Origin of the sequence: Pseudomonas corrugata (assembly GCF_050920615.1) — a bacterium.
GTDB classification, from domain to species: domain Bacteria; phylum Pseudomonadota; class Gammaproteobacteria; order Pseudomonadales; family Pseudomonadaceae; genus Aquipseudomonas; species Aquipseudomonas corrugata.
Genome location: NZ_CP130434.1, coordinates 4,356,852 through 5,272,005 on the forward strand (window position 1 = coordinate 4,356,852; position 915,154 = coordinate 5,272,005).

At 59.8% G+C, this 915,154-nt stretch carries 865 protein-coding genes, 25 tRNA genes, 3 rRNA genes, 25 pseudogenes and 2 riboswitches (2 of these 920 only partly in view); of the genes and pseudogenes, 393 read left to right on the top strand and 525 right to left on the bottom strand.

What is annotated here, in order from left to right:
• Positions 1–1,101, top strand: partial view of an SAM-dependent methyltransferase gene (locus tag QZH45_RS18975; RefSeq protein WP_024778595.1) — the 3' portion only. It extends 162 nt beyond the left edge of the window; 1,101 of the gene's 1,263 nt are visible here — the last part of the coding sequence; its start codon lies off the left edge, out of view; its stop codon occupies positions 1,099–1,101.
• On the top strand, positions 1,101–1,589 hold the full coding sequence (locus QZH45_RS18980; RefSeq protein ID WP_053190962.1) for a DUF2878 domain-containing protein: 489 nt from the start codon (positions 1,101–1,103) through the stop codon (positions 1,587–1,589). Before QZH45_RS18975 ends, QZH45_RS18980 begins: the two co-directional genes overlap by 1 nt.
• A 12-nt stretch (positions 1,590–1,601) precedes the next feature.
• Here the strand turns inward: QZH45_RS18980 and QZH45_RS18985 are convergent, their stop codons facing one another.
• From QZH45_RS18985 to QZH45_RS18995, 3 genes are read right to left on the bottom strand one after another with little or no spacing between them, the layout of a single operon-like run.
• Positions 1,602–1,907, bottom strand: coding sequence for a DUF6482 family protein (locus QZH45_RS18985; protein ID WP_024778597.1), 306 nt, complete (start codon positions 1,905–1,907; stop codon positions 1,602–1,604).
• Positions 1,904–2,440: a DUF3833 domain-containing protein gene (locus tag QZH45_RS18990; protein ID WP_053190959.1), complete on the bottom strand. Its 537-nt coding sequence runs from the start codon at positions 2,438–2,440 to the stop codon at positions 1,904–1,906. The genes QZH45_RS18985 and QZH45_RS18990 overlap by 4 nt, the downstream gene beginning before the upstream one ends.
• A gap of 2 nt (positions 2,441–2,442) precedes the next feature.
• A complete protein-coding gene (locus QZH45_RS18995; RefSeq protein ID WP_053190957.1) occupies positions 2,443–2,982 on the bottom strand; it encodes a chalcone isomerase family protein in 540 nt (179 codons plus the stop codon).
• A gap of 109 nt (positions 2,983–3,091) precedes the next feature.
• On the opposite strand from QZH45_RS18995, the gene QZH45_RS19000 reads away from it, so the two are divergent.
• Positions 3,092–3,583 (top strand): DUF1543 domain-containing protein, encoded by a 492-nt coding sequence (locus QZH45_RS19000; RefSeq protein WP_024778600.1) that lies wholly within the window; start codon positions 3,092–3,094, stop codon positions 3,581–3,583.
• Positions 3,584–3,957: 374 nt separating this feature from the next.
• Here QZH45_RS19000 and QZH45_RS19005 read toward each other — a convergent pair whose 3' ends face one another.
• Positions 3,958–5,169 (bottom strand): MFS transporter, encoded by a 1,212-nt coding sequence (locus QZH45_RS19005; RefSeq protein WP_053190955.1) that lies wholly within the window; start codon positions 5,167–5,169, stop codon positions 3,958–3,960.
• A gap of 92 nt (positions 5,170–5,261) precedes the next feature.
• On the opposite strand from QZH45_RS19005, the gene QZH45_RS19010 reads away from it, so the two are divergent.
• On the top strand, positions 5,262–6,083 hold the full coding sequence (locus QZH45_RS19010; protein ID WP_024778602.1) for an AraC family transcriptional regulator: 822 nt from the start codon (positions 5,262–5,264) through the stop codon (positions 6,081–6,083).
• Positions 6,084–6,234: 151 nt separating this feature from the next.
• Here QZH45_RS19010 and QZH45_RS19015 read toward each other — a convergent pair whose 3' ends face one another.
• Positions 6,235–6,396, bottom strand: coding sequence for a DUF2986 domain-containing protein (locus QZH45_RS19015; RefSeq protein ID WP_069018280.1), 162 nt, complete (start codon positions 6,394–6,396; stop codon positions 6,235–6,237).
• 82 nt (positions 6,397–6,478) lie between these two features.
• Between QZH45_RS19015 and QZH45_RS19020 the strand changes: the two genes are divergently transcribed.
• Positions 6,479–7,273, top strand: a complete 795-nt coding sequence (locus tag QZH45_RS19020; protein ID WP_053190952.1) for a hypothetical protein — start codon at positions 6,479–6,481, stop codon at positions 7,271–7,273.
• 16 nt (positions 7,274–7,289) lie between these two features.
• Positions 7,290–7,523: a hypothetical protein gene (locus QZH45_RS19025; RefSeq protein ID WP_053190949.1), complete on the top strand. Its 234-nt coding sequence runs from the start codon at positions 7,290–7,292 to the stop codon at positions 7,521–7,523.
• A 4-nt stretch (positions 7,524–7,527) separates the two neighbouring features.
• On the opposite strand, the gene QZH45_RS19030 is transcribed toward QZH45_RS19025, so the two are convergent.
• The gene (locus QZH45_RS19030; protein WP_024778605.1) at positions 7,528–8,274 is read right to left on the bottom strand and encodes a substrate-binding periplasmic protein; all 747 of its coding nucleotides are present in this window, start codon (positions 8,272–8,274) and stop codon (positions 7,528–7,530) included.
• A gap of 281 nt (positions 8,275–8,555) precedes the next feature.
• Here QZH45_RS19030 and QZH45_RS19035 point away from each other — a divergent pair, with 281 nt between their 5' ends.
• Positions 8,556–9,506 (top strand): alpha/beta fold hydrolase, encoded by a 951-nt coding sequence (locus tag QZH45_RS19035; protein ID WP_024778606.1) that lies wholly within the window; start codon positions 8,556–8,558, stop codon positions 9,504–9,506.
• Positions 9,507–9,630: 124 nt separating this feature from the next.
• Here QZH45_RS19035 and QZH45_RS19040 read toward each other — a convergent pair whose 3' ends face one another.
• The 3 genes from QZH45_RS19040 to gabT all read right to left on the bottom strand — a co-directional run bounded on the left by QZH45_RS19040 (position 9,631) and on the right by gabT (position 12,208).
• Complete coding sequence (locus QZH45_RS19040) at positions 9,631–10,119, bottom strand: Lrp/AsnC family transcriptional regulator (protein ID WP_003203167.1); 489 nt, start codon at positions 10,117–10,119, stop codon at positions 9,631–9,633.
• Between the two features lie 44 nt (positions 10,120–10,163).
• Positions 10,164–10,820, bottom strand: coding sequence for a 2-haloalkanoic acid dehalogenase (locus tag QZH45_RS19045; protein ID WP_055136213.1), 657 nt, complete (start codon positions 10,818–10,820; stop codon positions 10,164–10,166).
• 95 nt (positions 10,821–10,915) lie between these two features.
• Entirely contained in the window at positions 10,916–12,208 is a 1,293-nt protein-coding gene (gene gabT, locus QZH45_RS19050; RefSeq protein WP_024778608.1) for a 4-aminobutyrate--2-oxoglutarate transaminase, read from the bottom strand.
• 194 nt (positions 12,209–12,402) lie between these two features.
• On the opposite strand from gabT, the gene QZH45_RS19055 reads away from it, so the two are divergent.
• The 3 genes from QZH45_RS19055 (at position 12,403) to QZH45_RS19065 (ending at position 15,321) form a co-directional block, all read left to right on the top strand.
• Complete coding sequence (locus QZH45_RS19055) at positions 12,403–13,329, top strand: 2-hydroxyacid dehydrogenase (protein WP_053190943.1); 927 nt, start codon at positions 12,403–12,405, stop codon at positions 13,327–13,329.
• Positions 13,330–13,723: 394 nt separating this feature from the next.
• On the top strand, positions 13,724–14,581 hold the full coding sequence (locus QZH45_RS19060) for a GNAT family N-acetyltransferase (protein ID WP_053190942.1): 858 nt from the start codon (positions 13,724–13,726) through the stop codon (positions 14,579–14,581).
• A 32-nt stretch (positions 14,582–14,613) separates the two neighbouring features.
• Positions 14,614–15,321, top strand: a complete 708-nt coding sequence (locus QZH45_RS19065) for a cupin domain-containing protein (RefSeq protein WP_055135766.1) — start codon at positions 14,614–14,616, stop codon at positions 15,319–15,321.
• A gap of 260 nt (positions 15,322–15,581) precedes the next feature.
• Here QZH45_RS19065 and QZH45_RS19070 read toward each other — a convergent pair whose 3' ends face one another.
• From QZH45_RS19070 to QZH45_RS19130, 13 genes are all read right to left on the bottom strand, one after another.
• A complete protein-coding gene (locus QZH45_RS19070; RefSeq protein WP_055135767.1) occupies positions 15,582–16,661 on the bottom strand; it encodes a tartrate dehydrogenase in 1,080 nt (359 codons plus the stop codon).
• Positions 16,662–16,701: 40 nt separating this feature from the next.
• Positions 16,702–18,159 (bottom strand): NAD-dependent succinate-semialdehyde dehydrogenase, encoded by a 1,458-nt coding sequence (locus tag QZH45_RS19075; RefSeq protein WP_053190940.1) that lies wholly within the window; start codon positions 18,157–18,159, stop codon positions 16,702–16,704.
• Positions 18,160–18,360: 201 nt separating this feature from the next.
• A complete protein-coding gene (gene argE, locus QZH45_RS19080; protein ID WP_024779235.1) occupies positions 18,361–19,518 on the bottom strand; it encodes an acetylornithine deacetylase in 1,158 nt (385 codons plus the stop codon).
• Entirely contained in the window at positions 19,515–20,672 is a 1,158-nt protein-coding gene (locus QZH45_RS19085) for an NAD(P)/FAD-dependent oxidoreductase (protein ID WP_055135768.1), read from the bottom strand. The genes argE and QZH45_RS19085 overlap by 4 nt, the downstream gene beginning before the upstream one ends.
• Positions 20,669–22,045: an NAD(P)/FAD-dependent oxidoreductase gene (locus QZH45_RS19090; protein WP_055135769.1), complete on the bottom strand. Its 1,377-nt coding sequence runs from the start codon at positions 22,043–22,045 to the stop codon at positions 20,669–20,671. The genes QZH45_RS19085 and QZH45_RS19090 overlap by 4 nt, the downstream gene beginning before the upstream one ends.
• Entirely contained in the window at positions 22,027–22,335 is a 309-nt protein-coding gene (locus QZH45_RS19095) for a (2Fe-2S)-binding protein (RefSeq protein ID WP_053190932.1), read from the bottom strand. The genes QZH45_RS19090 and QZH45_RS19095 overlap by 19 nt, the downstream gene beginning before the upstream one ends.
• A complete protein-coding gene (locus QZH45_RS19100) occupies positions 22,332–24,176 on the bottom strand; it encodes an ABC transporter ATP-binding protein (RefSeq protein ID WP_055135770.1) in 1,845 nt (614 codons plus the stop codon). Before QZH45_RS19100 ends, QZH45_RS19095 begins: the two co-directional genes overlap by 4 nt.
• Before the next feature lies 1 nt (position 24,177).
• The gene (locus QZH45_RS19105) at positions 24,178–25,053 is read right to left on the bottom strand and encodes an ABC transporter permease (protein WP_024779240.1); all 876 of its coding nucleotides are present in this window, start codon (positions 25,051–25,053) and stop codon (positions 24,178–24,180) included.
• Positions 25,050–26,006: an ABC transporter permease gene (locus tag QZH45_RS19110; RefSeq protein WP_024779241.1), complete on the bottom strand. Its 957-nt coding sequence runs from the start codon at positions 26,004–26,006 to the stop codon at positions 25,050–25,052. Before QZH45_RS19110 ends, QZH45_RS19105 begins: the two co-directional genes overlap by 4 nt.
• Positions 26,007–26,051: 45 nt before the next feature.
• Positions 26,052–27,695, bottom strand: coding sequence for an ABC transporter substrate-binding protein (locus QZH45_RS19115; protein WP_024779242.1), 1,644 nt, complete (start codon positions 27,693–27,695; stop codon positions 26,052–26,054).
• 87 nt (positions 27,696–27,782) lie between these two features.
• Positions 27,783–29,057, bottom strand: coding sequence for an NAD(P)/FAD-dependent oxidoreductase (locus QZH45_RS19120; protein WP_053190922.1), 1,275 nt, complete (start codon positions 29,055–29,057; stop codon positions 27,783–27,785).
• Positions 29,058–29,094: 37 nt separating this feature from the next.
• Positions 29,095–29,763 carry a haloacid dehalogenase type II gene (locus QZH45_RS19125; RefSeq protein ID WP_024779244.1) on the bottom strand — a complete coding sequence of 223 codons (669 nt, stop codon included), beginning with the start codon at positions 29,761–29,763 and terminating at the stop codon, positions 29,095–29,097.
• A gap of 472 nt (positions 29,764–30,235) precedes the next feature.
• A complete protein-coding gene (locus QZH45_RS19130) occupies positions 30,236–31,120 on the bottom strand; it encodes a LysR family transcriptional regulator (protein WP_024779245.1) in 885 nt (294 codons plus the stop codon).
• A gap of 94 nt (positions 31,121–31,214) precedes the next feature.
• On the opposite strand from QZH45_RS19130, the gene QZH45_RS19135 reads away from it, so the two are divergent.
• The 3 genes from QZH45_RS19135 (at position 31,215) to QZH45_RS19145 (ending at position 34,375) form a co-directional block, all read left to right on the top strand.
• Positions 31,215–32,351 (top strand): DSD1 family PLP-dependent enzyme, encoded by a 1,137-nt coding sequence (locus QZH45_RS19135; RefSeq protein ID WP_055135771.1) that lies wholly within the window; start codon positions 31,215–31,217, stop codon positions 32,349–32,351.
• The gene (locus QZH45_RS19140; RefSeq protein WP_024779247.1) at positions 32,341–32,727 is read left to right on the top strand and encodes a RidA family protein; all 387 of its coding nucleotides are present in this window, start codon (positions 32,341–32,343) and stop codon (positions 32,725–32,727) included. The genes QZH45_RS19135 and QZH45_RS19140 overlap by 11 nt, the downstream gene beginning before the upstream one ends.
• A gap of 190 nt (positions 32,728–32,917) precedes the next feature.
• The gene (locus QZH45_RS19145) at positions 32,918–34,375 is read left to right on the top strand and encodes an aldehyde dehydrogenase family protein (RefSeq protein WP_055135772.1); all 1,458 of its coding nucleotides are present in this window, start codon (positions 32,918–32,920) and stop codon (positions 34,373–34,375) included.
• A 5-nt stretch (positions 34,376–34,380) separates the two neighbouring features.
• Here QZH45_RS19145 and QZH45_RS19150 read toward each other — a convergent pair whose 3' ends face one another.
• From QZH45_RS19150 to QZH45_RS19160, 3 genes are all read right to left on the bottom strand, one after another.
• Complete coding sequence (locus tag QZH45_RS19150) at positions 34,381–34,770, bottom strand: GFA family protein (RefSeq protein ID WP_055135773.1); 390 nt, start codon at positions 34,768–34,770, stop codon at positions 34,381–34,383.
• Positions 34,771–34,838: 68 nt separating this feature from the next.
• Positions 34,839–35,579, bottom strand: a complete 741-nt coding sequence (locus tag QZH45_RS19155) for a CPBP family intramembrane glutamic endopeptidase (RefSeq protein ID WP_055135774.1) — start codon at positions 35,577–35,579, stop codon at positions 34,839–34,841.
• Between the two features lie 57 nt (positions 35,580–35,636).
• A complete protein-coding gene (locus QZH45_RS19160) occupies positions 35,637–36,563 on the bottom strand; it encodes a LysR family transcriptional regulator (protein ID WP_055135775.1) in 927 nt (308 codons plus the stop codon).
• A gap of 134 nt (positions 36,564–36,697) precedes the next feature.
• Here QZH45_RS19160 and QZH45_RS19165 point away from each other — a divergent pair, with 134 nt between their 5' ends.
• Positions 36,698–37,096 carry a RidA family protein gene (locus tag QZH45_RS19165; protein ID WP_024779257.1) on the top strand — a complete coding sequence of 133 codons (399 nt, stop codon included), beginning with the start codon at positions 36,698–36,700 and terminating at the stop codon, positions 37,094–37,096.
• A 132-nt stretch (positions 37,097–37,228) separates the two neighbouring features.
• Here QZH45_RS19165 and QZH45_RS19170 read toward each other — a convergent pair whose 3' ends face one another.
• A complete protein-coding gene (locus tag QZH45_RS19170) occupies positions 37,229–37,708 on the bottom strand; it encodes a VOC family protein (protein ID WP_024779258.1) in 480 nt (159 codons plus the stop codon).
• A 334-nt stretch (positions 37,709–38,042) separates the two neighbouring features.
• Between QZH45_RS19170 and kefF the strand changes: the two genes are divergently transcribed.
• Together kefF and kefC are read left to right on the top strand one after the other, a co-directional pair.
• Complete coding sequence (kefF, locus tag QZH45_RS19175; RefSeq protein ID WP_024779259.1) at positions 38,043–38,564, top strand: glutathione-regulated potassium-efflux system oxidoreductase KefF; 522 nt, start codon at positions 38,043–38,045, stop codon at positions 38,562–38,564.
• A 1-nt stretch (position 38,565) separates the two neighbouring features.
• Positions 38,566–40,392 (top strand): glutathione-regulated potassium-efflux system protein KefC, encoded by a 1,827-nt coding sequence (kefC, locus tag QZH45_RS19180; RefSeq protein WP_053190889.1) that lies wholly within the window; start codon positions 38,566–38,568, stop codon positions 40,390–40,392.
• A 33-nt stretch (positions 40,393–40,425) separates the two neighbouring features.
• Here the strand turns inward: kefC and QZH45_RS19185 are convergent, their stop codons facing one another.
• Entirely contained in the window at positions 40,426–41,289 is an 864-nt protein-coding gene (locus QZH45_RS19185; protein ID WP_055135776.1) for an aldo/keto reductase family oxidoreductase, read from the bottom strand.
• Between the two features lie 100 nt (positions 41,290–41,389).
• On the opposite strand from QZH45_RS19185, the gene QZH45_RS19190 reads away from it, so the two are divergent.
• The 6 genes from QZH45_RS19190 (at position 41,390) to QZH45_RS19215 (ending at position 47,286) form a co-directional block, all read left to right on the top strand.
• Positions 41,390–42,292: a LysR family transcriptional regulator gene (locus tag QZH45_RS19190; protein WP_055135777.1), complete on the top strand. Its 903-nt coding sequence runs from the start codon at positions 41,390–41,392 to the stop codon at positions 42,290–42,292.
• Positions 42,293–42,497: 205 nt separating this feature from the next.
• Positions 42,498–43,175 (top strand): SOS response-associated peptidase family protein, encoded by a 678-nt coding sequence (locus QZH45_RS19195; protein WP_053190880.1) that lies wholly within the window; start codon positions 42,498–42,500, stop codon positions 43,173–43,175.
• Between the two features lie 25 nt (positions 43,176–43,200).
• On the top strand, positions 43,201–44,067 hold the full coding sequence (locus tag QZH45_RS19200; protein ID WP_055135778.1) for an NmrA family NAD(P)-binding protein: 867 nt from the start codon (positions 43,201–43,203) through the stop codon (positions 44,065–44,067).
• Positions 44,068–44,140: 73 nt separating this feature from the next.
• A complete protein-coding gene (locus tag QZH45_RS19205; protein WP_024779265.1) occupies positions 44,141–44,521 on the top strand; it encodes a RidA family protein in 381 nt (126 codons plus the stop codon).
• 276 nt (positions 44,522–44,797) lie between these two features.
• Entirely contained in the window at positions 44,798–45,355 is a 558-nt protein-coding gene (locus QZH45_RS19210) for a thioesterase family protein (protein ID WP_024779266.1), read from the top strand.
• Positions 45,356–45,522: 167 nt separating this feature from the next.
• Positions 45,523–47,286 (top strand): L-lactate permease, encoded by a 1,764-nt coding sequence (locus QZH45_RS19215; protein ID WP_069018282.1) that lies wholly within the window; start codon positions 45,523–45,525, stop codon positions 47,284–47,286.
• Positions 47,287–47,423: 137 nt separating this feature from the next.
• On the opposite strand, the gene QZH45_RS19220 is transcribed toward QZH45_RS19215, so the two are convergent.
• On the bottom strand, positions 47,424–47,759 hold the full coding sequence (locus QZH45_RS19220) for a hypothetical protein (RefSeq protein ID WP_024779268.1): 336 nt from the start codon (positions 47,757–47,759) through the stop codon (positions 47,424–47,426).
• Positions 47,760–48,021: 262 nt separating this feature from the next.
• Between QZH45_RS19220 and QZH45_RS19225 the strand changes: the two genes are divergently transcribed.
• On the top strand, positions 48,022–48,678 hold the full coding sequence (locus QZH45_RS19225; protein ID WP_024779269.1) for a polysaccharide lyase family 7 protein: 657 nt from the start codon (positions 48,022–48,024) through the stop codon (positions 48,676–48,678).
• A 25-nt stretch (positions 48,679–48,703) separates the two neighbouring features.
• On the opposite strand, the gene QZH45_RS19230 is transcribed toward QZH45_RS19225, so the two are convergent.
• The 3 genes from QZH45_RS19230 to QZH45_RS19240 all read right to left on the bottom strand — a co-directional run bounded on the left by QZH45_RS19230 (position 48,704) and on the right by QZH45_RS19240 (position 52,380).
• Positions 48,704–49,933 (bottom strand): nucleoside permease, encoded by a 1,230-nt coding sequence (locus QZH45_RS19230; protein WP_024779270.1) that lies wholly within the window; start codon positions 49,931–49,933, stop codon positions 48,704–48,706.
• 195 nt (positions 49,934–50,128) lie between these two features.
• Complete coding sequence (locus QZH45_RS19235) at positions 50,129–51,208, bottom strand: sugar phosphate isomerase/epimerase family protein (protein ID WP_069018283.1); 1,080 nt, start codon at positions 51,206–51,208, stop codon at positions 50,129–50,131.
• Entirely contained in the window at positions 51,205–52,380 is a 1,176-nt protein-coding gene (locus tag QZH45_RS19240) for a Gfo/Idh/MocA family protein (RefSeq protein ID WP_024779272.1), read from the bottom strand. Before QZH45_RS19240 ends, QZH45_RS19235 begins: the two co-directional genes overlap by 4 nt.
• Positions 52,381–52,559: 179 nt before the next feature.
• Here QZH45_RS19240 and QZH45_RS19245 point away from each other — a divergent pair, with 179 nt between their 5' ends.
• From QZH45_RS19245 to QZH45_RS19260, 4 genes are all read left to right on the top strand, one after another.
• Positions 52,560–53,585, top strand: a complete 1,026-nt coding sequence (locus QZH45_RS19245; protein WP_024779273.1) for a LacI family DNA-binding transcriptional regulator — start codon at positions 52,560–52,562, stop codon at positions 53,583–53,585.
• Between the two features lie 103 nt (positions 53,586–53,688).
• Positions 53,689–54,639 carry a TAXI family TRAP transporter solute-binding subunit gene (locus QZH45_RS19250; protein ID WP_024779274.1) on the top strand — a complete coding sequence of 317 codons (951 nt, stop codon included), beginning with the start codon at positions 53,689–53,691 and terminating at the stop codon, positions 54,637–54,639.
• An 80-nt stretch (positions 54,640–54,719) separates the two neighbouring features.
• Positions 54,720–56,747 carry a TRAP transporter permease gene (locus QZH45_RS19255; protein WP_024779275.1) on the top strand — a complete coding sequence of 676 codons (2,028 nt, stop codon included), beginning with the start codon at positions 54,720–54,722 and terminating at the stop codon, positions 56,745–56,747.
• Positions 56,744–57,130 carry a DUF1850 domain-containing protein gene (locus QZH45_RS19260; RefSeq protein WP_024779276.1) on the top strand — a complete coding sequence of 129 codons (387 nt, stop codon included), beginning with the start codon at positions 56,744–56,746 and terminating at the stop codon, positions 57,128–57,130. The genes QZH45_RS19255 and QZH45_RS19260 overlap by 4 nt, the downstream gene beginning before the upstream one ends.
• A 74-nt stretch (positions 57,131–57,204) precedes the next feature.
• Here QZH45_RS19260 and QZH45_RS19265 read toward each other — a convergent pair whose 3' ends face one another.
• On the bottom strand, positions 57,205–58,296 hold the full coding sequence (locus tag QZH45_RS19265) for an SMP-30/gluconolactonase/LRE family protein (RefSeq protein WP_024779277.1): 1,092 nt from the start codon (positions 58,294–58,296) through the stop codon (positions 57,205–57,207).
• A gap of 278 nt (positions 58,297–58,574) precedes the next feature.
• On the opposite strand from QZH45_RS19265, the gene QZH45_RS19270 reads away from it, so the two are divergent.
• Together QZH45_RS19270 and QZH45_RS19275 are read left to right on the top strand one after the other, a co-directional pair.
• Complete coding sequence (locus tag QZH45_RS19270) at positions 58,575–59,546, top strand: EamA family transporter (protein WP_053190871.1); 972 nt, start codon at positions 58,575–58,577, stop codon at positions 59,544–59,546.
• 157 nt (positions 59,547–59,703) lie between these two features.
• Positions 59,704–60,564: a CAP domain-containing protein gene (locus QZH45_RS19275; protein WP_024779279.1), complete on the top strand. Its 861-nt coding sequence runs from the start codon at positions 59,704–59,706 to the stop codon at positions 60,562–60,564.
• A gap of 101 nt (positions 60,565–60,665) precedes the next feature.
• Here the strand turns inward: QZH45_RS19275 and QZH45_RS19280 are convergent, their stop codons facing one another.
• From QZH45_RS19280 to ggt, 3 genes are all read right to left on the bottom strand, one after another.
• Positions 60,666–61,001 carry a DUF6124 family protein gene (locus QZH45_RS19280; protein ID WP_024779280.1) on the bottom strand — a complete coding sequence of 112 codons (336 nt, stop codon included), beginning with the start codon at positions 60,999–61,001 and terminating at the stop codon, positions 60,666–60,668.
• Positions 61,002–61,445: 444 nt separating this feature from the next.
• Positions 61,446–61,979, bottom strand: coding sequence for a cysteine hydrolase family protein (locus tag QZH45_RS19285; protein WP_024779281.1), 534 nt, complete (start codon positions 61,977–61,979; stop codon positions 61,446–61,448).
• Between the two features lie 62 nt (positions 61,980–62,041).
• On the bottom strand, positions 62,042–63,769 hold the full coding sequence (gene ggt, locus QZH45_RS19290; RefSeq protein ID WP_055135781.1) for a gamma-glutamyltransferase: 1,728 nt from the start codon (positions 63,767–63,769) through the stop codon (positions 62,042–62,044).
• Between the two features lie 130 nt (positions 63,770–63,899).
• On the opposite strand from ggt, the gene QZH45_RS19295 reads away from it, so the two are divergent.
• Positions 63,900–64,325 (top strand): GNAT family N-acetyltransferase, encoded by a 426-nt coding sequence (locus QZH45_RS19295; protein ID WP_024779283.1) that lies wholly within the window; start codon positions 63,900–63,902, stop codon positions 64,323–64,325.
• 180 nt (positions 64,326–64,505) lie between these two features.
• Here the strand turns inward: QZH45_RS19295 and QZH45_RS19300 are convergent, their stop codons facing one another.
• Positions 64,506–64,856 carry a hypothetical protein gene (locus QZH45_RS19300; protein ID WP_024779284.1) on the bottom strand — a complete coding sequence of 117 codons (351 nt, stop codon included), beginning with the start codon at positions 64,854–64,856 and terminating at the stop codon, positions 64,506–64,508.
• A gap of 139 nt (positions 64,857–64,995) precedes the next feature.
• Between QZH45_RS19300 and QZH45_RS19305 the strand changes: the two genes are divergently transcribed.
• From QZH45_RS19305 to QZH45_RS19335, 7 genes are all read left to right on the top strand, one after another.
• The gene (locus tag QZH45_RS19305; RefSeq protein WP_055135824.1) at positions 64,996–65,331 is read left to right on the top strand and encodes a DUF6388 family protein; all 336 of its coding nucleotides are present in this window, start codon (positions 64,996–64,998) and stop codon (positions 65,329–65,331) included.
• 100 nt (positions 65,332–65,431) lie between these two features.
• A complete protein-coding gene (tusD, locus tag QZH45_RS19310) occupies positions 65,432–65,824 on the top strand; it encodes a sulfurtransferase complex subunit TusD (RefSeq protein ID WP_024779286.1) in 393 nt (130 codons plus the stop codon).
• Entirely contained in the window at positions 65,824–66,186 is a 363-nt protein-coding gene (gene tusC, locus QZH45_RS19315) for a sulfurtransferase complex subunit TusC (protein WP_024779287.1), read from the top strand. The genes tusD and tusC overlap by 1 nt, the downstream gene beginning before the upstream one ends.
• On the top strand, positions 66,186–66,479 hold the full coding sequence (gene tusB, locus QZH45_RS19320; protein ID WP_024779288.1) for a sulfurtransferase complex subunit TusB: 294 nt from the start codon (positions 66,186–66,188) through the stop codon (positions 66,477–66,479). Before tusC ends, tusB begins: the two co-directional genes overlap by 1 nt.
• A complete protein-coding gene (locus tag QZH45_RS19325) occupies positions 66,476–66,811 on the top strand; it encodes a TusE/DsrC/DsvC family sulfur relay protein (RefSeq protein WP_024779289.1) in 336 nt (111 codons plus the stop codon). Before tusB ends, QZH45_RS19325 begins: the two co-directional genes overlap by 4 nt.
• On the top strand, positions 66,808–67,809 hold the full coding sequence (locus QZH45_RS19330) for a glycosyl transferase family protein (protein WP_055135823.1): 1,002 nt from the start codon (positions 66,808–66,810) through the stop codon (positions 67,807–67,809). Before QZH45_RS19325 ends, QZH45_RS19330 begins: the two co-directional genes overlap by 4 nt.
• An 88-nt stretch (positions 67,810–67,897) precedes the next feature.
• A complete protein-coding gene (locus QZH45_RS19335; RefSeq protein ID WP_053190858.1) occupies positions 67,898–68,896 on the top strand; it encodes a glutathione S-transferase family protein in 999 nt (332 codons plus the stop codon).
• A 254-nt stretch (positions 68,897–69,150) separates the two neighbouring features.
• On the opposite strand, the gene cysG is transcribed toward QZH45_RS19335, so the two are convergent.
• The 6 genes from cysG to ftsK all read right to left on the bottom strand — a co-directional run bounded on the left by cysG (position 69,151) and on the right by ftsK (position 76,750).
• On the bottom strand, positions 69,151–70,545 hold the full coding sequence (gene cysG / locus QZH45_RS19340; protein ID WP_024779292.1) for a siroheme synthase CysG: 1,395 nt from the start codon (positions 70,543–70,545) through the stop codon (positions 69,151–69,153).
• Entirely contained in the window at positions 70,546–71,826 is a 1,281-nt protein-coding gene (serS, locus tag QZH45_RS19345) for a serine--tRNA ligase (protein ID WP_024779293.1), read from the bottom strand.
• A gap of 13 nt (positions 71,827–71,839) precedes the next feature.
• Positions 71,840–72,217 carry a fluoride efflux transporter CrcB gene (crcB, locus tag QZH45_RS19350; RefSeq protein ID WP_024779294.1) on the bottom strand — a complete coding sequence of 126 codons (378 nt, stop codon included), beginning with the start codon at positions 72,215–72,217 and terminating at the stop codon, positions 71,840–71,842.
• Positions 72,214–73,539: a replication-associated recombination protein A gene (locus QZH45_RS19355; RefSeq protein WP_024779295.1), complete on the bottom strand. Its 1,326-nt coding sequence runs from the start codon at positions 73,537–73,539 to the stop codon at positions 72,214–72,216. The genes crcB and QZH45_RS19355 overlap by 4 nt, the downstream gene beginning before the upstream one ends.
• Before the next feature lie 125 nt (positions 73,540–73,664).
• Positions 73,665–74,288 (bottom strand): outer membrane lipoprotein chaperone LolA, encoded by a 624-nt coding sequence (gene lolA, locus QZH45_RS19360; RefSeq protein WP_024779296.1) that lies wholly within the window; start codon positions 74,286–74,288, stop codon positions 73,665–73,667.
• A gap of 56 nt (positions 74,289–74,344) precedes the next feature.
• Positions 74,345–76,750: a DNA translocase FtsK gene (gene ftsK, locus QZH45_RS19365; protein WP_080996551.1), complete on the bottom strand. Its 2,406-nt coding sequence runs from the start codon at positions 76,748–76,750 to the stop codon at positions 74,345–74,347.
• 318 nt (positions 76,751–77,068) lie between these two features.
• On the opposite strand from ftsK, the gene trxB reads away from it, so the two are divergent.
• The 4 genes from trxB (at position 77,069) to infA (ending at position 80,003) form a co-directional block, all read left to right on the top strand.
• Positions 77,069–78,028, top strand: a complete 960-nt coding sequence (gene trxB / locus QZH45_RS19370) for a thioredoxin-disulfide reductase (RefSeq protein WP_053190854.1) — start codon at positions 77,069–77,071, stop codon at positions 78,026–78,028.
• Between the two features lie 83 nt (positions 78,029–78,111).
• Positions 78,112–78,792 (top strand): leucyl/phenylalanyl-tRNA--protein transferase, encoded by a 681-nt coding sequence (aat, locus tag QZH45_RS19375; protein ID WP_053190853.1) that lies wholly within the window; start codon positions 78,112–78,114, stop codon positions 78,790–78,792.
• A gap of 56 nt (positions 78,793–78,848) precedes the next feature.
• Positions 78,849–79,556: an arginyltransferase gene (locus QZH45_RS19380; RefSeq protein ID WP_024779300.1), complete on the top strand. Its 708-nt coding sequence runs from the start codon at positions 78,849–78,851 to the stop codon at positions 79,554–79,556.
• A gap of 228 nt (positions 79,557–79,784) precedes the next feature.
• Entirely contained in the window at positions 79,785–80,003 is a 219-nt protein-coding gene (infA, locus tag QZH45_RS19385; RefSeq protein ID WP_002553999.1) for a translation initiation factor IF-1, read from the top strand.
• A 241-nt stretch (positions 80,004–80,244) separates the two neighbouring features.
• Here infA and clpA read toward each other — a convergent pair whose 3' ends face one another.
• Complete coding sequence (gene clpA / locus QZH45_RS19390) at positions 80,245–82,515, bottom strand: ATP-dependent Clp protease ATP-binding subunit ClpA (protein ID WP_024779301.1); 2,271 nt, start codon at positions 82,513–82,515, stop codon at positions 80,245–80,247.
• Between the two features lie 29 nt (positions 82,516–82,544).
• Positions 82,545–82,907, bottom strand: a complete 363-nt coding sequence (clpS, locus tag QZH45_RS19395) for an ATP-dependent Clp protease adapter ClpS (RefSeq protein WP_015094394.1) — start codon at positions 82,905–82,907, stop codon at positions 82,545–82,547.
• 241 nt (positions 82,908–83,148) lie between these two features.
• On the opposite strand from clpS, the gene cspD reads away from it, so the two are divergent.
• Positions 83,149–83,412, top strand: coding sequence for a cold shock domain-containing protein CspD (gene cspD, locus QZH45_RS19400; RefSeq protein WP_024779302.1), 264 nt, complete (start codon positions 83,149–83,151; stop codon positions 83,410–83,412).
• A 77-nt stretch (positions 83,413–83,489) separates the two neighbouring features.
• Here the strand turns inward: cspD and icd are convergent, their stop codons facing one another.
• Positions 83,490–84,746, bottom strand: coding sequence for an NADP-dependent isocitrate dehydrogenase (gene icd / locus QZH45_RS19405; RefSeq protein WP_024779303.1), 1,257 nt, complete (start codon positions 84,744–84,746; stop codon positions 83,490–83,492).
• Positions 84,747–85,228: 482 nt separating this feature from the next.
• Between icd and QZH45_RS19410 the strand changes: the two genes are divergently transcribed.
• From QZH45_RS19410 to QZH45_RS19525, 24 genes and pseudogenes are all read left to right on the top strand, one after another.
• The gene (locus tag QZH45_RS19410) at positions 85,229–87,454 is read left to right on the top strand and encodes an NADP-dependent isocitrate dehydrogenase (protein ID WP_055135445.1); all 2,226 of its coding nucleotides are present in this window, start codon (positions 85,229–85,231) and stop codon (positions 87,452–87,454) included.
• 233 nt (positions 87,455–87,687) lie between these two features.
• A complete protein-coding gene (locus tag QZH45_RS19415) occupies positions 87,688–88,134 on the top strand; it encodes an NUDIX hydrolase (RefSeq protein ID WP_024779305.1) in 447 nt (148 codons plus the stop codon).
• A gap of 59 nt (positions 88,135–88,193) precedes the next feature.
• Positions 88,194–89,318 (top strand): tRNA 2-thiouridine(34) synthase MnmA, encoded by a 1,125-nt coding sequence (mnmA, locus tag QZH45_RS19420; RefSeq protein WP_055135446.1) that lies wholly within the window; start codon positions 88,194–88,196, stop codon positions 89,316–89,318.
• On the top strand, positions 89,315–89,938 hold the full coding sequence (gene hflD / locus QZH45_RS19425; protein WP_024779307.1) for a high frequency lysogenization protein HflD: 624 nt from the start codon (positions 89,315–89,317) through the stop codon (positions 89,936–89,938). Before mnmA ends, hflD begins: the two co-directional genes overlap by 4 nt.
• A gap of 124 nt (positions 89,939–90,062) precedes the next feature.
• Positions 90,063–91,433 (top strand): adenylosuccinate lyase, encoded by a 1,371-nt coding sequence (gene purB / locus QZH45_RS19430; protein WP_024779308.1) that lies wholly within the window; start codon positions 90,063–90,065, stop codon positions 91,431–91,433.
• A gap of 84 nt (positions 91,434–91,517) precedes the next feature.
• Positions 91,518–92,684: a cupin domain-containing protein gene (locus QZH45_RS19435; protein WP_024779309.1), complete on the top strand. Its 1,167-nt coding sequence runs from the start codon at positions 91,518–91,520 to the stop codon at positions 92,682–92,684.
• Positions 92,677–93,102, top strand: coding sequence for a GNAT family N-acetyltransferase (locus tag QZH45_RS19440; RefSeq protein ID WP_024779310.1), 426 nt, complete (start codon positions 92,677–92,679; stop codon positions 93,100–93,102). Before QZH45_RS19435 ends, QZH45_RS19440 begins: the two co-directional genes overlap by 8 nt.
• Before the next feature lie 289 nt (positions 93,103–93,391).
• Positions 93,392–94,153, top strand: a complete 762-nt coding sequence (locus tag QZH45_RS19445) for a secretin N-terminal domain-containing protein (RefSeq protein ID WP_024779311.1) — start codon at positions 93,392–93,394, stop codon at positions 94,151–94,153.
• Between the two features lie 492 nt (positions 94,154–94,645).
• Positions 94,646–95,971, top strand: a complete 1,326-nt coding sequence (gene aceA / locus QZH45_RS19450) for an isocitrate lyase (RefSeq protein ID WP_024779312.1) — start codon at positions 94,646–94,648, stop codon at positions 95,969–95,971.
• Positions 95,972–96,634: 663 nt separating this feature from the next.
• Positions 96,635–97,048 carry an NADH-quinone oxidoreductase subunit A gene (locus QZH45_RS19455; protein ID WP_024779313.1) on the top strand — a complete coding sequence of 138 codons (414 nt, stop codon included), beginning with the start codon at positions 96,635–96,637 and terminating at the stop codon, positions 97,046–97,048.
• Between the two features lie 10 nt (positions 97,049–97,058).
• Positions 97,059–97,733 (top strand): NuoB/complex I 20 kDa subunit family protein, encoded by a 675-nt coding sequence (locus QZH45_RS19460; RefSeq protein ID WP_024779314.1) that lies wholly within the window; start codon positions 97,059–97,061, stop codon positions 97,731–97,733.
• Between the two features lie 73 nt (positions 97,734–97,806).
• On the top strand, positions 97,807–99,591 hold the full coding sequence (nuoC, locus tag QZH45_RS19465; protein ID WP_024779315.1) for an NADH-quinone oxidoreductase subunit C/D: 1,785 nt from the start codon (positions 97,807–97,809) through the stop codon (positions 99,589–99,591).
• A 2-nt stretch (positions 99,592–99,593) separates the two neighbouring features.
• Entirely contained in the window at positions 99,594–100,091 is a 498-nt protein-coding gene (gene nuoE, locus QZH45_RS19470; RefSeq protein ID WP_024779316.1) for an NADH-quinone oxidoreductase subunit NuoE, read from the top strand.
• Complete coding sequence (gene nuoF / locus QZH45_RS19475; RefSeq protein ID WP_024779317.1) at positions 100,088–101,446, top strand: NADH-quinone oxidoreductase subunit NuoF; 1,359 nt, start codon at positions 100,088–100,090, stop codon at positions 101,444–101,446. The genes nuoE and nuoF overlap by 4 nt, the downstream gene beginning before the upstream one ends.
• A gap of 137 nt (positions 101,447–101,583) precedes the next feature.
• A complete protein-coding gene (gene nuoG, locus QZH45_RS19480) occupies positions 101,584–104,298 on the top strand; it encodes an NADH-quinone oxidoreductase subunit NuoG (protein WP_024779318.1) in 2,715 nt (904 codons plus the stop codon).
• Positions 104,295–105,302, top strand: coding sequence for an NADH-quinone oxidoreductase subunit NuoH (nuoH, locus tag QZH45_RS19485; protein ID WP_024779319.1), 1,008 nt, complete (start codon positions 104,295–104,297; stop codon positions 105,300–105,302). The genes nuoG and nuoH overlap by 4 nt, the downstream gene beginning before the upstream one ends.
• Before the next feature lie 11 nt (positions 105,303–105,313).
• The gene (gene nuoI, locus QZH45_RS19490) at positions 105,314–105,862 is read left to right on the top strand and encodes an NADH-quinone oxidoreductase subunit NuoI (protein WP_024779320.1); all 549 of its coding nucleotides are present in this window, start codon (positions 105,314–105,316) and stop codon (positions 105,860–105,862) included.
• A gap of 9 nt (positions 105,863–105,871) precedes the next feature.
• A complete protein-coding gene (nuoJ, locus tag QZH45_RS19495; protein ID WP_024779321.1) occupies positions 105,872–106,372 on the top strand; it encodes an NADH-quinone oxidoreductase subunit J in 501 nt (166 codons plus the stop codon).
• Positions 106,373–106,376: 4 nt separating this feature from the next.
• Positions 106,377–106,685: an NADH-quinone oxidoreductase subunit NuoK gene (gene nuoK / locus QZH45_RS19500; protein WP_024779322.1), complete on the top strand. Its 309-nt coding sequence runs from the start codon at positions 106,377–106,379 to the stop codon at positions 106,683–106,685.
• Positions 106,682–108,535, top strand: a complete 1,854-nt coding sequence (gene nuoL / locus QZH45_RS19505; protein WP_055135447.1) for an NADH-quinone oxidoreductase subunit L — start codon at positions 106,682–106,684, stop codon at positions 108,533–108,535. Before nuoK ends, nuoL begins: the two co-directional genes overlap by 4 nt.
• Before the next feature lie 39 nt (positions 108,536–108,574).
• Positions 108,575–110,107, top strand: a complete 1,533-nt coding sequence (nuoM, locus tag QZH45_RS19510; protein ID WP_024779324.1) for an NADH-quinone oxidoreductase subunit M — start codon at positions 108,575–108,577, stop codon at positions 110,105–110,107.
• A gap of 7 nt (positions 110,108–110,114) precedes the next feature.
• A complete protein-coding gene (nuoN, locus tag QZH45_RS19515; RefSeq protein ID WP_024779325.1) occupies positions 110,115–111,578 on the top strand; it encodes an NADH-quinone oxidoreductase subunit NuoN in 1,464 nt (487 codons plus the stop codon).
• Between the two features lie 585 nt (positions 111,579–112,163).
• Positions 112,164–112,496 (top strand): annotated as a pseudogene (locus QZH45_RS19520) (DUF6124 family protein); the annotation flags it as partial.
• Position 112,497: 1 nt separating this feature from the next.
• Positions 112,498–112,890 (top strand): annotated as a pseudogene (locus QZH45_RS19525) (DeoR/GlpR family DNA-binding transcription regulator); the annotation flags it as partial.
• Positions 112,891–113,142: 252 nt separating this feature from the next.
• Here QZH45_RS19525 and otnI read toward each other — a convergent pair.
• A complete protein-coding gene (otnI, locus tag QZH45_RS19530; protein WP_055135448.1) occupies positions 113,143–113,925 on the bottom strand; it encodes a 2-oxo-tetronate isomerase in 783 nt (260 codons plus the stop codon).
• A 240-nt stretch (positions 113,926–114,165) separates the two neighbouring features.
• Here otnI and QZH45_RS19535 point away from each other — a divergent pair, with 240 nt between their 5' ends.
• Both QZH45_RS19535 and QZH45_RS19540 read left to right on the top strand, forming a co-directional pair.
• Positions 114,166–115,272, top strand: a complete 1,107-nt coding sequence (locus QZH45_RS19535) for an NAD(P)/FAD-dependent oxidoreductase (protein ID WP_055135451.1) — start codon at positions 114,166–114,168, stop codon at positions 115,270–115,272.
• A 314-nt stretch (positions 115,273–115,586) separates the two neighbouring features.
• On the top strand, positions 115,587–116,063 hold the full coding sequence (locus tag QZH45_RS19540; protein WP_024779328.1) for a hemerythrin domain-containing protein: 477 nt from the start codon (positions 115,587–115,589) through the stop codon (positions 116,061–116,063).
• Positions 116,064–116,113: 50 nt separating this feature from the next.
• On the opposite strand, the gene QZH45_RS19545 is transcribed toward QZH45_RS19540, so the two are convergent.
• From QZH45_RS19545 to QZH45_RS19575, 7 genes are all read right to left on the bottom strand, one after another.
• Complete coding sequence (locus QZH45_RS19545) at positions 116,114–116,992, bottom strand: LysR family transcriptional regulator (protein WP_055135449.1); 879 nt, start codon at positions 116,990–116,992, stop codon at positions 116,114–116,116.
• A 171-nt stretch (positions 116,993–117,163) separates the two neighbouring features.
• Positions 117,164–117,793: an isochorismate family cysteine hydrolase YcaC gene (ycaC, locus tag QZH45_RS19550; RefSeq protein ID WP_024779330.1), complete on the bottom strand. Its 630-nt coding sequence runs from the start codon at positions 117,791–117,793 to the stop codon at positions 117,164–117,166.
• A 142-nt stretch (positions 117,794–117,935) separates the two neighbouring features.
• Entirely contained in the window at positions 117,936–119,774 is a 1,839-nt protein-coding gene (locus QZH45_RS19555) for an amidohydrolase (RefSeq protein WP_024779331.1), read from the bottom strand.
• A gap of 187 nt (positions 119,775–119,961) precedes the next feature.
• Complete coding sequence (locus tag QZH45_RS19560; RefSeq protein WP_024779332.1) at positions 119,962–120,588, bottom strand: antibiotic biosynthesis monooxygenase; 627 nt, start codon at positions 120,586–120,588, stop codon at positions 119,962–119,964.
• Positions 120,581–120,994: a DoxX family protein gene (locus tag QZH45_RS19565; RefSeq protein ID WP_024779333.1), complete on the bottom strand. Its 414-nt coding sequence runs from the start codon at positions 120,992–120,994 to the stop codon at positions 120,581–120,583. Before QZH45_RS19565 ends, QZH45_RS19560 begins: the two co-directional genes overlap by 8 nt.
• Positions 120,991–121,938, bottom strand: coding sequence for a LysR substrate-binding domain-containing protein (locus tag QZH45_RS19570; RefSeq protein WP_024779334.1), 948 nt, complete (start codon positions 121,936–121,938; stop codon positions 120,991–120,993). Before QZH45_RS19570 ends, QZH45_RS19565 begins: the two co-directional genes overlap by 4 nt.
• A 130-nt stretch (positions 121,939–122,068) precedes the next feature.
• On the bottom strand, positions 122,069–122,890 hold the full coding sequence (locus tag QZH45_RS19575) for an alpha/beta fold hydrolase (protein WP_024779335.1): 822 nt from the start codon (positions 122,888–122,890) through the stop codon (positions 122,069–122,071).
• Positions 122,891–123,148: 258 nt separating this feature from the next.
• Here QZH45_RS19575 and QZH45_RS19580 point away from each other — a divergent pair, with 258 nt between their 5' ends.
• Positions 123,149–125,953: an ATP-binding protein gene (locus tag QZH45_RS19580; protein WP_024779336.1), complete on the top strand. Its 2,805-nt coding sequence runs from the start codon at positions 123,149–123,151 to the stop codon at positions 125,951–125,953.
• Here the strand turns inward: QZH45_RS19580 and QZH45_RS19585 are convergent.
• Together QZH45_RS19585 and QZH45_RS19590 are read right to left on the bottom strand one after the other, a co-directional pair.
• Positions 125,900–127,363, bottom strand: coding sequence for an ATP-binding protein (locus tag QZH45_RS19585; protein WP_024779337.1), 1,464 nt, complete (start codon positions 127,361–127,363; stop codon positions 125,900–125,902). The genes QZH45_RS19580 and QZH45_RS19585 overlap by 54 nt on opposite strands.
• A gap of 180 nt (positions 127,364–127,543) precedes the next feature.
• A complete protein-coding gene (locus QZH45_RS19590; RefSeq protein ID WP_024779338.1) occupies positions 127,544–128,494 on the bottom strand; it encodes a GlxA family transcriptional regulator in 951 nt (316 codons plus the stop codon).
• A 351-nt stretch (positions 128,495–128,845) separates the two neighbouring features.
• Between QZH45_RS19590 and QZH45_RS19595 the strand changes: the two genes are divergently transcribed.
• The 3 genes from QZH45_RS19595 (at position 128,846) to QZH45_RS19605 (ending at position 130,717) form a co-directional block, all read left to right on the top strand.
• Positions 128,846–129,568: a pirin family protein gene (locus QZH45_RS19595; protein ID WP_024779339.1), complete on the top strand. Its 723-nt coding sequence runs from the start codon at positions 128,846–128,848 to the stop codon at positions 129,566–129,568.
• Positions 129,569–129,904: 336 nt separating this feature from the next.
• Positions 129,905–130,306 carry a hypothetical protein gene (locus tag QZH45_RS19600; protein ID WP_024779340.1) on the top strand — a complete coding sequence of 134 codons (402 nt, stop codon included), beginning with the start codon at positions 129,905–129,907 and terminating at the stop codon, positions 130,304–130,306.
• Between the two features lie 204 nt (positions 130,307–130,510).
• On the top strand, positions 130,511–130,717 hold the full coding sequence (locus tag QZH45_RS19605; protein ID WP_024779341.1) for a hypothetical protein: 207 nt from the start codon (positions 130,511–130,513) through the stop codon (positions 130,715–130,717).
• A gap of 47 nt (positions 130,718–130,764) precedes the next feature.
• On the opposite strand, the gene QZH45_RS19610 is transcribed toward QZH45_RS19605, so the two are convergent.
• Positions 130,765–131,802 (bottom strand): GlxA family transcriptional regulator, encoded by a 1,038-nt coding sequence (locus QZH45_RS19610; RefSeq protein ID WP_055135649.1) that lies wholly within the window; start codon positions 131,800–131,802, stop codon positions 130,765–130,767.
• 260 nt (positions 131,803–132,062) lie between these two features.
• Here QZH45_RS19610 and QZH45_RS19615 point away from each other — a divergent pair.
• The 3 genes and pseudogenes from QZH45_RS19615 to QZH45_RS19625 all read left to right on the top strand — a co-directional run.
• A pseudogene (locus QZH45_RS19615) lies at positions 132,063–133,145 on the top strand (cache domain-containing protein); the annotation flags it as partial.
• A gap of 93 nt (positions 133,146–133,238) precedes the next feature.
• Positions 133,239–134,006, top strand: a complete 768-nt coding sequence (locus QZH45_RS19620) for a methyl-accepting chemotaxis protein (protein WP_370444541.1) — start codon at positions 133,239–133,241, stop codon at positions 134,004–134,006.
• 120 nt (positions 134,007–134,126) lie between these two features.
• Positions 134,127–134,789 (top strand): class I SAM-dependent methyltransferase, encoded by a 663-nt coding sequence (locus tag QZH45_RS19625; RefSeq protein WP_033034624.1) that lies wholly within the window; start codon positions 134,127–134,129, stop codon positions 134,787–134,789.
• 18 nt (positions 134,790–134,807) lie between these two features.
• On the opposite strand, the gene QZH45_RS19630 is transcribed toward QZH45_RS19625, so the two are convergent.
• On the bottom strand, positions 134,808–135,146 hold the full coding sequence (locus QZH45_RS19630) for a hypothetical protein (protein ID WP_055135650.1): 339 nt from the start codon (positions 135,144–135,146) through the stop codon (positions 134,808–134,810).
• A 241-nt stretch (positions 135,147–135,387) separates the two neighbouring features.
• Between QZH45_RS19630 and QZH45_RS19635 the strand changes: the two genes are divergently transcribed.
• Positions 135,388–135,546: a hypothetical protein gene (locus QZH45_RS19635; RefSeq protein WP_167355717.1), complete on the top strand. Its 159-nt coding sequence runs from the start codon at positions 135,388–135,390 to the stop codon at positions 135,544–135,546.
• Between the two features lie 62 nt (positions 135,547–135,608).
• On the opposite strand, the gene QZH45_RS19640 is transcribed toward QZH45_RS19635, so the two are convergent.
• Entirely contained in the window at positions 135,609–136,958 is a 1,350-nt protein-coding gene (locus tag QZH45_RS19640) for a sensor histidine kinase (RefSeq protein WP_024779345.1), read from the bottom strand.
• Positions 136,955–137,614, bottom strand: a complete 660-nt coding sequence (locus tag QZH45_RS19645; RefSeq protein ID WP_024779346.1) for a response regulator transcription factor — start codon at positions 137,612–137,614, stop codon at positions 136,955–136,957. The genes QZH45_RS19640 and QZH45_RS19645 overlap by 4 nt, the downstream gene beginning before the upstream one ends.
• 132 nt (positions 137,615–137,746) lie before the next feature.
• Between QZH45_RS19645 and QZH45_RS19650 the strand changes: the two genes are divergently transcribed.
• The 7 genes from QZH45_RS19650 to QZH45_RS19680 all read left to right on the top strand — a co-directional run bounded on the left by QZH45_RS19650 (position 137,747) and on the right by QZH45_RS19680 (position 144,610).
• The gene (locus tag QZH45_RS19650; protein ID WP_024779347.1) at positions 137,747–138,070 is read left to right on the top strand and encodes a PepSY domain-containing protein; all 324 of its coding nucleotides are present in this window, start codon (positions 137,747–137,749) and stop codon (positions 138,068–138,070) included.
• Between the two features lie 92 nt (positions 138,071–138,162).
• Positions 138,163–138,633 carry a DUF2271 domain-containing protein gene (locus QZH45_RS19655; RefSeq protein WP_024779348.1) on the top strand — a complete coding sequence of 157 codons (471 nt, stop codon included), beginning with the start codon at positions 138,163–138,165 and terminating at the stop codon, positions 138,631–138,633.
• A gap of 25 nt (positions 138,634–138,658) precedes the next feature.
• Entirely contained in the window at positions 138,659–140,839 is a 2,181-nt protein-coding gene (locus tag QZH45_RS19660) for a PepSY domain-containing protein (RefSeq protein ID WP_055135651.1), read from the top strand.
• Entirely contained in the window at positions 140,823–141,800 is a 978-nt protein-coding gene (locus QZH45_RS19665; protein WP_231995022.1) for an FAD:protein FMN transferase, read from the top strand. The genes QZH45_RS19660 and QZH45_RS19665 overlap by 17 nt, the downstream gene beginning before the upstream one ends.
• A gap of 31 nt (positions 141,801–141,831) precedes the next feature.
• A complete protein-coding gene (locus QZH45_RS19670; RefSeq protein WP_053190835.1) occupies positions 141,832–142,533 on the top strand; it encodes a VIT1/CCC1 transporter family protein in 702 nt (233 codons plus the stop codon).
• A 513-nt stretch (positions 142,534–143,046) separates the two neighbouring features.
• Positions 143,047–143,682: a c-type cytochrome gene (locus QZH45_RS19675; protein ID WP_081036545.1), complete on the top strand. Its 636-nt coding sequence runs from the start codon at positions 143,047–143,049 to the stop codon at positions 143,680–143,682.
• Positions 143,683–143,692: 10 nt separating this feature from the next.
• Positions 143,693–144,610, top strand: a complete 918-nt coding sequence (locus QZH45_RS19680) for a c-type cytochrome (RefSeq protein WP_053190832.1) — start codon at positions 143,693–143,695, stop codon at positions 144,608–144,610.
• Between the two features lie 91 nt (positions 144,611–144,701).
• On the opposite strand, the gene QZH45_RS19685 is transcribed toward QZH45_RS19680, so the two are convergent.
• From QZH45_RS19685 to QZH45_RS19710, 6 genes are all read right to left on the bottom strand, one after another.
• Positions 144,702–144,989 carry a cyd operon YbgE family protein gene (locus QZH45_RS19685; protein ID WP_080996548.1) on the bottom strand — a complete coding sequence of 96 codons (288 nt, stop codon included), beginning with the start codon at positions 144,987–144,989 and terminating at the stop codon, positions 144,702–144,704.
• The gene (gene cydX, locus QZH45_RS19690) at positions 144,986–145,108 is read right to left on the bottom strand and encodes a cytochrome bd-I oxidase subunit CydX (protein ID WP_024779353.1); all 123 of its coding nucleotides are present in this window, start codon (positions 145,106–145,108) and stop codon (positions 144,986–144,988) included. The genes QZH45_RS19685 and cydX overlap by 4 nt, the downstream gene beginning before the upstream one ends.
• Positions 145,109–145,130: 22 nt before the next feature.
• Positions 145,131–146,267: a cytochrome d ubiquinol oxidase subunit II gene (cydB, locus tag QZH45_RS19695; protein ID WP_024779354.1), complete on the bottom strand. Its 1,137-nt coding sequence runs from the start codon at positions 146,265–146,267 to the stop codon at positions 145,131–145,133.
• Entirely contained in the window at positions 146,260–147,831 is a 1,572-nt protein-coding gene (locus QZH45_RS19700; RefSeq protein ID WP_024779355.1) for a cytochrome ubiquinol oxidase subunit I, read from the bottom strand. Before QZH45_RS19700 ends, cydB begins: the two co-directional genes overlap by 8 nt.
• A complete protein-coding gene (gene cydP, locus QZH45_RS19705) occupies positions 147,828–148,028 on the bottom strand; it encodes a cytochrome oxidase putative small subunit CydP (protein WP_053190830.1) in 201 nt (66 codons plus the stop codon). The genes QZH45_RS19700 and cydP overlap by 4 nt, the downstream gene beginning before the upstream one ends.
• Before the next feature lie 148 nt (positions 148,029–148,176).
• Positions 148,177–149,502, bottom strand: coding sequence for a sigma-54 interaction domain-containing protein (locus tag QZH45_RS19710; RefSeq protein WP_055135652.1), 1,326 nt, complete (start codon positions 149,500–149,502; stop codon positions 148,177–148,179).
• 228 nt (positions 149,503–149,730) lie between these two features.
• On the opposite strand from QZH45_RS19710, the gene QZH45_RS19715 reads away from it, so the two are divergent.
• From QZH45_RS19715 to QZH45_RS19760, 10 genes are all read left to right on the top strand, one after another.
• Positions 149,731–150,609, top strand: a complete 879-nt coding sequence (locus QZH45_RS19715) for an MBL fold metallo-hydrolase (RefSeq protein WP_053190827.1) — start codon at positions 149,731–149,733, stop codon at positions 150,607–150,609.
• A 54-nt stretch (positions 150,610–150,663) separates the two neighbouring features.
• Positions 150,664–152,334 carry a bifunctional protein tyrosine phosphatase family protein/NAD(P)/FAD-dependent oxidoreductase gene (locus QZH45_RS19720; protein ID WP_055135653.1) on the top strand — a complete coding sequence of 557 codons (1,671 nt, stop codon included), beginning with the start codon at positions 150,664–150,666 and terminating at the stop codon, positions 152,332–152,334.
• Positions 152,335–152,362: 28 nt separating this feature from the next.
• Positions 152,363–153,163 (top strand): sulfite exporter TauE/SafE family protein, encoded by an 801-nt coding sequence (locus QZH45_RS19725; protein WP_055135654.1) that lies wholly within the window; start codon positions 152,363–152,365, stop codon positions 153,161–153,163.
• A 112-nt stretch (positions 153,164–153,275) separates the two neighbouring features.
• The gene (locus tag QZH45_RS19730; protein WP_024779361.1) at positions 153,276–153,716 is read left to right on the top strand and encodes a YeeE/YedE family protein; all 441 of its coding nucleotides are present in this window, start codon (positions 153,276–153,278) and stop codon (positions 153,714–153,716) included.
• On the top strand, positions 153,713–154,132 hold the full coding sequence (locus QZH45_RS19735) for a DUF6691 family protein (protein WP_024779362.1): 420 nt from the start codon (positions 153,713–153,715) through the stop codon (positions 154,130–154,132). Before QZH45_RS19730 ends, QZH45_RS19735 begins: the two co-directional genes overlap by 4 nt.
• A 13-nt stretch (positions 154,133–154,145) precedes the next feature.
• The gene (locus QZH45_RS19740) at positions 154,146–154,334 is read left to right on the top strand and encodes a YgaP family membrane protein (RefSeq protein WP_024779363.1); all 189 of its coding nucleotides are present in this window, start codon (positions 154,146–154,148) and stop codon (positions 154,332–154,334) included.
• A gap of 102 nt (positions 154,335–154,436) precedes the next feature.
• Complete coding sequence (locus tag QZH45_RS19745) at positions 154,437–155,300, top strand: MBL fold metallo-hydrolase (RefSeq protein ID WP_055135655.1); 864 nt, start codon at positions 154,437–154,439, stop codon at positions 155,298–155,300.
• A 219-nt stretch (positions 155,301–155,519) separates the two neighbouring features.
• Positions 155,520–155,885: a YidH family protein gene (locus tag QZH45_RS19750; protein ID WP_024779365.1), complete on the top strand. Its 366-nt coding sequence runs from the start codon at positions 155,520–155,522 to the stop codon at positions 155,883–155,885.
• A gap of 400 nt (positions 155,886–156,285) precedes the next feature.
• Complete coding sequence (locus QZH45_RS19755) at positions 156,286–159,021, top strand: cation-transporting P-type ATPase (protein ID WP_055135656.1); 2,736 nt, start codon at positions 156,286–156,288, stop codon at positions 159,019–159,021.
• 161 nt (positions 159,022–159,182) lie between these two features.
• Positions 159,183–160,265, top strand: a complete 1,083-nt coding sequence (locus QZH45_RS19760; RefSeq protein ID WP_055135657.1) for an ArsO family NAD(P)H-dependent flavin-containing monooxygenase — start codon at positions 159,183–159,185, stop codon at positions 160,263–160,265.
• Positions 160,266–160,336: 71 nt separating this feature from the next.
• Here the strand turns inward: QZH45_RS19760 and QZH45_RS19765 are convergent.
• The 3 genes and pseudogenes from QZH45_RS19765 to QZH45_RS19775 all read right to left on the bottom strand — a co-directional run.
• Positions 160,337–160,543, bottom strand: a pseudogene (locus QZH45_RS19765) (phage holin, lambda family); the annotation flags it as partial.
• A 245-nt stretch (positions 160,544–160,788) separates the two neighbouring features.
• Complete coding sequence (locus QZH45_RS19770; protein ID WP_055135658.1) at positions 160,789–161,382, bottom strand: OB-fold protein; 594 nt, start codon at positions 161,380–161,382, stop codon at positions 160,789–160,791.
• Between the two features lie 77 nt (positions 161,383–161,459).
• The gene (locus QZH45_RS19775) at positions 161,460–161,813 is read right to left on the bottom strand and encodes an antiterminator Q family protein (RefSeq protein ID WP_055135659.1); all 354 of its coding nucleotides are present in this window, start codon (positions 161,811–161,813) and stop codon (positions 161,460–161,462) included.
• A gap of 204 nt (positions 161,814–162,017) precedes the next feature.
• On the opposite strand from QZH45_RS19775, the pseudogene QZH45_RS19780 reads away from it, so the two are divergent.
• A pseudogene (locus tag QZH45_RS19780) lies at positions 162,018–162,119 on the top strand (integrase); the annotation flags it as partial.
• Positions 162,120–162,198: 79 nt separating this feature from the next.
• Here the strand turns inward: QZH45_RS19780 and QZH45_RS19785 are convergent.
• From QZH45_RS19785 to thrS, 9 genes are all read right to left on the bottom strand, one after another.
• Positions 162,199–162,275: transfer RNA gene (locus QZH45_RS19785), tRNA-Pro, on the bottom strand.
• Between the two features lie 89 nt (positions 162,276–162,364).
• Complete coding sequence (locus QZH45_RS19790; RefSeq protein WP_003179985.1) at positions 162,365–162,721, bottom strand: MerR family transcriptional regulator; 357 nt, start codon at positions 162,719–162,721, stop codon at positions 162,365–162,367.
• Positions 162,702–163,004: an integration host factor subunit alpha gene (ihfA, locus tag QZH45_RS19795; RefSeq protein WP_002553164.1), complete on the bottom strand. Its 303-nt coding sequence runs from the start codon at positions 163,002–163,004 to the stop codon at positions 162,702–162,704. Before ihfA ends, QZH45_RS19790 begins: the two co-directional genes overlap by 20 nt.
• A 3-nt stretch (positions 163,005–163,007) precedes the next feature.
• Positions 163,008–165,386 (bottom strand): phenylalanine--tRNA ligase subunit beta, encoded by a 2,379-nt coding sequence (pheT, locus tag QZH45_RS19800; RefSeq protein ID WP_069018286.1) that lies wholly within the window; start codon positions 165,384–165,386, stop codon positions 163,008–163,010.
• A gap of 36 nt (positions 165,387–165,422) precedes the next feature.
• Positions 165,423–166,439 carry a phenylalanine--tRNA ligase subunit alpha gene (gene pheS, locus QZH45_RS19805; protein ID WP_024779371.1) on the bottom strand — a complete coding sequence of 339 codons (1,017 nt, stop codon included), beginning with the start codon at positions 166,437–166,439 and terminating at the stop codon, positions 165,423–165,425.
• Between the two features lie 109 nt (positions 166,440–166,548).
• The gene (gene rplT, locus QZH45_RS19810; protein ID WP_024779372.1) at positions 166,549–166,905 is read right to left on the bottom strand and encodes a 50S ribosomal protein L20; all 357 of its coding nucleotides are present in this window, start codon (positions 166,903–166,905) and stop codon (positions 166,549–166,551) included.
• 30 nt (positions 166,906–166,935) lie between these two features.
• On the bottom strand, positions 166,936–167,130 hold the full coding sequence (gene rpmI / locus QZH45_RS19815) for a 50S ribosomal protein L35 (protein WP_002553160.1): 195 nt from the start codon (positions 167,128–167,130) through the stop codon (positions 166,936–166,938).
• A gap of 60 nt (positions 167,131–167,190) precedes the next feature.
• Positions 167,191–167,742 (bottom strand): translation initiation factor IF-3, encoded by a 552-nt coding sequence (gene infC / locus QZH45_RS19820; protein WP_169432615.1) that lies wholly within the window; start codon positions 167,740–167,742, stop codon positions 167,191–167,193.
• Entirely contained in the window at positions 167,742–169,664 is a 1,923-nt protein-coding gene (gene thrS / locus QZH45_RS19825; protein WP_024779373.1) for a threonine--tRNA ligase, read from the bottom strand. The genes infC and thrS overlap by 1 nt, the downstream gene beginning before the upstream one ends.
• 492 nt (positions 169,665–170,156) lie before the next feature.
• Between thrS and QZH45_RS19830 the strand changes: the two genes are divergently transcribed.
• Positions 170,157–170,459: a hypothetical protein gene (locus QZH45_RS19830; protein ID WP_024779374.1), complete on the top strand. Its 303-nt coding sequence runs from the start codon at positions 170,157–170,159 to the stop codon at positions 170,457–170,459.
• 290 nt (positions 170,460–170,749) lie between these two features.
• Complete coding sequence (locus tag QZH45_RS19835; RefSeq protein WP_003179963.1) at positions 170,750–170,962, top strand: cold-shock protein; 213 nt, start codon at positions 170,750–170,752, stop codon at positions 170,960–170,962.
• Between the two features lie 67 nt (positions 170,963–171,029).
• On the opposite strand, the gene QZH45_RS19840 is transcribed toward QZH45_RS19835, so the two are convergent.
• Both QZH45_RS19840 and QZH45_RS19845 read right to left on the bottom strand, forming a co-directional pair.
• Positions 171,030–171,344: an I78 family peptidase inhibitor gene (locus QZH45_RS19840; RefSeq protein ID WP_024779375.1), complete on the bottom strand. Its 315-nt coding sequence runs from the start codon at positions 171,342–171,344 to the stop codon at positions 171,030–171,032.
• Between the two features lie 166 nt (positions 171,345–171,510).
• Positions 171,511–171,816: a hypothetical protein gene (locus tag QZH45_RS19845; RefSeq protein WP_024779376.1), complete on the bottom strand. Its 306-nt coding sequence runs from the start codon at positions 171,814–171,816 to the stop codon at positions 171,511–171,513.
• Between the two features lie 130 nt (positions 171,817–171,946).
• Here QZH45_RS19845 and QZH45_RS19850 point away from each other — a divergent pair, with 130 nt between their 5' ends.
• Complete coding sequence (locus tag QZH45_RS19850) at positions 171,947–172,198, top strand: hypothetical protein (protein WP_024779377.1); 252 nt, start codon at positions 171,947–171,949, stop codon at positions 172,196–172,198.
• A gap of 51 nt (positions 172,199–172,249) precedes the next feature.
• On the opposite strand, the gene QZH45_RS19855 is transcribed toward QZH45_RS19850, so the two are convergent.
• Genes QZH45_RS19855 through QZH45_RS19885 form a run of 7 tightly spaced genes read right to left on the bottom strand, consistent with a single transcriptional unit; the run spans position 172,250 to position 179,203 of the window.
• Positions 172,250–173,278, bottom strand: a complete 1,029-nt coding sequence (locus tag QZH45_RS19855) for a nucleoside hydrolase (RefSeq protein WP_055136055.1) — start codon at positions 173,276–173,278, stop codon at positions 172,250–172,252.
• A 22-nt stretch (positions 173,279–173,300) separates the two neighbouring features.
• Positions 173,301–173,705 (bottom strand): D-ribose pyranase, encoded by a 405-nt coding sequence (gene rbsD / locus QZH45_RS19860; protein ID WP_024779379.1) that lies wholly within the window; start codon positions 173,703–173,705, stop codon positions 173,301–173,303.
• Positions 173,702–174,616 (bottom strand): ribokinase, encoded by a 915-nt coding sequence (gene rbsK, locus QZH45_RS19865; protein ID WP_055136054.1) that lies wholly within the window; start codon positions 174,614–174,616, stop codon positions 173,702–173,704. The genes rbsD and rbsK overlap by 4 nt, the downstream gene beginning before the upstream one ends.
• 23 nt (positions 174,617–174,639) lie before the next feature.
• Positions 174,640–175,659, bottom strand: a complete 1,020-nt coding sequence (locus QZH45_RS19870; protein WP_055136053.1) for a LacI family DNA-binding transcriptional regulator — start codon at positions 175,657–175,659, stop codon at positions 174,640–174,642.
• 3 nt (positions 175,660–175,662) lie between these two features.
• Complete coding sequence (locus QZH45_RS19875) at positions 175,663–176,640, bottom strand: ABC transporter permease (RefSeq protein ID WP_024779382.1); 978 nt, start codon at positions 176,638–176,640, stop codon at positions 175,663–175,665.
• A complete protein-coding gene (locus QZH45_RS19880) occupies positions 176,637–178,190 on the bottom strand; it encodes a sugar ABC transporter ATP-binding protein (RefSeq protein ID WP_024779383.1) in 1,554 nt (517 codons plus the stop codon). The genes QZH45_RS19875 and QZH45_RS19880 overlap by 4 nt, the downstream gene beginning before the upstream one ends.
• Positions 178,191–178,246: 56 nt before the next feature.
• A complete protein-coding gene (locus QZH45_RS19885; RefSeq protein WP_024779384.1) occupies positions 178,247–179,203 on the bottom strand; it encodes a sugar ABC transporter substrate-binding protein in 957 nt (318 codons plus the stop codon).
• A 287-nt stretch (positions 179,204–179,490) separates the two neighbouring features.
• Here QZH45_RS19885 and QZH45_RS19890 point away from each other — a divergent pair, with 287 nt between their 5' ends.
• The gene (locus QZH45_RS19890; protein WP_050593870.1) at positions 179,491–179,790 is read left to right on the top strand and encodes a DUF1654 domain-containing protein; all 300 of its coding nucleotides are present in this window, start codon (positions 179,491–179,493) and stop codon (positions 179,788–179,790) included.
• A gap of 5 nt (positions 179,791–179,795) precedes the next feature.
• On the top strand, positions 179,796–180,485 hold the full coding sequence (locus QZH45_RS19895; RefSeq protein ID WP_053194298.1) for an endonuclease: 690 nt from the start codon (positions 179,796–179,798) through the stop codon (positions 180,483–180,485).
• Positions 180,486–180,619: 134 nt separating this feature from the next.
• Here QZH45_RS19895 and QZH45_RS19900 read toward each other — a convergent pair whose 3' ends face one another.
• On the bottom strand, positions 180,620–180,985 hold the full coding sequence (locus tag QZH45_RS19900) for a hypothetical protein (protein WP_024781013.1): 366 nt from the start codon (positions 180,983–180,985) through the stop codon (positions 180,620–180,622).
• A gap of 248 nt (positions 180,986–181,233) precedes the next feature.
• On the opposite strand from QZH45_RS19900, the gene csrA (QZH45_RS19905) reads away from it, so the two are divergent.
• Entirely contained in the window at positions 181,234–181,428 is a 195-nt protein-coding gene (gene csrA, locus QZH45_RS19905; protein ID WP_003179932.1) for a carbon storage regulator CsrA, read from the top strand.
• A 197-nt stretch (positions 181,429–181,625) separates the two neighbouring features.
• Here csrA (QZH45_RS19905) and QZH45_RS19910 read toward each other — a convergent pair whose 3' ends face one another.
• From QZH45_RS19910 to QZH45_RS19920, 3 genes are all read right to left on the bottom strand, one after another.
• Entirely contained in the window at positions 181,626–182,081 is a 456-nt protein-coding gene (locus QZH45_RS19910; RefSeq protein WP_055136052.1) for a DUF2214 family protein, read from the bottom strand.
• A 243-nt stretch (positions 182,082–182,324) separates the two neighbouring features.
• Positions 182,325–183,707: a cysteine--tRNA ligase gene (gene cysS / locus QZH45_RS19915; RefSeq protein ID WP_053194300.1), complete on the bottom strand. Its 1,383-nt coding sequence runs from the start codon at positions 183,705–183,707 to the stop codon at positions 182,325–182,327.
• A 21-nt stretch (positions 183,708–183,728) separates the two neighbouring features.
• Positions 183,729–185,426 (bottom strand): glutamine--tRNA ligase/YqeY domain fusion protein, encoded by a 1,698-nt coding sequence (locus QZH45_RS19920; RefSeq protein WP_024781010.1) that lies wholly within the window; start codon positions 185,424–185,426, stop codon positions 183,729–183,731.
• A 249-nt stretch (positions 185,427–185,675) separates the two neighbouring features.
• Here QZH45_RS19920 and QZH45_RS19925 point away from each other — a divergent pair, with 249 nt between their 5' ends.
• Together QZH45_RS19925 and QZH45_RS19930 are read left to right on the top strand one after the other, a co-directional pair.
• Positions 185,676–186,179, top strand: coding sequence for a peptidylprolyl isomerase (locus tag QZH45_RS19925; RefSeq protein ID WP_024781009.1), 504 nt, complete (start codon positions 185,676–185,678; stop codon positions 186,177–186,179).
• On the top strand, positions 186,176–186,928 hold the full coding sequence (locus tag QZH45_RS19930) for a UDP-2,3-diacylglucosamine diphosphatase (RefSeq protein ID WP_024781008.1): 753 nt from the start codon (positions 186,176–186,178) through the stop codon (positions 186,926–186,928). Before QZH45_RS19925 ends, QZH45_RS19930 begins: the two co-directional genes overlap by 4 nt.
• A 142-nt stretch (positions 186,929–187,070) precedes the next feature.
• On the opposite strand, the gene QZH45_RS19935 is transcribed toward QZH45_RS19930, so the two are convergent.
• The 7 genes from QZH45_RS19935 to QZH45_RS19965 all read right to left on the bottom strand — a co-directional run bounded on the left by QZH45_RS19935 (position 187,071) and on the right by QZH45_RS19965 (position 198,283).
• Positions 187,071–188,600, bottom strand: coding sequence for a DHA2 family efflux MFS transporter permease subunit (locus tag QZH45_RS19935; RefSeq protein ID WP_024781007.1), 1,530 nt, complete (start codon positions 188,598–188,600; stop codon positions 187,071–187,073).
• 180 nt (positions 188,601–188,780) lie between these two features.
• On the bottom strand, positions 188,781–189,980 hold the full coding sequence (locus QZH45_RS19940; protein ID WP_024781006.1) for an efflux RND transporter periplasmic adaptor subunit: 1,200 nt from the start codon (positions 189,978–189,980) through the stop codon (positions 188,781–188,783).
• Between the two features lie 15 nt (positions 189,981–189,995).
• Entirely contained in the window at positions 189,996–191,465 is a 1,470-nt protein-coding gene (locus tag QZH45_RS19945; RefSeq protein ID WP_055136242.1) for an efflux transporter outer membrane subunit, read from the bottom strand.
• On the bottom strand, positions 191,462–191,935 hold the full coding sequence (locus QZH45_RS19950) for a MarR family winged helix-turn-helix transcriptional regulator (protein WP_024781004.1): 474 nt from the start codon (positions 191,933–191,935) through the stop codon (positions 191,462–191,464). Before QZH45_RS19950 ends, QZH45_RS19945 begins: the two co-directional genes overlap by 4 nt.
• A 222-nt stretch (positions 191,936–192,157) precedes the next feature.
• Positions 192,158–195,832 carry a translocation/assembly module TamB domain-containing protein gene (locus QZH45_RS19955; protein ID WP_055136241.1) on the bottom strand — a complete coding sequence of 1,225 codons (3,675 nt, stop codon included), beginning with the start codon at positions 195,830–195,832 and terminating at the stop codon, positions 192,158–192,160.
• A complete protein-coding gene (locus QZH45_RS19960) occupies positions 195,829–197,556 on the bottom strand; it encodes an autotransporter assembly complex protein TamA (RefSeq protein WP_024781002.1) in 1,728 nt (575 codons plus the stop codon). The genes QZH45_RS19955 and QZH45_RS19960 overlap by 4 nt, the downstream gene beginning before the upstream one ends.
• Before the next feature lie 76 nt (positions 197,557–197,632).
• Entirely contained in the window at positions 197,633–198,283 is a 651-nt protein-coding gene (locus QZH45_RS19965; RefSeq protein ID WP_024781001.1) for a GNAT family N-acetyltransferase, read from the bottom strand.
• Between the two features lie 249 nt (positions 198,284–198,532).
• Between QZH45_RS19965 and xthA the strand changes: the two genes are divergently transcribed.
• From xthA to QZH45_RS19980, 3 genes are all read left to right on the top strand, one after another.
• Positions 198,533–199,345, top strand: a complete 813-nt coding sequence (gene xthA / locus QZH45_RS19970) for an exodeoxyribonuclease III (protein WP_024781000.1) — start codon at positions 198,533–198,535, stop codon at positions 199,343–199,345.
• A 185-nt stretch (positions 199,346–199,530) separates the two neighbouring features.
• A complete protein-coding gene (locus QZH45_RS19975; RefSeq protein WP_053194303.1) occupies positions 199,531–200,862 on the top strand; it encodes a substrate-binding domain-containing protein in 1,332 nt (443 codons plus the stop codon).
• 491 nt (positions 200,863–201,353) lie between these two features.
• The gene (locus tag QZH45_RS19980) at positions 201,354–201,686 is read left to right on the top strand and encodes a DUF6124 family protein (RefSeq protein WP_024780998.1); all 333 of its coding nucleotides are present in this window, start codon (positions 201,354–201,356) and stop codon (positions 201,684–201,686) included.
• Positions 201,687–201,886: 200 nt separating this feature from the next.
• Here QZH45_RS19980 and QZH45_RS19985 read toward each other — a convergent pair whose 3' ends face one another.
• Entirely contained in the window at positions 201,887–203,125 is a 1,239-nt protein-coding gene (locus QZH45_RS19985) for a M20/M25/M40 family metallo-hydrolase (protein WP_055135503.1), read from the bottom strand.
• A gap of 209 nt (positions 203,126–203,334) precedes the next feature.
• On the opposite strand from QZH45_RS19985, the gene QZH45_RS19990 reads away from it, so the two are divergent.
• The 3 genes from QZH45_RS19990 to QZH45_RS20000 all read left to right on the top strand — a co-directional run bounded on the left by QZH45_RS19990 (position 203,335) and on the right by QZH45_RS20000 (position 206,749).
• Positions 203,335–204,264: an alpha/beta fold hydrolase gene (locus QZH45_RS19990; RefSeq protein WP_024780996.1), complete on the top strand. Its 930-nt coding sequence runs from the start codon at positions 203,335–203,337 to the stop codon at positions 204,262–204,264.
• 131 nt (positions 204,265–204,395) lie between these two features.
• On the top strand, positions 204,396–205,772 hold the full coding sequence (gene hglS / locus QZH45_RS19995) for a 2-oxoadipate dioxygenase/decarboxylase HglS (protein WP_024780995.1): 1,377 nt from the start codon (positions 204,396–204,398) through the stop codon (positions 205,770–205,772).
• Between the two features lie 458 nt (positions 205,773–206,230).
• Positions 206,231–206,749 (top strand): Hcp family type VI secretion system effector, encoded by a 519-nt coding sequence (locus QZH45_RS20000; RefSeq protein ID WP_055135502.1) that lies wholly within the window; start codon positions 206,231–206,233, stop codon positions 206,747–206,749.
• A 370-nt stretch (positions 206,750–207,119) separates the two neighbouring features.
• On the opposite strand, the gene QZH45_RS20005 is transcribed toward QZH45_RS20000, so the two are convergent.
• The 5 genes from QZH45_RS20005 to QZH45_RS20025 form a co-directional block, all read right to left on the bottom strand.
• Positions 207,120–207,332: a hypothetical protein gene (locus QZH45_RS20005; RefSeq protein WP_024780993.1), complete on the bottom strand. Its 213-nt coding sequence runs from the start codon at positions 207,330–207,332 to the stop codon at positions 207,120–207,122.
• Between the two features lie 30 nt (positions 207,333–207,362).
• On the bottom strand, positions 207,363–207,605 hold the full coding sequence (locus QZH45_RS20010) for a hypothetical protein (RefSeq protein ID WP_055135501.1): 243 nt from the start codon (positions 207,603–207,605) through the stop codon (positions 207,363–207,365).
• A 75-nt stretch (positions 207,606–207,680) separates the two neighbouring features.
• A complete protein-coding gene (locus QZH45_RS20015; RefSeq protein WP_055135500.1) occupies positions 207,681–208,751 on the bottom strand; it encodes a lipocalin-like domain-containing protein in 1,071 nt (356 codons plus the stop codon).
• On the bottom strand, positions 208,748–211,222 hold the full coding sequence (locus tag QZH45_RS20020) for an ABC transporter permease (protein WP_055135499.1): 2,475 nt from the start codon (positions 211,220–211,222) through the stop codon (positions 208,748–208,750). Before QZH45_RS20020 ends, QZH45_RS20015 begins: the two co-directional genes overlap by 4 nt.
• The gene (locus QZH45_RS20025; protein WP_053194307.1) at positions 211,219–211,887 is read right to left on the bottom strand and encodes an ABC transporter ATP-binding protein; all 669 of its coding nucleotides are present in this window, start codon (positions 211,885–211,887) and stop codon (positions 211,219–211,221) included. Before QZH45_RS20025 ends, QZH45_RS20020 begins: the two co-directional genes overlap by 4 nt.
• A 47-nt stretch (positions 211,888–211,934) precedes the next feature.
• Between QZH45_RS20025 and QZH45_RS20030 the strand changes: the two genes are divergently transcribed.
• Positions 211,935–212,255 carry a hypothetical protein gene (locus QZH45_RS20030; RefSeq protein WP_053194308.1) on the top strand — a complete coding sequence of 107 codons (321 nt, stop codon included), beginning with the start codon at positions 211,935–211,937 and terminating at the stop codon, positions 212,253–212,255.
• A gap of 142 nt (positions 212,256–212,397) precedes the next feature.
• Here QZH45_RS20030 and QZH45_RS20035 read toward each other — a convergent pair whose 3' ends face one another.
• Positions 212,398–214,095, bottom strand: coding sequence for a sulfatase-like hydrolase/transferase (locus QZH45_RS20035; RefSeq protein WP_024780987.1), 1,698 nt, complete (start codon positions 214,093–214,095; stop codon positions 212,398–212,400).
• A gap of 379 nt (positions 214,096–214,474) precedes the next feature.
• Here QZH45_RS20035 and QZH45_RS20040 point away from each other — a divergent pair, with 379 nt between their 5' ends.
• The 17 genes from QZH45_RS20040 to QZH45_RS20120 are packed head-to-tail and all read left to right on the top strand — an operon-like array spanning position 214,475 to position 233,657.
• Complete coding sequence (locus QZH45_RS20040) at positions 214,475–215,839, top strand: UDP-glucose dehydrogenase family protein (RefSeq protein WP_024780986.1); 1,365 nt, start codon at positions 214,475–214,477, stop codon at positions 215,837–215,839.
• Positions 215,836–216,906, top strand: a complete 1,071-nt coding sequence (locus QZH45_RS20045; protein ID WP_024780985.1) for an NAD-dependent epimerase — start codon at positions 215,836–215,838, stop codon at positions 216,904–216,906. Before QZH45_RS20040 ends, QZH45_RS20045 begins: the two co-directional genes overlap by 4 nt.
• Positions 216,903–217,646 carry a sugar transferase gene (locus tag QZH45_RS20050; RefSeq protein WP_024780984.1) on the top strand — a complete coding sequence of 248 codons (744 nt, stop codon included), beginning with the start codon at positions 216,903–216,905 and terminating at the stop codon, positions 217,644–217,646. The genes QZH45_RS20045 and QZH45_RS20050 overlap by 4 nt, the downstream gene beginning before the upstream one ends.
• Positions 217,647–218,291: a CpsD/CapB family tyrosine-protein kinase gene (locus QZH45_RS20055; protein WP_024780983.1), complete on the top strand. Its 645-nt coding sequence runs from the start codon at positions 217,647–217,649 to the stop codon at positions 218,289–218,291.
• Between the two features lie 20 nt (positions 218,292–218,311).
• The gene (locus tag QZH45_RS20060; RefSeq protein WP_024780982.1) at positions 218,312–219,337 is read left to right on the top strand and encodes a polysaccharide biosynthesis/export family protein; all 1,026 of its coding nucleotides are present in this window, start codon (positions 218,312–218,314) and stop codon (positions 219,335–219,337) included.
• 15 nt (positions 219,338–219,352) lie between these two features.
• The gene (locus tag QZH45_RS20065) at positions 219,353–220,945 is read left to right on the top strand and encodes a GumC family protein (RefSeq protein ID WP_024780981.1); all 1,593 of its coding nucleotides are present in this window, start codon (positions 219,353–219,355) and stop codon (positions 220,943–220,945) included.
• A complete protein-coding gene (locus tag QZH45_RS20070) occupies positions 220,942–222,045 on the top strand; it encodes a glycosyltransferase family 4 protein (protein ID WP_024780980.1) in 1,104 nt (367 codons plus the stop codon). Before QZH45_RS20065 ends, QZH45_RS20070 begins: the two co-directional genes overlap by 4 nt.
• Positions 222,042–223,412: an O-antigen ligase family protein gene (locus QZH45_RS20075; RefSeq protein WP_055136108.1), complete on the top strand. Its 1,371-nt coding sequence runs from the start codon at positions 222,042–222,044 to the stop codon at positions 223,410–223,412. Before QZH45_RS20070 ends, QZH45_RS20075 begins: the two co-directional genes overlap by 4 nt.
• Positions 223,409–224,368 (top strand): glycosyltransferase, encoded by a 960-nt coding sequence (locus QZH45_RS20080; protein ID WP_069018288.1) that lies wholly within the window; start codon positions 223,409–223,411, stop codon positions 224,366–224,368. Before QZH45_RS20075 ends, QZH45_RS20080 begins: the two co-directional genes overlap by 4 nt.
• The gene (locus tag QZH45_RS20085; protein ID WP_053194310.1) at positions 224,361–225,497 is read left to right on the top strand and encodes a glycosyltransferase family 2 protein; all 1,137 of its coding nucleotides are present in this window, start codon (positions 224,361–224,363) and stop codon (positions 225,495–225,497) included. The genes QZH45_RS20080 and QZH45_RS20085 overlap by 8 nt, the downstream gene beginning before the upstream one ends.
• Positions 225,498–225,509: 12 nt before the next feature.
• Positions 225,510–226,514: a polysaccharide deacetylase family protein gene (locus QZH45_RS20090; protein ID WP_055136106.1), complete on the top strand. Its 1,005-nt coding sequence runs from the start codon at positions 225,510–225,512 to the stop codon at positions 226,512–226,514.
• On the top strand, positions 226,511–227,815 hold the full coding sequence (locus QZH45_RS20095) for a lipopolysaccharide biosynthesis protein (protein WP_024780975.1): 1,305 nt from the start codon (positions 226,511–226,513) through the stop codon (positions 227,813–227,815). The genes QZH45_RS20090 and QZH45_RS20095 overlap by 4 nt, the downstream gene beginning before the upstream one ends.
• A complete protein-coding gene (locus tag QZH45_RS20100; RefSeq protein WP_418323279.1) occupies positions 227,812–230,004 on the top strand; it encodes a hypothetical protein in 2,193 nt (730 codons plus the stop codon). The genes QZH45_RS20095 and QZH45_RS20100 overlap by 4 nt, the downstream gene beginning before the upstream one ends.
• A complete protein-coding gene (locus QZH45_RS20105) occupies positions 230,001–230,690 on the top strand; it encodes a GNAT family N-acetyltransferase (RefSeq protein WP_024780973.1) in 690 nt (229 codons plus the stop codon). The genes QZH45_RS20100 and QZH45_RS20105 overlap by 4 nt, the downstream gene beginning before the upstream one ends.
• Before the next feature lie 5 nt (positions 230,691–230,695).
• Complete coding sequence (locus QZH45_RS20110) at positions 230,696–231,859, top strand: GNAT family N-acetyltransferase (protein WP_155766208.1); 1,164 nt, start codon at positions 230,696–230,698, stop codon at positions 231,857–231,859.
• Positions 231,844–232,680 carry a ChbG/HpnK family deacetylase gene (locus QZH45_RS20115; RefSeq protein WP_024780971.1) on the top strand — a complete coding sequence of 279 codons (837 nt, stop codon included), beginning with the start codon at positions 231,844–231,846 and terminating at the stop codon, positions 232,678–232,680. The genes QZH45_RS20110 and QZH45_RS20115 overlap by 16 nt, the downstream gene beginning before the upstream one ends.
• A gap of 35 nt (positions 232,681–232,715) precedes the next feature.
• On the top strand, positions 232,716–233,657 hold the full coding sequence (locus tag QZH45_RS20120) for an alpha/beta hydrolase (protein WP_055136255.1): 942 nt from the start codon (positions 232,716–232,718) through the stop codon (positions 233,655–233,657).
• Between the two features lie 590 nt (positions 233,658–234,247).
• Here the strand turns inward: QZH45_RS20120 and QZH45_RS20125 are convergent.
• From QZH45_RS20125 to QZH45_RS20150, 6 genes are all read right to left on the bottom strand, one after another.
• On the bottom strand, positions 234,248–235,990 hold the full coding sequence (locus tag QZH45_RS20125; RefSeq protein ID WP_024776456.1) for an ABC transporter substrate-binding protein: 1,743 nt from the start codon (positions 235,988–235,990) through the stop codon (positions 234,248–234,250).
• 121 nt (positions 235,991–236,111) lie between these two features.
• Positions 236,112–236,384 carry a DUF2160 domain-containing protein gene (locus QZH45_RS20130; protein WP_024776455.1) on the bottom strand — a complete coding sequence of 91 codons (273 nt, stop codon included), beginning with the start codon at positions 236,382–236,384 and terminating at the stop codon, positions 236,112–236,114.
• 10 nt (positions 236,385–236,394) lie between these two features.
• A complete protein-coding gene (locus tag QZH45_RS20135) occupies positions 236,395–237,195 on the bottom strand; it encodes a carbohydrate ABC transporter permease (RefSeq protein WP_024776454.1) in 801 nt (266 codons plus the stop codon).
• A 10-nt stretch (positions 237,196–237,205) separates the two neighbouring features.
• Positions 237,206–238,072, bottom strand: a complete 867-nt coding sequence (locus QZH45_RS20140; protein WP_024776453.1) for a carbohydrate ABC transporter permease — start codon at positions 238,070–238,072, stop codon at positions 237,206–237,208.
• Positions 238,069–239,178 (bottom strand): ABC transporter ATP-binding protein, encoded by a 1,110-nt coding sequence (locus tag QZH45_RS20145; RefSeq protein ID WP_055135386.1) that lies wholly within the window; start codon positions 239,176–239,178, stop codon positions 238,069–238,071. Before QZH45_RS20145 ends, QZH45_RS20140 begins: the two co-directional genes overlap by 4 nt.
• Positions 239,178–240,272, bottom strand: coding sequence for an ABC transporter ATP-binding protein (locus tag QZH45_RS20150; RefSeq protein ID WP_024776451.1), 1,095 nt, complete (start codon positions 240,270–240,272; stop codon positions 239,178–239,180). Before QZH45_RS20150 ends, QZH45_RS20145 begins: the two co-directional genes overlap by 1 nt.
• 422 nt (positions 240,273–240,694) lie before the next feature.
• Between QZH45_RS20150 and QZH45_RS20155 the strand changes: the two genes are divergently transcribed.
• On the top strand, positions 240,695–242,545 hold the full coding sequence (locus QZH45_RS20155) for a sigma-54-dependent Fis family transcriptional regulator (RefSeq protein WP_024776450.1): 1,851 nt from the start codon (positions 240,695–240,697) through the stop codon (positions 242,543–242,545).
• Positions 242,546–242,593: 48 nt separating this feature from the next.
• Here the strand turns inward: QZH45_RS20155 and QZH45_RS20160 are convergent, their stop codons facing one another.
• Complete coding sequence (locus QZH45_RS20160; RefSeq protein WP_069018290.1) at positions 242,594–243,100, bottom strand: anti-virulence regulator CigR family protein; 507 nt, start codon at positions 243,098–243,100, stop codon at positions 242,594–242,596.
• Between the two features lie 111 nt (positions 243,101–243,211).
• Here QZH45_RS20160 and QZH45_RS20165 point away from each other — a divergent pair, with 111 nt between their 5' ends.
• Positions 243,212–244,423, top strand: a complete 1,212-nt coding sequence (locus QZH45_RS20165; protein ID WP_055135383.1) for an MFS transporter — start codon at positions 243,212–243,214, stop codon at positions 244,421–244,423.
• A gap of 274 nt (positions 244,424–244,697) precedes the next feature.
• Entirely contained in the window at positions 244,698–244,904 is a 207-nt protein-coding gene (locus QZH45_RS20170; protein WP_024776448.1) for a hypothetical protein, read from the top strand.
• Between the two features lie 48 nt (positions 244,905–244,952).
• On the opposite strand, the gene QZH45_RS20175 is transcribed toward QZH45_RS20170, so the two are convergent.
• Positions 244,953–245,261, bottom strand: coding sequence for an AzlD family protein (locus QZH45_RS20175; protein ID WP_024776447.1), 309 nt, complete (start codon positions 245,259–245,261; stop codon positions 244,953–244,955).
• Complete coding sequence (locus tag QZH45_RS20180) at positions 245,258–245,968, bottom strand: AzlC family ABC transporter permease (RefSeq protein WP_024776446.1); 711 nt, start codon at positions 245,966–245,968, stop codon at positions 245,258–245,260. The genes QZH45_RS20175 and QZH45_RS20180 overlap by 4 nt, the downstream gene beginning before the upstream one ends.
• Positions 245,969–246,176: 208 nt before the next feature.
• Here QZH45_RS20180 and QZH45_RS20185 point away from each other — a divergent pair, with 208 nt between their 5' ends.
• On the top strand, positions 246,177–246,617 hold the full coding sequence (locus tag QZH45_RS20185) for an HD domain-containing protein (protein ID WP_024776445.1): 441 nt from the start codon (positions 246,177–246,179) through the stop codon (positions 246,615–246,617).
• 60 nt (positions 246,618–246,677) lie between these two features.
• On the opposite strand, the gene QZH45_RS20190 is transcribed toward QZH45_RS20185, so the two are convergent.
• From QZH45_RS20190 to QZH45_RS20210, 5 genes are all read right to left on the bottom strand, one after another.
• Positions 246,678–247,205: a hypothetical protein gene (locus tag QZH45_RS20190; protein WP_055135382.1), complete on the bottom strand. Its 528-nt coding sequence runs from the start codon at positions 247,203–247,205 to the stop codon at positions 246,678–246,680.
• Between the two features lie 152 nt (positions 247,206–247,357).
• Positions 247,358–247,651, bottom strand: a complete 294-nt coding sequence (locus QZH45_RS20195) for a hypothetical protein (protein WP_231995021.1) — start codon at positions 247,649–247,651, stop codon at positions 247,358–247,360.
• A gap of 73 nt (positions 247,652–247,724) precedes the next feature.
• Entirely contained in the window at positions 247,725–247,976 is a 252-nt protein-coding gene (locus QZH45_RS20200; RefSeq protein WP_053194318.1) for a YceK/YidQ family lipoprotein, read from the bottom strand.
• 119 nt (positions 247,977–248,095) lie between these two features.
• Entirely contained in the window at positions 248,096–248,617 is a 522-nt protein-coding gene (locus QZH45_RS20205; protein WP_055135381.1) for a cysteine hydrolase family protein, read from the bottom strand.
• Between the two features lie 220 nt (positions 248,618–248,837).
• A complete protein-coding gene (locus tag QZH45_RS20210) occupies positions 248,838–249,293 on the bottom strand; it encodes a PACE efflux transporter (RefSeq protein ID WP_055135380.1) in 456 nt (151 codons plus the stop codon).
• Positions 249,294–249,398: 105 nt separating this feature from the next.
• Between QZH45_RS20210 and QZH45_RS20215 the strand changes: the two genes are divergently transcribed.
• Entirely contained in the window at positions 249,399–250,283 is an 885-nt protein-coding gene (locus QZH45_RS20215; RefSeq protein WP_055135379.1) for a LysR substrate-binding domain-containing protein, read from the top strand.
• Between the two features lie 137 nt (positions 250,284–250,420).
• Positions 250,421–250,627, top strand: coding sequence for a DUF6434 domain-containing protein (locus QZH45_RS20220; RefSeq protein ID WP_055135388.1), 207 nt, complete (start codon positions 250,421–250,423; stop codon positions 250,625–250,627).
• Between the two features lie 40 nt (positions 250,628–250,667).
• Here the strand turns inward: QZH45_RS20220 and QZH45_RS20225 are convergent, their stop codons facing one another.
• Both QZH45_RS20225 and QZH45_RS20230 read right to left on the bottom strand, forming a co-directional pair.
• Complete coding sequence (locus QZH45_RS20225) at positions 250,668–251,156, bottom strand: GNAT family N-acetyltransferase (protein WP_055135378.1); 489 nt, start codon at positions 251,154–251,156, stop codon at positions 250,668–250,670.
• A complete protein-coding gene (locus tag QZH45_RS20230; protein ID WP_055135377.1) occupies positions 251,146–251,643 on the bottom strand; it encodes a hypothetical protein in 498 nt (165 codons plus the stop codon). The genes QZH45_RS20225 and QZH45_RS20230 overlap by 11 nt, the downstream gene beginning before the upstream one ends.
• A 554-nt stretch (positions 251,644–252,197) precedes the next feature.
• Between QZH45_RS20230 and QZH45_RS20235 the strand changes: the two genes are divergently transcribed.
• Positions 252,198–253,103 (top strand): hypothetical protein, encoded by a 906-nt coding sequence (locus tag QZH45_RS20235; protein ID WP_055135376.1) that lies wholly within the window; start codon positions 252,198–252,200, stop codon positions 253,101–253,103.
• 182 nt (positions 253,104–253,285) lie between these two features.
• Here QZH45_RS20235 and QZH45_RS20240 read toward each other — a convergent pair whose 3' ends face one another.
• From QZH45_RS20240 to QZH45_RS20250, 3 genes are all read right to left on the bottom strand, one after another.
• Positions 253,286–253,486, bottom strand: coding sequence for a hypothetical protein (locus QZH45_RS20240; RefSeq protein ID WP_024776436.1), 201 nt, complete (start codon positions 253,484–253,486; stop codon positions 253,286–253,288).
• 110 nt (positions 253,487–253,596) lie between these two features.
• On the bottom strand, positions 253,597–254,142 hold the full coding sequence (locus QZH45_RS20245) for a DUF4410 domain-containing protein (protein WP_053194322.1): 546 nt from the start codon (positions 254,140–254,142) through the stop codon (positions 253,597–253,599).
• A gap of 160 nt (positions 254,143–254,302) precedes the next feature.
• Entirely contained in the window at positions 254,303–254,593 is a 291-nt protein-coding gene (locus QZH45_RS20250) for a hypothetical protein (protein ID WP_053194323.1), read from the bottom strand.
• 288 nt (positions 254,594–254,881) lie between these two features.
• Between QZH45_RS20250 and QZH45_RS20255 the strand changes: the two are divergent.
• Positions 254,882–256,315: pseudogene (locus QZH45_RS20255) on the top strand (IS3 family transposase).
• A 19-nt stretch (positions 256,316–256,334) separates the two neighbouring features.
• On the opposite strand, the gene tnpB reads toward QZH45_RS20255, so the two are convergent.
• Entirely contained in the window at positions 256,335–256,646 is a 312-nt protein-coding gene (gene tnpB / locus QZH45_RS20260) for an IS66 family insertion sequence element accessory protein TnpB (protein ID WP_053194366.1), read from the bottom strand.
• Positions 256,643–256,966 (bottom strand): IS66-like element accessory protein TnpA, encoded by a 324-nt coding sequence (gene tnpA / locus QZH45_RS20265; RefSeq protein WP_011600737.1) that lies wholly within the window; start codon positions 256,964–256,966, stop codon positions 256,643–256,645. Before tnpA (QZH45_RS20265) ends, tnpB begins: the two co-directional genes overlap by 4 nt.
• Positions 256,967–257,048: 82 nt before the next feature.
• Here tnpA (QZH45_RS20265) and QZH45_RS20270 point away from each other — a divergent pair, with 82 nt between their 5' ends.
• Positions 257,049–257,375 (top strand): hypothetical protein, encoded by a 327-nt coding sequence (locus tag QZH45_RS20270; protein WP_231995020.1) that lies wholly within the window; start codon positions 257,049–257,051, stop codon positions 257,373–257,375.
• 59 nt (positions 257,376–257,434) lie between these two features.
• Here QZH45_RS20270 and QZH45_RS20275 read toward each other — a convergent pair whose 3' ends face one another.
• Together QZH45_RS20275 and QZH45_RS20280 are read right to left on the bottom strand one after the other, a co-directional pair.
• Positions 257,435–257,629: a hypothetical protein gene (locus QZH45_RS20275; protein ID WP_024776658.1), complete on the bottom strand. Its 195-nt coding sequence runs from the start codon at positions 257,627–257,629 to the stop codon at positions 257,435–257,437.
• Positions 257,626–258,357, bottom strand: a pseudogene (locus QZH45_RS20280) (zeta toxin family protein). Before QZH45_RS20280 ends, QZH45_RS20275 begins: the two are co-directional and overlap by 4 nt.
• A gap of 453 nt (positions 258,358–258,810) precedes the next feature.
• Here QZH45_RS20280 and QZH45_RS20285 point away from each other — a divergent pair.
• The 6 genes from QZH45_RS20285 to QZH45_RS20310 all read left to right on the top strand — a co-directional run bounded on the left by QZH45_RS20285 (position 258,811) and on the right by QZH45_RS20310 (position 263,511).
• Positions 258,811–259,767 carry a tyrosine-type recombinase/integrase gene (locus QZH45_RS20285; protein WP_039012669.1) on the top strand — a complete coding sequence of 319 codons (957 nt, stop codon included), beginning with the start codon at positions 258,811–258,813 and terminating at the stop codon, positions 259,765–259,767.
• A gap of 309 nt (positions 259,768–260,076) precedes the next feature.
• The gene (locus QZH45_RS20290; RefSeq protein ID WP_079302031.1) at positions 260,077–260,346 is read left to right on the top strand and encodes a hypothetical protein; all 270 of its coding nucleotides are present in this window, start codon (positions 260,077–260,079) and stop codon (positions 260,344–260,346) included.
• A 9-nt stretch (positions 260,347–260,355) separates the two neighbouring features.
• Complete coding sequence (locus QZH45_RS20295; protein WP_039012671.1) at positions 260,356–260,766, top strand: hypothetical protein; 411 nt, start codon at positions 260,356–260,358, stop codon at positions 260,764–260,766.
• Positions 260,766–261,053, top strand: a complete 288-nt coding sequence (locus QZH45_RS20300) for a hypothetical protein (protein ID WP_039012673.1) — start codon at positions 260,766–260,768, stop codon at positions 261,051–261,053. The genes QZH45_RS20295 and QZH45_RS20300 overlap by 1 nt, the downstream gene beginning before the upstream one ends.
• Complete coding sequence (locus QZH45_RS20305) at positions 261,040–262,503, top strand: DEAD/DEAH box helicase family protein (protein WP_432783485.1); 1,464 nt, start codon at positions 261,040–261,042, stop codon at positions 262,501–262,503. The genes QZH45_RS20300 and QZH45_RS20305 overlap by 14 nt, the downstream gene beginning before the upstream one ends.
• 657 nt (positions 262,504–263,160) lie before the next feature.
• The gene (locus QZH45_RS20310; protein WP_432783486.1) at positions 263,161–263,511 is read left to right on the top strand and encodes a hypothetical protein; all 351 of its coding nucleotides are present in this window, start codon (positions 263,161–263,163) and stop codon (positions 263,509–263,511) included.
• Between the two features lie 1,673 nt (positions 263,512–265,184).
• Here QZH45_RS20310 and QZH45_RS20315 read toward each other — a convergent pair.
• Positions 265,185–265,261 (bottom strand) — tRNA-Val (locus QZH45_RS20315).
• A gap of 184 nt (positions 265,262–265,445) precedes the next feature.
• Between QZH45_RS20315 and QZH45_RS20320 the strand changes: the two genes are divergently transcribed.
• Positions 265,446–266,729 (top strand): NAD(P)/FAD-dependent oxidoreductase, encoded by a 1,284-nt coding sequence (locus QZH45_RS20320; protein ID WP_053194367.1) that lies wholly within the window; start codon positions 265,446–265,448, stop codon positions 266,727–266,729.
• A gap of 40 nt (positions 266,730–266,769) precedes the next feature.
• Here the strand turns inward: QZH45_RS20320 and QZH45_RS20325 are convergent, their stop codons facing one another.
• Together QZH45_RS20325 and QZH45_RS20330 are read right to left on the bottom strand one after the other, a co-directional pair.
• A complete protein-coding gene (locus tag QZH45_RS20325; RefSeq protein WP_053194368.1) occupies positions 266,770–267,633 on the bottom strand; it encodes a PhzF family phenazine biosynthesis protein in 864 nt (287 codons plus the stop codon).
• Between the two features lie 45 nt (positions 267,634–267,678).
• The gene (locus tag QZH45_RS20330) at positions 267,679–268,308 is read right to left on the bottom strand and encodes a LysE family translocator (RefSeq protein ID WP_053194369.1); all 630 of its coding nucleotides are present in this window, start codon (positions 268,306–268,308) and stop codon (positions 267,679–267,681) included.
• A 149-nt stretch (positions 268,309–268,457) separates the two neighbouring features.
• On the opposite strand from QZH45_RS20330, the gene QZH45_RS20335 reads away from it, so the two are divergent.
• Complete coding sequence (locus tag QZH45_RS20335; RefSeq protein WP_053194370.1) at positions 268,458–269,816, top strand: PLP-dependent aminotransferase family protein; 1,359 nt, start codon at positions 268,458–268,460, stop codon at positions 269,814–269,816.
• A 24-nt stretch (positions 269,817–269,840) separates the two neighbouring features.
• Here QZH45_RS20335 and QZH45_RS20340 read toward each other — a convergent pair whose 3' ends face one another.
• The 20 genes from QZH45_RS20340 to leuC all read right to left on the bottom strand — a co-directional run bounded on the left by QZH45_RS20340 (position 269,841) and on the right by leuC (position 291,228).
• Positions 269,841–271,892 (bottom strand): pyridoxamine 5'-phosphate oxidase family protein, encoded by a 2,052-nt coding sequence (locus QZH45_RS20340; protein ID WP_055135600.1) that lies wholly within the window; start codon positions 271,890–271,892, stop codon positions 269,841–269,843.
• Positions 271,893–272,183: 291 nt separating this feature from the next.
• Positions 272,184–272,260 (bottom strand) — tRNA-Asp (locus QZH45_RS20345).
• Positions 272,261–272,347: 87 nt separating this feature from the next.
• Positions 272,348–272,424 (bottom strand) — tRNA-Asp (locus QZH45_RS20350).
• A 58-nt stretch (positions 272,425–272,482) separates the two neighbouring features.
• Positions 272,483–272,558: transfer RNA gene (locus tag QZH45_RS20355), tRNA-Val, on the bottom strand.
• A 104-nt stretch (positions 272,559–272,662) separates the two neighbouring features.
• Positions 272,663–273,436 carry an SDR family oxidoreductase gene (locus QZH45_RS20360; RefSeq protein WP_024779150.1) on the bottom strand — a complete coding sequence of 258 codons (774 nt, stop codon included), beginning with the start codon at positions 273,434–273,436 and terminating at the stop codon, positions 272,663–272,665.
• Positions 273,433–274,644: an O-succinylhomoserine sulfhydrylase gene (locus QZH45_RS20365; RefSeq protein WP_055136163.1), complete on the bottom strand. Its 1,212-nt coding sequence runs from the start codon at positions 274,642–274,644 to the stop codon at positions 273,433–273,435. The genes QZH45_RS20360 and QZH45_RS20365 overlap by 4 nt, the downstream gene beginning before the upstream one ends.
• Positions 274,645–274,702: 58 nt before the next feature.
• Entirely contained in the window at positions 274,703–276,208 is a 1,506-nt protein-coding gene (purF, locus tag QZH45_RS20370) for an amidophosphoribosyltransferase (RefSeq protein WP_024779152.1), read from the bottom strand.
• 41 nt (positions 276,209–276,249) lie between these two features.
• Complete coding sequence (locus QZH45_RS20375; RefSeq protein ID WP_024779153.1) at positions 276,250–276,810, bottom strand: CvpA family protein; 561 nt, start codon at positions 276,808–276,810, stop codon at positions 276,250–276,252.
• A gap of 92 nt (positions 276,811–276,902) precedes the next feature.
• Entirely contained in the window at positions 276,903–277,565 is a 663-nt protein-coding gene (locus QZH45_RS20380; RefSeq protein WP_024779154.1) for an SPOR domain-containing protein, read from the bottom strand.
• Positions 277,549–278,856 carry a bifunctional tetrahydrofolate synthase/dihydrofolate synthase gene (folC, locus tag QZH45_RS20385; protein WP_053194374.1) on the bottom strand — a complete coding sequence of 436 codons (1,308 nt, stop codon included), beginning with the start codon at positions 278,854–278,856 and terminating at the stop codon, positions 277,549–277,551. The genes QZH45_RS20380 and folC overlap by 17 nt, the downstream gene beginning before the upstream one ends.
• The gene (gene accD / locus QZH45_RS20390) at positions 278,853–279,773 is read right to left on the bottom strand and encodes an acetyl-CoA carboxylase, carboxyltransferase subunit beta (protein WP_024779156.1); all 921 of its coding nucleotides are present in this window, start codon (positions 279,771–279,773) and stop codon (positions 278,853–278,855) included. The genes folC and accD overlap by 4 nt, the downstream gene beginning before the upstream one ends.
• A gap of 258 nt (positions 279,774–280,031) precedes the next feature.
• On the bottom strand, positions 280,032–280,664 hold the full coding sequence (locus QZH45_RS20395) for a phosphoribosylanthranilate isomerase (RefSeq protein ID WP_024779157.1): 633 nt from the start codon (positions 280,662–280,664) through the stop codon (positions 280,032–280,034).
• A 62-nt stretch (positions 280,665–280,726) separates the two neighbouring features.
• Complete coding sequence (gene truA, locus QZH45_RS20400; RefSeq protein WP_024779158.1) at positions 280,727–281,551, bottom strand: tRNA pseudouridine(38-40) synthase TruA; 825 nt, start codon at positions 281,549–281,551, stop codon at positions 280,727–280,729.
• A gap of 292 nt (positions 281,552–281,843) precedes the next feature.
• Entirely contained in the window at positions 281,844–284,447 is a 2,604-nt protein-coding gene (locus QZH45_RS20405) for a FimV/HubP family polar landmark protein (protein WP_024779159.1), read from the bottom strand.
• Positions 284,448–284,658: 211 nt separating this feature from the next.
• Positions 284,659–285,669: an aspartate-semialdehyde dehydrogenase gene (locus tag QZH45_RS20410; RefSeq protein ID WP_024779160.1), complete on the bottom strand. Its 1,011-nt coding sequence runs from the start codon at positions 285,667–285,669 to the stop codon at positions 284,659–284,661.
• 267 nt (positions 285,670–285,936) lie between these two features.
• Positions 285,937–287,049 carry an aspartate-semialdehyde dehydrogenase gene (gene asd / locus QZH45_RS20415; RefSeq protein ID WP_024779161.1) on the bottom strand — a complete coding sequence of 371 codons (1,113 nt, stop codon included), beginning with the start codon at positions 287,047–287,049 and terminating at the stop codon, positions 285,937–285,939.
• A 54-nt stretch (positions 287,050–287,103) separates the two neighbouring features.
• Positions 287,104–288,186 (bottom strand): 3-isopropylmalate dehydrogenase, encoded by a 1,083-nt coding sequence (gene leuB, locus QZH45_RS20420; RefSeq protein ID WP_024779162.1) that lies wholly within the window; start codon positions 288,184–288,186, stop codon positions 287,104–287,106.
• Between the two features lie 63 nt (positions 288,187–288,249).
• Positions 288,250–289,014 (bottom strand): class I SAM-dependent methyltransferase, encoded by a 765-nt coding sequence (locus tag QZH45_RS20425; protein ID WP_024779163.1) that lies wholly within the window; start codon positions 289,012–289,014, stop codon positions 288,250–288,252.
• A 137-nt stretch (positions 289,015–289,151) separates the two neighbouring features.
• Positions 289,152–289,796, bottom strand: a complete 645-nt coding sequence (gene leuD, locus QZH45_RS20430) for a 3-isopropylmalate dehydratase small subunit (protein WP_053194376.1) — start codon at positions 289,794–289,796, stop codon at positions 289,152–289,154.
• Positions 289,797–289,809: 13 nt separating this feature from the next.
• Positions 289,810–291,228 carry a 3-isopropylmalate dehydratase large subunit gene (gene leuC / locus QZH45_RS20435; protein WP_024779165.1) on the bottom strand — a complete coding sequence of 473 codons (1,419 nt, stop codon included), beginning with the start codon at positions 291,226–291,228 and terminating at the stop codon, positions 289,810–289,812.
• 156 nt (positions 291,229–291,384) lie between these two features.
• On the opposite strand from leuC, the gene QZH45_RS20440 reads away from it, so the two are divergent.
• Positions 291,385–292,275 carry a LysR family transcriptional regulator gene (locus QZH45_RS20440; protein WP_055135640.1) on the top strand — a complete coding sequence of 297 codons (891 nt, stop codon included), beginning with the start codon at positions 291,385–291,387 and terminating at the stop codon, positions 292,273–292,275.
• A gap of 67 nt (positions 292,276–292,342) precedes the next feature.
• Entirely contained in the window at positions 292,343–295,621 is a 3,279-nt protein-coding gene (locus QZH45_RS20445; RefSeq protein WP_055135639.1) for an EAL domain-containing protein, read from the top strand.
• 218 nt (positions 295,622–295,839) lie between these two features.
• Here the strand turns inward: QZH45_RS20445 and QZH45_RS20450 are convergent, their stop codons facing one another.
• The 11 genes from QZH45_RS20450 to uvrB form a co-directional block, all read right to left on the bottom strand.
• Positions 295,840–296,292, bottom strand: coding sequence for an Hsp20 family protein (locus QZH45_RS20450; RefSeq protein ID WP_024779168.1), 453 nt, complete (start codon positions 296,290–296,292; stop codon positions 295,840–295,842).
• A gap of 119 nt (positions 296,293–296,411) precedes the next feature.
• Positions 296,412–297,371, bottom strand: a complete 960-nt coding sequence (locus QZH45_RS20455; protein ID WP_024779169.1) for a tRNA dihydrouridine synthase — start codon at positions 297,369–297,371, stop codon at positions 296,412–296,414.
• 79 nt (positions 297,372–297,450) lie between these two features.
• Entirely contained in the window at positions 297,451–297,909 is a 459-nt protein-coding gene (locus QZH45_RS20460) for an acyl-CoA thioesterase (RefSeq protein ID WP_024779170.1), read from the bottom strand.
• Positions 297,910–298,049: 140 nt separating this feature from the next.
• On the bottom strand, positions 298,050–298,883 hold the full coding sequence (locus tag QZH45_RS20465) for an alpha/beta fold hydrolase (RefSeq protein ID WP_055135638.1): 834 nt from the start codon (positions 298,881–298,883) through the stop codon (positions 298,050–298,052).
• 29 nt (positions 298,884–298,912) lie between these two features.
• Positions 298,913–299,452 carry a TetR/AcrR family transcriptional regulator gene (locus QZH45_RS20470; protein WP_024779172.1) on the bottom strand — a complete coding sequence of 180 codons (540 nt, stop codon included), beginning with the start codon at positions 299,450–299,452 and terminating at the stop codon, positions 298,913–298,915.
• 182 nt (positions 299,453–299,634) lie between these two features.
• Positions 299,635–299,710, bottom strand: a tRNA-Glu gene (locus QZH45_RS20475).
• A 76-nt stretch (positions 299,711–299,786) separates the two neighbouring features.
• Positions 299,787–299,862: transfer RNA gene (locus QZH45_RS20480), tRNA-Ala, on the bottom strand.
• Positions 299,863–299,914: 52 nt separating this feature from the next.
• A tRNA-Glu gene (locus tag QZH45_RS20485) sits at positions 299,915–299,990 on the bottom strand.
• Between the two features lie 77 nt (positions 299,991–300,067).
• A tRNA-Ala gene (locus tag QZH45_RS20490) sits at positions 300,068–300,143 on the bottom strand.
• Positions 300,144–300,289: 146 nt separating this feature from the next.
• Positions 300,290–301,771 (bottom strand): glutamate--tRNA ligase, encoded by a 1,482-nt coding sequence (gltX, locus tag QZH45_RS20495; RefSeq protein ID WP_041023763.1) that lies wholly within the window; start codon positions 301,769–301,771, stop codon positions 300,290–300,292.
• 209 nt (positions 301,772–301,980) lie between these two features.
• Positions 301,981–303,996, bottom strand: coding sequence for an excinuclease ABC subunit UvrB (uvrB, locus tag QZH45_RS20500; RefSeq protein ID WP_024776485.1), 2,016 nt, complete (start codon positions 303,994–303,996; stop codon positions 301,981–301,983).
• Between the two features lie 333 nt (positions 303,997–304,329).
• Between uvrB and QZH45_RS20505 the strand changes: the two genes are divergently transcribed.
• The 4 genes from QZH45_RS20505 to QZH45_RS20520 all read left to right on the top strand — a co-directional run bounded on the left by QZH45_RS20505 (position 304,330) and on the right by QZH45_RS20520 (position 306,554).
• Positions 304,330–305,526: an amino acid aminotransferase gene (locus tag QZH45_RS20505; protein ID WP_024776484.1), complete on the top strand. Its 1,197-nt coding sequence runs from the start codon at positions 304,330–304,332 to the stop codon at positions 305,524–305,526.
• A 240-nt stretch (positions 305,527–305,766) separates the two neighbouring features.
• Positions 305,767–305,842: transfer RNA gene (locus QZH45_RS20510), tRNA-Asn, on the top strand.
• Positions 305,843–306,088: 246 nt separating this feature from the next.
• On the top strand, positions 306,089–306,283 hold the full coding sequence (locus QZH45_RS20515; RefSeq protein ID WP_024776483.1) for a hypothetical protein: 195 nt from the start codon (positions 306,089–306,091) through the stop codon (positions 306,281–306,283).
• Positions 306,284–306,371: 88 nt separating this feature from the next.
• Positions 306,372–306,554 (top strand): hypothetical protein, encoded by a 183-nt coding sequence (locus QZH45_RS20520; RefSeq protein ID WP_024776482.1) that lies wholly within the window; start codon positions 306,372–306,374, stop codon positions 306,552–306,554.
• 5 nt (positions 306,555–306,559) lie between these two features.
• On the opposite strand, the gene QZH45_RS20525 is transcribed toward QZH45_RS20520, so the two are convergent.
• Positions 306,560–307,621: an AI-2E family transporter gene (locus QZH45_RS20525; RefSeq protein WP_024776481.1), complete on the bottom strand. Its 1,062-nt coding sequence runs from the start codon at positions 307,619–307,621 to the stop codon at positions 306,560–306,562.
• Between the two features lie 145 nt (positions 307,622–307,766).
• Here QZH45_RS20525 and yegQ point away from each other — a divergent pair, with 145 nt between their 5' ends.
• Entirely contained in the window at positions 307,767–309,092 is a 1,326-nt protein-coding gene (gene yegQ / locus QZH45_RS20530; RefSeq protein ID WP_024776480.1) for a tRNA 5-hydroxyuridine modification protein YegQ, read from the top strand.
• Between the two features lie 322 nt (positions 309,093–309,414).
• Here the strand turns inward: yegQ and QZH45_RS20535 are convergent, their stop codons facing one another.
• The 7 genes and pseudogenes from QZH45_RS20535 to QZH45_RS20565 form a co-directional block, all read right to left on the bottom strand.
• Positions 309,415–310,236 carry a methyl-accepting chemotaxis protein gene (locus tag QZH45_RS20535; RefSeq protein ID WP_406822828.1) on the bottom strand — a complete coding sequence of 274 codons (822 nt, stop codon included), beginning with the start codon at positions 310,234–310,236 and terminating at the stop codon, positions 309,415–309,417.
• 84 nt (positions 310,237–310,320) lie between these two features.
• Positions 310,321–311,214, bottom strand: a pseudogene (locus QZH45_RS20540) (cache domain-containing protein); the annotation flags it as partial.
• A 49-nt stretch (positions 311,215–311,263) separates the two neighbouring features.
• Positions 311,264–312,580 carry a Na+/H+ antiporter family protein gene (locus QZH45_RS20545; protein ID WP_162164419.1) on the bottom strand — a complete coding sequence of 439 codons (1,317 nt, stop codon included), beginning with the start codon at positions 312,578–312,580 and terminating at the stop codon, positions 311,264–311,266.
• A gap of 140 nt (positions 312,581–312,720) precedes the next feature.
• Entirely contained in the window at positions 312,721–314,034 is a 1,314-nt protein-coding gene (locus QZH45_RS20550; protein ID WP_024781143.1) for a sensor histidine kinase, read from the bottom strand.
• Entirely contained in the window at positions 314,031–314,699 is a 669-nt protein-coding gene (locus QZH45_RS20555) for a response regulator transcription factor (protein ID WP_024781142.1), read from the bottom strand. Before QZH45_RS20555 ends, QZH45_RS20550 begins: the two co-directional genes overlap by 4 nt.
• A complete protein-coding gene (locus tag QZH45_RS20560) occupies positions 314,699–315,010 on the bottom strand; it encodes a PepSY domain-containing protein (RefSeq protein WP_024781141.1) in 312 nt (103 codons plus the stop codon). Before QZH45_RS20560 ends, QZH45_RS20555 begins: the two co-directional genes overlap by 1 nt.
• The gene (locus tag QZH45_RS20565; RefSeq protein ID WP_081036581.1) at positions 315,010–315,318 is read right to left on the bottom strand and encodes a PepSY domain-containing protein; all 309 of its coding nucleotides are present in this window, start codon (positions 315,316–315,318) and stop codon (positions 315,010–315,012) included. The genes QZH45_RS20560 and QZH45_RS20565 overlap by 1 nt, the downstream gene beginning before the upstream one ends.
• 237 nt (positions 315,319–315,555) lie before the next feature.
• On the opposite strand from QZH45_RS20565, the gene QZH45_RS20570 reads away from it, so the two are divergent.
• The 5 genes from QZH45_RS20570 to codA all read left to right on the top strand — a co-directional run bounded on the left by QZH45_RS20570 (position 315,556) and on the right by codA (position 320,903).
• A complete protein-coding gene (locus QZH45_RS20570) occupies positions 315,556–316,635 on the top strand; it encodes a hypothetical protein (protein WP_024781139.1) in 1,080 nt (359 codons plus the stop codon).
• Between the two features lie 82 nt (positions 316,636–316,717).
• Positions 316,718–317,074 carry a 6-carboxytetrahydropterin synthase QueD gene (gene queD, locus QZH45_RS20575; protein ID WP_024781138.1) on the top strand — a complete coding sequence of 119 codons (357 nt, stop codon included), beginning with the start codon at positions 316,718–316,720 and terminating at the stop codon, positions 317,072–317,074.
• Between the two features lie 251 nt (positions 317,075–317,325).
• Positions 317,326–318,156 (top strand): alpha/beta fold hydrolase, encoded by an 831-nt coding sequence (locus QZH45_RS20580; RefSeq protein WP_069018293.1) that lies wholly within the window; start codon positions 317,326–317,328, stop codon positions 318,154–318,156.
• Positions 318,157–318,369: 213 nt separating this feature from the next.
• Entirely contained in the window at positions 318,370–319,641 is a 1,272-nt protein-coding gene (codB, locus tag QZH45_RS20585; RefSeq protein WP_024781136.1) for a cytosine permease, read from the top strand.
• Between the two features lie 14 nt (positions 319,642–319,655).
• On the top strand, positions 319,656–320,903 hold the full coding sequence (codA, locus tag QZH45_RS20590) for a cytosine deaminase (RefSeq protein ID WP_024781135.1): 1,248 nt from the start codon (positions 319,656–319,658) through the stop codon (positions 320,901–320,903).
• A 172-nt stretch (positions 320,904–321,075) separates the two neighbouring features.
• Here the strand turns inward: codA and QZH45_RS20595 are convergent, their stop codons facing one another.
• Positions 321,076–322,065 carry a DeoR family transcriptional regulator gene (locus tag QZH45_RS20595; protein ID WP_024776592.1) on the bottom strand — a complete coding sequence of 330 codons (990 nt, stop codon included), beginning with the start codon at positions 322,063–322,065 and terminating at the stop codon, positions 321,076–321,078.
• Between the two features lie 180 nt (positions 322,066–322,245).
• Between QZH45_RS20595 and QZH45_RS20600 the strand changes: the two genes are divergently transcribed.
• Positions 322,246–323,397, top strand: a complete 1,152-nt coding sequence (locus tag QZH45_RS20600; RefSeq protein ID WP_024776593.1) for an MFS transporter — start codon at positions 322,246–322,248, stop codon at positions 323,395–323,397.
• Between the two features lie 10 nt (positions 323,398–323,407).
• Here QZH45_RS20600 and QZH45_RS20605 read toward each other — a convergent pair.
• The 4 genes and pseudogenes from QZH45_RS20605 to QZH45_RS20620 form a co-directional block, all read right to left on the bottom strand.
• Positions 323,408–323,494, bottom strand: a pseudogene (locus tag QZH45_RS20605) (RNA polymerase subunit sigma-24); the annotation flags it as partial.
• Between the two features lie 240 nt (positions 323,495–323,734).
• Positions 323,735–324,175 carry a carboxymuconolactone decarboxylase family protein gene (locus tag QZH45_RS20610; protein WP_024776594.1) on the bottom strand — a complete coding sequence of 147 codons (441 nt, stop codon included), beginning with the start codon at positions 324,173–324,175 and terminating at the stop codon, positions 323,735–323,737.
• A 103-nt stretch (positions 324,176–324,278) separates the two neighbouring features.
• Complete coding sequence (locus tag QZH45_RS20615; protein WP_024776595.1) at positions 324,279–325,721, bottom strand: mechanosensitive ion channel family protein; 1,443 nt, start codon at positions 325,719–325,721, stop codon at positions 324,279–324,281.
• Between the two features lie 183 nt (positions 325,722–325,904).
• Positions 325,905–326,771 (bottom strand): pirin family protein, encoded by an 867-nt coding sequence (locus tag QZH45_RS20620; protein WP_024776596.1) that lies wholly within the window; start codon positions 326,769–326,771, stop codon positions 325,905–325,907.
• 107 nt (positions 326,772–326,878) lie between these two features.
• Between QZH45_RS20620 and QZH45_RS20625 the strand changes: the two genes are divergently transcribed.
• A complete protein-coding gene (locus QZH45_RS20625) occupies positions 326,879–327,787 on the top strand; it encodes a LysR family transcriptional regulator (RefSeq protein WP_024776597.1) in 909 nt (302 codons plus the stop codon).
• Positions 327,788–327,893: 106 nt separating this feature from the next.
• Here QZH45_RS20625 and QZH45_RS20630 read toward each other — a convergent pair whose 3' ends face one another.
• From QZH45_RS20630 to QZH45_RS20645, 4 genes are all read right to left on the bottom strand, one after another.
• Positions 327,894–328,508: a response regulator transcription factor gene (locus QZH45_RS20630; RefSeq protein WP_024776598.1), complete on the bottom strand. Its 615-nt coding sequence runs from the start codon at positions 328,506–328,508 to the stop codon at positions 327,894–327,896.
• 113 nt (positions 328,509–328,621) lie between these two features.
• Positions 328,622–329,056: a response regulator gene (locus tag QZH45_RS20635; protein WP_024776599.1), complete on the bottom strand. Its 435-nt coding sequence runs from the start codon at positions 329,054–329,056 to the stop codon at positions 328,622–328,624.
• Positions 329,057–329,204: 148 nt separating this feature from the next.
• A complete protein-coding gene (locus QZH45_RS20640) occupies positions 329,205–332,456 on the bottom strand; it encodes a transporter substrate-binding domain-containing protein (protein ID WP_024776600.1) in 3,252 nt (1,083 codons plus the stop codon).
• An 80-nt stretch (positions 332,457–332,536) separates the two neighbouring features.
• Positions 332,537–332,839 carry a hypothetical protein gene (locus QZH45_RS20645; protein ID WP_024776601.1) on the bottom strand — a complete coding sequence of 101 codons (303 nt, stop codon included), beginning with the start codon at positions 332,837–332,839 and terminating at the stop codon, positions 332,537–332,539.
• 167 nt (positions 332,840–333,006) lie between these two features.
• Here QZH45_RS20645 and tam point away from each other — a divergent pair, with 167 nt between their 5' ends.
• The 3 genes from tam (at position 333,007) to QZH45_RS20660 (ending at position 336,508) form a co-directional block, all read left to right on the top strand.
• On the top strand, positions 333,007–333,798 hold the full coding sequence (gene tam, locus QZH45_RS20650; protein WP_024776602.1) for a trans-aconitate 2-methyltransferase: 792 nt from the start codon (positions 333,007–333,009) through the stop codon (positions 333,796–333,798).
• Positions 333,799–333,891: 93 nt separating this feature from the next.
• Positions 333,892–334,692 carry an SDR family oxidoreductase gene (locus QZH45_RS20655; RefSeq protein ID WP_024776603.1) on the top strand — a complete coding sequence of 267 codons (801 nt, stop codon included), beginning with the start codon at positions 333,892–333,894 and terminating at the stop codon, positions 334,690–334,692.
• Positions 334,685–336,508 carry a glycoside hydrolase family 15 protein gene (locus QZH45_RS20660; RefSeq protein ID WP_024776604.1) on the top strand — a complete coding sequence of 608 codons (1,824 nt, stop codon included), beginning with the start codon at positions 334,685–334,687 and terminating at the stop codon, positions 336,506–336,508. The genes QZH45_RS20655 and QZH45_RS20660 overlap by 8 nt, the downstream gene beginning before the upstream one ends.
• A 55-nt stretch (positions 336,509–336,563) precedes the next feature.
• Here QZH45_RS20660 and QZH45_RS20665 read toward each other — a convergent pair whose 3' ends face one another.
• A complete protein-coding gene (locus QZH45_RS20665; protein ID WP_024776605.1) occupies positions 336,564–336,923 on the bottom strand; it encodes a DUF6124 family protein in 360 nt (119 codons plus the stop codon).
• A 434-nt stretch (positions 336,924–337,357) separates the two neighbouring features.
• Between QZH45_RS20665 and QZH45_RS20670 the strand changes: the two genes are divergently transcribed.
• Both QZH45_RS20670 and QZH45_RS20675 read left to right on the top strand, forming a co-directional pair.
• Positions 337,358–337,735, top strand: coding sequence for a hypothetical protein (locus QZH45_RS20670; protein ID WP_024776606.1), 378 nt, complete (start codon positions 337,358–337,360; stop codon positions 337,733–337,735).
• A 28-nt stretch (positions 337,736–337,763) separates the two neighbouring features.
• Entirely contained in the window at positions 337,764–338,666 is a 903-nt protein-coding gene (locus QZH45_RS20675; protein WP_024776607.1) for an alpha/beta fold hydrolase, read from the top strand.
• On the opposite strand, the gene QZH45_RS20680 is transcribed toward QZH45_RS20675, so the two are convergent.
• Entirely contained in the window at positions 338,635–339,627 is a 993-nt protein-coding gene (locus QZH45_RS20680) for a GlxA family transcriptional regulator (RefSeq protein WP_024776608.1), read from the bottom strand. The genes QZH45_RS20675 and QZH45_RS20680 overlap by 32 nt on opposite strands.
• A gap of 99 nt (positions 339,628–339,726) precedes the next feature.
• Here QZH45_RS20680 and inhA point away from each other — a divergent pair, with 99 nt between their 5' ends.
• On the top strand, positions 339,727–340,413 hold the full coding sequence (gene inhA, locus QZH45_RS20685) for an isonitrile hydratase (RefSeq protein ID WP_024776609.1): 687 nt from the start codon (positions 339,727–339,729) through the stop codon (positions 340,411–340,413).
• 61 nt (positions 340,414–340,474) lie between these two features.
• Here inhA and QZH45_RS20690 read toward each other — a convergent pair whose 3' ends face one another.
• Both QZH45_RS20690 and QZH45_RS20695 read right to left on the bottom strand, forming a co-directional pair.
• Positions 340,475–340,732: an Atu4866 domain-containing protein gene (locus tag QZH45_RS20690; protein WP_024776610.1), complete on the bottom strand. Its 258-nt coding sequence runs from the start codon at positions 340,730–340,732 to the stop codon at positions 340,475–340,477.
• Positions 340,733–340,760: 28 nt separating this feature from the next.
• The gene (locus QZH45_RS20695; RefSeq protein ID WP_024776611.1) at positions 340,761–341,498 is read right to left on the bottom strand and encodes an SDR family oxidoreductase; all 738 of its coding nucleotides are present in this window, start codon (positions 341,496–341,498) and stop codon (positions 340,761–340,763) included.
• 202 nt (positions 341,499–341,700) lie between these two features.
• On the opposite strand from QZH45_RS20695, the gene QZH45_RS20700 reads away from it, so the two are divergent.
• Together QZH45_RS20700 and QZH45_RS20705 are read left to right on the top strand one after the other, a co-directional pair.
• Complete coding sequence (locus QZH45_RS20700; protein ID WP_024776612.1) at positions 341,701–342,648, top strand: AraC family transcriptional regulator; 948 nt, start codon at positions 341,701–341,703, stop codon at positions 342,646–342,648.
• A gap of 99 nt (positions 342,649–342,747) precedes the next feature.
• Entirely contained in the window at positions 342,748–342,957 is a 210-nt protein-coding gene (locus QZH45_RS20705) for a hypothetical protein (RefSeq protein ID WP_050593775.1), read from the top strand.
• Positions 342,958–343,445: 488 nt separating this feature from the next.
• Here the strand turns inward: QZH45_RS20705 and QZH45_RS20710 are convergent, their stop codons facing one another.
• Positions 343,446–343,904 (bottom strand): SRPBCC family protein, encoded by a 459-nt coding sequence (locus QZH45_RS20710; protein ID WP_024776613.1) that lies wholly within the window; start codon positions 343,902–343,904, stop codon positions 343,446–343,448.
• A gap of 155 nt (positions 343,905–344,059) precedes the next feature.
• On the opposite strand from QZH45_RS20710, the gene QZH45_RS20715 reads away from it, so the two are divergent.
• Positions 344,060–344,461, top strand: coding sequence for a lysozyme inhibitor LprI family protein (locus QZH45_RS20715; RefSeq protein WP_024776614.1), 402 nt, complete (start codon positions 344,060–344,062; stop codon positions 344,459–344,461).
• A gap of 140 nt (positions 344,462–344,601) precedes the next feature.
• Here the strand turns inward: QZH45_RS20715 and rrf are convergent.
• The 5 genes from rrf to QZH45_RS20740 form a co-directional block, all read right to left on the bottom strand.
• Positions 344,602–344,717: ribosomal RNA gene (rrf, locus tag QZH45_RS20720) — 5S ribosomal RNA — on the bottom strand.
• Between the two features lie 170 nt (positions 344,718–344,887).
• Positions 344,888–347,779: ribosomal RNA gene (locus QZH45_RS20725) — 23S ribosomal RNA — on the bottom strand.
• A 252-nt stretch (positions 347,780–348,031) separates the two neighbouring features.
• A tRNA-Ala gene (locus tag QZH45_RS20730) sits at positions 348,032–348,107 on the bottom strand.
• 26 nt (positions 348,108–348,133) lie between these two features.
• Positions 348,134–348,210, bottom strand: a tRNA-Ile gene (locus QZH45_RS20735).
• Between the two features lie 65 nt (positions 348,211–348,275).
• Positions 348,276–349,812: ribosomal RNA gene (locus QZH45_RS20740) — 16S ribosomal RNA — on the bottom strand.
• Together the 16S, 23S and 5S rRNA genes with 2 tRNA genes alongside form the textbook arrangement of a ribosomal RNA operon.
• A 686-nt stretch (positions 349,813–350,498) precedes the next feature.
• Here QZH45_RS20740 and rhtA point away from each other — a divergent pair.
• Both rhtA and QZH45_RS20750 read left to right on the top strand, forming a co-directional pair.
• Complete coding sequence (gene rhtA, locus QZH45_RS20745; protein ID WP_024776815.1) at positions 350,499–351,386, top strand: threonine/homoserine exporter RhtA; 888 nt, start codon at positions 350,499–350,501, stop codon at positions 351,384–351,386.
• A gap of 167 nt (positions 351,387–351,553) precedes the next feature.
• On the top strand, positions 351,554–351,835 hold the full coding sequence (locus QZH45_RS20750; protein WP_024776816.1) for a hypothetical protein: 282 nt from the start codon (positions 351,554–351,556) through the stop codon (positions 351,833–351,835).
• Between the two features lie 10 nt (positions 351,836–351,845).
• Here the strand turns inward: QZH45_RS20750 and QZH45_RS20755 are convergent, their stop codons facing one another.
• Positions 351,846–352,415: a TetR/AcrR family transcriptional regulator gene (locus QZH45_RS20755; RefSeq protein WP_024776817.1), complete on the bottom strand. Its 570-nt coding sequence runs from the start codon at positions 352,413–352,415 to the stop codon at positions 351,846–351,848.
• 90 nt (positions 352,416–352,505) lie between these two features.
• Here QZH45_RS20755 and QZH45_RS20760 point away from each other — a divergent pair, with 90 nt between their 5' ends.
• Together QZH45_RS20760 and QZH45_RS20765 are read left to right on the top strand one after the other, a co-directional pair.
• Positions 352,506–353,234, top strand: coding sequence for an SDR family oxidoreductase (locus QZH45_RS20760; RefSeq protein ID WP_024776818.1), 729 nt, complete (start codon positions 352,506–352,508; stop codon positions 353,232–353,234).
• Between the two features lie 31 nt (positions 353,235–353,265).
• Positions 353,266–353,856 carry a 2-hydroxychromene-2-carboxylate isomerase gene (locus tag QZH45_RS20765; protein ID WP_024776819.1) on the top strand — a complete coding sequence of 197 codons (591 nt, stop codon included), beginning with the start codon at positions 353,266–353,268 and terminating at the stop codon, positions 353,854–353,856.
• 8 nt (positions 353,857–353,864) lie between these two features.
• Here the strand turns inward: QZH45_RS20765 and QZH45_RS20770 are convergent, their stop codons facing one another.
• The 5 genes and pseudogenes from QZH45_RS20770 to QZH45_RS20790 form a co-directional block, all read right to left on the bottom strand.
• Positions 353,865–355,673, bottom strand: coding sequence for an aminopeptidase P family protein (locus QZH45_RS20770; protein ID WP_024776820.1), 1,809 nt, complete (start codon positions 355,671–355,673; stop codon positions 353,865–353,867).
• A gap of 34 nt (positions 355,674–355,707) precedes the next feature.
• A pseudogene (locus tag QZH45_RS20775) lies at positions 355,708–356,009 on the bottom strand (IscS subfamily cysteine desulfurase); the annotation flags it as partial.
• 100 nt (positions 356,010–356,109) lie between these two features.
• Positions 356,110–356,724 (bottom strand): LysE family translocator, encoded by a 615-nt coding sequence (locus QZH45_RS20780; protein ID WP_024776821.1) that lies wholly within the window; start codon positions 356,722–356,724, stop codon positions 356,110–356,112.
• A 96-nt stretch (positions 356,725–356,820) separates the two neighbouring features.
• Complete coding sequence (locus QZH45_RS20785; protein ID WP_024776822.1) at positions 356,821–357,087, bottom strand: hypothetical protein; 267 nt, start codon at positions 357,085–357,087, stop codon at positions 356,821–356,823.
• A 109-nt stretch (positions 357,088–357,196) separates the two neighbouring features.
• The gene (locus tag QZH45_RS20790; protein WP_024776823.1) at positions 357,197–357,562 is read right to left on the bottom strand and encodes an antibiotic biosynthesis monooxygenase; all 366 of its coding nucleotides are present in this window, start codon (positions 357,560–357,562) and stop codon (positions 357,197–357,199) included.
• A gap of 94 nt (positions 357,563–357,656) precedes the next feature.
• Here QZH45_RS20790 and soxR point away from each other — a divergent pair, with 94 nt between their 5' ends.
• Positions 357,657–358,109, top strand: coding sequence for a redox-sensitive transcriptional activator SoxR (gene soxR, locus QZH45_RS20795; protein ID WP_024776824.1), 453 nt, complete (start codon positions 357,657–357,659; stop codon positions 358,107–358,109).
• 101 nt (positions 358,110–358,210) lie between these two features.
• Positions 358,211–358,669: a VOC family protein gene (locus tag QZH45_RS20800; protein WP_024776825.1), complete on the top strand. Its 459-nt coding sequence runs from the start codon at positions 358,211–358,213 to the stop codon at positions 358,667–358,669.
• Between the two features lie 145 nt (positions 358,670–358,814).
• Here the strand turns inward: QZH45_RS20800 and prpF are convergent, their stop codons facing one another.
• The 5 genes from prpF to QZH45_RS20825 form a co-directional block, all read right to left on the bottom strand.
• Entirely contained in the window at positions 358,815–360,017 is a 1,203-nt protein-coding gene (gene prpF, locus QZH45_RS20805; RefSeq protein WP_055135734.1) for a 2-methylaconitate cis-trans isomerase PrpF, read from the bottom strand.
• Between the two features lie 26 nt (positions 360,018–360,043).
• Complete coding sequence (acnD, locus tag QZH45_RS20810; RefSeq protein WP_024776827.1) at positions 360,044–362,635, bottom strand: Fe/S-dependent 2-methylisocitrate dehydratase AcnD; 2,592 nt, start codon at positions 362,633–362,635, stop codon at positions 360,044–360,046.
• Between the two features lie 198 nt (positions 362,636–362,833).
• Complete coding sequence (gene prpC, locus QZH45_RS20815) at positions 362,834–363,961, bottom strand: bifunctional 2-methylcitrate synthase/citrate synthase (RefSeq protein ID WP_024776828.1); 1,128 nt, start codon at positions 363,959–363,961, stop codon at positions 362,834–362,836.
• A 40-nt stretch (positions 363,962–364,001) separates the two neighbouring features.
• On the bottom strand, positions 364,002–364,892 hold the full coding sequence (gene prpB, locus QZH45_RS20820) for a methylisocitrate lyase (RefSeq protein ID WP_024776829.1): 891 nt from the start codon (positions 364,890–364,892) through the stop codon (positions 364,002–364,004).
• Positions 364,889–365,602 (bottom strand): GntR family transcriptional regulator, encoded by a 714-nt coding sequence (locus QZH45_RS20825; protein ID WP_024776830.1) that lies wholly within the window; start codon positions 365,600–365,602, stop codon positions 364,889–364,891. The genes prpB and QZH45_RS20825 overlap by 4 nt, the downstream gene beginning before the upstream one ends.
• A gap of 291 nt (positions 365,603–365,893) precedes the next feature.
• On the opposite strand from QZH45_RS20825, the gene QZH45_RS20830 reads away from it, so the two are divergent.
• The 4 genes from QZH45_RS20830 to pabB all read left to right on the top strand — a co-directional run bounded on the left by QZH45_RS20830 (position 365,894) and on the right by pabB (position 370,583).
• Entirely contained in the window at positions 365,894–366,430 is a 537-nt protein-coding gene (locus QZH45_RS20830) for an ATP-dependent zinc protease family protein (RefSeq protein WP_024776831.1), read from the top strand.
• Between the two features lie 5 nt (positions 366,431–366,435).
• Positions 366,436–367,968: an inactive transglutaminase family protein gene (locus tag QZH45_RS20835; protein WP_024776832.1), complete on the top strand. Its 1,533-nt coding sequence runs from the start codon at positions 366,436–366,438 to the stop codon at positions 367,966–367,968.
• Positions 367,968–368,954 (top strand): alpha-L-glutamate ligase-like protein, encoded by a 987-nt coding sequence (locus tag QZH45_RS20840; RefSeq protein ID WP_024776833.1) that lies wholly within the window; start codon positions 367,968–367,970, stop codon positions 368,952–368,954. The genes QZH45_RS20835 and QZH45_RS20840 overlap by 1 nt, the downstream gene beginning before the upstream one ends.
• Positions 368,955–369,239: 285 nt before the next feature.
• Entirely contained in the window at positions 369,240–370,583 is a 1,344-nt protein-coding gene (gene pabB, locus QZH45_RS20845) for an aminodeoxychorismate synthase component I (protein WP_053194281.1), read from the top strand.
• Between the two features lie 144 nt (positions 370,584–370,727).
• On the opposite strand, the gene thrH is transcribed toward pabB, so the two are convergent.
• Positions 370,728–371,345, bottom strand: a complete 618-nt coding sequence (gene thrH / locus QZH45_RS20850) for a bifunctional phosphoserine phosphatase/homoserine phosphotransferase ThrH (RefSeq protein ID WP_024776835.1) — start codon at positions 371,343–371,345, stop codon at positions 370,728–370,730.
• A gap of 154 nt (positions 371,346–371,499) precedes the next feature.
• Between thrH and QZH45_RS20855 the strand changes: the two genes are divergently transcribed.
• The 3 genes from QZH45_RS20855 (at position 371,500) to QZH45_RS20865 (ending at position 375,090) form a co-directional block, all read left to right on the top strand.
• On the top strand, positions 371,500–372,240 hold the full coding sequence (locus tag QZH45_RS20855) for a phosphoadenylyl-sulfate reductase (RefSeq protein ID WP_024776836.1): 741 nt from the start codon (positions 371,500–371,502) through the stop codon (positions 372,238–372,240).
• A gap of 531 nt (positions 372,241–372,771) precedes the next feature.
• Positions 372,772–374,301: an NCS1 family nucleobase:cation symporter-1 gene (locus tag QZH45_RS20860; RefSeq protein ID WP_069018295.1), complete on the top strand. Its 1,530-nt coding sequence runs from the start codon at positions 372,772–372,774 to the stop codon at positions 374,299–374,301.
• A 60-nt stretch (positions 374,302–374,361) separates the two neighbouring features.
• On the top strand, positions 374,362–375,090 hold the full coding sequence (locus QZH45_RS20865; RefSeq protein ID WP_069018296.1) for an aspartate/glutamate racemase family protein: 729 nt from the start codon (positions 374,362–374,364) through the stop codon (positions 375,088–375,090).
• A gap of 144 nt (positions 375,091–375,234) precedes the next feature.
• Here the strand turns inward: QZH45_RS20865 and QZH45_RS20870 are convergent, their stop codons facing one another.
• Together QZH45_RS20870 and qhpR are read right to left on the bottom strand one after the other, a co-directional pair.
• Positions 375,235–376,158: a LysR family transcriptional regulator gene (locus tag QZH45_RS20870; RefSeq protein ID WP_024776839.1), complete on the bottom strand. Its 924-nt coding sequence runs from the start codon at positions 376,156–376,158 to the stop codon at positions 375,235–375,237.
• Between the two features lie 988 nt (positions 376,159–377,146).
• Positions 377,147–378,208, bottom strand: a complete 1,062-nt coding sequence (qhpR, locus tag QZH45_RS20875; protein WP_432783489.1) for an AraC-like transcriptional regulator QhpR — start codon at positions 378,206–378,208, stop codon at positions 377,147–377,149.
• A gap of 288 nt (positions 378,209–378,496) precedes the next feature.
• On the opposite strand from qhpR, the gene QZH45_RS20880 reads away from it, so the two are divergent.
• From QZH45_RS20880 to urtE, 10 genes and pseudogenes are all read left to right on the top strand, one after another.
• Positions 378,497–379,924 (top strand): APC family permease, encoded by a 1,428-nt coding sequence (locus QZH45_RS20880; RefSeq protein WP_432783490.1) that lies wholly within the window; start codon positions 378,497–378,499, stop codon positions 379,922–379,924.
• Between the two features lie 40 nt (positions 379,925–379,964).
• Complete coding sequence (locus QZH45_RS20885; RefSeq protein ID WP_432783491.1) at positions 379,965–380,846, top strand: phytanoyl-CoA dioxygenase family protein; 882 nt, start codon at positions 379,965–379,967, stop codon at positions 380,844–380,846.
• A gap of 25 nt (positions 380,847–380,871) precedes the next feature.
• Entirely contained in the window at positions 380,872–381,288 is a 417-nt protein-coding gene (locus QZH45_RS20890) for an ester cyclase (protein ID WP_432783493.1), read from the top strand.
• A 105-nt stretch (positions 381,289–381,393) separates the two neighbouring features.
• Positions 381,394–381,888: pseudogene (locus QZH45_RS20895) on the top strand (flavin reductase family protein); the annotation flags it as partial.
• 682 nt (positions 381,889–382,570) lie between these two features.
• Positions 382,571–384,085, top strand: coding sequence for an amidase (locus tag QZH45_RS20900; RefSeq protein WP_432783495.1), 1,515 nt, complete (start codon positions 382,571–382,573; stop codon positions 384,083–384,085).
• Positions 384,086–384,454: 369 nt separating this feature from the next.
• Positions 384,455–385,633 (top strand): urea ABC transporter substrate-binding protein, encoded by a 1,179-nt coding sequence (urtA, locus tag QZH45_RS20905; protein ID WP_432783496.1) that lies wholly within the window; start codon positions 384,455–384,457, stop codon positions 385,631–385,633.
• Between the two features lie 66 nt (positions 385,634–385,699).
• Positions 385,700–386,602, top strand: a complete 903-nt coding sequence (gene urtB / locus QZH45_RS20910) for an urea ABC transporter permease subunit UrtB (protein ID WP_432783497.1) — start codon at positions 385,700–385,702, stop codon at positions 386,600–386,602.
• 1 nt (position 386,603) lies between these two features.
• A complete protein-coding gene (gene urtC / locus QZH45_RS20915) occupies positions 386,604–387,743 on the top strand; it encodes an urea ABC transporter permease subunit UrtC (RefSeq protein ID WP_432783498.1) in 1,140 nt (379 codons plus the stop codon).
• Positions 387,743–388,480: an urea ABC transporter ATP-binding protein UrtD gene (gene urtD / locus QZH45_RS20920; protein WP_432783499.1), complete on the top strand. Its 738-nt coding sequence runs from the start codon at positions 387,743–387,745 to the stop codon at positions 388,478–388,480. The genes urtC and urtD overlap by 1 nt, the downstream gene beginning before the upstream one ends.
• A gap of 2 nt (positions 388,481–388,482) precedes the next feature.
• Complete coding sequence (gene urtE / locus QZH45_RS20925; RefSeq protein ID WP_432783500.1) at positions 388,483–389,172, top strand: urea ABC transporter ATP-binding subunit UrtE; 690 nt, start codon at positions 388,483–388,485, stop codon at positions 389,170–389,172.
• Here the strand turns inward: urtE and QZH45_RS20930 are convergent.
• A complete protein-coding gene (locus tag QZH45_RS20930) occupies positions 389,157–389,441 on the bottom strand; it encodes a hypothetical protein (protein WP_432783501.1) in 285 nt (94 codons plus the stop codon). The two genes, urtE and QZH45_RS20930, sit on opposite strands and share 16 nt — an antisense overlap.
• Positions 389,442–389,451: 10 nt before the next feature.
• Positions 389,452–390,402, bottom strand: a complete 951-nt coding sequence (locus QZH45_RS20935) for a LysR family transcriptional regulator (protein ID WP_432783802.1) — start codon at positions 390,400–390,402, stop codon at positions 389,452–389,454.
• 419 nt (positions 390,403–390,821) lie between these two features.
• On the opposite strand from QZH45_RS20935, the gene QZH45_RS20940 reads away from it, so the two are divergent.
• From QZH45_RS20940 to QZH45_RS20995, 12 genes and pseudogenes are all read left to right on the top strand, one after another.
• A complete protein-coding gene (locus QZH45_RS20940; protein WP_432783502.1) occupies positions 390,822–391,151 on the top strand; it encodes a DUF485 domain-containing protein in 330 nt (109 codons plus the stop codon).
• Positions 391,148–392,797, top strand: coding sequence for a cation acetate symporter (locus tag QZH45_RS20945; protein WP_432783503.1), 1,650 nt, complete (start codon positions 391,148–391,150; stop codon positions 392,795–392,797). The genes QZH45_RS20940 and QZH45_RS20945 overlap by 4 nt, the downstream gene beginning before the upstream one ends.
• A 175-nt stretch (positions 392,798–392,972) precedes the next feature.
• Entirely contained in the window at positions 392,973–394,223 is a 1,251-nt protein-coding gene (locus tag QZH45_RS20950; protein WP_432783504.1) for an OprD family porin, read from the top strand.
• 350 nt (positions 394,224–394,573) lie between these two features.
• Positions 394,574–396,277: an AMP-binding protein gene (locus tag QZH45_RS20955; RefSeq protein ID WP_432783505.1), complete on the top strand. Its 1,704-nt coding sequence runs from the start codon at positions 394,574–394,576 to the stop codon at positions 396,275–396,277.
• Positions 396,278–396,379: 102 nt separating this feature from the next.
• Entirely contained in the window at positions 396,380–397,888 is a 1,509-nt protein-coding gene (locus QZH45_RS20960; protein WP_432783506.1) for a CoA-acylating methylmalonate-semialdehyde dehydrogenase, read from the top strand.
• 45 nt (positions 397,889–397,933) lie between these two features.
• Positions 397,934–398,707 carry an enoyl-CoA hydratase gene (locus tag QZH45_RS20965; RefSeq protein WP_432783507.1) on the top strand — a complete coding sequence of 258 codons (774 nt, stop codon included), beginning with the start codon at positions 397,934–397,936 and terminating at the stop codon, positions 398,705–398,707.
• A gap of 25 nt (positions 398,708–398,732) precedes the next feature.
• Positions 398,733–399,623 carry a 3-hydroxyisobutyrate dehydrogenase gene (gene mmsB / locus QZH45_RS20970; protein ID WP_432783508.1) on the top strand — a complete coding sequence of 297 codons (891 nt, stop codon included), beginning with the start codon at positions 398,733–398,735 and terminating at the stop codon, positions 399,621–399,623.
• A 2-nt stretch (positions 399,624–399,625) separates the two neighbouring features.
• Positions 399,626–400,714 (top strand): enoyl-CoA hydratase/isomerase family protein, encoded by a 1,089-nt coding sequence (locus tag QZH45_RS20975; RefSeq protein ID WP_432783509.1) that lies wholly within the window; start codon positions 399,626–399,628, stop codon positions 400,712–400,714.
• An 18-nt stretch (positions 400,715–400,732) separates the two neighbouring features.
• Complete coding sequence (locus QZH45_RS20980) at positions 400,733–401,884, top strand: acyl-CoA dehydrogenase family protein (protein WP_432783510.1); 1,152 nt, start codon at positions 400,733–400,735, stop codon at positions 401,882–401,884.
• Positions 401,885–402,039: 155 nt separating this feature from the next.
• Positions 402,040–402,720, top strand: a pseudogene (locus QZH45_RS20985) (cache domain-containing protein); the annotation flags it as partial.
• 123 nt (positions 402,721–402,843) lie between these two features.
• Entirely contained in the window at positions 402,844–403,578 is a 735-nt protein-coding gene (locus QZH45_RS20990) for a methyl-accepting chemotaxis protein (RefSeq protein ID WP_432783804.1), read from the top strand.
• On the top strand, positions 403,575–404,255 hold the full coding sequence (locus QZH45_RS20995; protein ID WP_432783511.1) for a TetR/AcrR family transcriptional regulator: 681 nt from the start codon (positions 403,575–403,577) through the stop codon (positions 404,253–404,255). The genes QZH45_RS20990 and QZH45_RS20995 overlap by 4 nt, the downstream gene beginning before the upstream one ends.
• A gap of 384 nt (positions 404,256–404,639) precedes the next feature.
• Here the strand turns inward: QZH45_RS20995 and QZH45_RS21000 are convergent.
• The 7 genes and pseudogenes from QZH45_RS21000 to QZH45_RS21030 form a co-directional block, all read right to left on the bottom strand.
• Positions 404,640–404,912: pseudogene (locus tag QZH45_RS21000) on the bottom strand (methyl-accepting chemotaxis protein); the annotation flags it as partial.
• Between the two features lie 12 nt (positions 404,913–404,924).
• Positions 404,925–405,920 (bottom strand): annotated as a pseudogene (locus QZH45_RS21005) (PAS domain-containing protein); the annotation flags it as partial.
• A 155-nt stretch (positions 405,921–406,075) separates the two neighbouring features.
• On the bottom strand, positions 406,076–407,323 hold the full coding sequence (locus QZH45_RS21010; protein ID WP_432783513.1) for a GTP-binding protein: 1,248 nt from the start codon (positions 407,321–407,323) through the stop codon (positions 406,076–406,078).
• On the bottom strand, positions 407,320–407,967 hold the full coding sequence (gene nthB / locus QZH45_RS21015; RefSeq protein ID WP_432783514.1) for a nitrile hydratase subunit beta: 648 nt from the start codon (positions 407,965–407,967) through the stop codon (positions 407,320–407,322). Before nthB ends, QZH45_RS21010 begins: the two co-directional genes overlap by 4 nt.
• Before the next feature lie 41 nt (positions 407,968–408,008).
• The gene (nthA, locus tag QZH45_RS21020; RefSeq protein ID WP_432783515.1) at positions 408,009–408,608 is read right to left on the bottom strand and encodes a nitrile hydratase subunit alpha; all 600 of its coding nucleotides are present in this window, start codon (positions 408,606–408,608) and stop codon (positions 408,009–408,011) included.
• A gap of 295 nt (positions 408,609–408,903) precedes the next feature.
• On the bottom strand, positions 408,904–409,773 hold the full coding sequence (locus QZH45_RS21025; protein ID WP_432783516.1) for a transporter: 870 nt from the start codon (positions 409,771–409,773) through the stop codon (positions 408,904–408,906).
• 125 nt (positions 409,774–409,898) lie between these two features.
• Positions 409,899–410,102, bottom strand: a pseudogene (locus tag QZH45_RS21030) (phenylacetaldoxime dehydratase family protein); the annotation flags it as partial.
• 487 nt (positions 410,103–410,589) lie between these two features.
• Between QZH45_RS21030 and QZH45_RS21035 the strand changes: the two are divergent.
• Positions 410,590–411,525 (top strand): helix-turn-helix domain-containing protein, encoded by a 936-nt coding sequence (locus QZH45_RS21035; RefSeq protein WP_432783517.1) that lies wholly within the window; start codon positions 410,590–410,592, stop codon positions 411,523–411,525.
• A gap of 601 nt (positions 411,526–412,126) precedes the next feature.
• Here QZH45_RS21035 and QZH45_RS21040 read toward each other — a convergent pair.
• Together QZH45_RS21040 and QZH45_RS21045 are read right to left on the bottom strand one after the other, a co-directional pair.
• Positions 412,127–412,375, bottom strand: coding sequence for a reverse transcriptase domain-containing protein (locus tag QZH45_RS21040; RefSeq protein ID WP_432783518.1), 249 nt, complete (start codon positions 412,373–412,375; stop codon positions 412,127–412,129).
• A gap of 15 nt (positions 412,376–412,390) precedes the next feature.
• Positions 412,391–412,558, bottom strand: a complete 168-nt coding sequence (locus QZH45_RS21045) for a hypothetical protein (protein ID WP_432783519.1) — start codon at positions 412,556–412,558, stop codon at positions 412,391–412,393.
• 436 nt (positions 412,559–412,994) lie between these two features.
• On the opposite strand from QZH45_RS21045, the gene QZH45_RS21050 reads away from it, so the two are divergent.
• The 5 genes and pseudogenes from QZH45_RS21050 to QZH45_RS21070 all read left to right on the top strand — a co-directional run bounded on the left by QZH45_RS21050 (position 412,995) and on the right by QZH45_RS21070 (position 419,007).
• Complete coding sequence (locus QZH45_RS21050; RefSeq protein ID WP_432783520.1) at positions 412,995–413,747, top strand: gamma-glutamyl-gamma-aminobutyrate hydrolase family protein; 753 nt, start codon at positions 412,995–412,997, stop codon at positions 413,745–413,747.
• A 97-nt stretch (positions 413,748–413,844) separates the two neighbouring features.
• On the top strand, positions 413,845–414,885 hold the full coding sequence (locus tag QZH45_RS21055) for a zinc-dependent alcohol dehydrogenase family protein (protein WP_432783521.1): 1,041 nt from the start codon (positions 413,845–413,847) through the stop codon (positions 414,883–414,885).
• 1,085 nt (positions 414,886–415,970) lie between these two features.
• Positions 415,971–416,723, top strand: a complete 753-nt coding sequence (locus QZH45_RS21060; RefSeq protein ID WP_126588154.1) for an SDR family NAD(P)-dependent oxidoreductase — start codon at positions 415,971–415,973, stop codon at positions 416,721–416,723.
• A 198-nt stretch (positions 416,724–416,921) separates the two neighbouring features.
• A pseudogene (locus QZH45_RS21065) lies at positions 416,922–418,241 on the top strand (aspartate aminotransferase family protein).
• A 220-nt stretch (positions 418,242–418,461) separates the two neighbouring features.
• Positions 418,462–419,007: a helix-turn-helix domain-containing protein gene (locus QZH45_RS21070; RefSeq protein ID WP_261755510.1), complete on the top strand. Its 546-nt coding sequence runs from the start codon at positions 418,462–418,464 to the stop codon at positions 419,005–419,007.
• Between the two features lie 663 nt (positions 419,008–419,670).
• Here QZH45_RS21070 and QZH45_RS21075 read toward each other — a convergent pair.
• The 13 genes and pseudogenes from QZH45_RS21075 to hemE form a co-directional block, all read right to left on the bottom strand.
• Entirely contained in the window at positions 419,671–421,104 is a 1,434-nt protein-coding gene (locus tag QZH45_RS21075) for an NAD(P)(+) transhydrogenase (Re/Si-specific) subunit beta (RefSeq protein ID WP_090320549.1), read from the bottom strand.
• Positions 421,101–421,457 (bottom strand): NAD(P) transhydrogenase subunit alpha, encoded by a 357-nt coding sequence (locus QZH45_RS21080; protein ID WP_007992881.1) that lies wholly within the window; start codon positions 421,455–421,457, stop codon positions 421,101–421,103. Before QZH45_RS21080 ends, QZH45_RS21075 begins: the two co-directional genes overlap by 4 nt.
• 11 nt (positions 421,458–421,468) lie before the next feature.
• Positions 421,469–422,590: a Re/Si-specific NAD(P)(+) transhydrogenase subunit alpha gene (locus QZH45_RS21085; RefSeq protein ID WP_432783523.1), complete on the bottom strand. Its 1,122-nt coding sequence runs from the start codon at positions 422,588–422,590 to the stop codon at positions 421,469–421,471.
• A gap of 612 nt (positions 422,591–423,202) precedes the next feature.
• Positions 423,203–424,274: pseudogene (locus QZH45_RS21090) on the bottom strand (enoyl-CoA hydratase/isomerase family protein).
• 572 nt (positions 424,275–424,846) lie between these two features.
• Positions 424,847–426,340, bottom strand: a complete 1,494-nt coding sequence (locus tag QZH45_RS21095) for an aldehyde dehydrogenase (RefSeq protein ID WP_432783805.1) — start codon at positions 426,338–426,340, stop codon at positions 424,847–424,849.
• A gap of 120 nt (positions 426,341–426,460) precedes the next feature.
• A complete protein-coding gene (locus QZH45_RS21100) occupies positions 426,461–427,897 on the bottom strand; it encodes an APC family permease (protein ID WP_432783524.1) in 1,437 nt (478 codons plus the stop codon).
• Between the two features lie 72 nt (positions 427,898–427,969).
• Positions 427,970–428,845, bottom strand: coding sequence for a type 1 glutamine amidotransferase (locus QZH45_RS21105; protein WP_432783525.1), 876 nt, complete (start codon positions 428,843–428,845; stop codon positions 427,970–427,972).
• Between the two features lie 22 nt (positions 428,846–428,867).
• Complete coding sequence (locus QZH45_RS21110) at positions 428,868–429,062, bottom strand: ferredoxin (protein ID WP_126588138.1); 195 nt, start codon at positions 429,060–429,062, stop codon at positions 428,868–428,870.
• Between the two features lie 16 nt (positions 429,063–429,078).
• Positions 429,079–430,239, bottom strand: coding sequence for a cytochrome P450 (locus QZH45_RS21115; RefSeq protein ID WP_432783807.1), 1,161 nt, complete (start codon positions 430,237–430,239; stop codon positions 429,079–429,081).
• A 72-nt stretch (positions 430,240–430,311) separates the two neighbouring features.
• Positions 430,312–431,691 carry a glutamine synthetase family protein gene (locus QZH45_RS21120; protein ID WP_432783526.1) on the bottom strand — a complete coding sequence of 460 codons (1,380 nt, stop codon included), beginning with the start codon at positions 431,689–431,691 and terminating at the stop codon, positions 430,312–430,314.
• A gap of 58 nt (positions 431,692–431,749) precedes the next feature.
• Positions 431,750–432,094: a 4Fe-4S dicluster domain-containing protein gene (locus QZH45_RS21125; RefSeq protein ID WP_432783528.1), complete on the bottom strand. Its 345-nt coding sequence runs from the start codon at positions 432,092–432,094 to the stop codon at positions 431,750–431,752.
• Complete coding sequence (locus QZH45_RS21130; protein WP_432783530.1) at positions 432,094–433,074, bottom strand: NAD(P)/FAD-dependent oxidoreductase; 981 nt, start codon at positions 433,072–433,074, stop codon at positions 432,094–432,096. Before QZH45_RS21130 ends, QZH45_RS21125 begins: the two co-directional genes overlap by 1 nt.
• A gap of 1,123 nt (positions 433,075–434,197) precedes the next feature.
• Complete coding sequence (gene hemE, locus QZH45_RS21135) at positions 434,198–435,262, bottom strand: uroporphyrinogen decarboxylase (RefSeq protein WP_432783531.1); 1,065 nt, start codon at positions 435,260–435,262, stop codon at positions 434,198–434,200.
• A gap of 1,109 nt (positions 435,263–436,371) precedes the next feature.
• On the opposite strand from hemE, the pseudogene QZH45_RS21140 reads away from it, so the two are divergent.
• From QZH45_RS21140 to QZH45_RS21170, 7 genes and pseudogenes are all read left to right on the top strand, one after another.
• A pseudogene (locus QZH45_RS21140) lies at positions 436,372–436,917 on the top strand (PAS domain-containing protein); the annotation flags it as partial.
• 27 nt (positions 436,918–436,944) lie between these two features.
• Positions 436,945–437,157: pseudogene (locus QZH45_RS21145) on the top strand (methyl-accepting chemotaxis protein); the annotation flags it as partial.
• Between the two features lie 728 nt (positions 437,158–437,885).
• A pseudogene (locus QZH45_RS21150) lies at positions 437,886–438,026 on the top strand (zinc-ribbon domain-containing protein); the annotation flags it as partial.
• Between the two features lie 3 nt (positions 438,027–438,029).
• On the top strand, positions 438,030–441,338 hold the full coding sequence (locus QZH45_RS21155; RefSeq protein WP_432783808.1) for an adenylate/guanylate cyclase domain-containing protein: 3,309 nt from the start codon (positions 438,030–438,032) through the stop codon (positions 441,336–441,338).
• Between the two features lie 113 nt (positions 441,339–441,451).
• The gene (locus tag QZH45_RS21160; RefSeq protein WP_432783533.1) at positions 441,452–442,501 is read left to right on the top strand and encodes a patatin-like phospholipase family protein; all 1,050 of its coding nucleotides are present in this window, start codon (positions 441,452–441,454) and stop codon (positions 442,499–442,501) included.
• Between the two features lie 224 nt (positions 442,502–442,725).
• Complete coding sequence (locus tag QZH45_RS21165; protein WP_432783534.1) at positions 442,726–442,950, top strand: hypothetical protein; 225 nt, start codon at positions 442,726–442,728, stop codon at positions 442,948–442,950.
• A gap of 73 nt (positions 442,951–443,023) precedes the next feature.
• Entirely contained in the window at positions 443,024–443,347 is a 324-nt protein-coding gene (locus QZH45_RS21170; protein WP_432783535.1) for a hypothetical protein, read from the top strand.
• Positions 443,348–443,387: 40 nt separating this feature from the next.
• On the opposite strand, the gene QZH45_RS21175 is transcribed toward QZH45_RS21170, so the two are convergent.
• The 5 genes from QZH45_RS21175 to QZH45_RS21195 form a co-directional block, all read right to left on the bottom strand.
• Positions 443,388–444,164 carry an N-formylglutamate amidohydrolase gene (locus QZH45_RS21175; RefSeq protein ID WP_432783536.1) on the bottom strand — a complete coding sequence of 259 codons (777 nt, stop codon included), beginning with the start codon at positions 444,162–444,164 and terminating at the stop codon, positions 443,388–443,390.
• Entirely contained in the window at positions 444,164–445,543 is a 1,380-nt protein-coding gene (locus QZH45_RS21180; protein WP_432783538.1) for an aldehyde dehydrogenase family protein, read from the bottom strand. The genes QZH45_RS21175 and QZH45_RS21180 overlap by 1 nt, the downstream gene beginning before the upstream one ends.
• A gap of 475 nt (positions 445,544–446,018) precedes the next feature.
• Entirely contained in the window at positions 446,019–446,174 is a 156-nt protein-coding gene (locus QZH45_RS21185; RefSeq protein WP_432783540.1) for a hypothetical protein, read from the bottom strand.
• Positions 446,171–446,503: an IS66-like element accessory protein TnpA gene (gene tnpA / locus QZH45_RS21190; protein WP_432783541.1), complete on the bottom strand. Its 333-nt coding sequence runs from the start codon at positions 446,501–446,503 to the stop codon at positions 446,171–446,173. Before tnpA (QZH45_RS21190) ends, QZH45_RS21185 begins: the two co-directional genes overlap by 4 nt.
• 650 nt (positions 446,504–447,153) lie before the next feature.
• Positions 447,154–448,704, bottom strand: coding sequence for an IclR family transcriptional regulator domain-containing protein (locus tag QZH45_RS21195; RefSeq protein WP_432783542.1), 1,551 nt, complete (start codon positions 448,702–448,704; stop codon positions 447,154–447,156).
• 169 nt (positions 448,705–448,873) lie between these two features.
• Between QZH45_RS21195 and QZH45_RS21200 the strand changes: the two genes are divergently transcribed.
• From QZH45_RS21200 to ydiJ, 4 genes are all read left to right on the top strand, one after another.
• On the top strand, positions 448,874–450,214 hold the full coding sequence (locus QZH45_RS21200; RefSeq protein WP_432783543.1) for an MFS transporter: 1,341 nt from the start codon (positions 448,874–448,876) through the stop codon (positions 450,212–450,214).
• A gap of 9 nt (positions 450,215–450,223) precedes the next feature.
• Complete coding sequence (locus QZH45_RS21205; RefSeq protein WP_432783545.1) at positions 450,224–451,198, top strand: hydroxyacid dehydrogenase; 975 nt, start codon at positions 450,224–450,226, stop codon at positions 451,196–451,198.
• Between the two features lie 32 nt (positions 451,199–451,230).
• Entirely contained in the window at positions 451,231–451,869 is a 639-nt protein-coding gene (locus QZH45_RS21210) for an RraA family protein (RefSeq protein ID WP_432783546.1), read from the top strand.
• Positions 451,870–452,014: 145 nt separating this feature from the next.
• Positions 452,015–455,068 (top strand): D-2-hydroxyglutarate dehydrogenase YdiJ, encoded by a 3,054-nt coding sequence (ydiJ, locus tag QZH45_RS21215; protein ID WP_432783548.1) that lies wholly within the window; start codon positions 452,015–452,017, stop codon positions 455,066–455,068.
• Between the two features lie 112 nt (positions 455,069–455,180).
• On the opposite strand, the pseudogene QZH45_RS21220 reads toward ydiJ, so the two are convergent.
• A pseudogene (locus QZH45_RS21220) lies at positions 455,181–455,351 on the bottom strand (group II intron reverse transcriptase/maturase); the annotation flags it as partial.
• Positions 455,352–456,080: 729 nt separating this feature from the next.
• Here QZH45_RS21220 and QZH45_RS21225 point away from each other — a divergent pair.
• The 7 genes from QZH45_RS21225 to QZH45_RS21255 all read left to right on the top strand — a co-directional run bounded on the left by QZH45_RS21225 (position 456,081) and on the right by QZH45_RS21255 (position 466,244).
• Positions 456,081–456,821, top strand: a complete 741-nt coding sequence (locus tag QZH45_RS21225) for a DNA-binding protein (protein ID WP_432783549.1) — start codon at positions 456,081–456,083, stop codon at positions 456,819–456,821.
• A gap of 815 nt (positions 456,822–457,636) precedes the next feature.
• A complete protein-coding gene (locus tag QZH45_RS21230; RefSeq protein WP_432783550.1) occupies positions 457,637–458,149 on the top strand; it encodes a hypothetical protein in 513 nt (170 codons plus the stop codon).
• 1,259 nt (positions 458,150–459,408) lie between these two features.
• Positions 459,409–460,071 carry a TnsA endonuclease N-terminal domain-containing protein gene (locus tag QZH45_RS21235; RefSeq protein WP_432783551.1) on the top strand — a complete coding sequence of 221 codons (663 nt, stop codon included), beginning with the start codon at positions 459,409–459,411 and terminating at the stop codon, positions 460,069–460,071.
• On the top strand, positions 460,064–461,956 hold the full coding sequence (locus QZH45_RS21240; protein ID WP_432783552.1) for a hypothetical protein: 1,893 nt from the start codon (positions 460,064–460,066) through the stop codon (positions 461,954–461,956). Before QZH45_RS21235 ends, QZH45_RS21240 begins: the two co-directional genes overlap by 8 nt.
• Positions 461,953–462,924 carry a TniB family NTP-binding protein gene (locus QZH45_RS21245; RefSeq protein WP_432783553.1) on the top strand — a complete coding sequence of 324 codons (972 nt, stop codon included), beginning with the start codon at positions 461,953–461,955 and terminating at the stop codon, positions 462,922–462,924. Before QZH45_RS21240 ends, QZH45_RS21245 begins: the two co-directional genes overlap by 4 nt.
• Before the next feature lie 182 nt (positions 462,925–463,106).
• The gene (locus QZH45_RS21250; protein ID WP_432783555.1) at positions 463,107–464,843 is read left to right on the top strand and encodes a hypothetical protein; all 1,737 of its coding nucleotides are present in this window, start codon (positions 463,107–463,109) and stop codon (positions 464,841–464,843) included.
• A gap of 654 nt (positions 464,844–465,497) precedes the next feature.
• Positions 465,498–466,244 (top strand): 3-oxoacyl-ACP reductase family protein, encoded by a 747-nt coding sequence (locus tag QZH45_RS21255; RefSeq protein ID WP_024776840.1) that lies wholly within the window; start codon positions 465,498–465,500, stop codon positions 466,242–466,244.
• Positions 466,245–466,312: 68 nt separating this feature from the next.
• On the opposite strand, the gene QZH45_RS21260 is transcribed toward QZH45_RS21255, so the two are convergent.
• From QZH45_RS21260 to QZH45_RS21285, 6 genes are all read right to left on the bottom strand, one after another.
• Complete coding sequence (locus QZH45_RS21260; protein WP_055136247.1) at positions 466,313–467,008, bottom strand: HAD-IA family hydrolase; 696 nt, start codon at positions 467,006–467,008, stop codon at positions 466,313–466,315.
• 262 nt (positions 467,009–467,270) lie between these two features.
• The gene (locus tag QZH45_RS21265) at positions 467,271–467,627 is read right to left on the bottom strand and encodes a hypothetical protein (protein ID WP_055136246.1); all 357 of its coding nucleotides are present in this window, start codon (positions 467,625–467,627) and stop codon (positions 467,271–467,273) included.
• Between the two features lie 86 nt (positions 467,628–467,713).
• Positions 467,714–467,923, bottom strand: a complete 210-nt coding sequence (locus QZH45_RS21270; protein ID WP_050593779.1) for a hypothetical protein — start codon at positions 467,921–467,923, stop codon at positions 467,714–467,716.
• A 358-nt stretch (positions 467,924–468,281) separates the two neighbouring features.
• Positions 468,282–468,689, bottom strand: coding sequence for a glycine zipper domain-containing protein (locus QZH45_RS21275; protein WP_024776844.1), 408 nt, complete (start codon positions 468,687–468,689; stop codon positions 468,282–468,284).
• A 410-nt stretch (positions 468,690–469,099) separates the two neighbouring features.
• Positions 469,100–469,321 carry a hypothetical protein gene (locus tag QZH45_RS21280; RefSeq protein ID WP_231995017.1) on the bottom strand — a complete coding sequence of 74 codons (222 nt, stop codon included), beginning with the start codon at positions 469,319–469,321 and terminating at the stop codon, positions 469,100–469,102.
• Between the two features lie 121 nt (positions 469,322–469,442).
• Positions 469,443–471,632, bottom strand: coding sequence for a GAF domain-containing hybrid sensor histidine kinase/response regulator (locus tag QZH45_RS21285; RefSeq protein ID WP_024776846.1), 2,190 nt, complete (start codon positions 471,630–471,632; stop codon positions 469,443–469,445).
• A 535-nt stretch (positions 471,633–472,167) separates the two neighbouring features.
• On the opposite strand from QZH45_RS21285, the gene QZH45_RS21290 reads away from it, so the two are divergent.
• Entirely contained in the window at positions 472,168–472,446 is a 279-nt protein-coding gene (locus QZH45_RS21290) for a hypothetical protein (protein ID WP_024776847.1), read from the top strand.
• 390 nt (positions 472,447–472,836) lie between these two features.
• Here QZH45_RS21290 and QZH45_RS21295 read toward each other — a convergent pair whose 3' ends face one another.
• Positions 472,837–473,865 carry a sterol desaturase family protein gene (locus QZH45_RS21295; protein ID WP_069018297.1) on the bottom strand — a complete coding sequence of 343 codons (1,029 nt, stop codon included), beginning with the start codon at positions 473,863–473,865 and terminating at the stop codon, positions 472,837–472,839.
• A 144-nt stretch (positions 473,866–474,009) separates the two neighbouring features.
• Between QZH45_RS21295 and QZH45_RS21300 the strand changes: the two genes are divergently transcribed.
• Together QZH45_RS21300 and QZH45_RS21305 are read left to right on the top strand one after the other, a co-directional pair.
• On the top strand, positions 474,010–474,921 hold the full coding sequence (locus QZH45_RS21300; protein WP_055135106.1) for a DMT family transporter: 912 nt from the start codon (positions 474,010–474,012) through the stop codon (positions 474,919–474,921).
• A 157-nt stretch (positions 474,922–475,078) separates the two neighbouring features.
• Positions 475,079–475,897 carry a DUF1206 domain-containing protein gene (locus tag QZH45_RS21305; RefSeq protein ID WP_024776849.1) on the top strand — a complete coding sequence of 273 codons (819 nt, stop codon included), beginning with the start codon at positions 475,079–475,081 and terminating at the stop codon, positions 475,895–475,897.
• Between the two features lie 10 nt (positions 475,898–475,907).
• Here the strand turns inward: QZH45_RS21305 and QZH45_RS21310 are convergent, their stop codons facing one another.
• Positions 475,908–476,234 (bottom strand): AzlD domain-containing protein, encoded by a 327-nt coding sequence (locus QZH45_RS21310; RefSeq protein ID WP_024776850.1) that lies wholly within the window; start codon positions 476,232–476,234, stop codon positions 475,908–475,910.
• Positions 476,231–476,959, bottom strand: a complete 729-nt coding sequence (locus tag QZH45_RS21315; protein ID WP_024776851.1) for an AzlC family ABC transporter permease — start codon at positions 476,957–476,959, stop codon at positions 476,231–476,233. Before QZH45_RS21315 ends, QZH45_RS21310 begins: the two co-directional genes overlap by 4 nt.
• A 122-nt stretch (positions 476,960–477,081) precedes the next feature.
• Between QZH45_RS21315 and QZH45_RS21320 the strand changes: the two genes are divergently transcribed.
• A complete protein-coding gene (locus QZH45_RS21320; protein WP_024776852.1) occupies positions 477,082–478,038 on the top strand; it encodes a LysR family transcriptional regulator in 957 nt (318 codons plus the stop codon).
• A gap of 213 nt (positions 478,039–478,251) precedes the next feature.
• Here QZH45_RS21320 and QZH45_RS21325 read toward each other — a convergent pair whose 3' ends face one another.
• The 4 genes from QZH45_RS21325 to QZH45_RS21340 all read right to left on the bottom strand — a co-directional run bounded on the left by QZH45_RS21325 (position 478,252) and on the right by QZH45_RS21340 (position 482,229).
• Positions 478,252–479,208 carry a 2-hydroxyacid dehydrogenase gene (locus QZH45_RS21325; protein ID WP_024776853.1) on the bottom strand — a complete coding sequence of 319 codons (957 nt, stop codon included), beginning with the start codon at positions 479,206–479,208 and terminating at the stop codon, positions 478,252–478,254.
• 81 nt (positions 479,209–479,289) lie between these two features.
• Entirely contained in the window at positions 479,290–480,048 is a 759-nt protein-coding gene (locus QZH45_RS21330) for an SDR family oxidoreductase (RefSeq protein WP_055135105.1), read from the bottom strand.
• 43 nt (positions 480,049–480,091) lie between these two features.
• Positions 480,092–480,784 (bottom strand): fumarylacetoacetate hydrolase family protein, encoded by a 693-nt coding sequence (locus QZH45_RS21335; protein WP_053194291.1) that lies wholly within the window; start codon positions 480,782–480,784, stop codon positions 480,092–480,094.
• 92 nt (positions 480,785–480,876) lie between these two features.
• Positions 480,877–482,229 carry an MFS transporter gene (locus QZH45_RS21340; protein ID WP_024776856.1) on the bottom strand — a complete coding sequence of 451 codons (1,353 nt, stop codon included), beginning with the start codon at positions 482,227–482,229 and terminating at the stop codon, positions 480,877–480,879.
• A gap of 403 nt (positions 482,230–482,632) precedes the next feature.
• On the opposite strand from QZH45_RS21340, the gene QZH45_RS21345 reads away from it, so the two are divergent.
• Complete coding sequence (locus QZH45_RS21345; protein ID WP_055135104.1) at positions 482,633–483,565, top strand: helix-turn-helix transcriptional regulator; 933 nt, start codon at positions 482,633–482,635, stop codon at positions 483,563–483,565.
• Between the two features lie 220 nt (positions 483,566–483,785).
• Here QZH45_RS21345 and QZH45_RS21350 read toward each other — a convergent pair whose 3' ends face one another.
• Together QZH45_RS21350 and QZH45_RS21355 are read right to left on the bottom strand one after the other, a co-directional pair.
• The gene (locus tag QZH45_RS21350) at positions 483,786–484,013 is read right to left on the bottom strand and encodes a hypothetical protein (RefSeq protein ID WP_024776858.1); all 228 of its coding nucleotides are present in this window, start codon (positions 484,011–484,013) and stop codon (positions 483,786–483,788) included.
• Positions 484,014–484,257: 244 nt separating this feature from the next.
• Entirely contained in the window at positions 484,258–484,746 is a 489-nt protein-coding gene (locus QZH45_RS21355; RefSeq protein WP_231995016.1) for a hypothetical protein, read from the bottom strand.
• A 736-nt stretch (positions 484,747–485,482) separates the two neighbouring features.
• Between QZH45_RS21355 and QZH45_RS21360 the strand changes: the two genes are divergently transcribed.
• Entirely contained in the window at positions 485,483–485,716 is a 234-nt protein-coding gene (locus tag QZH45_RS21360; RefSeq protein ID WP_432779720.1) for a hypothetical protein, read from the top strand.
• Between the two features lie 855 nt (positions 485,717–486,571).
• Positions 486,572–487,522, top strand: a complete 951-nt coding sequence (locus QZH45_RS21365) for a DUF4238 domain-containing protein (protein WP_432779721.1) — start codon at positions 486,572–486,574, stop codon at positions 487,520–487,522.
• 19 nt (positions 487,523–487,541) lie between these two features.
• Here the strand turns inward: QZH45_RS21365 and QZH45_RS21370 are convergent, their stop codons facing one another.
• From QZH45_RS21370 to QZH45_RS21485, 24 genes are all read right to left on the bottom strand, one after another.
• Complete coding sequence (locus QZH45_RS21370) at positions 487,542–488,513, bottom strand: hypothetical protein (protein WP_432779723.1); 972 nt, start codon at positions 488,511–488,513, stop codon at positions 487,542–487,544.
• Positions 488,486–489,190 (bottom strand): hypothetical protein, encoded by a 705-nt coding sequence (locus QZH45_RS21375; protein ID WP_432779724.1) that lies wholly within the window; start codon positions 489,188–489,190, stop codon positions 488,486–488,488. Before QZH45_RS21375 ends, QZH45_RS21370 begins: the two co-directional genes overlap by 28 nt.
• Complete coding sequence (locus tag QZH45_RS21380; RefSeq protein ID WP_432779726.1) at positions 489,187–489,729, bottom strand: DNA-binding protein; 543 nt, start codon at positions 489,727–489,729, stop codon at positions 489,187–489,189. Before QZH45_RS21380 ends, QZH45_RS21375 begins: the two co-directional genes overlap by 4 nt.
• Positions 489,726–490,649, bottom strand: coding sequence for a hypothetical protein (locus tag QZH45_RS21385; RefSeq protein ID WP_432779727.1), 924 nt, complete (start codon positions 490,647–490,649; stop codon positions 489,726–489,728). The genes QZH45_RS21380 and QZH45_RS21385 overlap by 4 nt, the downstream gene beginning before the upstream one ends.
• Positions 490,646–491,353: a hypothetical protein gene (locus tag QZH45_RS21390; protein ID WP_432779728.1), complete on the bottom strand. Its 708-nt coding sequence runs from the start codon at positions 491,351–491,353 to the stop codon at positions 490,646–490,648. Before QZH45_RS21390 ends, QZH45_RS21385 begins: the two co-directional genes overlap by 4 nt.
• 8 nt (positions 491,354–491,361) lie before the next feature.
• Complete coding sequence (locus tag QZH45_RS21395) at positions 491,362–493,026, bottom strand: phage tail-collar fiber domain-containing protein (RefSeq protein ID WP_432779730.1); 1,665 nt, start codon at positions 493,024–493,026, stop codon at positions 491,362–491,364.
• 9 nt (positions 493,027–493,035) lie between these two features.
• Complete coding sequence (locus QZH45_RS21400) at positions 493,036–493,560, bottom strand: phage tail protein (protein ID WP_039013060.1); 525 nt, start codon at positions 493,558–493,560, stop codon at positions 493,036–493,038.
• Positions 493,557–494,729, bottom strand: a complete 1,173-nt coding sequence (locus tag QZH45_RS21405; RefSeq protein WP_432779732.1) for a baseplate J/gp47 family protein — start codon at positions 494,727–494,729, stop codon at positions 493,557–493,559. Before QZH45_RS21405 ends, QZH45_RS21400 begins: the two co-directional genes overlap by 4 nt.
• Positions 494,726–495,043, bottom strand: a complete 318-nt coding sequence (locus QZH45_RS21410) for a DUF2590 family protein (protein ID WP_045154849.1) — start codon at positions 495,041–495,043, stop codon at positions 494,726–494,728. The genes QZH45_RS21405 and QZH45_RS21410 overlap by 4 nt, the downstream gene beginning before the upstream one ends.
• Positions 495,040–497,025 carry a phage tail tape measure protein gene (locus QZH45_RS21415; protein ID WP_432779734.1) on the bottom strand — a complete coding sequence of 662 codons (1,986 nt, stop codon included), beginning with the start codon at positions 497,023–497,025 and terminating at the stop codon, positions 495,040–495,042. Before QZH45_RS21415 ends, QZH45_RS21410 begins: the two co-directional genes overlap by 4 nt.
• A 5-nt stretch (positions 497,026–497,030) precedes the next feature.
• A complete protein-coding gene (locus tag QZH45_RS21420) occupies positions 497,031–497,171 on the bottom strand; it encodes a DUF6890 family protein (RefSeq protein WP_039013052.1) in 141 nt (46 codons plus the stop codon).
• Between the two features lie 23 nt (positions 497,172–497,194).
• Positions 497,195–497,485 carry a putative phage tail assembly chaperone gene (locus QZH45_RS21425; protein WP_123596360.1) on the bottom strand — a complete coding sequence of 97 codons (291 nt, stop codon included), beginning with the start codon at positions 497,483–497,485 and terminating at the stop codon, positions 497,195–497,197.
• The gene (locus QZH45_RS21430; RefSeq protein ID WP_432779736.1) at positions 497,482–498,009 is read right to left on the bottom strand and encodes a lysis system i-spanin subunit Rz; all 528 of its coding nucleotides are present in this window, start codon (positions 498,007–498,009) and stop codon (positions 497,482–497,484) included. The genes QZH45_RS21425 and QZH45_RS21430 overlap by 4 nt, the downstream gene beginning before the upstream one ends.
• Positions 498,006–498,533 (bottom strand): lysozyme, encoded by a 528-nt coding sequence (locus QZH45_RS21435; RefSeq protein ID WP_432779738.1) that lies wholly within the window; start codon positions 498,531–498,533, stop codon positions 498,006–498,008. Before QZH45_RS21435 ends, QZH45_RS21430 begins: the two co-directional genes overlap by 4 nt.
• A complete protein-coding gene (locus tag QZH45_RS21440) occupies positions 498,530–498,826 on the bottom strand; it encodes a hypothetical protein (protein ID WP_432779739.1) in 297 nt (98 codons plus the stop codon). Before QZH45_RS21440 ends, QZH45_RS21435 begins: the two co-directional genes overlap by 4 nt.
• Positions 498,823–499,035 (bottom strand): TraR/DksA family transcriptional regulator, encoded by a 213-nt coding sequence (locus QZH45_RS21445; RefSeq protein WP_432779740.1) that lies wholly within the window; start codon positions 499,033–499,035, stop codon positions 498,823–498,825. Before QZH45_RS21445 ends, QZH45_RS21440 begins: the two co-directional genes overlap by 4 nt.
• Positions 499,035–499,487 (bottom strand): phage protein, encoded by a 453-nt coding sequence (locus QZH45_RS21450; RefSeq protein WP_313934329.1) that lies wholly within the window; start codon positions 499,485–499,487, stop codon positions 499,035–499,037. The genes QZH45_RS21445 and QZH45_RS21450 overlap by 1 nt, the downstream gene beginning before the upstream one ends.
• A 6-nt stretch (positions 499,488–499,493) precedes the next feature.
• The gene (locus QZH45_RS21455) at positions 499,494–500,609 is read right to left on the bottom strand and encodes a DUF2586 domain-containing protein (protein ID WP_432779741.1); all 1,116 of its coding nucleotides are present in this window, start codon (positions 500,607–500,609) and stop codon (positions 499,494–499,496) included.
• Between the two features lie 11 nt (positions 500,610–500,620).
• On the bottom strand, positions 500,621–501,304 hold the full coding sequence (locus tag QZH45_RS21460) for a phage virion morphogenesis protein (protein WP_432779742.1): 684 nt from the start codon (positions 501,302–501,304) through the stop codon (positions 500,621–500,623).
• Entirely contained in the window at positions 501,291–501,743 is a 453-nt protein-coding gene (locus QZH45_RS21465; RefSeq protein ID WP_204126901.1) for a phage tail protein, read from the bottom strand. Before QZH45_RS21465 ends, QZH45_RS21460 begins: the two co-directional genes overlap by 14 nt.
• Positions 501,740–502,201 carry a head completion/stabilization protein gene (locus QZH45_RS21470; protein ID WP_432779743.1) on the bottom strand — a complete coding sequence of 154 codons (462 nt, stop codon included), beginning with the start codon at positions 502,199–502,201 and terminating at the stop codon, positions 501,740–501,742. The genes QZH45_RS21465 and QZH45_RS21470 overlap by 4 nt, the downstream gene beginning before the upstream one ends.
• Positions 502,202–502,299: 98 nt before the next feature.
• The gene (gene gpM, locus QZH45_RS21475; protein ID WP_432779745.1) at positions 502,300–503,025 is read right to left on the bottom strand and encodes a phage terminase small subunit; all 726 of its coding nucleotides are present in this window, start codon (positions 503,023–503,025) and stop codon (positions 502,300–502,302) included.
• Positions 503,022–504,041: a phage major capsid protein, P2 family gene (locus QZH45_RS21480; protein ID WP_432779746.1), complete on the bottom strand. Its 1,020-nt coding sequence runs from the start codon at positions 504,039–504,041 to the stop codon at positions 503,022–503,024. Before QZH45_RS21480 ends, gpM begins: the two co-directional genes overlap by 4 nt.
• Position 504,042: 1 nt before the next feature.
• The gene (locus QZH45_RS21485) at positions 504,043–504,969 is read right to left on the bottom strand and encodes a GPO family capsid scaffolding protein (RefSeq protein WP_432779748.1); all 927 of its coding nucleotides are present in this window, start codon (positions 504,967–504,969) and stop codon (positions 504,043–504,045) included.
• A gap of 162 nt (positions 504,970–505,131) precedes the next feature.
• Between QZH45_RS21485 and QZH45_RS21490 the strand changes: the two genes are divergently transcribed.
• The 3 genes from QZH45_RS21490 to QZH45_RS21500 all read left to right on the top strand — a co-directional run bounded on the left by QZH45_RS21490 (position 505,132) and on the right by QZH45_RS21500 (position 508,287).
• On the top strand, positions 505,132–507,183 hold the full coding sequence (locus QZH45_RS21490; protein ID WP_432779749.1) for a terminase large subunit domain-containing protein: 2,052 nt from the start codon (positions 505,132–505,134) through the stop codon (positions 507,181–507,183).
• Entirely contained in the window at positions 507,095–507,973 is an 879-nt protein-coding gene (locus tag QZH45_RS21495) for a phage portal protein (protein WP_432780560.1), read from the top strand. Before QZH45_RS21490 ends, QZH45_RS21495 begins: the two co-directional genes overlap by 89 nt.
• A 65-nt stretch (positions 507,974–508,038) precedes the next feature.
• A complete protein-coding gene (locus QZH45_RS21500; RefSeq protein ID WP_084571020.1) occupies positions 508,039–508,287 on the top strand; it encodes an ogr/Delta-like zinc finger family protein in 249 nt (82 codons plus the stop codon).
• Positions 508,288–508,351: 64 nt separating this feature from the next.
• On the opposite strand, the gene QZH45_RS21505 is transcribed toward QZH45_RS21500, so the two are convergent.
• Positions 508,352–508,528 (bottom strand): hypothetical protein, encoded by a 177-nt coding sequence (locus QZH45_RS21505; RefSeq protein ID WP_354339655.1) that lies wholly within the window; start codon positions 508,526–508,528, stop codon positions 508,352–508,354.
• 102 nt (positions 508,529–508,630) lie between these two features.
• Positions 508,631–508,978 carry a helix-turn-helix domain-containing protein gene (locus tag QZH45_RS21510; protein ID WP_354339676.1) on the bottom strand — a complete coding sequence of 116 codons (348 nt, stop codon included), beginning with the start codon at positions 508,976–508,978 and terminating at the stop codon, positions 508,631–508,633.
• A gap of 92 nt (positions 508,979–509,070) precedes the next feature.
• On the opposite strand from QZH45_RS21510, the gene QZH45_RS21515 reads away from it, so the two are divergent.
• The 9 genes from QZH45_RS21515 (at position 509,071) to QZH45_RS21555 (ending at position 515,331) form a co-directional block, all read left to right on the top strand.
• The gene (locus QZH45_RS21515; protein ID WP_432780561.1) at positions 509,071–509,271 is read left to right on the top strand and encodes a DNA-binding protein; all 201 of its coding nucleotides are present in this window, start codon (positions 509,071–509,073) and stop codon (positions 509,269–509,271) included.
• A gap of 29 nt (positions 509,272–509,300) precedes the next feature.
• A complete protein-coding gene (locus QZH45_RS21520; RefSeq protein ID WP_432779750.1) occupies positions 509,301–509,780 on the top strand; it encodes a YmfL family putative regulatory protein in 480 nt (159 codons plus the stop codon).
• On the top strand, positions 509,777–510,142 hold the full coding sequence (locus QZH45_RS21525) for a hypothetical protein (protein WP_288912153.1): 366 nt from the start codon (positions 509,777–509,779) through the stop codon (positions 510,140–510,142). The genes QZH45_RS21520 and QZH45_RS21525 overlap by 4 nt, the downstream gene beginning before the upstream one ends.
• 74 nt (positions 510,143–510,216) lie before the next feature.
• Positions 510,217–510,450 carry a hypothetical protein gene (locus QZH45_RS21530; protein WP_288912154.1) on the top strand — a complete coding sequence of 78 codons (234 nt, stop codon included), beginning with the start codon at positions 510,217–510,219 and terminating at the stop codon, positions 510,448–510,450.
• 4 nt (positions 510,451–510,454) lie between these two features.
• Positions 510,455–513,253 carry a toprim domain-containing protein gene (locus QZH45_RS21535; RefSeq protein WP_432779751.1) on the top strand — a complete coding sequence of 933 codons (2,799 nt, stop codon included), beginning with the start codon at positions 510,455–510,457 and terminating at the stop codon, positions 513,251–513,253.
• Positions 513,254–513,268: 15 nt separating this feature from the next.
• Complete coding sequence (locus tag QZH45_RS21540) at positions 513,269–513,562, top strand: hypothetical protein (protein ID WP_432779753.1); 294 nt, start codon at positions 513,269–513,271, stop codon at positions 513,560–513,562.
• A 66-nt stretch (positions 513,563–513,628) separates the two neighbouring features.
• The gene (locus tag QZH45_RS21545; RefSeq protein WP_432779755.1) at positions 513,629–513,877 is read left to right on the top strand and encodes a hypothetical protein; all 249 of its coding nucleotides are present in this window, start codon (positions 513,629–513,631) and stop codon (positions 513,875–513,877) included.
• Complete coding sequence (locus tag QZH45_RS21550; RefSeq protein WP_432779756.1) at positions 513,870–514,040, top strand: hypothetical protein; 171 nt, start codon at positions 513,870–513,872, stop codon at positions 514,038–514,040. Before QZH45_RS21545 ends, QZH45_RS21550 begins: the two co-directional genes overlap by 8 nt.
• 106 nt (positions 514,041–514,146) lie before the next feature.
• Complete coding sequence (locus QZH45_RS21555) at positions 514,147–515,331, top strand: Arm DNA-binding domain-containing protein (RefSeq protein ID WP_432779757.1); 1,185 nt, start codon at positions 514,147–514,149, stop codon at positions 515,329–515,331.
• Here QZH45_RS21555 and QZH45_RS21560 read toward each other — a convergent pair.
• From QZH45_RS21560 to QZH45_RS21585, 6 genes are all read right to left on the bottom strand, one after another.
• Positions 515,315–515,566, bottom strand: a complete 252-nt coding sequence (locus tag QZH45_RS21560; protein WP_432779758.1) for a hypothetical protein — start codon at positions 515,564–515,566, stop codon at positions 515,315–515,317. The two genes, QZH45_RS21555 and QZH45_RS21560, sit on opposite strands and share 17 nt — an antisense overlap.
• Complete coding sequence (locus QZH45_RS21565; RefSeq protein ID WP_432779759.1) at positions 515,563–515,811, bottom strand: hypothetical protein; 249 nt, start codon at positions 515,809–515,811, stop codon at positions 515,563–515,565. Before QZH45_RS21565 ends, QZH45_RS21560 begins: the two co-directional genes overlap by 4 nt.
• Entirely contained in the window at positions 515,808–516,065 is a 258-nt protein-coding gene (locus QZH45_RS21570; RefSeq protein ID WP_432779761.1) for a hypothetical protein, read from the bottom strand. Before QZH45_RS21570 ends, QZH45_RS21565 begins: the two co-directional genes overlap by 4 nt.
• The gene (locus QZH45_RS21575) at positions 516,050–516,367 is read right to left on the bottom strand and encodes a hypothetical protein (protein ID WP_432779762.1); all 318 of its coding nucleotides are present in this window, start codon (positions 516,365–516,367) and stop codon (positions 516,050–516,052) included. The genes QZH45_RS21570 and QZH45_RS21575 overlap by 16 nt, the downstream gene beginning before the upstream one ends.
• Before the next feature lie 283 nt (positions 516,368–516,650).
• On the bottom strand, positions 516,651–517,127 hold the full coding sequence (locus QZH45_RS21580; RefSeq protein ID WP_432779763.1) for a hypothetical protein: 477 nt from the start codon (positions 517,125–517,127) through the stop codon (positions 516,651–516,653).
• A gap of 313 nt (positions 517,128–517,440) precedes the next feature.
• Positions 517,441–517,530 (bottom strand) — tRNA-Ser (locus QZH45_RS21585).
• Between the two features lie 306 nt (positions 517,531–517,836).
• Here QZH45_RS21585 and QZH45_RS21590 point away from each other — a divergent pair.
• The 3 genes from QZH45_RS21590 (at position 517,837) to QZH45_RS21600 (ending at position 520,605) form a co-directional block, all read left to right on the top strand.
• Positions 517,837–518,526 carry a crotonase/enoyl-CoA hydratase family protein gene (locus QZH45_RS21590; protein ID WP_024776860.1) on the top strand — a complete coding sequence of 230 codons (690 nt, stop codon included), beginning with the start codon at positions 517,837–517,839 and terminating at the stop codon, positions 518,524–518,526.
• Between the two features lie 252 nt (positions 518,527–518,778).
• Positions 518,779–519,501 carry a 1-acylglycerol-3-phosphate O-acyltransferase gene (locus QZH45_RS21595; RefSeq protein ID WP_024776861.1) on the top strand — a complete coding sequence of 241 codons (723 nt, stop codon included), beginning with the start codon at positions 518,779–518,781 and terminating at the stop codon, positions 519,499–519,501.
• 132 nt (positions 519,502–519,633) lie between these two features.
• Positions 519,634–520,605, top strand: a complete 972-nt coding sequence (locus QZH45_RS21600; RefSeq protein WP_024776862.1) for a magnesium and cobalt transport protein CorA — start codon at positions 519,634–519,636, stop codon at positions 520,603–520,605.
• Positions 520,606–520,740: 135 nt separating this feature from the next.
• On the opposite strand, the gene QZH45_RS21605 is transcribed toward QZH45_RS21600, so the two are convergent.
• From QZH45_RS21605 to QZH45_RS21615, 3 genes are all read right to left on the bottom strand, one after another.
• Positions 520,741–521,475, bottom strand: a complete 735-nt coding sequence (locus tag QZH45_RS21605; protein ID WP_024776863.1) for an amidotransferase — start codon at positions 521,473–521,475, stop codon at positions 520,741–520,743.
• Positions 521,476–521,557: 82 nt separating this feature from the next.
• Positions 521,558–523,702, bottom strand: a complete 2,145-nt coding sequence (locus QZH45_RS21610) for a 3-hydroxyacyl-CoA dehydrogenase NAD-binding domain-containing protein (protein WP_024776864.1) — start codon at positions 523,700–523,702, stop codon at positions 521,558–521,560.
• Positions 523,703–523,726: 24 nt separating this feature from the next.
• Positions 523,727–524,932, bottom strand: coding sequence for an acetyl-CoA C-acetyltransferase (locus tag QZH45_RS21615; protein WP_053191294.1), 1,206 nt, complete (start codon positions 524,930–524,932; stop codon positions 523,727–523,729).
• Between the two features lie 609 nt (positions 524,933–525,541).
• On the opposite strand from QZH45_RS21615, the gene QZH45_RS21620 reads away from it, so the two are divergent.
• Positions 525,542–526,369, top strand: coding sequence for a c-type cytochrome (locus tag QZH45_RS21620; RefSeq protein WP_033034133.1), 828 nt, complete (start codon positions 525,542–525,544; stop codon positions 526,367–526,369).
• Positions 526,370–526,416: 47 nt separating this feature from the next.
• Here the strand turns inward: QZH45_RS21620 and QZH45_RS21625 are convergent, their stop codons facing one another.
• From QZH45_RS21625 to QZH45_RS21685, 13 genes and pseudogenes are all read right to left on the bottom strand, one after another.
• Positions 526,417–527,217 (bottom strand): transglutaminase family protein, encoded by an 801-nt coding sequence (locus QZH45_RS21625; RefSeq protein WP_053190783.1) that lies wholly within the window; start codon positions 527,215–527,217, stop codon positions 526,417–526,419.
• A pseudogene (locus QZH45_RS21630) lies at positions 527,214–527,381 on the bottom strand (alpha-E domain-containing protein); the annotation flags it as partial. The pseudogene QZH45_RS21630 and the gene QZH45_RS21625, both read right to left, overlap by 4 nt.
• 89 nt (positions 527,382–527,470) lie before the next feature.
• Positions 527,471–527,812 carry a ribonuclease E inhibitor RraB gene (locus QZH45_RS21635; RefSeq protein WP_047699165.1) on the bottom strand — a complete coding sequence of 114 codons (342 nt, stop codon included), beginning with the start codon at positions 527,810–527,812 and terminating at the stop codon, positions 527,471–527,473.
• A 203-nt stretch (positions 527,813–528,015) separates the two neighbouring features.
• On the bottom strand, positions 528,016–528,252 hold the full coding sequence (locus tag QZH45_RS21640) for a hypothetical protein (RefSeq protein ID WP_024776870.1): 237 nt from the start codon (positions 528,250–528,252) through the stop codon (positions 528,016–528,018).
• Between the two features lie 147 nt (positions 528,253–528,399).
• A complete protein-coding gene (locus tag QZH45_RS21645; protein ID WP_053190780.1) occupies positions 528,400–529,008 on the bottom strand; it encodes an START domain-containing protein in 609 nt (202 codons plus the stop codon).
• A 55-nt stretch (positions 529,009–529,063) separates the two neighbouring features.
• Positions 529,064–529,342 (bottom strand): YkgJ family cysteine cluster protein, encoded by a 279-nt coding sequence (locus QZH45_RS21650; RefSeq protein WP_055135102.1) that lies wholly within the window; start codon positions 529,340–529,342, stop codon positions 529,064–529,066.
• A 142-nt stretch (positions 529,343–529,484) separates the two neighbouring features.
• Positions 529,485–529,970: a hypothetical protein gene (locus tag QZH45_RS21655; protein WP_055135101.1), complete on the bottom strand. Its 486-nt coding sequence runs from the start codon at positions 529,968–529,970 to the stop codon at positions 529,485–529,487.
• Between the two features lie 72 nt (positions 529,971–530,042).
• Positions 530,043–531,485 carry a PLP-dependent aminotransferase family protein gene (locus tag QZH45_RS21660; RefSeq protein ID WP_024776873.1) on the bottom strand — a complete coding sequence of 481 codons (1,443 nt, stop codon included), beginning with the start codon at positions 531,483–531,485 and terminating at the stop codon, positions 530,043–530,045.
• A gap of 197 nt (positions 531,486–531,682) precedes the next feature.
• The gene (locus tag QZH45_RS21665; protein ID WP_055135100.1) at positions 531,683–532,492 is read right to left on the bottom strand and encodes an OmpA family protein; all 810 of its coding nucleotides are present in this window, start codon (positions 532,490–532,492) and stop codon (positions 531,683–531,685) included.
• Positions 532,489–532,848 carry a DUF4398 domain-containing protein gene (locus QZH45_RS21670; protein WP_003204190.1) on the bottom strand — a complete coding sequence of 120 codons (360 nt, stop codon included), beginning with the start codon at positions 532,846–532,848 and terminating at the stop codon, positions 532,489–532,491. The genes QZH45_RS21665 and QZH45_RS21670 overlap by 4 nt, the downstream gene beginning before the upstream one ends.
• Positions 532,849–532,857: 9 nt before the next feature.
• Complete coding sequence (locus QZH45_RS21675) at positions 532,858–533,682, bottom strand: substrate-binding periplasmic protein (protein WP_053190776.1); 825 nt, start codon at positions 533,680–533,682, stop codon at positions 532,858–532,860.
• 138 nt (positions 533,683–533,820) lie between these two features.
• Positions 533,821–534,750: an electron transfer flavoprotein subunit alpha/FixB family protein gene (locus QZH45_RS21680; protein WP_024776876.1), complete on the bottom strand. Its 930-nt coding sequence runs from the start codon at positions 534,748–534,750 to the stop codon at positions 533,821–533,823.
• Positions 534,751–534,752: 2 nt separating this feature from the next.
• Positions 534,753–535,502 (bottom strand): electron transfer flavoprotein subunit beta/FixA family protein, encoded by a 750-nt coding sequence (locus QZH45_RS21685; protein WP_024776877.1) that lies wholly within the window; start codon positions 535,500–535,502, stop codon positions 534,753–534,755.
• A gap of 543 nt (positions 535,503–536,045) precedes the next feature.
• On the opposite strand from QZH45_RS21685, the gene QZH45_RS21690 reads away from it, so the two are divergent.
• On the top strand, positions 536,046–537,710 hold the full coding sequence (locus QZH45_RS21690; RefSeq protein WP_053190773.1) for an electron transfer flavoprotein-ubiquinone oxidoreductase: 1,665 nt from the start codon (positions 536,046–536,048) through the stop codon (positions 537,708–537,710).
• Between the two features lie 182 nt (positions 537,711–537,892).
• On the opposite strand, the gene QZH45_RS21695 is transcribed toward QZH45_RS21690, so the two are convergent.
• Positions 537,893–538,783 (bottom strand): AraC family transcriptional regulator, encoded by an 891-nt coding sequence (locus QZH45_RS21695; RefSeq protein ID WP_024776879.1) that lies wholly within the window; start codon positions 538,781–538,783, stop codon positions 537,893–537,895.
• Positions 538,784–538,962: 179 nt separating this feature from the next.
• Between QZH45_RS21695 and QZH45_RS21700 the strand changes: the two genes are divergently transcribed.
• Entirely contained in the window at positions 538,963–540,015 is a 1,053-nt protein-coding gene (locus tag QZH45_RS21700) for an NAD(P)-dependent alcohol dehydrogenase (protein ID WP_024776880.1), read from the top strand.
• A 55-nt stretch (positions 540,016–540,070) separates the two neighbouring features.
• On the opposite strand, the gene QZH45_RS21705 is transcribed toward QZH45_RS21700, so the two are convergent.
• The 5 genes from QZH45_RS21705 to QZH45_RS21725 all read right to left on the bottom strand — a co-directional run bounded on the left by QZH45_RS21705 (position 540,071) and on the right by QZH45_RS21725 (position 545,254).
• A complete protein-coding gene (locus tag QZH45_RS21705; protein ID WP_024776881.1) occupies positions 540,071–540,874 on the bottom strand; it encodes an IclR family transcriptional regulator in 804 nt (267 codons plus the stop codon).
• A 59-nt stretch (positions 540,875–540,933) separates the two neighbouring features.
• The gene (locus QZH45_RS21710) at positions 540,934–542,244 is read right to left on the bottom strand and encodes an MFS transporter (RefSeq protein WP_024776882.1); all 1,311 of its coding nucleotides are present in this window, start codon (positions 542,242–542,244) and stop codon (positions 540,934–540,936) included.
• Positions 542,245–542,432: 188 nt separating this feature from the next.
• The gene (dgoD, locus tag QZH45_RS21715) at positions 542,433–543,581 is read right to left on the bottom strand and encodes a galactonate dehydratase (protein ID WP_024776883.1); all 1,149 of its coding nucleotides are present in this window, start codon (positions 543,579–543,581) and stop codon (positions 542,433–542,435) included.
• A gap of 49 nt (positions 543,582–543,630) precedes the next feature.
• Positions 543,631–544,251 (bottom strand): 2-dehydro-3-deoxy-6-phosphogalactonate aldolase, encoded by a 621-nt coding sequence (locus QZH45_RS21720; protein WP_024776884.1) that lies wholly within the window; start codon positions 544,249–544,251, stop codon positions 543,631–543,633.
• Positions 544,252–544,270: 19 nt separating this feature from the next.
• Positions 544,271–545,254 carry a 2-dehydro-3-deoxygalactonokinase gene (locus QZH45_RS21725; protein WP_024776885.1) on the bottom strand — a complete coding sequence of 328 codons (984 nt, stop codon included), beginning with the start codon at positions 545,252–545,254 and terminating at the stop codon, positions 544,271–544,273.
• Positions 545,255–545,442: 188 nt separating this feature from the next.
• On the opposite strand from QZH45_RS21725, the gene QZH45_RS21730 reads away from it, so the two are divergent.
• Positions 545,443–546,075 (top strand): glutathione S-transferase family protein, encoded by a 633-nt coding sequence (locus QZH45_RS21730; RefSeq protein ID WP_024776886.1) that lies wholly within the window; start codon positions 545,443–545,445, stop codon positions 546,073–546,075.
• A gap of 5 nt (positions 546,076–546,080) precedes the next feature.
• On the opposite strand, the gene QZH45_RS21735 is transcribed toward QZH45_RS21730, so the two are convergent.
• The gene (locus tag QZH45_RS21735) at positions 546,081–546,563 is read right to left on the bottom strand and encodes a GNAT family N-acetyltransferase (protein WP_003179435.1); all 483 of its coding nucleotides are present in this window, start codon (positions 546,561–546,563) and stop codon (positions 546,081–546,083) included.
• A 175-nt stretch (positions 546,564–546,738) separates the two neighbouring features.
• On the opposite strand from QZH45_RS21735, the gene QZH45_RS21740 reads away from it, so the two are divergent.
• Together QZH45_RS21740 and QZH45_RS21745 are read left to right on the top strand one after the other, a co-directional pair.
• Positions 546,739–547,083 (top strand): hypothetical protein, encoded by a 345-nt coding sequence (locus tag QZH45_RS21740; protein WP_024776887.1) that lies wholly within the window; start codon positions 546,739–546,741, stop codon positions 547,081–547,083.
• Positions 547,084–547,115: 32 nt separating this feature from the next.
• Positions 547,116–547,496: a Rho termination factor N-terminal domain-containing protein gene (locus QZH45_RS21745; protein WP_024776888.1), complete on the top strand. Its 381-nt coding sequence runs from the start codon at positions 547,116–547,118 to the stop codon at positions 547,494–547,496.
• 140 nt (positions 547,497–547,636) lie between these two features.
• Here the strand turns inward: QZH45_RS21745 and araH are convergent, their stop codons facing one another.
• The 23 genes from araH to QZH45_RS21860 all read right to left on the bottom strand — a co-directional run bounded on the left by araH (position 547,637) and on the right by QZH45_RS21860 (position 567,982).
• A complete protein-coding gene (araH, locus tag QZH45_RS21750; protein ID WP_024776889.1) occupies positions 547,637–548,605 on the bottom strand; it encodes an L-arabinose ABC transporter permease AraH in 969 nt (322 codons plus the stop codon).
• A gap of 10 nt (positions 548,606–548,615) precedes the next feature.
• Complete coding sequence (gene araG / locus QZH45_RS21755; RefSeq protein ID WP_055135251.1) at positions 548,616–550,160, bottom strand: L-arabinose ABC transporter ATP-binding protein AraG; 1,545 nt, start codon at positions 550,158–550,160, stop codon at positions 548,616–548,618.
• 68 nt (positions 550,161–550,228) lie between these two features.
• Complete coding sequence (locus QZH45_RS21760; protein ID WP_024776891.1) at positions 550,229–551,233, bottom strand: substrate-binding domain-containing protein; 1,005 nt, start codon at positions 551,231–551,233, stop codon at positions 550,229–550,231.
• A gap of 171 nt (positions 551,234–551,404) precedes the next feature.
• A complete protein-coding gene (locus QZH45_RS21765) occupies positions 551,405–552,223 on the bottom strand; it encodes an SDR family oxidoreductase (RefSeq protein WP_053190763.1) in 819 nt (272 codons plus the stop codon).
• A 235-nt stretch (positions 552,224–552,458) separates the two neighbouring features.
• Positions 552,459–553,334 carry an SMP-30/gluconolactonase/LRE family protein gene (locus QZH45_RS21770; protein ID WP_055135252.1) on the bottom strand — a complete coding sequence of 292 codons (876 nt, stop codon included), beginning with the start codon at positions 553,332–553,334 and terminating at the stop codon, positions 552,459–552,461.
• Complete coding sequence (locus QZH45_RS21775; RefSeq protein ID WP_024776894.1) at positions 553,331–554,077, bottom strand: FadR/GntR family transcriptional regulator; 747 nt, start codon at positions 554,075–554,077, stop codon at positions 553,331–553,333. Before QZH45_RS21775 ends, QZH45_RS21770 begins: the two co-directional genes overlap by 4 nt.
• Positions 554,078–554,195: 118 nt before the next feature.
• Complete coding sequence (locus QZH45_RS21780) at positions 554,196–554,756, bottom strand: DUF1285 domain-containing protein (RefSeq protein ID WP_024776895.1); 561 nt, start codon at positions 554,754–554,756, stop codon at positions 554,196–554,198.
• Positions 554,757–554,771: 15 nt separating this feature from the next.
• Entirely contained in the window at positions 554,772–555,377 is a 606-nt protein-coding gene (locus QZH45_RS21785; protein WP_024776896.1) for a DUF4823 domain-containing protein, read from the bottom strand.
• Between the two features lie 172 nt (positions 555,378–555,549).
• On the bottom strand, positions 555,550–556,518 hold the full coding sequence (locus QZH45_RS21790) for a GTP 3',8-cyclase MoaA (protein WP_024776897.1): 969 nt from the start codon (positions 556,516–556,518) through the stop codon (positions 555,550–555,552).
• Between the two features lie 138 nt (positions 556,519–556,656).
• Entirely contained in the window at positions 556,657–557,295 is a 639-nt protein-coding gene (locus QZH45_RS21795) for a TetR/AcrR family transcriptional regulator (RefSeq protein ID WP_003204240.1), read from the bottom strand.
• Between the two features lie 383 nt (positions 557,296–557,678).
• Complete coding sequence (locus tag QZH45_RS21800; RefSeq protein ID WP_055135253.1) at positions 557,679–558,473, bottom strand: TatD family hydrolase; 795 nt, start codon at positions 558,471–558,473, stop codon at positions 557,679–557,681.
• Between the two features lie 11 nt (positions 558,474–558,484).
• Positions 558,485–558,841 (bottom strand): PilZ domain-containing protein, encoded by a 357-nt coding sequence (locus QZH45_RS21805; protein WP_024776899.1) that lies wholly within the window; start codon positions 558,839–558,841, stop codon positions 558,485–558,487.
• 192 nt (positions 558,842–559,033) lie between these two features.
• Entirely contained in the window at positions 559,034–560,020 is a 987-nt protein-coding gene (locus QZH45_RS21810; protein WP_024776900.1) for a DNA polymerase III subunit delta', read from the bottom strand.
• Positions 560,013–560,645, bottom strand: coding sequence for a dTMP kinase (tmk, locus tag QZH45_RS21815; protein ID WP_024776901.1), 633 nt, complete (start codon positions 560,643–560,645; stop codon positions 560,013–560,015). Before tmk ends, QZH45_RS21810 begins: the two co-directional genes overlap by 8 nt.
• A 19-nt stretch (positions 560,646–560,664) precedes the next feature.
• Positions 560,665–561,825, bottom strand: a complete 1,161-nt coding sequence (gene mltG, locus QZH45_RS21820; RefSeq protein WP_024776902.1) for an endolytic transglycosylase MltG — start codon at positions 561,823–561,825, stop codon at positions 560,665–560,667.
• A 3-nt stretch (positions 561,826–561,828) separates the two neighbouring features.
• Entirely contained in the window at positions 561,829–562,644 is an 816-nt protein-coding gene (gene pabC, locus QZH45_RS21825; RefSeq protein ID WP_024776903.1) for an aminodeoxychorismate lyase, read from the bottom strand.
• Entirely contained in the window at positions 562,644–563,888 is a 1,245-nt protein-coding gene (fabF, locus tag QZH45_RS21830; protein WP_024776904.1) for a beta-ketoacyl-ACP synthase II, read from the bottom strand. The genes pabC and fabF overlap by 1 nt, the downstream gene beginning before the upstream one ends.
• 108 nt (positions 563,889–563,996) lie before the next feature.
• Positions 563,997–564,233: an acyl carrier protein gene (acpP, locus tag QZH45_RS21835; RefSeq protein ID WP_024776905.1), complete on the bottom strand. Its 237-nt coding sequence runs from the start codon at positions 564,231–564,233 to the stop codon at positions 563,997–563,999.
• Between the two features lie 190 nt (positions 564,234–564,423).
• Positions 564,424–565,167: a 3-oxoacyl-ACP reductase FabG gene (fabG, locus tag QZH45_RS21840; protein ID WP_024776906.1), complete on the bottom strand. Its 744-nt coding sequence runs from the start codon at positions 565,165–565,167 to the stop codon at positions 564,424–564,426.
• 15 nt (positions 565,168–565,182) lie between these two features.
• Positions 565,183–566,121, bottom strand: coding sequence for an ACP S-malonyltransferase (fabD, locus tag QZH45_RS21845; protein WP_024776907.1), 939 nt, complete (start codon positions 566,119–566,121; stop codon positions 565,183–565,185).
• 123 nt (positions 566,122–566,244) lie between these two features.
• Complete coding sequence (gene plsX, locus QZH45_RS21850; protein ID WP_080686185.1) at positions 566,245–567,255, bottom strand: phosphate acyltransferase PlsX; 1,011 nt, start codon at positions 567,253–567,255, stop codon at positions 566,245–566,247.
• Between the two features lie 3 nt (positions 567,256–567,258).
• Complete coding sequence (gene rpmF, locus QZH45_RS21855) at positions 567,259–567,441, bottom strand: 50S ribosomal protein L32 (RefSeq protein ID WP_003179396.1); 183 nt, start codon at positions 567,439–567,441, stop codon at positions 567,259–567,261.
• 13 nt (positions 567,442–567,454) lie between these two features.
• A complete protein-coding gene (locus QZH45_RS21860; RefSeq protein ID WP_003204262.1) occupies positions 567,455–567,982 on the bottom strand; it encodes a YceD family protein in 528 nt (175 codons plus the stop codon).
• Positions 567,983–568,087: 105 nt separating this feature from the next.
• Between QZH45_RS21860 and QZH45_RS21865 the strand changes: the two genes are divergently transcribed.
• Positions 568,088–568,666, top strand: coding sequence for a Maf family protein (locus QZH45_RS21865; protein WP_024776909.1), 579 nt, complete (start codon positions 568,088–568,090; stop codon positions 568,664–568,666).
• 116 nt (positions 568,667–568,782) lie between these two features.
• Here the strand turns inward: QZH45_RS21865 and QZH45_RS21870 are convergent, their stop codons facing one another.
• Genes QZH45_RS21870 through rluC form a run of 3 tightly spaced genes read right to left on the bottom strand, consistent with a single transcriptional unit; the run spans position 568,783 to position 571,401 of the window.
• Complete coding sequence (locus tag QZH45_RS21870; protein WP_053190756.1) at positions 568,783–569,772, bottom strand: S49 family peptidase; 990 nt, start codon at positions 569,770–569,772, stop codon at positions 568,783–568,785.
• Between the two features lie 20 nt (positions 569,773–569,792).
• The gene (locus QZH45_RS21875; protein WP_024776911.1) at positions 569,793–570,455 is read right to left on the bottom strand and encodes an HAD-IA family hydrolase; all 663 of its coding nucleotides are present in this window, start codon (positions 570,453–570,455) and stop codon (positions 569,793–569,795) included.
• A complete protein-coding gene (rluC, locus tag QZH45_RS21880; RefSeq protein ID WP_024776912.1) occupies positions 570,445–571,401 on the bottom strand; it encodes a 23S rRNA pseudouridine(955/2504/2580) synthase RluC in 957 nt (318 codons plus the stop codon). The genes QZH45_RS21875 and rluC overlap by 11 nt, the downstream gene beginning before the upstream one ends.
• Before the next feature lie 696 nt (positions 571,402–572,097).
• On the opposite strand from rluC, the gene rne reads away from it, so the two are divergent.
• On the top strand, positions 572,098–575,289 hold the full coding sequence (rne, locus tag QZH45_RS21885; RefSeq protein ID WP_055135368.1) for a ribonuclease E: 3,192 nt from the start codon (positions 572,098–572,100) through the stop codon (positions 575,287–575,289).
• A gap of 60 nt (positions 575,290–575,349) precedes the next feature.
• Here the strand turns inward: rne and QZH45_RS21890 are convergent, their stop codons facing one another.
• The gene (locus QZH45_RS21890) at positions 575,350–575,592 is read right to left on the bottom strand and encodes a hypothetical protein (protein WP_055137386.1); all 243 of its coding nucleotides are present in this window, start codon (positions 575,590–575,592) and stop codon (positions 575,350–575,352) included.
• Between QZH45_RS21890 and QZH45_RS21895 the strand changes: the two are divergent.
• Positions 575,494–576,641: pseudogene (locus tag QZH45_RS21895) on the top strand (ISL3 family transposase). The gene QZH45_RS21890 and the pseudogene QZH45_RS21895 overlap by 99 nt on opposite strands.
• A 153-nt stretch (positions 576,642–576,794) precedes the next feature.
• Here the strand turns inward: QZH45_RS21895 and QZH45_RS21900 are convergent.
• The 12 genes from QZH45_RS21900 to QZH45_RS21955 form a co-directional block, all read right to left on the bottom strand.
• On the bottom strand, positions 576,795–577,388 hold the full coding sequence (locus tag QZH45_RS21900) for a nucleotidyltransferase family protein (protein WP_055136175.1): 594 nt from the start codon (positions 577,386–577,388) through the stop codon (positions 576,795–576,797).
• A 26-nt stretch (positions 577,389–577,414) separates the two neighbouring features.
• Positions 577,415–578,386 carry an XdhC family protein gene (locus tag QZH45_RS21905; protein WP_024776915.1) on the bottom strand — a complete coding sequence of 324 codons (972 nt, stop codon included), beginning with the start codon at positions 578,384–578,386 and terminating at the stop codon, positions 577,415–577,417.
• The gene (locus QZH45_RS21910) at positions 578,386–580,701 is read right to left on the bottom strand and encodes a xanthine dehydrogenase family protein molybdopterin-binding subunit (RefSeq protein ID WP_053190748.1); all 2,316 of its coding nucleotides are present in this window, start codon (positions 580,699–580,701) and stop codon (positions 578,386–578,388) included. Before QZH45_RS21910 ends, QZH45_RS21905 begins: the two co-directional genes overlap by 1 nt.
• Entirely contained in the window at positions 580,698–581,168 is a 471-nt protein-coding gene (locus tag QZH45_RS21915) for a (2Fe-2S)-binding protein (RefSeq protein ID WP_024776917.1), read from the bottom strand. Before QZH45_RS21915 ends, QZH45_RS21910 begins: the two co-directional genes overlap by 4 nt.
• Before the next feature lie 265 nt (positions 581,169–581,433).
• Entirely contained in the window at positions 581,434–582,453 is a 1,020-nt protein-coding gene (gene murB, locus QZH45_RS21920; RefSeq protein WP_024776918.1) for a UDP-N-acetylmuramate dehydrogenase, read from the bottom strand.
• Complete coding sequence (locus QZH45_RS21925; RefSeq protein WP_024776919.1) at positions 582,450–582,914, bottom strand: low molecular weight protein-tyrosine-phosphatase; 465 nt, start codon at positions 582,912–582,914, stop codon at positions 582,450–582,452. Before QZH45_RS21925 ends, murB begins: the two co-directional genes overlap by 4 nt.
• Positions 582,914–583,678, bottom strand: a complete 765-nt coding sequence (kdsB, locus tag QZH45_RS21930) for a 3-deoxy-manno-octulosonate cytidylyltransferase (RefSeq protein WP_024776920.1) — start codon at positions 583,676–583,678, stop codon at positions 582,914–582,916. The genes QZH45_RS21925 and kdsB overlap by 1 nt, the downstream gene beginning before the upstream one ends.
• On the bottom strand, positions 583,675–583,860 hold the full coding sequence (locus QZH45_RS21935; protein WP_003179363.1) for a Trm112 family protein: 186 nt from the start codon (positions 583,858–583,860) through the stop codon (positions 583,675–583,677). Before QZH45_RS21935 ends, kdsB begins: the two co-directional genes overlap by 4 nt.
• A 23-nt stretch (positions 583,861–583,883) precedes the next feature.
• Positions 583,884–584,894, bottom strand: a complete 1,011-nt coding sequence (gene lpxK, locus QZH45_RS21940; protein ID WP_024776921.1) for a tetraacyldisaccharide 4'-kinase — start codon at positions 584,892–584,894, stop codon at positions 583,884–583,886.
• Positions 584,894–585,322 (bottom strand): ExbD/TolR family protein, encoded by a 429-nt coding sequence (locus QZH45_RS21945; RefSeq protein ID WP_024776922.1) that lies wholly within the window; start codon positions 585,320–585,322, stop codon positions 584,894–584,896. The genes lpxK and QZH45_RS21945 overlap by 1 nt, the downstream gene beginning before the upstream one ends.
• Positions 585,319–585,954 (bottom strand): MotA/TolQ/ExbB proton channel family protein, encoded by a 636-nt coding sequence (locus QZH45_RS21950; protein ID WP_162164403.1) that lies wholly within the window; start codon positions 585,952–585,954, stop codon positions 585,319–585,321. The genes QZH45_RS21945 and QZH45_RS21950 overlap by 4 nt, the downstream gene beginning before the upstream one ends.
• A 194-nt stretch (positions 585,955–586,148) precedes the next feature.
• Positions 586,149–588,383 carry a DNA internalization-related competence protein ComEC/Rec2 gene (locus QZH45_RS21955; protein WP_053190742.1) on the bottom strand — a complete coding sequence of 745 codons (2,235 nt, stop codon included), beginning with the start codon at positions 588,381–588,383 and terminating at the stop codon, positions 586,149–586,151.
• A gap of 145 nt (positions 588,384–588,528) precedes the next feature.
• Between QZH45_RS21955 and QZH45_RS21960 the strand changes: the two genes are divergently transcribed.
• Complete coding sequence (locus QZH45_RS21960) at positions 588,529–589,044, top strand: DUF2062 domain-containing protein (RefSeq protein WP_024776925.1); 516 nt, start codon at positions 588,529–588,531, stop codon at positions 589,042–589,044.
• A gap of 140 nt (positions 589,045–589,184) precedes the next feature.
• Here the strand turns inward: QZH45_RS21960 and QZH45_RS21965 are convergent, their stop codons facing one another.
• The 3 genes from QZH45_RS21965 to QZH45_RS21975 form a co-directional block, all read right to left on the bottom strand.
• Entirely contained in the window at positions 589,185–589,964 is a 780-nt protein-coding gene (locus QZH45_RS21965) for an ABC transporter permease (protein WP_024776926.1), read from the bottom strand.
• Positions 589,961–590,893 (bottom strand): ABC transporter ATP-binding protein, encoded by a 933-nt coding sequence (locus tag QZH45_RS21970; RefSeq protein ID WP_024776927.1) that lies wholly within the window; start codon positions 590,891–590,893, stop codon positions 589,961–589,963. The genes QZH45_RS21965 and QZH45_RS21970 overlap by 4 nt, the downstream gene beginning before the upstream one ends.
• 133 nt (positions 590,894–591,026) lie before the next feature.
• Entirely contained in the window at positions 591,027–591,650 is a 624-nt protein-coding gene (locus QZH45_RS21975; RefSeq protein ID WP_055136176.1) for a glutathione S-transferase, read from the bottom strand.
• Positions 591,651–591,992: 342 nt separating this feature from the next.
• Between QZH45_RS21975 and QZH45_RS21980 the strand changes: the two genes are divergently transcribed.
• The 5 genes from QZH45_RS21980 (at position 591,993) to QZH45_RS22000 (ending at position 597,609) form a co-directional block, all read left to right on the top strand.
• Positions 591,993–594,440, top strand: a complete 2,448-nt coding sequence (locus QZH45_RS21980; protein ID WP_069018300.1) for an acyl-CoA dehydrogenase — start codon at positions 591,993–591,995, stop codon at positions 594,438–594,440.
• 94 nt (positions 594,441–594,534) lie between these two features.
• Positions 594,535–594,942, top strand: a complete 408-nt coding sequence (locus QZH45_RS21985) for a PA2817 family protein (RefSeq protein ID WP_024776930.1) — start codon at positions 594,535–594,537, stop codon at positions 594,940–594,942.
• A 381-nt stretch (positions 594,943–595,323) separates the two neighbouring features.
• Positions 595,324–596,547 (top strand): type II and III secretion system protein family protein, encoded by a 1,224-nt coding sequence (locus tag QZH45_RS21990; protein ID WP_024776931.1) that lies wholly within the window; start codon positions 595,324–595,326, stop codon positions 596,545–596,547.
• Positions 596,548–596,603: 56 nt separating this feature from the next.
• The gene (locus QZH45_RS21995) at positions 596,604–597,317 is read left to right on the top strand and encodes a tetratricopeptide repeat protein (protein WP_053190728.1); all 714 of its coding nucleotides are present in this window, start codon (positions 596,604–596,606) and stop codon (positions 597,315–597,317) included.
• A gap of 22 nt (positions 597,318–597,339) precedes the next feature.
• Positions 597,340–597,609: a DUF3613 domain-containing protein gene (locus QZH45_RS22000; protein WP_024776933.1), complete on the top strand. Its 270-nt coding sequence runs from the start codon at positions 597,340–597,342 to the stop codon at positions 597,607–597,609.
• Positions 597,610–598,236: 627 nt separating this feature from the next.
• Here the strand turns inward: QZH45_RS22000 and QZH45_RS22005 are convergent.
• The 12 genes from QZH45_RS22005 to QZH45_RS22060 all read right to left on the bottom strand — a co-directional run bounded on the left by QZH45_RS22005 (position 598,237) and on the right by QZH45_RS22060 (position 608,509).
• On the bottom strand, positions 598,237–599,202 hold the full coding sequence (locus tag QZH45_RS22005) for a type II secretion system F family protein (protein WP_053190724.1): 966 nt from the start codon (positions 599,200–599,202) through the stop codon (positions 598,237–598,239).
• A gap of 27 nt (positions 599,203–599,229) precedes the next feature.
• Entirely contained in the window at positions 599,230–600,216 is a 987-nt protein-coding gene (locus tag QZH45_RS22010; RefSeq protein WP_053190722.1) for a type II secretion system F family protein, read from the bottom strand.
• Positions 600,213–601,655: a CpaF family protein gene (locus QZH45_RS22015; protein ID WP_053190720.1), complete on the bottom strand. Its 1,443-nt coding sequence runs from the start codon at positions 601,653–601,655 to the stop codon at positions 600,213–600,215. Before QZH45_RS22015 ends, QZH45_RS22010 begins: the two co-directional genes overlap by 4 nt.
• Positions 601,656–601,658: 3 nt before the next feature.
• Positions 601,659–602,879: an AAA family ATPase gene (locus tag QZH45_RS22020; protein ID WP_055135197.1), complete on the bottom strand. Its 1,221-nt coding sequence runs from the start codon at positions 602,877–602,879 to the stop codon at positions 601,659–601,661.
• Positions 602,873–603,367 (bottom strand): TadE family protein, encoded by a 495-nt coding sequence (locus tag QZH45_RS22025; RefSeq protein ID WP_024776938.1) that lies wholly within the window; start codon positions 603,365–603,367, stop codon positions 602,873–602,875. The genes QZH45_RS22020 and QZH45_RS22025 overlap by 7 nt, the downstream gene beginning before the upstream one ends.
• A gap of 8 nt (positions 603,368–603,375) precedes the next feature.
• The gene (locus QZH45_RS22030) at positions 603,376–603,855 is read right to left on the bottom strand and encodes a TadE/TadG family type IV pilus assembly protein (protein WP_055135196.1); all 480 of its coding nucleotides are present in this window, start codon (positions 603,853–603,855) and stop codon (positions 603,376–603,378) included.
• Positions 603,856–603,863: 8 nt separating this feature from the next.
• Positions 603,864–605,183 (bottom strand): TadE/TadG family type IV pilus assembly protein, encoded by a 1,320-nt coding sequence (locus QZH45_RS22035; protein WP_053191290.1) that lies wholly within the window; start codon positions 605,181–605,183, stop codon positions 603,864–603,866.
• 63 nt (positions 605,184–605,246) lie between these two features.
• Positions 605,247–606,062, bottom strand: coding sequence for a Flp pilus assembly protein CpaB (gene cpaB / locus QZH45_RS22040; RefSeq protein ID WP_024776941.1), 816 nt, complete (start codon positions 606,060–606,062; stop codon positions 605,247–605,249).
• A gap of 15 nt (positions 606,063–606,077) precedes the next feature.
• On the bottom strand, positions 606,078–607,406 hold the full coding sequence (locus QZH45_RS22045; protein WP_055135195.1) for a hypothetical protein: 1,329 nt from the start codon (positions 607,404–607,406) through the stop codon (positions 606,078–606,080).
• Between the two features lie 2 nt (positions 607,407–607,408).
• Entirely contained in the window at positions 607,409–607,939 is a 531-nt protein-coding gene (locus tag QZH45_RS22050) for an A24 family peptidase (protein ID WP_055137561.1), read from the bottom strand.
• 25 nt (positions 607,940–607,964) lie between these two features.
• Positions 607,965–608,159 carry a Flp family type IVb pilin gene (locus QZH45_RS22055; RefSeq protein ID WP_024776944.1) on the bottom strand — a complete coding sequence of 65 codons (195 nt, stop codon included), beginning with the start codon at positions 608,157–608,159 and terminating at the stop codon, positions 607,965–607,967.
• A gap of 155 nt (positions 608,160–608,314) precedes the next feature.
• Positions 608,315–608,509 (bottom strand): Flp family type IVb pilin, encoded by a 195-nt coding sequence (locus QZH45_RS22060; protein WP_024776945.1) that lies wholly within the window; start codon positions 608,507–608,509, stop codon positions 608,315–608,317.
• A 266-nt stretch (positions 608,510–608,775) separates the two neighbouring features.
• Between QZH45_RS22060 and QZH45_RS22065 the strand changes: the two genes are divergently transcribed.
• Positions 608,776–609,648 (top strand): response regulator transcription factor, encoded by an 873-nt coding sequence (locus QZH45_RS22065; protein WP_055136217.1) that lies wholly within the window; start codon positions 608,776–608,778, stop codon positions 609,646–609,648.
• A 36-nt stretch (positions 609,649–609,684) separates the two neighbouring features.
• On the opposite strand, the gene QZH45_RS22070 is transcribed toward QZH45_RS22065, so the two are convergent.
• The 6 genes from QZH45_RS22070 to QZH45_RS22095 form a co-directional block, all read right to left on the bottom strand.
• On the bottom strand, positions 609,685–610,116 hold the full coding sequence (locus QZH45_RS22070) for an Lrp/AsnC family transcriptional regulator (protein WP_024776947.1): 432 nt from the start codon (positions 610,114–610,116) through the stop codon (positions 609,685–609,687).
• 876 nt (positions 610,117–610,992) lie between these two features.
• Positions 610,993–611,625 (bottom strand): LysE family translocator, encoded by a 633-nt coding sequence (locus QZH45_RS22075; RefSeq protein ID WP_024776948.1) that lies wholly within the window; start codon positions 611,623–611,625, stop codon positions 610,993–610,995.
• 262 nt (positions 611,626–611,887) lie between these two features.
• A tRNA-Gly gene (locus tag QZH45_RS22080) sits at positions 611,888–611,963 on the bottom strand.
• A 3-nt stretch (positions 611,964–611,966) separates the two neighbouring features.
• A tRNA-Glu gene (locus tag QZH45_RS22085) sits at positions 611,967–612,042 on the bottom strand.
• A gap of 105 nt (positions 612,043–612,147) precedes the next feature.
• Positions 612,148–612,223 (bottom strand) — tRNA-Gly (locus QZH45_RS22090).
• 2 nt (positions 612,224–612,225) lie between these two features.
• Positions 612,226–612,301 (bottom strand) — tRNA-Glu (locus tag QZH45_RS22095).
• Between the two features lie 358 nt (positions 612,302–612,659).
• On the opposite strand from QZH45_RS22095, the gene QZH45_RS22100 reads away from it, so the two are divergent.
• On the top strand, positions 612,660–613,418 hold the full coding sequence (locus QZH45_RS22100; RefSeq protein ID WP_033034137.1) for a hypothetical protein: 759 nt from the start codon (positions 612,660–612,662) through the stop codon (positions 613,416–613,418).
• Positions 613,419–613,579: 161 nt separating this feature from the next.
• On the opposite strand, the gene QZH45_RS22105 is transcribed toward QZH45_RS22100, so the two are convergent.
• The 4 genes and pseudogenes from QZH45_RS22105 to QZH45_RS22120 all read right to left on the bottom strand — a co-directional run bounded on the left by QZH45_RS22105 (position 613,580) and on the right by QZH45_RS22120 (position 618,028).
• Positions 613,580–614,461 carry a methyl-accepting chemotaxis protein gene (locus QZH45_RS22105; RefSeq protein ID WP_392396974.1) on the bottom strand — a complete coding sequence of 294 codons (882 nt, stop codon included), beginning with the start codon at positions 614,459–614,461 and terminating at the stop codon, positions 613,580–613,582.
• A 27-nt stretch (positions 614,462–614,488) separates the two neighbouring features.
• A pseudogene (locus tag QZH45_RS22110) lies at positions 614,489–615,730 on the bottom strand (methyl-accepting chemotaxis protein); the annotation flags it as partial.
• A complete protein-coding gene (locus tag QZH45_RS22115; protein WP_053190704.1) occupies positions 615,654–617,051 on the bottom strand; it encodes a PLP-dependent aminotransferase family protein in 1,398 nt (465 codons plus the stop codon). The gene QZH45_RS22115 and the pseudogene QZH45_RS22110, both read right to left, overlap by 77 nt.
• A 215-nt stretch (positions 617,052–617,266) precedes the next feature.
• Positions 617,267–618,028 carry an SDR family oxidoreductase gene (locus QZH45_RS22120; RefSeq protein WP_024776952.1) on the bottom strand — a complete coding sequence of 254 codons (762 nt, stop codon included), beginning with the start codon at positions 618,026–618,028 and terminating at the stop codon, positions 617,267–617,269.
• A gap of 225 nt (positions 618,029–618,253) precedes the next feature.
• On the opposite strand from QZH45_RS22120, the gene QZH45_RS22125 reads away from it, so the two are divergent.
• On the top strand, positions 618,254–619,258 hold the full coding sequence (locus tag QZH45_RS22125; protein WP_024776953.1) for an NADP-dependent oxidoreductase: 1,005 nt from the start codon (positions 618,254–618,256) through the stop codon (positions 619,256–619,258).
• 128 nt (positions 619,259–619,386) lie between these two features.
• On the opposite strand, the gene pyrF is transcribed toward QZH45_RS22125, so the two are convergent.
• Complete coding sequence (gene pyrF, locus QZH45_RS22130) at positions 619,387–620,085, bottom strand: orotidine-5'-phosphate decarboxylase (protein WP_047699017.1); 699 nt, start codon at positions 620,083–620,085, stop codon at positions 619,387–619,389.
• Between the two features lie 291 nt (positions 620,086–620,376).
• On the opposite strand from pyrF, the gene QZH45_RS22135 reads away from it, so the two are divergent.
• The 3 genes from QZH45_RS22135 to QZH45_RS22145 all read left to right on the top strand — a co-directional run bounded on the left by QZH45_RS22135 (position 620,377) and on the right by QZH45_RS22145 (position 622,648).
• The gene (locus QZH45_RS22135) at positions 620,377–621,135 is read left to right on the top strand and encodes a response regulator (protein ID WP_024776955.1); all 759 of its coding nucleotides are present in this window, start codon (positions 620,377–620,379) and stop codon (positions 621,133–621,135) included.
• Positions 621,135–622,181: a sensor histidine kinase gene (locus tag QZH45_RS22140; RefSeq protein ID WP_024776956.1), complete on the top strand. Its 1,047-nt coding sequence runs from the start codon at positions 621,135–621,137 to the stop codon at positions 622,179–622,181. The genes QZH45_RS22135 and QZH45_RS22140 overlap by 1 nt, the downstream gene beginning before the upstream one ends.
• Before the next feature lie 173 nt (positions 622,182–622,354).
• Positions 622,355–622,648, top strand: a complete 294-nt coding sequence (locus QZH45_RS22145; RefSeq protein ID WP_024776957.1) for a hypothetical protein — start codon at positions 622,355–622,357, stop codon at positions 622,646–622,648.
• Positions 622,649–622,888: 240 nt separating this feature from the next.
• On the opposite strand, the gene QZH45_RS22150 is transcribed toward QZH45_RS22145, so the two are convergent.
• The 8 genes from QZH45_RS22150 to QZH45_RS22185 all read right to left on the bottom strand — a co-directional run bounded on the left by QZH45_RS22150 (position 622,889) and on the right by QZH45_RS22185 (position 630,012).
• Positions 622,889–623,926: an AI-2E family transporter gene (locus QZH45_RS22150; RefSeq protein WP_024776958.1), complete on the bottom strand. Its 1,038-nt coding sequence runs from the start codon at positions 623,924–623,926 to the stop codon at positions 622,889–622,891.
• A gap of 62 nt (positions 623,927–623,988) precedes the next feature.
• Complete coding sequence (locus QZH45_RS22155) at positions 623,989–624,810, bottom strand: DUF4892 domain-containing protein (protein WP_024776959.1); 822 nt, start codon at positions 624,808–624,810, stop codon at positions 623,989–623,991.
• A gap of 129 nt (positions 624,811–624,939) precedes the next feature.
• Positions 624,940–625,791 (bottom strand): alpha/beta fold hydrolase, encoded by an 852-nt coding sequence (locus QZH45_RS22160; protein WP_024776960.1) that lies wholly within the window; start codon positions 625,789–625,791, stop codon positions 624,940–624,942.
• Positions 625,788–626,582, bottom strand: a complete 795-nt coding sequence (locus QZH45_RS22165) for an alpha/beta fold hydrolase (RefSeq protein ID WP_024776961.1) — start codon at positions 626,580–626,582, stop codon at positions 625,788–625,790. Before QZH45_RS22165 ends, QZH45_RS22160 begins: the two co-directional genes overlap by 4 nt.
• 930 nt (positions 626,583–627,512) lie before the next feature.
• Complete coding sequence (locus QZH45_RS22170; protein ID WP_024780596.1) at positions 627,513–627,956, bottom strand: hotdog fold thioesterase; 444 nt, start codon at positions 627,954–627,956, stop codon at positions 627,513–627,515.
• A gap of 203 nt (positions 627,957–628,159) precedes the next feature.
• A complete protein-coding gene (gene sixA, locus QZH45_RS22175; protein WP_024780597.1) occupies positions 628,160–628,612 on the bottom strand; it encodes a phosphohistidine phosphatase SixA in 453 nt (150 codons plus the stop codon).
• Positions 628,609–628,956, bottom strand: a complete 348-nt coding sequence (locus QZH45_RS22180) for a DUF4389 domain-containing protein (RefSeq protein WP_024780598.1) — start codon at positions 628,954–628,956, stop codon at positions 628,609–628,611. The genes sixA and QZH45_RS22180 overlap by 4 nt, the downstream gene beginning before the upstream one ends.
• A gap of 30 nt (positions 628,957–628,986) precedes the next feature.
• Positions 628,987–630,012 carry an NAD(P)H-dependent glycerol-3-phosphate dehydrogenase gene (locus QZH45_RS22185; RefSeq protein WP_055135387.1) on the bottom strand — a complete coding sequence of 342 codons (1,026 nt, stop codon included), beginning with the start codon at positions 630,010–630,012 and terminating at the stop codon, positions 628,987–628,989.
• Between the two features lie 243 nt (positions 630,013–630,255).
• On the opposite strand from QZH45_RS22185, the gene QZH45_RS22190 reads away from it, so the two are divergent.
• From QZH45_RS22190 to fabB, 5 genes are all read left to right on the top strand, one after another.
• Positions 630,256–632,379, top strand: a complete 2,124-nt coding sequence (locus tag QZH45_RS22190; RefSeq protein WP_024780600.1) for a TonB-dependent receptor plug domain-containing protein — start codon at positions 630,256–630,258, stop codon at positions 632,377–632,379.
• Complete coding sequence (locus tag QZH45_RS22195) at positions 632,380–633,312, top strand: ABC transporter substrate-binding protein (protein WP_024780601.1); 933 nt, start codon at positions 632,380–632,382, stop codon at positions 633,310–633,312.
• Positions 633,309–635,210, top strand: coding sequence for an ATP-binding protein (locus QZH45_RS22200; protein ID WP_024780602.1), 1,902 nt, complete (start codon positions 633,309–633,311; stop codon positions 635,208–635,210). Before QZH45_RS22195 ends, QZH45_RS22200 begins: the two co-directional genes overlap by 4 nt.
• A gap of 237 nt (positions 635,211–635,447) precedes the next feature.
• Entirely contained in the window at positions 635,448–635,963 is a 516-nt protein-coding gene (fabA, locus tag QZH45_RS22205; protein ID WP_024780603.1) for a 3-hydroxyacyl-[acyl-carrier-protein] dehydratase FabA, read from the top strand.
• An 11-nt stretch (positions 635,964–635,974) separates the two neighbouring features.
• Positions 635,975–637,195, top strand: coding sequence for a beta-ketoacyl-ACP synthase I (gene fabB / locus QZH45_RS22210; RefSeq protein WP_024780604.1), 1,221 nt, complete (start codon positions 635,975–635,977; stop codon positions 637,193–637,195).
• A 310-nt stretch (positions 637,196–637,505) separates the two neighbouring features.
• Here fabB and QZH45_RS22215 read toward each other — a convergent pair whose 3' ends face one another.
• Entirely contained in the window at positions 637,506–638,537 is a 1,032-nt protein-coding gene (locus QZH45_RS22215) for an amidohydrolase family protein (RefSeq protein WP_024780605.1), read from the bottom strand.
• Between the two features lie 106 nt (positions 638,538–638,643).
• Between QZH45_RS22215 and QZH45_RS22220 the strand changes: the two genes are divergently transcribed.
• Positions 638,644–639,504, top strand: a complete 861-nt coding sequence (locus QZH45_RS22220; RefSeq protein ID WP_024780606.1) for a pirin family protein — start codon at positions 638,644–638,646, stop codon at positions 639,502–639,504.
• Positions 639,505–639,649: 145 nt separating this feature from the next.
• Here QZH45_RS22220 and QZH45_RS22225 read toward each other — a convergent pair whose 3' ends face one another.
• The 4 genes from QZH45_RS22225 to QZH45_RS22240 form a co-directional block, all read right to left on the bottom strand.
• The gene (locus QZH45_RS22225; RefSeq protein ID WP_024780607.1) at positions 639,650–640,378 is read right to left on the bottom strand and encodes a dienelactone hydrolase family protein; all 729 of its coding nucleotides are present in this window, start codon (positions 640,376–640,378) and stop codon (positions 639,650–639,652) included.
• 65 nt (positions 640,379–640,443) lie between these two features.
• A complete protein-coding gene (gene htpG, locus QZH45_RS22230; protein ID WP_024780608.1) occupies positions 640,444–642,348 on the bottom strand; it encodes a molecular chaperone HtpG in 1,905 nt (634 codons plus the stop codon).
• A gap of 86 nt (positions 642,349–642,434) precedes the next feature.
• Positions 642,435–642,896 (bottom strand): PaaI family thioesterase, encoded by a 462-nt coding sequence (locus QZH45_RS22235; protein ID WP_024780609.1) that lies wholly within the window; start codon positions 642,894–642,896, stop codon positions 642,435–642,437.
• Positions 642,893–643,369, bottom strand: coding sequence for a PaaI family thioesterase (locus QZH45_RS22240; RefSeq protein ID WP_055135690.1), 477 nt, complete (start codon positions 643,367–643,369; stop codon positions 642,893–642,895). The genes QZH45_RS22235 and QZH45_RS22240 overlap by 4 nt, the downstream gene beginning before the upstream one ends.
• A gap of 158 nt (positions 643,370–643,527) precedes the next feature.
• Here QZH45_RS22240 and QZH45_RS22245 point away from each other — a divergent pair, with 158 nt between their 5' ends.
• Positions 643,528–643,779: a hypothetical protein gene (locus QZH45_RS22245; protein ID WP_024780611.1), complete on the top strand. Its 252-nt coding sequence runs from the start codon at positions 643,528–643,530 to the stop codon at positions 643,777–643,779.
• A 73-nt stretch (positions 643,780–643,852) separates the two neighbouring features.
• On the opposite strand, the gene QZH45_RS22250 is transcribed toward QZH45_RS22245, so the two are convergent.
• The 11 genes from QZH45_RS22250 to sdhC all read right to left on the bottom strand — a co-directional run bounded on the left by QZH45_RS22250 (position 643,853) and on the right by sdhC (position 658,005).
• Entirely contained in the window at positions 643,853–644,590 is a 738-nt protein-coding gene (locus QZH45_RS22250; RefSeq protein WP_024780612.1) for a DUF599 domain-containing protein, read from the bottom strand.
• A gap of 260 nt (positions 644,591–644,850) precedes the next feature.
• Positions 644,851–646,164, bottom strand: a complete 1,314-nt coding sequence (gene brnQ / locus QZH45_RS22255; RefSeq protein WP_055135691.1) for a branched-chain amino acid transport system II carrier protein — start codon at positions 646,162–646,164, stop codon at positions 644,851–644,853.
• A 447-nt stretch (positions 646,165–646,611) separates the two neighbouring features.
• Entirely contained in the window at positions 646,612–647,496 is an 885-nt protein-coding gene (sucD, locus tag QZH45_RS22260; RefSeq protein WP_003179236.1) for a succinate--CoA ligase subunit alpha, read from the bottom strand.
• On the bottom strand, positions 647,496–648,662 hold the full coding sequence (sucC, locus tag QZH45_RS22265; RefSeq protein WP_003179235.1) for an ADP-forming succinate--CoA ligase subunit beta: 1,167 nt from the start codon (positions 648,660–648,662) through the stop codon (positions 647,496–647,498). Before sucC ends, sucD begins: the two co-directional genes overlap by 1 nt.
• A 196-nt stretch (positions 648,663–648,858) precedes the next feature.
• The gene (gene lpdA / locus QZH45_RS22270; protein WP_024780614.1) at positions 648,859–650,295 is read right to left on the bottom strand and encodes a dihydrolipoyl dehydrogenase; all 1,437 of its coding nucleotides are present in this window, start codon (positions 650,293–650,295) and stop codon (positions 648,859–648,861) included.
• A 110-nt stretch (positions 650,296–650,405) separates the two neighbouring features.
• Positions 650,406–651,629 carry a 2-oxoglutarate dehydrogenase complex dihydrolipoyllysine-residue succinyltransferase gene (odhB, locus tag QZH45_RS22275; RefSeq protein ID WP_024780615.1) on the bottom strand — a complete coding sequence of 408 codons (1,224 nt, stop codon included), beginning with the start codon at positions 651,627–651,629 and terminating at the stop codon, positions 650,406–650,408.
• A gap of 42 nt (positions 651,630–651,671) precedes the next feature.
• Positions 651,672–654,503, bottom strand: coding sequence for a 2-oxoglutarate dehydrogenase E1 component (locus tag QZH45_RS22280; RefSeq protein WP_024780616.1), 2,832 nt, complete (start codon positions 654,501–654,503; stop codon positions 651,672–651,674).
• Positions 654,504–654,764: 261 nt separating this feature from the next.
• Positions 654,765–655,469, bottom strand: coding sequence for a succinate dehydrogenase iron-sulfur subunit (locus tag QZH45_RS22285; protein WP_024780617.1), 705 nt, complete (start codon positions 655,467–655,469; stop codon positions 654,765–654,767).
• Between the two features lie 11 nt (positions 655,470–655,480).
• Positions 655,481–657,253 carry a succinate dehydrogenase flavoprotein subunit gene (gene sdhA, locus QZH45_RS22290; RefSeq protein WP_024780618.1) on the bottom strand — a complete coding sequence of 591 codons (1,773 nt, stop codon included), beginning with the start codon at positions 657,251–657,253 and terminating at the stop codon, positions 655,481–655,483.
• Between the two features lie 3 nt (positions 657,254–657,256).
• Positions 657,257–657,625, bottom strand: a complete 369-nt coding sequence (sdhD, locus tag QZH45_RS22295; protein ID WP_024780619.1) for a succinate dehydrogenase, hydrophobic membrane anchor protein — start codon at positions 657,623–657,625, stop codon at positions 657,257–657,259.
• The gene (sdhC, locus tag QZH45_RS22300; RefSeq protein ID WP_172679607.1) at positions 657,619–658,005 is read right to left on the bottom strand and encodes a succinate dehydrogenase, cytochrome b556 subunit; all 387 of its coding nucleotides are present in this window, start codon (positions 658,003–658,005) and stop codon (positions 657,619–657,621) included. Before sdhC ends, sdhD begins: the two co-directional genes overlap by 7 nt.
• Positions 658,006–658,356: 351 nt before the next feature.
• On the opposite strand from sdhC, the gene gltA reads away from it, so the two are divergent.
• Positions 658,357–659,646, top strand: a complete 1,290-nt coding sequence (gltA, locus tag QZH45_RS22305) for a citrate synthase (protein WP_024780621.1) — start codon at positions 658,357–658,359, stop codon at positions 659,644–659,646.
• A gap of 401 nt (positions 659,647–660,047) precedes the next feature.
• On the opposite strand, the gene QZH45_RS22310 is transcribed toward gltA, so the two are convergent.
• From QZH45_RS22310 to QZH45_RS22320, 3 genes are all read right to left on the bottom strand, one after another.
• Positions 660,048–661,706 carry a cation acetate symporter gene (locus tag QZH45_RS22310; protein ID WP_024780622.1) on the bottom strand — a complete coding sequence of 553 codons (1,659 nt, stop codon included), beginning with the start codon at positions 661,704–661,706 and terminating at the stop codon, positions 660,048–660,050.
• On the bottom strand, positions 661,703–662,014 hold the full coding sequence (locus tag QZH45_RS22315) for a DUF485 domain-containing protein (RefSeq protein WP_024780623.1): 312 nt from the start codon (positions 662,012–662,014) through the stop codon (positions 661,703–661,705). Before QZH45_RS22315 ends, QZH45_RS22310 begins: the two co-directional genes overlap by 4 nt.
• Before the next feature lie 337 nt (positions 662,015–662,351).
• The gene (locus tag QZH45_RS22320; RefSeq protein WP_024780624.1) at positions 662,352–663,206 is read right to left on the bottom strand and encodes a glycine betaine ABC transporter substrate-binding protein; all 855 of its coding nucleotides are present in this window, start codon (positions 663,204–663,206) and stop codon (positions 662,352–662,354) included.
• Positions 663,207–663,579: 373 nt separating this feature from the next.
• Between QZH45_RS22320 and QZH45_RS22325 the strand changes: the two genes are divergently transcribed.
• Complete coding sequence (locus QZH45_RS22325) at positions 663,580–664,878, top strand: serine/threonine protein kinase (protein ID WP_024780625.1); 1,299 nt, start codon at positions 663,580–663,582, stop codon at positions 664,876–664,878.
• Positions 664,879–664,903: 25 nt separating this feature from the next.
• On the top strand, positions 664,904–665,644 hold the full coding sequence (locus tag QZH45_RS22330) for an MlaA family lipoprotein (protein WP_231995053.1): 741 nt from the start codon (positions 664,904–664,906) through the stop codon (positions 665,642–665,644).
• A gap of 132 nt (positions 665,645–665,776) precedes the next feature.
• Here QZH45_RS22330 and QZH45_RS22335 read toward each other — a convergent pair whose 3' ends face one another.
• Entirely contained in the window at positions 665,777–666,691 is a 915-nt protein-coding gene (locus QZH45_RS22335) for a DUF808 domain-containing protein (protein ID WP_053190675.1), read from the bottom strand.
• Between the two features lie 131 nt (positions 666,692–666,822).
• On the opposite strand from QZH45_RS22335, the gene QZH45_RS22340 reads away from it, so the two are divergent.
• On the top strand, positions 666,823–667,437 hold the full coding sequence (locus QZH45_RS22340) for a TetR/AcrR family transcriptional regulator (protein ID WP_024780628.1): 615 nt from the start codon (positions 666,823–666,825) through the stop codon (positions 667,435–667,437).
• Between the two features lie 109 nt (positions 667,438–667,546).
• On the opposite strand, the gene QZH45_RS22345 is transcribed toward QZH45_RS22340, so the two are convergent.
• Positions 667,547–668,005 carry an REP-associated tyrosine transposase gene (locus QZH45_RS22345; protein ID WP_024780629.1) on the bottom strand — a complete coding sequence of 153 codons (459 nt, stop codon included), beginning with the start codon at positions 668,003–668,005 and terminating at the stop codon, positions 667,547–667,549.
• Between the two features lie 213 nt (positions 668,006–668,218).
• Positions 668,219–668,659 (bottom strand): GlcG/HbpS family heme-binding protein, encoded by a 441-nt coding sequence (locus QZH45_RS22350; protein WP_053190672.1) that lies wholly within the window; start codon positions 668,657–668,659, stop codon positions 668,219–668,221.
• 267 nt (positions 668,660–668,926) lie between these two features.
• Here QZH45_RS22350 and gcl point away from each other — a divergent pair, with 267 nt between their 5' ends.
• The 9 genes from gcl to QZH45_RS22395 all read left to right on the top strand — a co-directional run bounded on the left by gcl (position 668,927) and on the right by QZH45_RS22395 (position 679,894).
• Positions 668,927–670,702 carry a glyoxylate carboligase gene (gcl, locus tag QZH45_RS22355; RefSeq protein WP_053190669.1) on the top strand — a complete coding sequence of 592 codons (1,776 nt, stop codon included), beginning with the start codon at positions 668,927–668,929 and terminating at the stop codon, positions 670,700–670,702.
• Positions 670,703–670,839: 137 nt separating this feature from the next.
• Positions 670,840–671,622, top strand: coding sequence for a hydroxypyruvate isomerase (gene hyi, locus QZH45_RS22360; protein WP_024780632.1), 783 nt, complete (start codon positions 670,840–670,842; stop codon positions 671,620–671,622).
• 182 nt (positions 671,623–671,804) lie between these two features.
• Positions 671,805–672,695: a 2-hydroxy-3-oxopropionate reductase gene (locus QZH45_RS22365; RefSeq protein ID WP_024780633.1), complete on the top strand. Its 891-nt coding sequence runs from the start codon at positions 671,805–671,807 to the stop codon at positions 672,693–672,695.
• Positions 672,696–672,839: 144 nt separating this feature from the next.
• A complete protein-coding gene (locus QZH45_RS22370) occupies positions 672,840–674,120 on the top strand; it encodes a glycerate kinase type-2 family protein (RefSeq protein ID WP_024780634.1) in 1,281 nt (426 codons plus the stop codon).
• On the top strand, positions 674,110–675,525 hold the full coding sequence (gene pyk / locus QZH45_RS22375; protein WP_024780635.1) for a pyruvate kinase: 1,416 nt from the start codon (positions 674,110–674,112) through the stop codon (positions 675,523–675,525). The genes QZH45_RS22370 and pyk overlap by 11 nt, the downstream gene beginning before the upstream one ends.
• 126 nt (positions 675,526–675,651) lie before the next feature.
• Positions 675,652–676,554 (top strand): urea transporter, encoded by a 903-nt coding sequence (locus tag QZH45_RS22380; protein ID WP_024780636.1) that lies wholly within the window; start codon positions 675,652–675,654, stop codon positions 676,552–676,554.
• Between the two features lie 20 nt (positions 676,555–676,574).
• Positions 676,575–677,399 (top strand): ion transporter, encoded by an 825-nt coding sequence (locus tag QZH45_RS22385; protein WP_024780637.1) that lies wholly within the window; start codon positions 676,575–676,577, stop codon positions 677,397–677,399.
• 85 nt (positions 677,400–677,484) lie between these two features.
• Positions 677,485–678,483, top strand: a complete 999-nt coding sequence (locus tag QZH45_RS22390; protein ID WP_024780638.1) for a sulfate ABC transporter substrate-binding protein — start codon at positions 677,485–677,487, stop codon at positions 678,481–678,483.
• A gap of 223 nt (positions 678,484–678,706) precedes the next feature.
• A complete protein-coding gene (locus QZH45_RS22395) occupies positions 678,707–679,894 on the top strand; it encodes an MFS transporter (RefSeq protein WP_024780639.1) in 1,188 nt (395 codons plus the stop codon).
• Positions 679,895–679,943: 49 nt separating this feature from the next.
• On the opposite strand, the gene QZH45_RS22400 is transcribed toward QZH45_RS22395, so the two are convergent.
• The 4 genes from QZH45_RS22400 to QZH45_RS22415 form a co-directional block, all read right to left on the bottom strand.
• Entirely contained in the window at positions 679,944–680,135 is a 192-nt protein-coding gene (locus QZH45_RS22400) for a PLDc N-terminal domain-containing protein (RefSeq protein WP_041021537.1), read from the bottom strand.
• Positions 680,136–680,206: 71 nt separating this feature from the next.
• Entirely contained in the window at positions 680,207–680,737 is a 531-nt protein-coding gene (locus QZH45_RS22405) for a hypothetical protein (RefSeq protein WP_024780641.1), read from the bottom strand.
• Positions 680,738–680,948: 211 nt separating this feature from the next.
• Positions 680,949–681,467, bottom strand: coding sequence for an ankyrin repeat domain-containing protein (locus QZH45_RS22410; protein WP_024780642.1), 519 nt, complete (start codon positions 681,465–681,467; stop codon positions 680,949–680,951).
• Positions 681,468–681,562: 95 nt separating this feature from the next.
• Positions 681,563–683,389 carry a long-chain-acyl-CoA synthetase gene (locus tag QZH45_RS22415; protein WP_024780643.1) on the bottom strand — a complete coding sequence of 609 codons (1,827 nt, stop codon included), beginning with the start codon at positions 683,387–683,389 and terminating at the stop codon, positions 681,563–681,565.
• Positions 683,390–683,737: 348 nt separating this feature from the next.
• Between QZH45_RS22415 and QZH45_RS22420 the strand changes: the two genes are divergently transcribed.
• Positions 683,738–684,016 (top strand): DUF3509 domain-containing protein, encoded by a 279-nt coding sequence (locus QZH45_RS22420; protein WP_024780644.1) that lies wholly within the window; start codon positions 683,738–683,740, stop codon positions 684,014–684,016.
• A 60-nt stretch (positions 684,017–684,076) separates the two neighbouring features.
• Here QZH45_RS22420 and mtnC read toward each other — a convergent pair whose 3' ends face one another.
• From mtnC to aroC, 5 genes are read right to left on the bottom strand one after another with little or no spacing between them, the layout of a single operon-like run.
• Positions 684,077–684,760, bottom strand: coding sequence for an acireductone synthase (mtnC, locus tag QZH45_RS22425; RefSeq protein ID WP_024780645.1), 684 nt, complete (start codon positions 684,758–684,760; stop codon positions 684,077–684,079).
• A gap of 4 nt (positions 684,761–684,764) precedes the next feature.
• Positions 684,765–685,310, bottom strand: coding sequence for a 1,2-dihydroxy-3-keto-5-methylthiopentene dioxygenase (locus QZH45_RS22430; RefSeq protein ID WP_024780646.1), 546 nt, complete (start codon positions 685,308–685,310; stop codon positions 684,765–684,767).
• Positions 685,311–685,328: 18 nt separating this feature from the next.
• A complete protein-coding gene (locus QZH45_RS22435; protein WP_024780647.1) occupies positions 685,329–685,949 on the bottom strand; it encodes a methylthioribulose 1-phosphate dehydratase in 621 nt (206 codons plus the stop codon).
• Positions 685,946–687,091: an MFS transporter gene (locus tag QZH45_RS22440; RefSeq protein WP_024780648.1), complete on the bottom strand. Its 1,146-nt coding sequence runs from the start codon at positions 687,089–687,091 to the stop codon at positions 685,946–685,948. Before QZH45_RS22440 ends, QZH45_RS22435 begins: the two co-directional genes overlap by 4 nt.
• A 34-nt stretch (positions 687,092–687,125) precedes the next feature.
• Entirely contained in the window at positions 687,126–688,217 is a 1,092-nt protein-coding gene (gene aroC, locus QZH45_RS22445) for a chorismate synthase (RefSeq protein ID WP_024780649.1), read from the bottom strand.
• Between the two features lie 142 nt (positions 688,218–688,359).
• On the opposite strand from aroC, the gene QZH45_RS22450 reads away from it, so the two are divergent.
• Both QZH45_RS22450 and QZH45_RS22455 read left to right on the top strand, forming a co-directional pair.
• Positions 688,360–689,325, top strand: a complete 966-nt coding sequence (locus QZH45_RS22450) for an alpha/beta hydrolase (RefSeq protein WP_024780650.1) — start codon at positions 688,360–688,362, stop codon at positions 689,323–689,325.
• Between the two features lie 99 nt (positions 689,326–689,424).
• Positions 689,425–690,213, top strand: coding sequence for an N-acetyltransferase (locus QZH45_RS22455; protein ID WP_024780651.1), 789 nt, complete (start codon positions 689,425–689,427; stop codon positions 690,211–690,213).
• Between the two features lie 147 nt (positions 690,214–690,360).
• On the opposite strand, the gene prmB is transcribed toward QZH45_RS22455, so the two are convergent.
• Positions 690,361–691,269: a 50S ribosomal protein L3 N(5)-glutamine methyltransferase gene (gene prmB / locus QZH45_RS22460; protein WP_024780652.1), complete on the bottom strand. Its 909-nt coding sequence runs from the start codon at positions 691,267–691,269 to the stop codon at positions 690,361–690,363.
• A gap of 254 nt (positions 691,270–691,523) precedes the next feature.
• Between prmB and QZH45_RS22465 the strand changes: the two genes are divergently transcribed.
• From QZH45_RS22465 to QZH45_RS22485, 5 genes are all read left to right on the top strand, one after another.
• On the top strand, positions 691,524–692,114 hold the full coding sequence (locus QZH45_RS22465; RefSeq protein ID WP_024780653.1) for a cysteine hydrolase family protein: 591 nt from the start codon (positions 691,524–691,526) through the stop codon (positions 692,112–692,114).
• 121 nt (positions 692,115–692,235) lie between these two features.
• A complete protein-coding gene (locus QZH45_RS22470) occupies positions 692,236–692,556 on the top strand; it encodes a hypothetical protein (RefSeq protein WP_024780654.1) in 321 nt (106 codons plus the stop codon).
• A gap of 74 nt (positions 692,557–692,630) precedes the next feature.
• Complete coding sequence (locus QZH45_RS22475; RefSeq protein ID WP_024780655.1) at positions 692,631–693,188, top strand: Smr/MutS family protein; 558 nt, start codon at positions 692,631–692,633, stop codon at positions 693,186–693,188.
• A gap of 77 nt (positions 693,189–693,265) precedes the next feature.
• Positions 693,266–693,811 (top strand): GTP cyclohydrolase I FolE, encoded by a 546-nt coding sequence (folE, locus tag QZH45_RS22480; protein WP_003204506.1) that lies wholly within the window; start codon positions 693,266–693,268, stop codon positions 693,809–693,811.
• A 103-nt stretch (positions 693,812–693,914) separates the two neighbouring features.
• Entirely contained in the window at positions 693,915–694,286 is a 372-nt protein-coding gene (locus tag QZH45_RS22485) for a glutathione S-transferase N-terminal domain-containing protein (RefSeq protein WP_024780656.1), read from the top strand.
• Between the two features lie 135 nt (positions 694,287–694,421).
• On the opposite strand, the gene QZH45_RS22490 is transcribed toward QZH45_RS22485, so the two are convergent.
• Complete coding sequence (locus QZH45_RS22490) at positions 694,422–695,588, bottom strand: PLP-dependent aminotransferase family protein (protein WP_024779648.1); 1,167 nt, start codon at positions 695,586–695,588, stop codon at positions 694,422–694,424.
• A gap of 82 nt (positions 695,589–695,670) precedes the next feature.
• Between QZH45_RS22490 and QZH45_RS22495 the strand changes: the two genes are divergently transcribed.
• The 5 genes from QZH45_RS22495 to QZH45_RS22515 all read left to right on the top strand — a co-directional run bounded on the left by QZH45_RS22495 (position 695,671) and on the right by QZH45_RS22515 (position 704,050).
• Complete coding sequence (locus QZH45_RS22495; protein ID WP_024779647.1) at positions 695,671–696,117, top strand: MarR family winged helix-turn-helix transcriptional regulator; 447 nt, start codon at positions 695,671–695,673, stop codon at positions 696,115–696,117.
• A gap of 320 nt (positions 696,118–696,437) precedes the next feature.
• Complete coding sequence (locus QZH45_RS22500; RefSeq protein WP_024779646.1) at positions 696,438–697,787, top strand: NCS2 family permease; 1,350 nt, start codon at positions 696,438–696,440, stop codon at positions 697,785–697,787.
• Between the two features lie 63 nt (positions 697,788–697,850).
• Positions 697,851–698,480, top strand: coding sequence for a LysE family translocator (locus QZH45_RS22505; RefSeq protein ID WP_024779645.1), 630 nt, complete (start codon positions 697,851–697,853; stop codon positions 698,478–698,480).
• Between the two features lie 96 nt (positions 698,481–698,576).
• Entirely contained in the window at positions 698,577–702,302 is a 3,726-nt protein-coding gene (locus QZH45_RS22510) for a calcium-binding protein (RefSeq protein ID WP_024779644.1), read from the top strand.
• 254 nt (positions 702,303–702,556) lie between these two features.
• The gene (locus QZH45_RS22515) at positions 702,557–704,050 is read left to right on the top strand and encodes a hypothetical protein (RefSeq protein WP_050593878.1); all 1,494 of its coding nucleotides are present in this window, start codon (positions 702,557–702,559) and stop codon (positions 704,048–704,050) included.
• A gap of 93 nt (positions 704,051–704,143) precedes the next feature.
• On the opposite strand, the gene uraH is transcribed toward QZH45_RS22515, so the two are convergent.
• Positions 704,144–704,497, bottom strand: coding sequence for a hydroxyisourate hydrolase (uraH, locus tag QZH45_RS22520; protein ID WP_024779641.1), 354 nt, complete (start codon positions 704,495–704,497; stop codon positions 704,144–704,146).
• Between the two features lie 410 nt (positions 704,498–704,907).
• On the opposite strand from uraH, the gene puuE reads away from it, so the two are divergent.
• The 6 genes from puuE to QZH45_RS22550 all read left to right on the top strand — a co-directional run bounded on the left by puuE (position 704,908) and on the right by QZH45_RS22550 (position 710,446).
• Positions 704,908–705,834: an allantoinase PuuE gene (gene puuE / locus QZH45_RS22525; RefSeq protein WP_024779640.1), complete on the top strand. Its 927-nt coding sequence runs from the start codon at positions 704,908–704,910 to the stop codon at positions 705,832–705,834.
• Entirely contained in the window at positions 705,831–706,346 is a 516-nt protein-coding gene (uraD, locus tag QZH45_RS22530; protein ID WP_024779639.1) for a 2-oxo-4-hydroxy-4-carboxy-5-ureidoimidazoline decarboxylase, read from the top strand. Before puuE ends, uraD begins: the two co-directional genes overlap by 4 nt.
• Positions 706,347–706,409: 63 nt before the next feature.
• Positions 706,410–707,405: an allantoicase gene (alc, locus tag QZH45_RS22535; protein WP_024779638.1), complete on the top strand. Its 996-nt coding sequence runs from the start codon at positions 706,410–706,412 to the stop codon at positions 707,403–707,405.
• 137 nt (positions 707,406–707,542) lie between these two features.
• Positions 707,543–708,046 (top strand): ureidoglycolate lyase, encoded by a 504-nt coding sequence (locus tag QZH45_RS22540; protein WP_024779637.1) that lies wholly within the window; start codon positions 707,543–707,545, stop codon positions 708,044–708,046.
• A gap of 52 nt (positions 708,047–708,098) precedes the next feature.
• On the top strand, positions 708,099–709,400 hold the full coding sequence (locus tag QZH45_RS22545) for a urate hydroxylase PuuD (protein WP_024779636.1): 1,302 nt from the start codon (positions 708,099–708,101) through the stop codon (positions 709,398–709,400).
• Positions 709,401–709,660: 260 nt separating this feature from the next.
• Positions 709,661–710,446, top strand: coding sequence for an outer membrane protein OmpK (locus QZH45_RS22550; RefSeq protein ID WP_024779635.1), 786 nt, complete (start codon positions 709,661–709,663; stop codon positions 710,444–710,446).
• Positions 710,447–710,927: 481 nt separating this feature from the next.
• Here QZH45_RS22550 and QZH45_RS22555 read toward each other — a convergent pair whose 3' ends face one another.
• Positions 710,928–712,088 carry a patatin-like phospholipase family protein gene (locus QZH45_RS22555; RefSeq protein WP_053190641.1) on the bottom strand — a complete coding sequence of 387 codons (1,161 nt, stop codon included), beginning with the start codon at positions 712,086–712,088 and terminating at the stop codon, positions 710,928–710,930.
• A 36-nt stretch (positions 712,089–712,124) separates the two neighbouring features.
• Positions 712,125–713,057, bottom strand: a complete 933-nt coding sequence (locus tag QZH45_RS22560) for a lipid A biosynthesis lauroyl acyltransferase (protein ID WP_053190639.1) — start codon at positions 713,055–713,057, stop codon at positions 712,125–712,127.
• 118 nt (positions 713,058–713,175) lie between these two features.
• Between QZH45_RS22560 and minC the strand changes: the two genes are divergently transcribed.
• The 6 genes from minC (at position 713,176) to QZH45_RS22590 (ending at position 717,813) form a co-directional block, all read left to right on the top strand.
• Positions 713,176–713,913 (top strand): septum site-determining protein MinC, encoded by a 738-nt coding sequence (gene minC / locus QZH45_RS22565; protein ID WP_024779632.1) that lies wholly within the window; start codon positions 713,176–713,178, stop codon positions 713,911–713,913.
• Between the two features lie 201 nt (positions 713,914–714,114).
• A complete protein-coding gene (minD, locus tag QZH45_RS22570) occupies positions 714,115–714,927 on the top strand; it encodes a septum site-determining protein MinD (RefSeq protein WP_024779631.1) in 813 nt (270 codons plus the stop codon).
• Complete coding sequence (minE, locus tag QZH45_RS22575) at positions 714,927–715,181, top strand: cell division topological specificity factor MinE (RefSeq protein WP_007960071.1); 255 nt, start codon at positions 714,927–714,929, stop codon at positions 715,179–715,181. The genes minD and minE overlap by 1 nt, the downstream gene beginning before the upstream one ends.
• A gap of 178 nt (positions 715,182–715,359) precedes the next feature.
• The gene (locus tag QZH45_RS22580; RefSeq protein ID WP_003204542.1) at positions 715,360–715,995 is read left to right on the top strand and encodes an RluA family pseudouridine synthase; all 636 of its coding nucleotides are present in this window, start codon (positions 715,360–715,362) and stop codon (positions 715,993–715,995) included.
• 197 nt (positions 715,996–716,192) lie between these two features.
• Positions 716,193–717,482, top strand: coding sequence for a M18 family aminopeptidase (locus QZH45_RS22585; protein WP_024779630.1), 1,290 nt, complete (start codon positions 716,193–716,195; stop codon positions 717,480–717,482).
• Between the two features lie 148 nt (positions 717,483–717,630).
• The gene (locus QZH45_RS22590; RefSeq protein WP_024779629.1) at positions 717,631–717,813 is read left to right on the top strand and encodes a hypothetical protein; all 183 of its coding nucleotides are present in this window, start codon (positions 717,631–717,633) and stop codon (positions 717,811–717,813) included.
• Here QZH45_RS22590 and QZH45_RS22595 read toward each other — a convergent pair.
• On the bottom strand, positions 717,805–718,533 hold the full coding sequence (locus QZH45_RS22595; protein WP_053190637.1) for a UTRA domain-containing protein: 729 nt from the start codon (positions 718,531–718,533) through the stop codon (positions 717,805–717,807). The two genes, QZH45_RS22590 and QZH45_RS22595, sit on opposite strands and share 9 nt — an antisense overlap.
• A 361-nt stretch (positions 718,534–718,894) precedes the next feature.
• Here QZH45_RS22595 and QZH45_RS22600 point away from each other — a divergent pair, with 361 nt between their 5' ends.
• The 6 genes from QZH45_RS22600 to QZH45_RS22625 all read left to right on the top strand — a co-directional run bounded on the left by QZH45_RS22600 (position 718,895) and on the right by QZH45_RS22625 (position 724,290).
• Positions 718,895–719,962 carry an ABC transporter substrate-binding protein gene (locus QZH45_RS22600; RefSeq protein ID WP_053190635.1) on the top strand — a complete coding sequence of 356 codons (1,068 nt, stop codon included), beginning with the start codon at positions 718,895–718,897 and terminating at the stop codon, positions 719,960–719,962.
• A gap of 206 nt (positions 719,963–720,168) precedes the next feature.
• Positions 720,169–720,975 (top strand): alkaline phosphatase family protein, encoded by an 807-nt coding sequence (locus QZH45_RS22605; protein ID WP_024779626.1) that lies wholly within the window; start codon positions 720,169–720,171, stop codon positions 720,973–720,975.
• 5 nt (positions 720,976–720,980) lie between these two features.
• Positions 720,981–721,817: an ABC transporter permease gene (locus tag QZH45_RS22610; RefSeq protein WP_162164414.1), complete on the top strand. Its 837-nt coding sequence runs from the start codon at positions 720,981–720,983 to the stop codon at positions 721,815–721,817.
• Positions 721,804–722,604 (top strand): ABC transporter permease, encoded by an 801-nt coding sequence (locus tag QZH45_RS22615; RefSeq protein WP_024779624.1) that lies wholly within the window; start codon positions 721,804–721,806, stop codon positions 722,602–722,604. The genes QZH45_RS22610 and QZH45_RS22615 overlap by 14 nt, the downstream gene beginning before the upstream one ends.
• Positions 722,601–723,590, top strand: a complete 990-nt coding sequence (locus QZH45_RS22620; protein ID WP_024779623.1) for an ABC transporter ATP-binding protein — start codon at positions 722,601–722,603, stop codon at positions 723,588–723,590. The genes QZH45_RS22615 and QZH45_RS22620 overlap by 4 nt, the downstream gene beginning before the upstream one ends.
• Before the next feature lie 46 nt (positions 723,591–723,636).
• Entirely contained in the window at positions 723,637–724,290 is a 654-nt protein-coding gene (locus tag QZH45_RS22625; protein ID WP_053190632.1) for an HAD family hydrolase, read from the top strand.
• Positions 724,291–724,545: 255 nt separating this feature from the next.
• Here the strand turns inward: QZH45_RS22625 and QZH45_RS22630 are convergent, their stop codons facing one another.
• Positions 724,546–724,788 (bottom strand): hypothetical protein, encoded by a 243-nt coding sequence (locus QZH45_RS22630; protein ID WP_053190629.1) that lies wholly within the window; start codon positions 724,786–724,788, stop codon positions 724,546–724,548.
• A gap of 521 nt (positions 724,789–725,309) precedes the next feature.
• Here QZH45_RS22630 and QZH45_RS22635 point away from each other — a divergent pair.
• On the top strand, positions 725,310–726,266 hold the full coding sequence (locus QZH45_RS22635) for an IS110 family transposase (RefSeq protein WP_053190627.1): 957 nt from the start codon (positions 725,310–725,312) through the stop codon (positions 726,264–726,266).
• A 368-nt stretch (positions 726,267–726,634) separates the two neighbouring features.
• Here QZH45_RS22635 and QZH45_RS22640 read toward each other — a convergent pair whose 3' ends face one another.
• A complete protein-coding gene (locus tag QZH45_RS22640; RefSeq protein WP_024779619.1) occupies positions 726,635–727,597 on the bottom strand; it encodes a zinc-binding dehydrogenase in 963 nt (320 codons plus the stop codon).
• Between the two features lie 139 nt (positions 727,598–727,736).
• Here QZH45_RS22640 and QZH45_RS22645 point away from each other — a divergent pair, with 139 nt between their 5' ends.
• The 3 genes and pseudogenes from QZH45_RS22645 (at position 727,737) to QZH45_RS22655 (ending at position 732,432) form a co-directional block, all read left to right on the top strand.
• Positions 727,737–729,818, top strand: a complete 2,082-nt coding sequence (locus tag QZH45_RS22645) for a carboxy terminal-processing peptidase (protein WP_167355738.1) — start codon at positions 727,737–727,739, stop codon at positions 729,816–729,818.
• Positions 729,819–729,937: 119 nt separating this feature from the next.
• A complete protein-coding gene (locus QZH45_RS22650; RefSeq protein WP_024779617.1) occupies positions 729,938–731,713 on the top strand; it encodes a bifunctional diguanylate cyclase/phosphodiesterase in 1,776 nt (591 codons plus the stop codon).
• Between the two features lie 364 nt (positions 731,714–732,077).
• A pseudogene (locus QZH45_RS22655) lies at positions 732,078–732,432 on the top strand (DUF6124 family protein).
• A gap of 63 nt (positions 732,433–732,495) precedes the next feature.
• Here the strand turns inward: QZH45_RS22655 and QZH45_RS22660 are convergent.
• The 7 genes from QZH45_RS22660 to QZH45_RS22690 all read right to left on the bottom strand — a co-directional run bounded on the left by QZH45_RS22660 (position 732,496) and on the right by QZH45_RS22690 (position 740,821).
• On the bottom strand, positions 732,496–732,804 hold the full coding sequence (locus tag QZH45_RS22660; protein ID WP_080996588.1) for a contact-dependent growth inhibition system immunity protein: 309 nt from the start codon (positions 732,802–732,804) through the stop codon (positions 732,496–732,498).
• A 196-nt stretch (positions 732,805–733,000) separates the two neighbouring features.
• Positions 733,001–733,351, bottom strand: coding sequence for a hypothetical protein (locus QZH45_RS22665; protein ID WP_053192479.1), 351 nt, complete (start codon positions 733,349–733,351; stop codon positions 733,001–733,003).
• Entirely contained in the window at positions 733,351–738,129 is a 4,779-nt protein-coding gene (locus tag QZH45_RS22670) for an RHS repeat-associated core domain-containing protein (RefSeq protein WP_053192477.1), read from the bottom strand. Before QZH45_RS22670 ends, QZH45_RS22665 begins: the two co-directional genes overlap by 1 nt.
• Before the next feature lie 406 nt (positions 738,130–738,535).
• Positions 738,536–738,907, bottom strand: a complete 372-nt coding sequence (locus tag QZH45_RS22675) for a hypothetical protein (RefSeq protein ID WP_003179080.1) — start codon at positions 738,905–738,907, stop codon at positions 738,536–738,538.
• Positions 738,904–739,245, bottom strand: coding sequence for a helix-turn-helix domain-containing protein (locus QZH45_RS22680; RefSeq protein WP_053192475.1), 342 nt, complete (start codon positions 739,243–739,245; stop codon positions 738,904–738,906). Before QZH45_RS22680 ends, QZH45_RS22675 begins: the two co-directional genes overlap by 4 nt.
• A gap of 113 nt (positions 739,246–739,358) precedes the next feature.
• Positions 739,359–739,814, bottom strand: a complete 456-nt coding sequence (locus QZH45_RS22685; protein ID WP_024776616.1) for a YkvA family protein — start codon at positions 739,812–739,814, stop codon at positions 739,359–739,361.
• A gap of 293 nt (positions 739,815–740,107) precedes the next feature.
• Complete coding sequence (locus QZH45_RS22690; protein WP_024776617.1) at positions 740,108–740,821, bottom strand: FKBP-type peptidyl-prolyl cis-trans isomerase; 714 nt, start codon at positions 740,819–740,821, stop codon at positions 740,108–740,110.
• A gap of 377 nt (positions 740,822–741,198) precedes the next feature.
• On the opposite strand from QZH45_RS22690, the gene QZH45_RS22695 reads away from it, so the two are divergent.
• Both QZH45_RS22695 and QZH45_RS22700 read left to right on the top strand, forming a co-directional pair.
• Positions 741,199–743,007, top strand: coding sequence for a di-heme-cytochrome C peroxidase (locus QZH45_RS22695; protein WP_055135783.1), 1,809 nt, complete (start codon positions 741,199–741,201; stop codon positions 743,005–743,007).
• 31 nt (positions 743,008–743,038) lie between these two features.
• Positions 743,039–744,175 (top strand): catalase family protein, encoded by a 1,137-nt coding sequence (locus QZH45_RS22700; protein ID WP_053192471.1) that lies wholly within the window; start codon positions 743,039–743,041, stop codon positions 744,173–744,175.
• A gap of 157 nt (positions 744,176–744,332) precedes the next feature.
• On the opposite strand, the gene QZH45_RS22705 is transcribed toward QZH45_RS22700, so the two are convergent.
• The 4 genes from QZH45_RS22705 to QZH45_RS22720 form a co-directional block, all read right to left on the bottom strand.
• Positions 744,333–744,409 (bottom strand) — tRNA-Asp (locus QZH45_RS22705).
• A 17-nt stretch (positions 744,410–744,426) separates the two neighbouring features.
• Positions 744,427–744,502 (bottom strand) — tRNA-Val (locus QZH45_RS22710).
• A 174-nt stretch (positions 744,503–744,676) separates the two neighbouring features.
• A tRNA-Asp gene (locus QZH45_RS22715) sits at positions 744,677–744,753 on the bottom strand.
• A 19-nt stretch (positions 744,754–744,772) separates the two neighbouring features.
• Positions 744,773–744,848, bottom strand: a tRNA-Val gene (locus tag QZH45_RS22720).
• 160 nt (positions 744,849–745,008) lie between these two features.
• Here QZH45_RS22720 and rdgC point away from each other — a divergent pair.
• From rdgC to sugE, 3 genes are all read left to right on the top strand, one after another.
• Positions 745,009–745,929, top strand: coding sequence for a recombination-associated protein RdgC (gene rdgC, locus QZH45_RS22725; RefSeq protein WP_024779702.1), 921 nt, complete (start codon positions 745,009–745,011; stop codon positions 745,927–745,929).
• Positions 745,930–746,078: 149 nt separating this feature from the next.
• The gene (locus tag QZH45_RS22730; RefSeq protein ID WP_053192469.1) at positions 746,079–747,047 is read left to right on the top strand and encodes a bile acid:sodium symporter family protein; all 969 of its coding nucleotides are present in this window, start codon (positions 746,079–746,081) and stop codon (positions 747,045–747,047) included.
• A gap of 131 nt (positions 747,048–747,178) precedes the next feature.
• Entirely contained in the window at positions 747,179–747,493 is a 315-nt protein-coding gene (gene sugE / locus QZH45_RS22735; protein ID WP_024779704.1) for a quaternary ammonium compound efflux SMR transporter SugE, read from the top strand.
• Positions 747,494–747,622: 129 nt separating this feature from the next.
• On the opposite strand, the gene QZH45_RS22740 is transcribed toward sugE, so the two are convergent.
• The 4 genes from QZH45_RS22740 to QZH45_RS22755 all read right to left on the bottom strand — a co-directional run bounded on the left by QZH45_RS22740 (position 747,623) and on the right by QZH45_RS22755 (position 752,424).
• Complete coding sequence (locus QZH45_RS22740) at positions 747,623–749,497, bottom strand: MFS transporter (RefSeq protein ID WP_432783565.1); 1,875 nt, start codon at positions 749,495–749,497, stop codon at positions 747,623–747,625.
• Positions 749,498–749,597: 100 nt separating this feature from the next.
• Positions 749,598–750,746 (bottom strand): TDT family transporter, encoded by a 1,149-nt coding sequence (locus QZH45_RS22745; protein ID WP_024779706.1) that lies wholly within the window; start codon positions 750,744–750,746, stop codon positions 749,598–749,600.
• Positions 750,747–750,850: 104 nt separating this feature from the next.
• Positions 750,851–751,162, bottom strand: coding sequence for a cupin (locus tag QZH45_RS22750; protein WP_024779707.1), 312 nt, complete (start codon positions 751,160–751,162; stop codon positions 750,851–750,853).
• Positions 751,163–751,230: 68 nt separating this feature from the next.
• Positions 751,231–752,424 carry an MFS transporter gene (locus QZH45_RS22755; RefSeq protein WP_053192464.1) on the bottom strand — a complete coding sequence of 398 codons (1,194 nt, stop codon included), beginning with the start codon at positions 752,422–752,424 and terminating at the stop codon, positions 751,231–751,233.
• 115 nt (positions 752,425–752,539) lie between these two features.
• Between QZH45_RS22755 and QZH45_RS22760 the strand changes: the two genes are divergently transcribed.
• Together QZH45_RS22760 and QZH45_RS22765 are read left to right on the top strand one after the other, a co-directional pair.
• A complete protein-coding gene (locus QZH45_RS22760; protein WP_024779709.1) occupies positions 752,540–753,079 on the top strand; it encodes a TetR/AcrR family transcriptional regulator in 540 nt (179 codons plus the stop codon).
• A gap of 234 nt (positions 753,080–753,313) precedes the next feature.
• Positions 753,314–756,784 (top strand): hybrid sensor histidine kinase/response regulator, encoded by a 3,471-nt coding sequence (locus QZH45_RS22765; protein ID WP_024779710.1) that lies wholly within the window; start codon positions 753,314–753,316, stop codon positions 756,782–756,784.
• A 195-nt stretch (positions 756,785–756,979) separates the two neighbouring features.
• On the opposite strand, the gene rmuC is transcribed toward QZH45_RS22765, so the two are convergent.
• Both rmuC and QZH45_RS22775 read right to left on the bottom strand, forming a co-directional pair.
• Entirely contained in the window at positions 756,980–758,368 is a 1,389-nt protein-coding gene (gene rmuC, locus QZH45_RS22770; RefSeq protein ID WP_167355739.1) for a DNA recombination protein RmuC, read from the bottom strand.
• A gap of 201 nt (positions 758,369–758,569) precedes the next feature.
• Entirely contained in the window at positions 758,570–758,893 is a 324-nt protein-coding gene (locus QZH45_RS22775; protein WP_081036506.1) for a hypothetical protein, read from the bottom strand.
• A gap of 908 nt (positions 758,894–759,801) precedes the next feature.
• On the opposite strand from QZH45_RS22775, the gene QZH45_RS22780 reads away from it, so the two are divergent.
• The 3 genes from QZH45_RS22780 (at position 759,802) to QZH45_RS22790 (ending at position 762,407) form a co-directional block, all read left to right on the top strand.
• Entirely contained in the window at positions 759,802–760,026 is a 225-nt protein-coding gene (locus QZH45_RS22780) for a hypothetical protein (protein WP_007898912.1), read from the top strand.
• 478 nt (positions 760,027–760,504) lie between these two features.
• Complete coding sequence (locus tag QZH45_RS22785) at positions 760,505–760,987, top strand: hypothetical protein (protein WP_024779713.1); 483 nt, start codon at positions 760,505–760,507, stop codon at positions 760,985–760,987.
• 145 nt (positions 760,988–761,132) lie between these two features.
• On the top strand, positions 761,133–762,407 hold the full coding sequence (locus QZH45_RS22790; protein WP_024779714.1) for an OmpP1/FadL family transporter: 1,275 nt from the start codon (positions 761,133–761,135) through the stop codon (positions 762,405–762,407).
• A gap of 91 nt (positions 762,408–762,498) precedes the next feature.
• Here the strand turns inward: QZH45_RS22790 and QZH45_RS22795 are convergent, their stop codons facing one another.
• From QZH45_RS22795 to cobO, 13 genes are all read right to left on the bottom strand, one after another.
• Entirely contained in the window at positions 762,499–763,050 is a 552-nt protein-coding gene (locus QZH45_RS22795; protein ID WP_053192459.1) for a glutathione peroxidase, read from the bottom strand.
• 182 nt (positions 763,051–763,232) lie between these two features.
• On the bottom strand, positions 763,233–764,432 hold the full coding sequence (locus tag QZH45_RS22800; protein ID WP_392396964.1) for an MFS transporter: 1,200 nt from the start codon (positions 764,430–764,432) through the stop codon (positions 763,233–763,235).
• A 61-nt stretch (positions 764,433–764,493) separates the two neighbouring features.
• A complete protein-coding gene (locus tag QZH45_RS22805; protein ID WP_024779717.1) occupies positions 764,494–764,898 on the bottom strand; it encodes a MarR family winged helix-turn-helix transcriptional regulator in 405 nt (134 codons plus the stop codon).
• 181 nt (positions 764,899–765,079) lie between these two features.
• Positions 765,080–765,811 carry an adenosylcobinamide-GDP ribazoletransferase gene (locus QZH45_RS22810; protein WP_055135202.1) on the bottom strand — a complete coding sequence of 244 codons (732 nt, stop codon included), beginning with the start codon at positions 765,809–765,811 and terminating at the stop codon, positions 765,080–765,082.
• 2 nt (positions 765,812–765,813) lie between these two features.
• Positions 765,814–766,389, bottom strand: a complete 576-nt coding sequence (gene cobC, locus QZH45_RS22815; protein WP_055135201.1) for an alpha-ribazole phosphatase family protein — start codon at positions 766,387–766,389, stop codon at positions 765,814–765,816.
• Positions 766,386–767,441 (bottom strand): nicotinate-nucleotide--dimethylbenzimidazole phosphoribosyltransferase, encoded by a 1,056-nt coding sequence (gene cobT, locus QZH45_RS22820; RefSeq protein ID WP_055135200.1) that lies wholly within the window; start codon positions 767,439–767,441, stop codon positions 766,386–766,388. Before cobT ends, cobC begins: the two co-directional genes overlap by 4 nt.
• The gene (cobU, locus tag QZH45_RS22825) at positions 767,438–767,959 is read right to left on the bottom strand and encodes a bifunctional adenosylcobinamide kinase/adenosylcobinamide-phosphate guanylyltransferase (protein ID WP_024779721.1); all 522 of its coding nucleotides are present in this window, start codon (positions 767,957–767,959) and stop codon (positions 767,438–767,440) included. The genes cobT and cobU overlap by 4 nt, the downstream gene beginning before the upstream one ends.
• A 124-nt stretch (positions 767,960–768,083) precedes the next feature.
• Complete coding sequence (locus tag QZH45_RS22830) at positions 768,084–769,535, bottom strand: cobyric acid synthase (protein WP_053192449.1); 1,452 nt, start codon at positions 769,533–769,535, stop codon at positions 768,084–768,086.
• Positions 769,532–770,524, bottom strand: a complete 993-nt coding sequence (gene cobD, locus QZH45_RS22835) for a threonine-phosphate decarboxylase CobD (protein WP_053192447.1) — start codon at positions 770,522–770,524, stop codon at positions 769,532–769,534. The genes QZH45_RS22830 and cobD overlap by 4 nt, the downstream gene beginning before the upstream one ends.
• Complete coding sequence (gene cbiB, locus QZH45_RS22840; RefSeq protein WP_024779724.1) at positions 770,517–771,425, bottom strand: adenosylcobinamide-phosphate synthase CbiB; 909 nt, start codon at positions 771,423–771,425, stop codon at positions 770,517–770,519. The genes cobD and cbiB overlap by 8 nt, the downstream gene beginning before the upstream one ends.
• Entirely contained in the window at positions 771,422–772,072 is a 651-nt protein-coding gene (bluB, locus tag QZH45_RS22845; protein WP_024779725.1) for a 5,6-dimethylbenzimidazole synthase, read from the bottom strand. The genes cbiB and bluB overlap by 4 nt, the downstream gene beginning before the upstream one ends.
• Positions 772,069–773,469, bottom strand: coding sequence for a cobyrinate a,c-diamide synthase (locus QZH45_RS22850; protein WP_024779726.1), 1,401 nt, complete (start codon positions 773,467–773,469; stop codon positions 772,069–772,071). Before QZH45_RS22850 ends, bluB begins: the two co-directional genes overlap by 4 nt.
• A complete protein-coding gene (gene cobO / locus QZH45_RS22855; protein WP_024779727.1) occupies positions 773,466–774,092 on the bottom strand; it encodes a cob(I)yrinic acid a,c-diamide adenosyltransferase in 627 nt (208 codons plus the stop codon). Before cobO ends, QZH45_RS22850 begins: the two co-directional genes overlap by 4 nt.
• Before the next feature lie 81 nt (positions 774,093–774,173).
• Positions 774,174–774,373: riboswitch (cobalamin riboswitch) on the bottom strand.
• A gap of 159 nt (positions 774,374–774,532) precedes the next feature.
• Here cobO and QZH45_RS22860 point away from each other — a divergent pair.
• Both QZH45_RS22860 and QZH45_RS22865 read left to right on the top strand, forming a co-directional pair.
• Positions 774,533–775,117 carry a hypothetical protein gene (locus tag QZH45_RS22860; RefSeq protein WP_024779728.1) on the top strand — a complete coding sequence of 195 codons (585 nt, stop codon included), beginning with the start codon at positions 774,533–774,535 and terminating at the stop codon, positions 775,115–775,117.
• A gap of 66 nt (positions 775,118–775,183) precedes the next feature.
• Entirely contained in the window at positions 775,184–776,494 is a 1,311-nt protein-coding gene (locus QZH45_RS22865; protein WP_024779729.1) for a PQQ-dependent sugar dehydrogenase, read from the top strand.
• A gap of 181 nt (positions 776,495–776,675) precedes the next feature.
• Here the strand turns inward: QZH45_RS22865 and QZH45_RS22870 are convergent, their stop codons facing one another.
• From QZH45_RS22870 to QZH45_RS22895, 6 genes are all read right to left on the bottom strand, one after another.
• A complete protein-coding gene (locus QZH45_RS22870; RefSeq protein WP_053192443.1) occupies positions 776,676–777,338 on the bottom strand; it encodes a class I SAM-dependent methyltransferase in 663 nt (220 codons plus the stop codon).
• Between the two features lie 15 nt (positions 777,339–777,353).
• The gene (locus QZH45_RS22875; RefSeq protein ID WP_024779731.1) at positions 777,354–777,887 is read right to left on the bottom strand and encodes a C40 family peptidase; all 534 of its coding nucleotides are present in this window, start codon (positions 777,885–777,887) and stop codon (positions 777,354–777,356) included.
• Between the two features lie 165 nt (positions 777,888–778,052).
• Complete coding sequence (locus QZH45_RS22880) at positions 778,053–778,679, bottom strand: C40 family peptidase (protein ID WP_024779732.1); 627 nt, start codon at positions 778,677–778,679, stop codon at positions 778,053–778,055.
• A 288-nt stretch (positions 778,680–778,967) separates the two neighbouring features.
• Complete coding sequence (gene hda / locus QZH45_RS22885) at positions 778,968–779,672, bottom strand: DnaA regulatory inactivator Hda (RefSeq protein WP_003178999.1); 705 nt, start codon at positions 779,670–779,672, stop codon at positions 778,968–778,970.
• Between the two features lie 178 nt (positions 779,673–779,850).
• Positions 779,851–780,924 carry an AI-2E family transporter gene (locus QZH45_RS22890; protein ID WP_024779733.1) on the bottom strand — a complete coding sequence of 358 codons (1,074 nt, stop codon included), beginning with the start codon at positions 780,922–780,924 and terminating at the stop codon, positions 779,851–779,853.
• Between the two features lie 32 nt (positions 780,925–780,956).
• Entirely contained in the window at positions 780,957–782,012 is a 1,056-nt protein-coding gene (locus tag QZH45_RS22895; RefSeq protein WP_053192441.1) for a DUF2066 domain-containing protein, read from the bottom strand.
• 365 nt (positions 782,013–782,377) lie between these two features.
• On the opposite strand from QZH45_RS22895, the gene purM reads away from it, so the two are divergent.
• The 4 genes from purM (at position 782,378) to QZH45_RS22915 (ending at position 785,324) form a co-directional block, all read left to right on the top strand.
• The gene (gene purM, locus QZH45_RS22900) at positions 782,378–783,436 is read left to right on the top strand and encodes a phosphoribosylformylglycinamidine cyclo-ligase (protein ID WP_053192439.1); all 1,059 of its coding nucleotides are present in this window, start codon (positions 782,378–782,380) and stop codon (positions 783,434–783,436) included.
• Positions 783,437–783,447: 11 nt separating this feature from the next.
• On the top strand, positions 783,448–784,098 hold the full coding sequence (gene purN / locus QZH45_RS22905; RefSeq protein WP_053192501.1) for a phosphoribosylglycinamide formyltransferase: 651 nt from the start codon (positions 783,448–783,450) through the stop codon (positions 784,096–784,098).
• A gap of 8 nt (positions 784,099–784,106) precedes the next feature.
• Positions 784,107–784,820: a DUF3108 domain-containing protein gene (locus QZH45_RS22910; protein WP_024779737.1), complete on the top strand. Its 714-nt coding sequence runs from the start codon at positions 784,107–784,109 to the stop codon at positions 784,818–784,820.
• Positions 784,821–785,117: 297 nt separating this feature from the next.
• The gene (locus QZH45_RS22915; protein ID WP_024779738.1) at positions 785,118–785,324 is read left to right on the top strand and encodes a hypothetical protein; all 207 of its coding nucleotides are present in this window, start codon (positions 785,118–785,120) and stop codon (positions 785,322–785,324) included.
• Between the two features lie 143 nt (positions 785,325–785,467).
• Here the strand turns inward: QZH45_RS22915 and QZH45_RS22920 are convergent, their stop codons facing one another.
• From QZH45_RS22920 to cysM, 5 genes are all read right to left on the bottom strand, one after another.
• Positions 785,468–786,007 carry a DUF2058 domain-containing protein gene (locus QZH45_RS22920; protein ID WP_024779739.1) on the bottom strand — a complete coding sequence of 180 codons (540 nt, stop codon included), beginning with the start codon at positions 786,005–786,007 and terminating at the stop codon, positions 785,468–785,470.
• 26 nt (positions 786,008–786,033) lie between these two features.
• Positions 786,034–786,867: a nucleoside triphosphate pyrophosphohydrolase gene (mazG, locus tag QZH45_RS22925; protein ID WP_024779740.1), complete on the bottom strand. Its 834-nt coding sequence runs from the start codon at positions 786,865–786,867 to the stop codon at positions 786,034–786,036.
• A 159-nt stretch (positions 786,868–787,026) separates the two neighbouring features.
• Positions 787,027–789,273: a GTP diphosphokinase gene (relA, locus tag QZH45_RS22930; protein ID WP_024779741.1), complete on the bottom strand. Its 2,247-nt coding sequence runs from the start codon at positions 789,271–789,273 to the stop codon at positions 787,027–787,029.
• 101 nt (positions 789,274–789,374) lie between these two features.
• Positions 789,375–790,745 carry a 23S rRNA (uracil(1939)-C(5))-methyltransferase RlmD gene (gene rlmD / locus QZH45_RS22935; protein WP_055135193.1) on the bottom strand — a complete coding sequence of 457 codons (1,371 nt, stop codon included), beginning with the start codon at positions 790,743–790,745 and terminating at the stop codon, positions 789,375–789,377.
• Positions 790,745–791,647, bottom strand: a complete 903-nt coding sequence (cysM, locus tag QZH45_RS22940) for a cysteine synthase CysM (protein WP_055135194.1) — start codon at positions 791,645–791,647, stop codon at positions 790,745–790,747. The genes rlmD and cysM overlap by 1 nt, the downstream gene beginning before the upstream one ends.
• 226 nt (positions 791,648–791,873) lie before the next feature.
• On the opposite strand from cysM, the gene QZH45_RS22945 reads away from it, so the two are divergent.
• The 4 genes from QZH45_RS22945 to QZH45_RS22960 all read left to right on the top strand — a co-directional run bounded on the left by QZH45_RS22945 (position 791,874) and on the right by QZH45_RS22960 (position 796,710).
• Positions 791,874–794,624, top strand: a complete 2,751-nt coding sequence (locus tag QZH45_RS22945) for a response regulator (RefSeq protein WP_024779744.1) — start codon at positions 791,874–791,876, stop codon at positions 794,622–794,624.
• 67 nt (positions 794,625–794,691) lie between these two features.
• Entirely contained in the window at positions 794,692–795,681 is a 990-nt protein-coding gene (locus QZH45_RS22950; protein ID WP_055135214.1) for a 2-hydroxyacid dehydrogenase, read from the top strand.
• A 190-nt stretch (positions 795,682–795,871) separates the two neighbouring features.
• Positions 795,872–796,306 carry a hypothetical protein gene (locus QZH45_RS22955; RefSeq protein ID WP_024779746.1) on the top strand — a complete coding sequence of 145 codons (435 nt, stop codon included), beginning with the start codon at positions 795,872–795,874 and terminating at the stop codon, positions 796,304–796,306.
• Positions 796,306–796,710: an META domain-containing protein gene (locus tag QZH45_RS22960; RefSeq protein ID WP_024779747.1), complete on the top strand. Its 405-nt coding sequence runs from the start codon at positions 796,306–796,308 to the stop codon at positions 796,708–796,710. Before QZH45_RS22955 ends, QZH45_RS22960 begins: the two co-directional genes overlap by 1 nt.
• A 96-nt stretch (positions 796,711–796,806) precedes the next feature.
• Here the strand turns inward: QZH45_RS22960 and QZH45_RS22965 are convergent, their stop codons facing one another.
• Positions 796,807–797,274: a TlpA disulfide reductase family protein gene (locus QZH45_RS22965; RefSeq protein ID WP_024779748.1), complete on the bottom strand. Its 468-nt coding sequence runs from the start codon at positions 797,272–797,274 to the stop codon at positions 796,807–796,809.
• Between the two features lie 90 nt (positions 797,275–797,364).
• Between QZH45_RS22965 and arsC the strand changes: the two genes are divergently transcribed.
• Genes arsC through QZH45_RS22980 form a run of 3 tightly spaced genes read left to right on the top strand, consistent with a single transcriptional unit; the run spans position 797,365 to position 798,738 of the window.
• Positions 797,365–797,718 (top strand): arsenate reductase (glutaredoxin), encoded by a 354-nt coding sequence (arsC, locus tag QZH45_RS22970; protein WP_024779749.1) that lies wholly within the window; start codon positions 797,365–797,367, stop codon positions 797,716–797,718.
• Positions 797,715–798,320, top strand: a complete 606-nt coding sequence (wrbA, locus tag QZH45_RS22975; protein WP_024779750.1) for an NAD(P)H:quinone oxidoreductase — start codon at positions 797,715–797,717, stop codon at positions 798,318–798,320. Before arsC ends, wrbA begins: the two co-directional genes overlap by 4 nt.
• The gene (locus QZH45_RS22980) at positions 798,313–798,738 is read left to right on the top strand and encodes a DUF2069 domain-containing protein (RefSeq protein WP_024779751.1); all 426 of its coding nucleotides are present in this window, start codon (positions 798,313–798,315) and stop codon (positions 798,736–798,738) included. The genes wrbA and QZH45_RS22980 overlap by 8 nt, the downstream gene beginning before the upstream one ends.
• An 89-nt stretch (positions 798,739–798,827) precedes the next feature.
• On the opposite strand, the gene QZH45_RS22985 is transcribed toward QZH45_RS22980, so the two are convergent.
• The gene (locus tag QZH45_RS22985; protein ID WP_024779752.1) at positions 798,828–799,502 is read right to left on the bottom strand and encodes a DNA-3-methyladenine glycosylase I; all 675 of its coding nucleotides are present in this window, start codon (positions 799,500–799,502) and stop codon (positions 798,828–798,830) included.
• Between the two features lie 28 nt (positions 799,503–799,530).
• Positions 799,531–800,355: a tRNA 2-thiocytidine(32) synthetase TtcA gene (ttcA, locus tag QZH45_RS22990; protein ID WP_024779753.1), complete on the bottom strand. Its 825-nt coding sequence runs from the start codon at positions 800,353–800,355 to the stop codon at positions 799,531–799,533.
• A gap of 428 nt (positions 800,356–800,783) precedes the next feature.
• On the opposite strand from ttcA, the gene QZH45_RS22995 reads away from it, so the two are divergent.
• Positions 800,784–801,386: a Yip1 family protein gene (locus tag QZH45_RS22995; protein ID WP_024779754.1), complete on the top strand. Its 603-nt coding sequence runs from the start codon at positions 800,784–800,786 to the stop codon at positions 801,384–801,386.
• A gap of 155 nt (positions 801,387–801,541) precedes the next feature.
• Positions 801,542–802,036: a SprT family zinc-dependent metalloprotease gene (locus QZH45_RS23000; protein ID WP_024779755.1), complete on the top strand. Its 495-nt coding sequence runs from the start codon at positions 801,542–801,544 to the stop codon at positions 802,034–802,036.
• A gap of 119 nt (positions 802,037–802,155) precedes the next feature.
• On the opposite strand, the gene QZH45_RS23005 is transcribed toward QZH45_RS23000, so the two are convergent.
• Both QZH45_RS23005 and QZH45_RS23010 read right to left on the bottom strand, forming a co-directional pair.
• Positions 802,156–803,337, bottom strand: coding sequence for a CaiB/BaiF CoA transferase family protein (locus QZH45_RS23005; RefSeq protein WP_024779756.1), 1,182 nt, complete (start codon positions 803,335–803,337; stop codon positions 802,156–802,158).
• 218 nt (positions 803,338–803,555) lie between these two features.
• Complete coding sequence (locus tag QZH45_RS23010) at positions 803,556–804,908, bottom strand: dicarboxylate/amino acid:cation symporter (protein WP_024779757.1); 1,353 nt, start codon at positions 804,906–804,908, stop codon at positions 803,556–803,558.
• Positions 804,909–805,243: 335 nt separating this feature from the next.
• On the opposite strand from QZH45_RS23010, the gene QZH45_RS23015 reads away from it, so the two are divergent.
• Positions 805,244–806,242 carry an AraC family transcriptional regulator gene (locus QZH45_RS23015; protein ID WP_055135213.1) on the top strand — a complete coding sequence of 333 codons (999 nt, stop codon included), beginning with the start codon at positions 805,244–805,246 and terminating at the stop codon, positions 806,240–806,242.
• A 135-nt stretch (positions 806,243–806,377) separates the two neighbouring features.
• On the opposite strand, the gene QZH45_RS23020 is transcribed toward QZH45_RS23015, so the two are convergent.
• The 3 genes from QZH45_RS23020 to QZH45_RS23030 form a co-directional block, all read right to left on the bottom strand.
• On the bottom strand, positions 806,378–807,724 hold the full coding sequence (locus QZH45_RS23020; protein ID WP_024779759.1) for an ATP-binding protein: 1,347 nt from the start codon (positions 807,722–807,724) through the stop codon (positions 806,378–806,380).
• Complete coding sequence (locus QZH45_RS23025) at positions 807,721–808,398, bottom strand: response regulator (protein ID WP_055135212.1); 678 nt, start codon at positions 808,396–808,398, stop codon at positions 807,721–807,723. The genes QZH45_RS23020 and QZH45_RS23025 overlap by 4 nt, the downstream gene beginning before the upstream one ends.
• Positions 808,399–808,503: 105 nt before the next feature.
• Positions 808,504–809,103, bottom strand: a complete 600-nt coding sequence (locus QZH45_RS23030) for an outer membrane beta-barrel protein (RefSeq protein ID WP_024779761.1) — start codon at positions 809,101–809,103, stop codon at positions 808,504–808,506.
• 155 nt (positions 809,104–809,258) lie between these two features.
• Here QZH45_RS23030 and QZH45_RS23035 point away from each other — a divergent pair, with 155 nt between their 5' ends.
• Both QZH45_RS23035 and QZH45_RS23040 read left to right on the top strand, forming a co-directional pair.
• A complete protein-coding gene (locus tag QZH45_RS23035; protein WP_024779762.1) occupies positions 809,259–810,050 on the top strand; it encodes a dienelactone hydrolase family protein in 792 nt (263 codons plus the stop codon).
• Between the two features lie 124 nt (positions 810,051–810,174).
• Positions 810,175–810,900 (top strand): 4'-phosphopantetheinyl transferase family protein, encoded by a 726-nt coding sequence (locus QZH45_RS23040; RefSeq protein ID WP_055135211.1) that lies wholly within the window; start codon positions 810,175–810,177, stop codon positions 810,898–810,900.
• A gap of 117 nt (positions 810,901–811,017) precedes the next feature.
• On the opposite strand, the gene QZH45_RS23045 is transcribed toward QZH45_RS23040, so the two are convergent.
• Positions 811,018–812,628 (bottom strand): ATP-binding protein, encoded by a 1,611-nt coding sequence (locus QZH45_RS23045; protein WP_024779764.1) that lies wholly within the window; start codon positions 812,626–812,628, stop codon positions 811,018–811,020.
• A complete protein-coding gene (locus QZH45_RS23050; RefSeq protein ID WP_053192415.1) occupies positions 812,625–813,347 on the bottom strand; it encodes a response regulator transcription factor in 723 nt (240 codons plus the stop codon). Before QZH45_RS23050 ends, QZH45_RS23045 begins: the two co-directional genes overlap by 4 nt.
• Positions 813,348–814,219: 872 nt before the next feature.
• Between QZH45_RS23050 and QZH45_RS23055 the strand changes: the two genes are divergently transcribed.
• Positions 814,220–817,111, top strand: a complete 2,892-nt coding sequence (locus QZH45_RS23055) for a ribonucleoside-diphosphate reductase subunit alpha (RefSeq protein WP_024779766.1) — start codon at positions 814,220–814,222, stop codon at positions 817,109–817,111.
• 269 nt (positions 817,112–817,380) lie between these two features.
• Here QZH45_RS23055 and flgE read toward each other — a convergent pair whose 3' ends face one another.
• The 6 genes from flgE to QZH45_RS23085 form a co-directional block, all read right to left on the bottom strand.
• A complete protein-coding gene (gene flgE, locus QZH45_RS23060; protein ID WP_024779767.1) occupies positions 817,381–818,685 on the bottom strand; it encodes a flagellar hook protein FlgE in 1,305 nt (434 codons plus the stop codon).
• Positions 818,686–818,714: 29 nt separating this feature from the next.
• Positions 818,715–819,437, bottom strand: coding sequence for a flagellar hook assembly protein FlgD (gene flgD, locus QZH45_RS23065; RefSeq protein ID WP_024779768.1), 723 nt, complete (start codon positions 819,435–819,437; stop codon positions 818,715–818,717).
• Positions 819,438–819,452: 15 nt separating this feature from the next.
• Positions 819,453–819,896 (bottom strand): flagellar basal body rod protein FlgC, encoded by a 444-nt coding sequence (gene flgC / locus QZH45_RS23070; RefSeq protein ID WP_024779769.1) that lies wholly within the window; start codon positions 819,894–819,896, stop codon positions 819,453–819,455.
• A gap of 3 nt (positions 819,897–819,899) precedes the next feature.
• Entirely contained in the window at positions 819,900–820,307 is a 408-nt protein-coding gene (gene flgB, locus QZH45_RS23075) for a flagellar basal body rod protein FlgB (protein ID WP_024779770.1), read from the bottom strand.
• 382 nt (positions 820,308–820,689) lie between these two features.
• Complete coding sequence (gene cheR, locus QZH45_RS23080) at positions 820,690–821,517, bottom strand: protein-glutamate O-methyltransferase CheR (RefSeq protein WP_024779771.1); 828 nt, start codon at positions 821,515–821,517, stop codon at positions 820,690–820,692.
• Between the two features lie 53 nt (positions 821,518–821,570).
• Positions 821,571–822,497: a chemotaxis protein CheV gene (locus QZH45_RS23085; protein ID WP_024779772.1), complete on the bottom strand. Its 927-nt coding sequence runs from the start codon at positions 822,495–822,497 to the stop codon at positions 821,571–821,573.
• 78 nt (positions 822,498–822,575) lie between these two features.
• Here QZH45_RS23085 and flgA point away from each other — a divergent pair, with 78 nt between their 5' ends.
• The 4 genes from flgA (at position 822,576) to QZH45_RS23105 (ending at position 825,171) form a co-directional block, all read left to right on the top strand.
• Entirely contained in the window at positions 822,576–823,340 is a 765-nt protein-coding gene (gene flgA, locus QZH45_RS23090) for a flagellar basal body P-ring formation chaperone FlgA (protein WP_033034746.1), read from the top strand.
• A gap of 172 nt (positions 823,341–823,512) precedes the next feature.
• Complete coding sequence (gene flgM / locus QZH45_RS23095) at positions 823,513–823,818, top strand: flagellar biosynthesis anti-sigma factor FlgM (RefSeq protein WP_055135210.1); 306 nt, start codon at positions 823,513–823,515, stop codon at positions 823,816–823,818.
• Positions 823,819–823,864: 46 nt separating this feature from the next.
• Entirely contained in the window at positions 823,865–824,332 is a 468-nt protein-coding gene (locus QZH45_RS23100; RefSeq protein WP_024779775.1) for a flagella synthesis protein FlgN, read from the top strand.
• Between the two features lie 92 nt (positions 824,333–824,424).
• A complete protein-coding gene (locus tag QZH45_RS23105) occupies positions 824,425–825,171 on the top strand; it encodes a flagellar brake protein (RefSeq protein ID WP_024779776.1) in 747 nt (248 codons plus the stop codon).
• A 138-nt stretch (positions 825,172–825,309) separates the two neighbouring features.
• On the opposite strand, the gene QZH45_RS23110 is transcribed toward QZH45_RS23105, so the two are convergent.
• The 5 genes from QZH45_RS23110 to QZH45_RS23130 all read right to left on the bottom strand — a co-directional run bounded on the left by QZH45_RS23110 (position 825,310) and on the right by QZH45_RS23130 (position 831,813).
• A complete protein-coding gene (locus QZH45_RS23110; RefSeq protein ID WP_055135209.1) occupies positions 825,310–826,653 on the bottom strand; it encodes an MFS transporter in 1,344 nt (447 codons plus the stop codon).
• 69 nt (positions 826,654–826,722) lie between these two features.
• Positions 826,723–827,964 (bottom strand): glutamine synthetase family protein, encoded by a 1,242-nt coding sequence (locus QZH45_RS23115; RefSeq protein WP_174549824.1) that lies wholly within the window; start codon positions 827,962–827,964, stop codon positions 826,723–826,725.
• Positions 827,965–828,303: 339 nt separating this feature from the next.
• Positions 828,304–828,996 carry a sensor histidine kinase gene (locus QZH45_RS23120; RefSeq protein ID WP_024779779.1) on the bottom strand — a complete coding sequence of 231 codons (693 nt, stop codon included), beginning with the start codon at positions 828,994–828,996 and terminating at the stop codon, positions 828,304–828,306.
• The gene (locus QZH45_RS23125) at positions 828,989–830,596 is read right to left on the bottom strand and encodes a tetratricopeptide repeat-containing response regulator (RefSeq protein WP_055135207.1); all 1,608 of its coding nucleotides are present in this window, start codon (positions 830,594–830,596) and stop codon (positions 828,989–828,991) included. Before QZH45_RS23125 ends, QZH45_RS23120 begins: the two co-directional genes overlap by 8 nt.
• 290 nt (positions 830,597–830,886) lie before the next feature.
• A complete protein-coding gene (locus tag QZH45_RS23130) occupies positions 830,887–831,813 on the bottom strand; it encodes a transcriptional regulator GcvA (protein WP_024779781.1) in 927 nt (308 codons plus the stop codon).
• Positions 831,814–831,940: 127 nt separating this feature from the next.
• On the opposite strand from QZH45_RS23130, the gene gstA reads away from it, so the two are divergent.
• Positions 831,941–832,552: a glutathione transferase GstA gene (gene gstA / locus QZH45_RS23135; protein WP_024779782.1), complete on the top strand. Its 612-nt coding sequence runs from the start codon at positions 831,941–831,943 to the stop codon at positions 832,550–832,552.
• Positions 832,553–832,719: 167 nt separating this feature from the next.
• Here gstA and QZH45_RS23140 read toward each other — a convergent pair.
• Positions 832,720–832,796 (bottom strand) — tRNA-Arg (locus QZH45_RS23140).
• A 529-nt stretch (positions 832,797–833,325) separates the two neighbouring features.
• On the opposite strand from QZH45_RS23140, the gene QZH45_RS23145 reads away from it, so the two are divergent.
• Entirely contained in the window at positions 833,326–833,652 is a 327-nt protein-coding gene (locus tag QZH45_RS23145; RefSeq protein ID WP_003178899.1) for an Arc family DNA-binding protein, read from the top strand.
• A gap of 306 nt (positions 833,653–833,958) precedes the next feature.
• Here QZH45_RS23145 and mgtE read toward each other — a convergent pair whose 3' ends face one another.
• The gene (gene mgtE / locus QZH45_RS23150) at positions 833,959–835,401 is read right to left on the bottom strand and encodes a magnesium transporter (protein WP_024779783.1); all 1,443 of its coding nucleotides are present in this window, start codon (positions 835,399–835,401) and stop codon (positions 833,959–833,961) included.
• Positions 835,402–835,858: 457 nt separating this feature from the next.
• On the opposite strand from mgtE, the gene QZH45_RS23155 reads away from it, so the two are divergent.
• On the top strand, positions 835,859–836,383 hold the full coding sequence (locus QZH45_RS23155; protein WP_069018307.1) for a cell envelope protein SmpA: 525 nt from the start codon (positions 835,859–835,861) through the stop codon (positions 836,381–836,383).
• 19 nt (positions 836,384–836,402) lie between these two features.
• Here the strand turns inward: QZH45_RS23155 and QZH45_RS23160 are convergent.
• The 7 genes from QZH45_RS23160 to ltaE form a co-directional block, all read right to left on the bottom strand.
• Positions 836,403–836,479 (bottom strand) — tRNA-Arg (locus QZH45_RS23160).
• 72 nt (positions 836,480–836,551) lie between these two features.
• Positions 836,552–836,628, bottom strand: a tRNA-Arg gene (locus tag QZH45_RS23165).
• A gap of 108 nt (positions 836,629–836,736) precedes the next feature.
• Positions 836,737–836,827 (bottom strand) — tRNA-Ser (locus QZH45_RS23170).
• Between the two features lie 62 nt (positions 836,828–836,889).
• Complete coding sequence (gene csrA / locus QZH45_RS23175) at positions 836,890–837,078, bottom strand: carbon storage regulator CsrA (RefSeq protein ID WP_003178872.1); 189 nt, start codon at positions 837,076–837,078, stop codon at positions 836,890–836,892.
• A 186-nt stretch (positions 837,079–837,264) separates the two neighbouring features.
• Positions 837,265–838,506 (bottom strand): aspartate kinase, encoded by a 1,242-nt coding sequence (locus tag QZH45_RS23180; RefSeq protein ID WP_024776530.1) that lies wholly within the window; start codon positions 838,504–838,506, stop codon positions 837,265–837,267.
• An 87-nt stretch (positions 838,507–838,593) separates the two neighbouring features.
• Positions 838,594–841,215, bottom strand: coding sequence for an alanine--tRNA ligase (gene alaS, locus QZH45_RS23185; RefSeq protein WP_053192405.1), 2,622 nt, complete (start codon positions 841,213–841,215; stop codon positions 838,594–838,596).
• Positions 841,216–841,360: 145 nt separating this feature from the next.
• Positions 841,361–842,365 carry a low-specificity L-threonine aldolase gene (ltaE, locus tag QZH45_RS23190; protein WP_055136119.1) on the bottom strand — a complete coding sequence of 335 codons (1,005 nt, stop codon included), beginning with the start codon at positions 842,363–842,365 and terminating at the stop codon, positions 841,361–841,363.
• Positions 842,366–842,567: 202 nt separating this feature from the next.
• Positions 842,568–842,736: riboswitch (FMN riboswitch) on the top strand.
• Positions 842,737–842,834: 98 nt separating this feature from the next.
• Here ltaE and QZH45_RS23195 point away from each other — a divergent pair.
• Positions 842,835–843,341, top strand: a complete 507-nt coding sequence (locus QZH45_RS23195) for a 6,7-dimethyl-8-ribityllumazine synthase (RefSeq protein WP_024776527.1) — start codon at positions 842,835–842,837, stop codon at positions 843,339–843,341.
• Positions 843,342–843,459: 118 nt separating this feature from the next.
• Here QZH45_RS23195 and astE read toward each other — a convergent pair whose 3' ends face one another.
• The 13 genes from astE to acs form a co-directional block, all read right to left on the bottom strand.
• Positions 843,460–844,467 (bottom strand): succinylglutamate desuccinylase, encoded by a 1,008-nt coding sequence (astE, locus tag QZH45_RS23200; RefSeq protein WP_055135848.1) that lies wholly within the window; start codon positions 844,465–844,467, stop codon positions 843,460–843,462.
• Between the two features lie 12 nt (positions 844,468–844,479).
• Positions 844,480–844,767 carry a hypothetical protein gene (locus QZH45_RS23205; RefSeq protein ID WP_024776525.1) on the bottom strand — a complete coding sequence of 96 codons (288 nt, stop codon included), beginning with the start codon at positions 844,765–844,767 and terminating at the stop codon, positions 844,480–844,482.
• Between the two features lie 69 nt (positions 844,768–844,836).
• The gene (astB, locus tag QZH45_RS23210; protein WP_024776524.1) at positions 844,837–846,183 is read right to left on the bottom strand and encodes an N-succinylarginine dihydrolase; all 1,347 of its coding nucleotides are present in this window, start codon (positions 846,181–846,183) and stop codon (positions 844,837–844,839) included.
• A 172-nt stretch (positions 846,184–846,355) separates the two neighbouring features.
• The gene (gene astD, locus QZH45_RS23215) at positions 846,356–847,825 is read right to left on the bottom strand and encodes a succinylglutamate-semialdehyde dehydrogenase (RefSeq protein WP_167355740.1); all 1,470 of its coding nucleotides are present in this window, start codon (positions 847,823–847,825) and stop codon (positions 846,356–846,358) included.
• Positions 847,822–848,847, bottom strand: coding sequence for an arginine N-succinyltransferase (gene astA / locus QZH45_RS23220; protein WP_024776522.1), 1,026 nt, complete (start codon positions 848,845–848,847; stop codon positions 847,822–847,824). Before astA ends, astD begins: the two co-directional genes overlap by 4 nt.
• A gap of 46 nt (positions 848,848–848,893) precedes the next feature.
• Positions 848,894–849,913, bottom strand: coding sequence for an arginine/ornithine succinyltransferase subunit alpha (gene aruF / locus QZH45_RS23225; protein ID WP_024776521.1), 1,020 nt, complete (start codon positions 849,911–849,913; stop codon positions 848,894–848,896).
• Between the two features lie 190 nt (positions 849,914–850,103).
• Positions 850,104–851,324, bottom strand: coding sequence for an aspartate aminotransferase family protein (locus tag QZH45_RS23230; RefSeq protein WP_055135847.1), 1,221 nt, complete (start codon positions 851,322–851,324; stop codon positions 850,104–850,106).
• Positions 851,325–851,702: 378 nt separating this feature from the next.
• Positions 851,703–852,683: a transcriptional regulator ArgR gene (gene argR, locus QZH45_RS23235; RefSeq protein ID WP_024776519.1), complete on the bottom strand. Its 981-nt coding sequence runs from the start codon at positions 852,681–852,683 to the stop codon at positions 851,703–851,705.
• A 113-nt stretch (positions 852,684–852,796) separates the two neighbouring features.
• Positions 852,797–853,561, bottom strand: a complete 765-nt coding sequence (locus tag QZH45_RS23240) for an ABC transporter ATP-binding protein (RefSeq protein ID WP_024776518.1) — start codon at positions 853,559–853,561, stop codon at positions 852,797–852,799.
• 56 nt (positions 853,562–853,617) lie between these two features.
• On the bottom strand, positions 853,618–854,316 hold the full coding sequence (locus QZH45_RS23245) for an ABC transporter permease (protein WP_024776517.1): 699 nt from the start codon (positions 854,314–854,316) through the stop codon (positions 853,618–853,620).
• On the bottom strand, positions 854,313–855,002 hold the full coding sequence (locus QZH45_RS23250; RefSeq protein ID WP_024776516.1) for an ABC transporter permease: 690 nt from the start codon (positions 855,000–855,002) through the stop codon (positions 854,313–854,315). Before QZH45_RS23250 ends, QZH45_RS23245 begins: the two co-directional genes overlap by 4 nt.
• Positions 855,003–855,092: 90 nt before the next feature.
• Positions 855,093–855,866, bottom strand: a complete 774-nt coding sequence (locus QZH45_RS23255; protein ID WP_024776515.1) for an ABC transporter substrate-binding protein — start codon at positions 855,864–855,866, stop codon at positions 855,093–855,095.
• 666 nt (positions 855,867–856,532) lie between these two features.
• On the bottom strand, positions 856,533–858,488 hold the full coding sequence (acs, locus tag QZH45_RS23260) for an acetate--CoA ligase (protein ID WP_024776514.1): 1,956 nt from the start codon (positions 858,486–858,488) through the stop codon (positions 856,533–856,535).
• A gap of 463 nt (positions 858,489–858,951) precedes the next feature.
• Here acs and QZH45_RS23265 point away from each other — a divergent pair, with 463 nt between their 5' ends.
• From QZH45_RS23265 to QZH45_RS23275, 3 genes are all read left to right on the top strand, one after another.
• On the top strand, positions 858,952–859,215 hold the full coding sequence (locus QZH45_RS23265) for a DUF2790 domain-containing protein (protein WP_053192393.1): 264 nt from the start codon (positions 858,952–858,954) through the stop codon (positions 859,213–859,215).
• A 30-nt stretch (positions 859,216–859,245) separates the two neighbouring features.
• Entirely contained in the window at positions 859,246–859,461 is a 216-nt protein-coding gene (locus QZH45_RS23270) for a hypothetical protein (RefSeq protein ID WP_053192391.1), read from the top strand.
• Positions 859,462–859,947: 486 nt separating this feature from the next.
• On the top strand, positions 859,948–861,195 hold the full coding sequence (locus QZH45_RS23275; RefSeq protein WP_024776511.1) for a ribonucleotide-diphosphate reductase subunit beta: 1,248 nt from the start codon (positions 859,948–859,950) through the stop codon (positions 861,193–861,195).
• Between the two features lie 105 nt (positions 861,196–861,300).
• Here QZH45_RS23275 and QZH45_RS23280 read toward each other — a convergent pair whose 3' ends face one another.
• The 4 genes from QZH45_RS23280 to dcm all read right to left on the bottom strand — a co-directional run bounded on the left by QZH45_RS23280 (position 861,301) and on the right by dcm (position 865,599).
• Positions 861,301–862,254, bottom strand: coding sequence for an HNH endonuclease (locus QZH45_RS23280; protein ID WP_081036557.1), 954 nt, complete (start codon positions 862,252–862,254; stop codon positions 861,301–861,303).
• Positions 862,255–862,296: 42 nt separating this feature from the next.
• Positions 862,297–863,550: a type II restriction endonuclease gene (locus tag QZH45_RS23285; protein WP_055135845.1), complete on the bottom strand. Its 1,254-nt coding sequence runs from the start codon at positions 863,548–863,550 to the stop codon at positions 862,297–862,299.
• Positions 863,511–864,035 (bottom strand): very short patch repair endonuclease, encoded by a 525-nt coding sequence (locus tag QZH45_RS23290; protein WP_237140488.1) that lies wholly within the window; start codon positions 864,033–864,035, stop codon positions 863,511–863,513. Before QZH45_RS23290 ends, QZH45_RS23285 begins: the two co-directional genes overlap by 40 nt.
• Positions 864,036–864,165: 130 nt before the next feature.
• Entirely contained in the window at positions 864,166–865,599 is a 1,434-nt protein-coding gene (dcm, locus tag QZH45_RS23295) for a DNA (cytosine-5-)-methyltransferase (protein WP_055135849.1), read from the bottom strand.
• Between the two features lie 566 nt (positions 865,600–866,165).
• Between dcm and QZH45_RS23300 the strand changes: the two genes are divergently transcribed.
• From QZH45_RS23300 to QZH45_RS23315, 4 genes are all read left to right on the top strand, one after another.
• On the top strand, positions 866,166–866,675 hold the full coding sequence (locus QZH45_RS23300; RefSeq protein WP_055135844.1) for a BRO-N domain-containing protein: 510 nt from the start codon (positions 866,166–866,168) through the stop codon (positions 866,673–866,675).
• A gap of 296 nt (positions 866,676–866,971) precedes the next feature.
• Positions 866,972–867,328, top strand: coding sequence for a type II toxin-antitoxin system RelE/ParE family toxin (locus QZH45_RS23305; protein ID WP_055135843.1), 357 nt, complete (start codon positions 866,972–866,974; stop codon positions 867,326–867,328).
• Entirely contained in the window at positions 867,321–867,641 is a 321-nt protein-coding gene (locus QZH45_RS23310) for a helix-turn-helix domain-containing protein (RefSeq protein WP_055135842.1), read from the top strand. The genes QZH45_RS23305 and QZH45_RS23310 overlap by 8 nt, the downstream gene beginning before the upstream one ends.
• Positions 867,642–867,985: 344 nt before the next feature.
• On the top strand, positions 867,986–868,975 hold the full coding sequence (locus QZH45_RS23315; protein ID WP_055135841.1) for a hypothetical protein: 990 nt from the start codon (positions 867,986–867,988) through the stop codon (positions 868,973–868,975).
• A 46-nt stretch (positions 868,976–869,021) separates the two neighbouring features.
• Here the strand turns inward: QZH45_RS23315 and QZH45_RS23320 are convergent, their stop codons facing one another.
• Together QZH45_RS23320 and QZH45_RS23325 are read right to left on the bottom strand one after the other, a co-directional pair.
• Entirely contained in the window at positions 869,022–869,717 is a 696-nt protein-coding gene (locus tag QZH45_RS23320; RefSeq protein ID WP_024779568.1) for a DUF6933 domain-containing protein, read from the bottom strand.
• Positions 869,718–869,739: 22 nt separating this feature from the next.
• Positions 869,740–870,090 carry a hypothetical protein gene (locus QZH45_RS23325; RefSeq protein WP_055135840.1) on the bottom strand — a complete coding sequence of 117 codons (351 nt, stop codon included), beginning with the start codon at positions 870,088–870,090 and terminating at the stop codon, positions 869,740–869,742.
• Positions 870,091–870,238: 148 nt separating this feature from the next.
• On the opposite strand from QZH45_RS23325, the gene QZH45_RS23330 reads away from it, so the two are divergent.
• Positions 870,239–870,556: a helix-turn-helix domain-containing protein gene (locus QZH45_RS23330; RefSeq protein ID WP_024779566.1), complete on the top strand. Its 318-nt coding sequence runs from the start codon at positions 870,239–870,241 to the stop codon at positions 870,554–870,556.
• 20 nt (positions 870,557–870,576) lie between these two features.
• Here QZH45_RS23330 and QZH45_RS23335 read toward each other — a convergent pair whose 3' ends face one another.
• Positions 870,577–871,635: an MBL fold metallo-hydrolase gene (locus tag QZH45_RS23335; protein WP_024779565.1), complete on the bottom strand. Its 1,059-nt coding sequence runs from the start codon at positions 871,633–871,635 to the stop codon at positions 870,577–870,579.
• A gap of 185 nt (positions 871,636–871,820) precedes the next feature.
• On the opposite strand from QZH45_RS23335, the gene QZH45_RS23340 reads away from it, so the two are divergent.
• Positions 871,821–872,429 (top strand): TetR/AcrR family transcriptional regulator, encoded by a 609-nt coding sequence (locus QZH45_RS23340; RefSeq protein ID WP_024779564.1) that lies wholly within the window; start codon positions 871,821–871,823, stop codon positions 872,427–872,429.
• A 28-nt stretch (positions 872,430–872,457) separates the two neighbouring features.
• On the opposite strand, the gene QZH45_RS23345 is transcribed toward QZH45_RS23340, so the two are convergent.
• Entirely contained in the window at positions 872,458–872,991 is a 534-nt protein-coding gene (locus QZH45_RS23345) for a DUF1003 domain-containing protein (RefSeq protein WP_055135839.1), read from the bottom strand.
• 92 nt (positions 872,992–873,083) lie between these two features.
• A complete protein-coding gene (locus QZH45_RS23350; protein WP_024779562.1) occupies positions 873,084–874,031 on the bottom strand; it encodes a LysR family transcriptional regulator in 948 nt (315 codons plus the stop codon).
• Positions 874,032–874,045: 14 nt separating this feature from the next.
• On the opposite strand from QZH45_RS23350, the gene QZH45_RS23355 reads away from it, so the two are divergent.
• The gene (locus QZH45_RS23355; protein WP_024779561.1) at positions 874,046–874,756 is read left to right on the top strand and encodes a CTP synthase C-terminal region-related (seleno)protein; all 711 of its coding nucleotides are present in this window, start codon (positions 874,046–874,048) and stop codon (positions 874,754–874,756) included.
• On the top strand, positions 874,753–875,067 hold the full coding sequence (locus tag QZH45_RS23360; protein ID WP_024779560.1) for an antibiotic biosynthesis monooxygenase family protein: 315 nt from the start codon (positions 874,753–874,755) through the stop codon (positions 875,065–875,067). Before QZH45_RS23355 ends, QZH45_RS23360 begins: the two co-directional genes overlap by 4 nt.
• 104 nt (positions 875,068–875,171) lie before the next feature.
• Here the strand turns inward: QZH45_RS23360 and QZH45_RS23365 are convergent, their stop codons facing one another.
• Positions 875,172–875,498 carry a DUF2025 family protein gene (locus tag QZH45_RS23365; protein ID WP_024779559.1) on the bottom strand — a complete coding sequence of 109 codons (327 nt, stop codon included), beginning with the start codon at positions 875,496–875,498 and terminating at the stop codon, positions 875,172–875,174.
• Between the two features lie 240 nt (positions 875,499–875,738).
• Between QZH45_RS23365 and QZH45_RS23370 the strand changes: the two genes are divergently transcribed.
• The 3 genes from QZH45_RS23370 to QZH45_RS23380 all read left to right on the top strand — a co-directional run bounded on the left by QZH45_RS23370 (position 875,739) and on the right by QZH45_RS23380 (position 878,586).
• Positions 875,739–876,866: a glycerophosphodiester phosphodiesterase gene (locus QZH45_RS23370; protein WP_053192379.1), complete on the top strand. Its 1,128-nt coding sequence runs from the start codon at positions 875,739–875,741 to the stop codon at positions 876,864–876,866.
• Between the two features lie 224 nt (positions 876,867–877,090).
• Positions 877,091–877,396: a PepSY domain-containing protein gene (locus tag QZH45_RS23375; RefSeq protein WP_053192377.1), complete on the top strand. Its 306-nt coding sequence runs from the start codon at positions 877,091–877,093 to the stop codon at positions 877,394–877,396.
• Positions 877,397–877,563: 167 nt separating this feature from the next.
• Positions 877,564–878,586 (top strand): transporter, encoded by a 1,023-nt coding sequence (locus QZH45_RS23380; protein WP_053192375.1) that lies wholly within the window; start codon positions 877,564–877,566, stop codon positions 878,584–878,586.
• Positions 878,587–878,658: 72 nt separating this feature from the next.
• Here QZH45_RS23380 and QZH45_RS23385 read toward each other — a convergent pair whose 3' ends face one another.
• Complete coding sequence (locus QZH45_RS23385) at positions 878,659–880,287, bottom strand: methyl-accepting chemotaxis protein (protein ID WP_055135838.1); 1,629 nt, start codon at positions 880,285–880,287, stop codon at positions 878,659–878,661.
• Between the two features lie 337 nt (positions 880,288–880,624).
• Between QZH45_RS23385 and QZH45_RS23390 the strand changes: the two genes are divergently transcribed.
• The 3 genes from QZH45_RS23390 (at position 880,625) to QZH45_RS23400 (ending at position 882,333) form a co-directional block, all read left to right on the top strand.
• A complete protein-coding gene (locus tag QZH45_RS23390; protein ID WP_167355718.1) occupies positions 880,625–880,768 on the top strand; it encodes a hypothetical protein in 144 nt (47 codons plus the stop codon).
• A gap of 77 nt (positions 880,769–880,845) precedes the next feature.
• Positions 880,846–881,040, top strand: coding sequence for a hypothetical protein (locus QZH45_RS23395; RefSeq protein WP_024779554.1), 195 nt, complete (start codon positions 880,846–880,848; stop codon positions 881,038–881,040).
• Between the two features lie 93 nt (positions 881,041–881,133).
• Positions 881,134–882,333, top strand: coding sequence for an MFS transporter (locus QZH45_RS23400; RefSeq protein WP_055135837.1), 1,200 nt, complete (start codon positions 881,134–881,136; stop codon positions 882,331–882,333).
• Between the two features lie 46 nt (positions 882,334–882,379).
• Here QZH45_RS23400 and arfB read toward each other — a convergent pair whose 3' ends face one another.
• Both arfB and QZH45_RS23410 read right to left on the bottom strand, forming a co-directional pair.
• Positions 882,380–882,793 carry an alternative ribosome rescue aminoacyl-tRNA hydrolase ArfB gene (arfB, locus tag QZH45_RS23405; RefSeq protein WP_024779552.1) on the bottom strand — a complete coding sequence of 138 codons (414 nt, stop codon included), beginning with the start codon at positions 882,791–882,793 and terminating at the stop codon, positions 882,380–882,382.
• 207 nt (positions 882,794–883,000) lie between these two features.
• On the bottom strand, positions 883,001–884,416 hold the full coding sequence (locus QZH45_RS23410; protein ID WP_024779551.1) for an amino acid permease: 1,416 nt from the start codon (positions 884,414–884,416) through the stop codon (positions 883,001–883,003).
• 753 nt (positions 884,417–885,169) lie between these two features.
• Between QZH45_RS23410 and QZH45_RS23415 the strand changes: the two genes are divergently transcribed.
• Both QZH45_RS23415 and QZH45_RS23420 read left to right on the top strand, forming a co-directional pair.
• Positions 885,170–885,307 (top strand): hypothetical protein, encoded by a 138-nt coding sequence (locus tag QZH45_RS23415; protein ID WP_055135836.1) that lies wholly within the window; start codon positions 885,170–885,172, stop codon positions 885,305–885,307.
• A 90-nt stretch (positions 885,308–885,397) separates the two neighbouring features.
• On the top strand, positions 885,398–886,363 hold the full coding sequence (locus QZH45_RS23420; RefSeq protein ID WP_024779550.1) for a leucyl aminopeptidase (aminopeptidase T): 966 nt from the start codon (positions 885,398–885,400) through the stop codon (positions 886,361–886,363).
• A gap of 230 nt (positions 886,364–886,593) precedes the next feature.
• On the opposite strand, the gene rluB is transcribed toward QZH45_RS23420, so the two are convergent.
• From rluB to QZH45_RS23445, 5 genes are all read right to left on the bottom strand, one after another.
• A complete protein-coding gene (gene rluB / locus QZH45_RS23425) occupies positions 886,594–887,811 on the bottom strand; it encodes a 23S rRNA pseudouridine(2605) synthase RluB (protein WP_024779549.1) in 1,218 nt (405 codons plus the stop codon).
• A gap of 278 nt (positions 887,812–888,089) precedes the next feature.
• Positions 888,090–889,028 (bottom strand): SMC-Scp complex subunit ScpB, encoded by a 939-nt coding sequence (scpB, locus tag QZH45_RS23430; protein WP_024779548.1) that lies wholly within the window; start codon positions 889,026–889,028, stop codon positions 888,090–888,092.
• 10 nt (positions 889,029–889,038) lie between these two features.
• Positions 889,039–889,737 carry a segregation and condensation protein A gene (locus QZH45_RS23435; RefSeq protein WP_173668659.1) on the bottom strand — a complete coding sequence of 233 codons (699 nt, stop codon included), beginning with the start codon at positions 889,735–889,737 and terminating at the stop codon, positions 889,039–889,041.
• Between the two features lie 132 nt (positions 889,738–889,869).
• Positions 889,870–890,499, bottom strand: a complete 630-nt coding sequence (locus QZH45_RS23440; RefSeq protein WP_024779546.1) for an L-threonylcarbamoyladenylate synthase — start codon at positions 890,497–890,499, stop codon at positions 889,870–889,872.
• Positions 890,500–890,512: 13 nt separating this feature from the next.
• Positions 890,513–891,376, bottom strand: a complete 864-nt coding sequence (locus tag QZH45_RS23445) for a PHP domain-containing protein (RefSeq protein WP_024779545.1) — start codon at positions 891,374–891,376, stop codon at positions 890,513–890,515.
• Positions 891,377–891,463: 87 nt separating this feature from the next.
• Between QZH45_RS23445 and QZH45_RS23450 the strand changes: the two genes are divergently transcribed.
• The 11 genes from QZH45_RS23450 to QZH45_RS23500 all read left to right on the top strand — a co-directional run bounded on the left by QZH45_RS23450 (position 891,464) and on the right by QZH45_RS23500 (position 903,884).
• On the top strand, positions 891,464–892,060 hold the full coding sequence (locus QZH45_RS23450) for a septation protein A (protein WP_024779544.1): 597 nt from the start codon (positions 891,464–891,466) through the stop codon (positions 892,058–892,060).
• A gap of 1 nt (position 892,061) precedes the next feature.
• On the top strand, positions 892,062–892,361 hold the full coding sequence (locus QZH45_RS23455) for a YciI family protein (protein WP_024779543.1): 300 nt from the start codon (positions 892,062–892,064) through the stop codon (positions 892,359–892,361).
• Positions 892,362–892,476: 115 nt separating this feature from the next.
• Positions 892,477–892,887: a translation initiation factor 2 gene (locus QZH45_RS23460; protein WP_024779542.1), complete on the top strand. Its 411-nt coding sequence runs from the start codon at positions 892,477–892,479 to the stop codon at positions 892,885–892,887.
• 7 nt (positions 892,888–892,894) lie between these two features.
• Positions 892,895–893,572 (top strand): response regulator transcription factor, encoded by a 678-nt coding sequence (locus QZH45_RS23465; protein ID WP_024779541.1) that lies wholly within the window; start codon positions 892,895–892,897, stop codon positions 893,570–893,572.
• A 257-nt stretch (positions 893,573–893,829) separates the two neighbouring features.
• Positions 893,830–894,267 (top strand): Spy/CpxP family protein refolding chaperone, encoded by a 438-nt coding sequence (locus QZH45_RS23470; RefSeq protein WP_024779540.1) that lies wholly within the window; start codon positions 893,830–893,832, stop codon positions 894,265–894,267.
• Positions 894,268–894,331: 64 nt separating this feature from the next.
• Positions 894,332–895,672 carry a sensor histidine kinase gene (locus QZH45_RS23475; RefSeq protein ID WP_024779539.1) on the top strand — a complete coding sequence of 447 codons (1,341 nt, stop codon included), beginning with the start codon at positions 894,332–894,334 and terminating at the stop codon, positions 895,670–895,672.
• Between the two features lie 240 nt (positions 895,673–895,912).
• Positions 895,913–897,349 (top strand): di-heme oxidoredictase family protein, encoded by a 1,437-nt coding sequence (locus QZH45_RS23480; protein WP_024779538.1) that lies wholly within the window; start codon positions 895,913–895,915, stop codon positions 897,347–897,349.
• A gap of 28 nt (positions 897,350–897,377) precedes the next feature.
• On the top strand, positions 897,378–898,442 hold the full coding sequence (locus tag QZH45_RS23485) for an imelysin family protein (protein ID WP_024779537.1): 1,065 nt from the start codon (positions 897,378–897,380) through the stop codon (positions 898,440–898,442).
• A gap of 2 nt (positions 898,443–898,444) precedes the next feature.
• On the top strand, positions 898,445–899,542 hold the full coding sequence (locus QZH45_RS23490) for a DUF1513 domain-containing protein (protein WP_024779536.1): 1,098 nt from the start codon (positions 898,445–898,447) through the stop codon (positions 899,540–899,542).
• A 153-nt stretch (positions 899,543–899,695) separates the two neighbouring features.
• Positions 899,696–900,844, top strand: coding sequence for an efflux RND transporter periplasmic adaptor subunit (locus tag QZH45_RS23495; RefSeq protein ID WP_024779535.1), 1,149 nt, complete (start codon positions 899,696–899,698; stop codon positions 900,842–900,844).
• 13 nt (positions 900,845–900,857) lie between these two features.
• Complete coding sequence (locus tag QZH45_RS23500; RefSeq protein WP_024779534.1) at positions 900,858–903,884, top strand: multidrug efflux RND transporter permease subunit; 3,027 nt, start codon at positions 900,858–900,860, stop codon at positions 903,882–903,884.
• Between the two features lie 105 nt (positions 903,885–903,989).
• On the opposite strand, the gene QZH45_RS23505 is transcribed toward QZH45_RS23500, so the two are convergent.
• The 5 genes from QZH45_RS23505 to colR form a co-directional block, all read right to left on the bottom strand.
• Complete coding sequence (locus QZH45_RS23505) at positions 903,990–904,217, bottom strand: hypothetical protein (RefSeq protein ID WP_024779533.1); 228 nt, start codon at positions 904,215–904,217, stop codon at positions 903,990–903,992.
• Between the two features lie 2 nt (positions 904,218–904,219).
• Positions 904,220–904,930 (bottom strand): lipopolysaccharide kinase InaA family protein, encoded by a 711-nt coding sequence (locus QZH45_RS23510; protein WP_024779532.1) that lies wholly within the window; start codon positions 904,928–904,930, stop codon positions 904,220–904,222.
• Between the two features lie 4 nt (positions 904,931–904,934).
• Positions 904,935–905,603: a class I SAM-dependent methyltransferase gene (locus tag QZH45_RS23515; RefSeq protein ID WP_024779531.1), complete on the bottom strand. Its 669-nt coding sequence runs from the start codon at positions 905,601–905,603 to the stop codon at positions 904,935–904,937.
• 112 nt (positions 905,604–905,715) lie between these two features.
• A complete protein-coding gene (locus tag QZH45_RS23520; protein ID WP_024779530.1) occupies positions 905,716–906,993 on the bottom strand; it encodes a sensor histidine kinase in 1,278 nt (425 codons plus the stop codon).
• Positions 906,983–907,666, bottom strand: coding sequence for a two-component system response regulator ColR (gene colR / locus QZH45_RS23525; RefSeq protein ID WP_024779529.1), 684 nt, complete (start codon positions 907,664–907,666; stop codon positions 906,983–906,985). The genes QZH45_RS23520 and colR overlap by 11 nt, the downstream gene beginning before the upstream one ends.
• 210 nt (positions 907,667–907,876) lie before the next feature.
• Here colR and QZH45_RS23530 point away from each other — a divergent pair, with 210 nt between their 5' ends.
• Complete coding sequence (locus QZH45_RS23530) at positions 907,877–909,826, top strand: LTA synthase family protein (RefSeq protein WP_024779528.1); 1,950 nt, start codon at positions 907,877–907,879, stop codon at positions 909,824–909,826.
• 53 nt (positions 909,827–909,879) lie between these two features.
• Positions 909,880–910,623 (top strand): phosphatase PAP2 family protein, encoded by a 744-nt coding sequence (locus QZH45_RS23535; RefSeq protein WP_024779527.1) that lies wholly within the window; start codon positions 909,880–909,882, stop codon positions 910,621–910,623.
• A gap of 210 nt (positions 910,624–910,833) precedes the next feature.
• On the opposite strand, the gene groL is transcribed toward QZH45_RS23535, so the two are convergent.
• The 4 genes from groL to QZH45_RS23555 form a co-directional block, all read right to left on the bottom strand.
• Complete coding sequence (groL, locus tag QZH45_RS23540) at positions 910,834–912,477, bottom strand: chaperonin GroEL (RefSeq protein ID WP_024779526.1); 1,644 nt, start codon at positions 912,475–912,477, stop codon at positions 910,834–910,836.
• Between the two features lie 49 nt (positions 912,478–912,526).
• A complete protein-coding gene (locus QZH45_RS23545) occupies positions 912,527–912,820 on the bottom strand; it encodes a co-chaperone GroES (protein WP_024779525.1) in 294 nt (97 codons plus the stop codon).
• 243 nt (positions 912,821–913,063) lie between these two features.
• Positions 913,064–913,540, bottom strand: coding sequence for an FxsA family protein (locus QZH45_RS23550; protein WP_024779524.1), 477 nt, complete (start codon positions 913,538–913,540; stop codon positions 913,064–913,066).
• A gap of 117 nt (positions 913,541–913,657) precedes the next feature.
• Positions 913,658–914,389: a HugZ family protein gene (locus QZH45_RS23555; protein WP_024779523.1), complete on the bottom strand. Its 732-nt coding sequence runs from the start codon at positions 914,387–914,389 to the stop codon at positions 913,658–913,660.
• Positions 914,390–914,445: 56 nt separating this feature from the next.
• On the opposite strand from QZH45_RS23555, the gene QZH45_RS23560 reads away from it, so the two are divergent.
• Positions 914,446–915,154: the 5' portion of an SDR family oxidoreductase gene (locus QZH45_RS23560; RefSeq protein ID WP_024779522.1), read on the top strand. 50 nt of this gene lie beyond the right edge of the window; only the first 709 of its 759 coding nucleotides appear in the window; the start codon lies at positions 914,446–914,448; the stop codon falls past the right edge of the window.

Here is a 915,154-nt window from a genome sequence, read left to right on the forward strand (position 1 = left end):
CCGTTACAGGCCGAAGTGGAAATCCTCGATGACACCACCTGGAGCATGATTGCCGGTAATGGCTCGATCGGCGCAGGCGAGGCTTACATCCACGGCTTCTGGCGCAGCCCGGACCTGGCGCTGGTGACCCGCCTGTTCGTCGCCAACCTGGACGTGCTCGACGCCCTTGAGGGCGGTCTGGCGCGCTTGGGTCGCCCGGCCCTGCGGTTGTTGCATCGGTTGAACCACAACAGCCGGCGCGGTTCCCGACGCAATATCCTGGCCCATTACGACCTGGGCAATGCCTTGTTCGAGCGGCTGCTGGACCCGACCATGATGTATTCCGCCGCCCAGTTCGAGCACCCCGAACAAACGCTGGAGCAAGCCCAGTTGCACAAGCTGGAAAGCATCTGCCAGAAGCTGGAACTGCACCCCGGCGATCATCTGCTGGAGATCGGTTGCGGCTGGGGCAGCCTGGCGATCCACGCAGCCACCCGGCATGGTTGCCGGGTCACTACTACCACGCTTTCCGAGGCGCAATACGCCCATACCCTGCAACGCGTCCATGCCTTGGGGCTGGAGCAGCGCGTGACGGTGCTGCGTGAGGACTACCGTGACCTCAAGGGCACATTCGACAAGCTCGTCTCGATCGAAATGATCGAAGCCGTCGGCCACCGTTACCTGCCGGTGTACTTCCGCCAGTGTGCGGCGCTGCTCAAATCCGATGGTCTCATGCTGTTGCAGGCGATCACCATCCGCGACCAGCGTTATGCCCAGGCACGGCGCTCGGTGGACTTCATCCAACGCTACATCTTCCCGGGCGGCGCCCTGCCCTCGTTGAGCGTGATGCTGGACACCGCCAGCCGTCACACCGGGCTCAACCTCGTGCACCTGGAGGATTTCGGCGTGGATTATGCCCGCACCCTGGAGCACTGGCGTGACAACTTGCGCCAGGCGCGCACCGAACTGACGACACTGGGCTACGACGATACGTTCCAGCGCCTGTGGGAGTTTTACTTGTGTTATTGCCAGGGCGGTTTCCAGGAGCGCGCCATTGGCGTGGCGCAACTGCTTTGGGCCGCGCCCCAGGCACGGCGTGCGGCCTTGCCCGGGCAGGCTTGATGCCGGGAAGATGGCTGGTCGTCAATGCCCTCTGGTTGCAGTTCGGCTGGTGGATCTGCGTGCTGGGGGCCCAACGCCCCTGGCTATTGCCGCTGGTAGCCGTCGGCTTGGCCCTGCACCTGTGCCTGTGCCCGGACTTCAAGGGCGAGGTAAAGGCCCTGCTACGCACCGCCCTGGCCGGTTGCGCGCTGGACAGCCTGCTAGGATCACTTGAGGTGTTTCGATTCGATACCTGGCCGCTCCCCCTGTGGCTGGCGCTGTTATGGCTGGTCCTGGCCAGCGGCTTGCGCCACAGCCTGGCCTGGGCCGGCCGGCCCTTTTGGCGCGGGGCGTTGCTGGGGGCCGTGGGAGGCCCGCTGGCTTACATAGGCGGTGCCAGGGTGGCGGATGTCGCCATGCCGCTGGGCGCTATGGAAACGGGCCTGCTGTTGGGCGCGGTCTGGACGATGGCCTTCCCCCTGCTCCTGCGCATCGCGGCGTGGCGCTGACCCTCGGCATCCCTACCACTGGCTAGCCAGCGTCAACGGCAGCCGCAACGGCGCGACGGGACCGTCCCGCTGTCCGCACATTTCATCATGCACTACGTGCTGCACCAGCGTGCACGGCACCGGTGGCAGGTCGATCAGCAACTGGCGAAGCTCGGTGGATGAACGCAATCGAACAGGCTGCCCTTGCGCATCGCTCAGTGTGACCGGACCGGCAGCGGTAATGGCGCGCAGGATGTAGAAGCCGCCTTCCAGCGATAGCAGTTCAAGCGCTTCGACTTCTCCGGCCATGACTCGCTCGGTGAGGTGATTCAAATTCATGGCGCGCCCTCCGGCAGGCGACGGAAGAACAAGGTGATCTGGCCAATCTCCACCCCCAGTTTGCTCATGCTCGAACGGTTGATCAGGGTGTCGTCATCCATCAGGTACATCCAGTCGTCCAGGTCCACTTCCCAGTGCCGCCCTTCGACAGGCAGGTCCAGCCGGTAACGCCAACGCAGCGCGTTACCGGCCACTTCGCCCCGGGCCTCACCGATCACGTCCCCTGCCGTTCCGCGCCAGCGACCCGGGCCGTCCGGCACAATTGTCCAGGTGCGCTGTTGCCGCGTGCCGTCGCTGTAGAGGAAATGCTCGTCGAGGATCAGCCGCTCTCCTTCCCGGCGACTGTCGATGCGAACGTGGAAGCGCTTGACCACCTCCCCGGATCGCTTCTGGAACATCCCCCAAGCCTGTACCGGTCGCGAGAAAAATGCCGCCAGGTCCAAATACGGACGCTCCCCGGCGTAGCGGTCGACACCGACGTTGCCACAACTGCCGAGAAACAGGCAGGCAACCAGTAAAAGCGCTTTGTACATGTTCAGGTCCCTCGGTCGTTGTCGGCCAGGCCAAGCAGGCGCTGGCGCAATTGTGGGTCGCGGGCTCGCGGATCCAGCCAGATGGCGAAGAACGCCCGGGCAAACACCGGGTCGGCAATTTCATGACTGAGCTTGCCGTCCACATAGAAGCGGCAACCCTTGCCCGGCAGATACAGGCCGGTGATGCGCATGCCGGGGCGCACGTCCACGAATGCGGCCTCCATCGCCTGGGGCCAGGCCGCAAGGGATTGGGGTGTCACGCCGTCGGCGCCAAGCCGCCGCATTTCCTCGAGGCTGGCCTGAACCAGTGTCTCCCGGGAGATTGATCGGTGGTAAAGCAGCTCCAGGGCGAAGGGCTGGTTCCAGTCCTGAACCGGGCCGACGGTCCACAACCGGGCGGTGTACAGGCGCAGGCCGAACCAGGTGAATTCACCCTCACCCAGCCGTTGCGCGGTTGGCAGCGTTTTTCGCCAGTCCGCGGCGACCGACGACATCACCGTCAGCATCAGGCAGAGGCAGGCCCAACGAACAGGATGCGCCATGAGAAACCTGTAGAATGATAAATATCTGTACAAGATTAGTTTCTTGTACAGATAAATTCAAAGCATGTATAGATTTATGCGCTACACGGCCCCCCTGAAAGGAGTTTTCATGCTGTACGTAGTCATGCTCGGTGGCCGTCATCCCCGCGCCAGCATCGAGGTACACGACGTCGTGTTCACGCAGGCGGACTCACTGGAACACGCATACCCTCAACTGCGCCAGGCCTGGTTCGGTAGCCAAGCGGGTTTGCACATCGACTCCTGGTGGGAAGTCGACGGCATCGATACCTACCGGGTGGAACTCAGCCCGATGGCCCCGGCGCCCCATGAACCAAGGTTGTTTTTCATCAACCTTGGTGGCTACGAGCGCGACGTGTTTGGCGAGGCACACCGCTACCTGCTGGTGGTGGCTCGGGACAAGGCCCAGGCCAGGCAATTGGGCAAGCGACGCATGCCGGCGGAATGGCTCAAGTCACACACCGATACAGTGCTTGAGGTGGATGATTGCCTGCCGGTTGACTGGGTGAACGGTCATTACGTCCATCTGGTCGCAGGTACTCACAAGGGTATCCGCCAATGCAGTGATTACATCCGGATCTGAAGACTGGGCTTGCTTGAAGCGCTTGACCCTATCGCTATGAAATACTGACGTAACCCAGAGCGACGATGAGGTCGACGTCCACTGGTGGTGTATCGGAGAGCCTGCCTGATGGTCAAGAAATCGCTCAGGGAATGATTTTTTCTCTGATGATGGCGGCACATCCAGCATCCCGGTGACTGCACTACCGCTATCGCGAGCAGGTTCGCTCCCACAGCGAATCTGCGAGATGCATGTCTCTGCGTACAGCGCCGGACCTGTGGGAGCTGGGCTTGCCCGCGATGGCGGCGGCACATTCAGTATTTCAGCGGCTGATGTACCGCTATCGCGAGCAAGCTTCCACAGAGGGACATCAGCCAAATGAAGCAGTCCCGCTTTCAGACGCCTTTGGTCGAAGGCAGCAGAATGGTCAACACACCCAGCAACGGCAGGTAGGAGCACAGCGTGTAGACATATTCGATACCGTGGATATCAGCGAGATACCCCAGCAAGGCAGCACCGATCCCGCCGAAACCAAACATCAGGCCAAAGAACACGCCGGCGATCATGCCGACATTGCCCGGCACCAGTTCCTGGGCAAAGACGACGATGGCAGAGAACGCCGAGGCGAGGACGAAGCCGATGATCATGCTGAGCACACCGGTCCAGAACAGGTCCACATAAGGCAGCGCCAGGGTGAACGGTGCCACGCCCAGTATCGAGAACCAGATGACCTTCTTGCGGCCTATCTTGTCGCCGATGGGACCACCGAAGAAGGTGCCGGCGGCCACCGATCCCAGGAACAGGAACAGGTACAGCTGGGAACTGGTCACCGACAGCTGGAATTTTTCGATCAGGTAGAACGTGAAGTAGCTGGTGAAACTCGCCATGTAGAAATACTTGGAGAACACCAGCAACGCCAGGACCACCAGGGCAGCGGTCACTCGCTGCCTGGACAGGCCGTGGGTCGCCTTGCCGCCCTGCTTGAGCTTGAACAGGTTGAGGTGATTGCGATACCAGCGGCTCAGGCCGTATTGCACGAGGATTGCGAAGGCCGCAAACAGGCCGAACCAGGCAACGTGGCCCTGCCCATAAGGGATCACGATGGCTGCGGCCAGCAACGGACCGAAGGCGCTGCCGGCATTACCGCCGACCTGAAACGTTGACTGCGCCAACCCATAGCGACCACCTGAAGCGAGCCGTGCCACGCGCGAGGTTTCCGGGTGGAACGTCGACGAGCCGATACCCACCAGCGCGGAGGCCAGGAGGATGGCGCCGAAGCTGCCGACGAACGCCAGCATCAGGATGCCGATGAGGGTGCAGACCATCCCGGCAGGCAACAGCCAGGGTTTGGGATGACGGTCGGTGTGATAGCCCACCCACGGTTGCAATAGCGAGGCGGTCAACTGGAAAGTCAGTGTGATCAATCCCACCTGGGTAAAAGTCAGGCCGTAGTTGGCCTTCAGCATCGGATAGATGGAAGGCAGCACGGCCTGGATGAGGTCATTGATCAGGTGCGCGAGGGCACAGGCACCGATGACCCGCATGACAAGCGGGCTCGTTTGGTTGACGACGGAGGCCGTGGTCGAGGCTGTGGCGGTGGTGGACATGACAAAAGCTTCCAGGCGATAGGTCTGAAAAAAACGGGCAGAAGGTGGCAGCACTTTCTGACAGGCGCGTCATAATCCTAGAATCCACGAAAATGTCTGTCTCACTGGACAAGGGAATCAACCGTCGCAAAAAGGACATCATGATCAAACCGTTGAATGAAGCGTTGCTCGAGATTGATGAGGGTGCCTGGACGATGATCGGGAGGGCGACCGATTACCCCGATAATTGGCTGATCGCATCGCACTCCCACGAAAAGCACCAACTGATCTACGCCGTCGAAGGCGTGATGGTGGTGCATACGGCATCAAGCCAGTGGACGGTCCCATCGAACCGGGGGCTGTGGATGCCACGCGGGCAGGTACATTCCGTGCGGTGCGTGGGGCACGTCAAAATGCGCAGCGTATTCGTCCGGCCTGATGCAGTGGCAGACCTTCCGACCGAAACGAAGGCCGTCAGCATTTCCGCCCTGTTGAGTGAGTTGATCAAGGTCGCCGTGCACCTGCCGCTCCCCCATGCCCCGAACACCCGCGCGGCCAGGGTGATGGCGTTGATTCTAGATGAGCTCGCCCTCCTCCCCACCCTACCACTGCACCTTCCGCAACCCACGGACCCACGGATCAAGAAGATCTGCGTCACGCTGCAAGGCGACCCTGCCGATGGCTCGACACTGTCGGACTGGAGCGCCCGCCTCGGCCTTGATGGGAAGACGATCCAGCGGCTGTTTCGCAAGGAAACCGGGATTACTTTCGGACAATGGAGACAGCAGGCTCGCCTGCTGCAAGCGGTTGAGCGAATGGCAGTGGGAGAAAAAATCATCGATGTCGCGCTAGCGCTGGGGTACGACAGTCCGAGTGCGTTTACGAACATGTTCAGGAAGCAGTTTGGCAAGACGCCGAGCAAGTTCTTTACCTGAAAGGAGCGTTTCCAGATTTGCCAGTGGCGGCTGACTGATATTCCGCTATCGCGAGCAGGCTCGCTCCCACAGGGGATTGGCGGGACATGCAACATCTGTGTGCGACGACGTGCCCGCTCCCACAGTCTTGTGACCTACTAACTGACTTCGCTCAAGCCTCAGAGGTAATGATCGAGTCTTCACTGGACTCAGCAGCCAGTTTCAATCGATCCGCTTTACTGATGTACTTGGGCTTGTTTTTCGGCGCCAACTTGGCACTCGCCTTTTTAGCGTGGGCCTTTAGTAGCTGCTTGATTTTCTTCTGACGATTCATACGCTTCTGCTCAAATTCCGGCTTTCAGGATAATGACAGACATCAACCCGTGAACGCCATAATCCCCTATGATCGGACCCACATGAACCCAATCGACGCCCTGTCGTTCCAACGCATCATCACCGCCCATGGCGCGCTCGAGGGTGCGGCGTATTTCGACGCAGAAGAAGATCTTGTCCAGGAAATATTTCCCGATCGCGTCGTTTTCCAGACCAACTACCTGGATTACCGCAGTTATGAAGTCGATCTCGCCGACGACGCGATACGTGTCCTCAAGACACGGCTGGACAACTACCAGCGCGGCGACAAGGCAAAAGTGATCGAAGATGACATGGATGAGGAAGACTGGGAGGAGCTTGCCACTCTGTGGCAACGCTTGAGCCGGGACCTGGACGTTCAGGAGCCACAGCCCGATCGGGTCGAGACGTTGGCCGATCTGTTCGATTGCCTGTTCGACGAGGATCGCGCGCAAGCGCTCATTCAAGGCATTGCGCCGCCAACGGCACAGTGGGACTGGGCGTGGACTCAAGTCGCATCAGCCCTTGCCCAGGCCAATCAATTGGCCGAGTTCGAATGGAAAGAGTGGTCGTCCTGCGGGGTCATCGCCGTCAACACCCTTGCCCCGCTGAGGCAATTGAACATCGAGATCGCGACACCAGACCGTAGAACCGTCGATGCCATCAACGGCGCCAACGATTGGGAACGGGCGCTGCTCCAGTATTTCAACGCACAACTGGATGCCCATGACCTGAAACTGCTGGCCATCGGTACTCACTTCGATGAGCACCAGACCTTTGCCTGCCTGTCCATGAACGGCTTGGGCCTGGTCAATGCGTTGGAAATCATGGGTAGGCTGGGTATCGTCCACAAATTCTGAGCCCCGAGTCGACGACATGAAAATCTGTGATCAATGCAGGAGCCTCATCCTCGACGACAACGCGGCCTGCCCGCGATGCGCCGAAGAGATGAGGCTCACCGTAGAAGCGCTCGCGCCACGGTCCAAGCCGCCGGTGTTGCCGAAGATCCTGAAGTGGCTGTTCATCGGCGTGGTAGTCGCGGTGCTCGTGGCGGCGGCAGCGATCACCTGGATTCTGAATTCGCTGGGGCCGATGCCTTCTTTCGGTTGACCGTTCATTGCCCTTGCAGCCGCTCGTATCGATTCTGGATACGCCTCAACTCGCCAGATTGGCGTAGTTGTTCCAAGGCATTGGCCCATGCGGCAACCTGTTTGTCGTCACTGTCAGGACTGAAGACGATGTACAGCGATGAACGGTACAACTCGATGGGTATCTTGCGTAGGGTGCCGGGGGGGATGTTCAACTGGTGGCTGTAATACGCCACCCCTGCATCGGTGTCCCCCACGATGATATCGGTACGCCTCGCCAGCAGCATGCGATAGAGCAACTTGCTCTCGGTTGCACTTTTGTCGAGGTTCTTGAAGCCCAGCGATTTCAATTTTTCAGGCAACAGCCCGGCGTGCCGTGTGGTGATCTGCGGGGCGCCCAGCAGCTGTTCCAGAGAATTCACCGGCGGTGTACTCGCCAGTTGATAGGGATAGATGGATTCCTCCACGATCGGTCCGACCCACTTGTACAACGGCTCACGCTCCGGCGTGCGGAACAGCGAATACATGATGGTCTTGGGCCGGGTCTTCAACACCTGAGTGGCTCGCATACTCGGCTGCAGCACCACTTCGAATTCATCCCCGGTCAGCGCCATGATGGCCCGAACGATTTCCGTGGTCATGCCGGTGAGCTGATGATTCTCCTGATAGTTGTACGGGGCCCACTCCTCGGTGACGATCTGATACTCCTCGGCCCCGACAACTGTGCCGAGCAATAGGCAAAGCAACGCCGTGGCGGGTGTCGAAGGTTTCACGTGTTCTCCCTGGAGGGTTACTGGCTTTTCATGGGTGAGCGGATCGGAAATACAACGTAAGCATAGACCCAAACACCGGTGTGTTGGACTGAACGGACGATCCACCTTCGAGGCTTCATCGCGGACAAGCTTTCACAATCGAAGCGTCCCAAGTATCTGTTTTTTCTATAGTCGCTATCGATACCAACGCCGTTCTCGTCATCGCCCCCTCTCTCTAATCTGCCCACCAACGCGATCGACAGCGGTCGCGACAATCACCCAGCCCTTATGGAGAGAGCCCCATGAACACATTCAACCGCACCCTGGCCATCGCTACCCTGGCACTCGCGACCGTTGGCGCGCACGCGGCACCAGCACAGACCAACGCCACTGTCTCTGCTGTCGGCAGCGTCGTCCAGTCCGCCAGCTACATCACCACCAAGGATGGCGTTCAGCTGTATTACAAGGACTGGGGTCCGCGCAACGGTCAGGTCGTCACGTTCAGCCACGGCTGGCCGCTGGACTCCGACAGTTGGGAAGCGCAGATGATGTTCCTCGCGTCGAAAGGCTATCGGGTAGTCGCCCACGATCGTCGCGGTCATGGTCGCTCCAGCCAGCCGTGGGACGGCAACGACATGGATCATTATGCCGACGACCTGGCGGCGGTTATTGAAGCGCTGGACCTGAAGGATGTGACCCTGGTGGGCTTCTCGACGGGGGGTGGTGAAGTGGCTCGCTATATCGGACGCCACGGTACCGCCCGAGTCAAGAAAGCAGTGCTGGTGTCCTCGGTTCCGCCACTGATGCTCAAAACCGATACCAATCCCGGTGGCCTGCCGATCGCGGTGTTCGACGGCCTGCGCAAGGCGTCCCTGGAAAACCGCTCCCAGCTTTACCTGGACATCGCCTCCGGCCCCTTCTACGGCTACAACCGCAAGGGCGCCAAGCCGTCCCAGGGCCTGATCCAGTCGTTCTGGGCCCAGGGCATGCAGGGCGGCGCCAAGAACACCTATGACTCGATCGCCGCGTTCTCGGCCACCGATTTCCGTGATGATCTGAAGAAGTTCGACGTGCCGACCCTGGTGATCCATGGCGACGCCGACCAGATCGTGCCGATAGACGCTGCCGGCCGGGCTTCGGCGGCATTGATCAAGGGCGCTCGGCTCATCGTCTACCCTGGCGCGCCGCACGGGTTGACCGAGACGCACAAGGATCGTCTGAACCAGGACCTGCTGACCTTCCTCAAGGAATAAAATCAGCCCCCTGTGGGAGCGAGCCTGCTCGCGATAGCGGAATATCAGTCAGCACCCATGCGTCTGATACACCGCCATCGCGAGCAGGCTCGCTCCCACATTTGTTCCTGGGCAGGTAAGCGGATCAGTGCCGCAGCAACTTGCGCAACGGAATCTCGTCCTTGCGTACCGGCGACTTGATGACGATGTAGCTGAAGTATTTGGAGATGCCGATGTTCTTGTCCAGCAGGCTCTCCATCACGTCCTGGTAGTCCTGGATGCTGCGGGTCATGAAGCGCACCAGATAGTCGTAGCCTCCGCTGATCAAGTGGCATTCGAGCACTTCGTCCACCAGGCGGATATTGGACTCGAATTTGGCGAAGTCTTCGCGCTTGTGGTCGCTGAGGGTGACTTCGGTGAAGACCGTCACCGAATCGGTAATCTTGGCCAGGTTCAGATGAGCCTTGTAGCTGGAGATGTACCCCAACGACTCCAGCCGCTTGACCCGTTGCAGGCACGGACTGGCGGACAGCCCCACGGCATCGGCCAGGCTGACGTTGGTCATGCGGCCGTCTTTTTGCAGCTCGACCAAAATGCTGATGTCAATACGGTCCAGTTTCGCTAAACCTTCCATCGCATACCCCTTGCGTGCCGTTTGTAGACCATCTTCTAACAAAATCAGTGACGTAGCGACAACTGGTGCTGCGCCACCAGATCCGCCATGCTGCTGATGCAGTAGTCCGCTGCGCACGGTTGGAGGGGCTGCTCGGGGGTGCGGCAGATCAGGCATACAGCCCCATTCCGGTGTGAACGGGTGCCCGGACGGGTTATCTGGAGAATAGCCGTGGTATCGAGACCGTTGGCCGCCAGCGAATCGGGATCCTGCAGGGGATCACTCGCCAGTGAAATGAAATCCTCCGGCTCGATACCCAAGCGCTCGCACAACACGCCACGGTCCTCGGCATCACGATCGCCCAGCACCAGTAGACGGTAAAACTTGCGCAGGTAAAGCATCGCACCCGGTGCATCCTCGAACAGCGTCCAACTGGCAGCCGAGCGGGCGAAGCTCATGCCCTCCTCCCAACTGACCTTGAGCTTCCAGCGCTCGGCCAACTGACGATGGGTGAAGCACAACAGACCACTGAAGCCGAGCTCGCCAAAGCGAGGATAAAGAGCCCGCAACGCCTCGTCGAATTCGCTCAGCACCTGGGTTTTGTCCGGCGGGTCGCTATGGCTCCCCAGCAACGGCTGCAACGCCGCCCAGATGCCAGAGTCCCGATCCACCAGGACCTCGTCGCAGTCGATCAACAACGCTCGATATTCAGTCAGCCTCATGGCTAAAAGCCTCCGGTGAGTCCCTAGTGCAGGTCATCCAACGCGTTGGAATGAGTGTGGAGAGAGAGCCTGAGCCTGCTCCCCGCCGCAGGCGTTCAATTCAAGACTCGCGCCAGTGCCCCTTCGAGAATCTGCAACGCTTCATCAATCTGCGCTTCGCTGGTTACCAGTGGTGCCAGGAAACGCATCACGTTGCGGTAGACGCCGCACTTGATGACCAGCAGCCCACCCACGCGGGCCTCGTCGATCAGGCGTTGGTTCAGTTCCGCATCCGGGGTGCGCGCTTCATCATTCTGGATCAACTCCATGGCCAGCATGAAACCGCTGCCGCGCACGTCACCGATCTGCGGGTAGCGGGCTTGCAAACGCAACAGGCCCTGACGCAGGCGCTCGCCCAGGGCTTCGCCGCGAGCCAGCAGGTGTTCCTGTTCATAGGCCTCGATCACCGCCAGCGCCGCCGCGCACGACAGCGCATTGCCGCCATAGGTACCGCCCAGGCCGCCAGGCAGTGGTGCGTCCATGATCTCGGCCTTGCCGACCACACCCGACAATGGCAAGCCACCGGCCAGGCTCTTGGCAACGGTGACCAGGTCCGGCTGGATACCGGCATGCTGGAAACCGAACCACTTGCCGGTGCGCCCGAAACCGGTCTGGATTTCATCGAGGATCAACACGATGCCGTGTTTTTCGGTCAGCGCACGCAGGCCTTGAAGAAACTCTACCGGCGCCGAAAGAAAACCACCATCGCCCTGCACCGGCTCGATGATGATCGCCGCGACCCGTTCAGGCGCCACTTGGGTGGCGAGCAATTCGTCCAGTGCCCGCAGCGCCATATCGCTGGTGACACCACGATAGGCGTTCGGATAGGGCGTGTGGAAGACCTCCGGCGCGAACGGCCCGAAGTTCTGTTTGTAGGGCTGACTCATTCCCGTCAGCGTGGTGCCGAGCAATGTCCGCCCATGGAACCCGCCGCGAAAGGCGATCACCGCCGAACGGTTGGTGTGAGCGCGGGCAATCTTCACTGCGTTTTCCACCGCCTCGGCACCGGAAGTGAAGAAGGCCGCTTTATAGGCGTGCTGGCCACCGATCATCTGGCACAGGCGTTGGGCCAGGTCCAGGTAAGGCTTGTAAGCCACGACCTGAAAGCAGGCATGGGAAACTTTTTGCAGCTGCGCCTGCACCGCCGCCACCACCTTGGGATGATTGTGACCGATATTCAGCACACCGATGCCGCCCACAAAGTCCAGGTAGCGCCTGCCGTCGACATCCCACAACTCCGAACCCTGGGCCCGATCGATCACCAGAGGGTGCGCGGTCACCAGACCTCGGGGTACGAATTGATCACGCTGACGGAGCAAACTTGGGGTTTCTTCGACTTTACTGTTCATGGCATTTCCCATAGTGAGCCAGGCAACCCGGAGCGGCTGCGATGTGTTCACAGGTTAAGCGTTCGACACAATCGTCTAAGCCGAACTTGCCCGCTGAGAAATCCGGATCGACTGTTTACACCCCGGCAAACAGCAGAATCCTCTCGCTCCATTGATGCATGCTGGAGACTCCTTATTTCCTGGCGAGAAGACCCATGGCCCTGCTCTATAAAGCTGACCCGGTACGCGGTGAACAGTGGAAGCGTCTGTTCGCCGAACACGCGCCGGATATCGAATGGCGCGCCTGGCCGGAGATCGGTAACCCACGGGAAGTCCGCTACCTCGCGGCGTGGCAGGCACCGGACGACATCGAAACGGTATTGCCGAATCTTGAGGTACTGTTCGCGTTATCGGCCGGGGTGGATCAGCTCGATCTGGACCAACTGCCGACGACGCTGCCGGTGGTGCGCCTGCTCGACCCGGGCATCAGCCAGGGCATGTGCGAGTACGCCACTTTCGCGGTACTCGGCGTGCATCGAGACATGGTGCGCTATCGACAGCAACAGGCCGAACGCTGCTGGCAGGCACACCGACTGGTTCCGGCCGGGCAGCGTCGGGTCGGGATCTTGGGGTTGGGCTTGCAGGCCCGGAACATCCTCCGCGCCCTGCAGCCATTCGGCTTCGCCTTGTCGGGTTGGGCCCGCAGTGAACACCAGATCACCGGGGTGACATGCTTTGCCGGTACAGAACAACTACCTGCCTTTCTCGGCCAATGCGACATCCTGCTGTGTGTCCTGCCGCTGACCGAGCAAACCCGAGGGATTCTGAACCGCGATGTATTCGGACAACTGCCCAAAGGCGCGTCCCTGATCAACATGGGCCGCGGCGGACACCTGGTCGAAGCGGATCTGCTGGAGGCGCTTGCCGACGGCCAGCTCAGCGCAGCGGTGCTCGACGTACTGGAACAGGAACCGGCCGCCCCGGACCATCCCTTCTGGCATCACCCGCAGATTCTGCTGACCCCGCATATCGCGGCGATGACCCAACCTGAAAGTGCGTTTGGCGTCCTGCTGGAGAATATCCGTCGGCATCAACGGGGCGAATCGATGCTTGGCCAGGTAGACCGGGAACGGGCCTACTGACGTTTCGAAAACACTGTGAGTGCGGGCTGCCCTAATGTCAGTCAGTTAAGCCACAACCCCGTGGGAGCAAAGCTTGCTCGCGATTGCGGTAAGTCAGTCAGCAACAATGCTGACGGGTCCATCGCTATCGCGAGCAAGCTTTGCTCCCACAAGCGTTGCGCCGTTTGAAGGATTCGAGGTGGGCAGGATTTCTGTGTTCATCCCGGGAAACCGCCCCGATATTTACTGCTGGCCCGACACAGGATTTGAGCAAAAAATATGGTCGGCCAAGCCGTCGTCAACGGAACCTGCCGAATCCATTCCCGCCTATTGTCAAGCCCGGTGGCAGGTGAGATACAAGGCCTCTCAGCGGACGAATCCGTCCGAATCCACGCCTTCCCAACGGGGATCTGCCATGTCCATTTCGCAACGCCCTGCTTATCTTTATCGGCCCATGACCGCGGCGGATGTTCCGAGCGCCCATACGTTGTCGGTGAAACTGAAATGGCCCCATCGCCTGGAAGACTGGGCGATGCTGGAGCGTGTCTCCCAGGGCTTTGTCGTGCAAGACCAGGGTCGCCTGATCGGCACTGCGTTCACCTGCCCACAAGGCAGCCATGCCAGCATCGGCCTGGTCATCGTCGATGACGAATACCAGGGCCAGGGCATTGGCCGCAGGCTGATGGAACTGGCACTCGAGGCGTGCGGAACGTGCACGCCGATGCTCAATGCAACGCTGGCCGGTGCGCCGTTGTATGCCAGCCAGGGCTTCGTTGATTTCGGGCATATCCAACAACATCAGGGGCAGGCGATTGCGCTTGCACCTCAGCCGCTGTCCCCTGGAGAACGCTGTCGCCCGCTGACGGAAACCGATCAGGCCGAACTCATCGAACTGGCCAATGCCGGAAGCGGCCTGGATCGAAGTGCCGTGCTGAAAGACCTGTTCGATGTCGTCGAGCATGCCGTGGGTATAGAGCGGCACGGTCGCCTGTGCGGCTTCGCCCTGCTGCGCCCGTTCGGACGGGGTCGCAGCATCGGCCCGGTCGTTGCGCAAACGCCGGAGCAGGCGCGGCACATGATCGCGGTGCTGCTGACGCGGGTACCGGACGCTTTCGTGCGCATCGACATTCCTTCCGACAGTGGCCTGGCGGCCTTTCTGGAAGAGGCCGGACTCAAGCAAGTCGACACCGTCGCCCAAATGGCCCGCGGCACACCTCCCCAGGCTACCGGCGCGGTGCGGCAGTTCGCCCTGGTGACCCAGGCCATTGGCTGACCCCCTCACACATTCTCCTGAGAGTTACCTTTATGCCCGAACCTACTGCAATGCTGTTGGCCCGCGCCGACGGCAGTCCTGTCAACACGACTTTCATCCTGACCTCGCTGGGCGCCAACGACCCGTTCGACCGACTCATCGCTTACACCGGGGAGGATGGCATAGCTGCAGGTATGGTCGAGGTGAGCGGCCAGACCCGAGTCGACCACTATCCCTTCAGCGAAATGATCGTAGTGCATGCCGGTGCCGTCACCCTGCGCAGCCAGGAGCAGACGCTCCAGCTCAAACCCGGTGAAAGCGCGGTGATTGCCCGCGGTACAGCGGTGGAAATAGACGCCCAACCCGACTCGCGCTGGGCCTTCTGCGCCGACACACAACCCATTGAAGCGAGCACCCCAGGGCTCACGGCATTGCCTGCGAACACCCTGCTCTCGCCTTCCGCCGCACCCGATCCCGAGATCCTGCTGAGCCCTGCGCCGCAGTGTCGCTCGTACAACCTGTTCGTCGAACAAGCTACCGACTTGCGCATCGGCGTCTGGGACTCGACCCCCTATACCCGCAGAGCCCGACCTCACAAACTGCATGAACTGATGCACCTGACCGAAGGCAGCGTTACCTTGCAGACGGCGGACGGCAGTGACCTGGTCGTCAACACCGGCGACACGGTTTTCGTTCCCCTGAATGCGCCTTGTGCCTGGAAGAGCAGCGTCTATGTGCGCAAGCTCTATGTCGTCAGGTAGTTCTGATTGAGGTAGCACCATCGCCATCGCGAGCAGGCTCGCTCCCACAGGGATCAGGGGTGGACATGTTTCTGTGCCACCCCGGATCCCTGGTGGGAGCGAGCCTGCTCGCGATGATGGCGGCACAGGCAACATCACCTCCAACTGGTCCACCGCTTTCGCGAGCAAGCCCGCTCTCAGAGGGAGGCCATCGGTGCTGTCGACCACGCAAAAAAAGCCCGCAGTGTGAGCGGGCAAAAAGGTGTTGCGTGACCATGGGTTCAAAGCGCCGCAGCGATAGCCCCGCCAACGTCCTGGGTCGAACCCTGCCCGCCCAGGTCCGGTGTGATAGGCCCTTCGGCAATCACCCGCTCGATGGCCTCGAGGATCCCGTCATGGGCCGCCCGGTAACGCTCATCCCCATTCCCCAGGAAGTCGAGCATCAAGGCGCCCGACCAGATCATCGCAATCGGGTTGGCGATGTTCTGCCCGTAGATATCGGGGGCCGAGCCATGCACTGGCTCGAACAGCGACGGGAAACGTCGTTGCGGGTCGAGGTTGGCCGAGGGCGCAATGCCGATGGTGCCGGCGCATGCCGGGCCGAGATCGGAGAGGATGTCACCGAACAGGTTCGACGCCACCACCACATCAAAACGGTCAGGCTGCAAGACGAAACGCGCGCACAAGATGTCGATGTGTTGCTTGTCCCACGTCACCTCGGGGTACTGCTCGCCCATCAGCGCCGTGCGCTCGTCCCAGTACGGCATGCTGATGGAAATCCCGTTGGATTTGGTCGCTGACGTCAGGCGCTTGCGTGGCCGGGTCTGGGCCAGGTCGAAGGCGAATTTCAGAATCCGGTCGACGCCGCGCCGGGTAAACACTGACTCCTGGAGCACGAATTCGTGCTCGGTGCCTTCGAACATCTTGCCGCCAACGGAGGAGTATTCGCCCTCGGTGTTTTCACGGATGACGACAAAGTCGATGTCTCCCGCTTCACGTCCGGCCAGCGGACACGGCACGCCGGGGAACAGTCGTACCGGACGGATATTCACGTACTGATCGAAGTCGCGACGGAACTTGAGCAACGAGCCCCAAAGGGAAATATGATCCGGCACCTTGTCCGGCCAACCCACGGCGCCGAAGTAGATCGCGTCGAAGCCCTTGAGCTGTTCGAACCAGTCAGCGGGCATCATTTGCCCATGTTCGAGGTAGTAATCGCAATGAGCCCAGTCAAGCACTTCGATACTCAGATCCAGATGCCATTTCTTCGCGGCCTGTTCCAGCACCCGTAGCCCCTCCGGCAAGACTTCCTTGCCGATGCCATCGCCGGCAATGGCGGCGATTCTGAATGGTTTACTCATCAATCCTGATCCCCTTTTGTCTGTTCAAACGATGACCGGCTCACAGCCCACCGATGTGGAAAGCCTTGACTTCGAGGTACTCATCCAAGCCGTATTTGCTACCCTCGCGGCCCAGGCCCGATTGCTTGATACCGCCGAAGGGCGCGACCTCCATGGAGATGATTCCGGTATTGAGGCCGACCATGCCGAACTCCAGCGCCTCGCCGAAACGCCATGAACGACGCAGGTCCTGAGTGAAAAAGTAAGCGCCCAGGCCATACGGCGTGGCATTGGCCATGGCCAGCGCCTCTTCCTCGGTGGTGAAGCGCATCAACGGTGCAACCGGGCCAAAGGTTTCTTCGTTGGCCAGCAACATTCCGGCATGGGCTTCACCCAGCACGGTTGGCTGCACGAACTGGCTGTCACCCTGGGGGATGCCGCCACAGAGCAGGCGAGCCCCCTGGCTCAATGCATCGTCGATATGCCGGGCAACCTTGCTGACCGCCGCCGGGTTGATCAGCGGGCCGATTGTCACATCCGCTTCCAGACCATTGCCGATCTTGAGCTTGGCGACCTCTTGCACCAGGCGTTCGGCAAAACGCTCGTAGATGCCATCCTGCACCAGGATGCGGTTGGCGCAGACGCAAGTCTGGCCGGCGTTGCGAAACTTGCTGAGCATGATGCCGGTCACGGCCTGCTCCAGGTCCGCATCGTCGAACACGATGAACGGGGCATTGCCGCCCAGTTCCAGGCTCAGGCGCTTGATCTGCTCGGCGCTCTGGCGCATCAGCAGCCGACCGACCGCCGTGGAGCCGGTGAAGGAGATCTTGCGCACCGTCGGGTTACCGGTCAGTTCTTCACCGATGCCGGCGGGCATGCCGGTGACGACGTTGAACACGCCTGCAGGAATCCCGACCCGCTCGGCCAGCACCGCCAGGGCCAGCGCCGACAGCGGCGTGAGGTCCGAGGGTTTGACAATGACCGGGCAGCCCGCGGCCAGGGCCGGGGCGCACTTGCGGGTGATCATTGCATTGGGGAAATTCCAAGGGGTGATGGCCGCGCAGACACCCACCGGTTGCTTGAGGGTGAGCAGGCGACGGTCGCCACTGGGTGCCGGAATGGTTTCGCCGTAGACCCGGCGGGCCTCTTCGGCAAACCATTTGGCGAAACCGGCGCCGTAACGGATTTCGCCCTTGGCCTCGTTCAGCGGCTTGCCCTGTTCACAGGTCATGATCAGCGCCAGATCATCGAGGTTATCGATCATGGCCTGGTACCAACGCTCCAGCAGCGCTGCACGCTCCACCGCCGGACGCGCGCGCCAGGCCGGCCAGGCACGTTCGGCGGCCTCGATGGCACGGCGGGTTTCCACACCCTGCAGGGCCGGCACACGGGCGAGCAACTCGCCGCTGGCCGGGTTGATGACGTCAAGGGTGGCGGCATCGTCGGCAGCGGTCCATTGACCGTCGATATAGGCGAGTTCCGCCAGCAGGCTTGGGTCTTTCAATAGAGTCTTGAGCATGGTGATGTCCTGTTCCGAGGTATTTCCAGTCTAGGGAGATGCCGCGGCGCAGGATGCTGAAAGCGGGGTTTGGGCAGTGTGGGATGCTGAAGTTCCGGGGTGGGACGGCAGGCTCTACCGGGATATGAAAGTCGCCACCGCCCCCTTATGGGAGCGAGCCTGCTCGCTCCCATAAGGGGGCGGTGTTGGTGTGAGAGGTGCTTACAATTTCAAGGACCCCAGCACCCCTTCCAGAAACCGTTCGCCCGCGTCCATCTGGCTGACCTCGATGAACTCATCGGGCTTGTGCGCCTGTTCGATGGAGCCTGGGCCACAGACCACCACGGGTACATCCAGGCGTTGTTTGAACAGGCCGCCTTCGGTGCCGAAGGACACCTTGGCGGTGCCCGTGTCCGGGGTGGCGAAGTTTTTCAGGAAACGCACGGCTTCCACGCTCGGATGGGTGTCCAGGCCCGGGTAGACGTTCAAGGTGTCGATCTCGATGTCTGCCACACTGGAGAGTTTCCTGGCTTCGCCGACGATCATTTCGGCGCGCTCGCGCAGTTGCTCCAGGAACTCATCCAGGTTGTCAGCCGGCAAGTTACGTACTTCGAAATCCAGGGTGCACAGGTTCGGCACGATGTTCAGGGCCTTGCCACCGACGATCTGTCCGACATGCACGGTGCTGTAGGGCACGTCGTAATCCGCATCCTGGGCGCCCTGCTCCTGCAGTTGTTGCTGACTCTGGCGCAGCGCCGCGATGAAATCGCAGGCCACGTGAATTGCGTTGACCGAGCGCGGCGCCAACGACGAGTGCGCTTCCAGGCCCCGGCAGTGGGCGCGGTAGGAGCCCTTGCCCTTGTGCCCGAGTACGAACTGCATGTTGGTTGGCTCGCCGATCACACAGAGGAACGGCCGGACCGGCGCCAGGTGAAGCACGTCAAGCAGACGACGCACGCCAACGCAACCGATCTCTTCGTCATGGGACAACGCCAGTTGCAACGGCCGGCTCAACGAGAAATCGGCAGCATCGAGCATGGCGTCGATGGCCAGGGCTATGAACCCTTTCATGTCGCAGCTGCCACGACCGTAGACCCGACCGTCGCGCAGCGTCGCCTGGAACGCCGGAACAGTCCACGCCTGTCCCGCCGCCGGCACCACGTCGGTGTGGCCGGAGAGCAGGATCCCCGGCTGCTCACGGGGGCCGGTGCTGGCGAAAAGGTTGGCCTTCCTGCCACTCTCGTCCTTGACGATCAGCGACTCGATACCCTTGCTCGCCAGCAGCTCGCGGACATACTCGATCAAGGCCAGATTGGACTCCGAAGAGACCGTTTCAAATGCCAGCAGGCGTTCGAGAATCGCCAGTACCCTTGGTTTCATGACGCCTTGCTCCGTTGCTCGACAGATGAGGCGAACCGGCAAATGGAGAACGGCTCGATTGAAGTGCTGGTGCTGCCGGTGCTGATCAGCTCGGCCATGACATCACCGACACCCGGGCCGAGCTGGAAGCCGTGACCGCTGAACCCGAACGCGTAATACAGGCCGTCTACCTTGCCGCTTGGGCCCATCACCGGCAGGGAGTCGGACAAATAGCCTTCGATACCGCTCCACACGCGGATGATGTTCAGGTTGCCGACACCAGGCACCAGACGACGCATCTGCTCCAGCTGGTTGAGAATACTGCGCGGCTCGACATGGGCACGACGGTTGAGCATGTCCGGCTTGCTGCGATAGCCACCGCCAATGATGATGTTGCCCCGTGGGATCTGGCGGAAGTAGATCACCTCTTCGGGAATCCTGGTGTAGACCCCGATCACCGTCGGCAAGGCATACGGCACCGGCTCGGTGACCGCCATTTGCGGGCCATTGGTCTCCAGCGGCACCGGTTCACCGAACTGCTCCGAGAGCTTCTGGCCCCAGGCCCCTGCCGTGATCAATAGCCGGCCGGCGCTGAACCGGCGACCGTCGGTGGTGGTGATGCTGAACTCATCGGCGTTGACCTTCTGCACGTCGGCCACTTCAGTCCGTTCTTCGATGCGCGCCCCCAGCCGCCGGGCCGCCCGCGCAAACGCAGGCGCCGCCAGACGCGGGTTGGCGTGGCCGTCGTGAGGCGCATAAGAGCCGCCCTTCACGTCTTTGCCAAGGAACGGAAAACGTTCATGCAGTTCGGCGCCACGGTAGATCTTCAAATCCAGCTGCACCGCTTCAGGGGCTGCGGCGTAAGCCTCAAGCTCAGCAATCTCGTCTTCGCGATAGCACACGCGCATATGCCCGCTGGCGATGAATTCCAGGTCATCGTCGATCAATTCCGGCAAGCGTTTCCACAGGGCAAAGGAGCGGTTCGCCAGCTCCAGTTGCCCGAGGTAACGCCCCTGGCGCCGGACGTTGCCGAAGTTGACGCCGCTGGCGTACTGACCGATCAGATCGCGTTCCAGCAGAATCACCGACTGCCCTCGCTGGCGCAGGAAAAATGCTGACGCCGCGCCCATCACACCACCGCCGACAATCACCACATCGGCCTTGTTCCGGGTCATGGCGTCACCTCCCGAGTGAGCATCGAAAGCGGTTTGACTGGCGCCTGGCCACGCTGGCGGCCGACCAACTGGACGTCGACACCGGCCGCCGCGGCTATTACTTCGGCCCCGGCCTGGGCGCAATAGCGGCCCTGGCAGCGGCCCATGCCGACCCGACTGAAGGCCTTGGCCCGATTGACTTCACAGGCGCCTTTTTCACTGACGGTGCGCCGCAGCTCGCCGGCAGTGATCATTTCACAACGGCAGACGATGGCCTCGTCCGGCAACGCCTTGGCTTGCGCCGCCGGCCAGGGAAACGCCCGGGCCAGACCGAGGCGAAACTCATCCATCACGTTGAGTGCCTGACGCTGTTCAGCGACCTGGGCCGCATCTACCGGCCGCTGCAAGTCACTCAACACCGCCATGGCGACCAGGCGACCGGCGCATTCGGCGGCATCGGCGCCACGGATCCTGGAACCGTCACCGGCGGCATAGACACCGCTGACCGAGGTCCGCCCTTCTTCATCAGTAGCGAGCAGCCATTGGCTGGATACCTCGTCGAAACGCAAAAGACAGCCAGCCAGATCGGCCAGCTGGGTTTCCGGACGCAAGTGATAGCCCAGCGCGACGGCGTCGCAGTCTACCGTCAGCGCGTCGCCGCGCGCGGTACGCACACGCACGCCGCTGACGCCACTGTCCGCCTCGCCCAGTATTTGCAACGGCGAAATACCCAGGTGCACCGGGACTTTTGCCTGACGCAATTGCACCAACAACTTCATGCCGGAGAACAGCAGACGGGGGCGCGCCATGAGTTTGGGCAAGGCCAGGATACGCTTGCCCAACGGCGAGGTGTCGAGCACCGCAGCCACATTGGCGCCGGCCTTGAGGTATTGGCTAGCAACGAGATAGAGCAACGGCCCGCTGCCCATGAACACCACCCGGTGACCAATGGAAACCGCCTGGGCCTTCAACGCGATCTGCGCCCCGCCGAGGCTGTAGGTGCCGCCCAACTGCCAGCCCTCGATGGGCATCAGGCGGTCGGTGGCGCCGGTGCAAAGCACCAGCGCGTCGTAATCCACCGTCGAATGTTCGCCCTGGCTGACGCAACACAGTTGCCCCGGTGTCAGGTTCCACACCAGGGTGTCCGGACGGTAGTCGATCTGCGGGCGCAAACGGTCGAAACTGTCGTGCAGGTGCCGGGCCTTCTCGGCCTCGGTGCCGTACAGCGTGGTGTAGGTACGGGTGAATCCTTCGGGCTGGCGGCGGTAGATCTGTCCGCCGTCGCGCCGGTTTTCGTCGATCAGGATCGGCCTGAAGCCCGCCGCGACCAGCGTCTGGGCACAGCGAATGCCTGCCGGCCCGGCACCGACTATCGCTATCCGCGCAGTGGCCATACCGCCTCCGGTTGTCGAGTGATGATGTCCAAGCCCTCGCGGACTTCATTGGAACAGGCACGCAGGCGCTCGCCGCTGCGGGTCCAGACCCAGCAGTCCTGGCAGGCGCCCATCAGGCAGAAACCGGCACGACTGCCCGGATCGAACTCGGACTGGCGCAACGCCGGGCCGTGGGTCAGCAACGCGACCATCAACGTGTCGCCCTGCAACGCCTCGACGGGGACGCCATCCACGGTCAGTTTGACGATGGGCCGGCCCTGTTCGGCCAGCCTCACGAAACGGGCGCTCATGCGTAGGCTCCCACAATCATGCTGTTTGAATCCTGCTGCGTCTTGAGCAACTCACCACCGTCGTGGTGACAGAGCACCTCGCTGCCTCCCTCAATGACGCGCCGGGGTGGCGCGGTGCGGTTGCACAGGCCATCGACTCGTACCGGGCAGCGGTTGAGGAACGTACACAGCGTCGACGCATCGGCCTTTTCACCCAATGCGGGGAGCGTGGCGCAAGTAGTCGTGCCACAACTTTCCAGCCAGCCCTGACGCAGCTCCGGCACCGAATGGATCAGCAGATCGGTATAGGGATGGAACGGTGCCTGGGCGAACGATTGCCGGGTGCCCTCCTGAACCTTGTGGCCGCTGTACATCACGACAATGTCGTCGCACAGCGCCCGCACCGTGGAAATGTCGTGGCTGATGAACAGGTAGGAAACCCCCAGTTGCTGGCGCAGGTCGCGCAGCAGTTCGAGAATCGCCGCGCCCACCACGGTATCGAGGGCCGAGGTCACTTCATCGCAGAGGATCAGGTCCGGCTTGGCCGCCAATGCACGCGCCAGGTTGACCCGCTGCTTCTGCCCGCCGGACAGCTCGCCCGGACGACGCTCGGCCAGGGTCCGCGGCAAGCGCACCAGGTCCAGCAACTCACCGATGCGCTCGCGCAGCACCGCACCCTTGAGGCCGAAGTACATTTTCAGTGGCCGGCTCAGGATGGTGCTGATGCTGTGCATCGGATTGAGTGCGGTGTCAGCGTTCTGAAACACCATCTGGATACGCCGGAACTGTTCATCGGTACGCTCGGACAGATTGCCGCCCAAGGGCTGACCATCGAACGTCAGACTGCCAAGGGCCGGTGGCAACAACCCGGCCACCACCCGCGCCAGGGTGGATTTGCCCGAGCCCGACTCTCCGATCACGCCGATGGCCTGGCCCCGGCGCACGGTCAGGTCGATGTCTTCAAGTACGCGGATCATCGGCATGCCGTGACGATCCATGTTGCCATAGCCGGCAGTCAGGCCCTGGATGGTCAGCAGCGGCGTGTCCGCAGCTACGCCGCAAGGTGGGCGAATCGTTGTGTCCGGCCGTGCCGCCGCCAGCAGGCTGCGGGTATATTCGTGCGCTGGACCCTTGAGCAGCGGCCCGGTGGCGCTCTGCTCGAAGATCTGCCCGCCGTTGAGTACGACGATCTGGTCGGCCATCTGCGCGACGACCGCCAGGTCGTGAGACACGTAGACCGCCGTCGCACCACGCTCGCGAACGACCCGTTTGAAAGCACGCAGCACGTCGATCTGGGTCGTGACGTCGAGGGCCGTGGTCGGCTCATCGAGCACCACCAGCAACGGATCGCTGATCAGCGCCATGGCGGCCATCACCCGTTGCAGTTGCCCGCCGGAAACCTGATGGGGATAGCGCTGGCCGATGCGTTCGGGGTTCGGCAGGGCCAGGTCCCGGAACAGTCCGATGGCCTTGGCTTCGAGCGTGGCCCGATCGCCCAGGCCATGGATCAGCGCACCTTCGACCACCTGGTCGATGAGCCTCTTGGCCGGGTTGAAGGCCGCAGCGGCGCTTTGGGCAATATACGAGACACGGTTGCCGCGCAGGCCTTGCAGTTCGCTTTCACCGAGTGCCAGCATGTCATGCTCGCCGATGCGCACGCTGCCGCCAGCCAGGCGACAACCGCGCCGGGCGTAACCGAGCAGTGCCAGGGCAATGGTGGTCTTGCCGGAGCCGGACTCGCCGATCAGCGCCAGCACTTCGCCTTTCTCCAGGGAGAAACTCACGCCCTTGACGATCTCGACTTCGCCGCGCTCGTCGCCGGCGACTATCCGCAGGTTTTCGACTCGGATCAATTCGCTCATATCAATGGCCTCCCGAACGTCGATTGCGCCGCGAAGACAGGCGGTCGATAAACAGGTTCACGCCGATGGTCAGGGTGCCGATGGCCAGGGCCGGAATCACGATGGCCGGCGCGCCCTGGTTGAGGCCGCCAATGTTCTCGCGCACCAGGGAGCCGAGGTCGGCGTCCGGCGGTTGCACGCCCAGGCCGAGGAAGCTCATACCGCTGAGCAACAGCACGATGAAGCCGAAGCGCAGGCCCAGGTCCGCCAGCACCGGGTTGAGCATATTGGGCAGGATTTCCACGCAGGCGATGTACAGTCGGCGCTCGCCACGGGTGCGGGCCACTTGCACGTACTCCAGGGCCTCGATGTTCACCGCCATGCTGCGGGCAATACGGAACGCCCCCGGGGTATAGCTCAGTACCGCCGTGCACACCAGCAAGGTCACCGACGAACCGAACGCTGAAACCATGATCAACGCCAGCATCTTGCTCGGGATCGAAATGAACGCGTCCATCAGGCGGCTTATCAGTTCGTCCAGCCACTTCGGTGAAACCACCGAGAGTAACGCGCAAGTCGTCCCCAGCCCGCTCGCCAGTACCGCGGCGACCAACGCCAGGCCCACGGTGAACTGCGCGCCGACCAGGACCCGGCTGAGCATGTCGCGGCCCAGGTAGTCGGTGCCCAGCGGGTAAGCGGCACTGAGGCCGTCGAAGATATTCTCGGACACCACTTCCCCTACCGGGTGGGGTGCCAGCCAAGGGCCGAAGATCGCCACCAGCAACCAGATGGCACACATCGCGGCGCCGATCAGCCCAAGCCAGGACGAACCGTGAGCATCTTTGCCCAATGCCAGTGCAACCGCCGCAGTCGGGGATTTCACAATGGGATTGTTCATTGGTTTCTCAGCCTCGGATTGGAAAGAATCGCGCACAGGTCGGCAATCAACACCAGCGACAGGTACGCGGTACAAAACAGCATGGTGCAGGCCTGGACCAACGCCATGTCGCGGTTGGTCACCGCATCGACCATCAGACTGGCGATGCCGGGATAGTTGAAAATCGTCTCGACGATGACCACGCCGCCCAACAGGTACGACAGGCTCAGGGCGATGGCATTGGCAATGGGCCCGATGGCGTTGGGTAGCGCATGACGCAGCACCACCCGCACCGGACTCACGCCTTTGAGACGGGCCATCTCCACGTAAGGACTGTCGAGTTGATCGATCACTGCCGCCCGGGTCATACGTGCCATCTGCGCGACGATCACGCAGCACAGCGTCATGACCGGCAAGGCGTAGGTCCGCATGAATTGCAACGGCGAAGTGACTTCACTGGAATACGACAGCGCCGAAAGCCAGCCCAGGTTCACCGCGAAAATCAATACCGCCAGGGTGGCCACCAGGAATTCCGGCACAGCCACCATCATCAGCGTAAAGAAGCTCACGAAGCCGTCGATGCGACTGCCGCGCCCCATGGCCGACCCGATGCCCAGGAGCAGCGCCAGCGGTACCGACACCAGTGCCGTCGCGGCCGCCAGCATCAGGGTGTTGGGCACCCGTCCTGCCATCAGTTCCGTAACCGACGTGGCATTGGAAACCGACACCCCGAGGTCACCGCTGAGCAGGTTCATCAACCAGTGCAGGTAGCGCAACACACCCGGCTGGTCCAGCCCCATTTTCACGCGCAGCGCTGCGACCTGCTCAGGCGTGGCGAATTGTCCGAGGGCCTGCTGTGCCGCGTCTCCCGGCAACACCGCCGTGATGGCGAACACCACCATCGATACAATCAGCAGGGTCACGATCGCGGCGCCGAAGCGCCGGCCGATCAACCAAAGTGTGTTGCTATTCATCACCCTATCCTCGTGCACTGTCACCCAGCGGAAAACCGGCGCTCATCAAGCGTCCAGCCAGACCTGCTCAGCGAACATGTAGCCCATGAAGCCGCCCAGCGGGTTGGTGCCATAGCCCTTCACGCGTTGGTCGACGCCATCGATGTTGCTGATGAACACGGGGATGCCGATACCGCAGTGATCATGCACCAGGGTCTGCATGTCGGCGTACATCTTGCCGCGTTTGACCTCGTCGGTTTCGCCCCGTGCCTGTATCAACAGCTGATCGAACTGGGCATTTTTCCAACCGGACTCATTCCACGGTGCCGTCGACTGGAAGAACTGCGAGAACAGCATGTCGGCGTTGGGCCGTGGGTTGATGTTGCCGAAGCTCAACGGATGCTTGGCCCAGTGGTTGGACCAGTAGCCGTCGCTCGGCAGACGATTGACGTTGAGCTTGAGCCCGGCCTCCTTGGCCGATTGCTGCAGCAACACGGCAACGTCCACCGAACCGGTGGCGGCCGGCGAGCACATGACGGGCATGCTGATGCTTTCCATACCGGCCTTCTTCAGCAGGAAGCGCGCCTTCTCCGGATCGTAGGTCCGTTGCGGCAGGTCGGCATTGTAGAAACGCGAACCAGGGGCAATCGGATGGTCATTGCCGACCCGGGCAAACCCGCGGAAGATTGCTGACTTGACCTGCTCCCGGTCCAGCAGCAGCTTCATGGCTTCGGTGAATTCCGGACGCTGGCCTGGCATCTGGTCCTGGCGAATAATCAAATCAGTGTAGTTACCCGATGGCGAGTCCACGACTCGGTGGGTGGTGCTGTCCTTGATGCGCGTCGTCGACCGTGGGTTGACTTCGTTGATGATCTGCACGTCGCCCGAGAGCAGCGCATTGACCCTGGACGGTTCGTCGGCGATGCCGATGAACTCGATCTCGTCCAGATACGGCAAGCCGGGTTTCCAATAGTTTGTGTTGCGTGCACCGATGGAGCGCACGCCCGGCTTGAACTCCTTGACCTTGAACGGACCTGTACCCACGCCTTGGCTGAAGTCGCTGGTACCTTCGGGCACGATCAGCATATGGGAGACAGCAAGGATCGACGGCAGCTCGGCATTCGGGCCACTCAAGCGGATCTGCACTTCATGGGTGCCGTTGGCCTTGACCTCGGCAAACTGCTCGGCCAGGGGCAGGACCTTGGATCCGGTGATCGGATCCTTGTGTCGCAACAGGGAGTAGACCACGTCAGCGGCAGTCAGGCCCTTGCCGTTGTGAAACGTTACTTCTTTGCGCAGGGTAATCACCCAGAGCGTGGCGTCGGTGGTATCGATACGTTCGGCCAGTTCCAGTTGCGGCACCATGTGGCTGTCGAAGCGGGTCAGTCCGTTATAGAACATGTAATGGCGCACGTAGTCCGTGGAGGACGAACCCTTGGCCGGATCCAGCGTATCGGAGGTGGAGCTGGAAATACCGGCAACGCGAATGCGCCCGCCCGGTTTGCCTTTGCCCGGAGTCGCGGCGTCATCGGCAAGCAGTTTTCCGGCGGCGCCGAACAGGCTGCCGGCGCCCGCCGCAGCCACCCCGGCCAACCCCAGCATCTGCAATGCATGGCGGCGCGACATGCCCCGATTGAGCCCTTCAAAAACACGCAGACTGTCTGTACCGGTAATCAACTGGCTATCGGTGCTGCTCTTATTGTCAGTCATGTCAGTTCTACCTTTCGCTAATGATGAGGGCTCGGTTGCGCACGGTTGACGCAACGTGGTTGAAACGTAAAAACAACGTCACAGGGATCAGTGCAGGTAGTCCTGCAGGCGGTAATACGCGCCTACCAGCGGCAGGAACCAGGGCTTGCCGAAATGCCCGGGAATGGCCGGCCAATCGAGCTCGCGCCAGGGATTGGCCTCAACCTTGCCGGCCATGACCTCGGCCATGACCTGCCCCATGTGCACCGACATCTGCACGCCATGGCCGCTATAGCCCATGGAGTGATACACCCCGCCATGCTGGCCGGCCCGAGGCAGCCGATCGGACGTCATGTCCACCAGTCCGCCCCAGCAGTAGTCGATCCTGACGTTGGCCAGTTGCGGGAACATCTGCACCATCGCCGCTTGCAGCACCTTGCCGCTCTTGGCATCGGAAACACTGTCGGACATCGCAAACCGCGCACGACCACCGAACAGCAGGCGGTTGTCCGGGGTCAGGCGGAAGTAGTTGCCGATCATGCGACTGGTGACATAGGAGCGGCGCGCCGGCAGCAAGTTGTCGATCAGCGCCTGGGGCAGCACTTCGGTGGCGATCACGAAACTGCCCACCGGGACGATTCGCCGCCGGTACCAGCCCAGACCGCCATGCTGACTGGCGCCAGTCGCCAGCAAAACCTGCGAGGCATGCAGCGCCCCCTTGCTGGTATTGACCTGATAACCACCGGCACTGGCCTTCCAGTCCTTGACGGCCACGCCCTGGAAAATCAACGCGCCGTGACGTGCGGCGGCCTCGGCCAAGCCAACGCCAAAGCGCCCGATATGCATCTGCACACCATTGCGCTGTAGCAGGCCGCCGTGAAACTGGTCGGACTTGACCTCCGCCCGGGTCTCTTCGGCAGACAGCAGTTCGACCTCGGCATCGACTTCCTTGCGGATCAGCTCACAGGTGCGTGCCAACCCTTCGTAGTGCATCGGCTTGGCGGCCAGCTTGAGCTTGCCGTTACGCTTGAGGTCGCAGGCAATCCCCTCCTGCTCCACCAGGGCGACGACACTCTGCACGGCGCTTTCGTAAGCCTGGTAATAGGCCCGCGCTTTATCGGCGCCGAGACTGGCGGTGAGTGCTGCGTAGTCCTGAGCTACGCCGGTACTGCAATGCCCGCCGTTACGCCCCGATGCCTCGCCAATCACCCGTCCCGCCTCCAGCACCGCCACGCTGGCCCCCTTCAAGGCCAGGGCACGGGCCGCGGCCAGCCCGGTGAAACCGCCACCGACGACCGCGACATCGACCTGCCCCGGCAACCCGCCGAGCTGGGCACCTGTAAAGGCCGGTGCGGTATCGAGCCAATAGGACTCACTGCCCATGTCTAACCCCTTTCACCTTGAAGAGTGTGCGCGTGTCTCAGAGACCGACCAGGCCAGCCAGACCGCCGATATCGGGAATCTGGTGGTAGCCGTAGATCGCGTTTCCTGGCTGTTCGTGACCACGGGCAACGAAGGCCTTGTTCTTGATCTTCATGTCGTGGGCCGACATCAGGTCGTAACGGAAACTCGACGATACATGCAGCACGTCTTCCGGCCCGCAGCCGAGGTTATCGAGCATGAACTCGAAGGCGGCCAGGCGCGGCTTGTAGGCTTGTGCCTGCTGGGCAGTGAAGACTTTATGGAAAGGCGCGCCGAGCTTGTCGACGTTGGACATGATCTGCTCGTCCATCGCGTTGGAGAAAATCACCAGGGGGATCTTGTCGGCGATTTTCGACAGACCTGCCGGCACATCGGCGTGAGGGCCCCAGGTAGGCACGGCATCGTAGTAGAGCTGGCCTTCGCCACGATACTCGACACCCCAGCGCTTGCAGACACGGGCCAGGGACGTCTTGATGATTTCATCATAGGGGCGCCAGTCACCCATCACTTGATCCAGGCGATAAGCGGCGAAATCCGTGACGAACTGATCCATCTGCCCGGCACCGACACGATCGGCGAACAGCTCGCGGGTCATGCTTCCCATCTGGAAGTTGGTCAACGTGCCGTAGCAATCGAAGGTGATGTACTTGGGTCGAAGAAAGCTCATGAGTGCGGTCCTGAATGGTTGTTGAAGGCATGGACGTGGCAAGCATCGGCGCCATTCGTTAAGCACCGGCACAACGCTGCATCACGTTTTCATTACAACACCATGAGACCGTGGATAATCCGTTAAAAATAGTGGCGGCTTGGTACAAACCACCGTTTTGCAGGGCTCCCTCAGCAGACTTTGCGGGATGCTCCAGACACGGGCGTCGCCCCCCTGTTTCAGAGGGTTTGCGGGCAGTTCTGGTGCGCCAAACGGCACCGCGGCGAGCTGTCTGCGGCAGAATCTGCGCAGGAACCGGGGGCGTTTCAGCATCTTTGTCGAACGGGCTGACGCCATCGCGAGCAGGCTCGCTCCCACAGGGATTTGGCTTGGATCACAAAGCGCGATGGCCCCGGGATTCCAAGTGGGAGCGAGCCGGCTCGCGATGGCGGTGGATCAGCGACGAAGAGGCTGACTGGCACGCCGCCTTCGATCAGGCTTTCAACTCAGCCTCCAGAAAGCTGACCAACGCCTGGACCCGCGCGTTGCGTACCGCGCGCGAAGGCACCAGCAGGTTGATCGGGGCGCTGTCGAATTGCCAATCGCCGAGCACCCGTACCAGGCGTCCATCGGCAATGGCTTTACTGACATCCCATTGCGAACGCAGCACCAACCCCAGCCCCTCCTCTGCCCAACGCCGCGCCACGCTGCCATCGTTACTCAATAAAGCAGGCTTGATCCGCAGCGTCTTTTGCCCCTTCTCATTACGCAGGCGCCACAAGGTAACGTCCTCGTCGTTTTCACGAATGCAGATGCAGCGGTGGTCAACAAGTTGCTCGGGCGCCGAAGGCGTGCCGTTCCGCGCCAGGTAAGCGGGGCTGGCGCACAACCATCGATCATTTTGCGTGAGGGGCCGGGCGACCCACTGGCTGTCGCTGAGGTTGCCGATGTGAATCACCGCGTCGCTGTCATGCCGATCCGGCCAAGGCGTTTCCCGCAGATCCAGGTGCAGGCACAGCTGCGGATGCAACCTGGCGAAACGCGCCAGCAACGGCGCGAGGCGCTGGCGCCCATAGCCGAACGGCGCCGCCAGCCTCAGGGTGCCGACCAGTTGATCATCCTGCCGCCTGAAGGACTCGGGGAGGGCCTCAAGCTGTTCCAGCAACAGCGCGCTCTGACGGGAAAAACGCTCGCCGTCGGCGGTCAGGCTCAGGCGCCGGGCATCGCGATTGGCCAAGGTCAGCCCGAGGACGCCTTCCAGCTTGCGCAGGCGCATGGACAGCGCCGGTGGCGAGACATCCAATGCCCTGGCGGCCGCGCTCAAGGAGTCGCAACGCGCCAGTGTCGCGGCCATTCGCAGGTCTTCGATGCTGATCATTCAGTTCAACTTAATGATTGATGACACCGCATTGAACCATGACTTCACGACGCCTGAGTAGAGTCGACTCCGTCTTCCACCACCGGACCCTGCCATGCCAGCCTCGACCGCTTCCCTCGACACCCCCGCCGCGCTCATCGATCGGCCCCGCATGCAACGCAATATCCAGCGCATGCAACAACGCATGGACGACTTGGGCGTGCGCTTGCGCCCCCACATCAAGACCAGCAAATGCCTGCCGGTGGTACAGGCCCAGATCGCCGCGGGTGCCAGCGGGGTCACGGTGTCCACCTTGAAGGAAGCTGAGCATTGCTTCGCCAACGGCATCCAGGACATTTTCTATGCCGTGGCCATCGTGCCCGGCAAACTGGACCAGGCCCTGGCGCTCAGGCGCAAAGGCTGCCAGCTGAGCATCCTGACGGACAGCCTGGTGGCAGCCCGGGCGATTGTCGATTTCGGCCAGCTTCACGACGAATCCTTCGATGTATGGATCGAGATCGATTGCGACGGCCATCGCTCCGGCGTGCGCATCGAAGACGCTGCACTCGTCGATATCGCACGAGCCCTCGACGAAGGTGGACAGCGGCTTTGCGGCGTCATGACCCATGCCGGATCCAGCTACGAGCTGGATACCCCCGAGGCGCTGCAAGCCCTGGCCGAACAGGAGCGGCAGGTCTGCGTCAGCGCGGCCCAGCGCATCCGCGCCGCCGGACTGGCCTGTCCGCAGGTCAGCATCGGCTCGACGCCCACGGCCCTGTCGGCATTGAATCTGGAAGGCGTTACCGAGGTTCGGGCCGGTGTCTATGTCTTCTTCGATCTGGTGATGCACAACGTCGGCGTTTGTCGGCAGGATGAGTTGGCGCTGAGTGTGCTGACCAGCGTCATCGGTCATCAACCGGATAAAGGCTGGATCATCACCGATGCCGGTTGGATGGCAATGAGTCGCGACCGGGGTACCCAGCGCCAGCAGCATGACTTCGGCTATGGGCAGGTGTGCACCGACGCCGGCGACTGGATCGAAGGCGCACTGCTGACCGGCGCCAATCAGGAACACGGCATCGTCACCCTGTCACGTGCCGAGCACGTCGATATCACCGCGCGCTATCCCATCGGCAGCCGCCTGCGCATCCTGCCCAACCACGCCTGTGCCACCGGCGCACAGTTCCCCCACTACTGCGCCTGTGATGCCACCGGCGAAGTCCAGATCTGGAGTCGCCTGCATGGCTGGTGAAATCGAGACAATCCGCACGACCGATGCCGCGTTGCCAGGCGGCCATTACGCCCAGGCAGTGGCGCACCACGGCGTCTTGTACATATCCGGACAACTGCCGGTGCGAGCCGATGGCAGCCATAGTGTCCACCAACCGTTCGAAATACAGGTCGCCATCGCACTGGATAATCTATTGGCAATTCTTGCGGCGGCCGGCCGACAGCCAAGGGATCTGCTGAAGGTGACCGTCTACGTTGCGGGCATCGAACACTGGTCGGCTTTCGACCGTGTCTACGCCCGTTATCTCGGTGAGCACCGCCCCGCACGCGCCGTGGTGCCGGTTCCGGCCTTGCACCATGGCTACCTGATCGAAATCGAAGCGCTGGCCCGTATATGAAGCGCAGCAGGGGCTCAGGTGAGCGCAGTGCGCGTTTTGTCCGGTTAGCCCGGCAGATACAGCAGATTCTCCTTTGCCAACCTCAAGAACGGCACATCCCGTCAGGGTCGCTTTGTTAGTTTATTTGAGCAGGCACAGCCTCACGATCTGCTGCTGGCAATGTCCTCACTGCTCTATGGGAGCCCGTTGCATGACAACCCGATCTTCTGACAGCTACCTCGACCCACAGACTTTGGGGCAGCTTTATATCAATGGCGCCTGGTCGTTGCCGGCGTATCCGACCACGCTGCCGGTGATCAACCCGGCCACCGAAGAGGTGGTCGCCGAAGTCGCCCAAGGCTCCTCCGCAGACGTGGACCGGTCGGTGGCAGCGGCACGAGCAGCGTTTCCCGGCTGGTCCGCGACCCCGGCCGTAGCCCGTGCCCAGGTCCTGGACAAGCTCCATGAACTGATCCTTGAACGAAAAGAACAACTGGCCCAGGTGATCTCCCTGGAGATGGGCGCAGCCATCGGTTTCGCACGGACGATGCAGGTGCCGCTGGCGGCCGAGCATGTTCGGGTCGCCCGTGACCTGCTGTCCACCTACAGTTTCCGCAAGGTAGAAAACGGTACGGCCATCGAGCGCGAACCCATTGGCGTCTGCGGGCTCATCACGCCGTGGAACTGGCCGCTTTACCAGATCACCGCCAAAGTCGCCCCGGCGATTGCCGCCGGCTGCACCGTGGTGCTCAAGCCCAGCGAACTGTCCCCCTTGAGCGCCCTGCTGTTCGCCCAGTTGCTGCATGACGCGGGTCTGCCGCCGGGCGTTTTCAACCTGGTGAATGGCAGCGGCGCGGACGTCGGCGCAGCCATGGCCGCACACCCCGATATCGACATGATTTCCATCACAGGCTCCAACCGCGCAGGCGCGCTGGTGGCCCAGGCCGCCGCCCCGACGGTCAAGCGTGTCACCCAGGAACTGGGCGGCAAGTCGCCCAACGTATTCTTGCCCGACGCCGATTTTGCCAAGGCCGTGCCGCCTGGGGTGATGTCGGCGTTCCGTAACGTCGGCCAGTCCTGCAGCGCGCCGACTCGGATGATCGTGCCCAGGAACCGGCTGGAGGAAGTCGAAACATTGGTCACCGCCACCGTCGACGGAATCATCGTCGGCGATCCCCGGTCGGAAGAAACGCAACTCGGGCCCATCGCCAACGAAGCCCAGTTCAATCGTGTGCAGACGATGATCGAGGCGGGCCTGAGAGAGGGCGCCAAGCTCCTCTGCGGCGGCCCAGGACGGATGCCGGGTTTTGCGAAAGGCTTCTACGCCCGCCCAACGGTCTTCTCCGAGGTGGATAACGCCATGCGCATCGCCCAGGAAGAAATCTTTGGCCCGGTGCTGTGCCTCATCCCCTATGACACAGTGGAAGAAGCCATCGCCCTCGCGAACGACACCGTCTACGGCCTCAGTGCCCATGTGCAAGGCCAGGACCTTGAAGCTGTACGTACCGTGGCCTCGCGCATCCGCGCCGGGCAAGTACTCTTGAACTACCCGGCGTGGAACCCGTTGGCGCCGTTCGGCGGTTACAAGCGCTCAGGCAATGGCCGTGAATACGGAGTCCACGGGTTCGAGGAGTATCTGGAGATCAAGGCGATCATCGGGTTTGGCTGATCGCCCTACTCCTCGGACCGCCCTTTTCCGGCACGATCATGCTCGTAGCGTGTCAACGGAAACGTCGGCAGCCACGCCTCGCGACGCACGGTCCAGCATTCGTAGGTAGGCATCAATTGGTCAGGGGCATCCAGGCTTCCCAGGTTCACTTCGATCTCGTCACCGCTGCGGGCAAAGACCGGCGAGCCGCAGCGGGGGCAAAAGCAACGACCGGCGTAGTCTCGGGTTTCACCCTCGATCTTCACCGCGTCCTGGGGGAACATGGCTGCAGCGTAGAAAAGCGCGCCATGGTGCTTGCGGCAGTCGAGACAGTGGCAGAGGCCGACCCGGTAAGGGCGGCCCGAAGCTTCGAAACGGACGTTGCCGCACAGGCAGCCGCCGGTGAATCGGTCCATGGTGCGTCTCCTCTGCAATCGAGCGATATGAGCCTTCGACCACCCCCGACGCTGCTGGTTTAACTGACTTAAAGCCCCACCATCGGCACTGCAATCAACAGGATCGCCGTCCCATGGGCGATCGTCGACGCCACGACCCCATAACGCATGCGAATCAACCCACACGCCAGCCCCTCGATCAGGGTGAAAAGCAGGACGGGCCAACCCAGTTGGGTGACGCTCAGTGCCAGGAAGGTGTGGCACGCCGAAAATGCCACGGCACTGGTCATCGCCGCCCGCAATGCGCTGACGTGCTGCTCCAGATAACCCTGCAGCAGCCCTCGAAACAACACTTCTTCCAGCGCGTTGGCGCCATAGGCCAGCACCACCATGCCCGCCAGCCAAGTCCAGTAGCCTGGAATGAGGTCCGCTTCGACACCTTGGTAAAGCAGCAACGGCAAACCGATCAGGCACCCCGCGACGATACCCAGGCCCAGTCCAGCCAGTCGGTTGCCCTTGGACACAACGACCAGCTGCCACAACTCCGGAGACAAGCGCGGGATCAGCGCGACCAACGCCAGCGACGCCCCTCCCAGCGAAGCCAGCACGAACGGATTGGCCAGGAAGCCGATCTGCATGTCGTCGTTGAGGAACCACATGCGCAACGGCGTCATTGCGTCGCGCATCAGCACGAACGCCAGGATCAGAATCGCGATGCGCAATCCGGTCTGGCTCTTCGGCGTCAAGCCGAACCAGAGCCCCAGGAGGACGAGGCCCGGTGACAGATAAAGTGAATAGTCCAGCAGTACGGCGAACCCTTCGGCGATCATTCGGCATTCCTTTGCATTGAAAGTCAGCGAGCAACGGTGATGGAGTGTCCTGGCAGTTTACAACCCACGACGATCCGCAACCGGCGCATGCTGCGCCATCAATTCCACCATCCATTCGATGAACGCCCTCAACCTGGCACTGATATGCCGGTTCGGCGGGTAAGCCAGGTAGAGCGGCATCGGGTCGATGCGCCACGTATCGAAAAGCGGTACCAGCTCGCCGTTGGCTTCGTGGGGGCTGGACATGTACTTGGGTAGCCACAGCACCCCCAGCCCCGCCAGGCCCGCCGCGAGGTAGGCGTTGCCATCGTCGACGGCCAGGGCGTAGCGCCCGTTGATGTGCAGGTGTTCATTGGCGTTGTGCATGGCATAGGGCACGGCTTTGCCGGTGCGGGCCCAGAGGAAGCCGACGATACGATGCAGGGAGTCTTCGAGGTCTCGTGGATGCGCCGGGGTGCCAACGCGTGCCAGGTAGCTCGGCGCCGCGAAGACGCCCAGCTCGAGATCACCGATGCGCCGGGCGATCAGCGACTGGTCCGTCAGTTCGCCGCCGCGCACCACGCAATCGACGCTTTCATCGATGATGTCCACGATGCGATCGCTGACGCCCATGTCGATCTGGATATCCGGGTAGCGCGCATGGAACGTCGGCAGCGCCGGCACCAGGATCAAGGCGGCCAGCGGGCTCGGGACGTCTACCCGCAAGCGGCCCCTGGGCAATGCCTGGGCATCGGACAGGCTGGCTTCGGCATCGTCCATGTCGGCGAGCAAACGCAACACCCGTTGGTAATAGACGGCACCCTGGGCGGTGACGTTGACCTTACGTGTCGTGCGGTTGAGCAGCTTGACCCGCAGGCGTGCCTCCAACTGCTGCACCAGCTGGGTCACGGTGGTCTTGCTCATGTGCAGGGTCTCGGCGGCTTTGGTGAAACTGCCCGCCTCCACCACCCGGGCAAATGCCTGCATCGCATCGAAACGATCCATTGCTGCTCCGTAATCGATCAGATTGTTTGGATTTCACAAACAGTGATCGCCAAGGTTGCGCGTTTATCGCCCGGACACAAGCCCCTAGAGTGACTTCATCGTTGATTTCCCACTGATTCCCGATGGAGGTTCCCATGACGCGCGATGTAGTTTTCCCACCTGGACGCCAAGCGCTTTACGAGCGCAACCGTTATTCGCCGGCGATCCGGTCCAATGGTTTTCTTTTCGTATCGGGCCAGGTCGGCAGCACCGACGACGGTTCGCCGGAGCCGGACCTGGAGGTTCAGGTGCGGCGTGCGTTCACCAACCTGGAGGCGATTCTCACCGCCGCCGATTGCACCTTTGACGATGTGGTGGACGTCACCATTTTCATGGTCGATCCCGAATCGAAATTCGAGACGATCTGGAAAGTGGTGCCTGAATTCTGGGGCAGCGCGCCGCACCCGACACTGACGGCGGTTGGGGTGACGTGGCTGTATGGGTTTGAGTTCGAGATCAAGGTGATCGCCAGGTTGCCTGACGCTGGGCGGTGAGTCAGTGATGACGCCATCGCGAGCAGGCTCGCTCCCACAGGGGATTTGGGTGTGGTGCAGATATTGGGTTCACCGGAGATCCATTGTGGGAGCGAGCCTGCTCGCGATGGCGGTGGGTCAGTCGCCAGCCGACTAGCCTTTCAGCGCCGCTTCAATCGCTGCAACGTCGATCTTGGTCATCTGCATCATGGCCTCGAACGCGCGCTTGGCGGCGGCCTTGTCGGGGCCGGCGACGGCGTCGGTCAGGATGCGCGGGCTGATCTGCCACGACAGCCCCCACTTGTCCTTGCACCAGCCGCAGACACTTTCCTCACCGCCGTTCCCGACAATCGCATTCCAGAAACGGTCCGTTTCAGCCTGGTCATCGGTGGACACCTGGAACGAGAAGGACTCGTTATGCTTGAACACCGGGCCGCCGTTCAGCCCGATGCAGGGGATACCCATCACCGTGAACTCCACCGTCAACACATCGCCTTCCTTGCCCGACGGATAGTCGCCAGGCGCGTGATGGACGGCGTGTACCGCACTGTCCGGGAACGTCGCGGCGTAGAACTGCGCCGCCTCCACGGCATCGCCTTCGTACCAGAGACAGATCCTGTTCTTGTTATTCATCCGGCTTCTCCGAGAGGGATTGGTCGGTGCAGTCTAGCAGCGCACTTTTTTCGGGATCGATCAGGTGATAAACGGCCTTTCGCATCGGACGCCGCAGGCGAAAGGGCCACGTGGTCGCCAGGATGAACCATCTGTGCATCGGGGCGCGGTGCAACTCCTTGCCATCGCGTTCCTGGCACTCTGGCCACCTTACGAAATCCGCCAGGCTATCTCGCCTCCAACACCATCTGCCATTGAACCGGCCACTCCGTTGGCAAACAAAACCTGAACAACCGGGGCCATCCTCGGTAGGATGTCCGGCCTTTCGGCCTGGACCCGCCCTGGAATCGCCCCGATGATCCTGATCGTTTACGCCCACCCCTACCCCGACCAATCACGGGTCAACCAGCAGATGCTCGAACGGGCCTGCAGCCTTCCGGACGTGGTCGTACGGTCCCTCTATGATCTCTACCCGGATTTCGACATCGACGTCGAAGCCGAACAGCGCGCCATCGAACAGGCACAACTGGTCGTCCTCCAGCACCCGATGTACTGGTACAGCATGCCGCCCCTGCTGAAATTGTGGATCGACAAGGTATTCACCCACGGCTGGGCATACGGCAAAGGCTCCACGACCCTCAAGGACAAGAGCCTGCTGTGGGCCGTCAGCACGGGCGGCGGTCAGGACCATTTCGAGATCGGTGCGCACCCAGGCTTCTCCGTGTTGGCCCAGCCCCTCCACGCAACGGCTGTCTACTGTCGCATGCGCTGGCTGGATCCGGTCGTCGTCCACGGTGCCTATGCCGCCGAATCTCAGGCCCAACACGCACAAATCGAACACTACCGCGCCCGCCTGGCCTCTTGGAAGGAAGACTGAAATGGAGACTCACAGCCTGATCGAGATGCTCATCTACCTGGCCTCGGCGACATTGATCGTGCCGATTGCCGTCAGGTTGGGCCTGGGCCCGGTGCTGGGGTACTTGCTGGCCGGGTGCATCATCGGCCCCTGGGGCCTGAAGCTCATTACCGACGTCAAGGCCATCCTGGAATTCGCCGAAATCGGCGTCGTGCTGATGCTGTTCATCATCGGGCTTGAGCTCGACCCCAAACGGCTTTGGGCGCTGCGGCGCATGGTATTCGGTGGCGGCGCCTTGCAGATGCTGGCCTGTGGCGCTGCGATCGCGGTGTTCTGCGAAGCCCTGGGTCTGAACTGGACGGCCGCGTTGCTGGTCGGCCTGACCCTGAGCCTGTCCTCCACGGCGATTGCCATGCAGGCGATGAATGAGCGCAACCTGACGGCAACCGCCGTCGGCCGCAGCAGCTTTGCCGTGCTGTTGTTCCAGGACATCGCGGCCATTCCCCTGGTCGCCATGATTCCCTTGCTATCGGCCCACGGTGAAACACCGTCGGGCACCGCTCTGGCGCTGTCGATCGTCAAGATCGTTGCGGCCATCAGCGTCGTCGTGCTGCTGGGACGCTATGTGACGCGGCCATTGCTGCGCTTCGCCGCCCGCTCGGGCCTGCGGGAGATCTTCAGCGCCGTGGCACTGTTCCTGGTGTTCGGCTTCGGTTTTCTCCTGGAAGAAGCCGGCCTGTCGATGGCCATGGGCGCCTTCCTCGCCGGGGTGCTGCTGGCCAGTTCCGAATACCGGCATGCCCTGGAAAGCGACATTGAGCCATTCAAAGGCCTGCTGCTGGGACTGTTTTTCATCGGTGTCGGCATGTCGATCGACTTCGGCACCCTGATCAACACGCCGTTGAAGGTTGCCACCCTGACCCTGGGCTTCATCCTGATCAAGCTGCTGGTGATCAAGACGGTGAGCCGGTTTCTCAACGTACCCGCGGGTCAGCGTTCGTGGCAGGCGGTGTTGCTGGGCCAGGGCAGCGAATTCGCCTTCGTGGTGTTCGGTGCCGCGACGCTGGCCGACATCCTGACCGATCAATGGGGCAAGAGCCTGACGCTGGCGGTGGCCCTGTCCATGTGCCTGACCCCCTTGCTGATCCTGCTGTTGGGTCGACTAGAGTCCGTCACCCAGAAAAACCGCGAGGAATCCGACCTCGTCGATCAGCAGAACCCACGCATCATCATTGCCGGGTTCGGTCGTTTCGGGCAGATCGCCGGACGTTTGCTGATGTCCTGCGGCGTCGAGGTGGTGGTACTGGATCACGACCCCGACAACATCGAGACACTGCGTAAATTCGGCGTGAAAGTCTTCTACGGCGACGCCACGCGCCTCGACTTGCTGCATGCGGCCGGCGCGGCCCAGGCCGTTGTGCTGATCAATGCCATTGACGATCAGCAGGACAACCTGGCGCTGACCCGGCTGGTTCAGGAGCACTTCCCCACGCTGAAGCTGATCGTGCGGGCGCGGGACATGGGACACCTGATCACCCTGCGGCAGATGGGGGTGGAGGCGGCCGAACGGGAAACCTTCGAGAGCGCGCTGTCATTGGGCCGACGTGCGCTGATGCAGATGGGCGTCGGGGCTTACGAGGCGCGCGAACGGGCGGATCAGTTCCGTCGCCTGAACTTGCGAATGCTGGAGGAAATAGTCGCCCAGCCAGAGGATGACCTCAAGTTCCGCCACGACGCCTACCGCCGCGCCAACGCGCTGCTCACGGACATGTTCAACGAAGATCGCGCACGTCCCGCCGACCGCTGGCCTGAACATCACCTCAACGAGACGGATGAGGCGCGTAGCTGAGGTCACCCAACGGACGAAGACGTTCCGGGCGGCTCAGGCCAGCGCGTCCAGCTCGGCCAGCATCGGCACCGGGATCCGCAGTTCGCTGGCCGTGAGGTTTTCCCGCAAGTGCGCCACTGACGATGTACCAGGAATCAGTAGCAGGTTCGGCGCACGTTGCAGCAACCACGCCAGCGCCACGCACAGCGGTGATGCCTCCAGGCGTGCCGCGACGCTTGAAAGGGCCTGCGATTGCAACGGTGTGAAGCCACCCAGTGGAAAGAACGGTACGTAGGCGATGCCCTGTCGATTCAGGTCAGCGATAAGTTGCTCGTCACCTCGATGAGTCAAGTTGTAGTGGTTCTGCACACACACCACGTTGGCAATGCCCTGGGCTTGCTTGACCTGCGCAGCCGTGACGTTGCTCAGCCCCAAGTGGCGGATGAGACCCTGGCGCTGCAAGTCCGCCAGTGTGCAGAAGGACTCCTCGATGGAGCCCTCCGTGGGCGCTTGCATGTTGCCCCAGGCCCGCAGGTTGACCACGTCCAATGCATCCATGCCCAAGTTGCGCAAGTTGTCGTGAACGGCCCGGGTCAACTCGACGGGGCTCAGGGCGGGATTCCACGAGGCGTCAGCACCACGAACTGCACCCACCTTGGTAACGATCACCAGATCACTGGCGTAAGGGTGCAGTGCTTCGCGAATCAGACGGTTGGTGACATGGGGGCCATAGAAGTCAGCAGTATCGATATGGTTGACCCCGGCGGCCAAAGCTTCACGCAGCACCGCGACAGCCGCTGCCGGGTCCTTCGGTGGCCCGAACACGTGGGGCCCCGCCAATTGCATCGCGCCGTAGCCCATGCGATTGACCTTGCGGTCGCCCAGAAAAAAACTCCCTGCCTTGTCTGCCCTGCTCATCACGTACCCCCTGGATTAATGCATGAGCCGACTATAGGCGTTGACCACTCCACTGATAATCAGGTGCAATCCGAACGGGTTGTACGGCACAGAGAACACTATGACGGATATTCAAGACCTCTTGTCCTTCGTGGCCGTGGTCAACGCAAAGGGGTTTCGGGAAGGCGCCCGGCTGAGCGGCAAATCCGCCTCCAGCCTCAGTGATGCGGTACGACGGATGGAAAGCCGGCTCGGTGTGCGCCTCCTCAACCGCACTACCCGCAGCGTGGTGCCGACCGAGGCCGGCGCTCGGCTGATGGAGCGTATCGTGCCAGCCCTGGGTGAAGTCGAATCCGCGTTGGACGTGGTCAACGAGTTCCGTGACCGTCCTTCGGGCACCCTCAGGCTGAATGTGCCGGTCAGTGCAGCGACGCTGGTGTTGCCCTCGATCATCACTCCGTTTCTGAGAAGCTACCCCGACATTCGCCTGGAGATCGTCACCGAAGAAAGTTTCGTCGACATGCTCGCGGCCGGTTGTGATGCCGGTATCCGCTACGATGATCGCCTTGAACAGGACATGATCGCCATTCCCATTGGTCCACGCTTGCAGCGTTTCGCAACGGCTGCCTCACCGGCCTACCTCCAGGCCAGGGGATGCCCCGAGCACCCTCGGGACCTGCTCCAGCATGCCTGCCTGCGGGGCAAGTTCCCCAGTGGCGCCATGCCGCTCTGGGAATACGAACGTGACGGCGAAACCATCAGCGTGGACCCGAGCGGTCCCTTGGTTTTCCGCGTGGCAGGCGCGGTGGATCTGGCCATAAAAGCCGCACTGGATGGGTTGGGGGTGATCCACCTGTTCGAGGATTGGCTCAAGCCCTACCTGGACAGTGGCGCGCTGGTGCCGGTGCTGGAGCCCTGGTGGCAGGCTTTCAGTGGACCGTACCTCTATTACCCCGGTCGCCGCTACCTGCCCTCGCCGTTGCGGGCTTTTGTGGATTTCATCAACGAGAACCGGAGCCACTGACTCCTCGTTGCACCGCTCGTCTTGCCTCGTGGTAACGACTACAGCCGCTCGTCCCGCGCCCCGAAGATTTTTCGAACAAAGCCCCTGCACGCAGCTCGGACCTACATGACACCGCTGAAATCAGTGATGACGCGCTTGAGCAGTCGAGACTCGAACGGCTAGCGCCTCGACGGTCTGTTGCGTTTCGATTCCAGGAGTTTTCGCCATGTGTGAGGGTTTTGTTCAGCACGTTTCCTCAAAGGACGCCCTGGCGTATTTCGCCCAGCGAGACACCTCGGGCGGACGTTTCGATATAGCGGTGACGCACCTGGACTTGTACAGGACGGTGCCCGCCAGTCCCCAGGAGCGGCACAACCTGATCAAGCCGAACATGCAGGTCAGTGCCATCCGCCGTCGCGGCGGGCACCTGGAGTCCATCAAGGTTCGCTGGGGCTGGTCGCCCATCTGGTCGGTGGGAACGATGCCCCCACTGACGCATCTGCCGCTGCACCTGGTGATGCGTTCCAAGGTCTTTGACCCCATCAAGCGCGAAGGCCGTGTATTGGTGGCCGTGGAAGGCTGGTACGAAGCGCAGGGGCACTGCGACTCGGCCCAGGCGCAAGACTTCAGCTATACGACGTCCCGACAATCGGCCCCGATCTTTCTGGCGGCCCTGGCCCAGGCCAGCGAAACCGCCTTGGGCTGCGACGGCCTGGCCCTGGTGACTTATGGCGATATTGCCGGCCAACAGCAACGTGTACTGGCCTTGAGCACAGACGACGCGCTCGATTGGCTGGAGCCTGAGTTCGGTTGGGAACAGGCCTACCAACTGGCCGAGCGCCTGAACGGCGCGGAGCCGCACCTTGAAACGGCAATGACAGCCCAGGCCCAGGCCAACCTTTGATCCTGGGCCGGGAGGGAGGTGAATCATGTACGTGATCATGGGAGGCACAGGACATGTTGGTTCGGCCACCGTCCAGGCGCTGCTGGCCCAGGCAGCGCCGGTGACGCTCCTGACTCGCAACGCCGCCCATGGGGAGGAATGGCGCGGCAAAGGCGCTCGGATTGTCGAGGCGGATGCGCAGGATGTCGAGTCGCTGCGCGCCGCCTTCCGACTCGGGCGCCGGGCCTTCATCCTCAATCCACCGGCCGCTCCGAGTACTGATACCGATGCGGTGGAAAGGCATACCGTGGGCAATATTCTCGCCGCGCTGGACGGTTCGGGCCTTGAGAAGATCGTCGCCCAGTCCACTGCCGGTGCCCAACCCGGCGAGCGTCTCGGTGACCTCAGTGTCTTGTGGGAGCTGGAAGAAGGCTTGCGCAATCAATCAATCCCGGCGGCGATCAATCGCGCCGTCTACTACATGAGCAATTGGGACAGCCTGCTCGACACCGTCCGCACGACAGGCAAGCTGCCAACCCTGCTTCCGGCAGACCAGGCCCTGCCCATGGTTGCCCCCCGGGACATGGGCGAAACAGCAGCAGCGAGACTGTTGTCGCCGGTAACCGACATCGGCGTTCGTTATGTGCAAGGGCCTCGCCTGTATTCACCCAACGATGTCGCGCAGGCTTTTTCCCAGGCGCTAGGCAGGCCGGTCGAGGTGCAGGTAATACCGAAGAACCGCTGGGAAGATGCGTTCCTGGACCTCGGTTTCAGCCCCGCCGCCGCGCAATCCTATACCCGGATGACAGAGATCAGCGTCGACAGCGGCTTCGAGGTTGCCGAGGATGGGCTGCGCGGCACCACCACGATTGAAACCTACATCCAGGCGCTGGTGCAAAGAGAGAATCGATGAAGGAAAGCCGGGAACGGCGCACCATTGGACGGTAAACTGCGGCGTCTTTTTCCTTTTCCCCATGAGGCGCCGCATGACCAACCCAGACATCACGTTCACTCCGGACCCGGATGCGGATTCCATTTCTTCGGACGTCGCCGGCTTCGGTGGCCTACTGGTCACCACCCAGATCCCGACCCGCGCCGACGGCAACCTGGAGCTGGGCGACATCACCCTGCAGAGCGAATGCACCTTGCAAGCACTCAAGACTGCGCTGGAGCGTGCCGGTAGTTCCATGGACCGGGTCTTGCACCTGACCATCTACCTCACCGACATGACCGAACGCGCAGCCTTCAACGAAGTGTACAAACGCTTCTTCGCCAAACCCTGGCCGGTGCGCGCCGCGATCGGCGTGGCGGCACTGGGGGTCGAGGGCATGCGGGTGGAAGTCACGGCAATGGCAGCCAAGGGTTGAAGGGCTCGCAACACGCTTGCTCGCAGTGGGGTTGACTGTGCCGACGCCATCGCGAGCAGGCTCGCTCCCACATTAGTTTTCCCGACCACAGCTCCCACCGGTCTGGTGGCGTCCCGCCATTTCTACATCGGTGCCAGCGGCTCATAGCTGGGCATGAGCAATCAGGTATGCAGACATGTCCCAAATGCGCGTTTTGCGGGCAAACAGTCATTTGCGCACCTGGCCCAGGCCATTCCACCTGTCTAAAGTGGGCTTTTTTCCCTTTGCGGTATTTCCATGAATCTCTGGTTCCGACTGTTGCTGATGCTGTTTCGTCGCCCCTGGCGCAAGCCGATGGCTCCTCTGGAGACCACCGTGGTGCGCATGCGTGTATGGCCGCTGGATCTGGACTTCAACCGCCACGTCACCAACGGCCGCTATTTCACACTGGCAGATGTCGGACGCATGGATTACGTGCTGCGCAGCGGCGCCTACAAAGTGGCGTTGAGCAACCGGGCGGTGCCGATCGTAGGGGATGTCTGGGGCAAGTTCAGGCGCGAATTGAAGCTGTTCGAAGCATTCGAGGTGCACACCCGGATGCTCGGCTGGGACGAGAAGTGGTCGTTCATGGAACACCGTTTCATGAGTCGGGGGCGTGTGGTCGGGGTGGTTGTCATGCGTGGCCTGTTCCGCTCGGCCAAGGGCACGATTGCACCGGCTGAGTTCATTCGCGCCCTGGGCCTGGACGAACAGCCGCCGGCCATGCCCGACTGGCTCAGCGCCTGGTCGAGAAGTTGCGATGACTTGAGCCTGGAGCTTCGACTGGAAGAAGGCGCACGCACCGACACGCGTTAGCCGAACATCATCGCCTTTGTGGCAAGGGAGCTAGCTCCCGCTGGGTCGCGAAGCGGCCCCAGACAGGACGGGGGCATGCCCCCATGCCCTGCCGGATCCCCGCCTATACTCTTCTGCCAATCCCCCCTGGGGCCTGCACTTCCAACAATAAAAAGCAGAGGTGGAACATGGTCTGGCAACAAGTCTACGATCCCTTCGGTAATGCGGTGCTGTCGACGTTCCTGGCGGCGGTCCCGGTGGTGGTGATGCTGGCGTCCCTGGCGTTCTTTCATATCAAGGCGCACCTGGCGGCGTTGCTGGCCCTGGCCTCGGCCCTGCTGATCGCGATTTTCGCTTTCGGCATGCCAGCCGGCATGGCCGGTACGGCGGCGCTCTACGGGGCGGCCAACGGGTTGCTGCCCATTGGCTGGATTGTGCTCAACATTATCTTCCTGCACCGGCTGACCACCGAAAACGGCTCGTTCAAGGTCCTGCAGGATTCCCTGGCGCGAATCACCGACGACCGGCGCCTGCAATTGCTGCTCATCGCCTTCTGCTTCGGTGCGTTTTTCGAGGGGGCGGCGGGCTTCGGTACGCCGGTGGCGGTGACTGGGGCGATCCTCATCGGACTGGGCTTTTCACCGCTGGCCGCCTCCGGCCTGGCATTGATCGCCAACACGGCACCGGTGGCGTTCGGCGCCTTGGGCACCCCCGTCATCACGCTGGCCAAGGTCACCGGGCTGGATGAAATGGAACTGTCGATGATGGTCGGCCGGCAGTTGCCGTTCTTTTCGGTGATCGTACCGTTCTGGCTGATCTGGGCCTTCGCCGGATGGCGCAAGATGCTGGAGGTCTGGCCGGCGATCCTGGTGGCCGGCGTCAGCTTCGCCATCCCTCAGTTCGTGGTCTCAAACTACCATGGGCCGATGCTGGTGGATGTGATCGCCGCGCTGATTTCCATGGCCTGCCTCACCGGCTTTCTCAGAGTCTGGAAGCCGGCCACGGTACACACCTCCGCAGCGTTGTCGGGGCGACACGATGATTCAAAGATCGACGCCAGCGAAGAACAGCAGCCGGTGACCAGCACAGCGTTCTCGACTGATACCCGGCCAGCGGTGCTGCGGGCATGGATGCCGTGGATCATCCTCACGGTGTTCGTGTTTGCCTGGGGTACCCAGGGCTTCAAGAACCTGTTCGATACCCGCCCGGCCATCGATCCCCAGACTCAATCGGCGCGACTCGATCCCCAGGGCAAGCCGATGCGCGAGGCCAACCCCATCTTCTCACCCCTGCTGACCTTCGAAACCATCCACCAGCACATCGAAAAAGTGCCTCCGGTGGTGCCCCAGCCCAAAACCGAGGAAGCGGTCTACAAGTTCAACTGGTTCACCGCCACCGGCAGCGGCATCTTCCTGGCAGCTATTCTCGGCGGCTTGCTGATGGGCTATTCCATCCCGCAACTGGCGCACCAGTACCTGAGAACGCTATGGGTAGTGCGTTATTCGCTGATTACCATCGTGGCGATGCTGGCCCTGGGGTTTCTCACCCGTTATTCGGGACTGGACGCCACCATGGGCCTGGCGTTTGCCGCGACAGGCATTTTCTACCCGATGTTCGGCACCTTGCTGGGCTGGCTGGGCGTGGCGCTGACCGGCTCGGACACCGCCTCCAACGTGCTGTTCGGCGGCTTGCAACGGGTGACTTCAGAGCAACTGGGCCTGAGCCCGGTGTTGATGGCCGCCGCCAACAGTTCCGGCGGGGTGATGGGCAAGATGGTCGATGCCCAGTCGATCGTGGTCGCCTCCACCGCCACCCGTTGGTATGGCCATGAAGGGGAAATCCTGCGCTACGTGTTTTTCCACTCGGTGGTGCTGGCGATTCTGGTGGGCGGGCTGGTGACGTTGCAGGCGTATGTCGAGCCGTTCAGTCGCATGGTGGTCGGGGGGCATTGACCGGAACGTCTACCGATCATTCCCACGCTCTGCGTGGGAATGCATCCAGTGACGCTCCGCGTCACGCTTTAGAAGCGGAACGCGAAGCGTCCCGGGCGACGTACCCACGCCGAGAGTGGGCACGATCGAACTGACCTTTACTGAACGTTCTTCAGCTTGACCACATCCCCGGACACCGACGTGGTGTAACCGGTCAGGACCCAGGCCCAGAACCAGTCTTCCTGCACTTGGGTATTGATCATGGCGTCGCCGCCCTTGGCCAGGATCGCGGCGTTCTGGGCGCGTACGAAGCGGTTGTTCTGGCGGATCGGGATCACGCCGAACAGCAACAGGCCAGTGGCCTTCGCTTCACTGTGGCCGACAACGGTGTATTGGCTGCTGTCGTACTGCTGGGTCTTCATCGGGGTGCCGGTGCAACCCGCCAGGACCAGGCCGAACAGGGCGGTGGCGACAACTTTGCTGAAACTTTTCATTGACTACTCCATGGGAAACGCCCGGGATCCATCTCTCGGGCGGCGCGTACTTTACCCGATTAACATCAAATTGACATTGTCTGCGCGCAAGTCGAAAAACCGTCCACAACGCTCAAGTTAGAGCCATTCGTCAGTTGCCCCGCCAACATCCTCCAGCGAATCAGCGCCATGTCGATAACCAGATGATTGCGCCACGGAAGGCAATTCTGCCCTTGCCGGCTGACACCGATCTGCACCGGCTACACCGTTGGAGCGCTTGACCATGATTGACCTGACTGTCTGGAACATCACCCTTCCGATACAAACCCCGGCCCTGACCGTTGCGACCAAGGCGGTGCCGACCCTGCGCAACCAGTATTTCACCCACACTGGCGACAAGATCGTGTTCTGGGCTCCGGTAACCGGTTCCCACACAGGTAAGAGCAAGTACCCGCGCTCCGAGCTGCGGGAAACCTCGAAAGACGGCAAGCTGCGCAACTGGCGATTTAACAGCGGGGTCAATACCCTCAAAGGCACCCTGGCTGTGAATCAGGTGCCCTCGGCCGGTCGCGTGGTCGTCGCGCAGATCCACGCCAAGGACGCACCCGCCCCATTGCTCAAGCTCGTCTACCGTTTCACCAAGGGTGTCGGCAACCTGGATGTCGAATACCGGGTCAAGCCCAAGGATGCAAAAAGCCCGGTGATGTTCACCGTGCCGAACGTTGCCTTGAACAAAGTCTTTACCTACACCTTGCAGATGGACAAACAGGGCAAGGTCACCGTACTGATCAACAACCTTGGCAAACAGGTGAAGCTGGATCCGTCCTGGTATGGCTACAACTTCTACTTCAAAGCGGGCGTCTACACCCTGGACAACGTCGGCTATGCCACCGAAGGCGGGAAAGTGACCTACTCCAAACTGGACGTCAGTCATAAATGACCGGCGTTCGGTGCCGTACTGCGCTTCAGGCCTTTGACGGTACGGCGACCGCCTGCCGGCCACTGAAGGCGACCAGGAAGCAGACGAACACCAGCAGCGCAAAACCGGCCGGGAACAACCAGATGCTGGTCCAGTCATGACCGCCCGCTTCGGCAAAATGATCAGTGACCTGTCCCGCTACCCGGAAGCCGATCAACATGCCCAGGCCATAGGTCGCCAGGGTGATCAGCCCTTGGGCTGAGCTGCGCAGATGCTCCGGCGCCTTGGCGTCGGTGTAGATCTGCCCCGAGACAAAAAAGAAGTCATAACAGATGCCATGCAAGGCAATGCCGGTGAAGAGCATGAACGCCAGGTCACCGTTGTTGCCGTAGGCGAACAGCAGGTAGCGCAACGCCCACGCCAGCATTCCCACCAACAACGCCAATTTGATACCGAAGCGCAGAATGAACAGCGGCAACAGCAGCATGAACAGCACCTCGGACACCTGCCCGATGGCCATCTTTGCCGTGGGGTTGGTCATGCCGGTCTCGGCCAGGAACGGGTTGGCGTTCTGGTAATAGAACGCCAGCGGAATGCAGATCAGGATCGAGGCGATGAAGAACACCAGGTAACTGCGGTCCTTGAGCAGCCCCAGGGCGTCCAGGCCCAGCAGTTGCTTCATTCCGCCGCCGGCTTGAGCCTTGAGCGGGGCCGTGGCCGGCAGCGTGAAGCTATAGATGCCCAGGGCAAGCGAGGCAATCGCCGCCATCAGGAAGGTGTTGCGCAAGCCGCCCGCTGCAATGGCTTCCCGAGAATCCCAGGCGAACACGAAACTGATGACCACACCCGCGACAATCCAGCCAATGGTGCCCCACACCCGCACACGGGAAAACTCCAGCGCCGGATCGCGCATCTGACGGAACGCTACGGAATTGACCAGGGCCAGCGTCGGCATATAAACCACCATGTACGCCAGCACGAACGGGTAAAAATCACTGAAGTCCTGCGCCGCATACAGCTGATACAGCAGCACCGCGCCCAACAGGTGCAGCACCGCCAGGATACGTTCGGCATTGAAGTAGCGGTCGGCTATCAGGCCAATCACGAACGGCGCGATGATCGCGCCCCAGGACTGAGTGGAAAACGCCATGCCGATCTGCCCACCGCTGGCGCCCAGGGTGCTGGAAAGAAAGGTCCCTAGGGTGACGAACCAGCCGCCCCAGATAAAGAACTGCAGGAACATCATCACGCTCAAGCGTGCGTTCATCGTGGTCATGACAGTCACCGTCTATTTGTTGTTCTTGTAAGCCAGCCAGTTGGTAAAAGCTTGTGTGTGGCGAGGGGATTTACTGTGGGAGCAAGGCTTGCCCGCGATGCAGGCGCCTCATTCTTCCTAAGGACCTCGTCGGCTTTATCGCGGGCAAGCCTTGCTCCCACAATGAACTCCCTTGCCACAGTTTTTTGGTATCGGTTACCTCGGCAGCCCCAGCAGCTGCCGATTGGACGCTTCATCCGCCGTCACCCCGGCAAAATCATCGAACGCCTTGCGGCTCTTGTTGATCATGTGCCGCTGAATGAACGCAGCCCCTTCGGCGGCACCCTGTTGCGAGTCCTTCAGGCAGCACTCCCACTCCAGCACTGCCCAGCCGCTGAAATCGTACTGGGTCAACTTGCTGAAGATCGATTTGAAATCGATCTGCCCATCGCCCAGGGAACGGAACCGGCCAGGACGCTCCATCCAGCCCTGGTAGCCGCCGTACACACCGGACCGGGCATCGGGGCGGAACTCGGCATCTTTGACGTGGAACATACGGATGCGCGCGTGGTAGCGATCGATGAAACCCAGGTAATCCATCTGCTGCAGCAGCAAGTGACTGGGGTCGTAGAGGATGGCTGCCCGAGGATGGTGATCGACCGCTTCCAGGAAACGCTCGAACGAGGCCCCATCGTGAAGGTCCTCGCCGGGATGGATTTCGTAGCACAGGTCCACCCCGGCCGCCTCGAAACAATCGAGAATCGGCAGCCAGCGCCGGGCCAGCTCGGCAAACACTTGTTCGACAAGCCCGCTCGGGCGTTGTGGCCACGGGTACATGTAGGGCCACAACAGCGCGCCGGAAAACGTCGCATGGGCACTGAGCCCCAAGCGTTGACTGGCCCGGGCCGCCAGCTTGAGTTGCTCGATGGCCCACTCGGTCCGGGCCTGGGACTGGCCGCGCAGATGGGCCGGAGCGAAGTCGTCGAACAGCGCGTCGAACGCCGGGTGTACCGCGACCAGTTGGCCTTGCAGGTGCGTCGACAGTTCGCTGATCTCGACGCCGGCCTCTGCGCAGGTGGCCTTGATCTCATCGCAGTAGGCCTGGCTGTCGGCGGCCCGGGCCAGGTCGATGTAACGTGTGCCCAAGGTCGGCAACTGAATGGCTTTGTACCCTTGTGAAGCGGCCCACCGCGCAATGCTCGCCAAGGTGTCGAACGGCGGCTCGTCGGACATGAACTGGGCCAGAAAAATAGCCGGCCCTCGCAAGCCGCTCGGTGTCTGATCGGCGGTATTCACAACAGCGACTCTCCAGTCTGCAGCGCGGTCCACTTCGCCTCGCCACGATGATTGATGAGGGCGGCCTCGATGAACGCCATGCCGCGCAAGCCGGTTTCGATACCGGGTACGCCAGGCACATCGGGACCCTTGAGCCTTTCACGAATGGCATGGGCGAAATCGCCATAGAGGTTGGCCATGGCTTCCAGGTAACCCTCGGGGTGCCCGGCCGGCAGGCGCATGCGGCGTGTGGCGGCCTCGCACAACCATGGCTGGCCGACGCCGCAACGCAGGATGCTCAGGGGTTGGTCGAGGGCCCGATGGATCAGGCTCGACGGTTCCTCCTGGCGCCATTCCAGGGCGCCTTTATCGCCATAGACGCGGATCTTCAGCGGGTTCTCTTCACCGGCGCAGACCTGGCTGGCGATCAACACGCCGCTGGCGCCATCACTCATGCGCAACAGCATCGCGGCGTCGTCGTCCAATTGCCGGCCCGGAATGTGGGTACCCAATGCCGCACAGAGCTGCTCGACGTGCTGGCCGGTCACGAACTCTGCGAGGGAAAAGGCGTGGGTGCCGATGTCGCCGATGCAGCCGCCCAGGCCAGACTGCTGGGGATCGTCACGCCAGCCGGCCTGCTTGTTGCCCTGCCCGGCGACGTCCTGGCTGAGCCAGCCCTGGGGGTACTCCACCAGCACTTTGCGCACTGTGCCGATCACGCCGCTGCGCACCATCTCCCGGGCCTGCCAGACCATGGGATACCCCAGGTACGTGTGGGCCAGGCCGTACAGACGGCCGCAGCCTTTCAACACATCCTTGAGCCCGAGCAGCTCACGCAGGTTCAACGCCGCGGGCTTTTCGCTGAACACATGGAAACCCGCCTTCAATGCTTGGCCAGCAATCGGTGCGTGCAGGTGATTGGGGGTCACGATAACCAGCAGCTCCATGCGCTGGTCCGCGGGCAATGCTGCTTCGGCGTCCAACAGTTGCTGCCAGTCGTTATAGCAGCGGGAAGCGGCCAGCCCCAGGGCTGTGCCGGTTTGTTGATTGTTGCGGGCATCGCGACTGAATGCCCCGCACACCAGCTCGAAGCCACCGTCCAGGCCCGCGGCCTGACGATGGGCCTGCCCGATGAAAGCGCCGTCTCCTCCGCCCACGAAACCCAGTCTTATTTTTGGTGCTACAGGACTCATCGCGATTCTCTCAGGTCAGGGCCGACAACGATGTAACCGGTTACATCACAGCGGAATCTAGGCGCAGTTTTGCGGCATGTCAAACCCCACGGTCTTCACGCAAGGACGTTTGTGAGGCGTCCAACCTGCGGTAAGCTCCCTCTCGTGCCGCTATTTTCCGGCGCTCGATCGAGGTGATTTTGTCCAATATCCGTGAAGTGGCCCGTCTGGCCGGCGTGTCGGTGGCTACAGTGTCCAGAACGCTGAAATCTCCCGAACGGGTCCTGCCCGAGACACGGGACAAGGTCAACGCGGCGGTGGAACAGGCCGGTTACCGGCCAAACCTGATGGCCGTGCAGTTCCGCTCCCGTCGCACCGGCAACCTGGTGATCCTCGTGCCGGCCATCGCCAATACGTTCTTTGCCAGAGTCATCAGCGGTGCCCAGCAGTCCGCCCAGGCGGCGGGTTATCGGTTGCTGTTGTGCGACACCCAGGGCCGGGCAGAAGTCGAGCGGGAATTCGCGGCGCTGGTCTATGCGCGCCAGGCCGATGGCGTGATCCAGTTGCGGGCAAGCGATCCTTTCGCGTCGCTCCCTCCAGGTGCCGAAGCCCTGCCGCTGGTCAACGCCTGCGAAGTGATCAAGGATGCCGGCTTTCCCACCATCAGCCTCGACAACCGCGCCGCCGCCCAAGCCATGACCGAGTACCTGATCGGTCTCGGTCACCGTCGCATCGGCATCATCAAGGGTCCCCGCAGCAGCCCCCTGACGCTGGACCGCGTGGCCGGGTACGAGGACGCCTTGCGCCAGGCCGGCCTGGCCGTCGACCCTGGCTTGATCTGTCACGGCGACTTCACCTTGAACGCCGGGTACGACGGAGCCGGTGCGATGCTGGCGCTGGCCGAGCGTCCCAGTGCGCTGTTCTGTGAAAACGACGAGATGGCCATCGGCGCCCTCAAGCGCATCAAGGAGTCGGGGTTGCGGGTACCTGAGGATATTTCGCTGGTGGGCTTCGATGACATCCCGTTCGCGGCATATTGCGATCCGCCCCTGACCACCATTGCGCAGCCTGCCGAAACCTTTGGCCGCAGGGCTGTAGAGATGCTGATCGCGCTGATCGAAAATAAGCCCGTTGCCGAACGGCATGTGGTGCTGCCGTTCGAGCTGACGGTGCGTGACAGCAGCGCCGTGCCAGGGTTGGCGCCCTCCAGGAATGCTCAGAAATGACTGCCGTCCTCCTTTGATGCGCTATTGATTCGCCACTTCGCGGCCCGTTTGGACTAAAGTGGGAGGACTCTGCATAAAGCCATAACAAGACGGAGAGTTTTCCATGCGAGTCAACAAGCGCTTCACCCTCCTGGCCGCCGCGGCAGCCTTGGCGGTCACGACCGCGGTCCAGGCCGCTCCGGTTTACATCAACATCCTGACGGGGGGCACCAGTGGGGTCTATTACCCGATCGGAGTCGGGCTGTCGCAGATCTACAGCACCGGCATCAAGGACGCCAAGACCTCGGTGCAAGCCACCAAGGCTTCGGTGGAAAATCTGAACCTGCTGCAGGCCGGGCGCGGAGAATTGGCCCTCGCGCTGGGCGATTCGGTGGCTGACGCCAAGAATGGCGTGGAAGATGCCGGCTTCAAGGCACCGCTGACCAAACTACGCGCCATCGCCGGCGCCTACCCCAATTACATTCAGATCGTTGCCAGCCAGGAGTCGGGCATCAAGACGTTGGCCGACCTCAAGGGCAAGTCCATCTCCGTGGGGGCGGCAAAATCCGGCACCGAGCTGAACGCGCGAGCCATTCTCAAGGCAGCGGGGCTTAGCTACACCGATATGAAGGTCCAATATCTGCCCTTCGCCGAATCGGTGGACCTGATCAAGAACCGTCAACTGGATGCCACGCTCCAGTCTTCGGGGTTGGGGATGGCGGCCATCCGTGACCTGGCCTCGACCATGGCGCTGAACTATGTGTCGATTCCGACTGACGTGGTGACAAAAATCGGCAACCCGGCCTACCAAAGTGCAACGATCCCGGCCAATACCTATGACGGCCAGGCCGAAGCCGTGCCCACCGTAGCCATCACCAACATCCTGGTCACCCGTGAAGACGTCCCGGACGAGGTGGCCTACCAGATGACCAAGTTGCTGTTCGAGAATCTCCCCCGCCTGGGCAGCGCCCACTCCGCAGCCAAAGACATCACACTGGATAAAGCCGCGAAAAACTTGCCTATCCCCCTCCATCCCGGTGCCGAGCGCTATTACAAGGAAGTCGGCGCCCTGTAAGCCGATCCGGCGCAGCGGCGATGACCGTCGCTGCGCCCTCCCGGTTCGCACCTTTGATGCAGGCAAGAGGACATCCCTTAATGAGTGAGATTCAGCCCGGCATTCCCGCCGACCCACGGGACTGGCCCAGGACACTGTTCTACGTGGCCCTGCTGTTTTCCGTATTCCAGATCGTCACCGCTGCGTTCGCCCCTGTCTCCAGCCAGGTCCTGCGTGCCGTGCACGTGGGTTTCCTGTTGTGGGTAGTGTTTTTGAGTTATCCCGCCCATGGCACGGGTCGGCCCTGGCAGCCACTGGCATGGGTGTTATCCCTGGCCGGTATCACCACGGCCCTGTACCAATGGATATTCGAAGCCGATCTGATCCAGCGCTCCGGTGACCTGACCGTCACGGACCTCGTGGTTGGTATCGTGCTGATCGTGTTGGTGTTCGAGGCAGCTCGACGCGTGATGGGTATCGCACTGCCGTTGATCTGCGGTCTGTTCCTGGCCTATGGACTGTTCGGCGAATACCTGCCGGGCGACCTGGCCCATCGCGGCTATGGCTTCGATCAGATCGTCAATCAATTATCCTTCGGCACCGAGGGGCTTTACGGTACGCCGACCTACGTGTCGGCCACCTACATTTTCCTGTTCATCCTGTTTGGCGCTTTCCTTGAGAAAGCCGGGATGATCAAGCTGTTCACCGACTTTGCCATGGGCCTGTTCGGCCACAAGCTCGGCGGCCCGGCCAAAGTCGCCGTTGCCTCCTCTGCCTTGATGGGGACCATTACCGGCTCTGGCATTGCCAACGTGGTGACCACAGGGCAATTCACCATCCCGCTGATGAAGCGCTTCGGCTACAGAGCCGCGTTCGCCGGTGGCGTGGAAGCCACTTCCAGCATGGGTAGTCAATTGATGCCGCCGATCATGGGTGCCGTGGCGTTCATCATGGCCGAGACCATCAACGTGCCGTTCGTTGAAGTCGCCAAGGCCGCCTTGATTCCCGCGTGCCTGTACTTCGGTTCAGTATTCTGGATGGTTCATCTCGAAGCCAGGCGCTCCAACCTCAAAGGCTTGCCCAAGGACCAGTGCCCAAGTGCGCTGGGCGCCGTGAAAGAAAACTGGTACCTGCTGATCCCGCTCGCGGTCCTGATCTATCTGCTGTTTTCCGGGCGCACGCCGCTTTTCTCCGGCATGGTGGGACTGGCGCTCACCGCCATCGTGATCCTTGGTTCAGCGATCATCCTGCGAGTGTCGAGCTTTGCCCTGCGCTGCGCCTTCTGGATCGCGCTGGGTATCCTGTGCGTAGGGTTCTTCCAGTTGGGCATCGGCGTCATCTTTGCGGTTATCGCGGTGCTGGTCATCCTCTGCTGGTTCATCAAAGGCGCGCGGGAAACCCTGACGATCTGCCTCCATGCACTGGTGGAAGGTGCGCGACATGCGGTGCCGGTCGGGATTGCCTGTGCCCTGGTGGGCATCATCATCGGCGTGGTGTCGCTGACCGGGGTGGCGTCGACCTTCGCCGGTTACATCCTGGCCATTGGCAAGGACAACCTGCTGCTGTCGTTGATCCTGACCATGCTCACCTGCCTGGTGCTCGGCATGGGCATTCCCACTATTCCCAACTACATCATCACCAGTTCGATCGCTGCGCCCGCGCTGCTGGAACTGGGTGTGCCGCTGATCGTGTCCCACATGTTCGTGTTCTATTTCGGCATTCTTGCCGACCTGACGCCGCCCGTGGCGCTGGCTTGCTTCGCGGCAGCGCCCATTGCCAGGGAGACCGGCCTGAAAATCAGCTTCTGGGCCGTACGCATCGCGCTTGCCGGCTTCGTCATTCCGTTCATGGCGGTCTATAACCCGGCGCTGATGCTTCAGGGTGGCAATCTTTGGATGACCGCTTACATGCTGATCAAGACGATGTTGGCCGTCGGGCTTTGGGGCATGGCGTCTACCGGTTATCTGCAACAGAAGATGCCGATCTGGGAGCGCACGATGTGTTTTGTCGCAGGCGCTTTACTGGTAGTCGCGTTGCCATTGACCGATGAGATTGGCTTCGTGCTGGCCGGTCTGTTGATCTTCCAGCACCTGTGGCGCTCGCGGCGCGTCGGACGGGCCCTGGCGTGATCGGTTTATGCCTGGGCCTGGCCGGTGTGGCCTGGGCCCAGCTTCCCCTCCGGGACTTCACACTGGCGTGGAATCACACCATCGAGAAAATCCGCTGGGAGGAGGACTACCGCGTTACCGGGCAGGGGCTGGTTCTGGGTGAAGCCCGGGTCAAAGGCAATGGCGCCGGCATGGAGATTCCCGACGGTGCCTGGCTGAAAGACGGCAGCTGGCACTACCTGCGCCAACTGCCGCCCCTGCAACCACTGAGACTGGGCCGCACACCCCAGGCTGGCGATTACCAGCTGTGTTTGAATGGACGTTGCCAGCCAATGAGTCATTGGCTGGGACCACCAACGGCAAATCAGCCCTTCGTGGAATTGTGGAGTTGCGACCCGACCTGAACCGATCCACTGCGACGAGGCGTTTGCGCCCCTCGCCACAGTGACCGGCGAGACTTGCTGTCCAAGCCGTTCAGTCAACTGAACGTGGCGCCTCGGGTATTCACGAACAGCGAATACAGCGAGTGACTGCCGGCCATGAACAAGCGATTACCTTCCCGCCCGCCAAAGCAGATGTTAGGGCAGCGTTCCGGCAGGGAAATGTGGCCGATGGCTTTGCCTTGCGGATTGAACACCCGTACGCCGTCGAGTTTCTCCAGGTCTGCCTTGGGGTCGCCGTTGCCGCCCCAACCGCACCAGAGGTTGCCGCTTTCGTCGCACTTGATGCCATCAATGGCGGCGTAATCCAGACCTTCAATGTGCTTGCGCCGCTCGCCCAACGTACCGTCTTCCTTGACCGTGATCGCCCAGATCAGACGGTTGGGCTTGGCCCTGCCCTCCACCACATAGAGGATCTTCTCGTCCGGGGAGAAACACAGGCCGTTCGGCCCCGCCAAGTCATCGATCACCCGACTGACCTTCCCGGTTTCGCCATCGATACGGTACACCGCGTGGGGCTGAGAAGGCGTGACCTTGTGTCCTTCGTAGTTGTTGCCGGTCTGGAATGGCGGGTCGGTAAACCAGACCGAACCATCGCGCTTGCACACGATATCGTTCGGCGAATTGAAAGGCTTGCCCTCGAAACTGTCCGCCAGCACGGTGATGGTGCCGTTGTGCTCGGTACGGGTGACGCGCCGCCCCTCGCTCGAGGTGGTGGAGCCTTCGCACACCAGCAATCGCCCCTGGCGATCACGGCACATGCCGTTGGAAAAATTGGAGTTCTCGCGATACACCGACAGACTGCCGGTAATCTCATCCCAGCGCACAATGCGGTTGTTGGGAATGTCGCTGACCAGCAGGTAGCGGCCATCGCCGACCCACACCGGCCCTTCGGCCCAGCGCAACCCGGTGGCGAGTTTTTCCACGCTGGCATTGAAGATGCGCAGGTCCATGAAGCTGGGATCGAGGATGTTGATCAGCGGGTCCGGGTAACGCTGGCTCAACGGCTCGGCCTGGGTGAGCCCGGGCAGATTCCCGAGGGTGGCGGCAGCTGCCGAGACCACCAGGGATTTTTTCAGGAATACCCGGCGGCCTTGGTCGGCGGGGCTTATCAGTTGCGAAGTCTCCATCGGGTGTCGCTCCGTTAATTATTATTGGACGGGATGACAGTTTTACTACGTGATAAGACATCGTACAAGACAACCATCTTCGCATCCGTTGAAGTACGGCTGCACTCACGCCCTCTCAAACCAGAATATTTACAAAGCCTCGTGGGGATTCCGAATTCTTCAGTACTTGTTCCCCTGGATGAGATAAGGTAAAAAACCGCACAGTTGTACGATGACAATAACTAAATTCATCGCCCGAAGCCTACGCTTCGGCGGTCGTTCTTTTGAGAAACCCTGCCATGGTCCGCCCCACCGCCACACTGGATTCCCCCACTCCGTTTCCACGCCACCTCGCGGTGCTCGTCCTGTTGTGCATGGGGTGCGCCTTCGCCGGCAACCATGTGGCGGCGCGGGTGGCATTCGATGACGGCGCCGGCGTGTTACTGGCGATCCTGATGCGCTCGGGCGGGACTCTGCTGGTGCTGGCCTTGATGGTGCTGTGGCAACGCCAGGGCTTGCGGCTTCCACCCGGCACCTGGCGCTGGCAGTTGCTGCTTGGGCTGTTGATCGCTACACAGAGCCTGTGCTTGTACTCGGCCGTGGCGAGGGTGCCGGTGGCCCTGGCACTGCTGGTGGGCAATGTGTTCCCGATCTTGCTCGCGCTACTGACCTGGGCACTGGGCGGACCACGCCCCACCCCCCGCACCGCCGCCCTGATGGGGTTGATACTGGTGGGCCTGGTGTTCGTGCTGGAGGTGCCGGCGCGGTTATCGTCCGAACAGAGCGTCGGTCCCCAATGGTTGCTGGGTGTCGGCCTGGCCTTCTGCGCGGCTTGTGCGTTCGCTTGCGCGCTGTGGATCACCGACCACAAGCTGTCCCAGGTGCGCGGCTCGGTGCGCAGCCTGCTGACGATCTTCATTGTGTTCAGCAGCGTCAATCTCGCCGGCCTGAGCGGTGCCCTCCCCGGCGGCTTCAACCTGCCGGCCACCAGCACCGGCTGGTTGGCCCTGGCTACCCTGGTAACGCTCTATGGCACCGGCTTTATTGTGCTGTTCATTTCCGTGCCGCGCCTGGACATGCCGCGCAATGCCCCAGTGATGAACGTCGAACCGTTGGCAACGCTGCTGATCGGCTGGCTGGTACTGGACCAGATGCTCAGCCCCGGCCAAGTGCTCGGCGGCGCTATCGTGGTAGCCGGGATCGTGCTGTTGACCTATCGCAAGGTCGAACGGGTCAAGGCGCCCGTGGCCGGGGCGGCTGGAAACAACTGAACTCGCCACAGGGGTTGGGTGCCCCTGCTGAAACTTGTCTTCAAACCCACAGTCCTACCCCAGCCGTGAAAGCCTCGCCGTCCTGTGCGAAGCGCTTGCGGCTGATGGGCGCCAGGCCTGGCGCTCGCGTAACTCTCCCTCTTGAGCCGTCCGCACCATGCGCCACCCTGTTCGCTCTTGCCGTTTCGTTTCGCTTTGCCTGCTCCCCCTGCTGCCCTTGCTCGCCAGCCCTGCCCACGCTCGGGGTGAGGGTCAACTGGTAAACGCCATCAACGACTACCGCAGCCAGTCCCGCCGCTGTGAATGGCGCACGGTCCGGGCCTCCCCACCCTTGGTGCTGCGCTCACGCCTGGCCTTGCCGATCGGCTTTCGTGACAGCTTGCGGGAAACCTTGAAAGACGCCGGTTATTCAGCCCGGGCCGTACGCAGCATCCGCCTGACGGATGCGCGGGATGCCGAAGAAGCCTTCGACATGCTGGCGGACGAGCACTGCGACGCCTTGCTGGACAACCAATACGCTGACATCGGCGTCAACCGGGTTGGTGATGATTGGCGAGTGGTGCTCGCGCAGCCCATGGGCGGTGCAGCGGTCAGCGACGCCTCATCGATCGGCAAGGCACTGCTGACCCAGGTCAACGCCGCAAGGGCCAAGTCGCGCGTGTGTGGTCGCCAGCGCTTCGCCGCCGCCCGGCCACTGAGCTGGAACGCCGCACTCGGATCAGCCGCCCAGGGACATAGCCAGGCAATGGCCCACGGCAACTATTTCGCCCACCGCGATCCCGACGGCCGCTCCGTCGCCGAGCGGGCCAAGGGCGCCGGCTATCGTGGCCGCAAGATCGGTGAGAACATCGCCGCCGGCCAAGGCTCTGCGAACCAGGCCATGCAAGACTGGCTCGCCAGCCCAGGGCATTGCGCCAACCTGATGAACCCGATGTTCACCCAAGTGGGCGCCGCCTCCGCCAGTGATTCACGCAGCGATGCGGGGGTGTACTGGACGATGGTGTTTGGGGCGCCTTGAAAAGCCTTTTCAATGTCGAGGCATGCACGGTTGTAGAGGAAGAATTGTGTCAGCTTCGCCACTTGGCGTGAGCAAGCTCCCTCCACGAAGGACGGAGGTGGCTAACGTGGGTCGACGTTATCCAGCGCCCGGTTCGCCAGCAATGCGCCCAGTTCAATCAGTTGCTGGATGCCCAGGGCCACATGCCGCCGTGAGCCATCCAATTCAAATGCCAGATCACTGGTCATGGCGTTGGCCGATGCCAATGTTTCGCTGAGGTTGGCAAGCAGGACTTCGGTGTCGATGCCGTTGACAACCGTAAAGAGTTGATCGGATGTCGGATCGGCCTCGGGTCCGGTTGTTTTGGCTTTCAGGTAATAATCGAGGGCTCGATCGGCGGCCTCGTCGTACGAGGCTGAGGTGTCGTCTTCTGGCGGGTTGGGAGTTACTTTGAACATAGATGAAGCTCCGATACATTTTGAAAAGGAGCCATCACTCTCACGCTACCAAACGAAGGGCGGTGGCCATACGAAGGTTGGTAGACCGGGTATCGGAACCGGCGCCTCCGAAGAAGCCCTGCGCATGGCCACCAAAAAGCGAAGCGCATGGTTGCACTTGCAAGAGGTGACGCTGTGCACCGAAAACCCGGGCTACCAAACCCGATCACTGATTCGTCAGTGATCGACAAACGATAGAGGCCGCTTCCCAAGCGCACAAGCCGGCGGATTCTGGCGTAGTTGTAGGCAGTGGCGCAAGACGATGTAGCTCGATCCAGCTGAGCCCGACAGCTCAATAAACACACTGATCGCCGCGCCCGGGCGCAGTAAACGGATGCAATCACATCAATCAAAAATGCGTTCGTTCAGCTAGAACGACCGTTAGCGTTCAGGGCCTCGGCCGGTTCAGAGACGTACGTCCTGCGCCGACAGCACATCGATCCGCGACACCGCGCTGCTCAGGCGTCCCAAGCGCTCATTGTGGTTGGCGATGATCTGCTCCGCCGCCAGGCTGCCGTTGTCCACCGTGGTATGGGCATCGGCAGCCAGGACCACTTCATACCCCAAGGTGTGGGCCTGGCGAACCGTGGCGTTGACACAGTAATCGGTCTGCATGCCGCAGATCACCAGGCGGTCGATGCTTCGGGCCTGCAGCAACGACAGCAGGTCCGTCTGGTAGAACGCATCAGGCGTGGTCTTGCGCACCCGCAGGTCATCCGCGGCGGTCAACAAGCCGTCGGCCAGTTGCCAGGCATCAGAACCATGCAACAGCGAACCTTGCAGTTCTTCGTGCTGGATCAGGATCACCGGCAGGCCTGAAGCCCTGGCCCGAGCGCTGAGGTCGTTAATGGTCCCGATGACGCGCTGGCTCTCGAAACATTCTTCTTCACCGGTGCACAGGGCGCTCTGGACATCGATGATCAGCAAAGCGGTACTCATGGTTTCCCTCTTCAAGACAATGATGAACGGCCATGGGGGTTGCCTCCGGCAGCCCCCTCTGCTCAATAGCCCAATGATAATCCCGTGTTGCGACGTGGATCGTTGGCCCCATAAAACCGATTCTTGCCCACCGGTTTTCCACCCAGCGACGGTGCACCCACCAGAATCGCAGCAACGTGGTTGGGGTCCTGGGGACCTGCGAACTTATGCCCCCAGCTTACCAGGATCTTTTGCGTGTCAGGGCTGGCGGCGAAGGTTTCCAGGTTGGTCTGCTCAGGCATCCACTGCTGGTGGAAGCGCGGCGCGTCGACGGCTTCCTGCAGGTTCATGCCGTAATCGATCACATTGAGGATCGTCAGCAATGTCGCGGTGATGATACGGCTGCCGCCCGGCGTCCCCACCACCATGACAGTCTTGCCGTCCTTGGTGACGATGGTCGGGCTCATGGACGACAACGGTGCCTTGCCCGGTGCGATGGCGTTGGCCTCCCCTTGCACCAGCCCATACATATTGGGGACGCCGATCTTGGCGGTGAAATCGTCCATTTCGTCGTTGAGGATCACCCCGGTCTTGCTCGCCATGACGCCGGCACCGAACCAGTTATTGAGGGTGTAGGTGACGGAAACGGCGTTGCCCCACTTGTCGACAATGGAGTAGTGAGTGGTGTTGCTGCCCTCGTGGGGCGCCACGCCGGGCTTGATCGAATGCGAGTCACCGGCCTTTTGCGGTTCGATGGCAGCCCGCAGTTTGGCGGCGTAGCTTTTATCCAGAAGATGATCGATGGGGTTCTGCACGAAGTCCGGGTCACCCAGGTAGCTGTTGCGATCCACATAGGCATGGCGCATGGCTTCGATCTGGTAGTGCATCCCCTGGGCCGAATGGAAACCCAGTTCCTTCATCGGATAGCCGTCGAGGATGTTCATGATCTGGCACAGCACCACGCCGCCGGAACTGGGCGGCGGTGCCGAGATGATGTGGTAGCCGCGATAGTCGCACTCCACCGGCGCCAGCTCGCGGGTCTTGTACTTGTCCAGGTCGGCCTGGGTGATGATGCCTTTGTTGGCCTGGCTGGAGGTGACAAGGGCGTCGGCGACCCAGCCCTTGTAGAAACCATCGGCTCCCTTGGCGGAGATTTCCCGCAGGGTCCTGGCGAGGTCTTTCTGCACCAGTTTATGACCAACCTGCATCGGCTCGCCGTTGTGCAGGAAGATCGAACCCGAGTCACGCATGTCCTCCTTGAACACGTCGGTGGCGGTCTCCAGCAGGTCCACATCGCCCTGCTCCAGGGTGAAACCGTCCTCGGCGAAGCGAATGGCCGGGGCGATCAGTTCAGCCCGGGACTTGCTGCCGTACTTCTTCAGCGCCAGCTCCATGCCGGACACCGTGCCGGGCACACCCACCGCCAGGTGTCCGCGGGTGCTGAGATCCGGGACGACGTTACCGTCCTTGTCCAGGTACATGTCGGCCGTCGCAGCCAGCGGCGCTTTCTCGCGGAAATCCAGGAAGGTCTTGCGCCCATCGGCCAGTTGAAGGGTCATGAAACCACCGCCGCCCAGGTTCCCCGCCGCCGGGTACACCACCGCCAGCGCATACCCCACCGCCACCGCCGCATCCACGGCATTGCCGCCGCTCTTGAGCACATCGACGCCCACATGGGTCGCCAGGTGCTGGGCGGTGACCACCATGCCGTTCTCGGCGGCGACCGGGGCCTGGGAGGCAGCCTGCACGTAGAAGCAACTGAGGGTCAGGGATGTCGCAACCAGGGTCCGGGTCAAGGATTCGAACTTCATGAGCCACTCTCTTCTTGTTTTGGAAACCCAGGAAGTATGGCCCGGTTTGAAAAATGCGCCCGTTCGCTGTCGGACGGTCTTTTGGGGTACGCTCATGCCGTTCATCCATCCCGCAATAAGGACATCGCTGATGACGCTGCGAATCGAACGCACCGACGCTCCCACCGACGAGGAGCGCCAGGCCATCCTGGCCCCGCTACGCGCCTACAACACCGCCAGGACCGGCGGCACCGTGCCGGAACTGGTCGCCTGGCTGGTTCGGGACGAACACAGCAGTGAAATAGTGGGCGGGCTCTACGGTCGGGTGTTCTTCCGCTGGTTCTATATCGAGTTGCTGGTGGTGCCGGAACAGGCCCGCGGCCAAGGCACGGGGTCGGCATTGATGCATAAGGCCGAAGAGCTGGCCAGGGAGAAGAACTGCGTCGGCATCTGGCTGGACACCTTCGACTTCCAGGCGCCGGAGTTCTACCGCAAACACGGCTTTACGGTAATCGGCCGGATCGACGATTACCCACCCGGTCACCAGCACTTCTTCCTCCAGAAGCGCCTGACTTGAAACACACATCCTGTGGGAACGGGCTTGCTCGCGAAAGTGGTCTACCCTTCAACACCATCGTCGGCTGACCCACCGCCATCGCGAGCAGGCTCGCTCCCACACGGTACCCGGCATGGCCGGAAGATTGGGGCCAACACAAATCCCCTGTGGGAGCGAGCCTGCTCGCGATGCTCTACTGGCCTACAGGCAAGTCGCCAACGCCGCCAACCGGCGCTTGGCCATGAAGTCGTCGTGCTTGGCGTAGTAATTCAACGTCGTGCCGGCGGCACCGGTTTCCAGATCGACAAAAGCTTCAGCAGAGCGGGTGTACACCGTCGAGCCGCCTTTCTTGCCCGGTTGCAGATAAGCCCCGGCGTCGACGCCGAATACCGCCTCGTCCTGCCAGGAAAACTGCACGCATTGGGCCACGACCTGTTCCGGCTTGTCCGAGGCCAGCGTCTTGTAAGGCGCCTGGGTGCGGGCCTGGTTCATCGCCGAACCCGCACAGCCGGCCAGCAAGGTGGCGGCCAGGGCCACCGTCAGCATTCGCATTGCGTTCACTCATCGAGAAAAAAACGGACTTTAGCACCACGCCCCCGATCTTCGTGCTGCTTTACTGAAATTTATACGCGACACCGGACGATGATTCGCGCACCCTGTGGCGCCTTTTTTCACTCACCAGAGAGTCAGCATGGCGGCCACCGAACAGCAACATGAGCGGGCATTGGAAAAGTTTCTCGACGAGCGTCCCGAACTGCGCGCCGAACTGGATCACCTCAACCCACTGCTGGCCCAGGCCAAGGGCGAGACGGCGGAACAATACCGCGCCGAGCGGTTGCATGAGGCCTTCGAAGCCGAGGCCGAGCGCCAGGGCCTGTTCGCCTGGGAGCTGACCCTGCAATTGACCGCAACCTCACCAGAGGACTATCAGTCCCAGCGGATGGACGTGCACAGGGAAGTGGCAGAGATGGCGGGAATGGATTGGGCGGAATATTGCGAGTTGCACGGCCTCACGGAAGACCGCTGAACCAGTGTGGCGAGGGGATGTCCCCACAATCCTGCAGTGCCAATCGCTCCCCTGTCCATAAAGCTTTATCATGGCCGCAGTTTTGCTGATCGGATGTGCCATGAAGTTCGCCATTGCGCTGTTTTCCGCCGCCCATGCGCCGTCCTCGCGCCGAGCCTTGCTGTTCGCCCAGGCCGCGCTGGCCGGCGGGCATGAAATCGTGCGGCTGTTTTTCTATCAGGACGGTGTCTATAACGCCGACAGCGGTGTGGTCACCCCCCAGGACGAACAGGACCTGCCCAAGCAGTGGCGCAACTTTGTCAGCGACCACCAGCTCGACGGCGTGGTCTGCATCGCAGCGGCGTTGCGCCGAGGGGTGTTGAACGCCGAGGAAGCCCAGCGCTACCAACGCTCGGCCGTGAGCGTCGAGGCCCCCTGGGCCCTGTCCGGGCTCGGCCAGTTGCACGACGCGATCCAGGATGCCGACCGCTTGATCTGTTTTGGAGGTCCATGATGGCCCAGTCCCTGTTGCTCATCAGCCGCCAGTCCCCATGGTCGGGTCCAGGCGCCCGGGAAGCGTTGGACATCGTCCTGGCCGGCGGGGCATTCGACCTGCCCATCGGCCTGCTGTTTCTCGACGACGGCGTACACCAGCTGCTCCCCGGCCAGAACGCCAAGGTCGTCCAGCAAAAAGACCTGAGCGCGAACTTGCAGGCGTTGCCCATGTTCGGCGTCGAAGACCTTTTTGTCTGCGCCGACAGTGCTGCCGAACGCGGCGTCGACACCGATGCCCTGGCCCTGGCTGAACTGAAGGTGCTGACCGCACCGGACATCACCGCCCTCATTGACCGTTACGACCAGGTGATTACCCTCTGATGTCGACTTTGCATGTGTTGTCCCATTCACCCTTTGGCGATAACCGCCTCGCCAGTTGCCTGCGGGTCCTGGGAGACAAGGATGCGCTGCTGCTGTGTGGCGATGCGACTTACGCCTTGCAATCCGGCACCGCACCGTTTGCACGATTGCAGGCCGCCGGCCTGAAGCTGTTCGCACTGGCCGAAGACCTCCAGGCCCGAGACTTGCCGGCCCCTGACTGGGCCAAGAGCATCGACTACCCGGCCTTCGTCGAACTGTCGATCCAGCATGACAAGGTCAACACTTGGCTATGAACGCGCTGAACGTGGGCGAACGCGCCATCGCGCTGGACAAGGACGGCTACCTTGCCGACCGGGAGGACTGGTCAGCAGAGGTGGCCACGGCCCTGGCCGCCGCCGAAGACATCGAGTTGAGCCCTGAACACTGGGAAATCCTCGAACTGCTGCGGGCATTCTACGACGAGTTCCAGCTCTCCCCCGCCACCCGGCCACTGATCAAGTACACCGCGCTGAAACTGGGTGCGGACAAGGGCAACAGCCTGCATCTGAACCGATTGTTCAAAGGCACTCCCGCCAAACTCGCCGCCAAGCTGGCGGGCCTGCCCAAACCGACGAATTGCTTATGACCGACTTTCCATCGCTGACTCTCGAGACCCCGGCCGAACATCCATTTGCCCAGTTCGTGCGCATCCTGGGCAAAGGCAAGCGCGGCGCCCGTGACCTCACCCGGGAAGAAGCCCGCGAGGCCATGGGCATGGTGCTCGACGAGCAGGTCGAGGACACCCAACTGGGTGCCTTCCTGATGCTGCTGCGGCACAAGGAAGAAAGCGCCGAGGAAATGGCCGGTTTCACTGAAGCCCTGCGCGCACGCCTGGATGCCCCGGCGCTGGCGGTGGACCTCGACTGGCCAACCTACGCCGGCAAGAAACGCCATCTACCCTGGTACCTGCTGGCGGCCAAGTGTCTCGGCCAGAACGGCGTGCGCATCTTCATGCACGGCGGCGGTGCCCATACGGCGGGTCGGCTTTATACCGAACAGTTGCTGGGATTTCTGCACATCCCGCTATGCCGTGACTGGCAGCAGGTCGGCACGGCCCTGGATAACGGCGGCCTGGCCTTCATGCCGCTAGTGGACTGGGCACCCCAGATGCAACGCATGATCGACCTGCGCAACACCCTGGGCCTGCGCTCGCCGATCCATTCCCTGGCGCGGATCCTCAACCCGCTGAAGGCCCGGTGCGGACTGCAAAGCATCTTCCACCCCGGCTACCAGGCGGTGCATCGCGATGCCAGCGGCTTGTTGGGGGATACGACTGTCGTGATCAAGGGCGACGGCGGTGAAATCGAAATCAACCCGGATGCCGACAGTCACCTGTATGGCACCACCGGCGGCACGAACTGGGATGAAGAATGGCCACGGCTGTCCCCACAGCGCCACGTCAAGCCAGAGAGCCTCGACCCCGAACACCTGAAAGCCATCTGGCGCGGCGACGTGGAGGACAGCTACCCGCAATTGGCCCTCGTTGCCACCATGGCCCTGGCCTTGCGCGGCCTCGGTCTGGCGCATGAAGACGCGTTCGAGCGAGCCCGACAGTATTGGGAGGCCCGAGATCGATCGATTTAATCGATCATCAACGCCCAACCTTTGCGCTTTTAGTTCGAACCTATCGGAATAGACTCGCCTCCAACGTTTATTGGCAGAGGAGATCGAGATGGGTTTGTTAGTCGAAGGCCGCTGGCAAGATCAGTGGTATGAAAGCAAGGATGGCACCTTCCAGCGCGAACAGGCGCAACGCCGTCACTGGATCACCGCAGACGGCAGCGCCGGCCCCACGGGCGAGAGTGGCTTTGCCGCCGACGCCGGGCGCTACCATTTGTATGTGTCCCTGGCCTGCCCCTGGGCTCATCGCACCCTGATCTATCGCAAGCTCAAGGGCCTGGAAGCGCTGATTGATGTTTCGGTGGTCAGCTACCTGATGCTGGAAAACGGCTGGACCTTCGACAAGGCCCACGGCTCTACCGGCGACAAACTGGACAACCTGCGCTTCCTGCACCAGCGCTACACCGCCGATACACCGGATTATACCGGTCGCGTCACCGTCCCGGCGCTGTGGGACAAGCGGCAACAGCGCATCGTGAACAACGAATCGGCGGAAATCATCCGCATGTTCAACAGCGCCTTCAATGACCTGACCGGCAACCACCTGGACCTGTATCCCGAACACCTGCGCAGCAAGATCGATGCGCTGAACGAGCGGATCTATCCGGCGGTGAACAACGGCGTCTACCGCGCCGGGTTCGCCACCACCCAACAGGCTTACGAAGAAGCGTTCGACCAGTTGTTCGCCGAACTCGATCGGTTGGAGGCTCTCCTGGGACTGCAGCGCTACTTGGCCGGCGAATACCTGACCGAAGCGGATATCCGCCTGTTCACCACCATGATCCGTTTCGATGCGGTGTATTTCGGCCACTTCAAATGCAACCTGCGACGCATCGCCGACTACCCGAACCTGTCGAACTGGCTGCGGGAGCTGTACCAATGGCCGGGCATTGCCGAGACGGTGGATTTCACTCACATCCAGCGGCATTACTACGGCAGCCACAAGACCATCAATCCCAACGGGATCGTGCCCAAGGGGCCGGAGCAGGATTTCAGCGGCGCCCATGATCGCGCGCGGTTGCTGGGGAAAGGGATCTGGGGCGGGGACTGATCCGGGATTTGTCGTGGATGTAAAGGCCTCATCGCGAGCAGGCTCGCTCCCACATTGGACTGTGTGCAACCAGAAATTCATGGCTGTACCCAGATCCCCTGTGGGAGCGAGCCTGCTCGCGATTGAAGGCGAAACGGTCTATCGCTAGACCTGCCCCTCCCACACTGGACTGTGTGCAACCAGAAATTCATGGCTGTACCCAGATCCCCTGTGGGAGCGAGCCTGCTCGCGATTGAAGGCGACACGGTCTATCGCTAGACCTGCCCCTGAGCCCCTTCGAACCACGCCAGTTTCTCGCGCAGTTGCACCACTTCCCCCACGATCACCAGCGTCGGCGCATGGACCTCATGCTCGGCCACCAGCTTCGGCAAATCTGCCAGAGTGCCGGTGAACACCCGCTGGTTGGACGTCGTGCCTTGCTGGATCAGCGCCGCCGGCGTATCGGCCGCGCGACCGTGCTTGATCAGCTCGCTGCAGATGCTCGGCAGTCCCACCAGCCCCATGTAGAACACCAGGGTCTGGGCCGGAGCCACCAGGTCCGCCCACGGCAGATCGCTGGTACCGTCCTTGAGATGGCCGGTGATGAAACGCACCGACTGGGCATAGTCGCGATGGGTCAGCGGAATACCGGCGTACGCCGCGCAACCACTGGCAGCTGTGATCCCCGGGACGACCTGGAACGGGATACCTTGGGCCGCCAGCTCTTCGATCTCTTCCCCGCCGCGCCCGAAGATGAACGGGTCGCCGCCTTTCAAGCGCACCACACGCTTGCCTTGCCGGGCCAACTCGACCAACTGCTGGTTGATCTGGTCCTGAGGCACGGCATGCTCGGCGCGGCGCTTGCCGACATAGACCCGCTCGGCATCACGCCGGCATAGTTCAAGGATCGCCGGCGCGACGAGACGGTCGTACAGCACCACATCGGCCTGCTGCATCAAACGCAGGGCGCGGAAGGTCAGCAGGTCGGGATCACCCGGCCCGGCACCCACCAGATAGACTTCACCCGGTGCGTGCGGCGCCTGGCCGGCGATTTTCTCGCGCAGCAGGCGCTCGGCTTCAGTGCCCTGCCCGGCCAATTGGCGGTCAGCGATAGGGCCCTGGAACACATCCTCCCAAAACGCCCGGCGTTGTTGCACATCCGGGAACAGCCGTTTGACCTGGCTGCGAAACTGCGCCGCCAAACCCGCCAGTTGCCCGTAGGTCGAAGGAATCCAGGTTTCCAGTTTGGCCCGGATCAGCCTTGCCAGCACAGGGGCATCGCCGCCGCTGGACACCGCAATCACCAGTGGCGAGCGATCGACGATGGCCGGGAAGATCACGCTGCACAGGGCTGGTGCGTCCACCACGTTGACCGGTACACAACGTTTATGGGCGTCGGCCGACACTTGGGCATTGAGGGGTTCGTCGTCGGTGGCGGCGATGATCAGCCCGCAACCATCCAGGTCCGTTTCGAGGTAGCCGCGCAGGACGCATTCGCCCCCGTTGCCACTGGCCAGTTCCCGCAGTTGCGGCTCGATTTCGGGTGCGACCACCCGCAGCAGCGCGCCAGCATCGACCAGCAGGCGGGATTTGCGCAGGGCAATCTCCCCGCCGCCGACCACCAGCACGCGGCTGCCGCGCAGGTTATGGAACAGTGGCAGATAGTCCATTTAGCCGATGACCTCAATGCCACCCATGTACGGCTTCAACACCTCAGGCACGCGGATCGAACCGTCGGCCTGCTGGTAGTTCTCCAGCACCGCCACCAGGGTACGACCCACCGCCAGGCCGGAGCCATTGAGGGTGTGGACCAGTTCCGGCTTGCCGGTTTCAGGGTTGCGGAAACGCGCCTGCATGCGACGGGCCTGGAAATCGCCACAGTTGGAGCACGATGAAATCTCGCGGTATTTGTCCTGGCTCGGAATCCACACTTCCAGGTCGTAGGTCTTGACCGCGCTGAAACCCATGTCGCCGGTGCACAGGGCCAGGGCACGATACGGCAGCTCCAGCAACTGCAGGACCTTCTCGGCGTTGGCCGTCAGGCTTTCCAGGGCTTCCATGGACTTTGCCGGCTCGACGATCTGCACCATCTCGACCTTGTCGAACTGGTGCTGGCGGATCATACCGCGGGTATCTCGACCCGACGCCCCGGCTTCACTGCGGAAGCACGGTGTATGGGCAACAAACTTGATCGGCAGTTGCTTGGCGTCGACGATCTCGCCGGCCACGATGTTGGTCAGCGAAACTTCGGCAGTCGGGATCAGGTAAAGGTCGGCTTCGCCGTCGCGGCCGATCTTGAACAGGTCTTCCTCGAACTTCGGCAACTGGCCGGTGCCTTGCAGGGCCGGCGCCTGGACCAGGTACGGGGTGTAGGCCTCTTCGTAACCGTGCTCAGTGACGTGCAGGTTGATCATGAACTGGGCCAGGGCCCGATGCAGGCGGGCAATTGGCCCGCGCAGCAAGGCAAAACGGGCGCCGGACAGCTTGGCGGCAGTCTCGAAGTCCAGCCAGCCGAACTTCTCACCTAGGGCTACATGGTCCTGCACCGGGAAATCGAACGTTTTTGGCGTGCCCCAGCGACGGACTTCAACGTTGCCCTCTTCGTCTTCACCGACCGGCACCGACTCGTGGGGCAGGTTCGGGATGCCCAGCAGGATCGAATCCAGTTCGGACTGGATCTTGTCCAGGGCCACCTTGCCGTTGTTGAGCTCGGTGCCCATGCTCTCGACGTTGGCCATCAACGGCGCGATGTCTTCGCCGCGCTGCTTGGCCTGGCCGATGCTCTTGGAGATCGCATTACGCTCGGCCTGCAGCTTTTCAGTCTGGGTCTGGACGGTCTTGCGCTGCTCTTCCAGCGCTTCGATGCGCGCGACGTCCAGGGCGAAGCCACGGGACGCCAGGCGGTCCGCTACGTCCTGAAGGTTGCTGCGTAACAGTTTGGAATCGAGCATGTCAGTCTCTCGTTTAGATAAGTTTGGTCAGGGACAGGCCGGCCCAGGTGGCGAGCAGCCCGCCGAATACGCTGGCAGCCGCATAGCCCAGGGCCAGCGGCACTTGCCCGCTTTCCAGCAGGCGCACCGTATCCAGTGAAAAGGACGAAAAGGTCGTCAGGCCGCCAAGGAAGCCGACGATCAGCCCCGCGCGCACTTCGACAGGCACTTCGGGGCGAATCAGGAACAGACCGTATAGAACGCCGATCAGCAGACAGCCCACGATATTAACGGTCAGCGTCGCGGTATAGAAGTGCCGGGGCCAATTTGCGTTGACCCAATTGCTGGCGGCGAAACGTGCCAGGGTACCGGCAACGGCGCCAGCGGAAACTGCAAGTATCAAGGGGATCAAGGCTTTCTCCGCCGCCGTGGGCTCAGGCGATCCAGCTGCGCCAGATGGTTCAGTTTCTCGCCGATCTTCAACTCCAGGCCACGGGGCACCGGTTGATAGAACGGCTGGGGGTCGAGTGCTTCGGGAAAATAGTCTTCGCCGGCGGCGTAGGCATCCGGCTCATCGTGAGCGTAACGGTATTCATCGCCGTAACCCAGCTGCTTCATGAGCTTGGTCGGCGCATTGCGCAAGTGCAGCGGTACCTCGAGGGAACCATGTTCGGTGGCGCTGCGCATGGCCGCCTTGAACCCCATGTACACCGCGTTGCTTTTCGGCGCACAGGCCAGGTACGTGATGGCCTGGGCTACGGCGAGCTCGCCTTCGGGGCTGCCCAGGCGCTCCTGCACATCCCAGGCCGCCAGGCACAGGCTCAGGGCCCGGGGATCGGCATTGCCGATGTCTTCGCTGGCCATGCGCACCACCCGTCGCGCGAGATACAACGGATCGCAGCCACCATCGATCATCCGCGCAAACCAGTACAGCGCGGCATCGGGATTGGAACCCCGTATGGATTTGTGCAACGCCGATATCTGGTCGTAGAACGCCTCGCCGCCCTTGTCGAAACGCCGCCGGGTATCGCCCAACAGGCTTTGCAGCAGCTCGACACCGATCTCGCTGTCATCCTCGGCCAGGTCCGAAGCGTTCTCCAGCAGGTTAAGCAAGCGTCGGCCATCGCCATCGGCAGCTGCACACAGGATCTGGAAACCTTCGTCGCTGAGGCTCAGCTTGCGCTTGCCCAGCCCGCGTTCTTCGGTCAACGCCCGAAGCACGAGTTTGCGCATCGCCGCTTCATCGAGACTCTTGAGCACATAGACCCGCGCTCGGGACAGCAAGGCATTGTTGAGCTCGAACGAAGGGTTTTCGGTGGTCGCGCCGATGAAGATCAGCGTACCGTCTTCGACATACGGCAGGAACGCGTCCTGCTGGGACTTGTTGAAGCGGTGCACCTCGTCGACGAACAGAATGGTGCGCTTGCCGTACTGCCCGGCCTGCTGCTTGGCGACTTCCACCGCCTGACGGATCTCCTTGACCCCGGCCAGAACCGCCGAAACCGTTTCGAAATGGGCATCCGAAACTTCCGCCAGCAGCCGGGCCAGGGTGGTCTTGCCCACGCCCGGCGGCCCCCAGAAAATCATCGAATGCAGCGCACCCTGCTCCAGGGCTTCGCGCAGGGGCTTGCCCCGCGCCAGCACATGCTCCTGGCCGACGTACTCATCCAGGTTGGTCGCGCGCAAGCGGGCGGCCAATGGCTGGGCAATCGGGGCGCTTCGAAACAGGTCCATCACTGCTTATGCAACCTCACTGGGTCCTGGTGCCGATACTGTCTGCCGGAGGGCAGCTCTGTGGGAGCAGCTCTGTAGGAGCAGCTTTGTGGGAGCAAGGCCATATCCCACAGGGGGGGCGGTGCTTATTCCTGGATGACGTCAGCACCCTTGGGAATGTCGAACTTGAACTTGGACGCCGCGATCGGCTCGTTGGCCTTGACCCCGGTGAACAGGATGTTGGTACGCTGGCCGACGCTGTCGATCAGTTGCATGTCATTGACCAGGCCGTTGCGGAACGACAGGCGCAGGCTGTCGAACAGACTGTCCTTGGTCTTGGGCTTGAGGGTGAAGTCGATCACGCCGCCCGCTTCCTTGGCGGTGATGTCGAAACTCTGGCTGATCTTGGAAATATCACCCGACAGCAACAACGCCGGCGTCTGGGTCAGGCGCTGGTCGAGATTCTTGATGGTGACCTGCTCCAGGTCCGGGTCCCACAGGGAGACTTTCTTGCCGTCGGACACCATCAACTGCTCGGCCGGTGCGTCGGTGTGCCAGTAGAACAGCCCCGGACGCTGGAGCGCCATGTCACCGGCGGTTTCCTGCAACTGAGTACCGCTGCCGTCGAGGGTCAGCTGGGAAAAGCGTGCGGTCAGGGTCTTGGATGTTTCCAACAGCTGGGTCAGGCGAGCCACGTCCTTTTCGTCGGCATGGGCCGACAAGGTGGTCAGGGCCAGTACGGGCAACAGCAGCATGCGAATCAGGCGCATGGGAGTCCTCATGAATTCGTGGGGGGCGAGCGGCGCCTACAGGGCCGCCCGAGTCATCAGTCGCGCATCGGGCCCGGCGCCAGCACTTCGCGCGAACCATTGGTGTTCATGGCCGTCACGACCCCGGCCATCTCCATGGCCTCGATCATGCGTGCGGCACGGTTATAGCCGATCTTGAGCTTGCGCTGGACGGCGGAGATCGATGCCCGACGGCTTTCCAGAACGAACTGCACCGCTTCGTCGTAGAGCGCATCGGTTTCCGCATCCTCGTCGCCACCGCCGCCACCGCCCTCGAAACCGCTACCGGCTTCTTCGACGCCATTGAGGATGTCGTCGTTGTATTCGGGAGCGCCGCGCAGTTTCCAGGCTTCCACCACGCGGTGCACTTCGTCGTCGGAGACGAACGCACCGTGCACCCGGATCGGCAGGCTGGTGCCAGGCGGCATGTAGAGCATGTCACCGTGACCGAGCAGTTGCTCGGCGCCGCCCTGGTCGATGATGGTCCGCGAGTCGATCTTGCTGGACACCTGGAACGCCATGCGGGTCGGAATGTTGGCCTTGATCAGGCCGGTGATCACGTCCACCGACGGCCGCTGCGTAGCGAGGATCAGGTGAATACCGGCCGCACGGGCCTTCTGGGCGATACGGGCGATCAGCTCTTCGACCTTCTTGCCGACGATCATCATCATGTCGGCGAATTCGTCCACCACCACCACGATGGTCGGCAACTTGTGCAGCAGCGGCGCTTCGTCGTGGATGTTTTCGCGGTGGTACAGCGGGTCGGTCAATGGCGTGCCCGCCTCTTCGGCCTCCTTGACCTTGGCGTTGAAGCCCGACAGGTTGCGCACCCCCAGCTTCGCCATCAGCTTGTAGCGGCGCTCCATCTCGGCGACGCTCCAGCGCAGGGCATTGGCGGCGTCCTTCATGTCGGTGACCACCGGGCACAAGAGGTGCGGGATACCTTCGTAGATCGACAATTCAAGCATTTTCGGGTCGATCATGATCAGTTTGGCGTCTTCAGGGCCAGACTTGAACAGGATCGACAGAATCATCGCGTTCACGCCCACCGACTTACCAGAACCGGTAGTACCGGCCACCAGCAGGTGGGGCATCTTCGCCAGGTCGGTGATAACCGGCTTGCCGCCGATGTCGTGGCCCAGGGCCAGGGTGACCGGAGACTTGTGGTTGTCGTATTCGGGCGTCGACAGCACTTCGGAGAAGCGCACGATCTGACGGTCCTCGTTGGGAATCTCGATACCCACAGTGGTTTTGCCGGGAATCACTTCCACCACCCGCACGCTGGTCACGGCCAGCGACCGCGCCAGGTCCTTGGCGAGGTTGGCGATGCGGCTGACCTTCACGCCGGCGGCCGGCTGGATTTCGTAACGGGTGATGACCGGGCCCGGGTGAATCGAATCCACCGACACCTCGACTCCGAACTCCTTGAGTTTGATCTCCAGCAGATGACCCACCGCCGCCAGGGATTCGGGAGAATAATTGAGCTGCTTCTTTTCCGCAGGGTCCAGGATCGAGATCGGCGGCAAGGTGCCCTCCACCGCGCTGTCGACGAACAGCGGCACCTGCTTCTCCTTCTGCACGCGCTTGCTTGGCTCGGGCGCCTTGGCCGGAGCCATGGTAATGACCGGTGGCACCTGCTTCTCGCGCTCGGACATGTGCTTGCTCAAGGCCTGCTCGCGCTCGATCAGGCGTTCCTTGACCTTGGCCTGCTCGCGCTTGTCGGGCACCGTCGGTGCCACCACGTCATGGACCCGGTCGTCCACTTCACGCAGTTGCGCCACCAGTTGCTTTCGCTCGGTGCGCGCCGCCCACCAGCGATTCAGGGCGCCCTGGATCAACTCGATCAGGTCGAGGGTGATCTTGCCGGTGACGTCCATGACCTTGAACCACGACAGGTCGGTGAACACCGTCAGGCCAAACAGGAACAGGGCGATGAACAACAACGTGCTGCCCTGGATGTTCAGGGCGTTCCGGGCCAGATCGCCGAGGCTTTCCCCCAGTGCGCCGCCCGCCCCGGCCGGCAAGCCGGTAGGGGCATGGAAATGGATATGGGCCAGTGCGGCCCCCGATAGCACCAGGAACACCAGGCCGATCAGACGCCAGGAAAACAACCAGCCGCTCCACTGCCATGGCTCGTGGCGCTGGCGAAATATCTGGTACGCCTTGATTGCCAGCAACAACGGGAAGATATAGGCGAAGTAACCCAGCACCATGAACAGGATGTCGGCGCTGTAGGAGCCGGCCGGACCGCCGAAGTTCTGCACGTCGTCGATCTTGCTGTTATGGCTCCAGCCCGGATCGTCCTTGCCGTAGGTCAGCAACGCCATCATCAGGAACAGACACAAGGCACCGATGGCGATCAATGCACCTTCCTTGAGCCGGTAGTGCAATTGCTGGCGCCAGAGCGGAACGACTGTTTTAGGTGCTGCGGTGGATTTCTTCAAAACGCTTCTTTTCCTGCGCCAACGGCGCGCCCATCTGTTGAATGACTATAAAAATTGCTCATTACAAGCAGGTAAAAAAGTGAATGTGCACAACCGGTACTACTTTTACCACTGAGAGATGCGTCCAGAAAACCGCAGGTGTTGCCGAAGATGTTGATCTTTAGCCCATCCTGCGTTCAAAACTCAAGCATTGTACGGGTTTGTCGACTCCAAGGCATTGCCCGCACGCAGGGTGACAGCGTAGTCGAAAACGGGCTGCACAAGCGCCAATTGGACCATGCATTGTCTTTTGTGACAAAGGCTTATGAGGTGTTTTTTATGAACGAAGTGAAGCATTCACGCCTGATCATTCTCGGCTCCGGCCCCGCAGGGTACAGCGCAGCGGTCTATGCTGCCCGAGCCAACCTCAAACCCGTTGTCATTACCGGCATGCAGGCCGGAGGCCAGCTCACCACCACTGTCGAAGTCGACAACTGGCCCGGCGACGTCGAAGGACTGACCGGCCCGGCCCTGATGGAACGCATGCAGCGACACGCCGAGCGCTTCGACACGCAGATCGTCTACGACCACATCCACACCGCCAAGTTGCAACAGCGACCGTTCGAGCTCATCGGCGACAGCGGCACCTACACCTGCGATGCCCTGATCATCGCCACCGGCGCGTCAGCCCAGTACCTGGGCCTGCCTTCGGAGGAGACCTTCGCCGGCAAAGGCGTTTCCGCCTGCGCAACCTGCGACGGATTCTTTTACCGCAACCAGGTGGTGGCCGTGGTCGGCGGCGGCAATACTGCGGTTGAAGAAGCCTTGTACCTGTCCAACATTGCCAGGGAGGTACATTTGATCCACCGCCGGGACAAGCTGCGTTCGGAAAAAATACTGCAGGACAAACTCTTCGAAAAGGCCGCCAACGGCAATATCAGGCTGCACTGGAACCAGAACCTCGACGAAGTGCTGGGGGACGCCAGTGGCGTGACCGGCGCCCGCCTGCGAAACAGCCAGAGCGGCGAAACCAGCACCTTGCAATTGGCCGGGGTATTCATCGCCATCGGCCACAAGCCCAATACCGATCTGTTCCAGGGCCAGTTGAGCATGCGCGACGGCTACCTGCTGGTGCGCGGCGGCAGCGAAGGCAATGCCACTGCCACCGATATCGAAGGCGTATTCGCAGCCGGCGACGTGGCCGATCATGTGTATCGACAGGCCATTACCTCGGCCGGTGCCGGCTGTATGGCCGCGCTGGATGCGGAGAAGTATCTCGATGACATCCCGGCCGCTTGACGGTTAATCTTCGAACCAGTGCTCATGGCGAGGGGCTTCCCCCCTCGCTACATCACCCTCCCCTTCTGCAAGTTCGGACAACAATGCTGACGTGGTTACAACGCAACACCTTCGATTTTCCACCCCTGGAAAAAGCCATGCGCGATCCCAACGGCTTGCTGGCCGCCGGCGGCGATCTGTCTGCGGACCGGCTGATCCAGGCCTATCGCCACGGCTGTTTCCCCTGGTTTTCCGAGGGACAACCGATCCTGTGGTGGTCTCCCGACCCTCGCACGGTGTTGTTTCCCGACGAACTGCATGTCTCGCGCAGCCTGGGCAAGCTCCTGCGCAAACAACGTTATGAAGTGACGTTCGACAAGGATTTCGCGGCGGTCATCCGGGCCTGCGCCGCGCCGCGGGCGTATGCGGACGGCACCTGGATCACCGAAGCCATGCAAACCGCCTACCTGGAATTGCATCGTCGCGGCCTTGCCCATTCCGTGGAGGTCTGGGACCAGGGCCTGCTGGTAGGCGGCCTGTACGGCTTGGCCATGGGCCAATTGTTTTTCGGCGAATCCATGTTCAGCCGGGCCGACAACGCGTCGAAATTCGGCTTTGCCACGTTGGTCCAACACCTCAAGACGGCCGGCTTTGTGCTGATAGACTGTCAAATGCCCACCGAGCACTTGCACAGCCTGGGCGCCCGATCGATTACTCGCTCGGCATTTGCCGGTTACCTCAAGGCGCACCTGGACCAGCCCAACCGTGCAACCTGGGTTTGCTGAGCGACATTCGCACCAGTGGCTTACACTTAATCCAAAGCTTATCCCGAGGGTTGATCATGACCGAGTTGGCGCGCTTGAAGTTCTATGCCACTCAACCTCACTCTTGCAGTTATCTGCCCGAAGAGCAGGCCACGACGCTGTTCCTCGACCCTAGCCAGCCCATGGATGTGCATGTCTACGCAGACCTGTCGGAAATGGGCTTTCGGCGCAGTGGCGATCATCTCTACCGGCCTCATTGCCAACATTGCAATGCGTGCGTACCGGCGCGCATCCCTGTGGCGCAATTTACACCTGATCGCCAGCAGAAACGCATTTTCAAGCGCAACGCCGATCTCCAGGTCCGGCCGGCCAAACCACAGTTCAGCGAAGAGTATTTCGACCTGTACCAGCGCTACATCGAGCAACGTCATGCCGACGGCGACATGTACCCGCCCAGCCGCGATCAGTTTGCGACCTTCCTCGTGCGCGACCTGCCCTTTTCCCGCTTCTATGAATTCCGTCTCGAAGGGCAACTGGTAGCGATTGCCGTCACGGACTTGCTGCCCAATGGGCTTTCGGCGGTGTACACCTTCTATGAGCCGGAAGAAGAACGGCGCAGCCTGGGGCGCTTTGCCATTCTCTGGCAGATCAACGAAGCCCGACGCCTGGGCCTGGAAGCGGTGTACCTGGGCTACTGGATCAAGAACTGCAAGAAAATGAACTACAAGACCCAATATCGGCCGATTGAACTGCTGGTCAACCAGCGTTGGGTTGTCCTCAGCTAGCGTCCTGCCTCGGAAATAAGCTGTTCATTTTTGGCGGCGTCTTGGGTGCCTGGCCAGCGTTGCCGCGCCTTGGCCGAACACCCGAGCCACTCACCCAAAAAGAACGTATTTCCGAGACAGGACACTAGAACCCCTTGGCTTGCCCCCCTTTTTTCGGGCACAATGCACGCCGCTTTTGCCTGGCGCAGTTGCACCGGGCCATTCACTGGATACCGAGGGCTTTACTGCATGTCGAAAGAAGACAGCTTCGAAATGGAAGGCACTGTCGTCGACACCCTGCCCAACACCATGTTTCGCGTGGAGTTGGAAAATGGGCACGTCGTTACCGCGCACATCTCCGGCAAGATGCGCAAGAACTACATTCGTATTCTTACCGGCGACAAAGTGCGCGTCGAGCTGACGCCCTATGACTTGAGCAAAGGGCGCATCACTTACCGCGCTCGCTAACAGGTCAATACAAAACGCCCGGCTGATGCCGGGCGTTTTTGTTTGCCTGGGATTTGATAACCACGCAGACCCCATGTGGGAGCGAGCCTGCTCGCGATGGCGGCGCATCAGCTCGCATTGATGTTGAATCTGTCGGCGCTATCGCGAGCAGGCTCGCCCACAAGGGACTGCGGTGAACTCGATATCTTCAAGACAGCAAAAAGGCGCCTTCCGGCGCCTTTCTGCTTATTACAGGTTTCGATCAGGCCATTTCAGCCGTGGTTTCGAAGTCGAAGGTCAGCTCGCCATCCTTGATGTCGATGTGCACCACACCGCCATGCTCGGCCAGTTCACCAAAGAGGATTTCCTCGGCCAGCGGACGCTTGATCTTGTCCTGGATCAAGCGAGCCATCGGCCGCGCACCCATCGTCACATCGTAACCACCCTCTGCGAGCCAACTGCGGGCCGCATCGGTGACTTCCAGCAGCACACGCTTGTCCTCGAGCTGCGCCTGAAGTTCGGTGAGGAACTTGTCCACCACACTTTTGATGACCTCATGGCTGAGGCGACCAAACTGGATAATGGTGTCCAGGCGGTTGCGGAATTCAGGCGTGAAGCTCTTCTTGATCACTTCCATCGCATCGGACGAATGGTCCTGATGGGTGAAACCGATCGAAGCACGCGCAGCGGTTTCGGCGCCGGCGTTCGTGGTCATGATCACGATCACGTTGCGGAAGTCCGCCTTGCGCCCGTTGTTATCGGTGAGCGTACCGTGGTCCATGACCTGCAGGAGCAGGTTGAAGACTTCCGGATGCGCCTTCTCGATTTCATCGAGCAACAGCACGCAGTGAGGTTGCTTGGTGATGGCTTCGGTCAGCAGGCCGCCCTGGTCGAATCCGACATACCCCGGAGGCGCACCGATCAGACGCGATACGGTGTGGCGCTCCATGTACTCGGACATGTCGAAGCGCACCAGCTCGATCCCCATCGCCTTGGCCAGTTGCCGCGCAGCCTCGGTCTTGCCCACACCGGTAGGGCCGGCGAACAGAAAGGAACCAACCGGTTTGTCTGGCGACTTGAGGCCGGCACGGGACAGCTTGATAGCGGTCGACAGCGAATCGATGGCCGCATCCTGGCCGAATACCGTCAACTTCAGGTCACGCTCCAGGTTACGCAGCAACTCCTTGTCGGAACTGGTGACGTGCTTGGGCGGAATACGTGCGATCTTCGCCACGATATCCTCGACCTGAGGCACTTCGATGCGCTTGACGCGTTTCTCCACCGGCTGCAGACGCTGGTAAGCACCGGCCTCGTCGATCACGTCGATGGCCTTGTCCGGCATGTGCCGATCATTGATGTAGCGCGAGGCCAGTTCAGCCGCGGCCCGCAGGGCTTCATCGCTGTACTCGATACTGTGGTGCAGTTCGAACCGCCCCTTCAAGCCACGCAGAATACCGATGGTGTCTTCCACCGAAGGCTCCGAGACGTCGACTTTCTGGAAGCGCCGTGCCAGGGCTCGGTCCTTCTCGAAGATCCCGCGGAATTCCTGGAAGGTGGTCGACCCGATGCAACGGATATCACCCGACGACAGCAATGGCTTGAGCAGGTTCGAGGCGTCCATGACCCCACCGGACGCAGCGCCCGCACCGATGATGGTGTGGATTTCATCGATGAACAGGATCGCCTGGGGACGCTTCTTCAACTCGCCCAGCAATGCCTTGAAGCGCTTCTCGAAATCGCCGCGGTACTTGGTGCCGGCCAGCAGGGCGCCCAGGTCGAGGGAGTACACCACGCTGTTGGCCAGCAGGTCCGGCACCTGGTTGTCGACAATGCGCTTGGCCAGGCCTTCGGCAATCGCGGTTTTACCCACGCCCGCCTCGCCCACCAGCAACGGGTTGTTCTTGCGACGCCGGGCCAGGATCTGCGCGACGCGCTCGACCTCGGCTTCGCGCCCGACCAACGGATCGATGCGACCCTGGCGCGCCAGTTCGTTCAGGTTGCTGGCATAGGCATCCAGCGGATTGCCCGAAGAAGAAGACTCACCGCCCTCCTCGTCCTGCATATCCTGTTCACCTTCGGAATGATCGCCATGCCCCGGCACCTTGGAAATGCCATGGGCGATGTAATTGACGACATCTATACGCGCAACGCTCTGCTGCTTGAGCAGGAAGACCGCCTGGCTTTCCTGTTCGCTGAAGATGGCGACCAGCACGTTGGCACCGGTGACTTCACGCTTGCCCGAGCTCTGTACATGAAAGACAGCACGCTGCAGTACACGCTGGAAGCCCAGGGTTGGCTGGGTTTCGCGATCCTCGTCATGAACGGGAATCAATGGCGTGGTGGAGTCAATGAACTCCTGCAGATCATGCTTGAGTTTATCGAGATTGGCGCCGCAGGCACGCAATACGGTGGCGGCAGCCTCGTTATCCAGTAGGGCCAGCAGCAGGTGCTCGACGGTCATGAATTCATGACGCTTCGAACGAGCCTCCTTGAAGGCAAGATTGAGGGTGACTTCGAGCTCGCGGTTTAACATGGCTTCACCTCATACCCAAGTGGTCGGCGTTAACCGTCCTTCTCGATTTCACAGAGTAGCGGATGCTGGCTTTCCCGGGCGTACTGGTTGACCTGCATGGCCTTTGTTTCGGCGATGTCGCGGGTAAACACTCCACACACTGCCCGTCCCTCTGTATGAACGGCCAGCATGACCTTGGTCGCCAGCTCGCGATTCAGGTTAAAAAACACCTCGAGCACTTCGACGACGAAATCCATCGGTGTGTAGTCATCGTTGAACAAAACCACCTTGTACATCGGTGGCGCCTGCAACGCAGGCTTTGCTTCCTGAACAGCAATGCCTGCGGAATCGTCGTCATGTAGATCCGGGCGATCCTGATTGAATGTTAGTCGAATCTGGCTGATTGCATGCATGGAAAGAAAGGTTCGTTTAGTTGGCAAATACAGTGATGGGGGCACTGGCGGGCGATTTCAACCGCCACTGCCGGGTCACCTTGACTATCGGCAAAACGGTGTTACAACCAATAGAGCCCATCGCGGGTTAAAAAGGTCCGCGGAATCGATCCTTGAAGCAAGATTAGATTGCGGATGAACTGGATGATACTCCAGTGATGGAGTGCGTTGCAGAGGGAAATGGTCTATGTCGGTCGTCAAGATGAGTGGCAAGGTGAAATGGTTCAACAACGCCAAGGGCTACGGCTTTATTCTGGCGTCTGGCAGGGATGAAGACCTTTTCGCGCATTTTTCGGCAATCAGGATGGACGGTTATAAAACCCTGAAGGCCGGGCAGCCCGTGACATTCGAAGTGATCCAGGGCCCCAAGGGCCTGCATGCGGTCAACATTTCGCCGGTCGAGGTTGAAAGCACCTCCATCCCCGAAAAAGTCAAAGTCAAAACCAGAGTCACCGAAACCCATTGACCTGCTGTCACCATCGGTCAAAAAGACGCCCGGCTCGATCACTCGAGCCGGGCGTCTTTTATTGCCCGTCGACCCGCTTACATGTGCGAGATCAAGGCATCGCCGAAGCCTGAGGACGACACCAGCTTGGCACCTTCCATCAGGCGTTCGAAATCATAGGTCACGGTCTTGGCCGAAATCGCGCCGTTGGTGCCCTTGATGATCAGGTCGGCCGCTTCGGTCCAGCCCATGTGGCGCAGCATCATTTCCGCCGACAGGATCAGCGATCCGGGGTTGACCTGATCCTTGCCCGCATACTTGGGCGCGGTACCGTGGGTGGCTTCGAACATCGCCACGGTGTCGGAGAGGTTGGCACCCGGTGCAATACCGATACCGCCCACCTCCGCCGCCAGGGCGTCGGAGAGGTAGTCACCGTTGAGGTTGAGGGTTGCAATCACGTCATACTCAGCCGGACGCAACAGGATCTGCTGGAGCATCGCATCGGCGATGGCGTCCTTGACGACCACGTTCTTACCGGTCTTCGGATTCTTGAATTGCATCCACGGCCCGCCATCGAGCAGCGTGGCACCAAACTCCTCGGCTGCCACTTCGTAGGCCCATTCCTTGAAGGCACCTTCGGTGAACTTCATGATGTTGCCTTTGTGGACGATGGTCAGCGAATCGCGATCGTTATCGACCACGTATTGCAAGGCCTTGCGCGCCAGGCGCTTGGTGCCCTGCTTGGAGACCGGCTTGACGCCGATGCCGCAATCTTCGTCGAAACGGATCTTGGTGACGCCCATTTCTTCTTTCAGGAACTTGATGACCTTGGTGGCTTCGGCCGAACCGGCCTTCCACTCGATGCCGGCGTAGATGTCTTCGGAGTTCTCACGGAAGATCGTCATGTCCACGTCGCCTGGTTTCTTCACCGGGCTCGGCACGCCTTCGAACCAGCGCACCGGGCGCAGGCAGACATACAGATCCAACTGCTGACGCAGGGCCACGTTCAACGAGCGGATGCCGCCGCCGACCGGTGTGGTCAGGGGGCCCTTGATGGAAACCACGTAATCCTTGACCGCATCCAGGGTTTCCTGGGGCAGCCAGGTGTCCTGGTCGTAGACCTGGGTGGCTTTTTCACCGGCATAGACTTCCATCCAGGAGATTTTCCGCTTGCCGCCGTAGGCCTTCTGCACCGCAGCGTCCACAACCTTGATCATGACCGGACTGATGTCGACGCCAATGCCGTCGCCTTCGATGAAGGGGATAATCGGGTTGTCGGGAACATTAAGAGAATGGTCTGCATTGACGGTAATTTTGTCACCGACGGCTGGAACCTGAATCTTTTGATACCCCATGCTGAACTCCATTGCTTGGATTGAACATCTGGCTGCGTTCGAGCGTACCCCAGTTGCATCGACGCGCAAACCCTACGTTAGACGCATCAGCAGGAAAGTCGCGCAGTTCGCCGTGTACAAGCCTGAAAAACAAGGGAAAAGCGCCAAATATGAGCATAGCCCACCACGCCGCCCCTGCGACGTTTAGACCAATGGACGTGTACGAAGGTCTATGAACCATCGGCAGATTGCCAGCTACCTATGTATAATGCCGCCGCTGACCACAGGGTCACGACGGCTGACTGCTCTACCAAGGGCCTTCCCGCCAGTTATAAAGCCGGACCGTTACCGCGGCCCGACCGCTTGACGCTCGACTGATGCACCCAACATCACCGCGAAGAAACCTCGACATTCGGCTCACGGCTGACTTTGAACGAACGCGCTTACCCGGCGCCCCTCGAGTTTCTGCGCATGCTTTAGCAAAGAAGAGAGTTAATCCGAATATGCCCACCCGCTCGAAGATCATCTATACCTTCACCGACGAAGCGCCTGCCCTCGCCACCTATTCGCTGCTGCCGATCGTCGAAGCCTTTACCGCTTCGGCCGAGATCGCCGTGGAAACCCGCGACATCTCCCTCGCAGGGCGCATCCTGGCCAGCTTCCCCGAGCAACTGGGTGACAAAGCCGTAGCCGACCACCTCGCCGAACTGGGCGACCTGGCCGTAACGCCTGAAGCCAACATCATCAAGCTGCCGAACATCAGCGCCTCGGTGCCGCAACTGCAGGCCGCGATCAAGGAATTGCAGGCCCAGGGCTACGCACTGCCGGACTACCCGGAAACCGTGACCAGCGAAGCCGACAAAGAAGCCAAGGCCCGTTACGACAAGGTCAAGGGCAGCGCCGTGAACCCGGTTCTGCGTGAAGGCAACTCCGACCGCCGCGCACCGCTGTCGGTCAAGAACTATGCCCGCAAGCACCCGCACAAGATGGGCGCCTGGGCTGCCGACTCCAAATCCCACGTGGCCCACATGAGCACCGGCGATTTCTACGGCAGCGAAAAAGCCGCCCTGATCGACGCCGCCGGCACCGTGAAAATCGAGCTGATCGCCCAGGACGGCACTGCCACCGTCCTGAAGGAAAAGACCACCGTAGAAGCCGGTGAGATCCTCGACTGCGCCGTGATGAGCAAGAATGCCCTGCGCAACTTCATCGCCGCAGAAATCGAAGACGCCAAGCAAAAAGGCGTACTGTTGTCGGTTCACCTCAAGGCCACCATGATGAAGGTCTCCGACCCGATCATGTTCGGTCAGATCGTCGCCGAGTTCTATAAGGACGCCCTGGCCAAGCACGCCCAGGTGCTGGAGCAGATCGGCTTCAACCTGAACAACGGCATCGGCGACCTGTACGCCCGCATCAAAGCCCTGCCGGCCGAGCAGCAGGCGCAGATCGAAGCCGACATCCAGGCGGTCTACGCGGCGCGTCCATCCCTGGCGATGGTCAACTCCGACAAGGGCGTCACCAACCTGCACGTGCCGAGCGACGTCATCGTCGACGCCTCGATGCCGGCCATGATCCGTGACTCCGGCAAGATGTGGGGCACCGACGGCCAACTGCACGACACCAAGGCCGTGATCCCGGATCGCTGCTACGCCACCATCTACCAGGCGGTGATCGAAGACTGCAAAGCCAATGGCGCCTTCGACCCAACCACCATGGGCAGCGTGCCGAACGTCGGCCTGATGGCCAAGAAAGCCGAAGAGTACGGTTCCCACGACAAGACCTTCCAGATCAAGGCCGACGGCGTGGTCCGGGTCTCGGACAACACCGGTCGCACCCTGCTGGAGCAGAACGTCGAAGCTGGCGACATCTTCCGCATGTGCCAGACCAAGGATGCGCCGATCCAGGACTGGGTCAAGCTGGCCGTCAACCGCGCCCGCGCCAGCAACACCCCGGCCATCTTCTGGCTGGACCCGATGCGCGCCCATGACGGCGTAGTGATCGAGAAGGTCCAGGCTTACCTGAAGAACCACGACACCACTGGCCTGGACCTGCGCATCATGTCGCCGGTCGACGCGATGAAGTTCACCCTGGCCCGCACCCGCGAAGGCAAGAACACCATTTCGGTGACCGGCAACGTGCTGCGCGACTACCTGACCGACCTGTTCCCGATCATGGAACTGGGCACCAGCGCCAAGATGCTGTCGATCGTGCCGCTGATGAACGGTGGCGGCCTGTTCGAAACCGGCGCTGGCGGTTCGGCACCCAAGCACGTTCAACAACTGCTGGAAGAAAACTTCCTGCGCTGGGATTCCCTGGGCGAGTTCCTGGCCCTGGCCGCCTCCCTGGAACACCTGGGCGTGACCTACAACAACCCGAAAGCCCTGGTGCTGGCCAAGACTCTCGACCAGGCGACTGGCGAGTTCCTGGACCGTAACAAGTCGCCTTCGCGCAAGGTCGGCGGTATCGACAACCGTGGCAGCCACTTCTACCTGACCCTGTTCTGGGCCCAGGCACTGGCCGCCCAGGATGACGACGCAGCGCTCAAGGCGCAGTTCACCACCCTGGCCAAGACGCTGACCGACAACGAAGAAAAAATCGTTGCCGAGCTCAACGCCGTTCAAGGCAAGCCGGTGGACATCGGCGGTTACTACTTCGCCAACCCGGAGCTGACCAGCAAGGCCATGCGCCCGAGCGCAACCTTCAACGCGGCCATCGCTGCGCTGGTGTAAGGTTGTAAGGAAGCACCACAAACCCCGGCCTTGTGCCGGGGTTTGTGTTTCCAGCCCATTCCCTTCTGGCTGGGGATCAGCTGCAGTTTTTGAATTCACCGCCCCTGTGGGAGCGAGCCTGCTCGCGATAGCGGTTTATCATCCAACACTTGTATTGGCTGACCCACCGCTATCGCGAGCAGGCTCGCTCCCACAGGGCTTGTGTTTCACTATTCAAATTTCGAGGAAACCACATGGATTGGAAACCCCACATCACCGTCGCCACCATCGTCGAGGACAACGGCCGTTTCCTGATGGTGGAGGAATCCAAGGGCGGGCGCGCGGTGCTCAACCAGCCCGCCGGACACCTGGACCCGGATGAAACCCTGATTGAGGCCGCCGTGCGCGAAACCCTGGAAGAAACCGGCTGGGACGTCGAGCCCACCAGCGTGGTGGGCATCTACTTGTATACCGCTCCCAGCAATGGCGTGACCTATCAGCGGGTCTGTTTCGCCGCCAAAGCGCTCGAACACCACCCCGACTATCAGTTGGATGACGGCATCCTGGGCGCCCGATGGCTGACCCGCGACGAACTGCTTGAACAACGCGACCATTGGCGCAGCGATCTGATCATCCGCTGCATCGACGATTATCTGGCCGGTCATCGCCACAGCCTGGCACTGATACGTCCTTCCCTTTAGCCTTGCGCGCCCGGGCCTGATAGAATCGCGTCCTTTTTCAAGACACTCATTGAATTCCTATGCGTGATCCAGATACTTCCGGCACCACCAAGAAGCGCGTCATTGTCGGCATGTCCGGCGGCGTGGACTCTTCCGTTTCCGCCCTCCTGCTGATCGAGCAGGGATATGAGGTGGAAGGCCTGTTCATGAAGAACTGGGAGGAAGACGACGGGACCGAATACTGCACTGCCATGGACGACCTGGCGGACGCCCAGGCCGTGTGCGACAAGATCGGCATCAAGCTGCACACCGCCAACTTCGCCGCCGAGTACTGGGACAACGTGTTCGAACACTTCCTGGCCGAGTACAAGGCCGGTCGCACGCCGAACCCGGACATCCTCTGCAACCGCGAAATCAAGTTCAAGGCGTTCCTCGACTACGCCATGATGCTGGGCGCCGACCTGATCGCCACCGGTCACTACGTGCGCCGCCGCGACATCGACGGGCGCACCGAACTGCTCAAGGGCCTGGACCCGAACAAGGACCAGAGCTACTTCCTGCACGCCGTCGGCGGCGAACAGATTGCCAAGACCCTGTTCCCGGTAGGTGAACTGGAGAAGCCCGAAGTGCGGGCCATCGCCGAAAGACATACCCTCGCCACCGCCAAGAAGAAAGACTCCACCGGGATCTGCTTCATTGGCGAGCGCCGCTTCAGCGATTTTCTCAAGCAGTACCTGCCGGCGCAGCCGGGCGAGATCAAGACCACCGAAGGCGAAGTCATCGGCCGTCATCATGGCCTGATGTACCACACCATCGGCCAGCGTCAGGGCCTGGGCATCGGCGGCTTGAAAGACGCCGGCGAAGAGCCGTGGTACGTACTGATCAAGGACCTGGAGCACAACGAGTTGATCGTCGGCCAGGGCAACGACCACCCTTGGCTGTTTTCCCGCGCCCTGCTCGCCTCCGACATCTATTGGGTCAACCCGATCGACCTGAGCGAACCGCGCCGCCTGACGGCCAAGGTGCGCTATCGCCAGAGCGACCAGCCCTGCACCCTGGAAAAGACCGCCACGGGCTACCGTGCCACCTTCGACGATCCGCAACGGGCGGTGACGCCCGGCCAGTCCGTGGTGTTCTACGACGGTGAAATCTGCCTGGGCGGCGGCGTGATCGAAGTCGCAGAGCCGTGGAGCAGCAAGGCATGAGCCCGACCCAGGAGCAACTGACGGCGCTGGGCGGTGTGTTTCTCGCCGCCGTGCTGGTGGACCGGATCGCCAAGACCGGCCAGACCTCCGAGGCCGGCCTGAGCTGCATGCTCGGCAGCCTGCTGGTACGCGACCCCAGGGACACCCTGGAAGTCTACGGCGGCGACGACTTGAACCTGCGCGAAGGCTACCGCGCACTGATCGGCGCCCTGGAGCGCGATCCCAGCGCCCTGCAACGCGAGCCGCTGCGCTATGCCCTGTCGATGCTGGGCCTTGAACGCCAGCTCGCCAAGCGCGACGACCTGCTGGACACCATCGGCAAGCGCCTGCCGCAGATCCAGTCCCAGGTCGAGCACTTCGGCCCGTCCCACGAAAACGTCGTCGCCGCCTGCGGCGCCCTGTATCAGGACACCTTGAGCACCCTGCGCCAGCGCATCCAGGTGCACGGCGACATGCGCAACCTGCAGCAACCGAGCAACGCCTCGAAAATTCGCGCCCTGTTACTGGCGGGCATCCGTTCGGCGCGGCTGTGGCGGCAACTGGGTGGGCATCGCTGGCAGTTGGTGATCAGCCGACGCAAACTGTTGAAAGAGCTTTACCCGTTGATGCGCAACGAATAAGTCGCCTCAACCCGTTTTTTTACTTCATCACGCGTAATACGCCGGTCAGTTGGCGACGGACCGGCGCTTGTTTTCATGTATGATACGCGCCCCATTTCGTTGCCCGACTGTCCGAGAACACCCCATGCAGCTCTCTTCGCTCACTGCGGTTTCCCCTGTAGACGGCCGCTACGCCGGCAAAACCCAGGCCCTGCGCCCGATTTTCAGCGAGTACGGCCTGATCCGTGCCCGCGTCCTGGTTGAAGTGCGCTGGCTCCAGCGCCTGGCCGCCCACCCCGCCATCGGCGAAGTCCCGGCGTTTTCCGCCGAAGCCAACGCGGTGCTGAACACTCTGGCAGAGAATTTCGCGCTGGAGCACGCCGAGCGCGTCAAAGAGATCGAACGCACCACCAACCACGACGTCAAGGCGATCGAATACCTGCTCAAGGAGCAGGCGGCCAAGCTGCCGGAATTGGCCAACGTCAGTGAGTTCATCCACTTCGCCTGCACCAGCGAGGACATCAACAACCTGTCCCACGCCCTGATGCTTCGTGAAGGTCGTGACGACGTGATGCTGCCGCTGATGCGCCAGATTGCCCAGGCCATCCGCGAACTGGCGATCCGTTTCGCCGACGTGCCGATGCTGTCGCGCACCCATGGTCAACCCGCGTCGCCGACCACCCTGGGCAAAGAGCTGGCGAACGTGGTGTACCGCCTGGAGCGCCAGATCGCTCAAGTTGCCGCCGTGCCTCTGCTGGGCAAGATCAACGGCGCCGTGGGCAACTACAACGCCCACCTGTCGGCCTACCCGGAAATCGACTGGGAAGCCAACGCCCGCGCCTTCATCGAAGACGAGCTGGGCCTGAGCTTCAACCCATACACCACCCAGATCGAACCGCATGACTACATCGCCGAGCTGTTCGACGCGATCGCGCGCTTCAATACCATCCTGATCGACTTCGACCGCGACATCTGGGGGTATATCTCCCTGGGCTACTTCAAGCAGCGCACCATTGCCGGCGAAATCGGTTCCTCGACCATGCCGCACAAGGTCAACCCGATCGACTTCGAAAACTCCGAAGGCAACCTGGGCATCGCCAACGCACTGTTCCAGCACCTGGCGAGCAAACTGCCGATCTCCCGCTGGCAGCGTGACCTGACCGACTCCACCGTGCTGCGCAACCTGGGCGTGGGTTTCGCCCACAGCGTCATTGCCTACGAAGCCAGCCTCAAGGGTATCGGCAAGCTGGAGCTGAACGAGCAGAAGATCGCCGCCGACCTGGATGCCTGCTGGGAAGTCCTGGCTGAGCCGATCCAGACCGTCATGCGTCGCTACAACATCGAAAACCCGTACGAAAAACTGAAAGAACTGACCCGTGGCAAGGGCATCAGCCCCGAAGCGTTGCAGACTTTCATCGACGGCCTGGATATGCCTGCCGATGCCAAGTCGGAGCTGAAGAAGCTGACCCCGGCCAGCTACATCGGCAACGCCGCGGCACAAGCCAAACGCATCTGAGACACGGCTACACCCTTGAGACGCCCGGCCGCGCCGGGCGTTTTTATTCGCGTCTGAAAAGTATATTTTTTCAATAGGTTACACATGAATCCTGATATTCCTCTGCAACTCCTGGGCGGCATCACGGCACGGGAGTTCCTGCGCGACTACTGGCAGAAGAAACCGTTGCTGATCCGCCAGGCGATTCCTGAATTCGAAAGCCCGATCGATGCCGACGAACTGGCCGGCCTGGCCCTGGAAGAAGAAGTCGAATCGCGCCTGGTGCTCGAGCACGGCGAGCGCCCTTGGGAGCTGCGTCGCGGCCCGTTCGCCGAAGACGAGTTCAGCAAGCTGCCGGAGCGCGACTGGACCTTGCTGGTGCAAGCGGTAGATCAGTTCGTCCCGGAAGTCAGCGAGCTGCTGGAGCACTTCCGCTTCCTGCCGAGCTGGCGCATCGACGACGTGATGATCAGCTTCGCCGCCCCGGGTGGCAGCGTCGGCCCGCACTTCGATAATTACGACGTGTTCCTGCTGCAGGGCCACGGTAAGCGCAACTGGAAAATCGGCCAGATGTGCGACTCCGACAGCCCGCTGCTGCCCCATGCCGACCTGCGCATTCTTGCCAACTTCGAGGCCACCGACGAGTGGGTCCTGGAGCCAGGTGACATGCTCTACCTGCCGCCGCGCCTGGCCCACTGCGGCGTAGCTGTGGATGACTGCTTGACCTACTCCGTAGGGTTCCGCGCACCAAGCGCCGCCGAAGTACTGACCCACTTCACCGACTTCCTCAGCCAGTTCCTGCCGGACGAGGAACGCTACACCGACGCCGACGCGCGCCCGGTGAGCGATCCACATCAGATCCAACACGACGCCCTCGACCGCCTCAAGGGTTTGCTGGCCGAGCACATGAGCGACGAACGCCTGCTACTGACCTGGTTCGGCCAGTTCATGACCGAGCCGCGCTACCCGGAACTGGTGGTAGGGCCGGAACTGGAAGAAGACGACCTGCTGGCCGGCCTGGAACAGGGTGCCGTGATCATCCGCAATCCGAGCGCGCGCCTGGCCTGGTCGGAAGTCGATGACGACCTGCTGCTGTTCGCCAGCGGTCAGAGCCGCTACCTGCCAGGCAAGCTGCGCGAACTGCTGAAAATGATCTGCGCGGCCGATGCCCTGCACATTGAAAACCTCAGCCCATGGCTGGCCGACGAAGACGGTCGCGGCCTGATCTGTGAGCTGGTCAAGCAAGGCAGCCTGGGGTTCGCCGATGAATAAAATCCACGTTCGTGTCGCAGACTGGCAGAAGGACAACGCCGAGATCCGGCGCATTCGTGAGAGCGTATTCATTGTCGAGCAGTCCGTCCCACCCGAGCTGGAATGGGATGCCGACGATCAGAGCGCGGTGCATTTCCTCGCCTTCGAAGGCGATTTCCCCATCGGCACCGCGCGCCTGCTGACCGACGGTCACATTGGCCGTGTCTCGGTGCTCAAGGACTGGCGCGGCCTGAAAGTGGGCGATGCGCTGATGCACGCGCTGATCGCCGAAGCCGAGAAACGCGGGCTCAAGCAACAGAAGCTCAGCGCCCAGGTGCATGCCACGCCGTTCTATGAGCGGCTGGGTTTTGCGGTGGTCAGCGAGGAGTTCCTGGAAGCAGGAATTCCCCATGTGGACATGGTCCGGCACTCAGCCTGACACGATCCTCTGAGGGGGATTTATCTGTGGCGAGGGGATTTATCCGCGCTGGGCTGCGTAGCAGCCCCAATGGGGTTGAATTACATTGACCTGATACACCGCGGCGATTGATTTAGGGGCTGCTTCGCTGCCCAGCGGGGATAAATCCCCTCGCCACAAGACCACCTTGCAACACCTGAAACGCCCCGCCATCCCCGATGCCGGGGCGTTTTGCCGTCTATCATTCAACTTGCCCCACCCTGGGCCGACAAACTGGCAATATCAAGCCTTTGTCCCGCGGAGAAATGGAATGTCCTTACGCACCCTCCTGGCCACCCTGCTGCTCGGCTGCAGCCTGTCGGTCATGGCCGACACGCAAGTCGTGCCGTTGAACTACCGCACCAGCGCCGATCTGCTCCCGGTAGCGCAGAATTTCATCGGCAAGGACGGCCAGGTCAGCGCCTACGGCAACCAGCTGATCGTCAATGCCGACCCCGGCAAGATTGAAGAACTCCGGCAATTCCTGGCCCAATTGGACACCGCTCCCAGACGCTTGCTGATCACGGTCGACACCAACGAAAACAACCTGCAGGGCGACCAGGGCTACTCCATCAACGGAGCCGCCCCCAGCCAGACCCGCATCATCAACCGCAGCACGGCCAGCCGTGACGGCGGCGTGCAACAGGTACAAGCCAGCGAAGGCCAGCCGGCGCTGATTCAGGTGGGTCAGAGCGTACCGTTCACCAGTAACCAGACGGACACCTACGGTCGCATGCAAAGCCAGACTGAATACCGCAACGTCACCCAAGGCTTCTACGTCACGGCGAGCGTCACCGGCGAGACCGTTCATCTGAGCATCAGTACCAACCGTGACCGCATGAGCCAGGAACGTCCCGATGTAGTGAACGTTCAGAGTACCGACACAACTGTCAGCGGACGGCTGGGCGAATGGATCACGCTGGCCGGCGTGAATCGCCAGACCCAGGCCGACAAACAGGGCCTGACCCGCAGCTACTCGACACAAGGCCGTGACGACATGATTCTGCGGGTCAAGGTCGACACCCTGAACTGAAGCACCAGAAACTGACTGACGAGTCGTATTAGACCAAAGATGTAGTGCTTGAAAAAAAGCACTACAAAACGTTTGACGAGCCAAAAAACCGAAGGCATGATGGCCTCGCTCCCGCTAATCAGGGGCCCTGGCAAGGGCCTTCGGGTCGCCGCTTGCATCTACCCCGCAAGCCGATTCGTGTCTGTACCGCCCACAAGGTGTGTTTGACGAGGTTGCGACTGGAACGAAGTTGTCCCGAGGGACGGAAGCGTAACTAGGTAACCCGGCATCACTCTGAGTTCGTACAAGGGCCCACGACGCCCGAATGCGCCCGCAGTCCGCCTCTACCTGCTCACTTTCCCCTCGAGCCCATCGTTCATCCCGTCGCCTCCCCGCCTGAACCGACTTGTATGCCCGGCCCCCTGGCCAGCGAGCAGCCTTCTTCGCCAATGACTGGCGGATCGGCAGGAGCAGGAATCTTCCACACCCGACGATGCGACGAGGTTTATTTCCATGGCACTGACACGCGAACAGCAAATTGCAGCCCTTGAAAAAGACTGGGCTGAAAACCCACGCTGGAAAGGCGTGAAGCGCAATTATTCCGCTGCTGACGTCGTCCGCCTGCGTGGCTCGGTTCAACCTGAGCACACCTTTGCGAAAATGGGCGCCGAGAAGCTGTGGAACCTGGTGACCCAGGGCGCCAAGCCATCCTTCCGTCCCGAAAAAGATTTCGTCAACTGCATGGGCGCCCTGACAGGCGGCCAGGCGGTACAGCAAGTCAAGGCCGGCATCCAGGCGATCTACCTGTCGGGCTGGCAAGTGGCTGCGGACAACAACTCCGCCGAGTCGATGTACCCCGACCAGTCGCTGTACCCGGTGGATTCGGTTCCGACGGTGGTCAAGCGCATCAACAACTCGTTCCGTCGCGCCGACCAGATCCAGTGGAAAGCCGGCAAGAACCCGGGCGACGAAGGCTATATCGATTACTTCGCACCGATCGTGGCTGACGCCGAAGCCGGTTTCGGCGGCGTCCTGAACGCCTACGAGCTGATGAAGAGCATGATCGAGGCAGGCGCCGCTGGCGTTCACTTCGAAGACCAACTGGCCTCGGTGAAAAAATGCGGCCACATGGGCGGCAAAGTACTGGTACCGACCCAGGAAGCCGTGCAGAAGCTGACCGCTGCCCGCCTGGCCGCCGACGTTGCCGGCGTACCGACCATCATCCTGGCCCGTACCGACGCCAACGCCGCCGACCTGCTGACCTCCGACTGCGATCCGTATGACCAGCCGTTCGTGACCGGTACCCGCACCCAGGAAGGTTTCTACAAAGTGCGCGCCGGCCTCGACCAGGCCATCGCCCGCGGCCTGGCCTACGCCCCATACGCCGACCTGATCTGGTGCGAAACCGCCAAGCCGGACCTGGATGAGGCCCGCCGCTTTGCCGAAGCGATCAAGAAGGAATACCCGGACCAGATCCTGTCGTACAACTGCTCGCCTTCCTTCAACTGGAAGAAAAACCTGGACGACGCGACCATCGCCAAGTTCCAGCGCGAACTGTCCGCCATGGGCTACAAGCACCAGTTCATCACCCTGGCCGGCATTCACAACATGTGGCACAGCATGTTCAACCTGGCGCACGACTACGCCCGCAACGACATGACCGCCTACGTGAAGCTGCAGGAGCAGGAATTTGCCGACGCCGCCAAGGGCTACACCTTCGTGGCTCATCAACAGGAAGTGGGCACCGGCTACTTCGACGACATGACCACCGTGATCCAGGGCGGCGCTTCGTCGGTGACCGCACTGACCGGTTCGACCGAAGAAGAGCAGTTCCACTGATCAATGGGTAACGGCCCTTGCGGACCGAATAAAAGCTAACCGCAAGGCCGACGATCTGACGCCCCGACTGGTTCGGGGCTTTTTTTTCGCCTGCATTTCAAGAACAGCATCGACCCTGTGGGAGCCGAGCTTGCTCGCGATAGCGGTAGGTCAGTCGACAACGATGCCGCCCGGTCGACCGCCATCGCGAGCAAGCTCGGCTCCCACAAGTCTTGCCGCCTGACTGACAGGCATTGGACACAAGAAATCGAAGAGTCTTCAGAAAAATTGATCGAACGCAGCAACAGACAGTCCGAAAAAGAGTAAAACGGCCAGCGCTGACAATTGCAGCAGCGAGCCTGTAAGAAAAGTTCTCAGCTACTGCACCGGGATATTGATGGAAAGTCCGCACAAACAACAATAATTATCATTTGCAAGGCATTATCATTGTTGTACCGCGCACGAAATATAATAGATGAATTATCGGCCAATGCCCGCTGGGCCTGGGCTGCGCAGCCTTGGAGGTGCGCTATGTCCTTATTCCAATAAATAATTTCGCTACAGGAATTTTACTTGCCCGGTGTTTAGCCATAAAATCACCGCGATTGATTGCTGCGACATATCGTCACTGCGTTATTTCTTTCAAGCTCAGAGGCCCTTTGCCCTCTGTTAAGGATTTCCAGCATGCCCGAAGCGACAGGACTCATGGCCCACAACTGGGGCTTTGCCATTTTCCTTCTGGGTGTCGTCGGCCTGTGTGCCTTCATGCTCGGGCTGTCGAGCCTGCTCGGGTCAAAAGCCTGGGGCCGCAGCAAAAACGAACCGTTCGAGTCCGGCATGCTGCCTACCGGCGGCGCCCGCTTGCGGCTCTCAGCCAAATTCTATCTGGTCGCGATGCTTTTCGTGATCTTCGATATCGAAGCCCTCTTTCTCTTTGCCTGGTCTGTGTCCGTCCGCGAAAGCGGCTGGACCGGATTTGTCGAAGCTCTCGTTTTCATAGCAATTCTGTTGGCAGGTCTTGTCTACCTTTTCCGGGTGGGGGCACTTGATTGGGCTCCGGAAGCTCGGCGCAAGCGGCAAGCGAAGCTGAAACAATGAGGCTTTGGCAATGCAATACAATCTCACCAGGATCGACCCCGATGCTCCTAACGAGCAGTATCCGATTGGCGAACGGGAAACCGTTTCCGATCCGTTAGAAGATCAAGTCCACAAAAACATCTTCATGGGCAAGCTCGAAGACGTGCTGAACAGCACGGTCAACTGGGGTCGCAAGAACTCCCTGTGGCCGTACAACTTCGGCCTTTCGTGCTGCTACGTGGAAATGACCACCGCCTTCACGGCGCCCCACGACATCGCGCGCTTTGGCGCCGAGGTGATCCGGGCATCGCCGCGCCAGGCGGATTTCATGGTTATCGCCGGTACCTGCTTCATCAAGATGGCGCCGATCATCCAGCGTCTCTATGAGCAAATGCTCGAACCGAAGTGGGTCATCTCCATGGGTTCGTGCGCCAACTCCGGTGGCATGTACGACATCTATTCCGTCGTTCAAGGGGTGGACAAGTTCCTGCCCGTGGACGTCTACGTGCCTGGCTGCCCGCCCCGCCCCGAAGCTTTCCTGCAAGGCCTGATGCTGTTGCAGGAATCGATTGGCCAGGAGCGTCGCCCACTGTCCTGGGTCGTTGGCGATCAAGGCGTCTATCGCGCCGAGATGCCGTCGCAAAAGGAACAGCGCCGCGAACAGCGTATCGCAGTCACCAACCTGCGCAGCCCCGACGAAGTCTGATCCAGCTCTGTTCCTGAACAAGAAACACGAACCTGGCTTCATTCTTTACGTTGACCGAAAGCGATAAATAACCATGACTACAGGCAGTGCTCTGTACATCCCGCCCTACAAGGCAGACGACCAGGATGTGGTCGTCGAACTGAACAACCGTTTTGGCCCCGAGGCGTTCACCGCCCAGCCGACCCGCACCGGCATGCCGGTGCTTTGGGTTGCCCGCGCCAGACTCGTCGAAGTCCTGACCTTCCTGCGCAACCTGCCCAAGCCGTACGTCATGCTCTATGACCTGCACGGCGTGGACGAGCGCCTGCGCACCAAGCGCCAGGGCCTGCCCGACGGCGTCGACTTCACCGTGTTCTATCACCTGATGTCGATCGAGCGTAATAGTGACGTAATGATCAAGGTCGCCTTGTCCGAGAGCGACCTCAGCGTGCCGACCGTGACCGGCATCTGGCCGAACGCCAACTGGTACGAACGTGAAGTGTGGGACATGTACGGGATCGATTTCCCCGGCCACCCGCACCTGACGCGCATCATGATGCCGCCGACCTGGGAAGGTCACCCGCTGCGCAAGGACTACCCGGCCCGTGCCACCGAGTTCGACCCGTTCAGCCTGTCCCTGGCCAAGCAACAGCTCGAGGAAGAGGCCGCGCGCTTCAAGCCTGAAGACTGGGGCATGAAGCGTTCGGGCGCCAACGAGGACTACATGTTCCTCAACCTGGGCCCGAACCACCCTTCGGCCCACGGTGCGTTCCGCATCATCCTGCAACTGGACGGCGAAGAGATCGTCGACTGCGTCCCGGACGTCGGCTACCACCACCGTGGCGCCGAGAAAATGGCCGAGCGCCAGTCCTGGCACAGCTACATTCCGTACACCGACCGGATCGACTACCTCGGCGGCGTGATGAACAACCTGCCGTATGTGCTTTCGGTCGAGAAACTGGCCGGGATCAAGGTTCCGGACCGGGTCGACGTCATCCGCATCATGATGGCCGAGTTCTTCCGTATCACCAGCCACCTGCTGTTCCTGGGCACCTACATCCAGGACGTCGGCGCCATGACGCCGGTGTTCTTCACCTTCACCGACCGCCAGAAGGCGTACACGGTGATCGAAGCCATCACCGGCTTCCGCCTGCACCCGGCCTGGTACCGCATCGGTGGCGTTGCCCACGATCTGCCACGTGGCTGGGAAAAGCTGGTCAAGGACTTCGTCGAGTGGATGCCCAAGCGCCTGGACGAATACACCAAGGCTGCCCTGCAGAACAGCATCCTCAAGGGTCGCACCATCGGCGTCGCGGCCTACAACACCAAGGAAGCCCTGGAATGGGGCGTCACCGGTGCAGGCCTGCGTTCCACCGGTTGCGACTTCGACCTGCGCAAGGCACGCCCCTACTCCGGCTACGAGAACTTCGAGTTCGAAGTACCGCTGGCGGCCAACGGCGATGCCTATGACCGCTGCATGGTTCGCGTCGAGGAGATGCGCCAGAGCGTCAAGATCATCGAGCAATGCATGCGCAACATGCCGGAAGGCCCGTACAAGGCGGATCACCCGCTGACCACGCCGCCGCCCAAGGAGCGCACGCTGCAGCACATCGAGACCCTGATCACGCACTTCCTGCAGGTTTCGTGGGGCCCGGTCATGCCGGCCAACGAGTCCTTCCAGATGATCGAAGCGACCAAGGGCATCAACAGTTATTACCTGACGAGCGACGGCGGCACCATGAGCTACCGTACCCGGATCCGCACCCCAAGCTACCCGCACCTGCAGCAGATCCCTTCGGTGATCAAAGGCAGCATGGTCGCGGACTTGATCGCGTACCTGGGTAGTATCGATTTCGTTATGGCCGACGTGGACCGCTAAGCATGAACAGCACGCTTATCCAGACAGACCGTTTCGCCCTGAGCGAAACCGAGCGCTCGGCCATCGAGCACGAGCTGCATCACTACGAAGACCCGCGCGCGGCGTCGATCGAAGCCCTGAAGATCGTCCAGAAGGAACGTGGCTGGGTGCCTGACGGCGCGCTCTACGCCATCGGCGAGATCCTCGGCATCCCGGCGAGCGACGTCGAAGGCGTCGCCACCTTCTACAGCCAGATCTTCCGCCAACCCGTAGGCCGCCACATCATTCGCGTCTGCGACAGCATGGTCTGCTACATCGGTGGCCACGAATCCGTGGTCAGCGAAATCCAGAGCAAGCTGGGCATCGGCCTCGGCCAGACCACCGCCGACGGCCGTTTCACGCTGCTGCCGGTGTGCTGCCTGGGCAACTGCGACAAGGCTCCGGCGCTGATGATCGACGACGACACCTTCGGTGACGTTGCACCCGCCGGCGTTGCCAAATTGCTGGAGGGCTACGTATGACCCTGACTTCCTTCGGGCCCGCCAACCGCATCAAGCGCTCGGCCGAAACCCATCCCCTGACCTGGCGCCTGCGTGACGACGGCGAAGCCGTGTGGCTGGACGAGTACCAGGCCAAGAACGGCTACGCCGCCGCGCGCAAGGCGTTCGCCGACATGGCCCAGGACGACATCGTCCAGACCGTGAAGGACTCCGGCCTCAAGGGTCGCGGCGGTGCGGGCTTCCCCACCGGCGTGAAGTGGGGCCTGATGCCCAAGGACGAATCCATCGACATCCGCTACCTGCTCTGCAACGCGGATGAAATGGAACCCAACACCTGGAAGGACCGCATGCTGATGGAGCAACTGCCCCATCTGCTGATCGAGGGCATGCTGATCAGCGCCCGTGCGCTGAAAACCTACCGTGGCTACATCTTCCTGCGCGGCGAATACACCACCGCCGCCAAGCACCTGAACCGTGCCGTGGAAGAAGCCAAGGCCGCAGGCCTCCTGGGCAAGAACATCCTGGGCAGCGGCTTCGATTTCGAGCTGTTCGTCCATACCGGCGCCGGGCGTTACATCTGCGGTGAAGAAACCGCACTGATCAACTCCCTGGAAGGCCGTCGTGCCAACCCGCGCTCCAAGCCGCCCTTCCCTGCCGCCGTGGGCGTGTGGGGCAAGCCGACCTGCGTGAACAACGTCGAGACCCTGTGCAACGTGCCGGCGATCATCGCCGACGGCGTGGACTGGTACAAATCCCTGGCCCGCGACGGCAGCGAAGACATGGGCACCAAGCTCATGGGCTTCTCCGGCAAGGTCAAGAATCCCGGCCTGTGGGAACTGCCTTTCGGCGTCACCGGCCGCGAGCTGTTCGAGGACTACGCCGGCGGCATGCGCGACGGCTACAAGCTCAAGTGCTGGCAGCCCGGTGGTGCCGGTACCGGTTTCCTGTTGCCGGAGCACCTGGACGCACAGATGTACGCCGGCGGCATCGCCAAGGTGGGCACCCGGATGGGTACCGGCCTGGCCATGGCGGTGGACGACAGCGTCAACATGGTGTCGCTGCTGCGCAACATGGAGCAGTTTTTCTCCCGTGAATCCTGCGGCTTCTGCACCCCTTGCCGCGATGGCCTGCCCTGGAGCGTCAAGCTGCTGATGGCCATCGAGAACGGCGAAGGTCAGCCCGGCGACATCGAGACCCTGCTGGGTCTGGTGGGTTTCCTCGGCCCAGGCAAGACCTTCTGTGCTCACGCACCGGGTGCCGTGGAGCCGTTGGGCAGCGCGATCAAATACTTCCGCTCTGAATTCGAGGCCGGCATCGCGCCTACCCGCGCAGGCGACCTCAATCAGGTGGTCACGCCGACCATGGTCGGCGCGTAACACGCTTAAGAAGGCGAAGGGTCCGTGCCCTTCGCCTTTCGTCCGATGACGCCTTTGCAGGCTGTTTGGATTCGGACGAACGACAAGATTCCATTAGCCACGCCCGCTGACACCGGGCCAACGAAGAACTTTGAACCATGGCCACTATCCACGTAGACGGCAAAGCGCTCGAAGTCGACGGGGCAGACAACCTGTTACAGGCATGTCTGTCGCTAGGCCTCGACATCCCTTATTTCTGCTGGCATCCCGCGCTTGGTAGCGTCGGGGCCTGCCGGCAGTGCGCGGTCAAGCAGTACACCGACGAAAACGACACCCGTGGTCGGATCGTCATGTCCTGCATGACCCCCGCCACCGACAACACCTGGATCTCCATCGACGATGAAGAATCCAAGGCGTTCCGCGCCAGTGTCGTCGAATGGCTGATGACCAACCACCCGCACGACTGCCCGGTCTGCGAGGAAGGCGGTCACTGCCACCTGCAAGACATGACCGTGATGACCGGCCACAACGAGCGCCGTTATCGCTTCAAGAAGCGCACCCACCAGAACCAGCAACTGGGCCCGTTCATCTCCCACGAGATGAACCGCTGCATCGCCTGCTACCGCTGCGTGCGCTATTACAAGGACTACGCCGGCGGCACCGACCTTGGCGTGTTCGGCGCCCACGACAACGTGTACTTCGGTCGCGTTGAAGACGGCACCCTGGAAAGCGAGTTCTCCGGCAACCTCACCGAGGTCTGCCCGACGGGTGTGTTCACCGACAAGACCCACTCCGAGCGCTACAACCGCAAGTGGGACATGCAGTTCTCGCCAAGCATCTGCCACGGCTGCTCCAGCGGTTGCAACATCAGTCCGGGCGAGCGCTACGGCGAACTGCGTCGCATCGAGAACCGCTACAACGGTTCGGTGAACCAGTATTTCCTGTGCGACCGCGGCCGCTTCGGCTACGGCTACGTCAACCGCACGGATCGTCCACGCCAGCCGCTGCTGGCCGACGGTACCAAGCTGAGCCTGGACGCTGCCCTGGACAAGGCCGCCGAACTGCTGCGCGGCCGCAACATCGTCGGCATCGGTTCGCCACGGGCCAGCCTGGAAAGCAACTACGCACTGCGTGAACTGGTCGGCGCCGAGCACTTCTACAGCGGCATCGAAGCCGCTGAACTGGAGCGCATCCGCCTGGTGCTGCAAGTGCTCAAGGACAGCCCGCTGCCCGTGCCGACGATGCGCGACATCGAAGACCACGACGCCGTGTTCGTCCTCGGCGAAGACCTGACCCAGACCGCCGCACGCATGGCCCTGGCCCTGCGCCAGTCGGTCAAGGGCAAGGCCGAGGACATGGCCGACGCCATGCGCGTCCAGCCGTGGCTCGACGCTGCCGTGAAGAACATCGGTCAGCACGAGCTGAACCCGCTGTTCATCGCCAGCCTGGCTGAAACCAAGCTCGACGACGTCGCCGAGGAATGCGTCCACGCCGCTCCTGACGACCTGGCGCGCATCGGCTTTGCCGTCGCCCACGCCCTGGACGCCAGCGCCCCGGCCGTCGAAGGCCTGGACAGCGAAGCGACCGCCCTGGTCCAGCGCATCGCCGATGCCCTGCTGGCCGCCAAGCGTCCGCTGGTGATCGCCGGTACCTCCCTGGGCTCTAAGGCCCTGATCGAGGCCGCCGCCAACATCGCCAAGGCCCTGAAGCTGCGCGAGAAGAACGGTTCCATCAGCCTGGTCGTGCCGGAAGCCAACAGCCTCGGCCTGGCCATGCTCGGTGGCGAATCGGTCGATGCCGCGCTGCAAAAGGTGATCGATGGCAACGCCGACGCCATCGTGGTGCTGGAAAACGATCTGTACACCCGCACCGACAAAGCCCGTGTGGACGCCGCGCTGAACGCCGCAAAAGTGGTGATCGTCGCCGACCACCAGAAGACCGCCACCACCGACCGCGCCCACCTGGTGCTGCCGGCGGCGAGCTTCGCCGAAGGCGACGGTACGCTGGTCAGCCAGGAAGGCCGCGCCCAACGCTTCTTCCAGGTCTTCGACCCGCAATACCTGGACGCCAGCATCCTGGTCCACGAAGGCTGGCGCTGGCTGCACGCCCTGCGCGCCACCCTGCTGAACCAGCCGATCGACTGGACGCAACTCGACCACGTCACCGCTGCCTGTGCCTCCAGCACCGAGCAACTGGCCGGCATCGTCGACGCCGCGCCGTCCGCCGCGTTCCGCATCAAGGGCCTGAAACTGGCCCGTGAACCGCTGCGTTACTCCGGCCGCACCGCCATGCGCGCCAACATCAGCGTTCATGAACCGCGCACCCCGCAGGACCAGGACACCGCGTTCGCCTTCTCCATGGAAGGTTACTCGGGCTCCGCCGAACCGCGCTCGCAAGTGCCGTTCGCCTGGTCTCCGGGCTGGAACTCGCCGCAGGCCTGGAACAAGTTCCAGGACGAAGTCGGTGGTCACCTGCGTGCCGGTGATCCGGGCACCCGCCTGATCGAAAGCCATGGCGACGGCCTGAGCTGGTTCGCCAACGTGCCGCGCGCCTTCAACCCGGCACCGGGCACCTGGCAGGTCGTGCCGTTCCATCACCTGTTCGGCAGCGAAGAGAACTCTTCCAAGGCCGCTCCGGTACAGGAACGCATCCCGGCCGCCTACGTGGCGCTGGCCAAGTCCGAAGCCGATCGTCTGGGTGTCAACGACGGCGCCCTGCTGAGCCTGAACGTGGCCGGCCAGACCCTGCGTCTGCCGCTGCGCATCAATGAAGAACTGGGCGTCGGCCTGGTGGCCCTGCCGGCCGGCCTGGCGGGAATCCCGCCGGCGGTGTTCGGTAAAACCGTCGACGGTCTGCAGGAGGCAGCGCAATGAGCTGGTTCACCCCTGAAGTGATCGATGTGATCCTGACGGTCCTCAAGGCCATCGTGATCCTGCTGGCCGTGGTGGTCACAGGCGCATTGCTGAGCTTTGTCGAACGTCGCCTGCTGGGCTGGTGGCAGGACCGCTACGGTCCGAACCGCGTCGGCCCGTTCGGCATGTTCCAGATCGCCGCCGACATGATCAAGATGTTCTTCAAGGAAGACTGGACGCCACCCTTTGTCGACAAGGTGATTTTCACCCTGGCGCCGGTGGTGGCCATGAGCGCCTTGCTGATCGCCTTTGCGATCATCCCGATCACCCCGACCTGGGGCGTGGCGGACCTGAACATCGGCCTGCTGTTCTTCTTCGCCATGGCCGGCCTGTCGGTGTACGCGGTGCTGTTCGCCGGCTGGTCGAGCAACAACAAGTACGCCCTGCTGGGCAGCCTGCGGGCGTCGGCCCAGACTGTGTCCTACGAGGTGTTCATGGGCCTGGCGCTGATGGGCGTGGTGGTCCAGGTCGGCTCGTTCAACATGCGCGACATCGTCGAGTACCAGGCCCAGAACCTGTGGTTCATCATTCCGCAGTTCTTCGGCTTCTGTACCTTCTTCATCGCTGGCGTAGCCGTGACCCACCGTCACCCGTTCGACCAGCCGGAAGCGGAACAGGAACTGGCCGACGGTTACCACATTGAATACGCCGGCATGAAATGGGGCATGTTCTTCGTGGGCGAGTACATCGGTATCGTCCTGATCTCGGCACTGCTGGTGACGCTGTTCTTCGGCGGCTGGCACGGTCCGTTCGACATCCTGCCGCAACTGTCCTTCGTGTGGTTCGCCCTGAAGACCGCGTTCTTCATCATGCTGTTCGTCCTGCTGCGCGCCGCCATCCCGCGCCCGCGCTACGACCAGGTGATGGACTTCAGCTGGAAATTCTGCCTGCCACTGACCCTGATCAATTTGCTGGTGACCGCTGCGATCGTGTTGATGAACACGCCTGCGGCCGCGGTTCAGTGAGGATTTGACCCATGTTCAAATATATTGGCGACATCGTTAAGGGTACCGGTACCCAACTGCGAAGCCTGGTCATGATCTTCGGCCATGGCTTTCGCAAGCGCGACACCCTGCAATACCCGGAAGAGCCGGTCTACCTGGCACCGCGTTACCGCGGCCGCATCGTCCTGACCCGCGACCCCGACGGCGAGGAGCGCTGCGTGGCGTGCAACCTGTGCGCCGTGGCCTGCCCGGTGGGTTGCATCTCGCTGCAGAAAGCTGAAACCGAAGACGGTCGCTGGTACCCGGACTTCTTCCGCATCAACTTCTCGCGCTGCATTTTCTGCGGCCTCTGCGAGGAAGCATGCCCGACCACCGCGATCCAGCTCACGCCGGATTTCGAAATGGCGGATTTCAAACGTCAGGACCTGGTGTACGAGAAAGAAGATCTGCTGATTTCCGGTCCCGGTAAAAACCCTGATTACAACTTCTATCGTGTTGCAGGTATGGCCATTGCCGGTAAGCCGAAAGGCGCCGCGCAGAACGAAGCCGAACCGATCAACGTGAAGAGCTTGCTGCCTTAAGGAAGAAAGATGGAATTCGCTTTCTATTTCGCATCGGGTATCGCGGTGGTGTCCACGCTTCGTGTGGTCACCAACACCAACCCCATACATGCCCTGCTCTACCTGATCATTTCGCTCATCGCCGTGGCCATGACCTTCTTCGCTCTCGGCGCGCCGTTCGCCGGCGCCCTGGAAGTGATCGCCTACGCCGGCGCCATCATGGTGCTGTTCGTGTTCGTGGTGATGATGCTGAACCTCGGCCCGGCCTCGGTCCAGCAGGAGCGCAACTGGCTCAAGCCCGGCATCTGGGCGGGGCCGGTGATTCTCGCCGCCCTGTTGCTGGGTGAACTGCTGTATGTGCTGTTCGCTCACCAGAGCGGCCAGGCCATCGGTCATACCACCGTAGGCGCCAAGACCGTGGGCATCAGCCTGTTCGGTCCGTACCTGCTGGTGGTCGAACTCGCCTCGATGCTGCTGCTTGCCGCAGCCGTCACGGCGTTCCATTTGGGCCGTAACGAGGCGAAGGAGTAATCACATGCCTGCTATCCCTCTCGAACACGGTCTGGCGGTTGCCGGCATCCTGTTCTGTCTCGGTCTGGTCGGCCTGATGGTCCGCCGCAACATTCTGTTCGTGCTGATGAGCCTGGAGGTCATGATGAATGCCGCCGCCCTGGCCTTCATCGTCGCGGGCGCTCGCTGGGCGCAGCCCGATGGACAGATCATGTTCATCCTGGTGATCAGCCTGGCAGCCGCCGAGGCCAGTATCGGCCTGGCGATCCTGTTGCAGCTGTATCGCCGCTTCCACACGCTCGATATCGACGCTGCCAGTGAGATGCACGGATGAACATGATCTTTCTGACTTTCGTATTTCCCCTGATCGGCTTCCTGCTGCTGGCGTTCTCCCGTGGACGTCTCTCGGAAAATCTTTCGGCCCTGATCGGTGTCGGCTCCATCGGCCTGTCGGCGATCGTCGCCGCCTACGTGATCTGGCAATTCAACGTCGCACCGCCCGAAGGTGGTCACTACACCCTGGTGCTGTGGCAATGGATGGCGGTGGAAGGCTTCACGCCGAACTTCGCCCTGTACATCGACGGCCTGTCGATCACCATGCTGGGCGTCGTGGTCGGCGTGGGTTTCCTGATCCACCTGTTCGCGTCCTGGTACATGCGTGGTGAAGCCGGTTACTCGCGTTTCTTCGCCTACACCAACCTGTTCATCGCCAGCATGCTGTTCCTGGTGCTCGGCGATAACCTGTTGTTCCTGTACTTCGGCTGGGAAGGCGTGGGCCTGTGCTCGTACCTGTTGATCGGTTTCTACTACAGCAACCGCAACAACGGCAACGCGGCACTCAAGGCGTTCATCGTCACCCGCATCGGCGACGTGTTCATGGCCATCGGCCTGTTCATCCTGTTCCAGCAACTGGGCACGCTGAACATCCAGGAACTGCTGGTCAAGGCACCCGAGCACTTCAAGGTCGGCGACTTCTGGATCGTCCTGGCGACCCTGATGCTGCTGGGCGGCGCCGTCGGTAAATCCGCGCAACTGCCGCTGCAGACCTGGTTGGCGGACGCGATGGCCGGCCCTACCCCGGTATCGGCTCTGATCCACGCTGCCACCATGGTGACCGCGGGCGTCTACCTGATCGCCCGTACCCATGGCCTGTTCGCTCTGGCGCCGGACATCCTCCACCTGGTGGGCATCGTCGGTGGCGTGACCCTGGTACTGGCCGGCTTTGCCGCCCTGGTACAGACCGACATCAAGCGGATCCTCGCCTACTCGACCATGAGCCAGATCGGCTACATGTTCCTGGCCCTGGGCGTCGGTGCCTGGGAAGGCGCGATCTTCCACCTGATGACCCACGCCTTCTTCAAGGCCCTGCTGTTCCTTGCTTCCGGTGCGGTGATCGTTGCCTGCCACCACGAGCAGAACATCTTCAAGATGGGCGGCCTGTGGAAGAAACTGCCGTTGGCCTACTCAAGCTTCATCGTCGGCGGCGCGGCCCTGGCGGCCCTGCCACTGGTGACCGCCGGTTTCTACTCCAAGGACGAGATCCTCTGGGAAGCGTTCGCCAGCGGTAACCAGGGCCTGCTCTATGCCGGCCTGGTGGGTGCGTTCATGACCTCGCTGTACACCTTCCGCCTGATTTTCATCGCGTTCCATGGTGAAGCCAAGACCGAAGCCCACGCCGGCCACGGGATTGCCCATTGGCTGCCGCTGTCGGTGCTGATCGTGCTGTCGACCTTCGTCGGCGCCATGATCACCCCGCCGCTGCACGGTGTGCTGCCGGAAAGCGTCGGCCATGCCGGCGGCGAAGCCAAGCACAGCCTGGAAATCGCCTCCGGCGCCATCGCCCTGGCGGGTATCCTGCTGTCCGCCCTGCTGTTCCTGGGCAAGCGTCGCTTCGTCACGGCCATCGCCAACAGCGGCCTCGGCCGTGTCCTTTCGGCCTGGTGGTTCGCTGCCTGGGGCTTCGACTGGATCTACGACAAACTGTTCGTCAAGCCATACCTTGCGATCAGCCACATTCTGCGCAAAGACCCGCTCGACCAGACCATTGGCCTGATCCCGCGCATGGCCAAGGGCGGCCACACTGCCCTGAGCCGTACCGAGACCGGTCAACTGCGTTGGTATGCGGCTTCCATGGCGGCTGGCGCCGTGCTGGTTATCGGCGCCATCGTGCTGGTAGCGGTCTGATATGAACCTTGCGAACTTGCGAAAGGAAACGAGCCCGTCATGATTCTGCCCTGGCTAATCCTGATCCCCTTCATCGGCGGCCTGCTGTGCTGGATCGCGGAGCGCTCCAGCTCCACGCTCCCGCGCTGGATTGCGCTGCTGACCATGTCCCTGGAACTCGCGCTCGGCCTCTGGCTGTGGGCGACCGGTGACTATTCATTCGCCCCGGCCCCTGGTGCCAACCCGACCTGGGCGCTTGAATTCAAGCACCTCTGGATCGAACGCTTCGGCATCAGCGTGCACCTGGCCCTCGACGGCCTGTCGCTGCTGATGATCCTGCTGACCGGCCTGCTGGGTATCCTCTCGGTACTCTGCTCCTGGAAAGAGATCCAGCGTCATGTCGGCTTCTTCCACCTGAACCTGATGTGGATCCTGGGCGGTGTCGTCGGCGTGTTCCTGGCGCTGGACCTGTTCATGTTCTTCTTCTTCTGGGAAATGATGCTGGTGCCGATGTACTTCCTCATCGCGCTCTGGGGTCACAGCTCTTCGGACGGCAAGAAGACCCGGATCTACGCGGCGACCAAGTTCTTCATCTTCACCCAGGCGTCCGGCCTGATCATGTTGGTGGCGATCCTTGGCCTGGTTCTGGTCAACTTCAACAACACCGGCGTGATTACCTTCAACTACGCCGACCTGTTGAAAGTGCAGATGTCGCGCAGCACCGAGTACGTGCTGATGCTGGGCTTCTTCATCGCTTTCGCGGTGAAGCTGCCGGTGGTGCCGTTCCACTCCTGGCTGCCGGATGCCCACGCCCAGGCGCCGACCGCAGGTTCCGTGGACCTGGCCGGTATCCTGCTGAAGACAGCGGCCTACGGCCTGCTGCGTTTCGCCCTGCCGCTATTCCCCAACGCCTCGGCCGAGTTCGCGCCGATTGCGATGACCCTGGGCCTGATCGGGATCTTCTACGGTGCGTTCCTGGCGTTCGCCCAGACCGACATCAAGCGCCTGATCGCCTTCTCCAGCGTCTCGCACATGGGCTTCGTGCTGATCGGGATCTACTCCGGCAGCCAGCTCGCCCTGCAAGGCGCGGTGATCCAGATGCTCGCCCACGGCCTGTCGGCGGCAGCGCTGTTTATCCTCAGCGGCCAGTTGTATGAGCGCCTGCACACCCGGGACATGCGTGAGATGGGTGGCCTGTGGTCGCGCATCGCCTACCTGCCGGCCATCAGCCTGTTCTTCGCGGCCGCCTCCCTGGGCCTGCCGGGAACCGGCAACTTCGTCGGCGAGTTCCTGATCCTGATCGGTACCTTCGTCAGCGCGCCGTGGATCATCGCCATCGCCACCTCCGGCCTGGTGTTCGGTTCGGTCTATTCGCTGATCATGATCCACCGCGCCTACTTCGGCCCGTCGAAGTCGGACGAAGTGCTGCGCGGCATGGACGGTCGCGAACTGATCATGGTGCTGGGCCTGGCGATGCTGCTGGTCTACCTCGGCGTCTACCCGCAGCCGTTCCTCGACACGTCTGCCGCCACCATGCATGGCGTGCAGCAGTGGCTCGGCACCGCCTTCTCTCAACTCGCTTCGGCCCGGTAAGAGCGCTATGGAATTCACGATTCAACACTTTATCGCGCTTGCACCGCTGCTGATCACCAGCGCCACGATCATCGTGGTGATGCTGGCGATCGCCTGGCGGCGCAATCACTCACAGACCTTCCTGCTGTCGGTGGCGGGGCTGAACCTGGCCTTGCTGTCGATCCTGCCGGCCCTGAAAGTCGCGCCACTGGCGGTCACGCCGTTGCTGCAGATCGACAGCTTCGCCTGCCTGTACATGGCGTTGATCCTGGTCGCCACCCTGGCCTGCGTCACCCTCGCCCACGCCTACCTGGGCGATGGCGGTTCGGGTTACCCGGGCAACCGTGAAGAACTGTACCTGCTGATCCTGATGGCCGCCGCCGGTGGCCTGGTCCTGGTCAGCGCGCAGCACCTGGCCAGCCTGTTCATCGGCCTGGAACTGCTGTCGGTGCCGGTCTACGGCCTGGTGGCCTACGCCTTCTTCAACAAGCGCTCCCTGGAAGCCGGCATCAAGTACATGGTGCTGTCGGCAGCCGGTTCAGCGTTCCTGTTGTTCGGCATGGCGCTGCTCTACGCGGAAGCCGGTACCCTGAGCTTCGTCGGTATCGGCCAGGCCCTGGCGGCCACCGGCCTGCCTAGCCCGATCGCGCAACTGGGCCTGGGCATGATGCTGATCGGCCTGGCGTTCAAGCTGTCGCTGGTGCCGTTCCACCTGTGGACCCCGGACGTCTACGAAGGCGCCCCGGCGCCGGTGGCAGCGTTCCTGGCCACCGCTTCGAAAGTGGCGGTGTTCGCGGTGATGGTGCGTCTGTTCCAGATCTCGCCAGTGGCCAGCAGTGGCGTGCTGAGCAACGTGCTGACCATCATCGCCATCGTGTCGATCCTGTTCGGTAACCTGCTGGCGCTGACCCAGAGCAACCTCAAGCGTCTGCTGGGTTACTCATCCATCGCCCACTTCGGTTACCTGCTGATCGCCCTGATCGCCAGCAAAGGCCTGGCGGTGGAAGCCATCGGCGTGTACCTGGTCACCTACGTGATCACCAGCCTCGGCGCCTTCGGCGTGATCACCCTGATGTCCTCGCCGTACAACGGCCGCGACGCCGACGCCCTGTACGAATACCGCGGCCTGTTCTGGCGCCGTCCGTACCTGACCGCCGTGCTGACCGTGATGATGCTGTCCCTGGCCGGCATCCCGCTGACCGCCGGCTTCATCGGCAAGTTCTATATCGTCGCGACCGGCGTCGAGGCTCATCAATGGTGGCTGGTCGGCTCCCTGGTGCTGGGCAGCGCCATCGGCGTGTTCTACTACCTGCGCGTCATGGTCACCCTGTACCTGATGGAACCCAACCTGCGTCGCCACGACGCAGAGTTGCACTGGGAGCAGAAAGCTGGCGGCGTGATGCTGCTGGCCATCGCCATCCTGGCGTTCTTCCTCGGCGTGTACCCGCAGCCGTTGCTGACCCTGGTCCAGCAGGCGGGCCTGACAGGCTGATTGCCTGAGCCCCGTCGCTGTGAAAAACCCGTATCGCGAGATGCGGGTTTTTTTATGGCTGTGTTTCCCTGGGTGCAAACGGCCCCCTGTGGCAAGGGATTTGGCGAAACGTCGCACCGCCCCGCCGGGCTGCATGGCAGCCCCAATGCTGACCACTCAACTGATCTGACCCACCGATTGCAGTAGGGGGGCCGCTTCGCGCCCCAGCGGGGCGGTGCGACGTTTCGCTAAATCCCCTCGCCACAGGGACATAGTGTTCCTACAAAAAATTTGCTGAACAGGAATTTTCTGACGAGTCGCGGCGGTTGCCGGTTCGGAAGGCACGAAGATAGGCTTTGCGGGTCGCTGCAAATTCAGCGACCAGGTTTGGTCACCTGTCCAATGTCAGGCGCATACGCGCCAACCTCAGCATGGCGGCACTTTTGTCGGTATGCTTTGCGGTGGGCTGTGCGCGGGGCACTTTCGAGTGCGCCGGGTGCCTGACTTCCCGGTTGACCAACCTGCGTACCGCCCACCACCCTCGTTTGGTCACGAGGGGAATGAGCGCCACTTCCAAGTCAGGAGCTTCACCATGGTCAAGGTAACCCCAATCCCCCAAAGGCTGAAAACCTTTCCGCCTACACCTCTCTCGATACAAAAAAGCTTCGCGAAGCCGCCGATCGGGCGCTGAGTGTACATTTATCCCCATCTACCCCAAGTAAACCCGACACCCAGGACGGCCAGGTCTTTTCAGTGGTTCCGGGTATCAACACGGAATCGGTGTTGACCACGCTCAGCGAAACCCTCGCCTCGGCCAATGCAATGGTCAGTGACCTGGCGTTTGAACTCGAAGGTTCGAGACGACATGTGGCACTTGGCATTCAGCAACTGATCGAACTGGGCTCGCTGCTGGCCAATCGCGCGTTGGATGACTTGGACCTTCGATTGCTCGCACATGACCGTGTGTCGCGACATTGCCCTGCTGGAACAGGAAGGCCGGGCTTATTCGGTGACGGGTGGGGTGCGTATCGCCAGCCAGCTGCACAGCGAGCCGAGCCACCAATCCAAGGCCGTGGTGGAACTGCCGCAGAAGCAGGCCATGGCCAAACTGGCGGCCAGGCTGTTGAAGGATGACATGACGGTGTACCTGGATGCGGGCACCAGCACACTGGAGATCGTGCCCTACATCAAGGCGTTGTCGGGAATGACGGTGGTGACCAACGATTTCGGCGTGGTCCAGGCGCTGATGGAAGCGCCGCAGGTGACGGTGATTCATACCGGCGGGCAGTTGGATCACTCCAACCACTCTTGCGTCGGCGGGCTGGCACCGGCGGCGACCGACGGTATTCGCAAGCAGTGCGTCGAGTTGCTGCTGTCGGATGGACAGCCTGCCTGACCTCGTCGCAAGCCGGTCCATCGCTATCGCGAGCAGGCTCGCTCCCACCGGGGTATTGATGGCGAACGCGAATGTTGCGAACAGCCGAAATCTCTGTGGGAGCAGGGCTGGCCCGCGATGACGGCGGCACAAATAGCATCGATGCAAGCTGGTCCACCGCTTTCGCGAGCAAGCCCGCTCCCACAGTTCCTAGAGCGCTTTCCAGTCCCGCAGCCATTGCAGGCCGGCCGAGGTATCGCCACGGGGACGGTATTCGCAGCCGACCCAGCCGTCATAGCCCAGCTCGTCCAGCAATCCGAACAGGAACGGATAATAAACCTCCCCCATGTCCGGCTCATGCCGATCCGGCACGCCGGCGATCTGGATATGCCCGATACCACCAAAGTCGCGCCGGAGTTTGCTCGCCAGGTCGCCCTCGACGATCTGGCAGTGGTAGCAATCGAACTGGACCTTGAGATTGTCTGCCCCCACCTCCCGACAAATGGCATGGGCCTGATCCTGGCGATTGAGGAAAAAGCCCGGCATGTCCCGGGTGTTGATCGGCTCCAGCAACACCGTGATCCCAGCCTTCGCCGCCTGGGTCGTGGCGTAGGCGAGGTTTTCCAGGTACACGGCGTGGTGCCGGGCACGCTCGGCTTCGGACGGGAGCAGCCCGGCCATCACGTGAATGTTCGAGTTGCCGAGCACTGCGGCATATTCCAAGGCACGTTCGAAACCTTGGCGAAACTCCTGTTCGCGCCCCGGCAGCGTCGCCAGCCCCCGCTCCCCCGCCGCCCAATCCCCAGGCGGTGCGTTGAACAGCACCTGGACGAGCCCGTTGGCATCCAGCCGCTGCTTGAGCACCCCTGGGCTGTACTCGTAAGGGAACAGGTATTCCACGGCATCGAAACCATCGGCCGCCGCGGCCGCGAAACGGTCGAGGAAATCGTGTTGCGGGTAGAGCATGCTGAGGTTGGCTGCGAAACGAGGCATACCGATATTCCTTAGTCAAAAGGCCAGATCAACAAGGTGATACCCAAATCGAGTGTACCGAGCAACGTGGTGATCACGGTCCAGGTGCGCAAGCCGTCCGCCATGTTGAGCCCTGCCAGTCTTGTGAAGTTTTCTTCAATCCAACTTTTTAACATTACCCTTTACTGGAACATCGTGCTTCACCTGCCTCCCAAGCAGGGCTACCCTGAATCGCCAAAAAGCCCTGAAGGAGCAATGAGCTTGAGCGTCGATATCGAGTGCGTAGTGGTGGGTGCGGGGGTCGTCGGTCTGGCCGTGGCCCGGGAGATGGCCCAGGCCGGCCATGAGGTGCTGTTGATCGAAGCCGGCGGCGCCATCGGCATGGGCACCAGTTCGCGTAACTCCGAAGTCATCCATGCCGGTATCTACTACCCACCGGGCAGCCTCAAGGCCCAGTTGTGCGTAGAGGGTCGGCGCAAGCTATATGCCTATTGCGAAAGCCATGGCGTGACAACTCGCCAGCTCGGCAAGCTGATCGTCGCCAAGGACCCGGCGCAGGTGGCCGGGCTCCAGGCGTTGCTGGAACGCGGCTTGACGAACGGCGTGGACGACCTGCGCCTGCTCGATCAGGAGCAGGCGTTGGCCCTGGAGCCGGCGCTGGCGTGTGCCGCCGCGTTGTATTCGCCTTCCACGGGCATTGTCGATTCCCATGCACTGATGCTGGCCCTGCAAGGCGATGCCGAAGCGGCCGGTGCGAACCTGGCCTTCCACACGCCGTTGCTGGGGGTTCGCATCGGCGCCGGGCAGTTTCTGCTGGAATTGGGTGGCACGGCCCAGATGAGCCTGTCCTGTCGCCGTCTGATCAACGCCGCCGGCCTCCAGGCGCCCGCCCTCGCCCGTCGCATGGAGGGCCTGCCGGCGCAAACGGTGCCCGAGGACAATCTGTGCAAGGGCAACTACTTCAGCCTTGCCGGACGTGCGCCCTTCCGGCATCTGGTCTACCCGGCCCCGGAAGCCGCCGGGCTGGGCATCCACATGACCCTGGACCTGGCAGGCCAGGCCCGTTTCGGTCCTGACATCGAGTGGGTCGAACACGAGGATTATCGGGTCGATCCGGCGCGCGCCGAGACCTTCTACCCGGCGATTCGCACTTACTGGCCAGACCTGCCCGATCACAGCCTGCAACCGGCCTACAGCGGCATCCGCCCGAAAATCTCCGCCCCCGGCGAACCCGCCCGTGACTTCCTTTTCAGTAGCGCCGCTGACCACCAGGTACCTGGGCTGATCAACCTGTTCGGCATCGAATCGCCGGGGCTGACATCTTGCTTGGCGATTGCCGAGCGGGTGCGGCAACTACTCGACGACTGAGCTGCAAAATCCTCTGTGGGAGCGAGCCTGCTCGCGATGAGGCCAGGCCAGTCGACTTCATCATTGGCTGAACGACCGCTATCGCGAGCAGGCTCGCTCCCACAAGGGGTTCTCGGTCAGGCAGCGCAAAGTGCAAGGCGCTTTGACCCCTCTTCATGCAGCCTGCACGATGATAAAAATGGCATCCCTCTCAATCCGTTGTTTTAAAAGGATTTAATAAAGCAACCTGGCTGGCACGGCCGATGCAGTCCTTGGTTAACGCGACGTCGGCGCTTGAAGCCGGCTCGTAACCGTGAATTGCCGAGGAGCTGTATATGAACGCCATCGATCTGTTGAAAGCTGACCATGAACGCGTCAAAGGTATTCTGGCTCAACTGAGCGAATCCACCGAACGCGGCGTCAAGAAACGTACTGACCTGTTGGCGAAGCTGGAAATGGAAGTCACCATTCATACCCGGCTGGAAGAAGAGATCCTGTATCCGGCCTTCAAGCAAGCGGGGGGCAAGGACGAGGCCGAAATGTACTACGAGGCCAAGGAAGAACATCGCACGGTCGATTCGCTGGTGCTGCCGGACCTGAAGGCCACCGATCCTTCCCAACCGGAATTTGCCGGCCGGGTGAAAGTGGTCAAGGAACTGCTTGAGCACCACATCGAAGAAGAAGAAAAAGAGATGTTCCCCCAAGCCAAGAAAGTGCTGGGCAAAGCCAAGCTGGATGCCTTGGGTGAACAGATGGAAACCATGAAGGCGCAGTACAAGAAGGAACTGTCCGGCGCCAATATGGCCGCCTGATTGTATCGCGCGAGCTTTCAGCCGTCGGTGGCGGCTGAAAGCTCAGCCATTCATTGCATGTGCTCACGTAGAAATTCCACCAGCGCCTGCACCGGGCGTGCGCTCTGGCGATGTTGCGGGTAGACCGCCGACAGGGCCAGGGGCTCGGTTTCAAAACCTTCCAGTACCTTGATCAGCCGTCCGCCCTTCAGCGCATCGCCGAGGATAAAGGTGGGGAGATAGGTGATGCCCATGCCGGCGATGGCCGCATCCCGGAGCAGATCACCGTTGTTGGCGCGCATGCGTCCGGCGACTTCCAACACCAGCGGTTTACCCCCTCCTCCAAAACGCCATTGAACCTGACGGCTGTGACCATAGGGCAGGCAATCATGGTTGCGCAGGTCTTCGGGGCGCAAGGGTGTGCCGCGTTGCGCCAGGTACGACGGGCTGGCGCAGTAGACCCGGTCGATGGTCGCGATGCGGCGGGCGATCAAGGTCGAATCCTCTAGCACACCGATCCGTAGCGCCAGGTCGTAACCCTCCCCCAGCAAATCCACCGAGCGATCACTCAGGTCCACCTCGACGCTGACCTGCGGATAACGCTGCAAGAACAATGGCAGCAGGCAGCCCAGGTGTGCCACGGCAAAAGACAGCGGTGCGCTGAGCCGAAGGGTGCCACGAGGCTCGCTGGTCTGGCCGCTGATGCCCTGCTCCACCTGTTCGATTTCACTGAGCAGGCGCAAGGCGGCCTCGTAATAGCGCTGGCCCAACGGGGTGACATCCAGCCGCCGCGTCGAACGGTTGAGCAGACGAACCCCCAGCCGCTGTTCCAGCTCCATGAGCTTGCGGCTGACGAATTGCTTGGACAACCCCAACTGGTCCGCCGCCGCCGTGAAGCTGCCCGACTCCATGACCTGGGCAAAAATGCGCATTTCTTCGAAGGGGTTCATTGTCACTCCAGAGGTGGACAGTGAGGGATGTTATAGAGGGATTCAGGTTGAATTCAAACCGGTGGCAAGGGGATTTTCTGTGGCGAGGGGATAAATCCCCTCGGCACAGGTTCTCATCAGACACAAAAACGCCCGCACAAGGCGGGCGTCGTCCAGCTAGAACCGCTCAGCTTACTTGGCAGTCAGCGCCGCGTAGCTGTTCATCAGGTTGCGGTAGTTCGGAATGCGCTGGGACAGCAGGTTGCCCAGGCCTTCAATGTCGTTGCGCCAGTCGCGATGCAGCTCGCAAGCCACCGAGAACCAGTTCATCAATTGTGCGCCGGCGGCGCTCATCCGCGCCCAGGAAGCCTGTTGCACGGTTTCGTTGAAGGTACCCGAGGCATCGGTAACGACGAACACGTCAAAACCTTCGGCCAGCGCCGACAAGGTCGGGAACGCCACGCAGACATCGGTCACCACGCCAGCGATGATCAGTTGCTTGCGGCCGGTGGCCTTGATCGCCTTGACGAAGTCTTCGTTGTCCCAGGCATTGATCTGGCCTGGACGCGGGATGTACGGCGCGTCCGGGAACATTTCCTTGAGCTCCGGCACGAGCGGGCCGTTAGGGCCTTTCTCGAAGCTGGTGGTCAGGATGGTCGGCAGACCGAAGAACTTCGCCAGGTCGGCCAGGGCCAGGACGTTGTTCTTGAACTCGTTGGGCGAGAAGTCCTGGACCAGGGAGATCAGGCCGGTCTGGTGATCGACCAGCAGGACGACTGCATCATCTTTGTTCAGGCGGTTGTAGACAGGGGCATTGCTCATGGGATGACTCCTTATACATGGTTGTTACAAATCCTGTGGGAGCGAGCCTGCTCGCGAAGCGGTGTGCCTGTTGCGAAGGTGTCGGATGCGCCGACGTCTTCGCGAGCAGGCTCGCTCCCACAGGGGGGGATGTTGATGTCAGTCAGAACGCGAAGCAGGAACAGCCAAACGCGCCCCAGAAACCTTGGAAATCGCTGACCGGAACGTTCGACAGCCGCGCCCGCTCATGGCTATGGGAATGCACCGTGCAAGGACCGCTGCACTGGTGAACCTGGGCCTGCAACGGCGAGGTCGGGCGCCAGTGACCTGGCACCTTGACCACCGGTGACCAGTCCGGCAGTACCGGGACGCTGGCAGGGCCGAGCTTTTCGAAGTCGCCGGCGGCGTACACCACTTTGCCGTCGACCACCGTCAGCACGGACTCGATCCACTTGATGGCTTCTTCTTCGACGCTGAAGAAGTCGGCGCTCAGTGCCGCCAGGTCCGCCAGTTGACCGACCTTGATCTGGCCCTTCTTGCCCTGCTCCGAGGAGAACCAGGCGCTGCCATGGGTGAACAGCTCCAGTGCGGTCAAGCGCGGCAGACCCTCTTCGTGCAGCGCCAGGCCACCGACCGTACGACCGCTGACCATCCAGTACAGCGAGGTCCAAGGGTTGTAGCTCGACACCCGGGTGGCGTCGGTGCCTGCACCCACCGGCACGCCTTCGGCCAGCATGCGCTTGATTGGCGGCGTCGCTTCGGCGGCCTTGGCGCCGTAGCGGTCGACAAAGTATTCGCCCTGGAAGGCCATGCGGTCCTGGATAGCGATACCGCCACCCAGTGCGCGGACCCGTTCGATGTTCTTCGGGGTGATGGTTTCGGCGTGGTCGAAGAACCATGGCAGGCCGTTGAACGGGATGTCGCGGTTGACCTTCTCGAACACGTCGAGCATGCGGCTGATGGACTCGTCGTAGGTGGCATGCAGGCGGAACGGCCAGCGTTGCTCCACCAGGTGCCGGACCACCGGTTCCAGGTCCTGTTCCATACCGGGCGGCAGGTCCGGACGCGGCTCGAGGAAGTCTTCGAAATCCGCCGCCGAGAACACCAGCATTTCACCGGCGCCGTTGTGCCGCAGGAAATCATCGCCCTGGTGCAACTTGACGCTGCCGGTCCAGTTCTTGAAGTCGCTGAGTTCTTCCTTGGGCTTCTGGGTGAACAGGTTGTAGGCGATGCGCACCGTCAACTGTTCTTCCCGGGCCAATTGCTCGATCACCGCGTAATCGTCGGGGTAATTCTGGAAACCACCACCTGCGTCGATGGCGCTTGTCAGCCCCAGGCGATTGAGTTCACGCATGAACTGGCGAGTGGAGTTGACTTGATACTCCAGCGGCAACTTCGGCCCCTTGGCCAGCGTCGAGTAGAGGATCATCGCGTTGGGACGCGCCACCAGCATGCCGGTGGGTTCGCCCTTGCTGTCGCGCACGATCTCGCCGCCCGGCGGGTTCGGCGTGTCGCGGGTGTAGCCGGCCACCCGCAACGCAGCGCGGTTGAGCAAGGCGCGGTCATACAGGTGCAACACGAACACCGGGGTATCGGGGGCGGCCTGGTTGAGTTCTTCCAGGGTCGGCATGCGTTTTTCGGCGAACTGGAATTCGTTCCAGCCGCCCACCACACGTACCCATTGCGGCGTCGGCGTACGGTCGGCCTGATCCTTGAGCATGCGCAGGGCATCGGCCAGGGACGGCACGCCTTCCCAACGCAGTTCGAGGTTGTAGTTCAGGCCGCCGCGGATCAGGTGCAGGTGGGAGTCATTGAGTCCGGGGATGACGGTGCGGCCCTTGAGATCGATGACCTGGGTACCACCGCCACGCAGGGCCATGGCCTCGGCGTCGGTGCCCACGGCAACGAACTTGCCCTGGCTGATGGCCACGGCGCTGGCCCGGGGGTTTTCCCGGTCGACGGTGTGGAACTGGCCATTGAACAGAATCAGATCGGCGTTCATAGGGTTCTCCTTCAACTATCAAAAAATAAATGTGTGGCGAGTGCGCTTGCTGTGGCGAGGGGATTTAGCGAAACGTCGCACCGACCGCTCGGTCGCGTAGCAGCCGCTCTTCTGGGGGCCGCTCCGCAGCCCAGCGGGGATAAATCCCCTCGCCACAAGAGCGCTCGTCATCACAATGCAATAACGCTTACGGCTCCAAATGCTCGTGCGCTGTCGACGCCTCCATCCAGGGCGCAAACAGACGGGTCGCCAGTGGCATGCACACGTAGCAGACCGAGAGCACGATGGTCAGAGTGATCAGGAACGTGGCGACGACGTAGTTGGATAGAAATGCGTTAAGTTGCAGCACCGGCCCCCAGATCAATGGCACCAGCAAGGTGTGCGGCAGAATGACCAGCAAGGTCACCACAGCCTGCTTCCAGCGCGGCGGCGGTGTGGCGGCATCCGCCAGCGGGGTAAACCAGAACTCCTTGTGGGACGCGACCTCGGTCTGGTCACCGTCGGCCAACAATGGCGCGGCCTCCTCCACCAGCTCGCGGCGCTGGGGCGAATCGAGCCAGCACTGCAGGGCCTCGGTGGAGCAGAAACGCAGCACGCAGGTGAACAGCGACAACCCGCCCTGCTTGCCCCGTACCACATCCACACCCAGATGTCCCGGCCAACTGCCGGCCACGGTCACGATGCGTCGCAACCAGGCCTCATAGGCCGCGTCCTGGCCGGCCTTGATCCGGTGCTTGACGATCAGGGTCACGATTTCATCGGAGCCAGGTGAGGCAGTCCCCATTGCGGACTCGACAGCTTGAGATTCAGACATGGCGTAACACTCCGGTAAAACGCGCATTCAGCGCCAGGCGACCCGGCCCGGCGATGAACACGCTGGTAAAGATGATCAGCAGCAGCCAGCCGAACTGCCCTTCCTCCAGACTCCATTGCGGGTGTACAACCCACAGCGCAACGGCCAGCAGGAACAAAATGGGCAGGCACGCGAGGCGCACCATGACACCGGCTGCGATCAGCAGCGGGCACAATACTTCGGCGAAAATCGCCAACATCAGGGTGAGGCTCGCACCGAGGTGAAACGGGTCTTCGATACGGGTCAGCTCGTCGCTGTAATGCAGCCACTTCGGCAGACCGTGGACCCACAGCAGAAACAGCGCGCCACTGAGGCGCAGGAACAACAGTCCCCAGTCCTGCAGCGTGCGTTCGTCGTCGACGTTCATCGGTGTGCTCCGTCCGGGTCCGCGTAGGCGGCGTCCGGCAATGATTGGGACATGTGGGTGGCAATCCGCGAGCGCAGCCAGCGCTCCGCCGGGTCGTTGTCATGCACGCCACTCCAGACCATCGACAGCTCGGCCGCGTTGATCTCGAACGGTGGATCCTCGGCCCGTAACGCGCAGCCTTCCACCAGCGCGCAGGCCGCGTAGTCGGGCACGGTGGCGATCAGTTCGGTGCCGGCCAACAACGCCCGCAAGCCACTGAACTGCGGGACGCCCAACACCACTTTGCGGGTCCGGCCAATACGCGCCAGGTCCAGGTCGATGTTGCCGCTCAGGTCCCCCGAGAACGACACCATGGCGTGGGGACGCGCGCAGTACTCGTCCAGGGTCAGCGGGCCCGGACGCTTGTCGCCGCGCAAGACCTTGCAGGGAATGTCACGCAGTTTCTTGCGCTTGGCGTTGGCCGGCAGATCGGTGGTGTAACTGACCCCGACGCTGATTTCCCCGCTGCCCAGCAACGACGACATCAGCAGGTAATTGGCCCGGCGCACCACCACGATGATGCCCGGCGCTTCTTCGCGCAGTTGGCTCAGCAACGGCGGAAACAGGCCGAATTCGGCGTCGTCCGACAGTCCGATGCGAAACACGTCGCAACTGGTGGAGGGATCGAAAGCCTTGGCCCGGCTGACCGCGCCGGAAATCGTGTCCATGGCCGGCTGCAGCTCACGCAGGATCGCCATGGCCCGAGGCGTCGGCTCCATGCCCCGACCGTGGCGGATCAGCAGCGGATCATCGAACAGATCCCGCAACCGCCCCAGCGCCGCGCTCACGGCAGGCTGGCCCATGAACAGCTTTTCAGCGACGCGGGTCAGGTTCTTCTCGAACATCAACGCCTCGAAGATCACCAGCAGGTTCATGTCGAGACGGCGTAAGTCGTTGCGATTCATCGATTAGGATCCTGTGGAATACCATCCTGTGGGAGCGAGCCTGCTCGCGAAGCGTCGACACATCCGACATCGTCACAAGCTGACCCACCGCTATCGCGAGCAGGCTCGCTCCCACAGGTTCTATGCTCGATCAGCCTCGGATGAATGCCAGCAGGTCCGCATTCAGGCGATCCTTGTGGGTATCGGTCAGGCCGTGAGGCGCGCCGGGGTAGACCAGCAACTGCGAGTGCTTGAGCAGTTTGGCGGCTGCGATGCCGGCGGTTTCGATGGGGACCACCTGGTCGTCATCGCCATGGACCACGAGGGTCGGCACGTCAATGTTGCGCAGGTCTTCGGAAAGATCAGTCTCCGAGAACGCCTTGATGCAGTCGTACGTGTTCTTGTGGCCGGCGAGCATGCCTTGCATCCAGAACCAGTCGATCAAGCCTTGGGACACCTTGGCGCCCGGACGGTTGGCGCCGAAGAACGCGCTGGCCACATCTTTATATAGCTGAGAACGGTCAACCAGGGAGGCCTGGCGGAAACCGTCGAACACTTCGATGGGCAGGCCACCGGGGTTAGCCGGGGTCCTGAGCATCAGCGGCGTTACTGCCGAGATCAGCCCGAGCTTGGCGACACGAGCGGCGCCATGACGGCCGATGTAGCGTGTCACTTCACCACCGCCGGTCGAGAAACCGAGCAACACGGCCTCCTTCAGGTCCAGCCGCTCGATCAGCTCGGCCAGATCATCAGCATAAGTGTCCATATCATTGCCATCCCAAGGCTGGCTGGAGCGCCCATGCCCACGGCGGTCGTGGGCGATCACCCGGTAACCGTTGGACGCCAGGAACATCATCTGCGCTTCCCAACTGTCCGAGTTCAACGGCCAGCCATGACTGAAGACAACCGGCTGACCACTGCCCCAATCCTTGTAGTAGATCTCGGTGCCGTCGCGGGTGATGAAGGTGCTCATGACATGACTTCCTTGAGAGGGATGGAGGTCTCCATGGTCCGGTCTGAGGGGGTGTATGCGTGAGTTAAACGTTGTTAATTTTTTTGATTGAGGGCAGGACGATGGTGCTTTTTGTGGCGAGGGGATTCATCCCCTCGCCACAGGATTCTCCATTGCAGCCCTGGAATGGCAAGGCAAGAAGGCTCTAACCGTTGCACCTGAAGCCAAACCTGAGGAACATACTCGGATATGCCTCCTGCACCAGACATTGAGAACACAATGAGCCACCCCAGCGCCCTGCCCGTCGAACAGACCGTGCATTTCGGCCCTTACCACGTCCATCCTCGCCAGCGCCTGGTGCTGGAGGGGGGGCAACCGTTGCGCCTGGGACGGCGGGCGGTGGAGATCCTGCTGGTGCTGCTCGAGCACGCCGGAGAGGTGGTAAGCAAGCAACAATTGATCGCCCGTGTCTGGCCCAGGAGTGTCGTGGAGGACACCAACCTGCGAGTGCATGTCGCGGCATTGCGCAAGGCGTTGGGGGATGGCCAGGCCGGGCAGCGCTACATCGTTACCGTAGCGCAGCGCGGCTACAGTTTTGTCGCGCCGGTGTCGGCCGAACCTCTCATCCCCATGGCGGATATTCCTCCTGCATCACTGGCCCACAATCTGCCGCCGCGTCGTACCCGGATGATCGGACGCCAGGCGGTAGTGGACAGCCTGGTAGCTCATCTGCCGCGCAAACGCTTCATTACCCTGGTCGGTACCGGTGGCATCGGCAAGACCACTGTGGCCCTGCGGGTCGCCGAGCGGCTGATCGATCGCTACCGCGACGGCACTTATCTGCTGGATCTGTCGTTGCTCAACGATCCGGTCATGATCGCCCCAGACCTGTGCGCCCTGCTGGACCTGCCGCAGCCGGACAGCGATCCACTGGCTACCATTGCCCGCCAGCTCAAGGAACGACATCTGTTGTTGGTGATCGATAATTGCGAGCATCTGATCGACGCCACGGCTCAGCTCTGCGAAACGCTGCTGCGCGGCGCCCCGCACTTGCATATCCTGGCGACCAGCCGTGAAGGCCTGCGAGCCGAAGGCGAACACGTGCAGCGCCTGGATGCCCTGGCCTTTCCCCCCCGGGAGACGCCCATCGAAGGCTACCCGGCCCTGGAGTACCCGGCCCTGCAGCTGTTCGCCGAGCGGGCGATGGCCAACCATGACGACTTCGAGCTAGCTGACCACGAGGTGCCCCTCGTGGCGGACATCTGCCAACGATTGGACGGGATTCCCCTGGCCATCGAACTGGCCGCCGCGCATGTGGGTCGCTTCGGGCTGGAGGCGCTTCACCGGCAATTGCAAGACAGCGTCGCTCTGCTTCACAACGACAGCGACGTTGCACCGCGCCAGCAAACCCTGCGCGCCACGCTGGATTGGAGCTTCGCACTGCTCACAGAATGCGAGCAGGTCTGCCTGCGACGGCTATCGATGTTCATGGGCAGCTTCAACCTGACCTCGGCCGCGGCGGTAATCATCGGCCCCCATGTCGCGCCCGACCAGGTGCTGGTGTCGATCAGCCAATTGGTTGCCAAATCCCTGCTCAACGTCGAGGTCGGCGATGAAGAGGTGCGCTATCGCTTGCTGGACACCACCCGCAGCTACGCCCTGGAGAAACTGGCCGAAGCCGGCGAACTGGCAGCCAGCCAGGAACGCCACGCCGAACGCTGCCTGGCTCTGATGGAGCAAGCCGAGCGGGATTGGGAAAGCACCGCCACGCCCCTGTGGATCGCTCGCTATGCCGCCTACCGCGATGACATCCGCGCGGCCCTCGACCGGGGGTTGGGGCCGCACGGCGCCCATCAGGTGGCCATCCGCTTGACCGCGAGCACCCTGCCCCTCTGGCAGGAACTCTCATTGCTCAAGGAGCACGGGCTTTACGTCAGCAAGGCGCTGCAACTACTGCGGGCCACTCCGTCGCCATGCCCCAGGCTGAGCCTCGCCCTGGAGCTGGCCAACGCCAGTTTCAACTACCACACCGAGGGCGGTACGCCGGCCACGATCCGCGCCTTCGTCACCGCCCGACAACTGGCGCAACAATGCCAGAGCCGTGCCGGCGAGCTCCGGGCGGTGTCGGGGCACATGGCGGTCAACCTCAGTTGCGGCCACTACCAGCAGGCACTGGAACAGAGCCAGGATTTCGACCGGCTGGGCACCCTGGGCGACCCGCTTCTGTCTTTGAGTGCACAACGCCTGCGAGTGTTGGCGCTGCATTTTGCCGGCGACCAGGGCGCGGCCCGACAAGACGCCGAGCAGGTCATCCAGCGCCTGGCCCAAAACGGCCACCTCAGTCGTTTCACCCACGGTTTTGGCGTGCAATACGACCAGAGCGTGGCGTCGCTGACCACGCTGGCGCGCATACTCTGGCTGCAAGGCTTTGCCGAAAAAGCCCGACGGGCCGCCAATCTCGCCCTGCAAATTGCCTTGCAAATCAACCACGGCACCTCGATCTGCTACACCCTCGCACTGGCCGGCTGCGTGATTGCGCGCTACAACGGCGATCACTCAGTCGCGGGGGAAAGGCTCGATATGTTGCGATACCAGGCCAAGAAACACTCGGTGATACTGTTTCATGACTGGGCTCGTCACTACGACTGCGCGATCAATGACGCCCCCCTCAAGACGAATCCGGTCAACGGGCTGATCCAGGACATTGTCGTGACCCTTCGTGCCGATCGGGTCAGTGCCTGGCAACTCGATCGCGCCCACAGCGGGGCCGCAGGCTGGTGCACGGCCGAGATCCTGCGGGCCGAGGCGCAGACCTTGCTGGCACGCAACGACCCGGCCCTTGACGACCGCGCCGAGGAACATCTGGTGACCGCCCTGGGCGTGGCTCGTGGTCAGGATGCCCTGGCCTGGGAGCTGCGCAGCGCCACGACCCTGGCGCGGCTATGGCAACGCCAGGGCCGGGAACAGGCTGCGCAAGAATTGCTCGAGCCGGTCTATCGACGCTTCACCGAAGGCTTTGATACCCCTGACCTAGTGGAGGCCGACGCGCTGCTCCACGTCCTGTCTCGGCAGCGCGGGGCTTGAATGGACGGGCTTCCAGGCGTCCTGGAGCACATAGCGCCGGTGATACAAATGCCATTGGCCGCTGCGTCGCAATTTTTCCCGGGCATAGGCTCGCGTGGTCTGAAGCCAGTGGAAACGCACCCCACTGGCACAGTGTTCGACCCTCAACAGCGACTGCTGGGCCAGCCGTGACAGCAGCCAGGGCAACTGCCCGATACCCAGTTCCGGGCAACTGATCACCGCAATGGCCGCCTTGGCGGTAAAAGGCCGGTCGAACACCGCGAGGCGCTGGAACACCACCTGCTCCGGGGCACTCAAGCGCTCGAAACTCCAATCCAGCAAGGCTTCCAGACTCCGGTGGCGGGGCACGGCCGTGCGCCGGCCAAAGCTCAAGAGCGAAAGCCCAAAGTCCAGTTGCTCCAGTACTCCCACCACGCCCAAGGCACAGACCTGGGCCGCCGCCAGCTCCAGGGCCAGCGGCAAGCCGTCCAGGCGCTGGCAGATTTGCGCAATCGCCACCAGGTCGCGGTCGCTGGCTTTGAAACCTTGCTGCCCGGCGCAAACCCGGTCCACCAGCAACTGTACCGCCGGGCACGCCAGTAACTGATGCTCGGGCTCAAGGGGTGATGCCACCGTCAGGCCCGGCAGTTGCACGACACGCTCATCGTTGAGATCCAGCGGCTCGCGGCTACTCAACAACAGCGACACCCCCGGTGCCGATGCGCGTAACGCCAAGGCCAGCTCACGACAGGCATCGAGCAGGTGTTCGCAGCCGTCCAGCACCAGCAGCATCCGGCGCTGTCCAAGTTGCTGGCTCAGGGTCTCGGGCGCCAGACCCAGTGTGCAAGCAATCCGTGCCCGTACCTGGCAAGGCTCGGTGATGGCCGCCAGGTCGACGAACCACGCACCGTCATCAAAGTGTTCCAGCAAAAGCTCCGCGACCCGCAGCACCACGGTGGACTTGCCGACGCCACCCGGGCCGGTCACCGTGGTCAGGCCCTGGCGCGAGACCTCGACGAGCAACCGGCCCAACACTTTATCGCGGCCGATCACCGGGCTCAGCCGCACAGGCAAATTGTGTTTTTCGCGTATGAACGAAGCCACCGGCGCGGCAAAGCAATAGCCGCGCCGGGGATCATTGAGGATGTACCGGCATCCGTCCCGCCCGTCACCGAACGCCCGACGCAACGCCGCAATGTGTACCCGCAGGTTGGTGTCTTCCACGACACTGTCCGGCCAGACGCCAGCTATCAGGGCTTGCTTGCTGATATAGCTGCCGGCGTGATCGACCAATACCTGGAGAACGTCCAGTGCCCGCCCGCCCAAGCTGAGGGGTTCGCCGTCTCGGGTGACCAGTCGCTGCTGCCGGTAGAAGGCAAACGGGCCGAAGCCCACCGCCGGTTCGGTATCGGGTTTGACGAAACTGTTCATGGTGATTCAGCAGCAAAGAACCGGCGTGGGCATGGCGTCGCGATCATCGAACGCGTCTGCCCCGGCTCTTTGCATCCTTTCCAGAGGGTTCGCCGTTATCTTGGCAGCCCACGACCAGAGAACAATGCTGGCACAGGGTGCATGACGGACATCACGGTGCCCTGGACGGACACCATAGGCTCAACTGAACTGCTGGCGATACTGCACGGGGGTCAGGCCGAGTTTTTCGCTGAACAGGGAGCGCATGTGCCGGACGCTGCCGAACCCGCTACGGAACGCCACGGTCTTGAGGGGCAAGTCCGTGCTTTCCAGTAACTGACGGGCCCGGTCGATACGGGCACCTTGCAGGAACTCCATCGGTGTCATCGTCACTTCGCGGGCAAACATCCGAGCGAAATGCCGCGGACTCATGGAGGCTTGCGCGGCCATGCGCTCGACGGTAAACGGCTCTTCCAGGTGTTCCATCACATAATGCTGTACCCGGGTGATGGCCGACTCCTGCGCCGCCACCGCTGCCACCAGGGGGCTGAACTGGGCTTGGCCGCCTTGGCGCTTCATGACCACCAACAATACCTTGGCCACATCCAGCGCCACTTTGCGACCGTGATCCTGGGCGACGATGGCCAATGCCAGGTCGATGCCGGCGGTGACGCCGCCTGAGGTAAACAGGCGACGGTCCTGCAGGAATATCTTGTCGGTTTCCACCAGGGCCTTGGGGAAGCGCCGAATCAGGCGCTCGGTGTAATGCCAGTGTGTGGTGACGCGGTATCCGTCGAGCAGTCCTGCCTCACCGAGCACAAAGGCTCCGGTGCAAATGGAGCCGTAGCGCATGGCACGTTGCGTCGCGGCCCGCAGCCAGGTGTGCAAGCCCGGATGCCGGTCGTTGTAGGCCCCCGGCCCACCTGGTACCAGCAATACGTCATAGGCCGCCCAGGCCTGGTCGATGTGTATGTCGGCTTCTACTGCCACGCCGTTGGACGCCCGCAACGCGCCGCGCTCGGTACCCAGGGTCAGCAATTGATAGTGTTGGTCCGGCTCAATATAGCGGTTGGCGATGGAAAACACTTCCATTGGCCCGGCCATGTCGAGTAGCAAAAAATCCGGAAACAGCACCATTGCAACGGTTTTCATCAGTTAACACACCAAAAAGAAAATCCAGAGGAACGCAGCGAAATTTCAAGCTCGCCTGATGAACCCTGTGGGAGCGAGCCTGCTCGCGATGACGTTGATACGGTCAACATCCCGGTGAGCTGACTCACCGCCATCGCGAGCAGGCTCGCTCCCACAGGTCCGATGTCGCACCAGAGGCGGCTTCGACATCATGTTAACGCACCGCACCGGCTGGCAGGCCTGCTTATTGTCCACTTATAGGTGACAGTCTTTCGTTTTTCACCTACTTATTAAGCGATAGCATAACCATTAACCTTCTTCTGTCCCCGGCGAACGGCCAAAGCCGCCGCCTACTGAACCAGGAGAATTACCATGCTGACACTTCGCAAAGCTGCGGACCGCGGAATCGCCCGTCACGGCTGGCTGACCTCGTTCCACACCTTTTCCTTCGCCAACTACCGTGACCTCAATCAACAAGGCTTTTCCGACCTGTTGGTCATCAACGACGACCGAGTCGTCGCCGCCAAGGGTTTCGGCCAGCACCCGCATCGGGACATGGAGATTTTCTCCTATGTGCTCGAAGGCGCGCTGGAACACAAGGACACCCTGGGTACGGGCTCGGTCATCCGCCCAGGCGACGTGCAACTGATGAGCGCCGGCAGTGGCGTGGCCCACAGCGAGTTCAACCACAGCGCGGACGAGCCGGTGCACTTCCTGCAAATCTGGATCGTGCCGAATGTCAGCGGCGCCAAGCCACGCTACCAACAGGAGCATTTCAGCGCCGAGCAGAAACGCGGCCGTTTGCAACTGATCATCTCCCCGGACGGCGCCGACGGCTCCCTTGAGGTGCGCCAGGACGCACGGGTCTATGCCGGACTGTTCGATGGCAACGAAAGCGCCACCCTGACATTGGCGCCTGATCGCTATGCCTATGTGCATGTCGCCCGGGGCAGCGTCGAGCTCAATGGCGTGCCGTTACAGGAAGGTGACGGCGTGCGAGTGCGGGAGGAACAGGTACTGACGCTGAGCAACGGACAGGACGCCGAGGTGCTGGTATTCGACCTTCAACCCAGAGAGCTGCCACAAATGCCATGATTGCTCCGCGGGGTAACCCGCGGCGCCCTTCCCCCGGAACCCGAGGCCTGGTTGCCCCATCGAGCCGTTCGGCTAGCCTTCAATGATGATCAGGCCTCACGTTTCCATAGCCGTTGCCGATAAGACCTTCCGTGGATAGTCAACATCGAGAACAACGCTTACGCAGGATTTTTCCGTCAAACCCGGATAAGCTCTGAAAGTTCCCATGAAATGAGCCCGCGCGACCAACGGTCGACTGCACGGTTTCCGGGAAATGTTGACTCAATGTTACAAGCCAAGCAAAATGATTTCACTTGGCCACCAACCTCTTGGCTTTGCTTATTCATGGAAGAAAGCATGAAAACGGTTATCTCCCTCGTTGCTCTTTGTGTAGCGTGTCATGCGACAGCGGACGTGCAGAAAATCCATTACAGCTACGATGATTCGGACGCCGAGTACTCCCTTGTTTCGTTTACCGAAAGCGGTTCAGCCATTCAGGCCATCGTGCAAAGGGTAGGTACGTATTTCACCAGCTATACAAAAGTGGAACTCGATTGTGCCAATCGCAGTGTTCGCCACATGGGGATGTACAACAGCCTGGAAGGGCTGGAAAAAGCCGAGTTCGACCAGATGCAAGGGCGAATAGTCGAGGGTTCCATCGCCGATGAAGTGGGAAAAGTGTTGTGCAATGGCACGACCCTGACCGCCTCGAAAACCGAGAACCCGCCTGCCGAAGAACAACCGGACGATAGAACCTGATCCCAACCGCGTCACCCCTTCGCCCCCGTGCGAATGTCACTGCTGAGTGAAGTTCTCGGACATGGAATGTCTGCCTAGTGGATAACGACGCCTTGCGGCGACTCGCCTTCCACTGCTGAACCCCTTTATTTCTGCGCAGACAGAAAAAGGTACCTGACCGATAACCTGAAGTACCCGCCCTCCACCGGCGGGTGGAAGACACTTATGCACGCAAGAAAGATATTTGAGTTTCTGATGACGCTGTTGGCTTTCGTCCTTATTACGCTGCTTTGGTTTGTCTATGCGGTTCCCGGCATGATTGATTACGACTCCGACCTCTCATTGATAGTCGCTGCCGTCGGTTCGATTATCTGGCTGTGCGCTACAGGTTGCATCATCCTGTATATGGTCCAGAAAACGCGCAAGACCTGAGCGCGAGCCCGGGTTTCAACCCTGCAAAGAGCGTTCAACCGTGACGCTCACCCCGTTTGCTTTCGCCCAAACGTCGAACGATAGCTGCCCGGCGGAACGCCGAAGAAGTCCCGAAAACGCCGTTGAAAATGCGGGGAGCTGACGAAGCCCGTCGCCACGGCGACTTCTGTCATCGATCGATTGGTCTGCTGGATGAGCTGGCGTGCCCGGGTCAGGCGCAACTCCAGGTAATAACGCGTTGGGGTCGCGCCGAGAAAGCTGCAGAAGCGTCGCTCCAACTGGCGCTTGGAAATCTTGACGCAAGCCGCCAACTCGTCGATCGTCAACGGCTCTTCGATGTTCTGCCACATCAATTCCAGCGCCAGCTTGAGGCTTTCCGGCAGCCTCGGGTCTGTCTCGACGAAGACCGGGGGCAGGTCCGACGCATCGCCCGATTCATCACATCGCAGGATTTCCTCGATAGCCCCCACCAGGGCCTCCCCTCCCGTCTGACGGATCAACTGAAGCATCATCCGCAGCGAACTGTTCGCACCGGCACAGCTGACCCGTCCGCGATCGACGACATAGGCCCGGCTCGACACCTTCACATGAGGGAAGACTTCCAACATCATCGCTCGGCTTTCCGGGTGGACGGCACACTCGAATCCATCCAGCAGGCTGGCGTCGGCAACGAAGAACACGCCATTCCACAGCCCTCCCAGTATGGCCCCCGATGCCGCATTGGCGCGCAGCTTGCGCCGCAGCAGTGGTACACCTTGCAGCTTCACGCGAAAACCGCCGGCGACGATAAGAATGTCCTGGCTTTCCGACAACTGCGCCAGCTCGATGTCGGTGGAAATGACAATCCCCAGGTCACTCGTCACCTGTCCCCCCGACACCCCTACCGTCAGAATCTCGTACAGTGGCATGTCACACATCAGGTTGGCCGTTACCAGAGCGTCCACCGCGCCGGTGAAGGACATCATCGAGAAATTGTCCATCAACACGAAAGCGACACGGGTCGGCGCCTGATCAGCCCCCGGCGAGCCGAGTCGCCGATAAGCCATGTTCTTGTTTTTAAGTACGCTCTCGAATGCGCTTGGCATAGGTCTCTTCCAGAAGACGATCAGACTGCTGTCACTCTCGCACCTCAGGCAAGCGGCCATGGTATGAGGAGCGTCGCTATCGTGTGGATTAGCGACGCGGGCAGCAATAGCCGCCCCTTAACTGCCTGACGCCCTAAAGTCCGTACGCCTTTAGTCGATAGATTGAGAGTAGACATGGGCGCTTTCCTTTCCAGCACTCACAACGCTCGCCGCCATTGTTTCCGCCGACCCAACACTTATAAATACCCGCGGGAGAAGTCATGAATATCAAACAGAAGCTGACATGGGCGTTCGCGACCATCGCCTGCCTTCCGGTCATCCTGGTGGCGGTGCTCGTCGTGCTGAACCTGCGCGACGCGGCGAAAACCAACTTCCTCGACAGCAGCGGCCGGGAAATCCGCCAGATCGACAATGGCATGAAGACGTTCTTCGATGGCATCAGCCAGAACGTCGAATTCTTCGCCAAGGATCCGCGGATCGTGGCGGCCAAGGACCTGAAAAACTATACGGGCGCCGACGCTGCACAAACGCCACTGCCTGAAATCAATAAACAGCTTCTGGATATCTTCGACCGCTTCGCCAAGAGCCATCCGACCACCGCCTATCTTTCCGTGGGCCTTGCCGATGGCGGCTATGCCAGCTGGCCTGATGACCCCAAAATCTCCAACTACGACCCACGCGTGCGCCCGTGGTACAAGGCCGCCATCGCCGCGCCTGGCGTGACTGTGCGTACAGACGCCTATTACTGGGCGCCGGATGATATATCGCTGATCGGCATCGTTCACACGGTATCCGACGCTGCCGGCAAACTGGTGGGTGTCGTCGGCCTCGACGTGTCGCTCAAGCAACTGACCGAACTGGTCAAGAATATCAAGCTGGGCGAAAGCGGCTACCTCATTCTGGTCGAGGGGAACGGCAACGTCCTGGTGGATGCCAGCGATGCCAAGCACAACTTCAAGCCTTTGGCCGACCTCGGCCCGAACTACGCCGCGCTGGCCAAGAGCAGCGATGGCATGACCCAGGTCGAGATCGACGGCGTGTCTTACATGGTCAACATTGTGACCTCCAAGACCCTGGGCTGGCGCTTCATCGGCCTTATCAAAAGCGAAGAGGTCATGGCCGGGGCCTCCAGCCTGACTTGGTTGATCGCTATTATCGCCGCTGTGCTGGCAGTCATCTTCGCCGTGGTCGGCGCAAGCTTCGCCAGTGTCATCGTTCGACCGATCCGCGGCGTTGCAAATGGCTTGCAGGAAATCGCTGAAGGCGAAGGCGACCTCACCCGTCAACTCTCCGTACAGGGCAAGGACGAAACGGCCAGCCTGGCAAGCTGGTTCAACCAGTTCCTGGGCATGATTGCGCAGCTGGTACAGCGAATCGGCAGTGCCTCCTCCGACTTGCAAAGCGCTGCGGCCGATACCAGCGAAGTCGCCACCAACATGAACGAAGCCGCCGGCCGCCAGCGCCAGGCAGTGGAGCTGGTCAGTACCGCTTTCAATGAAATGGTCGCGACCGCCAACGAAGTGGCCCGCTCCTGCAGCCAGGCCGCCACCAGCGCGGACACCGGCTACCGGGACGTGCACGACGGCCAGCATCACATCGGCGAAGCCACCGGCAGCGTGCTTAAGCTGAGCGAAGACCTGCAGCAGTCGACCCAGACCATGCAGGCGCTCGAGCAGGACAGCAAGAACATCAACACCATCCTCGACACCATCCGCTCGATTGCCGAGCAGACCAACCTGTTGGCCCTCAACGCCGCCATCGAAGCCGCGCGCGCCGGCGACCAGGGTCGCGGATTCGCCGTCGTGGCCGATGAAGTGCGGGCGCTGGCACGACGTACCGCCGACTCCACCGGCGAGATCGACAGCCTGCTCGGTAACCTGGCCCGGCGTACCCAGGAAGTGACACAGCAGATGCAGAGCAGCCTGCAAGTGTCGCAAACCAGCGTGGAACGCATCCAGCAGGCCCGCGACAGTTTCGACAAGATCCGCAACTCGGTGGATTCGATCCGCGATCAGAACACCCAGATCGCGACCGCCGCCGAGGAACAACATCAGGTGGCCGAAGACATCAACCGGCACATCGCGCAGATCCATGCCGATGCGCAGCTGGTCGAGGAATTTGCCCACTCGGCGCAGACCGGTTCGGGTCGCCTGACAGACATTTCCGGTCAACTGAGGGGGTTGGTGGGACGCTTCAAGTTCTAAGCAAGGTTGCTGAAGGAGCCCACTCGAGGCTTCTACATTGCCCCCTGTTGGGGGCAATGTCCCTTATGAGAACGTCTGGTGGCCTATCCTTGCATTCACGTCTCTATACCGGACACCGCTATGGCCGCCTCCGAATCAGAGCTTCTTCAAAGCTGGCATCACAATGCCCGGGCCTGGATCAATGCCATTCGCACCGGCGCCATCGAAAGCCGGCGCGAAGTCACCGACCAGGCCATCCTGCTGGCAGTACTCAGCCGCCAACCCGAGCGCGTGCTTGACCTGGGCTGTGGTGAAGGTTGGTTACTGCGAGCCCTGGCTGGGCGGGGCATCCAAGCCGTTGGAGTGGATGGCGATGCCACGCTGGTGGCGTCAGCACGGACGACCGGTTCTTCGCCCGTGCACCTGGCCAGCTATGAAGCGCTGGTGCAGGCGAAGGTGGATGTCGGCAGCGACTACGACCTGATCTGCGCCAACTTCGCCCTGTTGCACCAGGACATCATCCCCCTGCTCACCGCCATGAAGGCCCTGCTCGCCCCTGGCGGCGCCCTGGTGATCCAGACCCTGCATCCCTGGGTCGCCGCCGCGGGCGACTATCAGGATGGCTGGCGGCTGGAGCGTTTTGAAGGCTTCAAGGGGCAGTGGCAACCAATGCCGTGGTATCTGCGCACCCTGCCCAGCTGGTTCAATGCCCTGGACATGGCGGGCTTTGGGTTGACGGGCCTGCAGGAACCGCAACATCCGCAGAGCACGGTGCCGCAGTCATTGTTGTTGGTGGCTGAGTGAGGCCGCCGTTGCACCGAATTACTTCGGCGCATAATCCTTGCACATACCCTGCGCTGCGCCAGCCAGTGGTGAGTTGACGAGGTTATTCGCCATGCTCATCACTTGAAATTTATAAGCCGGATCGGACTTTATCTTCCTGACTTCCACCTTGGTCGCCTCGTCGATCCTGGGATCAGCGGCCATGGCATTCTCCACGTCACCGTTCAGGCCTGGGTTGGTTTTGTTGCACACCTGCTCCATGGCAACCATGGCGACCAGGCCCTGATGCTTTTCATCCTGCTGATTCGCGAAGACGACGCCAGCAAAACCCATCCCTGCCAGGCACAGTGAAAGTGTGGACATCCTTAACAACGACATTCAAACGCTCCTTGATTGTAGAACCCAGGCCATCTGTCGGCCAAAACATGCGCACTTTATCACGCCGTTTCGCGAACTTCGTTACAGGCCGCGACAGGTCTTTCGAACCAGAATCGACCCTTTGGACACGCTCTGCCGTACCACAATTCAAGCGCCCGAGGATGAACATACGTTCATCCCAATCATGGTCAAACGCGTCTACCCTGCGGGTTACAACATAGTGACTACAGGAGTACCCACCATGTTCTCGCACGAAAGCACGCCGTTGATTTTAATGTTCGTCATTTTGCTGCTGTGCATGCTTGCGGCTGTTCTACACCCGGTTCACGCTTTCTTTGACCGGGTTCGCAGGCGCAGGGGATCATCTGCCGAGATTGCGAAAGAGGTGGACTCGCGCTGAATGTATTCTCTGAAAGGCCCGGCGGCGTCCGGGCTTTTCTGTGCCTGTGCCTCGAATCGCGGTCATGGACGACCGGGCTGGAGCCAGGCAAGCGGTAACCAGACACACACTTCGAAACCTTCCTGTCGACCAGTCGCAGGGGACACCAATTTCATTCTCGCGTTGACCCCTTGCACGATGGTTTTCGTAATCGCCAACCCCAGCCCTGAACCACTGATTTCACTGTGACCACGTACAAAGCGCTCTGTAAGATGCTGCAATACCGACTGCGGCACCGCCGGGCCGCCATTGACCACCCGCAGTAGTGCCTGTTCGGTGAGGCTGACTTCTATCGGTTGATCTGCTGCCCCGTACTTGAGCGCATTCTCGATCAGGTTGCGCAGGAGGATGCCAAAGGCGTCCGGATCGATGTTCGAGTACACGCTGGCTTGGCCTGGCAGATGCAACTCGATGCGCTGACCGCTGCGTTGGTTCCACTCATCGACTCCATGGGCGAGCAATGGAATCAGGTCCTGAGGTGTTTCGGACAGCAGCCCACCGCCCTCGGCCTTGGCCAGTTGCATGAGCTTTTCCGAAAGCCGCACCAACTCGCGCAACGCGTTCTCGATCTTCGCCGCTCGCACTCGCAATGGGCCTTCGGGCGCCTCGTGATGTAGCCGCTGGATCTGCGCCAGGGTCGCGGCCAATGGCGTGCGCAACTCATGGGCGCTGTTGGCGGTGAAGCTGCGCTCGGCTTCCAGGGCCTTGCGCAAGCGCTCCAGCAGATGGTTGACGGCCTCGGCCAGCGGATCAATTTCTGCCGGCAGGCGGGCCACCTTGATCGGCGATAAATCACCCACGCCACGCGCCTCGACCGCACGACGATACGCCAGCACACTGCGAAGACTGATCCGCACGAACAACCAGGTGCCCAACAGGCTGACGGGAATCAGCGCCAACAGCGGCAACAACAGGGCAAACAGAGCTTCTCGGGCGGCTTCACGGCGATGCCCCAGCGGCTCGGCGATTTCAATGAACAGCGTTCCGCGCAATGCGCTGGCACCATACAAGCGGTACTTTTCAGAGGTGGAGAAACCCTCAATCGGTTGTTGATTGAAGATATTCGGGTTGGCATCGTGGGACTGCATCAGGATCTGGCCGCTGGCATCTCGCACCAGGTACGTCAGGTATTCCTTATGCATTTTCAACGTCGCAACGTGCTGAGCCTCACGGGGCCCCTCCCGGTTGCTGATTTCCAACACGGCCAGCGGCAAGATGCGTTGCGCGGTCTCTTCCAGTGCGCTGTCGAACGCCTCGTTCAACTCATGTTGCACCACCAGCCAGGCACCGACTGTCGCGCCCAGCCACAGCAAGGTCATACCCAGGGTCAACCCCAGGCCGAGGCGTTTTTGCAGGCTCGAAGAAGGCTTCATGCGGCCATCAACCGGTAGCCCATGCCACGCACGGTTTCAATCAGCTCGCGTCCGAGTTTCTTACGCAGACGACTGATGTAGACCTCGATGGTATTGCTCTCGATTTCGGCACCGAAGGCATACAGCCGCTCTTCCAGCTGCGACTTGGACAACAACGCGCTGGGACGCTGCACGAACGCTTCGAACAACGCCCATTCGCGGGCCGTCAGGTCCACGATGGTACCGTCACGCTGCACAGTGCGGGCGCTCATGTCCACCTGCAGATGACCGAGCCTGATCTGCGGGTTGGGGTTGCCGCTGTAACGTCGAGCCACCGCGGCGACTCGGGCAGAGAGCTCGGACAGGTCGAACGGTTTGACCAGATAATCATCAGCCCCGGCATTGAGGCCGGCAATGCGATCGGAAATCTGATCCTGGGCCGTCAGGATAATCACCGGGGTCACATTCCCCGCCGTGCGCTGCTGACGCAGAAAATCCAGCCCGCGACCGTCCGGCAGCATCAGGTCCAGCAGAATCAGGTCGTATGGCGTGGTGCGTACGCTGTCGCGCGCATGGTCCAGACGCTGCACCCAATCCACGGCGTGACCGTCATCCGCGATCTGCTCGCGCACCGCGTCCCCCAACCCAAGGGCGTCCTCGACCAATAGAACCCGCATCTGGCAACTCCTGTGGTGGTTGTCGTGCCGCACCTTAATCGTCTTACCTGACGTGAATCTGAAGATTCAGCTGATTGTCAGGAATGCACTCTAGGGTATGCGACAGATGCCGACCGCGGCAGGAGACAGATCATGAAATCAGCTTTTATTGCCCATGCAACCCTTTTGAGCCTGCTGCTCAGCGGTCATGCCCTGGCCGACGAAGACTGCAGCGACCCGGTGAGCGACTGGCAACCCCGTGACACCTTGCGTCTGCAAGTCGAGCGGCAGTATGGCTGGAACGTGCAACGCATCAAGGTTGACGACGGCTGTTACGAGCTCAGGGGATTGGATCGAAAAGGCAACGCCATCGAAGCCAGCTACTCACCGGCCTCGCTGCGCCTGCGCACCCTAGAGATCCATTTCCGCGACGATGGCGATGCCAAGGACTACCTCGGCAGCCCGATCACCGAATGACGCCTCACCTCTCGATGAGTTTTTCCTGCGCTTCAGGTTGCTGTCAGCAAGCAGGTCCAGGCTCTCGACCTAACGATCAGAAGGAGACACTCATGAAGAAGATCATCGCAGCCACCTGCCTCGCCGGCGCCATTGCCCTGCCAGGGTTGGCCCATGCCCGTGAAGTGACGCTGACCACCCAGCTCAAGGACTACAGCGGCAATGATGCCTACCTGGCGATCTACGTGACCGACGCCAATGGCCAATACCAGAAAACCCTCTGGGTGGCCGGCAAGAAGGCCAAGTACTACAAGCACCTGGGAGACTGGGCCCGCGGTAGCGGAATGAACCGCACCGAGTTTGATGGGGTCAGCGGTGCCAGCGTCGGCAGTGGGCGCACGCTCAAAGTCAGCGTCGAACTGGCAGACACCCTGATCGATGCCGGGTACCAGATCCGCATCGACAGTGCCGTCGAGGACAAACGTGACGCCCGCGCCGATGTCAGCGTGCCGCTCACGTCCAAGGGCGCGGGCCAGCCAGCGGCCGGCAGCACTTATGTCGAGTCCTTTACTTACGATCTGTAGCACCTGCCCTTTCCGGAGGCTGAACATGCTTCGCCAGTCCCATTCCCTGCCCGGTCTGATCGCCGCCCTGTTGGTCATGCTGTTGGCCATCAGCGGCGCGATCCTGTCGGTCGACCCGGCGCTGGAACGCTTGCACAGTACCACCACCGCGACCGGACAACTCAACGTCGGCCAACTGGCCGGACGTGTTGCCAATCACTTCCCGGGCGTAGAGCAGATCCAGCGTACAGCGTCCGGGACAGTCATCGTCTACTACAACCGGAACGGTCAGGCCGGGGCTGAAACGGTCGATCCGCTGACGGGCGAAGGCCTGGCACCCTATGCACCCAGCGCGTTCACGCGCTGGGTGAAAGAGCTGCACCGCTCGATGTTCCTCGGCTCGCCAGGCCACGGGGTGTCGGGGGTCGGCGCGCTGTTCATGCTGATGCTATCGGTGTCTGGCGCGCTATTGCTCGCCCGGCGCCTGGGGGGTTGGCGCAAGGTGCTGCGGCCACTGCGGGGCACCTTCAGCCAGCGCTGGCATGCTGAGGTCGGCCGACTGGCCTTGCTCGGTCTGCTGCTGTCGGCGTTGAGCGGGCTCTATATGTCTGCCACCACCTTCGGCTTTATCGCTGACGGCAGTCAGAGTGAACCCGCCTTCCCCGCTCACGTCAGTAACGGCCCGGCCTTGCCGGTGGCGAGCCTTCAAGCCTTGCAGGCTACCGACCTCAATGAGCTGCGCGAACTGGTCTACCCGAGTCCCGGTAACCCGAAGGATGTGTTTTCCTTGCGCACGATCCAGGGCGACGGCTACGTGGATCAGGTCAGCGGCGCCTTGCTGTCCTATCAGCCCCACGACTCGATGCATCGTCTTTATGAATTGATTTACCAGATGCACACCGGCGAGGGCCTGTGGTGGCTGGGCCTGCCCCTGGGACTCTGCGCCCTCTGCGTACCGTTGATGAGCGTGACCGGCATCCTGTTGTGGTGGCGCCGCCGCAAGGCTGGCCCGAAGATCCGCCACAACACCCCTGCCCACTCTGCCGACAGCGTGATTCTGGTGGGCAGTGAAAACAACAGCACCTGGGGCTTTGCCAACACCTTGCACGCCGCCTTGCACCTGGCCGGACACCGGGTGCATAGCGCGACCATGAATCAGTACGCCAACGACTACAGCAACGCCCAGCGGGTGCTCATCCTGACGGCGACCCACGGTGACGGCGACGCGCCAGCCTCGGCCTCGCAGTTCCTGGCGCGGCTGGCCAAAACCGGTATCAAGCCCGGACTGCCCTTTGCTGTGCTGGGCTTCGGTGATCGGCAGTTCCCGCAGTTCTGCCAGTTCGCCCATCAGGTGCACGACGCCATGTTGCAGGCCGGTGGCGCGCCGTTACTGGGGCTGGAAACCGTCAACCGCCAGTCCTCTCAGGAATTTACGCGATGGGCCCACGCGCTGAGCGAAGTGCTCCAGCATGACCTGACACTGATCCATGCCCCGCAGCGGCCACAGACTCACCCATTGCAGCTGACCGAGCGCATTGTCTACGGCGAACAGGTGAACGCCCCCACCCACGTCTTGCGCTTCAAAGCGTCCAGCGAGTTGCCGGACTTCCTGGCCGGTGACTTGGTCGCGATAGTGCCCCCGGGCAGTCAGACCCCGCGTTTCTATTCGCTGGCCAGCGGTTCGCAGGACGGCGTGCTGGAAATCTGCGTGCGCAAACACAACGGAGGCGTGTGCTCGGAGTTTCTTCACGGCCTGGACATTGGTGCGTCGATCGAAGCGTTTATCCAGCCAAACCCGCAATTTCGTCCGGCGTCGGGCACGCACCCGGTGATCCTGATCGGCGCCGGTACCGGCATCGGCCCCCTGGCCGGTTTTATCCGCAACAACACGGCCCGCCACCCGATGCATTTGTATTGGGGTGGACGCAACCCGGCCTCGGACTTTCTCTATGAGCCGCAGCTCAACCAGTACCTGGCCGACCGTCGCCTGACGGCACTGCGCGCCGCCTTTTCTCAGGTTCAGGACCGCTGCTACGTGCAAGACCGACTGATCGGCGATGCCCTGGCCCTGCGTCGACTGATTGAGAAAGGTGCCCAGGTGCTGGTGTGTGGCAGCCGCGAGATGGCCAAAAGCGTGATGCAAGCCCTCGATGAAGTATTGGCGCCTCTCAATCTGAATGTTCTGACCCTCAAGGCACAAGGACGCTACCGTGAAGACGTCTACTGAGTTGCAGCGCTACAGCCTGAGCGGCGAAACCATGGGCACCCGCTACACCGCTCTGTTCTATGCCGGGGCCGGGATCGATAGCGACGAAGTGGGTCGTCACTTGGCCTGCGCTGTGGCCCGGGTGGACCAGCAAATGTCCACCTGGAAACCCGACTCGGACCTCAACCGCCTCAACGCCGCGCCCGAGCAACAATGGGTAGCAGTGCCCCGGGAACTGGCGACAGTGTTGTCTGCGGCACTGCGTATCAGTCAGCAATCCGCTGGGGCCTTCGACATCGCGGTGGGAGACCTGGTTGATGCCTGGGGGTTCGGCCCCGGAGAACAGACAGTCACAGAACAGGCGCTCGCGACGATGCCGCCGAACACCCGGTTGTCAGCCAGCGCCGCGCTGGTGGTTGACCCTTTACGCAATCAGGTGCGCAAACGCGCGCCGCTGCACCTTGATCTGAATGGCATCGCCAAAGGATTTGGAGTCGATGAACTGGCCCGTTGCCTGGACGGTTTTGGTATCAGCCGCTACCTCGTCGGCATCGATGGCGAGATGCGCGCCCGGGGCGTCAAACCCGACGGTCAGTGCTGGGTCGTGGCGGTGGAAAAACCTGAACGGGGCGTACGTGAAGTCATGGGTGTCATGGAGCTTGGCGATGCCGCGATCGCGACCTCCGGGGACTACCGACACTGGGTCGACGTGGCCGGTCAAGCCTATGCCCATACCATGAATCCGGCCACTGGCGCGCCGCTGTGCAACCCCATCGCCGCCGTCACCGTGGTGGCCGCTTCGTGCATGCTCGCTGATGCCTGGGCCACGGCGCTGATGGTGTTGGGTGAAACCGAAGGGCCACGTCTGGCTCAGGAACGCGGGATGGATGCGTTGTTCGTGCTGCGCGACGAACAGCGATTCAAGGAAATATCCATTGTCGGCGGTCGGTTGCAGGCGCAGATTGAAACCCGTCCGATGTGAAACCCTTGATAGCAGCGAGTCGCTCTCAACCATGAAGTTCATGCACAGGCACACCGAGTCCCACCGCAGTGATCGTATCGGCTGGCTGCGCGCCGCCGTTCTTGGGGCCAACGACGGAATTGTCTCCACCGCCAGCCTGCTGATCGGCGTGGCCGCCGCCAACTCCAGCCATGTCACGTTGCTGGTCACGGGCATGGCCGGGCTGATGGCCGGCGCCATGTCCATGGCAGCAGGTGAGTACATCTCCGTGCATTCCCAGGCCGATACCGAGCGTGCCGATTTATCCCGCGAACGGGCCGAGTTGGCCAGTGACCCGAAAGCCGAACACATCGAGCTCGCCAACATCTACATGCAGCGAGGCGTATCACCCGAGCTGGCGCGACAGGTGGCCGATCAATTAATGGCCCATGATGCGCTCGGCTCACATTCCCGCGACGAACTGGGTATCAGCGCCACCTTCACCGCCAAACCCTTGCAGGCTGCCCTCGCCTCCGCCGCCAGTTTCGTGGTGGGTGCCGCCTTGCCCCTGACGGTGACGTTTGTCGCGCCGGAACACAGCGTGGTGCCCTGGATATCGTGCATGTCATTGGTGTTTCTCGGGACACTGGGCGCCATCGCCGCCAAGGCCGGCGGAGCCAAGGTCATCACTGGGGCCTGGCGGGTGACATTCTGGGGGGCGCTGGCCATGGGCGTCACGGCACTGGTGGGATCGCTGTTTGGAGCGGTGGTTTGACGAGGCGTACGCGCTCGAAACCATAAAGGGGTCGTTCACAGTAAAAATGCTATCGCCAGGCTGGGTAGTACCAACAAAACCGCCGCGGTGGTTCGCTGGCTGTGCTCTTGCGCGTTACGGAAAATTTTCTGCGGGCAACTGATCTACATCAAGTCCGTTCAGCGCGCAGCAAATACCTTAAAACCTGGCTGTTGATGATCAAACTCCAAGGGTCGCCGTGGAGCTCGTAAAGCCGGCAGTCTGGCTTCCTGCCTGGCGACCCACGTCCTACCTTGCAGGCCCGCCCTATCTTACCAGTCGATCCGTTTTCAACATAAACAAGGAGCTAGCTGACTTTCATACCAGGGAGTTTCCAATGCTGAACATCAAAATACGCGGTCCAGGATGCGCCAACTGCAAAAAGCTCGAGACCGCAGGTGCTTGCGCCTGGAGCGACGCAATCCGAACCAAGTAACTATCAACCTGATTGACCGGACTTGCTATTACAAAAACAATGATAATGAGGGCTGGCAGATGAAAACTATTCTATTGGCACTAGCCTGTACTTTATCCAGTGCATTTACGGCATCCATCTTTGCAGCAGATGCACAGAAAATATTCTCCCAAGGAGGCGCTAATCCAGGGGCCATAGCCTGCTCAACCTGTCATGGTCCTGACGGTCTGGGTATGCCTGCGGCTGGTTTCCCAAGGCTTGCGGGCCTACCTGTTGATTATCTGACGAAGCAGATCGCTGATTTCCGCTCAGGCGCCAGAAGTAATCCAATAATGCAACCAGTCGCTCAGGCATTGAGCGAAGACGAATCAAAAGCCCTCGCGGTTATGTTTGCCAAGATGCCAAGCTCAGTAGTAACACCAATCAATCGTGCACACGCCGCGAAAGGACCTGGCGAGGTCATGGCTTTGAGAGGTGCATGGGATCGAAATATTCCCGAGTGCGTAGCGTGCCATGGGCCAAGTGGTATCGGAGTCGGCGCCGCTTTTCCGCCGCTTTCAGGCCAGTCGGCTCAATACCTCACATCTCAACTGAATGCCTGGCGGCAGAAGACTCGCAGAAATGATCCAGCCGATCTCATGGGCCATATTGCGCGCTCGCTCACTGATAGCGAAGTCGAGGCCGTTGCCCAATATTTTGCGCAACTCAGTAAATAGAGGCCCAGCCATGAAATCAATCGTCGCGGCACTTATTACTTACAACATCCTATCGATGGCTTGTGCTACTGAAGTTGTAGAATCAACCGCGCCATCCAAAAATCCGAACCCAATCCGGAATAAGGCTGCCACATTCGTCCCGCCCGCGGAGCAAGCGCTACCTGACAATGCTTTTGGTCGATTAGTCCAGCAAGGCCGCGCAATCTTTGTAGATACGAAAGCCAATGCATCCGAGTTCGTTGGAGACGGATTGAACTGCACCAACTGCCATTTGGAACAAGGAAGAAAAGCTGACTCTGCTCCTCTTTGGGGGGCTTACACAATGTACCCGGCCTATCGAAAAAAGAACGACAAGGTCAATACCTACGCTGAGCGCTTACAAGGGTGCTTTCAGTTCAGCATGAACGGAAAGCCGCCTCCGGCAGACAGCCAAGTCATCGCGGCTCTAACCGCATACTCCTACTGGCTCGCAACGGGCGCACCTACAGGCCAAGAGCTGCCCGGACGTTCCTATCCCGAGATTCCTGAACCTGCCGGCGGTTTCGATCTCACCAAAGGAAAGGCCATCTACGCCAAGCAGTGTTCTGTATGCCACGGAGCTGAAGGTGAAGGTCAGAAAGCAGGAAGCGACTATGTGTTTCCACCACTTTGGGGCAAAGATTCATTCAACTGGGGTGCGGGAATGCATCGAATCAATACCGCTGCAGGCTTCATAAAATCGAACATGCCGTTAGGCAAGGGGGGAACACTCTCCTCCGATGAGGCGTGGCATGTTGCAGCCTATATGAACAGCCACGAACGACCAAAAGACCCAAGGATGATAGCCGGCTCTGTCGAACAGACCAGACTGAAATTTCATGAGACGGATGGGGTCAATCTTTATGGGCAAAAGGTGAACGGAGTGATAATCGGCCAAGGCACTGAGTGAGTCAGCTCAAACGAAACCAAGCTATCCCTGACTGCACGAGTGTCGTCATGTTATAGCTTGGTGACGCTGCATCCTCTCTTGTCGCCAGTCCTCAATGTAGAAACCTTACCCAGCCAGCAACTGCAAGCGTCGCAAGGCAGGTCCAGCCTGAGAAAAGCCAACGCCACACGAGCGTCCGCGGAACAAATCCCACACCTCTCACAAAAGCCACACTCATGGCTGCGAACAATGCTGTCGCCAGAGCATGATCCGGCCTGCCATCGGCAGCAGCCATCATGGGAGGATAGAGCGTACATGCAAGCATGATTGCTATAGCGATAACCAGACTCGGCAAACGAATCTGTGAGATCGGTTGTGGGTCAGCGACACGCGGCATCATGACCGTGCCTCCTCGTTGTCACTCGAGGCTCGGCCGACTTCGTTCTCGCCCCACATCGCATTGAGAATAGCCAGTAGCAACGCAAAACCGACACCCAGCATCCAGGCGAAATACCACATGTTCATGACTCCTTTGCCGGCATTAATAGGCCGAATGTTCGTTGGCTTTGATCTGCGCGATGGTTACCTTGCCCCGCATGACGCGGTAAGCCCAAGAGGTATAAAGCACAATCAGTGGCATGAAGATCAGCGTGGCCCAGAACATGATGGTCAGGCTCAAGTGACTGGAGACGCTGTCCCACACCGTAAGACTCGCTGCAGGCATCGTGGATGACGGCATAACGAACGGAAACATCGATATGCCTGCCGTGCTGATAACACCGATGACCGCGAGCGATGACGCAATAAACGCTGAAAGTGTACGTCGCACCATCAACAACAAAGCAGCGCCTGCTGCGCCACTCAATCCCAATGCGGGCAGTAACCACAGCAAAGGATAGTGGCCATAGTTGTCCATCCAGGCTCCAGCTTCGCGTACCACGGATTTGCCGAGAATGTCGGGCAGTCCCGCTGTATCAACCACGGACGTGATGCGGTAGCCATCGATCCATTGCAGCCAGATGCCGGCAACCAGGAAGGTACACACCAGCACGACCGCTGCACCCACCCCGCCTTTGATTGCCCTTGCCTGGATAACACCCTCAGTGCGATGTGCCAGATAAGCACCGCCTTGCAGAGTGATCATTGCACCGCTCACAGCACCGGTAAGTAACGCGAAGGGATTGAGCAGTTGCCAGAAACTGCCGGTGTAGGTCGACACCAGAAAATCGTTGAAGTGGAAAGGTACACCTTGCAGAAGGTTTCCAAACGCAATCCCGAACACCAGAGGCGGCACTGCCCCACCCACGAAGAGTCCCCAGTCCCAAGTGCTACGCCAGGTGGAGTTGTGGATCTTGCTGCGATAGTCAAAACCCACGGGGCGGAAGAACAACGCCCAGAGGACCAGAATCATTGCCCAATAGAAACCGCTGAACGCTGTGGCATACACCACAGGCCATGCCGCGAACAATGCGCCGCCCGCAGTGATGAACCAAACCTGATTCCCATCCCAATGCGGACCGACGGTATTGATGACGACGCGACGCTCCATGTCATTGCGGCCAACAAATGGCAGCAGCGTGCCAACTCCCATATCGTGGCCATCCATGATGGCGAAGCCGATCAGCAGCACACCGACCAGCGCCCACCAGATAATTTTCAGGGTGAAGTAATCAAGCATGGAGGAGTTCCTTCAAATGGGCATCGTGAACATAACGGCCGGTGCCGAGGCTGCCTGGACCTTGACGGGCAAACTTGACCATCAGGAACATTTCAACCACCAGCAGCACGGTGTAGAAAACGATGAATCCCGCCAGCGAGCCATAGAGGTTGTTGACGCTGAGCGTGGATACGCTCATGTGGGTCGGCAGCACGCCGTATATGGTCCAAGGCTGGCGGCCGTATTCAGCGACGAACCAGCCAAGCTCACAGGCAATCCATGGCGCAGGCAGCATGCAGAGCGCCCAACGCAGTAGCCAGCGGCGGCGCGTGCAGGTCGACTTCAGGGTGCTCCAGAAGGCAAGCCCGAAGAGCATAAGCATGGCAAAGCCGAGACATACCATGATCCTGAACGCCCAGAACATGGGCGTCACGCGCGGCACCGTATCGTTCACAGCCTTTTCGATAATGGCCGGCGTAGCCTGGTTGACGTCCTCGACATACTTCTTGAGCAACAGGCCGAAGCCCAGATCGGCCTGGTATTTCTCGAATGTATTGAGCGCTGCTGAATCGGTGCGATTGGCCCTGACGGCTTCAAGAGCATTGACGGCGGTAATGCCTCGGAGAATTCGAGCGCGGTTCTTTTCCTTAATCTCATGAATGCCTGGAATCTGCTTGCTGACTGATCGTGTGCCAATGAGGCCCATCAACCAAGGCACTTCGACTTCCCAGTTATTTTTGGACTCGGCTTCATTGATACTGGCCACCAACGTCAGGCCTGCCGGTGCAGGCTTGGTTTCCCACATGGCCTCCATGGCAGCCATTTTTGTTTGCTGTGCCTCACCCACCGTGTAACCAGACTCATCACCCAGTACGATCACACTCAGCACCGATGCCAGGCCAAAGGCTGCCGCCACCCGGAAGCTGCGTTTGGCAAACTCGACATCACGATTCTTGAGCAAATACCAACTGGAAATCGACAGCACAAACATCGAGCCGGTGACGTAACCGGCTGAGACGGTGTGTACGAACTTGGCCTGCGCCACTGGATTGAAAACCACCGCCCAGAAATCAACCACCTCCATGCGCATGGTGATGTAACTGAATTCTGAACCCACCGGGTTCTGCATCCATCCATTGGCGATCAAAATCCACAACGCTGAAAGGTTTGTGCCAATCGCCATCAGCAACGTGACCAGTAAATGGTGCTCTTTCTTCAGACGATCCCAACCAAAGAAGAACAGGCCGATCATGGTCGATTCAAGAAAGAACGCCATCAAGCCTTCGATTGCCAGCGGGGCTCCGAAAATATCGCCGACGTAATGCGAGTAGTACGCCCAGTTCGTACCGAACTGAAATTCCAGAGTGATGCCCGTGGTCACCCCCAAGGCAAAGTTGATGCCGAACAGCTTGCCCCAGAAACGCGTCATGTCCTTCCAGATGACATTACCGGTCATCACATAGACACTTTCCATGATGACCAGCAGCCAAACCATGCCAACCGTGAGCGGTACAAAAAGAAAGTGGTAAAGCGCGGTGGCTGCAAACTGCAGCCGAGACAAATCCACCAGGTGTTCTGAAATCACTTGCTTGCCCCTTGAGTCGAGGTGGGTACGCCGAACCTGTCGCCGATAGTGTTCGAATCGACGCTAACGCGCGAATCCCGGATGAACATCCACCACAACACTGTCAGCACCAGTAGTTTGATCACTACTGCCGTGAGCAGTTGGCGTCGCAGTCGTTTGTCGGAAATGGTCATGACTATGCAGATAGCACAGGGCATGCCAAGGGCAAGCAGTTGTATTTTTTCTTTTTAAAACAGTCAGTTAACCACTAGATCGGTGATACGCAAGATGCCTCGGCAGGGCTAATGCACTGCCAATCTGCCAGGGCTGGCAGTCATTGGCAGTCTTGCGCTTGAACACTTGTTACTAGGCCAGACCTTGCTCTTTCAATCGTCGGTACAACGTCCGTTCGCTAATACCCAGGTGCCTGGCCAGCTCACTGCGAGTACCTTTGAAAGTTGCCAGTTCCTGTGTCAGCGAGTTGCCGTCGAAAGCAGTTGAAGGAGCGGACTGAGCAGACGCCGCCACGGATACCGGGGGCAAATGTATGGAGCGGATCACCCCATCGTCAGCAAACAGACTGGCTCTTTCCAGAACGTTGCGTAATTCACGAATATTGCCGGGCCAGGCATACCGCTGCAATTGCATTAAAGCATCTGCATCTATCGTCAGTCGGCGCTTGCCTGTACCGACACGTTGCAGAAATGAATTTACAAGCAGACCAATGTCTTCCACTCGGTTACGCAAGGGCGGTAGTTGAATTGGAAAGGCGCTGATGCGGTAGTACAGATCCTGTCTGAACTCCCCCTTCTCCATCATCTTTTCCAGTGGTTTGTGGGTCGCAGCAATCAACCTGAAGTTGGCATGAAGGGTTTCGACACTCCCGACACGGCGATAAGTGCCCGATTCGATCAGGCGCAACAACTTCACTTGCATGGCCAGTGGAACATCGCCAATTTCATCGAGGAACAATGTGCCGCCTTGGGCAGTTTCAACCAGGCCAGGCTTACGCGTGGTGGCACCGGTGAATGCTCCTTTTTCATGGCCGAACAGTTCGCTCTCGAATAACGTTTCGGTCAATCCAGAGCAATCAACGACGACAAAGGGTCCAGTGGCCCGCTCGCTGGTTTCATGTACGGCGCGGGCAAACAGCTCTTTGCCCGTACCGGATTCACCCAGCAACAGCACTGGCAGCATTGATGGTGCCACCCGCTGCAGCTCCGACAGGGCACGGTTGAAGGCGGGTGAGCAGCCGACAAGCCCCTCATTGCTGGGTCGCGCATAGGCACTGCGGACCAGGGTGAGACGCTCCACGTAGGCAGTAATAACACCGTGTTCGTCTAGGATCGGACGCAACTCGACGTCGACATGCTCAGGCCCGCGAGGCGTGTGGTGAATGTGCAGGACACGATCCGGTCCGCGCATTTCCTGCGCTTTTTTCATCGGGCAATTCTCACCCGCCTGATCACAAGGTACGTCGTAATGGTGTGAGATTTGATAACACTTATGACCGATAAAGGGTTTGTCAGCGCTGCCAAACTGCCGTTGATAGGCCGTGTTGGCAGCCAGGATGTTGTAGTCCGGATCGAGCACGATCATTGGCTGGGATTCGTGCTCAAGAAACGAAACAAGTGACTGCACTTGTTCCGAGTGCGGGAGTAAGTGGGTTGGGGTGGGCAGGATAGTTTTCATCGTGGCTCCTGATATTCCATCCATCCTGTAATGGCACTGCCACCTCTGTCAACACGGACTGCCAATGGCAGTAAATCCAAGTGAATATTGAAAGAGTCAGACTACTTCACGAAAAATAAAAACCAATAAAATCAAATAGATAAGACTTAATTTTCGTACCGATCCGGTCTGGCAGACTTATTGCTATGTCAGTCCTTAGGCTGGGGAAAGCCCCTAAGGAGACAGGTCATGAGCATAAAACTTCACGTCGAAGGATTCTTCGACTCTGCTACCAATACCGTCAGCTATCTTGTGTTGGATGAGGCCACCCATCACTGCGCTGTAATCGACAGCGTACTTGATTACGATCCCAAATCCGGCCACACCGCCACAACGTCTGCCGACAGATTGATTGCGAGGGTGAACGAACTCAATGCACGGGTCGACTGGATTCTTGAGACCCACGTCCATGCAGACCACTTGACGGCTGCGCCCTACCTGAAGGAAAAGCTCGGTGGAAAAATAGGAATCGGTAGCCAGATTTCGACGGTGCAGGAAGTGTTCGGCACGCTGTTCAATACAGGTCGCGGTATGGCCCGCGACGGAAGCCAGTTCGATCACCTGTTCGTTGATGACGAACCGTTTGCCATTGGCACGCTGCAATGCCACGCGCTCCATACACCGGGCCATACACCAGCCTGCATGACTTATTTGATCAGCGATGGGACCGAAACGGCCGCATTCGTCGGCGATACCCTGTTTATGCCGGACTACGGTACTGCACGCTGTGACTTTCCCGGGGGCAACGCGCGTACGTTATTCCATTCAATCAACAAGGTGCTGAGTCTGCCGGCCAACACCTTGTTGTACATGTGCCACGACTACCAGCCTGGTGGTCGCGAAGTGCAGTTCGTCAGTACCGTTGCCGACCAGCGCGCGCACAACGTCCATGTGCGTAATGGCATCAGTGAGGAGGAGTTCGTGGCCATGCGCACCAAGCGTGATGCGTCGATGGACATGCCAACACTGATCCTGCCATCCGTTCAGGTCAACATGCGCGCCGGGCACTTGCCTGAGCCTGAGGCGAACGGGACGCGCTACCTGAAAATCCCGCTCAACGCCGCCTGACGTTGCCCCTCCCCCTAGAAAATCAGAAGAAAAATACCCTTGACGGAGACCCTCATGGACATTCGTTGCCTTGCGCCTGGACTGTCGGTATCAGAACAGATTTTTCCCAATCAATTGGCAGAACTGAAAGACGCCGGTTTTCGCGCCATTGTGTGTAACCGCCCCGATGGTGAAGGAGGCGATCAACCCTTGTTTGCCGAAATCAAACGAGCCGCCCAAGCCCTTGGCCTCGAGGCGCACTACCTTCCCGCGGAATCAGGCAAAGTCACCGACGAGCAAGCCATCGCTTTCGGCAAGCTCCTTGAAACACTGCCAAAACCGGTGTTGGCCTACTGCCGTTCCGGTATGCGCTCGACAACGATGTGGGCGCTGTCACAAGCGGGCCAACAATCCCTGCCCCACATTGTCGAGACCGCCAAAAAAGCCGGGTTCGATATGAAAGGCGTCATCCGCCGTATTGTGAATCAGGGACGCACGCCGGTCGAAGTCGCTGAGGCGCAGCACACTGTGGTTATCATCGGGGGCGGTGCGGCAGGTATTGCGGCGGCATCCAGCTTGCTGGCACGAGCCCCAGGACTCGACGTTGCCATCATCGACCCGGCAGATGTGCACTACTATCAGCCTGGCTGGACACTTGTCGGCTGTGGCGTCTTCGATGCAGCCCAAACTGCACGCACGATGGGTACGACCATCCCCCGCGGTGTGCATTGGATCAAGTCGGCGGTCGCCGCTTTTGAACCCGAAAGAAATGCCGTCATTCTTGATGGATGCAGAGTCGTCAAATATGAGCAACTGATCGTCTGCCCTGGCCTGAAGCTCAATTGGCATGCAATCGAGGGGTTGTCGGACACCCTGGGTCGCAACGGCGTGACTTCAAACTACCTGTATCACCTTGCGCCTTATACGTGGGAACTCGTGCAGCAACTGAATGGTGGACGAGCCATCTTCACGCAACCGCCCATGCCAATCAAATGTGCCGGGGCGCCGCAAAAAGCAATGTACCTGTCTGCCGATCATTGGAAACGTACTGGTGTATTGGACAAAGTCGAGATCGAGTTCCGCAGCGCCGGCGCGGTGCTGTTCGGCGTTCCCGACTATGTGCCTGCATTGATGGAATACGTCGCGGCCTATGGTATCGACCTGAACTTCGGCAACACCCTCACCAGCGTAAATGGACCCGCACGGACTGCAACGTTCAACTGTGTCAATCCGGATGGCAGCGCCCATCTTGTTACGCGCGACTTTGATCTCCTGCATGTGGTGCCACCACAGATCGCGCCGGATTTCGTTCGGGTCAGCCCTCTCGCAGACGCGGCTGGCTGGGTTGATGTCGACCCTGCCACCCTGCGTCATAAAACCTGGGCAAATATTCACGCCCTGGGAGACGCCACCAACTCCAGCAACGCGAAAACCGCGGCAGCCGCACGCAAACAGGCGCCAGTCGCTGCCCATAATGTATTGGCAGCAATGGGGAAAGCGAAAGGCAGCGCCCATTACGACGGGTACGGCTCCTGCCCGCTGACGGTTGAACGCGGCAAGATCGTACTGGCTGAATTCACCTATGGCGGCAAGGTTGCCCCCAGTTTTCCATCCTGGCTGATTGACGGTACCCGGCCATCGAGGCTGGCATGGCTGCTCAAAGAGCGGATTCTTCCACCGCTGTATTGGAAGGGAATGCTCAAAGGCCATGAGTGGATGGCGAAACCTGAGATGGCTGATTTATGAAATCAGGACTGAAGGCAAGGAGACTGGGATGATCGTGGTCTTACTGCTCGGGCTCACTGTAGGAGTCATTCTTGCGCTGACCGGCGCCGGCGGAGGAATACTGGCTGTTCCGTTACTGGTATTCGGCGTCGGGTTGAGCATGGCCGAGGCGGGCCCCATTGGGTTACTGGCTGTCGGGTTAGCTGCGACCCTGGGTGCCGTAATGGGACTCAAGAACGGCACCGTCCGCTATAAAGCGGCGCTTCTGATTGCCGGCGCGGGGATCGTCTGTTCTCCCCTTGGACTCTGGCTGGCGCAGCGCACACCTAATCGCCCGTTGACGATCATGTTTGCCTTCGTGCTGATGTACGTTGCGTTTCGGGTCTATCAACGATCGCTCGCGCCCTCCACTGAGTCGAAGCCCTTCGTCACATCCAAACCGCCACCTTGTCTATTGGACGTCAACCGAGGAAAGCTCAACTGGACCGGTCCGTGTGCTTGGGCACTCACCGTCTCCGGCATTGTCGCGGGCGGGTTGTCTGGATTGCTCGGCGTGGGCGGAGGCTTTGTGATGGTGCCGGCGCTCCAGCGATACACCAATTTGACCCCGCAGTCAGTGCTCGCAACGTCTCTGGCCGTGATCGCGCTGGTTTCCATTTCCGGTGTTGCCGCAAGCTCGGCAGCCGGGCACCTGCAGTGGGCAGTTGCCATTCCGTTTTCCATCGGAGCATTGGCTGGAATGGTGTGCGGACGCCTGATCGCGGCCCGGCTGGCGGGTCCATACTTACAGAGGGGCTTCGCCGCAGTTTCCATGGTAGTTGCGGTGGCGTTGCTGGTGAAGGCGATTTAGTCATGTGCATAAGCCGCCGTCACGCAAAGCAGGTGTTCTATCGCATCAGGAGCCCCGCAGCACTGGCTGTCATCCAGAACCTCTATCAACAATTTCGCGCCGGAGAATCCTCATGAATGTCGACTGGCTCAACTTCACACCCTGGTCGTCCCTTGCCGGAGGCGCATTGATTGGCCTGGCCGCCAGTCTATTTGTCGTTGCCAACGGACGTATCGCAGGCATCAGCGGTCTGATCGGCAGCCTTTTGCAGCGTGGGAGCGAGGGGGTGAGTGAGAAAGCTCTTTTTCTCCTGGGCCTGCTCATCGCGCCGCTTCTCTGGGGCTTGTTCGGCACACTGCCACAGATCGAGTTCAAAAGTGGCTGGTTCGGACTGGCCGTCGCCGGTGTATTGGTGGGCATTGGCACACGATACGGATCAGGTTGCACCAGTGGCCATGGGGTATGCGGCCTATCGCGCCTTTCGCCGCGATCGATGGTCGCCACTGTTTGTTTCATGTTCAGTGGTTTCGCCACAGTGTTTGTCTTGCGTCATCTGCTGGAGGGGTGGACATGATCAAACTGACCGCATTCATCGCTGGCCTGGTGTTCGGCTTGGGTCTGCTTCTGGCAGGCATGGCCAACCCGAGCAAAGTGCTCGCTTTCCTGGATCTGGCTGGTGCCTGGGATCCATCCCTGGCATTGGTCATGGTCGGGGCCATTGGCACAGCCGTTGGCCCGCTAACCTGGGCGCGACAACAAACCAGTTCGCTGCTGGGAAGGCCCATGCAGCTACCGATCAAACGTGAATTGGACCCCCGCTTGATTGGCGGGAGCCTGTTGTTCGGCATTGGCTGGGGAATAGCAGGCATCTGCCCTGGCCCCGCAGTCGCAATTCTGCTGACTGGACGCTGGCAGATAATCGTATTCATGTTGGCCATGCTGGCCGGCATGTTGTTGTTTACTGCGCTGGAGACCCGGCGCAGTCATTGATCGGGAGATCGCCATGAAAGCGAACATTGGAACCATTGACCGTAGCCTGCGTATCGTCGCCGGTCTGCTTCTCATTGGCCTCAGTCTGTCCGGTGTGATCGGCGTGTGGGGTTGGATAGGTTTAGTGCCGCTGGCCACTGGCATTTTCCGTTTCTGCCCCGCCTATGCATTGCTAGGCATCAAAACCTGTAACCGTTGCTGAACGAAAACCGTTGCACATCAGGTACGCAGCGCTGATCACGGTTCCTTACAGAACCTTTGGCAGATCAGCACTGCTCTCGTGTATCGAAAAGAGAATTCCATCATGAACCCCCATGTAGAAGCTTTTTTTGACTCCGCTACTTATACCTACAGCTATGTTGTCAGTGACCCAACCACAGGCCGCTGCGCCATTATCGACTCTGTGCTCGATTACGACCCCGCATCAGGTCGCACCTCCTGCAAAAGCGCGGAACGTTTAATCACCTACGTGCGTGAGCAGGCGCTTACGGTAGAGTGGTTATTAGAGACCCATGTACATGCCGACCATCTTTCCGCGGCTCAGTATCTAAAGCACGAGTTGGGCGGCCAACTGGCCATCGGCGATCAGATCACCGTGATTCAGAATACTTTTGGCAAGTTGTTCAACGTCGGCAGCGAGTTCGCCACCGATGGTCGTCAATTCGACCGGCTGCTGAAAGACGGTGAGCGCTTTTGGGTCGGAGGAATCGAAGCGCACGCCATCCATACGCCGGGACATACACCGGCCTGCATGACCTATCTAATCGGAGATGCTGGTTTTGTCGGCGACACACTGTTCATGCCTGACTACGGCACGGCCCGATGCGACTTTCCCGGCGGCGATGCGCGAAAACTCTTCCAGTCCATTCAGAAGTTGTTCGAGTTGCCCGACGATACCCGTTTGTTCATGTGCCACGACTACAAGACCCCGGGTCGGGATGACTACCGCAATGAAACCACCATTGCCGAGCAAAGAGCCCACAATATTCATGTGCATGAGGGCACTGGAGAAGCGGATTTCGTAGCTATGCGCCAAGCGCGGGACGCTACGTTGGGCATGCCGACACTTATCCTGCCATCCGTGCAAGTGAACATGCGAGCAGGTCATTTGCCTCCACCTGAAAGCAATGGCACTTGCTACCTGAAAATCCCTCTCAATGTGCTCTGAGGGCTGACGTCAATTGACTCACTTGAGCATTCAGCGTCGACCAATGTCATCGCAGCCTCACAAGGGTAGCTGAACGCTTCAGCTCGTGATTCAACTCCCCGCCAAGGCCATGCGCTGCAACCCCGGCAGTTGAATCCATGAACGTGCAAGTGGATGGCTACTGGTTAACGCTGCTCTGAGCGGAGCCGTTTCAAGACTTGTTCGAGCAAGGAGATTTTAATGTCCGACCTGAAAGATCCACGCGTGTTCTTTGCTGCGGAGAGAACCCTGCTGGCGTGGAACCGAACCAGTCTTTCGCTTATGGCCTTCGGCTTTGTGATTGAACGATCCGGGCTACTGCTACAGATGCTCAAACCCGGTGCTTCGGGCAGCCCTGAAAGGCATTTCTCCTTCTGGATCGGACTCGCTTTTCTCATGCTGGGCTCATGGGTTGCATGCTGGTCATCCTGGCAGTACAAACGCGTCGTCAAGGCTCTGGAGCCCGTTGAAATCCCTGACGGGTACAGTATCAATTCCGGCCCTATGGCAAATGTGATCACTGCTGCTCTGGGAGCCTTGCTCATGGTCTATCTTTCCATCATCTGAGTAGGCCTCAGCCTTTACAGCAAGAGGGTTCAGCTGGATGTCCTCTATTGATACATGACCAGCCTTGCGAGGGCTTCATCACCAGGCGGGCGACCATGATGACTGGACAGCGCGGGAGCATGCTCGTTCGACCTACCCGTTCGGCAGCCCAACCTCATCCTGCTTCATACGCAGATCAAAAATGGCTTCAGCCTTCAACCTAGGTTCTGTACGAAAAGTCTTGAGACGAAGGTCAGGCAAGGCGAAAACAGCCGAGCAAGCGCAGTGTACTGGAGTACATGAGCATTCCGAGGCTGTTTTCAACGCAGCAGGAACGAGTATCAAGGCTTTTCGTACAGGGCCTAGCCTGCTCATGCCCCTTGACCCGCTCCCGCTGAGCGGTGGGAACAGGAGAAACTCATTGAAGAAGCCGGTCGGTGAAGCAGGAAAAGAGCAAACACCCATTGCGTCACATTCCACCGCCTGGCACACCCTGCCCGCGGAGCAGGTGACGAACCTGCTTGAAGTCGATGAGCACGTCGGGCTGAACGCCGCCGAAGTGCAAGCCCGGCTCGACCGTACTGGTTTAAATCGCTTGCCGGAAGCAGTACGACGACCTGCCTGGCTGAGATTCTTGCTGCAATTTCACAACATTCTGATTTATGTACTTATAGGATCCGCCGCAATTACCGCGATGTTGCAACACCTGTCGGATACGGTGGTGATTCTGGCAGTGGTGGTTACCAATGCAATCATTGGATATGTTCAGGAAGGCAAAGCGGAAAAAGCCATGGACGCTATCCGGCAGATGCTGGCACCGCACGCCGCCGTGATTCGTGCAGGCGAACGCTTGAGCGTTGCAGGCGAGAAAATAGTACCGGGCGATATCGTACTACTGGAGGCCGGCGACAAAGTCCCTGCTGATTTACGCCTGTTGCACGCCAACAGACTACAAGTTCAAGAAGCAATTCTTACCGGTGAATCCCTACCAGTAGAAAAACATACCAAACCCGTGGGACTTGACGCTGCCCTGGCTGATCGTACCTGCATGGCGTTCAGCGGCACGCTTGTGACTTGCGGGCAAGCGACAGGGGTTGTGGTTGCTACCGCAACTGCTGCCGAAATCGGACGCATCAGTACGCTGCTGGCGGAAGTAGAAACGCTGACGACTCCGCTGGTGCAGCAAATGAACGTATTTGCGCACCGGCTGACGATTCTGATCTTGTTAGTTGGCGGATTGTTGCTCGTGTTTGGTCATTATGTCGGGCGCTACGAGTTCACAGAGATTTTCATGGTCGTGGTCGGTATATCGGTAGCAGCAATACCTGAAGGGCTGCCCGCCGTACTTACCATCACCCTAGCTGTCGGAGTCAGAGCGATGGCTCGTCGCAACGCCATTGTTCGTCGCCTGCCTGCCATCGAAACAATCGGCTCGGTGTCCGTCATCTGCACAGACAAAACCGGCACACTTACCCGCAACGAAATGATGGTGGCGTCGGTCGTCACGAAAGATCACTACTTCACGGTCGATGGCGCAGGTTATCAACCAATGGGAAGCATCAGCCTTGCAGATAAGCCAGTCGACAAGTCGTCTCAGCCTGAGCTGGAGGAGCTGGGTCGCGCAGCCGGTTTGTGCAACGATGCCGTGCTGCGCCTGCATGGAGATACATGGAAGGTTGAAGGCGATCCGATGGAGGGAGCCTTGTTGGCATTTTCCGGAAAAACCGGAATCGATCGCGATGAAGATCATCAGGCCTGGCCCCGCACCGACGCCATACCGTTTGACGCCAAACACCGCTTCATGGCGACACTGCACCACAACCATGATCAACATGCCTCTATCTACGTAAAAGGCGCGCCAGAACAAATACTGGCCATGAGCACGCAGCAGCGGGTAAAGGCTCGCGAGACTGAACCTCTCGATGCGGACTACTGGCACGCACAGGCAAACGCCATCGCCGCCAAGGGGCAGCGCGTATTGGCGCTAGCAGTCAGACAAGTTCCACCCGGGCATACCGTGTTGGAGTTTGAGGATGTGCAAGGAAGGTTAACGTTGCTTGGCATGGTCGGATTGATCGACCCGCCCAGGCCCGAGACAATAAAGGCAGTTCAGCAATGCCAGGCAGCAGGCATTGTTGTAAAGATGATCACTGGCGATCATGGCGGCACCGCCGCGGCTATCGGTCGCCACATTGGCCTGCAGAATGCCGACAAGGTGCTGACCGGCGCTGAGCTGGACACCATGAACGATGCAGCCCTCAAGGAGGCGGTAAAGAGCGTCAATATCTTTGCTCGCACCAGCCCTGAGCATAAGCTCAGGCTTGTAATGCTGCTGCAATCGAACGGCATGACAGTGGCCATGACCGGTGATGGAGTGAACGATGCACCAGCGCTAAAACGTGCCGATGCCGGTATCGCCATGGGTGGAAAAGGAAGTGAAGCCGCCAAGGAAGCCGCAGACCTGGTGCTGGCCGACGACAACTTCGCATCCATCGTCGCCGCTGTGCGCGAAGGCCGGACGGTCTACGACAACATCAAGAAAGTGCTGAGCTGGACGTTACCTACCAACGCGGGCGAGACAATGACCATCATTGTTGCCCTACTCCTCGGTATTACACTGCCAGTGACGCCGATACAAATTCTGTGGATCAATCTGATAACCGCAGTGACGCTCGGCATCGCACTGGCGTTCGAGCCGACCGAAGAAAACACCATGCGCAGGCCGCCCCGCTCACGCAAAGAGCCACTCATAAGCGGTACTTTAGTCTGGCATATGGTGCTTGTCTCGATTCTGTTTCTCTGCGGCGTCTACGGTATTTTTTCGTATGCACTCGACCGAGGCTACTCAGTGGCGTTGGCCCGAACCATCGCGGTCAACACGTTGGTTGTGATGGAAATATTCCACCTGTTCTTCATCCGCAATCTCTACAGCACATCGCTTACCTGGAAAGGCATTCGAGGCACCAAAGTCGTGTGGATGACAGTCGCCGTGGTCACCCTTGCGCAGTTCGCCATCACGTATGCACCACCGCTGCAAAAGGTTTTTGCAACCGAAGCGATCCCCTTCGTTGATGGTCTGCTGATCATCGGGGTTGGCGTTGCGCTCTTTGCAATCATCGAGATTGAGAAACAGATTCGAATCCGCCTGTCCAAGTAGTGCGGGTTGCAAGCTGGCATCGTCAGGCGATACTGGGCAAGCGCCCATCCGGCAATTGAATACCCCGTATAAGAGCGCCCCTATCAATATGAGCTGGATCAGCTGGCGTCAAAATTGAATCGCTATACTTGACCGTCTTGCATCGATCCAAGGTTCGCCCGATGACTGATTCACTCAACGCTCAACCAGACGTGGTCATTATCGGCGGGGGGCAATCAGCCTTGGCTACAGCGTATTTTCTGCGCCGCACACCTCTTTCGTTCATCATCCTCGACGCAGAGAATGAACCCGGAGGTGCCTGGCGGCATGGCTGGAACTCGTTGCGTCTATTCTCGCCTGCCACCTGGAGTTCGATACCTGGCTGGATGATGCCCCCCACGCAAGATGGCTACCCTTCACGAAATCATGTGATCGAATACCTCACCCAATACGAACAGCGCTACCATTTCCCGGTAGAGCGTCCGGTTCGGGTCACTTCTGTTGAGCGAACGGAAACTGGCCTGCGGGTACATTCTGACGACAAGCATTGGGATACCAAGGTTGTTGTCAGCGCTACAGGCACCTGGAGCAATCCTTACGTTCCCCACTACCCCAATGCCGAGCTATTCGCCGGTCGGCAGTTGCATTCCGCCAACTATGTCGAAGCACAAGCATTCGCGGGCAAGAAGGTGTTGGTGGTAGGAGGCGGTAATTCAGGGGCACAGATTCTGGCCGAAGTCTCAAAGGTCGCCGAGACCACATGGGTCACTCCCGTTGAACCGATATTCCTGCCTGACGATGTGGATGGACGGGTCCTGTTCGAGCGCGCAACCGCGCGTTGGAAAGCCCAGCTGGAGGGACGTCTCATTGAACAGCCAGTGGGTGGGCTAGGCGATATTGTCATGGTTGCGCCAGTTGTCGAGGCCCGAGCGCGCAACGCCCTCAAGTCTGTACGACCTTTCAAAAGCTTCACTCGCAACGGAGTTATCTGGGCCGATGGTTCTGAATCTGCGGTAGACGCGGTGATTTGGTGCACCGGATTCAGGCCGGCCGTACAGCATCTGGATTCACTGGGAGTGGTCAACACCGAAGGCCGCGTTGAAGTGGAAGGCACCCACTCGACCAGAGAGTCAAGGCTATGGCTGGTCGGCTACGGCGAATGGACAGGTTCGGCCTCCGCCACACTGGTCGGCGTGACACGAACAGCACGCAGCACAGTTAGTGAGATTGTGGCGTTTCTTGCTGAAAGAGGAAAAACAGGGTGAAATCCCGAAAAACTCCCCTCCAATGAAAAAGCCCAACTGGCTAGAGTTGGGCTTTTTCATTGAAAAATATGGAAGTCCAAGCCGCTGATGATAGTCAGCGTCAACCCGCCGCAGATTACGCCCTCCACCACCATCTGGCGCCGCGTGCCGCCACCGTAGGTGATGCGCAGGACAGCCATAGCGCAAGACAGCGCAGCCGCGTACAGGACTGGCGAATGCTGGCTCAACCACGCAAGCGCTACCGCCCAGGTGTCTGGTTTGTCTGGCATGTTGGACATCTCGGTTCCTCCCCGTCAGGGAGTTTTGAATATTGCAGGGCATGGCCTGCGGAATGAATCAACTCCAGCAGCACTCCCAGCTTGAGGCGATGGGTGTGCTGGAGCCGAAAACGAAAAAGCCCCGGCAAATGCCGAGGCTCAAGGAACTGTAGAAAGCAAAAAGCCCAACTTAGGGTTGGGCTTTGCTCGCGGAAAAACCGCGAAGTAATGTCAAATCCATAGACAGGGACCGGGGTGTCAACCGGTTATTGCGAGACTTCGCAATCTTCGAACATCGGCACTTTGGCTACATCGCCCCTGCCCGTGCAGGCTACCGAAATTTGCGCACCTTTCTTGAGCGATGCAAGAGTGGCCGTATCCGATTTCTCAAATTTGAACTGCGGACCCAAATACGGGTTAGTCCCAGCAAGCACCAGATACGGCTTCCCGAGGAAGTCAGTGTTGATATCGGTGATGCGCCCGGTTACCTTCACGCGCTTACCCTTGTACTGCATGTCGGCAGCAACAGTGTTGTCTTCGTAATCTTGGGTGACCTTCGTCGACGTGTAAGCTTTAAGCGGTTCTGCCTGGACTTGCTGTTTAGGAGCCGAACCTGATGTATTGGATTGGGCCGCCCTTTCCTTGTAGGTGTTGTAACTGTTTTTTGAAATCGAGCCCATACCAATCAACGACACTAGGCACAGGGCCATCCAGATGAAGCCGACGATGCGCGCGAAGGTCGAGTGCCCCTTTCTCAGCAGCATCCAGCCAAACAACAAGGGGAAGAATAGAATTCCAAGCCCCAGAAGAAACCCTACTTGCCGCTTTTGCGGAGCCGCCACTGCAACTGCTTCGTTCATTTCGCTCTCCATGGCGATAAGATGAGGCGGCATTTTGAACCCGCTCGTATCAAATTGCCACTATCATCACCAAGAACCTAAGCAGCCTCGCGATGAGTATCGAGCGCTCCATCGATCCATGCGATGCCTGCCTTCCACAGCTGTCGGGTCTTCTCTTCGTCGAAGCCAAGTTTCTTCCCGACATCCACCAGGGCTTTGTCCCGGGCGGTGTAGTACTTCATCAGCACGTTCCCGCCCTCAGGGTATCGCTTCAACAAACGCCCCATCAGACATTCAATCATCAAGGCGTCGTCGACGGTGATCATCGGCGTGTGCAACGTGTTTTCGCGAGATGCGCAGCAGGACACTCCCGATCCCAGAACCACCCAGCGGCCCCAATGCTCCAGCAGATCTTCCGAAATACGCTCGGTGAAGCTTTTTGTTCTGGCCATTGATCAATCCCCTGTGAAATTCGACCCGCCGACGCCAAGGTGGTTGTTCTGGTTGTATTGCTGCTAGGCGCCAACAACTTGATTCCCCTGGCAATCTCTGCCAAGGCATTCCGCAGTCGCTTGTTCAGCTCAAGAACCAGCTCGGGCAGCGGCATAGGCTTACCCGTGACGGAGCAGAGCCAGCCGGTGCCATCACAGACAGTCTCAGGCGCTGAGCTTGGGAATTTGATTGAAGCTGCGAACATGGTATCAGCAACCGATTCGCGTGGACCGGTGCTGACGATTTTGAAGAGGAAACAGGCGTGAAAAATCAAGGAGTCACGCAAAAGTCACGCACATGAAAAAGGCCAATGCTGTGAACATTGGCCTAACTCATTGAAAAATATGGTCGGGACGGAGTGATTCGAACACTCGACCCCTAGCACCCCATGCTAGTGCGCTACCGGACTGCGCTACGCCCCGACTAGGCGTGAATCTTGTTCCGCTTCTCAGTGGAACGTTCAGGAATATAACGCAAGCTTTTGAAAACTGGAAGTATTTAAAACAGAATTTTATTTCTTGAGCACCACCAGCACATCTTCAAGCTCGGCGATCATCTGGCGGATCATCTGTTTGTACTGGGTGGTATCGTCTTTGGCCTCGTCACCGGAGAGGCGCAGGCGTGCGCCGCCGATGGTGAAGCCCTGGTCGTACAGCAGCGCGCGGATCTGCCGGATCATCAACACGTCTTGTCGCTGATAATACCGGCGGTTTCCGCGGCGCTTGACCGGGTTGAGTTGAGGAAACTCCTGCTCCCAATAGCGCAGCACGTGCGGCTTTACCGCACATAGCTCGCTGACTTCACCAATGGTGAAGTAGCGTTTGCCCGGGATGACGGGTAGCTCGTCGTTATGACTTGGTTCCAGCATAAGCCTCAACTCGGGCCTTCAACTTCTGCCCTGGACGAAAGGTGACCACACGGCGAGCCGTGATCGGGATTTCTTCTCCCGTTTTCGGATTGCGGCCAGGCCGCTGGCGTTTGTCCCGAAGGTCGAAATTGCCGAAACCGGACAATTTGACCTGCTCGTTGTCTTCGAGAGCGTGCCTGATTTCTTCGAAAAACAGTTCGACCAATTCTTTGGCCTCCCGTTTATTCAGGCCCAGCTCCTCATACAGACGTTCCGCCATCTCAGCTTTCGTCAGAGCCCCCATACGTCACTTCCTTAACGTGGCGTTCAACCTGTTTTCGAGCGAGGTGAGGATATTCTGCGTTGCGGTATTCACCTCATCGTCATTAAGAGTGCGCGATGGATGCTGCCAGGTCAAGCCGACTGCAAGGCTTTTTCTATGCGGATCAATGCCTTTACCCTGATACACGTCAAAGAGCCTGAGGTCCGTCAGCCATTCGCCTGCATTTTCACGGATTACGTCCAGCACAGCGCTGGAAGCAACGTCGCGGTCCGCCAGCAACGCCAGGTCACGGCGCACTTCAGGAAAGCGCGATAACTCCTGGAATTTCGGCATTTTCCCCAGTGCCACTTCGGCCAGAACCAGCTCGAAGACGAACACTGGACGATCGAGGCCCAGGGTTTTCGACAGTTCAGGGTGGATGGCGCCGACATAGCCGACTTCACGCCCGTCTCGCTCAATGCGCGCGGTCTGACCCGGATGCAGGGCTGGATGCTTGCCCGGCACGAAGGTGAATGCGTCAAGGGCACCGGCGAAGCCGAGTACCGCTTCCACGTCAGCCTTGACGTCAAAGAAGTCGACGACATCGCGACCTTGCGCCCAGCCTTCCGGCAGGCGGCTGCCGCAGACGACGCCGGCGAGCATCGGTTCCTGCTTCAAGCCGTCCAGTTGGCCAACGAAGCGCAGGCCGCTTTCGAACAGGCGCACGCGGTCCTGCTGACGGTTCAGGTTGTGTTGCAGCGACTTGACCAGGCCTGGCCACAGGGACGAGCGCATGGCTGCCATGTCGTTGGAGATCGGATTGGCCAGCAACAGCGGCTCGACACCCGGGTTGAACAGTTCGGACTGGCGCGGATCGATGAAGCTGTAGGTAATCGCTTCCTGATACCCACGGGCCACCAGCAGTCGGCGCAGTTCCGGCAGGTCGCTGCGGGCTTCGGCCTTGGCCTGTGGGGCCAGGCGAGCCTGCGGGTAGCGAACCGGTAGACGGTTGTAGCCGTACAGGCGGGCCAGCTCTTCGATCAGGTCGACTTCCAGGCTGATGTCGAAACGATGACTTGGCACTTCGACGCGCCACTGCCCTGCTCCATCGGCACTGATATTCAGGCCCAGGGCGCTGAGCAGACGCTCGACTTCGGCGGCGTCCATGTCCATGCCCAGCATCTGGGAAATGCGTTGGGCACGCAGGGTGACCGGCGCAATCTTGGGCAGGTGCTGTTCGCTGAGGGTTTCGATGATCGGGCCGGCTTCGCCACCGGTGATCTCCAGCAGCAGGCCAGTGGCGCGCTCCATGGCCTCACGGGCCAGTTGCCAGTCCACGCCACGCTCGTAGCGGTGCGAGGCATCGGTGTGCAGGCCATAGGAACGAGCCTTGCCAGCGACAGCGATCTGGTCGAAGAACGCACTTTCCAGGAATACGTCGCGAGTCGACGCCGAAACGCCGCTGTGCTCGCCGCCCATCACGCCGGCAATGGCCAGGGCGCGGGAGTGGTCGGCGATCACCAGGGTATCGCTGCGCAGGGTGACTTCCTGGCCGTCGAGCAGGACCAGCTTCTCGCCCTCCTCGGCCATGCGCACGCGGACGCCGCCATTGATTTCGGCGAGATCGAACGCGTGCAGGGGTTGACCCAGTTCCAGCATCACGTAGTTGGTGATGTCGACGGCTGCGTCGATGCTGCGCACGTCGGCGCGGCGCAGGCGCTCGACCATCCACAACGGCGTCGGCTTCAACAGGTCGACGTTACGGATCACGCGGCCCAGGTAACGCGGGCACGCTGCTGGTGCCAGGACCTCGACCGAACGCACCTCGTCATGCACTGCCGGAACTGGCGCGACCGTCGGGCGAGCCACTGGAGCGTCGTACAAGGCGCCCACTTCCCGGGCCAGACCAGCCAGGGACAGGCAGTCGCCACGGTTCGGCGTCAGGTCGACTTCGATGCTGGCGTCGTCCAGGCCCAGGTATTCACGAATGTCCTGGCCCACCGGCGCATCGGCCGGGAGCTCCATCAGGCCATCGTTGCCTTCACCGATCTGCAGTTCGGCCTGGGAGCACAACATGCCGTTGGACTCGACGCCACGCAGCTTGGCCTTCTTGATCTTGAAGTCGCCCGGCAGCTCGGCGCCAATCATCGCGAATGGGATCTTCAGGCCGGGGCGCACGTTTGGCGCGCCGCAGACCACTTGGAAGGTTTCCCCGCCATTGCTGACCTGGCAAACCCGCAACTTGTCAGCGTCCGGGTGTTGTTCGGTGCTCAGCACCTCGCCCACCACCACACCACTGAACTCACCGGCGGCCGGCGTCACGCTATCAACCTCAAGACCGGCCATCGACAGGCGAGCAACCAGCTCGTCCCGGCTTACCTGCGGGCTAACCCAGCCGCGCAGCCATTGTTCACTGAATTTCATCCTGCTCTCCTAATAGATTCGTTACGGACCCGCGACCTAGCGAAATTGCGCAAGGAACCGCAAGTCGTTGTCGAAGAACAGGCGCAAGTCATTTACACCGTAACGCAGCATGGCCAGACGCTCGACGCCCATGCCGAAAGCAAACCCCGAGAACTCTTCCGGGTCGATCCCGGACATACGCAGCACGTTCGGGTGAACCATGCCGCAGCCCATGACTTCCAGCCAGCCAGTCTGCTTGCAGACCCGGCAGCCCTTGCCGCTGCACATCACGCATTCCATGTCGACTTCAGCCGAGGGCTCGGTGAATGGGAAGTACGAAGGGCGGAAACGCACGGCCAGCTCTTTTTCGAAGAACACCCGCAGGAACTCTTCGATGGTGCCTTTGAGGTCGGCGAAATTGATGTCGCGATCGACCAGCAGGCCTTCGACCTGGTGGAACATCGGCGAGTGGGTGATATCCGAGTCGCTACGGTACACACGGCCTGGGCAGACGATGCGGATCGGCGGCTTTTTCGATTCCATGGTGCGGACCTGTACCGGCGAGGTATGGGTGCGCAACAGCATGTTCGCGTTGAAATAGAAGGTGTCATGCATCGACCGGGCCGGGTGGTGGCCTGGGATGTTGAGCGCTTCGAAGTTGTGGTAGTCGTCTTCGACCTCAGGGCCCTCGGCGATGCCGTAGCCGATGTGGGTGAAGAACTGCTCGATGCGTTCCAGGGTCCGGGTCACCGGGTGCAGGCCGCCGGAGGTCTGGCCACGGCCAGGCAGGGTCACGTCGATGGACTCGGCGGCGAGCTTGGCAGCCAGTTCCGCCTCCTCGAACAACGCCTTGCGCGCATTGAGGACTTCTGTGACACGCTCCTTGGCAACGTTGATCAGCGCACCGACCTGCGGACGCTCTTCGGCCGGCAGGTTCCCCAGGGTCTTCATCACCTGGGTCAACTCGCCCTTCTTGCCAAGGTAGTGAACCCGGATTTGCTCCAGGGCATTGATATCTTCAGCGCTTTGCACAGCCTCTAGTGCTTGAGAGACCAGCGCGTCCAGGTTTTCCATGTACAGACTCCAGATACAAAATAGGGGAAGAGCTTTAAGGCTCTTCCCCTATTTATGACGTTTGACACCTGGGCCCACAGAGGTGGGCCCCGGTGACTGCCGGGGGTACTTAAGCCAAGGTGGCTTTAGCTTTCTCGACAATCGCAGCAAACGCCGCTTTTTCGTTCACTGCCAGATCAGCCAGAACCTTACGGTCGATCTCGATGGATGCCTTTTTCAGGCCAGCGATCAAACGGCTGTAGGACAGGCCGTTGGTACGAGCACCAGCATTGATACGAGCGATCCACAGAGCGCGGAACTGACGTTTTTTCTGACGACGGTCACGGTAGGCGTATTGGCCTGCCTTGATTACGGCTTGCTTGGCAACACGGAATACGCGGGAACGCGCACCGTAGTAGCCTTTAGCAAGTTTCATAATTTTCTTGTGACGCTTACGGGCAATGACGCCACGCTTTACACGAGCCATGAGTTACTTCCTCTATTCTTGATCCAAAAATTAACGAAGGCGCAACATGCGCTCGACTTTTGCCACGTCAGACGGATGCAGCAAGCTGCTACCGCGCAGTTGACGCTTACGCTTGGTCGACATTTTGGTCAGGATGTGGCTCTTGAAAGCGTGCTTGTGCTTGATGCCGTTAGCAGTTTTCAGAAACCGCTTGGCAGCACCACTTTTGGTTTTCATCTTTGGCATGTTCGGATACTCCGCATTCAGTTGATAAACATAATCGCAAGGCCTGCCGTGCCCTGGTGATTACTTCTTCTTTTTCGGGGCGATGACCATGATCAGCTGGCGTCCTTCCATCTTAGGATGCTGTTCGACCGAACCGTACTCGAGCAGGTCTTGTTCAACCCGCTTGAGGAGTTCCATCCCCAGCTCCTGGTGGGCCATCTCACGGCCGCGGAATCGCAAGGATACCTTGGCCCTGTCCCCGTCACTCAGGAAACGTACCAGGTTGCGCAGTTTTACCTGGTAATCCCCTTCCTCCGTCCCTGGACGAAACTTGATTTCTTTTACCTGAATCTGCTTCTGGTTTTTCTTCGCCGCAGCAATCTGTTTCTTCTTCTCGAAGATCGATTTGCCGTAGTCCATCACCCGGCAAACCGGCGGGACTGCGTCTGCGGAAATTTCCACCAGATCAAGCTTGGCTTCTTCAGCAATACGAAGCGCTTCATCAATCGAGACGATGCCAATCTGCTCGCCGTCAGCGCCAATTAACCGAACCTCGCGTGCCGAGATATTCTCGTTGATCGGGGCCTTCGGTGCAGCTCGTTTATCTTGTCTCATTTCACGCTTAATAATAATTACTCCGAATCTGGGCGACCACGCCGGGAAACCGCTTGCGCGAGGAACTCGGCGAATTCGGCGACGGGCATCGAGCCCAGGTCAGCACCTTCACGAGTACGCACAGCGACAGTCTGCATCTCGACCTCCCTATCTCCAATAACCAAGAGAAAGGGAACCTTGAGCAAAGTATGCTCGCGGATTTTAAAGCCGATCTTTTCATTTCTCAAGTCAGACTTGGCACGAAATCCGCTTTGGTTGAGAGTTTTTTCGACCTCGGCGGCAAAATCTGCCTGTTTATCAGTGATATTCATGATCACTGCCTGGGTCGGCGCCAGCCACGCGGGGAACGCGCCCTCGTAATGCTCGATCAGAATCCCGACGAAACGCTCGAAGGAACCGAGGATCGCGCGGTGAAGCATGACCGGGTGCTTGCGACTGTTGTCTTCGGACACGTATTCGGCGCCCAGACGGATCGGCAGGTTGAAATCGAGCTGCAAGGTACCACATTGCCAGACGCGACCCAGACAATCTTTCAGGGAGAATTCGATCTTCGGACCGTAGAAAGCCCCTTCCCCCGGCTGCAGGTCGTACGCAAGGCCCGCGCTATCGAGGGCGGCCGCCAGCGCGGCCTCGGCGCGATCCCACAGCTCGTCGGAGCCCACGCGTTTTTCCGGACGAGTGGACAGCTTCATCTCGACTTCGGTGAAGCCGAAGTCACGGTAGACGTCCATGGTCAGCTTGATGAACGCGGCGGATTCAGCCTGCATCTGCTCTTCGGTGCAGAAAATATGCGCATCGTCCTGGGTAAATGCACGCACGCGCATGATGCCGTGCAACGCACCCGACGGCTCGTTACGGTGGCACGCACCAAACTCGGCCAAGCGCATCGGCAGCTCGCGGTAGCTTTTTAGGCCCTGGTTGAACACCTGCACGTGGCATGGGCAGTTCATCGGCTTGATGGCGTAGTCGCGGTTTTCCGACTGGGTGGTGAACATGTTGTCCGCGTAGTTGGCCCAGTGCCCGGATTTTTCCCACAGGCTGCGGTCGACCACTTGCGGCGTCTTGATTTCCAGATAGCCGTTTTCACGCTGGACCTGCCGCATGTACTGCTCGAGCACCTGGTACATCGTCCAGCCGTTAGGGTGCCAGAACACCATGCCCGGGGATTCTTCCTGGGTGTGGAACAGGCCCAGGCGCTTGCCGATCTTGCGGTGATCGCGCTTCTCGGCTTCCTCGATGCGCTGGATGTAGGCCGCCAGTTGCTTCTTGTCAGCCCAGGCAGTGCCGTAGACGCGCTGCAACTGCTCGTTCTTCGCGTCGCCACGCCAGTAGGCGCCGGACAGCTTGGTCAGCTTGAAGGACTTCAGGAAACGGGTGTTCGGCACGTGCGGACCGCGGCACATGTCGACGTATTCTTCGTGGTAGTACAGGCCCATGGCCTGTTCGTCCGGCATGTCTTCCACCAGACGCAGCTTGTAGTCCTCGCCACGGGCCTTGAAGACTTCGATGACTTCGGCGCGCGGGGTGACTTTCTTGATGACGTCGTAGTCCTTCTCGATCAGCTGCTGCATGCGCTGTTCGATGGCGGCCATGTCGTCCGGGGTAAAAGGACGCTCGAAGGCGATGTCGTAATAGAAGCCTTCGTCGATGACCGGCCCGATGACCATCTTCGCGCTTGGGTACAACTGCTTGACCGCATGGCCGACCAGGTGCGCGCAGGAGTGGCGAATGATCTCCAGTCCCTCTTCATCCTTGGGCGTGATGATTTGCAGCGTGGCGTCGCTGTCGATGACATCACTGGCATCCACCAGTTTGCCGTTGACCTTGCCGGCCAGGGTGGCCTTGGCCAGGCCTGCACCGATGGATGCGGCGACCTCGGCTACGGATACCGGATGATCGAATGAACGTTGACTGCCGTCGGGAAGAGTAATAGTTGGCATGGCGCCTCCTCTCCTAGTGGTGACCCCTACCAAAGGTCACGTGGGTTGGGATGAGCCAGTACAAGATCCAGTCCAGGCCATTCAATCATGAACGCCTGCCTTACAGCGGCAGGAGCCTTGCGGCCAACCGGGAAACCGAACCAGAGTGACTGGGATTCAAATCAGGGTTATTTCGAACATTTGCCGCCGCCGGGACCTGTCGTCATCCGGAGCCTGAAAATACCCGAGCCCGGCATCCTAGCACAGATGAACGGTCATCGCCGTGCTCGAATTGCAACCTGTGGAAGCAAAGCTTGCTCGCGATCAGGTATAACAGCCGACCACAATGTTTCAGGCCCGCCCTACTATCGCGAGCATCGCGAGCAATCTTTGCTCCCACAGGCCTTGCTCGGCACCAAGCGTAAACCCCTGGTTTTTATGCCAGAGTGCTGAACTGAAACGCCCCACAACACCTCTGATAACAAGACATCGCCCCAAAAGGAGCATCCCAGCATGCGTCTGAACACGTTATTGGCAGCAGTCGCCCCTTTCGCCCTGCTGCTCCCGCTGACCGCCCACGCCGACTGGCCAAAAGGCGAGCGTGAGAAATACATGGCCCAGTGCACCCAGACGGCCACCCCTCAGATCGGCGCGGCAGCAGCCAAATCCCACTGCGCCTGTGGTGCCGATGCGATCAAGTCCTACCCGGCTGCCGACCTCCAGGCCCTGATGGACAACAAGGCGCCCGTGGAACTGCAGCAGAAGGCGCTCGGACAGATCGCCAAATGCAAGGCCGTTCCTTCGAAGAAAAAATGAGCAGACAGGCCTTTCAAGACCGCCTTGAGCCCATGAAAAACCCCGAATTTGCCTTTTTTCAGACGAATTTTGCAGGTTTTACAGCTTTTTTTATCGCCTTTACTTTCGGCTAAAACCCTTTAAAACCGGGGCTTTCAGCGGAGAAAGGCGGTAAAGAAAAGACGACTGTTCGGCAAACAGCACGTCCGGGGGGCTCCCAAATCGAACATTTCGACTATGATACCCAGGTGTGCCCAGTTGGCCTGAGCAGCACAGCACTACTGAAAATATATGTTTCTTGGAGATACACCATGTCTAATCGCCAAACCGGCACCGTTAAATGGTTCAACGATGAAAAAGGCTTCGGCTTCATCACTCCTCAAGGTGGCGGTGACGACCTGTTCGTACACTTCAAAGCTATCGAAAGCGACGGTTTCAAAAGCCTGAAAGAAGGCCAGACTGTTTCCTTCGTGGCTGAGAAAGGCCAAAAGGGTATGCAAGCTGCACAAGTTCGCCCAGAGTAATTTCTCGGCGCGCTAAAAAAACCCCGTCCATGTGACGGGGTTTTTTATGGGCGATTGAAAATCCGGCTCAGCCGCAGTTCACCCGATTGACCACCAGGTTGGCATCGGTATTGAGATTCAGGCGATCGGAGCGGTACTCAAGCGTCACCATGTCGTTGGGCTTGAGGATCCGGGCGATCTGCGCGCCGGAACGGCTGCGGGCCTGTTCCAGCAATTGTGGCGAGGCCTTTTTGCCGATCGCAAACTCGGCTCCCTTCGCTTCGCAACGCTCGTAACCGGTATCGGCGGCGACCGGCTCAGGGGACGATTCAGTGTTGCTGCTGCAACCGTGCAAGAACCCGGCGGCCAGCAAAATACTCAATGAAGCGAGCTTCCAAGGCATGAAGCCTCCTTTCTTTGATCAATAAACAGAGAGCGTGCGACAACCCAAACGAAGCTTGGTTTCAGCACAAGGGCCACCATCACGCTCTTCCACCTGGAAAACGGGGAGTTTGCCTGAGCCCGACATATCTGGTCAGACATGAATCGTGACTGAATATGTTCCACACTCAATAAACATCAATGTAGTCGAAGGGTGGATTCGGCCAATTGTCTTTCAGGGCATTGTAGATCTGCATGACCCAGACCTCGTCACTGGCAGCGACTCGTCCGACATACCCCGACCCCTTCGCCCACGTCTCAAGTCGAAACAGCAAGCCATCGATGTCGGCGCCACCCACCACGCCCGAAGACAGATAGGCGATACCCCCCTTGGTCACGCGCAATTGGGTGTGTTCGTCATCACTGGCCGATGCCAGCAACTGGCGAACGGCGTCAAGGGTCAGCCCGTCAGGCGCGTTCAAATCGATCTGCACGGCAGGGGCTCCTTGAACAGTCAAAAGAACAAGTGTCGCACAGCCCTCCCCTGATGCCTAAGTCGCAGTGCCAAACCAGGGCAAAAGTGGTTAACTCAGCCTACAGACCTCCCAACCCGCGAGTCCTGCCATGAGCATCATCAACATCGAAGCCACCATCAATGCCAAATGGTCGGAGGGCCATAGCTCCTATAGCCCTGGCAGCCCCGAGGAGCTGGCGATCATCGGTATAGAGCTGTTGGTGAAGGAACTGGGGACGGAGGTTGCCCGGAATTTCATCCGGCAGGCATTCGAACGCTACCCGAGTGAGATCACACAAGAGCCTGTGGGAGCCGACCTTGCTCGCGATGACAGCGGACCAGCCAACATTATTGTCGACTGATAATCCTATCGCGAGCAGGCTCGCTCCCACAGGTCTTGTGCTTGAGGCAGATTACTTGAGACGGGCCAGACGCTCGGTCAGCAGGTCAAAGAAACCCTGGGCGTCGCCGTTTTCCACCCAGAATGCATTCTTGGGCGCTTTCAGGCCGTCATACCAATCAACGATGGTTTGCCCGAAAGTCGGCCCCTCGCGGCTGTCTACTACGACGTTGGCCGGGCGACCAGTAAACAACTGCGGCTTGAGCAGGTAGGCGATCACCGTCGCGTCATGCACCGGCCCGCCCGACATGCCGTAGTGCTCCATATCGCCCTTGACGTACTCGTTGAGAATATCGCCGACCAGTTTGCTGGCATTGTTGTTCACAGCCGCGATCTGCTTGAGGCGAGCTTCGCTGGTGAGAATCTTGTGGGTCACGTCCAGCGGCAGGTAGGTCAGCTTCACACCGCTTTTGGCGACCACCTCGGCTGCCTGCGGGTCGGCGAACAGATTGAATTCAGCCACCGGCGTGATGTTTCCGCCATTGAAGTGCGCACCGCCCATCACCACCACTTCCTTGATGCCCTGGACGATGTCCGGCTCCTGGATCAGCGCCAAGGCCAGGTTGGTCTGCGGACCGAGCATGGCAATGGTGATGCTGTGGGGTTTGGCGGTCTTGAGAGTGTCGATCAGGTAGTTGACGGCGTTGCCCTTGGCCAATTCCTTTTTCGGTTCATGAACGGTGACACCCGACAGGCCTTCCTTGCCATGGATGTTTTCCGCGTAGATCGGCGTGCGCATCATTGGCTTCGGCGCACCGGCGTATACCGGCACCTCCTCGCGCCCTGCCCATTCCCGGGCCAGGCGAGCGTTGCGGGAGGTCTTGTCCAGGCGCACATTGCCCGCGACGGTGGTCAGCGCACGAATCTGCAGCTCATCAGGGGATGCCAGGGCGAACAGCAGGGCAACCACGTCGTCGGCCCCGGGATCGGTATCGATGATCAGATCGATTTTTTCCGCCGCCTGGGCACTCGAAGCGGTGATCAGTGACAACAACAGCAGACTCCGGAACAGTTGATGCATTTTCTGGGCATAGCGGTGCATGGTGCACTCCTTGTGCGGGGTTTTAAAAGGTAACTCCAGCAATCAGCACAACGTTGCAGTACGGAGAGCATTCTCCTGTGCGAATAATCGCTCGAGCTTGTCGGCTGAGGACCTTGAATTGCTCATGACTGACCAACTCCCGCGCCCCCATTGCCCCTTCGGCCTGTAACGATTCGAGCGTCGACAGGGCCGAAGGCTGTTTATCGAAGATCTCCGTGGCCAGCACATGACTTTCCACCTGCATTTCACTGAGTACCACTTTCAGGGTACTGACGAAATCGGGGATGCCGTGGGTGAGGGCCAGGTCGATCAACTCGACCCCGGGAGGGACCGGCAACCCGGCATCACCAATGACCACCTTATCGCCATGACCGAGCGAGGCGATCAGTCGCGAGAGGGCCACATTCAACAAGGGCGTTTTTTTCATGATTTGAAAGCCTGTACTTCCAGCAACGTGGGAATGGAGGGCTGGGCCCCGACGCGGGTGACCGACAGCGCAGCGGCGACCTGACCGAAACGAATCGCGTCGACTTCGGTTTTTCCATTGGCCAGGGCAGCCGCAAAGCCACCGACAAAAGTGTCCCCCGCTGCCGTAGTGTCCACAGCCTTGACCCACGGCGCCGGGAAATGTTCGAAACTCGAGCCGTTGGCGAACATCAGCCCTTGGGCACCCAACGTCACGACCACCTTGCCGGCACCGGCGGCGATCAACTGCGCCGCGGCAGCTTCGGCGGTTTCCAGGGAGTCCACCGCCAACCCGCTCAGCACGGCGGCTTCGCTCTCATTGGGAATAAGGTAGTCGACACACGCGTACCAATCGGCCGGAAGCGCACGGGACGCCGGTGCCGGGTTGAGGATGACGATCTTGCCCAGCTCGCGGCCGCGCTTGAGTGCATGGCCGACGGTGGCATCGGGCACCTCGAGCTGACAGATGATGACATCGGCGCCTTGCAGCACCTTGTCGAAACCGTCCAGGACCTCAGGCGTGAGGGCACCATTGGCACCCGCGACGATGACAATCGCATTCTGGCTGTTGTCATCGACCACGATCAGCGCCACGCCGCTGGCCCCCTCCACGACGCTGACCGCCCGGCAATCGATGCCCTCGGCCAGCAGCGCGCCTCGCAACTCCTGGCCATAGGCATCACTGCCCACGCAACCGACCATGGACACCTGCGCGCCCAGGCGCGCCGCGGCCACCGCCTGATTGGCGCCCTTGCCCCCCGCAATGGTGGAGAACGAATGGCCGATCAGCGTTTCACCGCCCCGGGGCAGACGCGGCGCGCGGGTCACCAGATCCATGTTCAGGCTGCCTATTACCACTACTTTTGCAGACATACGTTACTACTCATCCATTCGGTTCAGCGGTATTGGGCGAATGTACCGGACAGCGGCGCGGTCGACTCTCGCAAGACAATGCTGGGCGTCACGATCCGTTGATCGGTGACAAGCCCGGGCGTGGCGATCCGCCGCAACAACACTTCTGCCGCCATCTCGCCAAGTTGCAGGATCGATTGCCCCACCGTGGTCAGCGCCGGGTAGACATAGCGGCTCATCTGGATGTCGTCGAAACCGATGACTGACAGTTCGCTGGGCACCCGCACATTGCGCTCGGCGGCGGCTCGCAGCACACCGATGCCGATCATGTCGTTGGCCGCAAAAATCGCGCTGGGTGGCTGGTGTTCAAGCAACTCGGCTGCGGCGCGGTAGCCACCCGTGCTGGTGAAATCACTCTCGAGCATACGCTCGACAGGCAGTTCGATCCCCGCCTCCTTCAACGCATGGCAGTAACCGGCCAGACGCATCTGCGCCACGCTGGTATCTGCCGGCCCACCGATAAAGGCTATATCGCGGTGCCCCAGCTCCAGCAGGTGTCGGGTTGCCAGGTACGCGCCGTATTCATGATCGATGCGCACCAGGTCCGCATCGACGCCATCCAGCCCACGGTCGACAATGACCATGGGCGTGCGTACACCGGCCAGCCCCTGCGCCAGGCCGACATCGCCACCGGCGGAAGCGACGATCAGGCCGTCAATGCGCTTTTCCAGCAGCACCCGCAGGTAGCTGCGCTGCTTGTCCGGGTTGTCGTCGGAGTTGCACAGGATCACGCAATAACCGTTGCGCTCGCAGTAATCCTCGATCCCCCGGGCCAGTTCGGCAAAGTAAGGGTTGAGACTGTTGGGCACCAACAGGCCGATGGTCGCCGTGGTCTTGGCCTTGAGCGAACGGGCCACCGCGCTGGGCACATAATCGAGACGCTTGATTGCTGCCTCGACCTTGAGTCGAACCTCTTCGCTGACCGGCCGGGTCTTGTTCACGACATGGGACACCGTCGTATAGGAAATCCCCGCGAGCGCCGCTACATCCTTGATCGTCGCCATGGCTCAGGCCCGCCGGCTGGCGCGCTGGCTGCGGTAAGTATCCAGCACCACCGCGACCACGATCACCGCACCGGTAATGATGCGTTTGGTCGGTTCGGTCGCGCCGATCTGCGCCAGGCCCGCTGCCAGTATGGAGATGATCAACACGCCAAAGAACGTACTGATGACCGAACCGCGCCCGCCCATCAGGCTGGTGCCACCGATCACCACCGCGGCAATGACCTGCAACTCAAGCCCTGAGCCCGCATTCGGGTCCGCCGCCTCCAGGCGGGAAATCTGGAACAGCGCCGCCAATCCGGCCAGCAAGCCCATCAGACTGAACACCAGGATCTTGTAGGGTTTCGGGTTGATGCCGGCCAGGCGCACGGCTTCTTCGTTGGTGCCGATGCCGATCAGGTAGCGACCGAATACCGTGCGGGTCAAAACGGCCTGGGCAATGAAGATCACCAGCAAGGCGATGATGAATGACGGCGAGATACCGAACGCAATCGGGTTGGATAGCCAGGCGAAGGAGTCGCCGATATAAGCCGTCCGGGACCCAGTCATCTGGTAAGCGAGGCCACGGGCCATTTCCAGCACGCCGAGGGAGACGATGAACGATGGAATCCGCCACGCCACGGTAATCGAACCGGTAACGGTTCCCGCCAGCGCCGCCACGGCCATGCCCAGCAAGGCCGACGGCCAGACGCTCCAGCCCCAGCCGAGTACCGCGACGCTGACCGTCGACGCCGCCAGCGCCAGCACCGAACCCACCGACAGGTCGATGCCGCCGATGATCAGGATGAAGGTCATGCCGACCGCCAGCACCATGAGGTCAGGAATCTGGTTCGCCAGGGTGCTGAACGTGTCATAGGAGAGAAAGTGGCTGCTCAGGACCGAGAACAGCGCGATCATGGCCAGCAGCGCGCCGGCCAGGCCCAGGTAAGTACCGAGGCCATAGAAGTTGCCACTCGGCTTGCTGACGGCAGATGCGGTTTTCATGAAAATTCCCTAGGCGCCGCTTCATTGAGCAACGCGTCACGTTTCTGATAGCCGGCGAATGCGGCGGCAAGCAAGTCATCCTGGGTCCAGCTGTCACGCTCGAAGGTGTCGATCAGGCGTCCGGCGGACAGCACGCCGATCCGGTCGCAGATCAACATCAGCTCCCGGAGGTCGCTGGAGACCACGACCAGAGCCTTGCCCTGGCGAGTCAATTCACCGAGCAGTGCATAGATGTCGAATTTCGCGCCGACGTCGATACCACGGGTCGGCTCGTCGAACAACAGCACCGAACAATCGCGTTCGAGCCAGCGGCCGATCACCACCTTCTGCTGATTACCGCCCGACAGCTCGGACACCAGTTGCGACGGACTGGAACTGCGGATGCGCATGGCATCGATCTGCCGCCGCGCCAGAGACAGTTCGTCATTGCCGTTGACGATACCGGCACTGGAAATCTCCGGCATGTTACCCAAGGCAATATTGGCGGCAATGGATTGGGTCAACAACAGGCCTTCGCCCTTGCGATCCTCGGTGATCAAGGCAATTCCATGGGCCACCGCATCGGCCGGCGATCGGATGTTGGCGACGGTGGCCGGCGAACCCAACGCCACCGTGCCGCTGTCGGCCTCATCGGCGCCGAAGATCAGCCGCAACAGCTCGGTACGCCCCGCCCCGATCAGGCCGGAAATGCCGAATATCTCGCCACTGCGGACCTCGAAGGACACATCGCGGACCTTGTCGGAACGGCTCAGACCTTTGACGGTGAGTGCCGGCGCGCCGATTTGCCGCGGGCCCAGGTCGATGTGCTCGCCCAGATCGCGACCGACCATCAGCGTCACCAGTTGCTCGCTGTTGTAATTGGCCATCGGCTCGACACAGACCAGGTTACCGTCGCGCAGCACCGCAATGCGCTGGGCCACCCGTGCCAATTCTTCGAGGCGATGGGAAATGTAGATGATCGAAACGCCCCGGGCCTGCAGGCGGGTGATCTGTTCGAACAACATCTCGACCTCGCGCGCCGTCAGCATGGCGGTCGGCTCGTCAAGAATCAGCACATGGCAATCGCCAATCAGGTTGCGGGCGATCTCGACCATCTGCTGGTGACCGATACCGAGTTCGCCGACCAGGGTGTCGGGGTCAATTGCGTCGAGCCCCACCTGGGCCATGGCTTGCACGGCCGCTTCGCGCAACTGCTTGCGGCTGATCCAGCCGCAGCGGCTGGGCAGGTTGTCGAGAAACAGGTTTTCGGCCACGGACAGGGTCGGCAGCAGGTTGAGTTCCTGCATCACCATCCGCACGCCCAGCTCTTCAGCCTGGGTACGGCTGCCGGGGCGATAGTCCTGTCCTTGGAATTGCATCTGTCCGGTCGTCGGTGTCACCAGCCCACCGATGATCTTGGACAGGGTACTTTTACCGGCGCCATTCTCACCGGTCAGCGCCAACACTTCACCGCGCATCAACGTCAGGTCAATGTCGGTCAATACCGGCTGGGCATAGGTTTTACCGATGCCACTGACAGTCAGGACAGCATTCGGGTCGAAAACGGACATAAAAACTCTCCATGCGCTCGCCCGGATGGGCGAGCACCACTACATCGCCAGGATGATTACTTCGTAACCAGCTCGACCGGCGTTTCGATCACGCCGTTTGCACCGCTGTCGACTTTCTCACCCTTGAGAATCTTCAGGGCCGTCTCGATACCGAAGACCGCCTGCTTGGCGGCGAACTGGTCGGCGGTTGCCAGGACACGGCCGTCCTTGAGCATAGGTTTGATGGCATTGATGTTGTCGTAGCCGACCACTTGTACCTTGCCGGCCTTGCCGGCGGCACGCACTGCCGACACCGCGCCCACCGCCATGCTGTCGTTACCGGCCAGCAATGCCTTGATGTCCGGGTACTCGCTGAGCATCGACGCGGCTACCTGGTTGCCCTTGTTGATTTCCCAATCGCCCGACTGCAGGGAAACGACCTTGACGTGCGCCGCTTCCATCGCATCCTTGAAGCCCGCGGTGCGCGCCTGGGCATTGGTGGTGGTAGACACGCCTTCGATGATGCCGACCTCGTCACCGGCCTTGAGCTGCTTGGCCAGGTATTCACCGACCAGGCGTGCACCTTTGCGGTTGTCGGGGCCTACGAACGGCACGCTGATGTTCTTGCTCTTGACCACGGCAGGGTCGAGTTGGTTGTCGATGTTGATTACCGTGATACCGGCGTCAACGGCTTTCTTGATCACCGGCACCATGGCCTTGGAATCGGCGGGCGCGATGATCAGGGCGTCGACTTTGGACACGATCATCTGCTCAACGATGCGGATCTGGTTGGCGGTGTCGGTTTCATCCTTGATCCCGTTGGAGATCAGGTCAAAATCGGCGGAGTGTTCCTTCTGATAGGCCTTGGCGCCGTCTTCCATGGTCAGGAAGAATTCGTTGGCCAGGGATTTCATGACCAGGGCAACCTTGGGCTTTTCAGCGGTCTGGGCGAATGCCGAGGAGAATGGCAACGCAGTGGATGCGGCCGCAAGCACGGCGACAGCGAGAAGGCGTCCAGCGAATGGCAACTTCATGGGTTCACTCCGATCTTATGATTATTGTGAGCAAATCAATGCACGGAATGCCGCGCAAACGTTTGCGTGAAGTGAACTATGGTAAGGCTTTGGGGATTTGTCAACGTTGCGGTTGCGTTCGCCGAGTGTTGGACCATGCCCTCGCTTGGCACCCATCGGGTTGAACAGGGTACCCGAAGTTACCGCCGTCAGCTTTTCGTTCTCAGCAATAAATAATCATTTCTTCCCACACCAAAACCTCAAAAGCGCTGTCAGACGATTTTCTTGAAATTTAAGCAGTTGCGTAAATGCCTACGGTTAAATACTGTATGCACGTACAGCTTAATAAGGATAATCCTGTGGCCACTCCCTCCGCTGCAACTACCCCCTTGGATTCCTATACACGACTCGGCCTGCGAGTCTCGAAAATCATCAACGCCCCCACCGCACAAAAAGCCAAGGCAGCCCTGATCTTTCGCCTCCCCGACGAGCCGTTGGAGGAGTGGGAGCGCCTGCTGGAAGAAATCGACGAGAACGACAACGTGACCCTCGCCTATCGCGACGATGGCGGTGTGCAGGTTTTCTGGGTTGTGCCGAAGGAAGATTGAGTCTGATGAATGTCCGCTGTGTTGCTTTACTGCTTGTGCTCATCGCCACAGGCGCCCAGGCCGGGGCCCCTCGTACCTTCAACGAAGCCAAGAAAGTCGCCTGGAAACTCTACGCCCCGCAATCCACCGAGTTCTATTGCGGCTGCAAGTACACCGGCAATCGCGTCAACCTGGAGGCCTGCGGTTATGTACCTCGCAAGAATGCCAAGCGCGCCGCCCGCATCGAATGGGAACATATCGTTCCGGCGTGGCAGATCGGTCATCAGCGTCAGTGCTGGCAGCAAGGCGGACGCAAGAACTGCACCCGCCATGACCCGGTCTATCAACGGGCCGAAGCCGATCTTCACAATCTGGTGCCCAGCATCGGGGAAGTGAATGGTGACCGGAACAACTTCAGCTTCGGCTGGCTGCCGGTGCAGAAGGGCCAGTATGGCTCATGCCTGACCCAGGTGGACTTCAAGGCGAAGAAAGTCATGCCCCGCCCTTCCATCCGGGGAATGATCGCCCGAACGTATTTCTACATGAGCAAGCAATATGGCCTGCGGCTTTCGAAACAGGACCGACGCCTGTACGAAGCCTGGGACAAGACCTACCCGGTGGAAAGCTGGGAACGCCAGCGCAACCAGAGCGTGGCCTGTGTCATGGGACGTGGTAACGAGTTCGTGGGCCCGGTGAACCTGAAAGCCTGCGGCTGACCTCGCATTTGTGAACAGCACCAATAACTGAGGGAGCGAGCCTGCTCGCGATAGCAGTATGTCAGTCGCTTCTGCATCGACTGATTCACCGCTATCGCGAGCAGGCTCGCTCCCACAGGATTTGTTCTATCCGATCATTGAGCCGTCGGGAAATCCACCACCTGCGTCTCGATGTTGCGCTTCTTCGCTCGCACCAGGGCGGCGGTGACCTGTTCCTGCTTGGCTTCGGCGTCGGCCCTGGAGCTGAACGGTCCGACCAGGACCCGCTCCTTGCCATTTTCCCTGACCACATTCGACATGAAGCTGTGCTCGATCAGCCATCCGGTCAGGTCGCTGATAGCCTGCGGTGTCTCGCCCCGAACCTCGACCCCCCATTGCGGCGCAGCAGCGACTGCCGGTGCGGAGGTCGTGGATGGCTTCGGCTTCGGTGCTTCGACCTCACGCCCCTCACCGCATCCCGCCAGCATCAACACCGCGATAACCCAAGCCAATTTGCGCACAACGTTTCCTCTGGAAGACATGAGGGAAGGATTTTAGCACTCACATCCACCAAGAACCCCGCAAACAGTACGCAAAACACGAGAATCCTGCCCGGTCTCTCTGTATAGTCGCACCCTGGGAATTAATGCTGCATCTGCACGTCAGAAAGAGGCACCCACATTGTGCCACTTAGCACTAATCTATAAGCAGTACCGACATCTGCACTGTCTGAATCAGGTGCCCTAATAAAGTAATCAAGGAGAACACCATGCTGATACTCACCCGCAAAGTCGGTGAAAGCATAAACATTGGTGACGACATCACGATCACCATTCTGGGCGTTAGCGGCCAACAGGTCCGGATCGGCATCAATGCCCCGAAAAACGTCGCCGTGCATCGCGAAGAGATCTATCAGCGCATTCAGGCGGGCCTCACTGCCCCCGACAAGCCGCAAACTCCCTGAGCCTTGCAGCAGTCCGTAGCCAGCCCGTTTGCATCATCGCAATGGCTGGCTAAAGATTCAGGCCGCCCATACCTTCCTCCGCGTCACCCTGTCCCTGCCTTTCCGTCCAGCCCGTGAAGCCGATATTAATGCCATGACTCGTAGCATGGCTGTCGGACGTTTCGTTTTAATGGCGATGAAGCGGGTGTTCTTACCGGTCAACCCAGGCTTACGCCCCGGGCCATGCCAGTGGCGGCAATCACCATCAAGACCAGTAGCAAGGCTTCTATGTGGCTGATCCGGGCCAACCGGCCGGCCTTTGAAGCATCGATCGTCGCTCCTTTGCCCAGCGCCATCCGCCATTTGATCAAGGTGATCATCGGCAGCAGTTCAAGCAGCAGGATCAGCAGGAGCAAGGTCATCTTGAGGTGAAACAGGGGTTGATGCAGGTAATAGTCCGAACCTTTTTCATAGCCGCCGAAAGCGCGCATCCCACCGGTCACCAGCAGGACCAGGGCCGACAGGCCCCACACGTTATCCGCCATCAACACATTTCGAACCGCATCCGCGCCACCGGCCAGGCGTCGCAAGGCCGTGCCGCGCGTGAGCACTGCCCACAAGCCAAGGGCGAACGCCAGGAGATGAATTACCGCGAGAGACCAGTGAGCCAACATGGAAGGTACCCGTCAGAAAGAACGTCGAATCGACCTGACAGTACTAGCTCATAAAAGGAAGATCGGCAGGCTGGACACAAAAAATCGTGGGAGCGGGCTTGCTCGTGATAGCGGATCAGCATTCAACGAAGGTGTTGATTGATCTGACGCTATCGCGAGCAGGCTCGCTCCCACATTGTTCCGGGGCGAATCCAGCACCCACGTACCCCCGCTCCCACAGGGTGTTGCGAAGTGCCGAAGGCCTCAGTCAGCCAAGCGCCAGGTTGTCCCGCCCTTCCCGTCTTCCAGCACTACGCCCATGGCGGTGAGCTGGTCGCGGATGCGGTCGGATTCGGCCCAGTCCTTGTTGGCCCGCGCGGTCAGGCGCGCCTGGATCAATGCTTCGACCTCGGTAGCGTCCACACGGCCTTCGGCGCCGGCCTGGAGGAAGTCGTCCGCCTCGAGCTGCAACACGCCCAGCACGCTGGCCAGTTCCTTCAAACGCGCCGCCAGGCCCGCCGCCGCATTGAGATCGCTCTCCCGCAGGCGGTTGATCTCGCGCACCATCTCGAACAGCACCGCGCACGCTTCCGGCGTGCCGAAGTCGTCGTTCATCACCTCGGTAAACCGCGCCACGAACGCCTCGCCACCAGCGGCCGGCACGTTCGGCAGGCCCTTCAATGCATGGTAGAAACGCTCCAGGGCGCCCTTGGCGTCCTTGAGGTTGTCTTCCGAGTAGTTGATGGCGCTGCGGTAGTGACTCGACACCAGCAGGTAACGCACGACCTCGGGGTGGTACTTGTCGAGCACGTCGCGGATGGTGAAGAAGTTGTTCAAGGACTTGGACATCTTCTCGCCGTTGATCCGGATCATGCCGCAATGCATCCACGCGTTGGCGTAGGTCTTGCCGGTGGCCGCTTCGCTCTGGGCGATCTCGTTTTCGTGGTGCGGGAACTCCAGGTCGCTGCCGCCGCCATGAATGTCGAAGGTTTCCCCCAGGCAGCAGGTGGACATCACCGAGCACTCGATGTGCCAGCCCGGACGACCCTTGCCCCACGGCGAATCCCAGCTCGGCTCACCCGGCTTGGCGGCTTTCCACAGCACGAAATCCAGTGGGTCCTGTTTCGACTCGCCGACTTCGATCCGAGCGCCGATGCGCAGGTCTTCGATCTTCTTGCGCGACAGCTTGCCGTAGCCGATGAACTTGCCGACGCGGTAGTACACGTCGCCATTGCCCGGAGCGTAGGCATAGCCCTTGTCGATCAAGGTCTGGATCATCGCCAGCATGCCTGGGATGTGGTCCGTGGCACGGGGCTCCATGTCCGGCTTGAGGATATTGAGTCGCGCCTCGTCCTCATGCATGGCCTTGATCATGCGCTCGGTCAACGCATCGTAAGGCTCGCCGTTTTCCCGGGCACGGTTGATGATCTTGTCTTCGATGTCGGTGATGTTGCGCACGTAGGTCAGGTCATAACCGCTGAAACGCAGCCAGCGGGTCACCAGGTCGAAGGCGACCATGCTGCGGCCGTGGCCCAGGTGGCAGTAGTCGTACACGGTCATGCCGCACACGTACATGCGCACCTTGTTGCCATCCAGCGGCTTGAAGACTTCTTTGCTCTTGGTGAGCGTGTTGTAGATCGTAAGCACAGGGTTTCCCTTAAGACTTGATCATTGACCCCAGGAATCACGCAAGGTCACGGTACGGTTGAAGACCGGAGCACCAGGTTTCGAGTCCTTGATATCCGCGCAGAAGTAGCCTTCGCGCTCGAACTGGAAACGGTCCTCCGGCAATGCGTTGCCCAGCGAGGGTTCGGCACGACAACCAGTAAGCACTTGCAGGGAGTCAGGGTTGATGTTGTCCAGGAAGCTGGCGCTGTCTTCGGCCTTTTCCGGGTTCGGCGAACGGAACAGGCGATCGTACAGGCGCACTTCGCACTCGACGCTGGCGGCGGCCGGCACCCAGTGGATCACGCCCTTGACCTTGCGACCCTCCGGGTTCTTGCCCAGGGTATCGGGATCGTACGAGCAACGCAGCTCGACGATGTTGCCGTCGGCATCCTTGATGGCTTCGTCGGCACGGATCACATAGCTGCCGCGCAAACGCACTTCACCGGCCGGTTCCAGGCGCTTGTAGCCTTTTGGCGGCTGTTCCATGAAGTCTTCACGGTCGATGTAGATTTCCCGGGCGAACGGCAGGACGCGCATGCCCATGTCTTCTTTCGGGTGGCGAGGCAGTTCGAGGTTCTCGACCTGGCCTTCCGGGTAGTTGGTAATGACGACTTTCAGCGGACGAAGCACGCACATGGCACGCGGGGCGTTCTGGTCCAGGTCTTCACGGATGCTGAATTCCAGCATGCCGAAGTCCACCACGCCGTCGGAACGGTTGGTGCCGACCATCTCGCAGAAGTTGCGGATCGATTTCGGCGTGTAGCCACGACGACGGAAGCCCGACAGCGTCGACATGCGCGGGTCGTCCCAACCGTTGACGTGCTTTTCATCCACCAGTTGCTTGAGCTTGCGCTTGCTGGTGATGGTGTAGTTCAGGTTCAGGCGGCTGAATTCGTACTGGCGCGGGGTGGCCGGCACCGGCAGGTGCTCGAGGAACCACTCGTACAGCGGACGATGGCTCTCGAACTCCAGGGTGCAGATCGAGTGGGTGATGCCCTCGATGGCGTCCGACTGACCGTGAGTGAAGTCATAGTTCGGGTAGATGCACCACTTGTCGCCGGTCTGGTGGTGATGGGCGTGACGGATGCGGTACATGATCGGGTCGCGCAGGTTCATGTTCGGCGAGGCCATGTCGATCCTGGCCCGCAACACCCGCGCGCCGTCCGGGAATTCGCCGGCGCGCATGCGGGCGAACAGGTCCAGGTTCTCCTCCACGCTGCGATCACGGAACGGGCTGTTCCGGCCCGGCTCGGTCAGGCTGCCACGGTATTCCCTGGCTTGCTCCGGCGTCAGGTCGCAGACATAGGCCTTACCGGCCTTGATCAGCTCGACCGCCCAGTCGTGCAACTGGTCGAAATACTGCGAGGCATAGCGCACTTCACCGGACCATTGGAAACCCAGCCACTTGACGTCGCTTTCGATCGCGTCGATGTATTCCTGGTCTTCCTTGGCCGGGTTGGTGTCGTCGAAACGCAGGTGCGTGACGCCACCGAACTCCTCGGCCAGGCCGAAGTTCACGCAGATCGACTTGGCGTGGCCGATATGCAGGTAGCCGTTGGGCTCCGGCGGGAAACGGGTGACGATCTGTGTGTGCTTACCCGAATCCAGGTCCGCCTGGATGATCGGGCGCAGGAAATTGACCGGTACGGCCGGGCCGGTCTTCGAATTCGAGGTAGGGTCGACAGTGGGCTTGCTCATAGGATCCTTGAACTTACAAGTGCGCGGCCGGATGCGGCCTGATAAATCAAAGCCCGTATCATAGCCGATGCTGTCAAGCCGCTGACAGGCCAGGCCGGCAAACGATTGAATTTAATCGGCCGCCGGGTGAAAAACCGCCTCGAATTTCGTGCCTGGCACGCTAAACTGCCCAACCTGGCCGATTGCAGCCAGACCGGTTGCGGGCTTCCGGGCCCCGAAACCCACGAATTCCTAGAAAGAGTAGTCATCATGAGCAAAGTCAAACTGACCACCAACCACGGCGACATCGTCCTGGAACTGAACGCCGAGAAGGCGCCAAAGACCGTTGCCAACTTCATTGAATACGTCAAGAAGGGTCACTACGAGAACGTCGTGTTCCACCGCGTGATCAAGGGCTTCATGATCCAGGGCGGTGGTTTCGAGCCTGGCATGCAGGAAAAGAAGGACAAGAGCCCGAGCATCCAGAACGAAGCCGACAACGGCCTGCCGAACAAGAAATACTCCATCGCCATGGCGCGCACCATGGATCCGCATTCGGCATCGGCCCAGTTCTTCATCAATGCCAGCGACAACAGCTTCCTCAACCACACTGCCAAGACCGCTCAGGGCTGGGGCTATGCGGTGTTCGGTGAAGTGATCGAAGGCCAGGACGTGGTCGACAAGATCGAAGGCGTCGCCACTACCTCCAAGGCCGGCCACCAGGACGTTCCAAAGGATGACGTGATCATCGAGAAAGCCGAGATCATTGAGTGATCCTACTGATTTCAGATTTGCATCTGGAAGAGGAGCGCCCGGACATCACCCGGGCGTTTCTGGATTTACTCGCCACTCGCGCCCGTTCGGCGCAGGCGTTGTACATTCTCGGCGACTTCTTCGAAGCGTGGATCGGTGACGATGCCATGACGCCGTTCCAGCGTTCCATCTGCCAGGCCCTGCGCGAACTCAGCGACAGCGGCACGGCCATTTTCCTGATGCATGGCAATCGCGACTTCATGCTGGGGCAAGCCTTCTGCAAAGCGGCTGGCTGCACCCTGATCAAGGACCCGAGCGTCGTGCAGTTCAATGGCGAACCGGTGCTGCTGATGCACGGCGACAGCCTCTGCACCCGCGACGAAGGCTACATGAAGCTGCGGCGCTGGCTGCGCAATCCGGTCACGCTGTTCATCCTGCGCCACTTGCCACTGGGCAGTCGCCAGAAGCTGGCGCGCAAGCTGCGCAGCGAAAGCACGACCCAGGTGCGGATGAAAGCCAACGACATCGTCGACGTCACCCCCGAGGAAATTCCGCGGATCATGCAGCACTATGGCGTGAAAACCCTGATCCACGGCCACACCCACCGCCCCGCCATCCATAAGCTGCAACTGGGCGAACACGCCGCCCGGCGCATCGTGCTGGGGGATTGGGACAAGCAGGGCTGGGCGTTGCAGGTGGATGAACAGGGGTTTGCGTTGGCGCCGTTTGGATTTGCCCCGCCGCCACAGCTGGCAGCCCCTACCGACTGACAGACGCAGCCCCCTCTGTGGGAACGACCTGTGGGAGCAAAGCTTGCTCGCGATAACCATCGCCGCCAGCATGGATGTTGACTGACACACCGCTGTCGCGAGCAAGCTTTGCTCCCACAGCGGATTGTGTTTCAGGTCCCGGTCAGTGCCCGCTGGCCGCCGGCCCCGCCTTCGCCGCAAACGGCGGCTTCGCCAGCCACACCAGCACGATCAGGCCCATGAACGCCCAGCCCAGCAGCGTGAAATAATCCACGGTGGAGAGCATGTACGCCTGGCTCGTGAGGATGTGATCGAGCTGCGCATAGGCCGGCGGGCTCGCGCCGCCGAGCTGGTTGAGCGCCTCGCGGGTGGCCGGGTCGAAGGTGCTGATGCTCTCGCTCAGGTACGCATGGTGCTGGTCCGCCCGGCGGATCCAGATCCAGGTGGTCAGGGATGCGGCAAAGCTGCCTCCCAGCGTCCGCAGGAATGTCGCCAGCCCCGCGCCATCGGCAATCTGCTGCGGTGGCAGGTCGGACATCAGGATACTCAGGGTCGGCATGAAGAACAGCGCCACCCCGATCCCCATGAACAACTGCACCAGGGCGATGTGCTGGAAGTCCACCTCGTTGGTAAACCCGGCGCGCATGAAACAGCTCAGGCCGATGGCCAGGAACGCCAACCCGGCCAGCAGGCGCAGGTCGAATTTATGGGCGTACTTGCCGACGAAGGGCGACATCAACACCGGCAGGATGCCGATGGGCGCCACGGCCAGCCCGGCCCAGGTGGCGGTATAGCCCATCTGCGTCTGTAACCATTGCGGCAGGATCAGGTTGATGCCGAAGAACCCGGCATAGCCGCCCACCAGAACGATGGTGCCGATGCGAAAATTGCGATAGGCAAACAAGCGGAGATTGACCACCGGGTGACGGTCAGTCATTTCCCAGATCACGAACACGGCCAGGGCAACCAGCGAAATCAATGCACCGATAATGATGAAGTTCGACTCGAACCAATCCAGGTCGTTGCCCTTGTCGAGAATCACCTGAAGCGCACCGACACCGATGACCAGCGTGATCAGCCCGACGTAATCCATCGGCTGATAACTGGTCACCACCGGCCGCGCCTTGAGCTGCTGGCGCACCACCATCACCGCGAATACCCCGATGGGCACGTTGATAAAGAAGATCCACGGCCAGCTATAACTGTCGGTAATCCAGCCGCCCAGAATCGGCCCGGCAATCGGCGCCACCACCGTGACCATCGCCAGCAACGCCAGGGCCATCCCCCGCCTGGCGGGCGGATATACCGCAATCAGCAAGGTCTGTGTCATCGGGTACAGCGGCCCGGCCACCAGGCCCTGGAGCACGCGGAAGCCGATCAACTCCGGCATCGACGTGGAAATGCCGCACAAGAACGACGCGAGCACGAACAGCATCGTTGCCCATAAAAACAGCTTCACCTCGCCAAACCGACGGCTCAACCAGCCGGTCAGCGGGAGCGCGATGGCGTTGCTCACCGCGAACGAAGTGATCACCCAGGTGCCCTGCTCCGAACTGACGCCCAGGTTGCCGGATATGGTCGGCAAGGCGACGTTGGCAATGGTGGTGTCGAGCACTTGCATGAACGTCGCCAGCGACAGCCCGATGGTACTGAGCAACAGGCTGGGCGGCGAGAAAGACGCGTTATTGCTCATTGTGAAATCCTAGGAAGCTAAACGGACGTGAAACTCGCAGACGAATCCGGCGAAGAGAGGCTACCCCTGTGTGCGAGCCTGCTCGCGATAGCGGTGTATCAGATGACATAAAAGTCGACTGTCGTGCCGCCATCGCGAGCAGGCTCGCTCCCACAGGTCGATAGATGTCTCACCTGATCATCAACGCTGCGCAGTCTTGCTCGCGGCAGCGCTGTTTTCGTGGATCAGGCGCGTGATCATAGCGTCGGCATCGGCCAGTTGACGGTCGTAGACCTGGGTGCTGAACGAGGCCTTCTGCGGCGGTTGCTGGGCCAGGACCGGTCCGCTCTGATCGCGCAGGTTGACGCTGACCTCGGTGGACAGCCCGACCCGCAACGGGTGCTTGGCCAGTTCCTGGGCATTGACATGAATGCGCACCGGCACCCGCTGGACGATCTTGATCCAGTTACCGGTGGCGTTCTGCGCCGGCAGCAAGGCAAACGCGCTGCCCGTTCCCGCGCCGAGGCTGTCAATGGTGCCGCTGTACTTCACATCGCTACCGTAGAGGTCGGTTTCGATCTCTACCGGCTGGCCGATGCGCATATCACGCAGTTGGGTTTCCTTGAAGTTGGCGTCGATCCACAACTGATCCAGTGGAATCACCGCCATCAGCGCAGTTCCCGGCTGCACCCGTTGGCCCAGTTGCACGGTGCGCTTGGCGACATAACCGGTGACCGGCGCGATCAACGTGCTACGGGCGTCGGCCAGGTAGGCCTGACGCAACTGTGCGGCGGCGGCCTGCACGTCGGGATGGGACGACACCACGGTGTCATCCACCAGCGCGCTGGAAGTCTTGAGCTGTTGTCGGGCATTGGCGAGGGCGTTCTGCGCCGAGGTCAGGTCATCCCGGGCGTGGGACAGCTCTTCCTTGGAAATCGCGCCGCCGGCCGCCAGGCTCTTACGCCGGTTGTAGTTCTCCTGGGCCTTCTGCACTTCGGCTTCCTGCGCATTGACCTGCGCCCGCATGCCGTCGACGTTGCTGTACAAACCACGCACCTGGCGGACCGTGCGGGCCAGGTTGGCCTGGGCACTCTGCAGGCCGACCTCGGCGTCGTTCGGGTCGAACTGCACCAGCACCTGGCCTTCGCGGACCAGATCGCCGTCGTCGGCACCGATGCTCACTACGGTGCCGCTGACCTGCGGAGTGATTTCCACCACGTTGCCGTTCACATAGGCATCGTCCGTACTTTCGCTCCAGCGGCCGTACAGCTCATGCCAGGCCCAGACGCCCAGGCCGGCGAGAATGACGATCACCGCCAGCACCAGCAGCATCACCTTGCGCTTGCGTGGGTTGTTGTCCTGCTGGTTTTCGGATGTTTGAGTATTTTCTGCGGTGGCCATGACAAATACCTCGAATCAGTTATGCGGCGTGGCGGAAACCGCCGTGGCCGAAGCCAGGGTGTCGGTCTCGAAACCGCCACCCAGGGCCTGCATCAATTGGATCGACAAATCGATCTGCTCGGCGTTCAGCGTCGCCAGTTGGCGTTGGGCCTGGAGCAGTTGCTGCTCGATGCTCAGCACGTCCAGATAATTGCCGATGCCCGAGCCGTAGCGCTGGACCACGGTGTCGTAGGAACTCTGGGCAATATCGGTAGCGTGTTGCTGGGCACCGATCTGCCGGGAAATATCGCGCAACTGGTTGATGGTGTCGCTGACATCCCCAAGGGCCGTGACCAGGCTCTTGTTGTATTGCGCCACCGCCAGGTCGTAGTCGGCATCCCGGGCATCCAGGTCCGCCCGCAAGCGCCCACCGTCGAAAATCGGCAGCGACACCGTCGGTGCCACGTTGAAGAAGCGACTGGCCGAACCGAACATTGCGTCACCCAACAAGGACTGCACTCCCGCCGCCGCGCTCAGGTTGAGGTTGGGGTAGAAGTTGGTCTTGCCGGCTTCGATACTCTTGCTCGCCGCCTCGACCCGCCAGCGCGCCGCAACCAGGTCCGGGCGGCGCCCCAGCAACTCGGCCGGCAGGTTCGAAGGCAACGCCACGGCACTGGCTTGCAGCACGTTGGGCCGGGCGATTTCATTGCCGCGATCCGGGCCCTTGCCCAGCAACACCGCCAAGGCGATCTTGGCGCTTTGCAGGCGTTTTTCCGTGTCGATCAGCGTGGCGCTCGCGCTGGCTTCCAGGCTTTCGGTCTGTTGGAACTGGTATTCGCTGTCAATCCCGGCATTGAGACGACGCTTGCTCAGGTCGAGCATCTGCCGAGTGCGCTTGAGGTCTTCAACGGCCAGATCATGAATGATGTGGGCTTGCCCCAGGTCGCTGTAAGCCCGAGCCACGTCGGCGGCCAGGGTCAACTGTGCGGCCTGGCGATCGACTTCCGCTGCACGGGCCTGGCCCAGTGCAGACTCCCAGGCCGCCCGCTGGCCGCCCCAGAGATCAAAGTTGTAATTGAAATCCACGCTCAGCGAACGCAGGGTGCTGTACGCACCGCCCTGCCCCGCCGGATCCTGGTCACGGGCCAGTCGCGAACGGCTGACGCTGCCGCTGGCATCCAGGGTTGGCATGCGCGCAGCATTGGCGGCGTAGGCAGCGGCGCTGGCCTGATGCACTCGGGCACTGGCGATCTGCATGTCCGGGCTGTCGCGCAGGGCTTCTTGGATCAGGCCGTCGAGTTGCGGGTCGCCAAGGCTGGACCACCAATCGCTTTTCGGCCATGAAGCCGGCGACAGCTTGACGCCATTGAGGGATTGCCCGGCCTTGAGGTTCTGGGCCTCGAGGCTGACGCCTTCGGTCTTCAGGCCGCTGTAGCTGGCACAGCCCGCGAGGCTCATGGCCAGCAGTACCAGGTTCAACCGGGTACGCAAGATTTTCCGCTTCATTTGTCCCCCAGTCGCAACATAGTGATGGGATCACCGGCAGCGAGCAGTATCTTCTTGAGGATCTGTTCGAGGGTCTGCAACTCCTCGCGGCTGATGGCGCCAGCGAGTTGATTCATGGCATCGGCGCCGATAAAGGGCAGGCGATCGGCGAGCCCCTGGCCGGCTTCGGTCAGGACCAATCGCACCTGCCTGCGGTCCTCGGCCGAACGCTGGCGAACCAGGAAGCCCTTCTGCTCCAGGCGGTCGAGCATGCGTGTCATCGAGCCACTGTCCAGGGACAGGTAGCGGCACAGTTCAGCCGGCGTATCGGTGCCGTGCTGGGCCATGATGATCAACACCTTGAACTGCGCGGCCGTAATGCCGACGGGTTCCATGTGGGTGTCGATGATCCGGTCCTTCAGCACCGCAGCGCGTCCGAGCAGCATGCCGAGATGGCAATTGTGAAATTCGTCTGGGGTGAAATGCTTCATCAGGACACCGTTTGCTGCCTAGGCAGTGAATGTATGTCGAGATATTACTGCTTAGGCAGCAAATGTCAAACAAATCGTTAGCAGGCTACATAAAAGTCCGACGAACGCAGAAAAACCTGTGGGAGCGAGCCTGCTCGCGATGGCGGTGTGCCAGTCAGTGATGAGTTGACTGATAGACCGCTATCGCGAGCAGGCTCGCTCCCACAAGGGATAGGGGGAGGGTTAGAAATCGCGCTTGTAGAAGATATCCAGCGAGCTGGCGACGCCGCTGGCGGCTTCGAGGTAGACCTTTTTGCTGAGTTTGTAGCGCAGGGCGATAGTGTTGGCCGGTTCGAACACCCCTACGCCATAGCGCAGGCTGAGTTTCTCCGACAGGTTGCCGCTGGCGACGACGCTGGTGGTGTCGCCACTGCCCTGGGTGTCGAGCTGGAAATCCTTGATGCCCAAATCACTGGCCAGGCTGGTGGTCACCCCCGAACTGCCCATCAAACCCAAGCCCAGTGCTGCCTGGGCGAGCATGTTGTTGTCCTCGCCGGTGGTGCTGAGCGGTCGCCCCAGCACCAGGTAGGACAGCGCCTGCTCCTGGCTCATGGCCGGCTCCGAAAAGATTTGCGTGACCGGCTGCTCGGCGCTGCCGCTCAAGCGGATGCCGGCGATCACGTCGTCGGTCTGGCGAATCGCCTCGATGTCCAGGTAGGGCTGGTCGATGGGCCCGGCAAACAGCAGCCGCGCCCGACGCACCGTCAGCCGCTGCCCGTAGGCCCGGTAACGGCCGTCGTTGAGCCAGAGTTCGCCGCGGGTGTCCATGTTGTCGCCGATATGTACCTGGCCCTGGACGTTGGCCGTCAGGCCGAAGCCGGAAAACGCGAGTTTCTCCTGGCCCACTATCACATCGATGTCCATTGCCATGGCCATCGGTGCCTTGCCCTCTTCGGTCTGGTGGCCGACGATCACTGTGTCATCCGAGACCTTGACAGTGGAAGGCGGCAATTCGCGGACGGTGATCTCGCCCTTGGGCACCAGCACCTTGCCGGCAATCGACAACCGCTCGCCGTGCAGCGTGATGTTGAGGTCCGGCGCCATCTCCAGTACCGCGTAGGGCTCCACGGTGACCGGCAGCTGCGCGCCCTTGAGCGTCAGGTTCATGCTCAAGGCCTCGCCCCAGCCCATGTTGCCGCTCAGGTTGCCGTGTCCGCCCTTGCCACTTTTCCAGCTACCGTCGAGGCGTACCGTTTCCCCGGCGATCATCGCCCGCACCTGCAAGTCTTCGAGACTGACCGGCAGTTCCGGTCCGGAAACCTCGCCATCGCTGAGCACGAGATTGCCGTTCACCTGCGGCGCCAGCAAACCACCGGACAAGGTGCCATTGCCGTTCAGGTGCCCGGTGAGGGTTTCCACCATCGGCACGAACGGCCGGGCCACGGAAAGGTCCAGGCCGGTCAGGCGAAACGAACCGCTGAGGGGTTTGCTGGCGGGCAACGGGTTGATCCGTGCCTGGACCATCAGTTCGCCGAGCCGGGCACCGACAAAATTCAGCTCGGTATCGATGCGCTTGGGGGTCAGGCGGCTGTCCAGTTTCAGAGTCTGGTAGGGAAAGTCCAGCCACTGCTCCTTGTCTCGAATCCGTAGCGTACCGCCGCTGGCATCCACCAGAATCCGCCCGTTCGGACCGCTGGCCGGCAGGTCCACTTGCAGATCGGCACTGAGCCGGCCCTGCCAGGCAAAGTCCTTGGGCATCCACTGGGCGAGACTTTCAATGGGAAACTGCTTGAGGTGATAGCGCAGCTTCGGCTCCGGCATCAGGCGCTGGTCTTCGCCACACAGGCTGGCCTGGCCGGAACGCCAGCAGTGGGCGCCAAAGTTGAGCGTGCCGTTGGCCAGGCGCTCCAGTTTCGCCGGGGCCTGCAGCCGCCAGTCCTGGCCGCCGACCTGTAGATCGCCACTGTTCAGGCGCCCGCGCCAGTTGCCTTGATCCAGCGCACCATCGAACCCCAGGGCGGTCTTCAGTTGCGGCCCCTGCAGATCCAGGTTGAGCTTTTGCTGCCTGATATCCCCCTGCCCGCTGACCGTCAGCACGCCCAACGCAGTGTCGCCGGCACGGATGTCGCGGGCCTTGAGGTCGACCTTGCCCCGCTGCGCGCTGTCGAGGGTGCCGTCCAGGTTCAGGCTTTGCAGGCGTTTGTCCTGAAAGGCAAGCTGAGAGCCTTGCAGGCCGAGCTTGCCTTGGGGGGCCTTGAGGGTTCCGGCCACATCGATGCGGCCGTTGAGCTGACCGCGCAGTTGTGGCCAGAGTTGAGCCAGACGCGCGAGCTTGATGTCGATCCGGCCGGTCAGTTTCTGTTGCAGGCTGCCGCTGCCCTTGATGCGGTTATCCCCCAGGCGGATGTCCAGCGCGTCGAGGTTCCATTGCTCACCGCTGCCGCTGGCCTTGGCCTGGAACAGCGCTGGCTGGCCGCGCAACTTGCCCTTGAGGTCCAGGTCCGCGTCGAGGTTGAGTGTGTCGTTTTTCAGCGACCCTTTGCTGCGCAGCGGTCCGGCCAGGGTACCGGGCAGTTCGCCGAGCCAATAGGCCGGGTTGATGGCTGACAGCTCCAGCGCCGTGTCCCAGGCAATGCCCTCGGCAAATTGCAGGTCCAGGTGCCCTTCGGCCTTGCCTTGCCCCGCCGCGAGCTGAAGCTGCGGCAAATGAATCTGCGTCAAGTCGCCGCTGAACGGGCTGCCCAGGCTGAAGGCTCCCGCGGGGCCATCCAGCGCAGCCTGGAAATTACCCAGATAGCGGCCGTCGGTGTAGGAGACTTCACCGTTGAAGCTGCGCAGCGTCACCTGTGGCTCGTCGATCAGCGGATAGAGGCGATGCCAGGGAAAATCCAGCCAGGCGACTTTCGCTTCGGCGCTCAGGCCTTCGCGCCAATCCATCTGCCCGGTCACGTTCAAGCTTTGCCGGTCGCCGGCGTTCAGGTCCAGGCCGGCGATCTGCGCACCATTGGCATCCACCTTGCCTTGCAGCAACAACGCCACCGGCCCCTGCTCGGCGGGCAACGTGGCTTTGCCGAGCAATTGATAGCCGCTTTTCAGGTCACCTTCACCGGTCAATTCCAGTTGATTGAGCAACAGCGTGTCCGGCAGATCGGCGCTGGCCTTGAAACCATCGGCGGTGATGCGCACCTTGGCTGGCAGGTTGTCCGCCAACGGTTGCAGCTCGCCGACCAGCCGACCTTGCAGGTAGCCGCTGCTGTCGGCGTTGAGGTTGAGGGTCTTGAGCAGGTCGCCGTCGACGACCAGGTTCAGCGCCCATGGCGTGTCGCCCGGTGCCGGCAAGGTCAACCGACCCTGGGCCTTCAGCGGCCAGTGGCCTGCGGGTTTCAACAACCCGGAAAGTTTCAGGCTCAACTCGTCTCGCTGCAATTGCACCGAGTCGATCTGCAAGCCCTCTGCGGTCCAGTGGGCAACCAGTTGCAAGCCCTTGAGCTGCTCGCTGCCGTTGAACAACAGGCTGCCGATCTGCACGTCTCCCAGCTCGATGGCGACCGGCAGGTCCAGGTCCGGCAAGCTCAGCGGACCACTGCTCTGCGCGTCGACCGAGGGTGGCAGTTGCAGGCTGGCCTTATCGACCTTGAGCTGTTCGATGCACAGGGTCATGTGCGCCAGGCACAGCGGCGACCACGCGAATATCACTCCATCGAGTTCCACGCGGCGGCTGTCCTGCTGCCACAAGAGGTGATCGGCGCTCCACTGTCCGCCCAACCGCCCCTGGAAGTTTTCCACGCTCAGCCCCGGCACCAGGCCCAGCATCCAACGGCTACCCGGCTGCGTGCCCAACAGGGTGCTCAGTGTCAGCACGACCAATGCCAGCAACGCAGCGAGCGCCAGCAGTGTTCTCTTCAAACCATGACTCACAACTCAGGCCCCATGGAAAAGTGCAATCGAATACCGCCCTCGTCGTCCAAGGCATGGGCCAGGTCGAGGCGGATCGGGCCTACCGGCGATACCCAGCGCACGCCAACCCCCACGCCGGTCTTGAGGCTCGGCAGTTCAAGGCTGTTGAAGGCGTTCCCCTGGTCGATGAAAGTCGCGACCCGCCATTTTTCAGCAATCGAATACTGGTATTCGAGGCTACCGGCGATCATGTAGCGACCTCCGATGCGATCGCCTTCGTTGTTTTCCGGCGACAGGCTCTGATAATCGTAGCCGCGTACGCTCTGGTCGCCGCCGGCAAAAAAGCGCAGGGACGGCGGAATGGATTTGTAGCCATTGGTGGCGCTGCCCCCCACCTGGGCACGGGCCAGCAGCCGATGCTTGTCGAACACGGTGGTCAAGCCCTTGACCATGGCAGTGCCGTAGACCACGTTGTTGTCCGATCCCAGGCCTTCCTTGGCGACCTTGGTGTCGAACTGCAAGCGATAACCGTGGTGCGGGTCGATGCGGTTGTCGCTGCGCAGATACGAGTAGCTGACGCCCGGCATCAGCAGTGTGCTCAGGCCCGAATCGTCACCCAGGCGATACTCCTCGCGCTGCCATTTGAGCGACACCACCCGCTGCCAGCCACTGGGCAACTTGCTGTGCCATTCAGGGCCCACGGTCAGCAGTTTGCTGAGGCTGTCGGTATCGGCCAGTTCTTCATTCTGATAACCGCCGGCGTAGCGCAGCTTGTCGGTCAGCGGCGGGTCCAGCGGCACGTCATACCACAAGCCGACGTTCTGCCGGGGTGCCGACACTTCCGTTTCCCAGCCATAGCTGTGGCCCTGTGGATTGACCCAGTGACGCGTCCAGTTGGCTTTGGCCCGCGGGCCGACGTCGGTGGAGAACCCCAGCCCCAGGCCCATGGTGCGCGGCTTGCGGGTGTCGAGCTTGACGTCGACCGGAATCACGTTGTCTGTCGCGGCTGTTGGCGCCGCATCCACGCGCACGCCTTCGAAGTAACCGCTCGACTGCAGCGCCTGGTTCAGTTCGGCGATCAGCTCGGAGTCGTAGGCCGTGCCGGCCTTGAAGGGCACCATGCGATGCAACAAGTCTTCATCGAAGGGTGTGTCACCCTCGAAACGCACCGGCCCCAAGGTATAGCGCGGCCCGCTGTCGTAGATCAGTTCGATATCGGCGATGCCGGCCTGGGGATCCACCAGCAGTTTCTGGCTGACGAACCGCCCGCTGAAGAAACCATAGCGCGAGGCCTGGTTCTGGATCGTTCGCTTGGCGTCTTCATAGCGACCATGGTTGAGCACTGCGCCCGGCTTGAGGGCGGCATTGTCGGGTACGCGAAAAGCCTTGAGCGAACCCGCCGGGCCGTCGATGCGCACGGTGACATTGCGCAAATGCACGGGCTCGCCGGGGTCGATGCTCAGGATCAGGCGCGGCGCCTTGCCACCCTTGACCTCGCTGTCGATCCGCGGCTGATAGTAGCCCAGTGCCTGGGCAGCTTTGCGCGCCTGCTCCTCGGCGCCACGACTGAAGCGCAGCAAGGCCTCTTCGTCACGATCGCCCAACCCACCGATGTAACCTTCGACGTTGGCCTTGAGTGCGTCATTGGACGGTTTGACCCGTACATTCAATTCACTTTGTGCCAGCACCGCACAGCTGAAGGACAGCAGGAGCGCGGCACTGGTTATTCGTCCTGGGAGTTTCATGGCGCGGATGCTAACACGGGCTTGGGAGCCTGATAGAACCGGACATGTCTCAAAAGTTCGCAGACCGGGAGCAGGTTCAGGCCGATGCGCTTTGCAAAACCTGGGGATTGGGGTGGAAGAACACGTGCTCGCGGATCGGTCCGACCGCAATCTCACCGATTTCCTCATACCCCTGGCGCTTATAGAACTCCAGGTACCGCGGGTTGCCGGTGTCCAGTACCACACCCTGGGAGTGCTCATCCACCGCGCACCAGTTGTGCACCGCCTGGAGCAACTGCTCGCCAAAATGCTTGCCCTGAAACTGTGGATGCACCCCCAGCAGCGGCAGCACATGGACCGCGTCCGACGGCAGACAACCCGTCACCGCCGCGTGGTATTCCAGGTAGCGCCGGGTGCAACGGAAACCGGTACTCAACACCATGCGCAGGCGCCAGGCCCAGCTTTCGGTGATGCCCAGGCGGCGTTGGGGGGGAGCGATCAGGGCGATACCGATCAGCCGGTCATTGACCAACAAGCCGATGGCTGGCAACTCCTGGAGAAAATGCTGCTTGACCAGCTCCCGCACCGTCGCCCTCACCCGTTGCTCATAACCCGGGCGCTCGGACTCGAACAGGTAGCTGAACGTCGGCTCATGGCGATAGGCCTGGTACAGCAACGAACGGGCTTCACGGGAATAGCCGCTGTCGAGCATGTGGATATCGGCGATGGCGGTGGCGGTTTCAGGCATGGTGGGGAATCTCCTGGGCGGGCTTGGTGAGGCCTGGGCGGGGGCTTTGTGGGAGCAAGGCATGCCCGCGATACAAGCGCCACGATCTCTGAAAGATCGCGTTAGCTTTATCGCGGGCAAGCCTTGCTCCCACAGTTTGCTCCTACAGAGCCCTCGCTACAGGACATTAGCAGTGCATTTGTCCTACTGCCACGCTGGCTCCTCTCCGACATGTCAGCTAGCATCGCAGTTTTGCCAGGACAGCCGACCATGAAGATCGTCTCCTTCAACATCAACGGGCTGCGCGCCCGCCCCCATCAGCTGGCGGCGCTGATCGAGAAACATCAGCCGGACGTAATCGGCCTGCAGGAAACCAAGGTCCACGATGAACAATTCCCCCTGGCCGAAGTGCAAGCCTTGGGTTACCACGTGCATTACCACGGGCAAAAAGGCCATTACGGCGTCGCCCTGCTCTCCCGTCAGGCGCCGCTGAGCCTGTACAAAGGTTTCGAGGGCGACGATGAAGACGCCCAACGGCGCTTTATCTGGGGCACGTTCGCCGATGCCAATGGCGTGCCGGTCACCATCATGAACGGCTATTTCCCACAAGGTGAAAGCCGTGATCATCCAACCAAGTTCCCGGCCAAGGAACGTTTCTACAGCGATCTGCAGCTGCTGCTGGAAAGCCGCTTCAGCAGCGACCAGCCCGTGGTAGTGATGGGCGACGTGAACATCTCCCCGGAAGACTGCGACATCGGCATCGGCCCGGACAACATGAAGCGCTGGCTGAAGACCGGAAAATGCAGCTTCCTGCCGGAAGAGCGCGAATGGATGGCCCGTCTGAAGAACTGGGGCCTGGTGGACAGCTTCCGCCACCTGAACCCGGATGTCACCGACCGCTTCAGCTGGTTCGACTACCGCAGCCGCGGCTTCGAGGACGAACCCAAGCGCGGCCTGCGCATCGACCTGATCCTGACCTCCCACGGCCTGCTGCCACGGGTCAAGGATGCCGGCGTGGACTATGAACTGCGGGGCATGGAGAAACCTTCGGACCATGCGCCGATCTGGCTGCAATTGAGCTGATCCCAAGACCTGCACTATGGGAGCGAGCCTGCTCGCGATTGCGGTGGGTCCGCTTGCATTGATGTTGAATGTGCCGCCGTCATCGCGAGCAGGCTCGCTCCCACAAGGGTCGAGGGTGATTGTCATCTCTCAGTAACCTGACTGACTTAATCTTCCGGCATTCTCTGGGTTCAAAAGGTGCCGAGATGCGGCTTCGGGTGGGTTGTTTCGTGCTGTGGCTGCCGCTCGCGGCCTCGGCCACCGATCTGCCGGTTCCCGAGCAGCGTCCTGCCTTGCGCATACAGGGTTCGAACACCATTGGCGCGACACTCGGTCCGGCCCTGGCCAAGGGGTTGATGGAAGATCAGGGCCTGCTCAAGGTCAGCAGCGAAATCACCGGCCATGACAACGAGCAGCGCATCGTCGGCCGGACCGCCGATGGCCGGCGCGTGGAGATCGACATCGCCGCCCACGGCTCCAGCACCGGATTCGCCGCCCTCAAGCAGGGCAACGCCGATCTGGCCGCCGCTTCCCGGCCGATCAAGGACAACGAGCTGAAGGAGCTGCTGCCCCTGGGGGATCTGAAAAGTCCTACGGCCGAGCAGGTCATCGCCATTGATGGCCTGGCTATTATCCTTCACCCACGCAACCCGCTGCGTCAGTTGAACACGGTGCAACTGGCGAAAATTTTCAGCGGCGAAGCGAAGACCTGGGAGTCGGTGGGCAGCGTCGGCGGGCCGATACGGCTCTACGCCCGGGATGACCGGTCCGGCACTTACGACACCTTCAAGGAACTGGTGCTCAACCGCCAGGGCAAACGACTGGATCCCGCCGCCCTGCGCTTCGAATCCAGCGAACAGTTGTCCGATGCCGTCAGCCAGGATCCCCAAGGCATCGGTTTCATCGGTTTGCCCTATGTACGCCAGGCGAAGGCGCTGGCGATTGCCGACGGCGATTCCCAACCCATGTTGCCGTTGAACAACCTGATTGCCACTGAGGACTACCCGTTGTCCCGGCGGTTGTTCTTCTACCTGCCGCCCCAGACGAGCACCCCATGGGCCGAGGCGCTGGTGGCGTTCACCCAAAGCGACAAGGGCCAGGCCATCGTCGCGGCGAACGGGTTCATCGCCCAGACCGTTCGGGCCATGGCCGTCACGCCCAATGCGTTGATGCCGGAGGGCTACCAGGCCTTGAGCCGCCACGCCCAACGCCTGACCGTCAACTTCCGCTTCGCCGAAGGCAGCGCCAGCCTCGACAACAAGGCCCGCCAGGACCTGAGCCGCGTGCTCGACTACCTCCGACAACACGGCAAAACCGAACGGCATGTCACGCTGGTGGGTTTCGGCGACGCCAAGGACGATCCGGCGCGAGCGGACCTGCTGTCCAAGTTGCGGGCCATGGCGGTGCGACGTGAGCTGGTCAGGAACGGCGTGACGCTGCGGGAAGTACGCGGGTTCGGCGCGCTGATGCCAGTGGCGGCCAATAGCGAGGATGAAGGCCGGATCAGGAATCGGCGGGTGGAGGTTTGGGTGTACTGAAATCTTCCGACCGCCCCCCTGTGGCGAGGGGATTTTGTGGGAGCAAGGCTTGCCCGCGATACAGGCGCTCGGTTCCCCGGTAAATCGCGTGACGTTCATCGCGGGCAAGCCTTGCTCCCACAAAAAATCCCTCGCTCCAGGAACCCGGTGTTTACTGAATTCGTTGCGATGTAGGCCGCAACCACATCGCCTTGCGCCATTGCCTACAACTACGCCAGAATCCGCCGGCTTGTGCGCCTTGGGCCCCCGGCTTTATCGTTTTCCGGTCGCTGACGAATCAGCGATCGGGTTTGGTAGCCCGGTTTTCCTGGCGCATTGTGCAACCGGATGCAGGGGACGTTTTTGTCTTCTATTTGATGGTGGTCATGCGTAGGGCGTCCTCGGACGCGCCGGGTGCCAGGTAACCGGTCTACCAACCTTCGTATGGCCGCCACCCTTCGTTTGGTAGCGAGAGAGTGATGGCTCCAATTTAATTACCTGGAGCTTCAACCATGTTCAAAGTAACCCCCAACCCACCGAACACCGATCCCAACGCATCGGAACTCGACAAAGCCGCCAAGCGCGCCCTCGATTTCTACCTCAAGCCCCACCCGACCGAAGCGAAGACCGATCCAGGCCAACTCTTCACCGTGGTCAACGGCGTCGACACCGAGTGCCTGCTCGCCAACCTCAGTGAAACCCTGTCCTCGGCCAACGCCATGGTCAGCGACCTGGCGTTCGAGCTGGACGGCTCGCGGCGGCATGTGGCCCTGGGCATCCAGCAATTGATCGAACTGAGTGGATTGCTGGCTAACCGGGCGCTGGATAACGTCGACCCGCGCTAGCCAATTCCACACACCCCTTTGTGGCGAGGGGACTTTGTGGGAGCAAGGCTTGCCCGCGATACAGGCGCTCGGTTACCCGGTCAATCGCGTGAGCTTTATCGCGGGCAAGCCTTGCTCCCACAGGATTCCTCGCCACAGGGGGTATGCCTTAACCCACTGGGGATTGCCCCTCCACAGGATTTTGCACTGGGTCCTGATGGCTACCCTCCTGCCAACTCCATGATCATCCGCGACAGCAGATAAACCCGTGGCACGACGCTTTCCACTTCCGCGTATTCCTCGGGCGTATGGATGTTGCCACCGACAATCCCGAAACCGTCCAGCGTCGGCGTGCCGACCCCGGCCGACAGGCTGGCGTCCGCCGCGCCGCCGCTGCCCTCTTCGGTGAGTTTGCGTCCCAGCTCGCCATAGATGCCCTGGGCCATGGCCATCAGGCGATCCGACTCCGCCGTCTGCGGCATTGGCGGCAGGCCACGTTTCAGGCTGGTGGTGACCTCGGTGTCGGCGATCAGTTTGCCCTGGGACACACGGGCCAGGTCTTTTTCGATACGGTCGAACTCTTCCGGCACGGCGGCCCGCACGTCAGCCTTGGCGGTGGCCTTGTCGGGGATCACGTTGGTGCGGTCGCCCGCGTTGAGCACCGTGAAGTTGATGGTGGTTTTCTTGTCCGCGTCGCCGAGCTTGCCGAGTTGGAGAATCTGGTGCGCCGCTTCCATCGCCGCATTGCGCCCCAGTTCCGGCGCCACACCAGCGTGGGACGCCTTGCCCTTGACCTCCACCAGCGCCGTGGCACTGCCCTTGCGCCACACCACCAGGCCGTCGGCCGGGCGCCCCGGCTCCAGGTTGAGGGTCACGTCATGGGCCTTGGCGGTTTTCTTGATCAGGTCCGTGGCGACGTCCGAGCCGGTTTCTTCGCTGGCGTCGAGCAGGAACGTGATCTGCGCGTAATTCTTGAAGTCCAGGTGCTTGAGCACCTTCAACGCATAGATGCCAGCGACGATGCCCCCCTTGTTGTCCATCACGCCAGGCCCATAGGCGCGGCCGTCCTTGATGTGGAACGGACGCTCGGCAGCCGAGCCTTCCTTGAACACCGTGTCCATGTGAGCCATCAGCAGGATCTTCGCCTTGCCGGTACCCTTGAGGGTCGCCAGGATGTGCTGGCTGCCGTCGGAATTCGGCACCTTTTCAATGCTGGCGCCCAGCTTCTTCAACTCATCGACGGCAATGTCGCCGACCTGGGTCAGCCCCGGCACGTAGCCGGACCCGGAATCGATGTTCACCAGTTTTTCGAGCAGTGCCAGGGCCTCGCCCTTGTACTGTTCGGCATCGGCGAGGACCTTTTGATTCGGCTGTGCGAAGGCGGCGGGCGCCAAGGCACCAAGGGCCAGGCTCAGGCCCAGACTCACGGCCAGACGGGAGCGCAAAGCGGTAATCATCATGATTCATCCTTGTTCCGTAAAGAAAGACTGCAGGGGCACCCTAACCCGAGCCCATGGGCAGCCGCTACCCGAAGGCGGGGGATTTAATTCCTGTAGTCCTCTGCGGATTTTGGCTATACATGACAAGGGGTATGCGCAGACAAGCACCGTTTGCCCCATCGGCCCAGGTTGGCCGAACACATTCCGTTGTGGTTCATGGAGAGAAAGGCATGCTGTTGTTGTGGGTGATCCTCGCTGTATTCGTTGTCTGGAGCTGGCTGACCTATCCGAGCATCGGCCAGGTGCTGTTCGACCTGAGCATGGCCGTGGAAACGCGTCTTTCCCGGTTGCACAAGATCACCGTGCCCATCAGCGAAATGACGGTGTCGACCCTGCAAGGCGGACCTTACGAAGCGTCCGGCTGCATCCTGATGCTGCATGGCTACAGTGCCGACAAGAACCTCTGGCTGCGATTCGCCCGGCCCTTCGTCCGTGACTACCGGGTGCTGATCCCCGACCTGCCCGGCCATGGTGAAACCGGCTTCAAGGCCGGCGGCAGATATGACATTCCGACCCAGGCCCGACGGGTGATCGAGTTGCTCGATGCCTGTGGCCTGGACAAGGTTCATGTGATCGGCAACTCCATGGGCGGTTACCTGGCAGCCTGGCTGGCAGCCACTTCGCCTGAGCGCGTGCTGACCCTGGCGCTGCTCAATCCGGCCGGCGTCACGTCTCCCCAGCCCAGTGACATGGAGCGCCAGGTGGCCGCCGGCCGGAACCCATCCCTCATGCGTTCGCGCAGTGACTTTCCACCGTTCTATGCGATGACCATGGACTCACCGCCCTGGGTACCGAAGGTGGTATTGGCGGCGGTGGCCGATAAATATGTCAGGTGCCGGGAAGAATTGGCGGAGATCTACGCGGACTTTAACGCCAGCCCGCCGATGGAGCCGCGTCTGGTCGACATCCAAGCCCCGTCGCTGCTGCTCTGGGGCCACCAGGACCGGATGATCGACGTCAGCTGCGTGCCGGTGTGGAGCAAGGGCATCGCCGATCTGCGGGTGGAAATCTGGGACGGGCTCGGCCACCTGCCGCCCATAGAAAAACCGGAACGGACAGCGGCGTTGTATCGGGGGTTTCTCAAGGGGTTGGGACAGTGAACGTCCTGTGGGATCAGTCCCTGGCAGAATGAAGTCCTGAAGATTCTTCGTTTGCGGGGGCTGGAGAAGGCTGCGATCTTTCGTTCCACTTTCATTCCCAATTCCCACAGCCCAAACCAGGAATTCTCACCATGAGTTTCGTCAGTCCCGACCTGATCCGCCAACGCTTCTCCAGGGCGATGTCCGACATGTACCGCGACGAAGTGCCCCTGTACGGCACACTGATGAATCTGGTGGAACAGACCAATGCCCAGGTGCTGGTCAACGACCCACAACTGGCCGAACACCTGGACAACACCGGCGAACGCGAGCGCCTGGACCTCGAACGCCACGGCGCGATCCGCGTTGGCACGGCTGCGGAGCTGGCGACCCTGAGCCGGCTGTTCGCGGTCATGGGCATGCAGCCGGTGGGCTATTACGACCTCACGCCTGCCGGGGTACCGGTGCACTCCACAGCCTTTCGCGCCGTGCATGAAAGCGCCCTGCAGGTCAGCCCGTTCCGGGTGTTCACCTCGTTGCTGCGCCTGGAACTGATCGACAACCCCGAGCTGCGGGCGTTTGCCGAATCGGTGTTGGCTGAACGGCAGATCTTTACGCCCAAGGCCCTTGAGTTCATCGAGTTGGCTGAACGCCAGGGCGGACTGACGCTAGCCCAGGCAGACGACTTCGTCCTACAGGCCCTGGAAACGTTTCGCTGGCACCACAGCGCCACCGTCACCGCCGAACAGTACCGTCAACTCAGTGCCCAGCACCGGCTGATCGCTGACGTGGTGGCCTTCAAGGGCCCGCACATCAATCACCTGACACCGCGTACCCTGGACATCGACATTGTCCAGGCGCAGATGCCCGTGCATGGCATCACCCCCAAAGCGGTGATTGAAGGCCCGCCCCGTCGCCAATGCCCGATCCTGCTGCGCCAGACCAGTTTCAAGGCACTCGACGAGCCTGTCGCGTTCACTGACCAGCCGCATGCCCAAGGCAGTCACAGCGCCCGCTTTGGTGAAATCGAACAACGGGGCGCCGCCCTCACGCCCAAGGGCCGTGCGCTCTACGATCAGTTGCTGAACGCGGCGCGGGATGCCTTGGGGGAGTTTCCCAACGAGGCCAACGCTGCGCGCTACAACACCTTGATGACCGAACACTTTGCGCCGTTCCCGGACAGCCACGATGAGTTGCGTCGACAGGCACTGGCGTACTTCCGCTACTTCGTGACGCAAAAGGGCCTGGCCGCCAAAGGCACCCTTGAGCCATCGACGACGCTGGAGCAATTGGTTCAACAGCAATACCTGCGCGCCGAACCGCTGGTGTATGAAGATTTCCTGCCGGTCAGCGCCGCCGGTATCTTCCAGTCGAACCTCGGCGATGACGCCCAGAGTCATTACGCCGGACAATCCAATCGCCAGGCCTTCGAAGCGGCGTTGGGACGAACGACGATCGATGAGCTGGGGCTGTACGCCGAGACGCAACAGCGCTCCATTGATGAGTGCAGGATGGCGTTGGGTTTGTAGGCGCGCGGGTTCCTGCACATGCCTGGAAAGATTCCATGCCGGGAACTGATCTGTGGCGAGGGGATAAATCCCCTCGCCACAAGAGTTTATGGCGCTTTTATTTCTCTGAGCTGACCCGCATCAGGCTGCTGCGCAGGCCGGTGGGATTGTCTCTGCCACAAGACCGGGACTGGCAAAAAATGCACACCTGCTTTCGCCATGAAACCCATCAATCGAGTCGTTGTGTCTATGCTCACGGGCTCACAACCGTTGCGCAAGAAACTGCGCGGCACTGCGCAGGCCGTTGCGCACATCCTGTCCAAATAGCCGGATAAAGACTCGACAGCCTTCCTATAAAAGCAACTAACCAATTGAAATAAGAGTACTTTTTTAAAAATGGCATAGCTCTTGATAACCCTTCCGGCACCTCGGACGATCCCGTCCGGGGTTCTTTAGTTATCCAGCAAGGAGAGCATCCATTGGCTACCCCCGCGTACATGTCCATCGAAGGCACCAAACAAGGTCTGATCACTGCCGGCGCGTTTACTGCCGACTCGGTGGGCAACACCTATCAGGAGGGTCATGAAGACCAGGTCATGGTGCAGGGTTTCCAGCATCAGGTCATCACTCCGCGCGATCCGCAGTCCGGCCAGCCAACCGGTCAGCGCGTGCATAAACCGCTGGTCATTACCAAGGTCTTCGACAAGGCTTCGCCGCTGCTGCTGGCAGCCCTGACCTGCGGTGAACGCCTGACCAAGGTTGAAATCCAGTGGTACCGCACTTCAGCTGCCGGCACCCAGGAGCACTACTACACCACCACACTGGAAGACGCGATCATCGTCGATATCAAGGACTACATGCTCAACTGCCAGGACCCGGCAAATGCGCACTTCACCCATCTGGAAGATGTACATTTCACCTATCGCAAGATTACTTGGACTCACGAAGTCAGCGGAACGTCGGGCTCCGATGATTGGCGCACGCCGGTTGCCGGTTAATACCGGGACAGCCGTTCAGGCATCGGCCGGCGCTGCTGGTCGATGTGCGTAAACCAAGAGGGATGTTTCAGGCGGTGTTCGCCCAGTGCTTCGGCCTCGGCATTCCATGCACTGGTAAAGAGCCAGACACTGGGCGAACGGGCTCAATAATAGTGGAACTTTCAAGCCCTGTCCGCCTCACGGCTATAAATAATTATTCACTTCTGGATTATTTAAATGCCAGAACTCACTTGCTCATTCAATTAATCGTTTGACTGAGTTTCAGAACTTGGACCCTGTCAGCATCTATACAACTTGTTACACAATTGTAAAATCCAGTACAACCATCACCCGATAAACATGTAATGCGTCACAAAAAACCTGACAATAGTTATACATCGCCCTTTCTATTGGATCGATATGAGGGGGTGGCGTCATGGCGTCCGGATTTTTGCGCATCGGTCTCTCCCGCTCCGGGGTTCCCTTCCTGCTGCTTGCGCTTGGCCGGGTCGTTCGGGCGCAGGGCATCGTTATCGCGTTCCACTTCGCCGGGCAGCGCCGGCTCATCGGGGTTGTGTGTGGTGTGATCGGGGATGTTCATCATGGCTGCTCCTGGGGTGTTCGGGCTCGCTCATCAGGCATCGGGGTCGGCAACTTCTTCGGCGACGTTGGCATCCGGGGACCGCTGGTGGAGCTGTTCGGCCCGGGTCTTGAGCTCTTGCCATTGCGCCAGGTCGATAGCCCCTTGACCGAACAGGTCGTTGGCCATCTGCATCAACTCGGTGAAATGGGCATCGGGTGACTGCTGCCAATAGGCATTGTCGTCGAACAGTCGTTGCCAATCGGCCAGCGACGGGGGTTTGAGGTCATCGCTCATGACGGGCTCCTGTTAGGCCTTGTCCGGGCATTCATAACGTATGAGGGAGCCGCTCCCCGGGAGTTCCGACGAGTCTCAATAACCGGTCATTTCCAGGTAACCGCTGCCGCCATGACTACCGCTCACCTGCACCGGCCCCTCCCAATAGGGGATGCGCAGGGCCATCCAGGCGTCGGGGTTCAGGGCGTGGGTGCTGATCTCGAGCTGCTTGCCAGGGATCTTGATGGACCAGCGCACCGGCATCGAGCGTCCGGAGACCCGGGCCGTGTCCACAGGCACCAGCTCGATGTCTGCGGCATGGAGGGGCTGCGCCTGGCCCCGGGCATCGATCCAGGTGCCGGTGAGATACGGCGCCCCGTCCTTGTGACGCATGCGGTAGAGCATCACCTGCTCGCCACTGTCCAGGTGCAGGGAGAACCAGTCCCATCCGGTCTGGTTGGCGGTCAGCGGTTGGCTGCTCCATTCGCGATCAAGCCAGGCCGGACCACTGACGGTATAGCGCTGACCATCGATCTCCAACTGACCACTGGCCTGGAAGAACGGTTGGCTGTAATAGTACGACGCCTGTCCCTGTTCGGATTTCTGGCTGAAACCCTTGTCGCCCTGCAATACCAGTGGACGGGTCGACGTGAGCCGCAGCTCATAGCGAAAGTGTGGATCGCGGGCCTTCAGTTGCATGTCGGCCAACGGGTCGGTGCCGCTCGCTTGGGTCGTGAATTGCCAATCGTCGATCCAGGCCTCGAAGGGCACTACCCGCACCCCGGCCTGCCCCACTCCGCCCCGTGCGTAGCGCTCGGCGGCATGATGGACCGTCGCAGAAGTGACCGCGGCATGACCGAGCCAGATCGTTTGGTTACGCCAGCCATCTGCCTGGGAGCCGCCGCTCAGAGCGTTGCGAAACAGTGTCCATTGCACGCCAAATTCACGCCCCTCGGCATCCTTGAGATTGGCCGTGACATACCACCATTCGATGCGATACCCCTGGTGAACGCCGTGATCCGCCGGAAAGCCGAATACCCGTCCCGGCACTACCGGGGCAAAGGCGACGGCCTCGCCACCCAGGCCGGCAAAGCCTTTTTGCGACTCCGGCGGATTGTCACAGCCGCCGAGCAGCGCCAGCAGCATCAGGCCGATTCTGATTTTCATGAGCGATCTTCCTGAGAAAAGCGCCTCAGCAGATCCCCAGGCTGGGTGCGGTACAAGGCGTACAACGGCCAGGCGGACGCCAGCAACGTGGCGAACATCGCCAACGCCAGCAATTGCGCCAGTTGCAGAGGGAACACCCGCAATGGCAAGCGCCAACCGAACGCCTGCACATTGATCACCGCATCCAGGCACCAGGCCAGGGCTATGCCCAGCGGCACGGCCAACACCAGTGTCAACAGCGACAGCAACCAGGTCTGGCCGAGGTTGAGCCACATCAGTTGCCGACGTGTCACGCCCAGCGCCCACAGCGGTGCCAACTGGCCGAGACGACTCTGACTCTGGGTCAGCAGGCTGATAAACAGCGCCACCCCGGCCACGGCCAGCGTCAGGCCATTAAGCGCGGCGGTGGCGGCAAAGGTGCGTTCGAACACCTGGGTCGACCAGCCCTTGAGCCGGGCCTGATCGACGATCCGGCTGTCGTCCAGGTCGAATCGACTTTGCAGCGCCCCCAACAACATAGGCATGGCGGATGGCTCGATCCGCAGATTGAAGCGATACGGCGTCAGTTGCGGCCAGTGGGCGAGCAGGTGGTCGGCGTTGACCAGTACGTGCCCCTTGGGATTGCCATAGTCGGCGTAGATCCCGACGATACGCGGCGTCCATGGCCCCTGCGGGGTCGGCAGGGTCAGTTGATCGCCAACCCGAACCTTGAGGCGGCGGGCCAACTGTTCGCTGAGCATCAGGGTGTCGGCGGCGGCCAGTTGCTCCCAGGGTCTGTCGGAAGACTCCAACAGCGGCCAATGCTGGCGATACAGCGGGTGGTCGATGACGCCGAAGACCTCTGTCGGCCAGCCTTGCAACGGCACCGAAACCTGCCAGTTGGGCAGTATGGCGGTCACCGTCGTTTGCTGTTTGAGCCAGGCGTGCAGCTCGCCAGCCTGGGCCGGGGTCTGCGGGCTGACGTACAGTTCGGCGGTCAGGCGTTGTTCGAGCCAGTGGGTGAAGGTCTGGCGGAAACCTGCGGTCATGCTGCCGGCACCGATGTTCGCCGCCAACGCCAGCAGCAAGGCCATCAACGCCAGGCTCAATGTTGGCAGTTGTTGCCGGCAGTCGGCGAGAAACCATTGCCCGAGCACTGAACGGCTGCGACGCAGCAACAGGTTCAACGCTCGATTGAGCAACACGGGCAAGGCCAGGGCCGCGCTCAGCAGCAAGGCCGTCATCAGGACAAAACCGCTGGCCAGGCTGTCGCCCCGGATCAATGCAAACACGGCAATCAGCGCCGCCAGTGTCGCCACCCAGCCCTGACGGCGCAGCCAGCGTGCATGGGCCAGGTGCCAGGCCTGGGGGTTGGCCAGCGCCAGCAGCGGCAAGCGCGCCGCCCGCAGCAAACTGTCGGCGCCCGCCAGCAACGCGCCGAGCAGGCTCAGGCCAACACCGCTCAGCCACCACCACGGGCTGAGATTCAAATGCCCGGCCACCTCGGCGCCGTACAGCCCTCGCAGGCTTGCAGCGACATCCGGCAACAGCAAGCTCGCCAGCCAATAGCCGCTCAGTACCCCGGCAACCCCACCCAACAAAGCCAGTGCCCCCAGCTCGATAACCAGGCTGGTGACCAGCATCCGTGCACTGACGCCGCATGCTCGCAGGGTTCGCAGCAAACTGCGGCGTTGCTCCAGAGCCAGGCCGATAGCTGCGTGAACAATGAACAATCCCACCACAAACGACAGGAAACCCAGGGCGTCGAGGTTCAGGTGAAAACTTTCGGTCAGGCGCGACAGGTTGTTTTCTTCATCGGCGCGCTTGAATTGCAGCCGGCCATTGAACGCCTCCGGCAACGCCGCGGTGAACGTGGCGGGCAGCAACAATCGCGACAACCGGTCCGGCTGCCCGAGCACCTGTTGGGCGAAGCCGATGTCCATCAATAACATGCCCGGCGCCATGTCCACCTGGGTGTGCAGGGGCGGCAAGGCGCGTCCATCGGCGGTCAGAGGCCGGTCGCCCTCGCCCAGTCCCAAAGCTTGCAGGGTCTGCGGGGCGATCCAGGTGCGGCCGGGCTCCGTGAAAAACGCCACCAACTCGCTCATCTCCCGCGCCTGCCCCGCCAGCGCCGCACCGGGGGGCAGCGACACCGGTTCGATGCCCATCAGTTGCAGGCGCTGGTCTTCATGCCCCTTGAGCGTCACCCTGGACTGCAACACCGGCGACACCGGCCAACCCTGGCGACGCAGATCGATAAACCATTGCTGGGGGAAAGTAGCGCCGCCGGGGGCACTGAGGCTGGCCTGGGGTTCGCCGCCAATGAGCCGGCTAGCCCGGGCGTAGCTGTCCCGGGCCTGGCTGTTCAAGGCTTGCACACCGGTCAGCAGGCTGGTGGCGAGCCAGAGCCCGGTCAACACGCTGAAAAATTGCACCGGATGCAAACGCCAATGACTGAGCAAGGCCTTGAGGGTCTGGCGAAAGATCATCATTCCTGAGCCATCTGCGCCAGCCGCCCGCCGTGCAACACCACGCGCTCAGCCAGACGGGCCGCCACCCGTGGGCTGTGAGTGACCATCAGCAGGCTCGTAGAACTGCCGTCCAACAGTTCCAGCAGCAGGTCCAGCACCTCGTCGCTGGTGGCTTCGTCGAGGCTGCCGGTGGGCTCGTCGGCCAGCAGCAAAGGCGGACGCGAAGCCAGCGCCCGGCCCAGGGCAACCCGCTGCTGCTGGCCGCCGGAAAGCTGTTCGGGATAACGTCGCAGCAGGTCCTCAAGACCGAGTCGTTGTATCAGATGGCTCTGCCAGGCAGCGTCATGGCGACCACACAATCGCGCCTGGAACGCCAGATTGTCCGCCACCGACAAGCTGCTGATGAGGTTGAACTGCTGGAACACCAGGCCGATTTCCGTTCGCCGCCAACTGGCCAACTGGCTTTCACCCATGCCATCGAGCCGGTACTCGCCACTGCGGATGCTGCCGCGATCGACCTTGTCCAGCCCGGCGACCAAGTGCAGCAAGGTACTTTTGCCACTGCCGGACTCCCCCATCAGCGCCAGGCTGCTGCCCGGCGCCAGGGTCAGGTCGACGCCTTGCAGCACCGGCAGCGGGCCCTGAGGAGTGACGTAGCTTTTGAACACATCGCGGACTTCAAGCATGGAAAGGCTCGGATGAGACACAGTGAGGCTCAGGATAACGGAGTTGAATGCCGCAATCAGTCATCCACGCCGTTTACATTGAACCTCCCTGCAAACTGAACCACCGCTATCGCGAGCAAGCCCGCTCCCACAAGGGATTGGCGGTGGGCATGGATGGTGTGTCCACCCAAGATCAGGGGGTGGGAGCGAGCCTGCTCGCGATGGCGGCGACACCGGCAAATCGATGCAAGCTGATCCACCGCTATCGCGAGCAGGCTCGCTCCCACAGGGGATTGGCGGTGGGCATGGATGGTGTGTCCACCCCGGATCAGGGTGGGAGCGGGCTTGCTCGCGAAGACGACATCACATTCGACATCGACGCAAGCTGACCCACCGCTTTCGCGAGCAGGCTCGCTCCCACAGGGGATTGGTGGTAGGCATGGAGGGTGTGTCCACCCCGGATCAGGGTGGGAGCGAGCCTGCTCGCGATGGCGGCGGCACAGTCAACATCTATGCAAGCTGACCCACCCTTCAGTGCCCTGCTGCCATCTCAGCCTGGGCCGGTTTGGGGGTCACGATGCTGTTCAGGTCAATGTGTTTCCAGGCCGGTTCTGCTCCCAGGCGTGCATTGAATCGGTAGTTGAAGGTGAAGTCGTCTTCGGTCGGTTGGTCCAGGGCTTTCCCATACAGGGCTTGCACCCCCTCACGCTCATAACCCATCAGCCGTAACAGCGTCGGAAAGATGTTGTAGTGGCTGGAGCGGTCCTTGTTCCTGGCCCAGGTCTCGCGCCAATCGAGCGTGTGCAGGTTACTACCCTGGATCACCACCAACGGCACCAGCCCCTCTTCTTCCACCGGGTCCCCGCCGCAATGGGTGTTGAGCCCCGGGTTGCCCCGTTCATGCAGGTCCTGGCCATGGTCTGAGGTGTAGATCAGCACGGCATTGGCCAAGGCCGCCTGGCTGAAGATCCGCCGGAAAAACTCGCCAACATTCCACAGCAGTGTGTTCTGGTAGGCGTTGCGGTAGAGCACCCAGTCGTCCTTCTGGCCATTGAAACCGTCACGCCGGCCCGTGTCCGCCACGTCCTGATACTGCCCTCGCGGCAAGGCGGGGCGGTAGCTCATGAAATCATCGGGGTACTTGTCGTGCACCGGGAAATGCGCGCCGACCTTGTTGATGACCACCAGTTCCGGCTGGTCATCGCCCAGCAACTCGATCAACTTGTCCGCCGCTGCCATGTCGCGGTCGCGCACACTGATCTGGTCGAACTGGACGAACACATCGATGTCCTTTTTCTCCAGATCGGTCATCAGGTTCTGCAGGTTGCCGCCCGTGCGCTGGGCGTCGATGTAGACGGTGCGCAAGCCCGCGCCCTTGGCGTACTGCCAGATCGAAGGCTGGGTGCTGTTGATACGCACGTAGTCGGCGCGAGTGCCACCATAGCGCAGGGTAACGTTGGTGTCGGCGCTGCAATTGGCAATGGATGCCGCGTAGCCGAAATTGAAAATATCCACCCCGGGCGGCGGCGTCTTGAGCCCGGTGTGCACTCCCGACGGCGTGTTGATGTCCAGGTAGTTGCCGGAGATGCTTTCATCGATGATCAGTACGATGTCATGCCCGATCGGCGGCGTTTGCCGCACCAGGCGCACCGACTCCCGGGGACCGACTGTGTTGTGCAACGCCTCATAGACGAACAGATTCAAATAGGCCAACGGCGTGTACATCACCGGTAGACCACGGGCGCCCTCACCTGCCCGCACGAAGAGTACGCCGCTGAGCAACAACACGCCCAGCAGCGGCGCGGTAATAGGGAGATAACCGGGCAACGGTATCCGCCGGCGAGGCTTGAGGCCGATCCCCAACAGCAGCAAAAGCCCGGCAACCGCCGCGTGGATGATCACCCCACGATATTGCCAGGCCGCCTCCTGGATAAAACCACCGGAGTACACCTGCGACACGAACTGGCTATAGGTCAGGTAACTGTCGGTTACCCGGGTGTACGCCTCGAAGAACACCGCCGACACAAACATCGCCAACGCGAACAGATGCCGCACGAAGGTCTGGCGGATATACGCAGTCATCCACAACGCCACCACCAACGCCACGAACATCGCGCCGAACAGCACCGTCGCAAAGCCAAAACCCAGCGCAGCCAGACGGTCAAGGTAATAGTCATATCCCCTGATCAGGTACAGCGCCAGCAGCAGTTCCTTGAGGTATCGGGCCATGTCTTTCTCGACGCAATCGTGACGTTTGCAAAAAGCTCTGTCCCTGGACACTAGCAGCGGCTTTCCAAAGCGCAAGAAGGCAATGAATCAAACATGCGTCAAAAAAAAGTTAGCCCAAAAATGACACGAAAATCCCTAAAAAAAATGAAAAACCTATGGATAAATACCGTTCATCGATTTTTTTGACGCGCATTAAAGCCTTTAAAACAGGCACTTTTCCAAGACTGTCAATAACTTGATATCAAAATGCCCGACTCTTTCTAGTTTTGCCAACAGTGACAACTGTCATTTTGCTGACACGCTTTTCTGAGGCTGCGCTATACCCCCCTAAACAGTTTCATCCGAGTTACATAACCAGCAATCTACGAGGCACGCCAGAATGGACGTGAGCGTATTTGGAACGGGGTACGTGGGGCTCATCCAAGCGGCAGCATTGGCCGATGTCGGACACCGTGTGTTGTGCATCGACATCGACCCGAACAAGATCCGGCAACTGCAGCAAGCGGTCCCCCCGATCAGCGAACCGGGGCTCTCCGGATTGCTCGAAGACAACATCAAGGCCGGGCGCCTGTCGTTCAGTTCCCAGGCCAGCGATGCGGTCAACCATGGCGAACTCATTTTCATCGCCGTCGGCACCCCCGCCGATGAAGACGGCTCGGCAGACCTGAGCCATGTACTGGCGGTGACCCGGCAGATTGCCGACTTCATGGACAGCGATCGCACCCTGATCATCAAGTCCACCGTGCCCGTGGGCACCGCCGACAAGGTCGCCGAATGCGCCCGCCAGGCGCTGGCCCGGCGAGGTCTGAAACGGCTGAACGTGCGAGTGGTGTCGAACCCCGAGTTTCTCAAGGAAGGCAGCGCCCTGGCCGACTGCATGCGCCCGGACCGGATCATCGTCGGCACCGCCGATACCGTGGCACGCGACCAGATGAGCGAGCTCTACGCCCCCTTCTGCCGCAACCACGAAAAGCTGATGTTCATGGATAACCGCAGCGCCGAACTGACCAAGTACGCCGCCAATGCCATGCTCGCCACCCGTATCAGTTTCATGAACGAACTGGCCAACCTCACCGAACGGCTGGGCGCCGACATCGAAGCGGTGCGCAAGGGCATCGGTTCGGACCCGCGTATCGGCTATCACTTCATTTATCCCGGCTGCGGCTTCGGCGGCTCGTGCTTCCCCAAGGACCTGCGGGCCCTGCTGCACACCGCCGAACAAAGTGGCATGCCGCTGCACCTGCTGCGCAGCGTCACCGACGTCAACGACCGCCAGCGGCACATTCTGTTCGAGAAGCTCGCCAAACAGTTTTCCGATGGCCTGGCCGGCAAATCGATTGCGGTCTGGGGCTTGGCCTTCAAACCCAACACCGATGACATGCGCGAAGCGCCCAGTCGCTACCTGATGGAAGCCCTGTGGCGCGAAGGCGCCCGGGTCCAGGCCTACGACCCGGAAGCCATGGCTGAATGTCGGCGGCTCTACGGCTACCGCAAGGACCTGAACCTGTGCGCCACTCGCGACGACACCCTGGAAGACGCCGACGCGCTGGTGATCTGCACCGAGTGGAAGAACTTCCGCGTGGTGGATTTCGACCTGCTGGCCAGCAAACTGCGCGCCCGGGTCATCATTGACGGCCGTAACCTGTACAACCCGGACCAACTCGCTGCCGCCGGGCTGCTGTATCGCGGCATCGGGCTACGGCACACCGTGCCGGACGGCTCGGCACCAGGGCCGCAAGCGTGAATATCCTGGTGACCGGCGCGGCCGGTTTCATCGGCGCCCACTGCGTGCGGCGACTGCTGTGCGACGGTCATCGGGTGTGCGGGCTGGACAATTTCAACGACTACTACGACCCCCAGCTCAAGCATGACCGCATCGCCTGGGTGAAGGCCCAGGCCGGTGATTTCCCCCTGGTACGGCTGGACCTGACCGACGCCGGCGCCCTCGATGACCTGTTCCAATCGTACCGCCCGGACGTGGTGATCCACCTCGCTGCACAAGCGGGGGTGCGCTACTCCCTGGAGAACCCACGAGCCTACGTCGACAGCAACCTCACCGGATTCCTGAACATCCTCGAAAGCTGCCGCCGCCATCCGCTCAGGCATCTGATCTACGCCTCTTCCAGCTCGGTGTATGGCGCCAACCCACACACACCTTATTCCGAACAGGACAACGTCGACCATCCGCTGTCGTTGTACGCCGCCAGCAAGAAAGCCAACGAGCTGATGGCCCACAGCTACAGCTACCTGTTCGGCATCCCTTGCACCGGCCTGCGCTTTTTTACCGTGTACGGCCCTTGGGGTCGGCCGGACATGTCGCCGATCCAGTTCGCCCGCGCCATTACCGAGGGCCGGGTGCTGCAGTTGTTCAACCATGGCGAGCACCAGCGTGATTTCACCTACATCGACGACATCGTCGAAAGCATCGCCCGGCTGATCGAACGTCCGCCCCGCGTCACTGCCGCACGGGATGTGGAACCCTCGGACCCGTCCACCAGCCGCGCACCCTGGCGCATCTACAACATCGGCGGGCAGCACCCGGTCGCCCTGCGGACTTACGTCGCGCTGCTGGAAAAACACCTGGGGCTAACCGCCCGTATCGAACTGCTGCCCCTGCAACCGGGTGATGTGCTCAACACCTGCGCCGACGCCAGCGCCCTGGCACGGGCCACCGGCTTCCAGCCATGCATCGAACTGGACGAAGGCCTGGGCCGCTTCATCGACTGGTTCCTCGATTACTACGCGCCGCCTGCTGCCCTCCCGCCGCTCGCGGCTGAACTTGCAGACGAAACCCGGCGGAGGAGTCTATGACCCGACATGAGCAAGTCCTTGCGATCAATCCCCCCAGCGACAAGCGTGTCGACCCCGAACACCGCAGGCGCCTGGACGCGGCTATCCACCGGCAAGGCCGTGGCTGGCTGACCGGCCGCGACGGCGGTCGACCATGGACCGTGTCGCGGACCAACCGGGTGGTTGCCTGTTTGGGCGCCCTGGCGCTTCTGGTACTGCTCTGCCCGTTGTTGCTGGGCCTGGCAGTGCTGGTCAAGTTCTCCAGCCCCGGCCCGGTGCTGTTCGTGCAAAAGCGCACCGGCTACCGCGGCCGTGTCTTCGGCATGTACAAGTTCCGCACCATGGTCGCCAATGCCGAAGCCCTCAAGGAGTCGCTGCGCCACCTCAACAAACACGGCGCCGACGCCATCGATTTCAAGATCGACAACGACCCGCGCATCACCCCCATCGGCCGGTTCCTGCGACGCAGCAGCCTCGACGAACTGCCGAACCTGATCAATGTGGTAACCGGCGACATGCGCCTGGTGGGCCCGCGCCCGACCTCGTTCAACGCCTATCGCTACAAGGACAACCATCTTGTGCGCCTGAGCATCTACCCCGGCCTGACCGGCCTGTGGCAGATCTCCGGGCGCAGCAATATCGACTTCGACCAGCGCGTGGAACTGGACCTCAGCTACATCGCCGAGCAGAGCCTGTTGTTGGATTTGAAGATCCTGATGATCACCCCCTTCAAAGTTTTCAGCGGCCACGGAGCGAGTTAAATGGACGGTTCAACGAATATCCTGAACATCGCGAGCCCGAGCGAGACCAACCTGACCTCGACCGTGCTCGACCCTTCCCTGCGGATCCTGCTTCTGACGTCCGCCAACACTGGCACCGGGACCAGCACCAGCGCCATGGCACTGGCCGCTCAACTGGCACAGATGAGCAGCGGTCGTGTACTGCTGGTAGACGCCAGCCACTCACCTCACAACCTCAGCCAGCAACTGGGGCTGCAAAAGGAGCGCGGTTTCAGCGACCTGCTGTTCAACATCCTGACCCCACCGTTATTGCAAGACTGCGTAGTGCAAATCTCCAGCCTGCCCTTCGATGTACTGCCCATCGGTCGTATGGGGCGCAATGCCGAACACTTCAATCCCGAACAGCTGCGACATCTGTTCAGGCACCTGGCGGCGCAGTACCGCTTCGTGGTGATTGACGCCGACGCCGTGTACACGGCCTCCGACACCCTGGTCATGAGTGCCCAGGTGGACGGCGTGGTGCTGGTGGTACGTGGTGAGGACACCCGCTGGGAAGTGGCTCAGGCCGCCCGCCAGCGCTTGGTCCAGGCCGGTGCGAAAGTGGTGGGCAGCGTGTTCAACCGGCGCAAGTACTACATGCCCAAATGGCTCTACAACAACCTGTAAGCGTGCAGAAGGATGACGAGATGAACGCCAAGATACTTGTCCTGCTGTTGCTGCCGCTTGCCGGCTGCTCCAGCACCAGCGATACCCGCTCGATGCCGGTGCAGATTCTCACGGCCGCGCCGGCCAATGCCCAGGCCACCGACATGCCCAAGGTCGAACAGACCCTGCGGCCCCAGGATGTGCTCGATGTGATCTTTCACATCAGCACCACCGGTCCCCAGGCTTATCGCGTGCAACCGGGCGACCAGGTGGCCCTGAATTTCACCGCGGCCAGCCAGCTCAACGGCACGCAACTGGTGATGCCCGACGGCAGCATTGAACTGCCCGGGGCCAACACGTCGGTGAAAATCGCCGGCATGACCACCGACGAAGCGCGCCTGGAGGTACAACGGGCCTATGACCGGAAGATGCTGTTCCAGCCCAATCGCAACCAGTTGACAGTGCTGGTGACCAGCCCGCTGACCAGCGAGACCAACCTCAGGAATACCTTGAGTCACCCGGGCACCGGCATGAGCCGGGAAATCACCGTGGGCAGCGACGGCTATGCGAGCTTTCCGGAAATCGGCTCGGTGCCGCTGCAAGGCATGACCGTCAACCAATTGGAAACCTTCCTCAACGAACGTTACGCCCAACTGCCAGGCCACATGTCCGTCGATGTGCTGCTCAAGTCCACCGCCGGCAACGAGATCTACGTGCTCGGTGAAGTGGCCCAACCGGGCTCCTACCCGATCCGCCGTCCGATCTCGGTGCTCGAGGCACTGACCCTGGCCCGCGGCACGAACGTCAAGGCACGACTCGATTCGGTGGTGATCATGCGCCGCACCGGCAACCAGGTCGAAGCCCGTCACTACGACGTGGAAAAAGCCCTGAGCGGTGATGCCTCGCAAATCGCCTACCTGCAACCGGAAGACATGCTCTTCGTGCCCAAGACCAAGCTTGCCAGCGCTGGCGAACTCGCCAGGCAACTGGCTGACGTGGTGCTGTTCCAGGGCGTGGGGTTCAGCTTCGGCTACCGCGTCGACAACAAAGGCAGCAACAGCAACTGACCCAGGTGATCGATCATGAATCCCAAGGAAAACTATCTGCATGAGTTCTTCAGGATCTTCTTCGCCAACAAGCAGTGGGTGAAGCGCATCTTCCTGATCTTCGCCGTGATTGCCCTGGCGCTGCCATTGATGCTCAAACAGAGCTTCGATATCACTGCCCAAGTGATCGTGCAGTCGAAAAAACTCTCCCAGGGCGACGCCACCACGTCGCTGAACCAGGAAAACGCCACTTTCATTCCACCGTCCCTGGCTGACATGGAAACCGAGAGCAATATCCTGCGTTCGCCGGCGCTGATCCGGCAGACCATCAGCACCCTGCGCGACCAGGGTGAGTACAACCCCAGCCCCGGCATCTTCAACAAATGGGTGAGCGAACCGTTCAAGCGCTACGTCACCACGCCGCTGCGCCAGTACGTGATCAATCCGCTGCGCGATGGCCTGGGGCTGGAGGTCGATCCGGTGCGTGACACCGTGCTCGATACGCTGACTGACGAAGCCGTCGAAAACCTCAAGATCGAGACCCTGCCCGGCTCCAATGTCATATCCATCGTCTACAGCTTCGGTGATCCGCAGCAAGGCACCCGCTTCGTGGCGCAACTGCTGCAGAACTACCTCACCAGCCGCCAGGATCTGCAATCGATCGAGTTGCCGCAGACCTTCTATGAACAGAAGAAAGGCCAATACCAGAATCGCCTCGATGGTCTGGAAGGCACCCGGCTGGCCTTGCTTGAAGGCGTCGGCTCGGCTGATCCCAAGGAGGAAATCACCTTCCGCCTGAACGCCATCAACACTGAAGAGCAAGCCCTGAACCTGTACCAGGATCGCCTGCTGCAAAGCCAACGCTGGCTCGACTACCTCAAGACCAGCCTGGCGGCGGCGAACAGCTCGAAGTTCAGCGACTACACCTTCCCCTTCACCTTCACCACCACGGTGGACAATATCGCCTTCGAGGACCGGGAGATCAGGCAACTGGGCGAACAACTGACCAGCCAGGTCAGCCGCTACATGAACGACCTGGCGATCTTCCAGCCCGGCAGCGAACCGATGCTGCTGGCCCGGGAACAAATCGTGCGCACCCGCCAGCAATTCCTGAAGGTGGTGAACAACCGGATCCAGGAACGCACCACCGACCTGGCGGTGGTCAGCTCGGTGATCAATCAGAAAGTCGAGCGCATCGCCGCATTCAAGGGGCGCATCCACCAGTTGCAGGAAACCCAGAGCAAGCTGCAGCAGATGGATACCGAGATCAACGCACTGCATGCGGCGTTCTCCACCTACGCTCAACGGTTCGCCGAAGCCAGCACCGCCCGCTCCCTGGACAACGACCTGTCCAACGCCCGCGTGCTCAGCCCACCCTTCGAACCGACTGCTGCGGCCTTCCCCAAGCCTATGCTGATTATCCCGTTCGGCCTGTTCAGCGGCCTGTTGCTGGCGATTGCCCTGGTCTACGTGCGTGAGTTCTTCGACCATCGCTTCAAGCACCCAGCGCAGATCAGCCAGCAACTGGATGTCCCAGTGCTGTTGGTGATCAACGAGCAGTCTCCCGACCAGATCAACCCGCACCGCAACTGGAGCCTGCCCAGCCTTGTCCATTGGGTGCGCAATTGAACGCGCCGTTCGGCCCGTCCCACCGCAGCAGCCCCCTGCCGATCATTCATTTGCTCGACAGCGGTGGCTTCTACGGGGCCGAGCGGATGCTGCTCGATCATTGCCTGGCGACCCCGGGACAGCACCAGGTGCTGTTCCTCGCGGCGCCGCCGACCTTGATCGCGCGCTTTCGCCAGGCCGGGGTCGATTGCCATCGCTGTGGGAGTTGGGGCGAGTTGTTGCAGCACTTGCGCCAACGGCGCAGCGAACAACCGCTGCTCAACACCCACAATTTCAAGGGACTGCTGTTCGGCTGGGCCGCCGCCACGCTGCTGCGCCTGCCGCTGGTCATCACCCAGCACGGGTTCACGCCGCGCAGTCCGAAGCAGCGCTTCTACACCTGGCTGAGCCTGCAACTGTGCCGCACGGCATCGGTCAAGCGCGTGGTCTGCGTGGCCGAGAGCATCGCCGTGCTGCACCGCCAGGCCAGCGTGCAGGCAGAGAAACTCGACGTGATCCCCAACGGTTTGCCGACGCCCACGGCACCTGTGGCTCATCGCGACGACGGCCAGCGCTGGCGGGTCGGCTACGTCGGCCGCTTGAGCAGCGAGAAAGGCCCGGACCTGTTCCTCGACGCCATGATCCCCCTGTGCCAACGGCATCCGTCGCTGCACGCGGTGATGCTCGGCGACGGCCCGGAACGCCAGGCCCTGCTCAAACGCATCACCGATGCCGGGCTGCCCACGCGCATCGAGTTGCCCGGTTACCAGACCGACATGAACGCCTGGTGGAGTCGCCTCGACGCATTGGTGATCAGTTCGCGCACCGAAGGCACGCCGATGATCCTGCTCGAAGCCATGCAAGCCGGGGTACCGGTGGTGGCGTTCGGCGTCGGCGGAATTCCCGATGTGGTACAGGACCGTCACAACGGTTTGCTCGCCGCGCCTGCCGACAGCGCCGAACTGGCCCGGCAGATCGAAACGCTGTTCAGCGAACCGCCCCTGGCGCAGATCCTGGCCGATAACGCACGCCGCACCCAACAGGACCGCTACGACCTGCGCACGCTGGCCGAACGCTGGTCGCAGCTCTACATCCGTACGGCACGGGAGGCTCGCCCATGATTGTCCCACTCTCGATCGTCAGCCTGCTGGGGCTGGTTTGCCTGGCCTTGTTGGCCAGCCCCTATCCATTCCTGGCGCCGGTGGCGGTGCTGGGCCTTGTGGGTGTCGCCGTGCTCTATCGCAAACCCGGCTGGGGCCTGCTGGGTATCGCTGCGCTGGTACCGTTCGAAGGGCTGTTCAAGGACAACCCGCTCTCCGGCAGCAAATTCTTCGGCCTGGCACTGATACTGATACTGATGCTGCAACTGGCCCTGCACCAGATTCCGGGCACCCGCCTGCGCAGCAATATCTGGCGGCCGCTGCTCGGTTTCCTGCTGCTGTACGGCCTGAGCCTTTGCCTGTCGGACAGCCTGGAGCTGTCGATGACCCATTTTCGCGAACTGAGCGTGGGCTTGATCCTGTTCGTCATTACCCTGCTGATCGGCCGCGAACTGAACCTCGATATGTTCTGCCGCCTGATGACGCTGAGTGTCACCATCACCTGCGTGCTGGCGATGTTTTCTTCCAAATATCAGGACCAGGGCCGCGCCTCGGGCCTGCTGGAAGACCCGAACACCTTCGCCCTGCTGATCGCCTTTACCGCACCATTGGCATTGCTGCTGGTGGTGCGCGGGCCGAACCTGCTGCACCGGTTGTTCTGGACCGGCTGTTTCATCCTGCTGCTGGGCGGCATGACCAAGACCGAATCGCGCTCGGGGCTGGTGGTGCTCCTGCTCAGCCTGGTGATCGGTCTGTATCACTATCGTGCGCAACTGCCGCGCATCCGTCCAAGGCATCTGGGGTTTGCCATGCTCGGGCTGGCGCTCCTGGTGCCCCTGGCGATCGCCGTGATGCCGGCGGGCTACGTCGCACGTATCCAGTCGTTGAGCATCCTCAGCGCCGGCGCCAATGCCCACAAGGATGAATCCCTCGGTCGGCGAGCCTCGTACATTGTGGTCGGCAGCCAGATGATCCGCGAAAACCCGATACTGGGCAGCGGCCCCGGGACCTTCCCTCTGCACTACGCGCCCACTGGCTACGCCAAAGCGTTCTCGGCCAATCGCAAGTTGGGGGATCTGTATCGCCGGGCCCACAACACCTATCTGGAAATCTTCAGCGAAATCGGCATTCCGGGCGGGCTGATGTTCGTCGGCATGCTGGTCCTGGGCCTGTACAACCTGCTGCATGCTCGCCGGCTCTGGCTGGCACGTCGGGACTGGGTGCAGGCGGATCTGCTGACACACCTGGGCATGAGCTTCCTGTCGCTGATGCTGTTCCTGATGTTCCTCAGTGCACCGAACCATAAGCTGCTGTGGATCATGCTCGCCTTGACCAGTGTGTTGCGCCACGAGGCCGAACAGGCTCCCCTCCAGGAGGCGCGCCCATGAACCGGGTCAGCATCGTGATCCCGATGTACAACGAGGCCCGGCACATCGGCCGTACCTTGCGCGCAGCGCAGGAAGCGGCCCGCCAGGCCCAGCTGGAGTGCGAGCTGATCGTGGTGGACAACGGCTCCGACGACCATGGCCCGCGCATCGCCAACGAACTGGGCGCGCGGGTGTTGATCGTGCCCGGTGTGCATATCGGTGCACTGCGCAACCGCGGCGCGGCGGTGGCCCATGGCGACTGGCTGGCGTTCATCGATGCCGACATCGAGATGCCGGCCAACTGGCTCAAGCTGCTGCTGAAACTGGAGGGTCACCAGGGCGATGTATTGGGCCTGGACCTCGACACTCCCTGCCAGGCACCTTGGTTCGCCGAAGCCTGGCAGCGCCGCAGCCAGCGTCCCGGTTCCCATCGCCTGGACCGGGTGCAGTGGCTGCCCAGCGCCAATCTGTTGATGCGTCGGTCGTGGTTCGAGCGGGTCGGCGGCTTCGACGAAACCCTGCGCACCGGCGAGGACAAGGACTTCTCCCTGCGCCTGCGCCAGATCGACGCGCAACTGTTGCTGGACAACGAATGCGTAGCCTTGCATTGGGGCTACGAAGGCAGTTGGCGTGAGTGGATGAGCAAGGAACTGTGGCGCCAGGGCAGTCATCTGCAATTGCTGCGCAGCCATGGTCCGAGCTTGCGCCTGCTGCGTTTCCCGATGCTGTCCATCGCGGCCTGGGGCCTGGATCTGCTGGCGCTGGTCGCCTTGCTCCAGGGCCATTTGCACCTGGCGCTGATACTGCTGCTGATCACCTCGCTGCCCCCATTGTTCCTCAGCCTGCGCCAGAGCCGTCGCGACCCGCGCCTGACATTGCAACTGTGGGCCTTGCACGGGGTACGTCTGCACCTGACCGGTGCCGCATTGTTGCTCAACCTCTGTCATTGGAACGTCAGGAGACCTGCCCGTGGCTGAATTCATTTATTGGACCTGCCTGTTGCTGCCGGTGTATGCCTACCTCGGTTACCCCCTGATGCTGAGCCTGCTGACACCACTGTTTCCGGTCCGGCGCTACGGCAAGGCACTGCCGATGGACATCAGTATTGTCATCGCCGCCCACAACGAAGCACGACACATCGAAGACAAACTGCGGACTTTGCTCGCCCAGGATTATCAGGCGCGCTCGCTGCAGATCATCCTCGCCAGCGACGGCTCCAGCGACGACACGGTGGCCTGCGCGCGCAAAGTGATCGATCCGCGCATCACCGTGCTCGACCTGCCCCGCCAGGGCAAGGCCGCGGCCCTCAATACCGGCGTGGCCCACAGCGGCGGCGAGATCCTGGTCTTTACCGACGCCGATAACCAATGGGGTCACGACACTCTCGGTCATTTGCTGGCGCCCCTGGGTGATCCGGAGGTCGGCGCGTGTGCCGGACACATGGAAATCCCCGTGCCGGGCAAGGGCCTGAGCCTGGGCGACAGCTTGTACCGGCACTACGAGGGGTGGCTGCGGCGAGTGGAGAGCCGCACCGACTGCATGGTCTCGGCCGATGGTGCGTTGCTGGCCCTGCGCCGGGAGCTGTTCGAGCCGATTCCGGCCCAGGTCAACGATGATTTTTTCCTCAGCACCTGTGCGCCGGCCGCCGGCAAATCCATCGTCTATGTACCGAAGGCCCGGGTGATCGACCAGGGGGTGGACGAGGCCGACAAGCAGTTTCGTCGTCGCCAGCGGGTCACCGTCGGTGGCTTGCAAAGCCTGGCCCAGCGCCGGGCGCTGCTCAATCCGCTGCGTCATGGTCTGTACGCCATTGGCCTGATCAGCCACAAACTGATCCGCCGCCTGGCGCCGGTGTTGCTGCTGCCGCTGCTGCTCAGCAACCTCTGGTTGTGGAGCGACCAGGGGTTCTATCGCCTGAGCCTGGCAGCCCAAGTGCTCGGCTACGCCATGGCGCTGCTTGGCCTGCTGGACATGCACCACCGCTTGCCTCGGCCCTTTCGCCTGGCGGCGTTCGTGCTGGTGACGCTCGCGGGCATGAGCATCGGCCTGTGGCAGTTCCTGCGGGGCCGGCGCTATAGCCAATGGAATCCCGAGCAGAACCGCTGAGGAGCATGGCCGATGTCGATCAAACAAGTCTTCAAGCTCACTGGCGGCTGGCTGTACCTGAACACATCGCTCGGCCGCGGTCCGCTGCGCGGTGCCGGCGTTATCCTGATGCTGCACCGCGTGCTGGGCAACGACCGCGCCGCCGAACTGCCTCATCGCAACGAACTGTGCGTGGGGCCGGAAGCCTTCGAACATTTACTGATCTGGCTGCAACGGTATTTCGAATGTGTGCCCCTGATGACCCTGCTGTTGGCCGACCCTGCCACCGTTCCGGACCGTCCGCGGGTCGCCCTGACCTTCGACGACGGCTGGCGCGACAACGCCATGAATGCCTTTCCCCTGCTGCGCCAATACCAGGTGCCGGCGAGTATTTTCCTGTCAACCGACTTCATCGGCAGTCGCCAGCACTTCTGGTGGGAAAGCATTGGTGAAACCTTGTGGGGCAGTCATGGCCAAGTGGCACGACTGGCGCTGATAGAGCACTTGCAACAGGCCGGACGGCCGTTGCCGGTGATGCTCGATGACCTGGATGACGAACGCCGCAGCCTGTCGTTGCTGCACTACCTGCAAAGCCTCAAGACCCTCGATCCGCAAACCCTGAGCGACCTCACCGACGCCTGCCCCCCTGGTGCCCAGCCCCAGGCGCTGGACTGGACCCAGGTGCGCATGCTCGAAGATTCGGGCCTGGTGCGCTTCGGCCCTCACGGCGCCAGCCACGCAATCCTCACCAAGCTCGACGACCAGCGCTTGCACGAGGAGCTGAGCCGCAGCCGCATAGCCCTGGAAAACGCCTGCACCCAACCGTTGCCGGTGTATTGCTACCCCAATGGCGATCACGACGAACGCGTGCGCCACCAAGTGGCGGCCCACGGTTTTTCGTTCGCCCTGGGTACCGAGGCCGGGCTGTATCGCAACGACGGCGATCCGTGGAACGTGCCGCGTTTCGGTGTCAGTCAACGCAACGCCCAGCATCCCGAACTGCTGGCTTGGCGCATTCGTCGAGGGGCACGTCCATGAGCCGCGCGCATTACCTCAAACACCTGGCGCTGAGCATGGGCACGCGCCTGGCGATGATCGGCCTGCGCTTGCTGCGCAATGTATTGCTGGCACGGATCCTGGGACCCAGCGAGCGCGGGCTGTTCGCCCTGCTCAGCACCTTGCCGGACCTGATCAGTGCCGCCACCAGCGGCGGTCTGAATTCCGCCGTGGGTTATCAGGCGGCGCAGCAGCGTTCGATGGGGCTGCTGCTCAGCCAAGTGCTGGTGTTCGGTTGCCTGTTGGCCGGGTTGTTGACCCTGTTGGTGGTGGCGCTGGCGCGCGTGTTTGGCGCTGAGCTGGACATCACTCTGCAGTTGGGTTTGCTGGCCTGGCTGCTGTTGCTCGCCGTACCGTTGACCGTGCTCAAGAGCGGACTGCTGACGCTGCACAATGCCTCAGGCGGCGTGGGCGGCTTCAATGCCCTGCGCCTGATGGAATCCCTGGCGCCGCTGTTGCTGTTCCTGGCGCTGTTCTGGATGTGGAAGGATGCGGCCCTGGAAGCGGCGCTGATCAGTTGGTTGACAGGCCTGAGCCTGGTGGTAGTGGCCGGCTGGGTCTGGCTGCGGCGGGATCACGAGGTGTCGCTGCAATGGGATCGCGCCAGCCAGGGCGAGCTGCTGCGCTACGGCGCACGCAGCCATCCGGACCTGCTGTTCCAGCAAGTGATACTGCGCTCGGACTACCTGTTCATCGGCGCCCTGCTGGGCAGCACCGCCCTGGGACACTATGCCATGGCCAGCGCCGCTGCCGAGCTGCTGCTGATCGTGCCGGAAGCCGTGACCACCCCCCTGATGAAGCGCCTGTTGCAACAGGACCGCGACATGCAGCGCCTGACGCCCCTGGCATTGCGCCTGACTGCCACAGTGATGCTCGGCGCGTGCCTGGGCATGGCGCTGATCGGCGAATGGCTGATCGTGACCTTGTTCGGCGTGGCCTACCAACCGGCTTATCCGGCCTTACTGGCCTTGCTGCCAGGGCTGTTCGGACTGTGCTACGCGAGCATCCTGCGCCTGGACCTGTTGGGCAAGAACCGACCCGGCAGCGTTTCACTGCTGATGGGCGTGGGTGCGTTGCTGAACCTGGCGTTGAACCTGCTGCTGATTCCCCGCTACGGTATCGTCGGTGCCGCCGCTGCATCTTCCATCGCTTACCTGGGGGTAACCGTGGCGTTGCTGGCAATGTACTGCCGTCTCAGCGGCGTGGCGCTGTGGCAGACGCTGATCATCCTGCCCAGCGACCTGGTGCCGATGCGGCAGATGCTGATGGGAAAATCGGCATGAGTTTCGTCGCCCCTCAGTCCACCATCGCGAGCAGGCTCGCTCCCACAGGGTTCGGTGAGATCCCTGTGGGAGCGGGCTTGCTCGCGATGGCGGAGGCTCGGCTTGCACGGATACTGGATGTGATGACCCCTTCGCGAGCAAGCCCGCTCCCACAGGGGCCCGGTGTCGATCACAATATCCGCGGCCGATGCAGGTCCAGGGTGGGAGCGAGCCTGCTCGCGATAGGGTCGGCGCGGTGCTGGATAATGAGCGCATGCCTATGGGCCCTGGCATTTCCGGCCCATGGCGCCTCCATGTCCTGGAGCGGCATCCGCGACGGCAGCCTGTACCTGCAGACCGACCGGCCGGATCAGGTGACCGTGCGCTGGGCACCGGCCTGGCAGGCCGACGCCAATTCGGAACACTTGTACCTGCTCAACGGCCAGGGACGCCTGGTGGGCGAGCGCTTGATCAAGAGAGCCCAGGTACGTGGCGAACAACAATGGCCATTGCTGCCCGGTGCCGCCAGCTATCGCCTGGAAATCCCCGGCTACAGCTTCCGCCGCTACAGCGTCGAGCATGACGCGCGTACCCAGGCCCTGTTCGCACCGGCCAAGGTGCATTTCAGCGCTGAGGCCCACGATGGCGACGAGTTGTATTTCAAAGTGGCCGCCGGCGAGCGAGCCATGCTGGCGGGCAAGTTCCACGGCGGTGTGCAAGCCTTGCAGGCCCGACGTGTCGCCGACGGCAAACAGCTGCAGTTGAACCTCAAGCGCTACCCGGCCTATTGGCAGTTCGATCAGATCGCGCTGCCCGTCACCGACGTCGAGCAGATCTGGCGCCTGCATCTGCTGGGCAACGGCAAGGCTGCATTCTGGCTGGATGGTACTGCCAACCTGTTTGCCCAAACCCCGGCACACCTGCGACCGTTGCGCGAGGATCCGGGAGAAGCGCATTTGAGGGTGTATGGCGACGTCCTGGGAACCACGCCAAAACTGGGCGTCTCCCTGCCTTACGCCATGCCGCCCCCCTCCGCCTACCCGGTCATCGATGCGCTCAAGCCCCAGGCAGCCAGCTATTACAGCTTCGTCGACGTCACCGCTGCAAAGGCGGACCACGAAGACCGTTTCCGCCGCCTGTACCAGGACCGCTTCGGCATCACCCAGGACATCACCTTGTTGGCCGGTAGCGCGCGCAAGGCCGATCTGCGGGCCGACCGGCTCAGCAACAGCGGCCTGCAGGCCTGGCTCGAATCGACTCGCGCCCTCGGTGGCAAAGGCATTCACTACTTGGGTTTCGCCGATGAGCCGAACCTCAACTACGCCGACTTCGCCAGCTACCAGCAGGTGTTCGAGAGCATGGCCAACCAGGTCCGTGCCCTACCCGCCAACGCCCGCTCCGGTGTGCGCATTGCCATTCCGGCCAGCTCGCGGTTCACCAATGGTCCCCTGGCCGAAAACGCCGCCGACAAACGTGGCATCGATTGGGCGCGCCGCCTGCTGGCCAGCTACGGCGACCAGATCGATGCCCTGGCCTGGCATGAGTGGATGGTCCGCGATCTGCTAGCCACCCGAGTGTACCGCCACAGCGTGCGTCGGGCTGCCAGCCTGGTGGGCCTGGATCACAACGGTCGACCACGCAAGGCTCTGCTGCTGGACCAGACCAACATGTCCAGCGGCTCGAGCCTGAGCCCCTACGATCAGGAAACCCATTACGCCGCCCTGTGGTGGACCTCCGTGGTGATCAATGCCTCCGCCGACGGCCTGTTGGACATGCTCAACTGGTTCCAATCCGCCGACGAACCGGAGTACCCCAAGGGCATGGTCCGGGTGCTTGGCAATGATCGCTTCGAGCTCAAGCCGGTGGGCCTGGCCCAACAATTCATCCGACAACATTGGCTCGACCAGGTGCTGCGCCTGGACAACGACGCGTTTGAAGTGGACGCCCTGGCGATGGCCACCGGCTCGCAACGCAGCCTGCTGGGCGTGAATAAAAGCACCCGGGCGCAACAGGTCAGCATCGATGGCACGCCTTGCCCGCAGACACAGCCGACCCTGGTCTATTTCGGTCCGGACAACCACAGCCGCAACGCCCCGCTCAATTGCGAGGCCGGGCAGATCCGTTTTCTCCTGCCAGGGGAAACCCTGTTTGCCCTGGGCTGGAGTGCTTCCTCTTTTCCCCAACCCGCCACCCGTCAGGAGGCACCATGAACCTACTGCAAAAATTGCGTGATCGCATCCAGAAGAAAGGCCTGCGCTCGGTTCTCAAGCAGGTGATACGCCGCTACGTGTTTTTCCATTCGCAACTGGTGTGGCTGGAGCACGATGTACGGATCCCGTTGCCGCCGCATAACCTCAAGCCCTACCCGCCGATGCGTAAGGAATTCATCACCGTCAGCAATGCCGATGCGTTCGCCAGGCATTTCGGCGACCGCGTCGAAACCATGCGCGAACTGGCCGCCGAAGGTTACACAGGCTTGATGTACCTGGATGATCAGGGCGACACCGTGGGTTTCGCCTGGGCCAGTACGCGAGACTATTTCGATCGCCATTTCTATCGCTGCCTGTTCCCGATCAAGCCTGGTGAATACTTTCAGTTCGGTGGAGAGATGATCCGTGCGTATTGGGGGTCCAGGATGTCGGCCGACGTACAACAGGATATGTGGGAAATCATGGCGCAAAAGGGTTGCGACAAGATGGTCGATGTCTGCGACCTGCAGAACATTCCGGCGATCAAAATGCATATACGCATGGACTTCCAGGAACGCGGCCAGATCACCCATGTGTATTGCCTGTTCGGTCGCTGGCGCTTCTTCCGTGACACGTTCTACGACGGTTCTGTATTGGACACCTTTCGCAAGCCGGCGCAACCGACCGCCACGACGGCGGCGGCCTGATGGCAATGGCGATCCGGTTCCAGTGGTGCCGCTCCCTGAGCGCAGAACTGTTTCCGACAACAGCTTATGAACAGCTGCGAACCCAGGTGGCCGATACGACGCCGTTCAACACCCTGGCCTGGCTGCAAGCGGCAGAGCTGGCGCTGCGGCCCGATCAGGAATTGCATGTGCTACTGGGCTGGCAGGATCAGGCGCTTTGCCTGTGCCTGCCCCTGGTCACCACGCGTGAACGCATCGGCGGGCTGCGGTTTCGGGTGTTGCGTCACCTGGGCTATCCCCTGGCCGACCGCATCGCCTTGCTGGTGCGCCTGGACGCCGACGCCATGGGCCAGGCATTGATGCAGATCCGCCAGCACCTGCCCCACGCATTGCTACAGTTCAATGAAGTGATCGAACCGGTCGGTGAAGAAAGCGCCCTCAGTGCCTGGATGGCGCTGAGTTCCACCGGAGAGCGGCGGTTGAGTTGCCGAGTGCCGGTGCATCTGATCAGCGACAGCGACCGCCAGGAGATTTCCGGCGATCCGCGCTACAAGCTGCGCCGGGCGCGCAAGCGGATCGCCGCGTGCGGTGCCCGAATCCAGAGAGTGACACCGGATGCCATCGGCATGGGGCCGCTGTTGCGAACCCTTGCCGAAGTCGAGGCTGCCAGTTGGAAAGGCGAAGAAGGTGTCGGCATCTTCTCCGAACCCAGGCACCGACAATGGATGAACCACGCCTTTACAGCCCTCGCCGCCGAAGGTCTGGTACGGGTGGTGATGCTGGAGCTGGACGGACACTGCATCAGCTACCGCCTCGGCCTGCTGGAGCACGGACGCTTGTACGACTACAACCTCGCGTTCCTGCCGGAGCATGCCGACCTGGGCAGCGGTCGAGTGTTGCTGGAAGAATGGATTCGCTGGGGACTGGATGACAACTGGCACTGGATCGATGCGTCGCGGGTCAGCCTGGAGAACTCCAACCATCAGTTGCATGAACGCATGACCGGACAGCTGGAACATTGGCGCTGGAGTTTCTACTCATGGCAGCCCGGCGGGCTGGCCCTGGGGTTCGCCTTGCGCCTATGGAAAAGTCTCAAGCCATGGCTTCGCAAGCGCCCGACCGGCCAACCCCCCCCTCCCTTCGTCCCCCCCTCCCAAGCGTCAGGAGAACGTGAATGCCCCAACAAGTGATCGTCAATGCTGACGATTTCGGACTCAGCCTCAGTGAGAATACGCTCATCCTGCAGGCCTTCGAGGCAGGCGTGATCAGTTCCGCCACGGCCATGGCCAATATGCCGGGCTTCGAACAGGCCTGTGAACTGGCCCAACACCCCCTGCTCAATGGCCGTATCGGCCTGCATTTCAACCTGAGCCACGGCGCGCCACTGAGCCGGGCGATTGCATCGCGTCCGGCATTTTGTGATGCCAATGGCAAGTTCGACCTGAACCTGTCCCGTTACTGCCTGCGCCTGGGCGCCAAGGATCGCGCTGCCGTGCGAGAAGAACTCGAAGCCCAGTGGCAGCGCTGCCTGGACCACGGACTGCACCCCAGCCACCTCGATTCCCACCAGCATGTACACAACATCTGGCCCATCGGTGAACTGGTGGCCCGCTTCGCCGCCCGGCACAGCGTGCCCATACGCCTGGCCCGTAACCTGGGGGCGAACCTGAACCTGCCCAAACGCATCTTCAAGTCCCTGCTCAACCGTCGAATGCGCTACCTCAGCGGCGCCACGGCCGACCACGTTTGCACGCCGGCCGACTTGCAACATGCCGCACCGCCGATCCATGGCTCTCTCGAGGTGATCGTGCATCCGCAGCACCTTGAAGGGGACTTTGGCGATGCCAGCCTGGAGGCCGGGCGTTCATTGACCGAGGTGCTGCGCAAACGCCTGGAGGGGGTGCCCAAGGTGCCATATCGCAGGGCGGGACAGCGGTTGGTATTGGCTGAGTTTGGGGATGTACATGACAGCCTTCCAGAAATCTCTCCACCCTGCGAGCGGATCTGTTAAAACGCATCTTCTGTCTTGAGTAGCGAGTCGCGTCGATGTCTTCATCCTTACTCCCTCGTCGTCGGCGCCGCTGGCTCGCCTATTTGTGCATGGCTGCGATGGTGGGCGGTTTGCCGGTGGGCTGCGCGGTGTTGCAACACAAGGAGCGGGAGCTGGTGTTTCGCATCGAACCGGGGACGGCGAGTTGGTTCAGCGGCCTTCCGAGCAGCGTGCAGGAGTTCGATCTCAAGCCCAAAAGCTTCAAGGCCGGGGAAAATATCCATGGCTGGTGGTGGCCGGCCGAACGCAAGAACGCGCCGGCGATCTTGTATTTGCACGGGGTGCGCTGGAACCTGACTGGCCAGTTGTTCCGCATCCAGCAACTGCGCGCCCTGGGCTTTTCGGTGCTGGCGATCGATTACCGGGGTTTCGGCAAGAGCCATGGCGAGCTGCCGTCCGAGGCCAGTGTCTATGAAGATGCGCGATTCGCCTGGGAGCGGCTTGAAGCGTTGCAACCGGACCCGGCCCTGCGGCTGATCTACGGTCACTCCCTGGGCGGCGCCGTCGCGGTGGACCTCGCCGCCGAACTCGGCCAGAAGGCCGCGAAAGACGGCAGCGTCGCGCCGGCCCAAGGCCTGGTCATCGAGTCCACGTTCACCTCCCTGGGCGACGTGGCGACCGCCATGGCGGATACCTCCCTGCCCGTGCGCTGGCTGCTGTCGCAGAAGTTCGACTCCATCGACAAGATCCCCGAAATCAACATGCCGCTGCTGGTGGTGCATGGCGCGGCAGACAACTACGTTCCGCCTCGTTTCAGCGAGCAACTGTTCAAGGCGGCCCATGAGCCGAAGCATCTGCTGCTGGTGCCTGGGGGAACGCACAACAACAGCATGAGCCTGGCCGGCAAAAACTATCGGCAGGCCCTGGATACACTGATGAAAGCCCGGCCCACCCCCATGGCCGGAGGTCCCCAGGCCAGCAAGGTCAAGGCAGGCTGAAGACATTGCCGTGGGAGCGAGCTTGCTCGCGATGGCGGTGAGTCTGCTGGTATCGATGTGAATGGGCTGACGTCATCGCGAGCAGGCTCGCTCCCACAGGGTTCGGTGGTGTGCCTGGGTGTTGTGGACCTCCACGATCCGGTGTGGGAGCGAGCCTGCTCGCGATGGCGGAGGGTCTGTTGGTCTTGATGTTGGATGGGCTGATGTCATCGCGGGCAAGCCCGGCTCCCACAGGGTTCGGTGGTGTGCCTGGAGGTTGTGGGCTTCCACGATCCGGTGTGGGAGCGAGCCTGCTCGCGATGGCGGTGGGTCTGTTGGTATCGATGTGAATGGGCTGACGTCATCGCGGGCAAGCCCAGCTCCCACAGGGTTCGGTGGTGTGTCTGAGGTTGTGGGCCTCCACAATCCAGTGTGGGAGCGAGCCTGCTCGCGATGGCGGTGGGTCTGTTGGCCTTGATGTTGGATGGGCCGGTGTCATCGCGAGCAGGCTCGCTCCCACAGGGTTTGGTGGTGTGTCTGGAGGTTGTGGGCTTCTTTTCAAGGCTCAAAAAAACGGCACCTTTCGGTGCCGTTCATTTATTGCAGGGCGCTTACTTGCGGGCAGCTTCCCACGATTTCAGCAGTTCGGCGTAGCTCACGGTTTCGCCTTTAGGCTTCTCGTTCGCCAGTTTTGGCTTCGGTGCGCCCGGTTGGTCGAACCAGTATTGCGCATCGCGTTCCGGGTTCATTTTCGGCGCGCAGGTAGCCTGGGCCTTGGAACGTTCCAGACGGGTCATGATTGCGTCCTGATCCTTGGCCAGGCCGTCCAGTGCCTGTTGCGGAGTCTTCTCGCCGCTGGCCGCTTCGGCGATGTGGCTCCACCACAGCTGCGCCAGACGCGGATAGTCCGGTACGTTGGTCCCGGTCGGGGTCCATTGCACGCGGGCCGGGCTACGATAGAACTCCACCAGGCCACCCAGCTTCGGTGCCAGGTCGGTCATCGCCTGCGAGTTGATGTCCGACTCACGAATCGGCGTCAGGCCGACGATGGTTTTCTTCAGGGACACGGTTTTCGACGTCACGAACTGCGCGTACAGCCAGGCCGCGAGTCTCTGCTTCTCAGGCGTGGACTTCATGAAGGTCCAGGAACCCACGTCCTGATACCCCAGCTTCATGCCCTCTTCCCAGTACGGACCGCGTGGCGAAGGTGCCATACGCCATTTCGGCGTGCCGTCCGCATTGACCACCGGCAGGCCCGGCTTGGTCATGTCGGCGGTGAAAGCGGTGTACCAGAAAATCTGCTGGGCGATGTTGCCCTGGGACGGTACCGGGCCAGACTCGGAGAACGTCATGCCCGCCGCTTCCGGTGGCGCGTACTTCTTCAGCCAATCCACGTATTTGGTGGTGGCGAACACGGCCGCAGGGCCGTTGGTATCGCCGCCACGGGTCACGCTGGAACCGACCGGATGGCAGTCCTCGACACGGATGCCCCACTCGTCCACTGGCAAGCCGTTGGGCAGGCCTTTGTCGCCACCACCAGCCATGGAGAACCAGGCATCGGTGAAGCGCCAGCCCAGGGACGGGTCTTTCTTGCCGTAGTCCATGTGGCCGTAGACGCGCTTGCCGTCGATCTCCTTGACGTCTTCGGAGAAGAACTTGGCGATGTCTTCATAGGCCGACCAGTTCACCGGTACACCCAGCTCGTAGCCGTACTTCTCCTTGAACTTGGCCTTCAGGTCCGGCCGCTCGAACCAGTCGGCGCGGAACCAGTAGAGGTTGGCGAATTGCTGGTCGGGCAGTTGATAGAGCTTGCCGTCCGGTGCGGTGGTGAAGGAAGTCCCGATGAAGTCCTTGAGGTCCAGGGTCGGCGAAGTGAAGTTCTTGCCTTCGTTGGCCATCAGATCAGTGATCGATTCGGTCTTGCCGTAGCGAAAGTGCGTACCAATGAGGTCCGAATCGTTGACCCAGCCGTCATAGATGTTTTTGTCCGACTGCATCACCGTCTGCATCTTTTCCACCACGTCGCCTTCTTGCAGCAGGTCGTGGGTCAACTGGATCCCGGTGATTTCGGTGAAGGCCTTGGCCAGTACCTTGGACTCGTATTCGTGAGTGGTCAGGGTTTCCGACACCACGTTGATCTTCATGCCGCGAAACGGCTCGGATGCCTTGATGAACCATTTGAGTTCTTCAAGCTGCTGGGCTTCCGTCAGGGTCGACGGTTTGAATTCACTGCCGATCCATTTTTTAGCGGCGTCTTCATAGGCATCAGCCCAGGCCACAGCGCTCAACCCGCTGAGTGCCAGTGCGGCAGCCAATGAAACGCTATGTCGCAGCTTATTGTTTTTATTGAACATAGAGACCTCCTGTTTGGGTTTAAGAGCCTGATCGTCGAATGACTAGTGGCCTGTTCGGTTAATTCGAGTACTCAAGTCCTGGTGCCGAAGTTGAGTGGGCGAATTAGCCACACAGGCCACTTCAGCCCCACCGCATCACTGCCAACAGCCACACCCAAGACAACGCGAACGCTATCCAGATGCTCCAGTCGGTGGCGCCGATTACCAGCAGGTGCAGGTAGGCGCTACCGAGAAGACCGATAAACAACCGGTCGCCACGGGTCGTGGCAATCGGCAGGAAACCACGCCGAGGGATGCTCGGCGAACGCAACTCCCAAGTGGTCATGCCTACCAGGAACAAGGCGATAACCCCAAAAAATACCGCTGTGGGGACGGTCCAATTCATCCATTCCATCATCGACTCCTCAGACTCGGCCCAGGGCAAAGCCCTTGGCCACATGATTGCGAACGAACCAGATCACCAGCATGCCCGGCAGGATGGTCAACACCCCCGCCGCCGCCAGCACCCCCCAGTCGATACCCGAAGCCGACACGGTACGGGTCATGACCGCAGCGATCGGCTTGGCATTCACCGAGGTGAGCGTGCGGGCCAGCAACAGTTCGACCCAGGAAAACATGAAGCAGAAGAACGCCGTCACGCCGATGCCCGAGCCGATCAACGGGATAAAGATCTTGGCGAAGAACTTGGGGAAACTGTAGCCGTCAATGTAGGCGGTCTCGTCAATTTCTTTCGGCACCCCGGACATGAAGCCTTCGAGGATCCACACCGCCAGCGGTACGTTGAACAGGCAGTGAGCCAAGGCCACGGCGATATGGGTGTCGAACAGCCCGATGGACGAATACAGCTGGAAGAACGGCAACAGGAACACCGCCGGTGGCGCCATGCGGTTGGTCAGCAGCCAGAAGAACAGATGCTTGTCCCCCAGGAACCGGTAGCGCGAGAAGGCATAAGCCGCCGGCAACGCCACACTCAGGGAAATCACCGTGTTCAGGCTCACGTAGTAGAGCGAGTTCAAATAACCGGTGTACCAGCTCGGGTCGGTGAAGATCACCTTGTAGTTCTGGAAGGTGAAATCCTGTGGCCAGAGGGTCAGGCCGCCGAGGATTTCAGTGTTGCTCTTGAACGACATGTTCAGCAGCCAGTAGATGGGCACCAGCAGGAACAGGATGTAGAGCAGCAACGGGATCAGCTTTTTATTGCTCATCGTGCAGGCCTCAACGGTTGGCGTCGGAGTGAGTCATGGCGGTGTAGAACAGCCACGACACCAACAGAATGATCAGGAAGTACACCAGGGAAAACGCTGCCGCCGGCCCCAGGTCGAATTGACCGATGGCCATCTGCGTCAGGGTCTGGCTCAGGAACGTGGTGGCGTTACCCGGGCCGCCGCCGGTGAGCACGAACGGTTCGGTGTAGATCATGAAACTGTCCATGAAGCGCAGCATCACCGCGATCAGCAGCACGCTCTTCATCTTCGGCAACTGGATGTGCCGGAACACCGCCCAGTTGGACGCCCGATCGATCCGCGCCGCCTGGTAATACACATCCGGGATCGCCCGCAGCCCGGAGTAGCACAGCAGCGCCACCAGCGAGGTCCAGTGCCAGACGTCCATCACCAGCACCGTCACCCAGGCGTCCATGGTGTTGGCCGCATAGTTATAGTTGATGCCGAGGGCGTTGAGGGTCCAGCCGAGCAGGCCGATATCGCCGCGACCGAAAATCTGCCAGATCGTACCGACCACGTTCCATGGAATCAGCAGCGGGATCGCCAGGATGATCAACACCAGGGACGACCATTTGCCCTTGGTCGGCATGGTCAGGGCGATGGCGATGCCCAGGGGGATTTCGATCAACAGCACGCACGCCGAATAGATGAACTGGCGCAGCAGCGAGTCGTGCAACCGTGGGTCCATCAGTACTTGCTTGTACCAGTCGGCACCGACGAAGTAGCGGCTGGACTGGTCGAAGATGTCCTGCACCGAATAGTTGACCACGGTCATCATCGGGATCACCGCACTGAAGGCCACCAGCAGGAACACCGGCAACACCAGCCACCAGGCCTTGTTGTTCTGCACCTTGTTCATGGCTGCACCTCGCTCAACGGTTCCAGCAAATATTCATCGGCATAGACCATCAGCCATTGGGCCGGGAAGCTGATATACGCCGTGCCTTCCGGCACCGGTTTGTCTTCGGCCAGGCGCACCTTCAGCGGCACGCCGTCGAGACTGAGAGTCAGAATCTTATAGGTGCCCAGGTCTTCGACATGCATCACCTCGGCGCGCATCGCGTCGTCGTAGGGGCCCTCCCAGACGTGGACGAACTCAGGGCGGATACCGACTTTCAGGGTTTTGCCTTCAGCCTCGGCCACCCGCTTCTGCAAGGTTTCGGACAGCGGCAGATGGGTCGAGCCGAAACCGACGCCGCCGGGTTGCGCGGTGACCTTGATCAGGTTCATTCCCGGACTGCCAATGAAGTAGCCGACAAAGGTGTGGCTCGGACGCTCGAACAACTCCCGGGGCGTGCCGAACTGCACGATCTGACCGCCATACATCACCGCAATCTTGTCGGCGAAGGTCGATGCTTCCAACTGGTCGTGGGTGACGTAGACCATGGTGATGTTGAACTGCTCGTGAATCTGCTTGAGCTTGCGCCGCAGCTTCCACTTCAGGTGCGGGTCGATCACCGTCAGCGGTTCGTCGAACAGGATCGCCGACACGTCGTCGCGCACCAGCCCACGGCCCATGGAGACTTTCTGTTTCTCATCGGCTGTGAGGTTGCGAGCCTTCTTGTCCAACAGACTCTGCAGGTCGAGGACCTCGGCAATTTCCTGCACCTTGGTGTGGATTTTCGCTTCGGCCATGCCCTGGTTGCGCAGCGGAAACGCCAGGTTGTCGAACACCGTCATGGTGTCGTACACCACCGGGAACTGGAATACCTGGGCGATGTTACGCTGCTCCGGGCTCAGGTCGTTGACGACTTTGTTGTCGAACTTCACCTGGCCCTCGGAAGGGCTGAGCAAGCCGGAAATGATGTTGAGCAAGGTGGATTTACCGCACCCTGAAGGCCCGAGCAACGCATAGGCGCCGCCCTGTTCCCAGACGTGGTTCATCTCGCGGATCGCGTAATCCTCGGGGCCCGCCGGAGTGCTGGTGTAACTGTGGGCGAGGTTCTGCAAATGAATTTCAGCCATCAGGCAACCCTCGCAATACGCTGACCCGGGGCCTGAACCAACTTGCCCTGGGCATCGAAGACAAACAGTTTGTGGGTCGGGATGTAGATACGGATCGGCGCATCCACGTCGTACTCATGCACGCCGGGCAGGTGCAGCACCAACAGGAAGTGTTCGTTGCGTACGTGCAGGAAAGTCTCCGAGCCGCTGATCTCGGCCACCTCGACGGTCACCGCCAGTTCCAGGTCGTCGTCGTTGCTCGGCACCAGCGAGATGTGGCTGGGGCGCACACCGAAACGGAATTCACCCTCGCCCACCGGACGCAGGTCGACGTTCAGCGGGAAGTGCACGAAGTTGGCGAAGCTCACTTCATTATCGGCAATGCGTCCTGGCATGAGGTTGATGGGCGGCTCGGAAAACAGCTCGGCGGCCAGCACGGTTTGCGGCTGGTGGTAGACCGAGGCCGCCTTGCCGCTCTGGATCACCCGGCCTTCGTGAAGAATGGTGGTGGTGCCGCCCAGGGCCAACGCTTCGTTGGGCTCGGTGGTGGCATAGACGGCGATGGTGTGACGGGCCTGGAACAGCTCACGCATTTCCTGGCGAAGCTCTTCACGCAGCTTGTAGTCCAGGTTCACCAGGGGCTCGTCGAACAGGATCAGCTCGGCATCCTTGACCAGCGCGCGGGCCATGGCGGTACGCTGCTGCTGGCCGCCGGACAGTTCCAGTGGATGGCGCTTCAGGAACTTCTCGATCCGCAGCATCTTCGCGGTTTCCAGCACTTTGCTCTGGATCACCTCGTTGGACACACCGGCCTGGCGCAACGGCGAGGCGATGTTTTCGAAAACGGTCATGGTCGGGTAGTTGATGAACTGCTGATAGACCATCGATACGTTGCGCAGCCGCACCGGGCGATTGGTCACATCAACGCCATTCATCAGGATGCGACCACTGTCGGGCTTGTCCAGGCCGGCCATCAGGCGCATGAGGCTGGTCTTGCCGGACAATGTGCGGCCCAACAGAACGTTGAAGGATCCGGGTTCGAAATTCAGGTTGGCATCGTCGATCCAGGTCTGGCCCTCGACGGTGCGACAAATGTGCTCAAGCGTTAATGACATGGCTCGGCCTTTTTATTTTTGGGAGTCAAGCGACCGAAGATTAAAAGCGAAAGGCGTGCCAGAAATCTCATCCTGTTGAATTTATTGGGTTTTACCGATTTCCGTCGGAAAAATACGTTCACGGATGAACACAAGTGAACAAGCAAAACTGAACAACTGAACAATTCGCCGGTTGACAATGAACAATTCTGAACAACAATGAATGAACGTTTTCCTGGGTTGGACAGTCTCCTGTGTGGGAGCGAGCCTGCTCGCGATAGCGGTCTATCGGCAACATGGGTGCAGCTGATCCGACGCTATCGCGAGCAGGCTCGCTCCCACACAGGATTTGCGTTCTACCTGGCAATCGGGGCTTGCCCCAGCACAAGGAGTCTGTGCGAAACTCACCACAACAATAAAAACAGCTTCTGCGAGAGTGCCCCATGGCCGCACCAGCTCCTGCCTTGTCCCACGACGCCATCATCCAGGCCTCCTGGTCCCGCTGCCGTGCCTTTGGCCTGAATCACCAGAGCGCGCCGGCCTTCGACCCATTGCCCGCCGAAGGCATTGCCCAATTGCTGGAAAGCCAGCATTCCCTGGTGCAAACCACTCACCAGGAAGTCCTGCCGTACTACGAGAACATCCTCAGCAACTCCAATTGCCTGATCATGCTGGCCGACAATCAGGGCCAAGTGCTCACCTCCTGGGGCACCCAGCGTTTCATCGAACCGAAACTGGCCCACGGGTTCAGCGCCGGGGCTAGCTGGATGGAGCGTTGCACCGGCACCAACGCCATCGGCACCGCACTGGCCTGTGAGCAGGCAGTGCACATTGAACACGATGAACACTTCCTCAAGGCCAACCGCTTCATGACCGGTTCCGCCGCGCCGATCTTCGATGCCGAGCGCAAGGTCATCGCCGTACTGGACGTGTCCAGCGACAGCTACCTGCCGCCCTCCCACACCCTGGGCATGGTCAAGATGATGAGCCAGACCGTGGAAAACCGGCTGATTCTCAACCTGTTCCGCGGTGAACACTTCCAATTGATCTTCAACACAGGATTGAACAACCTCGACAGCCAATGGGCCGGCCTGCTGATTTTCGATGAGAGCGGCCAGATACTTTCCGCCAACCGCCGGGCCGATAACCTGCTGGGTCTGAGCCTGTCGCGGGTCAGTATCGAAAGCTTGTTCAAAGTCTCGCTGCTGGAACTGCTGAACCAGCCCGACGGCCTGCCATTCTCCCTGCAAGCAGCCGGGCGCAATCGTTTCCAGTGCATGCTCAAGCGCCCGAACCAGGTATCGATCAAGCCACGCATCTTCACCGAACCAGTCCCCTCGCCCACCCCGGCTCCCGCCAGCCACGTCATCAGCCTCAATACTCTGCACTTTGGTGACAGCCGCGTGGAAAAGGCCGTGCGCCAGGCCGAACGCTTGCTGGAAAAGGACATTCCGCTGTTGATCCACGGTGAGACCGGCGTCGGCAAGGAAGTGTTCGTCAAGGCCCTGCACCAGGCCAGTTCCCGTTGCCAGCAGCCATTCATTGCGGTCAACTGCGCGGCGATCCCGGCCGAGCTGGTGGAATCGGAATTGTTCGGTTACGAAAAAGGCGCCTTCACCGGCGCCAACCAGAAGGGCAGCATCGGCCTGATCCGCAAGGCCGACCGCGGCACATTGTTCCTCGACGAAATCGGCGACATGCCCCTGCCGACCCAGGCCCGCCTGCTGCGGGTGTTGCAGGAGCGTTGCGTGCAACCGGTGGGCAGCGCCGAGCTGTTCCCGGTGGACATCCGCATCATCTCCGCCACCAACCGATCGTTGCGCGAGCAAGTGCAGCTGGGCCGTTTCCGCGAAGATCTGTACTACCGCATCGGCGGCCTGACCCTGGAACTTCCGCCCCTGCGCGAACGCAGCGACAAACAAGCCCTGTTCAAACGTCTCTGGGAACATCATCGCGAGCCAACCCAATGGGCCGGCCTGAGCCGCGAGGTGCAGGAACTGTTCGAGCGTCATCCGTGGCCGGGTAACCTGCGACAAGTCAGCAGCGTGCTGCAAGTGGCCCTGGCGATGGCCGAAGAACAGCCGATCCGCCCGGAACACCTGCCGGATGATTTCTTCGTGGACCTGGAGATGGACCCGGTGGACGCACCGGAGCCGTTGTCAGTGGACTTGAACGATGCCGAAGACCTGAACCGCCAATTGCAGGCAGTCGGCGGAAACATCTCGCACTTGGCCCGTCGGCTCGGGGTCAGCCGCAATACCTTGTACAAACGCCTGCGGCAGGTGGAAAACTGAGGGCGTAGCAGCCTGCCAACAGGCTGCTACGCCGGGTTCGACCGAGTCTCAATCGAACGCGCCGTTCAGCACTTCATAGATGATGCCAGTGGCGATCGCCACCAGAATCAGGTCAGTGCCCACCTGCCGCCACTCGTAGCCATCGTAGTGCGGCAAGCGTCCCAACAGGCGTCCGTCCAGCTTCTTGGCGATGCCCGGCGGCATCGGCTTGCCCCGGGCGAGGTTTTTCTGGATGCCCGGTGGCAGGGCCGGACCGGGGCTCCAATAATCACGATAACCGCCGATCACACCGATAATACCGCCCCGGTCGATACTCGGCCCGTTGTGCCAGTCGCCGCCACCGCCACCGCCGTGAGCGTTGCCCTTGCCACCCTGGTTACCATAGTTGCCTTGACCGCCCTTGTTGCCTTGTCCTCCTTTGCCCTGCCCGTGACCTGGCCCCTGGTCGAACTGGGCGTTTCCCTTGCCGTTCCCCGGATCCGCGACGACAATTTCAGGCCCCGCCACCAAGGCGAAGCAGGTAACCACTGCAATCAACGAACGCGATTTGAGCATGATGGTTCTCACTAAAAAGGGAAGGTCCCTGCACATATGGACGCTGGGGATGATATTAGTTCCACATCACCTCCCCCGCCGCTGAGGCAACGAACGTTATCAAGGAGCTCCATGCGCAAGGATTACCTGGCCTTCTTCACCTCATTGTTCCTCTCCCGGCTGGCCGACCAGATCTTGCTGTTTATCGTCCCGTTGATTGTGTTCCAGACCACCAACAGCGTCTCCTGGGCGGGCTTGGCTTTCTTCGTTGAATCCCTGCCGCGCTATTTGTCGTTCCCGATCTGCGGCGCGTTGTGCGACAAGTTCCCGCCCATCCGTATCCTGCACATCAGCCAGGTCTACCGCGCCGTGGCATGCGCCGTCGCCACGGCACTCTACGGCATCTTTGGCGGCCTCTACTGGATCATCGCCCTCTCGGCCGTGTGCGGCGTGCTGACCACCCAGGGCATCATGGCCCGCGAAGTGGTGATGCCGCACATCTTCAAGCACTACACCTATACCAAGACCCTGTCCTACTCGCAGATCGCCGACCAGGGCGGGCTGGTACTGGGCCCGCTGCTCGCCGCGCTGATGCTCGACGTGTGGGCATGGCATTGGGTGGTAGTGGCGATTTCCGCGCTGTTTCTGTCAGCGGACCTGGCCATGCGGTACTGGCAGCGCACCAGCTCGGTCACCCTGGAAACCTTCGAGCAACATCAGGACCTCTGGCTGAACCCGCTACGCATCGCTTTCAGCCATATACGCAACCTGGCGGAACTGAAGAAGATCATCAGCCTGGCGGTGGGCGTCAATCTGATCATTGGCGTCACCCTCGCCACGTCGGCGGCCATGGTCATCGGCCAGTACAGCGCCGGCAAGGACTATTACGCCGGGTTGCAGGCAGCCGGCGCCATGACCACCATCGTCATCCTGTTCCTCCTGGCACGGTTCACGCTGCCCTTGAAGTGGCTGGGTATCCTGTCCTACACGCTGATCGCCACAGGAGCCTTCCTCACCGCCCTCAGCCCGAACGCCTGGGGTTACGTGGTGGGTTTCCTGCTAGTCGTCGGCTTCGACAAAATGTTCAACGTCTACATGCGCAGCACCCGCCAGCAAGTCATTCCGCCCCAGGACTTCGGCAAGACCGTCGGCGTAATCACGCTGCTCAACAACCTTTCACAACCGCTGGCGGGCCTGTTGGTCGCGCTGCTGGCGGCACCGATCGGATTGCAGAAAGTGATTCTGCTGCTGGCGTTGGCGACCGGCCTGATCGGCCTCGGGGTGGTAGTGGCCTATCGAAGCCCGAGGCCTCGATCAACACACTTCGGCGCGAATACCCACTGAGTAACGTCCCGCAATAGGAGCGACGTTCACCTCGACGGGCACCGCCGGGGTATCGGCTCGCTGCAATGACATGAAATGCATTATTAATGACTTATTGTTGAGGCATGGTTGAGCATCACAGGTGTACGAATCCATTCGTCGCCTGCCAGACCTGGCCGACCTTGCTCGGCCACGTCTGGCTTGGGGTTTGCAGCAATCGCCGTAGCAGCCAGGAAGACGAGATTCTGGCGCTGCGGCAACTCAATCACGCTTGGTCGGCCACTGGAGATGTACCGTGTCAACTCTCAATGAAATCGCAGCGAACCACGCGAGAATGGCAAAGGCAAAGGAAGAGGAATCGATACGGCTGAGTGAGCTTCACATTCAGGTGGTCGGCAGTCTGGAAATTACGCCGATAGAGGCGAAACAGCAGATGCCGCTGCACTTCATGGCTGGCGTACCGGAACGTTCATTCGGGGAAGTCGTAGCCCTGAGCTTCTGACCTAATGACATGGATTGATCGCCTGCCTGAAAGCGGGCGATTTGCATATCAGAACTGCCTCACCAACGCCGCTGCAAGGATACCCGCCGCAATGGCCGGCAACGGTTTCTTCAGGGTCAGCATGACAACTGCCGTGGTGAGCAACGCCAGGCGTGCGCCGTTATCTCCCTTGACCGCCATCGGCGCCAGGACCGCCACCAGTACCGAGCCCGACATGGCGGTGATGAACTGCTGCACCCGATAGTTGATCGGTACGAACGACATCACGAAGACCCCGCCCCAGCGAGTCGCCAATGTCACGAGCGCCATGATCAGGATGATCACCAGCGTGCCAGACCCCGTCGTTGTGATATTCATTGTTTTTTCTCCATCCACAACGCGCCCAACAGCCCTCCGGCCAAAGCTCCCACGACGACATGACTGTTAGCCGGCAAGTACCAGTAAGCCATTAGCGAAGAGCAGGCCGCGACGGTCCAGACGATGAACATGCGCAGGTTCTTCTTGCCGCCGACCACCATCGCCAGCAGGAAACACCCCATCACCATGTCGAGTCCGAAACTGACGGGATTCTGGATGGCGCTGCCGAAATGCAGGCCCAGCCAACTGCCCAGGATCCAGGCAGCCCACAGCGCAATACCGCCCCCGAACAACAACCCGAACCCCGGTTTGCCAGCGTTGAACGCCTGCATCGCCATGGCCCAGTTGGCATCCGAGACCACCAGCATCACACCGTAGCGCTTGGCCATCGGCAACTCCCGCAGCCACGGGTAGAGCGTCGCGCCCATCAACAGATGACGGGCGTTGATGGCGAACACGGTGATGATCAACGGCACCACGGGCACCTGTTCACCCCACAGATCCAGCGCGGCAAATTGTGAAGCGCCGGCAAAAACCAGCGTGCTCATGAGTACCGCCGACGTATCACTCAAGCCCGTTTGCGCAGCGGCCAGGCCGAAAGCGACCCCGAATACGACGACGAACAGCGAGATCGGCATCAACTGCCTGAAGCCGTCGTAGATGTACTCGCGCTTCAACTCATGCAGAGCAGGTTCAACGTTTGACAAGACTGCGCCTCGTTCAGAATCGGCTTGAAAGAAACAAGTATGCGAGCCGAAGACAACTTCCGAAAAGCACATAATTCGAAGAGGCTCTATTCGATAACCTCATGCTTCGGTGAACGCGTTCATATCGAAGACGCTTGTCTGACGCTAAGATTGCCATGCGGTCGATCAGTCCCCGCGTCGAGCATCCCTGGAGAACGAGTGAGGTGGCATGAGTACGCTTGAGAAAGCCATAGCGATCTCCGCCCGGGCCCATGAAGGGCAAACCGATAAGGGTGGCTCGCCTTACATCCTGCACCCGCTGAAAGTCATGTTGCGCCTGTCGCATCATGACGAACGTATTGTAGCGGTGCTGCATGACGTGGTCGAAGACACCCGCGTGACGCTCGCAGAGCTGCGCAGCGAAGGTTTCAGCGAGGCGATTCTGGCCGCCATCGACTCCCTCACCAAGCGCGAAGGCGAGACCTATCAGGCCTTCATCGAAAGGGCTGGCCGTGATCCCCTGGCGCGTCGGGTGAAGCTGGCCGACCTTGCGGAAAACAGTGATTTGTCACGGATAGACAGCCCGAGCCAGAATGATCTGGAGCGGGTTGAAAAATATCGGAAGGCTGCTGAGTACCTGACGGCTTTTGCCGGAGATGCGAAGGGATAGCGAGGAACAGGTGCCAAGAAAGCCCTGGCTTATGCGCCAGGGCCCTGGGCCCGAACTACATCACGCCTGCGTGAACGTACCGACGCCGCTACCGGAGAACTCTCCGTCGAAATCAGGTGGGGACTGCTGGGGATTGACCAGCACGGCCTGCAAGCGGGTCCCTTCGAAGATGTACACCTTGATTGAGCCAGCGCTTATCGACAGCTGTAGTGTCAACTGGACCCCGATGAGATTCAGGGCATCAGGCGCCGTACCCAACAGGTACAGATTGGAGGTATTCAAATGGGTGCCCGTGCCGGTCGCCTGGCCTGAAAATCGCACCCGGATGCCTTGTTGAGGCGCATCTGGGCCGATCATGGCGGGCAAAGCCGTGATCTGAATCGTTTCGGTGTGGGACCCGTCAATGCTGTCGCCACTTTCGAAGCGGAAGTAGCCACAAATGCCCTGTCGGGATCCGCACCCAGCCAGGGAGTGAGGATGCACGTTCTGATCTTGCAGCCGTTTGACTTCTACGTCGTAAGCCGCTTGAGACTGTGTTTTAAGCGCGTCGACTTGGTCAGGTGCGATGTCTTGAAGAGACAGATTCATAGCTGAAATCCTTTTGAGATACCTGGAGACAATCCGCCTCTCTCGGTCGGCGCCTTCCAGGCGCGGTTTCTATGATGCTACGCAATGCTCGACTTGCAGCCGCTCCTTTAAATCATAAACAGGAACCGCATACAACTTCTATGACGTCCCCCTCACGACAACGGACAAGCTCCAATGACGGCATAGTCCGGGTTGGAGGAGATGATTTCCACAGTCCAGCCTTGGTCAAAGACCAACTCGTTCTGTTCGACGAGAGCCAGGATCTCCGGGCAGAGTTTGTTGGCGTCCTCTGAAGAACCATCTATGACGATATTGACCGTACGTTGCTTGGCCGAGAACTCGGAGGCCTGGGTCAACGCATCCAGGCCATCCAGCATCTTGCAGAGCAACGATGCGTTCTCTTCGGACTCGTCTCCCCCACTGCTGTAGGCAGATTGAACAGTCATGGCTATCAGCAGAAAAAACGCACCCGCTATAAATCTGTTTCTCACGGCCATGCTTCCTGGATTTTCAACCCGGTCAATTAAATGCGGTATACGGCAGGAACACCGTATCGGCGACCACACTGAACATCAGATCAATGACCGCCAGCGGCGCCAATGCACGAAAGACGCCAGCGCTTTCATCCGTCGTAACCTTGATCAGCTCGATATCCGTGGAGGTTCCGCAGTAGGGATGAGCGCCGCAACGTGGGTGATCACTAAAGGTTTCGGAAAACGTCGCACATCCCGCCAAGAGCACGACGATTATCGCGCCCAGAAAAAGCTTCATATTGAGAATTCCAAAAATACGGCAGGGTGTCGAGCAATCTTCCCAATTTGCCAGAGGGACCGGAAGAGGTACGGATTAATTGCGCAGTCCGTCCACCTCTCCGGTACTTGGCCGCCACGCTACTGGAAGTCCCACTCCTCTGCCGGAACCAGTTGGCAGAACGGCCCATCCAGCGTCGCATTGTGATGAGCCACGATGTCCTCAGCGCTCATTACAGGTGAATCCGAAGTGGTATGACCATCGGCGACGAGTACGGCATCGAAGCCAAGATCGCGGGCAGCCCGACAAGTGCTGTCTACGCAATATTGAGTCTTCATACCAGTGACCACTACACCCGTCACACCGCGAGACCGCAGCTCACCCATCAGGTCGGTCTTCTCGAAAGCATTAGGCCGCCGCTTCTCAAACACCACTTCTGTACCCTGCAGTTCCAGTTCTTGCGCAATGTTCGTCAGCGGGCTGCCTGCTTCAATGGGAGAACCCGCAGGCCCGATGTGCCGAGCCAGAAAAACAGGAGCGCCAGCCCGGCGTGCCTTCGTCATCAGGACGTTGATGGTTTTCAACAACGCCTCGCAGCGCCATGGCTTTTCCAGGCCATGGACAAGTCCAACCTGGACATCAAGTATCAGCAGTGCGTACATGGGTGCATCTCCTTGCGTTTGAGCCACCGACACAAGGCGATAAAAAAGGCCCTGTCCATCGCTGGCGGGCCTTTGAAGTTCGTCTACTGATCGTTCACGACACCTCGCACGCTCCGCTTTCAGCGGTCGTGGTGGTGGTCGTCGAGGTGAGGCAATAGAAAGTCATGCAGTGAAACTAGCAGTATCACTGAGAGCGGACAAGCCAAGACTCCCATCAGGCTCAGGGCGTATTGGCACTGGACGCAGCGTTCTGATCGGGCTGGGCCGACAGCGGTACATCGAACACTCGATCAAACCCCCATTGAAAAACCAGCGAATAGAAAAAGAATAACGCAAACAGCCCCAGGTTAGTGATCAATGCCAGCCAAAGGCTGATACCCAGCCACTCCCCAATCACGGGAGTCAGAATCAGCGTCAATCCGCCCTCGAATCCCAAGGAGTGAAGCAAGCGTCGTCGCCAACTGCGATGGCGATGGTACTGGCGGCGCTCCCACCATTCGAACAGGCCGTTGAACAGCATGTTCCAGGCCAGCGCGACGGCAGAAATCAGCAATGACAGTTGGGTTGAATAGACCAGACCTTGATCGTAGGTGAGCGCCAGGGCCGGCGCCACGAACAGCACGCCGCCAGCCTCGTAGAGAATCGCCTGGAGAATCTTGCGGGGGGTGCCTTGCATCGTGGCTCTCTCGAATTGGCGTGAGAAGACCAAAGCCTGGCGAGTTGAGCGCCCACGCACAATTGAGCTAAATTGAGCCACGCTCAACCTGAGTCATCCATCCCCATGTTCGCCAAACTGCCCCTCACCGCCCTGCGCGGCTTCGAGTCTGCCGCAAGGCTAGGCAGTTTCAAGGCAGCGGCCCAGGAACTGAACATCACCCCGGCGGCGATCTCTCATCAGGTCAAAAGCCTTGAGGCCTTCCTTAGCGTGCAACTGTTCGAACGCTCCAGCCAGAACGTGCGCCTGAGCGCCGACGGCAAGCGCCTTCACCCGCACATCCACCGAGCCCTGCTCGATATCCAACACGGCTTGCAGATGCTGTCGCCACCTTGTACTGCGCAGTCGCTGGTGGTGAGCACCACGCCGGCGTTCGCCAGCCTGTGGCTGATACCCCGGCTTGGGGATTTTCATCGGTTGTACCCGGATATCGACGTCCGCCTGCACAGCAGCAGCGACGTGGTAGACCTGCAGCGTGACGCAAGCATCGACTTGGCGATCCGCGCCTTGTTCATTCCAGAGCCACAGCTGATCGAACAGCCGTTGTTGGATGAGTACTTCGGCGTCTATTGCCGCCCGGACTGGCAACCGCCCGTAAAGAACTCACCTGTCGAGCTGATCGACGTACCTTGGTTGAGCCACTCAAGCACCGCGGTCGACTGGCTTGCCTGGTGTACCGCGGCAGGCACCCAGAGCTGGCTGGATAACGCGCGCTTGCGACGTTATGACGAGGAACAACATGCGCTGCAGGCCGCCATCGCCGGGTATGGGCTGGTGCTCGCCAGTAATGTGCTGGTTGCCGAAGCGCTTGCGCGGGGGCAATTGGTTGGCTATCGCCCTGAGGTGCGTCTGCCGGGGGCACGGTATAGCGTGGTGTGCGTGCCGGGGCGGGAGCGGCAGGCGGCGGTGCGGGTTTTTAGTGGGTGGTTGGTGGAACAGGCCAGGGGCTGAACATTGGGTGCTCAGGCTTGATCCAAGGCTCTGCACGCACGCATCGTCTTGGCAATGGAGTTGTTCGAAAACGTTGCGCCTAGATGCTATTTTCAATGGAACGCCGGGACGGACCGGTATCCATCAAAGGAATGATCATGGCTTTCGATTGGCATTCAGGACCTATCACTCGCTCCACACTTATCGACAAGAACTACCGAAATACGCAGAAGGTACGCCAGTTCCTCACCGACGAGTGCGGCGGCGCATTCAAGTTCGATCGCGCCTTCATGGCCTGGATTAAAAGTGGCGAGCCATCGACGATGGGTGATGTGGCGGACCAGTGGCTAGACACGCGCCGCTGAGGACGCCTCCTGTCTGACCGGTCGCTGTATCGAGACTCGTCTAATGGTCCAAACGAACGGCTTTACTGTTGGCTCGGACATAATAATTATCAAATTCGCTACTTTCGACGAATACGAAACCGTGGCGAATGTAAAAACGATTTGAGGCGCTTTCCTTGAGAGCGCCAACCCTGATCGATCGCCCGATCTCATCTGCTTCTTTGAAGATCCGAGTGAGAACTTCAGTGCCTATCCCGGCTCCTTGAGCGCTCGGTATTACATACAAGTGGTCAAGCAGAAACTCGCTCTGACGGTCTTTGACAACGACAAAACCGACCAGAGCACCTGATACTTCTATGCGGCGTGTATTGCTGGCGTCGAAACTCTCAAGAAACCGTTGGCGGGCGCGATCAGGATCAAATCGCCCAAGCCGTTCCAGGCTTTCGCGCATGGCCTCAATCCGAATGGCTACCAGATCTTCTAGATCGCTGGTCGATGCTCGGCGTAAAACGACAGCGTTTTTTTGATCGGGGGAGGCATCAGTCGGCATTAGGCAGCGCTTTTCCTCCAGGCGCAGACACAGCAGTAGGATGGGGAATATAAATCGCTGAAACCAAAGGCGCGTTCTTCAGGCACACCCAACCGCATTCTCCAGCATCTCCAGCGATGAGATAACTCGTATTGATTTCCACCAGAAGCCATCCACCGCGCCGCGCCCATTTTGCGGAGTTAGCCGCAACTGAAGTGAACTCCGGCAACTTCTCCTGAGGTATCCCTGGCTGAGAGCCACCCACCTGACTGATCATTTGTTGCACGGTCGGTGCCCCACACGCCGCATTGGCCGGCTCCCCTCCCGCGCTCTTGGTAGTGACTGCAGCCCCGCAGCCTGCGGCACTCCCTCCTCGGACCAACGTCACATTGATGTGCCTACCGGTTCTTATCGCATTCGCAATCACATCGGTTTTCGTGACGACGCCATTGAGAGCGCTGACAATTCCGCTTTCATCTTTTGGAGCGAGTGTGCTGCTGGAAGCCATGTCTATTCTCCTCGTCCGTGAAGGTGCCCGATCGATGCTCGGGCGGGAGCGCTGAGTATAGATAGATAAGGTGCTTTCCCAAGGTGAGCTAAGACGGGGACGTGCTGCAAGTGAGGCTACACAACGAATGGACCGCCCCCGTTCAAGACCCGGGCGCTGTTGCCTGCGGCGGGATTGAACGAGTTAAAAGCTGCTTGTCCCCGGCAAGCCAATGAGCCACCATCCATCCCGCCACTCCTGCGCATACAGGGGTGCACGAAAAACCCGGCCATCGTGTCGGTTTTTTTTTGAGTTATCGAGCACATAAGGACATGGTCATGCGGATCGTCACTTTCGTTATTTTTTGCCGCAGCACTTGCTGGTTGTTCTGGGATACAGCCTCGGCCGTTAACTGCCTGCCAAGTACTGCCATGAGCGCCTTATTCATGGCTTGAAGGTCGCCTGTTGTTCACGTCCCCAGGGCCTGATCCGATCTTTTTCGCCCCACCTGCCACTTTCGCCACAATCGGCGTGGATCTAAAGTCAGGGGGCGCATCTTCAGGGGACTTCCAGTCATGTACAGCTCGCTTGCCATACCGAGCACCGCTCGCCAATTGCATGACCGGATCTATGCTGGCGAGATCATTCGCTTTGCTGACCTGCAGCCCATGACGGCGCTGGTGGAATATACGCGAGCGTTACTCGAAGACGCGCTGCATCCCTGGTCGCCGCAACAAATCCATAGCCATCTGAGTCACCCTGAGCAGATTGAGCGCTTTGTGAAAATTCAGAACGACTTTGCAGGCTCGACTGAGGTCCAGCAGCGCTGGCAGGACGTCGTGCAAAGCCTTGGCATCGCCCCCGATACCTTGGCGTGCGATCGCTTGCATTTGCGTTTTCAGCCGCATTGCGAGCCAGGGCAGTCGACGCTGCGTGCCCGTCCGACGGCCACCATCGCGTTTCACCGCGATACCTGGGGGTCGAATATCTATGCACAAACCAACTGGTGGGCGCCCATCTATCCCATCGCGGCAGGGCGTACCGTCGCCTTGTATCCAGGCCTCTGGCAGCGACCGCTCGGTAATTCGAGCGCAGATTTCGATATGCGCGCCATTTTGCAGCGATCCCATCGAGACGGGCGCAATGCCGTGGATGCCGACGAAGCCATTCCGCATTTACTGGAAGCGATCAGCCCGCAGGAAGGGATTGCCGTCGATATCGCTCCGGGGAGCCTGATTGCCTTTTCCGGGGCTCATGCCCATGCCGGCGTCGGCAATAGCACCGGGCTGACACGCATATCTTTCGAGACCCGATCAATACTGATCGCCGACCTGTTGGCCGGATTGGGAGCGCCCAATGTAGATGGTCACGCGCCGTGGAAGACGATTGGGCTGTTTCGCCGAATGAACGATGCGCAACGCCTGAACGAGATCCTTGGCTGTGGATTTATCGAGCCCTATCTGAGGCCAGCGGAGCCCTAGTGTGGTGTTTCTGAAGTTAAGGATCAAACGGCGCAAAGCCTGTGGGAGCAAAGCTTGCTCGCAACTGCGGTCAGTCAGTCAGCAGCAACGTTGACTGGTCTGTCGTTATCGCGAGCAAGCTTTGCTCCCACAGGTTTGTGGCTTAACTGAATGGCATTAAGCGTTGCGGCCTGCTCTTCCCGTCAATGAAGCACCCTGCGGTTCTCTCCAATCCTGATCCGGTCGAGCGCTCTATTTAAAGCATCCAAAGCATCGAGCAACGCTTTCGCCTCAGTTTCCCGACCATCGCCCCAGAGGCGTTCAGCCATTTTGTTCAGTGCCTGGATAGAGCGCTCAATGTCAGCAGCAGTCACTGCTTTGCTTTCCTGATATTTTTTTGGCATTGATCAACCCTTCCTCAGGGCGTGCTTTCTATCCATTTTCCAAAGCTTCACAGCAAAAGGCATGAGATCGACGCCCGATCCAACTGTCGACACGCTAAGCCAGGATCTTCTTACTTGGCTTTCGCACTCTTGATGTCACTGATGATTTGCTGAGAAATAGCCTGAACCTGCTTTTGGGTCATGGCCGACATGACGCCCTCCCAAGCAGACGATGTCGTGTCATAGGTCCGTGTGCCGATCAGATGGCCTGATTTCAAGTCCGAATAATCTGCGCGGGAGTTGACCCACGCATTGCCTACCATGACACCAGCTCCGTAGCGTGCGCCTGGGGTCAGGTAACGGAAATTGCTCACGTTGATTTTAATGCCCACACCGTCTTTGCCGTCGAGGCTTGTCGGCTGGGCTTCGGCAAGGTGGTAGCCCGCGCGAGTCGCTTCCGCTTGCAGGGCGTCACTCCATTCTTGCTTCAGGCGAGACCAGTCCTCGTTCTGTTCAACCTTGCTGTTTCCCTGGAAGTTGACGACCAGGTTCTGCTTGGCTGATTCCTGGATGACCAGTGTCTCAGTTCCGCCGCTTTTCACAGAAGCAGCGCATCCACTCAACATCACGATGGCAACAGCGCAGGACAGCGCAATCGAGAGCTTGGTTTTGTTCATTGACGTCCATATCCACAGAATTGGTTGAGAGAGGTTAGGTATTCCCGTGGGGCAAATGAGCGCACACGTTGAACGCGCAGAATCTAGCATCATTACTTCGCCACTACGAGCCGGGAGCATCATGAGGGATCAAGGGCAGTCCACGCTTCCGAACTGTCCTTTAATCGGCCTGTATCTCGTCGTCTGTCTCTATTTTCTGCATGACAGTAGCGACCTTGACTTCTTTATCCACCGGCGCGGTGTTCGGCGGTATCCAGTAAGCCTCTCTCACCTGGTCCAACGCCTGCCAGGGGTTGGTGGCGAATCTCGCATTCAGACAGGTCGGCTCATGAACGAACGCCAGCTCTCTATCGCTCTCGGACTGCTCGGCGCCACAGCTCTTGCATTTCACGATCTGATTGCGCAGCGCCCAACTTTCATGCCATGAAATCAGCTTTTCGAGGGGGGTCACTTTTCCTACATCCCATTACAAAAACCTGTACAAAAATATAAATCATGTACAGGTTATTGGCTAGCCAGTCGGGTCGACGCGACTGACCATCGGGCGCCTTATGGGATTTTCCAACAGACGCCAGAAGAAATTGGGCATGGCCAGTCTTGACCTGATAGCGTTGCGGACAAGCCCCCGGTGTCAGGATAGTTGTCGCCTCTCCGAATTTTCCTGAAAAAGCAGATCGGGGGCGGAAAGAGACTGTTTGTGCCGTACTATTCACCTGAACGCAAAGCCGCATTGCTCAAGATGCTGCTTCCTCCGCTCAACCTGTCGATGGCCGAGGTTTCCCGGCGCGAAGGGGTCAGCGAAATGTCTTTGTCGAACTGGCGCAAGCAGGTCGGTTCTGAAGGAAACGCAGTGCCCGATAACACCTCATCGACCCAGAACTGGACAGCCGAAATCAAGTTTGCTGTCGTCCTTGAAGCCGCCGGCCTGTCCGAGATTGAACTGGGTGAGTACTGCCGCCGTAAAGGCCTGTATCCCGAGCAAATCAGCGCCTGGAGGCAAGCCTTCATCAGTGGCCAGAAGACGGAAAAAGCCCAGCAAAAAGACGATCGCGAACAAGCCCGTAAGGACAAGAAACGCATCCAGGAACTTGAGCGTGAACTGCGCCGCAAAGACAAGGCGCTGGCTGAAACCGCCGCGTTGTTGGTGCTGCGAAAAAAGCTCAACGATTACTGGGGGATCGACAACGAGGACAGCTAACGGCTTTGCCAGAGCGGCAGTTACTCGTAACCTGGTTGAATGAAGCGCAAATGGCCGGAGCCCGGAAAATCAGGGCCTGCCAGGAAGTCGGCCTCTCGCTCAGAACCTTGCAGCGCTGGACTGAAACCGAGGCTATTCAGGCTGACGCCCGAACGACCACACCGGCGTACGCCGCCGAGTCAGATCGTGCCGAGACTGGCCGATCAACAGCGCTATCTGGCATCGGAAGCCACGTTTTATCGGGTGCTGCGGGCTGCGGGTCAACAACAGCATCGAGGTCGTAGCCAGCGCCCGCGACGGCATGCGGCACCGACGACCCACACGGCCAAGGGGGCGAATCAGGTGTGGTCGTGGGACATCACCTACCTGCCGTCGCCGGTGCGTGGCAAGTATTACTACTTGTACCTGATCGAGGACATTTACAGCCGCAAGGCCGTGGGCTGGGAGGTTTACGAAGAGGAAAGCGGTGAGAAGGCGGCTGCGTTGCTGCAGCGTAGCGTGATCGGCGAGCAATGTTTGCATGAACCGCTGGTACTGCACTCGGACAATGGTGCCCCGATGAAATCACTGACGCTGTTGAGCAAGATGCATGACCTGGGCATCACACCGTCACGTGGCCGACCGCGTGTGAGCAATGACAATCCATACTCGGAATCGCTGTTTAGAACGTTGAAATACTGCCCGCAATGGCCGGCAGATGGCTTTGCCAGCCTGGACGCCGCACGCATCTGGGTCAGGGATTTCATGCGTTGGTACAACCACGAACACCGGCATAGCCGGATCCGCTTCGTGACCCCGGCGGAGCGGCATCGAGGGCAGGATCAACAGATCCTGGCTCAGCGTCATGAACTGTACGAGCAAGCCCGAAAGAAAAGCCCGGAACGCTGGTCTGGACGAACACGGAACTGGGAGCCGATAGGCACGGTGCTGCTGAATCCGGATCGAGAGCTGCAGGCCGAGAAAAGAGCAGCATAGTTAGACGGTGACGCGACAACTACCTTGAAAAACGCCGAGGCAGGCCAAGCAAAAGGGCCTGAAGTTGCTCTGTATCCAACTGCAATTCACTGCCTTGCCGAACACCTGGCCAATGGAATTTACCTTGGTTCAAGCGACGTGCCGCCAGCCAGACGCCAATCCCATCATGTACCAGCACTTTGACCCGAGTCGCACGGCGATTGGCAAACAGATAGGCGCAGTGCGGCTTCGCCGCACCGAACACCGCGGTCACTCTGGCCAGCGCCGTTTCAGTTCCGGCGCGCATGTCCATGGGCTCGGTGGCAAGCCAGATGGCGTCGATGCGGATCATCGTAAAAGGTCTCGAAGGAATGCGGCACAGGCAGCAGCATTATCGGTTGGCCAGTTCACTTTGACGGTGCCGCGTGGGTGCAGAATCTCAATGCTGATATTCGCTGAGGATCCGTGGGCTGTTTCGTGTATAGGCAACGGGATGAATGCAGGTTGGAGCGCCGTGCTTTTCTGCGCTTGCACCCGAATCCATTTGTGAACGAGGTTCGCGTTGAGGCTATGGCTAAGGGCAACGCTGGCAATCGAAGCGCCGGGTTGGACACACTCTTGAATGACCCGGGCCTTGAAGGATTTGGAATACGAACGGCGTGTCGGCTGCATGAAATACCCGCTTAAAAGGCTAGAACTGGTGTGCACTTAAATTTAAGTGCACACCATGTCCTGGCTTTGCGGGGCCGGGTAGATGACTTGGCCGGACGCATACAATGACTCGGCGCTGAGTTTCCGCGAGATAATTCTCGAGAAAAAGATCGGGCTAGCGCCAGGTGTACTGGTCTATTCAGGTGGGTACGGCTCAAACGTCATGGAAGGTGAGTTCACTCGCCAGGATGTTGTGCGGGACCAGTCACCGGCCTATCAGGCAATGCAACAAAGCGCTTCGCCCAAGGCGATAGCAGTCATCGAGAAGTTGGCCAGAGCCTCGGCGAAGGGAAGGCTCAGAGAGTCGGACTTGGTGCTCTTGGAGGGCATCGCAGGCTTGCTAGAGAAGGCTAACGCCGAAAAACCTTGAGCCCAGATGCAAAAAGCCCGGCGCTAGGCCGGGCTTTGGAGATGGAGATGGAGATGGAATTATTTACATTTTGCAGCCATAAACTCGCCAGATTTCGACGAGCGGATCACGTCCTTCTGCTCATCAATGGCCGCACGAGCCGCCATATGATAAATCTCTCGCCTTTCTTCCGCGGACCCGTGGCGGAAAAATTCAGACATTGTCGACGAACCATGAGGCTTCGTCGAAGCGCCTGCTGCCTTTTCGCCTTTCATGGGAATACTCCGTTCAAAATACGTTCAAGCTCGTTGGGATCATAGGGCTGGTTGATAAACCCGTCAATTTCGTCAGCTGAAAGGCCAATGCCAATATCGCCGTTCGCGCCATCGTTGTCCTTGATGATCACATCCACCTGCAACGCATCCTGAAACTCACGCTTGAGAGTACAGACAGAGACCTTTGCAGCATAGAATTGTCTGACAAACTCAGGTCAAGGAATATTCCTTCCGTCTTTCCTTTCTCTCGCGAGAACAAACTCCCAGGCAAGCTCAGGACGCTGGTAGACGTAGATTACTTGGGCGGACCTGTTCTCTTTATCAAGGGCTCGCGAGATATTTCGGCGCGCCACTTCAAGATTCGCAAGAGTCCCATCCAGCAGGAACGATTGACGTCGCTGGTAAACCAAATCCAGGGTTCGCTCAACAATGGTCGTTACCCCGCGCTGGAAAAGACTGGAGTTTCGCCCCGTGTACTCAGGAAAATAAACTCTAAAATCATCAGGATCAATCCGTAACGCCTTCGATCCACCGGCTTGCATCATTCCAATAAACGCCCGGGACACCTCAGTTTTCCCTGCGCCCGGCGACCCAGCCATGAACACAGAGACTGGGTACTCATCGCTCGAATAGGTCTCCAAACAGGCCAGATCCCGGGCGATACGGGTTCGGTTTTGCTTTGCAAATACCACAGCACGCTCAGAAATGGCTTGCTCTTCCTGCGTCATGGATTCATCCCTCTAATGGGCAGGACTTTAACACCCCTATCCTGCGAAAGCCCGGCGTATGGCCGGGCTCTCTGCATTTGCTAGGTCAGCAAGTCCTCTTCCCTGCTCCGCCACATTGCCTGAAGCTTGGTCAGCCCCTTGCCTGTGATCAGCGTGGAGCACGTTGGGACGATGCCGTCCATTGGATACTCGAAGGTGCCGAGCTTCACATCGAGCAGAGCTGGCGTTCTGAGGTGGGAGTTTTGCAAAAGTTTTGCAAATCGCAGACAACAAAAAAGGGCCCACCTTTCGGTGAGCCCTTCTAGACCGCCCAGCAGAGCGGATTTTGTTTGGTAGGCGCGATTGGACTCGAACCAACGACCCCCACCATGTCAAGAGCCACTCATACTAGGCGCTACGCCGCGAAGCGTAAAGCCCTAAGAGAACGCCCATTCACATTATGAGGCGTCAACAATGGCTAACATTCGCTCCTTACCGTCAGGAAACTGGAACGCTCAGGTACGCCTGAAAGGGAAACCTGCCCAGTCTAAAACCTTCCCTACTCAAGCACTCGCTCAAGCATGGGCTCACCAGCTTGAAGCCGTCACCAAGGAACACCAAACCCATACGATTTACACCTTGGGCATGACCTACTGTGAAACCCTACTCAAGGGTAAGGGTAGCTATGGCCATGCAATCAAGATCGTTGACCAGCTCTTTGCTGCGTTCCCTCAGTCAATCCATGACATCACCCCTCAGCTAGTCAATGACTTCAAGCTGAAGCGTCTACAGACGGTCAAGCCTGCTACCTGTCGTATCCAGTTAGCGTTCATGTCCCGTTTCTTCAGGTTCGCTAAGCGTGGCCTGCTAATCGACATACACAACCCCGTAAGTGACATAGCCCTACCCAAGCCAGATAAATCTAGCGACAAGGTAATCAGTGCTGGCGAGCTTAGACAATTGCTCAACAAGCTATCCCCCACCATGGCGCTCATTGTTGAGCTTGCCTATGAAACCGCGATGAGACGGTCAGAAATACTCAAGCTCACGACTCACTGCCTTCACCTGGAGGATCGAATTGCGGATGTGATTGATGGTAAGAACGGCACTAGGTCTGTGCCCCTAACCATTAGAGCCATAGAGTTATTGAAAGAGGCTCAGCGTCTCGCATTAGCAGACAGAGCACACAAAGGAAGGCTGTTCACTGTGACGCCTCATAGCGTCTCACAGGCTGTCAGATTGGCAAGGAACAAAGCAGGCTTAGACAATAGCGTCAGGCTTCACCAGTTAAGACATACACGCATTACCAACGTAGCCAAGAAAGGGTTTAACAACGCTCAGATAATGATTGTGTCGGGACACAGGGACACTAGGTCTGTAGCTAGGTACTCTCACTTGAATGCTAAGGATGTACTTCATCTTATTGATTAAGCGCCCTGTAAGCTCATAGGAGCGACGATACACAACAAACCCCACTCGACATAGCCATGCAGCCTAATAGCCCCTTCATAGGGGCTTATGGCGACTTTGGGTAATGGGATGATGACTACTGAGAGTTACCCTTAGAAAATAATTTGCAAGGCGTGTGTAGACCTTCACCCTCAAAAATCAGTATATGTATTAGAGGCGTTAATTTTCCACCTGATGAATACCTACCACTTGAGTTAATTAAAAGGTGGGACTGTGCCTGTCTCTAAGAAAGAAACGCCATAACCAATGTAACAGACCGAGAATCAAATTATGACTATCACACTGGAAGAGATTATTGCTGTCCAGCATCAAGCTTTAAATACACTACCTCGCAAGATTATCTATCTGATGATTCGTAATGGTGAGGATGATACAGGGTGGGCCACAATTTCTAGAGGCTCATTCTCTAGCGCAACTGCACTACCACGCCGAAGCGTTGACTACGTAACAAAGCACTTAATGAGCGTTGGACTTATTGAAAGGCGTAAATCAGCAGACCATATCAATGCCACCTACCAATATCGTGTAATCGAAGCTTAAGGAACCATTATGAAAACCATAACTATGTCTGACGTTAACGAGCTTGCCCGTCGCACTGGCAATACTCCTATGGGAGTTCTTACGGAACTGATTGAACAGGGCTATCAACTAACAGAGGAAGCGCCTCAGCCAAAGGGTAAACCTCTTAGCTCTGCCAAGGACGCTCTCTCACAATGGAAAGAGTCTAAACAGCGTATAGCTGATGAAATGTACAAGGGTGATCCTCTTGTACGTCAGCTAATGGACGCTGACAATGCATACAAAGGCTTCGCACCTCAGTCTCAGAAATCAATTCTTCAGCGTGATGAACAAGGCAACGTTACAGGTACATCTAAGAGCATGCTCACAGGCGCTACGATGAAAGAGCAAGCTGAGCTAATGGCGGCTATCCGTGCAACTTACAACCAGGGGAATAACTAATGGGCAACACCTATCTGACTGAAGCAGAGCAACGAGCGCTACAAGAGCGACGCTCTGAGCTAGGAGCAATGGATTGCAGCATCGAACAGAAAAACCGTCTTATCACAGGTATTCGTGACTACAAATTTGTGGAATATGGGATGAGCCAGTACGGCTACTATCAAGTCCTGAACATCAAGGGGAACAAAACACCTCGCGAGCTCACAGGTAACTTCACGCACCCAAGCTACATTATCAAACTGGTAGACAACCTACTTAAAGAAGGAAAACTGATTGAGCCCAAGTGAGTCAAGGGTTATATACGTAGCAGAAGCTACACCGGGCACAGGCAAGACAGAGCAATTCATCAGAGAGCTAGATTCCGACCCTTATAAACGCTATCTCTATGCTGTACCTACCAAGGTACTGTCAAAGGATGTCGTTAGACGCATCCAAGCAATCGGTATTAATCACATTTGCGTAATCAATAGTGACACTCACAAGCATGTCACTGACACCGTAGAATGTACGCTCCTAGAAGATGATCCTAAGGTTCTTATCATCACGCATAAGACTTTATTAGACCTTGACCCTTGCTACCTGCAAGATTGGATCGTGGTCATTGATGAGGTCCCATCGGTCGCTAACAATCTCACCCGAGATATTGGCGATCACGCCTATACAAACTTCCTAGAGAAATTCATTGAGATTGATAGCGTCTCGACCAAAGCGTCTATCAAGCAAGGAATGACCAAGGAAGCACGAGCTATCTATTCAGATGTAATTGATGACAAGGGGATGTCAACCATCACCACTTGCCTAGGAGCATTGCTCAGGGGCAAAGCAGACGTGTTCATCAAGGAGTATCTGAGCAAGAAGGAAAGTAAATGGAAATGGCAAGTCAGGGTGATTGACTACTTTGACTTAAGCAGGATATATGAGCACGCCTCTGAAACACACATCCTTGGAGCCAACGTCACAGGCACCCTTGCCTATCAGCATGCCCTCACCAAGGGCTATACCATTGCAACGTCTAAATTCACACCAGAATACAAACGCTATAAGTTCGAGAGCTACATCTACCCATTGATTGGTGGTAGTAAGGTTAGCAAGACCATGCTTCTTACGCTTCCTGATGGTGCTGTAGCTGAAGAGTGGAGCGATAAGGTATATGGGCATTCGCTGTTACGTGACGCTATAGAATTCGTACAAGGTGAACCCCTCCTTGTACAGGTTCATGAATGGTGCAAGTATCCTTTCGAGGATCACCCTAATGTAATACGTATTCCGTTTGATGCGAGGGGATTGAATGGATACTCAGACGTACACAATACGCTGTCACTAATCCACGGCAACCCTAATCCTATTGACGACCAGAACAACTCTGAGATGCTAGAGAAAATGGCTATCTCTTCAGCAATAGGCAAGCAAGCCCTGCGCAATGAACGCTATAGAGAACTAATATTTCAAGCTGCAACACGCAGCAGTATTAGGACATTTAGCAATGATAGACCTACTGTTCACTTTGTACCTACAGAGGAATCAGCACGCCATCTAGCATTCGATCTTAGGGGCAATCACCTAATCCTAAAAGACCTTACTCGACCAGCACCTAACACTCGCTCCCGAAGCAAGCTAGAAGATAATATTCTCACTGCTAAAGCACTATCCTCTGAAGGTCTTTCTCTCAGGAAGATTGCATCAGTCATGAATGTTAGCAAAAGTATTGTATCCAAATGGCTTCTAACTGCTAACTGACAGCTCGAACTGTCCACTTTCTCTTAGAGTATCTTTAAGGAATTGTGGACACTTTACACTTAACAGTAAAATCAAATGCAAAAGCAAAAGCAAAAGCAACGTCGGCACAGCCGACAAAGAGCACGCATTAAAAGAGAGAATCAAAAGCAGAGTACCTTAGCATTCCCGCTCTTGATCTTTCTTTATGCGTATGCCACTACGTGGCGTGCTTTTGCTCTTGCTTTTGCTTTTGCTCCTGTCACGCAGTGACGTTAGAACCACACCTATCATTGGATAACTACATGTTAGATACAGACACCATTAGAATACCTAGCATTACTTCCTTTACCTTCAAAAATATAATTCTTCGCAGGGGCTTAGCTCAGGAGATTATTGCTAAGCGCAATGACCATCAAGCGCTATACAACATATCTCTTACTCATCGCATCACCCTTCAAGCCGTAGGTTATGTTTCCCGATGCAGACTTAAGGACATTGAGGAAGCACCTGCTATTAGACCGTGATCTACCGCCTAACTCTCCTGCTATGCCTCCAGTACACTCATCTATTAATCTTACAGATAATGCAGAATTACAGCATTCTAGCCATAGCCCTAAATATCATCTGCTATTCAATGACTTTAATAATAACAATCCAGCATACAAGACAGAGAGCACCATGAACCTGACAGATAAAGACAAAACCGAATACATTGAGACCAATTCACACTGTGACCTAGCGAAGCGTCTAGGCGTAAGCATGCTCACTCTAGATACTTACGCTGAAGAACAAGGATGGAAGGAGGAACATAGAATTTACTGGCATGACAAGTCCATTGAGATATTGAAACAGGAGCTAGTCAACGGAAACATTGCTGCTGTTAAGGAGATGCTTAAGGTAACTGGTAGCGCAAGACCAGTAGGACGCCCAAGGAAAACAGATGTAGAGCGTCAGGTGGCTATCGAGAAGCGTCTAGCTGAAGAAATGGAAGCGGACGTGATCCGAATGAGCCTTGTAAGCAGAAAATAGAATAATTATTTATTAAGACAGAGGGGGTGTATTGGCACCTCACGCTACTGACCAGATTAGCGATACTTCCTAGCTATATAGAATCTGAGTAGCGACAGAGTTAGAGAACGGATTAACAACGCTACAACGACCATAATGACAGCACCTATGATCTTGCCTTTGAACACTGCTATACATATCGCTGCAATCAAGACAGAAACAATCAGCACATTGCATAGCAACCCAATGGGATGAAAGGATGCAGTAACTTTTATCAATGAGGCCAAGCGTGCCCGATCATCATCCATTGCGAACACCATCCATTCTTACAACATAGCAAGAACTAACTGAGCGTTCCGCCCTAAGCCTAGGGTTTCCTAGGTGCCCCCTGGGGGTGCTCAATGCGTTGCCACACTGGCCGTTCTTCACAGGGGCTAGCGCCTGCTGTGCCTGATAGTTCAGCTACCAGAAACCTGCCCTCCTAACCACGCCAGAAGGGGTAAGCGCTCCACCTCTGAGGGTGGCACCTCGGCCTGTCTACAAACCGCCGGCTCGGTCTTCAGAGCGTTCACACCACCACTACACCATTCAAGGTTCGCTATGACGCTACTGACCTAGAAGCGCCTCACTCTCTGAGACGTACAGTTAAGCGTGTGCTAGGCCCGTTTGCCTATGAATCGCATACATACTCTACCCTCTAACAACCGTCAAACCTAGCCTCTCTGCACCTGACATGTCATTGCCGCTAACGCTCGTACGGACGCCTCAGAGCTCTTAGCTTGGGTGATATACCCAGACACACAATCCCGAAAGGGCAGGCTAATTGCGTAGGAGAGGATCAGCGCAGATAGAAGGATTGACGCAGATAACCATTTCATTAGAGGTACCTCCCCTAGAATTTATGGGATATTTCACGCCCATGATACCAAAATGAAATCATCGACTAAGCTCAATTGCCGATCATGAGATTGCGCATATTTTTGACAGGAGCAGGAAGATGGCTAAAGCACCAATCGGAACAACAGGGACCACAGGACAGAGCTGCCCAGAGAGCGGGGTTTGGACAGTGGTAGGCACACCGAGCACCTCCGCACCCATTGCGAAGGGGAATCGCTTCCCGCCATACGGCGGCCAAGCAGTAACATGGAAGCTAACGCAGTACGCTTAAGGTTGGCTGAGGGCAGGGTGCTCTGCCCTCAATTGCATTCATCAGCGAATGCTGAATTTCTAGCGGAAATTCACGAGCCACATTGCATACATAAGCACCCTCCCCCTAACCCCCTGCCCACCCCTACCAAGCGAGCGCCCACAGAATTCCTACAGCGTCGCCCATGGCGTTCATGATTCAACACAGATCGTTGGGGTGTTGAGCGTGGCCTACAGGCGTACCCGCCTCACAGCAGGCACGTAGCTCAGTTGGTTAGAAAGCCTGCCCTTGTGAGGTACGAACAACGGGCAAGGGAGTGAGCTTGCGAACGTACCACCACCTAGACAAGAAAGGGCTAAGGCCTTACGTATCAATAGGTTAAGTGGATTCATTCACAATTCTGAGTGTGAACAGAGGGAAGTAGGGATCTACGTTCACATTGCCTTGTGTGAACGAAGCCTATAATTTGTGAACGTTTTCTTAGGCAAAGAAAAAGGGGAACCCTTTCGGATTCCCCCTCACACCGCCCAGCAGAGCGGATTTTGTTTGGTAGGCGCGATTGGACTCGAACCAACGACCCCCACCATGTCAAGGTGGTGCTCTAACCAACTGAGCTACGTGCCTGCTGTGAGGCGGCATTCTACGGAATTCCGAAGGGGTGTCAACACCTTTTTTTCACCTAACCCTATGAATATGCAAAATATTTAATTTCCCCCACGGGATGGAGATTTTGGGGGTGGCTGGCGGCCGATTTTTATCTCGGGTAGGATCTGTGCACTCGTAAAAAATATAAAACAGAGGTTGCAGAATGGCGAACACACCTTATCCAGCGTCCTATTACGCCGCGTCGGCCAATCCGGTGCCGCCCCGCCCGGCCCTGCAGGATGACATCGAGACTGATGTGTGCGTGATCGGTGCAGGTTATACCGGTCTGTCCTCTGCCCTGTTTTTGCTGGAGAACGGCTTCAAGGTCACGATTCTCGAGGCCGCCAAGGTGGGGTTTGGCGCTTCGGGCCGCAATGGCGGGCAGATCGTCAACAGCTATAGCCGCGACATCGATGTGATCGAGCGCAGTGTCGGCCCGCAGCAGGCGCAGTTGCTGGGCAAGATGGCGTTCGAGGGTGGGCGGATCATTCGGGAGCGGGTGGCGAAGTATCAGATTCAGTGCGACCTGAAGGACGGCGGTGTATTCGCGGCCCTTACGGCTAAACAGATGGGCCATCTGGAGTCGCAGAAGCGTTTGTGGGAGCGCTTCGGCCATACCCAGCTGGAGCTGCTGGATCAGCGGCGTATCCGCGAGGTGGTGGCGTGCGATCAGTATATAGGCGGCATGCTGGACATGAGCGGCGGACATATCCATCCGCTCAATCTGGCACTGGGTGAGGCGGCGGCCGTGGAATCCCTGGGTGGGGTGATCTATGAGCAGTCACCCGCGGTGCGCATCGAGCGCGGTGCCAGCCCGGTGGTGCACACGTCACAGGGCAAGGTCAGGGCCAAGTTCATTATCGTGGCCGGCAATGCCTACTTGGGCAATCTGGTGCCGGAGCTGGCGGCCAAGTCCATGCCTTGCGGCACGCAGGTGATCACGACCGCGCCGCTGGGTGACGAGTTGGCCCACAGTCTCTTGCCCCAGGATTATTGCGTCGAGGACTGCAACTACCTGCTCGACTACTACCGGTTGACGGGCGACAAGCGCCTGATCTTCGGCGGTGGTGTGGTGTATGGCGCGAGGGATCCGGCGAACATCGAAGCGATCATCCGGCCGAAGATGCTCAAGGCGTTCCCGCAGCTCAAGGATGTGAAGATCGATTACGCCTGGACCGGAAATTTCCTGCTGACATTGTCGCGTCTTCCGCAGGTCGGACGCCTGGGGGACAACATCTACTACTCCCAGGGCTGCAGCGGCCATGGCGTGACCTACACACATCTGGCGGGCAAGGTCTTGGCCGAGGCGCTGCGTGGCCAGGCCGAGCGTTTCGATGCGTTTGCCGACCTGCCCCACTACCCTTTCCCTGGCGGCCAACTGCTGCGCACGCCATTCGCGGCGCTCGGCGCGTGGTACTACGGGCTACGGGACAAGCTGGGGGTTTGATACCCGGCATTCGATAGCCCCACGTGATGAGCGGGGCTGCTCAATCAAGGGGCTGATTCAAAAACAGCCCCTGCAGCCTTCCCTCAACCTGAGTGCGCGTTTCACCGCCAATCCAGATCTGGCCAGCGTCATCGCGACGCACATGGACGCGCCCTTTGCGACCGAGACGGGTGCCTTGGGCTGCAACATAGGCTTGCTCAACCAGACCGGCATCGAACAACCACTGCGCCAACGAGGCATTCAGGCTGCCCGTGACCGGGTCTTCGACGATGGCGCCCGAATGATTGCTGAAAAAGGCTCGGACCTCGAAGGCGATATCACCACCGGAATGCGGCCCGACCACGCCAACGTCGATTCTGCGCGGCCAGCTTTGTGCTGGTTGCACGGCCAGGACTTGCTCGGCTGACACCAGTCGGATGCCCAGCCATCCAGGGCCATTATCGACCCAGGCCGCATCGACGACGTCACGCGGATCTATCTGCAGAAGTTGCACCGCCTCGTTCAGTTCTGCCCTTGACGGGGCTCCATAGCGAATCAGCGAAGGTGCGGCAAAGCAAAGCCGGCCTTGATCACGACCCACTGTCACGAGCCCCGCGCCACATTCCTGGACAATGTGCGCTTCATTCATGGGTTTGCGGCCGGTCGAAAGCCAGGCATGGCAACTCCCCAATGTCGGGTGCCCGGCGAACGGCAATTCCCGCTGCAGCGAAAAGATCCTCACCCGGTAGTCTGCACTCGGGTGCGTCGGCGATAGCACAAAGGTCGTTTCCGACAGGTTGAACCAGCGGGCCAGACGTTGCATCTCATCCGTCTCCAGCGCATCGGCGCCCATGATCACGGCCAGCGGGTTGCCGGAGAACGACTCGGCGCCGAACACGTCAACGATTTGAATCACAGGGTCCAAAGCATTCTCCTTCGTTTTTCCTGGCGACTTCAAAACACTGGAACATCAGTGGGACGACACGAGAAGCTTCAATCCCGCGAGCGCAAACAGCGCGCAGAACAGCCCCTGAATCCAGCGTCGCAGCCGAGTGTAGCCGGCGATCATCCTGGCGGTCGAAAACACGATGGCGTAGCCGCCGAAGATGATGACGCCGAGCAAGGCGCATCCGCCAATGATCGCAGGCAAGGTACCGACTGGCGCGTCTTCGCGAAGCCCGAGCGACATGATGGCCATCCAGGACATGATGGCCTTGGGGTTGCCGATGTGCATGACCACACCCTGGCGGTACAGAGGCAGATAACGCCGAGCCTCCCGCCCGACAACCGCACCGGCGCTCTCGTGTGTCGATGCCATGGCCGCCTTGCCCGCGCGCATCGCCAGGTAGAGCAAATAGACCCCGCCCACCACCTTGATGACGAAAAGCGCCTGTGCACACGCGGCCAACAAGGCGGAGATCCCCGTCGCCGCCAGGAACGCCCAGAAGAGCGACCCCGTCATGACGCCGGATGCCAGGACCAAGGCGTGGGAGCGCCCGTCACGCATCGCCACGCCCATGATCTCCATATTGCTGGGGCCCGGGCTGGCGGCGGCAAGGATGTAGCTGCCAAAGGCAAACATGATCGGATGATCGATCATTGGAATGTCCTCAAAAGGCGTCCGAGACGCGCGGCGTTTCCGTCGCTCCGAATAACTGAACCGTTGTCCGCAAGCACCATAATGCGCGTGACACTTCATGACTATTGAAATAGTGTCACGCGACACTATTCATTCACCGGTTACCCACAATGCGCCTTCAATCGCCCTGGACACCCCGCCTCGCGGACATCGAAGCAAACGCATCGGAACGCCTGGTATATGCCCTGGCCGACGACATCGTTGAAGGACGATTGAAAAGTGGCGACCGTCTCCCCGCCCACCGGCAACTCGCCTGGCAACTGGGGATCGGCCTGGGTACGGTGACGAAAGCCTATGCCGCCCTGGAACGACGGGGTCTGGTGCGCAGCGTCAAGGGTCGGGCAACGTTCGTGGCCATCTTGCAGGCACATGGGCAGCAACTGATCGATCTTTCGTCCAATGTGCCACCCGCCATGTTGACGAGCCGTCTCCTGGCGCGGACCTTGACCGGCATCGCTCGCAGGATCGACGCCGATCATCTCAATCTCTACTCCCCACCCGCCGGACACCTGGAACATCGTCGCTTGTTGGCCCGTTGGCTTGACGCTCTCGGCATCGTGGTCGAGCCGTCCCACCTGGTGCTGACGGGTAGCGCCCGCCAGGCCATTTCCCTGGCTTTCGATCTTGCCTGCGGCCCCCATGGGATGATCCTGACGGAACGCCTCACTTATCCCGGCGCAATAGCCCTGGCCCGGCGCAAAGGCTATCGGATGCAAGGGGTCGAGATCGACGAGCAAGGGATGCTGCCGAAGGCGCTCGCGCAGGCCCTCGATCATCATGCAGCAGCCGCCAGCAAAGTGGTCTATCTCACCCCCACGCTCCACAACCCGACCACCGCGACGATGGATACGGCGCGCCGGCAGGCTATCGTCGAGGTCTGTCGACAAGCGGACGCCTGGATCATCGAGGATGGTGTCTATGCGCTGGGATCGGCGCCGGTGCCAGCCCTTGCGACGTTGGCACCCGAGAGGGTGTTGCATATCAACGGCCTGTCCAAATCCCTCGGCCCCGGATTGAGGATCGGCATGCTCACGCTACCCGCTGAATTGCACGGCGCTGCGCAGGAACACCTGCAGGATATTCCCCTGGGCCCGTCGCCGTTGTCCTGCGCCGTGGTGGAAGATTGGTTGTCCAACGGCGTGGTCGCCTCCATCCAGCAGGACTTGCGGCATGAAGCGCGGCGCAGAACCCGCCTCGCCGCCGAATTGCTTGGCGGGGTCGAATGCGTCTCGCACCCGGACGCCTATCACATCTGGCTCCCGATGACCCACGACGCCGCTGAGCGCTTCACGAAGGCGGCTGCCCACGTAGGCATCAGGGTGACTGCGCCAGAATCGCTGATGGTGGATCGCGATGAACCGGTGACCGGCATTCGCCTGTGCCTTGGGGGCCCGTCCTTCGAGGAATTGACCCAGGGGCTGACCCGCCTGTCGAACCTGCTGAAGCACGAGCCGCACGCGCCCGCTTGAACCAGGGACAGCCTCCAAACGCCTTCAGACGTCCAGCACCAACGTCTCACTCCCCTGCGCCGGCACGGCGCAGCAGATCAACACCTCATCCGCCTCCAGTCGTTGCGCCGGCGTATTGAGGTAATGCACCTGACCACTGCTCAGCCGGGTCTTGCAGGTACCGCACGAGCCTCCGCGGCAACTGAACTCCGGATTCAGGCCCCGCGCTTCCGCCAGTTCGAGCAACGTCCCGGTGCCAGGCTCCCAGCGCGCTTCCTTGCCCGAGGTGGCGAACAGGACTTTCACCGGTTCATCGGCCATGGGCACTTGTTCCGCCGCCGGCACGCTGACTTCAATGTCACGGACCAACGTTGACGGTCCGAAGGTTTCGGCATGAATGCGATCATCGGGAATGCGCAATGTGCGCAGCCCATCGTACAGCGCCTGGGTAAAACTCCCCGGCCCGCAGAGGTAGTAGTCGTAGTCATTCAGCGGGAGCAAGGTCTTGAGCAGTTCGACATCGATGCGGCCGGCCATGTCGTAGCTGTCGGCTGAACCGTCGATGGGCGGCTGACTGACCACGCGCAGGACCTTGATCTTGTCTCCCGCACGGGCCACCAACTCGTCGACCTCATCACGAAAGGCCAGGTCGGCCACTGAACGGCTGCTTTGTATCAGCCATGTCGGCCGCATGCGATTGATGCGCTTCCCTTGATAGACCACTTCGCGCAACATCGACAGCAACGGCGTGATGCCAACGCCCGCGCCCAGCAGTACCAATGGACGCCGTTCGGAAGCCTGGACCGTGAAATCCCCTTGAGGCGCGCGGGCTTCGATCCAGTCCCCGACTTGAATCCGCTCATGCAGATGCGAAGACACCGAGCCGTCGCGCTTGACGCTGATGCGCAAGAATTCATCCGACGGTGAACTGGAGACACTGTAGGTACGAATCGAGGGTACCTGCTGCCCTTCCAGCAGAACCCGCACGGGCAAATGCTGCCCCGGCTCGAAACGGGGTAGGCCGACGCCGTCGCTGGCTTGCAGATAGAACGACCGAATGCTCCGGCTCTCATCCACGATGCGCTCCACCCGCATCGAACGCCAGTGACTGCGCAGGGCTTCGGCCTGCAAGCGCTCGGTCGCCTGCTCCCAACTGCCCGTCATCATCGAATTGGGTGAAGCCCCTTCGGCCGTGTCTGTCCAGCGCAACGGGATAGCGGCCTGACGGTAAACGATACGCTGCGGCTTGAAGCGCCACAGCCGCTCGGCGCCCTGGAACGCGGCAATTTCGGGGCTGTCGAGCAGCACCTCGGCTGAACCGCTCATTTGCAGCAGGTCACCGCTCTGGAAGTCGATAAACACCAGTCCGGCCCGGGGGTTCAGCAGGATGTTGCCCAGGGTGTTGAAGAACAGATTCCCGGAGAAATCCGGAATGGTCAGTGTCCCGTCTTCCTCCACTCGCACAAAACCGGGTTTGCCGCCGCGATGTGAGGCATCAACCTGGTTCTGGCCGTCGCGCACGACGTAGGTCGCGACGTAGAACGAGTCGGCCAAAGTGACCATGCGACGCACTTGTGGGTCTGCGCTGGTCAACTCAAGCACAGCGCCCGCTGTCTCGTCGACGAAGGCATATTGGCGCAGATTGATGTAGCGCGGGCAGTTGCCGTAGGCCTGGGTCACGGCGATTTCAATACCCTCATCCGATGGACGCAGTACGTTGCCATTCATGCGGTTGCGTCGACGGGTATGCAACTCGATGCCGAGCATGCCAATGGCATCGCCCTGCTGCATGCCGTCCTGGGCGGGGTCGTCGGGCTGCGGCGGGAGGCTGATGTGCAGGCGTTCCGGCGTGGGAGAATGCATGAAGCCAGGTTGTCCCGTGCGAATCGTCGCCCATACATCACCTTGCCGATCCACAGCTCCCAACACCACGAAGGGTAGCTGGGCATAGAATTCGCGATGCTGGTCCGGCATCCACGACCGGGCCAGTTGCCGCTGGCCGACACTCACCATCATGTCGACCGCACCGACTGCGCGCTGCAAGGTCAACTCGCCCTCATGCCAGGGGGAAGGTTGTGCAGTTGAGACTTTATCCATTCGAGGTCACCTCGCGCACGCGGCGAAAATTGCGCGCCAGCGGCTACGGTCAGGGTTCTTTCACCCCCTGCGGAGGTGAGCGTGAGCGCTCATATTCCTCCCGATGTACCTGCGACGGAATCCGCACAAACTACAATCCACTCTTTCAGAAACTGGAATAGTCGCAGGCCTGACGTGAATTGCAGAAACAAAAAACCCCGATCTTTCGACCAGGGTCTTTGCTATCGATCAGAAGAGGCGTTTCGGCTTTCTTCCTGGCTCCAAGGCGTTCAGTGGGCCTCGAAGCAGATATGGCGCAGCGGACGGGACTCGAACCCGCGACCCCCGGCGTGACAGGCCGGTATTCTAACCGACTGAACTACCGCTGCGTATCGCTGTGGACTTGCGTCCATTTGACTCGTCTGATCAAACCCTTTGGCTTGATCTCGAACCAGGCGAACCTGACTCGGAAAATATGGCGCAGCGGACGGGACTCGAACCCGCGACCCCCGGCGTGACAGGCCGGTATTCTAACCGACTGAACTACCGCTGCGCGTCGGTGGAGGCTTTTGACAGCTTCCGTCCTGCTTTCGCAAGACTCTCATGGAACATGGTGGGTGATGACGGGATCGAACCGCCGACATTCTGCTTGTAAGGCAGACGCTCTCCCGGCTGAGCTAATCACCCTTTGCTTCGCTGAGGCCGCGAAATTTACGCAGGTGCCGAAGCTAAGTCAATAGCAGGGTTGAAGTTTTTTCAAAACAGTTTCGAATGGAGAGCTTCGCCGCTTCTCACTCGTAAATCATTTTCTTGGTCATGCCGCCGTCCACCACGAACTCCTGGCCCGTGACGAAACCGGCATTGCGCGACAACAGCCACGCCACCATCGCCGCCACATCCTCTACCGTGCCTACCCTACCCGCAGGATGCTGGGCGTGATCGGCGTCGGTCAGTGGTTCTGAACGGCGCAGGGACGGGTCCCGTGCGTCGATCCAGCCAGGGCTGACGGCATTGACCCGAATCTCTGGTCCGAGGCTGATCGCCAAGGCATGGGTCAGGGCCAACAGGCCACCCTTGCTTGCCGCATAGGCTTCGGTGTCGGGTTCCGACTGCGCGGCGCGGGTCGAGGCCAGGTTGACGATGGCGCCGTTATGGGCACGCAGATAAGGCGCACTGTGCTTGGCCAGCAGCATAGGCCCACCGAGGTTCACCGCCAGGACCCGATTCCAGTGGGCCAGGTCCAGGCTTTCAAGGGTGATGTTGTGCGGGTCGGCAATGGCCGCGTTGCACACCAGCGCGTCGAGCCGGCCGAACTGGCCCAGTACCTCGGCAATACCGGTGGCGACCTGGGCTTCGTCTGCCACGTCCATGGCGATGAACCAGGCGTTATCGCCCAACGCCTTGGCAACCTTGTAACCGCGCTCACGATCCAGGTCGGTCAGCACCACTTGCCAGCCTTCACAGATCAACCAGGCGGCGATGCCCAGGCCAATGCCCCGGGCGGCGCCCGTCACCAGTGCAACCCGGCCATGGGTGCCGCTCGGCGGCGTTGCCAGCTCGATCACAAGGCCGCCAACCCACGCGCCAGGTCAGCTTGCAGGTCGGCTACGTCTTCCAGGCCCACCGCGACGCGGATCAGGCTGTCGCGGATCCCGGCTGCTTCACGTTCCTGGGGCGACAGACGGCCGTGGGAGGTGGTGCTCGGATGGGTGATGGTGGTCTTGCTATCGCCCAGGTTGGCGGTGATGGACACCAGCCGAGTGGCGTCGATGAAGCGCCAGGCGCCCTCCTTGCCCCCCTTGACCTCGAAACTCACCACGGCACCGAAACCGCGCTGCTGACGCAGGGCCAGGTCGTGTTGCGGATGGCTCTTGAGGCCGGCGTAATGCACCTTCTCGATGCCATCCTGCTGCTCCAGCCATTCGGCCAAGGCCTGGGCGTTGGCACAATGGGCTTTCATGCGCAGACCCAGGGTTTCCAGGCCCTTGAGGAAGACCCAGGCGTTGAACGGGCTGAGGGTCGGACCGGCGGTGCGCAAAAAGCCCACCACTTCTTTCATCTGCTCAATGCGACCGGCTACCACGCCACCCATGCAACGACCCTGGCCGTCGATGAACTTGGTAGCCGAATGTACCACCACGTCTGCGCCCAGCTTCAACGGTTGTTGCAGCGCCGGGGTGCAGAAACAGTTGTCGACCACCAGCATGGCGCCCTTGGCGTGGGCGATTTGCGCCAACGCGGCAATGTCCACCAGTTCGGCCAACGGGTTGGACGGTGACTCGACAAACAGCAATTTGGTATTGGCCTTGATCGCCGCATCCCAGGCGGACAAATCCGCCAGGGGCACGTAATCGACTTCCACGCCGAAGCGCTTGAAGTACTTTTCGAACAGGCTGATGGTCGAGCCGAAAACGCTGCGCGATACCAGCACATGGTCACCGGCACTGCACAGGCTCATCACCACGGCCATGATCGCCGCCATGCCGGTGGCGGTGGCAACCGCCTGCTCGGCACCTTCCAGCGCGGCAATACGTTCTTCGAAAGCACGTACGGTGGGGTTGGTGTAGCGCGAGTAGACATTACCCGGCACTTCACCGGCGAACCGCGCCGCCGCGTCGGCCGCGGTACGGAACACGTAGCTGGAGGTGAAGAACATCGGATCGCCGTGTTCGGCTTCCGGCGTGCGGTGCTGACCGGCGCGAACCGCCAGGGTGTCGAACGCTACGCCTTCAAGGTCGCTGTCCAGCCGACCGGCATCCCAATCCTGACTCATGCTGTCACTCCTGCAATCGGTCAAACGCAAACCGGCCCCTCAGGGCCGGTTTGTCACTTTAGTTGTTGTACAGATCGATGATCGCGCTGACCGCCTGGGTCTTGGCCTTGGACGCATCGTTGCGAGCGCTTTCGATCTTGTTCAGGTAGGCCTCGTCGACGTCGCCGGTAACGTACTTGCCGTCGAACACCGCGCAGTCGAACTGTTCGATCTTGATCTTGCCGCCGCCCACGGCTTCGATCAAGTCCGGCAGGTCCTGGTAGATCAGCCAGTCGGCACCGATCAGGTCGGCGACCTCCTGGGTCGTGCGGTTATGAGCGATCAGCTCATGGGCACTCGGCATGTCGATGCCGTAGACGTTCGGGTAGCGCACGGCCGGGGCCGCCGAGCAGAAGTACACGTTCTTGGCGCCGGCTTCGCGGGCCATCTGGATGATCTGCTTGCAGGTCGTGCCACGTACGATGGAGTCGTCCACCAGCATCACGTTCTTGCCGCGGAACTCCAGCTCGATGGCATTGAGCTTCTGGCGCACGGACTTTTTCCGTGCAGCCTGGCCCGGCATGATGAAGGTCCGGCCGATGTAGCGGTTCTTCACGAAGCCTTCGCGGAACTTGACGCCCAGGTGGTTCGCCAGCTCCAGGGCCGCGGTGCGGCTGGTGTCCGGAATAGGGATGACCACGTCGATGTCATGGTCCGGACGCTCGCGCAGGATCTTCTCGGCCAGTTTCTCGCCCATGCGCAGACGGGCCTTGTAGACCGAGATGCCGTCGATGATCGAGTCCGGACGCGCCAGGTAGACGTGTTCGAAGATGCACGGCGTGAGGCTCGGGTTGGTCGCGCACTGGCGCGTGAACAACTTGCCGTCTTCAGTGATGTAGACCGCTTCGCCCGGGGCCAGGTCGCGAATCAGGGTAAAACCCAGCACGTCCAGGGAGACGCTCTCGGAGGCGATCATGTACTCGACGCCTTCGTCGGTGTGACGCTGGCCGAAGACGATAGGACGAATGCCGTGGGGGTCGCGGAAACCGACGATACCATAGCCGGTAACCATCGCCACCACCGAGTAGCCACCGACGCAGCGGTTATGCACCTCGGTCACGGCGGCGAACACGTCCTCCTCGGTCGGCTGCAGCTTGCCACGCTGGGCCAGCTCGTGGGCGAACACGTTGAGCATCACTTCCGAGTCGGAATTGGTGTTGACGTGGCGCAGGTCAGACTCGTAGATCTCCTTGGCCAACTGCTCGACGTTGGTCAGATTGCCGTTGTGCGCCAGGGTGATGCCGTACGGCGAGTTGACGTAGAACGGCTGGGCTTCGGCCGAGGTCGAACTGCCCGCTGTCGGGTAGCGCACATGGCCGATACCCATGTGGCCAACCAGGCGCTGCATGTGACGCTGGTGGAACACGTCACGCACCAGACCGTTGTCCTTGCGCAGGAATAACCGGCCGTCATGGCTGGTCACGATACCGGCAGCGTCCTGGCCGCGGTGCTGGAGCACGGTTAGCGCGTCATACAGCGCCTGATTGACGTTCGACTTACCGACGATACCGACGATGCCACACATGCGACGCAACCCCTACTTAATGGATCTGAACTGAACAACTCTCACTGCGGCGTTTTGGCCGTCGGCAAGAGGTGTTCCTTGAACGGTATTTCAGCGGGTACGCTGATACCGCTGGCAAGCCACTGACTGCTCCAACCCAGGATCAGGTTTTTTGACCAGTCTGCGACCAATAGAAATTGTGGCACGAGCCGGGACTCCTGCCACCACGAATCCTGTTGTACCGGCCCCAGGCTCAGCAGCCCGACGGCCACGACCACCAGCAACGCACCACGCGCAGCGCCAAAGGCCATGCCCAGGAACCGGTCCGTCCCGGAAAGCCCGGTGACGCGAATCAGTTCGCCGATCAGATAGTTGATCATTGCGCCAACCAGCAAGGTGGCGACAAACAAGATGGCACAACCCGCGATCACGCGGGCCGACGGCGTTTCGATGTATCCGGCGAGGTACTGGGACAGCGAGCCACCAAACATCCAGGCGACGATTCCCGCGATGATCCAGGTCAGCAGCGAGAGGGCTTCCTTGACGAAGCCTCGGCTCAGACTGATCAATGCGGAGATGGCGATGATCGCAACGATCGCCCAGTCAACCCAGGTAAATGGCACGGTGCAGCCTGCAGACGGATAAGGCGGCGCATTTTAGCAGAGCCCAGGGCTGTCGGTAAGCTGCGATTGTCAGTGGGAGTGAAATCAGGCGCTTAGCCGCGCTCCGGCTGAAAACGCACCACAAAACCCTTGAGATTCTGCTGCCGGCCGAGCAGGTCGCGCAGACGGTCGGCTTCGGCACGCTCGATCAGCGGACCAACAAACACCCGGTTCTTGCCATCGGCGGAGCGGATGTAGGCATTGTAGCCCTGGCTACGCAGGGATTTCTGCAGATTTTCCGCGCTTTCGCGACTGCTCAGACTGGCCAGTTGCACGGACCAACTGACCGACAAACCGTTAGCGTCCACGCGACTCTGGCTGGTGTCCGGCCTGGTCGGCGCAGCAGTGATCGGTTGAGTCGGCGCGGGCTTGACCGCCGGGGCCGCCGGAGCGGGCGCAGGGGCCGGAGCGACAACAGGCTTGTTCGAAACAGCCGGTGCTGCGGGGATGGGGGCAGACGGCGCGGCCGCTTGCTCAGCCAGCTCCTCGTCGCTCGGGACAGGCTCCTGGGGCAGCGCCTGAGGGTCGGGCACCGTTACCGGCTCGACCTGCACAGGCGGAAGCGATGGTGCCTGGGGCGCGACGGGTGCATCGACCGTGACCTGGCGCTGCTCGTCCTGACGGGAAAACAGCATCGGCAGGAAAATCACCGCCAGGGCCACCAATACCAGGGCCCCCACCATGCGCTGCTTGTATGCCTTATCGAGCAATGCCATCTGCAGCTTCCTCCGTGGAGCGCCGGCCCAGCCACTGCAAGGCCTCGGCGACGCAAAAAAATGATCCGAACAACAGGATTTCGTCATCGGCCGTTGCCACGGCGCACTGCCCTTCCAACGCGGCAGCCACACTGTCGTAAGCATCCACCGAAGCACCACGACGCTGCAAGGCCGCCTGCAATTCGGCGGCGGAACGTGAGCGCGGCGAATCCAGGGGCGTTACCGCCCAGTGCTGGACACTAGCATCCAACGCCTCGACCACGCCATCCAGATCCTTGTCGGACAGCAACCCGAACACCGCCAGGCGCCGCCCAACCACCGGCCGCCGCGCCAGGCGCTCAGCCAGGTATTGGGCCGCATGAGGGTTATGGCCGACATCCAGCAACAGGTTCAAACGCTTGCCCTGCCACTGGAACTGGCGCCGATCAAGACGACCGACGATGCGGGTCGTCTGCAACGCTTCGACGATCTGCCCGGCGTCCCATGGCAAACCCAGCAGCAGGTAGGCCTGAAGCGCCAGCGCGGCGTTCTCCATCGGCAGATCCAGCAGCGGCAGGTCGTGCAACTCCACCGGATTTCCCTGCAGATCGCTGCCGCGCCATTGCCAATGCTGCTCGGTCATGGCCAGATCGAAATCCCGCCCCCGCAGGAAGAACGGACAGGCCAGTTCACGGGCCTTGTCCAACAGCGGTTGCGGAGGATTGAGATCACCGCAGAGCGCAGGCGCGCCCTGACGAAAGATACCGGCCTTCTCGAAGGCCACGGATTCGCGGGTATCGCCCAGGTAATCGGCATGGTCCACGCCGATACTGGTGACCAATGCAATGTCCGCGTCCACCAGGTTGACCGTGTCCAGTCGCCCACCCAGGCCGACTTCCAGCACAACGGCGTCGAGACCGGCACGGGAGAACAGCCAGAAGGCCGCCAGGGTGCCCATCTCGAAGTACGTGAGGGAGACCTCGCCCCGCCCGGCGTCCACCGCGGCGAAGGCCTCGCACAGCTCGGCATCGGCGGCTTCGACGCCGTTGACCTGTACCCGCTCGTTGTAACGCAGAAGGTGCGGCGAACTGTAGACCCCGACGCTCAGCCCCTGGGCCCGCAGCAGCGAGGCCACGAAGGCACAGGTCGAGCCCTTTCCGTTGGTGCCGGTGACGGTGATGACCCGGGGTGCCGGCTTGCCCAGCCCCATGCGGGACATGACCGCTTGCGAGCGCTCCAGCCCCATGTCGATGGCCGATGGATGCAATTGCTCGAGATAGGCCAGCCAGTCGCCCAGGGTGCGTTCGGTCATAGCCCGGCAGGCACCGGCGGAACCACCATCGGCTCGATGGGTGCGGCGACGTACTGAGGCGTCGGCAGGCCCATCAGTTGAGCCAACAGGTTACCCAGGCGCGGACGCAGCTCCTGGCGATGGATGATCATGTCGATGGCACCGTGTTCCAGAAGGAACTCACTGCGCTGGAAGCCTTCCGGCAATTTTTCGCGCACGGTTTGCTCGATGACCCGCGGGCCGGCGAAGCCGATCAGGGCTTTGGGCTCGCCGACGATCACGTCGCCCAGCATTGCCAGGCTGGCGGAAACGCCGCCGTAGACCGGATCGGTCAGCACCGAGATAAATGGAAGGCCCTCTTCGCGCAGACGCGCCAGGACGGCAGAGGTCTTGGCCATCTGCATCAGCGAGATCAGCGCTTCCTGCATCCGCGCGCCGCCGGAAGCAGCGAAGCAGATCATTGGGCAACGGTTTTCCAGGGCATAGTTGGCGGCGCGAACGAAACGCTCACCGACGATGGCACCCATGGACCCGCCCATGAAGGAGAACTCGAAGGCCGAAACCACCACTGGCATGCCCAGCAGGGTGCCACTCATGGACACCAGGGCGTCTTTTTCGCCGGTCTGCTTCTGGGCCGCAGTCAGGCGATCCTTGTACTTCTTGCCATCACGGAATTTCAGGCGATCCACGGGCTCCAGGTCCGCACCCAGCTCAACACGGCCTTCAGCATCCAGGAAAATATCGATACGGGCACGCGCGCCGATGCGCATGTGATGATTGCACTTGGGGCAAACGTCCAGGGTCTTTTCCAGCTCCGGGCGGTACAGCACCGCTTCGCAGGATGGACATTTGTGCCACAGACCTTCAGGCACCGAGCTTTTCTTCACCTCGGAACGCATGATCGAAGGGATCAGTTTGTCTACCAACCAGTTGCTCATGCTTTCTTTCTCCAGTACCGGCGGCCCGAACGCTCTGGTTCGCGGCCCCGCGTATGCCCTTGAGCTAAATTCATTGTGCGGCGAGGGCCGAAAAGCCACCACGGTCAGCGCGAAACATGACCTGCGTGCAGCCCAACCTCCCTCAACCATTCCTGCAACCGCTGCACCGCGGTTGCCGCTACGCTATACGGCCCGCCCGGAGGCGGCGCCTGCCTGCTGTATACAGTGCAGGTATGGACGGCGGCAGTCTGCCAGCCGTCACATTGGCAACTGGCTGCTGCGCACAGCGGCCATGAATGCCCGGATCTTCGCCGGATCCTTGATACCCTTGCCCTGCTCAACCCCACCGCTCACGTCCACCGCGTAAGGACGGACCTGGCGAATCGCTTCGGCCACATTGTCAGCCGTCAGGCCACCGGCGAGGATGATCGGCTTGCTCAGGCCATGGGGTACCAACGACCAGTCGAATGCTTCACCGGTACCGCCAGGAACGCCCTCCACGTATGTGTCCAGCAAAATGCCGCTGGCACTGGCAAATGTCTCGCAAGCAGCCGCGATGTCATCCCCCGCCTTGACCCGCAACGCTTTGACGTAGGGGCGGTGCCAGCCCTCGCAATCGGCTGGCGTTTCGTCGCCATGAAACTGCAACAGGCCCAGCGGCACCGCATCGAGTAACTCGCCCAGCTCGCAACGGCTGGCGTTGACGAACAGACCGACCGCAGTCACGAACGGCGGCAAGGCCTGGATGATCGCCCTCGCCTGCTGCACGCTCACCGCCCGCGGGCTCCTGGCATAGAACACCAGCCCGATGGCATCGGCTCCGGCCTCGACAGCTGCCAGCGCGTCCTCGACGCGGGTGATCCCGCAAATCTTGCTGCGAACGACCGACATGTTGTCAAAACCCCAGCTAAATCCGTGAAAGTCCCGGATGGTAGCAAATGCAGCGGAGGGCGTCAGCCGTCGAGTTCCGAGAAGCCGGTGAGGAAATGTGGCCCGATGTAACGCTCCGGTAGCTCGAACTCGTCGCGATATTCGACCTGCACCAGGTACAAGCCAAACGGGTGCGCCGTCACGCCGCCGGAACGGCGGATGCGGCTGTCGAGCACTTCCTTGATCCATTCCACCGGCCGCTCACCGGCACCGATGGTCATCAGCACGCCGGCGATGTTGCGCACCATGTGGTGCAGGAATGCACTGGCGCGGATGTCGAGCACGATCATCTTGCCGTGACGGGTCACGCGTAAATGATGCAGTTCCTTGATCGGCGACTTGGCCTGGCACTGGCCGGCACGAAAGGCGCTGAAATCGTGAACCCCGACCAGGTACTGCGCGGCTTCAGCCATGCGCTCGACATCCAGCGGACGGTGGTTCCAGGTGATTTCTTCGTTCAAGTGCGCCGGACGGATCTGGTCGTTGTAGATCACGTAGCGATAGCGCCGGGCAATGGCCTTGAAGCGTGCATGGAAATGCGCCGGCATCACTTTGGCCCAACTGACGCTGACGTCATGGGGCAGGTTGATGTTGGCCCCCATGACCCAGGCTTTCATCGATCGCTCGACCTGGGTGTCGAAATGCACCACCTGGCCGCAGGCATGCACGCCGGCATCGGTGCGCCCGGCGCAGTGCAGCGATACAGGGGAATCAGCGACTTTGGACAGCGCGCTTTCAAGGGTTTCCTGCACGGTCGCAACGCCGGAGGCCTGGCGCTGCCAGCCGCGATAACGCGAGCCTTTGTATTCAACGCCCAAGGCGATCCGGAAAAAGCCGTCAGCCGCCATTTCGGCAGCCGGATTGTCTATGTTTGCCAAGGAATTACAGCCTGCTGAGGTACGCAAAGGCGGGCATTATAAGGCCGGTGGAGTGGGATGCCAGTGTAACTGTTGATCCGCTGCCGGATGTGCCGGACTCATCGCGAGCAGGCTCGCTCCCACACGGGATCCGCAGCGCGCACAGAGCATTGTGGGAGCGGGCTTGCTCGCGAAACGGTAGCCCAGCCAACATTGATGCTGCCTGACACACCGCCTTCGCGAGCAAGCCCGCTCCCACAGGATTGCGCTTACATCCGAAATCTCACGCCAGGCGCGCGAGCATCTCCTGCGCTTCGCTCTTCTGGGTGGCATCGCCTTCGCTGAGGACTTCACCGAGGATGTCCCGGGCACCGTCGTGGTCGCCCATATCGATGTAGGCCTGGGCCAGGTCGAGCTTGGTCGCCACTTCATCGGTGCCGCTGAGGAAGTCGAAGTCCGGCTCGTCCTCGGCACTGGTCAGGGCGTCTTCGGCCGTAAAGGATGGCTGGCCAAGACTGTCGGAAAGTCGATCCAGCTCGGCGTTGACATCGTCCAGCTCGGACTCGAAGGGATCCTTCGGTGCGTCCATCTCGTCAGCCAGGGACAGATCGAAATCCGCCGGCAGCTCGAGATCGTCAGCCGGGGTGTCGAGCAAGGCCGGCGCGTCGGCTGCAGGCTCTTCCAGCCCCTTGAGATCGTCGCTCAGGTCCAGTAGGAAATCTTCATCGTCCAGGGCTGGAGCCGGCGCATCGGCACCCAGGTCCAGATCGAACTCCGACAGATCGTCCAGGCTTTCGTTGGCTTCGGTCTGCTGCTTGAGCACCGATTCGAAGCTCAGATCATCGTCCATCGGAAAAGCATCCAGCTCCGGTACCGGCTCAGGGGCCGGCGCCGTCGGTGTGTTCTCCAGGTCATCCAGGCTCAGATCGAAGGCACTGTCCAGTTCTTCATTGGTTGCCGGCGTTTCTTCCAGCAGCTCCTTGACGTACTGGGCGTCCAGCTCGGCAGCCACCGCCGCCGCAGCCAGGGTGGCGCTGGTGGCAACCACCATGGCCGGGAAGCGACTCTTGAGTTGTTCGACCTGGGCGAAGTTCTCACCATTGGCCACCAGTTGGCGTTCCTGGGCGACAAACGCGTCGCGGTCGCCTTGCAGGCCGTAGACTTCCATCAACTTCAGACGCAGGTCGCTGCGTTGTGGCTCGGCCTTGATGCCCTGCTCGAGCTGATCGGCCGCCTGGTTCAAGCGACCCCGATCGATGTGGGCCTGGGCCTGGCCCAGGACGTCGTCGAAGCGATCGGCAGCCGGGGCGACCAATGGCGCGGCGATCGGCGGCGAGACCACTACCGGCGCGACCACAGGAGCCGGCTGGGGAGCGGGCTTGGGGGCCGGCGCAGGGGCTGGCTTAGGATCAAGCTTTACGCTTGGCGCTGGTACTTCAATGCCCTCGAAGCTGCTCGGGGGCAGATCGAGCTCCGGGGAGAAGTCGGCCTCCTCCTCGAGGGCTCGGGCCATGCGCAGGTGCTTCTCGGCTTCCTGCTGGGCCTTGCGGCGGCGGGCGAGCAACAACAGCAGCAACAGCAGGACCAATACACCACCGCCGACCAAGCCGAGCAGGATCGGGTTGGTCAGCAGGTCGCTGTACTTCTGCTCGCTGGATACCGGCGAGGGCTCCGCCGGAGCAGCTGCAGGTGCCGCCTCGGGTGTCGCTTCAGGCGCAGCTTGCGGTGCAGCGGCAGGCGCCGGGACCTGTGCCGATGGCGCGGGCGTCAACTGCGCCGACATCGCCGGCGGTGCTTCGTTGGCTGGCGGAACTGCGGCACCTTCGGCCTGCATCTTCGCCAGCTGATTATTCTTCAGTTCGATCAGGCGCTGCAGCTTGTCCAACTGGCTCTGCAGATCCGCCATGCGGCTTTTCAGCTCTTCATTGTCACGACGAGCCGAGTCGAGGCTTTCCTGGGTGATCGCGAGCTTGTTGCTCAGGGCCTGGGCATCGCCGGCCGCCCCCTTTCCTTTGCCCTTGCCTGCCTTCGCCGACTCCGCCGTCACCAGGCTCAGGTTATCGCGACCGGCAGTCTGTGCCGGTGCGGCTTCGCCCTGGCCACGCTTGGTCGCGTCCAGCTGCTGGCCGCCACGTGTCGCGGTCGCACGCCCTTGGCGCCCCTGCCGCCAGGCGGCGTTCTGCGCAGCCACTTCGGCAATGGCCTGGGGTTGCGGCAACGCAGTGCTTTGAACCGGGTCCGGCAGGCGCAGGACTTGGCCGGTCTTGAGCAGGTTGATATTGCCGTTGATGAAAGCGTGCGGGTTCAGCGCCTGGATCGCTAGCATGGTTTGCTGGACGGACCCGCCGTTGCGGGCCTTGGCGGCGATTTCCCAGAGGGTATCGCGCGGCGTGGTGGTGTACTGGGAAGGCTTGGTAGCGCCAGTAACCGGCGTCGACACCACCTGGGGTGGTTTCGGTCGGGCAGCCTCGGCTGCCTGGGGCGAGAACTTGGACGGGTCGACCAGTACACTGTAGTCACGCAGCAAGCGGCCATTGGGCCACATCACCTGCACGAGGAACTTGACCAGCGGCGCGGACAGTGGCCGGCTGGAGGTCACCCGCAGGACGCTCTTGCCATTGGCATTGATCACCGGGGTGAAGGTCAGGTCATTCAGAAACGCCTGGCGGTCGACGCCGGCCTTGGCGAAATCCTCGGGCGAGGCCAGGCTCGGTACAACTTCGGCGGCGGTCAGTTGCTGGACATCGAGCAGCTCGATCTCGGCGACCAGAGGCTGGTTCGGCGTCGACTTCAGGGTCAGTTCCCCGAGCCCGAGCGCTTGCGCCATACCGGAGGACAGCGCCGAGGCGGCCGCTATTGCTAACACCAGTTTGCGAACTTGAACCATAGCCTCTTCCTTTGTTTGAACATTCCTCGGCCAGCGAGAAGGTATTGATGTCGCTGCCGCAAGGCATCTCGCAGAGCCCCGAAGCGACGGGGCACACGATCGTTTCTACTCATGCCCGGGAACGTCCCCAGCGGGAGATTTTCGCCTTCAGCGTCCAGACCAAGCATAGCGCCCGGCTAGAATCATTCGACAAATTGTTGCCAAGTATCTTTTACAGCAGGTCTTTTATCAACAACTCCGCCACCTGCACTGCATTGAGCGCCGCGCCCTTGCGCACGTTATCCGTTGTCAGCCACATATTCAGTTCCGTCGGGTCGTCGATACCACTGCGCACGCGCCCCACATACACCACATCCTGCCCCACCGCATCACCGACCGGTGTCGGGTAGTCACCCGCCTCCACCAACTCGATGCCGGGAGCCGCTTCCAGGGCTGCATTGACCTGATCCAGGTCGACGGCGTTCGCGGACTGCACGGTCACGCTAAAGCTATCGCCGAAAAACACCGGGGCTTGAATGCAAGTAACGGAAATCTTTAACAAAGGTTGATCCAGCACCTGGCGCAACTCGCGTACCAGGCGCTTTTCCAGCTGCGTATGGCCCTGCTCATCCGGGGTGCCGACCTGAGCCAGCAGGTTGAACGCCATCTGGCGGTCGAAGAAAGTCGGCTCCAGTGGACGGGCGTTGAGCAGCTCGGCGGTCTGGCGCGCCAACTCGCTCACGGCGACACGCCCCTGGGCGGACACGGCGAGGCTGGCGGTCAGGCTGATGCGCTGCACATCCAGGCACTCACGCAACGGGGCCAGCGCCACGGCCAATGCGGTGGCCGATGCACTCGGACTGCTCACCTGGAACGGCTTGCCGAGGCCCGCCAGCACCTGGGCATTGGCCTCCGGCACGATCTGCGGCGCCTGGTCCGGCGGCAGGGCACCGGACAGGTCGATGAGCGCACAACCGGCGGCGGTAGCACGCGGGGCGAAGCTCAGGGTCACCGCCGGACCGGCAGCGAAGAACACCAGTTGCACTTTGCCGAAATCGAACTCGTCGACTTCTCGCACCCGCACGTTTTTGTTGCGGAACATCACCGAACTGCCTGCCGATTCACTGCTGGCCAGCAGGTGCAGGTTGCCGACGGGGAAATCCCGCTCTTCGAGAATCTGGACGAGGGTTTCGCCGACAGTACCGGTGGCGCCGATCACGGCAATATCAAAGGACTGGCTCATGGGGTCTACCTCGGGTAATGCGTGGGGAGCGGCACTTTACCGGGTGGTTGGTATGCAGGCAATTGGTGGGGAGTTCTTGCGCTGATTGCACCAACCAAATCGCGGGCAAGCCTTGCTCCCACAAGCCCGGTGCTCATTGAAGACCCACTGTGAGAGTTTCATTGTGGGAGCATAGCTTGCTCGCGATGGCGATCTCCCCAGACACACATTACCCATAAAAAAACCCGCACCTCTCACAAGGCGCGGGTTCTTTCACAGCAGCAACGATCAACGCTCGAGCAGGATCCGCAGCATGCGACGCAGCGGTTCGGCCGCGCCCCACAGCAGTTGGTCGCCGACGGTGAAGGCACCGACGAATTGCGAGCCCATGTTCAGCTTGCGCAGGCGTCCCACCGGCACGTTCAGGGTGCCGGTGACCTTGGTCGGGCTCAGCTCCTGCATGCTGGTTTCACGGTTGTTCGGCACCAGCTTGACCCAAGGGTTGTGCTGGCTGATCAGCCCTTCGATATCGGCGATCGGCACGTCCTTGTTCAGTTTGATGGTCAACGCCTGACTGTGGCAACGCATGGCGCCGATGCGCACGCAGATGCCGTCCACCGGGATCGGGCTCTTGAAGCGACCGAGGATCTTGTTAGTTTCGGCCTGGGCCTTCCACTCTTCGCGGCTCTGGCCGTTAGGCAGTTCCTTGTCGATCCACGGGATCAGGCTGCCAGCCAGCGGCACACCGAAGTTTTCGGTCGGGTAGGCATCGCTGCGCATCGCTTCGGCGACCTTGCGGTCGATGTCCAGGATGGCGCTGGCCGGGTTGGCCAGGTCATCGGCGACGGCGGCGTGGGTCGCGCCCATCTGCTTGATCAGCTCACGCATGTTCTGCGCGCCGGCACCGGATGCCGCCTGATAGGTCATGGCGCTCATCCACTCCACCAGACCGGCTTCGAACAGACCGCCCAGGCCCATCAGCATCAGGCTGACGGTGCAGTTGCCACCGATGTAGTTCTTGGTGCCGGCGTCCAGTTGCTGGTCGATGACCTTGCGGTTGACCGGGTCGAGGATGATTACCGCGTCGTCCTGCATACGCAGGCTCGAAGCGGCGTCGATCCAGTAGCCCTGCCAGCCGGCTTCGCGCAGTTTCGGGAAGACTTCGCTGGTGTAGTCGCCACCCTGGCATGTCAGGATCACATCGAGAGTCTTGAGCTCTTCAATGCTGTAGGCATCCTTGAGCGCACCGGTGTCCTTGCCCACGGATGGGCCTTGGCCACCGACATTGGAAGTGGTGAAGAACACCGGCTCGATGAGATCGAAATCCTGCTCTTCCAGCATTCGCTGCATGAGCACGGAACCGACCATGCCCCGCCAACCGATCAGACCTACACGTTTCATCGCAACTGCACCTATACAAAAGTGGGCCACCGTCGAAGCGGTGGACCGGAGAGATTACAGATTCCGCAGCGCGGCGACTACCGCGTCGCCCATTTGCTGCGTACCGACTTTGGTACAACCGGCCGACCAGATGTCGCCGGTGCGCAAACCCTGGTCCAACACCACACTGACGGCCTTTTCAATGGCGTCGGCGGCATCAGTGAGGTTGAAGCTGTAGCGCAGCATCATCGACACCGACAGGATGGTCGCCAACGGGTTGGCAATGCCCTGCCCGGCAATGTCCGGCGCCGAACCGTGGCACGGCTCGTACATGCCTTTGTTGTTGGCATCCAGGGAGGCCGACGGCAGCATGCCGATGGAGCCGGTGAGCATCGACGCCTCGTCGGACAGGATGTCGCCGAACATGTTGTCAGTGACGATCACGTCGAACTGCTTCGGCGCGCGCACCAGTTGCATGGCGGCGTTGTCGACGTACATGTGGCTCAGCTCGACATCCGGGTAATCCTTGGCCACCTGTTCGACCACTTCGCGCCACAGTTGGCTGGATGCCAGCACATTGGCCTTATCCACCGAGCAGAGCTTCTTGCCACGCACGCGGGCCATGTCGAAGCCGACCCGGGCGATACGACGGATTTCGCTCTCGCTGTACGGCAGGGTGTCGTAGGCCTGACGCTCGCCATTATCCAGCTCGCGAGTACCACGCGGGGCACCGAAGTAGATACCGCCGGTCAGTTCACGGACGATGAGGATGTCCAGGCCCGAAACGATTTCCGGCTTCAGACTCGAAGCGTCGGCCAGTTGCGGGTAGAGGATCGCCGGACGCAGGTTGCCGAACAGGCCCAGTTGCGCGCGAATCTTCAGCAGACCGCGCTCGGGGCGGATGTCGCGCTCGATTTTGTCCCATTTCGGGCCACCCACGGCCCCCAACAGCACGGCATCGGCCGCACGGGCACGGTCCAGGGTCTCATCGGCCAGGGGCACGCCGTGCTTGTCGATGGCCGCGCCGCCGATCACGTCGTGGCTGAGTTCGAAGCCCAGGCCGTACTTGTCGTTAGCCAATTCCAGGACCTTGACCGCTTCGGCCATGATTTCCGGGCCAATGCCGTCGCCTGGGAGAATCAGAATCTGCTTGCTCATGCTTTCCTCGTTTGTTGTACCGGCGCGCCAGGTTTTCTACTTCCGGGCAGACCAGGAAAAATCCTATCGCTCAGCCCACAGCACCAGTACATCCGTACTGAAAGAACCATCGGCTTCAATCTCGAAATATTCACGCACTTCGTCGCCCATCGAGCGCTGCAGCTCGAGTATCGCCGCGCGCATCACCTCGGGCGTGCGCATGCGCTCGACCCAGGAGCGGTATTCCAGGCGCAGGCGCTGGCGAGAGGTGCTGCTCACCTGCAACCCCGCTTCGCTGACCTGGCGTGACCACTCGGCCGCCGAATAATCGCGCACATGACTGGTATCGCGCAGCACCTCGACGCTTTGCAGGTAGGTATCCAGCAACGGCATGCCCGGCGACAGTACATCAATGAACGCCGCTACGCCGCCCGGCTTGAGCACCCGGCGCACTTCCCGCAACGCCACGCCCAGGTCGCCCCAATGATGCGCCGAATAGCGACTGAACACGAACTCGAACTCAGCGTCGGCGAATGGCAGGCGCTCGGCGGCACCGCACACGGTGGTGATGTTGCCCAGCCCACGCTCCGCGGCCGCCGCAGCGACGACATCGAGCATCTGCCGGGACAGGTCATAGGCCACCACTTCACCAGCCAGAGGCGCCACGTGAAAACTCACGTGACCGGCGCCGCACCCCAGATCCAGCACACGGGCATTGCCGTGCCCAGCCAGGGCAGCCTGTAGCAGCGCGAACTCGGCACCCTGGGCGTGCACGGCACTGCTCAGATAGGCCGAGGCCTGTTCACCGAATTGCTTTTGTACAACCTGACTGTGGGCGGTGCTGGTCATGGGATGTCCTTAGGGTGTTGTAGTGCCTGGGCTGGCCTCTTCGCGAGCGGGCTCGCTCCCACAGGGTTTTGGGTACACCGCAAATCCAATGTGGGAGCGAGCCTGCTCGCGATGGCGTCGTCATGCCTTATGCGAAATCAGACCTCGCGAAACAACCAAGGCTGGCTCGCCCGATGCTTCGCTTCAAACGCGGCAATCGCCTCACCGTCCTGCAGGGTCAAACCGATGTCGTCCAGGCCATTGAGCAGGCAATGCTTGCGGAACGCATCGATCTCAAAGCTCAGCACCTTGCCGTCGGGACGGGTCACGGTCTGGGCTGCAAGGTCGATCTGCAGTTGATAACCCGGGTTGGCCTCGACCTGCTGGAACAGCTCGTCCACTTCGGCGTCGCTGAGGATGATCGGCAGCAAACCGTTCTTGAAGCTGTTGTTGAAGAAGATGTCGGCGTAGCTTGGCGCGATGATGCTGCGGAAGCCGTATTCTTCAAGGGCCCATGGCGCGTGTTCACGGCTCGAGCCGCAACCGAAGTTCTCCCGGGCCAGCAGCACGCTGGCGCCCTGATAACGCTCGGCGTTGAGCACGAAGTCCTTGTTCAGTGGCCGCTTGGAGTTGTCCTGGTAAGGCTGGCCCACATCCAGATAACGCCATTCATCGAACAGGTTCGGACCGAAGCCTGTGCGTTTGATGGACTTCAGGAATTGCTTGGGAATGATCTGGTCGGTATCGACGTTGGCACGATCCAGAGGCGCGACAAGACCAGTGTGCTGGGTAAAAGCTTTCATGCTGCGCTCTCCTTCAGATCAATTCACGGACGTCGACGAAACGGCCGTTGACGGCAGCCGCCGCGGCCATGGCCGGGCTGACCAGGTGGGTGCGCCCACCGGCGCCCTGACGGCCTTCGAAGTTGCGGTTGGAGGTGGAGGCGCAGTGCTCACCCGACTCCAGGCGATCCGGGTTCATCGCCAGGCACATCGAACACCCTGGCTCACGCCACTCGAAACCGGCCTCGATGAACACCTTATCCAGCCCTTCCGCTTCAGCCTGGGCCTTTACCAGGCCCGAGCCCGGCACCACGATGGCCTGCTTGATGGTCGAGGCGACCTTGCGGCCCTTGGCGATCACCGCCGCGGCACGCAGGTCTTCGATCCGTGAGTTGGTGCAGGAACCGATGAACACGCGATCGAGCTGAATATCGGTAATCGCCTGGTTCGCGCTCAAGCCCATGTACTTCAAGGCACGAACGATGGAGTCACGCTTGACCAGGTCCATCTCCTTGGCCGGGTCCGGTACGTTCTGATCCACCGCCAGGACCATCTCGGGGGAAGTGCCCCAGCTGACCTGCGGCTTGATCTGGGTCGCGTCGAGCTCGACCACCGTATCGAATTTGGCATCGGCGTCGGACACCAGGTCTTTCCAGGCCTCGACCGCCAAGTCCCATTCGGCGCCTTTCGGGGCGAACGGACGACCCTTGACGTACTCAACGGTCTTTTCATCGGCAGCCACCAGGCCCACGCGGGCACCGGCTTCGATGGACATGTTGCAGATGGTCATGCGGCCTTCGACGGACAGGTCGCGGATCGCGCTGCCGGCGAACTCGATGGCATGGCCGTTACCGCCGGCAGTGCCGATCTTGCCGATCACCGCCAGGACGATGTCCTTGGCCGTCACGCCGAACGGCAGCTTGCCCTCGACGCGCACCAGCATGTTCTTCATTTTCTTGGCCACCAGGCACTGGGTGGCGAGCACATGCTCGACCTCGGAAGTGCCGATGCCGTGGGCCAGGGCACCAAAGGCACCGTGGGTGGAGGTGTGGGAGTCGCCGCAGACCACGGTCATGCCCGGCAAGGTCGCGCCCTGTTCCGGACCGATGACGTGGACGATACCCTGGCGCACGTCGTTCATCTTGAATTCAACGATGCCGTATTCGTCACAGTTGTCATCGAGGGTCTGGACCTGCAAACGCGAAACCTGGTCGACAATGGCTTCGATACCGCCCTTGCGTTCCGGGGTGGTCGGCACGTTGTGGTCAGGGGTCGCGATGTTGGCATCGATCCGCCATGGCTTGCGTCCGGCCAGGCGCAGCCCTTCGAACGCCTGTGGCGAAGTCACTTCATGGATGATGTGACGGTCGATATAGATCAGCGCCGAGCCATCGTCGCGCTGCTTGACCAAATGCGAATCCCAGAGCTTGTCGTAGAGCGTTTTGCCGGCCATCAGACGGTTCCTCATCAGCTTGTTTCTATGCCCCGGATCTTGAACGACTCAATAACCCTTTGGCTTGTGAGGCTGATGTTATGAGGCTACATTAAATAACTCAAATTCATATTTTTCATACTTTGCATAACCAACAGGAATCAAACCAGGATCGCCATGGACCTCGCCAACCTCAACGCCTTTATCGCCATTGCCGAGACGGGCAGTTTCTCCGGCGCCGGTGAACGCTTGCACCTGACCCAGCCGGCGATCAGCAAGCGTATCGCCGGGCTGGAACAGCAGCTCAACGTCCGCTTGTTCGACCGGCTGGGCCGTGAAATCGGCCTGACCGAGGCCGGTCGGGCCTTGCTGCCGCGGGCCTATCAGATCCTCAATGTGCTGGACGACACCCGTCGCGCCCTGACCAACCTGGCCGGCGAAGTCACCGGGCGACTGACGCTCGCCACCAGCCATCACATCGGCCTGCACCGCCTGCCGCCTTTATTGAGGGAGTTCACCCGACGTTACCCACAAGTGGCGCTGGATATTCAGTTCCTGGATTCGGAAGTGGCCTACGAAGAAATTCTCCACGGACGAGCTGAACTGGCGGTCATCACCCTCGCCCCCGAGCCGCATGCGTTGATGCGCGCCACACCGGTGTGGGACGACCCGCTGGATTTCGTGGTGGCTCCGGAACATGTGCTGCTGGACAATCGCGCGGTCAGCCTGGCGGATATCGCCCTGCATCCCGCGGTTTTCCCGGGGGGCAATACCTTTACCCATCACATTGTCCGGCGCCTGTTCGAGGCTCAGGACCTGACACCGAACATCGCCATGAGCACGAATTATCTGGAAACCATAAAGATGATGGTTTCCATTGGCCTGGCCTGGAGTGTCCTGCCGCGCACCATGCTCGACGATCAGGTGGCGCGCATCCCTTTGCCGGGCATACAACTCAGTCGCCAGCTAGGCTATATCTTGCACACTGAACGGACACTGTCGAATGCTGCGCGCGCTTTCATGTCCCTACTGGACGCACAAATCGATCTGCCAGGGACAAGGGCATAGGTTGTGCTACTCCTATAGAGCCGAAATACCTGCGCTTAACGCCCAACTGCCCAAGGCTCGCTAGATAATGCCCAAGCCCGCTGACCATCTCCCGCCCTTGCCGCGTATCCAGGCGCTTGACCCGAAACGGTCCGAGCAAAGCTGGGACAGCGCGCCTCAGCTGCTGGCCGCGCTGAACGGTGCGCGCCTGGGGGCCTGGTCGTGGGACATCGACACCGGGCGGATCAGCTGGTCCAGGGGCACCCAGGCGCTGTTCGGCTTCGACCCGCGCCAGCCCCTGCCGGCGGATGTGGATTACCTGGACCTGTTATTGCCTGAAGACCGGGCCAAGGCCATCCGCGCTTTTCACGCGGCAGTGGCCGGCGCGCCGCTGGAACAGGCGATGCACCATCGCATTGTCTGGCCCGACGGCAGCCTGCACTGGCTGGAAATCAACGGCAGCGTATTGCCCGACAAACACGGGCGCCCGCGCATGATCGGCGTCATCCGCGAGATCACCCACCAGCGCGAGCGCGAACAGGCATTGCGCAGCTCGGAAAAACGCTTCGCCACGCTCTTTCATCTCTGCCCGAACATGGTGCTGCTGACCCGCCAGGAAGACGGGCTGATCAGCGAAGCCAACCAGTATTTCGAAAGTCTGTTCGGCTGGCCGGTACACGATGTGATCGGCCGTACCACCCTGGAGCTGGGCTTGTGGGTCGACCCCAGCCAGCGGGCGAAGCTGGTGGAGGCCACCAAGGCCAAGGGTGAACTGGTGAGCATGGAAGTGGAGTTCCGCGCCAGTAACGGCCAGATCCACAGCGGCATCCTCAGCGCGCAAAAGGTCGAACTTGAAGGCCAGCCCTATCTGCTGAGCACGTTTCTCGATACCACGGAACGCAAATTGGCCGAACAGGCCCTCAAGGACAGCCAGGAACGCCTCGACCTGGCCCTCGACTCGGCGCAACTGGGCACCTGGGACTGGCACATACCTAGCGGCATGCTCTACGGCTCGGCCCGTGCCGCGCAGCTCCATGGCCTGGAGCCCAAGCCGTTCCACGAGTCGTTCGACGCGTTTTTCGAAGGAGTCCCCGACGAAGAGCGCAACAACATGCGCAATGCGTATCGCAGCCTGCGCGAAGGTCCGGCGGGCAATTATCAACTGACCTATCGCGTGCAATTGCCGGACGGCAGCTCCCGTTACCTGGAGAGCCGCGCCCGCCTCTACCGCAACGACGACGGCAGCCCCCAACGCATGGCCGGTACCTTGCTGGACATCACCGACCAGGTGGAACGCGAGCAGAGCCTGGCGGCGTCGGAGGAAAAATTCGCCACGTTGTTCCAGGTCAGCCCCGATCCGATCTGCGTCACCCACCAGGACAGTAACCGCTTCCTCGAGATCAACTCCAGCTTCACCCAGACGTTCGGCTGGTCCGCCAGCGACGTGATCGGCCGCAGCGCCGACGAAATCGGTCTCTGGGATGCCTCAGGCAACAGCCTGCAACGTATCGAACGGGTGATTCGCGAACAATCGCTGAACAATGTCGCAATTGTCGTCCACCACAAGAACGGCCAACCGCTCACCTGCGTGATCTCCAGTCGTCAGATCAACGTCAGCAACCAGCCCTGCGTCGTCACCACCCTGCGGGACATCACCCAACAACAACGCTCCGAAGCGGCCCTGAAGTCCAGCGAGGAGAAATTCGCCAAGGCGTTCCACTCCAGCCCTGACGCCATCACCATCACCGAACGCGAAAGCGGCCGCTACCTTGAGGTCAATGATGGCTTTTGCCGCCTGACCGGTTATCGCGCCGACGAAGTGATCGGGCACACGGTGTACGAGGTTGGCATCTGGGCCGAGGAAAAACAGCGCGCAACCCTGTTGACCGAACTGCAACTCAAGGGCCGGGTGCTTCACCAGGAAATGCTCGGGCGCAACAAGCGCGGGGAATTGCTCACGGTTGAGGTATCGGTCGAGCCCATTACACTCAACGAGACGGACTGCCTGCTGCTGACTGCGCGGGACGTGAGCCTGCTGCGCAACGCCGAGGCTCAGATCCGTCACCTGGCCTATCACGACCCGCTGACCAACCTGCCCAACCGGGCCCTGCTGATGGACCGGCTGAGCCAGCAGATCGCCCTGCTCAAGCGCCATAACCTGCGCGGTGCGCTCCTGTTCCTCGATCTCGACCACTTCAAGCACATCAACGATTCCCTGGGCCATCCGGTGGGTGACACGGTGCTGAAAATCATCACCGCGCGCCTGGAAGCCAGCGTTCGCCTGGAGGACACCGTCGCGCGATTGGGCGGCGACGAGTTCGTGGTGTTGCTCAGCGGCCTGGAAGGTACCCGCAACGAAGTCAGCGAGCAGGTGCAGAAGCTGGCCGACACCCTGCGCGAACTGCTGTCGGAACCGATGTTCCTCGACGGCCAGCGACTTCAGGTCACACCCAGCATTGGCATGGCGCTGATTCCCGACCATGGCGCTACCCCAGCCGACCTGCTCAAGCGCGCCGACATTGCGCTTTATCGCGCCAAGGATTCGGGGCGCAACACCTCGCAGATGTTTCACACCACCATGCAAAAGGCGGCCAGTGAACGGCTGCGCATGGAAACCGACTTGCGCCAGGCCTTGGCCCGCAACGAGTTCAGCCTGCACTTCCAACCCCAGGTCGACGCCCGCGACAACCGGATCGTCGGTGCCGAAGCACTGGTGCGCTGGCATCATCCCGAACTGGGCGCCCAGTCGCCCAACGAGTTCATCAAGGTCCTGGAAGACAGCGGACTGATCCTGGAAGTGGGCACCTGGATCCTCGATGAAGCCTGTGATGGCTTCAAGCAATTGATCGCCAAGGGCAAGATCGATCCGCAGCGGTTCAGTCTGTGCGTGAACATCAGCCCGCGCCAGTTCCGGCAGAGCGACTTCGTTGAGCGCATCGAAAGCAGCCTCGCGACCCACGGCCTGCCCTGCACCATTTTGAAACTGGAAATCACCGAAGGCATCGTGATCCAGAACCTGGACGACACCATCGGCAAGATGCGTCGCCTCAAGAAGCTGGGGGTGAGCTTCGCCATGGATGACTTTGGCACCGGTTATTCGTCGCTGACCTACCTCAAGCGTCTTCCGGTGGATACGCTGAAAATCGACCAATCATTCGTGCGCGACGCCACCAGCGACCCCAACGACGCCGAGATCATCCGTGCCATCGTCGCCATGGCCCGCAGCCTTAACCTGGAGATGATTGCCGAAGGCGTGGAAACCCTGGAACAACTGCACTTCCTGCAGGGGCTCGATTGCCATCTGTACCAGGGCTACCTGCACAGCCGGCCGTTGCCGCTGGACGCGTTCGAGCGGTTGCTTCCGTAACGAGCGCAACTGTCTTCTGTGGCGAGGGGATTCATCCCCGCTGGGCTGCAAAGCAGCCCCCATGCTGCAGACTCAATCCATCTGACATACCGAGTTGGCTGATTTTAGGGCTGCTACGCAGCCCAGCGGGGATAAATCCCCTCGCCACAATGGAGTTTTACAAAGCTTTCCATATGAAAAAGGGCGCCCTTTCGGCGCCCTTTTTCAGTGGCGATGCATCAGTTCTGCAGCGCGGGTTGCTGCTGCGCACCGTTGATCGGGATGCGCTTGGCTTTCGCCTCTTCCGGAATCACCCGCAACAGGTCGATGCTCAACAGACCGTTGCTCAGGCCGGCGGACTTGATCTCGATATGATCCGCCAAGCGGAAGGACAGCTTGAACGCACGCTGGGCGATGCCCTGATGCAGGTAGGTCACGCTGTCGTTGCTGGCCTCGCGCTTACCGCCGCTGATGGTCAGCACACCTTTTTCCACCTGCAGGTCCAGGTCTTCTTCCTGGAAGCCGGCGGCGGCGACTACGATGCGGTATTCATCATCACCGTATTTTTCCACGTTATAGGGTGGATAGCTGCTGCCCGGTTCGTTGCGCAAGGCGGTTTCGAACAGGTCGTTGAAACGGTCGAAGCCCACCGAGGAACGGAACAGAGGGGCCAGCGAAAATGCAGTACTCATGATTCAAATCTCCTGAAAAGTTCAGCAAGGTTTTTTGTCTCCGCGACCCGAATTCGGCATCGCGTACCCCTTATCTAGGGATCGCCAAATACTTTTCAAGAGCTTTTTTCGAATTTTTTTCAGGCCGCTTCGGTGCGCTGCACACCCAGCAAATGGCCCACGGCATCGAGCTCGGTTTCCCGACGCAGCGCGGTAAACAGCTCGACCGCTTCAGGATAATTGCGGGTCAGCATCGCCAGCCACTGCTTCAAGCGCCCGGGCGCCTGACGCGGCGTCAGCTGTTCGACCACTTGTACCCAGAAATCCTGGAGCATCGGTTGCAGCTCGGCCCAGGACATCTGCACCACCTCTTCACCGGCGCGGGCGGCGGCGATCTGCCGGGCCAGGTCCGGACGGGAAACGAGGCCGCGACCGAGCATGATGTCCTCTACGCCGCTGATTTCACGGCAACGACGCCAATCTTCGACACTCCAGATATCCCCATTGGCGAATACCGGCACCTTGACCACTTCCTGCACCCGGGGAATCCATTCCCAATGGGCCGGCGGCTTGTAGCCGTCAGTCTTGGTCCGCGCGTGCACCACGATGTGCGCCGCCCCGCCTTCGGCCAGCGCCGTCGCGCAGACCAGCGCACCGTCCGGACTGTCGAAGCCCAGGCGCATCTTGGCCGTGACCGGGATATGCTTTGGCACCGCGCGACGGACATGTTCGACGATTTCGTTGAGCAGCTCCGGCTCCTTGAGCAACACCGCGCCGCCTCGGGACTTGTTCACCGTCTTGGCCGGGCAGCCAAAATTAAGGTCAACCACCTCCGAACCCAATTCGCACGCCAACGCCGCGTTTTCCGCCAGGCACACCGGGTCGGAGCCCAGCAATTGCACACGCAGCGGCACGCCGGCAGCGGTTCGGGCGCCGGTCAGCAGCTCCGGGGCGAGCTTGTGGAAATAGGCCGGTGTGAGCAGGCGATCATTGACGCGGATGAACTCGGTCACGCACCAGTCGATACCACCGACGCGAGTCAGGACGTCCCGCAGGATGTTGTCGACCAACCCCTCCATGGGCGCCAGGGCAATTTGCATGGGAAAACGCACTCAACGAAAAAACGTGCGGCAGTTTACCGGATTCTGTGGGAGCAAGCCTGCTCACGATAGCGCTGGATCAGTTGGCGAGGATGCCGGATGAAGCATGGGCCGCTAGCGCCGGGCCATAGCCTTCGATGAATTCCGGCGGCATGCGCTTGGGCTTGCCGGTGGAGAGTTCGATGCAGACAAATGTGGTCTGCGCCCGCAGCACGGTGGTGTTGTCGCTGGGGCGGACCAGTTGGAAATGCCGTGTCATCTTCAGCCGCTGGTCCCAGTCGACGATCCAGGTGGCCAGTTGCAGCTCGTCGCCTTCGTAGGCAGCCGCCAGGTAGTCGACTTCATGGCGCACCACCGCCATTGCCCGGTCCAGTCGGCGGTACTCCGCCAGGTCCAGCCCCAGGCGCTGGGAGTGACGCCAGGCACAGCGTTCGAGCCAGGTGACGTAGACCGCGTTGTTGGCGTGGCCCAGCCCGTCGATGTCTTCGGCAGCTACTTGAAGATCAATAATGAATGGCGTTGCCCGATCCCAGCCCATGCCCCTCTCCCGGTCGAATGTGGATCGGGGCAGTGTACCCGATCCCTGTGGGAGGCGGGCTTGCTCGCGATGGCGACGGGTCAGACTGCATCAATGTCGAATATACCGACGCGATCGCGGGCAAGCCTGGCTCCCACCACTCAGGCCGATTGCCGTGCTTGCAGATTGCGCCCGGCCAGCAGCGATAACACGCCATCGATGACGCGGGGATCGGCCAGCACCCGCTGGTGCCCGCCCTGGGGCAAACGCAGCAGGCGGCTGTCAAACCAGGCCTCATGAATCAACTGCGACTCGTTGACCAAGACGGAGGTGTCGTCCTCGGCGTGGACGATCAACCCCGGCACATCCAACTGATAATGCGCCACGTCCAACTTCGAGGCACGCATGCCCACATCGTGTTCCACCTGACGAATGAAGGCCGAACGCGCCCGGGGTGGCAGGCCCACCAGCCGGGCGAAGCCGCGCAGTACCCCAAGAATGCGCGCGGGGGCAGCAATGCTGACCAGTGTCTCGGTACGCAGCCCCAACTGGACCGCGAGCATGGCACTGGCCCCGCCCATGGAATGCCCGATCACCGCTTGCAGCGGCGGCAGTTCTGCCGCAGCTTCGAGCATTGCCCTGGCGAACAGCAGAACATTCGCCTCACGGCCAGGTGAACGGCCATGGGCCGGTCCGTCCAGCGCCACTACCGTATAGCCAGCGTTCACCAACGCCGTGATCAGCGCAGCGAACTGCGTGGGTCGTCCTTCCCAGCCATGCATCAGCAAGACGGTCGGACCTTTGCCCCAGCGCAGGGCCGAAAGACCGAAGCGCAAGGTGATGCGCTCGGAGCTTGCCAGCAATGGCAATTCCCAGTCCCGTGGCGGCAGATTCCGGGGATGCATGAACAGTGCGCGCATTTTCCTTGCCACCAAACGCGGAGCCACCCGACCCAGCGTGCCGTTGACGCCACGAATCCAGCTCAATCTGTCCATCGTTCTTCTCCCACGGCTTGCGCCTTAGCTCACCGCACCGCAGATTTGGCGGCACGCAGCACACGATCCGATAACTCTCCCGGACCCAACGCCCGGGCCAGGGCCAAGCCACCGACCATCAAGGCAATGTCAGCGAGGGCCTTGTCGGCGTCTTCCGGGCTGGCGGCCAATTGCGCCGCCATTAACTCAATGTGTTCGTTGAGCACGTCACGAAACGGATCCGGCAGGCGTCCCAACTCACCGATCGACGCCGGGATCGGGCAGGCGTTTTCGGTGGAGTCCCGATGCTTGCGCGACAGGTAGAACGCCGCCACCAGGGCGCGCCGCTCTTCGCCGGTCAGTTCGGCATCCATGTCGGCGATCAGGCCCCGACGCCGGCTGAGCAACTGTTTGAAAGCCTCCAGCATCAGCGCATCCTTGCTTTCGAAATGAGCGTAGAACCCGCCCACCGTCAGCCCGGCCGCGCCCATTACCTCGCCCACGCTCGGCTCGGCCGGACCACGCTGGATCAACGCGTCACTGGCGGCCTTGATAATGCGCTCACGGGTCTGTGCTTTTTTATCGCTCATTGCTGCCTCCGAATATTACGATCACAATATTATATACATAATAATTTTCCGCAAGCGGAATCTCGGCCCGCTGGTCGGCAGTATCTTGTTCGAGGACAGGAGAATTGGCTGAACGCCAGACAAACAAAAGGGCCATTCAATAATTGAATGACCCTTATAAAATCCCGCAAAGCGGGTAATCGTGGCGTCCCCTAGGGGACTCGAACCCCTGTTACCGCCGTGAAAGGGCGGTGTCCTAGGCCACTAGACGAAGGGGACACAAACCTTCTTGCTTGATCAGCGCTGAGAACTGATCGATTCAAGGCCGGTGTGGCCAGACCTTGAACCTGACGATTGGTGGAGCTAGACGGGATCGAACCGTCGACCTCTTGCATGCCATGCAAGCGCTCTCCCAGCTGAGCTATAGCCCCGGATTTTCGCCTCGCGGCGGAGCGACATCTTGCAACATCGCTTCTGTAAAACTGGCGTCCCCTAGGGGACTCGAACCCCTGTTACCGCCGTGAAAGGGCGGTGTCCTAGGCCACTAGACGAAGGGGACGCAAACCCTTCTAACTACTGATCAACGCTGAGTGTTGATCGCTTCAAGGCCGGTGTGGCCAGACCCTGAATGTAAATTGGTGGAGCTAGACGGGATCGAACCGTCGACCTCTTGCATGCCATGCAAGCGCTCTCCCAGCTGAGCTATAGCCCCTCATCGCTGAGGACGGGGCGAATCTTAAGGGCGTATCGGAGGGCTGTCAAATTTATTTTCAACAAATTTGAAAATTTTTTGCCGGGATAACAACCACTTACCGACAAACCCCGGAAAACCGGGGTATGCCCTGCCCTAACGACCGCTTAGGCAATCGCGCCCAGCAGTTTTTCCCACTCCTTGTTTTCCTTCTTCGACACGCCACCGAGCAGATCGATGGCCTGGCGCAGGCGGAAGCGGGTCAGGTCCGGCCCGAGGATTTCCATCGCGTCAAGCACCGACACCGAGCTGGCCTGGCCGGTAATGGCGGCGAACATCAGCGGCATGGCGTCACGCAATTTCAGCTCCAGGGATTCGACCACCGCCTGGATAGTCGCGGTGATGCTGTCCTTTTCCCATTGGCGCAGGCTTTCGAGCTTCCACAGAATCAGTTGCATCAGCTGGCGCACCTGATCGCCCGAGAGCTTCTTGGACTCGAACAGCTTCGCATCCGGCGTCACGCCGCCGGCAAAGAAGAAGCCGGCCAGCGGCGCAATCTGGCTGAACGTCTCCACCCTGCCCTGCACGTGGGGAGCGATCTTCATCATGTACTCGGGGTTCAATGCCCACTTCTGCACGCGTGCGGCAAACTCTTCCACTGGCAGATCCCGCAGCCACTGGCCGTTGAGCCAGGACAGCTTCTCGATGTCGAAGATCGGCCCGCCCAGAGAGACACGCGAGAGGTCGAAGTGCTCGACCATTTCCTGCAACGAGAATTTCTCGCGCTCGTCCGGCATCGACCACCCCATGCGGCCCAGGTAGTTGAGCATCGCCTCGGGCATGAAGCCCATGCGCTCGTAGAACGTCACCGAGGTCGGGTTCTTGCGCTTGGACAGTTTGCTCTTGTCCGGGTTACGCAGCAGCGGCATGTAGCACAACTGCGGTTGCTCCCAGCCAAAATATTCGTAGAGCAGGATCAGTTTCGGCGCCGATGGCAGCCACTCTTCACCGCGCAGTACGTGAGTGATGCCCATCAGGTGGTCGTCGACCACGTTCGCCAGGAAGTACGTCGGCAAGCCGTCGGTCTTCATCAGCACCTGCATGTCCATGCGATCCCACGGGATCTCGACATCGCCACGCAGCATGTCCGGCACCACGCAGACGCCTTCGCTCGGCACTTTCATGCGGATCACATGGGGCTCGCCGGCGGCCAGGCGCCGGGCAACTTCTTCTTTGGACAGGAGCAACGCGCGACCATCGTAGCGTGGTGTTTCGCCACGGGCCATCTGCTCGGCGCGCATCTGGTCCAGCTCTTCAGCGGTGCAGAAGCATGGGAACGCGTGCCCCATGTCCACCAGTTGCTGGCAATACTGCTTGTAGATGTCGCCACGCTCGCTCTGCCGATACGGGCCGTGCGGCCCGCCAACGTCAGGGCCTTCGCTCCAGTCGATGCCGAGCCAGCGCAGGGCGTCGAAAATCTGCTGTTCGGACTCGCGCGTCGAACGCAACTGGTCGGTGTCCTCGATCCGCAGGATGAACTCACCGCCGTGCTGCTTGGCAAAGCAATAGTTGAACAAAGCGATGTAGGCGGTGCCGACATGGGGATCGCCAGTGGGCGAAGGCGCGATGCGGGTACGGACGGTGGTCATGGCATGTCTCGGAAAGAAGGTAAAAGCGAAGATCAAACAAGGGGCGAATGGTAGCAGGCGATGGTAGGCGGGCTCCAGTCAAAGGGATTTGTGCATCTGTCAGACCGCGTCGTCCTCAATCGCGAGCAGGCTCGCACACTGGACTTGTGGCGTTCACAAATCCCTGTGGGAGCCTGCTCGCGATGAGGCCCTTAAGGCCACGGCAAAACTCAGACAGTGAGCAACCGCTCGCGCAACTTGCCAATCTCGTCCCGCAATTGCGCCGCCGCTTCGAATTCCAGGTCCCGGGCCAGTTGGTACATTTTCTCTTCCAACTGACGGATACGCTTGGTGATTTCGCTCGGCGAGCGCAGTTCCGCTTCGTAGCGGGCGCTCTCTTCGGCGGCCTTGGCCATGCCCTTGCGCTTCTTGCTGCGCGAACCGGGCACGGTGGCACCTTCCATGATATCGGCAACGTCCTTGAACACCCCTTTGGGCGTGATGCCATTGGCCAGGTTGAAGGCGATCTGCTTGTCACGACGGCGCTCAGTCTCACCGATGGCCCGTTCCATGGAGCCAGTGATGCGGTCGGCATACAGAATCGCCCGGCCATTGAGGTTACGCGCCGCCCGGCCGATGGTCTGGATCAGCGAGCGCTCGGAGCGCAGGAAGCCTTCCTTGTCGGCGTCGAGGATCGCCACCAGCGACACTTCCGGCATGTCCAGGCCTTCGCGCAGCAGGTTGATGCCCACCACCACGTCGAAGGTGCCCAGGCGCAGGTCGCGGATGATCTCGACCCGCTCCACCGTGTCGATATCCGAATGCAGGTATCGCACCCGCACGCCATGATCGGCCAGGTAATCGGTGAGGTCCTCGGCCATGCGCTTGGTCAGGGTGGTCACCAGGACCCGCTCGTCGATGGCCACGCGCTTGTTGATTTCCGAAAGCAGGTCGTCGACCTGGGTCAGCGCCGGGCGCACTTCGACTTGCGGGTCCACCAGGCCGGTCGGCCGCACCACTTGCTCGACCACGCGACCGGCATGCTCGGCTTCGTAGTTGCCGGGGGTGGCCGAGACAAAAATAGTCTGCGGGCTCACGCCTTCCCATTCATCGAAACGCATCGGCCGGTTGTCCAGCGCCGAAGGCAGGCGGAATCCGTATTCCACCAGGGTCTCCTTGCGGGACCGGTCGCCTTTGTACATCGCGCCCACCTGGGGCACGCTGACATGGGATTCGTCGATCACCAGCAAGGCGTCGGCCGGCAGGTAGTCATACAAGGTGGGGGGCGGCGCACCCGCCGGGCGGCCCGACAGGTAGCGCGAGTAGTTTTCGATACCGTTGCAATAACCCAGTTCAAGGATCATTTCCAGGTCGAACCGGGTCCGCTGCTCCAGGCGCTGGGCTTCCACCAGCTTGTTGTTCGAGCGCAGGTACTCCAGGCGCTCCTGGAGCTCGGCCTTGATCCCGTCAATGGCGTCCAGCAGGGTTTCCCGCGGCGTGACATAGTGGCTCTTGGGGTAGAAGGTGAAGCGTGGCAGCTTGCGGATCACCTCGCCGGTCAGCGGATCGAACGCCGAAATGCTCTCCACCTCGTCATCGAACAGTTCGATGCGGATCGCCTCCAGGTCGGATTCCGCGGGGTAGATGTCGATCACATCCCCGCGCACCCGGAACGTTGCCCGGGCGAAATCCATGTCGTTGCGGGTGTATTGCAGGTCCGCGAGGCGGCGCAGCAAGGCACGCTGGTCGAGTTTGTCGCCGCGATCCACGTGCAGCACCATCTTCAGGTACGTTTCCGGGCTGCCCAAGCCGTAGATGCACGACACCGTGGTGACGATGATCGCATCCTTGCGCTCGAGCAACGCCTTGGTCGCCGACAGCCGCATCTGCTCGATGTGGTCGTTGATCGAGGCGTCCTTCTCGATGAAGGTGTCCGACGACGGCACGTAGGCTTCCGGCTGGTAGTAGTCGTAGTAAGAGACGAAGTACTCCACGGCGTTGTTCGGGAAGAACGCCTTGAACTCGCCATACAGCTGAGCCGCCAGGGTCTTGTTCGGTGCCAGCACCAGGGTCGGACGCTGCACCTGGGCGATCACGTTGGCGATGCTGAAGGTCTTGCCCGAACCGGTCACACCGAGCAACGTCTGGTGGGCCAGCCCCGCCTCGATGCCCTCGACCATCAGGCGGATGGCTTCCGGCTGGTCGCCAGCGGGCTTGAATCGGGTGACTAGCTGGAATTCAGACATAACATAACCTCTGGGTTCACGCCTGTCGGCCAGGCGACGGGAACGAGGAAGACCGAAACGACGGATGTCGCCCGAGGAAAAAGCTGGAATGCAGACAATGTGGAGGTGAATGCCTTAGCTTTCAAGACGAACGTCCTACACGCCTTGGAGTCTTTGACGCGGCGAAGGGACTAACGGTCGAAAAAAATCGAAAATACTTACCGTAAAAACCGAATCGCCTGTCGCCGTGTCCAGTGATGGCCTCTATACTAACTCCCCGTTTGTGCACCGCTCTAGTGCATCCGGCTGGAGCGCCACACGTCCCCCTCACACTCCATTCAGAGCCGCGCACTAATGAGCCTGTTTTCCGCTGTCGAATTGGCACCCCGCGACCCAATCCTGGGCCTCAACGAAGCATTCAACGCCGACACCCGTACCGATAAGGTCAACCTGGGGGTGGGTGTTTACTGCAATGAAGAGGGGCGCATTCCGCTTCTGCGCGCCGTTGTCGAAGCCGAGACGATTCGCGTGGCTCAGCACGTTTCCCGCGGATATCTGCCGATCGACGGCATCGCTGCCTATGACCAGGCGGTCCAGACCCTGCTGTTCGGCAAGGATTCGCCACTGATCGCCTCTGGCCGTGTCATCACCACCCAGGCTGTGGGCGGCACCGGTGCGCTGAAGATCGGCGCCGACTTCCTCAAGCAATTGCTGCCTGATGCCGTCGTGGCCATCAGCGACCCGAGCTGGGAAAACCACCGCGCCCTGTTCGAAACCGCCGGGTTTCCGGTGCAGAACTACCGCTACTACGACGCCGCCACCCACGACGTGAACCGTACCGGCCTGCTGGAAGACCTCAACGCCCTGCCCGACCGCTCGATCATTGTGCTGCACGCCTGCTGCCACAACCCGACCGGCGTGGACCTGAGCCCCGAGGACTGGAAAAACGTACTGGCCGTGGTCAAGGCCAAGAACCATGTGCCGTTCCTGGACATGGCCTACCAGGGCTTTGGCGACGGCATCGACGAAGACGCGGCGGCCGTGCGCCTGTTCGCCGAGTCGGGCCTGACCTTCTTTGCCTCCAGCTCGTTCTCCAAGTCGTTCTCCCTGTACGGCGAGCGCGTCGGCGCCCTGTCGATCGTCAGCGAATCGAAAGAAGAAAGTGCTCGCGTGCTTTCCCAGGTCAAGCGCGTGATCCGCACCAACTATTCCAACCCGCCGACCCATGGCGCCAGCATCGTTGCCGCCGTGCTCAACAGCCCAGAGCTGCGGGCCCAGTGGGAAGCCGAACTGGCGGAAATGCGCCTGCGGATCCGCGGCATGCGCAACCAGATGGTGGACATGCTGGCCAAGGCCGCGCCGCACCGCGATTTCAGCTTCGTCGCACGCCAGCGCGGGATGTTCTCCTACTCCGGCCTGACCGTTGAACAAGTGACCCGCCTGCGCAACGAATTCGGCATCTACGCCCTGGACACCGGCCGCATCTGCGTGGCCGCGCTGAACCAGAACAACATCGACGCGGTGACCAAGGCGATTGTTCAGGTGATCTGAAAACCCGCATAAAACCTGTGGGAGCGAGCCTGCTCGCGATGGCGGCGAATCATTCAACACCAATGTTGGATGACCCTCCGCCATCGCGAGCAGGCTCGCTCCCACAGTCGTTTTTTGCGGCATGATCCTTACTTGTGTGAAGCGGTAACAAGTGTTTGAGGGAAGCCCACGACCACTTAAACGCACCGCCCACCACCCAAAGCTTGACTTCTCTTTTCCAATCAGTAACATACGCGTCATTCCGCGATAGCTCAGTTGGTAGAGCAAGTGACTGTTAATCACTGGGTCCCTGGTTCGAGTCCAGGTCGTGGAGCCAGACAGCAACATCAAAAGCCCCTGAATCGAAAGATCCAGGGGCTTTTTTGTGGGCGAAAAACCTGCTGGAGGCCGTATAAGACCCGCCGGAGGTCGCTACCGGAACAATATTCCGGCGCCAAAAAGGCATTATGGTCTGAATCCTGCTTTCTTTTCCGCCAACCCGAGCTGTCACGTGAGCGTCATGGCTGTGCCGCAAGCTGGCCCTGTCCGACAACAACAGCTTCATAACAACAAGGACGAAGGTATGCCCACGCAAAACCCGCACCGCATCGTCGGCCTGTGCACCTCCGGCAAGGTGTACAACGTGCTGACCGAGCTCAAGCACCTGGAAGGCCATCGCACAGCCAAGTTCCTGTCTTTGTTGACGGAAAACCTGGTGCGCAAGGGCGTGCTCAATGAACGGGAAGTGGTGCATATGCTTGATCTGGTCGTCGACTGAGCGGCATCGATTCCCACTATTGAAGCGGTTGATTTTTCCCCTTGCCGGCTGAGTCGTAAGGTAACCCCATCGATAGATGGAGGTTCCCATGCTCAATATTCAAATCATGTCTGTCATTGGCAGCGCCGTCCCCGCCGCACTCCGTGAACGCGGCCTGTTGGCCTGCTGGTATCTGGTCCAGGACGGGGTCACCATCAGCGGTCCGCTGACGTCACTGCCCGCCGCCCAGGCCTTGTCGCAGCGCATCGGCACCTACATGTTGAGCGCCTAAGACCGCTAGGGCAATTTCACCCGGGGCGCGCTTTCGACAAACAAGGCCCAGCTGGAAATGAACAAGGCGGCGATGAGAGGCCCGATCACGAACCCGTTCAGCCCGAACACCGCCAGGCCGCCCAGTGTCGAGACCAGGACCATATAATCGGGCATCTTGGTGTCCTTGCCCACCAGGATCGGGCGCAGGAGATTATCCACCAGGCCGATCACGAACACGCCGAACAGCGTCAGCACAACGCCTTGCCAGATCGCCCCGCAGAGCAGGAAATACACCGCCACCGGCGCCCAGACGATGCCCGCCCCCACCGCCGGCAAAAGCGACAGGAAGGCCATCAGCACGGCCCAGGGCAACACGGTTGAAATGCCCAGGATCCAGAAGATCAGCCCACCCAGTGCTCCCTGGGTGATCGCGACCAGCAGGTTGCCCTTGACCGTCGCCCGTACCACCCGATTGAACTTCAATTGCAGGCGCCGCTTCTGGTACTCCGCCAGGGGCACAGCCGTGCGCACCTTGCGCACCAGTTCCGTGCCGTCGCGCAAGAAGAAGAAGAGCAGGTAAAGCATCACAAAGAAGCTGACCAGGAACTGAAACGTCCCCTGGCCGAAGCTGAAGGCCTGGGTGGCGAAGAACTCGCTGCCCTGCATGGCACTCTTGACGATCTTGTCCCGCAGCCCGCTCAGGTTACCCAGGCCGAAGCGGTCCAGCAGATGCTGGAAGTACGGCGGCAAGGCGTCCTTGAACCGCGCCAGGTAATCGGCAATGTCCAGCTCCCCACTTTCCAGGCTCTTGTACAACGCAGTGCCTTCCTGGACCAGCAGCGTGCTGATGACGATCACCGGCAGGATCGCGATGACCACACAGATGCCCAGGGTGCACAACGAAGTGACATTGCGCGGCCAGCCGAATTTCAGTTGCAGGCGATGTTGCATCGGCGCGAAGACAATGCCGAGGATGATCGCCCAGAACACCGCCCCATAGAACGGCAACAGGATCCAGATGAAAGCGATACTGACCAGGATCAGCAGCAGCATTTGGGATTTGTATTGCAGGCTCTTTCGGTTCATTTGCTTTCCATGTCCCTGGCTCGTAAATATTAGTCAGTCAGGACTCGCAGGAGTGCCGTTGCGTTCACCGGCTCCATTGATCCAGATCAACAGCGCCTGGCCAGCCGTGGCGTACCCTCGGCGCTTTTTGCGATCAGACGCCACCATGCCCCTCGTAGCTCCCGAACTGCTTGCCCCGGCCGGCACCCTGAAGAACATGCGCTATGCCTTCGCCTATGGCGCCGATGCGGTCTATGCCGGCCAGCCGCGCTACAGCCTGCGGGTGCGCAACAATGAATTCGACCACGCCAACCTGGCCCTGGGCATTCGTGAAGCCCACACGGCGGGCAAGCGCTTCTACGTGGTGGTGAACATTGCGCCGCACAACGCCAAGCTGCGCACCTTCCTCAAAGACCTCGAACCGGTGATTGCCATGGCACCCGATGCGCTGATCATGTCCGATCCGGGCTTGATCATGCTGGTGCGACGGCATTTCCCGCAGATGCCGATCCATCTGTCGGTGCAGGCCAACACGGTGAACTGGGCGAGCGTCGAGTTCTGGCAGCAGCAGGGCCTGAGCCGGATTATTCTTTCTCGAGAATTGTCCCTGGAGGAAATCGCCGAGATCCGCCAGCAAGTGCCGGCCATGGAACTGGAGGTGTTCGTCCACGGGGCCCTGTGCATGGCCTATTCCGGGCGTTGCCTGTTGTCCGGCTACCTGAATCGGCGCGACGCCAACCAGGGCAGTTGCACCAACGCCTGTCGCTGGAAATATTCGGCCCAACCCGCGGTGGAAAACGCCGTGGGCGACATCGTGCACAGCTATCAACCCGAACCCACCCTGGGCCTCGGCGCGCCCACCGACCAGGTATTTCTGCTCCAGGAGGCCAACCGTCCGGACGAATCCATGCCGGCTTTCGAGGATGAGCACGGCACCTACATCATGAACGCCAAGGATCTGCGGGCCGTGCAGCATGTGGAGCAATTGACCCGCATGGGCGTGCACTCCCTGAAAATCGAGGGCCGGACCAAGTCGCACTTCTACTGCGCGCGCACAACCCAAGCGTATCGCCAGGCGATCGATGATGCCGTGGCCGGCCGCAAATTCGACCTTGGCCTGATGACCGATCTGGAATCACTGGCCCAGCGCGGCTACACCGAAGGCTTCCTGCGCCGGCATGTGCACGATGAATATCAGAACTACCAGAACGGCAGCTCAGTCTCGGAGCGCCAGCAGTTCGTCGGCGAACTCACCGGCGAGCGGCGCGAACGCCTGGCTGAAGTACGGGTCAAGAACCGCTTCGAGTTGGGCGACCACATGGAACTGATGACTCCCAAGGGCAACTTTCACTTCGATCTGCATCAATTGCAGAACGTGAAAGGCCAGAGCATCGACGTTGCGCCGGGGGACGGGCATGTGGTGTACGTGCCGATACCGGATGCGGTGGACCTGCGGTTCGGGTTGTTGATGCGGGATGTGCGCAAGCCATAGGACGGGGCGGGCTTGGCAGTTGGCATCCTTGCCAACTGACCCACCGCTATCGCGAGCAGGCTCGCTCCCACAGGGTCCGGGCTTAATCTGATACCTACATGTCACCACCGATCCCTTGTGGGAGCGAGCCTGCTCGCGATAGCGGTGGTCAGTCATGAATGTTTAACGGGCTCACCATTCCAACAGGGATGGGTGTTGACCAATGGATCGCGACAGGAACTGCCGAAGGCTGCGATCCTCCTTTCCCGATAGGGCCTGGTACTCCAGGCGAAGACATCTGGATCGGAAGCAGAAGATCGCAGCCTTCGGCAGCTCCTGGACGTCAGATCCGGAACTGCCCGACCAATTTGCCCAGGCGCTGGCCCAGGTCATTCAGGCTACGGGAGGTCTGGGCGCCGAGTTGGGTTTCGTCGGCCACACTGTCCACCGCCACGGCGATCTGATGCACGCTGCGATTGATTTCCTCGGCCACCGCGGTCTGCTCTTCCGCGGCGCTGGCGATCTGGGCGTTCATCGAGTTGATGGTGCCGATCAACTGCGCCATGGTGTCCAGGGACGCTCCCGCCTCGTTGGCGCGAACCGATGTACCGTCGCCAGCCTCACTGGAACGACGCATCGCTTCGACCGCTGCATGGGTGCCCGATTGCAGACGGTCGATCATGCCCTGGATTTCCTGGGTGCTCTGCTGGGTCCGGCTGGCCAGGGCACGGACCTCATCGGCCACCACCGCGAAACCACGCCCCGCCTCCCCGGCACGCGCCGCCTCGATGGCCGCGTTGAGAGCCAGCAGGTTGGTCTGCTCGGCAATCGAACGGATCACCCCGAGCACGCTGACAATCGAGGCCACGTCCTGTTGCAGGCTGTCCAGGGACACGCCACTGCTGCGAATGTCGTTCACCAGCGCATGAATCTGCTGGATGCTGCCGGCCACCACGCGCTTGGCAGACTGACCTTCTTCGTCGGTCTGCTGGGCGGCCACGGCGGCGCCCTGGGCGCTACGGGCCACTTCCTGGGCGGCGGACGACATCTCGTTGATCGCCGTGGCGACCTGGTCGGTTTCGTGGCGCTGACGCTCCATGGCCTGCTCGGAACGCTGGGCCTGCTCGGAGACCTGGGTCACCAAACCGGTCAGTTGCGAAGTCATGTCGGTGATCTGCCGCACCAGGCCATGGATCTTGTCGACGAAGCGGTTGAACGAGCCGGCCAGCTGGCCGAGTTCGTCCTGGCTGGTGATCGCCAGGCGCCGGGTCAGGTCGCCCTCGCCCGCCGCGATGTCGTCGAGGTTGTCCTTCATCAGGTGCAAGGGTCGCAAGATGGTGTTGGCCAACAGCAGGCCCACTACCACAATGACCAGCAATACCACGGCGGCGATGCCGACAATGCTCAGTATCACGCCTTGCACACGCTCATGGACCTTGGCTTCCACCAGAGCCACCTGGCCTTCGATGCCATCCAGGTTGACCGAACTGCCGACCGCCATGTCCCACTTGGACAGGTATTCGGTGTAGCCGAGCTTGGGCACCAGATCCTTGCTGTTGGGCAGTGGCGAGCTGTATTCGAGGTAGTGAGTCCCGTCCTTGGCAACTTTCACCAGGTCACGGTTGACGTAGACACCGTTCGGGTCACGGTTTTCCTTGAAACTCTTGCCCACGCCGTCAGGGCTGTTGGCCTTGAACAGGCGCACGGTTTCGGAGTCGTAGCCGAAGAAGTAGCCATCCTTGCCGTAACTGATGTTCGACAGCAGCTTGATGGCCTGGGCCCGCGCCGCGTTATCACCGGGAGCGGCGGCATCATACAGCGGTTTGATGGCGGTCAGGCCCACCGCTACGTAGCTCTGCAGCGTCGCCTTGGCATCAGCTAGCAGGCGTTCGCGGGTCTGCTGCACCTCTTTGTCGGCCTGCATCGTCAGGATGTAGGCCGTGGTCAGGCTGATGATCACAGCGGACAACAATACCGGCAATATTGCCAGGGACAGGACTTTAGCCTTCAGGCTCAGGCGCATGCTGGTCACTCTTGTAGGTGTTATTGGCGTGGTTAGCTGTGTTAACGGCAAGCGGAGGGAAAACTGTAGGCCAATAATAAAAGCAATCGCGAGCAGGCTCGCTCCCACATTGGAATGCATCTCCCTGTGGGGCGAGCCTGCTCGCGATAAAGGTGACCGGGGTCTGGGGCTACAGCACCATCGCCGCCACCCAACCGAACGCCAGTAAAGGCAGGTTGTAGTGAATGAAGGTCGGAACCACGGTGTCCCAGATATGATGGTGCTGGCCGTCGACGTTCAGGCCAGAGGTTGGGCCGAGGGTTGAATCCGACGCAGGCGAACCCGCATCGCCGAGGGCGCCGGCAGTGCCGACGATGCAGACGATCGCCAACGGGCTGAAACCCAGCTGCAGGCACAGCGGCACGAAAATCGTGGCCAGGATCGGTACGGTGGAGAATGACGAGCCGATGCCCATGGTCACCAGCAGGCCCACCAGCAACATCATCAGCGCGCCGACACCCTTGTTGTGGCCAATCCAGGCTGCCGAGGTTTCCACCAGGCTCTGGACTTCACCAGTGGCCTTCATCACCTCGGCAAACCCCGAGGCAGCGATCATGATGAAGCCGATCATCGCCATCATTTTCATGCCTTCGGTAAACAGGTCGTCAGTCTCGCGCCAGCGCACTACCCCCGACAGCGAGAAAATCAGGAACCCGGCCAGGGCACCGATGATCATCGAATCCACCAGCAGCTGAATCGCGAACGCTGCTGCCACGGCCAACCCGGCCACCATCAGGCTCATCGGGTTGTAGCGCACAGCCACTTGCTCGACCCGGGCGATTTTCTTCAGGTCGTAGACACGCTTCTTGCGGTAGCTGAACAACGACAGCAGCAAGCCGAACACCATGCCCAGCGCCGGGATACCCATGGCGTGGGCAACGTTGATGCCGCTGACGTCCACGCCGCTGCGGGTGATACTGGCGAGCAGGATTTCATTGAGGAAAATATTGCCGAACCCCACTGGCAGGAACATGTAGGGAGTGATCAGGCCGAAGGTCATGACGCAGGCGATCAGCCGGCGATCCAGTTGCAACTTGGTCAGCACGTAGAGCAGCGGCGGCACCAGCAACGGGATGAAGGCGATGTGAATCGGCAGGATATTCTGGGATGCGACGGCAACCATCCCAAGCAAGCCGATCAATACCCATTTGATGCCCGAGCCACCGGCGGCGTCCTGACGGTCCACCATGGCCAGAACCTTGTCGGCCAGAGCATGGGCCATGCCGGACTTGGCAATCGCCACTGCGAAAGCACCGAGCAAGGCGTAGGACAGCGCCACCGTCGCACCGCCACCCAGGCCCGCATTGAACGCCTTGAGCGTCGCCTCGATGCCCAGACCGCCGGTCAGGCCACCCACCAATGCGCCGATAATCAGCGCGATCACCACATGCACGCGGGAGAGGCTGAGCACCAGCATGACGCCAACCGCGGCAATTACTGCATTTATCATCGTTACCTCAAGGCACTGCGGTGCAAAGCCACCGGAAAAAAGGCGGGGACTTTGCAGCAAGCGGCGCCAAGCTGCAAGGGCCGTGCGGCGGGTTTCGGGGTGTTTTCAATATTCATCCTGTGGGAGCGAAAATCTTGTCAGCGTCGTGGCAGTTCGATCAGGACTTTCAACCCGCCCCACTCGCTGTCGTGCAGGGCCAGGGTCCCGCCCCAGGTATCGACGATGTCCCGCACGATACCGAGCCCCAGGCCGTGGCCGTCGGTCTGCTCGTCCAGGCGCGTGCCCCGGCTGAAGACCTGGTCGCGCCGCTGCTCGGGAATGCCCGGACCATCGTCTTCCACTGCCAGGATGAATGCCTCGGCCGTCTCGGTCACGGTCAGGCGCACTTCGGCATCCGCCCATTTGCAAGCGTTATCCAGCAGGTTACCCAGCAGTTCCAGCAGGTCTTCCCGGTCCCAGGGCAGGTGCTGGCCTGGCGCGGCAACATAACTCAGATGCAGATGCTCGCCGTGAATCATGTTCAGCGTCGCCAGTAGCCCAGGCAGCTCCGCATCGCAGGCCAGCTGCGCACCGGGCAAGGCATCGCCGGCCAGTCGGGCGCGGTTGAGTTCACGATTCAGGCGCTGGCGCACCTGCTCCAGTTGTTCGAGCAGCAACTTGCGCAATTCGGGATACGGCTCGAGCTTTTCATTCGAGGCCAGGCTTTGCAACACCGCCAGCGGGGTTTTCAGGGCGTGGCCCAGATTGCCCAGGGCGTTGCGCGAACGCTTGAGGCTGTCTTCAGTGTGGGCCAGCAGATGATTGATCTGCGCCACCAGCGGTTCCAGCTCAAGGGGTACCTGTTCGTCGAGTTGCGAACGCTGTCCTCGCTGCAACTGAGCGATCTGTTCCCGGGCTTTTTCCAGCGGACGCAAGGCTCGGCGCACCGTCAACCGTTGCAACAACAGAATCAGCAGCAACCCGGCCAGACCGAGGCCGAGGCCGATCTGCTGCATGCGCAGGAAACTGTCGCGCACAGGCGTGTAGTCCTGGGCCACGCTGATGGAAATCGCCTGGCCCAGGCGTCGGTAGTCGGTGCGCAATACCAGCAGCTTCTGGCCTTCAGGCCCCAGTTGCAGGTTGCTGTGCAGGCCCGGATGGTCGAGCCTGGGCAGTTCCTGATCCCACAGGGAACGGGAACGCCAGTGCACGTCAGCGAAATCGATGCGGAAATAATGCCCGGAGAACGGCCGCAGATAGGCCGGCGACAAGCGCCGCTCATCCAGTTGCAGCCCCTGGGGGCCGCGCACCAGGGCCACTAGCAGACTCTCGCTGTCGTTGCGCAACCCGGCTTCCAGGTAGCGCTGCAACCCCAGCTCGAACAGCCACAGACTGGTTTGCGCCAGGACCAGGCCGACCACCACCATCACACCGATCAGTCCTAGGCTCAGACGTCGCTGGATGGATCTCACCGGGCCTGCCCGCCGAACAGGTAACCCTGGCCGCGACGGGTTTCGATCACGCTGCGTCCCAGCTTGCGTCGCAGGTGATTGACGTGGACTTCCAGCACATTGGAATCACGCTCGGTTTCACCGTCATACAAATGTTCGGCGAGATGGCTCTTGGAAAGGATCTGCTCGGGGTGAAGCATGAAATAGCGCAGCAGGCGGAATTCAGCGGCAGTCAGTTGGATGTCCGCGCCGTCGCGAACCACGCATTGGCGCCCCTCATCCAGATGCAGCCCGGCGGCCTGGAGCGTCGGCTGGTTGGCCTGGCCATGGGAGCGGCGCAGCAGCGCCTGGACCCGCAGGTGCAGTTCCTCGGGATGAAAGGGTTTGGTCAGGTAATCGTCGGCACCAGCCTTGAGACCCTCGATGCGTTCAGCCCATGAGCCGCGGGCGGTAAGGATCAGCACCGGAGTACTCAGGCGGCCAGCGCGCCATTGGGCCAGCACCTCGAGCCCCGGCACACCTGGCAGGCCAAGGTCGAGGATGATCAAGTCATAGGGTTCGCTGCTGCCCTGATACACCGCGTCGCGACCGTCGGCGAGCCAATCGACGGCATAGCCCTGCCGTGTCAGTCCGGCCATCAACTCATCGGCCAGGGGAACGTGATCTTCCACCAGAAGCAGGCGCATCAGTCTTCCTTATCTTTGAGTAACCGGCCGGATGTGGCCTCAAGGTCCAATTCCCGCACTACGCCGTCGGTGTCCAGCAGCTCGACCTCATAAATATAGACGCCGTGTTTCTCCTCCAGCTCGGCCTCCAGCAACTTGGCGCCGGGGTGCAGATCCAGCGCCTGTTGCAGCAGCTGTTCCAGCGGCAGTATCACGCCCCGCTGGCGCAGTTGCAGGGCCTCGTCCTGGTCCAGGTCCCGCGCCATGACCACCGAACAAAACGCCAGCAGCACCAGCGGCCATCGACTGCGGGCGCAGAGATTAAGCTTCATTAAGTATCCTGATGATTCTTGAGCACCTTGCCGGTAACGGCGTCCAGTTCCATATCCCATTCAACGCCCTGGGTGTCGCGCAGTTCCACCTGATAGATGAACTTGCCGTATTTTTCCTCCAGCTCTGTATCGGTCACGGTGGCGCCAGGATGCTTGGTCAAGGCGGCGGCGTTGAGTTTTTCAAAGGATTGAATGGTACCAGCGTCTTGCAGCTTTCGGGACTCGTCCGGGCCGAGGTCCCGTGCTTGAGCAAAGCCGGCGCCCAGGGCCATGAGCGTTGCGATGAAAAAGGCAGTCAGGCGGTTCAAGGGTTATCTCCTTTTTATAATCGTCACGGAGCGACTGTAGCCGGATGAACTTAACTGAAACTGAATTGCCATCATGGGACACAGATCAACGGCCGCGCCCTGTGGAGCGAGCCTGCTCGCGATGGCGGCGTATCAGATGACAATAAAGTGACTGACCCACCGTCATCGCGAGCAGGCTCGCTCCCACAGGGATTTGTGTCGCTATAATCCGTTGCCTGCCCAAGCCAAGAGACTGGTATGACCGCCATCCACATCAAGTTTCCCGCCCTCACCCTCAAGGCTGGTCCCCGTGCCCTGGCGCGGATCCGCGAAGCCGGTCTCAAGGCGGCCGACGTCGGCATCCTGCCAGGCGCCGCCGGTGGCCCCAAGGCCCTGGGCATCCAGGGGCTGGACCTGGCACTGTTTGGCGAATGGCTGCCCGCTGCACCAAGGGAGCGTTCGTTGATCGGGGCCTCGGTGGGCTCCTGGCGCTTCGCCAGCGCCTGCCTGCCGGATGCCGCCGAAGGCATCCGACGCCTGGGCACTTTGTACAACGGGCAAAGTTTCGCCAAAGGCGTGACCATGGCCGGGGTCAGCCAGAGTTCGCAGCGCATGCTCGACGACCTGCTCGAAGGCCGCGACGCGACGATCCTCGCCAACCCCCACTACCGGCTCAACATCATGGTAGTCAAAAGCCACGGTTTGCTCGCGCAGGATCATCGCGGGCGGTTGGGCCTGGGTCTGTCGTCGGTGATTGCCGACAACCTGCGAAGCCGGGCGCGGCTGTCGCGGCATTTCGAACGACTGATCATCCACGATCCACGCCTGGCACCGCCGCTGCATCCCTTGAACGATTTTCCGTCACGTTTCGTCCCACTGCAGGCCGGCAATCTGCGTCAGGCACTACTGGCCTCGGGCTCGATCCCGATGGTGATGGAGGGGGTGCGCGACCTGCCGGGAGCCGGTGCCGGTACCTACCGCGACGGCGGCTTGCTGGACTATCACCTCGACCTGCCCTACAGCGGCGAAGACATCGTGCTGTATCCCCATTTCACCGACCGGGTCATTCCCGGCTGGTTCGACAAAAGCCTGCCGTGGCGCCGGGGTAACATTGGGCGCCTGCAGGATGTCCTGTTGGTGGCGCCATCCCGTGAGTACCTGGCTCGCCTGCCCTACGGCAAGCTGCCAGACCGGAACGACTTCAAGCGTTTCATGGGCGATGACGCGAGCCGCCGCACCTATTGGCAGACGGCGATGGACGAGAGCCGCCGCCTGGGCGACGAATTCCTTGAATTGGCGGCCAGCGGTGGTCTGGGCGAGCGTTTGCTGACCCTTTAGTCAGCATGAGCGCGCAACGCCAGAGCCAAACTGATAAACTGCGCCGCCTGCTTCGCGACCGCTACCTTAAAGAGCCTTTACCTTGGAAATTTTCAAAGAGTTCACCTTCGAATCCGCCCATCGCCTGCCCCACGTACCGGACGGCCACAAATGCGGCCGCCTGCACGGTCACTCGTTCAAGGTGGCGATTCACCTGAGCGGCGAGATCGACTCGCACACTGGCTGGATTCGTGACTTCTCGGAAATCAAGGCGATCTTCAAGCCGCTCTACGAGCGCCTGGACCACAACTACCTCAACGATATTCCTGGCCTGGAAAACCCCACCAGCGAAGTCCTCGCCAAGTGGATCTGGAACGAACTCAAGCCGTTGCTGCCGGAACTCAGCGCCATCCGCATCCATGAGACCTGCACCAGCGGTTGCATCTATCGCGGCGAGTAACCCGCAGTCCCAATCTTGAAAAGAGCTTTTGCGGCGAGGGGATTTATCTGTGGCGAGGGGATTTATCCCCGCTGGGCCGCGAAGCGGCCCCAAAACCAACATCAGTGCGTCAGGTTGATTCGCTTCGTATCTTTGGGGCGCGCTGCGCACGCCAGCGGGGATAAATCCCCTCGCCACAGATGTGTTTTCCCCAGGAAAACTGAACTGGCCTATGCTCTATCCCCTGACCCCCCTTCAGTGGAGCATCGACCATGACCGACTGGCCGCTGGATCAGGCATACACCTTCAACGGACACGCCATTCGCTACGCCATCCACGGTGACGGGCCGCCATTGGTATTCGTCCATGGCACGCCCTTTTCGTCCTACGTGTGGCATCGAATCGCCCCGCTCTTCAGCGCCACCCATCGGGTGCATTATTTTGACCTGTTGGGTTATGGCCAATCTGCGCAGCCCGATGCCGATGTCTCCCTCGGCATCCAGAACCACCTGCTCGCGCAACTGCTGGAGCATTGGGGCCTGGACTGCCCTGATGTGGTGGCCCACGACTTTGGCGGCGCCACCGCCCTGCGCACGCACCTGCTCAATGGCAAAGACTACCGCAGCCTGACGCTGATCGATCCGGTGGCGCTATCCCCCTGGGGCTCACCCTTCGTCCAGCATGTGCGACAGCACGAAGCAGCCTTCAGTGGGCTGCCCGATTACATTCAGCGCGCTATTGTGCCGACGTATATCCGGGGCGCGATCAAGCGGGACATCCCGGACGCAGAATTGGCGCCCTACGTGCAGCCGTGGCTCGGTGAGACGGGCCAGGCCGCGTTTTATCGGCAGATTGCGCAAATGGACGAGCGTTACACCCGCGAAGCAGAGAACCTGTATTCGAGCGTGCGCTGCCCGACACAGATACTGTGGGGGGAGGATGACCAATGGATCCCCATCGAGCGCGGCCGGGCGCTGCACGCGCTGATTCCAGGCGCGCAATTCCACCCGGTGGTGAACGCCGGGCATCTGGTCCAGGAAGACGCCCCGGAAGCCATTGTGGCGGCTGTATTACGATTCCTGCCACTGCCCCGCCCGACCTGACGCGCACTGCTCCTGTGGGAGCGGGCTTGCTCGCTCCCACAAAGGATATGCAGGGTAATGCGAACCGTGTTCCAACTTGAATCATCGTTGCACCACTTTCATTCCCCGCCCGCCCCCATTTCCCCGGATTGTCTATAAATAACCTCGCGATCATTCGCTTGGCACGACCGCTGCACGCTTGCGACATTTTCCCTCCTGCGCAAGGACCGCCACATGACTCAGAACGATCCAGGCAACGACTACCCGTTGAGCGAAGTCCCGATGCATGCCCGCAAGGGCCTGGCTTCCACAGCCATGGTGCTGCTGGGTTTCACCTTTTTCACCGCCACGATGTTTGCCGGCGGCAAGCTGGGAGTGGCATTCGGCTTTACCGAAATGCTCACCGTGATCGTGATCGGTAACCTGCTGCTGGGGCTCTATGCCGCTGGGCTGGGCTACATCGCGTTCAAGAGCGGGCTCAATTCAGTGCTGATGGGCCGTTTCTGTTTTGGCGAGGTCGGCAGCAAGCTCAGCGACCTGATCCTGGGCTTCACCCAGATCGGCTGGTACGCCTGGGGCACGGCGACTGCCGCGGTGGTGCTGGGTAAATACTTCGGCTTGGGCGAAGGCACCGTGCTGGCGCTGATGGTGCTGTTCGGGCTGGGGTTCTGCGCCACGGCATACATCGGTTATCGCGGGTTAGAGATTCTCTCGTACATCGCCGTGCCGGCCATGATGTTGCTGCTGATGCTGTCGATGTGGGTCGCGACGGTAAAAGTCGGGGGCCTGGAGGGCTTGCTGGCGGTGGTGCCCACGGGCAGCCTTGATGAGTCCACCGCTATCACGCTGGTGTTCGGCACCTTCGTCAGCGGCGCCACCCAGGCGACCAACTGGACCCGGTTTTCCCGTTCGGCGAAAGTCGCAGTGCTGGCAAGCCTGATTGGTTTCTTCGTCGGCAACGGCCTGATGGTGTTGATCGGCGCTTACGGTGCCATCGTCTACCAGCAGCCGGATGTGGTCGAAGTACTGCTGTTGCAGGGCTTCGCCATGGCGGCGATGGCGATGCTGCTGCTCAACATCTGGAGCACCCAGGACAACACCATCTACAACTTCGCCGTGGCCGGTTGCAATCTGCTACGCACCCGTCGGCGCAAGACCGTCACCCTGGGTGGCGCCGTGATCGGTACCCTGCTGGCGCTGCTGGGCATGTACGACATGCTGGTGCCGTATCTGATCCTGTTGGGGACAGTAATCCCGCCCATTGGCGGTGTGATCATGGCCGATTTCTTCTTCCGCTGGCGCGGGCGCTATCCACGCCTGGCCGATGCGCGGCTGCCAGCCTTCAACTGGCCGGGGTTGCTGGCTTATGGGCTCGGCACCGTCGCGGCGTTCAATTCGCCCTGGGTGGCACCGCTGGTAGGAATCGCCACTGGCGCGCTAACGTATGTGCTATTGATCGGCGTCATGGGTACCCGGACCACCGAAGCGCCACTCCAAGACCTATAAAAAGGATTCGCCCGATGCACATCATCAACGCCCGCCTGCGCAACCGCGAAGGTTTGTATGAACTGCACCTGGAAAACGGCCTGATCGCCAGCATCGCGCGCCAGACCGAGGCCCCCAGCCTCGGACCGCAGGACCTCGATGCAGGCGGCAATCTGGTGGTGCCGCCCTTCGTCGAGCCGCACATTCACCTGGACGCCACCCTCACTGCCGGCGAGCCGCGCTGGAACATGAGTGGCACGTTGTTCGAAGGCATCGAATGCTGGGGCGAACGCAAGGCCACCATCACCGAGGAAGACACCCGGACACGCGCGACGAAAACCATCCAAGCCCTCGCTGCCCATGGTATCCAGCATGTGCGCACCCACGTCGACGTCACCGACCCCGAACTTACCGCCCTCAAGGCGATGCTGGAAGTGCGCGAGCAAAGTCGTCATTTGATCGACCTGCAGATCGTCGCGTTTCCCCAGGAGGGCATCGAGTCCTACCGCAACGGCCGCGAACTGATGGAAGAAGCGATCCGCCTGGGTGCAGACGTGGTGGGCGGCATTCCGCACTTCGAATACACCCGCGACCAGGGTGTCAGCTCGGTGAAATACCTGATGGACCTGGCCGAGCGCACCGGCTGTCTGGTGGACGTGCATTGCGACGAAACCGACGATCCCCATTCGCGCTTCCTCGAAGTGCTGGCCGAAGAAGCCCGCAGCCGCGACATGGGCGCCCGGGTCACCGCCAGCCATACCACGGCCATGGGTTCCTACGACAATGCCTATTGCGCCAAGCTGTTTCGCCTGCTCGGGCACTCGGGGATCAGCTTCGTCTCCTGCCCCACCGAAAGCATCCACTTGCAAGGACGCTTCGATACCTTCCCCAAACGCCGCGGCGTCACCCGGGTCAACGAACTGCTGGAAGCCGGGATGAACGTGTGTTTCGGCCAGGACTCCATCGTCGACCCGTGGTATCCCCTGGGTAACGGCAACATCCTGCGGGTACTCGAAGCCGGCCTGCACATCTGCCACATGCTCGGCTATCGCAACCTGCAAAGCGCCCTCGACCTGGTCACCGACAACAGCGCCAAGGCCATGGCTCTGGGCGAACGCTACGGCCTGGAACCAGGACGCCCGGCGAACCTGCTGATCCTGTCGGCCGACAGCGACTACGAAGTGATCCGCAGCCAGGGGCTGCCGCTCTACTCGATTCGCAATGGTGAAGTGCTGATGAAGCGACAGATGCCGGTGGTGGAGTTTGGGCCGCAGTTGGGCTGAGCGATCCGACGATAGCGGTCTGTCCGTTGACCGTGAGGTGGCTGGCCCGACGCTATCGCGAGCAGGCTCGCTCCCACAGGGAGGCTGCGGCGGACACAAGATGTATGCTTGCGAAGATCCAATGTGGGAGCGAGCCTGCTCGCGATAGCGTCATCAGCAGCACCACCGCGCGCTAAAGGAGCCGCGCCGTCCCAAACAGACTGACCTGCACCAACTCCCCGCCCACCTCTGTCAGCAGGATTGGCGCAGTCCCCCCCGGCATCACCACTCTCACCGGCCCTGCTTTCACCCAACCCACCCACCACGCGGCGCTGGCCACCGCACTGGCGCTGGTGCCGGAAGAAGCGGTCGGTCCTTCGCCCCGCTCAAACACGCGGGCGGCGATCCGTCCTTCGGCCTCGAGCCAGGCCCATTGCAGGTTCACCCCCGCCGGGCATGGAATCCCGGCGCCACCGGGCGTGGCATAGGCGATACGGGTCAAGCTTTGGGAAAGTGCCGGGGCGCGCATCTGTGCATTGCTCGGCAGCGCTTCGGCGCTGTCCACCAAGGTCACGCAATGGGGATTGCCCATACTTACGAACTGGCTGTTGCCCCATGCCGGGTTCAACGCCTGGAGCACCGCCACCCGACTGACTTCGCGCTGATTGAAGCGCACGCTTTCCGTCGTTTGGGCAGCGACAGCCTGTGACCCGAACAGCGGTTGCCCCAGGTTCAACCAGAAGCCTTGCGAGCCCTCGAACTCAGCGGCCCGAACCGACGTTTGCAGCGGCGAAGAGCCTTCGTGCTTGTCGTGATGAACCTGCAACACACAATCGTCCTCTCCCGGCATCAAGCCTTGCGCCTGCAGGGCATGGGAGAAAATGGTCAGGCCGTTGCCGCTGCGCTCGGCCAGGGTACCGTCGGTGTTGACGATCAACACGTCGAAGGGCGGTTCGTCCTGGAACGGTCCGATCAGCAGGCCGTCGCTGCGATGCGCCTTGGCGCCCGGCGGCCGCTCACCGGGCGCCCATGCGCAGAACCCATGCACCGCAGCCGCGGCCCAGGATTCACGGACCTGTGCCGCCAGGGCCGCCGATGGCGGCAGATCCACACCTTGGGCACGGACCTGCTGCGGTGAAACGACACCATAGATATTGCCGCGTGCATCGTAGAACTGCGTCATGAATCGGATCCGCATTCAACCAGACAGGGCCGCCACTGTATGCTGCCCTGGCCCGTGGGAGCAAAGCTTGCTCGCGATGCAGCGCCCTCGGTCGGCACCTTGAGGTCGCCGTGAGGTCAGTGGATATGCCAGCATAGGGTTCCCCCCCGCATCACAGCATCGCAAAACCAAGGACGATTCATGACTGCCATCACGCCCCCACCCACCTTCGTCCCCGGACGCCTGGAACAGATGTCCACTCGCATCGCCTATCTCATCGCCGGCGTCGGCATCGCCGCCTGGGCGCCACTGGTACCTTACGCCAAGGCGCGGGCGAACCTGGATGAAGGCACCCTCGGCCTGCTGTTGTTGTGCCTGGGAGTGGGCTCGATCCTGGCGATGCCGATTTCCGGTGCATTGGCAGCGCGGTTCGGCTGTCGGCGGGTGCTGAGCGGTGGCACGATCCTGATCTGCCTGGCGCTGCCTTTGCTGGCGACGATGAGCACGTTTTCCTGGTTGGTGACCGCGTTGTTCCTGTTCGGCGCCGGGCTTGGCACAGTGGACTCGACCGTGAACCTGCAAGCGGTGATCGTCGAACGGGCCAGTGGCAAGACCATGATGTCGGGCTTCCACGGTATGTTCAGCCTCGGCGGGATCATCGGCGCGGCCGGGGTAAGCGCCCTGCTCGGCCTCGGGCTGTCGCCGCTGGGCGCGACGCTGGTGGTCAATGGGCTGCTATTGGTGGCGCTGTTCAAGGCCGCGCCGCACTTGCTGCCTTACGGCAGTGAAAGCTCGGGCCCGGCGTTCGCCGTTCCCCACGGTGTAGTGTTGTTTATCGGCATCCTGTGTTTCATCGTGTTCCTGGCCGAAGGCGCGGTGCTGGACTGGAGCGCGGTGTTCCTGGCCACCGAACGGGGGGTCGAGACCGCCTACGCCGGACTGGGTTATGCCGCGTTCGCGCTGACCATGACCGTCGGCCGCCTGACTGGCGATGCGGTGGTGCACCGCCTGGGCGCCCGACGGGTGATCATCTGTGGCGGCACCACGGCCGCAGTCGGCTTCCTGCTGGCCACCCTGGCGCCGATGTGGCAGGCGGCGCTGTTGGGTTACGCGTTGGTGGGGGCTGGCTGTTCGAACATCGTGCCGGTGTTGTACACCGCCGTCGGCAAACAGACCCTGATGCCCGAAGCGATCGCCGTACCGGCCATCACCACCATCGGCTACGCCGGCATCCTGGCGGGCCCGGCGCTGATCGGGTTTATTGCCCATGGCAGCAGCCTGAGCGTGGCCTTCGGAGTGCTGGCGCTGTCGCTGGTGGGGGTGGCGGCCAGTGGGAAGATCCTGAAAGTCTGAATGGCACCGAAGCCTTCGTGGCGCCCCGTCGACCTCCGCGCCGATGGCCATCCACTGCAACGTCGCGCGCTGTCTGGTGCAGATAGGCTCGTGGCTGCCCGCCCCCCGGAAGGCGTTGTATCAACCGCTATCGAAGTCGACTGATGCAGCGCCTTCGCAAGCAGGCACGCTCCCACTTTGGATTCGGAATATACGCGGCATTTGCATACGCCACTTGCCCCTGTGGGAGCCGGGCTTGCCCGCGAAGACGGCTGCACATTCAACATCTTTGTGACAGAGACTTCACTTTCGCGAGCAAGCAGACTCCCACAGGCTATTTCGAGCGTCTATGGATGCTTCACGCCTCGGGCATCTTGCGAAAGCCCACCGCCAGGCGGTTCCAACCGTTGATGGCGTTGATTGCCACGGTCAGGTCGACCATTTCCTTGGGGCTGAAATGCTCGTTCAACAGTTCATAGTCAGCGTCCGGCGCATGAGTGTCGCTCAGGCGGGTCAGGGCTTCGGTCCAGGCCAGCGCGGCGCGCTCGCGAGGGGTGAAGAACGGTGCTTCGCGCCAGGCGGTCACGGCGTACAGGCGACGCTCCGTCTCGCCGTCCTTGCGGGCATCGGCGGTGTGCATGTCGATGCAGAAGGCACAGCCGTTGATTTGCGAGGAGCGCAGCTTGACCAGTTCGAGCAGGGACTTCTCCAGGCCCAGTTTCATGACAGCGTTTTCCAGGGCCAGCATGGCTTTGAAGGCGTCGGGGGAAGCGGTGTAGAAATCGATACGCGGTTGCATGGTGTGCTCCAGAACAATGGGGTGTGGCGCTACGTTAGCCCCAGGCTGGCGCGGTACAAATAGCCAATTATTGGGAAGTTCGAGTGACCAATGGGCAAGTTGTTCAGGCCCGGTTGCGCAGCCATTGCAAGAAGCGCTTCTTGGCCACGGGCTTGGGGGCTTCGCGGATCAGGTTCTGGGCGAGGTTCATCCGCACATCCAACAGGTTCTTCATGGCATCGTTGATGTCGTGACGGGCGTCGAGACAGGGTTTGAGGTAGTCCTTCTCGATGCGATAAAGGGTGCAGAACGTCTTTGCCGAAAAATTTGCCAGTGCGGCCAGATCGGAAATGATGCCCGCTTCGCCAATCACTTCTCCCGGCCCCATGCGCCCGCCTTCGAACACTTGGCCGTTGCGCACCATGGTCACGCTGACTACGCCGGACTCAATGATGAACAGATGATCGCTGACCTCGCCGGCTGGCAGAATCATGTCCCCGGCACGAAATGTCTGCAGGGTCATGTTCTGGCTGAAGGTGTCTTTTTCTTCCTGGCGCAACGTCGAGAAAATGCTTGAGCTGTCCAGCAACGCACGAGGTCGTGACGAAACGTTGGACGAGGCGCTTTCACTGTTGGACAGGAGACTGATCCCCGACGCCCGCAGGTGCCGGAATGCCAGGTCGAACAGTTGATTGCGCACCTCGCGCTTCTGGGCTCTCGTGGCTACAAAACCGCTGATCTCGTATTCCGCCCCGATGCTGGTGGAGCTTTTCAACGTTACGCAAGGGGCCGGCACGGCGAGCAACGCGCGACAACCGATCATGGCGCGCTCCAGCGCATCGATCACCTTCTGAGGCCGGGCGTGGGGACTGACCTGGACGCTGATGGACAAACCGTGCACATCGCTGGGCCGGCTGAAGTTGATGACCTTGGCCTTTGCCGCCAGCGAGTTGGGAATCACCGCCATGCTGCCCTGGGCAGTCTGCAACCGCGTGGCGCGCCAGTCGATGTCAGTGACCCGGCCCTCGGTGCCGTCGATGGAGATCCAGTCATCGAGCTGATAAGGCTTGGTGGTGTTGAGCACGATGCCGGAGAACACATCGCTGAGGGTGCTTTGCAAGGCCAGGCCGACGATGATAGCCATCGCACCGGACGTCGCCAGCACACCCTTGACCGGCAGATCCAGGACATAAGCCAACGCGGCAATCACGGCGATCAGGAAGATCACCGCACCGAGCAGATCCTGCAACAACCGTCCGGTATGGCCGACCCGTTGCATCATCACGGCGCCGATAAGCACCGTCAGGGTACGTGCGGCGAACAGCCACCAGGCGATCTGCAAACCGGTGGCCGCCAGGTGCCGCGGCACATCGTCGACCCACTGCGCCGGCTCCATGGGGTTGAGGCCTTCATTGAACAGCAACATGCTGAACAACGAAAAAATCACCAGCCGCCCGCCGATTTTCCAATAGGTCCGCTCCATATTGACCAGTCGCCACAACAGCATGTCGAGCACAAGCAGCACCAGGGCGCAGAGCAGCGGGTGATCGGTGATCAGAGACAGCATGGGGGACAGCTCCAGGAAGGCCATTGGCGAGCAGATTGGCACAGATGAACACGCCGTGGAATCACCACACCCCTTGTGGGAGCGAGCCTGCTCGCGATGTCGGTTGGTCCGTCAACGCATCAGCGACTGGCAGACCGCTATCGCGAGCAGGCTCGCTCCCACATGGACCGGTATGGCTGGCTATCAGTTGTCCATCCGGCCGAAATGCCCGGAATGGAAGTCATTGAAGGCCTGGTGGATTTCCTGCTCGCTGTTCATCACGAACGGGCCATGGCCGACGATGGGTTCGTCGATGGGCTCGCCGCTGAGCAACAGCACCACCGCGTCGTTATTGGCGTGCAAGGTCAACTGGTCGCCGGCCCGGTCGAACAGGGCCAGTTGCCCCGCCTCGATCCGCTCGCGACCGTTGGCCTGGACCGTGCCATGCAGTACCACCAGTGCCGTGTTGCGGCCTTCGTGCAGGTCGAGGGTCAGGCTCTTGCCGGCGTTCAAGCGGATATCCCAGACATCAATGGGCGTGAAGGTCTTCGCCGGGCCTTGTTGACCCTCGAAGGTCCCGGCGATCAGGCGCAGCCTGCCAGCGTCGTCCTTCAGTTCAATGTTCGGAATGTCATTCTTGAGCAGCGTCTGGTAGCCGGCCGGGGCCATCTTGTCCTTGGCGGGCAAGTTGACCCACAGTTGGACCATTTCCATGAACCCACCCTGGCGGGCGAAGGCTTCGGAATGGAACTCTTCATGGATGATGCCGGAAGCGGCGGTCATCCATTGCACGTCGCCCGGGCCGATCTTGCCGCCGCTGCCGGTGGAGTCCCGGTGTTCCAGCTCGCCCTGGTAAACGATGGTCACGGTTTCAAAACCCCGATGCGGATGCTGGCCGACACCGCGACGCTGATCGGTGGGGGTGAATTCGCTTGGGGCCGCATGATCCAGCAGCAGAAACGGACTGATGTGTTTGCCCAGGTTGTCGTAGGAAAACAACGTGCGTACCGGGAAGCCGTCACCGACCCAATGGGGTCGCGGGCTGGTGTACAGGCCAATGATCTTTTTCATGCTGCTTCTCCCAATCAGGTGTTGCGATTCGATGGATACAGCTTAAAACTGGGACCTTTGATGCACTAGACTGCAAAAATCGGCCTTAGCGTTCTATCTGGAGAACGATCATCGAAGACCTGAACACGCTCTACTATTTCACCCAGGTGGTCGAACACGGTGGTTTCGCCGCTGCCGGTCGGGTGCTGGACGTGCCCAAGTCCAAGCTCAGCCGACGCATTGCACAGTTGGAAGAGCGCCTGGGCGTGCGGTTGATCCATCGCACCAGCCGGCATTGTTCGTTGACCGAGATCGGCCAAGCCTACTACCAGCGCTGCCTGGCGATGCGGGTCGAGGCCGAGAGCGCGGCCGAAGTGATCGAGCGCAACCGCTCCGAACCCCAGGGGCTGGTGCGCATCAGTTGTCCGACGGCGTTGCTCAACAGTTGGGTCGGGCCGATGCTGACCCGCTACATGATCCGTTACCCATGCGTGGAGTTGTTCATCGAGAGCACCAACCGCCGGGTCGACCTGATTCACGAAGGATTCGATATCGCGTTGCGGGTGCGTTTCCCGCCGCTGGAAGACACCGATATGGTGATGAAAGTGCTGGGCAAGAGCACCCAATGCCTGGTGGGCAGCCCGATTTATCGTGAGCGCTTGTCCTCCCCCGCTTCCCCGGCCGACCTCAACGGCTTGCCCAGCCTGCACTGGGGAGCGGCGCAACGGGAGTATCAATGGGAGTTGTCGGGTCCGGACGGCGCCAGCGCACTGATCCGCCATGCGCCACGCATGGTCACCGACGATTTGCTGGTCCTGCGCCAAGCGGCACTGTCAGGAATCGGCATTGTCCACCTGCCCCACGTGCTGGTCCGCGATGACTTGGCGGCTGGGCAACTGGTGGAGTTGGTACCGGGCTGGGCGCCGAATTGCGGGATTGTCCACGCGATCTTCGCGTCACGCCGCGGGTTGTTGCCGTCGGTGCGGACATTGATCGATTTTCTGGCCGAGGAATTCAGCCAGAGTGATATGGCGTAGCGCAGTGTCATTGCTTTTGTGGGAGCCGAGCTTGTGTGGGAGCTGAGCTCGGCCCCCAGAACGGCTCATCTGAACAGTGCCTACATAACCCCCATGCTTACGGGGCTCAGAGGTGATTGCGCTTGGCGAAATCCGACAAGCCCACCAGGGTCTTCAGGCCAAGCTTCTCCAGTAGCCGGGTCTTGTAGGTGCTGACGGTCTTCGGGCTCAAGTACAGGGATTCGGCGACATCCTTGCCACGCATGCCCATGGACAGCATTCGCAGAATGGATAACTCACGGGTGGAAAGGCTTTCCAGGGCCTGCTGTTCCGTGCGTTGCTGGAAGTCCAGCCTGACGGGCATCTGCGGAAAGTAGGAATAACCGGACTTCAAGGCATGAATAGCCTTGGTCAGTTCCTTCAGATCACTTTTCTTGGTCACGAAGCCCCTGGCCCCAGCCGAGATGCAGCGGTTGCAGAAGTGTTGCGCATCCTGGGAGGTGAACACCAGTACACCGCACTCGGGGTACTGGGCCATGATCCAGACCAGCAGGTCCAGACCATCGAAGCCATTCATCACCAGGTCCAGGATCACCAGCTCCGGCGTACGCTCCTTGATCACAGCCCTGGCATCGAGCACGCCATTGGCGTCCCGGATCTGGGTAAACCCCTCGTTCTGGCAAATCAGCCGCAATGCCCCCCGTATGACAGGGTGGTCATCCACGATCAACACATCTTTCAAGGCAACTCCCCAGATGAATACAAACAACGCCGATACCACGCTGCAGCGGACTCTTGCACAAGCGACAGGCCCGGCCACCTGTCAGGTCTGACAGTGCCGACCAATGGTCAGTGTCAGCGGCCGTGGCTGTGCCTGAGGGGCCTTCCCCAGGGACGGGCCGCCTCACAGTCCGCCGGATCGATCCGTGCCATCAGGCGCGCCAGTGCGGCGAGATCCGGCAGTTGCGCGGGATGCAGCTGCACGCTTGCCCTGCGCGTGACAGGGATCGACAAGAGGCCGACCTGTTGCGTGTTGTAGATCATTCCATGGCGCACCTGCGGGTTACCGAGAAAGAAACCCGGCAGGTCCAACTCGCCCTCCGCCAGGCAGGCATCGACGACCAGCAGGTCGAACGGCTCGATACCGAACGCCATCAATGTCATCAGCTCCTGTGCACTGCTCACAGGCGCAATCCGGAAATAGCCCTGTTGATTGAACAGGTACTCAAGCTGCATTCGATGAGAATGGTCGGTATCGGCAATCATGATACGTAGTGCTTTATTCGGCATGACAGGCATCCCAGTGACAACGCGACGGGTGTGAACCGGCTCGTAAACGTTAAGGGGCCTCAGGCTAGAGGAAGCTTTTGAGGGGCGCTGTAGGACGAGTCCTAAAAACAGTCGGAAAAAGCCCTCCTCGACACTCGGTTGTAGGAAGTCATTCGCGTGGGTGGTCAGGGGAAGCAAGCTCCCTCGTCACATGGCTCTCTAATTGTTCGGTGAGCAAATCCATGGCCTGGCGCAGGTCCCCCACCGCGTTGGCAAGCGACACGCCGTCGGCGCTTCGACAGGCGTTTTCCAGCGCCTCACAGGCAGCGACCAGGCCTTGCGCCTGGATGATCCGCGCACCGCCCTTGATCCGGTGCGCCAGGTCCGCGAGTCCGGATACATCCTGTCGGGTGAACATGTCGATGAGTCGCACCTTGTCGCCGGCATTGGTGTTGACCAACTCCTCCAGCAGCTTTTTGATCGAGACGGTGTCGCCCCCCGTCAGTTGTTCGAGGCTGGTCAGGTCGAAATTGTCGGTCGACGCAACGGCGCTCCCCTCGTCAGGCGGCGCGCTGAGCGACCCCAGGCGTGCCTGCAGCTCCTTGAGGCCGATAGGCTTGAACAAGCAGTCGTCCATTCCGGCGTCGATGCAGCGATCCTTTTCCTCGGGCTGGGCATTGGCCGTGAATCCAAGGATCACCCCCCGCGACAGCCCTTGGGCCCGCTCTTCGTCGCGAATGGTACGAGCCAGTTCATAGCCGCTCATCAATGGCATGTTGCAGTCGGTGATCACCGCATCGAAATGTGCCGCGCGCCAGGCCTGCAATCCCTGCACACCGTCCCCGGCCTCCTGGACCCGGTGCCCCAGGTAGCTCAGTTGTCGGGACAACAGCAGGCGATTGGCCGGATGGTCATCGATCACCAGGATGTCCAGGGCCTGGGCCGGCACCGGTGCCTCGACCTCGGCCGCTGGTGCTTGCACCTGGGAGTCGAGCACGGGCAGGCGCAGCAGGATCTCGATCTGCGTGCCCGTCCCTGGCACGCTGCTCAACGCCAGGGTGCCGCCCATCATTTCACACAGGGTGCGGCTGATCATCAGCCCCAGCCCGGAACCGCTGCGGGCGGACTGGCGATGATTGCCGGCTTGGCTAAAGGGGCTGAACAGACGTTGCTGGTCCTCCAGGGAAATCCCGCTGCCGGTGTCTTCAACCCGCAGGCAAATGCCAAGGCGCCTGTCGTCATGGCCCGGGGCGGCTTGCACACTCAGGCGTACCTGGCCCTGGTCGGTGAATTTGATCGCGTTGCTCAGCAGGTTCGACAGGATCTGCTTGAAGCGCAAGGGATCGATCAAGACGTCCTTGTCGATCGCCACATCCAGATCCAGTTGCAGACCCAGGTGTTTCTGCCGGGCCAGGCCTTCGAACATCCGGGCCACCGACGCGACCAACTGCGCCAGGTTGGCCCGCTCCGGCGCCAGGGACAGTCGCCCGGACTCGATACGGGCGATGTCCAGGATGTCTCCGATCAATCCCAGCAAACCTTGGGCCGCGTCAGAAGCGACTTCAATGGCAAGCCGGTCCACGACGCCCTGATCGGCTTTTTTCAGGGCCAGTTCCAGCATGCCGATCAATGCATTCATCGGCGTGCGGATTTCATGGCTCATGGTCGCCACAAAGGTGGTCTTGGCCCGATTGGCGTCGTCGGCACCTTCCTTGGCAACACGCAACTGCTCCAGCAAACGCCGCAGATAAACAACCCACCCCAGGGTCAACAACAGCAACAGCGCGGCGATGGCAAACCCCTGGAGGATGGTGGTGCGGTTACGCAGCCAGTAGCTGTCGTCGATCACCACTTCGCTGCGCCAGCGATTGGTCAACTCGTCCATTTCCTCGGGGGAGATGCTCAGCAGTGCCTTGTCCAGGATCGAATGCAGCTCCAGCGAGTCCCGCCGGGTCGCCAGGGCAACATGCGCCGGCAGGGTGCCTACGGTGCTGGTGATCTGCAACCTGTCGCGGTACTGACGCGAAATCAGGTAACGGGCGCTGATCAGCGAATTGACCATGCCGTCCACCGTGCCAGCGGCGACCATGGCCATGGCATCGGCGGTATTTTGTGCCGGAACCAACTGGACACGGGGGAACTGCTCCAGCAGGTACTCACGCAACACGTTGCCCCGCGTCAGTGCCAGTCGCTTGTCGCCCATCCGGTCCAGGGTCAGCGGGGCCTTGGCTTTGCGCGGCGTCACTAGCACGAATGGAGGGCTCAAGTACGGTCGGGTAAAGCGCAATGCGTCCTCGAGCTCAGGGGTCACCGGGGCCGCCGCCAGGACATCGGCCTGCCCGCTCCTGACCTGCTCGATCAGACCGTCAAGTGAACTGCCACGCAGGAAATTGAATTTCAGACCGGTACGCAAGCTGATCCTGGCCAGCACATCGGCGCTGATGCCGCGAATATGCTCCTGGTCATCGATGAACGTCAGCGGCGGGAAATGTTCGTTGAAGGCCACCGTTATCCGCGGATGCGCATCCAGCCAGCGCTGTTCATTGACACTGAAATGCAGCGCCTGTTGCCCCGGCATACTGGCGCCACCGGCACTCCAGCGCCGCAGGATGCTCATGCGCTCAGAGGTGGGGATCGCTTGCAGGGCGGCATCAACAATGCGCAACAAGCGCGGATTGTCACGCTTGATCGCGAAAGCGAACGGCTGTACTTCCATGCGGGAAAAATCCGCCAACTGAATGTTGTTCAGGTAGTTCTTGCTGATCAGGTAGTTGGCGCTGATCGAATCCCCCAGGTAGACATCGGCCTGACCGAACGCCACCGCGCCAATGGCACTCAAGGTCGAGGGATACAACTGCAAGGTGGCATCGGGATAGAACGCCTCGACCTTGGCCGGCGGCAAATAGTGGTACAGCATCGCCAACCGTTTGCCCGCCAGGTCCTGGGGCAAGTCCTGGCTGTCATCGATGCGCGCCACAAAGGTGGGCAGGTCATCGGCATAAGCCTGGGACATGATCAGGTCCGGGTCAGCGGCCTCGAAGCCGTTGGCGGTACCGAGCAGGTCGATCTCACCGCTGCGCAACGCCTGGAGCGATTCGGTACGGGACGAGTACCGCCGCACCTGCACCTCTACCTGCAGCAACTGCCCGAGTAATTGGACATAGTCGGCGGTCAGGCCTTCGTAATCGTCACCATTACCGGTGATGCTGAACGGTGAGTAATCCGGTGCCGAGGCGCCTACCAGCAACCTGCCCTTGCGCCGCAACCAGACCCGGTCAGCCTCCCCCAGGGACACTGAATAGTCATCCGCATGGGAGCGCCCGAGTACGTGCAGCGATTCGGGAACTGCGCCAACCTGTGGCGCCACACTCAATGAGCCCAGCAACAGCGCCACCAGGCCCGTGCGTAAAAGCAGCATCATCTGAATCAGGTTTTTCACCTGGCGAAATCGACCCGGAACATCATTGCTTTCATATCGGCTCAGGGTGACCGGCTTCCAGGTCAGATCGGCGCCGGAACTTTGCTCGCTGCGATGGCGAGGTCAATCAACGCCTGCCTGTCATCGGCGTCCACATCGTTGTCACCATCGATATCGCCATGCACCGAAACCTCGTTGAACGGCCCCTCTGGCTCCGTCCTGGAGACGCGTACGCTGTAGGACGAAATGATCGAGTCGTGGAATTCGTTGTCCGGGTCGTCATCGACGAAGCCCGCCATACGGGTCACGAAATCAATCTCTACCGCACGGTAGATCTGGCCGGTTTTCTCGGTCAATGTAATCAGGATACCTTTGCTGGTTTCCATCCGATGACTCCCTGGTGGTTGCCCCTCATGTCATTGGGCAATGTATTCCGGGTCAACCGGCCTGTCTGCTGTAAGAACTAACAGGTGCGCGCCCCATCCCCCCGACGCCTTTATACTGCGGCGACCCGATTCGATCCGCGACCTTCGATCCGACCAAGGAGAACGCCATGAGCTGGTCCGCCCGACAATACGTCACGTTTGAACAGGAACGCACCCGGCCGGCCCGGGATCTGCTGGCCGCCATTCCCCCAGTGCAAGCGCGCTCGGTGATCGACCTGGGTTGTGGCCCCGGCAACTCCACGGAACTGCTGGTGGAGCATTTCAGCGGTGCAACGGTGCGCGGTCTGGACAGTTCCGGCGACATGGTCGACGCCGCTCGCCAGCGCCTGCCGGCCGTGGCGTTCGACATCGCCGACATCGGCCAATGGAACGAGCCCGGGCCATTCGACGTGATCTTCGCCAACGCCGTGCTGCAATGGCTGCCTGACCACGCCACCCTGTTGCCGTCACTGGTGAAAAAACTCGCGCCGGGCGGCACCTTGGCGATCCAGATGCCCGACACGCTCCATCAGCCCTCCCACCGGTTGATGCGAGACATCGCCGCCAGCGGACCGTGGGCCCACCTATTGGCCGGGGCAGCCGATACCCGCACGGAAGTGGCCGGCGCCAGCACGTACTATTCGATCCTGAAGCCGCATTGCAGTCGCGTCGATGTGTGGCGCACCACCTACCATCATCCATTGGCCGGCGGTGCCGCAGGTGTGGTGGAGTGGTTCAAGGGCAGCGGCTTGCGGCCATTTCTCGATCCACTGGACGAGGGGCAGCGTGCGCAATACCTGGACCAGTACCTCCACGCTGTCGAGCAGGCCTACCCGGTGCTGGACGATGGTACGGTGCTGCTGCCGTTTCCACGGGTGTTCATGGTTGCGACGCGCCAGGAAGCAGCGCCGGGGGGTTGAGTGCGGGGAACATGAAGATCGCCCCCTCCAAGTGAACTCTGCATGCCCCACGCCAGTCAGCAGGTAAAGCCCTCAGTACAAGGTGCCAAGCCCATGCAGATCTCCCTCGCGCAGCAAGTTGCCCTTGTCACCGGCGCCAGCTCCGGCATTGGCGCGGGCTCGGCCAGGGCGCTGGCCGCCGCCGGTGCCGCCGTAGTGCTCAATTACCACACCAACGCTGCTCCGGCCGAAGCGCTGGCCCGCAAGATCAACGACAACGGCGGCCGTGCTATCACTCTTGGTGCCGATGTGTCCCAGGAGCGGGAGGTCGAGCGGCTGTTCGCCCGGACCGTGGATGCCTTCGGCACGCTGGACATCCTGGTCGCCAACTCCGGCCTGCAAAAAGACGCCGCAGCCGTGGACATGAGCCTGGAAGACTGGAACACCGTGATCGGCGTCAACCTCACCGGCCAGTTCCTCTGCGCTCGCGCCGCGCTGCGGGTTTTCAACCGCCAGGGCATTCGCCGGGGCGTTTCCCGCGCCGCCGGAAAAATCATTCACATAAGTTCGGTACACCAACGCATTCCCTGGGCCGGTCACGTCAACTACGCAGCGTCCAAGGGCGGTATAGACTTATTGATGCAAAGCCTGGCCCAGGAAACCAGTCACCAGCGCATCCGCATCAATAGCATCGCCCCTGGCGCCATCCGTACCGCCATCAACCGAGAGGTCACCGAGGGCGAACAGGGACAAAAGCTGCTGGAGCTGATTCCTTACGGTCGCATCGGCGACGTGGAGGATGTTGCCAACGCGGTGGTCTGGCTGGCGTCGGACCTGTCCGATTATGTGGTAGGCACCACGCTGTTCATCGATGGAGGGATGAGCCTTTATCCGGGGTTTCGCGACAATGGCTGACCATGACGAACCACAGAGCCCCATTGAGAACCACGGCATCATCGGAGACATGCGCAGTGCCGCGCTGATCAACGACCGGGGCAGCGTCGACTTTTTCTGCTGGCCGGAATTCGACAGCCCGTCGATCTTCTGTTCACTGCTGGACACGCCGCAAGCGGGCATTTTCCAGATCGCGCCCGACTTGCCGGGTGCCCGGCGCCAGCAGATCTACCTGCCCGACACCAACGTGCTGCAAACCCGCTGGCTGAGCGATGGCGTGGTGGTGGAAATCACTGACCTGTTGCCCATCGGTGACACCGCGGACGACCTGCCGGTGCTGATGCGCAAGGTGCACATGGCGGTCGGCCACGCAACGTTTCGCATGCGCTGCGCAGTGCGCCATGACTACGCCCGAGCCACCACCACCGCGCACCTGGAGGGGGCCCACGTATGCTTCAAGGCACAGGGGCAACCGAGCCTGCGCCTGCGCTCGGACCAGGCCATGACCTTGGACGGCAACGCGGCGGTAGCTGAATTCACCCTACTGGAAGGCCAGAGCGCCGAGTTCCTGTTGGGGGGCATCGACGACCCTCGGCTTCAGGATAATGTCAGTGCGATATGCCTGGAGCGGACCCTGGCGTTCTGGCGCGGCTGGATCGGCCAGTCCAATTACCGGGGCCGCTGGCGGGAAACAGTCAACCGTTCCGCCCTCGCACTGAAACTGCTGACATCGCGCAAACACGGCACTATCCTCGCAGCCGCCACCTTCGGCCTACCGGAAACACGAGGCGGCGAGCGCAACTGGGATTACCGCTACACCTGGATCCGCGACGCCTCGTTTACCGTCTACGCGTTCATGCGCCTGGGCTTCGTCGAAGAGGCCAATGCCTACATGCGCTGGATGCGCGGTCGGGTCAGTGACTGCCACGGTCAACCAGTCAAACTCAACATCCTGTATGGCCTCGACGGCAGACAAGAGTTGCCGGAAACCGAGCTGCCGCACCTGAGCGGCTTCGGCAACGCGCGGCCGGTGCGCATCGGCAACCAGGCTCATGAGCAAGTGCAGCTGGACATCTTCGGCGAGTTGATGGACGCGGTATACCTGGTCAACAAATATGGCGAAGCCATTTCCCACGAAGGCTGGAAACACACCGTCGACGTGATCGACCAGGTGTGCGAAATCTGGCAGGACAAGGACGTAGGGATCTGGGAAATGCGCGGCGATAAACAGGATTTCCTGCATTCGCGCCTCATGTGTTGGGTGGCCGTCGACCGTGCCATCCGCCTCGCAGGCAAACGCTCCCTGCCCGCACCGTTCAGCCGCTGGGACGAGACTCGCCAGGCCATCTACAAAGACATCTGGACCCGCTTCTGGAACGATGAGCACCAGCATTTCGTCCAGCGCCTGGGCAGCACTGCCCTTGATGGCTCGATGCTGTTGATGCCGCTGGTGCGTTTTGTCAGCGCCCAGGACCCGCGCTGGCTGTCCACCCTCGAGGCCATCGAAAAGCATCTGGTGCGCGACGGCATGGTCTACCGCTACCGCAACGACGATGACCCCATCGATGGCCTCAGCGGCACCGAGGGTTCGTTCGTCGCCTGCTCGTTCTGGTACGTCGAATGCCTGGCCCGAGCCGGTCGTGTGGAAAAAGCCCAACTGGAATTCGAACAACTGCTGCGCTACGCCAACCCCGTAGGGCTATATGCCGAAGAGTTCGACGGCCACGGTTATCACCTGGGCAACACCCCACAGGCCCTGAGCCATCTGGCGTTGATCAGCGCGGCGAGTTTCCTGGATCGCAAGTTGAGTGGGGAGAAGAACAACTGGCAGCCGTGAGCCTGGCTGACGCCACGCTCGAGTGAACATCTCCCCTCGCCACAAAAGCGATATGTCAGGCCACAGGCTCAACGTCATCCAGCGCACGATTGGCCAGCAACGTACCCAACTCAATCAACTGCTGGATCCCCAACGCAACATGTCGCCGGGAGCCTTCCAGCTCGAACGCCAGGTCACTGGCCATCGCATTGGCCGACGCCAGGGTTTCGCTGAGGCTGGTCAACACCGACTCGGTATTGATGCCCGGAACCACCGAAAAGACCTGGCCGTCGTGGGTGTCGGGTTTAGCTTCGGTTGTTGGAGAGAGATACACGCTCAGCGCACGATCGGCGGCCTCACGAAGTTTTCTTGAATCAAGGTTTGTGTAGGCAGAGAGGTTTTCGGCCTTGGGCGGATTGGGGGTAATTTTGACCACTGTGAAACTCCATTCAAATGTGGAGCTCGCCATTTCCGCGACCAAGCAGAGGGTGGCGTACTGTACGCAGGTTGGTCGACCAGGGAATGGAAACCCGGCAGGGCCCGAAGCCCTCCCACGCACAGCCAGCCATAAAGCAGACAGCCGCTTGCGCGGCATTGTGCGCCATTCTAAACCCGGACGACCAAGCCCGGTCGCTGATTTTGCAGCGACCGGCAGAGCCTATCTCCACCGCGTCCTAACCGACAACCGCCGCGACTTGTCAGAAACTTCCTGTTCACAGGATTTTTTGTAGGGCCGCAGATGCAGGGGCATTCACCCCATTCATCGCCACACCCCCTTTCAAGTTGCCAGTCCCCCAAACCCCTCCTAAGATCGATGCTTTAACGGGTGCAGCGGAGCTGCCCGACAAAAACCCGACTCAAGGATTAGGCATGACCTACGTGAAACGCACCATCGACACCCCGCTCCGTACCGGGCTGACCCGGAAAGACCTCTGGGAAGGTCAGGACAAGGGCCTGATCAAATGCTGGGAAATCGGCCGCGACCGGGCAGCGAAGTTCCCGGAGCTGGCGCAGCGTTGCCTGGCCGGTGAGTTACCGGTGCTGGGTTGGAAAGGCGGGGTCAACCGCAGCTTGAAGAAAAACGAAAAATTCGGCTGCCTCAAATACCTCGCCCAATGGCAAGGTTTGCGCGGTGAAGACCTGGACATCGACTTGTCCCAGGAACGCACGCTGACCTGCACCAGCACGAAGATGATCGTGACCTTCACGCCGGACCGGGCCAAATACGTGAATCAAGAACCCGCCTGAGCGCAACCGGGCGCCACCGGAGGCAGACATGAAGCAGGATCCCAGGATCAGTTTCGCGGTGACACCCCTGTTGCGTATCGCCTACGAAGAGCACGGTCCCGCCAGCGGCGAGCCGGTCATCCTGCTGCACGGTTTTCCTTATGATCCCAGGGCTTTCGATGAAGTTGCGCCGGTCTTGGCCCTGCGTGGCTACCGGGTCATCGTGCCCTACCTGCGCGGCTACGGCCCGACCCGGTTCAACAACCCGGCGATCATGCGTTCCGGCCAGCAAGCCGCGCTGGCCCAGGACCTGTTGGACCTGATGCATGAACTCAACGTATCTCAGGCAGCGTTGTGCGGCTACGACTGGGGCGGCCGGGCGGCGTGTATCGTGGCGGCGCTGTGGCCCGAGCGCGTTCGTTGCCTGGTCACCGGCGATGGCTACAACCTGCAGGATATTCCCCGGTCAACCCAACCGCTGGATCCGCAGACGGAACATCGCTTGTGGTACCAGTATTATTTCCATACCGCCCGGGGCGTGGAAGGCCTGAGGCAGAACCGACGTGAGTTGTGTGAGTGGCTCTGGCGCCTGTGGTCACCGACCTGGAAGCGCGGCGCAGAGCTGTATCCACTCAGCGCGCCCTCTTTCGACAACCCGGACTTCGTCGACGTGGTGATTCATTCCTACCGCCATCGGTTCCTGTACGCGCCGGGGGATCCGACCCTTGAATGGATGGAGGAACAGCTCACGGCGCAACCGGACATCAGCGTGCCCAGCATTTCCCTGTGCGGAGCCGACGACGGCGTGGGACCAGCCCCTGAACAGGATGAAGACGCCAGGCACTTCAGCGGTCCGTACGAGCGTCGAGTGCTGAGCGGCGTGGGTCACAACATTCCCCAGGAGGCCCCCGAGGCCACGATCAAGGCACTGCTGGATCTGCTTGAAGGCTGACAGCGAAACGCTCGCGATACGCCTGGGGCGTCACACCCATGGCCCGCAGGAAACTGCGGCGCAGGGTTTCTTCACTGCCGAAACCACATTGCACCGCTACTCGCTTGATCGGCACGCAGGTATCAGACAACAGGCGGCGGGCGGTTTCCACGCGAATCAGTTCCACCGCCCGCGCCGGGGTCTGGCCGGTCTCGGCGCGGTAATGACGGACAAAGCTGCGTTCGCTCATGCCCGCCTCTGCAGCCAGGTTGGGCAGGCCCAGGTCCTGGGTGAGGTTTTCGGCGATCCAGGCGTGCAGCTCATCAAAACGGCCGCCCTGATTCTGTAATGACAACGTCACGCTGAACTGCGATTGCCCTCCCGGCCGCTTGAGGAACACCACCAGTTGCCGGGCGACTTCCAGGGCCACGGCGCGCCCCAGGTCGTCCTCCACCAGAGCCAGAGCCAGGTCGATGCCCGCCGTGACCCCGGCCGAGGTCCAGACCGGGCCGTCGTTGATGAAAATAGGATTGGGTTCGACCCGCAATTGCGGATGCTGCTCGGCCAGTTGCTCGCAACGCGTCCAGTGCGTGACCACTCGACGCCCGTCCAGCCAGCCGCTGGCGGCCAGCAGGAATGCTCCGGTGCACACCGAGGCCACCCGCCGCGAACGCTGGCCGTGGTCCTTGACCCAGGCCACCAGCGCCGGGTCCTTCGCCGCTTCGTACACCCCCCAACCGCCAGCGATCAAAAAGGTGTCACTGCCTTCGGTCGGCAACGGCTCGGCCATCAACGCCAGGCCCGCCGAAGACACCACCGCGCCACCACCGACAGCTATCACTGTCGGCGCGTACGGCAATGGCAGGCCTCGCTGGCGGGCCATATCGTTGGCGGAGGCAAACACCTGTAAGGGCCCGGTAACATCAAGCACTTGCACGTTGGCGAAAGCCAGGACATGAACGGTTTTCGGTGGATTGGACATGTTGGCGTAATTCGTGGGCTTATTGGCGTATACGCCAGAGCCTACGGACCTAAAGTGGAACCGTCCACCCCCCCGGGCATTATCCAAAGGAGAAGCAACATGACATTGCAGATCGGCTTGCTGTTATTCCCCCAGGTTCAACAACTGGACCTTACCGGCCCTTATGACGTGCTGGCGTCATTGCCAGGCGTGAAGGTGCACCTGATCTGGAAAGACCTGGAGCCGGTCACCTCCAGTACCGGGCTGGTTTTGTTGCCCACCACCACGTTCGAAGGCTGCCCGAAGCTGGACGTGATCTGCATCCCCGGTGGCACCGGTGTTGGCCCATTGATGGAGGACGAGCAGACACTGGCGTTCATCAAGCGCCAGGCCAGCCAAGCGCAGTACATCACGTCGGTGTGCACCGGGGCGCTGGTGCTCGGTGCGGCGGGCCTGTTGCAAGGAAAGCGGGCCACCACCCATTGGGCCTACCACAGCTTGTTGTCCACCCTGGGGGCAACACCGATCAAGGATCGCGTAGTGCGTGACGGCAAATTGATCACCGGTGGCGGTATCACCGCCGGTATCGATTTTGCCTTGACCCTGGCAGCCGAACTGTTCGATCAGGACACCGCCGAACTGGTCCAGCTGCAACTCGAATATGCCCCGGCCCCGCCCTTCGACGCCGGCTGCCCGGACACTGCGCCTGCACAAATACTGGAGGAAGCCAAGCGGCGCGCGGCGGAGTCGTTCCGGGTGCGCTCGCAGATCACCCAGCGTGCCGCGGCGCGGTTGGAATTGGCGTAACGATCAGTAAAACCTGTGGGGAGGGGATTCATTCCCTCGCCACCCCGTATCGCCGCGTGCCTCACCCCTCCTGGCGATACAAGACCATCCCTGCGTGATAAAGCACGCCTTCGCGAAAATCCCCGTCGGCGGTAAAGCCGGTGTCGTCGTGGTATTCGATATGATCGTCCTGCAACCAATAGTCGCCCTGGTACGCACTCTCACGCGAACCTCGTGCTTCGTCATAGCGTCCCCCCGGCAGCAGCCGATGGCGGATCACGCCATCGGCCGTCACCCACAGGCCGACAAATTTGTCCTGGTCACCCGATGTTTGTCTCATGGGAGCATCTCCTGTCGGTCTGGTCGATTCAGAATGGGCTGGCGGTTGGCCGGACGATCAGTTCGCTGACGTCCACATCCGCTGGTTGCTCGATGGCATAGGCAATCGCACGGGCAATGGCCTCGGCGGGTATGGCGATCCTGCGGAACTCGCGCATTTCGGCGCGTCCCCCTTCATCGGAAATACTCTCGGCCAGTTCCGATTCGGTCACGCCGGGCGCAATCACCGTCACCCGGACATCACCGCCGACCTCCTGGCGCAACCCTTCGGAAATGGCCCGCACGGCATACTTGGTGGCGCAATACACAGCGGCGGTAGGGCTAACGGCATAGGCCCCAATGGACGCGATGTTGATGAACTGGCCGCTGCGCTGACGCTGCATCAAGGGCAAGCCGGCCGCGATGCCATGGAGCACGCCACGGATGTTGACGTCGATCATCCGATCCCACTCGTCGACTTTCAGCGCCTCAAGCTTGGAGAGCGGCATGACGCCAGCGTTGTTGATGATCACATCCACCTTGCCGAAACGCTCGACGGCGAAGTCGATCAGACTCTGGACATCGTCGCGACGAGTCACGTCTACGGCCTTGCAGACCGCCTGTTGGCCAGAGGCTCCGAGCTCCTGGACCAGCGCTCGCAGACGATCGACGCGCCGCGCGCCAAGTACAACGCGGGCACCGCGGGCGGCCAGCAGACGCGCTGCGGCTTCGCCAATCCCGCTGCTGGCACCGGTAATCACGACTACTTTGTTTTGGATATCGGACATGATGGTTTCCTCATCTGGGTGTGTTCGCCCCCGAAGGGAGCGTTTTGACAGGTCCAGATTAAGGAGGCAGCCGATGGCGGGGTTAGCCGGATCCTCCTGCGCGCTTGCACGATCCTGTTGCAACAAAACTGGCCATGGCCGCCGACCGCGCGATCGGTTTTACTAGCGCAATCCATTTATTTGGCCAAGGAGATTGATCGGCATGTCGGTATCCCCGTCCATACAGATTGCGCCAGACGACAGCGTCAACCAGCGTCGCGCCGAGCTCGCGGCACTGATGAAGCGCTTCGCGCCAGAGAATGGGGTATTCCCGACGGACATCGCGGCTTTGAACCTGATTCGCAGCGACCAGCCAACCGATGCCCTGCATATCGTGCACAAGCCCGGTCTGTGCGTGATCATCGAGGGAAGCAAGGAAGTACGGCTGGCGGATGAGTGCTACGTCTATGACCCACTTAATTATCTGGTGGTCTCAGTCACACTGCCATTGGCCGGACAAGTCATCGAAGCCAGCCCCGAGCGACCTTACCTGTGCATTCGCCTGGACATCGATCCGGCACAGGTCTGCCGCCTGATCGCAGACGCCAGCCCTATCGGTGTACCGGCTCAACGGACCGAGCGTGGGTTGTTCCTGGATCGCATTGATGCGCCACTGCTCGACGCTGTGTTGCGCCTACTGCGATTACTCGACAGTCCAGACGACATCGCCACCTTGGCCCCTCTGGCCCAGCAGGAGATTTTCTATCGCCTGCTGCGCGGCACCCAGGGCCAGCGATTGCATGAAATCGCCATCCCAGACACCCAGGCCCATCGCATCAGCCGCGCCATTGAGTGGCTCAACGCCCATTACGCCGAGCCGTTGAGCATCGACAGCCTCGCACAAATGATCAATCTCAGTCCTTCGGCGCTGCACCATCGCTTCAAGGCCGTGACCGCCATGAGCCCACTGCAATACCAGAAACAGCTGCGTCTGCAGGAAGCCCGGCGGTTGCTGCTGTCAGAAAACAGCGACGTTTCGTCAATCGGCTACAAAATGGGGTACGAAAGCCCTTCGCAGTTCAGCCGTGAATACAGCCGTCTATTTGGCGCGTCTCCGAGCAAAGACATCGCTCGCCTGCGTGCCCAGGCGCTGAAAGCCAGCAGCGCCTGATCCCGACACACAAACAGGATCAGGCAAACCCTGGGCAGTATCCGTCTAACGATCACACCCGACCCGGCACTCAACTCTGGATAGGGCCGGAGTCTGGCCATGAAAACTTTCAACGCCTTGATCGCCGCCGCCACCTTCACCCTGAGCACCAGTGCCTTCGCTTTGCCGAGCCAGCAACCGGAGCGTTTCTTTACCCAGGCTTCGGACTATCAGCAGACGATGGCTGCTGATGGTACGGACCGCACCCCGGGTGGCCAGGCTCTGGCTGCCGATGGCGCGGACCGCACCATGGCAGGACACTGGGCATGATCAGAGCGGCTTTTGTCCAGACGAAAAAAAACCCGCCGAAGCGGGTTTTTTGAGGACCAATTTGACTCCCTGTCTGGCATTCCATGCCTGGTCCCATCATCCATGACCCCAAGCACTCCCTGTACTCAGTGGATGAACATAGATTAGGCCCACCGCCACTGGGGGAAAAGACGAGAACGTAGCGCCTATGTGTAAGCGTTTCGCTATACCGCCCCACCTGGACTTTTTTGATAGACGAAAAAAAACCCGCCGAAGCGGGTTTTTCCAAGACCATCACGACTCCCTGTCGATAGCCATCCTGGCAAGGTCGATCGTCCCTGATCCTGAGCACTCCCTGTGCTTCAGTGGATGAGTACAGATTACGCGTCGGATCCAAAACGCAACAGTCGACATCACTACCATCTCGTGTAAGACATTCGCTATACCACCCTTCCGAAAACCCTTGGTTTTCTGGGTTGAGCCCCCTGGCGCCGCCGATGAGTACCAACTCAAGACCTGTTCAGGAACTCTTCGATATTGGCCATCTGCTCGTCCCAGCCGCGGCTGTCCATGCGGAAGGCTTTAAGTCGACGAGCTTCGGGGATACCGTCAAATCCCGACTCCACGACCTTGAGCAAAGTGCCTCCGTCGATGTCTTCCAGTTCGAATTGAACCCGCGTCTCGGGCTCCTGAGAGTAATCCACCTGAGGCTCAATCGCGTAGGGATGCCAACGAAACGACAACACCCGCTCGGGCTCGACCCGCTCCACCGCTACATCCCAGGTAAGATGCTCATAACCGGGATAAGTGATCTGTCCCTGGGTTCGTTCACCGGCCACAAACCGTTTGCCCTCCAGGGCCACCCCAAACCATTGTCCAAAGGCTTCGGCATTGGCCAGGGCACGCCAGACCTGGGAACGCGGCGCCTTGAGCAGGATCTTTCTTTCGATGCGATCGGATAAATGCATGGGTCACCTCCTGTGTTCAACAGTAGGCTTGTAAGACCACAAGGCCAACCGGAAAGTTGTATCAGACCGTTGTTTGAGTATGGGCCGATGACTGAAACCTAAAGCAGCGAGGTAAACTCCTCCGGCATTTCCCCCCCTTCAAGGAGAGATCGACCATGTCCTCACGCTTGCTACTGGCCCTGACACCGTTATTGTTTGTCGCCCTGGCCCAAGCCGACGACTGCGCCAATGCCACCACCCAAGGCGAGATGAACCAATGCGCGGCCCAAGAGAAGAATGCCGCCGACAACGAGCTGAATAGCTTGTACAAGCAGATCACAGCGCGCCTGAAAAACAATCCCGAGGGCAAACAGTTACTGGTCAAGGCACAGCGGGCCTGGATCGGTTTCCGTGACACTGAGTGCAAGTTCTCTGCGTCCGGGGTCGAGGGTGGCAGCGTCTATCCGCTGATCTACAGCAACTGCATCACGGCGCTCACCAAGGCGCGGGTGGAGACCTTCAAGACCTACCTCAAGTGCAAGGAAGGGGATCTGAGCTGCCCGGTACCCGAGGCGTAGACGCTTCACCTTACGCAGTTAAACGGGTGCCCATCGATGCAATAGACACCTGGTCTGCACACTCGCGGTGAGTGCAAACTTTTTTGAGAGCAAAAACAAAACCCCTACCTGCATCAGCAGATAGGGGTTTCGGAATTTAATCTTGACGATGACCTACTCTCACATGGGGAAACCCCACACTACCATCGGCGATGCATCGTTTCACTTCTGAGTTCGGGATGGGATCAGGTGGTTCCAACGCTCTATGGTCGTCAAGAAATTCGGTAGCCAGCGCGTTGCATGGGCAACGTTCCAGCGAATGGGTATGCGATAGTTTGTGTGTTGCTGCTGAGTCAGTTCGAACTTTCGGTTCGTTTCGTCTTCACACACCGCAATCTGGCGCCCTGTGCTTTTCAGCTCGGAGCAAGCAAATTGCTTGGGTGTTATATGGTCAAGCCTCACGGGCAATTAGTACAGGTTAGCTCAACGCCTCACAGCGCTTACACACCCTGCCTATCAACGTCGTAGTCTTCGACGGCCCTTCAGGGAGCTCAAGGCTCCAGTGAGATCTCATCTTGAGGCAAGTTTCCCGCTTAGATGCTTTCAGCGGTTATCTTTTCCGAACATAGCTACCCGGCAATGCCACTGGCGTGACAACCGGAACACCAGAGGTTCGTCCACTCCGGTCCTCTCGTACTAGGAGCAGCCCCTCTCAAATCTCAAACGTCCACGGCAGATAGGGACCGAACTGTCTCACGACGTTCTAAACCCAGCTCGCGTACCACTTTAAATGGCGAACAGCCATACCCTTGGGACCGGCTTCAGCCCCAGGATGTGATGAGCCGACATCGAGGTGCCAAACACCGCCGTCGATATGAACTCTTGGGCGGTATCAGCCTGTTATCCCCGGAGTACCTTTTATCCGTTGAGCGATGGCCCTTCCATACAGAACCACCGGATCACTAAGACCTACTTTCGTACCTGCTCGACGTGTCTGTCTCGCAGTCAAGCGCGCTTTTGCCTTTATACTCTACGACCGATTTCCGACCGGTCTGAGCGCACCTTCGTACTCCTCCGTTACTCTTTAGGAGGAGACCGCCCCAGTCAAACTACCCACCATACACTGTCCTCGATCCGGATAACGGACCTGAGTTAGAACCTCAAAGTTGCCAGGGTGGTATTTCAAGGATGGCTCCACGCAGACTGGCGTCCACGCTTCAAAGCCTCCCACCTATCCTACACAAGCAAATTCAAAGTCCAGTGCAAAGCTATAGTAAAGGTTCACGGGGTCTTTCCGTCTAGCCGCGGATACACTGCATCTTCACAGCGATTTCAATTTCACTGAGTCTCGGGTGGAGACAGCGCCGCCATCGTTACGCCATTCGTGCAGGTCGGAACTTACCCGACAAGGAATTTCGCTACCTTAGGACCGTTATAGTTACGGCCGCCGTTTACCGGGGCTTCGATCAAGAGCTTCGCGTTAGCTAACCCCATCAATTAACCTTCCGGCACCGGGCAGGCGTCACACCCTATACGTCCACTTTCGTGTTTGCAGAGTGCTGTGTTTTTAATAAACAGTCGCAGCGGCCTGGTATCTTCGACCGGCGTGGGCTTACGCAGCAAGTGCTTCACCCTCACCGGCGCACCTTCTCCCGAAGTTACGGTGCCATTTTGCCTAGTTCCTTCACCCGAGTTCTCTCAAGCGCCTTGGTATTCTCTACCCAACCACCTGTGTCGGTTTGGGGTACGGTTCCTGGTTATCTGAAGCTTAGAAGCTTTTCTTGGAAGCATGGCATCAACCACTTCGTCACCCAAAGGGTAACTCGTCATCAGCTCTCGGCCTTAAGATCCCGGATTTACCTAAGATCTCAGCCTACCACCTTAAACTTGGACAACCAACGCCAAGCTGGCCTAGCCTTCTCCGTCCCTCCATCGCAATAACCAGAAGTACAGGAATATTAACCTGTTTTCCATCGACTACGCTTTTCAGCCTCGCCTTAGGGACCGACTAACCCTGCGTCGATTAACGTTGCGCAGGAAACCTTGGTCTTTCGGCGTGGGTGTTTTTCACACCCATTGTCGTTACTCATGTCAGCATTCGCACTTCTGATACCTCCAGCAAGCTTCTCAACTCACCTTCACAGGCTTACAGAACGCTCCTCTACCGCATCACTTACGTGATACCCGTAGCTTCGGTGTATGGTTTGAGCCCCGTTACATCTTCCGCGCAGGCCGACTCGACTAGTGAGCTATTACGCTTTCTTTAAAGGGTGGCTGCTTCTAAGCCAACCTCCTAGCTGTCTAAGCCTTCCCACATCGTTTCCCACTTAACCATAACTTTGGGACCTTAGCTGACGGTCTGGGTTGTTTCCCTTTTCACGACGGACGTTAGCACCCGCCGTGTGTCTCCCATGCTCGGCACTTGTAGGTATTCGGAGTTTGCATCGGTTTGGTAAGTCGGGATGACCCCCTAGCCGAAACAGTGCTCTACCCCCTACAGTGATACATGAGGCGCTACCTAAATAGCTTTCGAGGAGAACCAGCTATCTCCGAGCTTGATTAGCCTTTCACTCCGATCCACAGGTCATCCGCTAACTTTTCAACGGTAGTCGGTTCGGTCCTCCAGTCAGTGTTACCTAACCTTCAACCTGCCCATGGATAGATCGCCCGGTTTCGGGTCTATTCCCAGCGACTAGACGCCCTATTAAGACTCGCTTTCGCTACGCCTCCCCTATTCGGTTAAGCTCGCCACTGAAAATAAGTCGCTGACCCATTATACAAAAGGTACGCAGTCACAGAACAAAGTCTGCTCCCACTGCTTGTACGCATACGGTTTCAGGATCTATTTCACTCCCCTCTCCGGGGTTCTTTTCGCCTTTCCCTCACGGTACTAGTTCACTATCGGTCAGTCAGTAGTATTTAGCCTTGGAGGATGGTCCCCCCATATTCAGACAAAGTTTCTCGTGCTCCGTCCTACTCGATTTCACTTCTAAGATCCTTTCGCGTACAGGGCTATCACCCACTATGGCCGCACTTTCCAGAGCGTTCCGCTAAAATCAAAGAAGCTTAAGGGCTAGTCCCCGTTCGCTCGCCACTACTAAGGGAATCTCGGTTGATTTCTTTTCCTCAGGGTACTTAGATGTTTCAGTTCCCCTGGTTCGCCTCTTGCACCTATGTATTCAGTGCAAGATAACCATCTTGTGATGGCTGGGTTCCCCCATTCAGACATCTCCGGATCACAGTCTGTTTGCCGACTCCCCGAAGCTTTTCGCAGGCTACCACGTCTTTCATCGCCTCTGACTGCCAAGGCATCCACCGTATGCGCTTCTTCACTTGACCATATAACCCCAAGCAATCTGGTTATACTGTGAAGACGACATTCGCCGAAAATTCGATCTTGCTCATGAGAGCAACTCACAAATTTTACCTTAGCCTGATCCGTTACCAGTGAAAGTAACGTTCAGTCTATCTTTCTATCACATACCCAAATTTTTAAAGAACGATCTAATCAAAAGACTAGAAATCAACATTCATCATCGCGTCGATGGAATGCTCATTTCTAAGCTTTAAACGAGGGTCACCAATCGGTAATGGTGGAGCCAAGCGGGATCGAACCGCTGACCTCCTGCGTGCAAGGCAGGCGCTCTCCCAGCTGAGCTATGGCCCCGTATCGCTACAGGGTGCACCAGTAATTGGTGGGTCTGGGCAGATTCGAACTGCCGACCTCACCCTTATCAGGGGTGCGCTCTAACCAACTGAGCTACAGACCCAATCGTCTTCTTCAATGAATCAAGCAATTCGTGTGGGAGCTCATGGAGCAGCTGCTGTCGTCGATTAAGGAGGTGATCCAGCCGCAGGTTCCCCTACGGCTACCTTGTTACGACTTCACCCCAGTCATGAATCACACCGTGGTAACCGTCCCCCCGAAGGTTAGACTAGCTACTTCTGGTGCAACCCACTCCCATGGTGTGACGGGCGGTGTGTACAAGGCCCGGGAACGTATTCACCGCGACATTCTGATTCGCGATTACTAGCGATTCCGACTTCACGCAGTCGAGTTGCAGACTGCGATCCGGACTACGATCGGTTTTATGGGATTAGCTCCACCTCGCGGCTTGGCAACCCTCTGTACCGACCATTGTAGCACGTGTGTAGCCCAGGCCGTAAGGGCCATGATGACTTGACGTCATCCCCACCTTCCTCCGGTTTGTCACCGGCAGTCTCCTTAGAGTGCCCACCATAACGTGCTGGTAACTAAGGACAAGGGTTGCGCTCGTTACGGGACTTAACCCAACATCTCACGACACGAGCTGACGACAGCCATGCAGCACCTGTCTCAATGTTCCCGAAGGCACCAATCCATCTCTGGAAAGTTCATTGGATGTCAAGGCCTGGTAAGGTTCTTCGCGTTGCTTCGAATTAAACCACATGCTCCACCGCTTGTGCGGGCCCCCGTCAATTCATTTGAGTTTTAACCTTGCGGCCGTACTCCCCAGGCGGTCAACTTAATGCGTTAGCTGCGCCACTAAGAGCTCAAGGCTCCCAACGGCTAGTTGACATCGTTTACGGCGTGGACTACCAGGGTATCTAATCCTGTTTGCTCCCCACGCTTTCGCACCTCAGTGTCAGTATCAGTCCAGGTGGTCGCCTTCGCCACTGGTGTTCCTTCCTATATCTACGCATTTCACCGCTACACAGGAAATTCCACCACCCTCTACCATACTCTAGCTTGTCAGTTTTGAATGCAGTTCCCAGGTTGAGCCCGGGGCTTTCACATCCAACTTAACAAACCACCTACGCGCGCTTTACGCCCAGTAATTCCGATTAACGCTTGCACCCTCTGTATTACCGCGGCTGCTGGCACAGAGTTAGCCGGTGCTTATTCTGTCGGTAACGTCAAAACACTAACGTATTAGGTTAATGCCCTTCCTCCCAACTTAAAGTGCTTTACAATCCGAAGACCTTCTTCACACACGCGGCATGGCTGGATCAGGCTTTCGCCCATTGTCCAATATTCCCCACTGCTGCCTCCCGTAGGAGTCTGGACCGTGTCTCAGTTCCAGTGTGACTGATCATCCTCTCAGACCAGTTACGGATCGTCGCCTTGGTGAGCCATTACCTCACCAACTAGCTAATCCGACCTAGGCTCATCTGATAGCGCAAGGCCCGAAGGTCCCCTGCTTTCTCCCGTAGGACGTATGCGGTATTAGCGTCCGTTTCCGAGCGTTATCCCCCACTACCAGGCAGATTCCTAGGCATTACTCACCCGTCCGCCGCTCTCAAGAGGTGCAAGCACCTCTCTACCGCTCGACTTGCATGTGTTAGGCCTGCCGCCAGCGTTCAATCTGAGCCATGATCAAACTCTTCAGTTCAAACATCTTTGGGTTTTGAGAAAACCCTAAACTTGGCTCAGCAATCGTTGGTTACATCTTTGATTTCTCGCGGAGTAACTTGTGATGCTGATAATCTGTTGACTAGCAGTCTGACTCCACAAGCACCCACACGAATTGCTTGATTCAGTTGTTAAAGAGCGGTGGGTTGAGCCTTTCGTCTCAACCGAGGCGCGCATTCTACAGCGCTCCGTGTATCTGTCAAGCGATTATTTTGGAAGTTTTCAAAGTTTTGTTTTTCAAAACCTCAACAACTTCAACCACTTGCGCCCTCGATCTCTCGTTAGCGGGAGGCGAATTCTACAGCGTTAGTCGCTGCTGTCAACACCTCTTTTTCACCGCTTTCGACCGAGAAGATCGAGCCGTCAACCGAGCCAGACAACCTGCCCTGTCAACTCCTTCCGCGACTTCGATGAACTGAAGCCCTGCGCCATCTTAAATAGTCTAACTCATTGAAACTCAAGGAGTTTTCCGTTTCGACTGCGCCGGAAGTGGGGCGAATTATAGAGACTCAGAATCTGCCGTCAACACCTAATTGCGTATTTCTATCTATTCGCGACATCTGGCCAATGAAATCCGCCCTATATATAGACGCTGACGCTCAAAGTGCGCAATATATTGCTCAACACCGTCGTCTTCCCCGCCCTTACTCTGGACAAACCTTCGCAATGAATCCCCCACATCGCAGCCTGGCCTCCACTCTTTACCCGGTTGCCCTGCTTTTAGTCGCCATGGCATCCATTCAGTCTGGAGCATCCCTGGCCAAAAGTATGTTCCCTCTAATAGGCGCCCAAGGCACTACGACGCTACGACTCATTTTTGCCAGCATCATCATGCTGCTACTGCTGCGTCCCTGGCGCGCCAAACTGACAGCCCAATCCCTGCGCACCGTGATTGTCTATGGAATGGCGCTGGGCGGCATGAACTTCCTCTTCTATATGTCAGTGCGCACGACGCCGTTGGGAATTGCCGTGGCACTGGAGTTTACCGGCCCTCTGGCGGTGGCTATCTATAATTCGCGGCGGGCAATCGACTTTCTCTGGATTGCCTTGGCAGTGATCGGCCTGCTCCTGCTGATACCGACAGGAGCCACCACCGCCGGCATCGACCCAATCGGCGCCAGCTATGCATTGGGCGCGGGCGTCTGCTGGGCGCTCTATATCCTGTTTGGCCAGAAAGCCGGCGCAGACAATGGCGTACAGACTGCCGCGCTGGGGGTAGTGATCGCAGCCCTGTTCGTAGCCCCTATAGGAATCGTCCATGCCGGAGCCGCGTTGCTGACACCGAGCCTGATTCCAGTCGCCATTGGTGTAGCCATCCTTTCCACGGCCCTGCCCTACACCCTCGAAATGATTGCCTTGACCCGCCTGCCTGCCCGCACCTTTGGCACCTTGATGAGCGTCGAACCCGCCGTCGCGGCCCTTTCAGGATTTGTATTCCTCCAGGAGTACTTGTCATTGGCCCAGTGGATGGCGATTGCCTGCATCATTCTTGCATCAATCGGCGCAACTCTGACCCTGAATAACGCCGTAAAGCCCGCCATCGCAGCGGATTGAAGCAGGATTTAACGAAGCTCTGGCATTTGCCGCGCATTTAGGCCATGTTTAGGTCGGTAACCCAATGTCAAACATGGAATTTTTCATACAGGACGTCACGAACGCTTCAAGCGCAAGCGAATGTAGTCATACGTGGACAGAGATTCACGACGGCGTTAAGGACGGGAATGAAACGAATCTTGATATTGGTCGCCGTACTTGCAGTTGCGGGCTGCGCGGCGACGACTAAAACTGAAGTGAAACGCGGTAAGAAAGCTCTGCACATCAATTGCTCCGGCCTGACTTCGTCCTGGGACCAGTGCATCGCCAGTGCCGCCAACTCCTGCGCTCCCAAGAGTTACAAGGTCATTGCCAAGTCAGGAGATGCGGTCGAAGAGCCGGGGGATTATCCTTTCGGACTCAACCCCGCCGGCTACACCAGCCGCAGCATGATCGTCATCTGCAAGTAGTGAACGGTCCTCAACCAACCTGCTCCTCGGCTATTCGACGACTTATCTCCTGCTGGCTGGACTTGAGGACATTACGCTGGATCTCTGGCGCGACCAGCATGCGCGCAACGACCAGCGCCCCAACGCATTGCGACAGGATGGCCCAGGCCAGACTGTCGTTTTCCAGTATCCGTGCCCAGCTCTCATGCAAACGACAGATCCACGTTTGCGCAGCCTCCCGCACCTGTACATCCGAGCGTGCGATTTCAGCGCCAAGCACCGGCAGCGCGCAGCCGGCCTCAGGCTGTTCTACGTGACTCATGCTCAGGTACTGCTTGAGACACCGCTCCAGCCTGGCAGAGTCCAGGACATGGTCACCGCTCAGTCGCTCCAGGCTTTGGGTCAACTCCCGCTCGACGATGGCCTTGAAAAGCTCGTCCTTGGAGGAAAAATGGCTATAGAACGCCCCGCCGCTCAACCCGATCGCCTTCATCAGGCCATCAACGCCTACCGTCGAAAACCCGGATTTCTTGGCCGATACGGCACTGCTGGCGAGCAGCTTTTCCCGGGTCTCCATTTTGTGATTGGCTGAATAACGCATGAGTCCTGCCTCTGATCGCTCAACTTGACGTACACCGGAGCGTAGCATAACGTTCGTTCAGCTAACGATCGTTTACCAATGAGGCTGATCATGGATAACAAGAAGGTCGTACTGGTAGTTGGCGCGGGGGATGCCACAGGTGGCGCGATTGCCAAACGTTTCGCGCAGGAAGGATTTGTAGCGTGCGTAACCCGCCGTAGCGCCGACAAACTCGCTCCGTTGGTCGAATCGATACGCACCCAGGGCGGCGAAGCCCACGGTTTTGTTTGTGACGCGCGCAAGGAAGACGACGTGATCGCGCTCATCGAGCAAATCGAGAGTCAGATCGGCCCCATCGAGGCATTTGTTTTCAACATCGGCGCCAACGTGCCCTGCAGCATTCTTGAAGAGACCGCCCGTAAATACTTCAAGATCTGGGAGATGGCCTGTTTCTCGGGTTTCCTCAATGCTCGGGAAGTGGCTAAACGCATGGTCGAGCGCCAGCGCGGGACCATTCTGTTTACCGGTGCCACGGCGGGTTTAAGGGGCGCCTCGGGGTTCGCTGCATTCGCAGGAGCAAAACATGGCATCCGTGCGCTGGCCCAGAGCATGGCTCGCGAATTGGGGCCGCTGAACATTCATGTGGCGCATGTGGTGGTGGATGGCGCCATCGATACCGACTTCATCCGCGATAACTTTCCAGAGAAATACGCAACCAGGGATGAAGACGGCATCCTCAATCCCGAACACATCGCCGAAAACTATTGGTACCTGCATACCCAACCACGTGACGCCTGGACCTTCGAGTTGGACCTGCGCCCCTGGAACGAACGCTGGTAAGCCCCCCCATAACAAAAAGAGAGCTGTGACCATGAGCAAATCGGTGGAGTTTTTCTTTGATCTTGGCAGCCCGGCGGCCTACCTGGCATACACCCAATTGCCGCTGCTTTGCGCACACACCGGCAGCGAACTGGTTTACCGACCCATGTTGCTAGGAGGTGTCTTCAAGGCAACTGGCAATGCATCGCCGATTACGGTGCCGGCCAAAGGTGCGCATATGACCAGGGACCTGGAGCGCTTCGCCAAGCGCTACGGCGTGGCTTTCAAACTCAATCCGTACTTTCCGATCAACACGCTGTCGTTGATGCGCGCCACAACCGGCATGCAACTGCGTCATCCTGAACGCTTCACTGCGTTCATCGACTGTCTGTTCCGCGCCTTATGGGTCGACGCCCGTGATCTCGGCCATCCGCAGACCGTAGCAACAGTACTGGAGGAAGGTGGTTTCGACCCCGGCCATGTGCTGGCACTGACAACTGACGAGCAGGTCAAGGCAGCCCTCAAGACAACCACCGACGAAGCCATTGCCCGGGGCGTGTTCGGTGCCCCCAGCATGTTCGTCGACGATGAGTTGTTCTTTGGCCAGGATCGGCTGGACTTCGTCCGTGAAGCCCTTGGCTGATTCCGACGTCAGATCGCCTTCGTTCGCGTGTCCAGCCATTGAAGCGCACTGCCTTCCAGCAACGGGCTCAGGCGACGCTGAACCTCGGCATGATAGGCATTGAGCCAAGTCTTTTCGTCCTGGCTCAGCAACGACGGTTCCAGGCAGCGCGTGTCGATTGGACATAAGGTCAGGGTTTCAAACTCAAGGAATTCACCGAACTCGCTGCTCCCTGCCTCGCGGTTCAAGGCCAGGTTCTCGATGCGTACACCCCAGCGTCCCGGACGGTAAGTCCCCGGCTCGATGGAGGTGATCATGCCTGGCTGCATGGCCGTCTGTGACGTGGGAGCCGCCTGGTAGGCGATGACCTGCGGCCCCTCATGGACGTTCAGGAAATAACCGACACCGTGACCGGTACCGTGACCGTAATCCACCTGTTCGGCCCAGATCGGCGCCCGTGCGATGGCATCCAGCAGCGGCGACAGAATGCCACGCGGGAATCGGGCCCTGGACAAGGCAATGACGCCCTTGAGCACACGCGTGCAGTCACGCTTCTGTTCAGTGTTGGGCATCCCAACCGGCACCATGCGGGTGATGTCGGTAGTGCCGCCCAGGTATTGGCCGCCCGAATCGATCAACAACAACCCATCGCCCTCGATGACCGCGTGCGCCTCTTCCGTGGCGTGGTAATGGGGCATCGCACCGTTGGCGTTGAAAGCTGCAATGGTGTTGAAGCTCAGGGAGACAAAATCCGGCCGGCGTTTGCGAGCCGCAGTCAGGTGCTCATCAATGGTCAGTTCGGTGATGCGCTCCCGCCCCCAGGCGCCTTCCAACCAGGCGAAGAACTCACAGAGCGCTGCGCCATCCTGCTCCATCGCGCGACGGATATGCTCGGCATCGGCCAGGCTCTTGCAGGACTTGGCCAGCGTCGTGGGATTGAGCCCTTCCACCCGCTTCACGCCACTGTCCAGGTTATCCAGTAAACCGACCGTGACCCGCGCCGGATCGACCAGCAGGCTCGCGCCGGCAGGCACTTCACGCAGAGCGCTCGCTGCGTCGTTGTAATCACGCAGGGTCACGCCGTCCTGCTTGAGAACCGCACGCAATGCTTCATCGACCTTGTCCAGGGCCACGAACAACGTTGCCTGCTGCTGGCTGATCAAGGCAAAAGAGACGAACACGGGATTGAACGATACGTCTGCGCCGCGCAGGTTGAATAACCAGGCAATGTCGTCCAGCGTGGCGATGAAGTGCCAGTCGGCGCCGCGCGCCTTGAGGGTTTCACGCAACCTGGCGATTTTCTCGATCCGGCTGACGGTCGCCTCGGGTGGCAAGTGCGCGTACACCAGCTGATCGGGCAGGCTTGGGCGGTCGGACCAGGCCTCATTGAGCAGATCCAGATCGGTGCGCAAGCGCGCGCCTCGCTCTTCGAGTTTGCTCGCCAAGGTCCGGGCCGGTGCCACGGCCATTACCGCACCGTCGACCGCGACCACGCCGCCTTCGGGCGTCTGTTCGGCCAGCCAGTCCAGCGGACCGGGCTGACCCGGAATGAGCTTGACCAGTTCGATACCACTGCCCTTCAGTTCCTGGGTGGCCTGTTCCCAATAACGACTGTCGGCCCAGACCCCGGCGAAGTCTTTCGTCACGACCAAGGTCCCGACCGAGCCGTGGAAACCCGACAACCATTGCCGCCCTTGCCAATAGCCCGGCAAATATTCCGACAGATGCGGATCAGCCGACGGCACCAGCAGCGCGTGGATGCCCTCCCGGCTCATCAGTTGGCGGATGCGGGCCAGGCGCTGGGGAACCCGCTCATGGGACAGAGGCTCGGTACTCATTGTTTCTCCTGTTATCAATATTATTGTTCGGTGCTCAAACATCCGGCTCAGCGGTACTGGCCCAGAAAGCCGGTGTTGCGACACAGCAAGCCTTGATCCGCCCGGCCGCGCGAGCATCGTGTGCCATGCCAGCAGCACATGGGACGGCGTGTTCGCCGAATTGCAGACTGACGTGGTGGAAAAGGCAAGCGAAGCAGTCAGCGCAGCCGGATTGAACTCCCCCTCGTTGAACGTCAGGCTCGACGTATCGGGAATTCACTGGGTCGCACTGCCGTTGATACACACACCGGGCAGCGCCAACAACGGCTGGAGCAAACGATTGCGCAAACGGGTGATTTTTCCTGATCCACCTTAAAGAAGTGAGACTTCGTTTAAAAGTGCGGAGGAACGCATCTGAACAGCGAGCTTAGCAGGCATCCAATCGAAGCTCAGCCCCTCATCTGATGCTTTCGAGCAATAACGGATACAGCGAGGCCACCAGCAACAGCGCCATTCCCCAGTTGAACAGACGCAGCCAGCGACGATCACGCAGCAAGTTGCGCAACAGGCTGCCGCAGACCACCCACAGGCTGACACTGGGCAGGTTGATCAGAGCGAACACCGCTGCGATCACCACCACATTGAAGAAGTAGCCTTGAAGCGGCGTGTAGGTGCTGATGGCGCCGATGGCCATGATCCAGGCCTTGGGATTGACCCATTGAAATGCCGCGGCGCCCCAGTAGCTGATCGGCGTGCGTTCTCCTGATCCGCTTTCCGAGACCGGTCCGGAGTGGGCAATTTTCCACGCCAAGTATAACAGGTACGCGGCGCCAACGTAGCGCAGCACGGTATAGAGCAGCGGATATGCCTGGAACACTGCGCCCAGGCCAAAGCCCACCGCCAGCACCAGGACGAAGAAACCACAGCTGATACCCAGCATATGGGGGATGGTACGGTTGAAGCCGAAATTCACTCCAGAGGCCAGCAACATGGTGTTGTTGGGACCCGGTGTGATCGAGGTGACAAGGGCAAACAGGGCAAAGCCCAGCAGCAGGTCCAGCGAAAGGGTCATGGCGATCAGTCCGTCGTGTGGTCAGGTGATGACCCTACTCTTGGTGCTGTCGCAAACCCATGGACAGTTGGGTAAAACTTCCGGCGGTACAGTCTCTCAGCTTGGCTTCCCGGACAATTGCACCGGCTGTCCGGCGCTCATTTCACCACGATCGTCAAAGCCACTGTTTTTCTGCGATGGGCCAAGCAACTCGGCTTTCTTCGCGTGGTATTCATCGAACGAAAGGCCCCGGCGATTCAAGGCTTCAAGGGCCAGTTCGCGGGTTTCCTCGGCGGTGTAGGGGCGCAGTTCTGGCGACGAGGCGGCGCAACCGCTCAATACAGTGGCGGCCAACAGCAGCGAAACGGCAAAGATACGATTCATGGCGAGTGTCCGGTGTCGTGGGGCGATGAACAAAGGCTACCCGCCGGCCCTGCACGGCAGAAATCAACCCTCTTGATAGTGGGTATCGCCCCTCCGGATCCCATTACGCTCAACCAACCAGCTGACACTGCAGCGCATTATCCGGACTGCGTTCGATGCTGCGGATCACCTGGAACGAACCAAACGTTACGGCTTTGGCTCGGTGGGTCTGGATCAGCCACCAGAAATCCTGCTCACCGCTTTCAAACCGTCGAAAAGCCGCCTCGCCCGCTTCGCGGGTTTGCCACTGCAAATAATTGAGTACACGCCTGCCGTCCTCGCTGACCTGGATACTGGCACTCAGGAAGCCTTGATGCTCCCGCGCCAGGCATTCGGTCTGCTCCGACAGGGCGGTGATCAACGCCTGTTGCCAGTGGGGCTCGATCTCGAATTCGATCAGTTGGGTGAAGCTGCGATTGTTCCTTGGCGATTGCATGAAAGGTCCTCGACACACGTAAGGTGAATCTTGCGATCCGAAGGCGTGCAGCGTAAAACCTCTACTTAAGTCAAGGTCAAGCAACATATCCGCTATGGCACAGATAGATATCCATAAAGAACTCACCGTGGGCCAAGTGGCCGCCCGCAGCGGCGTGGCCGTCACCGCCCTGCACTTCTATGAAGCCAAGGGGCTGATCAAAAGTACCCGCAACCAAGGCAACCAACGCCGCTATCCGCGTGGGGTGTTGCGGCGTGTGGCGCTGATCAAGGTGGCCCAGCGCCTGGGTATTCCCTTGGCGGAGATTGGCGAGGCATTGAAGACCCTGCCAGACAACCGCGCCCCAACGGCTGCCGATTGGCAGGTCCTGTCGGCGCAATGGAGCCAGGACCTGGATAAACGTATCAACCAATTGATGGCTTTGCGCGACCGGCTGAACGGTTGTATAGGCTGCGGCTGCCTGTCGATGGAAGCCTGCCCACTGCGTAACCAAGGCGATGTGCTGGGCGAGCGTGGACCGGGCGCGCATCTGCTGGACGAGTCATGAGGCGTTCGTCGGGACCTGGAGCGACTCGAAATCACTGGCCTATAGTGAATGGGCGCAAATCGTCGAAGCCTCTCTTCGCCCGATAAAAAAGGAGAAACGTCATGGGCGTCAAAGCCATTCCCGAAGGTTTCCACAGCATTACGCCCTACCTGGGCATTCATAAAGCCGCCGAAGCCATCGAGTTCTACAAAAAAGCCTTCAATGCCATCGAGGTCATGCGTCTGGCAATGCCCGACGGAGGCATCGGTCATGCCGAACTGCGGATCGGCGGCAGTCCGATCATGCTCGGCACGCCCTGCGATCAGGGCCCCCTGAGCAATCCAGACCAATCGCCGTCGGTGGGCCTGCATTTATATGTCGAGGACGTGGACCGTGTGTATGCCCAAGCGATTGCCGCCGGTGGCACGGTGATCGCCGAGGTCAAGGATCAATTCTATGGTGATCGCTCCGGCAGCTTGAAGGATCCCTATGGGCATGTGTGGTTCCTGGCGACCCACAAGGAGGATCTGACGCAGGAACAGATCGAGCAACGGGCCAGGGAGATGTTCCAACAGGGCTGAACCGCCTCGATCAGTCAAACCACAACCTTGTGGGAGCGAGCCTGCTCGCGATAGCGGTGTGTCAACCAACAATGATGTTGCTGACCCGACGCTATCGCGAGCAGGCTCGCTCCCACAATGATTCAATCCAGATCCCTGCGGTGGATCAGAACGTGTCTGCCGGTACCCGCACGACCCCTTCCATCAACACCCGCGCGCTGCGACTCATGATGGCTTTGTTTACGGTCCATTCGCCATTGGCCTGGCTGGCCTCGGCACCGACGCGCAAGGTGCCGGACGGGTGGCCGAAACGCACGGCGTTGCGCTCGGTGCCGCCTGCGGCCAGGTTCACCAGGGTGCCCGAAATAGCGGCGGCGGTGCCGATGGCGACTGCGGCGGTGCCCATCATGGCGTGGTGGAGCTTGCCCATGGACAGCGCCCGCACCAGCAAGTCGACGTCCCCCGCCGCTACGGCTTTTCCACTCGATGAAACGTAGTCCGCTGGCGGCGCGACAAACGCCACCTTCGGCGTGTGCTGACGTTGGGCGGCTTCGTCCAGTTGCTTGATCAGCCCCATGCGCAGGGCACCGTGGGCGCGGATGGTTTCGAACATCGCCAGGGCCTTGGGGTCGCCATTGATAGTGCCCTGCAGCTCAGTGCCGGTATAGCCGATGTCCCGGGCATTGATGAAAATCGTCGGAATGCCGGCGTTGATCAGGGTCGCCTTGAGCGTACCGACGCCGGGTACTTCCAAGTCGTCCACCAGGTTGCCGGTGGGAAACATCGAACCACCCCCACCTTCTTCCTCGGCGGCCGGGTCCATGAACTCCAGTTGCACTTCTGCCGCCGGGAAAGTCACCCCGTCGAGTTCGAAATCACCGGTTTCCTGCACCGCGCCATCGGTCATCGGCACATGGGCAATGATGGTCTTGCCGATGTTGGCCTGCCAGATCCGCACCACGGCCACGCCGTTTTGTGGAATGCGGCTGGACGCCACCAAGCCACTGCTGACGGCAAACGAACCCACCGCTGCCGACAGGTTGCCGCAGTTGCCGCTCCAGTCCACGAACGGCTTGTCGATGGAGACCTGGCCGAACAGGTAATCGACATCGTGGTCGGCCCGGTTGCTCTTGGACAGGATCACCGTCTTGCTGGTGCTGGACGTCGCGCCGCCCATGCCGTCGATCTGTTTCTCGTACGGATCGGGACTGCCAATGACCCGTAGCAGCAAGGCATCGCGCGCCGCGCCGGGGACACGGGCGGCTTCGGGCAGGTCCGTCAAATTGAAGAACACGCCCTTGCTGGTGCCACCGCGCATGTAGGTGGCGGGGATTCTGATCTGTGGTGAAAAGCGTGGTGCATGAGACATGAAGCACCTACTCCCTATCGTGAGATTTAAACGGCGACCGCCGATTCAAGAAAATCCTGGGCAAAGCGCTGCAACACGCCACCCGCTTCATAGATCGACACCTCTTCAGCCGTATCGAGACGGCAGGTCACCGGCACTTCAACACGCTCGCCGCTCTTGCGAGTGATGACCAGGGTCAGCGTCGCGCGTGGGGTGCGCTCGCCAATCACGTCATAGATTTCGCTGCCATCGATGCCCAGGGTCTTGCGATCGGTGCCAGGCTTGAACTCCAGCGGCAACACGCCCATGCCCACCAGGTTGGTGCGATGGATACGCTCGAAGCCTTCGGCGGCAATCGCCTCGACACCGGCCAGGCGTACGCCCTTTGCGGCCCAGTCCCGGGACGAACCCTGGCCGTAGTCGGCACCGGCGATGATGATCAGCGGCTGCTTGCGTTCCATGTAGGTTTCGATGGCTTCCCACATCCGCATGACCTTGCCTTCGGGCTCGACCCGTGCCAGGGAACCCTGCTTGACCTTGCCGTTTTCCTGGACCATTTCGTTGAACAGTTTCGGGTTGGCGAAGGTGGCGCGCTGGGCGGTCAAATGGTCGCCCCGGTGCGTGGCGTAGGAGTTGAAGTCTTCCTCCGGCAAGCCCATTTTCGCCAGGTATTCGCCGGCGGCGCTGTCCAGCATGATCGCGTTGGACGGCGACAGGTGATCGGTGGTGATGTTGTCCGGCAGCACCGCCAACGGACGCATGCCTTTGAGCGGTCGCGCCCCCGCCAGCGCGCCTTCCCAGTAAGGCGGACGCCGGATGTAGGTGCTTTGCGGACGCCAGTCGTACAGCGGCGTGACTTTCGGCCCGGTGTCTTCCTGGATGGCAAACATCGGGATGTACACCTGGCGGAACTGTTCCGGTTTCACCGAGGCCTTGACCACCGCTTCGATTTCCTCGTCACTCGGCCAGATGTCCTTGAGACGGATTTCCCGACCGTCCATCACGCCCAGCACATCCTTCTCGATGTCGAAACGGATGGTCCCGGCGATGGCGTAGGCCACTACCAATGGCGGCGAAGCAAGGAACGCCTGTTTGGCGTATGGATGGATACGTCCATCGAAGTTGCGGTTACCCGACAGCACGGCGGTGGCGTACAGGTCGCGGTCGATGATTTCCTGCTGGATCACCGGGTCCAGAGCGCCGGACATGCCGTTGCAGGTGGTGCAGGCGAAAGCCACCACGCCGAAGCCCAGTTGCTCCAGCTCCTTGGTCAGACCGGCTTCATCCAGGTACAGCGCCACGGTTTTCGAACCCGGTGCCAGGGACGATTTGACCCACGGTTTGCGGGCCAGGCCCAAGCGATTGGCATTGCGTGCCAAGAGGCCAGCAGCAATGACGTTGCGCGGGTTGCTGGTGTTGGTGCAACTGGTGATGGCGGCGATGATCACTGCACCGTCGGGCATCTTCCCTGGCACTTCGGTCCATTGCCCGGCGATGCCGCTGGCCGCCAGATCGGCGGTCGCGACGCGGGCATGAGGGTTGCTCGGCCCGGCCATGTTGCGCACCACCGAGGACAGGTCGAAGGTCAGGCCTCGCTCGTACTGTGCGCCCTTGAGGCTGTCGGCCCACAGGCCTACTTGCCGGGCGTAGGTTTCCACCAATTGCACCTGCGCGTCTTCACGGCCGGTGAGCTTGAGGTAGTCGATGGTCTGCTGGTCGATGTAGAACATCGCCGCCGTGGCGCCGTATTCCGGAGCCATGTTGGAGATGGTTGCACGGTCGCCCAGGGTCAGCGCCCGCGCGCCTTCACCGAAGAACTCCAGCCAGGCGCCAACGACCTTTTGCTTGCGCAGGAATTCGGTCAGCGCCAGCACCATGTCGGTGGCCGTGATGCCGGGTTGCAACTTGCCGGTCAGCTCGACACCGACGATCTCCGGCAGGCGCATCCACGAGGCGCGACCGAGCATGACACTCTCGGCTTCCAGCCCACCGACGCCAATGGCGATCACGCCCAAGGCGTCGACATGGGGCGTATGACTGTCGGTGCCCACGCAGGTATCAGGGAAGGCTACGCCGTCCCGTTGCTGGATCACCGGGGACATTTTTTCCAGGTTGATCTGATGCATGATCCCGTTGCCCGGCGGAATCACATCGACATTCTTGAAGGCCTTTTTGGTCCAGTTGATGAAGTGGAAGCGGTCTTCGTTGCGGCGGTCTTCAATCGCACGGTTCTTGGCGAATGCCTGAGGATCGAAGCCCGCGCTTTCCACTGCCAGGGAGTGGTCGACGATCAGTTGGGTCGGCACCACCGGGTTGACCTGTGCCGGGTCGCCACCCTGCTGGGCGATGGCATCGCGCAGGCCAGCCAGGTCCACCAGGGCGGTCTGGCCGAGAATGTCATGGCAGACCACTCGCGCCGGGAACCATGGGAAGTCCAGGTCGCGCTTGCGCTCGATCAGTTGCAGCAGCGACTCGCCCAGAGTGGCCGGGTCGCAGCGACGCACCAGGTTTTCCGCCAGCACGCGCGAAGTGTACGGCAGGCCGTCGTAGGCGCCGGGACGGATGGCATCCACGGCCCCGCGAACGTCGAAGTAATCCAGCGAAGTGCCGGACAGCGGTTTGCGAAATTCTGTGTTCATCGTCAGGACTCGGTCACGGTGGGTTCAGAAGGGGCTGGTGCAGCCATTGAAGTGAGCCTGTTCTTCTGTGGGAGCGAGCCTGCTCGCGATTGTGGTGTGTCAGCCAACCATGAGGTTGCTGACCCGACGCTATCGCGAGCAGGCTCGCTCCCACAGGGTTCTGGGTTTCTCCAGTACCTGCGGTTAAACCCCTCCAGCTCAGCGTTGTTCGATTGGCACGAACTTGCGCTGTTCGACGCCGGTGTACTCGGCGCTCGGGCGGATGATGCGGTTGTTGGCGCGTTGTTCGAACACATGGGCGGCCCAGCCGGTCAGGCGCGAGCAGACGAAGATCGGCGTGAACAGCTTGGTCGGGATGCCCATGAAATGGTACGCCGAGGCATGGTAGAAATCGGCGTTGGGGAACAGCTTCTTCTGTTCCCACATGGTCTTGTCGATGGCTTCGGAAACCGGGAACAGCACGGTGTCGCCCACTTCATCGGCGAGTTTTTTCGACCAGCCCTTGATCACCTCGTTGCGCGGGTCGTTGTCCTTATAGATCGCGTGGCCGAAGCCCATGATCTTGTCCTTGCGCTCCAGCATCGCCAGGGTGCCCTTGATCGCCGCTTCCGGCGAATCGAAGCGTTCGATCATTTCCATGGCCGCTTCATTGGCGCCGCCATGCAGCGGGCCGCGCAGCGAGCCAATCGCCGCGGTGATGCAGGAAAACAGGTCCGACAGGGTCGAGGCACAGACCCGTGCGGTGAAGGTCGAAGCGTTGAATTCGTGCTCGGCGTAGAGGATCAGCGACACGTTCATCACCTTGACGTGCAGCTCGCTCGGTTTCTTGCCGTGCAACAGGTGCAGGAAATGGCCGCCGATGGACGCTTCGTCGGTCACACATTCAATGCGCTGGCCCTGGTGACTGAAGCGATACCAGTAGCACATGATCGCCGGGAACGCGGCCAACAGGCGATCGGTCTTGTCGTGCTGTTCGGAGAAACTTTCCTCGGGCTCCAGATTGCCCAGGAACGAGCAGCCGGTGCGCATCACGTCCATCGGGTGGGCGTTGGCGGGAATGCGTTCCAGCACTTCCTTCAGCGCCTGGGGCAGGTCGCGCAATTGATGCAGTTTGCCGATGTAAGCATCCAACTGCGCCCGGGTCGGCAGTTCGCCGTACAGCAACAGGTAGGCCACTTCTTCGAATTGCGCATCAGCCGCCAGGTCACGAACGTCATAGCCGCGATAGGTCAGGCCGGCGCCGGACTGGCCCACGGTGGACAAGGCGGTTTGCCCGGCTACCTGGCCACGGAGCCCGGCGCCACTGAGTACTTTTGCTTCGGCCATTTGCTGTCTCCAGTTCTTGAATTTGTAGGGAATCGGCCCGTTATTTTTTCGCAGCGAACAACGCATCGAGCTTCTGCTCGAAGGTGTGGTAGTCGATACGATCGTAGAGCTCCATGCGGGTCTGCATGGTGTCGATCACATTCTGTTGCGTGCCGTCGCGACGGATTGCGGTGTAGACGTTTTCGGCGGCCTTGTTCATGGCACGGAACGCCGACAGCGGGTACAGCACCAGGGACACGTCGGCACCGGCCAACTGCTCGGTGGTATAGAGCGGCGTCGCGCCGAACTCGGTGATGTTGGCCAGGATCGGCGCCTTCACGCGGCTGGCGAACAGCTTGTACATCTCGAGTTCGGTAATCGCTTCGGGGAAAATCATATCCGCACCGGCTTCGATGCAGGCGGCCGCACGGTCCAGCGCGGACTCCAGGCCTTCCACCGCCAGGGCATCGGTGCGGGCCATGATCACGAAGCTGTCGTCGGTGCGGGCATCAACGGCAGCCTTGATGCGGTCAACCATTTCCTGCTGCGAGACGATCTCCTTGTTCGGCCGATGGCCGCAACGCTTGGCACCGACCTGGTCTTCGATGTGGATCGCCGCCGCGCCGAACTTGCTCATCGACTTGACGGTGCGAGCCACGTTGAACGCCGAGGAACCAAAACCTGTGTCCACGTCCACCAGCAGCGGCAGGTCGCACACGTCGGTGATCCGGCGCACATCGGTCAGCACGTCATCCAGGCCGGTAATGCCCAGGTCCGGCACGCCGAGGGAACCGGCTGCCACGCCACCGCCCGACAGGTAGATCGCCTTGAAACCGGCGCGTTTGGCAAGCAGCGCGTGGTTGGCGTTGATCGTGCCGACCACCTGCAACGGGTGTTCGGTGGCGACCGCATCGCGGAATCGCTGGCCTGGCGTGCTCTTGCTGGAACTCATGACTCACCTCGTTCAGTGGCGGCGCTGTCCTGGAAATGACGCGCAATGTTGCGTTTGGAAGCGCCGATGTGCCGGCGCATCAATAATTCAGCCAATTCGCCGTCACGGTCGGCGATGGCATCGAGAATCCGGTGATGCTCGGCAAAGGCCTGACGCGGACGATTGGGTGTGGTGGAGAACTGGATGCGGTACATGCGTACCAGTTGATACAACTCACCGCAGAGCATCTGCGTCAGGGTGCGGTTGCCGCTGCCCTGGATGATCCGGTAGTGAAAATCAAAATCGCCTTCCTGTTGGTAATAGCCGACGCCGGCCTGGAATGCCGCGTCGCGCTCATGGGTTTCCAGGACCTGGCGCAGTTCGTCGATTTCCGCCAGGGTCATGCGCTGGGCTGCCAGGCGGCAGGCCATACCTTCCAGGGACTCGCGGATTTCGTAGAGCTCCAGCAACTCGGCATGGCTCAGGGACACGACCCTGGCACCGACATGAGGCACCCGCACCAGCAGGCGCTGACCTTCCAGACGATGGATCGCTTCGCGCAACGGGCCACGGCTGATGCCGTAGGTACGGGCCAGCTCGGGCTCGGAGATCTTGCTGCCAGGGGCGATTTCACCCTTGACGATGGCGGCCTGGATACGTCGGAAGACGTTTTCGGAAAGGGTTTCCGAGTCGTCTTGGGCCAGCACCGGCACTTCGAGCTGATCGAGCATATTGTCGACACCTTTAGAATCAATACGACAAAAACTAAACAATCAAAGCGTATTCGTCAAAACAAAAAACAATATTGTCGACAATCGTCTAATAGAGCGCTCCATCCCGGCCGTCTTTTTATCAGGCTCGCAGCATCCGGCCAGCGGTGGCGTCAGAAAACCACCGTGCTAGAATGCCGCGGCTGTTGGCCGCCCCCTGCTCTTCTTGCAGGAGAGAAAAGGCTACCGAAGGAGCTTGTGCAGTAATGCCAGGGCCTGAACCGATAAACGGAACGCCGTGCACCAGGATCTATGACATTCAAGCCCTTATCCGCTGTTCTCTGCTTCATCTGCCTGCCGGGGCTCGCTGCGGCGGGTGAAAAGACCGTGTACGGCCTCAACGAATATGCAGCGCTGCAGGGCATCGACCTGGAAGTCGCCGCCAAGCTGGACACCGGGGCCAAGACCGCCTCCCTCAGTGCCCGCGACATCAAGCGCTTTAAACGCAACGGCGAATCCTGGGTGCGTTTTTACCTCGCCATCGACGCTGCCCATTCGCACCCCATCGAACGTCCGCTGGCCCGAGTCAGCAAAATCAAACGCCGCGCCGGTGACTATGACCCGGACGAAGGCAAGAAATACACGGCCCGGCCGGTCATCGAACTGGATATCTGCATGGGCTCGGCCCTGCGCAGCATTGAAGTGAACCTGACCGACCGCAGCGCCTTCCAATACCCGTTGCTGATCGGTTCCGAGGCGCTCAAGCGCTTCGACGCACTGGTCGACCCCAGTCTCAAATACGCTGCCGGCAAACCCGCCTGCACCAATGCCGCTCTTACCGCAGAGTAATTCCAATGCGCGCTCTTACCCTCCATTTGAAAATGCTGATCGCCATCCTGGTGGCGCTGGGCCTGTCGGTGACGGCTTATCAGATTTTCGTGCTCGGCATCCCGGTGACCGAAGATGCCACGGACGATCTGTGGAACATCGATGCCAAGGTCGAATTCGTGCCCAACGCCAAGGATCCGGTGAAGATCCAGATGTTCGTGCCGCCGCTGAGCCGCGATTACGTCAGCCTCAACGAGAGTTTCATTTCCAACAATTATGGCGTAGCGGTGAACCGGATCGACGGCAACCGCAAGGTGACGTGGTCCGCTCGTCGGGCCAAGGGTAACCAGACACTTTATTACCGCCTGGTGTTGACCAAGCGCTACAGCGCCGAAAAAACCAAGCTCAAGGGACCGACCTTCCGCGACAGCATCGCCATTGAAGGCCCGGAGAAGATCGCCGCCGAAGCCCTGCTCGCGCCGATCCGCCAGCATTCGGCCGACGTCGAAACCTTCATCGGCGAAGCCATCAAGCGGGTCAACAACCTCAACGACGACAACGTCAAGCTGCTGCTGGCAGGCGACCCGTCTTCGAGCAACAAGGCGAGAATCGTGGAGTTGGTACTGTCCATCGCCCACGTGCCGGTGGAGAAGGTCCACACCATCCGTCTGGTGGCCGATCAGCCGCAAACGCCGGAACTGTGGCTGCGCAGCTTCAACGGCAACGACTGGCTGTATTTCAACCCCGACACCGGCGAACAGGGTCTGCCCACCGACCGCCTGCTGTGGTGGACCGGCGATGAAAACCTGATCAGCATCGATGGAGGCAAGAAAGCCACCGTCACCTTCAGCATGAACAACAGCGAAATGAACGCCATTCGCCTGGCCAAGCTGACGGACGAGAACACCGACGCCAACTTCCTCGAATATTCGCTCTACGGCTTGCCACTGCAAACCCAGCAGACATTCATGATCATGGTGATGATCCCCATCGGCGTGCTGGTGATCCTGGTTCTGCGCAACCTGATCGGCCTGCAGACCCTGGGGACCTTTACCCCGGTGCTGATTGCCCTGGCTTTCCGCGAAACCCAGCTGGGCTTCGGGATTGTTCTGTTCACGGTGATCACGGCCCTGGGCCTGTCACTGCGCTCCTACCTGGAACACCTCAAGTTGCAGATGTTGCCGAGGCTTTCGGTGGTACTGACGTTCGTGGTGGTGCTGATCGCCGCCATCAGCCTGTTCAGCCATAAGCTGGGCCTGGAGCGTGGCCTGTCGGTGGCGCTGTTCCCGATGGTGATCCTGACCATGACCATCGAACGCCTGTCCATTACCTGGGAAGAGCGCGGCGGCGGCCATGCCATGAAGGTCGCCGTCGGCACTCTGTTCGCCGCGTCCCTGGCGCACCTGATCATGAGCGTGCCGGAGCTGGTGTACTTCGTCTTCACTTTCCCGGCAATCCTGCTGATTCTGGTGGGCTTCATGCTGGCCATGGGTCGCTATCGCGGCTACCGCCTGACCGAGCTGGTGCGGTTCAAGGCCTTCCTCAAGGCTGACTCGTAATGTTCGGTTTCTGGAAAACCTGGAAGGCCCTGGAAGCCCGGGGGATCATGGGGATCAACCGGCGCAATGCCGACTACGTGCTCAAGTACAACAAACGCAGCCTGTACCCCATCGTCGATGACAAGATCATCACCAAGGAACGGGCCATCATCGCCGGCATCCATGTGCCGGAACTGTACGGCATCATCTCCACCGAAAAGGAGATCGACAAACTCGACGGGATCATCGGCGGGCGCACCGACTTCGTGATCAAGCCGGCCCAGGGCGCCGGTGGCGACGGCATCATCGTGATTGCCGACCGCTTCGAAGGCCGCTATCGCACCGTGTCCGGCAAGATCATCAGCCACGAGGAAATCGAGCACCATATTTCCAGCATCCTCACCGGCCTCTATTCCCTGGGCGGACACCGCGACCGGGCGCTGATCGAATACCGCGTGGTGCCGGACCAGATCTTCAAGAGCATCAGTTACGAAGGCGTGCCGGACATCCGCATCATCGTGCTGATGGGCTATCCGGTGATGGCCATGCTGCGTCTGCCGACCCGTCAGTCCGGTGGCAAGGCCAACCTGCACCAAGGCGCCATCGGCGTGGGTGTTGACCTTGCCACCGGCCTGACGCTGCGCGGCACCTGGCTGAACAACATCATCGCCAAACACCCCGACACCACCAACGCGGTAGATGGAGTGCAACTGCCCTACTGGGACGGTTTCATGAAACTGGCCGCCGGCTGCCATGAGCTGTGCGGGCTGGGCTACATCGGCGTGGACATGGTACTGGACCAGGAGAAAGGCCCGTTGATCCTGGAGCTGAACGCCCGGCCGGGGTTGAACATCCAGATCGCCAACGACTGCGGCCTGACCCTGCGCACCCACGCCGTGGAAGCACACCTGGAAGAGCTCAAGGCCCGGGGGGTGGTTGAGACCGTGGAGGAGCGGGTGGCGTTTGCCCAGGCGTTGTTTGGGCATATTCCGCCGGTTGAAGGCTGAGCACTCAACCGACTTAATAGAAAACCTGTGGCGAGGGGATTTATCCCCGCTGGGTTGCGCAGCAGCCCCAAAACCAGTCACCTCTGTACATCAGATTGCCCGCGTTCAGCTGTTATGAGGGGGCCGCTGCGCGCCCCAGCGGGGATAAATCTCCTCGCCACAAGGGTTCACACCGCAGGAGTCTCGATAACCCTGGACTTGCTCATCTCCGACATCCCTCTAGGAGCAAATCCTACACAGGGATTACAATCGCTACCCCGCCTGAATGGCCGACCCACCCCGCCCATGCCGACCTGTTCCGTACACCCATTACCCTACCGCGCCAACCCCGCCGAGTATTTCGCGGCGATTCGTCATGCCCCCGGAAGCGTTCTGCTCGACAGCGGCCGGCCAAGCGCCGAACGCGGACGCTATGATCTGCTCAGTGCCTGGCCGCTGGAGCAGCTGGTGGTGCTGCCGGAAGAGAGTGGCGCCGATTTCTTGCAACGATTGCGCGCGCAACTGACGCAGTTGGGGCACGCTGTATTACCGGGCATGCTGCAATTGCCCTTCGCTGGCGGCCTGATCGGCTACCTGAGCTATGATTTCGGCCGACACCTTGAAGCCCTGCCCTCCCACGCCAAAGACGACCTGCAACTGCCCGACGCCCGGTTCGGCGTGTACGACTGGGCGCTGGTCAGCGACCACCAGGCCGGCACCAGCCAACTGGTGTTCCATCCGCATTGCCGCGAAAGTGAACGCCAGCGCCTGATCGCGCTGTTCAGCCAGCCGGTCCCGGCGACAGAGGCCGGCTTCAGACTTGAAAGCTCGATGGCCCCCGATCTCAATACCGACGAATATCGGCAGGCAATCGAGCGCATCCACGGTTATATCCAGGCCGGCGATTGTTACCAGGTCAACTTTGCGCAGCGATTCCGGGCTCCCTGCCGGGGGGATGCCTGGACCGCCTACCAGGCGCTGCGCGCAGCGTGCCCGACGCCGTTTTCCGGTTTCCAAAGCCTGCCCGACGGCGGTGCGGTACTGAGCCTGTCGCCCGAACGTTTCGTTAAAGTCAGCAAAAGCCATGTGGAAACCCGCCCGATCAAGGGCACCCGGCCACGTAGCCCATCGCCCGTCGAAGACGCGGCCCACGCCGCCGAACTGCTGGCCAGCCCCAAGGACCGGGCGGAAAACCTGATGATCGTCGACCTGCTGCGCAACGATCTGGGCCGCACCTGCCGGATCGGTTCGGTGCGCGTACCGGAACTGTTCAGCCTGGAAAGCTACCCGAACGTGCATCACCTGGTCAGCAGCGTGACCGGTGAGCTGGCCGACGGTAAAGACGCTCTGGACCTGATCGCCGGCAGCTTCCCCGGCGGCTCCATCACCGGCGCCCCGAAGATCCGCGCCATGCAGATCATCGACGAACTCGAACCAACCCGGCGCGGACTGTACTGCGGCTCCTTGCTGTACCTGGACGTGCGCGGAGAAATGGACAGCTCCATCGCCATTCGCAGCCTGCTGGTCAAGGATGGACAGGTGTGTTGCTGGGGTGGCGGCGGGATCGTCGCGGACTCGGACTGGCAGGCGGAGTATCAGGAGTCGATTACCAAGGTCAAAGTGCTGCTCGATACCTTGCAGAGCCTCTGAGCCTCAATACAGTCCTGTTTGATCGTTCCCACGCTCTGCGTGGGAATGCCGCCCCTGGACGCTCAGCGTCCGCTTGTGACGCAGAGCGTCACTGGATGCATTCCCAAGCGGAGCGTGGGAACGATCGATCAACAGCGTATGGGGTTACAGGCTCAGGTTGCGATTCGAGGCCTTGAGGAACTCCTGTTTCAACTCGGCAAAGCTGTGCACCGCCGGGAACTGCGGGAATTCCTGGATCACATTATCCGGCGCATGGAACAGAATCCCGGCGTCGGCTTCGCCGAGCATGGTGGTGTCGTTGTAGGAATCCCCCGCCGCGATCACCCGGTAATACAGGCTCTTGAAGGACAGGACCGACTGGCGCTTGGGATCTTTCTGACGCAGTTGATAGCCGGTCACCCGCCCACCTTCATCCGTGATCAGACGATGGCACAGCAACGTCGGGAAACCCAATTGGCGCATCAGGGGCTGGGAAAATTCGTAGAACGTGTCAGAAAGAATCACCACCTGGAAGCGCTCGCGCAGCCAGTCGACAAACTCTATAGCGCCATCCAGCGGCTTGAGGGTGGCAATGACTTCCTGTATGTCGGAGAGTTTGAGGCCATGCTCGTCGAGGATGCGCAACCGTTGCTTCATCAGCACGTCGTAGTCGGGAATGTCCCGAGTGGTTGCCCTGAGGGATTCAATCCCGGTTTTTTCGGCGAAAGCGATCCAGATTTCCGGGACCAGCACCCCTTCCAGGTCGAGACAGGCAATTTCCACAAGACACTCCCATTTTTTGATGTTTATCGGTTGAGCGAACAAAAGGCCTGACGACTCTAGCCGCAACGCACAGGAACGCGCCAGCCCCGGCCACTTTTGTTACCATCAGCGCCTATAGAGCGCACAGCGCCACCGACCTGTAGGAAACCGCCTGATGAGCCCAACGTTTGACGTCGTGGAACTCGCCACGACCTATGCCAACAAGTCTCCACAAGACATCCTCAAACTGGCCTTCGCCGAGTTCGGCGATGACCTGTGGATATCTTTCAGCGGCGCCGAGGATGTGGTGCTGGTGGACATGGCCTGGAAGCTGAACAAGAACGTCAAGGTGTTCAGCCTCGACACCGGTCGCCTGCACCCGGAAACCTATCGGTTCATCGATCAGGTCCGTGAGCACTACAAGATCGACATCGAACTGATCTCACCGGACCCTACGAAACTGGAGCCTTTCGTGAAAGAAAAGGGTCTGTTCAGTTTCTACAAGGACGGCCATGGCGAGTGCTGTGGCATCCGCAAGATCGAGCCGCTGCGCCGCAAGCTGTCCGACGTCCGCGCCTGGGCCACCGGCCAGCGCCGCGACCAGAGCCCGGGCACCCGCAGCCAGGTGGCCGTGCTGGAAATCGATACGGCGTTCTCCACGCCGGAGCGTACCCTGTACAAATTCAACCCGCTGTCGCAGATGACCAGCGAGGAAGTCTGGGGTTACATCCGCATGCTGGAGCTGCCCTACAACAGCCTGCATGAGCGCGGTTTCATCAGCATCGGCTGCGAACCCTGCACCCGCCCGGTACTGCCGAACCAGCACGAACGCGAAGGCCGCTGGTGGTGGGAGGAAGCCACGCAGAAGGAATGCGGGCTTCACGCCGGTAACATCATCAGCAAATCCAAGGCCTGATACTGCGCAGGAGCCGGCGATCTTTTGATTTTTCGCTTGAGACTCAACTGTCAGCGGAAAGATTGCAGGCTTCGCCACTTCCTACAGCGTGAATCTGTACACAAAACTGTCACCACAAGTGCCAGTTTTGTGTGCACTTATTCAGTGTCGCCCCGAAAAGTTACACTCCTTCCCGTTCCAACTCCCCGTCACTTCCCCTCCAGCATTCTTCTCGAAAATAAATACCTGTTCAAACGGTCAATTTATAAGCACAGAATTTCAGCAACTTATCTGGCATCGATAACTAATCGAAATCAGGGGCATTTCCGTTAGATCTCAGACTGGCATAAATCTGGCTTGAGACGACAAGTGTTTTGTATACAAAGCAAATAAAACATACACACACTTTCGATCCGCAAGCCTGAAGCGCCCTATCCCGTACAGGCTGCAGATGCCCCATAACCAATGATGCTCGCCGCGCCGCGACGAAGATTGCCGAGCCCCACGCTCACGCACAGTCATCGCCGCGCCGAGAATCAGGAGCCTGCCGGAATGCGTACAAGTCTCTCCAATAACATCGCGCTGGATCTATCCTCTTCAACCATTGCCTCCGATGATAAGACCGCAGCCACCCTGGCCTTGAGTCCGAGGTTGCACAACAAGGACCTGGCGCCGACCAAGGCCGAAGGTCGACGTTGGGGTCGCTACAGCATTTTTGCCCTGTGGACCAACGACGTACACAACATAGCCAACTACTCCTTCGCCATCGGCCTGTATGCGCTGGGCCTGGGTGGCTGGCAGATCCTGTTGTCCCTGGGGATCGGCGCGGCCCTGGTGTACGGTTTCATGAACCTGTCCGGCTACATGGGCCAGAAGACCGGAGTGCCGTTTCCAGTGATCAGTCGGATCAGCTTCGGCATCCACGGCGCACAGATTCCCGCATTGATCAGGGCCGTCATCGCCATCGCCTGGTTTGGCATCCAGACCTATCTCGCGTCAGTGGTTTTCCGAGTGTTGCTGACGGCGATTCATCCAGGCTTCGCCGACTACGACCACAACTCGATCCTTGGCCTGTCGAGCCTGGGCTGGGTGTGTTTCGTGGCGATCTGGTTCGTGCAACTGCTGATCCTGGCCTACGGCATGGAAACGGTGCGCCGCTACGAAGGCTTCGCCGGGCCGGTGATCCTGGTGACCGTCGCGGCCCTGGCCGGGTGGATGTACACCCAGGCCGACGCAACCATTGCCTGGTCGATCCGCGAGCCGCTGACCGGCGGCGAGATGTGGCGCAACATATTCGCCGGCGGCGCGCTGTGGCTGGCGATATACGGCACGCTGGTGCTCAACTTCTGCGACTTCGCCCGCTCCTCACCATGCCGTCGGACCATCATCGTCGGCAACTTCTGGGGCCTGCCGGTGAATATCCTGGTGTTTGCCGCCATCACTGTCCTGTTGTGCGGTGCGCAGTTCCAGATCAACGGACAGATAATCGAGAGCCCGACCCAGGTGATCGCCTCGATCCCCAACACCTTTTTCCTGGTGCTCGGCTGCCTGGCATTCCTGATCGTCACCGTGGCAGTGAACATCATGGCCAACTTCGTCGCCCCGGCCTTCGTGCTCAGCAACCTGGCGCCCAAGTATCTGAACTTCCGCCGCGCCGGATTGATCAGCGCCGCCATCGCCGTGCTGATCCTGCCGTGGAATCTCTACAACAGCCCGCTGGTGATCGTGTACTTCCTGTCCGGGCTCGGTGCCCTGCTCGGCCCGCTGTACGGCGTGATCATGGTCGACTACTGGCTGCTGCGCAAAGGTCGTATCAACGTGCCGCAGCTGTATAGCGAGGACCCGAACGGTGCGTACTTCTACAGCAACGGCGTCAACCTGCGGGCCGTGGCGGCATTCATCCCGGCGGCGCTGATCGCGATCGTCCTGGCGCTGGTGCCCGGCTTCGACAGCGTTTCACCGTTCTCCTGGCTGATCGGCGCTTCGATTGCCGGCCTGCTGTACCTGATCATCGCCAAGCGCCAAGCGTATTACGAGGACATCAGCGGTGAATCCATCGCTGTGGATAACGTCAGTCATTGATCGTTCAAGGCGTCCCGCCGGTCCGGGCCGCCGTCTTTTCTGCGTTAAAGGAAACTGCTCATGCGAATTCTTGTGGTCAACGTCAACACCACCGAATCCATCACCGAGGCCATCGCCCGACAAGCCCAGGCCGTGGCCGCCCCCGGCACCGAAATCGTAGGGCTCACACCGCATTTCGGTGCCGACTCCGTTGAAGGCAATTTCGAAAGTTACCTGGCCGCCATCGCCGTGATGGATCGGGTGTTGTCCTACGACCAACCGTTCGACGCGGTGATCCAGGCCGGCTACGGCGAGCACGGCCGTGAAGGTCTGCAGGAACTGCTCGACGTCCCGGTGGTGGACATCACCGACGCGGGCGCCAGCACCGCCATGTTCCTCGGCCATGCCTATTCGGTGGTCACCACCCTGGACCGCACCGTGCCGCTGATCGAAGACCGCCTCAAGCTTTCCGGCCTGTACGACCGCTGCGCCTCGGTGCGGGCCAGTGGCCTGGCGGTGCTGGAACTGGAGGAAGACCCGCTACGGGCAGTCGAAGCCATCGTCCGCCAGGCCGAACTGGCGGTCAGCCAGGACAAGGCCGAAGTCATCTGCCTGGGCTGCGGCGGCATGGCCGGGCTCGATGAGCAGATCCGCCAACGCACCGGAGTGCCGGTGGTCGATGGCGTGACGGCGGCGGTGACCATTGCCGAATCTCTGGTGCGGTTGGGGCTGTCGACTTCGAAGGTGCGCACCTATGCGACACCTCGGCCCAAGACCATCACCGGCTGGCCGGGGCGGTTTGGGCGGTGAGTTCACAGCTGTAGACCGCGTCGCCTCTATCGCGAGCAGGCTCGCTCCCACAGGGTCGTGGTGTCAGAAAATCTTCTGATCACCGCAAATCCATTGTGGGAGCGAGCCTGCTCGCGATAGGGGCGACGCAGTCTGAAGCCAGGCTCAAACCGCACTGAACCGCTCACCCAACCCCTGCGCGGCGAACTGCTCGATGATGAAGTCCACAAACGCCCGGGTCTTGCCCGGCAGCAGTTTGTGCTCGGCGTAATAAATGGAAATGTTGCCATCGTCGACGTACCAGTCCGGCAAGACCCGCAGCAAAGCACCGCTCTGCAGATAGGCCACGGCGAACGGCATGCTCACCAAGGCAATCCCCAGCCCTTGGCTTGCGGTAGCGCAGGCGGCTTCCGAATCGCTCATGGTCATGCGCACTTTGAGCGTCAGCGGGCTGTGTTGCCGGCTACGACTGGTCAGTTGCCACGAACGGATACGACCGGTTTGCGGTGAACGGATCAAGATGCCCTGGTGCTGTGCCAGGTCTTCCGGCTCGACCACCGGAGCCTGTTGCTGCAAATAGGACGGCGCGGCGACCAGTACCCGGTGAGCCACCGTCAGCTTGCGTGCAACCACTCCCGGGGGCAGTTCGAACCCGCCGCCAATGGCCGCATCGAAGCCTTGGCCGATCAAGTCGACCTGGCGGTTATCGAAATGCCAGTCCGGATTGATCGCCGGATACCGCCGCAGAAAATCCCCCAGTAATGGCACCACATACAAACGGCCGAACACGGTGCCCATGCTCACCTTCAGGGTACCTGCCGGCTGCCCACCGGCGCTGGCGAGGTTGGCGACGGCGTTCTGGATGGTATTGAGGCTGCCGCTCACTTCACCCAGGAACAATTGGCCCGCTTCAGTCAGTGTCAGGCTGCGGGTGCTACGCTGGAACAGCCGCACACCCAGACGCGCCTCAAGCTTGGCGACGCTTTTACCCACCGCCGCCGGGGTCACGCTCAGGCGGCGCGCGGCTTCGGCAAAGCTGCCGACTTCGGCGCTACGCACAAAGCATTCGATACTGCTAAAAGTCTCCATGGGCGCCACTCTAAACTTTTGGTTGATACAGACTGTAGCAAAGACCGTCTACACAAGCTTCAGTGGTCATTAGAAAATAAAATGAAGTCATTAGTTTCTGTAACGGAATCCGAACCCAGCTTGCTAAATGAAGTAACCAATCGAATCCCGGCAGGATAAATCCCAGAGTCCCAGAGTACTGAAGTCTTACTGTGAAGAACTGTTTAGCTGCGCATTGACTGATATCGCGTGCACGTCCGCTATCACCCAAAACACCTCAGTGTAAAAAACTGCAGTGCTAGGTAACGTACAAACTGACTGCAGAGAGCTGGCTCGATGATAGACAAACATCGAAATGCCCCCAGCCAGCTCAAAGCCAATCACGAGACAGAGCCTCCACCAGCTCGCTAACAACGACTTGAGACCTTGCGGGAACCAGTCGTACTGAGGGCATGATCGCTTAGAGCCATTTTCTGAGCGGCCGCGCATCGCAGCAAGTCTTAGCAGTTAGCTTCCGGGGGCACCGGGCGGCTAACGGCCATGGCTTTATACAAAACCAACTCGTCACCAAGAATCATATTGGCGAGCATCGCTGCGGGGCCATATCGGATAGGATCTGTTTCATAAAGCTGAACCTTGGCGGTGTTGGTTCAGCCAATAAACTACATGGTGTTTTCAGTGGATCAGTCTGTAACGACTGGCTTGGTGGTAGTGGCAGGCTTCGGCCTGCTCTTCATCGGATTTGCACTGCTCTGCCCATCAAAAGGCTTGGGCTTTCCAGCATTGGGTAATGAAAGCCTTAGAAAATGATTTCCGCGTCATGCAAACGAAACTTATGCCCATCGCTTGGTTCAATCCGCGGGTGGCTGAGTGGCGTCATACATCCGTGCCTACCAACCGGAAACGCCTGAGGGCTAACCCTCAAAGTGCGCGAACTAGTGGTGCTCGAAAAAGGCCACTGCTACGCACGAAACAGCTTGGCAGATGCACAGGATTCGCTGCCTTGAACCTACAACTCGTCGATTCTGGCGGATTCGCGAGTTCGATCTCTCCAGCGCTTGGGCGATGCCCCAAACCAACGATTGAAGGCGTGAGTGAAGCTCGACGTCTCTGTGTAGCCGAGAAGCTCAGCCAGCTTGGAAATGCTCATCGCGGTCTTCTCCAAGTAGTTGTACGCTAGCTCTTTGCGTACCGAATCGAACAAGCTACTAAAGGTATGCCCTTCATCTTTAAGCTGTCGCGTCAGCGTCCACACAGGTAGTCCCAAGCGGTCAGCAATTTGCTCAATGCGTGGCACGCCCGTGTGAATCGTTTCCACAATTTCAGAGCGCACGCGCTCGGCTAACGTGAAACGAACCGAACCGGCGAGGCGGATCACATTGAAGCTTTGCTTGGCGATTAGAAGCAACTGAGGGTCAGCCCCTGGCATAGGCCGCGAGAGATCCAAAGCATTTAAGACTATAGCGTTCGACTCCTGCTCGAATCTCACATCGGTACGAAACGCTTTCTGGTGATCTTGCCAGCACGCAGGTCGGCCATGGCTGAAGTGAACCTCCAAGGGAGCCCATCGTTCACCTAATGCACGACGCATCACGTTAAAGACATTGCCCAACGTCATCTCAGCATCGTGACGACGGCTGACGATGCTTCCATCAAGCAACCCGTACTCAAGTCGAACCTTGCCTTGGTGATGATTGAGTTTGAGCGAGCTACGGCTCTGAAAATCGGGGAAGTATCGGCTCATGTTCATCAATGCATCGCCGAGAGTCGCGGACGAAAGCCCAACATACCCCCATAGCCCGAGGTACTCGGGGCGATACTGGTTGCCCAGCCAAAGTCCGAAATTGTCGTTTTCCGTCAACAATGCAGCCGTATCAATGGCCTTGAGAAAGGCCGGAAGCGAAATGGGCTGGTTGGGATCACTCAGTACGTCAGGGTTAATCGCGGAACGTTCGAAGATGTCCTCAGCCTCTGCGCCCTGCTGACGCAGAAAGGAGGCAAATCCGGATACCACCGCCCCCATCACAGTTGCGGCTTGGGAAGTATCGCGAGCAGAAGTGGATCGGTGCATTTTCGACCTCCAGGGTTGCAGAGTCAGGCAACCAAAACTATGCAAGCCGCGTACCGCCAGCACTTCGTAGCGCTTTCTAAGTTTCCTCAAAAAAATCACCACTCAAAAATGCACCAAGCTCGTGCCCAATGCGCCAATTCGGCTCGCGTGCCTGTGAGCTGATGACAAGGAGTTGTCATTTCAAAACAAGTTTTCCCCCAGGGCACTTCTCGATACTGACATCAGCATCGTGACAGGCATCCAGCCTCAGTCCATGCATCCTGATAGCTGATGATTGAGGAGGTTCCAATGGCTGAGGTTGAGAAGCAAAAACTTAAAGGGTCGCTTGGCGTAACCCCCATTGTGATGATGGTCGTAGCCACTGCTGCTCCACTCACCGTAATGGTCGCCAATACACCGCTGATGGTATCAATGGGTAATGGCATAGCAGCTCCAGTCGATGCGCTAATCGCAACCGTGATCATGTTCCTATTCACGGTCGGCTTTGTAGCGATGTCCAAATACATTACAAATGCTGGCGCCTTCTACGCGTTCATTCAAAAGGGGCTGGGGCGCTCAATCGGTCTCGGCTCCGCAACTTTGGCAGTGGTGTCTTACGCCCTCATTCTAGTGGCGCTTCAAGGTTACATCGGCTACACCGTTTCGACTGCCGTTAATGATTTCCTCGGTATAGCTGTGCCTTGGTGGGCCTATTCATTTGCGGCCGTAGGCGTCATTGCCTTCCTGGGTTACCGGGACATCGAGCTCAGCTCTAAATTTTTAGGTATCGCTCTGGTTTTGGAAATCGCCGTGGTGATTCTGGTCGATGTCGCCGTGCTATTCGAGAAAGGTGCTTCCGGTCTGGAGACAGCGTCCTTCCACCTCGAAAACGTTGTTTCTGGATCCCCAGGCCTCGGAATCCTATTCGCCATATTCAGCTTCATTGGCTTCGAATCCACTGTGATCTACCGCGAAGAAGCTAAAGATCCTGAACGCACCATCCCGCGCGCAACCTACATAGCAGTGTTGCTGGTAGGTGCGTTCTATGTCATCTCGATGTGGTGTGCCGTCAGTTCAATTGGTAAGGACAACATTGCCGCGTTTTCGGAGGCTCATGGTGCTGATATGTACCTGGCCGTTACTGAGCACTACTTCGGCGTGATCTTCATGGACGTGATGCACGTGCTGCTGATTACCAGCTTGTTTGCCTGCGCTCTGTCCTTGCACAACATTGTGGTGCGCTACAAATACACCCTTGGCCGCTTTGGTGTTCTGAACGACCGTTTTTCCAGCGTCCATCCAGACCACGGTTCGCCTCATGTTGCATCGGTCGTACTGTCACTCTTCAGCGTAATCGCCTTCGCTTTTTTGATCGCCATCGGCGCCGACCCTGCTAGCCAAATCTACGCTTGGGGCGCTATGGCCGGAACGCTGGGCTACATGGCAATCCTTTCCCTGACTTGCGCAGCAGTAGTGGTGTTTTTCCACCGCGAGAAGTCGACTGGCCAACTGTGGCAAACCTTCGTCGCTCCCACAGCTGGTCTACTTGGCATCCTTGGCTGCCTGTGGGTTGCTGTATCAAACCTGCCTGATCTGATCGGCGGTGAGAACGCTAAGGCAGTTTCGATATTCGTAGTCTCGTTTCTGTTATCCACCTTTGCCTTCGGTTTCTGGATTGCCGAGCGTTTTCGCACCCATCACCCTATTCGTTACGAGGCTCTACGCCAATTGGCGTAAGTGAATCCCCCGTTGTTCCACACAAAAAGGAAACTCAAAAATGATCATCAATCGCCTCTCAAATACCGCCACCATCGAAGAAGTCAGCGCCTCGTTGAAAGAGCATGGCTACGTAGTGATCGATGAGCTTGTAAGCGCCGAAGTAATGGATAAAGTCGCAGTTGAAATGGGCCCGTACATCGAGACCACTCCATTCGGTGAAGACAAATTCGTCGGTTTCTCCACCAAGCGTACTGGCGCGATGATCCTGCGCTCCGAAACGTCCCGTGAACTGATCATGAACCCGCTCGTCGTAGGGGTGGCAGCCAGCCACCTCAGCAAAGCGTCAACGTTTCAGTTGCACCTCACTCAAGTGATCACTGTTCACCCTGGCTCACCTGCTCAAGTCCTGCATCAGGATCAATTGGCGTGGGACTTCTTTCAGTTTCCCAACGACTACGAAGTTCAGTGCAATACCCTGTGGGCCATGACGGACTACACCGCAGAGAACGGCGCCACTCGTATCGTCCCGGATAGCCAGTTCGCCGGCACTGGTCAGAAATATCCTCCAGAGGCTGGTATCCCTGCAGAAATGAAAAAGGGATCAGTGCTGCTCTACACCGGCAAGATTTACCACGGTGCCGGTGAGAATAAGACCGATAAGGTTCGCCAAGCGCTGAACATCACTTACGCGGTAGGCTGGGTACGTCAAGAGGAAAATCAGTACCTGGCTACCCCACCAGAAGTCGCGCGCACTCTTCCTGATGATCTGCTGAAGCTGATGGGCTATCAGTGTGGCTGCTTCGCCATGGGCTACGTTCGCGACTTCGAAGATCCGCTCGCTTACCTGAAAGGCAGCACAGAGCGCCGCTCCTCGGGCTTCAACGCCTTGAGTTCCACAGCCAACAAAAATTCGGCTGACTACGCGAGCTCCCTGGTTTAATCATGCTCCTTGGGAAAACAATTTTATGAGCACTATCGCCGAAACGGCCATGGCATTTTTTGAACTTTGTGAGTCTGGCAAGGGGTGGGAAGAATGTCGCCACTATTGCCATGACGATGCTGTATTCAACGCTCAGGCAGAGTCCCTTGAGGCTTTGAAAACGGTCGAAGCTTATAGCGACTCGATACCTCACCTGATCGAAATCCTGCCGGATGCATACTACGAGCTGATCAGTGTCGCGACCGATGAAAAGCGGCAAACGGTTATCGCGTTCGCCCGGTTCTGTGGCACCCACACTGGCATTAATGAACCCATACCGGCGACCGGCAAGGCCGTGGTGTCGGACTATGTATTCGTCATGCGCATGGAGGGAGCCAAAGTGGCAGAGGTCACCAAGGTCTGGAACGACAGTCACGCTGCCAAGCAGTTGGGCTGGGCCTGACGGAAAGCTTTCCGGTACATCCCACGATATGTGCCGGGAGGCTCCCTGCAAGCGACCAGGCTCGCGGATACCGTATAAAGCCAATCAGGAAAGTGGAGATATCACATGAAAAACGCGCCAGCACTCAAGCTCGTTGAGCTGCTCGAAATAGACCCGCATGCATTCAGGAATGTGCTCGGAAATTTCCCGACCGGCGTAACTATCGTAACCGCAGCAGTTGGAACCCGTAAGGTTGGCGTTACGGCGAACAGCTTCAGTTCCGTTTCGTTGAGCCCCCCACTCATCTCGTGGAGTATCGACAAGCGATCCTCTAGCTACGAGGTGTTTAACAAGGCATCTCATTTCGCGGTAAATATCCTGGCTGCCGACCAGAGCAATCTCTCCGGCCAGTTTGCTCGGCATAGTGAGGACAAATTTGCTTCGGTTGAACATACCCATGGTGCTGGTGGAGCCCCGATTTTCCCTGAATGTTCCGCACACCTGGAGTGTGAGCTGTTCAGCAAAATCGATGCCGGTGATCACTACATTATCCTTGGGAAGGTAGTTGCCTTTACCGACCACGATACGACACCGCTGGTGTTCCACAAGGGAAACTATACTTCGCTCGCTACAGGATTGGGTGACTAATCACTGGCGGTTTGCCCATCGCGGTGGCGGCCATAGGAGCACCGCAAACCTTGATCGCTTCCTCGACTGCAGATCTAAAGCCATGCGCCAATTCAAACACCGGTACTGACGTGGCATCTTTGCATTGCAACCTCGCGGAAAGCATTTAGCGCACTTAATAGACCTCTAAGCACCAACACCATCGCCTTTAGTCTGGGGGCAAAAGGCGTGTTGGCCGGGCGCATGTCGACCTCCTATTGTCAGATCTTATCCACTAAAGAGGCAGTGCACAGCTGACGCTGCCTGCCATTGGGGATACAGACCCGACGCGAAGGCGTTCGCCCGATAGGCCCCACTATGGGGCGTTGCATGCAAATCGGTCATTCGCTCGAGATGACTTTCCTCATATATTCGCCAGGACATGCCATACAGGCCCATCGCAGAATCACGCCGACAGACAACGATCGGTTTGTTGAAAGCAGCCTTCGTGAAAACCTCGCGTCAACCTGCCAATTGTCCACATATTACAGATTGCATAACTGGGAAGAAACCGACGTCACTGTCCTGCCAGACCAAGCTGTTGTCCGATATAGCCAAGCGCCATTGGGTTACCCGGAATAAATTTGAGCCATCGGATACCCGAAAAGACATCTTTTGGCCCGCAAAGGAAACCTATATGGCAATCGTCCGTCCAACCGCCGAACACCTGCAGCAACTGGCTAGCCAACTGCATATGCGCCTGACGCAGGAGCAGGCCGAAGAATACCTAGCATTGATGCAGCCTAGTTTCGACAACTACGATCTCATCGACAGACTACCCGATGAAGTGCCCCCGGTACTTTATCCACGATCTTCTGGCTATCGACCGAGCGCCGCCGAGAACCCGAACAACGCCTGGTACTATCGAACCGAGGTACAGGGTGCTGCCGGCGGCAAACTTGCTGGCCTTACTGTGGCGCTGAAGGACAATATAGCTCTGGCCGGCGTGCCCATGATGAACGGTGCATCCACCCTCGAGGGCTTCGTCCCGAGCTTCGACGCCACCGTGGTGACCCGACTACTGGACGCCGGCGCCACAATCCTTGGTAAAGCGACCTGCGAGCACTTCTGCCTGTCTGGCGGCAGCCACACCTCCGACCCCGCGCCGGTGCACAACCCTCTGCGACATGGCTATTCGGCGGGCGGCTCATCTTCCGGCAGCGCTGCCTTGGTCGTCTCCGGAGAAGTTGACATTGGTATGGGTGGCGATCAGGGAGGCTCTGCCCGAATACCTGCCGCGTGGTGTGGCCTCTACGGCCTAAAGCCGACCCACGGACTGGTGCCCTATACCGGAATAATGGCAGTCGAGAGTACCTTTGATCATGCCGGACCGATGACAACCAACGTGAGGGACAATGCGACGGTGCTCGAGGTTATTGCCGGATTAGACGGATTGGATCCGCGCCAGTACACGCCAAAGGTAGATATCTATACCGAAGCCTTGGGACGAGGTGTAAACGGCTTGCGCATCGGTGTACTTACCGAGGGCTTTCAACTGGCAAATCTCGACCCAAGGGTGGCGGACAAGGTGCGCGAAGCCCTCGCAGTACTTGAGTCTCTGGGGGCAAGCGTTCAGGAAGTATCTGTACCGGAACACGTCCTGGCCGGCAACTTGTGGACCCCCATCGGCTGCGAAGGCCTCACGATGCAGATGATGCATGGCAATGGCATGGGCTTCGGCTGGAAGGGACTATACGACGTCGGATTGCTGGACAGGCACGCTAAGTGGCGTGATAACGCCGATGAGCTCTCCGCGTCCCTAAAGTTTTGCATGTTAGTCGGCCAGTTCGGACTAACCAGGTACAACGGCCGCTTCTATGCCAAGGCGCAGAACATCGCTCGCCGAGCACGAGCCGGCTACGACAAGGCGTTGACCCATTACGACCTGCTGGCCATGCCGACCGTTCCGGTCACTGCTCAGCCACTTCCAGACTCCGGCTGCTCAATCACCGAGTACATCACGCGTGCCTTCGAGATGATCGGTAACACTGCATCCCAAGACATCACCGGCCATCCGGCGATGACTATCCCCTGCGGGCAAGTCGACGGACTGCCGGTAGGGTTGATGCTTGTCGGCCGCCACTACGCAGAAAGCACGCTTTACCAAGCCGCCGCCGCCTTCGAAGCGAGCGCCGATTGGAAGACACTCTAAGTCTGTAGTCAAAGCCATTATCTTGGACACGCGGTAACGCGAACTGCGCTGTTGAAGGGATCGACACCAGCTGATGCGGTACCCAAGTGCTCGAAGGCTGTTCAACACCGCCTTCGAGCACTTGGAGCGCCATCTATCCGGATGGTGGGAGAGATGCCCAACCTGATCCCTGTCAGCAGTTCACAAACTTGCTGATGAAACATCGAGCCAGCTATTTGCGTTACGCCCCCCCTTGGCAAGCAGGAAAACGCCTCGCACTCGACTGGATCAGACACCGTTGTCCCGCCAGATTCGCCACAAGAAGCCTGACCTCCCAATCATTAATTTAACCGGGGCGGTGAACTTTTTTTACTCCTATGGAGAAACGCAATGCACAACGAAATACGCCGTTTGATAAAACACGCCCTGCTGTTGGGGGCCTTCAGTCTGTTGCCGTTTTTACTGGTCAGCCAAGCACAGGCAGACACCGTGAAAGTAGGCATCATTCACTCGCTTACCGGCACCATGGCCATGAGCGAAGCCTCGATGGTGGACGCGGAAAAACTGGCAATCGATGAAATCAACGCCAGCGGTGGCGTGCTCGGCAAAACCATCGAACCGATCATCGAGGATGGCGCCAGCGACTGGCCCACCTTCGCCGAGAAGGCTCGCAAGCTGTTGGAAAACGATCACGTAGCCGCCACATTCGGTGCCTACGCCTCGGCATCTCGCAAGGCTGTGCTGCCTGTCTTTGAGCGCAACAAAGGCTTGCTTTACTACCCTGCTTTCTACGAGGGTCTGGAAAAGTCGCCGTCCATTATCTACATCGGCGCGGAAGCCTCGCAGCAAACTCTGGCCGCTGTCAGTTGGCTGATGGCCAACAAGGGCAAGAGCGTCTATCTGGTGGGTTCGGACTACATCTGGCCACGCACTACCAACAAGCTCGCTCGTGTGTCGGTGACCAAGCAAGGCGGCTCGATCGTCGGCGAGGATTACCTGCCCTTGGGCAACATCGAATTCTCCTCGGTGATCAACAAAATCAAGGCGGCCAAGCCGGACATCGTTCTGTCCACCATCGTCGGCGGCTCCAGCGTTGCGTTCTACAAACAGCTCAAGGCCGCAGGCATCAACAGCAGCAACCAGACGCTGATGGCCCTAGCCGTCACCGAAGAAGAAGTTACCGGCATCGGCGCGGAAAACCTCACTGGCTTCCTGACCTGCATGAGTTATTTCCAGAGCCTGAAGAACCCGGTCAACGAGAAGTTCGTCGCCGCCTTCAAGGCCCGCTATGGCGAAAAACGTGTAGTCGGCGACACGATCGCTGATGCCTACACCGCGGTTTACCTGTGGAAGAAAGCAGTGGAAAAAGCGGGCAGCTTCGACGTGCCAGCAGTGATCGCAGCATCCTCCGAATTGACCCTCGACGCGCCTGAAGGCGAGATCAAGGTTCACAAGGACAACCATCACCTTTGGAAGCGTGCACTCATCGGCACCATCAATGCCCTGGGCCAGGTTGACGTGATCTACGAGTCCGCACCGATCGAGCCTAATCCATTTCCGAAACTGTAATGCAGGATCGGGCGCGATTCCTATCGCGCCCTTATCCGCCAACGTGCAGCGACAGGTAGATACGCAATGACTTTCGATATTTTGGTGATGCAGGTATTCAGTGGTTTCTCGCTGTTCTCGGTGCTGGTACTGATGGCGTTGGGGCTGACGATCGTCTTCGGCCTGATGGGCGTGATAAACATGGCCCACGGCGAGTTGATGGCGATGGGGTCATATATGACCTACGCCACCTCACTGGTGTTCCAGCGCTACTTTCCGGAGTTCATGGGCTGGTATTTCGTTATCGGTATCGGCGTTGCCTTCGCGGTGACCTTTGCCTTTGGCTTCCTGCTTGAACGCTGCTTCATTCGCTTCATGTACAACCGCCCACTGGATACGCTCCTGGCGACCTGGGGGCTGTCCCTGGTGCTGCAGCAGCTGTTTCGCCAGGTCTTTGGCCCCAAGGAAGTCAGCGTTCCCACCGTGCAATGGCTACAGGGCGCCTTGAAGGTCAGTGAAGGGTTAGAGCTACCCCTCAATCGGATTTTCATCATAGGCCTGACTCTGGTCATCGCCGGAGCCGTGTTTCTGTTTCTGTACCGCAGCCGCTGGGGTTTACGCATCCGTGCAGTAACCCAGAACCGCGCCATGGCCGGAGCTGCGGGAATCAATACTGCCCGCGTCGACGCCGTGACTTTCGCCCTGGGTTGCGGCCTGGCTGGGATCGCCGGCAGCTCGTTCACCATGCTGGCCTCCACCGGTCCCGTGAGCGGTCAGCAGTACTTAGTGGACACCTTCATCGTCGTAGTGTTTGGCGGTGTCGAAAGCCTGCTGGGTACCTTCCTCTCGGCTTTTGCCATCGGACAGACACAGATTTCACTGGAATATCTCACCACGGGCTCCATGGCCAAGGCCATCACGTTGCTGGCGGTAATCGTGCTGCTGTTCTTCCGACCCAACGGCCTGTTCGCTTCGAAAGTGAGACGCTGAAATGAATAACATGACTGGAATGCCTCTAACCCGACCCAAGCCTGCGGCTCGGGGCCTACGCAGGTTCAGCAGTGCCTGGTTACCTATGATTGAGCGCTACAGCCTGATCTGGTTGTCGATTTTGTTGTTGGTGATTCTGCCGTTGGGCCTGGGAGATTTCCGTCTGGGCCTGGCGGGCAAATACCTGAGCCTGGCGTTCTGCGCCGTGGGCATGGTGATGATCTGGGGCTACGGTGGAATTCTCAGCCTCGGCCAAGGAATTTTCTTCGGCCTGGGCAGCTACATGATGGCGATGAACCTGAAACTGGAAGCCACAGCCGGCGATGAAGCTTCCAGTGCCCTCGCCGCGTTCTACGGCTCGGCGTTGCCGGACTTCATGATCTGGAACAGCATCGATGCTTTACCCTGGTGGTGGAAGCCGTTCGAATCAGTGACCTTTACTATTGCATCGATCATCATCATCCCAACGCTTCTGGCGTTCCTGTTCAGCTACGCCTATTTCAAGAAGCGCGTGGGCGGTGTGTATTTCTCGATCATCACCCTGTCGCTAGCGGCGATCATGTCGATCATGATCATCGGACAACAGGGCTATACCGGCGGCGTCAACGGTCTAACCGACTTCAAGACTGCATTCGGCCTGAGCCTGCAAACGCCCCAGACGCCCTGGATTCTCTACCTGATAACTGCGCTGATGCTGCTCGGCTGCGTCGCCCTGTGTGGGTGCATCCTGCGCAGCCGTCTGGGTAAAGTAGTGGTGGCGATCCGCGACCGCGAAGATCGCGTGCGTTTTTCCGGATACAACACCGCGCTGTTCAAGGCGTTCATTTTTGCCGCGACAGCACTTATTTCGGCGCTGGGCGGTGTGATGTTCACCCTGCAAGTGGGTCTGGCTTCACCGTCGCTGGTGGGCATAATCCCTTCGACCGAAATCGTCATCTATGCCGCACTCGGCGGCCGTTTGTCCCTGGTCGGCGCGGTGTACGGCACACTGTTGATCGGCGTGGCGAAAACCTATCTGTCCGAAAATTTCGTCACTTTTTGGCAGTACTTCATCGGTTTCCTGTTCATGGGCGTAGTGCTGTTTTTGCCGACTGGCCTGGCAGGCCTGCTACAGCGTCTGAGCAAAAAGGAGGTGCAGTGATGAGCGCCATGTTACTGAGTATCGTAGATGTGACCGTGTCGTTCGATGGCTTCAAAGCGGTGGACAGCCTCAACTTCTGCGTCGAGGAAAATCAGGTACATGTGGTGATCGGGCCTAACGGTGCCGGCAAGACCACCTTGCTTGACATGATCTGCGGCAAGACCCGTCCCACTTCCGGCAGCATTCGTTTCAAGGATCTGCAACTGGCAAACATGATCGAATACCAGATCACCCGAGCGGGAGTCGGCCGCAAGTTCCAGAACCCTTCAGTGTACGAAGACCTCACGGTACGCGAGAACCTCGACATTTCCTCGCCGGACAAGCGCGGGATTTTCAACTGCCTGTTCGCTCGCAAGGACAACGCACTTCAGGCCGAGATCGAACAGACTGCGCAGATGATCTTTCTTCAGGACCAACTGGGACGCAAAGCCGGGTTGCTATCCCATGGCCAGAAACAATGGCTGGAGATCGGCATGTTGCTGATGCAACGTCCCGAGTTGCTGCTGCTGGATGAGCCCGTCGCCGGTATGAGTGCGGGCGAGCGGGAGAAAACCGCAGGCCTGCTCAAGCGCATCGCCAAAGGCCGCGCCATGGTGATCATCGAGCACGATATGGAATTCGTGAAATCGGTCGCCGATAAGGTCACCGTTTTGCACCAGGGCAAGACCCTGGCCCACGGCTCGATGGATCAAGTGCAAAACGATCCTCGCGTCATCGACGTCTACCTGGGGCACTGAACATGCTGACTGTCAATCAACTCAACGTGTATTACGGCGACAGCCACGTGGTGCGCAACCTTGACCTGAACCTGGCACCCGCTGAATCACTGGCGATCATGGGGCGCAACGGAATGGGTAAGACCACGCTGCTGAAAAGCCTGGTGGGCATGCTGCCGGCGCACAGCGGCAGCATCAAGCTGGCGGGCCAGGAACTGACCTGCAGCCAGAGCTATGACCGGGTCGTCGCGGGGGTCGGTTTCGTACCTCAGGGAAGAATGATTTTTCCGTTTCTAAGCGTAGAAGAAAATATCCTTACTGGCATGCAAGGTGCACCTGCGGCGCCCATTCCCGACTACATCTTCGAGTACTTCCCGGTGCTGTCCGAGATGCGTCGACGCAAGGGTGGCAACCTTTCCGGCGGCCAGCAGCAACAACTGGCCATCGCGCGAGCGCTGGTATCCAACCCCAAGGTGCTGATTCTCGATGAGCCCACCGAAGGCATACAGCCATCGATCATCAAGGACATCGCCAAAGCCTTGAACCTGCTGAAAAAAGAGCGCGGCTTTTCGCTGATCGTCTCCGAACAAGTGCTGTCGTTCGCCATGGCAGTGACTGACCGTTACCTGGTCATCGAAAAAGGCGAATTTGTCCACAGCGAAGTCCGCGAAACCGTCGACCGAGAGCGCATCCTGCGCTACTTGACGATCTGAATACGGGCTTTGGAGAGAACGTCATGTCGATGCTCTACCGCTTCTTTCGCCAGGTCAACGATACCGGTTGATCGACTATCTGCTGCACCGTTGTTGGCGTTGGCCCGCTTCCACGCAAGCTGCAGGCATTCTCTGGCAAAGGACGGTTCCAGCCGACCTTGCCCTGCGTTATCGAACTCATTTTGCGGGCAATTCACTTCGTCGCTGACGGAGAGCGTTGATATACCGGCTTTACGCCTTTGACCAAGCCTGCATCCTTCTGGCTGCACAATTCGCCCCTCAGGGTGAAGGTAGATAGCTCATCACGCGTGAATCACCCATCAGTAACGGACGATTCAGTTCCGCGCAAGCGCGCAGGTACTCGGCCACCAGGGTGATCCGCTTAAGCTTGCGTAGATCCTCGCTGTAGTACATCCAGAACTGTCGCGTGACCTCCACTTCATCCGGCAGCACTTCGCACAAGCGGGGATCGGGTCCGGCGAGGAAGCAGGGCAGGATGGCCAGCGCCCGCCCTTCCAGGGTTGCGTGGTAATGGGCCACCACGCTAGTGCTGCGCAGTCGGCTGCTGGCGCCGGGCATCAGATCATTCAGGTAGAGCAGCTTGAAGCTGAAGGCCAGATCCTCGACGTAGGTCACGAACGCGTGGCCGGCCAGGTCCTCTCGACAGCCAATCGCCGGATGATTGGCCAGGTACTCCGGCGTCGCATACAGGCGCAGGCGGTAGTCGCACAATCGCGAGCACACATAGGGACCGCGCTCGGGCCGCTCCAGGGTGATGGCGATGTCCGCCTCGCGCCGTGACAGGTTGATGAAATGCGGGACCGGCAAAATGTCCGCCGAGATATTCGGATAGTGATCGAGGAAGTGACTCATCTGCGCAGTGATGAAACAGGTCCCGAAGGCTTCGGTACAGCCGATACGCAGGTGCCCGGAGAGCCCCCCGGTGGTGCCGAAAACCTGCTCGCAGGCTAACAGCAGCGTACTTTCCAGGGATTCGGCATGGCCGACCAGACGCTGCCCCTCCACGGTCAGGACAAAACCGGAGGTTCGTGACTTCTCGAACAGCAGGGCGCCCAGACACCGCTCCAATGCGCGAATGCGCCGCGACACCGTGGTGTAGTCCACTCCCAGGCGGCGGGCCGCACCGCTGGCAGTGCGAGCACGGGCCACTTCGAGGAAGAAACGCAAGTCGTCCCAGTTCAGTGGAGGCTGCGGTGTGCATTTTTGCATATCCATCGGGCTTTTCCGCCAATACATATGGGAAATATGCACTTATATACTCGCATCTCACCCAACTTGGCCAGCATCGTTTTCAGGCCAGGAAAGCCCCCCACCCGAATAATAAATATCGAGGGCTGACAGCATGAGCGGATGGACAAACACCAGCTTGCACGCCGGACACACGCAGCTGCGCAACAGCGCAATCGCGGCCACGGTTCTCATCTGCCATTGGCCCGATCCGCAGCTCGGCGCGCAGCGGAAGCACCCACCCGCCTGCACCGCACTCAAGCCGCCGCAAGGTCATCCGGGCGGCAGTAACTCCAGCACATCAGCATTCAGGTAGCGTCCCGCATCGGGTCGCTGCCCGAATACCCGTACGCCCCTCAAAAGACCGAACAACAAAAAAACTAGAAAAGCGGAGCCTCACCATGACGACAGACCATCCGAACCACGCCCAGACCTGTGCCCTGGTCAGGGCCAATCCCAAGTTCCAACGCCTTGCTCGCCAACGTGCGCTGCTGGCCTGGACACTGAGCGCCGCGGTCCTGACCATCTACTACAGCTTCATCATGGTGGTGGCTTTTGTCCCTGCCTGGCTGCACCTGCCGCTGTACGACGGCAGCCACCTCAGTCTCGGCATGCCAATCGGCGTGACGATCATCCTGTTGTCCTGGCTACTCACCGCCTGGTACGTCCACAGAGCCAACACCCACTTCGACGTGCTCAGCTCGCAGATCCTCCAGGAGTCCCGCGCATGAAACGCCTGCCCGCCCTTCTCGCCCTTTGCCCTCTGCTGGTCAATGCCGACACCATCACCGCAGAGAAGCAACCGCTCAACCTGCATGCTATCGGCATGTTCTTCGTCTTCGTCCTTGCCACGTTGCTGATCACTTGGTGGGCGTCCCGCCGCACACGCTCCGCTGCCGATTTCTACAGCGCCGGTGGCGGTATCACCGGCTTCCAGAATGGCCTGGCCATCGCTGGTGACTACATGTCGGCGGCCACTCTGCTGGGCCTGTCGAGCCTGGTGTTTGCCAAGGGCTACGACGGCTTCGTCTACATCATCGGCTTCTTCGTCGGCTGGCCCATCGTCACCTTCCTGATGGCCGAGCGCTTGCGCAACCTGGGGCGCTATACCTTCGCCGACATCGTCTCCTACCGCCTCGATCAGACCCGCGTGCGCAGCTTCGCCGCCCTCGGTTCGCTGACCGTGGTGTGCTGCTATCTGGTGGTGCAGATGGTCGGTGCCGGTCAACTGATCAAACTGCTGTTCGGTCTCGACTACCGCACTGCGGTGGTGGTCGTCGGACTGTTGATGCTGGTCTATGTGATCTTCGGCGGCATGCTCGCCACCACCTGGGTACAGATCACCAAGGCGGTCCTGCTGCTGGCGGGCGGCACCACCCTGGTGCTGATGGCCTTGAGTCGCTTCGACTTCAGCTTCGAGACGCTGGCCGCCCAGGCAGTGGCCGTGCATGCCAGCGGCGTGCAGATCATGGGCCCGGGCACCTTGCTGGCCGACCCGATCAACGCGGTGTCCTTATCCCTTGGACTGGTCTTCGGCATTGCCGGCCTGCCGCACATCCTGATGCGCTTCTTCACGGTACCCAATGCCAAGGAGGCGCGTAAATCGGTGCTGTTCGCCACGGTGTTCATCGGTTTCTTCTTCCTCGTGGTCTGCGTCCTGGGCTATACCGCCATCGTCATCGTCGGCACGGATCCTCAGTTCTACGTCGATGGTAAGCTCGGCGGGGTCATGATTGGCGGCAGTAATATGGTGGCCATGCATCTGGCGAAGGCGGTAGGCGGCAACCTGTTTCTCGGCTTCCTCTCTGCCGTGGCTTTCGCCACTATTCTCGCGGTGGTGGCGGGCCTGGCCCTGGCCGGTGCCTCGGCCATCTCCCATGACCTTTACGCCTCGGTATTCAAGAAGGGCTGCGCCGACGAGAAACAGGAAATGCGCGTGTCGCACATCGCCACCATCTGCCTGGGCATCGTTGCGATTGCCCTCGGCATTCTGTTCGAGGGCCAGAACATCGCCTTCCTGGTCGGCCTGACGTTCGGCATCGCCGCCTCGGCGAATTTCCCGGTACTGATCATGGCCATGTACTGGGGCGGCCTGACCACCCGCGGCGCCCTCTATGGCGGCCTGACCGGCCTGCTCAGCGCACTGGCCCTGGTGATCGGCTCGCCGTCGGTGTGGGTCGGAGTACTGGGGCATGCCCAGGCGCTTTTCCCTTACGACCAGCCGGCGCTGTTCTCCATGCCACTGGCCTTCCTGGTCATAGTGGTCGCTTCCAGGCTTGACCGCAGCGAACGCGCCGACCGCGAACGCGCTGCCTATGCCGACCAGTTCGTGCGTGCCCAGACCGGCCTTGGAGCCGCCATGGCCAGCAGTCACTGACGCTGAAGTTTTTACGGGGTCTGTGCCCCGAGCGCGAGTTCGCCCCTTAGCACCGCGCTTTTTTACTCCCGCCCCGCGCTGGGCACCTCCAACGAGCCTTGCCTCCACTGGCCCCGGTCAGTGCGGGATCGGCTTGCTCATAACAACACGTCCTCATAACAACAAGAGACAAGCAATGAAACCCACCCTTTTCACACTGTTCCTGGCGGGCACCAGCTTGGCCACCCAAGTCCATGCCGACTTCCTCGCAGACAGCAAGGCCAGCCTGGAACTGCGCAACTTCTACTTCAACCGGGATTATCGTCAGACCAATGCCCCACAATCCAAGCAAGAGGAATGGGCGCAAGGTTTTCTGCTGCGCTACGAATCCGGCTTCACAGACGGGCTGATCGGCTTCGGTGTCGATACCATTGGCCTGGTCGGAGTCAAACTCGATTCCAGCCCGGATCGCGCTGGGTCTGGCTTGCTGGAACGCCATAGAGATACCAGCAAAGGTGCCCAGGACGAATACGGGGAACTAGGCTTGACCGCCAAAATGCGCGCCTCCAAAACCACGCTGAAACTCGGAACGTTGCTGCCCAAGTTGCCGACCGTACTGGCCAACGATTCGCGACTGTTGCCGCAGACCTTCGAGGGCGGTCAACTGACCTCGCTGGAGATCGAAGGCCTGACCGTCGACGGCGGACGCCTGAAGCAGGTCAATCATCGCGATTCCACCGACTACGAAGACATGACCATCACCAAGACCGGCGCCAAAGGCATCCTCACGCCGAATCCGACCAGCGACAGCTTCGACTTCGCGAGCCTCAACTACAAATGGACCAGCAACCTCGCCACCGGCTACAGCTATGGCCATCTTGACAACCTCTATAGCCAGCACCTGGTCAACCTGACCTACGTGCTGCCGGTGACTGCGGGCCAGTCGTTCAAAAGTGACCTGCGCTTCGCCCGCTCCACCAACGATGGCGGCAGCAACGTCGATAATAAAGCGCTGGGCGCCATGTTCACCTACACCCTCGGCGGGCATGCGTTCGGCCTGGGTTATCAGGGCATGAGCGGCGACACCGGCTACGCCTACGTCAACGGCACCGATGCGTTCCTGGTGAACTTCGTGCAGATCGGCGACTTCGCCAGCAAGGACGAAAAGTCCTGGCAGGCGCGCTACGACTACAACTTTGCGGCCATTGGCATTCCGGGCCTGACCTTCATGACCCGCTACCTCAGCGGCGACAACATCGATCTGGGCGGCAACCGCCCGCAAGGCAAGGAATGGGAACGGGATACCGACATTGGCTATGTCGTACAGAGCGGCCCGCTAAAAAATGTCGGGGTGAAGTGGCGCGACGCGACAGTGCGCTCGACCAATTTCGGCAGTGACCTGGATGAAAACCGCCTGATCCTCAGCTACACCCTGCCGCTCTGGTAAATCCCCTGTAAGACCGGGGCCGCTCGCGTCGCCTGACGGTGCGAGTGGCCCTCTTCCAACGCACCGCCACTATGATTTTTTTGCACAACGCACCGGTTTTTATGAGCATACTTAATTTATTTTTGCATGCATATACTGGCTCAAGCGCCTAGTCATGAACCAGGCCAGACCCAACAAAAACAAACAAGGGCATACACCGTGAAAACATCCATGCTTGCCGCCGTCTCCCCGTTATCCGGTACCTGCACGCGTCTCGTACGCATTGCTGCCAGCAGCGAAGCCCGCCTCGCCGCCTGACCATCCCGCACCCGTTACCGCGCCGATCGCCCCCGCGATTGATGGAGACTTTAATGAACAGCAACTGCCAACCCTTCCTCGACGCTCGAGACTTCCTGCTGGCCCACCGTACCGATTACGCCACTGCCACGCGGGACTTCCGCTGGCCGCAGCTAAACGAGTTCAACTGGGCACTGGATTACTTTGATGCGATGGCCGAAGGCAACCAAGCCAACGCCCTGTGGATAGTCGAAGAAGACGGCAGCGAACAGCGCTACAGCTTCGAGCAACTGGCCTTGCGCTCCAATCAGGTGGCCAACCACTTGCGTGCACTTGGCGTGCGCCGCGGCGAGCGCATCCTGCTGATGCTCGGTAATGACGTCGCCCTGTGGGAAACCATGCTAGCCGCCTTTAAACTTGGCGCCGTGGTTATCCCCGCCACCGCCCTGTTGACCCCGGATGATCTGCGCGACCGCATTGAGCGCGGCCAGGTGCGCCACCTCGTGGTCGGCGGCGCCCATGTCGACAAGTTCGTCGGCCTGGGTGAAGGCTGCAGCCGAATTTGCGTCGGTCCGGGCCCCGCCGGCTGGACCCCGCACAGCGCCGCCAGCGAATACTCCGAGCAGTTCGAAGTCCAGGGCTGCACCCTGGCCACTGACCCGATGCTGCTGTACTTCACCTCTGGCACCACCTCCAAGCCGAAGATGGTGCTGCACAGTCACCAGAGCTACCCGGTGGGCCACCTGTCGACCATGTACTGGATCGGCCTGCAGCCGGGTGACCTGCACTTGAACATCTCGTCACCGGGCTGGGCCAAGCATGCGTGGAGCTGCCTCTTCGCACCGTGGAACGCCGGCGCCTGCATCTTCATTCACAACGTCGCGCGTTTCAGCGCCCCGGCCCTGCTCGGCGTGCTGGAGCGCTACGGTGTCACCAGCCTGTGTGCACCACCTACCGTATGGCGCATGCTGATCCAGGAGGACCTGGCCAGTTACAAAGCGCGCTTGAACCTGCGTGAACTGGTGGGTGCCGGTGAGCCGCTGAACCCAGAGATCATCGAGCAGATCCTGCATGCCTGGGACTTGCCACTGCGTGACGGCTTCGGCCAGTCGGAAACCACCGCCCTGGTCGGCAACACACCCGGCCAACTGCTCAAACCCGGCTCCATGGGCCGTCCGCTGCCGGGTTACCGAGTGACCATGCTTGACCCCGATGGCGTAGCCGGCAATGAGGGTGAAGTAGCCCTGCCGCTGGACGTGCGACCACTCGGTCTAATGTTGTGCTACGAGGACAGCCCGGAAAAAACCGCCGAAGTGATGCGCGACGGTTACTACCGCACCGGTGATACCGCACAGATCGACGAAGAGGGCTACATCACCTTCGTCGGCCGTGCCGACGACGTGTTCAAGGCTTCCGACTACCGCATCAGCCCTTTCGAACTGGAAAGCGCGCTGATCGAACACCCGGCGGTGATGGAAGTGGCTGTGGTGCCGAGCCCTGATCCAGTGCGCCTGGCAGTGCCCAAGGCCTATCTGATCCTGGCCCATGACGCACCGGGCAGCTACGAACTCGCCGCCAACATCCTCGCCTTCGCCCGCGAGCATTTGGCGCCCTACAAGCGGGTGCGACGTATCGAATTCGTCAGCGAACTGCCCAAGACCATCTCGGGGAAGATTCGCCGGGTGGAGTTGCGGCAAATGGAAGTGCAGCGTCGTCAGGGCGACGCTCGAGGCCCGCAGGAATACTTCGAAGAAGACTTCCCGCACCTCAAGGGCTGAACCCGGGCCGGTAAGCCGGCCATTCTGAATTCAAACGCGACCGCTCGCCCAATCAGGCCGAGGGGCCTCACTCGACTCAAAAAAAGTAGACAGGACCCAAAAATGACCTCCTCCAGCATTCCTAGCGTCAAGCTTCTCATCAACGGCGAATTCGTCGAATCGCGCAGCACCCAATGGCGCGACGTGATCAACCCGGCTACCCAGGAAGTCCTGGCCCGCGTGCCCTTCGCCACCGCCGAAGAAATGAACGCCGCCGTGGCCAGCGCCAAGGAAGCCTTCAAAACCTGGCGCAAAACGCCGATTGGCGTCCGCTCCCGGATCTTCTTCAAATATCAGCAACTGATCCGCGAAAACATCAAAGAACTGGCAGCACTGCTCACCGCCGAACAGGGCAAAACCCTGCCGGACGCAGAAGGTGATGTGTTCCGCGGGCTAGAGGTCGTTGAGCACGCAACCGCCATCGGCAATCTTCAGATGGGCGAATTGGCCAACAACGTGGCCAACGGCGTCGACACCTACACCCTGATGCAGCCGCTGGGCGTGTGCGCCGGCATCACCCCGTTCAACTTCCCGGCGATGATCCCGTTGTGGATGTTCCCGATGGCCATCGCCACCGGCAACACCTTCATCCTCAAGCCGTCCGAGCAGGATCCGCTGGTGACCATGCGCCTGGTGGAACTGGCGATCGAGGCCGGTGTACCGAAGGGAGTGCTCAACGTCATCCACGGTGGCGTCGACGCGGTGAACTTGATCTGCGACCACCCGGACATCAAGGCCGTATCCTTCGTCGGTTCGACCAAGGTCGGCACACACGTCTACAACCGCGCTACCCAGAATGGCAAGCGTGCACAGTGCATGATGGGCGCGAAGAACCATGCCATTGTCCTGCCCGACGCCAACAAACAGCAGACCCTGAACAACCTGCTGGGTGCTTCCTTTGGCGCTGCGGGCCAGCGCTGCATGGCTCTGCCAGTGGTGATCCTGGTCGGTGAAGCGCAGGCCTGGTTGCCGGACCTGATCGAGCGAACCAAGACCCTCAAGATTAATGGTGGCACCGAACCAGGCACCGACATCGGCCCGGTGATCTCCTGCGCGGCTCTGGATCGCGTCAACAGCCTGATCGCCAGCGGCATTGCAGAAGGCGCCACGCTCGAACTGGATGGACGTAACCCAAGCGTGCCTGGCTATGAGGATGGCAACTTCGTCGGCCCAACTATCTTCTCCGGCGTCACCGCACAAATGTCCGTGTACCGCGAAGAAATCTTCGGCCCGGTGCTGTGCGTCATGCATGCCGCCAGCCTGAGCGAGGCGATCGAGATCATCAACGCCAACCCGAACGGCAACGGTACCGCCCTGTTCACCCGCTCCGGCGCTGCCGCCCGTCACTTCCAGGAAGAGATCGACGTCGGCCAGGTGGGCATCAACGTGCCGATCCCGGTGCCGGTCCCGCTGTTTTCCTTCTCTGGTTCCCGTGCCTCCAAACTGGGCGACTTGGGTCCCTACGGCAAGCAGGTGGTGACCTTCTACACCCAGACCAAGACGGTCACCCAGCGCTGGTTCGATGAAGACGACACCAGCGGTGCGGTAAACACCACCATCACCCTGAAATGACCTTTGCTGGCCGGCGCCAAGCGCCGGCCAGTCAGGAGCTGAAAGATGCAATACCAAACTGTACTGGTCGATGTGCAACAGCGCGTGGGCCTGATCACCCTTAACCGGCCACAGGCGCTCAACGCGCTGAACAGCCAATTGATCGCCGAACTGAACCAGGCACTTGATCGCCTGGAGGCCGACCCTGAAATCGGCTGCCTGGTCATCACCGGATCCACCAAGGCCTTTGCCGCGGGTGCTGACATCAAAGAGATGGCCGCGCTGAGTTATCCGCAGATCTATCTGGACGATTTCTTCGCGACCGCCGACCGCATCGGCGCCCGGAGCAAGCCAATGATTGCCGCAGTGGCTGGCTACGCGTTGGGTGGCGGTTGCGAGTTGGCGCTGATGTGCGACTTCATCTATGCCGCCGATAACGCCCGCTTCGGCCTGCCGGAACTGAACCTGGGTGTGATCCCCGGTATCGGTGGCACCCAGCGCCTGAGCCGCGCCGTAGGCAAGTCCAAGGCTATGGAGATGTGCCTGACTGGTCGCCAACTCGGCGCCGAGGAAGCTGAGCGCGCCAATCTGGTGGCCCGTGTTTTCCCCGCCGCAGAGTTGCTGGAACGAACCCTGGAAATCGCCCGCGGCATTGCCGGCAAGTCGCTGCCAGCAGCCATGATGATCAAGGAATGCGTCAACCGCGCCGAAGAGATCAGCCTCACCGAAGGCGTACGTTTCGAGCGCCGGCTGTTCCATTCGCTGTTTGCCAGCCACGACCAAAAGGAAGGCATGCAAGCCTTCGTCGACAAGCGCGTGCCGAATTTCCTGCACCGCTGAACCCAACTCGCAAAAGGTAGCCATCATGCATATCGGATTTCTCGGCCTCGGCAATATGGGCGGCCCAATGGCCCGCAACCTGCTCAAGGCTGGCCACAGCCTGACCGTTTTCGATCCCTTCCCCCAGGCGGTCGCCACTCTGGTGGAGGCCGGCGCCAGCGCCGCCGACTCCCCCGCCGCCGTGGCCAAGGCCGGGGTTGAGGTGATCATCACCATGCTGCCGACCGCCGAGCACGTGAAGCAGGTCTATCGCGGCAAGGATGGCCTGCTGGCCAATATTGGCCAAGGCGTGCTCTTGATTGACAGCTCGACTATCGACCCGCTGAGCACCCGCGAGGTGGCCAAATACGCCCTTGCCCAAGGCAACCCGATGCTCGACGCGCCGGTATCCGGCGGCACCGGCGGTGCGGCGGCAGGCACCCTGACCTTTATGGTCGGTGGCCCGGACAGCGTATTCGACCAGGCCTTGCCGATCCTCTCGGCGATGGGCAAGAACATCGTGCATTGCGGCGCAGCAGGCAACGGCCAAGTGGCCAAGATCGCCAATAACATGCTGCTCGGCATCTCCATGGTCGGCGTCGCCGAAGCCATGGCCCTGGGTGTAGCCCTCGGGATGGACGCCAAGGTGCTGGCCGGGATCATCAATACCTCCAGCGGCCGCTGCTGGAGCTCGGAGGTCAACAACCCGTTCCCGGGCGTACTGGAAAACGCGCCGGCCTCACGGGGCTACAGCGGCGGCTTTGGCAGCGACCTGATGCTCAAGGACCTGGGCCTGGCCACAGAAGCGGCCAGGCACGCGCGTCAACCGGTGGCGCTCGGTGCTGTAGCCCAACAGCTGTACCAGACCTTCAGCCTGCAAGGTAACGGCGGCCTGGACTTCTCCGCCATCATCAACCTGTTCCGCGGAGAAGCCTGAGCATGAGCGAGCAGCAAGCCCCAGTGCTGGCCAGCGTGCGTAACCGCATCGGCCACCTGACACTGAATCGGCCAAAAGCGTTGAACACCCTGGACCTGCCCACGGTGCGCCTGCTCTGCCGGCACCTGTGGGCTTGGGAGCAGGACCCGGAGATTGTCGCCGTGACCCTGCGCGGTGCTGGCGAAAAGGCCTTCTGTGCCGGTGGCGATATCCGCATGCTGTACGACAGTCACAAAGCCGGCGACAACCAGCATGAGCTGTTTCTCGAAGAAGAGTACGCCCTGGATGAGTACCTGCACGGCTACACCAAGCCAGTGCTGGCACTGCTCGATGGTTTCGTCCTCGGCGGCGGCATGGGCTTGGCCCAGGCCGCCTCGTTACGGGTGATCACCGAGCGCACGCGGATGGGCATGCCGGAAGTCGGCATCGGTTTTTTCCCCGATGTCGGTGGCAGCTATTTCCTCCCGCGTTTGCCAGGTGAACTAGGCACCTATCTGGGCATCACCGGCTGCCAGGTGCGTGCCGCCGATGCCCTCTATGCGAACCTTGCCGACTACTACCTGCCCAGCGAACGACTGGCCGAACTGGATGCCAGAATCGACCATTTAATCTGGACCGCTGCACCCGCCGAAGACTTGCAGGACCTGCTCTCCGACATGGCCACCGAGCGTCTGGCCGGGTCCGAGCTCAAGGCCTGTCGCCAGGCAATCGATGAATATTTCGCCTTGCCCGATCTCATGGCTATTCGCAGCGCGCTGCAGCACGAACAACGTCCTGAGCTGCAAGACTGGGCCGAACAAACGGTCAAGCTTCTCGACAACCGCTCGCCGCTGGCGATGGCCACAACCCTTGAGTTGTTGCGTCGTGGTCGTTACCTGAGCCTGGCCGAGTGCTTCGCCTTGGAGCTGCACCTCGACTACCAGTGGTTCGACAAGGGCGACCTGATGGAGGGTGTGCGCGCCCTGATCATCGACAAGGACAAGCGCCCACGCTGGAACCCGCCAACCCTTGCAGAGCTGGTACCTGCCCGGGTGCAGGCCTTCTTCAACGACTTTCAACGCGCCTGCGGCAAGCCCGTACGCACCGCCTGATCGGCAGGAGACTTTACAATGCACGATATCGAGTTGACTGAAGAGCAACGCATGATCCGCGACATGGCGCGCGACTTCGCCCGCAGCGAAGTCGCGCCGCATGCCCAAGCCTGGGAGAAAGCCGGCTGGATCGATGACGCGGTGGTGGCGCAGATGGGCGAGCTGGGCCTGCTGGGCATGGTTGTACCGGACACCTGGGGCGGCAGTTATACCGATTATGTGGCCTACGCTCTGGCTGTAGAAGAAATCTCGGCCGGCGATGGTGCCCTCGGCGCGCTGATGAGCATCCACAACTCAGTGGGCTGCGGCCCGCTACTCAAATACGGTACCCCCGCCCAGCAAGACAGCTGGCTGCCGCTTCTGGTCAGTGGTCAAGCGATCGGCTGTTTCTGTCTAACCGAACCACAGGCCGGCTCCGAGGCGCACAACCTGCGCACCCGTGCCGAACTGCGCGACGGTCAGTGGATTCTCAACGGTGCCAAGCAGTTCGTCAGCAACGGGGAGCGGGCCAAGCTGGCCATTGTCTTTGCTGTCACTGATGCGGAGCTGGGCAAGAAAGGGCTGTCGGCCTTCCTGGTCCCCACTGACAACTCCGGATTCGTGGTCGACCGACGCGAACACAAGATGGGGATCAAGGCCTCCGATACCTGCGCGGTGACCTTGAACAACTGCACCGTTCCCGAAGCCAACCTGTTGGGTGAACGCGGCAAAGGCCTGGCCATTGCCCTGTCCAACCTCGAGGGCGGTCGCATCGGCATCGCCGCCCAAGCCCTGGGTATCGCTCGCGCCGCCTTCGAGGCTGCCCTTGGCTATGCCCGCGAACGCATCCAGTTCGGCAAGCCGATCATCGAGCACCAAAGCGTGTCCAACCTGCTCGCCGACATGCACACCCAACTCAACGCCAGCCGGATGCTGATACTCCATGCGGCGCGCCTGAAAAGTGCCGCACAACCGTGTCTGTCCGAAGCCTCCCAGGCCAAACTATTCGCCTCGGAAATGGCCGAACGCGTGTGCTCCAGTGCCATTCAGATCCATGGCGGCTACGGCTACCTGGAGGATTACCCGGTGGAGCGTTACTACCGCGACGCGCGTATCACTCAGATCTACGAAGGCTCCAGTGAGGTCCAGCGCCTGGTGATCGCCCGCGAACTGAGTCACTACGCGCTCTGACCCCCTCCAGCCGGACGCGCCTGCCGCGTCCGGACTTCACTGTATTCCCTCTCGCGGAGTTGCCGATGTTCGGCTTGCGCAATATTTCCATTAGCCGCCGCCTGTGGCTAATCTTGCTGGCATCCATCCTGATGCTGATAGTGCTCGCCGGCCTGATGCTCAAGCAGAGCCATGACGACCTGTATGCGGCCAAGGCGCTAAAAACCCGCCACGTGGTCGAGACCGCCAGCGGCATCCTGCGCCACTTCCAAAGCCTGGAAGGCCAGGAGCTGAGTCGTGAGCAGGCGCAGCAACAGGCCATCGCAGTGATGCGTGATTTGCGCTACGAGCGCGAGGATTACTTCTGGCTCGAAGATCTCGACACACGCATGGTCATGCACCCCAATGCCAAACTCGAGGGTAAGCGCATGGCTGGTACACGCGATCCTGACGGCAAGGCGTTGTTCGAGGAAATGGTCGCCGTGGCCAAACGCGATGGCGCGGGGCTGGTGCACTACCGCTGGCCCAAACCGGGAACCGATGCGCCAGTGGAGAAGGTTTCCTACGTCGAATTGTTCAAGCCTTGGGGTTGGATTGTCGGATCAGGCATTTACATCGACGACGTGCAAGTCGAGTTCCGCCGCCAACTGATACAGGCCTTCGTCATACTGTTGACGATCGCCCTGCTGCTCAGCGCGCTGATCCTGCTGATTGCCCGCAGCATCGCCTCGCCGCTGGCGCAGGTGGTCGATGCCATGGAGAACATCGCCGGCGGCGAAGCCGACTTGACCCGCAATCTGGATAACCGCTGGCGCGACGAGCTGACTGCTCTGAGCGGCCACTTCAACGCGTTCACCAGCAAACTGCGCGCGGTGATCGGCCAGTCTATGCAGACAGCCAGTAGCCTGGACAAGGCCTCTCAAGCATTCGGCGAGATTGCCAGCGACAGCCAGCGCCACAACCAGCAGCAGTCACAGCAAATGGAACTGGTGGCCGCCGCCATTCACGAGGTGTCATACGCCGTGCAGGAAGTGGCGAAGAACGCCGAACACGCCGCCAACGAAGTACGCCAGGCCGATGAACAGGCACGCCAGGGCCAGCACAACATCGATAGCAGCCTGCACCAAATCAACCAGTTGTCCGAGACCATCGGCCAGGCCGTCGCTGTGATCCAGAGCCTGGCCCAGGAAAGCACCCAGATCGGCAGTGTGCTGGAAGTGATTCGTGCGATCGCCGAACAGACCAACCTGCTGGCGCTGAACGCCGCCATTGAGGCGGCGCGCGCTGGCGAGCAGGGTCGCGGCTTCGCCGTGGTGGCAGACGAGGTACGCCTGCTGGCCCAGCGCACCCAGCAGTCCACCGCGCAGATCCAGGGCATGATCGAGCGCCTGCAGGGCAATTCGGAGGCGGCGGTGAATGTCATCAATGCCAGCAGCGAAGCGGCTCAACAAACCGTGGAACAGGCACGCCAAACCGGTGAAAGCCTGCACCAGATCATCAGCGCGCTACGCAACCTCACCGAGTTGAACGCCTCGATCGCCAGTGCCACTCTGGAGCAGTCCCACGTGGTCGAGGACATCAACCAGAATGTCACCCGCGCAGCTTCGCTGGCCTACGAAAATGCCCAGGCAGCAGACCGGTCCAACGAGGCCAGCCAGCATTTGAGCGAAATGACGGGCCAGCTCAATCGGCTATTGGGGCAGTTTCGCGTATGAGGTGGACGAGCAAAATGCAGACCTCCAAATCCCTTTTTCCCACGCCTGTCGACGAAGAGCGCAACACACGCTACCTGGAAACGCGGCAAAAGGCGGTCGAGCTGTTCGCCATGCATGGTTTCAGCCGGGTCAGCATGCGCGACCTGGCCACTTGTCTGGGTATCACGGCCGGCTCCATCTACAACCACATCGATAGCAAAGAGGCACTTCTGTTCGAACTGATCGAGGAACTCTACGAAGCGCTGCTTGACGGCGCCAGCCTGGTGACCCGGCGCAAAACCGCCCCAACAGTGCGATTGCGAGGCCTGCTTGAGGCACACCTGCGGCTACACGAGCATATGCCCGCGCATTTCCGCCTGGCTGAGTATGACGTTCATTGTCTTAGCATCGAACAGCAAGCCTTGATTCTGACCCAACGCCGGCGCTACGAGGAGCATCTGGTGCAGACCATAGAGCAACTCACCGGTCAGCCGGCTGGCGCCACCCGGCGCGCGACCGTAAGCGGCATCGTTTCCCTGCTCAATCAACTGCCGGCCTGGGTTGGGGAGCCACAGATCGGCATCGGAGCACGGCGTAAGCTACTGCATGAGATGGTGATGAGTACTCTACGGGGTGCATTGCTAGCGACTCAGGCTCAGGCTTTAAACGCCAGCCCGACCCGACCCTACCGCTTATGAAGTAGCACCTACATGTTTTGGGAGCGGGCGCTTCGAGGGGCGACTCTGCAAAGGTGTCATCCCCGAGCGCCCTTTACGGTTTGTTAGTCGCTTCTTTCTCTTTTATTAACAAAAATATGCTCAGCTTGCAGCTGATCGTCAGGGTCTGTTTTACCAGACGGCTCTTAGACTTGACGGCAGTCATTCACGCATCACCCACCTCCACTGCACTTAAATAAGTACCTGATACCGATACCCTTAGCCGGCCGTTCATAAACGCTCGATTTTTTGTTTCTTACTCTCCACCGACTCCGATGTTTATCGATTCAAGTCGGGCCGGCCAATCCTAATAATGCACGCCCCACCATATACTCTAGCTACGCGGACTATGGGTCAGTAACGCTCCATCATTTCGGCTGCTTGCTGGGTCGCTTGACTGGTGCGGGTGGCCAGCTTGCGAACCTCGTCGGCGACTACAGCGAAGCCGCGTCCGGCTTCACCTGCTCTGGCGGCTTCGATAGCCGCGTTCAGAGCCAGCAGGTTGGTCTGGTTTGCGATACCCTGGATCGCGGCCACGATTTGCGTCAATTTGGTGAGATTCCCCTGTATGGTCTGGTGCTGCCTTTCTTGGGCCTCGCGCAATTGGCTTTCTTCGTGACTGGCATGAATGTCGGTAATAGCGCCAACTACGCGTAGCGGTGAGCCATCAGCCGCACGCCGGGTCTGGCCACGTCCGCGAAACCAGCGGTACTCGCCGCTCTTATGCCTGAGCCGGTAGGCAACATCGAACGGAGTCTTACCGGTACGGTCGTCAACATGGGCGATAAAGGCACTGATGGCAAACTGGCTGTCCTCGGGATGCAAGCGCGACGACCAACTATCTAGAGTGTTGGGAAACTCTTCAACTGTTTCGTAGCCGAGTAGGCGACGCATCTGAGAAGACCACCAAATGGCGTTCTTTGGATTTGCAGGATCGCCGGCCACCACCTCAATGTCCCATAGTCCATCGTGGAGCATCTCTCGGGAGATTTCGAAACGGGTGGCAGCCAGTGAGAGCTCCTCATCGTGCAAACGTTGCTCATGGATATCTCGCAAGGCACCGGCGATGGCCACTGGCGCGCCCTGGGCATCGCGGCGGGATTCACCGCTGATGCGACACCAGCGATAGCCGCCCTCACTAAGGGTCATTCGAACCTCCAGGGAGTAGGGTGTTCGACCGCTGCGGTCAGCCAGATGCCTAGAGAAACAATCGAGGTTACGCTGTCGGTCTTCTGGGTGCAGGCGTTCGCTCCAAAGGGCAAACTGATCAGGCAGTTGCACTTGTGTCGAAAGAGACCTCGACCACCACAGCGGACTGCTGGGGGCAGGGGTTATGGTAGAGCCCGGCTCCAGTTCCCAGAACAACTCGCCAGCGCCTTGGGCTGCAAGTTCCCAGCGTGCCTTCAGCCTTAGCAATTGAGTGTCACTCTCGGCAAGCTCAAGCACGAGCCGTTCCTGACTCTGGGTCAGGTTTTCCACTTGCGCCTGCAGGTCCCTCCGCTCGCCGAGCAGTCTTTCAACTCCCGCCAAGATCCGCTGAACCAACGCATCTGATGAGGGGAGCGGCGCGCCATAAATGTCAGGTTGATCCAATCTGTCGGCGAGTGGGGCCAATACATGACGGTAAATTCCGTTGAAGAAGGGCATGTAACACCTCTGAGTCCGTGAAGTTGAGGTTAGAGGCTAGAGGTTATGACAGGCCCTGCCCGGTCGCCTTGCCGAGCACAATGCGTCGATTGACGCATTGATGGGCCGCAACTGCTCGCGTACACCAAATGAGTCCCGAATGTCTGCGTTGGTCATCAGGGTGATAGTGCTTGCGCGTCGAAGGATGTTGCGCCGGGCAAGACCGGCCAGGAGTCTGGGCCGGCCAAAATCTCATCTGAACTCAACAGGCAGTCGTTAAGCTCCCGTTCCAACGCGCCAATGTCCAGACCTTGGCCGATGAAGACGATCTCTTGCCGACAATCTCCAACGGTGTCGTCCCATTTGGCCAGGATGCCTTGCCGGCGATAATCATCCTGAGGCCATTGCGATTGTGCGATGAATGCCCACCAGTGTCCGACATAGTCCCATCGGAATTGCCCGGCACTTTGCGCCAACATTCCAATCTCCAAATGACGGCTGGCGACCCAGAAATAGCCTTTGCTGCGCAGTAGACGCCCGTTTTTCCAAGGTTTGCTCAGGAAATTGAGTAGCCGCTGAGGGTGAAACGGTGCACGTTCGCGGTATACCCAAGAGGAGATTCCATAAATATCTGACTCAGAATGTCGCTCATCAACTTCTTCCATTTTCTTCATCCAGCCGGGCGACTGTGCCAGGCTTGGCAAGTCAAATCGACGAGTGCCGAGAATCGCCGACAGGTCGATTCTGCCATGGGCCATCGGCAGAATCTCTGCTGTCGGATTGAGACCTTTGAGGAGGGCGCGCATCGCCAGGAAGCCATTCTCACCAATAAGATCCAGTCTGCTCACAAGAATTACGTTGGCGTATTCCACCTGTTCGATCAGCAGATCGCACAGGTGGCGCAATGAACTGACCGTTTCACTTTCACTTTCACTTTCACTTTCACTTTCACTGCTAAGCGTGTCCGTCGATGACAGCAGTGTCAGGAAGTTACTGCCATCTACGACAGTGACTAAGGTATCGAGTTGTGCCACTTCGCTCAGGCAGAAACCTTCCTGATCGAGGAAGGCGAACGTCTCTGCGACAGGCATGGGCTCGGAGATTCCAGTGGACTCGATGAGTAGATAATCAAATCGCTGCTGGCGTGCCAGCATGCTGATCTGCTCAAGCAAATCAGCACGCAATGTGCAGCAAATGCAACCATTGCTCATCTCGACCAATTCATCGCTACCGCGATGCAACGCCACATTGCGCTGCACGTTCTCGGCATCGATGTTGACCTCGCTCATATCGTTGACGATGACCGCTACCCTCATACCTGCGCGATTGCGCAGGATGTGGTTGAGCACCGTCGTCTTGCCGGAACCGAGGAAGCCCGAAAGGACCGTCACCGGCAGCCGGCCCGACAAGGGGCTGTCTGTCATGCTGTTTCGACCTTGTCCAGGTAGCTCTCGAACAGATCAACGACCACGAAGCCTTCGTCGGCTGCGTCACCCCACAAGTCCTTCACCTCGAACTCGACATGGTAGGTCGGCTGGTGCACCGCAGTCGTGTCACCATGCCCGATCGCGTCCGCGAAGGGCCATTTTTCTGTGGTACGGTGCTTGATTACGCCTTCCTTGCCGCGGACATAGGCAGGCATACGAGTATGTCCAGCCACATACTCGTCGCGGACGACGACCCGGTCGCCGACCTCGAATGGCGGACGACCGATAATCGCAGGGCGACCTTGAGATTGAGACGGGTTAGCCAGTTTGTAGTGAGAACCCAACGCCTGATCCAGTTCCTCCTGAGAAATGACCCCGGTCTCGACGAGCAACGTGGCCGTGGCGATAACGTAGCGCTCATAATACTGCGTACCAACGTGTTGACGGACATCAATGCGTTCGACTGCATGACGTATCTCGTCGACACTGAATTTTTTCAACTGGTCCGCGCCGATGAACATCAGGCTATAGGCCAAGTGCTCCCAGTCTTCTTTGAACACTTTTTTATAGTCCAAGCTGTTGATGGAATGGGGAACTTTTCCAAAGCCTTGAAAACCACCGAGATCGTGAAAGCCATCCATAATGAAAACTCCGAAAGTTAGAAGGTGATGAGTTGTTTTGATCAGAGTACGCAGGGCAAGGCAACACCAATCAGCACATCTTTGGTGACTAGTTTCTGAAGTTCTTGTTCACTCATGTGCTCCGAGCCTTCTGGCCTTACGGGCAACACCAGGTAACGGCTTTCTGCGCTGGTGTCCCATACTTTGACGACCACGTCGCTTGGTAACTCCGTGCCCAATTCACGCAGCACAGTGCGCCCTTCGCGAACCAGGCGAGCGCGAAACTCGAAGCCCTTGTACCATTCCGGCGGTAAGCCCAAGACTGGCCAGTTGGTGCATGAGCACAGGCTGCAGACGATGACATTCTTGAGCTTGGGCGTATCCTCCAGAGCCACGATGTACTCACCTTGGGGGCCGGTATAACCGAACTGGGCGCATGCGGCCGTACCGTCTCTGAGCAGCAATTCTCGGTATTGCGGGTCTACCCAGGCCTTGGCGACTACACGTGCGCCGTTATCCGGGCTCCATCCGTGTTCCATCAATTGGGTAAGCTGCTCGATATAGCCGTCGGGAATCAGATCCTTGTTCTTGAGAACCTGGAATAATGCCCTTGCGCGCTCACCGGGCGTCGAAGTTGATGCTTTGTTTTCAGTTGCGCTCATGATGTATCTCCTTATAGGTCAACACGGTAAAAAAGTTATGGAGAGCGCCCCGGCTTTGTTATTTGTCTCCGGGAAGCTGGCGGTTGAAACAGAATCAGGGCCTGAGCCAATCGAAACATGCCACAGCCGGTACGCGAGTACGCGATGCCGGCTCAAAAACGGCTTTAGGCTAAGCACCTGAAGCGACATTGATCCAAGTCTTGATTGGTTTAAACTAGGTATTCATCTATGCGCTTGCTTGGCTGAGCGAGACAAGCGTTAGGCTGAAAAGGACATCTTTCTGTGTGTGTTAGGTTCAAAACAACTTCAACAGACGCAGATTGAGGCGTGCACCCTCCTTAAAACCTTGCTCGACCTCAATATCCTTACCAACCTGGGCCTGAATCTGAAGCGTGGGCTCGATAAAGTGGGTAACTGTGAGGCGACCATAGGAGGTGGATAGGCCGTCATGCTGATCGATCCCGTCTACTTTTGTGGCGGCGCCAGTAACATAGCCCCCACCGATGGCCAAAGTAGTGCTCGGCGTCCAGTTGTAGCGAAGAGAAGTCTGGTACTCATAGCGGGTGCCCTCTTCAAGCTTAGCCCCCGAAGGGCCGAATTCGTTGTTGGCTGACACCCATGAAGCGTCGGCTACCGTATCCAGCGCCCACTTCTCGGAAAAGTGGTGGATGTAGGCGGCCTGTAACGTGGCGCGCCAGCGGTTTTCACCTAAATTCAGGGCATCATTTTTGTCGTAACTGCCAGTAGGGAAGGACAGATACGGCGCTAGGCCGAATACATCTTTATTTGCGGTAGGCAGTACCCACTTCAGTGGCGCGGTGACGATCAGATCGCCGACGCCCTTGGTATCGCCAAGGGCACCGATGTCTCCAGAGGCGTTGATCTGACCGAAAGGCAGCAATACCTGAGGCGACACCGTCAGGTTTTCCGTAAGACCAATAGAGTGTACATAACGCAGGATGCCGATATCTGTGCCGAGCTTCGAGTTGTCGGAGACCTCATGGCCGTTCTGGTACAGTTCGGAGCGATCGGCATGCTGGTAATAGAGCAACAAGGCGTTTGCACCTGCTGGCAGAGGCTCGAAGTCGCCTGGAGCTAGTTCAATGGCCTGGCTTTTGAAAAAGGGCAGCATGCCCAGCACGATTAAACAGTGGCTCAATTTCATAGTCGGTTCTCTCGGAAAAAGCCCCCCTACCCCATGCGCTAGAGATGAGGGAGCAAAAAATAGTTGGGGTTAGTTAAACGTCGGGGCGCAATCCGAATCAGGACCGCCCCTAGGTTCTCCAGGTATCAGGTTGTCGAAGACACCGCGTCACCTAACATGTCGGTTTCGGGGCGACATCTGATGATTCGAACACTTGATTATTGGCGTCGGTCACCGAGACTCCGTGGCACAGGCGTAGCCTTCGACAGGATGGTGGCGACCTGGAAGAAGGTCACAAAAACTCGCAGGTGGGTTAGATGGGGTCCAGCCCAGCGCTCAAGCTTTCTAAGGAAAAGACACTTGAGCTGGTTATCGATTGTGTATTCCATCGGCGCTCCTTATTTTTATGTTTAAAGCGTACGGTTTACTGCTCAACATTCCAGCGGACGCAGGTGTTTGCGTTTGGCACGACTAGATCGACGCCGTAGCACCAAAGTCCCTAGCTCTATGAGATAGGTGGCAGACTCTTCAGTCGCCAGGTATCGCCCTTGCAAAAGTCAGGATGAACAGGACAGTCGCGCAGCTCCTGGGCCTGCATGAACGCCTCATCAGTCATGGCTGGAAGGACGCTGAGTGAGGTAAAAGTTATGCTTAGGTGATTCGATGCGCTTGTCTCGCACAGACAACTATTTGGCTGGAAAGGACAGCTTCAAAAACGTCGTCACGGCGATGAGAGGAAAAGGTGAAGTGGCCTGCTAATTGCTCTTAAAACCTACTGAGGCAGAAACTTACGTCACCGCCCCACCGCTTTCCTTTTAGTGCCCCCAGGTGAATCTCATGACTCGCATTAGCCAATACTCAACCCTCGATGTTGCTGCACACCGCCGCTTTGATTATTGGAAAGAAGTGGTATGTCGCCATTGTCTCCTGGCCGACGGCAAATCGTTGGCGCAGAGCGATTTCGACGGGATGATGGAGGTGCACAACCTTGGAGCGCTGGACATTTGTACAATGTCCTCACCGCTGCACTCCTGGGAGCGGTCCCCCCAGCACCTACGCAGCGGACCAGACGAAGATTTGTGGCTGGGTCTCACCCGGCTCGGCCATGGAGAGCTGGAACAAAGAGGACGAAGGGCTAAGCTGGCGGCGGGAAATCTGTTTCTTTATGACTCATCCGAGACGTTTCGATTCAGCTTTGGTGGCACTGAAAATCACATAGTTCGTATTCCCCGGCATTTACTCAGCGAGAGGCTGCGAAACATCATGGATTGCACCGCGATGGTGCTGGATGATCGCCGTCCAGGTGTGATCCCGTTACGCGAAATGTTGCGTCATGCAGCGAGTTCCCCTTCAAGCTTTCAAGCTGAAGAAGTCTCCAGCCGATATTCCAGTACATTACTCGACCTTCTGGTGATTAGCCTTGAACTCCAAGACTTGAAGATCACCCACGAAGAACTAAGTCTTTACGCGCGGATTATGAATTACATCCAGAAAAATCTGACCGATCCGGAGCTGTCGATAGAGCGCATAGCTCAAGTGCATCACGTGTCGACGAGGACTGTCACGCGCGCTTTCGCCCGGTATCAGAAAACTCCGGCCGCGGAAATCTGGAAAGTGCGTCTGGACGCGAGCCGCAAGGCCATTGAGTGCGGCAAGGTACGTAGCATTTCTGAAGCCGCACTGGAGTTCGGATTTTCCGACTTTTCACATTACAGTCATGCTTTTCGCAAGGCATTTGGTGTTGCTCCTCATACGCTCCTGCGTCGAAATTAAAAACAGCCGTTCCCAAATTTATTTAGTCCTTTCTTGGCGGAAGGTTTTGCCTGATGGTTGGTCGCAGTAGGAATGGCAGTTACCTGTTCCCCCGCACAAATCCGCAGGTACTTAGCTACCGCATACGGCTCCTGCCTCGGGTATATAACGCGAAGCGATCTTCAGGGTAAGGATGTGCATTTCTGGGGCTAGGTATGTAGAGGTCTACAAGGCGCCCGTAGCGTAACTTGAAGCCGATTACGCTGGCTGCGACGCTTGAGCGATTGCCGCCATAGACGGCATACCGCCAACCGAAAACCGAAAACCGAAAACCGAAAACCAACAAGACGTATCTGGCTTCCCGGCACAGCGTGGTAATTGAAGTAACCACGCTGTGCCCGAGCGAGCCATTGCCCTTGAACCTGGATGGGTTCATAACGCCCGCGCTTCAACTCATCACGGATAGCCAGCAGCGTCGCACGCATTCGCCTCTTGACCTTCAGGCGCAGTATTTGACGCCCAGGAACTCAAATGTCTCCGGTTTATCTGTGTCTCGCTTCCTACGATTTCTCGCAGCAAAACGACCAAACTTAATCAACCGTGTCTTCGAAGCGTTGAGTGATCAACCGAACTTGGCCAAGCGTTCCTGCAACTGCACCATAAACTGCTGAGCTTGCCATTGTGTCCTGAAACTCACCACGCCGTCATCCGCGTAGCGCAAAACAATTAAGTCGCCACGAGCATGCCTCTGGGGCCACCGCCTTGCCCATAGATCCAGCACGTAGTGAAGATAGATATTTGCCAGCAACGGCGATATCACTGCGCCTTGTGGAGTCCCCTTGGTCGCAGCCACCACACGGCCGTCCTCCATAATACCCGCCTGAAGCTATTTGCAGATAAGCCCGAGCAGGCGCCGGTCTGCAATCCAGCACCCCAGAAACATCAGCGTCCATTCATGGTCGATCTCATCAAAGAACGACGTGATATCCGCATCCAATATCCAGTTCACCTTCTGACCCTTGAGCGCGACCGTTAATTGCATCCAGTGCATCATGATCGCTGCATCCCCGCCCGCTGGAGAAGACCCTCCTCATACTCTCGCCACGATATGCCCTCCACGCCCACTGCTGCACACCGGCGTAGAGCTTAGAAGCTCTGCGCCAGTAACTGCGGTGTGATGTGGTACAGCAATACCGTGAACTGCTTACCCTTATTCCTTCGGCCTGCTTCTTCGCGAGTGTCGCAGGTTTTCCTGCGGGTGAGCTCAGATGGGATGCCGGAGCAAAGCCAGTGCACACGATCCCATTCAATGCTTATCTCATATGACCTTTGGCATATGAACGATTCCAAATAAGAAACGATTTTGTCAAAAAGGAAACAATGTGATATTTTTTAAAAAAAACGATACCCGGCTCACCCCACTGCACCTTAAGGTCTGATCAAGCAACGCGGTGCAAAATGCAATAGATGAATAGGAGCTGCCCCCACCAATGCCAAGGCCAGTTGTTGCGATACCTGCATGTCTTCGTGAGCTGGAGAATACATCTTGGCACTGCGTTCAAACTCAGTACGTTAACGCGGTGAACAGGGTCGCCAATGTCATGACACTCGTCGTCCCTGCACTCCTCGAAGGCAATGACGTCGATGCCCTCCTTAACCACGTCGACGGACTCATCGTAAGCGGCTCCGCAACAAATGTTCATCCATCGCTTTATGGTGAGATTGCAGAAGAGAGCGACGGACCATTTGATCAAGCACGCGACGCAACCAGTATTCCTCTAATCCGCAGTGCCATCGAACGAGGGATGCCATTGCTTGCGATCTGTAGGGGGATACAGGAGCTGAATGTAGCCCTGGGCGGAACGCTCGACCGGGACATCCACGAAAAATGGGGTATTTTTGATCATCGACCGCCTGAAGGTTCTCGCGACGACCGGTTCGCCATTCGCCATTCAATATCCATCAGGGAAGGGAGCTGCATAGCGGGTGTGCTAGGCGCCAGCAAAGTCATGGTCAACTCGTTGCATAGGCAGGCGATTAGATCTCTAGCTCCTAGCCTTACCGTCGAAGCTAGAGCTGAAGATGGCACAATCGAAGCCGTTTCTGTCAAAAGCGCACGCGGCTTTGCGTTGGGCGTCCAGTGGCATCCCGAATATTGGGCAGAAACCGACAGTTCCTCACGGAAGCTGCTCGAGGCCTTCGGTGATGCTGTGCGTCGTTATCAAAGAGCAAAAGCACTCTAGCGCGCTCTACACAATCATACAAATAGCCCCCCACCAATCACTAACGCCACGTCCGATAGGGACCCAAACTAATCCATATGCATCAGGATTAAGAAGAATGCGCGCAGCCGTCTATGAGTCCTTCCAGGGCAAAATTACCGTACAGACCGTGCCGGACCCAGAGCCATGTGAATTCGGAGCAGTCATCGAAGTAAAGGCAAGTGGCGTCTGTCGAAGCGACTGGCACGGCTGGGTCGGACACGATACCGACATAGTACTGCCGCATGTCCCTGGCCATGAGTTTGCTGGCGTCATCTCTGCCATTGGACGAGGTGTAACTAAGTGGAAAGTAGGCGATCACGTCACTATGCCGTTCATGGGTGTGTGTGGATCATGCGGAGAATGCGCATCGGGTAACGAGCAAATGTGCGATTACCAGTTGCAGCCGGGCTTCAAGCACTGGGGCTCGTTTGCGCAGTATGTTGCTATTGATATGGCAGATCACAATTTAGTTGCGCTACCGGAAGTCGTCGCCTTCACAACAGCCGCAGGGCTAGGCTGCCGATTCGCCACTTCGTTCCGCGCACTCGCCTTCCAAGCACGAATCGAACCCGGCCAGTGGGTTGCCGTGCACGGCTGCGGCGGTTTAGGCCTATCAGCGATCATGATTGCCGAGGCGCTTGGTGCGAATACCATCGCTATCGACATTGCGGATGACAAACTGGAATTAGCCCGCGAGCTCGGCGCAGCCAGGACAATCAATGCCAAGTTTACCGACGATGTGCCGAGCGCGATTGCTGATCTCACCGGCGGTGGCGCCCATGTATCGATCGATGCATTAGGCAGCGTCGTGACATGCAGAAACTCGATCCAGTGCCTGACGAAGAGAGGCAAACATCTTCAGATTGGCCTCATGGCAGGGGACCAAGCTCTGCCGGCCATTCCCATGGGACGCGTCGTACTCAAAGAACTCGAGCTCATCGGCAGCTATGGCCTGCAACCGCACAGATATGGAGATATGCTAGCTATGATCGAAGCGGGCAAGCTAAAGCCTGAAAAACTCATCGGTCGGACCATAACGCTAGAGGAAGCTACGATCGTATTACCGAAGATGGATAGTTTCCAGGAACGTGGGGTGGCAATCATCGACCGCTTCTAAGGTCATGAATAAATTTCAATTTTTTTCATGGATACTTATAAAGTGGATGCACTCATTGAATCGCGCCCTTCACTCAAAGCGGGAGGACATTCACATGAGATTTGATTCGAACTAGGCGGCCTACCTAGCTGCCCCACTACATGATCGGACTCAACGGATAGGTATTGCATTTACTCAGCTGAGTGCCCCCCCCCCCAACGGAAAAGGACCTTCCGGCCCCGCCTGGTTCACTGCGATACCTGAACGGATACTGTCCGTGCGTTCGAGTCCGTAACAGCTCAATCGACAAGTAACAATAGACCACTGCATTCGACCACCTTCGTCGCATGTTACGTGCGCCAAAGCCCAGCCCCTCCCCCCCCATTACTACAAGCATGTCCCCATGCTCTCCGCCTTAGGCGCGGCTGAAAAGATTATTGCGGTCATGAAGCTTCACTTTGGGCGATAGCGCGACCTCCATGCAGTTCAATGATAGTCGTAAACATTACGATACCTGCGGCCTTTCATTCCCTACGGAAATATCTAAAACCAGACTTTGCACCCTGCCCTCAACCAAGCGCTTATCTGGCCTGTTGAGCGCCCTCCGACAGCCTGGCAGGATTCAGCGGACGATTGTCTTGGGCCCGAATTAGACGCAATAGAAATCCGCCCCCCTCCTGCGCCACAGTCAAAAAGTCACATGATGGCTACTGAAAATCACCGAGTCACACAGGGGATCCCAATTGACCGCACGATCCTGATCAGCGAGCGGGTTATCCAGGGCTCCCCCTAGTCTCAGGCAGCTGGAGCACTACACACCAAGGAGCGACACATCTATCGAGATGTAACGCCTTCAACGCAAGGACCGTGCTACAGCTCCGCTGCACCAAAACTGCTAGTCAACAGACGTTCGTTCTCAGACCGCGGGATGAAGAACGACTCACTCAGGTCGAGCTCTAAAATTACCAATCGTGTTGACAATGAACATTTTGTACAATATAAGTGTACATGTTTCCTTTTTGGATACATCACAGTTCTAAAGCGCCCGCATTTCAATTCTTCAGACTGAAGATTTCAAAACAACAAGCAAGCAATCGGGAGTACACATGATCAAATTTGACTTCACTGGACGCGTAGCCGTCATCACCGGTGCCGGCGGCGGTATGGGCCTGGCGCTTTCCCAGAAAATGCTCGAATCAGGTGCGGCAGTACTGGCAATCGACGTAAAGGAAAAGCCGGCAGAACTGCAAGCAAGCGATAAGCTTATCTATGCTCAAGGCGACCTGACTGATGTGCACTTCGTAAACGAAGCGATAGGCGCTGCATTCAATAAGTTCGGCCGCATCGACTACTTGGCCAACATTGCCGGTGTGCTCTGGTTCGGTAAAGACGTATCGCTCCTCGATATCGACCTTGACGTTTGGGATAAGGTCATGGAGATCGACCTTAAGTCCTTGGTTCACACCATTCGTGCTGCGGTTCCCTACATGCGGAAATCTGGCGGCGGCTCGATGGTGCACTTCTCCACTGTCCAATGCCTTCGTGGTGATACCGCTCCTCAAGACGCCTATGCGGCATCAAAAGCTGGCATCCCCGCGATATCCAAGTCGATCGCCATGCAACTTGCCGCCGAAGGTATCCGCTCCAACACCATTTATCCGGGCATCACTCAAACCCCAATGCAGGCTCGCTGGGACTCCCCGGATAAAGTGAAGAATGCCGGTAACTATGTTCCGATGGGGCGTGTCGGTGCCGCTGGCGATATGGCAAATGCCGCTATGTTCCTGCTCTCCGATGCAGCCTCCTATATCACTGGTACCGACCTCATTGTCGACGGTGGTCTCATGCTCAAATATTGAGCCATAAAACACCCCGGCGTATGCCGTCGGGGTGACCATCCCAAAACGCTCTTGATGCCACGTGCCAGTGATTTAATGGTCAATCGGTAACACGTTTCCCGAAACCGCCGTCGGTTGTTAGTCGCGCTCTTGATGTTCAACTCTCGATTTTTCAATGCATTGGATCAGATCAACAACGAGACAACAGGCGCTCACGTCATGACCAAACCCGCACGCAATGTCCCCCTCGATGCCTTCTGGATGCCCTTCACCGCCAATCGCCAATTCAAGACCGAACCACGGATGCTTGTAGATGCCAAGGGCATGTACTACACCACCGAGGACGGCCGCGAGATCATCGACGGAACCTCAGGGCTGTGGTGCTGTAACGCCGGGCACGGTCATGCCGAAATAGCCGATGCAGTACATCGCCAGCTGAGCGAAATGGACTACGCCCCATCCTTCTAGATGGGTCACCCAATCGCCTTCGAATACGCTGACCGCCTCAAAGCTCTCGCACCCAATGGGTTCGGCCATATTTTTTTCACCGGTTCAGGCTCAGAAGCAGTCGATACTGCGCTGAAGATCGCGCTGGCTTTCCACCGCGCCCGCGGCGAAGGACAACGCACACGACTTATCGGCCGCGAGCGGGGCTATCACGGCGTGGGCTTCGGAGGAATCTCAGTCGGTGGAATCGTCAACAATCGCCGCACTTTCGGGAACCTACTGACCGGCGTCGACCATCTGCCGCATACTCATCTACCCGAAAACGCGTTCTCTAAAGGCCAGCCGGAACACGGCGCTAATTTGGCCGATGACCTCGAGCGCATCATCGCTCTGCATGGGACCGAGACTATCGCTGCCGTGATAGTCGAACCCGTCGCCGGGTCGACCGGTGTACTGGTGCCACCCAAGGGATATCTCGAGCGACTGCGCAAGATCATGAAGGAGCACGGTATCTTGCTGATCTTCGACGAAGTAATCACCGGCTTCGGACGACTGGGTCAGCCCTTCGCTTCGCAGTTCTTCGGTGTGACACCCGACCTCTTCACTACCGCAAAGGGTATGACCAACGGTACCGTGCCAATGGGGGCGGTTTTTGTCCAGGAGATCATCTACGACGCCTTTATGCACGGTTGCGAAGGGATGATCAAATTTTTCCATGGCTACACCTATTCCGGCTACCCTGTGTCCGCAGCAGCGGGGCTTGCGACGCTAGACATTTACGAGCGTGACCGCCTTCTGACGCGGGCAAGCGAACTGGCTCCCTATTGGGAAGAGACGATGCACGGACTCAAGGACGCCCCCTATGTCAAGGACATCCGTAACATCGGGCTGATCGTTGGAGTTGAATTGGAGAGCCGCAAGAATGCCCCAGGGGCATGGGCGTATGACGTACTCTGCAAATGCTACAGAGCGGGAGCGATGATCCGGGTAACCGGCGACATCATCGCACTTGCGCCGCCATTAATCATTGAGAAGAAACACATCGACGCTTTGGCCGGCCTGCTGCGAGAGATGCTGCTGAAAACCGCCTGAATATTTTGGTCACCGGAACCAAATCAATCCACTTGCAGCCGATGAACGCTCAACCTTGCAGCAAGTCAGAATCCTTTCCTAGGATGATCTCTTGTGCAGAAATAGAAATTCATGTCAAAAAAACTCAACACCATGTCCAATATAGATACGTTGTGCTATAAAGCAATACAAAGCATTGTGCTTGCCTTATGCTATACATTTACAAGGATATCGGTTCAAAGTGTCTATTGAGAGTGAAATCAGGAATCAGCGCAGCCTGAAGGGGATAAGCCTCAGGGCGCTTGCCAATACGCTTGGTATTTCGGCCTCACAATTATCGAAAATTGAAACAGGAAAGGCCAAGCTCACAGTCACACTCGCGCTTAAGATCGCAGATATTTTACAGGTACCTGCATCGAAATTTCTCTCCACGGGAAAACCCAAAGCGACAGGTCGGCGAACCATTACAAGGAAACAATCTGGCGGCATACAGACGACACCGGGCATGCATCTTGAGAGCCTGTGTTCGGACTTCAAAGAAGATCATAATCTGTACTGGAGTGTGACGATAGACGCATCGAGTTTCGATGATGTCGGGGGATGGAGGCAGCACCCGGGACAGGAGTTCATCTTTGTCGTCTCAGGTAAGCTACAACTACTCAGCGCGTTTTATGATCCTGTAATGCTCTCAGCAGGGGACAGTATATTGTTTGATTCAGATCAACCACATGCCTATGTGGCGGTAGATGGGCCGGCAAACATCCTCATGGTTAACACTGTCATTTAACTTCCACGAGGAATAGCAGTTGTGCCCTTCAACTTGAGACAAGCATTTCTCTAAAGAAATTAAGCTGATCCTGACGTCATCTTGTTTTTCTGACAGCTCTAAACTAGAGACATTACAATCCTTTCGGGAAAATTCTCTGGGGTGCTAGTTCTGCCGCGACCTCGATCTGATTACCAGCGTTGACAATCAAATTGTTTCCCGTCAATCACTGGCAACCTAGCCGAATGTCAAACAAATTGTGGGCTTTCCAGGGCAACTGAAACCCTATTGAATACCAAGTTATCAGGCCTACTCGTCATAGAATTTCGAGGTGAATCCTGTACTGTTTCTATGCCGATTGCCTACGCTAGTCGGCGGGTCTGAAACAACACCTGCAGGATATCCACCATGCTCTGGTCATAGGGCGAAAAATGGTCTTCAGAAACACACTCGAGCGACTCCATTTATCGATTGCTGTCAGCACCCACAAAACTATGCACGTTGTACAGCTGGTCATGAAAGAAATCCGTGCGCAACGAAAAAGTTGACACGCGTCGGTTCCGGAACCGACGCACGATGCAGGCTGATCAGCTTATGCTCGCCATGTGCGCAGCAGCAGTTAACTAAACATCGCCAACAAGTACCCAGTATAAATGGGACGTTCATTTTGTGACGGATAAGCCATTATTCCACAGCCTTGACCATATCCTCGATGACCTTTTTAGCGTCGCCGAACACCATCATGGTTTTGTCCAGGTAGAACAGTTCGTTGTCCAGGCCGGCATAACCGCTGGCCATCGAGCGCTTGTTGACGATGATGGTCTTGGCCTTGAACGCTTCGAGAATCGGCATGCCGGCAATCGGCGATTTCGGATCGTTCTTCGCCGCCGGGTTGACCACGTCGTTGGCGCCCAACACCAGCACCACGTCGGCCTGGCCGAACTCGGAGTTGATGTCTTCCATCTCGAACACCTGGTCGTAAGGCACTTCGGCCTCGGCCAGCAACACGTTCATGTGGCCAGGCATGCGACCGGCCACCGGGTGGATCGCGTACTTCACAGTTACGCCGCGATGGGTCAGCTTCTCGGTCAGTTCCTTCAGCGCATGCTGAGCACGGGCCACCGCCAGGCCGTAGCCCGGAACGATGATCACGGTGTCGGCGTTGGTCAGCAGGAAGGTCGCGTCGTCAGCCGAACCGGATTTGACCGGACGGGCCTCCTTGGCGCCTGCGGGACCGGCGTCGGCTGTATTGCCGAAACCGCCGAGCAGTACATTAAAGAAGGAACGGTTCATCGCCTTGCACATGATGTACGAGAGGATCGCACCGGAGGAGCCCACCAGGGAGCCGGCGATGATCAGCATCGAGTTGTTCAGCGAGAAGCCGATACCCGCTGCGGCCCAGCCGGAGTAGCTGTTGAGCATCGACACCACCACCGGCATGTCGGCGCCGCCGATCGGGATGATGATCAGCACGCCCATGACGAACGCCAGGGCCAGCATCAAGGCGAAGGCGCTGAGGTTGCCGGTCAGCATGAAGGTCACGCCCAGCGCCAGTGTGGCCAGGCCCAGCAGCAGGTTCAGTTTGTGCTGACCGCTGAACTGTACCGGCGCGCCCTGGAACAGACGGAACTTGTACTTGCCCGACAGTTTGCCGAAAGCGATCACCGAACCGGAGAAGGTGATTGCACCGATAGCCGCGCCGAGGAACAGTTCCAGGCGGTTACCGGTCGGGATTTCGTCGCCCAGATGCTGGACGATGCCCAGGGACTGCGGCTCGACGACAGCCGCAATGGCGATGAACACCGCGGCCAGGCCGATCATGCTGTGCATGAAGGCGACCAGTTCCGGCATTTTGGTCATTTCAACGCGTTTGGCCATGATCGAACCGGCGGTGCCGCCGATCAGCAGGCCGACGATCACGTAGACGATACCGTCATGGGCCAGTTCGGCACCGAGCTTGTAGATCAGGCCGACCGTGGTGAGGACCGCCAGGCCCATGCCGAGCATGCCGAACAGGTTGCCGCGACGCGACGTGGTTGGGTGCGAGAGCCCCTTGAGCGCCTGAATGAAGCAGACCGAGGCGATCAAATACAGGGAGGTAACCAGGTTCATGCTCATGCTTGTTGCACCTCAGCCTTGACTGCTTCGGCCTTGGCTGCCGGAGCCTTTGCTGGAGCCGCTTTCTTCTTGAACATTTCCAGCATGCGCCGGGTGACCAGGAAGCCACCAAACACGTTGACCGCCGCCAGCGCCACGGCCAGGGTGCCCATGGTCTTGCCCAGTGGGGTGACGGTGAGGGCGGCGGCGAGCATGGCGCCGACAATGACGATGGCGGAGATCGCGTTGGTCACGGCCATCAGCGGGGTGTGCAGCGCAGGTGTCACGTTCCAGACCACGTGGTAGCCGACGTAGATGGCCAGCACGAAGATGATCAGGTTGTAGATACCGTGAGAGATCAGCATGTCTTCCATTGTTTTTATCCTCAGCCGTTCTTGCGCACGATCTGGCCATCGCGGCACATCAGGCACGCGGCGACGATATCGTCTTCAAGGTTGATGTCGAACTGGCCTTCCTTAGTGAACACCAGTTTCAGGAAGTCCAGCAGGTTGCGGGCGTACAGCGCCGAAGCGTCCGCCGCGACCGCGCCGGCCAGGTTGGTCGGGCCGACGATGGTCACGCCGTTTGCGACGACCACCTGGTCGGCCACGGTCAGCGGGCAGTTGCCGCCCTGGGCGGCCGCGAGGTCAATGACCACCGAGCCTGGCTTCATCTGCGCCACGGTTTCCGCGCTCAACAGCGTCGGCGCCTTGCGGCCCGGAATCAGCGCGGTGGTAATGACGATATCTGCCTGTTTGGCGCGCTCGTGCACGGCCACGGCCTGGCGTTGCATCCAGCTGGCCGGCATGGGGCGCGCGTAACCGCCGACACCGACGGCGCACTCGCGCTCTTCATCGGTCTCGTAGGGCACGTCGACGAACTTGGCGCCGAGGGATTCGATCTGCTCTTTAACCGCAGGACGCACATCGGACGCTTCGATCACTGCACCCAGGCGCTTGGCCGTGGCAATGGCCTGCAAACCGGCCACACCGGCACCGAGGATCAGCACGCGAGCGGCTTTCACGGTACCTGCAGCGGTCATCAGCATCGGCATGAAGCGCGGATAGTAATGAGCGGCCAGCAGCACGGCTTTGTAACCGGCGATGTTGGCTTGCGAGGACAGCACATCCAGGCTTTGGGCACGGGAGGTACGTGGTGCGGCCTCCAGCGCGAACGCGGTGATGCCGCATTCAGCCATCTTGGCGATGGTTTCATTGCTGAACGGGTTGAGCATGCCAACCACAACGGTGCCGCGCTTGATCAGCGCCAGCTCGCTGTCGCTGGGCGCGACCACTTTAAGAATCAGCTCTGCACCAAAGGCATCGTTGGCGCTGCCAATGGTTGCGCCTGCCGCTGCATAAGCACTGTCGACAACACTGGCATTAATGCCGGCGCCGCTTTGCACAATGACCTTATGACCCTGGCCGATCAGTTTCTTGATGGTTTCCGGGGTTGCAGCAACCCGTGTTTCACCCGTCTGGGTTTCGAGAGGAACACCAATGTGCACTTGAAGCCTCCAGTGAATAACTTCTTTAAGCAGGTACCGTCCTAAGGATGCGTGAGCTGCATCCTTTAGGCAGGCTGGCAATAGTGACGACGGAGGGCCAGCAGAGTCCCTCAGCGAGCCGATTCCAACTCAGCCGCCATAGATCTCATGGGAAACCTCCTAATCGGATTTATTTGCATAGTCTTCTCCAGCAAGGGGATGCCATGCATAAAAGGGTAATCACAGCGCCCTGGCGCCATTTGCTATCCATTGTTAATTGAGCAACTCGGCTCGGGCCCGCAAACTGTGTGCTCAGTAGCCTGCCTGATGCTTGACCAAGCAAAAGCCACCAATGGATGGGCCGCTACCAATATCCTTTAGAGGAACCCTTCTCTTCCTGGGTATCGATATAAAAGCCGCTCCATACTTCGGCATAACCATACCGAACAGAGCCAGATCGCCCATCTGTGCCAGCAAGTTATCGTCGGCCCAGTCATTTTTCGCATTTGTTAGGTCGTAGGAACAATGTCGCAACGGGCAGGGTCGCGCATCATGAAATGCTCTTCACTTAATTCGAGGTCATGTATCTCTCTTGTTCTGCGGAGCCCAGATAGTGACTTTGCGCCAGAGTTTTCAACCAGCGGGCTTGAAGCCCGCGAAGAAGACGTCTGCCCGGTTGGGATCAAGCTCAGCCAGTTGGGTGGAACCCAGCTCGGAACCTTGTCATAACCCTTGTCCATCATCAGAACATGCACCCCGCCATGAAGTCGCCCGTGTCGAACGACTGATAGTCTAGGTTCAGTTCGTGAGCAAAGCAGTCGGCAAGAGAAAGGTTACGACAGCGACGCAAAAGATCCAGAGTACCTGCGATCGCGCTCGGTGACCGACTGTCCAGCACCTTGACGGTTTCTTCAGCCCAGTCTTGGAACTCAGGGCGACTTTCCCGTAGCAGCGCCAAGCGAATCGATGGCATATCAGGCAGGGAAAAGTACCCGTCGATAACCACACGCAAAGCCTTGAGTTCCGACCCTAAGAGCTTGTTGCTGCCTAGGGAGGCGAGCAAATTACGCAAAGCCTCGTGTGGATGCGTAGTCCAGTTCATCTGGTTGAGGCGGCGATCCAGTTCAGCTATCTGCTCGCCGGGCAGGCACCAGTCGGCCATACGCGCATAGAGCGCATCAGCGGCCCGCACCTGCAAACCAGTAATGCCTAGATAAATTCCCAACTCACCCGGCAAACGTGACAGAAAGTAACTACTGCCAACAGCCGGAAAGAAACCGGCTTCCACTTCCGACACGCCCATCTTCACCTGCCCTGTGATCACCCGAATTGATGCACCTTGTCCCCCCCCCATGCCACTGCCGAGCACTAGGCCATCCATCAGTACCAATAAAGGCTTGGAATAGGTGTGGATGTATTCGACGAGGGCAAATTGAACTTCAAAAAAGCTCTTATGCTGGTTGCCTCCTACCTGGTAGCTGCCATACAGCATGCGGATATCGCGGTCGGTGCAGAAGGCCTTCTGCCCCGATGCGCGCAACACCACTGCAAGTATGTTCGGGTCATCTTCCCAGGCATGCAGCTGTTGCAGGAGTAAGCGCATCATGGGCAGGTTCAGGGCATTCAAGCCCTCTGGTCGATTGAGGGTCAGGTGTCCGATGCGGTTGCGCACCGCAACCTGTACGGGTGCTTCGACTTCGCTCATGCTCAGGCGACCTTGCAGCAAATGTTGGTGTGCCAGCGTCGGAATACAGACGCTTGGATGGATGCAGCATCCTTCCTGTAGTTCATCCGGCACATGCTGAGCAATTTTTTCTCGAATAGGTGCCATGACGAAACTCTCTTGTTATTTATTCGTAGATTTCCAATGAGGCCCGCATAGGCTGACAATATTTTTGAGAGGCACCAACATGCTGCCTGCACTTCCCGATTTAGCCAGCAGTAAGCCACGAAGGCGCATTTCGTCATCCGTCGACGCAATTTGAAGCAGCTCTTAAGGGGGGAGGCACTGACCCAGAAAACAAACGGGTCAGTTGTGTGCATGACTCTCTAACCGGGAATCTACAAGCCCCTATGCGTTACGAATTTAATATACAAATGTTTGAGCGAAAGCCAAAAGCAAAGAATGTGGCCTGCCTTCCACCAAGTGTCACGTATGCAACTAGAATCCATTACGCAAACCACGACCATGGCCATATAAGATCTTATGTTCTGTTTTGGCGTAGCAAAGCCTGAAAGATTGATATCGAGCCCGCGCAGTCCGAAGGCCATCCAGTCCTACAACCTTATCCAAGTGGTCTTCAATTCCGTATATTCATCTAGGGCATAAAGAGACTTATCCTTCCCATTTCCGGATTGTTTGTAACCCCCGAATGGGGTAGTTATGTCGCAGTCGTTATAGCAATTGACATAGACAACACCCGCACGCAGTTGGCGGGAAATCTTATGCGCCTCGGATAAACGATCAGTCCAAACCCCGGCACCTAGACCATAAGGGCTATCATTGGCGACCGCGACTGCTTCGTCGACGCCGGAGACAGGGATCACCGACAGTACTGGGCCAAAAACTTCATTACGGGCGATCTCCATGTGGTTGGATACATTGTCAAAGACTGTTGGCACGACATAAGAACCACCGGTTTCGGTCAACGCCCGCGTCCCGCCCGCGGCGAGCGTGGCACCACCCGTCTTTGCCCGCGCGATAAAACCCATCACCCGGTCAGCATGTTGGGCATTCACCAGAGCACCGACGCGCGTAGCTGGATTGAGCGGATCCGCAGGCTGACGCTGCCTTGCGATTTCGGCAACAATCTCAACGACCTGCTTATGAATCGAGCGCTCTACGATCAAGCGGGAGGGCGCAATGCAAACCTCCCCCTGATTGTTGAACATACTCTCAGCCGCGGTAACCGCCGCTTTCTCAATGTCACCGTAAGAAGCGAGAATGATGTTTGGGCTCTTGCCGCCGAGCTCCAAACAGACCCTCTTAAGATTGGTTTTTGCGGCATACTCCATAAGCAATCGCCCGGTCGCAGTTGAGCCAGTGAAGAAAATGCCATCAACATCCATGTGGCAAGCGAGGGCCTTTCCGGCTGTTCGGCCATATCCGGGCACAACATTGAACACCCCCTCGGGAATTCCCGCCTCAAGCGCTAGTTGACCCAGGCGAATGGCCGTCAGGGGAGATTGCTCAGCCGGCTTGAGGACTACTGAGTTTCCAGTGGCCAGTGCAGGCGCTACTTTCCAAGCAGTTGTGAGCATGGGAAAGTTCCAAGGCACAATGGCGCCAACCACTCCCAAAGGTTCACGGGTAATGAGGGCCAAGTCGCTTTCAGCCGTCGGGGCAATCTGCTCATATAACTTGTCAATAGCTTCAGCGTACCAATCGAAACAATTCGCCACTGCCTCGACGTCAACGCTCCGCGATGCGGTAATGGGTTTGCCCATATCGAGCGTTTCCAAGAGTGCCAACTCGTCTCGATGAAGACGGATTAGCGCACCAAAGGCCTGGAGCGTGCGTTTGCGGGAGACCGGCGACAGCCCCGCCCAACGCCGGTCTTGGAAGGCATCCCGGGCGGCAGCAACGGCTTTGTTGATATCTGATTCGTCACCTTCAGCTATTTTTGTTAGTACACGCCCATCCACAGGTGACACACAATCGAATGTTTGCCCCGAGCGCGCGTCTACAAGCTTGCCGTCGATCAGGCATCGGCCTTCAAATTCGATGTTATCAGCACGGTTGCGCCAGCCAGCCGCGCTTGTAGGGTTTATCGTGAGCTGGTCCATTTTGTACCTGCCTAAAAACTCAGCTCTCGCTTGCCGCCCAGAGCCCAAAGATAATGTTGCCCCGCCCTAACTTTCAAGCAGCAGGACAACAACAAGGTCAATGTTTCAGCTCACCTTCATATGGCTCAGAATGGCAGCAAAGCGCTTTGGTGCTTTCCGCTTCATGATCACGGCCCCTCCGCTCCCGATGAGGAATGCAACAATGAGAAGGACGATAATCGTGACATTAACCGCGTGTAAGCCTTCGCTACCGGTCAGCGCGGGCAGGTTGCTAAACGCTAAATAAAGAAAGCCAAGCAGCCCAACTAGCGCCAGCCCTGGCGCGACCTTCGTTTTCCAAGCATTTAATGAGCAAGGATGCTTGGCGAAAAAAAGGATGATCGAAAGGCAGGCCAGAGCCACGATAACCATATATCCCAACGTCCCGGCTGCAGCCCCCCAAGCGTAAATTTCCGTAACAGGATCGAGTCCTAGAATGGCCGCAGCCAGGAGAAGGCTAACCGAAACGAAGGTTTGAACTGCAGAAGCAACATAAGGTGATGAATGGGTCGCATGGACCTTGGCAAGCTGGGCCATAAGCACCCCGCAGCTACCAAGGACATATTTATAGCGCGCGATAATATTGTGGATCGAAATCACCACCGCAAAAAGACTGGTAATGAGCAAGACTTGAGCGGCGTCATGCATCACCCGCCCTAGATAAGTAGTCACTAGATCCAAGTACATACTTTCAGCATTGCCCTTCGAAACACGGACCACATCATCGATACCTACCCCTACCACTACGCACCACATAGAAACGAAATAAATAATCGTGATGAATATCACGGCTATATACGTCGCTTGCGGAATCGAGCGCTCAGGATTGATCGCCTCTTCGCGATACACCACAGTTGATTCGAAGCCGATGAAGCCGAATACCGCGAATAAAAGACCAAGACCAGGCGAGCCGGAGAGAAAAGTAGACATTTCGAAAGGCGCTGTATTCACACCCACTATTCCAACGGAGCTGATAACCGACAAATCGAGTATAAGAATTATGCCAATTTCCAATATAAGAGCGACACCAAGGACTTTGGCGCTTACTTCGACATTTCGATACCCTAATACTCCAACAAACGCAACAACACCGATAGTATATAGCCACCATGGAAGTGTGACATTCAAAAGCCCTGACATGGCACTACTGAGAACAACCCCGATATAGGCTTCGAGAGCTATCAAGATCAGCGTGTAAGAAAAAACTGCGAGTGATGCTGACCCTAAGCCTAATACGCGCCCCATACCCTTCAATATGTAAGCGTAAAATGCTCCTGCGCTCTCAATATATCGAGACATCGCGACGAATCCCACAGAGAACAAAAGCATCACAATACCCACGACGATCTCATTCATAGGTGCTGCGACACCATTTCCGAGCCCGATGATCAATGGACTTACCCCGACCATTACGGTCAATGGGGCTGCAGTCGCGACTACCATCAAAGCAATTCCAATGGGTCCAAGGTTACCCTTGAGTTGTGTTGATACAGGCGACGTCATAATTTTTATTCTCCCCTGCTAACAAGTTCACACAAATGTTGTGAGATGTGTTGTTTATCGTGAGCTCTCGCTTCACCCTCCGTTCCAACCAAACTTTCGTTGGGTAGTTGGGATAACAAGATGCGTAATCCAATTTAATATTTCGAGCGGCCTAAAATCGAAAGCGCTCATGTTAATAGTTTCGAAATGAATCAGACTCTCCTCTGGCATTTCAACTCCACTTTTGAAGCGTGATATTGCTTGCGCCGCGCTCTCGACATGATTGTGCGTCTCGTAACTACCACCCGCCACGAGCGACGCAGCACTCTCCCTAAGGAATCCTGCCTGGTCTAAACCTGACAGTTCGGGATGGTACTGCACTCCCCAGAATGTGGACTTTCCATGTTTAATCTCGGCAGCCTGAACAAAATTTCGATTTCGGGCCGTTACGATGGCATCCTCGGGAAGACTAACAACTTCATCAGAGTGAAAAGAAAAGGCATCAAACTCATCAGGCCTTAAGTGATGCATTGGGTGGGAGCGCCCCTGTTCGGTCAGACGAATACCCGAAGCAAACGGTGCTTCGCAGACATTTTCATCAGCCCTATTCGGCTGAACATCCCCTCCCGCAGCAACAGTTGCGAGCTGCAATCCCCAACATACACCAAACATCGGGGTCCCTGACGCGAATGCCGCCTTAGCAAACTCAATTTGCCGTAAAGTTCCGGGCTCTCGCTTATATATGTGGGAGTTGGAGCCTGTAAACAGAATCCCGTCATAGGCTCCTAAGGGCAGCACATAAAGCGGGTCAGGATCAGCTGGATAAGCAATATCAGTTCGTAATTCCGAGTTGTGATGCTTTAGCAGCCGCTCGAAATGTTTGCTTGGAGTACATCCAACAAACTTCTTGAAAGAAGCCCTGTCGACGGCCGTGTTGCCATCACAAATAAGAATTCGAAGCTTATCCATAAATCAGTCCCTCAACGTAAACTCATGAAATCTTGATTGCGAGCTCAGGACAGTTGGCACACGCCTTCTTCACGCTCTCTTGTAACTCGAGCGGAACAGTTTCATAACCAGCCTTTACTTTTGAATAGCCCTCGTCATCGATTTCAAAGACCTCGGGGGCGAAATAGACGCAACGTGCATGGCCCTGGCAACGGGAGTTATCAACAGTTACTTTCATGATATTTCTCCGATTTTCAAAATGTGAGTTTCAAAGGCCCGACTCCATGCCACTTCTCGGACGGATCCGCAGGCCGGAAATCGGGAACAGCACGCAGGAACTCTTCAATTCCAACAATTAGCTCTCGGCGCCCAAGGTTTGACCCGAGGCATCTGTGGATACCGCCTCCGAATGCCAAATGTCGGTTCTCTTGCCGCCCGATGTCGATCTTGTCCGGGTTTGGGAAAACTTCCTCGTCTCGGTTGCCTGCTCCAAATACAAGCATGACCCGCTCACCCTCCTTAATTTCCTGACCGCGGATGACGGTGTCTTTCAGACATGTGCGCCCCATTACCTGGACGGGAGAGAGCGTGCGAAGAAACTCTTCGCAGGCCAGCGGAATCATGTCGGGATTGTCACGAAGTCGCTGCTGATCCTCCGGGTTGTTCGCAAGGTGCCAAATCCCCGCACGGATAGACCAAGCGGTAGTATCGAGGCCTGCCAGGAAGAGGAGATAGCAATACCGAAGAAGTTCGTCTCTGGTAAGCGGACGACCATTGAGCTTGGCTCGGCAAAGATAATCCATCAAAGTGGCCGACTCGCCTTCGTCTTTCCAGTTATCGAGCAAATTCGCAAAGTATGCGAAACAGTCGTCATTGGCCTTTTTCGCACGCTCCGGGTTTTCGACTCGCTCATAAATGATATCGTCCACCCACTTATCAAACTTCGGCCAATCCTTCTCAGGGTAACCAGCGAGACGGCTGAAGATAATTGTTGGTAGAGGTCGAGAATAGTGATATGAAGCGTCGGCGCCCGGCCCCTCTTTCGCAAACTCTTCAGCCAACTGACGTGCTGTATCGCGGATTGGCTGCTCGAGTTTCTTCAGCTCTTGTGGTGTGAACAACGGCAACAGAATACGGCGATAAGCCGTGTGCTCTGGCGGGTCAATGTCGATCGGAGGCAGTTTAATGCCTTCTGACACCGATGGCACCATCATCGACGGACCGACTGAGAATGCTTCCGGATCCTGCTCCGCAGCGAAGATGTCATCACTCTTCGTCAAGAACCAAAAACCACCATAGTTATCGCTATGTCCAACTGGACATTTATTCCTAAGCGCTGCATATGTATCGAAGATATTATCTAGCGCTTCACCATGAAAATCAAAATTCCTGGCAATTTCATTTACATCTTTCATATTCACACCCTTTTTTCCTGTCCGCTATTCGTCGCCTTCTATTCCCAGAAAGGCATATCTTTGCTCGCCCCGTCAGATGATGTCGAGGTAACGAGCCAGCTCCCAATTATTTACGTAACCATTGGCTTGCTTTATTTCCCACTTCTTCATCTGGGCATAGTGATTGACGAACTCATTCGAGAAGATCACTCGTGCCACTTCACTGTCGCAGAAGATAGTTGCCGCCTCTTCCAGCGACGTCGCGAGTGGACGCGCCAATTCCGGCGATACTTTGTAGGCATTACCAAGGATGGGGTCTTTTGGCTTAAGCTTGTTCTCAATGCCATATAAACCTGACAAAAGACTAGCCGCGATAACGAGATAAGGGTTGGTATCAGCACCCGGAATCCGGTTCTCGACCCTAGCAGCTGCGCCGGCCGAAGTTATCGCTCGGTGTGACACAGTGCGGTTGTCGAACCCCCAAGACGAATTACCGCCCGCCCAGGCTGCACCAGCCGTCCGCTTGTAGGAGTTGATATTCGGCAAATAAATGGCCGACATTTCCCGAGCAAGTTCGACCATGCCTGCTAAGAAGTTGTAACCAACCTCTGACAGCTCCGACTTATTCTCCGGATTCGCGAATATAGGGGTCCCCTGCTGGTCTGACAGACTCATATGGACGTGGCCAGAAGAACCCGACCATGCCGCATTCGGCTTTGCCATGAAAGTTGCCGTCATCCCATGCTTCGCGGCTATCTCTTTGATGCCATTTTTCACAAAAATCGCATCATCTGCCGCCTTAAGCGCATCGCCATATTTGATATTGATCTCGTACTGACCAGGGCCGTGTTCACTGTTCGTCGCCTCTAGTTCGATCCCAGAAGCACGCATACTCCTGCGAATTTCCCCTATAATGTCCGAAGAACTGGAATGATGGAGCATGCTGTAGCAGTGGCCGCTCTTTTTTACCGGATTTGTGCTGCGCCACTGATCCGCCGAAATATCTTCGATAGAGTCATTCAGAAGGTAGAACTCAAACTCGTATGCAGCCTGACACTTGTATCCAAGCTGCTCTGCTTTTTCGGTCGCTTTGCGCAAGATATTCCGGGGCGATAGGTTCAGGGGCTGACCATCGAGGTTATTGATATCGCAAATAACGGTTGCCGTCTGCGCCTGCCAAGAAACTAACGATAGCGTCGTAAGATCCGGGATCAAAGCGATATCGGGATATCCTGAGTCCCATCCCGTAAAGTCCAAACCGTCGACCAAATTATCGGCAACATCCCAACCGAAAAGGATATTTGAGATCTGAGTACCGTCAATAGCTGCCTTTTTAAGAAAATAATCAGCACCTACTTGTTTTCCGCGCCAAACACCATCTATATCGACGGCTCCGAGTCGAACAGTATCAATATTGTGTTTTTCAATGAACTCTCGTACTTCCAGGATTGATTTCTTATTTTTGTCAGTCATTTTTTTCACCTGTTATTATCAAGACATCGAGTATCTTTTTAGTGGAGCAAAAAAATCGTTAGTCCTTAGCTAAGCATTTCAACTGCTGTAGAATTCTTGGATGATCGCTTTTGATCAGACCGATCTTCTGGGCTCCTCTGGGACTCCCGATTGGACTATCCCGTCCAGGCAACAATGTACTGAAAAATTCGTGGGCCTCTCGCAGGTCCTGGTCGGCGCTTTCCGCGTCGACATAAGTGATTGCCATAACCGGGCAAACGGACTCGCACGCACCACACTCAGTGCACTCGTCGGGTTGAATCCACAGACGGCCTTCTGCTTCATAAATACAATCCACTGGACAAACATCAACGCACGCCTGATCTTTGCTTTGAATGCATCCATCTGAAATGACATAAGGCATTAGCTCACCTCGTTCGTACTATGACTAGGAAGTACCGACAACTCGGGCGAAATTACGGCAGCTGCGTGATTCACCGCGATCGCCGCCTCTCCAAAACCGACCGCAATCAAACGAACCTTTCCTGGATACTCGCTGACATCTCCAATGGCAAAAACGCGAGACAGATTTGTTTCCATATTCGGTTTGACAGGGATTCGAAAACCATCGATCTCAACCCCCCAGCCTTCCATCGGCCCCAGATCGGAGTGAAACCCCAGCGCCATCACAAACTTGTCGAAGCTCAGAATTTCTTTGTCAGCCCCATTACAAAGCTCAAGAAATTCTTGACCTGTCTCTTTGTAATACGCCTCAATCTCACCCGGCGCCACAACTCGTGCGCCGCTTTCGTACATCTCATTCACACTTGCCTCATGCGCCCGGAAGCGCGCTCGACGGTGTACGACGGTGACTGATTTAGCTCTGGGCGCCGCCGCAATAGCCCAATCGACGGCACTATCGCCGCCGCCAGCGATGACGACGTCTTTACCATCGAGTACCGAGAGATCGGGAACGAAATGCATGATGTTGGGAGACTTGACTTCCAACAGCGCGGGAAGCGAACGGGGAGTGCACTTACCCAGACCGGCCGCAATGACTACAGCCTTTGCGGAGTAATGGTTTCCGCAATCTGTTGTAATGCTGTAAGTGTCGTCTGCGAGTGGCTCCAAACCGACAATCAGCTCAGAGACGTAGAGATCGTAGTCCTGACGCTGTGACTGCTCCAGGAGGCTATTTACAAAATCCCCCCCTTTGATGGCGGGGAAACCCGCAACATCGTGTATCAGCTTCTCAGGATACATTGTCGCTACTTGCCCGCCGACTTGCGGCAGCCCGTCGAAAAGCGCCGTCTTGAGCCCCCTAAAACCAGCATAGTAGGCCGCGTACAGACCGATCGGGCCCGCACCAACAATTACCAGGTCATATTCTTTGGTGTTGCTCATGTCCAGCCACCTTTGTTGTTGCTTTTGTGTATCCTATTTCGAAACATGTTTCTCCACAAGAACTTTTTTGGCATTTTATTAACACTGGAAGATGGTACTTAAAAATCAATGAGTTAACGTTCGAGAAGACCGCTCCACTGACCGAATCGCCACCGATTTTGGGCACATCCTAGCCACAGCAAACAGCTTGAAGAGAGAAACCCAAGGGCAACACATGCACACGAAGAGATGAAAATTGCGGTCAGTAAGCCAGTCGCAAAAAGTGGCCATCGATCTGCGGAAATGGTCTAACACCTCGCAATTACTAGCCAAAGCCAGCCCCCTTCGATCAAAAAGCACCGTATTAAATCTTCCGAGTAGCAGGCCCGATCCAATGATCAGGTGGAGATTCCCTTCAACGAGAGGAATCGAAGCGGATCAATGCGCAGATATAACGGTCCTGCTTTGAGCGAGGCACATGGCACCGATGCCTCTCGGAAGACCTCAGTGACTGGGAAGCGCTGCGATCCGAATTATGGGCACAGACACATGAAAGGCCGGATAGGGAGCTATATGGCTACCGCAAACCGCTCTGGGGAAAATCAGTAAGGCCAATTGAGTGACATCTAATCCATTGCTACGGCAATTCAGGATGTATGCACAAACTCAATCCGACTGGAGGGCGGGTAATCTATAGATCCGTTTTTGAGACATCGAGGGGTAGCGTGACCAGGCAATTGTTGTGAACCCGCTGTCAAGGCGCGTAATTAGGACGGTCAATGCCATTGAGTCTAGTGCTGAGCGCTGGACCGCATATCCATTCGGCGGAAAAAACGGTGATAAAAGCGATTACATCCCTCAACGACCAACGCCGAAACCACTCTGAGGCTTTAGCGTCGTAATTGAGGGCTACAAGCAGAACCAACACGTTACGACAACAACTCGTTTACATCAGCGCTCTGTGCCGCTCATCTAGCATCGACCAAGGTTTCACAAAATATCGTGACACACTGCTCCAGCCTCTCGATGCCACCGGCGCAAAGCTCTGGAGGCGCCCACTCAGAAAACTACAGCCCGTCCGTCTTATTCGGCTGCTTAAGCGATGGCTCACCCAAACAATCTTGATCTCTGAAGCCGGGCAAGATCAGTGATACTGCGCACTCAGCTCGTGCACAGCGTCCACAAATACCTTTACTGCTTCCGGGTCGACAAACTGGTGAACACCATGACCCAAGTTGAACACATGGCCGCTGCCGCTACCGAAGCGAGCTAGAATATCAGCCACTTCAGCCCGAATCCGTCTTGCCGGCGCATACAGTGTGCTAGGGTCCATGTTCCCTTGCAGCGCCACACGGTCACCGATTCGACGACGCGCATCATCAATATTGGTGGTCCAGTCCAACCCAACCGCATTGGCACCGGTATCCGCCAACACCTCCAGCCATTGGCCGCCGTTCTTGGTAAACAAGATCACCGGCACCCTTCGTCCTTCACGCTCACGGATCAGGCCATCGACGATCTGCTTCATATACCGTAGCGAAAACTCCTGAAATAGGGGACCAGAGAGCACTCCCCCCCACGTATCAAAGATCTGCACCGCCTGAGCGCCACTGAGGATCTGCTCATTCAGATAAACGATCACAGACTGCGCAAGCTTATCCAATAATGCATGCATTACCTCCGGCGTGGAGTACATCAGTTGCTTGATATTGCGGAAATCTTTAGTGGATCCTCCTTCGACCATGTAGGTCGCCAGGGTCCAGGGACTGCCGGAGAAACCGATAAGTGGCACACGACCCGCCAGTGCACTGCGGATCTCCTTTACCGCCGCCATAACATAGTCCAAATCAGTGGCAGCATCTGGCACCGTCAGCTCAGCTACATCAGCTTCAGTACGGATAGTTTTCCTAAACCGTGGACCTTCACCCTGCTCAAAGTAGAGCCCCAGCCCCATCGCATCCGGAATCGTCAAAATATCGGAAAACAGTATCGCCGCATCAAGGCGATAGCGTTCCAGCGGTTGCAACGTTACCTCGCACGCCAGCTCGGGGTTTTTGCATAGACTTAGAAAACCACCGGCCTTTGCTCGGGTGTAACGGTATTCCGGCAGGTAGCGGCCTGCCTGACGCATCATCCATACCGGCGTTACATCTACTGGCTCACGCAGCAGAGCCCGAAGGAAACGATCATTTTTCAGCTCAGCCGTCACGTTAACACTCCTGTTGACTGTTCAATAAATCGCGGCATCGCAATCCCCCTACTCAAGATTTCAGACTTTTGGATCAGTGCGCTAAAGCAAGCGCCTCTAAATTGACATTACCATTATAGAAACATGTTGCCATTTTGGAAACGTCCGTGATACGGTTTCTCTTACCTAGGATGGAGATTGTCAAATCTGTTCATGAAGGATGATCAACATGGAAGCGCGTCTGGCCGTTGGTGAGCCTAGGTAATAGATGATTGAGCTTCTGCGCTTGTGGGATGACGCTACTCGCTAGGGGATATAGCGGAGTGGGGTAAACCACGCTGGGACTCAAAATCCTTGGCGCGCCCATTGGCAAATCGAAACTGATCAGCAACCGCTGAATGCAAAAGTTGTATGGGTGAGCCCGTATGAACCAGAGATATATTTGCAGCGACAACCATGTTCATAACATTCGTTGGCTCTGGCTGGCACTGAAGTGGTTCGACACCACGCTTTTCGCGCTTGTTGTCGCGCGACTGCGGCCTGCTCCCGAGCCGAGCGGTCGTCCGTTAGCAGATATCACTCGAAAAGTAGCTTGATGATATTTGAAATATTAAAAGTGAAAATCACTACTTATCACACATTTAGCGAAAAAAAATTAAAAGGACCGACAATAAACAATCAACAAAGCCCCCCCCAATCAAACCGAACCCCCTTCTAAATCCATAAAAATAACATAAAAACAGAGGAAATTAACATGCACAAAACTATCGGAAGCTTTGAAATAGGAGTTATGATCGACGACAGAACGACCACTCCCCCTCCCCCCTCTCCGACCAAGCGAACGCGTACATCTATCTTTGATTTCCTAATAAAAGTATTTGCAGATTTCAGCATGAATTACTAACCCCTAACAAGTCAGCTTCCAACTAGACTCTGCAGAGGAAATAAAAATGCTTTTTGAAAGCAAGGTAAAAAAGCTTTCTGACGAGGTCACTAGTTACCTATCTACGCTCCTGAATGGGCAGCCACGCAGCGGCAAAGCAAGCCGTTTAATGAGCCAACACCCTAATCTTATCAAATGCTTGGAGCATCTTCAGAGAAACTGGATTGAACTGGAGTCCAAGCATGCCATGAGTGAACCAGAACCTAGGACCGACCAGTTGATCGCCGACCTAAAAGACTGTCTGCGTAAAGCTAAGATCGAATTATCGCTTCTTCGGCAGGAGCTGGAGTCATCAAAATCTCTTACATATGAAACATGCCTCGAGCTAGAAAACCACCAGAGGAAAGAGCGAATTTGGGAGATCACAAAACAAACACTTACTGAAGGGTGCTGGGAGCTGATCATAATTAACGGCGATATAAATAATCCAGCCAATAAGCTACATTTTTCCACACAGTTTAGAGAGCTAATAGGCTATTCAGAAGAGGAATTTCTCAACGGTTGGGATAGCTACGTTGCGATCGTTCACCCAGAGGACCTCGAGAGAGTTACAAAAGCTCTAGATGACTACTGCAGAACCGGAGACTTTGACTCGTCCTATGTTGTTGAGTATAGGATGCGTCACAAGACTAAAGGCGAAACCTGGTACCGCGAGAAAGGTAGAGGGGTTCGAGATCAAAATGGCCAGCTTTGGCGGGTCATCGGAGCGTTGCGAGACATCTCTGACGAGAAACTCGCCGAAGCTATGCACTCAAGGGAATTGGCGAATATTCAAGTGACCTATGGGCAGATTTCCCAGGTCGTAGGAGTAATCAAAGGCATCGCAGACCAGACCAATATGTTGGCGCTAAATGCAGCAATTGAGGCAGCCCGTGCCGGTGATGTGGGCCGAGGTTTTTCCGTCGTGGCAGATGAGGTGAAGAAGCTGGCCGGTCGAACTCGCGAATCCACCCAGAAAATCCAGGAAATGCTTTCGAACTCCAAGACTTCCTAGGCAATCCCTACTTCCATTAGTGTGGCATCGAGGAGTGGCTGTAGTTGTCTAATGAAATCTATGGCCCCCCATTAAGTCGAGAATACTCGCCAGATAGAGATACCTGATGAGCCAACTCGTTACTTTTCCGCTAAATTCAAACGAGAAGGTCGAAGACCTCTTACTCGATCAAGGCTTTAGCAATATCGAATCCTGCTGCTCTGGGGGGGGGTGGGGGGGCGAAGAAGATCTTCTGCTCGAGTTGGTCTGCAGTGAGCAACGGAAAGCCGGTTGGCACCCGATACCAGTAAAGCGGAAGCTGAATGCCACAGGATGCTAGGGCGCCGAGAATCGTAACAATGATGCTGACCTATCGAATACTGTACATATACAGCCATCCTGTAGCTTTCGTTCAGATCAATCCCTTCGAAGTAGATGGTGCCAGACGAGAAGGTCGAAATGGTTCCCCGTTCGCGAGCCGAGCGTATTTTGGCTGTGGTTCTGCCCCTTATCTCGCTGTTTCTTAGAGGGGGACATCACAGGTCTTCCTCGGCAACCGAATTTTACTTCTCGATACAAAGATACGAACGTATCTTTGTAACGGAGGGTTACAAGACTCTCTGAACCTTCCGGTTCAGTGACTTCAGTCTGTCTTTCACCAGATCGATGTCACGCTTTCCCGTCTTTTGAGCGGTCTACTTGAACGCGTGCAAATGGGAAGAGGTCGTATGCGCTGCGCAAACTGCGGATTCGAGAATCCTTCCGGGGCAAGCTTCTGTGAAGCGTGCTGCACCAGACTGTCTTGCAGCTGTCCGCGCTGTGGCTACGAGGCTAGCCTTGGCGCCAAATTCTGCAGTGAATGCGGCGCGGCGTTGACCGAAGCACCTGCTGCGCGCTCACCGCGCCCCCGGTCTGTTTCAGGGCCCTCTCCAGCGCCCATTCATTACACGCCTCACTACCTTGCCGAGCGCATCCGCGCCGAACAGGCGGCCATGGAAGCCCGGAGCGAGACCGCCGGTGAACGCAAGACCATCACGGCGCTGTTTGCCGACATGGCCGGCTCCATGGCGCTGATACACAACCTAGATCCGGAAGAGGCCCAGCGCCTGATCGAGCCTGTCGTTGCGATGATGATGGAAGCCGTCCACTACTATGAAGGCTACGTGGCCAAGACACTGGGCGATGGCATCCTCGCGCTGTTCGGCGCCCCCATCGCACATGAAGACCATCCGCAGCGGGCGCTGTATGCGGCACTGCGTATGCAGGAGGCGATACGCCGACATGGCGACCGTATTCGTCTGGAGAAAGGCATTCCGTTGCAAATCCGCGTCGGCATCCACACCGGAGAGGTCGTCGTGCGTTCGATCCGCACGGACAATTTGCACACCGATTACGATCCGGTCGGGCACACGATCCACATTGCGTCCCGGATGGAAGGAATTGCCGCGCCATCGTCGATCCTGGTGAGCGAGTCCACTTACAAGCTGGCTGAGGGCTATTTCGAGTTCAGGACTCTGGGTGCCACCCAGGTCAAAGGCATCCCCGAGCCTCTCGTGGTGTACGAGGTGCAGGGTATCGGCGCGCTGCGCACGCGCCTGCAACTGTCGGCACATCGCGGACTGGCCAGGTTCGTCGGCCGCCAGGTCGAGTTGGATAATTTGCATCAGGCACTAGAGCAGGCCAAAGCGAGCCACGCGCAGGTCGTTGCCGTGGTAGGCGAGGCCGGGGTCGGGAAGTCGCGGCTGTTCCATGAGTTCAAGGAACGCTCGCGGCGCGGCTGTCTGGTGCTGGAGACGTTCTCAATGTCCCACGGCAAGGCCTTTGCATATGTTCCACTCATCGAGCTACTGAAAAACTATTTTCAGATAACGGCCTTGGACGACGAGCGGCGGTGCCGGGAAAAGGTCATGGGCAAGACCCTGACGCTCGAGCGCAGCTTCGAGGATCTCGTTCCCTACTTACTCTACCTGCTGGGTATTGGCGAACGCAGTTCGGCACTCGCGGAAATGGATCCGCAGATCCGACGTGATCGCATGTTCGACGCGATTATGCAGCTTCTGACGCGCGAGAGTCGCAATCAGCCGATCGAACTGCTGTTCGAGGACCTGCAATGGCTGGACCGCGAGACCGAAGCATTCCTAGCGTGCCTCATCGACCGCGTGGCGAATGCTCCGATCCTGCTCCTAGTGAACTACCGGCCTGAATATCAGCCTGCGTGGACGCGCGCGGGCCATTGCAGCCAGCTGCGACTCGAACCGCTGGGCCCGGCCGAAGCCCAGGCACTGCTCGCGGCCCTGCTTGGGGACGATCCCACTCTCGTCCCCCTCAAACAGCTCATCCTGAAGAAGACGGAGGGCAACCCTTTCTTCATGGAGGAAGTGGTCCAAACGCTGCTCGAGGAGAAATCGCTGCTCGGCGAACCTGGCCATTACCGGATCGAGCAAACTCCGGCTGCGCTGCATATTCCCACCACCGTGCAGGGTGTGCTTGCCGCCCGTATCGACCGGCTCCCAGTTGCGCAGAAGGAATTGCTGCAGACACTCGCCGTCATCGGCAAGGAATTTTCGTTCAGTCTGCTCCAGCGCATCTGTGATGGATGGGGCGCTCGGGCGGACGACGATTTGCGCGATCTGCTGGCCCGACTGGAGGCCGCGGAGTTCATTTACCAGCGACCCGCATTTCCGGAGGTGGAGTATTCGTTCAAGCATGCGCTGACCCAGGAGGTCGCGGGCAACTCGCTACTCACGGAGCGGCGTAGCGCACTGCACGAGCGCACGGCGCAAGCCATCGAGGCACTGTTCCCCACCCACATCGCGGATTACTGCAGCGAACTGGCGCACCACTACAGGCTGAGCGGCAATGTCCCGAAGGCCGTGGAATACCTGCACCGTACCGGGCAACAGGCCCTCCAGCATTCCGCCCATCTCGATGCGATGCGTCACCTCGGCGCGGCGCTGGAATTGCTCGAGCATTTGCCCGACACGCCCGCGCGTGCTCATCAGGAACTGACGTTGCTACTCTCCCTGGGGCCGGCCTTGATGGCCATGCGAGGCTATGGTGCGCCCGAGGTTGCAGCCACCTACACCCGCGCACTGACGCTATGCGCGCAAGTAGGCGACGCCTCAGTGTTTATTCCGGCGCTGCTGGGGCTGCGGACTTACTACTCTTTGCTTCCGAAATATTCAACTGCATGCGAATTGTGTGAACGATCACTCAGTATCGCACAAACTACGCAGGATCCGGACTTGCTTGTGGAAGCCCATGCCGCACTCGGTTCGACACTGTTTTTCCAGGGTGATCTGCGCAATGCCTATGAACACCAGGAGCGGGCGCGTGTCCTCTACAACCCGGACCTTCATCGCACACATGCCATTACGTACGGCATGGATCCGGGCTACGCCCTGATATTGTCAGCCTGGAGCCTTTGGTACTTGGGTTTCCCCGATCAGGCAAGTACGCGCAGCCGGGAGGCCCTGGCTCTAGCCAAGAAGGTTTCCCACCCGTTCAGCTTGGCATGCACCCTTTCTGCTACGTCGGCATTGGGACAGTTTCGGCACGACGTACGACTCACCGAAGAGTGTGCTGATGCCGCCATCAAGCTTTCACTCGAACAAGGGTTTCCGTTTTACTTGGCATGGGGGACTATTCTCCAAGGTTGGGCTCGCGCCGAACAGGGAAACATTGACGAGGGAATCGCTCAGATGACCAAGGGAATTGCCTCTTACAAAGCAGCTGGAGCAGCGCTTGGATGTTCTTATTTTCTGGCCCTGCTGGCCGCAACTTATGGGCGCGCCGGGCAACCGCAGACAGGATTGGAAGCCGTGGCCGACGCTCTGGCTATGGTGAGCAGAACAGGCGAGCACTTTTACGAAGCAGAACTGTACCGGCTCAAGGGAACGCTTATCCTCCTGTGTCCGGGCGAAGTCAGCCAGGATTCTTCCGTGCAGCAGCAAGCGCAAGCATGCTTTCACAAGGCGATCTCAATCGCTCGGCAAAAAGGGGCAAAGTCACTCGAACTACGAGCCACAGTGAGCCTTGCTCAACTATTGGAAACACGAGACAGGGAGGCTGCCAGGAAAATGTTGGCCGACATTTACGGTTTCTTCACCGAAGGCTTCGACAGCGTTGATCTGCTAGAAGCCAAGGCGCTGCTCGATGCATGGGGATCAAGCGCGGGGTGAACGATCGATAATGCAAGGTGCCGAAAGGAGCATCGGCATTTCGTCGGCGAGCGCGTGACGGGGCGAAGCGCCGCAACATGTTCCGATTCCGCTCAGCACCGAGGAGTCCTCGAATGACCACGAAGAACGGAAAGCCTCGGAGCAGTGACGAGCGAAAGGCGGTCGCGCTGGCTTTGCAGGGTGGCGGAATGCACGGTGCATTCACTTGGGGCGTTCTCGATCGGTTACTCGAAGACGGCAGGCTAACTATTGAAGGGGTTAGCGCAACCAGTGCTGGTGCGATGAATGCCGTCGTGCTGGCCTACGGTATGCTGCAAGGTGGCGAGGTCGGCGCGCGCCAGGCGCTGCACGATTTCTGGTACGCCGTGGCACAGTCCGCCGAGCGTCACAACCCGTTGCGCTGGATGCCATGGTTGAAAGGGACACACAGCTTCGGTCTGGACTATTCACCCATGTATACGTTCGCGGACATGGCTCTTCGCATATTTTCGCCGTACCAGTTCAATAGTCGCAACTTGAGTCCATTGCGAGATGTGCTGGATAAGCAGCTAGATTTCGCAGCTTTACGAAGCCAATGCCCGTTCCACCTCTATCTATGCGCGACCAATGTGGAGACGGGGAAAATACGCATTTTCACGGGCGAGGACGTCTGCCCCGAAGCAGTGCTTGCTTCGGCCTGTGTGCCAACCTTGTTCCAGGCGATCACAATCGATGGGCAGTACTACTGGGATGGCGGTTATATGGGCAACCCGGCTATTTTCCCCTTGATCTACCACTGCAATACGCGCGATGTGGTGATTGTCCACATTAACCCGCTCGTCCGCCCGGGAGTGCCCATTACAGCCGCCGACATCCTCAATCGCATCAGTGAAATCAGCTTCAACTCGTCGCTGATGCGCGAGATGCGCACAATCGCTTTTGTCACAGACCTCATCCAACAAGACAAGGTCGATCGCAAGGAGATGAAGGAGATGCTGATCCACTCCATTAAATCAGACACGGCGATGTGCGCACTCAGCGTGTCCAGCAAGTACAACGCGGACTGGAGTTTCCTTTGCAAACTGCGCGACAACGGACGCCGCGAGGCCGAAACGTGGCTCACGGAGAACTACCGGAATATTGGTGAGCGGTCGAGTATCGACATCCGTAAGGAATTTCTTTGAACGCCATAGTGATGGGCTGAATGGCCTTTTCAACACAAAAACAAACGCCCCGAATAAGTCGGGGCGCTATTGGTAGCGTAGCTAGAGTGTTTTCACACAATCTGTCGAAGGGCCCCTTTTTACTCAAACAGAAAACACTTGTTCAGCCAGGACTCACAGCGTCGAAACCGTGCTCGACTGATTCAGACCTTTGCTACGCTGATCTCTTCCACGGAGGAATCAGAATGTCGAACGCAGACCTACTCCCTTCTCTACTCTTCAAGATCAATCTGAATCAATTGGCCCTCGAAGCCGCGATCATGGAGCTTACCCTTTGGGTCGAGCGGCATGGCGCAGGTGAGGTTGGATCGCTCGACAACAAGGGGCAAAGTCACTCGAGCTACGAGCCACCGCGAGCCTTGCTCAACTATGGGAAACACAAGACAAGGGGGCGGCCAGGCAGATGCTGACCGACATCTATAGTTTCTTCACCTAAGGCTTCAACCGCGTTGATTTGCTACAAGCCAAGGCGCTGCTCGATGCATGGGCACTCAGCGGGGGCTGAACGATCGGTTGCTCAAGGGAGGCAGGCTTGCCATTGAAGGGGTGAGCGCAACCAGTGCCGGCGCGATGAATGCCTTCGTGCTGGCCTACGGCATGCTGCAGGCCGACGAGGCTGGCGCACGCCAGGCGCTGCTCGATTTCTGGTACGCCGTGACGCAGTCCGTCGAGCGTCATAATCCGTTGCGCTGGATGCCATGGTTGAAAGGGACGCACAGCTTCAGCCTGGACTATACGCTCATGTGGAAGCCAGGGCGATTCATAGGGCCGTGGGGTGCAGAAGCTGAACTACTCAGCATCCTATAGAGTTCAGCCCACCCCACAGATCCTCCCTGCAACTACCCAGTTAGAAAGTTAGACAAGTCCGCTCAATCGCCTTTGCCAGCATATCCGACATTTTGTCGACCGCGGCCACACTCTGGATGAGATCATTTCTCACCTCAATATAGGCGTTTGGGACTCCGACCGAAATGCCGTGGCGATCTAACGTGAACCAGTCATTTTCCTTGAAGCTATAAGGTTCATTATCATCCACTCGAAACACGTCCTGTTGCTCGATGGCATTAATGAGCCGGAGCGGCAGCCTGTCGTCATGCTTCCACATTACGCCGACTTCGCAACTCCGAAATGTATTGTCCCAGAGCGGCGAAAAGGAATGAATTGAGATGATGGCTTTGGCGCTATAGACCTTCCCCTCAACCCAGTCAGCGACCACCTTTTCCACAGGGTGCCGAGCGACCTGCTCACGAATATCCCGTTCAGCTTCATTCAAATTCAGATTACCCGGAATGGGTATTCCTCCAATATCGAGTCGAATGCAGCCTGGATCATATTTTTTCCTGTTGTAATCAAGAAAAAGCCGGGAATAGTTCGAGACAATTGCCGTTGCGCCAAGTTTTCTTGCGACCGACAGCGTCAAATCCCTGGCCCCAAGGTCCTGACAAAAATGGGTCTCAAGAAAAGCCTCCGGCAGACCAAGATTGTCCCAGGCCGCCGGAATGCGTCGCCCACCGTGCTCGCACAGCAGAACGATGTCCGCGTTCTCGCTGCCTGGTGTGACGGTGACCGCCTCATTCGCAAAGCGCGCGATCTCATCCGCTTCCATCGTCCCATACAGACTCATTACAGAGCTCTCAGATGGAAGGACTTGACGTCCATGACCCCCAGAAGCCCTTCCTTCCCGTTGCCTCGGCCTAGACCAGAGAGCTTCTGCCCACCCCAAGGCAGGTAAAGATCGGCATGATCGCAACGGTTGACGAAAACCGTGCCAGCATCGAGCTGGCTGACTAAGCCGAGGCCTGCGTCGAGATCACTCGTCCAGACACTAGCGGTCAGACCAAATTTGCTGTGGTTCATCAGGCGAATAGCTTCTGCATCATCACACACTGTCTGAACGCAGGCGACAGGCCCAAAAGTCTCCTCCTGCATGATATTCATCTCGGCTGTCAGACCAGTCAGAAGAGTCGGTGCCAAATAGCAGGAGGCGTCTTCAACCGAAAGTTCCAGCCCTGGCTCAACATATTCCTTAGCCCCCATAGCAATTGCTCCACGGATTTGGCTGCGAATGAACTCTGCCGCCGAAGCCTTAACCACAGGTCCAACCGTCGTCGCTGGATCCATTGGATGCCCCAGCTTGTACTTCTGCATCTCGCTACGGAAACACTCGAGGAACGGGTCCCGAATCGACTCATGTAAATAGATGCGCTCGACCGAACAGCAGGATTGGCCAGCATTTGAGAAACAACCGTCGGCGATTTCTGCCGCCGCTTTCGCGATATCGGCATCGGGGCGGACATAAGCGGGATCCTTGCCGCCGAGTTCAAGATGGACATGGGTCAAAGTACCCGCCGCTGCTGCGTGGACGGCAAGTCCTCCGCCGACAGACCCGATGAAGTTCACCCCTTTGACCACGCCAGACTTGATAACGCCTGAAACCTGATCATGGCCGAGCTCGAGCACTTGGAGTACTCCCTCAGGTCCACCGATGGCCTCATACGCCTCTTTGACAATCCTTCCGATCTGGGTGGTCTGAGCTGCGTGCTTTAAGATAACGGTGTTACCACCAAGAATCGGAGTGACGATCAACCAAGGCAGTAGACCGAGCGGATAGTTCCACGGAGCGATCGACAAGTGCACTCCTTGGCCGCTGCGGCGCACAAAACGCGTAACCTGACTATCCGAGAGATATCTTTCATCACCGAGCTCCTCCAGCGCTTCGATCTGCGCCAGCGTCACTGTCTTAAATCGCTGCGCTTCATTAGCCTGTGCAAAAGGTCGCCCGATGGAAAGCGTCACAGCCCTGGACAATTCATCAGCACGTTTGAGCAATTCATTCGCCAGCGCCTCAACCAACTGCGCACGCTCTAGTTTGGACGACAGTCTCCAGGTCTTGAAAGCAGTTACAGCTGCATCGAGCGCAGCGCTTACCTCTGCGTCGCTGGAAGTATTGCCCACCAACAGATTTCGACCATCGATTGGGGAAATGACATTAAATGTGGTCACATTTGTCTCCTTGCGGATTATTTTTATTACGCCAATTTAATTTCGCGGACTTCGAACTGTGCCCTTGGAAGCCACTGGGCTGAAGGACATGTTGTAAAGCCTTCCTTGGAATTCTTGCCAGATACACCCGCCGAAGGTGCGCACCCTTCGATGCTCGCAACGTGCGCGCTATCTCATCGCAGTTACAGCTGCATAACCGTCGTCAGAGATAGCACTTTAACGGTAGGTCCCCAGCCAAGATCACGCTCCCTTGACCAGACTCGACTGCATCTCCGCCTGACTCCTGAAGGAGATTAATAGGCAATATCCCATTAAGCAACATGTTTCGTTTATGACAACAAAAATTCCTAAAGGATATGCGATCTCCCTTGAGGAAAACGCTGATCAGATGCCGAAACGATCAGCCCAGCGGCAACAAATGCGGGCAAAAGCACGGTATTGACGATCCGCACCGTGGCTAGGAAAACGGGCGCCCTCACAGCCCCTTGGTCCTACCTCCATTGGCGAACAGATAAGCACAGTGCGGCTTCGCCGCACCGAACACCGCGACAACTCGCGCCAGCGCGGTTTCAGTGCCGGCGCGCATGTCCATGGGCTCGATGGCGAGCCAGATGGTGTCGATGCGGATCATCGCAGCAGGTCTCGCAGGAAAGCGGAACATGTCGCTGCATTTTCTGCTGGCCAGCTCACCACGACTACGCCTTTTGAATGAGGCACTTCGATTCGAATCGTGGCCGGAAGAACTTGAGGGACCGCTGTCGAAGACAATGCCTTGACCGGAATAAAGGCAGTTTGCAGTGCCAGGTGTTTCTGCCCATGCACCCGAATCCATTTATGGACGAGGTTGGCATTGAGGTTGTGGGTCAAGGCGACATTGGCAATCGAGGTGTCAGCCTGCGCACACTCGGCGATGACCTGGGCCTTAAAGGACTTGGAATAGGAACGGCGTTCTTGTGGCATGGGCGTCCGCTTAAAAAGGCTAAAAATGGTGTCCACTTAAATTTAGGTGGACACCATCGCCTTAAGCGATGGCATCAGGAAGGTGTGTTGCCCGGACGGTTACTGTTGGCGCCAACGCCGAATTAACCTACGTGCCGACGCAATACTGACCCAACTCCAATCGGCAGAAATCCAGCACAGGAAATGGTTCGCTAGGTATCAAACTGGGTCAGTGGCATCTCGGTAACTGGATCAATTCGGAGTCGGCGCCAACAGGAGTCAGAAGCGCCCCAGCAAGCTCGCATTCACGCTACTGCCTATGCCCTGTTGAGCAAGAAAACGGGAGTTACGGACATATGCGCTCGGTAGTAATATTCTGAATCCCAGGTTCTTACCGCCAAGGTCGCGGTAAAGCGGTATCGATTTGCTCACCAGTTTGACGTTGATGCCGTGGCCCGGTGCGACGTTTGAGATAGACGCACCTCGCTGCAAAAATTCCTGAACGACTTGGGCTTTGAAGAATTTGAGGTAAGAGTGTCGTTTTATTACAGCAATCCGCTTGATGGGCTAGAAATGGTGTCCACTTAAATTGGTGTTCAGCATAGTCCTAGGCGCTGGGGTCAGGACGGCGTATTGGCCGGACGCTTACACTCATTGCTGAATGACTATCATTATTTATCACGTGCAATGCCCAACGACAAAAGGCGTTCTATCCTCATAGTAGCCTCGCGCATCAACTGGGTTAACTGTGGAAGTTCTCGCTCATCTTTACGATACTGCGGGATGGTCGCTGAGATGGAGCCACGAATTTCCCCATCGACAAAAAACGGTACAGCCAAGCCGAATGCACCAATGACCCGCTCACCATCCCCTGTTGCCCAGCCCCTTTCCTGAATACTTTTGAGCTCTGCATTGAGCACATCACGCGAAGTTATTGTTGTTTCTGTTATTTTTTTTAGCTCAATTGAATCAACAATTTTTTGATTGCAGTGAGCCAATACAGCCTTCCCAGCCGCTCCAGCATAGAGCGGAACTTCCACGTTGGTTTGCAACTTGTATTGAATAGGCCGCCAACCTTGGATTACCTCAAGAATCTCGGCCTTCTCGCTAGTTGCATCGTAGGAAAGAAACGCTATGGTCTCTCCAGTTTCTTTAACTAACTCCGATACAATTGATCGTGTTAAGTCCGCAAGATTGCCATAGCTGGAGCCTAACTTTGATGCCCATTGGTAGAGCTTCGCCCCAGGGTACAAAATATTGCCATTCAGACTAACAATCCCGGCTTGCGCGCCAGAAAATATAAGTCTCTTGGCCGTTGCCTCATTGCAGAGCAGTTGATCGTGAAGCCCTACAGTATTTTTGAGACCATTCGGGTAGGCACAAGCGAGTAGCAAAAGTCGCTCAAGTCGAGTAACTGTGGACTTCGTATCTTCAACCAAAATACTGGCCGCTCGCTGAAGACTGTTATGAATTCGAGAGTTAACTTCAACGACTATGTCTTCAGCAACGCTCTGCACCGCAACTTTCATATCTGCGGTAATTTTAGACGCAGCGTCACCCACAGAATGGACAGAGACGGCGATGATCAATCCATTTTCGAGGCTTTTTATTGCGATGGACAAAGCACTCGGAAATTCAGTTTCTGACAGAGGGCCAAGAGCATTGTGTTTGCTCAAGTTTCCGTCTGCGTCCCCAACATTATCCTGTGCACCCGCGAGCGATAGGTCGTCGAGAAATCTAGCAAAACTCCGACCTACATCCCCGAATGAAAGTGGATAGATCGTGCCCAGCTGTGGCCTAAACGTGAGAGTAGTTTTGGCCTCACTGCAAGCAGCTACAAAGTACCCATGGCTGACAGGACAGTACACAGAGATCAGCGCTGTGCTTTTGGTCGCATCAGCCAACTCACTGAGCGATCTATTATTGCTACCAAGCAATACGCTTGAGTCGCTCAACGCTTCGGTGAGGACGTTTATCCTCGGCCCTAAACTGTATTTCCCCGCTCCCATCTCGACAGCGAAGTCCCTTTCGACCAACGAGACTAATATCCGATTAACGGTACTTCGGCTCTCAGAAAGCTCTGCCGCAAGCTCCCGCACCCCCCAAGGTTCAGCATTGGCACGCCTGACAAGTGCGTCTACCACCTCAATCAACCTGGTATGGCTGGAAGCAGTAGAAGCTGCTGCAGAGGAGGAAATAGAGGGGTTTGATTGCGCCATCATGGGATAGACCGAGGTTTCGGGCCCCCATTCTGAAGGCTAAGGCCACCCAATCGCAAACGTCACACGGCTGTTGACAACCGTCTCAGTGTTCTACATTCTGGATAAAACAAAATCAGGACACTGTCCCATTTTTTGAATGGTTCAAAGTCCGATAACCTCCGAGGTGCCCATGAACAACAATAACGTGATGGCGGAGACTGCCATGCTGCCTGCCGAAGAAACGGAGCAAACGAGGAAAGCCAAGAAAGCCACGAGGGCTGCTGTATTCGGGACGTTTGTTGAGTACTACGACTTCAGCGTTTACGGATACGTTGCTGCGACCCTGGCAATGGTTTTCTTTCCTTCGGACGATGCGACGACGGGTCTACTAAACACATTCCTTGTGTTTGGTTCCGCATTTTTGGTACGGCCTCTCGGGGCTATCGCTTTCGGCTGGCTTGGTGACAAGGTTGGTAGACGTGCAAGCTTGATCGCGAGCATCACCTTGATGGGTGCTGCAGCCACGCTAATTGGTCTACTACCCGGCTACGCGACGATTGGTGTGTGGGCTCCCATCCTTTTGGTCGCATTACGCATGCTCCAAGGGTTTTCCGCCGGTGGAGAGATCGGTGGCGCAGCGAGCTACATACGTGAATGGGCGCCAGCTTCGAGGCGAGCGCTGTACATCTCATTCCTGCCTTCCATTGCTCAATTCGGCAAAGGCCTCGCCGCAGCAATTGCTGGTCTTGCCGCAGCGACTCTCACTGATCCTGAGATGCTCGACTGGGGCTGGCGCATTCCGTTCCTGCTGGCCTTGCCTCTCGGCATCATCGGCTTGTACATGCGGCTGAGCATTGAGGACAGTCCAGAGTTCGAGTCCAAGAAAGACGATGCTGAAGTCAAGAAAAGCCAGCCGTTCAAGGAATTAATTCGCGACTATCGGATGCCTCTGACCAAGGTAATCTTGATTGCGTTGGTACAGAACGTTGGCACCTACATCGGCACCGTATTCATCGCCGCGTATTTCAGTTCGATTCTCGGGTTCTCCAAGGGACAGGCATCAACCATCGTCCTGATCGCTGTGATTTTGGCCGCATTCCTAATCCCACTTGCTGGTCAGCTGGGATCCTATAAAGGTGGAAGGGCCATCCTGCGTTACTCCTATATCGCCTACGCCGTAGTGTCGATCCCTTCGTTCATGCTGATGCAGCAAGGCTCGGTCAATCTCGCAATCGCAGGTTTGGCACTGGGCATGATTCCGTACGCGCTTTGCCAAGCCGGCACCTACTCAGTGATGCCTGAATTCTTCCCAATGCATATCCGCCACACAGGTGTCGCTTTCGGGCACAGCGTGGGAGCCGTCATTGGTGGAGGAGCTGGCCCCTTCTTGGCGACATGGCTCATTGGTGCAACCGGTAATCAATTTACGCCTGCTTTCATCTTGTGCGCCGCAGGCGTGATGGGGCTGATCGTCATTTCGACCGTTCGCAAAAATGCCCCTGCTGACTCCACCTGTCATCAATTCTCCTGAGTTCAAATCATGCCTCTAATTTATGTCACCAGCCCGATCCATGAAGACGTCCTGCAGCAGCTTTCTACCTTAGGCGAGGTACGACTCGGCTACGGCGCCAATGCAGTCACTTACCAAGAGATTCAGAATCAGGTAGACGCGGTTTTTCTCAGAGGCGGCCATTTGACCGCTGAGATGATTGCCGTCTCTCCCAAGCTGCGAATCATCGCGCGCCATGGTGCAGGTTACGACAACGTCGACTACAAAGCTGCCGCAGAACTTGGGGTATGGGTAACCAACACGCCTGGCGCAAACAGAAGAAGTGTTGTGGAGCATGTATTTGCTTTGCTGCTGGGTATTAGCCGCAAGATTCAACTGGCAACAGATCAGACCCGCAACAACATTTGGGCGGCAGATCGACTGTCTCTTACAGGTATCGAGCTTGAGGGTCGCACTCTGGGCTTGATTGGATTTGGCGACATCGGTCGGCATGTTGCGCCCGTTGCTGAAGCTTTCGGCATGAAGGTGCTGGCGACTGACCCCGCTTATGACTCGAGCTTTGATAAACGTTTGGTAGACCTCGATACCTTACTGTCCCAAGCAGACGTCGTGAGCCTCCACGTGCCTCTGCAGACGGGCACTGAGAACCTCATTGGCGGGGCTGAAATCGAGAAGATGAAAACAGGCGCCATCCTGATCAACACCAGCCGTGGTGGCGTGATCGATGAAGCGGCGGTTGCTGAAGCCCTGCGCAGCGGCAAGCTGGGTGGTGCGGGCGTCGACGTGCTGGCTGCGGAAAACACCGACATGATCACCCCGTTCAGTTGCAACACGTTCCCCGTTTCAGACCTGCCCAACCTACTCGTCACGCCTCACGTTGCAGGACAAACCAATGAATCATTGCTGCGCGTTGGCATGAGCGCTGTAGAAGCAATTTCTGCAGTCTTGCGCGGTGAAGCGCCGCTGCACCCAGTCAACAAACCTGTCTCCAAGACGTTCAACTAACAGCGTTCCAAACGAGTCACGCCGAGGTCACCATGTTTATCAATGTATCTGATGAAAGCATCACAGTGAGCGAAGATTGGGAACGCGCATCCCTTAAAGAAATTAAAGATATATCGCATTACCCGGTCGCGCTAATTGGCGATGTTTTGCAGCGCATGGGAATGATGGCTTCCGCTATCCACCATGTTGCAGGTAAAGCTTCGTTCTACGGAACGGTACTACCTATCCTCACGTGGGAAGGTGACAACCTGGCCATCCACAGGGCATTGGACGATGCCAAGCCAGGTGATGTTCTCGTGATTAATGGCAACGGTGAAACTAACCGTGCTGTTTTTGGTGATCTGCTGGGTGAGGTTTGTCTTGCCCGCGAAGTCGCAGCTGTGGTCATCGACGGCGCAGTTCGAGATGTGGAGGAGCTGAACGTCATGGGGCTGCCGACCTATGCGCGGGCTGTGAATCCAGCCGGCCCATCCAAGTACGGCCCGGGACAGGTCGGGGCGCCTGTCGCGTGCGGCAATGTAGTGTGCAACCCGGGCGACGCAATTTTGGGGGACAAAGACGGAATCATCGTTATCAGCCGCCACTTGGTTCCATCGCTCGCAGGCAAGCTCAAGATCCAAGATGGGATCGAGAATAGTTTTAGAGAGAAAGTCAGGGCGAGCATTCGTTGAGGGTCGTCGACGTTTGCAAGGGAGGTGTTATCAAGCCTCCCTTAAATGTCACTTGATCGTCCAAACATGCCCACGGGCATCGCACCTCCCCTACCGCCAACACGTAGTCAGTCAGAAAAGCCGCATGCCGGTTGGAGTTTTTATCATGATCGCCCGGTTGCCTCCGTCCAAAAATCAAAGCGTGAACTACGACGAATTTCTGAAGCAGCTTACTATAGCGGGCTTCCGGGGAGATATCGCCCACAGCTATGGCCAGCGGATGGTGCTTGCAACAGACAACTCGATTTATCAGCGTCTACCTCAAGCCGCCGTATTCCCCGTAGATGCTAAGGACGTAGAGATTCTCGCGACCTTGGCGGCTGATCCCGAGCATCGAGCTATTGTCTTGACACCACGAGGTGGCGGAACGGGAACCAATGGCCAGTCGCTGACCGACGGCATCGTCGTCGACATGTCACGTCACTTGAACAGCATTCTTGAAATCAATGCTGAAGAGCGCTGGGTGCGCGTTCAGAGTGGCGTGGTAAAGGATCAGTTAAATGCTGCGCTTAAACCCTACGGACTGTTCTTCGCGCCGGAATTGTCCACTTCCAACCGGGCAACGATTGGCGGCATGATCAACACTGACGCCAGTGGACAGGGAAGTTGCACCTACGGCAAAACCCGTGACCACGTGCTGGAGCTTTCTACGGTGTTGCTTGGCGGTGAATTACTCCACAGCGGCGTGGTGGGTCAAAGCGCTCTGGTGCAACAAACTGCGCGTCAGGATCGGATCGGTGAGGTTTATCGATGCGCTGTAGGCATTGCAGATAATCAAGCCGATCTGATCGAACGTACCTTTCCGAAATTGAACCGTTGCCTCACCGGCTATGACCTGGCGCACCTTCGCGAGCAGGGTGGCCGGTTCAACCTCAACAGTGTGCTGTGCGGCTCCGAAGGATCGCTGGGTTTCATTGTTGAAGCCAAACTCAACGTCTTGCCGATCCCGAAGTATTCGATCCTGGTCAACGTCCGTTATACAGGCTTCATGGACGCGTTGCGTGATGCAAAGGCGTTGATGCTGCTCAGCCCATTATCGATTGAGACCGTGGATTCAAAAGTCCTGATGCTGGCGATGAAGGACATTGTCTGGCACGGCGTCGCCGAATACTTTCCAGAAGATCCAGGCACACCGACCTTGGGCATTAACCTCATTGAGTTCAGTGGCGACGACGAAGTCGCCGTCCAGCAAAGCGTTCATGACTTCGTCTTGCACCTGCAGCGCGATACGTCCGTGGTGCGGCTGGGCCACACGCTCGCCATTGGCGCCGATGCACTCAAGCGCGTCTATGCGATGCGTAAACGCGCGGTTGGGTTGTTGGGCAACGTCAAGGGTGAAGCCAGGCCGCAGCCCTTCGTTGAGGACACCGCTGTACCGCCGGAAAATCTTGCTGACTTCATTCAAGAGTTCCGCGCGCTGCTGGACAGCTATGAATTGCAGTACGGCATGTTCGGCCATGTCGACGCTGGTGTACTCCATGTACGACCGATTCTCGACATGAAAGACCCCGTCCAGGCAGCCCTGATCCGTCCCATTTCCGACGCGGTTGCAGCCTTAACTCAAAAGCACGGCGGCTTGCTGTGGGGCGAGCACGGGAAGGGATTGCGATCCCAATACGTGCCCGACTACTTCGGCGAGCTTTATCCGGCCCTGCAAAAGCTGAAAGCGGCGTTTGACCCTTGGAACCAACTCAACCCCGGTAAAATAGCAACGCCGAAAACGCGGCCTGACACCCGGCTGACAAGGGTTGACGAGGTTACGATACGCGGTGAACTTGACCGCACCATTGATGAGAGGGTTTGGCGCAGCTACGACACCGCACTGCACTGCAACGGGAACGGCGCTTGCTACAACTTCGATCCAGACGACGCCATGTGTCCGTCCTGGAAAGGCACCCGCAATCGCGTGCATTCACCTAAAGGACGCGCCTCGCTGATTCGCGAATGGTTGAGACTGCAGGGCCAGCAAGACATTGATATTTTGGCTGCGAGTGATCAAATACGATCAACCAGCAAAGTCACAGGCATCGCAAAACGAGCCATCAACACAGTCGCAAAAAAAATGGGCCAGCAAGACTTTTCTCACGAAGTCTATGAGGCGATGGCAGGCTGCCTGGCGTGTAAATCCTGCGCGGGGCAGTGCCCGGTCAAGGTCAACGTGCCCGAGTTCCGCTCCCGGTTTCTGGAGCTGTATCACAGCCGCTATCTGCGCCCGCTGAAGGACTACCTGATCGGCTCGCTGGAATACACGATTCCCTACATCGCACGCTTCCCGCGTCTGTACAATTTCGTCATGGCTGCTAGCCCCGTACGGTTAATCCTTGAGCATGTGGCCGGAATGGTCGATAGCCCTTTGCTCAGCATGACGGACTTTGACGCTGTATGCCGTCGATGGGGGGTTGAAATCGCCACCCCTGAACTTCTGTTGACACTGGAGAACGAACAGCGCGCTCGCAGCGTAATCCTCGTCCAGGATGCTTTTACCCGTTACTTCGAAACCCCTGTGCTATCGGATTGGATCGAACTGGTCTCAAGGCTTGGCTACCAGGTTTACATTGCCCCCTTCGCGCCCAATGGGAAACCGCTTCAGGTGCAAGGTTTTATAAAAGCGTTTGAAAAAGCAGCTCATTACAACAGCGAAGCTCTTGGTCAGCTTCAGCGCTACGAAATACCGCTTGTAGGACTCGATCCCGCGATGACGCTTGTGTATCGCCAGGAATATTCGAAGACACTGGGCGGCGACAAAGCACCCACCGTACTACTACCTCAGGAGTGGCTCGCCGGTGCGCTTCCACAGGCTCAAAGAGTCAAAGACGCCGCCCCGTATTACTTCTTTCCCCACTGTACTGAAAAGACAAATGAGCCGAGCAGTATCGGCCTTTGGCAGCAAGTCTATGAGCGAATGGGGCTGCAACTGAACGTTCAAGCCAGCGGATGCTGCGGCATGTCTGGCACGTATGGACACGAGACACAGAACGCGAAGATGTCTGACATTATCTACGGTCAGTCTTGGAGCCCGCTGGTAGAAAAATTCAACCGTTCAGGGCGCCTGTTGGCGGATGGGTATTCTTGCCGTAGCCAAGTTAAACGCAAGGATGGTGTGACGATTTTGCACCCGCTGCAGGCTCTTCTCGCTGTCGTGCGGGAGGAGAATCACTAAGTCATTAGTATGAGGCAGTTCAACCGCATCTCTCGTATGGAATCGAGTAGGAGGCGGATTTACATCCGCCGTCCTCTCACACCACCGAACGTACGGTTCCGTATACGGCGGTTCAAGCTATGCGGTTAAGTCGGTTCATCGTGTCCAGTACCGAGACTAGCCCAAGTTCGTCCCACAGCTTCTTCGGCAACGCCTGATTCATATGAGACGCCCCCGAACTCCACCATGGGCCGCGACCATTGAAGGCGGATTTGCAGGCGCGTGGTTCGCTAAGCCCCAAGCGTGCAGATCGGTGCACCTGCATCGCTCGTGGATTCGCGGATGCCCCTGCTCCCTCTTAACCAAATACCTCGGCACTGCGGCCCTAGCCCCTCTATCCGCAGGGTTGCAAAAATGCTCAAGGATTTAAGCGTCTGGAGTTGTCAAACCTGCCCATTCGCTCGCTGCGCCAGGATGATGGGGCCGTTCGCCTGCATTTAAGATTGTGTAGCGGGGTGCGAAACAGCTCGCGGTTCGGTGACTCACCTGAGCCAATACACCACCAGCCACCCAACGGTGCCTACGCATCGGCATGCGGCGCTCGATCAGTCGTTGAAAACCCTCTCGCTTTTATGCAATTGAAATAGCCGTACAGAAAGATTGCAGCAAACCGAGACTAAGGAAATGACGCCCTGTAACGGATTCCAACATTCGTGAATCCGATTCTGGCTGTATCTGTATCACGGTACTATATTATGTAAGGATCTCACTCAGTGACACGACGCTGAGTCGCTGGAGTCTGCGTTCCCTTCCTGACGCAATCCCGCCTGGTACTCGTCGCTGTCGCTGATAATCGTGCCAGCCCTGAGCTGCGTACCGCCGGCAAGGCGAAAAACACCGATGAACGGTCATGACCCGGGATAACCCCGAATTATCCCGGGTCAAAAACCCTGATCAACAAGCGTTCGATTTCTGGCTTTGTACACTGTAATTACATGCAACGTATTACAGGTCAAAAAACGGGGGAGGCGTTATGGCGCGCGAAGGCATCAACAAGCAACTGGTGCAGCACGCCAAAACCTCCCTGCTGGCCCAAGGCAAGCGCCCCACCATCGACGCGGTGCGCATCGCACTGGGCAATACCGGCTCCTACACCACCATCTCCCACTACCTGAAAGAACTCGAAGAAAAACCCAAGGCCACGCTTGAACGCCTCAGCGAGCCGCTGGCGCAGCTGGTGTTGAGCTTGAGTGAACAACTGCACGTCGAGGCCGAGGAGCAATTAACCCAAGCACAGGCGCAATTTTCTCTCGAGAACAATCAGCTGCAAGCACAGCTGCAAAGTGCGCAAAAGCGTATGGAGGAGCAGCAGTCCAACTTGGAGACACTGGAGACGCGGCTGCGCCAGGCGCAGCAACAGCGAGAAGAAGACCTGGTGCGACTAAGCCAACAAGCCTCGGAGCTATCGCTGGCGCAACAACGTGCTGAAAAATTAACCAGGCTGTTGCAGGAACAACACACGCAGATCGCAATACTGAATAATGAGCAACGGCATGCCACTGAAACTCTTGAACAGTTTCGCCTGGCGCGCCAGGACATTCAGGACACCCTGATGCAGCTGCACGCCCAACAAGTGACGCATCTGTCTGCAGAACTACGTCATAACTCTGATCAGCTCTCGAGCATGCAAACAGAGCTGTTGGAGCTCAATCGTGAAAACGCCCGACTCCTGCAGCAACTCAGCACTCGGCAAAATATGATGAAGGAACAATAACCCCCACCCGCCCACCTCATCAGTCGCTTGAGCAACGTGACGATCCGTCAGCAAAAGCCTGCAGCCCACATTCAGGTATTTCACGGGCATTGCTGATGGTGATCAACAGAGGTCCCCATAGCGCGACACCGACTGCGGCGCACCGCCTCGTTCCAATGACGGTCTTCCCCCCCGAGCGTTGACCGGGCCTCTCCCGCAGAGCTGCACCCTCCCTCATATCGCGGCACCAACTTAGCGATGACGCCATAGCCACCCAGTCACGACCGGATACGGAGCGCCGGACCGGGTTTCAAACGCCGAGCAGCACTGACCTACCTACTCAACCGTTAGATCGCCCCTACCAACCAGTGCCATTACCTATCCTCAAAGTGTCAACACCTCCACGAGCTACGTAGTAAATCGCCAACAATGGTAGATTAACTGTCTTACTAGACACCCAACTTATTGTATTTCTTCAAGTAATACCAAACGTCGGATGCCGAACCGGATAGATAACGTAGGTGTAATATCTTACAAAGCGAACCGTTTAACCCTTTTTAAGTGTGTCACCGGCCCTGTGAGCAAAAGAACGAGGGCACTTAGTCGCCCACACACTCCCCTCCAATCAGATCGGGTTACCCGAAAAGCTCAATAAATATCGAGCTCATCATTGGTCCTGGAAGGTAATTACTACATGACTGGACCGTTATAGCCGGAGGTACCTAGGTCCCGCTTACGAACGAACATCCATCGCCCATTGCATGCCAGGTACAACGTTTCCGGCGCCGAATCCTTATGACTCCGAAGCCAATACCACCCTTACCCGGGAAGACGTCATGAAAAATTTCGAAGATTGGCTCCAGACTGCCTACCATCCAGGCTTCCAGAATGGCTTGGGTAAATCCCCGCAAGAGGCCTGGGATGAAGACCAGGCCAATACCCTTGCCTTCGAACGAAAAAGGTACAGTGAGGAAGACCTTAATCGCCATCTGCTGTGTGTCGCCTACATAAAGCCCAACAATGGCCGGTTGCGCTTCAAAGGCCTCACCTGGACGGGCCCAGCAGTGAGTTATCTGGCCACCCGGTATCCCGGCAAACCCAGGCCGCTGCGGCTGGTGTATGACATTTCCGAGCTGGGCAAGGCCTGGGTCTGCGACCCCAGTTCGCCAAACGAACTGTTCGAAATCATGGCGGTTGATCCCGATTATCAGAATGGTTTGACCCTGCACCTCCATGAAATGATCAAGGTCCGGCTCAGAGCCAGAAAGCAATCACCTAACTACAGTGCGGCACACGAGGCCCGGGTGGCGATATTGCGAGAACTGGCCAGCGCGAAGACCAAAACTTAATGGAAAACGCGGAAACGCGCGGAGGAGCGTGGCGATTTCAATTCGAGGCCGAGTTTGCCCGCGCCTTCCGTGGCTCTGGAGGCTGACAGCAACCGCCGGTATCAATTCCATCCTGATATCCCATCGGATTACGCCAGCGTAGTGACCAAACATTATTGATGAAGCGCAGGCTCAAGCCATGGTCGAATTCAGCGAACAGACCGTGTTCTTCCCAGTTATCAGTTCATGTTAACAACGCACCGAGATAAGCAAACGCCTGCACCTCGCAGGGAGGACTATCTAACATGATCACTATACTCAATGGGTATCGTTTGCGAAGCGAAGTGCCTGCACGTCGCGCCAGTGCAGAATTTGTTTTAGGTTCGCCTCGCCTACTGGACCCTATATCGAGCTATCTGCACCCGACAGCCGCTCAACCTGGGCGCGATGAAGCACTTCGGCACCACGCCTTTCCTTTACGAACAACGCTGTCGCTGGCCAACCTCCATCACTGCCCCTATCCCCCTCAACAGGCCAGCACGCCCCCCAACCTAAATTTGTTTCGTCGGGATAGTTTCGTCTTCGCGGGGGATTTTTCTTGTGATCTCGGACACCGCTGGATCAGCTACCTGCTGGGCGCCCTCGGGATGAAGGTCAGCGTCGAATCGCTGTCGAAATGGGCACCCGACATTCATGTCGACAAACCTTTGGATGGGCTTATGCAAATCGTAATACTGTCCGATACACAGACACGGCTTGTACTCGGGGTACACATTTGCACTAGGTATGTGGTGTACGAATGGGTAATTGGCAAGGTAGAAGCCTTGGCGAATCATCCCAGTGGCCGGCCTGGCCGAGATCGCGCCGGCATCAACAACTATCCGCGGAACGGGCAGACTTCACCCCCAACGAATCAGTTGTCGAGTGCTGGATCATATGGGCTGAAAGGACCGCGTTCCTTCGCTCATAAGCATGGCGGTGCACCTCATCGACCTCAGTAGTCCCTTCTGACGTCGAACTCTCAACCCGTGACCAAAAGAGAAGGCCACTAAGTCTGCCAAACACTCCCCTTTCGTCAGTTCGGACAACCCGAAAAAGCTCAAAAAATATCGAGTGCTTCGTCGGCTTGGAAGGTAATTACTGTATGACCGGACCGTTATGGCTGGAGGTACTTAGGTCCCACTTACGAACGAACAAAGTGCCCCACTAAAAAGTGCCGAGTTGTATGCGCATCCGCCACGTTGTGGTTGAACCCTCAGTATCACAGAGGAGGTCGCACGATGATCATCACGTCCAAGGCAATGAACCTCGACGATGGACCCGTGCGGTCCTGCTTCCAGCGACGTCGGCAAAATTTTCTCGTGGACTTTCCGTCCCGCAAAAATGGCCATTCGATGCAGTGCCATTCAGTTCTGGAGTCTGCGTACTGCATTTGGCTGGAGTATGCCCCCCAAGTCGTAAGGTACTACACGCAACCTCACACCTTTACTTGGATAGATGCGGGGCAACGCTATCGCTATACGCCGGACTTTCTCGTCGTGCTGACGCACGGGGATAGCTACTTCACTGAGGTCAAGCACGATTTCACCAAGCAACGGCAGAGTCGACTGACCAAGCTGGAGAGCTTTCATGCGCTGTGCTTCCAGGAGGGATGGTCCTTTAAACGCCGCGACCAACAACGTCTTACTGGGTCAACCATGTTTCATACCCTGCAAGCGCTCTACAGCCGCTCGAATACTTTCAACGAGCAACGGCAGATGTATTTCTATCACTACTTGCAGCAACGTGTGTGGCCAACGACGCTGGGCGACCTGGTCCAGGACAGCGCCGCACCCGACACCGGAACAATCTGTTACAACCTATTCAAGGGCCGACTGACTGCTGACTTGACCCAACGTTTGACGTTGGACCTGATGGTGGATTGGACACCGCCTGATGAGTAAGTCACCAGATGCGCCTACCGTTGGGTGCCAATACCTCGTCAATGGCCGAATCATGGCGGTCATTCACGTCGATGAGGAGCTGGTGACGCTCAGGGACCTGGAGAGACCGTACACCCGCGCGATGGCCGTCGACGCAATGATGAGCGAGGTGTCTCATCAAACTATTGTGCAGTATGCCCGTCCGCCGGGTGCGGGCTCCAACGCGCTAGCTTTTCTCAACCCACAAGACCCGCAGGTGATTGCCGCCCAGCGCAAATATCGTTACGTCGAAGCCGCGCTCAAGCAACTAGGTGGCGCACTGCCCGTAGAAGCCACCAAGAAGTTGATTAAACAGGTTGCTCTTGAAATGGGCGACCCCTCACCGCCCTGCTATAACTCTTTATATAAATGGACCACGCACTACAAAAAACACAACTGTGATCGCTTCTGCCTACTGAAAGAACAGAGTTACTTACCACGCGGCAAATGCTTGGAAACGGAGGTCGAAGCTATTATTCGGGAAATTATTGCTCAAGAGTATGAAGGTATAACACCACCTACCAGACCTAAAACTATTCATAGTTTTATTCATGGTCAGATCATCCTGATGAACCGCCTCCGCGAGGGCTATTCCACCCGAATACTGAAAACGCCTTCACTGTCTACAGTCCAGAGAAAAATAAAAAAACTGTGTCAATATACGAGCGATCTAGCCCGTCGAGGTGCGGATTATGTAAAGAAATACCACCACTCAAGTGAATTAAGCGACGAACCTCATGAACTGTTGGAACTGGCAGAAATAGACAACCATCTTCTCGATATTGCCATCATCGATGAAAAGGGGAATCTGTTAGGCAAAATTCTTTGGTGGACCGTAATTTTTGAAATCAAAACGCGAAGTGTCATCGGCTGGGAACTGTCAACGACGTACCCCTGCGCAGAAAAAACAATTCGCGCATTGAAAAAGGCATTGCAGGCAGTGCCTGGCGAAGAACGTCGTCGGGGAAAGCCCATCTACCTGCACAGCGACAATGGTGCTGAATTTGTTAATGCGACAATTCGGTATTTTCTGGATCGACTGAATATTATTTTTAATCGAGGCCCACCCTACACCGCCAATGCGCGGGCGCGCATAGAGCGTTTTTTTGAAACATTTGAGCTGTGGTTGCATGAGCAGCCGGGTACCACTATGTCTAGTCCTGCCGAACGTCGGTACTACAACTCGGAAGGCGAAGCGGCGTTTACCATGGCCAGTATGAATCGGCACGCAGAGGATTGGATAGAGAATATCTACCATCAAAGGAGACACCGCACCCTAAACATGCCGCCAGCGGTGGCGTGGGAGCGGGCAATGAAAAACCAACTTCCACCGGAAAAATTTACCGCAGAAGATCTGGATGCGTTGTGCCGAGTTGTTCAATCAGCAACGATCAGCGCTGCCGGGCGAGTACAGTTTTTATGTTTAAGCTGGTATGGACCGGATCTGCAAGAAATCCGATCGAAACTAAAAAAAGGACAATTAGCGATTTGCTATTACAACCCGTTAGATTTAGGTGAGATATGGGTCGCTCACCCCGACACTCCACGCAAACCTGTACGCGCCTACGCCACCAACTCTAAATATCAAAACGGCCTCACCCTGACAGAGCATGATTTGCTGCATAAACAATTTCTCGCCGCAGGACGAGAGTTTGACGACAGTGAAGCCGATGTCGCGTTATTACTGCTTCGACGCCGCATGGCCAAAGAGTACGAGGAATCTCGCCAACTTCGCCATAATGCGCAGTTCGGTAAAAATACCGACTCCAAAGATACTGATGTGGCTAACCCAACCAACACCGCTGTGCAGGAAGAGAGCCCCGTACAAGACAGTGAGCTTCCTATCTTCAAGGTGGACCGCCTATGAGCACCTCCCCTACCGGCATCAATATTGATGAAGCACTGGAAGAGTTGGCCGCCTGTACGATTTGGTACCCAGCCTATCAGGAGGCCATGCGGCTCATTACCAAAAGTATCGACTCTACGCGCGACCGTAAAGACCCCTCGTCAGCCATGTTGATCGGTCCTACTGGCGTTGGAAAAACCAGGTTATGCTTAAAGCTTCAGAAGCAACTGGGTTACAGTCAAAAAGTTATACGCGCAGACTGCGAAAAAACAATAAAACCCTGTGTGTATGTCGAACTACCGGAATCTGCCACGATAAAAAGCTTGTCCATGGTGATGGCCAAAATTCTTGGCGTGGATGTCAGCGACCATCAAAGCATCACTGTTTTGGAAACCCTCATCATCGAGAGACTCATCACAATGGAGGTAAGACTAGTAATTTTTGACGATTTCCACCATGTAGCTGGAAAAGGGTTATCTAAAACCAAGGCGTCATTGTGCAAGTGGATTATTTTACTTCTGAACAAATCCGGTATACCATTTTTGATCTCTGGCACCGATACCGCTGAAGCCACAATAAATACAGTTGAAGAACTAAGTGACCGCTTTCCATATCGCGCCCGCTTGCAGTGGCTGCCTTTGGCTGAGGAGTCAGGCACACCGACACTACTGGGTGTGCTTGCCGCCTTACAACAGGAAATCATCAGATTAGGGTGTTTAACAGACTATATCCACTTAACCGACCCCACCCCCTATAAAGCAATCTATCTCGCCACCGAAGGAAACTTTAGGCGGCTGAGTAATTTGCTGCACGATAGCTTTCGAATAGCACTCCTCAGGGGAGACTATAGCTTAACGATCAACGACTTCGCAGAGGCCGCCGACGACCTGGCGTTTTGCTGCACCCCCAATCACTTCCGCATGACACCCAAGCAATTGAATAGCACATTAAAATCCAAAACCAATAAGATTTTGGCACAGCAAAAATGAGCACTCTATGTTACGTGGGCATCCCCCAACAATGGGAAAGCCCTAAAGGAGTGATGATACGGACTGCGTATCACAATGGGTATTCCACTGTTGCCGCTATGTGCTCGTTTCTCAATGTCCCCTACCATGGAGACGCGCTGGATTTATTAACGGAGCAATCGCCCTTACTCAGTAGGTTAACCATGACAGCGCCGGATCTCGCGCAACAGCTTTCGGCAAATAGCTATACGGTAAAAAATACAGGTGCTGCGATCTGGATCCTCGATGAAATCTCCCTATATCGCTCACAGTTTGCACATCATTTCGCGTACTGCCCCGAGTGTTTACGCAACGAATTGATCACCATTTTTCAAGACGTCCGGGATTTACCTGTCTGCCCTCTGCATCAAACACTCATAGTCACGCATTGTCCTGATTGCCATCAGCGCGAACATTGGACCACAGCAAATCTTCTTTTTTGCAAATGCGGATCCGACAGGCGAAACTCCAAAAGCCTAAGCGGCACAATGATGGAAGCAGATCGACTTCAGACGTTCGGCCCGAATACTGACATTCACAAGCTTTCGCACATGACCTACATCGCACATATTTGTGAGGACATCTGGATCTCTAGAAAGCCCAACGAAGAAAAAAATTCATGCTTTCTTATAGATGCAATTCGTAAGCACGCTTCCAAAATGATTACAGTACAGCTTGCAAATTACCCAGGATTCACACGTTTAATGCATCTTTCGCCATGGCGTTCAACTCACCCACTGCTAATTACGCTCGCAAATGATCTCATCACAGAGCTAGCCCCTAGAAACTCCAACTGCGAAACCGAATCATGCTGCGTTGATGTAGAATTTACGCATCGCGAAATTAAATACTCTGTGACTGGCTGGAGAAAATGGTCACAAAACATTTTCAACCCCAAAAATTTTGAAATATATCGCTATGGCAGAGGAAAGCCCTACTACCATTGTCGAACTCCTATTTGCAGACTGATCCGGTGCGCGCTCGATCGCATGCTTCATATTGAATCCAAATCTAAAAAATTCGCCCTTGACTGCTCAACTATGCAGGAGGCCGCTTCGCTACTTCACTGCAACAGCATTACCGTATTACAACTTACCAAATTAGGCTACCTGCATCGACCTAAAAACGAAAAAACAGGCAGAGGACACACTATATTAATAAGCAAAACTTCCATTGAAAATTTCAATAAAACTTATATATTGCTCAGCAAACTTTCCTACCTCCTAAAAACAACGAAAACGCAAACCACCCGCCAGCTCAACCAACTTGGAGTCGTCAAACACCACAACAAACTAGGACCTCATGTTTATGAACAATCTAAAATCCATTCTATTTGGAAAAAATTGCAGAACGCATTAAACCAACCAGCTCCACTCTTCCCAATAGCATTACCCCCGCCTCGACATATAGACAATACACTTAAGGTAGCCTGGGCGAACACAGCACCAACCGAAGAATTTACGCCTTTCCTCCCTACATCCATCGAACGCCAGGTTACGGGTTTCACAACCAATCAAGCGGCCACCTTCTTAAACATCACTAAGCGCCGCTTAAACCGTCGATTCATTCTGACAGGATTAATTAAACCAGACATTATTGATGAAACCCCATGCTACTCTCTGGCGCACATTCAGATCATGAATATACACCTGCAGCAACACTTGTCTATCGGACAAGTAACTGAAGCACTAAAAATCGGGCGCGACGAGGCTTTTCGCCTAATTAACCTGTCAAAGCTTCGACCCTCTTTCGCACTAGCCTATTCCAATGGAGATATTCAACTACTTTACGACAAACACGACATCCGCAACCTAGAATCAAGTTCACAAACAGGAAAAGAAAGCGAATACAAAACAACAACCAAAACAGACAAAAACTTGCTTGCGCGCCCCACTGAATAGGTCCTGCCATGTTCGCCACTTACATGGCTGTGGGTTATGCCTTCATTGTGAGGCCACCCAAATTCGACAAACTTATTGTGGTTTCTTAATTGTTTCCTCTCTAGAGAAAAATCCTTCCACGAAAAACAATTTTCCCCAACGTGTATTCGCTCTGTTGGAGCCGCTTCTTTTGAACTATACAAGTAACTGTTGCCGCCTCCTACAGCGCCTATCTAGGGCGCAACAGGGAAACTGTGCTCGCAGCGCACGATAATTATACAACTCCAAAACACTCCGCCTTGGCATTCGCTCACCTGTATAGCTGTCGTATCTGGTAGTAAAGCGATGCCCTTTTGCGGGCTCTGTCAGGCATTAGTAGCGATCATGAGCAGAAACGACAGTCTGCAGCATAAACTGACCTCATCAGCCCAAGCCATCGCAACCTGTCGGCTGCTGACCTGTATAAAGATTTTTATCTTCAATTGACTGCAGTCGTACCAATTTTAAGATCAAATGCGGTTTTTTTTTATTTTCATATGACTCACTCGCCGTAAGCTATTGATTGGCAGCGAAGTCGTTTTACGTTCTGTTGGCCGATGAAGACAAGCTGGCGCCGCATCCTGATACTCACCCCATCGCCGCGGCATCTCGCCCCGGTACATTTTGGAGAACATCATGAGCACTCACACATTGAACGGTAAAATCGCCTTGATCCAGGGCGGTTCCCGCGGCATCGGCGCCGCCATCGTCAAGCGTTTGGCCGCAGAAGGCGCCGCAGTGGCCTTCACTTATGTCAGCTCAGCCGCCAAGGCTGAAGAACTGCAGAACAGCATCACGGCAACGGGCGGCAAAGCCCTGGCGATCAAAGCCGACAGCGCCGACGCCGATGCCATCCGCAACGCCGTCGAAGCGACTGCCAAGGCGTTCGGCGGGCTGGACATCCTGGTCAACAACGCTGGCGTCCTGGCGATGGCACCGCTGGACGAGTTCAAGCTTGAGGACTTCGACCAGACTCTGGCCGTCAACGTACGCAGTGTGTTCATCGCCACCCAGGCTGCCGCGCGCCACATGACCGAAGGCGGTCGGGTGATCAACATCGGCAGTACCAACGCCGACCGCATGCCCTTTGCCGGCGGAGCCCCTTACGCCATGAGCAAATCCGCACTGGTGGGCCTGACCAAAGGCCTGGCCCGTGACCTGGGTCCTCGGGGCATCACAGTCAACAACGTACAGCCTGGCCCGGTCGACACAGACATGAACCCGGCCGACGGCGACTTCGCGTCCAGCCTGACTTCACTGATGGCCGTCGGGCGTTACGGCAAGGTCGACGAAATCGCCAGCTTCGTCGCCTACCTGGCAGGCCCGGAAGCGGCCTATATTACCGGCGCCAGCCTGACCATCGACGGTGGTTTCGGGGCTTGATCCGGGCATGAAAAACGCCGGTCAGGGCTTCAACCCTGACCGGCGTTTCGTTGCGTCACAGCCGGTCTTCAGACCCGCTCCAGCTCCGGCAGGCCACAGAGCCCCGGCTGGAACATTTTCAGCGAACGGATGATCCCGTCGGCGTGGGCATATTTTTCATCGGCCATGGCCGGATCCGGGATGGCGATGGCCGTCATGCCCGCCGCCTTCGCGGCCGTGACGCCGAACGGAGAATCCTCGAACACAAGGCAATCAAGAGGATCAACGCCCAGTCGACGGGCCGCTACGAGAAAGATATCCGGTGCAGGTTTGGCCGCCCCCACTTCCGGATCGTCTGCCGTGACGATGAAGTCGAACAGCGCGAACCAGTCCCGGTGCAGGGTGGTTTTCAAGGCGAAGGTATGGCGTGATGAGCTGGTACCTACCGCGATGGGCACGCCACTGGCCTTGAGATGCCGCACCAACTCCTCGGCGCCCGGCATCGCCAGGGCATGGGGGAAACGCTCGCGCATCAGCGGCTCGCGGATCACCAGGAACTCCTCCGCAGTGATCGGTAGCTCCAGCGCCTGGACCACATAGCGTGCCAGATCCCCGGCACCCCGACCGATGATGTTCTGCTTGACGCTCCAGTCGAACGTGCGCCCGTAGCGCTCGGCGATGATGGAAGTGACCTCGGTATAGATGCCCTCGGTGTCCAGCAGCAGCCCATCCATGTCGAAAATCACGGCTTTGATCGGGCCAAACTCTTTCAGCGGTGCATTCATCGCATCTGATCCGTTATCAACACAACATTCCAGGGATGGCTCAGGTGCGACCGAGCAACGTGTTCACCTTAAAGGATTCAGCAGAATAGCGAGAGGGGCCAGGAAGAGGCAACGGGAAATCGTACGAACATCCCGTAAGAGCTGTCGAGCATAGCGAGGCTGCGATCTTTTGATCCTGATCTTCCCAAAACTTGTGAACATAGGGAAAAGATCGCAGCCTCGCTATGCTCGACAGCTCCTACCGGGTTCCATCAGGACGTGGTCATTGGCTTGAGCTGCTGGAACCGCCCGAGCCACTGCCACTGCCGCTGCTACCGGAACCGGTTCCGCTACTGGAGGAATCGCCGCCCATGGTGCTGCTACCGCTGGTGGAGCCGCTTCCGGTGCCGGGGTTCGTGCTGCTGCCGTTGGCGTCGCCACCGTTACCGCCGCTCACGGAACCAGGCGGTAGCGCGTTGCCGTTGGTGTCGGAGGTGCCGCCGGCATCCATCTGTGTGGAGGGTGGCATGCCGCCTTTATCTACGGGAGGGCTGCCGCCCGAAGACTGGGCGACAGCTACCAATGAACTGACTGAAAGAATTCCGGCAAGGGTCAGTGCCGTCATGTTTGACTTCATCATGGTGAGTCTCCTTTTCGAAGTACCTACCTGATGTGGCAACCTGGGCGTGCAGATGGTGCCAGGAAATCGACAGGCGGCCCGGGCCGTCAGCTCGGCTTGCCGGAGGCATCGTCACCGGCGATATCCGGATCATCCGGGCCCGCCTCGACATCATCGTCCTCGCTGGACAGCGGCTCTGCGCCGCTATCGTCATCCGGCGGCCGCTGGTCGCGGTCCAGGGAATTGGTTGGCGAGGGCAGCGGGTATTCCGGGGTTTCGTCTTCGGTCTCGATCAAGGGAACCAGAGCATCATCCATCAGCGAACCGGGGTCTTCATTGCCCGGATCATTGAGGGAAGGCAGACCCGACGAGCCTTTTTCTTCCTTGCCTTCGGTTTCCGGCGTCATGGCACACCTCGCATTGCAAATGGATGTATCAATTCGAGGCGGAGGGACAGTAAACGTTCCGACAAATACCAAGAAAGGAAAAAATCGGCACAAGGCCCAAAAACCGTGGGAGCAAAACTTGCACGCGATAGCGGTAAGTCAGTCAGCAGCAACGTTGACCGACCTGCCGCTATCGCGAGCAAGCTTTGCTCCCACAAGGTTTGCACCGTTTGATCCTTAACTGACTGGCCTCAGGCACAAGGCCGGGCTTCCTCAGTCAGACATCGATTCAACGATGCTTTCTCTTATGCTTGTGCTTCTTGCCGGAATGACCATCGTTGTCATTGGACAGGTTGCTGCCCAACGCACCACCCGCCGCGCCACCGATCCCCGCGCCGATGGTCGAACCGGCGGAACCGCCCAGGCGATTACCGACAATCGAACCACCGGCCGAACCCAGGCCGCCACCAATGGCTGCTTCCGTACGACTGCCCTTGCGAGCCCCCACCGCACTGCCAGCTGCGCCGCCGACACCGGCACCAATCGCAGCGCCTGTGCTGCCGCCCATCTGTTGGCCGACCACATTACCCAATACACCGCCCAGGCCACCGCCGATTGCAGCGGTACCATCGCCAGCCGCCATCACACCTTGGGCAACCACCAACCCAAGCACCAGGGTGGACAAAGTCAAACGCATGATAAAAACCTCAAGAATGCCGCATCGGGAGAGATGGCCGGTGCGCGCGGGCGCGAGTCTACGCCAAACGGCATCAACCATGCTGCTTGGACAACGAACGCAAGGGGAGTTTTATGACAGGCAAAAAAAAGCCCGCTGGGGAAACGGGCAGGTACTGCTTTCTAACGGATGAGCTAAGCCTACGTTCCTGAGTGTGAAAGAAACGTGAAAGACATCGCTCGTAGGAAAAAAAGTAAACGTATCTGCATCGCAGACAAGAATAGTCTGAAGCGAGGGGGAACTCGCCCCAGCCAGGCTGCATAGCGGAGCGTCTTGTGAGTGCCAGGCCCCAAACAGGAGAGGCTCCCTCGCCACAGGCTCATCCAATTTGAATGAACAGTATGTGTCTTCAGTGGCGGGGCTGTGCCGAACTATTTGCGGGCAGGTACCCTGGGCAGGAACTTGGCCTTTTCCCCTCGCTGCACCTTTGCAACCTTCGTCCGGATGGACTTGATCGGTTCGTCGCCAAAATCCGAGCGATACGCCGATTGACCACACTGCAGCCCTTCATTGATCGGATAGGTGGCTTCGCTTTCCTCGCTGTACGTTGCTCCCATCGCCATTCCCCTTTTCATCGAGATCGATACCGGCATCAACCGATTACCTGAACAATATCGACCTTCTCGGCCTTGAGACTAGTCGGTCATCAACAGACCGCACGACCACGCAAGCGCGGCCCGACGAATGGAAACCACTGTTTCAAAAGGGAAACACTCAATCGGCGGCGCGCATCGTCCGGCTTAGAATCCGCGAAACCTGGTCAGCAGAGTAAGGTTTGGACAAGAACTCAAAACCTTCGTGACCGCTATGGGCCAGCTCCTCGCTGTAGCCCGACGTAAGGACCACCGGCAAGTCCTTGCGGCGCTGACGCAGCTCCCGGGCCAGCGCGATGCCACCGATGCCTGGCATGACCACATCGGAAAATATCGCATCGAATGCAGCAGCGTCCGGACCGGCCATTTCCAGCGCGTCCTCGGCGTTGGTCGCCCAGGCGGTTTCGTACCCCAGATCCTGCAGGATCTGGTTGGCAAAACGCCCTACCTCCAGGTTGTCTTCCACGATCAACACTCGGCGCCTGCCCTTTTCCAGTATCAGGTGCGTGGTTTCTTCTCTGGTAGGTTCATGCCGCTTTTCGGCTTCGACTTCCGGCAGGTACAAGGTAAACGCGGTGCCCTCCCCGACAACGGTCGAAACGTCGACATTGCCGCCGGACTGTTTGGCAAAACCGAACACCTGGGACAACCCCAGCCCCGTGCCCTTGCCCACCTCTTTGGTGGTGAAGAAGGGTTCGAAAATGTGTTCGAGGTCTTGCGCGGCAATGCCGGTACCGGTGTCCGCCAGGGTTACCGCGACAAAGGGCTGGCCGGAGCCCGCATGGCCACGAATCGGCGGCATGCCTTCGCCGCAGCTGAGTCGAAGCCACAATGTGCCCTGGCAATTCATGGCATCCCGGGCATTCAAGGCCATGTTGATCAGGGCCGTTTCAAACTGGCTCAGGTCCGCACGTATGAAACAAGGGCGGTCGCACAACTCGACCTTGACCTGCATCCGCGCCCCCGTAATGGTTTCCAGCATGTCTCCCAGACTCTGCACCTGCTTGCCGACATTGATGACTTCCGGTTTCAACGGCTGGCGCCGGGCAAATGCCAGTAGCTGACTGGTCAGCTTGGCGGCACGGTCCACCGTTTCGGACACCGCCGTCATGTAGCGCTGGCGGCGCTCATTGGGTAAATCGGGCATGCGCAGAAAGTCGACGGAGGACCGGATGATCGTCAGCAGGTTGTTGAAATCATGGGCCACACCGCCGGTGAGCTGGCCGATCGCCTCGAGTTTTTGCGACTGACGCAGCGCAGCTTCCGTCTGTTTCAAGCGCATGCTGCGTTCCTCGACCCGCTGCTCAAGCGTTGCATTCAACTCGGCCAGGGCCGCCAGGCCTTCACGCACGGCGGCGTCCGCACGGGCACGCTCGATATGGGCCCAGGATCGCTCGGTGACTTCCTTGAGCAGCGCCAGATCGTAGGCAGACCAGTAACGGGGCTTTTGGTCATGGATCGCCATCAGCGCGGTCAACCGCCCACCCTTGATCAGCGGCACGCAAATGGTCGCCGCGATCCCAAGGAGCTGGAACGTCGCCGCCTCCTGCGGCGCCAGCTCCGCCAGGTTGTCGTTGACCACCAATGCCTTGCCGGCGCGAAGATGAGAGATGGCCAGTCGGCCGAAGTCCGCTAACCGATAGTGCCCGACAATACTGGGCGAACCCGCCCTGGCCCAGTCGCCGCGAATCGTGAAGCCATCTTCATCTTCATCCATGTCGGCATAGGCGCAATTGGACAGGTTCAAGTGCGCCGCCAGAATTCGTGTAGTGGCCGCCATGATGGCCTGCGGATCAGTGACGTTGGCCACAGCAGTACCGATGGCATCCAGCACAGCCAGGCGCTGGTTCATGAACACCGTCGAGGTCGTCTCGGTAACGGTATCCAGCATGCCCACGACCTTGCCGAACTGGTCACGGATGGGGCTGTAGCAGAACGTGAAATAGGCTTGCTCGGGGCCCTCACCGCGTTCGATGACGAGGGGGAAATTCTCGATATAGGTCGCCTGCCCATCGAAGGCAGCCTGCACGATCGGCCCGATCTCGCTCCAGGCTTCCCGCCAGACTTCATCGAACCGCCGCCCCAGTGCATCGGGCTTATTACCGAGAATGGGCACGAAAGCATCGTTGTACAACATGATCAGGTCCGGCCCCCACACAATGGCTTGGGGAAAGTGGGAGGCGAGGCTGAGGGCCACGGTGGTCTTGAGTACATCGGGCCACTGCGCCGGCAACCCAAGGGGCGTACTCGCCCAATCATGGCGCCGCACCCGTTCGGCCATTTCCCCATAGCTTTGCAGCCAGTCTGTCATTGCGTTAGATCCTTCTGCCGCCCATTCAGTCGAGGTACGAAGCGCTCCGGCTTCAGACCGGTGCGTATTATCCCGTTGAGTGTGGGAATGTGCGACGGATTCTGAAGGACAAAACGGATTAAATCGTGGGGGCGTGGCAGAGATGGCTGATAGGCCTACGGTGATGTCCTACATATCTTGGGATAATCGAGTTGGCGCACCGTGAACGGCCAACAAAAAGCTTCGCATACGCCATGGCAACCTCCTACATAACATTGGGAATCGTCTGCCTAATCAACCCCTTGTGTCATTTTTGCCGTGGCGACTATAGTTTTGGCGTCGTCCAGATGGCGACCGGGTTTGGCGACCCGTAGTGGGATGCGAAAGCGCTTGCTTGTTGCAGGCGCTCTTGCATCTGTAGAGTTGTCGTTATGGCAGCTGTACGCGGGAGACCTTCGGGTCTGCCGGCTTCCACTCCGGTTCGCCAACCTGCGTACAGTTGCCACCCATTCGTTTGGCGACGATTGGTGGCGAAACTTACCAGTGGAGCTTACCTATGAACCGCTACATGAGCCTTACCAGCAACGCCGACGACCAACCCTTATACGTCGACACCACCGCCCCGCTCCACGTACTCCTTGACGCAGCGGGCTACCGAATCCGAGCCGTCACCCAGTTCCTGGAAAATATCGCGATGCGTGACGAACGCCCTATCGATCCCACGACACTTCAGGATCTGGCGCAGCTTTGCTGTATATCCCTGCGCGATGGCTGTGATGTGATGGATGTGATTGCACGACGTCTGGATGCAGCACCCGCCGGGTCGGTACTGTAAGGCGTGGACATGCTGGAAACCGAAGCCCCCGACTCGGCTTGAATCAGGGGCTTTCATTTATAACCAGCCAAACCCCTTGGCCATCATCCCGGCCAGTCCCAGTGAGGCCACGATCAAGGCCGCGAACAGAACCCGGGAGTCAGCCTGGTTTCAGTGCGATGCTCCCGCAGGTCCACGCCCATTCCGTTCAGTTCATGCCGGATATATTCGACATGGGTCTCAAGCTTCACTACACGCGATTCCATCCCCAACCTCCCCAAGGATGCGACCTCATTTCAAGGCCTTAAACGTTGAGATTGCACGATAACTCTTCTTGGTTTTGGACGTTTCTGTATGGGAAGTAGGAGGTTTCTTGTTTTCTTGTATCCGCTGACACTGCAGCGCCAGACACTATGAATACGGCGTCTCCCTCGTGCCTCCTCGGGAGCGTTTCATCAGCAGCTTGCCGGCGATGTCGACAAAAGGCGTGACAATCAGGCTATACACCGTCCGGTACCGCTGCTCGTTCTGCTCCCCCGTACCAAAGCGCAGGGCCTCGGGCCGGGCGCCGGTGACATAGAGCGTGCCGAACATCCAGTCCCAGAGCGACAGGTTGGTGCCGAAGTTACGGTTGAAATGACGAGGGGCATCGCTATGGTGGATCTGATGCTGGGCGGGACTGTTCAGCACATGCTCGAGCACCGGGCCGAATGACAGCCAGACGTGGGTATGACGCAGATTGGCCGCCAGGCTGTTGAAGATAAACACCAGGTAGGTCATGCCGAATAGCGTGTAGTGGCTGATCTCGCCGCCGCTCAGGTACCAGAAGACCCCGGCATAGAGGCCAAGGCAGGCGGTAATGCCGAGGTTTCCGGCGATCCGCTCCACAAAATGAATCCGGCTCGCCGTCGCCGGCACCAGCACCGACGCCGAATGATGAACCTTGTGAAACGCCCACAGCCAGCGCGAATGAAACGCCCGGTGCGTCCAGTAGTGGACGAAATCCTTTACCAGGAACACCCCCAGCCCATAGAGCAAGGCCAGCAAAAGCGCCTCTTCCGAACGTGGCCGCGCGCCCCAGAGGTTGTTGAAAAATGCCAGGTAGTCCCCGGACCGCAAGATGTAAGGATCGACCAGATGCACGATAGGCAACATGAGCGCGATCTTGAGCGTTGTGCGCAGCAGGTAGTAGCGGCAATCCAGCCAGGCAGAGTGATGAAAATACACTCGACTGCCACCGATGAACTGCCAGAACGAACGGGCTACGGTCAGGCCGCGTTGTTTTCTGAAGCGGAACAGGCCATAGGCCACGCCATAGGACGCGCAGAGAAACAAGACCCCGAGACGGCCGCTGAAGCTGAAAATGCTGTAGAACTGTCCGGTGATGGGGGTGATGACCCACTCGACCAACTGCTTGTAGATCAGGAAAAACACATCCACGAAGGGCCGACCTCTGCTGAAGAGAGGCCATTGTAGATCAGCCGATTGGAGGATGGCGTTCCAGAACCGACAAGGCGCTTCGGGCCTTGAGCATCGATCCCTTACAGACAGGGCTGGATCAGGAACGGCCACGGAGGCGAAAACATGGCCAGCGTCGCGGCAAGATATGATCGGGTTTATCAAGGGATCGCACTGATCGTCGGCGCGGTCCTGCTGCTGTCGCTGGCCGATGCATCGGTGAAATATTTCAGCAATCGATTGGCGCTGTGGCAGTTGTTCCTGCTGGTGTCCTGTCTGACGGTGCCACTGCTGGGTGGCTGGCTGCTGCTTGGGCTCAAATCCGGGCAACTGCGGGTCACTTCGGTGGGCTGGGTGGCGGCCAGAAGTATCTCGCTGTTGCTGATGTGGGTGACCTACTACTCAGCCCTGCCGCTCATTCCGCTGTCCGTAGCCGCTGTAGCCATCTACACCACGCCCTTGTTCATTGCACTTTTTTCGACTTTTTATGGTGGAGAGAAGCTCTCCCTTCTTGGTTGGATCGCCATCGGGACAGGTTTTGCGGGCGTCACCCTGGTGCTGCGTCCTGGAGCGGAGGCCTTCAACCTTGCCGCCCTCCTCCCCGTCATTGGCGCCGTATTCTATGCGATCGCCATGGTGATGACGCGCCGTCACTGTCGCAACGAACATCCTCTGGTGTTGGCGCTGGGACTGAACGTGGCATTCCTGATTGCCGCCAGCCTCGGCGGCATCACCTCATTTCTCGATAACGGAACCCTCGCCAACCGGGCCCCTTTCCTGCTATCGGCCTGGCAACCACTCGGCTGGCAAGGGCTGGTCTTTGTCTGCGGGTATGCCATCGCCCTGATTGCTATCAATACCGCGACGGCCAGGGCCTATCAAATCGCACCGGCCGCACTGATCGGCACTTTTGACTACGCCTACCTGGTCTTTGCCTGTTTCTGGGGATATTGGCTGTTTGACGAAGTGCCGGACGGGCTGACCTGGGGTGGAATGTCGCTGATTCTGGGTGCGGGGTTATTGGTGTTACGCCGATGACTGTCGAACTGCTTCATTGAAAGACGACTGAACCTCCAGGCGCTGCAACGGGCTTGCGCAGCCGTCCTCCCATGCCGCCGCTACGCTGCCTTTCACTTAGATCGAACGCCTCCCACCTCGACAGGTCTTCTCCTTATCACGCTTCTGGAATCAGACCATGTCCGCACACAAGGGCCTTGTTGTACTCGCTCGGGGCGGTTACGCCGCCCGAGGCGTTATCTACTTGATCATCGGCATTTTCGCTTTGCTGGCGGCCCAGGATTCGAGCCGACCCAAGGACAGCCACAAAAGCCTGGAGGCGTTGCTGAGCCAGCCATTCGGGCACGTATTGGTCGGTTTGGTGGTAGCGGGTCTGCTCGCCTTCGCCGGCTGGCGCATTCTGCAAGCGACGCAAGACGTCGATCATCATGGCAAACACTTCAAGGGGCTGGTGATACGTGCAGGTTTGTTGGCGGGAGGCGCCGTCAACGGTGCGCTGGCCTTTTTTGCGTTGGGCCTGCTTATCAGCGGCATGAGAAGCTCAAGCGGTTCAGGCGGTGGACAAACCCGGGACTTGCTGGCCCATCTGCTGTCCTGGGAACACTCCAATTTATTGATCTATCTCGTTGCACTGGTCCCTCTGGGCACCGGCCTCGCTCATATCATCAAGGGTTGGAAGGCTTCGTTCGAGAAGTACTTCGAAGCGGACGAAGACGTGATGCGCTACGTCCGTCCAGTGTCGCGATTCGGTCTTATCGCCCGCGGTGTGGTCTTCATCGAAATCGCGTTCCTGCTGATGATCAGTGGTTCGAGCTATCAGGCCATGGATCCACCAGGGATGAGGGAAGCGCTCGACGCCCTGCAGAACCTGCCAGCCGGGAGTGTGGTCTTGATGCTGATAGCCCTGGGGTTGATCGCCTTCTCGGTCTACAGCTTTGCCGAAGCGTTCTGGCGCCGGATAAACATGGAAGTGCCCGGCGTTGCCGCTATCCGATAGCCACGCGCAGTCAAAGCCCGATGAACTTCACACCCCACAACGCCACCATCCCCACCACCAACGTCAACAGCGTACTGCGCCACCGCCAGGCCACCCACGCCGCCACAATCGCTGCCGGTATCTGAGGGTTCTCCAACACCAATGCCCCTTGCCCGTTGGGATAGATCACCGCAGGCAGAACCAGGGCCGCCAAGACGCTCGCCGGCACGTGCATCAAGGCCCGACGCATCAGGGGTGGAATCCGCCAGCGGCCATAGAGCTCGATGAAAGACAGTCGCATGGCGAAGGTTCCCAGACCCGCCGCGAGGAACAGGCCCCACAAGGATAGATCACTCATGATGGCTCTCCTTCGATGCCATCGGCGGTTGCACGGTTTGAAATGCTCTCAATCACCAACCCGGCCAGAACTCCGCCGATGGAGGCCGTGATCAACCCCAGGTTGTAGGGCAGCTTGACGGCCAGTACGGCAAGCAGTCCGCCGACCGCCGCGGCGCCCCAGCTTGCCTTGCTCCGCAGGCCGGGGATGAGCAACGCCAGGAAGGAAAGTGGTATGGCAAAACTCAAGGACCAGGTGTCTGGGATGCTCGCGCCCAAGTACACCCCGGCCAGCACCGAGAGTTGCCAGGCCAGCCACATGCCCACCGCCGTACCGGCATAGTAATGATGGGCAAACGCTCCCAATTCGCCCGATGAAAACTTCAGGCTGCACAGTGCATAGGCCTGGTCCGAAAGCAGGTAAGCCATCGGCCAGGTCCTGCGACGGGGCAAGTGGTGCAGGTGCGGCGCCAGGGAAGCGCTGTACATGATGAAACGCAGATTGATGACCAAGGCCGTGGCCACGATCGCCACCGGCACGACGCCGTTGTGCAACAACTGGAGTGCCACCATTTGGGCGGAGCCGGAATAGAACAGTAGCGTCATGCCCATGCTCATGCCGGGCGACAAGCCCATTTCAATGGCCATGACCCCCGTCACCAGCCCAAACGGGACGACACCCGGCGTCAATGGAAGGAGCGCACGAATACCTTGCATGAAAGCTTCTTTTCCACTTTGGCAGGGCATTTGTTTTCCTTGTTCGTTGTGCTCGCGCTAACGTTGCTCAGGGCATCGTGCGGTAGAGTGTAGGCATCGATGATCGCCGGGCTGAATCAACTTTTTTTCCGGCTAAACAGGTAGTTTTTGTTATGGCACGAAACGCCCCGCCTGATCAGGCGCTGATGAAAATGCCCTCGTTCAAGGCCATGAGATCCTTTGTCGCAGCAGCCAGGTATCGCAACTTTACCCGGGCGGCCGAGGCGTTATGCGTCACTCAGGCGGCGATCAGCCGCCAGATTCGCGATCTGGAAACGTACCTGGGCACAGAGTTGCTTATTCGCACGGGAAGAGAACTCAAGCTGACGCCGTCGGGAGCCGCGCTATTCGATGCCGCGCAGCTGTCGTTGCTCAACATTTTCCAGGCCACGGAAAGAATCCGCCGGAAAAAAAGCGAAAAACACATTCTCACCCTGTGCTGTACGCCCGCCATGTCGACCCTTTGGCTATCCCATAAGCTGAAGGACTTTTTCAGCGCCAATCCCGACATTGACTTGAACGTCATCACCACCCAGCACTTCCTGACCATGGAGCCCGGCATCAATCCGGATATCTTCATCGCCAAAAGCAGCGAGCACTACCCCGGCTACTTGCGTCAGGCGCTGTTTCACGAAGTTATCTATCCGGTGTGCACACCACGCTATCTGGAGACGCATCCTGAACTGCGCACATTGGAAGGCGTGCGTAACAGCACCCTGCTGGACCTGAATCCCTATGGTCGTTCCCAACAGTCGGAACAGATCGACTGGAATGTATGGTTCGCCTATCAGTCCCACGATTTGCAACTGCCCGTATCGGACAGCCCGCATTACTTCAGCAGCAACGACTACAGCCTCCTCCTGCAAATGACCCTGGATGATCAAGGCGTCGCGCTGGGCTGGGATCATCTGGTCAGGCATCTCGTGCAACAAGGTCGTCTGGTTAGGCCGGTCGCGGAGGAGTTGTCGCTCAGGGAGTCGATCCAGTACCTGATGATCAATGAGGACAAGAAAGAGGATCCTGCTTGCGTGCGCTTGAAGGGGTGGTTGGTCGATCAATTTCAATCGTGAGGGTGGGACAGCACCCCCACACTTCTGAAACTGACCCACCGCTATCGCGAGCAGGCTCGCTCCCACATTGGATTTAGGGGTACGAGGCCTTTGCGGACACCAGCAGACCTGTGGGAGCCGGGGTGTCCGCAGCATCTGCATACGCCACCAAACCCTGTGGGAGCCGGGCTTGCCCGCGATGGCGGCGGTACATTCAACATCTGCGTGGCAGCGTCACCCCGTCACACACCCGTGCGGCACTTTCCCGACAAAACTGTCCATCAGGCTCGCCACCACCATTTCCCCCATTCGCGTGCGGGTCTGCAGGGTTGCGCTGGCGCGGTGCGGTTGCAGGACCACCTGCTCGTTGCCAAACAAGGTGTCGGGAACATTCGGTTCATCGACGAACACATCCAGCCCCGCCCCCGCAATGTCACCAGCGGCCAGCGCCGCCACCAGATCGGCTTCGTTGACCAGCTTGCCCCGGGCCACGTTGATCAGGTAACCGCCCTTGCCCAGGGCATGCAGCACATGGGCATCGATGATGGCTTCGGCCTGATCGGCGGCGGCCGCGAGTATCAGGGCATCACTGGCGCTGGCCAGCTCCTTGAGATCGGCAATGAAAGTGTGCGTCACATCGCTCATGGGGTGCAGGTCGGTGTAGCTGATCGTGCAGCCGAACGCCGCAAGTCGCGTTGCCACGGCCCGGCCGACGCGTCCCATGCCGACGATACCAATGCGCATGCCGAACACCTGGCGGGCCAGCGGCAACGGTGACAACGGCGTCGCGCTGTGGGGCCATTGGCCCGAGCGCACGTAGCGATCACCGGTGCACAGGCCACGGCACACGGCAATCAACAGGCCGACGGCCAGATCGGCAACGTCTTCGGTCAGCGCACCAATGGTGGCGGTTACACGGATCCCGCGATCCCGAGCATAGGCCAGGTCCACCGCATCGGTGCCGACGCCGTTGACCGCCACCACCTCCAGCTTGGGCAACTGCGCCATGAGCGCCTGGCTGATGCCGGTATGCCCGCCAGTGATCACACCGCGAATGTGAGCGCCGTGTTCCAGCAGATAGGCCGATTTGTCGGCCTGTTCGAAATAGCGCCTGACAGTAAACAACTCATTGAGCCGGGTGTTGATTTCAGGAATCAGGATCGGACTGAGTTGCAGGACTTCTGGTTTCATGTGGACCTCATGGAGCGAAAGAGTAGATCGATTCAAACGTATTGCTGGCCGCTTACGGCTTGCGGATGTCTGTGTTCAGGCTCAACCGCGACCGGCAAAAGGCATGGCTGTGGCCATGACGGTCATGTTCAGGACGTTGGCCGACAGCGGCAGGCTCGCGATGTAGCGCACCGCGTCGGCTACATGCTTGACGTCCACCATCGGCTCTACCGCGATGCTGCCGTTGGCCTGGCGCACCCCCTTGGTCATGCGCACCGACATCTCCGTCAGGGCATTGCCGATGTCGATCTGGCTGCAGGCGATGTTGAATGCCCGGCCGTCCAGGGCCAGGGATTTGGTCAGCCCCAGCACTGCGTGTTTGCTGGCGGTGTAGGCGCTGCTGAACGGCCGCGGGGTATGGGCGGAAATCGAACCATTATTGATGATGCGCCCGCCCTGCGGCTGTTGCCGGCGCATCAGCCCGAAGGCCCCGCGGGCACAAAGGAAAACTCCGTTGAGGTTAGTGTCGATCACGTTGCGCCATTGCTCGAACGTCAACTCATCCAGCGGCACGGCGGGCGCATTGACCCCAGCGTTGTTGAACATCACGTCCAGGCGTCCGAACGTCACGGTGATGGTTGCAAACAGCGCATCGACACTGGCCGGATCGCGCACATCAGTGGGCACCGCCAGCGCGTCCCGCCCCTCACTGGCGGCCAGCTCAACCAATGCCTGCAAAGGTTCGGGACGGCGTCCGGCCAATACCAACGTGTACCCGTCTTCCATCAGGCCCAGGGCCACGGCGCGGCCGATGCCGCTGCCGGCACCGGTGACCAGGGCCACTTTCAATGGGTTGGACATACTGTTGTTTCCTTTCGCAGAATCTGTAGGGCAAATGCCGCATTCAAGGCCGCTGGCCGACACGCATTTCCAGTTGGCCGATGCCGTCGATGCCGGCGTTGATGATGTCGCCTGGCCGCAGCTCGTCGACGCCTGCCGGGCTGCCGGTCATGATCAGATCCCCCGCCCTGAGCGCCACCGATTGCGAGATTCGGCTGATCACTTCACTGACCGACCAGATCTGGCTGTCGAGGCTGTCGCGCTGGCGCTCCTGGCCGTTCACGTTCAACCACAAGTCCCCCTCGGGATGACCGGCCTTCGCAACCGGCACGATAGCGGTCATCGGCGCGGCACCGTCGAACACCTTGGCGCCTTCCCATGGCAAACCGTTGCGTTTGGCCAGCCGCTGGATATCACGGCGCGTCAGGTCAAGCCCTGCGGCGTAGCCCCACACATAAGCCAGCGCTTGGCTTTCGGGGATATTCGCACCGCCTTCACCGATGGCCACGACCAACTCGATTTCATGAACAAACTCTTCAGTCACCGACGGAAACGGCACTTCACCGACCGCATCCATCACACAACTGGCAGGCTTCATGAAAAACACCGGCGGCTGGCGGTTCTGCCCCTGAGCATCGGGCCATGGGTAATTGCGACCGACGCAAAACACCCGGCCGACGGGAAAACGCTGTTGGGTACCGACAACCGGCAGAGTCACTGGCAGGTCCGGAGTAAAGACATACTCGGTCATGTTCATCCTGATGAAAGTCCTGATAGAAGCGTCAGCGTACGGCGGCAATCCTTGGCAAAGTTGGACAAAAGCCGCCTCGTCTTGGAGAAAAAAGGGGTTCAGGCTCGGGTCTTGAGTTCTATGCGATACAGGCGCCCAAGCAGAAACGAGTAGGACAAAGTGCCCATCAATGCCACGCCGCCAATGAACCAGAAGGCCAAGGCAAACGAGCCGGTCTTTTGGACAATCGCGCCGATCACGATGGGGGTGACGATGCCGCCGATGTTGGCGGCCAGACTGGTGATCCCACCGGTGAGCCCGATGAGTTCCTTGGGCGCTACTTCCGACACCGCGGCCCACGAGGACGAAGCAATACCCTGGGCAAAGAAAGCGATGGTCAGGATGGCAATGCAGATGACGTTCGAGTCGGTGAAGTTTACCAAGACGATGGACATGCCCAGCATCGAGCCCACCACCAGCGGCAATTTACGCGCAAAGGACAGCGAATAGCCGCGGCGGATCAGCAGATCGGAAATGATCCCCGCCAGCAGAATGCCCACCGTTGCCCCCACGAACGGCAGCACGGCAAAGATCCCGGCCTTGATCATGGTCAGTTGACGCTCTTCGATCAGGTAGGTCGGGAACCAGGTGAGGAAGAAGTACAGCGCCGACGTGCTGGCGAACTTACCGATGCAAATCGCCCAGACCTGCCGATAGCTGAACAACTCGGCGATCTGCCGCCAGTTGAAACGGGTACGCTCCTGGCTGCTCTTGACCAGCCCTCCCCCGGCTTCGATGTACTTGAGCTCTTGCTTGCTGACTTTCTTGCAGTTCATCGGATCGCGGTACAGGTACAGCCAGAGCACACCGAACACAATCCCCAGTGCACCAGTGCTGTAAAACACATGTCGCCAGTCATAGGTGGTAGCCAGCCATAGCAGTGCGCCGGTAAACAACGCCGTGCCCAGGTACTGGCCGCAGACGTAGATGCTGCTCGCCACACCCCGCTCCCGCGCCGGGAACCACACCGTGACCGCTCGACTATTGGCAGGAAACGCCGGTGCTTCCATCGCCCCGACGGCCAGGCGCAGGCCAAACAGCGACGCGAACCCCGTGGCAAGACCCTGGCAGACGGTGACCGTCGACCAACTGATCAGTGACACCCCGTAAGTGAACCGCGAGCCGAACCGATCAGCGATGAAGCCGGCGGGCACCAATGCGATGGCATAAGTCCAGGCGAAAGCGGAAAAGATCAGGCCCATTTCGATCTTGTCCAGGCCCAGGTCCTTGGCCATGAAAGGCGCCGCAATCGAGATGTTCACCCGATCGATGTAGTTGATGATCGTCGCAATCAACAGCAGCGACAGCATGAACCAACGCCGGCGCGATGGCAGTCGTGCAGACACGGTGGCGTCCAGGGCGTTGGCTGCCAACGGCGGCGCGGTAGTCTGGGAGGTGTGGGAATTCGACATGGATAACCCTTCATTATTGTTAGACGAATCGAAATACGTGCCAGCAGCACACCTTGATTGGCCTCGGGAAGGCAGCGGCTGCATGGCCGCCAATGTGGTCGTACAACCATGCGAAATCAATTGAGGAGTTAGACCGTTTTTTTCCTGAAAAACGGTGATTGATGAGGCTGTCCAAAAAAATCAGTGCTGAGAAATCCGCGTAAGATTTATCAAAATAGCTTTAACTATTTGTTTTAAAAGAATAATTTATATCAGCTGCGTCTGTCATTTCTTGGACAAGGGCTGTCTTCCTTTGAGTCGATAAACTCCATGCACGCCAGATGTCATCGTATGACTTATTGAAATGAAACTGATGACACCCTCACAATTACAACGTCCAAGCCGTTGTCGAGGATCCAAGTAGATGTCATCACCGAGCCAAGTCCCCACCTATTTCATGCAGCAGCGCTGCGAATTGACGGACTTCTACATCCGCGACAAAAAAGGTCGACGCGCCGAAACCAGCCCCCATCGCCACGAGTACTTCCAGATCCAGATCAACCTCGGCGGCGACACCGTGCAGCACATCGGTCATGTCGAGCGTCCGTTCCCGCGAAACACCCTGGCGTTCATCCTGCCCCATCGAGTGCATGTGATTCCGCACCCGGCGGACAGCAATTTCATGGTGATCAACTTTTCCCAGACCTTCCTGCTGCCCCATCTGCAGTGCGACCCGATGGATCTGGAAGAAGTCTCGATTCTGCTGGCTCCCGAGTTATCGCCGTTCCGTTTCCAGGAGCATCTGGATTTCATTCTGGGCCAAGAGGATTTCGTCAAAGTCTGTGGACTGATCGAGCAGATGCGTGTCCATGACAAGAACCGTCAGTTCGGCACCCGGGAGATCCTCAAGGGGTTGTTGCTGCAACTGATCGGCAGTGTCTGTGCCTTATATGCCGAGCCGCTCAAGCAATTGGCCGAAGAGAACGCTGCCGAAATAAGCCGCCGCGATGCACTGGGCAGGATGTCTGAATACCTGCGCAGGAATATTGCCGACCCCGACCTCAATCTGATCAAGGTAGCCGCCGCAACCTACCTGTCGCCGACCTACCTGACCCACTGGCTGCGCAAGGAAATCGGCAAGACCTTCACCGAACTGGTGCTTGAGCGCAGGATGCATGCGGCGCGCAACTACCTGCTCAATGGCACCCGTCCCGTGGGTGAGGTGGCGCGGTTGTGCGGGTTCGCTGACGAGGCTTATTTCTCACGGCGCTTCCGTCAGATCCATGGACTGCCACCCGGGCAGTTCAGGCGCACGCAACTGGATCCGGACAGGCCGCAGTTGGCGTTGAATACGTGACCCTACCGAGGGCATCGGTTCAACCCATGGCCTGCTACTGGTGGGTAACGAGCCAATTGAGCACTTCATCCCAGAGTGGTTCTGCCGATGGCCGGCACTCTACCGCACGGCCTACAGCCAGGCCGAAGCGCAAAGCCTGGGAGCCCGCCAAGTCATTGTGAAAACGGCTCGTTATTCAACGAGCCGTTTTCAAAAGAGTGCCGGACGCCCCTAATATGCATCAGCGCAGAATCAACACCGCTGCCACCGCTGTCACCAGCACCACGCCGAATACCATGCGTGCAATCCACGGCGCTGTCAGCCAGACCCCCGTCACCCCGGCAATCTGCCCGACGTTTTTCTCCGTCAGGCGAAAACTCGGCTCGCGAAAGGGGTTGCCGCATTGAGGGCAAGCGTATGCCTTGTCGGAAATACGCGAAGAACATTCGGGACAATCGATCAGGCTCATTGCGCTACCTCAGGTGGGTTGAACTTCGGCCACTCAACAGACCATTCATCAGTTCTTTTGCTCTGTACCCGGCTTAGTTGTTGGGAGTAAGCCCCATCTGCGTCATGGGCAGCCAGGCCACTTAGCACTGAATAAGTGAAGACCATAGCCGACCCCAGGCAACGCAGCGGCCAATCCGTAATTGAAACTGTCATGGCCCCACGAACCGAAACCCATCACTGCGATTCGAATTGCGCCTGGCAGCCTATTGCTGAGCGTATTTGGACAAGGTCGCCTCAAGCGCGTCCGAAACGAGTGCAACCAGGATCGGCTGGGCATGGGCTTGCATGTAGCGACCGATTCCAACCTGCCGTTCTTTCACTTGCGACGCGTATATTGAAGCGCGGCCTTGCGCGACGAGCGACGACAACTCTTCTTCGGAGAAGGACTTCTCATAGGCCACGGCAAGGCTCTCATCCCATTTGGGCTGGTATTGCGGCAGCAATGCATTGATCTCGTCGGATACCGCACTGTTCGCACTGGCATTCCCAAGCTTATCGGCGATCGTGGCGTAGGTTGACGTGCTCTTCGCCGTCAGCAGCGCAAGGGAGGAGAGCTTCTTGCCCAGCCCGGTTTGGGCAACGAATGTACGAGCCTCGTTAAGCGAAGCTGCATCAGCTTGGACGGTGGTTGAGCAGGCGATGCACAGTGTCAGTGCGACAACTGCTAATGAAATCCTTTTCATTTTTTCCATTTCCAATCGGGTAGCAATAGGTCCTAGGGTAGTTTCATCCTCGAAGCTATGCCAGAGGCGCTGTTCGAGACCTGAAACAGATAGGTCCCATATCGCCCTTTTCCAGACGCCAGAAACCACAAACCCCCGACTTTCTCTAGGAAAATCAGGGGTCTGTGTTTGCAGAATGTGGCGGTGAAGGAGAGATTCGAAACTACCCGCTGCGACACTAAAAAAATGAAAGTGTACGGTTTATAAGGGCTGCAGCCGTGCTGTCGCTGTAATAAATCGGCATCGCCAGTCCCATGGCAGTCCCATGGGTTTTGCACCAGGTTGGTGCGAGACGGGTCAAGCACGGCATCTGCACCAATTTATGTTGAGGCATGGGAAAAAGGTAATATTGGTAATACGCACATAGAAAACAGATAAAGCCCTTACAATTCAATCGGTTGGTAGATATTCAGAAAGGTAATAATTTAGTAATTTTTAGGTTAGGTCATTACCTTTTTCCGTAGTAATTCCTTACGCCACCAATCCCCAACAAAACCGGGCACTTCGGTGAATATTACCTTTGCCATTACCAAATATTACCCCTTAAGGTAATAGGCTAAACCCACGGAATACGCGGGCTACCGACCGGTTAAGGGCTTTCCTAACCAAAATTACCCTTTTCCCGCCCCTGGTTCCAAAATAGCCATCAGATAGGCGTGTCCTGGAGTTGGGGTCTAGCCTGTGGATTCACGATAGGAGTCTTCGCATGGCGCATGAATATTCGCTCTCAGATGTGCTTGAAAGGATGTATGAAAATCAGCTGGCCCTTGAAGCAGCCGTGATGGAACTCACGCTCCGCCTCGAGCAACAAGGCTCAGTAGAAGCAGGCGATAACGTGCGAGGCGCCTTAGAGGCGATTGGTGAGAACGCCGGGCATATCAAGCAAGGCTTGGCCCGCATCAAAAGGTTAGCAGCCGATCAGGATCGTGACGGGTTGTGAAATGCTCCTGGCTCGCTGAAACCCGCATGGTTCGTGGTCTATGGCAGTTTTTCCATTCAATCGAAAGTGACCAGGGACAGTGAGAAAATAGATCTGCCTCGTTTCGTAAAACGACTACTTTCCTAGGCTTTTCTCTTTCCGGTCAATGAATCCGGGGAAGTTGCCCGTCCGCTCTGTTCACGATCACTCCGCATCGTTTTGTAACCACGTTGCATTTCTTCGCAAAGCTTTGCACTTTGTGAGATTGCCATTTACCCCGGCGAGCCCACAGCGGGCCTGAGCTGCGCTCTTGGTTGCACCATTCTCGACCTTTGCACAAAAAACTGACGTAAAGCCCCTCGGCGGGAGGGGGATAAGTGCTTTTTCAGCATTTTTTTTCGTGGCATTGGTTTTTTCACCATACAAAAAGGGTTACCGCCAGTAGCACCCGCATGCGAACAATGGGAGCCACAGGAAAACTGTTCGTATATACAAAATTTGATTCTCACAGGTGCGAGTGTATGACCCGAATTGATGCCGGGGCTGCTACCGAAAAACCCTCAGCACTGGCGCGTTGGCAAGTGACGCTTCACGATAATGTTGCCTTGTTTGCCATGCCATACCGCCCGATCCCGATCCCCTACCACCACTGCTCGCTGCCACACTGGCAGGGATGGCGGTAACTAGCTTTGTTTTGAGCGGGATTGAGCATGTCGGTGGGATGCGCCTGCGCGCAGCTACGGTGGGGCTGGGGAGGGTAAATACTAAATTCCGGTTCAAGAGTGATACAACAGTGATAATTTCAGGTGCTGTTCCAGCGTCCAATGACCTAAGATAGCAATTATTATTTCGCCAAACCAATTAGTTGAATTATCTATGCAGCATGAAGAAAAGAAAAAAAAGAAACAGCACTATGTGTGGCGATTCTATTTAGGCTCTTGGGCTGAAGACGAATTAATTTACTGCTGGAGAGAGGGGAAAATTTTCCGACCGAACATTAAAGATGTCGCTCAAGGCCGTTACTTTTACCAAGTCAAGAAATTAAGCAAAGATGAGATTGACATTGTAAAAACATTTATTGAACATTTTCCAACCCACCTTAAAAGCATCCACTATAAAATCCTAGACACATACATAACACCTCACAAGCTACAGACTTTTTTTAATTTGCACGACGACATGCCGGACGACCTAAATGAAATTCTAGACACCATGATTCACAACTTGGAGGAAAACCTCCACGCCACAGTTGAAAGTGAATCAATACAATTCATTGAGTCCATAAGAGCAGAGGATATTAGTTTCTGGAATAATAGAAAAGAAAGAACAAATTTTTTAATTTTTATATTTTTACAACTTTTCAGGACAAAAAAAATCCAAGAAAACTTAACGCTTGCTTTAAGAATAAAGGTACCGGGGGACACCAGATTAATTAATGCATGGGGCGTGCTCCGCCAAATGTTCGCGATAAACGTGGCAGACAGCGTGCTTAACGATAAGAGCTACTACCCCCTTCTCTTATTGAACGACAGCGCCATCCCTCTTATAACCGCAGACCAGCCAGTTATAAACACCCACTCTATAGGCTCGACATTATTTCAGGAGCCTGAACAGTTCGAAGTCTACTACCCCGTATCTCCAAGAAAAGCCATTATGCTGACAAACACACAGCCCAAACCGAAAAGCGACACCATCTTCCTAACAATAAATGATGTCAAACTCTACAACTCATATATTATAGATAGATCGCACGAACAAGTTTTCTCCACTTCTAAAGAAATTCTTGAGCAGATAGAAATCTCAGAAGAACCAAGGGAGCCAAGTTAAGACAACTGACCTAGCCATTTCACAAAGTCACCTCTTTGGTTGTAGATGCAAGTTCATCTGCATGTACTGAGTTATTGAGAAAAACTGAAGACGTGGTAGGTATTGGTCCCAAACCATGGACATGGTTAGCAATATGGATATTCATTTGGTGCAACAGATCTAAAGTATCGCAGACCACCTGAAATAGATTTACTCGCCCTGATCCTATCCAGTTCTTCGGCGCCTGAAATTGCAGACTTACACTGATCACACTCTTGCGCAATCCTTCAATCCGTTCGTGCATATCGCCACCCACCGTGGCGTTGAGCTTCTGGCCCACAACCAGGTTTAGATCCCGGCCGGTAGCCTGGTGCAGATCGTCGACCGCTGCCAAGCTCGCAGATCCGCCCGACAACAGCTTGAGCGCTCCCAGCGCCTCGATCGTTTTCACACCACCCACGGACTCGGTCGAATGGTCGTCCACCGTACTGGTGTGGCTCTGGAACTGCTCGCGGTTGTCCAGGGCTTCGACTTCCCGCTCGATCGCCTTGTCCTGGATCTTGCCATCCGTCTGGCGTAGCCAGTTGCCGTCCGCGTCCACGCGTTGCTGGGCTGCATCACTGTGCTGCCAAACCTGATCGCCTTTCGGCACCTTGGGCATGCTCAGGCCGTGCGGGAGGATGGTTTGAATGTAGGGCTTGTTCGGCAAGCCATAGGCGAAGCACACCACCACCTGGGTGCCTTCCTCCGGAAACGCATAGATCCCCATTTCCTCGCCACCGGTGGGCAACGGCAGCGGAACGCCGGTGAGCTGAGGTAACAGCGGATCCGGCTCCCCGTCCGGGCCCAGGACTTCGATATCTACGGCATAGCGCGGCCTGAAGTCGTCACAGATCCCGGCACCCGCCGGCGCGTCGGCCACGGCGATAACCCGGGCGAAGCGCGGCAAGTGGTAGCCGCCGGTGAGTTCAGGGAATTGCCGTTCTACGCTGCGGCGGATTGCGTCTTCCATCGGATAGCCATCTGGTCATTGGCGAGCGCCACGCTGGTGACGCGCTCGCCGTTGTTGATCGTTGCACCTGGTCGAAGTCCTGGAAGGGCCGCGACCATCGCACTTTGGTTGCCCTGGTAGCCGTCGAACAGCTCCGTTGGGATTTGTAGCGGTGCCCGTATGCCGAAAAAGCTGTCGGCCCAGCTCCCCACGAACACTTCGCCGTTGCCCTGTTGGTGCCAGGTGAAGTCGGGGATCCCGAACACCCGAGCCAGGCTGCCCATCGCTTGGTTACCGGCGGCCAAGCTGTAGAAATACGGCGCCTTAACGCCGGCGTATGGCCGATCCGGAACCCGAAAGCGTAAGCCGGTTTGCTCGCTGACCTGGGCAAGCACGGCGCGCAGATCGACGTGGCGCAGATTCATCGGCAGCGGGTTGGCCAGCACGGCGGTCAGCTCCCGGCAGAACAGCATCTGCTCCACCGCGTTGGCGACGGTGCAACGCTCGATGTAGCCGATGAAGTGGCGCTGCAGCGTGCTTTGGTTGTAACCGATATCCAGCGTCACCAAGCCTTTGAGCGGCACACTGGACTGCACCGTGAAGTTCGCCCGGCCCGGGCTGGTGGCGTCCAGCCGGACGTCTTCCTTCACCAGGGCGATCGGCGCGCCGTTGATGGCCAGGACCTTGTGCAGCTTCAATTCTGCTCACTCCCGCCCAGCCACTTGTCCACACGGCCCAGGACCTTTTCAAAGCCGCTCAGCGCAGGGTTGTCACTCGATGCACCACCGCCGTCGCCTACCGCGTTACCTGGTGCGCCTTGGGTGTCGACCTTGTTACTGGCGCGCCGGCTTTCGACCTTCTCCGGATTGGATTCGCGCTCGCTCAGCGTGAACTGGACAAGCCAGGCCTTAAGGCTGTCGGCCTCCCGGGCGCTGACGCCTTCGGAAAACTCCACCTGGCGCACGCCGAAGGCCTCGGCGGTGTCGTTGACGATCCGGTACAGGTGCAACTGACCACCGCCGGCCGTGGCTTCGGCCAGGCGCATCAGATCGGTCAGTTGCACCCGATCGACAAACGGAATCATCAGCGAGACGGTGAGCGTCTTGGGCTTGAAGCCCTTGTGCGCCTTGTCGGTGTTACTGGTCTGTCCCGACATGTCGCCGCTTTCGATACGCAGGTTGGCCGTGACCTTGAGGTTTTTCCCCTGAACTTTTTGCCCGTCGAGCAACAGCGTCATAGGCCCACCAACTCCTGTACAAAACTCAACCCGGTTTTGCTGCCCACCAGTAGCAGGCCGGCGCACTGCACCCATTCATGCCCTGGAGCGTCGCCGGCAAGCAATTGGCGGCGCAGTTCGCTGCTATTGCCTGGGCCGATCAATCGCGCCCGAATGCTGATGTCCTGGTTTCCCCCGGCCAGCAGATTCTTGAGGTCGTTTAACTGCTGATCGCGCCTTTGCTGCTGGGCACCTTTGCGAGCGGCCAGGGCGGCCAGATCGCCCAACGGAGAACTGTCGGCGGCATAGCCCTCCAGGACGGCCAACTGGCCCGCCATGGACTGCTTGGCGGCCTTGACCACCGTACAACGCTCCAGGGGCAGCGCCTGCCAGCGCGGGAGCGGGCCGGGGTTGGGGATCTCCCATTTCTCGCTTTCCAGCTTCGCTAGGTGTTGCGCACGGCGCTCGGTGCGCACCAGGTCAGGGATCGGCAACAAGGCATTGAACCGTGACAAGCCGCTGGCCAACTGCTCCAGGCGCGTGCCCAGGAAAAGGATCGATAGCGCATACAGCGACCCGGCCGGGCGGCCGTCGTCGGTGACGTCTTCCAGTTTCTTGCCCAGGTGCTCCAGGACGTTCGGCGCCGACAGGAAACGCTGGTAGCCCTTGCCCTGACCGATGCCGCTTTGAAATGGAGTCACCACCAGACACGCAGGGGCCTGGCCCAGTTGTTCGGTGAGCGCAGCACGACCGGCTGCAATGGCCCCTTGCGCCGCGCCGCCGACCGGCCCTGGGCTGGTCGTGGCCAAGCCCTGCAGCCCGACCAGGCGCTGGGCGGTACTGGCCAGCTCGCCGCCGGCCAGGTTCTTCGCGGCGGTCAGGCCGTCCATCCATTGCGTGGCCTGCTCCGGCCAGCGCATCGTCACCGGTGCCCAGGTCATGCCGGCGGTGTCCAGGTGATGAGTTTCAAGGCTTTCAGGTCCTTCTCTGCCACAGCCTTGGCAACGGCCTGGCGCAAGGTTTCGGCGTGCTGCAGCGCGGCCTGTCTGAAACGCACCAGGTCATGACTGACTTTCTGCAATTGGGCGATGGTGTGCGGCCTGAAGGCCTTCACCTGGTCCACGTCGTAACAGGGGTAAACGTCATCTACGCCCAGCAATACTTGGGCGTTCAGGTTCACCTGGTCATCGATGGCGCTGCTGTAGCGGTAAACCTCACCCAAGGCGCTGGAGCTGAAGCCGCCGGCGATGTGAGCGCTGCAGCCGGCGTTGATCGCCTGCAAGGTTTGCTCCTGCAGTATGGCCAGCACAGCATCGATATCATCGACCCAATCACCGTCTTTCCAGATCTGGTTCACCCCGGGTTTTTTCATCGTGTAGCCCGCCGGCACCGGCTCGAATCCCTCCAGGGTGCGGGGCTCTCCGGTTTCGATGCTGTACACAACCACACCGCCGAAGTGGTCCACCAGTTGCCAGCCCCGACCATTCCACCAGGCGGCCTTATGTTCAGGGACCGCTGGCGGTGGAATCTCCACGCACCCGCCGGGGATCATGTAGACGCCCGGTTCCAGGGGCGATTCTTCAGCGGCCACCGCGCCAATAAAAATGCCCAAATGGTCAGTTTGATAGACGAGTTTGTCAGTCATGCTTGATCTCAATACTTAATGCAGAAAAGAAGGGCCATGTTCTTCGGTCGGGTTTCCGTGCCGCCGGTAGCCGCGACCGTCAGGGCGTGGGTATGCCCACCTGCAGCCCCGATCGCGACGTTATGCGCATGTGAACCAGCTGCAGCCACGGTGACGTTGTGAGCATGCCCGCCAGCGGCAGGCAGAGCGGAAACAGGTCTGTTCGGATGGGCCTGCCCTTCCTCCACGCCGCCGTTAACGTTGATCAAAGCGCCGACTACGTTGCCGGCGTGCGTGTGCTCGCCTTTGGTGTCAGTCGATGCTGCGTGCGTGTGCTGGCCCTGAGCATCCGTCGATGCGCTGTGGACGTGGTTGGCCACAGCAGCGGCCGACGCAGTATGGGTATGGGTTTGCAGGAGCATGTCCTGGAAGGTGCCGAACGACCGGCCGGCATCGATGCCGCGCCCGTCGTCCCAGCCCCGGGGGAACAGCCCCCGCATATCGGGCAGGTTGAACGTCGTCGAGCCGTCACCCGCGCCGTAATAGGTAGAAAGTCTCTCAAAGAGCTTTGCGAAGGTGGTCCGAGAAATCGCTGCACCGTTGCACTTGAGCCAGCCTGCCGGTGCGGCGCTCATGGCGAAGGCCGCGACCATGCCCACCATGGGCTCGCCGATTTGCTGATTCAGTTTGTTCAGCGCGGCCGTGGTGGCCAGGATCTGGCTGCTGTTGGTGGCGGGGTCATCGCTTTTGGCATTGGGCAAGTTACCCAGGCCCACGTCCTCTTTGGTGGTCGCCCGGGCGCGCAACTGCACATAGTCACCGTTGCGCGCTGCCAGGTACTGAATTAACGGGCCGGGGACGGGCTCCGTCGTTCTCATATCGACGATGTTGGTTGAGGAAACAAAGTTGGCGATCTGCACGCAGTAATGGCGTGCGCCGGCGGCGTCGGTGTAGTCCGATTGGTCGCCGTAGGCCAGCTTCCAGCTGGTCACTCGGTCGTTCAGTCGGCGCTCCAGACACACGTCCAACCAGATTTTTCCCGACGGGATGATGCCGCTGATCGGTAGCGGTTTGTCCAGGACCACCCGGATGCCTTCGATGTAGGCGGTGCCTGGATTCAATTGGTACTCGCCCACAATCCTTGTGAAGGCCAGCGAGCTGCCAAAAAAACAGGCGCGTCCGTACAGCTCGCGATTGTTCAAGCGCTCGCGCTCATCGATGCCGGCCAGACGCACCGTAAAGTCATGCTGCCAGGTGCTGGCATCGATGGTGATGCCGGTCAAAGCCATGGCGCCGTCAAAGGCCAGCAGAAAGTTTCGGGTGACGTTGTTACCGATCTGGAGCGGCGGCACGTTTTTGCGTTTCTGTTGTAACGGCACGGTGGACACAGCGCACAGCACCCCGTCCTCATCCTCCAGGCCGATCCAGTTGAAATTCCAGTCGCCGACGTCCGACCCCAGCTGCGCGCTGTACACCACCTGGTTAGGGTTCACGTAGCCGGCGTTCTGCGCGGGAATGTTGTACACATGAACGATCTGCGCCGCCGGCGGCTTGCCAGCAGCGCGATCAATCGGTGCGACTGGGTCCAGCCCGGGCACATTGGCGAAGATAAATTTGCTGATGATCAGCGGCTTTCTTTGGCTTTGCTTAAGGGCTATTTGGCTTTCGCCGGCCAGGGTGATATTGGCGCTCACGGTGCGCTCCTACAGGCTGGCAACCAGCGTTTGCTGGTCGTCGTTGAAGTCCACCACGGCGATTTGTAGGGCCATGGGGGTGATGGTCACGAAGTCATAACGTCGGCACGTTCGGCCGTACTGCTGGATCAAAACACGCAGCAATTCAGGGTTGAGCGACAACTGCGTATTGCTGAACTTGAGCTGGATAACGTCCCAGTCCCGGTCGGGTTGACGCTCCTCGATCTCGACATAGCCCACGCCCAGGCGCTCGAAAATGCGCTTCATCCCCGCGGTGCTGCCGGCGTCCACGGAGTTGATGAAGGCGTACTTCACTCGCAGGCGAAACAAGGCCTCGGGCTCGCCCTGAAAACGCGTGACGTCGCGCTGCCAGGCCCACAGGTCGAGGATGCTCATGTGGCAGGTGTCAGGATCAATCTGCGAGTAAGGCCAACGCAGCCAACCGGTGACGGTTTCCCACCAGGCCTGGGCGGCCTGAGTGAGCTTGGAAAGCTCGGTGCCTTCAAGCCAGAACGGCAACTTGAGCTTGATCAAAGGATCACCACTTTCAGGCTCTGCAGCCGGGGGATCGACAGCCCGCTGACGATATCCCCCATGGGCACAAACTTGACGGACTCGATACCCCGGAACTGCTCGTGCAGCTCCTGCGCCAAGCGGCTGATACTGAATCGCGATTGGGGATAAGTGAGCGTGGGCTGGTAGTCCCGAGGCGTGCTTTCGCGGAATGCGGCTCGCACAAATAATTCGATTTCGTGCGTGAGGTCGGCGATCTGCGCCGGCGTCTGGTTGGCAAAGGGCCAGACGTTTACCTGAAAACTGATCATTTGTTCAGGCATGACCATGGCCAGCAGATCGTCGCCATGGCCGTGGTTGCCCTGGTCGCGGATGTGCGCATTGATCTGGTCCAGGTAACTGCTGGCCGGTACGCCGGCATCGAACAGCACATAGGCGTTTGCGCTACCTGGTCCGCGTGGTGCGCCGTGTTCGAAGTAGACGCCATCCGGCCGTACGCCCGGGAAAGCGGAAATCATGGCGCGATAAACGGCATCGGTGTGCCACTGGTTCACCGCCGAGAACTGGTTGCGCACCCGCAGGCGCAGCTGGTCGTTGGGCTCCGGATCTGCACCAGGTGATTCCAGCCAGCCGTCGCTGTTGACCACCTGGACGATGCCCGGTACCGGGACCGGCAAGATGGCGTAGTAACCAGGTGCAAGGTTAAAACCGCTGCCAGATTCGAGCGCCTCCACCGGCACTTCAAGTTGGAGTTGCCCCTGCTGGAAGGTCGCGGCGGCGGTCGTAATGAGCTGGTAAACGTTGCCGTTGATCGCGGCTGACTGCACCACAATGCCTTTTTCCAGATCCATCACGCCGTCAGGTGTGGTCCGCGTGAAGAGGACTTTGCCTTGGGCTTTAGTTGCCCCTTTGCGTTCGACGTTAACCGCCCAAGCCAGCGTGTCCAACCAGGCGTCTTCCGCTGTTTTGACAAAAAAGTTGGGCAGGACAGTCAAGCACAGGAAATCCAGCAGCCACAGCACCGGCTTGGTGACCAGGGCCGTCATCACCCGCCAGAACGGCGAATAGCTGCTGGTGTTGGCCACCTTGGCGCCCTGGGCTTCGACTTCCTTTTCCCAGGCGGCTTTCAGGCCAGCCTCCGTGGTGGGGATGCCCGTCTCGGCGATCACCTTTTTAAAATCGACGCTCACAGACTTACCTCAATCGATCCGAATTTCAGGGTTTTGGCCGTGACCAGGTAGACGCCAGGCTCCTGCTGGGTAATGCGTGCCGTGCCCGGCACCAGGCGTTCGTCGTCCTCCACCAACAGCTCCAGCTGCTGGATGCAGTCGCGTTGACGCAACCGATCACGCTCGGCGACCAAGACGACCAGGAGCCCGCTGTCGCGGATCATGTGGGCGATGTCCTGGGCGATGCATGCGCGGTCATCGATCAGTTGCGGCTGACGCGACGGATCCAGGGCCAGGTCGTTGTCCACAATCAACAGATCCACGTACTCGCTCATCCGCCCACCGCCATGGCCACCATGTTTTCCATTTCCAGCGGCGTCATTGCCTTGCCGGTGTGGATATTCACGTTCTCCACATGCGTGCCCTTGTTCTGGTTGCTGCTGTTGTTCTGAATGCTTGTCAGCAGGCCACCAGGCGGCACCGCTGCCGGACGCGCCGGGGAAAGGCTGGGGATGGCCGCGTTGATGGTCTGCTGGGCTTTCTGCGCGGCGTTGGCAGTGTCAGCGGCGTTGGTCGCTGCATCGACGCCGGGCACCTCGGGCATGCCACCGAAGCGCGCTTCGATGTTCACGCCCGGGATGCTGTTCAGCAGCTCGATCACGCCGTTCACGGCTTGAGTGAAAATGCTAACGATGCTGTCCCAGGCGGCCCGGGCCATGCCTGACCAGCCGCCCATGGCGTCGAACCAGTCGGAAAGCTTCTGGAACTGCTCGGCAACGAATTGAAACGCGGCCGTGTTCATCAGGGCCGTGGTCCATTCGTCCCAGTAGTAGACGGCCGCCACAACGATCGCGACCAGGGCAACGATGGCCACCACAATCCACACCACCGGGTTGGCCAACAGCGCAGCATTGACCAGCCAGATGGCGCCCTGCCAAAGCAGCATGGCGCCGCGCACCAGCGCCAGGCCGGCGCTCAAGGCATAGACCACGGTCATGTAAGCCAGGATTGCCAGCTTCTGCAGGACGAAGCCGGCGACGGTGCGCAGGTTCAGCAACTGGACGACTTTCCAGATCGACACCAGGCCCATCCAGGTCATCCTGGATACCCCCACCACCACGGTGAGCAATGACAGGGCCGCCACGATGCCCATGATGGTCAGCGCCGTGATGCCGATCACGCGGGTGATGTTGGGGAACAGCTGCGACCAGCGCACCAAGGTCTTGCCGATCTCGATCATGCGGTTCATGAACGGTGTGAGCACCGGAATCAGCACCTGGCCGAACACCACGCGCATGACTTCGACCAGGGACGCCCACTGTTGCCAAGGATCGACCATGGCCCTGGCCATGTTCTCGGCGTTCTCCAGGCCGCGCACCTTGCCCAACTGCTCAATGCCGTTGCGCAACCGGCTGGTGTCCTTGGCCAGTGCGCCGATCACCTGGGCGCCTTCGCCGCCGAAGGCCTCCAGCAGCTTGGCCCCGGCCGAGGCGCTGGTCAGGTCGCCGAACTTGCCCTGGAGCTTGTCCAGGATGGTCATCATGGGCAGGATCTTGCCTTGCTGGTCGGTGAACTTGATGCCCAGTTTGTCCGAGGCGGCGCCGATGTTTTCGAAGAATGCCTTGTAGCGTCCCCCGGCATCGCCGCCTTCCATGGTGCTGCTCAGGGTGCCGATCACCGCCATCTGTTCGGCCAGATCCACGCCGGCCGTCGTGGCAATGGCGCCCGCCTCCTTGAAAGCGTCCTTCATCGCCGCGCCGCTGGTGCGAAACAGCTGTACCGCCAGTGCCGTCTGGCCGCCGAGCCTTTCGACCCATACGCCCTTACCCATCGCATCGGCTTGGGACTTCTGCAGGTTGTAGAGCGTGCCGACGTATTCGCCCATGGTTTCGGCGTCGGTTTTGGTGGCCTTGGCCAACAGGTTGCTGGTGTTGGTGAAAACGGCCAGTTGGTTACCGGCCAGGCCCTTGATGGCGCCCTCGATCAGGTACGCCGAGGCCACGAACTCCTGGGCGTTCTCGCCGTAGTTCACCGCGAACTCCAGGGACTTGGCATTGAGCGATGACAACGCATCTTCGGCCACGCCCAACGATCGAACGTCGCCCAGGGCGCGGTTGACCTCCAGGGCCGGCTCCATGGACTCGCGGATCCCGACCACGCCCGCCGTCAGCCCACCCAAGCCCAGGCCGATGGTCTTGATGTGCTTTTCGCTCTGGTCGGCCAGCTCGGAAAAGCCCATTTTCACTTTGCCCAGGGGCGCGGTGACCTTATCGGTCAGGCTCAGGATGAAAGCCAGGCTGGCGCTACGGTCTGCCAATGTCGTTACCCGTTCAGCGCAAGGGCAATGCCGTTAGCCACGGCAAATTCCATGCGTCTCCAGTGTTCGTCCTCCAGCCACTTGGCCGTTCCCATCGCCTCGGGCGTGGGTTCGGCTCCAGGTAGCCAGCGGTTCGTCAGGGCCATCAGCTGGCCCAGGCCGTTTTCGCTTAGGCGCTCAGCGTGCTCGAGCGCTTTTTTACGATCACCTCAACATTGGGGGCGTACTCCTCGAGGAGCGCGCCGGCGAGCTGCATCACCATCACCGGGTTGGCCAGCAAGGGTTTCAGGACGGCCTTTTGTTCCTGCAGCACGGTCGTCATCAGCAGGTTGTTGCCCGGGGCGACTTTGTTGGTCTGGGTCAGGGCGTTGAAGTACTTGGTCACGTCAGCCGGGGTCAGGTTGAAAGTGAATTCCTGGTCGCCGATTTCCAGGGTGATTTCGGTGTTCTGTTGGCTCATGGGGTGGATCTCTTGTTGAGTTGGGTTGAGGTGTTGGCCTGGTGTGCCGGCGATCGCTGGCAAACTCCGGCTGCGTATTGCTGCAGGCCGAGAATCATTTGCCGGCTGAGGGCAAGCTGATCTCGGAGGGTGAAATAATCCGGTCGAGCGTCTGCAGCGAGTTCGGCGCCTCCTGCATCAGCCACGCGGGTGGTGCCGGCGGCGGTGGGCACAGGTCCGGACGCGGGGCAGGTGGCATTGACGCGCAACCGCTGACCGCCAGTGTCAACAGCACGGCGCAGGCGTTCGTTTTCAGTAAGTGCATGGGTCAGTTCCGTGGTGTTTCGTTGATCGATCGCGTCCCGCTCGGCGAGCATTTCGCCGGTGACGCGGGCCGCTTCACGCAAGCCGGCCACTTCCCATTGCGCACTGTCCCGCTCGCGCCGGGCGTCGTCGCGCTGGTCCTGGACCGAATCAAAGGCCAGCCAGGCCACCAGGCCGGCCAGCAGAAGGAACGGTGCCAGGCGCAATGGGGAAAGGCTCATTTCAGGCACAGCTCCATTTCGGCCAGTCGGCGGTTGTGCAGGCCTTGAATGAACCGCTTGCGGCCCTGGGCGTCGGTGACAAACGACCAGACGGGAGTCCTCCCGTCCGGCGCCCAGGCCAGCGCCCGGCAGCCGTCAGCGATGCGGCCGGCGTTGATAAGTCCTACCGCCCGACTGGCGCAGGTGCTGGGCGTACCGACGTTGTGCGCGTGGCTGCTCAAGGCATCGAACGTGTTCTGGTCCACGTCCTGGTTGGTGATGCAGTCAGCCAGCTGCAGTTGCCCCTTGCTGATCACCAGTTGCTCCACCTGGGTGCACCGATCGGGTGACCAGTAGTCGCCGACCACCACCGGGAAGGGGCTGGTGTGGCGGGTGATGCCTTTGCAGACGGTGGGCAGCCCACCGGCCAGCTTGTCCGCATAGACGGTGTTCTGGCCATTGCCTTCCCAGGTGCCCAGGAAGACCACCAGCGGGGCGCTGGCCAGCGCCAGGGCCCCGGCCTGGATTTTTCCGCGAAGGCTCATGGGAACCACACCCGCAGCACTGCTGGCACGACCATTTGCAGTGCTGCACCGAGCAACGTCAGGATGGTCAGCAAACGGCCAACCTTCGAAGCAATGTCATTCACCGCCACCGTCAGCGTCTGCTGGCCAGCGTTGAGTTCAGAGAGCTGCCCGGCCATGTGCTCAAAACCCTGCTCCAGCTTGGTCACGCGCGTGGGTACGGTTTCGTGGCGGTCCTCCAGTTCACTCAATCGGTGTTCGATCACCGCCAGTTTCTGTTCCATCGATCCGAGGCGAACGGCTTCAGTCGTCATGTGCGCTTTCTCTTTTCGTAGCCGCTCTGGCAGGTGACGCAGCGGGTCATTCCGCCCAGGGTCTGGCGTGCCACCGGGATTTCGTTGTCGCAGTCCTGGCAGTGGGTCAGGCTTGGCCCGACCGGCCGAGGCTGGCGCAGCTGGGCTTGAATCGCCTGGTCACGTTGGCGCTGCTCAAGTTCCTGGGCGCGGTCGAACCAATCCACCATCAGCGCAGCCCCTCAATCTCGGTAGCGTCGAGGTACGGAACGCCGTTGATGTGGATAAAGTCCGGACTGGTGACGTCGAACGGCACCTTGTGCTTGGCCTTCTCGCCGCCCTTCGGATCGATCGCCAACAGGCTGGAAATCTTCACCTTGCAGCCGAACGCCTCCACGCGCAGTTCTTCGTCCTCGCCGGCCTTGGCGAAGAACACCGCGTCAAAGGGCTTCAGGGCGCGGAAACTGCCCGCCGATCGCGCTGCGTCGATCAGCAGATTGAAGTTGGTGGTATCCAGTTCGAACTCGCCGGCGGCGGCCACGTCGCCGTCCACGGTGCCATCGGGCACGCCCCGGGTTTGGGCCACGGCCGAGTTGTCGGTGATATCCAGGGTGCAGTTCTCAACGTGCAGCGACAGGTCGCCCAGGCTCACGTCGAAGTTCTTGCCGCCAATCTTTGCCATGGCGCGTTACTCCGTTTTGTCGGTGGAAAGATCCAAGGCGATGTTCGCCGTGAGGTCTTTCGGGCAATTGAGGGGTTTGAGCTTGATGTAGGCCGCCACCTTGGTTTTGCTCAGCCAGCTCAGCACCAGGTCGCCGTCCTTCGGCGGCTCGATGTCGCCGGGGAACACTTCGCCATTGAACGTGGTGGACTTGGCCATAGCGCGCAGAGGGGCCATCAGTTGGTTGGTGTTGACCGCCATGCTGTTGGGCGTGCTGTTCAACCGGCGATCGCCTACCCGGCGAATCAGCAGTGGCCGGATCAGGCGAGCGGCCTTGTCGGTGATGCGCAGGTATTCCACGACCTGGAAGTCACTGGCAGGGGTGTCGAGCATGTTGCCGTCGCCCCAGTACACACCCTGGTAGTCCGGGTAGGTCTGCGAAACGGAGTACCGAGCGCGGTCCAGTTCACTGCGCACGGCCGAGGGCAGCGGCACCTTGTCGCCGTCAATCGGCACCGGGCCAAGCCCCAGCACTGGGCCGGTGGCCACGCGCATCGGGCTGTCGGCAACACTCACGGCGGCGTTGGCCAGGCGTCCGGCCAATATGCCCAGGTCATTGCCATGCAGTTGCGGTACTACCAGGACTCGCGGCGCTGCCACGTTGGCCACCAGGGCTTGCTGCTCGGCAACGTATTGCGCCCAGGTCTGCTCGGCGGTGATGCCCGCAGTGGCGGCCATCACAAACACGCGGCGCCCGTAGGTGTTGTTCAGGGCAACAGCGGCATCATGCATGGCGGTGAATTCGGCCGATGTGGTGGCCGGTTTTGTGATGATCACCGCTTCTACCGAGATACCTTGCTGCTGGGCTTTCTCAAGGGCTTCGGACCAATTGCCTTCGGCGCCGATCGGGGCCGCCACACAGGCCCAGCGCTGGCCACCGTTGAGGCGGGCGGCGTTGATTTGGGTTTTCAGGTCGCTTGCCGGAATGCCCAGGGCCGTGTCCAGGTCGCTGTCGGTGTTCAGCGGGATGAACTGGCCGACGTTCTTGCCGGCGGGGCCAATGAAAAGGAAGTAGCGCTCAATCTCTGTTACGGCACCCTGGCCCAGATTGAGATTGTCGACGGTGACTTGACCGAGTGCCATGCAATGCCTCGTTAGCGGGGTGAAGTTAGGATTTGTTGCAACACGTGGTTGATCAGCAGGCTGGTGTCGCGTTGGGTGTTGGCGCCGATGAACTGGCGTTTCGGCAGGGTGATTTCCCAGCTCTGGGCGCCGCTGGACTCGTTGCGTTCGTCGTCCAGGATGCGAATCAACAGCCCGGCCTGGGCGTAATTCACATGTTCCTGGATCCACGCCACAGACGGCCGGGACAGCGTCTTCTTGCCAGCCTGGCGCACGCGAAAGCCCAGCCGGCGCAGGCGCTTGGCCTGCTTGGCGGTGGCAGCTAAGCCCGGGGCGGTCTTGTTCCAGCGGCGCATCTGCGCGGCGGTGCGGCGCTCACTGACGCCGTTGTGCTGTTGAGTCGCGACCCAACGGGTCAGGGCGTTTTTCCAGCCCAGTTCCGCCTCGTCGGCGCTCAACCGGGTGACCACCATCAGCTTGGCCAGACCGGCTTCCATCTTCTTTTTGCCCTTGCCGTCGCCCTTACGGGGTGCGAAGGGTGAGCCGTCCAGGTTCTGCTGATCGCGCACACGCTTGCGGCTCATCGTCCGCACGCGCTTGGTCACCTGGTTGAGCAACCGACGGCGCAGTTTCGGCGGCAGGCTCAGCAGCGCCAACTGCTCGCGCACGCCCAGTTGGCCGCGTACGTCGAGTTCGAACGTGCTACGCCCGGCCATCGGTGGCCACCTCGCCGCGCTCAGCGATCCACAGATCAAAAGGAACGAATGCCCAGGTCTTGCCGAAGGCCTGGATCTCGCCGGCCGGGTCTTCGGCCAGGTATTGCGGTTCGACGAATTCCAGGGTGAGTTCCACGTCGAACAGGTCATTGTCCAAGGGCTCGACGGCGAACAGCGGCGCCGGCAGTTCGTGCCGATCGCGGTCCGGGTCGTGGGTTTCCAACCAACTGCCGACCAAGGCCATTAGCCGTGCCGGATGGTCGGCGAAGCGCTCCAGGATGATCGCGGCGCGGTAGCGCATATCGCCCAGGTGCATGCCGTCCACGTCGGGCTTCCAGACCAGGTTAAGCGTGACCTGCTCCGTCCAGCTGTCGAGCTGTTCAGGCTCGACCAGACGGCGGTCCAGCAGATAGGCAGTCAGGCTTTGCAGCTTGGTCATAGCAGCGCCGCCGTGATGCGGCCACGGCCCTGCAGGGCGCGCACGGCCTGTTGGCTGAAAGCCAAGAAGGTTTCGGCACGCTCGGGCGCTTCCTTGCCGGTGTTTTCCGCGCTTTCACGACGGGTGACGGTGGGGAATTGCGGCAGCGAGTTACCCTTGGCGCGGCAGTACACCGCGCGTTTGTACAGCTTCACCTGGAAGGCACGTTCCGGCAGCAGCGTGGAATCCGCGGACTCGACACGCTTAATACCGTTGGCCTGCCAGCGGGCTTTGCACTTGGTCAGGTCCGTATTGACCTCGACCATGGCAGTGTTCAACGCGTCGACCAGCAGCTCGACCAGGTACTCCGCCGGCAAGCGTTGCTCCTTCTGGAATTCGGACACGGAGAGGTCCGGCCAGAAGCCGTCATTCTCGATCGTCTGTTCCACAAAGGTGGTGGGTCTCCCGGAAAAACTCATTGCTGGCCGCTCAAATAGGGCGGGGAGCCTGTTTTCAGTGGGACGGTCCATAACTGGGCGGCTCACTTCCACAGGTCCCCGCTGGGGGGGGTAGTCGGTTATTCGGAGGCCGGGTTAGCGGCCGTTTGTTTTGCCAGCGCCTTGCGGACCTTCTCGATGCGCGTGTTGTTGCCAGCCTGGGCGTACAGCTCGGTGGATCGTTCCAAATGCTTGAGCGCGATTTCCCACTGTTCGGCCTCCATGGCGCGCATGCCGATCAACTTGTGGTACTTGCTCGGGATCTGCTCCGTCAGTTGCCATTCGCCGTCAACTCGGGGCAACAGGTCGGACAAATAGGGCTCCGGGCTGCGGCTGGCGTTGTATTCGGCGTAGGCCCACTCACATACGGCGTCGGCCACAAAGGTCTGAATGTCGCGGCGCTTGAAGCGCTCCGGCATCTGCTGACCCTGTTCCATCAGGAAGTCCGCCAGTTCCAGGGCGTCATCGAACTGGGCGGTGTCGAACAGCCAGATCAAGACCTGCACCGCCACGCGATTGGGGAAATTCAGCCCCGATTCGCAGTAGCGCTGTACGTACTCCTGGTACTTGGGTAGCAGTTCTTCGCGCTTGAGTGCCTGACGCCCGGCCAGGCCGTTGATGGCGCTGATGCGCGCCAGGTCCTGGTCCAGCGCCGCTTCCTGCAGCATCAAATGCTTGCGCGCATTGGCTGGGCTGTTCAGGGCTTCCGCTGGCGAGTAAGGAAGAGCTGCGGAGACGGCAGCCGCCGTAATGGCGGCGCCTCCCAAGGCGATGGTGCGGCGCTTGTGCGCAAGGGCCAGACTCACGCGACCAGCTCCACGTTTTCGGTCATGGCGAACTTTTCCAGCTGCTCGATCACGTAACCTTCGTTGCGGCTGTTGTAATCCTCGACGCGGGAGCGCTTGGGATTTTCGATGGTCTGCTTACGCCAGCTGGAGTCCTGGAAGTAGATCGACAGGTTGTCCCAACTGGTGACCACCACGCCGTTGACCGGGAAGAACGGCACGCTAAAGCTCGGCAAGCCGCCGTAGGTGGCAATCACCTGGGCTTCTTCGATGCGCTCTTTTTCGGTCGGAGTGTCGCCCTGCTTCGAATACAACTTGGCCTTGTCAGCGGCCAGCAGGTCGGTGCCGATGATTGCGATCAGGTCGCCGGCATCGCGCAGACGCTCGTCCACCAACTGCTTGGTGTCATGCACCAGGGCGTCGAGGTTGGCGTAGTCGCCACCGGCGCCGAGGGTAACCTTGCCGGCAACCTTGCCTTCCTTGAGCACTTGGGCCGGGATCTGTTCCCGGGCCTGTTGCAGCCAGCCTTTATTGACGTCCTGCAGCATCGGGTACTGCTCGATGTCGGTTTGCACCGCCGCGTGGGTGCCATGAAAACCGACCATGATGCGATCCAGCGCGATCTGTTTTTGCACGGCAGCGGAATAGCGCTGGTGGAAGTCAGGGAACTTGGCCCAGGCGTCGATTTTCGCGTAGGGCAAGCCCACATCGGACTCGGTCGACGATAGCTCGTAGGTGTCCTGATCCAGCGACGACGCATCTTTGGCTTCGCGATCGGTGGTCTTGGTGTTGGTACGGCCAGTGACCGGGCCCGACACGCCGATGAAGACTTTCTGGCCCTTGATCTCGCTGACAGGGATGACGTTGATCCGCTCCAGGAAGTCGGACTTCGCGGTGATCGCGTCATTCAGTTCTTGGGCAATGGTTGGATCGACGCTAAAGTGCTTGCTCGCCAACTCCACGCCATAGCTTTCAGCGATGGCCAACTGCAGTTCGGCGTACATCTTGGCGCCGAAGGCGCTCAGTGAATGGGCCATGTCAGAGCACCCGCTTTTTGGTGGTGGTTACCGGGCCGGGATTGCGCGGCAGGTGGCGACCATTGGGGGTATTTTTCAGCTCGTTGAACTGCTTTTGCAGGGCGGCCATGTTTGCCAGCAATGTCTTATTCGTCGCGCCGTCCTTGCGGCTGAACTCACGTTCATCCTCGGCGGTGGTCACGATGTCATCGACGGCGGCCTGCACGTCATCAATCGGCGCGGCTTCGGGCTCTGGTGCCTCTTCAGCGACGGGCTCAATCACTGCCTGAATGCCAGCAGCGACAATCAGCAGTTGAGCCAGCAGGGCTTTCAAGGCCGTTGCGGTAGCTTCATCCATAGGGGGTTCGGTCTCGGTTGTGGATTGCGGGGGGACTTCGGTGGTGCGCTCTTCAAGGCCGAAGCGCTTGAATAAGCCCGTGAACATGCTGAACAGCTTGGCCATGTCGCCTTGCGGCTCTTCGTCACGCAGGGAGCCAAGGGGGACAGAGGCCGCGAAGTGGACCGGTTGACCGGTTTTGCGGGAGAAATAGAGTTCTTGGGTGCCAAGGCTCGACGGTGAATCAGTCACCGCCAAGCCGACCAGATAGGCTTTGCCGGTGTTGGCAAAGTCCGGCAGGATCTCGATGCTGGAAAACAATTTCTCGCCCTGGTCGTTGAGTGCGAGCAGCTTGTCATTCGGTTTCAGCTGGGCTTCCAACGCGACCTGGCCAGGCTCCAGACCTTCGCCCTCCTCCACCAGGCGCACCGCATAAACGGTGCCGTAGGAACCTGGCCAGCGTTCATGTTCGGACCAGATCGAAGCGGTGTATTTGGCAGTGCTGTAGGTCTCAGCGATATCGCGCAATTCCTGGGGAAGGATCACTCGGCCATCAATGGTCGGGCCACTGGTGGCGACGCGTTTCCAGAACGAAACAAGGGAACGGGGCATGGGCGATAACTGCGCTCAATCGTTGAATGAGCCGCCACGATAGGGAGCTGCAAAGCCCCCAACAAACGGTTCAAATGCGCGTTCCTCCTATATTCGCGATATAGGTGAATCCCGGAATTTAACCCCACGTTTCCAACGTTTTCGCCGCATAGACTGCGGCTCATGTACTACTCGACCGAAGTTAAAGAAGCCGCCAAACGCCTGTTTCTACGCCGCTGTAAGGCCAAGGAAATTCAGGCGCAGCTCAACCTGCCCAACATCCGAATCGTCTACTACTGGATCCGCCAGGGCGGGTGGGAAGACATGCTGTCGGACGAAGAACCGCTAACGGCCGTCGGCCGGCGAATCACCCTACTCCTGGACAAAGCCAGCAGCCTGACCAAGGACGAACTCAACGAGCTGGACCGGCTGACCACCGTTCGCGAGCGCCTGTTAAAGCAAGCGGTCAAACCGTCGCCAGCGCCAGCCGGGGAATCTGCAGACGAGCCACAGGAACGCCGCCAGGGTGCGCGTGGCGAACGTTCGGGCCGTGGCGATAGCGGAGGGAAGAAACGCGAAAAGAAAGTGAAGAACGACATCAGCGGGCTGACCGAAGTCGACTTCCTGGATAAGTTCATCAGCAAGATGTACCGCTATCAGCAGGAGCTGTTCGCAGCCAAGCAAAACCCGCTGACATGCCGGATCCGCAATATCCTGAAAAGCCGCCAGGTCGGTCTGACCTACTACTTCGCCGGCGAAGCATTTATGGACGCCGTACTCAGCGGCGACAACCAGGTGTTCCTGTCGGCCAGCCGCTCGCAGTCGGAGATTTTCCGCAGCTACATCATCCAGTTCGCCAAGCAATGGTTCGATATTGAGCTGACCGGCAACCCGATCACACTCAGCAACGGCGCCGAGCTGCGCTTTCTCAGCACCAACAGCAGCACCGCCCAGGGCTACCATGGCCACGTCTACGTCGACGAATATTTCTGGATACGTGACTTCGACAAACTCAGCACCGTGGCCAGCGCCATGGGCACCCACAAGAAGTGGCGAAAAACATATTTCTCGACGCCCAGCGCTGTGTCGCACCAGGCGTACCCGTTCTGGTCGGGCGAGGAATTCCGCAACAGCAAACGCGGCAAGAAGGCCGGCGGCACCTGGCCCACCGAGGCGTCCTACACCCAGGGCGCGCTGTGCCCCGATGGTCAGTGGCGCAAGACCATTACTCTGGACGACGCCATCGCTGGCGGCTGCGATCTGTTCGACCTGGAACAGCTGCAGCTGGAGTACGACGAAGACAAATTCCAGCAGTTGTTTTACTGCAAGTTCATCGACAGCAGCCAGAGCGCGTTCAGCCTCAAGGACCTGGAACGCTGCTATTCCGACCTGTCGTTGTGGGAAGACTACAACCCGGAACTGGATCGGCCATTCGGCAACAGCCCGGTGTGGCTTGGCTACGATCCGAGCCGCACCCGCGACGACGCTACCTGTGTAGTGGTCGCCCCGCCGCTGGAACCCGGGGCGAAATTCCGCATCCTGGAAAAACACAGCTGGCGGGGGCATTCGTTCAATTACCAGGCTGCCCAGGTCAAAAAACTAACCGAGCGTTTCAACGTGCAGCACATCGGTATCGATATCACCGGTGTGGGATATGGCGTGTTCGACCTGGTGCGCGACTTCTACGCGAAGGCCACGCCGATCCATTACAGCCTTGAGACCAAAAACACCCTGGTACTCAAGGCCCAGGACACGATCCAGGGCAGTCGCATCGAGTGGGACGCCGGCTGGACCGACATCGCCCAGGCGTTCCTGACCATCAAGCGGGGCACCACCACCAGCGGCCAGGTCACCTACAGCGCTTCGCGCACCGATGCTACCGGCCACGCCGATATCGCCTGGTCGGTGATGCATGCCCTGGCCAATGAACCCCTAAACCACAACAAGCGGCGCCGCAGCCGCTACGTCACGAGCGGAAACAATGCCCAAGCCACGACACAGAAAACCCCATGCCAGCCAGCAGGTGCGGCAGCCACAGCCCATGCGGGCGTTCACCTTCGGGGAACCCGAACAGGTGCTGTCCGGCAACATCGGCGAGTACCTGGGGGTATTTCTCAGCGACGACGGCGAAATCTACAAACCGCCGGTGTCGCGGGCGGGCCTGGCCAAGCTGCTGCGCGCCAACGCGCACCACGGCGCCATTCCCAAGTTCAAACGCAACTTGCTATTGCGTGAATTCATCCCTTCCGAGGGCTGCAGCACGCAGACCATGGGCCGGGCGAGCCTGGATTACATGGTGTTCGGCGAGGCGTATTTCTATCGCGATACCAATGCCTTTGGTGAGGTGCTGGAGATGCAGCACCTGCCGGCGATCAACATGCGGGTGAAGGTGGACGGCGGGTTCAGGATGTTGATGCCAGACGGCAAGTACATGGACTTCGACCAGGACGAAATCGAACACGTCCTGGACTACGACGTGGAACAGAACATCTACGGCGTGCCCGACTACCTGGGCGGCCTGCAGGCTCTGTTGCTCAACGAAGCTGCGACCCTGTTCCGCCGGCGCTACTACAGCAACGGCGCGCACGCGGGCTACATCTTCTACACCAACGACCCGGACCTTACCGAGGAAGACGAAGACAACCTGCGCGCCCAGATCAGCGCCAGCAAGGGCGTGGGCAACTTCCGTTCGATGTTCGTCAATATCCCCAACGGCAAGGAAAACGCGATCCAGATCATCCCCGTGGGAGACTTCCAGGCCAAAGACGAGCTGGAGAAGGTGAAGAACATCACCCGTAATGACGTGATTGCGGCGTGGCGTATGAACCCTGCCCTGGCCGGGATCATTCCGGAAAACAACGGCGGGTTTGGTGATATCGAAAAGATCGATCGCGTGTACACCAGCAACGAAATTAGGCCGATCTGTCAGTTGTTCAACCAGTTGAATGACACTCTGCGAGAAGACAGGAAAATTAGCTGGCTCAAGGCGCCATACACAGTTGATAACACTACACCTAACGTCTAATAAAGGAATTACAACTGCTAACTGTGACAAAATAGTGGCTATTGGCTGCCCTGGGGAGGGACACAATGAGAGTTGTATGCAAATGCGGAAACAAGGGTCGGATTGCTTCGAGGGAAGAACTATCGCGGGATTTTGCAAAGCTTTATTGCCAGTGCCTCGACGCAACATGCGGGCACACCTGGGTAGCGAATTTGACGTTTTCGCACACGCTCAGCCCATCCGCTCAATCCTACGAAAGAATGCTGTTTGATCGTTTGAGAGAAATGCCCAAGGCGAAACAGCGGGAGCTGTTCGATCAGCTTGGCGCTGCTTGATGCGATCAAAAAAAGCGCCGGCCACACAGAGCCGGCGCATGCTTTCAGTGTTAGGCCAGGTCAATCATTCGATGTCAGAAGGCTCAGCAAGATAGCCGGCGATGCGTCGCACCTGATTACGGTCTTTTTCAGATATCTGTCGGTAAAGCTTGATAAGGCGGACTTCCAAATCTGTCAGCTCCAGCCATTCACAACCAACCGAGTCGCGATAACTGCTTTCCAATTTCTTGCGATCCAACATGCGTACTGCTCCGTTATTGCATTTGCTGAACTGACGGTGCTGGGCACGGATACCCACTCAGACGCAGCTATTTCATCGGAGATACGCAAATTGCTACAAGAATTAATTTGACTGCGCATCGGCCTCGGCAGCCATGGCCTTAACGATCCGGCGCACAGTTTTTTGATCATCGGGAGGTAGGCGCCTGAACTGCTCGACTAGATCCGCTTCTGCAGGATCCAATCCCTGACTAGGTGGCGGGGACCGATGCCCAGATAGTACGTAACCCGCGTCAATCTTGTGTTCCGCTAATGCGGACACATAGCGCAGGTCCAATGAATTGGCGCCTAACTCGTAATTTTTCTGAGTTCCACGGCTGACGCCCACCAACGACCCAAAATCAGTTTGATTCAAACCTAAGCGCTCGCGCTCTTCCCTCAGGCGATCACCCACTCCGTCAGCTATGAGCATTTTTTTATTCACCACACTTGACCTGATCAAATATTTGACCAAGAATCGCCACAGACAAACAGAAACAACCACAAACAAACAGAGTAGACATGATGCCCGCCACCATTACACCCGAGCAAGCCCGGGCCGCTCTTGATCGCAAGGGAGTGAGCATCGCGGAGTTCAGCCGTCAGCACGACCTGAATAAAAATTTAGTCAGCGACCTATTGAACGGTCGGATCAAAGGTCGCCGTGGGGAGGCACACCGAGCCGCCGTGTTGCTCGGTATCAAAGACGGCGTGATCGCACAGTAATAGCCAGAGCACTGAGGGAAAAGCAGAAGATGGAAAGCCAGGTTCTAAAAACACGTCGCGAAGTTGTCAGGGCAATTATCTGCACCTTCGAAGGTGGCCGCGAATGCGCCGCTGCTCAAATCGGCCTGCCGCTCAAGAAGTTTGATAATCACGCCTATGAAAACAACAACTGCCGCCCTTTGACGGATGTGCAGATTTTCCAGCTGGAACAAGTCACTGGCACCCAGCACTTTGCCAACTACGTGGCCGCAATGTACGGCGGCATGTTTATACCGATGACCCATCCAGAAAATCTGGACAACGTGGAGATGTACGCACGAGCTTTGCAGAGTTCGGCAAAACGGGGCACGGTCGATCAGATCATTGCCCAGGCGCTTGAGGACGGCGTGATCACAGACGTCGAAGCCGAGTTAATACAGAGCGCTCATACGCTGCACATGGCAGCACGAACCGCCGAAGTCTATGCCGCCATCGATCTTTACCGCGCCAAATCGGGGAAAGCCAAATGAACGCTCAGACCAACACCCTGGATTATCAGGAATGCATGCAGAACGCCGCATTAGCATTCTTTGAGCGTCATCAAGCCGAACACCTGGGCGACCTCTCGGCGCTTTTCAACCGCACCGTCATTCACCTGGTGAGCAGCTTCAACGTGGCTGAGTCGGTTGCAATCAAACTGACTTCCCTTGCCCACATCGAGCTGCTGGAAATCGCCTTCCGCCAGCGCCTCGATCTGGATTACAGCAGCGACACCGTTGTGGTGATCAAGGATCCGATCAAGGGACTCTGCTGGTCCATTCCCGTCAGCCTGATCTATGAACGCATCCTGAACGCCCCTGACAACGTGCGTTTGCGCTCCGCGAACTCTTAACACCCAACCCAACCAATCGCCGGCCCCACGTCCCGTGGGTTTGGGTGAGCTGCGCCCGAAATCGAGGTTTAACGATGGCAAACGCCGTAATTGTCACCACACAACTGCCCCCAGCAGAGGCCGAAGCGTTGCTGGCAAACCTGCGTGAACAGTATCGCTTGAGCCTCAACGAACACTGGTATGCCGATCAGTTCCGCTTTGTTGCGGACGGTCTACGCCACGGCGCGATCCTCGCCCAAGTCCCGGTAATGGCTGCGCAAAAACGCCTTATGGCAGCCCTGTCCCACAGCCTCAAAGCAGTGAAGTAACCCCATGAAAGAAGATCTTCGCCACGACGTGCTGCAACGCCTCCAGTCCGACTTCGGGCTCAAGCACCGCACGGGCACCGACTACATGCGCGGCGGCACCTGTCCCAAGTGCAAAAAGAAAGAACTGTATTCCCGGTTCGATACGCCATGGATGGTGATTTGTGGTCGCCCTGAGAAGTGTGGCCACACCCTGCACGTGAAAGAGCTGTACGACGATCTATTCGAAGACTGGAGCAAACGTGCGCCGGCTACAGACCAGCACCCTAACGCCACCGCACGCGCCTATTTGGAGTTCGCCCGGGGCTTTCGGTTTGAACTGATCCAAGGTTGGTTCACTCAGGAAAGCTTCTATTCCCCTGAACACAACGCCGGCAGCGCCACTGTGCGCTTCGTCCTGGAAAAAGGCGGCTGGTGGGAGCGCCTGATCGATCAGCCGCACCGCTTCGGCAAGATGAAGGCCCGCTTCAAATCCAAGGACAGCTATCGCGGCGTCTGGTGGTGCCCGCCTTGCGTCGATCTGCTTGAGGCCAAGGAAATCTGGATTGTCGAAGGTATCTTCGACGCCATCGCCCTGGTGCATAACGACATAGCGGCCGTATCGGCCATGTCCTCGACAGCGTTCCCTGGGGACTCGCTCAAGGCGTTGGTTAAGACCCGCGAGGGAGGGAAGCTGCCTAAGTTGGTGTGGGCCCTTGATAACGAGCCCAGCGCCAACGCATACACCCGGCGTTGGGTACGCGAAGCCCGTGCCCTGGGCTTCGTCTGCGAGTCAGCACAGATCCCGCAACGCGACGGTCGCAAGTCTGATTGGAACGATCTTCACCAGCGCTGGAGCTTCATCCAGGACGACACCAAACGCGCCGACCAGATCGCCACCGACCTCAAGCAAGCCCGCCACCTGGGAGCCTTGTTGTTGGCAGAGAGCGCGGCGGAAAAAGCCTTGCTCATGTACGACTGGAACAAGCGCGGGGAATTTCACCTGGGCTTTGGGAGCCGTCTGTACTGGTTCAAGTTGGACATGGAGAAATTCAACCGAGCCATGTCCGACATCGAGGACAGCGAGAACCACGACGACCAATTGCTTAACCAGGCGCAGCAGCGCGAAAAGGCGCTGCAACAGTCCGGCAGCGTCGTAGAGATCGCCAATTGCTACCCACAAGCCTTGTATTTCCAGCGCAACGAGGTAACGGACGAGTCCTGGTACTACCTGCGCGTGGACTTCCCGCACGATTCGGAAAGCGTGAAAAACACCTTCACCAGCGGCCAGCTATCGGCCGCGAGCGAATTCAAAAAGCGGCTGCTCGGTATGGCGGCGGGTGCCATGTTTACCGGCAGCGGCCAGCAGCTCGACAAGCTCATGAAGGACCAACTGTTCGGCATCAAAACCGTTTCGACGATCGACTACGTGGGCTACAGCAAGGAATACGCCTGCTACGTCTACGGCGATATCGCGATCAAGGACGGCACCACCTACAAGGTCAACAGCGAAGACTATTTCGAGTTCGGCAAGCTGCGCCTGAAAACCCTGCAGAAAGGCGTCCCTATCAAGCTGCAGCGCGAAGCTAAAGGCTTTGATGAGAAGTGGGTGCAGTTGCTGTGGACCTGCTTCGGCGCCCAGGGCTTTGTCGCCCTAATGTTTTTCTTCGGCTCGCTGTTCTGCGAACAGATCCGCGCTCGCTACCAGTCCTTCCCGTTCCTGGAAGCCACCGGTGAGGCCGGCGCCGGCAAAACCACCCTGCTGAACCTCCTTTGGAAACTACTCGGCCGCGAAGGCTATGAAGGATTTGACCCTATGAAATCTACCAAGGCCGGGCGCTCGCGTCTGATGGGCCAGGTCTCTGGCATGCCGGTGGTGTTCCTGGAAGCCGATCGCCACAGCGATGATCGGGCACACGCTAAAACCTTCGAATGGGACGAGCTGAAGGACTTCTATGGCGGCGGCACCCTGGCTACAAAGGGCGTCAAGACCGCCGGTAATGAGACATACGAGCCACCATTCAGGGGAACGATCGCTATCAGCCAAAACGCGGCCGTGGTCGCGCACGAAGCAATCATGACGCGCATCGTAAAGCTGCACTTTGTACGCCCGACTGTCACACCGCAAAGCCGTGCTGCAGCTGATCAGTTGAACGCGCTAGATGGCGGCACTCTGAGCCACTTCCTGTTGCGGGCCGTGGGCAAAGAGTCCGCGGTGCTTGAGCTTTTCGCCCAGCGTATGCCCGAACACGAAGCGAAGCTGCGCCGTCTGCACACCCACTGCTTTGCCTGCGACACCGCGTATGTCAGCGACCAGGGCAACTGCAGCGGTTGCGGCTATGACCTGCGCGGCTACATCCGGGTCGAGCGCATCAGCAAGAACCACGCTCAACTGCTCTCGCTGCTGGATGGCCTGCGCCTGGTCCTGAAATTGAGTGATCCCCAGGTCGCCGCCACCCAGCGCCAGATTGTGCGGATGGCCATCGAGCGCCAGGCCTCAATCAGCTCCGACCACGCGGCCGTGGCCGAGTTTTGGGAGGTCTACGACTACCTCGAATCCTTGAGCGAAGATCCGGTGGTGGACCACAGCAGTGACCCCACTGTGATCGCTATCAACCTCAACGAATTTTGCGAGCGCGCCGCCGAACACAAACAGAAGTTGGCCGACGTGGCCACGTTGCGCGACCTGCTCAAAGAGTCCCGCTCCCGCAAGTTTCTGGATAGCAACAAGGCCGTCCACAGCGCTGTACGGGCCGCGTTCAACAGCCGCAACCCCTGTTCACAACCCCGGCCGACCACAGTGAAGTGCTGGACATTCAAGGCGTAAAGGAGAGCAAGACCGATGCAAATCCAAGTGTTTATGGGCAATGCCGGCGACGGCAAAACAAGCAAGTTGCAGTCCGTGCAGGACCGCCTGGACTTCACAGGGCAAAGCGCGCCAGTCATCCAGGCCGGTGCTTATGGGGAGGATGGTTTGCTGGAAATCCTGGAAGTCCGGGCAGCAGGTGGGCAGCGCGAAATCCTGGTGGACGACTGCAGCCGGCAACAAATCTTGAGGGTACTTGAGTGGCAATCATGTGTTGAACATGAGCCGAATTTTGACGACCTGGTGATCCACCTGGCCCGTAAGGACTGACCTTTTAAGAAACAGTGCCGAGGAGTTGCAGCTCCTCGACACCCAACTACAGCAGAGGGCTATACCATGCAAGCACAGAACCTAAGCAGCAGCGGCACGAAGGCTACCACACCGGCGCGACACCTGGTGGCCACCGCGATTATCGGCGCGGCCGTCATCGGCTACCTGGTGCACAAAACCCCTGAATCACGGACCCGCCTCGAAAGCCTCAGCCAGATGGCCAACACCCTGGGCGAACTGAGCGCAACGGATGCGGCCGTAGTCGCCCAAGTGCTCGCCAAACCTGCAATCCGGGGTGAATCCCGCGATGTCTAACAGTCCTGCAGCAACGCCAGTACGGCGCTTTCCCTGGAACATCGATTACACCAGCGTGTGCGACCAATGCGGCAAGTGGCGCGCCCATGGCAACCATCTGAAATGCAGCCGGCGGCGTCAGTTGCAGAATGCCCATCTACGCAACCACAAGCCCAAGCCATAAGCCGCGTCCACCAGAAGATGCGCTTCCAGATACTTGGCCCGGAAACGGGCCTTTTTGTTTCCGATCGTCAGACTGTCGATATACGAGTACAGCGTTAGGGGTTTACATGAGTGGGGTCGAAGCTCGCGGGAAATCCGTGAGAATCTATTTTCAGTACAACGGGGAGAAATGCCGGGAAACGATCCCGGGTGGCAACACACCGAGCATCGTGGCCCAGGCAAAGCGCCTGGTCGATATCATCGAATACGAGATCCAGACCGGCACGTTCGATTATGCGCGGCACTTCCCCAATTCGGCCAAGCTGGTCGAGAACACCTTCGGGCACTACCTCGACCTGTGGTTAAAGATCAAAGCCAACAGCGTTGCTGCGTCGAGTTATCGAGGCTATGCCAACAAGGCCGAAGTTCATGTGCGGCCGCGCTGGGGGAAGGTACAGATCGACAAGATCGATCACCTGGACCTGCAGGAGTGGATTCAGGGCACGCTCTCCAAAACGCTTAAGAACAAGACCATCCGCGACATCATCAGCAACGTGCGACAAGTGTTCCGGTTGTACCGCACCAGAATGAAAGTCGCTCACGATCCCACTGAAGGTTTGATGGTGCGTCTGCCCGATCCCGAAGCGCCCGACCCTTTCACACGCACCGAGATTAAGCAGATCCTGGAAACCCCGACCACGCGCACTTATGAACTGCTGATGGTCCAGTTCATGTTATGGGCTGGGCCCCGGGTTTCCGAAACCATCGCCTTGGCGTGGGAGGACGTCGACCTGGCACAAGGCACAGTGACCTTTCGCCGATCGAAAGTACGCGGTGCGTACCGCGTCACCAAAACCCGACGCTCTATGCGCAAGGTTCGCCTGCTGGCTCCAGCCTGGGAAGCGCTACGCAAGATCGACGCGCTAACCCGAAAGAGGAAGGCGGAAACCGTAGAGATTGTCGAGCGAGACAACAAGACGGTACGCAAACACACACTGCACTTTGTGTTTTTGAACACCAAAAGCGGTCTGCCGCATGCTAACGATTTTGTCGTGCGTGACCGGTTCTTTAAGGCTCACTTACTGGCAGCTGGGGTTCGCTATCGTGGCCCCGGACAATGCCGACACACATACGCCAGTCAGTTGTTGACGACGGGCATTGCCTCGATCGACTGGATTGCCGAACAAATGGGACACACCAACGGTAACATGATCCGACAGCATTACGGGACGTGGATCAATGAGGACGGGCCCGACGTAGTAGGCATGCTGCAGTTGGCGTTAAAACTGACGCCGCTCACAGCTCAACAGTAAATCCAAGTAATCCCACCGCGTCGGCATACTTGACCACCGCGTCGGCACTACGCCAGATCCGCAGAGGCTCGCGTCGCGAGCGCACCGGGATCAGCCGTGCCGTGGGCCCGCCCAGGCGCACCGAGAGGGTCCAGCGGCGGTTATCGCCCAGGAGCCGGCCGACCACCACTTCGCGCACCGCATGCTGGCTGACCAGGGCTTTGAGGGTGTCGTCGTGAATCGCTTCGCCGATCATGACGGGAGTTCCGCCTGGCGCGCCTGGGACGCGGCATCGAAGGCCAGGTACAGGCCTTCCTGGCTGGCCGGATTCAGCGCCTTGACGGTTTCCAGGCCCAGGCCGAAACCTTCGGCGCGGGTGGCGGCCTGGAGGACGTCGTAGAGGTTGTGGGCCATGGCGATGGTCAGCGTCAGCCGGGCCGCCTTGATGTGGATGTGGCTGGGCAGGTTCAAGGGCGCCAGGGCCGCCTCGATGTCGATCATGCCGACACCGCCGGCAGCTCGCGCAGCAGCGCAGCCAGGTCGTGCCAAGGGTATGGGGTGAAGTCATTAGCCAGGCGGCAGCCTTCGGCGTGCCGGAACGGCTGCCCTGCGTCGCGCGCGCACTGCCCGGCGCTGCACCCGGCACACAGCACCGCATTAGCGTCGAGCACCCAGTTCAGCGACCAGGCGTTGACCCCTTCATCGAGCCGGTACCGGGCCGCGTTTTGCTCACCGGTGCTCATAAGGTGCGCCATTGCGGCCGTAGGGCCGACAGTTGTTCCTCCAGGTGCGCCAGGCTGTCGGCCGACAGCACGCCGCCATAATGCAGGCCCTGGAGCAAACGCCAGAATTCCATCGGCGCCCGGGCGTCGGCTTCGCCGATCCGCTGGGCCAGATTCCTGGCCAATGGGTTCAGCGCCTCGTGGCGGCCTCCCACACGAGCCAGGTAAGTCGCCAGGCATTCATAGAGAGCAACGGCGCCGCTGGCCAGCTCGGGCGTGCGTGGATCTTCAAGGGAGCGGTTCAGCGCATTGGCGGGGCTGGAATCAAAGTTCATGGGGCACGTCCTTGTTCGAGTGAGGGCCCCCCGGTGCGTAAAACCAGCAGCGGGGGTTATGGCGTACCAGTGTAGGGGGTTCTGGTCGCCGTGCCCAATAAAAAAGGCCCCCACACCGGGCGCAAGTGTGGGGGCCTATTTGACATAAACGGCGTTCTATTCACCCGTCGGCAGATGCCACGACCGAAGCGGTCGGTTGTATAAGACGCGTAAAGGGCAATGGATGAGGCAACCCACCCAGTAATGAAAGCTAGCCGTACAAAGATTGAACTCAGCCCCTAGTTTACTGTGTGTGACTGGCATTAAAGCTGATTCTAGAGGCAAACCACACGCATACCAGTGAAGTGAAGATCTCTAGAATTTCTTTAGGCTGGGTTGATTCCACGTACTCCGGCCCGCAGGCTTTCTTCAGGTATTGAGAGAGCGGAAGCAACTCCACACTACCTATTTTGAAGTCGATATTGTGACTGAGCTTATTCCGAAGGTTGTTCATATGCTTGATAGCGGGAATGGAGTTGTACTTCTCCGGATAACCATCTGTAGCAAGAAGCGAGACCTTTTGCCCAAACGACTGCCTGGAGGAATCCCAGTCCAGCTTGGGGTATTGGGACTTCAGGTACTCATCAAGGTAGTGCTCAATGATGAGATGGCAGGACAAAAAATAACCAATTAACTCGTAATTCAAGTTATCTAGGCGCTGCCAAGCGAGTTTGCCATCGCGGATTTCACCTACTAGAGGAGGAAGGCTCATATTGTTCATAGAACGACTCAGTTTTTGATTCTGCGGCCTGCACAGCTTGGTGCGGGGGCTGGTGGGGGAATTCGGCCTCATGGACTCCGGACGCCTTATCAAACTGGCATTCGTTGTTGATGAGCGGTGCGGAAAGCCTAGCTCACGCGGCACCGAACCGAGTCCTGGCGCAAGCGAGAACGTTCGAGTCCATGGGCCTGCATTTACGCACCAAAAAAGTGCTCCAGTCCCATGGCAGTCCCATATGGCCATTTTCCGAACGCCAAAAACCACAAACCCCCGATTTTCTCTAGGAAAATCAAGGGTTTGCGTTGTCTCAATTTGGCGGTGAAGGAGAGATTCGAACTCTCGATACAGTTTCCTGTATACACACTTTCCAGGCGTGCTCCTTAAGCCACTCGGACACTTCACCGTGTCTCGGCAAACTGTTCAGTCTGTCGAGGCGCGCTAATGTAGTCGAAAGCCTTTCCGATGGCAAAGGTTTTTTTCAGAATTTTCATGCGGTTAAGATGTTCCGGCATTTCAAACACGACAGAACAGGGCAAACCGGCCAATCTCCGGGTCGGCTTGTACACCGCCTAGTGGATGCAGACACGGCCGACCGGGCGGGACAGACTGTTTATACCGCCCGGGGCTGACCGGTGAGTCAGTCATGGCGCTTTACCTGATCCGTGACGGTGGGTAACGTTTGCGGCACTTATCTTACAAGGAATGCGTCATGAGCGACCTGATTGCCTACCATCTCGAAGACGGTATCGCGACCCTGACCTTGAACAACGGCAAGGTCAATGCCATCTCACCGGACGTCATTGCCGCGTTTAACGCCGCACTGGATCAGGCGACGGAGGATCGGGCGGTCGTGATCATCACCGGGCAACCGGGGATCTTGTCGGGTGGTTATGATTTGAAGGTGATGACTGCCGGCCCCAAAGAAGCGGTAGGCCTGGTCACCGCCGGCTCGACCCTGTCCCGTCGACTGTTGTCACACCCCTTCCCGGTCATTGTCGCTTGCCCTGGCCACGCTGTGGCAAAAGGCGCATTCCTGCTGCTCTCGGCTGACTACCGCATCGGTGTGGATGGGCCATTCAGCATTGGCCTGAACGAAGTGCAAATCGGCATGACCATGCATCACGCCGGCATCGAGTTGGCCCGTGATCGCTTGCGCAAATCCGCGTTTCATCGCTCGGTCATCAATGGCGAGATGTTCAACCCGCAGAGCGCCGTGGACGCTGGCTTCCTCGATAAAGTGGTGGCGGCCCAGGAACTGCGGGATGCGGCGCTGGAAGCGGCGCGTCAACTGCAGAAAATCAACATGAAGGCGCACAAGAACACCAAGTTGAAAGTGCGCAAGGCACTGTTGGAAGCCTTGGACACTGCGATCCTGCTGGACCAGGAATACCAGGGTTAATCCCTGTTTGTCCTTGTGGAGCGAGCCTGCGCGCGATAGCGGTACATCAGCAGCATTTGTCTATTGAATGTACCCCTGCCATCGCGAGCAGGCTCGCTCCCACAAAAAACCGAGGCCGCTCTAGCCTGCGGCTTTCCCTCCGTTTAAAACATGCCCTCGAACATCGCCCCGTCTCCTTCCTCCTGGGGGCAATTGCCGAAACCAGTGCACACTCGTACACTGAACCACCTTTTTGTCCCGGTGGGCCTGTGGATGTTGTTCGTATTGCGTATGTTGCTGATGGGTCTGCATTTTCTTGTAGCGGGGGTGTTGGGTGTGATCCTGGGCCTGTGCCGCCCCTTCAACCCGGACAACAGCCGTTTATGCGCAAGGTTGTATGCGTGGCCCGCCATGTGGATTATGGGTTTACGGGTCAAGGCCGACGTTGAGACGTTGGTAGGCAAATCCCAGAGCTGCGTGATCATCGCTAACCATCAATCCAACTATGACCTGTTCGTGTTCGGCAACGTGGTGCCCCATCGCACCGTTTGCATCGGCAAAAAGAGCTTGAAGTGGGTGCCGCTGTTCGGGCAGTTGTTCTGGCTGGCGGGTAACGTGTTGATCGATAGAGGCAACGCGATCAAGGCGCGCCGCGCCATGCAGACCACGACCCACACGCTGCAGCATGAACAGACGTCCATCTGGGTCTTCCCGGAGGGCACCCGCAATCTAGGCGGGGATTTGCTGCCGTTCAAGAAAGGCGCTTTTCAGATGGCGATCGCCGCCGGGGTGCCGATTGTGCCGGTATGCGTGAGCCGCTACATCAAGCATATGCACCTCAATCGCTGGCACAGCGGTGACACTCTCATACGCTCGCTGCCGGCAATTCCTACGCAAGGGCTGACCCTGGATGACATGCCCCAGCTCATCGCCCGGTGCCGAGAGCAGATGAACGAGTGCATCGCGGCGATGGACAGCCAATTGCGGGCCGGTTGAGCACAGCCTCTCCTCACGATGGGTGTTTCTGTGAGCGAACTCAGCGGATTTTGCTGACTCTCAAGCAACAGGGCGCGCTAAGCTGCACTGTGCCTGCTACTGCCATTTTCCAATAAGAAGTGAACCACCATCATGGGTAGAGTCGTTGCTGCTGCGGTTTACAGCGCCGGTAAGAAAGTCACCAATATCACCCTCGACGAAGGCAGCGCCTGGGCCGCAAAACCAGGACATTTTGTGTGGATCGGCCTCGAAGAGCCCAGTGCTCAGGAGCTGACCAATCTGCAGCGTCAATTCAACCTTCACGAACTGGCGATTGAAGATGCCATGGAGAAGCACAGCCGTCCCAAGCTTGAGACTTTCGGTGATGCGCTGTTCATCGTCACGTATTCGCCGATACGCAAGGACGGCAAGCTGCAGTTCATCGAAACCCATATCTTCGCCGGCAAGGGCTACATCATCACCGCCCGTAATGGGCATTCGGCCTCCTACGCCCATGTCCGACAACGCTGTGAGGCACGTCCACTCCTGCTAGAGCATGGGGAAGATTTCGTACTCTATGCCATCCTCGATTTCGTCATTGAAAACTATCAGCCGATGGGCGAAGCCATTCATAACGAGATCGATGAGCTGGAGCACCATGTGCTGTGCAGCGCCTTGAACGAACGGGACATCCAGAACCTGCACAGCTTGCGTCGCGATGTGCTGCGCCTGCGCCGCTACGCAGCGCCGATGGTGGAAATCAGTGAAGAACTGCAGAAGCTGAACTTTCCTTTTATCGACAAGAACATGCGCCCGTACTTCCGCGATGTGCAGATTCATGTCACACGGCAGATGGAAGACCTGACGACCCTGGCGGACATTGCCAGCCAGACCATCGAAGTCGGCGTGCTGCTCGAAGCGTCACGCCAGAGCGTGGTGCAGCGCAAGTTCGCGGCATGGGCGGCAATCCTGGCGTTTCCAACGGCGGTGGCCGGGATCTACGGGATGAACTTCCAGGACATGCCGGAGCTGAGTTGGCATTACGGCTACTTCACGGTGCTGGGGGTGATCACCGTGGGATGTACTGCATTATGGGTCAGCTTCAAGCGGTCGGGGTGGTTGTAGGCAGGCCTGCTCCCCATTTGACCGTACACATAACCCTGTGGGAGCGAGCCTGCTCGCGATGGCGGTTTATCAGCTGGCACTGTTGTCGGCTGACCCTCCGCTATCGCGAGCAGGCTCGCCCCCACATGTAGGTCTTCAACCCTGGGTCGTTCTGGCCTGTGGCTTGTGAGCAACGAAACGCATCATCCACTCTGCCACGGTCGTGCCGTGATGTTCCTGTTCCAGGCTCGCCACGCCCTGGCTGTAGATCTGCTCGCCAAGGTGTTGCTGGCGGAGTTCCAGCAACGCCCGGGAATAATCGTGGATGAATTCAGGGTGGCCCTGGAAGCACAGCACCTGATCATTGATGTGGTAGGCAGCGTACGGGCAGAAATCGCTGGAGGCGATGACCGTAGCGTTTTCGGGCAACTGAGTGACCTGGTCCTGATGACTGATCAGCAGGGTCAACTCCTCCATCACCGGACTCATCCATGGGGCCTTGGCCGCGAGCTTGTAACGATGCGTGCCGACGCCCCAACCCTGGGCCGCACGTTCGGTCTTGCCGCCCAACAACAGCGCCAACAGCTGGTGGCCAAAGCAAATGCCCAACAGTTTGTCGCCACGCTGGTAGCGGTCCAGAAGATACTTCTTGAGGGTTTGAATCCAGGGATCGGTACCAAAGGAATCGGCCTTGCTACCGGTCACCAGGTAGGCATCGAACACCTCGTCATCGCTCGGATACTGGCCCTCTACGACGTTGTAAACGACAAAGTCGGCCGCAACAGGCTGTTGTGAAAACAGACGCTGGAACATCTGCCCGTAACCCTGATATTGATCGACCAGCTCTGGACGCAGGATATCGGTTTCGAGGATGCAGATGCGTAGGGACATAAAAAATACCTGACACGGTGATGGGAATATTGCACACCTCAGAGCCTGCCTTGAAATACCCCTCAAGGCAAGCCCCCCGCAATCAGAACAAGGCCTGCCTGGCGGCTTTTTCCAGCAACAGGGCCGGCGGTGAGAAACGTTCGCCATATTGCTCGGCCAGGTACTGGGCCCGGGCCACGAAGTCACGCGGGCCGTACTGATTGATGAACTGCAATGCACCGCCAGTCCAGGTCGCGAAACCGATCCCGAAGATCGAACCAACGTTGGCATCGGCCGTCGACATGAGCACGCCCTCCTCCATACAACGCACGGTTTCCAGGGCCTGGATAAACAGCAGGCGATCACGGATGTCCTGGGGCGGAATCTGCCTGTCGGCATCCTCGAAACGACGTTTGAGTTCCGGCCACAGATGTTTTCGGCCACCGACCGGGTATTCGTAGAAACCGGCTCCGGCAGCTTTGCCCGGTCGCTGGTATTCCTTGAGCAACACTTCAATCACGGCGAACGCCGGATGCTCAATCGGCGTTTTCCCTTCTGCTGTAAGGTCCTTGGCGGTTTCGGCACGGATATGACTGATCAAGCTGAGGGAAACTTCGTCGGAAACTGCCAGAGGCCCGACCTGCATCCCGGCCTTGCGGGCCTCGGTCTCGATCATCGGCGCTCCCACCCCTTCACCGAGCATGGCGATGCCCTCATGGATAAAGGTGCCGAATACCCGCGACGTGAAGAAACCGCGACTGTCATTGACCACGATCGGCGTTTTGTTGATCTGCAGGACGAAATCGAAACCACGAGCCAAGGTGGCATCGCTGGTGTGGACGCCCTTGACGATTTCCACCAATGGCATTTTTTCCACCGGACTGAAGAAATGCAGGCCGATGAACTTTTTCGGGTCGGCTATCGCAGCAGCCAGGCCGGTGATGGGCAACGTCGAGGTGTTGGAGGCGATCACCACTTGCGGCCCCACTACCGCGTGGGCAGCCGCCAACACTTCGGCCTTCAGGGCTCGGTCCTCAAACACTGCCTCGATGATCAGATCGCAAGCGGACAGGTGCGCATCGTTGTCAGTGGTGTGGATCCGCGCCAGCGTGGTTTCGCGTTGCTGCACGGTGATCTGCTCGCGGGCGACTTGCTTGTCCAGTAGCACGGCCAAACGGGCCTTGCCCTGCTCGGCGGCGGCCAGGTCGATATCCTTGAGGACCACCTCGATGCCGGCCAGGGCGCTGACACAGGCAATGCCGGCCCCCATCATGCCAGCGCCGAGCACACCGACTTTCTTTGTCAGATAAGGTGCAAACCCTCGTGGGCGCGAGCCTCCGGCCTTGATCTCGTTGAGCTGGAACCAGAAGGTGCCGATCAGGTTCTTGGCGATCTGGCCCGTGGTCAACTCAGTGAAATAGCGGGTTTCGATCAGGTGCGCCGCGTCAAAGTCCACCTGGGCACCCTCCACCGCGGCACAGAGGATTTTTTCCGGCGCCGGCAAGCAACCCTGGGTCTTGTTGCGCAGGATCGAAGGTGCAATCGCCAGCGTCTGCATGACGCCCGGATCGGACGGCGTGCCCCCGGGGATCCGATAGTCCTTTACGTCCCAAGGCTGGACCGCGGCCGGATTGGCGAGAATCCAGGCACAAGCCTTGGCCAGCAGTTCATCACCATCGACCGCCAGTTCATCGATCAACCCGGCCTGCAGCGCTTGTCGAGGGCACACCCGCTTGCCTTCGAGCAGATACGGCAAGGCCTTCTCCAGGCCGAGCAGGCGCACCATCCGTACCACCCCACCGCCACCTGGCAGCAAGCCCAGGGTGACTTCCGGCAGTCCGATCCGCACCGACGGATGATCCAGCGCCACGCGATGATGGCAAGCCAGGCAGATCTCCCAGCCGCCTCCGAGCGCCGCACCATTGATGGCGGCCACTACCGGCTTGCCTAGCGTCTCAAGGGCGCGCAATTGCGCCTTGAGTCCCAGGATCATCGTGTAGAAAGCCTTGGCCTCGGACTTGCCGACCGCGACCAGCTCATTGAGGTCACCTCCGGCGAAGAACGTCTTCTTGGCCGAGGTGATGATCACGCCGGCGATCGAGTCTCTTTCGGCAACCAGACGTGCCACGCAGGCGGCCATGGCCTCACGGTACACGGCATTCATGGTATTGGCGCTCTGGCCAGGCAGGTCCATTGTCAGGATGACGATCCGGTCCTGGCCAGTTTCGTAACGAATGGCAGCGGTCATTGAAAAATGTCCTTTGAAGTCGGCTCAGAGGCGTTCGATAACAGTGGCAATGCCCATGCCGCCGCCCACACACAAGGTCGCCAGCCCGTAGCGCAGGCGACGCACCTCCAACTCATCGAGCAGGGTGCCGAGAATGGCACACCCCGTTGCCCCCAAGGGATGTCCCATGGCGATGGCGCCACCGTTGACGTTGACCCTGGCGGGGTCGATGGCCATGTCCTTGATGAACTTGAGTACTACCGAGGCGAAGGCTTCGTTGACCTCGAACAAGTCGATGTCCTGCACCCGCAACCCGGCCTTGGCCAAGGCTTTGCGGGTGGCCGGCGCCGGCCCGGTGAGCATGATGGTCGGATCGGTGCTGGTGACAGCCGTGGCGACGACCCGCGCTCGAGGCCGCAGGCCCAGGGCACGTCCCTTGGCCTCGGAGCCGATCAGCATCAGTGCCGCCCCATCGACGATCCCGGAGCTGTTGCCGGGTGTGTGCACATGGTCGATCCGCTCGACATGGCTGTAGACCCGTAACGCCGTGGCGTCGAAGCCCATCTGGCCCATGGCTTCGAAACTTGGCTTGAGCCTGCCCAGGCCTTCAAGGGTGGAATCGACGCGGATGAATTCGTCATGATCCAGCAGCACGATGCCGTTCTGATCCCGTACTGCCACCAGGGATTTCTCGAAAGCGCCATCAGCCCGGGCCCGCCCGGCTTTTTTCTGGGAGTTCAGCGCATAGGCATCGACGTCTTCGCGACTGAAGCCTTCCAGCGTGGCGATCAGGTCGGCACCGATGCCTTGAGGAACGAAGTGACCCTGCAAGTTGGATTGCGGATCCAGCGCCCACGCACCGCCGTCGCTTCCCATTGGCACCCGGGACATCGACTCGACACCACCGGCCACCACCAGGTCTTCGAACCCGGAGCGCACTTTCATGGCGGCCAGGTTCACCGCTTCAAGGCCCGAGGCGCAAAACCGATTGAGCTGGACACCCGCCACACTGACATCCCAACCGGCCATCAAGACGGCGGTCTTGGCAATGTCAGCCCCCTGCTCGCCTACCGGTGTCACGCAACCGAGCACGACGTCATCGACCTGGCTGGTGTCCAGATCCATGCGCTGCTGCAAGGCCTGAAGCAACCCTCCCACCAGGTTCACCGGCTTGACGCTGTACAGCGCACCATCAGCCTTGCCCTTGCCACGGGGTGTGCGCAAGGCATCGAAAATCAACGCTTGGGTCATGACATCCTCGAACCACGATGAATAACGCAATGCCTGCAACCATAAGCCCAGCGGCTCCGGATTCAATGACCCGAGCGCTCAACCGCATTGACGACCACGGTCAGACGAACGGTAGCCTGCTATCGGGTTAACCGATTCAGGAACGCAAGCTGTCTAGCTAAAGGACCCGCAAGAAGGTGGCAATAGGCCTCATTCCTTTTTTATAGCGACAGGTTTGAAACTGATACGAATTGGATCTAAGCCAACGGGGCTGCGGCCCCTAATGTAATCCTTGTACAAGAGAGTCGTCGGGTTTTGCCGAGGCGCTTGTCAGACAGGAAGTGCAACGCCAGCCACCATGGAGTTATGCAGGCTGGCCTCAGGAAATAACAAAAAAGGCGGGTCAGCCATGTTCAAACATTCGAAAGTTCGTCAAGCCGGACTCATTCTCTTCGCCACGACGCTGCTGTTGATTTTGCCGAATATTCCCAAAGTGATCGGCTAAGCACGGCGCGCGCGTGTCTGCATCAGTAGTGAGCAGTATCGCCTTCCATTGTGTCGCCAAAAAATGTGACGGGCTCGTTGTTCGAGCGGTGTTGGCTGTGCCAACCTTTGCGCCACTCTCTCGACATGGAAGGCGATCCATTGAAAGCTCTCATCCTGTTCGGGGCGCTGCTGCTCAGCACGCCTCTGTATGCCGCCCAACTGGTGCTGGAGTTGGGCGCGACTGCGCGTGCCTGGCAAACCGAAGAGCTGCTCAAGCATCCTGAAGCTCGAACCATCCAGATACCCGACGACGTCTCCTACAAGAAACCGATGAGCTACCGCGCCGTGCCTCTGACGGCGCTGCTGACCGGTGTCCGGCCGGATGATCACCTGCAGGCCGTTGCACTGGACGGTTTCGCCGCCGAAATGTCCGCGGCGCCACTGATCAGCAAGAACGGCGCACGCGCCTGGCTGGCAATCGAAGATCCGGCCGCCCCTTGGCCATCCCTGGGCGAGGGCAAACCCAGTGCAGGGCCTTTCTATCTGGTCTGGACCGATCCTCAAGCGGGTCATATCAGCCCGGAACAATGGCCGTATGCGGTGGCGAGCATCAAGCGCATGTCAGCCGTGGCCGAGCGCTTCCCCGCCCTGCTGCCCGCGCCCACCCTGGCCAAGGACGATCCGGTCAACAAGGGCTTCGAACTGTTCCAGAAGAATTGCCTGGCATGCCATCGGCTCAATGGTGCAGGCGACGCGCAGTTTGGCCCGGACCTGAATATTCCCTTCAATCCCACGGAGTATTTCTCGGGAGATTTCCTCAAGCGCTATATCCGGGACCCTCAGGGCCTGCGTCACTGGCCTCAAGGCAAGATGCCGGCGTTTTCAGCGGCGGTGCTGCCGGACTCGGAACTGGATCTGTTGGTGGGCTACCTGAAGCATATGGCGGGGCGTAAACAGCCGTTGAGCCAGTAAGACCATTCATGTGACGAGGGAGCTCTCTCCCTCGCTGCAGCTCCAAGTCATTGTTGCTGGACTGTGATCACCGGTGCCGGCGTCATGGCCATTCTGGCCCGCATCTGCTCACCGCCACCACGACGCAAGCCACGTACCGGGCAAGCATCGAGGTAATCCAGGCCAACGGCCAGTTTAAGGTGTCGCTCCGGACGTGACAGCTGGTGGGTCACGTCGAAGCTGTACCAGGCGTCCTCGAGCCAGGCCTCGGCCCAGGCATGGCTGGCCAGGTGTTCACTGTCCCCGCTGTACACGTAGCCCGACACATAGCGTGCCGGTATGCCCAGGCTGCGGGCGCAGGCCAGGAATACGTGGGTATGGTCCTGGCACACCCCGCTACCACTGGCGAATGCCTGGGCCGCGCCGGTTTCCACTTCAGTGGAACCAGGGGCGTAGGCCATGTGCTGGTTCACCCCCTGCATCAGGTCGATCAGCGCCGTGCGGTCGCGGCGATGTCCGCATTGCTTCCGAGCAAAGGCACGTAGCGCTTCGTCCGCTTCGGTCAGCCGGGTGAAACGCAAGAACGGCAAGGCTGATTGCTCCTCGTGCTCGGCCTCGCGCAACGGGTCGATGTCCACCTGCCCCCGCGCGCCGATGATGATCGTTTCATGGGGCTCATCCAGGGTAAGGACGTGAAGGATGTTGCCGTACGGGTCCAACTGCGCGCGCACCGGCCTCGGCAGATCGAGCTGCCAGCTCAGTACCTGCTGGCGTTCACTGTCGTGAGGAGTCAGGCGCAGGTACTGGATGCTGGCGCGAACCTGCTGTTCGTAGTGGTAAGCCGTTTCATGGCTGATCGAGAGTCTCATATGACCTCCAGGTAGGAACTGTGGACGGCGTGGCTCAGTTCCCGAACCAGCGGAATGAATTCGGTGAGCCAGGCATGCAGGCCACCGTCGAGGATTTCGTCGATACCGATGTAGCGCAGCCGTGCAACGATTTCCACTGCCAGGCGTTGTGCCAGCTGTCCGTTGGTACAACTGCCAGTGCCCCGGCACAGGCTGCACACACGAAAACGGCCAACCCGAAGGTCAGCCGCTGTGCTGTGGCAGGGTATGGAAATCAGGCCTGGAAACGCCGGATCTCCTGCTTCACCCCCCAACCTTCGATGATGCCGCCCAGGGGCTCTACCACCGCCTCGAAGTCTTGCTCGAAATCTCCAATGTCATCATAGGTGGCATACATCACCCGGCTCAATTCCAATGACCAGGCACCATCGTCCCGTGCGCTGATCTGTGCGTTCAACGACTCACCCCGAAAATGACCTGCAGCCCTGCGCGCCCGCTCCTCATCCGGGAAAATGGCGTAGAACTCGATTGGATGGAATTGTGAGAAGTCGAACCCGCCTTCTTTCATGCGGCGCAGCACGCTGGTGCTGATGTCTTCTTGATAGGCTGTGCTCATGAAACGTCCTCCTCGATCGATGGATAGACTTTCCGTCTTCCCGTGCGAGCAACCCGTTGGATTGCAAGCGATACGGCATCAAATGACCGTCGGGACACAAGCATGTAGCTGACAAGACCGGACCTTGGTGATCCTTTCGCTGATCTCTATTGCAGAGTAGCCGCAAGTGGTGACCACTGCCAAGCGGGGCCAGGCCATGAACTTCATGAAATCGGTTTAATGTTGATGATTTCAATGCTGTGCTGGGACTTGAGATTCTTGACCGTCGGCTCGGCGGTTCGCCCTTCCAGATCATTGAGGTCCAACTTGGCAGACACCGGGAGCAGTCTTTCGCGAATCAACTGTGCCGCCTGCTCCATGGTGGGCTCCTGGTCATAGTCGAACTGCTCGGCGATCGCTTCGCCGTGGTCATCAACGAACGTGATTTCCCACTTTTGCATTGGTGTCTCCTCGATCAAATCATGGCCGGGCTTACCTCTATCTCGACATTTGGGGGGGAATAATCGTTCCGCTGATTACCTGGACGGCACCAATGAAAAGACCGCCTCAAGGGCGGTCCCGGTGTGGACATCCATCAGACCTGCCGATTATTTCTCGGCACGTTCCCTCAAGGCCTTCAAGGTATTGAACGGTGCATCCACCACGAATTTGTTGGCCAGCCAGGACGGCACATCACCACCGGGCTCGGTATGGACCTGATAGGTTACCTCGATCTGGTCCTCGCCCTTGGGCGTGAATTTCCAGAAACCATCGACCTGGGCCACTCGCACAAACCCCTTCTCTTCCGGCAGGTAGGTCGGCACGCCCTTGAGGTTGCGGGTCAGGCTGCCATCGGCGCCTTCGATGGTGGTGACTTGCAGCACCGAATCCCGGGACGTGACCGGCCACGGCGTGTTGAATTGGGTATAGGTCCAACTCTGGTTGCCTTCGTGCTTGAGCAGCTTCTGGGTCTTGCACTCATGGATCCAGGCACAGGCACCCGGGACGTCTTCCTGCAAGGCTCGCAACTTCGTCATGGTGGTCTTCATGACAGTCACGCCACGGTAGGCCTTGTACTTGGAGCCGGCCACGTCACTGAGTGAAACCTTGATCCCGTCCCGCTCCTTGACGACCTGCCAGTCTTCCGCCTGCGCAGTTGCGGTTGCCAGAAAGGCGGTCAAGCCACACAACACAGCCATACGATGCAGCGAACCCATAGTTTTTTTCCTTATTGTCGAAGTCCGGTCATTTGAATTTCGTCATTGGGCTTCGTTATTCAGCCCTGTCCATTGAACCGTTAAACGCTGTGGCCTGCTCCCACCACCCGATCAGTCGGATGGCTTCCTCGCTGCTGTTGCCGCAGACCTCGATGTCGGCTGCAAACCCCGAACACACAGCTGGACGTTCCGGCAGACCGAAGATCCGGCACAAGTTATCGACCGATAATTGCACACAACGTTCTCCCGCAGGTTTGCCGTGAGGCATGCCTGGGATCGACGAGCTGATGGAAGGGGCAATGCAGCAGGCGCCACAGCCTTCACGGCATTTCATGACGACGACATCCTCACGGGTAACGGCCCAATAACGAAATACAGAGTAACGGCTTAAACACTCGTTTTAAATTACCGTCTGCGTGTTTTTTTGCCCAATGGCAGATGACTGAACAGTCAGCGACGAACTGCGTCGGGAAGACTTATCGCTTGAACTCAAAGTCCAGGGCCGCCCCCTCCACTTCCCGTCGCTCCGAGTTACGCAACGGCAGCTGCATTTCGTTATTCAGCAGACGGCCATTGAGCTGAAATGGATCCGGCTTCTGCCCGAACATGGACGGCAGCAGCGGCTCACGCTGGGGTAGCGGCACTGTGCCGGGTGGTTGCAGTTTCTGAACCATGTCATGTGGCAGGCTCAAATCCAGGTTGGCTGGCGGTAATGGAGTCTTGGCAACCTCATGGGCAGACTTGCTCTTGGAGGCAATAGGGGCCCGTTTCTTCTGCGGGGAAGCCGTTTTTTTAGCAGGCGCTTTTTTCGCTGCCTGTGGCTTTTTCGACACGCTTTTCGAGGCGCTTTTCGTGGCGCTGGCGGCCGGTTTTTCTTGCGCCGAAGCAGCCACGACACCTCCGGCGTGGAAGACAGTCAGCAGGCCGATCAAAACCCAGGTCGCAGGAGCAATGGCTTTCATAGATACAACGGCACTTACGGCAGAGAAGTACATGCTCGCCTGATAATCAGACGCTGGCAAGCACGTTGATCCCTACAAAAAACCGCTGGCGGTCTCCTGGCATAGTTGTGTGGCCAACAGCCCCAGCGTCATCAAGGCCCGCTCCGCCTCACGGTTCCAAGGGATGCCGCAGTTCAGGCGAATGCAGTGGTTGAACTGCTCGGTGTTACTGAAGATCAACCCCGGCGCAATACTGATCCCCTGCTGCAAGGCCCGGACGTGCAGCTCTTGGGTATTGACCCGCCCCGGCAGACTGACCCACAGGATGAAGCCGCCGGTGGGACGGCTCATTTGCGTGCCTTCGGGGAAGTACTGTTGCACCGCGAGCTGGAAGGCACTGAGATTCTTGCGGTACTCCTGGCGGATATAGCGCAGATGGCGGTCGTAGCCGCCATTCTCCAGATAGGCCGCGATGCCCATCTGCGTGACGCTGCACGCCGAATGCGTACTGAACGTCTGCAGTCGCTGGATCTCCTGCTGGAATTTGCCGGCGATCATCCAGCCGATGCGTACACCCGGCGACAACGTCTTGGAAAAACTCGAACAGTAGATGACCCGGTCCAGTCGATCATAGGCCTTGAGCGCTTTGGTGCGACCTTGCTCGAACATCAACTCGCCGTAGATGTCATCCTCGACAATCTGAATGTCGAAGTCCGAAGCCAGTCGCAACAGTTGCTTCTGCCGCTCCTCGGGCATCGTACCGCCAAGAGGGTTGCTCAGCCGCGTGGTCAGCACCAGCGCCTTGATCGACCACTGGTTGGCCGCCAGTTGCAGGGCCTCCAGACTCATGCCGGTCACCGGGTCGCTGGGGATCTCGATGACCTTGAGGCCCAACAGATCCGCCAGTTGCAGCAAACCATAGTAAGTGGGCGATTCGGCAGCGATCAGATCTCCTGGCCGGGTCAGTACCCGCAGGGACATCTGCAGCGCATCGACGCAGCCGTGGGTAATCACCACTTCGGAAGGGTCCACGACGACGCCTGCGTCGCGCATGCGAATCGCCACCTGGCGACGCAACGGTTCGAAGCCCGGGCTGAACATGTAACTGAACGCCCGCGGGCTATGGAAGCGCGTGACCTTGGCCAATTGCTGATGCAATGCCCGTACAGGCAGGTAATCCACACTCGGGACCGCCGCCCCCAACGGAAATACCCCTTCGCGACGGGACTCGACCAATACCTGCTGGATGATACTGCTGCGAGTCACCAACCCTGGACGCTCTACCCGGGCAATATCCGGGGTCGGCGCCGTAAGCGCCGGCGTCTGGTGCACGTAATAACCCGACTGCGGTCGCGCACGAATCAGCCCTTGGTCCTCAAGGTTGGCATAGGCCTGTAACACCGTCGCGTGACTGACGTTGAGCTGCGAACTCATCTTGCGCACCGACGGCACGCGCTCACCGGGTTGATACACACCCCGGCGGATGTCTTCGGCCAGTTGCTGAGCAATACGTTGGTAGAGCAAGAGGTTGGTCATGACGCAGCACTCGATTTCACGGGCATGTTGTTCTTGTAGGAAACGATACCGGAACAGTTTAGAAGTGTACGGGGACAGTTACCAGATTACTCGACCGTACAGTGCAGTGACAGCCCCAACTGTGCGCGAACGTGGAACCACAAGCACAAAAAAACCCGGCGCCCCTGAGGGGCCGGGTTTTCCAGTGACGCGACCCTTTAGCGGGCAGCGCCGAGCTGGCCCTTCTCGTCGGAGAACACAATTTCAACCCGCCGGTTCTGTGCCCGGCCACGCTCGGTGGCGTTGACGTCCACCGGGAACTCGTCGCCGTAGCCTTCGACCTGGATGCGCTTGTCATCGATCCCCAGATCCACCAGCACATCCGCCACCGCCTGGGCGCGGTCCCGGGACAGCTTGAGGTTCTCCTGCTTGCCACCGGTGCTGTCGGTATAGCCTTCGATGCGCACCACCCGCTTGGGGTTGAGTTGCAGGAACTGCACGATCTTGAGCACGACCCGGTTGGCCGAGTTTTTCAATTCAGCCTGGCCGGTGTCGAACAGGACATCGCCGAGAGTCATCACCAAGCCGCGATCGGTCTGGGTGGTGGTCATTTCCATGATCTGCTCTTCCAGCCACTTGCCCTGCTGCTGGACACTGAGCAACTTGGATTCGCGCAGAGCCAACTGCAGGCGCTGGCGCTCCAGTTCGTGCTTCGTCGCACGCTCTGTGTTCAGCACCTGGTTGCTGTGCTCTCGGGCGATCTCACTGTAGCGCTGGCTGAGGTAGGCGTAATGCAATACATCCTCACCGCTGCCCCAGTAAGTAGACAAGCGATCAGCCCGGGCCAGTGACTCTCCGGCGCGAATCACGTCTCTGGGCGCTGCGCGCAGGACGTTGGCGTCTTCCTTCACCTTCTGGAAATCGGTACCGGCTTTTTCCAGTGCCGCTTCACTGCGCTGACCTGCGCAGCCGTACAGACTGGCCAGGCCCGCAAGGATCAAACCGCCAAACACATGGGAGTGCTTCATTGGGCATCCTCCCGCAGTTGTTTACGCAAGCGCTTGATACGGGTGTCGAGCACGTTCAACTGCTCCTGGCTCTTGAGGGTCAGCACCTTCGCTTCGGCCAGACGTGCGTCCAGCTCGGCTTGCTCGGCGCGCATGCGCGCCTTTTTGTACGACTCATCGGCCATGTTGGACTTTGCGCGGGCGAACTTTTCTTCGGCGAGTTTCAATTCAGGCACTTCATCGGCAGTGGCTCCCACCGCCCGGGCTTGTTCCAGCGCCTGTTCAGTCAGGCGGATCTGTTCATTCGGCGCCGGATCGGCTGCGCAGCCCGCCAGAGCCAGAACGGCCAGGGCAGCGAAAAGAGGTCGAATAGTCACTAATGTTCCCTACTGTTTTGGGGCGCCGACAGGTGGCTGCAACTGTGTGTTCCAACGTTCGAGATTGCGCTGCAACACAGCCTCCGTCAGGCCGGACGCGGCCAATTCTGTCATCTTTTGTGCCAGCTGTCCGCGCAACCATGGGTCGTTGCAGGCGGAGTCATGGGAAACCGCGAGGAACAGCCCCGGTTTATCCACCGGTTGTGCAGCAGCTTGCAGGTCGTTCGCCATGCCCAACGTCTGCGCCATCGCCAGGCCCGAGTAACGCCCGGCGAGGACATACTCCACCTCCCCCAGCAGCAATTTCTGAAAGGCCTGGGTCAGGTTGGAGGTGCGGACCAGGGTCAATTTCTGCTCGGCAAAGAGACCAAATTCCTGGGTCATACGAGCCTTTTCCGACAAGGCACCGGGATGACCTTGCAGATCTTCGGGCCGATTGACGACCAGTGGAGAATCCTTGCGGGTCCAGACCAGGTGATCGTTCTCCAGCACGGGGGGATGAACGTAGTCCAGGAAATCAAGCCCGGTGGGCGTCAGCGAGGCATCGGCGAACAGATCCATGCGCCCGCTGCGCACCTCCTCCAGTGCCTGGGCTTGAGTGCCGGCATAGAGCAATACGACCTTGATGCCCAACGCTCCCGCAACCTGACTCAGCAAGTCGGCACTGGCACCGATCAAGTGCTTGGGATCCTGGGGGTCCTGCCAGAGATAAGGCGGCGCATCCGGGCTGCCGGTGGCGATCAGCCGCTCGCACTTGCCGGCGGCGACAGACAGGCCCGGCACGCTCGCCAGCGCCCACAGCAACGACCAGCCGGCCAAACGGCGAAGATCCATGGCGTTACGCTCCCCTTGAAAATGCAGACAATAAAAAGCCCGGCCAGGACCGCATTGCGCTCATTCAAGGACTCAGAGGTACCTTAAATGAACTGCACTACGGTCAAAGCCGGGCTCTTTATAAGTGAAGAGGCCGGATTAGACCAGCTTCTCCAACTCAGGGACCGCTTCGAACAGATCTGCCACCAGGCCGTAATCGGCCACCTGGAAGATCGGTGCTTCTTCGTCCTTGTTGATCGCAACGATCACCTTGGAGTCCTTCATACCAGCCAGGTGCTGGATCGCGCCGGAGATACCGACAGCAATGTACAGCTGTGGCGCAACAATCTTGCCGGTCTGACCGACCTGCATGTCGTTGGGTACGAAACCTGCGTCGACCGCTGCGCGAGAAGCGCCGACGGCGGCGCCCAGCTTGTCGGCCAGGGCGTACAGGTGCTTGAAGTTGTCACCGTTCTGCATGCCACGGCCGCCGGAAACGACGATCTTGGCAGCGGTCAGTTCAGGACGATCGGACTTGGCCAGTTCTTCGTTGACGAAGCTGGAAATGCCGGCGTCGTGGGCAGCGCTGACGGCTTCGACGGCGGCCGAGCCACCTTCGGCCGCTACCGGGTCGAAACCGGTGGCGCGGACAGTGATGACCTTGATCGCAGCGGTCGACTGCACGGTGGCAATGGCGTTACCGGCATAGATCGGACGCTGGAAAGTGTCGGCGCTTTCCACCGAGATGATCTCGGAAATCTGGTCGACGTCCAGGGCAGCGGCAACGCGCGGCAGAATGTTCTTGCCGTTGGACGTGGCGGCAGCCAGGATGTGGCTGTAGGCCTTGCCCAACTCGGCTACCAGTGGTGCAACGTTTTCCGGCAACTGGTGCGCGTAAGCGGCATTGTCGGCCGACAGCACTTTCGCCACGCCAGCGATTTTCGCGGCAGCTTCAGCCACGGCGCCAGCGCCCTGCCCGGCTACCAGAACGTGGATATCGCCACCGATTTTGGCAGCGGCAGCAACGGTGTTCAGCGTGGCCGGGGCCAGCGCCTTGTTATCGTGTTCAGCGATTACCAAGATAGTCATGATCAGATTACCTTCGCTTCGTTTTTCAGTTTCTCGACCAGTTCAGCCACCGACTTGACCTTGATGCCCGCGCTGCGTGCGGCCGGCGCTTCGACTTTGAGGGTCTTGTTGGTGGAGGCGGTGGAAACGCCCAAAGCGTCAGGAGTCAGCACTTCAAGCGGCTTCTTCTTGGCTTTCATGATGTTTGGCAGAGACGCGTAGCGCGGCTCGTTCAAACGCAGGTCGGTGGTGACGATGGCCGGCAGCTTCAGGGAAACGGTCTGCGCGCCGCCGTCGATTTCACGGGTCACGGCAACGCTGTCGCCGGACACTTCGACTTTCGACGCAAAGGTGCCCTGACCGTATCCGCTCAATGCGGCGAGCATCTGGCCAGTCTGGTTGTTGTCGCTGTCGATGGCTTGTTTGCCGAGGATCACCAGCTGTGGCTGCTCCTTGTCGACAACGGCCTTGAGCAGCTTGGCCACGGCCAGGGAAGTCAGCTCCTCGGCGGATTCGACGAGAATGGCACGATCGGCACCCAGCGCCAGCGCAGTGCGCAGTTGCTCCTGGGCGGTGGTCGGGCCGATGGAGACGACGACGATTTCGGTCGCCACGCCTTTTTCTTTCAGGCGTACGGCTTCTTCCACGGCGATTTCGCAGAAAGGGTTCATCGACATCTTGACGTTGGCGAGGTCGACGCCGGAGTTGTCCGCCTTGACGCGAACCTTGACGTTATAGTCGACCACTCGTTTGACAGCTACAAGAACCTTCATGGATTCCTCGTTACTCTCCGGTGAAAAGAAAGTCGCCTAGGCGAACCTGGCGGTTGATGCTCATGGGCGCAAGGGCACCTCTAAAAACGCCGGCATGAACCACACATGACCTTGCTCACGGGAGTGAAGACCGCTCGTCGATGGTGACCGATGAGTCATTCATTATCGCGGCGTGTAAACTGCGCGTCCGAACACGCAATACGTCACTTTGTGCTGCCTTCGCCCTGTCTTTAGAGGTGCTCTTGAAACCAACAGTCAGCCTACGGCGAGCGCAAAACCGCCCGTATCTTGACCGGAACGCCTATTCCGGTCAATACGGCAAAATGGCCAGTCATAAGCCGCACGTCGGTGATTTATCTGGCCTGCGGCTATTTCAAACAAACGTTTGTATTGGACCCTGAGAGTGGTGTAGATATAATGCGCCCCCAAGAGAGAACTGCGGGTCATCCATTGTCGCTTTCGTCTTTTCCCGAAGGAAACAATGGATGCAACGCCCAACCTCCAATTAGAAAAACCGTGAGCCTTGAGAGTAGGAGATAGCCTGTGGAACGCGAATACATGGAATTCGACGTGGTCATCGTCGGTGCCGGCCCCGCTGGCCTGTCTGCCGCCTGCCGCCTGAAGCAGAAGGCCGCCGAAGCCGGTAAGGAAATCAGCGTCTGCGTGGTGGAAAAAGGCTCCGAAGTCGGTGCACACATCCTTTCCGGCGCGGTGTTCGAGCCCCGCGCCCTGAATGAACTGTTCCCGGACTGGAAAGAACTCGGCGCTCCGCTGAACACGCCAGTCAAGCGCGATGACATTTATGTCCTGAGGAACGCCGACACTGCGAACAAAATCCCTGACTTCTTCGTGCCCAAGACCATGCACAACGAAGGCAACTATATTATTTCCCTCGGCAATCTTTGCCGCTGGCTGGCCCAGCAGGCCGAGAACCTGGGCGTGGAAATCTACCCGGGCTTCGCCGCCCAGGAAGCGCTGTTCGACGAAAACGGCGTTGTCCGCGGGATTATCACCGGCGATCTGGGTGTCGACCGTGAAGGCCATCCGAAGGAAGGCCTCTACACGCCCGGCATGGAACTGCGCGGCAAGTACACGTTGTTCGCCGAAGGCTGCCGCGGCCATATCGGCAAGCAACTGATCAAGCGCTTCAACCTGGACAGCGATGCAGACGCCCAGCACTACGGCATCGGTTTGAAGGAAATCTGGGAAATCGACCCGGCCAAGCATCAACCTGGCCTGGTGGTGCACACCGCCGGCTGGCCGCTGGACATCATGGGCACCGAGAACACCGGCGGCTCGTTCCTATATCACTTGGAAAACAACCAGGTGGTCGTGGGCCTGATCGTCGACCTGTCCTACAGCAACACCTACCTGTCGCCGTTCGACGAGTTCCAACGCCTCAAGCATCACCCGGTGCTCAAGCAGTATCTGGAAGGCGGCAAGCGCGTCAGCTACGGCGCCCGCGCCATCTGCAAGGGCGGCCTGAACTCGCTGCCGAAAATGGTCTTCAAAGGCGGTGCATTGATCGGTTGCGACCTGGGCACGCTGAACTTCGCCAAGATCAAGGGCAGCCACACCGCCATGAAGTCCGGCATGCTCGCCGCCGATGCCGTGGCCGATCGCCTGTTCGCCGAATCCGAAGGCGGTGATGAACTGACTGCTTACGTTGATAGCTTCAAGAAGAGCTGGCTGTATGAAGAGCTGTTCGCCAGCCGCAACTTCGGCGCGGCGATCCACAAGTATGGCGCAATCATCGGTGGCGGCTTCAACTGGCTTGACCAGAACATATTCGGCGGCAAGCTGCCGTTCACCCTGCATGACAACAAACCCGACTATGCCTGCCTGAAGCTGGCCGCCGATTGCAAGAAGATCGACTATCCGAAACCGGACGGCAAGATCAGCTTCGACAAACTCAGCTCGGTGTTCATCTCCGGTACCAACCATGAAGAAGAACAACCCTGCCACCTGAAACTGACCGATCCGAGCATCCCGATCAGCAAGAACCTGCCCCTGTACGACGAACCGGCCCAACGCTACTGCCCGGCCGGCGTGTATGAGGTGGTGACCAAGGAGGACGGCGAGAAACGCTTCCAGATCAACGCCCAGAATTGCGTCCACTGCAAGACCTGCGACATCAAGGACCCGGCCCAGAACATCACCTGGGTCTCGCCGGAAGGCGCCGGTGGGCCGACTTACCCGAACATGTAAGCCGATTCGCTGAACATCAAGGCTCCCGCAATGGGGGCCTTTTTGTTGCCTGCAATGAATGGAGCGCCGATCTCCCTGTGGGAGCGAGCCTGCTCGCGAAGGCGGTGTGTCAGCCAGTAAAAATGCCGATAGATGAACCGCTATCGCGAGCAGGCTCGCTCCCACAGGGGATCTGCAGCGGTTCAGGCGGCACGTTCCTCCCCGGGGTTGCGCTCGAAGTAGCGCTTGTACTCCCGGCTGAACTGCGACGAGCTCTGGTAGCCCACCTGATGTGCGACCTGGGCCACGCCCATGCCCTCGCTGAGCAACAGCCGCTGCGCCTTGAGCAGGCGCAATCGCTTGAGGTACTGCACCGGCGACAGCAAGGTACTGCGCTTGAAATGCTCATGAAAGGTTGAAGCGCTCATGTTCGCGCAGTTGGCCAGCGTCTCGACGTTGAGCGGCTCGGTGAAGTGCGCGTGCAAATGGCTCAATGCGGCAGCGATCCGGGCGAACTGCCCTTGCTGCTCCACCAACGCCCGCAACACATCGGCCTGGGGGCCGCGCAACGCCGCGAAGAGCAATTCCCGCAAGCGCGCCTGGCCCATCACCTGGCATTCCAGCGGATCGTGCAGGCAGTGCAACAGACGCTCGACGCATCCGCGCATGGCGCCATCGAGCACGGCGCTGGTCATGGATTCCGGCGTCTGGGCCGCGAGGCTTCGCCCCGGCATCAACCCCATGGCCAGCACCAGCTCGCCCAACAGCGCCCGATCGATCGCAACGGAAATCCCGAGCAGCGGAGCATCGGGCATGGCGTAGGTTTCGCACTCGAACGGCACCGGCAGCGCCTGGATCAGGTAATGCCCGGCGCCGTATTCCAGCGTGCGCGGTCCCAGGTAAGCCAGTTTGCTGCCCTGGGCAATGATCACCAGGCTCGGCTCGTAGAGCTGCGGACCACGGGCGATGTCTTGGCTGCACCGCAGCACTTGTACACCAGGCAGCTGTGTAGGAATAAAGCCGTCACGGGTCGCCAGAGGTTCGATCAGCGAAACCAGCGCCGCGTTGGCATCGAGATAGCGGGTCAGCAACATGGGAAAAACTTCACGGAAAAAGGGATGGGAACATCATCGCAGGTCTGGCGCTCCATAGGATCGATCTACGGCCAAGGTCGGAGGATTAGGCATGACACCCGTAGGAATCGCCATCGCGGGATGCCGCCATGGCTCCCAGAATAGATCGCCTGACTGTTCATTGTTTAGCGAGGTTCACTATGTACACTGCCATCGGATACGCCGCTCAATCGCCCACCGCGCCCCTCGCCCCCATGAAGTTCGAGCGGCGCAGCCCGCAGGCCGACGACGTGGCAATCGACATTCTCTACTGTGGCGTCTGCCACTCCGATATCCACCAGGCCCGCAACGAATGGGGCATCGCGGTCTACCCGCTGATGCCCGGCCACGAGATCGTAGGCAAGGTTACCGCCGTCGGTGCAGATGTCACCCGCTATAAGATCGGCGACTTGGTGGGTGTTGGCTGCATGGTCGACTCCTGCCGCGAGTGCGAAGCCTGCCATGCTGACCTGGAGCAATACTGCTACCAGGGCATGACCCAGACCTATGCCAGCCCGGACCGTATCAGCGGCGGCCATACCATGGGTGGCTACTCCGACAGCATCGTGGTCAACGAGCATTTCGTGTTGCGTATCCCCGCCGCACTCGACCCGGCCAGCGCCGCACCGATTCTCTGCGCCGGCATCACCACCTACTCCCCCCTCAAGCACTACGGCGTGAAGGCCGGTGACAAGGTCGGCGTGCTCGGCATGGGCGGCCTCGGCCACATGGGTATCAAGTTCGCCAAGGCCATGGGCGCCGAAGTGACGTTGTTCACCCGCTCGGCGAGCAAGGCGGAAGAAGCCCGTCGCCAGGGCGCGGACCATGTGATCGTGTCCACCGACGCCGAGCAGATGGCCGCTGCCGCCGGACGCTTCCACTTCCTGCTGGACACCATTCCAGTACAGCACGACCTCAATCCCTACCTGGGGACGTTGCGTTTCGACGGCGTGCACATCCTGGTGGGCCTGGTCGAGCCGATCGATCCGCCGGTCCATGCCGCCAATTTGATCATGGGTCGTCGCGTATTGGCCGGTTCGTTGATCGGTGGCATCGCAGAAACCCAGGAAGTGCTGGATTTCTGCGCCGAGCACAACATCAGTTGCGACGTTGAAATGCTCGACATCCGCCAGATCAACGAAGCCTACAGCCGCATGATCGCCGGTGACGTGAAGTACCGCTTTGTCATCGACATGGCGACGCTCAAGGCCTGACGCAGTGGCCTGTACGGTTAATTCGAGTGCATGAATCAGCCACACAGGCCACTAATCAGACCTTGGCACCCAGCTCCGCCGACAACCGGGCTGTGACCCCTTTGACCAGGGGAATCAGCTCGGCCATTTTTTCCAACGGCATGTAGGGCACGGTGCTGGCAATGCTGATACCGGCGACAATCCGCTTGCCTGCGTCCCGGATCGGCGCCGCCACGCAACGGATCGACGGTTCGTTGTCTTCCAGGTCGAAGGCGTAGCCTCCCGCCACATACTCCACCATTCGCTGCTGGAACTGCTCCCAGGATTGCTCCTGGTGCTGGGGCCAGAACTGATTCTTCCCAGCGGCCGGCAGACTGATTTCGTACAAGCGCCGCCAATTTTCCTCGGGATCATCGAGCATCAGCGCCTTGCCGATCCCCGTGCGTGCCAATGGCATGCGATGACCCACCCGCGAGCGCATTTCCGGGCCGTTGCGCCCCGGATTCTTCAGCAGGTACAAAACTTCGTCACCCTCGCGAATCGCCAGGTGAACGGTGTCGCCGGTCAACGCCGACAACTCGTCCAGATACGGTCCCGCCAGGCTCACCAGCGGCAGATCTTCCCGCGCCTGGAAACCCAGTTCGATCAACTTCGGCCCCAGCAGGTAACCCACCTGTGGCACCACGCGCAGGTAGCGCTCGTCCACCAGGCAACTGGCCAGGCGATGGGTGGTGCTGCGGGTCGTGCCGATCAGCCGGGCGATTTCCTTCAGGTCACGGGCACCGCTGGCGACCGCCTGAACCACACCCAGGCCGCGCAGTAATGTCTGGGTGCCTGTAGGCGCTGCGTCCTTGGTGATTTTTGGATCGTCTTGCTGCATATCCGGCCTTCAACAGTGAGCGGGGAACGGGCCGCATTATGGTCGCCCGCCCCGTCGGACTACAACTCGATGCGCTCGACCTTCCCAACCAGCAGGATGTAGGACAGCGCCCCCACCAGCGCCAGAACGGCGATATAGGTGATGGCCGGGGCAAACGAATCGCCGCTGGCGAGGAAACCGATGACGATCGGCGTGGCGATGGCCGCCAGGTTACCGATCAAGTTGAACACCCCACCCGTCAGCCCGAGCAGCCGCGACGGCGCCAGGGTCGACACCAGCGACCAGGTGATCGATGCCAGGCCGTTGCCGAAGAAAGCCAGCGCCAGGAACGCGATCACCATCGGCGTCGATTCAACGAAGTTGGCGCCAATGATCGAGGTCGAGATCAGCAGCCCGCCAATGATCGGCAGCTTCCGGGCGAACCCGACCGTGGCGCCGCGACGGATCAGCCAGTCGGAAAAGAACCCGGAACACAACACGCCGACAAACGCCGCGAGGAACGGCAGCGACGCCAGCAGGCCGGACTTGATGAAGTCCATGCCGCGATATTTCACCAGGTAGGTCGGGAACCACGTCAGGAAAAACCACAGCGTGGAGTTCAGGCAGAACTGGCCCAGGTAAATGCCCCACAGCTTGCGCCGGGTCAGCACGACACCCAGGTCGGTCCAGCTGAATTTTGCCTTGGTCTCGGCCGCCTCGGCCTGGATGTCCACCAAACCGCCGCCTGCGCGAATCAAATCGATTTCGGCAGCGTTGGCGCCCTTGAAATCCCGAGGCTCGCGATACACCGCGTACCAGATCACCGCCCAGACAATGCCCACCGCACCGGTCACCACGAACACCATGTGCCAGCCGAACGTGTGTTGCAGCCAGGCCAGCACTGGCGTCAGGAAAGCCAGGCCAACGAACTGTCCGGAGGTGTAGAAGCCGATGGCAGTGGCCCGCTCGCGCTCGGGAAACCATGTGGTGACCACACGGCTGTTGATGGGATAGGCCGGCGCCTCCAGGGCGCCGACCGCCATGCGCAGCACGAACAAGGCGATGAAACTGGCGGCAAAACCGAGCATCACCGTGGCCACCGACCACAACAGCAACGCGACGCTGTACAGAATCCGCGGTGGCACGCGGTCCACCAGCCAGCCGCCGGGGATCTGCATGGCTGCGTAGGTCCAGCCGAACGCCGAGAAGATCAGCCCGACATGGATCGGATCGATGCCCAGTTCACTGGTCAGCGCGGGAGCGGCAATCGACAGGTTGCTGCGGTCCAGGTAGTTGATCACCACCGTGATGAAAAGCAGGACCATGATGAAAAAACGCTTGCGGCTGGGCGTCGCCAACGACGCCTGCGCGCTCAAGGTGTGCGCTTGCATGTGAGGTGCCTCTTCTTATGTTTATTGAGGAAACGGGCGCGAGGATGGGGGATCTCCTTGCCGATGGAGATCCTTTGTGGGAGCGAGCCTGCTCGCGATGGCGGTATGTCAGTAGCGCATTAATCAGCTGATCCACCGCGATCGCGAGCAGGCTCGCTCCCACAAGGTTCAGTGGTGGGCCTGGGAACTCACCACTCGGCAAAACTGCCATCGGCATGGCGCCAGATCGGATTGCGCCAGCGGTGGCCGACGGCGGCGCGTTCGATGACGTACTCCTCGTTGATCTCGATACCCAGGCCCGGGCCGTTGGGGATCTTCACGAAGCCTTTGTCGTAGTCGAACACCCGCGCATCCTTGACGTAATCCAGCAGGTCGTTGCTCTCGTTGTAGTGGATGCCCAGGCTCTGCTCCTGGATGAACGCGTTGTAGCAAGCCGCATCCAGTTGCAGGCACGCCGCCAGGGCAATCGGACCCAGCGGGCAGTGCAGCGCCAGCGCCACATCGTAGGCCTCGGCCATGTTGGCGATCTTGCGGGTTTCGGTGATCCCGCCGGCGTGGGAAGCATCCGGCTGGATGATGTCCACGTAACCTTCGCTGAGCACCCGTTTGAAATCCCAGCGGGAAAACAGGCGCTCGCCCAGGGCAATCGGCGTGCTGGTCAGCGGCGCCAGTTCCTTGAGGGCTTCATAGTTTTCGCTGAGCACCGGTTCTTCGATGAACATCAGCTTGTATGGGTCGAGCTCCTTCATCAGCACCTTGGCCATCGGCTTGTGGACCCGGCCGTGGAAGTCCACGCCAATGCCGACGTTCGGCCCTACCGCGTCCCGCACCGCGGCCACGTTGGCGAGCGCCAGGTCGACTTTTTCGAAGGTGTCGAGAAACTGCAGTTCTTCAGTACCGTTCATTTTCACCGCGGTGAAGCCCCGCCCTACGGCTTCTTTCGCCGCGCGAGCGGTGTCCGCCGGCCGGTCGCCGCCGATCCAGGAGTAGACGCGAATCTTGTCGCGCACCTGACCGCCCAGCAGGTCGCTGACCGACACGCCCAGGGCCTTGCCCTTGATGTCCCACAGCGCTTGGTCGATACCGGCCAGAGCACTCATATGGACGGCACCACCGCGATAGAAACCACCGCGATACAGGACAGTCCAGATGTCTTCGATATTGCGTGGGTCTTTGCCGATCAGGTAGTCGGACAATTCCTCAACGGCGGCCGCCACCGTATGGGCGCGGCCCTCGACCACCGGCTCGCCCCAGCCAGTCACGCCCTCGTCGGTTTCGACCTTGAGGAAGCACCAGCGCGGCGGAACGATAAAGGTGGTCAGCTTGGTGATTTTCATCTTGTTGTCTCTCTTGTCAGATGCAGCGCACGCAGCGCTGGAAAAGTCTTCAGTTCAAGGCATTCCATGCGGCCACGTAAGCCTTGGCGCGCACCGCAACTTCGTCCGCCGTCAGGCCCGGCTTGAACAGCCCGGAGCCCAGGCCGAACCCCTTGACGCCCGCCTCGAGGAACACCGCCATGTTGTCCGGCGTGATCCCTCCCACCGGCACCAGCACGGTTCCGGCCGGCAACACCGCGAGCCAGGCCTTGACCACCGCCGGGCCCATTTGCTCGGCAGGAAAAAGCTTCAGCACATGGGCGCCTTCGGCCAGCGCGGCAAATGCCTCGGTAGGCGTGGCGACGCCGGGCGAGAGGTAGAGCCCTGCCGCTTTCGCCGCCCGCAACACGTTCGGATCGCTGTGGGGCATGACGATCACCTGGCCGCCGGCGGCCTTCACCAGCTCCACCTGCTCCGGCGTCAGCACGGTGCCGGCACCGATCAGGCAGTCGGCGGGCAAGGTATTACGCAGGATGCGGATACTTTCGTACGGCTCGGGGGAATTGAGCGGTACCTCAATGACGCGGAATCCGGCGCTGTACAGGACTTCGCCGATGGCTGCCGCTTCTTCAGGACGCAGACCGCGCAGGATAGCGATCAGCCCGTTGTGCGCCAGTGCTTGTGTGAGCATGTCAGACCTCCAGTCAGGTTTAACGCGATACGCTGGATTCAAGCAGCCCGGCCGCCACGGCCAGCTGCCACAAACCTCGTTCGGTGGCCTGTTCAGCCAGGGTCACCCGGGCAAATCCGCAGGCGTCGAGGGCCCGTTGATAACGGGCGCAGAGTTGGGAATTGCCAATCAGCACCACCGTCGGCAAGTGCACGCTGTTGCGCCGATGGCGTTGTGCCGCGGCCAGTGCCGTCAGCTCATGGCCAATCAACAAGCCGGAGAGATAGTCAGCCTGAGCGCTTGCGCCGAGTTCACCGGTCAGCCCCAGGCTGCGAGCGCTGAACACGGTGGACAGTGGCCCGATCTGTCCGTCCGTCGACAGCGCTACCTGCACACCACGATCGAAGGCCACGCCATCGAACGCGACGCCGCGCTGCTGGGTACGGCCGAGAATGCTGTGGTCGCTGAGCACCGCGAAGATTTCGCCGGTCATGAAGGTATCGAAATGCACAATGCAGCCATCGACTACTTCCACCCATTTCGAGTGGCTGCCGGGTAAGCCGATCAGCACCGCTTCGCTCGGCAAGCTGTGCAAGGCGCCGAGTACTTGAGTTTCTTCGCCGCGCATCACATTGGGTAACCGCGAGCGCTGGATCACCCCAGGCACGATATGCACATCGACACCGCGAAGGCTGCGAACGGTTTGCAGGGAATGTCCGAGATTGGCGACGTTTGCCGGTGTGTCGCAGTAAGGCGCTTCGCACCAACCCTGGGCGCTGCCGACCATGCCGCAGGCAATGACGGGCAGGCCCGGCTGCGCGTCCAACCAATCACCGCAGGCCTCGTCGAACGCCAGCTCGAAACCGTCGGTGCATTCCCGACCGGCCACGGTCCGCGGCCCGGAAGGCAACTGCATGATCCCCGACGACAGCGAGCGCTGCTCAAGCACCTCGCCTCCCGCGGCGAGTTTATAAGCCCGTAGTGAGGTGGTTCCCCAATCGAGCGCGATCAATTGCGCCTGCATCCGCTTCACCTGTTCTGTTTTTTGGCAGTGAGTGGCACGGACTATAAACCTGGCCGTAGATAAATCTCAATATATAAATATCACTCCCATATATTGGGACGAACACAAAGACATCCGAAACCATCGCCATCCACTCTCGTCCCTGCTACGTTTCCTGTCCGGATGCCTTAACTCTCAGGGATAATGAAATGGGACAACTGCTGAAAATCCTCGGCCGCACTTCCTCGATCAACGTCAGAAAAGTGCTATGGACCTGCCAGGAACTGGACATCTCCTACGAACGTGAAGACTGGGGCATCGGCTTCAATTCAACTCACGATCCGGCATTCCTCGCACTTAACCCAAACGCTCAGGTACCGGTGATCATCGATGAGAACGGTGTGCTTTGGGAGTCGAACACCATCTGCCGTTACCTGGTAGGCAAGCATGGGCGCAGTGATCTGCTCGCCGTCGAACCAGCCGCACGGGCGAGGATCGAGCAGTGGATGGATTGGCAGGCGACGGAACTCAACCCGTCATGGGGTTACGCGTTTCATGCGCTGGTGCGCAAGAATCCGGATATGCAGGATCCACAATCCATCGCCGCCGGAGTCAGAGGCTGGAACGAAAAGATGGGGTTGCTCGAGCAGCAGTTGAATCGCACCGGCGCCTATGTCGCCGGTGCGGATTTCTCCCTGGCGGACGTGCTCATCGGCCTGTCCGTGCACCGCTGGCGCCAGACGCCCATGGAGCGGCCGGACTACCCGGCCGTCGCCGCGTACTGCAAACGGCTCGAACAACGACCGGGATTTGCCGAGTATGCCGGCGCCGGGTATTCCTGAAACCTTCAATTGCCTTGGGCGAAATCCCGTAGCACCTTGCCGTCCATCCGGTAGCGCACCCATTCTTCCTGGGGTTGCGCGCCGAGGGATTTGTAGAATTCGATCGCAGGTGTGTTCCAGTCCAGGACACTCCATTCGAAACGACCGCAATCGTTGTCGCAGGCGACTTTGGCCAGGTGACGCAACAACGTCTTGCCCGCACCGCCGCCACGCTGTTCGGGCGTGATGTACAAGTCTTCCAGATACAGACAGTTACTGCCCAACCAGGTGGAGTAGCTGAAGAAAAACACCGCGAAACCAATCGGTACGCCATCACGCAGGCAGATCAGCCCGTGGGCAGTTGCGCCTTCGCTGAACAGGCTGCGCTCGATGTCGGCCACACTGGCGATAACTTCGTGACGGGCTTTTTCGTAGTCGGCCAGCTCGGTGATGAAGGCAAGGATTTGAGGCGCATCGCTGGGTTGCGCAGGACGGATCTCGATCGACATGAACGGGCCTTGTAGCCAATGGAAAGCGCCATACTAAGCCGCCACGCGGCACTCGTCACATTTCAATCCAAATGATGACGCACGCTCGAAAGCACCATTCGTCGCCCCCGAGGCACCAACCTCGATCCAAGGCAGCCCAAGATCAGGCAAACATCTGAAAAATGGAGGCGACACCATGATCACTTCAAGGCTGACTGCGTTCACATTTGCCGCACTGCTCTCTTCGGTGGCCTTAGCGGCGTCCACCTCTGGTACCGGACCGACCGACCCGGTGGAGGCTCCCCACTCGCCGGCCACACAGGGCATGCCCAAGTTGAACACCGACGGCACCGGTGGCGGCACCTTGAACAATGGCCAGCCACCCGCCACCGGCACCGATCCGCGCGTGCAAGGTAATGACATGGGCCGTCAGGGTGGCATGAACACGCCGGACTCTGCAGCGCCCGATAACGCCGAAACCGGTGTGGGCTCGAAAACCACCACCGGTGGTTCGGGCTCCGAAGGTGGCGCCAGCCAGTAGCCTCTGCTCACACACTTGAGGAGGAGAATCCCATGCCTCGTGGAAGCAAAGACAAATACACCGCCGAGCAAAAGCGCAAGGCCGGACACATCGAAAAAAGCTACGAGAAGAAAGGCCTGTCCGAGGACACGGCCGAGGCACGGGCCTGGGCGACGGTGAACAAACAGTCCGGCGGCGGCGAGCGTTCCGGCGGTTCGGGGAAACATAAACCGGCCGCGGAAAAGAAAACCGACCGCAAGGAATCGGCCCGTCGTGCGGCCAAGACCCGGGAAGGCCACCCGCGCCGCAGCAGGGCTTCCCATGAAACCCAGACCGTCGACAGCCTGATGAAAGAAGCCCGGGCGAAGAACATTCCCGGGCGTTCGAAGATGCGCAAGCAAGAGTTGATCGAGGCGTTGCGCAAGGCAGCTTGATTGGCGGCGTCAGGGCGGGCCCCATCGCAGGTAAGCCCGCTCCCACACTGAGCCGCGCCGTGCACGGAATCTGTGACTGACACATAACCCTGCGGGAGCCGGGCTTGCCCGCGATGGGGCCCGCCCGGTCGAAGCAGGTTTCAGCGCTGTTTCATGCGGTCGATGACCACGGCGAGCAGCAGGATCGAGCCACGGATGACGTATTGGTAGAAGGTGTCGATGTTCTTCAGGTTCATCGCGTTTTCAATGATTGCCAGAATCAGCACTCCGGCAATCACATGACGGATCATGCCGATCCCGCCGCTTAACGATACCCCACCCAGGACGCAGGCCGAGATCACCGTCAGTTCGAAGCCCTGGCCGATCATCGGTTGGCCGGAGGTCATGCGCGAGGCCAGGATCACACCCGCCAGCGCCCCGATCACCCCATGCACAGCGAAGATGATGATCTTGGTGCGATCGACGTTCACGCCCGCCAGCAACGCCGCTTCCTGATTACCACCAATGGCCATGGTGTTACGCCCATAGGTGGTGTAGTTCAACAACCAGCCGAAGAACACAAAGCAGACGACGGTGATCAGGATCGGTACCGGCACACCGAACAACTGGCCGTTGCCATACACGAAGAACGATTCCTGGGACACACCCACTGCCTTGCCATTGGCAAAGATGTAGGCCAGGCCACGAACGATCTGCATGGTCGCCAGCGTGGTGATCAAGGCATTGACCCGCAGCTTGGCAATGACGATGCCGTTGATCAGGCCAACGATCAGCCCCATCACCAGCGCGGCGCAGACGCCCAGGAACACGCTGTTGGTATCGCGCATCACCACCGCCGCGACCACGCCGGCGCAGGCAATCACCGAGCCGACGGACAAGTCGAAGTGCCCGGACGCCAGGCAATACAACATGGTGCAGGCCGCGATGCCGGTGGTGGAAATCGCCAGGCCAAGGCCCCGCATGTTCAAAGGCGACAGGAAGTTGTCGATCATCAGCGTACAAAGTACGAAGATACCGATAGCCGCCAGCAGCATGACCCAGTCGTCCAGGAAGCGACGCATATCCAGGGGTTTGCGTGCCGTTGGCAGTGCATTGTTTTGAATGGTCATGATTTACCTCTCAGTTCGCCGCGTCGGCAACGCGTTGGCGTGGCAGCGCCAGTTGCAACAGGTTGGATTCGTTGGCCTGGTCACGCGGCAGCTCGCCGCGCATGGCCCCTTCGCACAGCACCAGGATCCGGTCGGAAATGCCCATCACTTCCATCAGGTCGCTGGACACCACAATCACCGCAATGCCATTGGCCGCCAGATTGTGGATGATCTGGTAGATCTCCGCCTTCGCACCGATGTCGATGCCGCGCGTGGGCTCGTCCAGCAACAGGACTTTCATCGGCATCGACAGCCAGCGACCGAGGATCGCCTTCTGCTGGTTGCCGCCGGACAGGTACATGATTTTCTGCCCCGCCGTCGGAGTCTTCACTTTCAACGCCCTGATCTGCTTGTCGGCATTGCCCTTTTCCCAGTCGCCGCGCAGCAGGCAGCCGAAGGTTGAATGGGCACTGCGGGCGCTGATGTTGATGTTCTCACCGACGCTGGCCAGCGGCATGATGCCTTCCTTCTTGCGGTCTTCCGGACAGAGCAGCACGCCGGCGGCGATGGCATCCCGGGGCGAACGCAGTTTCAGCGCCTCACCGTGCAGGACCATGCTGCCTTCGGTCTGGCGTTCCAGGCCGCTGAGCAATCGCAGCAACTCGGTACGTCCGGCCCCCACCAGCCCGAACAATCCGAGGATTTCACCTTTATGCACCTGGAAACTCACCGGCTCACGCAACCCTGGACCGAGCAGGCGCTCGACCTGCAGCGCCACGTCACCGCGCTCACGGGGGCGGTAATCGTAGATGTCCTCGATGTCGCGACCAACCATGCAGGTGACCAACTGATCGTGGGTCAACTCGCTCATGTTGTCGAAGGTGCGCACATAGCGGCCGTCCTTGAATACCGTCACCGCGTTACAGATGCGGAACACCTCTTCCATGCGGTGGCTGACATACAGCACTACTTTGCCCTCGTCCCGCAGACGCGCGATGATCGCCATCAAGCGGTCGATTTCCCGAGCAGAAAGACTACTGGTGGGTTCATCGAAAGCAATTACATGGGCGCCACGGGATAGGGCCTTGGCGATTTCCACCAGTTGGCGCTGACCGAGGGACAGGCGACCGACTTTTTCCTGGGGATCGATTTCGTCGGCCAGGCCTTTGAGCAGCGTCAATGCCTGCTGGCGCAACACGCCGCAGTTGACCAGGCCGAAACGCGCCGGCAGATGGCCCAGGAACAGATTCTCGGCCACCGTCATTTCCGGCACCAGGTGCAGCTCCTGGTGAATCACCGCCACGCCGCTGGCGATGCTGTCGGCCGTGCATTTGAAGGCCATCGTCTGTTCGCCGATCTGCAGCTCGCCGCTGCTCGGGATGTAGGCCCCACCCAGAATCTTCAGCAACGTGGACTTGCCCGCGCCGTTTTCCCCCATCAAGGCATGAACCTGGCCTGGATGGGCAACAAAGCTGATATTGGCCAACGCCTGTACGCCGGGAAAGGCCTTGCCGATTCCATTGAACCGCAAGCTGGCGCCAATGTTGTGTTGCTGTGTCGCTGTTTGCGCTTGCATAACCACCTCGAACTCACAGAGATCAAGCGGCCCCAAGACACCAGGGCCGCTTTTGAATCAACCGGCCGTCAATTCCACAGGCCGATCTTTTCCAGCTCCTGCTTGAAGTTCTCCCGAGTGATCAGCGTCACCTCGTCCATGGCGGTGTACTTCGGTGGTTCCTTGCCGGTGGTGACCCACTCGAACATCATCTCGGCAGTCTTGTAGCCTTCGATGTGCGGGCTAGGCAGCATCGAACCGAAGAAACCGCTGTGGGGCTTCTTCAGCTCGCCAATGGCGTCGGTGCCGTTGATGCCGATCCCGATCACGTTGTCAGCCTTGAACCCGGCGCTTTCAGTCGCGCGCACGCCGCCCAGCACAGTGTTGTCGTTCATGCCGCCGATGATCAGGTTCTTCGCACCGCTGGGCAGTTTCACCAGGGCGGAGTTGGTGGAGTCCATGCTCCCCGGTACGTCGAGGGTCTTGAGCGCCGTGGTGAGGATGTGATCGTCCGGCATACCGGCTTTCTTGAGAGCGTCAATCGAACCGTCAGTGCGTTTCTTGCCGGTGTCCAGCTCGTTGAAGGTGTTGATCACCGCGTAGGTTTCTTTCCAGTCCCAACCACGTTTTTTGGCTTCAGCGGCCATGGCGGCGCCCTGCTTCTGGCCCACTTCGAACGCGGCCATGCCGAGGTACGGCACGTCTTCCATGAACTTGCCGCTGGCATCGACGAAACGGTCATCGACGGCGATGACTTTCATGTCGTTGAGTTTGGCCTTGGCAACGATGGCCGGGCCGAGCGACACGTCCGGCGGGCAGATCACAAAGCCCTTGGCGCCGTTGGCCGCGAGGCTGTCGATGGCCGAGAGGGTCTTCTCGCCATCGGGCACGGCAATCTTGATCACCTTGAAGCCCTTGTCCTTGCCCGCCTTCTCGGCGAACGCCCATTCGGTCTGGAACCAGGGCTCCTCGGCTTGCTTGACCAGAAAACCGATCTTCACTTCTTCAGCCGCCAGCAAGGTACTGCTAAGACCGACCGCGGCAACTGCCAGGGCAACGCGGCACAGGGAACGGATCCCACGACGATGATTCATAGTTGACTCCTTGTTTTTTTTATTGAAAGCCAAACGTCCAGGGTCTGCTCCACCTTCGGTGGCAAAACGCAGGCTGGACGGCACAGCAAGTTGCTACAGCATAGATCCAAATAGTCATATCGTATGATGATTGAATTACAGGCGAAGTTTCCGACTGTAATTCAGGAATATTCAGTCGTGGTACATGACCGAACGTCCACCATCAATGGTGATGCATGAAGCGTTGATGAAAGGTGCTTCATCACTGGCCAGGAACACGGCCGTCATTGCCACTTCGATCGGTTGCCCGATGCGGCGTGGCGGGTGCAGATCCAGCGCGCGCTGGCGTTCGGCATGAGGATCGGCAAAGCCGTTCCAATAGTCGACGTTCAGTTGGGTTTCGATGTAGCCCGGTGCGATGGCGTTGACGCGTATGCCCTTGGGGGCGTATTCGATGCCCAGGGCGCGGGTCAGGCCGAGCAAGCCATGCTTGGCCACCGGGTAAGGAAAACAGCCGGGAATGATGTGGGACGAGTGGGTCGACGCAATGTTGATAATGCTGCCGACGCCCTGCTCGATCATCTGTGGCAACACAGCCTTGCAGCCGTACCACGCACCGTCCAGGTCGATGGCGAAGCAGCGGCGCCAGTCTTCCTCAGTCATTTCCAACGGGTCGCGGAACACATTGACGCCGGCGCAGTTCACCAGCACGTCGATGCGGCCGTGTAATTCAACGGCACGGCGGGCCATGGCCTGCAGGTCCTGCGGGTTCGACACATCGGCCTGCAAGGCTTGCACATCTGCGCCGCGCTCACGCCAGTAGGCGGCAACCTGTTCGACCTTGCCAGCCTGGATGTCGCTGATCACCAGTCGCGCCTGTTGTGAAGCGAAGGCAGCGACGATTGCTTCGCCGATACCTTGGGCGGCACCGGTCAGCAGCACCACTTTGTTCCTCAGCCGCTCACCCTTCGGCGGCTCAGGCACCGGCGGCAAGGAAAGGACCTCAGCCACGGCTCACGACTCCGCTATCCGCTGCCACGACAAAAACCGGGCATCCAGGGATGACCGGCCGAAGGCAATGGGAGGACTGTAGGTCTCGCACGCCACCGGGGCGTACGGGGATGGATCGTTGCATCGCTTCACCTGTTTTGTTTTTTTAGTGTGAATGCATGTTGCTGATGGGCCGACTATAAACCCGGCCACCCAATAATCTCAATATATATATTTACATCCCATATTTTGGGATTCAACCCGAAAAGCGCGTGCAGCTCACACCTGGCACATCGACCCGCATGGACAGCACCGCGCCATCCAGCGGATGAGCCAACGGACTGGCCGCACTGGTGATGTACAGGGTCTTGAGATCTTCTCCTCCAAACACGCAACTGGTGGGACGGCTGACCGGCAGTTCGACCACCCGGTCAACCTGGCCATCAGGGCTGATTCGCAGCAGGCAACTGCCGTCCCAGCGGGCGTTCCAGACATAACCGCGGGCGTCCATCGCCGACCCGTCCGGCCCGCCACGCGAATGAGGGCCGAACCAGACTTCAGCGGGCGCCAGGTTGCCATCGGGGTAGATGAAATGCCGGTACAACGTGCCGTCGAGGCTTTCACCGAAATACACCGTGGTGCCGTCAGGACTCCACAACAGCGTGTTGGGAATGCCTCGCCCACGCAGCAACGGCATGACCCGGCCATCGGTGCCCACGCGAAACAAGCCCCCGGAGCGGTGTTCCAAGGGCAGATCCTCACCGTTTTCACCGATGTTGTTCTGCATGGTGCCGAGCCACAGCTGGCCCAAGTCATCACAGCGGGCTTCATTGGCGCGGTTGCCGGGCTGGGGGTCGGCCATGCACAGCAGCGTCAGGCGCGGCTCCAGGCCTGGCGATTCCAGGTCAAGGCGGTAGACGCCACTGCTCAATGTCACCAGCGCATCCCCCCTCTGTGTCGGGATGAAGGCGGACACGTGCTCGGGCATCTGCCAGATCTGTACATTGGCGCCGATCAACCGCAGCGCCTGTTTGCCGGCAATGTCGACCCAATACAGCGCCTGGGTCGGCGCGTCCCAGAATGGCCCCTCGCCCAGTTTCGCCCGGTGCTCCGTTAACGCCTTCCACATCATTGAAACCTCCCGTTTCCGGCTTGTCCGGCAGTGTCCGTACGACCTGCCATCACCTCTGGGTAGAAGCGCTTGATGGCCAGGTCAGCGTTGTCGATCAGAGTCATGCAGGCCCAGACGCCCCGTGCCGCATCACGAGACGCAATGGCTTCGGCGATGTCCTTGTGGATCGGCAAAGTACGGCGCAGTTCATCCGGATCGGCGGCCGATACCTCGAACGATACCGCCAGCAACGCCCCCAGGGCCGGGATCATTTGTTCTATGAATTGATTGTGGCTGGCGGCAAGGATGCACTCGTGGAAAAACTGGTCGGCCCGGTTGTAATCGGCGCCGCTGTCCACGGCCCGCTCCAGCGCATGGTAGGCCAGGCGGATCGCCTGCACCTGCTCGACCGTTGCACGCTCGCAGGCCCAGCGCACAGCCATTGGCTCGATGGTGCGGCGCAGATCCAACAGGTCATCGACAAAGTTCTCTGGCAGACCGCTGCGTGACAGCCAGCCGACCACCTGTGGATCGAATAGATTCCAGCGCCGCACCGGCAGCACTCGCGTACCTACCTTCGGCCCAACCTCGAGCATGCCTTTGGCCACCAGGGTCTTGATCGCCTCGCGAATCACCGTGCGACTGACGCCCAGTTGCTCGCCCAGGTCCGCCTCGACCTTGATGGTCTGTCCAGGCTTGACCTGGCCGGCGGCGATCCAACCGCCGAGCCAATCGACGGTCGATGCGTGAAAACTGCTGGACATGAAAACCCCGTGGGCCACTCTTATTGGTGGCTCACGCTAATCATCATATGATTGACTGTCAATTGAATTTGTTCTGGGCACATATGTGGGAGCTCCCACAGGCTCGCTCCCGCAGGGGTTACGGTTCCAGGCCGATAGGGAAGAACACCCCACCACTCCACACCCCCAACCAGCGCTGCCCGTCCATCTCACGAGTCACTGCCAGCTCCACCAACTGATAGAACACATTCCGGTGGATCAACGCTTCGAGATTGCTGCGCACATGCACGTATGGCGCCGGCTCCTGGGTATGCGGATCGATCACCACCCGCATCGGATGGTCGGGACCGGCCTCGGTGGTTTCATCGACATGGGTGGTAAAGCGCAACAACTGCCCTTCTCCATGGCCTTCGACCTCCAGGGTCACGGCCACGAATGGCGCATCGTCGACCTGAATGCCGACTTTTTCCACAGGGGTAATCAGGAAGTAGTCATCGCCGTCGCGGCGGATGATGGTGGAGAACAGCTTGACCATCGGCTTGCGCCCGATGGGCGTGCCCAAGTAGTACCAGGTGCCATCGCGCGCGATGCGCATGTCGATGTTGCCGCAGAAGTCGGGATTCCATAAGTGGACCGGCGGCAGGCCTTTGGTCTTGGGGATCTGCCCCAGCAGGTCATTGGCTTTTTGCGGTCCGCTCATGGTGACTCCTTGTGTTTACTCGTCGCTCATCCCCAACAGGCTGCGGGCATATTCACGCAACGGCGTGGCGATGAGATCTTGGGGCTGCTTGTCGTGCAACGTCAGTAAACCGCCACGACTCTTGATACGTGCAGTATCAATCAAATACTGGGTGCTGGTCTCGATCAACATGATCTGAATCACGCTGGTATCGACACCCAGGCGATCCACGGCTTCTTCGTCCAGCCATTCGTCAGAATTGCCGATGCGGTTGTCGGCCTTGGCGAACCGGGTGTACAGCAAGTAATGAGCACCCGCGGCACGGGCCTCGCCCATTGCCTGGTCAAGACCTTCGGGAACACGGGCGCGACGAACCATCGGGAAGTATTCGATGAACCCGTTGAAGGCTTCTTCGGCCACGACATTGGGACGCGGATAGGCGCCACCCGGCGGCGCGAAGGCGCCTTGGGCGATGAAGATGAACGAATCAGGCTGGATACGCAGGTTATTCACACGGCGACTGTCGCTGTGATCCAGCAGACCGGCGTCACTCAGGTGATAACGAACGCCCTCCCCCATGTCGCTGACATTCATACAGCCACCCAGCGCCAAAACGGCCAGCAGCAAAACCAGGCTACGCATCCTACCCTCCAGAAGCCGGTGTCGGAAAACCGGCGAATGGCCGTTGAATGCAGCTTTTGCGCCAGCTCAATGAAAATGGATTGACTGGAACAATGTAATCGCGGGCAAGCATTGCTCCCACAGGGTAAACACCGTACCTGTGGGAGCAAGGCTTGCCCGCGATTGCGCGGGATCAGCCGCCGATGATCTTCATGATGGTCGCGCCCCCGGAGAACGCCACCTCTTGCTTGTCCCCCAAGGCCTTGACCAGCAACCGCTGAAGGGCCGGCAGCGCCTGATGACGGGGCTTGTCCAGAAGATCACCGACAAAGTGGCGGTTGCTGGAAGACAGGCAACCATGCAACCAGCCTGTGGAAGACAACCGCAACCGCGAGCAAGTGCGGCAGAAAGGCACGCTTTCGTTGGCGATCACACCGAAATAGCCCATGCCTGGGATCTCGTAGCGCACCGCCGTCGCATCCACCGGCGCGTCGGCTTGCAGGTATTCGTACTGGTCGCCGATCAGGCCCAACAGTTGTTGCAGGCTGACAAACTGCTGCAAAAACCCATTGGAATCGCTGGCCAGGTGCCCCATGCGCATCAGCTCGATGAAGCGCAGCTCATAGCCACGCTCCAGGCAATAATCAAGCAATGGCATCACCTGATCCAGGTTTTGCCCGCGCAACGGCACCATGTTGACCTTGATCTTCATGCCCGCTGCGTGGGCCTGGTCCATGCCGTCGAGCACCGTCGCCAAGTCGCCGCCACGGGCGATGCTGCGAAACGCAGCGGGGTCCAGGGTGTCGAGGGAAACGTTGATGCGGCGAATGCCCGCCTCCACAAGCAAAGGCAACTTCTTCGCCAACAGCTGGCCGTTGGTGGTCAGGCTGATGTCCTCCAGCCCCATCTGTCCCACCGCCGTCATGAAGCGTTCGAGCTTGGGGCTGACCAACGGCTCGCCCCCGGTGATGCGCAATCGTTCGATGCCGGCGGCTTCGATCAGGTAAGCCACGCCACGCGCCATCGCCTCGGCCGACAACTCGTCCTGCGCGGCCACCAGACGCTTGCCGTCGGGCACGCAATAGGTGCAGGCATAGTTGCAGGCGGAAGTCAGGCTGATCCGCAAATTGCGAAAACGCCTGCCCTGACGGTCAACGATCATGGATGACTCCGGCGAAAGAAAAATCGGACTTGCGAAACTTGACCTAGAATTCAGGTTTTCGCAAGACCCAAGCCTGAGTATATTACTGGGGCACTGCGCCATGTAAGCGGACATGGCGCAATCAGGTATCTGAATGCCTTAACTGCTCGGTACGTCGGTATCACGCTTGCGCTTGTTGCCCATGCGCACACCGATGTCCATCAGGAACTGGAAGAAACCCTCCTGATCCTCCAGCACGTTGCTCCAGAACGGCGAGTGGTACAACGCCACCGCACCATGCACCAACGCCCAGGCAGCGCAGTAATGGAAGTAAGGCGGCACGTCTTCGAGCTTGCCTTCGCTGATCCGGCCCTTGATCAGCAACGTCAGGCGCTCGAAGTTCGAAGCCCGGATCTTGTGGAGTTCCTCGACCATCTCAGGCACCTGGTTGCCCTTGACCACCTTCTCTTCCAGGCGGTCGAACAAACGGTAGCGCTGGGGATCGCGCATGCGGAATTCAAAGTAGGCCCGGGACAGCGCCTCCTTGTCCTTGTCCACATCCGCCGAATGCAGCAATTCGTTCAAATCGCGCTCGTAATCGAGCATCAGGCGCAGGTAAATCTCCGCCTTGGATTTGAAGTGTTTATAAATCGTGCCTTTGCCGATACCCACGGCATCCGCAATCATCTCGACGGTGACGCTGTCTTCGCCCTGGTCGAGAAACAACTTGAGTGCGGTGTCGAGAATTTCCTGCTCGCGGCGGCGAAACTCACGGACCTTACGAGGTTCTTTGTGCATAAGAAAAAGGTCTGAAGGTCAAAATTCGAAGCCGGGTATTATGCCTAACTTACGCAAAAATGCACGGATCATCCGTTCCCGGCCATAGTTCTTAACAAAATCGTACAACATTGGCTCGCCGCTGCTTACGCCATCGCGTCGCCCCGACAACCGGTGGCGACAGTGAGAACTTATCCGAAGCGAGCGTATTCCAAATTTGTTTAAAAACCGCCCCGACCAAACTGGACGCGTCGGCATCCTGATCAATACTTGAACTGTCGGTGCGTCATCTCCCCCAAGTGACGCGCCGGTAAAGGTACCAAAGGACCGTGTGCCTTTGTTTTACTCCTAATGGTCTTAACCCGGATTCACCCCCCAGAACCCGGGTTTTTTTTGCTCGAAATTCAAGCCTTTACCGAACCGACATGAGCCAGCGGAAACAGCCGCTTGAAATTCTCTGTCGTCTGGTCAGCGAACCGCTCGTAGGACTCCCCGCGCAGCATTGCCAGGAACTCCGCCACTTCCCGTACGTATTGCGGAAGATTCGGTTTGCCGCGATACGGGATCGGGGCCAGGTACGGCGAGTCGGTTTCCACCAGCAGGCGATCGGCCGGCACCCTGCTGGCTACGTCGCGCAAGGCATCGGCATTACGGAACGTGACGATCCCGGACAGGGAAATGTAATAACCCATGTCCAGCGCCGCCTTGGCCATGTCCCAGTCTTCGGTAAAACAGTGCAGCACGCCGGCCTGGGGCAGCGCAGCGTCGCGCAGCAAGGCCAGGGTGTCGGCCCGGGCACCCCGGGTGTGGATGATTACCGGCTTGCCGGTCTGCTTCGCGGCGTCCAGGTGCAGGCGGAATGAGGCCTGCTGCACCTCGGCGGCTTCCGGCTCGTAGTGATAGTCCAGGCCGGTTTCACCGATGGCGACGACTCGCGGATGGTCGAGCTCACGCAACAACCAGTCCAGGGCCGGCGCAGCATCGGGCTGGACATCCAGCGGATGGACGCCGACCGAACAATCGACGTCCTCATAACGGTCGGTCAGGACCTTGACGTCGGCGGCATTGTCGGCGCTGACACCGATACACAGGAAGTGTCCGACGCCCCGCTGACGGGCAGCGTCCAGCGCTGCATCCAGGGAACCGCCATGGGCGGCCAGGTCGAGACGATCGAGGTGACAATGAGAATCTACAAGCATAAAGGGTCGGGCTACATCGTATGGGTGGGACGGTCGGACTTCAGGGTTCCGGCCAGGTGGGTTTCAATCTGATTGCGGGCCGAGCTGTCGCCGTCATTGAACTGCACGCCGACGCCGGCTGCTCGATTGCCCTGGGCACCTTTGGGGGTCATCCAGATCACCTTGCCGGCAACCGGGATCTTCTCCGGTTCATCCATCAGGCTCAACAACATGAACACCTCATCACCCAGCCGATAATGCTTGTTGGTGGGGATGAACAGGCCGCCGTTCCTGATGAAGGGCATATAGGCGGCGTAAAGCACCGATTTATCCTTGATGGCCAGGGACAGGATGCCGTTGCGCGGTCCGGGACTGACAGGTTCGTTCATGCTGATCTCCGCTGCGATTGAGCTGAGTCTAGCCTCAGTACGAAAAGCCTTGATACTTGTTCATGCTGCGTTGAAAACAGCCTCGGAATGCTCATGTACTCCAGTACACTGCGCTTCCTCGGCTGTTTTCGCCTTGCCTGACCTTCGTCTCAAGACTTTTCGTACTGAGTCTAGGAGCCTTGGCGACGTCTGTCAGTTACGACCCGGCAAACTCGCCCACTGCACCAACAGCGCCTCAAGCAACAGCACCCGGTTGAGGTTCGCCTTGCTCAGCACCTTCTGACGTTGGGCAAGCAACCAGTCCTGAATGTTCAAGATTTTGTCCTGGCTGCTTTTTTGCGCCAGGTACTGAATCACTTTGCGCATATCCGCCAGCCCGAGGCCCGCCTCATCTTCGGTGAGCTGATAGCGCAGGATCAGGCTCGACCAGTCGCAGAACCAGTCGAACAGCAACAGCAGCGGGACCGCGTTCCACCCCTCGGCCAATTGCGTCGGCGATTGCTGCTGCTTGAGCAGCTTCTTCACACCGTCCACCACCAATGCCCGCTGTTCACGCACACCCTGGGCCTGAAGACTGACGGCCGCCAGGGGCGAACCGGCGGCGAGGGTCAGCAATTCGACACGCTCGTCATCGGTGCTGTCGGGCAGGGCCTGGGCCAGCCACTGCAAACTCATCGCCTCGCTCGGCAATGGGCAGGCTTGTTGCACGCAACGGCTCTTGATGGTTGGCAGCAAGCGGCTCGGCTGGTGACTGACCAGCAAGAGGATGGTGTCACCGGAAGGCTCTTCGAGGCTCTTGAGCAAGGCATTGGCGGCGTTGATGTTCATCGACTCGACGGGCTCGATCAGCACCACCTTGCGTCCACCCAGCTGCGAAGTCTGGACCACGAAACTGACCAGGTCACGGACCTGGTCGACCTTGATCGCCTTGTCCGCCTCCTCCGGCTCCAGCACATAGTTATCGGGATGGCTGCCAGCCTTGAGCAGCAGGCAGGACTTGCACTCGCCGCACGCGTTCGAGGCGCCCGGGCGCTGGCACAGCAGGTGGGCCATCAGGCGTTCGGCCAGCGCTCGCTTGCCGATCCCGACCGGACCATGCAGCAGGTACGCATGGGCATGCTGGGCACGACCGGCCAGTTGTTGCCAGAGACCGTCCTGCCAGGGATAGGCTTCAGCCACGGACACGCTCCAGCAGACCTGGCACCAGGCTGTCCAGCGATTGCTGGACCTGGGTCAGCGGCTGGGCGGCATCGATCAACAGGTAACGCGCCGGATCGGCCTTGGCACGGCTCAGGAAGGCGTTGCGCACGGCATTGAAGAATGCCTCGCCCTCAAGCTCGAAACGATCCAGCCGACCACGGGCGCTGGCACGGGCCAGGCCGATTTCCACCGGCAGGTCGAACACCAGCGTCAGGTCCGGTCGCAGGTCGCCCTGGACGAAGGTTTCCAGTGCCGCGATGCGCTCCAGGGACAAGCCCCGGCCACCACCTTGATAGGCATAGGTCGAATCGGTAAAGCGATCGCAGAGCACCACTGCGCCACGGGCCAGGGCCGGACGAATCACCTCGGACAGGTGTTGTGCCCGGGCGGCGAACACCAGCAACAGCTCGGTGTCGGGGTTCATCACTTCTTCGGCCGGCGCCAGCAGCACCTCACGGATCCGCTCCGCCAGCGGCGTACCGCCCGGCTCGCGGGTCAGCACCACCTCGATCCCCGCAGTACGAAGGCGTTCGGCCAGGAATTCGCGGTTGGTGCTCTTGCCGGCGCCCTCCGGGCCCTCCAGCGTTATAAACAAGCCAGTCACGGGCAGTCCTTAGTCAGAGTCATTGCGGGCTCGGGCGCTCGTCAGCATTCGGTTCAGGAGCAGGCTTCTCGGGTTGCACCTGGGGCAGGGCATCGGGGGCCGTATCAGGCGAGGCAGCGGGAATCGGCGCCGAGTCGTCCAGCGTAGCCGGAGCCGGACTGGAGCGATAGTCGGCGCGACGTTTGAGTTGGTATTCGCGCACCGCGTTGTTGTGCTCATCCAGATTGTTGGAGAACACGTGGCTGCCATCCCCGCGCGCGACGAAGTAAAGGCTGTTGCCCGACGCTGGATTCAACGCGGCATGAATCGCCTCGCGCCCCACCATTGAAATCGGCGTTGGCGGTAGCCCGGGCACCATGTAGGTGTTGTAGGGATTCTCTTCCTTCAAATGGGCACGGGTGAGTTTGCCGGTGTAGCGCTCGCCAAGGCCATAGATCACCGTGGGGTCGGTCTGCAGCAGCATGCCCATGCGCAGGCGACGCACGAACACACCGGCGATCTGACTGCGCTCCTGAGGTACGCCGGTTTCCTTTTCCACAAGGGACGCCATGATCAGCGCCTGGTAAGGCTGTGTGTAAGGCACATCGGCGGCGCGTTCGGCCCATTCCCTGGCCAGCACGTCTTCAAGCCGATCATACGCCTTGTTCAGCAGATCAACGTCCGACGTCCCGCGCACGAAGCGATAGGTGTCCGGGAAAAACCGTCCTTCAGGGAACACTCCGGAATGTCCCAGCCGATCCATCACCTCGCTGTCACTCAAGCCGGTGAGGGTCTGCTGGAGTTTTTCATCCTTGGCCAGGGCAGCACGGACCTGACGGAAATTCCAGCCTTCCACCAGCGTCAGGCTGTACTGCACCACCTCGCCGCGTTTCCATACGCCGATCAGGTTCTCCATGGTCATGCCCGGCACCATCCGGTATTCACCGGAGTGCAGTGGCTGGCCGGCGAGATTGAAACGCCAATACACCCTCAGCCAGAACGCGTCCCTGATCAGGCCGTCGGCCTCGAGACGATAGAAGGTTTTGGTCGGGGTGGTCCCGTTAGGGATCTCCAGCAGTTCTTCCTGGGTGATGTTCAGCGGCTGTTGCAACGCCGAATGAATTTTCCAGGCCGAAGCGCCCCACAGCAGCCCTGCCAGAACCAGGCCGGTTTCCAGCAACAGCAAGAATTTACGTCTCACGAATCAAACATCCAATAACGCGCGGGCAAGGGTCTGCAGTTTACGGGTGAGCGGCCCGGCCGACCAGCGCGTCGAACCGCATGCGCGCACCGGCCATACGCCATACACGCTGTTGCAGACAAAGACCTCATCGGCCTGGTGCAGTTGCTCGAGGCGGATATCGGCCACTTGCGTGGCGATGCCCTGTGACTCGGCTTGAAACAATAATTCGGCACGCATCACGCCTGCCACGCCGCACCGGCTCAGATCAGCAGTCACCAACACCCCATCGCGTACGATAAACAGATTGCTGAAGACCCCTTCGATCACGCGCCCGGACATATCCAGCATCAGACCCTCGGCGTGCTCCGAGTCGGTCCATTCGGCGCGAGCCATGACCTGTTCAAGACGATTGAGGTGTTTGAGGCCGGCAAGCAGTGGCTGCTCGGACAAGCGGGTCGCACAAGGAAACAGGGAAACGCCCCGCTCGGCATGAGCAGCAGGATAAGCCGCCGGCGGATTCCCTTGCAGGATGCGCCGAGCCTGGACCGAGGGGACAGCGGCATAACCGCGCTGGCTGTCGCCACGGGTCACGATCAGCTTCAGCACCCCTTCACCCAGGCGTTGCGCATAGGCGTTCAGTTCAGTGCTCAATGCCCCTTTGTCGACATTGAGCGCCAACCGCCGGCAGCCCTGCTCGAGCCGCTGCAGATGACGCTCCAGCAGCGTCGGCACACCGTCGCGCACGGCGATGGTTTCAAACAACCCATCGCCATAAGCCAGGCCGCGATCCTTCAGCGATAAAACGTCAGCCGGCTGACCGTCGACCCAGCTGTCCATCAGCCGGCGAACCGGCGGAACACCAGCGAGCCGTTGGTGCCGCCGAAGCCGAAGGAGTTGGACAGCACTACATCGATGTCCATGCCTCGGGCGGTGTGCGGAACGAAGTCCAGGTCGCAACCTTCGTCCGGCTCGTCGAGGTTGATGGTTGGCGGCGCAACCTGGCTGTTGATCGCCAGCACGCTGAAGATCGCTTCCACCGCGCCGGCGGCGCCCAGCAGGTGACCGGTCATCGATTTGGTCGAGCTGACCGCCAGTTTGTAGGCATGCTCGCCGAAGACGGTCTTGATCGCCTGGGCTTCGGCCAGGTCGCCCGCCGGTGTCGACGTGCCATGGGCGTTAATGTACTGCACCTGTTCGCTATTGATCTTCGCGTCACGCAGGGCATTGGCGATGCATCGGGCAGCACCGGCGCCATCGGCCGGCGGCGACGTCATGTGGTACGCGTCACCGCTGGTACCAAAGCCGATCAACTCGGCATAGATGGTCGCGCCACGCGCCTTGGCGTGCTCCAGCTCCTCGAGCACCAGCGCACCGGCACCGTCGGACAGCACAAAGCCATCGCGGCCCTTGTCCCAAGGTCTGCTGGCACGGGTCGGCTCGTCGTTGCGGGTCGACAGTGCCCGAGAGGCACCGAAGCCGCCCATGCCTAGGCCACAAGCCGCCATCTCGGCGCCGCCAGCGATCATCACGTCAGCTTCGTCGTACATGATGTTGCGCGCGGCCATGCCGATGCAGTGGGTACCCGTGGTGCATGCCGTGGCAATGGCGTAGTTGGGTCCCTGTGCACCCAGATGGATGGACAGGAAACCGGAAATCATATTGATGATCGAGCCCGGCACGAAGAACGGAGAAATCCGCCGCGGCCCCGAATCATGCAGCGTGCGGCTGGTTTCTTCGATATTGGTCAAGCCGCCAATACCCGAACCCATGGCCACGCCGATGCGTTCACGGTTGGCATCGGTGACTTCCAGGCCGGCATTACGCACTGCCTGAAAACCGGCAGCCAGGCCGTATTGAATGAACAGGTCGAGCTTTCGGGCTTCCTTGACCGACAGGTATTCCTCGACATTGAAGCCCTTTACCGAGCCGCCAAAACGGGTGGAATAGGCAGAAAGGTCGGTGTGTTCGATCAGACCAATGCCACTACGGCCAGCCAGAATGCCCTGCCAACTGCTCGGCACATCCGTGCCCAGTGGCGACAACATACCCATACCGGTGACTACGACGCGTCTACGCGACACAGCACTCTCCTTTTTCTAATGACGACTTTTCATCAGGCCTAAAGAAAAAACCGCACGCCGTGATGGCAGTGCGGTTTTTCCATGACAGCGAGCGACGACTAAAAACGATCAGCCTTGCTGGCTGTTTACGTAGTCGATAGCCAGCTGAACAGTGGTGATTTTTTCAGCTTCTTCGTCAGGGATTTCGGTCTCGAATTCCTCTTCCAGAGCCATCACCAGCTCAACGGTGTCAAGGGAGTCGGCACCCAGGTCTTCAACGAAAGATGCTTCATTCTTGACTTCATCTTCCTTAACGCCCAGTTGCTCGGCAACGATTTTCTTGACGCGCTCTTCGATGGTGCTCATACCTTGTTTTCACTCCTAATGGACAATTCAGGCAACTGGCCGGTGGGTAAGTGTATAGAAAGGCTTTTCGATTTTTCAACCGAAAGCTTTTCCTTCGAACCCTGACGGCCCGCCGCCTATAAATAAGTTGCAGCTTTATAACGGATTTTAGACAGCTCGTATGACATTTTTTTGAAGCAATCCGTCACATTTAACTCATGTACATCCCGCCGTTCACCGGGATTGTAGCTCCGGTCACGTATGCCGCAGCGTCGGACGCAAGAAAAGCGACCACGGACGCGATCTCTTCGGCCTGCCCCAGGCGCCCCAGCGGAATTTGTGTCAACAAGGCTTCACGCTGAGCTTCCGGCAGTTCGCGGGTCATGTCGGTGTCGATGAAACCCGGCGCGACCGAGTTTACCGTAATCGAGCGCGAACCCACTTCACGCGCCAGCGCCCGACTGAAACCTTCCAGACCGGCCTTGGCCGCAGCATAGTTTACTTGGCCGGCGTTGCCCATGGCACCTACAACCGAACCGATACTGATGATCCGCCCCCAACGAGCCTTGGTCATGCCGCGCAGAACGCCCTTGGACAGCCGGTACAGACTGTTCAGGTTGGTATCGATCACGTCGAACCATTCGTCATCTTTCATGCGCATCATGAGGTTATCACGAGTGATACCGGCATTATTGACCAGGATAGCCGGGACACCGAACTGCTCCTGGATACTGGCCAATACCGCCGCAACGGATTCGTCGCTGGTGACGTTCAGCTCAAGACCAGTGCCTTGAATACCGTTTTCCTTCAGGGTCGCGGCGATACGCTCGGCGCCCGAAGCGGAAGTCGCGGTGCCGACAACGATGGCGCCTTGGCGACCCAGTTCCAGGGCAATGGCCTGGCCGATGCCGCGGCTTGCACCGGTCACCAGTGCAACTTTACCTTGCAGACTCATGCAAGCTTCTCCTGTTCAGGCCTGCGCTGCACGGGCGGCAGCGAAAGCGTCTGGGGTGTTGAGATTGGAAGTCGACACGCCTTCGGCGCAGCGTTTGTTCAGGCCGGCCAGCACCTTGCCAGGGCCACACTCGACCAGTTCGATCGCACCCTTGGCCGCCAGGGTCTGCACCGATTCGACCCAGCGAACCGGCTTGTAGAGCTGCTCCAGCAGATCACGCTTGAGGGTCTCAAGGTCTGGCGCCACATCAGCGCTGACGTTCTGCACCACGGGAATCTGCGGGGACTGCCAATCAATGGCGGCAATGGATTCGGCGAAGCGCTCGGCAGCAGGACGCATCAATTCACAGTGCGACGGCACGCTGACCGGCAACGGCATGGCGCGCTTGGCACCACGGGCCTTGCAGCCTTCGATGGCGCGTTCGACCGCAGCCTTGGCACCGGCGATCACGACCTGCCCCGGGGAGTTGAAGTTAACCGCACTGACCACATCGCCTTGCGCCGCCTCGGCACAGGCTGCCAGCACATCGGCATCGTCCAGGCCGAGGATCGCAGCCATGCCGCCCTGCCCAGCCGGAACGGCCTCCTGCATCAACTGGCCACGACGCTCCACCAGTTTCACCGCGTCGCCCAGGCTCAGGCTGCCCGCAGCGACAAGGGCGCTGTACTCTCCCAGGCTATGACCGGCAACAAAGGCCGGACGCGCACCACCTTCAGCCAGCCAAAGACGCCAAAGGGCTACCGAGGCGGTCAGGATGGCCGGCTGGGTTTTATCGGTTTGATTGAGTTGCTCTTCGGGCCCTTGCTGGGTCAGTGCCCACAAGTCATAGCCGAGTGCATCGGACGCTTCTTTGAATGTTTCGAGGATCAGCGGGTATTGCGCGCCCAGCTCGGCCAACATGCCGAGGGACTGCGAGCCCTGTCCTGGAAAGACGAATGCGAGGGAAGCAGACATGAAAACAAAGCCCCTAATGATCTTGTCGCCAAAAATTGACGCCCCGTGGGGCGCTAGGAAACTGACAGTTGGATGGCGGGTTGAACCGACCGGTCACATTTAAGCATTGTCGGACGAAAACGCCTAAGTTAACAAATCTTCGAGACGTCCATGAAGGCGTTCGGGCAGGTTTTCCTGGATTTCTATCACGGCCCGGTTGATAGCGCTTTGAAAACCCTGCACGCCCGCCGAACCATGACTCTTGATCACAATACCCTGCAGCCCGAGAAAACTGGCCCCGTTATGCCGCGCCGGCGCCAGGTCCGCCTGCAGGCGACGCATCAAGGGCAGCGCCAGGGCACCCACCACCCGTGAGACCAGACTCTGCCGGAACAGGGTCTCGATCCGCTCGCCAATCATGGTTGCCAGGCCTTCACTGGATTTGAGCAGGATATTGCCGACGAAGCCGTCACATACCACCACGTCCGCCTCGCCCCGGTACAAACCGTCGCCCTCGACGAAACCGATGTAGTTGATTCCCCGCGCGTTCTGCAACAACGTGGCAGCCAGCTTGACCTGCTGGTTGCCCTTGATGTCTTCGGTTCCAATGTTCAGCAACGCCACGCGAGGACGCACAATACCGAGGGTTTCAGCCGCCACCGAGCCCATCACTGCAAATTGCAGCAGGTGCTCGGCGCTGCAATCGACATTGGCACCCAGGTCCAGCAACTGGCAAAACCCTCTCCGGGTCGGAATGGCCGCGACCATCGCCGGTCGGTCGATGCCCGGCAGAGTCTTGAGTACATAGCGCGACAGCGCCATCAGCGCCCCGGTATTGCCAGCACTGACACAGGCCTGCACCTTGCCGTCGCGCAGCAGCTCAAGGGCCACCCGCATCGACGCGTCAGGCTTGCCGCGCAAGGCCTGGGCCGGCTTTTCGTCCATGGTGATGACTTCGCAGGCAGGGGTAATCGTCAGGCGCGCGCGATCCGCTGCCGTCCGGCCGCTGAGCATTTCTTCAAGAAGGGAGGGTTGACCGACGAGGGTCAGGTGCAGCGAGGGTGTTGCATTCAAGCAAGCAAGGCTGGCCTGAACAATGCTGCGGGGACCGAAGTCCCCGCCCATTGCGTCAATTGCGATGACTTGAGCGGACAAGGATTACTCGTCAGCGCCCTTGTCGATCACTTTACGACCACGGTATACGCCTTCTGGCGATACGTGGTGACGCAGGTGAACTTCACCAGTGGTTTTTTCTACAGACAGGGTGCTAGCCTCGAGAGCGTCGTGCGAACGGCGCATGTCACGGGCAGAGCGGGATTTTTTGTTCTGCTGAACAGCCATAATTGATTAACTCCTAAACGTTTGGGTCACGCTTTAACTGCGCCAATACACTGAACGGGTTGGACCGCGTTACCTCGTCCTCGCTCGGTTCGGGTTCATCTGCTCCCGCCGGCTGCTGGCATTCTTCCGGATGATGAGCAGGCACAATGGGCAAGGCGAGCAGAAGCTCCTCCTCGATCAGTGACTGCAGATCCAATGGATCTTCGCCCAGTTCCAGCACGTCATAACCTTTCGGCAACGACTGGGTATTCGCACCCTCCTTCACCACGGCGTAACTGCATTCGCTGTGGATCGGCAGGGTGACCAGCTCAAGACAACGCTGGCAAACCATTTTGACTTCAGTGTCGATAAAGCTGTGGATAACCACAGATTTACGTTCATCTCGTTCAAAAACGAATTTGGCCTGGACCGTACCGACATCATCGGAAAGCGGGTCGCAGAGTCTCTTCAAATCGGCCAGCAGCAGTTCACCTTGAAGGGTGGTGCCACGGTCAGCCAATTTGCGCGGGTCAACGTGAGGTGGAATCGGGTCATTCAACATAGGCGCAGCATTATAGGGATGCCCCCGCCCATGTCAAAGGAAATTCAGCCCTGTCCGTCACTTGCGCGCCTCGCTAGAATTCGCCCCTGACTTTTGGAGATGCCCATGCTGCCTTTATTACTTGCCTCCAGCTCGATCTACCGCCGGGAATTGCTCGCTCGCCTGGGGCTGCCATTCGTCTGCCGCTCGCCGGACATCGACGAAAGTCATCGCCCCGGCGAGCCTCCCCGGGCACTGGTAGAGCGCCTGGCCCGGGAAAAGGCCCTGGCACTGGCTGAAAGCCACCCGGCACACCTGATCATCGGTTCGGACCAGGTCGCTGTGCTCGGCGAGCGCATCCTGGGCAAACCCCACACCTTCGACAATGCCCGCGAACAACTGCTGGCCGCCAGCGGGACCAGGGTCACATTCCTGACCGGCCTGGCATTGCTCAACAGCCAGACCGGCGCCTGCCAGGTCGATTGCGTGCCCTTTACCGTCAACATGCGCACGCTCGACCCGGAACGGGTCGAGCGCTACCTGCGGATCGAACAGCCTTATGATTGCGCCGGCAGCTTCAAGGCCGAGGGCCTGGGGGTGAGCTTGTTCCAGAGCACCGAAGGCCCCGACGCCACCAGCCTGGTCGGCCTGCCCCTGATCCGCCTTGTGGATATGTTGCTGGCGGAGGGCCTGCAAATCCCCTGACAGGACCACCCTGTAGGAGCTGCCGAGCGAAGCGAGGCTGCGATCCCCCCCCTGACACTTGAGTCTCAAGCGAAAGATCAAAAGATCGCAGGCTGCGCCAGCTCCAACAAGGGCAATCAGCGCAATGCCGGCCCCTGGAACCCCATCCACATCGCCAGGCGCTCGGCAATGCTCGCCCCCAGCTTCTTCGAGAAACGATCGAGCGGCGACTCTTCGACGGTGAAGTCCACCAACTCCTTCTCACCGATCACATCCCGCGCCACCGAACTGGCACTGCCCAACCCGTCAATCAGCCCCAGGGACAACGCCTGCTCTCCGGACCAGACCAGACCGGAGAACAGCTCCGGGTGATCCTTGTCCTTGAGCCGGTCACCCCGCCCTTTCTTGACGCTGGCGATGAACTGCTTGTGAGTCGTATCGAGCACCCCCTGCCAGAAAGCGGTTTCTTCCGGCTTCTGCGGCTGAAAAGGATCGAGGAAGGATTTATGCTCACCGGCGGTGTACACCCGACGCTCGATACCGAGCTTGTCCAGGGTCTCGACAAAACCATAACCGGCAGCGGTTACACCAATGGACCCCACCAGACTGGCCTTGTCGGCATAGACCTGATCCGCCGCACTGGCAATGTAGTAGGCACCGGAAGCACCCAGGTCGGCGATCACCGCATAGACCTTGATATCCGGATGCGCCGCACGCAGGCGAACGATCTCGTCATAGACGTAGCCCGCCTGCACCGGACTGCCGCCCGGACTGTTGATGCGCAGCACCACTCCCTTGACTTTCGAATCCTCGAACGCTGCCTGCAGACTGCCAATTATGTTATCCGCGCTCGCCGCCTCCTTGTCCGCGATCATGCCTTCGATATCGATCACCGCGGTGTAGGCCGAACCGCTGCCGGGATTCTTCTTCAGATCGATCGCCTGGATAATGACCCCCAGCCCGACGAAAAGATAAATAAAGACCAGGCACTTGAAGAAGATACCCCAGCGGCGCGCACGTCGCTGCTCCTGTACCCCGGCCATCAGGGTCTTTTCCAGCAACTTCCAGCTCTTGTCGTCACCGTTGTCAGCGCTTGCCTTGGCCGGTGCCTTCCATTCATCGGTCATACTTGCATCCTTCAACAAATTTAATCGGGGTGCCGGCTCAGCCAGGCATGCAACTCAGGAAAATGGTCTATTGCCAGTCTCGGCTCGAACGCCCGTAGCGCCTCGATCGTCTGCGCGCCATAACTGACCGCCACCGAACCCATGCCGGCGTTGCGAGCCATCTGCAGATCGAACGATGAATCCCCCACCATCAGCGCCTGCTCCGGGCGCACCTCGCAATGCGCCAGGATCTGCTCGAGCATCAGCGGGTGCGGCTTGCTGGCGGTCTCATCGGCGGCACGGGTGATATCGAAATAATCCTCCCAGCCATGAGCCTTCAGCACCCGATCGAGTCCGCGACGAGCTTTCCCAGTGGCAACGGCCAGGTGATAACCCTCCGCTCGCAATGCCCCAAGCGTATCTGCCACACCCTCGAACAAGGGCGACGGCTCCGCCTCCAGGGCAATGTAGTGGTCGGCGTAATGCTGGCGGAAAATCGTCAGCGCATCGTCATCGATGTCCGGATACAGGCTGCGAATCGCTTCCGGCAATCCAAGACCGATGATGCCTTTTACCGCAAAGTCATCGCGCCTGGCAAAACCCGTGCGGTCAGACGCGACATGCATCGACTCCACGATCCGACCAATTGAATTGGCCAGGGTGCCATCCCAATCGAAGATCAGGAGCTTGTAGTCAGGGCGCACTCAATCGCTCCACAGTCTTGGCCCACATGGCGTCCACGGGTGCCTGCAACTTCAGCTCACCCCCATCGGGCAGCGGTACGGTGAGCATATAGGCATGAAGAAACAGGCGTTTTCCGCCCAGATCCCGGATCTCGCGGCTGAAATCGTCGTCCCCGTATTTGGGGTCACCGGCGATGCAATGACCGGCATGCAATGTATGAACACGAATCTGGTGGGTACGACCGGTCACCGGCTTGGCCTCGACCATAGTGGCGAAGTCACCGAAACGCCGCAGCACCTTGAATACGGTGAGCGCATCCTTGCCCTCGTCGTTGACCTCGACCATGCGCTCGCCTGAGCGCAGGTTACTCTTGAGCAATGGCGCACGGACCTGCTTGATGGACGTCGCCCAATGCCCCCGCACGAGAGCCATATAGCGCTTGTCGATGCCGTCACCGCGCAGTTGCTCGTGCAAATGGCGCAGCATGCTGCGTTTCTTGGCGATCATCAGCAGCCCGGAGGTGTCGCGATCCAGGCGATGAACCAACTCCAGCTCCTTGGCGTCCGGCCGCAACTGACGAAAGGCTTCGATCACGCCGAAATCCAGGCCGCTGCCACCGTGAACCGCGATGCCTGCGGGCTTGTTGATCACAATCAGCGCTTTGTCTTCATAGATGATCGACTCTTCCAGGCGCTGCAGCAGGCCCTGGGCAACCGGCACCGGTTCATCGCGCTCGGGCACGCGAACCGGCGGCACGCGCACGATATCGCCGGCCTGGAGCTTGTACTCAGGTTTGATACGACCTTTGTTCACCCGCACCTCGCCCTTGCGCAAAATGCGATAAATCAAGGTCTTGGGCACGCCCTTGAGCCGAGCGAGAAGGAAGTTATCGATTCGTTGGCCGGCATATTCCGGCGAGACCTCGAGCAGTTGAACGCTCGGGGTCGAAGGGGCAGTAGTCGTCATGGCGGCGATCATAACAATTTTTTATGGAATTGAAGCACTTAATCATTGCTGCTATAGTCGCGAACGCCGCCAAAAGTGGCTGGACAGCGGACTAACGGTCAAAAACCGGCCCTGACCAACGCAATTCACGAGGACGAGAGGCCGTCCTACGGGGCTTTTGCCACGATTCGGTGAGTTAGCAGGTGTAACGAGCGCAGGTGACATGAGGCCTGAAATACGCCGCAAAGCAGAGTTTTCACTCGCCTTGCGCGCCACATTCACGGCCAGTTCACAAAGTGCAGTCAGTTGCTAGCGACCCCGGGCGAAAGCTTCGGAAACAACGCCTAATTTAGCCATGATGCGTGACCTCCCCTTCCGGAGCTCACGGTAAATGCCAACCCGCTGCGGATTCTGCGCGCGGCAGCACCCGAATTATCAGGGATACGTGTAGGGTGGAGATGTACAACCGTCGGACTGTGTAGCACTAGGCTTGTTTCAGACGCTTCATCTCGTCCACAGACGCCGGTTGATTCCTCCTCCTGACTGAGTGCTTGAGTACCAGCAAGCAGGACGCGTCCGTCGCGACTTCGCCATCATTGGGCCGAACTCGCTGGACACTGGAGTGGTCAGCCACTTCCATGACGCACCTGACACCGACCGTGAGAAGTCGTGTGTGCCGAACGCCGTTTCCGGCAGCCCGGAAACCGACGGTACTACATGAAAAGAATGCTGATTAACGCAACTCAACCCGAAGAGTTGCGTGTTGCACTGGTAGACGGCCAGCGCCTCTACGACCTGGATATCGAATCCGGTGCACGCGAGCAGAAGAAGGCCAACATCTATAAAGGCCGGATTACTCGCATCGAACCAAGCCTTGAGGCTGCCTTTGTCGATTTCGGCTCCGAGCGCCACGGCTTCCTGCCCCTCAAAGAAATCTCCCGCGAATACTTCAAGAAAGCCCCTGAAGGCCGCGTCAACATCAAGGACGTCCTGAGCGAAGGCCAGGAAGTCATCGTCCAGGTCGAAAAAGAAGAACGTGGCAACAAGGGCGCTGCCCTGACCACCTTCATCAGCCTGGCCGGCCGTTACCTGGTCCTGATGCCGAACAACCCGCGTGCCGGCGGCATCTCCCGCCGCATCGAAGGCGAAGAGCGCAACGAACTGCGTGAAGCCCTCAACGGCCTGGTTGCCCCGGCCGACATGGGCCTGATCGTGCGCACTGCCGGCCTTGGCCGCAGCAGCGAAGAAATGCAATGGGACCTCGACTACCTGCTGCAGCTGTGGACGGCCATCAAGGAAGCCTCGCTGGATCGCTCCGCGCCGTTCCTGATCTACCAGGAAAGCAACGTCATCATCCGCGCCATCCGCGATTACCTGCGCCAGGACATCGGCGAAGTGCTGATCGACAGCGTTGAAGCCCAGGACGAAGCCCTGACCTTCATCCGCCAGGTGATGCCGCAGTACGCCAGCAAGATCAAGCTCTATGAAGATAGCGTTCCGCTGTTCAACCGTTTCCAGATCGAAAGCCAGATCGAGACCGCTTTCCAGCGCGTCGTCGAGCTGCCGTCCGGCGGTTCCATCGTCATCGATCCGACCGAAGCCCTGGTGTCCATCGACATCAACTCGGCGCGCGCCACCAAAGGCAGCGACATCGAAGAAACCGCCCTGCAGACCAACCTTGAAGCGGCCGAAGAAATCGCCCGTCAGTTGCGCCTGCGCGACATCGGCGGCCTGATCGTCATCGACTTCATCGACATGACCCCGGCCAAGAACCAGCGCGCCGTGGAAGAAAAGGTCCGTGAGTGCCTGGAAGCCGACCGCGCCCGTGTACAGGTCGGTCGCATCTCGCGCTTCGGCCTGCTGGAAATGTCCCGTCAGCGTCTGCGTCCGTCCCTGGGCGAAAGCAGCGGCATCGTCTGCCCACGCTGCAACGGCACCGGCATCATCCGTGACGTCGAGTCGCTGTCCCTGGCGATCCTGCGCCTGATCGAAGAAGAAGCCTTGAAAGACCGCACCGCCGAAGTCCGCGCCCAGGTGCCGATCCCGGTGGCAGCGTTCCTGCTCAACGAAAAGCGCAACTCGATCACCAAGATCGAGCTGCGCACCCGGGCCCGAATCGTCATCCTGCCGAACGATCACCTCGAGACGCCGCATTTCGAAGTCCAGCGCCTGCGCGACGACAGCCCGGAAGCCCACAACAACCAGTCCAGCTACGAGATCGCCGCTGCCGCAGCCGAAGTGGAAGAAGTCCAGCCGGCTGCCGCCACCCGCACCCTGGTCCGCCAGGAAGCCGCTGTGAAGACTGCCCCTGCCCGCGCCAATGCTCCGGTTCCGACCGAAGTCGTCGCACCGGCACCGGCTCCGGTTGCTGCACCTGAGCCAAGCCTGTTCAAGGGCCTGGTGAAGTCTCTGGTCAGCCTGTTCGCGACCAAGGAAGAGCCTGCCGCACCAGCCGTGGTTGCCAAGCCTGCCGCCACCGAGCGTCCTGCCCGCAACGAAGAACGCCGTAACGGTCGCCAGCAGACCCGCAACCGCAACGGTCGTCGTGACGAAGAGCGCAAACCACGCGAAGAACGTGCACCGCGTGAAGAGCGTGCACCACGTGAGCCTCGTGAAGAGCGCCAGCCTCGCGAAGCCCGTGAGGAAGTGCCGGCCGTAGCCCGCGAAGAACGCGCTCCACGCCCGCCGCGTGAAGAGCGTCAACCGCGGGCTCCACGTGAGGATCGCAAGCCACGTGGCGAGCGTGAAGAACGTGTTCGCGAACTGCGCGAGCCCCTGGATGCCGCCCCGGCCGCTGCCACCAACGCTGAAGAGCGTCCGGCTCGCCAGCCTCGCGAAGAGCGCGCACCACGCCCTCCGCGTGAAGAGCGTCAACCACGCGCCGAGCAGACCGCCGCCGCTACCAGCGAAGAGGAAGTGCTGAACGCCGAAGAGCAACTGCAGGAAGACGGCCAGGATAACGCCGAAGGTGATCGTCCACGCCGCCGCTCCCGTGGCCAGCGTCGTCGCAGCAACCGTCGTGAGCGTCAGCGTGATGCCAACGGTAATGTGATCGAAGGCTCGGAAGAGTCCGAATCCACCGAAGCGCCAAGCACAGCAGACCTGGCCGCCGGCCTGGCAGTGACCGCGGCAGTTGCCAGCAGCACGGTCAGCGCTCCAGCCGAAGCCCAGGCCAACGAACAGGCCGAACGCGCTACCGCTGCGGTAGAAGATGCGCCGGTTGAAACGCCGGTGGTCGAAGCTACTACCGCTGTGCGAGTGACGGCCTCGCCAGAAGTGGAAATTGCACCAGCTCCTGAAGCCCAGCCTGAAGCTGCCGTCGAGCCTGCACCGGTCGTCGAACAGCCGGCGGTGGCAGCAGAAACTGCCGTTGAAGCTGCTGTTGAAACGGACGCCGAGGAAAAAGCACCGACACCTGTACGCGAAGAGCAGACCGCGTTCAACTGGAACCCGGAACCTGCCGCACCGGCACCGGTGGTCGAGCCAGAGCCGATGCCAGAGCCTGTCAAGGCAGCCGAGCCTGCAGTGGTCGAGCCAGCGCCAGTGGTTGAAGCCCCGGTGGTTGTCGAAGCACCGGCCCCCGTCGAGGAGCCTGCTCCCGCCAGCGCCTTGACCGCGAACGGTCGCGCTCCAAACGACCCGCGTGAAGTGCGTCGTCGCAAGCGTGAAGCCGAGCGCCTGCAGAAGGAAGCCGAAGAGGCTGCCGCCCAGGCGTCCGTTGCCGAGCCGGCCCCCGCAGTGGAAGTAGTCGAGGCAACTCCAGCCCCGGTGACTGAAACCGCAGCCGAACCAGCTCCGATCGAATCGGCGCCGGTGACCGACGAAGCTCAGCCTTCCGCTGAAGCTGAGGAAGTCACACCTCATCGCGCCCCAATGGAAAAAGAGCACGAGCCCAAGCCTCACGCCTGATTCCATAGCCCAATAAAAAGCCCCGCCTGGTAATGCCAGGCGGGGCTTTTTATTGGTTCTTCACGAAATCCCGGGAAACACAGAAACAAGAACGCCGATTTGGTTGATGATGTTCGTGCGAGCAAACACATCTAACAAACCGGCGTTCTTATGCGTGATATTAATACGTTCCTTCCGTTTTGGGAGGGCTTTTCTGTCGTCGCCATCAAACCTGATGGTGATGCGCTGCTGATCGATCTCATCCCCCAGGCCACCCGGTTTCCCACCTGCAGCGGCTGCAACGAGCCCAGCACAACTACTCATGAATACTCTCAGCGGTTAATCCGAGACCTGCCTATCCTTGGTCGGCCAGTAAGGCTTAACGTCGAGCTCAGACGAGTTGGATGTGGAGCCTGCGGAAAACGTATGGAGGCTGTCAGCTGGCTTGATCGCTACTCCCGGATGACACGTCGCTTGGCTGAAACCGTCATCCAGACCTGCCGACGGTTACCGACTTTGCATGTGGCTCAGTTATTCGGATTGCACTGGGATAGCGTGCGATTACTGGAGCGACGGGCTCTACAGGCCGAGCTGGATAAGCTGCCTGTCGCCCGTCCCAGACGATTGGTCATGGACGAGTTTGCCCTGTTCAACATCGATACGCCAGCGTCGTACTGGATGCCGATACCCGCCGGGTATTGTGGATCGGCGAAGGACGCAGCCGCGCCGCAGTCCGGCCGTTCTTCGAAGAACTGGGACCTGAGGGCTGTAAGCGGATTGAGGCAGTCGCGATGGACATGAATACCGCGTTTGACCTGGAGGTGCGTCAGCATTGTCCTCAGGCACGGGTGGTCTACGACCTGTTTCATGTGGTGGCCAAATATGGCCGAGAAGTGATTGATCGGGTGCGGGTCGATGAAGCTAACCGCCTGCGTCATGACAAACCTGCGCGCAAGGTCATCAAACAAGCGCGGTGGCTGCTGTTGCGCAATCCGGAGAATCTCAAGAGCGCAGGTCAACAAGTGCACTTGCAGGACCTGCTGGCTGCCAACCAGTCGTTGATGACGGTTTACCTGATGAAAGCAGAGCTCAAAGCGCTGTGGTCACCGACTACCGCTTGGGGCTGGCGATCAGCGTGGAAACAGTGGCTGCGTCTGGCTGATGAAAGCGCGATACCGGCACTAAAGCAGTTTTCCAAACGCCTGAAGGGCTACTGGCGCGGCATTTTGAGCAGGGTGCGGTGGCCGATGCACACCGGTCAACTGGAGGGAATCAACAACCGTATCAAGGTGATTAAGCGGATGGCCTACGGCTACCGGGACAGCGAATTCTTTTTCATGAAGATCAAGAGCGACTTTCCCGGTAATCCGTGAAGAACCTTTTTATTTCGTGTCGACTATCAGGTCGTCATCGCGAGCAGGCTCGCTCCCACAAGAGATCTGCGTCGATCAAAAATTCTCAATCCACCGCAGGAAAATGTGGGAGCGAGCCCGCTCGCGATAGCGGCAGCCCATTCAACATCAATGTTATTGCTGGAAATTCAAAGCCTCAGGCACATCCACATCCCAAACCACACCAGGATCGTCAACCGTAATCTCGACCACTCGCGCCCCGGTAAACAATACCTTCGCACCGCGATCACCGGTCAGCGCCATCAATTTCGGGCCAAACTCGCGGCCAAACCCTACGGGATGCCCATATTCACCCTCATGAACCGGCACGCAGATGCCATCCTCGGCAGTTCCCGCCGCCACCCGTTCGATGTTGGACGGCAGAATAAATGGCATGTCAGCCAGCACAATCAACCAGCCAGCCAGGTCCGGGCATGCCTGGACACCCGCTGCGATGCTGTCTCCCAGGCCGGGGGAGTCCAGTTCGACGACCTCGCATCCATAGGCCTGGGCCATGCGAATGGCCTGTGGGCGCCCTCCGCGCGTCACCAGCAGCCGCTTTTCCAGGGAAGCTGGCAGATTCAACAGCACCTGCTCAATCACTGAGCGGACGGCGCCGTCACGCCCCGTGCAGTCAGCCAATAACTTATCCTTGTCGGAACCGGCAATCTGACGAAAACGGCTGCCCAGTCCGGCCGCGACAATGATCACGCCAATAGATCCGCTCATGCGCCCTCCTTGTCCCTACCCACGGCCTACAACGGCTTCTTCTGCCGCAGTTCGACGCCGTTCTTGATCGCCACGATTTCGGCCAGCAGCGACAAGGCGATTTCCGCCGGGGTGTGGCTGCCGATGTGCAGGCCGATCGGACCATGCAGCCGCTCAATGGCCTGTGCTGACAAGCCTAGCTGAAGCAGGTTGTCCCGGCGCTTCCGACTGTTGACCCGCGATCCCAGAGCCCCCACATAAAAAGCCGGGGAATCCAGGGCGGTCAGCAAGGCCATGTCGTCCAGGCGCGGATCATGAGTCAGGGCAACGATCGCCGTGCGCTCGTCGGTCTGGATATTCAACACTGCTTCGTCGGGCATCCCCGAGACGAAGCGGCCGTGCTGTTCTTCCCAGCCGTAGACGAATTCCTTGCGCGGATCGCAGATCAGCACTTCGAAGTCCAGTAACCGGGCCATTTCAGCGACATAGCGCGACAATTGCCCGGCTCCGATCAACAACAACCGCCAACGTGGCCCGTAGATGGCGCGCAGGGTCCGTCCATCGAAAACCAGCACGTCGCTCTTGCTGGCGGGCGTCAACACCACATGGCCGGTGGCAATGCTCAGCTCACGGGCGACAATCTGATGGGCTTCACAACGCTCCAGCAGTTCGGCGACCCATTGCGGGTCACCGACACGCTCTTCCGTCAGGCGCAAGGTACCGCCACACGGCAAACCAAAGCGCGCCGCCTCCTCGCGGGTGACGCCGTAGGTGATCATCTGCACCGGCGGACCGTCCGCCGGGATGCGGCCGTCATGCAATCGGGCAATCAGGTCATCCTCGACACAACCGCCCGACACCGAACCGATCACCACCCCGTCTTCGCGCAAGGCGAGCATAGCCCCCGGAGGTCTTGGCGCGGTGCCCCAGGTCTGAACCACCGTGAACAACACCACGCGCTGCCCGGCGCGGCGCCACTGGAGCACGCTACGCAGGACGTTCAGGTCAACGCTGTCCATCAAGCCTTGGCCTGCTGCCAGCCTTGCAACTGATAGCGTACCGGCAAGTTGCGGATACGCTGGCCGGTGGCGGCGAAAATCGCATTGCACAGCGCCGGCGCAATCGGCGGCACCCCTGGCTCACCGACACCGCCCAACGGCACCTCGCCTGGTGGCGTGACCAGGTGCACCGCCACTTCCTTGGGCGCCAGGGACATGCGCGCCACTTCATACATGTGGAAGTTGTCCTGCTGGACCTTGCCATCCTTGAAACTGATCTCCCCCACCATCGCATTGCCCAGGCCCATGACGCAGGCGCCTTCGAACTGGGAGCGGATGCGCTCGGGGTTGATCTGCGGGCCGCAATCGACGGCGATGTTCGCCTTGTGCACGATCACCGTGCCGTCCTCCTTGACCTCCACTTCAATGGCGGCCGCCACGTAGGTGACGAAGCTGTAATGAACTGCCAGCCCCAGGCCACGGCCCTTGGGCAGTTTCTGTCCCCAACCGGCCGCCTTGGCAGCGGTTTCCAGCACGGTGCGGATCCGCGCCGTATCGATGGGATAGCGCTCGGGGGATTCACCGTAGTTCCAGTCTTCATTCAAGGTACGCGGGTCGATCTCGCGATCCGGGCCGAGCAACTTGAGGTGGTACTTCAGCGGATCCTGGCCGGCCTTGTGGGCCAATTCGTCGATAAAGCTCTGGATGGCAAAACCGTGAGGAATGTTCGACACCGAGCGGTACCAACCCACCCGGGTGTGAGCCACCGCTTCGGGGTTCTCCAGGCGCAGATTGGGGATGGCGTAGGCCATGTTGGTCAGGCCCATACCTACTTCGAATGGTGCCTCGTGGACCATATTCGGCGCAAACAGCGCGGTGATGCTCGGCGCTACGGTTCGATGCAGCCAGCCGGACGGCATCCCGTCCCGGTTCAAGCCGGCCTTGAGGTATTCGGCCGATACAGTGTGGAAATACGAGTGATGAATGTCATCCTCACGAGTCCACTGCACCCGAATTGCCTGGCCCGCAAACTCCTTGGCCAGCACCGCCGCCTCGACGACGAAGTCAGGCTTGGATTTGCGGCCAAAACCGCCACCTAGCAGCGTGATATTGATCGTGACCTTGTCAAAAGGGATTCCCAATCGTTCGGCGACGCGCTCTCGGGTCACCTGTGGCGCCTGGCTCGGTGCCCAGGCTTCGCAGTGGCCGTCCTTGAACCGGGCAATGGCCACCATCGGTTCCATCGGTGACTGGGACAGGTGCGGCAGGTAATACGAGGCTTCCAGGGTCGAATCGGCCTTCGCCAGCGCATCGTCGAGGTCACCGGTGCTGCGCAGGACTTTTCCGGGCTTGAGAGCCGCAGCCTCAAGCTCCTTGCGATAGGCGATCGAGTCATAAGCGGCATTCGGACCGTCATCCCACTCGATTTTCAGCGCGTCGCGCCCCTTGATCGCGGCCCAGGTATTCTTCGCCACCACCGCCACGCCCCCCAGGGGCTGGAACTCCGAGGGTAGCGGACGCCCTTCGATCTGCACCACTTTGACCACGCCCGGTACTTTCAGCGCCGCGCGGTCATCCACGCTCCTGACCTTGCCGCCATAGACCGGTGGGCGCGCCACGACCGCATAAAGCATGCCGTCCAAATGCACATCGGCGCCGAACACGGCGCGACCGTTGACGACGTCCGCACCGTCGATGGCCCGGCTCGCCTCCTTGCCAATGTAGCGAAACTCGGCAGGTTGCTTGAGGCGCAAGCTATCACGGGCAGGCACCGGCAAGGCGCTGGCTGCGGCGGCCAATGCCCCGTAGCCCAGTTTCCGACCGGAAGGCTGGTGCACCACGTTATGCAACTGGGCATGGCATTCACCCACCGGAACGTTCCATTGGGCCGCGGCGGCCTGCTCCAGCATGGTCCGGGCGGCGGCACCGCAACGGCGCATCGGCTCGTACCAGTGGCGCATGCTGCGCGAGCCGTCGGTGTCCTGGTTGCCGAAACGTGCCTCATCGGCCGGCGCCTGTTGCACCTTCACCAATGCCCAGTCGGCGTCCAGTTCATCGGCCACCACCATACTGAGGCTGGTGCGCACACCCTGGCCCATTTCCGAACGGTTGCAGATCACCGTCACGCTGCCATCGGCGGCAATGCTCACGTACACCTTCGGGTCATCAACCGCGCCATGGGGCATGCCCTCGGCACCGAATTTCTTTTCCTCGGCAAAGGCATCCGGCATGCCCCAACTGGCGGCCAACACCAGCACACCGGTGGCGCTCGCACCCTTGAGGAAGCCACGTCGACTGAGATTGCTCAGCACGAAATCATTGGGCAGACGGCTCATGCCTTGGCCTCCTTCAGGTGCGTGGAAGCCTGGCGGATCGCAGTCTTGATCCGGTTATACGTCCCGCAGCGGCAGATATTGCCGACCATGGCTTCCTCGATCTGCTCATCGCTCGGGTTGGGGTTGCTCTTGAGCAAGGCGGTGGCGGACATGATCTGCCCACCCTGGCAGTAACCACATTGGGCCACGGCGGTATCGAGCCAGGCCTTTTGCACGACCTGTCCAACCGGGTCGGCATGCAGCGCGTCGATGGTGCTGACGTTCTGCCCCTGCACCGAGCCTATCGGCGTGATGCAACTGCGCGCCGGAGCGCCGTCGATGTGGATGGTGCACGCGCCGCACAGGCCCATGCCGCAGCCGAATTTAGTGCCGTTGTACCCAGCGACATCCCGGATAGCCCACAGCAGCGGCATGTCCTCGGTCACATCCAGTTGATGGTCTTGTCCATTGAGTTTCAGGGTAATCATGGGCACGCCCGCATAGTTATCGAGTTATGGGGTCGAGCAATCTGCCGCTTGGGTGACGGTTCGGCGTCGCAGACTGGCTCAGGCTGATCGGGCTCTCTTATCCAGACACGCACGTGTCTGCACCGGGCCCTCTACGGTGCGTAGCGTCGCATCGTCAGCAGATTAAATTAACCCAGGTTCAAGCAAAACGCCCTGCACAATCCTGCACAAATGATGCTTGTGCGAGGTTTGTGCAGGGCGTCCCCGGTTCATGGCGAACCTTGACTCAGTAGCGATTGGGCTCCATTTCCAGGTCAACCTGGAAACGTTCGGAAATATCTTTTTGGATACGCTGGGCCAGGTCCAGCAGTTGAAGACCAGTGGCCTCGCCATAGTTGACCAGCACCAGCGCCTGCAACTTATGCACGCCGGCATCGCCCTCACGAAACCCCTTCCAGCCAGCACGCTCGATCAGCCAGCCCGCGGCGATTTTCATCTGGCCCTCGGGCTGTGGATAAGCCACCAGATCGGGGTATTGCACCTTGAGTTGCGTGACGTGCGCGGCCGGCACCAGCGGGTTCTTGAAGAAACTGCCGGCATTGCCCAGCACGGCCGGGTCCGGCAATTTTTCGCTGCGGATGCTGCAAATGGCCCGGCTGACATCGATGGGTGTCGCCTGGTCGATGCCCTGCTCGGTCAATCGTTGACGGACCGGGCCATACTCCAGGTGCAGATGAGCGGCACGACTGAGGGCGAAGCGCACCCGCAGGATCAACCAACGACCCGGTTGCTGCTTGAACAGGCTGTCACGGTAGGCGAAACGACATTGCTCGAGCGTGAAATCCCGCAACTCGCCAGTCTGGCGGTCCAGGGCGGTAAGGCCGGCAAAGACGTCCTTTATTTCCACGCCATAGGCGCCGATGTTTTGCATCGGCGCGGCGCCCACCGTACCGGGGATCAGGCTGAGGTTCTCCAGCCCCGCCCAGCCTTGCGCCAACGTGTGCTGGACGAAAGGATGCCAGGGTTCTCCGGCCTCGGCCTCGATCACCACCCGATCACCCTCATCGCTCAGCAGACGGATCCCGCGACTGGCCATGCGCAACACCAACGCATCGATGTCGCCGGTAAGCAGCAGATTGCTGCCTCCACCGATCACCAACAGCGGCACCTCATGCCCGGCGGCGTAGGCCAGCGCCTCGCGGATATCCCCATCACCATGGGCCTCGGCGAACAGCCGGGCCTTGACGTCCACCCCGAAACTGTTGAACGGCTTGAGGCTGACGTCGGCCTGTACCTGCAAGCTCATAGCCGTCCCTTCAATTCGATCACCAAGCGATCCGTGGCGCGTTCGATCAGGTCCAGGACCTGCTCGAAACCCTGTTCGCCGTCATAGTATGGGTCCGGTACGTCATCGACTCCGGCCTCGTAGCGCCGCAGGAACAGATCCAGTTCAGCACGGCCATCGGCCGGCTGCAGAGCCTTGAGATTGCGCAGGTTGCTGCTGTCCATCGCCAGGATCAGGTCATACGCGGCGAAATCGGCGCGGCTGACTTGTCGGGCGCGCTGGGCCGACAAATCATAGCCGCGCCGCAGGGCCGCGGCCTGGCTGCGCTTGTCCGGCGGCTTGCCCACATGCCAGTCACCGGTGCCAGCGGAGGCCACCTCCACCTGCCCGGTCAGCCCGGCCTCGTGCAGTTTGTGTCGCAGGATGCCTTCGGCGGTAGGCGAACGGCAGATGTTGCCGAGGCAGACGAACAGAACCCGCATCAGGCCTCCAGCAGGCGACGGACGCGCTCAAGATCTTCCACCGTGTCGACGCCGGTTGGCGGGGCGATCAACGCATCGGCAACATGGATCCGCACACCGTGCCAGAGCGCGCGCAGCTGCTCCAGGGCCTCGGTGTTTTCCAGCCAGCACGGACCCCAGGCGACGAAGTCCTGAAGAAAACCGGCGCGGTAGGCATAAATGCCGATATGGCGACGATACGGCACACCTTCAGGCATGGCATCACGGTTTTGAGCGAACGCATCTCGAGCCCAGGGCAATGTAGCGCGACTGAAGGTCAGCGCCAGGCCGTCCAGATCACTGATTACCTTGACCACGTTCGGGTTGAACAGGGTCTGCACGTCCTTGATCGGCTCGGCCAGCGTGGCCATGCGCGCTTCGGGATGGGCCGCCAGGTTGGCTGCGACCTGATCGATCACGCTGGGCGGGATCAGCGGTTCGTCGCCTTGCACGTTGACCACGATGGAGTCGGACTCCAGGCCCAGCTTCGCGGCAACTTCCGCCAGGCGATCAGTGCCGGAATTGTGATCTTCCCGAGTCATGACCACCTCGGCACCAAAGCCCTCGCAGGCCTCGACGATGCGCTGGTCGTCCGTCGCCACTACCACGCGTCGGGCGCTGCTCCTGCAGGCCTGTTCCCACACGTGCTGGATCATCGGTTTGCCGGCGATCGACAACAAAGGTTTGCCGGGCAAGCGCGTCGAAGCGAAGCGCGACGGGATTACAACGGTGAAGTCGACGCTCATTTATCCAGGCGCTCATCGGTGGTCAGGGTACGCGCTTCGCTTTCGAGCATCACCGGGATGCCGTCACGAATCGGGTAAGCCAGGCCAGCGCCCTTGCTGATCAGCTCGGTCTTGTCGGCACTGAGCTTGAGCGGGCCTTTGCAAACCGGGCAGGCCAGGATATCGAGCAGTTTGGTGTCCATGGAATTTCCCCTGGATAAGGTTCTTAAGGTAATAGCCGATCCGGCAACAGGCGCATCAACTGCGTATCGAACCATGCCTCGAAGGCCGCTGAAGGCACGGCGTCCACCGCCAGGTACCACCAGTCGGAAGCGGCAAAGGCACGGCATTTGACCGCGTCCTTTTCCGTCATGACCACCGGTAGTGGCGGTGTGAAATTCAAGGCCTCGAAGCTGTATTCGGCATGGTCGGCAAACCCGTGCGGTATAGGCCGCCAGTGTAGCGTTTCGAGGGTCTTGAAGAAACGTTGCGGATTGCCGATACCGGCCACGGCATGCAAGGCCTGACCGGACGAAAAGTGGTCGAGGGGGCGTCGTTCGCCACTGGCCAGATTCACCAGGGCGGTGGGCCGCAGTTCGAAGGCGAAACCGTCTTCACGATCGGCACCGGCGCCGTTGTAAAGCACCGCATCCACCGACTGCAGGCGCTCGACCGGTTCGCGCAACGGACCGGCAGGCAGGCAACGCCGGTTGCCCAAGCCGCGGGCATTGTCGATCAACACCAGTTCGAGATCGCGAGCAAGCCGGTAATGCTGCATGCCATCATCGGACAGGATCAGGTCCAGCGGTTCCGATGCCAGCAGCGCCTGGACCGCGCGGCTGCGATCCGGGTCAATCATCAGCGGTACGCCGGTGCGCTGAACGATCAGCAAAGGCTCGTCACCGGCGATATCGGCGCCCTGCTCAGCCTCGACTCGCCACGGCAATTGCGGCGGTTTGGCGCCATACCCCCGGCTGACCACGCCAACCCGCAGGCCACAGCGCTGGCAGTGCTGGATCATCCACAGGATCATCGGCGTCTTGCCGGTGCCACCCACGGTGATGTTGCCCACCACCACCAGCGGCACGGGCGGCTGATAGATATCGCCCTCACCCGCCAGGAAACGCTCACGCTTGCCGACCACCACGCGCCGGTACAGCCACTCCAGTGGCCGCAACAGCACCAGGGCCGGGTGACCGTCATACCACGCGGCAAGCAATCGATCGGACATGGCCATCAGGGTGCGGGCGCCGCCTCGACCGTGGTCATGCGCAAGTGGCTGAAGCCGAGCTTGCCGGCCGCGTCCATGGCGGTGATGACCGATTGATGGGGAGTCTTGCCGTCAGCACTGATGGACAGCGGCAGGTTGGTGTCGCCCCCGGACTCTTTCTGCAACACCTCGATCAGGGTCGCCAGGTCGCTCTTGGGCAACAACTGGTTGTTTACCGAAATCGACCCTTCTGCGCTGATGGTGATTTCCAGATTCTTCAACTGCTGGTCTTCGGCCGGCGAACCACTGACCGCCTGCGGCAACTCGACTTTGAGCTGGGTTTCCCGGGTAAAGGTGGTGGTCACGACGAAAAACAGCAGCAGGATGAACACCACGTCGATCAGCGACGCGAGGTTGATCTCGATGTTTTCCCGTGGTTTGCGGCGGAACTTCACTTCTTGCTCCCGGCCAGGTCCACGTCACGATCGCCCTGCACCACCTCGACCAACTTGATGGCTTCCTGCTCCATGCCCACCACCAGCTCGTCGACGCGGCGCTGCAGGAACCGATGGAAGAACACCGACGGGATACCCACCATCAGGCCCGCGGCGGTGGTGATCAAGGCTTTGGAGATACCACCGGCCAACGCCGAGGCATTGGTACTTACGCCGGATCCGGTAAAGGCGCTGAAAATGTCGATCATGCCCAGCACCGTACCCAGCAGGCCCAGCAACGGGGCCATGGCGGCGATGGTACCCAGGGCATTGATGTAGCGCTCCAGCTCATGGATGACCCGGGCCGCGGCTTCCTCTATGCACTCTTTCATGATCTCGCGACCATGCTTGGAGTTGGCCAGGCCGGCCGCCAGGATCTCGCCCAATGGCGAACTGGACCGCAGCTCCTTGAGCTTGTCCTTGTTAAGTTGTTTGTCCTTGATCCAGACCCAGACCTGCCCGAGCAAATGCTCCGGGGTCACGCGGCTGGCCCGCAGGGTCCACAGGCGTTCGGCAACGATACCCAGTGCCGCGATGGAACTCAGAATGATCGGCAACATCATCCAGCCGCCGGATTTGACCAATTCCCACACAGTGACTGCCCCCTCGAAAAAGTGCGCCACTTTATCATAGAGACTCGCCATGCAGACCCGTCCCGCCGACTAACGTAGGTGCTGGCGAAGCCTGCGATCTTTTGATCTTGATCTGGTGGTGTTCGCTCGGGATGCAATTGTCTGGGGCAAGATCGCTGCCTCGCTTCGCTCGACCGCTCCTACACGCTGGAATTTCAGGGCCCCGCAGCCGGCGGGTCACGCCAGTAGCGCCGGTGGCCGGCCTGGGTATCCGGCAGCTCGAAGGCCCCCAGTTGCAGACGAATGGCGCCCTGTTCGGCACTGTCGTAGATCGTCATGTCCAACCGTCGATACCGGGCCATCACCTGAGGATGCGGATGGCCAAACGCGTTGCCCTGGCCCCGGGAGATCAACACCGAATGTGGCTTGAGGCGCGACAGCAACGCCATCGACGATGAGCTGCGGCTGCCATGGTGGGGCGCAGCCAGCCACTGGGTCGGCACTGCCAGGGGGCCATCGAGCAACGCGCGCTCGGCATGGGTATCGATGTCGCCGGTCAACAGGATCCGTTCACCGTTGGCCTCGACCAGCAAGACGCAGGATTTCTGGTTGCTTTCATGGGCCGACAACCATTGCCACACTTCGAAGCGCACGCCGTCCCATTCCCAATGTTCGCCGCTGTCGCAGGCCTCAGCTTCAAGGGCGACGGGCAACGCGGCCGGATCGCCGCTGATTACCCGGAACGTTGCCAGCCCGTTACGCACGGCCTGGGCACCGCCGGCGTGATCGGCATCGGCATGGCTGAGCAGCATCAGGTCCAGCTTCCGCACTCCCAGTTTGCGCAAGGTCGGTAGCACGACACGCTCGCCCACATCGGCATCGCCGAAACGTGGTCCTGCGTCATAGAGCAGGTTGTGGTGACGGGTGCGCACCAGCACTGCCAGCCCCTGGCCAACGTCGAGTTGCCAGATATGCGCTCGCCCTGACGGCACCTCTTCCCGTGGTGCAAACACCATCAGCAGCAACATCGGCCACCCCAGTAGACGCAGCGGCACGCCCTTGGGCAATAACAGCACAAAGGCGCCGAGCGCTGCGATGCACCACGTCCACAGAGGGACCGGAACGGGGACCCAGACCGGCACTCGCCCGGCCACCAGCGCGAGCCCCTCGAACATCAGGTCGAGCAACCCCCCGGCGATCCATAGCAGCGCTTCACCGATGAACGGCACCGGCAGCAATACCGTGCCGAGCAACGCCGACGGCAGTACCAGCAGGCTGATCCAGGGCACCGCCAGAAGATTCACCAGCGGCCCGCTGAGGCTCACGGGCAGGCCCAATATCAGCAACAACGGGCACAATCCGACTGCCACCAACCACTGGGCGCGGGTCCAGGTTTGCCACCAGCGCCAGGGTCCCAGGCGCCCGCCGAAGGTGAACATCAGTACCGCGACTGCGGCAAATGACAGCCAGAATCCCGGCCGCAGGCTGGCCAAAGGATCGAACAGCAGCACGCCATCGAAAGCCAGCAGCCACGCCCACCAGGGATCGGGGTGTTTGAAGCGCAAGCGCCACAGCAGCACCAGGCCAATCATTGCGCAGGCCCGCCGCACCGGCACCTCGAACCCGGCAAGCAAGCCGTAGCCCAGGGCCGCGAAGAAGGCCAGGGCACAGGCCCACGGTAACCATGGCAGACGCCCCGGCCACACGCCATAACGCGCCGCACCGGCCACCAGCAGGTACACCAGGCCGGCAAGCAAGCCGATGTGTTGTCCGGAAATGACCAGCAGATGGACCGTGCCGGTGTCTTGCAGCACCTGCCAGTCTTCACGGCTCAACCCGCCGCCATCGCCCAGGACCAATGCCATCAGCGCACCGGAGCGGCCTTGGGCATCGACCTGTGCCAGTGCCTGGCGTACCCCGTCGCGCCAAGCCCCCTGGGCCGGTTGCAAACGACGACCATCCTTGACCGTACCGGTTGCGCCAATGCCTCGACTCAGCAACCAGGCTTCATGGTCAAAACCGTGCGGGTTCATCAGCCCGGCGGGCCGCTTCAGTTTCACCGCCAACCGCCAATGCTCGCCACTGCTCACCGGTGCCCCCCCGAACCAGGCCAGACGCATTGACGTCGGTAGCCGGGTGCGACGCGATCGTGCCTCGACCAGATCGAAGCGCACCACGCCGTCACTGTAGTGCGGCAACCCGGTGACACGCCCTTCGACCCAACGGGTTTCGCCATCCAGCAACGCCGGCAGGCGCTCGTCCAGCGCGAACTGCGCCGACAGGCAGGCCCAGGCCAGCCCCAACAGGAAAAAACCCAGCGGATACATTCGAAACGGCAGCACCATCAGCGCCAGCATCGGCAACGCGGCGACCAGCCACAACGGCGGCAATGCCGGAAAGAAAACCGGGGCCACCAGCCCCAGTGCAAGCGCGACCCACCCTGTGCGCATAACCCATCCTTGAGAGTTCTCTCTCCAGGCTTAGCCGATCTGCGGCACCGTGGGCGTTATCAATTGTCACAAACTCTGAATCTGCCGGACTTAGAATCCGGACATACTTGCCGCTTCATTGCTTTAGAACCGACCGAGAAGCCTTATGCCCCGGCGCCTATTCAAACGTTACCTGCCAGACCCAGCGAGCATCCGGGAACACAAGTCCTTACGTTTTCTCGGCACCCTCTTGCATGACCCCAACCTCTGGCACCTCAACCGCCATTCAGTGGCCCGGGCGATGGCGGTCGGCCTGTTCGCAGCTTTTCTCCCCATTCCCTTGCAAATGCTCCTGGCCGCAGCGTTGGCCATCGTGGTACGGGGCAACATTCCGATTGCGGTGAGCCTGGTCTGGCTGACCAACCCCATCACCATGCCGGCGGTGTTTTTCTGCACCTACCAGACCGGCGCCTGGCTGATGGACGTGCCGGCCCGGACCTTGCCGGATGAACTGACCTGGGCCTGGATCACCGAGCAGGTGTCCACCTTGTGGCAGCCGTTCCTGCTGGGCTCGGTGGTGACCGGCCTGGTGCTGGGCGCACTGGCCTACTTTGTCACCATGAGTTATTGGCGCTGGTGGGTGGCCCGGCAATGGAACCGGCGCAGGAAAAGCCGGATGTGAAAAAAGAAGGCCTCCAATTTGGAGGCCTTCTTTTTGCGGCGTATCTGCGGCTAAGACAGATCAAGTGTGGGAGCGAGCCTGCTCGCGATTGCGATGGGTCAGATCCGACGCCATCGCGAGCAGGCTCGCTCCCACAGGGATCAGGTGCGCATGCCACGCCCACTGACCAGCAACCGGGCGCAACCGATATAGAGCGCCACGGTCGCCACCAGCATGAAGGTAATCGCAACGCTGATCCGGATATCGGAAACCCCGAGGATGCCGTAGCGGAAGGCGTTGACCATGTGCAGTACCGGGTTGGCCAGGGACACCGTCTGCCAGAACAATGGCAGCAGGGAAATGGAGTAGAACACTCCGCCCAGGTAAGTCAGCGGCGTGAGCACGAACGTCGGGATGATGGAAATGTCATCGAAGTTGCGCGCAAATACGGCGTTGATGAAACCCAGCAGCGAAAAGATCGTCGCCGTGAGCACCACCACCAGTATGGTCACGCCCAGGTGATGCACCTGCAGATGGGTAAAGAACAGCGACAGCAAGGTCACGATCAGGCCCACCGCCAGGCCGCGCAACACGCCGCCCAGGGCATAGCCGATCAGGATCGTGTGGGGCGAAACCGGCGAAACCATCAACTCTTCGATCGAGCGCTGGAACTTGCTGCCGAAGAAGCTCGACACCACGTTGCCGTAGGAGTTGGTGATCACCGACATCATGATCAGCCCCGGCACGATGTAGTCCATGTACGTGAAGCCGCCCATGTCGCCGATCTGCCGGCCGATCAGGTTGCCGAAAATCACGAAGTACAAAACCATGGTGATGGCCGGCGGCAGCAGGGTCTGCGGCCAGATCCGCGTGAAACGCCGGACTTCGCGGTAAACGATGGTATTGAGGGCGATGAGGTTGGGGCGCAATTCGGAACTCATACCGCCTCCTTTGCCAGGTTTTTCTCCACCAGGGACACGAACAGCTCCTCGAGGCGATTGGTTTTGTTGCGCAGGCTCTGCACTTCGATGTTCTGCAGGGCCAGTTGAGTGAATAGCCCGGTGATGCCGACGGTTTTATCCACCTGGACCTCCAGGGTGTGACGGTCCACCAGCCGTGCCGGATAGCCGATCAGTTGGGGAGCGGCCGTCAGGTCACTCTTCAGATCCAGCAGGAACGTCTCCACGTGCAGTTGGCTGAGCAACTGCCGCATGCTGGTGTTCTCGACGATGGTGCCGTGGTCGATGATGCCGATGTTGCGGCACAACTGTTCGGCCTCTTCCAGATAATGGGTGGTGAGGATGATGGTGATGCCTTTCTGGTTCAGCTCGGTCAGGAAGGTCCACATCGAGCGACGCAGCTCGATGTCCACGCCCGCGGTCGGTTCGTCGAGGATCAGCAAGCGCGGCTCATGCACCAGTGCACGGGCGATCATCAGCCGGCGCTTCATGCCGCCGGACAACGAACGGGACGGCACGTCGCGCTTGTCCCACAACCCCAGCTGGGTCAGGTACTGCTCGGCGCGCTCGTTGGCGATCTTCGGCGGGATGCCGTAATAACCCGCCTGGGTCACGACGATGTCGAAGGTCTTTTCGAACTGGTTGAAGTTGAACTCCTGGGGCACCACGCCGATGCAGCGCTTGAGCGCCGCGGGCTCGCGGTCCAGGTCATGGCCGAAGACATTCACCGTGCCGCTGGTTTTATTCACCAGGGTGGAAAGAATGCCAATGGTAGTGGATTTACCGGCACCGTTAGGGCCGAGCAAGGCGAAAAAATCACCTTCGGCAACGTCCAGATCGATACCACTCAGGGCCTGGAAACCGTTGCCGTAGGTTTTGGTTAGCTGCCGGATGGACAGAGCGGAACTCATATCGGATCTACGCACCAAGAAGGGAGGAAAGGAATACATGAGGGCGAGCGGCGAGCAATACAACCACAACGCATGGAGGCCATGGTGCTTGGCGCCGCTGCACAAGTACAGTCACGCGTGTCGATAGTAAGTATTAAGTCAACGCGGTCATGACGGCCTTGCGGTAAGCCGGGCGCTGTTGCAACCGCCGGTACCAGGCTTCGAGATGAGGCTGCGCCGCCCGCTCGATGGGCATTTCGAACCAGGCATAAATGAAACTGCCCAGGGGAATGTCGCCCATGCCGATGTTCTCACCCGAGAGATAGGGTTGTTCGCTCAAGGCCTCGTCTGCCATTGCCAGCAAGCCCTCACACTCCTTGATCGCTGCCTGGATGGCGGGCCAGTCCTGCTGCTCTGCTGGCGTGCGAACGATCCCCCAGAACACGGTGCGAAACGGCCCGGCAAAGGACGATGTGGTCCAGTCCATCCATTTGTCAGCCGTGGCTCGCGCCTGGAGATCGCTCGGATACCAGGCTGAACCGGGCGCATGGCGAGCCAGCAGATAACGTACGATGGTGTTGGACTCCCACAGCACGAAACCGTCGTCTTCGATCATTGGAACGCGACCGTTGGGGTTCTTCGCCCGGTACTCCGGGGTGTCCACTACCCCGAATGCACCCCCCGCATCGATGGCCTCGAAGGCCAACCCCAGCTCTTCGGCGCACCACAGTGCCTTGCGGACATTCGATGAATTCTTCCGGCCCCAGATCTTCAGCATCACGGTTTCCCTCAGTGGATAAGTGCCGCAGCAGCATACGCCGGATCAGTCGCGGCTCAAATCGTCACATGCCCGGAACCGAACTGATCCCCTCACCACAGGTTCTGGGTTCGCTTTTATGATTTAGCGTCCGGGCTCGATCCACAGCTAATGTCATTTCAGCCAAATCATGGCGTTTTCTCACTTTTCCAACGAACCATTTCCCACGATTGTTGCCAACCAGACTGGTGCAATGCATCCGGGGTTTCCCACGAAATCAATCACATTGCGCTGACCGCCGCTTTTACAGATGCCGTCTAAGCTCTGTGGGTCGGTTTTGCCCTGGTTCACGGAGGACTTCCTATGCTGTTGTTGTGGATACTGGTTCTGGTCGTCGGGATAGCCTGGCTGGCCCATCGGCGCACCGCCCCGCTGCCCGTACTGGGTATCGTCGCGGTCTACCTGCTGGCGATGGGCATATTCAGCCATGCCCCAGGCGCGCTGATGCTGGTCCTCTGGATCGTGCTCGGCGCTATCGCGGCACCTTTGTTGCTGCCGGACCTGCGTCGCAGGTATTTCAGCGCGCCGATGTTCGACTGGTTTCAGAAGACCCTGCCGCCCATGTCGGAAACCGAGCGCGATGCCATCGACGCCGGCACGGTGTGGTGGGATGGCGAGCTGTTCAGCGGCCGTCCGGATTGGGACCGGTTGCTGGCCTATCCCAAGGTGCAACTGACCGAAGAGGAACAGGCGTTTCTCGACGGTCCCACCGAAGCACTCTGCGCCATGGTCAGCGACTGGCAGATCGGCCAGGCCATGGACCTGCCGCCCGAAGCCTGGGCGCACATCAAGGAACATGGATTCTTCGCACTGATCATTCCGAAGGAATATGGGGGCAAGGGCTTCTCCGCCTATGCCCACTCCCAGGTGGCGATGAAGCTGGCCACCCGCAGCGGCGACCTGGCCTCCACGGTGATGGTCCCAAACTCCCTTGGCCCGGCGGAGTTGCTGCTGCACTACGGTACAGAGGAACAACGTGACCATTACCTGCCGCGACTGGCCCGTGGCGACGATATTCCATGCTTCGCCCTGACCGGGCCCCTCGCCGGTTCCGACGCCGGTGCGATGCCCGACACCGGCATCATCTGCAAAGGTGACTGGCAAGGCCAGGAAACCCTGGGCCTGCGTCTGAACTGGGAAAAGCGCTACATCACCCTGGGCCCCGTGGCCACCCTCCTCGGCCTGGCTTTCAAGGCCTATGATCCCGACCACCTGCTGGGGGACGAGGAAGACCTGGGCATCAGCCTTGCCCTGATTCCCACCGACACTCCCGGCGTCCATATAGGCCGGCGCCACCTGCCCTTGGGTGCAGCGTTCATGAACGGGCCGAACTGGGGCAAGGACGTGTTTATTCCACTGGACTTCCTCATCGGCGGCCAACCCATGCTCGGCAAGGGCTGGATGATGCTGATGAACTGCCTGTCGGTCGGCCGTTCGATTTCCCTGCCAGCCGTGGGCACCGGAGCAGCGAAGTTCACCAGCCTGGTGACCGGCCAGTACGCCCAGGTACGCGAACAGTTCAACGTGCCGTTGTCAGCCTTCGAAGGCATCCAGGAAGCCATGGCACGTATCGGTGGCAACGCCTGGATGATGGATGCCGCCCGCATGCTGACCGCCAACGCGGTGGACCTGGGGGAAAAGCCCTCGGTGCTGTCGGCGATCCTCAAGTACCACCTGACCGAACGCGGCCGCGAGTGCATCGGCCACGCCATGGATGTGCATGGTGGCAAAGGCATCATCATGGGCCCGAACAACTACCTGGGGCGCAACTGGCAAGGCGCGCCGATCTTCATCACCGTGGAAGGCGCGAACATCCTCTCGCGCAACCTGATGATCTTCGGCCAGGGGGCGATCCGCTGCCATCCGTTCGTGCTCAAGGAAATGGCCTTGGCGACACGCGAAGACAAGGACCAGGCGCTGGTCGAGTTCGACGGCTTGTTGCTCAAGCACATCGGCTTCGCCATCAGCAACGCGGCCAGCACCCTGGTGCTGAACCTGGGACTGGGGCATTTCGACCGGGCTCCCGGCAACACCCTGAGCCAGGGGTATTTCCGCGCGCTGAATCGACAGGCAGCGGCCTTTGCTCTGCTGGCGGACCTGAGCATGATGCTGCTGGGCGGTGAACTCAAACGTCGCGAACGCCTGTCGGCGCGCCTGGGCGATGTACTGAGCAACCTCTACCTGGCCTCGGCGGCCCTCAAGCGTTATCACGACCTGGATTCGCCGGACCACATGACGCCGCTGTTCACCTGGGCCCTGGAGGAGAGTCTCGGCCAGTCGGAGCGTGCGCTGGACGAACTGTTGGCCAACTTCCCGAACCGGCTGCTGGGCGGCCTGTTGCGCTGCGTGGTGTTCCCCTTCGGTCGGCGCCACAAGGGGCCAAGCGACCGGCTGGATGCAGAAGTGGCCGCAGTGATCGGGCGGGCCAAGGGCGACCCGACGCTCGAAGAATTGCTGCAAGGCTGCTATCGCCCGAACTCGGTCGATGATCCGGTCGGCGCCCTGCAACACGCCGCCGACCTGCTGATGGCGGCCCAGCCGTTGCAGAAAAAATTGCATGCGGCGCTCAAGCACGGTCAGCTCAATCCGGCTCCCGGCGAGCACCCTATCGATGCGGCCCTCGAAGCCGGTGTGCTACAGGCTGGCGAAGCCCAGACCCTGCTCGCGGCCGAAACGGCGCGGCGCAAGGTGATCGACGTGGACGATTTCGACAAGAAGGCCCTCACGCTTGCCGAGGACAAGGTTCGTTGATTTTGGACTGGCCCCATGCTGACCCACGGCCATGTAAAAACCGGCGCAGGCGCTTTATACTCCCGCGCCCGTTTTGCTCTTGAGGACTTATCTCGTGTCCAATGTCGTTGCCGATCACCTTGTCTTGCTTGACCACTTGCGCAGCATCCTGGTCGCCGTAGGTGAGGCCGAACAGGTTCCCGAAGAAAGCCATGCGCTGTTCCTGGAGCGCTTCGATGAATTGCGCGCGCAATTGCCCGTCGATCCGATCGAAAGCCAGTACCTGGGCCAGGACCTCCTCTGCCAGGTGATCGTCCGTTATCCACAAATCGCCCACCTGGTGCCGCGTGACCTGCTGTGGTACTTCGGCGGTGACTGCCTGCACTACATGCCCGACGAGGAAATCGACCTGTACCAGGCCCTCGAGGAACGTCGTTTCGAAGCCGAACAGAATGACGAACCTTTCGACTGGAACCAGGAGAAGCAATTGCTGGCGATGTCGGACCAGGACAGCAAGCACTGATTGCGATCAGTCATGCAAAAGCCCGCACGGTTAACCCTGCGGGCTTTTTTGTGCCCCTGCCAAAGGATGTTGTCCATGGAGGCGCCAAAAAAATCCGAAAAGACGTTTTATTGACGCACCCATCATCACTTTTTTCAACCCCGCCACTTTTCAGACGTTTTTTTCAATTTCGGCGTGGCGCTTTGCCATGGGTGAACTACCGTCAATCAGAAGCGAGCAAGGTGACCGGCAAATCGCCTCAGGCGAACTGTTTGCGCCAGTCACCGCTCGACAGCCTGGGTCTATTTCCGGGTGGTGAGATAGGGGGGCAGCCCGGACCCCATAAATGATCCGTGGCAACTGGTTAAGTCTAGGGACGGCCTGTCTGTCGAGGAGCATTCTATGAGCTATCGTACCGCGCCCGCGTTGAAACACTTTATCCATGGCCTGTTCCTGATGGGCCTTGGCCTGGATGCGGCACAAGCCGCAGCCAGCAATTGTTCGCAACTGGACAGTTTGCCGGCGACCTTCGAGGTCGGCCAGGGACTCCAGAGCGAGTTGCGCATCCTGGCCCCCGTGACCAAACTCGCGGTGGGCGACCCGAAAATCGCCGACGTGCAGCCCAGTGGCAGCGACGCGTTCATTCTCACGGGCGTAGCGCCGGGCGCTACCAGCCTGATGGTCTGGACAGCGTGTTCGAAGATGCCCCGCCAGAGCATGATCTTCGTCAAAGGCAGGGCCACTGAAGCACTGACCACGGCAGCGAGCGTGCCTTCCGAAGATCCGATGCTGCTCGCCCAGGTGCAGACCGACATCCGCTTCGTCGAGGTCAGCCGGACCAAACTCAAGGAAGCCTCGACCTCGATCTTCGGCAGCCGCGGCAACTTCCAGTTCGGAGCACCGAGGACCCTGCCCACCATCGGCGGTGTGGTCCGGCCTTCACTGCCGGTCAATAACGACATGTTCAACCTGTCCTTCGCCACCGGACAAACCTTGCTGATGATCAACGCGCTGGAGGGCAGCGGCTTTGCCTATACCCTGGCGCGTCCGAGCCTGGTGGCCCTCAGTGGGCAGAGCGCAAGCTTCCTGGCCGGCGGCGAGGTGCCGATTCCAGTGCCCAGTGCCGGCAGCGACAACGTGTCTATCGAGTACAAGGAGTTCGGTATCCGCCTGACCCTGACGCCGACGGTCATCGGTAAAAGCCGCATTGCATTGAAGGTCGCCCCGGAAGTCAGCGAGCTGGACTTCACCAATGCCGTGAACATCGCCGGCACGCTGGTTCCGGCGCTCACCGTTCGCCGCACCGATACCAGCATTGCCTTGGCCGACGGCGAAAGCTTCGTCATCAGCGGCCTGATCAGCACACGCAACGCCTCCCAGGTGAACAAGTTTCCCGGTCTGGGCGATATTCCGATTCTCGGCGCCTTCTTCCGTAACCACTCCATCGATCGTGAGGAACGGGAACTGCTGATGATCGTCACGCCGCACCTGGTCCAACCGTTGGCCGCCGACGCACAACTGCCGACCTTGCCGGGCGAACAATTGCGCAACTATGACCCGAACTTCTACCGCATGTATTTCCTCGAACACGGCGAGTTCGACAACCGTAGCGGGCTTTCCCAATGAGCCGGCGCCTGATGTGCAGGGAAGCGGGGGGGCAGCCTGATGCCGGAGGGCATTCCATGAAAGCAGTGATTGCGATAACGGCGACCTTGATACTCGCCGGTTGTGCCAGTAACGGCGTAGTAGCCTCCCGTCCCTCCAGTTGCGCCAGGCCCGGTTCCGATCAGGAACTGGCGCTGAACCTGGCGGATGACATGGCCAATGATGGGCGTTTGTACGCCAGCCTGGCGAACCTCGAAGGCTTACCCGAAGACCTCGTCCAGGTCCGTCTGCGCAAGGCCCGGGTGCTACGCCTGATGGGACGCAACGAGGCAGAGCCGTTGTACAAGAGCCTGCTCGGGACCTGCCTGGCTGCCGATGGAGAACATGGCCTGGGCCAATTGGCCGCCGCCAAGAATGACAACGCCAGCGCGACCGAGCACCTTGAACGCGCGGCGAAAATGGCCCCGACCGAAGGAAAAATCCGCAACGACCTGGGTGTCGTCTACCTCAATCAACACCGGATCCCTGAAGCGCGTTTCGAGTTCATGACCGCCATGGAACTCAGGCAGGCGGATTCCCTGGCCGCCCTGAACATGGTGACGCTGCTGATCTACCAGGACAACTGGAAGCAAGCCGCCGAACTCGCGAGCATGGCCAAGTTGACCCCCGCACAAGTGGCGGATGCCCAGGCCCGCGCGGAGAGAATCAGGGGCTCGGCCACCAAGACGGGAACGACACAGGCAGACCGGTCCAATGAGGTAGTCGATGCCTCATCCGGCGCGGTCAAGTAGAGTGTTACGAGGAGTCCAAGAGATGAAAACGAAACAGCTGTTGATCATCTGCACCGCATGCCTGTCCACCTCCGCCTGGGCAATCGAGCCGGGGCCCTCTTCGGCCGCGCAACAAGGCACGGAAAGCTGGATGCAGTTGCAGATTCGCGGTGTGGTCGCGTCCACCAACCTGCAGACCGCCTCCGCCGCCGAGCGTGAAATGGCCATGCAGCGCTGGCTCAATAGTTTCAACTATCCGATTCCGGAGTTCTTTGAACAGAAGTCGGGTGGAGAAATCACCAGCAGCAAATGAGTCGTGCTGGAAACCAAAAAGATCGTCCGAAGGCTTTGCGGCTTTCGGACGATTTTTTTACGCCACCACGCCTATGGGAGCGAGCTTGCTCGCGATGGCGTCGGCCCATAACCCTTGCGTGACAGACGCTCCGCTATCGCGAGCAGGCTCGCTCCCACAATGGGATTGGGGTTCGACCGGAGAGGTAGGTCGGCTGTACGGCCGCCTTCGCGGGCGAGCCCGCTCCCACACTGGACTCGGGGTGTACGCAGCCTTTGCATCCACCACCAACCTCTGTCTGCGAGCCTGCTCGCGATGGCGTCGGCCCATTCAACACTTGCGTGACAGACGCTCCGCTATCGCGAGCAGGCTCGCTCCCACAATTGGATTGGGGTATGGCCGGGGAGATAGGTCGGCTGTCAGGTCGCCTTCGCGGGCAAGCCCGCCCCCACAGGGGGGTTGACGGTCATACGCAGAAAGTGGGTTCAGCCGGGAACAATGTGGGAGCGAGCCTGCTCGCGATGGCGGTCTGTCAGTCGGCATTGGTGGCGACTGATCGGACGCCTTCGCGAGCAGGCTCGCTCCCAGAGTTGGATTGGAGTGCACCCGAAGGAACCAGGTCGGCTGCAAGGCCGCCTCGTCACACAGCTACATATTCCCAAACGCCCTGAACACCCCAATCATGGCCGGCCCAATCGCAACCAGAAAGAAACTCGGCCACAAACAGAAGATCAGCGGAAAGATCAGCTTGGTGCCAATCTTCGCGCCCATTTCCTCGGCAGCCTGGGTACGCCGGTCGCGGAACTCATCAGCGTAGATACGCAGGGTATCGGCCACACTGGTGCCGAAGCGGATGCTCTGCGCCAACAGGCTGACCAGCCCCTGGATGTCCTCCAGGCCGGTGCGCATTGCCAGTTGCCGGAGCGCCTCGGTGCTGGTGATGCCTGCGCGGATCTGCGCATTGACCAGGGCCAGCTCTTCGGCCAGTTCAACCTGGCTGACCGCCATTTCCTCGGCCACCCGCTCGATGGTCGTGGGCAGGGCCAGGCCCGACTCGACGCACACCACCATCAGGTCCAGCGCATCCGGGAATGCGGCGCGCAACCGCGCCTGGCGCGCCTGCTTGCGCTTACCGACGTAGAGCGCCGGCAGCAGCCAGCCGATGCCCACCATCATGATCACCCCCAACAGCCCGATGATCATCGGCACCTTGACCAGCGGCAGCAACAAGAGCGCCAGGCCCAGCAGCAACAGCGGCAGCATCAAGCGCACGGCCCAGTACATCTGCACCGCCGACGCGGAGCGGAAACCGGCGTGCGTCAGCAGGATCTGGGTGGCGGAAGTCTGGGTCGGATCGGCCGAGGCAAAGCGCTGGCCGATCCGTTCGAGCAGCAGCTGAAGGTTCCCGGGCGCCTCATGCCCCGCCGCACCGCCCGAATAGCCGCGCTTGATCAGCGCCAGGCGCCGCTGGACCGGGTCCTGCAACCCCAGCATCAGCAATAGCAAGGCCACCACGGTCAACACCGTACTGAGACCAACCGCAGTGATGAATAGCAGGCGAGCCAGCTCTTCGTTCCCGGTAAACCGACTGAATAACCCGAGCAAAAAATCCATGACTGATACCCCGCGGCAAAACAGCGTTCAAACCTGGATCCGGATGATCTTCCGTATCCAGAAAATCCCGATCAACATGGCGCAGAACGCACCGATGATCAGCTTGTGGCCTATGGGATCGTTGATCAGCACAGGCATGTAGCTGGGGCTCGTGAGCACGATGGCAATCGCCAGCACGAAAGGAATCGCCACCAGCACCCAGGCCGACATGCGCCCTTCCGCCGACAGGGTCCTGATCTTGCGCTGGAAGCGGAAGCGCCCGCGGATCAACCGGCTCAGGCGCTCCAGCACCTCGGTCAGGTTGCCACCGGTTTCGCGGTGGATGAGGATCGAGGTCACGAGCATCATCACCGTCATGCTGGGCATGCGCTCCAACAGGCCGAGCATGGCCCGGCGCACATCGTTGCCATAGTTGATGTCGGCGAAAGTCATGCCGAACTCCTGGGCCACCGGCCCCTTATGCTCATCGGCCACCAACCGCAGGGTTTCGTTGAACGGGTGACCGGCACGCAGGGCCCGGCACATGGCGTCCAACGCATCCGGCAAACCCTCCTCGAACGCAGCAAAACGCTTGCTGCGGTCACGCATGATTTTCAGCACCGGCAGCCAGAACAGCACGAAGGCCACCAGCAGTGCCATCCACCAGAACGGCGAAACCATCATTACCAGGGCTCCGGCCGTCACGCCGAGGACCAGACCGAGCAGCATCACCCGATAGGCGCGGTACTCATGGCCGGCCTGTTCGATCAGTTGCGTCAGGTTGGCCATGAAGGGCAGCTGCTCGAGCCGGGCCTCCAGGGGAGACAGGCGCGTCAGGTATTTCTGCCGCAATACGGTTTGCATATTGGGCAGATGATTGGCCTTTTCCAGTACATGCAGGCGCCCGCGAATGCGCTTGCGCATCTTGCCGGCCTCACCGAACACCGGCACCACCACGCCCTGGGACAAGAGGAAAACGGCGATGAAGACCATGCCCAGGAAAATCAGAATAAATTCGGTAGGGATATTGTTCATGACGTCCGGGCCTCCATCCACTCAGGGCGGAACAGGGTCAGCGGCAACTCGATGCCGCGCTTGGCCAACACATCGCGAAAGGCCGGGATCATGCCGCTGGGCCGATACTCGCCGAGCACCCCTCCCTGCTCGCCGATACCCTGGCGTGCAAAGCAGAAGATTTCGGTCATGGTGATGACTTCCCCTTCCATGCCGTTGATCTCTTGGATACTCACCACGCGTCGTTTGCCATCTTCTTGACGCTCCAGTTGGATCACCACATCGATGGCTGAGGCAATTTGTTGACGCATGGCCTTGATCGGAAAAGTTGCGCCGGTCATCGACACCATGTTCTCGACGCGCCCCAGTGCATCCCTTGCAGTGTTGGCGTGGATCGTGGTCAAGGAACCGTCGTGACCGGTGTTCATGGCCGTGAGCATGTCCAGCGCCTCGGCACCGCGCACCTCGCCAATGACAATTCGGTCCGGACGCATCCGCAGGCTGTTACGCACCAGTTCCCGCTGGCTCACCTCGCCCCGGCCCTCGATGTTCGAAGGCCGGGTTTCCAGGCGCACCACGTGGGGTTGCTGCAGTTGCAGCTCGGCCGAGTCCTCGATGGTGACGATGCGCTCGTTGTGGGGAATGAAACTGGACAGCACATTGAGCATGGTGGTCTTGCCGCTGCCGGTCCCGCCGGAAATCAGCACGTTAAGGCGCCCACGCACGATGGCCTTGAGCAACAGGGCGATGGCCGGGGTCATGGTGCCCACCTGGATCAGGCTGTCGGTGTTGAGCAGGTCCACTGCGAAACGCCGGATCGACATGCTCGGACCGTCGATGGCCAGCGGCGGGATGATCGCGTTGACCCGCGAGCCATCCTTGAGCCGGGCGTCTACCAGCGGCGAGGACTCGTCGATGCGCCGCCCCAGGCTGGAGACGATGCGGTCGATGATGTTCAGCAAGTGCTGGTCGTCTCGAAAGCGCACGTCGGTCCGTTGCAGCTTGCCGAAGCGCTCGACATAGACCGAGGCAAACCCATTGACCAGGATGTCGGAAACGCTGTGGTCGGCCAGCAATGGCTCCAGCGGACCGAGACCCAGCACCTCGTCGGTGATCTGCTTGATGATCAATTGACGACTGGCAGTGCTCACCGGTGCCGAGTGTTCATCGAGCAGGCGCTGGCAGATATCGCGAATCTGCCGCGAGGCCTCGGCCTGCTCAAGGGCATCGAGCAAGGAAAGGTCCATGACCTTGAGCAACTGCTGGTAGATCTTTTCCCGCCACTCGGCTTCCACCGGCGTGACCTGGCTGCGGGTTTCGTAGAGCACATCCGGGACGGCCTGTTCCCAGGCCATCAGGTCCTCAGTCGAATCCGGCAAGCCATCGCCCTGCTGGGAGGCCACTGAAGCGCCGGGTTTACCTGACTGTTTACGCAAGCGGTTGCGGAAATCGCTGATCATGGGTCATCCCCCGAAGAAACGGTTGAAGGCGCGTTTGAACAGGCCTTTGTCTGGGCTCATCTGGTGACCGACCAGGTCTTCGGTCAAATCGCGCAGGGCGACGGTGATGGCCGCCCTCGGCGCATGTAGCCCCAACGGCACACCAGTGTTCTGACTCTGGCTGACCAGGTTGAAGTCATTGGGTAATTTGGACAGGTTCACGCAGCGCAGGGCCTCGCCGATGTCCTTGAGGCTGATCGCGGCGGCCTTGTCGTAGCGGTTGACCACAATCTGCAACTGGTCCCCGCGCAGACCCAGGTCTTCACGCAGGATCCGCACCAGGGCGCTGGCATCGCGCAGGTGGCTGACGCTTTGTTGCACCACCACGTACACCCGGTCCACCTGCTCCAATACGGAGCCGGTGAGTTGGTCGATCTGCCTCGGCAGGTCCACCACCACCCAGTCGTAGCTGGCGCGAGCCAGCTGCAGCAGGGTGTCGAGCTGTTCCGGTTGGGCGTCCTGGGGCAGGCACAATTCGCCGGCTCTCCCGCCCAGCACGTGCAGCGTCGGGCTGAAGTGGCTGCAGAAACCGCGCAACGCGATGCTGTCCAGATCGTCGATCTGCTGCAGCACTTCCAGGTGGCTGTGGGACTGCGCCACGTCGAGGTAATGGGTCACACTGCCGAACTGCAGATCCATATCCAGCAACAGCGTATTACCCGCACGGGCACTCAATTGCTGGGCCAGGTTGCAGGCCACCAGGGTCCCGCCCGAGCCGCCCTTGGCGCCGATCACGGCGACCAGCTTGCCCTCGGCGCCGTTGCCCAGGCGAACCTCCGCCACCAGGCGATTCAGCGCAGCGACCAATTCATTTTCGGCGATGGGCTCAGGCAGCACGTCGCGAGCACCAGCCTGCATGGCCAGGCGCATGGCCTCCTGGTCGCCCAGCAAACCACACACCAGCATCGGTGGACGCTCATGGGCCGGACGTTGCAGCAACGCCGCCAGCTCCTCGCGCCACAGATGGCTGACCCGCAACAGCAGCAAGTCAGGCATGCGCTCCAGGCCGTAAAGGGGATCGACATGCCCATTGCTCACCAGCCGGGTACTGACTTCCAGGCAGGGCATGCGCTGGCAGACACATTGCAGGTCGCGCAGAGCTGCGGCGTCGCGGCTGCTGATCAGCAGTCGCAGCCCGGCTTTACCGGTGGCGGTCGGAACGGGCGTTTCTCTGGTATTCAGCATGGTGTGATCTCCCCGGAATCGGAATGACGCCCAAGGCTTTCGCGTGGCAAGGTTGCCCTGAAGGCGGGCAAGGTAATGGACACGCCCAAGCCGGGAATGAACAGGTTGAACACGTAGTTCTGCACACTCAGCCGGACATAGCGGATGGCCCGGAAGCCGGTGGCACTGACCGTGTCGGCGGGGTTCGCCACCACGGCGCCATTGACGTCCAGATAAGTCAGCGCCAGATTCGTGGTGGCCAGGCTGCTGATCAGTTGGCTGGTGCCTGCGTCGGTCGCGGCATTGAAGATGGCCCGGCGCAACACCACCGGATCGCTGATGTTGCACACCGCCGCCAGGCGCGCACCGCGCCGCGCGGCTTCATCCAGGGCGTTGGCGGTAAAGTACAACCGGCCCATCTCCAACACGCCGAACAACAGGACGAACACCAGCAGGCCGACGAAGGAAAACTCGACGATGTAGGTACCGCGCATGCATTTATGGTTCATCGGCTTCATCACAGCACCCTCATCACAGTGGTTGCGACCAGCGGAATGCCCAGCGGCATGGCGGCGCCGAAAAAACCCGGCAGCGACCCGGTGCAATTGCCCGCGCCAATCACCGGGCAGAACGTGTACGTGACGGTGACGCGTACATGGTTGGTACCTACCGCAGCGACCGTCACGTTAGTCGCGGTCAAACCGGACACAACCGGGTTGCCGACCTGGGCGGGCACGCCGTATACCGCAACGTTTTTTGTCTGGGTCAACAACGTGTTGCTCAGGGCGATGCCGCCCAACGTGGAGTTCCAGGCCTGGCCGGCGACAAAACGACCGGCATCACGGCTGGCCTGCAACAACACGTTGTACTGGTAGAGCATGCGGCCGAACTCGCCGAAGGCCAGCAACAGCACCAGCACCAGGGGCAGCACCAGGGTAAACTCCACCAGCGCCAAGCCTTGCTGAGCCTGCGGGGATTTGAATTGAGTAAGTCCCATGACGCCTCCTACGAGTCAGTGCTCGGATTGCCACTGCCGTTGAGGTAGGTTTTGTAGAGCTGGATAATCTGCGGGCCGGCATCACTGGAGGGTGTGGGGCCTGGCACGCCATCGCCTTCACATTCCTGGACGAACTGGCCGAAGACCAGGGAGTCCGAACCACCGCCATCCACCGGTTGCACCACGAAATAGCAGCCGAACCCCAGCACCGGAATCGAGCTTGAGCCACCCTGCTTGCCGGTGCAGTTGCCGATCACGATCTTGAGCATCCGCCGTTCGAACACCCCATTGCTTTCACAACCGCTGCCGCTTCCGCCGACACAGGCGGCGACCTGGGTGCGCCAGTCGTTGTAGTCCTTGATCGCCTCACCGCCCGCCGAGAGATCGCCGTTGCTCGAAGTGACCGTCTTACCCTTGTACTTCACCTGGTCAAGCGCACTGTCGTAGGTCATCGCCGGCGTGCTCGACGAGGTCACCAGGTCCGGCGGGTAATCGGAGGAACTGACCGGCCCCTTGTAAATGCCGAAGCGGGTGTTCAAGCCCTGGGAGGTCGGACCGGCCTTGTTGCCGGGTGCGGTCTGAACGTTATCGCCGACACTGCGACAGACCGAACCGCCGCCCGCCAGATCCTCCCTGACCGTACTGCCGCCAGAGCCAAAATCGAGTAACTGAAAGTTGCCCGGCCCGATAGGCGAAGAATTACCCGCCGCCGTCTTCAAGACCTCAAGGTCACCAAAGTGGTAGCCCCAGAAGTTGCCGGCCGCCGGGTTGTACTGGCCGGGGTCGCCACAGACCATCAAGGGCGCCAGGTCGCAAGGCGAAGTCGGGCTGGGACCGGCAGTGGCAATCGCCGCCACTCGCTTGTTACCCAGACCGGCGCTGCCCATGGTCTGGACGAAACTCCAGAAAAAACCGTTCAGTTGATAACTCGACACCGACACCCGCACGTACTTGGCATCCGCTGGCCCGGGGTAAGAGAACGGACCGTAGACACTGCTGGCCAGCTCTACCACGGCAAACGCCCCCGGATTGCCGGCGACGGCGGTGGCCAGTTCAGTGTTGCCCAAGGCCTGGGCGTTCTTGTTCAGCGTGTCCAGGGCCGCCGCACGCGTCGTGCTGGCCATGTTGAGGCCGCCGGTGACCTGGCTCAGGGTCTTGGCCCCGCTCAAGGCCGCGGCATCCACTGCGTTCTGCAAACGCGTCTTGTTGAGCAACATGTGGCCACCGTCCAGGGCCAACGCTGCCATCATGGAGATCGCCACCAAGGCGAACACCATCAATACACTCACTGCCCCTCCCTGGCGCCTCCGGATATCGGAATTCATCATCACGCCCTCGTTGACTGCATTGAGGATCGCCATCGCCTGGAAACCAGGTGTTTTTCACGCCATTCAGCGAAGGTTGATCACCTTGCTTTCAATGCCACGGATCACCGTCACCGCCCCGCCGTCCTGCGCCTTGACGATGCGTTGCACCACGGGCCTAGGCACCGCGGCGGCCGCTACCGCCATGACCGGTGGCGCTGGCGGCGCGACAGCCACGGCTTTTTTCTCCAGGTTCAACGGATTGCGCAGGGCCAGTTGCAGCTTGCCTTCGGTTTGCGCGGTGACCAGCGCTTCCGCTTCGGTCGCCGTCATCTCCAGCGTGACGGCGCGCACCACAACCGGTTGGGTCTTGTCGGTACCCGCTGTCTGATCCACCGCCAATACCCGCAGGTTTTCCAGGATGGTCCGGGATGTGGCGCTGTTGCTGCCGGCGTTGGTGGTCTTGGTCGCCAGCACGTCGACCCGGTTGCCCGGCAGCAGGAACCCGCCGACGCCCACGACATCGTCCACCCGGACCGAGATGGCACGCTTGTCGGGCGCGATCAGCGAGGCCAGGGTGCTGCCACCCAGGTGCTCACTCAGACGCGCACCGCGCACGATGTCGCCGCGCAAGATGTCAAACGTGGCGATCTTGCCCACGGCCTTTTCACTGGCGTCGAAGGCATCGTCCGGGATCGTATCCATCGGCATGCGCACGGTGGTGACCTGCTGGGCCTCGACCATTTGCCCGAAAGGGATTTCCACTGTGGCGACCACCACGCTTCGCAGATGGTCATCGGGGGTCGCATTGAGTCGCGCACTCAACCAGGAGTCGGCCATCCATGCAGCGCCAAGGCCCATTACCAGGGAAACGCCAATCAGCGGAAGCGTACGAGAGCTCATGTCAGTATCTCCGAATCAAAGAAAGTCGAGCTGAACGAAGTAGTTGTGCCAGGCCCATTCCAACTCTTGTGGCATCAGGGGTCCGGAACCGCCCAGGTAGCGTTGGCGGTCGAGCGCCATGTTCAAAAGGTCACGGGGATGGCAAGGCACCAGGGGCATGCCTTCGCCGGCATACAGCCGCTGCAGCACATAACGCACCAGCAGCGGATCGTAAGGGACACCCAGGCGCTCGCATTCCTGGCGCCAGATGCGTTCGTATTCGTCGGGCTTGAGGTAACCGAACTGAACCTTGTAGCCAATGCGTCGCAGGAACGCCTCGTCGGCCAGTTCCAACGGATTGAGGTTGGTGGAAAACACCAGAACAAGGTCGAACGGCAGCTCGCAGTGCCGCCCGCCGCCCAGGTTGATGAAGTCACGCTTCTCTTCCATGGGCACGATCCAGCGATTGAGCAACTCGGCCGGGGCCATGCGCTGGCGCCCCATATCGTCGATGATGAACAGGCCGTTGCTGGCCTTGAGCTGCAAGGCGGCCTGGTACTGACGGGTGAACGGATCGTAGCGCACATCCAGCTGCTCCATGCTCAACTCGCCACCGGTGATGACGATGGGGCGTTTGCAGCACAGCAGCCGGCGGTCGATGCCTTCGTTGAGCATCAGATTGTTCGGTTGGCTGTTGTCATCCAGGCGCTGATGCACCTGCGGGTCGTAGATCTCGATCACCGACTCGTTGATGACAATGGCATGGGGCACCCAGATGGCTTCGGCAAACAGGCGGATCAACCGGCTGCTGACGTAGGTCTTGCCGGTACCGGCCGGGCCATAAATCATGATCGCCCGCCCGGAGTTCAAGGCCACGCCCAACTGGTCGAGCATGCCCTGGCTCAGCACCATGCCGGACAGGGCCCGCTGCATGTCGCTGGCGGTGATACGACCGTGGTGTATGGTCTGGATCTTGATCAGCGAGCGATAGGTGCTCACAGGGAACGGCGCCGCACCGATATAACCGCTACGGGCCAGGGCGTCCCGGGCAGAGCTGCGACCACGTTCGGTCAGGCCATAACGCAACGCCTGCACGCTGGCCTGGCCAATCTGGCCGAGCACCTCGACACGGCCATCCTTGCGCAAAAACGCCAGGACTTCTTCCAGCACAGCACCGGTCAGCGCCAGGCGCTCGACCAACCGCGGCATGTCCAGCACACCGGCGTCGTGCAGATGCTTGCACACCAGTTCGCCCAGAAAACTGTCGGTCAAGCCGGTGTCGCGAATCGTACAAGGCTGGGGTGCCAAGCGTTGTACCGCCTCCCGTTCGCTGGGGTAGGCATCACTATCGTTGATGACGTGCATGACTAGACTCCCCAGCCGCCGGCAACCAACTGCCAGTAGACGCTGTTCAAGGTGCCGATCAGGATCGCAATCGAATAAGGAAAGGGTTTACCGGCCACTTCATCCGAGGTGGGTGCCAGATAGGACTGGGCGCGGACGATCAGCCAGTAACGTCCAAGGGTTTGCAGCAGTTGGCCACGAGCCAGGACAATCAGGAATCCACACACGCCGCCGGCGATCAGGCTGAACAGCGCGGCCCACAATGCGTAGTGGAATGGCAGGAAGCTGCCGACCATGGTCATCAACTTGACGTCACCGGCCGCCATGCCTCCCACCGCGTACATCGGCAGGAATAGCGCGAAGCAGATCAGCATGCCCAGCAGGCTGTCGCCCAAGCCGCTGATTCCGCCCGTGTAAACCTGACTGGCCAGCCCCAGGACGAGCCCCAGAAGGACCAGTGAGTTGGGGATGCGGTGGCGGAGCAGATCGCTCACCACCGCCACGCCCAGCAGTCCCAGCAGTATTGATGTCGACACCAGCAATTCCATGGACATGGCGCGTCTCCCGGTTGCGTAATCGTTAGCAGGCAACGTTGCCGTTGACGGCCTGGCACAGCGCACGGATCTGGGTATCCACGGCCCCTCCCAACAGCACGAATGCCGCCGCCACCGCCACCGTGATCAAGCCTCCCGCCACCGCATACTCGACAATGGTCAGGCCCTCTTCATCTTTTACGAACTTGCTGATCGAAGTTCTGATTGTGTGCAGAGTCATTTTATTTACCTCACGCGCAGAAGTAATACGGCAATGAACTTAGAAGTTGGGGACAGCGCCAAGTCCATTTGAGGTATTCGTTGTACTCACTGCAAAAGAGTCGCAAGCGTGATTCCGTAAAAGTTGCCGTGTCCCCCTATCGCAAAGCGTTGTGATCAGCAGGCAACGTTGCCGTTGACGGCCTGGCACAGAGCACGGATCTGGGTATCCACGGCACCACCCAGAAGAACGAAGGCGGCCGCCACCGCCACCGTGATCAACCCACCGGCCACGGCATATTCCACAATGGTCAGGCCGTCTTCATCTTTGGCGAACTTCAGTACCGAAGCCTTGATAGTTTGAAGAGTCATTTCGCACACCTCATCGGGGTTGTTTTTCAGGAGGCAGTACATCGCGAACTGCCTGATGCAACCCTAGTCAGGAGGCCGACATAGTCGTTAGGAGGATTTTGCACATCGCTAGGATTATTTTGCGCGAGGTCATCTACGGCTGCCGTGCATTCGCTGCACCGGGATAGAGATAAGAACCTGGTTTTTTATAAGAATTTATTCGGCGAAATGATGGCACATTGACGATACTTCCGGCTAAAGGGCAGGAAGAACCACTGAGTAGGCACATGACGTCGAATCTGACCGGAAAGCCAAGGTTGTTGTGGTTCGATCTGACTCACGATCGGTCCACAAAGGAACTCGCCATCCAGTTCGAGCAAGCCTGCCATTGCTCGCTGGCAACCAACGCCACGCTGCCGGGCGGAGAGCAGGTCGACATGATCTGCATTCATTTCGACCGGCCGGACACCCCGGGTCTGAGGCGGTTGCTGGAAATCAAGCGGGCCGTGCCTACCATCCCCATCACCATGTTCACCGTGCAGCACTCTGAAGAGCTGGCGGTCTGGGCCATGCGCTCCAATGTCTGGGAATACATGGTCCTGCCCCTTTCAGCCACCGAGAGAAAGCGCTACCTGACGGCGGTGCTGCAATTGTGCGAGTTGCGACGCAATACCGGCAGCCGGGGCAGGACGTCGCCGATCGACCACTCCCCCACCCTGCCGGAGAGCATCCGCCTGACCTCCAGCCACCAGAAACACCAGGCCCTCAACCACATCCTGTTGTACATCGATCAGCATTTTCGCGAGAGCATCGATCAGCGTGACCTGGCCAAGCGCTGCGGCATGACCACGTTTCGCTTCAGTCGTCTGTTCAAGGAGGCCAATGGGCTGGGCTTTACCGACTACGTACTGAACAAGCGCATGAGTTTTGCCAAGGAACTGCTCGATAACAGCGAGATGCCCATCACCAGCATCGGCTACGAAGCCGGTTTCAAGGATCCGTCCTACTTTGCCCGCGCCTTCAAGCAGTACGCCAACTGTACGCCCAGTGAATACCGCCTGGCGCGGCAGATGCGCACGACGGTTATCACGCCATCGGTACCGGAGGAAGAAGCAAGCACGAAAGCGCTTGAGAGCCTGGTGCACAGTCTGGAGGGCTGACGGGCGTCTTGATGCGATGGCTGGCGTTCAAGTCTCTCAAGGGGCGAGCTTTCTTCTCTCGATAGGAACTGACAAGACAATGCTGGTGCGCGTCTCTCCGTACCCGTTGATATTGGCAATGATCGCCTCGATCTCAGCCATCGATTTGGCATAGATCCTGATCAGGTAAGAGTCATTACCCGTGATATGCAGGCACTCCACGACCTCGGGAATGTCCTGGAGCGTCGCTATCAATTTGGCTTTCGCCGGCTTGAGGGTGGTGATGCCGACGACAGCCGAGATGCCGTACCCCAGCTTGGTGGGATCCAACTGAGCGCTATAGCCCTTGATGACCCCAGCGTCTTCCAGCTTGCGTAACCTGTCAGTCGTGGCAGGAATAGAAAGCCCCGCATGCTTGGAAAGTTCCGTGATGGAAATGCGGCCACAGTCCTGTACCTTCCCCAGGATTTTTATGTCTATACGATCCATGTGCGTTTCTCTCGGTAAGAACTTTAAAATTTAATGAAGAGCCCGCGTTTTTCATTAAAAAAATCATGCACCAAAATAAAGCAGAGCGCTAGCCTATTTCCTGCCTGAGAAGCCTTGAAAGAATCCGCGCAATCAATACCCCCTCCTCTTTAGCATGACGCACCGCATAATAAAATATTTCTCTCAACATGGTTTGATCCGCACGTCTTCCGCTTACTGACTACAACAAGATGACTGCCACTTATGGCGGCAGGATTGTTTCGCCTAGACTTTTTAGCGATGATGTTGTTGGCAACTTTCGCAATGAGGAAATGAGAGATGGACACTACAAGAAATGAAAACTTGCCCCCTGGAAAGCCCCCCGGCAAAACTGGAAGAACTACTCCACGGGGGAGCCGTAAAGTGTCATCTTTCGTCACGCAACTGTGTCATCCAGGATGGGTAAGTTGGATTTTTGCAAGGTTCGCGGAAACCGAGGCGGGCGGCTCGTTAAATTGAATTGCATGTGGTTCCTTTTCTGCGTGTAAGACAACACTCTGGGCCTTGAGCATGCATTCCCATCCGAAGGCGGTTCCCAACGAACCGTCACCTGGAATCAGCCGGCGGGAGGCTTCTTCATCAATGTGCAGACAGGCTGAGATGAACGAGTGCGCCCGGCACTTCAGGGTTACTGTATTCCCTACGTCCTTGTTCTCACTGACAAACGAAGCGGTCAATCAGGTCAGGTTGTCGTTCAGTAATGCCACAGCCGCACAAACCACACAGGCGATAGGTCGTTTCAAAGCCTACGTTGAGTCCAGGCTGGGTAAAGCTCCCTCCTGACTCCGAAGGGGAGCGAAGAAGGCATCGGCATCATTCACCGAAGGGGAAACCTTCTCAGGTTCCCGTGGCCAGCATGACGCCGGTTGCCACTTGGTACGCGCCTAACAGACTGATGGTTGCCCCGGAAAAGTAGTTGATCAATTTAATCTTTGACTGAGCGATCCTGGCCTTGAAGATGGAGGAGAAGCCGCTCAGTCCTAACCACCAGACGGCCGAGCCCAGAAATATGCCGGTCACCATGGACAGCACTGAGTGCTGACTGCCTTGTTCGCTGGCCATGCTATCGCTCAAGGCGGCAAATATCGCGATAAACGACAAAATGGTCATGGGGTTCGACAAGGTCAGGAACAGCGTGGTCGAATAAGCCTTGAACATGTTGGCGCGCTCGCCCCCCATGGCGGTCGCATTGCTGTTCGAGCGTATTGTCTGATAACCAATGTAGGCGAGGAACAGCCCTCCCAGAATACATAACCAGGGCTTGAAGCTGATGAGCGTCGCGATAATGGCGGTAATACCCAACGCCCCTATGAACCCATAGATTGAATCGGCAGTGGCGGCCCCTAACCCTGTCGCAAAACCGGCTCTCCAGCCAAGCATGAGACTCCTTTGTATACACAACAGCCCGATGGGCCCCACAGGGGCCGCAATGCACAGACCAATGACCATTGATTTAACGAAAATCAACATGGATGCACCTCCAGAATGGGTACTGGAAGGTTAGGAGAACGGCAATTTTTTAGAAATTAATTATTAATTTTCCGACATGCTTTTCCGTTAATTTTGCATGTAGTTCGCCAAACCTCCCTTCATTATTAAGGCGATAAGGCCCACGCCCTAAAACACATGCAAATTGTCCGTCTAAAGCACCTGGACCGGTCCGGCGCCGATTGAGATGGCTTTTTCACAGGCATAAAAAAACGCCGCTCAATGAGCGGCGTTTTTTTGAATTTGGAGCGGGAAACGAGACTCGAACTCGCGACCCCGACCTTGGCAAGGTCGTGCTCTACCAACTGAGCTATTCCCGCAAATGGCGTCCCCTAGGGGACTCGAACCCCTGTTACCGCCGTGAAAGGGCGGTGTCCTAGGCCACTAGACGAAGGGGACACGCTGCCCGGAACACATGGTGTGTGTCCCAGTGCCCAGATCTGAACCCGAAGGTATCGTTTCTGGTTTCACTCAACCCTGCTCGAAAGCAGGATTGTTTAAAATTGGAGCGGGAAACGAGACTCGAACTCGCGACCCCGACCTTGGCAAGGTCGTGCTCTACCAACTGAGCTATTCCCGCATTGGCGTCCCCTAGGGGACTCGAACCCCTGTTACCGCCGTGAAAGGGCGGTGTCCTAGGCCACTAGACGAAGGGGACACACGTATAACATTCACTGCTTATGGCGCTTGGCTGAGTGCTTTACGCTGTAAGTGGCGCGCATTCTATGGATGGATTGAGAGGTCGTCAACCCCCAGATATAAATTTATTTAAATCAATGACTTCGACCGGTTTGAGGAGCGATTCGCAGATTTTGCCTGTCCAGTCTCTGACGCCTATATTCTGTCGTCCGCCAAGACGATATAGTCGCGCCCAGCAAATAGTGGCAATGTGCATCTACGCTACCGTGCCTGGTCGTCCGTCTAATCTCGTCGTTCGGGCCTATGCGCTTAAAAGCCTAGCCACTACACTGATCTATGCGAATCCTATTAAAGAGGTCTTACCGGTGACACCACTCATGATCACCCTGCTCGTCGTAGCCGGGATCGCATTGTTGATCGCCATTGGCTATATGAACCATGTGGCGGAAAACAACAAGCTGGAAAAGGCCCGTACCAAGGTCGAACTCAACGACCGCCTGCGTCGTTGCGGCGAGCTCACCGAAACCTTCCCCGGCCAGTTTATGACCCCGGCCCTGAAGCTGCTGATCACCCGCCTTGAGATCAACGTCTGCCAGCGCTTGCTGGGCATGGAAAAGACCAATGCAGCGGTGAAGGCACGCCTGGACGAGTTGAACGCCCTGGCGGCCCAGGGCGAATCGATCCCGGTGAACAATCCCCCGGCTCCGATCCAGACCGAAGCCAAGGCCAAGGATGTGCGTTTCCTGCTTGAGGCCTTGCATGGCCAGATCACCCGCGCCGCCCAGGACGGTTTCCTGCCGCCCAACGAAGCCAAGCGCTGGATCCGCGAAGTACGGCACGTCCTGGTGCTGCTGCACATCGAGTTCTTCAACAACCTCGGCCAACAGGCCTTGCAACAGGAACAACCGGGGCAGGCTCGCCTGGCGTTCGAACGTGGCGTGCAATACCTGCGTAAACAGCAGGAACCACAGGTCTACGCCGAGCAGCTGGCTTACCTCGAGAAACTCCTGGCCCGCGTCAATGCCATGGTCCTGGCCAGCACCAAGGCGGCCGAAGGTGAGGTCAACCAGTTGACCGAAGGCTTGAAGGAAGACGAAATCAACGACGAGTGGAAGAAGAAGAAGGTTTACGACTGAGGCCTGCGTGGTGCAGGCAGAGGCTGATGCAGGAGCTGGCGAAGCCTGCGATCTTTTGATCCTGATCTTTCGCTCGCGACTCAATTGTCAGGGCAAAGATCGCAGCCTCGTTGCACTCGGCAGTTCCTACAACAGTCCGTGCTTGCTTCAAACTCCCACGCTTACAACCTGAAATGCCCCACCATCCCCTTCAGCTCGACGCCCAACTGTGCCAGCTCAATGCTGGACGCGGCGTTGCCTTGCATCGCCAGGGAGGACTGATCGGCACTGGCGCGGATGCTGGTGACGCTGCGGTTGATTTCTTCGGCGACCGAGCTCTGCTGTTCGGCTGCCGCGGCGATCTGCTGGTTCATCTGCTGGATCAGCGACACGGCTGCAGCAATGCTGCCCAAGGCACTTTCAGTCTGCAGGGCATCGCTGACCGCCATCTTCACCAGCTCACCGCTGCTCTGGATCTGTTGCACGGAAGTCTGGGCGGCTGAACGCAAGGCACTCACCAACCGCTCGATTTCTTCGGTGGATTGTTGTGTGCGCTTGGCCAGGGCACGCACTTCATCGGCCACCACCGCAAAGCCCCTGCCCTGTTCACCGGCGCGAGCTGCTTCAATGGCGGCGTTGAGCGCCAGCAGGTTGGTTTGCTCGGCGACGCTCTTGATCACACTCAATACCGTGCCGATGTTCTGGATTTCGGCACTGAGGCTTTCGATGCTGGAACTGGCCGATGTGGCCGAGTCGGCCAGTTGTTCGATACGCACCATGCTCTGGCGCACCACCTGTTGACCGCTTTCGACTTTGTCGTCGGCGGTCTGGGCAGCCTGGGCCGCTTCTTCGGCATTGCGCGCCACGTCGTGCACAGTGGCGGTCATCTGGTTCATGGCCGTGGCAACCTGTTCGGTTTCCTCCTTCTGGCTGCTGACTTCCAGGTTGGTCTGTTCGGTCACGGCCGATAACGACTGGGCGGAGTTGGCCAACTGCTCGATACCGGACTGCAACCCACTGACGATACTGCTCAGCCCGGCTCCCATCTGCTGCATCGCCAACATCAACTGCCCGATTTCATCCCGGCGCGTCACTTCCACCGTTGCACTCAAGTCCCCTCCGGCAATTTGCTGGGCGACACGAATGACACTGCGCAACGGCGCCACGATCAGTCGGGTAATGACCCAGGCCGCAATCAACCCCACCAGCAACGCGAGGGCCGACGAACCGACGATCAGCAACGAGTTCTTTTTCAACTCGGCCTGCATGGCCTTGTCTTCGGCGGCATAGGCCTGGTCAACCCGATCCACCACCTGGGCAGCCCGTTCGCGCAGCTGCCCGGAGATGACCTTCTCCTGGGCCAGCAGACCAGTATATTCAGCGAGTTTCTCGTTGAATCCGGCGATGTGCCCGGCCACTTCATTGATGACCGTCTGGTAGCCAGGATCCTTGATCGCGGTCTTGAGCACTTCGGCCTGCTTCATGGCCTGCTCGGCCTGTTCGATCTGGCCTTGTCCCGCTTCCTCACTGCCTTTGCGGGTCTGATCGAGGCGCACCCGCGCCTCATTCATGGCCACCAGCATCAAACGGGACACCTCACTGACCTGGTTGGCTTGTTCAACAAACTCGGCGCCTTCCTTGCCCTGGGTCTCTTTCAACGTGTAGGTGCCATCATCCGCCAACCCGGCCCGAAGCACATCGAGGTTGTTGGCGACGCTGGACACCGACCAACTGGCCATCTCCAGGGCCAGGTCCTTGCTCTGGCTCAATCCGACGAACTCATCGAACGCCTTGCGATAAGCCACCAAGGCTTGCTCCACATCGTTCATCACCGGCACGTTGGCAGCCGACTGCGCCTTGAGTTCATTGGCCTTGGCGATCAAGCTGTCCACGCCCTGGTGCAGGGCATCGACCGTCTTGGGATCGGAGCGCAACGCGTAGTCCTGTTCGAGCAGCCGAACCTTGAGTAGCTCGCTACTGAACGAGGACATCTGCTTCAAGCCATCGAAACGCTGACTGATGGTTTGCAACGACCAGACCCCAATGGCCGCCACAACTGCAGTGAGCAGCAGCACCATGACAAACCCGATCCCCAACTTCTTTGCCATACCCAGGTTGGCAAAACGTCTTTGCACGGCCGAAATCATTGCGCTCAGTCCTCTGCCAGTGTGTGTAATCGCAGATTCGCAACGAGACGCCCCATCGCACAAGATGCTGGCGTCGGAATAATGGCAAAAAGCTACGGCTTCGTCGTTTTCAGAACGCTCGAGGTCGATCCAGACCCGTGGCCCGGAAGAACGCCAGCGCCCTGGAATCCCGGGCATAGGCCACATTGATCCGTAGCCAGTCACTGTCAACACCCGACGGGCTGAACGCTGTACGCGAAGACAGCAGCACACCGAACCGTTTGGCCAGGCGTTGTAATCCAGCGTAGTCGCACCTGGGCGGACGTGCCCAGATGAACAGCCCTCCGGCCGGTTTGCCGAAAACGGTCCAGTCGGCATCCTCCAGTACCTGGAGCACCATTGCCATTTCGATACCCAGGCGTTGCCGCTGGCGCTGGACCAGCTTGCGATAGGCGCCGTTGGCCAACAGGCCGGCGACAACCGATTCGCAGAACCGCGACCCCCCCATGCTGGTAACCTCCTTGACCTTGCTCAAACGCTCGATGATCGCAGCGCCGGCCACCACGAAGCCGACCCGCAACGAACTGCTCAGGGTTTTCGAGAAACTGCCCACGTAAAGCACGTCGGCATCCAGCGCCGCCAACCGGGTCCGCGTCGTGCTCTGGAAGTCGGCATAGACGTCGTCCTCGATAACCAGCACGGCATGCTTGCGTGTCAGTTGCAGCAACTGCTGGGCCACGGCCGGCGCCAGGCAACTGCCGGTCGGGTTGTGACACGCGCTGTTGATGAACAAGGCGCTGGGCCGGTGAGTCGCCAACAACGCTTGCAACGCGTCGACATCCGGGCCCCGTGGTGTCCTCGGTAACTCGATCATGTCGATCCCATGGAGCCTGAGCAGCTCGAACAGCCTCGAATAGCCGGGGCTTTCCACCACCACGCAACATCCCGGCCGCAGCAGTGTCCGCACGATCAGGTCCAGGCCATGAGTCGCCCCCGTTGTGGTCAGGATAAGGTTTTCATCCACATTGATATTGAGCTGCTTCAGTCGCCTTGACAGTTGCTCACGCAAGGCAGGCAACCCCAGCGGCGTACTGTAGTTGAACAGTCCCGCCATGTCGGTGCGGGACACCTGCCGAATCGCATAGGCCAGGTCATCGCTCTCACGCCAACGTTCGGGTAATCCGCCACTGCCTAACTTCAGTTCCCACAGCCCGTTGTCGGCTGAATCGGCCCAGGCACGCTGCATGCCTCCCGGCAGCCCCTTGCCGGAGAGGTCGGGCCTGATCGAGGAAGGTGATGCAACAAAAAAACCCGAGCCATGGCGGGAGGCCAATATCCCTTGGGCGACCAGACGTTCACATGCTTCATTGACGCTGGACTGACTGAGCAGATTCTCCCGCGCCAATTGGCGGATGGAAGGCAGGCGCGTCCCCGGTTGCACCCCAGCCTGTCGAATCCAGCCGACCAGGGCGTCGACAATTTGCTGTACGACAGGCACAAGGGCCTGTCGGTCGATTCTCAACTCCATGAGTAACCAAGCTCCTAAGCGATTGTTTTATTTCCAGAAACAGTCGGTTTTCCATGGCAGTTAAGCACAGGGTGTTGCCGGACGATGTACGACAACGTCGCCAAATGGGCCGATTCTCACGCCTTGAAACACATTGACGGGCAGATCCAGGGAATTTCCGACCGCCCAAGAAAAAGCCCGCTACAGGAGCGGGCTTTTTCCTACAATCCACTCCCTTAGAAGGCCGTGACACCGCCGTCCACCGCCAGCGAATGCCCGGTGGTGAACGCCGCGCCATCGCTGCACAAGTACAGCACGGCGCTGGCAATTTCCTCGACCCTGCCGATACGTCCTACCGGGTGCATGGCGTTGGCGAATTCACCCTTCTTCGGATCAGACTCGTAGGCACGGCGGAACATGTCGGTGTCGATCACTGCCGGGCAGACTGCGTTCACGCGAATCTTCTTCTTGGCATATTCGATGGCGGCCGACTTGGTCAGGCCGATCACGGCATGCTTGGAGGCCGCATAAATGCTCATTTTCGGCGCCGCACCCAGGCCGGCCACCGAGGCGGTGTTGACGATGGCCCCGCCGCCCTGGGCCAGCAGCAGCGGCAACTGGTATTTCATGCACAGCCAGACACCTTTCACATTGACGCCCATGATCGCGTCGAACTCATCGAGGGTGCCGTCGGCCAGTTTGCCCTTCTCTATCTCGATCCCGGCATTGTTGAAGGCGTAATCGAGACGACCGTAGGTACCGATCACTTCATTCATCAGGTTCTGCACGTCGCTTTCCAGTGTCACGTTGCAGCGCACGAACACCGCCTCGCCGCCCGCCTCGCGAATCAACTGCACCGTGCCCTCGCCGCCCGCCACATCCAGGTCGGCCACCACGACCTTCAGGTCTTCTGCGGCGAACGCACGGGCCGTGGCGCGGCCGATGCCCGCAGCGGCACCGGTGACTACGGCGACTTGTCCAGAAAACGTCATGCTCATTGTCAGTTCCTTGAAGGATGCGGGGTTGCGCCAGTGTAGCCACAGCCAAGCATGGCGTAGCAGCACTATCCAGATGCCGGTTGAACATGCATGGACACCAGTGATAACAGCCCCGGCGGCATTATCACCGGGTTGTATCGGCCTGCATTCGCTACCCCGGCAAACCTTGCGACAATCACTTCGACGGGCTATCAACAAAGCTTAATTTCATCTTGAGTAACCACCATGACTGCCCAGACCAATCGCCAGTTCCTGCTCGCCAAACGCCCGGTGGGCGCCGCGACCCGCGAGACCTTCACTTATCAGCAAGTCCCGGTTGGCGAACCCGCGGCCGGTCAGATATTGGTGAAGAACGAGTACCTGTCCCTGGACCCGGCCATGCGCGGCTGGATGAACGAGGGCAAGTCCTATATCGCGCCCGTGGGCATCGGTGAAGTGATGCGTGCATTGGGTGTGGGCCAGGTGATTGCCTCGAACAACCCAGGGTTTGCGGTCGGGGACTACGTCAACGGTGCGCTAGGCGTGCAGGATTATTTCCTCGGTGAGCCAAGGGGTTTCTACAAGGTTGATCCGAAACTGGCGCCGCTGCCACGTTATCTGTCCGCCTTGGGCATGACCGGCATGACCGCTTACTTTGCGCTGCTGGACGTCGGCGCACCCAAGGCCGGTGAAACCGTGGTGCTGTCGGGTGCCGCCGGCGCGGTGGGCAGCATCGCCGGCCAGATTGCCAAGATCAAAGGCTGCCGCGTGGTGGGCATCGCCGGTGGGGCCGACAAATGCAAGTTCCTGATCGATGAGCTGGGCTTCGACGGTGCCATCGACTACAAGAGCGAAGACGTCCAGGCCGGCCTCAAACGCGAATGCCCCAAAGGTGTCGATGTGTATTTCGACAACGTCGGCGGCGACATCCTGGATGCCGTGCTCAGCCGCTTGAACCTCAAGGCCCGCGTGGTGATCTGTGGCGCCATCAGCCAGTACAACAACAAAGAAGCGGTGAAAGGCCCCGCCAATTACTTGTCCCTGCTGGTGAACCGGGCGCGCATGGAAGGCTTCGTAGTCATGGACTACGCCGCCCAGTTCGCAGCCGCCGGCCAGGAAATGGCCGGCTGGATGGCCAAGGGGCAGCTCAAGAGCAAGGAAGACATCGTCGAAGGACTGGAGACATTTCCCGAGACGCTGACCAAATTGTTCAGCGGGGAGAACTTCGGAAAACTTGTACTCAAGGTCTGACCGGTCACGATCCAAAAACCTGTGGGAGCGAGCCTGCTCGCGATAGCGGTCTGTCAGTTGACGGGGATGTCGACTGACACGGCCTCATCGCGAGCAGGCTCGCTCCCACATTGGTTTTCAGTGCGGGATCAGGCCAGTTCGGCCACGACCGCCGCCAGTGCCTTGGCCGGATCGGCCGCCTGGCTGATCGGACGGCCGATCACCAGATAATCGGAACCGGCGTCCAGTGCCTGGCGCGGGGTCAGGATACGGCGTTGATCATCCTGGGCGCTGCCCGCCGGACGAATACCCGGGGTGACCAACTGCAGCGACGGGTGCGCCGTCTTCAGGGCATTGGCTTCCAGGGCCGAGCAGACCAGACCGTCCATACCGGCCTTCTCGGCCAGCGCCGCCAGGCGCAACACTTGCTCCTGAGGCTCGATGTCGAGGCCGATCCCCGCCAGGTCCTCACGCTCCATGCTGGTCAGTACGGTCACGCCAATCAGCAAGGGCTTCGGGCCGCTGCGCTGATCCAGCACTTCCCGGCAGGCCGCCATCATGCGCAGGCCGCCGGAACAGTGCACATTGACCATCCACACGCCCATCTCCGCGGCAGCCTTGACGGCCATGGCGGTGGTGTTGGGGATATCGTGGAATTTCAGGTCGAGGAACACTTCGAACCCCTTGTCACGCAAGGTGCCGACAATCTCCGACGCGCAGCTGGTGAACAGTTCCTTGCCGACTTTGACCCGGCAGAGCTTGGGGTCCAACTGGTCGGCCAGCTTCAGGGCGGCGTCACGGGTAGGGAAATCCAGGGCGACGATGATAGGCGTCTGGCAGGCGGACATGAGCGGGCTCTCAGGCAAGTCGAAATCGGCGCGCATTGTAGCGGAACCAGCGCCCGTGCGGGACCCGATGATCGGTAAATCATCATTGCGTCCCACTCAGCATGGACAATAGAGGCCTTTGTGTCCAAGCCGATACATTCAAGACATCCGGGCAACACGCCGGCCAATTACCGTCCGCCGCAGCACTCCGTCCTTCCAGCCCTTCACGCCCTGCGGGCCGAAGCCTATGCTGGAGCCACAACCTCGCCGCCTTCTTTGTGGTTGGCAGCTTACCTGGCAGATGATCCACCCATGCAGAACACCCCTGTTGCAAATGCTGGCGGCCAACCGGCCTCAGGCGATGACAAGCGCTGGAGCATCCGCGCGCTGATCGTCGATGACGATGTGCCGATCCGCGAGCTGCTGATCGATTATCTGGCCCGTTTCAACATTCGCGCCAGCGGCGTCTCGGATGGCGCCGGCATGCGCCAGGCCATGCAGGCCGAGCATTTCGATGTGGTCGTGCTCGACCTGATGCTGCCGGGCGAAGACGGCTTGCAGCTGTGTCGCTGGTTGCGCGCCGAATCGGATATTCCGATCCTGATGCTCACCGCCCGCTGCGAACCCACTGACCGTATCATCGGCCTGGAATTGGGCGCCGACGACTACATGGCCAAGCCTTTCGAGCCCAGGGAGCTGGTGGCGCGGATCCAGACGATCCTGCGCCGGGTGCGCGACGACCGCACCGAACAGCGCGCCAACATCCGCTTCGATAACTGGCGACTCAACAGCGTGCTGCGCCAGTTGATCTCCGCCGACGGGCTGGTCGTGCCGTTGTCCAATGCCGAATTCCGGCTGCTGTGGGTGTTCATCGAACGACCACGTCGGGTGCTCAGCCGCGAACAACTGCTGGACGCTGCCCGTGGACGCTCCATCGAGGCGTTCGACCGCAGCATCGATCTGCTGGTCTCGCGCCTGCGCCAGAAACTGGGCGACGACCCCAAGGCCCCGCAGTTGATCAAGACCGTGCGTGGCGAAGGCTACCTGTTCGACGCAAGGGACATCGGCTGATGCGATTGCGCCTGGACTCCCTGTTCGGCCGCCTGTTTGGCGTGCTGTTGTTGGCAATCGTCCTGGCACATCTGTTGGCCTTTGCCTGGTTCATCCAGTACGACCAGCCGCCACCTCCCGGCCCACCTCCGGAGTTTTCCCGACACGCTGACGGACCACCACCTTTTGGACCACCACCTGATCATCGCCCCCGTCCCTGGTTCGGTGGCCCGGTGGTGCCGCTGACGTTCCAGTTCATATGCCTGATCATCGCGGCCTGGTATGGCGCCAAACTCCTGACCCGGCCGATCCAGCGCCTGAGCGATGCAGCCGAACGCCTGAGCGAGGACCTCGACAGCCCGCCGCTGGACGAAACCGGCCCCCGGGAAGCCTGGCAGGCGGCCCATACGTTCAACCTGATGCAAAAACGCATTCGTGAGCAGGTTCAGCAACGCTCACGCATGCTCGGAGCGGTATCCCACGATCTGCGCACCCCGCTGTCCCGACTGAAGCTGCGCCTGGAACAGATCGACGACATCAAGCTGCAAGGCCAGATGCGCCAGGACCTGGACGACATGATCGGCATGCTCGACGCTACCCTCACCTACCTGCACGAACAGCGCACCAGCGAAGCACTGCAATGGATGGACGTACAGGCCCTGGTGGAATCCCTGAGCGAAAATGCCCAGGATCAGGGCGCCGACGTGCAGTCCAGCGGTTCCTGCGCCCCCTTGCAGGTGCAACCCATGGCGTTGCGCTCGTGCATCAACAACCTCATGGACAATGCCTTGCGCTACGCCGGGCACGCATCGATCGCCCTGGAGGACCAGGGCTTCCAGGTGCTGATCCGGGTCATCGACCATGGCCCCGGTATAACCGAGGACAAACGCGAAGCGGTGTTCGAACCGTTCTATCGCCTGGAAGGTTCACGCAACCGCAACTCCGGCGGCGTCGGCCTGGGCATGACCATCGCCCGGGAAGCCGCGGAGCGCCTGGGTGGGCAACTGAGCCTGGAAGAAACGCCGGGCGGTGGGCTGACCGCCGTCATCCGTCTGCCGCGCGCTTGAGCGCTTCCCTACTTTCTCTGTGGGAGCGGGCTTGCCCGCTCCCACAAGGACCGCGTCTGGCCGGCATTTTTGTACCTCCTCCGGTACAAACCCCACATACCCACGACAACTGCCCCACCGAGGCTGCATGAGCCGGTCCATCCACCGGTTATGTCACCTCAAGGAGAGCGCCCATGATCGGCAGCGTCAGCAGTAGCAGCTACTCGACGTACACCAGCATCAACCGTACCGCGACCAACAGTGCCCGCGACCAACAGTTCCAAAAGGAACTGCTCGGCAAGCTCGACAGCGATGGCGACGGTAGCGTCACCGCCAGCGAACTGACCAGCGTCTTGCAGTCCAGCGACAGCTCCACCACTCAATCCAGCGTCAGCGAAGCACTGAACAGGATGATCACCAACCTCAGTCGGCAGTATTCGCTGGATGACGTGGCGAGCGTGGGGAAACATCTGAACGTGGCGACCTGATGCCCTAAGAGCCTGGACTCACAAGCGCCAGGCTCATTGATCAGTCCCACTTGTGGCGAGGGGATTCATCCCCGCCGGGCTGCGTAGCAGCCCCAAACTGCCTACATAGAAGCAATCTGAATACCGAGGCGCCAGCTTTTTAGGGCTGCTGCGCAGCCCAACGGGGATAAATCCCCTCGCCACAGATAAATCCCTCCACCACAAATAAATCTTTCACCACACTTAATTACCCATACCGAATCACCGCGCCTGGCTCTTGCTCCAATCCGTCAGCAGGCTGTACGCCACCGCCAGCAGCGTAGGGCCGATGAACAGGCCAATGAAACCGAAAGCGATCAACCCGCCGAAAACCCCCAGCAACACAATCACCAACGGCAGGTTTCCACCACGGCTGATCAAGTAGGGTTTGAGCACGTTGTCCACGCCGCTGATGATGAACGTGCCCCAGATGCCTAGGAACACTGCCATTCCGTATTCGCCCTTCCATACCAGCCAGGCCGTTGCAGGGATCCAGACCAGCGGCGGCCCCATGGGAATCAGGCTGAGCAGGAAGGTGGCGATACCCAGCACCAGTGCACCCGGTACCCCGGCGATCAGGAAGCCGATCAGTGCCAACAAGGCCTGGGCGGCCGCGGTGCCGATCACGCCGTTGACCACCCGTTGCACCGTACCAGCCACCAGTTCGATGTAGTAACCGGCACGGTCACCGATCAGGCGCTCGAGCAGTCCGTGGACAAAAGCCGCCAGGCGTGGACCGTCGCGATAGAAAAAGAACACGAACACGATGCTCAGCGTCAGCTCGAGCATGCCGCCGCCAATCTGCTTGCTGCGGGCCAGCAGCCAGTTGCCGACTTGTCCCAGGTAGGGCTTGATGGACACCATCATCGCCGCTCCCTGCTGGTCGACGCTGTTCCAGATAGCGACCAACCGCCCACCCACCAGCGGCAAGCCGCCCAGCCAGGCTGGGGCATCGGGCAGGCCATCGACCTGCACGTCCCTGATGAACGCCGTGGCATCGCGTACATGATCAGCCAGGTTGAAACCCAACCACACCAAGGGTACCGCCACCAACAGCATCCAGCCGACCGTCAGCACCGCCGCCGCGAGAGATTCGCGACCATTGACCCAGCGGGTCAGCAGGCGCATCAGCGGCCAACTGGCGAAGGCCAGCACCGCCCCCCAGAACAGTGCCGACCAGAACGGCGCCATGACCCACAGGCTTGCACCGAACAACACCAGGAGCAGGATCTGCACCAACAGCCGATCGTTATTGAGCATGAAAGGTCTCGAAGAATGAACAGGACCGGGGCAGCGGTACAAGGTCCGCTGTCCGGCACAGATTAGCGCAGCAACTCAAGGTGAAGGCCCGGAGTATTGCCATCTCCGGCTGCCTCCATCCGCGCCTCACGAACACCCTGATCCGACAGCGCCTGGCGCCAGGCCTCGGCCTTGGGGCCGGCGAGGCTGACCCGCAGGCCGGTGTCCAGGTTCAGCGCCCGGGCCAGCAGGCGCAACCAGGTCTCGTCCGGTTCACCGGCAAGACGTGGCAAATCCAGCACGCCGGTGTCCTTGAGCTGGCGCAGCAGCGTGGCGGAGGTTGGCAACAAGTCCCCCAAAGGAGTGCTCGCCTCGAACTGCTCGACATGCAGGTAGGCCTTGCGGTTGCCGCGGGTGATGCCGTAGAGCGCAATCAATGTGTTGTCCGTCGGCGGCGCCAGGCGTAGCAACAGATACGCCTGGCCATTGTCGGCACCGTAGAGCTTGGCGTTGCCAAACACTTCGTTGGCCCAGAGGCTGCTTTCGCCACAATCACGGGCCTGGCACCAGAACAACAGCTCGGCACCTTGCTGCTGCAAGGCTTCGCGAGCGGCGGTAAAGGCCTGGGTGGCGGAATGTTCCGGAGGTAGCTCATAAGTCACCGACGTGACGACACCACGGCCATCGACCTGTCCGTCGAAACGCAGCTGGCCGCTGATCTTGCGAATCGAGCCCAGGGGGTAGATGCGCTCGACGTCGCTGGTTTGCCGATAATCGACAATCTGCGCGTCGGGCAGACGGGGCACGCGCTCCAGGTCCCGGCTGCCGGGCACATCGGCGGCGAATGACGCCGGACTGACACAAGCCAGCGCCAACAAGGTGAGTGAATGAACGAATGATTTCATCGGATCGACTTGGCCTGGCGCCCGCGGACGAAACCGGCGTCGTCCCTGCGCCGCAAGGCGGGTAAACAAAGCTCTGTCATGGTGGTCTCCCTTTCAACCCGCCCAGCCTCGACAGTTGCCCGACGCAAGTCAAGAAGTGCTGAAGAACCGATTGAAACAGTCTGCTACAAGCACGGCACCGGTTTCGTCGTTCAGATGCAAATGATGGCCGCCGGGCAATTGTTCATGACTGAAGGGTAGACGCTCCAGCAATTGGGTGTGCCGGGCCAGCATGCCCTCGGCCGCCACGATCAGATGGGCGGGACAACCGACCCGCGCCACGAAGGCCATGGCCTGCTCGTCGGTCAGGCGCAGGGGCGATGGCAGGGTCAGGCGGTTGTCGGTGCGCCAGGTATAACCTCCCGGCACCGGCATCAGGCCTCGCTGGGCGAGCAGTTCGGCAGCCTCGCGGCTGACCGCCACCAACCCTTTCATGCGGGCTTCGATGGCCCGGTCGAGAGTTTTATAGACCGGTTTGGTTTTTTTCTGCAGATCCAGTTGTGCCTGGAGTGCCATGCCCATGCGTTCGGCCGCGTTGTCGCTCTGGGCAGTCGGCGGAATGATGCCGTCGATCAGCCCCAGGTGTGTGACCCGTTCCGGCAGGGACCCGGCCAACACCAGCGATACGATGGCGCCCAGGGAATGCCCCAACAGGGCGAAACGTTGCAGACCCAGTTGTTCGGCCACCTGCAGCACATCATGGGCATAGTCCCATAGCGCGTAGCCGGCACCGGGCGGTCGATGCCCCGAATGACCATGCCCGGCCATGTCCAGGGCAATGATCCGCAAGCCTTCGAGCCGGGGGGCCAGACGGGCGAAACTGTTGGCATTGTCCAGCCAGCCATGCAAGGCGATCACCGGGCGGCCATCCTCCGGTCCGAACAGGTGGGCAGCCAGTTCGATGTGAGGCAGGCTCAGGCGAACTTCTTCAACTCCGTTCATGCGCTACGCCCCTGCCAACGCTGGAACAACCCCTTGAGCAGATCCGCCGTATCCAGCGGATGCTCCAGGGGAAACATATGACCGCCGGGCATGCTCAGGGACTCGCCCAAGGGCATGCTGCCTACCGAACGGGTGTGGTGACGCATCACCACGCGACTTTGCCGACCACGCACCACCGCCAAGGGTATCTTGAGCGTGCGGGCCCGACCGGGACTGGTGTGCGGCACACCGCGGTAAATGCTGATTTCCGTGGCCGGATCGAAGCGCAGCCGCAGGCGATCACCGACTTGCTGCAGGCCATGTTGCAGGTAGGCGTCGAAGCAATCCGGGTCGAAACCGCGAAACAGCGTCTTGCCGGAAAAATACTGCCGGGCCGCTTCCAGGTTGGCGAACTCCTCGCGTCGGCCCAAGGTCCGTCCGGCCGGGGTCAGGCGGTCGATGAAGCCCAGCCGCTTGGCAGCCAGGATCACCCAGCGATCCGTGCGGGTCAGGACTGGCGAATCGAGCATGACCACGCCACGGTACAACCGAGGGCAGCGCAATGCCGCGTGCAGGTGAAGTACACCGCCCAGCGAATGACCGACACCCCAGACCGGTTCCGGCTGTTGCTCCAGGTGATGGATCAACTCGTCCACCAGGTTGTGCCAGTTATCGTCCACCGGGAAACGCGGGTCATGGCCATGCAGCTCCAGATGCGCGACCTGATACTGCGGCGCCAGCGCGGCAAACAGCTTGCCGTAGGTGGCCGAGGGAAAACCATTGGCGTGGGCGAAAAACACCTGTTGCGACATGACAACCGATCCATTGGGGGAACTGGGGCAGATTGTCCGCAGAAGCCGATGGCGCGGCAATGACCGTAACTGACAGGAATGATGACAGTCTGGCTTGGGCTATGGCGTTATGGCTGGCCAGCCGCAAATTTTGTGGCAACGACACCTGTAGGAGCAAAGCTTGCTCGCGACGCAGACGCCGCCATTTCTGAAAGACTGCGTTGGCTTTATCGCGGGCAAGCCTTGCTCCCACAAATCCCTTCGCTACAAAGACAGTCTGGCTTGGGCTATGGCGTTATGGCTGGCCAGCCGCAAATTTTGTGGCAACGACACCTGTAGGAGCAAAGCTTGCTCGCGACGCAGACGCCGCCATTTCTGAAAGACTGCGTTGGCTTTATCGCGGGCAAGCCTTGCTCCCACAAATCCCTTCGCTACAAAGACAGTCTGGCTTGGGCTATGGCGTTATGGCTGGCCAGCCGCAAATTTTGTGGCAACGACACCTGTAGGAGCAAAGCTTGCTCGCGACGCAGACGCCGCCATTTCTGAAAGACTGCGTTGGCTTTATCGCGGGCAAGCCTTGCTCCCACAAATCCCTTCGCTACAAAGACAGTCTGGCTTGGGCTATGGCGTTATGGCTGGCCAGCCGCAAATTTTGTGGCAACGACACCTGTAGGAGCAAAGCTTGCTCGCGACGCAGACGCCGCCATTTCTGAAAGACTGCGTTGGCTTTATCGCGGGCAAGCCTTGCTCCCACAAATCCCTTCGCTACAAAGACAGTCTGGCTTGGGCTATGGCGTTATGGCTGGCCAGCCGCAAATTTTGTGGCAACGACACCTGTGGGAGCAAAGCTTGCTCGCGACGCAGACGCCGCCAATTCTGAAAGACTGCGTTGGCTTTATCGCGGGCAAGCCCTGCTCCCACAAATCCCCTCGCTACGAAGGATCTGTGGAATCAGCGCGCCGGCGGTTGCTCGCCCAGCGGCACCACCGCCATGGTCAGGCGCGACACACAGTTGACCTTGCCCTCGTCGTTGCTCAGGCGAATATCCCAGACTTGGGTAGTACGACCCAGATGAATCATCCTGGCCGTGGCAGTCACCCGCCCACTGCGAACACCGCGCAGGTGGTTGGCATTGATTTCCAGACCCACGCAATAAAACTTGCTGGTGTCCACGCACAGGTAGGCGGCCATGGAGCCGACCGTTTCGGCCAGGACCACCGAAGCGCCGCCATGCAACAGACCGAACGGCTGGTGGGTTCGGTGATCGACCACCATGCTGGCGGTCAGGGACTCGTCGTCGAAGGACTCGAAACGAATGTCCAGCACCTCGCTGATGGTGTTTCTAGCAGCAGCGTTCAGTTGTTCAATGTTGGGGGTGGTGCGCCACAGACTCATCGTTGCCCTTCCTTATGTTTATGTGCAAACAAGGCATCAATGCCAACCAATCAAGGATCAAGCGATATCTCTGCGGGAGCGAGCCTGCTCGCGACAGCGGTGGATCAATCAGCAGGCACGTTGACTGACACACCGCCGTCGCGAGCAGGCTGGCTCCCACAAGTCGTGCGGCTTGCTTGACTGAAGGCAAGGCCCGGTCTTTTTCATGGATGCCGGATGCCCTTGAGTCGCATCGCCCCGGCCAATGGCAGGTCACCTTCCAGCTCAGCCAGGCCGGCCGTTTTCACTTGCTCGGGTTGTTGCAGGTGACCATGTTGCGCAAAGCCCAACAGGCTACCCACCAGCGGGTTATGACTGACGAGCAGCACATCATTCCGATCCGCGAGATGTTCAAGGACGGTTTGTGGCCGGGTTTCCGGCTTGAGCCAGTCGACCGTGATCAACTCAGGTTCGAAGCCCAACGCCTCGCGCACCAGTTGCGCAGTTTGCTGGGCGCGCAGATAGGGGCTGGCATAAATGGCGGTCAGCGGTCGGCCGATCAGTTCGGCGGCACTGCGCAGGACTTCTTCACGCCCGTGAACCGTCAAGGCCCGTTCGGGATCGGGGCGGGCGCCGTATGGCTCGGCTTCACCATGGCGCAGCACCCACACGTTCATAGCTTGGGCTCCTCATCCTGCACAGGATGCGAAGCCGGCGGCACGACGTGGGGCGCTTCGCCTTCCGGCGGACGTGGACTCGGCCAATCAGCGAACGGCCAGGGCTTCTGGTCGCTGTGAAAGGTGCCGAAACGGCCGATCTGGGCCAGGAACCGGCTCAGGCTGTCGCCGAAACTCATCAGACTTGCATTGGGTGCGCCATAGATCAATCGATAGATCAATTGCACCAGTACCACGGCGCCGAGGATGAATTGCGCCACTTGCCAGACCAGCAGGTAGACCACCATCCACAGCACCCGCAACAGGATGGACTCGTATCGGGCCTGCCCTTTCGGATCATTCATAGCTCACTCCTGCTTGTCATCAACAACGGCTCAGTTGAAGCCACTGATGGAAATGAAGTCGACATCGGTCTTCGGTTCGCCACGCATCAGCAGTTCGATCACCTGTTCCAGCGTGCGCCCTTCGAACAGAATCGCATGCAGCCCCGCGACCAGCGGCATATAGACCCCGGCCTCCTGGGACTTGGCCTTGAGCACTTTGAGGGTGTTCACCCCTTCCGCCACTTCGCCCAGGCGCGACATGGCCTCGTCCAGGCTCAGGCCCTGGCCGAGGGCAAAGCCTACCTGGTAGTTGCGGCTCTTGGGCGAGGAACAGGTGACGATGAGGTCACCCACCCCGGCCAATCCGAGAAAGGTCATCGGATTGGCGCCCTGACTGACGGCAAAGCGCGTCATTTCCGCCAGGGCCCGGGTGATCAGCATGCTCTTGGTGTTCTCCCCCATGCCCAGCGCCACCGCCATGCCGGAGATGATCGCATAGACATTCTTCAGCGCCCCGCCCAGCTCCACGCCGAAACGGTCGGCACTGGCATAGACCCGGAAGGTACGACCATGGAGTGCGGCCTGGACCCGCCGGCACAACTCTTCGTCTTCACTGGCCACCACGGTGGCGGTCAAGGCATGCTCAGCGATTTCCCGCGCCAGGTTCGGCCCGGAAATCACCCCGATCCGCGCTTTTGGCGCGATCTCTTCAAGAATTTCGCTCATCAGTTTGAAGGTCTGGGCTTCGATGCCCTTGGTCAGGCTGATCAGGAACTTGCCGCTCAGGCACTCGGCATGGGGCGCCAGCACCGAACGCAAGGCGCTGGAGGGCAAGGCGACAAAAAACAGGTCGCTGCCCTGGAGAGTGGCCTGCAGGTCGGTCACCGGCTCCACTTCCGGACGAATTTTGATGCCCTTGAGGTAACGCGGGTTCTCACGGTTGACCCGGATGGCCTCGGCCTGCTCCGGGTCACGCATCCATTGGTGCACCGAGTGACCATTCTCGGCCAGCAGGTTGGCCACGGCGGTACCGAAACTCCCGCCTCCCAGGACCGCAATCGGGCGCTGTTCAGTCATATGCAATCCGTTCATCCATACCAAGTGGCGATGCCGGGCATTATACGGAGCAGCCAGATCGCGACCACCCCTAGTGTCCTGTCTCACAGATACTGTTCATTTCTGCGAAAGCACACAGCATCAATTACCCGCAGCTGTAGGAAGCTGACTATCAATTTCTAGGAAAATGCTGTCAACGCAACTGGAAAAGTCTCTCAGCTCAGTTAACATGCCTGCCATCGTTCTGTGATCAAAGGCTCTGCCGTGACCGTTGGCCCCTCCCGCTCAGGTTCGTCACTGCTATTGGTGCTGCTCATCAGCCCGCCAGTGTGGGCCGACGACTTGTTTGTCGACAGCCAACCCCTGCCCCAGGTCCTGACCGCCACGCGCCTGAAACAATCACCGGCCGCAGTGCCGGGCAGCATGACCGTGCTGGACAGCGAGCTGATCAAGGCCAGCGGCGCCCGGGACATCAGCGAGCTGCTGCGCCTGGTACCCGGCATGATGGTCGGCAACCTCAGCGGCAACCAGCCCACGGTGAACTACCATGGCACCAACGCCAGCGAAGCACGCCGAATGCAGGTGCTGATCGACGGCCGCTCGGTGTACCGCGCCGGCCTTGCCACCGTCGACTGGAGCGACATTCCGGTGGCCATGGAGGACATTGAGCGAATCGAAGTCTTCCGCGGCCCCAACACCGTCAGCTATGGCGCCAACGCGCTGATGGCGGTGGTCAACATCATCACCCGGGCGCCGGCCAACAGCCACGGCACGCGGCTGAAAATCACCCGAGGCCAGCGCGGTATCAGCGACTGGTATGCCAGCCAGGGCACCGGCTGGGACGGCGGCGATCTGCGCCTTTCGCTGTCCGGCCAGGAAGACGATGGTTTTGACAGCGACCGCAACGGTGCCGACTACCGCGACAGTCGCCGCTTGAACCGCATCAACCTGTCGGTCAGCCAGACGCTGAACGAACAGCAGAGCATCGACTGGCAGTTGAACGCCAAGGACGGGACCAACCAGCGGCCTTATACCTATCACCCGGTCTTTGCCGGGATTACCGCCGCAGGGGATAACTCCGACGTCATCGCCAAGGACTATGCCGGCTCGCTGCGCTGGAACCTGGACCTCAACCCCGACCACAGCCTGTATGTGCAGAGCTCGATCCAGCACTGGGATCGCCAGCAGACCTGGCGCGCCTGCGATGCGGAGGTGTCCTTCAGCCCGCAACTGACCGACCTGTGGCGGCTCAACCCCAACTACGCCGAGAAACTGGCGCGCAACATGCCCGGCTTCACCAGCACCGGAGCCCCACCCGGTACGGCGCAAGAACAGGCGTTGGCCAACCAGGTGCTCGACCAATGGCGCAACGGCGCCTCGCGAACCGTGTGCGGCGATATCGACCAGAGTGCCCGGGAATCGCGCTACGACCTGGAAATCCAGGACACCCTGAGCCTGTCCGACAGACTGCGACTGGTGACCGGGGCGAACTATCGCTATGACCGGGCCGATTCCGAGACCTACTTCAACGGCACCCTGGATGACACCACCTGGCGGCTGTTTGGCCAGTTCGAGTGGCGGGCCACCGAGCACTGGCTGTTGCAGGGCGGCGCGATGTTCGAGGACACCCGCCTGACGGGCAGTTCGCTGACGCCGCGGGTGGCGGTCAACTACCTGATCACACCAAGACATGGCTTGCGGGCGGTGTACTCCGAAGCGGTACGCTCACCGGACATGTTCGAGAACAACGTCAACTGGAGCTACCAGGTCACGAACCTGCAGCCCACCGCCTTTGGCCAGAGCAGCGCTCGCTACTTTGTCCAGACCCGCGGGCCGGGGAACCTCGAGCAGGAACACATGCGCTCCCGAGAACTGGGTTACAACGGTTATTTCATGGACCTGGGTCTGACGGTTGACGTCAGGCTGTTCCATGACGAAATCACCGGCATGATCAGCGAACCGCTGCGCAACAATCAGTACATCGCCAGCAATGCCAATGAATCGCAGTTTTCCGGCGCCGAAACCCAACTCGACTGGCGCATGACCAACGCCGACCGCCTGCGCGTGACGTATGCCTACGTCGACGCCCTGGCCAGCGCCCCCCTCGATGAACAACTGACCGCCCGCAACAGTGGATCGGCCGGCTGGCTGCGGGATTGGGGAGAGGGCTGGAACAGCTCGGTGTTCTATTACGCCGCCGATGCCCTCAACGGCTACCGCTTCGAACGGGTCGATACCCGCCTCGCCCGACGCATCCCTCTGGGCAAAGCCAGCCTCGAGCTGGCTGGCGTCCTGCAGCAACGCCTCGACAATCAGCCCACGACATTCGTCGATAACCGCTACGACTCCCGACACGTCATGTACTTCAGTGCGGAGTTGTCCTTCTAGATGCCCCGCCGCCAACCGCGCACGAGGTCATTTTCTGGCCGCCTGTCGCTGGCACTGTGCCTGGTGCTGGCCGGCCTGCTGGCAACGCTCCAGGCCCGCGCCGCCGAAATCCTGTTGACCGGTGCCCAGGACAGCCCCGGCATACAGTCCTTTACCCAAGCCCTGAAAGCCTTGCGCCCCGAAGACGACGTGCGCTTCACCCCGCTGGCAAGCCTGCCGGCAGCGGACAAGTTGCCGACCAATATCCGACTGATCCTGCTGGACCTGCCCAGCCTCGACTGGCGCCTGCAAACGCCCCAGGGCCCGGCCACCCTGGTGCTGCGGATCAGTCGCCTGCAAGCCCGGGAGCGCCTGAAGGAGGCAATCCCGGCGCACCTGAGCCTGCTGTGGAGCGATCCGCCAGTAACGCGACAATTGCACCTTATTCGCGCGATCCTCCCGCAGGCGAGCAGGATCGGCGTGCTTTTCGACGGGCACAGCGAATTCCTGCTCAAAGAGCTCCGCCAGGCCGCCGCACCGCTGGGCCTGGAGATCGTCACCGAGCGCTGGGAAGACACCAGCGACAGCCGCCCCCTGCAAAGCCTGCTGAGCCAGAGCGATGTATTGCTGGGTCTCGACGACCCCGACCTCTACAACCCCAAGACCGTGAAGAACCTGTTGCTGAGCAGCTATGCCCGGCAACGCGCGCTGATCGGGCCGAGCGCGGCGTTCGTCAGGGCCGGCAGCCTGGCCAGCACCTACAGCGACCAGGAAGATTGGCTGGCGATTCTCGACGATCTGCTCGACCGTCCCGCCGCCACTTGGCCACGCGCGCTGTATCCGGCCCGCTTCAAAGTCCTGGACAACCGGCAAGTGGCCCGCTCCCTGGGGCTCGAACCGATTGACGCCGCTTCCGTCGCTACGCAGTTGGCCGAAGGAGAACACCGCCCATGACCTTGCGTCGCCGTTGGGATATCAGTACACGCACCCAGCTCATTGCCCTTGGTCCGGCGCTGCTGCTGACCGTGCTGTTAATCAGCTTCTTCACCTTCGTGCGAATCCAGGACCTGCGCCAGGAACTCAATCACACCGGGCAACTGATCGCCAACCAACTGGCTCCCGCCACCGAGTACGGAGTGATTTCCGGCAATAACGATGTGCTGGAGAGTCTGCTCACCGCCACGCTGGCCACGCCCCACGTGCGTTTCCTGGAGGTGCAGGACAGCACCCACCGGGTGTTGGTGCACGTCGAGCAGCCTCCTCAGAATCGTGTTCACTCCCAGCAGATCGAAATGTTCCAGGCGCCGGTTCGCTTGCAGCGCATCACCCTGAACAACGATTTCCTGCAAGGCAACAGCACGCCCATCGAGGCGCCCGACGAAGATTACCTGGGCCGGGTGATCGTCGGCATGTCCAGTGATGCCTTCAGCCAGCGGCAGCAGGAAATCCTGTTCAAGGCCGCGATCCTGGCGTTGTTCGCCCTGCTGTTCACCTTCCTGGTGGCGCGTCGCCTGGCCGCTGACCTGTCCCGGCCGATCCGCGACATCGGCAACGCCGTCAAGGCCATCCAGCAAGGCGATTACAGCAAACCGTTGCCCATCGTCGACGACGCCGAACTGGGGGCCCTGTCGCGGCATATCAACAACCTGGCCGACGGCCTTGAACAAGCCAGCCGGGAACAGCATCAGGCCATGGCGCAACTGATCAAGACCCGAGAAGAAGCGGAAAAGGCCAACAGCGCAAAATCGGAATTCCTGGCCATGATGAGCCACGAATTGCGCACGCCCATGAACGGCGTGCTGGGCATGCTGCAGCTGCTGGAAACCACTCGCATGACCGATGAGCAGCACGAGTACACGGCGCTGGCTTCGGAATCCACCGAACACCTGCTGAAGGTGATCAATGACATACTCGATTTCTCGCGCATCGAACGCTCGGCCCTGGAACTGGAACACATCCCGTTCAACCTGACCGAGCTGGTGGGCAGTTGCGCCCAGTCTTTCCAGCACAGCGCCGCCCAACGCAAACTGGGCCTGGACCTGCTGATTCCAGACGACATGAAGGCCTTGCAGGTGCAAGGCGATCCGACGCGGATCCGGCAGATCCTGGTGAACCTGATCGGCAACGCACTGAAGTTCACTGAGCAGGGGCGCGTCACCGTGCAATGCCAGTGGCAGGCCCTGGACCACGAACTGCTGTGGTTCACCTGCACGGTGCGCGACAGTGGCATCGGCATATCGCCCGAAAGCCTGGAGCGCATGTTCGATGCTTTCCAGCAGGCCGACAGTTCGATTTCCCGCCGCTACGGCGGCACCGGCCTGGGCCTGCCGATCGCGCGCACCCTGGCCGAACGCATGGGCGGTACCCTGCGAGCCCAGAGCGAGGAAGGCCAGGGCTCGGTGTTTACCCTGGAGATTCCGTTGGCCCTGTCCACGCAGAACCCGACGGAAATGGCGCCGCGGTTGTCCCAAGGCAGCGAGAGTGGCGAAGGCCGCAATGTGCTGCTGGTGGAGGACAACCCGGTGAACCAGACCGTGATCGAGGCCATGTTGCGCAGCCTGGGTTTTACCGTCAGCATCGCCGCCGACGGCGCCCAGGCCATCCGCAGCGCTGAGAGCCTGATGTTTGAATTGATCCTTATGGACTGCCGCTTGCCAGTGGTCGACGGCTACGAGGCCACGCGACGGATCCGCCAGTTGCCAGGTTGCAGCGAGGTACCGATCGTCGCCCTGACGGCCAATGCCTTGCAGGGCGATCGCGAAGCCTGCCTGGCGGCGGGTATGAACGATTACCTTGCAAAGCCGTTCAAAAGGGTTGATCTGCAGCATATTCTGCAGCGTTGGGTGCATTAGTAGCCTGTGTAGCTGGCGTGAAAGGCGAAAGTGCGGCAGTCTTAGGCACCCGAACGAGCCTCGATTGAGGCTTGAATAAAAAATTTCAGTGCACAGGTGTACATTCATTTTCCGTGTGCTGTGACTTTCACCACAACGCAATAGTCTATGAGTAGGCTGTCGATTCGAGGCATGACCGCTTCGATCGGCCGGGAAGATTTGCCCCACCCTGCCGCAGGGGACTATTGAGGAGCTCGCATGACCAAACAAAACGCCTTTACCCGGGAAGATCTGCTGCGCTGCAGTCGCGGTGAGCTGTTCGGCCCAGGTAACGCGCAACTGCCCGCCCCGAACATGCTGATGGTGGATCGCATCACCCATATCAGCGAAGAGGGCGGCAAGTACGGCAAAGGTGAATTGGTCGCCGAGCTGGATATCAATCCGGACCTGTGGTTCTTCGCCTGCCATTTCGAAGGTGATCCGGTCATGCCGGGCTGCCTGGGCCTGGATGCCATGTGGCAGCTGGTCGGCTTTTTCCTAGGCTGGCAGGGTCTGCCGGGCCGCGGTCGCGCCCTGGGTTCGGGCGAAGTGAAGTTCTTCGGTCAGGTCCTCCCGACCGCGAAGAAAATCACCTATAACATTCATATCAAACGCGTCCTCAAGGGCAAGCTGAACATGGCCATTGCCGATGGTTCGGTGACTGTCGACGGTCGCGAAATCTACACCGCCGAGGGCCTTCGGGTCGGCGTTTTCACCTCCACTGACAACTTCTAAGGGTTATCCGCATGCGCCGCGTCGTTATCACTGGTCTGGGCATCGTTTCTTGCCTGGGCAATGACAAAGAGACCGTCTCCGCTAACCTGCGTGCAAGCCGCCCTGGCATCCGGTTCAACCCGGAATACGCCGAAATGGGTCTGCGTAGCCAGGTTTCCGGCTCCATTGACCTCAACCTCGAAGAACTGATCGATCGCAAGATCTACCGTTTTGTCGGCCATGCGGCGGCTTACGCCTACCTGGCCATGAAGGATGCCATCGCTGACTCCGGCCTGACCGAAGAGCAGGTATCCAACCCGCGTACCGGCCTGATCGCCGGTTCCGGCGGCGCCTCGACCCTGAACCAGATGGAAGCGCTGGACATCCTGCGCGAAAAAGGCGTCAAGCGCGTTGGTCCGTATCGTGTCACCCGGACCATGAGCAGCACCGTTTCCGCCTGCCTGGCCACGCCTTTCAAGATCAAGGGCCTGAACTACTCCATCGCATCTGCCTGCGCCACCAGTGCCCACTGCATCGGTACCGCCATGGAACAGATCCAGATGGGCAAGCAGGACATCGTGTTCGCCGGCGGCGGTGAAGAAGAACACTGGAGCCAGTCGTTCCTGTTCGACGCCATGGGCGCCCTGTCCAGCAAGCGCAACGACACGCCGGAAAAAGCCTCTCGTGCCTACGATGCCGACCGTGACGGTTTCGTCATTGCCGGCGGCGGCGGCATGGTGGTGGTCGAGGAGCTGGAACATGCCCTGGCCCGTGGTGCAAAAATCTACGCGGAAATCGTCGGCTACGGCGCTACGTCCGACGGCTACGACATGGTGGCCCCAAGCGGCGAAGGTGCTATCCGCTGCATGCAGATGGCGATGTCCACCGTCGACACCCCGATCGACTACCTGAACACCCACGGCACTTCGACTCCGGTCGGCGACGTCGCGGAAATGAAAGGTGTGCGTGAAGTGTTCGGCGACAAGGCGCCAGCCATCAGCTCCACCAAGAGCCTGTCGGGTCACTCCCTGGGCGCCGCCGGCGTTCACGAAGCGATCTACTGCATGCTGATGATGGAAGGCAACTTCATCGCCGGCTCGGCCAACATCGACGAGCTGGACCCGGAAGTGGCCGATCTGCCGATCCTGACCAAGACCCGCGAAAATGCCACCATCAACACCGTGATGAGCAACAGCTTCGGCTTCGGCGGCACCAACGCCACCCTGGTACTGAAGCGCTGGCAGGGCAAGTAAGCCCCGCTGCTACGCCGCACACGAAAACGCCCCGACCGGTTCGGGGCGTTTTTTTGCCTGCTTCTACCCTGTGGGAGCACTGCTTGCTCGCGATTCAGACACCTCAGCGCTCAAGACCGCGTTGAACTCATCGCGGGCAAGCCTTGCTCCCGCACAACACCGCCATGAAATTATCCCGCACTCGACAGCTTCTACGACCGCACACAAAAACGCCCCGACTGGTACGGGGCGTTTTTTTGCCTGCTGCTAGCCTGTGGGAGCATAGCTTGCTCGCGATCCAGACACCTCAGGGCTCAAGACCGCGTTGACCTCATCGCGGGCAAGCCTTGCTCCCACACAACACCGCCAAGAAATTATCCCGTGCCACCTTTCTCGCCACTTCCTCGGGCAAGGCATCCAGAAACGGATCGAAGCCGTGCAGCTCCTTCCCCAGCTTACCGAAACGTCCGACCACATCCGACCCCACCATGAAGCGCTCCGGAAAGCGCTCCACCAGTTTCACCCACTCCGACTGAGGCTTGCCCGCTTCGTCGAGCAAGTAGGGCGTGAGCAGGCTCCAGGACAGGTCTATGTACAGATTGGGGTAGGACTCAAGCATCCGGGTCAGGGTCGGCAACAGGAAATCCAACCGGGTCTGATGTCGATGAATCTCCATGCTGGTGCCGGCATGGGCCCAAATGAAGCGGGTGTGTGGATGCTTGCGCAACGGCTCTTCGATTTCTGGCAGGTACAGCGGATTCTTCTCACGCTTGGAGGTGATGTTGGAATGCAGCATCACCGGCAGGTCGTGCTCGGCCGCCAGGTGATAGATCATCGTCATGGCTTCGTTGTTGGCGCGCGGGGTGTCACCCGAGGTCAGCGCCGTAAGGTCATCGTGACGGGTGAAGACTTCGCCGATGCCTTGCCACAATCCCGGGTACAGATCGAGCATGCGCTGGACATGGGCCGCGGAGTTCTTGTCATTGGGGTTGAAACCGGAGAGAAAAGGATGAAAGTGCTTGCGTTGCTCGGTGGTCAGCTTGCCCACCGCCGCCGCGACAATCGTATCGGTGGCGCTGTACCAATAGGCGTCCGCATCGTCACCGGCGTAATAACGTGGACGCTTGGGCTCGTCCTCATGCCATTTCTTGGCGACAGGGACACCTGAGATCATTACATGCTCGATGCGATTGTCAGCCATCGCCTGAAGCAGCTTGGGCATGCCGGCGGATTCCTGAAAGAAGTCGACGTAATGCAGGTGCGCATCGCTGTAGGCATATTCGCGAGCCATGGCGGCGCTGCTCGAAGCGATCAGCAACCAGGCGAAGATCAGGCGGGTCAACGGCTCATCTCCAAAGACCATGAGCAGCTTGGACCCCTCCCGTCCCGCTTGGGTTCAAGTCGCCTGTGCCGCCAACCCCGACGACGGGTTATGCTCGCCGCATCCGTCATTCAATCTGGAAGACATCATGACCATGCCCCTGACCGTTCGTCCCCGCGCAGAAGATGTCGAAGGCCAGCCGATTCTTCGCCCGCTGCCGTCTGCCAAGTGCCGCAACGTCGGACCTTTCGTGTTCTTCGACCACATGCTGCAAACCACCTACCCGGCCGGTAAGGGGATGAATGTCCGCCAGCATCCCCACATCGGGCTCTCCACCCTCACCTACCTGTTCGAAGGCAGACTCCAGCACAAGGACAGTCTGGGCTCAGACCAGGTGGTCGAGGCCGGGGATGTCAGCTGGATGACCGCCGGTAGCGCCATTGCCCACGTCGAGCGCACGCCGGCATCGCAAATGGCCAGCGATTTCGTCATGCACGGGTTGCAGGTCTGGCTGGCGTCGCCCCAATCCCATGAGCAAGGGCCTGGGCACTACAGCCATCATCCGGCACGCACCCTGCCGGTCAGTGACAACCTGGGCGTCGGTATCCGCATGATCGCGGGCTCGGGCTTTTGCCTGGAATCGCCGGTACCGGTGCTGTCTCCTACGCTCTATGCCGAACTCAACCTGCAAACCGCGACGACACTGCTGATTCCCACCGAGCATGAAGAACGGGCACTGTACGTATTGAGCGGCGAGGCGCTGCTCGAAGGAGAGCCAGTGGAGCCCCACTCCCTGGTGATATTGCCGGTCGGGGAAGAGATGACGCTGTTTGCCAGCAGCGACTGCCATGCCGTGCTGTTCGGCGGCGCACCGCTGGACGGACCGCGCCGGATGAACTGGAATTTCGTCTCCAGCGATCCGGCCCGGATCGACGAAGCCCGTCGACGCTGGGCGGCCGGAGACTGGCCGACCGTGCCGGGGGAAAGTGAGCGGATCGAGTTGCCCTGAGTTCCGTGGGATGAGCTCAGTGGTGTCTGACCGTCCGCTATCGCGAGCAGGCTCGCTCCCACATCGGATTGGTGCCCCCCTGTGGTCGCGAGCCTGCTCGCGATGACGGCAGGCCAGACAACAACAAAATCAGATCAAGCCCAACTCAGCCCGCGAACACTTCATCCAGCAAATTGTGCATCGCCCTGAACGCCCGCTTGGCCACCTTGGCGTTGTACATCATCTTGCCCGGCACATTGGCGTGGGGATCGGTGAAAGAGTGCACCGCGCCACCGTAGCTCAGCAGTTGCCAATCGACACCGGCGGCGTTCATTTCGTCCTCAAAGGCTGGCAGTTGTTCCTTCGGCACCAGCGGGTCTGAAGCACCGTGCATCGCCAGCACCACACCCTTGATGTTTTGCGCATCCGACGGGTTCGGCGTATCCAGGGTCCCATGGAACGAAATAGCGGCCTTCAGCGGCGCGCCCATGCGGGCCAGCTCCAGGGCACAGCAACCGCCGAAGCAGAAGCCGAACGTGGCGAGTTTCGTAGCGTCGACCTGCGCCTCACCCTGCCCTTGCAGCTGCTCGAATGCCGCCTGCATGCGCTTGCGCAACAGGGTCCGATCCTTCTTGAGCGGCATCATCGCAGCCCCCGCCTCCTCGGCATTGCTCGGGCGCACCGTCTGGCCGTACAGGTCGGCGATCAACACCACATACCCCTTGGCCGCCACCGACTTGGCGATGTCCTCGGCCCCCGCCCCAACCCCCATCCAGTTCGGCGCCATCAGCAAGCCCGGACGCGGGCCCTGCTGGGCGGCATCGAAGGCCAGGCGACTTTCGTAGGTCTGGCCGTCAATCTGATAGGCCACTGAACGAACCGTAATCTGACTCATGTCTGTCTCCTTTTGATGGATACCAGAAACGAAAACCCCGCCGAAGCGGGGTTTTCCTTACCTCATCAAGCTGACAGTTCAACCAGCAGCTTGTTCAGGCGACGCACATAGGCCGCCGGGTCCTTCAGGCTGTCGCCCGCCGCCAGGGCCGCTTGATCGAACAGGATGTGCGACAGGTCGCCAAAGCGCTCTTCGCTCTGCTCGTTGTCGAGTTTCTCCACCAGCGGGTGAGCCGGGTTGAACTCGAAAATCGGCTTGGAATCCGGGACTTTCTGGCCACTGGCTTCCAGGATCTGGCGCATTTGCAGGCCGAGGTCCTGTTCACCGATGGCCAGGATCGCCGGGGAATCGGTAAGGCGGTGCGAGACACGCACTTCGCTGACGGCATCGCCCAGGGCTGTCTTGATCCGCTCCACCAGGCCTTCCTTGCTCTTGGCGACTTCTTCGGCGGCTTTCTTGTCTTCTTCCGAATCCAGGTTGCCGAGGTCCAGGTCGCCACGGGCCACATCGACGAAGCTCTTGCCGTCGAACTCGTTGAGGTAGCTCATCAGCCACTCATCGATACGGTCGGTCAGCAACAGCACTTCAATGCCCTTCTTGCGGAAGACTTCCAGGTGCGGGCTGTTCTTGACCTGTGCATAGGTTTCACCGGTCAGGTAGTAGATCTTGTCCTGACCTTCCTTGGCGCGGGCCAGGTAATCGGCCAGACCGACGATCTGCTCGCCATCGTCACCCTGGGTCGACGCAAAGCGCAGCAGGCCGGCGATCTTTTCTTTATTGGCGAAATCCTCGGCCGGACCTTCTTTCATCACCTGGCCGAAGTTCTTCCAGAAGCTCTTGTACTGCTCGGGCTCGTTCTTCGCCAGTTTTTCCAGCATGTCCAGGACACGCTTGGTCAGCGCCGACTTCATGGAGTCGATGATCGGATCTTTCTGCAGGATTTCCCGCGAAACGTTCAGAGACAGATCGTTGGAATCCACCACACCCTTGATGAAGCGCAAGTACAGCGGCAGGAACGATTCGGCCTGGTCCATCACGAAGACGCGTTGCACGTACAGCTTCAGGCCACGTGGCGCTTCGCGTTGATACAGGTCGAACGGGGCGCGGGCCGGCACGTACAGCAGCGAGTTGTATTCCAGCTTGCCTTCGACCTTGTTATGGCTCCAGCTCAGCGGGTTCTCGTAATCGTGGGCAATGTGCTTGTAGAACTCCTGGTATTCCTCGTCCTTCACCTCGGTCCGTGGGCGAGTCCACAGGGCGCTGGCGCGGTTGACGGTTTCCCATTCCACTTCAGGCTTTTCTTCGCCTTCAGCGGCGGTGACTTCCTTCGGCAGCTCGATCGGCAGCGCGATATGGTCGGAATACTTCTTGATGATGTTGCGCAGGCGCCAGCCATCGGCAAACTCGTCCTCGCCGGACTTGAGGTGCAGCACGATGCGGGTGCCGCGATCAGCCTTGTCAATGGTGGCGACTTCAAACTCGCCCTCGCCCTTGGACGACCAGTGCACGCCTTCGCTCGCTGCGAGGCCGGCACGGCGACTGAACACTTCGACCTGCTCGGCAACGATGAACGCCGAATAGAAGCCGACGCCGAACTGCCCGATCAGGTGGGAATCTTTCTTCTGGTCGCCCGACAGGTTTTTCATGAAATCGGCAGTGCCGGACTTGGCGATGGTGCCCAGGTGCGTGATCACCTCTTCGCGGCTCATGCCGATGCCATTGTCTTCGAGGGTGACGGTCTTGGCGTCCTTGTCGAAGCTCACACGGATTTTCAGCTCAGCGCCCCCCTCCAGCAGCTCTGGCTTGGAAAGGGCTTCGAAACGCAATTTGTCGACAGCATCGGAGGCGTTTGAAATCAACTCGCGAAGGAAAATTTCCTTATTCGAATACAGCGAGTGAATCATCAGGTGCAGCAGCTGTTTCACCTCGGTCTGGAAGCCCAGGGTTTCCTTTTGAGTTTCCACGCTCATGGTCATCAAACTCCAAGTGGATGGTGGTGTCCGCCTCGCTGAGATGGCGGCGGGATGTCCTCAAGGTGGGGGCAACGATGGGGATTTCAAGGGTGGTCAGGTTTGGCAGACTCCTGGATCTTGAAATGCGCCCGCGCGGTTGCGATCGGCTCGGCCTCCGCGTCCTGCCAGGCGGTGATGGCAACGTTGGCCACCCGTCGGCCCTGGCGCCAAACCTGGCACTTGGCATAGGTGTCGCGAAATTGCCCGGCGCGCAGGTAATCCAGGGAGAAATCGATGATCTTCGGCACACCCGGCGCGCGGGTGGCGATCAGCAGATGAACGGCTGCCGCCAGCTCCATGAAGCCGGCAATGACGCCGCCATGGATCGCCGGCAGTAAAGGGTTACCAATGTTGTCCTTGTTGGCCGGCAGGCGGAAGATCAGGTCATCGCCCTGGCGCGCGCATTCGGCGCCGATGAGCTGGGCATAAGGGATCGAGGCCAGCAGCAGCGCATAATCACCCTGCTCACAGGCCTGACGCAGTTGTTCTCCGGTGATATCGGTCATGGCGTGTCCATGGCAGCCGTCCGGCCACCCTTCGTTATACCCCTGGCGTGTTGGCCCAGGCGCATGAAAGTCCCCACCACATGGGCGATGGGTTGAGAGGGGTCGTCCTGATAGGCGAAACCTCGGGTGAAAATCACGTCCGGCGTCACCCGGTAGCATTGCGCGAAACCATAGACATCCTTGTTCGGCTCGGCGGCGTGCATGTAGTCGATGCGCAGGTCCAGGGTCGGACAGACCTCGAACTCCGGTAAAACGCAGAGGGTCGACATACCGCAGGCCGTGTCCATCAATGACGTCAACGCCCCGCCATGCAGGACGCCGGTAAGCGGGTTGCCCACGATCCGTGGGCTGAAAGGCAGCACCAGGGTCAGTCCTTCCTGGCTGGCGCTGTGCAACTTCAAGCCCAACACCTGGCAATGTCTCAGCGCGGACAAAAAACGCGTCGCACGCTCAAAAACGGGATCTTCAGCCATTGATTCAATGCTCTTGTCAGTAACGGGGACCTGATAACAGGCGCGCCTCATAAAGTTCCATTTCACCGCAACGTTATATATCTGTCGCAAAAGAGGAACTTAACCCCAGGCGAATTGCTCAAACGGCCAGTAGTTATTTCCATAAGGAGAAACACCCCATGCGTAAGACTTTAGCTATTGCCTTGATGTTGGCCGCCTCCCTTGGTCTCGCTGCCTGCGATAAGAAATCCGAGGACAAAGCTCAAGATGCCAACCAACATGCTGAGCAAGCTCAGCAGGACATGAACAAAGCACAGGATAAAGTGAACGACGCGGCGAAAGAAAACGCCGAAGCCGCCAAAGATCAGGCTGAAGCGAACAAAGCCGCGACGCAGGAACAAGCGCCTGCCGAAGCACCTAAAACCAACTGATACGGTTTTAGCGGCAAAAGAAAACCCGCCTGGCGCGGGTTTTCTTTTGCCTATGATTTAGCCGGCCATGTTGTCATGTCGCGTCCTTGACGACTTCGGCTGCCGGCACTTCCGTCGGCGTATAGACCATGACATCCAGCACATCGGAATGAAACTCGCGCTGATAGAGCACAAACACCACGCCAGCACTCATCAACATGAATAACCAGGGGCTGACGAACCACGCCAACATGGTCATGCCGAAATAATAAGAGCGCAGGCCGAAGTTGAACTGGTTGGCGGCCATCGAGATCACCCGCGCGGCCCGCAGTGCAAAGGCCTTGCGCTCCTGCTCCGAGACATGGCGTTCGCCGATCATCGGCGCCGACCCCACCAGGACCGCCGCGAAGTTGTATTGACGCATGCACCAGCTGAACGTGAAGAACGCGTACACGAACACCAACGCCAGGCACAGCAGTTTGACCTCGGCCATGCCCTGTGAAGCCTGCTGTACCAGTGGCAGGTCCGCCAGTAACGACACCGCACGGTCGGATGCGCCGAGTACCGTCAGGATGCCAGCCAGGATGATCAACGTACTGGAGGCAAAAAATGACGCATTACGCTCCAGGTTACCGATCACACTGGCATCGGCAATACGGTTCTCACGCAGCAGCATGCGGCGCATCCAGTCTTCACGATACAAGTGCATCACACTGGCCAGGCAGGCCGTATCGCGGGCCTTCCACGTGGCATAACGGGTATAGCCGCCCCAGCAGATGATGAACCACACAGCGGCCAGGAGATGGATCAGGTTGGCTTGGATGAATGACATGCAATTCCTTGTATAAAAAGAACATGGAGCAGTTGCTGCGCCTCCTGTGGGAGCGAGCCTGCTCGCGATTGCGGTTGATCAGCTATCCATTCATTGGCTGACTTACCGCTATCGCGAGCAGGCTCGCTCCCACAGGAGAACTTCATTTGTGCAGGACACTGCTTCGACGTTAACCCAAGGAAAAAGACACCGCTGCATAAAAAAATGCCCCGTATCGATTGATACGGGGCATTTCGGTCAAGCGGGAACAGTGTGGCGGTTTAAGCCAGTGCTTCGCTGCGCTTGCCCAGCAGGCGATCACACACCACGGCCACGACCAGGGTCATGACCGATGGCACCAGCCAGGCCAGTCCCTGCTCGCTCAGCGGCAGATGAGCCAGTTGCGCCGGCATCCAGTCAGCCAGCCCTGCGCCCTTGAGCGCATCGACCAGGCCAAACAGGAACGACACCAGCATCACCGGGCCGACGATGCGTCCCTGTTCGAGCCAGAAGTCCTTGCAGAAGCTCAGGGCTACCAGGGCGATGCATGGCGGATAGATTGCGGTCAGGACCGGGATCGAGAAAGCGATCAGCTTGGTCAGGCCGAGGTTGGACACCAGCAACGAAAACGCCGCCAGAATCACCACCAGCGTCTTGTAGGACAGCGGCAGGACACGGCTGAAGTATTCGGCACAAGCGCAGGTCAGGCCCACCGCGGTCACCAGGCAGGCCAGGGAGATCAATACGGCAAGGAAACCACTGCCCAGACTGCCGAAGGTGTGTTGCACGTAGGCATGCAGCACCGCAGCGCCGTTGGTTGCGCCCAATGCCACTTCGTGGCTGCCCGAGCCCAGGCGGAACAGGCTGATATAGACCAGCGCGAGGCCGACCCCGGCAATCAACCCGGCAATGATTGCATAGCGGGTGATCAGGGCCGGTGACTCGACGCCCCGGGAGCGGATCGCGTTGACGATGACGATGCCGAACACCAGGGCACCGAGGGTATCCATGGTCAGGTAGCCATTGATGAAACCCTGGGAGAACGGCGCCGCGACATACTCCGGTGTGGCTACGCCGATACCGCCGGCGGGCAAGGCAAACGCAGCGATCCCCAGCACGGCCAGGGCGATGATCTTCAGCGGCGCGAGGAAACGACCAACGGTATCCAGCAGCCGACCCGGGTAGAGCGAGATGAAGAACACCAGCACGAAATACACGGCGCTGTAGAGGAACAGCGCCAGCGGGCTTTCGCCGGTCAGTGGCGCCAGGCCCACTTCGAACGAGACGGTGGCGGTACGCGGCGTGGCGAACAGCGGACCGACGGCCAGGTAGCAGACCGCCGCCAGCAGACCGCCGGCAAGCTTGCCGATGGGACTGCTCAATGCATCCATCGCCCCGCCGACCTTCGCCAGGGCAACCACGGTGATCACCGGCAGCCCTACCGCAGTGATCAGGAAACCCAACGCCGCCATCCAGACATGGGGTCCGGACTGCAAACCAACGATAGGCGGGAAGATGATGTTGCCGGCCCCGACGAACAGGGCAAATGTCATGAAACCAAGCGCCAGGATGTCCTGGCCTTTCAACACTTTCATTAAGGAAACCACACTGCTGAATCGGAATTTAGAGAGGGATTTCCCCATGGGTAGAGGGAAATGCTGCCGATCCGTATGGGATCGACCCGTTTAGCGCGTCGCGTCCTTGTGGGCTGCGGTCGCAAAAATGGCTGCTAGCCTAACCAATTCGGATCACAAACGCACTGTTACGGGGCGAACTATCCGATACACGACATTTTCGTGTCGCGTTTACGTATCTATTTTTCCCACATAACCTCCCTGGTGGACAGCGGATGACTTGTGGCGAGGGGATTTATCTGTGGGAGCAAGGCTTGCCCGCGACGAAGACGGCTCGGTGCCTGCGAAAACGAGGCGCCTGCTTCGCGGGCAAGCCTTGCTCCCACACTTGCTTCCACACAAGTGCCAGAAACGACAAAGGCCACCCGAAGGTGGCCTTTGTGCTGGAGCGAATCAGTCAGCCGAAGCTTACTTCTTCATTTCCCAGCCAGTCAGCTCGGCCAGGGCCTTGCCGATGTCTGCCAGCGAACGCACGGTTTTCACGCCTGCGTCTTGCAGTGCAGCGAATTTCTCGTCTGCAGTGCCTTTGCCGCCAGAGATGATTGCGCCAGCATGGCCCATGCGCTTGCCCGGAGGAGCAGTCACACCTGCGATGTAGGAAACAACCGGCTTGGTCACGTTTGCCTTGATGTAGGCAGCCGCTTCTTCTTCAGCCGAACCGCCGATCTCACCGATCATGACGATCGCTTCGGTCTTCGGGTCTTCCTGGAACAGCTTCAGGATGTCGATGAAGTTCGAGCCTGGGATCGGGTCACCGCCGATGCCGACGCAAGTCGACTGACCGAAACCGGCGTCAGTGGTCTGCTTCACAGCTTCGTAGGTCAGGGTGCCGGAACGGGAAACGATACCGACCTTGCCTGGCAAGTGAATGTGACCTGGCATGATGCCGATCTTGCATTCGCCTGGAGTGATCACGCCTGGGCAGTTAGGCCCGATCAGGGTGATGCCCAGCTCGTCGCACTTGACCTTGGCTTCCAGCATGTCGATGGTCGGGATGCCTTCGGTGATGCACACGATCAGCTTGATGCCGCCGAACGCCGCTTCAAGGATGGAATCCTTGCAGAAAGGAGCCGGAACGTAGATCACGCTGGCGGTGGCGCCAGTGGCTGCAACAGCGTCCTTGACGGTGTTGAAGACAGGCAGGCCCAGGTGCTCGGTGCCGCCCTTGCCAGGCGTTACGCCGCCAACCATCTTGGTGCCGTATTCGATGGCTTGCTGGGTGTGGAAACTACCTTGCGAACCGGTAATACCCTGGCAGATAACCTTGGTGTCTTTGTTGATCAGGACGCTCATTATTTGCCCTCCGCAGCTTTAACGACTTGTTGAGCAGCGTCGGTCAGGCTGGTAGCAGCGATGATGTTCAAACCGCTTTCTGCCAGTACTTTAGCGCCCAGCTCAGCGTTGTTGCCTTCGAGGCGAACAACAACCGGGATTTTCACGCCAACTTCTTTCACGGCGCCGATGATGCCTTCGGCAATCATGTCGCAACGAACGATACCGCCGAAGATGTTGACCAGTACTGCTGCGACGTTGGTGTCGGACAGGATGATCTTGAACGCTTCGGTTACGCGTTCCTTGGTAGCACCACCGCCCACGTCGAGGAAGTTGGCTGGCTTGCCGCCGTGCAGGTTGACGATGTCCATGGTACCCATGGCCAGGCCGGCACCGTTGACCATGCAGCCGATGTTACCTTCCAGGGCTACGTAGTTCAGTTCGAACTTGGCAGCGTGCGCTTCGCGCGGATCGTCTTGCGACGGATCGTGGAAAGTCTTCAGCTTGGGCTGACGGTACATGGCGTTGGCGTCGATGTTGATCTTGGCATCGAGGCAGTGCAGGTCGCCGTCGGCCTTGATCACCAGCGGGTTCACTTCCAGCAGTGCCAGGTCGTGGTCCTGGAACAGCTTGGCCAGACCTACGAAGATCTTGGCGAATTGAGTGACCTGCTTGCCTTCCAGACCCAACTGGAATGCCAGTTCGCGACCCTGGAATGGCTGTGCGCCAACCAGTGGATCGATGGTGGCCTTGAGGATTTTCTCAGGGGTATCGTGAGCGATTTTCTCGATGTCCACGCCACCTTCGGTGGAAGCCATGAACACGATGCGACGGCTCGAACGGTCAACAACAGCGCCCAGGTACAGCTCTTTAGCGATATCAGTGCACGATTCAACCAGGATCTTGGTGACTGGCTGACCATTGGCATCAGTCTGGTAAGTCACCAGACGCTTGCCCAGCCACTGCTGTGCGAAGGCTTTGGCGTCTTCTTTGCTGCGAACCAGCTTGACGCCGCCCGCTTTACCGCGACCACCGGCGTGAACCTGGGCTTTGACAACCCATTCGCTGCCGCCGATTTTGTCGCAAGCTTCTGCTGCCGCTTCCGGAGTGTCTACCGCGTAGCCTGTGGATACTGGCAGGCCGTACTCAGCGAACAGCTGCTTACCCTGATACTCGTGAAGATTCATGCTTATTACCGTCTTCGTTAGGTACTGCGCATTCGGTGCTGCACCGTTTCAGTGCCGCACCACCTGTGACTGCTGCTTGCGTAGCCTTCCGGTCGCCCGGTTCAGCTACGCAAGACTGCGTCCAGCGGACATTCCGCGGTGAGTCTTGCTCGCAAGGCTCACGACGGGCCGAACCGCCGTGGTTTCTTATTATTTATTAACGCTTCTTGCGGTTGGCCACGTGGATGGCGCCGCCATTTACGGCCAGGGCCGCTTCGTGCAAGGCTTCGGACAGGGTCGGATGGGAGAAGACCATCATGCCCAGATCTTCAGCGCTGGTGCCGAATTCCATGCCGATCGCGCCTTGCTGTACCAGCTCGGCAGCGCTTGGGCCGATAACGTGAACGCCCAATACGCGATCCGTCTTGGCATCGGCGATGACTTTCACGAAACCGCCGGTATCGTTGGCTGCCATGGCACGGCCACTGGCGGCGAACGGGAAGGTGCCGACGTTAACTTCAACGCCCTCGGCTTTCAAGGCCTGCTCGGTCTTGCCGACCCATGCGATTTCCGGGTGGGTGTAGATAACCGACGGGATCAGGTCGTAGTTCATCTGGGCCTTGTGGCCCTTGATGCGCTCGACGACCATGATGCCTTCCTCGGACGCCTTGTGCGCCAGCATCATGCCGCGGACCACGTCACCGATGGCGTAGACGCCCGGTACGGTAGTGGCGCAGAAATCGTCAACCTGGAGGAAACCGCGCTCGTCGATTTCCACGCCGCTGTCGGCAGCCAGCAGGTCGGTGGTCACCGGACGACGGCCAACCGCAACGATCAGCTTGTCAAAGGTGATGGTCTGTTCGCCATTGGCGTCGGTGTAGGTCACCACGACTTCTTCGCCGTTGACTTTCGAACCGGTCACGCGTGCACCCAGCTTGATGTCCAGGCCTTGCTTGGTCAGGGTCTTCAGCGCTTCCTTGGAGACTGCGGTGTCGGCAGCCATCAGGAAGGTATCGAGGGCTTCCAGTACGGTCACTTGCGCGCCCAGGCGCGACCATACCGAACCCAGCTCGAGGCCGATCACGCCGGCACCGATGACGCCCAGGCGCTTAGGCACGGACTGGAATTCCAGGGCGCCGGTGGAGTCGACGATCACGTTCTGGTCGACCGGAGCCGGCGGGATGTCGATCGGACGCGAACCAGGAGCCAGGATGACGTTTTCGGCTTCGATCACTTCAACCGAGCCGTCCGGCTTGGTCACTTCGACTTTCTTGCCCAGCAGCAACTTGCCGTGGCCCTGGATCGAGGTCACGCCGTTGGCCTTGAACAGGGTGGCAACACCGCTGGTCAGGTTCTTCACGATGTTGGCCTTGCGACCGACCATCGCGGGTACATCCATGCTCACGCCGGAGTGGCTGATACCGTGGATCTTGAAGCCGTCTTGCGCTTCGTGGAACTTCCAGGAGCTGTCCAGCAGCGCCTTGGATGGAATGCAACCGACGTTCAGGCAGGTACCGCCCAGGGCCAGTTTGCCCTCTTTGTCGGTGTACTTCTCGATGCAGGCAGTAGTGAGGCCCAGTTGCGCAGCCTTGATGGCCGCTACATAGCCACCAGGGCCCGCACCAATCACTACTACGTCGAATTTCTGAGTCATGAGTCATTCCTTCTCGAATCAAACCGGACGGTCACTTGTGGAGACCGCCGTGGGACGAAACCGGTTGTTTCAGCAAGGGGCCGGTCAACGGACCGGCCCTCGCGGCGATATCAGATATCCAGCAGCAGACGAGCCGGATCTTCCAGCAGGTTCTTGATGGTCACCAGGAACGTCACGGCTTCTTTACCGTCGATCAGGCGGTGATCGTAGGACAGGGCCAGGTACATCATCGGACGAATCACAACCTGACCGTTGATCGCCATCGGACGCTGCAGGATGTTGTGCATGCCCAGGATCGCCGCTTGTGGCGGGTTGACGATCGGCGTCGACATCATCGAACCGAATGTACCACCGTTGGTGATGGTGAACGTACCGCCGGTCATCTCTTCGATGGACAGCTTGCCGTCACGGGCCTTCTTGCCGAAGGTGGCGATGCCGCCTTCGATTTCGGCCAGGCTCATCAGTTCGGCGTTACGCAGGACCGGAACCACCAGGCCACGATCGCTGGAAACCGCAACACCAATGTCGGCGTAGCCATGGTAGACGATATCGGAACCGTCGATCGATGCGTTGACAGCCGGGAAGCGTTTCAGCGCTTCGGTGGCAGCCTTGACGAAGAACGACATGAAGCCCAGGCGTACGCCGTTGTGGGACTTCTCGAACAGGTCCTTGTACTTCGAACGCAGAGCCATGACTTCGGTCATGTCGACTTCGTTGAAGGTGGTCAGCATCGCCATGTTCGACTGGGCTTCGACCAGACGCTCGGCAACCTTGGCACGCAGGCGAGTCATCGGAACGCGTTTTTCAACGCGATCACCGGCAGCGAACACCGGAGCCGAAGCGGCCGGTGCGGCTGGCTTGGCAGGTGCGGCAGCTGGAGCGGCTTTCTTGGCGGCCACGGCGGCAACCACGTCTTCCTTGGTCACACGACCACCTTTGCCGGTGCCGGCAACGGAAGCGATGTTGATACCGTTCTCTTCGGCGATCTTGCGCGCAGCAGGTGCGGCGACTGGATCGTCTTCGCCATCGGCAACCGGAGCGGCAGCCTGGGCAGCGGCAGGTGCAGCAGCAGCGGCCGGAGCAGCAGCGGCAGCACCACCTTCAACGATCGAGCCCAGCACTTCGTCGGACAGAACAGTGTCGCCTTCGTTCTTGACGATCGCGCCCAGCACGCCGTCGGCGGTCGCCAGGACTTCCAGCACGACCTTGTCGGTCTCGATGTCGACGATCAGTTCGTCACGCTTGACAGCCTCGCCCGGTTTTTTGTGCCAGGTGGCAACGGTGCCATCGGCAACCGATTCCGGGAAAGTGGGGGCTTTGATCTCGATAGCCATTATCTGTGGTTCCTTAAATTCGGTTTCAGGTGCGCGAAGGCATTAAACAGTGAAGGCATCTTGCAGCAGTTGTTCCTGCTGCTCGGCGTGCATCGATGCGTAACCACAAGCAGGTGCAGCAGAAGCGTCACGACCGGCGTATTCCAGGCCCAGGGCCTTGTTATGGTTGCCGATGCTGCGACGCAGGTGATGCTGGCTGCTGTACCACGCGCCCTGGTTCATCGGTTCTTCCTGACACCACACCACGTCGGTGAGGTTGGTGTAAGGCGCGATGGCCTCCATCAGGTCTTCTTCCGGGAACGGGTAAAGCTGCTCGATACGCACGACGGCGATGTCTTCGCGGCCTTCGGCACGACGTTTTTCCAACAGGTCGTAGTAGACCTTGCCGCTGCACAGGATCAAGCGAGTCACCTTGGCCGCATCCAGCGTATCGATCTCGGAAATGACGGTCTGGAACGAGCCTTCGGCCAGGTCCTCGAGCGTGGAGATCGCCAGCTTGTGGCGCAGCAACGACTTCGGCGTCAGCACGATCAGCGGCTTGCGCAGCGGACGGATGACCTGACGACGCAGCAGGTGGTAGATCTGAGCCGGGGTCGTCGGTACGCAGACCTGGACGTTGTGCTCGGCGCACAGTTGCAGGTAACGCTCCAGACGTGCCGAGGAGTGCTCCGGCCCCTGCCCTTCATAACCGTGTGGCAGCAGCATGGTCAGGCCGCACAGACGACCCCACTTGTGCTCGCCGCTGGTGATGAACTGGTCGACCACCACCTGGGCACCGTTGGCGAAGTCGCCGAACTGGGCTTCCCAGATCACCAGCGCATTCGGCTCGGTGGTGGAGTAGCCATATTCGAACGCCAGGACGGCTTCCTCGGACAGCAGCGAATCGTACAGGTCGAAACGTGGCTGGCCTTTGTACAGGTGTTGCAGCGGGATGTAGGTGCTGGCGTCTTTCTGGTTGTGCAGCGCCGCGTGGCGGTGCGAGAAAGTGCCGCGGCCTACGTCCTGGCCGGTGATGCGGATCGGGTGACCTTCGAACGCCAGGGTCGCGTACGCCATGGTTTCGGCGTAACCCCAGTTGATCGGCAGGCCGCCGGCTTGCATCTTCTGACGGTCTTCGTAGATCTTCGCGACCTGGCGCTGGACCACGAAGCCTTCCGGAATTTCCAGCAGCTTGGCGGACAGTTCCTGAAGGGTCTTGAGGTCGAAACGCGTGTCGTGACGAGCGGTCCAGGCGTGGCCCAGGTATGGACGCCAGTCCACGAACAGCTCTTTGTTCGGCTCTTTGACCAGGCTTTTTACAACGTGCAGGCCATTGTCCAGGGCGTTGCGATATTCATCGACTTTTTCCTGGACGCGCTCGGCATTCAGCACGCCGCTCTGGGTCAGGCGCTCGGCATACAGCTCACGGGTAGTGCGCTGCTTGGCGATCTGCTGGTACATCAGAGGCTGGGTGCCACTTGGCTCGTCGGCTTCGTTGTGGCCGCGACGACGGTAGCAGACCAGGTCGATCACCACGTCACGCTTGTACTGCATGCGGTAGTCGATGGCCAGCTGGGTCACGAACAGCACGGCTTCCGGATCATCACCATTCACATGGAGGATCGGCGCCTGGATCATCTTCGCCACGTCGGTCGCGTACTCGGTGGAGCGCGAGTCCAACGGGTTGCTGATGGTGAAACCAACCTGGTTGTTGATGACGATGTGCACCGTACCGCCGGTCTTGAAACCGCGGGTCTGGGACATCTGGAAGGTTTCCATGACCACGCCCTGACCGGCGAATGCCGCGTCACCGTGGATGGAGATCGGCAGTACCTTCTCGCCGGTCGGGTCGTTGCGACGATCCTGACGGGCGCGAACCGAACCTTCGACTACCGGGGAAACGATTTCCAGGTGGGACGGGTTGAACGCCATGGCCAGGTGGACTTCGCCACCGGTGGTCATCACGTTGGACGAGAAGCCCTGGTGGTATTTAACGTCACCGGAACCCAGCTCGACCTTCTTCTTGCCTTCGAACTCGTCGAACAGCTCGCGCGGGTTCTTGCCGAAGGTGTTGACCAGCACGTTGAGACGACCACGGTGGGCCATGCCGATGACCACTTCCTTGGTGCCGTACGAACCGGAACGCTGGATCAGCTCGTCCAGCATCGGAATCAGGCTCTCGCCGCCTTCCAGGCCGAAACGCTTGGTGCCCGGGTACTTGGTGCCCAGGTATTTTTCCAGGCCTTCACCGGCAGTGACGCGCTCGAGCAGGTGGCTCTTGATGTCGGCGGAGTACGTCGGACGGCCACGAACGCTTTCCAGACGCTGCTGGAACCACTGGCGTTGCTCGGAATCGGTGATGTGCGTGAACTCAGCGCCAATGGTGCGGCAATATGTCTGCTGCAACGCTTCGTGAATTTCACGTAGGCTCGCTTCCTCTTTGCCGATAAACAGGTCGCCGGCACGGAAGGTCGTATCAAGATCGGCATTGGTCAAGCCGTAGTGAGTGATCGACAGGTCTGCAGGTGCAGGACGCTGCCACAGCCCCAGCGGGTCCAGCTGGGCTGCCTGGTGGCCTCGCATCCTGTAGGCCTGGATCAGTCGCAGTACTTCAACTTGCTTCTTCTCGTGTTCGCTGCTCACGCTGCCGGCGGAGACCGGTTGAGCGCGGCGCTGGTTCTTTGCCAGCAGCACGAAATGATCGCGAATCGTCGAGTGCGAAACATCAGTGGCAGAGTTACCGTCAGCCGGCAACTTCTGAAAATAGGTGCGCCATTCTTCTGGCACAGCGTTAGGGTCGTGCAGGTAGAGCTCGTAGAGCTCTTCCACATAGGCAGCGTTACCACCGGAGAGGTGGGCACTGTTCCACATGCGCTGCATCACGCTTTCTTGCATGCTTGGTCACCCTCGATTAGGGGAACACCATCGGCGAAAACACCGAGCAAACTTGCAGAAGTCCGAGTGCAGCGACTAAAACAAGCCACTTAGGATCACGCTGATAGTCCGGGTACCAGCCCGGATGCCCCTGCTTGTCTCATTTCTTCAAAATAAGAACCGCCGCTTTGTAAGCGGCTGTTCTGGTTATGCTACGACGCGGGTTGAAGCCCGCGCCTTAGCCTCTACGGGTACAGCGGTTCTACGGGTACAGCAGCTGAATCACACGCCGCTTTGCAGCAGCATGTTACGTACGTGACCGATGGCCTTAGTCGGGTTCAGGCCTTTCGGGCAGACGTTGACGCAGTTCATGATCCCGCGGCAGCGGAATACGCTGAACGGGTCATCCAGTGCGGCCAGACGCTCGGACGTCTTGGTATCACGGCTGTCTGCCAGGAAGCGGTACGCTTGCAGCAGGGCGGCCGGGCCCAGGAACTTGTCCGGGTTCCACCAGAAGGATGGGCACGAGGTCGAGCAGCAAGCGCACAGGATGCACTCGTACAGACCGTCGAGCTTCTCACGCTCTTCCGGGGACTGCAGACGCTCGATGGCCGGAGCCGGCGTGTCGTTCTGCAGGAATGGCTTCACCTTCTCGTATTGCTTGTAGAAGATGCTCATATCGACGACCAGGTCACGAATAACCGGCAAACCTGGTAGCGGACGAACGATCAGCTTGTTGCCTTTGACAACGGCCGACAGTGGCGTGATGCAGGCCAGGCCGTTCTTGCCGTTGATGTTCATGCCGTCGGAGCCGCAAACGCCCTCGCGGCAGGAGCGACGATAGGAGAAACCTTCGTCCTGCTCTTTGATCAGGGCCAGCACGTCCAGCACCATCAGGTCTTTACCACCGGTATCGACCTGGAAATCCTGCATGAACGGCGCGGCGTCCTGATCAGGGTTGTAGCGATAAACACTGACTTGCAACATGGCGGTCACCCTTAATAAGTCCGGACTTTAGGTTCGAAAGTCGGAACAGTCTTCGGCGAGAAGTTCACGGCACGCTTGGCGACGCGTTTTTCACCCGGGAAGTACAGCGTGTGGCACAGCCAGTTTTCGTCGTCACGGTCTTCATAGTCTTCGCGGGCGTGGGCACCACGGGACTCTTTACGCACTTCTGCGGCGATGGCGGTGGCTTCGGCCACTTCCAGCAGGTTCTGCAGTTCCAGCGCTTCGATACGAGCGGTGTTGAACGCCTGTGACTTATCGTTGATCTTCACATTGGCAATTCGTTCACGCAGTTCTGCCAGCTGGGCAATACCCTTCTGCATGTATTCGCCGGTACGGAACACACCGAAGTAGTTCTGCATGCAGCTTTGCAGCTCGCGACGCAGGGTGGCCACGTCTTCGCCATCGGTACGGTTGTTCAGGGCGTTCAGGCGCGACAAGGCCGCATTGATGTCGGCTTCGGTAGCGTCGTCGTATTCGATGCCATCGCTCAGCGCCTTCTCCAGGTGCAGGCCAGCGGCACGACCGAAGACCACCAGGTCGAGCAGCGAGTTGCCGCCCAGACGGTTGGCACCGTGAACCGATACACACGCCACTTCACCCACTGCGAACAGGCCAGGGATGATTTCGTCCACGCCTTCGGCGTTCTGGGTGATTGCCTGGCCATGGATGTTGGTCGGAACGCCGCCCATCATATAGTGGCAGGTTGGAACCACTGGAACCGGCGCGACGACCGGGTCGACGTGAGCGAATGTCTTCGACAGTTCGCAGATGCCTGGCAGGCGGCTGTGCAACACTTCCTCGCCCAGGTGGTCGAGCTTGAGCATCACGTGGTCGCCATTCGGGCCACAGCCGTTACCGGCGATGATTTCCTTGACCATCGAACGGGCCACGACGTCACGACCGGCAAGGTCCTTGGCGTTCGGAGCATAACGTTCCATGAAACGCTCGCCGTGCTTGTTGATCAAGTAACCGCCTTCACCGCGGCAACCTTCGGTGACCAGTACACCGGCGCCGGCGATGCCGGTCGGGTGGAACTGCCACATTTCGATGTCTTGTACCGGCACGCCAGCACGCAGGGCCATGCCGACGCCGTCACCGGTGTTGATCAGGGCGTTGGTGGTGGAGGCATAGATACGGCCTGCACCGCCGGTCGCCAGTACGGTGGCTTTCGAGCGGATGTAGGTGGTTTCGCCGGTTTCGATGCAGATCGCGATCACGCCGACGAAGGCGCCGTCCTGGTTCTTCACCAGGTCTACGGCGTAGTACTCGTTCAGGAACGTGGTACCGGCCTTCAGGTTGCCCTGGTACAGGGTGTGCAGCAGCGCGTGACCGGTACGGTCGGATGCCGCGCAGGTACGTGCAGCCTGACCGCCCTTGCCGTAGTCCTTGGACTGGCCGCCGAACGGACGCTGGTAGATACGGCCGGTTTCGGTACGGGAGAACGGCAGGCCCATGTGGTCCAGCTCGAACACCGCGGCCGGGCCTTCCTGACACATATATTCGATAGCGTCCTGGTCACCGATGTAGTCGGAACCCTTGACGGTATCGTACATGTGCCAGCGCCAGTCATCGTTCGGGTCGGCCGAAGCGATGGCGCAGGTGATGCCGCCCTGGGCGGAAACAGTGTGCGAACGGGTCGGGAAGACCTTGGTGATCACGGCAGTCTTGTGACCGCCCTGGGCCAGTTGCAGCGCTGCGCGCATGCCGGCACCGCCGCCGCCAACAATGATGGCGTCGAAAGAAATCGTTGGAATGTTAGCCATGGATCAGATACCCCAGAGAATCTGCACACCCCAGACGAAGTAAGCGAACATCGCAACGCCGCATACTGCCTGGAAGAGGAAACGTACGGCAGTCGCCGACTTGCCGAACGCCATCTGCGTCAGGTAGTCGGTGGCAATGGTCCACATGCCGACCCAGGCGTGAGCGCCCAGTGCGACGAGGGCCAGCAGACTGAAGATACGCATCCAGTTGTTTGCAAACAGTTCATGCCATTGGGCATAGCCAAGGCCGGGGTGGGCGACGACATATCCGATCAGGAAAATGAAATAAGCCGCGAGAACGACCGCGGACACGCGCTGCGCCATCCAGTCATAGAGGCCCGAACGCGAGAGGTTCGTGACGTTGGTTACCATATCCAGACTCCTGCCAGAACGATTACCACCACGGAAACGGCGATAACGATTTTCGAGCCCAGCTTGCCGCCTTCCAGCGTTTCACCGATGCCCATGTCCATGATCAAGTGGCGCACACCGGCAACCAGGTGATACAGCAAGGCGGACAGGATGCCCCAAATCACTAGCTTGGCTAGCGGACTGGTCAGACACGCCTTCACCTGACCGAAGCCTTCTTCCGAGTCGAGCGACTTGTCCAATGCGTAGAGCATGATGGCCAGGCTGACAAAGAGGATGACACCGGAGATACGGTGAAGAATGGACGTGTAAGCAGTGACTGGGAGTTTGATGGTCCTTAGGTCTAGGTTTACAGGTCGTTGGCTTTTCACGGCTTTTTTCACACTGAAGAGCCCCTAAGAATCAGGGCAAAGTTGTTGCGGCGCGCACTGGTCAGGTACTCACCACCCAGGGAGTGACGACCCCCAGCAAAGCTGGCCCAAAAGCCCCTGGCGGTCGGCTGCCGAGTATAGACAGTTAGGTTACTAATGACAACGCGTTCACCTTCCACTGATGGCGCATTGCACAACAGCGGCAAAAGGCGTAAACGGCAGGCAATTTCGACGAAAAAGTCCGGTTAAAGCCTTCTGGAGCAAGACTTTAGGCAAATTGACATTCGGATTTATCTCACTATAGTGGTGCGGGCCCTGCGTGGGGGGTCTGTCTGATGATTCCAAGCATTAATAGGAGGCCACATGGCTGACAAAAAAGCGCAGTTGATCATCGAGGGCGCAGCCCCCGTCGAGCTGCCCATTTTAACCGGCACCGTTGGTCCCGATGTAATCGACGTTCGCGGCCTGACGGCCACGGGCCGCTTCACCTTCGATCCAGGGTTCATGTCGACCGCCTCGTGCGAGTCGAAGATCACCTATATCGACGGCGACAACGGCATCCTGCTGCACCGCGGCTACCCGATCGAGCAACTGGCTGAAAAATCGGACTACCTGGAAACCTGCTACCTGCTGCTCAACGGCGAGCTCCCGACCGCAGAACAAAAGGCCCAGTTCGTCAGCACCGTGAAAAACCACACCATGGTTCACGAGCAGTTGAAGTCCTTCTTCAACGGCTTCCGTCGCGACGCCCACCCGATGGCCGTCATGTGCGGCGTTGTCGGCGCCCTCTCGGCCTTCTACCACGACTCCCTGGACATCAATAACCCCCAGCATCGCGAAATCTCCGCGATCCGCCTGGTGGCGAAGATGCCGACCCTCGCGGCGATGGTCTACAAGTACTCCATGGGCCAGCCCATGATGTACCCGCGCAACGACCTGTCGTACGCGGAAAACTTCCTGCACATGATGTTCAACACCCCGTGCGAGATCAAACCGATCAGCCCGGTGCTCGCCAAGGCCATGGACCGGATCTTCATCCTCCATGCCGACCACGAGCAGAACGCCTCCACGTCCACCGTGCGCCTGGCCGGCTCGTCGGGTGCCAACCCGTTCGCCTGCATCGCTGCCGGTATCGCGGCACTCTGGGGCCCGGCCCACGGCGGTGCCAACGAAGCGGTACTGACCATGCTCGATGAAATCGGTGATGTCTCGAACATCGACAAGTTCATCGCCAAGGCCAAGGACAAGAACGATCCGTTCAAGCTGATGGGCTTCGGTCACCGGGTCTACAAGAACCGCGACCCGCGCGCCACCGTCATGAAGCAGACCTGCGACGAAGTGCTCAAGGAACTGGGGATCAAGAACGATCCGCAACTCGAACTGGCCATGCGCCTGGAAGAGATCGCCCTTACCGATCCGTACTTCATCGAACGCTCCCTGTACCCGAACGTCGACTTCTACTCGGGGATCATCCTCAAGGCGATCGGCATTCCAACCAGCATGTTCACCGTGATCTTCGCCCTGGCGCGGACCGTCGGCTGGATCTCCCACTGGAAGGAAATGCTCTCCAGCCCGTACAAGATCGGCCGCCCACGCCAGTTGTACACCGGCTACGAGTCGCGTGACATCACCAAACTGGAAGATCGCAAGTAAGTCCTTGCCATAACGCCTCAAGCCGCACCGGAACGGCCCCCGCATCTTATATAAGAGCGGGGGCCGTTTTGTTTGCCCCCCTCCCCCTGTAGTGACCATTTTGACGCCATCGTGAGCAGGCTCGCACACAGGGGATCTGTGCCAGACGCAAAGCCAACAGACACCAGGCACTACTGTGGGAGCGGGCTTGCTCGCGAAAGCAGTGGATCAGCTTGCATCGATGGTGTTTATGCCGCCGTCATCGCGAGCAGGGCTCGCACACATTGGAATGCGGTCACCTGTGGGAGCGAGCCTGCTCGCGATGACGCCAGACCTGATTCCCCTTTCTCCCGGGCACAAAAAAATACCCCAGCCTCTCGACCGGGGTATTTCTTCAAACGCGACGCTTGCTACTTATCGCCTCAGTGATTAACCGCCCCACTCGCCCCCAGGCCAGTCTGCGAACGCACGAACTGCGGGAAGAACAGCGCCCGCTCGCTCTCGGCTTCAGCCGACTTGTCGGTGATGGAGAAGAACCAGATACCGACGAAGGCAATGGCCATCGAGAACAACGCAGGATACTCATACGGGTAGATCGGCTTCTCGTGACCCATGATCTGTACCCAGATGGTTGGGCCGAGGATCATCAGGCCCACGGCGCTGACCAGGCCCAGCCAGCCACCAATCATGGCGCCGCGGGTGGTCAGTTTCTTCCAGTACATCGAAAGCAGCAGCACCGGGAAGTTGCAGCTCGCCGCGATGGAGAACGCCAGGCCCACCATGAACGCGATATTCTGCTTCTCGAACAGGATGCCCAGGCCGATCGCCAGCACCGCCAGAGCGATGGTGGTGATCTTCGAGACACGGATCTCGTCCTTCTCGTTGGCCTTGCCTTTCTTGATCACACTGGCATACAGGTCATGGGATACCGCCGAAGCACCAGCCAGGGTCAGGCCTGCCACAACCGCCAGGATGGTGGCAAACGCCACGGCCGAGATGAAGCCCAGGAAGACACTGCCGCCGACGGCGTTGGCCAGATGCACCGCCGCCATGTTGTTACCGCCCAGCAAGGCACCTGCCGCGTCCTTGAAGGCCGGGTTGGTGCTGACCAGCAAGATCGCGCCGAAGCCGATGATAAAGGTCAGGATGTAGAAGTAACCGATGAAGCCAGTGGCATACAGCACGCTCTTGCGAGCTTCCTTGGCGTCACTCACAGTGAAGAAGCGCATCAGGATGTGTGGCAGGCCAGCGGTACCGAACATCAGCGCCAGGCCCAGGGAGAAGGCCGAGACCGGATCCTTCACCAGACCGCCGGGGCTCATGATCGCCTCGCCTTTCGGGTGAACCTTGACCGCTTCTGCAAACAGCATGTTGAAGTCGAAGTTGACGTGCTTCATGACCATCAACGCCATGAACGTAGCACCCGACAGCAACAGCACTGCCTTGATGATCTGTACCCAGGTGGTCGCCAGCATGCCACCGAACAGCACATAGAGGCACATCAGGATACCCACCAGCACCACCGCAACGTGGTAGTCCAGGCCAAACAGCAACTGGATCAGCTTGCCGGCGCCGACCATCTGCGCGATCAGGTAGAACGCTACCACCACCAGCGAACCACTGGCGGACAAGGTACGGATCTGCTTTTGCCCAAGGCGATAGGACGCCACGTCGGCAAAGGTGTATTTACCCAGGTTACGCAGGCGCTCGGCGATCAGGAACAGAATGATCGGCCAGCCCACCAGGAAACCGATGGAGTAGATCAGGCCGTCGTAGCCGGAAGCGAACACCAGCGCGGAAATACCCAGGAAGGACGCCGCCGACATGTAGTCACCGGCAATGGCCAGGCCGTTCTGGAAGCCGGTGATCCGTCCACCCGCCGCATAGTAGTCACTGGCCGACTTGCTCCGCTTGGACGCCCAGTAGGTGATGCACAGGGTCAAGCCGACAAATCCCACGAACATGATAATGGCGGAGACGTTGAGGGGTTGTTTCTCCACAGCCCCGGTCAGGGCCTCAGCCGCCCAGGCACCCGGGGCGAACGCTGCGATGCTCAATAGAGCCAATAGACGCCGGATCATTGTTGAGCCTCCTTGAGAATCGCATTGTTCAGCTCATCGAACTCGCCATTGGCGCGTCGCACATAGATGGCGGTCAGGATGAACGCCGAGACAATCAGGCCGACACCAATGGGGATACCCCAGGTCATCGTCGACTCGGGCGTGATCTTGGCCCCGAGAATGTGCGGCCCGTAGGCGATCAGAAGAATGAATCCGGAGTACAGCCCTAGCATGATCGCCGAAAGAATCCAGGCGAACCTTTCTCTTTTTCTCACCAGCTCCTTGAAGCGCGGGCTGTTTTGAATCGAGAGGTAAATGCTGTCGTTCATTGTTTTTATCCTCGCAGCACAATTTAAGATGGAACGACTCTACTCTATGCGGCTCAAGGCGAGGTTCCAGACGACCTTAGTATTAGAACGACATGACGGTTTTGCCAGTTTTCAGCAAAAACTGTCTCCACCACCTCTCCCTTGTGGGAGCGAGCCTCTGTGGGAGCAAGGCTTGCCCGCGACAGCATCGCTCCGGCATCAAGACCAACCGAGGCGCCTGCATCGCGGGCAAGCCTTGCTCCCACAGGTATGTGTGGAGGATTCGAGTATTGCGTATCAAAAAAAAAACCGCATGACACGACGTCATGCGGCTTTCGGGATTACCGGATCAGGCAGATTACTTGCCAGTCCACTCCTTCACGCGGTCAGGGTGCTTGGCGACCCAGTCTTCGGCAGCAGCTTCAGGCTTGGCGCCCTCTTGGATAGCCAGCATGACTTCGCCGATCTCGTCTTTCGAGGACCATTGGAATTTCTTCAGGAACTCAGCGACTTCCGGCGCTTTGGTCGCCAATTCCTTGCTGCCGATGCTGTTCACGGTTTCAGCCGCGCCGTAGACGCCTTTCGGGTCTTCCAGGAAGCGCAGTTTCCACTTGGCGAACATCCAGTGCGGCACCCAACCGGTAACGGCGATGGATTCGTTCTTTTTCTCGGCACGGGTCAGCTCGGCAATCATGCCGGCGCCGGAACTGGCCTTGAGTTGATAACCGGTCAGGTCGTAGTCCTTGATCGCCTGCTCAGTCTTGAGCATCACACCTGAACCTGCGTCGATGCCAACAATGCGATTCTTGAAGCTTTCATCGGTTTTGAGATCAGCCACGGACTGAGCCTTGACGTACTCGGGCACGATCAGGCCGATTTTTGCATCTTTGAAGTTCGGGCCGTAATCGACCACCTGATCCTTGTTCTTCGCCCAATAATCGCCGTGAGTTACCGGCAGCCAGGCCGAGAGCATTGCATCGAGCTTGCCGGTGGCCACGCCCTGCCACATGATCCCGGTCGCCACCGCTTGCAGCTTCACGTCATAACCGAGCTTCTTCTTGATGACTTCCGCCGCCACGTGAGTGGTCGCGACGCTGTCGGACCAGCCGTCAACATAGCCGATGCTCACGGTTTTGGTTTCGGCGCTGGCCAGTGTGGAGCTGATCGCCAGTACCAGTGCGGCACCTGCGCCCATGAGTCGTCGCATCTTCATCGTGTACTTCCCCGAAAGTGCTGCGCCCGACGGATGCCGAGCGACGTCAACGTATTTGTTATGGTGCTCAGCGCCCCCATCACGCTCGCCTGCCAAACCGATTCGAACATCAGTGGAGTGCTGATGTAACGATCATCAACCCGCGCCGATCTGGAACCTGATCTGTCAGCGACATCGAAACAGCGAGGAGCGACATCAGAACGCCATCCACGACAAGTGTAGGCAACTAGCCATTAACCGCCCACACCGTGTATCGTCCCGTTGCCATTGTCCCTTGCTCAAACCTGTTTCGTGTCGATCATGGCACTTGGTTTCGCTTCAGTGGTCATAGCCTGCGAACCTCATTCGGCACCATCCTCTAAGGGATCCAGTCATGCTCCGTTCCTTGCGCTTCGCTGCCCTCATCGGCGGCCTTATCCTGAGTGCGTCCGTGCTGGCGGTGGATATCGACGCCGCCAGCTATGGCTACCCCTTGACCAACCCGTTCGAGGCAACCATCGCGACCACCCCGCCTGACCTGCGACCCGAGCTGCCCTTGATCGAGGACATCAACCAGGCGGACCACAGCGTCACCCTTCGCCCGGAACGCGAGTTCATTCTGCCGGACAACTTCTGGCCGGTGAAAAGCCTTACCTACCGCATGGCCACCCAGGACAAGCCGGCCCCGCTGATCTTCCTGATCGCCGGTACCGGTGCACGGTACGACAGCAGCCTCAACGAATACCTCAAGCGGCTCTATTACAAGGCCGGCTACCACGTGGTGCAGTTGTCATCGCCCACCAGTTTCGACTTCATGAGCGCCGCCTCGCGCTTCGCCACGCCGGGCATCACCAAGGAAGACGCCGAAGACATGTACCGGGTCATGCAAGCGGTGCGCGCGCAGAACCCGAAGCTGCCGGTGACCGAGTACTACCTCACCGGCTACAGCCTTGGCGCGCTGGATGCCGCCTTCGTCGCGCACCTGGACGAAACCCGCCGCAGCTTCAACTTCAAGAAAGTCCTGTTGCTGAACCCGCCGGTCAACCTCTACACCTCGGTCACCAACCTGGACAAACTGGTCCAGACCCAGGTCAAGGGCATCAACAACACCACGACTTTCTATGAGCTGGTGCTGAACAAGCTGACCCGCTACTTTCAGCAAAAAGGCTACATCGACCTCAACGATGCCCTCCTTTATGACTTCCAGCAGTCCAAGCAACACCTGAGCAACGAGCAGATGGCGATGCTGATCGGCACGTCATTCCGGTTCTCGGCAGCCGACATCGCATTCACCTCAGACCTGATCAACCGTCGCGGCCTGATCACCCCGCCCAAGTTCCCGATCACCGAAAGCACCAGCCTGACGCCATTTCTCAAGCGTGCGCTGCAATGCGATTTCGACTGCTACCTGACTGAACAAGTGATCCCGATGTGGCGCGCGCGGACCGACGGCGGCAGCCTGCTGCAACTGGTCGACCAGGTCAGTCTCTACGCCCTGAAGGATTACCTGCATGAAAGCTCGAAGATTGCCGTGATGCACAACGCCGACGACGTCATCCTCGGCCCCGGCGACCTGGGCTTCCTGCGCAAGACCTTTGGCGACCGCCTGACGGTGTATCCACTGGGCGGCCACTGCGGCAACCTCAATTACCGCGTCAACAGCGACGCCATGCTGGAGTTCTTCCGTGGCTAAATACCTCCTGCTTATCGCGGCGTTAATGGGTGCGGGCGTGGTTCACGCCGATGACCAGGCCACCGTGGACCCCGACGGTTTCAAGGAGCCGCTGGCCAAACTCAAGTTCAATCCGGGCCTGGACCAACGCGAATTCGAGCGCTCGACCCTCAACGCGCTGAATGTCTATGACCCACTCGAGTCCTGGAACCGTCGCGTCTATCACTTCAATTACCGTTTCGACCAATGGGTGTTCCTGCCCGTGGTCGATGGCTACCGCTACGTCACCCCGAGTTTCGTGCGCACCGGCGTCAGCAACTTCTTCAATAACCTGGGCGATGTACCGAACCTGATGAACAGCCTGCTGCAATTCAAGGGCAAGCGCTCGATGGAGACCACGGCGCGGCTGCTGCTCAACACCACGATCGGCGTCGCCGGCCTGTGGGATCCCGCCACCGCCATGGGCCTGCCGCGCCAGAGCGAAGACTTCGGCCAGACCCTGGGCTTCTATGGCGTACCCGCCGGTGCCTATTTCGTGCTGCCGATCTTCGGTCCTTCCAACCTGCGGGATACCTCAGGGTTGCTGGTGGACTACACGGCCGAGTCGGAGATCAACTTCCTGAACGTCTCGGAAGTCAGTGCCAACCACCCGGAACTGCTGCTCCTGCGCGGCGTGGACAAGCGCTACCAGACCACCTTCCGCTATGGCCAACTGAACTCGCCGTTCGAGTATGAAAAGGTGCGCTACGTGTACACGGAGTCGCGCAAGTTGCAGATTGCCGAGTAACAGTCGGCCAAGTGAGATCCCCTGTGGGAGCGAGCCTGCTCGCGATGAGGGCCTGACATTCAACATTTATGTTGCCTGACAGAGCGCTATCGCGAGCAGGCTCGCTCCCACAGGGGTTCCGGGTTGTCAGGTTCAGCCTTTCAGCGCCTTCCAGACCTTGCCCACCACCATCACCCCGGCCAGCACCACCGCCCCGGCCACGATCCCCGCCACCGCATTGAGCAATATCGGCACGATGAACCCGGCCCCGCCGGCACTCGCCGCCGCGGCCTCGATCCAGTGATGCACCACCGGCACGCCATGGGTGAGGATGCCGCCGCCCACCAGAAACATCGCTGCCGTACCGATCACGGACAGGCCTTTCATCATGTAAGGGGCAGCACGCAGGATGGCCCCACCGATGCTTCTGGCAACCTGTCCCGGTTTCTGTGTCAGCCACAGCCCCAGGTCATCGAGCTTGACGATCCCGGCCACCAGACCGTAGACACCGACGGTCATGACCACAGCGATGCCCGACAGCACGATCACCTGTTGGGTCAACGGTGCATCGGCGACAGTGCCGAGGGTGATGGCGATGATCTCCGCCGACAGGATGAAATCGGTACGTACCGCGCCCTTGATCTTGTCCTTCTCAAAAGCCACCAGGTCCACTGCCGGATCGGCCACGGCCTCGACCAACTGCGCATGCTCGGCCTGGTCTTCGGCCGGACTGTGGAGGAACTTGTGGGCGAGTTTTTCGAATCCCTCGAAACACAGGTAGGCGCCACCCACCATCAACAGCGGCGTCACCAGCCACGGCACGAAGGCACTGATAGCCAGGGCCGACGGCACCAGGATCAGCTTGTTGATAAAAGAGCCCTTCGCCACGGCCCAAACCACCGGCAGCTCTCGCTCGGCCCGCACGCCGGACACCTGCTGGGCGTTGAGCGCCAGATCGTCGCCGAGCACGCCGGCGGTTTTCTTCGCGGCCATCTTGGTCATCAGCGCAACATCGTCGAGCACGGTGGCGATGTCGTCGATCAACACCAGCAAACTGCTTCCGGCCATGGTGGGACTCCTTGAATAATAATGCCGCGCAGCATACCGCGAGCCGCCGTGCCACGGGGCATTCTTGAGCGTCGCGCGAGGCCGGTGCTACCATGCGCCACCGCCAGAACAGGCAAGGAACCCCTGGGTTTATGAGCACTATCCGCGAGCGCAACAAAGAACTCATCCTGCGTGCCGCCAGCGAAGAATTTGCCGACAAGGGCTTCGCAGCGACCAAGACCAGCGACATCGCGGCCAAGGCGGGCCTGCCCAAACCCAACGTCTACTACTACTTCAAATCCAAGGAAAACCTCTACCGCGAGGTCCTGGAAAGCATTATCGAGCCGATCCTCCAGGCCTCGACCCCGTTCAACGCCGACGGCTTGCCCGGCGAGGTGCTGAGCCATTACATCCGTTCCAAGATCCGCATTTCCCGCGACCTGCCCTTCGCCTCGAAGGTCTTCGCCAGCGAGATCATGCACGGCGCCCCCCACCTGAGCCCCGACCTGGTGGAACAACTCAACGCCCAGGCCCGGCACAACATCGACTGTATCCAGACCTGGATCGACCGAGGCCAGATCGCTCCCATCGACCCCAACCACCTGATGTTCAGCATCTGGGCCGCCACCCAGACCTATGCCGATTTCGACTGGCAGATCACCGCCGTCACCGGCAAGGCAAAGCTGGATGAAGCCGATTATGAAGCAGCGGCGCAGACGATTATCCGGTTGGTGTTGAAAGGGTGTGAGTTGGATCGCCAGGCTTAGCATCGAGTCGCCTTTATCGCGAGCAGGCTCGCTCCCACAGGGTCTGGCTGTATGACTGCTTTCCTTGTGGGAGCGAGCCTGCTCGCGATGGAGGCGACTCAATTCCAAATCAGACCCAGATCGCATCCCACAGCGGATAATCGCCAAACCGCTTGACCAATCCGGCCCGCAATGGGTTGGCCACGACATACCGCGCGAGCTTGACCAAGTCATCTTCCCGCCGCAGTGCCCGGTCATGAAAACCTGGCTGCCAAAGGCAGAGTTTACGATCAAGACGCAGGTTCACTGACTTGGTACTCAATGATTTTGTTCGTTGCATCAAGCCATCTAACGACCCCTTGCGTAATTCGATCAACCAATGGAAGTGATCCGGCATGACGACCCATGCCAATGAGTTGGCGAGGCCCAGATCCTCGGCTTTTCGAAACTGCTCGACAACCAATCTCCCCAGACCAAAATCGCTGAAGATCGGCATTCGGTCGGAGGTGTTGGTGGTTAATAGGTAGATCCGGCTGGACTCAGTACAGCGGCCAATGCGTAGTCGGCGCGAAGCAGGTAGATCAGGCATTCCGTGCCCCTTTGTTATCGAACTCCGGACAAGGCTAGACCTTCAAATACCTGAATGTGGGGCCAGACCATAGCAGGATGTGTCTACAAAATTGTCATCGCGAGCAGGCTCGCTCCCACAGGGGATTTGCGGTGTTCACACATTTTGTATCCACCCATCGAAACCTGTGGGAGCGAGCCTGCTCGCGATAGCGATAGGTCAGTCAATACAGAATCAAGCAACCCCCCCCGCATCCGCCCATAACCCCACAGCCTCCACAGCCCTGACAGCCACCTGCTCATCGACATCCGATAGATCGCCGCTGATCCCAACCGCACCCAACACCAGCCCCGCCTGATCCTTGATCAACACCCCACCCGGAACCGGCACGACGCTGCCCTGCCCCAGGCTGTTCAATGCAGCGATGAAGGCCGGGCGTTGTTGGGCGTCCTGGGCCAGCAGGCGTGAGCCTTTGCCCAGGGCGATGGCGCCCCAGGCCTTGCCGATGGCGATCTGCGGCCGGAGCAGGCTGGCGCCGTCCTCGCGCTGCAGGGCAATCAGGTGCCCGCCGCTGTCGAGGACCGCGACGGTCAGGGGTGCAGCGTTGATTTCACGGCCCGCGACAAGGGCCTGCCCCGCCAGGTTGACGGCGACATTCAAGGTTAGAGCGCTCATGGATGCTGTCCTTCTTCTGTTGTTGGAAAGCCTTCTGGGTTTCACCTTCGGCAAACCCTCACACAACAAATAGAGCACAATTGAATTTATTTTTGTATACAATAATTCTCGTAAAATCCTAGACAGGACAAAAAGCCATAGGATTATCGGCCTTCTGACGAATGGGACAGGCACCAGAGGAAAAGGATTGACCTGCACCATTCGCCATGAATAAACTCGCCGAAAAGCCACTTGTATACAATTACAAAACGTAAGAGGCACAAAACCATGAGCAAAATGAGAGCAATCGAAGCCGCCGTTCTGGTGATGCGCCGTGAAGGCGTGGACACCGCCTTCGGTATTCCGGGTGCCGCGATCAACCCGCTGTATTCCGCCCTACAGAAAGTGGGTGGCATCGATCATGTCCTCGCGCGCCACGTTGAAGGTGCCTCGCACATGGCTGAGGGCTACACCCGTACCAAAGCCGGTAACATTGGCGTCTGCATCGGCACGTCGGGCCCGGCCGGCACCGACATGGTCACCGGGCTCTACAGTGCCTCGGCCGATTCGATCCCGATCCTGTGCATCACCGGGCAAGCCCCCCGCGCCCGTATGCACAAGGAAGACTTCCAGGCAGTGGACATCACCAGCATCGTCAAGCCGGTGACCAAATGGGCCACCACTGTCCTGGAGCCGGGCCAGGTGCCCTATGCGTTTCAGAAAGCGTTCTTCGAGATGCGCTCCGGCCGCCCCGGCCCGGTATTGATCGACCTGCCCTTTGATGTACAGATGGCCGAGATCGAATTCGACATCGACACCTACCAGCCACTGCCGCTGGCCAAACCCGCGGCCAACCGTGCGCAGGTCGAGAAAGCCCTGGCGATGCTCGATCAGGCCGAACGCCCTTTGCTCGTGGCCGGTGGAGGTATCATCAACGCCGATGCCAGCGAGCTGCTGGTGGAGTTCGCCGAGCTGACTGGCATCCCGGTGATTCCCACGCTGATGGGCTGGGGCACGATCCCGGACGACCACCCGCTGATGGTCGGTATGGTCGGCCTGCAGACTTCCCACCGCTACGGCAACGCGACACTGCTCAAGTCGGACCTGGTGCTGGGCGTCGGTAACCGCTGGGCCAACCGTCACACCGGTTCGGTGGATGTCTACACCGAAGGCCGCCAGTTCATTCATGTGGACATCGAACCGACCCAGATCGGCCGTGTGTTCACCCCGGACCTGGGCATCGTCTCCGACGCCGCCTCGGCGCTGACAGCGTTCATCGAAGTCGCCCGTGAATGGCAGGCCGCCGGCAAACTGAAGAACCGCAGCGCCTGGTTGCAGGACTGCCAACAACGCAAGGCCAGCCTGCAGCGCAAGACGCACTTTGACAACGTGCCGGTCAAGCCCCAGCGCGTGTACGAAGAAATGAACCAGGTGTTCGGCAAGGACACCTGCTATGTCAGCACCATCGGCCTGTCGCAGATCGCCGGCGCGCAGTTCCTGCACGTCTACAAGCCGCGTCACTGGATCAACTGCGGCCAGGCCGGTCCGCTGGGCTGGACCATTCCGGCCGCGCTGGGGGTGGTCAAGGCCGACCCGAGTCGCAAGGTCGTGGCTTTGTCGGGCGACTACGACTTCCAGTTCATGATCGAAGAGCTGGCGGTAGGTGCGCAGTTCAAGCTGCCGTACATCCACGTCGTGGTGAACAACTCCTACCTGGGCCTGATTCGCCAGGCACAGCGCGGATTCGACATGGACTACTGCGTGCAGCTGTCCTTCGACAACCTCAACGCGCCGGAACTCAACGGTTATGGGGTGGACCACATCGCCGTCGCCGAGGGCCTGGGCTGCAAGGCGCTGCGCGTGTTCGAGCCGTCCGCCATCCAGCCGGCACTGCGCAAGGCCCAGGAAATGATCGAGGAGTTCAAGGTGCCGGTGATCGTCGAGGTCATTCTGGAACGGGTGACCAATATTTCCATGGGTACCGAGATCAACGCCGTCAACGAATTCGAAGACCTGGCATTGGTGGGCAACGACGCGCCGACGGCCATTTCGTTGCTCGATTGACCGCCGTGGGAGCAAGGCTTGCCCGCGATGGAAGCGCCTCGGTTCATCTTGATACCGAGGCGATGTGATCGCGGGCAAGCCTTGCTCCCACAGAAGTCCGCCCCACAAGGGCTTCAGAATATTCATAGGAGACTGTCATGCCGCGTTTCGCCGCCAACCTGTCCATGCTGTTTACCGAACAGGATTTTCTCGCCCGTTTCGAAGCGGCCGCCAAGGCCGGCTTCAGTGGTGTCGAGTACCTGTTCCCCTACGACTACAGCTCCGCCGAAATCAAGGCCCTGCTTGATGCCAATGGCCTGACCCAGGTGCTGTTCAACCTGCCGGCCGGTGACTGGGCCAAGGGCGAGCGTGGCATTGCCTGCCTGCCGGACCGGGTCGAGGAGTTCCGTGCCGGCGTCGACCTGGCGATTGCCTACGCTCAGGTGCTGGGCAACACCCAGGTCAACTGTCTGGCCGGGATTTGCCCGCACAATTGCGACGAAGCCCTGGTGCGCAAAACCTTCGTTGCCAACCTGAAGTATGCCGCCGAGAAGCTGCAAGCCAAGGGCATCAAGTTGGTGATGGAGGCCATCAACACCCGTGACATCCCCGGCTTCTACCTGAACAACACCGCCCAGGCCCTGTCGATCCGCGAGCAGGTGGGCAGCGCCAACCTGTTCCTGCAGTACGACATCTACCACATGCAGATCATGGAAGGTGACCTGGCCCGGACCCTGTCGGCGCACCTGGGCGAGATCAACCACGTGCAACTGGCGGACAACCCGGGACGCAACGAGCCGGGCACCGGCGAGATCAACTATCGCTTCCTGTTCGAACACCTGGACCGCATCGGCTACCAGGGTTGGGTCGGCTGCGAATACAAGCCGTTGACCACCACCGAAGCGGGCCTGAACTGGCTGAAAACCCATAACGCGATCTGAAATGCACTCCTGTGGGAGCGGGCCCGTGTGGGAGCAAAGCTTGCCCGCGATGTAGGCGCCTCGGTTCATCCAGGTACCGAGCCGATGTTATCGCGGGCAAGCCTTGCTCCCACAGAAGCTCGCTCCCACATAAAAGCAGTTCTCCATTTGCCTGAAGCAGCAACAAACAAGAGGATTCTCCCATGGCTAAAATCGGATTCATCGGCACCGGCATCATGGGTCACCCCATGGCACTGAACCTGCAAAAGGCCGGGCACAGCCTGTTCCTGTCCCAACATCACGACCCGGCTCCCGCCGATCTTCTGGCCGGTGGCGCGGTGGCCCTGGCCAATCCGAAGGAAGTCGCCCAGGAAGCCGAATTCATCATCGTCATGGTCCCGGACACGCCCCAGGTCGACGACGTGCTGTTCCGTGCCGATGGCGTCGCGGCGGGTGTGGGCGCGGGCAAGGTGGTGATCGACATGAGCTCGATCTCCCCGACCGCCACCAAGGCGTTCGCGGCGAAGATCAATGAAAAAGGCGCGCAGTATCTCGATGCCCCGGTGTCCGGTGGCGAAGTCGGCGCCAAGGCGGCGACCCTGAGCATCATGGTCGGTGGTGACAGCAGCGCTTTTGAACGCGCCCTGCCGCTGTTCCAGGCCATGGGCAAGAACATCACCCTGGTGGGCAGCAACGGCGACGGCCAGACCGCCAAGGTCGCCAACCAGATCATCGTCGCGCTGAACATCCAGGCCGTGGCCGAAGCCCTGCTGTTCGCGTCGAAGAACGGTGCCGATCCGGCCAAGGTCCGCGAAGCGCTGATGGGTGGTTTTGCTTCGTCGAAGATCCTGGAAGTGCACGGCGAGCGCATGATCAAAGGCACCTTCGATCCAGGTTTCCGCATCAGCCTGCACCAGAAGGACCTGAATCTGGCCCTGCAAGGTGCACGGGAACTGAACATCAACCTGCCCAACACCGCCAACGCCCAGCAAGTGTTCAGCACCTGCGCGGCCATCGGCGGCAGCAACTGGGATCACTCGGCGTTGATCAAGGGCCTGGAGCACATGGCGAATTTCTCGATTCGCGATAACTGAGCCCGGTGTTTCCCTGTGGGAGCGAGCCTGCTCGCGATGGCTGTTTCACAGTCGATAAGGCTGTGACTGAAGCATCGCTATCGCGAGCAGGCTCGCTCCCACAAGAGATCGCATCAATCCAATAATAAGAATCGGGAGCCCGCCATGTCGGTCGATCCGCAACAATTGCTCCGCGAGCTGTTTGCCGCAGCCATCGACGCGGCCCATCCGCAACAAGTCCTTGAACAGTATCTGCCAGCCGACCGCAGCGGCCGGGTGATTGTCATCGGGGCCGGTAAGGCCGCTGCGGCGATGGCGCAGGTAGTCGAGCGTTGCTGGCAGGGCGAAGTCAGCGGCCTGGTGGTGACCCGCTACGGCCATGGCGCGCCTTGCCAGAAAATCGAGGTGGTGGAAGCCGCCCACCCCGTGCCCGACGCGGCCGGCCTGGCGGTGGCCGGGCGGGTGCTGGAACTGGTCAGCAACCTGACAGAAGACGACCGGGTGATCTTCCTGCTGTCCGGCGGTGGCTCGGCGTTGCTGGCACTGCCGGCGGCCGGGATCAGTCTGGCCGACAAACAAGCGATCAACAAAGCCTTGCTCAAATCCGGCGCCACCATCAGCGAGATGAACTGCGTGCGCAAACACCTCTCGGCGATCAAGGGCGGGCGCCTGGGCAAGGCCTGCTGGCCAGCGACGGTCTACACCTATGCGATTTCCGATGTGCCGGGCGACCTCGCCACGGTCATCGCGTCCGGCCCCACCGTGGCCGACCCCAGCACATCGGCCGAAGCCCTGGCGATCCTCAAGCGCTACAGCATCGAGGTCCCGGCGGCGGTACACACCTGGCTGCAAAGCGCGGAGTCGGAAACCGTCAAGCCCGGCGACCCAAGCCTGGCCCGCAGTCATTTCCAACTGATCGCCCGCCCCCAGCAATCCCTGGAAGCGGCCGCTGTGAAGGCTCGCAAGGCCGGCTTCAGCCCGCTGATCCTTGGCGACCTGGAGGGTGAGTCCCGGGAAGTGGCGAAAGTCCATGGCGGTATCGCCCGGCAAATCGCCCGGTATGGCCAGCCAGTGGCGGCGCCGTGCGTGATCCTGTCCGGCGGCGAAACCACGGTGACCGTGCGCGGCCAGGGCCGAGGCGGTCGCAACGCAGAATTCCTGCTGAGCCTTACCGACAACCTCAAGGGCCATCCCGGCATTTATGCGCTGGCCGGCGACACCGACGGCATCGACGGTTCCGAAGACAACGCCGGCGCCATCATGACCCCAGGCAGTTATCGCCGTGCCGCCGAGCTGGGCCTGAGCGCCAGCGACGAACTGGACAACAACAACGGCTACGGCTATTTCGCCGCGCTGGACGCGTTGATCGTCACCGAGCCGACCCGCACCAACGTCAACGACTTCCGCGCCATCCTGATTCTCGAGAACCCCGAACATGACGCCTGACAAGAAGGTCAAGATCCTCGCCACCCTCGGCCCCGCCACTCGCGGGATCGACGACATCCATGAGCTGGTGCAGGCCGGGGTGAACATCTTCCGCCTGAACTTCAGCCACGGCGATCACGCCGACCATGCCCAGCGCTACCAGTGGATTCGCGAAGTGGAGCGGCAGCTCAACTACCCGCTGGGAATCCTGATGGACCTGCAAGGCCCGAAACTGCGGGTCGGCAAGTTCGCTGACGGCAAGGTCCTGCTGCAACGTGGCCAGGCCCTGCGCCTGGACCTGGACCCGACACCCGGCGATCAACGCCGGGTCAACCTGCCCCACCCTGAAATCATCGCAGCCCTGGAGCCGGGCATGGATCTGCTGCTGGATGACGGCAAACTACGCCTGCGGGTGGTTGCCCGGCACAGCGACGCCATCGACACCGAAGTGCTCAACGGTGGTGAACTGTCGGACCGCAAAGGCGTGAACGTCCCCCAGGCCGTGCTCGACCTGAGCCCGCTGACCGCCAAGGACCGTCGCGACTTGAGCTTCGGCCTGGAGTTGGGCGTGGACTGGGTGGCGCTGTCGTTTGTACAGCGTCCCGAAGACATCCGCGAAGCCCGCGCACTGATTGGCGACAAGGCGTTCCTGATGGCCAAGATCGAAAAACCATCGGCGGTGACCCAACTGCGGGAAATCGCCGAGCTGAGCGACGCGATCATGGTTGCGCGTGGCGATCTGGGCGTTGAAGTACCGGCCGAGAGCGTGCCGCAGATCCAGAAGAACATCATCGGCACCTGCCGCGCCCTCGGCAAACCGGTGGTGGTGGCGACCCAGATGCTGGAATCGATGCGTTTCTCCCCGGCACCCACCCGGGCCGAGGTCACCGACGTCGCCAACGCCGTGGCCGAAGGCGCCGATGCGGTGATGCTGTCGGCGGAAACCGCTTCGGGCGACTACCCCCTCGAAGCCGTGCAGATGATGAGCAAGATCATCCGCCAGGTCGAGAACGGTCCGGATTACCAGGCCCAGTTGGATGTCAGCCGACCGAAAGCCGAGGCCACGGTGTCGGACGCCATCAGCTGTGCGATCCGGCGCATCAGCAACGTCCTGCCGGTAGCGGTGCTGGTGAACTACAGCGAATCGGGCAGTTCCAGCCTGAGAGCCGCGCGGGAACGGCCAACGGTGCCGATCCTCAACCTCACGCCGAACCTTCAGGCAGCCCGCCGCTTGACGGTGGCCTGGGGCGTGCATTCGGTGGTCAACGATCGGCTGCGGCAGGTGGATGAAGTGTGCTCCACCGCCCTGGAAATCGCCCAGGCCCAAGGCATGGCGCGGCGCGGCGACACGCTGTTGATCACCGCGGGCGTGCCGTTCGGGCAGCCGGGGTCGACCAATTCGTTGCGCATCGAGACGTTGATCTAGCGTTTGTACTGGCCTCATCGCGAGCAGGCTCGCTCCCACACTGGGTTTGCGGCGTTCACCAAAACCTGTGGGAGCGAGCCTGCTCGCGACGGGGTCAACTCGATCCACCAGACACACCACCCAACCATGCCCAATACCCACTGCCCCGACTGGGCCACCGCCCTGCTCAACGGCTTCAGCCAGATCTTCCTCCAACGTCATCCGCTGTGCGGCCTGTTGTGCCTGCTGGCGATACTGTTCAGCACGCCGACCCTGTTCGGGTGGGCGTTGCTGGGCGGCGTGGCCGGGCTGCTCACGGCCCAGCGGCGCGATTACCCCAAGGCGGATCGCCAGGCCGGGCTGTTCAGCTACAACGGCATCCTGCTGGGGTTGCTGGCGGGCCTGGTGTTGCCCTGGTCCGTCCTGCTGCCGCCGCTGATTATCGCGGGCGGCGGCCTCAGTGCGATGCTGACCCAGCAATGGCTCAAGCGCATCCGTAGCCCGCGATGCCTGCCCGCCTACACCGCGCCTTTCGTAGGGCTGGGCTGGTTGCTGCTGGGGGGAGTCCCGCTACAGCCGCCCTCCCTGACGGTGGAACTGACAGTGCCCAACCTGCTGACCGGCTGGTTGAACGGATTGGGCCAAGTCGTATTTCTCGACCACCCGTTGGCCGGAGCGCTGATCGCGACAGGTCTGCTGCTGGTCAACCCGCGCGCCGCAAGCTGGGCATTGTTCGGTTCAGCCGCCGGCCTGGCCTTCGCGTTGTTGCATCACGAAAACGCAGCCGCCCTGTCAGGGTTGGGTGGTTATAACCCGGCCCTGGCTGCGCTGGCGCTCAGCCAGGCGCGGCGCTCACCCTGGCGACCACTGGCGGGCATCCTGTTGGCGATCCTGCTCACGCCCGGCTTCGCCGCCCTCGGCCTGGCGCCGCTGACCGCCCCTTTCATCCTCGCCGGCTGGCTGGTCCGCGCCACGGTTCGGGCGTGGCACCAGGCCACACTCGACACCGCGCCTTGCACTCTGCGGGGCAATCACCCTAGGCTTCGCTGACTCTGAATCAGGCGAAGGTTATGGACAGCACCGACAACTGGCGTGAACGCCTCTACATCATGATTTTCCAGACCGACACCGTGGCCGGTCGACGCTTCGACAGTACGTTGCTGTTGATCATCCTCGCCAGCCTGGTGATCGTGATGCTCGACAGCATCGACAGCGTGCACAAGAACTACGCAACCCTGCTGGCCGGGATCGAATGGGGTTTCACCTTTATCTTCCTCGTCGAGTATGGCCTGCGCCTGTATTGCTCACCCAAGCCCCTGCGGTATGCGTTCAGTTTCTATGGCCTGGTGGATCTGCTGGCGATCGTGCCGGGCATCCTGGCGCTGTACTACAGCGATGCCCAGTACCTGCTGATCATTCGGATCATCCGCATGCTGCGGATCTTCCGGGTGCTCAAGCTCAGCCCCTACCTCAAGCAAGCCAATTACCTGATGGCGGCGCTGCAGGGCAGCAAGCAGAAAATCATCGTGTTTCTGGTCAGCGTCTCCACCCTGGTAACCGTGTTCGGCACGCTGATGTACGTCATCGAAGGCCCGGAGCATGGCTTCACCAGCATTCCCAAGGGCATCTATTGGGCGATCGTGACACTGACCACCGTGGGTTTCGGCGATATCGTGCCCAGGACGCCCCTGGGCCAGGTGGTTTCATCCCTGGTGATGATCACCGGTTATTCGATCATCGCCGTGCCGACCGGTATCTTCACCGCAGAACTGGCCACCGCCATGCGCGGCGACCAGCTCAGGCACGATTGCCCGGTGTGCAGTAAAGACAGCCATGAGCATGGGGCCGCGTTCTGCTCTCGCTGTGGCAATGCATTGTTCAGGAAACTGGAATAAGCAAAGCACTTTTTGATGCTTGTAGGCCGTCAGGCCTGCCGCTAGTGTGCTGGCCTGGAACCCCTTCAAATAAAAGGAATTCGCAGTGAAGAACTTCTTTCGCGCCTCCCTTCTCGCCGCCGGCCTGACCTTCGGCAGCCTGGCCCACGCCGCTCCGACGCTGCTCAACGTGTCCTACGACGTGATGCGCGACTTCTACAAGGATTACAACGCAGCCTTCCAGAAGCACTGGCAATCCGAGCACAACGAAAACATCACCGTGCAGATGTCCTTCGGCGGCTCGAGCAAACAGGCACGCTCGGTCATCGACGGGCTGCCGGCGGATGTCATCACCATGAACATGGCCACTGACATCAATGCCCTGGCGGACAACGGCAAACTGGTGCCCGAGGACTGGGTCAGCCGCCTGCCGAATCACAGCGCCCCGTTCACCTCGGCCACGGTGTTCATCGTGCGCAAAGGCAACCCCAAGGCTCTGAAAGACTGGCCCGACCTGCTCAAGGATGGCGTGCAAGTGATCGTGCCCAACCCGAAGACCTCCGGTAACGGTCGCTACACCTACCTGTCGGCCTGGGGCTACGTGCTGAAGAACGGCGGCGATGAAACCAAGGCCAAGGATTTCGTCGGCAAGCTGTTCAAGCAAGCGCCAGTGCTGGACACCGGCGGTCGTGCCGCGACCACCACGTTCATGACCAACCAGATCGGCGACGTGCTGGTGACCTTTGAAAACGAAGCTGAAATGATCGCCCGCGAGTTCGGTCGCGACCAGTTCGAAGTGGTCTATCCGAGCGTGTCCGCCGAAGCCGAGCCTCCGGTGACCGTGGTGGACAAGGTGGTGGAGAAAAAAGGCTCCCGCGCCGCAGCCGAGGCGTACCTCAACTACCTGTGGTCGCCCGAAGGCCAGGAAATTGCCGCCGCCAACTACCTGCGTCCACGGGATCCGGCCATCCTGGCCAAATACACCGACCGCTTCCCGAAGGTGGATTTCCTGTCGGTGGAGAAAACCTTCGGCGACTGGCGCACCGTGCAGAAGACGCACTTCAATGACGGTGGGATTTTCGACCAGATCTACAACGGGCAATAAACGCCACTTTCCAGGCCACACAAAAACCTGTGGGAGCGAGCCTGCTCGCGATGGCGGAGTGTCAGACAAGCACTGGTAACTGACACACCGCCATCGCGAGCAGGCTCGCTCCCACAGTCGCATCAATCCCGGACATGGTTGTTATCAATCCAGGCGACTACCCCAAAGCCGGCACAGCCTTTAGCCTTGCCCGCAATCCTTACTAGTCATTGACGGAACTCCCATGACCGCCAACTCCCCCGCCCTGACCCGAGGCATGGTCCTGCTATTCGCCTTCTGCTGCGGCGCCATCGTTGCCAATATCTATTACGCCCAACCCATCATCGAACTGATCGCCCCCGACGTCGGCCTGACCAGCACCATGGCCAGCCTGATCGTCTCGCTGACCCAGATCGGTTACGCCCTGGGCCTATTCTTCCTGGTGCCGCTGGGCGACCTGCTGGAAAACCGCCGGTTGATGATCCTCACCACCCTCGTGGCGATTGCCAGCCTGTTGGGCGCAGCGTTCACCGATCAGCCGAATGTGTTCCTGTTGGTTTCGCTGCTGGTGGGGTTCAGTTCAGTGTCGGTGCAAGTCCTGATTCCCCTGGCCGCGCATCTCACGCCGGAAGCGTCCCGGGGTCGGGTGGTCGGCGGGATCATGGGCGGGCTGCTGCTGGGGATCCTGCTGGCACGGCCGGTGTCCAGCGTGGTGGCCGATTACTTCGGCTGGCGCGCAATGTTCATGATCGCGGCGGCATTGATGGCGGCGATCAGTCTTGTTCTGGCGTTCACCGTGCCCAAGCGCCAACCTGACCACAGCGCCACCTACGGGCAATTGCTGGGTTCCCTCGGCACCTTGCTGCGTCAACAACCGCTGTTGCGCCAACGGGCGTTTTACCAGGCCTGCATGTTCGCCACGTTCAGCCTGTTCTGGACGGCCGTGCCCCTGGAGCTGGCGCGTAACCACGGGCTGTCCCAGACCGAGATTGCCCTGTTCGCCCTGGTCGGTGCCATCGGCGCCATCGCCGCCCCCATTGCCGGGCGGCTGGCCGACGCCGGTCACACCCGCATCGCCTCGCTGCTGGCAATGCTGTTCGCCGGCCTGAGTTTCCTGCCGGCATTCATCCATCCGCTCTACAGCGTCATCGGCCTGGCGGTCACCGGCGTGGTATTGGACTTTTGTGTGCAGATGAACATGGTACTGGGCCAGCGCACCATCTATGCCCTGGATGCCAAAAGCCGCGGCCGTCTCAATGCCCTGTACATGACCAGTATCTTCGTCGGCGGCGCCTTCGGCTCATCGATTGCCAGCGCGGTGTACGAGCATGGTGGCTGGCTGTGGGTGGTGATCATCGGCAGCGCCTTCCCGTTGCTGGCCCTGCTGCGTTTCCTCGGCACGTCACAGAAGCACGCGATGGCGGCGGCGTAATCGATAGAGGCCCGGCAGACAACGCCTGCCGGGCACAGCACAAGAGGCGTCAGACCCGCACGTTGCCACGCGGCCCGGCAATCGCCCAGATGATCAGGCCCAATACCGGCAACAGCAGGATCAGCAGTACCCAGAGGATTTTCATCCCGGTTTCCGCGCCACTCTTGAGCACATTGATGATCGCCCAGATATCGAGCGCCAGGATGATCAGGCCAACCAGGCCGTTGAAGGTGGAACCCATGGTGTCGCTCCCAAGTGATGGCATGCACACTTAGGATAGTCGGCCCCCAGCGAGGGTTCCGTTTGATTGCTTCAGACGTGGACCGCGACCTTGAGGGCTTCCAGGGCAGGTGCCACGGCAATGCCGACTTGCGCGCACAGCTCCAGCACCCGCGGAACGTCGTTGCCGTACACCAGCACCATCTGCAATTCATCGTCGAGCAACTGGCTGAAGTTCATCAGTACGTAGCCGCCGTTTTCCTTGTTCAGGCTGCTCATCTGGATCTGGATGCGGTTGAGCGCCGTCAGGGCTTCGGTTTTCGCCAGTTGCTTGGGCTTGAGGTTGAACGCCACGCCGGGGCCGAAAGACGCGACGATCTGCTCGAACAACTGCACATAGGTGTCGGCCTGGAACAGCACGGTGTCCGGCAAACTGCCGACGACCACCCATTCGCCCAGCGGAATCGGAAAGGTGTCGTCGTAGTTGATGTCCGGGTTGACTGCCAGGAAAGCCGCCGGATCGGCATAGGCCTGGGCCGCTTCGTCGGCAATCCTGTCAATGTCGGCATCGCCCAGGCAGCCGGAGCTGATTTTGCTGATGAGTTCGACGAGTGCGGCTTTCATTGGGTGGATCCTGTGGCAATTGGGAATTTCGAGGGCGCGCAGGATAGCGCATCACATCAGCCGAGGCATCCGTGGCGAGGGAGCTTGCTGTGGGAGCAAAGTTTGCTCGCGATAGCGGCAGGCCAGTCGACATTATTGCTGACTGACTCACCGTAATCGCGAGCAAGCTTTGCTCCCACAGTCACTCTCATCACATGGATACCGTCTGATATCAACCCGACAACTTCTCCAACTGCGCCGTGGTATCTACCGCGCCCATGGTCCGGGCCGCATCCAGGGCCGAGGTGCCGTTGGCGTCCTTGGCCTTCGGGTCCGCGCCTTTGCCGATCAGGTAGTCGACGATCGCCACCCGGTTGAACATCGCCGCCATCATCAGCGCCGTGCGACCGTCGAAGGAGGCACCTTCCACCTGTGCGCCACCGTCCACCAGCGCCGAGACCACCGCCAGGTCGCCCTTGAACGCCGCGCCGGCAATCGGGCTCTGGCCGTTGTCGTTGCGGATTTCCGGGTCGGCCTTGTGTTCCAGCAGTACTTTCACCGTTTCCACGTGCCCGTGATAAGCGGCCAGCATCAACAAGGTGTCGCCCTTGTGGTTACGCAGGTTGGGCGGCAAGCCTTTGCTCAGCAAGGCCGCCATCATGGCGGCGTCACCCTGGCGCGCCACGTTGAACACCTGTTCGGCAAATTCCGCGGCCTCTTCCGGGGTCATCTGGCGGCTTGTATCGGACATGGGGTACTCCACTTGAGTCTTCGAGAATGCGGCTAGTTTCCCGAGCGGCGCAGGGCCTGTCATCCCCTTTTTCTCAGTACCCGTCATAGCCAGAATCAATAGTCATACTGCCCGCCCCGGATCTGCGTCGCCAACTGGCGGTCGACGCGCACATAGGTTCCGGTGCCGGGTATCCAGGCGAAGACCGGCTCATCGTCCATGACGCAGGGGTCGAAGGCTTCACTCCTGAGCCGGGCCTTGTGGTATTTGAAGGTGCCGGTGATGTCCATCTTCACCTTGATGCGCAGGAACAGCGGTACCGCATTGGCCGGCAGCCGGGATTGCAGAAACTGCAACAGCTCGCTGAAGTCCAGGGTTGCCAGGGATTCGGATGGAGTGATGGCCGCCATGCCGGCGCGCCCGTCGGCGCCGTTGATCTCCACACCATAGACCACCGCCTCGGCCACTTGCGGGTGCTGCAGCAAGACATTCTCGACTTGCGTGGCGGATACGTTTTCGCCTTTCCAGCGGTAGGTGTCGCCGAGGCGGTCGACGAATTGGCCATGGCCAAAACCGAGGTCACGCAGCAAGTCACCGGTATTGAAGTAACGATCACCAGGAGTGAAGACATCCCGATAGATGGCTTCTTCGTTCCGGGTCGGGTCGGCGTAGCCGTCCAGGGGCGCTTTGTCATCGATCCGCGCCAGCAGCAGACCAGGCTGCCCCTTCGGGACTTTCTGCATCCGCCCTTGCAGGTTGCGCAGCGGCATCCCGCTGCCCTGGTCGTACTGCACCAGCTCCCAGCCCGTCAGGGAAAACCCGACGGTATTGTCGAAATTCAGGAGGTTGGCGAAGCCGATATTGCCGTCGCTGGCCGCGTACATCTCACAAATGTGGTCGACGCCGAAGCGGGTCTTGAACGCAGCCCAGGCGCCCGGCCGCAGGCCATTACCGATCATCTTCTGCACCTCATGCCGACGGTCTTCGCCGCTGGCAGGCTGGTCGATCAGGAAGCGACACAGCTCCCCCACATACCCCAGCGTGGTTGCTCGATAACGGCGTACATCGCTCCAGAACCGGCCGGCGCTGAATGTACGCCGGATTGCAAAACCCGACGCGCCACTGATCGCTGCTCCCCAACACACGCACAGACCCGTGGCGTGATACAGGGGCAAGGGGCAATAGAGGACATCGTCGGGCTGCATGTCCAGGGCCATCAGGCCAGAATGGGTGGACGTGCGCATCCAGCGCCCATGACTGAACACCACGGCCTTGGGCAGGCCGATAGTGCCCGAGGTGTAGAGATAAAAGCACGGGTCGTTGAAAAATACCTGTCGGCTGCTGACCGGGTTGTCATCAGGATAGTCGTCGCTGTTGCCCAGCAGATCGACGAAGCCGCAAGGGACAGCGGCGCTGTGTTCGTCAGCCAACCACCAGGTGCGAGCGCTCGACAGAGCAGTCCGGCCCCGCACCTGCTCGAAAGCCGGAATCCGCTCATCCCCCACCACCACCGCGACCGGTGCAACCAGCACCAGGCTGTGCACCAACGCGTCTCCCGTCTGCGAAGTGTTGAGCATGGCACTGACCGCCCCGATCTTCGCCACTGCCAACAGCGTTATCAGCAGTTGAGGACGGTTCTCGAGAAAAATCGCGATGCAGTCGCCCTTGCCAATGCCCTGCGCCAACCAATAGTGGGCGATGCGATTGGCCTGCTCGTTGACTTGTGCATAACTCAATGAAGTGTCGTCGTACAGCAACGCAGGGCCCTGGGGATTGCGTCGCGCGGCCTGTTCGAAACTCCAGCCCAGGCCACAGGGTTGGGCCGGGTCCCGGACATTGGCGAACTTGCGGCCCCTGATGATCCGGGGGACGATTCTGGCGAGGGAAGGCAGCTTGCGCAGCATCATGCCCCAGGTAATGGCGTCGTTGGGTATACGACTCATGAAGCTCCCTGTTCGACCTGCGGGTCTCGGTTCCTGCGCTCAGGCTGGCGGCGATGGTCGCTCGAAAGTACCGAGCGCTCGTCGCCCTGTACACGCGCTTTTTGCAATGTTTTGTATCCACTGCGGGGACAGACGAAGCGTGAGCATCAGGATTTGATTTGGTTCAAAAAAAGATTGTCCGACCACGCAAAATGCAGGGTGCACGATAGCCATTCATGCAAGATGCACGAAAGCAAAAAAGCACCTGAAAATTAACTTGTTGTTTTTTAAGGAATTTTAGACGGATCCAATGCTGGCATGGTCAGTGCAACTTCTCCTCCACGGTTTGCCACCACCAAGGAGCAGTCAATGAATATGATTCAAGAGAAGTTCGCGTCCCTGTTTTCCAACTATGAAGTGACTACACAAGCTCGCCCGGACGGCGGCATCCTGCTGACATTGCGCAACAGCGAAGGCAAACAGTTCAAACGCTCGATTTCCTATGCCCAGTTGCACGCCGGGGATCAGCTGTCCTGGGTGATCAGTGCCATCCGTCGTGACTTGGCCGAGCAGGCCAGCGAGCTGCCGCAGATCAGTATGTTGCAGAGCCAGCATCGCTTTGCGCTGCCGACGTATCACAGCGCTTGACCTTGAAGTTCGCCCAGTTGGGCTCCCTCAACTGGGCTTTTGTGGGGTTTGCGGTGGTCCTCAGAAACCCTCAGGGTTTATGTCGGCAAAAGTCTTCACGGTGAGATGTCCAGGCAACTCCCCCCCCTCCCGAGCCAATCCACACGTCACCATGCCAGCCCCCTGGGCCGCATCCAGTTCCTGGACGATGTCCGACAGGAACAGGATCTCGCCTGGTGCAACTCCTATGGCCTGGCTGATCCGCTGATAGGACTGGACGTCGCGCTTGGCGCCTGAGGTGGTGTCGAAGTAACCGCTGAACAACGGCGACAAGTCGCCTGCCTCTGAACAGCCGAAGATCAGTTTCTGCGCCTGAATCGACCCCGATGAATACACATAGAGCCCATAGCCTGCTTCATGCCAGCGCTTGAGGGCCTCTACCGCATCCGGGTAAACGTGCCCCTTCAGCTGTCCGGCCTGATACCCCTGCTCCCAGACCATGCCCTGCAACGCCTTGAGTGGCGTGGCCTTGCGGTCTTCGGCGATCCAGCCCAGCAGAATCGCGATGACTCGCTCGATGTCTGCCCCCGGCTCGCCACTGTCCTGACGCACCGCAGCCAGTTGCTCGGCCACGTCGCCGCGGTCGGCATGCTGACGGACAAACGCCGGCAAGTGCTGTGCAGCGTAGGGAAACAGCACGTCGAAGACGAAACTCACCGCGCTGGTGGTGCCTTCGATGTCGGTGAGTATGGCTTTGATCGACACGGGCTCAGTCCTCCAGGCGAGGAAAACGGCTGGCGATGTCGTCGCCGGTGAAATTGGCGACCCAGCCTTCCGGGTTATTGAACAGGCGAATGGCAACGAAATGCGGGTGCTCACCCATATCGAACCAGTGCGGTGTGCCGGCAGGCACGGAGATCAAGTCGTTCTTTTCGCACAACACGGCGTAGACGTAATCGTCAATGTGCAGGGTAAACAGACCGCGCCCGGCGACGAAAAAGCGGACTTCGTCCTCACCGTGGCGATGCTCATCGAGGAACTTGGCGCGCAGTTCGGCTTTTTGCGGATGATCGCTGTTGAGGCTGATGACATCGACCGTGATGTAGCCGCGCTCGGTCATCAACTGATCGATCTGGCTCCGGTAGGCGGCGATGACTTCGTCCTGGGCCGCGCCGGGCTGGATTCTCGTCGCCGCCTCCCAACGGTCGAAGCGAACCCCTTGTTCGGCCAGTGTCGCGGCGATGTCTTCGAAGTGAGTCAACACCTTGTTCGGGATGTCGGGACTTGATACGTGGTAAACGGACAGGCTGCTCATGGCTATGGCTCCAGCAAATTAACGGTTCAGGAGTGCGCGGGTTTTCAGCTCGCACTCGAACAGGAACTCGAACGCCTCGATCTGGCGCAACGCATCATTCATGCCTGGTCCCCAGGTATACAGGCCGTGGCCACGGATCAGGTAGCCCACACAATCGGGATGCTCATCGAGCCACGGCTGTACCTTTGCGGCCAGGCGAGCGATGTCCTGGTCGTTGTCGAAAATCGGCACGCGCACCCGGGACTCGTGAGTCGATACACCGCTGAAGGCTTTCTGCAGTTCATAGTCTTCGAAATCGACGAACGCTTCAGCCGTCAGGCGCGACAGCACCGTGGCGTTCACCGAATGGGTATGCAGCACCGCACCGATCTCCGGGCGCCAGCGGTAGAGCTGGGTGTGCAACAGGGTTTCGGCGGAAGGTTTCTTGCCCGGTTCCAGGCTATTGCCATCCAGGTCAGTGGCCAGCACATCGTCAAGACCCAGTTGTCCCTTGTGCTTGCCGGACACGGTGAGCAAGGCCTGGTCAGGCGCCAGGCGGGTGGAGTAATTGCTGCTGGTGGCCGGGGACCAACCGCGGCCATACAGGAAACGCCCGGCGTCGATGATTTCCCGGGCAAGCTGTTCACGGGTAAGGCTCATGGCCTGTCCTCTTGCATACGTGTGGCAATGATAACGGCTGCAGCAAAGGCTGCGATGCTGGCGATACTGAAAGTCCAGGTGGCGCCCAAGGCGTTCCAGCTGTAGCCCGAGTACAAGGCGCCCAATGCCCCGCCCGTACCGGCCAGTGCGGCATACAGCGCCTGGCCCTGGCCTTGCTGGCGAGCGCCGAAACTACGTTGCACGAAATGGATGGCAGCGGCGTGAAAGCTGCCGAAGGTCGCCGCATGCAGCACCTGGGCAAACAACAGCACCCAGAGAAATTCGGCCAATGATCCCAGCAGCAGCCAGCGCAACGCGGCCAGCAGGAAACTCGCCAGCAGTACCCGCCGCACGGAAAACCGCGCCAGGATCCGGCTCATCACCAGGAACACCAGGACTTCAGCCACCACGCCCACGGCCCACAGCACGCCGATCACCCCACGGCTGTAACCCAGCCGTTCAAGATGCAGCGTCAGAAAGGTGTAATACGGTCCATGGCTCATCTGCATCAGGCCGACGCACGCATAGAAGGCCAGTACACCGGGGCTGCGCAGCTGGCGCAGGAATCCGTCGCCTGCCACCCGCGGCCCCTGTATCGGCTGGGCATTGGGCACCCAGAAGCTGGCAAGCACGATGCCGCCCATGATCAGCACCAGCGCCAGCGGGTAGATGTCCAGGCTCAGCCATTCGAACAGCCGGCCCAACGCGACCACGGCGATGATGAAGCCGATGGAGCCCCACAGGCGGATCTGGCTGTAGCGCGAGGCCTGTCCGCTCAGATGGGCCAGGGTGATGACTTCGAACTGCGGCAGCACCGCGTGCCAGAAGAACGCGTGCAACGCCATGACCATCGCCAGCCAGGCGTAGCTCTTGTCGATGAAGATCAGGGAAAAGGTCAGCAACGTACAGACCGCGCCGAAGCGCACGATCGCCAGGCGCTGACCTGTGTAATCCCCCAGCCAGCCCCAGATGTTCGGCGCCACGCAGCGCATCAGCATGGGAATCGCCACCAACTCGCCGATGCGCGCCGCGTTGAATCCCAGGTGATCGAAATACAGCGCCAGGAACGGCGCCGTCGAACCGAGCAGGGCGAAATAGAACAGATAGAAGCTGGAGAGCCGCCAGTACGGCAGTGCCGCCATGGTCGTCAGGCCACGGCGGTCGGCAGATCAGCCATCAAAGCTGACCCAGCACCGGGGTGCCGACCCGGACATCGGCGTTCTGGCCGCGATGGCGCAACAGGTGATCCATCAACACGATCGCCATCATCGCCTCGGCAATCGGCGTGGCACGGATACCCACGCATGGGTCGTGACGGCCCTTGGTGATGACGTCTACCGGATTGCCGTGGATGTCGATGGAGCGGCCCGGCGTGGTAATGCTGGAGGTCGGTTTCAACGCCAGGTGCGCCACGATCGGCTGGCCCGAGGAAATGCCGCCCAGGATGCCGCCTGCGTTGTTGCTGAGGAAACCCTGCGGGGTCAGTTCGTCGCGGTGCTCGGTGCCACGCTGGGCAACGCAGGCGAAACCGGCACCGATTTCCACGCCTTTCACCGCGTTGATGCTCATCAGCGCGTGGGCGAGTTCGGCGTCGAGGCGGTCGAAGATCGGCTCGCCAAGGCCCGGCATCACTCCTTCGGCCACCACAGTGATCTTCGCACCGACCGAATCCTGGTCCCGGCGCAACTGGTCCATGTAGGCCTCAAGTGCCGGCACCTTGTCCGGATCGGGGCAGAAAAAGGCGTTCTGCTCCACCGAATCCCAGGTCTTGAAGGGGATTTCGATAGGGCCCAACTGGCTCATGTAGCCACGAATCACGATGCCCTGGCTGGCCAGGTATTTCTTGGCAATCGCCCCGGCCGCCACGCGCATCGCGGTTTCCCGGGCCGAACTGCGGCCGCCGCCACGGTAGTCACGCTCACCGTATTTGTGGTGGTAGGTGTAATCGGCGTGGGCCGGGCGGAACAGGTCCTTGATGGCCGAATAGTCCTTGGACTTCTGGTCGGTGTTGCGGATCAGCAGGCCGATGGCGCAACCGGTGGTGCGGCCTTCGAACACTCCGGACAGGATCTCGACTTCATCGGCTTCCTGGCGCTGGGTGGTGTGGCGGCTGGTACCGGGCTTGCGGCGATCCAGATCACGCTGCAGATCCTCCAGGGAAATCTCCAGGCCCGGCGGGCAGCCGTCGACAATGGCGACCAACGCCGGGCCATGGCTTTCGCCCGCGGTGGTAACGGTGAACAGCTTGCCGTAGGTATTGCCGGACATGCAGGGTGCTCCGTGAAATCGCTGAGAAACTCAATCTGGGATTCTTGATGGGCGCCAGTATACGCAGGCTAACTGCGTAGTTCATCCTCGAACCTTATTGGTAGCCGTCAGTCCAACCGGCACCTTCACAACCAGTGGCGTGATGATGCTAAACCTGCGTGTCCTGAGCCTTACCCTGTTCATCGGTCTGTTTTCCAGCCTGGCCCAGGCGACGGTCCTGCTAAGACCGATCAGCCTCGACACCGGCCACGGCGAGCTCTTTGGTTCATTGCTACTGCCCAAATCCGACAAGCCGGTGCCGGTAGTCCTGATCATTTCCGGATCCGGTCCTACGGATCGCGACGGCAATAACCCCGAGGGCGGACGCAATGACAGTCTCAAACGCCTGGCCTGGGTCCTGGCCAAACACAACATTGCCAGCGTGCGGTATGACAAGCGCGGCGTGGCCGCCAGCCTGGCCGCGACACCGGACGAACGCGACCTGAGCGTCGAGGCCTATGTGGCCGATGCCGTGGCCTGGAGTCACAAACTGGCCGCCGACCCACGGCTGGGCCCATTGATTTTGCTGGGGCACAGCGAAGGCGCATTGATCGCCAGCCTCGCCGCCCCCCAGGCCAATGCGGCAGCGGTCATCTCGGTGGCCGGCAGTGCCCGTCCTATCGACCAGGTGCTGCGCCAGCAACTGGGCAGCCGTCTGCCACCGCCGCTGATGTTGCGCAGCAATGAGCTGCTCGACAGCCTCAAGGCCGGTCGCCTCGACGCGAACGTGCCGGCGCCGCTGCAGTTCATTTTCCGACCCAGCGTGCAGCCGTACCTGATCTCGCTGTTCCGTCAGGATCCAGCCCAGGCGTTCGCGGCGCTGAAGGTGCCGGCCTTGATCATCCAGGGCAGCCACGATATTCAGGTCAATGTCGATGACGCGCGGCAGTTGAAGGCGGCCAAACCCGACGCCGAGCTGGCGCTGATCGAGGGCATGAACCACGTGATGCGTATCGTGCCCTACGACGAGAAACGGCAACTGGCGTCCTATAAGAATCCCGACCTGCCCCTGGCAGCGGCGCTCGGTACCCATATAGTGGCTTTTATTGACTCGATAGCTGCCCGTTAAGCGCTTTTAACCCTCCAGTCCTGGGAAAAACGGCCGATAGATCGGTGTCGGACAGCGCATTGGCTGCCGACGAGCCGGCCAGGACAGGATTTCGCCGTTATGACTGAGACTGAAACTTCACCCGACACCACCGCCGAAACGCCCGCCACACCGACGGCGGAGCTGCCTTGGGCGGACGTGCAAGCCGAGCATCACAAGATGCTCCGGCTGGCCCCGCTCAAGACGGACCGTGCCACGGGAGCGCGGCCATTGCGGTTTGTCGAATTCAGCTACGCCGAGCGCCACAGCAAGGAACGCAGCTTGTTGCGCATGAGCATCCAGTTGCCAGGCCAACGCGTGCGCAAGGAACAGAACCACCTGGATGTCTGGGCCGATCACGTCGAGAAGCGCCTGCATTTTTCCCCGGAAAGCCTGCAGATGGAGCCGATGAACCGCGGCATCGGCCGCTTCCTCGCAGCCCAGGCCATTACGTGGGCCAAGAAGCGCTGGTCAAGCTATCGGGTGGACGGCACCGACCTGAACAACAAGGACGCGTTGAACGAAGATACCCGGCTGCGCCGCGACCGCTTCCTGCAGGCCCATGGCTTCGAAGTGGTCTATGCCGACGCCCAGCACCTCAAGGGCAGCGTCAAGAATGCCCAGGTCGGTGACCTGAAAGGAGACTGGAATACCGAAAAGCTGCAGTTCGTGGAAATCCTCGAAGCCGCGCAGATGCTGCAACAAGCCGAGCAGAACCTGGCGGAACAGGAGGTCAAGCTCAAGCAGCAGGAGGAAAAGGTCAACAAGTTCAAACGCGAAGACACCGGCCTGCGCTTCACCATCACCTGCCTGGTAGCGTTTGCCATGTTCCAGGCGGGCTTGCTGATCTGGATTGCGACGCGGCACTGAGACCACGCTATAGCTATGGATGCAATCCCCTGTGGGAGCGAGCCTGCTCGCGAAGGCGGTGTGTCAGCCACTACCCTGCAACTGATCTGACGCCTTCGCGAGCAGGCTCGCTCCCACAGGGGGAACTGACAGGCGATCTCGCTTCAGTCAAACCCGCGAAGCGAACAGCTCCTGATGCTGGCGGCACTGCTCGGCACTGAGCATGAACACGCCATGCCCGCCGCGTTCGAAATCCAGCCAGGCGAAATCGACTTCGGGGTACAACGCCTCGACATGAACCTGGCTGTTGCCTACCTCGACAATCAGCAATCCCTTCTCGGTCAGATGGTCGGCCGCCTCGGCCAGCATCCGGCGTACCAGGTTCAAGCCATCATCGCCACAGGCCAGGCCCAACTCCGGCTCATGCTGGTACTCCTGGGGCATGTCAGCGAAGTCTTCCGCATCGACGTAGGGCGGGTTCGACACGATCAGGTCGAAACGCTGTCCCGGCAGCCCGTCGAAACCATCGCCCTGGACGGTGAATACACGTTCATCGACGCCGTGGCGCTCGATGTTCTGGTTGGCCACTTCCAGTGCGTCGAACGACAGGTCGGCCAGCACCACTTCGGCTTCCGGAAATTCATAGGCACAGGCGATACCGATACAGCCGGAACCGGTGCACAGGTCTAGGATCCGTGCCGGTGCCTGGGCCAACCAGGGTTCGAAACGCTTTTCGATCAACTCACCGATGGGCGAGCGCGGGATGAGCACGCGCTCGTCGACAATGAAAGACATCCCGCAGAACCAGGCCTCGCCCAACAGGTAGGCCGCCGGGATGCGCTCCGCGATACGTCGCTGCAGCAGGCGCTGCACATGGACCAATTCGTCGTCTTCCAGACTGCAATCCAGATAGCTGTCGGCGATTTCCCAAGGCAGGTGCAGCGCGCCCAGTACCAGTTGGCGAGCCTCATCCCACGCATTGTCAGTGCCGTGGCCGAAAAACAGATCTTCCCCATGGAAACGGCTGACGGCCCAACGGATATGGTCGCGCAGGGTACGAAGACGGGAAGTGATCACAGCGGCAAACTCCAGAAAAAACGACTGGCGAGTCTAACAGCCAAACGCGCGCCTACCCAAACGCGCCTCAAGGACGACTGAAAAACGCCAGAGCAGGCGTAGGAACCTTCCGTTTTTTGCGCCACCCATTGAACAAGACGGGCGTCTTGACAAGGCTGTAGGCCAGCAACGACGGCGCTTGCGATGGAAGCGATTCACAGAACCGCTCAGCCAGAGGACAATGTCGCAAAAGCCCCACCCGAAGGAGCCCCAGAATGTCCGTTCCAAAAACGATGTTTCAACTCAGCGGCCGTGGTTACGCAGCGGCCAATCTGAGTCAAGCGACCCTGATCATCATCGATGCCCAGAAAGAATATCTCGCCGGCCCCCTGGCCCTGAGCGGCATGGATGCAGCGGTTGCGAACATCAAGCAACTGCTCGGCGCGGCCCGTGCCGCCGGCCGGCCGATCGTGCACGTGCGCCACCTGGGCACCCACGGCGGGCTGTTCGATCCACAGGGCGAACGCGGGGAATTCATTCCAGGCCTCGAACCTCTGGATGACGAAACCATTATCGGTAAGCTGCTGCCCAGCGCCTTCCATGGCACCGAATTGAAAAAGCGCCTGGAAGAGTTCGGTCCCCTGGATCTGATCGTCTGCGGATTCATGAGCCATTCCAGCGTCAGCACCACCGTGCGTGCCGCCAAGAACCTGGGCTTTCGCTGCACCCTGGTGGAAGACGCCTGCGCCACCCGCGACTTGCCGCACAAGGGCGGTGTCCTGAGCGCCGAACAAGTGCACCAGACTGAAATGGCGATCATGGCGGACAATTTCGCGACGCTGGCCCTGACCCACGACTTGATCTGATTGCCCTCGATGAGCGGCCGCCTCCGCCGCTCATCCGCAAAAGACTCCCATTAGCCCTATCCTCAGGAACAACCCGAACATCTTCCGGTCGAAGGGCCGATACCCACTGAGGAAGGTCGGAATGAAGTTATCCGATGGTTTTGACGCACGTCGCTTGCGGCCCAAAGGCCCGAGCAACTGGCGGTTTCGTTTTGGCGCGGCCATCGCGGCGCTGCTGGCAACACTCGGCGTCCTGCTGGCCATGGCCGGTGCCGCGAGCCTGTTGGGCCGCCCGCCCGCGCTGGGGGATTTGAACGCCTCCCCGCTCGGTTCGGCGATCATCCTGGCCGTGGGTCTTCTTGTCCTGTTGCTGGGTATCTGGCTCTGGCGCCTCTGCCGCCGTCGCGCCCGCCAATCCCTGGAGCTGGCCATGGCTCCGCACCTGATGAAAAAGCACGACTGACCCGCCATCCGACGTTTTGTCGCGCCCGATCCCGCCGGACTTGGGTAAACTGGCCAGCCTTTGCGGAGGCTGACATGCAAGACGACGATTTTTCCCTGTTCAAAAGTGCGACTCAGGGCGTTAAACCGATCAAACACGATCGCGCCGACACCGGCAAACCGAAAGCCGATCGCGCACAGATCGCCAAGCTGCGCCAAGCTGCCACCGTGCGCGCCGATGCCACGACCGTGGACGGATTGTCCGATCAGTTCGTGATCGATGTAGGTCCCGAAGACGAGTTGATGTGGGCGCGCGACGGCGTCCAGGAAAGCCAGATGCGCAAGCTGAAGGTCGGCCAGATCCCCTTCGAAGGCAGCCTCGACCTGCACGGCATGAGCGTCGAAAAAGCCCGGGAAACCCTCTGGGCCTTCCTCGCCGAAGCCACGAAATTCGAAATCCGCTGCGTGCGTGTCACCCACGGCAAGGCCGTGCGCCTGGACGGCAAGCGGCCGATGATCAAGAGCCACGTCAACACCTGGTTGCGCCAGCACCCGCAAGTGCTGGGCTTCACCTCCTGCCAGGCGAAACACGGTGGCGCCGGGGCGGTGTACGTGATGCTCAAGCGCACCATGATGGAAGGCCGCGACGAGTAGCCCTCGATTGCCGAGCTTGCAGCGCCGTGTCCGCCACCGTACCCTTGCCCTTTGCGTAAAATCCCACAGGTAGTTTCATGTCTCTGGAACAGAATTACACCGCGATTCTCGGCCAACTGGGCGAGGACGTTTCCCGCGAGGGCCTGCTCGACACGCCCAAGCGCGCTGCCAAGGCCATGCAGTACCTCTGCCGTGGTTATGAACAGACTCTCGAAGAAGTCACCAACGGTGCCTTGTTCAGCTCCGACAACAGCGAAATGGTGCTGGTCAAGGACATCGAGTTGTACTCGTTGTGCGAGCATCACCTGCTGCCGTTCATCGGCAAGGCCCATGTGGCCTATATCCCGAGCGGCAAGGTGCTGGGGCTGTCGAAGGTCGCGCGGATCGTCGACATGTATGCACGTCGCCTGCAGATCCAGGAAAACCTCAGCCGCCAGATCGCCGACGCGGTCCAGCAGGTCACCGGCGCCCTGGGCGTGGCGGTGGTGATCGAAGCCAAGCACATGTGCATGATGATGCGTGGCGTGGAAAAGCAGAACTCTTCGATGATCACCTCGGTGATGCTCGGTGAGTTCCGTGAAAACGCCGCTACCCGCAGCGAATTTCTCAGCCTCATCAAGTAAGCTGTCGTTCGAGAAAAACCGGCATCGATCGCCGGTTTTTTTTCGCCCGTGAAAAATCAGGTAAGCTGCGCGCCCTCTTCTTCCCTGCCGCGAGGCTTATACCGTGATCGTCAAAGCACTTCGAGTTGGTTTGGGCCAACTGATCATCTTCATCGACTTCATCACCCGTCCTGGCAAGAAAAAACGCCCGGCCGATGCCCAGGCGCAGGTCGACCAGACCGCCCGCAGCCTGACTTTGTATCAATTCCACGCGTGCCCGTTCTGCGTGAAAACCCGCCGCACCCTGCGCCGCCTCAACGTACCAGTGGCCCTGCGCGATGCGAAGAACAACGAGCAGGATCGCCAGACACTGCTGGAGCAAGGCGGCAGGATCAAGGTGCCGTGCCTGCGTATCGAAGAGAATGGCCAGACCACCTGGATGTACGAGTCCAAGGTAATCATCGATTACCTGGACAAGCGGTTTTCGGCGGTCTGATGGTTCTTGGGGAGATGTGAAGGCCCCATCGCGAGCAGGCTCGCTCCCACATGGGATCTTCAGTGTTCACAAAACTTCTGTGGGAGCGAGCCTGCTCGCGATAGCGCCGGCCCGCTCACCACAAGACCCACCGCCTCACGCCGCCTCGGCAGCCAACGCTGCCCGCACCACCCCTGCCAGCCGCCTCAACCCTTCATCCAGCCGGGCCGGATCGATGTGGCTGAAGTTCAAGCGCAAGTGCCCCGGGTGCTGGTCCGGCTCGGGGAAGAACGGTTCTCCCGGCATGAACGCCACATCCGCTGCCAGCGCGGCGGCGAGCAACGTACGGGTGTCCAGCGGCTGCTTGAGGGTCAACCAGAAAAACAGCCCGCCCTGGGGTATGTTCCAGTCCGCTATGTCGGAAAAATGCGTGTGCAGCGCAGCCTGGAACCGGTCGCGACGATCCCGGTAAAAATCCCTTAGCTCGCTGAGGTGGCTGCGGTACTTCTCGCTGCCGATCCATTGCAACGCCTGCCATTGGCCGATGCGATTGGTGTGCAGATCCGCCGATTGCTTGAGGCGCAACAGGTGCGGGAACAGGTCCGGGCTGGCAATCAGGTAGCCCACCCGCAGCCCCGGCAGCAGGGTTTTCGACACGGTGCCGGTGTAGATCCAACTGGCTTTCTTCAAGCGACTGACAATCGGCGTGGCGCTGCCGCCGTCGAAGGTCAGTTCGCGGTAGGGTTCGTCTTCGATCAGGGTCACACCGAACTCATCCAGCAGTGCCGCCACCGCGTCGCGCTTGGCCTCGCTGTAGCGCACCGCCGACGGATTCTGGAACGTGGGGATCAAGTAGATGAACGCCGGTCGATGCTGTTCCAGGCGTGCCCGCAATTGCTTCAGGTCCGGGCCATCGGCCTGCAGGGGGACGGTGATGCAGTCGGCGCCGAACAGCTGGAAAATCTGCAGCGCCGCCAGGTAGGTCGGTGCCTCCAGCATGATCTCGGTGCCGACGTCGATGTGCAGCTTCGCCGCCAGGTCGAGGGTCTGCTGCGAGCCGCTGACCACCAGCACCTGACTCGCCTCACAAGCCAGGCCCAGCGCCCGTGCCTGCGCCGCCAAGGCTTCGCGCAGGACCGGTTCCCCTTCGCTCATGCCGTATTGGCCCATGGCCAGGGGCATGGCGTCCCACTCCACCTTCGGCAGCATGGCTTCGGCGGGCAGACCGCCGGCGAACGACATCACCTCAGGGCGTTGGGCCGCTGCGAGGATTTCTCGAATCAAAGAACTTTTGAGGCGCGAGACACGTTCGGAAAAAGCCATGGGGGGCACCTGTAGCGAGGCATTAGGGAAATAAGTCAAACTGCTTGACCGAAATTACTCCGACCCTTCTGGATACGTCAATATGCTTGACCTTAAAAATCCGACTTCCCAGCAGATGGCCATGGAAGCGTTTTTCTTCGGCTACCAGGCGTTCACCGCCAAGGCCGATGAAATGCTCGAGCGCCGTGGGTTGAGCCGGGTGCATCAGCGCATCGTTTTTTTCGTCGCCCGGTATCCGTCCCTCAGCGTGAAGGAATTGCTGGCCCTGCTGGGCGTCACCAAACAAGCCCTGAACATGCCGCTGCGGCAACTGATGGAAATGCATCTGGTCAACAGCGTCGCGTCCGAGACCGACAAGCGTAAGCGGCTGCTGGAGTTGACCGCAGAAGGGGCACGATTCGAACAGGCGTTGCGGCGCGAACAGGTGAAATTGCTGGAGCGGGTGTTTGCCGAAGCCGGGGAAGCGGCGGTGAATGGGTGGCTGGCGGTGAACATGGCGCTGGGCAAGGGTCAGGTATCCGCCGACTGATATCAATTCAAGTCATGCATGGCCTGAGCTATCCATCGCGAGCAAGCTTTGCTCCCACAAGATGATCCGTATCTGTGGGAGCAAGGCTTGTCCGCGATAGCGCCCTCCCAGGCGATATATCCATATCACCAAACATTTCGTCGACAAAACAGAAAACATTATTTGCTTTATTTGTATACAAAAGCATAATTCGCTTCGTGCGAGTTCCTGACCAACAGGTCAACAACTTCGCCAGCCTTACCTGCCTCAAAGCGCGCGAGTCTCCCCCGCAAGGCCTGCGACGCTGGAAATAACAATAAAACTGTTGAGGAGTACTCGCTGTGGAAAGCCGCAAACCCGAAGCCCGGACGCTGGACCTCTCGCCGCCATCAAGCAATGGCTGGCTGGAGCGCATCTTCAAACTCAGCTTGCATGGCACCACGGTGAAGACCGAGCTGATCGCCGGCCTGACGACCTTCATCACCATGGCCTACATCATTTTCGTCAACCCCAACATCATGGCCGACGCCGGCATCGACCACGGCGCGGCGTTCGTCGCCACCTGTATTGCCGCAGCCCTCGGTTGCCTGTTGATGGGCCTGTATGCCAACTGGCCGGTAGGCCTGGCACCGGGCATGGGCCTGAATGCCTTCTTCACCTACACCGTGGTCGGCACCATGGGCTACAACTGGGAAACAGCGTTGGGCGCGGTGTTCATTTCCGGCGTGCTGTTCATGATCCTGACCCTGTCGCGGGTTCGTGAGTGGCTGCTCAACAGCATTCCGGTGAGCTTGCGGTTCGCCATGGGTGCAGGGGTCGGGTTGTTCCTCGGACTGATCGGCCTGAAGACCGCCGGAATCATCGTCGACAGCCCCGCCACCCTGATCAAGCTCGGCTCGTTGCGCGAACCCGGCCCGCTGCTCGCCGCCGTGTGCTTCCTGATGATCGCCGTGCTCAGTTATCACCGGGTGTTCGGCGCGATCCTGATCAGCATCATCGCCGTGACCCTGGCCGGCTGGGGCCTGGGCCTGGTGCAGTACAATGGTGTGATGTCGACGCCGCCGAGCCTGGCACCGACCTGGATGGCGATGGATGTGGCCGGCGTGTTCAACGTCAGCATGATCAGCGTGGTGCTGGCCTTCCTGTTCGTGCACATGTTCGACACCGCCGGCACCTTGATGGGCGTGGCCCAGCGTGCTGGCCTGGTGAAGCCCGATGGCCGGATCGAGAATCTTTCCCGCGCCCTGAAAGCCGACAGCGCTTCCAGCGTATTCGGCGCCATGGTCGGCGTACCGCCGGTGACCAGTTACGTGGAAAGCGCTGCCGGTGTCGCGGCGGGAGGCCGGACAGGGCTTACCGCGGTGACCGTCGGCGTGCTATTTATTGCCGCCATGTTCTTCGCACCGCTGGCGGGGATGATCCCCGCTTATGCCACGGCCGGAGCCTTGATCTACGTCGCCATGCTGATGATGGGCGGCATGGCCCATATCGAATGGGACGAGCCGACCGACAGCATTCCGGCCATCGTCACGGCCATCATGATGCCCCTGACCTTTTCGGTCGCCGACGGTATTGCACTGGGTTTCATCACCTACGTGGTACTCAAGGCCGGCACGGGTAAACGCAAGGAAATTTCTGTCAGCCTGTGGGTGCTCTGCGCGATCTTCATCGCCAAGTTCATCTTCTTGTAAGCGACACCGTATCCACCCCGCCTCACCCTTCGGGTGAGGCTTTTGTACATCAGGAGCAAAGCAATGAATCTGGAAACCTGGCTGTTGTTCAGTGGCGCCGCACTGGTGGTGATTCTCATCCCCGGCCCCCTGTCGTTGTTGATGATCGGCAACAGCCTGAACTACGGCCTGCGCCGCTCGTATCCGGCGTTCCTGGGCGGGGTGATCGCCTCGATCTGCTTGTTGAGCGCCTCGGCGCTGGGGCTTGGGGCGTTGCTGCTGGCCTCGGAGAAGCTGTTCAGTGCCCTGAAAATCGTCGGTGCGCTGTACCTGTTCTACTTGGCTTGGCAGAGCTGGCAGCAATCGCGACAACCCTCCCCAGGCGCCGAAGTGCCCCAGGGCGCCGCCGTCCCGCGCTTTCGCGCGCTGTTTGGCCGGGCATTCATGCTGGGCGCCAGCAATCCGAAAGACATCCTGTTCTTCGCCGCGTTCCTGCCGCAGTTCCTGAGCGCCGGGCAACCGTTCCTGCCCCAACTGTTGATCATGATCGCCACCTGGACCGTCCTCGACCTGCTCTGCAAGTTGGCCTATGGCCTTGGCGCCCACGGCGCAGCGCGGTACCTGCGCACCGGTAAAGGCCAGAGCTGGTTCAATCGCATCAGTGCAGGTTTGTTTGGAGGCGCGGGCGCGGCGTCTTTATTGTCCGCCCACTGAGTGGCAAAACCAGGCAACAACCCATCGATATACAGCGCTCAGGAAAACATCTTTCATAGAGGGCCATTCAATCATCGTTGAACAAGGACGTTCACAATGGCCAAGGTTATTCAGCCCTCCTCCGTTTATGCCGAGCACGGCATCGTCATTACGGATATAGGTTTGCACGCCAATGCGCGCACAACCGAAACGCTCGATTTCGAAGTTGCCGATCAATCGCAGCTCAGTTCAGAACTCAAGCAGCGACAGGCGCAACTTGAAGTTGTGGATAAACTTTACGGCCCGTTCCACATCGGCTCTGTGGCCGTCACCCGTTCAGCCCTGAATGCACTCGGCGCAACAACCGACGGACAGCCCCTGAACGGCGAGAATACTTTTTTCCGCATTCCCAATCGCTTTTTCCTGAACTCACTGCAGCTCAACGCCCGTGATATCGAAACCCGTATAACACTCACCCGCGATGCAAACGACTACCGGCTGCCAACGTTGCTGTTCGAAATGGCGAGCCAACGGTCACGCTCCGCGCAATCATTGTTGCGGGAAGACCTTGAGATGCAGGCCGAACCGAGTCGTTATCGGAACACGCTCGAAAGACTGTTGAACGCGGCCCGGAACCTCGACACCCAAGTGCTGGTGCAGCGGTCATCCAGCTGGATCAACCAGGCCAAGAGCCAGATCCTCATTCCCACGGGCCTGGGACTCCAGGCTTTCGGAATCTACAGCGGCCTGCGCGGCCTGCAAGACGCCATCCGGGACAAGGACGCCTACCAGACCCTGTTCAACGGGACCAGCGTGGCCGCCGAGGTGGCGTCCATCGGTGTCGAAGCGCTGGTGACCCGCCAGGCCACCCAGATGATCAAGGCCGGCCAGCGCTCCCTGGAGGATTTCGCCAAAACGACCTTCGCCATCAGGTTGGCGCGTGGCAGTGGCCTGCTTGCCAGCGTGCTGACGCTTCCTTTCGATATCATCGCCGCGGTCGACTCGTTCAAGGCCGCCGCCGGCTCCACCGGCCGCGAGGCCACCGACCACTACGTCAACGCAGCCTTGAGCGTGACCAGTGCCACCATGGCCGTGACCCTTGGCGTCGCGGCGCTGGCAGGGTTTACGTCAGCGGGTCCTGCGGGTCTGGCCGCAGGGCTTATCCTGGTGGTCGGCTCACAGATCTGGGGCGCGATCCGTCAAGTCGATGAAATCGACGACTACCTACAACTCACCGTCCACGAACGCCTTCGCACGGGCTGGCTCGCCTTCTGGACGATCAGCCCCGATGACGATATCCAGGACCGCTATACCGTCGCCAAGGCGGCCGCTGAACATACAAAGCGGCTCCAGGCCAACGCCTTGAACTTGCTCGGGGGGCCGTTGAAAGACAGCACCGAAGCGATCGTAAACGGAAAGTTCACCGTAGAACTCGAACGAGTGACCTACAACACCCGAAGTTGGTGGACCGGCGAAAGGTATCAGGCATCCACTGTGCGTCCCCGGATCAAGGACAGCGATGATTGGTTTGATGCCCGCAGTGGCGTAACGGCTGAGACGCCCGGTGCAGTTATCGGGACGGCGGCAGACCATAAAGGCATCCAATGGTCTATCGGCGGCGGCAATGACACTGTCCTGGGCGTTGAAAACAAGCCAAACGTCTTCCATTACGGGGCAGGCGTCAAGACACTCACCGGTGGCGCAAAAGATGATGTTTTCATTTTTGAAAGGGCGCCAGAGATCGTCGCCAGCAACCAGACGCCCCAACCTAACCGCCTGATGGGTGGCGCAGGCAATGACACGCTGATTCTAGTCGGCGGTGCCAGCGACAGTCAGGAGACGCGCCTGGGTTATCAGGTCGATCTGGCCGCAGGGCAAGTCAGCGTCATCACCCAAGCCCCTCATGGAACAACGAGCGGCGCCTATCGTTCTACTGTCCTTGAAAGCATCGAACATATCGAAATACTTGAGGGCGGAACCAACGTCATCAAAGGAACGGCCGGCTCGAACATCATCAAATCCCGCGGTGACGACTCCATTGAGGCCGGCGCGGGAAATGACCGGATTTTCATCCTCAGTGGCAATAACCGCAACGCAGACGGTGGCCCAGGCGATGATGTCTACGCCATTGCCCATCGGCCAGGCCATGTATCGATCAGCGAAGACGGCGTGGGCAATAGTGTCATCGCACTGGACTGGCGAGCGGATCTGATTGAAAACTGGGCAATTGAGGCCGGCAATCTGGTGATTACCTCCGGGTTCGATTCGAACGACTGGGACGTTCGCATAGTTACGATCAACAACGTCTACAGCGATACCGGGTATCCAAGAGCTCTGCGCAACAGCAAGCTGACTTTTATCACCAAAGATGGTTTCCACTGGCTACCCGACCTGCCCGACAGTATCGAACATGGCAACCGGCTCTCCATCGAAGCCATCATGGTGCAACAAGGAACGCCGCGAAACCCGGCCATCCTGAATGATCGAAGCGAGCAATCAATCGACCACGCCAAAGATACGAGCTATTACGTTTCCCGTCTTATTGAGTTCACTACACTCAAGGTCAAACAAAAAAGTGAATACTCCACCACAGTCCACCTGGACTACGTCCACTCCGAGTTGACACGAATCGAGGCCCATTACAACGCCCACGTCATTCCGGAAGACGAATCGGACACTGTGAAATATGGTGAGTGTGGCCTGACGCTGCACTTTGGCAAGCGCCGGATCGTCCTGAATAACCTGGCAAGTTCCGATGAACGTTATACCGCGCGCAAAAACGCCTCGGGACGACGTGCATTTTCCGCCCTCGGTCCGAATCATACTTTGATCCTGATCATGAATGACGGCTCATCCTATCGTTTGCTCCTGCCCTCCCCCGACTACGGCCTGTTACTGGACAACCAGTTCATAAACAAGGACCCGGTACAATGGAAAACGCCAATATCACTGCCACTCACGCCGACAAAAAAGAAATACGCCTATCTTCAGCCCTTGGATAAAAAGCCCTATTACATGGGTAACCGGGCGACCTGCGCCCTGCTCACTTCAGCCGCCGTACAAGCGGGTGTCGAAGTCCTGATTGGCCAAGGCTCCAGCTACCTTGTCCACTTGGGCACGAACATGACGCTACGTCTCTCCACGCCAGGCGCACTGGCCAGCGCCAACCCCCGCTTACCCCAGGCCTCCTTGTGGGAGTTCGACGCTACACAGCTCGGCCAGGTCGAGATAAAACTGGCATCCAACCTGCTGCAAATCGGTGGAACGGTCATTCATCTGCCCGCTTATGAAGTTGACGACCTTGTGGACCAGATACGCGTTATCACCACACAAGGTGTCGTGTATGCGGTCGACAGCTTGTTCGAGAGCGTTTATGTAGAAGCCCTGGATGGTCGGTATTTTGCGCCCACGCTCGACCCCGATGCAGCGTTGCCCCTGGAACTTTCCAGGTTGTCGTCCGAGCAACTGAGGGTCTTCAATGTTGCCGTCAAGGACGGCACTCCCGGTGCCCTGAGCTATCACCTCAAGACACGCAAGTGGACCCTGGATACAAATAAGTCTCGGGTTATTACGGCGCAGGATCTTAGAAAAACAAACGTGTGTGACCACCATCTCAAGATCTATCAGGAGGTGGCCCGGGAAGGCCTCAGCCAACATCCCCCCTTGGACGACGAGTCACTGCGTTTATTGCGGGAACAATGCACCAAGTTAGTAGAGGGTTTAACGCCGAGCAAGTCGTTGATGCTCGCCCAGGCAATCATCTTGGGGCCGCCATTTGCCAGGGAGTTGCCTTATATGAACTGGATACTCTCGTCGGACAAGGCCCTATCCAACCCGGCATAGCCTCATGCAGGTTTTTTCCAGATATTTAGTTCAAACGCAATATATATATGTAGTGCACCTGCGCGGGCCTTTTCCATGAACATCTTCAAGGCGACGATCAGCCATCTGTTTCAAGTCATATTCATTATTGATATCCAAGAGCCGAACTGCCAATGAGTCCCAGAAAAAACACCCGCCCCAATGTTTCAACTTCGTCCTCCGATACATCCCGCACCAGTCGCGATACAACGCCGGAAAGTTCACCCAGGGGTCCCATGAGGACGGAAGGAACGGACCAGGTATCCGTCTCGCCGTCGGGAAGACACACCGAAGCGTCAGAATCCCAGCCCACGACCTTCCAGGTATTCGAAATCACACAACAGGCGTCCGCCCAAGGTCAGGCCGCCCCGGTGTCGCTGGACAATTATCACCTTTCACCCGAACTGGTCCCCCTGTTATCGGCGCCAGACGCGACCTCTGGCATCCGGACGTTCAGGACACGCACCTACGTCGAGCTGGAAGACGGTGCAACGGTGTTGCTGGGTCGCGATGCCGAACAGAACTACCGGGCCCGATCAAGCACCGAGCTCATCGCCTCCGGACCACGCCTGGAACAAGTGGAAGGCAGTCTCCTGTGGCGACGGGTTCCCCAGCCCATCGAGCCGGGCAGCAGTGACTCCCCCCAGACCATCACCCTCCACAGCCTGTCGGACGATGAACTGTCCGAAGGGCCCGCGCCCAAACGCCAGCGCACGACGTCGCCTCCTCCGCAAAGTGAAGCAGCTGTGCAAGGCCCGGCGGTCTTCAAGCGGGATTGGGCGTTCAAACCCACGCTGACACTGCCCCATTTCATCACCGTGAACGATGTTCACTACAAGGTGATGAGCCGCATGGAAGCTCGAGATTACCCGATCCTCTACATTCAGCCGCCCACTCATCCCGCCTATGATTTCGATGTGCTGGAGGCCATCCTCAGGCATACGCCTGACGAACAGCCCAGGGCTGTCATACGCGTCCCACCGGATAATCACTGGGAGATTGACGCCAGGCTGCCCTTCGAAAAACCCCTGACGGCTTACGTCAGGGACGTTTTCCCGGAGGTCACGACCGTGACCCTGGAAAACATCGCCAGAAAGCAATTCGAGCTGGCCAACAGCTCGACTTACGCCGACGCAGCGGGGCTGACCGCACTCAGGCAGATTTTCCACAGCTGGAAACAAGCCACTCCTTCACCGCACCCGCAATGGAGCGATCCATTATTGATGCTCTCGGTTCTGCCAACCTCTTCAGGCACTACAAGCACCTCGCGCGCGATCGAGCTGCCCTTCCCGTCCACGACGGGCACCTTGAACCGGCTGGACTTCGACCCCATGCGGTTCCGACGACAGTGGGATTACTTCCTCTCGACGTATTCGACGGTGGACTTCAAACGCTTCATGGCCGACCTCCTGAGCCGTCATGGCTATACGGTCATGGAACCCAACAACTTCAACAGTTTTCCGGCATTGGTCTTTCGGCGCACAGGGCATGACTATCTGTTTTTCATGAGCCTGCACCGCACCCGGATCCCGAAGCTGTCCCTGCCCACCCACACCAACCCCAACACGACCGGCATGAACCTGGAAACCCAGGTCGGCGACGCCGCCGCGCAAGCCGTCAAGGACGCCCATGCCGCCAACAAGATCGTCTGGCTCAAGGGCGGCTCCCAGATCCTGCCTGGCCACGCCGACACCGTCTTCATCATCCGGGACGACAATGCCCGGCTGTAACAGGCAGGCAAAAAAAGCCCGCAGTGTGAGCGGGCGAAAAACCAAAGAGGCGCCATGCGCAGGCGCTTCCAGGAGCAAGCGGCTGCCTGGGGGTCAGCTGCCGCGATAGGTTGAATAGGCGTAGGGCGATATCAGCAGGGGCACGTGGTAGTGCTCCTGCTCGGCAGAAATGCCGAAGCGCAACACCACCACGTCAAGGAAGGCCGGATCGGGTAATTGCACTCCCCGGGCGCGGTAGTAATCGCCAGCGTGAAATTGCAACTGATAGACCCCCGAACGGTAGTCCTCCCCTTGCAACAGCGGTGCATCGCAACGGCCATCGCTGTTGGTCGACGCGCTGGCGACGAGGTGCAGTTGCGGGCCTTCCACACGGTACAGCTCGACCTTGATCGAGCTGCCCGGGCAGCCATGTGCAGCATCCAAAACGTGAGTAGTCAAACGTCCCATTGATTGTGCGCGCCTCGCTGCAGGGCAGTCCGGCCCGACGCCTCCTGATCAGTTGAAAGACAAGCCGCACCATTTCAGAGCATGAAACGCTGCGGCGATACGCAAATTAAGACATTTTAAATAGAAATTGTACACAATAAAAAACACATATTTGCCGCGCCCTTTCCCCGCTCGTCCTTAAGCTCGGGTTCCGGCCAAACCAGAGGATACACGGCTCCTCTAATGATTAATTGACCAACCCGGCAGATTTCTTGCAGTGTAGGGCCAGCCAGGGGTGCGGTGAAAAATGCAAAAAATCAGGCTTACAAATCGCGCATAAAGTTGTATACAATCAACCCATCGCCGTGACGCCAGCTTTGCTTCATCGCCCGGGCGCCACCTACATGGTACGAACAAGAAGGAAGACTGCAGTGAGCGCTGACTATCCACGCGACCTGATCGGTTACGGCAGTAACCCTCCCCATCCCCACTGGCCGGGCAATGCCCGCATCGCCCTGTCCTTCGTGCTCAATTACGAAGAAGGCGGCGAGCGCAACATCCTGCATGGCGACAAAGAGTCCGAAGCGTTCCTTTCGGAAATGGTCGCGGCGCAACCGCTGCAGGGCGAGCGCAACATGAGCATGGAGTCGCTGTACGAGTATGGCAGCCGCGCCGGTGTCTGGCGGATCCTCAAGCTGTTCAAGGAATTCGATATCCCGCTGACCATCTTCGCCGTGGCCATGGCCGCCCAGCGTCATCCGGACGTGATCCGTGCCATGGTCGCCGCCGGTCATGAAATCTGCAGCCACGGCTATCGCTGGATCGACTACCAATACATGGATGAAGCCCAGGAGCGCGAGCACATGCTCGAAGCGATCCGCATCCTCACCGAAATCACCGGCGAACGCCCGCTGGGCTGGTACACCGGCCGCACCGGTCCCAACACCCGCCGACTGGTGATGGAAGAAGGCGGTTTCCTCTACGACAGCGACACCTACGACGACGACCTGCCCTACTGGGAACCGAACACCCCCAACGGCAAGCCGCACCTGGTGATCCCGTATACCCTCGATACCAACGACATGCGCTTCACTCAGGTGCAGGGGTTCAACAACGGCGACGACTTCTTCCAATACCTCAAGGATGCCTTCGATGTGTTGTATGCCGAAGGCGCCGAAGCCCCGAAGATGCTTTCCATCGGCCTGCACTGCCGTCTGATCGGCCGTCCGGCCCGCCTCGCCTCCCTCAAGCGTTTCCTCGAATACGCCAAGAGCCATGAGCAGGTCTGGTTCAGCCGTCGCGTCGACATCGCCCGCCACTGGCAGCAGACCCACCCGCATTCTGGAGCCTTGAAATGACCGCATTCCAGACCCTCAAGCCGTCGACCTTGAGCCGCGAGGCGTTCGTCGACGCCTTCGCCGACATCTACGAACACTCGCCATGGGTCGCCGAGAAAGCCTTCGACCTGGGCCAGGACCCGTCGATCGACGAGATCGAAACCCTGCACCAGCGCATGAGCGACATCCTTTTGAGCGCCGATCACGCCAGCCAGTTGGCCCTGATCAACGCTCACCCGGACCTGGCCGGCAAAGCCGCCGTGCAGGGCCAATTGACCGAAGCCAGCACGAACGAACAGGCCGGCGCCGGTATTCACCAATGCACGGCCGAAGAGTTCCAGCGCTTCACCGAGCTGAACGACGCCTACAAGGCCAAGTTCGAGTTTCCCTTCATCATGGCGGTAAAAGGCAGCAACCGGCATCAGATCCTCGCGGCTTTCGAAACCCGCATCCATAACCCGGTGGACACCGAGTTCAAATGCGCGTTGGCGGAGATCAACAAGATCGCGCTGTTCCGACTACTGACCCTTTAGCGAGCAGCCTGAACGAGGCCAGCAAGCATCCCCAGCCAACTTATTTAAAGGCAGACAAGAAGAATGAAAGCTTACGCCGTACCTTTCGAGAAGTTCGTCAACCTGGCCGACGCCCGTCTCGGCACGAAGATCATCTCCGTCACCGACGACTGGTTCGCCGACGCCAACCGCCTGTTCCAGCCAACGCCGGCCGTATGGAAGGAAGGCGTGTTCGATGACAATGGCAAGTGGATGGACGGCTGGGAATCGCGTCGCAAGCGCTTCGAAGGCTACGACAGCGCCGTGATCCGCCTGGGCGTAGCGGGATCGATCAAGGGCGTGGACATCGACACTTCATTCTTCACCGGCAACTACCCACCGTCGGCGTCCCTGGAAGCCTGCTTCCTGACCGAAGGCGAGCCGGACGACGACACCCAGTGGACCGAAGTGCTGTCTGCCGTCGAACTGCAAGGCAACAGCCACCACTACCATGAAATCAGCAACAACCAGGCCTTCAGCCACTTGCGCTTCAACATCTACCCCGATGGCGGTGTGGCCCGGTTGCGGGTCTACGGCATTCCGTACCGCGACTGGTCGGCCGTCGGCGACAACGAACAGATCGACCTGGCCGCAGCCCTCAACGGTGGCCGCGCCCTGGCTTGCTCCGACGAGCACTTCGGGCGCATGAGCAACATCCTCAACCCGGGTCGTGGCGTCAACATGGGCGACGGCTGGGAAACCGCCCGGCGCCGCACGCCGGGCAACGACTGGGTCATCGTCGCCCTGGGCCATGCCGGCGAGGTCGAGAAAGTGATCGTCGATACCCTGCACTTCAAGGGCAACTACCCCGACAGTTGCTCGATCCAGGGCGCCTTCGTCAAGGGCGGCACCGACAGCCAGATCGAAACCCAGTCGCTGTTCTGGCGCGAGCTGCTGCCAAGCCAGAAACTGGAAATGCACGCTGAACATACCTTCGCCGAGCAGATCAAGGCCCTGGGCCCGATTACCCACATCCGCCTGAATGTGTTCCCGGATGGTGGTGTGAGTCGCCTGCGGGTATTGGGCAAGGTCGCGAAGTGACACGATGATCGTTCCCACGCTCTGCGTGGGAATGCATACGGTGACGCTCTGCGTCGCAAAGCGGACGCAGAGCGTCCGGTGAGGCGTTCCCACGCAGAGCGTGGGAACGATCAAATCAAGAGATTAAGAAGACCAGCATGCGCACACTCAAGATCGAACCCTTGACCAAAGAAGCCTTCGCCCCCTTCGGTGACGTGATCGAAACCGACGGCAGCGATCACTTCATGATCAATAACGGTTCGACCATGCGCTTTCATCGCCTGGCGACGGTTGAAACCGCCACGCCGGACGACAAGGCGATCATCAGCATCTTCCGCGCCGACGCGCTGGACATGCCGTTGACCGTGCGCATGCTGGAGCGCCATCCGCTGGGCAGCCAGGCGTTCATTCCGCTGCTCGGCAACCCCTTTCTGATCGTGGTCGCGCCACTTGGCGATGCACCTGTATCAGGCTTGGTCCGCGCCTTCGTCACCAACGGCAGGCAGGGCATCAATTACCATCGCGGCGTCTGGCACCACCCGGTGCTGACGATCGAAAAGCGGGATGACTTCCTGGTGGTTGATCGCAGTGGCACAGGCAATAACTGCGATGAGCATTTCTTCGAAGAGGATGAGTGTTTGATCCTCGATCCCCACCAATAAGAGAAGCGTCCGATCACGCGAGAACAAGCGTGACGGGCGAGAGGTAACGACTGTGGAAGCACATTTGCTGGAATGGCTGAACCTGAGTATCCGCTGGGTTCATATGATCACTGGCGTGGCCTGGATCGGCGCGTCGTTCTATTTCGTCTGGTTGGAAAACAACCTCAACCGCGTCAACCCCAGGAGCGGCCTGGCCGGAGACTTGTGGGCCATCCACGGCGGCGGCATCTACCACCTGGAAAAATACAAACTCGCACCGCCGTCCATGCCGGATAACCTGCACTGGTTCAAGTGGGAAGCCTATTTCACCTGGATGTCGGGTATCGCGTTGCTGTGCGTGGTGTTCTACTGGAACCCGACGATCTACCTGCTGGCTCCCGGCAGCAGTTTGAGCGGGCCCGAAGGCGTTGCCCTGGGCATCGGTTCGTTGTTCGTCGGCTGGTTCGTCTATTCCTTTCTCTGCGACTCGGCCCTGGGCAAGCGCCCCGCCCTGCTCGGCGCGATCCTGTTCGCCCTGCTGATTGCCGCGGCCTACGGGTTCAGCAAGGTGTTCAGCGGTCGCGGTGCCTACCTGCATGTCGGGGCGGTCATCGGCACAATCATGGTCGGCAACGTGTTCCGCATCATCATGCCGGCACAGCGTGCGCTGGTCGCCGCCATCGCCGAGAACCGCACACCCGATCCGGCGCTGCCGGCCAAGGGCCTGCTGCGCTCGCGCCACAACAACTACTTCACCCTGCCCGTGCTGTTCATCATGATCAGCAACCACTTCCCGAGCACCTACGGCAGCCAGTACAACTGGCTGATCCTCGCCGGGATCGCAGTGGCGGCGGTGTTGGTGCGTCATTACTTCAACACCCGCCACGACAGCAACCGGTTTGCCTGGACGCTGCCGGTCGGCGCCCTGGCAATGATCTGCCTGGCGTATGTCACCGGGCCCAAGCCCGTGTCCACCGCCCCGGACGTGGCCAAGGCTCCCGCCGCCATCGAGTACCAACCGCTGCCGGAAACCGCCGTGGGCGGTGGCGCCAAGCCGCAAACCGCGCCGGCACAGCCTGCCGCAGCACCTGCCCAGGCCGCCAATGCCCAGGGCCCTTCGTTCGAGAAGGTGCACAGCGTGATTCAGGAACGCTGCTCGGTCTGCCATTCGGCCAAGCCCACCAGTCCGCTGTTCAGTGCGGCTCCGGCCGGGGTGATGTTCGATACGCCACAGCAGATCCAGCAACAGGCCGCGCGCATCCAGGCCCAGGCCGTGGCCACCCAGATCATGCCCCTGGGCAACATCACCCAGATGACCCAGCAGGAACGGGACCTGATCGGCGCATGGATCACCCAAGGCGCGCAGACCAACTGAGTGACCCTGTGCGGTCTGATTGAACCCGTTACGCACACTACCCGCTGACAGGCGACCGGTCGCCTGTCAGCGACTCCCTGCATCTCGACAAACAGTGCCCCAGACAGTTGAACGAGCTTTTCGGGAACCTCTCCAGGCTCGCTCACCCGTATTTGCCACAAGCAAAAACCTGACCGAACGGATGTTTTATCTGGAGAAAAAGGCGCCACACCAGAGCGCTGACAAAAAAAGCGGTACCACCTACCTTGGGAGCAAACCGAATGAAACGCACGTGCACCAGCCTGATACTCGCAGGATCCTTGCTGGCCGGCGGCCAAGCCATGGCCGACGATCTGTTCCAATGGCAGAACAACAGCCTGACCTACCTCTACGGCAAGGATTTCCAGGTCAACCCACGCATCCAGCAGACGGTGACCTTCGAACACGCCGACGCCTGGAAATACGGCGACAACTTCTTTTTCCTCGACCGGATCTTCTACAACGGCAAGGAGGACGGCCAGTCGGGGCCGAACACCTACTATGGCGAATTCAGCCCGCGCCTGTCGTTTGGAAAGATTTTCGACCAGAAGCTGGAAGTAGGTCCGATCAAGGACGTGCTGCTGGCGATGACCTATGAATTCGGCGAAGGCGACAACGAGTCCTACCTCGTCGGCCCTGGCTTCGACCTGGCGATCCCTGGCTTCGATTACTTCCAGCTGAACTTCTACAACCGCCACACCGAAGGCCCGCGGGCTGGCGACAACGTCTGGCAGATCACCCCGGTCTGGGCGTACACCATCCCCGTGGGCTCATCCGACATCCTGATCGACGGCTTCATCGACTGGGTGGTGGACAACGACAGCAATGCCAAGGGCAGCTCCCACGCCAATCTGCACATCAACCCGCAGATCAAGTATGACCTGGGCAAGGCCCTGAACCTGGGTGCCAAGCAGCTGTATGTGGGTGTGGAATATGACTACTGGAAGAACAAGTACGGGATCGAAGACAGTGATGGGTTCAAGACCAACCAGAGCAATACGAGCTTCTTGCTGAAGTATCACTTCTGATTACCCACCTTGATCCTGGATACACAGAGATTCTTGTGGGAGCTGAGCTTGCTCGCGATAGCGGTGGATCAGGCTAGGTAAGTGCTGGATGTACCGCCGTCATCGCGAGCAAACTCGGCTCCCACGGGGTTATGGGTGGGTTGAGATTTCACGTTCGCCATAGATCCCTTGTGGGAGCGAGCCTGCTCGCGATGGCGGTGGATCAGGCTAGGTAAGTGCTGGATGTACCGCCGTCATCGCGAGCAAGCTCGGCTCCCACGGGGTTATGGGTGGGTTGAAATTTCGCGTTCGCCATAGATCCCTTGTGGGAGCTGAGCTTGCTCGCGATAGCGGTGGATCAGGCTAGGTAAGTGCTGGATGTACCGCCGTCATCGCGAGCAAGCTCGGCTCCCACGGGGTTATGGGTGGGTTGAAATTTCACGTTCGCCATAGATCCCTTGTGGGAGCGAGCCTGCTCGCGATGGCGCCGGGTCGGCTTTCATCACCCTCGGGCCAACCCCAGGAACCGGCTCAGTTCATCGCGCTGGGCCAGCGCATCCTGGCGACCCAGCTCGATCAGTTCGTTGCAATACCCCGCCTCGAACAGCAGATAGCTCAACACTCCGGCGCCGCTGGTCTTGGTTGCGCCCGGCCCGCGCAGGAATAACCGCAGCGCACGGGGCAGTTCCTGGCGATGGCGGGCGGCAATTTCATCAATCGGTTGGCTCGGCGAAATCACCAGCACCTCCACCGGCGCCGCGCCCAGGGAGTGGGCCGGCACGTCATCGGGCAGCAAGTGACTGAACCCGTTCAGACGCTGAAGCAACTCGATATCGCTTTCCAGACTGTCGATGAAGGTACTGTTGAGCAAGTGCCCACCGATCTGCGCCAGGGTCGGTTGCAGACCGGTATAGCTGCGCGCCACCGGCTCCGCGGCAGCGGGTCCACGGGGGTTGCCGCTGACGCCGATGACCAGCACCCGGTTCGCACCCAGGTGTAACGCCGGGCTGATGGGCGCCGATTGGCGCACCGCGCCGTCGCCGAAATACTGCGGGCCGATCTTGACCGGCGCGAACAGCAGGGGAATCGCCGAACTGGCCATCAAATGCTCGACCGACAGCACGGTCGGCACGCCGATCCGACGGTGCCGCAACCAGGCGTCAATGGTCCCGCGCCCCTGGTAGAACGTCACGGCCTGGCCGGACTCATAACCGAACGCAGTCACCGCCACTGCACGCAATTGGTGCTCTGCGATGGCCTGCGCGATACCCGAAGCCTGGAACTGTGACTCAAGCAAATCACGCAGCGGGGAGCTGTCGATCAGCGCCACCGGCAACCTGGTGCCCAGGCCCAACAAGCTATGGCCAAGGAAACGTCTCGCCTGGGCAATAACCCCCCACCAGTCGCTGCGCATGACCTGATGGCTTCGCACGGCCTGCCAGAACGCGGTCAACCGCTCGATGGCCGTTTTGAAGTGCATCGCCCCGCTCGCCAGGCTGACCGCGTTGATCGCCCCCGCCGAGGTGCCGACGATCACCGGAAACGGGTTCTGCGCCTCGTCCGGCAACAATTCGGCAATCGCCGCCAATACCCCCACCTGATACGCCGCCCGAGCCCCGCCGCCGGAAAGAATCAAACCTGTCACCGGTTCAGCTGGGATCATCGCAACACTCCGTGCTCATGGATGGGAACTACTGGCTCAACCGCGCTTGTCGTACAGCTTCGGTTCGCCCGGCGGACGACTCTTGAAACGCCGGTGGGCCCAGAGGTATTGCTCGGGGCAGTCGCTCACCGACTGCTCCACCCACCGATTGATACGGATGCAGTCGGCTTCCTCGGTCTCACCTGGAAAATCCTCCAACGACGCCTGGATCACCAGGCGATAGCCACTGCCATCGGCCAGGCGCTCCTGGACGAACGGCACCACCAGCGCCTTGCCGAGACGGGCGAACTTGCTGGTGGCGGTCACCGTTGCCGCCTGGATGCCGAACAATGGCACGAACACACTCTGCTTGGCGCCATAATCCTGGTCCGGTGCATACCAGATCGCCCGGCCGGCACGCAGCAACTTGAGCATGCCACGTACATCTTCACGCTCCACCGCCAGGGAGTCGAGGTTGTGCCGTTCACGGCCCCGGCGCTGGATGTAGTCGAACAGCGGATTCTTGTGCTCACGGTACATGCCATCAATGGTGTGCTGCTGGCCGAGCAAGGCCGCGCCGATTTCCAGCGTAGTGAAATGCAGGGCCATCAGGATCACGCCCTTGCCATCGCGCTGGGCCTGCTTGAGATGTTCCAGCCCTTCCACATGAGCCAGCTTGGCCAGCCGCGAACGCGACCACCACCAGCTCATGGCCATTTCGAAGAAGGCGATACCGGTGGAGGCAAAGTTTTCCTTGAGCAGACGCTTGCGTTCAGCCGCGGACTTTTGCGGAAAACACAGCTCCAGGTTGCGGCTGGCGATGCGCCGTCGGTCGCCGGCCACCCGGTACATCAGCGCCCCCAGGACACGACCGACCCGCAACAGCAACGGGTAAGGCAACTGAACGATCAGCCACAACAGCCCCAGGCCGCACCATAGCAGCCAGAAACGCGGGTGAAAAAAGGCACTTCGAAAACGCGGGCGATCCATTACAGCTTCCATAAAGACATGGGCCGCGCATTCTACATCGTTCGACCCGGCTTGCGGCTCGCGGACGATCTCGTTATAAGTCTCGGCACTTTTAGTGACAAGCCGTTGTACGCCGACCATGAGCCAAACCGAACCGCTAGACCAAGATCCCGTGTTCCAGCTGAAGGGCAGCATGCTCGCCATTACGGTGCTGGAGCTTGCCCGTAACGACCTGGAGGGCCTTGACCGGCAGCTCGCGGCCAAAGTCGCCCAAGCGCCGAATTTCTTCAGCAATGCCCCGCTGGTGCTGGCCCTGGACAAGCTGCCGGCCACCGAAGGCTCGGTGGATCTGCCGGGGCTGATGCGCGTTTGCCGCCAACACGGCCTGCGCACCCTGGCTATCCGTGCCAGCCGCATCGAGGACATCGCCGCCGCCATCGCCGTGGACATTCCGGTGCTACCACCATCCGGCGCCCGGGAGCGCTTGCTGGAGCCGGCGCCGGCCGAAGCGATAAAGAAACCGGAAAAACCACCGCAGCCAGAGATCAAGCCGACCCGCGTGATTACCTCGCCCGTGCGCGGCGGACAGCAGATTTATGCCCAGGGTGGCGATCTGGTAGTAGTGTCCTCGGTCAGCCCGGGGGCGGAACTTCTGGCCGATGGCAACATCCATGTATACGGTCCGATGCGCGGCCGCGCGCTAGCCGGCGTCAAGGGCGATACGAAAGCCAGGATCTTCTGTCAGCAATTGAGCGCTGAACTGCTCTCCATCGCCGGGCAGTACAAGGTTTCCGAGGATTTACGCCGCGACCCGCTGTGGGGGGCTGGCGTCCAGGTCAGCCTGTCGGGCGACGTGTTGAACATCATTCGGCTTTAACGGATACTGCCGCATTTTCCAAGCATCTCTAAAACGTAGCGAAAACGGCTAAAACGACGTAGGAAAAAGGATCAGGCAGCGTTTACCGGAGGTAAACCCGGCCCAGCACCCTATTCCAGCCAAGCCTGTCCAATTGCAGCCGTTTTCAAGAGATGTTTTTCAGGGACTGACAAAGTCCTTTTTCCTTAGGGGTGAAACACCTTGGCCAAGATTCTCGTGGTTACATCCGGCAAGGGTGGTGTGGGTAAGACCACCACCAGCGCCGCTATCGGTACCGGTCTCGCGCTGCGCGGCCACAAGACTGTCATCGTCGACTTCGACGTCGGCCTGCGTAACCTCGACCTGATCATGGGTTGCGAGCGACGCGTGGTCTATGACTTCGTCAACGTCGTCAATGGCGAAGCGAACCTGCAACAGGCCCTGATCAAGGACAAGCGCCTTGAGAACCTCTACGTCCTGGCCGCCAGCCAGACCCGCGACAAAGACGCGCTGACCCAGGAAGGCGTGGAAAAAGTCCTGATGGAGCTCAAGGAACAGTTCGAGTTCGTGGTCTGCGACTCCCCGGCCGGTATCGAAAAAGGTGCCCACCTGGCGATGTACTTCGCTGACGAAGCGATTGTCGTGACCAACCCGGAAGTGTCCTCGGTACGTGACTCCGACCGCATGCTGGGCCTGCTGGCGAGCAAATCCCGTCGCGCCGAGAAGGGCGAGGAGCCAATCAAGGAGCACCTGCTGATCACCCGCTACCACCCGGAGCGCGTGGAAAAGGGCGAAATGCTCGGTGTCGAAGACGTCAAGGAAATCCTCGCGGTACGCCTGCTCGGCGTGATCCCGGAATCCCAGGCGGTGCTCAAGGCCTCCAACCAGGGCGTCCCGGTAATTCTCGACGACCAGAGCGACGCCGGCCAGGCCTACAGCGATACTGTCGACCGCCTGCTGGGCAAAGACCTGGAACACCGGTTCCTCAACGTCGAGAAGAAGGGATTCTTCGAGCGCCTGTTTGGAGGTAGGTAATGAACCTTTTTGACTTCTTTCGTGCCAACAAAAAGCCCAGTACCGCCTCGGTCGCGAAAGAGCGTCTACAGATCATCGTGGCGCACGAACGCGGCCAACGCAGCACCCCGGACTACCTGCCCTCGTTGCAGAAGGAACTGGTCGAAGTGATCCGCAAGTACGTCAATATCGGCAACGATGACGTACATGTCGCACTGGAAAGCCAGGGTAGCTGCTCGATTCTGGAACTCAATATCACTCTGCCGGATCGCTGATCGATCCAGCAGGAGCCACGGCGGCTCGGGCCTCGCCCTATGTGGGAGCGGGCTTGCTCGCGAAAGCGGTAGTTCGGACACATTGTCATTGAATGTGCCGCCGTCTTCGCGAGCAAGCCCGCTCCCACACAGGGACAGGCCCGAGCCGCCGTTGGCGTTTGTACCGAGACTGTTTTCAATGCCCCTGTCCAACATCCGCATCATTCATCAGGACGCCGCCGTCCTGGTGGTCGACAAGCCGACCCTGCTGTTGTCCGTGCCCGGCCGGGCCGACGACAACAAGGACTGCCTGATCACCCGCCTGCAGGAAAACGGTTACCCGGAAGCACGAATCGTGCACCGATTGGACTGGGAAACGTCCGGAATCATCCTGCTGGCCCGGGATCCAGACACCCATCGCGAACTGTCCCGACAGTTTCATGACCGGGAAACCGAAAAGGCCTACACCGCGTTGTGCTGGGGTCAGCCGGAGCTGGACAGCGGTAGCATCGATCTGCCCCTGCGCTACGACCCGCCAACCAAGCCTCGTCACGTGGTCGACCATGAGCACGGCAAGCACGCCCTGACCTTCTGGCGCGTGCTGGAACGTTGTGGCGATTGGTGCCGGGTCGAACTGACGCCCATCACCGGACGCTCACACCAATTGCGCGTGCATATGTTGTCCATCGGCCATCCGCTGCTGGGTGACGGCCTCTATGCCCACCCGCAGGCCCTGGCCGCCTGGCCTCGCCTGTGCCTGCACGCCAGCATGCTCAGCTTTACCCATCCGCAAAGCGGCGAGCGCCTGCGCTTCGAGTGCCCGGCGCCGTTCTGAAGGATTGCGGTGCTCTCATCGCGAGCAGGCTCGCTCCCACAGGCATTTGCGCTGAACACAGAATTTGTATTCGACGAAGATCCCCTGTTGGAGCGAGCCTGCTCGCGATGACGGCGGCACAACCAACGTAGACTTCAACCCTCTCCCTATCAACAGCCAATACGGTAAACTCCGCCCATTGCTGTCTGGAGCTATTTATGCGCGCAGAGTTGAACCAGGGCCTGATCGACTTCCTCAAGGCCTCCCCTACCCCGTTCCATGCCACCGCCAGCCTTGCCCAACGCCTCGAGGCGGCGGGCTATCAGCGCCTCGACGAACGCGAGACCTGGGCCACCGAAGCCAACGGTCGCTATTACGTCACGCGCAACGACTCTTCGATCATTGCCTTCAAGCTGGGCCGCAACGCGCCGCTGCACGACGGCATCCGCCTGGTCGGAGCCCACACCGACAGCCCTTGCCTGCGGGTCAAGCCTCAGCCTGAGCTGCAACGTCACGGGTTCTGGCAACTGGGGGTGGAAGTGTATGGCGGTGCGCTGCTGGCACCATGGTTCGACCGCGACCTGTCCCTGGCCGGACGCGTCACCTTCCGCCGGGACGGCAAGGTCGAAAGCCAGCTGATCGACTTCAAGGCACCCATTGCCACGATTCCGAACCTGGCCATTCACCTCAATCGCGAAGCCAACCAGGGCTGGGCCATCAACCCGCAGAACGAATTGCCGCCGATCCTTGCCCAGTTCGCTGGCGACGAGCGCGTCGACTTCCGTGCCGTGCTCACTGACCAGTTGGCCCGCGAACACGGCCTGAACGCCGATGTGGTGCTCGATTACGAGTTGAGCTTCTACGACACCCAAAGCGCCGCGATCATCGGCCTGCATGGCGACTTCATTGCCGGCGCCCGCCTTGACAACCTGCTGTCGTGCTACGCCGGCCTGCAAGCCTTGCTCAACGCCGACTCGGAAGAGACCTGCGTGCTGGTGTGCAACGATCACGAGGAAGTGGGCTCCTGCTCGGCCTGCGGCGCCGATGGCCCGATGCTGGAGCAGACCCTGCGTCGCCTGCTGCCGGAAGGGGAAGAGTTCGTACGGACCATCCAGAAATCCCTGCTGGTTTCTGCAGACAACGCCCACGGTGTACACCCCAACTACGCCGACAAACATGACGCCAACCACGGTCCCAAGCTCAACGCCGGGCCGGTCATCAAGGTCAACAGCAACCAGCGCTACGCTACCAACAGCGAAACCGCCGGGTTCTTCCGCCACCTGTGCATGGCCGAAGAAGTGCCGGTGCAGAGCTTCGTGGTACGCAGCGACATGGGGTGCGGCTCGACCATCGGCCCGATCACCGCCAGCCAGTTGGGCGTACGCACCGTGGACATCGGCCTGCCGACCTTCGCCATGCACTCGATCCGTGAACTGTGCGGCAGCCATGACCTCGCGCACCTGGTGAAAGTGCTGAGCGCGTTCTACGCCAGTCGTGAGTTGCCGTAACCACGCCACACCCTGCAGGAGCTGCCGCAGGCTGCGATCTTTTGATTTTGATCTTTTTGTAGAGATTCAAGTGTCTGGGGGAAGATCGCAGCCTCGCTTCGCTCGGCAGCTCCTACACTGACCTTATCCCCCTGACAAGGTCACCACCATGATTCCCTCGTCCATCTTCAACGCCATGCTGGTGCCCATCCTCGCCGGCATGATCCTGTTGGCCATCGGCTTCAATTTTCGTGACAAGAATGTCGGGGTCTTCGCCATGTGGATCGGCATGATACTGATCCTCGCCACCGTCCTGTTCAGGATCATGAGCAAGCTCAACGAATCATTGTGACCCGACGTCCAGTACGTCTACTCCGACATGAATCGCATCGTGTCGCCAGAACTCCAGGTCGCAGTCGATCAACCGTTGATGCTGGTCATAATTGACCCGCGCAATCCGCAACCCGGGGCTGCCGACCGAGACCTTCAGCGCCGCCGCGGCTTCAGGCTGTAGAGACGTGGGTACGATTTCGAATTTCACCCGGCCGTAGTGCAGATCGTAATGACGGGCGTACAACTCGGTCATGGACTGGTTGAGATCGAACCCGAGGATGTCGGGAAAATACTGCGGGTTCAGGTAATGCTCGACATACAGCACCAGACGCTCGTCAATACGCCGCACGCGGCAGATCTGGATCACACTCGACAACGCCGGCAATTGCAACCAGGCGCACACCGCCGCCGAGGCCGGTTGCAGGCGGGCCGAGATCACCTGGGTAGATGGCACCCGTCCCTGGGCCGTGACCATGGCGTGGAAATGGCTGCGCTGCATCAGGTTATAGGCCAGACGTGGCGGCGAGACGAACCAGCCCCGGCGTTCCTCGCGATAGATCTGCCCCTGGGCTTCGAGCTGCAACAAGGCTTCACGCACGGTAATGCGCGTGGTCCCGAACAACTCACTGAGCTTGCGCTCGGCCGGCAACTTGCTGCCGGGAGCCAGCAACCCATGGTCAAGCTGCTCCTGCAGGACCTGCCCGATAGCTGTCACCGCTTTGGTTGTCTCAACGCGCATCAACGTTACCTATCTGGACTAGACCAGCACTGTTTCGGGGCGAAATCGGTGAAGCCACCGAGCCATTTTAATTCCTGCAAGCCTAGGCACTGCACATGACTGGCAGATGACAGAACCGCCGAACGGTCGAACCACAGACGTGCAAATTTGCGGCCAAGTCCTTTCATATCAGCCGTTTAACCATGGTCTACGCTTAGCTATCAGCCACTGCGCACGAGCCGGGTCGGTGTGGATGCTTCCACCGCCGACATCAAAATGTCACAGGGCTCACCTACATTGGCTCAGGTATTGCTGACCTAGACCAACATAACCGCCAACACAACCGCAATCGCAGCGTTGAAAACGCCCATAGGAGCTTCGGATGAAACAGCTTTTCCTGGCATCACTGTTAGGCTCGACCATTGCCATGTGCACTGCCGCCATGGCCGCTGATACCGATCTGAAAACGTTGGAAGCCGCTGCGAAAGCGGAAGGCGCCGTGAACAGCGTCGGCATGCCCGATGACTGGGCGAACTGGAAAGGCACCTGGGAAGACCTGGCCAAGACCTACGGGCTGAAACACGTCGACACCGACATGAGCTCGGCCCAGGAAATCGCCAAGTTCGCCGCCGAGAAAGACAACGCCAGCGCCGACATCGGCGACGTCGGCGCGGCCTTCGGCCCGATTGCCGTCAAGCAGGGTGTGGTTCAACCGTACAAGCCAAGCACCTGGGGCCAGGTTCCGGACTGGGCCAAGGACAAGGACGGCAACTGGGCCCTGGCCTACACCGGCACCATCGCGTTCATCGTCAACAAGAAGCTGCTGCATGGTTCCGAAGCTCCCACCAAATGGGCTGATCTCAAAACCGGCAAATACAAGGTATCCATCGGTGACGTGAGCACCGCGGCCCAGGCTGCCAATGGCGTACTGGCGGCGGCACTGGCCAACGGTGGCAACGAGAAGAACCTGCAACCGGCCCTGTTGATGTTCGCCGAGATCGCCAAGCAAGGACGCCTGTCCATGGCCAACCCGACCATCGCCACCATGGAAAAGGGTGAAGTCGAAGTGGGCGTGGTCTGGGACTTCAACGGCCTGAGCTACAAGGCCAAGATGGCCAACCCGGATGATTACGTCGTGCTGATTCCATCCGACGGCTCGGTCATCTCCGGCTACACCACCATCATCAACAAATACGCCAAACACCCGAATGCCGCCAAGCTCACTCGCGAGTACATCTTCAGCGACGCCGGCCAGATCAACCTGGCCAAAGGCAACGCCCGGCCGATCCGCGCCGAGCACCTGACACTGCCGGAAGAGGTCAAGGCCAAGCTGCTGCCGAACGAGCAGTACAAAGGCGTGACCCCGATCAAGGACGCGGACGCCTGGGAGAAGACCTCCAAGGCACTGCCACAGAAGTGGCAGGAAGAAGTGATCATCAATATGCAGTAAGGCGGTAGCTCCCGCTCGGATATCCGCTGGAGATATCTTGTGGGAGCAAGCTTTTCTGTGGGAGCCGAGCTTGCTCGCGATGAAGGCGACGCGGTGCAACTTCAAGGCCGTGTCATCGTTCATCGCGAGCAAGCTCGGCTCCCACATTGACCGCGTTGCCACTTGCATCTTTTTTTTTCAGTCTGCCTCTGCGGAGCCTTTTTCCCATGAAGCACAACGTCATCCTGGTAGTGCTCGACGGCCTCAATTACGAAGTCGCCCGGCATGCCATGGGACATTTGCAGGCTTACGTCAGCGCAGGACGCGCGGCTCTCTACAAACTGGAATGTGAACTGCCGGCCCTGTCCCGCCCGCTCTATGAATGCATCCTCACCGGCGTCGCGCCCATCGACAGCGGTATCGTGCACAACAACGTCTCGCGCCTGTCGAACCAGCGCAGCGTTTTCCACTACGCCACCGAAGGCGGCTTGAGCACGGCTGCCGCGGCGTACCATTGGGTCAGCGAGCTCTACAACACCTCACCGTTCGTGGCTGGGCGGGATCGTCATACCGACAACCCCGAGCTGCCGATCCAGTACGGACATTTCTACTGGAATGACCACTATCCCGATTCCCATCTGTTCGCCGACGCCGAACATTTGCGTCAGCGCTACGCGCCGAACTTTTTGCTGGTGCATCCGATGAATATCGACGATGCCGGCCACAAGCATGGCCTCGACACCCCGCAATACCGCAACAGTGCCCGTTCGGCGGACATCAACCTGGCGGTCTACCTGCAAGCCTGGCTCGATGGCGGTTATCAGGTGCTGGTGACTTCCGATCACGGCATGAGCAACGATCGCTCTCACAACGGCCTGTTGGCCGAGGAACGCGAGGTGCCGCTGTTCGTGTTTGGGGACAGCTTCAGCCTCGACCCCGCCGCGAATCCCCGGCAGACCGAACTGTGCGGCACCCTCTGCCAGTTGCTCGGTGTCGCTCACGACAAGCCCTATTGCCAGGAGTTGCTCAAGTGAACGCCATGACGCGCGGCAAATGGCTGGCAGCGTTGTGCCTGGTGCCCTTCGCGATTTTCTTCATCGTGTTCCAGATCGCCCCGCTGCTCTGGGTGCTGGTCAACAGCCTGGAGTCGGAAGAGTTCGGTTGGGGCCTGGCCAACTTCAGCAAGATCTTCAGTTCGAAGTTCTACCTGCAAGCGATCCAGCACAGCCTGGAAATCAGCTTCTGGTCCAGTGTGTTCGGGATCATCATCGCAGTACTCGGCAGCTACTCACTGCGCCGGGTCGATTCGAAGCTGCGCAACTTCGTCAACGCCTTCGCCAACATGACCAGCAACTTCGCCGGCGTGCCCCTGGCGTTCGCGTTCATCATTCTGCTGGGGTTCAACGGCAGCATCACCCTCATGCTCAAGCAAGCGGGGATCATCGAAGACTTCAACCTGTACTCGAAAACCGGGTTGATCATCCTCTACACCTACTTCCAGATTCCCTTGGGCGTGCTGCTGCTCTATCCGGCCTTCGACGCCCTGCGCGAAGACTGGCGCGAGTCCGCCGCGCTGCTGGGCGCCAACGGCTGGCAGTTCTGGCGGCACATCGGTCTGCCGGTGTTGACCCCGGCGCTGTTGGGTACATTCGTGATCCTGCTGGCCAACGCCCTGGGTGCCTACGCTACGGTGTACGCGTTGACCACCGGCAACTTCAACGTGCTGCCGATTCGCATCGCCGCCATGGTCTCCGGCGACATCTCCCTCGACCCGAACATGGCCAGCGCCCTGGCCGTGGTGCTGGTGGCGTTGATGACCCTGGTGACCGTCGTCCATCAGTTGCTGCTCAAGAGGAGCTACCATGTCTCGCGCTGAATCGAGCCCTGCCGGCCTCTATCATCGGGCAGTGGTGTACCTGTTGTTCGCCGTTTTGCTGTTGCCCCTGGCCGGCACGCTGGTCTACTCCATCGCCAGCAGCTGGTCGGCCACCGTGCTGCCCGCTGGCTTTACCTTCAAATGGTATGTGCAACTGTGGAGCGACCCACGTTTTCTCAGCGCCTTCGGCCAGTCGCTGATCGTCTGCGTCGGCGCGCTGGTGCTCTCGGTAGTGCTGATCCTGCCACTGCTGTTCGTGGTGCATTACCACTTCCCGAAGCTCGACGCGCTGATGAACATCCTCATCCTGCTGCCCTTCGCGGTGCCGCCGGTGGTGTCGTCGGTAGGACTGCTGCAACTCTATGGTTCCGGCCCGTTGGCAATGGTGGGGACGCCGTGGATCCTGATCGGCTGCTACTTCACCGTTGCCCTGCCGTTCATGTACCGCGCGATCACCAACAACCTGCAAGCCATCAACCTGCGCGACCTGATGGACGCTGCCCAACTGCTCGGTGCCAGCACTTTCCAGGCGGCCTTGCTGGTGGTGCTGCCCAACCTGCGCAAGGGCCTGATGGTGGCGTTGCTGCTGTCCTTCTCGTTCCTGTTCGGCGAGTTCGTGTTCGCCAACATCCTGGTGGGCACTCGCTATGAAACCCTGCAGGTCTACCTGAACAACATGCGCAACAGCAGCGGCCACTTCACCAGCGCCCTGGTGATTTCCTACTTCTTCTTCGTACTGGTCCTGACCTGGGCGGCGAACATTTTGAACAAGGACAAAAGCCAATGAGCTACGTCAGCGTCCAACACTTGCAAAAAGGCTACGCGGGCACGCCGGTGTTCAGCGACATCAATTGCGAAATCGGCAAGGGCGAATTCGTCACCCTCCTCGGCCCTTCCGGCTGTGGCAAATCCACGCTGTTGCGCTGCATTGCCGGGCTGACGGCGGTGGATGCCGGCAAGATCCTGCTGGACGGCCAGGACATCGTTCCCCTGAGCCCGCAAAAGCGCGGCATCGGCATGGTGTTCCAGAGTTACGCCCTGTTCCCCAATATGACCGTGGAACAGAACGTCGCCTTCGGCCTGCGCATGCAAAAGATCCAGGCCGAAGACAGCCGCCAGCGGGTGCAGGAGATCCTGCGCCTGGTGGAACTGCACGAGTTCGCCACCCGCTACCCCCATCAGCTCTCCGGCGGCCAGTGCCAGCGCGTTGCCCTCGCCCGCTCCCTGGTGACCCGGCCGCGCCTGTTGCTGCTGGACGAGCCGCTGTCAGCCCTGGATGCGCGGATTCGCAAACACCTGCGCGAACAGATCCGACAGATTCAGCGCGAGTTGGGTCTGACCACGATTTTCGTCACCCATGATCAGGAAGAAGCCCTGACCATGTCTGACCGGATTTTCCTGATGAACCAGGGAAAGATCGTACAGAGCGGCGATGCAGAAACCCTTTACACGGCGCCCGTCGACGTTTTTGCCGCCGGCTTCATCGGCAACTACAACCTGCTGGACGCCGACAGCGCCAGCCGATTGCTGCAACGGCCGGTGAACAGTCGCATCGCCATCCGCCCGGAAGCCATCGAGCTGAGTCGCAACGGCGCCGCCGATGCGTTGATCCGCAGCCACAGCCTGCTGGGCAATGTGATCCGATATCGGGTCGAAGCCCGCGGCGTGGAGTTGGTGGTGGATGTGCTCAACCGTTCGGCCGCCGACCTGCATCCCGAAGGCGCCCGCCTGGCGCTTTCCATCGATCCGTCGGCACTGTGTGAGGTAGCCTGATGGCTGAGTTGATTCTGAAGCTGATCTTGAGAAGGAAAGTGTGCTGATGGCCCTGGCAATTTTTGATCTGGACGAAACCCTGATCCACGGCGATTGCGCCACCCTCTGGAGCGAACAGATGGGGCGCCTGGGCTGGGTCGATCCCGAGTCGTTCATGCGTCGCAACAACGAGCTGATGGATGCCTACAGCCATGGCAAGCTGCGCATGGAAGAGTACATGGACTTCAGCCTGGAACCGATGATCGGCCGTACACCGGAAGAAGTCGAACACCTGGTGTCGCCCTGGGTGGAAGACTTCATCGAACCGATCATCTTCAGTGACGCCACCAAGGCCATCGCCGAACACCGCAAGGCCGGCGATCGGATCCTGGTGATCTCGGCCTCGGGCACGCATCTGGTGGGGCCGATTGCCGAGCGTCTGGGCATCGATGAGATCCTGGCGATCGAGCTTGAAGTGGCCCATGGGGCCTACAGCGGCAAAACCGTGGGCACCCTGACCTACCGTGAAGGCAAGATCGCCCGGTTGCTGGACTGGCTGGACGCCGAGGAAGAAAACCTGGAGGGGGCGAGCTTCTACTCTGATTCACGCAATGATCTGCCGCTGTTGCAACGGGTGGACTACCCCCATGTGGTGAACCCGGATCCGGTGTTGAAGGCCCATGCCGAATTGGCGGGGTGGCCTGTTCACAGTTGGAAGTGAATACAGCTCTCACAGTTTATCGAGGTGTTCACGAAAGCAGCGTCCGAGCACCCATCCCTTGTGGGAGCGAGCCTGCTCGCGATGGCGGTGGGTCAGTCAACCCGGATGCCAACGGGGCCGACGCTATCGCGAGCAAGCCCGGCTCCCACAGGTAAGCGTGCCATGACCATCTGGTGCGGATCGATGTCAGCTTCGGATCGAGCTAGAAGCCGCAATACACCTGCATCGGGCGGCGTGACCAGACATCCCTCATAGCTACTCGAACACGGAAAAGGCCTTGGCCAGTTCCAGCAGGGCATTTTCGTCCTGCACGTCCATATCGCCATCAGCATCGGTGTCAGTTTTGACGTTGACGGTATCGTAGGCGCCATTCGCTTTTGAAGCGGAGATAAAAGTCGCGAACTGTAGCGCCTCGTCTTTATAGAACTCCACGACAACGTCGGGTGAGCTGTCGTCGTCAATATCTTCTTTGAACAGGCGGATCTCTTGTTTGGCCATCACAACACCTCTTCTGTCAGGGAAACTATCAGAGAGACCTCTATGGCTCTCGAGGCAAATCTAGAGCGGCTGTCTTCACGCCGTCTACTGGCAGACCTGACAGGGTGTATATCCATCTAGTGAGTGAAATCAAACTGCCCTGTACGGGGGCATACAGAACAATGGCTTGTTCATGGCAATACTCTGACGTCGCGAATCTCGCCGCAGAGGGGCGTGGCCTACAACCATTGAAGAGGTATTAGCCGGCGGACAGCAGGTAACGTCTACTGTCAGGAATGACAGTTCGGACCAATACTCGGACATTGAAACCTTGTGGGAGCCAAGCTTGCTCGCGATTGCGGTGGGTCAGCTTGCACGATGTTGTCTGTGGTGCCGCCATCGCGAGCAGGCTCGCTCCCACAGGTTTTCGCGGGTTCATGAAAGCAATGTTCGGGCACCCATACTAATGAGATGGCTACCCCCGCCGCCCCCTGTGAACGCCCGCTAAGCTTTCACAGGGGGATCTATCGGAGACCGCCGTCATGAACAAAGTAGCTATTGTCGCCATCGACCTTGGAAAGCTCACCTTTCACGTACATGAGCAAGATGATCACGGGCATCCGCTTCTGCGCAAAAAATTTAAGCGAGTGGAACTCCTCCAGCACCTAGCAAATCTCGAGCCGTGCATCGTCGTGATGGAAGCTTGTGGCGGGGCCCATTTCATGGCGCAAGAAGTCGCCAAGTTAGGCCATTCGCCCAAACTGATAGCACCTCATCTCGTACGTCCCTATGTGAAAAGCAACAAAAACGATTTTGCCGATGCCGAGGCGATCTGCGAAGCAGGCAGTCGTCCAACGATGCGTTTTGTCCCCGTTAAAAACCAGACTCAGCAGGCGCTGGCAATGCTCAACTCGGTCCGCGACTCGCTCATCAAGGATCGCACGGCGACCGTCAATCGGATTCATGCCGCGTTTCTGGAAGTCGGCATCAGCCTGACCCCGGGCTATAAGTCGCTCAAGGACATACCGGCCCTGTTGGAAGCAAGTTCCTTTCACGGACTCATCCGCAAACTTGTGGCGGACTTGTACGAGCATTACCTCTACCTCAATCTGCGTATCAAGGTGTTGGACAAGGAGGTCGATTGCCAGGCCGCCGAAGTGGGCGACGGTAAGCAATTCAAATGTGGTCGAGACTACTCAGCCTCGATTGGGCTGGTCCCCAAACAACACTCAACGGGCGGGCGGACGGTACTTTTGGGCATCAGCAAACGAGGCGATCGAAATCAGAGACGCCTGTTCGTCCAGTGTGCCCAGACGTATGTGAACAGGCTGGATCGACAGGAAGGGAAGCTGGCTGATTGGGCTCGCAAGCTCCTGGCCAGCCACCGTCACCGCAATCTTGTGGTCTGCGCACTGGCCAACAAGTTCGCGAGGATCGCCTGGTCGATTGCGGCAAACCACACGGTATTCGATGCAGGGCCAAGCGCGATGAACGCTTGACCCTGCTGCTACCCGAGCACCACCCACCTGGTTTTGCGATGCTGAATAACAGATGACATGAACGGCTAACCGGCCTGACGAAAACCCTGGGCTCCCACACGGCTGCAAGGCCGTCACACTAATCAGGATCGTCGGGCATCGAATTCTCATCGAGGCGCAGGGACACAACTCCCCACTCAGACGCCGGATAGATGAAAGCAAGCCAAACACGCATCAAAGACAGTATTGCAGAAAAGGGGGTAACCATAGATGTGGGAGCGAGCCTGCTCGCGATGGCGGTGGGTCAGTCAACTACGCTGCAAACTGATCCGACGCAATCGCGAGCAAGCTCGGCTCCCACAGGCCCCACTGTCGCCCCACGGGCCCACTCAGTTCAGGCTTTCATCAATCACCAGCACCAACTTCCCTGATACCTGGTTAGTCGCCAACTCGGCGAACGCCGCCTCGGCTTCCTGGATCGGGAATGTCGCGGCCAACTGTGGGCTCAGGCGCTTCTCGGTGAACAACGGCCAGACATGTTCACCCAGCTCCCGCAGCAGATCGGCCTTGAATTGATCATCGCGACTGCGCAGGGTCGAACCCAGCAACTGGATACGCTTGGCGAGGATCTTCGCCAGGTCCAGGTGGCTTTCCCGTCCGCCCATCAGCCCGATCAACACCCAACGCCCGTCAACTGACAAAAGTTTCACGTTGAGTCTGGCGTAGCTGGCGCCCACCGGATCGAGGATCACGTCGAAGGGCGCGAAGTCGTTCAAGCGCTCGATGTCGTCAGCCCGCACCACGCCACCCTGGGCTCCCAATGCCTCGCAATAGGCCAGCCGATCAGCAGAACCGACACTGACCCAGCATGGGTTGCCAAACGCCTTGCACAGTTGGATTGCAGCGGAACCGACGCCACTGGCTCCGGCGTGCAGCAGCACTTTTTCCCCCGGCTTGAGGCCTGCCAACTGGAACAGATTCAGCCACGCAGTGCTGTAGACCTCAGGCAGCGCGGCGGCTTCAGCCAAGGACAGGCCCTCGGGCACCGGCAGCACATGCCGGGCATCGACCACCACCTCCTCGGCCATGCCACCGCCGGCGAGCAAGGCACACACGCGGTCGCCCACCTGCCAGGCCGAGCCCGGCCCAACCTCGCTGATGATCCCGGAACACTCCAAGCCCAGCACGTGACTGGCCCCGGGAGGCGGCGGATAAAGTCCGGCTTTTTGCAACAAATCGGCCCGATTCAGGCCGGCAGCCGCCACACGAATGCGAACTTGCCCTACGTCGCATGTCGGACTTGGCTCATCAGCCCATACCACTTGGCCTTCAACGCCTTGCAATGCTTTCACGGTGCCTCCATAGTGAGTCTCGACTGGGCCCGCTGCTGTAACGCCGGGCTTTCTTGCATTATGCGCCCGGGCCACATGGAACCGGCGACTTCAAAGACGGCCTAATATGCGTTATCAATTGTCCCTGCGTCGAATCAGCATGAAGCATCTGTTCCCCAGCACCGCCCTCGCGCTTGTCATTGGCCTCGGTCTGTTGCCCCTGTCGAGCAATACGTTCGCAGCCAACAGCTGGGACAAGCTTCAACCTGATCGCGACGAGGTGATTGCCAGCCTTAACGTCGTTGAGTTGCTCAAGCGTCATCATTACAGCAAACCACCGCTCGATGACGCGCGCTCGATCATCATCTATGACAGCTACCTGAAGCTGCTTGATCCGTCGCGCAGCTATTTCATGGCCAGCGACATCGCTGAATTCGACAAGTGGAAAACCCAGTTCGACGATTTCCTCAAGAGCGGCGATCTGAACGCAGGGTTCGTCATCTACAAGCGTTACCTGGATCGCGTGAAAGCGCGTCTGGATTACGCCATTGCCGAGCTGAACAAAGGCGTCGACAAGATCGATTTCAGTACCAAGGAAACCCTGCCGGTCGACCGCAAGGACGCCCCTTGGCTCAAAAACACAGCCGAACTCGATGACCTGTGGCGCAAACGCGTCAAGGACGAAGTGCTGCGCATGAAAATTGCCGGCAAGGACCCCAAGCAGATCCAGGAAACCCTGACCAAGCGCTACAAGAACCAATTGGCTCGCCTGGAGCAGACTCGCGCCGAAGACATCTTCCAGGCGTACATCAACACCTTTGCCATGTCCTACGACCCGCACACCAATTATCTGTCGCCGGATAACGCGGAAAACTTCGACATCAACATGAGCCTGTCCCTGGAAGGCATCGGCGCGGTCCTGCAGAGCGACAACGACCAAGTGAAGATCGTGCGCCTGGTACCGGCTGGCCCTGCCGACAAGACCAAGCAGGTCGGACCGGCGGACAAGATCATCGGTGTCGCCCAGGGCAACAAGGAAATGGTCGACGTGGTCGGCTGGCGCTTGGACGAAGTGGTCAAGCTGATCCGAGGCCCGAAAGGCTCGGTGGTACGCCTGGAAGTCATTCCGGCCAGCAATGCGCCGAACGACCAGACCAGCAAGGTCGTGTCCATCACCCGCGAAGCGGTGAAACTGGAAGAACAGGCGGCGAAGAAATCGATCCTCAACCTGAAGCAGGATGGCAAGGATTACAAGCTCGGCGTCATCGAGATCCCGGCCTTCTACCTGGACTTCAAGGCGTTCCGCGCCGGGGATCCGGACTACAAGAGCACCACCCGCGACGTCAAGAAACTGCTGACCGAGCTGCAGAAGGACAAGGTCGACGGCGTCGTCATCGACTTGCGCAACAACGGCGGCGGCTCGTTGCAGGAAGCCACCGAACTGACCAGCCTGTTCATCGACAAGGGCCCTACCGTGCTGGTGCGTAACGCCGACGGCCGGGTGGATGTACTCGAAGACGAGAATCCGGGCGCGTTCTACAAAGGGCCGATGGCCTTGCTGGTCAACCGCCTGTCGGCGTCGGCCTCGGAAATTTTTGCCGGCGCCATGCAGGACTACCACCGGGCACTGATCATCGGCGGCCAGACCTTCGGCAAGGGCACCGTGCAGACCATCCAGCCGCTGAACCATGGCGAGCTGAAGCTGACCCTGGCCAAGTTCTACCGGGTATCCGGCCAGAGCACCCAGCATCAGGGCGTGCTGCCTGACATCGATTACCCGTCGATCATCGACACCAAGGAAATCGGCGAAAGCGCCCTGCCCGAAGCCATGCCGTGGGACACCATCCGGCCTGCGATCAAACCGGCTGTGGACCCGTTCAAACCGTTCCTGGCCCAGCTCAAGTCCGATCACGACGCCCGTACATCGCAGGATGCCGAGTTCGTGTTCATCCGCGACAAGCTGGCCCTGGCGCAGAAATTGATGCTGGAAAAAACCGTCACCCTCAACGAAGCCGACCGTCGCGCTCAGCATGCCGACATTGAGGCCAAGCAACTGGCGATGGAAAACCTGCGTCGCAAGGCCAAGGGCGAAGAGCCGCTCAAAGAGCTGAAGAAAGAAGACGAAGACCTGATCACCGAGCCGGAAAAGACCAAGCCGGAAGACGATGCGTACCTGAGCGAGACCGGACGCATCCTGCTGGATTACCTGAAACTCAATACGGCGGTCGCCAAGCAAGGATGATGGCCATTTAATGGTGACCCTCGTCGGAGTGTCATCAAACTGACATCAGTCTGTCGTGAAATACAGGACTGGGCGCCCCACCAAGGTGCCCGGTCCTTTTTTTATCGCCAGAGATCGCCATGACCACGACCGAACAGCTGAGTGCCTTGAGTTCAATCCTGACTCAAAGCGGTTTGCACAGTCTGTTCCAACCGATCGTGTGCCTGTCCGAAAGGCGCATCCTGGGTTACGAAGCCTTGACCCGCGGTCCATCCAACAGCCCCCTGCACTCGCCCATTGCCTTGCTCTCCGTGGCCCGCCAGGCCGGACGCCTCAGTGAACTGGAACTGGCCTGCCGACGTAGCGCCTGCCAACGCTTCAACGAGCAGAAACTGCCGGGCAAGCTGTTTCTCAATGTCTCGCCCGAGTCGCTGCTGGAATCGGCGCACCAGACCGGACGCACCTTGCAACTGCTGCAGGACTTCGGCATCCCGCCCAGTCAGGTGGTGATCGAACTGACCGAACAGACTCCGATCGATGATTTCCAGCTCCTGCAGAACGCGCTGCATCATTACCGGGCCATGGGTTTCTCCATCGCCCTGGATGACCTTGGCGCCGGTTATTCGAGCCTGCGGCTGTGGTCCGAATTGCGCCCCGATTATGTGAAGATCGACCGGCACTTCATCGACGGTATTCATCAGGATGCCCTCAAGCGCGAGTTCGTCGGCTCGATTCTGAAGATCGCCAGGACGTCCCGCTCCCAAGTGATTGCCGAGGGCATCGAACTGCCGGAAGAACTGGCGGTGCTGATGGAAATGGGCGTCGATCTGGTTCAGGGGTACCTGCTCGCACGCCCCCAGGAACAGCCATCACGGGATGCCAAGGCGTTGATGCCCAGACAGGACAGCGGTGCAGTGCCGCTGAGCGATGAAGTCAACGACCTCAGCGCCCTGCTCAACGAACAACCGGCCATGTCCCATGACACTCCTACCGCACGGGTACTGGAAGCCTTTCGGCGCCAGGCCAATCTCAACTCCCTGGCCGTGCTGGACAATCAGAACCGCCCCTGCGGCATCGTCCACCGCCATTCACTCTCGGACGCCTTGCTCAAACCCTTCGCCACCGACCTGTTCGCCCGCAAACCCATCAGCCGCCTGATGAGCGATGATTTCCTGGCCGTGGAACTGAGCCAGTCGCTGCAGCAAGTCAGCCGCCTGATCACCAGCCGCGCCCGCCAGCGCATCGAAGAAGACTTCATCATCACCCTCAACGGTCACTACCTGGGGCTGGGCCGGGTGATCGACGTGCTCAAGCTCATCACCGAACTGAAGATCCAACAGGCCCGCTACGCCAACCCGCTGACCCTGCTGCCGGGCAACGTACCGATCCAGCAATGCCTCACCCGCCTGCTGCAACAGCGACAGGAAGCGGTGATCTGCTACGTCGACATCGACAGCTTCAAACCCTTCAACGACATCTATGGCTACGGTCGCGGCGACGAAGTCCTGCTGTGCCTGGCCCAATGCCTGAACGAACGCATCGACCCCAGCCGCGACTTCGTCGGCCACATCGGCGGCGACGACTTCCTGCTGGTCCTCGGCCCGGAAGACTGGCGCAAGCGCCTGAACCAGCTGCTGAGCGACTTCCAGACCCATTGCCGCCGGTTCTATCGTCCTGAGCATCTGGAGGCTGGGTGCTTTACGGCGTTGAACCGGCAGGGGATTCGACAGGAATTTGCGTTGTTGTCGCTATCGATTGGCGTGGTGCATCTGCGCTCGGAGGTTTGCGGGGAGCTGGATGCGAGCCAGTTGGCGGAACTGGCTTCGCAGGCTAAGCATCATGCGAAGGAAGTGCCTGGGGGGAGTTTGTATTTGGTTGAGGCTGAGCCTACCGAGTATGTGGGTGCAGTGGTTTGAGCTGCATCCCTAGCGGATGGGATTTTCCTGACAGCTTGCGGTTCTAACCCCTTGCCGACATCGCCTTGCGCCATTGCCTACAACTACGCCAGAATCCGCCGGCTTGTGCGCTTTGGGCCACGTCGGTAGCTTGAGCCCTGTCACTGCTCATCAGTGATCGGGTTTAGTCGCCCGCCTCAACCTAAGGCGTATCAGGTCCCTGTTGGACAGGCTTTGCTGTTCCTGTATTGATGGTGGCTGTACGCAGGGCGCCCTCGGGCGCGCCGGGATTCTTAGGTTCACCGGTCGACTGACCTGCGTACAGCTGCCGCCCTCTCGTTTAGTCGCGAGGTGGTGCCAGCATTACTTACAGGAACCTAAGTAGATGGCCAAAATTACACCGAACCCTCCAGCCACAGACGAACCCGCATCACGCGTCCAGTCGGCCCGTAACAAAAAACTCGATGACGCTGCTACGCGAGCTCTGGATTTCTATCTGAAACCCACGCCTGAGAAAGAAACGTCCGACACACACCCTCTTCATCATCGCGCCTGATGTGGACTCTGAATGTTTGCTTGCCAACCTCAGTGAAAACCTGGCGTCAGCGAATGCCATGATCAGTGATTTGGCGTTCGATCTTGAGGGTTCTCGACGACATGTTGCGCTTGGAGTTCAGCAGGTGATTGAGTTGAGTGAACTGTTGGCGAATCGGGCTTTGGATATTATTGAGGTAAGGTAGGAAGGTATTTCAGGGATAAAAAGGTCTTGCCATGCAAGACCTTTTTAATGCTCGAGAGCGAGCTCAGGTAGAACGATCAATTTGATAACTCAACTTCCGAGCAATATGGCGCAGCCACGCCTCGCCTGTCTCCCACACGGTCCAATAGCTGTAGTAACAACTCAATTCTCTCAATAGATAATTCCTCAGTTCAATTTCACCTTGCTCTCGCTCGAGGAGAACACTGAGCTCTTGCCAAACAGCTCTCAGAACCTTCGCGTCAGATTCAGCCAGAAAGGTATCAAGGACTTGCTCAGCGGTTTCATGTTCGGCGGGCCAATCTTGATGGAAATAAGCGCCGAAAAAATCATGTAGCCCGTGAAAGCACGTCATTCATCGCTGCAAGACTTTTCATATTTCGAACCCCACATAGTAAAAACTATCTCAACAGGAACAATTTACTTTGAATAGTTAATATTAGGACTCCCGACCAACTTCGCTACCGGAAAAATTATTTACGCAAACTTCATCAATCCACCTATGGCGCACAACACACCAGCAACCCCAGAAACTGTTAACCTCACATACACTATTGACGCTCAGCCTGATACTTATTTAGCGAATCCAATAGCACCTGCATGAATTGGCGCCGATCCTTTACATCACTATCGAAATATGTATCCATATTCCGGAACACATAATCAAAGCTATCTCCAATTGCCAAAAAATGACTCAGAGTATCAATTAGCAAATTGCGCTCTTGGGGAGCATAGAGAAAAAACTCTGACCGAACCAACATATCGAACAACTGAGCCAACTCTTCGTTATCATTTACGTCTTTTGAAGCTATGATTTTCTCGCGAGCCTCGCTACGAGTATTTTCAATACTAAAAACAAACAACAACCCCCAAATATCATGCAAGTCATATACTTTTCCCATCAATTAAATCCCGTATAAGCTGTTTTAGGAAGACCATTTCCGTTAAGGATTACTATTGCCTTCGTTTGCTGACTGTACTCTAGCCCCTCTCGTTTGAAACCCTCGCCAACTACACGCCCCATTTCGATTGGTTTTTTGGATGCGATAAGTCCTGCTCGTCTAAAAATCAGCTGTGCTCGATGTATAGCATTAAGCTGATCGCGATGACTAAAAAAGCGAGTTGCAGCAGACGGAATAGCGGGTTGCCCATTCTGATAAAAATCAATTTCACCAGTACCAGGATTCCGGCCCGTTTCTACGCGCTTTAATTGAGAATCCAAGGTAGTTTGTGCTCCATGCTTCTCCAGAAAGTGCGCACCTTCAATCGACTTTTCCATCTCATCCAAGCGCCGGTAAGCATTCGCCTCCGCTAACTCATCAATCCGAGCCCGCCGCTGCTCCGCCGTCATCGGCAGTCGCGGCTCTCCCTCATCTACCCCAACCTTGGCAGCCGGATCCTGCTCCCCAACCGCCGGCCTGCACCCACCCTTCCCCGGACAATCCACCAACCCCAACGGATCCACCCACCCCGTCGGGTTCAGGGTGTACCGGTAGCCATTGAGCCCACCCGCCAGTTTGCTCGGATCAGGGGTCAGGTAGCGACCCGTTTCCGGATTGTAGTAGCGGTGCCGGTTGTAGTGCAGGCCGCTTTCCGGGTCGAAGTATTGGCCCTGGAAGCGCAGCGGTTGTTCCAGTTGTTCGCCGCCGCCATGTTCTATGCCATGGGCTTTGCCGTAGCCGTTATAGCGCGCCGACCAGACGACCTGGCCGCCGTAGTTGGTCAGTTCCTGGGGCGTGCCCAGGTGGTTAAGGTGGTAGTAGAACGGGCAGGCGTTGAGGCCTTTGCCGTCGAGCAGTGCCAGCGGGCGGAAGGTGCCGGGTTCGTAGAGGTAGCTTCGGTGGTGCTGGCGGCTGCTTTCAGCGACGAGTTGGTCGCCCTGCCAGAAGAACTCGGTGGTCAGGCCGGCCACGGTCTTGCTGATGCGTCGGCCGAAGGCGTCGTAGCGGTAGGACGTTTCGCGACCGTCCGCCGTGGTGACGCCGATCAGGCGGTGCTGGCTGTCGTAGCGGTATTCGGTGACGAGGGCCTGAGCCTTGCCGCGGCGTTCGCGGATCAGGTTGCCGAAGGCGTCGTAGTCGTAGTGGCGGTCGCCCTCCATCAGCAGGCGATTGCCCTTGAGGTGGGTCGGGCCGGGGCGGTCCTGCATCAGCAGGTTGCCGGCCGGGTCGTGGGCGAAGTGTTCCGCGGGATCGGTGTGGGAGTGTTCGATCCGGGTCAGGCGGTCCAGCGGATCGTACTGGTACTCGCGCCGCCCTCGACGGCTGTCGGAAAGGGCGGCGAGGTTGCCCTTGGGGCTGTAGGCATAATCGCGCCAGAACAAGGTCTGCTGGTTCTGCAGCACGGTGTGGGCCTTGAGCCGGCCCTGTTCGTCATGTTCGTACTGGCTGAGCAGCAGGCCTTGTTGGCGCTGGTGTTCGCGGCCGCCACGCAACTGGTGTTCGGTGAGGCGTGCGCCGTTCAGGTCGATGGCGGTCAGCGCGCCACCCGGGGCGTGGTGGTAGTCGACCTTGCTGTTGTCCGGCAGGCGCAGGTGATTGAGCCGTCCGCAGGCATCGTAGCCATAGCGCAGGGTGCCCCAGCCCTGGTGCTCGGTGATCAGCCGGTCCTGGGCGTCGTACTCGAAGGCCAGCGGATGGTCGCTGCCGTCATCGACATCAACCAACCGGCCCAGCCCGTCGTAGCGGTACTGGATCGCCTGGCCGTCGGGCAGGGTCTTGATCAGCAGGCGTCCGGCCGCATCGCGTTGGTAGCCGGTGACCCGTTGACTGCCGTCGGCACCGAACTCGGTTTTCTCCAGCAGCTGTCCATTGAGGTCGTAGGCATAGGCGGTGCGTTGGCCGTCGAAGCCGACTTGCTGTCGGATCAAGCCGCCGGGGGTGTAGTCCAGCTGATATTTTTCCCCGGATTCGTTCTCGATTTCGGTCAGCAGCAGCCGCGCCGAGTCGTAGCGGTAGTGCAGCGTGCTGCCGTCGGGATTGACGCGGCGGCTGACCAGGTGCAGGTCATCGGCGTATTCGTAGCGGGTGACGCGGCCCTGTTCGTCGCGCTCGGCGGTGACCTTGCCGTAGGCGTTGTAGCTCCAGGCGCGGGTGGCGCCGGTGGGCAAGGTGGTCTGCAGCAGCCGGCCCACGGCGTCCCATTGGTAGTGCGTCACCGCGCCGTGTTCGTCCTGGCGGGTCAGCAAGCGCCCCAAGACGTCGTAGGTAAAAAACCGCTGGCTGGCGTCAGGCAGGGTTTCTTCTGTCAGTTGGCCGAGCCGGTTCCAGGTGAAGCGGTGTTCACTGGTGTCCGGGTAGTGGATCGACAGCAACTGCCCGTGGGCGTCGTAGGCATACCGGGTGCGCTGTTGATCCGGGTCGATGGCTTCGATCACCTCGCCCCGGTCATTGCGCTGATAGGTCCATACGGCCTTGCCGCGGGCCCGGGCGTGCAGGAAACCGTTGCGGTATTCGTAGGACGTGGGCGCGTCTTCGGGGGGAATCAGCGCCACTAGCCGTCCGACTTCGTCGTAGTGATATTCGGTGACGGCGCCCAACGGGTCCTGTTCGGCGATCAGCCGGCCTTGTTCGTCGTAGGCCTTGAGGTGTTCGCCGCCGTCGGGCTCGACCTTGCGCACCAGCCGTGCGCGGTCGTCGTGGACATAGATTTCCTCGCTGCCATCAAGGTGGCGGACCGTGACGCTGCCGTCCTCGCTCCAGCTGTAGCGCGTGTCCATCTGCGCGAACGAGGCCCAGTGCCGCACGCAGCGGGCCGCCTGCCCGACGCCCTGCCATTCCCAGAAGAAACTCGCACCGCCAGCCAGTTGCCGCTGGAGGATGACGTGAGCATCGTCGTAGTCGTAGCGCTCGCTTTCCCCGGCGGCGTTGGTCGCTTCGATCAGCCGTGAGCGCGCGTCGTAGCGATAGGTCGCCAGGGTCTGCTCGGTACGCCAGGCTTCGTCCAGGGTGAGGGCCGGGTGAAAGCTCTGGTAGTCGAGGGCGATGAGGTGACGCTGTTCGTAGCGCAGTTGCAGGGCGCGTCCGGCGCCGTTGTCCAGACGGCTGATGTCGCCATGGATGTTGCGCTGGATCGTCAGGCGGTTGTCGTAGCGGTCGCTGAGGGCGGTCAGATGACCGTCGCGAAAGTGTAGGAAAGGTGCGTTTTCGCCGGGCTGGGCGACGATCAGTTCGTCCGGCTCGCTGCCCAGGTAGATGACCGCACGGGCCAGGCTGTTGTGGATCGCCGAGCGCTGGGCGTTGGGCAGCGGAAAGGTCGTGCGGCGGTTTTCCTGGTCGATCCAGATGACCTGCTCGCCCTCAAGCAGCAGGCGGTGCGCCAGGGCATGGCTCCAGCCGCGCCCTAGGCCCACGTCCAGATCCGCCGCGCTGCTGCGGTACAGGCGGGTGAAGACAAACGGCAAGCGGCCATCGAGCGTGCCGTCGTCCAGGGTCAGCAGTTCTTCGCCGGTGACCATCGACACCGGACAGCCGTCGGTGCGGGTCAGGGCCGCGCTGTCGGCGCTGTCGCCGTTGGGGTTTTTCGATTGGGCCGGGGCGTCGTCGTGGGGTTCGTCTTTTTTCAGCGTGGTGTTGCGTTGCGCATCCCAGCGCAGCTGCATCCGACCTTTCTTTATTCCGGCCGCGATACCCCGCGCCGCCACGGCCTTGTAGCGGTCGACGTAGCCCATGAAACCGTTGACAACGGCAAAGATCGCGCTGACAAAACGCTGTACGGCATTCATCAGGCTTGCGCTGTGCCTGGCCAGACGCATCGCCAGATAAGCGATGCCGGCCCCCGCCCCGGCGAAGGTCAGCACCACGCCGATCAGCAGGTCAAGCAGCAACTGCACCACCACCGTCGAGAGTGCTTCGCTCGTTTCGCCGGCGAGCTCGCTGGGTGGCAGCATCTCCAGCCAGAGACTGGCGGTGCGAACCAGCAGGCACAGCGCCGCTTCGTCACTGGTCAGCAACTGCAGCTTCGCCATCACTTGCGGCGCGTCCTGCGCCAGCTTCATCAACTGACTGGCACTGCTGCCCAGGCGGTCAACAAACTGCCCGGGGTCCTTGAGGATGTCCGAGAGCAGGTTGAGGCTGTCCCATACCCCTTCGATTGCCGCCCAACTGCCGGCAAGCAAGCCGTTTCCCACCGCAGTTGCCGAGGTGGCCAGGGATTGCTGCGCCCACTGCGGCTTGAACCCCTGCCATTCGCCGCGCAGCCAGTCTGTCAGTTGCGTGGTCAGGCCATCGTAGGAGGAAAACAACTGACCGATCTGCGCGGGCGATACCTCGCCCTGGACATGGACCCGATAGAACTTCCCCGCATCCCCCCTGAAGACTCCCAGCCCCTGGGCATCCAGGATGACCGGCGTGACCTCGCCGCTGTCCACCGCCACCACATCCACCACGATGTCGCCCAGCGGAATGTCGTACACCGATTCGAGTTTGCTCTCGATCGTCATCACCCCGCCTTGGGGGCACTGGACGACGGTGGAGAGGAAGTCATCGTCGCCGGTGCTGACGACGGTGGTGTTGTCACCGAAGCGAATCAACCGCTCCATGCCCATCAGCGAAGGCAGGTCGGCCGCCTGGCTGGCCCGGTCTGCCGCACGGACGTACCAGCGCTCCAGTTGCTCGCGATAGAGGGAAAGGGTGTCTTTGAAACTGTCGAGCTCCTGCTCGATACGGTGCACCTGATCCATCAAGGCATGACGCGATCAAGGGCCAGCAGGAAAAACCGGTCGAACATGGGCAAACGTCTCGCAGCACTCAGGAAGCGCGAGACTTTGCCGGGGATCGCAAAGGAAATAAGTCAGGGAAAGATGCAGTAGACGTAGGGCGATTCGCTAAATGCAAAAACCCATCGCCCCCTTGGAGTCGATGGGTCTTTAACCCGCCAAAAAGATCGTCGTCGGCGATTGCTCAGCGCATGCGTCAGTTGCTGAAGCGCCCGCGATTTAAAGCCGCATACCCAACTGAGCCCCAGGCAAACATATTCATTTTCGACTTGGCTGCCCGATTTTTCTTGAGCGGCCCAGGAAAATCTCAAAAATGCCCGGTTTTTCCGATTTTTCTTTAACCGGTCTGCGCCAGGATCCGTCAGAACAATCAGGCCTCCGCCGACTCCGGATACTCATACTCGAACACCCGGACCACTTCCGAAGCATGCCAGGACGCGGCGGCCACGCCGTCAGAGGGGCCGGAAAAGCGCCCCAGGCGTTCCACGCATTCGAAGAAACCGGTGCGTGGCAACCGGCTGGCGCCCTGGCTGATGACCAGGGAGCTGCGCAACGGCTGCTCGGCCCGGGCGTCCAGTGCCGCCAGATGTTCAAGGGCGGCGGTCAGGGTCTGCATGGCCGGGCTGGGCAGTTGCAAACGCTCCAGCAAGGCACGATACGTCAACAAATGGCGCTGGCGGCGCGCCTGGTCCAACTCACCCAACAACCCATCCCAATGCTGCCGACTGATGCGTACACTCACGATCCTTCCCTCCACCCCGGCACCGTCAATTCCCAGGCCAGACTACGCCGAATCGCAGCATCGGGCTGACGCTCGCCGCTTTCGATCATGGCCAGATAAGACGGGCTGATACCTACCGTGCGGGCCAGCGCCTCGATGGCGATACCCTTCCCTTCGCGCAAACTGCGTAATTGATCCAGGCCAGGAAGAATCTGGTCCGGTGCCGCCGCGTATTGGGCCGCAGCCTCTTGCGGCGGTGCTTGATGGATGCCTGCGGCTTTCAACAACGACTGGTATTGTTCCCACGGCAAAACCGCGTACTCGGGCTCTCCGTCGCGTGTGATTATCTGAATATCCATCTCTACCCCGTAGGACGATGACACTTAGCGAGTCAGCCTTTTCCTTGGAAGTGTAATCCTAAATGACGGCCAAGGTCGCGGGGTGATGATTATCCGAAGGGAAACGAACAGGATCAGAGCTTCTTCTGTTCCTGGAGTTGGAGTTGTCGAGGGGTATCAGGGAGTCTTTCGACCCGTGCAAGCTTCTCGGGAGACTGGCTATCACGCCAGGCGCGGAAGGCACTGAGCTCATCATCGAGGGTTTTCATGATCCACGCGAGCACGGCAATATCGTCGATCATGCCAAACATCGGCAGCAGATCCGGAATCGCATCCATGGGGCTGAGGAAATACATGAGCCCCGCTACCACCGACAGCAGCGACTTGGCGCTGACCGCCCGGTATTCGCCCCGCCAGTAAGCCAGGCACAACGCCTGCAACAAACGCAGATCGTCCTTGAGTTTCCCTAACCGACCGCCTTCCCGGGCTCCCTTGCGGGCGACGGCAAACAACAGCGTAGGCAATCGGCCACGAGCCAGCAGCCGTCCCGCCAAAGGCAGGAATCGTGCAAAACTCCACGGTGCCTTCATTTTTTCTTCCTACTGAAATGTTATCCACACAAATTGTGGATAACCTTGTGAACAGAGCTGCATTTCACCGCTGAAGCCCCCGTTTCATAAGGCCCGGGCTTAGATCGGGCGTTTTTTACTCACATAAAAAAACCCAATATTTCATTGACTTGACAGGCTGACTGGGTCTAGCACAGCGCCTGTATTGCCTATGACTGCGGCGTACGATGTGGGTTCGGTTTTTTCGGATTTTCCGCAACCCGGATGCAACAACGCCCCGCATAAGCGAGGCGTTGTCGTTATAGCAGACGCGATTACTTGGCTGCGTCTTCTTTTGCCTGATCCTTGATACCCAGCAGTTCCAGGTCGAACACCAGAACCGAGTTGGCAGGGATCGCAGGGCTCGGGCTCTGGGCACCGTAGGCCAGGTCGCTCGGGATGTACAGTTTGTACTTCTCGCCGACATGCATCAATTGCAGACCCTCAACCCAACCCGGGATCACGCCGCTGACCGGCAGATCGATCGGGCTGCCGCGCTCCACGGAGCTGTCGAACACGGTGCCATTGGTCAGCTTGCCGGTGTAGTGGACAGTCACGACATCGGTAGGCTTGGGCTGTGGGCCGTCAGCTTTCTTGACGACTTCGTACTGCAAGCCGGAAGCGGTGGTGGTCACGCCAGGCTTCTTGCCGTTTTCCTCGAGGAATTTCTTGCCGGCGGCCGCCGACTCTTCACTCATCTTGGCCATGCGCTCTTCGGCACGCTTTTGCAGCGCAGCAAAGGCCTCGACCAGTTCTTCATCTTTCAGCTTCTGTTCTTTCTTGCCGACGGCATCTTCGATGCCCTGGGCGACCGCTTTGGAGTCCAGGTCGTCCATACCTTCCTGAGCCAGGCTTTTGCCCATGTTCAGGCCGATACCGTAGGAAGCTTTCTGCGCCGGGGTTTTCAGCTCCACGCTGGTCTGCGAGTCGCAACCTGCGAGTACCAGGCCAACCAGGGCAACCGCCGCCGCCAACCGATGCTGTTTCATGCTATTTCCTTGTTCATGCGCCTAAAGGGCAATCGAGTAAAGCCGCGAGCTTATCAGGCCGCCACGACCAATGGCTACCGGCATGTGAGCGGAAAACCGGGGATAAGTTCAGGTACCACAAATGCTTTTCATGGTTGCAGGATGAAGCTTCTGTCATTTGTTACGTACATGGACATAGCGACCGCACCAAAAGCACTGTGGGAGCGAGCCTGCTCGCGAAGCGGTGTTCCAGTCGAAACGAATGTGACTGACAGACCGCCTTCGCGAGCAGGCTCGCTCCCACAGTGGTTCAGTTCATGCAGGCAGAAAATAATGGCCACTTGCCGGCCGCGCAGCACTGAGGCATAAGGGCGTATCAAAAAAACAAGGACGTGACCGTGCGCCTCCTCTCTCGCATTTTCCTGCTGCTCCTCGTGCTGGTGCTGATCGCCGTGGCCGTAGTGCTTTATTACGTCGCCAATCCCCGCCTGCCGCTCTACACCCCTGTCGAACAGGTGCACTACCTGGATCAATGGAGTGCCGCCGAGCGCCAGACGTATTACTTCACGCCCCAGGGGACGCAGGTCAAAGGTCTGCGCTACGAGTGGTTTACGGCCCTCGAACTGCCGTTCTCGCAGCAGCGCTTCGCATCGCCCGAATACCTGGCACGCTTCGGCTTTCTGGTCGATCCGGCGCAAAAAGCCTCCCAAGACAATCCCGGCAACTTGCCGGTGGGTTTTGCGCGACACCAGAACCCGGGCAGCACCGAGCAATTCCTGGATATCACCTGCGCCGCCTGCCACACCGGTGAATTGCGCTTCAAGGGCCAGGCAATACGGATCGACGGCGGCTCGGCGCAACACGTGCTGCCCTCCAGCGTGCCGACTTTGCGCGGTGGCAGCTTCGGGCAGGCACTGGTCGCCAGCCTCGCCTCGACCTACTACAACCCGTGGAAATTCGAACGCTTCGCTCGCCAGGTTCTGGGCCAGGATTACGACGATGCCCGCCATGACGCATTGCGCAAGGCATTCAAGGACTCCCTGGACACATTCTTGCGGGTCGCCTGGAATGACACGCACCGTGGCCTCTACCCCACCGAAGAAGGACCTGGTCGTACCGACGCGTTTGGCCGCATTGCCAATGCCAGTTTCGGCGATGCCATTTCGGCGTCGAATTACCGGGTCGCCGATGCCCCGGTGGATTACCCGCAGCTGTGGGACATCTGGACCTTCGACTGGGTGCAATGGAACGGCTCGGCTCAACAACCGATGGCCCGCAACGTCGGTGAAGCACTGGGAGTGGGCGCCACCCTGAATTTCTTCGACGCCCAGGGCAAGCCGTTGCAGGGCGATGCGCGCTACCCCTCCAGCGTACGTGTGCGCGACCTGCATACGATTGAAGAAACCCTGCAACTGCTCAAACCCCCGGTGTGGCCGGAAGCGCTCCTGGGTTCGATCGATAAACCCCTCGCCGCCAAAGGCCGGGCGTTGTTCGCGGAAAACTGCGCCGGCTGCCATGTGCCCAAGGTGGTCCAGGGCCCCGACAGACCGGTCCAGCAACTGCACATGCTGCCAGTGAAGGTGATCGGCACCGACCCGGGCACGGCCAATAACATTGCCGATCACCGTTTCGACCTGAGCAGCCTGCAATGGGACCCGGCCGAACTGGCGAAACTGGACGTGCAACTGCACCCGGCGCCCACGCAACCGCTGGACCTGAGCCGGGTTTCAGTCGCCAAGGGCCTGGCCTACGTCACAGCGTTCGTCGAAAACCGTGCCTACCGCGACGCCGGCGTCACCCCGGTCGAGCGGCCGGCCATGGATGGCTTCGGCCTGCCCATCGGCGTACGCGAACTGCGCGCGTACAAGGCCCGGCCACTGGCCGGCGTCTGGGCCACGCCACCGTTCCTGCATAACGGCTCAGTGCCGACGATCTATCAATTGCTGTCCCCTCAGGACGAACGAGCGACCACCTTCTATAAAGGCAGCTTCGAGTACGACCCCCGGCACCTGGGTTATCGCACCGAAGCCTTTACCAATGGTTTTCTCTTCGACACCCGGATCACCGGGAACCACAACAGCGGTCATGAATTCCGCGCCGGCGAGCGGGGTAACGGGGTAATCGGTCGCCTGCTGCAACCGCAGGAGCGCTGGGCATTGCTGGAGTACCTCAAGGTGCTGGGCGGGCCGCTGGAGTCGCAACTGTAATGATGAACCTCTCAGGCAAAAGGACTGACCCATGTTGATCACGCTCTGGCTGCGCCTCGGCGCCTTTCTGGGCAAGACACTCCTGTGGCTGCTGGGCATCGGCGTGCTCGGCTGGGCGCTCGCCACCGCGTGGTTCGCCTGGCAATACAGCGGACCGGTGTCGGACCAGGAACAGACGCCACCCGGCGAAGCTGCCATGACCCAGGAGATCATCCAGACTGCCATCCGCATCGTCGATCAGCATCGCGAAGGTACGCGTTATCTGCGAGACGCCCATGCCAAGGCACATGGCTGCGTGATGGCCGAAGTCCAGGTATCGAGCGACCTCCCGGCTCCCCTGCGTCAGGGCGTGTTTGCCGAGCCGGGAAAGGTCTGGCAAGCGACGATGCGGCTGTCCAACGGCAACGCGTACCCGCAATTCGATAGCCTGCGGGATGCGCGAGGGATGGCCATCAAACTGCTGAATGTTCCGGGCAAGCCACTGTTGGCGGACCGACAGTCACAGGGCGAACAGGATTTCGTGATGTTCAATCACCCGAATTTTTTCGTAAGTGATGTCGCCGAGTACCGTCAGAACCTGGCCGCCCAAGCCGACGGAAAAAAGGTCATGGCGTTCTTCCCAGGACTGGATCCGCGCAGCTGGCAGATCCGCCATCTGTTCATCGCCCTGGCGACGCTGTCACCGCCTCCCGCCAGTCCGACCCAGACTACATATTTTTCGGTATCGCCCTACAAGTTCGGCGAGGCCAACGCCAAGTTTCGCGTAGCGCCAGACCCGGACAGTTGCCCAAGCTATACCCTGCCGGCACAAAACCAGGCACTGCCGAACTTCCTGCGCAGTGCATTGCGTCAGCAGTTATCCACAGACCGGGTGCCGGCGTGTTTTGTCCTGCAGATCCAACGCCAGGACCCCGACAAGTATATGCCGATCGAGGACACCAGCATTGAATGGCGAGAAAGCGACGCACCGTTCGAGACGGTGGCGCGAATCAAGGTGCCGCCCCAGGATTTCGACACCCCCAAGCTGAACCTGGCCTGCGACAACCAGTCGTTCAATCCATGGTTCGGCATTGAGGCGCACCGCCCTATCGGCGGCATCAACCGCTTGCGCAAAGCGGTGTACGAAGCGGTCAGCGATTACCGTCACAGCCGGAATGCCGAGCAGTAGATAAATGCCTCGGGAATGATCATTCCCACGCTCCGCGTGGGAACGCAACCAGGGCCCGCCAAGGCGTGCCCACTCAAACGGCAGGCAACAAAAAGCCCGCTCATTGAGCGGGCTTTTTGTTGGTGACCTGGCGTTCAGTATTCCAGGTCATCGAATATGGCGCAGCGGACGGGACTCGAACCCGCGACCCCCGGCGTGACAGGCCGGTATTCTAACCGACTGAACTACCGCTGCGCGTAACACTGAAAGTTTGGTGGGTGATGACGGGATCGAACCGCCGACATTCTGCTTGTAAGGCAGACGCTCTCCCGGCTGAGCTAATCACCCTTCACTCTCGATGCGGGGCGCATTCTCTCACAATTTTTCGTAATGTGCTGATTTAATTAGCAAAATCAGAAAAAAGTAATCGATACGCACCGCAGGAATCGCAAACAGCAAAAAGCCCGCGTAAGCGGGCTTCCTGGTGGTCATCTGGCGTTCAGTATTCCAGATAACCGAATATGGCGCAGCGGACGGGACTCGAACCCGCGACCCCCGGCGTGACAGGCCGGTATTCTAACCGACTGAACTACCGCTGCGCGTAACACTTGAAACGAATGGTGGGTGATGACGGGATCGAACCGCCGACATTCTGCTTGTAAGGCAGACGCTCTCCCGGCTGAGCTAATCACCCTTCGCTTTCGGTGTGGCGCGCATTCTACGGAGCGTCTTCCAAGCTGGCAAGCACTTTTTAAATTAATTTCCTCAGGTCTTCCAAAGGCTTAGCGAAGGGTTGGCCTATGGCGTCGCGAAGAGAATAATGCGCTCCTTTGTATAAAGGAGAGACTCACCCCATGTGGTTCAAAAACCTGCTTATCTATCGCCTGACCCAAGATCTGCCTTTTGATGCCGAGGCGTTGGAAACTGCACTGGCCAGCAAACTGGCGCGTCCATGTGCAAGCCAGGAGTTGACCACTTACGGTTTCGTAGCGCCGTTCGGCAAGGGCGAAGACGCTCCGCTGGTGCATGTCAGCCAGGATTTCCTGTTGATCGCCGCACGCAAGGAAGAACGCATCCTGCCTGGCAGCGTCGTACGCGATGCGGTGAAGGAAAAGGTCGAAGAGATCGAAGCCGAGCAAATGCGCAAGGTCTATAAAAAGGAACGGGACCAGATCAAGGATGAAATCATCCAGGCATTCCTGCCACGTGCATTCATTCGTCGCTCCTCGACCTTCGCCGCCATCGCGCCAAAACAGGGGCTGATCCTGGTCAACTCCGCCAGCCCGAAGCGCGCCGAAGACCTGCTCTCCACCCTGCGCGAAGTCATCGGCTCGCTGCCGGTGCGTCCTCTGACCGTCAAGACCGCTCCGACCGCTATCATGACCGACTGGGTCAAGACCCAGAAAGCCGCGGATGACTTCTTCGTGCTGGACGAATGCGAGCTGCGCGACACCCATGAAGACGGTGGCATCGTGCGCTGCAAGCGCCAGGACCTGACCAGCGACGAAATCCAGCTGCACCTCAACACCGGCAAGGTGGTGACGCAACTGTCGCTGGCCTGGCAGGACAAGCTGTCGTTTGTCCTCGATGACAAAATGGTGGTCAAGCGCCTGAAGTTTGAAGATCTGTTGCAGGACCAGGCGGAACAGGACGGCGGCGATGAAGCCCTCGGCCAACTGGACGCCAGCTTCACGCTGATGATGTTGACCTTCGGCGAATTCTTGCCGGCGCTGGTTGAAGCGTTGGGCGGGGAAGAGACACCTCAGGGGATCTGACGACATAGCGTTACCCCTGTGGGAGCGAGCCTGCTCGCGAAAGCGGTATGCCAGTCGACATTTTACTGACTGTCACACCGCTTTCGCGAGCAGGCTCGCTCCCACATTGGTTTTGTGTGGTTTCAATTACTAATAACAAGGATCTGGTCATGCGCGCATTGGCTGCACTGAGCCGCTTTGTCGGCAATACCTTCGCTTACTGGGTACTGATTTTCGCCATCGTGGCATTCCTGCTACCACAGTGGTTCGTGGGACTGAAAGTCGCCATCGTGCCCTTGCTGGGGCTGGTGATGTTTGGCATGGGCCTGGCGCTCAAGCTGGAAGATTTCTCTGAGGTGGCCCGTCGTCCAGGGCGCGTGGCCTTGGGGGTCATCGCCCAATTCGTCATCATGCCCGGTTCCGCGTGGTTGCTTTGCCAAGTGTTCGGCCTGCCACCAGAGATCGCCGTCGGTGTAATTCTGGTGGGCTGTTGCCCAAGCGGCACGTCATCCAATGTCATGACCTGGCTGGCCCGCGGCGACCTGGCCCTGGCCGTGGCGATCTCAGCGATCACAACCCTGTTGGCTCCCCTGCTGACCCCGGCGCTGATCTGGTTGCTGGCCTCGGCCTGGTTGCCGGTGTCGTTCTCGGCGCTGTTCTGGTCGATCCTGCAAATCGTGCTGTTGCCGATTGCACTGGGCATCATCGCCCAACGCCTGCTGGGCGCCCGGGTTCGTCATGCCGTAGAAGTACTGCCACTGATATCTGTGGTGAGCATCGTGATCATCGTGACTGCGGTGGTGGCGGCCAGTCAGGCGAAGATCGCCGAATCCGGCCTGCTGATCATGGCCATTGTGATATTGCACAACAGCTTCGGTTACCTGCTGGGGTATTTCACCGGGCGCCTGTTCGGCTTTCCATTGGCCCAACGCAAGACTCTGGCACTGGAAGTCGGTATGCAGAACTCCGGTCTGGGTGCGGCCCTGGCGAGCGCGCACTTTTCGCCATTGGCGGCGGTACCCAGTGCGTTGTTCAGCGTCTGGCACAACATCTCCGGGGCGCTGCTCTCAACCTACTTCCGCCGCATGAGCGAAAAGCAGGACCGCGAAGCGCTCGCCGCCGCGCAAGCGGCCGACTGACAGCAGGCTTGATCGAGTGTCCAGGAATGGGCACTCTACCCTTTCAGCGCGGGGACGACCCCGCCACTTGATCCCACCCGCCGATCAAGTGTCAGTCCGGGGACGACCCCATCCACTGATGGAGGTGCTCGATGTCCTGGATCATTCTGTTTTTTGCCGGCCTGTTCGAAGTCGGCTGGGCTGTCGGCCTGAAATACACCGACGGCTTCAGCCGCCCTCTCCCCACTGCATTGACGGTTGCGGCCATGGCGATCAGCCTCGGCCTGCTCGGCCTTGCCATGAAGGAATTGCCACTGGGCACCGCCTATGCGATCTGGACCGGAGTCGGCGCCGTGGGCACGGTAATCGCCGGGATTATTCTATTTGGTGAGTCGATGGCGCTGGTTCGGTTGGTCAGCGTGGCGTTGATCGTTGCGGGGTTGATCGGGCTTAAGGTCAGCGCCTAGACCCTTTGCAAATAGAGCCTGTGGAAACAGGGTCTGTGGGAGCAAGGCTTGCCCGCGATAGCGATCTCAAGACCGCCATCGCGGGCAAGCCTTGCTCCCACAGATTGGGGACCCACAAGGTCCGAGTGTTTACCTGACACTCCCACGCAACTCGCCGACCAACACTTGCAGCCTGGCCGGCTCAGCCATCTCCACCGCCACCGCCGGCCCAGCCACCAGGGTCACCCGCGACCAAAACCGGCGAAACATGCCCTTGGCCGGATCGCGACTGAAGAAACTGCCCCATAAGCCCTGCAGCGCCAGGGGAATCACCGGCACCGGTGTTTCCTGCAGGATGCGCGTCAAGCCGCTCTTGAACTCATTGATCTCACCATCAGCGGTCAACTTGCCTTCAGGAAAGATGCAAACCAGCTCACCGTCCGCGAGGTACTGAGCGATGCGTTTGAAGGCCTTTTCGTAGATGTGGATATCTTCCTGGCGCCCCGCGATCGGAATGGTCCCGGCAGTGCGGAAGATGAAGTTCAGTACCGGCAGGTTGTAGATCTTGTAGTACATCACGAAGCGAATCGGCCGACGCACCGCGCCGCCAATCAGCAACGCATCAACGAAGGAAACGTGATTGCAGACCAATAGCGCTGCACCGTCATCGGGAATGGCATCCAGGTTGCGATGCTCAACGCGGTACATGGAATGGCTCAGCAGCCAGATCATGAAGCGCATGGTGAACTCGGGGACGATCTTGAAGATGTAGGCGTTGACGCCGATGTTCAGCAGCGACACCACCAGGAACAGTTGCGGGATCGACAGCTTGGCCAGGCTCAGCAACACGATGGAGACAATGGCCGAGACCACCATGAACAAGGCGTTGAGAATATTGTTGGCAGCAATCACCCGTGCCCGCTCGTTTTCGGCGGTGCGCGCCTGGATCAGCGCGTACAGCGGCACGATATAGAAACCGCCAAACACGCCGAGGCCAAGGATGTCGACCAGCACCAGCCAGGCATGGCCGAAGCCGAGCAGTTCGAGCCAGCCATGGCCGTCGACACTGTCGGGAATTCCACCGGAATGCCACCACAACAATAGCCCGAACACCGTCAGGCCGAACGAACCGAACGGCACCAGGCCGATCTCGACTTTGCGCCCGGACAACTTTTCGCAGAGCAGCGAGCCCAGGGCGATTCCCACCGAAAACACCGTCAGGATCAAGGTCACCACGGTTTCGTCGCCGTGCATCCAGTCTTTGGCGTACGCCGGGATCTGCGTCAGGTAAATCGCTCCGACAAACCAGAACCAGGAGTTGCCGACGATGGAGCGGGACACCGCAGGGGTCTGCCCCAGGCCCAGTTTCAGGGTGGCCCAGGACTGGCTGAAGATGTTCCAGTTCAGGCGCATCTGCGGCGAAGCGGCTGCCGCCCGGGGAATGCTGCGGCTGGCCAGGTAACCGAGCACGGCGATGCCGATGATCGCGGTCGACACCACCGGTGCGTAGTGGGCCGAGGACATCATGACTCCGGCACTGATGGTACCGGCGAGGATCGCCAGGAAGGTGCCCATTTCCACAAGGCCATTGCCGCCGACCAGTTCGTCTTCGTGCAGCGCTTGCGGCAGGATCGAATACTTGACCGGACCGAACAACGCCGAGTGGGTACCCATGGCGAACAGCGCCACCAGCATCAGCGACAGATGATCGAACAGAAAGCCCACGGCGCCGACTGTCATGATGACGATTTCGCCGAGTTTGATCAGACGTATCAATGCATCCTTGGCGAATTTTTCCCCGAACTGCCCCGCCAGCGCCGAGAACAGAAAGAACGGCAGGATGAACAGCAGTGCACACAGGTTGACCCAGATCGAGCCGTCGCCCTCGATGGCCAGCCGATAGAGAATGGCGAGGATCAGCGACTGCTTGAACACATTGTCGTTGAATGCCCCTAGGGATTGCGTGATGAAAAACGGCAGGAAACGCCGCCGGCGAAGCAAGGTGAACTGCGAAGGGTGACTCATCTTCCATGTTCCTGAGTGGCGTGGACGCTTATTGGAATAACGTTTTTTTATCCAGGCCACACATTAACCTACGGCACGTCGCTTGGGAGCCGCCGGGCAATTATTTCGCCAGCCCGGCAATGCACGGAGAAACGAACAACTCACCGTGCCAGGCACCTGACACCGTGCGCCAGCCGACGATCAGCCACAGCACCACCAGCATCGCCACCAACAGGCAACCGAACAGGCTGAAGAACCCCAGGCCCAACAGGCTCGCCAGTTTCAGCGTCGTCAATGCGTACACGCCCAACGGGAAGGTAAAGCCCCACCAGCCGAGGTTGAACGGGATGCCTTCGCGCAAGTAGCGCGCCGTGATCAGCAGCGCCATCAACATCCACCAGAACCCGAACCCCCATAGCGTGACACCGGCCACCAGCCCCAGGCCGGCGGCGATTTCACCGACACCAGGCAAGCCGTTGGCGGCAAAAATCATCGGAGCATCGCTGCCTAGCACCAGCATGCCCAGTGCTCCGGTGCCGATTGGTCCCAGGGCCAGCCAGCTCGAGGCCGCCATGTTTTCGTGGGGCAGTTTATGCAAGGCCATGCGCAGCAGCAGAATCGTCAGAATGCTGAACGCTATCGGTAGGGAAAATGCCCAAAGCACGTAGCTGGTGACCAGCATGACCAGTTGCGAATGGGCGCCTGCCAGATGCGGCGCCAAGAGCCCGCCACTGGCGGCTGCGACTTCGGCGGCTACCACCGGCAACAACCACACCGCGGTCATCTGGTCGATCCGGTGTTCCTGCCGGGTAAACATCAGGAATGGGATCAACACGCCACAGGCCAGGGACATCGCCACATCGATCCACCACAACGCTTCAGCCAGCGACACCACGGCGTCTCCCCAGCGCGGCAGGCCGAACACCAGGAAACCGTTGATGATGGTCGCCAGGCCCATGGGTATGGTGCCGAAGAACATCGAAACCGTTGAATGGCCGAAAATCCGCCGCGCTTCATCGAAGAACAACACCCAACGGGCAGCGTACAAACCGCTGAATAATACAAACAGCAGGATATTGAACAACCACAACCCTTCACCTACATCACGCAGGCCAGGCACATCGCCCGGCCACTGGGCCAAGGCCAGGGCAAGTACGCCGGTGCCCATGGTCACGGCGAACCAGTTGGGCGTGAATTGGCGAATGGCCTCCAACGGCCTGGGCAAGTGGCTCAGTGGGCGCAAGCGGTTTGTTGCAGGGCAGCATGTCATGACGAACTCCAGTCCCCGGTTGAGGTGGAGTCATCTTAGAGCCGGATCGAATATCGATATAACGGGTAATTTCTCTATATGTTATCTATTTTACAGATAACACGTCAGACACTGCCTTCGCTTTCGATCACCAGGATTCTCGCCGGTCCCTGTGGCCTGGCCACATGCTCGGTCCCGACCGATGCGTAGAAAATATCCCCAACCCCCAGCAAGGTATCTTTTTCGACCCCCTCCTCCCGGTAGCACATCTGCACGAGCCCATCGAGCACCACGAAGACTTCCTGACCATCATTGACATGCCATTTGTATGGCTGATCGGTCCAGTGCAGGCGCGTGGTGATGCCGTTCATGTTAGCGATGTCCAACGCGGCCCAGGCACGGTCGCCAGTGAAGGACTTGCTGCGAATAATCTTCAAGGGAAATCACCAGAGATAAATGGCAAGACGCCGAGGCTAGCTCAATTCAACCGTCTGCATTCAATGCATCAAGGTCGAACGCCACTGCCTGCCGGCTTGGCGGCCTGACGCAACAGCCCCAGCAACGCAGCGCTCGCCAACAGGATCAGCACCAGGCCATAGCCATCGGTTGTCGGGATCAACCCGAACACCCGCGTAAGGTTCCCTGCCAGCAGCGACGGCAAGCTGAAAGCCAGGTAACTGAGCACATAGAATGCCGACATCAAACCGGCCCGTTCATGGGGCAAGGCCAGCGGCATGATACTGCGCAGCGCGCCCAGGAAACCCGCGCCGAAACCGCTGCCGGTCACCAGAGTACCGATGAAGAACAACGGCAGGCTGCCTGTGTGCGCGGCGATCAATACCAGGGCGAGGCCGGTCATCAATAAGCTGGCGGCAAGCCGCAGCATCTTCTCTGCGCCCTGATTACGCAGCGTGTAAATCGACAACGCCCCGGTGAGCGTCAGGGCTGCCACCAACGCGCCGCCGATCAGGTTGGAGGTCGATCCGGTCGCAGCCCGCACCAGGGACGGCGCCAACGACAGATAGAAACCCCCCACCGCCCAGGCCGCCAGGTTCAGCGGCAGCACCAGCCACAGGGCTCGCCGCGCCTGCGGCGGCACATGCAAGGTTGGACGCAGGGACTGCCAGGCACCGGGTTGCGGGCTGACACTTTCTTTCAGGCGCCAGAGATAGATCGCCTGGGCCAGGAACAGGCCCAGCAACAGCCAATAGGTCAGTTGCAGGGGCAACGGCGCGAACTCCGCCAGCAAGCCACACCCCAGCGCCCCGCACGCCATCCCCAGCAAGGGCGCGACACTGGTGATCAGCGGGCCTTGCTGGCGATCGAAGTCCAGCAGCGCGGCCCCCAGTACACTGGTGGCCATGCCCGTGGCGAAGCCCTGGATCAACCGGGCCCCGATCAGCCACGCGATGCTGTCGGCATTGATAAACAGCAGCATCGCCAGCATGTTGAGCAACAGCGCCACGAAGATCACCGGTTTGCGCCCCAGGTAATCCGACAACGACCCCACGGTCAGCAAGGCCGCCAACAGACTGAAGGCGTATACGCCGAAGATCAGCGTGAGGATCGCCGGGGAAAACTGCATGTGTTCCTGATAGAGGTGATACAACGGCGTCGGCGCGCTGGAGGCGGCAAGGAAACCGAGCAAGGTAATTGCCAGGAATATCAGGCTGGCACGGGTCGAAGCTGGACGGGACATGGGCACACTCCGCAGAAGCTGTTCACAACACATCGGCAAAAGCTAATTTTTTGCTTTTGCCGAGTGTGCTACCGACGTGCGCTTAAAGCAAATTCTTTGTGTTAAGGTCCGATCCATGGCTATTAAAGAAGGTTTACGCCCCGGCGGCAGAAGCGCCCGGGTACAAGAGTCGATTCATTCGGCCGTCCGCGCCCTGCTCCAGGAACAGGACCGCGCCACACTGACCGTGCCGCAGATTGCCGCGCGCGCGGGCGTGACGCCCTCCACCATCTATCGGCGCTGGGGTGACCTGCCGGCGCTACTGGCCGATGTCGCCGTTGCCCGCATGCGCCTCGACAGCGAACCGGCCAACACCGGCAGCCTGCGCGGCGACCTGCGTGCCTGGGCCGAGCAGTACCTGGACGAAATGAGTTCCGAACCCGGTCGCAACATGATGCGCGACATCCAGGCCTGCGCCACGCCAGGGTACTGCGTGGGCATCATCAGCGCTCAGTTGCAGATCATTCTGGAGCGCTATCCCGATACGCCGAATCCCGGCATCGAGCGGTTGATCAATGTCATGGTGGCGCCGACGGTGTTCCGTATTCTCTTTGCCAGTGCCCCGCTGGAGGTTGAGGAGTTGCATCGGTTGATCGATATCGCGCTGGGGCAGTAAGGCCGCCATCGCGAGCAGGCTCGCTCCCACATTTTCTGAGGTGGATGAAAAGTTTGTGTCCGTCGCACATCCTGTGGGAGCCAGCCTGTTCGCGATGAGGCCCGCAAATCCACTGCATGACCCGAGTGCGACACCCCACCACGCCTCGACCTTGGTCGACACTGACGAACCCGAGCAGGCATGCGAGACTGTCTTGCCGGGCCCAAGCCCGGTGTTCTTCGTTCGGGAGTTTCCATGTCGTTGTCCAGCGGGCTGATCGCTGTTGTTGCCCTGGCCTATATGGCCATCATGTTCGCCATCGCCTTCTACGGTGACCGGCGCAGCACGCCGTTGCCTCCACGGGTACGGGCCTGGGTCTACAGCCTGTCACTGGCGGTGTATTGCACCAGTTGGACCTTCTTCGGCGCGGTGGGCCAGGCGGCCGAACAGCTCTGGTCATTCCTGCCGATCTACCTGGGGCCGATCCTGCTGCTGGTGCTGATGCCGTGGGTCCTGCAAAAAATGGTGATGATCAGTAAACAGGAGAACATCACCTCCATCGCCGACTTCATCGCCGCCCGCTATGGCAAGTCCCAGTCGCTGGCGGTGGTGGTCGCGCTGATCTGCCTGGTGGGCGTGCTGCCGTACATTGCCTTGCAGCTCAAGGGCATCGTGCTCGGGGTAAACCTGTTGATCGGCGCCGGCGCTGATGCCATGGGCACCCGCGCCCAGGACACCGCACTGATCGTCTCGCTGATCCTGGCTTTGTTCACCATCGTGTTCGGCACTCGCAACCTCGACGCCACCGAGCACCACCGTGGCATGGTGTTGGCCATTGCCTTCGAGTCCCTGGTCAAGCTGTTCGCCTTCCTCGCAGTCGGCGCCTTCGTGACGTTCGGCCTCTACGACGGCTTCGACGACCTGTTCGACCAGGCGATGCTCGCACCGCGCCTGGAGCAATACTGGAAGGAAACCATCAACTGGCCGTCCATGGTGGTGCAGACGGGAGTGGCGATGATGGCAATCATCTGCCTGCCGCGCCAGTTTCATGTGACGGTGGTAGAGAACATCGAGCCCCAGGACCTGCGCCTGGCCAAGTGGGTGTTCCCCGCCTACCTGGCCCTCGCCGCGCTGTTCGTGGTGCCCATCGCCCTCGCCGGGCAAATGCTGTTGCCCAACTCGGTGCTGCCGGACTCGTTCGTCATCAGCCTGCCGCTGGCGCAGGCCCATCCGGCGCTGGCGTTATTGGCGTTCATTGGCGGCGCCTCGGCCGCCACCGGCATGGTGATTGTCGCGAGCGTGGCCCTTTCCACCATGGTTTCCAATGACATGTTGCTGCCCTGGCTGTTGCGTCGCAACAACGCCGAACGGCCGTTCGAAGTATTCCGTCAGTGGATGCTCTCGGTGCGTCGGGTGAGCATCGTGGTGATCCTGTTGCTGGCCTATGTGAGCTATCGATTGCTGGGCTCCACCGCGAGCCTGGCGACCATCGGCCAGATCGCCTTCGCCGCCGTCACGCAGTTGGCGCCCGCCATGCTCGGCGCGCTGTACTGGAAACAGGCGAACCGCCGCGGTGTATTCGCCGGCCTCGCCGCGGGGATTTTCCTCTGGTTCTACACCCTGGTGCTGCCGATCGCCGCCCACAGCCTGGGCTGGTCCCTGAGCGCGTTCCCGGGCCTGGCCTGGCTGCACGGGAATCCATTGAACCTGCCGATCGGGCCGCTGACCCAGGGCGTCGTTCTGTCCCTGGCCGGTAACTTCACGCTGTTTGCCTGGATCTCGGTGCTGTCGCGCACCCGTGTGTCGGAGCACTGGCAGGCCGGACGCTTCATCGGCCAGGAGATCAGCGCCCGCCCCAGCGCACGATCGATGCTGGCGGTGCACATCGAAGACCTGCTGCAACTGGCGGCACGCTTCGTCGGCGAGGAGCGGGCACGCCAGAGTTTCATCCGCTTTGCCTACCGCCAGGGCAAGGGCTTCAACCCGAACCAGAACGCCGACAGCGAATGGATCGCCCACACCGAACGCCTGCTGGCCGGTGTGCTCGGGGCATCGTCGACGCGGGCCGTGGTAAAAGCTGCGATTGAAGGTCGGGAGATGCAACTGGAGGATGTCGTCCGAATCGCCGACGAAACCTCGGAAGTGTTGCAGTTCAACCGGGCCTTGCTGCAGGGCGCCATCGAGAACATAACCCAGGGCATCAGTGTGGTCGACCAGTCCCTCCGGTTGGTGGCGTGGAACCGTCGCTACCTGGAACTGTTCAATTATCCGGACGGCTTGATCAGCGTCGGCCGGCCCATTGCCGACATCATCCGCTACAACGCCGAACGCGGCCTCTGCGGTCCGGGCGAAGCCGAAGTCCACGTCGCCCGGCGCCTGCACTGGATGCGCCAGGGCCGCGCCCATACGTCCGAGCGGTTGTTCCCGAACGGCCGGGTGATCGAGCTGATCGGCAACCCGATGCCGGGCGGCGGTTTCGTCATGAGCTTCACCGACATCACCGCCTTCCGCGAAGCCGCGCAGGCCCTGACCGAAGCCAACGAAGGACTGGAGCAACGGGTGGCTGAACGCACCCGAGAGTTGTCGCAACTGAACGAAGCCCTGACCGAAGCCAAAAGCACCGCCGAAGCGGCCTATCAATCCAAGACCCGCTTCCTGGCCGCCGTCAGCCATGACCTGATGCAGCCCCTCAATGCCGCTCGGCTGTTCTCCGCCGCGCTGTCCCACCTGCATGAGGGTTTGCCAGGCGAAGCCCGGCAGTTGGTACAGCACCTGGACAGTTCACTGCGTTCTGCCGAAGACCTGATCACCGACCTGCTGGACATTTCCCGCCTGGAAAACGGCAAGATCAACCCCGACCGCAAACCCTTCGCCCTCAATGAACTGTTCGATACCCTCGGTGCCGAGTTCACGGTGCTGGCTCGGGAACAAGGCCTGAAATTCCGCGTTCGAGGCTCGCGACTGCGGGTCGACAGCGACATCAAGTTGCTGCGGCGCATCCTGCAGAATTTCCTCACCAATGCCTTTCGCTATGCCAAGGGGCCGGTTCTGCTGGGCGTGCGTCGGCGCAACGGTGAGCTATGCCTGGAGGTCTGGGATCGCGGCCCAGGCATTGCCGAAGACAAGCAACAGGTGATTTTCGAAGAATTCAAACGCCTGGACAGCCATCAGACCCGTGCCGAAAAAGGCCTGGGCCTGGGGCTGGCCATTGCCGACGGGCTGTGTCGCGTACTCGGTCATACGTTGCGCGTGCGCTCCTGGCCAGGACGCGGCAGTGTGTTCAGCGTCAGCGTACCGCTGGCTCGGACGCAGATAGCTGCGCCCAGCATCGTGGCCGAAGCCAACGGGCATTTACCCAGTGGTGCGCAGGTTCTGTGTGTCGATAATGAAGACAGCATCCTGATCGGCATGAACAGCCTGCTGACCCGCTGGGGCTGCCAGGTCCGGACAGCGCGCAACCGTGAAGAGTGCGAGCGCTGGCTCGCCGAGGGTGGACGCCCGCAACTGGCCCTGGTGGACTTTCATCTGGATGATGGCGAAACCGGCACCGAGCTGATGGCCTGGCTACGCACCCGCATGGGTGAACCGGTGCCAGGGGTGGTGATCAGCGCCGACGGCCGTCCCGAGACGGTGGCCCAGGTACACGCCGCCGGGCTGGATTACCTGGCAAAACCGGTGAAACCGGCGGCGTTGAGGGCGTTGTTGAGTCGGCATTTGCCGTTGTAGAAGCAACGCCGCTCCGGCCAGGCATCGAACCTGTGGCGAGGGGATTTATCCCCGTCAGGCTGCGCGGCAGCCTCCATTGTGAGTGCTGCGCACTCAAGCGGGGATAAATCCCCTCGCCACAGGGTTTGCATCAACCACAAGGTTTGCATCAGCCATAGGATCCGCATCAATCACGGGGCTTGCATTAGTGCCTGATCAAGCGTTGGGTTTGGCATCGGCTTCTTCCGGCAACTCCGGCAGCCCATCCTCATCGGTCATTGCCCGCTCAAGCAGTTCACCCGGCAACCGCTTGCTCGCCCGGGCGCCGAGCAGCTTGAGTTGTTCGGTGCGACTGACCAGGTTGCCGCGCCCTTCTGTCAGCTTGTTGCGTGCGGCGCTGTAGGCCTTGTCCAGCTGTTGCAGGCGACTGCCAATTTCGTCCAGGTCCTGGATGAACAGCACGAACTTGTCGTACAGCCACCCGGCCCGCTCGGCAATCTCCCGGGCGTTCTGGCTCTGGCGCTCCTGCTTCCACAAGCTGTCGATTACCCGCAGCGTTGCCAGCAATGTGGTCGGGCTGACGATCACGATGTTGCGGTCAAAGGCTTCCTGGAACAGATTCGGCTCGGCTTGGAGGGCTGTGGAGAACGCCGCTTCGATGGGCACGAACAGCAGCACGAAATCCAGGCTGTGCAAACCGTCCAGGCGTTTGTAATCCTTGCCGGCCAGTCCTTTGACATGGGCCCGCAGAGACACGATGTGTTGCTTGAGGGCAAGTTGGCCGATGGCGTCATCTTCAGCGGCTACGTACTGCTGATAGGCGGTGAGACTGACCTTGGAATCGACCACCACCTGCTTGTCGCCGGGCAGGTAAATCAACACGTCAGGCTGGAACCGCTCGCCATCCGGGCCCTTGAGGCTGACCTGGGTCTGATATTCACGGCCCTTCTCCAGGCCGGCGTGCTCAAGCACCCGCTCGAGAATCAATTCGCCCCAGTTCCCCTGGGTCTTCTGGCCCTTGAGCGCACGAGTGAGGTTGGTGGCTTCATCGCTCAGGCGCAGGTTCAGCTGTTGCAAGCGCTCCAGCTCCTTGCCCAGGGAAAAACGCTCCCGGGCTTCGGCCTGATAACTTTCTTCAACGCGTTTTTCGAAAGACTGGATGCGCTCTTTCAACGGATCGAGCAACTGCCCCAGGCGCTGCTGGCTGGTTTCGGCGAAGCGTTGCTCACGCTCATCAAAGATTTTTCCGGCAAGCTCGGCGAACTGTGCCCGCAACGCGTCTCGCGAGCCTTGCAGGTCATCCAGGCGTTGCTGATGGTTTTCCTGTTGCTCGCGCAGTTCGGCATGGAGCGACGCCGCCTGGGCATCGAGCCGCCGCAGCTCCGCCTCTTTGCCGGCACGTTCCAGATTCCAGGCATGGGCCGCATCCCGGGCGTTGTCACGCTCGATCTGCAACAGTTCGACTTCCCGGCAGGCTGCTGCGAGTTCGGCTTGCTTGGCTCCGTTGGCCTGGCTCAGGTCGCTGATTTCGTCGCGGAGGGCATCGAGTTGGGCGTTCAGGCCATCATGGGCCATGTGCGCGGTGGTCAGACGCTCTTCCAGCAGCGCCACTTCGGTCTGCGCGGCACTGGCCTGGCGCTGCAGGTGCCAGGCCAACGCGAGCAACGGCACCGCAGCGCCTGCCAGGCCCAACAACAGGCTGGTCAAATCCATAGCCATGACAAATCCTGCCGATCAGATAAAGCCCGAAGGTTAACCAAGCCGCTGGAGGTTGCCCAGCTCAGCCTGGATTCCAACCCTTCTATTTCAGTCTTCTATTTCAAGAAGGGCCTGCCGGGCCCGATGATCCCCGGCCCGAGCAGCCTGGCGCAACAGATCCTGGCCGATGCGCCGGTCCCGGGCGTTACCGCATTCACGGCACATCAACTGCCCCAAACGACTTTGCGCAGCCACGACACCTTCGCGGGCTGGTTGCTTGAGCAGGCGCCCGGCCAGGTGCTTGACGCTGGGGCTCTCTCCGAGCCGCGGGTTGTCGAGCAGCCACTCGGCGACACGCATCGACATGCGCTTGGGCGAGGTAACACCAGAGGGTGTGGAAGTAACAGGATTTGATACTGAGCGAAACTTCATAACGCACTATGGGGCAGATCGAAAGGCGCGCCACTCTACTCCTTTTTTCGTGTGGGTAAAGCTGAAAAAAACCGGCACGCCCGTGCTAGAGCAAGTGCTTGGGACAATCCACAGAAGCTGTGGATAACTCAGTGGACAACCCCCCCTGAAGGGGGCGAAAGCCCTGTGGGACGGGGCCTGCGCTCAAACTGACGATTTTTTCACCAGTAAAAAAAAGCGATGTTTTTCATTGACTTAAATTTTGGATACAGGCACCCACCCCGGATTGTTGCGACATGACAGTTCGGTGACAACCCCCTCGGGGAGTGTGCACAAGTAACACCCAGACTGGTTATATCGGTGCGCTTTCTTGATGCATTTGGCGGTAAGCCTGGGGATAACCCCACTCAGAGGCCACAATGCCCCCGCCCCGCCTATCCGACCAAATGCATCGGATCTGGATATTTTTTGAACAACCCGCTTCCCTTGTGCGGCTCGATCCGTTAACATCCGCGCCGTTAGTACCAAGCTGAAAGTCAATTCCGGGTCGAACACATCTCCACGGTCAGCCATCCCAAGGGACGCCTCACCGATAAAAGGGACCGACCCCCTCGATGGTTTCCAGGTAACCTTGCGCCAACACAGCCTTTGACTGAATACAAAGGGTGTTGCCACGCTCATTACTCTGACCGAACCAACCTGCAAAATTGATCAGGATCTTCACCCCGGGCCCAGAACCTTTGCCCTTGCTGTGTCGCCTGCCCTCCTAAGTACCTACCTGCCAGCCCAAGCGCGCACTTTCATATAGCGCTCAAACTGGCTGCTTTGTTCCAGTCGGGTTCTTCGTTCGACCAATGGTGGTCGACGTTACTGGAACGTTTTAACGTTGCACGGTTCATAACCGTGTCATTTGTAGGAACACCCATAACATGTCGACTCAAATCCACACACAGGATGCCATCCGCACCCTAACCAACGCTTTTGCTCCAATGAACTGCCTGATCATGGCCGCTCGCAAAGGCTGCTTCAGCTTCACGCTGGTCAACGAACACGGCATCGCTCGTCACAGCGAACGCCTGTACCCCGATCAATACTCCAGCGCAGAACCGCTGCAGGCCGTGATCGAGCGTACCCGTCAGGCACTGGTTGCCTGAGACGCCAGAAGCGCTGAAAACCCAAAGGCCCCGCCCGAAAAGCGGGGCTTTTTATTTAAGGAAGTAGATGAACCTGTGGCGAGGGGATTTATCCCCGCTGGGCTGCGAAGCAGCCCCTAAAAAGGCTGAATGCGATCTACTCGGCAGAACGCGGATTCAGGGCTGCTTCGCAGCCCAACGGGGATAAATCCCCTCGCCACAATGATTACTGAACCTCGAATGATCAGTATTACGCCCCGAAAAAACGGGGCTTTTTATTGCCTGAAGTTCCTCGATAAAGCGAAACGGCTTAAGCACCAACGGATATAACAGTTATAACCGCTCGCGGAAGATGTTTTAAAAACAGGCCTTTACAACGGAAATATCACACTACACTTCAAGTCAAGCGGCATGATCCGCTGTCGGCGGAGCCTGGACCGATCCACCGCTGCCAAGCCCCACTCTCCAGGCTCCGCCCCTCTTACGCTTCGAGGGTGTTATGGGTATCGCTGCCAGCGAACTGTGTCGATATGTGATCCGTCCGACGCTCCTGTACCTGGAGCGCCACAGCGCAACGGCGGAATCCTTGTTGCTGGGCATTGCCGCCAGCCAGTCCAGCCTGGGTTCAGCCTTGCACGACCGTCGTGGCCATGGCCTGTATCGCATTACCGAATGCCGTCACCAAGCACTCTGGGACCATTACCTGGCGCTGGATCCGGAACGCGCCAGCCTCGTGCGCGGCCTGGCCAGCCAACATGCCTTTCTCAGCGGTCCGCACCTGGAATTGACCGTCAACCTGCGTTACGCCACTGCCATCGCCTGGCTGCTGGTAGAAGAACAGAACACGCCGCTTCCCGACGCCAACGATCTGCTGGGCATGGCCCGGATCTGGCGCCAGACATTTCACCCCCAAGGGCGCCTGCGGGACTTCACCTGCGCCTGGCAACACTGTGTTTCATCGCTGAATCAAGTCGCCTGCTGAAGAGGATGTTTGGAAACTTCCTACAACGTTCGCGAATTTGGTCGGATTGTCCTACAAAACCGCTCTAACTCACGCAACACAGGCTATAGCGCTTGAACGAAAATGTTGGTAATTTTCGCCTCGGTGACCACATGGAGTTCTAACAATGAAAAAAATGATGCTCAAAACCACCCTTGGCCTCGCCGTAACTTTGGCCTCCACTCAATTGTTCGCCAGCGGCTTCCAGCTGAACGAACAGAGTATCAGTGGCATGGGCACTGGTTTCGCGGGTCGTTCTTCCTCTGCCGATGATGCAAGTACCGTATTTGGCAACCCTGCCGGCATGTCGCGCCTCAAGCGCCAGCAAGTGACCGGTGGCTTTGCCGCCATTGACGCCTCTACTGACATCAACGATGCCAGCGGCACCCAGTCCGGTACCAACAAGGGCGACATGGTTCCACTCACCGGTGTTCCGATGGGCTACTACGTCAACCCTATCAACGATCAGTGGGCTTTTGGCTTGGGCGTCTATGCTCCGTTCGGCCTGATCACCGACTATGAAAGCAATTTCCAAGGTCGTAACTTCGGCAGCAAGAGCGAAGTGAAGGTCGTGACCTTCCAGCCAACTGTCAGCTATGCCTTCAATGACAAGGTTTCGATTGGTTTCGGCCCGACGATCAACCGTATTTCCGGTCAGTTGGAGTCGGCGCTGGACGTACCAGGCTTACCCGGCAATGGCAACGTTAAGATCAAGGGTGACGACATCGGCTACGGCTACAACATCGGCTTGCTGGTCCAGGCGACCGATACCACTCGTGTCGGCCTGACCTACCACTCCAAGGTCAAGTACAAACTCGACGGCCATACTGAAGTAACTCCGGGAGCAGGTACACCTGCCGGTTTCCTGAGCAGCGGACGCTATGACGCCTCGCTGGACATCACGACACCTGAAACGGTGGACTTTTCGGTCACCCAGCAGATCAATGATGCCTGGACAGTCTACGCCGGCAGCACCTGGACTCGCTGGAGCCGCCTGAAAGACATCACAGTGAACAACGACGTAACGGGTGGCGGCGCGCTGAACCCAACCCTTTTTGGCACCATCACCGAAGAACAAAACTGGCACGATACCTGGGCCTACGCCATCGGCACCTCCTACCAGTTGAACAAACAGTGGATACTGCGTACCGGCCTGTCCTTCGACCAGTCGCCTGCCAACAACACCGACCGCTCGCCACGCATCCCGACCGGCGACCGGACCATCTTCAGCCTGGGCGCTGGCTGGAGCCCGACCGACGACCTGACCATCGACGTAGCCTATTCCTACCTCAAGGAAGAGAAGGTCAACGTCAACCGTACCAACGCATTGGGCCAGGCTTACAATGCTGAATACGAAAACAGCGCAAACGGCTTCGGTGTTGGCGCAACCTACCGCTTCTGATGATTCACGGCGAGCCTGAACCCCTCGTTATCCGAAGCAAAAGAAAAGCCCCGTGCTCTGCAAAGAGCCGGGGCTTTTTCATGCCTGAAGGTCAGGGCCTGGAAGCAATCGCCGCTTCCACCGCCTTGATGAATTCAGGGTCATCAGGCTTGATCCGGCTGGAAAAACTGGCAACAACCTTACCCTGGCGATCCACGACATACTTGTAGAAATTCCATTTCGGCGCCCCGGACTGCTCGGCCAGGTGCTTGAACAACGGTATGGCGTCGGCTCCGCGCACCGGTTGCGGTTCGGTCATGGTGAAGGTCACGCCATAGTTGACGTAACAGACCTTGGCCGTCTCGGCGTTATCCTTGGATTCCTGCTTGAAGTCGTTGGACGGCACGCCCAGCACTTGCAGGCCTTGGTCCTTATAGCGCTGGTTCAGGGCTTCGAGGCCTTTGAACTGGGGAGCGAAGCCGCAGAAACTGGCGGTATTGACCACCACCAGCGGCTTGCCGGCGAAGCGCTGGCACAGATCGATGGTTTCCTTGGCCCGCAGCTTGGGCAACGAACCCTCCAGCAATGGTGGGCAGTCGGCTGCCCAGGCTTGTCCGGTCACAACCAGCAGCAGGGTGGGGATAGCTAGCCAGCGCATCAGCATGTAGGCACTTCCTTGAAGACATGTCAGACCACGACGTTACTCGTCATGACCTGATGCGTCCACCGCTCAGCAGTTGCCCATGCCCAGTTGCATCAAGGCCAACCCGCCCTGATGCCAGCCCCACCAGGCAAACGCCAGTAGCAGGACCGCGCCGGTAATAATCAACCAGGGGCCGACGCGACTCATGCCGCACCCGCCAGGACTTGCAGACGTGCCACCGGGCGCTCACGCACCGGCCAGTTCAACGCCGCCGCCAGCAGGCTGAGCAGGACGGCGGCCTGCCAGATCAGGTCGTAGCTGCCGGTGCGGTCATACACGACCCCACCCAGCCAGCCACCCAGGAACGATCCCAACTGGTGGAACAGGAACACGATCCCACCCAGCATCGAGAGATTTCGCACACCGAACAGGGTGGCCACGGTGCCGTTGGTCAAGGGCACGGTGGAGAGCCACAAGAACCCCATCGCCATGCCGAACGCATAGGCGGTGGTGGTGGTGACCGGCAGCCAGAGGAACACACCAATCACCACCGCCCGCGCCAGGTACAACCCTGTTAGCAGCCGTGGCTTGGACATACGTCCGCCGAGCCAGCCGGCGGTGTAGGTGCCGAAGATATTGAACAGCCCGACCAGAGCCAGCACGGTGGTGCCGACGCTGGCCGGCAAGTGTTGGTCCACCAGGTAGGCCGGCAGGTGCACGCCGATGAACACCACCTGGAAACCGCAGACGAAAAAGCCGAACGCCAGCAACCAGAACCCGGAATGGCTGCACGCTTCGCGCAACGCTTCGGACAAGGTCTGTTCATGGCCGGCCAAGGGCATCGGCGTGTCCTTGAGCATGCTCACCAGCGGTACGATCAGCGCCACCAGCAAGCCCAGGGCCAGCAGTGCGGCGGACCAGCCGAGCCAACCGATCAAGCCCAAGGTGCCCGGCAACATGGCGAACTGGCCGAAGGAGCCGGCGGCGCTGGCGATGCCCATCCCCAGGCTGCGTTTTTCCGGCGGAACAGCGCGACCGACCACCCCGAGAATCACCGAGAACGATGTGCCGGACAGGCCAAGACCAATCAGCAAGCCGGCACTCAATGACAGCGACCAGGCGGAATCCGACAGCCCCATGAACACCAGGCCCAAGGTATAGAGAACACCGCCGACCATCACCACTTTCGCCGCACCGAAGCGGTCGGCCAGTGCCCCGGTAAAGGGCTGCGCCAGACCCCAGATAAGGTTCTGCAGGGCGATGGCGAAGGCGAACACCTCACGGCCCCAGCCGAACTCAGTGCTCATGGGGGCCAGGAACAGCCCGAAACCATGCCGCACCCCCAGGGACAACGCCAGGATCAGCGCGCTGCCCACCAGGACCCAACCACAGGTACGCCACATCGATGTCATTTTTATTCTCCGCTCGCGGGTATATACCCGCTTATCATCGAACGAACCGGCTTCACGCCAGTTCATCCAGCAAGGCCAGCAATGCCGTGCGCTTCTCGGCGCCCAGTTTATCGATCAATCGTTGTTGTGCCGCTTCCCAGGCGGGCAATGCCGCCGCCAGTCGGTCGCGTCCGGCGGGCGTCAGCACGACGATGCGGTTACGCATGTCTTCACCCTCGGCAAGCGCCACCAGCCCCTCGCCTTCCAGCACCCGAAGATTGCGCCCCAGGGTGCTGCGGTCCAGGCCCATGGCCTCGGCCAGGGACGAAATGCTCGGCTGATCCAGGCGCGCCAGGTTGCTCAGCAAAGAATACTGGGCAACGTTGATCCCGAAGCCGTCGAGGGCGCCGTCGTAATACCTGCTGACGCCACGGGCGGCGCGACGCAGGTTGATGCACAGACATTGGGAAGGAAGCATGATGCGTGTATATACCCGTTAACTGGATGAATGCAAATTTAAATGTATCGCTTGACGAGGAAACCTGTGGGAGCGACTTGTGGGAGCAAGGCTTGCCCGCGATGAAGTCAACGCGGTGAGGCTTGATATCGAGGTGTCTTCATCGCGGGCAAGCCTTGCTCCCACGGACCTCCGCATGGCGTCAGACCAATGCCACCCCCACCAACACCGCCATCTCAAGAAGCTCCAACAAGGCCCCGGCCGTGTCGCCGGTGCATCCGCCCAGTCGGCGCAGCATCATCTGCCGCAAGGCGATGAACACCACCGCGGCGATGATCAGCGCCGAGATCCCGGTCCAGCCCGCCACCAGCACGCACCCCAGCGCACAGGCCGACAAGACCTGCCACCCCGCGGGTCGCGGCAGGTGGTCGGCGAGTGCCTGGCCCAACCCGCCGGCACGCACATAAGGCGTGGTCAGGAACAGACCCAGCAGCGCCGCACGCCCCAATACCGGCACGATGAGCAACACCAGGGCCTGCCCTTGTTCGAGCAGCGCCAGCAACGCCGCGAACTTGAGCAGCAGCACCAATACCAAAGTGATCACGGCAATCGGTCCGCTGCGCGGGTCTTTCATGATCAGCAGCGTGCGTTCGCGGTCGCCAAAACCTCCGAGCCAGGCGTCAGCACTGTCGGCCAGGCCATCCAGGTGCAGACCGCCACTGAGCAGCACCCATGCCGTCAGCAACAGCGCGCCATGCAGCAGCAACGGCGTACCGAGCAGCAAGGCGTTGAAACCCCACAGCAATGCACCGAACAACAGCCCCACCAACGGATAGAACAGCAGCGAACGGCCAAGCAGCGCGGGCTCCGGCATGCCCGGCAGGCGAACCGGCAAGCTGCTGAGAAATTGCAGGGCGATCCAGAACGGCAGCATCTTCAGCTTATCTCCGTAAAGACCGGACCGGACGACACCCGAAGGGAGAACCGCGCACCGTGGGCTACTTCAACGTTGAGCAGTTGCTCCCGGGGCAGGCCTCGGGCCTGGGCCAGCAGCAACTTCATCACGCCGCCATGGCTGACCAATAACACCCGCTGCCCCGCGTAAGCTGCATGCAGACGCTCCACCGCCGCCAGGACCCGCGTCGAAAACGCCTGCACCGGCTCACCGTCGGGGGGCGTGAACTCATAGGGATCGGCCCAGAATCGGCCCAGGGCTTCGGCGTCAGTGTCCATCAGCGCCGCTGCGCTACGCCCCTCCCAGGCACCGAAATGCAGTTCCTGCAGATCCGCATCCAAGTGCACCGGTACGTTGAGTCGGCGGCCGAGCTGCTCGGCAAAACGCGCACACCGTTGCAACGGAGAACTCACCAGTCGATCCCAGGGGCCGCCCGTTGCTACGGCCGCGTGCATCTGTTCCCAGCCCCTGGCCGTCAATGCATCATCGAGGCTGCCGCGCAAGCCGCCGCCCAGCTCGGTTTCACCATGACGCAGCAGGTCCAGGTGCAAGGTCATGCCGGGCGATCCGCCACGGCCGCTTCGGCAAACGTCGCCATTTGTCCGTGAAGCTCACAGGCCAAGCGCAACAGCGGTACCGCCAGCGCAGCGCCACTGCCCTCGCCCAGCCGCAGCCCCAGGTCGAGCAGCGGTTCGGCGTCCAGGGTTTCCAGGACGTGGCGATGCCCCGGTTCGGCACCGCGATGGCCGAACAGCAACCATGGCCGGCATCCGGGATTGAGACGCACCGCCACCAAGGCCGCGACACTGCAGATAAAGCCGTCCACCAGCACCGCGATGCCTTGCTGCGCACAAGCCAGGTACGCGCCGGCCAACGCGGCGACTTCAAATCCACCCAGGTTGAACAGCGTCTGCAGCGGGTCGTTGCTCTGAGCTCGATGCAGCGTCAAAGCACGTTCAATCACTTGGGCTTTGTGACTGACACCCGCCGCGTCCAGCCCCGTGCCCGGCCCGACCAGATGAGCCACCGGGCAATCGAGCAAGGCGCACGCCAGGGCACTGGCCGCCGTGGTGTTGCCGATCCCCATCTCGCCACCGATGAACAACTGCGTGCCGCTGGCAATCGCACGGGCAACGCTGTCGCGCCCGGCTTGCAGCGCCTGCTCGCCCTGGTCCACGGTCATCGCCGGGCCCTGGACGAAATTCGCCGTGCCTGGCCCGACCTGCAGATGCCGTACACCGGGCAGATCCAGCGACGGCGTCACGGTTCCCAGGTCCACGACCTCCAACCCGGCACCCAATTGCCGCGCCAGGACGCTGATGGCCGCGCCGCCACTGACGAAGTTGAGCAGCATCTGCCCGGTGACTTCCTGTGGATAGGCTGAAACGCCCTCGGCCACCACCCCATGGTCGCCGGCAAAAATCGTGATCCACAGTTGCTCCAGGCTTGGCTTGACCTGCCCTTGCAGGCCCGCCAGTTGCACCGCCACCGATTCGAGCCGCCCCAGGGAACCGGCCGGCTTGGTCAGTTGTTGCTGGCGGGCCGCAGCCCGTTCCAGGGCCAGGGTATCGAGGGGCTTGCACGGGTCCAGCCACCAGCGGTGATTCATAACGCAGTACCTTTAAGGGTCAGGGGCAGGCCGGCTACGGTCAGCACAACACGCTGACAACGTTCGGCCAAGGCTTGATGCAGCCAACCGGCTTCATCGACATAACGGCGAGTCAGCTCGCCCAGCGGCACGACACCCATTCCGGTCTCGTTGCTGACAAAAATGATTTCACCGGGCAGCGCGGCTACACAGTCCAGCAAGGCATCGCGCTCCATACCCAGTTGCCCGGCGTCGTCGAGCATCAGCAGATTGGTCAGCCACAGGGTCAGGCAATCCACCAGCAGGCAGTGTCCAGGCGCGGCGTTGTCCCGCAACACCCGGGCCAGGGCCAGCGGCTCTTCCACCAACGCCCATTCGGCCGGCCGACGCGCGCGATGCAGGGCGACTCGCTCATTCATCTCGCCATCCAGGGGTTGGCTGGTGGCGATGTAGGTCACCGGCAAGCGAGTGTCCACTGCGAGTTTTTCAGCCAGGCGACTCTTGCCGGAGCGGGCGCCGCCGAGGATCAGTTGGAGCATGGTGTATTACCTTTCAAATAGGCGGTGTTGCTGCCAGCCCCATCGGGCTCGCCCCCACATTGGCCCGGTGTCCGCAATCCCCTGTGGGAGCGAGCCTGCTCGCGATAGGGCCAGTCCAGCCACCCTAGATCCCACAAAGTTCACGCAACAACCCTGTATCCAGATGCTTCTCCACCAGATCCGCCAGCCGCTCGATATCCCGCTCGCGCAAGCCGTGGTAATCCACCGCTTGCACATCGGCCAACCCGGCCCAACGCAACAAGGCGCTGCTGGACTCGGGCGACTCGAACAGGCCGTGCAGGTAGGTGCCGAGAATCTGTCCGTCGAGGCTCCGGGCCCCGTCGCAGCGGCCGTCATCCAATTGCACCAAGGGCTGTTCCAGCGCCGGGCCGACGGTCACGCCAGCATGGATCTCGTAGCCACTGACCTCGGCATTCTCAAGGGTCAATCGTCCTCGGACATTGCGCAGCTGCTTCTCGTGCTCCAGAGTCGTTTCGAACGCCAGGAGCCCCAGTCCGTCGCTGGAGCCCGGCGCGCCTTCCAGTCCCAGCGGATCGTGAACCTGTTGGCCGAGCATCTGCAAGCCGCCGCAGATCCCCAGCAGCTTGCCGCCGTAGCGCAGATGCCGCTGGATGGCCGCTTCCCAGCCATGGGCCCGCAGATGAGCCAGGTCGCTGCGCACGCTCTTCGAACCCGGCAGGATGATCAGGTCGGCTGGCGTAATGGCCTCGCCGGGGCCGATGAATTGCAAGTCAACCTGCGGGTGCAGGCGCAACGGATCGAAATCGGTGTGATTGCTGAGGCGAGGCAGAACCGGCACCACCACCTTGAGCACCTGCTCGGCCTTGTCGGTTTGGCGCTGGTCCAGCCCGTCCTCGGCTTCCAGATGCAGGTCCATCACGTAGGGCAATACCCCCACCACCGGTTTGCCGGTGCGGGCTTCCAGCCAGTCCAGCCCCGGTTGCAGCAAAGCGATGTCGCCGCGAAAACGGTTGATGATGAAGCCCTTGACCCGCGCCTGCTCGCTGGGCGAGAGCAGTTCCAGGGTGCCCACCAGATGGGCGAATACCCCACCGCGATTGATATCGGCGATCAGCAGCACGGGGCAGTCCACCGCTTCGGCAAACCCCATGTTGGCGATGTCTCCGGCCCGCAGATTGATCTCGGCCGGCGACCCCGCGCCCTCCACCATCACCACCGGATACGCTGCGCTCAGCCGCTCATGGGAAGCCAGCACCGCCTGCATCGCGATGGCCTTGTAATCGTGATAGGCCACGGCATTCATAGTGGTGACCGCACGACCATGGATGATGACCTGGGCCCCCGTGTCGCTGTTGGGCTTGAGCAGCACCGGGTTCATGTCGGTATGCGGCTCGAGGCCGGCCGCCTGGGCCTGCACGGCCTGGGCGCGGCCGATTTCACCACCGTCGGTGGTCACTGCGCTGTTGAGGGCCATGTTCTGCGGTTTGAACGGCACCACACTCACGCCCTGACGCCTGATCCAGCGGCACAGCGCCGTGACCAGAGTACTTTTACCGGCATCGGACGTGGTGCCTTGCACCATCACTGTGGTCATTGGAAATCCTCGGCGTAGGCCTCGAAAGCCTGTTCCAGGCGCAGGAATTCGGCATCGTCGGCCGGCAACCCGAAGCGCAGGCTGCTGTTGTTCGTGAACAAGCGCAGGAGAATGCCCCGATGGGCCATGAAGTCGTGAAGCCTCTGGGCATACTCAGTGACCAACCACTGGAACAATGCGCAACCACCCTGGGGCTTGAAGCCGTGACGGGTCAGCAGCAGCGCCAGGCGTTGACTGGCATCTTCGCAGCGCTGTCGCTGACGGCTCTGAGCGGCGGTATCGAGTAAACAAGCTTGGCCCAGGACCCGGGTCGGCCCGCTGACCGCCCACGGCCCGACCTGTTCGGCGAGCAACCTGAGCAAATGTTGCTCGGCCAGGACAAACCCCAGGCGAACGCCGGCCAGGCCAAAGAATTTGCCGAACGAACGCAACACGATGAGCCCCACCTGATGGGCATGGGCTGCCAGGCTCAGTTGCGGAGTGACATCCATGAAGGCTTCGTCCACCACCAGCCAGCCGCCGCGCTGGGCCAATCGAGCGTGCCAATCCAGCAAACGCTCAGGGCTCAGGCTCAGGCCCGTGGGATTGTTCGGGTTGACCACCACCAGCACGTCGAGACTGTCGAGGAAGAAATCCACTTCCGACTCCAGCACCTCACGCACGATGTAGCCGCTGCGGCGCCAGGCTTCGGCGTGCTCGGCGTAACAGGGCGACAATACGCCGACCTTGCCGCTGCGACGCAGGCGCGGCAACAGCTGGATCGCCATCTGCGAACCGGCCACCGGCAGTACATGAGCAGCCCCGTAATAAATGCAGGCGGCCTGTTCCAACCCGTCATCGGTTTCAGGCAGGCGCGCCCAGGCCCGCAATGGAATCGTCGGGACGTCGAACGGCCACGGCGCCAGACCGCTGGACAGGTCGAGCCAATCCACCTCGGCAATACCATATTGCCGGGCGGCCTTGCGCAGGCGCCCGCCGTGCTCAAGCATAGAACTCAGCTCCCAGGCAGAGAATCAGCAACCACAACCATACGCCGCGCTGCACCAGTTGCCAGCCGCGATCAATGGAATCGGCGCTCGCCGGTACGCCCTCCCCCAGTGGCGGGCGCTGGTGCAGTTCACCGTGATACACCGCCGCGCCCCCCAGCTCGACGCCCAGCGCGCCGGCACCGGCGGCCATGACAGGACCCGCATTGGGGCTGTCCCAGGTAGGGCCCTGGCTGCGCCAACACCGGAGCGCCAGGCGGGTTTTTCCCAGCAGCGCGTAGGTCAACGCCACCAGCCGCGCCGGAATGTAGTTGAGCACGTCGTCGATCTTTGCCGCGGCCCAGCCAAAGCGCTCGAAGCGTTCGTTGCGATAGCCCCACATGGCGTCGAGGGTATTGCTCAGGCGATACAACACCACGCCGGGCGCACCCGCCACGGCGAACCAGAACAGCGCGGCGAATACCGCGTCGCTGCCGTTCTCCAGTACTGACTCGGTGGCCGCGCGGGCGACGGCGGTTTCGTCCAGCCCACGGGTTTCGCGGCTGACCAGATAGCCGACGCGCTTGCGTGCTTCGTCCAGATCGCCGCTGCGCAACGCCCGGGCCACCGGCTCGACATGCTCGCCGAGGCTGCGCAGGCCGAGGGCGCAGTACAACGCCAGGATATCCACCAGCCAACCCACCAGCGGCGCCCAGGACAGGGCCGTGGCGAGCAGGGTCAGCGGCACCACCGCAATGACCCACGCCGTGACCCCGTGGCTGCGCCAGCCGCGCCCACCGGAGTTGAAGCGTTGCTCGATGCGATCAGCAAAGCGGCCGAACGCCACCAGCGGATGCCAACGCCGAGGTTCACCCAGCAATGCATCCAGCGCTACGGCGGCGGCACTGAGCAGCGCGACACTCATGGGTTCACTCCCCAACGGTTTTCATAGAGCAGTTCATTGAGTGAACGCGGTTGTGCCCAGCCTTCCAGGGCGAGCATCGGTGCCGGATAAAACCCCTCCACCGGGCCGAGGCAGAGTACCGCCAGGGGCTTGGCACCCGCAGGCAGGCCCAGCAGATCGGCCAGGGCCTGGGGCTCGAACAGCGAAACCCAGCCCATCCCCAGCCCTTCGGCGCGGGAAGCCAGCCACAGATTCTGGATCGCGCAGGACAGCGAGGCGAGGTCCATCTCCGGCAAGGTCCGACGGCCGAAGATGTGTCGCTCGCGGTCATCCATCAACGCCGCCACCAGCACTTCGGCGCAGTCATTGATGCCTTCGACCTTGAGTTTCATGAACTCATCGCTGCGTTCGCCCAGGGCCTCGGCGGTGCGAATGCGCTCCTGCTCCACCAATGCCCGGATATCGGCCCGCAGGGCGCGATCACTGATGCGGATGAACCGCCAAGGTTGCATCAGGCCCACGCTCGGCGCCTGATGAGCGGCTTCCAGCAGACGGCGCAGCAACTGCGGTTCCACGGTGCCACCGGTGAAATGCCGCATGTCGCGGCGTTCGGCGATGGCGCGGTAGATGGCGTCGCGTTCGGCCTTAGGAAATGCGTTGTCAGTCATGGCCTCTTCGCGAGCAAGCCCGCTCCCACAGGGAATTGTGAACACCCATCCAACCTGGGAGCGGGCTTGCTTGCGAAAGCGGCTTCAGGGTCCGGCGCCAACAGCGCGGCGATGGCCCTCGGATTCGACGGAAAATAGAAATGCACATAGGAGGCCGTCATCCGCCCCTGCCGGAACACCGCCTCCGCGCCACGCCCACCGTTAGGGCTATGACCACGGGCGATCGGCTCCAGCTCAGTGCTGGTCAGCGAATGGTGGTAGGTATGTCCGCGCAGATTACCTTCCGGCAATTCCACCGATTGCAACGCCAGGGCGGCCAGGCGCTTCTGCATCTGCGCGTCACCGGCGAGCAAGCCGAGCAGCTCGGCGCGATTGCCCTCGACGTCGGTCAGTGAGTCCAGCAGATACAGCATGCCGCCGCACTCCGCCAACAACGGTTTGCCGGCGTTGTGGTGAGCACGGATCGCCGTCAGCATCGGCGCGTTCTGCGCCAGGGCAAGGTGATGCAGCTCAGGATAACCGCCAGGCAGGTACAGGCTGTCCGCCTCGGGCAGCTCGCGATCGTGGATGGGTGAAAAAAAGCGCAACTGCGCGCCCATAGCTCGTAGCAGATCGAGGCTCGCGCCATAGGTGAAGGCAAACGCTTCGTCCCGGGCCACAGCAATGCGGACCCCGTCGAGCCACGGCTGCGCGGCAATCACCTCGGGGGCGGCGAACGTAACCGCCGGCGGGAGCGTCACTTCGCAACTGCTGGCCAAGGCTTCGGCTGCGGCGTCGAGGCGCAGGTCCAGGTCATTCAGCTCGCTGGCCTGGACCAGCCCGAGGTGACGACTCGGCAGTTCGATTCCGGTTTCCCGGGACAGCGCGCCGTACCAGCGCAAGCCTTCTGTGAGGCTGCCTTCGAGCAATTGCGCATGGCGCACGGTGCCGACACGGTTGGCCAGCACGCCGGCGAAGGGCAGGTCCGGCTGATAGCGCGCCAGCCCGAGGGCCAGGGCACCAAAGGTCTGGGCCATGGCCGTGCCGTCGATCACCGCCAGCACCGGAACGCCGAAATGCCGCGCCAGGTCGGCACTGGACGGCGTGCCGTCGAACAGCCCCATCACCCCTTCGATCAGGATCAGGTCCGCTTCGGCGGCGGCTTCCCACAACAGCCGTCGGCTTTCCTGCTCGCCGACCATCCACATGTCCAATTGATAGACCGGTGCGCCGCTGGCACGCTCCAGAATCATCGGGTCGAGGAAATCAGGGCCGCATTTGAATACGCGCACCTTGCGTCCCTGGTTGCGATGCAACCGGGCCAGGGCGGCGGTGACCGTAGTCTTGCCTTGCCCCGACGCCGGGGCGGCAATCAGCACCGCCGGGCATTGGCGGTCCGGAAACGAAGCGTCACTCACAGTTCGACGCCTTTCTGTGCCTTGATGCCGGCCTGGAAGGCGTGCTTGATCATGCCCATTTCGGTGACGGTGTCCGCCAGCTCGATCATTTCCGGCTTGGCGCCGCGACCGGTCACCACGACATGCTGCATGGGGGGACGCGCCTGCAGATCGCTCAGGACCTGATCGAGATCGAGGTAACCGTGCTTGAGGGCAATGTTCAGTTCGTCGAGCACCACCAGGCCAATGGACGGGTCGCTCAGCAACTGGCGCGACACCGCCCAAGCCGCTTCGGCGGCTGCGATGTCGCGCTGTCGATCCTGGGTTTCCCAGGTAAACCCTTCGCCCATGACATGAAAGCGCACCTGCTCCGGGAAGCGCCGGAAGAACAACTCCTCACCAGTGCTGTTGCGGCCCTTGATGAACTGCACCACGCCACATTGCATCCCATGTCCCATGGCTCGGGCCAGCATGCCGAATGCCGAACTGCTCTTGCCCTTGCCATTGCCGGTCAGCACCAGCAACAAGCCGCATTCGTTCGGGGAATTGGCAATGCGCTCGTCGATCACGGCTTTCTTGCGCAGCATGCGCGCCAGGTGACGCTCGTCGCGGTCGGACGCATCTGTATTGGGGGAGCCGGTCATGGGGAAGCCTCCGTTGGGAACTGGATAACGGCAGGCGGGCACAGGAAAAGACGGCAACAAGCCTGGCATCGCCCACCGTGATGCCGCTGGATGAATCAGGCCGGTCTCCGGGCTCATGAGCGGCGTGATGCCGGGCTGCGCGCCTTCCCATGTCGAGACACAGTGGCTTGCTGGCAGCTTTGACTCATTTACCGTTGCGGGGGCAGCGCCGGGTTATCACCGGCTTCCCTGTTTCACTCTGTCGACCAGGGTCACAGAGCACCTGAAACAAGTCGCGAAGGTTAGAGGGTTGGGGGTGGAGCGTCAATTAAAGCCGCCGTGGGCCCAGCATTGATTATGGGCCTGGATCAATAAAGTGACGCCAATCTTGTGTCACGCTGCGGCAAGTGATATCAAATAGGCATTACGACCCGATATCACAAAAACAAGAGGGCAAAAACATGCAAGGCATGATCATCAGCAATCCAAGGCTGGAATTCCTGCGCCCGGTGCTGGAACGCTGGTTTGACTGTATCGACCGTTACAACGCCGTGCGCGGCGATAACGATACGCCTTACTGGTTCGATGAAAAGGCCAACCTCGGGCTGCTCTCGGCCGCCGCCTGGATGGCCGAGATGATCACGCTGCAGAACACCGCGACCCGTAAGCAGAATGAAGAAGGTGAACGCAATGTCACTGCCGACCTGTTCATTGCCGGCGCCGAGGATCGAGCGTTCATCCAGGCCACCCAACGCTGGCCGAAGGTCAAGAGCCTCAACCTGACCCAACCCCTGCAGGATGTCACCAGCGATGCCAAGCGCATCAGCTACGCCACTGACCTGAAGCTGGGCTGCCTGTTCGTCGCCCCGCAAAAAGCCCAGCAAAGCGCTACACCTGAAGAACTGCAGGATATGATCGATGACTTGCAAAAGGAGAACACCTGCGCCGTGGCCTGGTACTTCCCTTACAACTATCGCAAGTTGCGCAACGAGGCCGGTCACTACCATCCGGGCATCGCCGTGCTGTTCAAGCAGGCTCACGGCTGACCGGTTGAACCATCGCCGGTATATGCTTCTCTATGAATAACCACATGCATTCATAGGGAAGCCAGCATGCTCAAGCCACCGCACCTTCTGATCATCGCCCTCGCCGCAGGGCTTGTCGCTTGTGGCGAGTCTTCCACACTGCAAGTCTCCGACGGCACCGGCCCATCGCCAAAACTGCCCGAACCGAACAAGACCCTGGTCCCTACCGTCAATATCGCCGAAGCCGTCGGGTGGCCCCAGGGCGCCAAACCAACCGCGGCCGAAGGCCTGAAAGTGGTGGCGTTCGCCGAAGGCCTGGACCACCCACGCTGGCTCTACGTGCTGCCCAATGGCGACGTGCTGGTGGCGGAAACCAATGCCCCGCCCAAACCGGACGATGCCAAGGGCATCCGTGGCTGGGTGATGAAAAAAGTCATGGGGCGCGCCGGCGCCGGCGTCCCCAGCCCCAATCGCATTACGTTGTTGCGTGATGCCGATCACGATGGCATCGCCGAAACCCGCACGGTATTCCTGGAAAACCTCAATTCGCCATTCGGCATGACATTGGTTGGCAATGACCTGTATGTGGCCGACACCGACCAGTTGATCCGTTTCCCCTACAAGGACGGCGACACGCAAATCAAAGCGCAGCCGACCAAGGTCATCGATCTGCCAGGTGGCACCATCAATCACCACTGGACCAAGAACGTGATCGCCAGCCGTGACGGCAGCAAGCTTTACGTCACCACCGGCTCGAACAGCAACGTCGCGGAAAATGGCATGGAGGCGGAGGAAGGCCGCGCGGCGATCTGGGAAGTGGACCGCGCCACCGGCAATCACCGCATTTTCGCTTCCGGCCTGCGCAACCCTAACGGCCTGGCCTGGGAACCGCGCAGCGGTGCCTTGTGGACCGCAGTGAACGAGCGGGATGAGATCGGCAGCGACCTGGTGCCGGACTACATCACCTCGGTCAAGGACGGCGCCTTTTATGGGTGGCCCTACAGCTATTACGGTCAGCATGTTGACGTGCGGGTCGAGCCACAGAACCCGGCACTGGTGGCGAAAGCCATCGCCCCAGACTACGCGGTCGGCCCACACACAGCCTCACTGGGCCTGACTTTCGCCGAAGGCAATGCCCTGCCTGCGCCCTTCACCGAAGGCGCATTCATTGGCCAGCATGGTTCCTGGAACCGTAAGCCCCACAGTGGCTACAAAGTGATTTTCGTACCCTTCAACAGCGGCAAACCGGCAGGAAAACCCGTGGATGTGCTGACCGGTTTCCTGAACGCAGATGAAAAAGCCCAGGGCCGACCGGTAGGCGTGGTGATCGACAAGCAGGGCGGGTTGCTGGTGGCCGATGATGTGGGGAACAAGGTATGGCGGGTGTCGGGTAAATGAACCACCGATGACCTGCGGACAACTCTGTGGCGAGGGGATTTATCCCCGCTGGGCTGCGCAGCAGCCCCAAACCAGTCAACTCAATCTGTCTGACACACCGAGGTCTCAGGATATAGGGCTGCTTCGCTCCCCAGCGGGGATAAATCCCCTCGCCACAACATCATCCGACCAGAAATCATAATTAAAGCTTACGACACAAGGTCAGCCCATCTCCCAACGGCAACAGCGACAAATCTACCCGCCGGTCATCCTTCAAGGCGCGGTTCAGGGCCTGGATGGCGCGGGTGTCTTCGCTCTGGGGCTGGGCTTCCAGCACCCGACCGCTCCACAGTGTGTTATCGAACATCACCAGCCCACCTGCGCGCAGCAACCGTAGCGCGCGTTCCAGGTAAGCCGGGTAGTTGGCCTTGTCAGCATCGATGAAGATCAGGTCGAACGTGCCGCCCTGCCCTTGGCGCTCAAGGTCGTCGAGGGTTTCCAGTGCCGGCGCCAGGCGCAGCTCGATCCGCTCGGCCAGCCCGGCTTCGCGCCAATAGCGCAGCGCCACGGCGTTGTAGTCACCGGGAATATCGCAACAGATCAACGAACCATCCTGCGGCAGGACCGAGGCCATGCACAGCGCGCTGTAGCCGGTGAACGTACCGACTTCCAACAAGCGTCGGGCGCCAGTGAGCTTCACCAGCAATGCCAGGAATTGCCCCTGCTCGGGTGCTATCTGCCAGCGCGCCATGGGCAGCGCCTGGGTCTCATCCCGAAGGCGTCGCTGCAAGGGCGTCTCCCGCAGGGAAACGTCCAGCAGATACTGGTAAAGGGCATCATCGAGGTTGAGGGTGCGAGCGGTCATTACAACCTCCGCGAATCAGGGATAACGCGCCAGGTGTTCCGGTTGCAGCACCCGCTTGGCACTCAGATAGGCTTTCTGCCAATAGGCCTTGGACAGGCTATCGAGCTTGACCGTACCGCCGGTGGCCGGCGCGTGAACGAAGCGACCCTCACCAACGTAGATCCCGGCATGGCTGACCTGGGAGCCACCGTTGGTGGCGAAGAACAGCAGGTCACCGCTTTGCAACGCATCCTTGCCGACATCCGGGGCGCGCATGCCGATCATTTCGCGGGTCGAGCGTGGCAGGGAAATACCGGCGGCATCGCGGTATACGTAACCAATCAGGCCACTGCAATCGAAGCCCGAATCCGGCGTATTGCCGCCCCAGCGGTAGGGCGTCCCGACCAGGCCAAGCGCACGGAAAAGCACATCTTCGGCGGCCGGAGGCAAGGGTTGCGCAGGTGCGAAGACCACTGGAGCCCGAACGGGCGCGGGGTGTGGAGTTTGACTTGCGCACGCGCTGAGCAGTGCGGCAAGGCAGATGAGAGCGAGGCGGGCCGACGTCGACATATGCAGAACAATCCTGATCTGGATGCGGCTTTTCTGCCGTGGACATGAAAACAGATCCGCCCGCGAAGTACGCAGGCGGATTGCCATCAATCAATGATCAAGGATTCTAGCGGCTATGAGGCAAACTTCAAGTAAGACTTTAAGTTTGCCTTACAAACTGTGCGCTTACTTGCGAGCGGTGACCACGGTCGGTGCCATGGCAAGGGCGCGCTTGGCTTCGATGAAGGTCTTGTTCCAGTAGGTGTCACCCAGGCTGTCGATCCGCACGCCACCGCTGCGGCGGCTGCTGGAATGAATGAACTGGTTGTCGCCCAGGTAGATACCGGCATGACTGACGCGACCACGACGCCCGCTGGTGTTGAAGAACAGCAGGTCACCGGGCTCCAGCTGGTTGCGAGCTACCAGAGGCGCATTCACGTTGATCATTTCACGTGTGGAACGCGGCAGGTTCATGCCGGCCTCCTCACGGAACAGATAACCGATGAAACCGCTGCAATCGAAGCCGGCTTCTGAAGTACCGCCGAAACGGTAGCGGGTACCGATCAGGGACATGCCACGTTCCAGGATGCTGTCGGCCAGCACCGGAAGCTGATAGGGCTTGCTGCCAGCGAAGGCTGCCAGTTCTTTGTCGTCTGCCATTTCTTCCTGGAACGCCATGGAAGAAGACTGGGCGGTAACGGAGCTCTTGACCTGTGGTTGTTGCGCTTGCTGCGACACTGGAGAGTGGGCGGCGCAACCGAACAGTAGGGTAACGAGTGCGAGAGGCACGAGGGGTGCGAAGCGATTGAGCATGGGCACGACCGTGGCTGAAGTAGTAAAGATGGCGAGACTATGCCTTCTATCGACTTCATTTGCAAATTCAATCGATGCAAATGTGACTTCTCGGTTTCACGTTTACATCTAAGCGCTTAAGCCCATTTTGAAAGTCATGTGGCCTGCCGCCCAGCAGGACCGCAGGTTTTGCCATGCCTGGAGTAGCCTTAGAGGCTGCCGGTTACAAAGCTGCACACACCCTTGTGGTGAGGGGATTTATCCCCTCACCACAGATAAATGCCCTTGCCACCGAGTTCACCGCGCCGCTTACCAGCCCAAGGTTTCTTTCAAAAAAGGAATAGTCAGCTTGCGCTGGGCCTGAAGGGAAGCCTGGTCGAGGCGTTCGAGCAATTCGAACAGCGCACTCATGCTGCGGGTGCCACGGGTGAGGATGAAATGCCCGACTTCGTCGGTCAGGTGCAGGCCACGGCGGGAAGCACGCAGCTGCAAGGCACGGAGCTTGTCCTCGTCGGAGAGCGGACGCATCTGGAAGATCAGCGCCAGGGTAAGGCGGGACTTGAGATCCGCCAGCTTCACCGGCAGTTCCCGTGGTGACGTCGACGCGGCGATCAGCAAACGCCGACCGCTGTCGCGCAGCCGATTGAACAGATGGAACAGCGCCTCTTCCCAATCGGCCTTGCCGGCCACGGCCTGGAGGTCGTCCAGACAGACCAGCTCGTACTGCTCGAGGTTGTCGAGGATCTCGACCCCGCGATCCAGCAACTCAGCCAGTGGCAGGTACACCGCCGGCTCGCCCAGTTGCTCGAACCGCAGGCAAGCCGCCTGCAACAGATGCGTGCGCCCTACCCCGTCCTTGCCCCAGAGATAGATCAGGCTTTCGGTCCAGCCGGCGTCGGCTTCGCAAAGCCGCTCGACATAGCCGAGTGCAGCGGCGTTGGCGCCTGGGTAGTAGTTGATGAAGGTGGCGTCGTCACGCAGACGCACACCTAAGGGCAGCTGAATCGGTTTCATGCTGGCTGGACAGCTCCAAAGGAACCGTGAGTGGCCTCTGTGTAAAGTTTGCAAAGTCTATACCCGTGACGCGGACCGCACAATGCGCCGGACCACGAGCAAAATCAAAGGTTTGCAGTGTCAGGACGGCGGAACGACCATTTCCCTGGCGCCAGGGCACGCATCACGCTGCTGCCTCCTACAGCTCGGGGTCTTCGACGCCGCTGTAGATATCCGAATCCTTGTACAGATCATGTACATGACGCACCAGCACCATGATCACCGCCGCGACCGGCAGCGCCACCAGGATCCCGGTGAAGCCGAACAACTCGCCGCCCGCCAGGATCGCGAAGATCACCGCAACCGGATGCAGGCCGATGCGATCCCCCACCAGTAACGGCGTCAGCACCATGCCCTCCAGGGCCTGGCCGACCATGAATACCGCCACGATGCCGACCATGGGGTAGAGATCACCGCCAAACTGAAACAGCCCTGCGATCAACGCCGCGCCTATCCCGATCACGAACCCCATGTACGGAACGATGGCGGCCAACCCGGCGATCATGCCGATCAAGAGCCCCAGCTCCAGCCCTACCAGCATCAACCCCGCCGCATAGATGAAGCCCAGCGCCACCATCACCAGCAACTGCCCGCGCACAAAGGCACCGAGCACTTCGTGGCACTCACCGGCCAGGGTCACGATGCGATCTTCCCGGTGACGGGGCAGCAGGCTGCGGATCTTGGCCATCATCAAATCCCAGTCCCGCAGCAGGTAGAAACTCACGACCGGAATCAGCACCAGGTTGGCCAGCCAACCGATCAACGCCAGGCCCGAGGCGGTGGCCCGGCTCAGCACGATGCCGACAATGTCGGTGGTCTGACCCATGTGCGCGCTGATGGCCGCCTTGACCTTGTCGAACTTCCAGAAACCGTCAGCCAAGCCCAGTTTCGATTGCACCCACGGCACCGCCGTGTGCTGCAACCAGTCGAGCATCTGCGGTGCCAACTCGTAGAGACGCAGCAACTGTTTGGCGAGCATCGGTATCAACACCAGCAACAGGGCGCTGACAATCAAAGTGAACAGGGTAAATACCGCCACCACGCCCCAGGTTCTCGACAGGCCGAGCTTTTCAAGGCGATCCACCACCGGGTCAAACAGATAAGCCAGCAGCAGCGCAACCAGGAACGGCGTCAGAATCGGATGCAGCAGATAGATAAACGCGAACAGCAGGGCAACCCCGCCCAACCAGAACCAACGCCGCGTATCGCCCATGAACCACTCCCAGCTATATAAAGAAAGAAAAACTACCAGCGGAAGCGCAGACTGGCCGTCGGCGCAGGCGCCGGTGCTGCCGGGGCCACTCCATCGACGGCCGGCGGCATCGCAGGCACCGGAGCGACCGCTTCACCGGCGGGAATTTCCTGCAGTTTCTCCAGGGCCAGTTGCGCCTTCAGTTGCTCCGCGCTGCCGTTGACCCGATAGACGATCCGGTCACCTTCGACCCGCTGCACCTGCCCACCGAACGGCTCGAGCAAGCGCCCAAGGGCGGCATAACGCTCGAGATTCATACCTTGCACTTCCAGCAACTGCTCGGTAGCCACGCCCGGCTTGGCCACGAAGCGCGGCGCCAGGCGCTGACTTACCGCCAGCATCACCGCATCAGCCAGCGCAGCCTGATCGGCACCCTGAGCCGTGCCCTGCTCGCGCTGGTCGCCCAGCCACAGACGCCAGGTCCCGCGCCACTGGCTGCCCTCTTCCTTGGCGTGGACCGCCAGCAAGGCATCCGCCGCGTATCGCTCCGAGGCATCGTGCAACGGCGCCGGATCACTGCCTTCCAGGTTCGGCGCGGTGGCAACGATCTGTTCGCTCAAGTCCGCCAGCGGCAAGTGCAGCGCCAGGCCCCGGTGCTGGGCGGCACGGCGCAGCGGCGTGGCGCTGGACTGACCATCGCCCACCAGGCTGGAGCCTTCGGCCGAGTCGTTGAGCCACCAGCCCAGGATCGATGGTCGGTTCACGCCCCACAGCGACAGCCCTGCCGAGCGCAAGGCCCGGTCGGTGCTCGCCGGATCGAAGTCGACCTTGAGGCTTTCCGGAGGACCGGCGTCGTAGCCATATTGAAGAATGATCTGCTGCGGGTCCTTGCGGATCGCCGCCAACCCCGGGTTCTGTGCGGCCTTGGCGTCGCCGGTCAGACGCAGCACCAGTGTATCCAATGCGCGCAGTGTCGCCTGGTTACGCTCTTCCGGCGTCTGGTTGCTCACCGGTTCGAGCACTTGATAGAGGCCATTCAGGGTTTCGGCATGACTCGCCAGGCTGATCAGCGACAAGCAGCCTATGGATAAGAATTTGAACAGACGCATGGAAGATTCCCGGACATAAACGGCTGGAACAAGCCGTGTGAAGAAAACTGGGCATGGCTGTGACCACAGCACCTGGCAAAACATTCACACACCCGATGGAAGTTTCGCACCGCATAACCATAGCCGGTTACCGCTACACCTTATACAGGCGCACCGCGCAGCACCAACAGAAGAAATATCGGTTTTTTTCCTCGGATATGTCCCTGCCCGTCGGCGCGAGGATGGCCGCTGCCCCACAAGCCTGATAAAATCGCGCGCCTTCGCAGACCGGCAATGGCCGGGCACCCGGAATAATTCGTACAACGGTTATTCAATGGCCCCGGCGATCGGTCGTTACCCAGAAATCCCCCCTAAAGGCCTGGATCATGAGCAAGCAACCCTCCCTGAGCTACAAGGACGCCGGTGTAGACATCGACGCCGGTGAAGCATTGGTCGAACGCATCAAGAGCGTCGCCAAGCGCACTGCGCGCCCGGAAGTCATGGGCGGCCTGGGCGGTTTCGGCGCCCTCTGCGAGATCCCGGCCGGCTACAAGCAACCGGTGCTGGTCTCGGGCACCGACGGCGTAGGCACCAAGCTGCGCCTGGCGCTGAACCTGAACAAACACGACAGCATCGGCATCGACCTGGTGGCCATGTGCGTGAACGACCTGGTGGTCTGCGGTGCCGAGCCGTTGTTCTTCCTCGACTACTACGCCACCGGCAAGCTGAACGTCGACACCGCCGCCCAGGTCGTGACCGGCATCGGTGCCGGCTGCGAACTGTCCGGCTGCTCCCTGGTCGGCGGCGAAACCGCTGAGATGCCAGGCATGTACGAAGGCGAAGACTACGACCTGGCCGGCTTCTGCGTCGGCGTCGTGGAAAAGGCCGAGATCATCGATGGCTCGAAAGTCGCCACCGGCGATGCCCTGCTCGCCCTGCCGTCCTCCGGCCCGCACTCCAACGGCTACTCGCTGATCCGCAAGATCATCGAAGTGTCCGGCGCCGACATCGAAAACATCCAGCTCGACGGCAAGCCCCTCACCGACCTGCTGATGGCCCCGACCCGCATCTACGTCAAGCCGCTGCTCAAGCTGATCAAGGACACCGGCGCCGTCAAGGCCATGGCCCACATCACCGGCGGCGGCCTGCTGGACAACATCCCGCGCGTCCTGCCGAAAGGCGCCCAGGCGGTGGTCGACGTGGCAAGCTGGACCCGCCCGGCGGTGTTCGACTGGCTGCAAGAGCAAGGCAACGTCGACGAAACCGAAATGCACCGCGTATTGAACTGCGGCGTGGGCATGGTGATCTGCGTGGCTCAGGAGCACGTCGAGACCGCCTTGAACGTGCTGCGTGAAGCGGGCGAACAGCCTTGGGTCATCGGCCAGATCGCAACCGCGGCCGAAGGCGCTGCCCAGGTCGAACTGAAAAACCTCAAGGCTCACTGATGCAGGAAAACATGCCTGCAACCTGTGACGTCGTGGTGCTACTGTCCGGCACCGGCAGTAACTTGCAGGCGCTGATCGACAGCACGCGGACCGGCGACAGCCCGGTCCGTATCCGCGCAGTGATTTCCAACCGCGCCGATGCCTACGGCTTGCAACGCGCCACGGACGCGGGCATCGAAACCCGCGTCCTGGACCACAAGGCGTTCGATGACCGCGAAGCCTTCGACGCCGCGCTGATCGAACAGATCGACGCCTTCAATCCGCAACTGGTGGTCCTGGCCGGCTTCATGCGCATCCTCAGCGCCGGCTTCGTGCGCCACTATCAGGGCCGCCTGTTCAATATCCACCCATCGCTGTTGCCCAAATACAAAGGGTTACATACTCACCAGCGCGCGCTGGAGGCCGGAGACACCGAGCATGGCTGCTCGGTACACTTTGTCACCGAGGAACTCGATGGCGGACCACTGGTCGTACAGGCAGTAATACCGGTAGAGTTGCACGACACGCCGCAAAGCCTGGCGCAACGGGTTCACGCCAGGGAACACCAGATCTACCCGATGGCCGTACGTTGGTTTGCCGAAGGACGGCTGACCCTCGACGATCGTGGTGCCTTGCTGGACGGCCAGTTGCTCGCCGCCAGCGGCCATTTGATTCGACACTAGGAGATATTATGCGTCGCGCCCTGCTCTTCGCCTGCGCTCTGCTTGCCTTGCCCCTGGCACAGGCTTCAGACCTTCAACCGTTCTCCGCAAGCTACACCGCCGACTGGAAACAGCTGCCCATGAGCGGCACCGCCGAGCGCAGCCTGACCAAGGAGGCCAACGGCACCTGGAAGCTGAGCTTCAAGGCGTCGATGATTATTGCCAGCCTGACGGAAGAAAGCACCCTGACCCTGGACAAGGACACGCTGCTGCCGCAGTCCTACCACTTCGAACGCGGTGGCCTGGGCAAGGCCAAGAAGGCCGACCTGGACTTCGACTGGAGCACGAAGATGGTCACCGGCACCGACCGCGGTGACGCGGTGAAATTGCCGCTGAACCGTGGCATGGTCGATAAATCCACTTATCAGCTGGCCCTGCAGCACGACGTCGCGGCAGGCAAGAAAAGCATGAGCTATCAGGTCGTCGATGACGGCGAAGTCGACACCTATGACTTCCGCGTGCTGGGCTCGGAAAAGGTCGACACCAAGGCCGGCCGGATCGACGCGATCAAGGTCGAGCGGGTCCGCGATCCGACACAGAGCAAACGCACCACCGTACTCTGGTTCGCCAAGGACTGGGACTACCTGCTGGTCCGCCTGCAACAGGTCGAGACTGACGGCAAGGAGTACAACATCATGCTCCTGGACGGCACGGTCAACGGCAAGGCCGTGAAAGGCAGCTGATCGATGCGAACAAAAGAAGCCCCGCCAGTGCGGGGCTTCTTTTTGCCTGGATTTCGACTCTGTGGGAGCTCTGTGGGAGCAAGGCTGCATTACTCAAGAGTGGTTTCTGCCACATGAAACCTTTTTCATGAACCCCTCCCTGCGACCAAACGCCGCGCCCTACCCGGCCTGGGGGATGGTTGCGATTTTCATGAAAACTTCTTAATCGACCAGGGCATTTACTTAGCAGACTATCCAAACCTATAACAAAGTCCTGCACACGCCTTGCTGCAGATGACAGAGATTGGAGTTTGCAAGATGACTGTGAAAGTAAATGAACGCGATGATGCCCACATGTCTCACGAAGCCATTGCCGCCGGCATTCAGATCTGGGATGTGCGTCAACAGGATCTACTGGTAGGGATGTTCCACTCCGAGACGGAGGCCTACCGCTACAAGGCCGAGTTGGAGCGCGAGGAAAGCCAGCGTACCCATGAGACAACAGAATCCCAAGAACAACGCTGATCCTGTAGCCCCCCCTGTGGGAGCCGAGCTTGCTCGCGATGGCGGTATGTCAGTCGATACGTTTACTGACTGATACGCCGCCATCGCGAGCAAGCTCGGCTCCCACAGGATTTTGGGTTTAGCTCACCGGCATTGCGCCAGGTTTACCACATCAAATCATCAGGAATCTGATACGCCGCATACGGATCGTCGGCATCCACTTCTTCGGTCTGGGTATTGAGCTGGACGATGCGCTTGGGGTCTCGCTCCTGGATCTTCAAGGCGGCCTCACGCGGGATCACTTCGTAGCCGCCGGCATGGTGGACGATCGCCAGCGAGCCGCTGCTCAGCTTGTTGCGCATCAGAGTGTTTACCGAGATACGCTTGACCTTCTTGTCATCGACGAAGTTGTAGTAATCCTCAGTGGTCAACTTTGGCAGGCGCGACACTTCGATCAATTGCTTGATCTGCGCGGCACGGGCCTTCTGCTCGGCCTTCTCCTGTTGCTGACGGTTGAGTTCCTGGTCGCGCCGGGCCTTCTCGGCCATGGCTTCCTGGGCGGCGCGCTGCTGGGAGTCATCCAGTTCGATCTGGCCTTTATGGGCCAGGCGCTGCTGCTTCTGCTTGTCCTTGCCGACCTGCTTGACCTGCTTTTGGTTGACCAGCCCTGCTTTGAGCAACTGGTCGCGAAGGGAAAGGCTCATGGTGCTTACTCACTTAGGCAACGGCCTCAGCCGCAGCTGGGCAAATTCTTTTCCTGACGTTTGGCTTCGCCCCACAAGGCGTCCAACTCTTCGAGGGTGCAATCTTCCATGGGACGGTGGGTGTCGCGCAATGCCTGTTCGATAAATCGGAAACGTCGCTCGAACTTGGCATTGGCGCCACGCAGTGCGCCTTCCGGATCGACCTTGAGGTGCCGGGCCAGGTTGACGACCGAAAACAGCAGATCACCGATCTCGTCGGTGACTGCCGCCTGATCGTTTTCCGCCATGGCTTCGAGCACTTCATCCAGCTCTTCCCGAACCTTGTCGAGCACCGGCAAGGCGTCCGGCCAATCGAAACCGACCTGTCCGGCACGCTTCTGCAATTTGGCCGAACGGGACAGCGCCGGCAATGCGCCAGGCACATCGTCGAGCAGCGACAACTGCAGCGGCGCGGCGGACTTCTCGGCCCGCTCCTCGGCCTTGATTTCCTCCCAGCGCTGCTTGACCTGCTCTTCGCTCAGGCGCGGCACATCCAGCGGCGCGTACAGGTCGCCGGTAGGAAACACATGGGGATGACGACGGATCAGCTTGCGGGTGATGCTGTCGACCACGCCGGCAAATTCAAAGCGGTTTTCTTCCCGGGCCAACTGGCTGTAATACACCACCTGGAACAGCAGATCGCCCAACTCACCCTGCACATGATCGAAGTCACCGCGCTCGATCGCATCGGCCACTTCGTAGGCTTCCTCCAGGGTATGGGGGACAATCGTCTCCCAGGTCTGCTTGATGTCCCACGGGCAACCGTACTGCGGATCCCGCAGGCGGCTCATCAGGTGGAGCAGGTCTTCAAGGCTATACATAAATCCATCTCGTCACACAAAACCCTGTGGGAGCGAGCCTGTGGGAGCAAAGCTCGCTCGCGATGGCGGTCTGGTCAACAACATGAATGCTGACTGAAACCCCGTTATCGCGAGCAAGCTTTGCTCCCACCCGCTTGCTTCCACATTTTTTGACTGCGCTTAACCCGGCGTCCGGTTACGCCGGGTCTCGATGATGTTCGGCAACTGGGAGATCCGCCCCAACAACCGTCCCAGCGCATCCAGCCCCGGAATCTCGATGGTCAGGGACATCAGCGCGGTGTTGTCTTCCTTGTTCGAGCGGGTGTTGACCGCCAGCACGTTGATGCGCTCGTTCAGCAGCACCTGGGACACGTCCCGCAGCAGCCCGGAGCGGTCGTAGGCGCGGATGACGATGTCCACCGGATAGGTGAGCACCGGCACCGGCCCCCAACTGACCTGGATGATCCGCTCGGGTTCGCGACCGGCCAGTTGCAGCACCGAGGCACAGTCCTGGCGGTGAATGCTCACGCCACGCCCCTGGGTGATGTAGCCGACGATCGCATCCCCCGGCAACGGCTGGCAGCAACCGGCCATCTGGGTCATCAGGTTGCCCACGCCCTGGATCTGTATATCGCCGCGCTTGCCCGGTTTGTAGCCGGTGGCCTTGCGTGGGATCAGCTCCAGTTGTTCGTTGCCCCGCTCCGGCTCCACCAGTTGCTGGGCCAGGTTGACCAGTTGCGCCAGGCGCAGGTCGCCGGCCCCAAGGGCGGCGAACATGTCCTCGGCGGTTTTCATGTTGGCCTTTTCGGCCAGCTTGTCGAAATCCACCTGCGGCAGGCCCAGGCGACTGAGTTCGCGCTCGATCAGGGTCTTGCCGGCGGCGACGTTCTGGTCGCGGGCCTGCAACTTGAACCAGTGGACGATTTTCGCCCGCGCCCGGGAGGTGGTGATGTAGCCCAGGTTCGGGTTCAGCCAGTCGCGGCTCGGCGTACCGTGCTTGCTGGTGATGATCTCGACCTGCTCACCGGTCTGCAGACTGTAGTTGAGCGGCACGATCCGCCCGTTGATCTTGGCACCACGGCAGTTGTGGCCGATCTCGGTGTGGACCCGGTAGGCGAAGTCCAGCGGCGTCGCGCCCTTGGGCAGGTCGATGGCGTGGCCGTCAGGGGTGAAGATGTAGACCCGGTCCGGCTCGATATCCACCCGCAGCTGTTCCGCCAGGCCACCGATGTCGCCCAGTTCCTCGTGCCATTCGAGCACCTGGCGCAGCCAGGAGATTTTCTCTTCGTAGTGGTTGGACCCGGACTTGACGTCGGTGCCCTTGTATTTCCAGTGGGCGCAGACACCCAGCTCGGCTTCCTCGTGCATGGCGTGGGTGCGGATCTGCACTTCCAGCACCTTGCCCTCGGGACCGATCACCGCGGTGTGTAGCGAGCGATAGCCATTTTCCTTGGGGTTGGCGATGTAGTCGTCGAACTCCTTCGGAATGTGCCGCCACAAGGTATGGACGATCCCCAGCGCGGTGTAGCAGTCGCGCATTTCCGGGACCAGCACGCGAACGGCGCGCACGTCATAGATCTGGCTGAACTCCAGACCCTTGCGCTGCATTTTGCGCCAGATCGAATAGATGTGCTTGGCCCGGCCGCTGATGTCGGCCTCCACGCCCGTGGCCTGCAGTTCTTCCCGCAGTTGGGTCATCACGTCGGTGATGAAGCGCTCGCGGTCCAGGCGCCGCTCATGCAGCAGCTTGGCGATTTGTTTGTACTGATCCGGTTCCAGGTAGCGGAAGGACAAATCCTCCAGCTCCCACTTGATATGACCGATGCCCAAACGGTGAGCCAGGGGGGCATAGATGTCGAACACCTCCCGGGCGACACGATTGCGTTTTTCGTCGTCGGCGGCTTTCACCGCGCGGATCGCGCAAGTGCGCTCGGCCAGCTTGATCAGCGCAACGCGCACGTCGTCGACCATGGCCACGAGCATCTTGCGCAGGTTTTCCACCTGGCCCTGGGTACCCAGGACCATGGAATGACGCGGACTGAGGCTGGCGCTGATGGCCGCCATGCGCAGCACGCCATCGATCAGCTTGGCCACCACCGCGCCGAAGCGCTGGCTGACCACCGACAGCTGGATCTGGCCTTCGCGCACGCCACGGTACAGCACGGCGGCTACCAGCGAATCCTGGTCGAGCTTGAGGTCGGCGAGGATCTCGGCGATCTCCAGGCCCGTCTGAAAACTCGACGTACCTTCGGCCCAGAGGTTCTTCGCTGCGTTGTGTTGCTGCTCCGCCTCGCGAGCGAACTCGCAGGCTTCCTTCAAGGCTTCGCGATCCAGTGCCATGTCGATACTGACCGCGTGATCGAGCCAAGCCTCGAGATTGATACTGCCGTCGGTGTTGATCGGCTGGTGTGCTCTCACCTGTACCATCTTTACTTACCTTCCCTACGACGCAGATTCAATGCGTCAACATCGCTGACCTTCGTTGCCCATGTTTCCGCCCAGGGCTGTGGCGGGGTGACACGAACGGGTCAGTCGGACAAGCCATCCTGGCTCGCTTCAAATAACGCCATGGCCTCGACATGCGCCGTTTGAGGAAACATATCGAGAATCCCGGCACGTTTTAACCGGTAGCCCTGCTTGATCAATTCGACCGTATCCCGGGCCAAAGTTGCCGGGTTGCACGATACATAAACCAACCGCTTGGCGCCCAGGGACGCCAGCTTGCGCACCACCTCGAAAGCACCGTCACGGGGTGGGTCCAAGAGTACCGCAGAAAAGCCTTCGCCGATCCACTCGGCACCCGCCAGTGGCTGGGATAAATCGGCCTGAAAAAAGGCAGTGTTATGCAAATTATTGCTGACGGCATTGGCCGCCGCCCGATCCACCATGGTCTGCACGCCTTCCACGGCCACCACCTCACGCACGCACCGGGCCAACGGCAAGGCAAAGTTGCCCAGACCGCAAAACAGATCCAGCACCCGCTCCTCGGATCGCGGCGCCAGCCACTGCAGGGCCTGGGCAATCATCGCCTCGTTGACCCCGGCGTTCACCTGGATGAAATCCCCCGGCCGATAAGCCAGGTTCAGGTCCCAGGTGTCCAGGCGATAGCCCAGTGTCAGTCCCGATTCGGCCGGTTGTGGCTCGCCTTCGCCATGCAGCCACAGTTGGGCTTCATGGAACGCGCAAAAATCCTTGAGGATCGTCAAGTCGGCATCCGACAGCGGCGCCATGTGCCGCAGCAATACCGCCAGGGACGAGCCGGCAAACAATTCCACATGTCCCAGCGCCTGGGGTTTGCTCAAGCGGCGGAGCATGTCCGGCAAGCGGCTCATGATCGGCTGCAAAGGCTGTACCAGCACCGGGCAATCGCCGATGGCGACAATGTCCTGGCTGCCGACGGCACGGAATCCGACCTCAAGTTTCTTCGCTTTCTGGTCCCAGCGTACCGCCACGCGGGCGCGGCGCCGGTAAGCGAATTCCGGCCCGCTCAGCGGCGCAGCCCATTCGTCCGGCGCCACACCGGCGACCCGCGACAATTGCTCGGCGAGCATGCGCTGTTTCAGGGCGAGCTGTTCGTCGTGGGGCAGGTGTTGAACGCTGCAACCGCCACATCGACCGGCATGGATGCACGGCGCAGCGCGGCGCAGTTCACTGGCCTGAAACACCCGCTCGGTGCGTGCCTCGACCACCTTGCCATGGGCACCGAGCACCCGCGCCTCGACCTCTTCGCCGGCCAGGGCGCCGATGACGAACCAGGTGCGCCCGTCGACAAACGCGATGCCCCGGCCATCGTTGGCCAGGCGCTCGATGATCAAGCGCTGCTTTTTGCCGGTCGGCACTTGTGGGGCCCGGCTTCCGCCGCTGGGCTGGAAGCGCAAGCCTCTTTCATGCTTGGCCATCAGTTGGACGCGTCGAAAATGCCGGTGGACAGGTAGCGGTCGCCGCGGTCGCAGATGATCGCGACGATCACTGCGTTTTCAACTTCCTTCGACAAACGCAGCATGCCCGCCACGGCTCCGCCGGACGATACGCCGCAGAAAATGCCTTCTTCGCGGGCCAGGCGACGGGTCACGTCCTCGGCTTCGCTCTGGGCCATGTCGATGATGCGGTCCACACGGTCAGCCTGGTAGATCTTCGGCAGATACTCCTCGGGCCAGCGACGAATGCCGGGAATGGAGGCGCCTTCCATCGGTTGCAGGCCGATGATCTGCACGTTCGGGTTCTGTTCCTTCAAATAGCGCGAGGTGCCCATGATGGTGCCGGTGGTGCCCATCGAGCTGACGAAATGGGTGATGGTGCCGTCGGTCTGGCGCCAGATCTCCGGGCCGGTACTGGTGTAGTGGGCCTCGGGATTGTCGCCGTTGGCGAACTGGTCGAGCACCTTGCCGCGACCCTCGGCCTGCATCCGCTCGGCCAGGTCCCGGGCGCCTTCCATGCCTTCGTCCTTGGTGACAAGGATCAACTCGGCGCCGTAGGCGGTCATCGCGGCCTTGCGCTCGGCGCTGGAGTTGTCGGGCATGATCAGGATCATCTTGTAGCCCTTGATCGCCGCCGCCATCGCCAGGGCAATCCCGGTGTTGCCGGAGGTCGCCTCGATCAACGTGTCACCGGGCTGGATCTGCCCGCGCAACTCGCCACGGGTAATCATCGACAGCGCCGGCCGGTCCTTGACCGAACCCGCCGGGTTGTTCCCTTCGAGCTTGAGCAGAAGCGTATTGCTGGTCGCGCCGGGCAGGCGCTGCAAACGGACCAGCGGGGTGTTGCCGACGCAATCGGCGATGGTGGGGTATTGCACAGTCATGGCGTATTCGCAATCCGGGCTGCGGGGGCGCCTATCATACCGGCAAACCCTGCCTGGCCATATCACGCAAAGTGCGGTGGTTATGGCTTATGGGAATAAGGCCCGCATGGATGCACAGCGACATGAATTTTACGGAGATAGCCCGCCTGCAAATCGCTACACTGCCAAGGTGTTGCGTGCCGGATGCGCGCAAAGTCGATCAGACCGCTGGATGCAGGAGACAAGTGTGCTCAAGAAACTGGGAATCAAAGGCCGCGTGCTGTTGCTGACCTTGTTGCCGACCAGCCTGATGGCGCTGGTCCTGGGCGGCTATTTTACCTGGATGCAGCAATCGGACCTGCATGCCCAGTTGCTGCAGCGTGGCGAGATGATCGCCGAACAGCTTGCCCCGCTGGTCGCCCCGGCCATGAGTCGCCAGGACAGCGATCTGCTGGAGCGCATCGCCACCCAGTCCCTCGAGCAGACGGACGTGCGCGCCGTGACGTTCCTCGCCCCCGACCGAACGCCACTGGCCCATGCCGGCCCGACCATGCTCAACCGCGCGCCGGAAGGCAACAGCACCCAACTGCTGCAACGCACCGGCAACGATGCCACGCGCTACCTGCTGCCGGTATTCGGCAAGCATCGCAACCTCGCCGGCGAACTGATCCCCGAAGAAGCCGACCGCCTGCTGGGCTGGGTCGAGCTGGAGTTGTCCCACAGCAGCATGCTGCTGCGCGGTTACCGCAGCCTGTTTGCCAGCCTGTTGCTGATAACCGCCGGTCTGGGACTGACCGCATTGCTGGCCTTGCGCATGGGCCGCACGATCAATCGGCCGCTGAGCCAGATCAAGCTGGCCGTGGCGCAACTCAAGGATGGTCACCTGGAAACCCGCCTGCCCCCGTTGGGCAGCCAGGAGCTGGATGAGCTCGCGTCGGGCATCAACCGAATGGCCAGTACCTTGCAGAACGCCCAGGAGGAATTGCAGCACAGCATCGACCAGGCCACCGAAGACGTGCGCCAGAACCTGGAAACCATCGAGATCCAGAACATCGAGCTGGACCTGGCCCGCAAGGAGGCCCTGGAAGCAAGCCGGATCAAGTCCGAGTTCCTGGCGAACATGAGCCATGAAATCCGTACGCCCCTCAATGGCATCCTCGGCTTCACGCACCTGCTGCAGAAGAGCGAACTGACCCCGCGCCAGCTCGATTACCTGGGCACCATCGAAAAATCCGCCGACAGTCTGTTGGGCATCATCAATGAGATTCTTGATTTTTCGAAGATCGAGGCCGGCAAACTGGTGCTCGACAGCATTCCGTTCAACCTTCGGGATCTGTTGCAGGACACCCTGACCATCCTCGCTCCCGCCGCCCACGCCAAACAGCTGGAGCTGGTGAGCCTGGTCTACCGCGATACCCCGTTGTCGCTGGTGGGCGATCCGCTGCGACTCAAGCAGATCCTCACCAACCTGGTGAGCAACGCCATCAAGTTCACCCGCGAAGGCACCATCGTTGCCCGGGCCATGCTCGAAGACGAACATGAAGACAGCGTGCAACTGCGCATCAGCATCCAGGACACCGGTATCGGCCTGTCGAACCAGGATGTGCGGGCACTGTTCCAGGCGTTCAGCCAGGCCGACAACTCGCTGTCGCGGCAACCGGGTGGCACCGGGCTGGGCCTGGTGATTTCCAAGCGCCTGGTGGAACAGATGGGCGGCGAGATCGGGGTCGACAGCACACCGGGCGAAGGTTCGGAGTTCTGGATCAGCCTGCGCCTGCCCAAGACCCGTGACGACGCCGAGGACTTGCCCGGCCCGCCGTTGCTGGGTCGCCACGTGGCCCTGCTGGAAAACCATGAACTGGCCCGCCAGGCCTTGCAGCATCAACTCGAAGACTGCGGTTTGCAGGTAACGCCATTCAATACCCTGGAAAGCCTGACCAACGGCGTGACCATCGCCCACCAGACCGACCAGGCCATCGACCTGGCCGTGCTGGGCATCACCAGCAACGATATGCCACCGGAGCGTCTCAACCAGCATATCTGGGACCTTGAGCACCTGGGCTGCAAGGTTCTGGTGCTGTGTCCGACCACCGAACAGACCCTGTACCACCTCTCGGTGCCCAACCCACACAGTCAGTTGCAGGCCAAGCCGGCCTGTACCCGCAAGTTGCGCCGCTCGCTGTCCGACCTGGTCAACCCGCGCCCGCCGCGCAACGAACCCAACGAACCGGTGTCCAGCCGCGCGCCCAAGGTGCTGTGCGTGGACGACAACCCGGCCAACCTGTTGCTCGTGCAAACCCTGCTCGAAGACATGGGCGCCAAGGTGCTGGCGGTGGAAAGCGGCTATGCCGCGGTCCAGGCCGTGCAAAAGGAAACCTTCGACCTGGTCCTGATGGACGTGCAGATGCCCGGCATGGATGGCCGCCAGAGTACCGAGGCCATCCGCCAGTGGGAGAGCGAGCGACATTGCACGCCGCTGCCGATCGTCGCCCTCACCGCCCACGCCATGGCCAACGAAAAGCGCGCCCTGCTGCAAAGCGGCATGGACGACTACCTGACCAAACCCATCAGCGAGCGGCAACTGGCCCAGGTGGTGCTCAAATGGACCGGCCTGGCCCTGCGTAATCAATCCCCGGAGCGAGGCTTCGATGCCCAGGGCGGCAGTGAACTGCTGGTGCTTGATCATGAAGAAGGCCTGCGCCTGGCCGCCGGCAAGGCCGATCTGGCGGCAGACATGCTGGCGATGCTGCTGGCATCCCTGGAAGCCGACCGCGAAGCGATTCGCCAGGCCAGCGAGGCCAACGATCAAAACGCCCTGATCGAGCGGGTCCATCGCCTGCATGGCGCCACACGCTACTGCGGCGTCCCGCAATTGCGTGCCGCCTGCCAGCGCAGCGAAACCCTGCTCAAGCAACAGGATCCCAAGGCCGCGGTCGCCCTGGAAGACCTGGATCGGGCCATTGACAGGCTGGCCAGCGAGGCACGCATCAGCGCCTGATCCAGGGCAATAAGCACAGGTGCGATGGCGGCTAAACTGACACCCTTCAAAGTGCCAGGAGGCCGCCATGCGCGTGATTCTATTCAGCAGCCAGACCTACGACCGAGACAGTTTCACCAAAGCCCCGCTGCCCGCCGGCCTTGAACTGCAATTCCAGCCAGCCCGCTTGAACCTGGACACCGTGGCCTTGGCCGAGCGGCAGGAGGTGGTGTGTGCATTCATCAACGATGACCTGAGCGCCCCTGTGCTGGAACGGCTGGCGCACGGCGGGACCCGGTTGATCGCCCTGCGCTCAGCTGGCTACAACCATGTCGACCTGCCCGCAGCCAGACGCCTGGGGTTGAGTATCGTCCGGGTGCCGGCCTACTCGCCCCATGCCGTGGCCGAACATGCAGTAGCGTTGATCATGGCACTTAATCGCTGCCTGCATCGCGCCTATAACCGTACCCGCGATGGCAACTTCAGCCTCCATGGCCTGACCGGATTCGACCTGGTGGGCAAGACTGTGGGGGTGGTCGGCACCGGACAGATCGGCGCAACGTTTGCACGGATCATGGCCGGCTTCGGCTGCCGGTTGCTGGCTTACGACCCCTACCCCAACCCTCAAGTCGAAGCCTTGGGCGCTCGCTATTTGCCCCTGGCCGATCTGCTGGCGCAAGCACAGATCATCAGCCTGCATTGCCCGCTGAACGAACAGAGCCGACACCTGATCAACGCCGACTCGCTGGCGACGATGCAACCAGGCGCCATGCTGATCAATACCGGACGCGGCGGTCTGGTGGATACACCGGCCCTGATCGAAGCGCTGAAAAGCGGTCAGTTGGGCTACCTGGGGCTGGATGTCTATGAAGAAGAGGCCCAGTTGTTTTTCAAGGACCGCTCCGACCAACCTTTGCAGGACGACGTGCTGGCCCGGCTTCTGACTTTCCCCAACGTGGTGGTCACCGCGCACCAGGCGTTCCTGACCCATGAAGCGCTGGACGCAATCGCCGCGACCACCCTGGACAACATCGCAGCCTGGGCGAGCGGCACCCCGCAAAACCTGGTGAACGACTAAAGCCAACCCGACGCCAATCCCTGTGGGAACGAGCCTGCTCGCGATTGCGGTCTGTCAGCTGACATCAATGCCGACTGATCTGTCGTCATCGCGAGCAGGCTCGCTCCCATAGGGGAAGGAGGAGTTCGTCGCATCCGGGCCATCCCACCCATGCCCCGTGCTAGCATGTGGCGCCTATTTTGGAGGACCCATGGCCGAGCACGATTTCCGCTACACCCTGATGAACCCGCAGCACACCCTGACCGAAGTCCGCGCACTGGCGCCGGGCCGCTATCAGGTCACCGGCAACGGCGGTTCGATCCAGGCCAACGATGTACTGCTGGTCACCCTCAAGGGCAGCAAGGACCTGTCCATGCGCCTGACCGTGGACACCGTTCGCCACCTGCTCAAGCCCATGGGCCAATGGACCGCCATGACCACCGGCCCGGTGTTCGGCGAGTTGGCGATCCACACCTGGCAGGTCAACTGCGACAGTTGCGCCAAGGAGCTGAGCTTCGAATTTGCCGTCGACGCCAAGCTCGGCGTCAAGGCCCAGAAACCAGCCGCCAGCGCACGCATCGCCGAGCTGGGCTGGACCAGCGTGGGTGAAAAGCACCTGTGCCCGACCTGCCGGGAAGCCGCCTGATGAAACCTCTTGCCCTGTCCATGTTGATCGGCATGAGTCTGATGGGCTGTGCCGCCGAACCTGTACAGTTGCAACAGAACCGCAGCTACATCCTGGAATGGATCGGTGAACGGCCATTGATGGACTACAGCCACCTGACCATCACTCTGGGGGAGGATGGCCGAGCCTATGGCAATGCCGGCTGCAATCACTGGTTCGCCCCCTATACCCTGGAAGGCCACCGCTTGAGCTTCGGCAAAATCGGCAGCACCCGCAAGCTCTGCGGCCCGGCCGTGATGGAGCAGGAGTCGCGTTTTCTGCAGACGCTGGAGAAGGTCGAACGCTGGGACATCTCGCCCATCGAGCAGGTACGCTTCTGGCCGGCCCAAGGCAAGCCGTTGCGGTGGTGGCTGGAAGAGGGTTGAGCCTCCAAGCTGAGCTCTTGAGCCTGGCTGGGCCCTGTGGCGAGGGGATAAATCCCCTCTCCACAACAGCCCTCACAACCTCCCCGCCACGAAGTGCTATTTAAACGCCTGCAACCCCTCAAGCTTCGCCATCACCCCCGCCGCCGTCTGCTCACCCAGCAATTGCTCGCGCACCTTGCCCTGGTTGTCGATGATGTAGGTCACTGGCAATCCTTCGCTGCGAGGCAGGTCGAAGATCTCGGCCGGGTCCCGGGCCAGCACAGTGAACCGGATGCCCATCTTGTCGCTGGCGCTTTTGAGCTCTTCGCCCTGCACCTGATCGAAATTGACTCCGAACACACCAACGTTGCGTCCCTTGAGCTGTTCGGCCAGGGCGTTGAATTCCGGGATCTCGGTGCGGCACGGTGCACACCATTCGGCCCAGTAGTTGATGACTACCCACTGTTTGTCCAGCCGTTGCGAGGCAATCGCCTGGCCGTTCTGGTCGACTCCGTAGTCGTTTCCGCAACCAGCGAGCAACAGGATGCCCATCAATGCCAATGCCGCCGTCAATCGCCTTGCCATGTGCCCAATCCTTGTCTGAATGTGAACGCTGCCACGACCCATCGTGGCACAGTAGAATAGCCGCCACCTTACGCAAGATGCGACCCGCTCATGACCGATCTGACGCTTTATCACAACCCGCGCTGCTCTAAATCCCGCGGTGCGCTGGAACTGTTGGAGGCCCGGGGCCTGACGCCCACCGTGGTCCGCTACCTGGAAACCCCACCCGATGCAGCACAGCTCGAACGGCTGCTGGGCAAGCTCGGCATCACGGCCCGGCAACTGCTGCGCACCGGCGAGGACGAATACACAAGTCTGAACCTGGCCGACGAAAGCCTGAGCCAGGCGCAATTGATCGCAGCCATTGCCGCCCACCCGAAACTCATGGAACGGCCGATTCTTGAAACCGCCGACAAAGCCGTGATCGGCCGTCCGCCGGAGAAGATCCTGGAGATCCTGCCGTGAGCACACCTTACATCCTGGTGTTGTATTACAGCCGTAGTGGCTCCACCAACGAAATGGCCCGGCAGATCGCTCGCGGTATCGAACAGGCCGGGATGGAAGCACGGCTGCGCACGGTGCCGGCAATTTCAACCGAGTGCGAAGCGGTGGCCCCGGAGATACCCGAGCAAGGCCCGCTGTATGCCACCCTCGATGATTTGAAGAACTGTGCCGGCCTGGCCCTGGGCAGCCCGACCCGTTTCGGCAATATGGCGGCGCCGCTCAAATACTTTCTCGACGGTACCAGCAACCTTTGGCTGACCGGTGCCCTGGTGGGCAAGCCGGCAGGGGTGTTCACCTCCACCGCGAGCCTGCACGGCGGCCAGGAAACCACCCTGCTGTCGATGATGCTGCCGCTGCTGCACCACGGCATGCTGATCACTGGCCTGCCCTACAGCGAATCGGCTCTGATCGATACCGAGGGCGGCGGTACGCCTTACGGGCCGAGCCATCATGCCGGGAGTGACGGTAAAAGCGGCTTGAACGAACATGAAGTCGTCCTTTGCCGTGCCTTGGGTTCGCGCCTGGCGAAAACCGCACAATTGCTGGAGAGCGGCCGTGGCTAAGAAGCCGAAGATCCTCCCCTCGATCCAGTGGCTGGAGCCGCGCGTGCGCATCGCCCGCGTCCTCAGCCTGCTGTGCTTTTTCGGCCTGGTGGGGGTACTCAGTGTGTATTACCTGCTGATCGCCGATCTGCACGGCGCGCGTCCCTGGGTGATCCTGCTGATCGAGTTGGTCCCGTTATTGATACTGGCCCCCGGCATGCTCACCGGCAGCGCTCGCGGCCATTCCTGGATGTGCTTCGTGGTGAACCTGTATTTCATCAAGGGCGCACTGGCGGCCTATGACCCGAACCGGCAACTGTTCGGCGTGATGGAAATGCTCGCGAGCGTGGCGGTGTTCTGCTCGGCGTTGCTGTATGTGCGCTGGCGGTTTCAGTTGAACCGGCGGTTGGCTGGCGAGGGTGACATCTCCGTCGCCTGATAGACCGCTATCGCGAGCAGGCTCGCTCCCACAGGGAAATGCATTGCGAATGTGGGAGCGAGCCTGCTGGCGGTGGATGCGACCCGGTCTCAATGATTCACTGTGTAAGCCAGCATCATCGAAAGCTGCGACATCGGCCGCCCGCCACTCTCTTCATGCCACTGATTGAAAGCATTCTGCACCGTCGCCAGGTCCCGCAGGCTGGTGGGGACTTTGTCGATGATGTCCTGGGCATTGAGCGCCGCCACCACGTCATAGCTGGGCACGAAGGTGTCCTTGCCCGTCATCCGTAAAAAACGCGGAGCCGACAGGCCGCCCAGTTGATGGCCATGCTTTTTCAGGTAGGTCCACAAGCCAACGATGTCGGTCACCGGCCAGTCGGCGATCAACGCGCCGAAGCTGCCTTTTTCATGGGCCACGTCCAATATCAACTGCGCGTTGCGGGGCACGCTCTTGAGCTTGCCCAGATGCCGGATGATCCGCGCATCCTGCATCAACCGCTCCAGGTGCTCGGCACTCATCAGCACGACTTTTTCCGGATCGAATTTGTAGAACACCTCTTCGAACGCCGGCCACTTGGCATCGACCAGACTGTGCTTGAGACCGGCGCGAAAGACCCGCAATGCCATGGTCGAGAGGTAGCGATCGTCACCAATCTTGCGCAACTGCGCCGGAGTCTTGGGAACAGGCAGGTGGGCTTCCAGTTCAGCCGTCGAACCGAAGCGGTTCAGACAGTACTCATGCAGCCACTTGTAATCGCGCATTCCCTCTCCTGGGGTCCAGTGTAAACAACTAGATATTCACCACATTGACGAAACGCGATGCCGCGCTTTCATCGATACGCAGGTTGGTGAAATCGAACAGGTTGCGATCCGCCAACTGGGACGGGACGACGTTCTGCAAACCGCGGAAGATGCTCTCGGTACGGCCTGGCGTCTTGCGTTCCCACTCCTGGAGCATCTCCTTGACCACCTGGCGCTGCAGGTTCTCCTGGGAACCGCAAAGGTTGCAGGGGATGATCGGGAATTGCTTGAGATCCGAATAGGCCTGGATGTCCTTCTCGCTGCAATAGGCCAGCGGGCGGATCACCACGTTGCGCCCATCATCGGCGCGCAGCTTGGGCGGCATGGCCTTGAGCGAGCCGTTGAAGAACATGTTCAGGAAGAACGTCTCGACGATGTCGTCGCGGTGATGCCCCAGGGCCATCTTGGTTGCGCCGATCTCGTCGGCGAAGGTGTAGAGCGTGCCGCGACGCAGGCGTGAGCACAGCGAACAGGTAGTCTTGCCTTCCGGAATCAGTTCCTTGACCACCGAGTAGGTGTCTTTCTCGACGATGTGGTACTCCACGCCCAGCGATTCGAGGTACGCCGGCAGCACATCCTCGGGGAACCCCGGCTGCTTCTGGTCCATGTTCACCGCGACGATGTCGAACTTGATCGGCGCAACCTTCTGCAGGTGCATCAGCACATCGAGCATGGTGTAGCTGTCCTTGCCACCGGACAGGCAGACCATGACCTTGTCGCCGTCTTCAATCATGTTGAAATCGGCAACCGCCTCACCCGCCAGGCGGCGCAGGCGCTTTTGCAGTTTGTTCTGGTTGACCGTAAGAGTGCCCATGACGCGAAATCCGTGAGGTGTGACGAAGGGCCGGCATTTTACGCAAAAACAGGCCTGCGGCGAAGAGGCTGGCAACCCTGTTGTGGCGAGGGGATTTATCCCCGCTGGGGCGCGTAGCGGCCCCAATATCTCAATGCAACCAACGGTGGGTCAGGCCGAACGTAGGGGGCTGCTTCGCACCCCAGCGGGGATAAATCCCCTCGCCACAGGGTTATTCACCCGTTTCAAGATGGTGTACACAGACCTATCGGCGATTAACCCGCCAACCTACAGCGCGATTTGCTCTAAGCCCCCCATCCCCCTCGGGATGAGTCCTTTCTATACTGCGTCATAAGGTCGCACACATATTCAGACCTTTACTTACTTGGCCATTTGGCCCGTAGGCGCTCCGTTGGGGGGCGATGGCAATAACAAAGGAGTGACTGATTATGATCCATCATGTCGTGGGGCTCTTCACCCACCCTGATCAAGAATGGAAAGACATCCGTGGCGATCAGGAGGAAAGCATCAGCCACATGTACCTCACCCACACGCTGATCCTGGCGGCGATTCCCGCTGTATCGGCATTTATCGGCACCACGCAGGTGGGATGGGTCATCGGCAATCGTGCTCCCGTGATGCTCACCCAGGAAAGCGCGCTGTGGATGACCATCATGTCCTACCTGGCCATGCTGGGCGGTGTCGCGGTAATGGGCGCGTTTATCCACTGGATGGCCCGCACCTATGACGCCAACCCGAGTCTCGCCCGTTGCGTGGCGTTCGCCACCTACACCGCCACTCCCTTGTTCATCGGTGGCCTGGCGGCGCTCTATCCCCACATGTGGCTGGGGATGATCGTTGGCACGGCGGCGATCTGCTATACGGTCTACCTGCTGTATGTGGGCTTGCCGACGTTCATGAATATTCCACAGGACGAAGGCTTCCTGTTTTCCAGTTCGGTACTCGCCGTCGGCCTGGTGGTACTGGTGGCCATCATGGCGTTCACGGTGATTGTCTGGGGGTTGGGCGTCGGCCCGGTCTATACCAACTGAACAACCAAGGCTCTCCTATAAAAACAGGATCTGCCAACACAGGCCGCCGCAAGGCGGCCTTCCTATGTCTGACGGTGAGACGACCGCTGGGCACCTGAGCGATTCGCAACGGCAGACGCTTGCGGCATACTCGGGTTTCTGGAGACCCGTAAAGCATGCTCGAGCAACTCAATACCCGCGTCGAAGAGTGTTACCAACAAGCCGAATCCTTTTTCAAACGTCCTTTCAAACGCCCGGTGGTCAGCTTCAAATTGCGTGGCCAGAAAGCCGGTGTCGCGCATTTGCATGAAAACCTGCTGCGCTTCAATCCACAGCTGTACCAGGAAAATGCCGAGGATTTCCTCAAGCAGACCGTCGCCCACGAAGTCGCGCATCTGATCGCCCATCAGTTGTTTGGCGAACGCATCCAGCCCCATGGCGAAGAGTGGCAACTGATCATGCGCGGCGTGTACGAACTGCCGCCCAACCGCTGTCACACCTACGAAATCAAACGCCGCCGCGTCACCCGCTACATCTACAAATGCCCCTGCGAAGGCAGCGACTTCCCGTTCTCGGCCCAGCGTCATGGCCTGGTGCGCCAGGGGCGGCGGTATCTGTGCCGCAGTTGTCGCGGGACGTTGGTGTTCAGCGGGGAAACACGGGTGGAGTAGCGGGACTTGGGGTGCCTGGGCCGGCCTCATCGCGAGCAGGCTCGCTCCCACAGGGGGGGTGCAGCGCCCACAGAGCCAATGTGGGAGCGAGCCTGCTCGCGATGAGGCCGGCAACACTACTACACAACCACCCTGCCCTCCCGCAGTCGAGCAATCCGCTCGGCACTGAACCCCAACTCCGCCAACACCTGATCCGTATGCGCCCCCAGCCCGGCACCAACATGCCGAGGCTCGGGCAGTCCTTCCGAGAACTTCAACGGGCAAGCCATCTGCGCCTGACTCGAGCCATCTCCGCGAGGCACCTGGGTGACCACTTCCCTGGCCTGCAATTGCGAGTGCCCGAGGGCTTCCTCCAGGCTCAGCACCGGCTCGACACAAGCATCGATACCGGCAAACAACCGGCAGAGTTCGGCGAAGTCATGCTTCTCGAACTCGACTTGCAGCGCTTGCTTGAGCAGGTGTTGTTGCTCGGGCACGGGTGACAGACCCTGAGCTGCCAGCTCCGGCCGCCCCAAAGCCTCACACAACGCTTGCATGAAGGCCGGTTCCAGACTGCCCACCGACATCCAGCGGCCATCCCTGGTGCGGTAATAGTCATAGAAGCTGCCGCCATTGAGCAGGTGTTTTTCCCAGCCGGGTTCGACCCCGCCGGCCAGATAACCGGCGCCCGCCAATGCGTTCAGGCTAAGCACACAATCGGCCATGCTCACATCCAGGTACTGGCCCAGCCCGCTCTGCTGGCGGGCAATCACCGCCGCCAACAACCCGATCACGCCATGCAGCGAGCCGCCGGCGACGTCCGCAGCCTGGATGCCCAGCGGCAGCGGGCCGCTGTCGGCACGCCCGGTCTGGCTGGCCAGCCCTGTCAGGGCCAGGTAGTTGATGTCGTGCCCGGCGCGGTCCCTGTAGGGCCCGGTCTGGCCGTAGCCGGTGATCGACACGTAGATGAGCCGGGGATTGATTGCCTTCAACGCCTCATACCCGAGTCCCAATCGCTCCATCACGCCGGGACGGAACTGTTCCAGCAGAATGTCATAGCCCCCCAGCAAGCGCTTGATCACCTCCAGCGCCTCCGGTTGCTTGAGGTCCAGGGCCAGGCTGCGCTTGTTGCGATTGAGGTAGGCATGGCTGGCGGAAACACCTCGATCATGGGGCGGCAGAACGCGTAACAGGTCCGGGCGGGTTGGTGATTCGATGCGCAGCACCTCGGCCCCCATGTCCGCCAGCAGCAGCGAGGCGAACGGGCCGGGTAGCAGGGTCGAGAAATCCAGAACCTTGAGCGATGCCAATGGGCCTTGCATGGCCAATCTCCACAGGGGGATCCGCAAAGACTAGGCAGCAGCTGGCGGCGAGGCAATTACCGCAGGGGTCGTTCGGGATGACCAATGCGCTCAAGACTTGCACGCCTCTGCTGTGGCGAGGGGATTTAGCGAAATCCCCTCGCCACAAAACCTCCCCAACCGCTAGAAAGTGCCATGAAAAAACCCGCCGAAGCGGGTTTTTCATTGCTGCCTGAAGATTACCTCACAGCGCCAGGAGCAGAGGTTTCAGCTGCCACAATCTGCGCCGCCGCGATCTGCTCGTCGTCTTCACGGACGTCGGAGATGCCGCGACCGCCGGAAGCCAGTTCGGTCTGCAACTGCTCTTCATCCAGCTCCTTGACCCACTTGGCAACCACGATGGTGGCGACGGCGTTGCCCACCAGGTTGGTCAGGGCGCGGGCTTCGGACATGAAACGGTCGATACCCAGGATCAGTGCCAGGCCGGCGACCGGCAGGGTGCCCACGGCCGACAGGGTGGCCGCCAGTACGATGAAGCCGCTACCCGTCACGCCGGCAGCCCCCTTGGAGGACAGCAACAGCACGGCCAGCAGGGTGATCTGGTGAGTCAGGTCCATCGGGGTATCGGTGGCTTGGGCGATGAACACCGCGGCCATGGTCAGATAGATCGAAGTACCATCAAGGTTGAACGAGTAGCCTGTTGGAATGACCAGGCCCACGACCGACTTCTTGGCACCCAGGCGCTCCATCTTGATCAGCATGCGTGGCAGGGCCGATTCCGACGAGGAAGTACCCAGCACGATCAGCAGCTCTTCACGGATGTAGCGGACCAGCTTGACTACGCTGAAGCCGTGGGCGCGGCAGATGGCGCCCAGTACCCCCAGCACGAACAAGACGCAGGTGATGTAGAAGCAGATCATCAACTGACCCAGTTGCACCAGCGAACCGACACCGTAGGCGCCGATGGTGAACGCCATGGCACCGAACGCACCCAGGGGGGCCAGCTTCATGATCATGTTGATGATGATGAACATCACGTGGGCGAAGCGGTCGATGAAGTCCAGCACCGGCTTGCCATAGGCACCCAGGCGATGCAGGGCGAAACCGAAGATCACCGAGAACATCAGCACTTGCAGGATGTCACCGTTGGCGAACGCGCCGACGATGGTGTTGGGGATCACGTTGAGGATAAAGGCGATGATGCTCTGGTCTTTACCAGCGGAGATGTAACCGGCGATCTTGCTGGTGTCCAGGGTCGTCACGTCGATGTGCATGCCGTTGCCCGGTTGCACGACGTTGACCACGACCAGGCCGATCAACAGGGCGATGGTGGAAACGATCTCGAAGTACAGCAGCGCGTAGCCGCCGGTCTTGCCGACCGACTTCATGTTCTGCATGCCGGCGATACCACTGACAACGGTACAGAAGATGATCGGGGCAATGACCATTTTGATCAGTTTGATGAAACCGTCACCGAACGGCTTGAGGGCCACACCGGTCTGCGGATAGAAGTGACCGAGCAAAATACCGATGGCAATGGCAACGATCACCTGGAAATACAGGGATTTGTACAAGGGCTGACGAGTCGTCATGGCAAACCTTCCTCAAGCGTCCCGCGTGACAACATCCATCTGTCGTCCACGGCACCTCAACTTTGCGAACCCTCCTGTACTGGAGGGATTTGTTTTTGTCGGCTGCACAGGGGCAGACCTACGTGCTGTATCGCAAAGCCCATGCCATTTCCCGGAAAAGCCCTACAGCCGCCATGGCAGACAGGTTCCATCATCAATCACGGGTTAAACGACAGCGCACGAGATGGCGGATATCCGCCAACAGGCTGATTTCTGTTCCGGGATTTGGCGGATATCCGCCTTGTCGCGATGGATCGCCCTGCTACCATCGGCCGCTTATCAAACGGATTGATGCCATGCGCCAACGCACGATCGCCAGTCACTTTGCCCGCGCAGCCTTGGGCGGCGCACGTCGGCAGGGGTTCGACTACCTTCCCTTGCTGCAACAGCTGGGCATCAGCCCTGAGCTGTTGGACGAGCCGCGCGCGCGTATCGCGCCTGAGCAGTTTGCCCGCCTGTTGCAATCGCTGTGGCTGGCATTGGGCGATGAATACCTTGGATTCGGCAGCGCCCCGAGCAAACCCGGGACGTTCGCCATGATGTGCCATACGCTGATCCATTGCCGGACCCTGGGCAAGGCTCTTAAACGTGGCCTGTTGTTCTACCGCCTGTTCCCCGACGCCCCGGACCTGACACTGGTGGCCGAAGGCGAACGGGTGCGCCTGGTGCTGGACGATTCGGCGTTGTGGGACCCGGATCATTTCCTCGCCGAGAGCCTGCTGGTGGTATGGCATCGCCTGGCCAGTTGGCTGATCGGCCAGCGAATCGCCCTGGAGCAGGCAAGCTTCAGCTATGCGAGGCCCGCCCATGGTGCCGAGTACGATTTGCTTTTCCCCTGTCCGCTGGTGTTCGAGGCGCAACACAGCAGCCTGTTGTTCCACAGCCGCTACTTGAACATGCCGTTGCTTCAGGACGAACGGACCCTCAAACGTTTTCTCGAGCGCTCCCCCGCCGATCTGCTCTCGCGTCCGGACGATGGCCACAGCCTGAGCAGCCAGCTGCGTCGATTGCTCGGCCGCGATACCGCACGCTGGCCGGACCTGGAGGCTGCCGCCAATCATCTGCACCTCAGTCCACAGACCCTGCGCCGCCATCTGCGGGAGGAAGGCACCAGCTTCCAGGAACTCAAGGATCAGCTGCGGCGGGATATCGCCATCTACCACCTGGGCCGTGCGGGCCTGTCGTTGCAGCAGATCGCTGAACAGTTGGGGTTCTCGGAGCCGTCGGCGTTTCACCGGGCGTTCAAGAAGTGGACGGGGCTGACGCCAGGGGCTTATCGGGAGCAGGAGAACTGAGTAATAACCCTGTCTATTTCATCCCTGTGGGAGCAAGGCTTGCCCGCGATGACAATTTCAAGGACGCCATCGCGGGCAAGCCTTGCTCCCACAGGATTGATGAACATTCGAGTCACAGGTCTGCCTCCATTCCCGTCAAACCACCGGGAAAAACACCCGGAACGCCGCCCCACCCAGCTCTGAATCCCCCAGGGTCAAGCGTGCGCCGTAGCTCTCGATGATGTCCTTGACTACCGCCAGGCCAATGCCTTGCCCCGGATGTTGGCGGTCCAGCCGTTCGCCGCGCTGCAGAATCCGCGCACGCTGGTCCGGCGGCACGCCCGGCCCGTCATCTTCGACGCACAATTCCATACCGCCAAGGGTCTGGTGCACGCTGACGAGCACTTCCCCCAGGCACAGTCGATAGGCGTTTTCCAACAGGTTGCCGAGCATCTCCAGCAAGGCGCCCTGCTCGATCGGCACCTGGCAGTGCTCCGGCAGGTCGAAACGGACGTTGACCCGCTTGTCGCGGTAGACCTTGTCCAAGGTATCGCAAAGGCTTTGCAACACCGGCCGCAAGCGCACCTGATGGCGCACCAGCCCACTCTTGCGCAGGCTGGCCCGCTGCAACTGGTAGCCTATCTGCTGGCTCATGCGCTCGATCTGGGTTTGCAGCACCCAGGCCTGCCCACGGTCTTCTGGGCGCCGGGCCATGTCTTCGCTGACACCCTGCAGCACTGCCAACGGCGTCTTCAGGCTGTGGGCCAGGTCGTCGAGGGAATCGCGATAGCGGCTGCGCTGCTCCCGCTCGCTGTACAACAGTCGGTTGAGGGAGCCGGTCAGGCGCAACAGTTCCCGGGGATGCTCGGTACTGAGGCTCTCCCGGGTACCGCCTTCGATTTCATCCAGTTCCTGGCTCAGGCGTCGCAACGCCCGCAACCCCCAGGTCAGACCGATCCACAACAGTGCCAACAACACCGCCAGCGCAGCTCCGAAGCCCAGGTAGAGTTTGTCCCGCAGCCCCTGCAGGGTCATTTCGTAATCGCGCACCGGTTGCAACGTGACGATACTGAACGCCGCGTTCTGGCCAGCGAGCAACTTGATCTCGACGTCATAGACAAAGAACTCCTCGCCGCTCTGCTCGCGAATGCGGGCAAACTCGTTCCCCTGGCCGTCATAGCGCGGCGTGTAGTTGATGTTTTCTTCCCGGGTCGCCTTCGACCGCCAGACCAGCCGCCCGTCGCGGTCATAGATGTAGCCCAGCAGACGGGCGTCGGCGAGATTGAAACGCTCGTCGGGCAACTGTACCGGCATCTTCAGACGATTGTTTTCCACCCGGGCCGCGGAAATCAGCGTGGTCACATCCGAGGCCAGGCGTTGCTGGATGGATTCCTGCAGCGCCAGACTGAACGCACCTTGCATGGCGGGCAGCAACGCCAGCATGAACAACACCGCAAGGGTCGTGGCGGCCAGCATCAACCGCAGCCGCAGGGAACGAATCACTGGCAGCGCTCGTTGAACAGATAGCCCAGGCCACGCACGGTGTCGATCGGTTTGAAGCCGGCGGGGGCTTCGAGTTTACGGCGCAGGCGCCCGACCAGTACTTCAATGACATTGGGGTCGCGCTCGTCGTCATCGGGATACAGTTGCTCCATCAGGCGGTCCTTGGCCACCACCTGCTGGTGATGGCGCATGAGGTACTCGAGGATGCGGTATTCGTAGGCCGTCAGCGCCAGCGGCTCCTCGTCGAGGGAGGCTTGCTTGCGGTTGAGGTCCAACAGCAACGGGCCGGCGACGATGGTCGACTGGGTAAAACCGCTGGAGCGGCGTAACAGGGCATTCAGCCGGGCCTCCAGCTCTTCGAACTGAAACGGCTTGACCACGTAGTCATCGGCCCCGGCGGCCAGGCCCTCGACCTTGTCCTGCCAGTTGCCACGGGCAGTGAGGATCAGGATCGGGAAGGTCTTGTCCTGGGCACGCAGCCGGCGGATCAGTTCCAGGCCGCTGATCCCGGGCAGGCCGAGGTCGATCACCGCCAGGTCATGGTTGAATTCCGTGACTTGGTACAGGGCCTCCTCGGCATTGGCGACGGCCTGCACCACATGGCCGCTGTCGGTGAGACGGGTTTGCAGGTGATGACGCAACAGCGCCTCGTCTTCGACGACCAGTAACTTCATGGAGCCTCTCTCCAGGCAAATCAGACAATCCGGTGCTGTGCAGCGCAACGAAAGCCGCCGGATCGTCTTGGGCCGATCCGGCGGAATACGCTCACCTTCCCCCGCTTAGAACGTGTAGTTGGCGGACAGGTAGGTCTGGGCACTGCTGGTCAGGTCCAGCGAACCCACCTTGCCACCGCCGTGGGGGCTCATCTCGGTGCTGGCGTTGCTGCGCAGGTAACGGTAACCCAGTTCCACCGAGGTGTTCTGCGAAATTTGTTGCAGGACGCCGCCCTGCAGACCTGCCGTGAAACCGATGTCGCTGTCGCGGCTGAAGCCTGGGGAGTCCTGGGTCACCTTGGTCAGGCCCGCCGTCGCACCGCCGAACAGCTTGGTGCTGCCAGTGACCGGGTAGAACAGATCGTAGCTGCCCAGCAGGTTTTCCTGGCGCAGCTTGATGCCATTATGGGTCCCAGAAACGTTGTCGTAGGTGGCGTAGTAGCGGCCCTGGTCGTTCTGCTTGCCCAGACGCAGGCCGTAGGTGGTGTCCTTGCCGATCACGCCGTCGGCGTTCGGATTGTTCAGCGCCTGGTCCAGGGCACTGGACTTCTTGACCTTGTCACTGGTCTGGCCGAGGGTCAGGCTGGCGAAGTTGTCATCGGCGTGAGCCATGGCGCTGGCACCCAGCACAGTGAAAGCCAGCAGCAGTTTTTTCATGTGTGTCATGTTCAGGTTCCTTTGAAACGTGGGTGGTCTGTGAAGTCGTGGTCACGTTAACCAACGGTCCCTGAACACCCCTTGAACGTTCTCTGAACCTTCGCTGAATGAATCGGCTAGAGTGTCCTGTCTCGAGCAAACCCATTCTTTCAAGGAGATCCCCCATGCGCAGGTTGCTTGCTGTTGTACTTCTGGCCTTGAGCGGCGCAGGCCACGCCGCCATTCAGACCCAGGAAATCCCCTACACCAGTGCCGACGGCACGAAGCTGATCGGCTATTACGCCTACGACGATGCGATCAAGGGGCCGCGCCCGGGCGTAGTGGTGGTGCATGAATGGTGGGGGCTGAACGACTACGCCAAACGCCGCGCCCGCGACCTCGCCGGCCTGGGCTACAGCGCCCTGGCCATCGACATGTACGGCGATGGCAAGAACACCGAGCATCCCACGGACGCCATGGCGTTCATGCAGGCGGCACTCAAGGACAGCAAGGCCGCCAGCGCGCGTTTCCAGGCCGGGCTCGACCTGTTGAAGAAACAGCCCCAGACCGACCCTGACAAACTCGCCGCCATCGGCTACTGCTTCGGCGGCAAAGTGGTGCTCGATGCCGCTCGCCAGGGTGTTCCGCTGGCCGGCGTGGTGAGTTTCCACGGTGCCCTGGTCACCAACACCCCGGCTACGCCCGGCAGCGTCAAGGCGAAGATGCTGGTCGAGCACGGCGCATTGGACAGCATGGTCACCGAGGATAACGTCACTGCGTTCAAGAGCGAGATGGACAAGGCCGGCGCCGACTACAAGTTCGTCAGCCTGAAAGGCGCCAAGCACGGCTTCAGCAACCCCGATGCCGACCGCCTGAGCCACGGCGAACATGGCGGGCCGGACATCGGCTACAACAAGGCGGCCGATGAGCAGTCGTGGGCGGATATGCAGAAGTTCTTCAAGAAGATCTTTGGCTGAACACTCCCCCCTGTGGCGAGGGGATTTATCCCCTCGCCACAAAAGCCCCTTCTTCCCAGCAGAATTTCAGTCCAACCGCTCACATCACTACCCAGCATCAAGCCAACCCGGCAAAATGCCCGGCATGAACCGACTCCCTGCCCTGCCCGCCTGCTGCTCGCCTTTGGATGAACATTGGCTGTTGCCCGATGCCCTGCCCGATACAATCCTGCTGAGCACCCGCTTCGATCCGCTGTTGCTGATCGGCGAAGATTTCCCGAACAGTGCTATCGAGCCGCCCGCGAGCATCCAGCGTTCGGTGCCCAAGCGCCGGGCCGAATTCCTTGCCGGACGGATCTGCGCCCGGACAGCCCTTTATCAGTTGAACGGCCAGTATTGCGTACCGGCGATTGGCGAAGACCGTGCCCCCGTCTGGCCGGCCCATGTCAGCGGGTCGATCACCCACAGCACCGGCCGGGCGGCGGCCATCGTCGCCAGCAAGGACCATTGGCAGGGGCTGGGCATGGATCTGGAGAACCTGCTCGACCCGGAGCGCGCCGAGCGGCTGGCGAGTGAAATCCTGACCCCAGCGGAACTGCAACGCATGGCCACCACCCGGCGAGATGACCGGGCATTGCTGGTGACGTTGACGTTTTCAGTGAAGGAAAGCCTGTTCAAGGCCCTGTACCCGATCGTCGGGCAGCGCTTCTATTTCGAACATGCCGAGGTGCTGGAATGGACCCGCGACGGGCAGGTGCGAATGCGGTTGCTGACGGACCTGTCGGCCGAATGGTGCCATGGCAGTGAATTGCAGGCGCGGTTCGGGGTGAAGGATGGGCAGTTGTTGAGCCTGGTGGGTATCAAGGCCTGAAGCTTTCCTGTCGCTTTTGAAGGCGCCATCGCGAGCAGGCTCGCTCCCACAGAAGGAATGCGTTCCCATGTGGGAGCGAGCCTGCTCGCGATGAGGACAATCCAGTCGCTATATCCTTCAACCCCTGTCCTGATGCCTCGGCCAGCTCAAGCTGAAACATGCCCCACCCAGGCTCTTGCTCTTGGCGATCAACGCCCGGCCGCCATGCCAGTAAATGATCCGCCGCACGATCGACAGCCCCAACCCATGACCGCCCGAAGCCCGGGCACGGCTGTCGTCCAGGCGCAGGAAGGGCTTGAACACCCGCTCCCAGGCCGCCTCCGGCACACCGGGCCCGTCATCCTCGACGTCCACCCGGCAACGCAGTTGTCCCACCTGATAGCTGACGGTCACCCGGGACTTGGCATGGCGCATGGCATTGCCCACCAGGTTCTGCAAGGCGCGATGCAAGAAGCGTGGCTCGGCCTCGACCCAGGCGCCGTCACAATCGACGGCAGACAGGCACAGCCCACGCTCGACCGTGACCCCGGCCCGCAGCGGGCCCAGCTCCTCGATCACCTGGCTGACCAGCGCATCCAGATCCACCCGCTGGAAGTTCAGCGCCGGTGAGCCTTGCTCCAGTCGCGCATAGGTGAGCATCTCGTCCACCAGCCGATCCAGGTCTTCGATGTCATGGTCCATGCCCGCCAGGTACTTTTCCCGAGCCTGGGGCGTGGCAGCGCTGCCGATCATTTCCAGGCCGAAGCGCAGGCGCGCCACCGGGGTTCGCAATTCGTGGGAAACCGCCCTTACCAATTCACGCTGGATCGCCAACAGTTGTTGCAGGTGCTCGGCCATGCCGTTGAATGCGGCGGCCAACCGCCCGACCGAGTCGGCGCCCCGTGCCGGCACGCGGGTTTCCAGGCTGCCCTGGGCGATCTGGGTGGCGGCGGCCTCCAGGCCGCTCAGGCGTCGCTCCAGTTGACGCACCAACAGGTAGACGATCAACCCGATCAGGCTCAAGCCCAACGCCGCGATCAGGACCAGCCATTCGGGCGGGTAAGGGTTCATCTGGTACAGCGGGCCGATTTCCAATACCCATGGCGTGCCCACCATCCCGGCGAACACCCGGATCGAATCGCCACCCTTGCCCAAGGCCATCACCGTATCGCCCTCGGACACGCGACGGCGCTGGTCTTCGTCCATGTCCGCCTGCTCGGCGGTCATCAACCGCAGATCGAAACCGAAACCCTTTTCTTCCATGAGCTGCGCGAGCCGTCGGGGTTGCTCGCCCACCGGGTAGCGCACCAGTTCGTCGGCCAGCAGGTAAATGGTTGCGCGGGCCAACTGCTCGCTGATCTGCTGGACTTCCCCCACCAACATCAGTTGCTCGTCATCGCTGACCAGCCGATAGACCTTCGCCGCATGGGGCCCGGTCTGTTCAACCAGGGCCTGCCCACGCAGCACACGGGTGCGCTGCCCCAGGTCCAGGTCGGTCTGGGCGAAGGTCTGCAATGCCAGGGGGATGCCCAGCAACCTCTCCCACAACAGCAGCGCCCGGTGGCGCTCGGTGTCGTTCATCGGCTGCAGGTTCTCGGCCATCAAGGAAAACGTGCCGTGGGCCAGGCGCTCGCGGTACTGCTCGCTACGGGTCTGGTTGAGCAGGTGCAGAGCCAGCACCCCGAGCACCGCCACCAGCACCAGCGCCGCGCACATGCCGCCATAAATGCGCAGGAAGATCGAGTTCACGGTGCCGGATCTACACAGGCTTCAGGCACGAACAGGTAGCCTTTACTGCGAATGGTCTTGATCAGCCGTGGATGCTCGGGGTCATCGCCGATCTTGGGCCGGATGCGCGAGATGCGTACGTCGATGGAACGGTCCTGGCCGTCATAACCGATGCCACGCAAGGCGGTGAAGATTTCCTCCCGGGACAGGATACGCCCGGCATTGGACACCAGCAGCCACAACAGGTCGAACTCGGCGCTGGTCAGCTCGATCCCGTTGCCCTGCAACCAGGCCTCGCGCAAGGCGTCGTCCACCACCAGCGGGCCGAATTGCAGGCGCCGCGGCTTCTGGGGGTTCGTCTCCACAGGCTCGCTGCGCCGCAACAAGGCCTGGATGCGTGCCAGCAACACGCGCGGGCGCACAGGCTTGCAGACGTAGTCGTCGGCCCCCAGATCCAGGCCCTGGATCTGGTCGGCGTCGTCGGTGCGGGCGGTGAGCATGAGGATCGGCCCATCGTACTGCACACGGACCTTGCGGCAGATATCCAGGCCGTCTTCGCCGGGCAGCATCAGGTCGAGGATCACCAAGTCCGGTTGTTCGGCAATGATCCGCTGCGCCGCTGCCGCACCGTCACCTTCGATGGCGACACGCAGCCCGTTGCTTTCCAGGTAGTCACGGGTCAGCTCGGCCAGACGCTGGTCATCCTCGACGATCAATATATGCCAGGCTTCTTGTTCCACGGGGGACCTCGTCTGCTGTGAATATAAAAGGACAAATGCTCATCCCTTGTGGCGAGGGGATTTATCCCCGTTGGGTCGCGAAGCGACCCCTGTGTTCTGCCTGACACAGCTAAGCGACTGATTTGGGGCTGCTTTGCAGCCCAACGGGGATAAATCCCCTCGCCACAAGGATATGCGCGCTCGTCCCCTCGCTCTTTTGTCATGTCAAAAGAGGATAACCCTGTCCAACGCACCGGCCGATTGTATAAACGGCGCCCCGGGAGAAAACAAGCGGACAAATGCGTTCGGTCGAGCGGGATTTGTGTGGTAACGTCCGCGCCCGAAAAAATCGGCAGGCTGTTTTCGGCACCCCGAAAACGACGAAAAAAGGCCCGCTCCAGCAAGGTCGCGGCCTACAGCGCAGTTCCATGTTTCGCACACAAATTACGCACAGGTTTATCCACAGGCAGTACGTTGATTCATCCCCGAAAACGCATTATCTTGTAGCCCGCTGCAAAAAAAACCCTACATGTAGGGGTTGAAGCCAAAAACCAAACACAAGTCGGACAAAGAATTCAAGCGCTTTTCGTGCCTCTTTCCACTTGAAACATCGTGTTTTCCCAAGACCAGACCGCCCCTGCGGATGGCCACCGTTTCAAAGGTCGAAAACGACCGAAACGGTACGGGTGTTGCAGTCCATTGCTGCCACCCCCGCAACCCGGTTTCGAGCCCAGGCTCGCAACCCATGAACTTCGGATGGAAGCAGCCCCACAGGCCTGCTTCCTACTGTCCCGAAGTTGTTATACCCGGCGCCAGTCGGTTGTAGTGCTTCAGGACGGAACGGTGGGCACCGTGATGGTGCCCAAACAAACATAAAGAACGTGGAGACACCCATGCACACCGACACAACTCGCGAGAACCCGCAGGGCACCGCGCCGATGGCCGCCGATTCGACCCCGGATCTGGCCGCCACCGCGCCTGGTCAACTGCGTGTGATCAAGCGTAACGGCACTGTCGTTCCTTACACCGATGACAAGATCACCGTCGCCATCACCAAAGCGTTCCTTGCAGTTGAAGGTGGCACCGCAGCCGCTTCGTCGCGCATCCACGACACCGTGGCCCGCCTGACCGAACAGGTCACCGCGACCTTCAAGCGTCGCATGCCGTCGGGCGGCACCATCCACATTGAAGAAATCCAGGACCAGGTCGAACTGGCCCTGATGCGTGCCGGTGAGCAGAAGGTAGCGCGTGACTACGTGATCTATCGCGACTCCCGTGCCAAGGAACGCGCCACCCGCAACCCGGCCGACGCACCGGTCCAGGCCCACCCGTCGATCCGCATCGCTCGCGCTGATGGCAGCCTGGCGCCGCTGGACATGGGCCGCCTGAACACCATCGTCACCGAGGCCTGCGAAGGCCTGGAAGAAGTCGATGGCGACCTGATCCAGCGCGAAACCCTGAAGAACCTCTATGACGGCGTCGCGCTCAAGGACGTCAACACTGCGCTGGTGATGACCGCGCGGACCCTGGTGGAACGCGAGCCGAACTACTCCTTCGTGACCGCCCGCCTGCTGATGGACACCCTGCGCGCAGAAGGCCTGGGCTTCCTGGAAGTCGCCGAGAGCGCGACCCACCACGAAATGGCCGACCTGTACGCCAAGGCCCTGCCGGCCTATGTAGCCAAGGGTATCGAATTCGAATTGCTGAACCCGGTCCTGGCTTCTTTCGACCTGGAGAAACTCGGCAAGGCGATCAACCACGAGCGCGACCAGCAATTCACCTACCTGGGCCTGCAAACCCTGTACGACCGTTACTTCATCCACAAGGACGGCGTCCGCTTCGAATTGCCGCAGATCTTCTTCATGCGCGTGGCCATGGGCCTGGCCATCGAAGAGAAGCAGAAAGAAGAACGTGCCATCGAGTTCTACAACCTGCTGTCGTCCTTCGACTACATGGCGTCGACCCCGACCCTGTTCAATGCCGGCACCCTGCGTCCACAGTTGTCGAGCTGCTACCTGACCACCGTGCCGGACGATCTGTCGGGCATCTACGGCGCAATCCACGACAACGCCATGCTGTCGAAATTCGCCGGTGGCCTGGGCAACGACTGGACGCCGGTTCGTGCGCTGGGCTCGTACATCAAGGGCACCAACGGTAAATCCCAGGGCGTCGTACCGTTCCTCAAAGTGGTCAACGACACCGCTGTCGCGGTCAACCAGGGTGGCAAGCGCAAGGGCGCGGTCTGTGCCTACCTGGAAACCTGGCACATGGACATTGAAGAGTTCATCGAGCTGCGCAAGAACACCGGCGATGACCGTCGTCGTACCCACGACATGAACACCGCCAACTGGATCCCCGACCTGTTCATGAAGCGCGTCTTCGACGACGGCAAGTGGACCCTGTTCTCGCCGTCCGAAGTACCGGACCTGCATGACCTGACCGGCAAGGCCTTCGAAGAGCGCTACGAGTACTACGAAGCCCTGACCGAGTACAACAAGATCAAGCTGTTCAAGGTCGTCCAGGCCAAGGACCTGTGGCGCAAGATGCTGTCGATGCTGTTCGAGACCGGCCACCCATGGCTGACCTTCAAGGACCCGTGCAACCTGCGCAGCCCGCAGCAGCACGTGGGCGTGGTCCACAGCTCGAACCTGTGCACCGAGATCACCCTGAACACCAACAAGGACGAGATCGCCGTCTGCAACCTGGGCTCGATCAACCTGCCGAACCACATCGTCGACGGCAAGCTGGACACCGCCAAGCTGCAACGCACCGTGAACACCGCCGTGCGCATGCTCGACAACGTGATCGACATCAACTACTACTCGGTGCCACAGGCGAAGAACTCCAACTTCAAGCACCGTCCGGTCGGCCTCGGCATCATGGGCTTCCAGGACGCGCTGTACCTGCAGCACATCCCGTACGGTTCGGACGCTGCCATCGAGTTCGCCGACAAGTCCATGGAAGCAGTCAGTTACTACGCGATCCAGGCTTCCTGCGACCTGGCCGACGAGCGCGGTGCCTATGAGACGTTCCAGGGTTCGCTGTGGTCCAAGGGCATCCTGCCGCTGGACTCGCAACAAATCCTGATCGCCTCCCGTGGCGAGAAGTACATCGACGTCGACCTGACCGAATCCCTGGACTGGGCACCGGTTCGCGCCCGTGTACAGAAAGGCATCCGTAACTCCAACATCATGGCCATCGCACCGACCGCCACCATCGCCAACATCACCGGCGTGTCGCAGTCGATCGAACCGACCTACCAGAACCTGTACGTGAAATCGAACCTGTCGGGCGAGTTCACCGTGATCAACCCGTACCTGGTCCGCGACCTCAAGGCCCGCGGCCTGTGGGACTCGGTCATGATCAACGACCTGAAGTACTACGACGGTTCGGTACAGCAGATCGAGCGCATTCCGCAGGAGCTCAAGGAGCTCTACGCCACCGCGTTCGAAGTGGACACCCGTTGGATCGTCGACGCAGCCAGCCGTCGCCAGAAGTGGATCGACCAGGCTCAGTCGCTGAACCTGTACATCGCCGGCGCCTCGGGCAAGAAGCTCGACGTGACCTACCGCATGGCTTGGTACCGTGGCCTGAAAACCACTTACTACCTCCGTGCCCTGGCCGCCACCAGCACCGAGAAGTCGACCATCAACACCGGCAAGCTGAACGCTGTTTCCAGCGGCGGCAACCACGGTGACGACTCGGTCCTGGCTGCTCCAGCAGGGCCTGCGCCAGTGCCAAAGGCCTGCGCGATCGACGAGCCGGATTGCGAAGCTTGCCAATAAGCTGATCGGGTGGGCGCTGCAAGGCGCCTACCTTTAAAGCAAAGCCCCCGATAGACCGCTGGTTTATCGGGGGCTTTTCTTTTGCCTGGAGGAAAGTGATGGCCGGGCTGACCTCATCGCGAGCAGGCTCGCTCCCACATTGGAATGTGCCCCCCTGTGGGAGAGCCTGTTCGCGATGAAGCAAACCCAGGCAACGCAAAACACTCGCCCAAAAAGAAGCCCCTCTTGCGAGGGGCTCCTTGTGCAACTTCTCAAGCAACCATCGAGAATCAAGTCATTTGAATGATGGTCTGCATGATGGTGCTCTGGGTGGAGATGGTCTTGGCGTTCGCCTGGTAGTTGCTCTGCGCCTTGATCAGCTCGACCAGTTCGTTGGTCAGGTTGACGTTGGACTCCTCCAGGGAGTTGGAGACGATCGAACCCAGGGTGCCGGTTTCCGGGGCATCGTAGCCCGGGATGCCCGACGCGAAGGTTTCCTTCCAGCTAGTGCCTCCCACGGGCTGCAGACCTTGTTCGTTGGTAAAACTGGCGAGCGCGACCTGACCGATCGGCTTGGTCTGGTTGTTGCTGAAGTTGGCCAACAATACACCACTGCCGTCGATGGTCAGGTTGGTGATCTGGCCGGTGGCATAACCGTTCTGGGTAGGAATCGAGCGCGCAGTGTCGGCATTGAACTGCGTGGTATTGGCCATGGAGACGGTAATGGTCGACGAACCCGCGCCGTTGGCAGCCCACACGCCGTTGGTCACCGTGCCCGGCACCCAGCCAGTCAGTACCAGATCGCTGCTGATGGTAGCGGGCGGGGTACTGACCTGGACCAGCTTACCGCTGGAGTCAAAGGTCATGGTTGAGGGAACCGCAGCAGTAGCGGCGGCGGTCGGCGAGCTGCCGTCCAGGTTTCGACCATCAATCAGCGTGTAGACGTCCCATGTGTTAGAGCCAGTCTTGACCATGTATTGGTCCATGGAGTGCTGGTTGCCCTGGGTATCGTAGACCGGGGTGGTGAACTGCTTGGTGAAAGTGGCTGTATCAGCCGGGTCGAACAAGTAAGGCGCTGCCTGGCTGATAGCCGTGGCCGTCGAGTTCAGGTTGATTGTCGACGAAACCAGGCTGGTTGCTTGCGGTGGCAAGTTCGAGGTGTCGATACGCAGATCGGTCAAGATACCATTGAGGATGTTGCCATTGGAGTCCACACCATAGCCCTGCAGGTTCGCAGTGCCATCACTGTTGGTGACATAGCCTTCCTTGTCGGTCTTGAACGTACCGGCACGGGTGTAGCTCAAGGACCCGTTGTTATCCAGAACGAAGAAGCCCTGGCCCTGGATACCCATGTCCAGCACGTTGCCGGTGTTATTGACGTCACCCTGGCCGAACTGCTGGGAGACGTTGGCCAAGCGCACGCCGTTACCGACGGTCTTGCTGCCCGAACCCAGCTTGGTGGCCGAGTAGACGTCTTCGAATTCCGCGCGGGACGATTTGAAGCCGGTGGTTGCCACGTTGGCGATGTTGTTACCGGTGACGTCCAGCTGTTTGTTGGCAGCATAGAGACCGCTAAGGCCGATGTTGAAAGACATATTCCACTCCTTTGCCGGGTTAGTCGGCTCTACATACCAATAGTTTGTACTTTGGACAGGGCGATGCTGCCCAGCCCGGCGAGGTTGAGCATCAGCTCTCCTCCTGTCTGGCTGATCGTCACGCTGCTGACGGTCGCCGGCAGGTTGGTGATCAGCGACGTGGCCTGGCCGTCGATGGTGGTCGAAGCCGTGAAGGTGTAAGTGCCCGACTCGACCGTGGTACCCGCATCGTTCTTGCCATCCCAGATAAAGGCGGAATTACCGGCCTTCTGGCTGCCCAGGTCGATGGTGCGAACCGTCTTGCCGTCCTTGTCGACGATCTTGACCGCCACGGACGATACCGCTGACGGCACCACCACCGTGCCGTTGAGGCTTTTGGAGGTGTCGACCACCGCCTTGTCGCCAGGGGCAATGACTGAACGTCCCACCAGCGACGAGGCCTGCAAGGCCTGGGACGAGTTGTAGTTGCTGGCCAGCCCGCTCACGGTATCGTTGAGGGTGGTGATGCCTTCCAGGCTGCTGAACTGTGCCAGTTGGGCAACGAACTCACCGTTGTCCTGTGGCGACAGCGGGTCCTGGTTTTTCAGCTGGGTTACGAGCAGTTGCAGGAACGCGTCCTTGCCCAGCTCCTTTTTACCGGTCGCAGCACCCGTTACCGAAGCCAGGCTGTCGGAGGTGTTGTTGGTCTTGACCGAGGAGTTGGCCAGAATGTCGTTGAGGCTCAAACCGCCGGTGGTATTGGTAACGCTCATGTGACTCGCCCCTTATCACTGACCCAGGGTCAGGACCTTCTGCATCATGGTTTTGGCGGTGTTCATCATTTCGGCGTTGGTCTGGAATGAGCGACTGGCGGAAATCATGTCGGCCATTTCTTCGACGACGTTGACGTTCGGGTAATAGACATAGCCCTTGGCGTCGGCAGCCGGATGGTTCGGTTCATAGCGCGCTTCGAGGTTGCTCTGGTCCTCGACGACCCCAAGCACCTGCACGCCCTGCCCGGCCGCGTCCTGCTCCTGGAAAAGCGAGCCGCTGCCATTCGACTGACCGCCCTGGAACATGGTGGCGAACACCGGGTGACGGGCGCGGTAGGTCTGGTCGATGCTCGACGAAACGGTCTCGGCGTTGGCGATGTTACTGGCGACAGTGTTCAGGCGAGTGGTCTGGGCACTCATGGCACTGCCGGCGATGTTGAATACGCTCGCAATCGACATGACTTACTCTCCGCGCAGGGCCGAAATCAGCCCTTTGAATTTGCTGTTGAGCAGGGTGAAGCTGGCCTGGAAGTTCACGGAGTTCTCCGCGTAGTTGGACTGTTCCAGTTGAGCGTCCACAGTGTTCTGGTCGATCGAAGGTTGCATCGGCGTGCGATACATCAGCGACTCGTCGCCGTTACCCAAGCCTTCTGCCTCGATATGACGACTGTTGGTCATGTTCAGGGCGAAGGAGCCGTTCTTGGTTTTCTCGTTCTGCTCGGCGAGCACTTTGGAGAAGTCCAGATCCCGAGCCTTGTAGTTCGGGGTGTCGGCATTGGCGATGTTGTTGGCCAGGACTTCGGCGCGCTGGGCACGGAAGCTCAGGGCCTGTTCATGGATACCGAGCGCTTTATCGAAGCTGATGCTCATGTCGGAAACCTTTGGGTGACCAGAATGTACGTACATGGACATAGCAAGCGTCGTGCCACTTTTAAAAAGCCCATAAACCGGGGCTTTGCGGGCATCGGCAAGGCGGCAATGCCAGAAAAGCGGCAACCGATTTCCGCCGGCTGCCGCTTTTCTGCCGCTTTTTGAGTGACACTGGCAATTACAGTGGGACCGAGCTTTTGTGGGAGCCGAGCTTGCTCGCGATGAACGATGACGCGGTGGGGGGAGTTGAAACCGTGTTGCCTGCATCGCGAGCAAGCTCGGCTCCCACAGAAGCTCGCTCCACAGAGTGAGCAAGCACTAATCAGCAGGCAAAAAAACGGGAGCCTGTAGGGGGCTCCCGTTTTTTGACGACCCGGACGCGTCACTTTGCCTGGTAGATAATCCCCGGGCTGCACTGGATCATCTGGTAATGATCGGGCAAGCCATTCAGCGCCTCGGAGGCACCGAGGAACAGGTAGCCGCCCGGCTTCAGGGTCCCGTGGATACGCAGCAGGATGTCCTTCTTCACTTCGGCGGAGAAGTAGATCAGCACATTGCGGCAGAACACGATGTCGAATTTTCCCAGACTGGCATAACTGTCCAGCAGGTTGAAGGAGCGGAATTCCACCCGGCTCTTGATCGGCGCCTTGACTACCCAGCGGCCCGGCCCTTTCGGATCGAAATAGCGTTGCAGCCGATCAGGCGACAGGCCGCGGCCGATAGCCAGGCTGTCGTACTCACCGGTCTTGCAGTTATTGAGCATGGTCCCGGACAGGTCGGTGGCGACGATCTGCACGCCACCCTTCAACTGACCGATATTGGTCCGCTCGAACTCGTCGATGGACATCGACAGCGAATAAGGTTCCTGGCCCGACGAACAGGCAGCCGACCAGATCCGCAGGCGCTGGCCCGGGCTGGCCTTGATGGCTGCTGGCAGCACCTTGTTCTTCAAGACTTCGAACGGATAGGTATCGCGGAACCACAGGGTTTCGTTGGTGGTCATGGCGTCCACCACCATTTCGCGCAAACCGCTGCGCGGCTGGGTCTGGATACGCTGCACCAGCTCGCCCAACGATTTGAGGCCCTGCTGCTCCATCAATTTGTTGAGACGGCTCGACACCAGATATTGCTTGTTTTCACCAAGCAATATGCCACAGGCTTTTTCCAGGAAGACCCGGAACTGTTCGAAATCCAAATTACCCGTAGACAAGTTACCGCCTCTTTCATTGTGTTGATTTGCCGGGCGCACAACGCGCCCGACCTTTATTCCGCAGTCTTGATCCGCTCGACTACCCGGGAAGCCAGGTCATCGGGACGGAACTTGGCGAGAAAATCGTCGGCACCGACCTTCTTGACCATCGCCTGGTTGAAGACGCCCGACAGGGACGTATGCAAGATGATATGCAGCTTTTGCATACGCGGGTCGCTGCGGATTTCCGACGTCAGGGTATACCCGTCCATCTCCGGCATCTCGATGTCGGAGATCATCATCAGGAACTCCTCTTCCGGCTTCTTGCCCTCGTCGACCATGTTGCGCAGGTAATCCAGCGCCTGCCGTCCATCATTCAACGCTATCACTTCGACGCCGATCGTCTGCAGGCAACGGGTCACCTGCTTACGCGCCACCGAAGAGTCATCCACCGTCAGCACCCGCAGCGAAATCGCCTTGTGCTGGGTTTCGGCATCCACCACGCCATGGGAAATGGTTTCCGTGGTCGGCGCCACTTCGGCGAGTATTTTCTCCACGTCGATGATTTCCACCAACTGGCCGTCGACCCGGGTCACCGCCGTCAGGTAGTGATCGCGGCCGGTGCCCTTGGGTGGTGGATGAATCTCTTCCCAGTTCATGTTGACGATGCGCTCCACCGAGCGGACCAGGAAACCCTGGGTCTTGGTGTTGTATTCGGTGATGATCACAAACGGATTGCTCTGATCCAGCAGCCGACCGGAACCGGTGGCCATCGCCAGATCGAGAATCGGGATGGTCGCTCCCCGGATGTTTGCCACACCGCACACGACGGGGCTGGACTTGGGCATCAAGGTCAGCTTGGGGCATTGCAGCACCTCGCGGACCTTGAATACGTTGATCCCATATAACTGCTGGCCATCGAGACGGAACAACAACAGCTCCAGGCGATTCTGACCGACCAGCTGCGTACGCTGGTTTACCGAATCCATCACTCCCGCCATGCCCTGACTCCTACCTAACGCTAATGTGTCCGACGCGCATTCATCACTAAACGGCACGGGGCTTGCTATTCAACCGGCATGAACGCACAAACGACATTTTCTCGACGCCTGACCACTCATTGCCGCCTCTGGCTCGGTGTGCTGCTGGCTGCCTGCCTGTTCGCCTCGGGGGGACGTGCCCTTGCCGATGCTCCGGTTACCTTGCCTGATCTCCTTATCGGCGTCACTCAGGGCTTTCTTGAATTCACCGTAGAAGACTATCTGGCCTCCAGTCAAACCGAAGGTCGCTATGAAATCGAAGTCAATCAGATAGACCCGCGCCTGCGCATGCCAATGTGCGACAAGGAATTGACTGCGTCCCTGGAAAGTCCTGCCAGGCCCCTGGGACGGGTCACCGTGAAGGTCCGTTGCGACAGCGCCGCGCCCTGGACGGTATTTGTGCCGGCCCAAGTGCGCCTGTTTCGCGAAATCGTCACCACCACCCGCCCCTTGAAACGTGCCGGAATCGTCGAGCCCCAGGACGTAACGTTGCGTGAGCGGGATGTCAGCCAGGTCACCCAGGGGTTCCTGACCTCGGTCGATCAGGCCATCGGACAGAAACTTGTCCGACCAATGGTAGCCGACCAGATCGTGACCCTCCTGCATCTGGAACAGGCCGAAGTCGTTCGCAAAGGTGATCAGGTGGTCATCACCGCCCGTAGCGGCACCCTGGCCGTGCGGATGCCCGGCGAAGCCCTTTCAAATGGCGGCATGCATGAACAGATTCGGGTAAAAAACCTTAATTCCCAACGCGTCATCAAGGCGCAGGTAATAGCCCCTGGCCAGGTGGAAGTGGCTATGTAGCGACCCGGTAGAGATGGGTAGAAAGCTGGCGCTTGACCTCGCTGTTCCCTAGACTGTGCCTTACGCAAGGCAAGCGCAGACGTGCGCACGCTCATTGAATAAATGAGCCTAAAGTTTTTTTGGGGATGGCCGAAAACATGGCAAGCGTCCAAATACCCAGAGGTTTTTTACCATGGTCATCGATTTCAACCGTTTAAACAGCTCTTCACCATTGACAGGCACTACGCGCACCAGCGCCAGCAAGGAAACCGAAAAATCCTCGCCGGCCGAGCAAGCCACTACTGTCAAGAACGGGGAGTCGGTACACCTCAGTGATGAGGCTCAGCAGTTGCAGAAGGTCACTGACAAGCTGCGCGATCAACCTGTCGTCGACAACGCCCGCGTGGCCGAGTTGAAAGCAGCCATCGCCGACGGCAGCTATGAAGTCGACAGCAACCGTGTAGCCAGCAAACTGCTCAACTTCGAAGCCCAGCGCTAGGCCGCAGCCTGCGCAGGCTTTTGGACGCTAAGACCCAAGGCCAGCCATGCACGACACTAACTTATTGCAACTGATCATCGACGACTTTGTTCCAGCGCAACAACTGCTGGAACTGCTGCAGACCGAATCCCTGGCGCTGCACGGTCGCGACATGCCCTTGCTGGAAAATATCCTGGCACAGAAACAGGCATTGATCATTTTGCTCGATCAGCATGGCCGCAAACGCAGCGAGATTCTCGCCAGCCTCAACCTGCCCGCCAGCAACGATGGCCTCGAGCAACTGGCGAGCCAGTCGACGATCGGCGATCAGTTGTTGTCCCAAAGCGCAGTGCTCAATGACCTGCTCGCCCAGTGTCAGGCGGCCAACGCCCGTAACGGCCAGTCGATCCAAATCCAGCAGGCCGCTACCGCCAACCAGTTGCGCATCCTCAATGGCGGTGAAATTCCGACGCTTTACGATGCTCGCGGTTCGACCGCCAAGATGGTCAAGCACCGCCCGCTCAGCCAGGCATGAAACGAACCATGCCTGCGCTCTATCAACCCGCGATAGATGCTGGCAAAATGCTGGCTATTCGTAGTCGTATTTTGCTTGGAGATTGACCCACCGTGTTCAATGCCTCAAACGCGGATGATGCTCCGCAACCTCCCAAGGTCCTTACCACGCCCCTGGAAATCTCCGGCAACTTGCGGATGCTGCAAGACAGCCACGATCCACTGATCATTACCTTCCACGAACGTACCCAGCGGTTCCAGAGCTACCTGGTCGAAGTCGATCGCGAAAAGAACACCATCGCCCTGGATGAAATGATCCCTCGCGACGGGGAACGCTTCCTGCTCGCTGGCGAGCCGTTTCGAGTCGAGGGTTTCCATGATGGCGTCCGCATCGCATGGGAAGGCAATGGTCCGCTGACAATCAATGAGTCCCACGATGGTCGCTGCTACCGCGGTGCCTTGCCCGAAGAAGTGGTTTACCACCAACGTCGCAATGCCTTCCGCGCCGCCCTGAAACTGGCGCAACTGGTGAACATCGAACTGGGCGGCGACAAGCTCAAGTCACCGGTAAACGGCAAACTGCTGGATATCTCCGCTACCGGCTGCAAGCTGCGTTTCGATGGCGACATCACCGAGCGCCTGCAACTGGGCCAGGTCTACGAGCGTTTCATCGCTGCCCTGCCCTTTGGCAACATGACAGCGCCGGTCGAACTGCGCTACCTGCATTTCGAAGAACGTATCAACACCACCTTCGCCGGCGTGCGCTTCCACAATATCAGTGGCCTGGTGCAACGGCAGGTCGAGCGTTTCGTTTATCAGTTGCAGCGCGAAGCACGCCGCTTCGATAAAGACGATCTCTGATCTTCAGCCCTACAGTATCGCTGCTTCTGGACTGAACTCATCGCGAGCAGGCTCGCTCCCACATAGGTTACCCGGTGCTTGCACACCGCAAGCCCCTGTGGGAGCGAGCCTGCTCGCGATGGGCGCGCCGCACTTCACTTACCTGGCTTGAGGCTCCTCAGCCTCAGCCTCAGCCACCTCGGTGACCGGCTCCGCCGCCGACTCAACCTCCGGATTCGGCGTCACCTGCATCTGCTCCTGCACCACCTGCTCATCGACCCTCGGGTCGAGGCACGCCACCAACGGCGAACTGGACATGCTGTCGGGCATCGCCACGTGATGCAGCGGTGCGTCATCGACCTGATGCAGATTGGTCACCGCTTTCGGCCGTATGCGCCACACCAGTACCAATGCAAAGAAGGTGAAGAAGGCATACAGCATATGGCTGCCGAACGACTTCATCAGCACCCCGGCCACCAACGGGCCAATACTCGCCCCCACACCGTAGGTCACCAGCAGCATGGCCGTCAGCGACACCCGGCGGTCGGCTTCGACGTGGTCGTTGGAAAACGCCACCGCCAGCGGATACAAGCAGAATTGCATCAGCGAACAGAAGAACCCCGCGACGAACAGCACCTCCAGAGGCACCGTCGACAAGATCGCCAAGGGCGCCGCGAAGACCGCCAGGCACAGCGCAAAGCAACGGATCAGCAGTGCCCGGTCGTAGCGGTCGGACAGCCAGCCCAGCGGCCACTGCACCAGCAGGCCGGCAAAGATGCAGCTACCCATGAACAGGCCGACCTGTTCGGTCGACAGCCCTTGCTGAGAGGCATACAGCGGCGCCAGGCCATAGAACGAGCCAACGATCAGGCCGGAGCCCAGTACCGTGCTCAACGACTGAGGTACGCGCTTGATGAAGAACCGCGGCTCCATCGGTGCCGGACGTAACGGCGCCGGGTGGATCCGGCGGGTCAATGCCACCGGCACCAGACACAGGGCAAAACACAGCGCCACCAGCATCAGCAATTCCAGCCCCAGGGCCGGGTGGATCACCAGGATCAGTTGACCCAGCACCATCCCCAGGTAAGAGGCGATCATGTAGCCGCTGAACACCACCCCGCGTTGCTTGGCATCGGCCTGCTCATTGAGCCAGCTCTCGATGACCATGTACTGACACATCATGCCGAGACCGACGATAACCCGCAGCACCACCCAGGCCGGCAGCCAGCTCACCAGGCCGTGGCCCAGCACCGCCGCTCCGACGATCCCGGCACAGGCCGAATAGGCGCGAATATGCCCTACTCGGGCAATCAGCCGATGGCCGATCTTGCCGCCCAGCACCAGGCCGAAATAGTTGGCGGCCATCAGCGCACCAACCCACAGGCTGTCCACATGCTCGGCCGCCAGGCGCAGGGCCAGGTAGGTACTCAAAAGCCCCGAGCCGATGAGCATCATCAGCGAAGCGAAATAAAGCGCTCGAAAAGGTTTCCAGACTTGGCGCATCGGCGTTCCGAGCGGCTCCTTGAGATAAGTAGGGACTGCCTGTGAAGGCAGCCCGAATGCGACGTTTCATTATGCCTGGGCTGCCAGCACTCGCCGTTCCCAAGGCGTGATTTCATCAAAGTAGCTGGTCAGTTCCAGGGTTTTCGACGCGATGTAGCCTTCGATGAACTCCGTACCGAACAGTTCCTTCGCCAGAAGACTACGCTTCAGACGCTCCAGAGCAGCGTGCAAGGTACATGGCAAAGACAGATTATCCGGCACCTGGAACTCACCCTGTATTGCAGCGCTCGGTTCCAGACGATTTTCAATCCCATGAAGACCGGCCGCCAGGCTGGCGGCAATCGCCAGATAGGGGTTGGCATCGGCCCCCGGCAAGCGATTCTCGACCCGTCGGGCCACTGGCGAACTGGCAGGAATACGTAAGCCTGCCGAGCGATTGTCGTGGGACCAACAGGCATTGTTCGGCGACGCGAATGGATGACACAGGCGCTGGTAGGAATTGACGTTCGGGGCGAACAGCGCCGTGAAGTCCGCCATGCCCGCCTGTTGCCCGCCGATGAAGTGCCTGAACGCTGCCGTCGGCTCGCCGGCCTCGTCGCTGAACACATTACGACCGCTGTCCAGCTCGACGATACTCTGGTGAATGTGCATCGAACTGCCCGGCGTGTGGGCCAGCGGCTTGGCCATGCATACCACGGTCAGGCCGTGCTTGAGAGCGACTTCTTTGAGCAGGTGCTTGAACAGGAAAGTCTGGTCGGCCAGCAACAAAGGATCGCCATGCAGCAGATTGATCTCGAACTGGCTCACGCCCATTTCATGCATAAAGGTATCGCGCGGCAACCCCAGGGCCGCCATGCATTCATAGACCTCGTTGAAGAACGGGCGCAGGCCGTTGTTGGAGCTGACACTGAACGCCGAGTGACCGTCCTCACGACGTCCATCCAGCCCCATCGGCGGCTGAAATGGCTGGGTCGGATCCGGGCTGGGTGCAAAAACGAAGAACTCCAGCTCGGTTGCAACCACCGGCGCCAGACCCCGGGCAGCGTACCGGGCGATCACCGTCTTGAGCTGGCCACGCGTCGAGAGCCGTGAGCTTTCACCGGTCAGTTCATCGGCATCGCAGATTGCCAGTGCGCGGGGGGGCGAGCACCAGGGCAGGCGGTGGATCTGCTTCGGGTCGGCCACCAATGCCAGGTCGCCGTCGTCACTGCCATAGAAACGCGATGGCGGATAACCGCCCATGATGCATTGCAGCAGCACCCCCCGGGCCATCTGCAATCGCCGTCCCTCCAGGAAACCCGCAGCGGTCATCACCTTGCCCCGCGGTACGCCATTGAGGTCCGGCGTGACACACTCAATCTCATCAATGCCCGTCAGTCGCTGCGCGAGTGAGGCCAGGCCATCGGTCGTCATGACGCATTCCTTGTTATGTGCGAGCCGCGAACGGCAACCCGTACAAAATAGGCTTCAGCTGTTCGGAATATCAAGCACTCGGGGAGAATAAACATCGAGCCTGGCCCCCCCTGCGGGAGCGAGCCTGCTCGCGATGGCGGCGGGTCAGCTCATACCGGATTGACGATACACCGCTATCGCGAGCAGGCTCGCTCCCACAAGGATGCAGGCTGCCAGGGCCTCCTGCGTGGGACAGGCTCAGGGCAGATAAATCCTGAACACGCCTCCCCCCAGCACACCGCCATTGGCGATTTCGGTCCGCCCGCATACGCCGCCACGCTGGTGCAGCCCGGCGATCCGCGCGGCGAAGTACAGGCCCAGCCCGGTGCTGCCGCTGCTGTGGTTGATGCCCTGCACATAATCGGCCTGACGCTCGAGCATTTCGGGTGGGTAGCCTGGGCCGTCGTCGCTGATGGTGAGCACCAACTGCCCGGCTTCATCGCTCGCACTGATCAACAGCGCCTGCCGGGCGTGGCGAATGGCATTGTTGATGCAGTTGTCGAGCACCGAAGCAATCAGCTCACGGTCGAAAAAGCCCAGGGGGCTCAACGGGTCGACCTCATAGGTGACCATGATCCCACGGCTGCGGAACACCTCCTGATGGCCGGCCAACTGCGCCTCGATGAAATCGTCCAACTCATGGTAGGCCGGGTGCAGCGGCAACTGGTTGACCCCCAGCTTGTACAGCCCCAACAGTTGCACCATCAAGCCATTGAGGTGGGCGAACTCAAACTCCATCACCCCCTGCTCGGGGGCCTGCTGCGCCGCTTCGGGCAAGCGCTCGAGCCACTGCGCATGAGCCTGCATGAGCAAGGTCAGGGAGTTTTTCATGTCGTGCACGGTCGACGCGATCACCGTGGAAAAATCGAGTGCCTGTTCGCTGTCATTCATCGCCAAATGCCTTGCTTCGCAGTTTTTGATAGCGCGCAAAACGCGCATCGGTGTCGGGCATCATGCCCACCAGTTTCAGGCAGGCGCGACACTCCTCCAGCAGCTCCGACTCCACCCGGGTATCGGTGCCATGCAGCAGGGATTGCGCCATGTTCAGGGCAATACTGATGTTCTTCGGTTGCATCTTCAGCGCACGACGGAACAGCTCCCGAGCCTCGGGCAACGCGCCGGTCTTGTAGACCCGCACACCTTCGCGGTTCAGCTCGGCGGCGGAATTGCCTTGATTGAGGATGTTCGGATCGTCGGTGAGCTTGGCAATGCCTTGCATTACTGTCGGGTCATCACCGTAGATTTCCGCGCAGTTCTTGAGCATCGACTCGCCGGCACTGGTCTGGCCGAGCATCTGCAATTGCTTGGCCACCAACAGCGCGGCCTCGGCGCTCATGAATTGCTCCATGCCGTCGAGACGCTGCAAAGCCTGCTCGGTGAGTTTTTCCGCGGTTTCGGCATCGTTCAGCAACAAGCTCGTGGCTTTCATCAGTCGCGCCCGGACCTGCAATCCCGGGTCATTGAGATTTTCCTTCGCCACCGCGCTGAGGGTCGTGTTGATCTCCAGCCGGGTCCGGGTGTCGAGGCCTTTCTCGCTGCCCTTGCTGATCAGTGCATGGGCCAGGCCGAGGTTGCTTTCCGGATCCTTGAAACGCGACTGCGCGCCCTGCCCGACCGCCTGGCGGTAGGCCCTGGAGGCGGTGTCGTAATCTTCGTTGGTCATTGCCAACTTGCCCAGCAGCGATTGTCGACGTACCGCCAGGGGCGACAGGCGAACCGCTTCTTCCAGCACCTCCTGCGCCTGTTTCGTGTCACCTTCGGCCACCAGGACATCGGCCAGGCCGTCATACAAGGCAGGCATCATCGGAAATGTCTTGAGGGCCTTTTCATAAACGGCCTTGGCCTGCGCCACCTGACCGCGCTTGAACATCAATTTGCCCAGGCCCGCATAGGCCCAAGGCAATGGACGATCGGCCAGGATGGTGTTGTACAGGCGCTCCAGGGCTTCGTTCTGATTGAGGTCCCGCAGCGCATCGGCCCGATAACGCAGGCACAACGGCCCGTAGCGCGGATCTTGCTTGCACAGGGCGATGCAGGCATTGAGCACTTCCAGCGGCTTGCCACGATCCAGCGCCTGGAGAATCGGCTTGAGCAGAGTCTTGCGCTGTTCCAGCCGCTCCAACCGCTGGGCCAGGCCGGAGCGGTTGAAAGGCTTGGTCAGGTACGCATCGGGCTCGTGCTCCAGGGCACTGAGCACCATGGCCTGGCTGGTCTCGGCGGTCACCATGAGAAACACGCTTTCATGACTGATGAGTTTCTCGATCATCAGGTCTTCCAGCACCTGCTGACCGTTCTTGCGGCCGTCGCCCAGGTGATAGTCCTGCAGGATGAAGTCATAGCGCTTCTGCGAACACATGCGCAGCGCCACTTCGCCGGTATCGGCGGTGTCCACGTCCTTGACGCCCAGCTCACGCAACATGGAACGGATCGAGCTGCGGAAATCCGAGAAATCATCGACGATCAGAAAACTTTTTTGGTGGTACGCCAGCATCGAGGATGTCCAGGCAAGTAAAAAGGTGCACCCAATGGCAAACAACGAAAATGCCGTCCTGCAACCCGGGGCGCGCAGATGATAGCCACCAGCCACTAACGGGCAAGAGATTTCCGAACCTCTTGTCCTGGCTGTGCCGCAACGCACATTGCAAACCGTTCCGGCACACACAAGTGCAGGAGAAAACCGGGCTCATCAGGCTATCGGCTGAAGTTGGCTTTCCGTTAAGCGGATCGTAGGGAAGAGATAGGAAAGTTGTTGCCCAGAGGCAAGTGTCCTGGACAGGAAACTCATTTGAATATGTCGGAAGCCGAGGTCGACCCAGCGCTCCGCACCAGATCGATCAACCAGGTTCGCAATGCCACGACTTTTTTCGAGTTGGCTGTTTCCAGCGGCGTCACCAGATAAAAGCCCAGATCGGACTTCAACTTGAGGTTGAACGGCGCCACCAGCCTTGCGGCTTTCAGATCGTCATCGACGTAGGTAGAACGACCGATGCACACCCCCAATCCGTCGATGGCAGCCTGCACCGCCATCATCGCCAGATCGAACGTCAACCGTGCGCCTTCGGCAAGCTCCTTCGGTTGCCCTGCCGCGCTTAACCACATGTTCCAGTCGTTACGGGTCATGCCACTGACCTGCAGCAGCGTGTGATTGACCAGATCGACCGGGCTTTTCAAGGCCTTGGGCCCCGTCAGCAGCTTGGGGCTGCACACAGGAAAGATCTCGTCGGACATGAGCCAGTCTGCCCGCAAGCCTTTCCAGTCGCCGAAACCGTAGCGGATCGCGGCGTCGATGCCGCCCTTGCGGAAGTCGACCAATTCGGTTGACGCGGTGACCCGCACGTCAATATCGGGAAATGCTTCCTGGAAGGATGCCAGCCGCGGCAGCAGCCATTTGGACGCCAGGGAAACCAGCGTGCTGATGGTCAATACGCTGTTGTTGGTGGACTCGAGCAACATTTCGGTGGAATAGCGCAGCTCATGAAATGCCGAGCGAATGCCCGGCAGATAGGCATGGCCTTCGGTGGTCAGCGCCAGACCATCCTTGAGCCGCAGAAACAGGCGAACGCCGAGCTCATCTTCAAGTCGGCGGATCTGATGACTGATGGCCGTCTGCGTGACATTGAGCTCTTCGGCGGCCTTGGTAAAACTCATATGGCGGGCAGCAGATTCAAACGCTTTCAATCCATTGAGAGAAGGAATTCTGGCGACCATAAGGTTGCATAGTGCTCATGAGATTTTGTCATAGGGTAGCTTCGAAGAAGTCCTTTGCGAAATGTTTCAGCAGTCACGGATTCTGGCCCTATCCGCGCTTACGTTATCCGCTGAACAGGAGCTACCCATGAAACTGTATTTTGCCCCCATGACCTGCTCACTTTCGCCGCACATCGTGCTGCGTGAACTGGGCCTGCCTTTCGAATTGATCCGAGTCGACAACAAGACCAAAGCCACCGCCGACGGTCGTGACTTCCGCGATATCAATCCAAAGGGTTACGTCGCGGCACTGGTGCTGGACAACGGCCAGGTGCTGACCGAAGGTCCGGCCATCGTCCAGTACTTGGCAGATCAGGTTCCGGGCAATTCCCTGGCGCCGGCCAACGGCACTTGGGAACGGACTCGCCTGCAGGAGCTGCTGAACTTCATCACCTCGGAAATCCATGGTGGCAGCGCACCTTTGTTCAATGCCGACATTCCTGAACCCACCCAGGAGATTTTCCGGCAGAAGCTATTCAAGCGCCTGGACTACCTGAATAAAAGCCTGGCGAACAAACACTACCTGCTGGGCGACTTCGGCGTGGCCGATGCGTACCTGTTCACCGTGCTCAAGTGGCTCCCTTTCTTCGATATCGATATCAGGAACTGGATGGAACTGGCGTCATTCATGAATCGCGTCGAAGCGCGTCCAAGCGTGCAGGCCGCGATTGCCGCGGAAGAGGCCACGCTACCGGTTTAATCATGGACGGTAGAAGCCGGTCGATGCGGGCTTCTGCCTCACTTCCACCGAAAAACCCTGCATGCATCTCATATGGCGCACAGGGCTGATTTCTTTCTTGGGGAGTCGGATTGGCACTGTACCGCTATGGACGAACGGTTCGAGAAATGCGCCAACCTTTGATCATATGGTGTCCCAGGGCAGGTTCGAACTGCCAACCTTCCCCTTAGGAGGGGGATGCTCTATCCAATTGAGCTACTGAGACACAGGTCGACCACGAGAAACGCGGTGCGATGGACGGCGTGCATGTTAACGGCCAGCCTGGCGTTTGTCATGTCGTCCGTAGGCTTTTTAAGTGTAGGCAAATGCTAGAGCTCACAGCCCCTCAGTACGATGACACAGATAAACGGGACGCCACTCATCCGCCCTCAATTGCCCCTGCTAGTAAATCGGCAAATTGCCACTATCCTATACAATACAAGGACGGCACCGGTCTTTGCGGCCGTTTCGGTTATCCGCCAGACGGTATGGCACATAGACACGATGCAGTGGTCACAACGTGCAGACCTGGTAATTTTTCAAACCAGTCCGCATTTTTTGATGAAGGGTAATGGCAGAACGCCTTTACGCGGATCAATATTTGTCACAGAATTGGCGCCAATGATCTGGCAATTTTGAGGCATGATGCGGGCCTCTTAACAATTCAGGTTGAACATTTGGCCACGACGCTTGTCCTATTCGACATCCTGCGGCCAATCCCGAGAACCGCTCCCCTGAACTAACCGGTTAAATATATGCGCCCATTGAAACAGGCAATTTATTCCAGCCGTACGGCTGACAAATTCGTCGTACGTCTGCCAGACGGAATGCGGGAACGCATTGCCGAGGTGGCTCGCAATCATCATCGCAGCATGAACTCTGAAATCATCGCGCGCCTTGAGCAAAGCCTGATCCAGGAAGGCGCGCTGGGTGAAGAATTGAGCATGCGCCTGGACAGCCCTGAGCTGTCACTGCATGAGCGCGAACTGCTTCAACGCTTCCGACAACTCTCCCACCGCCAGCAGAACGCCCTCGTTTCGCTGATTGCCCACGATGCAGAAATGGCCGCAGACGCGTCCTGATCGCACTGCAATACCCAAAGCCAGCCTTGCGCTGGCTTTTTTTTGCCTGGGATTTGAGCTCGACTTGTATTTTCGAGCCCCGTAAAACCGCCAGACAAGCGTAATGCCGTTGTGACGAGGGGATTTATCCCCGCTGGGCTGCGCAGTAGCCCCAAAGCAGTCGACTCGCTCTGCCTGATGCACCGAGTAGTCTGATTTTAGGGCCGCTGCGCGCCCCAACGGGGGTAAATCCCCTCGCCACAATGAGCTGGGCAAGCCTTAAGTGGACAGCGTTACACCAGATAAGCGGTTTTTTTGACCAGCGACTCAGAGCAGGAAGATGGTCGCCAGCCCCAGGAAGATAAAGAACCCGCCGCTGTCGGTCATGGCGGTAATCATCACACTCGCACCCATGGCCGGGTCACGCCCCAACCGGGCGAGGGTCATAGGGATCAAGACGCCCATCAATGCCGCCAACAGCAAGTTGAGGGTCATCGCGGCCGTCATGACCACTCCCAATGACCAACTGCCATAGAGCAGGTACGCCACCACGCCGATCACTCCACCCCACAGCACGCCGTTGATCAGGGCCACCGCCAGCTCCTTGCGCATCAATCGCGAGGTATTGCCGGTGCTGACCTGGTCGAGCGCCATCGCACGAACGATCATGGTGATGGTCTGGTTACCGGAGTTGCCGCCAATACCAGCAACGATGGGCATCAACGCCGCAAGCGCCACCAACCGCTCAATGGAACCTTCGAACAAACCGATGACCCGGGAGGCGACAAACGCCGTGATCAGATTGATCGCCAGCCAGGCCCAACGGTTACGCAGGGATTTCCAGACCGAGGCGAAGATATCTTCCTCTTCGCGCAGACCGGCCATGTTGAGGACTTCGCTTTCACTTTCCTCACGAATCAGGTCGACCATTTCATCGATGGTCAGACGGCCGATCAGCTTGCCGTTCTTGTCGACCACCGGGGCGGAAATCAAGTCATAACGCTCGAACGCTTGGGCCGCATCATAGGCGTCTTCGTCCGGATGAAAACTCACCGGATCGCTGGCCATGACCTCGGCAACCTGCTTTTCCGGATCGTTGACCAGCAATCGCTTGATCGGCAACACACCCTTGAGCACACCGTCGTAATCGACCACAAAAAGCTTGTCGGTATGCCCTGGAAGCTCCTTGAGACGACGCAGGTAGCGCAATACCACTTCAAGGCTGACATCCTCACGGATCGTCACCATCTCGAAGTCCATCAGCGCACCGACCTGCTCCTCGTCATAGGACAACGCCGAGCGCACGCGCTCACGCTGCTGGCCATCGAGGGTTTCCATCAGTTCGTGAACAACGTCCCGTGGCAGTTCGGGCGCAAGGTCGGCGAGTTCGTCGGCGTCCATTTCCTTGGCTGCCGCCAACAACTCGTGATCATCCATGTCAGCGATCAGGGTTTCACGAACCGAGTCGGACACTTCGAGCAGGATGTCACCGTCGCGATCAGCCTTGACCAACTGCCAGACCGTCAGACGCTCTTCCAGTGGCAAGGCTTCAAGGATGTAGGCAACGTCGGCGGAGTGCAGGTCATCGAGCTTGCGCTGCAGCTCAACGAGGTTCTGCCGGTGGACCAGGTTCTCGACCCGGTCATGATGCGGGCCTTCCTGGCGATGCGTCAGGTCCTCCACGACCCGCTGGCGATGCAGCAACTCGACGACTTGCGCGAGACGGTCCTGAAGGCTTTCCTGCGTTTTCTTTACTTCTATTTCGGTCATAGGCGAACTCCACTCCCAGCAGTGGGGCACGCCGGAAGGATCAATCAGTCAGTTCATGATTGGTGAAACGTTGCTTTGAGTAACTACTGGGTAAGTCCATGGAAGTATTCCAAAGCCCCGGCGGGGCTGACGGGCGCAATCATACACCGCTTGGCGTTTTAAAACGTTAAAAAATCATGGCAAGAACAAGCGCTTGCGAGACAAACCTGAACACAGGCTGAACCTGTGGATTTACGACGTTTTATCCTGAAAAGAAAACACACCACCCGGCAAAAATGGAGCGGCTACCCTGAGGTCAGTCAGCCGATCACGAGCCGTGGGAGCAAAGCTTGCTCGCGATTGCAGCCAGTCAACAGACAGCGAATCGGTTGAGCTGCCGCTGTCGCGAGCAAGCTTTGCTCCCACAGGTAATGAATGCATCAACCCCCACCTTTTCATCCGCCAGGAAGGCGCTCGAATGCCGCTCAATCGCTATGTTTTTCTGCTCGTCACCCTGTGCTGCCTGCCTTCGCTGGCCGCCGAACACACCGTTCATCGCTGCGAAAACAGCGCAGGGCATGTCACCTTTACCACCTTGAGCTGCGGGCCGGGGGAGGATCTGTCATTGCAACGAATCCATCCGTACAGCCCAGGCTCAACCGAGCCAACCCGCGAATCGATGCTGCCCGAAGCTGAGCACCGGCAAACATCCAGCAACAAAACCAAGCGCAGGGAACCGACGGTCGTTGGCCAGCTCGAAGAGCGCTGCGGGAACCTGCTGAGCCCCGGGGAGCGTCGTAGTGCAGTCATGGACAGGCGCATCGTCACCGGCATGAACCAGCAAGACGTGGAAAGCGCTCTCGGCAAACCCGACTCCATCAGGATTCGGAATGCGAGCACCCGCTACACCTACAAAGCGAAGAACGGTCGCAGCGCAGAGGTCGTGTTCGATGAGAAAGGCTGTGTGAAAGGCAAATCGCAGACAACAAAAAGCCCGCGTTAAACGCGGGCTTTTTGATATATGGTGCACTCGACAGGATTCGAACCTGTGACCGCTCGGTTCGTAGCCGAGTACTCTATCCAGCTGAGCTACGAGTGCAGGTTGTGGTTTTATACCAGATCACAACTGGTTGAAGCCAAGTTATTTGCATTGCTGCAAATGACTCTTAAATGGTGCACTCGACAGGATTCGAACCTGTGACCGCTCGGTTCGTAGCCGAGTACTCTATCCAGCTGAGCTACGAGTGCATGTGTTGCCGCGCATTATAGGTCGTCGAATCTTTTTGTAAAGCGCTTTTTTCTAGTAATTTCAACAACTTACAGAACAAGCCAGATTACAACGCACTACATGAATAATGGCGGAGAACGGGGGATTCGAACCCCCGACACCCTTTTGAGGTGTACTCCCTTAGCAGGGGAGCGCCTTCGGCCACTCGGCCAGCTCTCCGCAACACGGGGCGTATATTAACCACCTTCATCCCCGTTTGCAAACATAAAAATCGATAAAAATTAATGGCTTGGTTCGTCGTCCTTCTCTTTCTTGATACGCAGGTAAATTTCCTCCCGGTGCACCGCGACCTCTTTCGGGGCGTTGACGCCAATACGCACTTGGTTTCCTTTGACGCCGAGCACGGTCACGGTGATTTCGCCATCGCCAATAATCAGGCTCTCTGCGCACCGACGAGTCAGAATCAGCATACCTTTCTCCTCACGCAATTCAGTTCAGGGACTACAAGTCTGCAAAACAAGGACGTCGGACCTGCAACCGCAACGGTCGCAGCCTACAGGCCTCAGTATTGACCAGCGCGAGCAAAAGAACAGTTTTGAGACGCGCCATTCAAAAAAACAAAGGGCGCGGTAACACCGCGCCCTCGGGACAACGCCTTACTCGCCCTGCCGGGCGGCTGCGTCGAGTTCGAAAGCCGTGTGCAGGGCACGCACGGCCAGTTCCAGGTATTTCTCTTCGATCACCACGGAAACCTTGATTTCCGATGTCGAGATCATCTGGATGTTGATGCTTTCCTTGGCCAGGGACTCGAACATACGGCTGGCCACGCCTGCGTGGGAGCGCATGCCGACGCCGACGATCGAAACCTTGGCGATCTTGGTGTCCCCCACCACCTCCCGGGCACCGATTTCGGCTGCGGTCTTGTTCAGCACGGCTTCGGCGGCCTGGTAGTCGTTGCGATGCACGGTGAAAGTGAAGTCGGTGGTGTTATCGTGCGCGACGTTCTGCACGATCATGTCGACTTCGATGTTCGCGGCACTGATCGGGCCGAGAATCTTGAAGGCCACGCCGGGGGTGTCTGGCACGCCACGGATGGTCAGCTTGGCTTCATCGCGGTTGAAAGCGATGCCGGAAATGATCGGCTGTTCCATGGATTCCTCTTCATCAATAGTAATGAGGGTGCCCGGACCCTCTTTGAAGCTGTGCAGGACGCGCAGCGGAACGTTGTACTTGCCAGCAAATTCGACCGCCCGGATCTGCAACACCTTCGAGCCGAGACTGGCCATTTCCAGCATCTCTTCGAAAGTGATCTTGTCCAGGCGCTGAGCCATGGGAACCACTCGCGGATCGGTGGTGTAGACACCATCCACATCGGTGTAGATCTGGCATTCGTCAGCCTTGAGAGCTGCCGCCAGCGCAACACCAGTGGTGTCGGAGCCGCCACGACCGAGGGTGGTGATGTTGCCGTGCTCGTCCACCCCCTGGAAACCGGCGACCACCACGACGCGGCCGGCCTTCAGGTCAGCGCGAATCTTCTGATCGTCGATCTGCAGGATACGCGCCTTGTTGTGCGCGCTGTCCGTCAGGATACGCACCTGGTTGCCGGTGTAGGACACCGCCGGCACGCCACGCTTCATCAGCGCCATGGCCAGCAAGGCGATAGTCACCTGCTCGCCGGTGGAAACGATCACGTCCAGTTCACGAGGAACCGGCTGCTGCTCGCCGCTGATTTGCTTGGCCAGATCGATCAGACGGTTGGTTTCGCCGCTCATTGCCGACAGCACAACCACCAGGTCATCGCCCGCATCACGGAATTTCTTAACCTTGTCGGCGACTTGTTCGATTCTCTCGACAGTGCCGACCGAGGTGCCTCCAAATTTCTGTACGATCAAAGCCATTTCAAAGCCGCCTCTGCCCATGAAGGGCGCCCAATAGTTACTACGGCGGTCGGGCCCGCGACTGGACCGCGAGCCCGAAGCACCGCCTTAAATACCCTGCTCTACAAATGCAACGGTCTGGGCCAGTGCCGCATCCAGTGCGCCAGCGTCGGTACCGCCGCCTTGCGCCATGTCCGGACGACCACCGCCCTTGCCGCCCACTGCCGCAGCGGCCTGCTTCATCAAATCACCGGCTTTGAGTTGGCCGGTCAGGTCCTTGGTCACGCCTGCGACGAGAACGACCTTTTCCTCATGGACACTGCCGAGCAGGATCACTGCGCGGCCGAGTTTGTTTTTCAGTTGATCGACCAGCCCCAGCAGGGCCTTGCCGTCCTGACCGTCCAGACGCACGGCCAGCACTTTCACACCCTTGACGTCCACGGCCTGGGCCGACAGATCGTCGCCTGCGGCACTGGCAGCCTTGGCCTGCAACTGCTCGAGCTGCTTCTCCAGCAGACGGTTGCGCTCCAGCACTGCCGACAGCTTGTCGATCAGGTTGTCACGGCTGCCCTTGATCAGGCTCGCCGCTTCCTTGAGTTGTTCTTCGGCAGCATTGAGGTACGCCAGTGCCGCGGCACCGGTGACCGCTTCGATACGGCGCACGCCGGAGGCCACACCACCTTCACTGATGATCTTCAGCAGGCCGATGTCACCGGTCCGGTTGGCGTGGATGCCACCGCACAGTTCCACAGAGAAGTCCCCCATGCTCAGCACGCGCACACTGTCGCCGTACTTCTCACCGAACAACGCCATCGCGCCTTTCTTCTTGGCGGTGTCGATGTCGGTTTCTTCGGTCTCCACCGGGGAGTTCTTGCGGATCTCGGCGTTGACGATGTCTTCCAGTGCCTTGAGCTGCTCCGGCTTGATGGCTTCGAAGTGGCTGAAGTCAAAGCGCAGGCGCTGGCTATCCACCAACGACCCCTTCTGCTGGACATGCTCGCCCAACACCTGGCGTAACGCCGCATGCAGCAAGTGCGTGGCGGAATGGTTCAGCGAAGTGGCGTGACGCACTTCGGCGTCGACATGGGCGGACACCGGGGCGGCAATCATCAGGCTGCCCGAAGCCAGCACGCCGTGGTGCAGGAACGCACCGCCGGTCTTGGTGGTGTCGCGCACGTCGAAGCGCGAGCTGCCAGCCTGCAGGTAACCGCTGTCGCCGATCTGACCGCCGGACTCGGCGTAGAAAGGGGTCGTGTCGAGCACAATCACGCCTTCCTGGCCTTCGCTCAGGATGTCGACCGATTGACCGTCCTTATAGATAGCCACGATCTTTGCCGAGCCGGTGGTGCCGGCATAACCGGTGAACTCGGTGGCCACGTCAACCTTGACCAGGCTGTTGTAGTCCATGCCGAAGGCGCTGGCGGAGCGCGCACGCACCCGCTGGGCTTCCATCTCACGCTCGAACCCTTCTTCGTCGAGGGTCAGGTTGCGTTCGCGGGCGATGTCGCCGGTCAGGTCCATCGGAAAACCGTAGGTGTCGTACAGCTTGAACACCACGTCACCCGGTACCACGTTGCCCTTGAGTTCGGCCAGGTCCTGCTCGAGGATCTTCAGACCCTGTTCCAGGGTCTTGGCGAATTGCTCTTCTTCGGCCTTGAGCACGCGCTCGATATGCGCCTGCTGGGCTTTCAGTTCCGGGAAGGCGTCGCCCATCTCGGCCGCCAGGGCCGCGACGATCTGATAGAAGAAGCTGCCCTTGGCGCCCAGCTTGTTGCCGTGACGGCAGGCACGACGAATGATCCGGCGTAGCACGTAGCCACGGCCTTCATTGGACGGCAGCACACCGTCGGCAATCAGGAAGCCGCAGGAACGGATATGGTCGGCCACCACTTTCAGCGAAGCCTGGTTGTCATTGGTGCAACCGATGGCCTTGGCCGAGGCGTCCAGCAGACTCTGGAACAGGTCGATTTCGTAGTTGGAGTGAACGTGCTGCAGCACCGCACTGATCCGCTCCAGGCCCATGCCGGTATCGACCGACGGCGCCGGCAGCGGATGCAACACGCCGTCGGCGGTGCGGTTGAATTGCATGAAAACGTTGTTCCAGATCTCGATGTAACGGTCGCCGTCCTCTTCCGGCGAGCCGGGTGGGCCGCCCCAGATGTCGGCGCCGTGATCGTAGAAGATCTCGGTGCAAGGGCCGCACGGGCCAGTGTCGCCCATGGTCCAGAAGTTGTCGGAGGCGTAAGGCGCGCCTTTGTTGTCGCCGATGCGCACCATGCGCTCGGCCGGGACACCGACCTCTTTGGTCCAGATGTCATAGGCTTCGTCATCGGTGGCGTAGACCGTTACCCAGAGTTTCTCCTTGGGCAGATTCAGCCACTTGTCGGAGGTCAGGAAGGTCCAGGCGAAGGTGATGGCGTCGCGCTTGAAATAGTCGCCGAAGCTGAAGTTACCCAGCATTTCGAAGAACGTGTGGTGACGAGCTGTATAACCGACGTTTTCCAGGTCGTTGTGCTTGCCGCCGGCACGTACGCATTTCTGGCTGCTCACCGCACGGGTGTAGGCACGTTTCTCCTGGCCGAGGAAGCAGTCCTTGAACTGGTTCATCCCCGCGTTGGTGAACAGCAGGGTCGGATCATTGCCCGGGATCAAAGAGCTGGAGGCTACTCGGGTGTGACCTTGCTCTTCGAAGAAGCGAAGGAAGGCTTCACGGATTTCTGCGCTTTTCATTAGGTTCTTCCACGGAGGCTGCGGCCAAAGGCCTGTGCAAAACGTCAACAGACGAAGCAACGGCAAAGGGCCGCATTATATCGGCCCTGCGCTTGGGGTACAGCGTGTTATGCGATAGAAACTGTCAATTGGGCTGCTTGGGCGATCAGTTGCCGGAAAATTCGACGAAAGTGGCGATCACCCGGTCGATTTGCGCGGCACTGACGTCCAGGTGGGTCACCATCCGCAGGCGCGGTGCAGCAACCAGCTTGATGCCACGCTCAGCGGCAAACGCCTTGATTGCCTCGGCCCGTTCACCCATCTGCACATAGACCATGTTGGTCTGCACCGGCTCGACCTCATAACCCGCCGCCTGCAGACCTTCGGCAAGTCGCCGGGCATTGGCGTGGTCATCGGCCAGGCGCTGGACCTGATGTTCGAGGGCATACAGCCCCGCTGCCGCCAGGATTCCGGCCTGGCGCATGCCGCCACCGACCATCTTGCGCAGCCGGCGCGCTTTGTCGATCAACCCGACGCTGCCGCACAGGACCGAACCGACCGGCGCGCCCAAGCCTTTGGACAGGCACACCGACACCGAATCGAAATGCTGCGTGATCTCCCGCGCGTCGACGTTGAGCTTGACCGCTGCGTTATACAACCGCGCGCCATCCAGGTGCAGTGCCAGACCGTGTTCCCGGGTGAAACGCCGGGCCTGGGCCAGATACTCCAGCGGCAGCACCTTGCCCTGCATGGTGTTTTCCAGCGCCAGCAAACGGGTGCGGGCAAAATGGAAATCGTCCGGCTTGATCGCCGCTGCGACATGCGCCATGTCCAGGGAGCCGTCAGGCTGCACCTCAAGCGGCTGGGGCTGGATCGAACCGAGCACCGCCGCGCCGCCACCTTCGTATTTGTAGGTGTGGGCCTGCTGCCCGACGATGTACTCATCGCCACGCTCGCAGTGAGCCATCAATCCCAGCAGGTTGCTCATGGTGCCACTGGGCACGAACAGCCCCGCCGCGAACCCCAGGCGCCCGGCGAGTTCAGCTTCGAGGCGATTGACAGTCGGGTCCTCGCCATACACATCGTCGCCTGTCGGCGCGCCGGCCATGGCATCCAGCATGGCGGCGGAAGGTTGAGTGACCGTATCGCTGCGAAGGTCTATAACGCTCATGAATCTGGCCTCGGGTGTGGGTGTAGGGGAATTCCCTTTCGAATGGCAATTACTGCGGTCACGGCGATGAATAATCAAGACTGATCGAAGGAAAGGACAACAAAACCCTTGTGTGCGGTGGGAGCAAGCTTTGCTCCCACCGCTCGCTCCCACAGGGGGTTATGTGTTAAAAATCCTGCGCCGCCACACAGCGTAGCGGCAAAAACGTTCTCAGGGCGGGGTGTAATTCCCCACCGGCGGTAATTGCACTAAGTGCATAGCCCGCGAGCGCTTGGCGATGCACGGCTTTTTTTGCAGTGCGACGGCAAGGTCAGCAGACCCGGTGTGATCCCGGGGCCGACGGTCATAGTCCGGATGAAGAGAGAACGGGATCGGCACCCAAGGACCGCTTGCGGCTATCTGCGCGGCGTACCCTCGACTCCCCTTCGATTCATGACGCCCTGTTTTTCACACAAACAGGAACCAGAACATGCAACCCACTGCTATCGACAGCAAGATCAAACATCCGGGCGAACGCGTTGCGTTCATCCAGGCCTGCTGGCACAAGGAAATTGTCGACCAGAGCCGTAACGGCTTCGTCGCGGAAATGATCAACCAGGGTTATCAGGAAAGTGATATCGACTTCTTCGAAGTCGGTGGTGCCTTCGAGATCCCGCTGCACGCCAAGCTGCTGGCCAAATCCGGCCGCTACGCCGGCATCGTCGCCGCCGGCCTGGTGGTGGATGGCGGCATCTACCGGCATGAGTTCGTTGCCCAATCGGTGATCAGCGGCCTGATGCAAGTGCAGCTGGAAACCGAGGTGCCGGTGTTCTCGGTGGTGCTCACACCGCATCACTTCCATGCTGGGGAAGAGCACCAGAAGTTCTTCTTCGAGCATTTCGTGCACAAGGGCCAGGAAGCGGCGAAGACCTGCGCTGACACCTTGCACAAGACCCGGGCGTTGCGTCGTAGCGAACAGCGCGCCTTAGCCGTCTAAGCACCGCCCCGATGTGGGGCGAGCCTGCTCGCGATGACGGAGTGTCAGCCGCTATCAATGCCGACTGATACACCGCTATCGCGAGCAGGCTCGCTCCCACAAGGGTTCAGCGTTGGATTCAGGCCAGGTTTTCATCTGTCGCCGGCACAATCAGGATGCCCGCCCGCAAGCCATTCTTCACCTTGGGATTCGGGAAGATGATCCGCGCGCCCTCTTCTTCGACCACCCAACGGGTCTGGGCGATGTCTTCGGCCAGCACATAGCCTTTTCCCAGCTCCGAGAAGTTCTCGATGTCCGCCGGCAGGTTCAGGCGGAAGCTGTCGCTGTGCTTGATGACTTCCCGGGCCACGCTGAACAGCTGGAGACCATCCAGCCCTTCGTCCAGCTCAGGCTCGCAGCCTTCGATGATCTGCTTCAGGCGGGTTTCCAGCAGGCTGACATTGACGCCTTCGTTCTCCCCGAACGGCCGGGCCTTGCCCAGTTCCAAGGTAAAGGATTCGGCGTCGAGCTGGTCGTAGGTGTAGGCACTGAACACGATGGACGGCTTGTTCTGCAGCAGCACCGCCTCCATGCCCGCCGCACGCAGGCGGGCCAGTTCACGACGTGAATGCTGGCGACCTTCCTTCCAGGGGTACAGGGCGAACTGTTCGATCTTCGAGCCGCGGATGGCCGTGTGCAGGTCGTAATGCAAGCGACTGCGTTCAGGCCGACTGAAGAAGCTGGCGGCCAGCCGCTCCAGCTCGCACGCCCGCAGCGCCTCCGGGCCACCGCTCAGTTCATGACGGCCATTGAACAGCCGGTTGACGTCCTGTTCGACGAAACGCTCACCGCGACGGATGGCCTCGGGATTACCGAACAGGAACAGAATGCGTGCCCGAGGTTTCACGTCCCCACGGGCGATGTCATGCAGCAGGCGGTCGAGCAACTCGATTGGCGCGGTTTCGTTACCGTGGATCCCCGCCGACAACAGCAGGTCCAGGCCATTATCCCGGGCTTCGGGCGGCTTGACCTCCAGCGCGCCCTCGCTCAACCAGCGCATCCGTACGCCTTCGACAGTCAGTTGAGTCTTCTCCGCCGGTTCACGGCCGGCGAGGGTCAGTTCAAGCAGTTTGCCGAGGGCGAGCATAGCGCGGTTTCCTTAATGGTCGTGGCCGCAATCCGGGCCATGGACATGGTCGTCGTCGCCGAGGTCGGCCGGTTCCATTTCCAGCTGCAGGCTGACCAGGTTGGTTGCCAACGGACGCAACAACAGGTTGGCGTATTCCTCATCCCCTTCCTCGACGTCCACGCCGATCAGCAACTGACCGCGGCCGTCCTGCTGGATCCACAGCTCCTTGCCCTGCCACATCACCGCCACGCGGGTGCAGGAGGTTTCCAGTTGGGTGCCGTCGGTGTCTTCAAGAATCAGCTGCAGTGCATCGCTCATGTTTTTACGTTCTCGTCTGGAGATAAGGCCACGCGCCCTGCTTTGACTGTAGTCAGGTCGCGCGCGCTTTCAATTGATCTGGAAAGGATAAACCGCGCCAAGTTTAAGGATTTGTGTCAGTTCATCCAGTGCCGACCGGCATTCGAGCAGCAATTGCGGGTCCGCCAGGTCGCTTTCGGTCATACGGTCGCGGTAATGCCGCTCGACCCACTGGGTCAGCGAATCGTACAGCGGCGCCGTCATGATAACCCCTGGGTTGACGGCCGCCAGTTCGGTTTCATTGAGCGCCACGCGCAGCCTCAGGCAAGCCGGGCCACCACCGTTCTGCATGCTCTGCTTGAGGTCGAAGACCTTCACTTCGCGAATCACCCCGCCAGAGCCCGTCAGGCCTTGCAGGTATTGCCAGACGCGTGGGTTGCTGCGGCATTCTTCCGGCACGATCAAGAGCATCGAGCCGTCGGGACGCGACAGCAGTTGGCTATTGAACAAGTAGGAACGTACCGCGTCATCGACGCTGACCGCGGAACGCGGCACACACACAGACTGAAATGTCCCACCGACCCTGGCGAGTTTGCCGCTCAGTTCGGCCAGCATCTTGTCGGTCTCGAGAAACGCGTCCTCGTGATAGAACAACACCTCGCCGTTGCCGACCGCGATCACGTCGTTATGAAACACCCCTTGGTCGATCACCGACGGATTCTGTTGGGCGTACACCACGCCCTCTTCCCGCAGGCCATGCAAGCGGGCCACCGCGCGGGACGCTTCGAGGGTCTGGCGTGCCGGATATTTCTGCGGTGCCGGGTAACGGGTGTCGAATGCACTGCGACCGAACACAAAGAACTCAACGCCCGCCTCACCGTAGGTCCGGCAGAAACGGGTGTGGTTGGCCGCCCCTTCGTCGCCGAACTGCGCCACTGCGGGCAACGCGGCGTGATGGGCAAAGTGCTGTTGATCGGCAAACATCGCTCCCAGTACGCGACTGGTGGTCGGGTGCTCGATGCTGCGATGGTATTTGCAGTTCAGGTTGGCAGCAGTGAAATGCACACGGCCATCAGCGGTGTCGGCGCTCGGGCTGACGGTGGCGGCGTTCGCCACCCACATGCTGGAGGCCGAGCAACTGGCGACCAGCAGCGGCATCGCTTCTTTCGCGGCCTGCTGGATGACCTCGGCGTCGCTGCCGGCAAAACCCAACCGGCGCAGGGCTGCCACGTCAGGGCGCTCCTGTGGTGCCAGCACACCTTGCTGGAAGCCCATGTCCATCAGCGCTTTCATTTTCGCCAGGCCCTGCAATGCCGCTTCCTTGGGATTGGAGCATGCCTGGCTGTTGCTTTGGGACGCGACGTTGCCGTACGAGAGCCCGCCGTAGTTATGGGTCGGCCCCACTAGACCGTCAAAGTTGACTTCAAAGGATTTCATCAGCGAGGCTCCACGAGGATCTGTTTTTTATAGGCATCAAGTAGCAACTGCGGCGCGGCCATCGCGGGCAAGCCTTGCTCCCACAGGAGGTTGCATAAAACCTGTGGGGGCAAGGTCAGTTCCCCCAGGGACCGCATGGAACCTGTGGGAGCAAGGCTTGCCCGCGATGGGTTTACACCATTCGCACACCCGGCGTGAGACTGGCTGGCATCACCAGGTCAGGTGTCTCCAGGGACGCTACCGGGTACGCACAATAGTCGGCCGCGTAATAGGCACTGGCGCGATGGTTGCCCGAGGCGCCGACACCGCCGAACGGCGCGCTGCTGGCGGCACCGGTCAATTGTTTGTTCCAGTTGACGATACCGGCACGGCTTTGCAGCCAGAACTGCTGGTAGCGCTCCTGGGAGTCGGACAACAAGCCGGCAGCCAGGCCGTATTGGGTGTTGTTGGCCTCGGCGATGGCCGCCGGGAAATCCGCGTAGCGGATCACTTGCAGCAGCGGCCCGAACAGTTCTTCGTCAGGACGTTCGGCCACCGCCGTCACGTCGAGAATCCCTGGCGTCAGCAACGCGGCCTGGGGCTGGGGCTGAGTCATCGCCAGCAGCGCCACGGCGCCGAGGCCCAGCAGATGATTCTGTGCGTCCATCAAGACTTTCGCCGCGCCCAGGGAAACCACCGAGCCCATGAACGGCGCCGGTTGCTGATCGAACGCTCCGACTTCGATAGTCGAACTGACGGCCACCAGGCGCGCCAGCAGGGCATCCCCCCACGCCCCTTCCGGCACCAGCAATCGGCGCGCGCAGGTGCAACGCTGGCCAGCGGAAATGAATGCTGACTGAATGATGGTGTAGACCGCCGCATCGACGTCCGCCACCTCGTCCACCACCAGCGGATTGTTACCGCCCATTTCCAGCGCCAGGATCTTGTCCGGGCGACCGGAGAATTGTTGGTGCAGCAGATTGCCAGTGCGGCTGGAGCCGGTGAAGAACAGCCCGTCGATGCCCGGATTCGCCGCCAGGGCGATGCCGGTTTCCCGGGCGCCTTGCAACAGGTTCAGCACACCCGCCGGCAATCCGGCTTCGACCCAGCACTTGACCGTCAATTCGGCGACTTTCGGGGTCAGCTCGCTCGGTTTGAACAGCACGCTGTTACCCGCCAGCAGCGCCGGCACGATGTGGCCGTTGGGCAAGTGGCCAGGGAAGTTGTAAGGACCGAATACCGCCACCACACCGTGGGGCTTATGCCGCAGCACAGCAGTGGCGTCGCCCAGGGGGCCGCTCTTCTCGCCGGTCCGCTCACGGTAGCTCTGCACCGAGATGGCGACCTTGTTGATCATGCTGGTGACTTCGGTGGCCGCTTCCCACAGTGGCTTGCCGGTTTCCTCACCGATGCAGTGGGCCAGCTCTTCAGCATGGCTTTTCAGCGTCGAGGCAAAAGCTTCCAGCACCTGAATGCGTTCATCCAGGGAACGCCGGGCCCAGTCCGGGAACGCCTGGCGCGCAGCCTGCACCGCCGACTCGACTTGCGCAGCCGTGGCACCCTTGCCCGACCACAGCACTTGCTGGGTCACCGGGTTCAGGGACTCAAACATGTCGCCCTGGCCTTCCAGCCAGCTTCCCGCGATATACAGCGAGTTCATTATTTCGACTCCCGAGCAGCAGACAACGCAACGGCGCGCACTTGATCGCCGGCATTGAGTTGAAGACGTTTGGCGGTCAGCGGATCGACCACCAGGGTGCCCGAGGCGAAGCGCGCCGGTGCCGCCGTGATGCGACAATCCAGGCATTTGCGGTTATGGATGAGGAATGGCGTGGCGTCGTCGCCCGGCGTACCGATGGCCAGCACCAGGGCCTGGCTGTCACGGACAGCACGAATCTTGGCGGTTTCGCATTCCACGGCCGGGCCGGCATCGAAAATGTCGACGTAGCCTTGATAGTTGAACCCTTCGCTCTTGAGCATCGACAAGGCCGGTTCGGTGTCTGGATGCACCTGGCCAATCACGGCGCGGGCATCCTCGGACAGGAAACAGGTATACAGCGGAAACTTGGGCATCAGTTCAGCGATGAACGCCTTGTTGCCGACCCCGGTCAAGTAGTCGGCCTGGCTGAATTCCATCTTGAAGAAATGCCGGCCAAGGCTTTCCCAGAAAGGCGAACGGCCGGTGTCATCGGACATGCCGCGCATCTCGGCGATGATCTTGTTGCCGAACAGCTGCGGGTACTCGGCAATGAACAGCAACCGCGCCTTGGCCAGCATGCGGCCGTTGAGGCCGTTGCGGTAATCGGCATGGAGGAACAGCGAGCACAGCTCGGAATTGCCGGTCAGGTCGTTGGCCAGGAACAGCGTCGGGATTTCCCGGTAGATGTTCAGCTCCTGAGAAGCACTCACCGTCAGGCCGACACGGAAGTTGTACCAGGGCTCACGCAGGCCCACAGCGCCAGCGATGGCGGAGATGCCCACCACTTGGCCGTCATCGTTTTCGAGCACGAACAGGTAGTCCGCATCACCACGCCCGGCTTCGCCGCGAAAGGTCTTCTCGGCCCAACCGACCCTATGGGCCAGGCGCTCCTCGTTGGCCGGCAAAGTGGTCAGGCCGGTGCCAGTGCTGCGGGCCAGGGCGATCAGAGCGGGTAAATCGCTGCTGCGTACGGGACGAACGATCATGCTATCTCCTCAGACGGGCCGCTCATGCCACCCGCGAAACTCAGACTTAAACCGCCACCAGGCGCACGCTGGAGCCTTCGCCGACGCCCAGGGCCTCGGCTGCTTCCATGTCCAGGGTCACCGGTTTACCCGGCGCGTAATCGAGCTCGAGCAACACGGCGCGGTAATCCTGCAACTGGGCATTGGCCACCAGGTATTGCCGGCCGGCGCCCTTGACCGGCTCACCGAGCTTGACCGGCACCACACGGCTCTGGGCAATCGAGCGAATCCCCGAGACGCGGGCATGCAGGGTCGGGCCGCCGTCGAAGATGTCGATGTAATGATCAGTCTCGAAGCCTTCGCGCATCAGGATGTCGAAGGTAATCTGCGCACGCGGATGGACCTGCCCCATGGCTTCCTGGGCGGAGTCCGGCAGCAGTGGCACGTAGATCGGGTAATGCGGCATCAGCTCGGCGAGGAAGGTACGGCTTTTCAGCCCGCACAGGCGCTCGGCGGCGGCGTAGTTGAGGTCGAAGAAGTTGCGACCGATGGCGTCCCAGAACGGCGAATCGCCATTTTCATCGCTGTAGCCGACGATCTCGGTCACCACCGAATCGGCGAACCGCTCCGGATGACTGGCGACGAACAGCAGGCGCCCGCGGGAATTGAGTTCCGCCCAAGGCGTCCCCACCAGGTCCCGGACCACATAGAAACTGGTCAGCAGGCTATTGCCGGTCAGGTCGTGGCACTGGGAGAGCACATGGATCTTGTTGTGGATCTTCAGCTCACGGGAGGCATGGACGAACGTCTCGTTGCGAAAGCTGTAGAACGGCTCGGAATAACCGGCCGACGCAACGATGGCCGAACAGCCCACCAGCTTGCCGGTGGCCGTGTCTTCAAGGACGAAGAAATAGCTTTCTTCACCGTTGAAACTGACTTCGGCGGCAAACGAGGCTTCGCTCGCGGCGATCTTGTCGCTCAAGCGTTCCACGTCATCCGGCAAGGAAGTGACACCGATCGGACTGTCCGCAGCCAGACGCTGTACTTCGCCCAGATCCGCCATTTGCGCGGGGCGCATCACCAGCATGGTGTCACTCCTTAACTTGAAATAAAGGGTTCGACCAAAGGCCGACACAAAGAAAAAAACGGCTTCATGTGGGAGCAAAGCTTGCTCGCGATGCAGACACTGGGCTTCACCTGTCACAACGAGGCGATCCCATCGCGAGCAAGCTCAGCTCCCACTGGAACCTGGCTCCCCATGGAGCCGGTTTTCGGGATCAGGCTTGGGTCAGCTTCGCCACAGCCTTCTCGAAACGATCCAGGCCGGCATCGATGTCGGCATCTTCCACCACCAGGCTCGGGGCGAAACGAATCACGTCGGGGCCGGCTTGCAGGATCATCAGGCCTTCCTGTTCGGCGGCATTGAAGATGTCCTTGGCCTTGCCTTTCCAGGCGTCGTTCAGCACGCAGCCGATCAACAGGCCCAGACCGCGTACCTGGGTGAACAGGCCGTACTTCTCGCCGATCTGCTCCAGGCGGGCCTTGAACTTGTGATGCTTGGCCTTGACGCCGTTGAGCACCTCAGGGGTATTGACTATATCGATCACCGCTTCAGCCACCGCGCACGCCAGCGGGTTGCCGCCGTAAGTGGTGCCGTGGGTACCGACGACCAGATGCTTGGCCAGCGCTTCGGTGGTGAGCATCGCCGCGATCGGGAAACCACCGCCCAGGCTCTTGGCGCTGGTGAGGATGTCCGGGACCACGCCGTAATGCATGTAGGCGAACAGATGGCCGCTGCGGCCCATGCCGGTCTGCACTTCGTCGAACACCAGCAGCGCATTGTGCGCATCGCACAGGTCGCGGGCGCCTTGCAGGTAGGCTTGCTCGGCCGGCAGCACGCCGCCTTCACCCTGGATCGGCTCCAGCACCACGGCGCAGGTCTTGTCCGAAATGGCCGCTTTCAAGGCTGCCAGGTCGTTATAGGGCACGTGGGTGATGCCGGTGATCTTGGGACCGAAGCCATCGGAATATTTCGACTGCCCGCCGACGTTGACGGTAAACAGCGTACGGCCGTGGAAGCTGTTGAGGGCGGCGATGATTTCGTACTTTTCAGTGCCGAAACGATCGAACGCAACACGACGGGCCAGCTTGAAGGCGGCCTCGTTGGCTTCGGCGCCGGAGTTGCAGAAGAACGCACGCTCGGCGAATGTCGCGTTGACCAGTTTATGGGCCAGGCGCAGGGCCGGTTCGTTGGTGAATACGTTGGAGACATGCCACAGCTTGTGGGCCTGTTCAGTGAGCGCGGCAACCAGCGCCGGGTGAGCGTGGCCCAATACGTTGACTGCAATACCACCGGCGAAATCGATCAACTCGCGGCCGGACTGGTCCCACACGCGGGAACCGGCGCCACGCACGGGAATGAAGGCAGCAGGCGCATAGTTGGGGACCATTACCTGGTCGAAATCGGCGCGTTGTACCGCGGCTTGCTCAACGGACATCGGAGTCTCCTGAAGAGAAACACTCGCCTGGAAATGGCGAGCTTGGTGAGGATTGTAAGGACAGTTTTCAGCCCGGCCTTGCCGCCAAGCGACAACTTCTTATAGCGCCAACCCCCGTTTTCATTGGGTTTATGGCAATGCGACAAATAGCGTCGCAAAGGCGCAGTTTAAACGTTGTCGGGGGACTTTAGGCGTCGACGTCCACATTTCCATTGCCAGACACAGATCACCTGTGGGAGCGAGCCTGCTCGCGATAGCGCAATGTCAGTCGACATCGATGCCAACTGAACCGACGCCATCGCGAGCAGGCTCGCTCCCACAGGTGTTTTGCGTAGACCGCCCTATTTTTGCGCCCCCCTGCCCTCCGGCGGGAGCTGCCTAACCGCGCTCGGCCGGCACCGACGACAACTCGAACGGACTGCTGCTGCGTCGCTGGTTGCGATCTTCCCGCGGCGTGGCGCCGAAGAAGTTGCGGTAGGCGCTGGAGAAGTGCGGCCCTGAGGAGAAACCACAGGACAAGCCGATCTGGATGATGGATTTGCTGGTCTGCATCAGCATCTGCCGGGCCTTGTTCAGGCGCAGTTCCAGGTAATACTGGCTCGGCACACGATTGAGGTATTGCTTGAAGATCCGCTCCAGTTGCCGGCGGGACACACACACGTGCTGGGCAATTTCGTCGGTGGTCAGCGGCTCTTCGATGTTGGCCTCCATCAGCAGCACCGCCTGGGTGAGCTTCGGATGGCTGGAGCCAAGGCGATTCTGCAATGGGATGCGCTGGCGCTCGCCACCTTCACGGATGCGCTCGACCACCAGCTCTTCCGACACCGCCCCGGCCAGTTCCGCGCCGTGATCGCGCGACAGCACCGCCAGCAGCAGATCGAGCACCGACATACCACCGCAGGCCGTCAGGCGGTCGCGATCCCAGTCGAACAAGTGGCTGGTAGCGATGACCTTGGGAAAACGCTCGGAGAAATCGTCCTGCCAGCGCCAGTGCACGGCGGCACGATAACCGTCGAGCAAGCCCAATTGAGCCAGGGGATAGACCCCGGCCGACAAGCCACCGATCACACAACCGGCACGCACCAGTTGCTTGAGTGCGCTACTCAGGTTGGAGGCCAGCGCAGCCGGCGGCTCATCGGCCAGCAGGAAAAGCTTCTGGAGGCCTTCGAGCTTGCCCGCCCAGGGTTCGCCAGGTAGTTGCCAGGCGCTCTCACCCGCAGGCTCGGCCTGCAAGAACGACAGCTCGTAGACCACTTCTGGATGCACCCGCTGAGCGACACGCAAGGCCTCCTCAGCCAGCGCCAGCGTCAAGGCTTTAGTGCTGGGCCAAATCAGGAAACCAATTCGATGGGCAGTCATGGCGGGCGATCCGAAACGAAAACAGTGTTAAAGCCAAAAGCGGCTGCAACCAAATTAGACCATCTGGCACGTGATGCGCAGCATGACCCAAATCAGGTGCGTAACGGGAGCAATTACTTGAGGCTGCCCGAAAGAAATTGTTGCAGGCGCTCCGATTGCGGATTGACCAGCACTTCACGCGGATTGCCGCTTTCTTCGACAATGCCTTTGTGCAGGAACACCAATTGGTTCGACACCTCGCGGGCAAAGCCCATCTCGTGGGTCACCACCACCATGGTCCGGCCTTCCAGGGCCAGGGCTTGCATCACCTTGAGCACATCGCCCACCAGCTCCGGGTCGAGGGCTGACGTCGGTTCGTCGAACAACATGACTTCCGGCTCCATCGCCAGCGCCCGGGCAATCGCCACGCGCTGCTGTTCGCCGCCCGACATGTGGCCCGGATAAGCGTCCTTGCGATGGGCCACGCCCACTTTGTTCAGATAATGCTCGGCCTTTTCGCGAGCCTCGGCCTTGGAGACGCCCAGGACATGCACCGGCGCTTCCATGATGTTTTCCAGCGCGGTCATGTGGGACCACAGGTTGAAGTGCTGGAACACCATTGCCAGCCGCGAACGCATGCGCTGCAGTTGCTTGGGGTCCGCCGCCTTCAACGCACCATCCTTGTTGGCCACCAGTTTCAGCTCTTCGTTGTTGAGCAGAATCTTGCCGGCATGGGGTTGCTCAAGCAGGTTGATGCAACGCAGGAAGGTACTTTTGCCAGAGCCACTGGAGCCGATGATGCTGATCACATCACCGGCGGCGGCCTTCAGGGACACACCCTTGAGCACTTCGTGACTGCCATAGCGTTTATGCAGGTCTTGGACTTCGAGCTTGTACATGCGGTCGGTTCTCACAAAACGTCAGTCGTTGGGCAGTCGATCGGGTCGATGCGTTATCAGTGCTTGCGCGGGGCCAGGTAACTCAGCCAGCGACGCTCGGCCAGCTTGAACAGGCGCACCAGGATGAAGGTCAGGCACAAATAGAACACGCCGGCCGTGATGTAAGCCTCGAACGGCAGGTAATACTGGGCGTTCACCGTGCGCGCGGCACCGGTGATGTCAATCAGGGTCACGATGGAGGCCAGGCTGGTGGTCTGCAGCATCATGATCACTTCGTTGCTGTATTGCGGCAGCGCCCGGCGCAGGGCCGACGGCAGCAGGATCCGGCGATACAGCGTAAAGCGCGACATGCCCATGGCCTTGGCCGCCTCGATTTCGCCATTGGGCGTGGCCCGCAGGCTACCGGCGATGATTTCAGCGGTGTAGGCACTGGTATTGATGGCGAAGGCGAGACACGCACAGAACGTCGCGCTGGACAGCCACGGCCAGAGAAAGCTCTCGCGCACGGCCTCGAATTGCGCCAACCCGTAGTAGATCAGGAACAATTGCACCAGCATCGGCGTGCCGCGAATCACGTATGTGTAGAGCCAGGCCGTCATGTTCACGACCGGCTGCCTGGACACCCGCATCAGCCCCAGGGGCAGCGCCGCCAGCAGACCGAAGAACAGCGACAGTGCCAGCAACTTCAAGGTGGTCAGCAGACCGCCGAAGTACAGCGGCAAGGCTTCATAGATGACGTTGTAGTCGAAGATCATAGATCAGCCGCCCTTACGCCTACCGAGTAGCGCTTCTCAAGGTGACGCAATGCCAGCAACGAGACGCTGGTGATCACCAGGTACATCGCCGCCACTGCCAGGAAGAAGGTGAACGGCTCACGGGTGGCATCTGCCGCCTGCTTGGCCTTGAACATCATGTCTTGCAGGCCCACCACCGAAATCAGCGCGGTCGCCTTGGTCAACACCAGCCAGTTGTTGGTGAAGCCCGGAATCGCCAGGCGAATCATCTGTGGCACCAGCACCCGGAAGAACACCTGGAACCCGCTCATGCCATACGCCATGCCCGCCTCGGCCTGCCCCTTGGGGATCGCCATGAACGCGCCGCGAAAGGTTTCCGACAGGTAGGCACCAAAGATAAAGCCCAGGGTGCCAATACCCGCCGCCAGCGGATTGAGGTCGATGTAGTCGTCATAACCGAGTATCGGTGCCACGCGATTGAGCAGGTCCTGGCCGCCGTAGAAAATCAGCAGGATCAGCACCAGGTCAGGAATACCGCGAATGACCGTGGAATACAGGTCACCCAGCCACGCCAGCCAGCGCACCGGCGAGAGGCGCAACGCGACACCGATCAGTCCCAGGACAATGGCCAGGGCCATGGACGACAAGGCGAGCTGAAGCGTCAACCATGCGCCATCGAGGATGACAGCCCCGTAGCCTTTCAACATGATTCAGGTCCTCGAAAGTGGGATGAAAAAATGGCGCAAACCGCAGGGAGCCTGTTGCTTGCGCCATTTCGCACGAGTAGCGGGACGGTGTTACTTGCCGTAGATGTCGAAGGCGAAGTATTTATCCTGGATTTGCTTGTACTTGCCGTTCTCGCGAATAGCAGCGATGGCGCCATTGATCTTGTCTTTCAGGGCATCGCCCTTACGAACTGCGATCCCTACGCCGTCACCGAAGTATTTGACGTCGGTGAAGGCCGGCCCCACGAATGCGAAGCCTTTGCCGGCATCGGTCTTCAGGAAACCGTCATCCAGCAAGGTAGCGTCTGCCAGGGTGCCGTCGAGACGACCAGCGGAAACGTCCAGGTAGATTTCGTTCTGCGAACCGTATGGCTTGATCTCGGCACCCAGCGGGGCGAGGACTTCACGGGCAAAACGCTCGTGGATCGAACCGCGCTGCACGCCGATGTTCTTGCCCTTGAGCTCGGTCAAGCCATCGCTGACCTGGGTGCCGGCCTTCATTACCAGACGGGCCGGGGTGTTGTAGTACTTGTTGGTGAAGTCCACGGACTTCTTGCGATCTTCAGTGATCGACATGGAGGACAGGATCGCATCGATCTTGCGCACCTTGAGTGCCGGGATCAGACCGTCGAACTCCTGCTCGACCCACACGCACTTGACCTTCATCTCTTCGCACAACGCGTTGCCGATGTCGTAGTCGAAACCGACGATGCTGCCATCCGGGGCTTTGGAGGCAAACGGAGGGTAAGCCGCTTCGATACCGATCTTCAGGGGCTTTTGATCGGCGAATGTCGGCAGGGACAGCACGGACAGTGCCAGGGCGCCAAGCAGCACAAGTTTCTTCATCTTGGGACTCCATCGGTAAAGGGCAAAACGGCAGAGTGAGCAACAGCCCAATATGCGAATGGGTGAAACAAACGTAGGTGCTGCGTCCTAGGAATCGGGCGTTTTTATCAACGCAGGCCACGACGAGCGAGTGATCGGCATTCTAACGACAGGCCCGAAGCCGATATTTCTTCAATGCGACAACAAATTACAGAAGCACCGAGAAAGCAGTTCGAGCACATTGACAGCCTGGCAAATTCATGCAAGGACAAAAGAAAGGAAACCAATACACATTGCAAATTACGGGCCCATTATTCGCAAACCCTTCTAATCCGGCAAGCACAGCGTGTCGGCTTATTTTAACGAGAAGCTGCGGACGCTCTGAAACGGGGCCTGGCGTTTCCCATCGCCTCGGTAGGGTGCCTTTGGTTACACATTTAGAAACATCGGTAACGCTTCGAAAGAGCTGACGCGGAACGTCGATATTTATTCGCAGACCTTTCCACACTGATCGTTCCCACGCTCCGCGTGGGAATGCCTCTACGGACGCTCCGCGTTCGGCTCCCAGGGACGCAGAGCGTCCATGGCTGCATTCCCACGCGGAGCGTGGGAACGATCAGTCAGCTCCCAAGAAAAAGCCCCGCCGGGCAATTACCGGGCGGGGCTTTCAGGGATCACAAACCGTCGTCAGGCGACGTTCATGGTCTTGTGCGTCTCGATCAAATGCGCCACCACACCCGGATCGGCCAACGTGGAGATATCACCCAACCCGTCATATTCCGCCGTGGCGATCTTGCGCAGGATGCGGCGCATGATCTTGCCGGAGCGGGTCTTCGGCAAACCGGGTGCCCACTGGATGACATCCGGCGATGCAATCGGACCGATCTCCTTGCGCACCCAGTTCTTCAGTTCCAGGCGCAGGGCTTCGCTGGTTTCTTCGCCGGCATTGAGGGTGACATAGACATAGATGCCCTGCCCCTTGATGTCGTGCGGCACACCGACCACCGCCGCTTCGGCGACTTTCGGGTGGGCGACCATGGCACTTTCGATCTCGGCGGTACCCATGCGGTGGCCGGACACGTTGAGCACGTCATCCACGCGGCCGGTGATCCAGTAGTAACCATCGGCATCGCGACGCGCACCGTCACCGGTGAAATACATGCCGCTGAAGGTCTTGAAGTAGGTGTCGACGAAACGGTCATGGTCGCCGTACAGCGTCCGCGCCTGGCCTGGCCACGAATCGAGGATCACCAGGTTACCTTCGGCTGCACCTTCGATCAGGTTGCCGAGGTTATCCACCAGTGCCGGCACCACGCCGAAGAACGGACGCGTGGCCGAACCCGGCTTCAACGCCGTGGCACCTGGCAGCGGGCTGATCAGCACGCCACCGGTTTCGGTCTGCCACCAGGTGTCGACGATCGGGCAACGTTCCTTGCCGACGTTCTTGTAGTACCAGTCCCAGGCTTCCGGGTTGATCGGCTCACCCACCGACCCCAGCAGGCGCAGACTGCTGCCATCGGCGCCTTCGACGGCGGCGGTGCCCGAGGCCATCATCGCGCGGATGGCGGTAGGCGCGGTGTAAAGGATATTGACCTTGTGCTTGTCGATGACCTGGGCCACCCGGGTGATGTCCGGATAGTTCGGCACGCCTTCGAACAGCAGCGTGGTCGCGCCGTTCGCCAGCGGGCCGTAGACGATGTAGCTGTGGCCGGTGACCCAGCCGACGTCGGCGGTGCACCAGTAGACCTCGCCCGGCTTGTAGTCGAATACGCGCTCATGGGTCAGGGCCGCATACAGCAGGTAGCCCGCCGTGGTGTGCTGCACGCCCTTGGGCTTGCCGGTGGAACCGGAGGTGTAGAGGATGAACAGCGCTTCTTCAGCGCCCATTTCCTTTGGCGCGCAAACGGTACCGGCGACTTTCATCAGGTCTTCGTACCAGATGTCGCGGTGCTGGTTCCACTTGATGTTGCCCGCGGTGCGCTTGCACACGATGACTTTCTGGATGCTGCTGGTTTCCGGGTTGGTCAGCGCGTCGTCGACGTTGGCCTTGAGCGGGATCTTCTTGCCGGCGCGAACGCCTTCGTCGGCGGTGATCACCACTTTGGATTTGCAGTCGATGATGCGACCGGCCAGTGCTTCAGGGGAGAAACCACCGAACACCACCGAGTGAATCGCGCCGATCCGGGCACAGGCCAGCATGGCGACCACAGCCTCTGGGATCATCGGCATGTAGATGGTCACCACGTCGCCGCGATGCACGTCCTGGCCGCGCAGAGCGTTGGCGAACTTGCAGACTTCTTCGTGCAGTTCACGGTAAGTGATCTTGCGACTCTCGGCAGGGTCATCGCCCTCCCAGATAATCGCAACCTGATCGCCACGCTCGGCCAGGTGACGGTCGAGGCAATTGTAGGAAACGTTCAAGGTGCCGTCGGCAAACCACTTGATATCGACATGGTGATCGTCGAAGGAGGTCTGCTTCACCGTGGTGAACGGCTTGATCCAGTCGAGGCGCTTGGCCTGTTCGCGCCAGAAACCATCCGGGTTGACCACCGACTGCTGGTACATGGCCTTGTAGGTCGCCTCGTCAGTCAGCGTATTGGCTGCTACCTCGGGACGAACGGGATACAGAGAAGCCGCACTCATGTTTCTTACCTCGGTGACATAGTTGTTTTTGTATGGTCCCGTTGTAGCCCGGGGCGGGCCTATAGAACCATTCGACGATGGTAGTAACAAGTCCCTACAAAATGTCGGTACAAACGTGCAAGACCCATCCACACCTGAATTTCAGTGAATACCTGTTTTTGTCACCAACATAGATCCCCCGTGGGAGCGAGCCTGCTCGCGATGACGCCAGCCAATCCAAAACAGATCCAACAGGAAGTCTTCGACTCCTGGCGATTATTACCAAATCAACCAAAAGTCTTTATCAAAACCCGGTCTGTTTGCATCCACCCCCACTCCCTAGAATCCACCTCGCCAACCGGCAAATACGATTGACGCAACACAGCCCCCACGAAGGCCGTTAATCAAACTTCCCAAACCTGCTCCACACGCAACCCCAAAAAGGTTGCGTGACCCCACTCGACCTCAAAAAAGGTGAAATCAGATGAAAGCTTTATGGGTTCTGGTCCTCGGCAGCCTCTGCGCAACGGCGATGGCAGACGAGGCCCCGACCGATGTCGCTCAGCAAAAACCTGCCATTGAGGAGTACACCTATTCCACCCATCTGGACATCGCCAAAGTCATTTTCATGAGCACCGTCCCGAACGTCTGCGAAGTGGTCCCGGCAAAGATGGAATACGAAGACTCCAAAGGCCAACGGCACATCCTGCGCTACAGCGTCATGGGCAATGGTTGCTCCAACGGCTAACCAACTTGAACGAACCAGGAGTCATCCACTTTGAAATACAAACTCTTCTGCGCCTTGGCCCTGTCCGTACTGGCCGCCAATAGCTTCGCCGCCGACGGCTTCGATCGCACCGGTTCCGCCGCCGCAATGAACCGTCACGACCTCACCAACGCCGCCACGGTCGATACCGACCACCACGCCCCTACCGATCCGAGGACCGTCGCCGCCGATGGCAGCGACCGCTCCGGCTCGGCCCATACCGATTGATCATTATTGGCAGTTTCCATGGCCCGACTCCGGTCGGGCCTGGTTGTGTCTGGAACCAATGAAAACCCTCCACAAACACAACATGTAGTGTAAATTCGCAAAAACCGGTTGTTTTTTGATCAAAAAATCACCTCATCCGATTCATGCAAAAAAAATCTGTAACCGCCAAAGCCTTGTAAACTCTCGCTCCAACGCGGATACGCCCCCCACCGCGCCCTCCGTGGGCGATTTCGCCGCACCACGTAGGCAAAAAAGTCCTTATAATGCCGCCTTATACGGGCCTGCAATATTCCCTTACAGGGGATCAAGCCAGCCTGAAGCCCACGCAAAGGCCCATCGCCTCTTCGCGTTCACAGCCGCTTCAGCATGACCCGTACATTTTTCTGTTTATTGCCTGCGTCAGCTGCAAGAAACGATTTTCCAAGATCCACCGCCGCCAGCAGGCCTTCACCAGGCTTCTGGCCCTCACGCAGGAGACGACACGTCATGCTGAGCTGGGACGAATTCGACAAAGAAGACGGCGAAGTCGCTGTAAAAGGCGCCAATGCCGGCCACGCTTCTGAAGCCAACATGGACCGCCTCGACAGCGCTGGCGGCGCCGCCGCGCTCGAAGCCCGCGCCGTGACGGCCAGCGACTCGGCCGCGATCATTCGCGCCAAGGCCGCCCTCGACAAACTCGACGTCGCCGAAGGCCTCGCCGAACTCGAAGGCGCCTCTGCCCGTGTCGCCGTCGATGAAAAGCGCATGATCAACTGCCGCGCCGACCTCAACCAGCTCGTGCCATTCAAATACGACTGGGCCTGGCAGAAGTACCTGGACGGTTGCGCAAACCACTGGATGCCGCAAGAAGTCAACATGACCGCCGACATCGCCCTCTGGAAAAACCCGGAAGGCCTGACCGACGACGAGCGCCGCATCGTAATGCGCAACCTGGGCTTCTTCTCCACCGCCGACTCCCTGGTCGCCAACAACCTGGTCCTGGCCGTATACCGCCTGATCACCAACCCGGAATGCCGCCAGTACATCCTGCGCCAGGCGTTCGAAGAGGCGATCCACACCCACGCCTACCAGTACTGCATCGAATCGCTGGCCATGGATGAAGGCGAAATCTTCAACATGTACCACGAGATCCCATCGGTCGCGAAGAAAGCCGCCTGGGGCCTGAAGTACACCCGTTCGATCTCCGATCCGAAGTTCGAAACCGGCACCCCGGAAACCGACAAAGAGTTGCTGCGCAACCTGATCGCCTACTACTGCGTCCTGGAAGGCATCTTCTTCTATTGCGGCTTCACCCAGATCCTCTCCATGGGCCGTCGCAACAAGATGACCGGCGTCGCCGAGCAGTTCCAGTACATCCTGCGCGACGAGTCCATGCACCTGAACTTCGGCATCGACGTGATCAACCAGATCAAAATCGAAAACCCACACCTGTGGGATGCCGAAATGAAGGAAGAAGCGACCCAGATGATCCTGCAAGGGACTCAGTTGGAGATCGAATACGCCCGCGACACCATGCCTCGCGGCGTGTTGGGCATGAACGCGGCGATGATGGAAGACTATCTGAAGTTCATTGCTAACCGTCGTCTGTCGCAGATTGGGTTGAAGGAAGAGTATCCAGGCACGACCAACCCGTTCCCTTGGATGAGCGAGATCATGGACTTGAAGAAAGAGAAGAACTTCTTTGAGACGCGAGTGATTGAGTATCAGACGGGTGGTGCGCTTAGCTGGGATTGATGTCGAAACACAATCCCAAGTTGAACCTGTCAGTTGACGCTCAACTAAAAACCCCGTGAAAACGGGGTTTTTTGCATTCTGCAGAACCGGAACCGTGTTTAATTATTAAGAGATTAAGATATTTTCCCAGTGCCAGGCAAATGCGCTGGCGTCAACCCGCAAACCCTCACTCAAAGGCTCGAACAATTTTTTCTGATGCCTAAGACAGAGTTCAGAGTTCTGCGTTATTTCCTTTACTACATCGGGCACATACACAGTTCTCTTGGCAGTTATGCCAAAAAGCCCTCTATCAAAAGCCCAATGATGCGAGCGACACAAAGAAAAACCATTCCTTACATCGTCTACGCCTGACATTGAATGAGGAACAATATGCGCAGCCTCCAGCTCATACTGTCCGTCTGGAGACTTAAACCCTTTCGCGCAAATAGCACACCGCCATCCATAAGCCTTGAGGACGCGCCTCTTGAAAGCATAATCACGAGCTTTTTTCGTCACCACACTGGTAACATTTTTCTTATTGAAGTCAAACAGTGAAAACTCCAGAACCGCTCTTTCTTCCTCCTCTTGTAAAGCGCTCTCAAGCGCCAAGGCGAAAGACTCTGGAGGATCATTTTTTTCTAAAGCCCCCCATCGCCGCCCACTAACGAGCTTCATAAAATAACGAAAATTTTTTGAGCGCTTTGGAATTAAATCCAACCGATAACAGTCATCCTTATTTCGCTTTCGACTTATGATCAAAAGATCGCTTTCTTTAGCACCTCCAAGCAACGAAGTAAGCTTCCCAGTAACCCTTGTCTCACGCTTCTCACTTCCTCGCCATGACTGAATCTGATAGCGAGTAGATACAACACCCAGAGCAACACCATCTAAACAAAGCTCAGCTTCCAGCTGCATACCAATCGTTGGCATCAAAATAGTTGGTTCACCCAAGAGAAATGGCATATATTGCCTCATACTTACAGGTATGACCAAACCAGACTGATTCCCCTTACCTTCACCCGTCTCATTTCTACTTAAAACTTTGAAGAAAGGTTTATCCCATAGCGATTCATCAATCATTTTTCACCTAGCTCGGCTCAAAAATAAAAACGACAAGATCAGTTAAGTATTTTGGCTATGCTTGACCTGCAAAATAAACTCTTCTAGGCTGAGCAACCATTTACTTTGTGAAACAGAGTAAGTTGAATGAATAGGCCTTGGAATCACCAAACGCAAGCCATGCGACTGCATTTCACTCGTTTGACCTTCACTAATTGCAGGCTCCAGTGTAATAAGGTGTTTTTCTGCAATCCTATGTGCCTCACTCAAAACCTGCCTCCACCTGTCTTTACAGGTAGTTTTGGCGCCCAACATAAATAGCTTGTTCTCCGGATACTCAATATCTCGATAAGCTGAAAACCCCGGAAATAAAAAATCCGGTTTGGAGTTATTTTCCGTTACAAAACTCTTCCCCCGCCCCTGCTCGAACAATAAGCCATTTCGCACAAAAAGCTCATGGAGGTGCCCCTCGAATGCGTGTCCTACGCGAGACTTTCGTCTATTCTGAACACTAAGCGAAAAACCAATAAAACTATCAACATCCTGACCATCATCCCCAAAACCTGAACGCAATCTCTGCTTGACCAGATATCGTTCATAAATACGAAACAGCTTCTCCTCATGATCCATCCAGTTCAGAAGAGTTTGATCTGGAGACTCGACTAGACTCACCGGTTCTTCTATTGACTCTCTTGCATAGGCTGAAAACACTGATGTTGTGGGAAAATTTACACCACCAAACAAATTAACCAGTTGCTCAAGCCAAGCATCGTCACCTCGCTCAACACGACTTACTTCAATCCCAAGATCTTCTAGCATCAACCGCAAAGGAAGCAGCAGCTCTATAGAGTCTAGCTTTCCCGGAGTAAAGCTATCACTTACACGATCAAGCCCAAACAACAGTCGCAGCTGACTTTCCACCGTACTTCCTGCCGGTGTAAATATCATCAGTAGTGAACCGTCACGCATTTTTGCCACAAGAAGAAAGTCGCCCTCCTCAAGCAACTCAGTTACCGCACTTCTGTTGTAATAAAGGCGATATTCTGGTCCTCGTTGCGGCTGTTTTCTTCTACAGTCGTACCAAGTAACCATACCATCACTAACATCAGGAGCTTCCGTCTCATCGGAAAAATAAATCTGCTTCGCTTTGAAGCGATACTCCTCGTTCTTCCCAGGTGTTCCAAGATACTGCTTAAATCCAGCAGCAGGAAGGCCACCAATTTCATGCTGATGAGAGCGCCCGGGATCGGCATCCACGGCGCTCAGATATTTGGCAGCTACCCCTTCGAAGTAGTCACTAATGCGGTCGTTGAACATGCGCTTTCATCTATCTGTAAATATTCGTTACCGTTTATCAGCCACTCCGCCATGAGGTCAATCAATAAAAAGGATTTTTCCCGTTTCATTGACCTCACAGCACACTCCCAAATGACAAGCACCCTCCACCCCAGAGCCAGCAAGGACGCTTCGTGGGCTTGGTCTCGCATCTGATTTTTGCCGATTTTTTCCAACCAAAAATCAGGTCGCGTTTGTGGGATCTTGAAATATCGACAGGTGTGTCCATGCCAGAAGCAGCCGTGCACAAACACAATTGCCTTGTATTTGGGTAAGACCAGATCGGGCTTTCCGGGAAGATGTTTAGCGTGCAAACGGAAGCGAAAACCTCGCGAATGCAAGGCTCTACGGATTAAAATCTCCGGTTTGGTATTTTTGCTCTGAATTCCAGACATCATTCGAGAACGTGTCGCCACATCTACAATATCGACCAAAATCTGACCCTCTATGCAATCGATAGCCGCCATCTCCCTTTGTATACCTCTTGAACCAATATTCTCAAGGTTGGATGTCAGCTATCTGATGCACTAAGAATGTCGATCGACATAGGGGAGCGCAGATGCTCTGGGTTTACTGATTGCTATGGGAGGATAATCCTCACTCAGGAAGCGCAAACTCCAATTGCGGTCGCTCCGTGTCAGCAGACTTTTCCTTTGCAGCCAAAATACGATCTTTCATCAACAGAGCTACAGCCTCAAAAACCGGAACTGCTACAGAGTTTCCGAATTGACGGTAAGCCTGAGTATCGGAAACAGGGATGATGAAGGAGCTTTCACCGGGCTTATCGAAACCCATTAACCGAGAACATTCGTGAGGAGTTAGTCGGCGAGGGCGATTTAGCTGATTCAGCTCATCGTTGAAATCTAGCTTCTCCACAAAACCGCGGTCAACCAGAATTTCTGATCCATCCTTGTGATATCTAGCTGAAAGGGTACGTGCCACATCATTCGGACGCGTAAGACCAAAGCCAAAACCATTTCCCTTTTCGCGATGCTTCTCAGCATACCGATAAAGATAGTCCCAAAGCTTTGGCGTCAAAATGTACTTACTATCCACTTCCTTATCGAGCAAATCACCAAAGCTAGGTCGCTGCTTGGGTATGAGTTTACTGATATCGCGAAGAGTGAAGCCTTGATGGACATTCAAATCCCGGCGAAAACCTACCAACACTATTCGCTCTCTATGCTGTGGCAGAAAGTGTCGTGCATCGATCACTTTTGGATCTGCCCCCTTGGGTGCATTGACGTCAGCAACCTCGTAGCCCAGCTCATCGAGAGCTTCGCAAATGATTCGGAAAGTATTGCCCTTATCGTGGCTTTTGAGGTTTTTTACATTTTCAAGCAAAAACGCAGCAGGTCGCTTTGCTGCGATAATCCGAGCCACATCAAAAAACAGAGTGCCTTGGGTTTCACATTCAAAACCATGTTTACGCCCCAAGGAATTTTTTTTGGAAACTCCGGCAAGGGAGAACGGTTGACATGGAAAACCTGCTAACAAGACATCATGATCAGGAATCTCACGATCAATATGCCTGTACGCCTCCTCATCACTCACCTCAGGTTTGTCCGAGAGAGTAACCGAGCGAATATCCAGATTGAAACGATGCCGGACCGGATCGCAAAAATGATTCGCCTTGTAGGTTTTAACTGCGTATTTGTTCCACTCAGACGTGAACAGACATTCGCCACCGATGGATTCAAAACCTTTTCGAATACCTCCGATCCCAGCAAAAAGATCAATAAATGTAAACGCAGGTTTATGGTTCAAACGCTTAGGTAATAAAGCTTCTAGGCGAGTGAACTCAAGATGGGAAAGCTTGGGTGACGCCTTGCCTTTGACCCAGCGATTTATGGTTTCACGACACCAGTGGGTCGGACTGACATCGTTAAGAATCTCAGCGAGCTGACCTTGATCGTAGATTTCCAACAGCTTGTGGAGCAGTGCGAGATCAGTAGCTGGATGGGTCGAGTCATAGGACCGCGAACTCACTTCACCCTGAGATTCAAAAGATGTCGTTTCAAAAAGATTCATATGCCCGAGTTCCTCTGGGTCAAAGCTGTGACGCATGATCACCATTCTAATCCTTGATCCATCAAAGTAAATGTAATTTTTGGATTCCTAACATTTGCGCTGATGACCTGCGGCGGTCAGGAAAGGAGGAGCGTCATTAAAAAATACTGTATATACAAACAGCATAATCCACTGAATGCCTTTGTCCAGATATCTTTGTATCTGGAATTTTGTAGTCGAGCCTTGGGTTGACGAAGCGGGTTGATCCTTCTACCCTCGGCCGGAGCCTAAGAAACTCAGTAGCCAGAGCGGCCCTCCGCACCCGACAGCCAGCGGTTTTTTTTCGCCTGCGGTTTCTCTACGCCTGCGAAAATCCCCGTTATGTCGGGAGTGGGCGAATACAAGACCCGAAAGGGGAATATGTCCGGCCCGTCTCTGGTGGGTTTCTTAGCTCCCGACACCCATAACGAATGCCCTAAGAAAGCAGCCAGAGGTAAAGGATATGCCTGCAAACCTGACCTTCAAGATGAAGGTAACCAGCCCTACCCGCTCGTCAGCTCATGCACAGCCGCTTCTGGAGGTCTGTCATGTCTGAGCCGCTGATCCCTACTCAATTCATTCGCCACAGTATTCATCTGCATGCCCTTCTGGTTGAAAACCAGGCTTGGTTCAGCGCATCCGATTTGGGGCGCCTGATGAGCAAGCACCTTGATGAGCGAATGACGCGCAAGCTCGACTCTGACCAGCGCCGGATGATGTTCGTGCATATCCAAGGGTTGGCCGAAGAACGTCTGATGCTGAGCGAGTCGGGCGTGTATGCGTTGCTGATTTATCACTACTGCCCCGAGTATCGGTTGCTGCGTGAGTGGATCACGCATCAGGTAGTGCCCACGCTGCGTGATGAGCGCTTCTCGCATAGGGTGGAGCGTCCCACGTTGAGTGTGCTGGACTGGCCGAAGATGTCGCTCTGCATGCTGCATTGGCAGGATGAGCCATGGATTCGCTTAAGGGATATGCCGGCGGTGCTGGTGGATGATCCATTTAATCAGCATGAACCTTGGTGGCGAAAGGCGTCGCGGATTTTGCGAGGGTTTTGATCATTCACTCAGAAGCCGTTGCCCGGATTCGGGCGGCGGCTTTTTTTTTTGATGCCATGGAGTTCGGGAGCAAGCTCCCTCGCCATGGGTAACTGGCGTAGAGGCTGGGTAGGTTTTAGGAATCGCGAGTGGGCTCTCCCTACAGGTTTTGCGATGTGTTGAAACAACATCAGCATCTCGCCCCCTCACAGCGTGCCCTCCCGTCCCCCATACTAGGCGGCGCCATTCGCAAGACTTACGTCTTTGACACATATACCACTGAGTGGTAGATTTTTGCACATCACAAGGAAGATCTTATGCCAATGAGGGTATTCAAAACGAAGGCCTTTGCTGTCGCAGCAAAGAAAGCAGCGATCACAGATGTCGATCTCTGCAGGGCGGTGCAGGAAGTCGTGAACGGGCAAGCCGATGACCTGGGCGGAGGTGTTTGGAAAAAGCGCCTCAATCAAAATCGGCACCGCTCGATCATCCTTGCCAAAGGTCGTCGCTATTGGGTGTATCAGTTCCTTTTTGCTAAGAAAGACCGAGACAATATCACTGAAAAGGAGCTGACTGGGTTCAAGAAGATTGCTGAAGCCTACAAAGGTTTGAGTAAGGATCAAGTCCAGCTGCTGGTGGACGAAAAAGATTTTGTGGAGATATGCAATGTCTAAAAAATTCAAAAGTGAGGCTTTCGAGTCGATTCACAGCTCGGCTGAGGCACTGCTGAAAATCGGTGCTATCGACAAGGCTACCATGCGGGAATTCGACGAGACCTGCATTGCTGAAGTACCTGCTGAGATCTCCCCTGCTCAGATCAAAAAGATTCGTCTGCGCAGTCACGTCAGTCAGCCGGTTTTTGCCCGCTACCTGAACACAAGCGCATCGACAGTTAAGCAGTGGGAAGCCGGCGACAAGCGTCCTGGAGGGATGGCACTTAAACTGCTCAGTATCGTGGAGAAACATGGCATCGAGATACTGGCCTAGCAGGCCACTATGGCGAGATATTCTGACGTCCTAGGACGATCCGGTTAGCCAAATCCTGGTGGCGAAAAACGTCGCGGGTTTGTGGAGCGTGGCAATGTTCAAAAACGCCGTCGTCCGTGTTCAGGCGACGGCTTTTTGTTAGCGTTATGAAATTGGGGCTGCTTCGCAGCCCAGCGGGGATGAATCCCCTCGCCACAGGGTCTGCGTTAAGCAGACTGTCTATCAAACATGCCCTGCATTGACTGATCCATAGCTGCGATTTTGTAATGCATTGAAAACATTCAGTGCAACCCGCCCCACCTCCCGCTATTAATACCCTCCCCACTCAAGGACCCGAGCCCGCCATGAAATTCGACCTCGCCTACTGCCGCAGCCTCGACGACAAGCTGTCGATCTATGACGTGCGCGATTTGAACTTCGACGAGACGGTGGATTTCGATTCAGGGAAGGAACAATTCCAGTGCCCCAACGATTCCTGTCGAGCGGCGTTCGATGCGGCGAATGTGTTGGGGACGTTCAACGCCAAGAATGTGAATTACGTGCGCACGCCGCATTTCAAGAACATCCCCAGCACGCGGCATGTCGAGGGTTGTCCTTATTCCAGCCTGAAACCCCCGGCAACCGGTCTGGAAACGGACGCTGCGGAATCGGATGATGATCGGGAGGAACACTTTCCTTCGGAGCTGTTACTGACCCGACGTGAGTACGTGCGCAAGCCTTCCAGCCTGGCGGTGGCGGCGGACGTGATGCGCGATGAGCGAGCGCCTTCAGCCGCCCATCAAGTCGAGCATACGAGCCGTGATTCGGCGCCAGACAAGACCAGCGTTTTCGCCCACCCGGTGGAATGTTTTGTATCGAACTTCGCGGACAAGGACCTGCTCAAGCGCAGGCCGCTGAAGATTGGCGAGCACACGGCGCCCTACGCATCGTTCTTCAAGAAGATCGAATACCTGCTGGACAACAAGGGGCTGATCTACTGGGGCAAGATCAAGAAGATCGAGGATTATCACAGCGCCAGCTTTCGCGTCGACTTCGAGCAAAAGGTCTGGGTCAAGTTACCGGGCGAGGCGAAGAAACGGCCCTATTCGGTCAACGTTTACCTGAGCAAGAAGCTGATCGATCAGTACCGTAAGCGCAAAGCGTTTCTGGAAGAGATCAAGCATGCCGCCGAGAGCGAGCGGGATCTGTACTGCTTCTTCTATGGCGTGACGCCGGAGCTGAAGCAGGTACCGAGCAAGAAAAACCCCGAACAGACGTTCGGGGTGTTCAGTGCCCAGATCGAGAACCTGGATCACTTCATCATTCGTGAAGCGCCGGGGTTGGCCGATAGCTGATCTCGCCTTGGGCTGACAGCAACCCTGCACGCGTCGGTATTTCTGTTCATAGTGCACCTTGGGCAAGTTGCCGCTCGAATGCCCACGTTTCCCGTTTCACTTCCATGCGTCGTGCACGGGCTTTCTGGAGGCTGGGCTCATCCAGGCCACCATAACGCCGCAACCAGTGAATGATCATTTCCTCATCGGGGAAGTAATAGTCCTTGTGCCCCTTGCTGCTTCTCGGCGTGTTGTTCATATCACCATCAAAGCGGCCTGCGGAGAATTCATCAGAAGGCAACGTTCCCCACTCTGCGGCGCAGTCCTCGAAAACCCAGGAGATTTCGTTGATGTGCTTTTGCGCACCGCGATGGCCGCGCTTGTAAAAAACGTACTCATGACAACTTTCCTGGAAGCGGGCCATCATTGGCTCGTCATCGATCCAGTGCAAAAGGTCATATTGCCCGGCGTGGCGCATCAAGCCATTGATCCAACGCTCGGAAAACCGATGAATAAAACCTTCCACGTCAGCTTTTTTGGCGTCAGCGAAGATCATGCAATAACGGGTATGCACGTGGATGACGAACAATACGTGCTTGCGTTGCACAGTGATGGCATGGACCAGCCACTGTTCGGCGAATTCAACCACCTCATCGTCCTCGATAACGGGTGACGGTGGCTTCTCCATGGGAGTGATTTTCTTGCCTTTGTGCACGCGGCTAAAGAAGTTACAAGCCGCTTCGGTGCAATTGAAGATCAACATGCTGTTCTCTGCTTGAAAAGGACTAAGCGTCTGTGACCCATTCGATTTCATAGGGCTGACGAACAGCGTCGGAAATCCGTTCTCGTAACTCGTCGCTCAGAACCATCAGCTCCTGATCGCTCAGCAGGTCATAGGCGACCATCAGTCTCAAAGATAGCGAAACTTCTTTGCGTCGACGTCCGTTGAAGGCCATCGCCAGGTCCTTGTCTCGATTGCGTATGAGGCCATACAGGGTTGCGTATCGAGCGTGGGCCGATAGAGTTTCGTTCTGAGCGATCGTCTGGGCATCAGCAAGAACCCCTTGGCAGAAGCGGTCCAGTGCCAGCTTGTAAAGCTCATTGTAATTTTTCCAGTCACTGTCGGAAATCGACATACCACCCTCCTTCGCTAGACACCAGGGTACACCGAGCGCTTGGCTGGAGCAGGCCACTGGTCACCCATCAAAAAAATGAGATTGATCCGGCCTCAAAACAACTGTACAAAAACACAGTATTTTTGAATCCACTGCTTTGGAGTATCCCATGGCCTCTCTCGCAATCAAAACCACCCTGGAACGCATCGCTGTCTATCAATTCACTCCTGCCCACAGCGCACAGGCCCGAGCCATGCTCGGCTGGAGCGTCGAGGAACTGTCCCGGCAGTCCGGGGTTTCGGTCAAGGCTATCCGGCGCTTCGAAGCGGGAGGCGAGTTGCTCGATGTGACACGCCTGGCGCTCGCGTTCTGTCTTGAAGCCGAAGGCCTGGTGTTCTTCCCCGGCTTTGCACCGGGGCGTGGCATGAACATCAAGGGCGCCACGCCGGATCCGGCGGGACGGCCCGACTACGCGATGATCGAATAACCGGATCGTTGCATCAGGTATCAGGCCGCGCCAGTCTGGTTCTGATAGATAGAGGTCTCTACATCCAACCACCAGGCATAGCCGCGATTCGGATGGGTCAGGGTGAAGGCTTCGCCCATTTGCGGCGTGGTGATGGACACATTGCGCTCCCAGGCCAAGTCCAGGATGCGGTCGAAGGGTTCAAACCAGGCATGCATCGCCAGGTCGAACGTGCCATTGTGAATCGGCAGCAGCCAACGGCCCCTGAGGTCGATATGCGCCTGGAGAGTCTGCTCCGGCTGCATGTGGACGTGGGGCCAATCGACGTTATAGGCGCCGGTTTCCATCAGCGTGAGATCAAAGGGGCCGTATCGCTCGCCGATGCGCTTGAAACCGTCGAAATAACCCGTGTCACCGCTGAAGAAGATCCGCGTGCCGCCATTGATCATTACCCATGACGCCCATAGCGTGCTGTTGCCATCGAACACACCGCGACCGGAAAAATGCTGCGATGGGGTGGCAATGAACTCGATACCATCCACTTCGGTACCCTGCCACCAATCCAGCTGACGTACCTTGCTGGCTTCGATGCCCCATTTGACCAGGGTGTCGCCCACGCCAAGGGGTGTCAGGAAGTGCCGGGTCTTGGCGGCAAGCTTGAGGATGGCCTGGTAATCAAGGTGATCGTAATGGTCATGGGAAAGAATCACCGCTTCGATCGGCGGCAGGTCTTCCAGACTGATGGGTGGCTGATGGAAACGCTTGGGACCGGCCCATTGCACCGGCGACGCACGGTCGGAGAAAACCGGGTCGGTGATCCAGAATTTGTCGCGCAGCTTGAGTAGAACCGTAGAATGGCCGAGACGGAACACACTGTGATTCGGTGCTGCCAGCAGCTCGGCGCGTGTCAGCGGTTGGACGGTGATGGCGCCCGCCGGACGGGTGGTGCGCGGTTTGTGGAGCAGCATGTTCCAGATGATGCGCAGCATCTGGCCGAACCCTTCTCGCGGGGTATGGGCGTGATTGCGATACTTCCCTTGTTCGTGTCGGGAGGCAGCATTGGCAACTGCGCTGTCGGTCGAGGAAGCAGAATTACTCATATGCGATAACTCCAAGGGCGTCGCCGGCATTGTGCTTCGCCGTTGCGGGACATTTGTGGCTGCGACGTTTACGCTCAGCCCTCACGCTAAATCTACACCACTCGGTGTAGTTTCTAGATTGCATGAATCCCGGGAGCAAGTAAACTACCAAGTGTAACTCCCCTTTCCTCAACCGACGGATGCCCATGACCGTACCGCAGCGCCTCACCGAACGGAAACGCGAAGCCATTCTCCAGGCCGCGATTGCCGAGTTTCGCAGCAGCGGTTTCGAGATCACCAGTATGGACAAGATCGCAGCGACCGCCGGTGTGTCGAAGCGTACGGTGTACAACCACTTTCCCAGCAAGGAGGAGTTGTTCGCTGAAATCCTGAATCGGCTATGGAACAGCATCACTGCTGAACAAGAAATGGCCTACAACCCGTTGGAGCCTTTGCGTGAGCAGTTGGGTCGGTTGCTGCAAGCCAAGCTGCGGATGATGTCGGACGAGAACTTCCTCGATCTGGCGCGTATCGCCATCGCCGCGACCATACATTCTCCCGAACGGGCCCAGGACATGGTTTCACGTATGGGCCAACGTGAAGAAGGCCTCACCACCTGGATTCGCCAAGCCCAGGTCGATGGCCGGCTGAAGCCCGTGGAGCCGCAATTCGCTGCCCAGCAAATGCACGGGTTGATCAAGACTTTCGCCTTCTGGCCACAGATCTCCATGGGGCAGCCGAGCCTGACCCTGGATGAACAAGTGCAGGTGATCGAGTCGGCTCTCGACATGTTCCTGATTTGCTACCAGGCTTGAGCGCCCCGCTACGAACGCGGAATGAGGATTAATGCCCCGCGGGCGTGTTCACAAATTTCTGGTGCATTTCGGTGGTCAGGCTGTCGATACGCTCGGTCAGTGCCTTGGTCATTTCTGTCAGACCGGTGTTCTGTTCCAGCAATTCGAGCAACTGCGCCGTATTGTGCGCCGCCTGGGCCTGACGCTCGCTGTTGGCAATGGCAAGGGCTTCGCGATGTTGTGCATCGGCTTCCGCTTGGGCTTTGTCCCGAGCGGCCTGGCGGGTTTGCGCCAGCAGGATCAGCGGGGCGGCGTAGGCCGACTGCAGGCTGAACGCCAGGTTCAGCAAGATGAACGGGTAGGCATCGAAATGAACGACACCCGACAGGTTCAAGCCTATCCAGATCAGCACAATCAAGGTTTGCGCGCCGAGGAACATCGGAGTGCCGAAAAAACGCGCGAACGCCTCCGCTCGCAATGCAAAGCGATCATTCCCGAAGGTGGGTCCCAGATGCGCGTGAGGGCGATGAAAACGCAAGTGATCAACCGGCGTTGCGGGGCTGGGGTGGTAAGGGGTCGCCATCGTGATGTTCTCCGCCAAGGGCTGTTGCTGAAGGCACTATAACCGTTGGGCGATTATCCTCTATCAACGCTGCGCGCTGCGCTCGTTAAACATCAGCTCTGCCGCAGATTTCGCCCCAACTCGTCGAACAGTGTCACTACCGAACGCAAGGCGCGGCAGTCTGGTCGTGTCAGAAGCCAGAGTGCTGTGTCATAGCCCTCCAGCGGTTCGCCGAAGGGGATCAGGCCCTGGCCCCTACCGATCAGAAAATCAGGCAACGCGGCAACACCCAAACCGGCCCGAGCCAACTCGGCGACAGAGAGCATGCTGTTGCAGCGATAGGCAGGCATCACGCCGGGTAGATGCTGTCGCCGCCACGCCACGGTGGGGTGATCGGGGAGGAAGTCGTCCGGTGCGATCCAGGTCAGGGACGCCAGGTCATCCCTATTCGCCGAAGGCAGGTAGGTCGGACTGGCGCAGACTCGGTAGACGACATCGCCCAAGTGGCGGCCCACCAGATGTTCCGGCGGTGTGCGGGTCAGGCGCAAGGCAATGTCGGCATCGCGGCGACTCAGATTGGCGAAGTCGTTCGAGGTGCTCAACTCGAGGACCAATGCTGGATAGGCCGGCATGAACCGCGCCAGTGCGGGCAGCAGCAACGCTTGCAGGACAGAGTCGGTGCAGGTCAGGCGTACAGTGCCAGTGACAACCTCACCGCCCTGCTCCACACCGATACGTGCAGCCTCCAGGGCCTGCTCGGCACGCTCGGCCTGTTCGGACAGCGTCTGGGCCAGACTCGTGGGCAAATACCCGGCACGGCTTTTCTCGAACAAGGGTTGGCCCAGGGCCGCCTCGAGCCGGCGTACCGAGCGGAATACCGTGGACACATCCACATCAAGCAAGCGCGCAGCCCGAGCCAGAGAGCCGCCACGGACCAACGCCAGGATCAGAGAGAGATCGGGATAATCCAGACGATAGTGCGCCGGTGCATTGAACACTTGGATAAACGCCAATATTGAGTGCGTGAACGCCAATCTATAGTGGCTGCCAGGAATCAACAAGCGGCGAGCTCTCCATGGAAACCCAGCGTCCTTTGCACATCGCCCTGATCGGCGACCACGACCCGCAAATAACGGCCCATCGGGCTATTCCCATTGCACTTGACCTGGTCAGCAGGCAATCCGGCCAGGGCGTCAGCTTTCAATGGTTGGCGACGGATCTGATCGCCGACGACACCTCTCTGAACGACTTCGACGGCATCTGGTGCGTACCCGGCAGCCCCTACCGAGACGAAAACGGCGCCTTGCACGCCATTCGCTTTGCCCGCGAACAACGTCGTCCGTTCCTGGGTACCTGCGGTGGGTTTCAGCATGCCGTGCTGGAGTACGCGCGTCACGTGATGGGCTGGACCGATGCCGCCCACGGCGAAACCTCCCCCGGTGCAGAACGGGCGTTGCTGACGCCACTGAGCTGTGCATTGGTCGAAACCATCGACAGCCTTCAGCTTGATGCGCAGTCGTTGATTGCCGAAGCCTATGGCCGCCGGACAGTGTTCGAAGGCTATCGGTGCCGCTTTGGCGTCAATCCAGCATTTGAGCGGGATTTGCTGAGCGGCCGCCTGCATGCCGTGGCCCGGGACTCCGCGGGCGAGCTGCGGGCCGTGGAACTGCGGGATCATCCGTTCTTCGTCGCAACCCTGTTCCAGCCCGAACGCGCAGCACTGGAAGATCGTGTGCCGCCGCTGGTCAAGGCCTTTGTCCAGGCATGTGCGAGGGAGATGCCATGAACGGTCAGTATTACGCCGTGATTTTCACCACCCTGCGTACCGAGGGGGACAAGGGTTACGCCGAAGCTGCCGAACGCATGGTGACACTGGCGAGAGAGCAACCAGGATTTCTCGGCATCGAATCGGCACGGGGTGAAGATGGTCTGGGTATTACCGTATCGTACTGGAGCAGCGAGGCGGCAATCCTGGCCTGGAAGCAGCACCCCGAACACCGTGCCGTCCGCGAGCGTGGCCGTTCTACCTGGTATGCCCATTGTCATACACGGGTGTGCAAGGTCGAACGGGATTACGCGTTCCGACGCCAACCCTGACAGCCACCACAAATCCTCGTGGGAGCGAGCCTGCTCGCGATAGCGGTGGGTCTGCTTGCATCCATGCTGAGTGTGGCCGCTCCTACAGGGATGTGCGGCGGGGATCATCCTTTTACCAACTGCCGCATCGCCAGGATTTCCGGCAGGTCGCTGCGTGCCATGTATACCCGCAACGGTTCGGTGAGGTTGATGCGATCGTCGATGTTCTGATCCAGCAGCAGCTGGATCCGCTCACGCTTGAGGGTCATGGTGCCGTCCGTGACAGGTACCCAGACGAATTCGCAGGTGGGGATGATGCCGTCGTCGGCCACGTCCATGCCAAAGGCGTCTTCGCTGAAGCGCACGATGTACTGGCCGCTCTTGCGGTTCAGGCCGACAAAGCCTCTAAGTTGGTCGGCGGCCTGGCAGATGAAGGTTGAAGTGGTGCGCATGGTAAACCTCATGGATGCGTCCCGCAGGACGTCTGATCGATGGTTTACACGCAGGGCATGCGAATGCTGGTTCAGGTTTCCCTCTGTCGGGGAAACTGCTATTGCCAAGGGTACTGCAAACCTGCCTGGAAAGACGTGGGAAAAATCCGTTCCCATAGGTTTATGTCGGTTTGGCGATAGCGCTCAGAGCGTTCAGTTGTTAAAAGATAGGTTTTGCACAACGACGAAAGGATCTCGAGCATGCCTGTCACCTTTACCCGTAGCGCGTTGTTACTGAGCCTGTTGCTCGGCTTCGGTCAGACTCAGGCCGCCGAGGCGCCGAATCCCAAGGCCTTGGCCACCCGCCAAGGTATTCCCCAGCCGGCGGTGATCGCGCACCGAGGTGCTTCGTTCGATGCACCGGAATCCACCGCAGCGTCCTACAAGCTGGCTCGCGACCTCGGTGCCGATTACCTGGAGCTCGACCTGCAACGCAGCAAGGACGGCGTGTTGTTCGTGCTGCATGATGACAGCCTGCTGCGCACCACGGACGTCGCCGCCAAGTTCCCCGAGCGCAAGGACAGCAGCGCCAACGCATTCACCATGGCCGAACTCAAGACCCTCGATGCTGGCAGCTGGTTCAACACCGCCTACCCGGAGCGCGCGCGTCCTGGGTTCGCGGGGCTGAAGATCCTGACCCTCGATGAAGTCATCGACATTGCCGAGAGTAATCCGCAGCACAAGCCGGGGCTGTACATCGAAACCAAGGAGCCGAAACTGTTCCCCGGCATCGAACGCGACCTGAAGGATAAATTGCAGGACCGCGGCTGGCTGAGTCCGGCCGGTTCCAAGCTCGCCAAAAGTGCTACCGGCGTAGGCCAAGGCAAAGGCAAAGTGGTCTTGCAGACCTTCGAGAAAAGCAGTCTCGAACTGCTGCACAAGGAAATGCCGAAAGTACCAAAGGTCCTGCTGCTGTGGGTGGGCGAAGGCAACATCGAACCCAAGTCCAAGGTGACATTTGCCGAGTCCGGTGAAACCGACAAGGCGGCCTACTACGCCAGGCAAGAACCCAAGGACCGCGCCGAGTTCGAGAAATGGGTCCAGTACGCCAAGGCCCAGGGCGCCATCGGCACCGGACCGTCCGCCGCACTGACCCACGGCGGCAGCCAGAGTTATGCGGACCTGGTGCAGCCATGGATGAACCAATACACCCACGACCAGGGTTTGCTGGTGCATGTCTACACGGTGGATGAGCCGGTGGACTTCAAGAAAGTGATGGATGCCGGCGTGGATGGCATTTTCACCAACCGGGCCAGTGAATTGCTCAAGTACTTCAAGCGTCCCGAAACTGGCAGTGTGACGCAGTTGCTGGAAAAGAACGGTTACTGATCAACTGTGGGAGCAAAGCTTGCTCGCGATACGGGCGGTGCGGTTTCAGTACAACCGCATTATCGTTCGTCGCGAGCAAGCTTTGCTCCCACAGGCGTTCACTGTTCTTGTCCCAACGAACCTTGCTTCAGCAGTCCCGCGCAAAGGTTTTTCGAATTAAGGGTGAATTAAGTTGCCACGGTTAACCTGGTCCCACTTAAACGACACACCCAAGGAAAGACCTTATGAAAACGTTGACTGCCCTGTTCACCGCCGCTGTCTTGCCCCTTACCGCCGGCCTGGCCCAAGCCGACGTGCGGATCGACCAGATTCCCCAGTTGGTCAAGGAAGGCAAGATAAAGTCCCTTGAGTCGATGAACGCAGAAGCCCTGAAGTTACACCCAGGCGCGACCATCACCGATACCGACCTGGACAATCACTTCAACGGTTATGAATATGAAGTTGAACTGAAGACCGCCGACGGCAAAGAGTTCGATGTCGACTTCGACGCCACCACCGGTAAAGTCCTGAGCAACAAGCAGGATACTTGATTCATCGGCCAAAAAAGAGCCGCGCAACTTCCCGTTGCGCGGCTCTTTTTTGCCTGGAAGAAACCCTCCGATCACCACAACTGTCACAAAACCATCAAGAAAGCTTGCGATGATGCCACTCAAGTGAACCTGTAGCAGCGACAGGCACTTCCCGCCAGCGAGCCTTCATGAACCACAGCATCGATCAAAGCCACCGCGATCCGGACCTGTTCGGCCTGCTTTACGGGTTTCGTTTCCGTCCTGGCGAGCGTGGACAGGAGCTCGATTCAGCCCAGGCCTTGCGACGCCTGCAACAACCGCAAGATGAAGATGAATTTCTCTGGCTCCACTTGAATCTGGCCCATGCCGCCTGCGAGCGCTGGATGAACAGTCAGCTGGCCTTGCCACAGGAGTTCTTCGAAGCCTTGCACGAAGGCTCGCGTTCGACCCGCATCGAGCATGTGGACTCGGCACTGCTGGCGGTGGTGAACGATGTCGTGTTCGACCTGAGCAACATGGTGTCTTCGGACGTCTCCACCTTATGGGTCTGCGTCCACAGTCGATTGATTGTCAGCGCACGGCTGCAACCCCTGCACTCGGTCGACAAGCTGCGCTCATCGGTCAAGGCCGGTGAATGCTTTCGCTCGCCATTGGAATTGCTCGTGCACCTGCTGCGCGACCAAGGCGAAGTGCTGACCCAGATCGTGCGCAAGACCAGCCTCAGCGTCGACCAGATCGAGGATCAGTTGCTCTCTTCGCGACTGTCTACCAACCGCGCCGAACTCGGTGCCCAACGCCGAGTGCTGGTGCGCCTTCAGCGCCTGTTGGCACTGGAGCCAGGCTCATTACTGCGCCTGCTCAACCGGCCGCCACAATGGTTGCAGAAGGAAGACGTCAAAGAGCTGCGCAAATCCACTGAGGAATTCGCCCTGATCATCAACGACCTCACTGCGCTGGGCGAGCGGATCAAGCTGCTGCAGGAAGAAATAGCCGCCAATCTCAACGAACAGACCAACCGCACCTTGTTCACCCTGACGGTGGTCACGGTACTGGCCTTGCCCATCAATATCATCGCCGGTTTCTTTGGCATGAACGTCGGCGGCGTGCCATTGGCCACTGACCCGGAAGGCTTCTGGATCCTCGTGGCACTGGTGGCGACATTCACCCTGATCGCTGGTCGCTGGGCATTTCGCAAGCGACGCGATTATTGAGGCCGGGCGCGCGACTATTCGTCCACAGCAAGACCACCTGTAGCGAGGGCCAGCCATAGGCTGGCCGAACCGTCAGGCACTCAACCGCGCCGTCACTTCATTCAACTGCCCCGACAGGCCCTGCAAGTCTCGACTAGCCGCTTCGGTGCGTTGCACGTTGCCCAGATTGGTGCTGGCGATGCAGGTGATTTCGGTCAGGTTGCGCGAAATGTCTTCGGCCACCGACGTCTGTTCTTCCGCCGCCGTGGCGATCTGGCGGTTCATGTCGCGGATCGCCTCGACGGCCAGGGTAATGCGTTCGAGCATGGCACCGGCCTGGGTCACCTGCTCTACGCTCTCTTCGCTGCGCGACTGCCCGCTTTCGATGGCCTGGGCCGCATCCACCGCGCCGGTTTGCACGGTCTGAATGATCTGGTTGATCTCGGTAATGGACGAGGCCGTGCGCTGGGCCAGGCTGCGCACCTCATCGGCAACCACTGCGAAACCGCGTCCGGCCTCACCGGCACGAGCCGCTTCGATGGCGGCGTTGAGGGCCAACAGATTGGTCTGCTCGGCGATCCCGCGGATGACCTCCAGCACCTTGCCGATGCGTCCGCTGTCAGTTTCCAGTCGACGGATGACCGTGGCCGTGTCAGCGATTTCACCACGCATCCGGGTGATGGTATGGATGGTTCCCTGCATGACCTGCTCGCCCTGTTGGGCCGACTGGTCGGCATCGTCGGCCGCACGCGCCGCCTCGGCCGCATGGCGAGCGACTTCCTGGGCCGTGGCGGACATTTCGTTCATCGCTGTCGCCACCTGGTCGGTGCGCTCGAACTGCTCGCTGATGCCCTGACTCATCAGGCTGGCGATGGCATTGAGCTCACCGCTGGCGCTGTCCAGTTCCGTGGTGCTACGTTGCAGGCGGGTGAAAGTCTCGGCCAGAAAGTCACGCAGGGTATTGGCCGCCAGGGCCAGGTCACCCAATTCGTCCCGGCGATTGCTCACCACCCGATCAGAGAAACGCCCATGGCTCAATTGGGTGACATACTCGATCAGGCTGCGGATCGGCTGCACCAGGTTGCGATTGACCAGCCACAGGCTGAGCAGACCAATCACCAGGCCCGACAGCAGCATGACCGCGATCCCCGACAGAATCGTGCGATCAGCACCGGCGCTGATCTGCTGCGATTGCTCGTTGCCGAGCTTGTGCAACTCGACCACCAGCTCGCTCATTTGCTCACTGGCCGCACGGTCCACACCCTTGACGGCCGCATCGCCCGCCGCAGCATCGCCACCTGCCGCCACAAACGCTTCACGCCCTCTCTGATAGGCCGCACCCAGTTGCAGGTGTTCGTTGCGCAATTGCTCGATACGCGTCTTGAGGCTCGCCGGGACACCTTCTTCGCGCGCCATCAATTCACCCAGGATGCCCTGGACCTCGCGCTGGCGCTCCTCGAACTGCTTCCAATATTTCTCCAGCTCCGCCGGTTGCTTGCCGCGCAGCAGGACGTTCTTCCACTCCTGGACCTGCACCTTGAATTGCAGGTTGGCTTCATCGACCAACTGCGAGGCGTGCAAGGGCCCATCGATCAGGCGCCGATAGTCCTGCAGGCCATTGGAAAGGAAATGAAAGGACGCCAGGGCGATCAGCAGCATCGCCAACAGACTGCCACCCAACAGGGCAAGGATCTGAGCTCTCAGGGATTTTTGCAGGAGCATGGAACGGAATCTCCGGGAATAATAAAGCCAGGCCCACGGCCCAGTACGTCCAGACCGTCCATGTCTCACTTAAACGTCACGGCATGCATGTGGGAATACTGTCTTTGGCATCGGCCGGCCGGCCCCGTTCTTGAGCCTTCGCGAGCGCCGCTGATCCGATTGTCGACGGTCCTTGGAGGGCAATCGATGGGGTTGCCTGGACCTGTCCAGACAACCCCATCTGTCGGTACAGCAGGATTTAAAAGTCTGTTTGTCATCTCTCCTGCGGTATCCTGCTCAGGCTTTATGAAAGCGAGGATCTACCAGATCTACCAACAGACTTTGCGAGGAGCGCGATATGCACGAGATTCCTAATCTCCCCTTCCCAAGCCTGCACGACACTGAGCAGACGACCACGCTACAGGCCGGAGGGCAACCAGACGCCCGGCAACCCGAGCCCAAAGAAGCTACTGAACGCCATCAGGCCGACAGCGAAGACTGATCCATCAGCACCACCAGACCGTGTGGAAAGCGCTAAGATGCGCTTTCCACACTGCCTGAATCCCCGAGCCCCGTACCATGACCGATGACACCCCTACCTTCAGCGAAGCCCAGGCCAGTGTGCTGATCGGCACCACTGAAAAAATGGTCGAGATCTGGACGCGCCTTTCGCCAGAGAAACAGGCCGCGCTGCTGGCCCGTTTCGGTACTGAAGAGAATGCCCTCGCTGCGCTGATCACCACGCACCTGGTCGCCGGGCAAAACGACGGCTGACAGGCAAATAGTTTTACTTTTCTGCTCTTCCCCCCCACGCGCGCCGTTATCATAAGCAGCCTATCTATCCTGCTGCTCCGTGGACCTTCTCCCATGTCAGATTCTCAGCGCCCCCTGGCGGTCACGCTGCAAGTCGTTTCCATCGTTCTCTTTACCTTCATTGGCTATTTGAATATCGGCATCCCCCTGGCCGTGCTGCCCGGGTTCGTCCATGGCGAATTGGGTTTTGGCGCGGTAATCGCCGGGCTGGTGATCAGCGTCCAGTACCTGGCCACCCTCCTCAGCCGCCCTTACGCGGGCAAGATCATCGACAACCTGGGCAGCAAGCGCGCCGTCATCTTCGGCCTCGCCGGATGTGGGTTGAGCGGTGTGTTCATGCTGGCGTCCGCCTGGACTCATGACCTGCCGACCCTGAGCCTGATCAGCCTGCTGATCGGTCGCCTGGTGCTGGGCAGCGCGGAAAGCCTGGTGGGTTCGGGCTCGATTGGCTGGGGCATCGGCCGGGTCGGCGCAGCGAATACGGCCAAGGTGATTTCCTGGAACGGCATTGCCAGTTACGGCGCGCTGGCGATTGGCGCGCCGCTGGGGGTGTGGCTGGTCAAGTCCCTGGGATTGTGGAGCATGGGCGTCAGCATCATCCTGCTGGCCGTGCTGGGGGTGGCGCTGGCGTGGCCGAAAACCGCCGCGCCCATCGTCGTCGGCGAACGCCTGCCGTTCATGCATGTGCTGGGGCGCGTCCTGCCCCATGGCTGCGGCCTGGCTCTGGGCTCTATCGGTTTCGGCACCATCGCCACCTTCATTACCCTGTACTACGCGACCCGGCATTGGGACAACGCGGTGCTGTGCCTGAGCCTGTTCGGTGCCTGCTTCATCGGCGCGCGCTTGCTGTTCGGCAATCTGATCAATCGCCTGGGGGGCTTTCGGGTCGCGATTGCCTGCCTGTCGGTGGAAACCCTTGGCTTGTTGCTCTTATGGCTGGCACCGGATGCGCAGTGGGCATTGGCGGGCGCAGCGTTGAGTGGCTTTGGTTTTTCGCTGGTATTTCCGGCACTGGGTGTCGAGGCCGTCAACCTGGTGCCGGCTTCCAGCCGTGGGGCGGCGGTGGGTGCCTATTCGCTGTTCATTGATTTGTCGCTGGGGATCACCGGACCGTTGGCCGGTGCGATTGCGGCAGGGTTTGGCTTTGCCTCGATCTTCCTGTTCGCGGCCTTGGCAGCGTTCAGCGGCTTGGGGTTGAGCATCTACCTGTACCGGCAGGCGCCGAGGTATCGCGAGGAAAGGAGCAGAAGCTAGTGGCCTGTACGGTTAATTCGAGTACGCGAATTAGCCACACAGGCCACTAGAAGTCTACCTTGCCCCGCCCGGCCTTGATCGAGCCACGCTTGCTCTTGGATTCCAGGCGACGCGTCTTCGACCCCAGGGTCGGTTTGGTCGGGCGGCGCTTCTTCTCGACCTTGGTGGCACTGAGGATCAGTTCGACCAGGCGTTCCAGTGCATCGGCCCGGTTCTGCTCCTGTGTCCGGTATTGCTGGGCCTTGATGATCAACACGCCGTCGCTGGTAATGCGGCTGTCACGCAGGGCCAGCAGCCGCTCCTTGTAGAACTCGGGCAATGACGAAGCCGGGATGTCGAAGCGCAGGTGCACGGCGCTGGAGACCTTGTTGACGTTCTGCCCCCCGGCGCCCTGGGCGCGGATGGCCGTCAGCTCGATCTCGGCATCGGGGATGTGCACGTTGTTGGAAATCGCCAGCATGAAAAGTGTCCGGTATCAGGCCCCACAGAATACCCCGAATCCCAGGGACAACGCTCAATCCCTGTGGGAGCGAGCCTGCTCGCGATTGCGGTGTGCCAGCCACCATTGACGCTTCTGACCCGACGCCACTCGCGAGCAGGCTCGCAGAGGGTGAATCAGAAAAAACAAACCCGGCATTCAGCCGGGTTTGGGGTATTTCAGGAAAGCCTACTTGGCAGCCGCCACAGTCAATCCATGCTGGGCACTGCGCTTGTTCTTGATCACATAGCACACCCACATGAACACCAGCCACACCGGAATCGCGTACACCGAAACCTGGATGCCGGGGATCAACAGCATTACGCCCAGGATGAACACCACGAACGCCAGGCAGATGTAGTTGCCGTAGGGGTACCACAGCGCCTTGAACAACGGCACCTGGCGAGTCTGGTTCATGTGCTGGCGGAACTTGAAATGCGAGTAGCTGATCATCGCCCAGTTGATCACCAGGGTCGCGACCACCAGCGACATGAGCAGCTCCAGCGCATGCTGCGGGATCAGATAGTTCAACAGTACCGCGACCAGCGTCACCGCCGCCGAGGCGAGGATCGAACGCACCGGCACGCCACGCTTATCGATACGGGCCAGGGCCTTGGGCGCATCGCCCTGCTCGGCCATGCCCAGCAGCATGCGGCTGTTGCAGTAGGTACCGCTGTTGTACACCGACAGCGCGGCGGTCAGCACCACGAAGTTGAGAATGTGCGCCGCCGTGTTGCTACCCAGCATCGAGAACACCTGCACGAACGGACTGCCGCTGTAGGCATCACCGGAGGCATTGAGTGTGGTCAGCAGGCTGTCCCAAGGCGTCAGGGACAACAGCACCACCAGGGCACCGATGTAGAAAATCAGGATCCGGTAGATCACCTGGTTGATGGCCTTGGGGATCACGGTTTTCGGCTTGTCAGCCTCGGCAGCGGTAAAACCGAGCATTTCCAGGCCGCCAAAGGAGAACATGATGATCGCCATCGCCATCACCAGGCCGCTCACGCCGTTGGGGAAGAACCCACCGTGGGACCACAGGTTGGTCAACGAAGCCTGCGGGCCGCCGTGGCCACTGACCAGCAGGTAGCTGCCCAAGGCGATCATGCCGACAATCGCCACGACTTTGATGATCGCGAACCAGAACTCGGCTTCACCGAAGACCTTTACATTGGCCAGGTTGATGGCGTTGATCAGGATGAAAAAAGCCGCCGCCGAGACCCAGCTCGGGATGTCAGGTGCCCAGTAATGGATGTACTTGCCCACAGCTGTCAGCTCGGACATGCCCACCAGGATATACAGAATCCAGCAATTCCAACCCGACAGGAACCCGGCGAAACCGCCCCAGTACTTGTGGGCAAAGTGGCTGAAAGAACCGGCCACCGGCTCTTCGACGATCATTTCGCCCAACTGGCGCATGATCATGAAGGCGATGAAGCCGCAGATGGCGTAGCCCAGGATCATCGACGGGCCGGCTGACTTCAGCACCCCCGCCGACCCCAGGAAAAGGCCGGTACCGATCGCGCCGCCGAGGGCGATCAATTGAATATGTCGATTTTTCAGGCCGCGCTTAAGCTCGCCTGAATGCGAGTTTTGTCCACTCATGGGAAGGGTCTCACGCAAGGTTTGATAATGGTCGTCAGGCGTTGCCGCTCGAATCAGATCTCAAGCAGCGCCAATCAAACCCCAGCGCAGGTACCAGGAATTCAGCGTTTTTACGGTCATGCGTCACCTGTTTGTTTTTATCTGTGACGAAATCGAACCCGACACGCTTGTGGCGTGGCGGAATGAGCAAGGCGGATAACCTTGAAGATGCGTGGGTACGCGAAGGGTCACAGTAAAACGCGGCGCATTGTACACCGCCGACCTCCCGCTGCCAGACACCATCACAAGGCATGCCGCGCATCTCACCCTTCCCACGGCCTTGAAACAAGCCGTCGGGAACCGAGGAGCGCCACATTTGACAGCGCCGATGGAAGCTTTTTCTTACATTCGTGGAATGCCAGATTTCAGATCGAGTGAGTCGGCAGTTTCCGTAAATATTTCTTTACGATGCGTAACACATTTTTTCCATGTAGGAATTTTCTGTAGGCCGTCTGGAAATTGACGGTAGAAAGCTTCCTAACGAATAAACCTCCCAGGTAACTGTTTCAAATAAGCAAAAAAAATCACGAGAAATAGAACAAAAAGTTCATCTCGAAAAAATAAAATTATTTTTTGCATTCCAAAAAACCGTCGACTAGGTTTTAGCGACTTGCCCGGGCATCGTGCCGGCAAGCCTTGCGGGGCCTCATGCGGTCAGCTTTCACTCACCGGATTGCCCGCAACTTTCCGTAAAAGTCATCTAGGAGATTCACTATGCAAGCACTGGACAAAGACTTGGAAACCGAACTGCAACTGGACGAATGGTTTGAAGCGCCAACCCATGAAGCCGCCGTTAAAATGATGCAAGCCGACGCCGTCGTTCCGTTCGGCACGGCGATGTGGCCTCTGTAAGCGCAACCCGGCGGAGCTGATCCGGCCGGTCGGCTCCGCCACTTTTAGCAGGTTGTCCGGGACGCTAATCGATCAGGGAAGAAAACAAGTATGGACACACAACGAGCCATCTCTCATTTCCTTTACTACCTCGAACACCACCCTGCCCTGGCCGGCATCCAGCCCGCCAAGGTACTGCTCGGCCATACCGCCGACTATGAAGCACTGACCGGTGCCATTGCCGAACAAGCCGGCAACGCCTCACCCTTCCGGTTCAGCGCCATGCGCCTGGACCTTGAACCCACGGAGCGCCTGTCCAAGGCCATTGCCGACAGCGATCTGTACATTTTCTTCTACGACTCTTCCACCCTGCCCAACCCTAGGCCCGACGGCCCGGACTTTGTCCGTGCGCTGCAAGGCGTGATGGCGGACAACTGGAAGAAATCGCTGCTGTTCAAGGACTACGGCGACTATTTCTACGACACCTTCAGCGTCATCCCACAACGTATCGCCGGGCTCAACAGCCACCTCATCCGACGCATGTCCCAGGCAAGTACATTGAGCTTCCAGGACCAGCACGGCTCGTACTTCGATACGGTCCTGGACAGCGCCAGGAAGTGGACCGACATCAACGGCCTCGGCAACTACGACCTGGCCCCTGGTGAAATCGCCACCCACAGTGACACCATCAATGGCCGGGTGAGTTTCGTTGGCACATTCCTGAGCACCATTCCGTTTGCCCGCAAATATGGGGTGCTACAGTCGCCGCTGGAGCTGTGGATCGAAGACTCCACTATCCAGAAAATCGCTACCGAAGTGCCGGGCCTGGAACATGACTTCAACCGATACCTGGATGCCAACCCGTCCAACCGGCGCATCGAGGAGTTGGGGATCGGCACCAACGAAGGGGTCAAGAGCCTGTATGCCCGCAACGCCGGATTCGAGGAGCGACATTGCGGCCTGCACCTGGGGTTGGGTGGCGGCGCCAAGGGCAGCCACCACCTGGATCTGATTTTCGAGAGCGGTGTGCTGGCGCTGGATAATGAGCCGATGTTTGATGGGCGGTTTGTGCTTTAGTCTGCTGGGGATTGTGGTTGGTGATGCCGGCCTCTTCGCGAGCAGGCTCGCTCCCACAATTGATCTCCAGTGAATGGAAAACTCGTGCTCGCCACCATTCCCCTGTGTGCGAGCCTGCTCGCGATGACGGTCTCAGCTACACCCCATCGCTGAAGCCAGGCCAAAAAAAAACGCCAACCCTAGGGTTGGCGTTTTTTCTTGCCGCTTGCCGCTAGAAACTCAAAGCGGCCTCACTCCGGCTTGCGACGCCCAAACCCCGGACGCTGCCCCGAGCCCGCCGGGGCACCACGACGTTTGCCCGACGGCGCATCCCGATCCACCAAGGTGATGGCCGGGCGTTTCTTCGAGGTCGGCTTGGCCGGACGCTTGACGTCGACCGGACGCTCAGCCACCGGTGTACCACGGCCTTCGCCACGCTCAGTCCGGCCATTGGCCGGGCGCGGTGTGCGTGGACCGCGCTCGCCATCCTGACGAGGCCCCGGTTTGCGGGCCGGACGTTCGCCTTCGATCTGCGGCTCGCGGGGAGCACGTGGGCCAGGCGCCGCGCCCTCAGCCGCTGGACGCAAGGTTCGCACGCGCTCGGTCTTGCCCATCGGGCGCGAGGATTTACGCTGCATCCGCTCCAGCTTGTCCTTGCTCTTGGCGGTCATCTGCGGCATTGCCACAGGCGTAAGGCCTACTTCAGCCGACAGGATGTCGACTTCCTGCTGGCTCATTTCGCGCCAGCGCCCCATTGGCAGGTCGGAGTTGAGGAACACCGGGCCGAAACGCACGCGCTTCAGACGGCTGACTACCAGCCCCTGGGATTCCCACAGACGACGCACTTCACGGTTACGGCCTTCCATCACCACGCAGTGGTACCAGTGGTTGAACCCTTCACCACCCGGCGCCTGCTTGATGTCGGTGAAGCGCGCCGGACCGTCTTCCAGCACGACGCCGGCCTTCAGGCGCTCGATCATCTCATCGTCGACTTCGCCCCGTACGCGCACGGCGTACTCGCGGTCCATCTCGTAGGACGGGTGCATCAGGCGATTGGCCAGCTCACCGTCGGTGGTGAACATCAGCAAGCCGGTGGTGTTGATGTCGAGGCGGCCGATGTTGATCCAGCGACCTTCTTTCGGACGCGGCATCTTGTCGAACACCGTCGGACGGCCTTCCGGGTCGTCACGGGTGCAGATCTCGCCGTCGGGTTTGTTGTACATGATCACGCGGCGCACTGTTTCGGCAGCCTCTTCGCGCTTGATCACCTTGCCATCGATGGTGATGGCGTCGTGCATGTCGACGCGCAGACCCAAGGTGGCATCTTTGCCATTGACCTTGATCCGGCCCTGGGTGATCCAGGCTTCCACGTCGCGGCGCGAGCCGACGCCGATGCGGGCGAGGACTTTCTGCAGTTTCTCGCCTGCGGGGCCGATTTCGTGGCTGTCGTTCTTGTCTTGGTCTTTCATGCTGGGCACCTCCCGGTGTGGTCTTGAAAAGGGTCGTCTGGCGAAGCGTTCGCCAAAGGGTCGCGAATCATACGCCCGTTGAGGCGTTTGCGCATCAGAGACTAGTTGATCGATGGGTGCTCAGTGGTTTTTCCGCCGATCGGGTGTCTACCGTCCCTGCATTCCCCTGTGGGAGCGAGCCTGCTCGCGATGACGGCAGCATGTCCTATATCGATGCATGCTTAACGACCGCTATCGCGAGCAGGCTCGCTCCCACAGGGGGTGCGGTGTCAGCTGGATCAATCGTCAAACTGGCGACGTTCGTTCTCAATCGCTTCAGCCAGCGCCCGGGCTTCGGCTTCTTCGTCAGTCAATTCAGGCTCGGCTGTGGGTGGCTCAAGGGCAGCCACGGCGGCCAGCAGTTTTTCCCGGGCTTCGGCAACCCCGAGAATGTCCTCTTCGGGTTCAGCCTCGGCCGCGGGTTCAACTGCGTGATCAGGCGCCTCGCCTTCAGGTTCCGGACCGTCACGCAGCAAGTCGTCGAAATCGGTCTTGAGTCCCTCCTCCATGGTGTCCAGCTCCAGCAGTAACGAATGGAAACTGGTTTCTTCCTTGGGCTCCTCCGGTTCGGCACTCGCGTCGGCCAGGTCTTGCAAACCCTGGGGTACCGGGGCGTCGTCGAACTCGAGCATCGGCTCGGGCTCCAGCTCCCGCAGTTCAGCCAACGGTGGCAGGTCATCAAGGTTTTTCAGGTTGAAATGATCAAGGAAAGCCTTGGTGGTGGCGAACATCGCCGGTTTGCCTGGCACGTCGCGGTAGCCGACCACTCGGATCCACTCGCGCTCAAGCAGAGTCTTGACGATGTGACTGTTGACCGCCACGCCCCGCACGTCCTCGATCTCACCACGGGTGATCGGTTGGCGGTAAGCGATCAAGGCCATGGTTTCGAGCATGGCGCGGGAATAGCGCTGGGGCCGTTCCTCCCACAGGCGTCCGACCCAGGGCGCGAATTTCTCGCGGATCTGCAAGCGATAACCGGAAGCCACTTCCTTGAGTTCAAACGCCCGCCCCTCGCAGGACTTGCCCAGCAGGGTCAGGGCTTTCTTGAACACGGCTGGTTCCGGCCGCTCGCCTTCTTCGAAAAGCTCGAACAGACGCTCCATCGATTGCGGCTTTCCAGAGGCCAACAGGAAAGCTTCAAGCAAGGGTGCCAGCTCACGGGGTTCAGTCAGATTCATTGATTGCTCGTTATTCGGCTCGTGCCCGCACGTGAATCGCTGCGAACGGCTCATTCTGCACCAGCTCGACCAAGGATTCCTTGACCAGTTCCAGGATCGCCATAAACGTGACGACCACCCCCAACCGCCCTTCCTCGGCAGTGAACAGCTCGACGAACGGCACAAAACCACCGCCCTTGAGCCGTTCCAGCACATCGCTCATGCGCTCGCGGGTGGACAGCGCCTCGCGGCTGACCTGATGGCTTTCGAACATGTCGCCCCGACGCAGGACCTCAGCCATGGACATCAGCAACTCTTCCAGGCTCACGTCCGGCAGCAACTTGCGTGCCCGCGCCTCGGGAGCATCGAGCTTGGGCACCACCACGTCGCGCCCGACCCGGCTCAAGCCGTCGATGCCTTCGGCGGCGCCCTTGAAACGCTCGTACTCCTGCAAGCGACGGATCAGTTCGGCACGGGGATCGTCTTCTTCCGCTTCGACCTCGGCCGAGCGCGGCAACAGCATCCGTGACTTGATCTCGGCCAGCATGGCCGCCATCACCAGGTATTCGGCCGCCAGCTCAAGGCGCACCGACTGCATCAGCTCGACATACCCCATGTACTGGCGAGTGATTTCCGCCACGGGAATGTCGAGGATGTTGATGTTCTGCTTGCGGATCAGGTACAGCAGCAGATCGAGCGGGCCCTCGAAAGCTTCGAGGAACACTTCCAGGGCGTCCGGAGGAATGTACAGGTCCAGGGGCATTTCGGTGACCGCCTGGCCATAGACCATGGCGAACGGCAGCTCCTGCTGGGCGCCGGCCTGACTGTCCACACTGTCCACCACGGTTTCCACGGCGGACATTCAGGCCTCGACCAGGAACGGCGCCGGATCGCCACAACCGACGCGCACCACCTGCGGCTCGCCGTCGGCCAGGTTGATCACGGTGGAGGCCTTCATGCCGCCGTAACCACCGTCGATGATCAGGTCGACCTGATGTTCGAGCAACTGGCGCATTTCGTAGGGATCGGTCAGGGGATCGGTTTCGCCGGGCATGATCAGCGTCACGCTCATCAACGGCTCACCCAGTTCCGCCAGCAGCGCCAAGGCAATCGGATGGCTCGGCACCCGCAGGCCAATGGTGCGTTTCTTCGGGTGCAGCAACAATCGCGGCACTTCGCGGGTGGCATTGAGAATAAAGGTGTAAGGGCCGGGTAAATGGGCCTTGAGCAGCCGGAAGGTGCCAGTGTCGATCTTGGCAAACAGGCCCAGCTGCGACAAGTCACTGCAAATCAGTGCAAAGTTGTGCTTGTCGTCCAACTGACGCAGGCGTCTGACCCGTTCCACGGCATTCTTGTCGCCGATCTGGCAGCCGATGGCGTAGGAGGAATCGGTGGGATAGACCACCACGCCGCCACCACGAATGATTTCCACCGCCTGTTTGATCAGGCGCGCTTGCGGGTTTTCCGGATGAATCTGGAAAAATTGACTCACGTGTTCTACCTGTTCAGACGGCGTCGGTAACAAGTTCATGTTTGAATCTACACCAAAGCGGTGGCAGATCTTCGGGTAACGGACGGTATTCGCCGATCTCGGACCAGCCTCCTGGGCCATGGAAATCACTGCCGGCGGTGACCAGCAGGCCAAACTCCCGGGCCAGAATCGCCAGACTGCCGACCTGCTCGGCCGGCTGATGGCCATTGACCACCTCAATGGCGTGGCCCCCTGCTTGAATATAGTCGGCTATAAGGCGGCGACGTTTGCTTCGGGTGAAATCATAGTGCCACGGATGCGCCAGGCTGACCCAGGCCCCCGAGGCCCGCAGGGTTTCAACCGTCTGTTCCAGGGAGGGCCAATGCTGCTTGACATCCCCTAGCTTGCCGGCCCCCAGCCATTTGCGGAACGCTTCGGCACGGTCCTTGACGAAACCTTCGCGCACCATCCAGTCGGCGAAGTGCGGCCGTGCCGGTGCGTTACCGCTGTCACCCAGCTCCTGCTGGATCTGCCGGGCACCCTCCAGCGCACCGGGCATGCCCTTGAGGGCCAGTTTGCGGCTGATCTCCTCGGCACGCAGCCAGCGACCGTCGCGCAATTGGGCGATGGCCTGGACCAGCGGCGGCGCGTCGACATCGAAACCGTAGCCCAGCACATGGATGGTCGCCCCGCCCCAGGTGCAGGACAATTCGACGCCGTTGATCAGTTGCATGCCCAACGCCGTCGCCGTATTGCGGGCCTCGTCGAGGCCTTCGAGGGTGTCATGATCGGTCAGGGCCAGGACTCGCACGCCGTGCTCGAACGCCCGCGCCACCACAATCGCAGGCGCCAGGGCGCCATCGGAGGCCGTGCTATGGCAGTGCAAATCAACATTCACGGGGGTGTGTTACCTCAAATCAGCTGGCCCTATCGCGGCCAAGGATGTTTGTTATTATGCCGTCACATCCTGCTTCTGGCTGCCATTGTGAAACAATTCATCGACTTCATCCCGCTTCTGCTGTTTTTCATCACCTATAAACTTGACCCACGCACCGTCGACATTGCCGGTCAGTCCCTGACTGTAGGCGGTATCTACAGCGCCACCGCGGTGCTCATCATCAGTTCCCTGGTGGTCTACGGAGCGTTGTTCATCTCCCAGCGCAAGCTGGAGAAAAGCCAGTGGCTGACCCTGATCGCCTGCCTTGTGTTCGGTAGCCTGACCCTGGCCTTCCACAGCGACACCTTCCTCAAATGGAAAGCGCCAGTGGTCAACTGGCTGTTCGCCCTGGCCTTTATCGGCAGTCATTTCATCGGCGACAGTCTGCTGATCAAACGCATCATGGGCCATGCCGTCAGCCTGCCGGACGTGATCTGGACCCGCCTGAACATCGCCTGGATCGCCTTCTTCCTGTTCTGCGGCGGCGCCAACCTGTTCGTCGCGTTCACGTTCCAGGACTACTGGGTCGACTTCAAGGTCTTCGGCAGCCTGGGCATGACGCTGCTATTCCTGATCGGCCAGGGCATCTACCTGTCCCGTCATCTGCACGATGCCGACACCCCCACGCAAAAAACCGAGGACTGACATGCTCTACGCAATTATTGCCACCGACGTCGCCGACTCCCTGGAAAAACGCCTGGCCGCCCGCCCCGAGCACCTGGAACGTCTGCAGCAGCTCAAGGCCGAGGGTCGTATCGTGCTGGCCGGTCCGCACCCGGCCGTGGACAGCAACGACCCCGGTGCCGCCGGTTTCAGCGGCAGCCTGATCGTAGCCGAGTTCGAGTCCCTGGTCGCCGCACAAGCCTGGGCCGAGGCCGACCCATACGTGACTGCCGGCGTCTACGCCAATGTCGTGGTCAAGCCGTTCAAGCAAGTCCTGCCGTAAATCCTTGAATGCGATGAGCCCCCTGGGCTCATCGCATTCAATTGCTCATTGTTCTCGTTTGCCTGCCGACAACCTGTCTAATCTGTCTAGTCTCGATTGGAATTCAGGAGTGGCAATGCGCAAAGGTCCGTTGTGCCTGTTATGGGTCATGTTGGCGATCGGGGCTCCCGCCCATGGCGAAGAAAACACCGAGGCCAGTCATTCGACGCCCTTGTCCCTGAGCGCAGGTGGGCAGATCACCGAGCTGCAGCAACGCTTGAAAGACAGTGAGCGCCTGCGTGAAGAACTGACCCAACAATTGCAGAACGCCAGCAGTGAACGCGAAACCGCACTGATAAGCCGCTTGCGTCAGGAGAACCAGCGTCTGAAGCTGCAACTCAAGGAAGCCCAGTCGAGCTCGCTGCCGCGCCTGTTGACCGATCAACAGCAATGGTTCGTCATCGGTGCCGGGGTAGCGCTATTGGCCCTACTCTGCGGTATCTTTGCCAGCGGTGGACGTAGACAGCGTCGGCAATGGCTAAATTGAGTGATTCATGAGCGAGCTGTTACTGATTGATGATGACCAGGAGCTGTGTGAGCTCCTCGGCAGTTGGCTGGGCCAGGAAGGCTTCCAGGTCCGGGCCTGCCACGATGGCCAGAGTGCCCGCAAGGCCCTGGCCGAAACCGCTCCGGCGGCGGTGGTGCTGGATGTGATGCTGCCCGACGGCAGCGGCCTGGAGTTGCTCAAGCAACTGCGCACCGACCATCCGGAACTGCCAGTGGTGATGCTTTCGGCCCGTGGCGAACCGCTGGACCGCATCCTTGGCCTGGAACTGGGCGCCGACGATTACCTGGCCAAACCCTGCGACCCACGGGAACTAACCGCGCGCCTGCGCGCCGTGCTGCGCCGTAGTCATCCAACGGCGGTGTCCAGCCAGATCGAACTGGGCGACCTGACCTTCAGCCCGGTCCGTGGCGTGGTCAGCATCGATGAACAGGAACAGACCCTCACCGTGTCCGAGAGTCGCCTGCTCGAGGCGCTGCTCAAGCAGCCGGGCGAGCCGCTGGACAAGCAGGAATTGGCGCAGATCGCCCTGGGCCGCAAGCTGACCCTGTACGACCGCAGCCTCGACATGCACGTGAGTAACCTGCGCAAGAAAATCGGCCCCCATCCCGACGGCCGCCCGCGCATCGTGGCGTTGCGCAGCCGGGGTTACTACTACAGCTTGTAGGAGCTGGCGAAGCCTGCGATCTCTTGATCTGGATCTGGATGGGGGCTCACTCCGATCCAAGTGCCTGGGGAAAGATCGCAGCCTCGCTTCGCTCGGCAGCTCCTACAGGTATTGGTTCGACTTGAAATCAGGTGTTTGTCAGGTCTGCACCAAAGCCTCTTTACCCAAGCTTTACCCACCCCTGACCGCCGCTGACCTTGATCTCCGTAATCTGCACTCATCCGGAACTGACCGGGAACGAGACAAGGAGATACACCATGCGCAAAACCCTTATCGCTCTGATGTTCGCTGCCGCCCTGCCGACAGTCGCGATGGCCATGCCCGAAGGCGCCGGCCCGATGGGACCGATGGACGGCCCGCGTCACGGCGGCCAGATGCACGACAAAGGTCCGTACAGCCAACTGGACTTGACCCACGAACAACGCCAGCAGATCCGCCGGATCATGGGCGAGCAGCGTCACGAACGTCAGGAGTTGGTCGAGAAATACTTGGCGAAGCTGTCACCGGCCGACCAGAAGGCCATGCAGGATGAAATGAAGGCACGGCACGAGAAGGTCGATGCCCAGATCCGTGGGCTGTTGAAGCCTGAGCAGCAGAAAGAGTTCGACGCGATCCAGAAGAAACAGGCCGAACGTCGCGCCGAGTGGGCAGAATTCAAGGCCTGGAAGGCGCAACAGCCGCAAAAAGCGCAATAATGCGCTGACGTCCCCCGCCCAGCGGCTCCGCGCCGCTGGGCTTTCCCTGTTTCGAGGATTTACCGTGCGTTCATTGTTCTGGCGCATCCTGGCCAGTTTCTGGCTGGCCATCACGCTGGTTGCAGGGCTTTCGATTCTACTGGGCCATGTACTGAACCAGGACGCCTGGATTCTGAGCCGCCATCCAGGACTCAACACCCTGGCCGAAGAGTGGACGCAAACCTACGAAAGCCAGGGTGAAGATGCCGCGCAGGAGATCCTGCAACAGCGCAAACGCCAATATCACATTGACGTCCAGGTACTCAACGAAAGCGGCGACCCGGTAGTGCGCGGAACCTTTCCACGGCGTGCCGCAGCCTTCGAGGCACGGCAGAACAACGACGACCGCCGCCTGCCCTGGCGGCGCCTGACCGACGAGTTCACCAGCGCCAAGACCGGCGACACTTACCTGTTCATCTACCGCATCCCCCATCCCGAACTGGACGCCTGGCACCGCGACAGCCTGCTCTGGCCCCTCAGTGCGTTGGGGATCGCCCTGGTGGTGCTGACCTTGTTCAGTCTGCTGGTGACCTTCTCCATCACCCGCCCGCTGAACCGACTGCGCGGTGCCGTGCATGACCTGGGACAGACCACTTACCAGCAGAACAGCCTCGCCAAACTGGCCAACCGTCGCGACGAATTCGGTGTACTGGCAACGGACTTCAACCGCATGGGCGCGCGCCTGCAAAGTCTGATCAGCAGCCAGCGCCAGTTGCTGCGGGATGTATCCCATGAGCTGCGCTCGCCCCTGGCCCGGTTGCGCATCGCCCTGGCGCTGGCGGAGCGGGCCGGCCCCCAGGAGCGTGAAGCACTATGGCCGCGCCTGACCCGCGAATGCGACCGCCTGGAAGCGTTGATCAGTGAAATCCTGGTACTGGCCCGGGTCGATGCCGACAACGCCAGTGCCGAAGACGTGGACCTCAATGGCTTGCTGGCCGCCCTGCAAAAAGACGCGCAACTGGCCTCACCCGAGCAAAGCGTGCAATTGAACGCCGAGCCGAACCTGACCCTCAAGGGTTGGCCGACCATGATCGAGCGAGCGGTGGACAATTTGCTGCGCAACGCCCAACGCTTCAATCCCGCCGGGCAACCCATCGAAATGCGCGCGGTGCGCCAGGGCGAACGAGTCATTGTGAGCGTGCGCGATCATGGCCCGGGCGTAGAGGCCGAGCATTTGGGCCAGTTGGGCGAACCATTCTATCGCGCACCGGGCCAGACTGCCGCCGGCCACGGCCTGGGCCTGGCAATCGCCCGCCGTGCCGCCGAACGCCACGGGGGCGCGCTGGTACTGGCCAACCATCCCGGTGGCGGCTTCATCGCGAGCCTGGAATTGCCGTTGGTGCCAGGAGCTATTGTCCAGCCTTAAGCCATGACGAAAGGGTCCGCGAACGCCGCAGAACCACTGAGGGAGCAAGCCTGCTCGCGAAGGGATCGTGTCAGTCGACATCATCATCGAAGGGACCATCGTCTCGCGAGCAGGCTCGCTCCCGCAGGGATTGCGGCGACAGGACTGCCGCCGCAAAACCAAACGATAATTCCTCTTATTCAAAGTTCCCCGTCCTGTTAGACTTTGCGCCCTCGTTTCACTCGTCTTCCAGGATGTTCAATGCCGTCGTTGCCTCTTCTATGCGCGCTGTTCATGGCACTGGCCACGGCCATGGGCCTGAGTGGCTGCGATGATGCGCCGCGCTTTACCCAGGCCGAACCCGGTGAAGCCCGGTCCGGCGGCGCCGCGACGGTACGCAAGACCGACCAGAACGCATTCTCCCTGCCCTCGGCCAACCTGCCACCCTCGCGGCGCGTGGACTTCAGCGTCGGCAACAGTTTTTTCCGCAGCCCCTGGGTGATCGCACCCTCGACCACCACCGCCCGGGATGGCCTCGGACCGCTGTTCAATACCAATGCCTGCCAGAACTGCCATATCAAGGACGGTCGCGGCCATCCGCCGGCGCCGGATGCGGCTAACGCGGTATCGATGCTGGTGCGCCTGTCGATCCCCGATGCGCAGCCCTACGCCAAGGTCATCGAGCACCTGGGCGTGGTGCCGGAGCCGGTCTACGGCGGGCAGTTGCAGGATATGTCCGTACCCGGCGTCGCCCCGGAAGGCAAGGTGCGGGTTGAATACACACCTGTCCCGGTGCGTTTCAAGGACGGCACGGTGGTGGAACTGCGCAAGCCGAGCCTGCAGGTCAGCCAACTGGGCTACGGCCCGATGCACCCCGACACACGTTTGTCCGCACGGGTCGCGCCGCCAATGATCGGCTTGGGATTGCTGGAAGCCATCCCCGATGAAGCCATCCTGGCGAACGCCGAGGCCCAGGCACGGGAGAAGAACGGCATCGCCGGCCGACCGAACCGGGTCTGGGATGATGTCCAGCAGAAAACCGTCATGGGACGTTTCGGCTGGAAAGCCGGGCAACCCAACCTCAATCAGCAGAACGTCCACGCGTTTTCCGGTGACATGGGCCTGACGACAAGCCTGCGGCCGTTCGACGATTGCACCGAGGCCCAGATCGATTGCAAGCGCGCACCCAACGGCAATGGACCGGACGGCGAACCGGAGGTGAGCGATAACATCCTGCGGCTGGTGCTGTTCTATAGCCGTAACCTTGCCGTACCCGCGCGCCGGGACGTGAACTCACCCCAGGTACTGGCCGGCAAGAGTCTGTTTTTCCAGGCCGGTTGCCAGTCCTGCCACACGCCGAAGTACACCACGTCCGCCACCGCCGCCGAGCCGGAGTTGGCGAACCAGGTCATCCGCCCTTACACCGACCTGTTGTTGCACGACATGGGCGAAGGCCTGGCCGACAACCGCAGCGAATTCAAGGCTGGCGGCCGTGACTGGCGGACACCGCCGCTGTGGGGGATCGGCCTGACCGAAACCGTCAGCGGCCACACCCAGTTCCTGCACGACGGTCGCGCCCGCAACCTGCTCGAAGCCGTGCTGTGGCATGGCGGCGAAGCGCAAGCGGCGCAGCGCCAGGTTTTAGCGTTCAATGCCGAGCAACGTGCTGCGTTGCTGGTTTTCCTGAATTCCCTTTAAATCATTTTTCCGAAAACGGGAGTCCGACATGTTCCGTCCCAAGCTGTTGTTCACCAGCCTCGCCGCCCTCGCCCTCGGCGCCTGCTCGCCGCAGGACCCGCAAGCAGTCACTTCGGCCGCCATTGCCAAGCAAGTGATCCTGCCGACCTACAGCCGTTGGGTCGATGCCGACCGGCAACTGGCGAGCAGCGCCCTGGCGTTTTGCCAAGGCAAGGAAAACCTGGAGACCGCCCGCGCCGATTTCCTCAAGGCGCAAAAGGCCTGGGCCGAACTGCAACCGCTGTTGATCGGTCCGCTGGCCGAGGGCAATCGCGCCTGGCAAGTACAGTTCTGGCCGGACAAGAAGAACCTGGTGGGCCGTCAGGTCGAGCAACTGGTCGAAAGCCAGCCGCAGATCGACGCTGCCGGCCTGGCCAAATCCAGCGTTGTGGTCCAGGGCCTTTCGGCCTACGAATACCTGCTGTTCGACGCCAGGATCGACATGGCTGACAGCACGCAGAAAGCCAGATACTGCCCACTGCTGATGGCCATCGGTGAACGCCAGAAACAGCTGGCCGAAGAGATCCTGTCACGCTGGAACACCAACGACGGCATGCTCGCCCAGATGAGCAAGTTTCCGAACCAGCGCTATGCCGACTCCCACGAAGCGATCGCCGACCTGCTACGTGTTCAGGTCACCGCTCTCGACACATTGAAGAAGAAACTCGGCACCCCGATGGGCCGCCAGACCAAGGGCGTACCGCAACCTTTCCAGGCAGATGCCTGGCGCAGCCAGTCGTCTCTGCAAGGCCTGGAAGCCAGCCTCAGCGCAGCCAGGACGGTCTGGGTCGGCGTGGATAACAAGGGCCTGCGCAGTCTGTTGCCAAGCGACCAGAAGCCCTTGGCCGACAAGATCGACGCGGCCTATGACGCATCGTTGAAACTGTTCGCCAGCACCCAGCGTTCGCTGACCGAGATGCTCAACGACGACGCCGGGCGTCAGCAACTCAACGATTTGTATGACAGCCTCAACGCCGTCCACCGCCTGCACGAAGGCGAACTGGCCAAGGCGCTGGGCATCCAACTGGGCTTCAATGCCAACGACGGTGACTGATCATGTTTCGACGTCAGGCCCTGGCACTGGGCAGTTTGCTGCTCGGCGCCGTTACCCTGGGTGGCTGGAAGCTGTTCAAGCAAAAGGACACGCCTGCGCTGCTGCTGTCGGCACGGGACGATGGTGATGGCAAGCATTACGCTGTGGGTTATCGACTGGACGGCACACGGGTGTTCGCCACCCGGGTCGACCAGCGTTGCCATGACATCGTCAATCATCCATCGCAGCCGGTTGCGCTGTTCGTTGCCCGTCGCCCGGGCACCGAGAGCTACCTGATCGACCTGCGCGATGGCACGTTGCTGCAGACCATCACGTCCTTGCCGAACCGGCATTTCTACGGTCACGCGGTGATCCATCGCAGCGGCGAGTGGTTGTACGCCACCGAGAATGACACCTCGGATCCCGGACGCGGCCTGTTGGGCGTGTACCGTTTCGAAGGCGAACGACTGATACACAGCGGCGAGATCCCCACCCACGGCATCGGCCCGCACCAGGTGTCATGGATGCCCGACGGCGAAACCCTGGTGGTGGCCAACGGCGGTATCCGCACCGAGGCCGAGAGCCGGGTAGAGATGAACCTCGATGCCATGGAACCCAGCCTGGTCCTCATGCAGCGCGACGGCACGCTGTTGAGCAAGGAAACCCTTCCCCAGTCCATGAACAGTGTGCGCCATCTGGGCATCGCCAGTGACGGCACCATCGTTTCCGGCCAGCAGTTCATGGGGGATGCCCATGAGTCCTCGGAACTGGTGGCGATCAAGCGTCCGGGTCAGCCCTTCAAGGCGTTTCCGGTGTCCGAACAGCAATTGCAAGCCATGGGGCATTACACTGCCAGCGTCGCGGTGCACAGCGACCTGCGCCTGGTCGCCCTGACGGCCCCTCGTGGCAATCGCTTTTTCATCTGGGACCTGGACAGCGGAGAAGTCCGCCTGGATGCCCCTCTGCCGGATTGCGCAGGGGTGGGAGCGGTGGCAGACGGTTTCGTCGTGACCTCAGGTCAAGGGCGTTGCCGCTATTACGATTGCCGACAGACCCAACTGGTTGCAAAGCCGTTGGACCTGCCGGCAGGGCTCTGGGACAACCATTTGCACCTGGCCTGATTAAGCGGGGGCGAAGCCATCGATGCGGAGCCCCTTGTATTTCGGGAATAATCCTACGCAACACGGGCCTTATGGGATCTGGAATCCCCAGCATACTCAGGGTAAGGTGCCCGCCTGACTGTCTTTTCTATCGGCTTTCCAAGGAAGTGGAACATGCTGCGACGCCGCATGCTGATCATGTTGGGTGTTGTCCTGCTGGTGGTGCTGTTGCTGGCCGGCTACAAGGCCTTCTCCGTTTACCAGCAGATCCAGATGTTTTCTGCACCGAAACCACCGGTCAGTGTTGCCGTGGCCAGCGCCACCGAGCAGCCCTGGCAAAGCCTGCTGCCTGCCGTCGGCAGCCTCAAGGCGTTGCAAGGCGTGGACCTGAGCCTGGAGATTGCCGGGACCGTGCAGAAAGTACTGTTCCAGTCCGGACAGAAGGTCAAGGCCGGTCAACCGCTCCTGCAACTGGACAGCGAGGTCGAAAGTGCCCAGCTGGAAACCGCCGAAGCCGACCTGGGCCTGTCGCAACTGGACTTCGGCCGCGGCCGTCAACTGGTGGGTAGCCAGGCGATCTCCAAGGGCGAGTTCGACCGACTCTCGGCACAATTGAAAAAGAACCAGGCCACGGTCAATCAGCTCAAGGCTGCGCTGGACAAGAAACGCATCGTCGCGCCGTTCAGCGGCACCATCGGCATCCGCCAGGTGGATGTCGGCGATTATCTCGCCAGCGGCACGGTAATCGCCACACTGCAAGACCTCAGCAGCCTCTACGTGGACTTCTATATCCCTGAACAAACGGTGCCAAGGCTGGCCGTGGCCCAGGCGATCAACGTCGGCGTCTCGGCCTACCCCGGCCAGACGTTCGTCGGCTCCATCAGTGCCATCAACCCCAAGATCGAGGACAGCACCCGCAATGTGCTGGTACGCGCTACCCTGGCCAACCCCGACGGCAAGCTGTTGCCCGGCATGTTCGCCAACCTGCAGGTGATCCTGCCGGACGTGGCGGACGGAATCGTCGTGCCGGAGAGCGCCGTGACCTACACCCTCTACGGCAATTCCATGTACGTGGTGACGCAGAAGAAAGGCGCCGACGGCAATCTCGAGAAGGACGACAAGGGCCAGCCGGTCCTGATTGTCGAGCGGCGCTTCGTCGAGACCGGCGAACGTCGCGACGGGCTGGTGCTGGTTACCAAGGGCGTACAGAGCGGCGAACAGGTGGTGATCGCCGGCCAGATCAAACTGGATAACGGTACCCACATCGTCATCAGTGACGACAAGACCCTGACCGAACAGAACAGCCTGCGACGCGCAGACTGATCAAGGAATCCCCATGGCTTTTACCGATCCGTTCATCCGCCGTCCGGTGCTCGCCACCGTGGTCAGCCTGTTGATCGTGCTGTTGGGCTTCCAGGCCTGGAGCAAGCTGCCGCTGCGCCAGTATCCACAGATGGAAAACGCCCTGATCACGGTGACCACCGCTTACCCCGGGGCCAATGCCGAAACCATCCAGGGCTACATCACCCAGCCGATGCAGCAGAGCCTGGCCAGCGCCGAGGGCATCGACTACATGACCTCGGTCAGCCGCCAGAACTTCTCGGTGATATCGGTCTATGCCCGCATTGGCTCCAACAGCGACCGTCTCTTCACCGAATTGCTGGCCAAGGCCAACGAGGTCAAGAACCAGCTGCCCCAGGATGCCGAGGACCCGGTGCTCAGCCGGGAGGCCGCCGATGCCTCTGCCCTGATGTACATCAGCTTTTTCAGCAAGGAACTGAACAACCCGCAGATCACCGACTACCTGTCACGGGTAATCCAGCCCAAGCTGGCGACCCTCCCCGGCATGGCTGAGGCGGAGATCCTTGGCAATCAGGTCTTCGCCATGCGCCTGTGGCTCGATCCCATCAAGCTCGCCGGTTTCGGCCTGACCGCCGCCGACGTGACCAATGCCGTGCGCCAATACAACTTTCTATCGGCCGCTGGCGAGGTGAAGGGCGAATATGTGGTCACCAGCGTCAACGCCAACACCGAACTGAAATCAGCCGAAGCCTTTGCCGCGATACCGCTCAAGACCGACGGTGACAGCCGGGTACTGCTACGGGATGTGGCACGGGTGGAGATGGGCGCCGAAAACTACGACACCATCAGTTCCTTCGGAGGCACGCCCTCGGTGTATATCGGGATCAAGGCCACGCCCGGCGCGAACCCGCTGGATGTGATCAGGGAAGTGCGCAAGATCATGCCGGAAATGGAGGCCCAGTTGCCGACGAACCTCAAGGCCGAGATTGCCTACGATGCGACCCTGTTCATCCAGGCATCCATCGATGAGGTGGTGAAGACCCTGTTCGAGGCAGTGCTGATCGTCATCGTCGTGGTGTTCCTGTTTCTCGGCGCCCTGCGGTCGGTACTCATCCCGGTGGTGACCATCCCGCTGTCGATGATCGGCGTGATGTTCTTCATGCAGTTGATGGGCTACTCGATGAACCTGCTGACATTGCTCGCGATGGTACTGGCCATCGGCCTGGTGGTGGACGACGCCATCGTCGTCGTGGAGAACATCCATCGACATATCGAGGAAGGCAAGAGCCCGTTTGACGCAGCGTTGGAAGGCGCCCGGGAGATCGCCATGCCGGTTGTCTCGATGACCATCACGCTGGCGGCGGTGTATGCGCCGATCGGCCTGCTCGAAGGCCTGACGGGCGCCCTGTTCAAGGAGTTCGCCCTGACCCTGGCCGGGGCCGTGGTGATCTCCGGGATCGTTGCCCTGACCCTGTCGCCCATGATGTGCGCCATGCTGCTGCGCCACGACGAGAACCCTTCGGGGCTGGCCCATCGACTGGACATGGTTTTCGAACGCTTGAAGACCCGTTACCAGCGCATGCTTCATGGCACGCTCAATACCCGGCCGGTCGTGCTGGTGTTCGCCGTGATCGTTCTGCTGCTGATTCCGGTACTGCTCATGTTCACCAAATCCGAACTGGCTCCCGACGAAGACCAGGGCATCATCTTCATGATGGCCAAGGCGCCACAGCCGACCAACCTCGACTACCTGAACACCTACACGGACCACTTCGTCGATATCTTCAAGCAGTTCCCGGAGTACTACTCTTCGTTCCAGATCAATGGCTACAACGGCGTGCAGTCCGGCATCGGCGGCTTCCTGCTCAAACCCTGGAACGAACGCAGCCGCACCCAGATGGAAATCCTGCCTGATGTCCAGAGCAAGCTGGAAAGCATCCCAGGCTTGCAGATCTTCGGCTTCAACCTCCCTTCCCTGCCCGGCACGGGGGAAGGCCTGCCCTTTGCCTTCGTCATCAACTCGCCGAAGGACTACGCGACGCTTCTGGAGGTCGCGGAGCGGGTCAAGAAGCGTGCACTGGAGTCCGGAAAATTTGCATTCATGGACATTGACCTGGCCTTCGACAAGCCCGAGGTCGTCGTCGACATCGATCGTGACAAGGCCGCCCAGATGGGTGTCTCGATGCAGGATCTGGGTGGTACCCTCGCCACCTTGCTGGGTGAGTCGGAGATCAACCGCTTTACCATCGAAGGCCGTAGCTACAAGGTCATTGCCCAGGTCGAACGGCCATTCCGGGATAATCCTGACTGGCTGAACAGCTACTACGTGAAAAATACCCAGGGTGAGTCATTGCCCCTCTCGACCCTGATCAAGGTCAGCGACCGGGCGCGCCCGCGGCAACTCAATCAGTTCCAGCAACTCAATGCGGTGACGATTTCGGGCTTCCCCGTTGTGAGCATGGGCGAGGCCATCGAGACGGTTCGCCAGATCGCCCGGGAAGAGGCACCGGTGGGGTTTGCCTTCGACTATGCCGGGGCCTCGCGTCAGTTCATCCAGGAAGGCAGTGCCTTGTGGGTCACTTTTGCCCTGGCGTTGGCGATCATCTTTCTGGTGTTGGCGGCCCAGTTCGAGAGCTTTCGTGATCCCCTGGTGATCCTGGTGACGGTACCGCTGTCCATTTGCGGCGCCCTGATTCCGCTGTTCCTCGGCTGGTCGAGCATGAACATATACACCCAGGTGGGATTGGTGACGCTGATCGGCCTGATCAGCAAGCACGGCATTCTGATCGTCGAATTTGCCAACCAGCTGCGCAAGGAACAGGGCCTGACGCCACGGGAAGCCGTGGAGCAAGCTGCGTCGATTCGCTTGCGACCGGTGCTGATGACCACTGCGGCCATGGTGTTTGGCATGGTGCCGTTGATCCTGGCCACCGGTGCCGGAGCGGTGAGCCGCTTCGACATCGGCACGGTCATTGCCACCGGCATGTCGATTGGCACCCTGTTCACGCTGTTCGTATTGCCTTGCATCTACACGCTGCTGGCCAAGCCGGATAAAGCCTGATCTCTATTGAAGGGGATCCTCTCGCCACAAATGTCTCCCCCTATAAATAACAAGATATAAAAAAAAGGCTACCCGAAGGCAGCCTTTATTTGGGCTCCATGACTCTCAACTCTGTGGCCTCACGCCTTGGGAAAGACTGAACATGAACAGCAACAGGTCATTATCCGGCCGGATGACCTCGCTGGCCTTGGCCACCCGCGGTAAAGGGCAGTGAGCGTCAGAGTAGGAGGCACTGAGTATCTGAGAACGGGGCTGTTCCCACACAGCCACCGCCATCGATGCAACTGCCAGGGCTCCGACTAAAAACACACCTCTAGCAATTTCAAGTTTCATCACTATAAGCCTTTGATAGCGCTGCCAAACGCCGTCTCATAAAAGTAGACGAGTTTTTTCCAGTCAGAATCGCTGAACGACGAATGGCGTCGTAGCTGCTTCATGTCATGGGATGCAGCCCGTCGGGCGGTCAAACGCTGGCGACACTTCTCCAGGTCCAACAAGGCGACTTCGGGTTTCGCCGCTTCCCCCTCCCCGGTTACACGCACAAATACATGCTTGATGTAGATGCACCCATGCTGCCAACGGCCTTTATGCATGCGGGCCAGGTTTTCGGCCAGTGCCTGGAGGATTTGATCATGCACCGCTTCGCCATGACGCTCGCGGCCACCTGCGGCGTACCATTTCTCGATCTCCTCAAAACCTTCGAGCGCCCGGGTCACCAGCAGCGCACGCCACTTATGGACCGGGTCCCGCTGGGCCCCGCAGAAAACCAATTGAGGGACGCGGACATCAAGCCGGGTCAACGCCAGCAGCGCGTCTTGCTCTCGCAACACGGTAGGTCTACCGAACGGATGCAGCCAGCTGCGATAAATGTGCCCCGTCTGACGCTTGGCATAAAGCAGCTCGCCATCCTTGCTGATGATCCGCTGTACGCCACTTTCTCCACCACGACGCACGTTGGGCTCTTCCACCCATTCACCCTTCATGCTCCAGAAATGGTCGAAGCTGTTGCGGGAAATCCCAGGTGTCTCTGCTACCTGCGCAACCATGCTGTTACCTCTTGCGTAATACATAAACTCGCCACATGGCATAGAGCGGCAGGAAATCCAATTGTTCCTGGATGCGAAACCCAGCCTGCCGAAACTCCTCCTCTACTGTAGCGACCGGTAACACAAATCGATTCTGGTAGTCTTTCTTCCCGCGGATACGCTCCTGACGCTTGCGTTTCCAGGCCTTGAAATTGCCATCGACCCACAATGAAATAATCACGCTGTCACGGCTGACACGCGCAAACTCCTTCAAAATCGCCTGTCGGTGCTCGGCTTCACCGATATGGTGAAGCAAGCGCATGCAAAAAATGCTGTCAACGGCGTTATCAGGCAAGGCTATGTCGAACGCAGAAGTGTGCAAGGGTTGTACCCGTTTTACGACCTCGGCGGGTTGAGACTCCATTGCGGTCTTGATCATGGCCTCGGAATTGTCCGCGCCAATGATGACGCGATTCGGTTTTTCCGCCAGCAAGGACCAGAAACGTCCGGCACCACAAGGCAGATCCAATACCAGCCCAGGGTCACCGGCCAGCGCCAATGCACGCTTGGCCAGTTGTTGATCTCGCCAATTGGAGAGACGGCGACTCAAGCCGCTTCGATGCTTGTGAAAGTACTTCTGGGCATGTTGCTCGTCATACTTTTCGGAAAAATCGAGCTTGATGGGTTTGGGCATTAAGGGGACCTCCATTTCAGACAGGTCCAACCTTATGAAGCGGTATGTCATCGCTTTGTGAAAAAAAAGTCATGCAATCTTCTTAATGATTACAAGATTTTTCAGGACGTACTCACTTCTTCGGATTCAACTCAACTTCGAAACGGCAACCGTTGGGCTCCATCGTGCTGAGGCTCACCACCCAGCCCTGGTTCTCGCAAATCCGCTGCACCAGCGACAACCCCAGCCCAAGCCCCTCGCCGCGCTTTTCATTGCCGCGCACGAACGGTTCGAACATCGCCTCGCGCTTCTCCTCGGGAATGCCCACACCGCTGTCCTCCACCAAGAACCCGGTCTCACAGAGCGTGAGGCGAATGAAGCCCTGGTCGGTGTAGTGCAAGGCGTTGCGCAGCAGGTTGCCCATGACCGCCGTCAGGAACGTGGCGTTATAGAGCGTATCCAGAGGCTGGCCCGGCTCGAAAATCAGCGTCAGGCCTTTGGATTCGATGGCCGCACGCCATGCACCAAGGAGATTTTCCGCCACCTGACCAAGGGTCAGGCGAGGCGACATGCCGTTATCCTCGCGCTGAGCCCTGGCAAGCATCAAGAAGGTTTGCACCAGTTCGCGCATCTCTTCACTGGCTCGGCTGATGCGCTCGACCTGCATGCGACCACGCTGATCCAGCGCCGGGTTTTCCAGCAATAGTTCGCAGGAGGTCGCCAAGACCATCAACGGCGTGCGCAATTCATGGCTGACATCACTGGTGAACAACCGCTCGCGGGTCAAGGCCTGGCGTAACCGCCCCAGTGTCGCGTCGAACGCCACCGCCAGCTCACCCACCTCATCGGCGGCATAATCAGGTGCCAAAGGAGGAGCGAGTCCGAGGAGCTGGTCACGATGCCGTACTTGCCTGGCCAGCCGCACCACCGGCGCCATCACCCGACGCGCCAGGATCCAGCCGAGGAACAAAGCAAGCGCCAGGCTGAGCACGAAGCCCACCAGCACAACGGCGAACAGCACCCGCTCGCGCTCTTCAAAGTCGCTCTGGTCCTGCAGCAACACGTAATGCCGGCCGTCAACGATCTCCACCATGGCGTGATAGGACAATTGTTCGCGAAACACCTCGTGGAAGCCGGGCTCCAGGTGACGCAGATCCTTGGGTAATTCGAAGTCACCCTGGCCGCCGCTGAAATAGAACAACTGGTCAGGTTCCGGACGATGATTCCAGTCCGAGACGCTGTCCATCAGCAACAGGCGTTGCAGGTCGCCACCCAGTCCGGAGGAAATCAGCTTCTCTTCCACCAGGTGCACTGTTGCCACGATCCCCATGGCGAACGCTCCGGCCACTAACGCACTCATCAACGCAAACGCGATGATGATCCGTTGGGCAAGGCTCTGCTTAAACTCCATCGCGGCCCTCGGCCAGGCGATAACCGACGCCGTGCACGGTATGCAGCAATGGCTTTTCGAACGGTTTGTCGATCACCTGGCGCAGTTGGTGGACATGGCTGCGCAGACTGTCGCTGTCCGGGCAATCATCGCCCCACAAGGCTTCTTCAAGGATTTCACGACGCAACACGTGAGGACTCTTCTGCATCAGTACCGCCAGCAACTTCAGACCGACCGGGTTGAGCTTGAGCAATTTACCTTCGCGGGTCACCTCAAGGGTATCGAGGTCATAGCTCAGGTCGCCGACCTGCAACGCACGCCGCCCGCCTCCCTGGGCCCGACGCATGACAGCTTCGATCCGGGCCGCCAGTTCCGACAGGGCAAAGGGTTTGATCAGGTAATCATCGGCCCCGGACTTGAAACCCTGCAGGCGGTCGTCCAGTTGATCCCGGGCGGTGAGCATGATCACCGGCGTATCACGCCGGGCATCTTCACGCAGGCGCTTGCACAAGGTGTAGCCGTCGATGCCCGGCAGCATGATGTCGAGCACGATCAGGTCGTAATGCTCGGTCGCAGCCAGGTGCAACCCCGACAGACCGTCCTGGGCGCAATCGACGGTATAGCCCTTGAGCCCCAGGTAGTCGGCCAGATTGGCCAGGATGTCGCGGTTGTCTTCGACCAGTAGAATTCGCATGGGCACCTCTGCGTATACGGTTAACGGCCGTCTTGGCCCGCGCAGCTTACGGCCAATGACGACTCAGGGCCAGTGGCCTGGAAACATCAAGTGTCAACGCGTTCGAGCACTAACATTATTTATGCGTTTTTCACTATCGATTCACAAACTGACTACAGTGCGGGGATAATACTTTCGCGCTATCGGATTGATATATAAGGAATGTAGTAAATGGACTTTATGAAAATGGCGCCCATGCGCTTCTTGCTGCTGATCACCGGCGCCTGGCTGGTGGTATTTCTTCTGACCCGTACCGTTTTGCTGCTGGCCCACCTGGATGAATCCGGTGGCGGCGCCATCTCGGTCTTCGGCATCGGCCTATTGTATGACTTGGGCTTCCTCGCCTATGCAATCCTGCCGATGGGCCTGTATCTATTGCTCTGCCCAGCGGCCTTGTGGCGCCGTCGCGGCCATCGCTGGTTGCTTCAGGGACTGTTGACGGTCAGTTTGTTCGCCATGCTGTTCACCTCGGTGGCCGAATGGCTGTTCTGGGATGAGTTCGGCGTGCGCTTCAACTTCATCGCCGTCGACTACCTGGTCTATTCCGATGAGGTGTTGAACAACGTGCTGGAGTCCTACCCGATCGGCACCTTGCTGACGATGCTCGCCGTACTGGCGTTGGGTTTGAGCCTGGCCTTGCGCAAACCGTTCCAGGCCGCGCTGGACGCCCCATTGCCAACCTTGCGCGGGCGTCTGGTCAATGCCCTGGGCCTGATGGCCCTCGCTGGCCTGAGCCTGCAATTGCTCAGCCAGGACGCGCCACGCGCCCAGGGTGGCAACGCCTATCAAAACGAGCTGGCGAGCAACGGCCCGTACCAGTTCTTCGCGGCCTTCCGTAACAACGAATTGGACTACGGACAGTTTTACAGCAGCCTGGCGCCGACGGCCGTCGCCCAGCAGATTCGCGCCGAACTGAACGAGCCCAATGCACGTTTTATCGGTGAAGACCCACAAGACATCCGGCGGATGATCGACAATCCCGGCACCCTCCGCAAACCGAACATTGTGCTGGTGACCATCGAAAGCCTCAGCGCCAAGTACCTGGGCAGCAATGGCGACAAACGCGACCTGACCCCCAACCTCGACGCCTTGCGCCAGCAAAGTCTGTATTTCAGTAACTTCTACGCCACCGGTACCCGTACCGACCGTGGCCTGGAGGCCATTACCCTGGCCATTCCACCGACGCCGGGACGTTCGATCGTCAAGCGTATCGGCCGGGAAAGCGGCTTTGCCAGCCTGGGCCAGCAATTGAGCGCGATAGGCTACGACAGCGTGTTCGTCTATGGTGGTCGCGGCTACTTCGACAACATGAACGCTTTTTTCAGCGGCAACGGTTATCGTGTCGTTGATCAGAGCAGCGTCGAGGAGTCCGAAATCCACTTCAAGAACGCCTGGGGCATGGCCGACGAGGATCTGTACAAACAGACGTTGAAACTGGCCGATGCCAACTACGCCAGGCAACGGCCGTTTCTGTTGCAACTGATGACGACTTCCAATCATCGCCCATACACCTATCCGGATAACCGGATTGATATCAGATCCGGCAACGGTCGGGATGGGGCGGTCAAGTACACCGACTATGCCATTGGTCAGTTCCTGGAACAGGCACGGCAGAAACCGTGGTTCGATAATACAATTTTCGTCTTCGTGGCCGACCACACCGCTGGCAGCGCCGGCAAGGAAGACCTGCCCATCAGTAACTATCAGATTCCGCTGTTCATTTACGCGCCAAAGCTGATCGAGCCACGGGAAAACGCCCAACTCGCCAGTCAGATTGACCTGGCTCCGACCTTGCTCGGGTTGCTGAATCTGGATTACAGGTCGACCTTCTTCGGTCGCAACCTGTTGCAGGACAATCCGTTACCGCCCCGCGTCGTCGTCGGTAATTACCAGCATCTGGGCTTGTTCGACGGCAAGGATCTGGCGATCCTCAGCCCGCGTCAGGGCCTGCGTCGGCATGATGATGCACTGACCGAAAGCCGCGAGTCCCGGGCAACCAGTGACGATCCTTTGATCGGCCGCGCCATTACGTATTACCAAACCGCCAGTTATGGCTTCAAGCAACAGCTGCTTGGCTGGAGAGCACCCATGGAGGGTGCCGAGCAAGTCAGCGAACGTTAACCGAACTGCCCCGGGAGGATGGCCTGGGGCGCTTTCTTTGTGCAGGATCCGTCATGCCGTCAAGCGTTCCACGCTCTTCCCCTCGCCCGCTGAATTTCTGGCTATGCCTGGGCATTCCCGTCGTTACGTCGATCATTCTGATCTTGCTGGAATGGACCGACCTGGACATGAACCTTGCCCAGCTGTTCTATGACCCGACCGCTGGCAATTTTATAGGGCGACACAGTTTTTTCCTGGAGGACATCCTCCATGACCGGGCGAAACAAGTGGTCATCGCCTTCTCGGTGTGTTCCATCTTCGGCTTCATAGGCGCTTTTTTCATCAGCCGGCTTAAACCCTTCAAACGTGAGTTGGGCTGCCTGGTGCTCTCCCTGGCGCTGGCGACATCCTTCGTCACTCCGATGAAAGCGGTGACCGCGGTTCAATGCCCCTGGAGCCTGAAGGAGTTCGGTGGCAAGGAAACCTACAGTGAACTGCTGAGCCCGCGTCCAGACACCAACAAACCGGGCAGGTGCTGGCCGGGGGGGCATGCCGCCACCGGATTTACACTGTTTGCGCTGTTCTTCGTATTGCGTGATCGCAGACCACGCCTGGCCCGACGAGCCTTCATATTTGCCTTCACCCTCGGAACGGTGTTCTCTGTGGGCCGGATGATGCAAGGGGCACACTTCTTCTCGCACAACGTGTGGACAGCGGTGTTCTGCTGGCTGATTAGCCTGGGGTGTTATTACTTCGTCCTCTACCGGCCGGCCACGAGGGCAGAGCCCCTGGCCGAAGCACAACCGGTCAATGCCTGAGCAGCATCCGACTGAAACCTGTGGGAGCCAAGCTTGCTCGCGATGACAGCGGGATATCCGACATCATTGCAAACGGATCCACCGCTATCACGAGCAAACTCGGCTCCCACAGAAATTGGCTGAATAGCGAAAGTACTTCCAACGCCAGCCAATAAAAAACCCCGCCTGCTTTCGCAGGCGGGGTTTTTCAGTGCAGGGGGTAAGGCTGGCTTACATCATGCCGCCCATGCCACCCATGCCGCCCATGTCTGGCATGCCGCCGCCAGCTGGAGCGTCTTCCTTGATTTCAGCGATCATCGCCTCGGTGGTGATCATCAGGCTGGCAACGGAGGCAGCAGCCTGCAGAGCCGAACGAGTCACTTTGGCCGGGTCCAGGATACCCATTTCAATCATGTCGCCGTATTCGCCGGTAGCAGCGTTGTAACCGTAGTTACCCGAACCCTGCTTGACCTTGTCGACCACAACGCTTGGCTCGTCACCGGAGTTGGCAACGATCTGGCGCAGCGGTGCTTCGACAGCGCGACGCAGCAGAGTGATACCCACGTTCTGATCGGCGTTGTCGCCTTTCAGTTCGCTGATGGCCTGCAGGGCACGAACCAGCGCCACACCACCGCCAGGTACCACGCCTTCTTCGACGGCTGCGCGAGTTGCGTGCAGGGCGTCTTCAACGCGGGCTTTCTTCTCTTTCATTTCAACTTCGGAACCGGCGCCAACCTTGATGACCGCAACACCGCCGGACAGCTTGGCCAGACGCTCTTGCAGTTTTTCACGGTCGTAGTCGGAGGAAGTCTCGGCTACTTGTGCACGGATCTGGGCAACGCGAGCCTGGATGTCAGTCTCAACGCCGGCACCGTCGATCACGGTGGTGTTTTCCTTGGAGAGGATGACGCGCTTGGCGTTACCCAGGTGCTCCAGGGTGGTGCTTTCCAGGCTCAGGCCGATTTCTTCGGAAATCACGGTACCGCCGGTCAGGACGGCGATGTCCTGCAGCATGGCCTTGCGACGGTCGCCGAAGCCTGGTGCCTTGACGGCAGCCACCTTGACGATACCGCGCATGTTGTTCACAACCAGGGTCGCCAGGGCTTCGCCTTCAACGTCTTCGGCCACGATCAGCAATGGGCGGCCGGCTTTGGCAACGGCTTCCAGCACTGGCAGCATTTCACGGATGTTGGAGATCTTCTTGTCGACCAGCAGGATCAGCGGGCCGTCGAGCTCGGCAACCATGGTGTCCGGCTTGTTGACGAAGTACGGCGACAGGTAACCACGGTCGAACTGCATGCCTTCGACGACAGACAGTTCGTTTTCCAGGCCCGAACCTTCTTCAACGGTGATCACGCCTTCTTTACCGACTTTTTCCATGGCTTCGGCAATGATGTCGCCGATGGAGTTGTCGGAGTTGGCCGAGATGGTGCCTACCTGGGCGATGGCCTTGGAGTCGGCGCACGGCTTGGACAGGGCCTTGAGCTCTTTGACGATGGCGATGGTCGCCTTGTCGATACCGCGCTTGAGGTCCATCGGGTTCATGCCGGCAGCGACGGCTTTCAGGCCTTCGTTGACGATCGATTGAGCCAGGACGGTGGCGGTGGTGGTGCCGTCACCGGCGTCGTCGTTGGCACGGGAGGCAACGTCCTTGACCAGCTGCGCGCCCATGTTTTCGAAACGGTCCTTGAGCTCGATTTCCTTGGCTACGGAAACGCCGTCCTTGGTGATGGTCGGAGCGCCGAAGCTCTTCTCGATGATCACGTTACGGCCTTTCGGGCCCAGGGTCGCTTTTACTGCGTCAGCCAGGACGTTGACACCGGCGAGCATTTTCTTGCGGGCGGAATCGCCGAATTTAACTTCTTTAGCAGCCATGATCGATATTCCTTAAATACTGTGTAGTAGCGGGAAGATGAGCGGGAAATCAGCCTTCGAGGACAGCGAGGATTTCGCTCTCGCCCATTACCAGCAGTTCTTCGCCGTCGACTTTTACTGTGTTGCTGCCGGAGTAAGGGCCGAACACGACCTTGTCACCCACTTTAACGGCCAGCGCACGCACTTCACCGTTGTCCAGCACACGGCCGGTACCTACAGCGAGAACTTCACCGTGGTTGGCTTTCTCGGCAGCCGAACCTGGCAGGACAATACCGCCAAGGGATTTCTTCTCTTCTTCGCTGCGACGGATGACGACGCGGTCATGCAGAGGACGAAGCTTCATTGTCGATCTCTCCTAATTTTGGTTTTCATCGGCCGGTGTAGTCCCGGCGGGTTTAACAAAAGCCGGCATAGCCGGGTGCGGTTCGTCAGTCGAACCGCGGAAGTCTGTCCGGTGTTGCCACCGGAAACCTTGCGGTGACCGATACATAAGGGCGTACAAGGGGATTACAAGGGCTGGATCGAAAAAATTTTCTTCATCGAGCCGAAGACGAACACGGCACCCGAAGGTGCCGTGCGCTGGGTTCTACTTGGAATCGCGGTGTTCGAATTCGCCTTCGATCACATCAGGTTCGCGGCCCAGGGGCTCTCGCGGCGCCGGACCACCGCGGGGCTGCAGGTCGTCGGCGAAAGCCCGCTGGCGCATCGCCTGTTCTTCAGCACGCTGGCGCATCTTGTTGGCCAGCAACCGACGGGTGAAAGGCAGCAACATGATCAGGCCCAACACATCGCTGATGAAACCAGGCAGGATCAGCAGACCTCCGCCCAGGGCCAGCATCAGGCCTTCGAGCATGGTCTGGGCAGGCAGTTCGCCGCGGCTCAGGCTTTCACGGGCACGCAAGGCCGTGGCGAGACCGGCGATGCGCAGCACGAACACGCCGAGCATCGAGCCGAGGATGACCAGCAACAGGGCCGGGAAAAACCCGATCGCACCGCTGACCTTGACGAATACGAACAGCTCCAACACTGGGAACAGCAGAAAGAGCAATAAAAAAGGGCGCATCAAATGGTTTCCTCAACGCAAGAATGCCTAGTGGCCTGTACGGTTGATTTGAGTGCACGAATTAGCCACACAGACCACTAGCTATGAAAACCTAAATGACGTCGCCCTTTCGTGAATTCAAGCGTCGGCCTCGGCATTTTTCGGCCATTCTTCGGCGTGGGCCAGATAAACCAAGGCTTCACGGACTTGTGTCGGCGTATTGCAGGGCGCCGGAAATGCCAGCCAATACAACCCCTGACCAATGCGCAGGTGCATGCCTTCGCTATCGATGCCCACCAGTTGCGCCGCTTCGGTCCTGGGCAAGTCGGCCAGATCGACGTAATGGGCGATGGCCTTGGCGTGATCCGCATTCATGTGCTCGATCATGCTCGCCTCGGCTTTGCCGGCAAAGGGATTGGCCAAGGTGATCTGATCGAACCAGTGAATGGCGCCAAAACCGCCGATGTAACGATGGCGCACCGGATCGAGCACCCAAAAATCGAAATCGTGGGCCTTGTGGTAGTTCTGTGATTCCGGGAAGTAGCGGTAATAACGCTCGGCCGCAGCGTCGATGGCGGCGCTGTCTTCAAGTTTGCGCGCCTCGGCCAGGTAGGTCAGGCGCCCCACGGCTTGCACGTCTTCGGCGCCTCGCTCCCCCACCAGCAGGGAACACTTGGGGTTCTTCTGCAGGTTATGGGTGTGCTGGGCGATGCGGCTGATCAGGATCAACGGCCGCCCCTGCTCGTCCAGGCAATATGGCACGACAGAGCCGAACGGGAATCCAGGCATGGATTTGGAATGGGTGGAGAGCATTCCACGGTATTCCTTGAGCAGTAATTCTCGGGCATGCTTGACAGCGTCAACGCTCAATTTATGACTCCTTCGATAAAATTCGTCTAAAAACGCTCAGACACCTGGACATAAGAATGCAACTCACTGACAAAGTAATCATTATCACCGGCGGTTGCCAGGGTCTGGGCCGCTCCATGGCGGAGTATTTCGCCGGCAAGGGCGCGAAGCTCGCCCTGGTTGACCTCAACCAGGAGAAACTCGACCAGGCCGTTGCCGCCTGCGTGGCCAAGGGCGTCGAAGCCCGGGCCTACCTGTGCAACGTGGCCAATGAAGAGCAAGTGAGCGACATGGTCGCCCGGGTCGCCGAGGATTTCGGTGCGATCCACGGGTTGATCAACAACGCCGGGATCCTGCGTGACGGCCTGCTGCTCAAGGTCAAGGACGGCGAAATGACCAAGATGAGCCTGGCCCAGTGGCAGGCCGTGATCGACGTCAACCTCACCGGTGTATTCCTGTGCACCCGTGAAGTGGCGGCGAAAATGGTCGAACTGAAGAACAGCGGCGCCATCATCAATATCTCGTCGATCTCCCGGGCCGGCAACATCGGCCAGACCAACTACTCGGCCGCCAAGGCCGGTGTGGCAGCCGCCACCGTGACCTGGGCCAAGGAACTGGCGCGCTACGGCATTCGTGTAGCCGGCATCGCACCGGGCTTTATCGAAACCGAGATGACCCAAAGCATGAAACCCGAGGCCCTGGAAAGAATGACGTCCGGGATTCCCCTCAAGCGTATGGGCCGGCCCGAAGAAATCGCTCATTCAGCGGCCTATATCTTCGAAAACG

Coding starts and splice junctions, on each gene's coding strand:
- QZH45_RS18980 (WP_053190962.1), top strand. CDS start 1,101: ATGCCGGGAAGATGGCTGGTCGTCAATGCCCTCTGGTTGCAGTTCGGC.
- QZH45_RS18985 (WP_024778597.1), bottom strand. CDS start 1,907: ATGAATTTGAATCACCTCACCGAGCGAGTCATGGCCGGAGAAGTCGAA.
- QZH45_RS18990 (WP_053190959.1), bottom strand. CDS start 2,440: ATGTACAAAGCGCTTTTACTGGTTGCCTGCCTGTTTCTCGGCAGTTGT.
- QZH45_RS18995 (WP_053190957.1), bottom strand. CDS start 2,982: ATGGCGCATCCTGTTCGTTGGGCCTGCCTCTGCCTGATGCTGACGGTG.
- QZH45_RS19000 (WP_024778600.1), top strand. CDS start 3,092: ATGCTGTACGTAGTCATGCTCGGTGGCCGTCATCCCCGCGCCAGCATC.
- QZH45_RS19005 (WP_053190955.1), bottom strand. CDS start 5,169: ATGTCCACCACCGCCACAGCCTCGACCACGGCCTCCGTCGTCAACCAA.
- QZH45_RS19010 (WP_024778602.1), top strand. CDS start 5,262: ATGTCTGTCTCACTGGACAAGGGAATCAACCGTCGCAAAAAGGACATC.
- QZH45_RS19015 (WP_069018280.1), bottom strand. CDS start 6,396: ATGAATCGTCAGAAGAAAATCAAGCAGCTACTAAAGGCCCACGCTAAA.
- QZH45_RS19020 (WP_053190952.1), top strand. CDS start 6,479: ATGAACCCAATCGACGCCCTGTCGTTCCAACGCATCATCACCGCCCAT.
- QZH45_RS19025 (WP_053190949.1), top strand. CDS start 7,290: ATGAAAATCTGTGATCAATGCAGGAGCCTCATCCTCGACGACAACGCG.
- QZH45_RS19035 (WP_024778606.1), top strand. CDS start 8,556: ATGAACACATTCAACCGCACCCTGGCCATCGCTACCCTGGCACTCGCG.
- QZH45_RS19040 (WP_003203167.1), bottom strand. CDS start 10,119: ATGGAAGGTTTAGCGAAACTGGACCGTATTGACATCAGCATTTTGGTC.
- QZH45_RS19045 (WP_055136213.1), bottom strand. CDS start 10,820: ATGAGGCTGACTGAATATCGAGCGTTGTTGATCGACTGCGACGAGGTC.
- gabT (WP_024778608.1), bottom strand. CDS start 12,208: ATGAACAGTAAAGTCGAAGAAACCCCAAGTTTGCTCCGTCAGCGTGAT.
- QZH45_RS19055 (WP_053190943.1), top strand. CDS start 12,403: ATGGCCCTGCTCTATAAAGCTGACCCGGTACGCGGTGAACAGTGGAAG.
- QZH45_RS19060 (WP_053190942.1), top strand. CDS start 13,724: ATGTCCATTTCGCAACGCCCTGCTTATCTTTATCGGCCCATGACCGCG.
- QZH45_RS19065 (WP_055135766.1), top strand. CDS start 14,614: ATGCCCGAACCTACTGCAATGCTGTTGGCCCGCGCCGACGGCAGTCCT.
- QZH45_RS19070 (WP_055135767.1), bottom strand. CDS start 16,661: ATGAGTAAACCATTCAGAATCGCCGCCATTGCCGGCGATGGCATCGGC.
- QZH45_RS19075 (WP_053190940.1), bottom strand. CDS start 18,159: ATGCTCAAGACTCTATTGAAAGACCCAAGCCTGCTGGCGGAACTCGCC.
- argE (WP_024779235.1), bottom strand. CDS start 19,518: ATGAAACCAAGGGTACTGGCGATTCTCGAACGCCTGCTGGCATTTGAA.
- QZH45_RS19085 (WP_055135768.1), bottom strand. CDS start 20,672: ATGACCCGGAACAAGGCCGATGTGGTGATTGTCGGCGGTGGTGTGATG.
- QZH45_RS19090 (WP_055135769.1), bottom strand. CDS start 22,045: ATGGCCACTGCGCGGATAGCGATAGTCGGTGCCGGGCCGGCAGGCATT.
- QZH45_RS19095 (WP_053190932.1), bottom strand. CDS start 22,335: ATGAGCGCCCGTTTCGTGAGGCTGGCCGAACAGGGCCGGCCCATCGTC.
- QZH45_RS19100 (WP_055135770.1), bottom strand. CDS start 24,176: ATGAGCGAATTGATCCGAGTCGAAAACCTGCGGATAGTCGCCGGCGAC.
- QZH45_RS19105 (WP_024779240.1), bottom strand. CDS start 25,053: ATGAACAATCCCATTGTGAAATCCCCGACTGCGGCGGTTGCACTGGCA.
- QZH45_RS19110 (WP_024779241.1), bottom strand. CDS start 26,006: ATGAATAGCAACACACTTTGGTTGATCGGCCGGCGCTTCGGCGCCGCG.
- QZH45_RS19115 (WP_024779242.1), bottom strand. CDS start 27,695: ATGACTGACAATAAGAGCAGCACCGATAGCCAGTTGATTACCGGTACA.
- QZH45_RS19120 (WP_053190922.1), bottom strand. CDS start 29,057: ATGGGCAGTGAGTCCTATTGGCTCGATACCGCACCGGCCTTTACAGGT.
- QZH45_RS19125 (WP_024779244.1), bottom strand. CDS start 29,763: ATGAGCTTTCTTCGACCCAAGTACATCACCTTCGATTGCTACGGCACG.
- QZH45_RS19130 (WP_024779245.1), bottom strand. CDS start 31,120: ATGATCAGCATCGAAGACCTGCGAATGGCCGCGACACTGGCGCGTTGC.
- QZH45_RS19135 (WP_055135771.1), top strand. CDS start 31,215: ATGCCAGCCTCGACCGCTTCCCTCGACACCCCCGCCGCGCTCATCGAT.
- QZH45_RS19140 (WP_024779247.1), top strand. CDS start 32,341: ATGGCTGGTGAAATCGAGACAATCCGCACGACCGATGCCGCGTTGCCA.
- QZH45_RS19145 (WP_055135772.1), top strand. CDS start 32,918: ATGACAACCCGATCTTCTGACAGCTACCTCGACCCACAGACTTTGGGG.
- QZH45_RS19150 (WP_055135773.1), bottom strand. CDS start 34,770: ATGGACCGATTCACCGGCGGCTGCCTGTGCGGCAACGTCCGTTTCGAA.
- QZH45_RS19155 (WP_055135774.1), bottom strand. CDS start 35,579: ATGATCGCCGAAGGGTTCGCCGTACTGCTGGACTATTCACTTTATCTG.
- QZH45_RS19160 (WP_055135775.1), bottom strand. CDS start 36,563: ATGGATCGTTTCGATGCGATGCAGGCATTTGCCCGGGTGGTGGAGGCG.
- QZH45_RS19165 (WP_024779257.1), top strand. CDS start 36,698: ATGACGCGCGATGTAGTTTTCCCACCTGGACGCCAAGCGCTTTACGAG.
- QZH45_RS19170 (WP_024779258.1), bottom strand. CDS start 37,708: ATGAATAACAAGAACAGGATCTGTCTCTGGTACGAAGGCGATGCCGTG.
- kefF (WP_024779259.1), top strand. CDS start 38,043: ATGATCCTGATCGTTTACGCCCACCCCTACCCCGACCAATCACGGGTC.
- kefC (WP_053190889.1), top strand. CDS start 38,566: ATGGAGACTCACAGCCTGATCGAGATGCTCATCTACCTGGCCTCGGCG.
- QZH45_RS19185 (WP_055135776.1), bottom strand. CDS start 41,289: ATGAGCAGGGCAGACAAGGCAGGGAGTTTTTTTCTGGGCGACCGCAAG.
- QZH45_RS19190 (WP_055135777.1), top strand. CDS start 41,390: ATGACGGATATTCAAGACCTCTTGTCCTTCGTGGCCGTGGTCAACGCA.
- QZH45_RS19195 (WP_053190880.1), top strand. CDS start 42,498: ATGTGTGAGGGTTTTGTTCAGCACGTTTCCTCAAAGGACGCCCTGGCG.
- QZH45_RS19200 (WP_055135778.1), top strand. CDS start 43,201: ATGTACGTGATCATGGGAGGCACAGGACATGTTGGTTCGGCCACCGTC.
- QZH45_RS19205 (WP_024779265.1), top strand. CDS start 44,141: ATGACCAACCCAGACATCACGTTCACTCCGGACCCGGATGCGGATTCC.
- QZH45_RS19210 (WP_024779266.1), top strand. CDS start 44,798: ATGAATCTCTGGTTCCGACTGTTGCTGATGCTGTTTCGTCGCCCCTGG.
- QZH45_RS19215 (WP_069018282.1), top strand. CDS start 45,523: ATGGTCTGGCAACAAGTCTACGATCCCTTCGGTAATGCGGTGCTGTCG.
- QZH45_RS19220 (WP_024779268.1), bottom strand. CDS start 47,759: ATGAAAAGTTTCAGCAAAGTTGTCGCCACCGCCCTGTTCGGCCTGGTC.
- QZH45_RS19225 (WP_024779269.1), top strand. CDS start 48,022: ATGATTGACCTGACTGTCTGGAACATCACCCTTCCGATACAAACCCCG.
- QZH45_RS19230 (WP_024779270.1), bottom strand. CDS start 49,933: ATGACCACGATGAACGCACGCTTGAGCGTGATGATGTTCCTGCAGTTC.
- QZH45_RS19240 (WP_024779272.1), bottom strand. CDS start 52,380: ATGAGTCCTGTAGCACCAAAAATAAGACTGGGTTTCGTGGGCGGAGGA.
- QZH45_RS19250 (WP_024779274.1), top strand. CDS start 53,689: ATGCGAGTCAACAAGCGCTTCACCCTCCTGGCCGCCGCGGCAGCCTTG.
- QZH45_RS19255 (WP_024779275.1), top strand. CDS start 54,720: ATGAGTGAGATTCAGCCCGGCATTCCCGCCGACCCACGGGACTGGCCC.
- QZH45_RS19265 (WP_024779277.1), bottom strand. CDS start 58,296: ATGGAGACTTCGCAACTGATAAGCCCCGCCGACCAAGGCCGCCGGGTA.
- QZH45_RS19270 (WP_053190871.1), top strand. CDS start 58,575: ATGGTCCGCCCCACCGCCACACTGGATTCCCCCACTCCGTTTCCACGC.
- QZH45_RS19275 (WP_024779279.1), top strand. CDS start 59,704: ATGCGCCACCCTGTTCGCTCTTGCCGTTTCGTTTCGCTTTGCCTGCTC.
- QZH45_RS19280 (WP_024779280.1), bottom strand. CDS start 61,001: ATGTTCAAAGTAACTCCCAACCCGCCAGAAGACGACACCTCAGCCTCG.
- QZH45_RS19285 (WP_024779281.1), bottom strand. CDS start 61,979: ATGAGTACCGCTTTGCTGATCATCGATGTCCAGAGCGCCCTGTGCACC.
- ggt (WP_055135781.1), bottom strand. CDS start 63,769: ATGAAGTTCGAATCCTTGACCCGGACCCTGGTTGCGACATCCCTGACC.
- QZH45_RS19295 (WP_024779283.1), top strand. CDS start 63,900: ATGACGCTGCGAATCGAACGCACCGACGCTCCCACCGACGAGGAGCGC.
- QZH45_RS19300 (WP_024779284.1), bottom strand. CDS start 64,856: ATGCGAATGCTGACGGTGGCCCTGGCCGCCACCTTGCTGGCCGGCTGT.
- QZH45_RS19305 (WP_055135824.1), top strand. CDS start 64,996: ATGGCGGCCACCGAACAGCAACATGAGCGGGCATTGGAAAAGTTTCTC.
- tusD (WP_024779286.1), top strand. CDS start 65,432: ATGAAGTTCGCCATTGCGCTGTTTTCCGCCGCCCATGCGCCGTCCTCG.
- tusC (WP_024779287.1), top strand. CDS start 65,824: ATGGCCCAGTCCCTGTTGCTCATCAGCCGCCAGTCCCCATGGTCGGGT.
- tusB (WP_024779288.1), top strand. CDS start 66,186: ATGTCGACTTTGCATGTGTTGTCCCATTCACCCTTTGGCGATAACCGC.
- QZH45_RS19325 (WP_024779289.1), top strand. CDS start 66,476: ATGAACGCGCTGAACGTGGGCGAACGCGCCATCGCGCTGGACAAGGAC.
- QZH45_RS19330 (WP_055135823.1), top strand. CDS start 66,808: ATGACCGACTTTCCATCGCTGACTCTCGAGACCCCGGCCGAACATCCA.
- QZH45_RS19335 (WP_053190858.1), top strand. CDS start 67,898: ATGGGTTTGTTAGTCGAAGGCCGCTGGCAAGATCAGTGGTATGAAAGC.
- cysG (WP_024779292.1), bottom strand. CDS start 70,545: ATGGACTATCTGCCACTGTTCCATAACCTGCGCGGCAGCCGCGTGCTG.
- serS (WP_024779293.1), bottom strand. CDS start 71,826: ATGCTCGATTCCAAACTGTTACGCAGCAACCTTCAGGACGTAGCGGAC.
- QZH45_RS19355 (WP_024779295.1), bottom strand. CDS start 73,539: ATGGACCTGTTTCGAAGCGCCCCGATTGCCCAGCCATTGGCCGCCCGC.
- lolA (WP_024779296.1), bottom strand. CDS start 74,288: ATGCGCCTGATTCGCATGCTGCTGTTGCCCGTACTGGCCCTGACCACC.
- trxB (WP_053190854.1), top strand. CDS start 77,069: ATGAACGAAGTGAAGCATTCACGCCTGATCATTCTCGGCTCCGGCCCC.
- aat (WP_053190853.1), top strand. CDS start 78,112: ATGCTGACGTGGTTACAACGCAACACCTTCGATTTTCCACCCCTGGAA.
- QZH45_RS19380 (WP_024779300.1), top strand. CDS start 78,849: ATGACCGAGTTGGCGCGCTTGAAGTTCTATGCCACTCAACCTCACTCT.
- infA (WP_002553999.1), top strand. CDS start 79,785: ATGTCGAAAGAAGACAGCTTCGAAATGGAAGGCACTGTCGTCGACACC.
- clpA (WP_024779301.1), bottom strand. CDS start 82,515: ATGTTAAACCGCGAGCTCGAAGTCACCCTCAATCTTGCCTTCAAGGAG.
- clpS (WP_015094394.1), bottom strand. CDS start 82,907: ATGCATGCAATCAGCCAGATTCGACTAACATTCAATCAGGATCGCCCG.
- cspD (WP_024779302.1), top strand. CDS start 83,149: ATGAGTGGCAAGGTGAAATGGTTCAACAACGCCAAGGGCTACGGCTTT.
- icd (WP_024779303.1), bottom strand. CDS start 84,746: ATGGGGTATCAAAAGATTCAGGTTCCAGCCGTCGGTGACAAAATTACC.
- QZH45_RS19410 (WP_055135445.1), top strand. CDS start 85,229: ATGCCCACCCGCTCGAAGATCATCTATACCTTCACCGACGAAGCGCCT.
- QZH45_RS19415 (WP_024779305.1), top strand. CDS start 87,688: ATGGATTGGAAACCCCACATCACCGTCGCCACCATCGTCGAGGACAAC.
- mnmA (WP_055135446.1), top strand. CDS start 88,194: ATGCGTGATCCAGATACTTCCGGCACCACCAAGAAGCGCGTCATTGTC.
- hflD (WP_024779307.1), top strand. CDS start 89,315: ATGAGCCCGACCCAGGAGCAACTGACGGCGCTGGGCGGTGTGTTTCTC.
- purB (WP_024779308.1), top strand. CDS start 90,063: ATGCAGCTCTCTTCGCTCACTGCGGTTTCCCCTGTAGACGGCCGCTAC.
- QZH45_RS19435 (WP_024779309.1), top strand. CDS start 91,518: ATGAATCCTGATATTCCTCTGCAACTCCTGGGCGGCATCACGGCACGG.
- QZH45_RS19440 (WP_024779310.1), top strand. CDS start 92,677: ATGAATAAAATCCACGTTCGTGTCGCAGACTGGCAGAAGGACAACGCC.
- QZH45_RS19445 (WP_024779311.1), top strand. CDS start 93,392: ATGTCCTTACGCACCCTCCTGGCCACCCTGCTGCTCGGCTGCAGCCTG.
- aceA (WP_024779312.1), top strand. CDS start 94,646: ATGGCACTGACACGCGAACAGCAAATTGCAGCCCTTGAAAAAGACTGG.
- QZH45_RS19455 (WP_024779313.1), top strand. CDS start 96,635: ATGCCCGAAGCGACAGGACTCATGGCCCACAACTGGGGCTTTGCCATT.
- QZH45_RS19460 (WP_024779314.1), top strand. CDS start 97,059: ATGCAATACAATCTCACCAGGATCGACCCCGATGCTCCTAACGAGCAG.
- nuoC (WP_024779315.1), top strand. CDS start 97,807: ATGACTACAGGCAGTGCTCTGTACATCCCGCCCTACAAGGCAGACGAC.
- nuoE (WP_024779316.1), top strand. CDS start 99,594: ATGAACAGCACGCTTATCCAGACAGACCGTTTCGCCCTGAGCGAAACC.
- nuoF (WP_024779317.1), top strand. CDS start 100,088: ATGACCCTGACTTCCTTCGGGCCCGCCAACCGCATCAAGCGCTCGGCC.
- nuoG (WP_024779318.1), top strand. CDS start 101,584: ATGGCCACTATCCACGTAGACGGCAAAGCGCTCGAAGTCGACGGGGCA.
- nuoH (WP_024779319.1), top strand. CDS start 104,295: ATGAGCTGGTTCACCCCTGAAGTGATCGATGTGATCCTGACGGTCCTC.
- nuoI (WP_024779320.1), top strand. CDS start 105,314: ATGTTCAAATATATTGGCGACATCGTTAAGGGTACCGGTACCCAACTG.
- nuoJ (WP_024779321.1), top strand. CDS start 105,872: ATGGAATTCGCTTTCTATTTCGCATCGGGTATCGCGGTGGTGTCCACG.
- nuoK (WP_024779322.1), top strand. CDS start 106,377: ATGCCTGCTATCCCTCTCGAACACGGTCTGGCGGTTGCCGGCATCCTG.
- nuoL (WP_055135447.1), top strand. CDS start 106,682: ATGAACATGATCTTTCTGACTTTCGTATTTCCCCTGATCGGCTTCCTG.
- nuoM (WP_024779324.1), top strand. CDS start 108,575: ATGATTCTGCCCTGGCTAATCCTGATCCCCTTCATCGGCGGCCTGCTG.
- nuoN (WP_024779325.1), top strand. CDS start 110,115: ATGGAATTCACGATTCAACACTTTATCGCGCTTGCACCGCTGCTGATC.
- otnI (WP_055135448.1), bottom strand. CDS start 113,925: ATGCCTCGTTTCGCAGCCAACCTCAGCATGCTCTACCCGCAACACGAT.
- QZH45_RS19540 (WP_024779328.1), top strand. CDS start 115,587: ATGAACGCCATCGATCTGTTGAAAGCTGACCATGAACGCGTCAAAGGT.
- QZH45_RS19545 (WP_055135449.1), bottom strand. CDS start 116,992: ATGAACCCCTTCGAAGAAATGCGCATTTTTGCCCAGGTCATGGAGTCG.
- ycaC (WP_024779330.1), bottom strand. CDS start 117,793: ATGAGCAATGCCCCTGTCTACAACCGCCTGAACAAAGATGATGCAGTC.
- QZH45_RS19555 (WP_024779331.1), bottom strand. CDS start 119,774: ATGAACGCCGATCTGATTCTGTTCAATGGCCAGTTCCACACCGTCGAC.
- QZH45_RS19560 (WP_024779332.1), bottom strand. CDS start 120,588: ATGTCTGAATCTCAAGCTGTCGAGTCCGCAATGGGGACTGCCTCACCT.
- QZH45_RS19565 (WP_024779333.1), bottom strand. CDS start 120,994: ATGAACGTCGACGACGAACGCACGCTGCAGGACTGGGGACTGTTGTTC.
- QZH45_RS19570 (WP_024779334.1), bottom strand. CDS start 121,938: ATGAATCGCAACGACTTACGCCGTCTCGACATGAACCTGCTGGTGATC.
- QZH45_RS19575 (WP_024779335.1), bottom strand. CDS start 122,890: ATGAGCACCTTCATCACCCGCGACGGCACCGAGATCTACTACAAGGAT.
- QZH45_RS19580 (WP_024779336.1), top strand. CDS start 123,149: ATGAGCCACCCCAGCGCCCTGCCCGTCGAACAGACCGTGCATTTCGGC.
- QZH45_RS19585 (WP_024779337.1), bottom strand. CDS start 127,363: ATGAACAGTTTCGTCAAACCCGATACCGAACCGGCGGTGGGCTTCGGC.
- QZH45_RS19590 (WP_024779338.1), bottom strand. CDS start 128,494: ATGAAAACCGTTGCAATGGTGCTGTTTCCGGATTTTTTGCTACTCGAC.
- QZH45_RS19595 (WP_024779339.1), top strand. CDS start 128,846: ATGCTGACACTTCGCAAAGCTGCGGACCGCGGAATCGCCCGTCACGGC.
- QZH45_RS19600 (WP_024779340.1), top strand. CDS start 129,905: ATGAAAACGGTTATCTCCCTCGTTGCTCTTTGTGTAGCGTGTCATGCG.
- QZH45_RS19605 (WP_024779341.1), top strand. CDS start 130,511: ATGCACGCAAGAAAGATATTTGAGTTTCTGATGACGCTGTTGGCTTTC.
- QZH45_RS19610 (WP_055135649.1), bottom strand. CDS start 131,802: ATGCCAAGCGCATTCGAGAGCGTACTTAAAAACAAGAACATGGCTTAT.
- QZH45_RS19620 (WP_370444541.1), top strand. CDS start 133,239: ATGAACGAAGCCGCCGGCCGCCAGCGCCAGGCAGTGGAGCTGGTCAGT.
- QZH45_RS19625 (WP_033034624.1), top strand. CDS start 134,127: ATGGCCGCCTCCGAATCAGAGCTTCTTCAAAGCTGGCATCACAATGCC.
- QZH45_RS19630 (WP_055135650.1), bottom strand. CDS start 135,146: ATGTCGTTGTTAAGGATGTCCACACTTTCACTGTGCCTGGCAGGGATG.
- QZH45_RS19635 (WP_167355717.1), top strand. CDS start 135,388: ATGTTCTCGCACGAAAGCACGCCGTTGATTTTAATGTTCGTCATTTTG.
- QZH45_RS19640 (WP_024779345.1), bottom strand. CDS start 136,958: ATGAAGCCTTCTTCGAGCCTGCAAAAACGCCTCGGCCTGGGGTTGACC.
- QZH45_RS19645 (WP_024779346.1), bottom strand. CDS start 137,614: ATGCGGGTTCTATTGGTCGAGGACGCCCTTGGGTTGGGGGACGCGGTG.
- QZH45_RS19650 (WP_024779347.1), top strand. CDS start 137,747: ATGAAATCAGCTTTTATTGCCCATGCAACCCTTTTGAGCCTGCTGCTC.
- QZH45_RS19655 (WP_024779348.1), top strand. CDS start 138,163: ATGAAGAAGATCATCGCAGCCACCTGCCTCGCCGGCGCCATTGCCCTG.
- QZH45_RS19660 (WP_055135651.1), top strand. CDS start 138,659: ATGCTTCGCCAGTCCCATTCCCTGCCCGGTCTGATCGCCGCCCTGTTG.
- QZH45_RS19670 (WP_053190835.1), top strand. CDS start 141,832: ATGAAGTTCATGCACAGGCACACCGAGTCCCACCGCAGTGATCGTATC.
- QZH45_RS19675 (WP_081036545.1), top strand. CDS start 143,047: ATGAAAACTATTCTATTGGCACTAGCCTGTACTTTATCCAGTGCATTT.
- QZH45_RS19680 (WP_053190832.1), top strand. CDS start 143,693: ATGAAATCAATCGTCGCGGCACTTATTACTTACAACATCCTATCGATG.
- QZH45_RS19685 (WP_080996548.1), bottom strand. CDS start 144,989: ATGATGCCGCGTGTCGCTGACCCACAACCGATCTCACAGATTCGTTTG.
- cydX (WP_024779353.1), bottom strand. CDS start 145,108: ATGTGGTATTTCGCCTGGATGCTGGGTGTCGGTTTTGCGTTGCTACTG.
- cydB (WP_024779354.1), bottom strand. CDS start 146,267: ATGCTTGATTACTTCACCCTGAAAATTATCTGGTGGGCGCTGGTCGGT.
- cydP (WP_053190830.1), bottom strand. CDS start 148,028: ATGCCCTGTGCTATCTGCATAGTCATGACCATTTCCGACAAACGACTG.
- QZH45_RS19710 (WP_055135652.1), bottom strand. CDS start 149,502: ATGAAAACTATCCTGCCCACCCCAACCCACTTACTCCCGCACTCGGAA.
- QZH45_RS19715 (WP_053190827.1), top strand. CDS start 149,731: ATGAGCATAAAACTTCACGTCGAAGGATTCTTCGACTCTGCTACCAAT.
- QZH45_RS19720 (WP_055135653.1), top strand. CDS start 150,664: ATGGACATTCGTTGCCTTGCGCCTGGACTGTCGGTATCAGAACAGATT.
- QZH45_RS19725 (WP_055135654.1), top strand. CDS start 152,363: ATGATCGTGGTCTTACTGCTCGGGCTCACTGTAGGAGTCATTCTTGCG.
- QZH45_RS19730 (WP_024779361.1), top strand. CDS start 153,276: ATGAATGTCGACTGGCTCAACTTCACACCCTGGTCGTCCCTTGCCGGA.
- QZH45_RS19735 (WP_024779362.1), top strand. CDS start 153,713: ATGATCAAACTGACCGCATTCATCGCTGGCCTGGTGTTCGGCTTGGGT.
- QZH45_RS19740 (WP_024779363.1), top strand. CDS start 154,146: ATGAAAGCGAACATTGGAACCATTGACCGTAGCCTGCGTATCGTCGCC.
- QZH45_RS19745 (WP_055135655.1), top strand. CDS start 154,437: ATGAACCCCCATGTAGAAGCTTTTTTTGACTCCGCTACTTATACCTAC.
- QZH45_RS19750 (WP_024779365.1), top strand. CDS start 155,520: ATGTCCGACCTGAAAGATCCACGCGTGTTCTTTGCTGCGGAGAGAACC.
- QZH45_RS19760 (WP_055135657.1), top strand. CDS start 159,183: ATGACTGATTCACTCAACGCTCAACCAGACGTGGTCATTATCGGCGGG.
- QZH45_RS19770 (WP_055135658.1), bottom strand. CDS start 161,382: ATGAACGAAGCAGTTGCAGTGGCGGCTCCGCAAAAGCGGCAAGTAGGG.
- QZH45_RS19775 (WP_055135659.1), bottom strand. CDS start 161,813: ATGGCCAGAACAAAAAGCTTCACCGAGCGTATTTCGGAAGATCTGCTG.
- QZH45_RS19790 (WP_003179985.1), bottom strand. CDS start 162,721: ATGCTGGAACCAAGTCATAACGACGAGCTACCCGTCATCCCGGGCAAA.
- ihfA (WP_002553164.1), bottom strand. CDS start 163,004: ATGGGGGCTCTGACGAAAGCTGAGATGGCGGAACGTCTGTATGAGGAG.
- pheT (WP_069018286.1), bottom strand. CDS start 165,386: ATGAAATTCAGTGAACAATGGCTGCGCGGCTGGGTTAGCCCGCAGGTA.
- pheS (WP_024779371.1), bottom strand. CDS start 166,439: ATGGAAAACCTGGACGCGCTGGTCTCTCAAGCACTAGAGGCTGTGCAA.
- rplT (WP_024779372.1), bottom strand. CDS start 166,905: ATGGCTCGTGTAAAGCGTGGCGTCATTGCCCGTAAGCGTCACAAGAAA.
- rpmI (WP_002553160.1), bottom strand. CDS start 167,130: ATGCCAAAGATGAAAACCAAAAGTGGTGCTGCCAAGCGGTTTCTGAAA.
- thrS (WP_024779373.1), bottom strand. CDS start 169,664: ATGCCAACTATTACTCTTCCCGACGGCAGTCAACGTTCATTCGATCAT.
- QZH45_RS19830 (WP_024779374.1), top strand. CDS start 170,157: ATGCGTCTGAACACGTTATTGGCAGCAGTCGCCCCTTTCGCCCTGCTG.
- QZH45_RS19835 (WP_003179963.1), top strand. CDS start 170,750: ATGTCTAATCGCCAAACCGGCACCGTTAAATGGTTCAACGATGAAAAA.
- QZH45_RS19840 (WP_024779375.1), bottom strand. CDS start 171,344: ATGCCTTGGAAGCTCGCTTCATTGAGTATTTTGCTGGCCGCCGGGTTC.
- QZH45_RS19850 (WP_024779377.1), top strand. CDS start 171,947: ATGAGCATCATCAACATCGAAGCCACCATCAATGCCAAATGGTCGGAG.
- QZH45_RS19855 (WP_055136055.1), bottom strand. CDS start 173,278: ATGCACCGCTATGCCCAGAAAATGCATCAACTGTTCCGGAGTCTGCTG.
- rbsD (WP_024779379.1), bottom strand. CDS start 173,705: ATGAAAAAAACGCCCTTGTTGAATGTGGCCCTCTCGCGACTGATCGCC.
- rbsK (WP_055136054.1), bottom strand. CDS start 174,616: ATGTCTGCAAAAGTAGTGGTAATAGGCAGCCTGAACATGGATCTGGTG.
- QZH45_RS19870 (WP_055136053.1), bottom strand. CDS start 175,659: ATGGCGACGATCAAGGATGTAGCGGCGCTCGCGGGGATTTCCTATACG.
- QZH45_RS19875 (WP_024779382.1), bottom strand. CDS start 176,640: ATGAAAACCGCATCTGCCGTCAGCAAGCCGAGTGGCAACTTCTATGGC.
- QZH45_RS19880 (WP_024779383.1), bottom strand. CDS start 178,190: ATGTCCGTTTTCGACCCGAATGCTGTCCTGACTGTCAGTGGCATCGGT.
- QZH45_RS19885 (WP_024779384.1), bottom strand. CDS start 179,203: ATGAAGTTGCCATTCGCTGGACGCCTTCTCGCTGTCGCCGTGCTTGCG.
- QZH45_RS19890 (WP_050593870.1), top strand. CDS start 179,491: ATGCCTACGGTTAAATACTGTATGCACGTACAGCTTAATAAGGATAAT.
- QZH45_RS19895 (WP_053194298.1), top strand. CDS start 179,796: ATGAATGTCCGCTGTGTTGCTTTACTGCTTGTGCTCATCGCCACAGGC.
- csrA (WP_003179932.1), top strand. CDS start 181,234: ATGCTGATACTCACCCGCAAAGTCGGTGAAAGCATAAACATTGGTGAC.
- QZH45_RS19910 (WP_055136052.1), bottom strand. CDS start 182,081: ATGTTGGCTCACTGGTCTCTCGCGGTAATTCATCTCCTGGCGTTCGCC.
- QZH45_RS19920 (WP_024781010.1), bottom strand. CDS start 185,426: ATGAGCAAGCCCACTGTCGACCCTACCTCGAATTCGAAGACCGGCCCG.
- QZH45_RS19925 (WP_024781009.1), top strand. CDS start 185,676: ATGAGCAAAGTCAAACTGACCACCAACCACGGCGACATCGTCCTGGAA.
- QZH45_RS19935 (WP_024781007.1), bottom strand. CDS start 188,600: ATGAGCAATAACGCGTCTTTCTCGCCGCCCAGCCTGTTGCTCAGTACC.
- QZH45_RS19940 (WP_024781006.1), bottom strand. CDS start 189,980: ATGGCCACCGCAGAAAATACTCAAACATCCGAAAACCAGCAGGACAAC.
- QZH45_RS19945 (WP_055136242.1), bottom strand. CDS start 191,465: ATGAAGCGGAAAATCTTGCGTACCCGGTTGAACCTGGTACTGCTGGCC.
- QZH45_RS19950 (WP_024781004.1), bottom strand. CDS start 191,935: ATGAAGCATTTCACCCCAGACGAATTTCACAATTGCCATCTCGGCATG.
- QZH45_RS19960 (WP_024781002.1), bottom strand. CDS start 197,556: ATGAAACTCCCAGGACGAATAACCAGTGCCGCGCTCCTGCTGTCCTTC.
- QZH45_RS19965 (WP_024781001.1), bottom strand. CDS start 198,283: ATGCCTGAAACCGCCACCGCCATCGCCGATATCCACATGCTCGACAGC.
- xthA (WP_024781000.1), top strand. CDS start 198,533: ATGAAGATCGTCTCCTTCAACATCAACGGGCTGCGCGCCCGCCCCCAT.
- QZH45_RS19975 (WP_053194303.1), top strand. CDS start 199,531: ATGCGGCTTCGGGTGGGTTGTTTCGTGCTGTGGCTGCCGCTCGCGGCC.
- QZH45_RS19980 (WP_024780998.1), top strand. CDS start 201,354: ATGTTCAAAGTAACCCCCAACCCACCGAACACCGATCCCAACGCATCG.
- QZH45_RS19985 (WP_055135503.1), bottom strand. CDS start 203,125: ATGATGATTACCGCTTTGCGCTCCCGTCTGGCCGTGAGTCTGGGCCTG.
- QZH45_RS19990 (WP_024780996.1), top strand. CDS start 203,335: ATGCTGTTGTTGTGGGTGATCCTCGCTGTATTCGTTGTCTGGAGCTGG.
- hglS (WP_024780995.1), top strand. CDS start 204,396: ATGAGTTTCGTCAGTCCCGACCTGATCCGCCAACGCTTCTCCAGGGCG.
- QZH45_RS20005 (WP_024780993.1), bottom strand. CDS start 207,332: ATGATGAACATCCCCGATCACACCACACACAACCCCGATGAGCCGGCG.
- QZH45_RS20010 (WP_055135501.1), bottom strand. CDS start 207,605: ATGAGCGATGACCTCAAACCCCCGTCGCTGGCCGATTGGCAACGACTG.
- QZH45_RS20015 (WP_055135500.1), bottom strand. CDS start 208,751: ATGAAAATCAGAATCGGCCTGATGCTGCTGGCGCTGCTCGGCGGCTGT.
- QZH45_RS20020 (WP_055135499.1), bottom strand. CDS start 211,222: ATGATGATCTTTCGCCAGACCCTCAAGGCCTTGCTCAGTCATTGGCGT.
- QZH45_RS20025 (WP_053194307.1), bottom strand. CDS start 211,887: ATGCTTGAAGTCCGCGATGTGTTCAAAAGCTACGTCACTCCTCAGGGC.
- QZH45_RS20030 (WP_053194308.1), top strand. CDS start 211,935: ATGCCGCAATCAGTCATCCACGCCGTTTACATTGAACCTCCCTGCAAA.
- QZH45_RS20035 (WP_024780987.1), bottom strand. CDS start 214,095: ATGGCCCGATACCTCAAGGAACTGCTGCTGGCGCTGTACCTGATCAGG.
- QZH45_RS20040 (WP_024780986.1), top strand. CDS start 214,475: ATGGACGTGAGCGTATTTGGAACGGGGTACGTGGGGCTCATCCAAGCG.
- QZH45_RS20050 (WP_024780984.1), top strand. CDS start 216,903: ATGACCCGACATGAGCAAGTCCTTGCGATCAATCCCCCCAGCGACAAG.
- QZH45_RS20055 (WP_024780983.1), top strand. CDS start 217,647: ATGGACGGTTCAACGAATATCCTGAACATCGCGAGCCCGAGCGAGACC.
- QZH45_RS20060 (WP_024780982.1), top strand. CDS start 218,312: ATGAACGCCAAGATACTTGTCCTGCTGTTGCTGCCGCTTGCCGGCTGC.
- QZH45_RS20065 (WP_024780981.1), top strand. CDS start 219,353: ATGAATCCCAAGGAAAACTATCTGCATGAGTTCTTCAGGATCTTCTTC.
- QZH45_RS20075 (WP_055136108.1), top strand. CDS start 222,042: ATGATTGTCCCACTCTCGATCGTCAGCCTGCTGGGGCTGGTTTGCCTG.
- QZH45_RS20080 (WP_069018288.1), top strand. CDS start 223,409: ATGAACCGGGTCAGCATCGTGATCCCGATGTACAACGAGGCCCGGCAC.
- QZH45_RS20090 (WP_055136106.1), top strand. CDS start 225,510: ATGTCGATCAAACAAGTCTTCAAGCTCACTGGCGGCTGGCTGTACCTG.
- QZH45_RS20095 (WP_024780975.1), top strand. CDS start 226,511: ATGAGCCGCGCGCATTACCTCAAACACCTGGCGCTGAGCATGGGCACG.
- QZH45_RS20100 (WP_418323279.1), top strand. CDS start 227,812: ATGAGTTTCGTCGCCCCTCAGTCCACCATCGCGAGCAGGCTCGCTCCC.
- QZH45_RS20105 (WP_024780973.1), top strand. CDS start 230,001: ATGAACCTACTGCAAAAATTGCGTGATCGCATCCAGAAGAAAGGCCTG.
- QZH45_RS20110 (WP_155766208.1), top strand. CDS start 230,696: ATGGCGATCCGGTTCCAGTGGTGCCGCTCCCTGAGCGCAGAACTGTTT.
- QZH45_RS20115 (WP_024780971.1), top strand. CDS start 231,844: ATGCCCCAACAAGTGATCGTCAATGCTGACGATTTCGGACTCAGCCTC.
- QZH45_RS20120 (WP_055136255.1), top strand. CDS start 232,716: ATGTCTTCATCCTTACTCCCTCGTCGTCGGCGCCGCTGGCTCGCCTAT.
- QZH45_RS20125 (WP_024776456.1), bottom strand. CDS start 235,990: ATGTTCAATAAAAACAATAAGCTGCGACATAGCGTTTCATTGGCTGCC.
- QZH45_RS20130 (WP_024776455.1), bottom strand. CDS start 236,384: ATGGAATGGATGAATTGGACCGTCCCCACAGCGGTATTTTTTGGGGTT.
- QZH45_RS20135 (WP_024776454.1), bottom strand. CDS start 237,195: ATGAGCAATAAAAAGCTGATCCCGTTGCTGCTCTACATCCTGTTCCTG.
- QZH45_RS20140 (WP_024776453.1), bottom strand. CDS start 238,072: ATGAACAAGGTGCAGAACAACAAGGCCTGGTGGCTGGTGTTGCCGGTG.
- QZH45_RS20145 (WP_055135386.1), bottom strand. CDS start 239,178: ATGGCTGAAATTCATTTGCAGAACCTCGCCCACAGTTACACCAGCACT.
- QZH45_RS20150 (WP_024776451.1), bottom strand. CDS start 240,272: ATGTCATTAACGCTTGAGCACATTTGTCGCACCGTCGAGGGCCAGACC.
- QZH45_RS20155 (WP_024776450.1), top strand. CDS start 240,695: ATGGCCGCACCAGCTCCTGCCTTGTCCCACGACGCCATCATCCAGGCC.
- QZH45_RS20160 (WP_069018290.1), bottom strand. CDS start 243,100: ATGCTCAAATCGCGTTCGTTGATTGCAGTGGTTACCTGCTTCGCCTTG.
- QZH45_RS20165 (WP_055135383.1), top strand. CDS start 243,212: ATGCGCAAGGATTACCTGGCCTTCTTCACCTCATTGTTCCTCTCCCGG.
- QZH45_RS20175 (WP_024776447.1), bottom strand. CDS start 245,261: ATGAATATCACAACGACGGGGTCTGGCACGCTGGTGATCATCCTGATC.
- QZH45_RS20185 (WP_024776445.1), top strand. CDS start 246,177: ATGAGTACGCTTGAGAAAGCCATAGCGATCTCCGCCCGGGCCCATGAA.
- QZH45_RS20190 (WP_055135382.1), bottom strand. CDS start 247,205: ATGAATCTGTCTCTTCAAGACATCGCACCTGACCAAGTCGACGCGCTT.
- QZH45_RS20195 (WP_231995021.1), bottom strand. CDS start 247,651: ATGACTGTTCAATCTGCCTACAGCAGTGGGGGAGACGAGTCCGAAGAG.
- QZH45_RS20200 (WP_053194318.1), bottom strand. CDS start 247,976: ATGAAGCTTTTTCTGGGCGCGATAATCGTCGTGCTCTTGGCGGGATGT.
- QZH45_RS20205 (WP_055135381.1), bottom strand. CDS start 248,617: ATGTACGCACTGCTGATACTTGATGTCCAGGTTGGACTTGTCCATGGC.
- QZH45_RS20210 (WP_055135380.1), bottom strand. CDS start 249,293: ATGCAAGGCACCCCCCGCAAGATTCTCCAGGCGATTCTCTACGAGGCT.
- QZH45_RS20215 (WP_055135379.1), top strand. CDS start 249,399: ATGTTCGCCAAACTGCCCCTCACCGCCCTGCGCGGCTTCGAGTCTGCC.
- QZH45_RS20220 (WP_055135388.1), top strand. CDS start 250,421: ATGGCTTTCGATTGGCATTCAGGACCTATCACTCGCTCCACACTTATC.
- QZH45_RS20225 (WP_055135378.1), bottom strand. CDS start 251,156: ATGCCGACTGATGCCTCCCCCGATCAAAAAAACGCTGTCGTTTTACGC.
- QZH45_RS20230 (WP_055135377.1), bottom strand. CDS start 251,643: ATGGCTTCCAGCAGCACACTCGCTCCAAAAGATGAAAGCGGAATTGTC.
- QZH45_RS20235 (WP_055135376.1), top strand. CDS start 252,198: ATGTACAGCTCGCTTGCCATACCGAGCACCGCTCGCCAATTGCATGAC.
- QZH45_RS20240 (WP_024776436.1), bottom strand. CDS start 253,486: ATGCCAAAAAAATATCAGGAAAGCAAAGCAGTGACTGCTGCTGACATT.
- QZH45_RS20245 (WP_053194322.1), bottom strand. CDS start 254,142: ATGAACAAAACCAAGCTCTCGATTGCGCTGTCCTGCGCTGTTGCCATC.
- tnpB (WP_053194366.1), bottom strand. CDS start 256,646: ATGATCCGCATCGACGCCATCTGGCTTGCCACCGAGCCCATGGACATG.
- tnpA (WP_011600737.1), bottom strand. CDS start 256,966: ATGCAGCCGACACGCCGTTCGTATTCCAAATCCTTCAAGGCCCGGGTC.
- QZH45_RS20270 (WP_231995020.1), top strand. CDS start 257,049: ATGACTTGGCCGGACGCATACAATGACTCGGCGCTGAGTTTCCGCGAG.
- QZH45_RS20275 (WP_024776658.1), bottom strand. CDS start 257,629: ATGAAAGGCGAAAAGGCAGCAGGCGCTTCGACGAAGCCTCATGGTTCG.
- QZH45_RS20285 (WP_039012669.1), top strand. CDS start 258,811: ATGGCTAACATTCGCTCCTTACCGTCAGGAAACTGGAACGCTCAGGTA.
- QZH45_RS20290 (WP_079302031.1), top strand. CDS start 260,077: ATGACTATCACACTGGAAGAGATTATTGCTGTCCAGCATCAAGCTTTA.
- QZH45_RS20295 (WP_039012671.1), top strand. CDS start 260,356: ATGAAAACCATAACTATGTCTGACGTTAACGAGCTTGCCCGTCGCACT.
- QZH45_RS20300 (WP_039012673.1), top strand. CDS start 260,766: ATGGGCAACACCTATCTGACTGAAGCAGAGCAACGAGCGCTACAAGAG.
- QZH45_RS20310 (WP_432783486.1), top strand. CDS start 263,161: ATGAACCTGACAGATAAAGACAAAACCGAATACATTGAGACCAATTCA.
- QZH45_RS20320 (WP_053194367.1), top strand. CDS start 265,446: ATGGCGAACACACCTTATCCAGCGTCCTATTACGCCGCGTCGGCCAAT.
- QZH45_RS20330 (WP_053194369.1), bottom strand. CDS start 268,308: ATGATCGATCATCCGATCATGTTTGCCTTTGGCAGCTACATCCTTGCC.
- QZH45_RS20335 (WP_053194370.1), top strand. CDS start 268,458: ATGCGCCTTCAATCGCCCTGGACACCCCGCCTCGCGGACATCGAAGCA.
- QZH45_RS20340 (WP_055135600.1), bottom strand. CDS start 271,892: ATGGATAAAGTCTCAACTGCACAACCTTCCCCCTGGCATGAGGGCGAG.
- QZH45_RS20365 (WP_055136163.1), bottom strand. CDS start 274,644: ATGAGTCAGGATTGGGATGCCGGTCGGCTGGACAGCGACCTTGAAGGC.
- purF (WP_024779152.1), bottom strand. CDS start 276,208: ATGTGTGGCATCGTCGGTATCGTCGGTAAGTCGAACGTCAATCAGGCG.
- QZH45_RS20380 (WP_024779154.1), bottom strand. CDS start 277,565: ATGGCATTGCTCGATAAGGCATACAAGCAGCGCATGGTGGGGGCCCTG.
- folC (WP_053194374.1), bottom strand. CDS start 278,856: ATGACCGAACGCACCCTGGGCGACTGGCTGGCCTATCTCGAGCAATTG.
- accD (WP_024779156.1), bottom strand. CDS start 279,773: ATGAGCAACTGGTTGGTAGACAAACTGATCCCTTCGATCATGCGTTCC.
- QZH45_RS20395 (WP_024779157.1), bottom strand. CDS start 280,664: ATGTCGGTCGTTCGCAGCAAGATTTGCGGGATCACCCGCGTCGAGGAC.
- truA (WP_024779158.1), bottom strand. CDS start 281,551: ATGGCGGCTGACGGCTTTTTCCGGATCGCCTTGGGCGTTGAATACAAA.
- QZH45_RS20405 (WP_024779159.1), bottom strand. CDS start 284,447: ATGGTTCAAGTTCGCAAACTGGTGTTAGCAATAGCGGCCGCCTCGGCG.
- QZH45_RS20410 (WP_024779160.1), bottom strand. CDS start 285,669: ATGAGCCAGTCCTTTGATATTGCCGTGATCGGCGCCACCGGTACTGTC.
- asd (WP_024779161.1), bottom strand. CDS start 287,049: ATGAAACGTGTAGGTCTGATCGGTTGGCGGGGCATGGTCGGTTCCGTG.
- leuB (WP_024779162.1), bottom strand. CDS start 288,186: ATGAGCAAGCAGATTCTGATTCTCCCAGGCGACGGCATTGGCCCGGAA.
- QZH45_RS20425 (WP_024779163.1), bottom strand. CDS start 289,014: ATGACCAGCACCGCCCACAGTCAGGTTGTACAAAAGCAATTCGGTGAA.
- leuD (WP_053194376.1), bottom strand. CDS start 289,796: ATGAAAGCTTTTACCCAGCACACTGGTCTTGTCGCGCCTCTGGATCGT.
- leuC (WP_024779165.1), bottom strand. CDS start 291,228: ATGGCCGGCAAAACGCTCTACGACAAGCTCTGGGATTCGCATTTGGTC.
- QZH45_RS20440 (WP_055135640.1), top strand. CDS start 291,385: ATGGACCTCGCCAACCTCAACGCCTTTATCGCCATTGCCGAGACGGGC.
- QZH45_RS20445 (WP_055135639.1), top strand. CDS start 292,343: ATGCCCAAGCCCGCTGACCATCTCCCGCCCTTGCCGCGTATCCAGGCG.
- QZH45_RS20450 (WP_024779168.1), bottom strand. CDS start 296,292: ATGAGTACTGCATTTTCGCTGGCCCCTCTGTTCCGTTCCTCGGTGGGC.
- QZH45_RS20455 (WP_024779169.1), bottom strand. CDS start 297,371: ATGCAAATTGCCCTGGCGCCCATGGAGGGGTTGGTCGACAACATCCTG.
- QZH45_RS20460 (WP_024779170.1), bottom strand. CDS start 297,909: ATGGGCTGGGATCGGGCAACGCCATTCATTATTGATCTTCAAGTAGCT.
- QZH45_RS20465 (WP_055135638.1), bottom strand. CDS start 298,883: ATGGACAGATTGAGCTGGATTCGTGGCGTCAACGGCACGCTGGGTCGG.
- QZH45_RS20470 (WP_024779172.1), bottom strand. CDS start 299,452: ATGAGCGATAAAAAAGCACAGACCCGTGAGCGCATTATCAAGGCCGCC.
- gltX (WP_041023763.1), bottom strand. CDS start 301,771: ATGACCACCGTCCGTACCCGCATCGCGCCTTCGCCCACTGGCGATCCC.
- uvrB (WP_024776485.1), bottom strand. CDS start 303,996: ATGTCTGAATTCCAGCTAGTCACCCGATTCAAGCCCGCTGGCGACCAG.
- QZH45_RS20505 (WP_024776484.1), top strand. CDS start 304,330: ATGAGCCTGTTTTCCGCTGTCGAATTGGCACCCCGCGACCCAATCCTG.
- QZH45_RS20515 (WP_024776483.1), top strand. CDS start 306,089: ATGCCCACGCAAAACCCGCACCGCATCGTCGGCCTGTGCACCTCCGGC.
- QZH45_RS20520 (WP_024776482.1), top strand. CDS start 306,372: ATGCTCAATATTCAAATCATGTCTGTCATTGGCAGCGCCGTCCCCGCC.
- QZH45_RS20525 (WP_024776481.1), bottom strand. CDS start 307,621: ATGAACCGAAAGAGCCTGCAATACAAATCCCAAATGCTGCTGCTGATC.
- yegQ (WP_024776480.1), top strand. CDS start 307,767: ATGCCCCTCGTAGCTCCCGAACTGCTTGCCCCGGCCGGCACCCTGAAG.
- QZH45_RS20535 (WP_406822828.1), bottom strand. CDS start 310,236: ATGACTTCGCAACTGACCGGTTTGGTGACCCAGGTCTCCGAGCAGGCC.
- QZH45_RS20555 (WP_024781142.1), bottom strand. CDS start 314,699: ATGCGCCTGCTTCTGGTGGAAGATCACGTTCCCCTGGCCGATGAGTTG.
- QZH45_RS20560 (WP_024781141.1), bottom strand. CDS start 315,010: ATGAAGCTTAATCTCTGCGCCCGCAGTCGATGGCCGCTGGTGCTGCTG.
- QZH45_RS20570 (WP_024781139.1), top strand. CDS start 315,556: ATGACCGCCATCCACATCAAGTTTCCCGCCCTCACCCTCAAGGCTGGT.
- QZH45_RS20580 (WP_069018293.1), top strand. CDS start 317,326: ATGACCGACTGGCCGCTGGATCAGGCATACACCTTCAACGGACACGCC.
- codB (WP_024781136.1), top strand. CDS start 318,370: ATGACTCAGAACGATCCAGGCAACGACTACCCGTTGAGCGAAGTCCCG.
- codA (WP_024781135.1), top strand. CDS start 319,656: ATGCACATCATCAACGCCCGCCTGCGCAACCGCGAAGGTTTGTATGAA.
- QZH45_RS20595 (WP_024776592.1), bottom strand. CDS start 322,065: ATGACGCAGTTCTACGATGCACGCGGCAATATCTATGGTGTCGTTTCA.
- QZH45_RS20600 (WP_024776593.1), top strand. CDS start 322,246: ATGACTGCCATCACGCCCCCACCCACCTTCGTCCCCGGACGCCTGGAA.
- QZH45_RS20610 (WP_024776594.1), bottom strand. CDS start 324,175: ATGCAACCGCGTATCGATTTCTACACCGCTTCCCCCGACGCCTTCAAA.
- QZH45_RS20615 (WP_024776595.1), bottom strand. CDS start 325,721: ATGCTGTCTCTGATCACCGATCACCCGCTGCTCTGCGCCCTGGTGCTG.
- QZH45_RS20620 (WP_024776596.1), bottom strand. CDS start 326,771: ATGAAAAAGATCATTGGCCTGTACACCAGCCCGCGACCCCATTGGGTC.
- QZH45_RS20635 (WP_024776599.1), bottom strand. CDS start 329,056: ATGCCGAATAAAGCACTACGTATCATGATTGCCGATACCGACCATTCT.
- QZH45_RS20640 (WP_024776600.1), bottom strand. CDS start 332,456: ATGATGCTGCTTTTACGCACGGGCCTGGTGGCGCTGTTGCTGGGCTCA.
- QZH45_RS20645 (WP_024776601.1), bottom strand. CDS start 332,839: ATGGAAACCAGCAAAGGTATCCTGATTACATTGACCGAGAAAACCGGC.
- tam (WP_024776602.1), top strand. CDS start 333,007: ATGAGCTGGTCCGCCCGACAATACGTCACGTTTGAACAGGAACGCACC.
- QZH45_RS20655 (WP_024776603.1), top strand. CDS start 333,892: ATGCAGATCTCCCTCGCGCAGCAAGTTGCCCTTGTCACCGGCGCCAGC.
- QZH45_RS20660 (WP_024776604.1), top strand. CDS start 334,685: ATGGCTGACCATGACGAACCACAGAGCCCCATTGAGAACCACGGCATC.
- QZH45_RS20670 (WP_024776606.1), top strand. CDS start 337,358: ATGACCTACGTGAAACGCACCATCGACACCCCGCTCCGTACCGGGCTG.
- QZH45_RS20675 (WP_024776607.1), top strand. CDS start 337,764: ATGAAGCAGGATCCCAGGATCAGTTTCGCGGTGACACCCCTGTTGCGT.
- QZH45_RS20680 (WP_024776608.1), bottom strand. CDS start 339,627: ATGTCCAATCCACCGAAAACCGTTCATGTCCTGGCTTTCGCCAACGTG.
- inhA (WP_024776609.1), top strand. CDS start 339,727: ATGACATTGCAGATCGGCTTGCTGTTATTCCCCCAGGTTCAACAACTG.
- QZH45_RS20690 (WP_024776610.1), bottom strand. CDS start 340,732: ATGAGACAAACATCGGGTGACCAGGACAAATTTGTCGGCCTGTGGGTG.
- QZH45_RS20695 (WP_024776611.1), bottom strand. CDS start 341,498: ATGTCCGATATCCAAAACAAAGTAGTCGTGATTACCGGTGCCAGCAGC.
- QZH45_RS20700 (WP_024776612.1), top strand. CDS start 341,701: ATGTCGGTATCCCCGTCCATACAGATTGCGCCAGACGACAGCGTCAAC.
- QZH45_RS20705 (WP_050593775.1), top strand. CDS start 342,748: ATGAAAACTTTCAACGCCTTGATCGCCGCCGCCACCTTCACCCTGAGC.
- QZH45_RS20710 (WP_024776613.1), bottom strand. CDS start 343,904: ATGCATTTATCCGATCGCATCGAAAGAAAGATCCTGCTCAAGGCGCCG.
- QZH45_RS20715 (WP_024776614.1), top strand. CDS start 344,060: ATGTCCTCACGCTTGCTACTGGCCCTGACACCGTTATTGTTTGTCGCC.
- rhtA (WP_024776815.1), top strand. CDS start 350,499: ATGAATCCCCCACATCGCAGCCTGGCCTCCACTCTTTACCCGGTTGCC.
- QZH45_RS20750 (WP_024776816.1), top strand. CDS start 351,554: ATGAAACGAATCTTGATATTGGTCGCCGTACTTGCAGTTGCGGGCTGC.
- QZH45_RS20755 (WP_024776817.1), bottom strand. CDS start 352,415: ATGCGTTATTCAGCCAATCACAAAATGGAGACCCGGGAAAAGCTGCTC.
- QZH45_RS20760 (WP_024776818.1), top strand. CDS start 352,506: ATGGATAACAAGAAGGTCGTACTGGTAGTTGGCGCGGGGGATGCCACA.
- QZH45_RS20765 (WP_024776819.1), top strand. CDS start 353,266: ATGAGCAAATCGGTGGAGTTTTTCTTTGATCTTGGCAGCCCGGCGGCC.
- QZH45_RS20770 (WP_024776820.1), bottom strand. CDS start 355,673: ATGAGTACCGAGCCTCTGTCCCATGAGCGGGTTCCCCAGCGCCTGGCC.
- QZH45_RS20780 (WP_024776821.1), bottom strand. CDS start 356,724: ATGACCCTTTCGCTGGACCTGCTGCTGGGCTTTGCCCTGTTTGCCCTT.
- QZH45_RS20785 (WP_024776822.1), bottom strand. CDS start 357,087: ATGAATCGTATCTTTGCCGTTTCGCTGCTGTTGGCCGCCACTGTATTG.
- QZH45_RS20790 (WP_024776823.1), bottom strand. CDS start 357,562: ATGCAATCGCCAAGGAACAATCGCAGCTTCACCCAACTGATCGAATTC.
- soxR (WP_024776824.1), top strand. CDS start 357,657: ATGGCACAGATAGATATCCATAAAGAACTCACCGTGGGCCAAGTGGCC.
- QZH45_RS20800 (WP_024776825.1), top strand. CDS start 358,211: ATGGGCGTCAAAGCCATTCCCGAAGGTTTCCACAGCATTACGCCCTAC.
- prpF (WP_055135734.1), bottom strand. CDS start 360,017: ATGTCTCATGCACCACGCTTTTCACCACAGATCAGAATCCCCGCCACC.
- acnD (WP_024776827.1), bottom strand. CDS start 362,635: ATGAACACAGAATTTCGCAAACCGCTGTCCGGCACTTCGCTGGATTAC.
- prpC (WP_024776828.1), bottom strand. CDS start 363,961: ATGGCCGAAGCAAAAGTACTCAGTGGCGCCGGGCTCCGTGGCCAGGTA.
- prpB (WP_024776829.1), bottom strand. CDS start 364,892: ATGAGTTCCAGCAAGAGCACGCCAGGCCAGCGATTCCGCGATGCGGTC.
- QZH45_RS20825 (WP_024776830.1), bottom strand. CDS start 365,602: ATGCTCGATCAGCTCGAAGTGCCGGTGCTGGCCCAAGACGACTCGGAA.
- QZH45_RS20830 (WP_024776831.1), top strand. CDS start 365,894: ATGACATTCAAGCCCTTATCCGCTGTTCTCTGCTTCATCTGCCTGCCG.
- QZH45_RS20835 (WP_024776832.1), top strand. CDS start 366,436: ATGCGCGCTCTTACCCTCCATTTGAAAATGCTGATCGCCATCCTGGTG.
- QZH45_RS20840 (WP_024776833.1), top strand. CDS start 367,968: ATGTTCGGTTTCTGGAAAACCTGGAAGGCCCTGGAAGCCCGGGGGATC.
- pabB (WP_053194281.1), top strand. CDS start 369,240: ATGCCGACCTGTTCCGTACACCCATTACCCTACCGCGCCAACCCCGCC.
- QZH45_RS20855 (WP_024776836.1), top strand. CDS start 371,500: ATGAGCCCAACGTTTGACGTCGTGGAACTCGCCACGACCTATGCCAAC.
- QZH45_RS20860 (WP_069018295.1), top strand. CDS start 372,772: ATGCGTACAAGTCTCTCCAATAACATCGCGCTGGATCTATCCTCTTCA.
- QZH45_RS20865 (WP_069018296.1), top strand. CDS start 374,362: ATGCGAATTCTTGTGGTCAACGTCAACACCACCGAATCCATCACCGAG.
- QZH45_RS20870 (WP_024776839.1), bottom strand. CDS start 376,158: ATGGAGACTTTTAGCAGTATCGAATGCTTTGTGCGTAGCGCCGAAGTC.
- qhpR (WP_432783489.1), bottom strand. CDS start 378,208: ATGCACCGATCCACTTCTGCTCGCGATACTTCCCAAGCCGCAACTGTG.
- QZH45_RS20880 (WP_432783490.1), top strand. CDS start 378,497: ATGGCTGAGGTTGAGAAGCAAAAACTTAAAGGGTCGCTTGGCGTAACC.
- QZH45_RS20885 (WP_432783491.1), top strand. CDS start 379,965: ATGATCATCAATCGCCTCTCAAATACCGCCACCATCGAAGAAGTCAGC.
- QZH45_RS20890 (WP_432783493.1), top strand. CDS start 380,872: ATGAGCACTATCGCCGAAACGGCCATGGCATTTTTTGAACTTTGTGAG.
- QZH45_RS20900 (WP_432783495.1), top strand. CDS start 382,571: ATGGCAATCGTCCGTCCAACCGCCGAACACCTGCAGCAACTGGCTAGC.
- urtA (WP_432783496.1), top strand. CDS start 384,455: ATGCACAACGAAATACGCCGTTTGATAAAACACGCCCTGCTGTTGGGG.
- urtB (WP_432783497.1), top strand. CDS start 385,700: ATGACTTTCGATATTTTGGTGATGCAGGTATTCAGTGGTTTCTCGCTG.
- urtC (WP_432783498.1), top strand. CDS start 386,604: ATGAATAACATGACTGGAATGCCTCTAACCCGACCCAAGCCTGCGGCT.
- urtD (WP_432783499.1), top strand. CDS start 387,743: ATGAGCGCCATGTTACTGAGTATCGTAGATGTGACCGTGTCGTTCGAT.
- urtE (WP_432783500.1), top strand. CDS start 388,483: ATGCTGACTGTCAATCAACTCAACGTGTATTACGGCGACAGCCACGTG.
- QZH45_RS20935 (WP_432783802.1), bottom strand. CDS start 390,402: ATGCAAAAATGCACACCGCAGCCTCCACTGAACTGGGACGACTTGCGT.
- QZH45_RS20940 (WP_432783502.1), top strand. CDS start 390,822: ATGACGACAGACCATCCGAACCACGCCCAGACCTGTGCCCTGGTCAGG.
- QZH45_RS20945 (WP_432783503.1), top strand. CDS start 391,148: ATGAAACGCCTGCCCGCCCTTCTCGCCCTTTGCCCTCTGCTGGTCAAT.
- QZH45_RS20950 (WP_432783504.1), top strand. CDS start 392,973: ATGAAACCCACCCTTTTCACACTGTTCCTGGCGGGCACCAGCTTGGCC.
- QZH45_RS20955 (WP_432783505.1), top strand. CDS start 394,574: ATGAACAGCAACTGCCAACCCTTCCTCGACGCTCGAGACTTCCTGCTG.
- QZH45_RS20960 (WP_432783506.1), top strand. CDS start 396,380: ATGACCTCCTCCAGCATTCCTAGCGTCAAGCTTCTCATCAACGGCGAA.
- QZH45_RS20965 (WP_432783507.1), top strand. CDS start 397,934: ATGCAATACCAAACTGTACTGGTCGATGTGCAACAGCGCGTGGGCCTG.
- mmsB (WP_432783508.1), top strand. CDS start 398,733: ATGCATATCGGATTTCTCGGCCTCGGCAATATGGGCGGCCCAATGGCC.
- QZH45_RS20975 (WP_432783509.1), top strand. CDS start 399,626: ATGAGCGAGCAGCAAGCCCCAGTGCTGGCCAGCGTGCGTAACCGCATC.
- QZH45_RS20980 (WP_432783510.1), top strand. CDS start 400,733: ATGCACGATATCGAGTTGACTGAAGAGCAACGCATGATCCGCGACATG.
- QZH45_RS20990 (WP_432783804.1), top strand. CDS start 402,844: ATGGAACTGGTGGCCGCCGCCATTCACGAGGTGTCATACGCCGTGCAG.
- QZH45_RS20995 (WP_432783511.1), top strand. CDS start 403,575: ATGAGGTGGACGAGCAAAATGCAGACCTCCAAATCCCTTTTTCCCACG.
- QZH45_RS21010 (WP_432783513.1), bottom strand. CDS start 407,323: ATGACAGACAGCCCCTTGTCGGGCCGGCTGCCGGTGACGGTCCTTTCG.
- nthB (WP_432783514.1), bottom strand. CDS start 407,967: ATGGATGGCTTTCACGATCTCGGTGGTTTTCAAGGCTTTGGAAAAGTT.
- nthA (WP_432783515.1), bottom strand. CDS start 408,608: ATGAGCGCAACTGAAAACAAAGCATCAACTTCGACGCCCGGTGAGCGC.
- QZH45_RS21025 (WP_432783516.1), bottom strand. CDS start 409,773: ATGAAATTGAGCCACTGTTTAATCGTGCTGGGCATGCTGCCCTTTTTC.
- QZH45_RS21035 (WP_432783517.1), top strand. CDS start 410,590: ATGACTCGCATTAGCCAATACTCAACCCTCGATGTTGCTGCACACCGC.
- QZH45_RS21040 (WP_432783518.1), bottom strand. CDS start 412,375: ATGGAGGACGGCCGTGTGGTGGCTGCGACCAAGGGGACTCCACAAGGC.
- QZH45_RS21045 (WP_432783519.1), bottom strand. CDS start 412,558: ATGATGCACTGGATGCAATTAACGGTCGCGCTCAAGGGTCAGAAGGTG.
- QZH45_RS21050 (WP_432783520.1), top strand. CDS start 412,995: ATGCCAAGGCCAGTTGTTGCGATACCTGCATGTCTTCGTGAGCTGGAG.
- QZH45_RS21055 (WP_432783521.1), top strand. CDS start 413,845: ATGCGCGCAGCCGTCTATGAGTCCTTCCAGGGCAAAATTACCGTACAG.
- QZH45_RS21060 (WP_126588154.1), top strand. CDS start 415,971: ATGATCAAATTTGACTTCACTGGACGCGTAGCCGTCATCACCGGTGCC.
- QZH45_RS21075 (WP_090320549.1), bottom strand. CDS start 421,104: ATGAGCATGAACCTGGTTACCTCCCTGTATTTGATCGCCTCGGTCTGC.
- QZH45_RS21080 (WP_007992881.1), bottom strand. CDS start 421,457: ATGGAAGACATGCTGATCTCTCACGGTATCTACAACCTGATCATCTTC.
- QZH45_RS21100 (WP_432783524.1), bottom strand. CDS start 427,897: ATGACGTCGCCTGTATCAACACAACTCAAGGGTAACCTTGGACCCATT.
- QZH45_RS21105 (WP_432783525.1), bottom strand. CDS start 428,845: ATGGATAAGCTTCGAATTCTTATTTGTGATGGCAACACGGCCGTCGAC.
- QZH45_RS21110 (WP_126588138.1), bottom strand. CDS start 429,062: ATGAAAGTAACTGTTGATAACTCCCGTTGCCAGGGCCATGCACGTTGC.
- QZH45_RS21115 (WP_432783807.1), bottom strand. CDS start 430,239: ATGAAAGATGTAAATGAAATTGCCAGGAATTTTGATTTTCATGGTGAA.
- QZH45_RS21120 (WP_432783526.1), bottom strand. CDS start 431,691: ATGACTGACAAAAATAAGAAATCAATCCTGGAAGTACGAGAGTTCATT.
- QZH45_RS21125 (WP_432783528.1), bottom strand. CDS start 432,094: ATGCCTTATGTCATTTCAGATGGATGCATTCAAAGCAAAGATCAGGCG.
- QZH45_RS21130 (WP_432783530.1), bottom strand. CDS start 433,074: ATGAGCAACACCAAAGAATATGACCTGGTAATTGTTGGTGCGGGCCCG.
- QZH45_RS21160 (WP_432783533.1), top strand. CDS start 441,452: ATGACCACGAAGAACGGAAAGCCTCGGAGCAGTGACGAGCGAAAGGCG.
- QZH45_RS21165 (WP_432783534.1), top strand. CDS start 442,726: ATGTCGAACGCAGACCTACTCCCTTCTCTACTCTTCAAGATCAATCTG.
- QZH45_RS21170 (WP_432783535.1), top strand. CDS start 443,024: ATGGGCACTCAGCGGGGGCTGAACGATCGGTTGCTCAAGGGAGGCAGG.
- QZH45_RS21175 (WP_432783536.1), bottom strand. CDS start 444,164: ATGAGTCTGTATGGGACGATGGAAGCGGATGAGATCGCGCGCTTTGCG.
- QZH45_RS21185 (WP_432783540.1), bottom strand. CDS start 446,174: ATGATCCGCATCGACACCATCTGGCTCGCCATCGAGCCCATGGACATG.
- tnpA (WP_432783541.1), bottom strand. CDS start 446,503: ATGCCACAAGAACGCCGTTCCTATTCCAAGTCCTTTAAGGCCCAGGTC.
- QZH45_RS21195 (WP_432783542.1), bottom strand. CDS start 448,704: ATGATGGCGCAATCAAACCCCTCTATTTCCTCCTCTGCAGCAGCTTCT.
- QZH45_RS21200 (WP_432783543.1), top strand. CDS start 448,874: ATGAACAACAATAACGTGATGGCGGAGACTGCCATGCTGCCTGCCGAA.
- QZH45_RS21205 (WP_432783545.1), top strand. CDS start 450,224: ATGCCTCTAATTTATGTCACCAGCCCGATCCATGAAGACGTCCTGCAG.
- QZH45_RS21210 (WP_432783546.1), top strand. CDS start 451,231: ATGTTTATCAATGTATCTGATGAAAGCATCACAGTGAGCGAAGATTGG.
- ydiJ (WP_432783548.1), top strand. CDS start 452,015: ATGATCGCCCGGTTGCCTCCGTCCAAAAATCAAAGCGTGAACTACGAC.
- QZH45_RS21225 (WP_432783549.1), top strand. CDS start 456,081: ATGGCGCGCGAAGGCATCAACAAGCAACTGGTGCAGCACGCCAAAACC.
- QZH45_RS21230 (WP_432783550.1), top strand. CDS start 457,637: ATGAAAAATTTCGAAGATTGGCTCCAGACTGCCTACCATCCAGGCTTC.
- QZH45_RS21235 (WP_432783551.1), top strand. CDS start 459,409: ATGATCATCACGTCCAAGGCAATGAACCTCGACGATGGACCCGTGCGG.
- QZH45_RS21240 (WP_432783552.1), top strand. CDS start 460,064: ATGAGTAAGTCACCAGATGCGCCTACCGTTGGGTGCCAATACCTCGTC.
- QZH45_RS21245 (WP_432783553.1), top strand. CDS start 461,953: ATGAGCACCTCCCCTACCGGCATCAATATTGATGAAGCACTGGAAGAG.
- QZH45_RS21250 (WP_432783555.1), top strand. CDS start 463,107: ATGACAGCGCCGGATCTCGCGCAACAGCTTTCGGCAAATAGCTATACG.
- QZH45_RS21255 (WP_024776840.1), top strand. CDS start 465,498: ATGAGCACTCACACATTGAACGGTAAAATCGCCTTGATCCAGGGCGGT.
- QZH45_RS21260 (WP_055136247.1), bottom strand. CDS start 467,008: ATGAATGCACCGCTGAAAGAGTTTGGCCCGATCAAAGCCGTGATTTTC.
- QZH45_RS21265 (WP_055136246.1), bottom strand. CDS start 467,627: ATGATGAAGTCAAACATGACGGCACTGACCCTTGCCGGAATTCTTTCA.
- QZH45_RS21270 (WP_050593779.1), bottom strand. CDS start 467,923: ATGGATGATGCTCTGGTTCCCTTGATCGAGACCGAAGACGAAACCCCG.
- QZH45_RS21275 (WP_024776844.1), bottom strand. CDS start 468,689: ATGCGTTTGACTTTGTCCACCCTGGTGCTTGGGTTGGTGGTTGCCCAA.
- QZH45_RS21280 (WP_231995017.1), bottom strand. CDS start 469,321: ATGCCGGTATCGATCTCGATGAAAAGGGGAATGGCGATGGGAGCAACG.
- QZH45_RS21285 (WP_024776846.1), bottom strand. CDS start 471,632: ATGACAGACTGGCTGCAAAGCTATGGGGAAATGGCCGAACGGGTGCGG.
- QZH45_RS21290 (WP_024776847.1), top strand. CDS start 472,168: ATGAACCGCTACATGAGCCTTACCAGCAACGCCGACGACCAACCCTTA.
- QZH45_RS21300 (WP_055135106.1), top strand. CDS start 474,010: ATGGCCAGCGTCGCGGCAAGATATGATCGGGTTTATCAAGGGATCGCA.
- QZH45_RS21305 (WP_024776849.1), top strand. CDS start 475,079: ATGTCCGCACACAAGGGCCTTGTTGTACTCGCTCGGGGCGGTTACGCC.
- QZH45_RS21310 (WP_024776850.1), bottom strand. CDS start 476,234: ATGAGTGATCTATCCTTGTGGGGCCTGTTCCTCGCGGCGGGTCTGGGA.
- QZH45_RS21315 (WP_024776851.1), bottom strand. CDS start 476,959: ATGCCCTGCCAAAGTGGAAAAGAAGCTTTCATGCAAGGTATTCGTGCG.
- QZH45_RS21320 (WP_024776852.1), top strand. CDS start 477,082: ATGGCACGAAACGCCCCGCCTGATCAGGCGCTGATGAAAATGCCCTCG.
- QZH45_RS21325 (WP_024776853.1), bottom strand. CDS start 479,208: ATGAAACCAGAAGTCCTGCAACTCAGTCCGATCCTGATTCCTGAAATC.
- QZH45_RS21330 (WP_055135105.1), bottom strand. CDS start 480,048: ATGTCCAACCCATTGAAAGTGGCCCTGGTCACCGGTGCCGGCAGCGGC.
- QZH45_RS21335 (WP_053194291.1), bottom strand. CDS start 480,784: ATGAACATGACCGAGTATGTCTTTACTCCGGACCTGCCAGTGACTCTG.
- QZH45_RS21340 (WP_024776856.1), bottom strand. CDS start 482,229: ATGTCGAATTCCCACACCTCCCAGACTACCGCGCCGCCGTTGGCAGCC.
- QZH45_RS21345 (WP_055135104.1), top strand. CDS start 482,633: ATGTCATCACCGAGCCAAGTCCCCACCTATTTCATGCAGCAGCGCTGC.
- QZH45_RS21350 (WP_024776858.1), bottom strand. CDS start 484,013: ATGAGCCTGATCGATTGTCCCGAATGTTCTTCGCGTATTTCCGACAAG.
- QZH45_RS21355 (WP_231995016.1), bottom strand. CDS start 484,746: ATGGAAAAAATGAAAAGGATTTCATTAGCAGTTGTCGCACTGACACTG.
- QZH45_RS21360 (WP_432779720.1), top strand. CDS start 485,483: ATGGCGCATGAATATTCGCTCTCAGATGTGCTTGAAAGGATGTATGAA.
- QZH45_RS21365 (WP_432779721.1), top strand. CDS start 486,572: ATGCAGCATGAAGAAAAGAAAAAAAAGAAACAGCACTATGTGTGGCGA.
- QZH45_RS21370 (WP_432779723.1), bottom strand. CDS start 488,513: ATGGAAGACGCAATCCGCCGCAGCGTAGAACGGCAATTCCCTGAACTC.
- QZH45_RS21380 (WP_432779726.1), bottom strand. CDS start 489,729: ATGACGCTGTTGCTCGACGGGCAAAAAGTTCAGGGGAAAAACCTCAAG.
- QZH45_RS21385 (WP_432779727.1), bottom strand. CDS start 490,649: ATGACCTGGGCACCGGTGACGATGCGCTGGCCGGAGCAGGCCACGCAA.
- QZH45_RS21390 (WP_432779728.1), bottom strand. CDS start 491,353: ATGACTGACAAACTCGTCTATCAAACTGACCATTTGGGCATTTTTATT.
- QZH45_RS21410 (WP_045154849.1), bottom strand. CDS start 495,043: ATGAGCGAGTACGTGGATCTGTTGATTGTGGACAACGACCTGGCCCTG.
- QZH45_RS21420 (WP_039013052.1), bottom strand. CDS start 497,171: ATGGCCCTGACGAACCGCTGGCTACCTGGAGCCGAACCCACGCCCGAG.
- QZH45_RS21425 (WP_123596360.1), bottom strand. CDS start 497,485: ATGAGCCAACAGAACACCGAAATCACCCTGGAAATCGGCGACCAGGAA.
- QZH45_RS21430 (WP_432779736.1), bottom strand. CDS start 498,009: ATGAGCCTTTCCCCATTGCGCCTGGCACCGTTCCTTCTGCTGGCCGGC.
- QZH45_RS21435 (WP_432779738.1), bottom strand. CDS start 498,533: ATGAGCCTTCGCGGAAAAATCCAGGCCGGGGCCCTGGCGCTGGCCAGC.
- QZH45_RS21440 (WP_432779739.1), bottom strand. CDS start 498,826: ATGACGACTGAAGCCGTTCGCCTCGGATCGATGGAACAGAAACTGGCG.
- QZH45_RS21445 (WP_432779740.1), bottom strand. CDS start 499,035: ATGGTGGATTGGTTCGACCGCGCCCAGGAACTTGAGCAGCGCCAACGT.
- QZH45_RS21450 (WP_313934329.1), bottom strand. CDS start 499,487: ATGGCAAAGATTGGCGGCAAGAACTTCGACGTGAGCCTGGGCGACCTG.
- QZH45_RS21455 (WP_432779741.1), bottom strand. CDS start 500,609: ATGGCACTCGGTCAAGTCACCGTCGACAATCTCAATCTGGGCCAGGGT.
- QZH45_RS21460 (WP_432779742.1), bottom strand. CDS start 501,304: ATGGCCGGGCGTAGCACGTTCGAACTCGACGTACGCGGCCAACTGGGC.
- QZH45_RS21465 (WP_204126901.1), bottom strand. CDS start 501,743: ATGACCAAGCTGCAAAGCCTGACTGCCTATCTGCTGGACCGCCGTCTG.
- QZH45_RS21470 (WP_432779743.1), bottom strand. CDS start 502,201: ATGAGTTTTTCCGGGAGACCCACCACCTTTGTGGAACAGACGATCGAG.
- QZH45_RS21480 (WP_432779746.1), bottom strand. CDS start 504,041: ATGGCCCATTCACTGAGCGCCTTCGGCGCCAAGATGTACGCCGAACTG.
- QZH45_RS21485 (WP_432779748.1), bottom strand. CDS start 504,969: ATGCCCCGTTCCCTTGTTTCGTTCTGGAAACGCGTCGCCACCAGTGGC.
- QZH45_RS21490 (WP_432779749.1), top strand. CDS start 505,132: ATGTACTACTCGACCGAAGTTAAAGAAGCCGCCAAACGCCTGTTTCTA.
- QZH45_RS21500 (WP_084571020.1), top strand. CDS start 508,039: ATGAGAGTTGTATGCAAATGCGGAAACAAGGGTCGGATTGCTTCGAGG.
- QZH45_RS21505 (WP_354339655.1), bottom strand. CDS start 508,528: ATGTTGGATCGCAAGAAATTGGAAAGCAGTTATCGCGACTCGGTTGGT.
- QZH45_RS21510 (WP_354339676.1), bottom strand. CDS start 508,978: ATGCTCATAGCTGACGGAGTGGGTGATCGCCTGAGGGAAGAGCGCGAG.
- QZH45_RS21515 (WP_432780561.1), top strand. CDS start 509,071: ATGCCCGCCACCATTACACCCGAGCAAGCCCGGGCCGCTCTTGATCGC.
- QZH45_RS21520 (WP_432779750.1), top strand. CDS start 509,301: ATGGAAAGCCAGGTTCTAAAAACACGTCGCGAAGTTGTCAGGGCAATT.
- QZH45_RS21525 (WP_288912153.1), top strand. CDS start 509,777: ATGAACGCTCAGACCAACACCCTGGATTATCAGGAATGCATGCAGAAC.
- QZH45_RS21530 (WP_288912154.1), top strand. CDS start 510,217: ATGGCAAACGCCGTAATTGTCACCACACAACTGCCCCCAGCAGAGGCC.
- QZH45_RS21535 (WP_432779751.1), top strand. CDS start 510,455: ATGAAAGAAGATCTTCGCCACGACGTGCTGCAACGCCTCCAGTCCGAC.
- QZH45_RS21540 (WP_432779753.1), top strand. CDS start 513,269: ATGCAAATCCAAGTGTTTATGGGCAATGCCGGCGACGGCAAAACAAGC.
- QZH45_RS21545 (WP_432779755.1), top strand. CDS start 513,629: ATGCAAGCACAGAACCTAAGCAGCAGCGGCACGAAGGCTACCACACCG.
- QZH45_RS21550 (WP_432779756.1), top strand. CDS start 513,870: ATGTCTAACAGTCCTGCAGCAACGCCAGTACGGCGCTTTCCCTGGAAC.
- QZH45_RS21555 (WP_432779757.1), top strand. CDS start 514,147: ATGAGTGGGGTCGAAGCTCGCGGGAAATCCGTGAGAATCTATTTTCAG.
- QZH45_RS21560 (WP_432779758.1), bottom strand. CDS start 515,566: ATGATCGGCGAAGCGATTCACGACGACACCCTCAAAGCCCTGGTCAGC.
- QZH45_RS21565 (WP_432779759.1), bottom strand. CDS start 515,811: ATGATCGACATCGAGGCGGCCCTGGCGCCCTTGAACCTGCCCAGCCAC.
- QZH45_RS21570 (WP_432779761.1), bottom strand. CDS start 516,065: ATGGCGCACCTTATGAGCACCGGTGAGCAAAACGCGGCCCGGTACCGG.
- QZH45_RS21575 (WP_432779762.1), bottom strand. CDS start 516,367: ATGAACTTTGATTCCAGCCCCGCCAATGCGCTGAACCGCTCCCTTGAA.
- QZH45_RS21580 (WP_432779763.1), bottom strand. CDS start 517,127: ATGAACAATATGAGCCTTCCTCCTCTAGTAGGTGAAATCCGCGATGGC.
- QZH45_RS21590 (WP_024776860.1), top strand. CDS start 517,837: ATGAGCGACCTGATTGCCTACCATCTCGAAGACGGTATCGCGACCCTG.
- QZH45_RS21595 (WP_024776861.1), top strand. CDS start 518,779: ATGTTGTTCGTATTGCGTATGTTGCTGATGGGTCTGCATTTTCTTGTA.
- QZH45_RS21600 (WP_024776862.1), top strand. CDS start 519,634: ATGGGTAGAGTCGTTGCTGCTGCGGTTTACAGCGCCGGTAAGAAAGTC.
- QZH45_RS21605 (WP_024776863.1), bottom strand. CDS start 521,475: ATGTCCCTACGCATCTGCATCCTCGAAACCGATATCCTGCGTCCAGAG.
- QZH45_RS21610 (WP_024776864.1), bottom strand. CDS start 523,702: ATGACCGCTGCCATTCGTTACGAAACTGGCCAGGACCGGATCGTCATC.
- QZH45_RS21615 (WP_053191294.1), bottom strand. CDS start 524,932: ATGACCCAAGCGTTGATTTTCGATGCCTTGCGCACACCCCGTGGCAAG.
- QZH45_RS21620 (WP_033034133.1), top strand. CDS start 525,542: ATGGAAGGCGATCCATTGAAAGCTCTCATCCTGTTCGGGGCGCTGCTG.
- QZH45_RS21625 (WP_053190783.1), bottom strand. CDS start 527,217: ATGAGACTCTCGATCAGCCATGAAACGGCTTACCACTACGAACAGCAG.
- QZH45_RS21635 (WP_047699165.1), bottom strand. CDS start 527,812: ATGAGCACAGCCTATCAAGAAGACATCAGCACCAGCGTGCTGCGCCGC.
- QZH45_RS21640 (WP_024776870.1), bottom strand. CDS start 528,252: ATGCAAAAGTGGGAAATCACGTTCGTTGATGACCACGGCGAAGCGATC.
- QZH45_RS21645 (WP_053190780.1), bottom strand. CDS start 529,008: ATGGGTTCGCTGCATCGTATGGCTGTGTTGTGTGGCTTGACCGCCTTT.
- QZH45_RS21650 (WP_055135102.1), bottom strand. CDS start 529,342: ATGAAATGCCGTGAAGGCTGTGGCGCCTGCTGCATTGCCCCTTCCATC.
- QZH45_RS21655 (WP_055135101.1), bottom strand. CDS start 529,970: ATGAAAGCCATTGCTCCTGCGACCTGGGTTTTGATCGGCCTGCTGACT.
- QZH45_RS21660 (WP_024776873.1), bottom strand. CDS start 531,485: ATGACCAACCTCTTGCTCTACCAACGTATTGCTCAGCAACTGGCCGAA.
- QZH45_RS21665 (WP_055135100.1), bottom strand. CDS start 532,492: ATGAAGCACTCCCATGTGTTTGGCGGTTTGATCCTTGCGGGCCTGGCC.
- QZH45_RS21675 (WP_053190776.1), bottom strand. CDS start 533,682: ATGGATCTTCGCCGTTTGGCCGGCTGGTCGTTGCTGTGGGCGCTGGCG.
- QZH45_RS21680 (WP_024776876.1), bottom strand. CDS start 534,750: ATGACTATCTTGGTAATCGCTGAACACGATAACAAGGCGCTGGCCCCG.
- QZH45_RS21685 (WP_024776877.1), bottom strand. CDS start 535,502: ATGAAGGTTCTTGTAGCTGTCAAACGAGTGGTCGACTATAACGTCAAG.
- QZH45_RS21695 (WP_024776879.1), bottom strand. CDS start 538,783: ATGTTGCTGACCCGCTATCTCGATGCCAACGCGGCGCTGGTTTCGCTG.
- QZH45_RS21700 (WP_024776880.1), top strand. CDS start 538,963: ATGTACACTGCCATCGGATACGCCGCTCAATCGCCCACCGCGCCCCTC.
- QZH45_RS21705 (WP_024776881.1), bottom strand. CDS start 540,874: ATGCAGCAAGACGATCCAAAAATCACCAAGGACGCAGCGCCTACAGGC.
- QZH45_RS21710 (WP_024776882.1), bottom strand. CDS start 542,244: ATGCAAGCGCACACCTTGAGCGCGCAGGCGTCGTTGGCGACGCCCAGC.
- dgoD (WP_024776883.1), bottom strand. CDS start 543,581: ATGAAAATCACCAAGCTGACCACCTTTATCGTTCCGCCGCGCTGGTGC.
- QZH45_RS21720 (WP_024776884.1), bottom strand. CDS start 544,251: ATGCTCACACAAGCACTGGCGCACAACGGGCTGATCGCTATCCTGCGC.
- QZH45_RS21725 (WP_024776885.1), bottom strand. CDS start 545,254: ATGCAGGCGCAATTGATCGCGCTCGATTGGGGAACCACCTCACTACGG.
- QZH45_RS21730 (WP_024776886.1), top strand. CDS start 545,443: ATGGGACAACTGCTGAAAATCCTCGGCCGCACTTCCTCGATCAACGTC.
- QZH45_RS21735 (WP_003179435.1), bottom strand. CDS start 546,563: ATGTCGATCGAGATCCGTCCTGCGCAACCCAGCGATGCGCCTCAAATC.
- QZH45_RS21740 (WP_024776887.1), top strand. CDS start 546,739: ATGATCACTTCAAGGCTGACTGCGTTCACATTTGCCGCACTGCTCTCT.
- QZH45_RS21745 (WP_024776888.1), top strand. CDS start 547,116: ATGCCTCGTGGAAGCAAAGACAAATACACCGCCGAGCAAAAGCGCAAG.
- araH (WP_024776889.1), bottom strand. CDS start 548,605: ATGACCATTCAAAACAATGCACTGCCAACGGCACGCAAACCCCTGGAT.
- araG (WP_055135251.1), bottom strand. CDS start 550,160: ATGCAAGCGCAAACAGCGACACAGCAACACAACATTGGCGCCAGCTTG.
- QZH45_RS21760 (WP_024776891.1), bottom strand. CDS start 551,233: ATGAATCATCGTCGTGGGATCCGTTCCCTGTGCCGCGTTGCCCTGGCA.
- QZH45_RS21770 (WP_055135252.1), bottom strand. CDS start 553,334: ATGATGTGGAAGGCGTTAACGGAGCACCGGGCGAAACTGGGCGAGGGG.
- QZH45_RS21775 (WP_024776894.1), bottom strand. CDS start 554,077: ATGTCCAGCAGTTTTCACGCATCGACCGTCGATTGGCTCGGCGGTTGG.
- QZH45_RS21780 (WP_024776895.1), bottom strand. CDS start 554,756: ATGAGCGGACCGCAAAAAGCCAATGACCTGCTGGGGCAGATCCCCAAG.
- QZH45_RS21785 (WP_024776896.1), bottom strand. CDS start 555,377: ATGCGTAGCCTGGTTTTGCTGCTGGCCGTTTTGGCGCTGGGTGGCTGT.
- QZH45_RS21790 (WP_024776897.1), bottom strand. CDS start 556,518: ATGATCGTTGACCGTCAGGGCAGGCGTTTTCGCAATTTGCGGATCAGC.
- QZH45_RS21795 (WP_003204240.1), bottom strand. CDS start 557,295: ATGCACAAAGAACCTCGTAAGGTCCGTGAGTTTCGCCGCCGCGAGCAG.
- QZH45_RS21800 (WP_055135253.1), bottom strand. CDS start 558,473: ATGCTTGTAGATTCTCATTGTCACCTCGATCGTCTCGACCTGGCCGCC.
- QZH45_RS21805 (WP_024776899.1), bottom strand. CDS start 558,841: ATGAACGAACCTGTCAGTCCCGGACCGCGCAACGGCATCCTGTCCCTG.
- pabC (WP_024776903.1), bottom strand. CDS start 562,644: ATGGACAGCTGGGTCGACGGTCAGCCGGCTGACGTTTTATCGCTGAAG.
- acpP (WP_024776905.1), bottom strand. CDS start 564,233: ATGAGCACCATCGAAGAGCGCGTCAAGAAAATCGTTGCCGAGCAACTG.
- fabG (WP_024776906.1), bottom strand. CDS start 565,167: ATGAGTCTGCAAGGTAAAGTTGCACTGGTGACCGGTGCAAGCCGCGGC.
- fabD (WP_024776907.1), bottom strand. CDS start 566,121: ATGTCTGCTTCCCTCGCATTCGTCTTTCCAGGACAGGGCTCGCAGTCC.
- rpmF (WP_003179396.1), bottom strand. CDS start 567,441: ATGGCTGTTCAGCAGAACAAAAAATCCCGCTCTGCCCGTGACATGCGC.
- QZH45_RS21860 (WP_003204262.1), bottom strand. CDS start 567,982: ATGTTGAATGACCCGATTCCACCTCACGTTGACCCGCGCAAATTGGCT.
- QZH45_RS21865 (WP_024776909.1), top strand. CDS start 568,088: ATGCTGCCTTTATTACTTGCCTCCAGCTCGATCTACCGCCGGGAATTG.
- QZH45_RS21870 (WP_053190756.1), bottom strand. CDS start 569,772: ATGACCGATGAATGGAAGGCACCGGCCAAGGCAAGCGCTGACAACGGT.
- rluC (WP_024776912.1), bottom strand. CDS start 571,401: ATGACGACTACTGCCCCTTCGACCCCGAGCGTTCAACTGCTCGAGGTC.
- rne (WP_055135368.1), top strand. CDS start 572,098: ATGAAAAGAATGCTGATTAACGCAACTCAACCCGAAGAGTTGCGTGTT.
- QZH45_RS21890 (WP_055137386.1), bottom strand. CDS start 575,592: ATGAGTAGTTGTGCTGGGCTCGTTGCAGCCGCTGCAGGTGGGAAACCG.
- QZH45_RS21900 (WP_055136175.1), bottom strand. CDS start 577,388: ATGAGCGGATCTATTGGCGTGATCATTGTCGCGGCCGGACTGGGCAGC.
- QZH45_RS21905 (WP_024776915.1), bottom strand. CDS start 578,386: ATGGACAGCGTTGACCTGAACGTCCTGCGTAGCGTGCTCCAGTGGCGC.
- QZH45_RS21910 (WP_053190748.1), bottom strand. CDS start 580,701: ATGAGCCGTCTGCCCAATGATTTCGTGCTGAGCAATCTCAGTCGACGT.
- QZH45_RS21915 (WP_024776917.1), bottom strand. CDS start 581,168: ATGATTACCCTGAAACTCAATGGACAAGACCATCAACTGGATGTGACC.
- murB (WP_024776918.1), bottom strand. CDS start 582,453: ATGAGCTTGCAGGTACAGGCCGACGTCAGCCTCAAGCCGTTCAACAGT.
- QZH45_RS21925 (WP_024776919.1), bottom strand. CDS start 582,914: ATGCGGGTTCTGTTCGTCTGCCTCGGCAACATCTGCCGTTCGCCTACC.
- kdsB (WP_024776920.1), bottom strand. CDS start 583,678: ATGAGCGTCGACTTCACCGTTGTAATCCCGTCGCGCTTCGCTTCGACG.
- QZH45_RS21935 (WP_003179363.1), bottom strand. CDS start 583,860: ATGGACACCAAACTGCTCGATATCCTGGCCTGCCCGGTTTGCAAAGGC.
- lpxK (WP_024776921.1), bottom strand. CDS start 584,894: ATGGCCATGTCCGATCGATTGCTTGCCGCGTGGTATGACGGTCACCCG.
- QZH45_RS21955 (WP_053190742.1), bottom strand. CDS start 588,383: ATGCGCACAGGGTGGGTCGCGCTTGCACTGGGGCTGGTGGCCCCGGTT.
- QZH45_RS21960 (WP_024776925.1), top strand. CDS start 588,529: ATGCCCCGGCGCCTATTCAAACGTTACCTGCCAGACCCAGCGAGCATC.
- QZH45_RS21965 (WP_024776926.1), bottom strand. CDS start 589,964: ATGAGTTCCGAATTGCGCCCCAACCTCATCGCCCTCAATACCATCGTT.
- QZH45_RS21970 (WP_024776927.1), bottom strand. CDS start 590,893: ATGAGTTCCGCTCTGTCCATCCGGCAGCTAACCAAAACCTACGGCAAC.
- QZH45_RS21975 (WP_055136176.1), bottom strand. CDS start 591,650: ATGCTGAAGATCTGGGGCCGGAAGAATTCATCGAATGTCCGCAAGGCA.
- QZH45_RS21980 (WP_069018300.1), top strand. CDS start 591,993: ATGCTGTTGTTGTGGATACTGGTTCTGGTCGTCGGGATAGCCTGGCTG.
- QZH45_RS21990 (WP_024776931.1), top strand. CDS start 595,324: ATGAGCTATCGTACCGCGCCCGCGTTGAAACACTTTATCCATGGCCTG.
- QZH45_RS21995 (WP_053190728.1), top strand. CDS start 596,604: ATGAAAGCAGTGATTGCGATAACGGCGACCTTGATACTCGCCGGTTGT.
- QZH45_RS22000 (WP_024776933.1), top strand. CDS start 597,340: ATGAAAACGAAACAGCTGTTGATCATCTGCACCGCATGCCTGTCCACC.
- QZH45_RS22005 (WP_053190724.1), bottom strand. CDS start 599,202: ATGGATTTTTTGCTCGGGTTATTCAGTCGGTTTACCGGGAACGAAGAG.
- QZH45_RS22010 (WP_053190722.1), bottom strand. CDS start 600,216: ATGAACAATATCCCTACCGAATTTATTCTGATTTTCCTGGGCATGGTC.
- QZH45_RS22015 (WP_053190720.1), bottom strand. CDS start 601,655: ATGATCAGCGATTTCCGCAACCGCTTGCGTAAACAGTCAGGTAAACCC.
- QZH45_RS22020 (WP_055135197.1), bottom strand. CDS start 602,879: ATGCTGAATACCAGAGAAACGCCCGTTCCGACCGCCACCGGTAAAGCC.
- QZH45_RS22025 (WP_024776938.1), bottom strand. CDS start 603,367: ATGAACCATAAATGCATGCGCGGTACCTACATCGTCGAGTTTTCCTTC.
- QZH45_RS22030 (WP_055135196.1), bottom strand. CDS start 603,855: ATGGGACTTACTCAATTCAAATCCCCGCAGGCTCAGCAAGGCTTGGCG.
- QZH45_RS22035 (WP_053191290.1), bottom strand. CDS start 605,183: ATGATGAATTCCGATATCCGGAGGCGCCAGGGAGGGGCAGTGAGTGTA.
- cpaB (WP_024776941.1), bottom strand. CDS start 606,062: ATGAGCTCTCGTACGCTTCCGCTGATTGGCGTTTCCCTGGTAATGGGC.
- QZH45_RS22045 (WP_055135195.1), bottom strand. CDS start 607,406: ATGCACGTCATCAACGATAGTGATGCCTACCCCAGCGAACGGGAGGCG.
- QZH45_RS22050 (WP_055137561.1), bottom strand. CDS start 607,939: ATGTCCATGGAATTGCTGGTGTCGACATCAATACTGCTGGGACTGCTG.
- QZH45_RS22055 (WP_024776944.1), bottom strand. CDS start 608,159: ATGACTCTGCACACAATCAGAACTTCGATCAGCAAGTTCGTAAAAGAT.
- QZH45_RS22060 (WP_024776945.1), bottom strand. CDS start 608,509: ATGACTCTTCAAACTATCAAGGCTTCGGTACTGAAGTTCGCCAAAGAT.
- QZH45_RS22065 (WP_055136217.1), top strand. CDS start 608,776: ATGACGTCGAATCTGACCGGAAAGCCAAGGTTGTTGTGGTTCGATCTG.
- QZH45_RS22070 (WP_024776947.1), bottom strand. CDS start 610,116: ATGGATCGTATAGACATAAAAATCCTGGGGAAGGTACAGGACTGTGGC.
- QZH45_RS22075 (WP_024776948.1), bottom strand. CDS start 611,625: ATGTTGATTTTCGTTAAATCAATGGTCATTGGTCTGTGCATTGCGGCC.
- QZH45_RS22100 (WP_033034137.1), top strand. CDS start 612,660: ATGATCACCCTGCTCGTCGTAGCCGGGATCGCATTGTTGATCGCCATT.
- QZH45_RS22105 (WP_392396974.1), bottom strand. CDS start 614,461: ATGTTGGCGATGCAGCAGATGGGAGCCGGGCTGAGCAGTATCGTCAGT.
- QZH45_RS22115 (WP_053190704.1), bottom strand. CDS start 617,051: ATGGAGTTGAGAATCGACCGACAGGCCCTTGTGCCTGTCGTACAGCAA.
- QZH45_RS22120 (WP_024776952.1), bottom strand. CDS start 618,028: ATGAGCATGACGTTTTCTGGACAAGTCGCCGTAGTCACCGGTGCCGCT.
- QZH45_RS22125 (WP_024776953.1), top strand. CDS start 618,254: ATGACTGCCCAGACCAATCGCCAGTTCCTGCTCGCCAAACGCCCGGTG.
- pyrF (WP_047699017.1), bottom strand. CDS start 620,085: ATGTCCGCCTGCCAGACGCCTATCATCGTCGCCCTGGATTTCCCTACC.
- QZH45_RS22135 (WP_024776955.1), top strand. CDS start 620,377: ATGCAGAACACCCCTGTTGCAAATGCTGGCGGCCAACCGGCCTCAGGC.
- QZH45_RS22140 (WP_024776956.1), top strand. CDS start 621,135: ATGCGATTGCGCCTGGACTCCCTGTTCGGCCGCCTGTTTGGCGTGCTG.
- QZH45_RS22145 (WP_024776957.1), top strand. CDS start 622,355: ATGATCGGCAGCGTCAGCAGTAGCAGCTACTCGACGTACACCAGCATC.
- QZH45_RS22150 (WP_024776958.1), bottom strand. CDS start 623,926: ATGCTCAATAACGATCGGCTGTTGGTGCAGATCCTGCTCCTGGTGTTG.
- QZH45_RS22155 (WP_024776959.1), bottom strand. CDS start 624,810: ATGAAATCATTCGTTCATTCACTCACCTTGTTGGCGCTGGCTTGTGTC.
- QZH45_RS22160 (WP_024776960.1), bottom strand. CDS start 625,791: ATGAACGGAGTTGAAGAAGTTCGCCTGAGCCTGCCTCACATCGAACTG.
- QZH45_RS22165 (WP_024776961.1), bottom strand. CDS start 626,582: ATGTCGCAACAGGTGTTTTTCGCCCACGCCAATGGTTTTCCCTCGGCC.
- QZH45_RS22170 (WP_024780596.1), bottom strand. CDS start 627,956: ATGAGTCTGTGGCGCACCACCCCCAACATTGAACAACTGAACGCTGCT.
- sixA (WP_024780597.1), bottom strand. CDS start 628,612: ATGAACGTGTGGGTGCTGCGCCATGGTGAAGCCGAGCCATACGGCGCC.
- QZH45_RS22180 (WP_024780598.1), bottom strand. CDS start 628,956: ATGAATGATCCGAAAGGGCAGGCCCGATACGAGTCCATCCTGTTGCGG.
- QZH45_RS22185 (WP_055135387.1), bottom strand. CDS start 630,012: ATGACTGAACAGCGCCCGATTGCGGTCCTGGGAGGCGGGAGTTTCGGT.
- QZH45_RS22195 (WP_024780601.1), top strand. CDS start 632,380: ATGCCCCGCCGCCAACCGCGCACGAGGTCATTTTCTGGCCGCCTGTCG.
- QZH45_RS22200 (WP_024780602.1), top strand. CDS start 633,309: ATGACCTTGCGTCGCCGTTGGGATATCAGTACACGCACCCAGCTCATT.
- fabA (WP_024780603.1), top strand. CDS start 635,448: ATGACCAAACAAAACGCCTTTACCCGGGAAGATCTGCTGCGCTGCAGT.
- fabB (WP_024780604.1), top strand. CDS start 635,975: ATGCGCCGCGTCGTTATCACTGGTCTGGGCATCGTTTCTTGCCTGGGC.
- QZH45_RS22215 (WP_024780605.1), bottom strand. CDS start 638,537: ATGGTCTTTGGAGATGAGCCGTTGACCCGCCTGATCTTCGCCTGGTTG.
- QZH45_RS22220 (WP_024780606.1), top strand. CDS start 638,644: ATGACCATGCCCCTGACCGTTCGTCCCCGCGCAGAAGATGTCGAAGGC.
- QZH45_RS22225 (WP_024780607.1), bottom strand. CDS start 640,378: ATGAGTCAGATTACGGTTCGTTCAGTGGCCTATCAGATTGACGGCCAG.
- htpG (WP_024780608.1), bottom strand. CDS start 642,348: ATGAGCGTGGAAACTCAAAAGGAAACCCTGGGCTTCCAGACCGAGGTG.
- QZH45_RS22235 (WP_024780609.1), bottom strand. CDS start 642,896: ATGACCGATATCACCGGAGAACAACTGCGTCAGGCCTGTGAGCAGGGT.
- QZH45_RS22240 (WP_055135690.1), bottom strand. CDS start 643,369: ATGGCTGAAGATCCCGTTTTTGAGCGTGCGACGCGTTTTTTGTCCGCG.
- QZH45_RS22245 (WP_024780611.1), top strand. CDS start 643,528: ATGCGTAAGACTTTAGCTATTGCCTTGATGTTGGCCGCCTCCCTTGGT.
- QZH45_RS22250 (WP_024780612.1), bottom strand. CDS start 644,590: ATGTCATTCATCCAAGCCAACCTGATCCATCTCCTGGCCGCTGTGTGG.
- brnQ (WP_055135691.1), bottom strand. CDS start 646,164: ATGAAAGTGTTGAAAGGCCAGGACATCCTGGCGCTTGGTTTCATGACA.
- sucD (WP_003179236.1), bottom strand. CDS start 647,496: ATGAGCGTCCTGATCAACAAAGACACCAAGGTTATCTGCCAGGGTATT.
- sucC (WP_003179235.1), bottom strand. CDS start 648,662: ATGAATCTTCACGAGTATCAGGGTAAGCAGCTGTTCGCTGAGTACGGC.
- lpdA (WP_024780614.1), bottom strand. CDS start 650,295: ATGACTCAGAAATTCGACGTAGTAGTGATTGGTGCGGGCCCTGGTGGC.
- odhB (WP_024780615.1), bottom strand. CDS start 651,629: ATGGCTATCGAGATCAAAGCCCCCACTTTCCCGGAATCGGTTGCCGAT.
- QZH45_RS22280 (WP_024780616.1), bottom strand. CDS start 654,503: ATGCAAGAAAGCGTGATGCAGCGCATGTGGAACAGTGCCCACCTCTCC.
- QZH45_RS22285 (WP_024780617.1), bottom strand. CDS start 655,469: ATGTTGCAAGTCAGTGTTTATCGCTACAACCCTGATCAGGACGCCGCG.
- sdhA (WP_024780618.1), bottom strand. CDS start 657,253: ATGGCTAACATTCCAACGATTTCTTTCGACGCCATCATTGTTGGCGGC.
- sdhD (WP_024780619.1), bottom strand. CDS start 657,625: ATGGTAACCAACGTCACGAACCTCTCGCGTTCGGGCCTCTATGACTGG.
- gltA (WP_024780621.1), top strand. CDS start 658,357: ATGGCTGACAAAAAAGCGCAGTTGATCATCGAGGGCGCAGCCCCCGTC.
- QZH45_RS22310 (WP_024780622.1), bottom strand. CDS start 661,706: ATGATCCGGCGTCTATTGGCTCTATTGAGCATCGCAGCGTTCGCCCCG.
- QZH45_RS22315 (WP_024780623.1), bottom strand. CDS start 662,014: ATGAACGACAGCATTTACCTCTCGATTCAAAACAGCCCGCGCTTCAAG.
- QZH45_RS22320 (WP_024780624.1), bottom strand. CDS start 663,206: ATGAAGATGCGACGACTCATGGGCGCAGGTGCCGCACTGGTACTGGCG.
- QZH45_RS22325 (WP_024780625.1), top strand. CDS start 663,580: ATGCTCCGTTCCTTGCGCTTCGCTGCCCTCATCGGCGGCCTTATCCTG.
- QZH45_RS22330 (WP_231995053.1), top strand. CDS start 664,904: ATGGGTGCGGGCGTGGTTCACGCCGATGACCAGGCCACCGTGGACCCC.
- QZH45_RS22335 (WP_053190675.1), bottom strand. CDS start 666,691: ATGGCCGGAAGCAGTTTGCTGGTGTTGATCGACGACATCGCCACCGTG.
- QZH45_RS22340 (WP_024780628.1), top strand. CDS start 666,823: ATGAGCACTATCCGCGAGCGCAACAAAGAACTCATCCTGCGTGCCGCC.
- QZH45_RS22345 (WP_024780629.1), bottom strand. CDS start 668,005: ATGCCTGATCTACCTGCTTCGCGCCGACTACGCATTGGCCGCTGTACT.
- QZH45_RS22350 (WP_053190672.1), bottom strand. CDS start 668,659: ATGAGCGCTCTAACCTTGAATGTCGCCGTCAACCTGGCGGGGCAGGCC.
- gcl (WP_053190669.1), top strand. CDS start 668,927: ATGAGCAAAATGAGAGCAATCGAAGCCGCCGTTCTGGTGATGCGCCGT.
- hyi (WP_024780632.1), top strand. CDS start 670,840: ATGCCGCGTTTCGCCGCCAACCTGTCCATGCTGTTTACCGAACAGGAT.
- QZH45_RS22365 (WP_024780633.1), top strand. CDS start 671,805: ATGGCTAAAATCGGATTCATCGGCACCGGCATCATGGGTCACCCCATG.
- QZH45_RS22370 (WP_024780634.1), top strand. CDS start 672,840: ATGTCGGTCGATCCGCAACAATTGCTCCGCGAGCTGTTTGCCGCAGCC.
- pyk (WP_024780635.1), top strand. CDS start 674,110: ATGACGCCTGACAAGAAGGTCAAGATCCTCGCCACCCTCGGCCCCGCC.
- QZH45_RS22380 (WP_024780636.1), top strand. CDS start 675,652: ATGCCCAATACCCACTGCCCCGACTGGGCCACCGCCCTGCTCAACGGC.
- QZH45_RS22385 (WP_024780637.1), top strand. CDS start 676,575: ATGGACAGCACCGACAACTGGCGTGAACGCCTCTACATCATGATTTTC.
- QZH45_RS22395 (WP_024780639.1), top strand. CDS start 678,707: ATGACCGCCAACTCCCCCGCCCTGACCCGAGGCATGGTCCTGCTATTC.
- QZH45_RS22400 (WP_041021537.1), bottom strand. CDS start 680,135: ATGGGTTCCACCTTCAACGGCCTGGTTGGCCTGATCATCCTGGCGCTC.
- QZH45_RS22405 (WP_024780641.1), bottom strand. CDS start 680,737: ATGAAAGCCGCACTCGTCGAACTCATCAGCAAAATCAGCTCCGGCTGC.
- QZH45_RS22410 (WP_024780642.1), bottom strand. CDS start 681,467: ATGTCCGATACAAGCCGCCAGATGACCCCGGAAGAGGCCGCGGAATTT.
- QZH45_RS22415 (WP_024780643.1), bottom strand. CDS start 683,389: ATGAGTCGTATACCCAACGACGCCATTACCTGGGGCATGATGCTGCGC.
- QZH45_RS22420 (WP_024780644.1), top strand. CDS start 683,738: ATGAATATGATTCAAGAGAAGTTCGCGTCCCTGTTTTCCAACTATGAA.
- QZH45_RS22430 (WP_024780646.1), bottom strand. CDS start 685,310: ATGAGCAGCCTGTCCGTTTACCACGTATCAAGTCCCGACATCCCGAAC.
- QZH45_RS22435 (WP_024780647.1), bottom strand. CDS start 685,949: ATGAGCCTTACCCGTGAACAGCTTGCCCGGGAAATCATCGACGCCGGG.
- QZH45_RS22440 (WP_024780648.1), bottom strand. CDS start 687,091: ATGGCGGCACTGCCGTACTGGCGGCTCTCCAGCTTCTATCTGTTCTAT.
- aroC (WP_024780649.1), bottom strand. CDS start 688,217: ATGTCCGGCAATACCTACGGCAAGCTGTTCACCGTTACCACCGCGGGC.
- QZH45_RS22450 (WP_024780650.1), top strand. CDS start 688,360: ATGATGCTAAACCTGCGTGTCCTGAGCCTTACCCTGTTCATCGGTCTG.
- QZH45_RS22455 (WP_024780651.1), top strand. CDS start 689,425: ATGACTGAGACTGAAACTTCACCCGACACCACCGCCGAAACGCCCGCC.
- QZH45_RS22465 (WP_024780653.1), top strand. CDS start 691,524: ATGTCCGTTCCAAAAACGATGTTTCAACTCAGCGGCCGTGGTTACGCA.
- QZH45_RS22470 (WP_024780654.1), top strand. CDS start 692,236: ATGAAGTTATCCGATGGTTTTGACGCACGTCGCTTGCGGCCCAAAGGC.
- QZH45_RS22475 (WP_024780655.1), top strand. CDS start 692,631: ATGCAAGACGACGATTTTTCCCTGTTCAAAAGTGCGACTCAGGGCGTT.
- folE (WP_003204506.1), top strand. CDS start 693,266: ATGTCTCTGGAACAGAATTACACCGCGATTCTCGGCCAACTGGGCGAG.
- QZH45_RS22490 (WP_024779648.1), bottom strand. CDS start 695,588: ATGGCTTTTTCCGAACGTGTCTCGCGCCTCAAAAGTTCTTTGATTCGA.
- QZH45_RS22495 (WP_024779647.1), top strand. CDS start 695,671: ATGCTTGACCTTAAAAATCCGACTTCCCAGCAGATGGCCATGGAAGCG.
- QZH45_RS22505 (WP_024779645.1), top strand. CDS start 697,851: ATGAATCTGGAAACCTGGCTGTTGTTCAGTGGCGCCGCACTGGTGGTG.
- QZH45_RS22510 (WP_024779644.1), top strand. CDS start 698,577: ATGGCCAAGGTTATTCAGCCCTCCTCCGTTTATGCCGAGCACGGCATC.
- QZH45_RS22515 (WP_050593878.1), top strand. CDS start 702,557: ATGAGGACGGAAGGAACGGACCAGGTATCCGTCTCGCCGTCGGGAAGA.
- uraH (WP_024779641.1), bottom strand. CDS start 704,497: ATGGGACGTTTGACTACTCACGTTTTGGATGCTGCACATGGCTGCCCG.
- uraD (WP_024779639.1), top strand. CDS start 705,831: ATGACCGCATTCCAGACCCTCAAGCCGTCGACCTTGAGCCGCGAGGCG.
- alc (WP_024779638.1), top strand. CDS start 706,410: ATGAAAGCTTACGCCGTACCTTTCGAGAAGTTCGTCAACCTGGCCGAC.
- QZH45_RS22540 (WP_024779637.1), top strand. CDS start 707,543: ATGCGCACACTCAAGATCGAACCCTTGACCAAAGAAGCCTTCGCCCCC.
- QZH45_RS22550 (WP_024779635.1), top strand. CDS start 709,661: ATGAAACGCACGTGCACCAGCCTGATACTCGCAGGATCCTTGCTGGCC.
- QZH45_RS22555 (WP_053190641.1), bottom strand. CDS start 712,088: ATGATCCCAGCTGAACCGGTGACAGGTTTGATTCTTTCCGGCGGCGGG.
- QZH45_RS22560 (WP_053190639.1), bottom strand. CDS start 713,057: ATGGATCGCCCGCGTTTTCGAAGTGCCTTTTTTCACCCGCGTTTCTGG.
- minC (WP_024779632.1), top strand. CDS start 713,176: ATGAGCCAAACCGAACCGCTAGACCAAGATCCCGTGTTCCAGCTGAAG.
- minE (WP_007960071.1), top strand. CDS start 714,927: ATGAACCTTTTTGACTTCTTTCGTGCCAACAAAAAGCCCAGTACCGCC.
- QZH45_RS22580 (WP_003204542.1), top strand. CDS start 715,360: ATGCCCCTGTCCAACATCCGCATCATTCATCAGGACGCCGCCGTCCTG.
- QZH45_RS22585 (WP_024779630.1), top strand. CDS start 716,193: ATGCGCGCAGAGTTGAACCAGGGCCTGATCGACTTCCTCAAGGCCTCC.
- QZH45_RS22590 (WP_024779629.1), top strand. CDS start 717,631: ATGATTCCCTCGTCCATCTTCAACGCCATGCTGGTGCCCATCCTCGCC.
- QZH45_RS22595 (WP_053190637.1), bottom strand. CDS start 718,533: ATGCGCGTTGAGACAACCAAAGCGGTGACAGCTATCGGGCAGGTCCTG.
- QZH45_RS22600 (WP_053190635.1), top strand. CDS start 718,895: ATGAAACAGCTTTTCCTGGCATCACTGTTAGGCTCGACCATTGCCATG.
- QZH45_RS22605 (WP_024779626.1), top strand. CDS start 720,169: ATGAAGCACAACGTCATCCTGGTAGTGCTCGACGGCCTCAATTACGAA.
- QZH45_RS22610 (WP_162164414.1), top strand. CDS start 720,981: ATGACGCGCGGCAAATGGCTGGCAGCGTTGTGCCTGGTGCCCTTCGCG.
- QZH45_RS22615 (WP_024779624.1), top strand. CDS start 721,804: ATGTCTCGCGCTGAATCGAGCCCTGCCGGCCTCTATCATCGGGCAGTG.
- QZH45_RS22620 (WP_024779623.1), top strand. CDS start 722,601: ATGAGCTACGTCAGCGTCCAACACTTGCAAAAAGGCTACGCGGGCACG.
- QZH45_RS22625 (WP_053190632.1), top strand. CDS start 723,637: ATGGCCCTGGCAATTTTTGATCTGGACGAAACCCTGATCCACGGCGAT.
- QZH45_RS22630 (WP_053190629.1), bottom strand. CDS start 724,788: ATGGCCAAACAAGAGATCCGCCTGTTCAAAGAAGATATTGACGACGAC.
- QZH45_RS22635 (WP_053190627.1), top strand. CDS start 725,310: ATGAACAAAGTAGCTATTGTCGCCATCGACCTTGGAAAGCTCACCTTT.
- QZH45_RS22645 (WP_167355738.1), top strand. CDS start 727,737: ATGAAGCATCTGTTCCCCAGCACCGCCCTCGCGCTTGTCATTGGCCTC.
- QZH45_RS22650 (WP_024779617.1), top strand. CDS start 729,938: ATGACCACGACCGAACAGCTGAGTGCCTTGAGTTCAATCCTGACTCAA.
- QZH45_RS22660 (WP_080996588.1), bottom strand. CDS start 732,804: ATGACGTGCTTTCACGGGCTACATGATTTTTTCGGCGCTTATTTCCAT.
- QZH45_RS22665 (WP_053192479.1), bottom strand. CDS start 733,351: ATGGGAAAAGTATATGACTTGCATGATATTTGGGGGTTGTTGTTTGTT.
- QZH45_RS22670 (WP_053192477.1), bottom strand. CDS start 738,129: ATGGATCAGGTGCACCGTATCGAGCAGGAGCTCGACAGTTTCAAAGAC.
- QZH45_RS22680 (WP_053192475.1), bottom strand. CDS start 739,245: ATGGATATTCAGATAATCACACGCGACGGAGAGCCCGAGTACGCGGTT.
- QZH45_RS22685 (WP_024776616.1), bottom strand. CDS start 739,814: ATGAAGGCACCGTGGAGTTTTGCACGATTCCTGCCTTTGGCGGGACGG.
- QZH45_RS22690 (WP_024776617.1), bottom strand. CDS start 740,821: ATGAAACAGCATCGGTTGGCGGCGGCGGTTGCCCTGGTTGGCCTGGTA.
- QZH45_RS22700 (WP_053192471.1), top strand. CDS start 743,039: ATGTTGATCACGCTCTGGCTGCGCCTCGGCGCCTTTCTGGGCAAGACA.
- rdgC (WP_024779702.1), top strand. CDS start 745,009: ATGTGGTTCAAAAACCTGCTTATCTATCGCCTGACCCAAGATCTGCCT.
- QZH45_RS22730 (WP_053192469.1), top strand. CDS start 746,079: ATGCGCGCATTGGCTGCACTGAGCCGCTTTGTCGGCAATACCTTCGCT.
- sugE (WP_024779704.1), top strand. CDS start 747,179: ATGTCCTGGATCATTCTGTTTTTTGCCGGCCTGTTCGAAGTCGGCTGG.
- QZH45_RS22740 (WP_432783565.1), bottom strand. CDS start 749,497: ATGAGTCACCCTTCGCAGTTCACCTTGCTTCGCCGGCGGCGTTTCCTG.
- QZH45_RS22745 (WP_024779706.1), bottom strand. CDS start 750,746: ATGACATGCTGCCCTGCAACAAACCGCTTGCGCCCACTGAGCCACTTG.
- QZH45_RS22755 (WP_053192464.1), bottom strand. CDS start 752,424: ATGTCCCGTCCAGCTTCGACCCGTGCCAGCCTGATATTCCTGGCAATT.
- QZH45_RS22760 (WP_024779709.1), top strand. CDS start 752,540: ATGGCTATTAAAGAAGGTTTACGCCCCGGCGGCAGAAGCGCCCGGGTA.
- QZH45_RS22765 (WP_024779710.1), top strand. CDS start 753,314: ATGTCGTTGTCCAGCGGGCTGATCGCTGTTGTTGCCCTGGCCTATATG.
- QZH45_RS22775 (WP_081036506.1), bottom strand. CDS start 758,893: ATGAAGTTTCGCTCAGTATCAAATCCTGTTACTTCCACACCCTCTGGT.
- QZH45_RS22780 (WP_007898912.1), top strand. CDS start 759,802: ATGTCGACTCAAATCCACACACAGGATGCCATCCGCACCCTAACCAAC.
- QZH45_RS22785 (WP_024779713.1), top strand. CDS start 760,505: ATGGGTATCGCTGCCAGCGAACTGTGTCGATATGTGATCCGTCCGACG.
- QZH45_RS22790 (WP_024779714.1), top strand. CDS start 761,133: ATGAAAAAAATGATGCTCAAAACCACCCTTGGCCTCGCCGTAACTTTG.
- QZH45_RS22795 (WP_053192459.1), bottom strand. CDS start 763,050: ATGCTGATGCGCTGGCTAGCTATCCCCACCCTGCTGCTGGTTGTGACC.
- QZH45_RS22800 (WP_392396964.1), bottom strand. CDS start 764,432: ATGTGGCGTACCTGTGGTTGGGTCCTGGTGGGCAGCGCGCTGATCCTG.
- QZH45_RS22805 (WP_024779717.1), bottom strand. CDS start 764,898: ATGCTTCCTTCCCAATGTCTGTGCATCAACCTGCGTCGCGCCGCCCGT.
- QZH45_RS22810 (WP_055135202.1), bottom strand. CDS start 765,811: ATGCTGCCGTTCTGGATCGCCCTGCAATTTCTCAGCAGCTTGCCGGTT.
- cobC (WP_055135201.1), bottom strand. CDS start 766,389: ATGACCTTGCACCTGGACCTGCTGCGTCATGGTGAAACCGAGCTGGGC.
- cobT (WP_055135200.1), bottom strand. CDS start 767,441: ATGAATCACCGCTGGTGGCTGGACCCGTGCAAGCCCCTCGATACCCTG.
- cobU (WP_024779721.1), bottom strand. CDS start 767,959: ATGCTCCAACTGATCCTCGGCGGCGCCCGCTCCGGCAAGAGTCGCCTG.
- QZH45_RS22830 (WP_053192449.1), bottom strand. CDS start 769,535: ATGACCACAGTGATGGTGCAAGGCACCACGTCCGATGCCGGTAAAAGT.
- cobD (WP_053192447.1), bottom strand. CDS start 770,524: ATGCTTGAGCACGGCGGGCGCCTGCGCAAGGCCGCCCGGCAATATGGT.
- cbiB (WP_024779724.1), bottom strand. CDS start 771,425: ATGAGTGTCGCGCTGCTCAGTGCCGCCGCCGTAGCGCTGGATGCATTG.
- bluB (WP_024779725.1), bottom strand. CDS start 772,072: ATGACTGACAACGCATTTCCTAAGGCCGAACGCGACGCCATCTACCGC.
- cobO (WP_024779727.1), bottom strand. CDS start 774,092: ATGACCGGCTCCCCCAATACAGATGCGTCCGACCGCGACGAGCGTCAC.
- QZH45_RS22860 (WP_024779728.1), top strand. CDS start 774,533: ATGCAAGGCATGATCATCAGCAATCCAAGGCTGGAATTCCTGCGCCCG.
- QZH45_RS22865 (WP_024779729.1), top strand. CDS start 775,184: ATGCTCAAGCCACCGCACCTTCTGATCATCGCCCTCGCCGCAGGGCTT.
- QZH45_RS22870 (WP_053192443.1), bottom strand. CDS start 777,338: ATGACCGCTCGCACCCTCAACCTCGATGATGCCCTTTACCAGTATCTG.
- QZH45_RS22875 (WP_024779731.1), bottom strand. CDS start 777,887: ATGTCGACGTCGGCCCGCCTCGCTCTCATCTGCCTTGCCGCACTGCTC.
- QZH45_RS22880 (WP_024779732.1), bottom strand. CDS start 778,679: ATGCTCAATCGCTTCGCACCCCTCGTGCCTCTCGCACTCGTTACCCTA.
- hda (WP_003178999.1), bottom strand. CDS start 779,672: ATGAAACCGATTCAGCTGCCCTTAGGTGTGCGTCTGCGTGACGACGCC.
- QZH45_RS22890 (WP_024779733.1), bottom strand. CDS start 780,924: ATGGGCGATACGCGGCGTTGGTTCTGGTTGGGCGGGGTTGCCCTGCTG.
- QZH45_RS22895 (WP_053192441.1), bottom strand. CDS start 782,012: ATGCGTCTGTTCAAATTCTTATCCATAGGCTGCTTGTCGCTGATCAGC.
- purM (WP_053192439.1), top strand. CDS start 782,378: ATGAGCAAGCAACCCTCCCTGAGCTACAAGGACGCCGGTGTAGACATC.
- purN (WP_053192501.1), top strand. CDS start 783,448: ATGCCTGCAACCTGTGACGTCGTGGTGCTACTGTCCGGCACCGGCAGT.
- QZH45_RS22910 (WP_024779737.1), top strand. CDS start 784,107: ATGCGTCGCGCCCTGCTCTTCGCCTGCGCTCTGCTTGCCTTGCCCCTG.
- QZH45_RS22915 (WP_024779738.1), top strand. CDS start 785,118: ATGACTGTGAAAGTAAATGAACGCGATGATGCCCACATGTCTCACGAA.
- QZH45_RS22920 (WP_024779739.1), bottom strand. CDS start 786,007: ATGAGCCTTTCCCTTCGCGACCAGTTGCTCAAAGCAGGGCTGGTCAAC.
- mazG (WP_024779740.1), bottom strand. CDS start 786,867: ATGTATAGCCTTGAAGACCTGCTCCACCTGATGAGCCGCCTGCGGGAT.
- relA (WP_024779741.1), bottom strand. CDS start 789,273: ATGGTACAGGTGAGAGCACACCAGCCGATCAACACCGACGGCAGTATC.
- rlmD (WP_055135193.1), bottom strand. CDS start 790,745: ATGGCCAAGCATGAAAGAGGCTTGCGCTTCCAGCCCAGCGGCGGAAGC.
- cysM (WP_055135194.1), bottom strand. CDS start 791,647: ATGACTGTGCAATACCCCACCATCGCCGATTGCGTCGGCAACACCCCG.
- QZH45_RS22950 (WP_055135214.1), top strand. CDS start 794,692: ATGCGCGTGATTCTATTCAGCAGCCAGACCTACGACCGAGACAGTTTC.
- QZH45_RS22955 (WP_024779746.1), top strand. CDS start 795,872: ATGGCCGAGCACGATTTCCGCTACACCCTGATGAACCCGCAGCACACC.
- QZH45_RS22960 (WP_024779747.1), top strand. CDS start 796,306: ATGAAACCTCTTGCCCTGTCCATGTTGATCGGCATGAGTCTGATGGGC.
- QZH45_RS22965 (WP_024779748.1), bottom strand. CDS start 797,274: ATGGCAAGGCGATTGACGGCGGCATTGGCATTGATGGGCATCCTGTTG.
- arsC (WP_024779749.1), top strand. CDS start 797,365: ATGACCGATCTGACGCTTTATCACAACCCGCGCTGCTCTAAATCCCGC.
- QZH45_RS22985 (WP_024779752.1), bottom strand. CDS start 799,502: ATGCGCGATTACAAGTGGCTGCATGAGTACTGTCTGAACCGCTTCGGT.
- ttcA (WP_024779753.1), bottom strand. CDS start 800,355: ATGGGCACTCTTACGGTCAACCAGAACAAACTGCAAAAGCGCCTGCGC.
- QZH45_RS22995 (WP_024779754.1), top strand. CDS start 800,784: ATGATCCATCATGTCGTGGGGCTCTTCACCCACCCTGATCAAGAATGG.
- QZH45_RS23000 (WP_024779755.1), top strand. CDS start 801,542: ATGCTCGAGCAACTCAATACCCGCGTCGAAGAGTGTTACCAACAAGCC.
- QZH45_RS23005 (WP_024779756.1), bottom strand. CDS start 803,337: ATGCAAGGCCCATTGGCATCGCTCAAGGTTCTGGATTTCTCGACCCTG.
- QZH45_RS23010 (WP_024779757.1), bottom strand. CDS start 804,908: ATGACGACTCGTCAGCCCTTGTACAAATCCCTGTATTTCCAGGTGATC.
- QZH45_RS23015 (WP_055135213.1), top strand. CDS start 805,244: ATGCGCCAACGCACGATCGCCAGTCACTTTGCCCGCGCAGCCTTGGGC.
- QZH45_RS23025 (WP_055135212.1), bottom strand. CDS start 808,398: ATGAAGTTACTGGTCGTCGAAGACGAGGCGCTGTTGCGTCATCACCTG.
- QZH45_RS23030 (WP_024779761.1), bottom strand. CDS start 809,103: ATGACACACATGAAAAAACTGCTGCTGGCTTTCACTGTGCTGGGTGCC.
- QZH45_RS23035 (WP_024779762.1), top strand. CDS start 809,259: ATGCGCAGGTTGCTTGCTGTTGTACTTCTGGCCTTGAGCGGCGCAGGC.
- QZH45_RS23040 (WP_055135211.1), top strand. CDS start 810,175: ATGAACCGACTCCCTGCCCTGCCCGCCTGCTGCTCGCCTTTGGATGAA.
- QZH45_RS23055 (WP_024779766.1), top strand. CDS start 814,220: ATGCACACCGACACAACTCGCGAGAACCCGCAGGGCACCGCGCCGATG.
- flgE (WP_024779767.1), bottom strand. CDS start 818,685: ATGTCTTTCAACATCGGCCTTAGCGGTCTCTATGCTGCCAACAAACAG.
- flgD (WP_024779768.1), bottom strand. CDS start 819,437: ATGAGCGTTACCAATACCACCGGCGGTTTGAGCCTCAACGACATTCTG.
- flgC (WP_024779769.1), bottom strand. CDS start 819,896: ATGTCGATTGCGAGCGTATTCAACATCGCCGGCAGTGCCATGAGTGCC.
- flgB (WP_024779770.1), bottom strand. CDS start 820,307: ATGAGCATCAGCTTCGATAAAGCGCTCGGTATCCATGAACAGGCCCTG.
- QZH45_RS23085 (WP_024779772.1), bottom strand. CDS start 822,497: ATGGCGGGAGTGATGGATTCGGTAAACCAGCGTACGCAGCTGGTCGGT.
- flgA (WP_033034746.1), top strand. CDS start 822,576: ATGAACGCACAAACGACATTTTCTCGACGCCTGACCACTCATTGCCGC.
- flgM (WP_055135210.1), top strand. CDS start 823,513: ATGGTCATCGATTTCAACCGTTTAAACAGCTCTTCACCATTGACAGGC.
- QZH45_RS23100 (WP_024779775.1), top strand. CDS start 823,865: ATGCACGACACTAACTTATTGCAACTGATCATCGACGACTTTGTTCCA.
- QZH45_RS23110 (WP_055135209.1), bottom strand. CDS start 826,653: ATGCGCCAAGTCTGGAAACCTTTTCGAGCGCTTTATTTCGCTTCGCTG.
- QZH45_RS23115 (WP_174549824.1), bottom strand. CDS start 827,964: ATGACCGCTGCGGGTTTCCTGGAGGGACGGCGATTGCAGATGGCCCGG.
- QZH45_RS23120 (WP_024779779.1), bottom strand. CDS start 828,996: ATGAATGACAGCGAACAGGCACTCGATTTTTCCACGGTGATCGCGTCG.
- QZH45_RS23125 (WP_055135207.1), bottom strand. CDS start 830,596: ATGCTGGCGTACCACCAAAAAAGTTTTCTGATCGTCGATGATTTCTCG.
- QZH45_RS23130 (WP_024779781.1), bottom strand. CDS start 831,813: ATGGTCGCCAGAATTCCTTCTCTCAATGGATTGAAAGCGTTTGAATCT.
- gstA (WP_024779782.1), top strand. CDS start 831,941: ATGAAACTGTATTTTGCCCCCATGACCTGCTCACTTTCGCCGCACATC.
- QZH45_RS23145 (WP_003178899.1), top strand. CDS start 833,326: ATGCGCCCATTGAAACAGGCAATTTATTCCAGCCGTACGGCTGACAAA.
- mgtE (WP_024779783.1), bottom strand. CDS start 835,401: ATGACCGAAATAGAAGTAAAGAAAACGCAGGAAAGCCTTCAGGACCGT.
- QZH45_RS23155 (WP_069018307.1), top strand. CDS start 835,859: ATGCCGCTCAATCGCTATGTTTTTCTGCTCGTCACCCTGTGCTGCCTG.
- csrA (WP_003178872.1), bottom strand. CDS start 837,078: ATGCTGATTCTGACTCGTCGGTGCGCAGAGAGCCTGATTATTGGCGAT.
- QZH45_RS23180 (WP_024776530.1), bottom strand. CDS start 838,506: ATGGCTTTGATCGTACAGAAATTTGGAGGCACCTCGGTCGGCACTGTC.
- alaS (WP_053192405.1), bottom strand. CDS start 841,215: ATGAAAAGCGCAGAAATCCGTGAAGCCTTCCTTCGCTTCTTCGAAGAG.
- ltaE (WP_055136119.1), bottom strand. CDS start 842,365: ATGAGCGTTATAGACCTTCGCAGCGATACGGTCACTCAACCTTCCGCC.
- QZH45_RS23195 (WP_024776527.1), top strand. CDS start 842,835: ATGCAACCCACTGCTATCGACAGCAAGATCAAACATCCGGGCGAACGC.
- astE (WP_055135848.1), bottom strand. CDS start 844,467: ATGCTCGCCCTCGGCAAACTGCTTGAACTGACCCTCGCCGGCCGTGAA.
- QZH45_RS23205 (WP_024776525.1), bottom strand. CDS start 844,767: ATGAGCGATGCACTGCAGCTGATTCTTGAAGACACCGACGGCACCCAA.
- astB (WP_024776524.1), bottom strand. CDS start 846,183: ATGAAATCCTTTGAAGTCAACTTTGACGGTCTAGTGGGGCCGACCCAT.
- astA (WP_024776522.1), bottom strand. CDS start 848,847: ATGATCGTTCGTCCCGTACGCAGCAGCGATTTACCCGCTCTGATCGCC.
- aruF (WP_024776521.1), bottom strand. CDS start 849,913: ATGCTGGTGATGCGCCCCGCGCAAATGGCGGATCTGGGCGAAGTACAG.
- QZH45_RS23230 (WP_055135847.1), bottom strand. CDS start 851,324: ATGTCCGTTGAGCAAGCCGCGGTACAACGCGCCGATTTCGACCAGGTA.
- argR (WP_024776519.1), bottom strand. CDS start 852,683: ATGACTGCCCATCGAATTGGTTTCCTGATTTGGCCCAGCACTAAAGCC.
- QZH45_RS23240 (WP_024776518.1), bottom strand. CDS start 853,561: ATGTACAAGCTCGAAGTCCAAGACCTGCATAAACGCTATGGCAGTCAC.
- QZH45_RS23245 (WP_024776517.1), bottom strand. CDS start 854,316: ATGATCTTCGACTACAACGTCATCTATGAAGCCTTGCCGCTGTACTTC.
- QZH45_RS23250 (WP_024776516.1), bottom strand. CDS start 855,002: ATGTTGAAAGGCTACGGGGCTGTCATCCTCGATGGCGCATGGTTGACG.
- QZH45_RS23255 (WP_024776515.1), bottom strand. CDS start 855,866: ATGAAGAAACTTGTGCTGCTTGGCGCCCTGGCACTGTCCGTGCTGTCC.
- acs (WP_024776514.1), bottom strand. CDS start 858,488: ATGAGTGCGGCTTCTCTGTATCCCGTTCGTCCCGAGGTAGCAGCCAAT.
- QZH45_RS23265 (WP_053192393.1), top strand. CDS start 858,952: ATGAAAGCTTTATGGGTTCTGGTCCTCGGCAGCCTCTGCGCAACGGCG.
- QZH45_RS23275 (WP_024776511.1), top strand. CDS start 859,948: ATGCTGAGCTGGGACGAATTCGACAAAGAAGACGGCGAAGTCGCTGTA.
- QZH45_RS23280 (WP_081036557.1), bottom strand. CDS start 862,254: ATGATTGATGAATCGCTATGGGATAAACCTTTCTTCAAAGTTTTAAGT.
- QZH45_RS23285 (WP_055135845.1), bottom strand. CDS start 863,550: ATGTTCAACGACCGCATTAGTGACTACTTCGAAGGGGTAGCTGCCAAA.
- QZH45_RS23290 (WP_237140488.1), bottom strand. CDS start 864,035: ATGGCGGCTATCGATTGCATAGAGGGTCAGATTTTGGTCGATATTGTA.
- dcm (WP_055135849.1), bottom strand. CDS start 865,599: ATGAATCTTTTTGAAACGACATCTTTTGAATCTCAGGGTGAAGTGAGT.
- QZH45_RS23300 (WP_055135844.1), top strand. CDS start 866,166: ATGTCTGAGCCGCTGATCCCTACTCAATTCATTCGCCACAGTATTCAT.
- QZH45_RS23305 (WP_055135843.1), top strand. CDS start 866,972: ATGCCAATGAGGGTATTCAAAACGAAGGCCTTTGCTGTCGCAGCAAAG.
- QZH45_RS23310 (WP_055135842.1), top strand. CDS start 867,321: ATGTCTAAAAAATTCAAAAGTGAGGCTTTCGAGTCGATTCACAGCTCG.
- QZH45_RS23315 (WP_055135841.1), top strand. CDS start 867,986: ATGAAATTCGACCTCGCCTACTGCCGCAGCCTCGACGACAAGCTGTCG.
- QZH45_RS23320 (WP_024779568.1), bottom strand. CDS start 869,717: ATGTTGATCTTCAATTGCACCGAAGCGGCTTGTAACTTCTTTAGCCGC.
- QZH45_RS23325 (WP_055135840.1), bottom strand. CDS start 870,090: ATGTCGATTTCCGACAGTGACTGGAAAAATTACAATGAGCTTTACAAG.
- QZH45_RS23330 (WP_024779566.1), top strand. CDS start 870,239: ATGGCCTCTCTCGCAATCAAAACCACCCTGGAACGCATCGCTGTCTAT.
- QZH45_RS23335 (WP_024779565.1), bottom strand. CDS start 871,635: ATGAGTAATTCTGCTTCCTCGACCGACAGCGCAGTTGCCAATGCTGCC.
- QZH45_RS23340 (WP_024779564.1), top strand. CDS start 871,821: ATGACCGTACCGCAGCGCCTCACCGAACGGAAACGCGAAGCCATTCTC.
- QZH45_RS23345 (WP_055135839.1), bottom strand. CDS start 872,991: ATGGCGACCCCTTACCACCCCAGCCCCGCAACGCCGGTTGATCACTTG.
- QZH45_RS23355 (WP_024779561.1), top strand. CDS start 874,046: ATGGAAACCCAGCGTCCTTTGCACATCGCCCTGATCGGCGACCACGAC.
- QZH45_RS23360 (WP_024779560.1), top strand. CDS start 874,753: ATGAACGGTCAGTATTACGCCGTGATTTTCACCACCCTGCGTACCGAG.
- QZH45_RS23365 (WP_024779559.1), bottom strand. CDS start 875,498: ATGCGCACCACTTCAACCTTCATCTGCCAGGCCGCCGACCAACTTAGA.
- QZH45_RS23370 (WP_053192379.1), top strand. CDS start 875,739: ATGCCTGTCACCTTTACCCGTAGCGCGTTGTTACTGAGCCTGTTGCTC.
- QZH45_RS23375 (WP_053192377.1), top strand. CDS start 877,091: ATGAAAACGTTGACTGCCCTGTTCACCGCCGCTGTCTTGCCCCTTACC.
- QZH45_RS23380 (WP_053192375.1), top strand. CDS start 877,564: ATGAACCACAGCATCGATCAAAGCCACCGCGATCCGGACCTGTTCGGC.
- QZH45_RS23385 (WP_055135838.1), bottom strand. CDS start 880,287: ATGCTCCTGCAAAAATCCCTGAGAGCTCAGATCCTTGCCCTGTTGGGT.
- QZH45_RS23390 (WP_167355718.1), top strand. CDS start 880,625: ATGCACGAGATTCCTAATCTCCCCTTCCCAAGCCTGCACGACACTGAG.
- QZH45_RS23395 (WP_024779554.1), top strand. CDS start 880,846: ATGACCGATGACACCCCTACCTTCAGCGAAGCCCAGGCCAGTGTGCTG.
- QZH45_RS23400 (WP_055135837.1), top strand. CDS start 881,134: ATGTCAGATTCTCAGCGCCCCCTGGCGGTCACGCTGCAAGTCGTTTCC.
- arfB (WP_024779552.1), bottom strand. CDS start 882,793: ATGCTGGCGATTTCCAACAACGTGCACATCCCCGATGCCGAGATCGAG.
- QZH45_RS23410 (WP_024779551.1), bottom strand. CDS start 884,416: ATGAGTGGACAAAACTCGCATTCAGGCGAGCTTAAGCGCGGCCTGAAA.
- QZH45_RS23415 (WP_055135836.1), top strand. CDS start 885,170: ATGCAAGCACTGGACAAAGACTTGGAAACCGAACTGCAACTGGACGAA.
- QZH45_RS23420 (WP_024779550.1), top strand. CDS start 885,398: ATGGACACACAACGAGCCATCTCTCATTTCCTTTACTACCTCGAACAC.
- rluB (WP_024779549.1), bottom strand. CDS start 887,811: ATGAAAGACCAAGACAAGAACGACAGCCACGAAATCGGCCCCGCAGGC.
- scpB (WP_024779548.1), bottom strand. CDS start 889,028: ATGAATCTGACTGAACCCCGTGAGCTGGCACCCTTGCTTGAAGCTTTC.
- QZH45_RS23455 (WP_024779543.1), top strand. CDS start 892,062: ATGCTCTACGCAATTATTGCCACCGACGTCGCCGACTCCCTGGAAAAA.
- QZH45_RS23460 (WP_024779542.1), top strand. CDS start 892,477: ATGCGCAAAGGTCCGTTGTGCCTGTTATGGGTCATGTTGGCGATCGGG.
- QZH45_RS23465 (WP_024779541.1), top strand. CDS start 892,895: ATGAGCGAGCTGTTACTGATTGATGATGACCAGGAGCTGTGTGAGCTC.
- QZH45_RS23470 (WP_024779540.1), top strand. CDS start 893,830: ATGCGCAAAACCCTTATCGCTCTGATGTTCGCTGCCGCCCTGCCGACA.
- QZH45_RS23480 (WP_024779538.1), top strand. CDS start 895,913: ATGCCGTCGTTGCCTCTTCTATGCGCGCTGTTCATGGCACTGGCCACG.
- QZH45_RS23485 (WP_024779537.1), top strand. CDS start 897,378: ATGTTCCGTCCCAAGCTGTTGTTCACCAGCCTCGCCGCCCTCGCCCTC.
- QZH45_RS23490 (WP_024779536.1), top strand. CDS start 898,445: ATGTTTCGACGTCAGGCCCTGGCACTGGGCAGTTTGCTGCTCGGCGCC.
- QZH45_RS23495 (WP_024779535.1), top strand. CDS start 899,696: ATGCTGCGACGCCGCATGCTGATCATGTTGGGTGTTGTCCTGCTGGTG.
- QZH45_RS23500 (WP_024779534.1), top strand. CDS start 900,858: ATGGCTTTTACCGATCCGTTCATCCGCCGTCCGGTGCTCGCCACCGTG.
- QZH45_RS23505 (WP_024779533.1), bottom strand. CDS start 904,217: ATGAAACTTGAAATTGCTAGAGGTGTGTTTTTAGTCGGAGCCCTGGCA.
- QZH45_RS23510 (WP_024779532.1), bottom strand. CDS start 904,930: ATGGTTGCGCAGGTAGCAGAGACACCTGGGATTTCCCGCAACAGCTTC.
- QZH45_RS23515 (WP_024779531.1), bottom strand. CDS start 905,603: ATGCCCAAACCCATCAAGCTCGATTTTTCCGAAAAGTATGACGAGCAA.
- QZH45_RS23520 (WP_024779530.1), bottom strand. CDS start 906,993: ATGGAGTTTAAGCAGAGCCTTGCCCAACGGATCATCATCGCGTTTGCG.
- colR (WP_024779529.1), bottom strand. CDS start 907,666: ATGCGAATTCTACTGGTCGAAGACAACCGCGACATCCTGGCCAATCTG.
- QZH45_RS23530 (WP_024779528.1), top strand. CDS start 907,877: ATGGACTTTATGAAAATGGCGCCCATGCGCTTCTTGCTGCTGATCACC.
- QZH45_RS23535 (WP_024779527.1), top strand. CDS start 909,880: ATGCCGTCAAGCGTTCCACGCTCTTCCCCTCGCCCGCTGAATTTCTGG.
- groL (WP_024779526.1), bottom strand. CDS start 912,477: ATGGCTGCTAAAGAAGTTAAATTCGGCGATTCCGCCCGCAAGAAAATG.
- QZH45_RS23545 (WP_024779525.1), bottom strand. CDS start 912,820: ATGAAGCTTCGTCCTCTGCATGACCGCGTCGTCATCCGTCGCAGCGAA.
- QZH45_RS23550 (WP_024779524.1), bottom strand. CDS start 913,540: ATGCGCCCTTTTTTATTGCTCTTTCTGCTGTTCCCAGTGTTGGAGCTG.